Below are 922,746 nucleotides of genomic sequence, written 5' to 3'. Positions count from 1 at the left end.
CACCAAACAAAAGGCCCAGCAGGCATCACCCGCTGGGCCGCGCGTACCGCCGGCTAGCGCATGATTAACGCAGCGCTGCGGCAACCCGATCGACTCGCCTCAGAATTCCACCACCGCGAACTCGGCCTTGCCCACGTCGCACAGCGGGCAGCGCCAGTCGTCGGGAATCGCGGCGAAGCGCGTGCCAGGCGCGATGCCTTCCTCGGGCAGGCCTTCTTCCTCGTTGTAGATCCAGCCGCAAATCAGGCAGACCCAGCTCTTATATTCAGTCACTTCAATTACTTCGCTCACGACGCACTCTTTTCCAGTTCAATGCAAAGATCCGCCCAGTCTGCCCCTTTTTTGGGCACGGCGGCGACCCGCAATAGTACCGGAATTTGTCAATCCGGCAGAAAACTACCGATGCGGCGGCGCCGCAAAGCGCCCGCACGCGCCGGGGACAACCCGGAACCCGCTCGACGAACCGCGTCGCACACTGCGTGTATGCTCTGATCCGCAGCCAGTCTTTTAGACCGGCGCGCCGGGGCGCCCGGCATGAATTGCGACGATCGGCCTCATGCCACTGAGCGCGCCGGCGTCGCCGACATGGCCCGCGCGTGACTCTCGTTTCCCAACAAGGAGAAAAAACGATGCTCAAAAACACATGGTTGGCTGGTGCGGTATTGGCCGGGTTACTCGCCGCCTCGGGCGCGGCGCAGGCCGCCAGCGTGTCGTTCGTCCAGCCGGCGGACGGCGCGACCGTCAGCAATCCCGTGCACGTGGTGTTCGGTGTCGACGGCATGAAGATCGCGCCGGCCGGCACGATGACGGAAGGCACGGGCCACCATCATCTGCTGGTGGACGGCAAGCCGTTGCCCAAGGGCGAGGTCGTCCCCGCGAACGACAAGTCGCTGCACTTCGGCAAGGGCCAGACCGAAACCGATCTGACGCTGCCGCCGGGCGACCACACGCTGACGCTGCAATTCGGCGACGGCGCGCATCGTTCGTACGGTCCGCCAATGAGCAAGACCATCACGGTGCACGTGAAGTAAGCCGCCGCACGAGACGGCCGGGCGCGCGCCATAGCGCGCCGGCCGGCTTCTTCGCCATACGCACCGGCTTTGTCCGCTTCCGGCAAGCCGGCCATTCGGCCTATCTCTTCCGGCACACAGGCAGCCGCCCGCGCGCCCGGTACAATGGGCAGTTCCGACTCATCGCTGTCTTCTCCAATTCTCCATGTCGCTTTACACCATTACCGGAGCCCAACTGGCCTTCGGTCACGTCGCGTTGCTCGATCACGCGGATTTCTCTCTCGAAGCGGGCGAACGCGTCGGGCTGATCGGCCGCAACGGCGCGGGCAAGTCGTCGCTGCTGAAGATCGTCGCCGATCTGACCAAGCCTGACGACGGCCTCGTCACGCGCCAGCAGAACCTGACCACGGTTTACGTGCCGCAGGAGCCGGAGTTCGACACGGACGACACGGTGTTCGACGCGGTCGCCGCCGGCCTCACGCACGCCCGCGCGCTGCTGGACGAATACGACGCGGTCGCCAACCAGCTCGCCGACGAGCCGGAAGGCGCGGAGCACGACGCGCTCATGGCGCGCATGAACACGCTGCAGTCGTCGCTGGACCATTCGGACGCCTGGAACTGGAGCACGCGGGTTTCGACCACGCTGCAGCAGATCGGCCTGAACGGCGAGGCGCGGGTGGGTTCGCTGTCGGGCGGCATGCAAAAGCGCGTCGCGCTGGCGCGCGCGCTGGTTGTGCAGCCCGACGTGCTGCTGCTCGACGAGCCGACCAACCACCTCGATTTCGACGGCATCCGCTGGCTCGAAGATCTGCTGGTCTCGTTGCGCGCAGGCCTGCTCTTCATTACCCACGACCGCGCTTTTCTCGACCGGGTCGCCACGCGCATCGTCGAACTGGATCGCGGGCGTTTGCTGTCCTATCCTGGCAATTTCAGCGCTTACCAGACCCGGAAGGCGCAGCAGCTCGAAGTCGAGCAGGTGGAAGCGGCCAAGTTCGACAAGCTGCTCGCGCAGGAAGAGGTATGGATCCGCAAGGGCGTCGAGGCGCGCCGCACCCGCAGCGTCGGCCGGATCGCGCGGCTCGTGGAAATGCGCAATCAGCGCGCGGAACGCCGCAACGTGCAGGGCAACGTCAAGCTCGACGTCGGGCAAGGTGAAAAGTCCGGCAAGATCGTCGCGGAATTGACCGACGTGACCAAGCGCTACGGTTCGCGCACGGTGGTCGACAACTTCACGGCCACCGTCATGCGCGGCGACAAGATCGGCTTTGTCGGTCCGAACGGCGCGGGCAAGACCACGCTGCTCAAGTTGATCCTCGGGGAACTGGCGCCGGACGAAGGCACGGTGCGCATCGGTACGAATCTGCAGGTCGCGTATTTCGACCAGATGCGCGCGCAGCTCGATCTGGAAAAGAGCCTTGCCGACACCATCAGCCCGGGCAGCGAGTGGGTCGAAGTCAACGGTCAGAAGAAGCATGTCATGAGCTATCTGGGCGACTTTCTATTCGCGCCGGAACGCGCGCGGTCGCCGGTCAAGTCGCTCTCGGGCGGCGAGCGTAACCGTCTGCTGCTCGCGCGCCTGTTCGCGCGGCCGGCCAACGTGCTGGTGCTCGACGAACCGACCAACGACCTCGATATTCCCACGCTCGAACTGCTCGAAGAACTGCTCACGGAATACGACGGCACGGTGCTGCTGGTCAGCCACGATCGCGCGTTTCTGGACAACGTCGCGACCTCGGTGATCGCGTCGGAAGGGGGCGGCAAGTGGCGCGAGTACGTCGGCGGCTTTACCGACTGGCAGATCCAGCGCGACCGCTCGCAGCAGATGGCGCTGGACGCGCAGAAAGAAGCCGGCAAGGAAGCCGGCAAAGACACGGCGCCCGCCAAAGACAGTTCCGCGGGCCGCAATACGCAGCGCGCCGCGAAGCTGTCGTTCAAGGAGCAGCGCGAACTGGAGGCGCTGCCGGAGAAGATCGCCGCGCTCGAAGCGGAGCAGAAAGCGATCGGCGCGCAACTCGAAGACGGGTCCGTGTTCGCCAAAGACGCGCAGGAAGGCACGCGTCTGACCGAACGCTACGCGGCGATCGACGAAGAGCTGCTGATCGCGCTCGAGCGCTGGGACGAGCTGGAAAACCGGCGCAAGTGAGACGTTGGGGGCGAAACGGAGTTGAGCGCCGGGCCGCCGCTCCTTATCCGGACGGCCAGTCTCGCGTGCCGTGAATTGCCGCGCGGATCGAAATCAGTAAAATACCCCGCGAACAGGCTTCCCCGGCGTTCGCACCGGCGTCGACGTTGCCCGCCCCGGCTTCACGCGGGGCCGGCTTCGAGACGCCGTCGAGCGCGCCATTGGGAAGCCATGCGACAAAACAGCTTGCCCGCACCACGGGCACCCCACCTAACCTCATTGTTTCGTTTCGCTTTTTTTGAAAACTCAACGCATTGTCCACGGACCTGTCCACAGCTCCTGTGGACAACGATGAACCGACGCATCCGAGTCAACCATGTCTACGAAAAAGCCAAACGCCGCGTATAGCGAAGCGTCGATCAAGGTGTTGAAGGGTCTGGAGCCGGTCAAGCAACGGCCTGGCATGTACACCCGCACCGAGAATCCGCTGCACATCATCCAGGAAGTCATCGACAACGCGTCGGACGAGGCGCTCGGCGGCCACGGCCGGCAAATCACGGTCACGCTGCACGCCGACCATTCGGTCTCGGTCGAAGACGACGGCCGCGGCATTCCCTTCGGCCTGCATCCGGAAGAAGGCGTGCCGGTCGTCGAAATCGTTTTTACGCGCCTGCACGCGGGCGGCAAATTCGACAAGGCCGCCGGCGGCGCGTACACGTTCTCGGGCGGCCTGCACGGCGTCGGCGTGTCGGTCACCAACGCGCTGTCCACGCGCCTTGACGTCACCGTGTGGCGCGAGGGCAAGATCGCCGAACTGAGTTTCGCCAATGGCGACGTCGCCAAGGAGCTGGAAGTGCGCCCCGCCGCGAAGGGCGACAAGAAATCCGGCACGCGCGTCACCGCGTGGGCCAATCCGAAATACTTCGATTCGCCGAACCTGCCGCTCGGCGAATTGCAACGTCTGCTGCGCTCGAAAGCGGTGCTGTTGCCGGGCGTGGAAGTCACGCTGATCAACGAGAAAACCGGCGAACAGCAAAGCTGGAAGTACGAAGACGGCCTGCGCGGCTACCTGCTCGAAGGCATGAACGGCAGCGATCTGCTGATTCCGCTGTTCGAGGGCGAGCGTTATGTCGAGAACTCGCGCGCGAGCGAAGAGACCTTTGCAGAAGGCGAGGGCGCTTCGTGGGTCGTCGCGTGGAGCGAAGAGGGGCCGCTCATGCGCGAGTCGTACGTGAACCTGATTCCGACGCCCGCGGGCGGCACGCACGAATCCGGCCTGCGCGACGGTCTTTATCAGGCAGTGAAAAGCTTTGTCGAGTTGCACAACCTGCAGCCCAAGGGCGTCAAGCTGCTTGCCGAAGACGTATTCGCGCGCGTGTCGTTCGTGCTGTCGGCGAAGGTGCTCGATCCGCAATTCCAAGGGCAGATCAAGGAACGCCTGAATAGCCGCGACGCGGTCAAGCTGGTGTCGTCGTTCGCGCGCCCGGCGCTGGAGTTGTGGCTGAATCAGCATGTGGAGCACGGCAAGAAACTCGCGGACCTCGTCATCAAGCAGGCGCAGGCGCGCACGCGTGCCGGCCAGAAAGTCGAGAAGCGCAAGAGCTCGGGCGTCGCCGTGCTGCCGGGCAAGCTGACCGATTGCGAATCGACGGAAATCGGCCGCAACGAACTGTTTCTCGTCGAGGGCGACTCGGCGGGCGGCTCGGCGAAGATGGGCCGCGACAAGGAATATCAGGCCATCCTGCCGCTGCGCGGCAAGGTGCTGAACACGTGGGAAACCGAGCGTGACCGGCTGTTCGCCAACAACGAAGTGCACGACATTTCGGTGGCGATCGGCGTCGATCCGCATAGCCCTGACGACAAGGTCGATCTGTCGAATCTGCGCTACGGCAAGATCTGCATTCTGTCGGACGCCGACGTCGACGGTTCGCACATTCAGGTGCTGCTGCTCACGCTGTTCTTCAAGCATTTCCCGCAGCTGATCGAACGTGGCCACGTGTGCGTGGCGCGGCCGCCGCTGTTCCGGGTCGACGCGCCCGCGCGCGGCAAGAAGCCCGCGCAGAAGCTGTATGCGCTCGACGAAGGCGAGCTCGAAGCGATTCTCGACAAGCTGCGCAAGGACGGCGTGCGCGACACGCAGTGGTCCATCAGCCGCTTCAAGGGGCTCGGCGAAATGAGCGCGGAGCAGTTGTGGGATACCACCATGAACCCCGACACGCGGCGCCTGACGCCCGTGGCGCTCGGCGAACTCGACTACGACGCCACGGTCGCGCGCATGACGATGCTGATGGGCAAGGGCGAAGCGGCGTCGCGGCGCAGCTGGCTGGAAGAAAAGGGCAACGAAGTGGAAGCGGATATCTGAGCGCGCGCATAGCGAATCAAGCGCGCATCGGTATAGGAAACGCACGGCAACTTCACGCCAAACACGGATACGGAATCTAGATGGACGACGATAACACTCTCGACCTTTTCACCGAGCCGCCGCCCCCGGAAGGCGACTTTCTCACGCTCGGCAATTACGCGGAACGCGCGTACCTCGACTATGCGGTGAGCGTGGTCAAGGGTCGCGCGCTGCCGGATGTGTGCGACGGCCAGAAGCCGGTTCAGCGCCGCATCCTGTTCGCGATGAACGACATGGGCCTCTCCGATAACGCGAAGCCGGTCAAGTCGGCGCGCGTGGTCGGCGACGTGCTCGGTAAATATCACCCGCACGGCGACCAGTCGGCGTACGACGCGTTGGTGCGTCTCGCGCAAGACTTCTCGATGCGCTATCCGCTGATCGACGGTCAGGGCAATTTCGGTTCGCGCGACGGCGACGGCGCGGCGGCCATGCGGTACACGGAAGCGCGCCTCACGCCGATCGCGAAACTGCTGCTCGATGAAATCAACCAGGGCACGGTCGATTTCATGAAGAACTACGACGGCGAGTTCGACGAGCCGAGGCTCTTGCCCGCGCGCTTGCCGTTCGTGCTGCTGAACGGCGCGTCCGGCATCGCGGTGGGGCTGGCAACGGAAATTCCGTCGCACAATCTGCGCGAAGTGGCGGCGGCAGCGGTTGCGATGATCCGCAATCCGAAGCTCCAGCACGCCGAGTTGATGCAGTACATCCCCGGTCCGGACTTTCCGGGCGGCGGCCAGATCATCTCGAGCGAAGCGGAAATCTCCGCCGCCTACGAATCCGGCCGCGGCAGCCTGAAGGTGCGCGCGCGCTGGAAGATCGAGGAACTCGCGCGCGGCCAGTGGCAACTGGTCATCACCGAACTGCCGCCGAACACGGCCGCGCAGAAGGTGCTCGAGGAAATCGAGGAGCAGACCAATCCGAAGATCAAGCTCGGCAAGAAGGCGCTCACGCCGGAACAGTTGCAGACCAAGCAGACCATGCTGGCGCTGCTCGACGCGGTGCGCGACGAGTCCGGCAAGGACGCGCCGGTGCGTCTCGTGTTCGAGCCGAAGTCGAGCCGCATCGACCAGACCGATTTCGTCAATACGTTGCTCGCGCACACGAGCCTCGAATCGAACGCTTCGTTGAATCTGGTGATGGTCGGCGGCGATGGCCGGCCGCGTCAGAAGGGGTTGAGCGAAATCCTGCACGAGTGGATCGCGTTCCGTTTCGCCACGGTGACGCGCCGCACGCGGCATCGTCTGTCCAAGGTCGACGACCGGATTCATATTCTCGAAGGCCGGATGATCGTCTTCTTGAATATCGACGAAGTCATCCGCATCATTCGCGAATCGGACGAACCGAAGGTCGCGCTGATGGCCGCGTTCGGTTTGTCCGACCGTCAGGCCGAAGACATTCTGGAAATCCGGCTGCGTCAACTGGCGCGGCTCGAGAAGATCAAGATCGAGAAGGAACTCGCCGAACTGCGCGACGAAAAGGCCAAACTCGAAGAACTGCTCGGCAGCGAATCGGCAATGAAGCGCCTGCTCATCAAGGAAATCGAGGGCGATGCCAAGCAGTACGGCGACGAGCGCCGCACGCTGATCCAGCAGGAAAAGCGCGCGACGTTCGAAGCGCGCGTGGTCGACGAACCGGTCACGGTCGTGGTGTCGCAGAAGGGCTGGGTGCGCGCGCTGAAGGGCCACGGGCTCGACGCGGCGGGCTTCACGTTCAAGGCCGGTGACGGCCTCTACGCGGCCTTCCAGTGCCGCACGCCGGACACGCTGGTCGCGTGGGGCAGCAACGGTCGCGTCTATTCGGTGGCGGTGGCAATGCTGCCGGGCGGCCGCGGCGACGGCGTGCCGGTCACGTCGCTGATCGAGCTGGAGTCGGGCAGCCATCTCATGCATTACTACGCCGCGTCCGCGGATCAGGCGTTGCTGCTCGCGTCGAGCAACGGCTTTGGCTTCGTCGCCAGGGTCGGCGACATGGTGAGCCGGGTGAAGGCCGGCAAGTCGTTCATGACGATCGACGCGGGCGCCGCGCCGCTCGCGCCGATGCCGATGCTGCCGGATGCGACGCACATTGCGTGTCTTTCCTCGGGAGGACGCCTGCTGGTGTTCGGCCTCGACGAAATGAAGACGCTCTCCGGCGGCGGCCGCGGCGTCACGTTGATGGCGCTCGACGACAACGAAACGCTCGCGCAGGCGCTCTCCATCAACAACGCGGGTGTGGTGTTGATCGGCACGCGCCGCGGTGGCCGCGTGGACGAGGAAAAGGTGAGCGGCGCCGCGCTCGCGCCGCATATCGGCAAACGGGCGCGCAAGGGGCGCACGCCTGAGAGCAAGATGAAGCTCGATGGCATGCGTCCGGTGCTGGCCGTTTAACAAAGCTTGACGCAGGAACACGGCGAGCGTCTGCTAGCATGCGAGACGCTTGTCGGCGTGGTACGAAACCGGGGAGCAGCCTGGTCGTTGCGGTGGACCTGCTGCGATAACAACTACAACACGACGTAAAAGCCACGAGTGCAGCGGAACTGCATGCGAGCCGCGCGGTCGAATGGGCTCTCAAGAAAACGCCGGGCCGTCCCGCGTTTTCCGCCCCGTGGAAAGTCCCCACGGGGATTGCCGCCGCGGGGGGAGGGCCTGGCTCGAAGCGCCGGGTCTGGGCGCATGCCATTCAATAGCCGCTGCTACTATCACTCGTCATCAACGATGTGGCGCCGTCGGGAGAGGAAAACAACATGAATAAGGCTATCGAACTCGCACTCTTTCTACATCTGCTCGCGGTTGCGGTGTGGGTAGGCGGAATGGTGTTCGCCCATTTCTGTCTGCGTCCGGCGATTGCCGATCTATCGCCTCAATTGCGCCTGCCGCTGTGGGAATCGGTGTTCGGCCGCTTCTTCAATTGGGTCGCCGCGGCCGTGCTGGTGATTCTCCTCACCGGCGGTTTCCTGCTCATGCAGTTCGGCGGCGGTCACGGCACCTGGCCACTGCATGCCATGGCGGGCCTCGGCATCGTAATGATGTTGATCTTCGGGCACATCCGGTTTGCCGTGTTCCCTCGCATCCGCCGCGCAGTGCAGGCGCAAAAATGGCCGGACGGCGCGCGGGCCGTCGGTACGATTCGTCGTCTGGTGCTGATCAATATCGTGCTGGGCGTGGTGACGATCGGCGTCGCGGTGCTCTCGCGCGGCTTCTGAGGCGAGACATCTAAAGTCCGCTAGCCGCGCAGCGACACCGCCGCGCGGCACGCCCATCCGGCGTGGCGCCTTCGCGCGCGGCCGCCGTCTGAATCCTTCGCGTCACGGCCGTCTAAATCTGCGCGCCATAGGCGAGCCACAGCCCGCATACCACGGCCACCGTCCCGTACACCACATACACCGGCACCTTCAGCTTCGCGAAGCACATGCCGGAGAACAGCGCGGTCAGCAGATAAACCGGATTGAACGGTACATGCCCGGCAATGCGCAGCACGGCCACCGCGAGAAACGCGGTCGTGACGGCGCGCAGCATCCGCATGCCATGCTCGAAGCGCGGATTGGCCTTCAACTGATGCAGATGCCGTTGCGCGAGCACGACGAGACAGCCCGACGGCACGAATAGCGCCAGCGTGGCAATCAGCGCACCCATCCAGCCATCCACCAGATAGCCGAAGAACGGCACCACGTTCAGCAGCGGCCCGGGCGACAGCGGCGACAGCGAGAAGGCCAGTGTGAAGTCGTTATCGGAGACGCCGATCGCCGGCGTGACGAACAGCGTCTTGAGCACCGGCAACGCCGAGAAGCCGCCGCCGAACAACGTCATGCCGGCGCCGGCGAGCCGTGGCCACAACAGCGCCAGGTCATAACGATGCGGCAGCGGCAGCGCAAACAACACGAGGAACAGGCTGAGGGCGCTCAGCATCTGCCAGTCGCCGCGCGCGATCGAGACCACCACGGGCGCGTTGCGAACCGGGCTAACCAGCCAGCCGGTGCCGAACGCCGCCCCGAGCATGACGACGTAAGCCGCCGGACTGTGCGCATAGAAGAGCGCGACGCAACCGAGCACCGTCGCGATCCATTCGAGCTTGCCGCGCACCAGCGCGCGCGTCTGCTTGTACCAGGTGATCGCGATCAGCGTGGCCAGCACGACGCTGAAGTGATTGAGCAAGGTTTGCGAGGCGGCGGCGCGCACGAACGGCGTGCGGTAGAAGATCGCGAACAGCGTCATCAGCATGAAAAACGGCAGCACGCTGGCAATGCCCGCGATCCAGGCGCCGGCGCGTCCGCGCAGCGCGTGCCCCAGTTGCACGGCGACGTTGCAGCCCACCGGGCCGGGCACCATCCAGGCAAGCGCGATCAGATCGGAGAAGGCGACGCGCGAGAGGCGTCCTTTGCGTTCGACGTAATGGTTTTCGAGTTGCGCCATGAGGGCGAGGCCGCCCCATGACAACGCCGACAGGCCAAACACGACCCGGAACAGCGTCCATAGCGGTTCCCGTTCACCTCGTCTGGCAGCATCCTGGCTCGCGATCGTCTGCATGGCGCCACGCGCGCCCGGCAGACGGGCGCCGTCCTTTGAGATTATCTTGGTGGTTTGACGCGGTCGGCAGCGCATCGTGCCGTGACCAGTACAGCGAGAATGTAGCCGGTTTGCGGCGTCGCGGGTAGAGCATCCGCGACGACCCGCGTGGCCCGCTGCGTTCAGGTGTCGGTACTGGACACGCTGATGGTGCTGTCGGTCTGGTTCGCGACACGCCGCCCCGTGCCCGTCATCCCGCACACGCCGAAGCGCTCCAGCAGCGCCGGAATCGCGTCCACCGGCACCGGACGCGAGAACAGGAAGCCCTGCGCCTCGATATGGCCGAGCGCGGCGAGCCAGGCAATCTGCTCTTCGGTCTCCGTACCTTCGACCACCACCGTGAGCCCGAGCGAGCGCGCCAGATTGACGATCGCGGTGACCATCACGCAGACGCTGCGGTCGCCCGGAATTGCCTGGATGAACGAACGGTCCACTTTCAGCGTGTCCACCGAGAAACGGTTCAGATAGGACAGCGACGAATAACCGGTGCCGAAGTCGTCGAGCGCGATGCGCACGCCGAGGCGCTTCAACGCGAAGATCTTCTCCGAGACGAGTTCGGGATATTCCATCATCGCCGTTTCGGTGATTTCGAGTTCGAGGCGGCGCGCGGAAATGCCGCTTTCCTCGATGGCCCGCGAGATGGTTTCGTACAGGTCGCCGCGCCAGAATTGCACGGCCGAGATGTTCACGGCGAGCGAGAGCGTGTCGTAACCCTGTTGCTGCCACAACGCCAGTTGACGGCAGGCGGTCTCGATCACGAAGTCGCCGATCGGCACGATGAGGCCGGTCGATTCCGCGACCGGAATGAATTCGTTAGCGGGAATCAAGCCGTGCTGCGGATGATTCCAGCGCACCAGCGCCTCGAACCCGGTGATGCAGCGGCGCGTCAGATCGATCTTCGGCTGATAGGCGAGGAACAGTTGCCCTTCGGCGAGCGCCACGCGCAACTGCTGTTCCCACTTCATCAAATGATCGGCGCGATGCGAGAGTTGCGGCGAGTAGAACTGATAGCAGTTCTTGCCCGCGTCTTTCGCGCTGTACATGGCGAGGTCGGCCTTTTTCAGCAGGTCGATCTCGCTTTCGTTGGCGACCGAGTAGAGCGCGATGCCAATGCTCGCGTGCAGGACGAACGAACTGCCGCGCACCTCGAACGGTTTCGCGAACGCCTCGGCCGCGGCTTCGGCCAGCGTGACGGCGCGCTTCTCGACGTCCTCGCCCTTGATCACGACGACGAACTCGTCGCCGCCGATACGGCTTAACGCGCCGCCGTCGGCCACCGCGGCGGCGAGCCGTGAGGCGGTCATTTGCAGCACGATGTCGCCGGCGTTGTGGCCGAGCGTGTCGTTGACGGTTTTGAAGTTGTCGAGGTCGATGAAGAGAATCGCGAGGTGGCCGAGGTTGGCCGACTGCGCCACGTCGTGCCGCAGGCTTTGCAGTGTCGCGTAGCGATTGCGCAAACCGGTGAGCAGATCGTATTCGACCAGATGAGTCATCTCGCGCTCGCGGCCGAGCAGCTTGCCGATCAGGCCGGTCGCCACGGCGAAGAAACTCAGCATGGCAAGCGAGATGAAGCCTGCCATCAGCAGATAGACATTGCGCGTGTGATTGTAGTCGGCGAATTCTTCCGCTTGCGACAGACCCACCAGCACGCCGAGCGGATAGCCGTCGATATGCCGGTACGACACGATGCGCGTGACGTTGTCGATCGAATCGACATAGGTGCCCGACACATGTTCCGAGGTCGGATACGTGCCGCTCGCGGAGAATGCGCCGCTCGCGGTGTCGGCGGTGCCGGTGCGGCGCGCGAGCACGGCGCCGTTGTCGGAGATCACCGCGATCACGCCTTCACGGCCGATGGCCGCGTTGTTGTAGAAATCGGACGTGAAATAGCTGGGGTCTTCCGAGACCACCACGACGCCCGCGAACGAGCCGTCCGGATGATTCAAACGCCGCGTCATCTGCAAGGTCCAGTGACCGGACACGCGCCCGAGCACCGGCTTGCTGATATACAACTGGTCGTCGTTCTCGTGTTCGTGAACCTTGAAGTGTTCGCGGTCGGATAGATCGATGTGCTTGGGATTGAGTTCGGCCGTGTTGGCGATCAATGTGCCGTGTTCGTCGATCAACGATACCTGCACCAGCGTCTCGCTTTGCACGACGCCTTTTTCCACCGTGCTGGAGAGATCGAAATGATTCGGCGTTTTCTCGAACTCGAACTTGACGAAGCGGGTGATCTGGTCGACCTGGTGAATCGCCTTGACCGTGTGCTGCTCCAGCGCCGCGGAGAGAATCGCGGCAGAGGCCATGGCTTCGCGATAAGTGGCCTCTTTCTCGACCGACAGGCGCGCGAAGATCACCGTCCAAAGCAGAATCAGGACCAGCACGCCGAGCGCGGGAATGGCGAGGAACGCGCGACGGCGCGACGCCGTGGGATCACGGCGAGATCTGGCTTCGCGCTGGTCTGAGAAACGGGACTGGCTCATCGGGCAGCCCGTGCCTGGGTGCCGGCCGGTAACAAACGCGCGAGAATTGACTGCGCTAGATTCATGGGTAGCTGCATGGTGACCAAGGTGCCGGGACTGCTGCGCAGAATAAAGGAGCGTGGCGCCGTGCCTGACCATCCGCGGGTCATCGGGTACGTTTCGATATTACTTAATGCCAATGGATTAAGGAAGCATCCGCGCATCGGGTATACGCGGGAGCGGCAAGCCGCCTCATGCGGCGAATCGGACAGCCGGCGTGGCCGGCCTTGAAGGCGTTGCGTCGCGGTCGGTTTCGAGTGTCTCATTGGCAGTCGGTGCTCCGGCATTCAGGTGTGCCAAGCCTTTCCCTATGCACCGCGCATTCGATGGTGCATACGATCGCATGCGATGCGGCGTTTTGTGGCCAGGCGTGGCGAGGCGGGGCGAACCCTGCCACGGTCACGATTGCGAGCCTGTGTCCATGCTCGAACTATGCAAGGAGCGAGCCGATCAGGGCAGGCGGAAGGTGCCGTCGACGATCGTCAGCGACGCTCCGCCAATCCACGTCTTACCGCGTCCCCGAAGTGGATCCCCGGCGGGGCGCGCATCGTCGTAGTGCACGCAGACCTGGCCCGCACGGCCGAGCACGGTGCCTTGACGCACCGAATAGCGTGGACCCGGGCGCAACTGCTGGGTGCTCAGCAGGCCCGCGAGCGCCGCATTGGCACTGCCGGTCACAGGGTCTTCACCGACGCCGAAGCCACCCCCGGGCATCAGGCAGCGCATCTCGAAGGTGGCCGGGCCATCGGCCTCGTGCGGGCCATAGACGGCGAGCCCGTGGGTATGCACCGAATGCACGAGGTCGGCGAGCGCGGCGGCGTCGGGTTCGAGCGCGAGGCAATCACGCGCCGAATTGACGCGCACCACGAGCCATGGCGCACCGTTGTCGACCGCGCAGGGTGCCGCGCTGAAATCGATCGCTTTGCTACGCAAAGCCGTAGACAGCGCCGCGTGGCGATCTTCGGCAAGCGGCGTGACGCGTGCGGGCGGCGCGGCGAAAGCCCACGCGCCGTGCGGTTCGGACAGCGCCTCCAGTTCGACGAGCCCCACGCCGCACTGTTGCACGAGCTTGCCAGCCTGCTTTGGCTGATAGCCGCTTTCGAGCAGCGCGTGCGCGGTGCCGAGCGTGGGATGACCGGCGAACGGCAATTCGCCATGCGTGGTGAAGATGCGCACACGATAGTCGGCGGCCGGATCGCTGGGCTTCAACAGGAACGTTGTTTCCGACAGATTGGTCCAGCGAGCGATGGCCTGCATCTGCTGTGCATCGAGCGCGTCGGCGTCGAACACGACGGCAAGCGGATTGCCTTTGAACGGCACCGACGTGAAGACGTCGACCTGTTTGAAACGGACAGTGTGGGCGGGCATGAGGCGCGGTTCTGCGAACCAAACGGATGGATAGAGTTGGCGGATTCTATCTGTTGACGACGGAACCATCTACCTCGCCACAAATGCAAAACGCGCCGCGGGTGGCTGACACCTCGCGACGCGTTTGCTTGCGCACGGCGCCGGACGAACCGGCGGCCGTTGCGGGCCGCCCCGGCAAGGCGGCTCGCAAGGCCGGGCGCGTTACTCGACTTCGGCGATCAACTCGATCTCGACGCACGCGCCGAGCGGAATCTGCGCGACGCCGAATGCCGAGCGCGCATGCTTGCCGCGTTCGCCGAACACATCGGCGATCAGTTCGGACGCGCCGTTGGTGACCAGATGCTGTTCGGTGAACTCGAGCGTCGAGTTGACGAGACTCATCAACTTGACGATGCGCGTGACACGGTTCAGATCGCCCACATGCGCGTGCAGCGTGGCGAGCAGATCGATGGCGATGGCGCGCGCGGCGGCTTTGCCTTCCTCGGTGGTGAGGGTGGCGCCGAGCTTGCCGGCCCAGACCTTGCCGTCTTTCTTGGCGATGTGCCCGGACAGGTACACCGTGTTGCCGCTTTGCGCGCTCATCACATAGGCGGCTGCCGGCGCGCCCGCGCTCGGCAATTCGATGCCCAGTTCCTCGAGCTTGTCGTACACATTCGTTTGAGCCATGTTGTGTCCTTGATCAGTAGTGGAGTTCGGTAGACGCGAAACGGGCGAAGACCGCGCAAACAACGCTCAGATCTTCGCGCGGATCAGCGCGCCCAGGCGCGACACGCCTTCGTCGATTTTGGCCGGCGGCACCGTGACGAACGACAGGCGCAGCGTGTTGTGTTGCGCTTCATTCGCGAAGAAGGGGCCGCCGGGCACGAACGCGACGTTCTGCGCGACCGCTTCTTCGAGCAGCTTCATGCTGTCGATCTGCGCGGGCAGATTCACCCACACGAACATGCCGCCTTCCGGGCGGTTCCAGCTTACGCCTTCCGGCATGTAGCGTTCGAGCGCGGCCAGCATCGCCGCGCATTGATCGCGATACAGCTCGCGAATGGTCGGCACGTGCGTGTCGAGGAAGCCATCCTTGATCACTTCGTACACGATGCGCTGCGTGAAGCTTGGCGTGTGCAGATCGGTGGCCTGCTTGGCCTGCACGAGTTTGAAGATCAGCTCTTCGGGCGCGATGATGTAGCCGACCCGCAGACCCGGCGCCAGCACCTTCGAGAACGAACCGAGGTGGACGATATGGTCCGGCGCCATCGACAGCATGGTGGGCAGCGGTTCGCCCGCGTAGTCGAGCGCGCCGTACGGGTCGTCTTCAATGACCGGGAACGGCGCGGTCTTCGCGAACTCGGCGAGCGCGCGGCGGCGTTCGACCGGCAGGCGGCGGCCCGTCGGATTCTGGAAATTGGGCTGGGCGTACAACAGGCGCGCGCCGGCGGTCAGTTCGGGCGTCAGCGCTTCGGGGATGAGGCCTTGCTCGTCGGTCGGCACTTGCACGTAACGCGGCTCGTACATCGAGAACGATTGCAGCGCGCCGAGGTAGGTCGGCGTTTCCACCAGTACCGGGCTGTCCGGGCACACCAGCACTTTGCCGAGCAGGTCCAACGCCTGCTGGGAGCCGGTGGTGATCAGCACCTGGCTCGGGCGAATCTGTGCGCCGTTGACCGAATAGCGCTTCGCGATCCATTCGCGCAGCGGCAGGAAGCCTTCAGTCGCGCTGTATTGCAGCGCCGCGGCCGGCTCGTCGCGCAGAATGCGGTCGGCTGCCGCGCGCATGCGTTCGGCCGGGAAGGTAGTCGGCGAGGGCAGGCCACCCGCGAACGAAATGACTTCAGGCCGCTCCGTGACCTTCAGAATCTCGCGGATCGCCGAGCTCGTGAGCTTGCGTGCGCGTTCGGACAATTGCCACGTGGGGGCTTTCAAGTCGCTTTGGTCCATGGTCTCCTCTGCTGGTACTGGAACCGGTCAAAACTTCGATTATCGCGCGAGTCGGCGACCCGCGCGCGCTGCTTATTTAAGGGTCCGTAGACCGTCGGGTGTTTCAAACTCGGCGACGAGCGCCGGCGCGCCGTCCGTGGGCTGCAACTCGATCAGATGCGCGGCGCCCAGCCACCGCAGTTGCGCCGCCACCGTGTCGGCTTGCGGGTGCGCGCCCTTCAGGGCCTTCAGCGAGATGCCCGTTTCCGGCAGGACCGCGGACGGATGCCGCACCGTGTCCCATTGGATCAGCGAGGGCAGCACGCCGTCGCCGGCGCCTTGCCAGGCGGGGAATGCGCCGTCGTCGGGCACGGTCAGGCCCCAGCTGAAATCGCCGCGCGTCATCGGAATCACCGGAGCAATGCGCTGCGGATACTGCGCTTGCCACGTCGGGAGGTGTTTCGGCCGCTCGACCCGGGCGACCCAGTGCGACAGATACGGCCCGTTTTCGAGCCGCGCGTGCGTGGCCGGGTCGTCGAGGGCGAACAGGCGGGCGCGCGGCGCGTCGCCGCCTGCAGGCCCATTGTTCGGTGACGCGGCCAGCGGATCGATCGCGATCACTTCCAGATACACGCCGCCCCACAGGTTCAGAAGGCGGTTGTGCGTGCGCATCAGCGGATGCGCGCCGCCGCCGGCCGGGGCGACGCCGAGCGTGTCGGCGACGTACTGCGTGCCCTCGTCGAGGGTGCGGGCGGAAATCACGAGGTGATCGAGGCGGAGCGGATGAGCAGTCATGACGGGTCGGGGAAACGGTGTTCTGCGGTAAACCGGAGCGTGCCGGGTGTGGCGGCAGCGCTGCCGGGGCCGTAAGCATAACCGTTTGCCGGATCGGCGGGCCATGCGGATGGCGGGTCGGCAGGGTTTTGCCGGATGACGCGGGAGGATCGGCTGGGGAGCCAGATACCCCGCCGGCAGGCGTCCCATCCTTTGCTTGTCTCAAATGTAGCGGCGCGGACCGGCACAGTAACGATACAATCGATTCGATACTATTCGGTACAGTTGGAGCCCGTTTATGTCCGTCCCGCTTGCCCAGATTCCCGTCCCGCACGACACGGCGTCGCTGACCCTGGTGGAGCAGCTCGTCCAGTGGGCGCGCCGCCGCATCGAGGAGCGCGTGTTTCGCCCCGGCATGCGCATGCCGTCGATCCGCAAGCTCGCGCTCGACAAAGGCGTGTCGCGCTTCACGGTGGTCGAGGCGTACGAACGGCTGGTGGCGCAGGGGTTTCTGGAGTCGCGGCGCGGATCCGGGTTCTATGTGCGCGAGCGCCTCGCCGCCGCGGCCACCGCCCCCTCCGGCAGTCATCCGCGCACCGAGGCGGCGCCCGCCACCATCGACGTGGTCTGGCTGCTGCGCAACATGCTGCACACCGGCGCGCGTCCGGAGCGCAGTCCGGGCCTCGGCTATCTGCCGGCGCGCTGGCTCGACGGCGACCTGATCACCAATGCGCTGCGCACCCTCGGCCGGCAAAGCGGCGCGCAGATGCTCGGCATCGGCACGCCGCAGGGTTTCCTGCCGCTGCGCCAGCAGTTGCAGACCCGGCTCGAGGAACTGGAGATCGGCGCTTCGCCGGATCAGATCGTGATGGTGTCCGGCATCACGCAGGCCATCGACCTGATCTCGCGCATCTACGTGAAACCGGGCGATGCCGTGATCGTCGGCGATCCGGCGTGGTTCCAGATGTTCGGGCGTTTCGCCTCGCAGGGCGCGCGGCTGGTGGGCATGCCGTACACGCCCGACGGCCCGGACCTCGACGCGCTCGAGTCGCTGGTGCAGACCTGGCGGCCGAAAATGCTGGTGATCAATTCGGTGTTGCAGAACCCCACCGGCACGTCGCTTACGGCGGCTCAAGCGTTCCGCATTCTGCGTCTTGCCGAGGCGTACGACTTCATCGTCGTCGAGGACGATATTTACGGCGATCTGTGTCCGCCAAGCTATCCGGGCACGCGGCTCGCAAGCCTCGACCAGCTGAAGCGCGTGATCTACCTCAGCAGTTTTTCGAAGACGCTCGCGCCGAATCTGCGGGTCGGTTTCATTGCCTGCGCGCCCGAGGTGGCGACGGCTGTCAGCGACCAGAAGATGCTGGTCGGCATGACGAGCCCGGAACTGAACGAGCGTGTGCTGTACAAGATTCTGACCGAGGGGCACTACCGGCGCCATGTCGAACGCCTGCGCGTGCGGCTCGACGGCGTGCGCGAGAAATCCGTGCGGATGCTGGAGAAGACCGGCCTGAAGCTGTTCCTGACGCCGATGGCCGGCATGTTCCTGTGGGCCGACACCGGCGTCGACGCCGGCGCGCTGGCGGCCGCCGGTCACGAAGCGGGGTTTCTGCTCACGCCCGGCAGCCTGTTCTCACCGCAGCAGTCGCCGACCACCTGGATGCGCTTCAATATCGCCAACTGCGGCGATCCGGAGCTGGCCACCTTTCTGTGCCGCTATCTCGACAGCGTGGCGCGGCGCGCCTCTTGAAACCGCGCCGGCTTGCCCCCAATTAGGCGGACGATCCGGCGAGCCAGCAGCCAGCAGCCAGCAGCCGGCAGCCGGCAGCCGGCAGCGGGCGGCAAGCAGCCAGTAGCCGGCAGGCAGCGGTCAGCAGCCAACGGCGGCGATCAGCCAGCGGCTTCGGCGTTTGGCCCACCGGCCGGCGGCCCGCCAGCGGATCGGCCGCAACGAACGGCGCCGCGCCCGACTTGAACCCCATTCGCAACAGAGAGGAAGTCCGACCATGGCACAAGAAACCATGAGCTTTCAGGCAGAAGTGAAACAGCTTCTGCACCTGATGATCCATTCGCTGTACAGCAACAAGGAAATTTTCCTGCGCGAACTGATTTCGAACGCGTCCGACGCGGCCGACAAGCTGCGCTTCGAAGCGATCGAAAACAGCGCGTTGTACGAGAACGATCCGAATCTGCGGATTCGCGTGTCGTACGACAAAGCCGCGCGCACCATCACGCTCGACGACAACGGCATCGGCATGAGCCGCGACGAAGCGATCGCCAACCTCGGCACGATCGCCCGCTCGGGCACCAAGGAATTCTTCGGCAAGCTCTCCGGCGACCAGCAGAAAGACGCGGCGCTGATCGGCCAGTTCGGCGTGGGCTTCTATTCGGGCTTCATCGTCGCGGACAGGATCACGGTCGAAACACGCCGCGCCGGTTTGCCGGCTTCGGAAGGCGTGCGCTGGGAAAGCGCGGGTGAGGGCGACTTCGCCGTCGAGCAGATCGAGCGCGCCGCGCGCGGCACGACCATCACGCTGCATCTGCGTGCGGATGAAGACGAACTGCTGTCGTCGCATCGTCTGAAATCGATCATTCAGAAGTACTCCGACCATGTCGCGCTGCCCATCCTGATGCAGAAGGAAGAGTGGGACGCCGAAAAGAGCGCAATGGTCACGAAGGACGAAGACGAGACCGTCAATCAGGCCAGCGCGCTGTGGACCCGTGCGAAGAGCGACATTACCGACGAGCAGTACAAGCAGTTCTATCAGCACCTCTCGCACGACCATCAGGACCCGCTCACATGGACGCATAACCGCGTCGAAGGCCGCAGCGAGTACACGCAATTGCTGTACGTGCCGGCCCACGCGCCGTTCGACATGTTCAACCGCGACTATCGCGGCGGCCTCAAGCTGTACGTGAAGCGCGTGTTCATCATGGACGACGCCGAGCAACTGCTGCCCGCCTATCTGCGCTTCGTGAAGGGCGTGGTCGATTCGGCGGACCTGCCGCTGAACGTGTCGCGCGAAATCCTCCAGGAAAGCCGCGACGTGAAGGCGATCCGCGAAGGCGTGACCAAGCGCGCGCTGTCGATGCTCGAAGAGCTGGCCAATTCGGATAACGAGGCCGACAAGGAAAAGTACGCCGGGTTCTGGAAGGAGTTCGGCCAGGTGCTGAAGGAAGGCATCGGCGAAGACTTCGCCAATCGCGAGCGGATCGCGAAGCTGGTGCGCTTTGCGTCGACCCATACGGACACGCCGGAGCAGACCGTGTCGCTCGCCGACTACGTCGCGCGCATGAAGCCCGAGCAAAGCAAGATCTACTACGTCACCGCCGACACCTGGCAGGCCGCGACCCACAGCCCGCACCTCGAAGTGTTCCGCAAGAAGGGCGTGGAAGTGCTGCTGCTGACCGACCGCGTGGATGAGTGGATCCTGTCGTTCCTGAACGAGTTCGAAGGCAAGCCGCTGCAAAGCGTGGCGCGCGGCGATCTCGATCTGGGCGCGCTGAACGACGAGGAAAAAGAGGCGCAGGAAAAGGTCGGCGAAGAGTTCAAGCCGCTCGTCGAGAAGATGAAGGAAGCGCTCAAGGACAAGGCCAAGGACGTGCGTCTCACGTTCCGCCTGACCGATTCGCCGTCTTGCCTCGTGGCCGACGACGGCGAAATGAGCGGCTACCTGCAACGCATGCTGAAGGCCGCGGGCCAGCAAGCGCCTTCGTTCCATCCGATTCTCGAAGTGAATCCGGAACACGCGCTGGTGAAGGGGCTGCATGCGGACAGCGCGAACTTCGACGACTGGTGCCATTTGCTGTTCGACCAGGCCCTGCTCGCCGAAGGCGGCGCGCTGGAAGATCCGGCGAGCTTTGTGAAACGCACCAACGCGCTGCTGCTGGCGGGCGCGAATCAGGCGTGAGTCGCGCCTGATTCCGCTGCGTCGCGCTGACGCTTGGGGTTGAGAAATGCGCTGCTTCGGCAGCGCATTTTTTTTGTCCGGCGCGGCGAAGTCGAGGCCGCTTCGGCGGTTCGAAGCGGAGCGCTCAACGCGCCGGCGCAGGGCCCTCCACATGGCGCACTTGCGAGAGCACGCAACCGGCCAGTTCCTTTGCCTCGTGACACGAAACATGATCGGCCAGCACTTTCGCCGCGAGACTGCCGATCGCCTTGCTGGTCTGTTTCGACGTGTGATGCTGCGCCAGCGCCGATCCCGCGAGTTCCTTTTCCAGTTGCGCGATACCCGTGCGCCGCAAAACGACAGCGGCCAGATGCGCGATGCGGTCGGACGTTTCCTTCGATTTTGCCGTGTTCAAACGTTGCTCCATGTTGTGATGGTTGATCGGGTCGGCCGGTAGGGTCGGGCCCATCGTCGACTGAAATTAATTATGGTTAACTAACTAAATAGAATCAACGATATTAAATTGAGATTGGTTTGTGAGATGCCGCGATTCGGCTTTATCTTATGATCGCGCGATTCTGATTCGGAGGCTTGAAGGATTATTTGCAATCTTTAAGCACCGTAAGCATTCGATCTTATTTTTGTGATTGCGCGTTCGCGCGTGACAACCGCGCTCCCGATTCCCATGTCCGATTCAGCCCTGGCCGTACCTCTCGATTCCCTTCATGTCCTGTGGTCGATCCTGCGCGAACAAGGCTTCGATGCCGCCGCGCGGCGCGCGATCGAATTGGCCGCGGCGGGTGTGACGCCGCAATTGCACGCCGACCTGTGCGCGAGCGCGGGGCGTTTCGAGGAGGCCTATCACAGCGCGTCGCAGGCGCCGGCGTGCGCGAACGCGGCGCGCCATGCCCGGCTGGCGCTGTTTGCCGATGCGCTCGGCCAAACCGACGCCGCGCAACGCCACAGCGAACTGGCGGTGGCCGCGCAGCCGCTCGAGTCGACGATCGATTGGGCGGTCTGGCTGATCGATGACTGCGGCGCGCAATCGGCGGCGGTGCCGATGCTGCGCGCCTATGAGCGTCGGGCGCCGCAAGACGCGCGCGGACCGTGGTGTTTGTCGATCGCGCTGGCCGCACTGCCTGGGGTGAGCGCGCGGGATGCGCGCCGCGCGGCGCTGCTGCGGGCGTATGCGCTCGACCCCGCGATCGATCCGGCGTTGCCGTTGCAACTTGCTTTAGCGTTGCGCGAGATTCGCGACTGGCCGATGGTCGAGCGCATCTGCCGCGAGAGTCTGGCGCGCCACCCCGCCGATGCGGAAATGGCGTGGCAACTCAGTCACGCGCAATGGCAATGCGACGACGCGGCGGCGGCGGAGGCCACCATGCGCGCGGTGGATGCCGCCGCGCCTGGCAATGCGGACGTGCTGTCGGCAATCGGCATGTATCTCGGCGAGCAGGCGCGCTACGAGGAGAGCGAAGCGGCGCTGCAAGCGGCGCTCGCGATCGATCCGTCCGCCGTGCAGGCCGCGGTCGATCTCGCCGATCTGGGGCTGCGGCGCGGCGCCTGGGCGAGCGCGTGGCCGCGTTTCGAGGCGCGTCTCGCGCGCGAAGACCGCGAGCGGAACAACGTCGTCAGCTTGATGACGCGCGTGTGCCCGCGCTGGCGGGGCGAAGCGCTCGCCGGCAAGACGCTGGTCGTGCACAGCGAGCAGGGCAGCGGCGACGACATCCAGATGGTCCGCTTCATTCCGTTTCTGGCCGCGCGCGTGGGCGACGAAGGCGGCCGGCTGGTGCTCGCCGTGCGGCGCGCGTTGCACCCGCTGTTTGCGCGCTTCCACGCGGACTGCGTGTCGATCGAAGACGGACCGCTCGGCACGCCGCACTACGGTTTGCCGATGATGAGCCTGCCGCTCGTGCTCGGCCTCCAGCCCGAACAGGTCCGTGGCACGCCGTACCTGCGGGCCGACGCAACGAAAGTGGCGGCATGGCGCGAACGGGTCGGCGCATGCGCGCCCGATGCGAAGTGGCAGATCGGCCTGGTCTGGTCGGGCAGCCCGACGCATCGGCGCGACGCCAAACGGTCCATTCCGCTGGCGGCGCTCGCGCCGCTGCAGGCGCTGCCGGATGTCGTCTTCCATCCGCTGACGCCCGGACGTCACGCCGACGTGACCGCGCTCGCCGCGCAAGGTTTTCGCCTGTGCGATCTGACCGGTGACTATGCGCACGGGTTCGACGACGTGGCGGCCCACCTCGCCGCGCTGGACGCGGTGGTGACGATCGACAGCGCGCCGTTGCATCTGGGCGGCGCGTTGGGGCATCGCGTGCTGGCGATGCTCGATCACGTCTCGCACTGGTCGTGGGGCACCGAAGAGTCGCAGCCCTGGTATGACTCCGTCGACCTCTACCGGCAGCCGCGTCCTGCGCAATGGGCGCCGGTGGTCGAGCGGGTGGCCGCGCGTCTCGCGACGATGATGTCGCCCGAACAAAAAGCCTGAACGGCGCGGGCCATTGCAGATCGAGCAACTCACGCAACTGATTGATTGATGTTGATGCACGAAACAGATTTACTACCTGACACCGGCTTCTCCAACCATGTCGGCGCGATCACCGCGCATGCCGACGCCTGCTTCGCCGCAGGGCGCCATCATGAAGCGATTGCCGCCTACGAGCGAGTCCTCGGGGAATACCCGCGAAACGTCCACGCGCTCCACCGACTCGGCCTCGCGTCCTTTCGCATCGATCGACCTGAGCGGTCGCGCGAGTATCTGGATCTGGCATTGCACATTGCGCCTGAGCGCGCGGATATCTGGGAGCATCGCGGCTTGATCGCCGCGCTGGGCGGCGAGCTGATCGCAGCCGAAGCGTTCTACCATCGCGCCATCAGCGTGGGTGGCGGCACCGCGAGCCTGCATCGCAATCTGGGCGACTGCCTGAAGCTTTCGATGCGGCTCGCCGAGGCACGCGGACATTACCTCCGGGCGCTCGAACTCGAGCCGTCATTGCATCATGCGGTGCGCGCGCTCGCGCGAATCAGTACGGAGCTCGACCATCACCAGCACGCAGCGGACTACTGGCTGCGCGCCTGGCGGCTCGACCCGGCGCAACTGCCGGACGCGCTCGAGTTGATCGCGGCTCTGTCGAAAGCGCAGCGCGGCGCGGAAATCGACCGCGCGCTCGCCGAGCTGCGCACTCGCTTCGCCGCCGACGCCTGCGCGCTGCAACAGCTGGCTTATGCGCTGAATGGCATGGAGCGTTTCACGGACGCGATCGGCGTCGCCCTCGACGGTATCGGTGTCGATCCGTACAACGGCTGGCTGCATCACAACGCGTCGTTTGCGTTCAACATGCTGGGCGAGTTTTCGTCCATGCATGCGCACGCCGTCGAAGCCGCGCGGCTGATGCCCGATCATCCGCTGATGCAATTCAATCTCGCCGCCGCGCAGCTGCGCGCGGGCGATTTTGAAAGCGGCTGGAAGCAATATCGTTGGCATGAGGCGTTGCCGGAGAACCGCGATCTGGCTCGGCCCGATTGTCCGGAGTGGCAAGGCGAGCCGGTGGCGGGTTGCCGTTTTCTGCTCGTCGGCGAGCAGGGGCTTGGCGATCAGTTGCAGTTCCTGCGCATGGCCGACTGGTTACAGCGGCGCGGCGCGCAGGTCGATGTCTGGGTCGAGGTTCCGCTGGGCGAAGTCGCGCGTCTCGCGGCGGGTGTGCATGCCGCGTGGACCACCGCGCCGCCCGGACCGTACGACTACTGGTGCCGGATGCTCAGAATGCCGGAACCGATGAAACTGGCTCTGCCGATGTTGCCGCTCGCCACGTCCTATCTGCGTGCGGCGCCGGCCCAGATGCAGCGTTGGCGGAACCGCCTCGACGCAATCGGTCCGGTCGACGCGTGCGGCCCGTTCAGAAAGCGCGTTGGCATTGTCTGGGCCGGCAATCCGGCGTATGGACTCGATCGTTATCGCTCCGTTCCTTTGCAGCAATGGCTGCCGGTTCTGGAGCAGACGGGAGTGAGATGGTTTTCGCTGCAAAAGGGCGAAGCCCACAACGAGGCGGTGGGCTGGCGCGCGGATATCGGCCTGCACAGGCTCGGGCCGGAGATCGGCACGTTCGCCGATACGCTCGCGATCGTGCAGTCGCTCGATCTGGTCATTACGGTGGACACCGCGGTGGCCCATCTGGCGGGCGCGTGCGGCACGCCGGTCTGGGTGCTGGTGCCCACGTTCACCGACTGGCGCTGGATGACCGAGCGTGACGATAGTCCTTGGTATCCGTCGGCGCGTCTGTTCAGGCAGCGTGAGTTGGGACGGTGGGGCACCGTGCTCGACGAAGTCGCGCTCGCATTGCGCGAGTTTGTCGCTGCCTGAAACCTGCGAGCGCTCAGACGCGATCCGGGTAGCGCAGAAGCGGGGCTCCAGCCGGTGTGCTACATGACCCGCGTCGTAATCGCCGGAATCGGCTGAAGGAAAGGGTGTGCGCCGCGGGAAGGGTGCGACGGCCACGCCGTTATAATCCGACACCATGTCTATCCGTTTCGTTGCCGCCGACGCCCATTGGCGCGTCGCTCCATTGCCCGGCCTGAGCGCCGCGCAGAAAGACTGGCTGACCCGTGGTGGTTCACTGACCGCGCATCTGCGTGCGCTCGGCGCGGTCGCTGTACGCGTGACGCGTGAAGGCGTCGCGCTGCCGTGGGCCGACGAGCGCGCCGCGCTCGGCCTCGCGCCGCGTGCGCCGGTCTGGGTGCGCGAGGTCGTGCTAGCCGTCGACGGCGTGCCGTTCGTGGCGGCGCATAGCGTCGCGCCGCTCGCCGCGAGCGCCGGCGTGTGGCAGGCCATGCGGCGCTTGCGCACGCGGCCGCTGGCCGAACTGCTGTATAGCGACAGCAGCGTGGCGCGTTCGTCGCTGGTGAGCCGCAGGCTGAGCGCGCGGCATCCGCTGTATCGCCTCGCGGCGCGCGCTGTCGACGCTCAGCCGCCGCACGCGCTGGTGGCGCGCCGCTCGGTGTTCGAGCGCCATGGCGCGCCGTTGATGGTGACCGAATGCATGCTGCCGGCGCTATGGGCGCATCTGGCGAGCGTGTCCCACGCCGGCCGGTCGGACGCGTGGCTGGCGCATCCGCGCATGCGCGAACACGGCCGTCCGCTCGAGCACACCGCATCGCGCGCGCATCCCGCCACGCGCGCGTCCGACGAGCGGCACCGCTGATGCTGCGCGGCTTTCCTCCCGTCGCCGCCGCGGATACGCATACGCTGATTCTCGGCAGCTTTCCCGGCGAGGCGTCGCTGGCCGCGACGCAGTATTACGCGCATCCGCGCAACCAGTTCTGGCGGCTGCTCGGCACCGTGCTCGACGAACCGCTCGCCGAACTCGTCTATGAGGAGCGTCTGCGGCGCGTGCTGGCTCACGGCATCGGCGTGTGGGACGTGCTCGCCGCCTGCACGCGCGAAGGCAGTCTCGACGCGGCGATCCGCAATGCCAGCCCCAACGATTTCGCTTCGCTGCGCGAGCACGCGCCGAAGCTCGCGAAAGTCTGCTTCAACGGCAAGACGGCGGGCCGCTTCGCGCCGGTGATCGGCGCGGCGGGCTACACCACCCTGGTATTGCCTTCGTCGAGTCCGGCGAATGCTATGCTCTCGTTCGACCAAAAATTGCGTCTTTGGCGCGACATCCTTACATGACGAAATTGATCAAGCGCGCTTCCGCTGAAGCGCGTGCCTTCCGCAACCGTGACGCTGACGCCGCCGGCGGTCGTCCCCAAAAGCAGAAAGAACAGAAGATCCTGCGCGGCAAGAAGCGCGCCTCGCACGCTTCGCACGACGAAGATCTGCACGACGCGCCGCAAATCGAAGCGCCGCGCAAGCCCCGTTTCGCCCCGGTGACGTTCTCGGAAGAGGGCGGCGTGCGTTTTCTGCACTTCGGCACGGAGTGGGTGCAAGGCGCGATGCGTCTGCGCAAGCCGGATCACATCGAACTCGAATACGCGCAGCAGATGATGGCGTGGCTGCTTTTCATCGAAACGCCCAGGCGTATCGTCCAGCTCGGTCTGGGCGCGGCGGCGCTGACCAAGTTCGCGCACCGCTTCCTGAAGCGCGCGAAGGTCGAGGCGGTGGAAGTGAACCCGGCGGTCGTGGTGGCTGCGCGCACGATGTTCGAACTGCCGCACGACGACGCGCGTCTGACCGTGCACGAAACCGATGCATGGGACTTCGTCAACGATCGCGCCAACCACGGCACGATCGGCGCGCTGCAGATCGACGTCTACGACGCGACCGCGCGCGGCCCGGTGCTCGACAGCGTCGGCTTCTACCGTGCGGCACGCGCGTGTCTGACCGACGCGGGCGTGGTGACGGTGAACCTGTTCGGCGATCATCCGAGCTTCGTGCGCAACATGAAGCGGTTGAACGAAGCCTTCGACGGCCGCGTGGTCGCGCTGCCGGAAGTGCACGACGGCAACCGCATCGCGATCGCGTTTTCGGGGCCGCCGCTCGAGGTGCCGTTCACGGCGCTGCAAACGCGCGCGAAGCTGATCGAAGCCGACCTCGGTCTGCCCGCGCGCAAGTGGATCAAGGGCTTGCAGGAATCGACCGGACAGACCGGCGCCTCGTTCTCGATCTGAACGCCGCGCCAAAGCGGTCGGGCTCGCGCAAGCCGGTCCGGCCCGAGGCAGCGCACGGGCTCGTTAGCCTCGCTGCCGCTCACTTCGCCGTTGCGCCCACGCGACGGTTGCCCGCGCCGCCATCCATCGCGCATTGAACAGCCGGTCCGCGTCCCTGCGGCGCGGGCCCGCCTGTCAGACCCAGGCAGCGTGGCCTCTCACGTGCCCTGACCCGCCGCGTCGAACCTGTCCATTCGGGCATCATCGCGCCGGCCCTGAAAGCACGGCCGTGCTGGGGTCGTCCCTGCTTGACCGCGTGTTCGCGGCTCCTATACTCTTTCGAGGCTTTCGGGGCGCCCGTGGGCATTCGCGAGGCGACCCCTCGCTGCGGGATCCACCACCCGTCAAACACGGGCCAACAATTCAATAATAGGGAAGAGGAGACGTCATGGCTCACGACGCCGACGCGAACAAAGCCAGCAAGCACTGGCTCTGGTTGCTGCTGTTGCCCTGGATCGCGATGATCTGGGTGCCGTCATATAACAAGGTCGAACCGGTGCTGTTCGACTTTCCGTTTTTCTACTGGTATCAGCTCCTGTGGGTGCTGATCAGCGCGATCATCACGGCGCTCGTGTACTTCAAGACCAAGACGCGCTCCAATGGCCGTCCGCAAGGGGGCGCACGATAATGAACGCCACAGCAACTTTCGTCTTCGTTCTGTTCTTCGTCGGCGTCACGATTCTCGGCTTTATCGCGGCCCACTGGCGGCGCGGCGATCTCGCGCATCTGGAAGAGTGGGGTCTCGGTGGCCGCCGCTTCGGCACCATCGTCACTTGGTTCCTGCTGGGCGGCGACCTGTACACGGCGTACACCTTCATCGCCGTGCCGGCGCTGGTGTTCGGTGCGGGTGCGACCGGTTTCTTCGCGCTGCCGTACACGATCCTGATCTATCCGTTCGCGTTCGTCGTGTTCCCGAAATTGTGGAGCATCGCCAAACGTCAGGGCTACGTGACATCGGCGGACTTCGTTTCGGCACGCTATGGCAGCCGCATGCTCGCTTTGGCGATCGCCGTGACCGGCATCGTCGCCACCATGCCGTATATCGCGCTGCAGCTCGTGGGTATCGAAGTGGTGATCGGCGCGCTCGGTTTCGACACCAAGGGCTTCGTCGGCGATCTGCCGCTCATCATCGCGTTCGCGATCCTCGCGGCGTACACGTACACGTCCGGTCTGCGCGCGCCGGCCATGATCGCGGTGGTGAAGGACATTCTGATCTACATCACCATCTTCGCCGCGGTCATCGTGATTCCGCCGCAACTGGGCGGCTTCGGCCACATCTTCAGCGTCGTGCCGCCGGCCAAGCTGCTGCTGAAGGCGCCGGACGTCTCGAGCCTGAACGGCTACAGTGCGTACGCGACGCTCGCGGTGGGCTCGGCGCTCGCGCTGTTCCTGTATCCGCACTCGATCACGGCGGTGCTGTCGTCGAAGTCGGGTAACACCATCCGCCGCAACATGGCGATGCTGCCGGCTTACTCGCTGGTGCTCGGCCTGCTCGCGCTGCTCGGCTTCATGGCTTTGGCCGCGGGTGTGAAGGACATGCCGGAATTCGCGCCGTACTTCAAGGCGTTCGGTCCGAACTTCGCGGTGCCGGCGCTGTTCCTGCACTTCTTCCCGTCGTGGTTCGTGGGCGTCGCATTCGCGGCGATCGGCATCGGCGCGCTGGTGCCGGCGGCGATCATGTCGATCGCGGCCGCGAATCTGTACACGCGCAACATCCACAAGGAGTTCGTCAACCGCAACATGACGCATGAGCAGGAGACCAATGTCGCGAAGCTGGTCTCGCTGATCGTCAAGGTCGGCGCGGTGGCGTTCATTCTCGGCCTGCCGCTCACGTACGCGATCCAGTTGCAGCTGCTCGGCGGTATCTGGATCATCCAGACGCTGCCGGCCATCGTGCTGGGTCTGTACACCCGCGTGCTCGACTACCGCGGCCTGCTGATCGGCTGGGCGGTCGGTATCGCAACCGGCACGTGGATGGCGATTTCGCTGAAGCTGTCCAGCTCGATCTTCACGATCCACCTGTTCGGCATGGCGATTCCCGGCTACGCGGCGGTGTGGTCGCTGATCGTGAATCTGGTGGTGGCGGTGGTGGTGAGCCTGGTGGTGCGCGCGGCCGGGATGCAGCGCGCGGAAGACCGCACGCGTCCGGAAGACTATCTGGACGTGGTCGAAAGCTGAGTACGCCCGCTTTGCCTCGTCCCGCGTTACGGGATCGGGAGCGTGAAACCGCAGCGCCCGCAGACGAGAGTTTGCGGGCGTTTTGTTTTGCGGACGTTTGTGTTGATAGGGCACTCCAGGGCAGGATAGCGGAACCGTCCTTTACCGCGTCGAGCGCGCCGCCAATGGCTTCTGCCCATTCCCACACCCTGATTCCGCGCCGCTCGGCGCTCAGCCGGATGGTTCGCGCGGTGACCTCGCCTTACTACCGCTATCGCCACGCCAAGGTGCTGCACAGTCTGCGCGTCGGGGTCGCCATGCTGGTTTCGATTCTGGCGACTACCGGGATCGATATTCCGCATGGCATCTGGTCTTCGGTGACGCTGCTGGTGGTGATCGGCGGCTTGCAGCATCACGGCAACATCCGCAAGAAGGCGACCGAGCGCGCGGCGGGCACGCTGCTCGGGGCGACGATAGGGCTCGCGCTGATTCTCCTGCAAAACCTGACCGGCTCGCTGCCGCTCACCTATGTGCTGATGTCGATCGTCGCGGGCATCTGCGCGTGGTTTGCGATCGGCTCGTCGGGTTATATCGGGCTGTTGACGGCGATCACCATGTGTATCGTCGCGGGTCACGGCGACAACCTGATCGATGTCGGCCTGTGGCGCACGCTGAACGTGTTGATCGGCATTGTGATCGCGTTGGCGTTTTCATTTGCGCTGCCGTTGCATGCCACCTATTCATGGCGCTACGGCATCGCGGCCAATCTGCGCGAATGCGCGCGCATCTACACGCGGCTGCTGGAAGGCGAGACGATCAGCGAGGAAGAGCAGGTCAAGCGCTTTCTTGCCATCAACAAGCGGCTCGTGCAATTGCGTTCGCTGATGCCTTCGGTCGCGAAGGAAATCGATGTGCCGCAAGCGAAGCTCGAAGAGATTCAGCGGCTGCACCGCTCGGTGCTCAGTTCGCTGGAGTTGCTGGCCACCGGCCCACTGATGCACGCCGACGCCGCAGCGCGTGCCGCGTATGCGATGCAATGCGGCGCCGAGGTAAGCGCCGTGCGCGCGATTCTGCTCGCAACGGCGCGTGGCCTGCGCTTTGGCCGGGCGACGCACTTCGGCATTCCCGCCGCGTCGCCGCTCGCGCAGCGGCACGGCGACGCGGCGCTCAGACTGCCGGCCGAATTTCAGGGGCCGTATTGGCTCGGACAACGGCTTGCCGAACAGGTTGACCGGCTGCGCGAGCAGCTGCTGGAAACCGAGCCGAACTGGAACATTGAACGGACTTCGCGGATGTCGGCCAAGGCTTAGGCGGGTGGAACTGGCGAGGCGGCCACGCCGGGTGCGATGAACCGCACTACGCGCGATGAACCGCGCCAGCCACGACCAACCGCGCTCCGCGAGCGCGCCCGACGCCCCGACACGCTCAACCTTCCGGCAACGTCACCATCCACATGAGGCCGAAGCGGTCCACCACCATCCCGAAACCCTTGCTCCAGAAGGTCGGCTGAAACGGCATCACCACCTGGCCGCCATCGGCGAGTGCATGGAAGTACTTTTCAGCGGAGGCCGGGTCGTCGGCTGTCAGCGAGAGGCTGAAGCCGGTCATCGGGCCGGCGGCGGGATCGCAATGGCCGTCGGAGGCCATCCAGTCGGTCGAACCCATGCGCACGTTGGCGTGCATGATTTTTTCTTCGAGGCCGGGGCGCGGCTGGTTTTGCGGATCCGGCGGCGCCTCCTTGTAGCGCATCTTGAAAGTCACCTGCGCGCCGAGCTTCGCGCAGTAGTACTCGAGCGCTTCTTCGCAACGCCCGTTGAAAAAAACATAGGGTTGAACCTGCATGATCGTCTCCCGGAATAGAGGTCAGCGGCGCCGGTATCTCCCGAGAAGGCCAGCGGGAGAGCGCTCGTGAAGACGATTGTAGGCGCCCGCCCGGAGGCAATTGTGACTATATGTCGTAGAGACGGCGAGAGTTTCCTGCTGTGAGATGCAGTCCTTTCGAACGCCGCCGATAAACGCCGCGCGGCCCTGAACCGTGAGATCCAGGGCCGCGGGTGTCGAGCGCCGGCGGTGCGCGGCGCGTGCGAGGCTTAACGCAGCGCTTCGATCAGCTTTTCCAGCTTGACCGCGTCCGCGGCGAACGCGCGGATACCTTCGGCGAGTTTTTCGGTTGCCATCGCTTCGTCGTTGACGAGGAAACGGAACGACGATTCGTCGACCGGCACGCGCTCGATATCCGCCTCTTTGGCGATATCCGGCGACAGCTTGCGCTCCACCTTCTCGGTGCTGTCATGCAGCTTTTGCAGTAGATCCGGGCTGATGGTCAGCAGATCGCAGCCGGCCAGTTCCAGAATCTGACCCGGCGTGCGGAAGCTCGCGCCCATCACCTCGGTCTTGTAGCCGAACTTCTTGTAGTACGCATAGATGCGGCGCACGGATTTGACGCCCGGGTCGTTGGCGCCGCCGTCTTTCGCTTCGTCCCACGCGCTGCCGGCGTTCTTTTTGTACCAGTCGTAAATCCGGCCGACGAACGGCGAGATCAACTGCGCGCCCGCTTCGGCGCAGGCGGCGGCCTGGGCGAGCGAGAACAGCAGCGTCATGTTGCAGTGAATGCCTTCCTTTTGCAGCACTTCAGCCGCGCGAATGCCTTCCCACGTGGAGGCGAGCTTGATCAGCACGCGTTCGCGGCCAATGCCGTGTTCCTTATACAGCGCGATCAGTTCGCGGCCCTTGGCGATCGAGCCTTCCGTGTCGAACGACAGGCGCGCGTCGACTTCGGTCGACACACGGCCCGGAATGATCTTGAGAATCTCGGTGCCGAAGGCGATCAGCAACTGGTCGATGATCGCGCCGACCGGCTTCGACGCATGCGCCTTGACGGTCTTTTCGAGCAACGGCTTATAGTCGTCTTTCTGCACCGCTTTCAGAATCAGCGACGGATTGGTGGTGGCGTCTTGCGGCTTGTACTGGGCAAGCTGCTGGAAGTCGCCGGTGTCGGCCACGACGGTGGTGTACTGCTTGAGTTGATCGAGTGCGGTTGTCATGTTCGGGCCTTCAGGGCGCGCGTGCGCCGTGGTTCAGGAGAAATGAGATTGCCGCCGGCCTGACAGACAAATCAGGTCCGGCAGCCGCGGGTCACGCTGCAGCGCTGCCCGCCATGCTGGCGGGAAACGCTGCCGGATGCTTCTATTCTATGGCGATCGCCTGATGCAGTGTTGACGCTTACCCACGGCAATCCGTTCACACGGATTTCGAGCGGCAATTTTTCGCCGCCGCCGCCACCGCCGACGTTATGCCAGAAATTACCGGGCAGTGCGCCGCCGTATCGCGCCGCGGGCCGTCAGGCGCGCCGAGCGTTCAATACCACTTGCGTCACCACGCCGGCCACCAGCCCCCAGAATGCCGAGCCGATGGACAGCAGCGTCAGCCCGGACGCGGTCACCATGAACGTGACCAGCGCCGCCTCGCGCTGCTTCACGTCCTGCATGGCGTTGGTGAGGCCGCCCATGATCGAGCCGAACAGCGCCAGCGCCGCGACGGAGACCACCAGCGCTTTGGGCAAGGCCGCGAACAGCGCGGCGATGGTCGCGCCGAAAATGCCGGCGACCAGGTAGAAGATGCCGCACCAGAGCGCGGCGGTGTAACGCTTGTCGCGGTTTTCGTGGGCTTCGGGGCCGGTGCAGATCGCCGCGGTGATCGCCGCAAGATTGATGCCGTGCGAGCCGAACGGCGCAAGCAGCAGCGAAGCGATGCCGGTGGTCGAAATCAGCGGCGCGGAGGGCGTGGCGTAGCCGTCCGCGCGCAGCACGGCGATGCCCGGCACGTTCTGCGACGCCATCGCGACCACGAAGAGCGGAATTCCGATGCTGACGCTGGCCGCCACCGAAAACGCCGGCATCGTGAACACCGGATGCGCCAGCGCGACGTGAAAGTGGGTGAAGTCGAGCAGCCCGAGCGCGCCGGCGGCGATCGTGCCGACGATCAGCGTCGTCACGATCGCATAGCGCGGCGCGAGCCGTTTGCTGACGAGATAGGTGAGGAACATTGTCAGCACGAGCGCGGTCTGGAACTGCGCGGCGCGGAAAATCTCGATGCCGATTTCGAACAGGATGCCCGCCAGCAAGGCCGAGGCGATGCCCGCGGGAATTTTCCTCATCAGCGTATCGAACCAGCCGGTCAGGCCGACCAGGGTGAGCAGCAGCGCGCAGACGATAAACGCGCCGATCGCCACCGCATACGGCACATGCGGCAGCGAGGCCACCAGCAGCGCCGCGCCGGGCGTCGACCAGGCGATCACGATCGGCGCGCGATAACGTAGCGAGAGACCGATCGTGCACACGGCCATGCCGATCGACAAGGCCCAGATCCACGAGGAAATCTGCGCATCGGTCAGGTGCGCGGCCTGCCCCGCCTGGAACATCAGCACGAGCGAACTGGTGTAGCCCGTCATCATCGCGACGAAACCGGCGACGATGGCGGACAGCGAGGTGTCGGAGAAGGGATTGAGGCGCCCGGTCCGGGCGACGGCAGGGGACAAATCGGGCGATGACGACGGACTCATGCAGTTGCTTTCTTATCGGTGAGGGTATGGCGTGAAACGTGACCGGATTATTTGCTCAGAGTGCGCATCGCCGTCTCGAGGCCGGCGAGCGTGAGCGGATACATGCGGTGGCCGAGCACTTCGCGGATCGCGCTGACCGACTGCCGGTACGCCCACAGGCCTTCCGGCTCGGGATTGAGCCACGCGTGATGAGGGAAATGATCGGCGAGCCGGCGCAGCCATACCGCGCCGGCTTCGGCGTTGTTGTACTCCACCGAACCGCCCGGCTGCAGCACTTCGTATGGGCTCATCGTGGCGTCGCCGACGAAGATCAGCTTGTAGTCGGGCGTGAACTTGTGCAGCACGTCCCACGTCGGCATGCGCTCGGCGTGACGGCGGCGGTTGTTCTTCCACAGGAAGTCGTACACGCAGTTGTGGAAGTAATAAAACTCGAGATGCTTGAACTCGGCTTTCGCGGCGGAGAACAACTCCTCGGTGCGTTTGATGTGATCGTCCATCGAGCCGCCCACGTCGAGCAGCATCAGCACTTTCACCTTGTTGTGGCGCTCGGGCACCATCTTCAGGTCGAGCCAGCCGGCATTCGCGGCGGTGCTGCGGATCGTGTCGGGCAGATCGAGCTCTTCGGCGGCGCCTTCGCGGGCGAAACGGCGCAGGCGGCGCAGCGCGACTTTGATGTTGCGCGTGCCGATTTCCACCTGATCGTCGTAATCGCGATAGGCGCGGGCTTCCCAGACCTTGACGGCGGTGCGGTTGCCCGCCGCGTCGCCGCCGATGCGCACGCCCTCCGGGTTGTAGCCGCCATTGCCGAACGGCGACGTGCCGCCGGTGCCGATCCACTTGTTGCCGCCCTCGTGGCGCTCCTTCTGTTCGTCGAACAGCTCTTTCAGGCGCTCCATCAGCTTGTCGAGGCCGCCCATCGCTTCGATCTGCGCTTTTTCTTCCGGCGACAGATCGCGTTGGAGTTTTTTCTTCAGCCAGTCGAGCGGGACGTCGAAAGCGAGCTCCGAGGCTTGCGCGACGCCATTGAAGTAGGCGCCGAACGCCTGGTCGAACTTGTCGAAATATTGCTCGTCTTTGACGAGCGTCATGCGCGCGAGATAGTAGAACTCGTCGAGCGACGGTGCGATCACGTTGGCTTTGAGCGCCTCGAGCAGCGTCAGGTATTCCTTCACCGAGACCGGCAGCTTGGCGGCGCGCAGCGAGTAGAAAAAGTCGATCAGCATGCTGGGTCCTCTGCGGGCTCGGGTGGTCGGGGCGGCGCGTGCTTCAATGGCGGCCTCTCGGTAACGACCCGGTGCTCAATCAATGATCGATCGACGCTCAGTCGGCGATCTTTCAACGGTTGTTGCGGTTCATGAAAATGAGCCGCTCGAACAGGCTCACGTCCTGCTCGTTCTTCAGCAGCGCGCCATGCAGCGGCGGAATGATCTGCTTCTGGTCGGACGAGCGCAGCGCTTCGGGCGGAATATCTTCGGCGAGCAGCAGCTTGAGCCAGTCGAGCAACTCCGAGGTGGACGGCTTCTTCTTCAATCCGGCGACGTTGCGCAGCTCGAAAAAGCTCTGCATGGCGGCCGCGAGCAGTTCCTTCTTGATGCCGGGATAGTGCACCTCGACGATCTGCTGCATGGTGACCGGGTCGGGGAACTTGATGTAGTGGAAGAAGCAGCGGCGCAAGAACGCGTCGGGCAGTTCCTTTTCGTTGTTCGAGGTGATGATCACGAGCGGGCGCTGTTTGGCGCGGATCAGCTCGTGCGTCTCGTACACATAGAACTCCATGCGGTCGAGTTCGCGCAGCAGGTCGTTCGGGAATTCGATGTCGGCCTTGTCGATCTCGTCGATCAGCAGCACCGTTTGCTGCTCCGACTCGAACGACTGCCACAGCACGCCCTTGACGATGTAGTTGCGGATGTCCTTGACGCGCTCGTCGCCGAGCTGCGAATCGCGCAGGCGCGACACCGCGTCGTACTCGTACAGGCCCTGCTGCGCCTTGGTGGTGGACTTGATGTGCCACTGCAAAAGCGGCATGCCGAGCGCGGCGGCGACTTCTTCGGCGAGCATGGTTTTGCCCGTGCCGGGTTCGCCTTTGATCAGCAACGGGCGCTTGAGCGTCATCGCGGCATTGACCGCGAGCTTGAGGTCGTCGGTGGCGACGTACTGCGATGAGCCTTCGAAACGCATGGCGAGATGCTCTTTTTCGGGGAAAAAGCCCAGTATAAGTCAGAAGACCTGTTGGCCTGAAACCGGCTCGCGTATGGTGTCACCCGCGGCGTTGCAGGGCGAAGCGGGCGTGCAGGCGGCGTTTGCGAGCGACCCGAAGGCTCGCGCGGCGGACCCGGTGGGCGGGTGCGCCGCCCGGATCGGGCGTGGCCGTGTTCCATGCCGTGTCGGACCGGTATGCCATGGCCGCCGCCATACCTGACGGTGCGGGCGCGGCGGAGCAAAACGGCGCTAGGCGTGCTTTTGCGGCGCCCGGACGGGCCGCTGGCCCCGCGCGGTGGACGTTCGGCGCGGCGTCGCGGTACAATTAGCCCGATTTTTTTGGCCTGCGTGGCTACCCTATAAGAATAACGGCGCGGGCCGTTGCCTTTTTGGTCGCCCGTTTCCCCTCAAGCCAGGTTACATGCTATGAATAAATTCGTTGGCAAACACGTCGTGATCGCAGCGCTGTCGGTGCTCGCGGGCTATGCGGCCAGTGCGCAGGCAGCGGATGTCGTCGGCAACGCTAAGGCGGGCCAAGGCAAGGTCGCGATGTGTATCGGCTGCCACGGCATCCCTGAATACCGCACGGCTTACCCTGAGGTCTACCGCGTGCCGATGCTCGGCGGCCAGAATCAGGCGTACCTCGAAAACGCGCTGCACGGCTACAAGAAGGGCGACCGTCATTTCGAAACGATGCGCGCCATCACCGCGTCGCTGTCGGATCAGGACATCGCCGACATCGCTGCCTACTACGCGGCGCAAAATTCCTCTTCGAAGAGCAATCCCGACAAGTGATCGGCTGCGGTCGTCCATCCAGTCACCCGGCAAATAAATTCGCGGGATAGGAGAATTCATGAATAAGCCCCAACAGGCACTCCACACGGTGTTCAAGGCTGCATGCGCGTCGGCGGCAGTGATCGGTCTGGTTGCAGCGAACCTGGCACACGCAGCAGACGCCGGCAACGGCAAGGTGCTGGCGGACAGCCACAACTGCGCGGCTTGTCACGGTGTGAACCTGAACAAGCCGGTAAGCCCGGAATATCCGAAGCTCGCTGGTCAGCATTCCGATTACGTCTACTGGTCGCTGCGTCAATACCAGATGGGCAACGGCAATCCGCACTTCGGTCGCAACAACGCGATCATGCAGGCGCAAGTGCAAAGCCTGTCGCAAAGCGACATGAAAGACATCGCAGCCTATGTCGAATCGCTGAACGGCGATCTGGTGCAGAAGAAGTAAGCGAGTCGCGTGGTTGCCGCGCGGCTTTCAGATTGAACAACACCCCGCCTCGGCGGGGTGTTGTGCTTCTGGAGCCGTGATTCGCGCGGACGGTGCGCGCAGGTCTTAGTCGCGCGTGGCGCGCCGCTCGATGCGCTGCAGGTACGCGTCCGTGTCCGGCGGCATGCCGGTGCGCTGCGCTTCCCAGATGGTTTCGCCAAGACAGTCCATGATGGCGTGCTGTGCCTCGTGGGTCGAGCCGAGGCGTGCGGCGAGCCGTTCGTGCGCCGCGCGAATGCCGGGCGGCTGATCGATCGACAACTGTTCGGTAATGGCCAGGTGCATCGACAGATGCAGGAACGGGTTGGTCTGCCCGCGCTCGGGCGAGTAGTCCTGCGCCTGGGCGGCGTCGCCGTCGGTCAGATCGGCGTGGTATTCGGGATGCTCGACGATCCAGTCGGCGGCGATGGCCTCCAGCGGCGTCAGAATTTCACCTTGACGCTGTTTGCGCCAGGTGTCGGTGAAGAAGAGACGAACTTCGTCGCGGCTGGGATTGAACATCGTGGGACCGGTGCGTTGAGTGGGGCGTAAGTCGGTAAAGCGTGAGCCTGTCAAGCCAACGAGGCAGGACGTCATTTTACGCCGCGGCGCCGTGCGCTGCTGGCGGCGCGGCGCGCCGGGCGGCGTCGCTCACAGATCCGGCGCCGGTGTTTTCGGCCGGAACTCGCAGAGCGGCTCGATCACGCAATGCCAGCATTCGGGCCGCCGCGCCTTGCAGACATAACGGCCGTGCAGGATCAACCAGTGATGCGCGTCCTGCCTGAATTCGGCGGGGGTGAATTTCTCCAGTGCCGCTTCGACTGCGCGAACGTCTTTGCCGGGCGCGAGACCGGTTCGATTCGCAACCCGAAAGATGTGCGTGTCGACTGCGATGGTCGGATGACCGAACGCCGTGTTGAGAATCACATTGGCCGTTTTCCGTCCGACGCCCGGCAGACTTTCGAGCGCTTCGCGATTCTCGGGCACTTCGCCGCCGTACTGATCGAGCAGAATGCGGCAGGTCGCAATGACGTTCTTCGCCTTGGTGCGATAGAGGCCGATGGTCTTGATGTATCCGGCCACGCCTTCTTCGCCGAGATCGACAACCTTCTGCGGCGTGTTCGCGACCGGGAACATCTTGCGCATGGCTTTGTTGACCGACACGTCGGTGGCCTGCGCGGACAGCAGCACGGCGATCAGCAGTTCGAACGGAGTGGTGTACTCGAGCTCGGTGGTCGGATGCGGGTTGAGACTTTGAAGCGTCTCGTAGATGGCGCGGCGTTTGTTCGCGTTCATGCTCGGCGTGAAGGTGCGGTTAGCGCTTGTCGGACGGCGTGCCGCTGTCGTCCCCGGCGAGTCCGAGACGGCGGCGGCGTGCCTCGGCGGCGTCGATCTGCGCCTGTACGTCGGCGCTCACTTGCTCGGTGTTCAGCGGGCCCTGGCCCTTGGCGGCCAATTCTTCCTTTTTCTTGCGGGCGCGTTCGAGCGCGGCCTGGATGATCGCGCGTTTCTTTGCTTCGGCGTCTTCCGCGGCGGGCGCGGCCGATGGCGTGCCGGCATCGGCCTGCGTTGCTTCGTTAGCCTGAGCAGCGGGGCTGCTGCCTGCGCGCCGCGCTGCAGCACGTGCCTCGGCGGCCTCGCGTTCGCGTGCGAGGCGCGCTTCGCGCCGGTCATGGCGTGCGCGCGCGGCGTCGGCCTGGGCCTGGCTCCACGCGTCCCAACCGGTCGCCTCGCCGGTCACGGGCGGCAAGGCAATGCAATCGACCGGGCAGGGCGGCACGCACAGATCGCAACCGGTACAGAGTTCGGCGATGACCGTGTGCATCTGCTTCGGTGCGCCAACTATTGCATCGACTGGACATGCCTGCATGCACAACGTGCAGCCGATGCAAACTTGTTCGTCGATAACCGCCAACGGACGCGGCCGTTCGACGCCGTTGGCGGAATTGAGCGGAATCACCGGCTTGCCGAGCAACGCGGCAAGCCGGGCGATGCCTTCGGCGCCGCCCGGCGGGCACTGATTGTAGTTGGCCTCACCGCTTGCAACGGCTTCGGCATAGGGGCGGCATGCGGGGTAACCGCACTTGGTGCATTGCGTCTGGGGGAGCAGGTCTTCGATGCGATCTGCGAGTGTTTTGATTTCTGTCACGGTCACGACGTGGGGCTTTGGCTTGCGGCCGCACAGCTTGAACTAAATAGCACATTATCGCCGATTTCCCCAATTGCCATCCGCAATCCATGTGCCATAATCGAAGCGCTTTTTCGAAAGACCGCATAAGGGTGTTCCCCCAACCAGCCCGTTCAGTGCTGTCGGTGCAAGGCCCGAGGAGAGGCCGGCGGCGCGATCCGGATAACGCGGCTCACGAAGACGATGCCACCATGAATCAGCCGAAAATCAAAAGAGATCCTGAAGGCACACGGCGCCGCATTCTGCTTGCGGCGGCCGAAGAGTTTGCAAATGGTGGGCTATTCGGCGCGCGCGTCGATCAGATCGCCCGCCGCGCGGAAACGAATGAACGCATGCTCTATTACTACTTCGGTAGCAAGGAGCAGCTTTTTACCGCCGTACTCGAGCACGCGTTCAGCGCGCTCAATGAAGCGGAGCGCACGCTCGAACTCAACGGCATCGCGCCGGTCGAGGCGATTACGCGTCTTGCGCATTTTGTTTGGGATTATTACCGCGATCATCCCGAGTTGCTGCGTCTCATCAACAATGAGAATCTGCATGAAGCGCGCTACATGCAAAAGTCGACGCGCATCCGCGAAATGATCTCGCCGATCGTCGCCACGCTCGGCGGTATTCTCGAGCGCGGCCAGCGCGCGGGGCTGTTTCGCGCCAACGTCGATCCGCTGCGGTTCTATGTCACGCTGTCCGGCATGGGCTACTACATCGTGTCGAACCGCTTCACGCTCGAAGCCACGCTCGGGCGCGATTTCAGCAGCGCGAGCGAGCGCAGCGAAGTGATTCAGATGAACACCGAGTTGCTGCTCGCGTATCTGTTGCGCAAATAACCCGCGTCGCCAACCGCGGGTCGAGGCTTCGGGATCCTCATAAACGACAACGGCCTCCGAGGAGGCCGTTGTTGCCGTCTGGCTGTGCGCGCGTCGCTCAGGCTTCGACTCGTTCCTTCGCGACCTTCGTCACCTTGTTGTGCTCGAGGATAAAGTCGCGCAACTGCGGGTAGATGATGGTGCGCCAGCGGCGTCCCGAGAAAATACCGTAGTGCCCGCACTTTTCAGCCGTGAAGTGACGCTTGTGCGTCTCCGGAATGCCCGTGCACAGTTCGTGCGCGGCATAGGTCTGGCCGTCGCCGGAGATATCGTCGAGCTCGCCTTCGATCGTGAAGAGCGCGGTCCTGGTAATGTCCTGCGGTCGCACCCGTTCGCCGGAGACGTCCCACGTGCCTTCGGCAAGGCTGAACTCCTGGAACACGACCCGGATCGTGTCGAGGTAATAGTCCGCGTCCATGTCGAGCACCGCGTTGTACTCGTCGTAAAAGCGCCGGTGGGCTTCCGCGTCGTCTTCGTCGCCGCGCAGCAGGCTCTGGTAGAAATCCCAGTGCGATGCCGCGTGACGTTCCGGATTCATTGCCACAAAACCGGTGTGTTGCAAAAAGCCCGGATAAACCTTGCGGCCCACGCCCGGATAATTAGGCGGCACCGTGAAGATCACGTTGTTCTCGAACCATTCGTAAGAATGCTGAGTGGCGAGCGAGTTGACCGAAGTCGGACTCTTGCGGGCGTCGATCGGGCCACCCATCATGGTCATGGTGCGCGGCGTGTCCTCGCCGCGGCTCGCCAGCAGCGAAATGGCGGCGAGCACCGGCACGGTCGGCTGGCACACGGAGATCACATGCAGATTCTTCGCGCCGATGTGGCGGATGAATTCCTGAATGTAGGCGACGTAGTCGTCCAGATGAAACTCGCCGGCTTCGAGCGGCACCATGCGTGCGTCGATCCAGTCGGTCAGGTAGACCTTGTGGTCCTGAAGCAATGTGCGCACGGTGTCACGCAGCAGCGTGGCGTGGTGTCCCGACAACGGTGCGCACACCAGCACGACCGGCTCGTCTTTCAATTGGGTAACAGCGTCGCTGTCGTCCGCGAAACGCTTGAAACGCATCAGGCGGCAAAACGGCTTCTCGATGATCGTCTGCTCGATGATCGGGATGTTGTGGCCGTCTTTCACAATCTGGTGAAGATTGAACTCGGGCTTTTCGTAATCTTTACCGAGCCGGTAGAGCAATTCGTACCCCGCCGAAAGACGCGTGGCGCCCGGCACATAGGCCAGCGGGCTGGCTGGATTCGCGAAAGACTTGGACGCGGCCTGGGCCCAGGCGGTGAGGGGGCTCAACATAGCCCGCTGGAATTCGTGCAGTTGGTAGAGCATGGGTGCTCCGTTTAAGCGGTTCGCATGGGGCTTCGCAAACACGCACAGGGCGTTGCGGCAGGCCAATTTGGTTGTGGGCACATTGTTTTTCGGCCGACAGTCTGATCGATCATATCGAACTAAGCGCAATTGTGCAATGCAGCAATTTGTGTGCGACTAACACGCAAACTGCCATTAAATCATGCTAGTGGCGATGTTGCCGCGCCGCTATCGGGGGTTGCCGCAGCATCAAGTTCCGATGGTCCGTTGCCGTTATGGACGGGTTGCCCTGTCGCCTGCGCCATCGCCTGTTCGTGTTTCATCAGGTTCAGGCCGGTGTGCACGAGGGCCACATGCGAAAAAGCCTGCGGAAAATTGCCGACGAGGCGCTTTGCCCCCGGATCGTACTCTTCCGCGAGCAAGCCGACATCGTTGCAAAGCGCGAGCAGCCGCTCATACATTGCGATCGCTTCGTCCAGCCGGCCTTGCAGCGCCAGGTTGTCCACCATCCAGAATGAGCAAGCGAGAAACGTGCCTTCGCCCGGCGGCAGGCCGTCGTCGTATTCGGTAGTGCGGTAGCGCATCACGAAACCGTCGTGCATCAAATCCTTCTCGATGGCCGCCACGGTGCCCTTGACGCGCGGATCGAGCGGCGGCAGAAACCCTAGCAGCGGCATCAGCAGCACGCTGGCGTCGAGCTCGTTGGTGCCGTAGCACTGCGAGAACGCGTTGAGCGCGGGGTTCCACGCCTTTTCGCAGACTTCCGCGTGGATTTGCGCGCGGGTGGCGCGCCATTCGTCGAGCGGGCCGTCGAGCTGGAACATCTCCGCCGACCTGATGGCGCGGTCGTATGCAACCCACGCCATGACCTTCGAGAAGGTGAAATGCTGACGGCCGCCGCGCGTTTCCCAGATACCTTCGTCGGGTTCCCGCCAGATCGTGTCGAGGTGGGAGAGCAGCGCGCGTTGCACGTTCCACGCGGTGTCGTCCGCCTGCAGGCCGCCGACCCGCGCGAGATGCAGCGCGTTCATCACTTCGCCGTAGACGTCGAGCTGACGCTGATCGACCGCGTTATTGCCGATCCGCACCGGTTTCGCGCCCTGATAGCCGGGCAGCCAGTCGAGCTCGAACTCGGGCAGGCGCCGCTCGCCCGCGATGCCGTACATGATCTGCAACTGGTCCGGCGCACCGGCCATCACGCGGCCGAGCCAGGAGCGCCACGCGCGTGCTTCGTCGAAGTAGCCGCCGCGCATCATCGCGAGCAGCGTGATGGTGGCGTCGCGCAGCCAGCAGTAGCGGTAGTCCCAGTTGCGGGTGCCGCCGAGCTGCTCCGGCAGCGAGGTCGTGGGCGCCGCGACGATGCCGCCGGTCGGCTCGTAGGCGAGCGCCTTGAGCGTAATCAGCGAACGGCGGATCGGTTCGGCCCAGCGTCCTTCCACCGTGCCGCGCGCCGACCATTCGAGCCAGTGGTTCTCGGTGCGCGCGAGCGACGTGTGTGGGTCGCGCGCGGGCGGAATACGCAGATGCGAGGGCGAATAAGCCAGCGAGAACGGCACTCGCTCGCCTTCGCTGACGGTGAACTCGGCCACCGTCTTCATGTCCTCGCCGCGCAACTCGACCGGCGTGCGCAGCACGGCGTTATCCGGGCCGGCGATCGCCTTGATGCCGCTGTCATGCTTGAGGCGGTCGACCCACGGAATCGAAAAGCCGTAATCGAAGCGCAGCACCAGCTCCATCTTCATGCGCACCGTGCCGCGCTGGCCGACGACGATCCGCACCAGTTCCGACCAGCCGTTACCCGGCGGCATGAAATCGACTAGCGTGACGGCGCCCTCCGGCGTCTCGAAATGGGTTTCGAGGATCAGCGTTTCGCCGCGATAGCGGCGGGTGATGGCGGGCGGCGTGTCCGAGACCGGCGAGATCAGCCAGCGGCCGTTGCCGGGCGTGCCGAGCAGGGCGGCGAAGCAGGCGCCGGAATCGAAGCGCGGCCAGCAGAGCCAGTCGACGGAGCCTTCGCGGGAGATGAGCGCGGCCGTGTGGCCGTCGCCGACGAGCGCATAGTCTTCGATGTTTGCGGGCATGGGGGAGCGAGTCAGTATGGCGCGCGGCGGGGAGCGCCACGCGCGTCGTTGTTGTTACCGGACTTGCGCGATGCGTTTTGGTTCACCGCACATTGCCGCGAAACGCGGGTTGGTAATCTGTCAAACCAATGCCTACAATCAGATTTCGTGCCGACGCCCGGAGCATTCCGGATCGTGGACCGGCCCCGCCCATGGCGCATACAGGCGCCGTTTCCGAGGACCAACGCTATGGTGAACCCGTCGAAATCCGATTGCATCACGATTCTCTCGGCCGCCAGCGAACTTGCCGACGATTCGATGTTGCCGCTCGATCACGGCCGCCTGGGCCTGAGCCGCAACGGCATGCTGGCCGCCGCCGCCTTTCTGGTCGAACGGGCCTGCTTCCGGCGTTATCAGCAAGGCGATGGCAATTATGCCGTGGGCGCCCTGTCGCTGCAGGGACGTCTGCGCCTCGACCAGCTTTCGAACGGCTGACCGGCGGCGCTTCTTCGCTCACTACAAGGGGTCGCCGCTGCGCCGCACGCAACTGAGCATGCTTGCGCGAGGGTACACCGCTTCGCCGTGCCGCGCGTTTCATCGCTTCCATCGGATTCACGGCGCCGCGCGTGCACGTGACGGTGCTTCACGGCTTGCTTCAAGTCTTGCGTCAGGTCTTGCGTCCGGTCTTGCGTCCGGTCTTGCGTCCGGTCGCGCAGCGGGACGGCGCCGGCCGGTCCTACGTCCGGTCGAGCGCCTCGTGCTTGCGTCAGCGAGTGCCGCTGGCGCTCAGAAGTGCGAAGCCCCCACGCCAAAAATGCCAATGATGCCGATGATGATCAGATAGAGCGCGACGATGTAGTTCAACAGGCGCGGCATGACAAGAATCAGAATACCGGCGATCAACGAAACCAGCGGGCCCAAACTGAGTGTGACGTTCATGAAGACTCCGTAGAGTGAGACGCGATTGAAAAAACGCCCCGGCAGGCGGGACAATTGCTACTCATGCTGCGGATTGCCGTTCAACCGGATACCGGTATCCGGATTCGCTGCATGATCCGACGCAACGCTTTTATACTTCTTTCGACAAGAACAACGCTCGACCGATGGCGCGGCAGACCAGAGACACCATAACAACCGATTCAGCCAAATAACCCATGAGGTGGAGGTCATATGCTTCGTCGTCACCGGGCCGCGATGCGTGCCGTCGCAGGTTCTCACCCGCCTTCTGATTGCAGTTCATGGCGCGCGGAGCAGGCTGCTCCACCGCGCTGCGCCCGCTCGATAATAAAAGGTTTTGTGCTCATGGTCTCGATTGTTGCTTCGCATGCGTTTGCGCAAGATTCCGGCCCGGTTCCCGCCGACGGCGTCTATGACATCCTGGTCGGCACCTATACGGGCGCCAGGAGCGAAGGCCTGTACGTGTATCGCTTCGACACGAAGACGGGCGAAGCGACGCGCGTCTCGGTCGCGCAGACGGTCAACCCGTCGTACCTCGCGGTGAGCCGCGATCGCCGCTTCGTGTACGCGGTCAACGAATTGCCCGGCGACAACGGCCCGGCCACGCAGCGCGGCGGCATCAGCGCGTTTCGTTTCGACGCCGCGAGCGGCCAGCTGACGTTCCTCAACAAGGTGTCGGCGGACGGCAATGATCCGTGCTATCTGAGTCTGTCGCCGGACGGCAAATATCTGCTGAGCGCCAACTATTCGGTGGCGGCCGACCCCGGCGGCAGCTTCGCCGTGTTCCCGTTGCAGGCCGACGGCCAGGTCGGCGCGTCGGTGCTCACGGTGCATCACGAAGGCGGCGGCCCGGTGAAGGGCCGCCAGGACAATTCGCATGTTCACTCCACCGTGTTCTCGCCGGACGGCCGCTATCTGTTCGCGCAGGATCTCGGCGCGGACAAGCTGTACTCGTACCGCTACACGCCTGATGGCAGCCGCGGCCTGTTCGGCCCGACCGACTCGCGCTACACCCAGGAAAAAGCGGGCACCGGTCCGCGCCATCTGGTGTTCGGCGCGGACGGCAAGCACGCCTATCTGACCAGCGAACTGGCCGCCACGGTCAGCACGTTCAATTACGCCGACGGCAAGCTCACGCAGGTGCAAACGCTGCCCCTGACCGAGCCGGGCTTCAAGGGCGCGGTGGGCGCGGCGGCAATCCATCTTTCGCCGGACGGGCGTTTTCTGTATGCCACCAATCGTGGCGATGCGAACGAAATCGTGATCTTTTCAGTCGATCCGACCAACGGGCACCTGAAGAAGATCGGGCATCAATCGAGCCTTGGCAAATCGCCGCGCGAATTCGCGATCGACCCGACCGGCAACTGGCTGATCGTCGGCAATCAGAACAGCGATAGCGTGTACGTGTTCAAGCGCGACCCGCAGAGCGGTCTGCTCGAAGCGAATCCGAAGCACTTCGAGCTGGGCTCGCCGGTGGACTTCAAGCTGGTCTCGCCGTCGTGAGTGAGGATGAAACGCGTGATCTGACTGCGCGCGCGGGATGAAAAATGGGCCGCTCGTTGTTCAAGCGGCCCATTTTCTTGCGGGTGGATCGACGCGGGCGATCAGCCGCGATAGCGACTCATTCCGCAGGCCCCGGCGCCAGCACTTCGCGGCTGCCGTTGATGCCCATGGCGGACACGAGGCCAGCGGTTTCCATCTGCTCGACAAGACGCGCCGCGCGGTTATAACCGATACGCAACTGCCGCTGCACCGAGGAGATCGACGCGCGCCGCGTGCGCACCACGAAGGCAACGGCTTCGTCGTACAGCGGATCGGCTTCCGCGTCCGGCGATTCGCCGAACAGGTCCTGCGCCGCGCCGCCTTCGGTGGCCGGGCCGTCGAGAATGCCTTCCTCGTATTGCGGCTCGCCGAACTGCTTCAGGTACTCGACGATCCGGTGCACTTCCTCGTCGGCGACGAACGCGCCGTGCACCCGTTGCGGATAGCCCGTGCCGGGCGGCAGGAACAGCATGTCGCCCTGACCGAGCAGCGACTCGGCGCCCATCTGATCGAGAATCGTGCGCGAGTCGATCTTCGACGACACCTGGAACGCCACGCGCGTCGGAATGTTCGCCTTGATGAGGCCGGTGATCACGTCCACCGACGGCCGCTGCGTCGCCAGAATCAGGTGGATGCCGGCAGCGCGCGCCTTTTGCGCGAGCCGGGCGATCAGTTCCTCGATCTTCTTGCCGGCCACCATCATCAAGTCGGCCAGTTCGTCGATCACGACCACGATCAGCGGCAGCGGCGCGAGCGGCTCGGGCGCTTCCGGCGTCAGCGAGAACGGGTTGCCGAGTTTCTTGCCCTTGGCTTCGGTGTCGCGGATTTTCTGGTTGAAGCCGGCCAGATTGCGCACGCCGACCGCCGACATCAGGCGGTAGCGCTTTTCCATTTCGCCGACACACCAGTTCAGTGCGTTGGCGGCCAGCTTCATGTCGGTGACGACCGGCGCGAGCAGATGGGGAATGCCTTCGTAGACCGACAGCTCCAGCATCTTCGGGTCGATCATGATGAGGCGCACTTCTTCGGGCGTCGCCTTGTAGAGCAACGAGCAGATCATCGCGTTGATGGCCACCGACTTGCCCGAACCGGTCGTGCCAGCGACCAGCATGTGCGGCGCCTTCGCCAGATCGGCGACCACCGGATGGCCAGTGATGTCCTTGCCCATCGCGAGCGTCAACTGCGAATGCGAGTTCTGATAGACGCTCGCTTCGAGAATTTCAGAGAGGCGGATCGTCTGGCGCTTGGCGTTCGGCAATTCGAGGCCCATACACGTTTTGCCGGGAATCGTCTCGACCACGCGGATGGAAGTCAGGCCGAGGCCGCGCGACAAGTCCTTCATCAGACCGACGATCTGGCTGCCGCGCACGCCGAGCGCCGGCTCGACTTCGAAGCGCGTGATGACCGGGCCGGCCGACGCGCCGACGACGGTCACCGGCACCTTGAATTCCTGCAGGCGCTGTTCGATCAGCAGGCCGGTTTCGATCAGCTTTTCTTCGGAGACCGGTTCGACGTCGATGTCCGCGGGCGCGAGCAGGTCGAGCGTGGGCAGTTCGACCATCGATGCCGCGGGCGCGCGGAATTCAAAGCCGTTGGTGGGGCTGTGGCCGCGCAGTGGCGCGCGCGGAGCGGCAGATTCGGCGGGTTCCGTGGATGGGGGCGTGGAGGGTGCCGGATTCGGCGCGGCTGATGGCGTTGCCGCGAGCGATGCCGGCGGTGCCGGCGCGAAGGTGGTGTCGCTGACACGGTCTTCCACCGCGACCGGTTCGTCGACAACGGCATCGGATGCCACAGGCTCGGCCTGAACCGCGAAGCCCGGAAAGCGGACCACGTTCGACGCGTGCGGCGCGATGCCCGGCGGCGCTGTTGCGACAGTTGCGTCTACCGCGTGGGGCGTGGTTGACGTGTCCGATGCGACCTTCAGCGGCGGCATTGCGGCGGCGATATCTGCGGTGTGCGTGCTGGTTGGCGAGCCCGGTGCCTGTGGTGCAGCAGACAGGGCAGGGGAGTCCGCCGTTTCCGTCTGGACCGGCGTGGCGGATTCGCCAAGGCTCGCGCCGCTCGACGACGGCATGGGGACACGTGCCAGAACGACTTCGCTCGATGAAGCAACGCTGTGCACGCTCAGACCGCTCGATGACGAAGTCGCGTGTTGCGACAAGGCCGCATCGAGTTCGGTTTCCCAAGGCACGAGGGTTTTATCGATCACGACTGCTGCGACCGGCGCCGGCGCGGCAGCTTGCGGTTCGGTGACCGGTGCGGCGGCTTGCACGCGTTCGGCGATTGGAGGCACAGCCGGCGCTTCGGCGACTTTCGGTGCGATGACTGCTGAATGAGCCACTGGCTGGCTGAGCATCTGCGCGACTTCGACGCTCGGGCTCGGGTGACTGCCGGCGTGAGGTGTCGATTGCGCCGGGTCGTCTTCGAACTGCGATTCATCCGCGTGCGCTTCGCTCGCCTGCAACTGCGCCGCGAAGATCTGGAACGGCGTCGGCGTAGCGACCGGCGGCACATGCTGCGACGCAGGTGCAGGTGCAGGTGCAGGTGCAGGTGCAGGTGCAGGTGCAGGTGCAGGTGCAGGTGCAGGTGCAGCCGCGGGCTCGACCACCTGCGCCGCCGTCGATGGCGGTTGAATGATTGGCGGTTCGATCGGCCATTGCACGATGGGTTCGCGGCTGGCCGCCAGCGGGACGTCGACCGCGGGTTCCATCCGCGGCGTATCAATGGGTGCTTCTGTCGGGCCGTCACTCGATGCACTGTCGACAACGTCGAACGAAGGCACAGACGCGTCCGGCGCCGGAGGCGCTTCAACTGCATCCGTTCGCGGCACATCCACATCCGATTGCCGAACCTCGAACGACTGCACGGCGTCAGGCGCATTCGTGACTTTCACGGTGTCCGCGCTGCTGCGCGCGAGGCTGACTCCGGCAAGATCGGTCCAGCGGGCTGCATTTTCCGCGATGCTGCGAAGCGTCTCCTGGACGCTGGGGGGCGGCGTGACTTTCTGCGACGTGGGCATCGGGCGCGTGAAGCTGGGCGGCGGCCGTCGCATTGCCGGCGTCGGCGCGACTTCGCCCGAATGCGGGGCGGGCGAGAACGCTTGCCGGGGCGCTGGTGGACGATTGACCGAAGCCGCCGAGGCACTCGTACCTTGGGGCGCCGTCGACGGACGACCCGCATGAACGCTTGCCTTCCCCTCGGAGCCCGCAACCGGGGGGGGCGCGGCCGCGCCCGGCACGGCACGCGCCGTTGCCGCGGCGTGCGCCGCCGCTTGAGCTACTCTGGCGGCGGCAGCACCGGCAGCACCGGCAGCACCGGCAGCACCGGCAGCACCGGCAGCACCAGCAGCACCAGCAGCACCGGCAGCACCGGCAGCACCCGGAGCGAAGGCAGCACCAGCCGCCAGTCCCGCCCTGACTCCCGGCGATCCCGCCGCCCGTTGCTCGCCGGCCGAGCGACGACCAACCTGCGATGCACTCTCGCGAGCCGCGGCGGCGGGTGCGCCCGATCCCGCCATCGAACCCGCTGCCGGCGCGGCCGCGCGCGATCCGGCGTCGCGCAACCAGCCAGCCGGCGCGACCGGCTCGGCCGGCATCCAGGCAGCGTTGTCCGCGTCGAGTGGTTGCGTTTGCATCGGCACATGTCGCGGCGGCGAGGTCGCAACGCCAGTGCGCAGCACCGGCTCGGCCTGCGCCGCCTGGCTGCGCGGCGCCGCCGCCGCGGTGCGCCAGCTGGCGCCGGCGCCACGCGCGGCCGCATCCTTGCTGGCAGCCGCCGCAGCGCCGGCCGCCGCGTCGCGTCCACGGACCGGCGGCCGCCAGACCGTCGGACGCGCGTAACGCCCATTGGTTTTGGGCGCCATCGTATTGGTGGCCGGCGAAACGTGCGACGGCAATCCATCGTCGACACTGCGATGCCGGCGCGCTTCCTCGTCGCGTTTGGCGAGGCCGCGCGACAGGCCGAGGCCGAAGGCGCCGTCGGCCCATGCGGCGAAGTCGCGCCAGCGGAAGTCGATCAGCCAGGGCAGGCTGACGAGGAGCAGCGCGAGCGCCGCCACGGGCGTGCCGATATGCCCGAGCAGATGACCGAAGCCCGCGGCCAGCGCATGGCCGAAGCCATTCACACCGGCCACGCCGATCAGCGATGCCTCGAGCGTGCAGCTCGCCAACAGCACGCAGACGAAGCCGAGCCAGAGCCGGATCGTGCCGGGACCGCGCAGACCTGCGCCGCCGGGCAGAGCCGACTTCACGAGACGCCACAAAAGAGGAATGAACCAGACGGCTGACCCGCCGAACCAGCCGAAAACTACCGTGTGCATACTAGACATCGACGAATGACGGACGCGCGCAAACGCAATCCGTCGAGTTTAAACCGGCGAAGCCCGACGCTTCGAAGGCAGACGCAAGTATGCTTGCGTCCCATTGGAAAGCAGACCGGCCGCGGCCTGCCGTCGGTGAAAAACAACGGCTGTCGGGACAGCCTTCACCCGTCATACGGACCGTCCCGATCGCGGCGTGCTGCGTGGGCGGGCTCGCTTGTCAACGCGCCTCGCCATCGACCGGGCGACCCGCATCCCGCTCATTTCGTGCTGCGGTCGAAGGTCAACGTGTCGCCGTTGTCGAGCACCAGCTGCATCTGCTGCGGCGCGCGCATCTGCACGCCGGTGCGCTCGATGTGCGTGAGCGCGTTCAGATACGCGCCTTCGATCTGCCCGCCCGGCGTCATGCACGCCATGCGCGTGCCGCCCAGCGTGCCGAAGTTCAGCTTGCCGTCTTTCAGCGCGTACGAGCCCATGTAGCGGTTGCAGCCGGAAAAGCCGCTGGCATGGCGTTGGCCGGTCGAGGTGGAAAGCGTGAGCGTGATCGGCGCGCTCTCGCTCGCGGATGGAATCGCGCGCACCGTGCCGTCGGCCTGTTTCCAGGCGCTCAGCACCCAGCTGGTGTCGTCGAGCAGTTGCGCGGCGGCGGGGTTGAACGGATCCGGCGCGACGGCCTCCGAGTCCGGATGTTTCGGGATCGCGCAGGCGCTCAACAGCGCGGCGACGCTCAACGCGGCGAGGGCGGTACGCAGATACGGGGTGAAGCGCGCAACACGTCGCGCGGAGGAGCTTTGGAGCATGGCGTCGTTCCTCTTCAAACTGGCGAAGGCGTAAGGGTAACGCACTAAGCTCGCCGCACGCGAGAGCATCGGCGTACCACGTGCTTATTCAGAGCGCCGCGGCGGCGCCTGCGCGCCGTCGTCGCCCTACGGTTGCCCGGCTATTTCCCTGTACGCGCGGATCAGGATGGGGCCGCCGCGAGCAAGGTGCGGCGAGGGGCCCGCATGTTAACATCGTGTTCCACCCAATCCCACCCTCATCCGACTTTTATCTGGAGACCCCATGCAGATCGGCCAACGGATCGGCACGCCCCTTTCTGAATCCGCCACGCGTGTCATGCTGCTCGGTGCCGGCGAGCTCGGCAAGGAAGTGATCATCGCGCTGCAACGGCTGGGCGTCGAAGTGATCGCCGTCGACCGTTACCCGAATGCGCCGGGCCACCAGGTGGCGCACCGCGCGCACGTGATCGACATGACCGACCGCGCCGCCTTGCGCGCGCTGGTCGAACAGGAGCGCCCCCATCTGATCGTCCCCGAGATCGAGGCGATCGCGACCGACGCGCTCGCGGCCATCGAAAGCGACGGTCTCGCCGAAGTGATCCCGACCGCGCGCGCCACGCAGCTCACCATGAACCGCGAGGGCATCCGCCGTCTCGCCGCCGAGGAACTCGGCTTGCCGACCTCGCCGTACGCGTTCGCCGACTCGCTCGACGAACTGCGCGCGGGCATCGCCAAAGTCGGCTATCCGTGCGTGGTGAAGCCGGTCATGTCGTCCTCGGGCAAGGGGCAGTCGGTGCTGCGCGGCGACGCCGACGTCGAACCCGCCTGGCAATACGCGCTGGCGGGCGGCCGGGTGAATCATGGCCGCGTGATCGTCGAAGGCTTTATCGACTTCGAATACGAAATCACCCAGCTGACCGTGCGCGCCATCGACCCGGCGAGCGGCGAAGTCAGCACGTATTTCTGCGACCCGATCGGCCACGTGCAGGTGGCGGGCGACTACGTCGAATCGTGGCAGCCGCAGCCCATGAGCCCGCTCGCGCTCGAACGTTCGCGTGAGGTGGCGCACAAGGTCACGGCCGCGCTCGGCGGGCGCGGCCTGTTCGGCGTGGAACTTTTCGTGCGCGGCGACGACGTATGGTTTTCGGAAGTGAGTCCGCGTCCGCACGACACCGGCCTCGTCACGCTGTGCTCGCAGCGCTTTTCCGAATTCGAATTGCACGCACGCGCGATCCTCGGTTTGCCGGTGGACACGTCGCTGCGGGCGCCGGGCGCCTCGGCGGTGATCTACGGCGGTCTCGACGAGACCGGCATTGCGTTCGAAGGCGTCGCCGCGGCGTTGGCGGTGCCGAACGCGGACCTGCGCCTGTTCGGCAAGCCGGAGAGTTTCGTCAAGCGCCGCATGGGTGTGGCGCTCGCCACGGGCGAAACCACCGACCAGGCACGCTCGCGCGCAAAGCAGGCTGCGGCGGCGGTGCGGCCGGTATCGGCAAAGTGAGCGCCGGCGAGGCGCAGCGCGAATCGCCGATGTGGCGAATCACCACGCGCCGCGCACCGGCATTGTCGCCGCGCGCCCGGCATAATCGCCACGCGCGATCTGAATGACGGGCTCATCGGGCTCGTCGACGTAGGGGAACGTATGGCGCTGGAAGTCGGCAACAAAACATGGCGCGGTTGGGCCGCCCGTCTCGGCGTACTCGGCGCGCTGCTCGCGCCGTGTGCCGGCTTGACGGGATGCGGCCTCGCGGCCGCGCCGTGCCGGATCGCTTCGGCCGGCTTGAAGATCGTGCCTGTGGTCGGCCACGTGGCCGCCGCGCCGACCGATGCGTGCGCCGACGTGATCGATCCCTGACCGATTCACGTCGTCTGTCATGAGCCGCAGCCCCGCGGCGCGACACGCCGGACTGCGTCCGTATTCGACTGGCAGCAACGAACGAGGCATCTCATGAAGAAATGGCTGGTGGCGGTAATCACGGCGGCGGGGCTCGCTGCGCTTTACGGCGGCGCGAGCGCCGCGCCGTCGCAGTTCTCGGAGATTCAGGCGAAGAACCGTCAAACGCACAAATACACCTGTGCGACCGGCAAGATTCTGCAGGTCACTTACTGGAACACGGCGAACGGCCAGAGCTTCGCGCTCGTGCCGGTGAACGGCAAGCAAATGCTGTTCGTCAACACCATGGCGGCTTCCGGCGCCAAATATCAGGCCGGCAGCTACACATGGTGGACCAAGGGGCCGCGCGCCGATCTGTATGACGCCATGGCCGGCGAGAACGCGCCGCCCATTCTGTCGGACTGCGTCACCATCAATCGCTAAGCGCGACGCGGCGGCCCGTCCCACCTGCGCCGCCGCTTGCCTCGTCGAACATGGGCCGTGCGGCATTGGTTGCCGGCGCACATCATTTCCATTCGAGTAGTAAGCTGTGCCGCATGGCATTGGCCGTGCGCCCACGTGATGCCATCAAGTCATGCCATGCTCCGTCCGCATGGCCGTCGTCGTCTTCGATCGTCCGTTTCCGGACCCCGGCAGTGGGGGTCGCGGCCCGCGTCCGTATCATCAAGCGAGACTCTCAATGAAAGCATCGGACCTGTTCGTCAAATCGCTGGAAGCCGAAGGTATCGAGTATGTGTTCGGTATTCCCGGTGAAGAAAATCTCGATCTGCTCGAATCGCTGCGCCGCTCGAAAATCCGTCTGATCCTCACGCGTCATGAACAGGCGGCCGGTTTCATGGCCGCCACTTACGGGCGTCTCACCGGCCGCATCGGCGTGTGTCTGGCGACCCTCGGCCCGGGCGCGACCAACCTCGTGACCGCCGCCGCATACGCGCAACTGGGCGGCATGCCGATGCTGATGGTCACCGGGCAAAAGCCGATCAAGTCGAGCAAGCAGGGGCATTTCCAGATCGTCGACGTGGTGCGCATGATGGAGCCGCTCACCAAATACACGCGGCAGATCGTGTCGGTCAGCAATATTCCGGCGGCGGTGCGCGAGGCGGTGCGTCAGGCGGAAGAAGAGCGGCCCGGCGCCACGCACCTCGAATTGCCCGAAGACGTCGCGCATGAAGAGGGCGATGGCAAGCCGATTCCGAAGAGCTATAGCCGCCGTCCCGTGGCCGAGGAAAAAGCCGTGGCGCGCGCGGTCGAGGCGATTACCCACGCGAAGCATCCGTTATTGATGATCGGCGCGGGCGGCAATCGCAAGACCACCACCAAAATGCTGCGCGAGTTCGTCGACCAGATCGGCATTCCGTTCTTCACCACGCAGATGGGTAAAGGCGTGATCGACGAATCGCATCCCATGTGGCTCGGCAATGCGACGCTCTCCGACGGCGACTTCGTGCACCGCGCGATCGACCACGCGGACTGCATCATCAATGTCGGTCACGACGTGATCGAGAAGCCGCCGTTTTTCATGCGCAGCGGCGACGCGGGCGAGAAGACGGTGATTCACGTCAACTTCCTCGGCGCGGAGGTCGATACGGTGTACTTCCCGCAGATCGAAGTGGTCGGCGATATCGCCAACGCCGTGTGGCAGCTCAAGGAAAGCCTCAAGGCGCGGCAGGAGCACTGGGACTTCACGCGCTTCAAGGAAATCAAGGCGCACTTCGAGGCGCATCTGGTCAAAGGCCAGCACGACGACCGCTTTCCCATGTATCCGGTGCGGATCGTCAACGACGTGTACGAGACCACGCCGGTGGACGGCATCGTGTGCCTGGACAACGGCATGTACAAGATCTGGTTCGCCCGCTACTACCGCGCGCACGAGCCGAATTCGCTGTTGCTCGACAACGCGCTGGCCTCGATGGGCGCGGGCCTGCCGTCCGCGATCGCCACCAAGATCGTGCATCCGGACCGCAAGGTCATGGCCGTGTGCGGCGACGGCGGTTTCATGATGAATTCGCAGGAACTGGAAACGGCGGTGCGTCTGAGGCTGGATCTGGTGATCCTGATCCTGCGTGACGACGCGTTCGGCATGATCCGCTGGAAGCAGGAAAACATGAACTTCCCCGACTACGGCATGACGCTGAGCAATCCGGATTTCGTCGCGTATGCGCAAAGCTATGGGGCGAAGGGTCACCGTATCGAATCGGCGGCGGAGTTCGCGCCGCTGCTGCGCGAATGTTTCGTCACGCCGGGCGTGCATGTGATCGATCTGCCGATCGACTATTCGGATAACGAGCGCGTGCTCAATCGCGAGATCAAGCGGCTTTCGGCGCAGCTGTGAACGGCGGGTGACCGACAGATGAATGACGGATGAGCGGCAGATGAGCGGGCGAGGGGCATGCCCCTTGCTGGCAGTCTGACTTCTACAGGCATCGGATCAAGGAGACGCGTCATGTTGAAAAAGACCTACCCATACTATCTTGCTAACGTTGCGGTGGCCGCCAACACCGATCTCGAAGTCACCGATAAATTCAGCGGCGAAGTCGCCACCCGTGTCGCGATGGCCGACGCCGCGGCGATCGACAAGGCGATCGGGTACGCCGTCGACGCCATGCCCGCGTTGCGCGCGTTCCCGCCGTTCAAGCGCCAGGCGGTGCTCGAACATTGTGTGAAGCGCTTTCGCGAGCGTTACGACGAGCTGGCGCTCGCGCTGTGCATCGAAGCGGGCAAGCCGATCAACGACTCGAAAGGCGAGGTCACGCGCCTGATCGATACATTCAAGGTGGCCGCGGAGGAAGCGGTGCGCATCGACGGGGAGATCGTCAATCTGGAGATCTCGCCGCGCGCCAAGGGTTACCACGGTTATGTGAAGCGGGTGCCGATCGGCCCGTGCTCGTTTATTTCGCCGTTCAATTTTCCATTGAACCTGACCGCGCACAAGGTCGCGCCGGCCATCGCGGCGGGCGTGCCGTTCGTATTGAAGCCGGCGAGCCGCACGCCGGTCGGCGCGCTCATCATGGGCGAGATTCTGGCGGAAACCGATCTGCCCAAAGGCGCATTCTCGATTCTCCCCGCGCATCGCGACGGCGCCGATCTCTTTACCACCGACGAGCGCTTCAAATTGCTGTCCTTCACCGGCTCGCCCGCGGTGGGCTGGGATTTGAAGAAGAAGGCGGGCAAGAAAAAGGTGATTCTGGAATTGGGCGGCAACGCGGCGGCGATCGTCGACGGCGATCAGGGCGAGAAGCTCGACTATGTGGTGGACCGGCTCGCGTTCGGCGCGTTCTATCAGTCGGGGCAAAGCTGCATCGGCGTGCAGCGGATTCTGGTGCACGCGAAGGTCTATGATGCGTTGCGCGAGAAGCTGATCGCCAAAACGAAGTCGCTGGTGATGGGCGATCCGAAAGACGAAAAGACCTTCGTCGGGCCGATGATCTCCGAATCGGAGTCCAAACGCCTTGCCGGCTGGATGGAAAGCGCGGTGCAGGCGGGTGCGAAAATCGTCGCGGGCGGCAAGGTCGAAGGCGCCATGTTCGAGGCCACGCTGCTCGAAGGCGTGAAACGCGACACGGATCTGTATCGCAAGGAGGCCTTCGGGCCGGTGGCCATTCTGGAACGTTTCGACGACTTCGACGCCGCGCTCGCCACTGTCAACGACAGCGACTTCGGCCTGCAGGCGGGCGTGTTCACGGATTCGCTCGCGCACGCGCATCGCGCGTGGGACGAACTCGACGTGGGCGGCGTGGTGATCAACGACGTGCCGTCGTTCCGGGTCGACAACATGCCGTATGGCGGCGTGAAAGATTCCGGGCTCGGCCGTGAAGGCGTGCGCTACGCAATCGAGGACATGACCGAGATGCGCCTCATGGTGATGCGCGAGACGTGGTGAAAGCGTGAAACGGTGTGGCGGCGCGCTGTCACGCCACTGTCGTCTCCGCGAACTACGCTCGCGAGCGAGGCGCGCCGGTGCTTTGCGGCGAGTCGCCGGCCCGTGCGCTGTGCGCCGGCGGCCGGCTTTCGCCGGCGTAAGCAGAAAGCCCGCACATGCGCCATGAGTGTTTTTGCTGAAGTGCTACAATACCGGCCTTTCCGGCGGGTGTTTCCGCCGGCCGGAGCCGGCCGCATTTTTTCCCGCAGTACTATCGGGTCCCGTGCGGAACGCCGTGGCTCCGCCTTCATCACAATGCCCTCTGCGGTTCCGACCGCTGCCGCGCGCACGCGCCAAGCGCATTTTTAGCGAAAGCCACCATGTCCGACACACCCGTCACGCCCAGCACTGCGACTTTTGATCAATTCGGCCTCGCGCCCGACATCCTGAAAGCCGTCAAAGACTCGGGCTACACCATCCCCACGCCGATCCAGGCGCAGGCGATTCCCGTCGTGCTGGCCGGCCGCGACGTCATGGGCGCCGCGCAGACCGGCACCGGCAAGACGGCGAGCTTCTCGCTGCCGATCATCCAGCGGCTGTTGCCGCAGGCGAGCACGAGCGCTTCGCCCGCCCGCCATCCGGTACGCGCGCTGATTCTCACGCCGACGCGCGAACTGGCCGACCAGGTTGCCGCCAACGTGCAGGCGTACGCGAAGCACACCGCGCTGCGCAGCGCCGTGGTGTTCGGCGGCGTGGATATGAATCCGCAATCCGAGCAACTGCGCCGCGGCGTCGAGATTCTGATCGCTACGCCTGGCCGCCTGCTCGATCACGTGCAACAGAAAACCGCCAACCTGGGCCAGGTGCAGATCCTCGTGCTCGACGAAGCCGACCGCATGCTCGACATGGGCTTCCTGCCGGATCTGCAGCGCATCCTGAACCTGCTGCCGAAAGAACGTCAGACGCTGCTGTTCTCGGCCACGTTCTCGGGCGAAATCAAGAAGCTCGCCGCCACGTATCTGCGCGACCCGCAGACCATCGAAGTGGCGCGCAGCAACTCGACCGCGACCAACGTGACGCAAATCGTCTACGAGGTCGCCGAGGGCGACAAGACCGGCGCGGTCGTGCAACTGATTCGCGAACGCGGCCTCAAGCAGGTGATCGTGTTCTGCAACAGCAAGATCGGCGCGAGCCGTCTCGCGCGCAGTCTTGAGCGCGACGGCGTGGTGGCGACCGCGATTCACGGCGACCGCACGCAGAATGAACGCATGCAGGCGCTCGACGCGTTCAAGCGCGGCGAGATCGAAGCGCTGGTGGCGACCGACGTCGCCGCGCGCGGCCTGGATATCGCGGAGCTGCCGGCAGTGATCAACTTCGATCTGCCGTTCAACGCGGAAGACTATGTGCACCGCATCGGCCGTACCGGCCGTGCGGGTGCTTCGGGCGACGCGCTGTCGCTGTGCAGCCCGAATGAGCGCAAGCAGCTTGCCGATATCGAGAAGCTCATCAAGCGTCCGCTGGACGTGCAGCGCCTGACGGTGGAAGCGCCGGTGCGGCATCACCATGAAGAGCGCGCGCCGCGTCGCGAGCGTAGCAGCGAAGGGCGTGAAGACCGTGGCAGCCGTCGGCGCACGGGTGCGTCCTCGTCGGGGTCGTTCGACCGGCCGCATCACCACCGCGCGCAGCCTGTGGATGATTTCTTCCTGAAGCCTTACGAGCCGTCGCCGTCATCGATTCGCAAGGTCGAAGAGGCCGACGCTGCGTCGGCCGCGCCGCAGAAGCCGGCTTCCAAGCAGCCGCTGGCAGCGCTGCTGGGCGGCTTCGGGATGCCGCGCAAGTCGCCCTCGTCGTCCTGATTCTGGTTTGTCGGCGCGGCTTGGTTGGATTGGCCGCGCTGGGCCGGACTTCGCCGCAAGCGGGGCCGTGGCGGAAAGCGCGCCGAATTTGGGACGCTTCGAAAGCTCGGAGCGCACCGCGCCAGTGCGCTAGTCGCCGCGGCGACTCCGTGCGATGCTCGCCACGCCCGGCGAGATCACAGTCAGACGCGAATCGCGTTTATGCCGCCGGCAATCCCATTCTCTTTGCCCATGCCGCCGTGGCGGCAGCGTAAAAGCCGTCTAGCGTCGTATGGGCCGCGGCGCTTTCCATTCCGAGTCCCAGGTGCCGTGCGGCCGCGCTCAGCGCATCCAGTGGCGTGTCGCCGTCCAGCGCCTTGGCTCCGTTCTGCTTGCTGAGTTTTTCGCCCTGTTCGTTCATGACGACGGGCACATGCAAATACTCAGGCGTCGGCACGCCCAGGCGGCGCTGCAGATAGATCTGCCGCGCCGTCGAATCCATCAGATCCGCGCCGCGCACAATGTGCGTGATGTTCGCGTCCGCGTCGTCGACGACCACCGCCAGTTGATAGGCCCATTGATCGTCCGCGCGCTTCAGCACGAAATCGCCCACCTCGGTGGCCAGATTCTGCGACTGCTGGCCCTGCCAGCGGTCTTGGAACGTGACGATCGCGGCGTCGCCGTCGGGCACGCGCAGACGCCATGCGCGCGCCGGTTTGCCATGCAGGCCGGTGCGGCAGGTGCCGGGATAGGCGAGGGTGGTATTGCGCGCATGCGCGTGCAGCAGCGAGTCGGCAATTTCCTTGCGCGTGCAGCCGCACGGATAGATCATGCCGGCGGCCCTCAGTTGCTCCAGCGCCTGCTCGTAACGCCCCAGACGGGTGCTTTGCCAGACGGGCGGTTCGTCCGCATGCAGGCCAAAGCGTTCGAGGGTGGCGAGAATCTGTTCGGCGGCACCCGGCACGGTGCGCGGGCCGTCGATGTCTTCGATGCGAACGAGCCACGCGCCGCGATGCGCGCGCGCGTCCAGCCAGCTTGCGAGCGCGCTGACCAGCGAGCCGAAATGCAGCGGCCCGGTGGGCGACGGCGCGAAGCGTCCGCGGTAGATCATGGCTGGAGACTCGCGTTTCGCGCGGATGCCTGCGCGCGCAAGCCGCCGTTGCGGGGACTGCGGCGGTCTGTCACGCGGCGCGCGCCGCCTTGCTGTCCGGATGACACGCCGGACACGTCTTGCCGGCCACGTACATCGGCGATTGTTGCGCGTCCGGCGTGACCACGGCCCGGCAGCCGAAACACTGGGTGGTCTTGCTGGGCTCCAGTTGCGGATTGAGTGCCGTGCGGTAGTCGAACACGAAGCAGTCGCCGTGATAATGCGCGCCGCCCACTTCTTCGAAGTATTTCAGAATGCCGCCCTCGAGCTGGTAGACGTTCTCGATGCCGACGTCCTTCATGTGAATCGCGGCCTTCTCGCAGCGAATTCCGCCCGTGCAGAACGAGACGACCGTCTTGCCTTCCAGATCCGCGCGATTCTGCTCGATCACCTCGGGAAACTCGCTGAATTTCGTAATGCGGTAGTCGAGCGCGTTGTCGAACGTGCCGACGTCGACTTCGAATGCATTGCGCGTGTCGAGCATCACCACGGGGCGGCCCTGGTCGTCATGACCGCGGTCCAGCCAGTTTTTCAGCGTGGGCGCGTCGACAAACGGCGCGCGGCCGAGCTCCGGCCGGATGGCCGGCTTTTTCATCGTGATGATCTCGCGCTTGAGCTTGACCAGCATGCGCGTGAACGGCTGCTTGTCCGACAGGCTTTCCTTGAACTGCAGATTCGCGAATTTACCCTCGAACAGCGCGTCGTGACGGATGTAGTCGATGAACGCGTCGGTGCTCTCGCGCGTGCCGGCGACGAACAGGTTGATGCCTTCCGGCGCGAGCAGAACGGTGCCCTTCAGGCCCAGCGCATTGCAGCGGTCCGTCACGAACGGGCGCCATGCGGCGGTGTCTTCGATAGTCGCGAAGTGATACGAAGAGAGGTTGACGATACTCATAAGTGTCCAGCGGTAAGAGGTGACCGGCGTTGGGGAAAAAGGGGCGCACTGGGCTCCCGCCTGCCGCCATGCGGCACGGCCACGTCGAATAAGGCGAAACCCGTATTATCCCTCAACCCGGCGCTTTCCCCGACTCGGCCGAATGGCCAGTGGGTTGCGGTAGCGCAAATCGCCGGCGAACTTGCCGCGGCTCCGCGGCGCTCGACCGGCCGTGCGCATGGTCCGCCGCCGGCCGGGCGCCAGTACACGCGGCTTACGCGTGTGCGTCCTAAGCCGGTCGGCTAACGCGCGGTTTTGGCCTGAAAACTCCGGAAGGGTGGAGTTACAATGTCGCCCATGTCAGATCCCCGCTTCGTTCATCTTCGCGTTCACTCCGAATTCTCGATTGCCGATGGCATCGTGCGCCTTGACGACGTCGTCAAGGCGGCTGCCAAAGACGGCCAGGGCGCGCTCGCCCTGACCGATCTCGGCAACGCATTCGGCCTCGTCCGTTTCTACAAGGAAGCCCGTGGCAAAGGGGTCAAACCCATTGCCGGCTGCGACGTCTGGATCACCAATCCGGACGACCGCGACAAGCCTTCCCGTTTGTTGCTGCTGGTCAAAGACCGGCGCGGCTACCTGAACCTGTGCGAGCTGCTCAGCAAGGCGTCGCTCACGAACCAGTATCGTGGGCGCGCGGAAGTCGAGGCCGGCTGGCTCGAATCCGGCCTGGGCGAAGGGCTGCTCGCGTTGTCCGGCGCGCAGCAGGGCGATGTCGGCCTCGCGCTCGCGGCAGGTAACGAAGAAGCCGCGAGGCGCAACGCGCTCCATTGGGCAAAGGTGTTCCCGGGCGGCTTTTATATCGAGTTGCAGCGCTGCGGTCAGCCGGGCGGCGAGCATTATGTGCAGCAGGCGGTCGCACTCGCGGCGTCGCTGAAATTGCCGGTGGTCGCCACGCATCCCATGCAGTTCATGACGCCGGACGACTTCACCGCGCACGAAGCGCGCGTTTGTATTTCCGAAGGCGACATCCTGGCCAATCCGCGCCGCGCGAAGCGCTTCACGTCGGAGCAGTACTTCCGCACGCAGGAAGAGATGGCCGCGCTGTTCGCGGACATTCCGTCGGCGCTCGCCAACTCGGTCGAAATCGCCAAGCGTTGCAACCTCACGCTCGAACTCGGCAAGCCCAAGCTGCCGCTGTTCCCCACTCCCGACGGCATGTCGCTCGACGACTACCTCGTGCAGCTGTCGAAAGAGGGCCTCGAAAAGCGTCTCGAACAGCTGTATCCGGACGAGGCTGAGCGCGCAACGCAGCGCGCGACGTACTACGAGCGCCTCGAATTCGAGTGCGGCACGATCATCAAGATGGGCTTTCCCGGCTACTTCCTGATCGTGGCGGACTTCATCAACTGGGCGAAGAACAACGGCGTGCCGGTCGGGCCGGGCCGGGGCTCGGGCGCCGGTTCGCTGGTCGCGTACGCGCTCGGCGTGACCGACCTCGATCCGCTGCGCTACAACCTGCTGTTCGAACGTTTTCTGAATCCGGAGCGGGTGTCCATGCCCGACTTCGACATCGACTTCTGCCAGCACGGCCGCGATCGCGTGATCCAGTACGTGAAGGAAAAGTACGGCGCGGACGCCGTGTCGCAGATCGCCACGTTCGGCACGATGGCGGCGAAGGCGGCGGTGCGCGACATCGGCCGCGTGCTCGATCTGGGCTACATGTTCACGGACGGCATCGCCAAGCTGATTCCGTTCAAGCCGGGCAAGCACGTCACCATCGCGGACGCGATGAAGGAAGAGCCGCTTTTGCAGGAGCGCTTCGACAACGAAGACGAAGTGCATCAGCTGCTCGAACTCGCGCAGCGCGTGGAAGGGCTCACGCGTAACGTCGGCATGCACGCGGGCGGTGTGCTGATCGCGCCGGGCAAGCTGACCGATTTCTGCCCGCTGTACACGCAGGGCGACGAAAGCGGCGTGGTGAGCCAGTACGACAAGGACGACGTCGAAGCCGTCGGCCTCGTGAAGTTCGACTTTTTGGGTCTGACCACGCTGACGATTCTCGACTGGGCCGAGCGCTATATCCGGCGCCTCGATCCGTCGAAGCAGGACTGGTCGCTCGCGCAGGTGCCGCTCGACGACCCGGCGTCGTTCTCCATTCTGAAGAAAGCGAATACGGTCGCGGTGTTCCAGCTGGAAAGCCGCGGCATGCAGGGCATGCTGAAAGACGCGCAGCCTGACCGCTTCGAGGACATCATCGCGCTGGTCGCGTTGTACCGTCCGGGCCCGATGGACCTGATTCCGAGCTTCTGCGCGCGTAAGCACGGCCGCGAAGTGGTGGAATATCCGGATCCGCGTGTCGAATCTGTTCTGAAAGAGACCTACGGCATCATGGTCTACCAGGAGCAGGTGATGCAGATGGCGCAGATCATCGGCGGCTATTCGCTGGGCGGCGCCGACTTGCTGCGTCGCGCGATGGGTAAGAAGAAGGCCGAGGAAATGGCCGAACATCGCGAGTTGTTCCGCCAGGGCGCCGCGAAGAACGGTCTGACCGCTGAGAAGGCCGACGAAATCTTCGACTTGATGGAGAAGTTCGCGGGCTACGGCTTCAACAAGTCGCACGCGGCCGCGTATGCGCTGCTGGCGTACTACACCGCGTGGCTGAAGGCGCACCATCCGGCGGAATTCATGGCGGCGAATATGTCGCTTGCCATGGACGACACGGACAAGGTCAAGATCCTGTTCGAAGACTGTCTCGCGAACAAGATGGCGGTGCTGCCGCCGGACGTCAATCTGTCCGCGTACCGCTTCGAGCCGGTTGCCGAGCCTGACGGCAAGCGTTCGAAAACCATCCGCTACGGCCTCGGTGCAATCAAGGGCAGCGGCCAGAACGCGATCGAAGAAATCCTGCGCGCGCGTGAAGAAGGTCCGTTCATCGACATCTTCGATTTCTGCAACCGGGTCGACCGCCGCATCGTCAATCGCCGCACGGTCGAAGCGTTGATCCGCGCCGGCGCCTTCGACACCTTGCATGCGAATCGCGCGCAACTGATCGCGTCCGTTTCGCTCGCCATGGAAGCCGCCGAGCAGGCAAGCGCCAACGCGTTGCAGGCAGGCCTGTTCGACATGGGCGACGCGCCGTCGCAAGGTCACGAGCTGGTCGACGAGCCGGAGTGGCCGGAAAAAAAGAAGCTGCAGGAAGAGAAGGCCGCGCTCGGCTTCTATCTGTCGGGCCATCTGTTCGACGCCTACAAGAACGAAGTGCGCCGCTTCGTGCGCCAGAAGATCGGCGAGCTGAAGGAGGGGCGCGACAAGCTGGTCGCCGGTGTGATCGCCTCGCTGCGCACGCAGATGACCCAGCGCGGCAAGATGCTGATCGCGCTGCTCGACGACGGCACCGGCCAATGCGAAGTCACGGTTTTCAACGAGACGTTCGAGGCGCACAAGCAACTGTTCAAAGAAGACGAACTGCTGGTCGTGCAGGGTCAGGCGCGTAACGACGCGTTTACGGGCGGCATCCGTTTTACCGTCGACACGGTCATGGATCTGGGCCGCGCGCGCTGCCGTTATGCGGAGGCCGTGAAGGTGCAGATGAACGGCAATGCGGACGCGCTGGCATTGCGCCGTGTGCTCGAAGCGCATAGCGCGGGCAAGGACGAACCTCAGGCGGCCGCGGCGCCGGCGGCTTCATCGCGTGGCGGAAACGGCGGCGGCAACGGCGGTGGCCGCAATGGCGGCGGCTACGGCGGCGGTGGGCAGCGCCAGGCGGTGCAGATCCCGAACGGGCTGGCCGTGCAGGTGGTCTATCGCAGCCAGAACGCGGAAGGTGAAATGCGTCTGGGCGACGCATGGCGCGTGAAACCGACCGACGAACTGCTCGCGGCATTGCGTGGCGAGTTCGCCGGGAGCTCGATCGAGATCGTTTATTGATGTCGGGTCTGCCCGCGCCGCTGGCGCGGGCAACGCAGATGGTGGCTGCCGGCGGCCAATCTCTACCGGCCCAAGCCCCAACCTCTACCGCCGCACTTTCTCCCCCAATCGCGCCAGCTTCAAAAACCGGTAATACACCGTCTCCGCATTGAACACCGCGATCATGAAACCGGCGCGGCCGTCCAGAAAACCACGGCGCAGCACATAGGTCCGCACGAACGCCCACGCGCCGCGGCCGAGCGCTTTGCCGAAGCTGCCGCGCTGACCGGCCGCGTAACGTTGGTGGGCGCCCGCCGTCGAATACGCGTCGAGCTTGCGCAACACGCCTTCGAAGTCCTCGTAGGAGTAGTGCATCAGCTTGCCGGTGAGACGCTGCGCCGGCGTGTCGAACACCAGCCGCTCGTGCACCAGGTCGTCGGAGAAACGGGCGGCGCCGCGTTTGAAGAGCCGCGGAATCCAGTCCGGATACCAGCCGCTGTGATGAATCCAGTGTCCGCAAAAACTCGACAACCGGTCTACCGCATAGACGTCGGCGGTGGGCGCGGCCAACGCGGCGCGGATCGCCGCGGCCAGTTCCGGGGAGACGATTTCGTCGGCGTCGAGCGAAAGAATCCAGCTGGTGCCGAGCGCTGCGACCGCGCGATTCTTTTGCGGGCCAAAGCCCGGCCAGTCGGTCTGTTCGATCACGCGAGCGCCGTGCGCGCGAGCGATGTCCGCGGTGCCGTCGGTGCTGCCGCCGTCGATCACGACGATCTGATCGGCGAAAGCCACGGCTTGCAGGCATTCAGCCAGCCGCGCCGCCGCGTTTTTGGTGATGATGGCGACGCCGAGGGTGGTTTCTTGCATACCTGAGTAGCGTGGAAGGCAAAATGACGGAACGCTTCGCGCAAGCCGGCGGCGCCGGGCGAGCTGCGCGCAGCGGGCTGCATGAGCGAGTTGCGGAAGGGAAGTATACACAGCCGGTCCCCAACCGCCGACGCCCATCGCCAACCGTTTACAATGGCTCTTTTTTGATATTCCGTACGGCAAGCATTCCGTTCGCCGCGCGGTTGCCGTCCCGCATTCTCAGAGGATTCCTTGAGCGCGAAGCCATCGTTAAGCAAACCCATCGGTTCAGGTGAGGCGTCATCGCCCGCCGTGGTCTTCAGCCGGCTATGGCCTTATATCAAGCCGCTGATCTGGGTTCTCCTCGGCGCAATCGTCGCGATGGCCGTCAGCGCCGCGACCGACGCGGCGATCCCCGCGCTGCTCAAGCCTCTGCTGGACAAGGGTTTCGGCGCGCATGCCAACGATAAAACCAAGTGGTTCGTTCCGGCCGCGGTGATCGGCCTTGCGCTGGTTCGCAGCCTCTCGCAATACGCGTCCGGGTATCTGCTTGCCTACGTGACGAACAAGATCCTGCTCGATCTGCGACTGAAGATGTTCAGCCGCATGATTCACACGAGCGTCGCGTTCTTCCAGCGCGAAACCGCGAGCACGGTGATCAACGCGATCGTCTTCGAGGTGAACCAGATTCTCAACGTGCTGCTGAGTGTGCTGGTCACGCTGGTGCGCGATTCGCTGACGGTGGTGTTCCTGCTCGGCTATCTGTTCTATCTCAACTGGCGTTTGACGCTGATCGTCGCCGTGCTGCTGCCGGCGATCGGCTGGCTGGTCGGCAAGATCAACCGCCGGCTGCGCCGTCTGAACCGCGAGCATCAGTTGCTGACCAACGAACTGTCGTACATCGTCGAAGAGTCGGTGGGCGGCTACAAGGTCGTCAAGGTGCACAACGGCGAGCAGTACGAGATGGAACGCTTCGAGTCGATGAGCAAGCGTCTGCGTGGCTATGCCATGCGCATGACCGTGTCCGGCGGACTCGCGCAGCCGTTGACGCAGTTCCTCGCGTCGATCGCGCTCGCCGTCGTGATTACGATCGCGGTGGTGCAGTCGTCGTCGGATCAGACCACGGTGGGCGGTTTCGTCGCCTTCGTCACGTCGATGCTGCTCATCATCTCGCCGCTCAAGCATCTGATGGACGTGAATCAGCCGCTGCAGCGCGGCATGACGGCGTGCGAGCTGATCTTCGGCCTGATCGACGAGCCGTCCGAACCCGAAGGCGGCGGCAAGCCGCTCGCGCGCGCGCGCGGCGAAGTGGAATTCCGCGACGTCTCGTTCAACTACAGCGCCAACGCCACGCACAACCGCCACACGCTCGACAAGGTGTCGTTCAGGGCGGCGCCGGGTGAAATGGTCGCCCTCGCGGGCCCGTCGGGCAGCGGCAAGACCACGCTGGTGAATCTGCTGCCGCGCTTTTTCGATCCGACCGGCGGCCAGATTCTGGTCGACGGCGTGGCGATCCCCGAATACGACCTGCACGCGCTGCGCAGCCAGATCGCGATGGTGAGCCAGGACGTGGTGCTGTTCAACGACACGGTCGCCAACAATGTCGCCTATGGGCAGACCGCCGACCCCGACAAGGTCAGGGCGGCACTGCGCGCGGCCAACCTGTGGGACACCGTCGAGGCCATGCCGAAGGGCATCGAAACGCTGGTCGGCGACAACGGCATGATGCTCTCGGGCGGCCAGCGGCAGCGTCTCGCGATCGCGCGCGCGATCTACAAGGACGCACCGATCCTGATCCTCGACGAAGCAACGTCGGCGCTGGACTCGGAGTCCGAGCGCCACGTGCAGGCCGCGCTGGAGACCTTGATGAAGGGCCGCACGACGCTGGTCATCGCGCACCGCCTGTCGACCATCGAGCGCGCCAACCGGATCCTCGTGATGGAAGCGGGGCGCATCGTCGAGAGCGGCAGCCATCGTGAACTGCTGGCGCAAGACGGCTTGTACGCGCATCTGCACCGCATCCAGTTCCAGCAGAGCGCGGCGTAGAGCGCACGACACGTCAACGGGCCATTCGGGTCTCCGTTCGCGCGGTCCGCCATCTCCGGAGCGCGCATGACTTCCCCCTAATATTTGACGAGGCGCTGGCGCGCGCTGTCTGAATGAAGAAACTTGGACTCTCCAGCAACGCCTTGCAGCACAGCGGCGGTCTTGAGCGCTACGCAATGGACCTGGTGCGCGGCCTCGCCGCGCGCGGCGTCGAGCCGGCTTTCTTCGCGCGTCGTTTCGATGCGTCGCTGCCGGAATACAGGATGGTCGAGCCGCACCGTATCAATGTCTCGTTTTTGCCGGGCAAGTTGCGCGATCGCTGGTTTTCATGGCGGCTGCGCGGCGCACGTCGTGCGGCGCAGGTCGATGTGCTGATCGGCTGTAATCGCGTCGACTCGTCGGATGTGGCGATCTGCGGCGGCACGCATCTCGGTTTCCTGCGGGCGACGGGGCGCGCGCAGAAGCGTTCGGACCGCTGGCAGATTGCGCTGGAGCGCCGCCAGTACGAGCGGGCGAAGGTGGTGGTCGCGCATTCGCACCTGATGCACGACGAGCTGCGCGAACTGTACGGTGTGGACGAGGCGAAGATCCGCGTGTTGTATCCCCCCGTGGACGGCACCCGTTTCGCGCCGACCGATGCCGCAACGCGCGCCGCCTTGCGTCGCAAGTACGGTTTCGCCGACGACGAGATCGTCCTGCTGTTCCCGTCCAGCAGCCATGAGCGCAAGGGTTTGCCGCTCATCGAGGCCGCGCTCGGCGACACGGCGCTGCCCGTGGTGGTGGCCGTGGCCGGGCGGCCGCCCGCGCGCACGTCCGGGCGGCTGCGTTATATCGGCTATGTGAAAGAGCTCGCGCAGTGTTACCAGGCCGCGGACTTCACGATCCTCGCATCCACGTATGAGCCGTTCGGGCTGGTCGGCATCGAGTCGGTGATGTGCGGCACGCCGGTCATTTTCCCGTCGACCATTGGTTGCTGCGACGCGATCGCCCCGCACGCGAAGTTCGTGTTCAGGCCGGCCGATCTGGCCGATCTGCGGGCGACGCTCGCGCGGGCGGTGCGGGAGCATCGCGCCGGCCCGCGTCGCCCGCCGGCGGAACTGGCCCGCGACGCGGTGCTTTACGACCCGGGCGTGGCCGCACACGTGGAGGCTCTGCTGAGGTTGGCGACGCAACTCGACGCCGCGCGCTAGGGAGCGCCGCGCCCTTGTCGCAGAAGGAGCGGGCGGCTTTCCTGGCACGGTTTCGCGCCCTTGAGCGGCAGGGCCGCATGTTATAATTTTCAGCTATCAACGCTCGAACTCCATTCGAGCCGAACACCCCATTCATTTCACGAGCTTTCCATGCCGGCCACCACAGGCGGCGGGTCAGAGGCGCCGCGTCCCGAGCCGCGCCAGCCCGCCGCGACGGGGCCGTAGCCGTTGCACTGGAGGCCTTCGGGAAGAATACCGCTGGAGATTGTGCATGGCGAACGCGACCTCGCGCCGGGTATCGGCGTACAGCAAGATCGCGGCGGGAACCAACGCGCCGATGAGCCTATGAGTCGGCTTGCCGGGCGTCTTCGTATTTTCGCGCGGGCCATTCCGCGACTGTTGATCAAGCCATTTCGCCGCGAGCCGCGGCAAACGCGTCGTATTCTGGTTGCGCACCATTTGCTGCTTGGCGACACGCTGCTGCTCACGCCGCTGCTCGCCAAGTTGCGCGCGCAATATCCGCAAGCGCAGATCGTTCTCACCTGTCCGAAGGCGATCGTGCCGCTGTATGCCGGTCGACCTTTCGACGTCACGGTCTTGCCGTTCGATCCGCGCGATGCGAAGTCGGTGCGGGACGTTTTGCTTTCCGGACCTTACGACCTCGGCATGGTGCTCGGCGACAATCGTCACACGTGGCTCGCGTTAGGCGCGGGCTGCCGCTGGATCGTCGGCCACGCGGGCGATGAACCGGCCTGGAAGAACTGGCCGCTCAACCGCAGCGCGCCGTATCCCGCCGCGCCTGCCGCCTGGGCCGACCTCGCCGCGGAACTGGTCGAGGGACCGCCGCCGCGGGCGTACCGGCCGGCCGACTGGCCCGCGCCGCGCCATGCGGCACTGCCCGAATCTTCGCAACTGGCGAAACCTTACGTCGTGCTTCATCCGGGCGCGAGCACCAGCGTCAAGCGCTGGCCCGATGCGCGCTGGCGCGAACTCTCGCAACGCGTCGAAGCGCTCGGCTATCTACCGGTGTGGACCGGCGGGCCAGGCGAAGCCGAGCTGATCCGCTCGATCGACCCGGACCCTCATCATCCCAACCTGGCGGCGCGGCTCGGCCTCGGCGAGTTGTGGCATCTGTTCGCCGGCGCTCAAGCCGTGGTTTGTCCCGATACCGGTGTCGCGCATCTGGGGCGTCTGATTGGGGTGCCCACGCTCGCGCTGTTTGGGCCGGGCAATGCTTTGATCCATGGCGCGGGGCGCTATTGGCGCGAGGTGCCGTTCGTGCCCGTGACGATCGCGGAGATGCCCTGCCGCGATCAGCCGTTTATTTTCCGCCGCAAGGTAGCATGGGTGCGGCGCTGTGATCGCAACGAGACGACCTGCGTTGCCTGGCGCGGCGACCATGCCGATTGTATGGGCCGGCTGTCGGTCGAGTCGGTGTACAACGCATTGCAAAATGTTCTGGTGAAAGTGTAATGACTCACACGGCTGCGCGAGTGGAGCGCGTGTTATGGGTTGCCTGTCCTGTCATTCTGTTCGTGGTGATGTTCGGCCACATGACGGCGCTCGTCTTCAATGCGCTCGCACTGATGGCGCTCGGCGTGGCGGCGGCCGCCTGCTCGGCGAACCGGCCGTCGCTGTGGCAGTGGCCGCTGGTGCTGCCCATCGCGGGTTGGGCCGGCTGGAGCCTCGCCTCGGTCGCGTGGTCCATGTATCCGATGGTCAGCCTGCACGCGTGGTGCGACGAGGTGCTCTATCCGCTGGTGTCGTTCTGGGGCTTCTGGCTGTTCGGCATCCAGTTGCGGCGGCCGGCGCCCGTGGTGCTCGTCAACTGGGTCGCCTGCGTGGCGCTCGCGGCGATCAGCGCGCTCTACTGGGGGCATCTGCAGCCGCCCACCGCCAATACCTTCCCGCTGCATTTCTATAACCGTGTCGGTCACACCAGCACGCTCGCGGTGTTTGCCATGCCGCTGTTCGCGGGCTTTCTGCTGCGGCCGCGTTGGCGCGTGATCGGCGCGAGCGGCATCGCGCTGTGCCTGTTCATCGGACTGGCGACCCTCAACCGGTTCTTCTGGCCGGCGGCCGCCGTCACGCTTCTGATCGCGCTGTTCCCGCTCTACCGTCGGCGCCTGTTGCTGGCGGTGCTGGTCGTTGCCCTGGTCGGCGCGGCCGGCGTCGGCACACTCGAGTTCAGCTCGCGTTTGCGCACGGCCGGCACCGCGCCCGCCGCCACGCAGCCGCGCGATGTCGCGATCGACGGCCATCAGGTCTACGTGCCGGGGTCGCTATCGGCGATCGGCGACACGGTATCGGCTGACACGCGTCCGAAGCTGTGGGCGTTCTATGTCAGCGAAGCCGAACGCCACGCGTGGGTCGGGGTGGGCTTCGGCAAGCCGTTGCCAGGTATCGTCTATCGCGGCGAAATGCCGCCCAGTTTGCTGGCGGTCGAACCGCAGGCGCTGACGCACGCGCACAACCTGTTCATCAACACGTGGTTGCAGACGGGCTTCGTCGGCGTCGCGCTGCAGATCCTGTTGCTGCTGTGCCTCGTCGCGCGCTTCTGGCGGCTGCGGCGGGCCGAGCCCTGGCTGTGCGCGGCGGGCGTCGCGCTGGTGGCCGGCATGATCGCGAAAAATACCACCGATGATTTCATGTGGCAGACCACCATGCTCGCGTTCTGGGCTTTTGCGGGTCTGCTGCTGGGTTGCGCGGAGCAAGTCGGTGCTTCCGGCGGAATGTCGTTCGAAACCGTAGGCGGCAAAACCACGGCAGTGCGCAGTGAACGGCGGCGCGAAGCGCCAACGGCAGAGCTGGGCGAATAATCAAGGTGACCAACGCAAACCCGCACGCTACTGAAGCCGACCGCACGCCGTTGCGTATCCTGTTTCACATCAACGATTTCGGTAAAGGCGGCACCGAGACCGCGCTTCTGTCGTGGCTCAAGACGCTCGACCGGCGGCTGTTCGCGCCGAGCCTCTCGGTCGCCTATCCAACCGACGACCTGTCGTTCTGGCGCGCGCAGTCGATTCCCGACGACGTGCCCGTCCATGTGCTCGCCTCGTCGAAATGGATGTACGCGCTTCATCAGGCGGCTCGCCGCCGCAAGCTGGGCACGGGCGCGAAGCTGCTGCACAAGCTGCTGACCTACGGCGCGATCAGGCCGTTGGCCGCGTTGCGCATGCGGCGTCTCGCGAAGCAGCACGATCTGATCTGCGATTTCGATTTCTCGCTGCGCCATGTCGCGGGAAGTTGCAACGTGCCGTGGTTCGGGGTGAGCCATTTCAGCCTGGCGGCGCGGCTCGGCAGCAAGAGCGAGCGCTACGTCGCCCGGCGGGTCAAGCATTATTCGCGTTATGCGGCGCTCGCCGTGCTGACCCCGGCCATGCTGCGCGAGGCGCAGGAACTCTTCTCGTCGACCGGACTGGATATCGTCGAACTGCCGAATGTGATCGACGTGGATGCACTAAGGCGCGCGGCGCGTGCGCCGATCGAGCGTCCGGCGGACTCGTTCATCGTGTCGGTGGCGCGTCTGGACGAAGGCCAGAAGGACCACAAGACGCTGCTGAGAGCCTATGCGCAGGTGCGCGAGCGCGGCCGTTGCAAGGCGGCGCTCGTCCTGATCGGCGAGGGGCGCGACCGGCGCGAACTCGAGCAACTCGCCGACGAACTGGGGATCGGCGCAGCGGTGCATTTTCTGGGTTTCTGCGCGAATCCATCGCCGTATATCCGGCAGGCGGAACTGCTGGTGTTGAGCAGCCGCTACGAGGGCTTCGGCATGGTGCTCGGCGAGGCCATGGCGCTCGGCACGCCGGTGCTGTCGGCGGATTGTCCGACCGGTCCGCGGGACTTGCTGGAAGGCGGCAAGGCCGGCCTGCTGGTGCCGGTCGGCGACGTGGATGCGATGGCGCGGGCGATCGAACGCCTGCTGACGGACACGGAATTGCGCCGCAGTCTGGTGCAAGCGGCGTTGCAGAAGGTCGAAACGTTCACGCCCGCCAGCGCCAACCGGCGCATGCTGGAACTGGCGCTGCGCCTTTCGGCGAATGAGCGCTTGCCGGCCGTGCAGCCGTTGCGCTGAACCCAGCGCCGCGCCTGCGCGCACCGGGGCGCTACAGTTTTCGGCGCAAGACCGCTCGCCAAACGCACGAACCTCGCGCCGAACCGCAAGCCGGATTCACACGCCGCCAGTCACCAGTGGCAGCACGGTCAGATCCGGATGCGTGCCATCCACGATGCTGCGCCCCACGTGCACGCCTTCATACAGCGCTTCGTCCTTGCTGGCGAAGCTCTCTTCGCCGTCGGCGTGAAACGGCACCGCATGGCCGGGGATGGCCGGGTCCGCGCCAGGATGGCAAACGTAGCCGACGTACGTATAGCGGTCCGCCGCGCGCGGCGCGTGCCCTTCGCTGGGTGGATTTTTCGGTAGAGGCGCTACGTGAATTTCGAAACCCTCGTACTCCACCATCTGCCAGGGTGCGGTTTCATCGGCCATGGCCGCCTCCGTCTAGTTCGTGCGCTTGTCAAAAAGTCTAGGTGATTTCAGGCCGGAACGCGTCCAGAACGGCTACGGCAAAACCATTACGGCTTGATGGCGCCCAACTGCTTGAGCAGCGTCAGATTGTCTTCGAGGTGCCAGTTTTCGACGATGCGGCCGTCCTTCACGCGATACAGGTCGAAGGCCTGGAAGTCGACCGTTTGACCGTTGCCTTTCAGGTTCTGGAACTGTCCCGTGAAGTGGCCGTGGAAATGCAGATGAACCGACGCGCGATCGCCGGCCACAACCAGATCGTCGATGTCCGCGCGCAGGTCGGGCACCGCCGCGCGAAATCCCTTCGACGCCTGCAGCGGACCGTCCGGGCCTTGCGGGCGTCCGTCCGGCAGGGTGCGGTCCACGAAGGCCGGCGACAGCGCGAGTTTCGCGTAGACCTCATCGCCGGTGTTCCAGAAGGCCGCGTAGCGGCGCGCGGTTCGCACGATCGCGGCGCTTTGTGCCAGGTTCGATGCAACGGCGAGATGGTGCGGCACGGGCAGGTCGGCGTCGCTTGCGGCGTGGGCGCTCAGTGCGCCCGCGAGGTTCGCGGCGAGCAGCACATGACGGGCGATTCGGGATATCGGTGAGGTGGACATGGTGCGCTCCAGAGAGAGTTGAAGTGGATGAAGCGCATTCTCTGGTCAATAGTCGTGTTTGATAATTGGCCTGTCATTTAAAGGATTGTCTATCCATTTTTGAAAATTCCCGCGGTTGCGTGAAGGTTCGGGTCGAGCAAACGCATCCGTCCCGCCGGTCGCGCGATCTCCGTGGTCGGATAGAATGGTGCGCTTTGCCCGTACACGACTCTGCCCATGTGGTTCAAAAACCTTCAGCTTCACCGTCTTCCCGCTCCGTGGTCCGTCACCCCGGAACAGATGCAGAAGTGGCTCGCGCCGCATGCGTTCGCACCCGGCAACAGCGTCGAGATGCAAAGCCACGGCTGGGCCTCGCCGCGCGACAACGATGCGCTGGTGTATTCGCTCAATGGCCAGATGCTGCTGGTGTTTCGCGCCGAAAAGAAACTGTTGCCGGCTTCGGTCGTCACGCAAGTGACCAGGGCGCGCGCGCTCGAACTCGAGGAACAGCAAGGCTTCAAACCGGGCCGCAAGCAGATGCGCGAACTCAAGGAGCAGGTCACGGACGAACTGCTGCCGCGCGCCTTCAGCATTCGCCGCGACACGCGCGTGTGGATCGATTGCAAGAACGGCTGGCTCGTGATCGACGCGGCCTCGCAGGCGGTTGCCGATGAAGTGCGCGGCCTGCTGGTGAAATCGATCGATCAATTGCCGCTCGGCACGGTGCGCGTCACGCACTCGCCGGTCGCGGCCATGACCGAATGGCTGCTTGCCGGCGAGGGTCCTGCGGCCTTCACGCTCGACCAGGACACCGAGCTGCGTTCGCCCACGGAAGGCAACGCGACCGTGCGCTACGTGGGACATACTTTGGATGCCGAAGATATGCGCCGTCATATCGAAGCCGGCAAGCAATGCATGCGCCTTGCGATGACCTGGAACGACCGCGTGTCGTTCGTGTTGACGCCGTCGCTCACGATCAAGCGCATTGCGCCGCTCGACGTGCTGAAGGAAGCGAGCGATCCCACCGCGCAGAACGACGACGAACGCTTCGATTCCGACTTCACGCTGATGACCGCCGAACTCGACCGCATGCTGTGCGATCTGCTCGACGCGTTGGGCGGCGAGCAGGGCGAAGCGATCCCGCAGGCCGCGGCGGCGTAAGAGACTTCATTGGGTGGTCCGCGGCGTGTCTGAACAGGACGCGCCGCATGCGCATGCACGCCGCCATCGTGCCGAAGCGTTGCGCGCCCGCTCCGTGAATGTGTATAAGATGGCGATCGGCGGCACGCGTCAGTCACGGAGGGCTTGCGATGGTTCGTCTGGTCATGATTCTGCTGGGGGTCGATTACCTGCGCACGCGCTGGCGGTCGTTGCGGCTCGTCGGGTGCGTCAGCCTGCTGCTCGGCATCTTCGTATTCATCGACGCGCTCGACAGCGCGCTCTATTTTCCCATCACACCGTTCGCGTTCCTCCTGCTGCTGGAGGGGCTCGCCACGCTGGCCGTCGCCTGGACCGGCATGGGCGGGCAACGCACGCTGCGCTACGTGAAAGGCATTGCCTTCGCCACCGCGGCCGCGCTGATTCTCATCGGCCACGAGCACGGCAACTTCATTCTGTCGATGATCTTCGGCACGCTCTTTTTCGCCGACGGCCTGCTGCAGATCGTCTCGGCCAAAGTGGTCCGCTATCGCACCTGGCGGCTCGCGATGATCGGCGGCGCGGTCGAAATCGCGCTGGCGATTTTCTTCTATCAGCCCTATCCGACGCACTACGTCGGCACGGTGCCGTACTGTCTCGGACTCGGCCTGATCTTTGGCGGCTGGAACATGATCCTGCTGAGCACACGGGTGCGCCGGCTCGCCTCGAACCCGGCGGTCGCCGCGAACGGTGGGCTTGCCGCGAACGCCTCCCCGGCGGATGCCGGCCTCGCCGCCGCGAGCGAGCTCGCGGCCAGCCGCGTGATCGCCCACGAATGGGACGGCCCGCCCGCCGCCGACGAAGCCGCCCTGACCGTGCACGTGTGGACGCCGGTCGGTTCGGCCAAAAGCGAAGCGCGGCGGCAGCCGATCGTGGATCGTTATATCGCGGCGGTGGATCGCAACGGTGTGATCTCGACCGGACATGCCGCGCTCGAATCGCCCGAGGGCATCTACATCAGCCTGTATCCGGGCGTCGAGATCGACCGCTCGCCCGACGATTTCGCGCGGCTTTTGCGCGCCACGCGTGAGAACGACGTGCCGGGGCTGTTCCAGCCCGATTACGCGACGGAGTCGAAAGCGTGGTGTCCTTCGACCGTGCAGGTGCGCATCCGCAATTACGATCCGGTCCGGCTGCGTCGCTTCTGGGACACGTATCGGCAGGACACGACGTACAACCTCACGCACCGCAACTGTTCGAGCAGTGTCTCGCGCGCACTGGAGGCGGCGATCGAAGGGGCATCGGCGCGCGTGTGGGGCGGTCTCGGCGGATGGCGGCCGTTTCTGCGCGTGATCACGACACCGGAGTTGTGGGTCGCCGCGCAGGTGCGCAAGCGAGCCGCCACCATGGCATGGACGCCCGGCCTCACGCTCGACTACGCGCGCGCCCTCAGCATGCTGGCGGACCCGCGGCCCTCGGGCTGGGTCAAGATGGCGCGCCTCGCGGTGCGCAGAATGGTTCGCTCGAGCCAGCAATGGCGCGAAGAGGCGCGTCACGCGCACGTTGCCGAGGACACCGCGCCTCGCACGGTGCGTGAATGAAGCGACAGTGAAGCGGCGCTGAAGCGCGATTGCGGCGCGCTCGGGGGCGAGCGCTGCACAACGTCAACCTCGCGGTAAAAATGGCAAAGGCATCAATGACTTGCAGTTTTTGCCGGATAGTTATGCACAGATTTGCGAACAGAATCTGTTGATAACTCCGGTTGCGCGACGCAGCCCCAAATGAGTGTTTTCAACCAATATGGCGGGTGTATGCTGACCCCGTCGGTCAGTTTGTCGATCAGACCACTCGACCACACCGGAACGCGGCCGTGGCTCTCTGAAGATCAAAACCGCGCGGCGCGCTCTTCGCCTGCTGCGGCTGTGGTTTTTTACAAGCGTGAACGCGATGGACAGGACGAGCCCAGCGGCATTCATCGGGTGGTCAGATGAATGAGCCGCAGCGATTCACGGTGCGCCACGTCAGTGTCTACCGTTACTCGGAACCCGTGCGCTTCGGCGAGCATCGCATGATGTTCCGTCCGCGTGCGAGCCATGACTTGCGCCTCGTTACCAACCAGTTGGTGATCACACCTACGCCGACGCGGCTGCATTGGCTGCACGACGTATTCGACAACTCGGTGGCGGTCGCGAGTTTCGCGGACAAGGCGCGCGAATTGCGCTTCGACAGCGAAGTGACGCTCGAGCACTTCGAAACGCCCATGCCCGATTACGCGCTCGAACCGTACGCGGTGAACTGGCCGTTCGCGTACACGAACGAGGAAGCGTCCGATCTCGTGAACGCACGCAGCCGCCCGTATCCGGACAGCGACGTGGACGAATGGGCGCGCCGTTTCGTGCCCACCGCGGCGGGCGCGACGAAGAGCGGCACGGCTGGCGCCGGCAGCACGATGACGCTGTTACGTGCCATGACGCTCGAAATCAAGAGCACGTTCCTTTACGTGCGCCGCACGGAAAAAGGCGTGAATCGCCCGGGTGACACCTTGCGCAGCCGCAGCGGCAGTTGCCGCGATTTCGCCGTGCTGATGATGGACGCGGTGCGCTCGCTGGGTCTCGCGGCGCGTTTCGTGAGCGGCTATCTGTTCGTGCCGGAGCACGACGCCACCCAGGGCGGCGGCGCGACGCACGCGTGGCTGCAGATCTATCTGCCGGGCGCCGGCTGGGTCGATTTCGATCCGACCAACAGTATTGTCGGCAACCGCCATCTGATTCGCGTGGCGGTGGCGTGGAACGCCTACCAGGCGCTGCCGTTATGGGGCACGTGGCACGGCGCGCCGCGTTCGTTCCGCGGCTTGCAGGTGGATGTGAGTGTGACGGAAGGCGCATGAGTGTGCAGCAAGGGCGAACAAGAGCACGTTGAGTGTTCCGCAGGCTCGAATCGAAACGTGTTCGCACGTCAACTGAATGTTTCAACTGGAAAAGGGCGCTGCGATGAAATTGCGCGTTGGGTACGAACTGGTCTATGAGTGTGTGCAACCGACGCCGATGCTGCTGATGTTGAACACCCACTATTCGCATGCGAAAGAAGTGCTGAATCCCGATCTGCTGATGGTCGATCCGGCGGTGCCGATCCGCCAGTATCGCGACAGCTTCGGCAACCTGTGCAGCCGGCTCGTGGCACCGCCGGGAAAAGTCTCGTTCTCGACGAGCGCGGTGCTGGAGGTGTCGTCCGAGCCGGAGACACGGCCGCCGTACACCGAGCAGCATCCGGTGGAAATGCTGCCTGACGATACGCTGGTGTTTCTGCTGGGCAGCCGCTATTGCGAAACCGATCTGCTCTCCGAATTCGCATGGCAGACCTTCGGCACGCTGCCGCTCGGCCGCGGGCGTGTGGATGCGATTTGCAACTACGTGCACAACCACATCGTGTTCGGCTACGACTTCGCGCGGCCGACCAAGACCGCGTGGCAAGCCTGGCAAGAGCGCAAGGGCGTGTGCCGGGACTTCGCGCATCTGGCCGTGGCGCTATGCCGGGCCATGAATATCCCGGCGCGTTATTGCACGGGCTATATCAGCGACGTCGGCCTGCCGCCGCCTTACGCCACGATGGATTTCGCCGCGTGGTTCGAGGCGTATATAGGCGGCTGCTGGCAGACCTTCGACCCGCGCAACAATGCGCCGCGCACGGGACGCGTGCTGATGGCGCGCGGGCGCGACGCGGCCGACGTGGCGATCAGCAATGCCTTCGGGCCGACGAAACTGCTGAAGTTCGAAGTGGTGTGCGAGCCGGTCTAGGCGCGTTGCGGATAAAGACCTCTCGGGCGTTCATACGGGGGCGCTCACGTGAGCCGGCGCGGCATCATTCCCCAAGCGCCAGCGCGCGCTTTCGGCGCGCCAGCGCCGCGCCGACCGACACCGCCGCGCCTATGCCGCCCATGGTCAGCGACAGCATCACGATCAGCGGGCCGGTTTGCGCCCGTGTCGAAAACACGCTCACCAGCAAGCCGGCGAGCGGTTGCGTCATGTTGTTCAGCAGGATCACCACGCCCGTCGTCTTGCCGTAGTCCTGTGGCGGAATGATTTGCTGCCGCGCGCCGCGGATGTACACGTTGAACATCTTGTCGAAGCCGACGATCAGCAGGAAGCCGAGCGCATAGCCCCACGGCGCCGCGCTTGCGCCGGCGATCACGCCGCCCGCGCAGATCGAAACGAAAGCGACGAGGCCCAAGGTCCGGGCCGTCCATGCGGCTCGTGCGATCGTCAACAGAATCAGCACGGTGGCCACGGCGCCGGCGGTTTGCAGCCCGGCATAGTAGTGATTCGATTGCGCATGAAAGCCGGTCACCATCGCGGCGGACGTGGCAAGCGTCACGCCGATCACCAGATTTTCGGCGGCGGCGAGCAGCACGATTTTCTTCAGGCCGGGCAGCACCAGCACATGACGCAACGCGATGCGCATGGGCCGCGTCCAGTGGCCGGCAGCGGCGGGCGGCGGCTCGGCGGCGCGGAAACCGCTCGTGCGTTGCCACAGCAGCAGCGCGCCATCGGCGAGCAGAAACAGCGCACCGGTCGCGCCGACTACCCACTCCCAACGCCATAAGCCGAGCAGCAGCGCGGCGAGCATCGGACCGAGCACGAAACCCAATTGATCGGCCAACTGCGAATAGGCGAGCACACGCTGAAACTGCTGCGTGCTGAAGATCTGCGGCAGCATGACTTCGCGCGCGACCAGCCCCTGGCTCGTCAACACGCCGCACACGGCCGAGAGCGCGATCAGCCAGCCGATGCCGCCGAACAGCGCGTAAGCCAGCACGCCGCCGAAACACGCCAGCGCGCGCACGGTCTGGCTGACGCGCATCAATCTGAGCGGCGAGACGCGGTCGCACAAGGCGCCGAAAAAAGGAAACACCAGATAGCGGGGCAAGGTTTCGATAAAGAACGCAAGCCCCGACCACGAAATCTGGTGCGTGGTCTGGAAGACGACGAGCGGCACGAGAAACAGCAGAACCTGATCGGCGAGACGCGCGACAAACAGCGAGCAGAAGAAAGCCTGATGGTTGACGCGCACCGTTCATGTCCCGCCGTTTATGGGTCGAGACCGATCCTATCAAAGATGGCGGTCTTGCGCCCCGGCTACGTTAGTGGCCGTGCAGCCATGGCAAATCTGCACCGGCCGCACGCTCCGTCACACGGCTAACCGCGATACGCCGCTTCGAGCGGCGCGATATCCAGCTTGACCATTTTCATCATGGCCGCCATTACACGGCTCGCCTTGACGGTGTCCGGGTCGCGCAGCATCTCGCCGAGCACGTCCGGCGCGATCTGCCACGAGACGCCGAACCGGTCCTGCAGCCAGCCGCATTGCCACGGCTTACCGCCGTCGCAGAGCTTCGTCCAGTAGTGGTCGATCTCCTGCTGCGACTTGCAGTGCACGAACAGCGAAATTGCCGGCGTGAAGGTGAACTGCGGACCGCCGTTCAGCGCCATGAACTCCTGGCCTTCGATCTCGAACGTGACGGCCAGCACGTCGCCTTTCGGGCCCGGACCGGCGTCCGTGTAATGCATCGTCGTGGCGATGCGGGAATCGGAAAACACGGACGTGTAGAAGCGTGCCGCTTCTTCCGCCTTGCCGTCGAACCACAGACACGGTGCGATCTTTTGCATGAGTTTGCTCCTCCTTCTCGCCGGACGGGCCGCCCGTTACTTCATGGCGGCCATGGCTTGCTGGATTTCTTGCGCGCTCAGATCGCGCTTGTGCGTGGCCAGCGACCAGCTATGGCCGAACGGGTCTTTCAACTGGCCGTAGCGGTCGCCCCAGAACATGTCGGTGACGGGCATCACGACGGTCGCGCCGGCCTCGACGGCCTGCTTGAAGCTGGCGTCGACATCTTCCACATAGTGGTGAATCGTGACCGGCGTGCCCTTCAGCGAATTCGGGCCGAATGACTGGTGTTCCGGCCATTCGTCGGTCAGCATCAGCATCGAATCGCCGATCTTCAGGGTGGCGTGCATGACCTTGCCGCCCGGGCCGGGCAGGCGCACCTGCTCGACGGCGTTGAAGGCCTTCGCGTAGAACGCGATGGCTTGCGCGGCGTTGGCGCAGATCAGATACGGGGTGAGCGAGTGCATCCCGTCGGGGATCGGTTTGACAGCGTTGCTCGACATGACGGCGACTCCTTGAAGTAACGGGTTCGTGAGTTGAAAGACCGACTGGGTGAGTCAGGCCTTCAACGTTGCGACGAGTTCGCCACTGTCGAATCGACACTCCGGAAAAAATATTTTCGACGCCGCGCTTGCGGCAGGCGCGCGGTCCTGATGTCAGCCTGCGGGATTGTCCTCTTCCTGCGGCGCGGCGGACGGCTCCGGGGTAGAGCCAGGCGAGCCCGGCGGCGCGCCGAGAATGCTGATCTGGAACGTCGGCGTGGCGGCGAGCGATTGCAGCGTGGCGTCTTCGGGAATGTGTTCGAAAAGCGGCAAAATCACCGAACCGCCGATCACCGCGCGCCGGCTATTGTCGGCGGGGCGCAAGCCCCACACGTCCTGATAGACGACCGGCACCGCGTTGCCGTTGCGGGTCGTGTTGCCGATATACAGCATGACATGGCCGCCGATGTAGATCAGCGTACGCAACGGCTCGCCGTGCTGCGCCAGATAGTCGAGCCGCTGCGCGGGCGTGGAGGACGACAGGTCGATCATGCGCCCGGCGCTCATTTGCGTGGACGAATGGCGCGGCAGCCAGACGCCGAACGCCGCGAAAATGCTCTGTAGTTCCGACGAACAGTCGTTGTAAAGGCCGCTATTGCCCCAGCCGTACGGCCGTCCGATCAGCGTCTTCATCAGCATCGCGAGATGGCGCGGGGTGGCGGCAAGCGGTATCGGCGCGATTTGCGCGTCGCTCAGGATCGCGGTGCGGATCAGCGCCTCGCCGTCCGCGTTGCGAGCCGGGACGAGCACCTGACGCGTCGGCGGGGTGCCGGCCGTGCCGCGGGTGCCGCTTGCGTTGGCTGATAGGCTCGCGTTGCCCGCCTCGCTGACGGCACGTTTTGCCGGCGCCGGCCGTGCGGCTTCGGCCGCGACGAGCGGCAGCAGCGTGCCGGCCGGTGCGTCGAAACGGAACACGCCGCGGCTGTCGCGCACTGCCGCCGACGCGACGATCACCGCGCCGAGCGATTTGCCTGTTGCGGCGCGCCATGTGTCGACGAAGCGGTCGTCGGCCATGCCGACGCCGTCGCTGCGCACCCAGCCCTGCACATCGGGCGTCTGCACATAGAGCCACGCGCCGTCGACTGTGCCGCCGAGCACGTAGAGCGGCGTGCCCGGCCGTACCGCCGAAATCTGCAGGTTGTCGAACGGATAGCCTTCGCCGGCCAGACGGTGGTCGTAGAACGACGGGTCGGTGGTCGGCAGTTCGCGCACCATCAGGTTGCCGGTGGCGATCGCGCGGCGCTCGGGCCGGTAAACGGGCGTCTGCCTGAATTGCGCGACATTCATGTTTTGCGCGATCGCTTCGATCCACGCCTTGTCGTGCGGCCGGAAGTTTTCGCCATAGCCGATGCCCGCGCCGCTCTTGCCGGTGTTGTCGAATTTGTCGAGACGCCGCTGCTGCAATGCGGCAATGTCCGCGCCTTGCTGGCGATAGACCCGCGTCGCCACAAAGCTGGCATTCCATGGCGAGGGCGCGGTGGCGGCGGTGCCGAAGTAGCGCGCGTAAAGAACCCGGAAATGCGCCTGCTGATCCGCGGGGCTCAGGAACGGCTGGTCGTAGCCCGGGCTGTCCGGTTCCAGCCAGTGATCGACGTTCTGGTCGTAGCCGGCGATCGGAAACAGCGTGACCGTGTCGAGCGGCGCGTGTGCGTCGCGCGTGGGCGACGGATTGCTGCAGGCGGCGACCGCCACGAGGGCGGCGCCCAGCACGGCGGCGCGGCAGGCATTCGGCCATGCGGCGGCGAGGCGGGATAGAGCGGCAGCAGGCATGAGATTGCGCGAAGAAGGTCGAGGGCACGATGATACGGTGTCGGCGCGTTCAGGCGCAGGTGGCGGGCGCCGCGTTAGGCCGGTCAAAGGCGACGCTCACGTGCTTTCATCAGGGTTCGCGTGGTCATGCGCGCCTGTGCGGTACCGCGCTTCACGCGCGGGCCGCCGCAACCGGCGAGCGTTCCGCTACACTCGCTGCCTACCCAAACGCTTCGCCTCGACAATGCTCATTGCGAGGCGGCATGCTCAGGAGATCAACATGCAAACCAGCGCACGCAACCAGTTTGCCGGCGAAGTCACCGGACTCATCCACGGCGCCGTGAACGACGAAGTCACGCTGCGCACCCAGGATGGTCTGGAAATCGTCTCGATCATCACGCACGGCAGCGCGAGTTCGCTCGGCCTCGCGGTGGGCAAGAAGGCGTTCGCGCTGGTCAAGGCATCCTCGGTGATCGTGATGGTCGACGTGACCAAAGACCAGGTGTCGGCGCGCAATTGCATCGCCGGTACGGTGTCGGCGGTCACGAAGGGCGCGGTGAATTCGGAGGTGACGATCGGCGCCGGCGGCGCGCGGATCGCGGCGATCATCACCAATGAGAGCGTCGATCGCCTCGGTCTCGCGAACGGCAAAGCGGCGACGGCGATTTTCAAGGCTTCGAGCGTGATCGTCGGCGTCGAGTGATGGTCGATTTTCAACGGATTCATCCCCGTCGGCTTCGGCGTTGAATGACAGCTGGCGGGTCTGACGGAACCGGCAGGAACGAGCCAGGGCGCGCGGCGCGGCGCCGATGCGCGGCGTGAACGAAACGACAGCTTGCTTTAAACTGCACGACTCGCTGTTTCTCTTTCCGCTTTCATCACGGACGCCGTCATGTTCGAAGTCTCCTCCGCCTCGCATTTGCCCAAAGCCGCGCACTACGAAGAACTGATCGGCCAGGCGCGCTCGCTGCTCGCCGGCGAAACCGACTGGATCGCCAACGCTGCGAATTTTTCCGCGTTCGTGTTCCACTCCCTGAGCGATCTGAACTGGGCCGGCTTCTATTTCCACGACGGTCGGGAACTGGTTGTCGGGCCGTTCCAGGGCAAGCCCGCGTGCGTGCGTATCGCGCTCGGCAAGGGCGTATGCGGCACGGCCGCGCAAACCCGTCAGACGCAGGTGGTGCGCGACGTGCATGAGTTTCCCGGGCATATCGCCTGCGATTCGGCCTCGCAATCGGAAATCGTCGTGCCGCTCGTCGCGCCGGACGGCACGCTGATCGGCGTGTGGGATGTCGACAGCCCGGTCGTCGCGCGCTTCGACGAAGAAGACGCGAAGGGCATGGAAGCGCTGTGCGCAGTGTTTATCGAGGCCGCGTTGCCGCGCGCCGCGTCGGCTTCCTGAGATTACCCGGTAGCGGTGCTGCGGCACCCCGTGCTTGTCAGTACACCGCGTAGGTGCAATTCAGCGGATGGGGCGGCGCACCGCATCCCGCTATCGTCCTCTGCGCGCGCTCGGGGGCTGCACCTGAATGCGACGAACCTCCACCGGGTTCTGCAGACATGCACGTGCTGCACGAGCGCGACTGCGCTGACGTTTCAACCTTCTTGCGCATTCCCCTCGCCACTGCAGTTCCGATTGCCACGGCTGCACGATGCGCGGCCGCCACTGGCGTGCGGTAGCGTTCGCCGCCGATGCGGCAACGATCGGGGATTACACCAAGGGAAACGATTGGCGCGAAGAATGCGAGTGCGCCGAGGTCGGGGCGCGCGCGAAAGCCGTTATCATACGCACGGTCGCCCGGGACGCCGGACCGGAGTGTCGGGGCTTGACTGTTTGCGCGCGCGTCAAAATCACGTTCGATCGCTTCCACTACTCAGGAATATCAAAAGGCTGGCGCGATGCAAGACCACCTCTACGCCGAATCGCGTACGCGCGACGCCGCGCTAGCCTCGGCGCCTTGCGGCATGTTCATCTGCACTGCGGACGGCACGTTCGATTCCGTCAACGCCGCTTTCGAAAAGCTAACAGGATTGACCGCGGAAGAACTGGTCGGCCGGCGCAACTTCGAGTCTTTGTTCGATCCGGCCGAATTCGCGAGGCGTCGCGCGGAACTGCCGCCGCTGGCAACGGTGACCTCGCGCTATGAAGGCGAATGGAGTTTCCTGCGGCGCAACGGCACACCGATTCGCGTGGTGCTGGCGTTGGCGCCGCTCGTCGCGGGGCCGGCCCATCCTGGTCCTGCCACCGGGCCGGCGCGCTACGTGGGCATCGCCATCGACATGACGCGTTACGCGCAATCGGAAGCGCGCCTGTGGTACGTCGCGCATCACGACGGCGTGACCCGATTGCCGAATCAAACGCTTTTCACCGAACGGCTGGAACTGACGATCGCGCGTTGCCAGCGCAGCGGCAGCGGTTTTACCGTGCTGATCGCCGAGCTCGATCATCTGCGCAAACTGCGCGATGCGCTCGGTTTGCACGCGGCCGAGCTCGTGCTGCAGATCGTCGGTGAACGCTTGCGCGGTCTCTTTCCCAACGACGGTACGATCGCCTCGATCGGCGGCACGCAGTTCGCCCTGCTGGTCAACGAAACCGGCGCGGCCGCCGATGCCTTCGCCGCCGAAGCGCTCGGCCGCATCGCCGAAGCGATCGATTACGCCGGCACCACGTTGAACATTACCGCGAGCATCGGCATCGTGGCTTATCCGGCCGACGGCGGCGACGCGCCTACGCTGATGCGCCGCGCGGGCGTGGCGTTGTCGGCGGCTTCGGCCGTGAACGGCAATGCGGTGCGACGCTTTTCCGCCGCGCTGGAAGGCCAGGCCGCGCGCCGCTTCGAACTCGAAACCATGCTGCGCGAAGCGATCGCGCGTCAGCAACTGCATCTGGTGTATCAACCCCAGGTGACGCTCTCCAACGGCCGCATCGCGCAAGTGGAAACGCTGCTGCGCTGGAATCATCCGCAGCGCGGCTTGATCAGCCCGGTCGAATTCGTGCCGGTCGCGGAGGAGGCGGGCTTGATCGAGCAGATCGGCGAATGGGTGATCCGGACCGCGTGCCGCGACGCCGGCAAATTGCTGCGGCTGACCGGCACGTTGCCGCGCTTCGCGGTGAATGTGTCGCCGCAGCAGTTCCAGCGGCAGAACCTGTTCCAGACGATCCGCGAAGCACTGGAAGATGCGGCGCTCGACCCTTCGTATCTTGAAGTGGAAATCACCGAGGGTGTGTTGCTCGGCGACACCGAGCAAGCTTTGCAGACGCTGTTTGCGTTGCGCGATCTGGGCGTGGAAGTGGCCGTGGACGACTTCGGCACGGGTTATTCGAGCCTTGCCTATCTGACGCGTTTTCCGCTGAATCGCCTGAAAATCGACCGCTCGTTTGTGATGCGCATGAGCACCGATCCGCAGTGCGCGGCGCTGGTCGGCGCCATCATCGCAATGGCGCATGCGCTCAAACTGCGCGTCACGGCCGAAGGCGTCGAAACGGCGGAGCAGGCCGCGCAACTCGAAGCGCTCGGTTGCGATGAAGCGCAAGGTTTCTGGTTCTCGCGTCCGATTACCGTGGCGGCGTTGCGTAATCTGCTCAGGCCGTTGGGCACGCACTGAAGCGCGGTCTTGCCGGCGGCTCGATGCCGCGCCGGCAAGCGCTGCCGATCGTTACCGATCGCCGCGGCATCGATCCGTTGCCCATCTTGTGCTTAGCCATCCGTAACAAATCGCATCAGGCACGCCTGTCTTCGTTCAATTCCCGATCCGATGCAGCGCGTCGCCGCGATGAACAGCCCGCTTGCCGCTTTTCTCGCTTTCCACTTCGTAATGCGGGTCGTCTTTCGACGCATTGACGGCTCTGCCGTCCACGGTCGTATGGGCGGAAATGACACGCACGACCTTCCCGTGCGTGACGCCTCGCGGCGTGTTCCAGCTCACGCGATCTTCAGGCTTCAGATGTCGGGACATGAGGTGCTCCTTTGCATGGATCCAGACGCCGTGAACCACCCCCGTAAAACCCCTTTGCCGATGAGGCTTGGCGGGGTTGCTCCGCGGCGCTTCGCAAGCGCGAGCAAGTCGCGTGCCTCGTCGCACAACATGTAAAGGGCGGGAACGTATTCTGCTTCCCTGCGTCAGGACATCCATACCGCAACGGAACGAAGACTCAAGATGAACGATCTCCTCAACCGACTCTTTCACTTCCAGCCGTCGTTGCTCGTCACGCTCACTCACGACGCTCTCCATATCGTGATGGCCGTGCTGATCCTCGTGGTCGGCTGGTGGCTGTCGAATCGCGTCGGCACGATGTTCGCCCGCGCGCTGGCGCGCACGCATGCGGACCCGACGCTCGCGCCGATGCTGGCCGCCATGGGCACGTGGGCGGTGCGCGTGCTGGTTTTCGTTGCTGCGCTGAGCGAAATCGGTATCGCGACCGCGAGCGTGCTCGCGGTGCTCGGCGCGGCCGGCCTTGCGATTGGACTCGCGTTGCAAGGCACGCTGCAAAATATTGCGGCCGGCATGATGTTGCTGATGCTGCGGCCGTTTCGCGTCGGCGACGTGATCGAAGGCAGCGGCGCGGCAGCGGGTATCGTGCGCGAAGTGGGGCTCTTCACCACGCGCATCGAGCGCGGCGACGGCAATGCCGTGTTCGTGCCGAACAGCCAGATCTGGAGCAATCCGGTGATCAATTACAGCAGCGGCGGAACGCAGCGTATCGAGGTGGAAGTGGGCCTCGCGCAACGTAAGGATGTCGACGCCGCGATCGGCGAGTTGAAGAAGCTCGTCGCCGACGAACCGCGTGTGCTGGGCGGTGCCACGCTCGCGCCGGTCGTCACGGTGGCGGACTATCCCGACGATGGCGGCGCGACGCTGCGCATCGCCGCATGGGTGCGCACACCGGACGCGTCGCTCACCAGCGACGACCTGCACGACCACGCGCAGGCCGCGCTCGAACAGGCGGGTTGTCCGGTCGCGGCTTAGCGCGCCACGCGCGTTTGATCGTGCTGCTCAACGGTTGGTCGATGGTGGCCGGGTGGCTGCCCGTTGCCTGGAACGCGCCTGCTCGCGCGAGGCACCCCGTGCAAAAGGTGTCTCGCGCCGCCGGCGCGGTCGCCTCTATAATCGGAATCTGCTCATTCATGTTGAACCGGACCCGTTTGATCGACCCACCTGAATCCGCCAGCCGCTCGTCGAGCGGAAAAGATGGCGCACCCGGCGTGCTGGGCGCGCTGCGCGCCGCGACCGCGGAGCGCCATGAACTGCTGCACGAGATCATGCCGCTGTCGGTGAACAGTGTGGCGCTGCGCGACTACCTCGCGCATCTGGCGATTCTGCGCGACTGGCTGGTGCCGCTCGAAGCCTGGCTCGGCAGCTTCGGCGACGGGCCGCAGTCACCGGCGCATTTACCGGCGCATTCACCTGTACTGCCGGCGCGCTTCGATCGCCTCGCGCTGATCGCTGCCGATCTCTCGCATCCCTCGGTTGATCCTCATGACCGCGCCGGCATGCCGGCGCCGACCGTCGCGCGTGCCTGGCGCGGCGACGCCAGCGCGGCCCGCCGCTGGGGCATCTGCTACGTGATCGAAGGCTCGCAGCTAGGCGGCGCGGTGCTGTACGCGAAACTGAAGGACCGCCTCGCACCGCATCCGCTCGAGTATCTGAGCGCGGGGCGAGATTCGCTCGGCGCGCGTTGGCAGGTTTTCCTTCGTGCGATGGCGGCAGAAGTCGACACAGCCACCCTGATTGACGAAGCGTGCCGCGGCGCGGCCGATGCGTTCGACCGTCTGATCGAGCTCGCACGGTGCCCCGCCACGGCTGCCTGCGTGAATGCCGATTGAAGCGCGACCGGAACTCGCCTATGGATAGCCGCCTCCAGGATCTTTCCTCGCCGTCGCACCAGTTCGACGCAGCGATCGCATTCGAGTCGCTCCCCGACGCCTATCTGATTCTGAATCATCGCTATGAGATCCTGCTCGCCAACGCGCGCTATCTCGACCTGACGGGCCAGTCGTTGTGCGATCTGCAGGGCAAATCGATTCTCGACGTCAATCAGTTCGGACCGGCCGAGCAGCGTGAAGCGCGGCGCGCGTGGCTGATCGGCGTGTTACGCGATCTGTCGCCTGGCGAATCGAAATGGTCGCCGCTGTTTCGTTACGAGATGCCTGAGCGCCGTGACGCCAGGTCCGATGGCGAGGCGTCGAACGAATCACGCGTGCCGCGTTACTGGAAGATCAAGGCGAGCCAGCTGGGCGCGCGTCATGGGCAAGGCGGCACGATCGCGCTGCGCGTGAGCGAAGTGACCGAGCGGGTCTCGGACTATGAACGCGATCAGCGCGAACGCGCGAAGCTGCGCTCGCAGGCGCAACTGCGGCAACTCCTCGCAGACGAGGCCAAAGCGCAATTGCGCGAGCATCAGGAACGCTTTCAGATTGCGATGGCGTTTTCGCAACTGGGCGCGTGGGAGCTCGATCCGGCAACCGGCGCGATTGAATGCACCGATCAATGCAAGTCGAACCTCGGGTTGACTCCGGACGCGCTGCTCACCGAACAGCGTCTGTTCGGCGAGGTCGTGCATCCCGAAGACCGCGGCCGTTTGCGCGATGCGATGCATCACGCGCTGGCGGCTCACGACCATTTCGAAGTCGACTTCCGGATTGGCTGGGCGAGCGGCGCGGTGCGCTGGATTCTGGTGCGCGGTGTCGGCCGGTTCCTGCCGGATGGCACGTTGAGCACCGTCATCGGCTTCACGCTCGACATCACGTCGCGCAAGGAAGCGGAGCTCGAGCAGCGCGAGATCGCCGCGTCCGAGAAACGTGCGCGCGAACACAGCGAGCGTCTTGCCATGGCGATGGATCATTTCGTCACCACCGTCAGCCACGAACTGCGCTCGCCGCTGTCGGCCATCATGTCATGGACCGACCTGTTGCAGCGCGCGGCCGACCCTTCGCATCTCGCGCGCGCCACCGGCGTGATCAGCCGCAATGCGCGGCAGCTCTCGCATATGGTGGACGATCTGCTCGACAGCGGGGCGATCGTGACCGGGAAGCTGTCGGTCAATTTGCAGCCGGTGGACCTCGGCGCGCTGGCCGGGATCGTCGTCGAAGACATGCGCATGCATGCCGAAGCCAAGGGCTTGCGGCTGATCGCGGACGATCTCACCTCGGCCATGGTGCTCGCCGACGAAGGCCGGATGAAACAGGTGGTGTGGAATCTCGTGTCGAACGCGGTGAAGTTCACCGCACAAGGCACGATCGAACTCTCGGTGCGGGCGGATGGCGAGCGCGTCGAACTCGCGGTGCGCGATACCGGACTCGGTCTGGACGGGGAGTCGCTGGAGCGGGTTTTCGAGCGCTTTCAGCAATTTGGCGCCGAGGGGTCGGGGCGCGTCGCGGGCCTCGGTCTCGGGCTGTGGCTCGTCAAAAATCTGGTGGATCTGCACCGCGGCACGATTACCGCGGAGAGCCGCGGCCCGGGGCAGGGCGCGACGTTCCGCGTCAGGTTGCCGGCATACCGCTAGGCGGTCGCGGCGTCATGCGGCGTGCTGCTCACGCCGGCAAGCGAGGGCGCGCCGATGAATGTGCCTCGTGCTCCGGTCAGCGGGGATAGGGCGGCGGTTCGTTCAGCACAGCCCAGAACATGCCGAGGTCGTTGATGGCCGCCATGAAGTCGTCGAACGCAACCGGTTTCACCACATAGGCATTCACGCCAAGATCGTAACTGCGCAACAGGTCGCTCTCTTCACGCGACGACGTCAGCATCACCACCGGAATGCGTTTGAGCTTGTCGTCGGTACGCACGGCCTTCAGCACCTCGTGACCGTCGATCTTCGGCAGCTTCTTGTCGAGCAGAATGACCGCGGGGTTGTCTTCCGAGCGATTCGCCCATTGCCCTTCGCGGCGTAGATATTGCAGCGCTTCTTCGCCGTCGCGCAACGACACGACGGGATTGGCGAGGCGCGTTTTTTCCAGCGCGATCAGCGTGAGTTCCACGTCGTTCGGATTGTCTTCAACCAGCAGGATCGGTCTTAGCACGCTTGGTCCTTCATTTCGGTTCATCTTTCGACTCCTTCGGCACGGGGCGGAAGCGCTTGCCCGGCGACAATGCGGTCAGCCGCGCGACTGCCGCCGCGGCGGACTCTTCGCCCTGGCTCGCGTCGGCAATGAATACATGAGGCAGCGAGAAATACACGGCCGCGCCCTTGTCGATCTCGCCGGCCGCCCAGGCTTTGCCACCATGCCGCTCGACAATGCGTTTGACGCCAGCAAGCCCGATGCCCGTGCCGCCGAATTCTTCAATACGATGCAGACGCTGGAACACGCCGAAAAGTTTATCGACGTAGCGCATGTCGAAACCGACACCGTTGTCCTTGACGAAAAAAACGTCCTGGCCTGCCAGTTCGCCTTCACCCGCATAGCGGCCGATTTCGATTTCCGCCTGCTCGCGGGTTGCCGTGAATTTTACCGCGTTCTCGATCAGATTCCGCAGCACCACGTGCATCAGCACGGCGTCCGCGGTGACGTGACCCAGTTTGCCGACACGCCATGCAATATTGCGCGAGGGCGTCTCTTTCGTTTCGTCGTCGATCAGCGCATCGGTCATGGCTTGCAGATCGACCGATTGCGGACGCAGCGCCGCGCGTCCCATCTGCGAAAAGGCAAGAAGATCGTCGACCAGTTTGCCGCCGAAGCGCGCCGACGAAATGATTCGCTCCACGAAATGACTGCCGCGTTCAGACAGGCGCTCGCTTTCCATTTCGCGCAGCAGATCGGCAAAACCCACGATGTGCCGCAACGGCGCGCGCAAGTCGTGCGACACCGTGTACGAGAAGCCTTCGAGTTCCTTGTTGGCGCGCCCGAGTTCGAGCGCCAGTTGCGCGAGTTCTTCCGCGCGGCGCAGCACGATGCCAAGCAATGCGGTCCGGAATTCCACGGCGATTTCGAGTTCGGCGGGACGCCACGCGAGTGAGCGTCCGCGCACGGTGTCGGTCCAGACCGCGAAGCTCTCGCGCGGCGAGAGCGAGGCGGACAAACCCGCCAGCTTCGCGCGCGGATCGCCCGCCCACTTGATTGTCTGAACGACTTCCTCGCGAAACCACAGCACGTAGTTGCGAAACAGCTTCGATATCGACACGGCGAGCAGGCCCGCGTAGTCCGGATTGGCCGGCAAGACCGGGCAGGCGGTGGCCAGCGCGTCGGTGTCGAAGGTGTCGTCCACCCGTGTGTCGAGCCACTCGACGAGCTTCGCGACTTCCGGCTCGGAAGGCGTGGTGCCGACCAGCAGCACACGCCCATCGAAGACGATCGCCGCGCCGTCGGATGCGGTCAGCCCGAGCAGATCCTTCGGGTCGTTGGCGAGCGCGTCCGTGAAGCTCTCCGTGTTGGCCATCGCGGCGAGCAGGCGCGCGAGCGTGCGGCGCAGTTCCAGCCGGTACTCCGCTTGCGCGTGTTCCTCTTTGGCTTCGATCTGCAGCGACAGAACCTGCGCGATGTGCTCGCACGCGGTGCGCACTTCGAAAGGCGGGACTCGCGCGGTGTCGTGATGGCAGGAAATCAGGCCCCACAGTTTGCCGCGCACCACGATCGACATCGACATGGACGACAGCGTGCCCATGTTCCTCATGTATTGCACGTGCACCGGCGAGACGCTGCGCAGCGACGCATAGGTGAGGTCGGTCGGCCGGCCTGTCGACGGGTGCAGCGGCGGGACCAGCGGCGCGGGCCGATAGTCGGCGTCGGCGATCAGGCGGATGCGGTTGCGCACATAGAGCGCGCGCGCTTGCGCGGGAATGTCCGAGCCGGGAAAGTGCTGGTCCGCGTAAGAGGCGTAACCCGGCTCGACGTGCTCGGCGATCACGTGGCCGCTGCCCGTGCTGTCGAAGTTGTAGACCAGCGTGCGGCCGTACCCGGTGATGCGCTGCACTTCGTCGGCCGCGAGCTGCGCGAGGCCCTCGACGGTTTGCACTTCCTGCAGACGGTTGATGAACGTGCGCACCAGCGGGTACATCGACGAGAACACGTCGAGCGTGCCGCGCGCGGGTTCGAGCTCGACGATCGCGATGCCCTGATGACGATGCGCGATCATCGCGAACGGCGTGGCGCGCGCGCCGGCGGCCGGCGCGCGCGGGTCGCCCATCGAGCCGACATAGAGCGGGATGCCGTCTTCCTGATGCGCGGCCAGCGCCTCGACAATGCGCGCGGCCCATTCGTCACCGACGATGCGCGCGATCGGCTGGCCCGGCGCCTGCTCGGCGGGCGCACCCGTCAACGTTGCGATGTTGGCGCTGACTTGCAGCAGCGTGCCGTCGGCGGCGATGCTGAACAGGAAGCCGTGCGGCTGGATGCCGCCCGGAATGTGGATGGGTTCTCTCGCGCAGTCGGCTTCGACTGTCGAAGACGTGGAAGAGGTAAGGTCTGCCATGCGTGCTCCACGAACGGTACGTCGCATTTTCGCATAGCACGCCTGCGTTCGTGGGTCGCTGCCGATGTGCCGGCTTAGTCGCGGCGCGGATGGGCGAGGAAAAATTTCACCATTTCCGCGGCGGCATCGGGGCCGGACGGATCCGTGTAAGAACCGCGCTGACTGCCGCCGGCCCACGCGTGACCCGCGCCGTGAATCGACCAGTATTCCGCTTCCACGCCGTTCGCCGCGACGTGCCGGTGCTGCGTATAGGCGCGTTGGCCGCTCGCCGCGCCGGATTGCGCGCTGACGGTGGTGGTGTCGGCGTCGAACGGCGCGACGATGTCGGCGGCGTTCGACGGATGGACCGTCGCGTCCGCATCGCCATGAAACACGATGAGTGGACGTTGCGGCGTCTCACGCGCGCGATTGCGTTGCATCTTGGCGCCTTTCATCGCGCCGAGCGCCGAGGGCAAGTCTTTCGCGCTGCCGTGGGCGAGGCCCGAATGCACGCCCGCCGCCGCGTAGAGATCGGGCGAAGTCTTCAGCATGATGTCCGCCATCGCGCCGCCCGCCGACAGGCCAGCCACATACACACGCGCCGGGTCCACGCGATAGCGTCCCATCACCTCGCGCGTGATGCCGGCGATCAACGACGGCTCGCCCTGGTCGCGCAGCTGATCGGTGGGCTTGAACCAGTTCCAGCATTTCGAATGATTGGCCGCTTGCGCCTGATTCGGATACACGACCATGAAACCGTGACGCTCGGCCATTTCGTTCATGCGCGTGCCGGCGGCGAAGTCGTCCGCGTTCTGGGTGCAGCCGTGCAGCATCACGATCAGCGGCAACGGCTCGCCGGTGTAGACAGCCGGCACGTAGAGCTTGTATTGACGTTGTCCGGCCGCGTTGCTGAACGTATGCGTGCTGAAGGTGCCCGGCGTGTCGGCGTCGAAGACCGGCGCGGCGGGGGCGTGCGGAGCGGGGCTCGCTTGCGTTTGCATCTGCGTTTGCATCAGCGTCCACGCTTGCGTCCATTCGTTGGCGTTGGACGGCGTGTACGCAGGTTGTGCGTGGTTCGCGTGAGCCTGGTTGGCGCCCGAGAGCGCGCGCTGAACCGCCGTCGTGGCTTCCTGCGGGCCCTTCGTGCGCAAGAGCTCGAAGGCGTCTTTCATCGATTTCAGGAAATCTTCGTTCATCTTCATGATGGTGTGCGTTGGCCTGTGTGGGGCGTGGATGAGCAAGTCGACCGATGGGTCACTGCTTCAGTCACGGTAATGAGTTGAGTGTCGTGCCTAGCTGATGCGGCCGGCAAGCGCCGCCTTGACCGCGGGCGATGCGTGAAAGGCGCCGAGCACCACCACCGATGCAATCGTGGCCGCCGCGAGTTCGGGCGGCACATCGGCTGCGATGCTGGCGAGGCCGAGCACATGAATGTCGAGTTGTTCGTGCGCGGCCTGCGCCGCTTCGAGATCCTGGCGGGTGAAATGTTGCAGCCCGAGCACCAGGGCACGCCGCGTCACCGTTTCCGAGACGACCTGCGCATGCTCGGCGAGCTGGTTGCGGATCGCCGTGCGGATCAGGTCGGTGCGGTTCGAGTAAAAACCTTCTTCGACCAGCAGGTCGATCTTGCCGAGGTCGATCGGACCGAGGTTGATGGTGATTTTTTCGGTCTCGCCGCCTTTGGGGCGGGAGGTGTCGATGAGGCTGAGTTTGGGCATTTGCACTCCGGGAGGCATCTGTATGCCATCCAGTTAACATCCAGTGGGATGGTTATACGCCTATTTGCCGAAGCAGGGCAAGGGGGAAAAAAGGGGGTTCGGTCGGGCGATGAGGCGGGGCTACGGTGCGCGGCGCGTGCGCGCCGCTCCGGGGTACTGCAGGAGGGGGTGTTTTTTGGGGCCGTCTTCCGGCGATACTTGCGGAAGCTCGGCGTTCCCGAAGGCGCGCATATCGGAGCGGCGCGCACCGCGCGCTGTCGATGTGCTGGAAATCGCACCGGCAGCGCAACGCGGATTTTAGTGGGAGGACAACGAAACGGCGGAGTCGGGGGGTTACATCAAAACTATATCGTATTGCTCGACTAAATCCATGAAAAACCTTATCCGTCGGTTGTTTTACGGATATTAAGAAGGGGAAAAAAGCCTCTAGCTACCAATCTAGCTACCAATTGCGACCCGGGTACAAAAAAACCCGCACGGATCTCTCCGGCGGGCCTCGATAACTGCTCCAGATTAGAACTGGGTCAGTCGTTCTCGTCTTCGTCCTCATCCTCGTCGTCGGCGAGCCGCTCATGGTGGTAGGGCATCAGCACTGCGGCCGCCTCGATTTTTCGCGTCGCCATGCCGACAAGACGTGCAGACCTGGTCGTACCAGATGTTTGCCGCTAGTATTCCGGCATGCCACCCAACCGAGACAATTCCTTCTTTGCGCGGCTCATTTCGCCACTGCTCGGACAGATCCAGCGCATCGCGTATGGAACCCGCGGAGAACAGTCCGTCGATGACCTGAAGACTGAAGCGTGGTTGGCGGCTCAAGATATTCGCGAAGAGCACGGTGTCGAGTATGAACCCGAGGACGAGATCTTCCAGCAGGCAATCCTGTCGAAGCTTCGCAAAGCGTTCGGCAAGTTTGCGAATCGGGAAATGCGGTTCGCGGTCCAACTCGATCACGAACAAACGCACGAGGACGGCGACTTTATTCCAAATTCCATAGCGGCCCGGCTGACCGCGCCGGACGCCTATGAACCAGAACAAGCGATGGAGCTTGTGCAAGAGTGGGGAGCGCGCGAGAGTTACTTGGCGGGCAGGTTCGCCGAAGCAGTCGCATATTTTCGCTCGCTGGATCACTTTGACGGCGATCGCGATACGCTCGCAACCCATTTGGCAATCACGGTCGGAATGCTTGATTCGCGATTACGTCGAGCGGAGATCGTGGCAGAGTGCCAGCCATCGATGTTTGACGGCATCGAAGCCATACCGCGTGATTTCGTGCCGCACCGGGGGCGAAGCCCTCAATTCGCGGCGCATAGACCAAGCCGGTGGGCGACTATCTGCGCGAGATGGAAAATCTATCAGTTGCGCTTATTCTCAAACCTGCCTGCGCTTCTTGGTAAGCATTGAGTCGGGGCGGCGCTGCGGCGCCTCATCTTTCTGAAGTCCTCATCCGACGCTTCGTGCGTATCTGGGTCGGCGGCAATGCCGCGATTGATTGCCTCGTTTTCCTCGGGCGTCGGCAATTCGAGCACGCGGCCCGACCGCGTCTTAATCGTATTGCGCATAGTTGCGTACCTCCCGGTCGTTTCCAGAACATTAACATCTTTAACAGACCGTCCGCGCCGCCAATATGACCTATTGGCTTGACTGGAAAGGCTTTGGCGGCGATTCGCGGTTGTTAAAGGCTTTAACAAAAAGCTCCACGGACGATTTTTTCTCTGCGTGAGGGAACGGTCGGTTTCCCGGCATGCGAAACGCCAGAGATTCGATACCCCCACCCCCAACGTCGTCGCAGAGGCCATCAGCAGGCCGCAGGACGGCCGCGTTCAGCCTCGCGCGCGTGCCGCTGCCTCCTGTGCTGTCTTCGTGTTGTGGCACTCAACGCCCACAAGGTTGAGGTTTTCATCATCGTTGCTGCCGCCCTGCTCGAGCGGCACGTCGTGGTCGACCTGATCGCGCCAAGGCAACCACACGCAGCCGCAGCGCTTGCACTTGATATGCTGCTCGACAGCGATGCGCTGCCGCGTCTTCATCCACTTGTCATCGCGTATGTGTGGCGTCGTCTCCCCTCAGCTTCGAGCGTTGCAATGCCGCTGGTGTTGGCTGTCATGGAAGAACGGTGTAGTTATTCCATCGGCGGTGGTTGCATCGGTCCAGCAAACAGTGCGTGGTCGAAGAACGAATCATCCAGCTCCAATATCTCATCGTCACCCAGAAGGATTACGACTAACTGCCGCGAACCGTTGCCGGGCACGTCGGCGACTTCTCCGACGGTTAGCTTCGGCGTCCGGTCGTCCGTAAATCGCACCCAGTAGTATCCTGGCGCTCCGGGTCGCGTGTCGGTCCATTCCATGGCTGATAACTCCTAAAACCCCGCGCATTTGATGGCTACCGCATCTCGGATTGTATCTCCGGGGCGTCGACGGCAGTTGCCAGCAACCGATGCTAGATCGTACCAACGAGCGTCTGCTCGTCGATGAGACCGCGCTCGCGTCGGCGCCGCCGAACAGATGACTCACAGGAATGCGCATCGTCAGCGCTGGCATGGCCTTGCGAGGTGTCGTTCGCCACTTCTTCGCCACAGCGACCCTGAACCAGTGGACGCCATCGGCTCAGAGTGCCTGTGGCAGTCGAATGGATACGAAACGTGAGTCAGTGCCGGCGCGTCGGGCACTACGGATATACGCTGCGGTCAATGCCGACGGCTGGCGTCCGATGGCGTTCGTCGGGCAGCCATCGACCCACAGAAGTCGTTCAGATTCGACGCACCAATGTCCGCTCAAAGGCCGGCACGGGAGGATCAGCGCCGAAATCTTGTAGTGGTGCCCGAAAAGCTAAAGTCGGTTGATTTGGGCGCGATGCAAATTCTTGCGAACGTCAAGCGATAGAATAGGTTGATTCCATTTCGCCGCGCTGATAGACACGCTCCCGTACCGGTTAGCCGATACCAAAACGGACGCAAGCAGCGAACCTTAGCTAACGACGCCGCCTCCGTACCACTATGCCGATCCACAAGAAATCTACTTTCGTGGCACAACCTTCAGACACGCCAGCGTCTGAAATCGCTCTACGGGTCCTAGTTGAATTCGAAGGTGGCGACTCCTATGTCATTGGGACCGCCACGGTTATCGGATCATTCGTCGCGTTGACCGCAAAACACGTACTCGACGAAATTACGACCAAATTCGGCGTCGAAGACGCAGAGGACGGCGCAAAAGAAATCACGAAATATTCCGTGCGCCTATATCAGATCTCGAGAGTGCCGAATTCAGGCGTGGTTTTTCGGCTATGTGCCCAGGCGGAACATCTCGAATGTGTCGGGGTCCTGCCTTTCTGCGATGAATTTTGCGAAGAAATGGGTTTTGGCGCTATTCACGAGAAATTCGGGCAGGCATTGACGTAGTGCGTTGGCGACGACCAACTCCGATGGAGGGATGCCGGGGCGGATAGTGCGCAGCCAGGATCCAAAGGAACTCCAGACCTGTGAAGGGAACACCGCTGCCAGATAGTGAAGCAGTCCCTGACAGACGATGCCAGCGTGCATAAAGACGTGGTACGCGTGGATCTTGCGCTTGACGGCGTTGCGGTACTCGAGTGACTCGCGATGAAGGTATTGATCGCCGTTTCGGCGGGCGAGCGGCTTCATGTCCTGCATCCAGAAGTGGTACGCGAATGTGCCGATCCGATGCACCGCCTGTTTGAAGCTGTACTCGATCTTGAAGCGCAATCCATACAGGCGGATGATCTCGACGGCATCCAGACTGAGGTCGGTGCACATCAGCAGACACGAACCCCTGCTTGGGTGAGTCACTGCCACGAAGCGAACCAGCTGACCGTACGCCGGCCACAGCAGATCGCAGACCCGATAGTGAATGGTGACATTGTGCTCGCCATAGACCGGACTGGGGGCGGATTGCAAGGCCTGGGGATCAGCCAGTAGCGATTTGAGTTTGATCTTCTCACCGTAGCGCCTGGGACGCCCCCGTTTGCGCGGTCCCTGCTGCACGTACGGGGCACAGGCGACTGCATTGGACTTCACGCGTGTGACCAGGTGGTTGTCCCGATCGCGCAGGCCTTTGACGATCTTGCCAGCAGCGTAGTAGGCATCGGCCACGAAGTAGAACGGCTGCTGCACCGAGACGATGCCAAGCAGCGAGATCATCTTGTCGAGCAAGGTACGCCGATCGCGGTTGGACCACACCAGACCTTCGTGAATACGCACGGCCAGCGGTACGGCGAAGACGCTCTGGGCGGCCCGCACAAGCATACTGACCGCCTGCATCGAGTGCCCCATGATGTATTCGGGCTTGGTGTTGGAGTCGGACTGTTGATGCAGCAGCTTGACGCCGGGCATCTTCCTGCCGCTCTTGGCCACCTTGATGCCATCGCCGACCAAAACCAGTCGGCCATTGACGCGTAGCGGGTCAGGGAACAGGCGCAGCACCGTCTGGGTCCACAGCGCTGAAAGCTGATCGAGCTGCACGGCGTCGCTATGCAGGCTGTCACGCAGCTTGTTGTACAGGGCTGGCCGCAGTTTGAGAGCCCGCACGATGCTGGTCACGCCCAGCAACTCGGTGCGCACAGTCAAGCCAGCGACGACAGTTGCGAACCACATGAAGCTGCGCAGGCGAGAAAACGCTGGGCGTAGCAGCCAGATCGCGTCCCACCAAGCCGTCCAGAGTTTCATTGTTGTTCTCTACATTATTTTGCACTACGAAGTATCGCATAGAATATGCAATATAGGCAGCACAAACGGCTCCTTCAAATCGAAAGACTCATTGAGACGATCAAGGCGATGCTCGCCGCGATAGATGAAAGACGCGCGGGGTCACTCACCCCCCCCCCATTGCAAGGCCCTCCCGAACCAGTTCGGGGCATACTGACAGACGAGCGATACGCGGGACAGGAAGATCCGCACTGAGTCCTTCGTGGGCGATGCGCTGAGCGATGTGAGCCCCTGCAAGTCAACTACGAGAGCATCAACAAGGCATTGATTGAGGAATAGAGCAACGTGAGTTTGATCACTGCCGCCTGACGATGAATCTGGTGCACGAAGGCAACCGGCCACGCCGGATCACATCACCAGGAAATGGATCGGTGTTCAGATGAAAAGCGCCGAGGCCGGAGCGAGTCCGAGAAAAAACAAGCGAGAAGTCGGCACTCTCGAGATCAGATACTTCCCGGTCCAAAGTACGTCGTATATCAAGTCGTAGCCGCATGGAACAGCCCGGATACTGACATCTCTGTCCTGCATCTCGCCTTATTCCGAAGCAGCCCAGGCACTATGTTGAATTGGCGAAGCCCCCCGCTTGTGTTCGGTCCTCCACCTGTTGGTACTCCGCTTGCAGCCTTTGGGTATCACAGTTCGGAGGTCAGCACACGACCAGCCGACGACGGGAACTACCATATGGAGTTGAACGATAAGCCGACGGCGTCAACTGGAGTGGTTGAAGAAATCTTGCCGAGCGGGCAGCCCGCTGGAAACTTCACTTTCCCCTGCTACCGCATTGCGGCCCGCTTCGACGGCGGAATGAGCGGCGGTCCCGTGTTCGACGAAAACGGCGCCTTGTGCGGGATTATTTCCGGCACGCTCTTTCCTGGTGACGAAGATGAAGACCCAATCAGTTACGCATGCATGTTATGGCCCATCCTTAGGCTTCTCATCTCGGTGAATCGAGGACCAAACTATCCGCGAGACGTAAAGTACCCGATGGCGCATCTAGTCAGAGATGGGCAGATTCACATGACTCCATACAGTTTCAATGGAATCGACCCCGCTCTAATACTCGCTTGGTACAGTGGGAGCGCACCGCAGCCATAGCAGTCTCTAAAAGAAAAGCAAAAGATCCGTCACCTGGACTGGCCTTTCCCTCCAAGCGACAGCCCGCGTTATGCCACCAGCTGCACCATGTGTTGATGCGGCGCGTAATTTCGCACGACTCTGGCACAAAAACCATCGATTATTCATCGCGATTGCGGTTTCGCGGGTCCGCGGGTCCGCTCGTCATTCTCTAGCGGACATTCGCCCTTTGGATCCGAACGACGGAACATGGCCGATTCTGTTGAAAAAGTCGGCGGCGATGCGGAATGTTGGGTATCCTGGAAGACATCAAACGACGGGAGCGAATCGTCATGATGGGTCGACTGGATAGCGGACAGGACAAGCTCTTCTACTCGTTCAACCTCGATAACCACGTCCCGCAATCGCACCTGTTGAGAGGCATCGATCGCTTCCTTGATCTGCGAGATCTGCGCCGACACCTCGCGCCGTTCTACAGCCCGATGGGTCGGCCATCGATTGACCCGGAGCTCATGATTCGCATGTTGATCGTGGGTTACTGCTTTGGCATCCGGTCCGAGCGACGTCTATGCGAAGAGGTGCATCTGAACCTCGCATACCGGTGGTTCTGCCGCCTGGGTCTGGAAGACGCCGTACCGGAACACTCGACGTTCTCAAAGAACCGTCACGGTCGCTTTCGCGATAGCGACCTGTTGCGCCACGTATTCGAATCTGTGCTGAGTCGTTGCATGGCCGAGGGCCTCGTCAAGGGCGAGGGATTCGCCATTGACGCAAGCATCATCAAGGCGGACGCGAGTCCTGCTCGCGGAGTGCCGGGAACCGAGCCTATCGACTGGGGACGTGCCGACGGCCAGAGCCGCGCTGTGCGGGAATATCTTGAGGCACTGGAGCAAGCCAATCCGGTGGCCGCAGATACGTCCGAGCCAGCATCGTCTTCGGCACCTCCAAAGAAGATATCCCTGACTGATCCTGCTGCACGATGGACGGCCGCTCCGGGCGGTCCTGCGTTCTTTGCCTACTCGACGAATTACCTGATCGATCTGCAGGCAGGGATCATTGTGGATGTTGAAGCGACGCCGGCGAACCGGTCACAAGAGGTCGAATCAACCAGGACAATGATCGATCGTGTTCAACACCAACGGGACCTGAAGCCTCGCCGACTGGTAGGTGACACCGCATACGGCACAGCAGCACTGCTTGGCTGGATGGTTGAAGAGAAACAAATTGAGCCGCACGTTTCAGTCTGGGATAAAACAGAGCGCAAGGACAATACATTCTCTCGTAGCGAATTCATCTGGGATGAAGAGGCCAACGAGTATCGATGTCCTGCAGGGAACGCGCTGCGCTGCGACTGGCGTCCACTGAAGAATCCACGCACGCACATCACGAAAGCCGACACTATCGTGTATCGATCGAGCGAAAAGAACTGCAACCGATGTTCGATTAAGAATCAATGCTGCCCGAATATGTCGTTTCGCAAAATCACGCGCAGCATCCATGAAGCCGCCCGCGATGAGGCTCGACGCATCGCGGCAACCCCCGAATACAAACAGTCGCGCCGGCAGCGAAAGAAGGTGGAAATGCTCTTCGCTCACCTCAAGCGCATTCTCAAACTTGATCGCTTGCGACTGCGTGGTCCAAGCGGTGCCCATGATGAGTTTCTGATGGCAGCAACTGCGCAAAATCTGCGAAGAATGGCCAAGTGGCTCACGCCTGAAGGTAAGCAGGCAAACCAGGCAGCTACATGACGAGAAACGGGGGGCGTCGCACGTTGCAAGACCGCCGCCTCGCTGAACTCCCCAACTCGAAACTTACTGCCGAAGCCCGGGACCCAAACCAAAACACGACTTTTTCAACAGAATCGGCCGAACTCGGTCCGATGCGGTAAACGCGCGCCCGTTTTTGCTCTTCGTTGTCGACAAGCTTGCGATTCAATTTTATGACCATCGCCACACACCCGCGGCGTCGTGCCTGCCTTGGCTTTAAGTGTTGCAACGCGGTTGATGTTCGCCGCCTGAATGCGCGCTTGAGCGTCGATAGCTTGCGGTTCACTCTGCGCTCCAACCAAACGCTCAGCCGGTATGGCCCGCTGTAGAATCGATGCGCCGGAAGGGCCGGTCCAAAAAGCTAGAGGGAAAAATGAAACGTGACGACACGCTTGCAAAAGCGATACTGAAAGCTCTTGAAGATAGCGATCGAGAATATCTGACAGCCAACAAGCTTCGCGACACGCTATCGGGTGGCGATGAAACCAAGCACGACGCCATTACACACCACGTCCGCATCCTTGATGACAGAGGCTTGGTGGAGGTATTCGACCACGGCAAGGTTCGTTTGACTTGGGATGGACACGACGCACTTGAACCGAAATCCACCTTTTTCGGGTAACCGCAACGAAAGAGCCCGCGCGACGTGAACCGTGCGGGCTCTTGTTGATACGCTTTCTGGTCCTACATTCCGCTCACCGATGCGCCGCTTGCAGCACTGGGAGTTGCCGCCGCCTCCTTGTAACCCTCGGCGATGGTGTCGGCAATCGACTGGATCTGTATGTTCTGGATATACGCGTCGGGGGTGCGACAGTCGGATCCGAAATGCTCAATGCCCGGTGAGCTGGCTATGGCCACCACTTTGGGGCCGCCGAACAGAAAGGCGACGCCATATTCACCGATGAAGCGCAGCGGCGCGCCGTTGGTTGATGCTTCGGTCATTGCGCTACTTAGCCCTCTGGCTGCCGAAAATTCCGTGTCGCAAGTGGGAATAGGATTTACGGCGAATACCGCCTTGCCAGAAACCGCCGCGCGCTGTGCGAACACTGTCAGGTCTTGGACGAACTGCTGAATTGCCAACCGCTGAGCGGGGTCCGTGGCCGGTGTCACCATGTCGTCAAGCTGAAAATTGACGACCATCCATTCGCTTGGATCAGTCTTGAATTGGTCAGGCGTCGGCGGCAATCCGTTATCCACTCCCATGACAATCTGATGCAGCGTCGTACCGTCCATCACCTGCGCGGTGACGTTGGCTGTCACGCCGCGCGCCGCGAGCGCATCCTGAAGCGTTTGCACCGTAGCTTGCGCATCCGATGCGCCGGCGGCCGGCGTGGATGCAGCGCGCGCCACTGCGACCAATTGCGCATGGGCCGCCGCGCCGGACGAGGCCGACACAAGCGGCTTGCCGTACATCGAGATCGTCAGCGCCTTTGCTGCAGGTTGAGAGCCGCCTCCGTCCCCGCCACCCCCGCAGGCCGTCAACGACACAGCCGCAGTGAGCATTGCCACCACCATCTTTTTCATTTGATTCCCCATTTGTTGTTTGATCTGGTTGCCAGGCAAAGTTTACGCGGCTTTAGCTGGCTCCGTAAAAGAGCGTGCCTTTCTGATAGATGTCGTATTGCGCGCTGTTTTTTGCGGCATACGACCAACTTAGGATGCCGGTGTTCTGGTCAATCGAGAATCGCGGGGTAATGACGCCCCCGGATAGATAGCCGTCTCCGCAAGTGTTATCCGGCTGAAAAGACACCCAGCCGCCTTGCTTCAGGATGTCATTGGGCGGCAGGCTCCCATTAGGAACTGACCCGTCCAGATACACCGAGTTGACGATTCGCATCACCCGGTATGTCCCATCGAAGATGAGATTGCCGTTCTCGTCCCACGCCTGAAGTCCTACTGGCATTTCCATACCCCCGAACGCGTGCGGAGCGTTCCGTTGTTGTCGTGGACGAGAGTTGCGGCGCCGTTCCGTGTGAGTGTGCCGTTGCTGCTCGAATCCCTGTCAATTCGGTTGACCCGCGCGGCTTCGTCGGCGAGATCGGCCAGCAAGGTTGCGTCGAGCTCGAGCAGCGGCGCGATGTCCGTGTCCGAAAAAATGAGGCTTCCGGAAAGGTCGACCGCCGTGCGGGCGATGAGAGCCGCGTCAGCATAGCTATCACCCGCCGGCGCGCCGCGCACCAGATCGAGATAGCTGTCGCGCTCCGCACCGGACATTGAGCGCAAGCCAAGCATGTCTCCTAGGCCGGTGATTGCGACGTATTCGGTCTTGCGGTTCCGCGCCGCAAGAATTTGCTCTTTGGTCAGCATTTCATGAAACCCTGTCAGTTATGTTGAGCCGTGCCGTCGTGAGTTCGACGGCACGGATTCCGCATCGTCAGATCAGACGCGCAGTCCCTTGAACACGCGCTTCGCCGTTGTCACTGCTGCGGCTGCCTTCCCGGTGGCCGAAGTCACCGCGCGGGCAGGCGTGGGCGCTTTGTGCTGGCGCGCAGGCTCCCGCACAACACGCGGCGCCGGCCCTGCCTTGGGCGCGGCATCTGTCGGCAAACCGTTCGCGCGCAGCGTGTCATCGAGACCCACTCGCTCCTTGCTCAGCTCGACCTCGCCTTTCTCATTAAGCCGCGGGCAGGGGAGCGCGAACGCCTCCAGCTTCGGCTGAAACTCGTGAGTCAATGCGGTCAGGCGCTCTGCCACCTCTGCCGAAGTCAACGGCAGCAGCGCCATTTCTTTGATGGCTGCCTGTGCTGCCTCGATCTGAGCCATAAGCGCATTCACCTCCGCCGTATTGGTCGAGTATTCGACCGTGGTTTGGCCGGTCCACGACTTGTGCTTGTACTCAGTAATCGAACCCAAGTGGCGAAGCGCCTGCCACTGGTTGCCGAGCAGATCCCCGAAGTCGCGGAGCCGCGCATCGGCCGTCCCCATGAGTTCCGCAAGCAATTTATTTTTCTCGGCATCGCGGATATGGGTCGCTGCATATTCGGCGCCGCCAGCCTGCATTTGAAGCTCCCAAGCGCGCCGCTGCTGTTCCTCCGATTCTTCGCGGTGCCGGATTGCTGCGGCGTGCGCCTTGCCTGCCTCCGCAATTGCTGCTTCGTGGCGTTCTGCGACCGTGTCAAGCTTCCTTCGAAGCTCGGCGCGATGCGCGACCGCCGCCTGTTCGGCACGGTCAAGGATTGACTCGATCTCCGGGCTTTTAAGGATCTCGCGGATCCGCTTTTCGTCGTCCTTGTTCAGGTCGGCTCGATTGAAGAATTTCATCATTTCGTATCTCTCAAAAAGTTGGACTGGGCGTTTATTCCGGCAACGCCCAGCCGGTAACGGCGTTATGCAGTTGGATGCCAAACGTCGAGTCGTACCAGTAGTCCGGACCGCCGTCCGCGCCGGGGGCAAAGCGGGCCGTTCGGTACGGCGCCCATGTGTTCTTCGCGTGCGGATTGTGTATGTCGATGCGAACGAGAACGGTAATGCCGCCTGCCTCGTCGAGTACGCCGGCGAGCGCCGCCTTGGCGGTAGTCGGCTCATTCCAGGTGATCGGTGTTGTTGCTGCCATATTGATGCTCCTGTCGGGTGATAGGTTGGGTTACTCGGCGATACCTGCGACGCCCCGGATGCGCTTTGCGTACACCTCCAGCGCGTCCGGTACGGTCACATTCGGCTCGATGCTGAACAGCATGGATTCGCTGAAATCCTCGAAGCCGGCGGACGTCAGATCGAGGCACAGGTTGGCGATTTCCTTCTGAGCCGCCGCCATCTGAAGGGCCGCCTTGGCGACCTTCTCTGTCGCGCGGCGCACGTCATCCTGTTTCATCCGCCCTGCGGTCACGCGTTGGCGCAAGATCGACATTGCTTCGTGGTTGGGCATCACCCCGCGCTGAAGGATTTCAAGGTCGGCCTTTGTCTTGGCGTTGTCCGCGCGCATCTTTTCGAATTCGTCGCGCTGCGAATTGTCGGCGGCCTCGCCGTTCAGGACTTTCAACGCCAAATCGCGCGGCGTCGCTGCATGCTGAACTATGGCGGGACCCTCGGCGAGGGCGATCCGCTGGACGCCCTCCAGCTGATTCAGCTCGTCGATGCGAGCACGCATTTTGTTGACAGTGTCGAACGCTGCCTTGTACTCGGGCGAGAGTTCATAAATGGTCTGCATGTTTACTTCCTCACTTTCGGTTGTTCAGTTGGTCCATCTGCATCCGGCGGACGATGCGGCGCTTCTCTTCGAGAGTCGTGCCGCCGTTCACCAGCGCGCTTACTGCCTTCGCCGCCGGGCTGGTCTTTCCAATTTTCTCCAGCGCCTTGCGCGGCATTCCCATCGGTCGGCCGATGATCCCGGCCTTGGTTGCGTCGTCCTTCATCGTCATTGCCCCGCCGCCGGAGGCGTATCCGGAACGACCATGGTCAAGAGGGCCGCTTGCACTGCGTCAATGCGGGCGTTCATGTCGGCGATAAGCTGCTTGATCACATGGTCCTGAGATTGGGCCTTGTCGCCGTGATCGCGAGCGCGCATCAAGGCGTCGGGAACCGTCCGAATCCGCTCAAGGGTTTCGTGAATGGCCTGGCGTGTATCTGCTGTGTTCAAGTGAATCTCCTATGTGGCAATGCCACGTTGCGATTAGTACTACTTAGGGCTGTATCCGGTGCATTGGTTTCACTCGCTGCGCCGGACGGGCTACACCTGGCGGTACACCGCCAGTTCTACTGCGTGTTTAGGTGGCGTCGATGCGCGCCAGCAGGGATGCAGCCACGTAAATCAGCGTCACGCGGCCGCCCTCGGTCAGTCCGTTCGCGCCGTCCTGCAGCTCGTCAATCAGCGCCTGGGCCAGCACTGCATCATTGTTCGGTACGCGATACCGGCGAAACCGGTCCGCCACGTTGTCCAACAGCTTCAATTCCTGCTCGATGTTCATCGGTCAAACCTCCAGGTGCGTTTATCGACGGCTTCGCGCGCCGCCGCCTCGGCGGTCGCTTCCGTCAATCGTTGGTTGAAATGGTGCAGATTCGGTAGTAAGTCGGCGAGCGGGCCGCGGATCGCCCGCGCCAGCACGTCGTCGCGGTGTTCGTCGGGCCACTGTTCCATTTCGGCCAGCTTCTCGATCATCGCCACGAGCTCGGTGCGGAATCGCTCGACATCCGAGACGGTCAGATACGGCGCCCACGGCCAAAATTCAGCTGCATGCTGCTCGGCGCTTTGCAGGTAGGCGAGAATTTCCTCCTTGTGCGGGGCGAGCTTCGCGCGAATTGCCTCCATCGCTTCATCCGATCCGCGCAGCTTCACCTTCCCGTCACGCAGATAAACGCGCACGCCAGCGGCCTTGGCTTCCTCAATCAGAGTGGACATGTTCACAGGTCGCCCTCCGGCTCGCCGGCCTCGGATTGAGGAAAATTCTCCGAAGGAGTCACTCTCTCTCCGATGTCCCCTTCGGCAGAAGCCGGAAATTCGACCGCCCGCAAACCCTTGCCAGAGCCGAAGGGGACATGGATTACCGAAGGGGACACGGTATAGAGAGCGGTCCCCTTCGTGTCTTCTTCGTAGCTTGTCCCCTTCGGGAGTGCCCACTCCCATCCTTCTTTCATTCCGATTTTTCGTTTCTCGACGCCGAGTTTCGACGCCGCGCGCTGCATCATTTTCCAGTTGTAACCAGCGCCGTCTGCGTCGGCTTTTAGTTCGCGTGTGCGCTTCGGACCGTCCGAAAGAATGCTTGCGAGAAACTCGCGAGCCTCGTCCTGGCCGGTTCGCTCTTCGTCGTCCAGCTGCTCGACGTCGCCGAGAATGTCGCGAGCCGTACCTTCGATCATGTCGCCCCACACAACCCGGCTTGCCTGAATGCCGCCCGCATCTGCCATTTCGAGCGTATAGCTCACGCCGCCGTCGTCTGGTGCAATGTTGGACTTGGCTCGCGCGAGGATGCGCCGCTCGGCAGCCTCGTCTTTGCCTGCCACCAGCACCATGCGGGCGAGCGCCACGAACGCCTGAGAGCCGATAACCCGCTCGGCCGGCGAGCTACCCTTAGTGCCCTTCGCAAAGTGGCTGATACCCAGCACGGCGCACCGGTGGCCCGCCGCCATGTCGACCAGGGCTTGCAGGTTGCGGCGCACGTCGTTGACCCGGTGAGCGTCGCCGGATACCGCCGATACGATCGGATCGACAATCAACATTGCAGCGCCGCCCATTTCCGAGAGACGCTCTGCCAGCAGGGGAATATCGTTGGATGGGTCGAAAGCCTGAATCTCGCCGTTTGCGTCAGTGCTACCGGTGACGATGTGGATCCGATCCATGTCGGCGCCGGCCGCCATCAACCGGGGGACGATCGTGTCCGCGGGGTTGTCTTCGCCGCTCCAGATAAGCACGTCACCGGTGCGCGCGCACGCAGTCCCGTCAGGCCACTTGCCGCCGCTCGATACGGTTGCAGACAAGGCGAGTGCCAGCGTGGTCTTGCCGGTACCAGGTGAGCCCGCCAGCAGCGTCAACTTGCCTTCGGGTAGCCAGTCCGGCCACAGCCAGCGGATTGCCTCCGGAACGATGTCGCTCGCGCGCGTGAGCAGGGCGGTCGGGCGAGTCGCCGCGGGCTTGGCAACGCCGCCGGGCGCAGTCGCGGCTTCGATGCAGCGACGCAGAGCGTCGAGACCGTCGAGGGCGTGCAGGTCGTTGAAGTCGCTGGAGCGCTCGGGGCGATCCGGGCCGAAGTCGGGCACGGCGAGTAATGCGCCTACCGCGCGCGCCGCCTCCGTGGCCTTCGTCATGCCCGGATTTCCCGCTGTCTCGGTGTCGTCGTCGGCGCAGATCACGATGCGCATGCGCGGATACTTGGCCCGCCACGCCTTCGCCACATTCAACAGGTTGCCGGCGTTCATCGCCGCGGCTACTGGGTAGCCGGTCGCCTCGTGCAGCGAACAGGCGGTCGCGAATCCCTCGGCGATCAGCAGGGGCGTACTGGCGTTCGGCTTGGCGCCGGCTGTCACTGCCGCAAAGCATCCGCTGATACGGCCGCCAGTCTGGAATATCTTGGCGCCGTCTGGCTGGATGTACTGGCCGGAATGGTGCACGCCGTCGACATCCTGGATCTTGATCACGAGCTGCTGGCGCAACTGTTTCGCGCCGTACGGTTTGATCTTCTTCGCGCAGACATATGCGTGGTCGGGGCGAACCTTGCCGCTTTCCTCCCATAGCTTGTGCGCCGTAGCGGCGGCTTCGGCCTGGGTGCGCTCATGCTGCGCCGCGGCTTCTTTCGCTTGCTGCTCACGCGCGGCCCGCCGGCGGGCGCCCTCGGCAGGGTCGAGCGGCTTGAGCGGCTCGCTTTCGGCGTAGCCGTGGGCGATCGCTTCCTTGAACAGGGTGGCAATCGTGATGCCGCCCGCCTTGAACGAACGCCATACCGCGCGCGCGTCGCTCTCGCTGTAGGCCTTGCTCATTTTCGACCAGTCATCCCACAGATCGAAACCCGCGTCGCCGAGTTCGGCTTTGACCGCCATGCCCATCTGCACCCAGGTGTCCCGGCTATCGGCCGGAACGTGGCTCAGCGCAGCGCGGATGCGGTCCTCTTCAACATATGCGCTCATGCTGTGAATTCCTGTGAGGAGTACTCAGCGCTGCAGACGTACGGACATTTACTGCGGTGCGCTTTCATCGCCTCCACAATGTTGCGGGAGTGCTCGTTGTATCCCTCCTTCATTCCCTCGAAAGAGTCGCGATACTCTTCAGCAGTCCGGGCGCCGAGCGCCGCCAACCGATGAGCCAGCTCGTGGCCCTTGGTTGCGGCGACAATTGCCTCGAAAAGGGCGCCGAGGTCAACGAGCGTTTCTTCAGCAACCGCAAATTCGCCGGCCGCACTGTCTATCAGGCGGTGCAATGCTTTCGTACTCAAGATAGAGTCAGTCATTCCGCCGCTCCCGAGAAGAAGTCCGCTTCCTCGCCGGCGAGTTCGCCATAGTTGCCGGTGACTTCGCAGCCGAGTTCCATCAGTGACGAGACGTCGATTGCGCCGGGACGGCCCATAGCGACTGCGTAGTGGATGGTATGAAAAAGTGCGTTTGCGAAGCGCAGGCCGCGGGCGCTCTCGGAAAGCTGGTTCGCCGCGCGGATGGCAAGGTCTTTGCGATCAACCATGGGGCACCTCTACCGGGTGCACCAGGACGGCCAGTGCCAGCAAGGCGTCGGCCAACAGATCAATCGCAGCGTTGGGCGTCGATGCGAGCGAAGCGTCGTGCAACGCGCGATTAACGAATGAGGTGAGGTTTTGCGGGAGAGTTGCGGGCGCGTGGCCCGCATCGATTACGGCTTGTCGATCTCGACGGTCGCGCCGATTGCACGCATCCTTGCAAAAACTCGCTCCATTGCTTCTGGATCGAGTTCTAATTGAGCCACCGCGAAGAAGAGCATATGCATCCCCATGTCGCGCTGCTCGGTCGATGATGTGTACTTGCGCCACTGGCGTCCCGTCGAGACGCCAAACAACTCCGCCATTTCGGTGCTGCTCTTGCCGAGCTCCGACTTCAGTTTGAGAAGTTCCTCCGGAGTCGGCGGAGTGTAATTGATCATGTTTTTTTGAGGCGCAATTGAGCGCACGAAGAAGGGTCTTCATGAAGGGCTTCCTTTCGGAGAATCGGGCCGCGCACAACGCGTAGCCCATACACTCATAGTAGGCCCTTTGGGTACCTTCGGTCAAGTGACCACGTGCGTCAATCCGTGCGTAACGCGGAATGTGCGCTGGCCCACTGAGAGCTGGCGATCGGTGGATGGATGCGCGGTGCATTACGCTGCCCCCTTCGGATCGAAGGATTGAGCCGCCAAGGCGATGCCGCGCAGCAGTTCAGGCGCCAGCGTCGGCTTGAGCATGACGCCCTTGCTCGACGGGTGATACTGGCCGGCGGCATCCACATACCACACCCGGATGTCGATGTACGTATTGCCGCGGTAGGTCTTGAGGTCGACGCGCAGGCGTTCGCTCGCATTTTTCACAGCGTCCAGAAAGCGCACCAGATATTCGGTGTCGCTGCTAGAATTGGCGGTGTCGTTCCGGCCTGCCTGGGCTTTGCCTTGGTGGGCTATTTTTTTGGCCGTCATTTATACGGCCTCCGGCGTCAAAGCGTCGCGGATCTCGCCGACGTTCCAGCGGGTGCTAGAGCCGAACTTGCGCGGTGCCGGGATCTGCTTGGCGCGCACGCGGCGGTAGACGGTGGGAACGGAACAGCCAAAGAGAACGGCGACGGTGCGCACGTCGATGTGCGCGTCGTTGGGCAGAACGCCCCAGTTAGCGAGTGCCTTGGTAAGGATGGCAGACATGTGTCACTCCGTGGAGCGCGGCGCGACACTGCCCGTCTAGTGTTGCGCCGCGCTGATTCAAAATGAGCGGGCAACACGGATTAAATAGATCAAAAGTCGTTGGTGCGAGCCACGATAACGGCTGTTATTTTGTGCCGTCGCACGAGCAACCCCGTTTTCATGCCGTCATGAATAGAGGGGATTTTTGTGACGGCAAAGAAAACACATGGTTTTTATGCCGAAGACCATACTTGGCGATTGAGTGTCGCGATAACCTCTATGCTGATAAGAGAGCGAGCGCGGGGTCCAATCGTTCGCCGGACCATTGGCTCTACGTCTCGCATCTTCGAGCCGCGCAGCGCTTCGTCGGGAAATAACGCATATCCGAGCGCAGTGAGATTGAAAGAACCGCCATGCAACCGTGCCCACAGTGTCAAATCCAGATAGGGCAGTAGGCGCCTTTCATGCCAATCAGAGAAATGCGAGGCGTCGAACGCTTTAGGTATCTGTGGGATTTCCGCCTCTTTACGGATGCGCTTGAGCCATGCCTTGAATTCGCTCACCAGGTCATCATCGGACGCGCCGAGTTGAACCTGAATGCAAAAACGGTCTGCAGGCTCGCTCGCCTCGCGATGTAGTGCCCACGCGGGAATCTTTTCAAGCTGCCAAAATGCTTTGTGGCCGTCCGCCCCATCATCGATTTCCTCGAACGGCATGACGTCGGCACGGTGACACGCGCGGCGCGCAAGAGCGGCGTGAGTCTCATACCACATGCTATTCATTTTGAATAACCCGTCGTAATAGTCTGCGCCAGTAAGATCCCTAATTGGACAATCCATGCCGTAGGCCGGAAACGGGCGCTTCTCACCCTCAACAATGGGTTGCGGATTCTCAAGGAAAGCGAGGGCGTTCCCTTGCAGAATGTCGAGCAAGTCGGGGTTATCCTCGTCCTCAGCCATCTCTTCCGGGGTCAGGTAAGACCAATCGTGAATCGGGCGCCGATGGGCAAGTGCCTGCCACCATTCTGACGCGCCCCACCCGGCGCAAGTATCGTATCGGCTCAGCTTGAAATTATCCGGCAAATCGGACGTTCCGAATTCGATCTTCTCCATTGCTTGCCCTGTAGCAAAGCCCTATATGGGAGCCGCGCCGACCGGATAGGGCATCCGGTATTCGCCCCGTCGGGCTAGGCGCGGCAAACCGTTATGCCGTCTTTTTGAACGGCGTCACATTCCATTTCTCGCCCGCCTGGCATGTTGCGATGAAGCGGGCCCAAAGCTCGAGCGCAGCGCGCCGTTCGTCGTAGTAAGTGTGCTGGTCGTAGATGCCTTCTACGCCGGCGAGCTTGTGGTTCAGACACATTTCGCTGATGTCACGCGCAACGCCGAGTTTGCGCATGTGGCTTTTCATCGTGCTGCGCAAATCGTGCGGCGTGAAACGGCGGATCTTGGGTTTGTGGTTGTCGATCCAGAAGTCAATAGCTTCGCGGATCGCATCTTTAGATACGTGCGCGTCACCGTCAAAACGCTCAAAGCGTGTGCGCAGCCGTGCAGGCAGCACATAGCTGGATTGGCCCGCTAGTACGTCGAGTTGTCGGAGCCAGTCGACCACTGCGGGCGCTAACGGAATGTCCATCTCGGGGCCCGTCTTACTCTTTGGAATGTGCCAGCGCGCCTCATCGAGATAAACGTTTTCGCGCAGCGCCGTAAACAATTCAGAGGCGCGCACGCCGGTCGCGAGGAGCACGCGCACAGACAGCAGGTTCTCGGGGTTCATCTTTGCGTTCATCAGCGTCCCGATTTCCTCATCGGTCAGCATCAGTCGTTTCTTGACTTCGGGGCGTTTGCCGATGATTGAATCCAGCACGATGCCGGCGCAAGGCGTTGTGTCGACCAGCCGCTTGCCTGCCGCATGCTTGAAGATCGCCTTCAGGACGCACCAAAGTGTGAACAGCTCGACCCACCCTGCCTTTACCCGCTCGATCTGCGCGACGATGTCCGCTGACGATACGTCCCGCAAAGCGAGCGCGCCCATGCCGCTCTCAATTCGTTTGAGGTTTCGGCCATAGCTCCGTTGGGTGCTATCTGCCAAGGTGGGGATCACCTTTTCTTCGTAGTCGGCAATCAGTTGCCGCACCGTCCAATCCTTCCGGGCCTTTTCTTTCCGTCTTTCCGCGGCTGGGTTGAGACCCTGCTGAACAGCGACGCGCTTCGATGCGGCAAGTTTGCGTGCCGCGGTCAGTGACACATCGGGATACACGCCGAGAGTCAGTTCGTGGCGACGGCCGCCGTGACTGAACCGGAGAATCCATGTGGCGGTGCCGGCCGCCGATAGTGTGAAGGTCAAGCCGGCACCGTCGGATTTCGCGACGGGCACGCGAGCGCGCACAAAGTGCTTTAGCTCAACGTCTGAAAGAAGGTTGGTCTGCCGTTTTGCCACCCGCATTACTCCTGACTCTAGCTACCAATCTAGCTACCAATTGAAAGCGCGCTCGCATGATTCAGGATGATACGGGAAAATTCACCGAAAACGATGAAGCCTTGATGGGCGGGGCTCTTGGCGATATGGCGTGATTCGGGTTGATATAGGGTAAACCCTACATCAAAACTATATCGTACTGCTCCTGACTCAAGTTCGACTCCACCTGCAACGACACCGGCTTGCCGATAAAGTCGATCAACATAGCCAGATGCTGCGACTCTTCCTCGAGAAACAGATCGATCACCTGCTGCGACGCCACCACGCGAAACTCGCGCGGATTGAACTGCCGCGACTCGCGCAGAATTTCCCGCAGCACGTCATAACACACGGTACGCGGCGTCTTGACCTGCCCCTTGCCCTGGCACACCGGACACGGCTCGCACAACACATGCGCGAGCGATTCGCGCGTACGCTTGCGCGTCATTTCGACCAGGCCGAGCTGCGAAAAACCGTTCACGGTCACGCGCGTGCGATCGCGCGACAACGCCTTCTTCAATTCGCCCAGCACCTGATCGCGATGCTCGACGTTTTCCATATCGATGAAATCGATAATGATCACGCCACCCAGATTGCGCAGCCGCAATTGCCGCGCAATCGTATGCGCGGCTTCGAGGTTGGTCTTGAAGATCGTATCGTCGAAGTTGCGCGCGCCGACGTAGCCGCCGGTGTTCACGTCGATGGTCGTCATCGCTTCGGTCTGGTCGATCACGAGGTAGCCGCCCGACTTCAGGTCCACCCGGCGCGACAACGCACGCTGAATTTCCGCCTCGATGTTGTACAGATCGAAGAGCGGCCGCTCGCCGGTGTAGTGATGCAGTTTCGACGACACCGCCGGCGTGAACTCGGCCGCGAAGTCGGCCAGCATTTGATACGTCTCGCGCGAGTCGACCTGAATGCGCGAGGTCTCGTCGTTGACGAAATCGCGCAGCACGCGTTGCGCAAGATTCAGATCCTGATACAGCAGGCTCGTGGGCGGCATCCGCTGTCCTTGCGACAGAATCGTCGCCCACGTCTTGCGCAGATAGGCGACGTCGCCGGCCAGCTCTTCGCTGGTCGCGTCTTCAGCAATGGTGCGCACAATGTAGCCGCCTTTTTCATCGGCGGGCAGCACGGCGGTCAGACGCGCGCGCACCGCCTCGCGCTCGGCTTCGCTCTCGATCTTCTGCGAGATGCCGATATGCGGTTCCTGCGGCAGATACACGAGCGTGCGGCCGGCAATGCTCACCTGGGTGGACAGGCGCGCGCCCTTGGTGCCGATCGGATCCTTCACGACCTGCACCATCAGCGTCTGGCCTTCGAAGACGATTTTTTCGATTGGCTGATGCGGCGCCTGATGCTGCGGTTCGCCGGCAATGCGCGGATGCCAGATGTCGGCCACGTGAAGGAACGCGGCGCGTTCGAGACCGATGTCGATGAAAGCGGACTGCATGCCCGGCAGCACGCGTACCACCTTGCCCAGATAGACGTTGCCGACGCGGCCGCGCGACAGCGTTCGTTCGACGTGAAGTTCCTGGACGGCGCCTTGCTGGACGAGCGCGACGCGCGTTTCCTGCGGCGTGACATTGATCAGGATTTCTTCATTCATGGTGTTATTTTAGAAGTCGATGCGCGCTGCACGCAGGAGGGCAGCAGATTCAAAAAGCGGCAAACCCATGATACCTGAATAGGACCCGTCGATATGCTCGATAAACTCCGCGGCGCGTCCCTGCACACCATATGCACCCGCCTTGCCGAGCGGTTCGCCGCTTGCCGCGTAGCGCCGGATCGCCTCTGCGTGCAGTGCAGCAAAACGCACCGTCGACACGGATAGCGCGGCGGGCAGCAGCGTGCCCGCGGCGTCGACCACGGCCACGGCCGTCAGCACTTCGTGAGCGCGGCCGGCAAGGCGCGTGAGCATCGCGAACGCGTCGTCGGCGTCGACGGGCTTGCCGAGAATCGCGTCGTCGATCGTGACGGTTGTGTCCGCAACCAGAATCGGCCGCGCTTCATGGCCGCCCGCCACGAGGCGCGCGCGGGCCGCCTGCGCCTTGGCGACGCACACCCGCTGCACATAGTCGTGCGCGCGCTCGCCGGGCAACTCGGCTTCGAGCGCTTCGGCATCTTCATCGGGGCGCGGCAGCAGCAGTTCGAAACGCACGCCGAGCTGTTGCAACAACTCCTGGCGACGGGGACTTTGCGAAGCGAGGTAGACGAACGGATGCAGCGATGCGGCGGACGTGGACATGAACAGGTCTCGATGAAGCGGATTGCAGGGATAGGCGACGGGCTTGCGGGCCGAGCGCCGACGGGTCTTGTCGGGAAAGCCATCGGCGCGAGCATGACGACGCGTACACGCGGATGCCGTTATGCACGCCAACATGCATGTCGCTCAGCGGCCGAAAATGCGACCAGGGAAAGGCGACGAATCGCGCGACTCAATGCGCAACCCAGCGCTCATCCCAGCGCACACTGACGGCACAATTCAAGGCGCCTGAAGGCGCGACCGCAAGCCGCGGCTATCAGGTAACACCAAGGCTCGACCGGCATCGCGCGACCAAGCCGCGCGTTTCCACGCGCCGCCTCGTTCGCTCACACGCGATGATAGGGGTGATTTTGCGTGATGGTCCACGCGCGGTAAAGCTGTTCGGCGAGCAGCACGCGGACCATCGCGTGCGGCAAGGTCAGGCTCGAGACGCGCAGCAACATGTCGGCGCGCGCCTTCAGATCGGGGTCGAGTCCGTCGGCGCCGCCGATCAGAAACGCCACGTCGCGGCCGTCCTGCTGCCAGCCGGGCAGGGCGCCGGCAAGCTGCATGGTGGTCCAGTCCTTGCCGCGCTCGTCGAGCGCGACAATGCGCGCGTTCTTCGGCAACGCGGCTTCGATCTTCAGCCGCTCGGCGGCCATCACGCTGTCCGCCGGCCGTCCCGACGAACGCTGCTCGGGTTTGATCTCGCGCAGCTCGATGCGCAGCTCGGGCGGCATGCGCTTCGCGTATTCGTCGAAGCCGGTGGCGATCCAGTCCGGCATCTTGTGGCCGACGGCGAGGATATGCAGTTTCATTGCGCAAGCATTCGCGAACGATGACGGTGAGTGGCGCGAAGCCCGCTCACTTGCGGCGTGCGGGCGCTTTGCGCGCGGGCCTCTTCACGGCCGGCGCGGCTTGCTCTTCGTCCTCGTCTTCGTCGGGTTCGCTCGAACGCGCGCCGCCGAACGGATCCGGCGTGGACAGCTTGATGCGCACCGGCTTGTCGCCCCAGATTTCTTCGAGGTTGTAGTACTGACGCAGGGCCGGCTGCAGGATGTGCACGATCGCGTCGCCGCAATCCACCAGCACCCATTCGCCGATGTCCTCGCCTTCGGTGCTGATGATCTCGCCGCCGTTTTCCTTCACGCTCTCGCGCACGCTCGAAGCGAGCGCTTTGGTTTGCCGGTTCGAGGTGCCGCTCGCGACGATCACGCGATCGAACAGCGCGGTCAGGTGGCTGGTGTTGAACACCTTGATGTCTTGCGCTTTGACGTCTTCGAGAGCGTCGACGATCACGCGTTGCAGTTTGCGAATATCCATGGATTTACCGGTGGTACAGATGATGTTGAAGAATATAGTCCCACACCGCGGTGGGGACATGGCTCGCCGCCTGGTCTTGCTGTTCGCCGCCCGCGAGGGCAAGCCGCTGGTTCACCTGCTCGCGCAGATGCGCGCGAATGTCGGTGGCCGAAACGTTGAACGCAAGCGTCGTATCGATCAGCAAGTGGCCACAGGGCGTGGCTTGCAGAACGTCGGCGCGGGCACGGCGCGCGTCGATTTCTTGAGCGACCGCCGGCGGAATCGACGTGAGGTCGAAACCGGGCCGGGTGGCCGCGCAGATGTGGGCGAACTCGAACAGGCGCCGCCAGTCGCGCCACGTGTCGAGATGCACCAGTTGATCCGCGCCGATCAGGAGCGCAATGGATGCGTCCTCACCTTCGCGTTCACGCCAGCGTTGCAGCGTGTCGATCGTGTAAGTCGGCCCGTCGTGCTCGATTTCGTCGGTCGCGACCCGCACGGTCGTGCCCGGCAGCACCAGTTCGCTTGCCGCCGCGCGCGTCATGGCAAGGCGGTGCTCGGCCGGCGACACGTCCGATTTCTGCCAGGGTTGACCGGCCGGCAGGAGCACGAGTTCGGTCAGTTGCAGCACGTCGGCGAAACGCCGCGCGAGCGCGAGATGGCCGTCGTGGATCGGATCGAAAGTGCCGCCGAGCAGTCCGATCCGGCGAGGCAGGGCGACAGGATGAGCGTTCGGCTTCAGGTGGAGATCCTTTGTCGTGGCGGCGGGGGCAGGGTGCGGGCGCGGCCCGTCACACCCACTCGCGCGGCACGAGAAAATCGCTATAAAGACGCGCTTCCGGCGTGCCCGGTTCGGGCTGCCAGTTGTAGCGCCAGTTCACCACAGGCGGCATCGACATCAGGATCGATTCCGTGCGCCCGCCGCTTTGCAGCCCGAACAGTGTGCCACGGTCGAAGACCAGATTGAACTCGACGTAGCGCCCGCGCCGGTACGCCTGGAAATCGCGCTCGGCTTGGCCATACGGAATGTTGCGGCGTTTTTCGATGATCGGCACGTACGCCGTGAGGAACGCGTCGCCGACGCTTTTGAGCATCGCGAACGATTGATCGAAGCCCGGCGCCGAGAAATCGTCGAAGAAAATCCCGCCGATGCCGCGCGGCTCGTTGCGGTGCTTGAGGAAGAAATACTCGTCGCACCAGCGCTTGAAACTCGGGTAGAGGTCCGCGCCATAAGGCTGCAGCGCGTCGCGGCAGGTGCGATGGAAATGTTGCGCGTCTTCCTCGTAGCCGTAGTACGGCGTTAGATCCATGCCGCCGCCGAACCAGAACACGGGTGCTTCGCCGGCCTTGGTCGCGATCAGCAGACGCACGTTCATATGCACGGTCGGGCAGTGCGGATTGTGCGGGTGCAGCACGAGCGACACGCCCATCGCTTCGAAACCGCGCCCGGCCAGTTGCGGACGCGCCGCGCTCGCCGAACCCGGCAGGGTGTCGCCGGCAACGTCGGAAAAACCGATGCCGGCCCGCTCGAAGAAATTGCCGCCTTCGAGAATCCGCGTGCAGCCGCCGCCGCGCAGCTTTTCGCCGGGCGCGCGTTGCCAGGCGTCGGTGGCGAACGGCGTGCCGTCGAACGCGCCGAGCGTGTCCGCGATCTGCGTTTGCAGGCCTTGCAGCCAGCTGCGCACGGCCTGTGCGTCGTAGCTCGATTCGGTCATGAATGCAGATGCTGAGGGCGGCACGCTCGTCGTGCCGCGGGTTTGTCGTGAAGGGTGATGGCCGCCTGCGCGTCAGGGCGGAACCTGAAGGCGCGGCCTTACAGTCTTTTGTCTTTCGCGCCGGGCGGAATGCGCCTGGCTCCGTTCAGCCCACATGGGCCCGGGTCGGCCCACATGCTGCGGTGGGCACCGGTATCGCCGGGAAAACCCGCAGTGTAGCGCCGTTGGCGCCGCACGCGGGTAAGTGGGGCAATGGCTTAGTGCTTGCGGTTCAACGCACGATAGCCGATGTCGCGCCGGTATTGCATGCCGTCGAACGAGATCTGGTTGATCGTTTCATAGGCAACCGACTGCGCGCTGCGCACCGAATCCGCGAGACCGACCACGCACAGCACGCGGCCGCCCGAGGTGGTCAGCTTGCCGTCCGTCAACGTGGTGCCGGCGTGGAAAGTGACCGAATCCGCGGTTTCAGCCGGAATGTCGTTGATGCGGTCGCCCTTGCGCGGCGTATCCGGGTAGTTGTGCGCGGCGAGCACGACACCGAGCGCGGTGCGGCGGTCCCACTCCAGTTCGACCGTATCGAGCGTGCCGGCAATCGCCTGCTCGACCACCTTCGAATAGTCGCCCTTCAGGCGCGCCATGATCGGCTGCGTTTCGGGGTCGCCCATGCGACAGTTGAATTCGAGCGTTTTCGGGTTGCCTTGCGCGTCGATCATCAGGCCGGCGTACAGGAAGCCGGTATAGCGGATGCCTTCCTTTTCCATGCCGCGCACCGTCGGCAGGATGATTTCGCGCATCACGCGGGCATGCAGCTGCGGCGTGACGATCGGCGCGGGTGAGTAGGCGCCCATGCCGCCCGTGTTCGGGCCCTGATCGCCGTCGAGCAGACGCTTATGGTCCTGGCTGGAAGCGAGCGGCAGCACGTGCTTGCCATCCACCATCACGATGAAGCTCGCTTCCTCGCCGGCGAGGAACTCTTCGATCACGACACGCGCGCCGGCGTCGCCGAGCTTGTTGTCCGACAGCATCATGTCGACCGCGGCGTGCGCTTCTTCCAGCGTTTGCGCGACCACCACGCCCTTGCCCGCGGCGAGGCCGTCGGCCTTGATGACGATCGGCGCGCCCCTGGCGTCCAGATACGCATGCGCGGCGGCGACGTCGGCGAAGGTTTCGTATTCGGCGGTTGGGATCGCGTGGCGCTTCATGAACGCCTTCGCGAAGTCTTTCGAGCTTTCTAGCTGGGCGGCTTCTTTGGTCGGCCCGAAAATCTTCAGACCGCGCGAGCGGAACAGATTGACGATGCCGGCCGCCAGCGGCGCTTCCGGCCCGACCAGCGTGAAGGCGATCTGCTCCTGTTCGACGAAATCGGCGAGCGCGGCCGGATCCGTCATGTCGATGTTGCGCAGACGCTCGTCCTGGGCGGTGCCACCGTTGCCAGGAGCCACGTAGACGAGCTGGACCCGCGGCGATTGCGCGAGCTTCCATGCGAGCGCATGTTCGCGACCGCCGGAACCGACGACGAGTAACTTCATGTGAATCCTCGAGACTTAAAAACCATAAACGGCTGACGCAGCACGCTCAGCCGTGGAATGACAACAAGGTTTGCATTGAGCCCGCAGCAGCCATTGGCGGCGCGCAGGGCACGGTGCGAAACCGGGGTGGAAGCGCGGTGCGGAGTCACTCGCACGCCAGCTCAGCAACGACGCGAGGGCCGGCCGGCGGCGTGGCGCGGTTCGGCAGGAGCCGTCGCGCTACGCGCCGCCGGGGCACGCTCATTCGTCGGCGATCGCGGCGTTTGTATAGACTTCCTGCACGTCGTCCAGATTCTCCAGTGCGTCGAGCAGCTTCTGCATTTTCACGGCGTCTTCGCCGGTGAACTCGACTTCCGTCTGAGGTTTCATCGTCACCTCGGCCAGCTCGGCCTTGAAGCCCGCGGCTTCCAGCGCGGACTTCACCTTCGGGAAGTCGTTCGGCGGGCACAGCACCTCGATACTGCCGTCTTCGTTCGTGACGACGTCGTCGGCGCCGGCTTCGAGCGCGGCTTCCATCAGCTTGTCTTCCGGCGTGCCGGGCGCGAACAGGAACTGGCCGACGTGATCGAACATGAACGACACCGAGCCGTCCGTGCCCATGTTGCCGCCGTTCTTCGAGAACGCGTGACGCACTTCCGCCACCGTGCGCGTGCGGTTGTCGGTCATGGTGTCCACGATCACCGCCGCGCCGCCGATGCCATAGCCTTCGTAGCGGATTTCTTCGTAGCTTGCGCCGTCCACGCCGCCCACGCCACGCTGGATCGCGCGGTTGACGTTATCTTTGGGCATGTTGGCGTCGTACGCCTTCTCGACGGCGAGCCGCAGACGCGGGTTCGAGTCGATGTCGCCGCCGCCCATGCGCGCCGCGACCTGAATTTCCTTGATGAGCCGCGTCCAGACCTTGCCGCGCTTGGCGTCGGCCGCTGCTTTCTTATGCTTGATGTTGGCCCATTTCGAATGACCCGCCATACCTTTCTCCGTCGCGCGCGCCAGTGGGGCACACGCATTGTGCAATTGTCGTTGCGTTTTCGGGGGCGCTTGCGCTGAATTGCGCTGGTTCGCGCGTATTCGCGTTTAGCGCGCCTCGATGTCAATCCGCCCGGTGCTTAACTGTCCAGGTCTGCCGTTCGTGGCTGGCCACACGTGGCTAGCCGTCTCGCGCCTGGCCACGCCCGGCCGGACCCTGCTAGCGGGGCCGCGGTTCGGCAGCGCGGTTGGGGCGGGGCGACGCGGCGAGACTACACGCGACAAATGCCGCGCCGGCCTGCCAGGCCCCGCGAAAGGCGCCGTGCGCCAGGCGGTGGTGCAAGTTGAGCCGCTCTTTGAGCGGATTCGAATTTTATCACGCCGCAGGGGGGCGGCAGAGGGCGACATCGCTGCAAAGGCCGCGAAAAGTGCGCGGCGGCGGCCTTTGGTGCACGCCGTCACGCGCTTTTCGCAGCGGCTTTCAGTTCTTCGTGCCGAACAGGCGGTCGCCCGCGTCGCCGAGACCGGGAACGATGTACGCGTGCTCGTTCAGATGCGAATCGAGCGAGGCGACATACAGCTTGACGTCCGGGTGGGCGTCCTGGAACACCTGCACGCCTTCCGGGGCGGCGACCAGAGCGAGGAACAGGATGTTCTCGCCGGCCACGTTGCGGCGCTTGAGCACGTCGACCGCGTGCACGGCCGAATAGCCGGTCGCGACCATCGGGTCGCACAGAATGAACACGCGATCTTCGAGGTCCGGCAGGCGCACCAGATACTCGACCGGGCGATGGTCCTCCGCGCGATACACGCCGATGTGGCCGACCCGCGCCGAGGGCACCAGTTCCAGCAGCCCGTCCGACATGCCGATGCCGGCCCGCAGCACCGGCACGATCGCCAGCTTCTTGCCGGCGATCACCGGCGCGTCGATCTCGACGAGCGGCGTGGTCAGGCGGCGCGTGGTCATGGGCAGATTGCGGGTGATTTCGTAGCCCATCAGCAGCGTGATTTCACGCAGCAGTTCGCGGAACGTGCGGGTCGAGGTGTCCCGGTCGCGCATGTGCGACAGCTTGTGCTGGATCAGCGGGTGATCGAGGATGAAGAGATTGGGGAAACGGCTGTCCTGAGTCATGGCGGGGGCGCAAGCGGCGGCTAGAGGGATCGGTTCGGCGCGCCGCGCCGCCGCAAAACGGCTGGCCGGCGGACGCGCCACGGCGCAAGTTTACCGAAAGAGTGCGCTCCGAAGATACCGGAGATTGCGGCGGCCCGGCACAGTCCGGCACCGATTCTTCTAGAATCGGGGAAACTTCGCCATGAAAGGGCCCCAGACCCGGCGCCTTCTCACGATGCACAACTTCAAGAGGTGAACACGGATGGACATGGGAATCGCAGGACGCACCGCGCTCGTCTGCGCGGCCAGCAAGGGACTGGGGCGCGGCTGCGCGGAAGCGCTCGCCGCGGAAGGCGTCAACCTGACGATCGTGGCGCGCACCGCCGAGACGCTCGAAGCGACCGCGGCGGAGATCCGCAAGCAAAGCGGCGTGGAAGTGAAGACCGTGGCATGCGACATCACCACGCCGGAAGGCCGCGCCGCGGCGCTCGTCGCCTGTCCGCAGCCGGACATTCTGGTCAACAACGCGGGCGGTCCGCCGCCGGGCGACTTCCGCAACTTCACGCATGAAGACTGGATCCGCGCCCTCGAGAGCAACATGCTCACGCCGATCGAGCTGATTCGCGCGACCATCGACTCGATGAGCGCGCGCGGCTATGGGCGTATCGTCAACATCACGAGTTCGGCGGTGAAGGCGCCAATCGACGTGCTCGGCTTGTCCAATGGCGCGCGCTCGGGGCTGACCGGCTTCGTCGCGGGCCTCGCGCGCAAGGTTGCGCCCACCGGCGTGACCATCAACAACCTGCTGCCGGGGCTATTCGACACCGACCGCATCGCGGTGACCTTCGCGGCGCAGGCCAAGGCGCAGAACATTTCCGTCGACGACGCCCGCCAGCAGCGCATGAAAACGATCCCCGCCGGCCGTTTCGGCAACCGCGATGAATTCGGCCGCGCCTGCGCGTTCCTGTGCAGCGTGCATGCCGGCTACATCACCGGGCAGAACTGGCTGATCGACGGCGGCGCCTATCCGGGCACGTTCTGAACGGCACGCGCCGCGCTTCCATCATCACAACAACAACGACAATCACAACGGTTTCAGGAGTCTTACGTCATGACCACCCGTATTGCGCTGATCGCGCACGATCATAAGAAGGACGACATCGTCAAACTGGCCGGCGAATACGTCGACACGCTCAAGCGTTGCGACATCGTGGCGACCGGCACGACCGGCGGGCGCATTGCCGACGCGCACGGCCTCGCGGTCGAGCGGATGCTGTCCGGCCCGCACGGCGGCGACCTGCAGATCGGCGCGCAGCTCGCGGAAGGGCGCGTGGACATGGTGATCTTCCTGCGCGACCCGATGACGCCGCAGCCGCACGAGCCGGACATCAACGCACTGGTGCGCGCGTGCGACGTGCACAACATTCCGTGCGCGACCAATATTTCGACCGCGCGAATGGTGCTCGACTCGCTGACCTTGCGTCTCACGCAACAGGTGTGAGATCACCGCAACACACGCGCGGCACGACACACGCAACCCCACCCAACCCCAAGGAGACATGATGGTCAAAGCAATCCGATTCGATAAAACCGGCGGCCCGGAGGTCATGAAGTGGGTCGACGTCGAAGTCGGCGAGCCGGGCGGGGGCGAGATCCGCGTCAGGCAGACGGCGGTCGGACTGAACTATATCGACGTGTACTTCCGCACGGGGCTGTATCCGCTGCCGTTGCCGGGCGGTCTCGGCATGGAGGCGGCCGGCGAAGTGACGGCGCTCGGCTCGGGCGTGAGCGGTCTGAAGGTGGGCGATCGCATCGCCTACGTGGCGCGTCCGCCCGGCGCGTACGCGCAGGAGCGCGTGCTGCAGGCCGCGCAGGTCGTGAAGGTGCCCGACGCCGTGAGCGACGAGCAGGCCGCCTCGGCGATGCTGCAAGGGCTCACCGCGCAATATCTTCTGCGCCGCACCTATCCCGTGAAAGCGGGCGACACGATCCTGATCCAGGCCGCGGCGGGGGGCGCCGGTCTGCTGGTGTGCCAGTGGGCGAAGGCACTCGGCGCGACGGTGATCGGCACGGTCGGTTCGGATGAAAAAGCACAGATCGCCACGGCGCACGGCTGCGACCACGCGATCGTCTACACGCGCGAGAACTTCACCAAACGCGTGCGCGAGATCACCAACGGCGCGGGCGTGCCGGTGGTGTACGACTCGATCGGTAAAGACACGTTCGCGGGCTCGCTCGATTGCCTTGCGCCGCTGGGCATGTTCGTGAGCTTCGGCAACGCGTCGGGGCCGTTGCCGCCGATCGATTCGTCGGAGTTCGCCGGACGCGGTTCGCTGTTCTTCACGCGCCCGACGCTCTTCACCTATATCGCCAAACGTAGCGACTACGAGGCGATGTCCACCGAACTGTTCGACATGCTGGTGTCGGGCAAGGTGAAGACGAGCATCAATCAGCGTTACGCGCTGGCGGATGTCGGAAAAGCGCACGCGGATCTCGAAGGGCGACGCACGACGGGGTCGACGGTTCTGCTGCCGTGAATCGTCAGCCCGATGGCATAAAGCTTCGGTCAGCCAGATAAAAACCGCGCGTCACTCGAAGCCGCGCCTCACGCAGTAGCAGGAGCGGCGCGGCATGCCGCGCAACCATGCCCCGCAGCCACAAGGCCGTTCCATCGCAGGATGGAGCGGCCTTGTCCGTTTACGCGATTTTTATACGCGCCTTCCCATCTTTGACCAGCCCTTTACGCGGTTCGGCATAACGTTGCACCTATCCAAAGTCCGTGTAATGGAGAACAAAAATGGATGTGCTGTATGTCGGGGGGCTGGTGCTTTTCGCCGCGCTGACCTTTGGTTTGATTGCCGGCTGCGAGAAGTTGATGCAGTTCCGCCGTGGGCAGGGAGCTCGCTCATGACCTGGATTCTCTGGTTGTCCGGCGCGGCGACCGCGCTGCTGTTCGTCTACCTCGTCTATGCGCTGTTGCGCGCGGAGGACATTGAATGAACTCGAACAATGTCCTGCAAGCGGGTCTGTTCATCGTCGTGCTGCTGGCAGCCGCGGTGCCGATGGCCCGCTATCTCAGCGCCGTAATGGACGGCAGTTCGCGCGTGGTCCGCTTCGGCGGCCCCGTCGAACGTTTGCTGTATCGCATCGCGGGCGTCGATCCTGCCGCGGAAATGAGCTGGAAGCACTACGCGATCGCCACGATCGCGTTCAACACGCTCGGCGTGGCGTTCCTCTACGTGCTGTTGCGCGTGCAAGGCTGGCTGCCGGGCAACCCGCAGCAGTTCGGCCCGATGACCGTGGACGGCGCGTTCAACACGGCGGTCAGTTTCGTGACCAACACGAACTGGCAGGATTACACGCCTGAACAAACCGTCGGTTATCTAACGCAGATGCTCGGTTTCACCGTGCAGAATTTCTTCTCGGCGGCCACCGGCATCGTGGTGGTGATCGCGTTGATTCGCGGCTTTGCGCGCCACACCGCGCAGACCATCGGCAATTTCTGGGTCGACCTGACCCGTGTGACGCTTTACGTGTTGCTGCCGATGTCGGCGATCATCGCGGCGCTGTTGATGAGCCAGGGCGTGATCCAGAACTTCAAGGCGTACGAAGACGTGCCGACCTTGCAGACCACCACCTATGCCGCGCCGAAGCTCGACGCGCAAGGCAATCCGGTGAAGGATGCCAAGGGCAATCCGGTGACGGTCGATACGCCCGTGAAGACGCAGACGCTCGCCATGGGCCCGGTTGCATCGCAGGAAGCGATCAAGATGCTCGGCACCAACGGCGGCGGTTTCTTTAACGGCAATTCGGCGCATCCGTATGAAAACCCGACGCCGTTCTCGAACTTCCTGCAGATCTTCTCGATCCTGATCATCCCGGCGGCGCTCGCACTCGTGTTCGGCCGCATGATCGCGGACCGCAGGCAGGGCGTGGCCGTGCTCGCCGCCATGACGATCGCCTTCGCGGTCTGCGTGTTCGGCGAAATCGGCGCGGAGCAGAGCGGCAATCCGGCCATCGCCGCATTGCATGTCGATCAATCGGCCAATGCGTTGCAGTCGGGCGGCAATGCGGAAGGCAAGGAAACGCGCTTCGGCATCGCGCAGTCGGGCATCTTCACGGTCGCGACCACCGCGGCTTCGTGCGGCGCGGTCGCCAACACGCACGACTCGCTGACGCCGATCGGCGGCCTCTATCCGATGCTGCTGATGCAGCTCGGCGAAGTGATCTTCGGCGGCGTGGGTTCGGGCATGTACGGGATGCTCGTGTTCGCGCTGCTGGCGGTGTTCGTGGCGGGCCTGATGATCGGCCGCACGCCCGAGTACGTCGGCAAGAAGATCGAGGCGTACGAGATGAAGATGGTGTCGATCGTCGTGCTGCTCACGCCGCTGCTGGTGCTGGTGGGCACCTCGATCGCGGTGTTGAGCGACGCGGGCAAGGCCGGTATCGCCAACCCCGGCGCGCACGGTTTCTCCGAAATCCTCTACGCGTTCAGCTCGGCCGCCAACAACAACGGCAGCGCGTTCGCGGGCCTCACCGTGGGCACGCCGTTCTACAACTGGCTCACGGCGATCGCGATGTGGTTCGGCCGCTTCGGCACGATCGTCCCGGTGCTTGCGATTGCCGGCTCGCTCGCCGCGAAAAAGCGCATCGGCGTGACCGGCGGCACGCTGCCCACGCATGGACCGCTGTTCGTCGTGCTGCTGCTCGGCACGGTGCTGCTGGTCGGCGCGCTGACTTATGTGCCCGCGCTCGCGCTGGGTCCGGGTGTCGAACATCTGATGATGATGGGCGCCCATTGAGACCCGCGATGACAACGAGTGATCACGCGCAAACGGGAAATTCGAGGATTCAATGACTGAACATAATGCAACCAGGTCCATGTTCGACCCGGCGCTGCTGCGCCCGGCGATCGTGGACTCCTTCAAGAAGCTCACGCCGCGCACGCAGTTCCGCAACCCGGTGATGTTCTGCGTGTACGTGGGCAGCATTCTCACGACCATTCTCTGGATCGCCGCGCTCGGCGGCCAGGCCGAGGCGCCCGCGGGCTTCATTCTCGCGGTCACCTTGTGGCTGTGGTTCACGGTGCTGTTCGCCAACTTCGCGGAGGCGCTCGCCGAAGGCCGTTCGAAGGCCCAGGCGGCGTCGCTGCGCAGTGCGAAGAAAGACGTGATGGCCAAGAAGTTGAACGAGCCGCATCCGAAGTCGCCGATCCGCATTCTGACGGCCTCGGATCTTCGCAAGGGCGACGTCGTGCTGGTCGAGACCGGCGACGTGATTCCGGCCGACGGCGAAGTGGTCGAAGGGGTCGCCTCGGTCGACGAATCGGCGATCACGGGTGAATCCGCGCCGGTGATCCGCGAGTCGGGCGGCGACTTTTCGTCGGTGACGGGCGGCACGCGCGTGCTGTCGGACTGGATCGTGGTGCGCGTCACGGCGAATCCGGGCGAGGCGTTCCTCGACCGCATGATCGCGATGGTGGAAGGCGCGAAGCGTCAAAAGACGCCGAATGAAATCGCGCTGACCATCCTGCTGGTCGCGTTGACGATCGTGATGCTGCTGGCCACCGCCACGCTGCTGCCGTTCTCGATGTTCTCGGTCGAAGCGGCGAAGGCTGGCCACGTGGTGACGATCACCGCGCTGGTCGCGCTGCTCGTGTGTCTGATTCCGACCACCATCGGCGGGCTGTTGTCGGCGATCGGCGTGGCCGGCATGAGCCGCATGATGCAGGCGAACGTGATCGCCACCTCGGGTCGCGCCGTGGAAGCGGCCGGCGACGTCGATGTGCTGCTGCTCGACAAGACCGGCACCATCACGCTCGGCAATCGCCAGGCTTCGCAATTCGTGCCGGCGCCGGGCCTGACCGAAGAAGCGCTCGCGGATGCCGCGCAGCTCTCGTCGCTCGCCGACGAAACGCCGGAAGGCCGCAGCATCGTCGTGCTGGCCAAGCAGCGCTTCAACATCCGGCAACGCGATATGGCCTCGCTGCATGCCGTGTTCCTCGCGTTCACCGCGCAAACGCGCATGAGCGGCGTCGATCTGCCTGGCCGGGAGATCCGCAAGGGCGCGGCCGATGCGGTGAAGCATTATGTCGAAGCGAATGGCGGCCGCTTCCCGAACGAAGTCAACCACGCGGTCGCCGACGTCGCGCGCCGTGGCAGCACGCCGCTCGTGGTCGCCGAGAAAGGCGAGCAGGGCGCGCGCGTGCTCGGCGTGATCGAGTTGAAGGACGTGGTGAAGGGCGGCATCAAGGAACGCTTCGCCGAACTGCGCAAGATGGGCATCAAGACCATCATGGTGACGGGCGACAACCGGTTGACCGCGGCGGCGATCGCCGCGGAAGCGGGCGTCGACGATTTCCTCGCCGAAGCCACGCCGGAAGCGAAGCTCTCCACGATTCGCGCGCACCAGGCCGAAGGGCGCCTCGTGGCGATGACGGGCGACGGCACCAACGACGCCCCGGCGCTCGCGCAGGCCGACGTCGCGGTGGCGATGAACACCGGCACGCAGGCGGCGAAGGAAGCGGGCAACATGGTCGACCTCGATTCGAATCCGACCAAGCTGATCGAGATCGTCGAGATCGGCAAGCAGATGCTGATGACGCGCGGTTCGCTCACCACGTTCTCGATTGCCAACGACGTCGCCAAATACTTCGCGATCATTCCGGCCGCGTTCGCCACCACCTATCCGGCACTGAACGCGCTGAACGTGATGCATCTGGCCACGCCGGCCTCGGCGATCATGTCGGCGGTGATTTTCAACGCGCTGATCATCGTGCTGCTGATTCCGCTGGCGCTCAAGGGCGTGCGCTATCGCGCGCTTGGCGCGGCGATCCTGTTGCGCCGCAATCTGCTGATCTACGGTTTGGGCGGGATCATCGTGCCGTTCATCGGCATCAAGCTGATCGATATGGTGCTGGCCGCGTTCGGTTGGGTCTAAGCGCTTGTACTAGAGGAATCATCCATCATGAAAAATCTGTTCCGTCCGCTGATCGTGCTTTTCGCGGTGCTCTCCGCCGTTACGGGGCTGGCTTATCCGGCGGTGATGACCGCTTTCGGTCAGGCGGTCTTCCACGACCAGGCCAACGGCAGCCTGCTCGAACAGGACGGCAAGGTGGTCGGCTCGAAGCTGATCGGCCAGCAGTTCGACGCGCCGCAATACTTCTGGGGCCGCCTGTCGGCCACCAGCCCGATGCCGTACAACGCGCAGGGTTCGAGCGGTTCGAACCTCGGCCCGACCAACCCGGCGCTGCTCGACGAAATCAAAGGCCGCATCGACGCCCTGAAGGCCGCCGGCACGGATATGTCGAAGCCGGTGCCGGTCGATCTGGTGACCTCCTCGGGCAGCGGTCTCGATCCTGAGATCAGCCCCGCAGCCGCGGCTTATCAGATCGAGCGTGTCGCCAAGGCGCGCAAGCTCGCGCCGAACGACGTGCAGGCGCTGGTGGACCGCTATACGAGCGGCCGTCAGTTCGGCATTCTCGGCGAGCCGCGCGTGAACGTGCTGCAGTTGAACCTCGCGCTGGACGAGATGAAGCGCGGCTGATCGATCAGCCACAGCGCTTCGCTTCGCAAAGGCGGTGTCCGCGCGACTCCGCCTTTGCCTTTGACGCGGCGATGTCCTGCGCGGCGGCGGCCATCGGCCGCGGTCGCCATTTGCGGCCGCGCCGCCGCCGTGCCACCATGCATGAATTGACGCTCGCCCAACGATGAAAAACACTGAGCATGAACCGCCCCGATCCCGATGAGTTGCTCGACAAGCTGCAACGCGACGAAGAAAGACGTCAGCGCGGCAGGCTGAAGATTTTTTTCGGCGCGTCGGCGGGCGTCGGTAAAACCTATGCAATGTTGCAGGCCGCGCGCCGCCGTCGCGATGAAGGCGCCGACGTGGTGGTCGGCATCGCCGAAACGCATGGCCGCAGCGAAACCGCGGCGCTGCTCGAAGGGCTCGACGTGTTGCCGCTCGCGCAGATCGAGTATCGCGGCCGCAAGCTCGGCGAGTTCGATCTCGACGCCGCGCTCGCCCGCAAGCCGCAACTGATCCTCGTCGACGAACTCGCGCATTCGAACGTGCAGGGCGCGCGCCATCTGAAGCGCTGGCAGGACGTCTACGAACTGCTCGACGCCGGCATCGACGTCTACACGACGGTCAACGTCCAGCACCTCGAAAGTTTGAACGACGTGGTCGGGCAGATCACCGGCATTCGCGTCTGGGAGACGGTGCCGGACCGTGTGTTCGATCGCGCCGACGAAGTCACGCTGGTCGACCTGCCCGCCGAGGAACTGCTCGATCGCATGCGCGACGGCAAAGTGTATTTGCCGCAGCAGGCCGAGCGCGCGGTGCGCAACTTCTTCCGCAAAGGCAATCTGATCGCGCTGCGCGAGCTGGCGCTGCGCCGCACCGCGGACCGCGTCGACGCGCAAATGCGCGAGTATCGGGCCGACCGTTCGATCCAGCGCATCTGGCAGGCGCGCGAGCGTCTGCTGGTGTGCGTCGGCCCCGGCCCGGAAGCGCCGATGCTGGTGCGCGCGGCGGCACGCCTTGCCGCCAGCCTGAAGGCCGACTGGATCGCCGTCTATGTGGAGACGCCCGCGCTGCAGCGTTTGCCGGATGCGCGCCGCGAGCGCACCTTGAACGCGCTGAAGCTCGCCGCCGAACTCGGCGCCGAAACCGCGACGCTGGCGGGCGCCGACGCGGCCGCCGCGCTGATCGGCTACGCGCAGGCCCGCAACGTGTCGAAGCTGGTGGCCGGCGCGTCGGCGCGCACGGGCATGGCGCGCCGGCTGCGCCGGCCGCTCAGCGAACGTATCGCCGAAAAGGCGGGCGATCTCGATCTCACGCTGATTCGCGCCTCGTCCGACAGCGACGGCGGCGAGCATCGGCATCTGTTGAACACGACCGCGAACGCGTGGCGCGAGGCGCTGAGCGCCGCGCGCGAACGACGCTCACCGCCGCGCGCCTACGCTTTCGCGCTGGCGATCTGCGCGGCCATCACGCTGCTGTCGAGCCAGTTGATCGACCATATCGATCTGACCAACCTCGTCATGCTGTATCTGCTCGGCGTGATCTTCACCGCGGTGAAGCTCGGGCGCGGGCCGGGTGTGGTGCTGTCGTTCATGAGCGTGGCCGCGTTCGATTTCTTCTTCGTGCCGCCGCGCATGTCGCTGTCGGTCTCCGATACGCAGTATCTGCTGACCTTCTTCGGCATGCTGCTGACCTCGCTCGTGATCAGCCATCTCACCTCGAGCCTGCGCCGCGAGGCGAGCGTGGCGCGGCGCCGCGAGCAGCGCACTGGCGCGATGTACGCGATGGCGCGCGAACTGGCCGCGGCGCTGACCACGGAGCAGATCATCGGGATCGGCAGCCGTCATGTGAGCGAGGTGTTCGGCGCGCGCGTCGCGATTCTGTTGCCGGACAGCGCCGATCAGGTCAAACAGAAGATCGAGGATCCCGACGCGGCGATCACGCTCGAAGGCGAGATGCTCGATAGCGACGTCGGCCAGTGGGTCTACGATCAGCAGAAGCCCGCCGGCCACGGCACCGACACGCTGCCGGCGGCCGCCGCGCTCTACCTGCCGCTCAAGGCGCCGATGCGCACCCGCGGCGTGCTGGCGGTGGTGATGCGCAACGAGGGCGAGCTCGACGTGCCCGAGCAGCAGCGCATGCTCGACGCGTTCGCCGCCCAGATCGCGCTGGCGCTGGAACGGGTGCATTACGTGGACATCGCGCGCGATGCGCTCGTCAACATGGAATCGGAGCGCCTGCGCAACTCGTTGTTGTCGGCGATCTCGCACGATCTGCGCACGCCGTTGACGACCATCGTCGGCTTTTCGTCGATGCTCGCGCAGTCGCCCGGCACGCAGCCCAACGCCGAACTGGTCGAGGCGATTCACGAGGAAGCGCTGCGCATGACGGGCATCGTCACGAATCTGCTCGACATGGCGCGCCTGCAGGCAGGCAGTCTGCAACTGAATCAGCAATGGACGTTGCTCGAAGAAACGGTGGGCGCGGCGCTGCGCGCGTGCAAGCGCGTGCTGGCGAAACATCCGGTGCAGGTGAAGCTGCCCGCCGATCTGCCGCTCCTGCATCTCGACGCCGTTCTGATGGAGCGCCTCTTTTCCAACCTGTTCGAAAACGCGGCCAAATACACCGCGCCGACCACGCCTCTGACGATCGGCGCGCAGCGGCTCGACGCGGACGGCAAGTCGTTCGTGCGCGTGAGCGTCGACGATGACGGCCCCGGTTTGCCGGCCGGCATGGAAGCGCGCGTGTTCGAGAAATTCACGCGCGGCGAGAAGGAATCGGCCAAGCCGGGCATCGGTCTCGGGCTTGCGATCTGCCGCGCGATCGTGGAAGCGCACGGCGGTACAATCGGCGCGCTTAATCGCGTGTCGGCGGACGGCCGTGTGGAAGGCGCGCGCTTCTGGTTCACGCTACCCGTGGAAACGCCGCCCGACGCACCGGATGCGCTCGAAGACGAAGGCGCCGATGCTTTGACAACGCATGTCGAAACCGACGACGAATCAACTCCTAACCCGCTTGCCAAGCCGACCCATGAGTGACCCGAGCATTACCGTCGTCCTGATCGAAGACGAAAAGCAGATTCGCCGCTTTGTGCGAACGGCGCTGGAAGGCGAGGGCATCGCCGTGCACGACGCCGAAACCGGCAAGCAGGGGCTGGTCGAAGCCGCGACGCGCAAGCCCGATCTGGTGATCGTCGATCTCGGCCTGCCCGATACCGACGGTCTGGACGTGATTCGCGAGCTGCGCGGCTGGAGCGAACTGCCGGTGATCGTGTTGTCGGCGCGCACCCAGGAAAGCGAAAAAGTCGCCGCGCTCGATGCCGGCGCGGACGACTACCTGACCAAGCCGTTCGGCGTGTCCGAACTGCTGGCGCGGATTCGCGCGCATATGCGGCGGCGCAATCAGGGCGGCGCGAACGAGTCGCCGCAAGTGCGCTTCGGCGGGGTAACCGTCGATCTCGCCCTGCGGCAGGTGAGTCGCGACGGCGTGGCCGTTCATCTGACGCCGATCGAATACCGGTTGCTCGCCACGCTGGTGCGCCATGCCGGCCGCGTGCTCACGCACCGCCAGTTGCTGCGCGACGTGTGGGGGCCGTCGCATGTCGAAAGCCATCACTATCTGCGCATCTATATGGCGCATCTGCGCGGCAAGCTCGAACGCGATCCGGCCCAGCCGGAACATATCGTCACGGAAACCGGGGTGGGATACCGGCTGGTCGGCGCCGTTTGACGCTATGGGGGAAATTTGCCACAGTCGGCGCGCTGTCGTGCCACGAGCACCCGCCGGCGGCGCGCCGGCGACCCTGGTATAATTACAGTCCGTAAGGACGACCTTGCGGTTTTCACGAACGGGGACGGCCCCATCTGATCATGGAGCTGTCTCATGTCCTGGATTCTTCTGTTGATTGCCGGTTTGCTCGAAGTCGCGTGGGCAGCCGGTCTTAAAAGCTCCGACGGTTTCACCCGACTCTGGCCCTCCGTATTCACGGTCATGACCGCGCTCGGCAGCTTCGTGCTGCTCGCTGTCGCCATGCGCCAGTTGCCGCTCGGCACGGCCTACGCGGTGTGGACGGGCATCGGCGCGGTCGGCGCGTTCATCTTCGGGATCGTGATGATGGGCGAGGCGTTGACCGTTGCCCGGGTCGCCAGCGCGGCGCTCATCGTGATCGGATTGATCGGGTTGAAGCTGTCTTCCGGGCATTGAGCCCACCTTCAGAACCCGCGGCCGGGCCTATTCGCGGGGTTCGGCGCCGCTCGCCTCGCGCCCGCGCCAGGCCCGCCATTTATTCGCCGCTCTGCGTTCTGCGAATTAACGTGGCTATAATGAGATCGAATCCAACCTGACATTGTCCGCGGCCCATTGGGCGCGGCCGGCTTGGCGCGGGTCTGACGACTTCGGTGTGGTGCCCCCATTATTGGGCCGTCGAAGCGCCCGGCACGCACAGCGCGCCTGGAGGCGGCCATGCTTGAATCACTTTCGCTCGCTGCGGGCCTCTCATGGGGCAGCGGCCTGCGCCTCTATCTGACGGTCCTGCTGGCCGGCGTGTTCGCCCGTCTCGGCCTCGTCCATCTTCCCGATACGCTGTCCGCCTTGTCCTCGCCGTGGGTCATCGGCGTGGCGGGCGTCTTGACCGTCACCGAATTTCTCGCCGACAAGATCCCCGCGTTCGACTCGCTGTGGGACGCGGTCCATACCTTCATCCGTATTCCCGCGGGCGCCGTGCTGGCCGCCGGCGCGCTCGGCCATGCCGATCCGGCGCTGCTGACCGTGGCCGCGCTCGCGGGCGGCACGCTGGCAGGCACCGCGCACCTCGCCAAGGCGGGCACGCGCGCGCTGATCAACCTGTCGCCGGAACCGGTGTCCAATGTCGTGACCTCGACCGCTGAAGACGGGCTCGTGGTCGGCGGCATGCTGCTTGCGCTGTTCGTGCCGCTGATCTTTCTGGTGTTGATGGTGGGCTTCCTGATGCTGGCCGGCTGGGCGTTGCCGCGGCTTTGGCGCGGGGTCCAGGGCGGTTTTCGCGGCATGGCGACGCACATGGTGTCGCGCTTTGCCAGGAGCAGGCACGATTGAGCGATACGGTACGGGGTTCGACGGCGCGCGTGGCTTTACCTTCGACGCGCCGGTTCGGCGGCAGGGATCTGTTGCGCCAGTCCATTCGCATGACCGCGCGCGACTGGCGCGCGGGCGAGTTGACGATGCTGCTGCTGGCGCTGGTGCTGGCCGTGGCGGCGTTGTCGAGTGTCGGCTTTCTGGCTGACCGTCTGCACCAGGGGCTCGAGCGCGACGCGCGGCGCATGATCGCGGCCGACTTCATCGTGCGGGCCGATCATCCGGTCGATCCGCAGTTCGCCGGGAAAGCCCGGGCGCTCGGTCTGAATACCGCCAGCACGGCGATCTTTCCCAGCATGATCAACTCGACCGGCGCGCAGCCGGTCTCGCGGCTCGCCGCCATCAAGGCGGTGTCGCCCGGTTATCCGCTGCGCGGCGCGTTGCGCATCGCCCCGGCGCCCGGCGCGGCGGACTACGCGGCGCGATCGATCCCGCCGCCGGGGACCGTGTGGGTCGATCAGGCGCTGCTCGACGCGCTGAAGGTGCGTGTCGGCGACCCGGTAAAGGTCGGCAATCGCAGCTTCACGATCGGCGCGGTGATCACGCGCGAACTGGACCGCGGGTTCTCGTTCGTCAATTTCTCGCCGCGCCTGATGCTGCGCGCCGACGACGTGCCATCGACCGGCCTCGTCACCTACGGCAGCCGCGTGACGTACCGCTTGCTGGTCGCGGGGCAAGACGAGTCGGTGGCGCGTTTCGCGCAGTTCGCCCACGAGCGCGTGGACGGCGGCAAGATGCGCGGCGTCGCGCTCGAATCGTTGCAGGACGGCCAGCCGCAAGTGCGCCAGACGCTCGATCGCGCGAGTCACTTCCTCACGCTCGTCTCGCTGCTCACCGCCTTGCTGGCGGCCGTGGCGATCGCGATGGCCGCGCATCGATACATGCGCCGGCATCTGGACGGCTGCGCGGCGATGCGCTGCCTCGGCGTCAGTCAGGCGACACTGCGCGCGCTCTTCACGCTCGAATTCGTGGGGCTTGGGTTGATCGGCGGCGCGCTTGGGGTGGCGCTCGGTTATCTGGGGCATCTCGCGCTGCTCACGTGGCTCGGCAGTCTGATCGATGTCGCGCTGCCGTATCCGACGGCCTGGCCGGCGCTCGAAGGCATCGCGGCGGGTCTCGTGCTGCTGCTGGGCTTCGCGCTGCCGCCGCTGTTGCCGCTTACGCGCGTGCCGCCGGTGCGCGTGCTGCGCCGCGAATGGGGCGAAGCGGGGCGCACGGCATGGGCGGCTTACGCGCTCGGCATCGTGTTGTTCGCCGCGCTGCTGATCGTCGCGGCGGGCGAGTTGAAGCTCGGCGGGATCGTCGCGGGCGGCTTCGCGGGCGGGCTGCTGGTGTTCGCGTGCATCGCGCGGCTGGCGCTGTGGGGCGCGGCGAGCGTGGTGCGCAGCGAGCGCGTGAATGCGGGGATCGGCTGGCGCTATGCGCTGGCATCGCTCGAACGGCGCAGCAGCGCGAGCGCATTGCAGATCACCGCGCTCGGCATCGGTTTGATGTGCCTGCTGCTGATCGCGATGACGCGTAACGACCTCGTGGCCGGCTGGCGCAAATCGACGCCCCCTGATGCGCCGAACGAATTCATCATCGACATCCAGCCCGATCAGCGCGATGCCGTCACGCAGTATCTGAGCACGCACGGCGTGCCGGGCACGGTGCTTTCGCCGATGGTGCGAGGCCGCCTGACGGCGATCAACGGCAAGCCGGTCAACCCGGACGCGTTCAAGGGCGACGACGCGCGGCGCCTCGTGGATCGCGAGTTCAATCTGTCGTACACCACCGAGTTGCCCGAGGACAATCGCCTTTCCGCCGGCACATGGTACGGCGACACGAAAACGCCGCAGATTTCGATCGAGCAGGGGCTGGCCAGGCTGATCAACGTGAAGCCCGGCGATGTCCTGCGTTTCGACGTGACCGGCTTGCAGATCGACGCGCCCGTGACGAGCGTGCGCAAGCTCGACTGGGGTTCGTTCAAGGTCAACTTTTTCGTGCTGATGCCGCCCGCCGCGTTGCAGGATTTCCCGGCGACGTTCATTACCAGCTTCCATCTGCCGCAGGAGAAACAGTCGACCATCGACGGCCTGATCTCCGCTTACCCGAACCTCACGGCGATCGACACCGGTCCGATTCTCGCGCAGGTGCAGCGCGTGTTGCAGCAGGTGATCGGCGCGGTGCAGTTCCTGTTCGCGTTCACCCTCGCGGCGGGCGTGCTGGTGCTGTACGCGGCGCTCGCCGGCACGCGGGATGAACGCATGCGAGAATCCGCGCTGCTGCGCGCGCTGGGCGCGTCGCATCGTCAGGTGCGTTCGGTGCAGATCGCCGAGTTCGTGGCGGTGGGCGCGCTGGCAGGTCTGATGGCGGCGCTCGGCGCGCAGGCTATCGGCTACGTGCTGGCGACGCGCGTGTTCGAGTTTTATCTGAGCTTCGATCCCTGGCTGTTGCCGGCGGGCATTGCCGCCGGCATAGCGTGTGCCGGTGTGGGCGGCTGGCTGAGCTTGCGGCATGTGCTGGCGCGGCCCGCGTTGCAATCGCTGCGGGACGCGTGATTCTTTATTTTCTGGTTGGTGAGTGGGTATGAGCGATCTGAACGACGAAGTGTCCGCGGCGCAGCCGACGGCCTTCGAACTGGTGGGCGGCGAGGCGCGCGTGCGCGAACTGGTCGACCGCTTTTACGACCTGATGGATCTCGAAGCGGATTTCGCCGGGATCCGGGCCTTGCATCCGCAATCGCTCGACGGTTCGCGCGACAAGTTCTTCTGGTTTTTATGCGGATGGTTGGGCGGCCCCGATCATTACATCAGCCGGTTCGGTCATCCGCGCTTGCGTGCGCGGCATCTGCCGTTCGCGATCGCATCCGGCGAGCGGGATCAGTGGCTGCGTTGCATGGCGTGGGCCATGCAAGATATCGGTCTCGCCGAGCCGCTCAGGGAGCGCCTGCTCGGCTCGTTCTTCGAAACGGCCGACTGGATGCGCAATCGCAATGGCTGAAAAGCGTGGCCAGACGCGCGCCACGGCTTCACCGGATCATGCGGCTTTGCCTGAGCGGGCACGCGAAGTTCTCGACTGCTGGTTCGGCGCGCCGGGCACGCCGGAGTTCGGCAAGGCGCACAAACGCTGGTTCTCACGCGACGCGGCTTTCGACACGATGCTGCGCGAACGCTTCGGTGCCCTGATCGACGCGGCCCGCGAGTCCACGCTCGACAGCTGGATGGAAACGCCGCTCGGCGCGTTGGCGCTCATCATCGTGCTGGACCAGTTTTCCCGCAATTGCCATCGCGGCACATCGCGCGCGTTCGCTGCCGATCGGAAAGCATTGCAAACCACGCAGCGGATGATCGCAAGCGGCGCTGACCGCTTGTTGCCTGGCGTGCATCATCGCGCGTTCGCCTATCTGCCCTTTGAGCATGACGAGACGCTCGCCGGCCAGCGCGAGTCGTTGCGTCTGTTCAAACTGTTGGCCACGGAGCCGGGCGGCGCGTCGTATTACCGGTCCGCGGTGCGGCACGCGGAAGTCGTCGAGCGGTTCGGGCGTTTTCCCCATCGCAATGCGCTGCTCGGGCGTCCCTCGACGGCTGAAGAACTCGCGTTCCTGCGCGAACCCGGTTCTTCGTTCTAGCCGCGCGCCTCGCGCGCGACACCGTTTCTAATCACGAGGCGCGGATCTTCCGGCAACCGGCGTACGCACGAACACCCGCAACAGTTCGTCCGTGTCGCCCGGACGCGCGCCGGACCAGAACAGACGCCACGCGCCGGTCGGCTCGCGTGCCGTACCGCGGCGGCTTTGCTGGATCAACCACGTGCACTCGGTCGCGGCGGTATCCGTAGTCGGCTGATGCTCGATGCCGGTGTAGTAGTAGAGCATCGGCGCCTCCGATTCACCGAGCCCGGTGCTCGCCATGCAATCGCCGTCGTTCCATTCGATATTCATCCTGGCGCCGAGGCTCTCGAACACCGAGCGGTAGCTTTTCGCATAGTCGAGCCACGGCAGCAGCAAGGTGCTCACCAGTCCCCATGCGAGGATCGCGCCCGCGCACCAGCTCAGCACGCCGCGCCATCTGCCGGCGTACCTGAAAACCGGCAGCAGCCATAGCCAGCCGAACGTCATCAGCAAGGCGGCCGCCAGCAGTCCGGGTTTGACCGGCAGCACCCAATCGAGCGGCAACCAGCGGCCGAGCCGGTGCAGCGACGCATGCGCATTAGCAGGATTGCTCATGATCGACCAGATGATCCAGACGAGCGCGGCCGCGCTGCCGAACAGCACGCGGCTCGCGATGTCCCAGCTTGCGTGCAGGCGCCGCGGCAAGCGCTCGACCCCTTGCATCGCCAGCATGGCGAGCGGCGCCATGAAGGGCAAAATGTACAGTTCGCGAACCGTCGCCGAACTCTGCAGCACCACGAAACCGGTGCCCGCGAAGATCGCCGGCAACGCCACACGCGGATCGCGCCAGCGCCGCCACGCGCCACCGGCGAGCGCGGCCAGCGCAAGCGGCACGACCGGAAAGCCGACGCTCAGCACGGTGCGCAGCACGAACAGGCGGCTCTCGTTTTCGGATCCGAGTTCGGCGACGGAAAAGCCGAAAAAGCGGCCGACGTTGTTATCCCACAGCCAGACCTTGAAGAGCGTTTCGGAACGCAGATAGAAGCAGACCGGCCAGATCAGCGCCAAGGGCGCGCAGACGAGCGCGGCAACGCCAAGCGCGCCGGCAAAGCCGCGGCGGCGGCAAGCGGGATACAACACCAGCACCGCGCACGTGGTGGCGGCGAATACGAGCGGCACGAACAGGCCCTTGGCCAGCAGGGACACGCCGACCCCCGCGCCGAACATGGCCGCGCCGCTGAGCACGGCGTGACGGCGGCGGGCGTCGACCGGCAGCGCGCAGGCTTCGTCCCGCGTATGCAGGAGCACCAGCTCGAATAATCCGCAGAAGCCTGCCGCCGCGCCGGCCATCAGCGCGACGTCGGTCATCATGTCGTGCACATGTTTGACGACCACGAGCGTGCCGGCGAACAGCGCGAGCGTGCCGATCACGCGCATGTCGAGCCAGCTCGACGCAGCCGTCGCGCGGCGGGCCACGCGCGCCGTGTAGTAGACGGTCAGCCCTGCGAACAGCGCGCTCGCGAGACGCGCCGCGTCGTGCAATGGCAGATAGCGGCCGAACATCCACGCGAGGCTCGCGGCGACCCAATCGTAGATCGGCGGTTTCTCGACGAAGGGTTGGCCCGCGTTGGTCGGCACGACGAGCTCGCCGGTGTCGAGCATGTGCTGGATGATGCCGAAGGTGTAGGTCTCGTCCTGCTTCCAGGGCTCGTGGCCCAAGGTGCCTGGCAGCAGCCAGGCGCACAGCAGGGCCAGCGCGGCGAGCCACATCAATGGACGCACGGCGGTAAGCGCGCGCCAGCGCCGGGCGCCGCGTGAGGGCTGATCCGCGCCGTCGCGGCCGGCGGCGTGGGGACCCGCGGGGCCGGCGGGTGCGTTTGCTTCGGCGGCGTGTTCGCTGAATGTGCCGCTAACCGTGGCGCGTTCCGTGCCGCCTTCGGCAAAGCGTTCCGGGCCGGAAGATGGGTGAAGCGACGTGCTGCCGGCGTGGCCGGCCGTCGTGGCCGCGCCGTTCCCCGTGCGCCTGTGCGTGAATGACTGTTCTTGCATGAGAATCTCTGATCGCTATACGCGGCGCCAAGGGTCGCGTACCGATGTTCTGGCTATGCGTCGCACGCGGCTGCATGCGAGTCGCAGCGATTGTAGTCCCGCTGCATTACGGCGGATTACAGAAAAGCCTGCACGTTTGGCGCTAATCGAATGTATTGCGCCGATGCCTCGTCAGTGCGACGGGAATTCCTAATCGGGGAATAGGACGCGGCCGCGTGTGAACCCGCGCGGCGCAACGTAACCGGTAGCGCGGAGGAATGCGGCGAGGGAAGGGACGCGGAAACGACGGGGAAAGCGACGCCTAGCGGCCGCCGGCTACGTCGAGCAGGGCGCCGGTCACATAAGACGCAGCGTCGCTCAGCAACCAGACGATGGATTCGGCCACTTCGTCGGCCGTGCCTGGGCGGCCCAGCGGCGTGCTCGCGCCGAGTTGCGCGGCGCGTTCGGGCTTGCCGCCGCTCGCGTGGATCTCGGTGTCGATCAGGCCCGGACGCACCGCGTTCACGCGCACGCCTTGCGGGCCGAGTTCCTTGGCGAGGCCGAGCGTCATGGTGTCCACGGCGCCTTTCGAGCCGGCATAGTCGACGTATTCGTTCGGCGAGCCGAGGCGCGACGCCGCCGACGAAACATTGACGATCACGCCGCCCGCGCCGCCGCGAGCGGTCGACATGCGCCGCGCGGCTTCGCGCGCGCAGAGATAGGCGCCCAGCACGTTGACGTCGAACATGCGCTTCAGGCGCGCGAGGTCCATGTCGGCGAGCTGGCTGGACGGCGCGACGATCCCGGCATTGTTGACGAGCGCATCGAGCCGCCCGAACGTCTGCTTTAGCGTGTCGAACATGGCCACCACGTCGGCTTCGCTCGCGACGTCGCCGGCGATCGTCACCGCGTGGCCGCCGGCGCGTTCCACTTCGGCGGCTGTGTCTTGCGCCGCGGCGAGATTGCGCGCGTAATTCACGCCGACGGACCAGCCGCGCGCGCCCAGCAAACGCGCGGTCGCGCGTCCGATGCCGCGGCTGCCACCGGTGATCAGAACGGCTTTCGTCATCGCAACCTCATGGCTCGTGAAAAATCAGACCGCGTCGCGCTTGATCGCCCACTTGTCGCTGGCGGGCGGCTGATAGCGTTGCAGCTTGCCGATCAGTGCGGCGGGATCGGCGTCGATCTGCAGGATGTCGAAATAGGTCTGGCGCATGAAGCCTTCTTCGACGGTGTGCTGCAGCAGATTGATCAACGGGTCGTAGAAGCCGTCGATATTCAGTACTGCCACCGCTTTCTGGTGGTAGCCGAGTTGCGCCCACGTATAGACTTCGAACAGTTCTTCGAGCGTGCCCGCACCGCCTGGCATCGCGACGAACGCGTCGGACAGGTCGGCCATCATCTTCTTGCGATGATGCATGTCGGGCACCACGTGCAGTTCGGTCAGGCCGTCATGGCCGACCTCCTTGCTGACCAGCAGTTCGGGAATCACACCGATCGCGCGGCCGCCTTCGGCCATCACCGTATCGGCGATCACGCCCATCAGTCCGACCTTGCCGCCGCCGTAGACCAGCGCCAGATCGGCTTGCACCAGCGCGCGGCCAAAGGCGCGCGCGGCTTCGGCGTACAACGGTTTGCCGCCGTTGGAGGAGCCGCAATACACACACACCGACTTCATGCTCAAGCGTCCTTCGGTTCGTTGCGGGGCGCGGCGCCTTCCTTGGGCGGCAGGTAGTCGTAAAACTCGCGCTTGGGCAGCTTGCCCGACACGAGGTCGTCGAAAATCTGCCGCGAGCGGCCGCGCAGATAAGGCGCCATCAACGACACGATCTGCACGCTCACCTGATGCAGTTCCGCGCGGATCGCCTCCTGCTCGTTGTATTTGCGCGGGTTCATCACGAACTGGTACGACAGCCAGTACGTGCCGATCACGCCGACGTTGGTGGCGATCACGTGCAACTCTTCCGGCGTGGCGACCATTTCGCCGTCGGCGACGAGCTGCTCGCAGAACTGGCTCGCGAAACGGACCTTGTGGCTGATGATCTGCTTGAAGTGCGTTTCGAGCGTGCGGTTGCGCGCCAGCAGATCATTCAGATCACGATACAGGAAGCGATAGCGCCAGGTGAAATCGACCATGTACTGCAGGTACGACCACATTTCGTCGATGGTCGCGCGATGGTCGTCAGGGAAACGCAGACGTTTTTCGATCTCCTGCTCGAACTGGCTGAAGATGCTGTTGATGATGTCGTCTTTGTTGCGGAAGTGGTAGTACAGGTTGCCTGGACTGATTTCCATTTCCTCGGCGATCGTCGTCGTCGTGACGTTCGGCTCGCCGATTTCGTTGAACAGCTTCAACGATAGTTCGAGAATCCGTTCGCGCGTGCGGCGGGGAGGTTTGGCTTCCATGTCGTCCGGCCCTGGTTACGCCGGGCTGGGACACACGGCGGCGTGCCGCTCTTTGCGTGATCCACCCGGACGCGGTTGGTGTATCGGACGATTATAAACCGAGCGTTCTTATATCAAGCGGATACTCAGGGTTTTCATTCGTCGAGGCGATGTCGCGCGCGGTTCGACTGCGGCCCGCCTGTACTGAAGCGGTGTTGCGCGGCTTCACAGCCAGGCCTTGAGCCATTGCACGACGAGCGGCCCGACGATCAGCAGCCACGTCATCAGGCACATGCCTAGCGCCACCATCACGGCCGCGCTGCCGAGATCTTTCGCGCGCCGCGAGAGTTCGTGGCGTTCGAGCGAAATCCGGTCGATGGCCGCCTCCACGCTCGAATTGAGCAGCTCGACAATCAACACGAGCAGCACGGAGCCGAGCAGCAACACGCGCGACACCGGATCGACCGGCACCAGCACGCCGCACGGAATCAGGATCGCGGCAAGCGTCAGTTCCTGACGAAACGCGCTTTCCTCGCGAATCGCGACGCGAAACCCGGCGAGCGAATTTTTCATCGCGTGCCACGCGCGCGTGACGCCGCGGTTGCCTTTGTACGGATTGAAGGGCAGGGGCGCGAGCGGATCGTCGGGACTGAGCGGCTCGTGCGGTGCGTCGTGCTGTGAGCCTTGTTGTGAGCCTTGTTGTGGGCCTTGCTGTGGGCCCTGCTGTGAGCCCTGTTGTGAGCCGCGCTGTGAGCCGTTCATGCCGTTCAAACCATGCGCGTGTTCTGCATGATTCGGCGCGTCCGGCTCGCTCACGTCGTCGAACGGTTCGATGCTGGCGGTGCTGTCGGTGTCGACAGCACGCAGCGCGCCGTTCGACGCGCGGGCCGCTGTGGAAGGTCTGGTTCGCATGGACGGCTCGGCGCGCCGCATCATGCGGCGGCGCTTTCCTCGCGGTACGCTGCGCGCGGCAGCGGCTTCAGATGCGCGGCGAACTGCTCGGAGGCCGCGGCCCACGAGAAGCGTTCGGCCCACGCGCGCGCATCGTTGCGATCGATCTTCAGCGCTTCGAGGCAGGCTTCACGCAGGTCCTCGCGCATCGCGCCGGCGCCGCCGTCGCCGAGCACGTCGATCGGGCCGGTGACCGGATACGCCGCGACCGGCGTGCCGCAGGCGAGCGCTTCGAGCAGCACGAGTCCGAAGGTGTCGGTGCGGCTCGGGAACACGAACACGTCCGCCGCCGCATAGACCTTCGCCAGTTCGGCCTGCGTCAGTACGCCCAGGTAATTCGCTTGCGGATACCGCGACTTCAGTTCGGCGAGCGCGGGGCCCTCGCCGGCAACCCACTTCGAGCCGGGCAGATCGAGCTTCAGAAACGCCTCGACGTTCTTCTCGACCGCCACGCGTCCCACGTACAGAAAGATCGGCCGGGCGGTGTTGAGCACCTTCGAGTCCATCTGGTGAAAGATGTCCAGGTCGACACCGCGCGTCCACAGCACGACGTTGGTGAAACCGAACTTCTCGAGGTCGCTTTTCACGACCGGCGTGGGCGCCATCACCGACAGCGACGGCTTGTGAAACCAGTGCAGGAACTTGTAAGTCGCGGCGAGCGGAATGCCGAAGCGCGCCTGCACGTACTCCGGAAAGCGCGTGTGATAAGCGGTCGTGAACGGCAGCTTGTGCTGCAGCGCGTAGGCGCGCGCGGCCATGCCGAGCGGACCTTCGGTGGCGATGTGCAAAGCGTCCGGCGCGAATTCGTCGATACGCTGGCGCAGCTTGCGGCGCGGCAGCAGCGACAGACGGATCTCCGGATAGGTCGGGCAAGGAATCGTCCTGAATTCGAGCGGTGTCAGCAGTTCGATGCGGTGGCCCAGCGCGCTCAGTTCGCGCGTGGTGTTTTTCAGCGTGCGCACGACGCCATTGACCTGCGGTTCCCATGCGTCGGTGACGATCATGATCTTCATCGGTTTCGGCCCAATAGAAGTTAAGAGGGATTACGCGGTCGCCCGGGCCTTTTGCACGCCCACTTCCGGGGAGCGCATCACGGTCCAGTAGATCACCTTGAGTTCGCCTTCATACGTTTCGACGAGTGCCGACAGGCTTTCGACCCAGTCGCCGTCGTTGCAATACAGCACGCCGTCGATATCGCGTATCTCGGCTTTATGGATGTGGCCGCAGACCACGCCGTCGCAGCCGCGGCGGCGTGCTTCGTCGGTCATCACGCGTTCGAACGAGGAGATGAAATTCACCGCGTTCTTCACCTGATGCTTCAGGTACTGCGACAGCGACCAGTACGGAAAACCGAGCCGGCTGCGGATCCGGTTGAACCAGCGGTTCAGGATCAGGATCATCGTGTAGAGCGTGTCGCCGAGATAGGCGAGCCACTTGGCGTGCTGGATCACGCCGTCGAACAGATCGCCGTGCACGATCCACAGACGCTTGCCGGCGAGCGTGGTGTGAAACGCCTCGCCGCGCACGTGGATGTCGCCGAACGCGAGGTCGCAGAACTGGCGCGCGGCTTCGTCGTGATTGCCGGGCACGTAGATCACCTGGGTGCCTTTGCGCGCCTTGCGCAGCACCTTCTGCACGACGTCGTTGTGCGCCTGCGGCCAGTACCAGCCTTTCTTCAACTGCCAGCCGTCGATGATGTCGCCCACGAGGTACAGATACTCCGACTCGGTATGGCGCAGGAAGTCCAGCAGATAAGGCGCCTGACAGCCGCTCGAGCCGAGATGGATGTCGGAGAGCCAGATGGTGCGGAAGCGGTGCGGCGCGGCGTGGTCGTCGTCGTGCTGGCCGGCGTTGGCGTCGAGCGGCAGTGGCGCCACGGGCAACGGCAAACCGTGACTCTGATTGGGTTCCGGGCGGAACGCGACGGGGTCGACGCTCGGGCCGGTCTGGCGGAACAGGGAAGTCGCGGACGTTCTGGGGTCCATGGCTCACGCGTCGAGTTGCAGTGGCCGTATTGGGCCGCGTGAGCGTGACTGTGCCGTGACAGTCATGAGAAGTTCTTATTACTGCGAGGCGCGGGCGCAGATGAGGCGGTGGGTGTGAGGGGCGGTAAAGCGAGGGGAGAGCGAAAGAACCGCCCGGCCGATCACCGTGCGACGCTAACCACCCGCGTGCCGGCGAGGCGGTCGTGGAGGAATTTGCGTTGCGGATCGAACCGGCCGGTGGCGGCCCACAGCACGAACCAGATGCCGGCGATCATCAACGTTTGCGGCAGCTTGAGTCCGAGCAATGGATGGAGCGCGAGCGGCGGCAGAAACCACAGCCACGCGAGCACGTAGCGGGCGATTGCGCGGCCGGTCGAGAGCGGCGCGCCGTCGGCGGCGACGACGCGCAGGCGCCAGGTTTTCATCGGCAAGGTCTGGCCGCTGTGGGTCCAGAACCAGACGAAATACACACCGACCACGAGGCCGATCCAGGCCGCCAGCAGGTTGTGATGGGTCAGCCCGTTGCGTTGCTGGGTCAGCGTGCTGAACAGATAGCCGGCGACGAACACCACGCCGAACAGGATCAGCGCTTCGTACAGCAGCGCCGCGAGACGCCGCCGCACGGTGGGCGAATTGCCGGCCGTATCGACGGGCAAGGCCGGGGTGGTGAGCGGCTGCGACACGGTGGGGCGCCCGCTCAGGAGCCGTTGAAGATGGATGGCGCCTCGGCCGGTGAAACCGGCAGCGGCGTCGCGGGCACGAAGCTGCCGGCAGCGGGAATCGGCGGCGCGGCGGCCGGGCTCGGCAACGACGCGGCCGCCGCGATGCTCGCGGCCGCGGCGCCGCTTGCACCGTGCTCACGGGCATTGACCAGGCGGTCGAGCCCCTTGATCTCGCTGCGGCCCGACGGCGGCGCGCTGACCACGCTGGGCCGCCGTTTACGCTCGCTGGCGGCGAGCCGTTCCTTTTGCTCCGGGGACAGCTGCTGATAGGCCTTCCACGCGTTCTGCCGCGTTTCGCGCGGCAACTCCTTCGATACCTGATAGTTTTCGCGTGCAACACGCCGCTGATCCGGCGTCATGCGGGTCCACTCCGTCATGCGCTCATGCAGGCGTTTTTGCGCATCCGGCGACATCTTCGGGTAACGCGACGCGATCTTGATCCATTTTCGCTTGCGTTCGTCGCTAAACGAGTCCCATTGGGCTTCGAACGGCGCGAGCGCGATATGCTCGGCCGAAGTCAGGCGCGTCCACGCCATCGGGCTGTTGCTGCCGGGCAGGCTGGGTAATTCGACGGCGAGCGCGGGTGCGGGCGCCTTCGCGGTGGCGTTGCCGCCCGCGGCGGGCGCGCTGGCGGTCGACGGACCCGGGTAAAAGCGCGGATATGTCGCGGCAAACGACACCAGGGCCGCGATCGTGCATCCGAAAACAACGGCCAGGCCGCGCTTGTAACTCACCCGAGGAATCTCCCGCTCAATGGGCGCGTGAAAGGTACGCGTTGAAACCGTGGTCGAGATAGGCATTGAGCGGCAGGTCGTCGCTTAACATGGCGGCATCGATATCGGCGAGCTCGGCGGTGCGTTGCTGGTCTTCCCAGTAGGCGATTCCCACGAGGCTGACGACCAGTGCGACGAGCGGCCACGCCAGCGCGAAGCGGCGCAGCGGCGAACGGCGGCGCTGCGGCAGTTCGACCTGCGGCACGCCGGCGGGCATGCCCGCGCCGGCCAGGGCCGGCACGAACACGGGCGCGCTCACGGTGTCGGGCTTTTTGCGGGCGAGCGCGGCACGGCGCGCCGCGGCGAGCCGATCGACGGTGGCGGACGGAATGCTGGCAGCGTTTTCGTCGAGCGCGCGGCGCACCTGGCGGGCGAACTCGAGTTCTTTGGTTTCGAGGGAGCTCATAGCGTGATTCCTTTGGCCTTGAGCGCTTGCGCCAGCGTGTGGGTGGCCCGCGAGCAGTGCGTCTTCACACTGCCTTCGGAGCAGCCCATTGCGGCGGCAGTCTCGGCGACATCCATATCTTCCCAATAACGCATGAGAAACGCCTCCCGTTGACGTGCCGGTAATTTTTGGATCTCGTCGTCGATTAACTGCAGAACCTGTTCGCGTTCGAGCTTCTGTTCATTGCTTTCGGCGCCCGCCGAGCCTTGCTGCGCCTCGAAGGTTTCGAGAGGATCGAATTCGTCGTCGTCGGCGTTGCCGAGCGACGAAAAAAGACTCACCCAAGTATTGCGCACTTTGGCACGACGGAAATAGTCGTGCATCGCATTCTGGAGAATACGCTGAAACAGCAGCGGAAGTTCGGCCGCCGGACGGTCGCCATATTTTTCGGCGAGCTTGATCATCGCGTCCTGCACGATATCCAGCGAGGCGTCGTCGTCCCGCACGGCGTAGACCGTCTGCTTGAATGCGCGCCTTTCGACGCCCGCCAGAAAATCGGCGAGTTCCTTGTCTGATGCCATCCGTTTGGGGGTCGGCGCAGCGAGCGTGCGCGTAATCGGTCGAAAAATGTCGTAAAACTCGCGGATGCTAACAAACTTTTGCGCCGCTGGGGCGAAACGTGACTCAGCTTGCATCTCAATAACAAGCTTTCGGTCAATACCGAGAGTTCGGCGCAGCGCGGCCAGGCAATATTTGCTTGACCGCGCGGGCGTCTGCAGATATCGTCGCTGGTTCGCAACATAAGTGACTTGTCTCATTGAGGTGTGGCCCAAGAAGCTCACCTGTCAACTGGACGCGCCGCTTGAACCCGAGCCACAAGCCCGGCAGAGAGCACCCGATCAATTTTTTGCCGAAAATTCGAAAGGTGAATAAATGAATATGCCCAGCGCGGAATTCTCCACGTCGGATACGACCCCTCATCCCGAAGCTGACTCTATCGGCGCCACCGTGCTCATGAAGGCACTGGCCGACGAAGACGTCGAGTTTGTCTGGGGCTATCCCGGCGGCTCGGTACTCTACATTTACGACGAGCTGTACAAGCAGGACAAGTTCCAGCACGTCCTCGTGCGCCACGAACAGGCCGCGGTCCACGCCGCCGACGCCTATGCGCGTTCCACCGGCAAGGTCGGTGTGTGCCTCGTGACCTCCGGCCCCGGCGTCACCAATGCGGTGACCGGCATCGCCACCGCGTACATGGATTCGATCCCGATGGTGGTGATCAGCGGCCAGGTGCCGACCGCCGCGATCGGCCAGGATGCGTTCCAGGAGTGCGACACGGTCGGTATCACGCGTCCTTGCGTGAAGCACAACTTCCTCGTGAAGGACGTGCGCGACCTCGCCGCCACCGTCAAGAAAGCCTTCTACATTGCCCGTACCGGCCGTCCCGGCCCGGTGCTGATCGACATTCCGAAAGACGTGTCGAAGGCGCCGTGCCAGTACGAACCGCTCAAGACCGTTTCGCTGCGCTCGTATAACCCGGTTACCAAGGGCCACTCCGGTCAGATCCGCAAGGCCGTGTCCTTGCTGCTGTCGGCCAAGCGTCCTTATATCTACACCGGCGGCGGCATCATTCTCGCGGACGCATCGCGTGAGTTGAACCAGTTCGCCGACCTGCTCGGCTACCCGGTCACCAACACGTTGATGGGTCTGGGCGGCTACCGCGCGAGCGACAAGAAGTTCCTCGGCATGCTCGGCATGCATGGCACGTACGAAGCCAACATGGCGATGCAGCACTGCGACGTGCTGATCGCGATCGGCGCGCGTTTCGACGACCGTGTGATCGGCGACCCGGCGCACTTCGCGTCGCGGCCGCGCAAGATCATCCATATCGACATCGATCCGTCCTCCATCTCCAAGCGCGTCAAGGTCGACATTCCTATCGTCGGCGACGTGAAGGAAGTGCTGAAGGAGCTGATCGAGCAGTTGCAAACGGCCGAGCATGGCCCCGACACCGCGGCGCTCGCCGACTGGTGGAAGGACATCGAAGCCTGGCGCGCGAAAGACTGCCTGAAGTTCGACCGCAAGAGCGACATCATCAAGCCGCAGTACGTGGTGGAAAAGGCGTGGGAACTGACCGACGGCAATGCCTTCGTGTGTTCCGACGTCGGCCAGCACCAGATGTGGGCGGCGCAGTTCTATCGCTTCAACAAGCCGCGCCGCTGGATCAACTCCGGTGGTCTCGGCACGATGGGCTTCGGCCTGCCGGCGGCGATGGGCGTGAAGATGGCGCACCCGGACGACGACGTGCTCTGCATCACGGGCGAAGGCTCGATCCAGATGTGTATCCAGGAGCTCTCCACCTGCAAGCAGTATGAGACTCCGGTGAAGATCATTTCGCTGAACAACCGCTATCTGGGCATGGTTCGCCAGTGGCAGCAGATCGAATACAGCAAGCGCTATTCGCATTCGTACATGGATGCGCTGCCGGATTTCGTGAAGCTCGCCGAAGCGTACGGCCACGTCGGCATGCGTATCGAACGCACGGCCGATGTCGAGCCGGCGTTGAAGGAAGCGCTGCGCCTGAAAGATCGCACGGTGTTTCTCGATTTCCAGACCGATCCGACCGAAAACGTCTGGCCGATGGTCCAGGCCGGCAAGGGCATCACCGAGATGCTCATGGGTTCGGAAGATCTATAACGACGGCGCGCTTGGGTTCAAACACCTGAGCGCCGCGCCGGCTTCGTCATGCGCGCCTTCATGAAAGGCGACCAGCGGACGAAGCGGCGCGAACCGTTCGCAGACATCGACAAAACATCTGGAAGAAGCGAAACATGAGACACATCATTTCCGTCCTGCTGGAAAACGAACCGGGCGCGTTATCACGCGTGGTTGGTCTCTTCTCGGCACGCGGCTACAACATTGAAACCTTGACGGTGGCTCCGACCGAAGACCGTTCGCTGTCGCGCATGACCATCGTCTCCATTGGCTCGGACGACGTGATCGAACAGATCACGAAGCATCTGAACCGCCTGATCGAGGTGGTGAAAGTGGTCGACCTTACCGAGGGCGCCCACATCGAGCGCGAGCTGATGTTGATCAAGGTGAGGGCGGTCGGCAAGGAACGTGAGGAGATGAAGCGGATGTCGGATATTTTCCGCGGCCGCATCATCGACGTCACTGAAAAGACCTACACGATCGAACTGACGGGCGCGAGCGAGAAGCTCGATGCCTTCATCGAAGGGCTCGACGCCACCGCGATTCTCGAAACGGTCCGCACCGGCAGCTCGGGTATCGGGCGCGGCGAGCGCATTTTGAAGGTGTGACGCGCGAGCGTTCAGCTCGTCTCGATCCAGGCCGGGCAGTGCCTTTAAGAACCCGGCCAGCAACAACTATATGCAGTATCTGAATCTCACTGAATCATCGAATTTAGCCAAGGAACCGACATGAAAGTTTTCTACGACAAGGACGCCGACCTCTCCCTCATCAAGGGCAAGCAAGTCACCATCATCGGCTATGGCTCGCAAGGCCATGCGCACGCGCTGAACCTGAAGGAAAGCGGCGTGAACATCACGGTCGGTCTGCGCAAGGGCGGCGCATCGTGGAGCAAGGCTGAGAACGCCGGCCTGCAAGTCAAGGAAGTGGCGGAAGCCGTCAAGGGCGCAGACGTGGTCATGATGCTGCTGCCGGACGAACAGATCGCCGAAGTCTATGCGAAAGAAGTGCACGCCAACATCAAGCAAGGCGCGGCGCTCGCCTTCGCGCACGGCTTCAACGTTCACTACGGTCAAGTGATTCCGCGTGCCGACCTCGACGTGATCATGATCGCGCCGAAGGCACCGGGCCACACGGTTCGCGGCACCTACTCGCAAGGTGGCGGCGTGCCGCACCTGATCGCTGTCGCGCAGGACAAGTCGGGCGCAGCACGTGACATCGCGCTGTCGTACGCCGCGGCGAACGGCGGCGGCCGTGCCGGCATCATCGAAACGAACTTCCGCGAAGAAACGGAAACGGACCTGTTCGGCGAACAAGCCGTGCTGTGCGGCGGTACGGTCGACCTGATCAAGGCCGGCTTCGAAACGCTGGTGGAAGCGGGCTACGCGCCGGAAATGGCGTATTTCGAATGCCTGCACGAACTGAAGCTGATCGTCGACCTGATCTACGAAGGCGGCATCGCGAACATGAACTACTCGATCTCGAACAACGCCGAATACGGCGAATATGTGACGGGTCCCCGGATCGTGACGGCTGAAACGAAGAAAGCGATGAAGGCTGTGCTGACCGACATCCAGACCGGCGAGTATGCGAAGAGCTTCATCCTCGAAAACAAGGCCGGCGCACCCACGCTGCAATCGCGCCGCCGCCTGACGGCCGAGCACCAGATCGAACAGGTCGGTTCGAAGCTGCGCGCAATGATGCCGTGGATCGCGAAGAACAAGCTGGTCGATCAGTCGAAGAACTAAGCCTGTCCTGACTTAGGTCCGGCGCGGCGGTGTGCCGCAACCGCCGGACAGATCAAAAAGCCGTCCAAGGGTGCTGAACCCTGGGCGGCTTTTGCTATCCTACGGTTTTACAAAAACACAGAAGCCATTCATGAATTACCCTCATCCGATCATCGCGCGAGAAGGCTGGCCGTTTATCGCCATCGCGGCCGCCGTTGCACTACTGATTCACTTCTTCGCGGGGTTCGGCGTTTCATGGCTGTTCTGGCTGCTGCTGATTTTCGTCGTGCAGTTCTTCCGCGACCCGGCACGGCCGATCCCCACTCAGGCAAATGCCGTGCTCTGCCCGGCCGACGGCCGTATCGTCGCAGTCGAAACCGCGCACGATCCGTACGCCAATCGTGAAGCGCTGAAGATCAGCGTGTTCATGAACGTCTTCAACGTCCACTCGCAACGCTCGCCGGTGGATGGCGCGATCTCCAAGGTCGAATATTTCCCGGGCGCGTATCTGAATGCCGCGGTGGACAAGGCTTCGACCGAAAACGAACGCAATGCGGTGGTGATCGAAATGGCCGGCGGCCAGACCGTGACCTCGGTGCAGATCGCCGGTTTGATCGCGCGGCGCATTCTTTGCTACGTACGGGCAGGTGAGCCGCTCACCCGTGGTCAACGTTACGGATTTATCCGCTTCGGTTCGCGTGTCGACGTGTATCTGCCGGTGGGCAGCCGTCCGCGTGTGTCGATTGGCGAAAAGGTTTCCGCGTCGTCCACGATCCTCGCTGAACTATAAAGCGGCACCAAGGAGGTTTTCCGAATGGCCGCATTCAAACCGCGTCGACCCCGTAACAGCGGACCGCTGCCGCGTCCGTTCCGCCGTAACAAGCCGATAGTGACGGAGGCGGCGGTCGACAGCCGGCGCGCGCAGCGCCAGCAGTTCCTGAGAAAGCGCGGCATCTATCTGCTGCCGAACGCCTTCACCACGGCGGCGCTGTTCTGCGGCTTCTTCGCCGTGGTGCAGGCCATGAATGTGCGCTTCGAGGTCGCGGCCATCGCGATTTTCGTGGCCATGGTGCTCGACGGCATGGACGGCCGCGTCGCCCGCATGACGCATACGCAAAGCGCGTTCGGCGAGCAGTTCGACAGCCTCTCCGACATGGTGTCGTTCGGCGTCGCGCCGGCGCTCGTCATGTATGAGTGGATTCTGAAGGACCTCGGCCGCTGGGGCTGGCTTGCGGCGTTCGTCTACTGTTCGGGTGCGGCATTGCGTCTCGCGCGGTTCAACACGAACATCGGCGTGGTGGACAAGCGCTTCTTCCAGGGCATGCCGAGCCCGGCTGCCGCGGCGCTGATCGCCGGCTTCGTGTGGCTCGCCACGGACAACCGCGTGCCGCTCAAACTGGTCTGGCTGCCTTGGGTCGCCTTCGTGCTGACCATCTACGCGGGCGTGACGATGGTGTCGAACGCGCCGTTCTATAGCGGCAAGGCGCTCGACGTACGGCATCGCGTGCCATTCGGCGTGATACTGCTGGTGGTGGTCGCGTTCGTGCTGGTGTCCTCCGACCCGCCGCTGATGCTGTTCGGCCTGTTCGTGCTCTACGGCCTGTCCGGTTACGTGTTCTGGGGCTATCAGGCAGTGCGCGGCAGGGCCAATCCGGCTCGTTCGGTGGCGCGCGACAGATAATTGTTCGCCCGCGCAACCTGCTGGATCACACGACAAAACGGCGGCCTTCGGGCTGCCGTTTTTCCTTTGGCGGGCCCGTCCGGCGGCGCCGGCAGGCAGGTCCGGCGCTAATTGCGTGCCGGCGGGAATGCCGCTATAGTCGTTGGATGAATGCGTTCACGTTCCTCGTCGAGTCGCACTACGGGCCTCCGCAGGCCGGCGCGCCGCTGAGCATGCCCATGCCGGAGCGTCTGTCGCGCTGATCGTTGCGCTTTTTATCGCGCTTTTTTCGCGCTCGTCGTCACGTTGATCGATTTTGCCCTCCGTCTGCCTCGTCTGTGATCGCGTGTCGCCAGCGGTGGCGCAGACAGCCGAATTCCAAGCTCCCATCCCCCACAATTGAACGACTCCGCAGGAGACTCGACATGTCCGACAAACTGATCATATTCGACACCACGTTGCGAGACGGCGAACAATCGCCCGGCGCGTCGATGACGAAAGAAGAAAAAATCCGTATTGCGAAGCAGCTCGAACGGATGAAGGTGGACGTGATCGAAGCAGGCTTCGCGGCGAGCTCGAACGGCGACTTCGATTCGATCCATACGATCGCAGGCCTGATCAAGGACAGCACGATCTGTTCGCTGGCCCGCGCGAACGACAAAGACATTCAGCGCGCTGCCGACGCGCTCAAACCGGCCGATCACTTCCGCATCCACACATTCATCGCAACTTCGCCGTTGCACATGGAAAAGAAGCTGCGCATGACGCCGGACCAGGTGTTCGAGCAGGCAAGGCTGGCAGTGCGCTTCGCCCGCAAATTCACCGACGACGTCGAGTTTTCGCCGGAAGACGGCAGCCGTTCGGATATGGATTTCCTGTGCCGCGTGCTGGAAGCGGTGATAGCCGAAGGCGCGACCACGATCAATATCGCGGATACGGTCGGTTACGGCGTGCCCGAGTTGTACGGCCAGCTCGTGAAGACGCTGCGCGAACGCATTCCCAACTCGCATAAAGCCGTCTTCTCGGTGCATTGCCATAACGACCTCGGCATGGCGGTGGCGAATTCGCTGGCCGGTGTGCAGATCGGCGGCGCGCGCCAGGTCGAGTGCACGATCAACGGCCTCGGCGAGCGCGCGGGCAACACGTCGCTGGAAGAAATCGTGATGGCCGTGAAGACTCGCAAGGATTACTTCGGCCTCGATATCGGTCTCGATACCACGCAGATCGTGCCGGCTTCCAAACTGGTGTCGCAGATTACCGGCTTCGTCGTGCAGCCGAACAAGGCGGTGGTCGGCGCGAACGCTTTTGCGCATGCTTCGGGCATTCACCAGGACGGCGTGCTGAAGGCGCGCGACACCTACGAAATCATGCGTGCCGAAGACGTGGGCTGGAGCGCGAACAAGATCGTGCTCGGCAAGCTGTCGGGCCGTAACGCGTTCAAGCAGCGTCTGCAGGAACTCGGCATCGCGCTGGATAGCGAAGCGGAACTGAACACGGCGTTTGCGCGTTTCAAGGAACTGGCCGACCGCAAGTCGGAAATTTTCGACGAAGACATCATCGCGATCGTCACGGAAGAATCCGCCGAGGCGCAGGAGAAAGAGCACTACAAGTTCCTGTCGCTGTCGCAACATTCGGAAACGGGCGAGCAGCCGCACGCGAAGATCGTGTTCTCGGTGGAAGGCAAGGAAGTGACCGGCGAAGCGCGCGGCAACGGCCCGGTCGACGCTACGCTGAACGCCATCGAAACCGAAGTGGGCAGCGGCTCGGAACTGCTGCTGTACTCGGTGAACGCGATTACCACCGGCACCCAGGCGCAAGGCGAAGTGACCGTGCGTTTGTCGAAGAGCGGGCGCATCGTCAACGGCGTGGGCACCGATCCGGATATCGTCGCGGCTTCCGCGAAGGCGTATATCTCGGCGCTCAACAAGCTCTATTCGAACGTGGACAAGTTGAATCCGCAACGTTCGGAATGAGCGAGGCGAAGGCGGCGCGCTGACGGCGCCACCGCCCGGCCGTCGTAGGAGTCGAGAAAGCCCCGTGCCTGAATGGCGCGGGGCTTTTTGCATGGTGGCGCTACTCGGCCGCCGTGCGCCGCATCGACCAGCCGCGTGCTGCGCGCGCCTGTGCTTGCACCTGATGCCGCACCTCGACGGCAATGCCGCGGCCCGGCGCGTCGGCCACGAACGTGTCGAGCAGTTCGCGCACGTCGTGGTCGACGAAATCGGCGCGTGTCGCATCGACGATCAAGGTGGCGCCGTCGGGGATCTGCTGCAGGTAGTGCTTGAGCGGCACTTTGCCGAGAAACGACACGTCCTTGCGAAACGACAGCAGATAGTGATCGCCGTGTTGCGCGAGCACGATCGGGCTGCGCAGATTCGCATACAGCGCGAGCAGCACGCTGCACAGAATGCCGAGCACGATGCCGATCAGCAGATCGGTCGCGAGCACGCCGACGAGCGTGACGATAAACGGCGCGAACGGCGCGACGCCCTGTTTCGCGATGGCGACGAACAGCGACGGCTTGGCGAGCTTGAGCCCCGTAAAGATCAGGATCGCCGCGAGGCAGGCGAGCGGAATCAGGTTGATGACGCTAGTGAGCGCGAACACGCTGACGAGCAGCAGCACGCCATGAATGATCGCCGAGAGCCGGCTCTGCGCGCCCGCATGCACGTTCGCCGAACTGCGCACGATCACCGACGTGATCGGCAGTCCGCCGATCGCGCCGGCGATCAGGTTGCCCACGCCTTGCGCCTTCAGTTCGCGATCCGGCGGCGCGGCACGCCGTTCGGGATCGATCTGCTCGACTGCTTCGAGGCTCAGCAGCGTTTCGAGACTCGCGACGATCGCCAGCGTGATGGCCACGCGCCAGACATCGGGATTGACGAGTTGCGCGAAGTGCGGCCCGAAGTCGGCCCACTCGAGCGCGAGTTGCAACGCGGCGAACGATTCCAGCGGCGGCAGGGCGACCCGATGCTCGGCGGCCGGCGCGAGCGAGGGCGCCAGCACGCTGAGCAGCAACGTCGTGCCGATCCCCAGCAGGACGACCGCGAGCGGTGCCGGTACGTGGCGCACCAACGCGAAGCGACGCAGTGCGCGCGTTTCCCAGCCGACCATTATCGCCAGCGACAGCAGTGTGATCACGCAGGCCGCCAGCGAAATCGAACCGAACGGCGTGAGAATCGCGCCAGCGCCCTGCGCCATGGGTTGCGCGCCGGCCGTCGGGGCCGCGCCGGACAGGCCGAGCGCGAGCGGGAACTGTTTGACGATCAGCAGCACGCCGATGGCCGCGAGCATGCCCTTGATCACCGGCGAGGGCACGTAGGCGGCGAAGCGGCCGGCTTTGAGCATGCCGAAGCCGAACTGGATCGCGCCGGACAGCAGCACGGCCAGCAGGAACGCGGAAAAGCTGCCGAGTTGCGCGATGCCGTCCACCACGATCACGACGAGGCCCGCCGCCGGACCGCTCACGCTCAAACGCGAGCCGCTCAGCACGGCGACCACCAGCCCGCCGACGATGCCCGAGACGAGCCCGGCAAAAGGCTCGACCCCCGATGCATTGGCGATGCCTAGGCACAACGGCAGCGCCACCAGAAAAACGACCGTGCCCGCAAGCAGGTCGCGCTGAAACGTTGAGAAAAAAGCTCGAAGGTTCATGGTATCCGTGCAGTAAAGAGTGGGGCCCGGCAGGCGGCGAAAGCCGGACCGGAAAGGATTCTTCGCATGCGTTGCGGTGCCAGGCGGTGCTAGGCGGCGCTGTGGGCGGCGGTCGTGCAGGTCATCGCGTCGTCGGCTTCGTAGCCGGACGTGAGGACCTTGATGCGCCCGTCTTCGAGCGCGAAGATCCAGCCGTGCACGAGCGGCGCCGGATCGGCGCCCCGCACGATCGGGTTCGCGCGTAACCCGCGCACCTGTTCGAGCACGTTCAGTTCCGCGAGGCGGTCGATGCGCTGCCGCTCGCTGGCGTGGCCATCCAGTTCTTCGTGGTGCGCCCGGGCGAGGGCGCACAGCGGCGCGATCCGCCGATTCACGTGAGGCAGGCTCGGTTCGGGCGGCAGCAGCGCAGCGCGCACGCCGCCGCATCCATAGTGGCCGCAGACGATCACGTGACCGACTTTCAGCACCTTTACCGCATATTCGAGGACGCTCGCCGAGTTGTCGTCGTCGGCTTGAAAGAGGTTGGCGATGTTGCGGTGGACGAACAGGTCACCCGGCTCGCAATGCGTGATGGTCTCGGCGGGCACACGGCTGTCCGAGCAGCCGATCCACAGTACGTGGGGATTCTGGCCGCGTGCCAGATGGCGGAAAAATGCGGGGTTGCGCACGGCGGTTTCATGCGCCCACGCGACGTTGGCGACGAGCAGGCGTTTGGGACGGTTCATCGAGAGCGGCTCCGTAAGTGGGGCGCATTCATTCGGCACCGAATTCACGGCTCGCGCTCGTGCGGCCTCATGAGAGGCCAGTGCCGAATCAATGCTTACGAAAGCCTTTCTATCAAAAAATAAATCCGCTGTGCGCGAAATAAAATTCGCCACCATGCGCAATAAATAAAAAAAAGCCGCCTGAGGAGGCGGCCTTGGTAGATGCATGGTGCATCACGCATGATTGAGGCAGCGCTCAGAACAGGCTGCGGCGATCCGGATCATGTAACGGATCGGGCGTTTTTTGCGTGAGCCGCACAATGCCCTGATCGTCGAAATAAAAGCTGTACATCATGTACCAGACGTTGTCTTCGAGATAGCGATAGGTCCAGACTTCGCGCTTCATCAACGGAAAGTACGACGTTTCGACCGGGCGGCCGAAGTTCACCAGCACGTCGCTCTTGGTCCATTTGCCGATTTCCGCGCGGTAGAACTCGTTCGGCTGCAGCACCTGGCGCACGTTGACGATCTTGCCGGACGCGTCGATGTCGGCCGCGGTGGTGGTTTCGCCCATTGGCTGCGTCGGCCACATCAGCCGTTTGCCGCCGTTCGGCAGGTCGTAGCTTTCGCGCGGCGGGCCGAGGCGCGCGATGATGGTGGATTCGTCCGCGCCTTGCTGGTATTGCTGCCAGGGTTGCACGCAGCCGGCGAGCGCGAGCGCGCTCAGGCAGACGAGCGCCGCGCGGCGCAGGCGCCCTGCGGCCGGCGCTTCGATCGAGGCCGCCGTGACGTGGTGGCGGTTGAACATGTATTCCTCCGATGGCGTGTAAGTAGCGGTTTTTATCATCGAGACGCATTATTTTGACACGCGCTGCGGCAAAAGATTTGCGCTTCGTGAAGGGCTGGCCGGGAATTACGGTAACGGTTGCGCCGGCTTGCTTATTCCGTGCCGAACCACCTATGATCCGCGCTTTCACCAATCAGGCGGGGCGATGACGATGGCGAAGTGGCAACGGACGGCGGCAGTGGCGCTGGCAGCGATTTCGATGGCCGCGGCGGCGTACGCGGCGGCCGCGACGGCGACTAACCCGGCGGCTGGCCTGGCAGCGAATGCCGCAGCTAGTCCCGCGGCGCATCCCGTAGCGAACCCCGTAGCGAATGGCGCAGTCAATCCCGTAGCTAACGCCGCGGCGAAGCCCACCGGCAAGCCCACCGGCACGCCGATCCAGCTGGCGCTGATCGAAGGCATGTCCGGCCCGTTCGCCAACGCGGGCGCGGCGGTCGAGCGCAATCTGCGCTTTGGCGTCGAGCAGGTGAACGCGCGCGGCGGCGTCAAGCTCGCCGACGGCGCGCATCCGTTCGAACTGGTCGTGCTCGACAGCAGGGGCGGCACCGAAGAGGCGCTCACGCAACTGCGCGCGGCCGCCGACCGCCATATCGGCTACATCATGCAAGGCAACAGCTCGGCGGTCGCCGCCGCGCTGATCGGCGCGATCGACAAGCAGAACAGCCGCGAACCGGGCAACCGCGAGCTGTTCCTCAACTATTCCGCCGACGACCCGGCGCTGACCAACGCCAGCTGCAGCTTCTGGCATTTCCGCTTCGACGCGCACGCGGGCATGCGCATGGACGCGCTGGCCGACGTGATCCAGCGCGACAAGGCGGTGAAGAAGGTCTATCTGCTGAACCAGGACTACAGCTTCGGACACGACGTGAGCAGTCTCGCGCGTTCGGCGCTGGCGACGAAGCGGCCGGACATCGCCGTGGTCGGCGACGAATTCCATCCGATCGGCCGCGTGAAAGACTTCGCGCCGTACGTCGCGAAGATCCGCGCGAGCGGGGCGGACGCCGTGATCACGGGCAACTGGGGCAACGACCTGACGCTGCTCGTCAAGGCCGCGCGCGAACAGGGGCTGGACACGACGTTCTATACGTTCTACGGCAACAGCCTCGGCGCGCCCGCCGCCTTGGGCGACGCCGGCGTCGGTCACGTGATCGCGGTGGCCGACTGGCACCCGAACGCCGGCGGCGCGGCCTCCGATGCGTGGTACGCCGCCTTCCGGGCCCGTTTCCCGGCCGCACAGGACGACTACCCGGTGCTGCGCATGCCGCTGATGATCGAAACCCTGGCCGCCGCGATGACCCGCGCCGGCAGCGCCGACCCGGCCGCCGTGGCGCGAGCCCTGGAAGGGATCAAGTTCGACAACGGCTTTCACGCCTCGCGGATGCGCGCCGACGACCATCAACTTATCCAGCCCCTTTACGTGATGGAAATGGACAAAGCCGGCACGCCGGGTGTGCATTTCGATAACGAAGGCTCCGGCTATGGTTTTCGCACGGTGCTGGCGTTGCCGCCCGAGCGTGCGATCCCGCCGACGGTGTGCAAGATGAAACGGCCATGACGCAGGCGGGACGCGTCATCGCCCGGCACAGCAGGGTTCGCGGCCGCAAACGGCTGTGCTACAATACGCGTCCCGTTGTGAGGCAGGCCTTTGTTCAAGGCATGTGAAGCACACGGGTAACCCACGGCACGGCCTTTCTTCCGTGACCGCCTGTCTAGTTCTTAAGGAAATCGACATGTCCGCAGTTGAAACAAGCAAGAAGTCCGAAGTCGTCGCGCAATTCGCACGCGCAGCTAACGACACCGGCTCCCCCGAAGTTCAGGTCGCGCTGCTCACGACCCGCATCAACGAACTGACCGTTCACTTCAAGGCACACACGAAAGATCACCACAGCCGCCGCGGTCTGCTGCGCATGGTGAGCCGCCGTCGCAAGCTGCTCGACTACCTGAAGGGTAAGGACGCGGATCGTTACCGCGCACTGATCGAGAAGCTGGGTCTGCGTAAGTAATCGGCCAGTCGTTCAGCAAGATGCCTGTGTCAGTTCCGCTGATACAGGCATTTTGTTTTTGCACGGTGCGCTTCATGTGATGCGCGCCGGCTGTTCTCCGCGGCGGCGTGCAGGATTCATGCGGCGGGAGCGGCAAGCAGTAGTAAAGCAGCAGTAGAGCAAGCAGCAAAAGAGAATCATGGCCGGGCTTCAGGGCGGAGCTTTGTGTCATTCCAGCGGTTCGCGCGCGTACTCAACATCAAGCGTGGTTCTCTGGAATGGCATAACACTACTCTTCCCATGCGGCGCCGGTCCTGGCGTTGCCGCGCCGCTTCTGGTTCGCGCGGCATTACGAAGAGGAAAAGCAATGACTATGTTCAATAAGATCGTCAAAGAATTTCAGTGGGGACAACATAAGGTCCGCCTCGAGACCGGCGAAATCGCTCGCCAGGCGAGCGGCGCCGTGATCGTCGACGTCGAAGATACCGTGGTGCTGGCCACCGTGGTCGGCGCCAAGACGGCCAAGCCGGGCCAGGACTTTTTCCCGCTGACCGTCGACTACCTCGAAAAGACCTACGCCGCCGGCAAGATCCCGGGTGGCTTCTTCCGCCGCGAAGGCCGTCCGTCGGAAGGCGAAACGCTGATCTCGCGCCTGATCGACCGTCCGCTGCGCCCGCTGTTCCCGGAAGGCTTCTACAACGAAGTCCAGGTCGTGATCCACGTCCTGTCGCTGAACCCCGAAATCCCCGCCGACATTCCCGCGCTGATCGGCGCGTCGGCGGCGCTCGCCGTGTCCGGTCTGCCGTTCAACGGCCCGGTCGGCGCAGCGCGCGTGGCCTATATCAACAACGAATACGTGTTGAACCCGACGCGTCCGCAAATGAAGGAATCGGCGCTCGACCTGATCGTCGCCGGTACGGAACGCGCGGTGCTGATGGTGGAATCGGAAGCGCAGCAACTGAGCGAAGAAGTGATGCTCGGCGGCGTGGTGTTCGGCCATGAGCAAATGCAGATCGCGATCGACGCGATCCACGATCTGGTCCGCGAAGGCGGCAAGCCGGAATGGGATTGGCAACCGGCGGCGAAGAACGAGCCGCTGATCGCTCGCGTGACGGAACTGGCGCAAGCCGATCTGCTCGCCGCTTATCAACTGCGCGACAAGCAAGCCCGTTCGGCCAAGCTGAAGGAAATCTACGCAGCTACGTCGGCGAAGCTGGAAGAAGACGCGGCTGCAGGCGGCACGGTGGCGGCCGACAAGGCAACCGTCGGCAACGTGCTGTTCGATATCGAAGCGAAGATCGTCCGTACGCAAATCCTGAACGGCGAGCCGCGTATCGACGGCCGCGACACGCGTACCGTGCGTCCGATCGAAATCCGTACCGGCGTGCTGCCGCGTACCCACGGCTCGGCACTGTTCACGCGCGGCGAAACGCAAGCGCTGGTAGTGGCGACGCTCGGCACGAAGGGCGACGAGCAGAACATCGACGCGCTCGAAGGCGAGTACCGCGAACGCTTCATGCTCCACTACAACATGCCTCCGTTCGCGACCGGCGAAACGGGCCGCGTCGGTTCGCCGAAGCGCCGTGAAATCGGTCACGGCCGTCTGGCCAAGCGCGCGCTGGCTGCGTGCCTTCCGAGCGCCGAGGAATTCGGCTATTCGATTCGCGTCGTGTCGGAAATCACGGAATCGAACGGTTCCTCGTCGATGGCTTCGGTGTGCGGCGGCTGCCTCGCGCTGATGGACGCCGGCGTGCCGATGAAGGCGCACGTCGCCGGCATCGCCATGGGCCTGATCCTGGAAGGCAACAAGTTTGCCGTGCTGACCGACATCCTCGGCGACGAAGATCACCTCGGCGACATGGACTTCAAGGTGGCGGGCACCGAGCAAGGCGTGACCGCGCTGCAGATGGACATCAAGATCCAGGGCATCACCAAGGAAATCATGCAGGTCGCCCTCGCGCAAGCGAAGGAAGGCCGTCTGCACATCCTCGGCAAGATGACCTCGGCTGTCTCCGGCGCGAACACGCAATTGTCGGAGTTCGCACCGCGCATGATCACCATCAAGATCAATCCGGAAAAGATCCGCGACGTGATCGGCAAGGGTGGTTCGGTGATCCGCGCGCTGACCGAAGAAACCGGCACGACGATCGATATTTCGGACGACGGCGTCGTCACCATCGCCAGCACGAGCAGCGAAGGCATGGCCGAAGCGAAGAAGCGTATCGAGAACATCACGCTGGAAGTCGAAGTCGGTCAGGTGTACGAAGGCACCGTGCTCAAGCTCTTGGATTTCGGTGCGATCGTGAACATCCTGCCGGGCAAGGACGGTCTGCTGCACATTTCCGAGATCGCCAACGAGCGTATCAAGGACATCAACGACTATCTGAAGGACGGCCAGCAGGTGAAGGTCAAGGTCATCCAGACGGACGAAAAGGGTCGCGTGCGTTTGTCGGCCAAGGCGTTGCTGAACGACGCCGCGAACGGCGCGCCGCAAGGCGAACCGACGCCGCAGCAGTAATGCGGTAGCGGGGCAACGGCCGGCAGCGCGAACGCGCGCCGGCCGTTTTTCATGAAGGGTTCAGGTGAATTGCGCTGCAGGCGGGCGCCTCGAAGGAAATCCTCTCGGGGCACACAAGCGAGTACTCTGTTTGTTCATGCCGGCATGCAACGCAATCCAATCTTGGAGTTGACGCAGATGAAAGCGATCGAAATCACCGAATTCGGTGCACCGGACGTTCTGAAACTGGCTGAGCGGCCGACGCCGCAGCCGGCAGCGGGTGAGGTGCTGATCAAGGTGGCCGCATCCGGCATCAACCGTCCGGACGTGTTTCAGCGCAAAGGCGGCTATGCGCCGCCGCCCGGCGCGTCGGATCTGCCGGGGCTGGAGGTGGCGGGCGAAATCGTCGGCGGGACGATCGACGCGAAGAACAATCCGTTTGGCCTGAAAGTCGGCGATCGGGTGTGCGCATTGCTGGCGGGCGGCGGCTATGCGGAATATGCGGTCGCGCCGCTGCTGCAGTGTCTGCCGGTGCCGGCGGGCCTGTCGGATGTCGAGGCGGCTTCGTTGCCCGAAACGTTCTTCACGGTGTGGAGCAATGTGTTCGACCGTGCGCAGCTCGGCAAGGGCGAAGGCGCGCCGAACGAAACGCTGCTGGTGCAGGGCGGTTCCAGCGGCATCGGCGTGACGGCGATCCAGATTGCGCATGCGCTCGGTTTTCGCGTGTTCGCGACCGCCGGGTCGGACGAGAAGTGCCGCGCCTGTGAGGCGTTGGGCGCCGAGCGGGCGATCAACTACAAGACCGAAGATTTCGTCGAAGTGATCAAGTCGCTGACCAACGATCGCGGCGTCGACGTGGTGCTCGACATGGTGGCGGGCAGTTATGTGTCGCGTGAGCTGACGGCGTTGGCGGATGGCGGACGGATCGTGCTGATCGCCTTGCTGGGCGGTGCGAAAGCGGAATTGAACCTGAACGAAGTGCTGCGCCGCCGTTTGACGGTGACGGGTTCGACGCTGCGTCCGCGGCCGATAGAATTCAAGGCGAAGATCGCCGCGCAACTGAAAGAGCGGGTTTGGCCGCATCTCGAAGGCGGGCGCATCAAGCCCGTGGTGCATCGCGTGTTTCCGGCCGCGCAAGCGGCCGACGCCCATACGCTGATGGAGAGCAGCACGCACGTCGGCAAGATCGTACTGTCTTGGGGTCAGGACGCTTGACACGGTCGGTTTGACCCGATCCACCCCACGCAGTAAAATTGCGCGTTTTGCGCACGCCGCATGAATCCGAAAGGTGGGCTGTAAGCGCAAACGAAGTCCGCCGCCAAGACAAGACGAGACGATGTCGAAACAACGAGCCAAACTGGTAGTCGGTAACTGGAAGATGCACGGGCGCCTCGCCGAGAATGCCACGCTGTTGCAGGCGGTGGCGAAAGGAGCGGGCGCATTGCCGGCCGACGTGCGCGTCGGTGTCTGCGTGCCGAGTCTGTATCTCGCGCAGTCTCAGTCGTTGCTGGAAGGCAGCCGGGTCGTGTGGGGCGTGCAGGACGTGTCAGCGTTCACGCATGGCGCCTACACCGGTGAAGTGGCCGCGCCGATGGTGGTGGAGTTCGGCGCCACGCTCGCGATCGTCGGGCACTCGGAGCGCCGTGCCTATCATCGCGAAAGCGCCGAGCTGGTCGCGGTGAAAACACAGCGTGCGCTGGAGGCGGGTTTGACGCCGATCGTCTGCGTCGGCGAAACGCTTGAAGAGCGCGAAGCCGGTTCGACCGAGCAGGTAGTCGGCGCGCAACTGGACGAAGTGCTGGCGAAATTGTCGGTGCAGGAGGCGGCGCGGATTGTCGTCGCGTATGAGCCGGTCTGGGCGATCGGCACCGGCAAGAGCGCGAGTTCGGAGCAGGCGCAGGCGGTTCATGCGTTTTTGCGTTCGCGTCTGGCGGCAAAGGGCGCGGCGGTGGCGGATGTGCCGCTGTTGTACGGCGGCAGCGTGAAGCCGGATAACGCGGAAGAATTGTTCCGCCAGCCGGATATCGACGGTGGCCTGATCGGCGGCGCGTCGTTGAAAGACCAGGATTTCCTGGCGATCTGCAAGGCGGCTGCCGCAACGAGCGTCGCCGGTTGAGCAGGGCGCCTTGGCGAGGATGACCCCATCCCGTGCAACACGTAGCGTGTGGCGCGGTTAAATAAAGACTCAGGTGAGTGTGATGCTGTATTTGAAAACATTGATTATCGTCGTTCAGCTGTTGTCGGCACTCGGGGTTATCGGCCTCGTCTTGCTGCAACACGGCAAAGGCGCCGATATGGGCGCGGCTTTTGGCAGCGGAGCATCGGGCAGTCTGTTCGGCGCGACCGGTTCGGCAAACTTTCTGTCACGCACTACGGCGGTTCTCGCGGCGGTGTTTTTTGTCACCACGCTGACGCTCACTTACCTCGGCGCGTATCGTGCGAAACCCTCCGCAGGCGTGCTGGGCGCGGCTGTGACTGCGCCGGTCGCGGCTTCTGCTGCTTCGGCACCGGCGGGTGGCTCGGCGGTTTTGCCGGCATCGGCTGCATCCGTTCCCGCAACCGACGTACCGAAATAAATTTTCGTTCAACGTGCTTTTGTGCGTTGAACAAACTGTTTAGACCAGTTATAATTCAAGTCTTGAAGCGATTCGCGGGTTTTATAAGTTGTTTTCCCGGATTGCATGCAGTGCCGACGTGGTGAAATTGGTAGACACGCTATCTTGAGGGGGTAGTGGCGAAAGCTGTGCGAGTTCGAGTCTCGCCGTCGGCACCAAAATGTTATCTAAATGCCAGCCGCTTGCTTCGCTTCGGCTGGCATTTTCACTTCTGGCGTGCGGCTTGCGTTGGGCTTGCGACATGTGCGTTTCGGAAGTGATTTCGCGTCAGGAGTGCTATGCTCCTGACGGCACTCAGAACCCAACCGATTGAGGACTGTCTTGAACCTCGCAGCCTATTTCCCCGTCTTGTTGTTCCTTGTAGTGGGCACCGGTTTAGGCGTAGCACTGGTCAGTATCGGCAAGATCCTTGGTCCCAATAAGCCTGATACCGAGAAAAACGCACCGTACGAGTGCGGCTTCGAAGCATTCGAAGATGCGCGCATGAAGTTCGACGTGCGCTACTACCTCGTCGCCATTCTCTTCATCATTTTCGATCTTGAAACCGCGTTCTTGTTCCCGTGGGGCGTTGCCTTGCGCGACATCGGCTGGCCCGGCTTCATGGCGATGATGATTTTCCTGCTCGAATTCCTGCTGGGCTTTGCCTACATCTGGAAGAAGGGCGGCCTCGACTGGGAATGATGGATTAATCGCCGGTTTGCGCGGGTGGCCAAGGCTTGCCACCCCGTCTGGAGTGGAAAGCAAATGAGTATCGAAGGGGTCTTGAAGGAAGGGTTTGTCACCACCACAGCTGACAAACTGATCAACTGGACGCGCACCGGCTCGTTGTGGCCGATGACGTTCGGTCTTGCGTGCTGTGCGGTCGAGATGATGCATGCGGGTGCTGCCCGTTATGACCTCGACCGTTTTGGCGTGGTGTTTCGTCCGAGTCCGCGTCAGTCGGACGTGATGATCGTCGCCGGCACGCTGTGCAACAAGATGGCGCCGGCGCTGCGCAAGGTCTACGATCAGATGGCCGAGCCGCGCTGGGTGATCTCGATGGGCTCGTGCGCGAACGGCGGTGGCTATTACCACTACTCGTATTCGGTGGTGCGCGGCTGCGACCGGATCGTGCCGGTCGACGTCTATGTGCCGGGCTGCCCGCCTACGGCTGAAGCGCTGGTGTACGGCGTGATCCAGTTGCAGGCCAAGATTCGCCGCACCAACACAATCGCCCGTCAATAAGGCCAACGCCTCCCCCACAATATGGCAAGCAAACTCGAGACCCTGAAAGCGAACCTCGAGGCGGCCTTTGGCGGCCTCCTGCAGAGCACTACCGAGGCAATCGGTGAGTTGACGATCGTCGTGAAGGCTGGCGACTACCTCAATGTGGCAACCCGTCTGCGCGACGACCGCTCGCTCGGTTTCGAGCAATGCGTGGATCTGTGCGGCGTCGACTATCAAACCTACGCCGACGGCGCTTACGAAGGCCCGCGTTTTGCGGCCGTTCTGCATCTGCTGTCGGTGCAGAACAACTGGCGTCTGCGTCTGCGCGTGTTCGCACCGGACGACGAAGTGCCGATCCTGCCGTCTGTTGTCGAAATCTGGAATTCGGTCAACTGGTACGAGCGCGAAGCATTTGACCTGTACGGCATCGTCTTCGAAGGCCACCCGGACCTGCGCCGTATCCTGACCGACTACGGTTTCATTGGTCACCCGTTCCGTAAAGATTTCCCTGTCTCCGGCTACGTCGAAATGCGTTACGACCCGGAAGAGAAGCGCGTCGTCTATCAGCCTGTGACGATCGAGCCTCGGGAAATCACGCCGCGCGTGATCCGCGAAGATCGCTATGGCGGTCTGAAACACTAAGAGAACGCCATGGCAGAGATCAAGAACTACACGCTCAACTTCGGCCCTCAGCACCCGGCAGCGCACGGTGTGCTGCGCCTCGTGCTCGAACTCGACGGCGAAGTCATCCAGCGCGCCGATCCGCACATCGGCCTGCTGCATCGCGCGACTGAAAAGCTCGCCGAAACCAAAACATTCATCCAGTCGGTGCCCTACATGGACCGTCTCGACTACGTGTCGATGATGGTGAACGAGCACGGCTATGTGATGGCGATCGAAAAGCTGCTCGGCATCGACGTGCCGGTGCGCGCGCAATACATTCGCGTCATGTTCGACGAAATCACGCGCGTGCTGAACCACTTGATGTGGATCGGCGCGCATGCGCTCGACGTCGGCGCGATGGCGGTGTTTCTGTACGCGTTCCGCGAGCGTGAAGACCTGATGGACGTGTACGAAGCGGTCTCCGGCGCACGGATGCACGCAGCTTACTATCGGCCGGGCGGCGTCTATCGCGATCTGCCTGACGCCATGCCGCAATACAAGGCATCGAAAATTCGCAATGCGAAGGCATTGTCGAAGATGAACGAGAACCGCCAGGGTTCGCTGCTCGACTTCATCGACGACTTCTTCACGCGTTTCCCGAAGTGCGTCGACGAGTATGAAACGCTGCTCACCGACAACCGCATCTGGAAGCAACGTCTGGTCGGTATCGGCGTGGTCAGCCCGGAACGTGCGCTGAACCTCGGCATGACCGGCGCCATGTTGCGCGGCTCGGGCATCGAGTGGGATCTGCGCAAGAAGCAGCCGTATGAAGTCTATGACAAGCTCGATTTCGACATTCCGGTCGGTGTGAATGGCGATTGCTACGACCGCTATCTGGTTCGCGTCGAAGAAATGCGCCAATCCACGCGCATCGTGAAACAGTGCGTTGAGTGGCTGCGTAAGAATCCAGGCCCGGTGATGATCGACAATCACAAGGTTGCGCCGCCATCGCGCGTGGGCATGAAGTCGAACATGGAAGAGTTGATTCACCACTTCAAGCTCTTCACGGAAGGCTTCCACGTACCGGAAGGCGAGGCGTATGCCGCTGTCGAGCATCCGAAGGGCGAATTCGGCATCTATCTGATCTCCGACGGCGCGAACAAGCCGTATCGCCTGAAGATCCGCGCGCCGGGCTATGCCCACCTGTCCACGCTCGATGAAATGGCGCGCGGTCACATGATCGCCGACGCCGTGACGATCATCGGTACGCAGGACATCGTGTTCGGCGAAGTGGATCGCTAGGACGTATTCATCGGCGCGTGCCTTCAGCTTGCATCGAAGCGCGCGTCAAGCAAAGGAACGCCGGGTCTGTCGCAGCCTGATGTGAGCGACGGGTTTTCGTTCGGTAGGAATTGAAAGAGTCGTGTCTGAAAATGATCTCAGCTGAAGGCCTGAAAGAAATCGATCGTGCGATCGCGAAGTATCCCGCCGATCAGAAACAGTCCGCCGTGATGTCGGCGTTGGCCACTGCTCAGGAAGAGCATGGCTGGCTGTCGCCCGAACTCATGCAGTTCGTCGCGGACTATCTCGGCATGCCGGCAGTCGCCGTGCAGGAGGTGGCTACCTTCTACACGATGTACGAGACCTCGCCGGTCGGCAAGTACAAGATCACGCTCTGCACGAACCTGCCGTGTCAGCTTGGCCCGGACGGCGGCTCGGACAGCGCGGCTGAATATCTGAAGCAGAAGCTCGGCATCGACTTCGGCGAAACCACGCCCGACGGCAAGTTCACCCTGAAAGAAGGTGAGTGCATGGGCTCGTGCGGCGACGCGCCGGTGATGCTGGTGAACAACCATCGCATGTGCAGCTTCATGAGCCGCGCGAAGATCGACCAGCTGCTCGAGGAACTTTCGAAATGACGTGTTTACACGATCGTCACATCAAACCGCTGATTCTCGCCGGCCTGAACGGCGATAACTGGCATCTCGAAGACTATGTAGCGCGCGGCGGTTACGCCCAGTTGCGCCGTATTCTGGAAGAGAAGATTCCGCCCGAGCAGGTGATTGCCGACGTCAAGGCCTCGGGTCTGCGCGGTCGAGGCGGTGCGGGCTTCCCGACCGGCTTGAAGTGGAGCTTCATGCCGCGTCAGTTCCCCGGTCAGAAGTACCTCGTCTGCAATTCGGACGAAGGCGAACCGGGCACGTTCAAAGACCGCGACATTCTGCGCTTCAATCCGCATGCGCTGATCGAAGGCATGGCCATCGGCGCGTACGCGATGGGCATTACGGTCGGCTACAACTATATTCACGGCGAAATCTGGGAAGTCTACAAACGCTTTGAACAAGCGTTGGACGAAGCACGCCGTGCGGGGTTCCTCGGCGAGAACATCATGGGTTCGGGCTTCTCGTTCGAACTGCATGCGCACCACGGTTACGGCGCCTATATCTGCGGCGAAGAAACCGCGCTGCTCGAATCGCTGGAAGGCAAGAAAGGCCAGCCGCGTTTCAAGCCGCCGTTCCCGGCGAGCTTCGGCGTGTATGGCAAGCCGACCACGATCAACAACACCGAGACGTTTGCCGCAGTGCCGTTCCTGCTTGCAATCGGTCCGCAGAATTACCTTGAGATCGGCAAGCCGAACAACGGCGGCACGAAGATTTTTTCGATCGCTGGCGACGTCGAACGTCCGGGCAATTATGAAATCCCGCTCGGCACGCCGTTCTCCACGCTGATGGAACTCGCCGGCGGCATGCGCGGCGGCAAGAAGATCAAGGCCGTGATTCCTGGCGGCTCGTCGGCGCCGGTCATTCCGGGCGACATCATGATGCAGACCGACATGGACTACGACTCGATCGCCAAGCAAGGCTCGATGCTCGGATCCGGCGCGGTCATCGTCATGGACGAAACGCGCTGCATGGTGCGCTCGTTGTTGCGTCTGTCTTATTTCTATTACGAAGAATCGTGTGGTCAATGCACGCCTTGCCGCGAAGGCACGGGCTGGCTGTACCGCGTCGTTCATCGTATCGAGCATGGGCTCGGCCGTCCGGAAGATCTGGATCTGCTGAACTCAGTCGCTGAAAACATCATGGGCCGTACCATTTGCGCGCTCGGCGATGCAGCGGCCATGCCGGTTCGCGGCATGCTCAAGCACTACTGGGACGAATTCGAATACCACGTCGCCCACAAGCATTGCCTCGTCGGCGGCCATGCCGGCGCAGCAGCGGCGTCGGAAACAGTGGCTGCCTGAGCACGCGAATAAGTACGTAGAACGGGCACACACCAGAACACGTCAACCGCGGGATTCATCGCCTGAAACGGGCGATGAACAGGCGAACGATTGAGCGGTAACAGGTTAAGGAAGATTGACCATCATGGTTGAACTTGAAATAGACGGCAAGAAAGTAGAGGTGCCTGAAGGCAGCATGGTGATCCAGGCTGCGCATAAGGTCGACACGTACATTCCTCACTTCTGCTATCACAAGAAGCTGTCGATTGCGGCCAACTGCCGGATGTGTCTGGTCGATGTCGAAAAGATGCCGAAGGCGGTGCCCGCATGCGCCACGCCGGTATCGGCCGGCATGATCGTGCGCACCAAGTCGGACAAGGCGGTGAAGGGTCAGCAAGCCGTGATGGAATTCCTGCTGATCAACCACCCGCTGGATTGCCCGATCTGCGACCAGGGCGGCGAGTGCCAGTTGCAGGATCTGGCCGTGGGTTACGGCAAGTCGGCATCGCGTTATAGCGAAGAAAAGCGCGTGGTGTTCCACAAGAACGTCGGCCCGCTGATCTCCATGGAAGAAATGTCGCGTTGCATTCACTGCACGCGTTGTGTGCGTTTCGGCCAGGAAGTGGCCGGCGTGATGGAGCTCGGCATGTTGGGCCGCGGCGAGCATTCGGAAATCACGTCGTTCGTCGGCAAGACGGTGGACTCGGAACTGTCGGGCAACATGATCGATCTGTGCCCGGTCGGTGCGCTCACCAGCAAGCCGTTCCGTTACAGCGCCCGCACGTGGGAGCTGTCGCGCCGCAAGTCGGTGAGCCCGCACGATTCCGTCGGCGCGAACCTCGTGGTGCAGGTGAAGAACAATCGCGTGATGCGCGTGCTGCCGTTCGAAAACGAATCCATCAACGAATGCTGGATTTCGGACAAGGACCGCTTCTCGTACGAAGGGCTGAACAGCCCCGAGCGTCTGACGCAGCCAATGCTCAAGCAAGGCGGCAAGTGGGTCGAGACCGACTGGCAAACCGCGCTCGAATACGTGGTGAAGGGTTTGAAGGGTATCAAGGGCGACCACGGCGCGAACGCGCTGGCCGCACTCGGCAGCGCCCACAGCACGGTCGAAGAACTGTTCCTGTTGAAGCAACTGGCGCAAGCGGTCGGCACGCCTAACGTCGACTTCCGTCTGCGTCAGTCGGATTTCTCCGCGCCGGTCAATGGCGCGCCGTGGCTCGGCACCGCCATCGCCGATCTGTCGAACGTCGACGCCGCGCTGGTGATCGGCTCGGATCTGCGCCGCGACCATCCGCTGTTCGCCGCGCGTCTGCGTCAAGCTGCCAAGGGCGGCGCGAAGCTCACGCTGGTGCAGTCCACGAATGACGACGCGCTGATTCCGCAAGCGCAGCGCGTGGTTGCCGCCCCGTCCGCATGGCTCGACGCGCTGGCTGGCATTGCCGGCGCAGTGTCGGAAGCCAATGGCGTCGCGCTGCCGGCAGCTTTCGCCGGCACGCAGCCTACGGATGCGAACAAGCAAGTCGCGAAGTCGCTCGCCACGGGCGAACGCCGCCTCGTGTTGCTGGGCAACGGCGCGGTCCGTCATCCGGATTTCGCGCTCATCCACGCCGCGGCGCAATGGATCGCGGACGCGACGGGCGCGACGCTGGGCTTCCTCACGGAAGCGGCCAACACGGTCGGCGCGCATCTGGTAGATGCATTGCCGGGCGAGGGCGGTCTGAACGCTCGCGAAGTGTTCGAGCAGCCGCGCAAGGGTTATGTGCTGCTGAACGTCGAGCCGGAGTTCGACACGGCTAACCCGGCGCAGGCTGTGGCCGCGCTGAAGCAGGCTGAAATGGTGGTCGTGCTGTCGCCGTTCCAGACCGGCGCCGAATACGCCGACGTGCTGCTTCCGATCGCGCCGTTCACGGAAACCGCCGGTACGTTCGTCAACGCCGAAGGTACGGTGCAGACGTTCAACGGCGTCGTGCGTCCGCTCGGCGACACGCGTCCGGCATGGAAGGTACTGCGTGTGCTGGGCAGCCTGCTGGGCGTGCCGGGCTTTGAATTCGACACGTCGGAAGAAGTGCGCACGGCCGCTCTCGGCGACGGCGAACTGAACTCGCGTCTGTCGAACAAGACCGGCGTCACGGTTGCGCGCGGCAAGGCGGTGAAGGCGGCGCAAGGCAAGTTCGAGCGCATTGCGAATGTGCCGATCTATCACGCCGACGCGCTGGTGCGTCGCGCGGAGTCGCTGCATCTGACCGCGGCGGCCCGGGCAGCGAACACGGTCGGTCTGCCGGCTGCGCTGTTCGACACACTGGGTTTGAAGGAAGGCGACGCGGTGCGCGTGCGCCAGGGCGAGCAATCGGTGCAGTTGCCGGCCGTGCGCGACGCGAATCTTGCGGAGACGGTCGTCCGCGTATCGGCGGCTACGCCGGCCGGTGCAGCGCTGGGCAGCCTGTTCGGTGAACTGGTGGTGGAGAAGGCGTAAATGAGCTTGTTCGATACGATCAACTCGGGCGGCACCCAGCTTCTCGGTGTGGCATGGCCCACGGTGTGGGCACTGGTGCGCATCCTGGTGGTGGCCGTCGTGATCCTGCTGTGCGTGGCTTACCTGATTCTGTGGGAGCGTAAGCTGATCGGCTGGATGCATGTGCGTCTCGGCCCGAACCGCGTCGGTCCCGCGGGTCTTTTGCAGCCGATCGCCGACGTGCTGAAGCTGCTGCTGAAAGAAGTGATTCAGCCCGCGCAGGCGAGCCGCTGGATTTACATGATCGCGCCGATCATGGTGGTGGTACCGGCCTTTGCCGTATGGGCGGTGATTCCGTTCCAGGCAGGCGCGGTGCTCGGCGACATCAACGCGGGTCTGCTCTACGCGATGGCGATCTCGTCGATCGGCGTGTACGGCGTGATCCTGGCCGGCTGGGCGTCGAACTCGAAGTACGCGTTCCTCGGCGCCATGCGGGCCGCGGCCCAGATGGTGTCGTACGAAATTTCGATGGGCTTCGCGCTCGTCGTCGTGCTGATGACCGCCGGCACGCTGAACCTGTCGGGCATCGTCGCTTCGCAGGAACATGGCATCTTCGCTTCATACGGCTTGAACTTCCTGTCGTGGAACTGGCTTCCGCTGCTGCCGATGTTCGTCGTGTACTTCATCTCGGGCATCGCCGAAACGAACCGTCACCCGTTCGACGTGGTGGAAGGGGAGTCGGAAATCGTCGCGGGCCACATGATCGATTACTCGGGTATGGCGTTCGCGCTGTTCTTCCTCGCCGAGTACATCAACATGATCGTGATCTCGGCATTGGCTGCAACACTGTTCCTCGGCGGCTGGAGCGCACCGTTCGGCTTCCTGTCGTTTGTCCCGGGCATCGTATGGCTCGTCGCCAAGGTTTTCTTCCTGTTGTCGGTGTTCATCTGGGCGCGTGCCACGTTCCCGCGCTATCGCTATGACCAGATCATGCGTCTGGGCTGGAAGATCTTCATTCCGGTCTGCGTGGTGTGGCTGGTGGTGGTCGGCTTCTGGATCATGTCGCCGTTGAATATCTGGAAATAAAGGGCGGATGAACCCATGACCGCAATCCAAAATTTTTTCAAGACCTTCTTCCTCACGGAGTTGCTCAAAGGCCTCGCGCTGACCGGACGTTATACGTTCCAGCGCAAGGTGACCGTGCAGTTCCCGGAAGAGAAGACCCCGATCTCGCCGCGTTTCCGCGGCCTGCATGCGCTGCGCCGCTATGAAAACGGTGAAGAACGCTGCATTGCCTGCAAGCTGTGCGAAGCGGTGTGTCCGGCGCTCGCGATTACGATCGAGTCGGAAACGCGTGCGGACAATACCCGCCGCACGACGCGCTACGACATCGACCTGACCAAGTGCATCTTCTGCGGTTTCTGCGAAGAAAGCTGCCCGGTCGATTCGATCGTCGAAACGCACATTCTCGAGTACCACGGTGAAAAGCGTGGCGACCTGTACTTCACGAAAGACATGCTGCTGGCCGTTGGCGATCGTTATGAGACGGAGATCGCTGCGAACAAGGCAGCCGACGCACCGTATCGTTGAAGCGCTTCAGTTGAAGCAGTCAATGCAGCAGTAAATGCAGCAATCACGGCCTGTTGTCGGGCCGGGCGCCGCGGCCTGAACGCCGCGGCACGGCGCACCTGTGCGGCTGTTCTGGCGGTATGCCAGTCACATGTGCCAAAGAACAATGCCTGACGATGGCCTAACGATGAACCGGTAATCATGGAATTCACGACCGTACTGTTCTACATCTTCGCGCTGCTCCTGGTGGTTTCAGGGCTGAAGGTGATCACCTCGCGCAACCCGGTGTCGTCCGCACTGTTTCTGGTGCTGGCGTTCTTCAACGCAGCGGCGATCTGGATGCTGCTGCAGGCCGAGTTCCTTGCAATCCTGCTGGTGCTGGTCTACGTCGGCGCGGTGATGGTGCTGTTCCTGTTCGTCGTGATGATGCTGGACATCAATATCGACGTGCTGCGCAAAGACTTCAAACGCTTCGTGCCAATGGCCACGCTGGTGGGCGCGATCATCGTGATCGAAACCGCGCTGATCCTGTGGCACGGCTACGGCGCGACCGCCACGGCGCTGCGCGACACCACGGCCGCCGCTAACGGCATGGGCGACTGGTCGAACACGCGCCTGATCGGCAAGATCATTTACACCGACTACATCTTCGCGTTCGAAGTGGCCGGTCTGGTGCTGCTGGTGGCGATCATCGCGGCGATCGCGCTGACCACGAGCCACAAGAAAGACAGCAAACGTCAGAACGTCAGCGAACAGGTCAAGGTGCGCGCTCAAGACCGCGTGCGCGTCGTGAAGATGAAATCGGAAAAGACCGCGGCTACCGTCGCGGCGGAAGAAGCCGCGGCAGCGGCAGCAGCAGCGGCCGACTCGGCACCAGCCAAGAACAGCTGAGCGGACAGGAGATAGAAATCATGTTGACCCTTGCCCATTACCTTGTCCTCGGCGCGATCCTGTTTGCGATCAGCATCGTCGGCATTTTCCTGAACCGTCGGAACGTCATCATCATCCTGATGGCGATCGAGCTGATGCTGCTCGCGGTGAACACCAATTTCGTCGCGTTCTCGCATTATCTCGGCGACGTGCATGGCCAGATCTTCGTCTTCTTCGTGCTGACGGTTGCGGCAGCGGAAGCGGCAATTGGCCTCGCGATTCTGGTGACCCTGTTCCGTAGTCTCGACACGATCAATGTCGAGGATCTCGATCAGCTCAAAGGTTAATTTCAGGAAAAGCGGTTATGTCCACGATACTCAATGAAAACCTGCTGCTGGCGATCCCGCTGGCACCGCTGGCCGGCTGTCTGGTTGCCGGGCTGTTCGGAAAAGCGGTAGGGCGAGCCGGTGCGCATTCGGTCACGATCCTCGGCGTCGCGATCTCGTTCATCCTGTCGGCCATCGTCTTCTTCCAGGTAATGGACGGCGCGAGCTTCAACGCGACCGTCTACGAATGGATGTCGATCGGCAAGACGAAGTTCGAGGTCGGCTTCCTGGTCGACTCGCTGACGGCCATGATGATGTGCGTGGTGACCTTCGTGTCGCTCATGGTGCACATCTACACGATCGGCTACATGGCCGACGACGACGGCTACCAGCGCTTCTTCTCGTACATCTCGCTGTTCACGTTCTCGATGTTGATGCTCGTGATGAGCAACAACTTCCTGCAACTGTTCTTCGGTTGGGAAGCGGTGGGTCTGGTGTCGTACCTGCTGATCGGCTTCTACTTCACGCGTCCGACGGCGATCTACGCGAACATGAAGGCGTTCATCGTGAACCGCATCGGCGACTTCGGCTTTCTGCTGGGTATCGGCCTGCTGTTCGCGTTCGCCGGTTCGATGAACTACGGCGACGTGTTTGCGAAGCGCACCGAACTCGCGGCATTGACCTTCCCGGGTACGGACTGGGGTCTGCTGACGGTGGCCTGTATCTGCCTCTTCATCGGCGCGATGGGTAAGTCGGCGCAGTTCCCGCTGCACGTCTGGCTGCCGGATTCGATGGAAGGCCCGACGCCGATTTCCGCACTGATTCACGCGGCAACCATGGTGACGGCCGGTATCTTCATGGTCACGCGCATGTCGCCGCTGTTCGAACTGTCGGATACGGCTCTCTCGTTCGTGACGGTCATCGGTGCGATTACCGCGCTGTTCATGGGCTTCCTCGGGATCGTCCAGAACGACATCAAGCGCGTGGTGGCTTACTCCACGCTGTCGCAGCTCGGTTACATGACGGTCGCGCTCGGCGTGTCGGCTTACCCGGTCGCCGTGTTCCACCTGATGACGCACGCGTTCTTCAAGGCGCTGCTGTTCCTCGGCGCGGGTTCGGTGATCATCGGCATGCACCACGATCAGGACATGCGCAACATGGGCGGCCTGCGCAAGTACATGCCGATCACGTGGATCACGTCGCTGGTCGGTTCGCTGGCCCTGATCGGTACGCCGTTCTTCTCGGGCTTTTATTCGAAAGACTCGATCATCGACGCAGTGAAGCTGTCGCATCTGCCGGGTTCGGGTTTCGCGTACTTCGCGGTGGTGGCGAGCGTCTTCGTGACCGCGCTGTATTCGTTCCGTATGTACTTCATGGTGTTCCACGGCAAGGAGCGTTTCCGCGATCCGAAGCATCCGGAATCGCCGATGGGTGCTGAAGCCGCCGCCCATGCGCACGACGCGCACGGCCACGGTCATGGTCACGACGACCACGCTCATGAGCCGCACGAAACGCCGTGGGTGGTGTGGCTGCCGCTGGTGCTGCTGGCGATCCCGTCGGTGGTGATCGGTGCGATCGGCATCGGCCCGATGCTGTTCGGCGACTTCTTCCAGCACGGCGTGGCTTTCGACAAGGTGATCTTCATCGGCGAGAACCATCCGGCGCTGCATGAGATGGCTGAAGAGTTCCAGGGCTGGGCGTCGATGGGTCTGCACTCGGTCACGGGCCTGCCGGTGTGGCTCGCGCTCGCGGGCGTGGTGGTCGCGTGGTTCCTGTACCTGATCCGTCCGGATTTGCCGGCGGTCATCAAGCGCGCGTTCGGCCCGATCTACACGTTGCTCGATAACAAGTACTACATGGACAAGATCAACGACGTGGTGTTCGCGCGGGGCGCCGTGGCAATTGGCCGTGGTCTCTGGAAGGAAGGCGACGTCGTGGTGATCGACGGCATCGTCAACGGCAGCGCACGCTTTATCGGCTGGTTCGCCGGCGTGATCCGCTTCCTCCAATCCGGCTACATCTACCACTACGCGTTCGCCATGATTATCGGCATGTTGGGGCTCCTGACCCTGTTTGTAACGCTCGGCGGCAAATAAGGCGAGGGACACTAATGCACGCTTATCCGATTCTCAGTATCGCAATCTGGTTACCGATCCTCGTCGGCCTGCTGGTTCTCGCCATCGGTTCCGACCGGAACCCGGGGCCCGCGCGCTGGATGGCGCTCATCGGCTCGGTCGTCAGCTTCCTCGTGACGATCCCGCTGATTACCGGTTTTGATTCGAGCACCGCCGATCTGCAGTTCGTCGAAAAAGCCAACTGGATCGAGCGTTTCAACATCACGTACCACCTGGGTGTCGACGGTATCTCGATGTGGTTCGTCGTGTTGACCGCCTTGATCACGGTGATCGTCGTGATCGCCGCGTGGGAAGTGATCACGAAGAACGTGGCGCAGTACCTCGCCGCATTCCTGATCCTGTCGGGCATCATGGTCGGCGTGTTCAGCTCGGCCGACGGCATGCTGTTCTATGTGTTCTTCGAAGCGACGCTGATTCCGATGTACATCATCATCGGCGTGTGGGGTGGGGCGAACCGCGTGTACGCGGCGTTCAAGTTCTTCCTGTACACGCTGATGGGCTCGCTGCTGATGCTGGTCGCGTTGCTGTACCTGTACATCCAGACCGGCACGTTCGACCTCGCCACGTGGCAGCATGCGCAGATCGCCATGACGCCACAGGTGCTGCTATTCATCGCGTTCTTCATGGCCTTCGCCGTGAAGGTGCCGATGTGGCCGGTTCACACGTGGTTGCCTGACGCCCACGTGGAAGCGCCGACCGGCGGCTCGGTCGTGCTGGCCGCGATCATGCTGAAGCTGGGCGCATACGGTTTCCTGCGCTTCTCGTTGCCGATCACGCCGGACGCCAGCCACTTTCTGGCGCCGGTCGTCATCACGCTGTCGCTGATCGCCGTGATCTACATCGGCCTCGTGGCGATGGTGCAGACGGACATGAAGAAGCTGGTTGCGTATTCGTCGATCGCGCACATGGGTTTCGTGACGCTCGGCTTCTTCATCTTCAACCAGCTCGGCGTGGAAGGCGCGATCGTGCAGATGATCTCGCACGGCTTCGTGTCGGGCGCGATGTTCCTGAGCATCGGCGTGCTGTATGACCGTATGCATTCGCGTCAGATCGCCGATTACGGCGGTGTCGTCAACGTGATGCCGAAGTTTGCGGCGTTCGCCATGCTGTTCTCCATGGCCAATTGCGGCTTGCCGGGCACCTCCGGCTTCGTCGGCGAGTTCATGGTGATTCTGGCGGCCGTCCAGTACAACTTCTGGATTGCCGGCGGCGCGGCCGTCACGCTGATTCTCGGCGCGGCCTACACGCTGTGGATGTACAAGCGCGTGTACTTCGGCGCGATCGCCAACGATCACGTGAAGAGCCTGCTCGACATCAGCCGCCGCGAATTTTGCATGCTGGCAGTGCTCGCCGCACTGACGCTGTTCATGGGCCTGTATCCGAAGCCCTTTACCGATGTGATGCACGTATCCGTGGAAAACCTCCTCTCCCACGTTGCGCAATCAAAGCTGCCGTTGCCTCAGTAACGCAGAGCGGAGGAATTAAAGACCATGCAAAACGCCCCTATGACTGCTCTGTTGCCTGACGCGCTGGTGATGCTCGCCGTTGTCGTCGCGTGGCTCAACGACACGTTCGTCGGCCAGGCCGGTCGCCGTACCACGTATTTCATCGCGTTCTTCTCGACGCTCGTCGCCGGCATCTGGTTTGCGATGAACGCGTTCGACCCGCAAGTGCGCTACTACTTCGGCCATATGTACGTGGTGGATTCGTTCGCCAACGTGATGAAAGCGGTGGTGACGCTCGGCTACGCCGTGTCGATCGTCTATTCGCGCCGCTATCTCGAGGATCGCGGACTGTTCCGCGGCGAGTTCTTCCTGCTGGGCATGTTCTCGTTGCTCGGTCAGCTCGTCATGATCTCCGGCAACAACTTCCTGACGTTGTATCTCGGCCTGGAACTGATGTCGCTGTCGTTGTACGGCGCGATCGCGCTGCGCCGTGACGCGGCGCCGTCGAACGAGGCGGCCATGAAGTACTACGTGCTCGGCGCGCTGGCTTCCGGCTTCCTGCTGTACGGCATCTCCATGCTGTACGGTGCGACCGGTTCGCTCGACCTGAACGAAGTGTTCAAGGCGATCGGCACGAGCCACTACGACCCGAGCGTGCTGCTGTTCGGCGTGATCTTCATCGTGGCGGGCGTGGCGTTCAAGATGGGTGCGGTGCCGTTCCACATGTGGGTGCCTGACGTGTATCAGGGCGCACCGACGGCCATGACGCTGATGGTCGGCGGCGGTCCGAAGGTGGCCGCATTTGCCTGGGGCTTGCGCTTCCTGGTGATGGGCCTGCTGCCGCTGGCGGTGGAATGGCAGCAGATGCTCGTGATTCTCGCGGCGCTCTCGCTGATCGTCGGCAACATTACCGGTATCGTGCAGCGCAACGTCAAGCGGATGCTCGCTTACTCGGCGATCTCGAACATGGGCTTCGTGCTGCTGGGTCTGCTGGCCGGCGTGGTCGACAGCAAGACCACGGGCGCCGCCAACGCGTACGGCTCGGCCATGTACTACAGCATCGTCTACCTGATCACGACGATGGGAACGTTCGGCGTCATCATGCTGCTGGCTCGCCGCGATTTCGAAGCGGACACGCTCGAAGACTTCAAGGGCCTGAATCAGCGTAGCCCGGTGTTCGCGTTCGTGATGATGGTCATGATGTTCTCGCTCGCCGGCATTCCGCCCGCGGTCGGCTTCTACGCGAAGCTCGCGGTGCTGCAGGCCACCATGAACGCTGGTTTGACGTGGCTGACGGTGCTCGCCGTGATCACGTCGCTGTTCGGCGCGTTCTACTACCTGCGTATCGTCAAGCTGATGTATTTCGATGAACCGCAGGACAAGTCGCCGATCCTCGCCGACACCAGCACGCGTGCCTTGCTCGCCGTCAATGGCGTGGCCGTACTGGTGCTCGGTATCGTGCCGGATCCGTTGTTGAAGGCCTGCCTGCAGGCTATCCAGCACACGCTGCTGCTCTGATGTCGGCTGCGGGTTGGTTTATCGTGCTGTTGGCGCTGGTCGGCGCCAACCTGCCGTTCCTGAATCAGCGCCTCTTCGCCGCCGTGCCGCTGAAGGCGGCGAAGAAAAGCGGCTGGATCCGGATTGCCGAATTGATCGTGCTGTACTTCGTGGTCGGCGCGCTCGGTTTTCTGCTGGAAGCGCGCGCGGGCAACCGCTTCGAACAGGGATGGCAGTTTTACGCGATCACATTCGCGCTATTCGTGGTGTTCGCATTCCCCGGCTTCACCTTCCAGTATCTCGTCAAACGCCGCTGACGGCGTCTCGCCGTCGGCGCACCCAGTTGTCCTGAGGTCCGCATATGGCTGAACTTCCCGATCACGACGCCTTGCTCACGGAGACCTGTCTCGAGAGCAAAACGATGCATCAAGGGCCGTTTCTGACGCTCAAGTGCGACACCGTTCGCCTGCCGGACGGCAAGCACGCCACGCGCGAATACGTTCAGCATCCGGGCGCCGTGATGGTGATTCCGTTATTCGACGACGGCCGCGTGTTGCTGGAAAGCCAGTATCGCTACCCGATGGGCAAGGTCATGGTCGAGTATCCGGCCGGCAAGCTCGACCCGAATGAAGGGGCGTTGGCCTGCGCGATTCGGGAACTGCGAGAAGAGACGGGCTACACCGCGCGTGAGTACGTTTATCTGACGCGTATACACCCGATCATTTCGTACTCGACCGAATTCATCGACATCTATCTCGCGCGTGGTTTGACCGCCGGTGAGCGCAAGCTCGACGACGGCGAATTTCTCGAACTGTTCACGGCGACTGTGCCCGAGGTGACCGAGTGGGTTCGCACGGGCAAAATCACCGACGTCAAGACGGTGATCGGCACATTCTGGCTGGAGAAGGTTTTGTCGGGCGCGTGGCCGGTAGGGCAGCCGCAATAGCGTTGCCAGATCGGCCGCCTGCGCGCTGAGCGTTCCGCTCGACGCACAGGCGGCACGGCAAGCGCCGTTGCCCAATGCCGCCGCGTGGGCCGCGGCCTACTTGCCCGGCCCGGTGACGATTCCAGGCGCGACGAGTCACCCACGCCCCTTACGCGCTCACGCGTGGGCGCCGCCGCGAGACCCGTCTCGCCGACCACCCTGAGCCGGGGATTGCCGCAGGGTTCAGCGCGGCATCCCGCCGCCCTATCCAAGGCCGATCCACGTCGGTCGTTACAACGGCGCGGAAGGTGTCACGCTACGGCATCCCGCCGCGCGTAAATCCGCGACGATCCGGCTCCATGCGTTGTCCAGGGTGGCTGGCACGGTTGGAGAACTCGACTCCGTCACTGAATCGACTACGTCGCGAATGAATACGCGATGAACAAAATCGGCGCTGCAGGTGATGGGTGCGCCGTGTCCAGTGCGCAGTGCGTAGACGGGCCGGCTGAGGTGGCTCGCGTTGCCGAGGTCGGCGGGCATCGCAAGTGCGGCCGCGAGAGCGAACAGCGCCGCGCCGATCGGCAGGACGGTCCGCCGCGATGCGAGCCACGGTGCGATCCAGGCGAGCGCGGCAACCACGCGCGACAAAGCCTGACGCGCGGCTGCGAATGACAGCAGAGAGCCGCGGGCACCTTTGCCGATACCGCCGGGCGAAGGCGGCACAGTCCTGCAGAACCGATATCCGACACAAGGTATGTAAAGCAGTTGCTGGTCGAGTCCAAGCGGCTGCAGCGAACGCCGCAAGCGCGACACCAGCCGCGTCAGGCGATTGACGTCGACGCCTTGCTCATCGCCCCAGATCCGTGAGATCAACTCGTGACGCTCCAGCGTGACGTCGGGCTGTTCGACGAACGCCTGGAGTAGCGCGCGCTCGAAGCCCGTCAAATGAACGGTTGCCCCAGCATGAGTGACGACACCCTCCTCGGTGTGAATGGCCGGCAGGCCGATCGATTCCGGCGACGCCGGCTGATAGGACGCGCTGGGACGCAATCGCGCACACCAGTGACGAAGACCTGCGCTGCGCGGTGCAAGCTCATCCGCGACGAAAGTGCCAGGCGGCGAAACCGTGTTGTCCGGCGGGGCTTCGCCGGCATGGATCTGTAGTCCTTCCGGGTCGAATCGATAGCCGGCACGAGGCATCGTCACGATATGGTCGCCGAGGCTGAGCGGCCTCAATGACTTGCGTAACCGGTAGACCAGTTGGGTCAGATAGAGCTCGTCCATGTGGATCGCACGCTCGCCCCATACGACGCCCATCAATGCTTCGCGGTCGCATACACGTCCAGCGCTTTCCACCATCAGCCGAAGCACCTCCTTTTCCTGTCCCGACACGCGGACGGCGATATGGCCGACAGAGACACGGTCATGTCGCCAGTCGAAGCGAACGACGCAACTATCTTTACTCACGAATTCCTCCAGCGCATTCAGTATGCGTAACGTAGCATCGGCAAATAGTCGCAGCCAATGGAGGAATCTGGACGGGCGCGCGATGTAACGGACATACCCCGACGCGAGATGGATTATCCGGACTTCCATGTGGCGAACAGCAACGTGGAAGCCGGAACGGCAGACACGACGCGAATGGTCGCGATCTTCTATGGCGGGCATGGACCGGAGGAAAAACAATCACGCCGCGGCAGCAGTTAGCTTTCCTATCTGCCGCGACTCTTTTTTCACCTCACGGTTACCGATCATGAACTCATCAATCACTCGCGGCACGAGCGTCGTCTTTTTACAGCGTGCGTTGGCGCAGGAAAATCCACGCCTGAAAGTGGACGGTCTGTCGGGCGCCGATACGCAGGGTGCGCTGCGACGTTTTCAACAACGGCGTGGGCTGCCGGACACCGGCATCGTGTGCGAGCAGACGCGCGCGCTGCTCACGCAAACGGCGCGTGATGCCGGATTGCTGTCCAGCTCCGACGTGACCGAGGCCAGCGACTCGCTCGGCGTCGCCCCCGCGCGGCTTCTTGCGCTCATCGAGGTCGAGAGCGCGGGCTTTGGCTTCCTGCCGGACGCCCGCGCCAAGATCCTGTTCGAACGCCATGTGATGTATCGGCGGCTAGTGGCCGCAGCGCTGCCCGCGCAATGCTGGCGCAACGAATTTCCTGAGATCGTCAATACGACACCCGGAGGTTATCTGGGCGGCGTACAGGAATACGAACGTTTCGATGCGGCCAGCGCGCTCGATCGGGATTGCGCGATCGAAGCCTGTAGTTGGGGGCTCTTCCAGATCATGGGCCTTCATTGGCTGTATCTGGATTATGCCAGTGCGTCCGATTTTGCCGTGTCGATGACCATCGATGAGCGCAGCCAGCTCGACGCATTCGTCCGTTTCATCGAGCGCGACGCAGAGATGCTTCGCGCATTGCAACAGGGCAGGTGGGGCGACTTCGCGCGACGCTACAACGGTCCGGCTTATCACGCTCATGCATATGACACGCGGCTCGCGTCGGCGGTCGCGCATTTCGACGCGGTGACCTGTGGAGGATCGGCATAGGTGGCATGTCCTCGCCAATCGCCTACGCCGCCGGCTTGCGGAGCGCGCATTTTCGATGGCTTTTCCATGTCGTTCGTCGATGAGGCATCCGAACATGAACAGGTCGATCAGGCAACGCCACAGTGCGTCGCCGTCGACATCCACTTTTCATGAACGAGGTTCTTATGACGCAATCGAATGATCTTACTTCTGTCAATGGCTCGGTGCAGCAGGGCCGCCAGAACAGCAAGCTGGTGTACAACGGCGATCCGGGCGACAAGTCCGGCGCCAAGGGGGCGACGGAAAAGAAGTATCAGATGAACGGCTACAAGCCGGCGACCGAAGTCGAGAAGTTCAGCTACACGTCCGGCCGCGTGGCGAAGCGGGTCTACAACAGCTATAAGCCGAACGATGCGAAGGTGTTCGGCTACTACACGGACTGGTCGCAATACGACGGACGCTACGACGGCGATTTCGCTGACGATTCGTGCGGCCGTGGCATCGACCTGATGCTGCTCGACGCGAAAGCGTACGACAAGCTCGTGCTCGGCTTTGCCGGCATCATCGGCGACAAGGGCGAGAAGCAGGACACCATCAACCGGGCCGCGCAGGATTTCGGCCGCAAGAAAGACGAAGCGACCTTCGTCGATGCCTGGGGCGACGTCGCTTCGTATCGGAATTGCGGTTTTCCGGGCTGGGTGAGCAACGACTATCAGGCACTGTTTCATCAGGACACCGCGCAAGGCGTATTGGGCGGCCTGCGCAAGCTGAAGGCGAAGAATCCCGACCTGGTGCTGTCGTTCAGTATCGGCGGCTGGACGATGAGCGAGGCGTTTCACTGGGTGGTCGCCGATCCGGCGCGACGCAAGACGCTGATCAACAGCATTCTCGACCTCTTCAAGCGCTTCCCGATGTTCGGCGCGATCGATCTCGACTGGGAGTATCCGGCGGCAGAGGGTAACGACGGCAATACTTATTCCGACAGCGACACGCCGAACTTCCAGGCATTGGTGCGCGAACTCAGGCAGGCGTTCGACAGCGCAGGCCGCAACGATGTGATGATCAGCATCGCCGCATCCGCCGCCTTGTCGAAGATGAAGAAAGCCGGCCTGAAGGGCATGCTCGATGCCGGCGTGCACGGCATCAATCTGATGACCTACGACTTCTTCGGCACGCCGTGGGCGCCGAAGCTCGCGCATCACACGAATCTCCATCCGAGCCACCCGAGCGACCCGAACGAGTTCAGCATCGACGCCGCGATCGACTATCTGGTCCAGATCGGTGTTCCGCTGAACCGCGTGGCGATCGGCTACGCGGCGTATAGCCGCAGCGCGCGCAATGCGAAGCTCACGAACCTGTCGCCGCTCGAAGGCACCTACGATCCCGGCACCGGCACGACCACCGGCAGCTTCGAATCCGGCACGACGGAATGGTACGACCTGATCTATAACTACCTGGATCTGGAGAACCAGCGCGGCATCAACGGCTACGACGTCTATACCGACGAAGTCGCCGACGCCGATTACCTGTACAGCAAAGACTCGAAACTCTTCATTTCGGTCGATACGCCGCGCACGGTGAAAGCCAAGGGCGAATACGCGCGCCAACGCGGTCTCGCGGGTCTGTTCACCTGGACCATCGACATGGACGGCGGCGTACTCGTCAATGCCGCGCGCGAAGGGCTCGGCAACGAGATCGCGAAGCAGACGATCGACATGTCGCCGTTCTACTTCAAGGGTATCAATGTGCAAGGCGGCAACCGGCCGCCGGTAGCCGCGATCGACGGTCCGCAGGAAGCGTTCGCAGGCGACGCGATTCACTTCAGCGGCAAGCGCTCGAACGATCCGGACGGCGATGCGCTCACCTACCGCTGGTCGGCGCCGGGCCTGCCGTTCGACGGCGCGACCACGGTCGAGGTCGACGGCGTCGTGCCGACGGCCAGCGCAAAAAGCTACGCGGTGAAATTGACGGTCGACGACGGCCATGGCGGCACGAACACTGCGCAGGTCACGCTGACCGTGAAATCGAAAAGCGGTCAGCCGCCGGTGGCCCGAATGACGATGCAACTCGCGTCGGGAACGGCGTTCCAGCTGTCGGGCACCGCGTCGTTCGATCCGGACGGCGATCCGCTGTCCTACGCGTGGGAGGCGCCGCAGTTGCCGTTCGACGGCTCGCATATGGCGGTCGTGAGCGGGGTGGTGCCGAGCGTCGAAAAGACCACCGACTACCTGATCCAACTGTCGGTGAGCGACGGCACGTCCACGTCGAGCGAGGCGATCTATCTGGAAGCCACGCCGTCGTCCGGCGGCTCCGTGCGTGCGGTGATCACGGGTAAGACGAACGTGGAGAGCGGCGCGCCGCTGTCGCTCTCGGGTGCGGATTCGACCGGCCCGGCACCGCTCGTCTACAAGTGGAGCGCGCCGGGCCTGTCTTTCGACGGCTCCGACCAGGCGAGCGTGACCGTGACCGCACCGACGCTCACGAAGACCACCGCGTATCCGGTGCGACTGACGGTGACCGGGCACGGCGGCGACGGCGCGCAATCGGTTGCATCGGTCACGGTGACGGTCGTCGCGGGCCAGAGCGCCGGCACGTGGAAGCCGCAGGACTATCCGGGCGGCTCGGAGGTGACGCACGACTATCACGGCCAGGGTCTGCGCAAGTACCGCGCGTCGTGGTGGGCGAGCCGCTCCGACGAGCCAGGCAATCCCGACTGCACGAGCAAGCAGCCGTATGACGGCAAGGTCTGGCAGGACCTCGGCACCGCCTGATGGCTGGACGCGGTTGATCATGTCCTGACCGGGAAGTGCGGCGGCGCTCCGCGAGCGTCGCCGCACACGAGCCGGTCGGCTTCTGGACCTCTGGAGTGGGATACCATCATGGCCACTTATCCTGTTGCTTTTTTCGCCACGCCGGTCTTGGTGGGCGGCTTGAGAGGCGGTGTCGCCTTTGTCGCGTCGCACATGCTCAACGACTTCGAACGGGTATTGGGCGTCGCGTGCGGAGCGCTCCTGTATCTGACGCGTTCGCATGAGACCACGACGTGGCGAAAGGCGATCTATTTCGTCGTGTCGCTCGTAGGTGGTAATGTGCTCGCACGGAGGATCGTCTTGAACTGGCCGCAGGTCGAGCCGTGGCTGGCCGGGTTCGTTGCGAGCGCGGCGCTCGTGACGTTCACGATACTCGCGCTCGACTGGAGTGAGCGGCACGTCGAGCCGACTCTGGACCGTCTGTATGCATGGCTCATCAAGCGGCTTCTCAAGGGATGACCGAGGGTGCACGAAAGGCGCAAAAAAAGGGCGGGCCGCGATGGCTCGCCTTCCTTCATTGCGCGCGAGGCGGCGGCTGTTTTTTTGGCTCCCGCAGCGAGACTGCTGCTACACATCAATCGAATAGATCATCTTGGGTTGCAGGAAAAATCCCTATAGCGGCGTTGCAATGGCGCCGATAGCGCAGAGTGCGCGACCGCAGGCCGACATGTCGGTCCGATATCTCGAAAACGGTGCGCTTGCCTTATAACTTCCGGCAGTCTCGCCCCAAGGCCGCTGTGTCTCTAGTATGAACCTCTGGTAACGGCATCGAGCCGTTCATTTGATTTGGATAACGAAACGTGTGAGCGGGGGTCCATTTGGCGTGGATAAATTCAAGTTGTCACTTGACAACTACGTTCTCACTCATTAAATTGGAGGGCATAGATGGTTCGAGGAACCCACTCTAAGAAAGAGGTCGAGGCAGCGTTGGCATACGCCGAAACAAACGGTTGGCGTATTCAGGGCGGCGGCAAAGGCCACGCCTGGGGAAAAATGTACTGTCCCGACAACAACGCGGACTGTCGGTGCGGCGAGTTCTGCATAGCGAGCATCTGGAGCACGCCCAGAAATCCTGGCAACCATGCGAGACATTTGCGGCGGATCGTCGACAACTGCACGGCTCGCCGCTAGTGAGAGCGCGCCGTTGGCGAAAGCCGCGGGCTGAATGAAGGCAGGAGTAAATCATGGAATATGTGTTCACCTTGAAGTACCGCCTCGCGGCGGAAGATTGCGATCTCGACGCGATCGTCGAACGGCTGGGCGAAGCAGGATGCGACGACGCCACCGTCGGCGTCGGGCAACCGGGCCGCATTGCGCTGTTTTTTACCCGCGAAGGCGCGTCTGCATTCGCGGCGCTGGTCAGCGCCCTTCAGGACGTCAAGCAAGCGGTGCCCTCCGCGCGGCTTGTCGAGGCAGGTCCCGATTTCGTCGGCCTCACCGACGTCGCTGAAATCGCGGGCGTGTCGCGGCAAAACATGCGCAAGCTGATGCTGAACCACGCAGTCGACTTTCCGGCGGCGGTCCACGAGGGCAGTGCGTCGGTGTGGCATCTGTCGGACATTCTTGATTGGCTCATTGCGCGCGGCGGCTATGAAATCAAGGCAGCCGTGTTCGACGTCGCAAAATCGGCCAAGCAGATCAACCTCGCCAAAGAAGCCCGCGATCTCGAGCCGCGCCTTAACCGTCAACTCGAATGCCTTGTGGCATAAAAACAGAGCCGCAAACCGCGTGCGAATTCACGAGGCCAATGTGATCGCCAAGCCCAGTGGCCTTTAGGAGCGCCTTCGGCAGGCCTTTGCGCAAAGCGTTAAAATCGCCCACCGCGTCTGATTTGTTGGCAACGTCAGGCGCTGGCGCGTTGTCCGTAAAAATTTACGAACGACCGTTCACAAATTTACGTTTTGCGCTAAACTGGCACGCAAGCCCTGATTCCAGATGAAGGTCCTCGATTTACAGTGTCCGCACGGCCATCGGTTCGAAGGCTGGTTTGCTTCGGCTGATGACTTCGAATCGCAGCAGTCCCGCAAGCTCGTTGAATGTCCGATCTGCGGGGCGAACGAGGTGAACCGTTTGCCGTCGGCGCCGCGCCTGAACCTGTCGGGTGCGACGCAGACGAACGCGCCAGCGGGTGCAGTCGACATGCAGGCGCGCGTGATGCGCGCCTTGCGCGAGGTCCTGGAAAAGACCGAGAACGTGGGCGACCGCTTCGCCGAGGAAGCCCGGCGCATTCACTACAATGAAGCGCCGGCACGCAATATTCGCGGTGTCACGACACCGGAAGACGCGAAAGCCTTGGTCGAAGAAGGCATCGAAGTGATGCCGCTACCGGTCCCGGCTGCCTTGAAAGAGCCGCTGCAATAGCGCAGTGGCCTGCTGGCGGCGGGTGGTGGCGGCCAGGAGACACTACGCATGAATCTGGACTACTCCCCCGCTGACAGCGCGTTCCGCGCCGACATCCGCGCCTGGCTCGAGGCCAACCTACCTCGCGAACTGAGCGACAAGGTACTCAATCACAAGCGGCTCTCCCGCGAAGATTTCGCAGATTGGCATAAGCTGCTCGGCACGCGCGGCTGGTCGGCGATCGCGTGGCCGAAAGAATACGGCGGTCCGGGCTGGGACGCGACTCAACGGCATATCTGGGACGAAGAGTGTGCGCGCCTCGGCGCGCCGTCCGTGCTGCCTTTCGGCGTCTCCATGGTGGCGCCCGTGCTGATGAAGTACGGCAACGAGGCGCAGAAGCGCTACTATTTGCCGCGCATTCTCGACGGCACGCACTGGTGGTGCCAGGGTTATTCCGAGCCGGGCTCGGGTTCCGATCTGGCGTCGCTGCGCACGCGCGCCGAGCGCGTGGGCGACCATTACGTGGTCAACGGTCAGAAAACGTGGACTACGCTGGGCCAGTACGCCGACATGATGTTTTGTCTCGTGCGCACGGACAGCGGCGCCAAAAAGCAGGAGGGCATCTCGTTCCTGCTGATCGACATGAAAACGCCGGGTATCACCGTGCGGCCGATCATTACGCTCGACGAGGACCACGAAGTCAACGAAGTGTTTTTCGAAGACGTGAAGGTGCCGGTCGAAAACCTGGTCGGTGAAGAAAATCGCGGCTGGACTTACGCGAAGTATCTGCTTGGCCACGAGCGCACCGGTATCGCGCGGGTCGGCCAGTCCAAGCGCGAACTCGTTTTCCTGAAACGCCTCGCGCTGAATCAGAAGAAGAATGGCAAGCCGCTGCTGCAAGATCCGGTGTTCGCCGCAAAAGTCGCGAGCCTGGAAATCGAGTTGATGGCGCTCGAAGTCACCGTGCAGCGCGTGGTTGCGAATGAAACAGGTGGGCGCGGGCCGGGACCGGAAGCGTCGATGTTGAAGATCAAGGGCACGGAAGTTCAGCAAGCGTTGACCGAGCTGATGTTCGAGGCGATCGGTCCGCTCGCCGCGCCGTTCGACATAGCGTTTCTCGAAGGCGAACGCGCGCATAGCCTCGCCGGCGACGACGATGCCGCGCCGCTGGCCGCGTACTACTTCAACTTCCGCAAGACGTCGATTTACGGCGGCTCGAACGAAATTCAAAAGAACATCATCGCGCAGATGATTCTCGGACTTTGAGGAGCGGCGCATGGACTTCACATTCAACGACGAACAACAGCAATTCGCCGACGCGCTGCGCCGCTATCTGGACAAGAGCTACGGCTTCGAAGCGCGCCAGGCGATCGTGCGATCGGAAGCCGGCGTGTCGGACGCGCATTGGGCCGCGTTCGCTGAGTTGGGCCTGACGGCGCTGCCGGTGCCGGAAGCGCAAGGCGGTTTCAACGGCGGCCCGATCGACATGCTGGTGGTTATGCAGGAGCTCGGCCGCGCGCTGGTCGTCGAGCCGTATTGGGCGACCGCAGTCGGCATCGAAGCATTGCGCCTCGCGGGCAATGGAGAAGGCGAGGACGCGTTGCTGCTCGAACGTGCAGCTTTGGGTGAGATCAAACTGGCCGTGGCATTTCACGAACCGCACGCCCGCTACGACCTCTTCGCGGTCGAGACAACCGCAAGCGGGCAGGGCGAGCAGCAGACCTTGGCCGGCACGAAGTCGGTCGTGCTGCACGGCGCGCAAGCGGACCACTGGATCGTGCCGGCGCGGCTGAATGGCGAGATCGCGCTCTACGTCGTGGCGCGCAACGCGGCCGGCGTCAAGATGACGGACTACCGCACGATCGACGGACAACGTGCCGCCACACTCGAGTTCAACGGCACGCCTGCGCGCCGGCTTGCCGGCCAACACGCCGGCGCGGCCGCGCTCGAACACATTGCGGACTACGGCACGGTGCTCTTGTGCGCCGAGGCGATCGGCGCGCTCGACGCCTTGAACCTCGCCACCGTCGACTACACGAAGACGCGCCAGCAGTTCGGTCAGCCGATCGCGCGTTTTCAGGCCTTGCAGCATCGCATGGTCGAGATGCTGATTCACGCCGAGCAGGCGCGTTCCGTCACGTATCTGGCCGCCATGCGCTACACCAGCGCGGATGTCGACGAACGTCGCCGCGCGGTTTCCGCCGCGAAGGCACGGGTCGGCCAGGCCGCGCGCTTCGTCGGTCAGCAGGCGGTTCAGTTGCACGGCGGCATGGGCGTGACGAACGAAGTGGCCGCGGCGCATCTTTTTAAACGACTTGCTATCATCGAAACCACATTGGGCGATGTCGATCATCATCTCGCGCGGTTCGCCGCGCTGCCCGGCTTCGTCACGGCCGAAGCCTGATCGGCCGCTAGATTCGAATAAAAGGAGATACGACGATGGGTTTGAGTTACGAGGACTTGATAGTCGGCACGAGCATCGAAATCGGCAAGCACACGTTCACGCATGAAGAGATCGTCGAGTTTGCACAGAAGTTCGATCCGCAGCCGTTCCACGTGGATGAAGCCGCGGCCGCCGAATCGCCGTTCCGGGGCTTGGTCGCGAGTGGCTGGCACACGTGTTCCGTCATGATGGGCATGCTGGTGCGCAACGCATTCGCGGGTTCCACGTCGATGGGCTCGCCCGGTATCGACGAAATCCGCTGGTTGAAGCCGGTGCGGGTTGGCGACACGATCACCATGATGAACGCCGTGCTCGATAAACGCGTTTCGGAGAGCAAGCCGGATCGCGGCATCGTATCGACGCAGTGGGAAGGCATCAATCAGCACGGAGAAACGGTGATCACGGTGCGCTCGAAGGGACTGTTCGGCCTGCGCAATCCGGGTGCCGCGTCATGACGGGCAATGCGGCACCTGCCGCAACGTTCGGCGGCGCCGCCGCCTTGCACGCGTTGGTGGGCGCCGAGCCGCTCGTTAGCGAATGGCTGACCGTGGACCAGGCGAGCGTCGATCGTTTTGCCGAAGCGACCGGCGATCATCAGTGGATTCACGTCGACCCGGAACGGGCGCGGCGCGAGTCGCCGTTCGGCGGTCCCATTGCGCATGGCTTCCTCACGCTGTCGTTGATTCCGGCCCTGCTCAATAAAACGGTGGCGCTCGAACAGCGCATGGGCGTCAATTACGGATTGAATCGCGTGCGGTTCACCTCGCCGGTACCGGTAGGCTCGCGGTTGCGCGCCAGATTCGCGGTCGAGTCCATTGCCGAAGTGGATAACAACGGTGTGCAAGTGATCTGGACGGTGACGCTGGAACGGCAGGGTAACGAGCGGCCGGTGTGTGTCGCGGAGTTCATTACGCGGCACTATTTCTAGTGGTTCGGTGCACGGGTGTCAAAGAAGCGCGTGCGGCAGTCATGCCGGCTCGCGCTTTTTGTTTTTGCGGATCCAGATGTCGCGGCGAAATCGATGTCTCGCGTTTTGCGCCGCGCCTCAAACCTGTTCGACCTCAAACCCGCGTAATCGGCGTCTCCACACGAGCCGCTGCGCCCGCATCCATATAACGCGCAAGTTCGAGTTTGGCGATCGCATTGCGGTGCACCTCGTCGGGACCGTCGGCGAAGCGCAGGGTTCGTGCGCACGCATAGGCATACGCCAGCGGGAAGTCGTCGCAGACACCGCCGCCACCGTGCGCCTGGATTGCCCAGTCGATTACCTGACACGCCATGTTCGGCGCGACGACCTTGATCATGGCGATCTCGCCACGTGCGCCCTTGTTGCCGACGGTGTCCATCATGTAGGCCGTTTTCAGGGTAAGCAGACGCGCCTGCTCGATCATGCAGCGGGCTTCGGCAATACGCTCCTGCGTGACGCCTTGCGCGGCAACCGGCTTGCCGAACGCGACACGCTGCAGCGAACGTTTCGACATCAATTCGAGTGCGCGTTCAGCAAGACCGATCAGGCGCATGCAGTGATGGATGCGTCCCGGTCCGAGTCGGCCCTGCGCGATCTCGAACCCGCGGCCTTCACCGAGCAGCATGTTGGTGGCGGGTACGCGCACGTTATCGAGCGTGATTTCCATGTGCCCGTGCGGCGCGTCGTCGTAGCCGAAGACGGTGAGCGGGCGGTGCACGGTGATGCCGGTGGCGTCGGCGGGAACCAGAATCATCGACTGCTGCTGGTGGCGCGGCGCCTGCGGATCCGTCTTGCCCATGACGATATAGATCTTGCAGCGCGGATCGCCCGCGCCGGACGACCACCATTTGTGGCCGTTGATCACGTAGTAGTCGCCCTCGCGCACGATGCTGGTCTGAATATTGGTCGCATCCGACGACGCCACCTCGGGTTCCGTCATCAGAAACGCCGAACGGATCTGGCCTTGCAGCAGCGGTTCGAGCCACTCGCGCTTGTTGTCCTCGCTGCCGTAGCGTTCGATCGTTTCCATGTTGCCGGTGTCGGGCGCGTTGCAGTTGAACACCTCGGGCGCCCAGGGCACGCGGCCCATGATCTCGCACAGCGGCGCGTATTCGAGATTCGTCAAGCCGGCGCCGCGCACGGATTCAGGCAGGAACAGATTCCACAAGCCCGCGTCGCGCGCCTTCTGCTTGAGTTGTTCGATCAGTTCGGTCGGCAGCCACGCGTTGCCGTTCTGGCGATTGCGTGCAATCTCCGCGTAGAACGCCTGCTCGTTCGGATAGATGTGCTCGTCGAAGAAGGCGAGCAGTTTCTCGCGCAACGCCTGAACCTTCGGGGTGTAATCGAAATTCATGTAAGACCTCGCGGATAACGGGTAACGGACGACGTTTGTTCGGGGCGCGACCAGACGCGCGACGCAGCGCGCAACTCCGGTCAGCGCACTTTCTGCGCGTAGCGCCAGGCGAGTTCGGCCATCGGCTTCGCACGGCGGCCGGCGTCGAGCGCCTGGGCGCTGGCCGCGGTGCCGTCGACGACGCGTTTCATGATCCCTTGCAGGATCGCGGCGATGCGAAACATGTTGTACGCCAGATAGAAATTCCAGTCGCCGTGAATCTCGAAGCCGGTGCGCTGGCAATAGCGCGCCACGTACTCAGTTTCGTCGGGAATGCCCAAGGCGGCCCAATCGAGGCCCGCGATCCCCCGGAATTGCGTCGGATCGACGTGCCACGCCATGCAGTGATAGGCGAAGTCGGCGAGCGGATCGCCGAGCGTCGACAACTCCCAGTCGAGCACGGCGAGCACGCGCGGTTCTCGAGGATGAAAGATCAGATTGTCGAGCCGGTAGTCGCCATGCACGATCGAAGCGCGCTCGCCCGTTTCGGCCGGGATATGCTGCGGCAGCCATTCGATCAGGCGCTGCATGGCGTCGATCGGCTCGGTCGCGGATGCGACGTACTGCTTGCTCCAGCGGCCGATCTGGCGCGCGAAGTAATTGCCCGGCTTGCCATAATCGGCGAGACCCACCGCCGCCACGTCGACGCTGTGCAGCGCCGCGATCACACGGTTCATCTCGTCGTAAATGGCGGCGCGTTCGGCGGGCGTCATACCGGGCAACGACTGGTCCCACAGCACGCGGCCTTCGACGAACTCCATCACATAGAACGCGCGGCCGATCACGCTTTCGTCTTCGCACAAGGCGAGCATTTTCGCGACCGGCACATCGGTGTCGGCGAGCGCATGCATGACGCGATATTCACGTTCGACGGCGTGCGCGGACGGCAGCAGCTTCGCCGCCGGCCCGGGTTTGGCGCGCATCACATACGCGCGTGACGGCGTGAGCAGCTTGAAGGTCGGATTGGACTGCCCGCCGGCGAATTGCTCCAGCGTGAGCGGTCCGGCAAATCCGTCGACGTGCTGGGCCAGCCACGCGGCGAGCGCGTCGCTGTCGAAGCGTTGCCGCTCGCTCAGCGCACGCGTGCCCTCGAAATCCGAATAATCCGGTTGGTGTTCTGGTTCGCCGGTCTGTGTGGCTTGCACCATCTGTCTCCTCCAGTTCGGGTTCAGCTACGCTTGTATTGAATGAATTGCGCGTAGAGCATTTCCATCGTGGTATTGCGCACGCCGCGATGAAGCGGCGAGGGCGGCGAATAGTTAATCGTGCGCAGCACCCAGTCGCGCGGCGCGGCGCCCACGTCGAGCGCATTGATGCACCCGGTGGCTTGCGCCAGATGTCCGAAGAACGTGCGGCCGCCTGCCGTGAGCGCATGCGACAGGATGGCGCGATTCACACCGCCGTGCAGCACGAGCAGCACGGTGTCCCACGACGTGTCGTCGCGCAACGCAGCCAGCGCGGGCAGCACACGATCGAATAACTCGCCAATGGTCTCGCCGTCGAGAAAGCGCGTGCTTTCCGGCACGACGCCGTCGAACACGCCGAGAAAAGCGGCCTCCATATCGTGCAACGGAATATTGCCGAGCTTGCCGCCGCGAATCTCTTCCCACGCGGGCTCGATTTCCAGTGCCATCTGCTGGCCGGTCTCGGCGAGAACGCGCCGCGCCGTTTCGACGGTGCGCGGCAAGCCGCTGACGATCACCCGGTCGAACTGGATCTGCTGGGCGGCGAACTCGCGGCCCGCCGCGCTGGCCTGTTCGCGACCGTTGGCGTTCAGGGGCACGGTCTCGGGGTCGATCGCGCGGCCGGAGCCGTCGAAATAGGTGACGTCGCCGTGACGCATCAGGAAGATGCGGCGGCGTTTGGGCAGTTGATAGTCAGGCATGGTCCTGTCGGTCACTGAGGTTCACTTATACACCGGAGCACGTTTTTCGAGGAACGCGGAAATCCCTTCGAGGCTTTCGCGATGATGCAGCGACGCGACAAAATTGTCGCGCTCCGCAACCAGATGATCGGCGAGCGGCTGCGTGCCGGCCGCGCCGATCAAGCCCTTGATGCGCGCGACCGAATTGGGCGAGATCTTGCCGAGCTCGTCGGCCCAGGCAACCGCGGCGTCGCGCACGGCGCCGGTCCTGGCCAGTTTGTTGACGACGCCGAGTTCATGCAGGCGCGTCGCGCCGATCGGTTTGCCTTCGATCAGCACTTCGGTGGCCAACTGGCGCGGCAGGGCCTGTGCGAGAAACCACGAGCCGCCGCCGTCGGGGGTCAGGCCCACGCGTGCATACGACATGACGAATTTGGCCGTGTCCGAGGCAACGATCAGGTCGCACGCGAGCGCGAGGGAGAAGCCCGCGCCGGCCGCGGCGCCGTCCACTGCGGCGATCACCGGCTTCGACGAAAGGCGCAGCGCCGAGATCCATTCGCCGAGCAGATCGATGCTCTGAGCTTGCACGGACGGGTCTTTCGCGCGGTTTTCCAGCAGGCGGTTCAGATTGCCGCCCGCGCAGAAGAAGTTGTCGGCGCCGGTAATCACCACGGCGCGGATCGACGGATCGCGCTCCACGGAGTCGAGCGCCTCGATGCCGGCGGCGTACATGTCCGGGTGCAGCGCGTTGCGCGCGCCGGGGTTCGACAGCGTGAGAACCAGTGTCGAGTCGCTTTCGGTCGGGCGCGAGGTCAGCAGTTCGGCGCTCATTGTTGTGTCTCCGTGGTGTGCGTGTCGAGGTCGGCCGCGTCGCGTTGGGTCAGCGGGAGGCCAAGTTGGGCTCGCCGCGCGAGCCAGGGCGACGGACGATAGCGTGGATCGCCGAGCACACTGAACATATTGCGCAGTATCGCGAGAATGGTGGTCGAGCCGAGCGCGTCGCCAAGGGCGAGCGGGCCGCGCGGATAGCCGAGGCCGAGCGTCACGGCGAGATCGATATCCTCCGGCGTGGCGATCTGTTTTTGCGCAATGTCGCAGCCGATGTTGACGATGGTTGCCACCACGCGTTGTGCAACGAAGCCGGTCGAGTCGCGGATCACGGTGACCGGAACGCCGTCGGCGGCAAAGAGCGCATGCGCCGTGTCGCGCGCGGCGCGCGTGGTGGCGGGCGTTGTCATCAACGTGCGGCGTTGCGCGCCGACGAGCGGGAAGAGCGCGTCGAGTGCGACGACGCGATTCGCGTCGAGCGCTTCGTCGACGGCGGCCGTGGTCGCGTCGTGACCGAACGGTGTGACGACGATCAGCGAGCCCGCTTCAGGCGTGGCGCCGTCGTCGAGCTTCACGCCGGCTTTTTCGATGAGCTGCACCACGGCGTCGTGCGCCTGCGGGTAACGCTTGCTGACCCACACGCTGGCCGGCAGTCCGCTCGGCGCGGGCGCTTCGGCAGGTACTTGCTGCTTGCCGTCTGCATAGCGATAAAAGCCTTCACCCGTCTTGCGGCCGAGCAGTCCGCCCGCGAGCCGCGTGCCGGTAATGGGCGACGGCGTGAAGCGCGGCTCTTCATAAAACTGGTGGTAGATCGACTCCATTACCGGATGCGAGACGTCCAGCGCCGTCAGATCGAGCAATTCGAATGGTCCGAGGCGAAAGCCCGCCTGCTCGCGCATGATGCGGTCGATCTCGGCGAAGCTGGCCACGCCTTCGCCCGCCACGCGCAAGCCTTCGGTATTCATGCCGCGGCCCGCGTGATTCACGATGAAACCCGGCATATCTTTCGCGCGCACCGGCGTGTGGCCCATGCGGCGCGCGAGGTCCATCAGCGCGTCGCCCGCGGCGGGGTCGCTGCGCAGACCGTCGATCACTTCGACGACTCTCATTAACGGCACGGGGTTGAAGAAATGATAACCGACCACTCGCGACGGATCGCTGCAGCCCGCGGCAATGGCCGTGATGGGCAGCGAAGACGTGTTGGACGCGAGGATGCAGCGGCCGCTCACAACAGTCTCCAGCTCGCGCAACAGCGCCTGCTTGACGTCGAGTTTTTCGACGATGGCCTCGACGACCAGATCGCAACCGGCCAACTCGCCGATGGCCTGCGCGCCATTGACATTCGCGAGTGCGGCAAGCGAGCGGGCCTGGTCGAGCTTGCCTTTAGCGGTCAACTTCGCGAAAGTCTCGGCGAGATAGTCGCGTGCGGCGCCGATCGCAGCAGGATTGGTGTCGTACAGGCGCACGGTGAGGCCGGCCAGTGCGGCAATCTGCGCAATGCCACGGCCCATTGCTCCGGTTCCTACAATGCCGATAGTCTCGATGCTGAAATGGCGAGAGGTCATTGTGATGCTCGACTCCATGGTTATTTTAGAATAGCACGATCGTGCAATTTGCTGGATGATTGATCGAAGACCGCTGCTTTGACATTCACGAGCGGTCGCATACAACCCGAAAGAAGGAGACACCCGATGATCAAGCTGTGCGGTTTCGCGCTTTCGAACTACTACAACAAAGTGAAGTTCGTGCTGCTCGAACACGGCATTCCGTTCGAGGAAGTCTCGGTGCTGCCGAGTCAGGAAGAAGCCATGCTCGAGCACTCGCCGCTCGGCAAGGTGCCTTACCTGCAGACGGAAGACGGCGATCTGTGTGAATCGCAATGCATTGTCGAGTATCTGGCCGCGCGTTTTCCCGACAAGGCGATTTTCTCCTCCGACCCTTGGCAAGCGGCCAAGGAGCGCGAGTTGATCATGTTCGTCGACGTGCATCTGGAACTGACCGCGCGCAACCTCTACAAGCAGGCGTTCTTCGGCGGCACCGTGACCGAGGCGACCAAAGGACGGGTCGAGAAACTGCTCGAGCATCATATTGCCGGCTTCAAACGGATCGCGAAGTTCGGCCCGTATCTGAGCGGCGAGCGCTTCAGCGTTGCGGATACGGCCGGGTATGTGAGCTTGCCGCTGGTGGGCATGGCAACGCAGACCATCTATGGTCGCGATTTTCTGCTCGACGCCGGTGTGGACTGGAAGAGCTACGTGAAAGCGATCAATGCCAGACCGGCCGCGCAGCGTGTCACCGAGGACCGCAAGGCGTATATCGCGGCGTCGCGCCCGGCTTGACGGAGGTTGCCTCGCCCCGGGCGAGCGGGCGCACGCCGGGACCGTTGCGCGCGATAGCAGGGAACGGAGGATCGTTCGCGGCATCGCGCGGGGCATGTCAGAGCCGCGCCAGCCGCTCGAGCGCGGTGGCGAGTGTGCTTTCCTGCTTGGCAAAGCAGAAGCGCACCACGCCCGACTCATGGGCCTCGTGATAAAACGCGGAAACCGGAATGGCCGCCACGCCGATCTCGCCGGTCAGCCACTGCGCGAATTCGGCTTCGGGCAAATCGCTGATCGCCGAATAGTCGACGCACTGAAAGTACGTGCCCGTGCACGGCAATAGCTTGAAGCGGGAATTCGCGAGGCCGGCGCGGAAGAAGTCGCGTTTCTTTTGGTAGAACGCCGGCAGGTCGAGATACGGTGCCGGATCTTTCATGTAGTCGGCGAGGCCGATCTGCATTGGCGTGTTGACCGTGAACACGTTGAACTGGTGCACCTTGCGGAATTCGGCGGTGAGCGCGGCGGGTGCGGCCACGTAGCCGATTTTCCAGCCCGTCACATGGTAGGTCTTGCCGAAGCTGGACACCACGAAACTGCGCTGCGCCAGTTCCGGATAGCGGGCCACGCTTTCGTGCGGCGCGCCGTCATAGACCATGTGTTCATACACTTCGTCTGACAGGATCAGCACGTTGGTGCCGCGCACGATCTCTTCGAGCTTGCGCATGTCTTCGGCGCGCCAGACCGTGCCGGTCGGATTGTGCGGCGTATTGATCAGCAGGAGCCGCGTTTTCGGTGTGATCGCGGCCGCGAGCTTGTCGAACGGGATCGCGTAGTCGGGCGCCTCGAGCGTGACGAAGACGGGCTTGCCGCCGGCCAGTTCGATGGACGGCAGGTAGCTGTCGTAGGTCGGCTCGACGACGATCACTTCGTCGCCCGGGTGGACGGTGCAGAGAATCGCGGTCAGCAACGCCTGGGTCGCGCCGGCTGTCACGGTGATTTCAGTGGTGGCGTCGTAGCGGCGGCCATACAGGCTGGCGATCTTCTCTGAGATCGCCTGACGCAACGGCGCGGCGCCCGCCATGGGCGGGTACTGATTGTGACCGTCGCGCATGGCGTTCGCGACCGCGTCGACAATTCGCGGATCGCAGTTGAAATCGGGAAAGCCCTGACCCAGATTCACCGCGCCTTTTTCGGCGGCGAGCGCGCTCATCACGGTGAAGATCGTCGTGCCGACATTCGGCAGGCGAGACGGAAACGTGGGACTCGTGGGCGTGTCGTGCGGTGCATTCATGGCGCTGTCCGGAGCGTGGGCAAGTGGGTTAGACAAAGGCGTCGTTTGAAACGGACGAAGCCTGATTGTAGGGAATCGCGGTGCCGTGTGCGCGCCGCGAAGCGCGCGTTGGCCGTCTGGCCAGGGCCTTGCGGCAGGAGAATCATGCGGTTGCAGGCTCGCCGGTGATGCTCAGCGGCGCGCCGATGGCGGTGACGAACGGCGCCGGCTGGGCGATCTGAAAGCCGAAGTCACGGGCAATCCGTTTGGCCAGCTTCAACACTGCGCGGTCTTTCGAAACCAGCCAGTCGGCCTGCGCGGCGTGGGCGAGTTCGAGAAACTTCTGGTCGTCGCGGTCTTTGCACCTGGGCAACGGCTGGGCATCTTCCGCTTGCGCAACGGGTTCGACCAGCTGTGCAAGCCGCGCGACGACCGCGAGCGCGGCGGCCTTGTCCACGTTCCGCTGCACGAACTGCGGGTAGTCCAGCACGTGGGTGAGTTCGGCGAGGCAGCGCGCGTCGATCAGCGCGGCCAGCGCGCCGCTTTCGAGCGCGGCCGCGATTGGCCGCGTGTGCGGGTCGTCGAACACGAGAATGTCGATCCAGACATTGGAATCGAGGACGACGCGCAAAGCGCCGTGTGAGGCATGGGAACCGGGCATTCGTTACAATCTGGCTTTCGTCTTTGACCGCCAGGCACGGCGTGCCTGCAAGCCTCTATGATAATCGTTCTGTCGCCGGCGAAATCGCTCGACTACGAAACCCCGCCTCACGTCAAAAAGCACACGATCCCCGATTTTGTCGACGACGCGGCCGAATTGATTGGCGGATTGCGCCGTTTGTCGCCGCAGCAGATCGCCTCCTTGATGGATATTTCGGATCAGCTCGCGCACCTCAATTTCCAGCGCTATGCGGAGTGGTCGCCCAAATTCGGCACACACAACGCCAAGCAGGCGGTGCTGGCGTTCAACGGCGACGTGTACGAGGGCTTCAACGCGAAGACGTTGTCGTCGGCGGATCTGGACTATGCGCAGAACCATGTGCGCGTGTTGTCCGGCCTGTACGGCTTGCTGCGCCCGCTCGATCTGCTGCAACCGTACCGGCTCGAAATGGGTACGCGTTTCGCCAACCCGCGCGGCAAGGATCTATACGCGTTCTGGGGCGAGCGGATCACGCAGGCCCTGAACGCGCAACTGAGGAAGAATGCCGCGGCGTCCCGCGTGCTGGTGAATTGCGCGTCGGGCGAGTACTTCAAGTCGGTCAAGCCAAAGCTGCTCGAAGCGCCGGTCATCACGCCCGTGTTCGAGGACTGGAAGGGCGGCCGCTACAAGATCATCAGCTTCCATGCAAAGCGTGCGCGCGGCCTGATGGCGCGCTATGCCGTGGAAAACCGTCTAGACAAGCCCGAGCAGTTGAAGGACTTCGACGCCGAAGGCTACGCGTTCGACGCCGAAGCGTCGAACGACTCCACTTACGTATTCCGCCGCCGCGTCGCTGAATAAGCGTTTCGCCGCGCCTACAAGCAGGGAAGAACCATCATGACGTTATCCATTACGAGCAGCTTCGACGCGGGCGCAATCGAGGTGCTGGCCTGCGAAGACGCGGGCAATATCCGTTTGCGCGTGCGGCCGGACAGCCATGCCGAGTTCGCGCAGTGGTTCTATTTCCGGTTGTCCGGCGCGGCGGGCGAGCGCTGCGTGATGACCTTCGAGAATGCGGCCGCGTGCGCTTTTGCCGAAGGCTGGCGCGATTATCAGGCGGTGGCGAGCTATGACCGGGTGCACTGGTTCCGCGTGCCCACGTCGTACGACGGCCGTGTGCTGACAATCGACCACACGCCGGATTTCGACCGTATCTACTACGCGTATTTCGAGCCGTACAGCGAGGAGCGGCATTCGGAGTTCCTGGGCGCCGTGCAGCAGATGCCGCAGGCGACGCTCACGGAGTTGGGCACGAGCGTCGAAGGCCGGCCCATGTCGCTGCTCACGCTTGGCACGCCGCAAACCGGCGACACGCCCAAGAAGAAGATCTGGCTGATCGCGCGTCAGCATCCCGGCGAGACGATGGCCGAATGGTTCATCGAAGGTCTCGTGAAGCGGCTCGCGGGCTGGGGCGACTGGGCAGGCGACCCGGTGGCGCGCAAGCTCTATGATCACGCTGTGTTTTACATCGTGCCGAATATGAATCCGGACGGCAGCGTGCACGGCAATCTGCGCACGAATGCGGCCGGTGCGAATCTGAATCGCGAGTGGATGGAGCCGGATGCCGCGCGCAGCCCCGAGGTGCTGGTGGTGCGCGACGCGATTCACGCCACCGGCTGCGACCTGTTCTTCGATATCCACGGCGACGAGGCACTGCCCTATGTGTTCGTGGCCGGCTCCGAAATGCTGCCGGGCTTCACCGAACGGCAACGCGAAGAGCAGCAGGCGTTCATCGAAGCGTTCAAGCACGCGAGCCCGGACTTCCAGGACAAGTATGGCTACGCCGCGAGCAAATATCGCGAGGACGCATTGAAGCTGGCGTCCAAGTACATCGGCAATGAGTTCGGCTGCCTGTCGCTGACGCTGGAGATGCCGTTCAAGGACAACGCCAATCTGCCCGACGAACGGGTGGGCTGGAACGGCGAGCGTAGCGCGTCGCTCGGCGCCGCGATGCTTCAGGCGATCTTGCGGCACGTGGAGACCTTTGCTTAAACCGGGCTCCGCATCAAAGACGAGGCACACACTTCACGGTGTGTGCCTCGTTTTCATCTGGGGCGCGTATTCGACCCGTGGGTGGCGCCGGTGGGCTGGTGCGGCAGGCGCGAACCGCTACTGAGTTTTCTTCTTCGTGGGTGTCTTCTTTGCGGTTGCTTTGCTCGAGTTCGTTCTGGACGACTTGCCCGAACTCGGTTTGGAAGACTTCGTGGTTGCTTTCTTCGTCGTTTTGCCGCTCGCGGAGTGCTTGCCTTTGGCGCTTTTATGCTTGCCCGACGACACTCGCGCTCCCGAGGGTTCCGCGCTGCGCGCACGGGCCGGAGGCACTGGATCGTTCCAGCTGAACGCCAGCATCTGCGCGCCGACATAGCCGCAGCGGAACTTCAGATCGGCGGGATCGCCGTCGCCGCTCTGGCGGATGCCGAGTCCTTCGACTGCGACGATGTTGTCCACCTTGACGCGCTGCTTGCCCTCGTCGAACGAATCGTTCCACGGCGTGACCGACGCATGTGCGCCGTCGAAGGAGCTGGGTGGAAATTCGACATGGTCGAAGGCTGTCGACGTGCTGGCGACAAAGTTGCCATGCGCGGCGCAGTCCGCAACGAGCGGGTCCGCATGCATTTCATTGACAAATTTATTGACGAGATCGTTGTGCTGTTCGAGTTGGTCGGCGAGCGCGGAAGTGGGGCATATGAGCGAGAGACTCGCCGCACATGTTGCCAACCGGCCGACCAACCGCAGCAATCGGCGCGGTACGTTGGTGCGATCCATCTAGTTCGTTAGACGCTAATGAGACATGAGGCACGTAAGATGCGCGGCGAGAGGGTGGAGTTCAATCCTGGCACAAAATATTTTGTCCTGTCGTAGTGCACGGGCGTGACCGGCGCAACGTGGCCGAGGTGTCCATTGCCGCCATTACGCGTTCGATGTTCGCGCGAGTGTCAGGTGCGTGGTCCGCCCAATCGATATCGCCGTACGTCATAAGTGGTGACCCACGCAGGACGGTAGACCGCGATCAATGCCGTCGACATGCCGGTGAACCAGGCTTCCCCGGTGGCAAGTAGCAGCACGCTCAACGCGTAGCCGGCGGGTATCACGGTCATCGAGCCGTCGGCGAGCGCGATATGCACGCCGAGAGCCGCGGCTGCCGTGAGCGATACGGCAATGGCAGGCGAGACAAACCCCTGGCCGAAGATGAACATGAAGAGATTGCGCGGCAGCCACGCGATGCTGATGCGTTGGAGCAGAGTCGAAATGCCGACTGGCAGTGCCCCGTACACGAGGAAAGTTAGCGCGATACCCTGCCAGGGAGCGTCGAAGACGACGGCGGCAAGACCGGTGACCACCGCCATGGCGATCAGCGCCAGCGCCCAGTCGAACAACGTGACGACGAGCGTGGCGCCGAGCAGGTGCATGACGGTGCCGTCGTCGAGCCATGCATTACTGGCCCACAGCGCCGACACTGCGACGATGATTGCAAGCCAGACATGCTGCAGCGTGCCGTCTTGAAGTCGTTTGAAAGGATTTTTCCACAGCGCGAGCGCGACCGCTATCGCAGTGACGATCCAGCCACCGACAGCAACCCAGAACGGAAGCGGTGTGTAGAGGAAACCCATGAGTCTCATATTACTCGTTGGACGAGAAAAGGTGTGAGCGGAATCCATGCCAGCAGGCGCAAACGCTGTTAGAAAGTGCCCGCCCGGGATCTTTGGCGCGCACCGGCGCCGCTCATGCGGGGCCTTGCGCAAGCGGGTCCGCTGCCGCCGCGGCGGGCGGCGCGTCGCCGTACTGCGCGCCCGATTCCGCTGCCATCGGCAACAGGGCAGCTGTGTCGTTAGCGGGCAACGGATACTGGAAGCGCCGTCGCGTGCGGCGGCGCAACGGCACCACGCCGGCTTGCCCCATGATCGGGCGAACCGGGCCTTCGGCGTCATTGCGCAGTACCTGCAGATGGTTCGACAGCCAGCCGTTGTAAAGCGCGACCGCGGCGGCGCGATTGGGCGCGCCGAGCTGCTGGAATATGCTGGTCAGATGGATCTTGACGGTGCCTTCGCTGATGCCGAGTGTGCGCGCGATCATTTTGTTGGTGCTGCCCATGTGGACGCAGCGCATGATTTGCTGTTGGCGGGGCGACAGTCCGTTGGCCAGTCTGGCGCGGCGCGGCGGAGGACTCTTCTCGTCGAACGGCCGGATGGTTGTATCCGGCGGCAGGGGAGGATTGAGCGCCAGCGCGCCGGGCGGCACATAGTGACCGCCCAGCAGCACCATTTCAAACGCGCGCACGATCAGACAGGGATCGGTGTCGCGCGGCACGACGCCAAGCACGCCATCGTCCATGAGTTCTCGCACCGCGATGGGCGAGATCTGGTCCGTTAGCACTGCAATACGCAGATCGGGGTAGTGACTGAGCAGATGGCGCGTATCGGCGATCGACATCCAGTCCTGCCAGTCGATCACGAGCAGGTCGGGCCGCTGACGCTTGAGCGTGCGTTCAACCTGACGCCAATCTTGCGCTTCGTTAAAACGCGCCAGCCGGTCAATTTGCCGCAGCAGCGCTTTGAGCCCATCACGTCGTTCCGCGTCTGAGTTGAGTATCGAGAATCGCATGCATGTCTCCAGATGAATCGGGCGAAGTGGCGCGATGCAGGCGCAGGGCAAGTGAGAGCCGGATGCGTTGCGATGCGTCGCCGTTCCTATGATGACAAATTCCCCTCGACTTGACGGCCTGTCCAAAAGGCATAAGAGGAATGACGTAAGAAAGAACGGGCGAAAAAAAGCCCCGCGCGCAGCGGGGCTTTGTCATGTCTGCGCCGCGCGTGAAACGCGCCTGCGGCCATGTTCAGTGGAAATGCGGTTGCGCGGGCTCCGCGTCCTCCGGCATTTCGGCGTGGACGATTTCGCCGAGCGGGTCGGCATAAAGCGGCACGCCGCAGTCGTCGCAATATTCCGGCTCGAAGCGGCCGGCGTGCCGGCGCACTTCGGTCACGCCGGTTTCCTTGAGCAGCGCGACAATTTCTTCCAGCGGATCGTCCGACGCCGCTGTTTCTTGCGGCTCTTCGTCGATGCCCGGCTCGCCGTTCTCACGGCCATACAGTGGCCACACCACGCCGTAGATCACATCATTGCTGCCCCGGCGCGTGAAGCCGACGCGGTATTCGTCGATGCGGCGTTCGCCGAAGCCCGCGACGACCGCGCGCAACTCCTGAGGCGCCGCGCCGATCGTGTCGAACAGATAGCGCACGGCGGTGCGCACGGTGTGAGGACGCACGCTCTCGTCGGCGTCGCGGCAGGCCGAGTAGTAGGCGTCCGGCAACAGACACTCGAATTCGCAGCCCGGCAACACCAGCGACAGATTGGCGCCCCCTTGCGTGGCCCATTGTTCAAGACATTGCCCGCGCTCGATCCGGCTGCCGTGCTCTTCTTCCTGCCAGCGGAACGTCGGTTCGCCCACCGGCGCCGCGACCACGGCGAGGAGGAAGCGCGGGTCGGCCAGAATCGGCGAGGTTTCCGGCAACTCGCCGAAATTCAGCTTGACGTTGCCGCCGGTCATGGCCGCCTGAGCGAGTTGCTGGGCAATGCGCCAGGTTTCGACGTGATGACGCGGCAGTTGATCGATGCTGTACAGGAAGGGTGCCATGGCGACCCGCGTATTCGCTGCGAGCACGTGGGCTTGCAGGTGGGCGCGCAGAGCGTCGGCCGCGTCGGTCTTGAGCGGACCGGACGGAATCATGTAGCGCGTCCAGGCGAGCACGGGCGCGGCGATCAGCAGCGCCTCATGGGGCACGCCTTCGTGTTCGACGATGAACGACTCACTGTGGGTCTCCGCCATATCGGCGAGCGCGCCGTAGGCATCGGGATGATTTTGCTGCAGATGATCGAGCGCAGCGTCCAGCGTAGTCTGGTTGGCGTTGCGAACGATCTTGGCCAGCAGCGCGTCGAGTTTCGCTTCCCAGAAGCGGTCCTCGGTACGGCTGCCCGACGCGAAAAGCGCGAGCGAGAGACCGACGAGCTTGTCGGCATCGGGTGGGAGACGTTTGGCGATTCGCGAGCGCATAAATCCAGAAATTGGGGTGTACAACCTTATATTCTAGTCTTTTCTATGCCGCCATATTATTTGGTCGGCAATGGCGGATGAATTGGGACGTTTCCACGCGAAAAATCAGCCCTTTGAAAGCGCCTTCGAGACCGTTGCACGGCGACCTGGCCCAATGATATAAGACGTCCCCGGACGCGTGACTCGCTTCTATACTGACCGCTTTCAGCGGCCGCCTGACAAAAGTGTGTCCAATCGTCGCCGGGGGTTTGGCGTAACAGGAGATTCACCATGAAATCGGACCAACTGATCGAACGTCTTGCCGCCGTGTTCGCGCTGATCATCCTGGTGGGCGGGTCGCTGCTGGTGCTGGCGCCTTTCACGACCGCGCTGCTATGGGGCGCCATTCTCAGCTATAGCTCGTGGGGCTTGTACCGTAGGCTCACCGCGGCCGTCGGCGGGCGGCGCAAGTGGGCGGCCACTCTGATCGTATTGATCATTCTGATCGTGGTGCTTGGACCGTTCGTCTATGCGGGCTTTGCCTTCGGCGCGCACGTGCACGACATCGTCGCGCTGGTTCAACGGCTTTTTGAAGCCGGGTTGCCGGATTTGCCGCCGTGGGTTGCGCGGATTCCGCTGGTGGGTTCCAGCATCGAGACGTTCTGGGAACGTCTCACAAGCAGCAATTCCGAATTGATCGCGCAATTGCGTACGCTCGCGGCACCCGCCGGCAAGTGGATCCTGGCGGCGGCGATTGCGGTCACGCACGGTCTCGGGCTGCTGGCGTTGAGCATCGTGCTCGCTTTTTTCTTTTACACGGGGGGAGAGGGCGCCGCTGCCTGGCTGAATGCGGGCATGCGGCGTATTGCCGGCGAGCGTGCCGACTATCTGCTGGCACTTGCTGGCAGTACGGTGAAGGGCGTGGTCTATGGGATTCTCGGCACGGCGCTCGTGCAGGGGATTCTGGCGGGATTCGGATGCTGGATCGCGGGCGTGCCGGCGCCGGCGCTACTCGGGCTGGCGACATTCTTCCTGTCGGTGATACCGGGTGGGCCGGTGGTTGTCTGGTTGCCCGCGGCGATCTGGCTGTACCACGGTGGCGCCACTGGCTGGGCGATCTTTCTGGTGGTGTGGGGCGTGCTGGTCGTCGGCATGTCCGATAACGTCATCAAGCCGATCCTGATCGGCAAGAACAGCGACATGCCTTTGATCCTGGTGATGCTGGGGATTCTTGGCGGCGCATTTGCTTTTGGTTTCCTTGGCGTTTTCATCGGCCCGACTTTGCTGGCGGTCGCATATACCGTGCTGCACGACTGGACCATCGGCGCGCCGGCTGCGCGTGCCTTCGCACCCGATGTGGCACCCGACGTAAAAGTACCTGTCGTCGATGAGCCGGGCGGCATAAAAAAGGCGCCTTGAATAAATGACAGATAACGCTTGCAAGGCGGTGTGCGGCTCGCTAGAATCTCGCTTTTTCGTGCTTCGGTCAACGGGGCGCGGGAGGCGGGAGAGCCAGCAGTGGCAAGGCTTTCAGCGAAGTGGGCGGGTTGAGAAAGTTAGAAAAACCTGTTGACGACGTAGCGAAAGTTCTTCATAATCTCATTTCTCTGCTGCTGATGCAGCGACGCAGAACGAAGCGGTGCCGGGTAGCTGGAAGTGCGGTGCTGGTTCGGTAGTGAATGCGGACTCGATCTTTAAAAATTAACAGCCGATAAGTGTGGGCGCTTGATGCGCGATGCGGGCTGGATTCTCCGGAGTCTGGCGCAAAGCAAAAGTATCAAGTCTCACACAGTAATGAAAGGAAGGTTTGACTGTCGCAAGATGGTTGGATCATTCGTCAGTACGTTGAGTGAGCGACCGGGCTCGAAAGAGCCCGAAAAACAGTAACAGGTTTGAACTGAAGAGTTTGATCCTGGCTCAGATTGAACGCTGGCGGCATGCCTTACACATGCAAGTCGAACGGCAGCACGGGGGCAACCCTGGTGGCGAGTGGCGAACGGGTGAGTAATACATCGGAACGTGTCCTGTAGTGGGGGATAGCCCGGCGAAAGCCGGATTAATACCGCATACGATCTGCGGATGAAAGCGGGGGATCTTCGGACCTCGCGCTGCAGGGGCGGCCGATGGCAGATTAGCTAGTTGGTGGGGTAAAGGCCTACCAAGGCGACGATCTGTAGCTGGTCTGAGAGGACGACCAGCCACACTGGGACTGAGACACGGCCCAGACTCCTACGGGAGGCAGCAGTGGGGAATTTTGGACAATGGGCGAAAGCCTGATCCAGCAATGCCGCGTGTGTGAAGAAGGCCTTCGGGTTGTAAAGCACTTTTGTCCGGAAAGAAAACCTCTTGGTTAATACCTGAGGGGGATGACGGTACCGGAAGAATAAGCACCGGCTAACTACGTGCCAGCAGCCGCGGTAATACGTAGGGTGCAAGCGTTAATCGGAATTACTGGGCGTAAAGCGTGCGCAGGCGGTTCGCTAAGACAGATGTGAAATCCCCGGGCTTAACCTGGGAACTGCATTTGTGACTGGCGGGCTAGAGTATGGCAGAGGGGGGTAGAATTCCACGTGTAGCAGTGAAATGCGTAGAGATGTGGAGGAATACCGATGGCGAAGGCAGCCCCCTGGGCCAATACTGACGCTCATGCACGAAAGCGTGGGGAGCAAACAGGATTAGATACCCTGGTAGTCCACGCCCTAAACGATGTCAACTAGTTGTCGGGTCTTCATTGACTTGGTAACGTAGCTAACGCGTGAAGTTGACCGCCTGGGGAGTACGGTCGCAAGATTAAAACTCAAAGGAATTGACGGGGACCCGCACAAGCGGTGGATGATGTGGATTAATTCGATGCAACGCGAAAAACCTTACCTACCCTTGACATGTATGGAATCCTGCTGAGAGGTGGGAGTGCCCGAAAGGGAGCCATAACACAGGTGCTGCATGGCTGTCGTCAGCTCGTGTCGTGAGATGTTGGGTTAAGTCCCGCAACGAGCGCAACCCTTGTCCCTAGTTGCTACGCAAGAGCACTCTAGGGAGACTGCCGGTGACAAACCGGAGGAAGGTGGGGATGACGTCAAGTCCTCATGGCCCTTATGGGTAGGGCTTCACACGTCATACAATGGTCGGAACAGAGGGTCGCCAACCCGCGAGGGGGAGCCAATCCCAGAAAACCGATCGTAGTCCGGATCGCACTCTGCAACTCGAGTGCGTGAAGCTGGAATCGCTAGTAATCGCGGATCAGCATGCCGCGGTGAATACGTTCCCGGGTCTTGTACACACCGCCCGTCACACCATGGGAGTGGGTTTTACCAGAAGTGGCTAGTCTAACCGCAAGGAGGACGGTCACCACGGTAGGATTCATGACTGGGGTGAAGTCGTAACAAGGTAGCCGTATCGGAAGGTGCGGCTGGATCACCTCCTTTCTCGAGCTAACGCGTCAGGTGTTGAGCGCTCACGCTTATCGGCTGTGAAATTGAAGACAGATACGCAGACAGACTCAGGGGTCTGTAGCTCAGTCGGTTAGAGCACCGTCTTGATAAGGCGGGGGTCGATGGTTCGAATCCATCCAGACCCACCACTGATTCTGCGGTGGCTGACCGGTGAAACCCCTGGGATGAAAGCAGATCTGATCTGTGCATGACTGGGGGATTAGCTCAGCTGGGAGAGCACCTGCTTTGCAAGCAGGGGGTCGTCGGTTCGATCCCGTCATCCTCCACCAATCCTCAATGCCAAGGGTTCAGTTGAACTGAATGTTTGGCATTGGCGATTGAGCCAGTCAGAGTGATACGCGGTTATAGCAACTGCGATATCGGCTGTCGTTCTTTAACAATCAGGAAGAAGTAGTAAAGAGATTCACGAAAGTGTACTTAGAGATGGGTGCGCAAGTAGGTGAATCAGGGTTGTGATTGTATCAATGTATGAAAAGGTGATCGAAAGATTGCCTTGGAATACGGCGCAACACGAATACTCAACCTGTAGCGATTGTGGCGAGCGTGTGATTCCCAGTGGATCACACATGAGACACACCCGTTATAGGGTCAAGCGAACAAGTGCATGTGGTGGATGCCTTGGCGATCACAGGCGATGAAGGACGCGGTAGCCTGCGAAAAGCGGTGGGGAGCTGGCAAACGAGCTTTGATCCACCGATATCCGAATGGGGAAACCCGGCCCGTATGGGTCATCCGTAGCTGAATACATAGGCTACGTGAAGCGAACGCGGTGAACTGAAACATCTAAGTAACCGCAGGAAAAGAAATCAACCGAGATTCCCAGAGTAGTGGCGAGCGAAATGGGACCAGCCTGTACTCTTTATCTTCATTGTTAGTCGAAGGCTCTGGAAAGTGCCGCCATAGCAGGTGATAGCCCTGTAGACGAAAACAGCGAGGAAGAACTAGGTGTACGACAAGTAGGGCGGGACACGTGAAATCCTGTCTGAAGATGGGGGGACCATCCTCCAAGGCTAAATACTCGTGATCGACCGATAGTGAACCAGTACCGTGAGGGAAAGGCGAAAAGAACCCCGGGAGGGGAGTGAAATAGATCCTGAAACCGCATGCATACAAACAGTCGGAGCCTCGCAAGGGGTGACGGCGTACCTTTTGTATAATGGGTCAGCGACTTACATTCAGTGGCAAGCTTAACCGATTAGGGCAGGCGTAGCGAAAGCGAGTCCGAACAGGGCGTTCAGTCGCTGGGTGTAGACCCGAAACCAGGTGATCTATCCATGGCCAGGATGAAGGTGCGGTAACACGTACTGGAGGTCCGAACCCACTAACGTTGAAAAGTTAGGGGATGAGCTGTGGATAGGGGTGAAAGGCTAAACAAACCTGGAAATAGCTGGTTCTCTCCGAAAACTATTTAGGTAGTGCCTCGTGTATCACCTTCGGGGGTAGAGCACTGTCATGGTTGTGGGGTCCATTGCGGATTACTACGCCATAGCAAACTCCGAATACCGAAGAGTGCAATCACGGGAGACAGACATCGGGTGCTAACGTCCGGTGTCAAGAGGGAAACAACCCAGACCGCCAGCTAAGGTCCCCAAATATTGCTAAGTGGGAAACGAAGTGGGAAGGCTAAAACAGTCAGGAGGTTGGCTTAGAAGCAGCCATCCTTTAAAGAAAGCGTAATAGCTCACTGATCGAGTCGTCCTGCGCGGAAGATGTAACGGGGCTAAGCAATATACCGAAGCTGCGGATGCACATTTATGTGCATGGTAGGAGAGCGTTCCGTAAGCCTGCGAAGGTGCATTGAAAAGTGTGCTGGAGGTATCGGAAGTGCGAATGCTGACATGAGTAGCGATAAAGGGGGTGAAAGGCCCCCTCGCCGTAAGCCCAAGGTTTCCTACGCAACGTTCATCGGCGTAGGGTGAGTCGGCCCCTAAGGCGAGGCAGAAATGCGTAGCTGATGGGAAGCAGGTTAATATTCCTGCACCATTGTTAAATGCGATGGGGGGACGGATCGCGGAAGGTTGTCCGGGTGTTGGAAGTCCCGGTCCTTGCATTGGAGAAGGCGCTTAGGCAAATCCGGGCGCGGAATTCAAGGGTGCGAGGCCATTCACTTCGGTGAAGAAGCAACTGGAAGTGGTTCCAAGAAAAGCCTCTAAGCTTCAGTTTAACAAGACCGTACCGCAAACCGACACAGGTGGGCGAGATGAGTATTCTAAGGCGCTTGAGAGAACTCGGGAGAAGGAACTCGGCAAATTGGTACCGTAACTTCGGGATAAGGTACGCCCCTGTAGCTTGACTGGCCTGCGCCAGAAGGGTGAAGGGGTTGCAATAAACTGGTGGCTGCGACTGTTTAATAAAAACACAGCACTCTGCAAACACGAAAGTGGACGTATAGGGTGTGACGCCTGCCCGGTGCCGGAAGATTAAATGATGGGGTGCAAGCTCTTGATTGAAGTCCCGGTAAACGGCGGCCGTAACTATAACGGTCCTAAGGTAGCGAAATTCCTTGTCGGGTAAGTTCCGACCTGCACGAATGGCGTAACGATGGCCACACTGTCTCCTCCCGAGACTCAGCGAAGTTGAAGTGTTTGTGATGATGCAATCTCCCCGCGGCTAGACGGAAAGACCCCATGAACCTTTACTGTAGCTTTGCATTGGACTTTGAACCGGTCTGTGTAGGATAGGTGGGAGGCTTTGAAGCGTGGACGCCAGTCTGCGTGGAGCCGTCCTTGAAATACCACCCTGGTTTGTTTGAGGTTCTAACCTTGGTCCGTTATCCGGACTGGGGACAGTGCATGGTAGGCAGTTTGACTGGGGCGGTCTCCTCCCAAAGTGTAACGGAGGAGTACGAAGGTACGCTAGGTACGGTCGGAAATCGTGCTGATAGTGCAATGGCATAAGCGTGCTTAACTGCGAGACCGACAAGTCGAGCAGGTGCGAAAGCAGGTCATAGTGATCCGGTGGTTCTGTATGGAAGGGCCATCGCTCAACGGATAAAAGGTACTCTGGGGATAACAGGCTGATACCGCCCAAGAGTTCATATCGACGGCGGTGTTTGGCACCTCGATGTCGGCTCATCTCATCCTGGGGCTGTAGCCGGTCCCAAGGGTATGGCTGTTCGCCATTTAAAGAGGTACGTGAGCTGGGTTTAAAACGTCGTGAGACAGTTTGGTCCCTATCTGCCGTGGGCGCTGGATATTTGAAGGGGGCTGCTCCTAGTACGAGAGGACCGGAGTGGACGAACCTCTGGTGTACCGGTTGTCACGCCAGTGGCATCGCCGGGTAGCTATGTTCGGAAGAGATAACCGCTGAAAGCATCTAAGCGGGAAACTCGCCTTAAGATGAGATATCCCCGGGGCTTCGAGCCCCTTGAAGGGTCGTTCAAGACCAGGACGTTGATAGGTCAGGTGTGGAAGCGCAGTAATGCGTTAAGCTAACTGATACTAATTGCCCGTAAGGCTTGATCCTATAACAGGTGTGTCTTGCGATGATCGTTAGTGCTTCAGCACTTACGAGCATCCCACCCCCGAAGGGGGCACGCGTGAACTCCAGATGGGGCACGCAGAACGCACGGTTGAGATCAGTGTTGTGCCAACAGAAACAACACAACCCCACGCTCTACCCTGGTGAGCATCACCAGAAACTACTTCTTCCAGATTGGCTGGGCTGTCCCCGGGACAGCCGAGCAACAAGTCATGCCTGATGACCATAGCGAGTCGGTCCCACCCCTTCCCATCCCGAACAGGACCGTGAAACGACTCCACGCCGATGATAGTGCGGATTCCCGTGTGAAAGTAGGTAATCGTCAGGCTCCCCAGCAGCATCAGAAACCCCACCCCCAAAAAGGTGGGGTTTCTGCGTTTACCGGCCGCCGTCCCCGGACTACCCGGAATACCGGTCACCCCCGCCACTACCGGCGCGGCAACCGCCTTCACTCCTTCCCCAGTCGCAGCGCCTTCGCGTAACCCGTCAGCTCTATTTGTCCTAGGGTTGTCTCGGGGGCATACGCAACTCCATCCTTCCAAACCAGCCCCAGCTGAAGCAAAAATAGCTCTTTCCAGCGAATCTAAAGCCGCCCCCCAAAAAAACAATTCATCCACCCCTCAAGCCATTTCCACGCACATCGCGTTCCTTCTGCGGCCTTAACATCCATCTCAAAATACTGTATAAATATACAGTGAAAATCGTCGACTCATGCTTGCTCGATGCTGGGCAGGGCGGAGCATTCCCTATTCAAGAGCGTGTCTATGGCAGCAGCGATTCAGCTGGCGACGACCGCGCTGTCCGCCCAATTGCGGCGTCAGGTGTGGAAGGGCAACGAACTTGCCGGGGCAGACTTGCGCGTGGTTTCCAGCGGTTATGCCGCGCTGGATCAGTTGTTGCCAGGGCAAGGCTGGTCGGCCGGCGGGTTGACGGAATTATTGATCGAACATGGTGGCGTGGGTGAAGTACGTCTGCTATCCCATGCGCTTTGTCATCTGACGAAGCAAGCCGAGCGGCATGTCATGCTCGTGGCGCCTCCGTATCAACCATGCGCCGCCGCGTTGAAGGCTTGGGGTATTGATGTCGATCGAGTCTTATGGGTGCGTACGGGTGAAGACCAGGCCCTGTGGGCCGCCGCTCAGGCTTTGAAACAAGATGGCATCGGGGCGGTCGTGGTTTGGCTGCCGAATGCGCGCGCCGACAAGGTTCGGCGCCTGCAAGTGGCGGCTCAGGAGTCGGCATCGCTGGCATTTGCGATCCGGCCTGTCGAGGCAGCCAGGCAATCTTCCCCAGCACCATTGCGAATGATCTGCGAGCCGCTCTTGCCGGCCAATGCGCAGACGATCAACCGTCGTCAATGGCTACAAGAGATCGGTTTGTCGATCGACATCTTCAAGCGCCGCGGGCCGCCGCTAGCTGAGCCTCTTCAGCTCGTTTTGCCTTTGCAAAGCGTTTTGTTGCCGGAAAACCGGGTCGGCAGCCATCAAGGACTAAAGATCAAACATGTTGTGGATCGCAGTCACATTACCACTCTTGCCACTGGAAGCGGTGAAGCCTCTCGCGCCGCTCCCGGATGGTTCGCTCGCGAAGCCGAATCGGCGTGAGCCGCGCGACGAGGCAGGCCAACTTCACGATGCCGACATCGGTGAGAGGCGTTGTTACGCGCTAGCGGATCATGCGCATATCGTGATGCCGGATCTCGACGCCTTGCACGCCGGTGTGCAGGCGGGTCATTCGCGTTCGTACGCCTTGGCATTGGCGCCGGAGCTTGAACTGCTCGCCGCCGATCCCGCTCGCGAAACTCAGTCGTTCGAATCGATCGCGCTTGCATTGCTGATGTACACGCCGAAAGTATCTCTTGCCGACGCGCACACCCTGTTGCTGGAAGTCGGCTCCGGTTTGAGGCTGTTCGGCGGCTTGCGCGCTTTGTTGTCGCGGGTGTCTGCCACGGTGGCGGAATTCGGCTATACGGCGCGCATCGCCTGCGCGCCGACCGCCTGGGGAGCGTGGCTGTTGGCACAGGCGCGCTGCGTTCAGCAAGGGCATCGCTGGCATGTGGTGAAGGAGACTTCACTCGAGCGTGTGCTGGATGGCTTATCCGTATCGCTGCTGCCGGTCACGCAGGCGCATCGCGATGCGCTTTCGCATATCGGTTGCGCGACGCTGGCCGATTTGCGGCAGTTGCCACGCTCGGGTATCGTGCGACGTTTCGGCAACGGCATTCTGGATCTGCTGGCGCAGATGTATGGCACGCGTCCGGATCCACGCGAGTCGTTTCGCGCGCCGGCGTCGTTCCACGCGCAACTGGAGTTACCTTCGCGGGTCGATAACGCGGATGCCTTGCTGTTCGCCGCGCGTCGGCTGATCGTGCAGCTGGCCGGCTGGCTGAGCGCGCATCATGCGGCGCTCAGCGGTTACACGTTGCTTCTCGAGCATGAATTGGCATCCCGTCATGCGCCGAAGACATCGAGTCTGAAGGTCGCATGGGCCATACCGTCGCGTGATGCCGAGCATCTGATCTGGTTGCTGCGGGAGAAGTTGAATCAGACCGTGCTGGCGGCACCGGTTATCGAGTTGAAGCTGGTGGCGGATCAGATCAGCGAATATGTCGGACAGTCGGACACCTTGTTTCCCATGCCCGAATCGGACGGCGATTCGATTGCGCGCCTGCTCGAACGCTTGAGCGCGCGGTTGGGGCCGGAGAATGTGCTGCAGATGTCGGTGCAGGACGATCATCGCCCCGAGCGGGCCATGCGCGTCGAAGCTTACCAGGCGCAAGCGTTTTCGAGTAAGAAGCGCTCGCCGGCGAAGTCCCGGCCGAAAACCAAGGCGGACAAAACCTGGCTGACCGATGAGTTGCGGCACGCGGCTGCGAAGGACGGTCATGAAGATGGCGAGGTGGCCACCCAGGCCACCCAACGCCCATCCACAACGAATGACGCCAAAAGCATCCATACATTCGCATCGCAAGCCGGCAACGCACAGGCCTCCCTCGACCTACCCGACAGCGCATTACCTTCTCAGCCTCGCCCGCTCTGGATGCTCGATAAGCCGCTACGCCTGATGATGCGCGAGCAGCGGCCGATCTATCGCCGGCCGCTGAAAATGCTCACGCGTACCGAACGGATCGAGGCAGGGTGGTGGGACGGCGACCGCGTCGAGCGGGACTACTACGTCGCGGCGGATGATCGCGGCCATATGTTCTGGGTATACCGCGAACGTCTGAGTGGCGAGTGGTATCTGCAGGGTTTGTTCGGCTGAGCATCATGCCCCTATCCCAGCCATCGTTCCTTGCGCAGCAGGCACTCGCCACCCATTTGCCGGCGTACGCGGAGTTGCATTGCCTGACTAATTTCTCTTTTCTGCGTGGCGCTTCGCATCCTTATGAACTCGTCGAACAGGCGATGTCGCGCGGCTATAGCGCGCTCGCGATCACCGATGAATGCTCGCTGGCAGGCGTCGTTCGAGCCCATACGGCGTTAAAGGAAATCAAGGAGGAGCGGGGCCGTCAGCAGAAAGAGCGCGAGGATAAGGCAAAAGCGGCGCAATCGAAAGCGCCTTTGGACGACGCGACGAAAACCGGACCTACACAACGTCAAATCGAGGAAACGGAGGAGGCCGAAGCATTAAAACCACTCCCTCATCTAATCATCGGCAGCGAACTCAATCTGACCGACGAAACCGGTGAACCCTTCTGCACCCTGGTTGCGCTGGCAACCAACCGTAACGGTTACGGCAATCTTTCCGAACTGATTACACTGGCCCGATCCCGCGCTGACAAGGGCAGTTATCGCCTCGGTCCGTCCGACTTTACCGATTCCTTGCCCCATCTGGCGCATCTGAAGACGTTGCCCGATTGCGTGCTGATGCTCGTGCCGCAGCGCGCGGCGACGCTCTCGCATACGCTGCGTTGCGCGCATTGGCTCGCATCATTCGCTGCACAACGTGCGTGGATCGCGCTCGAACTCTGGCAAACAGGCAGCGACGATCTTCAGATCGACGCCTTGCGCATGATTTCCAAAGCGAGCGGTTTGCCGCTGGTCGCGGCAGGTGGCGTTCTCATGCATGCCCGATCGCGCAAGCCTTTGCAGGACACGATGACGGCCATCGGCCTCGTCACGCCGCTATCGGCGTGCGGTCACGCGCTCGAGGCGAATGCGGAGCGCCACATGCGTACGCGCGTACGACTCGGCAAACTGTATCCGCGCGATACGTTGGAAGAAACACTGCGTATCGCTGCGCTATGCCGCTTCTCGTTAGACGAACTCAAGTATGAGTATCCCGAAGAACTGGTGCCCGCCGGCGAATCGCCATCGAGTTATCTGCGCAAGCTGGTCATGGCCGGCGCGATGGAGCGCTGGCCCAAAGGCATGGACCTGAAGCGAATCGGTCAGATCGAAAAGGAATTGGGGCTGATCGCCGATCTGAAATACGAAAAGTATTTTCTGACGGTGCACGATATCGTGAACTTCGCACGCTCAAGAAACATTCTCTGTCAGGGGCGAGGTTCGGCGGCGAATTCGATCGTTTGCTATTGCCTGCATGTAACGGAAATCGATCCGGTGCATATGAACATGCTGATCGAACGATTCATCTCGCGCGCGCGCAACGAACCGCCCGATATCGATGTGGACTTCGAGCATCAGCGGCGCGAGGAGGTGATCCAATATATCTACACGAAGTATGGCCGTCATCGGGCGGCGCTCACTGCATCGCTGATTACGTATCACGCGCGCAGTGCGCTAAAGGATGTGGGCAAGGCGTTGGGTCTTGAGGCGTCGCTGATCGAGCGGATCAGCAAGTCGCAACAATGGTGGGACGGCACGGATGCGGTTGCCAGATATCTCGCCGAAGCGGGCTTCGACGCCAACTCGCACATCACCCGGAATCTGATTCGCCTCACCGGCGAATTGCGCAGCGTTCCGCGTCATCTGTCGCAGCACGTCGGCGGGTTTGTGATCGCGAAAGACAAGCTGTCGCGGCTCGTGCCGATCGAAAACGCGACGATGAAAGACCGCAGCGTGATCGAATGGGACAAGGACGATATCGACGCGCTCAAATTGCTGAAAGTCGACGTGCTGGCGCTCGGTATGTTATCGGCGATCCGGCGCGCGTTGGAGTTCGTCGCATTGAGGCGCGGGTTTCCGAAGTTTCGGGTGCAGGATATTCCGCGCGAGGATCGGGCCGTCTACGAAATGTGCGGCCATGCCGATACGATCGGCGTATTCCAGATCGAATCGCGTGCGCAGCAAAGCATGCTGCCGCGCCTGAAACCCAACAAATACTACGATCTCGTGATCGAAGTGGCGATCGTGCGGCCCGGGCCGATTCAGGGCGGCATGGTGCATCCCTATCTGCGCCGCAAGCAGGGCCTCGAACCGGTCGACTACGCGAAGGATGAACTGCGTCCCGTGCTCGAACGCACGCTCGGCGTGCCGATTTTCCAGGAACAGGTCATGCATCTGGCGATGGTTGCGGCGGAATATACCGGTGAGCAGGCCGATCAGTTGCGGCGTGCCATGGCCGCATGGCGGCGCAGCGGAAATCTTGCGAAGTATCAGAAGGATTTGAACGAGCGGATGCTCAAGCGTGGCTATGAACCGGCGTTCATCGAGCGTATCTGCAAACAGATCGAAGGCTTCGGCGAGTATGGTTTTCCGGAGAGCCATGCGGCGAGTTTCGCGTTGCTCGTCTATCTCAGCGCGTGGTTGAAGCGCTACGAACCGGCTGCTTTTCTGGCGGGTTTGCTGAACAGTCAGCCGCTGGGGTTCTATTCGCCGTCGCAACTGGTTCAGGACGCGAAGCGCCACGGCGTCAAGGTATTGCCGCCCGACGTGTCCTTGAGCGATTGGGAATCGACATTCGAGAGGCGCGATCATGAAGGGCAGCGGATCTCATCGGACGCAACCTGTTTGCATCGTCAGCAGACCGTACTATCGGCGCAGCAATTGCGCGATCTTTCGCTGCGGCGCCTGACGGTGAGCAGGACGATCCGGCGTGCTGCACAGCGATTGAGGGCTCGCGTGTTTCAACCGTCGAATACCTATGGCGCGCGCGGACCCGCCGTGCGCATCGGCATGCATCTGATCAAGGGGTTGGCGCAGGGTGCCGCCGAACGCATCATGGCGGCTCGCCACGAGGCGCAGTTTACCGATGTCGACGACCTGGGGCGCCGCGCCGCCTTGACGCGGCGCGATCTCGAAGCACTTGCCGCGGCGAACGCTTTGGTCAGTATCGCGGGACATCGGCGCGAAGCGTGGTGGGCCGTGACGGCGCAGCACACGGTGCCCAAATTGCTGCGCGACGCGCCGATCGCCGAAGCGCCGTTGGCGTTGCCGCAAGCGGCCGAAAGCCGCGAAATCGTCGACGACTATGCGAGCCTCGGCCTCACGCTCAATCGTCATCCGCTCGCACTGTTGCGCGCGCGTCTTGCGCGACAGCGTTTTCGCACGGCCGCCGAACTCGCCGCCTGTCAGCATGGCACGCTAGCGCGGGCGTGCGGCATCGTCACCGTGCGGCAGCGGCCAGGCACGGCAAACGGCACGGTGTTCGTTTCCATCGAAGACGAGACCGGTTCGATCAATGTGATCGTCTGGCCGTCGCTGGTGGAAAAGCAACGCAAGGTTTTGCTGGGCGCGTCGTTGCTGGCGGTGTACGGCGTTTTGCAACGCGACGACGGCGTGGCCACCGGAGGCAACCTTGCCGGCCATGACGTTGACGCGAATCAGGCCGGCCAGGCGAAACAGAAGCACAAGGGCGAGGTGATCCATCTCGTCGCGCATCGCCTCGAGGACCACAGCGAATGGCTCGGCGAGCTGGCTACGGCGAGCCGCGATTTTCATTGAGGCCGGCTTGCCGTGGGCAAGCGCGCCAGTGCGACGTCTGGCCATCGTGCCCGCGTGTCGCGTACATCGCAACGCGGACGACTTGCGCTGGCCAGCGTGGCTATCCGCGGGACGGGACGTTCTACGCCGGTGCGTCTCCGCGCCACGGGAACGCGGTTAACACTTGCCGAATCGCCGTATCGAACGGTGTGCGGCGACCGATCCCGAGCGCCTCCAGCCGGGTCGAAGCCAGGTGGCAGTTATGCGGGCGCGGTGTGGCATCGGCCGGCGTGCGTTGCGGGATCAGGTGCGCGTCGAGTTGCAGTGCTTCGGCGAGACGCACGGCGATCTCGTACTTGTTCATCGGTTCGTCGCCGGACCATTGCACGATGCCGCGAATCGCGTCGCCACGCGCATGCCGTTCGAGCATCTGCCGGATCACGAGCGCAACGTCCGGCGTGAAGGTGGGATAACGGATCGCCCACGCGTCCATGACGGCGGGTCGGCCGGTGGGCGCCGCCGACGCGGCGATCGCCGGCACCAGACTCGTCACGGCCGACTCCGCCCAACTGATGATCGGCCCGTACAGCAGCGGCAGGCGCAGGACGCAGCCCAGATCGGTCGATTCAACCAGCGCGCGCTCGCCTTCGAGCTTGCTGTGCCCGTAGGCATTGAGCGGCGCGGGCACGGAATCGTGCTGATAGGGCGGGTGGGTGCCGTCGAACACGTAATCGGTGGAGATCGACAGCGTCCATGCGCCACACCGGTTCGCGGCCGCGGCAAGGGTGCGCACCGCATCGACATTCAGCGCGCGGGCCAGCGCGGGATCATGCTCGCACACATCCGGACGGCGCTCCGCCGCGGCAATCACGAGCGCGTTGGGCGCTTCGCGCTCGACAAACTGCTCGACCGCCCGCGCGTCGCGAATATCCAGCGCGACCTTGCCAGGCGCCGGCCGACTGAACGCTGTAGCCACGACCTGCCAGCCGGGCTGCTGCGCCAGTTCGTCTGCGAGTGCGCGACCGAGCAGCCCGGAGGCACCGATGAGGGCAACTTTGAACATGCCGTGCACTCGCTTAACGGACTGCGCCGGACGCGCTCGTTGCAGGACGACTTGCCACGTTCGTCACTGTGTAGCCGGCTTCGTCGATGGCGGCCTTCAGCGTCTCAGCCGGTTGCGCCGATTCGACCGTCACGCGCCCGGAAGCCAGATCCACCTGGACTTGTGCGGCTTCATCGTGTTCGCGGATTGCGTTCGTGACCGCCGCCACGCAATGCTGGCAGCTCATGCCTTCAACCTGGAGTTCGATCGTCATTGGGATTGCCTCGAAAAATGGATAGGGCGCTAGTTGAAGCTAGTTGAATTATGCCTGTCGATCCGCAATTGAGTGACGACCTTCCCATCATGGGAAGGTGTACGATTGTTGTCCACCTTGGGGAAACGGCTATGAATATCGGCGAAGCGGCCCGCGCGTCGGGCGTCACGGCGAAAATGATTCGCTACTACGAAAGCGTCGGCTTGCTGGCGGCAAAAGCGCGCACGAGCGCGGGCTATCGCGTGTACGGTCCGCAGGAGGTTCATTCGTTGCGGTTCATCCGCCAGGCGCGCCGGCTCGGTTTTCTCGTCGAGGATATTCGACGGCTGCTGGCGTTGTGGCACGATCGCTCCCGCGCCAGCGTCGAAGTGAAGAAAATCGCGCTGGAACACGTTGCCGAGTTGGACCGCCGCATTGCCGAGCTAACCGACATGCGCGACACATTGGCACACCTGGCTGACCATTGCCACGGGGATGATCGCCCCGATTGTCCGATTATCGAGCGGCTCGCCGATACTGATCTGGTTTCCGGGCAGGGTTGTCATCCGATTTGACGCGTTGTGGCGGCGGGTGCAACCCGACAGGACGATCCCGGAGCAACTCTCGGGCGTTTTGCACCAATATTGTGCGTCTAAATATGGGGTAACATCACACATCGCAAAAATTCTAAGCTGAATTCCGCGAAATCAATCACTTACGCACACCACGTTCGTGCACCATTCCAAAACGGAATGCACGTCATGCGGGCATTTCACTAGCAAGGTTGCACTATCGGTCTATAATCCGGGTTAACCCTTTTACGGGAAATCCCTGATGCCCAATCCACCGGGGATACAATCTGATCCTTGGAGAACATCATGTTTGCATACGTACTTGAAAAGCTGAGCACCTGGTTTGAAACTGCTGAACGCACCCGTCGTGAAGAGTATCTGGCGTCGTCCTCGGACATCGTCCAACTCGAACAGCGCATCCGTTCGCTCGAAACCGGCGGCTACTCGCTGTAAGTTTCAAATGCATCAAGCGTGATCCGACTGCACCATTTGCGCGGTCACGGCGGTAAAAGTGTTGAGCCCCGTCTATGCGGGGCTTTGTCACATCTGGGCCTCGAAATTCGTGGCAAAGCGGCGCCCGCAGACTACTCGTGGCGAATATCGACTAGCTTCGCGGCGACCGTCGCGGTAAGGTAAAGCGTTTTCTGCGCAACCCGGCTTCTTACACTCAACCGGTCCGCTCATGCCATCTTTCCGCTCGCTCCAATCCGTCCTGGTCTTGACCATGGCAGCCTCGCTAACAACGGTTTTTGCCGTGTCGAGCGCTTCCGCCGCATCGACCGGCGCGCGCAAGCCGGTGATCCTCGACTCGCAGAACGGTATCAGCGACGGCCAGAGCGGAACTGTGCTCCAGACGGCGCCGCTTTCACGCCAGCCAATCGTCGAAGCGCAGCCCATTACGGCGCCGGCCGAACTGGCGCCGAATTCATCGATTCCGTTCGTTGTTGCGCCTTATATCCAGTTGCCCGTGGGACCCGCGGGCGGGACCACGCCACCGCGGCCACAGCCTCATCCCGTGCCTCGTGCGCAATAAGCGCCCACGGCGCGACTCTTCCGGCAGTTCTTCTCTCTCTCCTTTGACGCCTCGCTGAGCGGCTATGCCGTAGCCGCCGTTTAACGCTCGCGGGTCCCGCCAGCGTTTTGCGCGCCTGACGAGCCGCGATGGCGCGCGCCATTGGGGTTTGGGCGCATGGCGCGGGCGAAACCATCCGACGACAATCATCGCGCGGTCTCTCGCCGGCGATTCAGGCCACGCATCAGCGCGGCCGCCACCGCACCGAACGAAAAACAGAACAAGGAGACATCGAATGCCCACTCACTGGATGCGACAGGCCGCCAGCGCCTGTGTAACGCTGCTTGCGCTCGCCGCGCTGCCCGGCGCCGCGCTCGCCAAAGACACACCGGAAAAGCCCGCGCTGACGATGGCAGTCGGCGGTCTGCCGGGTCTTTACTATCTGCCGGTACTCGTCGCGCAGCAACTGGGCTACTTCAAGGATGAAGGGCTCGACGTCACCCTCGAGGACTTCGCGGGCGGGTCGAAAGCGCTGGAAGCGGTAGTGGGCGGTAGCGCCGACGTAGGCGCGGGCGCGTACGAGCACACGCTGTTCATGCAGGAGAAAGGGCAGCACTACCGGGCGTTCGCGGTGATGGGGCGCGCGCCGCAAATCGTTGTCGCGGTGCTGAAATCGAAGGCGGATCAGATCAAGACGATGGCGGACTTCAAAGGCGCGAAAGTCGGCGTGAGCGCGCCGGGTTCGTCGACGGATCTCGTGCTCACGGTAGCTTTGCGCAAGGCCGGCGTACAGCGCAACGAGATTTCGGCGATCGGCGTGGGCAGCGGCGCCTCGGTGCTCGCGGCGGTGAGCGGCGGGCAGATCGACGCGCTCTCCAACGTCGATCCGATGATGACCAAACTGGCCCGCAGCGGCGCGATCAAAGTGCTGGTCGATACGCGCACGGTGAAGGGCACGCAAGAGGTGTTCGGCGGGACGATGCCGGCGGCGACGCTGTATGCATCGGACAGTTTCATCCAGAAATATCCGAAGACCACCCAGGCGCTCGCCAATGCAATCGTGCGCGCGGATCATTGGCTGCAGAGCGCGAGCGATGCGGATCTGCTGAAGATGGTGCCGCCCGCCTATCTGCTCAACGACCCGGCGCTTTACGTGGAGGCTTTTCACAACGTGCGCGACGCCTATTCGCCGGATGGTCTGATGCCCGCCGACGGCCCGGCGACCTCGTTACGCGCGTTGTCCTCGTTCGACAACCGGCTCGACCCGAAAAAGATCGACCTGAACGCGACCTATACCAACGACTTCGCCCACAAGGCCGCGGCGCAGCTCAAATAGGCGGGACTGACCGGGTGCCCGCTCGCGCGCGCTCTTGCAAGTGGCCGCCGGCAAGCTTCCCCCGGCCCGGTAGCCACCTGCGGTGGCAGCCGGGCCGGCCAACTCAGTCGCCGCGATACTCGACCTTGAACTGTGCGGCTTTGTCTTCGCCGAGCGCCTTGACGAGCCAGGGCATCTGGTCTTTCAGCGTTTTTGCCAGCGTGTAGGGCGGGTTCAGGATGAACATGCCGCTGCCGAAGAGTCCGAAACCGTCGGCAGGCGGGTTGCTGATCGTCAGGCTCACGTGCAGCCAGTTACGCTCCTGCAGCTTCTTCAACTGATCGGGGAAGCGCTGCGACTCGGGGCGCCTCACCTGCGGATACCAGATGGCGTATGTGCCGGTCGGAAAGCGCTTCAGACTTTCTTCGACGCAGCGCAACGTGCGCGTGTAGTCGCGTTTGTCCTCATACGACGGATCGAGCAGCACCAGCGCGCGGCGCGGCGCCGGCGGCAGCAAGGCCAGAATGCCTTCGAAACCGTCGCCTGCATACAGCATGGCGCGGCGGCCGGCGTCGCGGAAATTGTGGCGCAATACGTCGATTTCGGTGGTGTGCAGTTCGAACAGACGCATGCGGTCCTGTTCACGCATCTGCCGCCAGGCGATATACGGCGAGCCCGGATAGAAGCGCAACTGGCCGTCCGGATTGAGCGCGCTCACTTCGTCGACGTAGTCGGCGAACATGGGCGGCAGATCGTTGCGCTCCCACAATCTGGCGATGCCGGTCTGGAACTCGCCGGTTTTGGTCGCGTAGCCTTCCTTCAGCGAATAGACGCCGGCGCCAGCATGCGTGTCGATATACCAGTAGGATTTGTCCTTCTGGCCGAGATAGCGCAGGAGCTGCAACACGACGGCGTGTTTCAGAACGTCGGCGTGATTGCCTGCATGAAAGGCGTGGCGGTAGCTGAGCATGATGAGGAAACGCTGAAAGAGGGCATGCCGCTCCAGGGCGGAATCGGCGCTGCGGATGCAATGCGGCTGGCTGCACGACGTATGCGGGCCGCACAACGCGGGGCAGCACAACGTGGCCTACACAACGCCGGCTGCACGACGGACATACGGTGCCGGAGTGCGGCGCGGTCGCGTATTGTACGCGACGCCGCGCCACGCACCGGCGCTTTGCCGCGAGCGCCTCGAGTAACTCGCGTAACATGGCCCTGGCCGCAATCCACCGGGGCCATGTTACGCGTTCAGTTGCCGGCCCGCTCAGTCGTGCGCGTCGCCGACAATTTCCTCGATTCGCTCCTTGAATTCCGGCGTGATCCGCTCGGCCACCTCGGCGGACTTCATGTTTTCGGCGATCTGTTCGACCCGCGACGCACCCGTAATCACCGTGCTGACATTGGGGTTCTTCAGAATCCAGCCAATGGCGAGCTGACCGACCGTGCAGCCCAACTCGTCCGCCACTTCGCCGAGCCTGCCGACCACGTCGTTCTTGCCTGCGTCGGTGACCTGCTTGCGCAGCCAGTCGTAGCCTTGCAGTTGCGCGCGGCTGTCGGCCGGTACGCCGTCGCGGTATTTGCCGGTCAGCAGACCGGACGCAAGCGGGCTCCAGGTGGTCAGGCCGAGGCCGATATCCTCGTAAAGCCGTTTGTATTCCTGCTCGACGCGGTTGCGGTGGAACAGGTTGTACTGCGGCTGCTCCATGACCGGCTTGTGCAGATGATGCCGTTGCGCGATGTCATAAGCGGCGCGGATTTCATCGGCGCTCCATTCGGACGTGCCCCAGTACAGCGCCTTGCCGCGAGTGATCATGTCGCTCATGGCCCAGACGGTTTCTTCCACCGGCGTGTTCGGGTCCGGGCGATGACAGAACACCAGATCGACATAGTCGAGTTGCAGTCGTTTGAGTGACGCGTCGATCGCGTTCAGCAGATATTTGCGGTTCAGAGTGTGGTACTGGTTGGGCGCTTCCGCGAGTCCCCAGAAGAATTTCGTCGACACCACATAGCTCACGCGCGGCCACGCCAGTTCCTTGAGCGCCTGGCCCATGATTTCTTCGGATTTGCCACCCGCATACACCTCGGCGTTGTCGAAGAAGTTGACTCCCGCGTCACGTGCGGCCGCAAGCGATTCGCGCGCCGCGCGGTTGTCCACCTGATTGCCGTAGGTGACCCACGAGCCGATGGACAGTTCGCTGACTTGCAGGCCGGAACGGCCCAGACGTCGATAATTCATGCATTCCTCCTTGTTGGTGATGCCACCGGAATCCCTCGGAAAACGTCCAGTTTAAAGAGATAAGTTGCAATACGCTTTTTACCGATGGAGTTCACACGGTTCATGCACAATAGCAGCGTTGGCCGCAGTGCAGCATTCGGCCGAACGGCCTAGGCCGTCCGGCTGACTTCACGCCGCCCGCGGCCCGTGGTCTCATTGCTCACTAACTGCATGGAGGTTCTGGATGTCTTCACTGAACACAAATCTGAATGGCAAAGTCGCGGTGGTGACCGGTGCGGCAAGCGGCATCGGCAAGCAGATTGCGCTGACGCTTTCCGCAGCGGGCGCGGCTGTCGCGATCGCCGACCTGAACCAGGACGGGGCGAATGCTGTCGCTGAAGAAATCAAGAAGGGCGGCGGCAAGGCAATCGGCGTGGCGATGGACGTCACGAATGAAGACGCCGTCAACCAGGGCATCGACAAGGTCGCGGCGGAACTCGGTTCGGTCGATATTCTCATTTCCAACGCCGGCATTCAGATCGTCAATCCGATCGAAAACTACTCGTTTTCGGACTGGAAGAAAATGCAGGCGATCCACGTGGACGGCGCCTTCCTGACCACCAAGGCAGCGCTCAAGCACATGTACAAAGACGACCGCGGCGGCATCGTGATCTACATGGGCTCGGTCCATTCGCACGAAGCGTCGCCGCTCAAATCGGCTTATGTGACGGCCAAGCACGCACTGCTGGGCCTCTCGCGTGTGCTTGCGAAGGAAGGCGCGAAGCACAACGTGCGCTCGCATGTGGTGTGTCCGGGTTTCGTCCGTACGCCGCTCGTCGACAAGCAGATTCCGGAGCAGGCCAAGGAGCTCGGCATCAGCGAGGAAGAGGTGGTCAAGCGCGTCATGCTGGGCGGCACGGTCGACGGCATCTTCACTACGGTGGAGGACGTCGCACAGACGGTGCTGTTCCTGTCGACCTTCCCGACGGCGGCGCTCACCGGACAGTCCTTTATTGTGAGTCACGGCTGGTATATGCAATAAGGAGGCACCATGGCGCAACGCAATCTCAAGCGGGCGCGCGTCGCTGCGCCCGGCGACGGGGAAGGCGAGGGCGCCGGTCCGGCGCCGGCCGCGCACCCGGGCCGGCACGTCCATCTGCCTGACTACGAAACCGTTGCCTTGATGCTCCAGGGTGGCGGCGCGTTGGGCGCCTATCAGGCCGGTGTCTTCCAGGGGCTTCACGAAGCCGGCATCGAGCCGAACTGGCTGGCCGGCATTTCGATCGGCGCGCTGAACACGGCCATCATTGCCGGCAATCCGCCGGAGAAGCGCGTCGAACGGCTGTTGCAATTCTGGGAGACGATCTGCCAGCCGGCTTTCGGGCCGCCGTTGCCAGCGTTTATCGAGCACGCGCTTTTCAACTCGAGCGAAGCCGTGCGCAAGGCGTTTACGGCAACGCAGGCAATGGGCGCCATCGTCGAAGGGCAAAAGGGCTTTTTCGTGCCTCGCTTCCCGCCGCCGTTGCCCACGGTGTCCGGGCCGCCACAACAGGCCAGTTACTACGACACCACGCCGCTGAAGGCCACGCTCGAAGCGCTTTGCGATTTCGACCGGATCAACTCGCGCGAAATGCGCGTCTCGGTGGGGGCGGTCAATTGCGGCTCGGGGAATTTTGCGTACTTCGACAACACGCATACGACCTTGAGGCCCGAGCACTTCATGGCCTCTGGTGCGCTGCCGCCAGGCTTTGCGGCGGTCGAGATCGACGGCCAGTTTTACTGGGATGGCGGATTGATGTCGAACACGCCGCTCTATGAGGTGATCCAGACCACGCCGCGCCGTGACACGCTCGCGTTCCAGGTCGACCTCTGGAGCGCGATCGGGCCGGTGCCGGATAACATTACCGACGTCCAGGGGCGCATGAAGGACATCCAGTATTCGAGTCGCACGCGTCTCGTGACCGACATGCTGCAACGGTCGCAGCGTTTCCGGCACGTCTTGCGCGAGGTGCTGGAACGCGTACCGTCAGACCAGCGTGACGATCCGTGGTGCAAACTCGCGGAAGATCTGTCGTGTTCGAAGCGCTACAACGTGATTCATCTCATCTACCGTGAGAAGGAATACGAAGGGCATTTCAAGGACTTCCAGTTTGGCCTGTCGACCATGCGTGAACACTGGCAAAGCGGCCTGGAGGACATTCGCCGTTCGCTCGCGCAGCCGGATTGGCTCGACATGCCGAACAACGACGCAGGCTTTGTCACGCACGATATCCATCGGGATTCGCGCTGAAGGGCCGCGGGCCTGGAAGGCGTTGACGGAAGAAGATATCCGTCAACGCAGCGGGAATTTTCGATGCGCCGGAAACGGCCTGGTTCGAGCGGCAACTAGCGGGTAGTCTGGTCACAAAGAAACGGCGCCCGAAAGAGCGCCGTTTTCACAAGCAGATTCCCGCAGAGCGCGTGCAATGCCCGCCCGCGCTCCTCGATGCTTTACTTCAACACGTGGGCGATCGCGTTGGCCACCGCGTCGAGGTTGCGCGTATTCAGCGCAGCCACGCAGATGCGACCCGTGCTCACGGCGTAGATGCCGAACTCTTCGCGCAGGCGGTCCACCTGCGGCGCCGTCAGACCCGAGTACGAGAACATGCCGCGTTGCGCGTTGACGAAGCTGAAGTCACGATCCACGCCGCTAGCCTTCAGGCGTTCGACCAAACCGTTGCGCATGGCGCGAATCCGATCGCGCATTTCCGCCAGTTCCGTTTCCCACGTGGCGCGCAGTTCCGGCGACGCGAGCACGGCCGCCACCACCGAGCCGCCGTGCGTCGGCGGATTCGAATAGTTTGTGCGGATCACGCGCTTGAGTTGCGACAGCACGCGCGCGGCTTCTTCCTTGCTCGCCGTGATGATCGACAGGGCGCCGACGCGCTCGCCATACAGCGAGAACGACTTCGAGAACGACGACGACACGAACACGTTCAGCTCCGACGCGGCGAACAGGCGCACGGCCGCAGCGTCCGCTTCGATGTTGTCGCCGAAACCCTGGTAGGCGATGTCGAGGAAGGGCACCAGATTGCGTGCCTTGACGACTTCGACGACCTGCTTCCATTGTTCGACGTTGAGGTCCACGCCCGTCGGGTTGTGGCAGCACGCATGCAGCACGACGATCGTGCCGGCGGCGTAGCTGTTCAGCGCGCTCAACATGGCGTCGAAATTCACGCCGTGGGTGTGCGCGTCGTAGTACGGATACGACACGACTTCGAAGCCTGCGCTTTCGAACAGCGCGCGGTGGTTTTCCCAGCTCGGATCGCTGATCGCGACCTTGGCGTTGGGGTTCAGGCGTTTCAGGAAGTCCGCGCCGATCTTCAACGCGCCCGTGCCGCCCAGCGCCTGCGCCGTCACGACGCGGCCTGCTGCGATCAGTGGCGAATCGTTGCCAAGCAGCAGTTTCTGCACGGCGGCGTCGTAAGCGGCGATGCCTTCGATCGGCAGATACCCGCGCGGCAGCGCGGCGTCGACGCGGGCCTTTTCTGCGTCGCGCACGGCGCGCAGCAGCGGAATCTTGCCTTCTTCGTTGAAATACACGCCGACGCCAAGGTTGACCTTGGTGGTGCGCGTATCGGCGTTGAAGGCTTCGTTCAGGCCCAGAATCGGGTCGCGGGGAGCAAGTTCGACTGCGGAGAACAGAGACATGATGGGTGGGCAGCAGTAGTGAAAAGTGAACGGCTTCGATCGCGGCCGGCCGGGCCAGCAGAAACGTCCGGCGCAGGGCACAAACGGACTACGGATGGCGGCGAGCGAGTGCAGCTTCGCATTGTAACGAATTCGCGACCATTTTTTGGCCGGCAAAGCCAAACGGGGCGATTTTTTGCTTGAAAAACAGGCACTCCGGCGCCACGTGGCGAGAGCGGCCAGTTTTAGGAAGCCGCAGGGAGAAGGCGGTCAGCAGGCGCGCAGCCGAGGGAGCAATGGGTCGTCCCCATTGTCCGGCGGCCCTGCGCCAATGCCCTCGGATTGCTCCAAAGGGCCGCACCGTCACACGCGAACCTACCCGCGAACCTACCCGCGCGAACCTCAAAAAGCCTGCGCAGACCCGCTCGATCTTCGATTCCCGCAACCCGTTAGAATAGTTCTTTGCCCCAAGGCCCGGTGCCGCCCCACATGTCCGAACAACATCTGACTGAAGCTGAAGATACGCTCGACGAATCCAAATTCGTCCGTTTCGAAGGCTCGCCGTTCCAGCTTTACCAGCCGTATCCGCCCGCCGGAGATCAGCCCACGGCGATCGACACGCTCGTCGAAGGCGTCGAGGACGGCCTCGCGTTCCAGACGTTGCTGGGCGTGACCGGCTCGGGCAAGACCTTCACGATGGCCAACACGATCGCGCGGCTCGGCCGCCCGGCTATCGTGTTCGCGCCCAACAAGACACTCGCCGCGCAGCTTTATTCGGAGTTTCGCGAGTTTTTCCCGCGCAATGCGGTCGAGTACTTCGTCTCGTACTATGACTATTACCAGCCGGAAGCGTATGTGCCGCAGCGCGACCTGTTCATCGAAAAGGACTCGTCGATCAACGAGCACATCGAGCAGATGCGGCTGTCGGCCACCAAGAGCCTGATGGAGCGGCGCGACGTGGTGATCGTGGCGACGGTGTCGGCGATTTACGGTATCGGCAATCCGTCCGAATACCACCAGATGATTCTCACGCTGCGCACGGGCGACAAGCTGGGCCAGCGCGACATCATCGCGCGCCTGATTGCGATGCAGTACAACCGCAACGAAGCCGACTTCCAGCGCGGCTCGTTTCGCGTGCGCGGCGACACGATCGATATCTTCCCTGCCGAGCATGCGGAGATGGCGGTGCGCGTCGAACTGTTCGACGACGAAGTCGAAACGCTGCAACTGTTCGATCCGCTCACCGGACGGGTGCGCCAGAAGATTCCGCGTTTCACGGTGTATCCGTCGTCGCACTATGTGACGCCGCGCGATACCGTGGTGCGCGCGGTCGAAACGATCAAGAGCGAACTGCGCGAACGGCTCGAATTCTTCTATAGCGGCGGAAAGCTGGTTGAAGCGCAGCGGCTCGAACAGCGCACGCGCTTCGATCTGGAAATGCTGCAGGAACTCGGCTTCTGCAAGGGCATCGAGAACTACTCGCGGCACTTTTCGGGCGCGGCGCCGGGTGAACCGCCGCCTACGCTGGTCGATTACCTGCCGTCGGACGCCATCATGATGCTCGACGAATCGCACGTGCTGATCGGGCAGTTGAACGGCATGTACAACGGCGACCGGGCACGTAAAGAGAATCTGGTCGACTACGGTTTCCGCCTGCCGTCGGCGCTCGATAACCGGCCGCTCAAATTCAACGAGTTCGAACGCAAGATGCGTCAGGTGGTGTTCGTCTCGGCCACGCCGGCCGACTACGAGCAGAAAACGGCCGGGCAGGTGGCGGAGCAACTGGTGCGTCCCACGGGGCTTGTCGATCCGGAAATCGAGGTGCGGCCGGCGCGCAGCCAGGTCGACGACGTGCTGGGCGAGATCAATGAGCGCGTCAAGGTGGGTGACCGTGTGCTGGTGACCGTGCTGACCAAGCGCATGGCCGAGCAGTTGACCGAGTTCCTGGCCGATCACGGCGTCAAGGTGCGCTATCTGCACAGCGACATCGATACGGTGGAGCGCGTCGAAATCATCCGCGATCTGCGGCTGGGCACCTTCGACGTGCTGGTCGGGATCAACCTCTTGCGCGAAGGGCTGGATATCCCGGAAGTGTCGCTGGTCGCGATTCTCGACGCGGACAAGGAAGGCTTTTTGCGCGCCGAGCGCTCGCTGATCCAGACCATCGGCCGGGCGGCGCGTAACGTGAACGGCAAGGCGATTCTCTACGCGGACAGGGTCACCGACTCGATGCGCCGCGCCATCGACGAAACCGAGCGGCGGCGCAACAAACAGATCGCCTTCAACCTGGAGAACGGCATTACGCCGCGCGGGGTGGTCAAGCGCATTCGCGACATTATCGACGGCGTGTACAACGTCGACGACGCGCGCGCCGAATTGAAGGAACAGCAGACCCGCGCGAAATTCGAGGACATGTCCGAGAAGCAGCTCGCCAAGGAACTCAAGCGTCTCGAAAAGCAGATGATGGAGCACGCCAAGAACCTGGAGTTCGAAAAGGCCGCGCAGACGCGCGACCAGCTTGCCTTGCTGCGCCAGCGTGTGTTCGGCGCGAATGTCGGCGATCACGTATCCGGCGTCGATTAAATCGTCTTTTCAGTGAAGGGTGCGGCGGCGCGTCGCACCCTGTCGACCGCTGCCCGCACTCGTCCGTTAGCGCGTCACTTCATTGGCACGCACTTCCTTAAAAGCACCTTAAGACCCTGCTGCCATTGGGCTTTGCGTGCGTTCTGAATTGTTCTCCCTCGCGATCGATGATAAACTCAACCAATATTGAGAATGGTTCGCATTAACGTTCGTATGGCGACTCGCCTCGGATCGACCGCGGTGCTCAGGCCTGCGGCCGCTGCATCGAGGCCTGCGTAACGCACTGTTCCAATGGGTTCGATTCCAGTCTGATAAAAACAAGGAGTTTCAATGCGGATTTCTTCATTCGTGCGTGGTGGCGCAGCAGCGGTGGCCGCGGTCGCGGCGTTCTCGGCAACGGCGGCGGAATACCCGATCGGCAAGCAGCAGATTCAGGGCGGCATGGAAATCGGCGCGGTCTATCTGCAGCCGATCACAATGGAACCCGAAGGCATGATGCGTAAAGCCTCGGATTCGGACATCCACCTCGAAGCCGATATTCATGCGGTCAAGAACAACCCGACCGGTTTCGCCGAAGGCGACTGGATGCCGTATCTGCAGGTGCGCTACGAGCTGACGAAAGCCGGTTCGAACCAGACGCAAAAGGGCGACATGATGGCGATGGTCGCCAACGACGGCCCGCACTACGGCGATAACGTCAAACTGCAAGGCCCGGGCAAGTATCACCTGAAGATGATCGTCGAAGCGCCGATGCAAACGGGCCATATGGCTTTCGGCCGCCACGTCGACAAGGAAACCGGAGTGGGTCCGTGGTTCAAGCCGATCACGCTCGAATACGACTTCACTTACGCAGGCATCGGCAAGAAGGGCGGCTACTAAGCGCCGCGCATCGCCCTGTGTGACCACGCTTGAACGCGTGGCCACACGCGGTTGAATGGCTGAATGATCCAATGCAGCAGGCGGCGCGTCGTCGATGAACCCCACCGCGCCACGTTTTCCGGAAAGGCTAATGAGAATTAACCGAAAGATCGCAACCCTCGCCACCACGCTTTTGCTGGCGGGCGCCGCCCACGCAGCCGACTTGCCGACCTTCAAGCTGGAAATGAACGACGGCAAGCTGACTCCGGCGCGCATCGAGGTGCCGGCGGGGCAGCGTATCAAGATCGAAGTGCGCAACACCGGCAAGGGTGCGGCCGAATTCGAAAGCGTTCAGCTGCGCAAAGAGAAGGTGTTGGCGCCGGGCGCGGATTCGTTCGTCGTGATCGCGCCGCTGGAGCCGGGCGAATACAAGTTTTTCGACGATTTTCACCAGCAGGCGCAGGGTGTGATCGTCGCGAAGTAGGGCTTGGGCGCGAGCGCAGGCCGTCGACGGTTCGTGCGTTCGCCAGGGCAGTAGAAGGGTAGAAGGAGAGCTTGGATGGGTCAGATTCTGTTCGTCGTATGGCGGGAAAGTGTCGAGGCGCTGCTGGTCGTCGGCATTCTGTACGCGTGGCTGAAGAATGGCGACGACGATGCGCGCCGCGGTTTGCCGTACCTGTGGGGCGGCGTGGCGGCAGGATTGATCGCGGCGGTGGCGCTCGGCGCGGCGCTGGTCGGTTTCACCGAAGTGCTCTCCGGCGACGCGCAGGATTACTTCCAGATCGCGATGGTGCTGATCGCCTGCGTGCTGATCGTGCAAATGGTGCTGTGGATGAAGCAGCATGGCCGCTCGCTCAAGCGTGACATGGAGCAGTCGCTGCAAAAGAGCCAGCGCGATTCGAACTGGTGGGGCGTCGCGTTGCTGGTGGCGCTGGCGATCGCGCGCGAAGGCAGCGAAACGGTGATCTTCCTGTATGGCCTCGGCTTCGGCCAATCCGGTCACGTGGACGGCAGCCAGATGCTCGCGGTGGTGATCGGCCTTGCTCTCGCTCTCCTCACGTTTTACGTGCTGCAATTGGGCGGCAAGTTCTTCTCGTGGCGACTCTTTTTCCGCGTCACTGAAATCATGCTGTTGTTCCTCGGCGCTGGCCTGTTCCAGACCGGTGTGGACAAGCTGATCGACAAGGAAATCCTGCCGACGCTCGTCGACCAGATGTGGAATTCGTCGACGATTCTCGATGACTCGAGCACCTTCGGTTCGCTGGTCGCGACGCTCACCGGTTACCGCGCGCATCCGGCGCTGATGAATCTGGTTGCGTACGCCGTCTACTGGGCGGTGGTCTATCTGCTCGTGCGCCGGGCGAATCGCAAGCCGGTGCAGCAAGCCGCCGGGCGCACGGCATGAGCACCGTGATGACCCGCCCGGGCCGCCTCGCGGCGGCCGGGCAGTGGATGCAGCGTCACGGCGCCGCGATTCGCGGCATTCAGTGGGTCGTGGTGGCCGTGTATGCGCTTCTGATTCTGGTGCCGGCGGTGATGCCGCTGCCGGACGACACGGCGCACTTGTGGAACAACCTCACGCTGGCGGCGCAGTTCGTCTTCTGGGGTATCTGGTGGCCGTTCGTGCTGCTTTCGATGGTCATGCTCGGCCGTGTCTGGTGCGGCGTGCTGTGTCCTGAAGGCGCACTCGCCGAATTCGCCAGCAAATACGGCCGAGGCTGGGCGATTCCGCACTGGATGCGCTGGGGCGGCTGGCCGTTCGTCGCGTTCGGCATCACGACCATCTACGGTCAGATGGTGAGCGTCTATCAGTATCCGAAGGCCGTGCTGCTGGTGCTGGGCGGCTCGACCTTCGCGGCGATGATCATCGGCCTGCTCTACGGCCGCGAGAAGCGCGTCTGGTGCAAGTATCTGTGCCCCGTCAACGGGGTCTTTTCGCTTCTGGCGCGGCTCGCGCCGTTTCACTACAAGGTCGACGAGGACGCATGGCGCCGGTCGTACAAGAACGGCGAGCATGGGCACCGCGTGATTCCGATCAATTGCGCGCCGCTCGTGCCGTTGCGCAATATGAAGGGCGCGTCGGCGTGCCATATGTGCGGCCGTTGCAGCGGGCATCGCGACGCGATTGCGTTGACGTGGCGCGCGCCGTCGTCGGAAGTGGTTCAGTTGGGCGACAAGCAGGCAAATCCGTGGGACACCGCGTTGATCCTGTACGGCCTGCTCGGCATTGCGATCGGCGCGTTCCACTGGACCGCGTCGCGCTGGTTCGTCGATCTGAAGATGTTCTTCGCGACCTGGCTGGTCGATCACGACATCACGTGGCCGCTCAGCACCAATGCGCCGTGGTTCCTCTTCACGCATTACCCCGAGCAGAACGATGTGTTTTCGTGGCTCGACGGCACGATGGTGATCGGCTACATCCTCGCCACGGCGCTCGTGTACGGCACCGCGCTGCTGGCGCTGCTGATGGGCGCGACGCGCATGCTGGGGCGCTTCAATGCCGTGCGCCTGCATCATTTGACGCAGGGGCTGATTCCGATCGCCGGCGCGGGCGTGTTCCTCGGCCTGTCCGCTACCACGCTCTCGCTGTTGCGCGCGGAACATGTGTCGTTGTGGTGGGCATCGGACCTGCGTATCGGGATTCTTGCCATCGCCAATCTCTGGAGCGCGTGGCTCGCCTGGCTCGTCACGCGCCGCTATAGCGAGCGCTTGGTTCAACGCGGCCTCGCGATGGTGTGGTTCGTCGCGGCGCTGGCCGTGGTCGACAGCGCATGGTGGCTGATGTTCTGGGGTTGGGCTTCGAAGTAACGCATTGTCCGGCGACGCGATTCGATGCAGTCGCCGGTACCGGGCCAAACAAAAAGCCGTGGGATGGTGTCATCTCCACGGCTTTTTCATTTTCTGCACGATCGGCGCACGCCGTTGCGCGTCGCCGCATCGAGTGAGGACTAAAAAAGCGGCCTGGCTGGCTGCGACGGCTGGCTTGGTGTCTGCACGAAGGGGTCTAGTTCTCACGTGCAAGCCGTCGTGGCTGGCTAATGCCCAACACCTCTCTGGGAGGTGGTCCCCACAATACCCGGTACTTACCTCTGTTCGTCCTTACTTCGTCAGGATCAGCTTGCCTAGCCGCGTGGCACGCAGCTGGTAGGTTTCGCCGTTGTGCACGATGCTGACGTGACTGTGCCCTTGCAGCAGCGCGTCGCTGCGTACGATCCGCTCCGACGTCTCGCCTGAACCTCCGGCGCGATCCGCAACGCCTGACTTCTGGCCGGTTGCCGCCGTCGTCGAAGCTTTCGGGCGGCTGGTCAGCGCGGCCGCGGGGCGGCGCAGGCTGAGTGTCGAAGGGCGCGTGGGATCGGTCATTGGTTTTAGCTGTTGGTCGATTCGATGGATCAATTCTAAATGATAACTATTCCTATTTACAAGTTGGGGAAATTGATTGAATCTGAATTTCGATAGTCAAACGATGGGGAGGTGGCGCGATAAAGGACGACGGCAAAAGGCCGCCGCGTCGGTAAGCGGCCTTGCGTGCGATGGCAAGCGCGCGGGCAGGGCGCCCGCGAAATTCAATGCAGAGAACCGGGTTCCTGCTTCGCCTGCACATACTGGCGAATGAGCCGAACAGTATCGATATCATTTTCGCGATACGCCGACTTCACGATCTCCTGCGTCTGATGCGCGTCGGGATCGGACGATTCGGGCAACGTGGTGGCGTACTCGAAGCGCAGAAACAGCTGCAGTTCGTCCGGTTGCTCGATGGTCATGGTCAGCGAGCCGCCGACATAGTCCGCGGTCGGCAGAATGTCGTAGCGCACGCTCTGGCTTTCAGCCAGCGTGACACGATCGCGTACGGTCGCCTGGCCGTAGTGCAGTTCCCGCTCGAGCACGTTGCCGTCGCGCGAAAGGATTGTGCAGCTGTCGAGCCCCATCACGAACAGTTGCGGCTGTTCGGCGCGCAGCACGAGGCCCTCCCACAACTGCTCGCGGGTCATCGCTTCGACAAACGGATTCAACGGGTCGTTGATCTGGATAAGGTGTTCGAAATTCAAAACGACGGCTTCCTATGAAAGCGTTCAAGCGACGGCGAGTCCCGAACGGATCGTGATCGAATGCGTGAGGATCTTGTGAACCGGGCACTGATTGGCAATTTGCAGGAGCCGTTCCCGCTGCTCGTCGGACAGGTCGCCTTCCAGCATGATCTGGCGATCGATGGTCGTGCCCGCGTCGCCGGTTTCGAGCGAGAGCGTCACGCGCACGTGGGCGAGCGGCCATTCCTTGCGCTGAGCGTACATCTTCAGCGTGATCGACGTGCACGCGCCGAGGCTCGACAGCAACAACGAAACGGGCGTCGGCCCGCGATCACCGCCGCCGAGCGACTCGGGCTCGTCGGCAAGCCATGTGTGCTTGCCGTCGTCGAAAAGGACCTGGAAATTCGTCGAACCGATATGGGCGGTGACGGTGGGCTCTGCCATGCGCGCTCCTGAACAGGGACGGAAATCGCCGCGCGCCGCTGCCCGTCATGACTGAACGGCGCGGCGCGCGGCCTGAATCGCTATTGTGACCGAATTTGCCGGCCTTCGCGCCTTGGGCTGCCGCGCGGGCGGCGCGCTTGGGCCGCTCGCGACTCAATGCGTGATCGCGCCCATGCGCCCCGCCTGGTAATCGACGACGGCCTGGCGGATCTCGTCTTCCGTATTCATCACGAACGGGCCGTAGCGCACCACCGGCTCCTTGAGCGGCACGCCGCCGAGCAACAGCACCTCGAGCGGGTCCGCGCCGGCCGTGAGCGTGACGGCGTCGCCGTCGTTCTGGAACACGATCATCTTCTGCGCGCCGATTTCCTGGCGTGCTTCGCCTTCACCGTAGAAACCGCTGCCGGACAGGCTGTATGCAAACACGCGATAGTCGGCGGGCACCGGCTGCCGGATCGTTGCGCCCGGTTGCAGCGAGAAATGCTGATACAGAATCGGCGTGCGGGTTTCGATCGCCGCCTTGACGCCGAGCGCTTCGCCGGCGATCACCTTGACGCGCACCTTGCCGTCTGCGGACGCCGCCACCGGAATGCTCGACGACGGCATTTCCTGGTAGCGTGGCGCGATCATCTTGTCGCGGCGCGGCAGATTCACCCATAGCTGCAAGCCGTGCACGCGCCCGCCGGTGCGGACGAACGACGGGTCCGGCATTTCGCTGTGCACGACGCCCGCGCCCGCGGTCATCCACTGCACGTCGCCGGCGTGCAGGGTGCCGGAATGCCCGGCCGAATCCTTGTGGCCGAACTGGCCCTCGAGCACGTAAGTGACGGTTTCGAAGCCGCGATGCGGATGGTCGGGCGCGCCCTTGGCCTCGCCCGGCGCATAGTCGATCGGGCCCATTTCGTCGAGCAGCAGGAACGGATCGAAGTCCATCAGCATGCGGGTCGGAAACGGGCGGTGGACGATAAAGCCGCCACCCTCGGTCGTGCGAACGGCGGGAAACGTGCGTTCGATCGTGCGGGTCGTGCTCATCAAAGTCACCTCAAAAAATGGGGAATAGCGTTATTTTTGAAACATGGAGCTATTATAGGGACCGTTTTCCGGGGTGCCAGCCGCCCCCACGCAATGGATTGTTCTATTACTGGAACGATGAGATGAAGATCGATTCACACAATCTGAACGACCTGATGTATTTTTCGCAGGTCGTCGAACATGGCGGTTTTTCCGCCGCCGAGCGCGTGCTGGGCATTTCCAAGTCGCGCCTGTCGCGCCGCTTGACCGAGTTGGAAGCGTCGCTCGGCGTGCGTCTGCTGCAGCGATCCACGCGCAAGCTGGCGCTGACCGAAGCCGGGCAACTGTTCTACCAGCATTGTCAGGCGATGCTCAGCGAAGCGCAGGCCGCCGTCAACGTCGTTCAGCAACTGCGTTCGTCGCCGCGCGGCACGGTGCGCGTCAGCGTGCCGGTCACGATTTCGCAAACCATCCTGTCGCAGATCCTGCCTGAGTTCATGCATCGCTATCCGGAAGTGCGGGTCGTGATGCGGGTGACGAACCGCGTGATCGATCTGTTCGAGGATTCGGTCGACGTCGCGCTGCGGGTGCGCTCCGATCCGCCGGAGAACGCCAATATCGTGGTGCGGCCGCTGTGGCGTACGCAGCAGATGCTGGTCGGCGCGCCGAGCCTGCTGCAACAGAATGCGCCGCCGTTGCTGCCGGCCGATCTGAGCCGTTTCGAAACGCTCGACGTGCCGACCGGCGACGGACGCCACGTCTACAACCTGATCGCGCCGGACGGCACGCGGCATGCGCACGAACATGAGCCGCGCCTCGTAACCGCGGATCTGATGACGATTCGTGAAGCGGTGCTCGGCGGCGTCGGTATCGCCGCGTTGCCGGAGATGATGTATGGCGCCGCGTTGCGAGCCGGGCAATTGTCGCCGGTGATGCCCGGCTGGACTTTTCCGACGCCGCAGTTGTACGCCGTATTCGTGTCGCGGCAGGGGATGGTGCCGGCCGTGCGCGCCTTTGTCGATTATCTGGTCGAGATGCTCGATCCCGACGACGGTAAACACATCATGGGCGAGTGCCCCGCGCGCGAGGAAATGGCCGCCGCGCAGCCGGCGTTCGCAATCGCGCCATAGCAGTTCTGGCGCGCCACCACATCGCTTTTACCATTTAAGCGCGGCCTGTCATGAGTACTTTCAATGGCGGTTTGCTTGAATGCGCGCGCTTGCGGGCCTATAGTGAAATCCCTTCGCTAAGGAGTCTCTTATGCGAAAACTCATGGCCGCTATCATAGCGGGCCTGATAGGGCTGACCGCGCTGTCCGTGTCGATCACGGCTGTCGCATGCGGTGACTCAGGTAGCTATCAGTCTTCGACCGATGGCAAATGATCCCGCCGCCCGAAGGCGCCGAGTGCGCACAAAAAAAGGCCTTCATCTGACGATGAAGGCCTTTTACTTTTCGGCCCTTTTTTAAAGGGCTTTTATCGCATCATCTCGCTTTCGGCTGCGTCACGAAGCCGATCCTGGTCAGGCCGCCGGCCTGTGCCGCCGACATCACTTCCGCCACTTTCTCGTACGCGACCTTGCGGTCCGCATCGAGATGCAACTCGGGTTGTGGGTTCGCTTGCGCGGCTTCCGCAATCTTCGCGCGCAGTGTGGCGTCGTCCACTTTTTTGTCGTCCCACATGACGTTGCCGTCCGCGTCGACCGCAACGGTCACCTGCGCGGGCTTGGTGTCTTCTTTCTGGCTGCTTGCATGCGGCAGATCGATCTTGACCGCGTGACGAATCACCGGGATCGTCACCATGAAGACGATCAGGAGAACCAACATCACGTCGACGAGCGGCGTCATGTTGATTTCGTTCATCAGGCCGTCGTCATCGTCGTCGGCGAAGGGGCTCATTGCCATTGAAGTACCTCGTCGATCAGTTCGTGCGGGCCGCGAGCCGCAGGCCGTCGCCGCGCCTGGACGACGACAGTCGCGCGCCGGTCACGAAGAACGCATGCAAGCCGTGCGCAAAGCGGCTCAGTTTGGCGACCACCGCCTTGTTGGCGCGCGTGAGCGCGTTGTAGCCGAGCACCGCCGGAATCGCGACGAACAGGCCGAACGCGGTCATGATCAACGCTTCACCGACCGGACCGGCGACCTGGTCGATCGACGACTGGCCGCTCGCGCCGATCGCCAGCAGCGCGTGATAGATGCCCCACACCGTACCGAACAGACCGACGAACGGCGCCGTGCTGCCGATCGACGCGAGAATCGCGAGACCGCTCTGCATGCGGGCGACGCTTTCGTCCATCGTGTCCTTCAGGCAGCGCGTGATCCAATCCGACACGTCCATGCGGTCGTGCAGATGCGGCTGCGTCTGATGATGGTGATCGGCCGCTTCCTGACCCGACAGCGCAAGCGCGAGGAACGGATTGTCCTGCGGCGTCGACGAGCCGGCGCCGAGTTTCTGCACGCCGTCGGCGAGATCGTCCGAATGCCAGAACGCCTGTTCGGCGTTCTTCGTGAGACGCTTCAGGCGCATCACATTCCAGCCTTTGACGACGATCACGCTCCACGACATCACCGACATGATCAACAGCGCGAGCGCGATGCCGCGCGTCACGAAATCCCCTTGCGCCCAGACGTGCGCCAGTCCGTAGTTTTGCATTGCAATTCCTTCTTTTTTGAAATCTGCCTCAATCGCTCAGATTGAACTCGTAAGGCCGGGTGTAAGCGGCTCGAATCGGCTGGCCGTTCTCGAGAAATGGCTTGCAGGTAGTCGCGTGCACGGCGGCGAGCGCAGCGTCGTCAAGACGGCTGAAGCCGCTGCTCTGTTGTAGCTGGATGTCTTCCAGCTTGCCCGTCAGGCCGACCACGAACCGCACGGTGGCGGTGCCGGTTTCACCACGCCGCCTGGATAGCGGTGGGTAATCAGGCTTCACCAGTTCGCAATCAAGGTGCGAGACGTTCTTGGGCGCGCTGACCTCCATCGTCTGATGGCTAACGGCCGGCGCGGCAGGAGCGGGCGGGGCGGCAGGTGCGGCCGGCGCGGGCGGCGCGGGAGCGGGTGCGGCGACGGGTGTCGGCGAGGGCGCGGCGGCCACCGGTAAAGGCGTTGGCGTCGGCTTGGGCGTTGGAGCCGGCTTCGGCTGAACTTTCGGCTCGGTGTGAACCGGCGGCGTCGGCGTGGGCGGCGGCGGTGCAATCGACTGTATCGCGACGGGCGTGGCAACCGGCGCCGGCGGCAGCAACTGCGCGGTCATCACGCGCGATTCGAGGACCGGTTGAACAGGGTCGTGCCGCAAGGTCATCACCACGGCCAGCAACGCGACGTGAATCGCTGCAACCAGTGCGGTTGCCGTCAGGACGCGGGAGTTCGGTCGGGTGGACGAAGCCGGCATGGCGCCGGCCGAAACGGTATGCGAGGCCGGCATATCAGCGTGGCGGCGCGCTGTGCACGCAGCGCGTCAGACAAGACGTCGTCATGTTCGAAAAATCAGCAGCGAAATGAACAAAGTAGTCACGAAACCAATCAGCAATTCCATCTCGAACTCCTGTGACGGGTGAGCGGGTAGCTGGCTGGTACGAATACTGGCTTGCTGACGGCAGTGGGATAACGCTTGAACAGCGAGAACGGCAGTGGGCGGAAAGCGCCCGAGGCGCGGCGTCAGCCGCGCCTTGAAACTCGATCTCAGGCGGCCTTGCGTTCGTAGAACGTCAGCGGAACAGCCTGGGGATTATGCTCGAAACCACAGCGGCTCGCGCACACTCCGCTCTGCATCATGACGTCGCGCACGGACTCCGCGCACTTGCCGCAGCAGGAGGCGACGCCGAGTTCGAATTGAAGCTCGTCGAACGAATCGACGCCTTCCGCGATCGAGGCACGGATCTTTCGGTCAGAAACGGACTTGCAGACACAGACAATCATGGCAGGCGTCATGGCTAACGTTAATGCGAATTATTATCATTATGTTTGAGCCGTTTGGCAAGCGTCCTGCCTGATTTTTTGTAACAAAACCAGACTCTTAGAAGGGTTTCGCCTATAAGGCCCGGTGCGGCGCGGGCGGCCGGCGGCGCGTGAAAGCGCCTAAAAAGTGCGCAGGACGCGGCAGCAGCGGGGAAAAACGCGCGTATGCCGCGTGATTTATGCGGCGTGGGAGTTCGGTGCTGCCGTGCGGCGCGACGGAATCGACACCTGCTCGACCATTGCGTCGATATGTAGCAGGGTGGTGGCCAATTGCTGCTGATGGGTGCCGTCGCCGGTCGAATAAAAGCGGGGCAGAACAGCGCCCGCGCTTGCCGGCGCCGCACGCAGGCCGTGCTGGTCCAGCACCCGTTCCAGCTGGCGCGCAATCGCAACGCTCGTGTCGATCAGCGTCAGCCGGTCGCCGACGATGTCGCGGATCGCCGCATCGAGAAACGGGTAGTGCGTGCAGCCGAGCACCAGCGTGTCGGCGCCCGCGTCGAGCATCGGCTGCAGATAGCCGCGCAGCAGCGCGCGCAATTCGGCGGAGCCGACGTCGCAGCGTTCCACGGCCTGCACCAGCCCGTGGCCCGGCTGGCAAATGAAGCGGCAATCCGCGGCGTAGCGTTCGAGCAGCGCCTGGAAGCGCGCGCTGCGTAGCGTCACTTGCGTGGCGAGCACGCCCGCGACGCGGGTTTTGGACCGCAAGGCGGCGGGTTTGATGCCGGGTTCGACGCCGACGAGCGGAATGGGCAGTTTTTCGCGAACCATCGCGATCGACTGCGCGGTTGCCGTGTTGCAGGCGACCACCAGCGCCTTCGCGCCTTGCTTGACCAGCCATTCGCCGATCGCGAGCGTGCGGTCGGCGATGAAATCGTCGTCGCGCTCGCCGTAGGGGGCGTAGAGCGAGTCGGCGGCATAGAGGATTGCTTCGTCAGGCAGTTGTGCCCGGACCGCCCGCAAGACCGACAAACCGCCGAGACCTGAATCGAAAATGCCGACGGGTGCGCGCGAGCCGGCGCCGGACGTGAACATCTCTGTTTGCGTGGACGGTGATTCTGCGGGCATAGGCGAAGAGAAGGCGTGCGGCACGGCGCTCAAGGGGAACCTGCGAAGGTGTGCAAGTATATCGCTCGCGCAGGCCGTCCCCAGGGGGCGCGCTTCGGGGTGGCCTCCAGGAGGGCCTCCGTCAGACGACCCCAACAGGAATTGTTCCGGCGCGCCCGCCAGGAGGGCTTCCCCGTGACGGTCCTCAAGAGACTTCCGGCCGGGCGCCTTCCAGGCGGGTTTCCTTCGGGGCGCAATCCGTTGCGAACGCTCGGACCCATGAGCGGGCGCGCAGGCGCAGGCGGTTGCGCCGCGGTTCGATCAGGATTCGACCGAACCCATGGCGGATTGCTGATAGTTCTGGATACCGACCTTGTCGATCAGGTCGATCTGGGTTTCGAGCCAGTCGATGTGTTCTTCGGTGTCGTCGAGAATCTTCGTGAAGATTTCACGCGAGATGAAATCACGCACCGATTCGCAATACACGATGGCTTCCTTGCAGGTGCTTTGCGAAATCTGTTCGAGCTTCAGATCGCATTCGAGGATCTCTTTCGTTTCCTCACCGATCAGCAGCTTGTGCAGGTCTTGCAGGTTCGGCAGACCGTCGAGCATGAAAATGCGTTCGATCAGCCAGTCGGCGTGCTTCATTTCGCCGATCGATTCGTCGTATTCGTGCTTGCCGAGTTTCTCGAGGCCCCAGTGCTTGTACATCCGTGCGTGCAGGAAGTACTGGTTGATCGCAGTCAGTTCGTTCTTCAGTTGCGAGTTCAGGTACTCGATAACTTTCTTGTCGCCTTGCATGGCATTTCCTTTTTGGGACTTTGAATTTTCAACAACAATAAACGCCATACCTGAAAAAGCCAAGGAAACAGACGCATCTTTTGACATTGTTTCAGGTGTCGCGCGTCGCCAGTCGCGCTGCGCGCGGCAACAAAAAAGCCGGGACCGCGGTCCCGGCTCTTCGACTTGCGTGACAGGCGTTAGCGGCGAATCAAACGGTCGCGACCGGAATCTTGCCGATCCTGGCCTGCCATTCCTTCGGGCCGGTCTGATGGACGGACGTGCCGTTCGAATCGACAGCCACGGTGACGGGCATATCCTGCACGTCGAACTCGTAGATCGCTTCCATGCCGAGGTCTTCGAACGCGAGAACCTTCGCGCTGCGAATCGCCTTCGACACGAGGTACGCGGCGCCGCCCACGGCCATCAGGTACGCGGCCTTGTGCTTCTTGATCGCCTCGATCGCGACCGGGCCGCGCTCGGCTTTGCCGATCATCGAAATGAGGCCGGTTTGCGCCAGCATCATCTCGGTGAACTTGTCCATGCGCGTTGCCGTGGTCGGGCCTGCGGGGCCGACGGCTTCATCGCGCACCGGATCGACCGGGCCGACGTAGTAAATCACGCGGTTCGTGAAGTCGACCGGCAGCTTCTCGCCCTTTGCCAGCATGTCGGCAATGCGTTTGTGGGCCGCGTCGCGGCCCGTCAACATCTTGCCCGACAGCAGCAGCGTCTGGCCCGGCGTCCACGCGGCGACTTCTTCCTGCGTCAAGGTGTTCAGGTCGACGCGCTTGCTCTTCTGCGTGTCAGGCTGCCAATGCACTTTCGGCCATGCGTCGAGCGAGGGCGCCTCGAGCTTGGCGGCGCCGGAGCCGTCCAGCGTGAAGTGCGCGTGACGCGTGGCCGCGCAGTTCGGGATGATCGCGACCGGCTTGGACGCGGCGTGCGTCGGCGCGGCCATGATCTTCACGTCGAGCACGGTGGCCAGACCGCCGAGACCCTGCGCGCCGATGCCGAGCGCGTTGACTTTCTCGTGCAGCTCCACGCGCAGCTCTTCGATCCAGTCCTTCGGGCCGCGCGCGATCACGTCCTGAATGTCGATCGGATCCATCAGCGATTCCTTCGCCATCACCATCGCTTTCTCGGCGGTGCCGCCAATGCCGATGCCGAGCATACCCGGCGGGCACCAGCCCGCGCCCATGGTCGGCACGGTCTTCAGGATCCAGTCGACGATCGAATCCGACGGGTTCAGCATCGCGAACTTCGACTTGTTTTCCGAGCCGCCGCCCTTGGCCGCGACCTGCACGTCGACCGTATTGCCCGGCACGATCTCGTAGTGGATCACGGCCGGCGTGTTGTCCTTCGTGTTCTTGCGGCCGCCTTCGGGCGGGCTCACGATCGACGCGCGCAGCACGTTGTCCGGGTTCAGATAACCGCGGCGCACACCTTCGTTGATCATGTCGGTGACGCCCATCGTCGCGCCGTCCCAACGCACGTCCATGCCGACCTTCACGAACACCGTGACGATGCCGGTGTCCTGGCAGATCGGGCGCTTGCCTTCGGCGCACATGCGGCTGTTGGTGAGAATCTGCGCGATGGCGTCTTTCGCGGCCGGGCTCTGTTCGAGTTCGTACGCGCGGCCCAAGGCCTGGATGTAGTCGAGCGGATGGTAATAGCTGATGTACTGAAGCGAATCAGCAATGCTCTGAATCAGATCTTCCTGTTTGATGACGGTCATGGCTAGCTCAGTGGAGACGGGGCGCTTGTTGTCGGACACGCCGGGCAGGCGAGTCAGTCGTGCGCCTTCAGGGGAGTGGAACCTTTAGCGGCACCCACGGCGTGCAGCACGGTGGGCTCTTCGAAATGCTTGGGATGCGTATGCGTGGTGAGGCGGTCGACCAGCGCCATCACGACTGCCGAGACGAGGAACGCCACGTGGATGATGACCTGCCACATGATCGTATGCGTCGAATTCTGATCGGGGCTGATGAAGGTCTTCAGCAGATGGATCGACGAGATGCTGATCAGCGCCATCGACAATTTGACTTTGAGCACGCCGGCGTTCACATGGTCTAGCCACTCCGGTTCGTCCGGATGACCCTCCACGCCGAGGCGCGACACGAATGTTTCATAGCCGCCGATGATCACCATGATCAGCAGGTTCGAAATCATGACCACGTCGATCAGGCCGAGCACGACCAGCATGATGTTGGTTTCGTCGAGCGTCAGTGACGCCGTGACGAGGTGCCAGACTTCCTTAAGGAACAGGACGACGTAGACGGCCTGGGCGACGATCAGGCCCAGATAGAGCGGCACTTGCAGCCAGCGGCTCATGAAGATGATGGCCGGCAGCGGACGCATTGGGCGGCGCGGTTGGGCTGAGTCGGGTCGCGAAGCGGACATAGGCAAGTGTCAGATGAAACGCAGGTGACGGAACGTGGACCAGATGCGCCGGGCCGCCATGAACATATACGCACGGCGATCGGGCATACAAACCCGGCACGCAAACCAGCGCAGACGGCGCGGTGCACGGCCAGGAAGAGGCCGAAAAAGGCCGCAAAAGCTCACGCCAGGCGCGCTATTGTACAGCGTCGGCTAAATTTGCTGCATTGCGGCGGGCTGGTTGGGGAGACGGCCCGCGGCACGGTGTTGAAGGCGCCAGCGGGAACAAAGGGTCAAGATTGAGCCTGGCGTCGGGGAGGCGAGCGTGGGGTGCGTACAAAATGACAAGTGGCAACCGGCCGCCGAACGCCCGTCCAACGCGATGCGCTGGTCGGGCGTTGCGGCGACCGGCTGTGTTCAGCGCTGCGTCAGGCGCCGCCAACTGCCAGCGAACCCAGCTTGGCCACCATCGGCAAGACCGAGTTCAAAAGTTGCCCGAAGACGCCCGCTACCTGCTTGACGATGTCCATCAACGAACCGCCATCCCGTGATGCATCGGCGCCGGCTGTTCGTGGCGTCGTGTCCGGGTCTTGTGCGCTAGTGTCGCCGACTGTCCGCGCCACTGCGTCGGGGTTTTCGGCCCTGTCGGCGCGTGCCGACTCTTTGACAGCGTGCCATGCCGCCTTTGCGTCGGCACGCTGCATACCGCCGTCGATATCGCGGGTCTTCTCCACGGAAAGTGCTCGGAACGTGCTGTAACCCGCCTGACTGGGGCCGTCGTGCTGCGTCGCCGCCTGCAGGTTGCTCAGGTGGAACGACGTGTTGGTGATGCTATTGATTGCAGTCATCATTAAATCCTGTAATCGAGTGAGAGAAAAGACAATTAATCCGGATAGTTGTCTTCTGCCTGAATTGGCAAGCCAGCTTCCGGGGACCTGTCATGTGAAGCACACGCTGAATCGAATTGTTTTTATCGACCTCCTATCGTTTAAGCAAGTGAACCAGCCGGTACGTCCGGGTCAATCATATTGAGATTGATCGGATGTTTGTTATCCAGCAATTGGGTGACGCAGATTATTCTGACAAAGCCGGTGAAATTACAGATGGCTTCTTGAGTAAGATCAATTTCGAGCGCCCATCTGGAAATCAGCTTTCCCACAGTCACGGATTCCTGTCGCGCGATTTCTTCGATAATTCGCCAATAAACCTCTTCGAGCCGTAGGCAGGTCGCGAGTCCGTTGATTCTGACCGAGCGCTGTCGCGGCTTGGCGAGCTGAGGGGTGAAGTTGCAATACCGCGTCATCGGCATGTGCGTAGACGAGCAGGAATACTGGAGCGGAGGTCCTCCGTTACGGCTGCGAATGTCCTGATGCATTTCAAGACGCTCATGCATCTGCGACGTGAGTCGCGCGGGTTGTGTCTCATGTTCGGGTCAATTCAAGTGACGGCTAGTCAATCTTCTCCCCGCAATAAACCGGATTGGTCATAAAGATGTATGACGTTGCGCTTGATACATCTTCCTATTTTTGAGATATGCGATTTGGCTAAGCGAATTGAAAAGGCCCGCATCATCCGTATCGCAATTGCTGAGCTCTATTAAATGCTCGCGGGCGGTTCGGCGATATTTAAGGTCCGCAAACGACGTCGTGCATATATATGACCAGCGGCGATGCCGGAGCTATTAAATTTCACTGGCGTAATCAATAAAACGTAGCCAGGAATTTTCAATGCCAATCAGAAGCCGCAATGATTCGTCCATTAAGATGGGCGGTGGTGGATCGCAGTTCTTGCCGTCGTGCGTGAGCGCCGCTGCCATGTTTCAGGTGGCCGGTCAGCTTGCGGCGGCCTGGGCGGTGCTGCAGATCCCCGCGGCTTATGCCGTCACGCCCGTTTGGCATGGCGCGCCGATCCACTATGCGGCGAACGGCGCACCGTTGCCCGACATGCTGCGCGACGTGCTCGCGGTGGAAGGGCTGACCGCGGACATCGGCCGGGACGTCAAGGGTGTGGTCAATGGCCGTTTCGACGATACGCCCGGCAACGTGTTCATGCAGCTGGTCGAGGCTTACGGGCTGGTCTGGTACTTCGACGGCAAGTCGATGCACGTCGCGACCGCGGCGGGCGTGCGCAGCCAGGTGATTCCGTTTGCGCCGATGACTCGCGAAGCGGTTGCCGCATTGCTGCGCAACCTCGATCTCGACGACGCGCGCCTGCCGATCAGGTATTCGGCAACGACCGCGAAGGTCGCGGGCCCGTCGGCCTTTGTCGACGCGGTGGCCGAGGCGATCGACAAGGCGCAGCGGCAGAGCACCGTGGAGCCGTCGTTCGATCAGACCGAGATCCGCATTTTCCCGCTGCGCTATGCGCAGGCGCAGGACGTGCATTACTCGGTGGGGTCGCAGGACCAGGTCGTGCCCGGGGTCGCCTCGCTGTTGCGCCGGGTGATGGCGGACACCTGGCAGGCTACCGCGCCACGCGCCGCTCGCTCGCGCGCCGATGTCCGCAACGATGCCCGCAACGCGCGCGGCGCTCCGCCGCCGCTGCCGAGCCTGCGCGGCCTAGGTCTTGCCGGCGGCGGGCCGGCCGATCGCGACAGCGACATACCGCCGCCGCTGCCCGACACGGCGGCTGCGGAGACGGCTCGAACCGACCAGCCCGGCGCGACGCCCGCGCGGCGCAACATCATCGCGGACCCGCGTACTAACTCTGTGGTGATCAACGACCTCGCGTCGATGATGCCGAACTACGAGCGCGCCATCGCGATGCTCGATCAACCGCAGGAACTGGTCGAGATCGACGCGGTGGTGATCGACGTGTCGTCGAGCGCGGCGCGCTCGCTTGGCGTGGCGTGGGGTGGCTCGAACGGGCGCGTCAGCGGCTCGTCCGGCACCATCAACTCGCCGTTGACCTTCGGCGCGCCGGCCCTCGCGACCGCGGCCGGTATGGCGAGCGGACTGAATCTCGCCACCCTGGTCGGCAACTCGGCTCAGTACCTGTTCGCGCAGATCCACGCGCTGGAAGAAGCCGGCGAGGCGCATGTGCTGTCGAGTCCGCAGGTCCTCACGCTGAACAATATGGAAGCGGTGCTGACTTCGCACAGCTCGGTCTACGTGCGGGTCGCGGGCAACCAGGACGTCGATCTGTACAACATCGATACCGGTCTCACGCTGAAAGTGACGCCGAGCATCGAATCGGCCGCCGACCCGCGCCGCAATATCCGGCTCAACGTCCAGATCGACGACGGCGCGTTCAACACGTCGATGACGGTCGACGGCATTCCGAAGGTCGACAACCATTCGATCGTCACTCAGGCGATCGTGCGCGACGGCGAGAGCCTGCTGGTCGGCGGGTATCAGTACGAGCGGAGCGAAAGCACCACCTCGAAAGTGCCGGTGCTCGGCGACGTGCCTTACCTCGGCGCGCTGTTTCGCGACACCCGGACGACCCGGGAGCGCCTCGAACGGCTGATCCTGATTACGCCGCGCCTCAAGCGCATGGTCGGCAATGGCGAGCCCGCCAGCGGGGCGGTCGTGGCGGGGCAGGCTGGGGTAGCCGCGGGCGCGGGGGCGGGCTTTGCGCCCAGCGCCGTTCTGGCGAGCGGCGCGGGTGGCGCGACGGGTGCTTCCGGGCAGACGGCCCCGATGATGCCGCCGACGCCCCGGGTGGCCACTAACGTGCCGTTGGGCATCAACATCTCGCCCGCCATCGACGTCACGGCCAACGCCAACGCCAACGCCAACGCCAACGCCAACGCCAACGCCAACGCCGCTGTCACCGCCGCGCTGCGGACGCTGCCCGCGAGCGCGGGCTCGACCATTCCGCTGCCGTCCACGCCGTCGTTGCCGCCACCGCCTCTGCCCGCGTGGCAGTCGACCAGCAAGTTGCCGTGGGAGGACCGCCATGACCGCTGATGCGCTGATCCGCGTGACAGACGGCGTGCACACCGGCGCAAGCGTCGCGTTGTCCGCCGCAAAGCCGCTGCAGATCGGCAGCGGCGGGCAAGCCGATCTGATGGTGATCGATGAAGGCGTTCAACCGTTGCACGCCACCGTGCAGTTGCGCGGCGCGGCGCTCGAGTTGCTGGCGCGCGAGCCGGGCATCACCGTATTCGGCCGGCGTCTGCCGCCGGGGCGGCGCGTGCTGTTGCGGCGCGGCGCGTGGTTTACGGCCGGCGCGGTCACTTTCCAGTTTGGCGGCCGCGATATGCCGACCTCGGCGACGACGGCCCAGGCCGAGCGCGCCTATCTGTTGCGCCATGCGCCGCTCGTCTATTGCGCGAAACGCTGGTCCGGTGCGTCGCCGGTCGCGAAGGCGACGCTCCTTGCGACGCCGGTTGCCTTCCTGCTGCTTGCATGGATGGCATCGAACCCGATGCCCGGCGCGCCGCACGCACCGCGTGTCGACGACACGTTGCGGCTGGTGAGAACGCATCCCGATGCGAAGTCGGGCGCGCTGGTCTACGAAGGCTACGTGCAAACGCCGGCCGATCTCGCGGCGCTGACCGCGCGGGCGTGGTCCCGGCAACGGACGCCGGTGATGCACGTGATCGTGCTGTCGCAGTTGCAGGATCAGGTCGGCGATTTTCTCGCGCGCTACTACCGGGGCGCCGACGTGCGGCCCGCCGAGCCGGGCGCCTTCGCCGTGGTTCTGCCCGGCGCGCAGGGGTTCCTGTCGCCGGAATCATGGGACTACGCGCGCGTCGCGAAACTCGCGCGCGGCGAGATCGAGGGACTGCGTGAGCTCAGCTTTCCCGGCCACGTGCAGCAGGGCGCGAAAGTGCGCGTGCCGCTCGAGGCGCTGGGGATGAATCTGCTGTCCGGCAGTCACGCGGTCTGGCTCACCGACGCCCAGGGCGTGCGCTATTTCACCGGCGCGCGGCTGCCGGTTGGACGTATCACGCGAATCTCGGCGTGCGCGGCGGAAGTGACGCGCGACGATGGTTCGATCTACGAATTTTTCATGGGTGCGGCTCATGAGTCAAAAGACTGTCACTAGAAGCACGCTTGGCTCGTTCGGCGAACTTCCGATCGAGATGCGCGTTGCCGAAGCTGGTGGCCGCGAAGAGATCGCAGCCCGACTGACGCGCGAGATCGATGATCTGACCCATGCGCTGTCGACCGCGTCGGCAGAGGTGCGAAAAGAACTTGTTTTGCTTGTCGAGTGTTTGCGCGCGGCTCGGCAAGTCGTAGAGCGAGGTGCGAACTTCGCAAACCCCGCGCGGCAACCTTAAGGAAGAGAAATGATGAATGGTGTCAATCCGTTGGTATCCCCGAATCCGCTCGGCAACAACCACGGCGGCGGTGGTGGCGGTTCAATGCTCCGCCCCAATGGCGGCGTATCGATTGATAGTGTCGCCGAGCTGTGCGAGAAGCTGCTCAAAAAAGCAAACGCCAATTTGGCCGACGCGATGAACGAGGCCCAAAACCAGGCCGACGGGGCGCAAGCCAACGGGCAGGCCGCGGGGGGCGGCCAGGGCGGCGCCGGTGACAACCTCAGCCTGATGAAGGTTCAGCAGGCGCAAGGCAACGTTACGGCTATCAATCAAGAGGGCGTATCTCTCATTCAGGCCGCCACTGATTCGCTCAAGACCACGGCGCAAGCAATCAAATAACGCCTCTTCCTAACGGGACGAAGACGCCCTCGCGGCGTCTTCGGGAGCCATTGCAGATGCAGGACGACACCTTGCGACTACTGATTTCGATCGGCCACTACGCCCGCGTCTATCGACGTTTCGACGAGGCGCGCTATCTGTTCGAGCGGCTGCGCTCGCTCTATCCGCTGCGCGCATTTCCCTATCTCGGGCTCGGCATGGTGGAACTCGACCTCGCGAACTATCGCGCTGCCTCGCGGCTGTTCGGCAGGGCGGTGGACCTCGTGCCCGACAGCTCGCTGGCGCGCGCCTGGCTGGGTGTGTGCCAGTTATTCGAAGGTCACTATGCGCTCGGTGCCCGAACGTTGATAACGGTACCGAACGACGACGAGCCGAGCGCGAGTTCGATGGCGGAGGCCTTCCTCAACCTGCCCGAATGCGAGCCCTACACCCGTGCCGCGCGCGCCGCCCAGACTATGCACCGCGCGGCTTCTTTCTCAACGATTGAACGACTGACTATTCGAAGCGGGCATTGATATGTTGCCACTCCTTGATACTGCCATTGCGGCGCAAGCCGACGCATGGTCCCCTATGTCTCCCGCCGCTCCCCGGGTCATTGATGACTCGGGCGCCGGTAGTACGGTGCTCGAGCGTTTGCTCAACGGCGTGCAAGATGGATACGACGCGTCGACCCGGCGCGTGACGACGGATCTGGATCGACTCGATGCCGACAGCGTCTCGACCGTCGACATGCTGAGGCTCCAGGCTCACGTGGGCGCTGTCACGGTGCAGGTGGAAATGATGAAGAGCGTTGCCGATGAATTGGGCCGCGCGATCCAGACGCTGACGCAGCGAAGCTGATGCGCCGCGCCCTGATCCTGCTGCCGCTGCTGCTTCTCCTCGCCGGCTGCAGAACCTCCCTTTTTGAAGGCCTGGATGAGGACCAGGCCAACCGCATCGTCGCCGCGTTGAGCCATCACGGTATCAACGGCTTCAAGGAGCGCAACCCCGACCGTACCTGGAACATCACGGTCGACGACGCCGATGCGGTAGTCGCCACCGAACTGGCGAGCGCCTACGCGCTGCCGCGCGGAGGCCATGCGAATCTCGGCGACCTGTTCAGCCGCCAGGGGCTCATTTCGAGCCCCGAGGAGGACCGCGTCCGCTACGTGTACGGGCTCTCTCAGGAGCTCTCCGAGACGCTCGAAAGAATGGACGGCGTGCTGCTTGCCCGCGTGCATATCGTGCTGCCGGAAAAGGACCCGATGGATTCCGCTCAGGACACCTTGCCGTCGGCCTCCGTGATGATGCGTTATCGCAGCGACTACAACCTCGAACCGATGCGCGAGCGGATTCGTGCGCTGGTCGCGGGCGGCGTCGAAGGGCTGACGCCCGCGCGTGTATCGCTGACGCTCGTCGCGGTCACGCCCGTGCTGACCTTTCCCGGCGACTGCGCGTCCGGTGACGATGTCGCGAGCGCCGCCGGCGCCGTCGCGGCCACGTCCTGCGCAGAGGCGGGCGGCTACACGCCGTCGCGCGCCACGGCGATGCTGGGCGTGCTGGCCTTGCTGGTGTTGCTGATGACCGGCTCCATCTGGCTGTGGCGCTCGGGCCGGCGTACGTGGTTCAAGCCGAAGAAGCGCGATGCCGCGCCAGCCGGAAGCACTCATCCGAAGTCCGGCAGTCCCGCCGGAGGCGACGCATGAAGCACGCGTATACCTGCGCACCCGCCAACTGGGCGCATCACAGCTGGCTCGAAGGTGGCCGGCCCGTGCGCAACGAGCGGGCCGCGCGCGCCGCCCACGCGTTTTTGTTCGGCCGTTATCCGCAACTGGTGCGGGTCGCGCTCGCCGACGTGCCGCCAGCGCTGCCGATCTGGTCGCGGCCCGCGTGCGCACGCTTATGCCGGATCGTCGCCGCGCTCGCCTTCGCGCCTTCGCTGCGCCGCGTGGTGGCGGCGCAGGCGCGCGCCGCGTTTGCGGCCGGCGTCGCGCCGCGGCTGCTCGCCGAGATTCAGCGGCATCCGCGCGCCGCGGCGCGCGCCCTGAATGTGGAGCCCACGCCCTCGTTGTTCAGCCGGCGCGACATGACCGCGGCGGGGCTGGCGCTGTCGCTCGAAGCCGCTGCCGACTCGCGCTATGCGTTCTGGTGGAGCCTGCGCTTGCCGCGCGAAATCTACGAGGCCGCCTGCCGCTATCGCGTGCTCGATCTGTCCGCCGCCGACGCGCGCGAGCTGGTCGCCGAGGCGCGGCGTCTGATGGAGGCGCATCGATGCTGATCTGTCGAATAGGTGGCTGGCGGATCGAATCCGACGGGCACCTGAGCATGCATGAACTGGCATCGCTCGAAGGTTTGCGCGCCGTCGACGCGGACCGTGCGGCCGAAGTCGCGCACGAGCGTCGCCGGCTCGGCCTGCAGGTGCGCGAACTCAAGCGCCGCGCGTGGCGCCGCGGTCGCGCGGCCGGAACGGCGGCGGCGCTGCGCGAACAGGTGGCGCGGACGGCCGCGACGGCGTTTGCCGCGCATCGTCTCGAGGACAGGCTCACGCAAATCGTGCTCAGCGTGGTGAGCGACATTGTCGGCCAGTTGCCGCCGTCGACGGTGTTGTCCAATCAGCTGCGGCGCTCGCTCAGGGTGGCGCAATCGCAACGGCTGGTGTCGGTGCGCGTGACGCCGGCCGACTTCGATGACGCCGTGCGCCTCGTCGCGACGCTCGAGCAGGAGTTCGGCGCGCCGCTATGCAGCGTGCTCGCCGACGTGGGGCTGGCCGCGCATGCGTGCGTTATTGAAACCGAGTCCGGTGTGATCGACGGCGGTTTGAAGGTCCAGTTGCCGGCGCTGGAACGTGGCATCCGCGACAGCGTGGCAGAGGTGCTGCGCGAATACGGCTTCGCCGATGGCTCGGGGCGTACGGCGCTCGACACGATCGAGCACGGTGTGCGGCAGACACTGGCCGCATTGGCGGCGCCGTTGCCAACGCCTTTGCGATCGTTGGCAACGCTGGCAACGGCGACAGCGGCGACAGCGGCGACAGCGGCGACAACGGCGACAACGCCGACAACGCCGACAACGGCGACAACGGCGACAACGCCGACAACGGCGACAACGCCGACAACGCCGACAACGCCACCATCGCCAACGCGTCCCAACGCAGTCCGCGTGGTCCAGCGTTCCTTCGCGCGGGAGGTCGCATGAGTCTCTGGCCCGACATGGAGACCGTGACGCTGGCGGACGTCGAGCGCACCAACCTGGCGATCCGCCACTTTGGCAGTCCGCACGCGGTCTCGGTCGGCACCCGGCGCTTCACGCTGCAGTTCGAGGCGTGCCGTGCGCGCTATCCGCTGCGGGTGTCCGGAGTTGCCGGGCAGGTGCCGTTCAGCGCCGGCTGCGATGCCGGCGCGCTGCTGCCGGAGTTGGCACCGGCAGTCGCCGACGCGCGCGGCGACGCGGCGCTCCTGCATGTCGCCGAGGCGTTGAACGACTGGCTGTGTGCGCTCGAAGGACTGTTCGGCTTCACGATCGAGCTGACCGGCGTCGCGTTCGACGGCACGCCGGAGCAGGGCGCATACGGGCTCGCCGTAACCCATGCGGTGAGCGGTCGCACTGCTCATTTTTCGTTTCTCAGCCCGGCGGTTGATGCATGGCTGCGGCTGCGCGCGCCACCGCTGCAGTCCAGGCAGGCGTTGTTGAGCCGCCTGTATGTGCGCCTGCCGATTTGCCTGCCGGGCCCGTCGTTATCGCTGCCGCGCCTGCGCAGGGTCGCGCCGGGCGATGCGCTGCTGTTCGATCGCCATTCGAGTTACCTGCGCGTGCCGTTGCGAATGGGCATGTGCCGGATCCTGTTGAAATTCACTGAGGAGTACGCCTTGATAGACCATGTCATGACTGATGAAACCCCGCCCGTCGAAATGACCAGCGAACTGCTGCCCATCGACTCGATCACCTTCGCCTTCGAGGCGGTGCTCGGCACGTTGTCGCTGTCGGTCGCCGAACTGGCGCATTTGCGCGAAGGCTCGATCGTCGCGTTCCGGCTGCCCGCGCGGGAGCGCAAGGTCACGCTTCTGTGTCAGGGCATTCCGTTTGCCCGCGGCGAGCTGATCGATATCGAAGGCGCGCTCGGCGTGCGCGTCACGCGGCTCACCCAGGAGGATCTGCCGGCATGACCGCCCAGTTCGATCCGCTGCAGAATATCAGCCTGTTTTTCATGCTCGGGCTGCTGCCGCTCGCGGTTGCCATGACCACTTCGTTTACGAAGTTCAGCATCGTGCTGACGCTGCTGCGCTCCGCGCTCGGCGTTCAGCAGGCGCCGAGCAATCTCGTGATCTCGGGTATGGCCCTCGCGGCGACGCTCGTCGTCATGGCGCCGACCCTTTCGAAGATCGAGGCCGCGCTCGATTCCGGCGACGGCGCCATGCTGCGCCCCACCGAAATCGTGCAGGCCGTGCGCGGCCCGCTCGGCGACTTCATGCTCAAGCACTCGCGGCTCGAAGAGCGGCAGTTTCTCGTCAGCGCGGCGAAGCGGATCGACCCCGAGCACGATGCGCACGACACCGACTTGCAACTGCTGATACCGGCGTTCCTGATCAGCGAGATATCGAGCGGATTCGAAGCGGGCTTTCTGCTCTACATCGCATTTCTGGTGGTGGACCTGGTAGTCGCCAACGTGCTGAGCGCAATGGGCATGATGATGCTCTCGCCGAGCACCGTGTCGATTCCGTTGAAGCTGTTCATCTTCGTGTCGGCGTCGGGCATGTCGAAGCTCATGCACGGCCTTATCGTCAGCTATGCCAAATGAGCGGTCTGCTGTCTCTCGCCACGTTGTCCAGCGACGCGCTGATGCTGGTGTTCTGGCTGTCGTTGCCCGCGCTTGCGGTAGCCACCCTGATTGGGCTGGTGATCGGGCTGTTGCAATCGATCACGCAGGTCCAGGATCAGAGCCTGCCCTACGGCGCGAAGATCATCTGCGTAGGCTTCGTACTGATGGTCACCGCGCCGTGGGCGAACCGCGAACTCGCACGTTTTCTCGCCCACGTGTTCACCTATATTGCGGCGGGGCGCCTGCATTGAGCATGGAATATTTCCGCTATCTCGAAGGCTTCGCGTTCTGCACGATCCGGCCGACCGTGGCGCTGGGCCTGATTCCGTTCGGCCAGAACGGCTCGCTGGGGATCGTGTTGCGGCTGCCGCTGCTGGTCACGATCGCCATGCTGCCGCAGCAGGTCGGCTGGCCGCCTCACCTGTGGACCGCCATGTTTTTCGAAGTCGCGACCGGCGCCGTGCTCGGGATGCTGCTCGGCACGATCTTTCACGCGGCGGCAGCCGCCGGCGCCGTGCTCGACCAGCAGGGCGGCTATGCGAGCGCCGCGATTTACGACCCGCACTTCCAGCAGGAAGCGGCGCTGTTCGAAGCCCTGTTTCTGCAGTTCGCCGCGTTGACGCTGTTCACGGGGCCGGGTTTGCCGCTGCTGTTCGGCTTCTTTACCGATGCGTGGGTACTGTGGCCCCCCGGCCGCTGGCGCGGCGATCTGGTCGACGTATTCCGGCAGCTTGCACTGCGCAATCTTGCGGATTCCCTGACCGAGGGCTTGCGTCTCGCGAGCCCGTTGCTCGGCCTCGTGCTGCTGGTGGACATCGCATTCGGCCTGATGTCACGGCATGCAAAGCGGCTCAATCCGTTTGCGACCGCGCGCACCGTGAAAGCCGCGGTTCTGACGTTCGCCGCCGTGCTGAGCGTGCCTGCGCTGTTCGCGCAGTTGCGCCTCGCATTCGATCACGTGATCCATCTGCGATGAGCGACAAGAGCGAAGCGCCCACCCCCAAGCGGATCCGCCGCGCGCGCGCGGACGGCGAGATCGCGAAGAGCACGCATCTGACGGTGGCGTTCGGCGGCCTCTTCTGGTGGCTGTATCTGTTCATCGAGGCGCCGCATCTGTACGCACTCGGCAGCCGGCTGATCGTGCACGTCACGACGCTCGACGCATCGCGCGAGTTTGGCGACCGGCTCGCGTCGACCTGTGCCGCGCTTTACGCGTTCATCGCGCCGGTGTTGACGGCGCTCGGTGTCGGCGCGCTGGCGGCTCTGGTGCCGGAACTGATGCAAACGCGCGGCTTGCTCGCGTGGAAGCGCGTCACGCCCGACGTCAAGCGCCTGAATCCTGTCAATGGGCTCAAGCAGATGTTCAGTCTGCGCCTGCTGTGGGACAGCATGCTCACGATCATCCAGTTCACCGTCCTGCTGTATCTGTTCGTGCAGGCACTCGCAGCCTGGCTGAGGCAACTGGCGCCGGCATGGGAATTTTCCGTGCCGGTGCATCTCGGCTATACGGCAATCGCGCATTCGCATCTGCTCGCCTGGATGGCCGCTTCGCAGATCGTGCCTGGCGTTGCCGACTATCTCGTCCAGCGCTTTCTGTGGCTGCGCGGCCTGCGCATGGACAAAAACGAAATCAAACGCGAATTCCGCGACGACGAAGGCGACCCCTACGTAAAAAGCCGTCGACGCGCGCTTCATCGGGAGCTTGGCCAATAACATGTCGAACCGTTCCATTCTCAGCCGCTACGATCTGTCGGCCTTTTTTGCACGTCATGCGGACCTCGCCGTCGGCATCGGCATGCTGACGGTACTTGCACTGCTGATCGTGCCGGTGCCGCCGTTCGTGCTCGATCTGTTCATCTGCGTGAGCTTCGCCGCGGGCCTGACGATGCTGACCACCACGCTGTATGTGTCCAAAGCCGCGGATCTCGCGAGCTTTCCGTCGCTGCTGCTGATCACTACGTTGCTGCGCCTCGCGCTGGCAATCGCCTCGACCAAAATGATCCTGCTTCATGCGCACGCCGGTCAGATCATCGGCGCATTCGGCGAAATGGTGGTGGGCGGCAACGTGGCGGTCGGCCTGGTGGTCTTCGTGGTGCTCGCGGCAATCCAGTTCATTGTCGTGGCGAAAGGCGCGGACCGCGTCGCGGAAGTGGCGGCGCGCTTCACGCTCGACGGCATTCCAGGGCGGCAGATGAGTATCGATGCCGACATGCGCAACGGTGTGATCACGGCCGCCCAGGCGAGCCGTCTGCGCGCGGCGCTCGAACGCGAAACCTATTTCTACGGCTCGCTCGACGGCGCGATGAAATTCGTCAAGGGCGATGCGGTGGCCGGCCTCGTCGTCGCGCTGGTGAATATCGTGGGCGGACTGGCGGTCGGGATCGCGCAACGCGGCATGTCGTTCGGCGACGCGCTGCACACGTACACGATCCTGACTGTCGGCGACGGCCTCGTGTCGCAGATTCCGTCACTGATCGTCTCGGTGGCCGCGGGCATTCTGGTCACCCGCGTGAGCGCCGCCGACGGCAAGGACGCCCATCTCGGCAGCGACATCTACCGGCAACTGGCGGCGCATCCGAAAGCGATCGTCATGGCCGGCGTGGCGTGTCTGTCGCTTGGTGCGATTCCCGGTTTCCCGCATGTCCAGTTCCTCGTGGCCGGCGGCCTGCTGCTCGCGCTCGCGCTGACGCTGATGCGCAACGCCGCGCTCGCGACCAACTCGCAGCGCGCGCTAATGCCTGGGATGACGCGCGACGGCGGCAATTACGTACCGCGTATTCTCGACGACGTCGAGTTGGGCACGAGTGCGGCGTTGCGCTTACGGCTCGGTCTCGAGGCGTTCGACGCACTGCGGCCCGAGGCGTTGAACCGCCAGCTCGGTCAATTGCGCCGCAAGCTGATGGTGGAGCTGGGCGTGCCGTTTCCGGGTCTCGCGCTGTTGCGCGATTCGCGGCTCGCGCCCGAGCGCTACGTGGTCGATATCGAAGACGTGCCGTTCGCGAGCGGCACGCTGGTTGGCGCACACACGCTGGTGAGCGGCGACGAGAGCCGCATCGTTTTCGACGGCGTGGCGGGCTACCGGCCGCGTGCCGCGAAATCGGTCTGGGTACCGAGCGCGACGGCGGCCTCGCTCGACGATCCGGAGATCCACAAGGCGAGCGTCGACGAGGCGCTATGCGATCACCTCGCGGAAGTGTGCGAGCGCTCGGCGGCTGATTTTATCGGCACGCAGGAGACGCGCTTTCTGCTCGATCAGCTCTCGATCGAATTTCGCGAGCTGGTCGGTCAGGCGGCGCAGGCCGTGAGCACGGTTCAACTCGCCAGCGTGCTGCGGCAATTGCTGGAGCAGCGCGTGCCGATCCGCAATCTGCGCGCGATTCTCGAAGCCGTCGTCCGCGTGCCGGCGGCCGAGCGCACGACCGACCGGATGGTGCGGCAGGCGCGCATCCAGTTGGGGCCGCAGATCGCGCGCGGGCATGCCGATCTGGAGTCGTGGACGATCTTCGCGGCGGTGCTGGAGCCGTCATGGGAAGCCGAGCTCGAAGCGCAGATCAGAAGCGGTGTCGACGGTGAACCGCAATGCGTGCTTTCGGTGGAGGAACTGGAGCGGGCGCAACGGGTTTTCGCCGCGGACATGAACGGAGTTGCGCTGATCGTGACGAATGCGGTTTTGCGTCCGCACCTGGCGCGGCTGTTGCACGACTTCGGGCGGCGCGTCGACGTTCTGGCCATCGAAGAGATTCCGCTCGACGTCTACCGCGTCCAGGCTGTCGCGACGCTGGGCGAGGCATGAAGGAGAACACGATGTCCTCGATGGGAAAAACCGTGCCGGTGTTTCTCTCAGCACCGACGTTGCGCGGCCGGGTAATCGAAGCGCGCGGCGTGATCGCCCGGGTGGTGGGCGTGTCGTTGCGGATCGGCGAGAAGGTGCGCCTCGTGCGGCCGGATACGCTCGAGGCGCAATACGGAGAAGTGGTCGGATTTGCGCACGATGGCGCGCTGGTCATGCCGCTTGCCGGCCTGAACGGCCTCTCGGACATCACCGAAGTGCAAGGCTGCGGCTCGGCCTGGGGGACGTTCGACGCGGCGGAGCTGCTCGGCCGCGTGGTCGACGGTCTCGGCAATCCGCTCGACGGCGGTCCTGCGCCACGGCCGCTCGCGAGCGCGGCGGCACAAGCCGAGGCGGGGGCGACGCTCAATCCGCTCGAGCGCCCGGTCATCGCGACGCCGTTTGCCACCGGCGTGCGCGCGATCGATGGCCTGCTAACTTGCGGCGTGGGCCAGCGCACCGGCATTTTCGCGCCCGCCGGCGGCGGTAAGAGCACGATCATGGGCATGATCGCGAACGGCGCGTCGACCGATGCGATCGTGGTCGCCTTGATCGGCGAACGCGGCCGCGAGGTGGCCGAATTCATTCACGATCACCTGGAACGACGGCGTGCCTCGACGATCGTGATCGCCGCGACATCCGACCGTCCCGCAGCGGAGCGGATCAAGGCGGCGGAGCTCGCCTCGCAGGTTGCGGTAGGACTGCGCGCGAGCGGACGCAACGTCCTGTTGCTGTTCGACTCGCTCACCCGCTATGCGCGCGCGTTGCGCGAGCTCGGGCTGGCGGTCGGCGAGCCGCCGCTGCGAGGCGGCTTCCCACCCAGCGTGTTTGCGCAGTTGCCGCGCCTGATCGAAGCGGCCGGCGTGACAGCGCGGGGCAGCATCACCGCGTTCTACACCGTGCTCGCCGACGAAGCCGATCTCTCCGATCCGGTTGCCGAGGAGGCGCGCTCGCTGCTCGACGGGCATATCCAGCTTTCGTCGAAACTGGGCGCGGCGGGACACTATCCCGCCATCGACATCCTGCGCAGCCGAAGCCGGTTGATGACGCGCGTCTCTGCGGCCGTGCATCAGGCGGATGCGAACCGCGTGCGCGACTGGCTCTCGCGCTACGAGGAGGTCGAACTGTTGCTGCAGATCGGTGAATACCAGCGCGGCAACGACGCGGACACGGACCAGGCCATCGACCGGCGCGCGGCGATCGTGAGCTTCTTGCGCCAGCGGTACGACACGCGCTGCGGCTGGGACGACACGCGCAGGCAGTTGCATGCGTTGTGTGACGGCGCTCATCCGGCATGACGCAGAGCGTCGCGAGCTTGGCGGAATTCTGGCGCGTGCTCGCGCGAGTGCGGCGCTTGCGGGTGCAGCGCCGGCTGCGCGAGGTGGTGGATGCGCGTCGCGACGAGCGTCTGGCGGCAGATGGGGTGGCTGGGAGGATCGCCGCGCTGGAACGCCACGCCGAAGAGCGGCGGCGAGTGCTTGCATCTTGCCGACGCGACCCGCGCGCTAGCCGGCAGTGGCATGCGACGTTGCGCGCGCACGACGCGCTCGCGCCGATGCTGCGTGCTCATCTGGTCGAAGCGCAGAAGGTGCATGCCGAGGCGCGCGAAACGGCGGTGCGAGCGCTGGCGTCCTGGCGGCGCGAGACGATCCGGCAGGAAGATGCCAGCGCACGTGCTCGCGAATGTCTGGTGCGAATGCGTGAGACGGGATAGCAGCCAGGCCATAGCCTGGACGATTCTGCGGATGATTGGACGCAATGAAGCCGGACGGCCCTGGACGTCCGGCTTTTTTACATCGCATGAACCTCGCCGGCTTGAGGGTCCGCTGCCGAGCGGCCGCCGGATATCGGGCTCCGCTTACCGGGCGATGACTATCGCCCGGGCGGCCCAGTTTTATCGAAGATGGTTCGACTTCTTGTACTGGTCGAAGTCGCTCTGCGTCGGTGCCTTGCCCGTTTGCGGGTTGATAAAGCCATTGCTGTCGTTCGTGGCCACGAGCCTCATGCCGTGCGGCGGACGGGCATTGGAGGTCTGATTCACCGTGAGCGGGGCTTTGTCCTCCTGGCTGATACCTTGGATCTGATACGTCTTGCCGTTGAATTGGAGGGTTGCCTGTGTTGCGTAGGGGGCGGCCGCTCCCTTCGTGGCCGGCCCCGTGTCGACCGTGAGGTGGCCGCCCGGAATCTGGAAGTCGATCGAGCCGTCGAAAGTGATTTTATCGCCGTAATGCGGATCGCCCTTAATTACATTCGTTACGCCGGTTTGCTTGTTCATTAGGGTAACAGACGAATCGGCCTTCCTGATGCGGATGTAGAAATCGCCGGCACTGATGGTGCCCTGGTTGTCAGTGAAGCCGCTGATGGTGACCGGCGAGTTGCGGCTTACTGAACCTGCGTGGCATTTGTCGTCCGATGCGAGCCTGCGGCCGTTCGGGTTTGAGCTGAAGTTGCCGTGGGCCGGCGCATTGTCCCACTTGACCATCTTCGTTTGCGCGACATATTGGCTGCTCGAGCCATGCGGCGAGTTGTGCGTGGCCATCTGGAACGACGTCTTCTCGTAGTAGCCGCGCGACATATTGGAGGCTTGCTCCCACGGTTTGTGAGTGCCGCGCTCGAAGGCGGGCGAGTGCGGCTTCCACGCTGCACCGGACGAATAACTGTTCATGTTGATCTGGCGCTGGAAGGCGGTGTAATTGTTCTGGATCGCTGGGAGCATGTCGATTTTCCTGAAGTAAAAAAAGTCGGCTGGACTAAGCAGGCGGAACCACGTAGCCGACGGCAAAAGATTGGTTCCGTGAGTGACATGGTAGAGAGATTGAAATGTCGTTCGGCATACTTATTTATAGTTTGATTAATGATTTGTGATTTGTTCCGGGGTTTCTCCTGCTCGGGGTGACGTTCACGACGCCTGAATCGATACAGGCGATCGTGGAGTGGGGCGGTGCTCGCGCATTTCAACACGGATTACCTGGCGTAGACGTCCACGGCGACGACAGGACACGCCACGTAATCACGACTGCACGAGCCGGTGGCGTGCCACACGTTGATTTGGCGTTGCACTTGCATCCGGATCGAACGGGCTTGATTCGATGAGGTGCAGCGATACCACATCGCCGCGACGGGCCGTGTCTTAATGATTGCTCGTCTCGCTCCTACAGAGGCCAAACATGACTGCTTCCATTTCGGGCATGGCTGCACGCGATAGCGCAAACGCAGGTAATGATCTGCGTCAACCTGACGAGACCGCCGCGCAAAGCGCAGAGCCACGGTCCCCGATCATCCCGTCGCGCGACCCGGTTTCCCCTTCCGTATCCACGCCGTTCTCCAACAGTCTGAACTTCAAGACCGGCCTTCTGCTGTCTACCTGGAACACGTGGCAGGACCGGCCGCCGTTGCCCGGAAGCAGCTCCTTTTCATCGCGCCTGATCGCGGCAAACCGTATGGGGCATGCCGCGAATGGCATGGCCTCGAATCTCGGCAGGTTCTTCAGTTCGTTGGGCAAGACACTGGATCCATACGATAGCCAGAAGCCAACGCTGGCCGCGTTGCAGGCAGGCAAGGCGCTGGGCAATGCGATCGGCTACGCGGTCGATTTCTCGAAGGTCGAGGATAAGCGGGCAACTGCGCGCAATTATCTGTCTGGTCCGTTGAGACAGGGAGCGTTCTCGCTTCTCCCTGAACGCGATCCGCACGAGGAGATCATGCTGGTCCGCTTCCGCGCATCTTCGACATCGACGCAATCTCAAACGGCCGCACCCCGAACAGGGGATCGGGTTACGCAAACGATGGGTCCACTGCATCAGTCGCACGGCACGCAGACCCATTCACCGGCAACGAGTCGTGATAGACGGACTCAAACGGATGGTTCCCGCATCAGCAGGACGACGCAAACGCCAGTTTTCACGCAGGGCCGCTTCAGCCAGACAGATTCGAATCAGGCGGAAGAACGGCAGGCCCGCGCGGACGGCGAAGATAAGAAGGAGGCCGGGAATCGGCCGGCGAGCAATGACGCCGGTACTCAAACGGATAAGCAACGTGTCCATGAAGCCACTCAGACCCGGCGAGACGCGCGTGACGCCGAGGTTCAGACTGATTCGCCGGGAACAACGGATAACGGCAGCCAGGCGACGCCGCAGCTCGCCGATGCCGGCACTCAGAATCGTGTCCATGTGAAGCATCAGAATGTGTACGCGGGCCCGGCGGGTCAAGTGGACGAGTCTGTTCAGGCAATCGCGCGCACGGACCACAGCGAAACGCAAACGAGTCACTATCGGCATGACCGCTCCGTGCAGACTGCCGACCGGCGCAGGATCGGTACAGCGGTTCAGGCTGCGCCGTTCACGTCCACGGCAGCCACTCAGACAGCGACCGTGAAGCGCGACGCCGACGTACAAGCCGTGCCGCCGAACCCGGACCGTTCAGTGTCGCGCAACCCGGGCGCGGCGCCCGGCACTGGGCAACCAACGCAGCCGGATGCCCGGCAACGAATACATGGGCACGATGCCGGTTCTCAAGCCGGGTGGCCGCAAACCGATCGCGAATCTCAAGCGAATGTCGAAACCCGACAACGCGCCACGCAAAAGTCGCCGCCAATAACGGATCATCACGGCAGTCAAACGGCGGTGATCCAGCGCGATCAGGACAGTCAGGCGGCACCGCCAAGCCGATCGCGAAGTGTCCAGGCCGAGGTCGTGACCACAAGCTTCAACCCTCCTGAAACCACACAAAAAGTGCTGCCGGACAGCGTAAAAGCCAACGGCCACTGGCTGCCGATCGACCTGCTCGCACTGGCGTCGAGTTCGGCGAACGTGAAGAACGACTCGAACACGGCGAACCGGATGTCGCTGGTCGCTGATTCATTCAGTACCACCGGCGACGCCGTCGCCGTGGCCAACATCGATGGCAGCAAGCTGCTGACCCTGTCGTCGAAAGCACTGTCCCTGCTCGGCACGGCGGTCGGGTTGGCACCGTCTGTCGGACAATTGTCTTCCGACATCAAGGAACTGATCCGCAACCCCGGAAATGAGCAGGCAAAATGGAACGTCGGCAACGACTCCGTGCAACTCATAGGCGGGCTCGTCGCGACGGCCGCATCTTTTGCTTTTCCGCCGGCGGCGCTCGCGCCGTTGCTATTGCCGAATTTCGCCGAGATCTATCACGCGGAGGCGCTTAGGAAGTCGGTCGACGATCTGCGCGCGCAGGGGCTCGATGCGGAGGCCGGCGCACTGCATACCGAGTATCAGAAGGCCGTATTGAATGCGACACCGGTGGTGAACTGGTTTTCTTCGTTTTATACGCCCGCCATGCGACCCGCCATCGAGCGCTTCGAGTTATCGCAAGGCAACAAGCCCGGCGCGGCACCGATGGGCGACATCGGTTCTGGAACGCGAGGCGATCCGGCCGTGCTCGACTACTACGGGCAAGCGATGCAACAACGCGGCAAGCGTCTCGCCACGTCCGCGACCCCTTACCTGAAGGCGATCGCTCAGGAAGCGGGCGCGGATTCCGTCACGATGGTGTCACATGCGCCACAGGTGTTCGGTTGGCCATCCACGGGGCAACCCATGCGGCTATTCGACCGATCGATTGCGATGACCTATTCGAGAGAATCCGGCGTGGTGAGCTATCAGTTCTTCGGCAAAGAGAGGGACGGAATCTTCCGCCTTGCCATGCTGAACGAAGGTGTCACGACCGGTCACGGAAAGAAAAACCTCGTCGTCGTGGATAACATGCTGGACCCCGATAAACAGCGGGTCAAGTTCGATCTTCAAGCGTATCGCGGTGATCAAACAGGCACCATCTATCTGGCCGATCGCAACCGATACGCGATTTGAGGCATGAGGAGTCAGGCTTGAAAGTTACTTTCCAATCCTAAGTTAAATGCAAATTCTCGGGCCGACGTGTTCGAGTATGCGTCCGCATGGCGGTGCGCGGTTATGGGATTGCGGCCATGGCACTCCGCATACGCCGAGGTGGCCTCGTCCCCTCGTCCTCGTGGAGTCCACCGGATTGCAAAGGGGCCGCGCCGTCTCACGCCTTCGGTCTGCAGTACGCCGCTCGTCATTCACCGCACGAACCCGGAATCTCCCCAGGAATAACCCTGGGTATCTATCGGCAATGGCGACGTCGGGGCCGGTGTCTTTTGCCATGCAGCCATGACATAGCTGGATGGCATCGGTTAACATTGCAGATCAGAAGCGGCAGGACATGTCTTTGCCGACCATACCGCCGCGCGTAAGTAGCAGGTAAGTTGCGGCATTTATCTTTGTTCCATGTCGGTGAGCGATCGCGCATGGTGCAGTGCGGCAGAGCGATCAGGTCACCGAGGGTTGGAGACACCCGCCGCGGCTTTCGGGCGCCATACGATACGACGCGTGCCACGCGTCTGCACAGGTTTTACGTTTCATCTTCACCAAGGGGTTGTCGATGTCTGCGATTGAATCGGTTCTTCAGGAACGCCGCGTTTTCCCGCCCTCCGCAGAAGTAGCGGCAGGTGCGACCATCTCCGGCATGGACGCGTACCGGGCGCTCGCCGCCGAAGCGGAACGCGATTACGAGGGTTTCTGGGGGCGCCTCGCTCGCGAGACGCTAAGCTGGAACACGCCCTTCACCAAGGTGCTCGACGAATCGAACGCGCCGTTCTACACGTGGTTCGAGGACGGTCAACTGAACGCGTCGTATAACAGCATCGACCGTCACGTCGAGGCCGGCAACGGCGAGCGTGTCGCGATCATTTTCGAAGCCGACGACGGCACCGTCACCAACGTCACCTACCAGGATCTGCTGCAGCGCGTCTCGCGCTTTGCGAACGCGTTGAAGAAGCGCGGCGTCAAGAAGGGCGACCGTGTAGTGATCTACATGCCGATGTCGATCGAAGGCATCGTCGCGATGCAGGCTTGCGCGCGAATCGGCGCCACGCACTCCGTGGTGTTCGGCGGCTTCTCGTCGAAGTCGCTCAATGAACGGCTGGTGGACGTGGGCGCGGTCGCGCTGGTTACGTCGGACGAACAGATGCGCGGCGGCAAGGCGCTGCCGCTGAAGAACATCGCCGACGAAGCCCTCGCGATGGGCGGCTGCGAAGCGGTCAAGAGCGTGATCGTGTATCAGCGCACGGGCGGCAAGATCGCCTGGAACGCGGACCGCGATCTGTGGATGCACGAGCTCGCGCAAGCCGAATCGGATCAGTGCGCGCCCGAGTGGGTCGGCGCCGAGCATCCGCTGTTCATCCTGTACACCTCGGGTTCGACCGGCAAGCCCAAGGGCGTGCAGCACAGCACCGGCGGTTATCTGCTGTGGGCCGCGCAGACCATGAAGTGGACCTTCGACTGGAAGCCCGCCGACGTGTTCTGGTGCACCGCCGACATCGGCTGGATCACCGGCCACAGTTACATCACCTATGGTCCGCTGACGCTCGGCGGCACCCAGGTCGTGTTCGAAGGCGTGCCCACGTATCCGAACGCCGGGCGCTTCTGGGACATGATCGCGAGGCACAAGGTGTCGCTGTTCTATACAGCGCCGACCGCGATCCGCTCGCTGATCAAGGCCGCCGACGCGGACGGGAAAGTGCATCCGAAGAGCTACGACCTGTCCACGCTGCGCATCATCGGCACGGTCGGTGAGCCGATCAACCCGGAAGCCTGGGTCTGGTATTACGAGAACGTGGGCGGCAGCCGCTGCCCGATCGTCGATACCTGGTGGCAGACCGAAACCGGCGGCCACATGATCACGCCGCTGCCGGGCGCCACGCCGCTCGTGCCGGGTTCGTGCACGTTGCCGCTGCCCGGCATCATGGCGGCGGTGGTCGATGAAACCGGCCAGGACGTGCCGAACGGGCAGGGCGGCATTCTGGTGGTGAAGCGTCCATGGCCGTCCATGCTGCGCAACGTGTGGGGCGATCCGGACCGCTACAGGAAGAGCTACTTCCCCGAAGAACTCGGCGGCAAGCTGTATCTAGCGGGCGACGGCGCGGTGCGCGACAAGGAAACCGGCTACTTCACGATCATGGGCCGTATTGACGACGTGCTCAACGTGTCGGGCCACCGGCTCGGCACGATGGAGATCGAGTCGGCGCTGGTGTCGAACCCGCTCGTCGCCGAAGCGGCCGTGGTGGGGCGCCCCGATGCGACAACCGGTGAAGCCGTGTGCGCGTTCGTGGTGCTCAAGCGCGCGCGTCCGGAAGGCGAGGAAGCGGTCAAGCTCGCCAACGAACTGCGCAACTGGGTCGGCAAGGAGATCGGTCCGATCGCCAAGCCGAAGGACATCCGTTTCGGCGAAAATCTGCCGAAAACGCGTTCGGGCAAAATCATGCGCCGCCTGCTGCGCTCGCTGGCGAAGGGCGAGGAAATCACCCAGGACGTGTCCACGCTGGAGAACCCGGCGATTCTCGATCAGCTTGGCGAATCGCTCTGAGCCCGGGTTTGCCCATGTAGTTTGCCCATGTCGACGGGCGTAAACGACAAGGGCGTGTCGGAGATGCGCGCTTGATCCAAAGCAGTCTTCGGTCACTGAGTCAGCTCTTTGAAGCCACCGCGCGGACAATCCCGATTGCCTGCCCGGTGGCTTTTTGATACATAGGCGCATGGCCGCGCCGCACCATTCCTCTCACGCTACGCTCAATCCTCCGCCCGAACCGCCTCTGGTCTCGGCGGCGATGGCGCGCGCGCACCAGACGTACTGGCGCTTCAACCTCGCATTGATTGCGGCGTTGATGACCGTGGGCTTCATCGTGTCGTTCGTCTTGCCGCTGATGGCGCCGGCTCTGGCGCAGGTGCGGATCGGCGGTTTCCGGTTGCCGTTCTACTTCGGCGCGCAGGGTGCGATCCTGCTCTACCTGGCGCTCATCGTCGTGTATATCGTGCTGATGCAGCGTGCCGACCGGCGGCTGCAACGCGCCTTCGTGGCGGACGCCGGCGCCGACGCACCCACCACGCGCGGAAACTGAGCCGATGAAACTCGCGAACCGGCTGATCCGCTCCTACGCGCTTTATACGCTCGGCTTCCTGCTGTTCATCTATGTCATGTGGCGTATCGAGCGCACCACGGGTCCGGGCGTGTGGATCGGCTACGTGTTCCTGTTCGTGCCGATCGCGGTGTATGCGGTGATCGGCCTGCTGTCGCGCACGTCCGATCTGGTCGAATACTATGTGGCGGGGCGGCGCGTGCCGTCCGCCTTCAACGGCATGGCGACCGCCGCCGACTGGCTTTCGGCGGCCTCGTTCATCGGTCTTGCCGGCTCGATCTATGCGACCGGATATGACGGTCTCGCATATCTGATGGGCTGGACGGGCGGCTATTGCCTCGTCGCCTTCCTGCTCGCACCGTATGTGCGCAAGCTCGCGCGTTACACGATTCCGGATTTTCTCGGCACGCGTTTTTCGAGCAATGCGGTGCGCGGCCTCGCGGCTCTGGCGGCGGTCTTGTGCTCGTTCGTTTATCTGGTCGCGCAGATCCAGGGCGTCGGCCTGATCGCGACGCGCTTTATCGGCGTGGATTTCGCGGTCGGCATTTTCTGCGGACTCGCGGGCATTCTGGTGTGTTCGTTTCTCGGCGGCATGCGCGCCGTCACGTGGACGCAGGTCGCGCAGTACATCATTCTGATCGCGGCGATTCTGATTCCCGTGTCGATGATCGCGCACAAGGACGGCCTCGGCTGGGTTCCGCAATTCAGCTATGGCCGCTTGATGGAGCGTGTCGAAGGCCTCGAGAAGCAGGTGCGCGAGGCACCGCTCGAGCAGACCGTGCGCGACGATTATCGCCGCCGTGCCGCGCTGATGCAGATGCGGCTCGACACGTTGCCGCAATCGTTCGTCGACGAGAAGCAGCGTCTCACGCAGGAAGTCGCCGATCTGCGCCGCCATAACGGCCCGCTGCGCGAGATCAAGGAGCGCGAAAGGGCGCTCGAGCTGTTTCCGCGCGATGCCGCCGCCGCGCAGATCGTCTGGACCCAGCGACGCGATGAAATGCTGACACGGGCAGCCGCCCCGGTGCCGATGCATGAGCCGTTCCCCGCCGCGACCGAACAGGACCGGCGCATTCATGAGCGCAATTTTCTTTCGCTGCTGCTGTGCCTGTCGCTCGGCACGGCGAGCCTGCCGCATATTCTGACGCGTTTCAACACCACGACCTCGGTCGCGTCCGCGCGACGCTCCGTCGGCTGGACGCTGTTTTTCGTCGCGCTGTTCTATCTGACGGTGCCGGTGCTGGCGGTGCTGATCAAGTACGAGATATTGACCAACCTGGTGGGCCATCACTTCGCCGACTTGCCGCAGTGGCTCATGCAATGGCGCAAGGTGGAGCCGAGCCTGATCAGGCTCGCCGATACGAATGGCGACGGCATCGTGCGCTGGAGCGAGATCCAGATGCAGCCCGACATGGTCGTGCTCGCCGCGCCGGAGATCGCGGGGCTGCCGTATGTGATGTCGGGGTTGATCGCGGCGGGCGCGCTGGCCGCGGCGCTCTCCACCGCGGACGGCTTGCTGCTCACCATCGCCAATGCGTTGTCGCACGATGTGTACTACCACATGGTGGATCCCAACGCGTCGAGCCAGCGGCGCGTGACGATCTCGAAGATCCTGTTGCTGGGGGTGGCGCTCTTTGCGTCGTATGTGGCGTCGCTCAATACGGGGAACATTCTGTTTCTGGTGGGCGCCGCGTTTTCGCTCGCGGCGTCGAGCCTCTTTCCCGTGCTGGTGCTGGGCGTGTTCTGGAAGCGCACCACGCGGCTCGGGGCGGTGGCGGGCATGGTGGCGGGACTGGTGGTGTGCATCTATTACATTGTGTCCACGTACCCGTTCTTCACGCAGATGACGGGCTTCGCCGGCGCGCGCTGGTTCGGAATCGAGCCGATCAGCTCAGGCGTGTTCGGCGTGCCGGCGGGGTTTCTGGTGGCGATCGGCGTGAGTCTGATCGATCGCAAACCCGACGCTTATACGCGGGCGCTGGTGGACTATATCCGGCATCCGTAGGCTGGTTTGCGCGAGGGGTGTGGCGCAGGGCGCGAAGTTTGCTATAATTCGGCTCCCCGCCGGAGAGATGGATGAGCGGTTTAAGTCGCACGCCTGGAAAGCGTGTATAGGTTAATAGCCTATCGGGGGTTCGAATCCCCCTCTCTCCGCCAGGAACCCGAATTAAAAACCCCGTAAGTTCAAATGCTTACGGGGTTTTTGCATTTGCGGTTCATCAGGTGGTCCATCAGGCGTTCGAACATGATGCAACAACGTTGCCGTTTCAGGAAACGCTGCCGCCTGTCGCGCGTGAAGTTTCGTTTCTTCGCGCCCGGCGTCCTTAAGAATCGCAAGGCGGTGCCGATAGTCCGTGCAGAGGTTTTGCGAAAGCAAAATTTGGACGCTCGTTGCGCATCGACGACGCATTGCCCCTGCAAAGCATCCTAAAATGCGCGACTAGGCCGGATTTTCCACGGAAAAGCGGCATGAATCTGCCGCCAAATCCGCGGGCATGGATAAGAATTAAATGATGCGACATTCCGCTACGGAGGCGCTGTGATTCGAAACTGGCTTGGCGGTGTGCTATTGGCCGTATGTTGTGTGAGCAACGTCCCGGCGGCCGCCCCGGATTGCTCCCGGCCCTTCACGCTCGGATTGCACGACCACGGCCTGCTCTATTCGCTCGATACCGACAGCGGTATCGACAAGGACTTCGCCGACGAGCTGATCCGGCGTAGCGGCTGCCAGATCAAGGTCAGCCTGATGTCGCGGGCGCGTATCTGGAAGCTGATCGAGTCGGGCGCGCTCGATTTCAGTCTTTCCGGAATCGCGAATGACGAACGCAACCAATATGCTTCGTTCGCATGGTACTTCAGCAACAAATATTATCTGCTCGTCCGCAAAGACGCGGGTATCCATGACGTCGCGGAGTTCGAGCGCGACGGGCACGCTCAACTCGGTGTGATCCGCAGTTTTCGCTATAGCGACTCGGCCAATCGATTGGTCGACAAATTGACTTCGGAAAACCGGGTAAGCCAGGCGGGCGGACTCGAGCCGCTCTACCAGGCGCTCATTCTCCGGCACATCCAGGGCATGATTATCGAGCCATTCGACTATCCCGCGCTGGAAGAGAAAAAGATCCGCGACGTCACGACGATCATCGAATTCAATGATCCGTCCGTGCCGCATGGACTGATCATGTCGAAGAAAGCGCTCCCGGAGGCCGAACGGAAGAAGTGGCGGGCACTGGTGGACGAGATGCGTGCCGACGGGACGGTGCTGCGCATCTTCGAGAAGTATTTCAGGCCGGAACTGGCCAATGCCATGGTGAACTTCAAGGCATCGCCGTGACCCGGCTGCGCTCCGTCCTGCTGCCGCTGCTCGTGTTAACCGCGTCGCTCTGCGTGACGTGGACGGTGTGGAACCACGAGCGGCAAGCGACCAGCAAAGAGCTGCGCACTCAATTCGACTACACCTTGGGCGACGCGGCCGGTCGCATCGAACAGCGCATGGCCACCTACGAGCTCATGTTGCGAGGGGTGCAGAGCCTCTTTGCCGCGAACGGCATGATCGATCGCGACAGGTTCCGGCGCTATGTCGGCGCGCTCAATCTGGACGCGAATTTTTCCGGGGTCCACGCCGTCGGCGTCGTCGAATGGGTGCCCGCGGCGCGCAAGGCGAGCCATGTGGCGAAAATGCGCGAGGCAGGTATTCCCGGCTATACGATCGAGCCCGCGGGGCGGCGCGAGGATTATGCGCCGATCGTTCAGCGCGAGCCCTATGTCGGCCTCTCACGCAGTTCGCCCGGCTTCGACGCCTGGAACGATCCGGTGCGGCGCTCCGCCATGGAGCGGGCGCGCGACTCCGGCATGGCGGCCGTTTCGGGAAGAGTGCGGCTTTCGGTCGACATCGATTCGGACCCCCGGCCGGGGTTCATCATGTACCTGCCGATCTACGCCGCCGGCGAAACGCAGGAGAACGTCGCGCAGCGCCGGGCGCACATTAGAGGTTGGGTCTACGCGTCGTTCCGGATGCACGATGTGATGGCAAGCCTCTACGGCGAACAGCCGGCCGGCGTCTCGCTGGCCGTGTACGACGGCGTCGCGCCATCGGACTCGGCGCTTCTGTATGGCAGCCGGGCGGCGAGCAGCCGGCACGCGCCCGCGCTGATCTCGGCGAACGAGTACCTGGTGGTGGACGGGCGCGACTGGACGCTCTCGATGAACGCCTCCGACGAATTCCGATCGCGGCTGGGCAGTAACGCCGAGGCGTTGATTGCCGGCGCCGGCATGGGTTTGAGTCTGCTGCTGGCGCTTCTGACCTGGCTCATGGTGACGGGGCGGGAGCGCGCCATCCGGCTGGCTTCGGCGATGACGCGCGAGCTGCGCGAAAGCGAGGAGAAATTTCGCGCGATCGCCGATTGCACGGTGAACCTGGAGATCTGGTGGGGGCCGGACGGAAAGCCGCGCTGGATCAATCCGTCCGTCGATCATTACACGGGCTACACGGTCGACGAATGCATGGCCATGCCCAACTTCGCGCGCACGCTGATCCATCCGGACGACATAGCGCGCGTTGCACCGGAATTCCGGAAGGGGCTTCAGGGCTCTCGCGGCGACGATCTGGAGTTTCGTTGCGTGCGCAAGGATGGGTCGCTGCTCTGGTTATCGGTCTCATGGGTTCCGATCAGCAATGCGAGAGGAGACTTTGTCGGCTTTCGTACGAGCGGGCGTGACATCACCGAGCGGAAGAAGTCCGAGGAGAAGATCCGCGAACTGGCGTTCTACGACACGCTGACCCGCCTGCCCAATCGGGCACTGCTTCTGGACCGCCTGCGCGAGTCGATGGTGGCTAGCCGCGAGAACAATGTGTGCGGTGCGCTCATGTTCATCGACCTCGATCACTTCAAGACGTTGAACGATACGCTTGGGCATGACAAAGGCGATCTGCTTCTCCGGCATGTGGCGTACCGGCTGTCCAGCAGTGTCAACAAGGGAGACACCGTCGCTCGCGTGGGAGGTGACGAGTTCGTTGTCGTACTCGGCAATTTAAGCCTGGACCAGGCGGCCGCGACAGTGGAAACCGAAGCGATAGGCGAGAAAATCCTCACGGTGCTCGGGCGCACGTACCAGCTCAATGGCGTTCAGTTCCGCAGTACCGCGAGCATCGGCGTCACGGTCTTCCACGGAGAGCAGACTTCCACCGACGAACTGTTCAAACAGGCCGATCTGGCCATGTATAAATCCAAGGAGCGTGGCCGCAATGCCATGTGCTTCTTCGACCCCGCGATGCAAACGACCGTGCTGAAACGGGCCGAGCTCGAGGTGGGGCTGCGCAACGCCATCGAGGAGAACCGGTTCGTTCTTCACTACCAGGCGCAGGTCGTGGACGGTGACTTCATAGCAGGTGCCGAGGCGCTGGTGCGCTGGGAGCATCCGGTATGCGGCCTGATCCCTCCGGGCGAATTCATCTCGCTTGCGGAAGAGACCGGCCTGATCCTCGAGATTGGGCGAGCGGTATTGGAGTCGGCCTGTGCGCAGCTCGCGCGATGGGCCACGCAGCCCTCGATGGCGCATCTGTCGATCGCGGTGAACGTGAGCGCCCGGCAGTTTCGTGAACCGGACTTCGTGGCGAGCGTGCTGGCAGTGATCCACCGAAAAGGGGCGAGGGCGGACAGGCTGAAGCTGGAACTGACCGAGAGTGTTCTCGTTGAAAACGTCGAGGACATCATCGAAAAAATGAGCGCGCTTCGAGCCCGAGGCGTGACGTTCTCGCTCGATGACTTCGGCATTGGATATTCCTCATTGTCCTACCTGAAACGCTTGCCATTGGACCAGTTGAAGATCGATCGCTCCTTCGTGCGCGACATTCTGGAAGACCCCAACGACGCCGACATTGCCAGAACCATCGTTGCGCTTGCGCGAAGCTTCAATCTCGGCGTGATCGCCGAAGGGGTCGAGACGGAAGCGCAAAGAGACTTTCTTGCCGTGGCGGGATGCCACGCCTATCAGGGCTTCCTTTTCTGCAAGCCGCTTCCGGTCCAGGGTTTCGAGCAGTTCGTGCAGAGCTTCGCGTCCGCGAACCAGCCAAAAGCCCGGCCGCGCGGTCGCGATGAGAGAAACGTGGATTCAGGGTCGATGACCTGAGCGCAGTGGTGCGCCGCACCGCCTCCCGATGTTTCCGAATATTACAATCCCCGCGCATTCTGTAATCTGTAAAATGCGAGGATGGAAACACACAGCATCCGAGAAGCAAGCTCTTTGCGCTACGTAGCCGGCCTCGATGGACTTCGGGCCATTTCCATGATGCTGGTCGTCCTGTTTCACTACACGAGCTATTTTTCCGGCCGTCTGGCCGAACTAGGCGGCGCATGGACCGCCGTAGTGCGTATTGCTTCGACCGGCTGGATGGGCGTCGACGTGTTTTTCGTGATCTCAGGCTTTCTGATCACCACGACGCTATTGAACCGGCCAGTCGATTCAATAGCGTCATACACGACGTTCATTCGGCGCCGGGCAGTCAGGTTGCTGCCGGCCTATTTCGCAAGCCTGTTGATATTCACGCTCGTAGCGCTACTGACCGAGCCGCATAGCAAGGTATTGAAAAACGAGCATCTGCTATGGACATTCACGGCCAGCCTGCAATCGCTGCTGGGCGACCGGGTCGCACTTGCCGATCAACATTTCTCCATGGCGCATTTCTGGACCCTGGCGGTGGAATGGCATTTCTATCTTGTCTTCCCGATTCTCGTCGCCCGTTGCCGCTCGTACTTTCGCCCGGCCGTGGGGCTGTTGCTGATGGCGATATCCTTCAGGGTGATATGCCATTTCTCCGGCATATCCGACAATGGCATCTACACATTCACGCTTTGCCGGATCGACTCGATCGCGGCGGGTTGCCTGTTAGCCCTCGTGCCCGCCCGTATTCGTTCAGGAGCATCATCAGCGGCGGGCGTGCTCGGCGCGGCGATGTTCATATGGATCTGGATTGCCCTCGCACTTTCAGACGTGCCGTTCAAGACCCTGGCATGGCTTCAGACGTTTGGCTATACGCTTCTGGCTGTGTCGCTCGCGTTGATGATTTACCAGGTCACCCATTCGTCCCAGCGCTCAGCGATCGTGCGTGCGCTGGAATTCAAGCCGCTCGCTTCCATGGGACGCGCAAGCTATAGCCTGTATATCTGGCACTTGCCCTTTTATCCTGCCATTGTGCTGGCCGCGCAACGCAACTTCACGGATGTGCGGCTTGCCTATCTGGTCGCCGTGGTGACCGGCATCGTGATGACGGCGGCGCTCGGCGGCCTCTCGTATCGGCTCGTCGAGTCGCGCTTCACCCGCGCGCGTCCGGTGGTGCTCGTCTGAAGTTGGCGTAAGGTGGCGCCGCAACGCTGCCGCGTCACTGCGGGTAACCGGTCGTGTCATCACGGCAAGAGATGCCGCGCGGACCCGTAAAGCAAAGCCGGGCATCTTGCTCTAAACTAGCTGCCGCTCCCGCCAGCCCAGTCAAGACCAAGAAGCCCATGCCCCCAGAGCCCGCCGACCCGTCCGGTTCCTCATCCGTTAGTCTGCCGAAACAGCCTGCATTTCAACGTTTCTGGTGCACCCGCATTCTCTCGTCGCTGTCGTTCCAGATGCTCGCCGTGGCAATGGGCTGGCACATCTACGCGCTCACGCATAGCGCCTTCGCACTGGGCCTCGTCGGGCTCGCGCAATTTCTGCCGATGTTCGTGCTGACGCTCGTCGTCGGCCATGTCGCCGACCGTTACGACCGCCGGCGAATCGCGGCGATCTGCCAGAGCCTCGAAAGCGTCGCTGCGTTGCTGTTCGCTGCCGGCACTTTCGGCGGCTGGATCAGCGCGCCGGTCATCTATGTGCTGGCCGCATGCGTCGGCGCGGCGCGCGCCTTCGAGTCGCCCGCGGTGGCGTCGCTGTTGCCGGGCGTCGTGCCGCGCGGGCAGTTGCCCAAAGCGACGGCATGGGCCACGTCCGCGAATCAGACTGCCCAGATCGCGGGTCCGGCGCTGGGTGGTCTGCTCTACGGCATCGGCCCCGGCGCGGCCTATCTCGCCTGCGCACTGTCATTCGCGGCCGCAGCCACGGCCGTGTGGGGCATCCCGCTACGGGCCAGGCCGGCAAACCGCGCGCCCGTCACGCTCCACTCGGTATTCTCGGGCATTGCCTTCATTCGCAAGGAGCCGGTCATTCTCGGCGCACTGTCGCTCGATCTGTTCGCGGTGCTGTTCGGCGGCGCGACCGCGCTGCTGCCGGTCTTCGCGCGCGATATCCTGCATACGGGGCCGCTCGGCCTCGGGCTGTTGCGCTCGGGCACGGCCATCGGCGCGCTGGCGGGCACCATCTGGCTGGCGCATTTCCCGCTGCGCAACCGGCCCGGCGCGGCGATGTTCGGCGGCGTGATCGCGTTCGGCGCGGCCACGGTGGTGTTCGGGCTGTCGCATCAATTCCTCGTGTCGCTCGCCGCGCTCATGGTGCTGGGCGCATCGGACACCATCAGCGTGGTGGTGCGCCTGTCGCTCGTGCAACTGCGTACGCCGGACGACATGCTGGGGCGCGTCAGCGCGGTCAATTCGCTTTTCATTGGGACCTCGAATCAATTGGGCGAATTCGAATCCGGTGTTACGGCGGGATGGTGGGGGGCGCAACCCGCTGTACTGGTGGGTGGTGTAGCGACCATCGCGGTTGCCCTGCTATGGATGCGCTTCTTCCCGGAACTCGCGCGCACGCGCTCGCTGGAGCGCGAAGAGGAACTGGCGCCGAGCCATTGACCGCCTCGCCCGGCGGCAAGTTTGCCAAGCCCGCGGCAGCTCGCGCAACGCCAGCTTGCGCATGATTTGACCGAGGCTCTCCCGCTATGATGGTGGGATCCTCACTCGGCATCTCTCATCATGCGTATTGCCCCATTGCCTCCGCTCCAATGCCTCGTCGCGTTCGAATCGGCCGTACGCCATGCCAGTTTCACCAAAGCGGCCGCGGAACTGCATCTGACGCAGAGTGCGATCAGCCGGCAGATCGCACAGCTGGAAGACTTCCTTGGCCGCTCGCTTTTTGTGCGTGAGCACCGCGCGTTACGTCTGACCATCGCCGGCGAAGGTTACGCGAAGCACGTGCAGTGGCTGCTGGCCAATTGCTCCGAAGCCACGCTGGATGTCATGAAACGCTATGGCGACCTGGAGTTGACGATTGCGTGCTCATCCGGCGTGGCGGTGCTGTGGCTCACGCCGCGGCTCGGCGCGTTTCGCGCGGCACATCCGAACGTCAAGATCAGAATGATCGTGCGCGACGGGCTCGCGTCGTTGTCGCCCGCGGAATTCGATGTCGGCCTGTACTACATCCGCCAGCGCGCCGAGCCGCATTTCGCCGCCCGCCGCCTTTTCGACGAAGACGTGTACCCGGTATGCTCGCCCGGATATCTCGCCGGCCGCGTGCTGGAACCTGCCGATCTGGTGCACGAAACCTTGCTGATGCAGGAAGACGGTCAGCGGCAATGGATGTCGTGGTCCGAGTGGTTTCGTCTCAACGATGTGCAGATGCCGGCGTCGCCGCAGGCGGTGGTCGTCAATCATTATCCGCAACTCGTGCAGATGGCGATTTTCGGCGAGGGCGTCGTACTCGGCTGGCGGCACATGATCGACGCGTGCCTGAGCGAAGGGCTGCTGGTGCGTGCCACACAGGCGTCGGCGAGTCACGGCGGCGGCTATTACGTCGTGTCGCCGAACGACCGCTCGCAGAACCAGGCGGCGCGCCTCTTCACGCGCTGGGTGTTCGAGCAGGCCGAGGCACAGATGGGCAGGGCGGCGGGCTGACACGCGCTCGCATGCGCTACACGCATGCATGCATGCGAATCTTTCGTTTCGAAAACAAATCAGGTCTCTCTAGCATCGGGGTTATGCACGCAAAAGCGCCATCGACCATGGCGTGGCGCGATGCCGACACTACCGCCCGACAGGCAGCCAGATGAGGAAAGGGACCATGCAAGGCACGCTTTCATCCAACCTTCCACGCTCCGTGGATACGCTCGCGCGGCAGCGGCGCCGCGCCATTATCGCCACGGTGCTCGGCAATGGGCTCGAGTGGTTCGACTTCACCGTATACAGTTTTTTCGCGGTCATCATCGCGAAGCTGTTTTTCCCGACCGGCAATGAACTGACCTCGCTGCTGCTCGCCGTGGCCACCTTCGGCGTGGGTTTTTTCATGCGTCCGGTGGGCGGTATCGTGCTCGGCGTATACGCGGATAAAGTCGGACGAAAGGCGGCGCTCTCGCTGACCATTCTATTGATGGCCGGCGGCACCGCGCTCATCGGCCTCGCGCCGACCTATGAGCAGATCGGCGTGTGGGCGCCGGTGCTGATCGTGGTCGCGCGTTTGCTGCAAGGCTTTTCGGCCGGCGGCGAGATGGGCAGCGCGACCGCGTTCCTCACGGAATACGCACCGGTGGAGAAGCGCGCGTTCTATTCGAGCTGGATCCAGTCGAGCATCGGCTTTGCGGTGCTGCTGGGGGCCGCCGTCGGCACGTTCGTCACCGCGAATCTGAGTGCCGATTCATTGCATTCGTGGGGCTGGCGGATGCCGTTTCTGATCGGCATCCTGATCGGGCCGGTCGGTTATTTCATTCGCAGCCGCATGGACGAAACACCCGCGTTCAGCGCGGTGGCCGAACAAGCCAAAAACGATTCGCCGCTTGCCGAAGTGTTCCGCCGCTTTCCGCGCGAGACGTTCGCCAGTTTTTCGATGGTGATTCTGTGGACCGTGTGCACCTACGTGCTGCTGTTCTACATGCCGACCTATTCGGTGCGTACGCTGCACCTGCCGCAGTCCACCGGCTTTCTTGCCGGCATGCTCGGCGGCCTGATGATCATGTGCTTTTCGCCTGTGGTCGGCAAACTGGCTGACCGTTTCGGCCGCCGCGGGTTCCTTTCGGGCGCCGCCGTCGCGATCCTGCTGCTCGCCTGGCCGATGTTCGCGTATATCAACCGGGCGCCCGGCCTCGCCTCGCTGATGGTGTTTCAGGGCGTGTTCGGCTTGCTGATCGCCGCCTATACCGGCCCGATCCTCGCTGCGTTCTCCGAACTGTTTCCGACCAAGGTGCTGTCGACGGGGCTTTCCGTTGCCTATAACTTCGCCGTGACGATTTTCGGTGGCTTCGCGCCGTTCTTCATCACGTGGCTGATTGCTTCGACCGGCAGCAATATGGCGCCCGCGATCTACGTGATGATCGCCGCGTCCATCAGCCTGGTGGGCACGTTCTTCGTGCGCGATCCGCGCCGGAGCCGCGCCTGAATCGCATGTCCGGCTGAGGTTCGCCGGACACGTTTCCTCATCAAGTCAGGAAGAGATCAATGAGCATTACGGTAATCAGCGGCGGCAACTTACTCGATCTGGAGCAGGGTGTGTTGCTCGAGCATCGGCACGTCGTGATCGAAAACGGCCATATCGTCGAAGTCACCGATCGTCCCGTCGATCTGCCCAACGCGCGCGTGATCGATGCCCGCGGCAAAACGGTGATGCCCGGTCTGATCGATTGTCACGTGCACGTATTGGCCTCGCGCGCCAACCTCGGCACGAATGCAACGCAGCCGAATATTCTCACCGCGATTCGCGCGTTGCCGATTCTCAAGGCCATGCTCGGCCGCGGCTTTACGACCGTGCGCGATGCGGGCGGCGCGGACTGGGGTTTGACGCAGGCGTTGGAAAGCGGCCTGATTCCGGGGCCGCGCATCTTTCCGTCGGGCAAGGCCCTCTCGCAGACGGGCGGGCACGGCGACTTCCGTCCGCGTGGCGACATGCTCGAACCGTGCTCGTGCTGTTTTCGGGCCGGCGCGATTGCGCGTGTGGTGGACGGCGTGGATGCCGTGCGGCTCGCCGTGCGCGAAGAGATCCAGAAGGGCGCCACGCAGATCAAGATCATGGCGTCGGGCGGCGTGGCTTCGCCGACCGATCCGATCGGCAACACACAGTACTCCGAGGACGAAATTCGCGCGATCGTCGCCGAGGCCGAGGCGGCCAATACGTATGTGATGGCGCACGCCTACACGGGCCGCGCGATCTCGCGTGCGATTCGCTGCGGCGTGCGCACCATCGAGCACGGCAACCTCGTCGACGCAGCCGCGGCGAAGCTGATGCGCGAACATGGCGCGTTCGTGGTGCCGACGCTCGTCACGTACGATGCACTGGCCAAACACGGCGCCGCTTATGGCTTGCCGGCCGATTCGATCGCCAAGGTCGAAACCGTGCGGCAGGCCGGGCGCGATTCGCTGCAGATCTATGCGAATGCCGGCGTGCCGATGGGTTTCGGCTCGGACCTGCTCGGCGAAATGCACACGTTCCAGAGCGACGAATTACGCATTCGCGCCGACGTGCTCGGCAATCTGGAAGCCTTGCGTTCGGCCACCACGATCGCCGCGGCGATCGTCGATCCGGGCGGCAAGCTCGGCGCCATCAAGGCGGGCGCGATTGCCGACATCCTCGTGGTGGACGGCGATCCGCTCAAGGACATCGGTGTGCTGACCGGACAGGGCGAGCGTCTGGAGTACGTGTTTCAGCGCGGCGAAGTGGTGAGCGAGCGCGGTAGCGTAGCGTCGCGCTGATCGACGCGAGTGTGTTTCGGCGCGGGCCGTTGCTCAGGCCCGCGCGGTGCTCACGCGCAGTGCGGGCCACCGCACTGTCGCCAGAATCGATGCCGCGACGATCAATGCGCCACCAACCCACGCGGTCAAGGAAATTCGTTCACCCAACCATACGCAGGCGAACAAAGCCCCGAACGCTGGTTCGCTGCCCATCAGCAGCGAGACGCGTGTGGGGCTGCTGCGCTTGATCGCGAAGTTCTGCGCGAAGAACGCGAACAGCGTGCACGCGATCACCAGATAGCCGACATATCCCCAGAACGCCGCGTGTCCGGCAATCGAGGGCAGCGGCTGCCACGGGTGCGGCGCGAACATCCAGGCGGCCGCCACGCTGCCGCATGCCACTACGCCCGACTGAACCGCTGTCACCGACAACGGCGGCAGGGCCGAATCGCGCATCACGCGTTTGGTCACGCACACCGTCAATGCGCGCAGCAGGGCCGCGAGCAGAATCAGCGCGTCGCCCGGGTTGAAGCTCAGCGCGCCGTCGCTGGCGAGCAGCCACGCGCCCAGCAGGGAAAGCGCCACCGCCAGCCATTCGACACGGCTCGGCCGGCGCCTGAGCAGCAACCATTCAATGAGCGGCGTCAGCACCACGCACAGGCTGATCAGAAAGGCGGCGTTGGCGGCGCTTGTCATCAGGAGGCCGAAGGTTTCACACAGGAAGATGCCCAACAGCAGTGCGCCGGCAATCAGCACGCCGCGCAGCGTCCGGGCGTCGGCGGCGCGCAGGTGGCGCAACGCCGGCGAGAGGATCACGAAAGTAATGCCGAAGCGTAACGCGAGCAGCCCAAGCACCGGATAAAACACCAGCGCGCTCTTGACCACGCCGTAACTGGTGCCCCATACCATGGCGACGGCGAGCAGCATCAAATCGGAGAGCATGAGCAGGCGTTCGTGTTTCGACATGGCGGACCTCGGTGAAAGAGCCCGTATTGTCGAACTTTGCGCTGGGCGTGATAATCGGGTCACGGCGCACAGCGTTTATGTCGCGAATGCATTAATAGATCGGTCGCCCTCACGGATTCCACGATGACCCCAACGGAGCTTTTCGCCTTGCTGCCGGATATGGCGGTGTTCGCGCGCGTGGTCGACGCCGGCAATTTCTCGGTGGCCGCGCGGCAGCTCGGCAGCACGCCGTCCACCGTCAGCCGGCAGATCAAGCGGCTCGAAGACGCGCTTGCAACCCGTTTGCTCGAACGCTCCACGCGCACGGTGCGAGTCACGGAATCCGGCGCACAGGTCGCGCGATTCTGCCGCGACATGGTGAGCGCCGCGTCGGCTGCGGTCGACGCGGCCGGGCAACTGGCCGGCAAACCGCAGGGCAAGGTCAGCGTGAGCGCGCCGACCCAGTTTGCGAAGTCCGTGATTCACCCGCTCGTTCCCGGCTTTCTGCGCGCTTACGACGAGGTGGACCTGCAGCTCCTTTTCACCGACCACGACATCGATCCGCTCGCCGACGATGTCGATCTGGCGATCCGTCTGACCGAGCATCCGCCGCAGGGTCTCGCTGGGCGCCGATTAGGCTCGGTGCGCTGGCTGCTGGTGGCGTCGGCCGCGTATTTGCGCGAGCGCGGTACGCCGGCGCAGCCACGCGATCTGCTGAAACAGGCGTGCATTCACCTCGGCGAGACGGCCGACGACAACCGCTGGCGCTTGCGCCGCGGCACGGAGACCCAGAACGTCCATGTGAAGGGGCGCTACACGGCCAATCATGCCGGCGCGCGGCTTGAAGCCGCGCTTCAGGGTTTCGGCATTGCTTGCGTACCGGAGTTTGCCGCCTCCGAATCCTTGCGAGGCGGCGAACTCGTTCAGGTTTTGCCGGACTGGAATCTCGAAGCGCGCGCGTACGTGGGGTCGGTGTGGCTGCTGTATCCACCGAATCGCTTCCTGCCGCCGAAGGTGAGGGCATTGATCGACTACCTCGTCGAGCACCTTCACGACGCGCCCGATAAGGCATGAGCGAACCACTGCACGCGTGCCGCATGACAAGGAGTCGTCACGCGGGGTTGGTTCGCGGGGGAGACGAACGTAGAATTGCCCGCGTACTTCAGGATTCCATGCAGTCCGGGCGACCAGACCGATTACGAGGAGAATCAGCATGAGCTTGCGCGCCACCGGGCCGATTGCGGCGACTGTCTACCGCGGCGATTCGATTGAGAACACGCACCTCGCGCACGTCGCGGTGGTCGACGCGAACGGGCGCTTGCTGGCGTCATTCGGCGATCCGTCGCGCGTGACGCTGGCGCGTTCGGCGGCGAAGCCCGCACAAGCGTTGGCGGTGCTGGAAACCGGCGCACTGGAGCGCTTCGGTTTTGACGAAGCCGATCTCGCGCTGATGTGCGCCTCGCACAGCAGCGAGGCGCGCCACATCGAACGCACGCGGCAGATGCTGGCCAAGGCGCAGGCGAGCGCAGCCGACCTGCGCTGCGGCGGCCATCCACCGTTATCGGATGCCGTCTACGTCGATTGGCTCAAGCGCGACTTCAAGCCGGGCGCCGTGTGCAGCAACTGTTCCGGCAAACATGCGGGCATGCTGGCCGGCGCGCAATCGATCGGCGCGGCGATAGCGGGTTACGAGCGGCCCGACCATCCTTTGCAGGTGCGGGTGAAACACACGGTCGCTAACGTCTGCGATTTACCCGACGCTGCGGTGCAATGGGCCACCGATGGCTGCAATCTGCCGACGCCGGCCTTTCCGCTCGACCGGTTGGCGCGTCTCTTCGCGAAGCTGGCCGCTGCGCAGGACGAGGTCTCGAAGGGGGCGGCCGGCACATCGCGCACGGCAGCGCTCGCGCGAATCTACCGCGCGATGACGACCTATCCGGAACTGGTCGGGGGCGAGGGCCGCTTCTGCACGCAGTTGATGCAAGCGTTCAACGGCGCGCTGGTCGGCAAGGTTGGCGCGGACGGCAGCTACGCGATAGGCGTACGCGCGTCGGAGCAAACGGGGAGGGCGGGCGCGAGCGGTGCACTGGGCATTGCCGTAAAGATCGAGGACGGCAACGTCGGCGTACTGTACGCGGTGGTTGCGGAACTGCTGACGCAGCTCGACATCGGAACACGAGAACAACGCGCAAAACTCGCGGCGTTCCACCGACCGAAGATGTTGAACACGATGGGCCTTGAAACGAGCCGAATGACTTTTTCAGTCGAGCTCAACCGAATCACGGAGCAGGACTCAAAATGAACGACCGCCACGGCGCGCGCAGCGCCGCCGGAAGAATGGCTGCCTTGTCACTGAGCTTGAATGTGCGAGAGTCCTGATTCCAGATGCACCACTACCGTGACTGTGCGGGGGACCCGCTTAATAGTTAGCGGTGCAAAGCGGCTTTCTTTGCTTACTTTCTTTGCCGCGGCAAAGAAAGTAAGTGCCGCCCCGCACAGGGCAACGCTAATAGACCACAGCGGCTTGAACAAAAGCCCAACTCCCAAAAAACCCAGGAAAAAAAGGCCAGAAAAAAAGCGCTCAAACAACACCTTCAGCCGCAGGCAAAACCCCAAGCGCATTCCGAATAGCATCAGCCAACTCAGCAGCGGCAAACTTGGCCACATACCCATTCGCCCCGGCATTCTTCACATGCGCCTCATTCGCCGCCCCAGTCAGAGAAGAATGAATAATGACCGGAATATCCCGAGTCCGTTCATCCGCCTTGATCTGCCGGGTGAGCATGAACCCATCCATCTCGGGCATCTCGAGATCCGTCAAGACCAGCGCGATACTATCCTTCACGCGCGTCCCATTGGACTGAGCCTCCCGCGCGACCTGCTGCAAGGTATGCCAGGCTTCTTCTCCAGTCTTGGTCATGACGAAGTCAGCGCCAATCGCGCTCAAAGCCTGCTCAATGAGCTTTCGCGCAAACCCCGAATCGTCCGCGGCAAGAATCTTCGCCCCACGCCGGATCCCCAGCGCCTCTCCCACCGACGCAGGATCGACGCTCGGATGCTGTGACGGAAACACATCGCGCAACACCTGCTCCACATCGATCACCTGAGCGAGCCGCGAGTCGCCGGTATTGCCGTCGATCCGCGCAATACTCGTGACGAGATTGCCACCTGCCGCGCCCTCGGCGGACAACACCTGGTTCCACTCCAGCCGCACGATATCGTCGACTTCCTCGACCGCGAAGGCCTGCGTGGAGCGCGCGAATTCCGTCACCAGCAAGATGTTCAGGCCGCGCGTCGGCTCGCAGCCCATCAGCCGAGGCAAATCGATCACGGGGATGATCTGGCCGCGAATGTCCACCGCGCCCATCACGAAGGGGGACGAGCCGGCGATCGGCGTGACCGCCGGCATTGTCGAGATTTCGCGCACCTTGAAGACGTTGATGCCATAAAGCTCGTGTGCGTCGCTGCCGGGCACCGAGCCCAACCGGTACAGCAGCAGCTCGAATTTGTTGGAACTCGTCAGGTTGCTGCGTTCGTCGCTCGCGCGGTTTTCTACTGCCATTGAAGCTCTCCAGGGTTGCGGTGCGTGTCATGCGCCATACAACCGTTACGTCCGATCCTGGCGCCTGCCCTACTCCTCTGTTATCGGCGCGGCGGGCGGAAAGTTCAGCGAGTCCGCGCGGTTTTCCTCGCATCCTGTGGTTAACACGCAGCCGGGAGGGGAGCCATCGGACCGGCATGAAGCACCTCGAGCCAAGGACGGCCGCACTACACGCCCGCCACGACATTCATATGAAGGTTACCTGCGGTTACAGAAGCGACAGCGTCGTATCACATAGTGCGTAACCCGGCTCCTAGAATGCACAGCGATAAGAGCGTGGCGCCGTCAGCGGCTCGAAAGCTGACTGCAAGGTATCGGTGTAACCGGCATGACACCCGGGGCGCACACGCATTGTTGTCGTTTCGCTTCCACCCAAGGAGAACGTATGATCCGCTTGCCTCTCGCCACCATTGCCAGTGCCTGCGTGGCCGGCCTGCTCGTCGTCGCCACCGCGGCCAACGCTCAAACCGCACCCGCAGCGCCCGCGGCAGACGCCGGCCGTCTGCATGCCGCCGACCAGACGTTCATCGCGGACGGCACCAAGGCCGTCGCGACGCAACGCGACGCCGCCCGCATCGCCACCTCGCGCTCGACCGACCGCGACGTCAAGGCATTCGCCGAACGTGTCTCCACCGACAACGCGAAAATCTCCGACGCGCTGCGCGCGGCCAGCCCGCGCGGCGTCGACGTGCCGAAGAACGATCCCGACACGGCCGTGCTCGCGAGCATCAACAACCTGCGCGGCGCCGACTTCGACAAGGTGTATATCGAACAGGTCGCGCTCGCCGGCGAACAGAAAGCCCTGTCGGCATTCCAGGCGGAAATCGCTTCGGGCCGCGACGAACAGCTGAAGGACGCGGCGAAGAAGGCGCTGCCGACCATCCAGGAGCACTACGCGATGGCCCAGGATCTCGCCAAGCGCAAGCATCTGCCGAGCGCCGCACAGTAAGCAATCAGCAGTAGACAATAAGCAGGAAACGCTTTGGCGCGCGTCACGCTCGCGCGTGACGCGCGCCAGTTCGAATGGGCGGTTTTCGGCGATAATCGGCTTCGCTCTTTCGGGTCCGCGCGCATGATGCTGGATGACGCCCGCGCTCCGACAGCTTCCCCGATTCTCAAGCGCATTCGATCAACACCCTCCGCATGAGCAAGCCTGCCAATCTGCCGCAACAGTTGGACCATATGCTTCGGCAAGCCGTAGGGCTTCAGCAGAACGGCGCATTTGCCGAGGCCGAAGAACTCTATCGCGAGATCCTCGAACTCAAACCCCGTCATGCCGACGCGCTGCAATTGCTGGGTGCGCTGACGCTGCAAGCGGGGCGCCTGCAAGAGGGTGTCGATCTGCTTAGAAAGGCGCTTGCCGTCAACGCGAAACAAGCGCCGGTTCATTCGAATCTCGCCTATGCGTTGAATGCCTTGCGGCGTTTCGACGAAGCCCTCGCGAGCGCCGATCGCGCACTGGCTTTACAGCCCAAATTTGCCGACGCACTGAACAATCGCGGCAACGCGCAAGCCGGCCTGAACCGGCCGCTCGACGCGCTCGGCAGTTTCGATCGCGCGATTGCGTTGATGCCGGATTTTGCGCAGGCCTGGAACAACCGCGCCTGTGTGCTGCGCGATCTGGGTCGTCCCGCCGATGCGCTCGCAAGCTGTGATCACGCGCTCGCGTTGCAGCCCAATTATCCGGATGCGTGGAGTAATCGCGGCAATGCGTTCAGCGACCTGAACCAGCCGGAAGAAGCTGAACGCAGCTACCGTCGCGCGCTTGAATTGGCACCGGCATTCGCCGATGCCTGGAACAATCTCGGCCTCGCGCAAATCGATCTCGGCCAGCACGCACAGGCGCTATCGAGCTACGAGCGCGCACTGGCCGCGAATCCCGCGGCGGCGGAGACGCATTGGAACGAGTCGCTGTGCCTGTTGCAGCTGGGACGGTTCGAAGCCGGTTGGCAGAAATATGAATGGCGCTGGGAGCGCAGCCGCATCAAGGCGAGCCGGCGCGCTTTTGCGCAGCCCCTTTGGCTGGGGGACTTTTCGATCGACGGCAAGACGATTCTGCTGCACGCGGAGCAGGGCCTCGGCGATACGCTGCAGTTTTGCCGTTATGCCACGCGGGTTTCGAAGCTCGGCGCGAAGGTCGTGCTCGAAGTGCAGCCCGAACTGATGCGCATCCTGTCCACGCTCGACGGCGTGGACCAGTTGATCGAAGCTGGCCAACCGTTGCCGCCATTCGATTGCCACTGTCCGCTGCTCAGTCTGCCGCTGGCATTCAAAACGGATCTCGACACCATGCCGTCGGCAACACCGTATCTGTTCGCGGATGCCGAAGCGGCTCGCCAATGGCGCGAGCGGATTCACGCGCGAGCAGATGGCCGATTGAAAGTCGGACTCGTGTGGGCGGGCGGAAACCGGCCGCATGTCGCGGAGCTTCGCAAGAACGACGCGCGCCGTTCGATTGCGTTCGAGCGACTCGCGCCGATTCTCGATGTGCCGAACGTGCAGTTCTTCAGCTTGCAGAAAGGACCTGCGGCGCAGCAGCTCGATAGCGCTGCGTGGGGCGGGCGCATGATCGACCTCACCGAAGAACTGGCCGATTTCGCCGACACCGCGGCACTGGTGGCGAATCTCGATCTGGTGATTTCCGTGGACACGTCCACCGCCCATCTGGCCGGCGCGCTCGCGAGGCCGGTCTGGATTCTGAACCGCTTCGACACCTGCTGGCGCTGGATGCTGGAGCGCACCGATACGCCGTGGTATCCGGGGGCGAGGCTGTTCAGGCAGCCCGCATTAGGCGATTGGGACAGCGTGATCGAGGCCGTGCGCGATGCGCTGGCCGCGTTGAGCGCATCGGCCGCGGGCGCCGCTCACTCGCGATGAAGATACCGTTGGTGCTCCCGGCGTGTTTGCGCAGACGCGCGTAGACTGAACGTCCGTTTTATCGACGGTCAAGCCACGGAGATTCATCAATGGAATACAGACATCTGGGTGCGTCCGGTTTCAAGGTGCCGGTGTTGAGTTTCGGCACAGGCACATTCGGCGGCAAGGGCGAATTTTTTCAGGCGTGGGGCGCGACCGACGTCGCCGAGGCGCGCAGGCTGATCGACATCTGCTTCGATGCGGGTGTCACTATGTTCGACACCGCGGACATCTATTCGAGCGGCGCGTCCGAGTCGGTGCTCGGTGAAGCGCTCAAGGGCAAGCGCGACAAGGCGATCATCTCGACCAAGGCGACCTTCCGTTTCGACGATGGGCCGAACAACGTCGGCTCGTCGCGCTTCCATCTGATTCAGGCGGTGGACGCGGCGCTCAAGCGCTTGCAGACGGATTACATCGACCTGTTCCAGTTGCACGGCTTCGACGCGAGAACCCCGGTCGCCGAAGTGCTTTCGACGCTGGACGATCTGGTGCGGGCCGGCAAGATCCGCTATACCGGCGTGTCGAATTTCTCCGGCTGGCACCTGATGAAGTCGCAGGACGTGGCGGACCGCTACGGCTATCCGCGCTACGTCGCGAATCAGACCTACTACTCGCTGGTGGGCCGCGATTACGAGTGGGAGTTGATGCCGCTCGGCATCGATCAAGGCGTGGGCGCGGTGGTGTGGAGTCCGCTGGGCTGGGGGCGTCTCACCGGCAAGATCAAGCGCAGCCAGCCGTTGCCCGATTCGAGCCGTTTGCATAAAACCGCCGACATGGGGCCGCCGGTGCCGGACGACTATCTGTTCCGCGTCCTCGATGCGATCGACGAGATCGCCGGCGAAACCGGCAAGACGGTGCCGCAGATCGCACTGAACTGGCTGCTGCAGCGGCCCACCGTCTCCACGGTGCTGATCGGCGCGCGCAACGAGGAGCAATTGCGGCAGAACCTCGGCGCGGTGGGCTGGAATCTGACGCCCGAGCAGATGGCGAAGCTCGATGCGGCGAGCGCCGTGCGTCCCGCCTATCCGTACTGGCATCAGGAAGGTTTCGCGGAACGCAATCCGAAGGCGGTGTAAGTCAAGGATTCGTGCAGCGGCCCGTTGCATGACACGCGCTCCGGTTCGACCTCATTGCGCGAGTTCGGCCCGGGCGGCGAACAGTTCGCTGTCATGGCGGCGGCCGAGTTCGCCGATGCCCGTGCCTGCGCCCGTCACGAGGATCAGGTTCTTCTGCCCTTTTTCTTCTCCGATTTTATGAAAGCGAGGCGGGGCTCAAAGACCGCTCGGCAAGTGGCGCATCAGGCGCATCATGCGTGTCAGGCGAGGCCGCCGTTCGCACGCAGAATCTGGCCGTTCACCCAGCCCGCATCCGGACCGGCGAGGAACGCCACCACCGATGCGATATCGTCAGGCTGGCCGAGGCGTTGCAGCGGCGGCATCTTCGCGAATGTCTGGATCTGTTCTTCGGTCTTGCCGTCGAGGAACAGCGATGTCGCGATCGGACCCGGCGCCACGGCGTTGACGGTGATGTCGCGACCGCGCAGTTCCTTGGCGAACACATGCGTAAAGGCTTCGACGGCCGCCTTGGTGGCGTTGTAGATCGCATAGCCCGGCATGTTCAGCGCCAGCGTGGTGCTCGAAAAGTTGACGATGCGTCCGCCGTCGTTCATGCGTCGGGCGGCTTCGCGCGAGGTATTGAAGGTGCCGCGCACGTTGATGTCGAAGGTCTGGTCGTACAGCGCGTCGCTGGTGTCGGCGAGCGGCGTGGTCTTGAGCACGCCGGCGTTGTTGACCAGCACATCCACCTTGCCGAGCTGCTGCTCGGTGATCTCGAACAGGCGGCGCACGTCGTCGGCATTCGACACGTCGGCCTTTACCGCGAGGGCTTGCGCGCCCGCCGCCGTGAGCCTGGCGACCAGCGCGTCGGCTTCGGCCGAACTGGACGCGTAATTGATCGCGACGGCGAAGCCGTCCCTGGCCAGACGCTGCGCGACCGCCGCGCCGATGCCGCGGGATGCGCCGGTAACGATAGCAACTCGGGTGCGTGCAGGCATATTCATGATGCGTTCCTTGGTATCCGATGAGTAGGTGAGGTGAATCATGGACGCTTTTCGGGCGCAGATAATCGGGTTAGACTGACCATCATCATTCCATTTGCTTTAACAATTGGCGCGCAGACCGCCCACCAGGTGCTGAACATGGATCGTTTCGAGGAAATGCGCGTTTTCGTGCGGATCGCCGAGCGGCAAAGCTTTACGCGCGCCTCGGACGATCTGCAGATTCCGCGCGCCACCGTGACCAACCTGATGAAGCGCATGGAGCAGCGGCTCGGCGCGCGGCTGCTCGAACGCACCACGCGCACGGTGCGCCTCACGCACGACGGCGAGGCCCACTACCGCCGCTGCGTGCGCTTGATCGCGGATATGGAAGAGGCGGAGGGCTCCTTTTCGAATCTGGCGCCCAAGGGACTGCTGCGGGTGAATTTGCAGGGCACGCTGGCGCGGCACTTCGTGGTGCCGGCGCTGCCGGCGTTTCTTGCGCGCTATCCGGAGATCGAACTGACCATCGGCGAAGACGACCGGTTCGTCGATCTGGTGCGGGAGGGCGTGGATTGCGTGCTGCGGGCAGGCAATCTGCAGGATTCGTCGATGGTGGGGCGCCGCGTCGCGCAACTTCCGCAAGTCACCGTGGCGAGTCCGGCGTATCTCGCCGCCTATGGCGAGCCGGCCGATCCGGCGGTGCTGTCCGCGCATCGGGCGGTCAATTACGTGTCGAGTGCGACTGGCAAGCCTGTGCCGCTCGAATTCGACGTGGCGGGCCGCACGGTGGCGATGCTCCTGCCGTCCGCGGTGTCGGTGACCGGCACCGAACTCTATACCGGCTCGGCGCTTGCCGGGCTCGGCATCGTGCAGGTGCCGCAATATCGCGTCGCGGCGGAACTGGCGGCGGGGCAGTTGAAGATCATTCTCGCGGACTTTCCGCCGCCACCGATGCCGGTGTCCGTGCTGTATCCGCAGAACCGCCAGTTGTCGTCGCGGGTGCGGGTGTTTGCGCAGTGGCTGAGCGACATCTTCAGCCCGCGTCGCGCGGCGGGCTGAATGCCGGCGGCGTCCTGGTCGCGCAGTGGCGCGCCGTCCAGCCGCGCGCATTTTTATGCAGGCAGCGCGGCCTCTCGTGGGATCATACGCGCCGTGCGGGGCGATTCTGCTTTTGCACGGTACGCGACAAGAGGAGCAGGGCGATGATCGATGGACTGGTGGGCGGGCGGTTGTATGGCGAGGCGCAGATCCGCACGGGGCAGAACGGCAGGCGGTTCGTGACCTGCAAGGTGCGCGCGGCCACCAACGACGGCGACACGATTTTCGTCAACGTGATCGCTTTCGACGACGAGGTCCAAACCGCGCTGCTCGCGTTGAGCGACGCGGACAGTGTCGCGCTCAGCGGCACCTTGACCCCCAAGGTTTGGACCGACAAGAACGGGCTCGTCAAACCGGCCGTGGATATGGTCGCCCACAAGCTGCTGACGGCCTACGAAGCCCGCCGCGAAGCGGACGAATGAGGCTTGGCCGGGGACTCGCTGCCCGCGTCTATCAGATAGTCGACAAAGCGCTCCGCGACGGGCTCCGCGTCGCCGCTCCTGCGCAGCAGGAGCACTTGCGACATCAGCGTCTCGCCCGTTAGCGGCAAAAAGCACACGCGCGGATCCTGCACCTGGCGCAACGTGTACGGCACCAGCGCAACGCCCATGCCGAAGCCGACCATTGTCACGACGGTTTGCCACAAGCGCGCCTCATGGCGAATCAATGGACTGAATCCTGCTCCCACGCACTGCGCGATGATCAGATCGTGATAGTGCGGCGACACGGTGCGCGGAAACAGAATGAACGGTTCCTGCGCCAACGCGCGCAGATCGACCTTGCGTTTGCGCGCGAGCGGATGGGCGGCGGGCAGACAGCACAGGAACGGCTCGGCAAAGATCGGCGTGGAGATGACGTCGGTCGGGAAATTGCCCCAGTGCGCGCAACCCATGTCGATCTGCATTCGCTGGATCGCGTGAACCTGTTCGCTGGTGTTCATCTCCTTCAAGACGATTTCGACGCTGGGGTAATCGGCCTCGAAGCGTTTCACCGCCTGCGGCATGCCGCGGTACAGCATCGAGTTCACGAAGCCGATCCGCAGGCGCCCGGCGAGGCCATGCGCCGAGCGAACCGTCATGCGCTGTGCTTCGCTCGCCTGCAGAAGCAGGCGGCGCGCTTCGCCGAGCAGCACCTGTCCGGCGTTGGTCAGCGACACGGTCTTGTTGGTGCGCGCGAGCAACTGCACGCCGAGTTGCTCTTCGAACTTGCGAATGTCGAAGCTGAGGGCGGGCTGCGAAATGAATAGCCGTTTGGCCGCGCGGCCGAAATGCAGTTCTTCGGCGACCGCCACGAAATAGCGCAACTGCTTCAGGTCCATGGCTGTCTCCCGGTTTTTTATCGATAAGCTGCGTCTATCGTACCGGATATAAGTTGTATTAGACGATTATCGTCGTCGCTCATATGCTCCTTCCACGAGCACAGGTGTGCATGGAACCCGAGTAGCGCGCTAAAGCGCGAACTCGGGTCGACAGCTTTGCATGGGACCCGAGTAACGCGCTAAAGCGCGAACTCGGGTCGACAAAGGAGACGAGCATGAGCGAAGAGATCGCGCAGCCGGCACACGGCGCATCCAACATTCCCGACAGCCGGGGCATCAACTTCTTTACCAGCGACCCCGACTTCGAGCGTCTGCTCAAGCTGCATCTCGGCGATGCGCTGTATCGCGAGCTCGAAAGCCAGTTCGTTTCGCTGGGGCAGCGCGCCTCCGACGAACTCGACGCCTGGGCGTTGTCCGCCGACAAGAACCCGCCGCAATTGCGCCATCGCACGCGGCGCGGCGAAGCGCTGCAAAGCATCGACAAGCATCCCGATTACGTCGCGCTGGAACGCGTGGCTTACGCGGAGTTGGGACTGGCCGCGATGAGTCACGAGAGCAGCGACGGCACACAATCGCCGCCGCCGCTCGTGAAATACGCGCTGACTTTCCTGTTCGTGCAGGCGGAATTCGGCCTCTGCTGTCCGGTGAGCATGACCGATTCGCTCACGCGCACGCTGCGCAAATTCGGCGCGCCGGAACTGGTCGCGCGTTTTCTGCCGATGCTCGCCTCGCGCGATTTCGACACGCTGTTTCAGGGCGCCATGTTCATGACCGAACAGGCGGCGGGCTCGGACGTCGCGCGCATTGCGACGCGCGCGACGCTCGGGGTCGAGGCGAATGGCGAGCCGACGTGGCGCCTTTATGGCGATAAATGGTTCTGCTCGAACGCCGACGCCGATCTCGCGATGGTGCTCGCGCGGCCGGACACGGCGCCGCCCGGCATCAACGGACTGGGACTGTTTCTCTTGCCAAAGACGCTGCCGGACGGATCGCGCAACAGCTACCGGATCGTGCGCCTGAAGGACAAGCTCGGCAGCCGCTCGATGGCGAGCGGCGAGATCGTGCTGGACGGCGCGGTGGCCTATCTGATCGGCGAAGTGGGGCGCGGTTTTCATCAGATGGCCGACATGATCAATATGTCGCGTCTATCGAACGGCGTGCGCGCAGCGGGCTTGATGCGGCGTGCGCTGACGGAGGCGCTGCACATTGCCCGCCATCGCGAAGCATTCGGCCGCAAGCTGATCGATATGCCGTTGATGCAGCGGCAGTTGCTCAAGATGATGCTGCCCGCCGAACAGGCGCGCTCGATGTTCATGCGCATCGCGCTGCTGTTGCAGCAGGCCGATGCCGGCGACAGGCAGGCGGCGAAGTGCGTGCGCATTCTCACGCCGCTCATCAAATTCCGTGCTTGCCGCGACGCGCGCCGCGTGACCGGCGACGCGATGGAAGTGCGTGGCGGCACCGGCTATATCGAAGAGTGGAGCGACGCGCGGCTCGTGCGCGACGCGCATCTCGGTTCGATCTGGGAAGGCACCAGCAACATCGTCGCGCTCGACATCGCGCGGGCCGCGAAACGCGACGGCGCGCTCGAACCATTGCGCACCTATCTGCAGGATCTGCTCGGCGCGGCGGGATTGCCGCCGGCGAGCCTCGCATTGCTGCGCTCGACGCTCGCGCGCGCGTGCGATGCGCTCTGCGGCGTGGCGGATTCCGGCCGCGACGAATGGGTCCGCCAGGCAGGCACGGCGTTGTATCACGCGAGCAGCGCCGTATTGATGGCCTGCGAAGGCGCGCGTCTCGCGCCGGATTACCGGCGTCTCGCGCTGGCTCATCTGGTGGTGCGGCACAAACTGTTGCCGGTCGATCCGCTGGCGTTGCATTCGGCATCGGATGAAAGCGCTGTGATCGATGCGTTGGTCAATGGCCGCGGCGTCACGCTTGCAGAAGCGCTGCAACTGCTGCCGGCAGGGAGCGCGCAATGACCGCACACCTGAACGATGGCACGCAAGGCGCGCTGCAAGGCCTCAAAGTCGTCGATCTGAGCCGCGTGCTCGGCGGCCCTTACTGCACGCAGGCGCTCGCCGATCACGGCGCGCAAGTGATCAAGCTCGAACCGCCAGACGGCGACGAAACACGCGGCTGGGGCCCGCCGTTCCATGGCGACACCGCGTGGTACTTCGCGGGCGTGAATCGCAACAAGCAGGGCATTGCGGTCGATCTGTCACGCGACGAAGGCCGCGCGATTCTATGGAAGCTGCTCGAAGGCGCCGACGTGCTGGTCGAAAACTTCAAGCCCGGCACGCTCGCGCGCTGGGGCATGGACTACGAGCGCGATTTGCGCGAGCGCTTCCCGAGGCTGATTCACTGCGCCGTGTCCGGGTTCGGTCCCGACGGCCCGCTTGGCGGCCTGCCGGGCTACGACGCCGCGATTCAGGCGATGACCGGCCTGATGAGCGTGAACGGCGAGCGCGACGGGCCTGCCACGCGCGTCGGCCTGCCGGTGGTCGACATGGTCACTGGGCTGAACGCGCTCGCCGGCATTCTGCTCGCACTCGCCGAGCGCGCGCGCAGCGGCCGTGGCCAGTCGATCGATATCGCGTTGTACGACTGCGGCGTATCGCTGCTGCATCCGCATCTGCCGAATTATTTCGGCTCGGGCCGCACGCCGCAGCGCAGCGGCAATGCGCATCCGAACATCACGCCGTACGACAGCTATCGCACCGCGACCGCGCCGATCTTTCTCGCGGTCGGCAACGACCGGCAGTTCGCGAGGCTGTGCGCGCATCTCGGCGCGCCCGAACTCGCCGACGATCCGCGCTACGTCGATAACCGCAGCCGCTGCGCGCATCGCGAGCCGCTGAAGGCCGCGCTCGAAGGCCTGCTCGCCGCGCACGACGGCGAAGCGCTCGCCCACGCGCTGATCAACGCGGGCGTGCCGTGCGGACCCGTGCATACCGTCGATGTCGTGGCGCGGCATCCGCATACCTTGCATCGCGGCATGGTGGTCGAGCTGGGCGAGTATCGCGGCACCGCGTCGCCGATCAAGTTGTCGCGTACGCCGGCCACCTATCGCAGCGCGCCACCGTCGCTCGGCGCCCATACGCGCGACTTGCTCGATGCATTGGGTATCGACGCCGCCACCCAGCGGCGTCTGTTCGAAGCGGGCGTGCTCAAAGCCGGCGGGCTCGAAGCGGGAGAGCCGGAAGCAGAAGCATAAGCGTAGGCAAGCAGAAGCAGAAGCGCAGCAGCTAACGGTGACGGCACGAAGAAGTCGCGCCATCCAGAAGAAAAACCTTGGAGACAGAGACATGAATCGCGAGCCCGATGTCCACGCCGCAGGCCGGCAACCCACGCGCGCCGCAGCCGCGGCCTTCGTCGGCACCACGATCGAGTGGTACGACTTTTATATTTACGCCACGGCGTCCGCACTGATCTTCGGCAAGCTGTTCTTTCCCGGCGGCGATCCGTTCTTCGCCACGCTGGCTTCGTTCGGCACCTTCGCGGTCGGCTTCTTCGCGCGACCGTTCGGCGGGCTGGTGTTCGGCCACCTCGGCGACCGCATCGGCCGCAAGAAAGCACTGGTCGCGACGCTGGCGATCATGGGCGTCGGCACCGTCGGCATCGGCTTTCTGCCGACCTATGCGAGCGCCGGCGTGTGGGCGCCCGTGCTGCTCGTGCTGCTGCGCGTGGCGCAGGGAATTGCGATCGGCGGCGAGTGGGGCGGCGCGGTGTTGATGGCGAGCGAACACGCGCCGCAAGGACGGCGGACTTTTTTCGCTTCGTTCGCGCAGCTCGGCAGTCCGGCGGGCCTGATCCTGTCGCTGCTCGCGTTTCGTGCGGTGGCATCGATGGACAAGGACGCGTTCCTCGGTTGGGGATGGCGCCTGCCGTTTCTCGCGAGCGCGGCGCTGCTGGTGGTCGGCCTGCTGATCCGCGCGGGTGTCGACGAATCGCCGGAATTCAAGGCGCTCAAGGCGCAACGGCGAGTGGCCGCGCTGCCCGTCGCCGAAGTCGTGCGCGACGCGTGGCGCACGCTGTTGCTGTGCCTCGGCGCGAATGTGATCGGCGTGGCCGGCGCGTGGTTCGTCAACACCTTCATGCTCAATTACACGACGCAAACGCTCGGCCTCGACCGCTCGTTGATTCTGGACTGCCTGTTCGTCGTGGCGTTCATTCAGTTGTTCACGCAACTAGGTTCCGGATGGTTCGCGCAACGCATCGGCACGGGACGGTTCCTGAAGGGCGCGGCGGCGTTGGCGATGCTGTCGCCGTATCCCATGTTCGCGCTGGTCTCGACCGGGCGGCCGGTGGCGATCGTGATCGGCATCGCGCTGGCGGTGATGTGCATGTCGAGTTCGTACGCGGTGATGGCCGGCTTCATGTCGACCGCGTTCGCCGTGCGCGTCAGGTATTCGGCGATTTCGCTGTCGTACCAGGTGTGCGCCGCGCTGGCCGGCGGTCTGACGCCGCTGATCGGAACGTTGCTCGCGCATCGTTATCCGGGTGCCTGGTGGCCGCTGGCCGTGTTCTATAGTGTTCTGGCCGGCGTGTCGCTGCTGTGCATCAGCACGCTGGAGCGCCGCAAGCGCGGCGCGCCGCACGGCGTCGTCGAAGCGGCCTAGCCGGTTGCCCTTGCCACCGACCCCGCAAACGCGGGGAAATGTTCGATTCGTGGTTAACCCCATGTCATAGTCCCCCGAGATAATGTCATCCTCAGTGGCGCCAAAGCCGCCTACCATCGAAGCGGATGGCAAGAAAAACAGGGGAAGTCATCATGAATCGCTATCGTTCGCTGGGCGTCGTGACCGGTGCGGCACAGCTCGCCAGCGCCGACGTCCTGTGCAGAATGAGCGCAGCCGGGCAGCAACACGGCGCGGCGCGTCCATTCGATCTCGTTCTTGAGCAGCGACCATGGCAAGGGCCGGCCTCGCAGAGCGAGGTCAGCGCCCGGTTCAAGATTCATGTGTTCGACGCCATACGCGCGTTCGAAAAGCGCGGTGTCGAAGCGATCGTGTTGCCGTGCTTTCTCAGCCATACCTTTATCGACGAACTCTCGGGCAACGTGGCCGTGCCCGTCGCCAACCTCATGGCGGCGCTGGCGGCGCATGTGCGGCAAGCGTTTCCGTCGGTGCGCCGGATCGGCGTGCTGACTTCGGACGCGATCCGCGATAACCGGCTTTTCGAACGTTATTTCGACGCCGCGCGATTCGACGTGCTGCATCCTCGCAACGAAGCGGGCTTCGACTGCGTGACGAGCGCCGTGTATGGCGACGAAGGCATCACGAATGGCCGCTTTTATGGGCGCCCGGTCGAGTTGTTGCGCGCGGCGTGCGCGGATCTCATCGCGCAGGGCGCGGAGATCATCCTGCCGGGTCTCTTCGAAATCGCGCTGGTGGCGCGCGCGCTCGGCCGGCTCGAGGTGCCGCTCATCGACGTCAATCTGGTCTACGCGCGCTACGTCGCGTCGGCTCAATACGCGCAGCAGGAGCGGCGCTTCAAGGTGGGCGTGCTGGGCGGCGTGGGGCCGGCGGCAACGGTCGATTTCATGGCCAAGCTGGTGCGCAATACGCCCGCCGCGTGCGATCAGGACCACATCAGGATCATGGTCGAGCAGAATCCGCAGATCCCCGACCGTACGGCCGCGCTGACCGGCAACGGTGAAGATCCGACGCTCGCGCTGTATGCCGCGTGCAAGACGCTCGAAGAAGGCGGCGCGGACCTGATCGCGATTCCGTGCAATACGGCGCATGCGTTCGTCGAGCGGATCCAGCCCTCGCTCGGCATTCCGATCGTGAATATGCTGACCTGTGCCGCCGATTATCTGCAGGCGAACTTTCCGGGTCTGCGTGAAGTCGGGGTGCTGGCCACCACGGGCACGCTCGCGAGCCGCGTTTATGAACGCTCGCTCGAGGCGCGTGGTTTCGTGCAGATCGCGCCGGGCGAGCAGGCTCAGGCGCGGTTGATGCGCGCCGTCTACGGGCCGAAGGGCGCGAAAGCCGGCTTCATCTCGGGCGAGTGCTGTGACGACCTCGCCGTGGCGCTCGACGATCTGGCCGCGCAAGGCGTGCAAGTGATCGTACTGGGCTGTACCGAGTTGCCGCTGCTGTTGCGCGACGCCGTGCAGGCCTGCGGGGGCGGGCGAGTGGTGAGGCTCGTCGATCCGACCGAGGTGCTGGCGAGGCGCTGCGTGGCGTATGCGCTGGGGGAAAGCGCGGTGTTGGAGGGGAGGCGGGAAGTGCAACGGATCAGCGTGGGGAGTGTTTGCGGCTAGGCGCGGGGCGCGCCAGGTTCCGGCTTCACGAGCAGATTTCAGCATGCTCGCGCGCGCCATAGGCTGGCGCGGCGGCGCTTCGGAGGCGCAATCCATGTCCGGGCGCCGATGCGTTCGCACCACAACGCCCAGCGCACGACCGCGAACAGCACCGCGGCGTCGAGGGCGGCAAGCATGGGCAATGGATCGATCCACTTGTCCATGTTTGTCGACCGGGAGTAGAAGGTGTGCCGCTACCATACGCCTCGCTCAGGTTGCATGCGTTGAGCGTGCCTGGGGCAAGCAGGACGGCATACATCGCGATCATGGACAAAATGCGTATAGGGCCATTTCTTTTCACTTTGAATAGCGGACTTTTAGCGGGATGAAGCAGTCTGGGTCGGCTTTTACTTCGTCCTGGCGTCGCGCACAAAGTTCTCCATTGCACCATGCAGGTTGATACAGCCGGCGCTCCCCGGGTGCGTGCCGCCGTGAATGAAGAAGCCGCCGCGCTTGAGCGTCATCGTGGTGGGGGATACATGGATAGTAATCCTGTGAATCCCCATGCTGCGATCGGTGCGGCCAGTGTCTCGGGTGGTCTGTTGCCCGGTCACGGCATCGCGCCTGATCGGGTAGGCTGGTGCTGGTGGAACAGCAGGTCCCGGCCGCAGATGGCTCTCGGCAAGACACGTGAAATTGCGACTTGCAAGCCAAACCTGTATAAATATACAGTATAGTATCCCGTTGCAAGCTGGACCTCGGCGTGCGTTTCCGCCGGCCCAGCTGCACTGAACTTGCGCGGTCGCGAGGCGTCCGTGAGAGGTGGCTCACTCATTCAGGCGGTCGAAAAATTGGCATCTAACGGCATTATCAAGATTCGCGGCGCGCGCCAGCACAACCTCAAGAACGTCGACCTCGACGTACGAACCGGCGAAATGACGGTCGTGACCGGCCCGTCCGGTTCCGGCAAGTCGAGCCTCGTGTTCGACACGCTTTACGCGGAAGGGCAGCGGCGCTACGTCGAAACATTCAGCGCTTACGCGCGGCAGTTTCTGGACCGCATGGACCGGCCGCAAGTCGACCGTGTCGACGGCGTGCCGCCCGCCATCGCGATCGACCAGACCAATCCGGTGCGCAGTTCGCGCTCCACCGTCGGCACCATGACGGAGCTCAACGATCACCTGAAGCTGCTGTACGCGCGCGCGGCCGAATTGTTCGACCGCAAGACGGCCCGGCAGGTGCGGCACGACACGCCGGAAACGATCTACGCGGAGTTGCTCGAGCGCACCGCGCAGAACGAGCCGCGGCTCGTCGTCACGTTCCCGGTCGAACTGCCGGAGTCCGCGTCGGAGCAGGAGGTGGAGCAGTGGCTGTCGGCGAGCGGCTATACGCGCGTCCAGGCGCAACGCGAAGTCGATTCGCCCACCGGCAAGCGCAAGCTGCTCGACGTGGTGGCCGACCGTTTCCGGCTGAGCGCGGTGGACAAGCAACGCGCGGTCGAGGCGATCGAGGCCTCGCTCAAACGTGGCGGCGGGCGCGTCAATATCTATGTGCTGCCGGCGTCGTCCGAAGGGCCGGCTGTACAGGAAGCGGAACCGGAAATCTGGCGTTTCTCCACCGGTTTGCATAGCCCCGAAAGCGATCTGCGCTACGCGGACCCGCAGCCCGCGCTGTTTTCGTTCAACTCGGCATACGGCGCGTGCGAAGTCTGCCGCGGTTTTGGCCGCGTGATCGGCGTCGACCTCGGGCTGGTGATTCCCGATGCGCGCAAGACGCTGCGCGACGGCGCGATCAAGCCCATGCAAACGCCGGCCTGGAAGGAATGCCAGGACGATCTGATGCGCTACGCGGCGAAAGCCGACATCCGCCGCGGCACGCCGTGGGGCGAACTGACGGACGCGGAGCGCGACTGGGTCATCAACGGCTCGCCGGACTGGAACGGCAAGTGGCAAAGCCATTGGTACGGCGTCAAACGCTTCTTCGAGTATCTCGAATCGAAAGCGTACAAGATGCATATTCGTGTGCTGCTGTCCAAATACCGCAGCTATACGCCGTGCGAAACCTGCGGCGGCGCGCGGCTAAAAACGGAATCGCTGTTATGGCGCCTCGGCAGCAAGGCGAACGCGGACGACGTGCTGCCGCCCGCGCAACGGTTCCTGCCGCGCGGCGTCGAGTGGACGCGCTCGCAACTCGAAGCATTGCCGGGGCTGACCGTCCACGACCTGATGCTGATGCCGATCGAGCGCATCCGGCGTTTCTTCGACGAAATCAGCCTGCCGAGCGCGCTGCTCGACGACGCACTCAAGCTGCTGCTCGCCGAGGTGCGTACGCGCCTCAAATATCTGTGCGACGTGGGGCTCGGTTATCTGACGCTCGACCGGCAAAGCCGCACGTTGTCGGGCGGCGAGGTGCAGCGGATCAACCTGACCACGGCGCTCGGCACGTCGCTCACCAAGACGCTTTTCGTGCTCGACGAGCCGAGTATCGGGCTGCATCCGCGCGACCTGAACCGCATCGTCGAAGCCATGCATCGGCTGCGCGACGCGGGCAATACGCTGGTGGTGGTCGAACACGATCCCTCCGTGATGCTCGCGGCGGACCGTCTGATCGACATGGGCCCGGGGCCGGGCGAGCGCGGCGGCTCGATCATTTACGACGGCGTGCCCGAGGCGATCCGCTCCTCCGGCACGCTCACCGGCGAGTACCTCGGCGGGCGCCGGCATGTGGCGGATGCGGCGCACTGGCAACAGCGCCCGGTGGACGCCGCCACGCCGCGCATCGTGCTCGAAGGCGCGACGGAACACAATCTGCGCGATGTCACGGTGGAGATTCCGCTGGAGCGGCTCGTCTGCGTGACGGGGGTGTCGGGTTCCGGCAAATCCACGCTGCTGCAAGACGTGTTGTATCCGGCCATGGCGCGGCACTTCGGTCTCGCCACCGAATCGCCGGGCGCGTTCAGAAGCCTGAGCGGCGCCGATCAGGTCACCGACGTGGTGTTCGTCGATCAATCGCCGATCGGCAAGACCGCGCGTTCGAATCCGGCCAGTTATGTCGGCGCGTTCGACGAAATCCGCAAACTGTTCGCGAGGGCGCCGCTCGCGCAGCAACGCGGTTACGGGCCGGGCATGTTCAGTTTCAATTCGGGTGACGGTCGCTGCCCGACTTGCGGCGGCTCGGGTTTCGAACATATCGAAATGCAGTTCCTGAGCGACGTGTACCTGCGTTGCCCCGATTGCGACGGGCGCCGTTATCGCGCGGAACTGCTCGAAGTGAAGATCGAGCGCGGCGAACCGGCACGCGCGCTGAGCATTGCCGACGTGCTGGAATTGACGGTGAGCGAAGCGACCAGCTTCTTTGCCAAAGACGCCGAGGTATTGCGCGTGCTGCAGCCGATCGTCGACGTGGGCCTCGAATACGTGAAGCTCGGCCAGCCGGTGCCCACGCTGTCGGGAGGCGAAGCGCAACGGCTCAAGCTCGCCGGGTTCCTCGCGGAATCGGCCCAGGCGCGCACGGCGCGCAACGCGAAGCAGCCGGTCGCGAAGCGTCTGTTCATGTTCGACGAACCGACCACGGGCCTGCATTTCGACGACATCGCCAAGCTCATGCAGGCGTTCGGCAAACTGCTCGCGAGCGGCCATTCGCTGATCGTGATCGAACACAATCTCGACGTGATCCGTGCGGCCGACTGGCTGATCGACCTCGGCCCAGAAGGGGGCGACGGCGGCGGCCGGGTGCTGTGCGCCGGCACGCCGGAAGACGTCAAGACGTGCCCGGAGTCGCATACCGGCGAAGCGCTGCTGCAATATGACCGTGCCATGGGCGCGGCGGCCGAACCGGCGTCGCAAGGCATTCCACTGCAAAAGGCGCTGAGCGCCGCGCGTGCGCGCCGCGCGATCGAAGGCGAGGACGTGGTGCGCATCGTCAATGCGCGCGAGCACAACCTGAAAGCGCTGGACGTGGACATTCCGCACGGCAAATTCAACGTGATTACCGGGGTGTCCGGCTCGGGCAAGTCCACGCTCGCCTTCGACATTCTGTTCCACGAAGGGCAGCGCCGTTATCTCGAATCGCTCAATGCCTACGCGCGTTCCATCGTACAGCCGGCGGGGCGGCCCGAGGTCGACGCGGTGTACGGCATTCCGCCGACCGTCGCGATCGAGCAGCGGCTTTCGCGCGGCGGCCGCAAGAGTACCGTGGCGACCACGTCCGAGGTGTGGCACTTCCTGCGTCTCCTGTATGTGAAGCTCGGTCTGCAGCATTGCATTCATGACGGCACGCCGGTTACGTCGCAAAGCGTCGAATCGATCGCAGCGCAGTTGCTGCGCGATCACAAGGGGCAGCACGTCGGGTTTCTTGCGCCGCTGGTGGTGAATCGCAAGGGCGTGTACACCGATCTTGCGAAGTGGGCGAAAGCGCGCGGCAATACCCATCTGCGTGTGGATGGCGAGTTCGTCCCGGTGGACCCGTGGCCGAAGCTCGACCGTTTCCGCGAGCATACGATCGAACTGCCGGTGGCCGATCTCGTCGTGTCGCCGGACCATGAAGCCGAGTTGCGTCAGGCGCTCGACCAGACGCTGGAAGTGGGCAAGGGTGTGATGCATCTGCTGGCGCCGCTCGACGGTTTGCACGACGCGATCAGCGGCGGCCGTCCCACGGCGAATCTCGGCGCCGTGAAGGTGTTGTCCACCAAGCGGGCGTGTCCGGTGTGCGGCACGAGCTATCCCGAACTCGACCCGCGCATGTTCTCGTATAACAGCAAGCATGGCTGGTGCACGACCTGTGTCGGTACAGGTCTCGCGCTTACGCGTGAGCAGCGTGCCGCCTACGACGATACGATCGTTGTCGACGACAATCGCGGCCGCGAACAGAGCCTGCCTTCGGAAGAGCAGGAGCCCGAAGGTCTGGTCGATGAGCCGTGTCCGGATTGCGCGGGTACGCGTCTGAATCCCACCGCGCGCGCGGTCACGTTCGACGCGCAGGCCATTGTCGATGTCGCGCAATGGACCGTGTCCGACACGCGCGCGTGGATCGACACGCTGGAGATGACCGGCCGCGACGCGGAAATCGCGCGTGACGTGATCAGCGAAATCGGCAGCCGCCTGCAGTTCCTCGAAGAAGTGGGACTCGGCTATCTGAGTCTCGATCGCGCGGCGCCGAGCCTCTCGGGCGGCGAGGCGCAGCGCATCCGGCTTGCGGCGCAACTTGGCAGCAACTTGCAAGGCGTGTGCTACGTACTCGACGAACCGACCATCGGGCTGCATCCGCGCGACAATCAGATTCTGTTGAACGCATTGCGCAAGCTGGGTGAGAAAGGCAATACGCTGGTGGTGGTCGAGCATGACGAGGACACGATCCGGCGCGCCGATCACATCATCGACATCGGGCCGGGTGCGGGCAAGCGCGGTGGCACGCTGGTCGCGCAGGGCAGTGTGGCGGACCTGTCGGCGCAACCCGATTCGCTGACCGGACAGTTTCTCGCCCACCCCATCGTGCATCCCTTGCAGCCGCGCCGCGAAGTCGTCGCGCCTGGCAATCGCACGGCCGCGGTGCCGGAAAACTGGCTGACCGTGCACGGCGGCAAACTGCACAACCTGCGCAACGTCACGGTTGGCATTCCGCTCTCGCGGCTGGTGGCGGTCACCGGCGTCAGCGGTTCCGGCAAATCGACGCTTGCTCGCGATGTGCTGATGACCAATCTGCTGGATGCGGTTGGACGCTCCGTGCTGTCGTCGCCGGCCACGCGTCGCGCGCGCGCGGCGGCCGAGGAGAAGCCGGCGGCGAACCGGCGCTCCAGCGTGCTGGCGCGCACGGCGCCGCGCGCGCCTTTGAACGTGACGCATGCGTGGCAAGGCTGCGATTCGATCACCGGCTGGGAGACCATCGACCGCGTGCTTGAAGTCGATCAAACGCCGATCGGCAAGACACCGCGTTCATGTCCCGCCACTTACATCGGCGTGTGGGACGCGATCCGCAAGCTGTTCGCCGGCACGCTCGAAGCGCGCGCGCGCGGCTATACGGCCTCGCGTTTCTCGTTCAACACCGGCGAAGGCCGTTGCCCGGCTTGCGAGGGGCAGGGCGTGCGCACCATCGGCATGAGCTTTCTGCCCGACGTGAAGGTGCCTTGCGACGTGTGCCATGGGCAGCGCTTCAATCCCGAGACGCTCGCGGTAACGTGGCGCGGCAAGAATATCGGCGACGTGCTGACGATGGAGATCGACGAAGCCGTCGAGTTCTTCGCGCCTATTTCGAACATCGCTCATCCTTTGCAGTTGATGAAAGACGTCGGGCTCGGCTATCTCACACTGGGCCAGCCTTCGCCCACGTTGTCCGGCGGCGAGGCGCAGCGTATCAAGCTCGTCACCGAATTGAGCAAAGTGCGCGACGACATTACGCGGCGCGGTCAGAAGCCGCCCCACACGCTGTATGTGCTGGACGAACCAACCGTAGGCCTGCATATGGCGGACGTCGCCAGGCTGATTCGCGTGCTGCATCGTCTCGCGGACGGCGGCCATAGTGTCGTCGTCATCGAACACGATCTGGATGTGATTGCCGAGGCGGACTGGATCATCGATCTTGGCCCGGAAGGTGGGGTAGGCGGCGGGTCGATTGTCGCTGCCACAGATCCTGAAGGACTGTCTCGCGTGGCCGCGAGTCACACGGGCGCCGCGTTGCGGCCCGTTCTGGCTCGATCGCGGAACAGCGAAACCGTCGAAGCGGGCGAAGGCACGAACGGTTGATGGAGTAGAGAGCGGCGCAATCAACTTTGCGCCGCTCTTTCTTATTTATCGAACCCCAGCAGTTCCCGCGCTCATCGAGAATCCCCGCCTCTACAGATGAGAGTCGGCTTCCTCAGAAATTGTCGGACGCACCATGTCGATTTGCTTGCGGCAGGCGGCACCCTGACTGTCGGCTTTATGTAATTTAATTGAATTGATTTGTAATTAAGCTTAAGGCGTTATTGAGATGCCTATTTAGAGTGTCGTAAATAGCGCTAAAAATTTTTTAAACGCAGTTTTCCTTCTGCTATCGTCTCGCCTTCCGCGGCGGTCTCACCCGGGCGCCTGACCATCCCAGGCAAACAAACTTTCCAGGAACCGATCGAGCGACACGGCCATCGCGTGGAAACGCATGCCCGTTGGGCATTTCCGTCCGGCTGATCAGTCGTTGTCTGGACAGTTTCGAGTGCATTTATGCACACCGCATGTGCGGGCGAATCCCAATTATCGTGCAGAAAGAGCCAAATGCTTATCTGCTCGACATACGCTTATTCTTTTAAAGCGGCGGCATTTTTCAGCGAATTAGAGTCAATGCTCTAAACTAAGTATGCCGCCATCAAAAAAAGTTTGACCGTACATTTTTTGTCCTGCTATCTTTGCCTCCCATGAAACGCATGTGACGTTTGCGCAAAAAGTTCCAGGCGCTACGACACACATCGAACAGGTTGTCTTCAACCTTTAAGCAAGGCGGAAGTTGGCGGGTCAAATTTAATCTATTAGTAGTTCTACTTAGATGGGCTGTTGGGATCGCATGATATGCGGCCGAACCCTCCTTTGAGTCACGTCCGAAGCGTCGGATCGGGGCGGGGTAGTGCTGCATCCATTTTGTACTGCGAATCAAAAACAGTGGAGCACCGGTTGATTGAAGTGAATGTTGTTTGCGGTAGGTAAGCGCACTGCAGTTACAGAAATGAACGGTTCACGCCGGAGGAGTAAAGGTGGGTACGAAAGTCGAAGGACAATTTCCGGCAGCGACGGCCCGTATGGAAAGGCCAGGGCGCCCGCGAGAGTTTGGGCGCAAGCAGCAAAACCCGGTGCGCCGCTTCGGCGGCATTGCAGCGGTTCTACTCCTGCATATCGTGCTGATCTATGCACTGATCAATGGCCTTGCGACCAAGGTCGTGCAGGTCATTCAGCATCCTATTGAAACGAAGATCATCGAGCCGGTTAAACCGCCGCCTCCGCCGCCGTTGCCCACGGTGCAATTGCCACCGCCGAAATTCGCGCCGCCGCCGCCGCCGTTCGTGCCGCCGCCGGAAGTGCAGGTGCAAACGCCGCCGCAGCCGACCATTGCGCATCAGGCCGCACCGGTCGTCTCGGCGCCTGCCGTGGCGCCACCGGCACCACCGGCGCCGCCCGCGCCGAGCAAGCCCGTGAGCACCGAAGTCGGGGTGGTGTGCCCGAACTCGGATCAGATCCGCTCGTCGATCCGTTACCCGAAGGAAGCTCAGGAAAACAACGTAACGGGTGATGTTCTTATCGAATTCGTTGTCGACCCGCAGGGCCATATTACGAATGAACGTGTTGCCAAATCCGCAGACGACTCTTCACTGGATCGTGCTGCATTCAACGCGGTCAAGCAGTTCACGTGCGTTTCCCAAGGCCAGGCTGTCCGTGTGCAAGTTCCGTTCTCGTTTAACCTGAACTGAAATCACAGGCTGTTCGGTACCGGTAGCGATTTATCAGTCTTAGTTTGGAAGTTGTACTAATGAACTTGGAGCAGGCATGAAGAAGCGTACTCTCGCCGCACTGGCGGCAAGCATGTTGATCGCCGTAACCACGGTGGATACCTTTGTTGCACCGCACATGGCCCATGCGCAGGCTAGCGACGCCACGGCGTCGGCTGCCGCGCCGGCCACCGCCGCGCCGCAAACGGCAAGCGCGGCCGCCGACGAAGCGGTGCCGCCGCCCGCGCCGGCCACGTCCGAAACGGTCAACAATCCGTACGGCCTCGGCGCACTCTGGAAGAACGGCGACTTCGTCGCACGCTTCGTGCTGATTCTGCTGGTGCTGATGTCGATGGGCAGCTGGTACATCATGATCACCAAGTTCGTCGAGCAGTTCCGTGCGAACCGCCGCGCGAAGAGCGCGGACGAGCAGCTGTGGACTGCGCCGTCGCTGGTGGAAGGCGCGAAGCTGCTCGACGAAACGTCGCCGTTCCGCTTCATCGCCGAAACGGCTATCGAGGCAGGCGAGCATCATGACGAAGCGCTGCTCGAAGCCGTGGACCGCAACACGTGGATCGATACCTCGGTCGAGCGCGCGATCACCAACGTGTCGAATCGTCTGCAAGACGGATTGGCTTTTCTCGGTACGGTGGGTTCGACAGCGCCGTTCGTCGGCCTGTTCGGTACGGTGTGGGGGATTTATCACGCACTGACGGCCATTGGCATTGCCGGCCAGGCGTCGATCGACAAGGTCGCGGGTCCTGTGGGTGAGGCGCTGATCATGACCGCTATCGGTCTCGCGGTGGCCGTCCCCGCCGTGCTCGGCTACAACTTCCTGGTTCGCCGCAACAAGTCGGTGATGGAGCGTGTGCGAGCATTCGGCGCGCAACTGCATACCGTTCTGCTGGCCGGCAGCCGCCGCCCGGCGCGCGCCGCAGCTCGCGAAGCATCGCTGGTCCAATAAGCGGAGTCTGTCATGGCAATGAGCGTTGGGCAGGACGACAACGACGAGGTCATCTCCAGCATCAACACCACGCCGCTCGTCGACGTGATGCTGGTTCTGTTGATCATCTTTCTGATCACGATTCCGGTCGTGACGCATACGGTGCCGGTGCAATTGCCGAAGGAGACGATCCAGCCGCTGCAGACCACGCCCAAGAGCATCGTGATCGCGGTCAATCGCGACGGCGACTTCTTCTGGAACGAGAAGCAGGTCGACGCGCCTACGCTGCTGGCACGCCTGAAGACCGTGTCGGTCATGACGCCGCAACCGGAAGTGCATGTTCGCGGCGACCAGAGCGCCCGTTATGAATTCATCGGCCGGGTCATTACCGAGTGCGAGCGCGCCGGTATCGCCAAGGTTTCCTTTATCACCGAACCGCCCGCGCGCGGCGGATAACTTTGCATGGGATCGGACTAAGCGCCAAAGCGCCAAGTCCGGTCGACAGCTTTGCATGGGATCGGACCAAGCGCCAAAGCGCCAAGTCCGGTCGACAGCTTTGCATGGGATCGGACTAAGCGCCAAAGCGCCACGTCCGATCGACAGGAGCCGATTATGGGAATGAACGTATCGTCGGGCGGCGGTAGCGAACCGGATGTGATGGTCGACATCAACACCACGCCGCTTATCGACGTGATGCTGGTGTTGCTGATCATGCTGATCATCACGATCCCGATTCAGACGCATGCCATCAAGATGAACCTGCCGGTCGGCAATCCACCGCCGCCGATCACACAACCTGAAGTGGTGCAGATCGATATCGATTTCGACGGCACGACGACCTGGAACGGTCAGCCGGTGCCGAACCGTGCCGCGCTCGAATCCAGGCTCGCTCAGGTGGCGGCGGAACCGGTTCAGGCCGAAATTCATCTGCGTCCGAACAAACTGGTGCCGTACAAGGATGTCGCCGAGGTGATGGCGTCCGCACAGCGACTGGGCGCGACGAAGATCGGTCTGATCGGCAATGAGCAGTACATGCAATAGGAAAGGGCAATGCAAACGATTCATCATCGGTTCAAGCGTGCCGTCATCGCGGCTGCTCTCGTGCTGCCGCTCGCCGCTCATGCCGCCGACACCTTGCGGCCGGACGTGGCGAAGCCGCTGAATGCCGCGCAGGACCTGTATCGCGCGCACAAGTACAAGGACGCGCTGACGAAGATCGATCAGGCGGCCGCCGTGCCCGGCAAGACGGCGTATGAAAGCACCATGATCGAGCAGATGCGTGGTGCGGCTGCCGCGGCGGCCGGCGAGTCCGGTGTTGCTGCTCAGGCCTACGAAACGTTGTTGAGTTCCGGGAAATTGAGCGGCGCGGACGAGCAGCGCACGTCCGCGGCTCTCGCCGGCATCTACTTCCAGCAGAAGAACTATGCGCAGGCGGCGAAGGTGGCGCAGCGCTATCTGAAGACGGGTGGTAGCGATCCCGACATGCGTACGCTGCTGGTTCAGTCTTACTACCTGTCGAACGATTGTGCCAGCGTGGTGAACCTGCTCAAGCCTGGCATCGATGCGCAGGTGCGCGCCGGTCACGCGCCTGACGAATCGCAACTGCAATTGCTTGGCACATGTGCGCAACGCGTGAAGGACGACGCGACGTATCGCAGCACGCTCGAAAAGCTGGTCGCCTACCATCCGAAGCAGTCGTACTGGGACGACCTGTTTTCGGCGATTCGCAGCAAGCCTGGCTATTCCTCGAAGCTCGATATCGATACCTATAGGCTGCGGCGTGCGACCGGCTCACTCTCAACGGCCGACGATTACATGGAAATGACCCAGCTCGCGATCGTGGCGGGCACCACGGCTGAAGGCAAACAGGTGATCGATCAGGGCTTTGCGTCGGGTGTTCTAGGACGCGACGCACAAGCGGATCGCGAAAAGCGCCTTCAGGCACTGGCGGCGAAACGGGCACAGGCGCCCGCCGATCCGGCGAATCCTGTTGCACCGGTCGACCTGGGCTTCAATCAGGTCTTCGCCGGGCAGGCGAAGCAGGGCCTTGCGGCAATGGACGCGGCAATCGCGAAGGGTGGGATCGACCATCCGGACCAGGCGCAACTGCATCTCGGCGAAGCGTACTACGTGGCCGGCGACAAGGCCCGCGCGGTGCAAACCTTCCGCGCGGTAAAGGGCACCGATGGCTCCGCGGATCTCGCCCGTTTGTGGGTGCTCGTGGCGTCGAAATAGGAGCACGCTGTTCCCGTTATGTTCTATCGGACGAGGCGCTGCAAGGCGTCCTCGCGGCAAGTGCCGCCCTGGTCATTGGGAATGCGGACCGTGCCCGAAGCCGCCTGCGATGCCTGAGCGTGGTTGCACTCGCAACTATCGCCTCTGCATCCGGAGCAGGCGCGAGTCTTCTGGAAAACGAATTGATTGAGTTATCCGTGGCGGCATCCCGGTAGATGCATCGAGGACGTGCAAGGAGAGTGTTGCGTTAGATGAAACTTAATTTGCTTATATCAAACTATTTTTGACTACGGGATTCTGTCTTGCTATGGTTTTGCCACTCAATAACAAGGCACACGTTGCAGTCTCTATAGGAAGCAAGATCCGCGCGCTTCGCCAACGGCTCAAGCGCACGCTGGACGAAGTGGCAAAGACTGCGGGCATTTCCAAGCCCTTTCTGTCGCAGGTGGAACGGGGTCACGCAACACCTTCGATTACGTCGCTAGTTGGTATTGCTCGAGCTTTAGGTGTCACGGTGCAGTACTTCGTCGATACGCCGACCGAAGACAAATCGGTGCGTAGAGGGAGTGATCTGAAGTACTTCGGCTTTGACGGTAGCGCGAATCTGTTTGGGCGGCTCACGAATCTGTCGGTGGGCAGCAAGCTGGAAGTCATTCTCGTCAGGATGCCGGTGGGACAGAATCCGTCGGAAGTCACGACGCACGCAGGGGAAGAGTTTTTGTACGTGATGAGCGGCCAGATCTCGCTCACGCTGGAAGGCACGACGTTCGTATTGCAGGCAGGTGACACCGCGCATTACGAGTCTACCGTGCCGCACTCCTGGTCCAATACCGCACGTGAAGAAGCGGTGGTCGTGTGGGTAGGGACGCCAAGATTGTTCTAATGCCGTAGTCGATGTTTTTTGAAAAAAGCAGACAAACTGCATTTGTAAGCATTACTTAAGTATGAGCCCGCGATTTGGGAAAAGCAGGTCGAAGAATAGCGGAATCCACTCGCGTGGCGGTTGAGATGACAACAATTGCAAAAAGCGCTGCGCGTTTCGATAGCAATAAATTAGTAGTCCGACACTGAGTTATTTGAAGTTGCTTTAACGGAACGCGGCGCAAGATCGCCGTATATCGAGTGGAGAGATTCACAAGATCTCTCATCACATACTGCTGTGGCCTTACTGACGAGCGAGAAGGGGAAAAATGAAACAAAGGGCATTGGCGCTGGCCATTAGAAGAATAGTCTGGGCTGAACTGGCATTGTCAGCCGCAATCGCCGTGCCGGCGTTTGCGCAAAGCCAGCCGGCCACTACCGGCACGGCGGCGGGCGCAACGACGGAAAGCACGCCGGCAGCGGGCGCTGCTGCCACACCGTCCGCGGAAAGCAGCACCGCGACGCCTGCTGGCAAAGGGGTTCAGCAACTCAAGAAGTTTGAAGTGACCGGTTCGCTGATCCGCACGTCGGACAAGGTCGGCAACACGGAAGTTCAGACCATCACACCGAAGGAAATCCAGCAAAGCGGCTATACGACCGTGGCCGATTTCCTGCGCGGCACGTCCGCGAACTCGGGGAGCAGCTGGGGCCAGACGACGATGAACAGCTCCGCGCAGGGCGGCGGGGGCATTGCATTGCGCGGTCTGAGCGAAAAATACACGCTGGTGCTGGTGGACGGCCAACGGGTGGCGAATTATGGCAAGGCGGTGAACTTCACCGACACGTTCTTCGACGTGAATTCGATCCCGCTCAACATGATCGACCACATCGACATCGTGAAGACCGGTGCGGTCTCGGTGTATGGGTCGGATGCAATCGCGGGCGTGGTCAACATCATTACGAAGAAAGACTTCCAGGGCCTGCAGATCGACGGCCAGCTCGGCAAGGCCCAGCATCCGGGCGACGCGCAGGGCAACTTCAGCGTACTCGGCGGCATCGGCGATCTGAATGGCGACCGCTTCAACGTGACGGCCGCCGCGAGCTACTACCGCGACACCGGCTCGTCGCTCGCCGATCGCGACATGACCGCGAATCAGGACTTCAGCCAGTTCCCGGGCGGTCTCGCGGGCCCGCTCGGTCCGAACCAGCAGTCGTACTGGACCTCGGCCGACGGCACCAACTCGGCGCTCAATCCGTGCCCTCCGGGCAGCGTGTCGGCGAACGGTGCCACCACGTGTAAGTCGAATCCAGCCAGCGCCACCTCGCTCATGCCGGCGATCACGCGCCTGAACGCGAAAGTGCGCGGCACCTTCAAGATCAACGACGATGTGCAGGCCTACGCCGACCTGTGGGTGAGCCGCAATGAAACCGTGCAGAACGAAGGTCCGGCGGTTCTGAGCAGCCAGACCAATGCGTTCAACCCGGCAACCGGTTCGGCGTTGCCGCTGTCGCGCACTGTCTCGGGCACCAACCCGTACAACCCGTTCGGCGTGCCGACGCAGATCAACTACACGTTCCCGAACACCGTGTCGGCGGATACCGTCTCGACGTTCTGGCGTGCGATGACCGGTGTGAAGGGCTCGTTCACCACCGCCAAATTCGGCGATTGGGATTGGTCGGCTGATTACGGCCATTCGCAGAGCACGGTCGACACGACTTACGGCAACGCGTTGAACGTGGCTGGGGTCGAGAACATTCTGCAGAACGGCGTGTTCAACTTCTCGAACCCTTCGGCTACGCCGAACGGCTTGAATGGCGTGTTCCAGAACGACTATGAGCAGGCGATCTCGAAGCTCGACAGCGTCACGGCGAAAACCTCGACGGGCAACCTGTTCAATCTGCCCGGTGGTCCCGTCGGTGTCGGTTTCGGTACGGAATTCCGTCACGAAAGCAACCTGATCAACTCGCGTACATATAGCGCGCTGGGGATTACCGCGCCGGCCAACGTGCAGACGGTCGACGGCGAGCGCAACGTGGCCGCCGTGTACTACCAGGTCGATATTCCGATCATCCACAACCTGACGTTCACGCAAGCGGGCCGTTACGACCACTACAGCGACTTCGGCGGCGCATTCTCGCCGAGCTTCGCGTTGCGCTTCCAGCCGGTCAAGATGCTCACGACGTATGCGTCGTACAGCCGCGGCTTCCGCGCGCCGACGCTGGTCGAAAACTCGCAGGCAACCTATCTGGCCCACCAGAACCTGGTGGACCCGAACGATCCGAGCGGCACGCCGACCAAGCACTTCACGACGGAACAGGTCAACGGCAACCCGGCGCTGCAGCCTGAGCACACGAAGAACTACAACATCGGCTTCGAGCTCTCGCCGGATTCGTCGACGGATATCGGTGCGGCGTTCTACAAGATTCACATCGACGGTGTGATCGGCACGAACGATCCGAACGCGGTGATGGACGCGAACAACCCGTCGAACGTGATCCGCAATCCGGACGGCACGGTGGCCTACATCAAGGAACAGTTCGTCAACCTCGGTTCGCTCGACACCGACGGCTTCGACATGAACTTCCGCAAGTCGGTCGGCACGAAGTACGGCACGTTCACGCTGGCAGGCGACTGGGCGTACGTGTGGCACTTCAAGCTGAATAGCCCGGGTGCGCCGACGCAGGACTTCGCCGGCAACAACCTCGCGCTGCTGCAGCCGTTCGGTGCGTCGAATCCGCGCTGGAAGGGTAACACCAGCCTCTCCTGGGATTACCGCAAGCTGACCACGACGCTGACCTGGCAGTACACCGGTCCGTACACTAACGCGGTGGCAGCCGAGTTCGGCGACGGCGGCACGTTGTCGGTGGCGTCGTACAGCCAGTTCAACCTGATGGCCACCTATCGCGGCTTCAAGAACTGGACGATCTACGGCGGCATCAACAACATTTTCGACCGCAAGCCGCCGTTCGACGTCGAGTGGCAGGCCACGCCGGATATCACGGGCTACGATCAGTCGCTCTACACGAACATCGGCCGCTTCTTCCAGGTCGGTGCAACGTACCGCTTCTGAAGTCTTTGAGGTTGGTGATTCACCCGCAGGCAGTCAGGTGGGTCGGCCGCTCCGGTACTGAAGACCGGAGCGGCGCAAGTTTATTGAAGGCTGCCTGCGGGATTCTCCGTGCACAATGCTCGTTCAAGGCCACGACGGGCGATCGCGGGCGGTAAGCAGCCGCGCAGCGCCAGCGGGGAAAGCTACGGGAGCGACGGCGTCAGGCCGTCACTCGCGCCGGATCGATTTACCGCGCGCCGGCTTGCGGCCGGCGCGCGTCCTTATGCATTCCGAAGATGAGACTTGTGAAGTTTCGCTGGCCGCGCACGGTGCGCACGGTGGCGTCCGCGCCCGTGCCTCGGCTTCGCGCCACCGCGCGAATCGCGCTGTGCGCCGGTGCATGCCTGGCATTGAGCGCGGTTTGCGCGCAGGCCCGCCCCTCGATTGCGCAATACGACGAACCCAAATATCCCGCCGGCTTCACGCACTTCGACTATGCGGACCCCGCGGCGCCCAACGACGGCAAGCTCAGCTTCCAGAACTTCGACGAACTGCAGAGCTACGATTCGCTGAATCCGTTTCTCGTGCGCGGCGCGCCCGCGCCGGACATTCTGCATCTGATGTTCGATACGCTGATGCAGCGTAGCTGGGACGAACTCGCCTCCGAGTATCCGCTGATCGCCGACGATGTCGAAGTCGCGCCGGACCTCGGCTCGGCCACGTTTCATATCAATCCCGCCGCACGTTTTTCGAACGGCGACCCGATTACCGCAGCCGATGTCAAATACTCGTTCGACACCCTGACCAGTTCCAAAGCGTCGCCCTTGTTCAATGCGCAGTTCTCGGTGATCAAGCGCGCCGTGGTTGTCGACCCGGCAACCGTGCGCTTCGAATTCAGGCACGCCGAGCGCGACGCAGCGCTGATCGCCGGCGATTTGCCGATCTTCTCGCCGAAGTGGGGCGTGCGCGCGGACGGCACACGGTTACCGTTCGACCAGATCGCGAACGAGCCGCCGGTCGCGAGCGGTCCGTATCTGATCGAGTCGCGCAAGAACGACAAGCAGATCACCTATCGCCGCAACCCGGACTACTGGGCCGCGAATCTGCCGTCGCGGCGCGGCATGTATCGCTTTGCGAGCATTACCTTCAAGCTGTACCGCGACCACTACACGCAGCTCGAAGCCTTCAAGGCGGGCGACGCGGACGTTATCGTCGAATACAGCGCGACCCAGTGGGCACGCAAATACGTCGGCAAGAACTTCGACAATGGGCTGCTGAAGAAAGGCGAATTTGCCGATGGCCCCGCGCAGATGCAGGGCATGCTGATGAACGTGCGCAAGCCGATGTTCCAGGACCCGCGGGTGCGCCACGCGCTGACGATGGCATTCGACTACGACTGGATGAACCGGATGATGTTCTACGGTCAATACCGGCGCACCAGCAGTTATTTCGAGGCAAGTCCGTTCGGCGCGACCGGTATGCCCGGGCCGAAGGAACTGGCACTGCTCGAACCGCTGCGCGGCAGCGTGCCGCCGGAAGTATTCGGACCGATGCTCAAGCAACCCGACACGATCGCACCGAACTCGCTGCGCGGTAATTTGCGTGTCGCGCGCGATCTGCTGGCGCAGGCCGGCTGGCACTATCGCGACGGCGCTTTGCGCGACGCCAACGGCACGCCCATGACAATCGAAATCATGGACGACCAGCCCGGCATGGACCGCCTGATCCTGCCGTATATGCAGGCGCTCGGCATGCTCGGTATTCAGGCGCATATGCGCGAGATCGACAGCGCGTTGTACCAGAAGCGGCTGGATAATTTCGAATACGACATGACCACCTTCATCTATCCGCCGGTCACGATTCCGGGCGCCGAACTGACGCGCCGTTTCGGCAGCGCGGCCGCGTCGGAGGTCGGTTCCGAGAACTATCCGGGCATTCGTTCGAAAGCGGTGGACTCGCTGATTCACTCCGCGCTCTCCGCAACCAATCTCGACGACCTGGAAGCGGCGACCCGCGCGCTGGATCGCGTGCTGATCTATTCGTTTTACCTCGTGCCGGAGTACTACTCACCGGGCGCGCGCATCGGCTACAAGACCACGATCGGTTTTCCGAAGACCGTTCCCGCGTCGTATCAATACGAAGACTGGGTGATCGACTACTGGTACGCGAAAACACCGGGTGCGCCAGCCGCTCAACATGGCCAGGCGGCGCAATCCGCCGGTTCAACCACGGCTGCGGCCCACTGAGGAACAGCATGCTTGCCTACATTCTCAGACGATTGCTTTTGATGGTGCCGACCCTGCTCGGCGTGGTCACGCTGACCTTTGTCGTCACGCAGTTCGTGCCGGGTGGGCCGGTCGAACAGGTGATGACGCAACTCCGCCACGGCACTGGCCGTGGCGGAGAGGCGGGGGCTGGCGGCGGGGGCTATCACGGCAGCCAGGGCGTGGATCCGCAGCAGATCGAGCAGATCAAGAAGCAGTTCGGCTTCGACAAACCGCCGCTCGAGCGCTATCTGTTGATGCTCAAGCGCTATGCGACCTTCGACCTCGGTCAGTCCTACTACCAGCACGACAGCGTGTGGGACGTCATCAAATCGAAGTTGCCCGTATCGATCACGCTGGGCCTATGGACGGTGCTCCTCACGTATCTGATATCGGTGCCGTTGGGGATCGCGAAAGCGGTGCGCAACGGCTCGCGCTTCGATACCGTGACGAGCGTGCTGGTGCTCGCCGGCTATGCGATTCCTGGTTTCGTGCTCGGCGTGCTGCTGCTGATGTTATTCGGCGGCGGCACGTTCTGGCAGGTGTTCCCGATGCGCGGCCTCACCTCGGATAACTTCAACGAACTCAGCGCCTTCGGCAAGGTGCTCGACTATCTCTGGCATATCGTGCTGCCGGTCACCGCCTCGGTGGTGGGCAACTTCGCGATCGTCACGATTCTGACCAAGAACACGTTTCTGGAGGAAATCGGCCGTCAGTACGTATTGACGGCGCGCGCCAAAGGCGCACCGGAGCGCGACGTGCTGTGGAAACACGTGCTGCGCAACGCCGCGATTCCGTTGCTCACTGGCTTGCCGGCGGCGTTCGTCGGCGCGTTTCTGAACGGCAATCTGCTGATCGAAACGCTGTTCTCGCTCGACGGCATGGGTCAACTGTCGTACGACTCGGTGGTTCGCCGTGATTATCCGGTCGTGCTCGGCTCGCTCTTTCTGTTCACGCTGATTGCCCTCGTAACCAAACTCATTGCTGACGTCTGCTATGTCCTCGTCGACCCCCGCATCCAATTCAACCGCCTGGACCGCTGACGCGGCTGGCGCGGCGCACGCGGCGTCGCCGTCTCCATGGCGGCGCACGTGGCTGCGCTTCAGGCAGCAGCGTCTGGGCTACTGGAGCCTCGTGATCTTCGTGTCGCTGTTCGCCATCAGTCTGCTCGGCGAAGTGTTGTCCAACGACCGTCCGTTGATCGTTCGTTACGACGGGCATTACTACTTTCCGATCGTGAAGGACTACCCGGAAACGCTGTTCGGCGGCGACTTTCCGGCGCGTGCCAACTATCTCGACCCGTATATCCGTTCGCGGCTCGAATCGAACGGCAACTTTGCGATCTATCCGCCGAATCATTTCCACTACGACACGATCGACTATTTCGCCGCGCATCCTTATCCGGCGCCGCCCACCGCGAACAACTGGCTCGGCACGGATCAGTTCGGCCGCGACGTGCTGGCGCGACTGCTGTACGGTTTCCGTCTGTCGGTGTTGATGGCGTTGGCGCTCACGGTGTCCGGCGTCGTCGTCGGTGTGCTGACTGGCGCGATACAGGGCTTTTATGGCGGGCGTACCGATCTGATCGGCCAGCGCCTGATCGAAATCTGGAGTTCGATGCCCGACCTGTACCTGCTGATCATCTTCGCGTCGATCTTCGAGCCCACGTTGTGGCTGCTATTCATTCTGCTGTCGATGTTCGGCTGGCTCGTCCTGTCGGACTACGTGCGCGCCGAATTCCTGCGCAATCGTTCGCTCGACTACGTGAAGGCGGCGCGCACCATGGGCCTGAGCAACTGGCAGATCATGTGGCGCCATGTATTGCCGAACAGCCTGACCCCGGTGATTACCTTTCTGCCGTTCCGCATGAGCGCAGCCATTCTCTCGCTCACCAGTCTCGACTTTCTCGGCCTCGGCGTGCCGCCGCCGACACCGAGCCTCGGTGAATTGCTGCAGGAGGGCAAGAATAATCTCGACGCGTGGTGGATTTCCATGTCGGCGTTTGCCGCGCTGGTGATCACGCTGTTGTTGCTCACCTTCATGGGCGACGCGTTGCGTAATGCGCTCGATACGCGCTCGCGTGGTTCGGCGTTCGGCGGAGGCCCGCGATGACGACCATGCAGGCGACTATCGGCCGGCCATTGCTGGAAATCGACCGCTTCTCCGTGCGTTTCGGCGACAAGATCGCGGTGCACGAACTCAGCCTGTCCATTGCACGCGGCGAGCGCGTGGCACTCGTCGGCGAATCGGGGTCGGGCAAGAGCGTGACCGCGTTATCCATCTTGCGGCTCGTCGAGCATGCCGAATTGAGCGGCCGCATGCTGCTCGACGGCGAAGACCTGCTGCAGAAAACCGAGCAGCAGATGCGCGGCTTGCGCGGCGCGGATGTCGCGATGGTGTTTCAGGAACCGATGACCGCGCTCAATCCGCTCTTCACGATCGGCAAGCAGATTGCCGAGAGCTTGCGTCTGCACGAAGGTCTGCGGCCCAATGCGGCGCGCGAGCGTGGCATCGAGTTGCTACGGCGTACCGGCATTCCCGAACCGGAACGGCGGATCGACAGCTTTCCGCACCAGTTGTCCGGCGGCCAGCGGCAGCGCGCGATGATCGCGATGGCGCTCGCGTGCCGTCCGCGTCTGCTGCTCGCCGACGAGCCCACCACGGCGCTCGACGTCACGGTTCGCCAGCAGATCGTCGATCTGTTGATTTCATTGCAGGAGCAGGAAGCGGCTGAACGCGGCATGGCCGTGCTGCTGATCACGCACGATCTGAATCTGGTCAAGCGTTTTGCGCAGCGCGTCGCGGTGATGGAAAAGGGCGTGCTGGTCGAGACGAATACGACGGAGGTGCTGTTCGCGAGTCCGCAACATCCGTACACGCGGCGCCTGCTGGACAGCGAGCCGCAACGCGCGGTGGCGCCGGTCGAGCAGGGCGCGCGCCGGTTGCTGGAAGTGCAGGGGCTGGCCGTCGACTATCGCACCTCGGCCAAAGGCTGGCGCTCGCTGTTCGGGCGCTCCACGTTCCGCGCGGTGCACGACGTCGATCTGAGCGTGCGGCGCGGCGAAACGCTCGGCATCGTCGGCGAATCGGGGTCGGGTAAATCGACGCTGGCGGCAACCGTGCTCGGGCTGCAGCAGCCGGCCGCCGGTCATATCCATATCGACGGCTTGCCGCTTTCCACGCTCAGAACGGCCAATTCGCGCCGTGCGCTATATTCGCGCATGCAGGTCGTGTTTCAGGATCCGTTCGGATCGCTGTCGCCACGCATGACGGTGGAGCAGATCATCGGCGAAGGCCTCGCTTTGCATCGACCGGGAGTGGACGCGAAGGCGCGGCGCGCGCGCGTCGGCAGCCTGCTCGAAGAGGTCGGCATGCCCGCCGATGCGATGCTGCGCTATCCGCATGAATTCTCCGGCGGCCAGCGGCAACGCATTGCGATTGCGCGCGCGTTGGCGGTCGAGCCGGAATTGCTGGTGCTCGACGAACCGACCAGCGCGCTCGATGTCTCGATCCAGAAGCAGGTACTGAATCTGCTGACAAATCTGCAGAAAAAGTACAAGCTAAGCTATTTGTTCATTACGCACGATCTGGCCGTGATGCGAGCCATGGCGCATCGCGTGATCGTGATGAAGTCGGGACGCATAGTCGAAGCCGGCGACACGCTCGACGTGTTGCACGCGCCGTCGCATCCTTATACCCAGTCGCTGCTGGCGTCTTCGCTCAACGTGCCCGAGCCTGGCGCCGCCCCGACTCACCCGGGAAAAGTCAATGATTGACGAACGTTGGGCGCAGGCCGCCCGCACGCTGAAGAGCCGCGCGGCATTCTGGTCGTTGCGCATTGTCGATGAACAGATCGACGATCACGAGATTCGCAACGATATCGCGCAACCGCTGCGCACGGTGCGGGATCGCGGCGCGATGCTGATCGCCTGGGTAGGCGCCGGCGCGGGCTATGCCGCGACCGCGAATCTGTCCGCGGCGGGGCTGCAGGCGGCGCTCGATATGGCAACCGTACGCGCCGAAGCGAGCGCGGCTTTGTCGTTGATCGACCATCGCGAAGTGGCGCGGCCCACGGCGAGCGGCGACTACGTGTCGCCGAATGCGCAACACGCGCTGCCGGGCCGCGCCGAATGGCTCGACCGTCTGGGCGCCGAGTGCGCCGCCGCGAATCTCGACGCACGAATCGTGGAGCGTGTGGCCGCGGTGCAGATCACGCATACGGATCAGCTCTACATGACGGGCGACGGCGTGCGGATCGATCAACAGTTCCGCTTCGTGATGCCGCAATTGAGCGTCGCCGCGCACGCGAACGGCGATACCCAGGTGCGCACGCTCGGCGGCAACTATGGCACGCTCGGGCAGGGCGGCATGGAGGTGCTGTCGCGCTTCGGCTTCGAAGGGTCGGGCGCGCGCGTCGCGAATGAGGCGCTGCAGTTGCTGGCCGCGCCGAATTGCCCCGCAGGCCGGCGCGACCTGTTGCTGATGCCCGACCAGATGATGCTGCAGATTCACGAATCGATCGGCCATCCGCTGGAACTGGACCGCATCCTCGGCGACGAGCGCAATTTCGCGGGCTGGAGCTTCGTCAAACAGGATATGTTCGGTTCGTACCGCTACGGTTCCGAGTTGCTCAACGTCACCTTCGACCCGGAGTTGCGCGAGGAAGCGGCATCCTATGCATTCGACGACGACGGCACCGAAGCGCACAAGCAGTACCTGATTCGCAACGGCGTGCTGGAGCGTCCGCTTGGCGGCGCGCTGTCGCAACAACGCGCACGCATGCCGGGCGTGGCGAATTCACGCGCATCCAACTGGAACCGGCCGCCCATCGACCGCATGGCGAACCTGAATATCGAGCCCGGCGAGAGTTCGCTGGAAGAGATGATCGGCAACATCGAACATGGCATTCTGATGCGCACCAATACGTCATGGTCGATCGACGATCATCGCAACAAATTCCAGTTCGGCTGCGAGTTCGGCCAACTGATCGAAAACGGCAAGCTTACCCAGGTCGTCAAGCAGCCGAATTATCGCGGCATTTCTGCGAATTTCTGGCGCAGCCTGAGCGCAGTGGGCAATGCGGCCACGCGTGAAGTGTATGGCACGTCCATGTGCGGCAAGGGCGAACCGGCGCAGATCATTCGCGTCGGCCATGCTTCGCCGGCGTGCGTGTTCAGCAATATCGACGTGTTTGGAGGCGCATGATGAGCCAGTTCATGTCTTCGCGCGCTGCTACGTCGGTGGATTGGCAACGGCATTTCACCGCGCTCGCCGATGCGATCGAGCGCTTGCAGCAAGGCGGCGAGACCACGCTCAGTTCGTTTGCCGGCGAGCAGTCCGACTTCGTTCGCTTCAATTCGGGCAAGGTGCGGCAGACCGGCAGCGTATCGCAAGGCAAGCTGACCCTGCGTCTGATCGACGGCGCACGTCAGGCGTATTCCACGCTGACCGTGTGTGGCGACCTGCAACAGGATCTGGACGAAGTGAGCGCCGCGCTCGCCACCTTGCGGGAGGGCTTGCGCGATGCGGCGGACGATCCGCATCTGCTGTTCGACACGTCGAAATGGGAACGCACCACGCAGCGTTCCGGCAAGCTGCCGGACCCAGACGGCCTTGTGCGCAGCGTCGCGGCATGTGCGCAAGGGCTCGATTTCGTGGGCTTTTACGCAGGCGGCACGATCGTGCGCGGGTTCGCGTCCACCAGCGGCAGCCGCGGCTGGTATGAAGTGGACAACTTCAATTTCAGCTGGTCGCTGTACGACCCGAGCGGCCGCGCGATCAAAACGACCTACGCCGGCGACGACTGGAGCGACGCCGTGTTCGCGCACAAAGTCGAGCAGGCCGCGACCCGGCTTGCCGTGCTGGCGCGCGCGCCGCGCGCATTGGCGCCGGGACGTTACCGTTCTTATCTGGCGCCCGCCGCGTTATCCGAACTGCTCGGCGTCGCCGCATGGAGCGGCTTTTCCGCGCGTGCCCAGGCGAGCTCGCGCAGCGAGTTGTACAAATTGCATGTGGGAGAAGTCGTAGTCGACCCGCGCGTAACGATCAGCGAAGATCTGAATCTCGGCATCACACCCGGCTTTAACGACGACGGCTATTTGCGTGATAGCGTCCCGTTGATTCAGGCCGGCCGCAGTGCCGAACGTCTGACCAATGCGCGCAGCGCACGCGAATACGGCTTGACGCCCAATGGTGCGCTCGCCAGCGAGTCGCCGGCCGCACTCTCGATGCAAGCGGGCGATCTGCCTGAAGAAGACGTGCTGGCGAAACTCGGTACCGGGCTCTATATTGGCAACCTCTGGTACGTGAACTTCTCCGACCGCATGAATTGCCGCCTCACCGGCATGACGCGCTTCGCGACCTTCTGGGTCGAGAACGGCGAGATCGTCGCGCCGCTGGATGCCATGCGTTTCGACGACAGTTTGTACCGTTTGCTCGGCAGCGAACTCGAACAACTCGGCGCGCACGCCGAACTGCTGTTGAGCGACTCGACCTGGGGCGAGCGCGCCACGGGCGGCATGCAATTGCCAGGCATCCTGGTGAAGTCATTCGAATTGACGTTATGAGCCGCCTATGGATCGACAGGAAAAAACACAAGCAAAATCCGGGAGCTTGCCCGAGGGACTGACGCTGCGCGCGTTACGCGTGGCCGACACGGAACAGTTTCACGCCATGCTGCAGTTGCCGGGCGTGATGAACGGCAATCCGCATATGCCGTATCGGCCAGTGGCCAGCACGCGTGATTACCTCGAAAAGCTCGAGCCCGCCGAGATCGTGATCACCGCGACGGTCGGCGACACGCTGGTCGGTGAGGCGGAACTCACGCGTTTCAAGGGGCGCCGCGCACATGCGGGCTCGCTCGGCATCGGCGTGCACGACGCGTGGCAACGGCGCGGCATTGGTCGGGCGCTGATGGCCGAACTGATCGACCTCGCCGATAACTGGCTCGGTCTGCGCCGCCTCGAACTGCACGTCTTCAGCGATAACGAACCGGCGCTCGCGTTGTATCGCAAGTTCGGCTTCGAGATCGAAGCGCATCAGCGCGGTGCGGTATTGCGTCGCGGCGTGCTCATCGACTGCTATTTCATGGCACGGTTGCGTGACGCGGCGCCGTGGATGTCGCCGCCCCTCCCAGCTCGAACCGCAGCGGAATAAGACCATGGAACAACAAACGTTGGCAGGCGGCGTAGCGAGCGATGATCGCATTACGCTGCGAGCCCTCGAATCGTCCGACATGGACGCGTTCGCGGAGATCATGAGCCTGCCCGGTGTGCGACGCGGCACCTTGTCGATCGGCTATCGCAGCCCCGAACAACTCACGGCCTGGTACGAGCAGCGCCTCAAGAACGGCGTGAACGTGTGCGCGATGGTCGGCGGGCGCATGGTCGGCCATGCCGCGCTGGAGGTTCAGCGGCCGAGCCGCGCGCACTGCGCGCATATGGGTCTGGTCGTGCACGACGCCTATCATGGGCGCGGTGTCGGTTCGGCGCTGCTGCGAGGCTTGATCGACTGCGCGGACGGCGCGCTCGGTTTGCGCCGCATCGACCTCACGGTATTTGCCGACAACGCGCCGGCAATCGCCCTGTACCGCAAATTCGGCTTTGTCGAAGAAGGCCGCTCGCGCGGTTTCGCCATGCGCGACGGCGTACTGGCGGACGCGCTGCATATGGCTCGGCTGGTCGACGCGCCGAGCCTCCAGACCCTTTGACCGGATCGTCGCGTGCCATTCTTCTTCATCGACCGTCCGGTGTTTGCATGGATCGTGGCGCTCGCCATCGTCGTGGCGGGCGCGCTGGCCATTCCGCAATTGCCGGTGGCGCAGTACCCGCGTCTCGCGCCACCGCGTATCGTGATCTCCGCCATCTATCCGGGCGCTTCGACTGAAGTCGTGGATGCCAACGTCGGCAGCATCATCGAGGAGAGTCTCGATGGCGCCGACAATATGCTGTACTACGAAACCACCAGTGACAACCTGGGCGAGCTCGAAATCGACGCGACCTTCGCGCCCGGCACCAATCCCGATCTCGCGCTGGTCGACATTCAGAACCGGCTCAAACAGGTCGAGCCGCGCTTGCCGCAGCAGGTCGTGCAGCAGGGCATCACCGTGTTCAAGGCGGCCAATACGTTCCTGATGCTGGTGGCGCTCACCTCGACCGACGGCACGCGCGACTCCGTGCAATTGAGCGATTACCTGAGCCGCTACGTGCTCCGCGAGTTAAAGCGCGCCCCTGGGGTGGGCTCGGCGCAACTGTGGGATGCCGACGAAGCGTTGCGCATCTGGCTCGATCCGATGAAGCTGCGCGAATACGGTCTCGGCGCCGCCGAAGTGAACGCCGCCATTGCCGCGCAGAACGCGACCGTCACGGCCGGCACGCTCGGCGACGCGCCATTCGTGCCGGGCCAGCAGCTGACGGCCTCCGTGAACGTGAAGGGGCAGTTGATCTCGCCGGCCGAATTCGGCCAGATCGTGCTGAAGGCGCGGCCGGACGGCTCGGCCGTGCGCCTGCGCGACGTCGCGCGGGTCGAAGTCGGGCGCGACAATTACTCGTTCTATTCGCGTCTGAACGGCAAGGCCGCGGCGACGGTCGGGATTCAGCTCGGTCCGCGCGGCAATGCGCTCGAAACGTCGAACGCGATTCGCGCGCGGCTTGCCGAGTTGTCGAAAGGATTGCCGTCGGGCGTCTCCATCGAAATCCCGTTCGATAACGCGCATTTCGTGCAGATCGCGATTCACGAGGTGCTCGTCACGCTCGCGGAAGCGGTGGTGCTGGTGTTCTTCGTGATGTGGCTGTTCCTGCGCGATCTGCGCTACACGCTGGTGCCGACCGTGGTGATTCCGGTCACGCTGATGGGCGCGTTTCTCGCCATGTACGCGTGCGGTCTGTCGATCAACGTGTTCACGCTGTTCGGCCTCGTGCTCGCGATCGGCATTCTCGTCGACGACGCGATCGTGGTGGTGGAGAGCGTGCATCGGGTGATGGAGGAAGAGGGCTTGCCGCCACGCGAAGCCACACGCAAGGCCATGTCGCAGATCGGCGGCGCGATTGTCGGCGTGACCGCGGTGTTGACGGCGGTGTTCGTGCCCATGGCGTTCTTTCCCGGCGGCGTCGGCGGCATTTACCGGCAATTCGCGGTGGCGATGATCGCGTCGATGCTGGTGTCGTCGTTCATGGCCTTGTCGTTGACGCCCGCGCTGTGCGCGAATCTGCTGAAGGCCCACAAGCATTCGGTGCGTCAGCGCGAAGCGCGCCGCGGCCTGGCGGGATTCGCGGCGCGCGCGGCGAGCCGTTTCACCGCCGGTTTCGATCGCGCCGCGCAAGGCTATCGCGGGCTGACAGCATGCATGCTGCGCCGCATCGGGCCGATGCTGGCCGTCTACGCGGTGCTGGTCGGCGTGTGCGGCTTGCTGTACTGGCAGATGCCCGGCGGTTTTCTGCCGAGCGAGGACGAAGGCCAGTTGCAGGTGATGGTGCAATTGCCCGCGGGTGCGACGCAGGCACGCACGCTCGCGGTGGTGGAGCGGATGGAAGAGATTCTGCATGCCGAACCCGCCATTGCCAATGTGACGAGCGTGATCGGCTGGAGCTTTTCCGGTAGCGGTCAGAACGTGGCGATGGGGTTCGTCGAACTCAAGGATTGGGGCAAGCGCGATGTCGACGCACTCGCCTTGCGCGAGCGGCTCAACGCCAGCTTCGACAAGATTCTGGACGGAAACGTCGAGGCGCAGTTACCGCCTTCGGTGCCGGGCATCGGGCATTCGGACGGTTTTGTGTTTCGGCTGGAGGACCGCGGCGGGGTCGGGCTCGATGCGCTGAAGGCCGCGCGCGAGCAACTGTTTGCGCGAGCCAGGGCGAGTCCGGTGCTGGCCTCGGTGCATTCGCAAGATCTGCCTGACGCGCCGCGCGTCGAGCTCATCATCGACCGCGCGAAAGCGTATGCGCTCGGCGTGTCGTTCGATCGCATCGCCGACGTGCTGGGCAGCACGTTCGGCTCGACCTATATCGACGATTTCCCGGCGGGCGGCCGCATGCGCCGCGTGATGATCGCCGCCGACGCCGCCACGCGCATGACCGACGACGACCTGCTGGCGCTGGCGGTGCCCAACTCGACGGGCGGCATGGTGCCGCTCTCGGCCATCGCGGCGCGCCAGTGGACGATCGGTCCGGTGATGCTGACACGCTACAACGGCTATCCGTCGCTCGATGTGAGCGGTCACGCAGCGCCCGGCTACAGTTCCGGCGCGGCGATGGCGGAGATGGAGCGGCTCGCCGCCGGGTTGCCGGTCGGCGTCCAGTATGACTGGGTCGATGCGGCGCGCGAGGAAACGGTGGCCGCGAAACTCACGCCGCTGCTGGTCGGCCTGTCGTTGTTAGCGGTGTTCATGGCGCTCGCCGCGCTCTACGAAAGCTGGACGATTCCGTTGGCCGTGCTGATGGTCGTGCCGCTCGGCGTGATCGGCGCGGTCGCCGCGGTGCTGTTGCGCGGCCTGCCCAACGACGTGTACTTCAAGGTCGGCATGATCACGGTGATCGGCCTCGCGGCGAAGAACGCGATTCTGATCGTACAGTTCGCCCGCGATCTGTATCGGCGCGGCCTGCCGTTGACGCGAGCGGTGACCGAAGCCGCGGGCGCGCGCTTCAGGCCGATCGTGATGACTTCGGCGGCGTTTCTGCTCGGGGTCGTGCCGCTGGTGGTGTCGAGCGGGGCAGGCGCCGAAAGCCGCCGCTCGATCGGCACGGGCGTGTTCGGCGGGGTGCTGGCGGCCACGCTGTTCGGGCTGGTGTTCGCGCCGGTGGCGTTCCATGCGGTCGCGTCGCTCACGCATGGGCGGCGCCGGCTTGCGCAACTGCATCGCAAGCGCGAGGAGCGGCGGGCGCGCCGTGCCACGGTCGAGCGCGCGCCGCTCGACGAATCGCCGACTGCCTGATGGCGCTCCACCCGCGCCATGCGCGCGGCTCGCGCCGCTTAACCGGCCGGCTGATTCGCGGCTTGAACGGGAGCGGCGCCGGCCGGCGCCTGTGCATTGCTTGCCGACACGTGCGGTGTGGCAGGCATGCAGTCCGCGCGATACTCGGCCCGCAGCTTGTGTTCCGCCTGTTCCAGGTCGCCCGGATAGTCGTCGTCATCGTTGCTGGGTTGGTAGCCGACCGCTTCGAGCTCACCAAGCTCGCGCATCAATTGCTTGTGGGTCACTTCGCCTTTCAACGGCTTGAACGGATAGTCGTTACATTGCTGCGGCGTCAGATGCGGCGCGGCCATGGCCGATACGCTGCCAAGCAGAAGAAGTGCGCTGAGCAGGGTTTTCTTTGCGAGCTTCATGTTCAGTTTATCCACGAGAAGGTTTGAGTCGTTCCGCGAGAAGGGCGGCGGAGTCATATCAGCCTAGTGGAAGCCGCCTGCCGGAGCGGCGTCGGGAAAATGAAATTTGTTTTACTGTTGCGTGCTTTCCTGAACTTGCACGAACTTTGCCGGCCTCGCGGCGAACTTAAATTTTTCTTCATGAAGCGGATATGCTTGCGCTAATCCCCCTCGCGTAGCCTGCCCGCAGGCATTCGGGCGAAACGGCGACATCCGTCTAACCGTACTCCCATGCTCTGAACACGCAAGCCGAATATGGCATCATGTCTTTCTACTGATAACCGGTCGCGCCCGCCGCTTGCATCGTTAGAGCTCGCCGCGGCGCATGCAATGATCATGTCGCGAGTACTGACAATCGAAGATGATGAAATTACCGCGAATGAAATAGTCGGTGAACTGAAGAGTCGTGGCTTCACCGTGGACTGGGTGGCCAACGGTCGTGACGGCATGGCCCGCGCGATCAGCGAAGACTATGACGTGATCACGCTCGACCGCATGCTGCCCGGCGTGGATGGTCTGACGATTCTGACCACCATGCGCGGCATCGGCATTCAGACGCCGGTGCTGATGTTGAGCGCGCTCGGCGACGTGGACGAGCGGGTGCGCGGCCTGCGCGCCGGCGGCGACGATTATCTGACCAAACCGTTCGACCCCGAGGAGATGACTGCGCGCCTCGAAGTGCTGCTGCGCCGCAGTCAGACTTCCACCGCGCAACTCGAAACCCATTTGAGAGTCGGCCCGCTCGAACTCGACCTGATTTCACGCAAGGTTCAGCGCGATGGCGAAGAAATCGTTCTGTTGCCCACCGAGTACCGCGTACTCGAATTCATGATGCGCCATGCGGGCCAAACCATTACGCGCACCATGCTGTTCGAGGCGGTGTGGGGCTATCACTTCGATCCGGGCACCAATCTGATCGATGTGCACATGGGGCGCCTGCGCAAGAAAATCGACCCGCCGGGCGTGACGCCGATGATCCAGACCGTGCGGGGCTCGGGTTATATCCTCGCATGAGCACATTCTAATGGACACGACCTTCCCGGCCGAGTCCGCGCTCGGGCGGCGCTGGCATTCCACCACCTTTCGCCTGTTGTCGGTCTACGCGGTCATCTTTTCGTTTTCCGTGATGCTGTTGCTCGGTTTTATCGGTTGGGCCGTGACCGGCGACATGGAGCGCGAGACCGATGTGGTGATGGACTGGCAGTTGATCTACTTCGATTCGCTGCCCGATTCCGACCTTGCGGATGCGATTCACCGGCGCATCGAACACGAGCGCATGCATACCAACTACTACGGCCTGTTTGCGGCTGACGGCCGTCTGCTCGCCGGCGACGTGCTCGCGTACCCGGCCGCGCTGCCGATTAACCGCACCGGCAAGACGCTCGATCTGACGCTTGCATTGGGGCGCAACGATGATGCGCCGGTAGTGCGCGCCATGGCGGAGCGGCGCAAGGATGGCTCGACGCTCGTGATCGCGCGCGACCTCACGCACATTCTGCGAATCCGCGAGACCATTATCAACGCGCTGGTGGGCGGCGGCGTATTCTGTCTGCTCGCCGGCGTGGCAGGCGGCCTTGCAATGAGCGTGCGGCAGATGCGCCGGCTGAAAGCGATCCGGCGCGTCACGCTGCGCATCGCGCAGGGCGATCTTGCGCAACGTCTGCCGATTGGCGGACGCGACGAAGTGGATATGCTCGCGCATCTGGTGAATCATATGCTGGCCGAAGTCGAGCGTCTGATGAACGAGGTGAAGGGCGCGTGCGACGGCATCGCGCATGATCTGCGCACGCCGCTCGCGCATGTGCGCACGCTGCTGGCGCACGCGGCGGAGTGCACCGAAACGCTCGACGACGCCGCGCTAGCGAAACTGGTGGAGCGCGCGCGCGCCGAGACGGATGCGCTGCTCGACCGGTTTCGCGCCATGCTGCGCATCTCCGAGATCGGCACATTGCAGCGGCGCGGCGGGTTTGGCGAGATGCAACTCGAGACGCTGATCGAAGAGGTCGGCGAACTCTACGAACCGCTTGCCGAGAGCCGCTCGATCCAGCTTTCCGTGCATGTCCAGCCGGTGGGACCGATCCACGGCGACCGCGCGTTACTCTTTGAAGCATTGAGCAATCTGGTGGATAACGCGATCAAGTTCACGTCCGAGGGCGGTGTGGTGCGTATGGAACTGCGCCAGACGGCTGCCGGGCCGCAGGTGGATATCGTCGATAACGGTCCGGGCATTGCCGCCGGTGAGCGCGATGCTGTTCTGCAGCGCTTTTATCGCGGGGAGAGCACGCGGCATCTGGCTGGCTCCGGACTGGGGCTGAGCATCGTCTCCGCAGTGATACGCGTGCACGACTTCACCATGAAGATCGGCAATGCGCAACCGGGCACGCGGATATCCATTGAATGCTGGTCGAGGACGCTCGCATGAGTCCTGTTGATTTCTTCGTTTCTGAAGGGGAGTGAATGCGGGTCCTCTTCGTCGGTCCTGCGCATCCGGAAGCGGCGTGGCTTTTCAAGGCGCTTCAGGAGAGCGCACATAGTTTGCAGCGCGCCGATGAGCTGCGGGACGGGGTCTTTCTCGCGACTCAGGAACCGTTCGATGTGATCGTGTTGATGGTGCTGGAATGCCGTTTCTATTCTGCCCTGCTGGAGTTCATTGCGGAAATTGCCGCGGCGGGAAGTGGCGCGGCGATTCTCGTCCTGCTGGGGGCGGCGACCGCGCAGGATCGAACCAGAGTCTTGCGCGCCGGCGCGGACGCGTGTCTCTGTCAGCCTTATTCGTTCATTGAACTGCATGAACGGATGCAGGCTTTGCAGCGCATGGGGGTGGGACGGGGCGCCATGGGCGGTTCTTCTTCTTTCGCTTCGGTTCCGAATGCCGTTGCCGGGCCGTCTCTTGATGCGGCTACACGGGAGCTTGTTTTCGAGGGGCGGCGAGTGGCCGTTACCCGCAGGGAGTTTCTTCTGCTCGAATGTTTGATCAGGCAGGTCAATGCGCCTGTGGCAAGGGACCAGCTTATTCGCTATGCCTGGCCCGAAAAGGAGGATGTCGATCCTGCCAGTGTCAATCTGGTCGTTTCCCGGCTGAGGAGAAAGCTTTCGGTTGATTTGTCCGAGGTCAGGATTGAGACGGTTAGCCGCTTTGGCTATCAGGTTTCAGTCTGTTCTCCCCGCGTTCAGTCGCGCTAGCGTGCCTCGGCAATCGGTCGCCTCGCCCATTCGGCTTTTGTAAAGGCCGTTCTTTTGGGGGCGACGTTCTCTTTTTTCTCCATCCTCCGTCACTCCGATCCGCCGATGCGACGCCGGTCAATGATCTGTTCATGAAAATCCAACGCATTAATTGAAAGTCTGTCTTGCAAGTGCGGTGCATTCTGGTCTGGATATATTTGCCGGGTGGTCGTATTCACTGCAATACGATCTACTTTGTCAGGTACCCTAAATTAAATGAAAGGTGATCCATGAATCGGAAGATGAAGATGGTGCGTCTGGTCGGGGCGCTGTTTTGCGTCGGCGTCGCATCCTCCGCGCACGCGCAGAGCAGCGTCACGCTTTACGGCATTCTTGATACCGGCATTGACTTTGCCAGCAACGTCAACGGCAGCCATCTCTATCAAATGGCCAGCGGTGTGAGCGCCGGTAGCCGCTGGGGGGTCAGAGGCAGGGAAGATCTCGGCGGCGGTCTGGCCGCCGTCTTCGATCTGGAAAGCGGTTTCAATTCGGCCAACGGCAGCCTCGGCAGCGGACTCGCCTTCTCGCGTAACGCCTATGTGGGCCTCGCCAGTCAGACGGCCGGGACCGTCACCCTCGGGCGGCAGTGGGATCCGCTCGTGGATCTGATCGAACCGTTCTCGCTCAACGATAGCTATGGCGGCTGGTATTTCTCCCATCCCAACGATATGGATAACCTCGATAACGGCTTCGCGATCAGCAATGCCGTGAAGTACAGGAGTCCCACCATTGGCGGCTTCACCGGCGAAGCGCTTTATTCGTTCGGCGGCCAGGCGGGCCAATTCTCGAATAATGCGGCCTATAGCGCGGCGGCCTCGTATACGAACGGGCCGTTCTCCATGGGCGCGGGTTATTTGCGCGTCAACGATCCCGAGGAGTCGATCCAGAGCTATCAGAATGGCTCGGGATTCACCAACGCGGTGTATGGCAATTACCTGGCCAACGCTCGCAGTCAGGGCATCTTTGCCGCAGGTGCGTCGTATGAGATCGGCAAGTTCAAGGTGATGGGTAACTTCACCAACGTCAATTTCCAGCAGGGCGACGCGGGTCAGGATGTCAAATTCCAGAACTACGAAATCGCCGGCACGTTCGCCGCGACCAGTCAGCTCAATCTCGCGGCGGGCTACACCTACACGGACGGCAGGAATCACGCGACCAATCAGGAGCCGAAGTATCAGCAACTGAATTTGAGCGCGGAATACGAATTGTCCAAACGCACCGCCGTGTATGCACTGGCCGCGTTGCAGAGGGCAAGCGGCGGCGCGGTGGCGCAAATCGCCGGCTTCGATCCTTCGTCGAACGGCAAGCAGGTCGTCGGCCGGGTCGGCGTGCGGCACTCGTTCTAAAGCCGAATCTCTCAGCAAAAGAGCGCGCTACCCGTCGGGTAGCGCGCTCTTTCTTCATCAACCGAAATAAATGTTGCAATAGCTGGGGGGACCGACACAGCTGTCGGCAGTGCTCGAAGGTGACACCGCGCAGCCGGATAACAGCAGTCCGGCCGCGACAGCCGCGGCGGCGAAACGGGCCGATCGTTTGATCGCGGTTCGAAGAGTCATCGATGTGGGTGGCGAGAGAGGTGATCGGGTATTTCAGGCGGCCTAATGCGCGTAGATCGTCGAATTCAGATAGGCGAGCTGGCCGTCCTTCTCTGCGTGCACCAGTTCCTGATAGACCTGGGCACGTGTCTTCCCGACAGTGGGCTGGCCATAAGGCGGAACCCACGAGCCGGCGGCATTGACCGCTGCGGCGCTGTTCGCGGCTACTTGCATGGAGGGTGCGGCGGACTGTTGGGTCGGCGCCGTGGTCGATTGGGCGAAGGCGGAAGCCGTTGCGGTAGCACCCAGCAAAGCGATGGCGAGCGTCAGGGATTTCATGTTCGTATTCCTCACAAATCAGGTTGAATGAGGCCGATGCGCGAACCTTGGTCCGTTCGTGAACCGGTTGATGAGAAGGATAGTCAACGGGGTTTAGCGGATCGGCGGTGTACGCATGAAAAGATATTTATCCGTTGTAGCGTCCGCAAGCTGATGCATAGGGTGCCTGCTGCACCCATGTCATGAAGATAAAAAACGTTTCATGAAGCGACCGGTTTTGATCACGGCTGTGTCATCGCGGCTATCTACATTGCGGCTACCCGCACGGTGTGCGGGATCGGTCCGACGATGCGCGGACCGGCGCCTTCTCTTACCCGGAATCAAACATGAAAAAAGCATTGGCAACCACTCTCGTCGCGCTGGCCGGCACCTTTTGCGCGGCAGCGCACGCACAGAGCAGCGTGACGCTTTACGGCACGCTCGATACGGGGCTCGACTACGTCAGCAATCAGAAGAGCGGTACCGGCGGCAAAAGCAACTGGTTGATGGAAAGCGGCAATGTGAGCACCGATCGCTGGGGTCTGCGCGGCAACGAAGATCTGGGCGGCGGATTGAGCGCGGTCTTCGATCTCGAGAATGGCTTCAATATCGACAGCGGCAAGTTCTCCAACGGCGGTGACCTGTTCGGCCGGCAGGCATGGGTCGGTATTGCGAGCAAGCAGTGGGGCACCGTGATGATGGGCAGGCAATACGACTTTCTGGTGGATTTCGTCGCGCCGCTCTCGGCGACCGGTTCGGGCTTTGGCGGCAACATTGCCGATCACCCATTCGACAACGACAACCTCAACAACGATCTGCGCATGAACAACGCGCTAAAATTCCATAGTGCGACCTACGACGGACTTTCGGTCGGCGGCGCCTACGCGTTCAGTAATGCGGCGGGCGGTTTCAGCAACAACAACGCCTATAGCTTCGGTGCCCAATGGGCGGGCGGCCCGCTCAATCTGGCCGTCGCGTATCTGCAGGTCAACCAGCCGGGCGGTGTCAATCAGCCGGCCAACACGGGCGGCGCGGTGAGCAGCAGCGATGGCGACGCGACTTTTACCGGCGCGCGTCAACGCATTCTCGGGGCAGCGGGGCGGTATACCTTCGGCGCCGCGGCGGTCGGCCTCGTCTTCACGCGCACGATGCTCGACGATCCGCGCCAGATCATGCAAGGCGGTGCCTACTCCACGCTCGACGGCGATCTGCTGACTTTCAACAATTACGAAGTGAACGCGCGCTATGCCCTAACGCCGGCGTTCACACTCGGCGGTTCTTATACGTTTACCGACGGCCATTTCAGTGACGCCGGCAAGAGCGTCTCGCCGAAATGGAATCAGTTCATGCTGCAGGCCGCTTACGCGTTGTCGCATCGCACCGATCTGTATCTGGAAGGCGTATATCAGCGCGTCTCGGGCGCGCAGGGCATCGCTGTGCTCGGCAATGCGTCGATTTATTCACTGGCGGCTTCGTCGAATGATCGCCAGGCGGTGGTGGCGGTCGGGATGCGTCACCGGTTTTGAACCTGACGACGCGACGGTCCGCTAAACAGGAGCGCAAAAGTCGCCGGTAGTGAGCCGGCGACTTTTTTATGGGCGGGTTGCGTGCGTCAACCCGTTTCGCTGCCAACGTGCGCCTTGAGCGCCTGTATTCGCGCCTGGTTCGCCTGAACGCCCGGCGGGCTTTGGGCGCCCTCGCTGGACCAGCCGCCACCCAACGCTTCGATCAGCCGCACGGAAGCCAGCAAACGCCGCGTATTGAGGTTCAGCGCCGCGATCTGGGTGTCGAGTTCGGTGGTCTGCGCGGTCACCACGTCCAGATAGCTGACCACACCGTCCCGGTAGCGTGACATCGACAGCGTCAGCGTGCGTTGCGCCGCGATGAGCGCTTCGTTCTGTCGTGCGGCTTCGTCGCCGAGATGATGGAGTTGCGCAAGGTTGTCTTCGACCTGCTGGAAGGCGAGAAGCACCGTGGCCTTGTATTCCGCGCCGTTCTCCGCGAGCTTCGCGCGTGCCTCGTCGGTCATCGCGGCGCGGCGGCCGCCGTCGAACAGCGTAAATACGAGGCTTGGCCCGACCGACCAGATTTCGTTGGGCGCCATGAGCCACGGCGAGAGCGTGTCACTCTGATAGCCGCCGTCGAGGCCGAGCGAGATGTCCGGGAAGAACGCCGCCTTGGCGACGCCGATCTGCGCGTTCGCCTGGGCGACGCGTCGTTCGGCCGCGGCGATGTCGGGCCTGCGTTGCAGGAGCGCCGCCGGCACGCCGGTGGGAATGGAGGGCAGGTAGGCCGAGTCGGTCGCCGCGGCGAGCGTGAAATCGGATGCGGGCGCGCCGGTCAGGCTCGCGATGGCGTGCTCATAAAGCGCGCGCCGCGCGGCGATGTCGTCGGCCGAAGCGCGCGCGATGTCGAGTTGGGTCTGCGCGCGCGACACGTCGAGATCCGACGCGATGCCGCCGGCATGACGGCTCAGCGTCAGCGTGAGGGCGCGCTGGTAGGTGTCGATCGTGTCGTCGAGCAGTTGCTGCTGGGCGTCGAGTCCGCGCAGATTGAAATAGGCACTCGCAAGGTTCGCTTGCAAGCTCAGGCGCACCGATTCCAGATCGGCCTCGCTGGCTTGCATCGCGGCGCGACCGGCGGCAACTTCATTGCGAATTTTGCCCCACAGGTCGAGGTCGTAAGCGATGCCGACATCGACGGTATTGACGCCGTACGCCGACGGTTGTCCCGCGCCACGCAGCGGCCGGTTATCCGACTGCCGCTGGCGTTCCACGGACGCTTCGGCGCCGATCGTCGGGAACAAGCCCGAACGGGTTTGCGAGAGAAAGGCCATGGCTTCGTCGTGGCGCGCCATGGCCGCCGCGACGTCCGGATTGGCCGCCGCCACCTGTGTTTCGAGGTGGTCGAGCACGGGGTCGCGATACACGCTCCACCATGCATCGCGCGGCACGCGGTCGGCGGGGCGCGCGAGCTGCCAGGGGCCGCTTTCCTTGAACGTGGTGGGAACGCGGGCGGGCGGCGCGTGATAGACCGGCGCGAACGAGCAGCCGCTCAGCATCGCCGCGGCCGCCAGCGCGATGCATAGACGGCGTTTATCCATGGGTGCTCTCCGTCGCGCGCCGGCTCGCCACGGCGGTGTCGCCCGTGCCGCTTGTAGTGGTTTGCAGGCGCACTTCGTCGCCGGATGCGAGGGAATCGGGCGGATTGTCGATCACGCGATCCGTGGCGCTCAGACCCGATGCGATCTCTACGTGCGTGCCGAGATCGGTCGCGATCGAAACGGGCTTGAGTTCCGCGCGGTTGTCCTTGCCGAGCACGGCGACCTGCAAACCGTTCTGCCGGAAGATCAGCGAGCTGGCCGGAATCGACAAAGCATGCGCGTTGGTCGGCAGGGCGAAATGCACTTCGGTGTACTCGCCGGGGATCAGCAAACCGTCGTGATTGTCCACCGCGAGCTGGACTAGCAAGGTGCCTGAAGCGGGGGTGATGGCGTCGTCGGTGTCGACGAGTTTCGCGTTGAACTTCACGCCGGGACGCTCGGGTACGGTGAGCGTCGCGCTCATGCCGGGCTGGATCGCGGCGGCCTCATCCTGCGGCACGCTCACGTACACGCGCAAGCGGCGCGCGTCGGACACCGAAAACAGTTCGGGCCCATTGCCGCCCCCTGCGTTGATGAGGGCGCCGATGTCGGTGGTGCGGGCGGTGACGGTGCCGTCGAACGGCGCGGTGATGCGCTTGAACGATTCGAGCGCTTCGAGGCGCCGCACGTTGGCCTCGTTGGCGGCGACGGTGGCCTGCTTGGCGACGAGATCACTGGTCTTCTCGTCGGCGTCCTGCTGCGAGACGGAGTCCTGCTTCAACATCTGCGTCCAGCGATGCGCGGTGGACGCGGCGAGTTTTTCGTTGGCCACCGAGTTCTGCAGATCGGCCCGCGCCTGCTGTAACTGCTGATCGAGATCGGGCGTGTCGATGTCGGCGAGCAACTGACCGGCTTTCACATGCGTGCCGATGTCCGCGTACCACGCATGCAGATAGCCCGACACGCGCGCATAGATTGGCGCATTGACGAAGGCGGACAGGCGGCCTGGCAGCACCAGCGCCTGCGCGTCCAGGTCGCGCTTCGGGGTGTACGCCACCACGGTGGGCACGGCTTGCCGGGCCGACCACGTGGTCAGTTCCTGCTTCGCATGCGCGCGACCGGCCATGCCGCTTGCCACGACGCCCGCTGCCGCGAGCAGCGCGACGATTCCGACGAGCTTTAAATGACGCAGCCGTTTCGGCGAATTGATCTCGATCTCAGTGGACATGTTGCACTCCGGGTTCGGAAGAAGAGGGGACGTGAGATGGGGGCGCCGCGGCGTCGCGCCGGTGCACGATGCTGAAGACGACGGGTACGAACAGCAGCGTCGCGAACGTCGCGCAAATCAGCCCGCCGATCACCGCGCGGCCGAGCGGCGCGTTCTGCTCGCCGCCGTCGCCGAGACCGAGCGCCATCGGCGCCATGCCGATGATCATCGCGAGCGCGGTCATCATGACGGGGCGAAAGCGGGTGAAGCCCGCTTCCATGGCGGCGACGAGCGCATTGCCGTTGATCGCCAGCCGCTCGCGCGCAAAGCTCACGACCAGAATGCTGTTGGCGGTCGCCACGCCCATGCAGAGAATCGCGCCGGTCAACGCGGGCACCGAGAGCGGCGTGTGGGTGGTGAACAGCATCCACACGATGCCGGCCAATGCCGCCGGCAAGGCGCTGACGATCACGAACGCATCGCTCCATGAATGGAAGTTCACGACTATCAACAGATAGATCAATGCGATCGCGCCGACCAGACCGAGCGACAAGCCGAGGAACGCGCTATTCATCGTCTGCACCTGGCCGCGCAGCGTGACGATGGAACCCTTGGGCACGTCTTTCGCGCTCGCGTGCAGAATGGTCTGGATCTTCGCCGACACGGCGCCGAGATCCTGGCCTTGCGTTGTCGCGAACACGTCGTAGAGCGGTTCGATGTCGTAGTGCGAGACCACCGCATTGCCCACGCCGCGTGTAATTGTCGCAATACCGCCAAGAATCTGGGCCTGCCCGCCCTTGCCTGTCACGGGCAGGTTGTTCAGATTCGACAGCGACGTCATGCGGTACTGCGGCGTCTGCGCGACGATCGGATACGACACGCCGTTCTTCGGATTGAGCCAGTACGTCGGCGATACCTGACTCGTGCCGGACAGGCTCGCCACCACGGAGTTGGTGACATCCTGTTCGGTAATGCCGAGCTGATCGGCGCGCGAACGGTCCACGGAGACGGTGAATTGCGGATATGTCGACGCCTGTTGCATGCGCGTATCGGCAATGCCGGGAATCATCCGCATGCGGCGCATGACTTCGTTCGCGTACCGACGATTGGCGGCCTGGTTCGGGCCGGCCACCTGCAGATCGATCGGCGCGGGTGCGCCGAAATTCAGAATCTGACTGACGATATCGGCCGGCAGAAAGGCGAACGTCGTGCCCGGAAACTGACGTGGCAGCGTTTCACGCAACGTGCGCACGAAGTCCGCGGTGGGCCGATGGTTTTCGCTCAGCGAGATCAGAATGTCGCCGTCTTGCGGCCCGATCGTGCCGCTGTTGTTATACGTCAGGTTGATGCCGCTGTTCGGCAAGCCGATGTTGTCGATGATGCTGCGCAACTGGCCCGGCGGAATGACGCGGCGCACCGCGTTTTCGATCAGGTCGAACTGCGCGGCGGTATCTTCGATCCGGGTGCCCACCGGCGCCCGCACGTGAATGGCGATTTCACCGGAGTCGATATCCGGGAAGAAATTGCGGCCGAGCCACGGTGCGAGCAGGAACGACATCGCGACCACGATCAGAAAGCCTGTCACGAAGCGCTTGCGATTCGTGAGCGCGAGACCCAGCACGATCCGGTAGATGCCGCGAACGCGTTCGAAGCGGTGTTCAAAGCCGCGCTGGAAGCGCACCAGCGGATTGCGCGAAGGCGCCGCGTGAGCATGGCCGCCATGCGGCGCCATCGTCGCGGCCAATTCGCCGGAAGCGTGGCCGTCCGACGCGTAAGCACGGAGCAGGTATTGCGCCATCATCGGTACGAAGGTGCGCGAAAGGATGAACGACGCAATCATCGCGAAGATCACGGCCTCTGCCATCGGCACGAACAGGAAGCGGGCAATGCCGTCGAGCAGCAGCATCGGCACGAACACGATACAGATGCACAGTAGCGACACGAATGCGGGCGCGACGATCTGCGCGGCGCCGTCGAGAATCGCGCTTTTCACGTCCTTGCCCTGTTCCAGATGCCAATTGATGTTTTCGATCGTGACGGTGGCGTCGTCGACCAGAATGCCGACTGCGAGTGCAAGTCCGCCCAGCGTCATGACGTTGAGCGTCTCGCCCATTGCCGCGAGTCCGGCAATCGCCGCCAGCACGGCGAGCGGAATCGACGCCGCGATGATCAGCGTGGAGCGCCAACTGCCGAGAAACAGCAGGATCATCAGCGAGGTCAGCGCGGCGGCGATCACGCCCTCGCGCGCCACGCCGCTCACGGCGCCTTTCACGAAGGTCGACTGATCACCCATCGTGACGAGTTTGAGCCCGGCTGGCAACGTCGCCTCGATACGCGGCAGTTGTGCCTTGACGCCGGAGATGATGTCCAGCGTGGAAGCGGAGCCGTTCTTCAGGATGCTCATCAGCACCGCGCGGTGTCCGTCTACACGCACTACGTTGCCTTGCGGCGGATAGCCGTCGCGTACGTGCGCCACGTCGCGGATATAGATCGTGGCGCCGTCTACCGTTTTGATCGGCAGCGCGTTCAGTTCGTCGAGCGCGAGGGGGCTGTTGTTCAGCTTGATGTTGTATTCGAAGCGGCCGATCTTCTCCGTGCCCGCCGGAATGATCTGGTTCTGCTGCGCGAGCGCGGTGGCGACGTCGTTCGCCGAAAGTTTCTTTGCCTGCAAGGCCTGCGGATCCAGATCGATCTGCACTTCACGTGTCTTGCCGCCGTAGGGCGTCGGAATCGCCACGCCCGGTACGCTCAGCAATTGCGGACGAATGAAATTGGTCGCGTAGTCGGCAAGTTTCTGTTCGTCGAGCGTATTGCTGGTTAGCGCCAGTTGCAGTACCGGCACGGTGGATGCGTTGTAGTTCAGGATCTGTGGCGGCGTGGTCCCGGGCGGCATTTGCTTGAGCACCGTCTGCGAAACGGATGTCACCTGCGCGGTGGCTGTGCGGATATCCACCGTGGGCTGGAAGAAGATCTTGACGATGCCGTAGCCGCGAAACGATTGCGACTCGATATGGGCGATGTCGTTGACGGTGGTGCCGAGCGTGCGCTCGTAATAGGTGACGATGCGCCCGGACATGTCGTCCGGTTGCAGGCCGGCGTAGTTCCATACCACGCTGATGACGGGAATGCGGATGTCGGGGAAGATATCCGTCGGCGTGCGCAATGCGGCAAGCGGGCCGATCAGCAGGATCAGCATCGCGAGCACGATGAACGTGTAGGGCCGGGTCAACGCTAACCGGACTATTTTTAACATCGAAGGCAGCTCCGTTCAGAGGCGCGATTGATCTGCGCGGGCGTGTGGCAATGGGGACTCGCGCCAATGGCGCGGCCCGGTAACGGCATTCTGGGGAGCGGGTCCTAACAGGCGCGGACTAAACAAATGAAACTAGTTTTAGGAAGCCACCCGCGAAGGGCGAGTGTGCCGATACGAGCGGAAACAGGCAGCGGCGCCGCTTGCAGCGCCACTGCCTGTGCGTCGAAACGGGAGGGTACGGGTCAGCCGAACAGATAGCCGGAGCCGCGAATCGTGCGAATCAACGGGCGCTCGCCCGGCATTTCGACTTTCTTGCGCAAACGCCCCACGTGTACGTCGATCAGGTTGGTGCCGGGGTCGAAGCGGCAGCCCCAGACGGCCTCGAAAATCATCGTGCGGGTGAGCACCTGGCCTGTATGGCGCATCATGAATTCGAGCACGCGGAATTCGGTGGGTTGCAGATCGAGCTCGCGCTGACGATGGGTGACTTTGCGACGCACCAGGTCCAGCTCCAGTGCGCCGTTGCGCAGCATGGTGTCGGCTTTCGCGTGACGCGGGCGGCGCCGCAACAGGACCTCGACGCGCGCGAACATTTCCTCGGGCGAGAACGGCTTGGTCAGATAGTCGTCGCCGCCGGCTCGCAGGCCCTGAATGCGCTGGTCGACATCGGACATCGCGCTCATCACCAGCACGGGCGTTTCCAGCCCCACGCCGCGCATGGTGGCGACGATCGTCAACCCGTCGAGGTCGGGCAGCATGCGATCGAGCGTGACGACGTCGTAGTCGCCCGCCATCGCTTTGGCCATGCCTTCGCGGCCCGTGCGCGCGACATCGACGGAAAAGCCGCTCACGCTGAGCGTGCGAACGATGTCGTGGGCAATCAACTCGTCGTCTTCAATCGTCAGGATTCTCGGCATGATGCTCGGGCCCGTTTCAGGCGACCGCGCGCAAGGCGACCGGGCGGTCGGGCGCGCGATACTGGCTGACCGTGAAGTCGATGAAGGTGCGCACGCGCATCGACAGGTATTTGCGGCCGGAGTAGAGAATCGACACCTGGCGTGAGCCACCGTTGATGTCGAACTGTTCGAGTACGGGTGTCAACGCACCGCGTGCGAGATCTTCCGCGACGATCGGCATGGGTAGCAAGGCGATGCCCATGTGGTTGAGCGCCGCCACGCGAACCATCGCGCTGCTGGTGGCGGTGAGCGCGCTGCCGGTGCAGACGCGATAGACGCCGTCGGCGTCCGCGAACTCCCAGCTTCGCGAGGAACCGTCCGACACGGTCAGCAGACCATGCCGGTTCAACGCGGCCGGATCGCGGGGCGTGCCGTTGCGTGCAAGATAGGTGGGGGATGCGACGGCGAGTTCGTCGACGCTGGTGAGCGTTCGGCACACCAAGGTGGAATTGGCGAGGCGCTGGTCGTCGGAAAAGCACACGTCGAAGCCGCCTTCCACGAGATCGATGTGCGTGTCGAATGTCGTCACGTCGAAGTCCACGCGTGGATGCAGGATGCGGTAGGCGGCGAGCAGCGCGCCCAATCCCGCTGTGGCGAAGGTCATTGGCGTGGCGATCCGTAACGTGCCCTGCGGGTCGCGCGTGGTTTCGAGCAGACTGGATTCCATCTCGTCGAGTTTTTCGATGATCGCGCGGCAGCCCTCCAGATACTCGCGGCCGACGTCCGTCAATGAAAGGCTGCGCGTGGTGCGGTTCAGCAAGCGCATATTCAGATGCGCCTCCAGTGTGCCGACGCTGCGCGTGACCGCGGCTGCGGACATGCCTAACTGTCTCGCCGCGAGATTGAAGCTGGCGAGATCGACTACCCGGGTGAAGACACGCATCGCTTGTAGCTGGTTCATTTGGGAACAGAGAGGATGGGCGATGGGTGCATCATCGGCGATGGTGGATAAATCCGCGCTGCTAGGTGCATTAAGTCTTTTTTAACTTTGTGCAATGTTCATGAACCGCACGCGCTGATCGCTTCCGGTTCTGTGAAGAGCAATCAGCAAAACTAAACAATGAAAAAAGCGCGGACCGGGCCGCGCTTGCGAGAGAGGGTTGAATGACAGTGACCGCGGCTATGCTGCGACTGAGGTGGAGCCGGGCTGCATGAGGGAGCTGTGAAGCCGCCTTTAAAGCGGTCTTTAAAGCGGGCTATAAGGGGCGTTGCGCGCATGATCTGAAACGCGGTGCTGCGTGAAGCACCACCCGCCACGCGTGCAGCTCCTTCAGTTGAGCATGCCGCGAACTTCCAGCGAGGCTTCCAATTGCTGCGTAAGCGCGTGATGCAGTTTGGCGAGGTTTTCGGTGGGTAGCGCGAAGCCGGCCCAGCCGAGGCCGGAATGCCGCAGGAACAGCACGGCGCCATCCTGCCGCGGATGTTTTTCCGTGTGCCAGCAGGGGTCGATTTCGATGACATACTGATGAGTTCGCAGCGGCTCCGTGGGCACTTCCGGGCGCATGGTGGCTCGCAACACGCTGAGGTGTTCGATTACGGCGTCGAGATCGGCCACATCGAGCAGCACGACGTGGCCCTCGATGGCGATGCGAACCGCGTTCTGACCGTATTCGTTGACTCTTTCAATGCTCATGGGGCGCGACATGTGCTGGCTCCTTGCGGCTATCACGGTGCAGGAATTATGTCGCGCCCGTGCCGGGCGAATCCTGAAAGAGCGCGATCCATGGATGAAACTTTGTTTAAGGAACGCGCGCCGCGCATGTCCTCAATCCGCAGGCATCCTCAGGCGCTCACGCCCGTCGCGCGGCGCGGCCGGGGATTAAGTCATACTTATAGCAGACCGGATGTTTCAATATGGAAACACTTTCATGCATTCGAAAAATGCGTTTTTAAATCCTTAATGGAGCTCGATTCGATAAATGCGGTCGGATTTCATGCGGGTAGCCCGATAAATTCCCGGTTTGCGAATAAAGCGGATATGGAATGGTCATTATCTGCGAGGTTTGCATTTCAGGTTTGAAACACTTTTTGACGTTGCTCAGGCATAGCTTGGTAACTCAAAAAACCTGCTTGACAGGGGCGTGAGCAATCCGCACTCTGACCCGAGGAACAAGGCTGGACGCAGCTTGTAGCGCCGGACGGGAGAAATTTCCCAGCATGCTCGAGCGTCGCGCCGACGCAACCGGCGCGCGTCATATGAAACGCGCGATAACCGTTTTCTTCATACATTCCCGTTTTCAATAGTATTTGTTTTTCAAATTTACTATGGCGAGGGGTTCGGCTAACATCACGCTTAATCCGTTAAGTGGTGTTGTCCAAAATCTCCCTCTTCATAATCATTCCGTTCATATCGGCCGCTAACGGGATCGGGGTCCACAATGTACGACAGTCTGGGGAAATATCATGCCGCACATGCACCTTGATACTGCGAGGATCACCTGGCTGCATACGCCGACTTTGAGCGCGCGCAGTGCGACGCGGAGAATCGGCGTGCTGCTCTTCGACGGTTTCTGGCTGTTGGGGCCAGGCACCGTGGTGGAGATGTTCCAGACCGCCAATGAACTCTCGGGTTCGCAAGCTGGCGAAGAACCGCCTTACGAAGTGCAATTTCTTTCCATGGACGGCGGCAGCGTCGCCAGTTCATCCTCCGCGCGCATCTGGACTGATCGTATCGACGCGCGTTTCGGCAGCGGCTTCGACGTGCTGTTTATCGCGGGCGGCTACGGTGCGCATGTGGCCGCGCGCGACGAGCGGGTGCTCGGCTGGCTGCGTTCGGTGCAAGCGCGCACTCGCGCGATTGAAACGATCGGCGAAGGGCGGCTCGTTCTTGAAGCGGCCTGCCCGTCGGATCACGACGGACCGCAGGTGAATCGCTATCTGAACGGCGTGACGGGCGAGTCCGCGCTGAGCGCATCCAACGAGCGGCATGACTGCGCGCGCAGCGCGCTGATGTTCATCAAGCGCGACCTTGGCGCCGAACTGGCCCGCAGCGTCGCCGACCGTGTGATGCCCGGCATGGCCGCCACCTGGGTACCGCTGCCGGCGGAAGGCGGCACGCTCAGCGTGGCCGAGAAAATCCGCGCCGCGGCGCGCTGGATGGAGGCGAATTGCGACCGTCCGGTTTCGGTGGCGGACGCCGCACAAGTCGCGGCAATGAGCGAGCGCAATTTTCTGCGGCGCTTCAAGCATGAAATGCAGGTCACGCCGTCGGACTACCTCTTACAGATACGCTTGCGCATAGCCTGTAACTTCCTGACTGAGACCGAATTGCCGGTGGACAAGATCGCGCGCCGCAGCGGTACGGGCAACGGCGATCGTCTAGCGAAAATTTTCCGCAAACGCATGGCGCTGTCTCCAACGGAATATCGCGCGCGCAGCCGGACCGCGACGCAGGCGTAGTATTCATGGACGCGGCTGTGCCAGCAGCCGCGCGGCCCACGGGAATTGGACGCGGCCGTCATGACGGCCGCGTTTTCGCCGGTCAAGCTTCTTACGAGTACAGCAGCAATGGGCAACAAGGTGATCGCGACGGCCTTGCCGGAGGTAAAGCTCATCGAGCCCGAAGTGTTCTGCGACGAATTCGGCTTCTGCTTCGAGAGTTTTAGCGAAGATGAGTTTATCGGCGATGTCTCGCAAGCTTTCCACTTTGTACAGGACCGGCATTCGAGCGCGGTGCATGGCGTGTTGCGCGGGTTGCACTATCAAGTGCAGCGTCCGCAAGGGCGGCTCATGCGGGTCGTCGTGGGCGAGGTGTTCGCCGTTGGTGTGGACGTGCGGCTCAATTCGCCGAATTTCGGCAAGTGGTGCGGGGCGCATCTGAGCGCGGCCAATCATCGGCAGATCTGGGTGCCGCCAGGCTTTGCGCACGGTTTCGTGGTGCTGTCCAACGTCGCCGAGTGTTTGTGGAAGACCACGGAATACTGGTTTCCCGAACTGGAGCGCTGCATTCTGTGGCGCGATCCCGACATCGGCATTGAATGGCCGATCGATTTCGAGCCGATCCTCGGCGCGAAGGATGCCGCGGGGCGGCGTCTCTACGAGGCGGAGAACATCGCCTGAGCGCGGCGGCGCGGCGTTGCCTTGCGCTGTCTGTCGGCCACGGCGCGGATCAGCGCGCCGCGATTACGGCACCCACGCTGGCGGTCACCACGAGCAGCGTGCCCGCGATCTGTAGAAACCCCATCGGCTGATGCAGCACGATGAAACCCGCCAACGCGCCGATGGCCGGCTCGACACTCATCAGTATCCCGAACGAACCCGCCGGCATGTGGCGCAATGCCACCATTTCCAGCGCGTACGGCAGCAGCGGCACCAGCAACGCGAGGCCCGCCGTGGCCGCGACCTGAGCAGCCGCAACGTGCAGCCCGCTTTGCGCCAGTCCGAACGGTGTGGCCACGAGCGCGGCCGCGATCAGCGACACCGACAGTCCTTCGAGCCCCGCGAACAGGGTGCCGGTCTTTTTCATCAACACGATGTAGCTGCCCCAGCCGAGCGCCGCGCCGCACGCGAGCAACACGCCGAGCGGTTCGCCGAGCCAGCCGGCGCGATCGCGCGACAGCAGCATGACGCCGGCAATCGCCAGCGCGGGCCAGAGCAACGCCCGGGCGCGGCGCACCGCGAATGTCGCCACGGCGAGCGGCCCGAGAAAGTCGATCGCGACGGCAAGCCCTAACGGAATGCGCTGAAGCGCCGTGAAAAAGCACAGTGTCATGCCGGCCATCGCCGCGCCGAGCGCGCCGGCGGCCAGCCAGTGCGAGCGCGAGTAGCTGCGAAAGCGCGGGCGCACCAGCAGGGCGAGCACCAAAGCCGCCCAGCACAGGCGCAGCCATGTGGTGCTGAGCGAACCGTAGGCCGCCATCGTCGGTGCGGAGAGCGCGGCGCCGAATTGCACGCTCGACATCGACAGCACGCACAGCAATGCCGCCCCGGCCGCGACACGGGCCGGCTTCAGGTCGTTCTGCGGGGGCGTCAGCGCGGATTGAATGGTGGTGTCCTGCATGGTCGTCGGGTTGCCGCTCGATCGGGATCTGTTGACGCTATCTTATCGGTGTGGTCGGTATTAAGATAAGTTGATATTTGTTATGCCGACTTCAAGAACCTTTATGACCCGAGATATCGACAGCAGCCTGCTGCGCACCTTCGTCACCGTGGCGGAGACGGGCGCGGTGGGCGTGGCGGCGGCGCGGCTCGCGCGCACCCAGGCGGCGGTGAGCATGCAATTGCGCCGCCTCGAAGAAGACCTCGGGCAGCGTTTGCTCGACCGCTCGCCGCGCGGCGTGCAACTTACCGAGGCCGGGCATCTGCTGCTGCCGTATGCGCACACCATTCTTGGCGCGGGTGCCGATGCGCGCCGTGCGCTGAGCGCCGGTCAGGTGTCCGGCACCGTGCGGCTCGGCATGCTGGAGGACATCGCGGTCGGTCGTTTGCCCCGGGCGTTGCGGCGTTTTTCGATCGCTTATCCGCAAGTGGCGCTGGAAATCGTGGTCGACAGCAGTGCGGCATTGTCGAACCGGCTCGCGGACGGCAGCCTCGACGTGGTGGTCGGCGATCCCGCGCTGGTCGATGCAGCGCCGCTGCTGACGTGGACGCAGCCGCTCTTCTGGGTCGGCGCGCGTGGATTTGGCCGCGATGCGCAGGCACCGTTGCCGGTGGTCGCATTCGGCGACGCGTGTCTATGGCAGCAACAGGTGCTGACCGCGCTGCGGCGTGCGGGGATCGCGTGGCGCATCGTGTGCACGAGCACGAGCCTGCCGGCCGTGCAATCCGCCGTGGAAGCCGGGCTCGGAGTGTCGGTGCTGCTCGACGGCAACATCCGTTCGGAATCGATGCGCGTGCTCGGCCAGGCCGATGGTTTGCCCGACGCGCCCACCGCGGACTTCGGCCTGTTCATGCGAGAGGTGTCGGGCGCGCCGGCGGCGGCCGTGCAAACGTTGCAAACGTTCCTCTGCGAGGAATTGCATCTGGGCCTGCGCGAAGGCGAGCCGCAACTCGCGCCGGCTTTGGGGTGATAGTTGGGATGACAGTTGGGGGTGATGCGGCGCTCGCTGCTCCCATGTGAGTTTTTACGACATTTTTTCTTGAGACGCCCCCACGCGAAATCTACACTTCGGGCATCCTGATTCCGCGAGGTGCTCAACGTGAAACGACGTGCAACGACGCAACAATCCGTTCGTATCGACTACGTCTGTCACGGCGTGGGCCGTGTCGAATTGCGACGCTTCGATCCTGCGCGCGATTCGTTCGTCGCGTTGACGGCGATGTTGCATCGCGCCTTCACGCCGCTCGGCGCGATGGGCCTCAACTGCACCTGCGTCGACCAGACCGTCGAAATCACACGCCTGCGCGCAACGCGTGGCGACTGCTATGTGGCGGTGTGCGACGGACGCATCGTCGGGACGATGACGCTTTATGCGCCGGATCGTGAGTCGGCTTGCGAGCTATACCGTCGCGACGATATCGCCAGTTTGCGGCAGTTCGCGGTCGAGCCGGCGTGGCAGGCGCGCGGCATCGGTACGTTGCTGATCGCATTCGCCGACCATTGGGCCGCGACGCGCGGTTATGCCGAGCTGGCGCTCGATACGCCGCAACCGGCTGCGCATCTGATCGCGTTCTATCGCGGCCAGGGGTTTCGTATCGTCGATTTCGTGCGCTTCGGCGGCAAGCATTACGACAGCGCGATTTTGAGCAAGCCGCCGGTGGCGACGCGCACGCTCGCCAACTGGTCGCACCGATTGAGCGCGCGGGCGCCGATTGCGCGCGCGGCGTGAATACGACGAAGCGCCAGGCGTGGATCGATGGTCGCGAGGGGCCGGCTTGCAATGCCTGAGCACGAGCGGCTCGACGGCTTGCCGGGTTCGTCCGGCTTCAATCGCCGGCAGCAAGCGCGGCGCGCGCGATGCCTTCCAGCAATTCATCGCGCAGCGCGTCCAGCGCGGAATCGCGCAGGTTTCTCGGCCGTGGCGCAGTGACGCGAATCTCACGCGCGATGCGGCTCGGACGCTCGTCACCGGGCGGCGACAGCAGCAGAACACGGTCGGATAGGTAAAGCGCTTCGTCGAGATCGTGCGTGACGAGCAACGCGGCTGTCCGGTGTGCGCGCGTCAACGAAAGCAGGACTTGTTGCAGCCGTGAGCGCGTGATGGCGTCGACGGCGCTGAACGGCTCGTCGAGCAGCAGCAGGTCGGGCTCCGCGAACAGGCCGCGCGCCAGCGCGACGCGTTGCGCCATGCCGCCCGAGAGCCGCTTGGGCAGCGCATCGCGGATGCCTGGCAGACCGACTTCGGCGAGCAGCGCGTCGACGCGCGGATCGTGTCCCTGACGCGCTCCGGCGGCGAACGCGATATTGTCGGCGACGCTCAGCCACGGCAGCAGGCGAGGCTCCTGGAAAATCACGCCGATCCTTCCGGACGGTCCGTGCTGCGGTTTTTTCTCCAGCAGCACCGAGCCGGCGGTGTCCCGATCGAGGCCCGCAATCGCGCGCAGCAGCGTGCTTTTTCCGCATCCGCTGGGACCGACCAGGCTCACGATCTCACCGCGCGCGAGTTCGAACGATACCTGTTCGAATACCGTGCGTTGGCCGAAGCGCCGGGTGAGCCCGCGCACTTCGAGCATGGGGGCGGCAGCGTGGGTCATTGTGCGTCTCCCGGCCCATGCCGGGCGTCGCGCCAGGACAGCGTGCGCGCCTCGATCGCCTTGAATGCGCCGTCGCTCAGTTTGCCGAGCAGCGCCAGCAGCAGGATCGCGCCGAACACGAGATCGGGCCGGCCAGTCTCGCGCCCGTCGCTCAGCAGATAGCCGAGTCCGCGCGTCGCGGCGATCAGCTCCGCGGCGACCATGAACATCCACGCGAGGCTCAGCCCGGTGCGCAAGCCCGTGAAGATCTGCGGCATCGCTGCGGGCAGGAGAATGCGCGTGAACAACGCGCGCCGCGTCAGCCGGTTGACTTCGCCGAACTCGATCAGCTTGCGGTCGACACCCTGTATGCCGGCCACGACGCCGAACTGCACCGGAAAGAATGCGCCGATTGCGATCAGCGCGATCTTGGGGGCTTCGTCGATACCCATCCAGAGCAACAGGATCGGCACCCAGGCGAGCGACGGAATCGCGCGCAGTGCCTGAAACGCGGGGTCGAGCAACGCATCGACGCGGCGGCTCAGTCCCATGGCCGCGCCGATCAGCAGCGCGAGCACGGAGCCGAGCGCGAAACCCGCGAACACCCGCGCGACACTGGCGCCGACATGCCGTGCGAGGCGTGTGCCGCCGAGCTCCCATAGCGTTTGCACGATGGAACTCGGCGCGGGCATGAGATGCGCCGGCAGCACGGACGTCCGGACGAGGGCTTCGATCGCCGCGAGAAATACGACCGGCAGCGCGAGCCCGGCGTAACGCCACGGACGCAAAGGGTCGCGCGTGCGCTTTTCCGGCGCTGGCTCGCTAGCGCACGGCCGTGGCGAAGCACGGCTCGCAAGCGCGAGCGTCTCTTCAGTGGCGGCCATGGTTGCGGATGTCGTTGCGCGCACTGACGGCTGGCGAAAATCGTATTGGGCGCATCATTTCGCGTTGGTATTCGCGGACGCGATGACCGGTTGGGCGATTTTCGGATCGATCAACGCGTCGATCACCTGATTGAGATCGGTGCCGCTTTTTACCAGTTGTTCGTCCACGAGAATCGGCGCTGCGGCTTTGAGCGCGGCGATCTGCTGCGCGCCGGGCTGCGGGTGGCTGAGATCGTTGCGGCTGAGTTGCAGCTTCGCGACGGCGAGTGAAACCTTCGACTCCTCGGCGACGATCTTCGCCGTATCGTCGGGATGCGCGGCGATCCACACGCGCGCCTTCTCATAGACCTTCAGCACGCGGGCGAGCGCGTCCGGATGCTCGCGGATGAAGTCTTCACGCGCGTTCAGGAAGCCCCACGTATTGAAGTCGACGTTGCGGTACAGGAGGCGCGCGCCGTCGTCCACCTGTGCGGCGGCCATGTGCGGATCGAGACCGGCCCATGCATCGACCTGTCCGTTCGCAAGCGCGGTGCGGCCATCCGGATGCTGGAGATTCACGAGTTCGACGTCGTCGCGCGAGAGTCCCGCCGTATGCAACGCACGCAAGGTAAAGAGGAACGGGTCGGTGCCCTTGGTCGCGGCGATCTTCTTACCTTTGAGATCGGCGAGACGCTTGACGGGCGAGTCCTTGCGCACGACGAGCGCGGTCCACTCGGGGCGCGAAAAGATATAGACGGCGCGGATCGGATTGCCGTTCGCCTTGCCGAGTACGGCGGCCAGACCCGCTGTCGAGCCGATGTCGAGCGCGCCGCTGTTCAGATACTCGAGCGCGCGGTTGCTGCCGAGGCTGAGCACCCACTTGACCGGGGTGTGGTCGGCGGCGAATTCCTGCTCCAGCCAGCCGTTACGCTTGATGACGAGGCTTTCCGGCGAGTAATACGCGTAGTCGAGCTTCAGTTCGGTAAGCGGCGCGGCTTGTGCACCGCCGGCGAAGCACAGCGCCAGCGCAGCCGCAGTTGCCGTGATGAATTCGCGCAGCACGCGCGCGTGGCGCGCGGCCGATTTGTGTGCCGCAGCGAAGAAAGCAAAACCCCGAAGCCGTGCCATTGATTGTCCTGAGGATCGGTTGTGATCTGGACGTTCAATGTAACGAAAGCACTCACGGAAGCGAACCAATTAAAGTTCAGAATCAAAGCAGTTCTGGCGCTATTGCAGAGCAGCTCGGGTGGGTCGGGCGAGGAGGGAAAAACCCGGCACGGGCAGCAATATTTGCAATACCGTGTGGCAAGTATTGCAACGTCGTGCTGCTCCTCGCGCCGGGGTAGGGGTGTTTCCGCCTGAACGGTTCAGGCGCTCATCAGCGTCGCATCACGCCCATCAGCAAGGTGACGAGGAAGATCACCACGAAGATGAAGAACAGAACCTTGGCGATTTCCGTCGCGCCTGCGGCGATGCCGCCAAAGCCGAATACCGCGGCGATGATTGCGATGATGAAGAAGATTGCAGCGTATCGAAGCATGGGGCCTCCCACCGGTGGATTGCTGGACTGATGTTGAAAAACGGCGACTCGTCGTGGGCGCTACGTGCTTTGACGGGTTATCTGCCGGCGAGCGGAATAGAGCAATAGATGTGCCCAGAGCCGACGGATCAAGGAGGTGGCGCCACAGCCGCGCCACCGCGACGCCGGGTTCGCCACTCACGGCTTGCGGCCCGTCCTCTTCTTTTGCGCGTAAATCCTGGCGCCAGTTTCGACGGGGATGAACGGAGCCTGAAAATGATCGATCAGAAAGTCGATGAATGCCCGTGCGCGCGCGGTCTGGTTGCGCTGGCTGGGATAGTAGACAAACAGATCGGCCGAGGGCAGTACCGTATCCGGCAACACCAGTTTTAACCTGCCGCTCTGAACGTACTTCGCCAGATCCCATTCGGAACGGATCAATATGCCGTGCCCATCGAGCGCCCACCGCAGCACGATGTCGCCATCATTGCTCGACAGCGCTCCTTTCACTTTCAGCGCTTCGGTATGGTCGCCCTGCATGTACCGCCAGACGCCATAAGCGTCGTCGTTCTGTCGATGAATGATGCAACGGTGCCGAACCAGATCCTCCACGCGCTCCGGGGTCCCAAAGCGCTCCAGGTATTTGGGCGAGGCGCAAAGAAAGCGACGATTGCTCATGATGCGCCGGGCGCTGAGCCGGCTGTCAGGCAGCTCGCCAAAGCGGATCGCCATGTCGAATCCCTCTTCGACCAGGTCGATGGGCCGGTCGGTGACCTCAAACTGGATTTCGACATTCGGAAAGCGCTTGGCGAAGTCAGACACCAGCGGCGCGATAGTCGTGCGCCCAAAGCCGAGCGTCGCATTGACCCGTAACAGACCATGAGGGTCCGATGTGGTCCCGGATATCTCGTCTTCCATCTGCCGGATCTGCCCGACGATCTGCGCGGCATAGTGCAGGTAGGTTTCGCCTTCCGGCGTCAGGCTGACACTTCGCGTTGTCCTGTTGACCAGCCGTGCGCCCAGTCTCTGCTCGATCAGCCCGAGCCGTTTGGTGGCCGCCGGCGGGGTGAGATCGAGCGCGCGCGCCGCTCCCGACAGGCTTTTCAGTCTGGCAAGGAGGATGAAGAACTCGAAGTCGGACGCCGAATCGATGGCCACTTTGGTTATTCACCTAAAGTAAAAAATGAAATGAATTTAAGCGAATTCTAGCGCAGGGTTTCGCGGATAAGCTAGCTTCCATTGCAGCCTGACGCATGCAATACGTGCCCAAAACTCAGGAGACACAAGTCATGAGAATCGTTGAAATCCGCGAAAAGACCGTTCCGATCAGCTCCCCGATCCGCAATGCCTACATCGACTTCAGCAAGATGACGCTGAGTCTCGTCGCCGTGGTGACGGATGTTATCCGGGACGGCAAGCCGGTTGTGGGTTACGGCTTCAATTCAAACGGCCGCTACGGCCAGGGCAAGCTGATGCGCGAGCGCTTCATTCCGCGCATTCTCGAAGCCGACCCCGCCACGCTCGTCAACGATGCCGGCGACAACCTCGATCCGCACCGCATCTGGGCCACCATGTTCACGAACGAAAAGCCGGGCGGACACGGCGAACGCTCGGTGGCGATCGGCACCATCGACATGGCGATCTGGGATGCGGTGGCGAAGATCGAAGGCAAGCCGCTGTTCCAGTTGCTGGCGGACCGTTATGGCAACGGTCAGCCGGACCGCAAGATTTTCGTGTATGCGGCGGGCGGTTACTACTACCCCGGCCAGGATCACGGCAAGCTGAAAGACGAAATGCGCAGCTATATCGACCGCGGTTACACGGTCGTGAAGAAGAAGATCGGCGGCGCTTCGCTCGATGAAGATCTGCGCCGCATCGACTCGATTCTGAGCGTGCTCGGTGACGGACAAAAACTGGCTGTCGACGCCAACGGCCGCTTCGATCTCGACACCGCGATCCAGTACGCAAGAGCGCTCTCGCAATACGACCTGTTCTGGTACGAGGAGCCGGGCGATCCGCTCGACTTCGAATTGCAGGCAACGCTGCGCAACTACTACGACAAGCCGATGGCGACCGGCGAAGACCTGTTCTCGATGCAGGACGCCCGCAACCTCATTCGCTACGGCGGCATGCGTCCCGATCGCGACTGGCTGCAGTTCGATTGCGCATTGAGTTACGGCCTCGTCGAGTATCTGCGCACGCTCGACATGCTGCATCAGCACGGCTGGTCGCCGAGCCGTTGTGTTCCGCACGGCGGGCATCAGATGTCGCTGAATATCGCGGCCGGCCTCGGTCTGGGCGGCAACGAATCCTATCCGGACCTGTTCCAGCCCTACGGCGGCTTCCCGGATGGCGTGAAAGTGGAGAACGGCTATATCACCATGCCCGATCTGCCGGGTATCGGCTTCGAAGGCAAGGCCGATCTCTTTGCCGAGATGCAAAAGCTGTCGGCATAGGTGCTCAAGGAGCAATCACGCCGACCCAAGCGTCGGCGTGGCGTTCACAAAAACAGCCAAAGAGAACGCGGGCGAAATGGGTTCGTGCGCAGCGCAATGGTGGATGACGCCGCCGGTGCTCGCCCTGAATTTCATTAAAAGATGCCACGCATAGGAGACAGTCATGCGGGTTTCAAAGATTGGAAAATCTCTTTCCAGACTCTACGTACAGGTTCTGATTGGCATTGTTGCCGGTGTCCTCGTCGGCCATTTCTACCCTGACATCGGTTCTCAACTCAAGCCGCTCGGCGATCTGTTCATCAAACTGATCCGGATGCTGCTTGCGCCGATCATCTTCGCCTCGGTGGTCGTCGGCATTGCGCGCATGAACGACCTTCATGAGGCCGGCCGCGTCGGTGTCAAGGCGGTGGTCTACTTCGAAGTGGCCTCGACCATCGCGCTCGTGGTCGGCCTCGTGATCGTGAACGTCATCAAGCCGGGCAGCGGTATGAACATCGACCCCACCCATATCGACAGTTCGGCGATTTCCGCCTACACCCATGCGGCGCAGCAGCACGGCATGCTCGAGTTCTTCATGAGCATCGTTCCGAACAGCATTGTCGGAGCGTTCGCGAATGGAGACATCCTGCCAATCATCTTCTTTTCGCTGCTGCTCGCGGTCGCGCTTGCCAAACTGGGTCCCCGTACCGCGCCGTTCGTCGACATGCTCGACATGTTCCTGCAGGGCATGTTCGGCGTCGTGCGAATCGTCATGTATGTCGCGCCGATCGGTGCTTTCGGCGGCATGGCATTCACCATCGCGAAGTACGGCATCGGCACGCTGGCATCGTTCGGACAGTTGATGCTGTGCCTTTACCTGACCTCGATTTTCTTCGTGGTCGTCGTGCTTGGGCTGGTGATGCGGATGAGCGGATTGTCGCTGTGGAAGTATCTGCGCTACATCAAGGACGAAATCTTCATTACGCTAGGTACGGCTTCGACCGAAGCGGTGCTGCCTCAGATGATGATCAAGATGGAGAAGCTGGGTTGTTCGCGCCCGGTGGTCGGGATGGTGCTGCCTACGGGCTACACGTTCAATGCCGACGGCACCGCGATCTACCTGACCATGGCCTCAATGTTCGTTGCGCAGGCGATGAATATTCACCTCACGATCTGGGACCAGTTCCTGCTGCTCGGCGTGCTGTTGCTGACATCCAAAGGGTCAGCGGGCGTGGCCGGAGCAGGGTTCGTCGCGCTGGCGGCGACGCTCGCCTCGATGCACCAGATCCCTGTGTCCGGACTGGTGCTGCTATTGGGTGTCGACCGCTTCCTCAACGAGGCCCGAGCGGTCACGAATCTGATCGGCAACGGGGTGGCGACCATTGTGGTAGCCCGCTGGGAAGGGGCGCTCGACATGAACAAGGCCCGCGCGATGCTCGACAGGACCGACACGGGCCTCGATGCGCTGGACTCCGCCGCGCAGACACCAACGGATCAAACGCCTCCGGATGACGCCGTTATCCGGCCCCACACGCATTGATTCGATTAGCTAACTTTATTTCGAGTACCGCAGTCATGATCACGCAATCCGATAGAACGAGCTCCCGCGAAGCCGCCCTCGATTACCACGAGTTCCCCACCCCCGGGAAGATCGCGATCGCCCCGACCAAGCAGATGATCAACCAGCGCGATCTCGCGCTGGCGTACTCGCCGGGCGTGGCGTTCGCGTGCGAGGAAATCGTCGAGAACCCGCTGAACGCCGCGCGTTTCACCGCGCGCAGCAACCTCGTGGGCGTGGTCACCAACGGCACCGCGGTGCTCGGTCTGGGCAACATCGGGCCGCTCGCCTCGAAGCCGGTCATGGAAGGCAAGGCCGTGCTGTTCAAGAAGTTCGCCGGCATCGACGTGTTCGATATCGAGCTGAACGAGTCCGACCCGCACAAGCTGGTCGACGTGATCGCGGCGCTGGAACCGACCTTCGGCGGCATCAACCTCGAGGACATCAAGGCGCCGGACTGCTTCATCGTCGAACGCGAATGCCGCAAGCGCATGAAGATTCCGGTCTTCCACGACGACCAGCACGGCACCGCGATCGTCGTCGCGGCGGCCATCACTAACGGTCTGAAGGTGGTCGGCAAGGACATCAAGGAAGTCAGGCTGGTCTCCTCGGGCGCGGGCGCGGCGGCGCTGGCGTGTCTGGACCTGCTGGTCGATATCGGCCTGCCGCTCGAAAACATCACCGTCACCGATCTGGCCGGCGTGGTCTACAAGGGCCGCGTCGAACTGATGGACCCGGACAAGGAGCGTTTCGCGCGTGAAACCGACGCCCGCACGCTCGCCGAAGCGATCGGCGGCGCGGACGTGTTCCTCGGCCTGTCGGCCGGCGGCGTGCTCAAGCAGGACATGGTCAGGCAGATGGCGGACAAGCCGCTGATCCTGGCGCTGGCCAACCCGACGCCGGAAATCCTGCCGGAGCTGGCGCTGGAAGTGCGCCCGGACGCCGTGCTGTGCACGGGCCGCACCGACTACCCGAACCAGGTGAACAACGTGCTGGTGTTCCCGTTCCTGTTCCGCGGCGCGCTGGATGCGGGCGCGACCACGGTGACGCGGGAAATGGAAATCGCCGCGGTCAACGCGATCGCCGAGCTGGCGCGCCAGGAGCAGAGCGATATCGTCGCGACGGCGTACGGCATTCAGGACCTGTCGTTCGGCCCTGAGTATCTGATTCCGAAGCCGTTCGATCCGCGTTTGATCGTCAAGGTCGCGCCGGCCGTGGCGAAGGCCGCGATGGATTCGGGCGTCGCCGAGCGTCCGATCGAGGACATGGACGCCTACGAACAGCATCTGCAGCAGTTCGTGTATCACAGCGGCACGACCATGAAGCCGATTTTCCAGCTGGCGCGCAGCGTCGAGCCGGAGAAGAAGCGCATCGTGTTCGCGGAAGGCGAGGAAGAGCGCGTGTTGCGCGCGATGCAGATCATCGTCGACGAAAAGCTGGCCAAGCCGATCCTGATCGGCCGCCCGGCGGTGATCGAGCAGCGCATTGCGCGCTACGGTCTGCGGCTGGTCGCGGGTCAGGACTACACGGTGGTGAACACCGACCACGACGAGCGTTATCGCGACTTCTGGCAGGAATATCACAAGATGATGTCGCGCAAGGGCATCAGCGCGCAGATGGCGAAGCTCGAAATGCGCCGCCGCACCACGCTGATCGGCGCGATGCTGGTGGAAAAGGGCGAGGCCGACGGCATGATCTGCGGCACGGTGTCGACCACGCATCGGCATCTGCACTTCATCGATCAGGTGATCGGCAAGAAGGAAGGCGCGAAGGTCTACGCGGCGATGAACGCACTGGTGCTGCCGAATCGGCAGATCTTCCTCGTGGATACGCACGTGAACGTGGATCCGACGCCGGAGCAACTGGCGGAAATCACCCTCATGGCGGCGGAAGAAGTGCGCCGTTTCGGTATCGAGCCGAAGATCGCGCTGCTGTCGCATTCGAATTTCGGCACCAGCAACGCGCCGACCGCGCAGAAGATGCGCGACACGCTGGCGATCCTGCGCGAACGCGCGCCGGACCTGCAGGTGGACGGCGAGATGCACGGCGACATCGCGCTCGACGCGAATCTGCGTCGCGAAGTGATGCCCGACTCGACGCTCGAAGGTGACGCGAACCTGCTGGTGCTGCCGAACATCGACGCGGCCAACATCTCGTACAACCTGCTGAAGACCGCCGCGGGCAACAACATCGCGATCGGTCCGATGCTGCTGGGTGCGGCGAAACCCGTGCATGTGCTGACGGCTTCGGCGACGGTGCGCCGCATCGTCAACATGACGGCGCTGCTGGTGGCGGATGTTCGTGCGGAGCACGGCGCGAACGCAGGCGAGTAACGCACACCGCCATTGCCAGTCACGTGCTTTATCGGAACCCTTGAGGATCGATGCCAGACGCGGACATGGCGCGTGCATCCCCGCAAAGATCCGGTAGCACGCGTCGCCATTACCTACACTTGGATTGCGCGCGGAACGCTATCGCGCATCAACAGCGCAATAGCGTGAGCAGTCCGACTTGCGCGTCTGAATCCCGTCTCGTGTTAATCGTAAGGGGAATCGTCATGGCGACGTATGTGGTACTTGCACAATTCACCGATCAGGGAATCCGTAACGTCAAGAACAGCCCGCAGCGTGCGGGTCAAGCGGCGGAACTAGCCCGGACCTTTGGCTGTGAAATGAAAGAGATCTACTGGACGTTGGGCGAATATGACGTTGTTACGGTGATCGAAGCACCCGATGAGCAAAGCTTCGTGTCATTCGGCTACGCGCTGGGCTCTGCCGGTAACGTCCGCACGCGAACGCTGCGCGCTTTCACAAAGGACGAATGCAGCTCGATTATCGGCAAACTTCCATAAAAAACGGCATGACGCGCGAGCCAAAGAAAACGCCGACGAATACGCCGGCGGGGCAAAGCGCTCGATACTCAATACACTATGTCGTCAACCGGCAGACAGTGAAGCAAGACACACCGCGCCGGCCGGCAGTTGGCCGGCGCATCCATCACGGGTTTGCCGGCCTGCGTAAGCATCGTGGCGACATGAATCATGCCGCCGCGAGTCGGATCATCAAGGCGCGGCGGCGTCCGCCACCTCGTCGTTCCAGTACGGCGGCAGTGCCTTATACGGATTGCCACCGGACAGCGACGTGACATACACGCCGCCCGCGCCATGCGTCTTCGCGTATTGCACGACGCCCGGCAATTGCGCGGCGGTCGCGCCATACACCATGTGCACGAAGCGGCTCTTCGGATAGGCGGTCTGCCAGCTCATCGGCTGGTATTTCGCGTAGCTTTTTGCGGTGCTTTCGAACACGACGAACTGATCGGCGGTCGGCAGGCTCGCGTACAACTCAGGAATGTTGGTGCCCGGATTGGCCGTCACCGAGTAGGTGGCGTTCAGGCCTTTGATGTAGTTGTAGATCGACTGGTAGAACTGGATGTGCGAGATCTGACTGTCGGAAGTCATCTCGTCGATGAAGAAGCCGTCTACCTTATACAAGGCTACGTACGTATTGATGTCGGTCACGACCGCGGACAGCGAACGCTTGCCGTACGAGGTGGACACATAGCCCAATACTTTGCCGCCCGCGGCGCGAAGCCTGGCGATGGCGGCGGCATAGTTCGGGTCTTCCTTCACGCCGGGGCCGCTATTCGGATTCAGGATGGCGGTGGTCGGCACCTTACGCGCCGTGGTCGTGAGACTGTTCCAGTTCGCGACGCTGCTGGTGGCGTTGAAGTAGGAGGGGACGACGACGCTGGTGGCTGTGGTGGTGCCCGCGAAAGCGGTGCCGCCAAGGCACCCCACTAACAGGCCGGCGATCAGTCCGGCCCGTTTCAGACATCTGCCGGTGCGGGCGAGGAGGCGGGATTCTTCCGCCGATTCCGAAGCAGCAAATGCGACCGCACCCATTCCCCGATTTTCTTGCATGTAGCCTCCTGACGCGGTCTTTTGAAACCACTGTCGATTGGCCCGCCGTGGATACGGCGGGCAACTGGCGAACTCCCGTAAAGGAGTCCCTATAGTTTTGCGTCGCCGGATCACTCCGGGTTTGCCCAACTGCGCTAACGGCATCCTTGGAATTTTCTTTAGGGCGCGGATTTATCTTTTTTGCATTGGTGGGAGCCAGTGCATCTCGCGAGTGCTGTGGAATTGATTTCCGGCGTTTTGCTTTCCGGTATTTATTGCCACGCGCGCGTTGATCAAACTATTTTAAGGAATCAGCGCCTTTCTGAAAAAGCACGATGGTTCGTTTTTTTCGCGATTATTGATCAGAAGATTGATCCGCAGCGGCGGATGGGTCGAAGTCCGATTGCGGCGATTTTCCAACACATTCGCGAACTCCTTGACGAATCGGTTTTTGAAGGCTGCCTCCGGTAATATCATTCGCCCTCGGCCGCGCAATCGTTTGCCTTTGAATTCAAGTGGATGCGCTTTTCACTATTTAACTGTTCTGAGTCAGCCAATGGCGTGACCGATCTTGAGACGGCGCCATCGGATGTGCTATCTTCCTCGGCTTTAGCAGGAAACAACAAAGAGTCGGTTTCGCATCCGTCGCAACGTCGAATTGCGTGGTGCAAATAATGCGGATTTGACCGGCTTAAAATCAGCTTGCGGAAATTTTCTCCATACGGGGATTACGCCGCTCGCCTTCAGACAGAACGGGGAAAAGATTTTGGCGATGAAGAAGCGGACCCGGGCGCGCGCCGGCGGGGACTCTTGCGGGATTGTCGAAAGTGCGGGCGAACGATTTCTTACACGCACCTTGATTGCGGTCATGCTCGGCACGGCGGGCCTCGCACCGCTCGCAACGCAGGCCGAAACTGCGCCGTTGCAGTCCGCTGCCACTGTCGCCAGTTCTGTTTTCTCTCAGCCGGATCTCGCTTTCTTTTACGCCGCCAATCCGCCTGTAGGCGAATTGCAGGCATTCGACGCCGTCGTGGTCGACCCGGCTACCGGCTTCGATCCGGCCGCGCATCCGCTGGCTCATACCACCTGGATCGCGCGCACGCATGGAGCCGAGTCCGCCGGTTCGGCCGACGCCTTCCTCTCCAGTGAGATCGAACCGCTGTGGCAGCGCGGCTATCGCGGCTTCCTGCTCGAGACGCCCGCGGCCGTCGCCGCCGCCGGGCGCATTCATGACGCGCACCCGGACGCGCGCCTCGTGGCGGGCGGCGCCGACGTCATGCGCAACGCGCTGCCTTATGCGAAGTCGCTGTATGCGGTGGTCGGCGACTCGCTGGTTCGCGGCATGGATGACAGCGGCCAGTTGCTCGAAGTGGCTGAATCGTTGCGCGCCCAACGCATTGCAGCGGCGCGCGCGTTCACGCAGCAAAGCGGAGTGCCTGTCGTGTCCGTGGAGTTTTGCGCTCGCACCGACCGGCAGTGCGCCCGTGATACGGCCGCGCGCGTCGTATCGGCCGGCATGCTGCCTTACGTCACGAGCAAGGGGCGCGACGTGGTGGGCATCGGCAAGATCGAAGTGCTGCCGCGCAAGATTCTCGTCGTGCAGGACCGCGACACCAAAGATCCGCTCGACCTGAGCGCCGGCGTGCGCGATCTGGCCACGCCGCTGAACTATATGGGCTACGACGTCGAGTACGCCGATTTCTCGTCGCGCTTGCCGGATGCGATCACGCCGGACCGCTACGCGGGCGTGGTCGCGTGGATCCAGCGCGGCGCGGTGCCCGACCCTGAAGCGTGGCAACGCTGGGTCGCCGCCCGCATCGCCGATCACATTCCCGTCGCCTTCCTCGGGCAGTTCGGCTTCGACGCGGCCGGTTCGGCCGGCGCGGCGCTCGATCTGCAAGCGGTGGGCGGCACGCTGGCCGCGCCGGTCACGGTGGTCAAGAGCGATCCCATGGTCGGCTTCGAAATCAGCCCGAAGCCCGAGCCGCGCGATCTGCAAGGCGTGCGCGTGGGTTCGCGCAGCCAGCCGTTGCTGCGCGTGTCGGCCAACGGCGTGTTGCTCGACCAGGTCGCGCTCACGCCGTGGGGCGGCTACGCGCTCAGTCCATACACCGTGACCTCGCTCGACAGCATCGAGCAGGAGCGCTGGGCCATTCAGCCGATGGCGTTCATGAAAGCGGCGCTGCATTTGCCGGACATGCCGTCGCCGAGCGTGACGACTGAAAACGGCCGGCGTCTGTTCATGTCGCACGTGGATGGCGACGGTTTCGCCTCGCGCGCCGAATTCCCCGGCCCCGACTATTCCGGCGAAGCGCTCTATCAGCAGATTTTCACGCGCTACCCGGTGCCGATGACACTGTCGGTGATCGAGGGCGAGGTCGGTCCGAAGGGCCTGCATCCGGATATCTCGCCGCGTCTGGAAGAGATCGCGCGCAAAATGTTCGCGCTGCCGCATGTCGAGATCGGCACGCACACGTATTCGCATCCGTTCCAATGGGAGCAGGTGGACAGCGCGACCGGCGCGCAGGTGGACCGCGGAGGCGGCGACGCGGCGTTCTCGCTGAACATTCCGGGTTATCGCTTCAATATCGACCGTGAGATCACCGGTTCGATCGACTACATCAACACGCGTCTTGCGCCGGCCGGCAAGAAGACGGTAATCCTGCAATGGTCGGGCGACTGCCGGCCGCCGGGTTTCGTCGTGCGCAAGGTGTATGAGGCGGGCGTCTACAACTTCAACGGCGGCGACACCGTCATCACGAAGTCGGCCAATAGCTGGACCAATATCGCGCCGATCGGCGTGGACAAGGGACCGGACGCATATCAGGTGTACGCGCCGAATCAGGACGAAAACGTCTACACGAACGACTGGCAAGGCCCGTTCTATGGCTTCACGCGCGTGCTGGAGACCTTTGCGATGACCGACCGGCCGCTGCGCTTCAAGCCGATCGACATCTACTACCATATGTACAGCGGCACCAAGGTGGCCTCGTTGCGCGCGCTCGACCAGATCTTCTCCACGGTGCTCAAGCAGCCGGTGATGCCGGTCTACGTGAGCGAATACATCCGCAAGGTGCTCGACTGGCATACCTTCGCGGTGGCGAAAGAGGTGGGCCCGCAGGCGAGCGACTGGATCGTGCGCGGCAACGGCGAAGTGCGCGAATTGCATTGGCCGCAGACGGCCAAACCGTCGCTCGACAGCGCCTCGGGCGTGACCGGCTTTGCCAACGGCCCAGACGGCACCTATATCCATATCGACGGCGGCAGCGCCCGCTTTGCGATCGGCGGCGCGGCCAAAGAGGCAGCGCCGTATATCGGCGAAGCCAACGGTTTCGTGCGCGACTTCCGGCGCACGCCGCAGGGCATGCATTTCGAATTCGCCGGCCACTATCAGCCATTCGTCAAGCTGGCCAACGCGCAGCAGTGCAAGGTCAGCGTCAACAATCAGTCTGTCGCCACGCGTCGTGACGGCGACTTCCTGCGTTTCGATACGCCGGCAGAGGTCGGACAGAAACTGAACTACAAGTCAGTCGAGGTCGCCTGTGGCCGATAATCGTCCTCGCATCGCGCCCACGTGGCTCGTTCTGCTGCTCGCGGGCGTGGTGTTGATCACGCTGTATCTCGTGCATCCGCGCGGCGGCCTGCGTAGCCGGATGACCTCGACCGACGCGCCGAGCGATCTCAGCATTGCGTATCTGGAAGCATGGCTGCGCGTGCAGCCCGACAACACGGAAATTCTCTCGGTGCTCGGCACGCAGTATGTGCGTCTCGGACGCAACGAGGACGCGCGCCGTATCGCCGCCCGCATGGAGGCGATTCCCAACGAACAGATGCACCGCGCGGCGCAGTTGCTGCGCCTGAGCGTCGACACGCGCGAGACGTTCGCGCTGCCCGCCAGCGACCCGGGCCGCGAAGCCGCGCTCGCGCGCTTGCGTACGCAGTTGGCGAGTGCCGCGGCTCTGTCGTGGTCGAATGCCGATTTGCAGATGCTGGCCGAGGCGGCGGCTTCGGTGAATGCGCAACAACTCGCCGGGCAACTGTACGCGCGCCTTGCCGCGCAGGACCCGGCGCAACAAGCGCGCTGGAATCGCGAAGTGGTGCGCTTCGCCATGTATGGCGGCGACTATCGCGGCGCGGCGAACGCCTGGTTCCGTTTGCAGGCTAGCGCGGCGACGTTCGATGCGCAGCGTCAGTGCTTCATCGCGGGCATTCGGGCCTTGCAATCGGGCAATCTGCTCGACGAAGCGCTCGCTGCCGCCAACGAACACGGCGCCGCGTTTGCGCACGATCAAGAGACGCTCGTGGTGTTGCTGAACCTGGCGCGGGCCGCGCATCGTCCGGATCTGGTCGACCGCTATGCGAAGGCGCTGGCCGGCTACGCGCAGGGCCGGCCTGACGAAGATGGCGCGCTGCGGCTCGTCGACTTTATCCGCGATCGCGCACGTGAAGACGGCTCGCAAGGGCAGTACGCCTATATGGACGGCCCGCGAGCCGGGGCGGCGCTCGCGATGCGTCCCCGCACGCACGGTTTGCGCGATGTGCATCTCGTGCGCGTGGCGGCGCCTGCCGCGGCGGCGTCGAGTTCAGCGGCGAACAAGGCATCGGCCGCCGCGCCGGCGGCGGCGTCGAGCCCGGCAACAAATGCGGCCACCAATGCGGCCACGAACGCGGCACCGAACGCCGCCGCATCGAACGATGTGCCCAGCCTGCTTTATCAGTCGTTCCTCGAATCGAACGATCTGCCCGACGCCCAGCGCGTGGCAGCCGAGCAGGTCAGCAAGAATCCTGGCTCGCCGGTCTGGACGAGGCGCCTCGCGCAGGTCGCCGAATGGAACCATGCGTCGCCGCTCGCCTTGCAGATGTGGCTCACTTACGCGCAAGCCACGCACGATCCGGAAGGCTGGAAGAACGTGATGCGTCTCGCGCCGATGCTCAACGACGACAACGCCTATCTGGCTGCGTTGATCCAGGCATCGAATGCGGCGCCCGGCGATCTCAAACTGGTCGACTCGGTGGTGGCGGCCTACGAGCGTCTGGGCCGCCCGGACGACGCGCTGGCTTTCCTGCGCAGCCGTCAACGCAATTCGCCGGCTGAAGCGATCGACGCGCGCCTGGGCCAGCTCGCCGAGCGCTCCGGTCACGACGACGAAGCGCTGACCTACTACCGCAAGCTCGATCAGCTGTACCCGTCGAACACGCAATACGCGCTGCGCACGGCGAGCCTCTTGTACCGTCACGGCGACTACAAGGGCGCGCTCGACACGCTGCTCGCCGCACGCCGCGGCGCCAAAGACGACGACATGCTGTTCTGGCGCAATGCCGCGCAACTCGCGCGCCTGCTGCAGCGTGACGACATCGCGAACGACGCCTACAAGCATTTGCTGGCAAGCGGCAAGGCGGCGCCCGAAGACCTGGGCGCGATGACGTATTTCTACGACGCGTATCCGGTCGACGCGGCCCGCACGTCCGAGTTGCAGTTCCGCCGCGACCAGTCGCCGCGCGCGCTGCAGAGCGCGATTCACTACTACACCGATGCGGAGCAGTACGATCGCGTCGAGGCGCTGCTGAAAAGCCTGACGCCCGAGCAACTGGCGGCTGCCGAAGGCGACCCCGCGTTTCTGCGCGTGCGCGCCGAATACTATCGCCAGACGGACCGTCCGCTCGACGCGCTGCACGACCTGCAGCACGCGGTGGCGCTGCCTGGCGCGACGCTCGATTTGCGCGCCGCGCTGCTCTGGACGCTGGTGGACTACGGCAGCGAAGCACAACTGCGCGAGGCGGTGGCCGAATGGCGTGACGCACCCGCGCAGGCGCCGGCGTTGTGGGGGCCGCTGGCCGCCGCGCTGATGCGTCTGAACCGGCCGGAGGCGGCGCTCAAGTATCTGCGTCTGCAGTCGGCGGCCATGTCGCGCGATCCGCTCTGGCAACTGACCTACGCCGAAGCGCAGGAAATGGCGGGGCGCGGCGATCTCGCGTGGTCGATCCGCCGCAACGTCTGGCGCCAGATGCAGCAGGAAGAGGCCGAGGTGCGCGCCAACAGCGCGCAAGGTCAGATCGTGCTGCGCACGCGCGCCTCGCAGGGCAGCGAAGTGCGTGAGCAGATGCTCGGCCGCCGCGTGACGCTCGCGTCGATCTTCGAAAACGCGGACGTGTCGAAGGCATTCCTGATCGATCTGCTCGCGAGCGACGCGGGCCGCAACGACAACGCCGAAGCACGCCGCACGCTGCTCGGCGACGCGGCCGGCCTGCCGCCCGCACAACCCGTGAAAGCGCAGGCCGTCGCGGCGTCGCCGGAGCAGGCGCAGTTGAGTTCGTCGGTGGCGCGTGACGTGGCGCTCGCGTGGGCGATGTCGCATGAAGCGAATCCGTTGGCCAAGCGCTGGCTGGCCCGTCAGTACGCCAATGTTCTCGTTCAACCTTCGGAGCAGCTGATCGCGATCGCGCTCGCGGAGAACGACAAGCCGGCCATGGAGCGGCTGCTCGACCAGCAAGGCGCGCGCTTGCCGATCTACAACCGTATCGACGCGTCGATCGCGGTGGATCGTCCGGGCGCGGCTGAAAACCTCGCGTTTCAGGGCCTGGAAGGCGCGCCCTACGACTCGGAGTTGCATAGCCGCCTGCAGCAGACCGCGCTGACGTGGCCGCAATCGCTCGACGCGAGCGTGACCAGCTACGTCGAGCACCCGCTCGATTTCATCGAACAGACGTTGGCGGGCAGCATCAAGATCGCCGATCTGTATATGGTCGGCGTGAACGGTATCCAGCGCTTCCAGCATTCGACGGATCAGGGGCAGCTCACCAACGTGCCGTCGGTGGATCGTTCGGTGGAGTTTTACGCGCGGCGTCAAACCTACGACACCGCCTTCATGGTCACCGCCGGCCGCCGCGAAGCGCTCGACAGCTTCTACAGCGTGTCGGTGGCCGCGGAGTGGGGCAGGAATTCGCCGTTGTCGATCGCCTTGAAAGCGGGCCGCAACCAGACCGCGCGCGAATCGCAGACGCTGCAGGTGGGCGGCATGAAGGACAACGTGGTCGGCACGATCACCTACCGCGCGACACAGAGTCTGTATGCCACGGGCACCGTCGAAGCCGATCGCTTCTACAGCCAGGCGCGCAACTATCTTGGCAGCGGTGTCCTGTCCACCGGTGAAATCGGCTATCGCATCCGCACCAACTATCCGGACTACACGCTGCGGCTGATCGGCGCGCATGGCGACTACAGCGCGAGCGGCGAGGCCGACGGCCTGATCTCGCGGCTGATTCCCGTGAGCGCGGGTCCGGTCACCGCGTCGACGTTCATCCCGCAGACCTACTCGCAATACGGGCTGTTCTTCGGTTTCGGCAACGATCTGATCGACCAGTACACGCGGGCGTGGCGGCCGTTCCTCGACGTCGGCGTGCTGCACGACTCGTTGCAGGGCTGGGGTCCGTCAGTCAGTCTCGGCCTCGCGGGCACGGTGTTCGGCGGCGATCATGCGGCGCTCTTTTTCTCGCATCAGCGCGTCTCGCGCCTCGGCACGCCGGTGACCCAGATCGGCGCTCGCTATAGCTGGTTTTATTGAACCGGATTTCGCATAGTTATCCCAAGGAGAATTCTTCATGTACGGCATTAAACGATTGGCTCGTACGAGCGCCTGGTGTGTCGCGGCAACCGCGCTGGCCCTGCTGGTGAGCGCATGCGGCACGGTGCGCCAGACCTCGGGCCCCGCGCTCGCGCGCGGCGACAAGGTGGCGGTGGTGGCGATCGCCAACTACACTGAAACGCCGGATGCCGGTCACAGCGCCGAATCGATCGCGGCCAACACGCTGCGCGCGGGCGGTATCGCCGACGTGCGCATCGCACCGGCCGATGCGAACCGCAATTCGCTGTTCGACACGACGCAACGCGCCGACAGCGACAAGTCGCTGGAATGGGCGCGTTCGCAGAACGCCCGCTATGTGCTGTCGGGCGCGGTCGAAGAATGGCGTTACAAGACGGGCGTGGACGGCGAGCCGGTAGTCGGCGTCACGTTCGAACTGATCGACGTGTCGAACGGCGCCGTGGTGTGGAGCGCGACGGGCACGCGTACGGGCTGGAGCCGCTCGGGTCTGTCGAGCGTGGCGACCTCGCTGATCGCCAAGGTTCTGTCGCCGTTGCAAGCGCGTCAGTAAGCATATCCCCAAGGTTGCCGGCGTGCACCCGAAACGCGGGCCGCAAGCCGCAACCCGACATGTGAAAAGGAAATGGCCGTGAATACCGCAGCCGTGGAAAACAACCCGGGCGCATCCAAGCCGCGCCATGCGCATCCGTTCGGCAATCTCGGACGTGTGCGCCGCTTTCTGGCGCCCGCGGTGGCGCGGCCGTTCGCGATCGTGGAGACCGCCGTGCTCGTGCTGGTCGTACTGGCCGTGGCCCGCTGGCTTCATCCGGAAGACCCGTTGCTGCTGCGCGCCGGCTTTCCGTGGCTGTGGCTGGTGTCGCTGCTGGTCGCCTTGCGCTACGGCAGCCTGCTCGGCCTGTTGACCGGGGCTTTCATGCTGGGCGCGTGGGCGCTCTTTTACCCGCATGGCGGCCCGTTCCCCGCGCTGTATTTCGCGGGCGGCCTGATCCAGACGATTCTCGCCGGGCACTTCGGCGACACGTGGGGTAGCCGCGCCGAGCGCGCGTCTTCGCTGAACGATTACCTGAACGACCGTCTCGTCGCGTTGACCAATAGCCACTACCTTATGCGGCTGTCCCACGAGCGGCTCGAAAAGGACCTGCTGTCGCGGCCGACCACGCTGCGCGACTCGATTACCGAATTGCGCCGGCTGTCGGTCTCCACCGAGACGGCGCTCGCCGTGCCGGCGGTCGCGCGGGAAGGCCACCCGCTGGGCGGAGCGAGCGGGTTGCTCGAATTCGTCGCGCAAGCCTGCCAGATCGAAGTCGCGGCGCTGTATCCGGTGCGTGACAATAAGCTCGGTACCGAGGCGATCGCGCGGATCGGCGACGCGTTCGAACTCGAAATGCACGACGAACTCGTCACGCATGCGCTCAACACGCTGAGCGTCGCGCATCTGAAGAACGAAGACACGGTGGTGCCGGTCAGCCAGTACCTGGTGTGCGCGCCGCTGGTGTCGGCGGACGGAGAACTGCGCGCGCTGCTCGTCGTCAAGCGGATGCCGTTCCTGTCGCTCAACTTCGACAACCTGCAACTGCTGCTGGTGCTGCTGGGCTATTACGCCGACGGCGTCGAGCATTCCGCCTTCGTGCAGCGCATTCTCGACCGCGTGCCGAATTGCCCGTACGAATTCGCGCTCGACCTGAGCCGCCTCGCGCGTCTGCAGCAGAAGGCGGGTGTGGCGTCGTCGGTCGTCGCGCTGGCGTTTCCGCGCGATGAAGAGGGCGACTCGCTGTTCGAGCATGTGATGCGCCGCCGCCGTTCGCTCGACGTGATGTGGCCGGTGCAGACGTCCAAACAGTCGGTGCTGGTGAATCTGATGCCCGCCACGGATACGACCGGTATCGACGGCTATCTGGCGCGGATCGAAGCCAGCCTGACGGCACAGTTCAACACCGACCTGGAACGCGCGCGCGTCGGCGTCCATACGCTCCACCTCGAGGGCGACGACCCGGGCGCGGCGCTGACGCGTCTTCTCAAACGAAGCGGCCTCGATGTCTAAGACCCTTTCTCTCATCGTCAGCGTGCTGGCGGCCGTGGCGGCCGTGATCGTGCAATACCTGGCGATCGCGAGCCTGCTGCAACCGGCCGGCGCGTTCGATCCGCTGCTGCGCTTTCTGGCGCTGCAGGCGGTGGCCGGATTCGCCGAGGCGGTCGCGTTCCGCGCGTGGTTGCCGTTGAACTACCGCGAGCCGCGGGCGCTCTCGTTGCTGTTCCTGTGGCTTGCCTGCACCTTCGTGCCGTTGTTCGGCGGCCTCGTGGTGCTGACCAGCTGCATCTGGGCAGCGCTTTTCCCGGCCAGCCACGACAGCGACCAACTCGCCGATGTGCCGCGCCCGCAATTCGTCACGTACCTGGTGTCGCGCGTGTCGCACGGCGGCGGCGCGCGGCTGCAGGCGCGTCTCGCGAATACCCAGGTGTCGCCCACCGACCGGCTGTCGGCCCTCGTGGCGATCCAGAGCATGCCTACCCGCACCACCGGCACGTTGCTGCGCGAGTTGCTGGCCGACCCGCTCGAAGACATTCGCCTGATCGCTTACGGCACACTGGATCACGCCGAAAACGAAATCATGCAGAAGATCTTCCGCACCAGCAAAGCGCTGGAAGCGACCGGCAACGACACCGAACGGCACGCGCTGAACCGCATGCTGGCCGAGCTGTATTTCGAACTCGTGTACCAGAACCTGGTGCAGGGCGCGGTGTACCGCCATACGCTGCAACAGGCCGACCGCTACGCGCAGACGGCGCTCGAAACCGATCCGACCGATGCGGCGCTGTGGCTGATCCGCGGCCGTCTCGCGCTGGCCAACGCGTTGCCCAATGCCGCGCACGAATACATCGCGCATGCGCTCGAACTCGGCTTCCCGCGGGAACGGCTGGTGCCGTGGCTGGCGGAAGCCGACTTCCTGCGCGGCGACTACGCTCGTGTTTCGCAGCTTCTCGCATCGCTGGGCAATGCCGCTGCGTTGCCCACACTCAAACCGGTTGTGAAGTACTGGTCATGATGAAAGAACTCCCGATCCGCCGTGCCGCCGATGCCGATGTCTGCCTGCTGCTCGAAGGCACGTTCCCGTTCGTGCGTGGCGGCGTGTCGAGCTGGGTCAACGAAATGATCCGCTCGTATCCCGAGACCCGTTTCGCGATTGTCTTTATCGGCAGCCGGGAACAGGACTACGCCGGGGTGGCGTATGCGCTGCCGGACAACGTCGTGCACCTCGAAACGCATTATCTGTACGAGCAGGCCGTGGCGGACTTTCAGCCGCGCGCGGTGAACGGCGACGCCGCGGCGTTCGCGCGCTCGCAGGCCTTGCACGATGCCCTGCGCGATCCGCGCAAGTGCCAGGACGCCGGCGAACTGATGGCGAGCATGATCCCGATGCTCGGCGCGCACGGCGCGCTGAACGAGGAACAGTTCCTGTCGAGCCGCGCGGCCTGGGACACCATCGTCGATCAGTATCAGAAGTACTGTACCGATCCGTCGTTTACCGACTACTTCTGGACCGTGCGGATCATGCACAAGCCGCTGTGGCAACTCGCGCGCGTCGCCGAGCAGTTGCTGCCCGCGCGTGTCTATCACACGGTATCGACCGGATACGGCGGCTTTCTCGGCGCGCTGATGCATTACCGCACGGGCCGTCCGCTGCTGATCTCCGAACACGGCATCTATACGAAGGAACGCAAGATCGACTTGCTGCAGAGCCAGTGGATTCGCGATAACCGGGGTGTGTTCGAACGCGATATTTCTCGCGTCAGCTATTTCCGTGAATTGTGGGTGCGTTTTTTCGAAGCGATCGGCAAGCTCGCTTACGACGCCGCCGACGACATCGTCGCGTTGTACGAGGCGAACCGCCAGCGCCAGGTCACCGACGGCGCGCGTGCCGAGCGCACGCAATGCATTCCGAACGGTATCGACGTCGACGCGCTGGGGCCGCTCGTGGCCGAGCGCAAGCCGCGCTCGCACCGCGTGGTGGCGCTGATCGGGCGTGTCGTGCCGATCAAGGACATCAAGACCTTCATTCGCGCGATCTTCATCGCGTCGCGAACCATGCCGGATCTCGAAGGCTGGATCATCGGACCGGAAGAAGAGGATCCCGCGTATGCGCTCGAATGCCGGGCGCTCGTGGAGAGTCTCGGGCTTAGCCGCAACGTGAAATTCCTCGGCTTCCAGCGTATCGACGACATGCTGCCGCAAGTCGACGTAATCGCGCTGACCTCGATCAGCGAGGCACTGCCGCTGGTGGTGCTGGAGGGCTTCGCGGCCGGCGTGCCGGCCATCACGACCGACGTGGGCTCGTGCCGCCAACTGATCGAAGGCATGGATGCGGAAGATCGCGCGCTGGGTTCGGCCGGCATGGTGGTTCAGCTCGCGGACCCGGCGGCGTTCGCCCAGGCAGTGCTGTCGCTGCTCGCCGACGAGACGCGTTGGCATGCCGCGCAGCAGGCCGGACTCGCGCGCGTGCGCCGTTACTACACCAAAAAGCAGATGATCGACCGCTACCGCACGCTTTACGAGCGCCTCGCCGCGAAGCCGGACCGCGAACGCGACGGCACGGCCGGTGCGGCGCGCTGCCCGATGAATCACGGCTCTCAATCCGGAGCGCAGCCGCGCGTGCAGCCGGCGCAGTCCGTTCAATCGCAGGAGACACGCTGATGGCGGGTATCGGCTTCGAATTGCGCAAGATCATGCGCCGCGACACGCTCGCCGGCGTGGCGCGCGCCTATGCCTACGCGGGCCTGATCAGTTCCGGACCGCTGATCCTGTCGATCTTCGGCATCCTGATCATCGGCTTGATCAGTCTCACCTCGGTGATCCCCACTTTCGCGATCGTGCAGTTTCAGGTGTCGGTCACGTATCTGATCGCGCTCAGCCTGATTCTGACCGGGCCGCTGCAGCTGTCGTTCACGCGTTTCATTTCCGATCGCCTGTTCGAAAAGCGCGACGACCTCGTGCTGTCGAACTACAACGGCGTGGTGCTGGTGTCGTCGATTCTCGCCAGCGTGGTCGCGGTGATCGCGATGCTGGTGGGCTTTCGCGAGGAGCCGCTGATCTACCGCTTGCTGATGATCACGGGCTTTGTCGTGGTCAGCAACATCTGGATCGCGGTGATCTTTTTGTCGAGCGTCAAGCAGTATCGGCAAATCCTGCTGGTGTTCGCCGTGGGCTATGCCTGCGTGGTGTGCCTCGCGCTCGCGTTGAACGGCTTCGGGCTGGTCGGTCTGCTGGGCGGCTTCGTGGCGGGGCACATCGTTCTGCTCGCCGGGTTGTCGGGCCTGATCTACCGTAACTACCGCAGTGAGCGCTTTGTTTCGTTCGAAGTGTTCGAGCGGCGCTTCGCCTATCCGAGCCTCGCGCTGGTCGGCCTGCTGTTCAACATCGGTGTGTGGCTCGACAAGTTCATGTTCTGGTATTCGCCGGGCACGGGCACAGCGGTGATCGGGCCGCTGCGCGCCTCGGTGATCTACGACATTCCGATTTTTATCGCCTACGTGTGCGTGATGCCCGGCATGGCGACGTTCCTCGTGCGGATCGAGGCGGATTTCGTCGAGTACTACGACGCCTTCTACGACGCGGTGCGCAGCGGCGCGACTCTGCGCCATATCAACGAAATGCGCGACATGATGGTGGGCAGCGTACGGGCCGGTCTGTACGAGATCATCAAGGTGCAGGCGGTCGTGCTGTTGCTGATCATCGCCTTCGGCGAACGCGTGCTGGGCTCGCTCGGCATCTCGCCGCTGTATATGCCGCTGCTGGTCGTCGACGTGGTGTCGGCGAGTCTGCAGGTGTTGCTGCTCGGGCTGCTCAACGTGTTCTTCTATCTCGACGGGCGCCGCGTCGTGCTGCGTCTGACCGGCGCATTCGTCGTGCTGAACGGGCTTTTTACCGGCATCACGCTCAAGCTCGGGCCGGATTTCTACGGCTATGGATTTGCGCTCGCGCTGCTCGTCGTGGTGGTGGCGGCGGTGAAAGTGCTCGACCGCAAATTCATGTCTTTGGAATACGAAACGTATATGTTGCGGGGTTGAACAAAGGGCGCTGCTGTTTCGACTCGGCTTCGCGCATGGCCTGCCGTTGCATAACGGTGAAGGCTGATGCACGTCTCGCGGGTCGAAGCGGCACGCCCGCACCTTCGGCCTGACACCGTTCGACTCCGGATTCCACCATGCAACAGTATGACTTTGGCCCGCTTCAGCGGGCCGCCCGCGCGCGCCCAGCCTCCACTATTCACGCTGCCTCGCGCATAGCGCGGCGATGGCTCGACGCGGCGATCGTATTCGCCGCTGCCGGTTTGATGGCCGCGTGCGGTGGCGGCGGTTCCGGCAGTAGCGGCGGCGCCGGCACGGGTGGCTCGACCGCTGCCTCGGCCTCGCCGGCCGGCGTCAGCGGGACTAACGTTTCTAATGCGCCCGGTTCGACGAATCCCGCCACGAACACGAACACCGCCACGAACACGAACACCAGCACGAACACCAGCACGAGCACGAACACCAGCACGAACACCAGCACCAGCACGAACACAAACACCAGCACGCAACCGGCGAGCCCCGCGCCGGCGATTTCGGCGGCCCGCGCGTTGCCGCCCTCGCCGGTTTGGGCCGCTTTTTACGGGCAGGGCAGCGCGATCGACCTCGCCCAGGCCGCGTCCACGTTCAGGCTGATCGTGATCGACGCTGATCCTGGCACCGGCACGCCGGCCTTTTCCGCCGCACAGATCGCGGCATTGAAGGCGAACGGCGCGAAAGTGCTCAGCTATCTGAATTTCGGCGCCTGCGAGAAATCGCGGACTTACTGGAACACCGTGCCCTCGGGCTTCGTGTCGTGCGGCGCGAACAGCGCGGCGCAAATCAGCAAATATCAGGGCTACCCGGAATACTGGATGAATCCCGCCAACGCCGGCTATCAGAATCTGATCGTCAACTATGTTGCTCCGCGTCTCGCGGCAACCGGCGTCGACGGATTCATGCTGGATAACTTCGAGATCGTCGGACACGGCGTCAATTCGTCCACCGCCCCGTGCGATGCAAGCTGTGCGCAAGGCGGTCTCGATCTCGTCAAGCAACTGCGCGAGCGCTTTCCGGATCTTGCGCTGGTGCCGAATGCCGCGCCGGTGCAGGCTATCGGCGGGACGACGGGGGGCGTATCGTTTCCGTGGCTGATCGACGGCGTGATCGCGGAACAGGTGTTCCTGCCGTCGACGAGCACGTCGGTCGTGCAACAGTTGAAGTCCTGGCAAACCACTGAACAGAATCTCGGGCGCAGCGGGTTTTTCACCGGGTCGCTCGACTATGCGTCGACATGCACCGCGAGTTCGGCCGCGCAAACCGCGTGGACGGCCGCGCAGCAGGCGGGGTTCAGTCCGTCGATTGCGACTGTCGCGCTCGACAGTATCTGCTGGTGGTCGTTCCTGCCAGTGGGTAGTTAGCACCGACGATCTGAAGCGGGCGGCGTTGCCCGCACAACATCAAAGAGGAACTGGCTTTGCCTGAGCATGATTACGACCGACGTTCTCCATTACGCGCGCTGCTGCGGCGTGTGAGCCGGCTCACGCGCCTCGCCGCGCTCGGCGCGCTGGCTTCCGTGGCGCATGCGCAGGGCGCGGCGGATGAGGCGCACGCGCCGGCGGGTCCGTCGGTGGCGCTGTACTACGGTGCGAATCCGCCTGTGGAAGAGCTGGCCCCGTTCGATGTCGTGGTGGTCGAGCCCGACGCGCGCTTCGATCCGCGTGCTCATGCGAACGCGCATCCCGCGTGGTTCGCCTATGTGAGCGTGGGTGAAGTGAACCCGCATCGCGCGTATTACAGCGCGATGCCGAAAGCGTGGCTGCCCGGTGTCAATGAAACGTGGGCTTCGCATGTGGTCGATCAGACGGCCGCTGAATGGCCGGCGTTTTTCGTCGACAAGGTGATCGCGCCGCTATGGAAGAAAGGCTATCGGGGCTTCTTCCTCGACACGCTCGACTCGTACCACCTGATCGCCAAAACCGACGCCGCGCGAGCCGCGCAGGAAGCGGGGCTGGTGCGGGTCATCCGCGCGATCAAGGCGCGCTATCCGCGTGCGAAGCTGATTTTCAACCGCGGGTTCGAGGTGTTGCCTCAGGTCCATGGTCTCGCCTACATGGTGGCGTTCGAATCGCTGTATCGCGGGTGGGACGCCGGCAAACAGCGCTATACCGAAGTGCCGCAGGCCGATCGCGACTGGCTGCTCGCGCAGGCGGCGATCATTCGCGATCAGTACAGGCTGCCGGTGCTGGCTATCGACTATTGCGCGCCCGCCGACGAATCCTGCGCCACTGACACCGCCGCGCGCATTGCGCAAACCGGCATCGTGCCTTACGTGACGGACGGCGGCCTCGCGACCGTCGGCGTGAGTACGGCCGAGCGGCATTGAGTGGGCGTGCCGCTCACGTTGAATCGATATAAAGGAAAATTTCGCATGGCTTTGAAAGGCACGATTCTGGTAACCGGGGGCGCCGGTTTTATCGGCTCGCATACCTGTGTCGAATTGCTGAACGGCGGCTACGACGTGGTCGTGGTGGACAACCTCGTCAACAGCAATCGCGAGTCGCTCAAACGCGTCGAGCAGATCACCGGCAAACGCGTGGCGTTCCATGAAACGGATTCGCGCGACGAAGCCGCGTTGCAACGCATTTTCGATGCGCATCCGGTGACCGGCGCGATCCACTTCGCGGCGTTGAAAGCGGTGGGCGAATCGGTCTCGAAGCCGATCGAGTATTACGACAACAATCTCGGCAGTCTGCTCGCGCTGCTCGCGGTCATGCGCGCGCGCGATGTGAAGCAGTTCGTGTTCAGTTCGTCGGCCACCGTGTACGGCGTGCCGAAGACCTCGCCGATCGACGAATCGTTTCCGCTCTCGGCCACCAACCCGTACGGCCAGACGAAGCTGATCGCCGAACAGGTGCTGCGCGATCTGGAAGTGTCGGACCCGTCATGGCGTATTGCCACGCTGCGCTATTTCAATCCGGTCGGCGCGCACGAGAGCGGCCTGATCGGCGAAGATCCGGGCGGCGTGCCGAACAACCTCATGCCGTATGTCGCGCAGGTGGCAGTCGGCAAGCTGGAGAAGCTGCGGGTGTTCGGCGGCGATTACGACACGCCGGATGGCACCGGCGTGCGTGATTACATCCACGTGGTGGATCTGGCGCGCGGACACCTGGCCGCGCTCGATGCGCTCGTCGAGCGCGATGCGGGCTTCGTCGTGAATCTCGGCACGGGGCAGGGCTATAGCGTGCTGGACGTGGTGCGCTCGTTCGAAAAGGCATCGGCGAGGCCGGTGCCTTATGAAATCGTGGCGCGCCGTCCGGGCGACGTCGCGTCCTGTTTCGCCGATCCGGCCGCTGCCGAAAAACTGCTCGGCTGGCGCGCGCAGTACGGCATCGAACGCATGTGCGCGGACCATTGGCGCTGGCAATCGACCAATCCTGCCGGGTTCGCCTGAGGCTCGGCTCGATCCGGGGCGGCTCGCCCCATCCGATACAACATCACGTGGGAAAGCAATTTTATGTGTGGCATTGTCGGCGCGGTAGCGCAACGTAACATCGTCCCGGTTCTGATCGAAGGACTGCGTCGTCTCGAGTATCGTGGCTACGACTCGTGCGGCGTCGCCGTGCTCGCCGCCGCCGGCCCGCGCCGCGCGCGCAGCACGGCACGGGTCGCGGACCTCGACGCGCAGGCGCGCGAAACGCATCTCGAAGGCGGCACGGGCGTCGCGCACACCCGTTGGGCGACGCACGGCGCGCCTGTCACGGACAACGCGCATCCGATCTTCTCCAAGGATGAGTTGGCGCTGGTGCATAACGGCATCATCGAAAACTACGAGCCGCTGCGTGAGATGCTGCGCTCGAAAGGCTATGTGTTCGTTTCGCAAACCGACACGGAAGTGGTTGCGCACCTCGTGCATTGCCTGTATCGCGGCGATCTGTTCGAGGCGGTTCGGGAAGCCGTGAAGCAGTTGGACGGCGCGTACGCGATCGCGGTCGAGCACAAGGCTCATCCGCATCTCGTCGTGGGGGCGCGGCAAGGTTCGCCGCTCGTCGTCGGCCTCGGCGAAGGCGAGAATTTTCTCGCCTCCGACGCGCTGGCGTTGGCGGGCGAGACCGAGCGCTTCATCTTCCTGGAAGAGGGCGACGTGTGCGAGTTGACGCTCGAGCGCGTGCGCGTGGTGGGCCGCGAGGGTGCCGACGTGCAGCGCGAAGTGCGCACCGTGGCCGCATACGGCGGTGGCGTGGAACTCGGACCGTACCGGCATTTCATGCAGAAGGAAATTTTCGAGCAACCGCGCGCGATCGCTGACACGGTGCCGCAAGGCGAGTCGCTCGATGCCTCGCTGTTCGGCGAGCAGGCGGCAGCCGTGTTCGCGGACATCGACAGCCTGTTGATTCTCGCTTGCGGCACGAGTTACTACTCGGGACTGACGGCCAAGTACTGGCTCGAATCGATCGCGAAGATTCCGACCCAGGTCGAAATCGCCAGCGAATACCGCTACCGGGATTCAGTGCCCAATCCGAAGGCGTTGGTGGTCGTGATTTCCCAATCCGGCGAAACCGCCGACACGCTCGCTGCCTTGAAGCACGCGCAGTCACTCGGACACAAGCACACGCTGTCGGTTTGCAATGTGGCGACGAGCGCGATGGTGCGCTTGACGTCGCTGTCGTTTCACACGCACGCGGGCCGCGAGATCGGCGTGGCGTCGACCAAGGCGTTCACCACGCAACTGGTCGGTTTGTTCGTTCTTGCCGCGACGCTGGGGAAAATCCGCGGCACGGTGAGCCCGGAACAGGAAGCCGACTACGTGCGCCAGTTGCGCCATCTGCCGGCCGCATTGAACGCCGTGCTGGCCCTGGAGCCGCAGATCATCGCGTGGTCGGAGAAGTTTTCCGGCAAGGAAAGCGCGCTGTTCCTCGGCCGCGGTTCGCACTATCCAATTGCGCTGGAAGGGGCGCTCAAGCTCAAGGAGATTTCCTACATTCATGCGGAGGCTTACCCGGCCGGCGAACTGAAGCATGGCCCGTTGGCGCTTGTCACGGACGCCATGCCGGTCGTGACGATCGCGCCGAACGACACGCTGCTGGAAAAGCTGAAGTCGAATCTTCAGGAAGTGAAGGCGCGCGGGGGCGAGCTGTATGTGTTTGCCGATGCCGACACGCGGATCGGCAGCGAACCGGGCATTCATGTGATCAGGATGCCGGAGCATTACGGGCCGCTGTCACCGCTGCTTCATGTGGTGCCGTTGCAGTTGCTTGCCTACCATACGGCGTGCGCACGTGGGACCGATGTCGACAAGCCGAGAAACCTCGCGAAGTCCGTTACGGTGGAATGATGAGTTGACGGCCGGGCGCGGGGGGGTGCTTTCGCAGCGCTGGAGCGCGGACCTCGAGCCCGGTTGGTTACGTCTGCCGCTCACGGTTTCGAAATCGCAGACGGGCGCGTGAATCGCTGCATGCACACCTGGTGCCTTTCCATGCGGTGATCGAGGGGACGTGTGCTTCGCCGGGGAGTCACGTCGCGACCCACGCGCACAATGCGGTACCCGGTCTTCTATCTCCTGGAACTCACCGCCTTCGACGCGGTAAACAATCACTTCAAATTTCCTCGTCATCCACCCCTGCGTTCAAGCGTCGTGTGTGGCTGGGGAAATCAACTACACAATCCGGACCGTAGGCAGTGGGCCGGGGTTTTCTCTTCCGACGCTCGTCATCGCCGCACGCCATCGGCGCTCGCGGCGCCGATTAGCCGCCGCTCTGTTCATCAAATCAATGACGGGTTTTTCCGGGAAAAAAAGCTTGCATTTTTTCTGGAAAAAACTACCTTCAGTAAAACAAAACAATTCTTTCGCTCGGCACCGGAGGAGACCCATGCCGGCTACTCGTACGATGATTGCGCGTCGGGCTGGCGTCAGCGTGGCCACGGTCGATCGTGTCCTGCGCGACGATCAGGCCGTGCGTCCGGAAACCGCAGAACGCGTGCATCTTGCACTCGCGAATCTGCGTGACGAGCGGGCGAGCCGCGGCCGGCCGGCAAAGGTCGGCTCGTTCCGGGTCGCGTTCGTGCTGCCGCAAGTGAACTCCCGCTTCCTCGATCACGTCGAGCGCGATATTGCGCTATCGGCCAGCTTCTTTCGTGAGCATCGCATCACCCCGTCGTTTTACCGCTGCGATTTTTCCAGCCAACGCGAGACCGCGGCGTTCGCCGCCGAAGTGATCGACTACGACGCGCTGGTGCTCGCGCCTCTGGACTATCCATGGGTCGAGCGGTTCATCGAAGAGATGAGCGACGCTCACGTGCCGGTCGTTACCGTGTTCTCCGATCTACCCGCGAGCCGGCGCGCCGCCTACGTGGGGGTCGACAACAGGATTGCCGGACGCACCGCAGGATTATTGATGGGGCGCTTTCTTTGCGCGAAGCTGGGCACGGTTGCCGTGCTATCGGGATCGTCGCGTCTGCATGATCAGGTGGAGCGGCGCACCGGCTTTTCGCAGGTGCTGGAGGAGGACTTCCGCAACCTGCGCTGGATTGCCGAACCCGACTTCGCCGAAGACGACGATGGCGCCGGCCTGGCCGTGCAGGGCCTGAGTGCGCGCCATGCGGACCTGGTCGGCGTGTATGTGACGGGCGGCGGCATCTCCGGCGTTGCAGCGGCATTGCAGGAGTCCGGCGACAAGGTACACCTCGTCCTGATTGGCCACGAATGCACGGCGGAGACCCGCGCCCAACTGTCGGAGCGTGCGATCGACGTGATACTCGATCAGGACGTGCGCGGCATTGTGCATTGGGCCGGGCTTGCCGCGATCAATTTTGTCAACGACGTCCGGGGAGCGCTTGCCATCCCCACGCCGGAAACCCGGATTTATCTTCGTGAGAATGCGCATGCCTGACGCTCGCGACACGCGGACCGAGTTCTGATCTGCCAGAGCCGAAATGCGGTGCCCGGCGCATGGGCGCTGAATGTCATCAGGTTGGAGACCCGAGAAAGACAAGGAGAAGAGACATGTTACGTCTAACGTCAGCGAGGCTAGTGGCGGCAACCCTCATATCGCTGGGGCTCGGCACGGCAACGGGCGCGCACGCACAGGACAAGCAGTTGACACTCTGCTGGGCGGCATGGGATCCCGCCAACGCACTGGTCGAACTGTCGAAGGATTTCACGGCCAAGACCGGCATCAAGATGAAGTTCGAGTTCGTACCGTGGACCAGTTATGCCGACCGCTTTATCAATGAACTCAATTCGCACGGCAAGCTGTGTGATCTGATCATTGGCGACAGTCAGTGGATCGGCGGCGCGGCGGTCAACGGACATTACGTGAAGCTCAACGACTTCTTCACCAAGAACAAGATATCCATGGACGACTTCGTGCCGGCCACGGTGGTGGGATATTCGGAGTGGCCAAAGAATACGCCGAACTATTGGGCGTTGCCAGCAATGGCCGACGCGGTCGGATGGACCTACCGTAAGGACTGGTTTGCACGCCCGGAGCTGCGCGCGGAGTTCAAGCAGAAATACAACCGTGAGCTTGCGCCGCCCACTACGCTCGATGAACTCAAGCAGACTGCGGAATTCTTCCAGGGCCGAAAGATCGACGGCAAGACGGTCTATGGCGTGTATATCTTCACGGAGCGTGGATCCGAGGGGATCACGATGGGCGTGACCAACGCCATGTACAACTTCGGCTTCGAGTATCAGGATCCCAAGAAGCCCTATCACCTCGATGGCTTCGTGAACTCGCCAGGCGCGGTGAAGGGGCTCGAATACTACAAGGCCCTCTATAAGTGCTGCACGGCGCCGGGCATGACCAACGCCTACATGCAGGAAGGGCTCGACGCGTTCAAGTCGGGTCAGGTGGCGATGCAGATGAACTGGTTCGCGTTCTTTCCGGGGCTTTATAAAGACCCGAATGTCGGTGGCGACAAGATCGGCTTCTTCGTCAATCCGCGTGAGGTGAAGCAATACACGCAGTTGGGCGGGCAGGGCATCTCGGTCGTCTCGTACTCGGACCATAAGGAAGACGCGCTGGAATATATCAAGTGGTTCGCGCAACCCGACGTGCAGAAGAAGTGGTGGCAACTGGGTGGCTATTCGGCGGCCAAATCGGTGGTCGACGCCCCGGACTTTCCGAAGAGCGCGCCGTTTGCCCCCGCATTCCTGAAGTCGATGGCAATCGTCAAAGATTTCTGGGCAGAGCCGGCTTATGCCGAGTTGTTGCTCGACATGCAAAAGCGCGTGCACGATTACGTCGTGGCCGATAAGGGCACGGCCAAAGATGCGTTGGATCTGCTGGTGAAAGATTGGACCAAGGTCTTTAAGCAAGAAGGGAAGTATTAGCTTTTGGCCGGACTTGACTTGACTGGACCGGGGGCGGCTGAACAGCCTGTCTCCGGTCCGCCTGAAGGAGCGAGGCATGTTGGCAGATAAGCCTTTTTCACCCACCAGTCTCGATGGGGGTGCGTCGACGCGCATCGCGAAGCGGCTAAGCGGACTGTCGGATCGGGCCATCGCATGGCTGTTCATTCTTCCGACCATCCTGCTTCTGCTCGCGATCAACATCTTCCCGTTGATCTGGGCGCTTCGACTGTCGTTCACCAACTTCAAGTCGAACATGCCGAGCGTGCCGGCGCGCTTTGTCGGCATCGACAACTATGTCGACATTCTGACCGACGAGGATATCTGGTACGCAATGCAGGTGACCGCGCGTTTCGTGTTCTGGTCGGTCGGGTTGGAGGTGCTGCTGGGTTTCGGTCTTGCCTTGCTGATCAACCGGCAGTTTCGCGGACATAGCTTTTGGACCACGCTGATCCTGCTGCCGATGATGCTCTCGCCCGCGGTGGTGGGCAACTTCTGGACGTTCCTGCTGCAACCGCAAACAGGGCTTTTCAACGACATCGTCAGCTTCTTCACCGGCATCGCGCCGGGGTCGTTCCAGATGATCGGCGACGTAGCGCTCGCGCCGTGGACCATCGTGATGGTCGATACGTGGATGTGGACGCCGTACGTCATGCTCATCTGCCTCGCGGGCTTGCGTTCCATTCCCGACTATATCTACGAAGCGGCCGAAGTGGATCGCGCGACACCGTGGCGTCAGTTCTGGTCGATCACGTTGCCAATGACCATGCCGTTCCTGATGCTGGCGGTGCTGTTTCGCGGCATCGAGAACTTCAAGATGTTCGATATGGTGAATCTGCTGACATCGGGCGGCCCGGGCTCGGTTACCGAAACGGTATCGATCACGCTCAAGCGCGCCGCGTTCGAAAAGTGGCAGACAGGTTATTCGTCCGCGCTCGCCATCATCCTGTTCGTGACGGTATTCGGCGCGGCGAATATTTACGTGAAGGCACTCAACCGGATCAAACAGCGATGAGACCGACTACCACACAACATTCCGTGGTGGCGTCGTCCGCGCGGGCCAAGCGCTTCGCGGCCGCGCTCGTTATCACGTATGCGCTGATCGCCACGCTGCCGATGGTCTGGATCTTCCTGACGAGCTTCAAGACGCAGGAGGATGCGATAGCGTATCCGCCCGTCGTGCTGTTTCAGCCTTCCATGGAAGGCTATGTCAACCTGCTCACGATCCGCTCGCGGCAGACGCCGGAGTTCATTGCGAGCCTGCCGCCTGCGCGGACCTGGTATGAGCGTGAGGTACGCAAGCGCAACATGGTGATCGCCGGACCTTCGAAGGCCGTGCCGCGTTTCGTGAATTCGCTTGTGATTGGATTCGGTTCGACGTTTCTGGCGGTATTTCTCGGCACGCTGGCGGCTTACGCGTTTTCGCGTTTCAAGGTGCCGCTGTCCGACGATCTGCTGTTCTTCATTCTGTCCACACGGATGATGCCGCCCATTGCAGTTGCGATTCCGATCTACCTGATGTATCGCGCGCTCGGCTTGAGCGACAGCTATGTCGGCATGATCGTGCTGTACACGGCGGTGAATGTCTCGCTGGCGGTGTGGCTGCTCAAGGGTTTCATGGATGAAATCCCGCGCGAGTATGAAGAGGCGGCGCTGGTGGACGGCTATACGCGTTTGCAGGCCTTCGTAAAGGTGGTCTTGCCGCAAGCGATGACGGGCATTGCCGCTACAGCGATCTTCTGCCTGATCTTCGCATGGAACGAATACGCATTCGCTTCGCTGCTGACAAGCGGCGATGCGCAGACCATGCCGCCATTCATTCCATTCATCATCGGGGAAGGCGGTCAGGACTGGCCGGCCGTTGCAGCTGCAACCACCTTGTTCGTGCTGCCGATTCTCTTTTTCACCGTTCTGCTGCGCAAACATCTGTTGCGGGGCATCACCTTCGGAGCCGTGCGCAAATGAAACGCGAAGTCTTTCCGCCGCACCGCTGGCTGCTTCGTCGCAGGTACAGCGAGGGGGCGTCGACGGTATTGATCGGCCTAGGTGTGGCGATGCTCGTGCAGCCGTTTTCGTTGGCGCTGTTCACGTGGTCGTTTCCGGTGCTTCTGGTGGGCGCGCTTGCGTTCGTCGTCACCAGCCATTTTCCTGACTGAATCATGTCCACGATCGTTCTCGCTCATCTTCACAAGCGCTTCGACGATTTTGTCGCTGTGCGCGACACCAGCCTGACCATCGGCGCGGGACGCTTCGTCGTGCTGCTCGGGCCGTCGGGCTGCGGCAAGACCACGACGTTGCGGATGATCGCGGGACTTGAGCTGCCCACTTCCGGGCAGATCCTGATCGATGGTGAGGACGTGACCGCATTGCGCGCGCGGCAACGCGACATTGCATTCGTGTTCCAGATGTTTGCGCTGTATCCGCATATGACGGTGCGCAATAACATCGCGTTTCCGCTGAAGAACGAACACGTGTCGCGCGGCGAGATTGCCGCCCGGGTCGATGCGGCCGCGCATATGCTGCGCATCGAGAACATTCTCGATCGTAAGACCGGCGGCCTGTCCGGTGGCGACCGGCAGCGCGTGGCGCTCGGCCGCGCGATCGTGCGGCAGCCGAAAGCATTCCTGATGGACGAGCCGCTCGGCACGCTGGATGCGGACTTTCGTGAACTGATGTGCCTCGAATTGCGCAAACTGCACAACGCGCTGGCCGCCACCACGGTGTACGTCACGCACGATCAGAGCGAGGCGATGGCCATGGCGGACGATATCGTCGTGATGAACCAGGGTGAAGTGTTGCAGGCGGGTTCGCCCCATGAGATTTATCACTTTCCCGCAACAGTGTTCGTCGGCAACTTCATCGGCAGTCCACCCATGAATTTCCTGCCCGTCGACGAGGCGGTGACGGCGGGGCAGGAGCAGGTGAGTCTGCATGGCGCGGCGGTGTCCGTGCGGCGTTGCGAGGCCTCTGCCGCGCGCGTGTTGCTGGGCATCCGGCCAGAGCACGTCGTGATCGACGAGCACGGCCCGCTGCGCGGCCAGGTGATCGCCGACGAATACCTCGGCTCGCACCAGGTATTGGCGGTTGAAACCGCGCTCGGCGTCGTGCGCGTGCGGGCAGGCAAAGACGATGGTGTTGCCGCCGGCACGAACGTCGGTCTTTCTTTTCGGAAGGAACGCACGTTGCTTTATGACGCCGCTACGGAACGGCTCCTGCCGGGCGCGGCTTCCATGCTATCTGCCAACGGAGACGCTCATGGCTGAAGTTCAGCTACGCAATGTATCGAAGCGCTTCGGCGACATCGTTGCAGTGGACGACCTGTCGATCGACGTGAAAGACGGCGAATTCGTGGTGCTGCTCGGACCGAGCGGCGCGGGAAAAACCACGACGCTGCGCCTCGTCGCGGGACTGGAGCGTCCCGATGCCGGCGACGTGCTGATCGACGGCGCGCTTGCCACCGGCGTGCATCCTTCCGATCGCGATGTTGCGTTCATCTTTCAGCAATATTCGTTGTATCCGCATCTGACCGTGTTCGGCAATCTTGCGTTTCCGCTGCGTTCGCCGCGTCGCCGCAGCAGCGAGGAACAGGTGCGCGCGCGGGTGCACGCGGTCGCGCGGATGCTGCATATGGAAGCGAAGCTCGACAACATGGCAACCCATTTGTCGGGTGGCGAAATGCAGCGCGTCGCGATCGGGCGCGCGCTCGTGCGCGAGCCGAAAGTATTTCTGATGGACGAACCGCTGTCATCGCTCGATGCAAAGCTGCGTGAGGAATTGCGTATCGAGCTGAAGCGGCTGCATCGTACGATTGGCGCGACCATTCTCTATGTCACGCACGATCAGGTGGAAGCGACCACGCTGGCCGACCGCATCGGCATTCTTGAACACGGCCGTCTGGTGCAGCTCGGCACGCCGCGCGAGGTCTACGGTAATCCGGTTTCATTGAGCGCGGCGCAGCGGCTCGGTTCGCCGCCGATCAACCTGCTGCCACCCACGCTGTTCGATCCGGCAGCGGTGCCGACCGGCACCGCGACCGTGGCGATTCGTCCTGAAGACGTGGTGCTGCAAGAAGGCGACGCGCGCGATGCCCCCGGCAGCCGTCATGCGCGCGACGCGCTCGAACTGAAGGTGCTCGAATACTCGCCGCTGCGTCATCTGCTGATCATGGAGCGTGCCGGAACCGCGGTTGTGGCGACCACGATGGCCGAGCGCAATTTCAGCCCCGGGCAGTCGGTGGGCGTGTCGCTGCCCGCTCGCAGCCTCTTATATTTTCGTGCCGACGGCAGGAGGATCCCGACATGAACGGCAAAACGGTCATGGAGTGTATCGACGCCGCATACGCAGCGCTCAAAGAGCACACGGACGAGATCGCCGTGCTCGACCAGCAGATCGGCGACGGCGATCACATCTTCAATCTGCTGCGCGGTATGGAGGCCTTGCTCGCGGTGCGCCCGGACATCGAAGCGCAGACCTTGGGGGCCGCGTTGGAACTCGCGGCGAACAAGGTGTTGTCGACGGTCGGCGGATCATCCGGGCCGCTGTTCTTTTCGTTGCTGAACGGGATGGCGAAAGCATCGGCGAACCATCCGCTGGACGTTGCGGGCACCGCGCTGATGTTTGCGGCCGGCGTCCAAGCGGTCGGGCAGCGGGGCAAAACGGGCATAGGCAGCAAGACGATGATGGACGTGCTGATTCCCGTTGCCGCGCGCTTCAAGGAGCTTGCGGCGAGCGAATCCCCCGCGTTGCGAAAGACCGTACTGGAGGAATTGCCGCAGGTGGCCGAGCAGAACATGCTCGCCACCCGCGATATGCTCGCGACCAAAGGGCGGGCTTCGTTTCTGGGCGAGCGCTCGCGCGGTCATATCGACCCTGGCGCGCGTTCCAGTCAGATCATGATCGCCGCCGTGTGCGCGCATCTGGCGCGCGAGCCGGCGTGAAAGGAGACCAGGCCATGAAAAAATTCATCAACCATGTCGACGATTTCCTCGCCGAAAGTCTGGCCGGGTTTGCATCCGCGCATAGCGACCTGGTCGTGCTCAACAGCGACCCGGTGTATGTGCGTCGCAAGACGCTCAAACCGGGCAAAGTGGCATTGATATCGGGCGGCGGTTCGGGGCATGAGCCGTTGCACTCCGGTTTTGTGGGCCATGGCATGCTCGACGCAGCCTGTCCCGGTCAGGTCTTCACCTCACCGACGCCCGATCAGATGATGGCCGCCGCCGACGCTGTCGATACCGGTGCGGGAGTGCTATTCATCGTGAAGAACTATTCCGGTGACCTGATGAACTTCGAAATGGCATCGGAGATGTCGGAGATCCCAAACGCGATGGTGCTCATCAACGATGACGTGGCGGTGGAAAACTCCAGCTACACCACCGGGCGGCGGGGTGTCGCCGGCGCGGTGATCGTCGAGAAGCTGGTAGGCAGCATGGCCGAAAGCGGCGCCGACCTCGAACAGTGCAAGGCGTTCGGCGACCGCATCAACAAGCGCACCGCTTCGATGGGTGTGGCGTTCAGCAGTTGCACCGTGCCGGCCGCGGGAACGTTGACGTTCAAGATTGGCGACGATGAGATTGAAGTGGGCGTGGGCATTCACGGTGAGCCGGGCCGGCGCCGCGCCAAGTTCTCGGGCGCCGATGCGATTGCGGGGGAGCTGCTCAAAGCGATCGTCGATGACCTCAAGCCCCAGGCGGGCGCTGAACTACTGGTGCTCATCAACGGCCTTGGTGGAACACCGCTCGGCGAGCTGTACCTGCTTTTCAACTCGACGCGCGCGTGGCTTCAGCAACGCGGTCTGAAGGTGGGCCGGGCGCAGGTGGGCGCGCTGACGACATCGCTCGAGATGGCGGGTGCGTCGATTACATTATCTGTGCTGGACGACGAGATGGTCGGTCACTGGGACAGCCAGGTCCATACGCCGGCGCTGCGTTGGGGGATGTAGCGCGCGCCGGCTGCGAGAAAAGAAACAATCGGGACAACAGATGCTCAGGCGCAAGTTTGCGAAGCTCTTTCAAACGGATTCCACCTGCGCGAAGAGGCAGTGTTTCAGCCCGGTGCGGGATTCTTCTCGCGGGGACCCGGCGGCTCGTTCTCTGCTGCATTGTTGTTCAGCCGCGCAATCGCTGTCGCATAGCGCCTGATCCCGGGGAGCGCGGTGAGCCCGTGAGCGAGAATGCTGAGCAGCACCGTCGCTGTAACGGCAAGCTTGATGGTCGATTCGCCCGCCAGCTTTGTTTCCCCCTCGAGATAGACAAGTGCCAGCACGATGGACGCCAGCCCCCTCGGGCCGAACCAGCCCATGAAAAGTACGGTGGGCCGACTTAGCCCGGTGCCTCGCAGTGCTATCGCGACGGGAAGCATGCGAATTAACGTCAAGCTCAGCACGCCGTAGGCGAAGATCGCGAAGCTGAATTGTGTCCACTGTCGCGTGACAAGCAAGCCGAAGAGGAAGAACACAAAAAAGTTGAAGAGTTGTCCCCATTCCTCGGTGAACTCGACGCTGTGTTTGCCCACTTCGCTGAAGCCCGCCTGGGCAGAGAGCCCAGCAACGAATGCGGCAATGAACATGCTCGCGCCGGTGGCTTCCGATGCGAGCACGCAAGCGAGGGGCAACACGACCACGCCGAGTTGCGCAAGTGGTTCGGCCATCCACTCCTTGCGCCGTGCAAAGCCTATCAACCAGCCGCCTCCAAGCCCGATGCCCAGTCCTATCAGTGTGCCGTAACCGATCTGTTGGACGAGAACGCCGACGAGTACCGAGCCGCCGGCTTTCCCCTCCGTGGCGGCGGCCAATGCAATGAAGAACATCATGAACGGCACGGCGAGCCCGTCGTTCAGACCGGCTTCCACGTTCAATGCCTGTCGAACCCTTTGCGGTACCTGCGGACTGTTCACGATGACCTGTCCGAGCCCGGCGTCGGTCGGAGCCAGAATCGCTGCAAGAATGCCTGCTTCCCACAAGGAGAGTTTCCCGAGAACGCCCATCGCGCAGAGCGCGCCAAGCACGATAGTCAGCAGCATGCCGGCGGTCAGCAGGCGAACCGGCAGATTGACGCGCCCTTTGAGCATGCGAGGAGCGACCCGTGAAGCGTCGGCAAAGAGCGTCATCACGAGCCCCAGTTCGGCAACCAGCAACAAGCCCTTGCGGTCAAGCGCCAGTTCGGTCAGCACCTCGGGCGAGGCCGTCATCAGCACACCCGCCGCGGTGAACAGAATGGGCGCGGTGAGAATCGTTCGCTCCAGCCTCCGGGATATCAGGCTGTAGAGGAACACCAGTGAAATGAACGCGGCGAAAAGGACCATTTCGTGAAGTCTCCGTGTACGCCGTGTGAGCCCATGCTGCTTCTGGATTTCTCGGGCGGATTGATTGCCGCCACCGCGCTCGACCCGGTCGCAGCATGGCATACGCAGCGGCTACCGGCCGATTCCGCGCACACGCTTTCTGAGTCTGCGCGTGACGACGTCTTCGATCATTGGACTCCACACGGGCAGGTCACCATTGACCTGAGTCAACTCGCGCGTTTGTACCGGCGGGTTGGGGCCGCAATCGCGGCGCCCGCGGGCATTCCGTGAGGGACGCCCGCGAATGGCTTGCGGGGGGCTCCGATCGTGCAATTGTCTGGACGTTAGATGAACTGACTGGAAACATCGCCAAGCTACGCAGGGGACCCGTAACGCGCTTGGCTCCCGTGTGAACTTCCAGGCGGACGTTCAGCCGCGGTGTAGTATTCGACCATGTACGCGTTCTCACCCGGCCTCGACGGGATGTCGATTTGAAGCACCCACGGCGTGGACCGCAGTCTGGTTGAAGGGCCTGAAAACCGCCTTGACGAAACGCATGGTGGCATCGATCAAGACAACGGATTGATGGGAATAGATCATGTCAATCGAGTGGAAGCGCCGCGCCAGGCTTTTTATCCAGCGTTTCTGGCAGCCGACCAGCGCGTGCATGACCTGCATGCCGGGGAGCTGGGGCAATGTCATGAGCCTTGCCCACTGGACGATTGCATTCCATACCGGTCTGCTCACCGGACTTCTGGCCGTCCTTCTGACTTTCACCCCTGTGGGGAAACTCTACGCGCATCGATACGGCAATGCGCTTGTCGTCGGCGTCCTGACGGCGATAGGCGACGCTTATTCACACGCGAGTCACTACCGCATTCCGTACGTCGAGCACATCCTGACCGGGGCTATTTCAGGTCTCCTGGCGCTGGCTGCCTCGTATCTCTTCGAAAACCGCGCGCGTCGCCTTCGGGCGGCATGGGCTTGGGTATTCGGATAGCGTGTCTTTCGACTTCCTGAATCCTCCCTGTCGAAACGAGCACGTGCGATAAGCTGCCGGCGGCTCGGCTCGGCTCGGCTCGGCTCGGCTCGGCTCGGCTCGGCTCGGCTCAGACAGACTGGCGGCTGTCGGCCAACGACGTACCGAGCGGCGCGACGTTCAGCCTGTCGTACCTCAACCTGTACAGTCTGAAGCAGGAAACGGCGTCGTACTCGCAGACGATGGCCTTCATTCCGTTCGTCGTGCATGACAGCGACAATGACCAGTTCGCGTTCGATGCACCGAAGGAAGATACGAGGTACACCACGACGTTCAAGATCGGCACGACGGTTCAGATCGCCAACTTCCGCACGACCGTGTCGCGCTGTCATTCGGGCCACTACTATCCGGCTTCGCAGATCAACGCCGTGCTGACCGGCAAGGCGATCGACCTCGACTGCGAAGACACCAAAGACGGCATCATCCAGAACAAGACGCGCCGCACGTATCTGACCGAATACGGCATCGGGCTGAGCCGTTCGCTTGCGACGTCGACCGCGAAATTCGACTGGACGAATAGCGACTTCGAAAAGGACGGTGAGAAAGCGCCGGCCCGTTTCGGCAAACCGGCGAGCGACAAACCCATCTGAGTGTGGAGGGCACGCGCGTTACTTGCGCGCCCCGCAATCGACCCGCTCGAACGTCTTGCATCCCTGCTGCCGGCAGATGCGTCGGCTCGATATCACGATGGTCAGCGGCACATCCGCTTTGACATCGAAGCTCGCGGCGTTGCCCATGCCTTGCGAATGGCAAAACGCGTCCGCTGCAGGGGCGCCGCAATTGGCGGCCCAATCGCGGCACCAGTCGACGCGAATGCCTTCTCGATCGGGAAAGACCAGCGTGGGCGAGAAATAGGTGACGCTCCCATCCGGATTGCTTCGTGTGGTCATGTCGGAATGGACGAAGGGCGCCGGGCCGCAATTCATCTTGACCTCGGTGACGAAGCGCTGATCGTGGCTGACCCAGGCATGCACGCCGGTCGCGACCTGGCCGGCCGGGCAGTTTTCCTGCGGCAACGGTTGCCGCCCGGGCGGGCCGCCCGCGCCTGCGTAGCGCAAGACACCCGGCTCCTGCGCGTGAGGCGGCAGCAGCGAGCGGCACTGCGAGACCACGGCCGACGCGTAGGCGGCGTCGTTGACGAGGACCTTTTCCACTTTCCACGACATGAGGGCAGTCCCATCGGGACAGGTCTGCTGGTTTCTCGCCCCGCCCGTGCCGCCCGCCACCCGCGGGACGGATCGCGCCATCACCGACTGGACATTGCGCTCTTCCCAGTGCGCGCAGATGGGCGCGATGGAATCGATCCATGCCCCCGTCTTGCCGACCAGGCCGACCACGAATTCGCCGCTGCGGCACTCCATGGTGATCGGCGCCGTGAGTTCGGCATGGGGCGAAAGCGGCCACGTCGATATCAGAACGCCAATCCAGATCGCGAGGTATTTCCACATGAGCGCGCTCCCGTTACGATGCGGCGCCGGCCCGCTTTGACGCGTCCGCAAAAGTGCCGCTGCACGACGTTGCGCCGCCTTCCATGACTTGCGGATGTCTCACAGAAAGACGGGCCCGCCACCGTCCAATTACAACCCGGAACGGGCTTTCTCGTTGGCCTGATCGAGCCGCTGCCTGATGTCATTGGCGTCAATCACCGGCTGCCCGGCGTTGGCCCGGCTCGCCGTACGCGTTCGCTCGCACGGGGCCATCGCGGTGGGCGTGGTCCTCCGCGATGGGTGAAAGCTCTTCCGATTGCGCAAAAACCTGTATGAATGTACAGTATCTGGCGGCGTGTCGTAGCGGCGAGCAGGTACTATTTCGCGATAATCTTCCCGCCAGTCGTGAGACACGCGAAAGCGCATACGGAGAGAATATGTTTCGATTTTTCGGCTTGGGTGCAATGCTGTTCGCGGTGGCTTCGACGGGCGTGGCGGGTGAGCACTATGTCGAGATCTGGAACCCGCCGGAAGCGCGAACGGGCATGCCGCCCCGCGCGAGCGCCGTCCGCAGGCCGGCGGCCGGCAAACGCGTTGGTGCGCGTGCCGTGACAGTGCACGCGCGGCGCGCGCCGGCGCCGGTGGCAAAGCTCGCAACGAAAACTGACATGCAGGAAAACGCGCCTGTGCACGCACCGGATATGTCCGGAATTCCGCGGCAGATCACCCCCGAGGGCAATGTGTTGCGCGTGAGTGCCCGCGGCGTCAAGGCTGAGGTGATGCGCTGATGGAATCCGAGACTTATCACGGCTACACCGTCTGGGGCCACGCCATCCTGCAGCAGGAGGGCATATTGCAGCCGGAGCGGTACGGGGCGAGCGGAACTATTACGCTAGCCGGCAAACTGATCGAGGCGTCGGGCATTCTCGCCCACTTCGATACCGAAGAAGAAGCGCAACGCGCAGGTCTGGAGTGGGCGCGTGCCTGGATCGACAGCCACGGGTGATCAGCGCAAAAGAGGGGCGCACGGGCCTCGCTCATTGCGGCTGGTCACTGCCAGTGACGGGGAATAACCCGGGAGAATGACCCGGGAGAATGACCCGGCGCTGGCATTCGGCGTGACAGCGCGTCGGCGTATCGCCCGCCGTCATCGGCTGTCAACCCGTCGTCCTTACTTCGCCGCACGAGCCGCCGTGATAATGGCCGCCGCGACTTCGGTCGGCTGCGAGAGCATGGCGACGTGGCTCGCGTTGAGCTTGACCACCGTGGCGCCGATCTCTTGCGCCATGGCTGTCTGCAGGGGCGCGGGGATCATGCGGTCCTTCTCCGTCAGCACGTACCACGACGGCTTGGTGTGCCATGCCGCTGTGGCCACCTTGTCGTCCATGCAACCGGCGAACCAGGGGCCTTGCGTCGCGGCTACGATACGGGCTTGAGCGGGCGGCAGGTCCTGCGCGAAGTCCTTGACGATCGCGTCGGTCGACAGTGTCAGGTAGCCGGCGGAGTCCTTCTGCAACTCCGCTGCCCACGAAGGCGCGGGCTTGCCTTTGAGTATGTCGTCGATCGACTGACCGTTATCCGGCGCGAATGCCGCGACATAGACGAGAGCCTTGACCTTGTCGTCGTTGCCCGCCTGGGAAATCACCGCGCCGGCCCACGAGTGACCGACCAGAATGACGGGCCCGGTCTGTTGCTCAATGACACGATGCGTCGCCGCCGCGTCGTCGTCGAGCGACCTGAGGGAGTTTTGCACCGCCACCACGTGCAGGCCTTTCGCCTCCAGCAGCGGAATCACCTTGTTCCAGCTCGAGCCGTCGGCAAATGCGCCGTGCACGAGCACGACGCTCTTGCCTTTGAGATCGTCGTTCGGGGCGGCCGCGCTGGCCGGTGTGAGGGCGGCCAGCGGCAGCAAGCCTCCCAGCATGAGCGCGGCAGCCAAACATTTTTTGAGCAGGGTATTCATAATGTCCATCCTCTTGATCAGTTTCGTTGGGGAGAATTACTTGCGGATTGGAGGATGCGCCGTTCGGGCGACTTCCTGTATCGGTCGAACGACCGATCCGACCCGGCCGGGCGCAACGGACAGGACTGACCACAAGGTCGAAAGCCATGCATGACATTTCTGTAATCCGCGTGCTGGACGCGGTCAAGGCGCTGGCGTTCATCGGCGACCTCAGCATGGGGCAGCCAACCGACCATTCGCCGCGCACCGGCTGGCTCGCGGCGCGGCTCGCGGCGCAGGCGGGTCTGGACGAGGTGCAATGCGACGTGGTCAAGGAGGTGTCCCTGCTGAGGTGGTCGGGCTGTACGGCAAACGCGACCGGTTTTTCCGACTGGCTCGGTGACGACATCGGCGGCCGTGCGGCCATGCTTGCCATGCGGCCGGACTGGGCCGGCGGCGACGCAGCAGCGGCGCAAGTCGGCGCGGCAATCTTGCCGCTCGCGCAAATCCACTGTGAAGTTTCCGGCGAGGTGGCTCGCATGCTGGGGCTGGCTAGCGCGACGCAGGAGGCGCTTCGGCGTATTTTCGAAAGTTGGGATGGCGGAGGTTTCCCCGACCAGCGGCCGGGGCGAGACGTTCCGCAGGCGGTGTTCATGGTTGCCGTGGCCGGGGATCTCGAGATCCTGAGTCGGGTGTATGGTCTCGAGCGAGCGCAGACGCTGATCGCGCAGAAGGCGGGCCGCCAGTACCCGGCGGAGTTGGCGCGGCTCGCCTGCGCGCGTGCGGCCGCCTGGCTCGACGAACTCGACGCTTCGGTCGCGCAGCGCCGCGACGAGCCCATGTGCACGGATGCGATGCAACTTGCCTGTGCGCCGGAGATCGTCGCCGATGTCATCGACCTGAAGCTGCCGTGGATGACCGGCTATTCACGTCGCGTGGCCGAAACGGCCGCCGCCTGCTGCGTGCGTTCAGGCATGAGTGAGGAGGCGCGGCGCAGCACGTACATGGCGGGCCTGATCCATGGCATGGGACGCATGGCGGTTCCCAACGCGATCTGGAACACCGCGGGCGAGCTTTCGCGAGCCGCATGGGAAAAGGTCCGGCTCGTTCCGTATTGGACGGCGCGTGCCGGCAAGCAGATCGAAGGTCTGGCCCGGGAGGCGGAGATCGCGTCTTTCGCGTATGAGCGTCTTGACGGTTCAGGCTATTTCCGCAGCAGTGGCGGTGATGCGATCGGGCGCGAAGCGCGGGTCCTCGCGGTCGCCGCCGCGTGGGTGGCGCTGCGTTCGGCTCGCCCGTGGCGGCCGGCTTTGTCGCCGGACGAGGCCGCCGCTCTGCTCATCGGGCAGGCGCAGGCGGGGCGCTTCGACGCAGAAGTGGTCAAGGCCACGGTTTCCGCGGAGCTCGACGATTTCCCGGCGGCTGCCGAACCTGAACGTGCGCGCAGCCCGAAAGCCGGGTTGCTCTCGCCGCGAGAAACCGAAGTGCTGAAACACATCAGTCTGGGGGCGAGCAACAAGGAGGTCGCCCGCATTCTCGACCTGAGCCCGAGTACCGTGCGCACGCATGTGGAAAGCGTCTTTCGCAAGCTCGAATGCTCCACCCGAGCCGCGGCTACCCTAAAGGCTTCCGCGCTCGGCTGCATCTAGGCGAACGGCGCGTGAACCGCAACGCGTGGACAGCACACTTCGCTGTCAGCCGACCAGAATGACGGACCCGCAACGGCCCGAAGCCGGTCCGGCTTTCAGCGCAATTGCGTCACCGCGAGCAGCAACACCATGCTGCCGATCGCGCCATCCAGCACGCGCCAGGCCGTCGCCCGTTTGAAGAGCGGCGCGAGGGCGCGCGCGCCGTAACCCAGACCGAGAAACCAGATCCCGCTGACCGCCATTGCGCCCAGCGCGAACGCCACCCGCGCGCCGTCGGGTTCGCGGGCGCCGGCCGTGCCGATCAGCAGGAACGTGTCGAGATACACGTGCGGATTGAGCCAGGTGAAGGCGAGCGTCATCAGAATGATCGGTACGGCGCGCTGCACCGGCGCCGCGCCGGCGGCCTCGCTTTCCAGCACCGCGTGCCCCGGCCGCACCGCGCGGCGCAGCGCATTGATTCCGAACCAGGCCAGATAGGCGAGCCCGACATACAGCATGGCGTGGACGAACACCGGATAGCGCTCGACCAGCACCGAGGCGCCGCCGACACCCGCGCCGATCAGAATGAAGTCCGACAGCGCGCACAGTGCGACGATCTTGCCGACGTGCGAGCGCATGATGCCCTGCCGCAGCACGAAGGCGTTTTGCGCGCCGATGGTCACGATCAGCGATGCGCACAGGGCGGCGCCGTGGGAAAAAGACAGCCAGTTCATAATCGATCCAGTAGACGGGAGAAGCGAACGGGGCTAGTCTGCGGGTTTGCTTCCCATAAGAGAAGCTAATTCACTTAATGCCGATTAAGGAACGCTAATGCTCGACTATGCGCTGCTCGACGCGCTGGCCGCCGTGGTGCGCCATGGCTCGTTCGATCGTGCCGCCAGCGAACTGAACGTGACGCCGTCCGCGGTGTCGCAGCGGGTCAAGCTGCTCGAGGAGCGTGTGGGGAGCGTGCTGGTGAAGCGCGGCCAGCCCTGCGTCGCGACCACCTCGGGCGCGCTCTTGTGCCGCCACACCGAACGCGTGCAACTGCTGGAGGCGGAACTGACCGGCCGCCTGCCGGTGCTGCCCGGCGCGCTGGTCGAACCGTGGCCGGCGCTGCGCGTGGCCGTCAACGACGACAGCGTCGGCACCTGGTTCATCGACGCGGTCGCGCAATTCTGCGTAGAACGGGAAATGTTGCTCGACCTCGTGATCGACGATCAGGACCATACCGCGCAGCGCATTCGCGACGGCAGCGTGCAGGGCGCGGTCACCACGCAAGCCGAGCCGGTGCAGGGCTGCCGCTCCACGCGCCTCGGGCGGATGCGTTATCTGGCGGTCTGTTCACCGGATTTCCTCGCGCGTCACTTTGCCGGCGGCGTGACGCGCGAGAGCTTGCGGCGCACACCGTGCGTCGACTTCAATCCCAAGGACCAGTTGCAAAAGCGTTTCATGCGCCGCATCACGCGCGCCGAACTCGATCCGCCGTTGCACTGGATTCCGCACGTCGCCGGTTTTTTGCGCGCCTGCGTGACGGGCCTCGGCTGGGGCATGTGCCCGGAACGCATGATCGCCCCGCATCTGGCGAACGGCGAACTGGTGGAGATGGCGCCCGGTAAGCCGATCGATGTCGACCTGTACTGGCAGAGCTGGCGTTTGTCGATCGGTTGGCTCGACGACTTCGGCGCGGTGCTGCGCAAGCGGGCCGCGGAGTTTCTGGACTGACCGGCCGCGATGCGTGACCCGCCTGGCGGCGCGTGCTTTCCTGCACGCCGGTCTGCGCTTCGTTCAACCACCCATCGGCTGAAGCGGATGTTTCGGAAAATGCAGGCTGAATGTGGTGCGCTCGTGCGCCACGCTTTCCACGCTGTATTCGCCTTGATGTTCGTCCATGATCGCCTTGACGATGGCCAGTCCGAGACCCGTGCCGCCTGCCGAGTTGTGACGCGATGGATCGACCCGGTAGAAGCGGTCGAAGATGCGCTCCAGATGCGGACTGGCGATGCCGGCGCCGCAGTCCGATACCGATAGCTGGGCGTGGCGCCGGCGCTCGGCGCACTGCACATTGACGATACTGCCGCGCGGCGCGTGGCTCAATGCGTTTGAAATCAGATTGCTCAGCGCCCGTTGCACGAGCGGCACATCGCCGTGAAAGTGCGCATGACCCGATACCACGATCTCGACGCCGGCATCCGCGGCCATGGTTTCATAGTAGCCGGCAATCCGCATCGCCTCGCTGCGGGCGTCGACGAACTGCAGCGTCAGCCGGTGGTGACCGCTGTCCGCACGCGCGAGAAACAGCATGCTGTCGATCAGGCGCGCGAGCCGCTGGAATTCGTCCACGCTCGATTCGATCACGTTGCGATATTCATCCGCGGAACGCGGTTGCGAAAGCGCCACCTGCGCTTCGGCGAGCAGATTGGTGAGCGGGGTCCGCATATCGTGCGCGAGGTCGGATGAAAATTGCGCGAGACGCGTGAACGACTCATGCAGTCGTGCCAGCATGCGGTTGAAGGCGCGGCTCAGCTCTTTCAGTTCGCCCGGCATGTCGTGCTCGGGCAACGGCTGCGCGAGGTGGCTGCTGGAAATCCGTTCGGCGCGCGCGGTCAGACAGGCGAGCGGCCGCAAGCCGAAACGGGCGATCGACCACGCGAGCAGCGCATTTACCAGTGTGCCGATCGCGATCACGGCCAGCACGTTGAGCGCGTAGGTGCGCAGGAACGCGCGTTCGGCTCGCGCATCGTATTGCACGACCACGCGCACCTGGGTGCCGGATACGTCGCCGAGCGGCGCCGTCGCCACCAGAAAGCGCAGCGGTTGTGTTTCCATCGACACATGCACGGGTGCGATCCCGGCGCGCACGGCGAGCGTTTGCGCATTTGGCCAATAGCCACTCGTGCGGATGAGCGGGGCGCTGCGCGCGTGGAACAAGGCGATATCGAGGTTCTTGTGGCCGTGCAACTGGTTGTGCCATGTCGCCCGATCGGCAGTGACGGCCGCGAGGTCGGGCAGGGTGCGAAGGCGCGTTTGCAACGTGAGGAGGGTGGTGGCCATCTCGTGCGCCGACGCGGTTTCAAGACGCGTTTTCAGACCGTGGTACAGCACCACGCCGTTCAATACCAACACGGCCGAGGTCGACAGGGCGAACAGGATCGACAGCCTCGCGCGCAGTGTGCGCGGCAGGAGGCGCATGCGCAGCCTGGTCCGGCGCGCGTTCGCGCGCGGACTCAGTGCCGCGAACAGACGGCGCATCATGGCTGCAACAGGTAGCGCTCTTCCAGCACGTAGCCCATGCCGCGTACGGTGTGGATCAGCCGCGGTTCGTAGTTGTCGTCGACTTTCGCGCGCAGGCGCCGGATCGCGGCGTCGACCACGTTGGTGTCGCTGTCGAAGTTCATGTCCCACACCTGGGAGGCGATCGTCGAGCGAGGCAGGATTTCCCCCTGACGACGCATCAGCAGCCACAGCAACGCGAATTCCTTGGCCGTGAGCAGGATCGTATCGCCCTGACGTGTGGCCTTGCGGCGCGTCAGGTCGAGCACCAGGTTCGACACTTGCAGCGAGGCGGCGTCGCGGGCCTGTCCGCGTCGCAGGATGGATCGGACCCGGGCCAGCAGTTCGGCAAAGTCGAACGGCTTGCCGAGGTAGTCGTCGCCGCCCATTTCGAGTCCCCGCACCTTGTCGTCCACTTCGTCGCGCGCGGTGAGCAGCAGCACCGAAGTCGAATGGGTGCGGCGCAGGTTTTTCAGCACGGTCCAGCCGTCCTGGCCGGGCAGCATGACGTCGAGGATGATCAGATCGTAGTCTTCCGTCAGCGCGCGATGCTGGCCGGTCAGCCCGTCCGCCACCCAGTCGACGATAAACCCCGCTTCGGTCAATCCCTTTCGAAGGTACGTGCCGGTTTTGATTTCGTCCTCGACGATCAGGATACGCATGGCGTTCTCTCCGGTGACGCTTTTCAGCGGCCCATGCGCGCGGCGGGACTGCATGACAGGTAGGCATGGGGTGCGCCGAGGCGGAGATCGTCCACGGGCAAGGGGCTCGACGGGCGTGTCGGCGTGCGTGTCATGGCGGAGAATACTTCAAGGGAGAGCAGCCCGTGGCTGAACAACGGGCCGTCGGGGCCACCCGGCTTTGCCGAGAGGGAGGCCGATGCGGACGCGGATGGCGCGGCGCGGGACGGGTCGCCGCCGTCGAAGAGCCCGTCAGGCTGATTCCACCAGAACGCCATAGAGCTGACCGCAATCACGACCAGGGCGGCTGCCAGCGAGACCGGCCGTTCGATCTGAAGCCTTTCCCATTGCGCCGGGAAGCCTGCGCCGAAATGAGCGATGCGCGTTGTCAGGCTTCGCATTTTTTGAAAATGCCGCATACGGTACGGGTCGAAAGTGAAACGGCTTCATCGTACAAGTCGTTGATCGATATCAACGTGAGAGCAAGATGACAATTCCGTCATATATCGCGGATGCATGTTTTGTTTCGATACTCGATGCGCTTGGCGGCTGCCCCGTGGCGTGTCGAGGTTGATCGCGCGCTTGTTGCGCATTTGCCGCGCATTTACCGCGCGTTGATCGAGCCGTGTGGAGCGGGCGTGAAGACTCGATCGAACGGAGGCTCGATCGGGGGAGGGGAAATGGCTTGCGAGGCTGGCGCCGTGCTAAGCGAAGGTGAAGATGTCAGTGGCCGGCGACGACTCACGGGGCTCGTGAGTCGCCGCGTTTAGCTCAGTGCAGACGGATTACCGGATGCACGCGTCTGCGCAGCCAGTGGCTCGCCGTATCGAGCGCCATGCGCGCGAAACCGGTCAAGGTCATGACGTGCCGGCGATAAATGAGCTTGTACACCGCGGTGGCGAACCAGCCGTCGACGAATACCGGCCGCGTCAGCAAGCTGCTGCTGAGGCTGCCGATGGCGCCTTCACGCCCGAAGCCGACCAGCGTGCCGGCGTCGCGATACACGAACTCGGGCAACGCTTTGCCCGCTACCCGGCACTTCAACGCACGCGCGAGAAACAATGCCTGCTGATGCGCGACCTGGGCACGCGGCGCGAGGAAAGCGCCTGCGGTATCGGCGGGACAGGCCGCGCAATCGCCGAGACCGAATACGTTGGCGTCGTTTGTGCACTGCAGGGTGCGATCCACGCTTACCTGCGCGTTGCGGTTCACGGCGATGCCATCGAGCGTGCGCAACACCGGCGGCCCCGCGATACCCGCTGTCCAGATCGCGATGTCGCTCGCGAGCGGCGCACCGCCTTCAGTCAGCACGGCGTCGGCGCGTACTTCGGTGACGCGGGTCGTGCTCAATACTTCCACGCCCAGGCTGTCGAGCATCCGCTGCGCGCGCGCCGAAATCGTTTCGGACAAGGCGGGCAGCACGCGCCCGCCGCTTTCGATCAAACGGATGCGAAAGTCGCGCACCGGATCGAGCGAGAAGGGGCTGTAGCGATTCAGCAAACGCACCGTGTCGCGCAGCGCCGCGGCGAGTTCGACACCGGTCGCACCCGCACCGATGATGTTGATCGACACCGGCGTGTCCGCTTGCGCGGTGCGTGCCCGGCGCGCGTGGCTGGCGCGCAGGCAGGCGTCGAGCAGCTTGCGGCGGAAGGCTTCCGCATGCGCGACCGATTCGAGCGGCAGCGCGTGGCCGGCGGCGCCTGGTATGCCGAAATACTGCGTGACGCTGCCCATGGCCAGCACCAAGGTATCGAAGGCGATCTGACGCGCCGGCAGGATTTCGCGGCCGTCGGCATCGCGCAGCGCGCTCAGGGTGATGTGGCGCTGCGCGCGATCGAGCGCGGTGAGCTCGCCCTGTTCGAATTCGAAGCCATGGCGTTGCGCCTGTACCGCATATTGCAGTTGATGCGTGGCGGGGTCGAGCTGACCCGAAGCGGCTTCGTGCAGCAAAGGCTTCCAGAAGTGCGTGGGCCAGCGGTCGACCAGTACGACCTGCGCGAGACCGGCGCGCCCGAGCGTTTCGCACAGACGTGTGGCGAGCCCGAGTCCGCCCACGCCGCCGCCGACGATGACGATCCGATGCCCCGCCGTGCTGTCCGTCCGCTGCGCACGTGGCGCGGATCGCTCGCGTTGCGTTGCCGTGCATGCCTGTTGATCGGTTTCGACCATGATCGCTATCCTCCTGACGTTATTCGTGCCGGGGCGGGTGATGGCGCGGTGTGGAGCGCGATATCGAAGCTTCCCCGGTTGATCTGTCAGGCCAGTATAAAATCGGCCGAAACCGCAGCACAATTTAATGTTTATGAGGAATATATAGGTTTTCACTTATGTTAAAAGCCGCCACGTTTCGTCAGTTGAAGGCCTTGCATACGGTTGCGAAGCTCGGCAGCGTATCGCGTGCGGCCGAGGAGTTGCGGCTCACGCAGCCGGCCGTTTCGCTCCAGGTGCGTTTGCTGGAGGAGGCCGCGGGCGCGCCGCTATTGCAGCGCGTGGGACGCGGCGTGCAGTTGACCGCGGCCGGCGAGATCCTCGCGCGCTATGCGCTGGAAATCCTCGACCTGTGGAACGGCGCGGCTGACGACCTGGCCGCGTTGCACGGCGAGCAGGGTGGCACGCTGCGCATCGGCGCGATCACCACGGCCGAGTATCTGATCCCGCCTTTTCTCGTGCGTTTCACCGAGTCGCGCCCGCAGGTGAAGGTGCAGTTCAAGGTCGGCAATCGCGCCGACATCATCCGTATGCTGGCTACCCATGAGATCGATCTCGCGGTGATGGGCAGCGCGCCGCGCGAACTGCGCACGGCGGCGACCGCGTTCGCGAGGCATCCCATGGCGTTCGTCGCCTCGCCCGCGCACGCGTTGATGAAGAAAAAGCGTTTGTCGCTCGACGACCTGCAAAGCGCGAATCTGTTCGTGCGGGAGCGAGGTTCGGGCACGCGTTCGACCGTCGAAAATCTGTTTCGCCTCGCGGGTCTGAAGCTTCACATCGGCTCCGAGCTGTCGAGCAATGAGGCCATCAAGCAGTTGGTCGAGGCTGGACTGGGCATTGCGTTTCTTTCGCTGCACGCGTGTTCGCTGGAGTTTCAGGCGGGCCTGCTTGCGTTGCTGCCGCTGCCCGCCAATCCGATCGAGCGCGACTGGTATGTGATGCACGTGTCGGATAAACGGCTGCCGCACGTGGCCGGTCTGTTCCGCGATTTTCTGATCGAGCACGGCATGTCGGGCGCGGTGCCGGTGCCGCTGCCCACCGTCGCCGCGGCAAAAAAGCGCCGCCAGACGCGTCAGGCGGGCGGCGCGTAAGGTGGATGAAAGACGTTTCGATTCTCGCTATTCGCTTCGACGTTTGCGCCGGGCGTGCCTCGCAACAGGTCGCCGGCAGGCCTGCCGGCGCGCCCGTAGCGCTATATGGGATGGGGCTTGCGGGTTACATCGCCGGGTATCGAAGTAAAGGTTGGGCGGGCGATATTTTTGCCGGCGACGATTGTCTTTACAGTGGCGGCCAGACATCTGAGAAAAGTGGTCGCCGCATCCCCGTGGCGAGCCATTGTGATTGACCTGGCCGTTACAGGAGTCGGAGACAATGAGCAGCAACAGCATCACTCAAGTCGAAACATTCGGTTTCGAACGCATTCCGGATCGCTCGCGATATGCGCGGCCGATCGATCTGTTCCGCTTGCTGTTCGGCGGCTGCAATACCTTTTCGACGTCGGTGCTCGGCAGTTTTCCGGTGCTGCTCGGCTTGTCGTTCAAGGCGGGCGTCTATTCGATCGTGATCGGCGTGATGATCGGCTCGTGCATTCTCGCGCCGATGAGCCTGTTCGGTCCACGTAACGGCACCAGCGACCCGGTTTCCTCGGGCGCGCATTTCGGCATTCATGGGCGGATCGTCGGCTCGTTTCTCGCGTTGCTGACCTCCGTCGCGTTCTTCTCGCTGGCGGTGTGGAGTTCGGGCGACGCGCTGGTGGGCGGCGCGAACCATCTGCTCGGCCTGCCGGTCAACTGGATGACGCTGAGTTTCGCATTCGTGCAATACGAGCAATGGTTTCCAAATCAGGCAGGCAAACAGAATGAGCGAGTCAGTAAAGCGCGCGTTTGAAGGGGTAAAGCTATTTCCGTTCTGGCTGGACAATCCGTGCGCGCCGGCTGTCGAACGGGAGCTGATCGGTCCGACTTGTGCGGATCTGGTCGTGGTGGGCGGCGGCTTTACCGGTTTGTGGGCCGCGATTCAGGCGAAAGAAGCCGACCCGTCGCTCGACGTCGTGCTGATCGAGGCGGGCAAGGTGGCTTACGGCGCCTCGGGCCGGCCGGGCGGCATCATCTCGACTTCCGTGATGCACGGCTTGCCGAACGCGACGCGGGTCTTTCCGCAAGACCTCGACGTGCTCGAAAGGCTGGGGCAGGAGAATCTCGACGGCTTCAAGGCGTCGTTGGCGCGCTACGGCATCGAAGCAGAAGTCGAGTGGAACGGCGAGATGACCGTCGCGGTCGATCCGGGCCACCTCGATCATCTGAAGGGCGACTACGAGCTGCATGTGGCACACGGGCATGACGTGGTCTTGCTCGACAGTCGAGGCGCGCGCGAGCAACTCGATTCGCCGCTCTTTGCCGGCGCGATGTGGTCGCGCAACCGCAGCGGCACGATTCATCCGGCAAAGCTCGCATGGGGGTTGAAAGCCGCCGCGCTGAAACTCGGCGTGCGTCTGCATGAGCATTCGCCGCTCACGCGTCTGGAAGACCGCGGCGCGGCAATGGTCGTGCACACGCAGGCGGGCCGCATCGAGACGCCGCGCGTGCTGCTCGGCACCGGCACCGCGGACGTGGGCGTGACCGACATCAAGCGCCGTGTGATGCAGGTGCGCGATCACATCATCGCAACGGCGCCGTTGAGCGACGAACAGATGGCGCGCATCGGCTGGAAGAATCGCCAGGGCATTTATGACACGCGCACGCAGCTCAACTATTTCCGGCTCACCAAAGACAATCGCATCATCTTCGGCGGCCGGGTGAGCTACCACTTCGGCGGCGATCCGAATCCCGCAGCCGATCGCGATGAAAGCACCTATTACAAGCTCGCCGAAGCGTTCTACCGCACCTTCCCGCAACTGGACGACGTGCGCTTCACCCATGCATGGGGCGGCCCGATCGACTACTGCTCGCGCGGAGCGGTGTTCGCGCGCCGTTATCACGGCGGCAAGAGCGTGTTCGTCGCCGGTTATACGGGCTTTGGCGTGGCGGGCAGCCGCTTCGGCGCGAGGATGGGTCTCGACATGTTGTGGCATCGCGATACGGTGATCACGTCGCTCGATATCTCGCGCAAGGGGCCGTCCTATATTCCGCCGGAACCCGTGCGCTGGATCGCCGCGAAGATCACCTTCAACGCGTTCGACGGCGCCGACGATCGCGGCGGCTGGCGGCGTCTGTGGATCAATTCGATCAAGGCGCTGGGTTTTCCGATGTAGCCCGAGGCGTCCGCGCAGCGGTGGCGGACGCTTTCTTTTTGTGTTGCCGCCGCAATAAAAAAACCGCACCTTAACGGGTGCGGTCCCTGGTGAAGCAGCGGTGCAATGCAGTGTGAATCAACCGCAATAGACGATGCTGTATTTCTTGGTCGCCACCGGCATGTGCCACGTGCCGGAGAAGCCTTTGTGCAGGATGAAGGCGTCGCCTGCGGCATAGCGTTCGCTGCGGCCGTCGTCGCTGGTAACGACGACTTCGCCTTCGATCAGCACGCAGACTTCGTGAATCGGCAGGTCGGCCAGCTTCAGCGTACCGGCATCGCATTGCCATACGCCGGCTGACAGCATGTTGGTGGCGTCGGAGTAAGCGTTGAGGGCGTGCGGTGCCGTGGCGCCTTCGAGGATGACGTCGGCCGGATCGTGCAGGGCCGGATTCAGACCGGTGGCGCCGGGGCCTCTAGCGTCGATGCGGGTGAAAGTGATGGTGCTCATGAGTCTCTCCTGGTTGATTGGATCGATGTCGCTATCGTCGAATCGATGCGAACAATGGATTCGAAGCCGGAGTCTGAGCCAAAGCTGCGTAGCGGTGAATTTCGATTTGAAGACATTCAGATTGAGCGGCGTCGATGTAAAGCAGGCGATGCCGCCGCGGGTGCGATCGGCGCTCTATCTGACCTGAAACATTCACGTAAAGGACAAGCCTCATGGAACACGCCAAGCAGTTCTATATCGATGGTCAATGGGTCGAGCCGCTCGCTCCGGTTAATCAGGCCGGCGCGGCCACGCTCGACGTCATCGATCCGTCCACCGCCAGCGCGTTCGCGCAGATCTCGCTCGGCAGCGCGGCGGATGTCGATCGCGCCGTGGCCGCCGCGAAGCGCGCGTTCCCCGCCTATAGCGAAACGACGATCGCGCAGCGCATCGATTTGCTGCAGGCGATCCTCGACGTCTATCGCAAGCGCTATGACGACATGGTGCATGCGATCAGCCGCGAGATGGGCGCGCCGCTGCAGTACGCGAACGACGCGCAAGCCTGGACCGGCGTCGCGCATCTGGAAACGATGATCCGCACGCTCGACACTTTCGAGTTCGAATACGTGAAGAGCGGCATTCTGATCCGCAAGGAAGCGGTGGGCGTATGCGGGCTGATCACGCCGTGGAACTGGCCGGCCTTGCAGATCACCACCAAGGTGGCGCCCGCGCTGGCGGCCGGCTGCACGATGGTGCTCAAGCCTTCGGAACTGGCGCCGCTGTCGGGCATCATCTTCGCGGAAATTCTCGACGAAGCCGGCGTGCCGGCCGGCGTGTTCAACCTCGTGAACGGCGAAGGCCGCACCGTGGGCGAAGCGATGTCCTCTCATCCGGATATCGACATGATGTCGTTCACCGGTTCGACGCGCGCCGGCGTGCTGGTCGCGAAGGCCGCGGCGGACACGGTCAAGCGCGTGCATCAGGAGCTGGGCGGCAAATCGGCCAACCTGATTCTCGAAGACGCCGACCTGAAAGAGGCCGTCATGCGCGGCACGCGTGCCTGTTTCGACAACAGCGGTCAATCGTGCGATGCGCCCACGCGCATGTTCGTGCCGCGCGCGCGCGAGGCCGAAGCGCTGGTGTATGCAAAGGAGGCCGCAGAAGCGTTGCGCGTCGGTCCCGCGAATGCGATGGAGACGGATCTCGGCCCCGTGATCAGCGAAGCGCAGTTCGACAAGATCCAGCGGCTGATCGGCGTGGGCATGGAAGAGGGCGCCACGCTGGTGGCCGGCGGCCCGGGCCGCCCGGAAGAGTTGAAAGAGGGCTACTTCGTGCGGCCGACGGTATTCGGCAAGGTCACGCCGGACATGACGATCGCGCGCGAGGAAATCTTCGGTCCGGTCCTGTCGATCCTCGCCTACGACTCCGAAGACGAAGCGATTGCGATGGCCAACGACAGCCTCTACGGTCTGGCCGGCTACGTGCAATCGGGCTCGATCGAGCACGCGCGCGCGGTGGCCAAGCGGTTGCGCACCGGCACGATCTATCTGAACTACGCGGACTACAATCCCGAGGCGCCGTTTGGCGGCTTCAAGCAATCGGGCAATGGCCGCGAGTACGGCGAGTTCGGCCTGGAGGACTTTCTGGAGATCAAGGGCGTGGTCGGTTACGGCGCGTGAGTGTGCGCAGCGGCATCACGTCACGCATGCCGCGACTAAAGCAGCAGTTCGATCGAATGAAATAGCCGGCGCTGCTCGGGGTCTTGCGAGCGCGCCCCTTCGCCGATCACTTCACGCAGGCATTCGAGAAAACACGCGGCCGCCGGACTCGTCGGCGCGCCGCGGCGCGATGTGATGCTGACGATGGTTTCATCGACCGTTTCACGCAATGGCAGCGCCCACAGCTGCTCCTTCGCGAGCGTCACTTCCACGAGCGGCCACGGAAAAATGCTGAGCATGTCCGTGTGCGCGAGCAGACCCAGCACGACCGCCAGCGAGTGCGCGAGATGAATGGTGTGCGGCACCTGCATGCCGCGCTTGCGAAACACATTGTCCGAGATCGACTCGCGGCTTGCCGGATCCCAGTTCAATACCCATTCCGCGTCTTCCAGTTCGAGCAGCGTGCGGCAGCCGGCTTTCGGATGATCACGCCGCGCGACCACGGCTGAATGCGTGGAAAAGAGCGGCACGTTGTGAAACTCCGATTGCGGCGACGCGGGAGGCGGCCGACCGATCGAAAAATCGAGGCTGCCGTCGCGCAGGCGCGGCTGCACGACCGCCAGCAATCCTTCGAAAAACTCCAGCTGCACTTCCGGCATGCGCTGACGGAACCGCTGCACGGTGGGCGGCAGAAACGTCAACGCAACCCACGGCGTCACGCCGATCGACAGTTTGCCCGCGGCGGCGCCGCGTAGCGCTTCGATCTCGGCTTGCGCCCGCTGCAATTGCCCGAGCACGAGGCGCGCATGCACGACCAGCGCGCGGCCGAATTCGGTAAACGCGACGCCGCTCGCGCTGCGCACCACCAGCGGCGCCTGCAGATCGGCTTCCAGTTCGCGCATGGCCTTGGTCACGGCGGCGGGCGACAGGTCAAGCGAGCGGGCGGCGGCCCGGATACTTCCAGTATCGGCGATCGCCGCTAATGTGCTGAGCTGATGCAGTTTCATCTGACGAGGAGGGGATAAGGTGGCAACCAGCGGTTGCCGGCGCAACGATTCTACGCCTGCCGCTGGAAAATCGGCGTCGTTATGCTGGGTTCACGCTTTCATTGACGGAGACACGACGTGAACACCATGGCCATTCCGGCGGGCATCGCCGAACTCGAAGACGAAATGATCGCGCTGCGCCGCCGTATTCACGCGCAGCCCGAACTGGCTTACGAAGAGTTCGCCACCGGCGACCTGGTCGCCGAACGCTTGCAGGAGTGGGGCTACACCGTGCATCGCGGGCTGGGTCAAACGGGTGTCGTCGGGCAACTGAAAGTCGGCACCGGTACGCGCAAGCTGGGGCTGCGCGCCGACATGGACGCGCTGCCGATTCACGAGACCACCGGCCTGCCCTACGCGAGCAAGGTGCCCGGCAAGATGCACGCATGCGGTCACGACGGCCACACGGCCATGCTGCTCGCCGCGGCCAAACATCTGGCGCGGGAAAAGTGCTTCGACGGTACGTTGAATCTGATTTTCCAGCCCGCGGAAGAGGGCCTGGCCGGCGCTAAAAAAATGCTCGAGGACGGCCTGTTCGACCAGTTTCCCTGCGACGCCGTGTTTGCGATGCACAACATGCCAGGCTTCCCGACGGGCAAGTTCGGTTTCCTGCCGGGCTCTTTCATGGCCTCGTCGGATACGGTGATCATCAAGGTGACCGGCCGCGGCGGTCATGGCGCGGTGCCGCATAAGGCCGTCGATCCGGTGGTGGTGTGCGCGCAGATCGTGCTCGCATTGCAGTCTATCGTCTCGCGCAATATTGCGCCGCTCGACATGGCGATCATCACCGTCGGCGCGATTCACGCGGGCGATGCACCGAACGTGATTCCGGAGACGGCCGAGATGCGCCTGTCGGTGCGCGCATTGAAGCCCGAGGTGCGCGATTACTTGCAGGAACGCATCACGGCGGTGGCGTGCGGCCAGGCGGCCGTGTTCGGCGCGCAGGCGCAGGTGGATTATCAGCGTCGCTATCCGGTCCTCGTCAACGATGCGGCCATGACCGGTCTTGCGCGGCAAGTCGCGCTCGACTGGCTTGGCGAAGGCGGCCTGATCGCGGACATGCAGCCGCTCACCGGCAGTGAAGATTTCGCCTTCCTGCTGGAGCGTTGCGCCGGCAGCTATCTCATCATCGGCAATGGCGACGGCGAGGGCGGTTGCATGGTCCACAACCCCGGCTACGACTTCAACGACGATTGCCTCGCCACCGGCGCGGCCTATTGGGTGAGACTCGCGCAGACGTTTCTGGTCTGACGCCCAAGCGATTGCATGAGCGGGCAAAGCCGCGCATCCGCAGCAAGAACACCATGGAGAGACAGATGGACTATTCCGCCACATCGCAGCCCGCCGGCACCGACACGCTGGCCATGCAGAGTGCGGCCGCGCAGCCCGCGAAGCGCGCGAGCCACGCCAAGGCAATTGCAGCGATCACGCTCGGCAACGGCCTCGAGTTTTTCGACTTCACGATCTACAGCTTCTTCGCGACGATTATCGGCAAGCTGTATTTCCCGGTGGAAGGGCAGCTTGCGCAACTGATGCTGGCGGTCGGGACGTTCGGCGTCGGCTTCATCATGCGTCCGGTGGGCGGCATCGTGCTCGGTGCGTATGCCGATCGCGCGGGCCGCAAGGCCGCGATGAGTCTCACGCTGTGGCTGATGACGCTCGGCTCCGCGATCATCGCGTTCGCGCCGACTTACGCGGCGATCGGCATGGCCGCGCCGCTGCTGGTGATTCTGGCGCGGCTGATTCAGGGCTTTGCGCTGGGTGGCGAGGTCGGGGCGTCGACCTCGCTGTTGCTGGAGTATGGCAGCAATCAGACGCGCGGCTTTTACGGCAGCTGGCAGTTCGTGAGCCAGGGCTTGAACACGGTGTGCGGATCGTTGCTCGGTGTCGCGTTGGCCGCGGCGCTTTCAACCGCCGCGCTGGAGAGCTGGGGTTGGCGGGTGCCGTTCGTGATCGGCATGGCGATGGGGCCGATCGGCATCTATATCCGGCGGCATCTGGATGAAACGCTGCCGGGTGTCGAAGAGAGCTCGGCGCCGCACGCGGGCGAGGGTGTCGCGGCGACTTTGCAGCCTGTCTCGCGACCCGCCTCGCAGCCGGTGCGCAAGCTGTTTCGCGAGCATTCCCGCGTGATCGCGACGGGCGTTCTGACGACGATCGGCGGCACGGCGGCGAACTATATCGTGCTGTTCTATCTGTCCACGTACGCGATCCGGATTTTGCATTTGCCGATGTCGTCGGCGCTCTGGGCTGCGTGGACGGCTGCTGTGGTGACGGTGATCTGTTCGCCATTTGCAGGGGCGTTGTCGGATCGCGTCGGGCGCAAGCATGTGTTGTGGGTTTCGCGTGTGCTGCTGATTGTGGCCGTGTATCCGGCGTTCATGATTATCAATGCTTCGCCGACGGTGCCGGTTCTGTTGTCGGTGGTCGCGGGGCTGGCCGTGCTGGTTGCGTTTACCGCGGTGCCTAATATCGTCATGTTGCCGGAGATGTTTCCTCGCGAGATTCGCGCGACTGGGATGTCGATTGTTTATTGTCTTGGGGTGTCCATTTTCGGTGGATTTGCGCAGTTTTTTGCTACGTGGTTGATTCAGGTTTCGGGGAGTAATCTCGCGCCGGCGTGGTATCTGATCGGGTGTGGGGTGGTTTCTTTGTTGCCGTTGCCGTTTATGCGGGAGACTGCTGGGCGGGATATTGGGTAGTGAGGTGTTGCCTGTGGGGTGCTGCCTGTGCGGCACGGGCAACACCCCACATCCATCACCGAACCGCCGACTCTCCCGCATCCGCCACCGGCGCCTCATCTTCAGCCGCCGCATCCCGAGTCTCCGGCATGGCGGCCCACACCAGCAGAACAGCCAACGCTCCAGCCGCGGCCAAACCAAAAAAGCTCACCGCATTCCCAAAATGGTCCGCCACAAACCCGGCTGCGGTCGTGCTCAACGTAGCCCCGATTCCGGCCGCCAATCCAAACAGGCCAATACACAGGTTATAGCGCCCCTTACCGCCCGCCACATCGGCGGCAATCAGCGGCAGCATCACCCCGAACACGGCAGCGCTCAAACCATCGAGCATCTGCACCGGCACGAGCAGATAAGGGCTGCTGATTCCGGCAAACAACAACGCCCGGATCGGCAGCGCTGAAAACCCGAGCAGCAGAATCGGCCGGCGTCCCCAACGCTCGGCCGAGCGTCCGACCCACGGCGACATGATCGCCACGATCGCCTGCGGCACGATGATGCAGGCCGCAATCACGAGCTGCACGTTGTCGCCCATGCCGGCCGTCACTTCTCCCGCGGCGAGATTGAGCATCGCAGCATTCGACAGATGGAACAGCACGATGCACGCCGCGAACAGCAGCATCCGCTTGTCACGCAACAACTCGCGCAAACTCTCGCGCCGCTCGATCTGCTGCGGCGTCGGCGCGGCCTTCGGCAACTCGACGGTGTCGGTGCGCTGGATCATCGTCAGCGCGAAGAGGGCCGGCACGGCGAGCGCGGCGGTCAGCCAGAACACCGCGCGCGGCGAATAGTACTCGCCGAACACGCCCATCAGGCCGGCGGCAACCGCGCTGCCGATCGACGCCCAGCGCGCATTGCGCCCGAGCCGGTCGCCGAGATTCGCCCGTCCCACCAGCGCGAACGAAATCGCGGCGAGCGCCGGGGTCAGCATGCAGCTCGCGAAGCCGTGAAACACCTCGGCGGCGATCACCGGCAGCACCGTCGGACTGACGGCCAGCAGTACCGCGCTCAAGATGATTGCGATGATCGCCCAGGCCGCCGCGCCTTTCTTGTTGCGCAACGCGTCGACGGCGGCGCCGCCCGGCACCTGGCTCACCATCGCGCTGATCGTACCCACCGAGAGCGCCATGCCGATCTCGCCCTGCGTCCACTTATGCGAGGCGAGATAGGACGCGATGAACGGTCCAAAACCTGTTTGCACGTTGGCGACGAAGAAATTCAGCCAATCGAGCGCGCGCAAGCTGCGCGCCGTTACCAGAGTGCGGCCGGTCATCGGGCCGCCCGCGCGTTGGAAACCGCCGTGGTCGTAGCCGCGGCGGCAGGCGCCGCAACGGCGGCGGGCGCGGAAGCAGGAGCGGGCGCTGGCGCTGGCGCTGGCGCGGGAGGCGGCGCCGGCGACACCGCGCGGATCGGCTTGTCGTTCGCATAAGGCGGCGACGCATTGATCTGCGCATCGCTCAACTCGAGCAGCGGATGCAACGCCTTGTCTTTGGTGATGAACCGCAGCGCCGACCAGCTGGCGGCAATCGTGCGCCGCTCGGTGCTGACCATGCCGTTGACGTCGAGCACGACCGCCTGCGGTTGCGCGTTGGCGTCGATCAGCACGTCGATCACGCGGCCGACCTTGGCGCCGTTCGAGCGCTCGACGGTGGCGTCGATCAGCGGCAATTGCAACGCGGGCGCGGCGGATCTGGCCGCGTTCGCCGGAATCGCGGCAACGGTGAGCGTGATAGGCGCGGTTTTCGCAGACGGCGTGAAGCGGAACGAGCTCCACGGGAAGTTCACCTTGCGGTCGCCCACACCGAGGAACCCCTGCAGATTCACGACCATTTCACGCGGCTTGCCGCCGGCGTCCGCGATCAGATCGACCGCGCGTCCGACCACTTTGCCATCGGGCTTCTGCACTTCGCTATCGAGCAGCGCGCGCGCCTCGCTGCGCTCGATCGTACGCAGCACGATCAGCGGCGGGGGCGGCGGAGGCGGCGGCGCGGGCGCGACGACGGGCGGCGGAGGCTCGACCTTGTGCGGCTTGACGACCGGTTTCTTCGGCTTTCTCGGCTGCTCGGGTTCGGCTGCTTCGGTCTCGACCGGTTCGGGCGCGGACGCGGCCACCGGCGCGCTGGCGGGCTCGACGGGCATCACCGTGGCATCGACGATCGGCGCCTGCTGCGGGCCCCACAACAGGCTGCTGCAACCAGACAGCGCGAACAGAGCGAACACAGCAAGAAGCAAGTGACGCCAGGCAGGACGCGAGAAACCGCCGCTCATCAAGAAGGACTCCAAGGGCCGGTGCGGACGGCCGCAGTGGGCCGCCGCAGTTAAGACAGGTACGGGCCAGAGTGTAACCCGCGACGTTGGGCGGCTCCGGTTTCGCAGGCAGTCTGACAGGTTGCCCCAAGCATGGTTCATGCCGCGCTCTGCCGCTTCGGTACCCGGCCGCGGTCGATTGAGGCCGATCGACACGCGTCGAATCTCTCAAAACCCTTTCATATCTTCGTGGCAAACCGTAGGTGTAAACGCGCGGGCCGTCGAGCTGGTCTGGCGTCCCTTAAACGATATAAGCGTCGCGACATGTCGGGCATGCCATTCATGCGATGGGAGACATATTTGTGTTGCCCTACATTTCGAGACAGCAAAAAAAGACCGCAACCACACTAAACCAAACGCAACGAGACGAACCTGATGGCGGCCGTATCGACGGCCGTTTCAGCACGCTGATAAAGGAGGCACTCATCATGATGGAACCCCACGCCCAACCGATTTCCGAAGTCGGCGCCGAATCATTCGACGGAAAGGGTTTTCTCGACCGCTACTTCGAAATCTCTTCACGCGGCAGCTCGCAGCGTCAGGAGATCGTCGCGGGTATCACGACCTTCCTCGCGATGGTCTATTCCGTGTTCGTCGTGCCGGGCATGTTCGGCAAGGCGGGCTTCGACACGAGTGCGGTGTTCGTCGCCGTGTGTCTGACCACGGCCTTCGGCTCGCTGCTGATGGGCGTGTGGGCGCGTTTGCCGATCGCGATCGGCTGCGCGATTTCGCTGACGGCATTCACCGCGTTCGGCCTCGTGCTCGGCAAGGGCCTGCAGCCGAACGTCGCGCTCGGCGCGGTGTTCCTGATGGGCGTGGTGTTCACCGCGATCTCGGTGACGGGCGTGCGTTCGTGGATTCTGCGCAATCTGCCGACCGGCATCGCGCACGGCACGGGAATCGGCATTGGCCTCTTTCTGCTGCTGATCGCCGCGAACGACGTCGGTCTCGTCGTGAAGAATCCCGGCGCCGGTTTGCCGGTGTCGCTCGGCAATATCACGGCGTTGCCGGCCCTGATGTCGGTGGCGGGACTCGCGGCTATCTTCGGTCTGGTGCGCCGCCGCGTGCCGGGCTCGATCCTGATCGTGATCGTGGCGATTTCGGCGATCGCGCTCGTCATCGATCCGGCCGTGTCGTTCCACGGCGTGTTCGCCGTGCCGTCGCTGAGCGCGCCGGGTCACGCGTCGCTGATCGGCGCGATGGACATTAAGGGCGCGCTGTCGATGGCCGTCCTGCCGAGCGTGCTGGCCCTCGTGATGACCGCGGTGTTCGACGCCACGGGCACGATCCGCGCCGTCGCGGGACAAGCCGGGCAACTCGATGAAAACGGCCGCATCATCAACGGTGGCCGCGCCTTGACGGCCGACTCGCTGAGCTCGATTTTCTCGGGGCTGCTGGGCGGCGCGCCGGCGGCGGCATATATCGAATCGACGGTGGGCGTGGCGGCAGGCGCGAAGACCGGCATGGCGGCAGCGGTGGTCGGTCTGCTGTTCCTCGTGGTGATGTTCTTCTCGCCGCTCGCGGGCCTCGTGCCTTCGTATGCGACGGCTCCCGCGCTGATGTACGTCGGTCTGCTGATGCTCTCGAACGTCAGCAAGCTGCATATGGACGACATGGTGGACTCGATGTCCGGTCTGATGTGCGCGGTGTTCATCGTGCTGACCGCCAACATCGTGACGGGCATCATGCTCGGCTTCGCGACGCTGGTGATCGGCCGCGTGGTGAGCGGCGAATATCGCAAGCTGAACGTGGGCACGGTTGTCATCGCGATCGTGCTGGTGGGTTTCTATCTCGGCGGCTGGGCGATCTGATCGCAGCGGGAATGGGCTCGGACGTTGCCGACGCCCGGGTTTGAATCTATCGGATCTTTGCTGGAAAGCGAGGGCCGGGTGGCGCGACATTGGCCGCTTTGCTCGAGCCTGTAGTCGGTTGTTCTCCACCTTGACGCGGCGCGTTGCAGGTTTCATCTGCGGCGCGCCGCGTATCTTTTTGCCGCGCCCCTCGCGCGGGGTGCGGCGCGCTTTGCGAAAGTGCCGGCCCGTCCTTGACATCCCACGCTTCGTTTCTATACTTAACCTTATGGTTAAGTTTAATGAAGCATTGCTGAATCGCACGTTTGCCGCGCTGTCCGACCCGACACGGCGGGCGTTGCTCGCGCGTCTGTCGGCGAACGATCTATCGGTCAGCGAACTCGCCGAGCCGTTTGCGATGTCCTTGCCCGCAGTGATGAAGCACCTCGACGTGCTGTCAGAGGCGGGTCTCATCACGCGCAGCAAAACCGGCCGCACGGTGGCTTGCCGCCTGTGCGCCGGGCCGATGGAGGAAGCCATGGAGTGGCTCGGCCGCTATCAGCGCTTCTGGTCCGAATCACTCGATCGTCTGGCCGCTTTCGTCGAAGAGGAGCAAGCCCCATGTCCGCCCAGCCCAGCCTCACCCTCCAGCGGCGTCTCAACGCCGCGCCCGCCAAAGTCTTCCGCGCCTGGACGGAACCGGCGCAATTCATGACGTGGATGCATCCGGGCGGCGCCGACGTGGTGCGTGTGGAACTGGATGTGCGCGTCGACGGGCGTTACGCGATCGTATATCGCAAGCCGGACGGCAACGAAGTCGAGGTCAACGGCCAGTATCTGGAGGTGGTGCCCGACCGCAAGCTCGTCTTCACGTGGGTATGGCGCTATAGCCCGGAGCATGAATCGCAGGTCACGCTGCTGCTGGAACCGGACGGCGATGGCACGTGGCTCACGCTCACACACGAACGTCTTGCCGACGACGCCCAGCGCGAAGATCATCGCCGCGGCTGGACCGATGGGATCGATTCGCTGGAACGCTACGTGGCCTGAATGGTGTGCATGTCCCCGCGGGGGCTTCCCGCGGGGCGCGCTGATTGGCCTGCGCGATGCAGGCAAAGGAGACGCAGATGGAACCGCAACACCGTACTGGTTCTCAAGAGGAATGGCTGGCTGCCAGCCGGGCATTGTTAGCTGAAGAAAAGGCGCATATGCGCGCCGGCGACGAACTTGCGCGCAAACGTCGCGCGCTGCCGTGGGTCAAGGTCGACAAGACCTACACGTTCGATACGCCGCAGGGCCGCAAGACGCTGGCCGATCTGTTCGACGGGCGCAGCCAGTTGATCGTCTATCACTTCATGCTCGGCCCGGATTGGGAAGAGGGCTGCGTCGGCTGCTCGTTTCTGTCGGATCACATGACCGGGATCGTCACGCATCTCGAACATCACGACGTCTCGTACGTGACGGTGTCGCGCGCGCCGCTTGCGAAGATCGAGGCTTTCAGGAAACGCATGGGCTGGACCTTTCCGTGGGTGTCGTCGAACGGCAGTGATTTCAATTTCGACTATCACGTGTCGTTCACGCCCGAAGAGCTGGCAAGCAGGAAGGCGTTCTACAACTTCACTGAGGATGACGTCGGCATCGACGAACAACACGGCCACAGCGTGTTCTACAAGGACGAACAAGGCGACGTGTATCACACGTATTCCTGCTATGGACGCGGTGACGAACGCTTCATCAATACCTACGCGCATCTCGACGTTACGCCGAAGGGCCGCAATGAAGACAGCAATCTGACCGACTGGGTCAGGCATCACGACCGCTATGAAGAAACCACGCAAGGCGGTTGCGCCGCGTGCGGCTCCTGATAGAAACGGGTTGACGCGATCCGGCGAGAAAAAAGCGGGACGTCATGCGCCCTGGCGTCCCGCTTCATAGAACAGTGCGAACAGCTCCGACTGTGAACTGACGTTCAGCTTCGTGTAGATGTGCTTCTTGTGCGCGCGCACGGTCTCGAAGGAGATCGTCAGTTTCTCCGCGATCGCGCGCGTCGAAAATCCGCTCAAGGTGAGCATGGCCACTTCCACTTCGCGCGCGGTGAGCGACGCGCGGCCGCCCGCGGACGCGACCTGTTCGAAGCGCGCGGCATAGGCGGGGGCGTCGGTGGCGGCGGGTGATTCCGTCACCGTTAAGGGGGGCGCTTCGTTCAAGGCCGGCCGCGCTGCGTCGAATGTCTCGTAGGGCAAGCGTTGCCGCAAAAGCGCGATCACCCACGGCGCGGACAGCGCGAGCACCGCCAGATCGCGCTCCGCATAGCGATGCGTCGCGCCCAGCGAAAAGGCGAGCGTATGCCGCGCGTCGATCATGTAGTTGAAATGCACCTCGTCGCCGACAATGTTCTTCTGGAAGTATCGCTGGTAGTAATCGGTCATCGAGAAGTTGTCGGGCGCGACATCGGCCAGCGTGACGAAGCCCGACGCGGGCTTCTCGGTGGCGGCGATATAGAACGGATCGAGTTGATAGAGCGCGGCCAGATAATCCTGGAACATCGTGTCCACGGTGCCGTCGGGCATCGGCGATTCGGCGCACACGAGCGGCGCCTCGCCCGTCGTGAAGCGCAACGCGACCCAGTTGTCGAAGGCGACATACCGTTCGAGTGCGCGCGTGAGGCGAGTCCAGAATTGCGCGCTATCGAGCGCTTCGATAACCGCGCCGATCTCGCGATGAAAGGCCAGATCGCGCCATTCGAGTTCCATGCGTGCTCCGATGAGGGTAACCCAGCAGGGTAATTACGGACAAAAATATGTCTGGTAATAATAGGCCCAACGTGATCGCAGGGTGGCCGGGAACGGCAGTTGCCGGGCGCGAAGTGGTCCGGTATGAATAGCAACCAAAGTGCAGGGGACTGCAGTAAGTGCTTTGCATGGGCTTTGGCATGGGACCAGAATAACCGCTAAAGCGCTAACTCTGGTCGACCGCCTTTGCATGGGACCAGAGTAACCGCTAAAGCGCTAACTCTGGTCGACAGGAGACAGAATGCTTCAACTTGAACTGGCGCAGATTCCGATCGTGGACGGCGCCGCGGGCGTCAGCGGCGCGAATGTGCAACGCGTGCTGCAAATCATCGGTCAGCGTGCGGCACAAACCGATCTGATCGTGTTTCCCGAAACCACGCTGTCAGGCTTCCCGACGCGGCATAACGTTGCCGACGTGGCGGAAACGCTCGACGGTCCTTCGCTAACCGCGGTACGCAACGCGGCGCGTGAGGCGCGCGTGGCGGTTGCGGTTGGTCTCGCCGAGCGCGACGGCAGCCGCTTTTTCAACACCACCGTGTTGATCGACGAACGCGGCGAAATCGCGCTGCGCTATCGCAAGACTCACCTGTGGGCGTCGGACGTTGGCGTGTTCGAGCCGGGCGAGCGTTACGAAGTATGCAGCTTCAAAGGCATGACCGTCGGTCTGCTGATCTGCTACGACATTGAATTTCCCGAAACGGCGCGCGCGGTCGCCTCGCTGGGCGCCGATCTGCTGATCGTGACCAACGGCAACATGGACCCGTTCGGGCCGGTGCATCGCCGGGCCATCGTGGCGCGCGCCATGGAAAACCAGATGTTCGCGGCGCTCGTCAATCGCATCGGTTCCGGCGACGACAACCTCACGTTTCCCGGCGAATCGGCGCTGATCGATCCATTCGGCGACGTAGTGTGCGACGCGGGCCAGCAGGAAACCGTGCTGCGCGCGACACTGGAGCGCGCGCGCCTCGAAGGCGCGCGCGAACACTACCGTTACCTGCACGACGCCCGCATAGCGCTCGATCTGGCCACCGAAGACGGCGCGCACGGCCAACGTGCGCGCGTGATTCGCACACGCTGAAGCGAACCTTCAGGCAGAGAGACGGCCGGGCTGATACGCCGCCTTGACGGCGCGTATCAGCGCGGCACATCAGGCAAAGACCGGCGGCGCGAATCGCGCTGTCAGCCAATCCGATCGACCCGGCTCGACCGGGGCGCGCCATGCCGCGCCCGGGACGATGCTCGCCCATTCGCAAGAGGAGACACCGTATGACTTCACCATCCGCCGCCGAACCCGCGGCCTCACGCAGCGCGCATCTGAAGCGCACGCTCGGCCTGCCGTCGGTCCTGCTGTTCGGCCTTGCCTATATGGCGCCGCTGATCGTCTACGGGACCTATGGGGTGCTGGCGAGCGCCAGCCAGGATACCGCGTCGCTGTCTTATCTGATCGCGCTGATTGCAATCGTGTTCACCGCGCTCAGCTACGGCAAGCTGGCGCGGCTATTCCCGGTGGCCGGTTCGGCCTACACGTACACGCGCAAGACCTTCAATCCGCATCTCGGTTTCATGATCGGCTGGGCCACCTTGCTCGATTATTTCTTCCTGCCAATGGTGATCTGGCTGATCGGCGCGGCCTATCTGAGCGCGGCTTTTCCGCACGTGCCGGGCTGGATCTGGATCGTCGCATTCATCGTGCTGACGAGTGCGCTGAACATTCTCGGCATTGAACTCGCGAACCGGTTCAACATCGTGCTGATGGTGGTGCAACTGGCGATCGTCGCGTTGTTCGTCGTGCTGTGCTGCCACTATGTGACGGCGGCCGCCGGACCCGGCGGTCTCGTGTCGGCCGAGCCGTTCTTCAAGCCGCACGTGCCGTTCTCGGCGACGATGGCGGGCGCCGCGATCGCCGCGTATTCGTATCTCGGCTTCGACGCGGTCTCGACACTGACCGAAGAAACCATCGCCCCTGAAAAGACCATGCCGCGCGCCATCGTGCTGATCGCGCTGATTGGCGGCGCGATCTTCGTGATCGCGGCGTACACGGTGCAGTTGGCGCATCCGGGCGCGGTATTCAAGGACCCGGATTCGGCGGCGTTCGAAGTCGCGCGCAAAGTGGGCGGCGATATTTTCGTCACGGTGTTTCTGGCGGGCCTGATCCTCGCGCAGTTCGCCTCGGGCATTTCGGCGCAAGCGAGCGTGGGACGTCTGCTGTATGCGATGGGCCGTGACGAAGTGCTGCCCAAACGCATCTTCGGTTTCGTGCATCCGAAGTTCAAGACGCCGGCGCTGAACATCGCGATTGCGGGCGCCGTCGGTCTCGTCGCCTTGAAGCTCGACGTGGCGACTTCGACCTCGTTCATCAACTTCGGCGCGTTCCTTGCGTTCACGGCCGTCAATCTGTGCGTGATCCGTCAGTTCTTCAATGCGAAGGGGAGTGCGAAGGCGATAGGCGTGATCGGCGGGCTGCTGCTGCCGTTGGCCGGCGCGCTCGCGGACGTGTGGCTGCTGGTGAGTCTGGAGAGGACCGCGTTGGTGCTCGGCGCGGTGTGGTTCGTGCTGGGCTTGTGCTATCTCGGCTGGATCACACGCTGTTTTCGCCAGGCGCCGCCGGAAGTCGCGGTGTGATGCAACGGTGCGCGCTCGTTGTGAGCGCAGCCGTGGGGGAGATGAACCTGCCAGGCGCGTCGTCGCACTCGAGGCGACGACGCTTCAAAGCGACATGTCGAAGGCGGGCTTGAGGAAAACTTCGATCGCCATCACGACGAGCCCCATCACGGCCGCCGACAGCGTCAACGTGCCGTATTCGTCGTAGCGTGCATCATAAAGGCACGCTACGACGAAAAGAATCGCCAGCAGATTGGTCAGCCAATCGAAATTCAGCGCCATATTCATCGATCAAATCCGGGCTCATGCGCGACGCGGACTGTCGAATCGCGCGATCAGGTGAGCGCGATTCTATCGAGCGGAGCTTACGGATTCGCAACGGCGGCGCTTACAGTGCTTACGCTTCGGAGGCGGCTTCCTGCGGCGTCAGCATGTCGTGCTCGACCCAGTCGATCACGGAGGTGCGCTTCGGTTGCCAGCCGAGCAGCTTGCGGGCGCGCTCACCGCGCACGCGGCTGTTCGAGCCGAGCCCATACGAAGCCATTTCGTAGCCCCATTCCTTCTGCGCTTCTTCGAGCGGCCAGTCTTGCGGTTCGCCGAGCTTCATCGCGCGCGCAATCGCGGCGCTCATTTCGCGGAACGACGCCTCGCCGCTTTCGACGAAGTAGAACGTGCCGGCCGGCGTTTTCTCGAGAGCAAGGCGATACAGTTCGGCGACGTCGTCGATATGCACGTTCGACCAGATGTTGCCGCCGCTGCCCACATGGCGCACCACGCCGCTCTTCTGCGCCTGACGCACGAGGCGCGGCAATTGCACGCTGGCACTGCCGGGCACCGCGCCGTGGCCGTAGATCAGCGTGTTGCACAGAACGGCCGAACGGATGTTCTGCTGCGCGGCGTCGAGCACGAGTTGATCGATGGCCACGCGCGCGGCCTTGTCGACGGTCGGCTTGGGCAGCGCGTCTTCGTGATAGATGCGCGCCTGACCCGCTTCGCCGCCCGACGCATCGCCGACGATGCTCGAACCGCTCGTATGCAGAAACGTTTTGCCGGACCCGGCGAGCCCTTCGATCAGCGCTTTCACCGCGCCTTCATGGTCGCTGCTCGCGGCGTTGATGACGGCGTCGGCGGCTTTTGCCTCGGCGATCAGCAGCGCGCGGTCGTCGAGCGTGCCGATCACGGGTTCGATACCGAGCCGTTGCAGCTCGGCGCTATGTTCGGGGTTGCGGATCAAACCGCGCACGGCGTGGCCGGCGCGCGCGAGATGCGCTGCGATGGAGCCGCCGATAAAACCGCTTGCACCTGTGACGAAAATCTTCAAGTCGTTCTCCTTGGTGAGAAACACGATGACATGCACGCAGTATCCGCCGTCTTGATTCTCGCAAAAAGCGTGTTAGTCTCAAATCAAACTTGATTTGAAATCAACAATGAAAACTTCGACCGATGAGTTGCTGGTGTTCGTCACGGTGATCGACAGCGGCTCGATCACCGCGGCTGCGGAGAAATTGAGCCAAACGGTCTCCGGCGTGAGCCGCGCGCTCACGCGCCTCGAAAAGAAACTCGATACCGCGCTGGTGCGCCGCACGACGCGCCGTCTGCAACTCACCGAAGAGGGCGAGACCTTCCTGCAGCGCGCCCGGGCCATTCTGCACGCGATGGAAGAGGCCGAGGAGTCCGTTACGCGCGGCCGCGAGCGGCCCTCGGGTCGCTTGCGCGTCGATGCGGCGTCGCCCTTCATGCTGCATTGCGTGGCCCCGCATATGACGGCGTTTTCCGCGCTGTATCCGGAGATCAGGCTGGAGTTGACCAGCAACGAACGGATCGTGGATCTGCTGGAGCAGAAGGTGGATATCGCGATCCGCATCGGCGAGTTGCAGGATTCGACCTTGCATGCGCGTGCGTTGGGCACCAGCAAGCTGCGGGTGCTCGCGAGCCCGGCGTATCTGGCCGAATATGGCGAGCCCAGATCGGTGGAAGCGTTGCGCGAGCATCGGCTGATCGGCTTCACGGCGCCGGAGCATCTGAATCGCTGGCCGTTGCGGGAAGGGCGCAAGGGCGGCGTCGAAACGCTGAAGATCGAGCCGGCGATCACCGCGTCAAGTGGCGAGACGTTGCGGCAACTGGCGTTGTCGGGATGGGGCATCGCGTGTCTGGCCGACTTCATGTGCGCGGCGGACGTGCGCGAGAAGCGTCTCGTGCCGATTCTCGGCAATGTGCTGGTGGATGAGCGGCAACGGGTAAGCGCGGTGTACTACCAGAGCGCGTCGCTGGCGGGGCGCGTGCAGTGCTTTCTGGACTTTATCGCGGCGCGCGTGAAGCTTTAGCCGCAGCCTTCCTCCTGATTCGCCGAAACGAAGCCCGCGGCTTGCCGGAGTCCGCGGGCTTTTTTGCGTGGTCAGCAGCCTCGCCTATAACGCTCTTATGGACCCGCAGCCATCGCCGCATCCGGGCGAAATCTTTTTGTCCGTTTGGCGCCTGCCATTTTGGACGTGTATATACAAGTTGGGCGTGCGACAACGGCGATGCGATGCCCGGTGCGCTGGCGTGGGGAGTCCTCGCATGGGCAAGATCCAAGCCGGGTATGCATCTAGCCCTAATGGAAACCCCTAGGCAGAAATCTCCAAAAACAAGTTGTATATACAAGCCGACGCCGCTAGACTTCTCTGAAATTGTATAGACAGGACGACAACCATGATGAATCTGAAGCCCGGCCACCTGACTCTCCCGCAACTGCGCCAGATCGCACGCGAACACGTCGCGCTGCAACTCGATCCCGCCAGCCATGCCGCGATAGACGCCTGCGCGCAAGCCGTCGCCGATATCGCCGCGAAGGGCGAGCCGGCCTACGGCATCAACACGGGCTTTGGGCGCCTCGCCAGCACGCATATTCCGCACGACCAGCTCGAACTGCTGCAGCGCAATCTGGTGCTCTCGCACGCCGTGGGCGTGGGTGAGCCGATGTCGCGTCCGGTCGTGCGCCTGCTGATCGCGCTGAAGCTCTCGAGCCTCGGCCGCGGCCATTCGGGCATTCGCCGCGAAGTGATGGAAGCGCTGATCACCCTGTACAACGCCGACGTGCTGCCGGTGATTCCGGTCAAGGGTTCGGTCGGCGCATCGGGCGACCTCGCGCCGCTCGCGCATATGTCGGCGACGCTGCTCGGTGTCGGCGAAGTGTTCGCGAAGGGCGAGCGCATCCCGGCCACCGAGGGTCTCGCGCTCGTCGGCCTCAAGCCGCTCACGCTCCAAGCCAAGGAAGGCCTGGCGCTGCTGAACGGCACGCAGGCTTCCACCGCGCTCGCGCTCTACAACATGTTCGCCATCGAAGACCTGTACCGCACGGCGCTGGTGGCGGGCGCGTTGTCGGTGGATGCGGCAATGGGTTCGGTCAAGCCGTTCGATGCGCGCATTCACGAGTTGCGCGGCCACCAAGGTCAGATCGACGCGGCAGCGGCGTACCGCTCGCTGTTGCAAGGCTCGGCGATCAACGTCTCGCACGCCGATTGCGACAAGGTGCAGGACCCGTACAGCCTGCGCTGTCAGCCGCAGGTGATGGGCGCGTGTCTGGACCAGATGCGCCACGCCGCCGACGTGCTGCTGCTCGAAGCGAACGCCGTCTCCGACAACCCGCTGATTTTCCCCGACACCGGCGAAGTGCTGTCGGGCGGCAATTTCCATGCGGAGCCGGTCGCTTTCGCGGCCGATAACCTCGCGCTCGCCGCAGCCGAAATCGGCGCGCTGGCCGAACGCCGCATCGCGCTGCTGATCGACGCGACGCTGTCGGGCTTGCCGCCGTTCCTCGTGCGCGACGGCGGGGTGAACTCGGGCTTCATGATCGCTCACGTCACGGCGGCCGCGCTCGCTTCGGAAAACAAGACCCTCGCGCACCCGGCATCGGTCGACTCGCTGCCCACGTCCGCGAACCAGGAAGACCACGTGTCGATGGCGACGTTCGCCGCGCGCAAGCTCGGCGATATTGCTGAAAACACCGCGAACATTCTGTCGATCGAGTTGCTCGCCGCCGCGCAAGGCGTCGATCTGCGCGCGCCGCACAAGACCAGCCCGAGCCTGCAGAAAGTGATGGACGCCGTGCGCAAGGACGTCGCGCATTACGAGCTCGATCACTACTTCGCACCGGATATCGCGGCGGTCACGCGGCTCGTGCAGAACGGCACGATCGCGAAGCTGAGCCCGTTCTCCTTCGTGTCCGAACAGTAAGTTTCACGCACGTCCGTCAAGCCAATGAACGCACCGGCCTATCAGGGCATCAAGGACTTCATCCTCGCGCGCATCCATGCGGGCGAGTGGGCTGAAGGCGACCAGGTGCCCTCCGAAAACGAGCTCGCGCGCGAATTCAACGTCGCGCGCATGACGGTCAACCGCGCGTTGCGCGAGTTGACTTCGGAGCAGGTGCTCACGCGTGTGCAAGGGTCGGGGACTTTCGTGGCCCGTCCCAAGTACGAATCGACGCTGGTGGCGATCCGCAGTATCTCCGACGAAATCGTCGCGCGCGGTCATCGTTATCAGGCGAACGTGCTGCATATCGGCGCGAGCATCGCTGACGAAGCGCTCGCCGAGGAAATGCAGGTGAGCGCGGGCAGCCCGGTGTTTCATTCGCGTGTGCTGCATTTCGAAAACGACGAGCCGGTGCAGCTCGAAGAGCGCTGGGTCAATCCGGCGGTCGCGCCTGAATATGCGCTGCAGGACTTCACCAACACCACGCCGAACCAGTATCTCGTGCGCGTGGCGCCGTTGCAGCGGGTCGAGTACCGCATCGAGGCGCTCGCCGCCGACGGCGATACACGCGAGTTGCTGACCATGGACGAACTGGAGCCGTGCCTCGTGCTGCATCGGCGCACGTGGTCGCAAAGCCAGGTCGCTTCGATCGCCAATCTGTGGCATCCCGGCAGCCGTTATCGCTTCACCGGACACTTCTAATACAGCCGTCTTTTCCGATTCCGAATCTTTTTCGACCATCTTCAGGCATTCCGAGGGCCATCATGAACAACCCGAAACACATCGACCCGCGTCTCGATCCCACTCGCACCATCCGCGCGCCGCGCGGCGCGGAGAAGACCTGCAAGACCTGGATTGCGGAAGCCGCGTACCGGATGATCCAGAACAACCTGGATCCGGAAGTCGCCGAGCATCCGCATGCGCTCGTCGTGTACGGCGGCATTGGCCGCGCCGCGCGCAACTGGGATTGCTTCGACCAGATTCTCAAGTCGCTGAAGGACCTGAACGAAGACGAAACGCTGCTGATTCAATCGGGCAAGCCGGTCGGCGTATTCCGCACGCATGCCGACGCGCCGCGCGTGCTGCTGGCGAATTCGAATCTGGTGCCGCATTGGGCGACGTGGGAACATTTCCACGAACTCGATCGCAAGGGCCTGATGATGTACGGTCAGATGACGGCGGGCAGCTGGATTTACATCGGCAGCCAGGGCATCGTGCAGGGCACCTACGAAACGTTCTTCTCGGTGGCGAATCAGCACTTCAACGGCGAGCCGAAGGGTCGCTGGATCCTGACCGGCGGTCTGGGCGGCATGGGCGGCGCGCAACCGCTCGCGGCCACCATGGCCGGTTTTTCGATGATCGCGGTGGAATGCGACGAGACGCGCATCGATTTCCGTCTGAAGACGCGCTACGTCGATAAAAAAGCGAAGACGCTCGACGAAGCGCTCGCCATGCTCGACGAAGCGAAGCAGGCCGGCAAGCCGGTGTCGATCGGCCTGCTGGGCAATGCCGCCGACGTGTTCGCCGAATGCGTGACGCGCGGCATCACGCCGGATTGCGTGACCGATCAGACCAGCGCGCACGATCCGATTCACGGCTACCTGCCGCAAGGCTGGAGCGTCGAAGACTGGCGTGAGCGTATGAAGACCGCGCCGGATTCGATCATCCTGCCGGCCAAGCAGTCGATGGCGAAGCAGGTTCAAGCCATGCTGACGCTGCAGGAACGCGGCGCCGCCACGCTCGACTACGGCAACAACATCCGCCAGATGGCGCTGGAAATGGGCGTGGAAAACGCTTTCGATTTCCCGGGCTTCGTGCCGGCGTATATCCGCCCGCTCTTCTGCGAAGGCAAGGGCCCGTTCCGCTGGGTTGCGCTGTCGGGCGATCCCGAGGATATCTACAAGACCGATGCGAAGGTCAAGGAACTGATCCCCGACGATCCGCATCTGCACAACTGGCTCGACATGGCGCGCGAACGCATCGCGTTCCAGGGCTTGCCGGCGCGGATCTGCTGGGTCGGCGTGAAGGATCGCTATCGTCTGGGCCAGGCGTTCAACGAAATGGTCAGGAACGGCGAACTGAAGGCGCCGATCGTGATCGGCCGCGATCACCTCGACACCGGTTCGGTGGCGAGCCCGAATCGCGAAACCGAATCGATGAAGGACGGCTCGGACGCGGTCAGCGACTGGCCGCTGCTCAACGCACTGCTGAACACGGCGGGGGGCGCCTCGTGGGTGTCGCTGCATCATGGCGGCGGGGTCGGCATGGGCTTTAGCCAGCACTCGGGCGTCGTGATCGTCGCGGACGGCACGGATGCGGCGAAAGCGCGCCTCGGCCGCGTGCTGTTCAACGATCCGGCCACCGGCGTGATGCGTCACGCGGATGCGGGTTATGAGCTCGCGCAGCAAACGGCGCGCGAGGCAGGGCTCAATCTGCCGATGCTGGGCCGCTGATCGTGGCGCTTCACGGTACGCCTGTCGGCGGCGGCGCAACCGTCACGCTGATTCGCGGCGCCGAACTCGTGGCGGCGCCGTGGAAGAACGGCGGCGGCGTCACGCGCGAAGTGGCGGCTGTTCCGCAAGGCGCGGGGCTCGATACGTTCGTGTGGCGCGTGAGCGTCGCCGATGTCGCGCAAGCCGGGCCGTTCTCTCGCTTTGCCGGCATTGATCGCACACTCGTGTTGTTGTCGGGCGCGGGCATGCTGCTCGATGAAGCGGACGGCGCGCAGGGCGTGAAGACGCACGCGTTGACGCAGGCGCTCGACGTGGCCCGCTTCACCGGCGAGGCGCATATCGACGCGCGCCTCGTCGACGGCGCGACGCGCGACTTCAACCTGATGGTGCGTCGCGACGCGGCTCGGGGTGAAGTGGATGTGTGGCGCGGCGCAGGGCAACGCACGCTGTCCGAGGACGTGGTCCTGCTGTACTGCGCGCAGGGCGCCGTGCGGATCACACCGGGCGAAGCGCGAGCGCTGCCGCTCGAAGCCGGCGACACGCTGCGCATCGATACGCCAAGCGCGCTGTCGTGCAGGGTGGAAGGCGAGGGCGCGTTGCTCGCGGTCAGCATCCGCTACGCACAACCATGACGACGATTCGCGTGCGCGCCCAGCGCCGTCACGGCGCACGCACGCGGACCACCACAGACACGCAACAAGCTGCAAAGAGCACGCGATGAAGCAAACCGTCTGGCATCACCTGAAACTCTGCCCACAGGGCGATCCACAACACACGCTGCCCGATGCCGCGATCGCCGTCGAAAACGGCACGATCGTGTGGCTTGGCGCGGCCTCCGGATTACCCGCCGACTACGCCGCATGGCCACGCGAAGATCTGTATGGCGCGTGGGTGACGCCGGGTCTCGTCGATTGTCATACGCACCTCGTGTACGGCGGACAGCGCGCGGACGAATTCGCGCAGCGCCTCGCGGGCGTCAGCTACGAAGAAATCGCGCGCCAGGGTGGCGGCATCGTCTCCACGGTGCGCGCCACGCGTGCCGCGGACGAAGCCTCGCTGCTGCGGCAGTCGGCCGCGCGGCTCGAACCCTTGCTTGCCGAAGGCGTGACCGCCGTCGAGATCAAATCCGGCTATGGCCTCGATCTCGCCAGCGAGCGCAAGATGCTGCGTGTCGCGCGCCAGTTGGGCGAGCGCTATCCGGTGACGGTCTACACGACGTTTCTCGGCGCGCATGCGTTGCCGCCGGAGTTCGCCGGCCGCGCCGACGCGTATATCGACGAAGTGTGCAACAGCATGCTGCCCGCGCTTGCGGACGAAGGTCTCGTCGACGCGGTCGACGTGTTCTGCGAACGCATCGGGTTTTCGCTGGAACAAAGCGAGCGTGTCTTCAAGGCGGCGGAGCGTTACAAGCTGCCCGTGAAAATGCATGCCGAGCAGTTGTCGAACGGCGGCGGCACGGCACTCGCGGCGCGCCATCGTGCGCTGTCCGCCGACCACCTCGAATTTCTCGACGAAGCCGGCGTCGCCGCGATGAAAGAGGCCGGCACGGTGGCCGTGCTGCTGCCGGGCGCGTATTACTTCATCCGCGAGACGCAGTTGCCGCCGCTGGAATTGCTGCGGCGCTATCAGGTGCCGATCGCGATTTCGACCGACAGCAACCCCGGCACGTCGCCCGCCACGTCGCTCCTGCTGATGATGAACATGGCCACCACGCTGTTCCGCATGACGGTGCCCGAAGTGCTGCAAGGCGTGACGTCGCACGCGGCGCGCGCGCTCGGCAAGGCGGGTCGGCACGGCTCGCTGGAAGCCGGACGCGCGGCCGATTTCGCGGTGTGGTCGGTCGACTCGCTGGCCGAGCTGGCTTACTGGATTGGACGCCCGTTGTGCGCGCGAGTCGTGCGCGCGGGCGAGACCGTTTATACGCGGCGTGAATTGAGCTAGGACCTGAGAGATGACCCAACCGCAGACCCAACCCCAGACCCAATCAACAAAGCAGGCGAATCAGGCGCTATTCGCCGAGCACGCGTACCTGCCGGATGGCTGGCGGCGCAACGTGCTGCTGGAGTGGGACGCAAACGGCACGCTGACGGCCGTCACGCCCGACACGTCCACCGTGCCCGCCGGCGTACGGAAAGCCGCGGGTCCGGTATTGCCAGGCATGCCGAATCTTCATTCGCACGCGTTTCAGCGCGCGATGGCCGGCCTCACCGAATATCGCGCCGCCTCCGGCGCGGGCGCCACGGACAACTTCTGGAGCTGGCGCGATCTGATGTACCGCTTCGCCGCGCGCATCACGCCGGAAGGTCTGGCGAGCGTCGCGCAGTGGCTGTACGTCGAAATGCTGAAGGCGGGCTACACGTCGGTCTGCGAGTTCCATTACGTGCATCACACGCCCGAGGGCGGCCGCTATGCGAATCAGGCGGAACTCGCGCAGCGTGTCGTGGATGCGGCATCGGCGAGCGGTATCGGCATGACGATGCTGCCGGTGCTGTATCAGTACAGCGGCTTCGGCTCGCGTGCGCCGCGCGACGATCAGCGGCGTTTCATCAACACGCCGGAGAGTCTGCTCGATCTGCTCGGCACGCTGCGCGCCGCGCGCCCTGAAAGCGCCGCGCTGCGTTATGGCGTGGCGCCGCATTCGCTGCGCGCGGTCTCCGCGGATTCGTTGCGCGCGCTGCTCGGTGGCATCGACGGCACTGCGCCCGTCCATATCCACATTGCCGAACAGACCGCCGAAGTCGACGCGTGCCTCGAAGCCGAAGGCGCGCGTCCGGTGCAATGGCTGCTCGATCGTTTCGATGTCGACAGCCGCTGGTGCCTCGTGCACGCCACGCACGTCGATACGAACGAAACGCTGGCGCTTGCGAGGAGCGGCGCGGTTGCCGGGCTCTGCCTGACGACCGAGGCCAATCTCGGCGACGGCATATTCCCCGCGCAGGAATATCTCGATGCGCAAGGGCGCATCGGCGTGGGCTCGGATAGCCATATCGGCGTCGATTGGCGCGCGGAATTGCGGTTGCTCGAATACGGCCAGCGTCTCACGCGCAGGCAGCGCAACGTGCTGGCGTCGGCGCGGGCGACGCATGTTGCCGACCGCCTGTACGGCGCCGCGCTCGAAGGTGGCGCAGGCGCGACGGGTCGCGCGGTCGGCGCGTTGCAGGCGGGCCGCCGCGCCGACTGGCTGGTGCTCGACGCGGATCATTCGAGCATCGCCGAGCATGCGCCGCACGCGTGGCTCTCGGGCGTTGTATTCTGCGAGCATGGCGAGACGCCGATTCGCGATGTCTATGCGGGCGGCGACAAGGTCGTCGACAATCGCCGGCATCGCGACGAAGAGGGCGCGTACGCGCGCTACCGCGTGGCGCTCGCGGACCTCCTCGAATAGTGTCCACGCCAGCGCGCCTTGCATGATCTGCTGAACTGATTCTTCGACCTCATCGATTCCGGACTGACATGACTGCTTCGAACCCAACGCCGGTTTTCTCGCTGCATCAGGGACGCCTGCCGCTCCTCATTTCGATTCCCCATCTGGGCACGCAAATCCCCGCCGACATCGCCGCGACGATGACACCCGTCGCGCAGCGCACCGACGATTGCGACTGGCACCTCGACCGCCTCTATGCATTCGCAAAACGCATGGGTGTGTCGATTCTTTCGCCGACCTACGCGCGTTATGTGATCGACCTGAACCGTCCGCCCGATGGCGCGAACCTCTACCCGGGCCAGGACACGACCGGCCTGTTGCCGGTCGATACGTTCGACAAGGAACCGCTGTATCCCGACGGCCGTCTGCCTGGCGAAGCCGAGGTCGCGCGTCGTCGCGACGCATACTGGAAGCCGTATCACGAGGCGCTGCAAGGCGAACTCGCGGCGCTCAAAGCGAAGCACGGCAAGGTGTTGCTGTGGGAGGCGCATTCGATCCGTTCGCATGTGCCGCGTTTCTTCGAAGGACGTCTGCCCGATTTCAACTTCGGCACCGCCAACGGCGCGAGCGCCGTGGCGGGATTGGCCGAGGAAATGGCCGCCATCGTCGGGCGACATGCCGGCGGCTATTCGGCTGTGGCCAACGGGCGCTTCAAGGGCGGATATATCACGCGCGAGTACGGGCAGCCGTCGCAAGGCGTGCATGCGTTGCAACTCGAACTGTCGCAGATCACGTATATGGAAGAGCACATGCCGTATGCGTACGACGAAGCGCTGGCTGCGAAGGTCGAGCCCTTGCTGGAGGCGCTCGTCGTCAAGGCATTGGAGATCGTCGCGGCGGCATGACGCCCGCGTGGTCGCCACTAGTCTGCCCTTCTTTTTCCATGCGGTTCACGGTGCTGCGCAAATCGCGCAGGACCGTGTCCGCGTCGGCTGACACCGCAAAGGTGTAACAGCATGTGTCCGTGATTGCATGCCGCCGTCTTCGCGCAGAACGTAGAGCACGCGCATGGCGCCGGGCCCGACCTGCCGGCGAAAAAAAGCCCCGCCTGAAGCGGGGCTCGACGATGTGCCGCGCCCGTCAGGGCAAGGCACCACCCTTAGTGGCAGCGCTTTTCCCAATGATGATGGACGTGCACCTTGTGGCACTCGCGGTGATGATGCTCATACGCTTGTGCGGGAGCGATGGCGCTCAGAGCGGCGACGGCTGCGGCGATGGTGAGAACAATCTTTTTCATTACAGAATCCTTAAATCGGTGTTGGGGTATTAGCGTTGAAGCACGGGGCGTGCCGCAACCGCCGGCAAGCATGCCACATTGCGTGTCGAGAGCGGCGGAACGCTGGACAAATGCACGTGTCAATTCACAACGATGACCACCGCGCGCCGCCGCCGGCAGTGGCTGCCGCGTGACGGCGCGCATCACGCAGTGGCGTGTAATTACGACAGATCGACGCTCACGCCATGGAATGCGGGGATTGCGCGTCATGCGGTGTAGCGGCTACCCTTTCAAAACGATGACGCGCCCATGCGTGTGATCTCTACATCGGGCAAAAAGATGGAAGACCCAGCGATGGAAGATTCCGACGAATTGCTGCTCCCGGTCTGGCGAGCGAACCTGGTGCTGTTGACCCGCGAGGTCGGTGCGGCGACGCGTCTTGCGCGCATGATGACCTTCTCCGCGAGCTACCTGAAACTGATGTTGTCCGGTCAGCGCGAATTCAGCGAGGAATTCGTGCGCGGGATCGAAGCGGTCACCGGCTTGCCCGGTGGCTGGATGAACGTGCCGCACACCGAGCAGGACATACCGCCCAACGCGCGTGAGGCGATCGATAACGAGCAGCCGCTCGCGCGGTTTCGCGGCACCGCGCATCCGGTGCGCAAGAAGACGGTGTTGCGGCCGCCCGAGCCGATTTTCGGCCAGCCGGGACCCGCCAAACGGGTCGAAGAAGAAATCCTCGACGCCGAAACGCATCGGCGGCAGGCGCACTTTCGCAAAGTGCGCGACGTGGCTATGCAGGAAGTGCGGCGTTTCGAGCGGCATCTGAGCCATGCGCCGGTGGAACTGGCTTCGATGCGCGCCAAGGTGGAAGAGGTGATCGCCGCCGGCGATCTCGACGACCCGATCTCCGCCGACCTCGCGGGTCGGCTGGAGCAGATCGAAAAACATCGGCACCTGCTGCTCAGACACGTTGAGCGCTTGCAGGCTTTACTCGGGCAACTCGGCGAAACGGAGTGAGGCCGCGCGCGAGGCGGTGCCGACGCGAGATCGCCTGCATGGCGGTTTTTCTCAGGCTGCTCTTCGGTCTGGCGCTGGGCGCGTGCCCGGCCGCCATCGCCTTGGCCGACGACAGCGCGTCCACCATAGCCGGCGACGATCGCGCGCCCTCCACGATCGAGCGCGACGTCCATCTCTTCACGATCCAGAAAGACGGCTCCATCGAGGAACACGACGACACGGTCATGCGCGCCGACACGACGAGCGGTGTCGACGATATCGCGCAACGCTACGTGTGGTTCAACAAGGACATCGAGCAGGTGCGGTTGCTGGCCGCTGAAACGATCGATCCGGGTGGCGTCGCGCATCCCGTCGGTCCGGAGGCGATCCGCGACGTGCAGGAGCCGCGCTCGGCAGGCGCGCCGAGTTTCGAGGACGGCGTGTTGCGCACGGTGATCTTCCCGGGCGTGGAGCCGGGCTCGCGCGTGCATCTGGCGTTTCGCAAGACCCGCACGAAGCCGTTGCAGGCGGGCACCTTCGCGTATCTCGTCGAACCGACACGCGAACCCGTCGAAATGCAGCGCCTGATTTTCGATCTGCCCGCCGATGTGCCGCTATATGCCGATGCGCGCGGCTACGTCGCCGTGCCGCCGGTGACGGCGAACGGCCGTACCCGCTACGAGTTCGACTATCAGCACGGGCCGTATGCGCCGCTCGAAGCGGGGGCGGTCGGCTACGCGAACTGGGGTGACCGCCTGATGGTATCCACCGTGCCGGACTTCGCGAGCTTTGCCGCGCGATATCGCGGGCCCGCGATCGACGCGACGACGGGCGATCCGGCCATCGTCCGGCTCGCACAAACGCTGAGCGCCGGCACGGCTGACCCGCGCGAGAAAGCGCGGCTGCTGTACGACTGGATGCGCTTGAATATCCGCTATGTGGCCTTGTTTCTTGGCGAAACGGCGGCGATCCCGCACAAGGCGATCGACGTTTTGCGCAACCGTTATGGCGACTGCAAGGACCATGTCGCGCTGTATGGCGCGTTGCTGGCCGCGGTCGGCATCGGCAGCGAGGCGGTGCTGCTCAATCTCGGTCCGTACTACAGTTTGCCGGACGTGCCGGGCTACGGCTCGAGCGCGATCAATCACGCGATTATCTGGATTCCTGAGCTGTCGCTGTACGCGGATACGACGGCGGGCGGCACCGCTTTCGGTTATCTGCCGCCGAGCGTGATGGACAGGCCGGTGCTGCTGGTGGGCGAGGGCGTGCTGGCGCGAACGCCGGCCACGCAATTGCGCGAACGCAGCGCGCGCGTGCAGATCGACATCGATGAAAGCGGAGCGGCGCATTACGCTTACCGTGCGGAAGACGCGGGTTTTACCGCGGAGATCGAGCGCAACACGTTTCGTCGCGCGACGCGGCAGCGCACACAGCAGATCGCCGCGAACCGTCTCCTGCAGACGGGTCTGCACGGCACCGTGCAACTGCGCACGGCGGATCTCACGGCCACGAATGGACCGTTCGCCACGTCGATGCAGGGAAAGGTCGAACACTTCGTCTGGACCGACGGCACCACCGCAATACCGGCCTTGACGAGTTTCTCGGGCGGCATGGGTTCGCAGGTGCAGGCGTGGCTCGCGGAGCCTGCGAGGACTCAGCCGTGGGCTTGCATCGGCGGCGAGTTCGACGAGACGCTGGAAATGACGTTGCCGCGCTTCGTGCGGGTGACGGATCTGCCAATCGACACAGCGGTGCAAGACCGGTTTCTCACGTTTTCATCCAGCTATGTCTTCGATCCCGCCGCGCGGCTTCTGCAGGTCAGGCGGCACCTGCGCGCCGCCTTTTCCCATCAGATGTGCTCAGTCGAGGAGTTTGCCGGGATGCACGACGACCTCGTGCGAATCGAGCGCGATCTCGATACCGGACTGATCGTCAAGGTTGCCGGTTCGACGAGCCGGTAGCCACGCCGCCGGCACGGGCACATGTAACGAAGCCCGTGCCGGTACCCGCGTCAGCTCCCGCTCTTGGTCACGATGGGCACCCACGCCCCGTTCTTCACCTGATAGAGCGTCGACGCGCCGCTCTTCAATGCCCCGGTGTTGTCGAAGGAAATCTTGCCGGTCACACCTTCGAAATCGATGGCCTTGAGCACGGGCCGGTAGTCGTTCGGCGAGCTGGATTTGGCCTGCTGCATGGCCTTGATCGCGGCCCATGCGCCGTCATAGCCGAACGGCGCGTAGGACAGGATATCCACGCCGAAGCGCTTCTTGAACTTCGCGGAGAAATCCTTGCCGCCGGGTAATTGCGCGAGCGGGCGTCCGTATTCCCAGGCCATCACGCCTTCAGCCGAATCGCCGGCGAGCTTGATGAAATCCTGATCCATCACGCCGCCGCCGCCCACCAGCTGCGCGTTCATGCCCAGCTGCTTCATGCGCTTCGCAAAGCCGGCGGCCTGCGTGTCCAGTCCGCCGAAGAAAATCAGATCGGCATTGGTCGATTTGATCTTGGTGATCTGCGTGCTGAAATCGACCGCTTTATTGTCGGTGTACTCACGCGCGATGATGCTGCCGCCGTGCGCCTTCACCGCTTTCTCGAATTCGTCGGCCTCGCCCTGGCCGAACGCGGTCCGGTCGTCGATGATCGCGATGCGTTTGGCCTTGGTGACCTGCACGGCGTACACGCCGGCATTGCCGGCGTTTTGCCCGTCGGTGGAAATCACCATGAAGGTGTTCGCGAAGCCGCGGCCCGTGATCACCGGATTCGTGGCGGCCGGGTCGATCACCGGAATGCCGGCCTGCTCGTAGATCTGCGAGGCCGGAATCGTCGTGCCCGAGTTGAAGTGGCCCACGACGGCCGACACGCCCGAGTCGACCAGTTTCTGTGCGGCCTGCACGCCGATGCGCGGGTCGGCCTGGTCGTCTTCGGAGACGATCTGGAATTGCGCGACCTTGTCGCCGATCTTGATCTTCTGCGCGTTGGCTTCCTCGATCGCGAGGCGAACGCCGTTCTCCAGATCCTTGCCGTAGCCGGCATTGGCGCCCGTCAGCGGCGCGGCAAAACCGATCTTCACCGGCAGGTCGTCGGCGAACGTGGCCGGCGGCGCGACGGCGAAGATCGCGCCAACGAACAGAGCAAGCGGTTTCAGCGTGTTGCGAAGACTCATGGTCTCTCCTTCCATCGACAGTTTCAGGTTGTGAAAGCGGCAAGGCAGTAACGCTGGATCGACGCGCGAGCGTGAACATCGCACGGCGCGCATCGAGAGACTACGGATGATCCGGCGCCATAAACAATAGTGGAATACGCCCGAAGGAAGTCCCCTATGGAGCGCCCCTGAGAAACACGTTCCAGGGACGCGCCGTCGCGGTCATCCGCGCATCAATCTGGCCCGAATATAGAAAGCCAATTTGCCGTCGTCTTGGCAGTTCAAGGCGTTTTGAATGAGCATTTCGGCACAGCCGGCGCGGCGCATTCGCTGATAGCGCGTGGATGCCGGTGCGTGGGACATGGTGCGGATTGCGGCACATGCTTAAGAGACCGGCGCGAATGCGCCGACCGGGTGCCCGCGGCGCAGCGGCGGGAACGAATCCGCCGGCATGCGCCGAGGCAAAGGTGACTGGCGAACCAAAGGCGGCCGGGCGGCCGCTCAGTGCTCGCCTTGCTGGCGCAACAACTCTTCGCGCAGGCGCAGCAGCGGCGCCTTGGTGTCGTCGTCGGCCCAGGTGTCGAGATCGTCAATGGCGCGCTGGCAGCCGTCGAGCACGAGATCGAGATCCACCGGCACGCCGTTGTTCAGCGCGAATTCGATGGTCTCGGCAAACTGCTGGCACTCGTCCTCGCCATAGGAGATGTCGAGGTTGTCGGCGATGACTTCTGCGATATTGCTGCGCGCCTTGTCGTCGGCCGTCACCATGTCGACGATGCCGCGCGCCACGGCGGGCGAATAGTAGAGCGCAATGTCGAGCCACTGCGCGGGATCGAAGTCGGCCTGGTCGAACTGGTTCTCGAAGAACTCGATCGCTTCCTGTTCGTGTGCCTCGTCGGCGTCGACGCTGATGCACAACTGCTCAAAAAATTCTTCCCGCTCGCTGCGGATATAACCGTCCATCGATGCCTCGTCTGCTGAATGCCGGATGCCTGAAAATGCGGTGCGGGCGGGGCGGGTGCCTCGTCCACGCGGCACGCATTATAGGACGGGTGGCTGACAGGTGAGAGACGCGGCGCGAATCCGCCGCCACGCGGCGTGCATTTGGATTGCTCGTGCCGCGCCGGTAAGTGCCGTGCGGGCGCGGGTGATGGGTCCGACGCGCGTAGCGTATTCAAGCGCGGCGCAGAGGGCGACGCGACAGATCCGCGCCGCGTTTTGCGCGTTATGCGGGGATGATGTCGAACACGCCACTCATGCTGAACATGCCACTCAAGCCACCCAAGCCACCCAAGCCACCCAAGCCACCCAAGCCACCCAAGCCACCCAAGCCACCCAAGCCACCCAAGCCACCCAAGCCACCCAAGCCACTCACGCCACTCACGCCGTCTCTGCCACCCACGCGTCGAACCATTCGCGCGGCTGCGCGATTTCACTTTGCGCGGCCACCAGTTCGAGTTCATAGCGCCCGGCCTGCCAGGTCGCCTTGACGACCGCATTCACGGCGGCAAGCGTGTGCTCGAACGCGGCGCGGATCGAATCGCCGAGCAGCGTACGCGCGACGAACACCGCGCTCGTCAGATCGCCCACGCCCACCGGTTGCCGCGCGAACGGATAGAGCGGACGCTGCCCCATCCATGCTTCGCGTTCGGTGACGACCAGCATGTTGAAGCGGTCGGCGAGGCTGTTGCGATCGAGCAGATGTTTGACCAGCACCAGTTTGGGGCCGCGCGCGATGATCTCGCGGCATGCCGTGACGGCTTCTTCCAGCGTCTCGATCTCGCGGCCCACCAGACGTTGCAGTTCGGTGTGATTCGGCGCCATCGCGTCGGCTACCTCGGGCATGGTGCGCACGAGAAACTCCTGAATGCCCGGCTCGACCTTGCAGCCGCTCACGGCGCCCATCACCGGGTCGCAGAAGTACCATGCGCGAGGGTTGGCGGCCTTCACGGCCTTGACGATCTCCAGCACCGACTGGGCCTGTTCGGGTGTGCCCAGATAGCCGGACAGCACGGCATCGCAACGCGGCAGCATGCCGATCGCACCGATGCCGTCGACCAGATCGACCATTTCCGACGCCTCGATTGCGCCGCCGGTCCAATGCCCGTATTGCGTGTGGTTGGAAAACTGCACGGTGTTCAACGGCCAGACGTTGACGCCGAGCCGACGCATCGGAAACACGGCCGCGCTGTTACCGGCGTGCCCGAAGACGACATGTGACTGGATGCTCAGAACGCTTTTCGTCATGGTGTGGCCCACGCAACCGGAGATGCGCGATCAAAGAAAACCGGAAGGATGCGCCGCAGTGGCACCCCGGCGGGGGCGGGACGCCTCGTACGGCAGGACTGTTCAGATGGTGCAGGAAATCGGCACGCTCTGCATGGTCAGGAAACAATACATGAGTTTGCCGCGCGCGAGTTGATCCGTCCCCGTGTTGTTGCGTCGAACCATCAGACGCGCGGCTGGGGCGGGACGGCCAGGCACGTGAAAATGGCTGCGCAGATCGGCTCCACGCAATTGAACGGGGGCGACGCAGTTCGAGTCGTGCGGCCTCAGCCGAGCTTAGCTGGCTTTAGGCAACTTCAAGCCCACCTTGAAAGCCCGCCTCGAAGCCCGCCCTCAAAAGCCAACCTCAAGTCAACTCGCGATACAGAGCCAGATAGCGCTCCGCCGAGGCCCCCCAGCCGAAGTCCTGGCGCATCGCGCGCCGCTGCGTCGCTTTCCAGTCGGTGCGGCGTCCATGGAGGGCGAACGCGCGGCGGATCGCGGCGCCGATTCCCTTTAGGTCGAATCGTTCGAACACGAAGCCGGTGGCGAGGTCGTCTGCGAGATTTTCGAGGGAGGCGTCCACCACCGTGTCCGCCAGGCCGCCGACGCAATGCACGAGCGGCAGCGACCCATAAGCCAGCGCATACAGCTGGGTCAGCCCGCAAGGCTCGAATCGAGACGGCACCGCGATCACGTCGCTGCCCGCGACGATGGTATGCGCGAGCTTTTCGTCGAACCCGAGTTCCACCGCCACGGACTCCGCATGGGACTGCGCGACGCGTTTCAAGCCGTTCTCCAGCGCCGGGTCGCCGGTGCCGAATACGACCAGTTGTCCGCCATGCCGGACGATCTCGGGCACCGCCTCGAGCAACAGGTCGAGGCCCTTCTGTTCGGTCAGGCGGCTCACCACGCCGAACAGCAGCGCGTCGCTTTTCTGCGCGAGGCCGAAGCGCTTTTGCAGCGCTTCCTTGCAGGCCAGTTTGCCGGCGAGGCGGGTGGCGCTGTAGTGGTTCTCGAGCAGCGCGTCGCTGGCGGGATTCCAGACCGTGTAGTCGACGCCGTTCAGAATGCCGCTCAGGTCGTGCGAGCGATGGCGCAGCAGCGCGTCGAGTCCGCCGCCTTGAGCGAGTGTCTGGATTTCGCGCGCGTAGGTCGGGCTGACGGTGGTGATGCGGTCGCTGTAGTAGAGGCCCGCCTTGAGAAACGACAATTGCCCGTAGAACTCGACGCCGTGCATGTTGAAGTAGTCGGCCGGCAGCCCTAGTTGTGCGAACTGATGCGCGGGAAACACGCCTTGGTAGGCGAGGTTGTGCACCGTGAAGACGCTGCGCGCGAAGGACCGGCCATGCTGGCGCTCGGCCGCCTTCAGATAGGCCGGCGCGAGCCCCGCGTGCCAGTCGTGCGCGTGGACGATCTGCGGCGACCACGCCGGGTCCAGCTGCTGGGCAAGCTGCGCGGCGACCCAGCCGAGCAGCGCGAAACGCTGGGCGTTGTCGCCGTACGGCACGTGCTCGTCGTTCAGGTAGGGATTGCCGGGCCGGTCGTACAGCGTGCCCGCGCGGATCACGTAGACGATCAGGCCGTTGGCGGCCAGCGTGCCGCGTTCGAGCGTGACGCCCGGTGCGTCGAACCGGCGCCCCAGTTGCGCGATCGGCGCGAGCTTCGTCAAACCGGCGAGCACCGCCGGGAAGCCGGGCAGCAGCACCCGCACATCCGCGCCGCGCTCGATCAGCGCGGGCGGCAACGCGCCCGCGACGTCGGCGAGACCGCCCGTTTTGAGGAGGGGATACAGCTCGCTTGCGACGTGCAGGGCGCGAATCGTCATAGGCTCCGTCTCTGTCCTGTGTTATTGCGGGTTGAGTCCGACGCCGCGGCCGGCCTTACTACACCTTTTGCCGCAATGCGTCCGGCGTGACCAGCACGACGCCGTCATCGGTACGGTAGAAGCGCTCGGCGTCGCTTGCCGGATCTTCGCCGATTACCGTGCCGTCCGGTATCGCGCAGCCGCGGTCTATCACCACTTTCTGCAGCCGGCAGCTCGCGCCGACGGTGACCTGCGGCAACAAGACTGCCTCATTGATGTTACAGAACGAACTCACTTTCACATTCGACGAGAGCACCGAGCGCGAAATCTGCGAGCCCGAGATCACGCAGCCCCCGCACACGATCAGATTGTTGCCTGTGCCTTGCAGCCCCTTCAGGTCGCGCACGAACTTGGCGGGCGGCAACTGCTCCTGGTACGTCCAGATCGGCCAGCTGCGATCGTAGAGATCGAGCGTCGGGATGGTGGAGGCGAGGTCGAGATTGGCGGCCCAATAGGCGTCGATCGTGCCGACGTCGCGCCAGTACGGTTCCACGTTCGGGTCCGACGACACGCACGACATGCTGAACGGATGCGCGATCGCCGTGCCTTGCGTGACCACGCGCGGCAGGATGTCCTTGCCGAAGTCGTGATCGGTGTCCACGGTCGAGATGTTCTCTTCGAGCAGCGAATACAGGTAATCCGCGCTGAACACGTAGATGCCCATGCTGGCGAGCGCCGTATCCGGGCGGCCCGGAATGCAGGGCGGATCGGCGGGCTTTTCCAGGAAGTCGGTCACGCGGCGGTTTTCATCGACGTGCATCACGCCGAAGGCCACCGCCTCCATGCGCGGCACCTCGATACAGCCGACGGTGCAATCCGCGCCGCTTTCGGCGTGGTCGGCGATCATGCGCGTGTAGTCCATCTTGTAGATGTGGTCGCCCGCCAGCACCACCACGTATTTCGGCCGGATCGAACGGATGATGTCGAGGTTCTGGAACACCGCGTCCGCGGTGCCGCGATACCAGTGCGCGCCTTCCACGCGTTGTTGCGCGGGCCACAGGTCGATGAACTCGCCGAATTCGCCGCGCAGGAAGCTCCAGCCACGCTGCAGATGGCGCAGCAGCGAGTGCGCCTTGTACTGGGTGACGACCGCGATGCGGCGGATGCCGGAGTTCAGGCAATTGGAGAGCGCGAAGTCGATGATGCGGTATTTGCCGCCGAAGTGCACGGCCGGCTTGACGCGTTTGTTGGTAAGCGGCCCGAGCCGCGTGCCCCGTCCGCCCGCGAGGACGATGGCGAGGGTGGTGCGTTGCAGATCGTTCAGCCGTGCCGGAGTGTCCATGTCTGTCTCCTTTGCCGACCGGAGTTGGCGCATTGGCGGTCGAGCGGAGTTGGCGCGTTAGCTGTCGGCCGGAGAGAGGCGCGCTCTAGAGCGTTACTCCGGTCCCATGCGAAAAGCACTACTCCGGCTCATGCCAGGCTCACTTCGGTCTCATGCAAGATAGTTGCTGGTTAGTATTCCCCGGATGGTCGCTTGCTCTCCCCTGATGATTCGTGCTGCCAGGCGGCTCCGTCTTCGCGGGCCCGTCTGCTAGTTCTAGCACCGATTTGCCGCAGGGGAATAGTCTGAATTACGCCGATGCGGCGTGCGTATCCACCTTGCGCACGATCAACCCTTGCATCGCGGCGATCCGTGCGCCACGACACATAGCGGGCGATGTGACGCGCCGCAATATGCGTGCCACGACCGTCCGTGGCGTGATGGGGCCGCGTCGGCGGCGGCAGGCTCGGGTGGCGCGTCGTAGAATCGTCGGCTCCTCGCCGAAGGTGCCGGCGCCGGCCTGGCCGCGCGCGTGCCTCGTCGGCTGCCCGTCGCTTTTCCTTCGTAAAGAACCTCGATGAGTCTTCGCCGCCTTTCCTTGCTCGCCACGTTGAGCGTTTGCACGCCAGCCTTTGTCTGCATGCCCGCGGTTTTCGCTGCTTCAGCCGTCACGCCGGCCGCCGCCGCGCCGACCATGGTCGGCGAGGGCGGTCCGGCCGCCACCAACGCGGTGAACACCGCGAACGCAGCGAACGCCACGAACGCCGTCGGCGATGCCGGCCCGGCTTACGGTCCCGAGTTGGAGGGATTCAACTATCCGGCGCCGGTTAGCCAATACGACTTCACCTCGCAAGGGGTGGCGCTGCACATGGCCTACATGGATATCAAACCGGCGCACGCGAACGGCCGCACGGCAGTGTTGCTGCACGGCAAGAACTTCTGTGCGGCGACGTGGGAACCGACCATTCGCCAGTTGAACGACGCCGGTTATCGCGTGATCGCGCCGGACCAGATCGGCTTTTGCAAATCGAGCAAGCCTGAGCACTACCAGTACAGCTTTCAACAGCTCGCCCGCAATACGCACGCGTTGCTGCAATCGCTCGGCGTGACCGACGCGACCGTGATCGGCCACTCCACCGGCGGCATGCTGGCGATCCGCTACGCGCTGATGTATCCGCGCGAAACGCGGCAACTGGTGCTGGTCGACCCGATCGGTCTGGAGGACTGGAAGGCGAAGGGCGTGCCGTCGCTCTCCGTGGACCAGTGGTATGAGCGGGAGCTGAAGACGAGCGCCGACGGCATTCGCCGCTACGAGCAGTTCACCTATTACGCGGGGCAGTGGCGCGCGGACTACGAACCGTCGGTGCAGATGCTGGCGGGCATGTACCGCGGGCCTGGAAAACAGATTCTGGCGTGGAATTCCGCGCTGCTGTACGACATGATTTACACGCAGCCGGTGGTGTACGAACTGGGGCAGTTGAGCATGCCGACGCTATTGCTGATCGGCCAGAAAGACACCACCGCGATCGCTAAGGATGCGGCGCCTCCTGACGTGCGAGCGAAGATCGGCCATTACCCGGAACTGGGTAAGGCGGCTGCGAAGGCGATTCCGCACGCGACGCTAGTCGAGTTTGCCGACCTGGGTCACGCGCCGCAGATGCAGGACCCGCAGGCGTTTCACAAAGCGTTGCTGGACTGGCTGACAGCGGCGCCGACGAACCGCTAAGGGGGCGTGAGCCGGTTTTCTGTCCAGCCACAGTACGCCCGCATCACTTACCGTGAGGCGAAACCAGCCACTATAGCGAGTTGATACCGGCGACGGCCCATTCGCCGTCAGGACGGAGACTGAAGCGGGGCACGACATGAAAATCAGAATCGCGTTGCTGGCGTGCATCTTCACGCTGTTCGGCTGCGGTGGTGGAAATGGCCCGTCGGCGCTTTATACGGTCTCGGGAACGGTCGATCACCTTTCGTCACCCGGGCCGACGCTGACCAATGGCACGACGGCCATCGCCATTGCCTCGGGCGCCATCCGTTTTGTGTTCCCGGATCAACTGGTCGACGGCACTGTCTATCAGATTTCAGTGGCAAGTCAGCCGGCCGACGAGAACTGTGTGATCAGCCAGGGCGGCGGCACAGTGGTGGGCGCCAACGTCGGCAACGTCGATGTAGCCTGCAACACGGTCATCTCGAGTCCCACCGCAGTCGGCATCTATCCGGTCGCAACAGGGCCTGATGGTTATTCCCGTGCTTACGTGCCCGTGACGATGGTGGGCAACAACCCGGTGTCGATCAACGCGGCGTTCGACACCGCTTCGGCCGGCGTCGTACTGAATGCGTTCGATGTCGTTCCCTCGTCAATGGTGAGCATCAAAGGCTTCAATCTCCCGGCCGGTCACAACACGATCGCGTACAACGGCATCACGGTCACGAACAACGTGATGACGACGTATCTGAATGGGCAGGGCGCAGGCATCGACTTTGGATCGGGACCACTCTCCGGCGCTTACAGCACCAATGGCCCCCTGATCGCGGCAACCGGCAATCTGGCTTATGCGCAGCTGACCTTCGGTTCCGGCGCAGCCGTGACGACGGCGGTCGTTCCGATCCTGCTGGTGTACCAGGTGTCGACCCGCGCCAATGGCCCGGCGCTCCCGTCGACCGTCGCATCCAACGTGTTCGGTGTTGGCGGGATATTCACCCCCATCGGTCCCCTGACCGGCGCCTACGTCTATCCGACGACCACGTGCGCCACGCCGCCCGGTTCGTCGGGCGCATGCGACCTTGTCAGCCCGTTGCGATCGCTGTCGTTCACGTCGAACATCGATCCCGGCTTCCTGCTCGCGCCGCTGTCACTGCAAAACTGTCAGATCGGCACACCGGGCAGTTGCACCGCCGCGCCGTCCCTGACGCTTGGGGTGAACAATGCCACCACACAGGTGCTGGGGTTCGCCAATGGCCGGTCCATAAGCGCGGGCTGCTCCTCGCTGACCCTGACTTACGTGCCGCCTGCGTCGTACGGATGCGGTCCGCCCTACTATGATCGGGAACTCGAGTCCTACGACAACCTTACCTCCGTCACCGCCGTGCTGCTGGACACGGGAAATTCGGGCATGACGCTCGGGCCGGGCAACCCTGGGGTGTTTCCAGCGACGATCGCGGCCGACACGCAGGTCACCATTCAGTTCGGGCAGACAGGGCGCGGCGCTCTTCCTATGCCCACTTACATTTATCAATTCACCACCGGGACCGGCGTCTACACGACGACGGTCCTGCCTAACAGTACGGTCACCGACCTTGGCATCGGCTTCTTCACGACGCATCGCTTTTACATCGACTATTCGAGGGGGGATAGCCGGATGGGTGTGAGGCCGGCCATGTCTTTACTGACCGGCCGCCAACTCCTCACGCACTTGCGCACCGATCTCGAACGACCGCAGTCGCGCCGCGTGATCGTAAATCTGCGCGGTGAGCATCAACTCGTTGGCGCCGGTTTGATCGATGATCGACTTCAGCGCTTCGCGCACCGCATCACGATCGCCTATTGCCGTGCAGGCGAGCGAGTGCGCCACGTTGTTCAATTCCATCTCCGACGCATCGAGCCGCTCGACCGGCGGTTGCAACTGACCCGGCGTGCCGCGCCGCAGATTGATGAACTGCTGCTGCAGCGAGGTGAAAAGGCGCCGCGCTTCCTCGTTGCTATCCGCGGCGAACAGATTGACGCCGACCATCGCATACGGTTTGTCGAGCGAGGCAGACGGACGGAATTGCGCGCGATACGCCTGCAGCGCGTGCAGCATGTAATCCGGCGCGAAATGCGACGCGAACGCGAACGGCAGGCCGAGCGCCGCGGCGAGTTGAGCGCTGAAGAGCGACGAGCCGAGCAGCCATAGCGGCACGTTCAAACCCGCGCCCGGCACCGCGCGAATGCGCTGGCCCGGCACGGGGTCGGCGAAATAACGCTGCAATTCGACGACGTCGTCGGGAAACGAGTCCGCGCTATTTTGCAGATCGCGGCGCAGCGCGCGAGCGGTGCTCTGATCGGTGCCGGGCGCGCGGCCGAGGCCCAGATCGATCCGGCCGGGGTAAAGCGAGGCGAGCGTGCCGAACTGCTCCGCGATCACGAGCGGCGCGTGATTCGGCAGCATGATGCCGCCCGAGCCGACGCGAATCGTTTTCGTGCCGCCCGCCACGTAGCCGATCACGACCGAGGTCGCCGCGCTGGCAATGCCCGTCATGTTGTGATGCTCCGCCAGCCAGAAGCGCTGGTAGTGCCACTTTTCCGCATGCTGGGCGAGGTCGAGCGTATTCCTGAACGCGTCCGCCGGCGTGGCGCCCGCGGTGACCGGCGAGAGGTCGAGGACCGAGAAGGGGATCATTGTCTGTTCACTTGTTGTTTCCGGCGCTGTCGCGCGATGGGGCATTCTCGCAAAGGTTTCGCTTTTCTGCTGACGGCGCCGCGATGTCCACGTTCGTGAAAGGGGGTTTGCTCGCGCGCGGTGCGGCGAACGCAACACGCTGCGCCAGAGAGCGGACCGTTACATGCAAATCCGATATAGATATGGCCGATCAATATTTAACAGGCGCATGCCGCGCTGCTACTTTAATCCCCTCGCAGCGAGCCATGCATCCGGCCAGCCACGTCACCGCCCCGCCGGGCAGCAACCATTCAGGGAGACACGCACGTGTCCATCGAATTCATCGGCATGATCCAGACCCGCAAGGTGTCCGAAACGAACGCGGCGCAAGGACCCGTCATCGACATCGGGTACGTCGAGCAGTTTGCCCGCGCGCATGAAGCCGCGGGCTTCGACCGTATCCTCGTGCCGCATCATTCCACGAGCCCGGATGCGCTGTTGACCGTCGCGCATGCGGCAAGCGTGACGAGCAAGGTGCACTTCATGCTCGCGCATCGGCCGGGCTTTGTCGCGCCCACGCTCGCCGCGCGGCAACTGGCGACGCTCGACCACTACTCAGGCGGCCGCCTCGCGGTTCACATCATCTCGGGCGGCGACGACGCCGAGCAGCGTCGCGACGGCGACTTCCTGTCTCACGACGAGCGCTACGCCCGCACCGACGAGTACCTGCACATCCTGCGGCGCCTCTGGACCGAGGCGAAGCCCTTCGATCACCACGGCCAGTACTACCGCTTCGAACAGGGGTTTTCCGAAGTGAAGCCCGTGCAGCAGCCGCATATCCCGGTGTATTTCGGCGGCGCGTCGGCGCCCGCGCTCGAAATCGCCGGCCGCCACGCGAACGTCTACGCATTGTGGGGCGAGTCGAAGGCGCAGGTGCGCGAGCAGGTGGGGCGAGTGCGCGCGCAAGCCGCGAAACACGCCCGCACCGTACGCTTCTCGGTGTCGTTCCGGCCGATTCTCGCGGCGACGGAGGCGGCGGCCTGGGAGCGCGCCGAACACATTCTCGAGGAAACCAGGCGGCTGCGCGCGGCGCAGGGGATCGGCCGGGGCGGTCCGACGCAAAGCGAAGGCGCGCGGCGGCTGCTTGCGGCATCGGGCGACTCGGATCGCGTGGACGAGCGCTTGTGGACCGGCGTCGCGAAGGAAATCGGCGGACGCTCGAACTCGACCGCGCTCGTCGGTACACCGGAGCAGGTCGCCGAGGCGCTCGCCGACTATTACGCGCTGGGGGTCTCGACGTTCCTCGTGCGCGGCTTCGATCCGCTGGAGGACGCCATCGACTACGGCCGTGAACTGATCCCGGCCACCCGCGAACGGATTGCGCGCGTCGAACGCGTGGCGGCGTGAACGGAGGCCCGATGAGCGATCTCTCTCTCACCGCTGTCACCACGTTCGCCAAAGAGCCGCCGGCCATCCAGCGTCATGCGCCGCTGCGCAAATTCTGGTTCGACGAGGTTGCGCCGCGCGAGAGCCTCGCGGCGGAGCGCCGTTACCGGCAGGAGCGGCTTGCCGTCGCGTTCCGGCTGTTCGCGCGCTACGGTTTCGATCAGGGGCTCGCGGGCCACATCACCGCGCGCGATCCGGAATGGCCCGATCACTTCTGGGTGAATCCGTTCGGCAAGCATTTCAGCCGCATTCGCGTGTCCGATCTGCTGCTCGTGAACGCCGAGGGTGAGATCGTGGTCGGCGCAGGGCCGGTGAATCAGGCGGCCTTCGCGATCCACGCGGCGATTCACGAAGCGCGGCCCGACGTGGTCTCGGCGGCGCACACGCATTCGCTGTATGGCAAGGCGTGGTCGTCGCTGGGCCGCACGCTCGATCCGCTGACACAGGACTCGTGCGCGTTCTACCAGGATCACGCGTTATTCGACGATTTTCGCGGCGTCGTGCTCGATACCGATGAAGGCGCGCGCATTGCCGCCGCGCTCGGCGAGCGCAAGGCGGTGATTCTGAAGAATCACGGCATTCTCACGGCGGGGCCGAGCGTCGAAGCCGCGGCGTGGTGGTATATCGCGCTCGACAACGCGTGCCACGCGCAACTGCTCGCCGAAGCCGCGGGTACGCCGCAAGCGATCGCGCACGACGTCGCCACGCTCACGCGTGAGCAGGTCGGTCGCGCGGGGGGCGCATTGTTCGCGTTCCAGAGCCTGCTGGAAGGGCTGGTCGAAGCCGAGCCCGACGTGTTCGATTGAACCCGTTGTAATGCACGCTTGCAGTGTGTCTACGGCATTGGCGAAGGGCTCAAACAGAATCAGACTAGTCGATGTCGACCTTTTGCGACACGACCCACACGACGGGATCGGACATCGAGCACTCGAGCGAACTGACTTCGCTCGATGTAATCACCTCGATCGCGCGTCCGGTGCGTTCGTGAAAGGTGATGTCGTAGACATCGCGCCAAAGATCCTTGCCGATCTTTTCCGAGGCGATCCGCACGGCCCTGGTCTTCGCGTCGTCGATTTTGACCGGATCCGTGATCCCGACGTTTTTCAGAATCAGCGGGGTGATGTGCTTCGGCCAGCTCGCGCATTGCGGAGGTGCGCCGGCGAGACACAGGGCAGGGGCCGCCAGCACGGCCAGCATGGCGGCGGCCCTCACAGCGACACCGCGATCGTGTGATCGCCGCTTTCCCAGATGCGCCTGCGCGTGACGATATTGACGATCACGCAGCCGTGCGACGCCTCGCCCGGATGAGCGGCACTGTCGCCGTGAATCATGAAGCCTGTGCGATTGTAGGTAACGGTGCCCGGAACGGGGGTGAGCCGCATTGTGTAAGGACCGGCATGAGGATGAGTAAACGGTGCGCCGATCGACCAGGTTCCGCGCGGAATGGGGCCGCTCATGGCCTCGTTTTGTCGGGAGGGGTTATTCCTGCCTTGTCCGCACCCGCTGTATCCGACTCCGGCAAGTGTTCCGTCGCGCTCGATTCGACCGGTACTTTGGCGATAGATCCATGGCATTTGTTCACCTCATTGTCATGTCGGGGATCGCGATATTACTGACTCCGGCGTCTCAAAATAGAACTGTTATGCGGCTTGGGAATAAATATGTGCTGCTCATCGGGCTGGACGATGACTGGCTCTGCGCCGTCTCGGGCTGACTCACCGCGCTCCCGTGGCGCGGAAATTGCGACGACCTGGGGTGTCGCCGTATCCGGCGCCCTACAGGAAGCGGCCCGGCAAAGCGGTTCGACGCCGGCGCGGTGCATGCGGTGTCGCCGCGCATTGGCGGTATTCAACGCGCGAGTCACGCTTTTGGTGACCGTACGTCGATGGGCATTCACGTGTACGGTGCACATATCGGCGCGGTGAAACGGTCCGTCATCCGCGCGGCACCGCGCAAAAACTGTTTATCTCCGGCTGCGCGAACGACGTGTTGCCGAATATCTGGAATGTTGCGAAGGAGTTCCCGTTCTCATGAGTTTCGTTCAGGCATTTCGTACCCGATCATTCGAAGACGTGCGCTACGCACTGCTCGAGCACGAGGAAATCGCGCTCGTGGACGTGCGCGAGGAAGATCCGCACGCCCGCAGTCATCCGCTGTTCGCGGCCAATCTGCCGCTGTCGCGGCTCGAACTCGACGCGCCGGTGCGCTTGCCGCGCCAGGCGGTGCCGATTGTGGTGTTCGACGCCGGCGAGGGGCTCGCCGAACGCGCCGCGCGACGTTTGAGCGAGCTGGGCTATAGCGACGTCGCCCTGCTCGAAGGCGGTTTGCAAGGCTGGCGCGAAGCCGGCGGCGAGTTGTTCCAGGACGTCAACGTGCCGAGCAAGGCGTTCGGCGAACTGGTGGAATGCGAGCGCCATACGCCGTCGCTCACCGCGCCGCAAGTGCAGGCGCTGCTCGATCATGAAGCCGACGTGGTGGTGCTCGACGCGCGCCGCTTCGACGAATACCACACCATGAATATTCCCGGCAGCGTCAGCGTGCCGGGCGCCGAGCTGGTTCTGCGCGCACGCCAGCTCGCGCCGGACCCGGCTACGCGGATCATCGTCAATTGCGCGGGGCGCACGCGCAGCATTATCGGCGCGCAGTCGCTGATCAACGCGGGCGTGCCGAATCCGGTCGCGGCGTTGCGCAATGGCACGATCGGCTGGACGCTGGCGGGGCAGGCGCTCGCGCACGGCAGTTCGCGCCGCTTCGGCGCGGTGGTGGACGACCAGCTGCGTCTGTCCGCGGCCGATTCCGCGCGCACGGTGGCGGACCGCGCCAGAGTGGGCCGTACCTCACGCGACGAAGCGCGCCGCTGGGCCGGCGAAAACGTGCGCACGGTCTATCGCTTCGACGTGCGCACGCCGGAGGAGTACGAAGCGGGTCACGTGCCCGGTTTTCGTAGCGCGCCGGGTGGCCAGCTCGTGCAGGAGACCGACATGTTCGCGCCGGTGCGCGGCGCGCGCGTGATCCTCGCCGACAACGACGGCGTGCGCGCCAACATGACCGCGTCGTGGCTCGCGCAGATGAATGTCGACGTGTACGTCGTGGACGGTCTGACGGCCGCCGACTTCGGCGAAAAAGGCGCGGCGCCCGCCGCCCGCCATGCGCCCGCGCCGCCCGATGCCGACGAAATCTCCGCGGCCGGACTCGTCACACTGCTGCAGTCGCCGGGCACGGCCGTGCTCGACTTCACCACCAGCGCGAATTACGTGAAGCGGCATATTCCCGGCGCGTGGTTCGTGATTCGTGGCGAACTCGAGAAGGCCTTGCATAAGGTGCCGGACGCGCAACGTTACGTCGTGACCTGCGGCAGCAGTCTGCTCGCACGCTTCGCCGCACCCGATGTCGCGGCGCTCACCGGCAAGCCGGTGCAGGTGCTAAGCGGCGGCACGGCGGCGTGGATCGATGCCGGCTTGCCGTTGGAGAGCGGCGAGACGCGCATGGCTTCGTCGCGGATCGATCGTTACCGCCGCCCTTACGAGGGCACGGATAACGCGCGCGAAGCGATGAATGCGTATCTGGAATGGGAGTACGGTCTCGTCGCGCAGCTAGGGCGCGACGGTACGCATGGGTTTCGCGTGATCTGACCGGCTTGCTCGAAACGAAACGGCTGTAGGGTCGAAGCCGAAGCAGCCGAAGGCGGCGCGCGGTTCACGCCGCGCGCTGGGCGCGCGTTTCCTTGAACTGCCGCTCGACGGCCGCGCCGAAGCGTTCGACGGGTCGTTGCAATTTGCCGAGCACGCGTGGCTGGACGAGCCAGATATCGATGAACGGCTTGAAGTCGCTGATCGGGACGATATCGAGTGCATTCGCGCGAGCGCTCGCCCGCAGGAGCGGTAGCGGCACGAGGCCGAGACCGTTGCCATCGGCGACGAGCTGCAACTGCAATTCGGTGCCGGGCGTTTCCAGATTCAGCTTGAGGGCGAGCCCGAGGCCGGTGAGCGCGCGCTGCAAACCGTCGCGAAACCCGCAGCCGTCCGGATTCAATACCCAGCCGATCGACTGGCATTCGGTCAGCGTATGCGCGCGCTTTTTCAGCAGGCCTTTGCGCGCGACGACCGCCAGTTTGACGCGGCCGAGCGAGCGCGCCGCCTGCTGCAGCGACTGACAGCGAATAACGGTGACGTAGGCGTCGATCTCGTCGATCTTCATGATGAGCTGTGACAGGATCGGGCATGCAAAAGAATGCGCTCGATCATACCCGTAGCGCCGCATCCTCACCGCCTGCAGTGGAAGAAAATCCGCATATTTGCTTAGCAGAATAATGCGTTTGTCTTATACAGATGCCTACCTTATCGTCGTTGCAAATCCATCCGATATCACGACGTGCGCGCTGCCATGACGATTTCCCGTGTTCCTTTCGCAATCCGATCTATTGTGCGGCGCACGTTCTCCATGCCGGCGGGTATTGCCGCGCTGGCCGTGTCGGCGTCGCTGTGGGCCGCGTCATCCGTTGCGGCGGATGTGCCCGTGCTCAAGGTCGGCGATCAGTCCTTGCAAACGCGCGGCATTCTCGAAGCGTCGGGGCAGTTGAAAGATCTGCCGTACAAGATCGAATGGTTCAACTTTCCCGCCGCGCAACCGCTCGGCGAAGCATTGAATGCGGGCGCGGTGGACGTCGGCGGTCTAGGCGATGCGCCGCTCGTGTTCGCGCTCGCCGCCGGCGCCCGGGTGAGAGCGGTCGCGGCGACACGCTCGACACCGCTGGATCTGGCGATCGTGGTCGGCGCGCAGTCGCCGCTGAACGACGCGGCGAGTCTGAGGGGCAAGCGCATTGCCACGACGCGCGGCTCGATCGGCCACTATCTCGCGCTCGCCGCATTGAAAAAGGCCAACGTGCCGCTCGCCGACGTGACCTTCGTGTTCCTCGCCCCCGCCGATGCGAAAGCGGCGCTCGCCTCGGGCAGCGTCGACGCGTGGTCGGTGTGGGACCCGTACACCGCGCTCGGCGAAGCGCGAGATCACGACCGTATCATTGCCAACGGCGTCGGCCTCTCGGAGGGTCTCAGCTATCAGGTGGCGACCGAACGCGCGATCGCCGACAAGCGCACCCAACTCGCCGACTTTTTGCGGCGCGTGGCGTTCGGGCAGCGGTGGGCGCTCTCGCATCCCGATGAAGTCGCGGCGATGCAGTCGCGTGTCACGGGCTTGCCGACCGACGTGCTGAAGACCGTCTATCAGCGCGGCCAGGTGCATCCGGTGGCGATCGACGACAGCGTCGTGGCGGCGCAGCAGCGCACGGCGGACACTTACGAAGCGGCCAACGTGATCCGCGCGCATCTGGACGTGCGCCCGAGCTTCGATCGCAGCTTCCCTTTGCCTTGACGAAGCCATGCCCACCCTCAGCAAATCATCTGCCAATTCGGTGTAAACGCGCTCTCGTCTAAATCTGCCAATGCGTTTAGATTAGCTGCACCTGGAAGGCTTATCGAGGGACCAGGGCGACCAGTCAAGCAGCGGTTTGCCATTGCGGCGATGGCGCGAGGTGAGCAGCCAAGGTTGCTCACCGCTTCGTCCGGAACCAGACCGCTGCGCGTCGTCCGCGGTGCTTCGTTGTCAGGCGGCCCAATGGCCGCGTTCATTTTGCGGTTGACCGTATCGACCGACCCGGCGACGCTTTGCACAGCGTCGCCTTTTTGCTTGTGGCGGCCGCTTTTCATGCGCGTCGTCGGCGTGGCCGTCCGCCATGGCCGGTTCGCGCCGACTTCGTCCACGCTGCTTGCACGGCGGGCGGCCACGCCCACTGAGTCCTCCACCTCCGCTTCGGCCTTCGCCACCTCGGCTACCCTGTACGCCGGCGCACATCGCCGTGCCGCGCCCGCTCGCGGTTTTGCCTCTACGCGGTTATCCTGTAGTAGACACTACACAACAGGATGCGGGCCTTCTCGGTCTGCATCCGTACAGGAAATCCGCTGTGAGCCTGAAACTGCTTACTGTCGCCATGCTGGCCGCGAGTGTTGCGTTGACCGGCTGCGACGACCAACAGAGCGACCGCGCCGTGCAAAAACTCAAGGAATTCTTCAATGCCGTCAAGCCGGATGCTTTATTGCTCAAGGACCTGACGCCGGGCATCACGACCGAAGCGCAGATCCGCGACCAGATGGGCAAGCCGGAAACCGAGCGCAAGTTCACCGACGGTTCGAAACGCTTCGAATATCCGCGCGGTCCGCAAGGCTTGAATACGTACATGGTCGACATCGACCGTGACGGGAAACTGCAGGCCATCACCCAGGTGCTGACGGCGGCCAACTTCGCGAAGATCCGCATCGGCATGAGCGAGGACGAAGTGCGCCGCCTGCTCGGCAAGCCCGGCCAGGTCGCGGTGTTTCCCCTCAAACCGGAGACCGTGTGGAGCTGGAAGTGGCGCGAGGGCGGTGTGACCGAAGAAGGGATTTTCAACGTGCATTTCGACCAGTACCAGAAGGTGTACACGACATCGCGTTCCGACGTGATCCGTGGGCGATAGAAGATAGAAGTCAGAGCGGGGAAGAAGATGATACGTCGACGTCGATACAGCCGGATCGGGCTGGTGTTGGGGGGCGGCGCCGCGCGCGGCTGGGCGCATATCGGCGCGATTCGCGCGCTGCAGGATGCGGGCATCAGACCCGACGTGGTCTGCGGCACGTCGATCGGCGCACTGGTGGGCGCGGTGTACGCGAACGGCGACCTGGACTGGCTCGAAGAGTGGGTCTCGCGGCTCACGTGGCAGACGGTGGTGCGCCTGCTCGATCTGCGCCTCTCGGGCGGACTGCTCGGCGGGCGCAAGGTGATCCAGTTGTTCGCCGACAAGTTCAACGGCCGGTCGATCGCGCAATTGAACATGCCGTTCGCGGCGGTCGCCACCGAACTCGATTCGGGCCGTGAAAGCTGGCTGCAGGACGGCAGCGTGGTCGAGGCGGTGCGCGCCTCGATTGCGATTCCCGGCATTTTCACGCCGGTGTGGCACAACGGCGTCTGGCTGGTGGACGGCGGCTTGAGCAACCCGGTGCCGGTTTCAGTGGCGCGCGGCATGCGCGCGGACTGCGTGATCGCCGTCGATCTGAACAACGACATTCTGAATGGCCGCGATTTCGGCGGCGCGGTGGTCGATACGCCGGCCATCGACCCGGCGGAGCCGCAGGCGGTCGCGCTGCGCCGCAACGGCAAACCGTGGCCACGCTGGCTCGCGCCCGCCGACGCGCGCGTCACCGACGACGTGCGCGTGCCGCCCGCGCCGAGCGCGCGCGTGCCGTCCATGCTGAGTTCGATCGCGCAAAGTATCGACATCATGCAGGTGCGGATCACGCGCAGCCGCCTCGCGGGCGAACCGGCGGACATTCTGATCCAGCCGCGGCTGGGAGGCATGGGCATTTTCGACTTTCACCGCGCGGCGCCCGCCATCGAGGAAGGGCGCGCGGCGGTGGAACACATGCTGCCGGCGATTCGCGCGCGGCTGGGCATTGATTAGCGTGGCCGCAAGCGCCCGCCGTCTATCGAAAAAGCGACCCGAAACTTGCTAAATCGCGGCGGCGCTCGCCGCGCACGCCCTGCCTTACAAATTCCAACGCCCCGCCAAACCAAGCCCTGCCGGCCGCGCACCGCATAAAAGCGAGTCTTGTTGCATTGCAGCAAAACTGCCGCGCGCCTTTGAGAATTTAATTTTCGCTTGCGAGACTCCGCGCCATGCCGGACGAGTGGGGCGGGCACGAGCCGACACCGTCCGAGACATCCTCAAACCACCTGGATGGAGACACGCGTGTTCCTATACGGCTTTGGCCCGGTGTTGCTGGCCGGCACGATCCAGACGATCGAGCTGTCCGTCCTGTCGCTGGCGGCGGCGGTGCTGCTCGGCCTCGCGGGCGCGGCGGCGAAACTCTCGTTCAACCGCCCGCTGCGGGCAATCGCGACCGGCTATACGACGCTGATCCGCTCGGTGCCCGACCTCGTGCTGATGCTGCTGCTGTTCTACAGCATCCAGATCGCGGTCAACAACCTCACCGACGCGCTCAATCTCCCGCAGTTCGATATCGATCCGTTCGTGGCCGGCGTGCTCACGCTCGGCTTCATCTACGGCGCGTACTTCACCGAGACCTTTCGCGGCGCCTTTCTGGCCGTGCCGCGCGGCCAGCTCGAAGCGGGCAGCGCGTACGGCATGAGCGGCGTGCGGGTGTTCACGCGCATCCTGTTCCCGCAGATGATGCGTTTCGCGCTGCCCGGCATCGGCAACAACTGGCAGGTGCTGGTGAAGGCCACCGCGCTGGTGTCGATCATCGGTCTCGCCGACGTGGTCAAAGCCGCGCAGGACGCCGGCAAAAGCACCTTCAACATGTTTTTCTTCATCCTGATCGCCGCGCTCATCTATCTGGCGATCACCACCGCGTCGAATCTCGTGCTGATCTGGCTGGAAAAGCGCTATTCGATCGGCGTGCGGCACGCGGAGCTCTAAGACCATGATCGACATTCTCAATCAATTCTGGCGTGCGTTTCTCTACTGGGACGGCCAGCGCGTGTCGGGCCTCGCGGTCACGCTGTGGCTGCTGGTGGCGTCGGTCGGAATCGGCTTTTGCGCGGCGATTCCGCTGGCGGTGGCGCGCGTCTCGAAGAAGCGCTGGCTCTCCACGCCGGTGCGTCTTTACACTTATGTGTTTCGCGGCACACCGCTGTACGTGCAACTGCTGCTGATCTATACCGGCATGTACAGCCTCGAATTCGTGCGCTCGCATCAGCTACTGGACGCGTTTTTCCGCAGCGGTTTTCACTGCGCGATTCTCGCCTTCGCACTGAACACTTGCGCGTACACCACGGAAATTTTCGCCGGCGCGATCCGTTCCACCTCGCACGGCGAGGTGGAAGCGGCGCGCGCCTACGGCATGAGCTGGTTCACGATGTACCGCCGCATTGTGATACCGTCCGCGCTGCGCCGCGCCTTGCCGTTGTACAGTAACGAAGTGATCCTGATGCTGCACGCCACCACGGTCGCCTTCACGGCCACGGTGCCGGACATCCTGAAGGTGGCGCGCGACGCGAACTCGGCCACTTACCGGTCGTTCGACTCGTTCGGCCTCGCGGCGCTGATTTATCTGGTGGTGTCGTTCGTGCTGGTGGCGTTGTTCCGCCGCGCCGAGCGTCATTGGCTGGGATATCTCGCGGTGCGTACGCATTGAAACGCGCCGTGTTGGCAGCGAGCGGCGCGGCAACGCGGCGCCGTCATGAAGATTGATCCGTATTTTCAAAGGGAGAGCATCTTGCTCCACACGACTCAAACCGAAGCTTGCAAGCTCGCCGTACAGGACATTCACAAGCGCTACGGCGACAACGAAGTGCTCAAGGGCGTGTCGCTCAACGCGAACAAGGGCGACGTGATCAGCATCATCGGTGCGAGCGGGTCGGGCAAGAGCACCTTCCTGCGCTGCATCAATTTTCTCGAGCGCCCCAACGCCGGGCAGATCGTCGTGGACGGCGAAGCGGTGAAGACGAAAACCGACCGTGCCGGCAATCTCGAAGTCGCCGATCACAAGCAGCTGCAGCGCATTCGCACGAAGCTCGCCATGGTGTTCCAGCACTTCAACCTGTGGGCGCACATGAATGTGATCGAGAACATCGTCGAAGCGCCGATTCACGTGCTCGGCCTGCCGCGTCGCGAGGCGGAAGAGCGTGCGCGCGAGTATCTCGAGAAGGTCGGTCTCGCGCCGCGCCTCGAAAAGCAATATCCGTCGCATCTGTCGGGTGGTCAGCAGCAACGGGTGGCGATTGCCCGCGCGCTCGCCATGAACCCGGACGTGATGCTGTTCGACGAGCCGACGTCCGCGCTCGACCCCGAACTGGTCGGCGAAGTGCTGAAGGTCATGCAGAAGCTCGCCGAAGAAGGCCGCACGATGATCGTGGTCACCCACGAAATGGGTTTCGCGCGCAACGTGTCGAACCATGTGATGTTCCTGCATCAAGGCCGCACCGAAGAAGAAGGCCTGCCCGCGGAAGTCCTGACCTCGCCGCGCAGCGAGCGCCTTAAGCAGTTCCTCTCCGGCAGCCTGAAGTAATGCACGGCTCGCGCCGCAGCGTTTGATCCCGTCAGCGATGGCCCGCACCTCCAGCCCGGCTCGCACCACCCAGGTCGCCATCGTCGCCTTGCCGCCCGTATCGATGTCGGGCGTCGGGCCGATTGTCGACGCGCTCAATCTCGCCAACGAAATCGACGGCCGTGCGCTGTACCGCGTGCAGGTGTGCTCATGGGACGGCCGCGCCGTGCCGCTTTCGGGCGGCGCGCAATGGCCGGCCGACGCCGCCTTCGGCGACGCGATTTCGTGCGACTGGCTGATCATCGTGAGCGAGCGGTTCCAGCAGTTCGCCGACTATCGGCTCTTTCTCGCGAGCCTCTCGCGCGTCGGCCAGCGCACGCCGCTCGTCACCGGCATTCACCACGGCGTGTGGTGGCTCGCCATGGCGGGGCAGTTGTCCGGCTATCGTGTGAGCGTCAACTGGGAAACCTATCAGCAGTTCTCGGAGCAGTTCGAGCGCTCCATCGTCACGCAACAGATCTTCGAAATCGACCGCGATCGCGCCACCTGCGCGGGCGGCCAGGCGAGCGTCGACTTCATGCTGGCGATGATCGGCCGCGAACACGGTCCCGAACTCGCGGATCGCGTTGCCGACACGCTCGGCGTGGGCGCGTTGCGCGCCGGCGAGGAGCGTCAGCGGATTCCGTTCGTGACCGCGCCGGGCGAGCGCCATCCGCGTCTGAACGACGCGTTGCTGCTGATGGAAGCGAATATCGAGGATCCGCTCACCACCGACGAGATCGCGGCGCTGGTCGGCGTGTCGCGGCGGCAGTTGGAGCGCCTCTTTCGCCAGTACCTCGGCTCGATGCCGTCCAAATACTATCTAGGGCTGCGGCTTTCGAAAGCGCGCACGCAATTGCAGCGCACCAGCAAATCGGTGGTGCAGATCAGTCTGGCTTGCGGGTTTTCGTCGGCGGCGCACTTTTCGAATGCGTACCGTGAACGCTTTGGTGTCACACCGCGCGAGGATCGTCGCAACTGGATCGACAAGCAGACCGGCGCGAGCGGCGCCGCGGCCAGCGAGCCGCGGCCGGGCGCGCTGATCGAACGGCCGGATCTGGCGGATTGAAGCGGATTGAACGGAATTGAAGCACGGCGCAAAGCACCGGCCAAAGCGCGCCGGCCATTCGCCGAACGCCGGCCGCTCGCGTGGAACCTCATAGAAAGCGTCGCGTATGCGCAAGACGTATCGCGCGCGGTTACCTACACTAGCTGTATCACCTCTCACCTGTAACGAGGATTTGCCATGAACGACCTGACAGTGACACGCCAGACCTTCGACGAAGTCATGGTGCCGGTGTTTTCTCCCGCCGCCTTCGTGCCGGATCGCGGTCTTGGCTCACGCGTCTGGGATACGCAAGGCCAGGACTATATCGACTTCGCCGGCGGCATCGCCGTCACCGCGCTCGGTCATGGGCACCCCGAACTGCTGAAGGTGCTGCACGAGCAGGGCGGCAAGCTGTGGCACATCGGCAATGGCTATACCAACGAACCGGTGCTGCGTCTGGCCAAACGCCTCGAAGACCTGACGTTCGCCGACCGCGCTTTCTTCGCCAACTCGGGCGCGGAAGCGAATGAAGCGGCGTTGAAGCTGGCTCGCCGCGTCGCGTTCGAGCGCCACGGCGCCGACAAGATCGAAATCATCTCGTTTACGCAGTCGTTCCACGGCCGCACGTTCTTCACGGTGAGCGTCGGCGGGCAGCCGAAGTATTCGGAAGGTTTCGGCCCGGTGCCGGCCGGCATCACGCACTTGCCGTACAACGACATTGAAGCCGCGAAGCAGGCCATCGGCGCGCAGACCTGCGCGGTGATCGTCGAGCCGATTCAGGGCGAAGGCGGCGTGATCCCGGCGGATCCGGCGTTCCTCAAGGCGCTGCGCGAAGCCTGCGATCAGCACGGCGCACTGCTGATTTTTGACGAGGTACAAACGGGTGTGGGCCGCAGCGGCTATTTCTACGCGTACCAGGAAACCGGCGTGACGCCGGACATCCTGACCACCGCCAAGGCACTCGGCAATGGTTTTCCGATCGGCGCTATGTTGACCACGAACGAACTGGCCGCGCATTTCAAGGTCGGCGTGCATGGTACGACGTACGGCGGCAATCCGCTGGGCGCGGCGATCGCCGAAAAGGTGGTCGAGCTGGTCAGCGACCCGAAGCTGCTCGAAGGCGTGCGCTCGCGCAGCGCGGCGTTGAAAGGCCACCTTGCGAAGCTGAACGAACGTTTCGGCCTGTTCAAGGAAGTGCGCGGCAGGGGGCTGCTGATCGGCGCGGAACTGACCGACGCGTTCAAGGGCCGCGCGAAAGATTTCGTCACCGCCGCCGGCCAGCATGGCGTGATCATGCTGATGGCCGGTCCTGACGTGCTGCGTTTCGTGCCGTCGCTGATCATGCCGCTCGACGATATGAACGAAGGCTTCGCGCGTCTGACCCAGGCGATCGAAGGCATTGTCGGCGCAAACGCCGAAGCGGCGTCGCACTGAGCCGCAGCATTGATCACGCGTCACATTCAACAGGAACGATGATGCTCTTCGTACGCCCAGGCCGCCTCGCCGATCTCGACGCGCTCGAGCACATGGCGCGCACCGCGCAACCGGTGCTGCATTCCCTGCCGCACGACCGGCGCGCGCTCGAAGCGCGTGTCGCGTTGTCGGAAGACTCGTTTCGCGCGGAAGTCGATTTTCCGGGCGAGGAGTTCTATCTGTTCGTGCTCGAAGATGCGCAAAGCGGCAAGCTGATGGGTACGGCGAGCATCGTCGCCGCGGCAGGTTATTCGGACCCGTTCTACGCGTTTCGCAACGACGCGCTGATTCACGCGTCGCGCGAGTTGCACGTGAACCGCAAGATTCACGCGCTGACCATGTCGCATGAGCTCACCGGCAAGAGCCGCCTTGCGGGCTATTACATCGATCCGTCGTTGCGTGGCGACGCCGCCGCGCATCTGATGTCGCGCGCACGCATGATGTATATCGCCGCCAATCGCAAGCGCTTCACGTCAGAAGTGTTTTCGCTGCTGCTCGGCGTCACCGACGAGAACGGCGTGTCGCCATTCTGGGAAGCGGTGGGGCGCAAGTTCTTCGGGCGCGACTTCGCCGACATCGAAATCGAATCGGGCGGCCGCAGCCGCACCTTTATCGCCGAAGTGATGCCCACGTATCCCGTCTACGTGCCGTTGCTGCCCGAGGCGGCGCAGCGCGTGCTCGGCGAGCCGGATTCGAAGGCCTTGCTCGCGTACGACATTCATCTCGAGGAAGGCTTCGAGACGGATCGCTACGTCGACATTTTCGACGCGGGTCCGGTGTTGACCGCGCAAGTGGATCGCAGCGCCTGTGTCACGCGCAACGAAACGCGCGTGGTGCAGGAGAGCACCGCGGCCGCTAGCGGCTCGACGTATCTGATCGCGCATAACGGCGCCGACGGCGAGTTCCGCTGCGTGCTCGGTGAACTGGCGGCGGGCAAGGAGGCCGGCGCGCCGTTGCCGCATGCGGCGCGCGCCGCGCTCGGCGTGCAGGAGGGCGACACGGTGCGCTGCGTGCCGCTGCACCAGACGCACCAGGATGAACAATCGGGAGAGGCACGATGATCGTCGTTCGCGTTGTGCAACGAGGCGATGTGGACGCGCTCATGCGGCTCGCGCAGGAAACCGGCCCGGGCCTCACCACCTTCAAGCCGGACCGCGAGGCACTCGCGGCCCGCGTGGAGCGCGCGCGCCGCACGATGGAAGACAAGGCCGAGCCGCATGAAGCCGGCTACTTCTTCGTGATGGAAGACACGGACACCGGCGACATCGCCGGGGTGTGCGGGATCGAAACCGCGGTCGGCCTGAAACAGCCGTTCTACAACTATCGCGTGAGCACGGTGGTGCATGCGAGCCAGGACCTCGGGATCTGGACGCGCATGCGCGCGCTGAACATTTCGCACGACCTGACGGGTTACGCGGAAGTGTGCTCGCTGTTTTTGAGTCCGCGTTACCGCACGAGCGGTGTGGGCGGCTTGCTGTCGCGTTCGCGCTTCATGTTTCTCGCGCAGTTTCGCGAGCGCTTTCCGCAGCGTCTGTGCGCGGAATTGCGCGGCCATTTCGATGCGGAAGGCACCTCGCCGTTCTGGCGCGCGGTCGGCTCGCATTTCTACCAGATCGACTTCAACGCGGCGGACTACCTGAGTTCGCACGGCCGCAAGGCATTTCTCGCCGAGTTGATGCCGCGCTATCCGGTGTATGTCGAGTTGTTGCCGGAAGAGGCGCAGCAATGCGTCGGCCTCACGCATAGCGACACGATTCCGGCGCGCCGCATGCTCGAAGCGGAAGGGCTGCGCTACGAGAATCACGTCGATATCTTCGACGCGGGTCCGGTGCTCGAATGTCATATCGCCGACTTGCGCACGGTGCGCGAGAGCGTGCTGGTGCCGGTCGAGATCGGCACGGCAAGCACCTCGGGCGCGCCGCAGGACGGGCAGAAATCGATGGTGTCGAATACGTCGTTGGGCGATTTTCGTGTCGGCGTGGTGGCGGGCGTGCCGCAGGACGGCGTGTTCCGGCTGAGCGCGGCCGAGGCCTCGGCACTCGACGTCAAGGCGGGCGACCTCGTGCGCGTCCTGCCGCAGAAACACAAACAGGGATGATCATGAGCGAGCTTTTCATCGACGGCGAATGGGCCGCCGGCACAGGACCCGCATTCGCGTCGCGCAACCCGGGCACGGGCGCGACGGTGTGGGAAGGCAACAGCGCGTCGGCCGACGACGTCGACCGTGCGGTGCGCAGCGCGCGACGTGCGTTCGCCGCATGGTCGGCATTGAGCCTCGACGAGCGTTGCGCCGTGGCGCGCCGCTTCGCCGCGCTCGTCACCGAACGCAAGGAAGCACTGGCGGAAGCGATCGGCCGCGAGACCGGCAAGCCGTTGTGGGAAGCGCGCACGGAAGCCGCTTCGATGGCGGCGAAGGTCGAGATCTCGATTCAGGCCTATCACGAACGCACCGGAGAGAAGCGCTCGGCAATGGCGGACGGCACAGCCGTGTTGCGGCATCGTCCGCATGGCGTGGTCGCCGTGTTCGGGCCGTATAACTTTCCGGGCCATTTGCCGAACGGCCATATCGTGCCGGCGCTGATCGCGGGCAATGCGGTCGTGTTCAAGCCGTCGGAACTCGCGCCCGGCGTGGCCGCGCTCACGGTGCGGATCTGGCGCGACGCCGGTTTGCCGGCAGGGGTGTTGAATCTCGTTCAAGGCGAGAAAGACACCGGTATTGCGTTGGCGAATCACCGGCAGATCGATGGCCTTTTCTTTACGGGTAGTTCGGATACCGGAACATTGCTGCACAAGCAGTTCGGCGGCCGCCCGGAGATCGTGCTGGCGCTGGAGATGGGCGGCAACAATCCGCTCGTGATCGGACCAGTGGCCGATGTCGACGCCGCCGTGCATCACACGATCCAGTCGGCGTTTCTGTCGGCGGGGCAGCGCTGCACCTGCGCGCGCCGCATTTTCGTGCCGAACGACGCATCGGGCGATCGCTTCATGGAGCGTTTCACCGAGGTCACCTCGCGCATCGCCGTCGGCGAATATAACGCCGATCCGCAGCCCTTCATGGGCGCGGTGATTTCGGCGCGGGCGGCGTCGCGGCTCGTCGCTGCGCAGGAACGCCTGCTGGCCGACGGCGCCAAAGCGCTCCTGAAAATGGAGCAGCGCGATCCGAAGCTCGGCTTCGTCACGCCCGCCATTCTCGACGTGAGCGCCGTCAACCATCTGCCGGACGAGGAACACTTCGGGCCGTTGGCGCAGATCATCCGCTACGGCAGTTTCGACGAAGCGCTGGAACAAGCCAACGACACAGAGTTCGGCCTGTCCGCGGGCCTCCTCGCCGACGACGAAGCGCTCTGGACGCATTTCCAGCGCACGATCCGCGCGGGCATCGTCAACTGGAACCGGCCGACCAACGGCGCCTCGTCGGGCGCGCCGTTCGGCGGGCCGGGCCGCTCGGGCAACCACCGGCCGAGCGCGTACTACGCCGCCGACTACTGCGCGTTTCCGATGGCTTCCGTCGAAAGCGCGCAACTGCAAATGCCCGCGAGCGTCTCGCCGGGCCTTCAATTCTAAGGATCGACGATGCAAGCCACTGAAGCCAATTTCGACGGTCTGGTCGGCCCGACGCACAACTACGCGGGCCTCTCGTTCGGCAACGTCGCGTCGCAGAACAACGAGAAGTCGGTTGCGAATCCGAAGGCTGCAGCGAGGCAAGGCCTGCGCAAGATGAAGCAACTGGCCGATCTCGGCTTTCATCAAGGCGTCTTGCCGCCGCAGGAACGTCCGTCGATGCGCCTGTTGCGCGAGCTCGGTTTTTCGGGCGACGACGCAACCGTGATCGCGCGCGTGGCGAAAGACGCCCCCGAGCTGCTGGCCGCGGCGAGTTCGGCTTCGGCCATGTGGACCGCGAATGCGGCAACGGTGAGTCCGTCCGCCGATACGCACGACGGCCGCGTGCATTTCACGCCGGCCAATCTGTGCAGCAAGCTGCACCGTGCGATCGAACATGAATCGACGCGCCGCACGTTGCGCGCGATGTTCAGCGACGCCGACCGTTTCGCGGTGCATGAGGCGCTGCCCGGCACGCCGGCGCTCGGCGACGAAGGCGCGGCGAATCACACGCGCTTTTGCGCGGAATACGGCGCACGTGGCGTCGAATTCTTTGTTTATGGCCGCAGCGAGTATCGTCGCGGACCGGAGCCGAAGCGGTTTCCGGCGCGTCAAACGTTCGAGGCGAGCCGTGCCGTGGCGCATCGTCATGGTCTGGCCGACGCGGCGACGGTGTACGCGCAGCAGAACCCCGACGTGATCGACGCCGGCGTGTTCCACAACGACGTGATCGCGGTCGGCAATCGCAACACGCTGTTCTGTCATCAACTGGCGTTCGTCGAACAGAACGCGGTCTACGACGAATTGCGCACGAAGCTCTCCGGCCTGAAGGCCGAGTTCAACGTGATCGAAGTGCCCGACGCGCAGGTGAGCGTCGCCGATGCGGTTACTTCGTACCTGTTCAACAGCCAGTTGCTGACGCGGCCGGACGGCAAACAGGTGCTGGTGGTGCCGCAGGAATGCCGCGAAAACCCGCGGGTGGCCGCCTACCTCGATGAACTGACCTCGCGCACGGGCCCGATCGACGACGTGCTGGTGTTCGATCTGCGCGAAAGCATGAAGAACGGCGGCGGTCCGGCGTGCCTGCGTCTGCGGGTGGTGCTCGACGATGCGGAGCGCGCTTCGGTGACGCAAGGCGTGTGGATCAACGACACGTTGTTCGGCCGGCTGGATGCGTGGATCGAAAAGCATTATCGCGACCGCCTCGCGCCGGCCGATCTGACCGATCCGCACCTGCTCGCCGAGTCGCGTACCGCGCTCGACGAACTGACGCAGATTCTCGGGCTGGGTTCGCTGTATGACTTCCAGCGCTGAGCGCGAGATGCCGGTTTCGCTGCTGGACGATTTTCTCGCCTACACGCTGGCGGGTACGCGCCCGGCCGCGCCTGCAGCACAGGGCACGTGCGCCGCAGGCGTGCGCTGGTCGTGGCTGGATGACGGCGTGCTGCTGATGGAGCCGGCGGCGCAGGAAGCGGGCATGCGCAGTGTGCTTGTCTCCGCCGGCGTGCATGGCGACGAGACCGCGCCGATCGAACTGCTGGCGTTTCTCGTGCGCGACATCGCCCAGGGCACGGCGGCGCTGGCCTGCCGCCTGCTGGTGATTCTCGGCAACGTCGACGCGATGCGTGAAGCCTGCCGTTACCGCGACGACGATCTGAACCGGCTCTTCAGCGGCCGTCATCTGCAGGTGCCGCACAGCTTCGAGGCGCCGCGAGCGGCAGCGCTGGAGCAGGCCGCCACGCAATTCTTCGCGGCCGCGCCGGACGATCCCGCCGCGCGCTGGCATATCGACATGCACACGGCCATCCGCGCATCCGCCTTCGAGCAATTCGCGTTGCTGCCGCACACCGGCAAGCCGTTTTCACGCGCGATGTTCGCGTGGCTCGGCAAGGCGCATATCAGTGCGGTGCTGTTGCACACCACCAAGGGCAACACGTATTCGCATTTCACCGCGCAGGCCTGTGGCGCGCAAGCGTGCACGCTGGAACTCGGCAAGGTGCGTCCGTTCGGTCAGAACGATCTGACGCGTTTCGCGCGTGCGGATCACGCCGTGCGGCACCTCGTGGCCGGCCTGCGGGGCGAGCCGCGCGCCGAGATGCCGAGGGCGTTCACGGTGATCGACCAGATCACCAAGCAAAGCGATGCGTTCGAATTGCTGGTTGCAGCCGACGTCGCGAATTTCACGCCATTCGTGAAGGACACCGTGCTCGCGCGCGACGGCGACTACCGCTATGTCGTGCGGCACGACGAGGAGCGGCTCGTGTTTCCGAACGCGACGGTCAAGCCCGGCTTGCGCGCCGGCTTGATGGTCATCGAGACGACGCAGGACACGCTCTCGAAGCTCGTGTAGTTCTCACCCGAGCCCGCGCCGATGCGCGCGGGTTTGCCTGAACGCGACACCAACTTGCATCTTCGCCCCTGAGGCTCGCAGCGCTCGCTCGACGACGCGCCGCGCGGCGCGCCCGCTGAGGCGGAAAACGAAGCCTGTACAATCGCGGCCTCGCGGCTGTTGCGCTGCATCACGCCGGCCGCACGAGTTTGAATCGCATTTTTGGCGCGGCAATCATGCTTGCCTGGATTCGGCTCCGTCTTATTCAATACCGTAGAGGAACACCCGCAATGAAGATGAATTGGCGAAACATGGCTGCGCTCGCGTTGTTCGCGGCGGCCACGGCCGGCACCGCATCGGCTGCCGATATCAAGGAAGTGCATTTCGGCGTCGAGGCGTCGTATGCGCCGTTCGAATCGAAGTCGCCGTCGGGCGAGCTGCAAGGTTTCGACATCGACGTCGGCAATGCCGTGTGCGCGAAGCTGAAGGCCAAATGCGTGTGGGTCGAGAACTCGTTCGACGGTCTGATCCCGGCGTTGCAGGCGCGCAAGTTCAACGCCATCAACTCGGACATGACGATCACGGAACAACGCCGCCAGGCGATCGATTTCACTGATCCGATCTACACGATCCCGAATCAGATGATCGCGAAGAAGGGCAGCGGCTTGCTGCCGACGCCGGCTTCGCTCAAGGGTAAGCACGTCGGCGTGCTGCAGGGCACGATTCAGGAAACCTACGCGAAGGCCCGCTGGGCGCCCGCCGGCGTCGATGTGGTGCCGTATCAGACGCAGGACCAGATTTACGCCGACCTCGCCTCGGGGCGTCTGGACGCCGCGTTCCAGGATGCGGAAGCCGCGTCGAAAGGCTTCCTGAAGAAGCCGCAGGGCGCCGGCTTCGACTTTGCCGGTCCGGCCGTCACGGACGAGAAGCTGCTCGGCGGCGGCGTGGGCTTCGGCATCCGCAAGGGCGACAAGGCGCTGAAAGACGCGTTGAACCAGGCGCTCAAGGAACTGAAGGCGGACGGCACGATCGACCGCTTCGCGGCCAGGTACTTCGATGTGAAGGTGGTATTGAAGTAAGGCGCGGCGCGTGTCACACGTTTTTCGCTTTATCTGATGCAAACGGCCGCAATCGCGGCCGTTTGCATGTGAGGCGCGAGTTGAGCGCGAGTTGAGCGCGAGTTGAGCGCGAGTTGAGCGCGAACTGAGCGCGAACCGCTGCCGCGCTATGACAGCTGATCGATCAACGCGTGTTCGCTTGCGGTTGATCGAGATAATCGAACACCACTTCGCCGAGACCGAGCGTGAGATCCGCGATCAGATGGCGCGCCTCCACGACCTCCAGCACCGGCAACGCCGCGACCGGCGCGAGCGCGTGCGGCGCCAGTTCGAGCGCGGCCGGCCCGGTCCATGCGCCTTTCAGATCGATGTCCTGCAGGTAGTAACGCACCAGTTCGCAGATGCGCGGCGTGCCGTCCACATGCGGAATCACCTTGAGCAGGAAGTTCGGCGTTTCGAGGCGTTTCTTCTGCTGCGCGAGATCGAGCTGACGGTGTTTGTAGCCCATCGTGCCGGTGGCGATGCGCACGGGGCCGTAGTCGAGCGTGCCGACGAGCGTGTCCGTATGGACGGCGAGCACCGGGTTCGCGAGCTTCTTCGGAAAACCCCACAATTCGCGGCCGCCGGCGATCGGCGGGTGGTCGTCCAGATACATGGCCAGCGTGTAGCCGCCCGCCACGCCCTGGTACGAGACCGGAATCACCTGGCCGCTTTCCGTGTAGTCGCCAAAGCCGGTCGAATCCGGCATGCGAATGAATTCGTAATGCACCAGCGGCTCGCCGATCTCGAGCGGCTCGGGCACCACGGCGCGCAGCTTATCCGGATCGGTGCGGTAGGTGATGATCAGAAACTCGCGGTTGATAAACCGGTATGGGCCCATGGGAAACGCCGGGCTGGTGATCGGCATCGCGAAGGCATTCGACAGCACGCTTTTGACGTCCATGTTTTTCCTCGGTGGTTGAACTCGGTTGGAGCGCTTCTGCACTGCACAGGAGTATCGGCGATTTCGGGCCGGAGATCTTTCGGACGCGTCTCCAATTATTTCGAGATATTGCGTCACGGACGTGTCTGGCCACGGCGGCGTGAGATAAAATCGCCGCATGCATCGCGGACGCTACGAGCTTCACGTCTCGGGCCGCGCGCCGACGGTGCGGCAAAAACCAGAATATTGCAGGAGGCGCCGGGGCGGCGCTTAGCGGGGGAGCCAATGACCACCATCGCAATCGAAACTCCGGGCCAGACGGGCGTCACGGACGATGCGCAATTGAATGCCAGTTTCGCGCGTCAGCCGATTCTGAATCGGGACGGCATGCTGTGCGGCTACGAGATCAAGGTGCGCGCACCGGAATGGACCGGGCAGAGCGGGCCAGCCGCGCGCTCCGCCGCGCCCGCGGACAGCGGCGCACCCGCGGATGCCGAAGCGGGCCGCGCGCCCGATCCGGCGCAACTCGTGGCGCGCGCCATCATCGACGGCCTGATTCAGGGCCCGGTGCGCGGCGCGCTGACCGGACATCCGGCCTATGTCGACGTGAGCCGCGAGATGCTGCTCGACGATGCGATCCTGCGGCTGCCCGCCGAGCGCTTCATGCTCGAACTGGCGCCCACGATCGAGGTCGACGAGACGCTGGTGGCGCGCATCGTTCAGCTGCATGGGCGCCGCTACCGCTTCGTGCTCGACGAGGTGACCCAGCCCAACGACGCCTTCGCCAGATTGCTGCCCTACGCGGAAGTCGTCAAGATCGATTTCACGCGCGCGCCGCGCGCCTTGCTGCCGAAGCTGGCGAGCGTGCTGAAGTCGGCGGGCAAGCTGCTGATCGGCTCGGGCATCGACGCGCAAGCCGATTTCGAAACGGCGCATGAACTCGGCTTCGATCGCTTCCAGGGTTACTTCTTTGCGCGCGCGCATGCCTCGAGCACGCGACGGGTGAGCGCGCCACGCCACGCGCTGCTCAATCTGCTGCAATTGCTGGCGGGCGAGCCGACCGTCGCGCAGCTCGAAGCCGAACTCAAGCTCAATCCGGTGCTGGTGATGCATCTGATGAAGCTCGCCAATTCGAGCGGCCTCGCGGTCGGGCACAAGGTGACGACGCTGCGGGAGGCGATCAACGCAACCGGCACCGACCGCATCGCGCGCTGGACGCAGTTGCTGCTCTACGCCGACGGCCGCAAGGTCGCCCTCGAAGACGATCCGCTATTGCAGCTCGCCGCGACCCGCGCGCGCTTCATGGAACTGGCGATCGAACGTCTGCCCGAAGCCGGCCGCGACGAAGCCGATGCGGCATTCCTGACCGGCGTGTTCTCATTCGTCGATGCCGTGTTCGGCGGCTCGCTCGAAAGCACCTTGAACGTGCTGACATTGTCGCGCCCGCTTCAGGCCGCGATCCTGCACCGCGAAGGTGTGTTGGGCCTGCTGCTCAGCACGGTTGCCGCATTGGAGCGCGGCGATTGGGATGAGATCGGCACGCTGTGCGCGCGCTTGCAGCCGCTGACGGTGGAGCAGGTTGCGCAAATGGCTCTGGCGGCAGGCGCGTGGGCCGGCGTGGCGGACCGCAGCGCGCAAGGGCTGGAAAGAATCGAGGATTGAGGCGAGTGGTGCGCACAGGGAACCGGCATGCATGCCGGTTCCGGCGAGACCGACCCAACTTCAACGTGGCGTCGGGCAAATACAGGATTGGTGGGAGTGAAGCAGTGTGATCAACGATCACGCCAGGTCTTCACATCATCTCCATTTCCCGCATCTGCCCCAGGCCGAAAAAACGGCCTAACTCCTTGGCCAGTTCATTCAACACGCTCATTTCTTTCTGTGAGATGCGGCGTGGCTCCTGACTATGCGACCAGTCGCCGTATAAGAGCGCCACTGTCGATTCGCTTTCGTCGACGACCGGCAGCAGCACAAAGGCGCGGGCGTCGTCGAATGAGCGCCGGAACCATTCCGGTAGCCGCGCGACCATCTTCGGATCGCGCGCATTCTCGATGAAGATGCCCACCGAGTTGGCGATCGCCAGATGAAATACGTCGGGCTCGAAGGCGGTGTTGAAGGTCAGCCTTGGCAAGGCCGCGTCGATCTTCGGTCCGAGTCCGAGGCGCGCCTTGAAAGTGCCGTTGCTGTGCTTGACGAACACCACGGTGCGCGCAAAGCCGAGACCGGCCAGCAGGGTTTCCGCGGCCATTGCCAGTGCCGGCGCAAGCGGGCTGCCCTCGGGCAGGCCACGCAGATCCTTGACCCCCACCGCGATGCGCGCCTCGGGATTGAGCGCCTCGCGCGCGATCGCATCCGCATTGGCGCGCAACTCGACGATTTCGCGCATCACGCCGTCACCGCCTTCCTCGCGGGCGAGCGCGACGCTCATATCGAGCAGCACTTCGGGATCGGTGTTCAGCACGCCGCTATATTCGCGCGCCAGATCGGCGATGCGTTGCTCGCGCTCGCAGTCCGGCATGTTCTGCTGGGTGAGCACGTCGGCGACCGCCGTCGAGTAATTGGTAATGGCGCGCAGCCACTGCACCTGGCGCGGCTGCGTGACGTCCTGCGGGTCGAACTCGCCCATGCCGGAGCGGATCATGTCGGGCAGGCGCCAGCGCACGGCGGCTTCGGCGCCGATCTCGTCGAACGTCACGCCGAGCACCAGTACGCAGGCGTCGGCCTCGAGCGTGCCGTCGTCGATGTGACGGCGAATCTGGTCCCATTCCGCGTCGAGGTAAAACACCACCAGCAGCTTGCCGATCTGGCGCATCAGCGTGCAGACCACGGCTTCCTCGCCGGCACGCAGATCGCCGCGCTCGGTCAGCTTGCGCGCGACGCAGCCCGAGAGCAGCGTGCGGTTCAGTTCGAGTTTCGCGTCGATGCGGCGCGGCGCGCTGTGATGAAAGTGATCGACGATCTTCAGGCCGACCACGAGATGGCCGACCGCGTCCATGCCGAGCACCATCAGCGCGCGCGACACCGTCGTGATGTTGCCGCCGAACGCAATGTACATGGCCGAGTTGGCGAGCCGCAGCACCTTCTGCGTCAGGGCGAAATCGGACAACACCACCTGCACGAGGCCGGTGAAGTCGAGATCGTCGTTGTTCATCGCCGCCATGGTGGTGCGCAGCGACTGCGACAGCATGGGGAAATCGCCGCGCTCGCTCATTCGCGTCCAGAGCCGGTCGAGCACCGCCGCCTTTACCATGTGAGTCCCGCAAAAGCCATACGTGTTCCAATGAGTGCCACGCCGGCCCAAGGCCGGCTTGTTCCGCTGCATGATCTGCTACATGAGCGCTTTGCCTGCATCGCTATGCGGTATGCAGCTGAAGCGAGCGCGTTTCGAACCGCTGCGCGAGTTCGTCGGAGGGCAGCGCTTTGCAGACGAGCCACCCCTGAATGTGGTCGCATCCCATCTCGGTGAGCAGGGTGCGTTGGGCTTCCGTTTCGACACCCTCGGCCACCAGTTCGAGATCGAGCGTCTGAGCGAGGCCCACTACGGCGCTAACGATTGCCTGATCGTTCCGTGAGGTTAGCAGATTCTCGACAAAACTCCTGTCGATCTTCAGCTTGGCGAGCGGGAAGCGTTGCAGGTAGGCCAGGCTCGAATAGCCGGTGCCGAAGTCGTCCACCGCAAAGCGGATGCCCATCGCCGTCAGGTCTTCGAGCAGACCCTTGGCATGCGCCGGGTCGTGCATCAGCAGGCTTTCGGTGATCTCGAACACGAGGCGGCGCGGATCGATGCCGGTCAACGCGATCGCCTCGCGCACGGAGTCCTTGAAGCGCGGGTCGCGGAACTGCTGCGGCGACACGTTCACGGCCACGTATTGCAGGGCAATGCCTTGCGCGTCCCACTGGATCAACTGCATGCAGGCCACCTTCAACACCCAGTTGCCGAGGAAGTTGATCAGGCCGATCGACTCCGCGAGCGGGATGAACATGGACGGCGGCACCAGCCCGTGCACCGGATGCGACCAGCGGATCAAGGCTTCCACGCCGACCACGCCGTGCGTGCGGCTGCTCGTGATCGGCTGGAAGTGCAGCGAAAATTCGCCGTTGCGCACGCCGTCGTAAAGGTCGGCCTCCAGCTTCAGGCGTTCGGCGTCGGCGGGGTTGTCGTCGGGAACGTAGAAGGCGAGCGTGTTGCCGCCGGCGGCCTTGGCCTGCAGCAGGGCATGGTCGGCCCAGCGCAGCAGGTGGGTGTCGTGCGCGGCGGTGTCGTTGGCGTGGCGCACGTCCGGGTAGAGCGCGATGCCGATGCTCGCCGACAGATGCACCTGCTGGCCGTTGAACACATAGGGCTGCTGGATCGCGGTCAAAAGGCGCCGCGCCAGCGCTTCGGCGGCGGCCGCCGCGTCGGTGCGGCTCGCGGCCGGCTTGATGAGAATCGCGAACTCGTCGCTCGCCACGCGCGCCACGGTCTCGTTCGGGCTCGTCATATTCAGGATGCGGCGCGAGGTGTCGCGCAGCATTTCGTCGCCGGCGTCGTAGCCGAGCGCGCGGTTCACGCGCTGATAGTCGTCGAGGTCGAGCAGCAGCAGCGCGGCCGGCGTGCCGTGCGCGTCGGCCTGCTGCTGGGCGTCGAGCAGCGCCGGGATCAGCGCCGGCTGGTTGGCCAGATTGGTCAGGCGGTCCAGATGCAGCGCCTGGGTCAGACGTTCTTCGGTGGCGCGCCAGGCCGATACGTCGAAGCCGGCGATCGCATAGCCGTCGGTGCCGTCGTGGGTGCTGCGCACCACGCGCAGCTCGACGGTGATCGGGTAAGTGAGCGACTTGATGAGGCCGAGCGTGGCCTTCTCGACATTGCCGGACACCGCCGCGCGCGTGAGCAGGGCGTCGAGGCGCGGCACGTCGGCCGGCGCGACCAGATCGTGGAGCGTGATGGTCTCGAGATACTCGCGGTGATAGCCGATGAAGCGCAGGCTGGCGTCGGACACGTAGAGGAAGTGCAGTTCGTCGTCGACGTGCGCCAGCAGGTCGACCGCGCCGACCACCTGTTCCAGTTGCTCGCTGCGGCTTGCGGCCGACTGCGGTTTGCCGTCCGCGCGCCGGCCAAACGCACGAAGCCGGTCGATGACCGTGCGCAAGGAGCCCCGGCGGGGCGCGGTGATCCTGTTCGCTTCCATGTTTATCGCTGGCAACCTGTATTCGTCTGCAGGCGGGACGGCCGTCTCCGCCTTGTCGGGCGGTCGAGAGGGTATCAGGCCGCCCCATCAGAACGAGATAACGGCCCGTGCCGGAAAATCTTTAGCGCGTGCCGCGAAAAACATCCGGTAAGGGGACGGCTTGCGCGGCAAAGCGCCGCTCAGGGGCCGATTCGGTTAAAGTGCGACCGTCCGACGTCCGTTAATATGGGAAACCCGTTGTGCGGTGCCGGCCATGACGCCGTTGCTGCGTAGCTTCCCGAACACTTGCACCGATGCTCCATGTATGACCGCCATTACGCCGGGATCGCTGCCCGGCACAGCGAGGTGCTCGATTCAACGGCCGAAGGCGCCGAACCGTCGCCTCCCGCGCAGTTCGTCTATCTGGGCCGCCAGCCGATCCTCGATCGCGACGGCGCGCTCAATGCTTACGAGCTGCTGTTTCGAGCCGGCGCGCATAACTACGCCGAGGTCACCGACGACGCCCAGGCCACGGCGCAGGTGGTGGCGCGCGCCATCGGCGGGATCGGCGTGCCGACGGTGCTGGGCCGGCATCGCGGCTTCGTCAATATCGACCGGGCGCTGCTCTTTAACGACATCGTCCATCTGATGCCGCCTGAGCGCTTCGTGCTCGAAATTCTCGAGACGGTGGAATTCGATGCGCAACTGGGCCGCCGTCTGGGCGAGCTGCGCCGCGCCGGTTTTCAGGTGGCGCTCGACGACGTCAGCGAGCTCTCAGACCAACTGATCGCGGCGCTCCCCTACGCCGATATCGTCAAGATCGACTTCTTGCAGACTGATCGCGCCGTGCTGCCGAAGCTCGCGTCCCTGTTGCGCGGGCAGGGCAAGAAGCTGATCGCCGAGAAAGTCGAGACGCGTGAAGACTTCGCGCTTGCGCGCGACCTCGGTTTCGATCTGTTTCAGGGCTATTTTTTCGCGCGCCCGCAGGTGCTGGCCGCGCCGCGCAACCGCTCGCCGAGGCCGGGCCTGCTGCGCCTGCTCGCGCTGCTGTCGCGCGATGCCGGCATGACCGAGCTCGAAGCCGAACTCAAGCTGAACCCGAGCGTGGTGGTGCAACTGCTGCGCCTCGTCAATTCGAGTGCGTTTGGGCTGGGGCGCAATATTGCGTCGTTGCGGGAGGCGATCATCGCCACCGGCACGCGGCAGATTGCCCGTTGGGCGCAATTGCTGCTTTACGCCGACAGCGGCGATCTGCCGTTGCGCGCCGATCCGCTGGTGCAACTGGCGGGCACGCGCTCGCGCTTCATGGAGCTGGCCGCCGCCTGGCTGCATCCGTCCGATGACGAATTTGCCGATGCCGCGTTCATGACCGGCATTTTTTCTCTGATTCACGTGGTGCTCGGCAGCTCGCCGGGCTCGGCGCTGGAGAAGCTCGGCCTCGCGCCGCAGATCCGCGAGGCGATCGTGTCGCGGCAAGGCGAGCTGGGGACCTTGCTGTGCCTTGCCGAGGTGGCCGGCGAGGGCGGCGACGCGGCGTCGATCGCGCTTGATCCTGGTGCGCCGGCGGGCTTCGTGGCCTTCACGCCCGATGTGCTGGCCGAGTTGAATCTGTCGGCCGCGGCCTGGTTCGGCGCACATATCGGAGAGATGGCCGTCTGACGGGCGGCCGCTCTCGCGCACGTTGCCGTGGTGACGTATCGAGGGCAACGACCTGCGCATCCTTCCGGCGGGTTCTGACGTACCTCGTGAGTACGTGGTCCAATAGCGAAGTCGGCCGGCGTTCTCGTGGACGCCCGGCCTCAGGTTCATTGGACGAACCGCGTGCATCAACGCCTGGAGGAACACACAGATGAAGAAGAAATTCATATCGGCGGCGCTGGCCGCCGCCGTGTCGGTGGGATTCGCCCTGCATTCGCTGACGGCGTCGGCGACCCTGAAGCCCGGCGACGCGGCGCCGGCGTTCACCGCGCAGGCGTCGTTGGGCGGCAAGACCTACACGTACTCGCTCGCCGACGAGTTGAAGAAGGGGCCGGTCGTGCTGTACTTCTATCCGGCGGCCTTCACCACGGGCTGCACGATCGAAGCGCACGAGTTCGCCGAAGCCGTCGACGAGTACAAGAAATATGGCGCGACGGTGATCGGCGTGTCGCATGACAACATCGACACCTTGACGAAGTTCTCGGTGAGCGAATGCCGCAGCAAATTCCCGGTCGCGGCCGACGCCGACTCGAAAGTGATCGGCGCCTATGACGCCGGCCTGCCGATGCATGCGTCGATGGCCAATCGCGTGTCGTATGTGATCGCACCGGATGGCAAGATCATCTATGAGTACACGAGCCTGTCGCCGGAGAAGCACGTCGAAAACACGCTGAAGGCGGTGAAAGACTGGGCCGCGACGCACAAGCCGTGAAGTCGAAAGAGGATGCTCCTTGTGCCGTGATGGTTCGTTGCGGCGAGAGGCGCGCGCCGCGCGTGCCGGACTGAGTTGTTTTGCTTCTTGAGCTTGCGATGCCGATTCTCGTTGCGTTGTTTGCGCTGGCCGCGCTCGTGTATGGCGCGGTCCGCGCGTTTCATGCCCTGCAGGCCGCGTTCGGACCGGCCGTCGCGGTCGGCGTCGCCATGCTGGCCGCTTTGCTGTTGCTGGCCGCCCTCGCTCATGGGTGGCGCCGCCGCAAGGAAGTGTCGCCGAATATCCGCGATGGCGATTGGACTCACGAACTCAAGGGCAGTTGGGGATCGGTCCGCCTCGCTGCCGGCAAGCGGCTGTGTGAGATTCGGGTCGGCGCGCAGCACGGTGCCTATATCTTCGCCGATCTGCTTGGGGCAGAGGCGCAAGGCCGCGAGGCGCAAGCGCAGGTCGTCCTGATGGTCAAGGATGCGGCGCGTGAGGTGTGGGTGTTGCCCATGTCGAGCGAGCGGCAGGCGAGGCAATGGCAGCGGATCTTGCTGCTTGCCAGAGATCAGAAGCTGTGAAGGGCAGGCGGCTCATCCGTCCGGCAACGCCGGCGCGGGGAGGGGGATCGAACAGGGCGCTGCCGGGCCTTTGACCGTATAGACGGCCAGGTTTCGGACTTGTCCCATAGCCGCATGCGTCGCCCGTTGGCATAACGATAGTTATCGCGAACGTGGACGGATAAATGCCAGACAAGCTCGTTCAAAACCTCCTTCATGCGGCATTGATGGAATGCTGCTCACCCGCACTGGTCGATCGAATCGCAACGCACGCGCAGTGTGCCGCGGCGGCTGTCGCGGCCGCACACGATCTGAATGCCTTCGCCGCCAAGGACCCCGCATCTCGCGGTTCGGCCGAAGAGATAGCGTTCGGCTACTCGTCCTTCAAGGCGGTGCTTCACTACCGGCTGGCTCACGCCATTCTCGATATGGCCTTGCTCGAGGGCGACCCGGACAAAGCAATCGAGAGCGTCGCCGCCCTCGTATCGGCGCGCGGCAAGCTGCTCTCGGGCGCCGAGATTCATCCGCGCTGTCACATCGGCCGGCGCTTCGTTCTGGACCACGGGTGGGGTACGGTGATCGGCGAAACGTCGCGCATCGGTGACGACTGCTACGTTCTCGGTGGCGTCGTGCTCGGCGCCAAGGGCATATCCGGAAATCCGTCCGGCAAACGACATCCCACCTTGGGAAATCGCGCCCAGGTCGGTGCCTTCACGCGGATTTTCGGCGACATAGTCATTGGCGACGACGTGTTCATCTCGCCGCATTGCGTGATCACAGAGAACGTTCCCGCTGGCTCGATCGTCACGCTCAAATCCGCCCTTCAACTGACACGGAGGCGAGATTCCGAACGTCCTGCCGAAACCCTGATAGATCTTTCCTGACTGCCATGTTTTCATTGAACCGCAAGACCAACAAGCGCTATTACGAGGATTTCAATCTTGACCGCTGTGCCGCGACGGTCGTCAAGCTCGGTGCGGGCTTTGTCGAACTCGATGCTACCGTTGCGTATCCGGAGGGAGGAGGGCAGGACGCGGACCACGGTGTCATCGCCCTGAAGGGTGGCGTCGAAGTTCGCTTCATTCATGCCAGGAAAATGTACGGCGATCATCTGGCAATCGCAGACTGTCCCGAGATCCAGGTGGGCGGGGTGATCGAACATATCGTTCATCCGGATGACATTGGACATCTCGCGAACGTACGAGTCGGCGACGCGGTCGAGGTGCGAATCGACCGTTTGCGCCGGGCGCAACTTTCCCTGAGTCACACGGCGTGCCATCTGCTCCTGATCGGCGCGCAACAGATAAGACCGGACGCGGCGGCCCGGATACTCGGATGTCATATTCGAACCGACGCCGCGCGGCTCGATTTCGCCGTGGAGGAGCGGATCTCCACGGCAGAAATTCGTGAGATAGAAGCCATCGCCAATGCATTTGTCCTGCGAGCCAGTGATGTGCGCGTGTATCCGTATTCTGTCCACCCGGATGCCCGCTATTGGGAGTGCGAGGGCAATGTGATCCCTTGTGGTGGCACTCACCTCGACAATGCGCGGCCGATCGGGCCGATGGAGATACGCCGCAAGAGCATGGGCGCGGGTAAAGAGCGTCTATCGTGCTCGTTTAGCGAAGCCGTATTTGCGCCAGACGCCTTTCATTCGTGATTGCTTCTGGGGGCATGCACTCAACCCTCTCCGGCCGGACCGGTGAGGGTTGAGCGAAGTGCGAAGGAAAGCGAAGGAAATAGGATGTCGCTGCCGCTATGCGAAAGAAGATAAGTAAGACTCGACGCCGTCGTAAATCATGGTTAGCACGACGGCTCTTTCGGGCAGCATGTTCTTCAGTTTAGAGACTGCCACAAGGTTGGCCGCCGAGGAAATGCCGAGGCTGATCGAGTCGCTCCGCATGGTTTGCCGGACCCTCTCCTCGCACTCGAGGCTGGAAACCTTGATCATGCCATCCAGTACCGACAGGTTCAGAATGGCCGGAACGACGCCGATCGACAACCCCTGGATGTCATGCGGCGCATGCCGGTCGGCCAGCAGATCGCATTGCTCCGGCTCGACACCGAGCACGCGCATATTGGGCCAATGGTGCTTGAGCGTCTCGCCAATCCCGGTGATATGTCCTCCCGTGCCGATCCCGGCAACGAAGCAGTCGACTTGACGTTCGCCGAAGTCGCGGATGATTTCCTGAGCCGTGAACTGTCGATGTGTTTGCGGATTGGCGTGGTTACGCTGCTGATTGAGCATCACATAAGTGGGATGTTCGAGTTGCAACTCCATGGCCCGTTGGCCGTGTGAATTATTTCCCAGGCGGCTGTCCGAGAGCACCACCTTGGCGCCATACAGTCGCAGCAGTTTTTGCTTTTCTGAACTGTAGTTATCGGGTATCACCAGCACCACCCGGTAGCCGAGAATATTGCCGGCGATCGCGAGTCCAATACCGGTATTGCCGCCGCTAGGCTCTATGATGGTCTGCCGACTGCCCCGTACGAGCACGCCCTTGCGTTCAGCGTCGAGAATCATGCCCAAGGCGATCCGGGCCTTGTGGCTACCGCCTGGATTGAAGGATTCAAGCTTCGCAAAGACATCTAGCCCGAGTTCGCCGGATAGGGCGCCGAGGCGAACGATAGGCGTGTTGCCTATGACATCGAGTATCGACTGGTAAATCATCGTATCGGCACCGGATTGCGGACTAATAGATGGGCATGTCGGGCTCGACGTCCCTTACCCAGCGCTTCATGCCGCCTTCGAGCACCTTGACGTCGGGGAAGCCTGCCTCCCTCAGGATGGTTGCGGCGCGCTCGGCCCGCTGTCCGCCATAGCAGATCAAATAATGTGTCTGACGCGAATCCAGTAAGGCGATGCGCTCGTTCAGTTCGTGGAGAGGAATGTGCAACACTCCGGGCAGCCTGCAGACTTCCAGTTCATTCGCGTCGCGCACGTCGAGCAAGATTGGGGGGCTGTCGGCGCGCGCCATGATTGCCTTGAGCGCTTGCGGTTCGATAAAGAAATTTGAGGCCAACCGTTGTCGGCCAGCGTTCGCGCTTGAGCATAGCGATTCGGCGGGTTCGCCGAGCGTGTCATGACAGTTCGGGGAGCATGAGCGGCAGTCCGGTCGGCGCGCGAACCGAACCTCGTTAAATCGCATGGACAGCGCGTCGAAGCGTAACAGCCGGCCGGCCAGCGATTCGCCAAGATCGAGAATCAACTTGATCGCCTCAGTTGCCTGAATGAGACCGACAACGCCGGGCAGCACGCCAATGACGCCGCCTGCGCTACAGTTCGGCGCCAATTCCGGCGGCGGGCTGTTGGGAAAAAGGCAACGATAGCAGGGTCCTCCGCGATGATTGAAAACGCTCATTTGCCCTTCAAAGCGGTATATCGCGCCGTAGACGAGCGGCTTGCCTAACTGCGCGCACGCGTCATTCACGAGGTAGCGCGATGCGAAGTTGTCCGTGCCGTCGACTATCACGTCGTACTGCCCAATCAGATGCCGCGCATTATCTGCGTCGAGCGCGACAGCATAGGTGTCGATCTGAATGTCTGCGTTCAGGTCATGCAACCGCTGTTTCGCCGACTCCACCTTGAGCATGCCGAGCGTGCTGTTCCCATGCACGACCTGACGCTGCAGATTGCTGCGCTCCACCACGTCGAAGTCGATCAGCCCGAGGGTGCCTACACCGGCAGCCGCCAGATAAAGACACACTGGCGAGCCCAGACCCCCGGTGCCGATAATCAGGACCTTTGCCTTCTTGAGGCGCAATTGGCCCGCGCGCCCCACACCCGGCAACGTGATGTGACGCACGTAGCGGCGAATCTCGTCATTGGAAAGGTGGTCGGTGTCGAGGCCGCCCGATGTGGCCAGCATGATCTCAGTTTCGCCGCCGCTCGGCAGGACGTGTTCGAGGTCTGCGAGTTCGCCCGAGCAGGTCAGGAGGAAGTGTTCCTTGAAAGCGCCGTTCTCGTAAAACAGGTGGGCACGCAGCAGCGAGTGACGCGCGCAAACGTGCTCGATCACTTCTCGCAGTGTGCCGCCGTCGACTTCCATGCGAGAGGCAGGTAGCCGTGCGGCTCTTGCGAGAACTTCCGGGAAGATCACTGTTTTCATTGTCAGTTCCTGATTTGTGCCGTCGAGTCTTTTTCGTTGGTGTGAATCTCTTGAACGCAGGCAAAACAGCGGCCATTCCATTGGAAGAGCTTTGCCGCTTTAGCATGACCCTTGCGGATATCTACGACCAGATAAGCGACCGGGTACGCGGGCTCGCCCATGAACAACGCCTTGCTCGCGTCTTCATGACTGAAGTAGGCGCCGACGTCCGGATGCGAGTGGTAAATGACCGCGACGGGGTTGCTGCTTCGAAAGCTTCGGTTCATTGCGAGCGTGTCGGCGACGGAGAACGTGTAGCCATTCGCGCCTGTGCGCGTGTGGATATCAGGTTGCCGGTGATGCAACTCGCTCTGGATATTGATGCCGTGATGAACGGTCCCGTCGGCGAAAATAAAGCCGCAACACTCCTCGGGATAGGTGCTGCAGGCGTGGTGGTAGATGCGCTGAAGATTTTCGTGATTGAGCATGTCCATACCTGCCTCACGGTGCCGTCTGGTTGGTTTTCGCCATGAGTTTTTCCACGGGCGACTTTGTGATGGCGAATCCCAGCAGCAACACGGCTGAATAGAAACAGAGGTCCTTCGAAATCGGCAGCCCCTCGTACCATGAACCGATCACCACGGCGAACACGGGGAAAATGATGAACACGAACGAGAGAATGACCGGGCTGAGCCGCTTGAGCAAAAAGAAATAGACGATGAAGCCGCCGACCGACGCCGCCAATCCCAGGTAGGCCAGCGCGCCCCACGACCGAAGCGTGATGTCGGCGAGTCTGGGATGTTCGAGGAACGCTCCTGCAATGAACAGCATGAAGCCGGCGATGCCGATCGGCAGGGTGTTAAAGGTGATCACGCTGATGTTCGCGCCCTGGCGTTTGGTGATGACGTAACACAAGGCATGCATGACCGCGGCAGCGAGAATCGTCAGAACCCCGAGGAACTCGGCATGATCCATGTGCATGCCTTGAGTCTTGATGATCATGAACAGGCTGCCGAAACCGACGGCGATGCCGATGAGTTGTGAGAAATAGATTTTTTCTCGCAAAAATAATGCGGAAAATATCAAGATAAAGACGGGCATGCTGCTGAATATCAGGGCTGTCAATCCCGAGGCGACATGTATCTCGCCGTAGTTGAGCAAATAATACGGAATGCAAAAGTAGCTCAGCGTGATGAAAATAAAAAAGCCGACCTTCTCACGCGGGAACAAAAGCGACTCTTTGCGCACCAACGCAAAGACGAGGAAGAGCGGGAAGGCGATCAGAAAGCGCAAGCCGGCCGAAGTGAGCGGCGGCGTGCTTTCGACGGCTATCTTGATGCCCAGCCAGGTGGTGCCCCAACTTAGACAGACAATCAGAAAGAGGATGGACGTCACACACCCGCTGCGCCAGTCTCTGCGGGTCTTGTGCGGAATATCGATAGTGGCCGTGATCGGCATGATGTCAATGGATTCCTTGTCTTGATTTCAATCTCGATGAATCAATAAAATCGGCACGGATGAGCTCGATAATCGTATTAGGATGCCTAATGACAGTCAAACCAATTATTGACATGGTTTCAATTCTGAAGCCGGCAATGGAGAGTGGGCGCACCGCAAAATACAAACGCCTGGCAGAGGCGCTCGCGGCGCGAATTCACGACGGTTCGATCGCGGGCGGAGCCAAGCTACCGCCGCACCGTCTGCTGGCTGACAGGCTGGCTGTGACGCCCGGCACGGTGAGCCGCGCGTACGCCGAACTGGAGCGCATTGGACTAATTGTCGCGAGAGTGGGAGACGGGACCTTCGTGCGCAAACTCGGTTTGGAGCGTGCACGCGACCGCGGCTTCAAGAATTTCGTCGACGAGCCGCAGCGGTGCATCGATATGAGCCGCAGCATGCCTGTTTCCGGGCAGGAGACTGTCATGCTCGCGCGCAGCCTCGAGGCGCTGGCCGCGGATGCCGAGACCCTGCGCGAACTCATGCTCTATACGCCGGAGCTCGGTTCGGCGCGACATCGTCGGGCCGGCGCGCGATGGTTGAGCCACGGTGATTTCGCCGCCGAGCCCGAACAGATCGTGTGTGTCAACGGCGCCCAGCACGGGTTGCTCTGCACGCTGCTTGCGTTGCTTCGCGCCGGAGATATCGTGGCCACTGAACGCCTGACTTATCCGGGGCTGATTAGCGCGGCGCGCCTGGTTGGCATCAAGCTGCTCGGCATCGAAATGGACGGCGAGGGGCTCGTGCCTCTTGCACTGCTGGAGGCATGCCGTACCCATCGTATATCGGCGCTGTACTGCACGCCGAGCATCCAGAATCCGACCAGCGCCGTGCTGTCGGTCGAACGCCGCAAGGTCGTCGCCGAGGTCTGCCGCGCGCACAATGTCCTGATTATCGAGGACGACGTGCATGGCGTGTTGATGGCGAACCGGCCGCCGCCGATCAGTCTGTTCGCGCCCGAGCGCGGCATCGTGATCGGCAGTTTGAGCAAGGTCGTCGCGGCAGGCTTGCGGGTCGGCTATGTCCATGCGCCTGGGCCGTTGATCAGCCGCTTCGGCGCCGCGGTGAGTTCCACCTGCTGGATGGCGACGCCGCTACCAATCGAACTCGCGAGCCGCTGGATAGAGGAAGGGGTGGCGCAGGCGCTGATACGTCAGCAGGCGGCCGAGTTCGAACGTCGAAAACACCTGGTGCAGAGCCATCTTGCAGGACTGAATTACGTGTCGCATCCGCAGAGTCCGCACTTCTGGATAGAGGTTCCAGCGCCGGGACGCGCGGCGAATGTTCAGACCGTCTTGAGACAGCAGAACTGTCTTGTCAGTGCCGCCGACCTGTTTGCGGCGGGACAGAGCGCCGTGCCGCAGTTCGTGCGCGCGAGCGTGAGTCATGCTGTGGGAGGCGATGAAGTCCTGCAATCGGGTTTCGCGGCGCTGTCGGCCACATTGCGACAACACGCGCGCGCGAAACCCCAATGACATCAGGAAGGCGCAACGCCCGTTCTGCGAGCCTTGCGCGACTCCCACCTCACGCGGATCCGGTCCATATAGAGATACACCACCGGCGTCGTATAAAGCGTGAGCATCTGACTGACAATCAGGCCGCCCACAATCGCGATCCCGAGCGGCGCGCGCAGCTCCGCGCCTTCGCCGCGCCCGAACGCGAGCGGCAGTGCGCCGAGAAGTGCGGCAAACGTCGTCATCATGATCGGCCGGAAGCGCAACAGACACGCCTGGAAGATCGCGTCGCGCGAAGACAGCCCTTGCCGTGATGCTTCAATGGCGAAGTCCACCATCATGATCGCGTTCTTCTTCACGATACCGATCAGCAGAATCACGCCGATCAGCGCGATGATGCTGAACTCGGTCTTGAACAGCAGCAGCGCCAGCAACGCTCCCACGCCCGCAGAGGGCAGCGTGGACAGAATCGTCAGCGGGTGGATATAGCTCTCGTAGAGCATCCCCAGCACGATATACACGGCGGCCAGCGCGGCCAGAATCAGGATCGGCTGATCGGACATGGACTGCTGGAACGCCTGCGCCGTGCCCTGGAAGCTGCCGTGGATGGTGCCCGGCATGCCGATCTGCGCCATCGTGTCGTAGATCGCCTGGGTCGCCGTCGAAAGCGAGACGCCCGGCGGCAGGTTGAACGAAATCGTCGAGGCCACGAACTGGCTCTGGTGGTTCACGGAGAGCGGCGTATTGCCCGGCCCGAAGCTCGCGATCGCCGACAGCGGCACCATGGTTTCCTTCGCGGTCGAGACCGCCGCGCCCGACGAAGCGCTCGACTTGCCGCTCGCCGCGATCGAATTGATCGCCAGGTTGCGCGCGGAGTCGGCGGCGATGCTCGCCGCGCTCGAGGCGGTCGTGCCCGCCGTGCCGCCCGTCGTTGCGCTCGTCGAGGCGGTGCTCGCCGCCGCGGTCACCGTGCCCGCCGGCGCATTGGTGGTCTGCGCGCCGCTCGCGCTGCCGCCGGAGGTGCTGATGTAGATCTGCTTGAGCATGTCCGGGCTCTGCCAGTACTTCGGCGCGACTTCCATCACGACGTGATACTGGTTCAGCGGGTTGTAGATGGTCGACACCTGGCGCTGGCCAAACGCGTCGTACAAGGTGTTGTCGATCTGCGCCGGCTTGATGCCGAGGCGCGCGGCGGTCGCCCGGTCGATCGTCACCATGGCTTCGAGGCCGCCTTGCTGCTGGTCGGAATTCACGTCCGCGAGTTCGGGGCGCGCCTGCAACGCCTCGGTGAGTTTCGGCCCCCACCGGTACAGGTCGGGCGTCGAATCGGCGAGTAGCGTGAACTGGTACTGCGCGTTCGATTGCCGTCCGCCGACGCGAATGTCCTGCACGGCCTGCAGGAACGTCCGCGCGCCGGCCACGTCGCCGAGCGGTGCGCGCAGTTGCTGGATCACCTGATCGGCGGAGAGCTTGCGCTCGGACTTCGGTTTCAGTGTCACGAACATGAAGCCGGAGTTGGTCTGCCGCCCGCCGGTGAAGCCGGCCACGCTGTCCACCGCCGGATTCTTGCCGACAATCTCCATCATCTGCGCGAACTTGCCTTTCATGGCCTGGAACGAGGTGCTCTGGTCGGCCTGAATGCCGCCGATCAGCCGCCCCGTGTCCTGCTGCGGAAAGAAGCCCTTCGGCACGATGATGTACAGCCACACGTTCAGGCCGATCGTCAGCAAAAGCACCGTCACAAGCAGGCGCGGATGCAGCAGCGCCCAGCCGAGCGTGCGCTCGTAGCCGCGCTGCAGCGACGCGAAGCCGCGTTCGAGCCAGCGGCCGAAGCGGCCTTCTTCCCTCTGCTCGTGCGGCTCGCGCAGCAGGCGCGAGCACATCATCGGCGTAAGCGTGAGGGAGACGATCAGCGACACGCCGATCGCGAGCGAGAGCGTCAGCGCGAATTCGCGGAACAGCCGCCCGACAATGCCGCCCATCAGCAGAATCGGCAGGAACACGGCGACCAGCGAGATGCTGATCGACAGCACGGTGAAGCCGACCTCGCGCGCGCCGAGAAAGGCCGCCTTCATGCGCGGCACGCCGTTCTCGATATGCCGGGAGATGTTCTCCAGCACCACGATCGCGTCGTCCACCACGAAGCCGGTCGCGATGGTCAACGCCATCAGCGAGAGGTTGTCGATCGAGAAACCGAGCAGATACATCGCGCCGAACGTGCCGATGATCGAGATCGGCACGGCCACGCTCGGAATCAGCGTGGCGCGCCAGTTGCGCAGGAACAGGAACACCACCATCACCACCAGCGCCACCGCGATCATCAGCGTGTGCTCGGTGTCCTTCAGCGACGCGCGGATCGTGGTGGAGCGGTCGGCGGCCGGCGCGATCTCGACGTCCGCGGGCAGCGACGCGTGCAGTTGCGGCAGCATCGCCGTCACCCGGTCGATGGTGTCGATGATGTTCGCACCGGGCTGGCGGTACAGGATCACCAGCACCGAACGCTTGCCGTTGAAGAGGCCGAGGTTGCGCAGATCTTCGACCGAATCGACCACCTCGGCCACGTCGGAGAGCTTCACCGCCGAGCCGTTGCGATAGGCGATGATCAGGTCCCTGTATTGCGACGCCTTGCTGGCCTGGTCGTTGGTGTAGATCTGCACGCGGTTCGGGCCGAATTCGATCGAACCCTTCGGACTGTTCGCGTTGGCGGCGGCGAGCGCCGCGCGCACGTCTTCGAGGCCGATGCCGTAGTGCGAGAGCGCGTTCGGCTCCAGTTCGACGCGTACGGCCGGATTGGCCGAACCGCTCACGTCCACTTCGCCGACGCCGTCCACCTGCGACAGCGACTGTTGCAGCACGGTCGCCGCGGAGTCGTACAACTGGCCGGCGGTGAGCGTTTTCGAGGTGAGCGCCAGAATCAGGATCGGCGCGTCGGCCGGATTCACCTTGTGGTACGTCGGGTTGCTGCGCAGGCTCGCCGGCAGATCGGCGCGCGCCGCGTTGATGGCGGCCTGCACGTCGCGCGCGGCTCCGTCGATGTCGCGGTTCAGGCCGAACTGCATGGTGATGCGCGTGGAGCCGACTGAGCTCATCGAGGTCATTTCGGTAACGTCGGCGATCGAGCCGAGATGCCGTTCAAGCGGGCTGGCGACGCTGGTCGCCACGGTATCCGGGCTCGCGCCCGGCAGCGTGGCCTGCACCGAAATGGTCGGGAAATCGACCTGCGGCAGCGGCGCCACCGGCAGCTTCGTGAACGCGAAAATACCGGCCAGCGCGATGCCGACCGCGAGCAGCGTGGTGGCGACCGGGCGCGAGATAAACGGACGCGACAGGTTCATTGCTCAGTTCCCCGCGTCGGTGGCGGGCGGCGTCGGCTCCGTGGACGACCCGCCGCGATTGAAGCGCTCACGCGCGCGGCGGCCGAGCGAGTCGAACGCGAGGTAGATCACCGGCGTGGTGAAGAGCGTCAGCAACTGGCTGACGATCAACCCGCCCGCAATCGCGATACCGAGCGGGCGGCGCAACTCCGAACCGGCGCCGGTGCCTAGCATGAGCGGCAGCGCGCCGAGCAGGGCGGCGAGCGTGGTCATCAGAATCGGCCGGAAGCGCAGCAGACACGCCTGATAGATCGCTTCGCGCGGCGGCTTGCCCTCCTCGCGCTCGGCGTAGAGCGCGAAGTCGATCATCATGATCGCGTTCTTCTTCACGATACCGATCAGCAGCACGATGCCGATGATGCCGATGATGTCCAGATCGTGCCCGGTGATGAGCAGCGCCAGCAGCGCGCCGACACCGGCCGAGGGCAGCGTGGAGAGAATCGTGATCGGATGGATGAAGCTCTCGTACAGCACGCCCAGCACGATATACATCGTGACGATTGCCGCGAGGATCAGGAACAGCTCGTTCGACAGCGACGCCTGGAACGCCAGCGCCGCGCCCTGGTAGCGCGTCTGGAACGACGCGGGCAAGCCGATGTCCTTCTGCGCCTGATCGATCGCTTTCACCGCCGCGCCGAGCGAAGAGCCCGGCGCGAGGTTGAACGACACGGTGGTGGCCGGGAACTGGCTTAGGTGCGTGACCAGCAGCGGCGCGGGTTTCTCGATGAAGCGCGCGATCGAGGAGAGCGGCACCTGGCCGCCGGTGGACGTGGAAGAGGGCAGATAGATCGACTTCAGCGATTCGGTGTAGTGCTGCATCTGCGGCTGCGCTTCCAGAATCACGCGGTACTGGTTCGACTGCGTGAAGATGGTCGAGATGATGCGCTGGCCGAACGCGTCGTACAGCGCGCTGTCCACGGTGGCCGGCGTGATGCCGTAACGCGATGCGGTGGCGCGGTCGATCTCGATGTAGACCGACTGGCCGTTGTCCTGCAGATCGGTGGCGACGTCCGCCAGTTCGGGCGACTGCCGCAGGCGCTCGACGAGCTTCGGCACCCACGTCGTGAATTCGCCGATATTCGGATCGGTCAGCATGAACTGATACTGCGTCGGGCTCACCGTCGAATCGATCGTCAGGTCCTGAACCGGCTGCATGTATAGCGACGCGCCGGGAATATGCGCGACGTCGCGTTGCAACTGGCGGATCACTTCGCTTGCGGTGCTGCTGCGGTCGTCGCGCGGCTTCAGGTTGATCAGCATGCGGCCGCTGTTCAGCGTGATATTGCTGCCGTCCACGCCGATGAACGAAGTCAGGCTTTCCACGTCCGGATTCTTCAGGATCTGCGCGGCGAGTTCCTGTTGACGCTCGGCCATCGACGCATACGACACCGATTGCGGCGCCTGCGTGATCGCCTGGATCACGCCGGTGTCCTGTACCGGGAAGAAGCCTTTCGGAATGTGCACGTACAGCAGTCCGGTCAGCACCAGCGTGAGGAGTGCGACGACCAGCGTGGAGCGCTGCCGGTTCAGCACCCACGTGAGCGCGACCGCGTAGCGCGCGATCACCCAGTCGATCGCGCGGTGCGCCTTGGCCTCGAAACGGTGGCTCTCGTGCGGCGGCGTGTGGCGCAGCAGCTTCGCGCACATCATCGGCACGAGCGTGAGCGACACGATCGCTGAGATCACGATCGTCACGGCGAGCGTAATGGCGAACTCGTGGAACAGGCGGCCGACCACGTCGCCCATGAAGAGCAGCGGAATCAGCACGGCGATCAGCGAGACCGTCAGCGAAATGATCGTGAAGCCGATCTGTTTCGAACCCTTGAGCGCGGCTTCGAGCGGCGACTCGCCTTCTTCCACGTAACGCGCGATGTTCTCGATCATCACGATCGCGTCGTCCACCACGAAGCCGGTCGCGATGGTCAGCGCCATCAGCGACAGGTTGTCCAGCGAGAAGCCGCATAGGTACATCACGGCAAGCGTGCCGATCAGCGACAGCGGCACCGAGAGACTCGGAATGATGGTCGCGTAGATGTTGGCGAGGAACAGGTACATCACCAGCACCACCAGCACCACCGACATGGCCAGTTCGAACTGCACGTCGCGCACGGATGCGCGGATCGTGGTGGTGCGGTCGGTGACGATCCGCACGTCGAGCGCGGCGGGCAGCGACTGCTGCAACCGTGGCAGCAGTTTCTTGATGCCGTCCACCACCTGGATCACGTTGGCGCCCGGCTGGCGCTGCACGTTCAGAATGATCGCGGGTGTGCCGTCCACCCAGGCGCCGAGCTTGGTATTCTCCGCGCCCTGCACGATGGTGGCGACGTCGGTCAGCATCACCGCGCGGCCGTTCTTGTACGCGACCACCGCGCTCTTGTAGGCCTCGGCGTCGGTCAACTGATCGTTCGCGTTGATCGTGTAGTTGCGCGTGGGACCGTCGAAGTTGCCCTTCGGCGTGTTGACGTTCAGGTTCGAGATGGTGGTGCGCAAATCGTCGAGATTCAGCCCATACGCGGCGAGCGCGCGCGGGTTCGCCTGAATGCGCACGGCCGGGCGCTGGCCGCCCGACAGGCTCACCAGACCCACGCCCGCCACCTGGGAAATTTTCTGCGCGAGACGCGTGTCGGCCAGATCCTGCACCTGGGTGAGCGGCAGCGTCTTCGAGGTGATCGCGAGCGTGATGATCGGCGCGTCGGCCGGATTGACCTTGGCGTAGATCGGCGGCGCCGGCAGGTCCGAGGGCAGCAGGTTGCCGGCCGCGTTGATGGCGGCCTGCACTTCCTGCTCGGCGATGTCGAGCGGCAGATCGAGGCTGAATTGCAGCGTGATGATCGACGAGCCGGCCGAGCTTTGCGACGACATCTGATTGAGCGACGGCATCTGCCCGAACTGGCGCTCGAGCGGCGCGGTGACCGACGAGGTCATCACGTCCGGGCTCGCGCCCGGATAGAAGGTCTGCACCTGGATGGTCGGATAATCGACTTCGGGCAGCGCGGAGAGCGGCAGAAAGCGCAGTGCGACGAGACCGACCAGCATGATCGCCGCCATCAGCAGCGCGGTGCCGACGGGACGCAGAATAAAGGCGCGGGATGGATTCATGCGACAGGTGCCGTGCCTTTATTGCGAGGCTTGCGCCGCGTGTTTGCCATGATGCCCGTGCGTGCCGGAGGCGCCCGACGCCGCGCCCGCGCCATGCGCACCGGAGGCGCCTGATGCACCTGAGGCACCACGGGGCTTGCCGGCCGGGATCGTGATTTTCGCGCCTTCCTTGAGGCGGTCCGAACCGTCGATCACGACGCGCTCGCCGACCGCCAGGCCGGTTTTGATGCTGGTGCGCTCGCCATCCACGGGGCCGATCTTGACCGGCCGCACGGTCACGGTGTTGTCCGGCTTCACGACGTAGACGAACGACCCCATCGAGCCGTTGAGCACGGCCGGCGTCGGCACGATCACGGCGTCCTTGATCGTATCGACCAGCAGGCGCGCATTCACGAACTGATTCGGAAACAGCAGGTTCTTGCTGTTCTGGAAGATCGCGCGCAGCTTGACCGTGCCGGTGGTGGTGTCGATCTGGTTGTCCAGCGTTTCGAGCGTGCCGCCTTCGAGCGACGTGGTGTTGCTGCGGTCATACGCGGTGACGGACAGCTTCGCGCCCGCCTGGGTCTGCTGGATGATCTGCTGCAGGTTGTCTTCGGAGGTGGTGAAGATCACGCTGATCGGCTGCAACTGCGTGATCACGACGATGCCGTTGGTCAGGCTCGGCGTCACGTAGTTGCCCGGATCGACCTGGCGCAGACCCACGCGGCCCGACACGGGCGCGGTGATGCGCGCATAGACGAGGTCGAGCTTGAAGGTGTCGATGTTGGCCTTGTCGGACTTCACCGTGCCTTCGTATTGCCGCACCAGCGAAGCCTGCGTATCGACCTGCTGGCTGGCGATCGAGTCTTGCGAGAGCAGCGTCTGATAACGCTTCAGGTCGAGGCGGGCGGTTTGCAGCAGCGCCTCGTCGCGCGCCAGCGTGCCTTGCGCGTTATCGAGCGAGATCTGATAGGGGCGCGGGTCGATCTGGGCCAGCACGTCGCCCTTTTTGACCATCTGGCCTTCCTTGAAATACACGTCCTGCAGCGTGCCGCTCAACTGCGGCAGCACCGTGACGTTGGCGAGCGGCGTGACCGTGCCGAGCGCGGTCAGCACCACCGGCATTTCACCCTGCGTGGCGGTCGCCACATGAACCGGTTGCGCCAGATTGGCCATGCCGCCGGGCCCGCCGCGACCGGGCCCCCCGCCGCTCGCGGCGCTTGCGCCGCCGCCGGGACCGCCCCACGGATGCCAGCGCCACAGCCCGAACCCGAGGACGGCGAGCGCGGCGACGATCAAGGCGAGATTGCGTCCGCGGTGCCGCTTCACCCTGCCTCGCGCGCCGTTCGGCGCGCCGGCCGGGCCGCCGCTGGAAGACGGTTGGGATGCCGGAGGGATGGGGCGTGGGGTTTCCGAATGCTTTTGTTGTTCGTCCATCGGTTCGGTCAGGTGACTGGCTTGGATGTGGGCCGCTCGCGCGTTCGTGCCGTTTCGACATTTCGGCGCAGCGGCGCGAGCGGCACGGCAGGCGGTTTCGACAACGCGTGCGCCGCGCTCGTTCAGCGCGATGCTACCGAAGACGCGGGACAAGGATGGTAACGCAAGGCGGCATCCTGGCAGGCGGGCGCAACGTCATCGAAAAGGAAGACGGCAAGCCGGACGTGCCTCCCGCGACGGGAAGGCATGATCCTACGTCGCGGGCTCTGCAACAGTCCACCCGCGTATTTTTCTTTTGATTACGAAGGTTACAGGATGGGTTGCCATGGCCATGGCCGCCGACCGGCGAGCCGTGGGTTGCCTCAGGTGTCGAGACGGCGCCCGGGCGTGCCGCCGATTTCCAGCATGATGTTGGCCACGCACTCGAGCAGGGCGGGCGCGGCGCGCGTGATCAGCCAGTCGCGCGGGCATTGATCCGCGGAGCCGCCGCAATTGACCGCGTAGCGCTCGCCCGACGGGCCGGTGAAGCCCAGCGCGATCGCGTTCAGGCCGTCGTACCATTCGCCCGTGGCGATCGCGAAGCCGCGCTCGATGGTTTCCTGCAATGAACTCTCGAGCCGGCTGCCGACATGGCCCCAGTCGTCGCCTTCGGCGGCCTGCAGGCCGATCAGCAATTTTTCCCGTTCCGGCGCTTCCAGCGCGGCCAGATAGGCGCGGCCGATGGCCGTGCGGCACAGATTCATGCGCGAGCCGATTTCGAGGCGCGACACCAGCACCGCCGAGCGCGGCCGGATCGCGTCGATCACCACCATATCGAGGCGGTCGCGCACGGCCAGATGCACGGACAATGCGGTGCGTTCCGCGAGTTCGATCAGGAACGGCCGCGCGCGGGCGCGAATGTCGAAATTGCGCAGAAAACCGTTGCTCAACTCCAGCACCGACGAGGTCAGTACAAAACGTTCGCTGTCGGGCAGACGGAACAGGAAACCCGCGCCCACCAGCGTGGCGGTGATCCGCGAAACGGTCGGCTTGGGAATGCCGGTCAGTTCGGTCAGCTCACGGTTGCTAAGCGGCGCGTCGGCGGCGGCGACGGAGCGCAGCACGGTCAGACCGCGCGCGAGGGCGGTCACTTCCTCGCCGGAGCCGTCTCTATCTTTGGCGGGCTCAGTTGCGGTTCGGGAGGGCGTGGGTCGGATCATGGCAATTTTTTGGAACTTTATTTCAGTTTTTTGTATTCAGCCGCACTGGAAAGCCTCTCTCACGGTGCCGCGGCTGGCCCCAAAGTGGGGCATGGAGGTGATTTTCCATAAGAAGATTCATTGTATCGGAACATTTTGCCGCAACGAATGAGGCCTCTTTAGATTTTGCTTGACTTAGTCAGCATAACCATAAAAAATGGAATCCTATTTCGAAAGACGGTTTCAGGTTCTGCATTTTGAAGTTTCGAACCGGCCGTGGTCCGCAGCATGTCTGGTCGAGTGTCTTCTCTCAGTCCACCGTAACAGTCCATGCCGCGCGCCTTCAAGGCGCCGCATCGCAGGCAAAACTTTCGAATACCGTCTCTCAGGTTCTAGCACGGCCCTCGGAATGGCTAGAACTTTTTAAGGCGTCACGGCAACGTGACGCCTTTTTTTTCGCCCGCTCGTTAAACCGTCTCGCGCGTGTCAGATCTCATTGCGCTATCCACCGCACCAGGCGCGTATCGCTATTCATACGACGCAAACCGCAATCCTCAGACTAACAACGTGAAAATTCCATTCGAACGCGGCATGTTCCGTGCTATTTTTTTCTGAATTGCGCACAAAACACGAGACATGAAATCGATTCTGGACCTTCCCGGCAACGCCGCCGGTTTGCAGGCGCTGTTCGCTGCGCTGGAGGGTCCGCATATCCTCGTGGGCCTGTACGATCCGGCGGACCGCCTCGACTTTGCGAATAGTACCTTCAGGGCGGCCTTTCAGCTCGACGAAGCCGGACGCGAGATGACCTTTGCCGACGTCATTCTGCACGGCGTGCTTAGACACTGCGGCGCGCGCATCGACCGCGGCGACGCGCTGGAATTCATTGCCGAGACCCAGGCGCGGCGGCGCGGCGAGCCCGGCCAGCGCCATTTCGCCACCGATCTCGTCGACGGACGCTGGTTCTGGATGACCGAGACGCTGCTCGACTCCGGCTGGCTCGTCGTGATCGGCACGGAAATTTCGACCTTGCGCCACGGCGAACAGGCGCTGATCGCCTCACGCGACCGCGCCATTCAGGAGGCGCGCACCGACGCGCTGACGGGTCTCGCCAACCGGCGGCACTCCTTGTCCTATCTGGAACTGGCGATTTCGGCGTTCGCGCACGCCGCCGTGCCGCTCACCGTCGCGCTGGTCGACCTCGATCATTTCAAGAGCATCAACGACATCTACGGGCACGCGGCCGGCGACGCCGTGCTGCGCGACTTTGCCGAACTGAGCCGCAAGGCGATGCGGCAATCGGATCTGATCGGGCGAATCGGCGGAGAGGAGTTCCTGTTGGTGTTTCCGGGCACCTCGGTCGACGAGGCCGCGGCGGCGGTCGAACGGATCCGCTGCAGTCTGACGGGGCGGCGCGTGGCGATCGGCGCGGAGGTTCTGATCGGCTACTCGTTTTCGTCGGGCGTGTGCGGCGTGGAGTTGACCGACGACATCAATATGGCGCTCGAGCGCGCGGACCGCGCGCTCTACACGGCAAAGCGCGCCGGCAGGAATCGTGTCGTGTTGCGACGCCAGGGACATGCCTGACGGGCTAAGCGTGGTCGGCATCAGCCGCCCGCCGCGCTTTCAGCGTGACAGCAGCGATACGGTTGCGATGCCCAGAATGGTCATGACGAGCGACGCGCCCACGTGAATCACGATCTCGCCCGCGGCCCAGCCGAGCCGGCCGTCCTGTAGCCGCTGCACCACTTCCGCTGAAAACGTCGAGAAAGTCGACAGACCGCCCATCAAGCCGGTAATGACGAAGAGCCGCCATTCCGGCGCGATCTGCGGCGCCCGCGCAAACCCCGCGACGGCGACACCGATGACGTAGCCGGCAATGACGTTGGCGGCGAAAGTGCCGAGCGGCAAGCCGCTGAACAGGCCGTTCAGGCGGATGCCCAGAAACCAGCGAAACAACGAACCGAGCGCGCCGCCGATGCCGACAGCGAGAATGGACAAATACATGGGAGGCCTGGCAGAACTGGAGTGTCGACAAACCGGGCTGAGTGTGGCGCACGACCCCGCGTCCGCAATCATCCGGGCGAAGCAGGCATCATCAGCCCCGAGGGCGGTTAACGGAGAATGCCATCTCCAGCGCTGGAGTCTAACACCGCGAATGCATGTGGGGACAGTTCGGCGCGGGGCGCGCAGAGGACGCCGGCCGGCGCTGGGCGCGCGTAGCCGGCGTGTCGGTCGACGCAGCGCAACGATCGGATCGGGATTCTTGCATGCGCTCCTGCGCGGCCTCACGCGCCCACTCATGTGTTCCGCGGCGGCCGCCGAAGCATGCTCACTCGGACGTCGCCGAAATCTTGTGGATCGACAGGTCGGCGCCGTTGTACTCGTCTTCCTGGTCGAGCCGGAGGCCCACGGTCAACCGGATCGCGCCGTACACGAGGGTGCCGCCGAGCGTCGCCACCACGATCCCGCCCAGCGTGCCAACCAGTTGCGCGCCGAACGACACGCCACCCATGCCGCCGAGCGCGCGCAAGCCGAAAATGCCGGCCGCGAGGCCACCCCACGCGCCGCACAGGCCGTGCAAGGGCCACACGCCCAGCACGTCGTCGATGCGCCAGCGGTTCTGCACGCAGGTGAACATGTAAACGAACAGCACACCGGCGATACCGCCCGTCACCAGCGCGCCGAGCGGATGCATGATGTCGGAGCCGGCGCAGACCGCCACCAGTCCGGCCAGCGGGCCGTTATAGGTGAAGCCGGGGTCGTTGCGACCGGCGAGCCAGGCGGTCAGCGTGCCGCCCACCATCGCCATCAGCGAATTGACGGCGACGAGGCCGCTGATCTTGTCGACGGTCTGCGCGCTCATCACGTTAAAGCCGAACCAGCCGACCGCCAGCACCCAGGCGCCCAACGCGAGGAACGGAATGTTCGACGGCGGATGCGCGGCGATACCGCCGTCACGGTGATAGCGGCCGTGGCGCGCGCCCAGCAACAGCACCGCGGGCAGGGCGACCCAGCCGCCGAACGCATGCACGACGACCGAGCCGGCGAAGTCGTGGAACTGCGCGCCGAACACCTGGGCGAGCCAGTTCTGGATGCCGAAGCGGCCGTTCCAGGCGATCCCTTCGAAGAACGGGTAGATGAAGCCGACCAGCACGAAGGTCGCGAAGAGTTGCGGATTGAATTTCGAGCGCTCGGCGATGCCGCCCGAGACGATCGCCGGAATGGCGGCGGCGAAGGTCAGCAGGAAGAAGAAGCGCACCAGCGCAAAGCCGTTGTGCGCCGCCAGCGACTCGGCGCTGCCGAAGAACTGCACGCCGTACGCGATGGCGTAGCCGATGAAGAAGTACGCGATCGTCGAGACCGAGAAATCCACCAGAATTTTGACCAGTGCGTTGACCTGATTCTTTTTGCGCACGGTGCCGAGTTCGAGAAAGGCGAACCCTGCGTGCATGGCGAGCACCATTGCGGCGCCGAGCAAAAGAAAAAGGGTGTCGGTGCCGGTTTTCAGACTTTCCATCGATGAATCCTGCTTAGGCCAAAAAAGCGGGCAGTGAATGCAAGAAGCGGGCCAAATTTGTGCCGAAGCGCGTCGAACCGGTGCAATTCGGCACCGGGATGGGATCGCCTGTGCGCCTGTTCGGCGCTGCCGAGACTTGTCTGCACCCTCTGATGGCGCATGAGGGCACAATTAATGTGCATAACGCGAGAATTGCCAACCCACGGACCCAAAATCGGGCGAAATATTCGATTTGCGTTACGTTTAATTCAAAACGCTGACGGCTGAGCGTCACTCGGTGCGCCGCTTGTCGGCGAGGGCCTCGCCTTTGCGGGCCCTCTTTGTCTTCCAGCACAATCGCCGACATAATGTGCCGACCCCGAGCGTGATCCGCCGGCCACCGACCTCCAATGCGCACGCATGAGACTGACCACTAAAGGCCTGTTGCTGATCGCGATTCCGGCCGTCTTCGAACTGGCGCTGCTCTCCGGGCTGGTCATGGCACAGTCGGACGCGACGCTCGCGGAGCGCTGGGCGATTCATAGCGAAGACGTGCTGCGTCAGACCACCGCGATTCTCGAGCCGGTGCTGGGCGAGTCCGTGGCGCTGCGCGGCGCGGTGCTCGCCAACGACACCCGTTTCGCGACGCCGGTGACGGTGTGGATGGACGTGGACCGGCGCATCGATCAACTGGCCGAACTGGTCGCCGACAATCCCGCCCAGGTCGAACGCGTGGCTCAGGTGCGTCAGTCTGTGCAAGCCTACCGGCAATGGTCGGATCGCATTCAGGACATGCTGCATTCCGGCCGGCGGCGCGACGTGCTGACGCGATTGCGCGAGCTCGCCTCGACCGATGTGCTCGACCGGTTTCGCCAGCAACTCGCCGCGTTCCAGGCTGAAGAGCGGCGGCTCGACACGCTGCGTTCGAGTGCCGCCGACGCTGCGCGCGAGCGGCAGCAGACCCTCGTGGTCGCGGCCGTGTTCGGCTCCCTGCTGTTCGTCGCGCTGGCCGTCTGGTTGTTCACGCGCGGCGTGCGCGGCCGGCTCGCGCTGCTCGCGGACAACGCCGGGCGTCTCGCGGGCAACGAACCGCTGGCGCCGATCGGCTCGGGGCACGACGAAATCGCGCGCCTCGATCTGACCTTGCGCGAGACCAGCCGCCGCCTGCTCGAAGCCGAGCGCATCCAGGCCCGCTTCCGGGCCGACCTGGCGCGGCGCACCGGCGAACTCGCGCGGATCAACGAGACCCTGCGCCAGCAGACCCAGGAAAACGAGATGTTCATTTACAGCGTGTCGCACGATCTGCGCGCGCCGCTCGTGAACCTGCAAGGCTTTTCGAAGGAACTGATCCGCGCGTGCGACGAGCTGCGCGTCGCGGTGCGCGAGTCGTCGCTCGCGGCCGAGACGCGGCAGCGCATCGAACGGGTGATCGACGAGGATATCGGCGAAGCGCTCCACTATCTGCAGACGGCGGTGCTGCGTGCCTCGCACATCATCGACGCGCTGTTGCGGCTGTCGCGCGTCGGCCGGGTGGAGTACCGGCAACAGAAAGTCGAGGTGCGCGATATCGTGCCGCGCGTGATCGATGCGATGCAAGGCTCGATCCGGGCGCGGCGCGCGCGCGTCGACGTGCACGAATTGCCCGCGGTGTGGGGCGACCCCACCGCGCTGGAGCAGGTGTTCGCGAACCTGATCGGCAACGCGGTGAATTACCTCGATCCGTCACGCGAGGGCAGGATCGAGATCGGTACGACGCCGGCGCCGCCGGGTGTGCATTCGCTGCGGATTTTCTATGTGAGGGACAACGGGCTCGGTATTCCCGCGGTTGCGTTGCCGCGGCTATTCAATGCGTTTCAGCGATTGCACGGCAATGTCGCGGCGGGCGAGGGCATCGGCCTCGCGCTCGTGCGCCGCGTGGTGGAGCGGCATGGCGGACGCGTGTGGGCGGAATCGAAAGAAGGCGCGGGCACGACGTTCTATCTGTCGCTGCCGGAGGCCGAGAGGCGCATCGCGCAACTGGCTGCCGGAACGCCGGGGCCGGCGGCAACGGGCGGTGATCACGCCGTTCGCGATGGCCGCCCGGGCCTGGAAGATCGCGATCGAACGAGCGGCAGCGCAAGGGGCGATGGCAGCGCAGGCGGCGGCGCGGCCCCGCATGTCGCAGCAGGTGCCGGGCGTGGCGTCAGCACGCCGTAATCATTGCGCGGTGAAGAGGCGGCGCGGTTTGAGCAGCTGGGTGCCGCGAATCGACCAGTAACAGCCGCAAGCCATGAGAACGGCGACGCCAGTCAGGACCTGAAGGGGCGTGGGACGCAAGCCGGGCAGGCCGTCCAGCGCAAAAAGGCCGCGCGCGGTGATCAGCAGCGCGGCCCATACCGAACACGCGGCTTGAACCAGCATGCGCATGCCTGCGAGACGCCGCATGCGATTCTCCCGCGACCAGTTGGCCGGCGTTCGTCCGCAGAAAAAGGCAATGGCCATCAACGCGACGGCGAGAATCACGATCCAGTCGATCAGTTCCATCGAAATACACTCCCAAGTCAGCCGGCGACTATAGGAAAGCCTTCCGTTGCGAACCATCGGACTAGTCTCAAATGCGAGGCGTTTCGGCGAGCGCGGCTTGCCGAAGAGGCAATGCGCTCGCCGGTGGTTCAGGCCGAGGGATCAGAGTTCGATACGGGTGCCGAGCAGCACCAGGAATTGACGCAGCCATTCCGGATGCGCGGGCCATGCCGGCGCGGTGACGAAATTGGCGTCCGTGATCGCGGCGTCGACGGGAATGTCCGCGTATTCGCCGCCGGCCATTTTCACTTCGGGCGCGCACGCCGGGTAGGCGGAAATGCGCTTGCCGCGGATCACGTCGGCGGCGGCCAGCAGTTGCGCGGCGTGACAGATCGCGGCGATCGGCTTGCCGGCTTCAGCGAATTGCCGCACGACTTCGATCACCTTGTGATTGAGCCGCAGATACTCTGGCGCGCGGCCGCCCGCAATCGCCAGCGCATCGTATTGGCGCGGATCGGCGTCGTCGAAGGTGGCGTTGAGCGTGAATTGATGACCGGGTTTTTCCGTGTAGGTCTGGTCGCCTTCGAAATCGTGAATCGCGGTCTTGATCCGGTCGCCGGCCTTCTTGTTCGGACAGACGGCATCGACCACGTGGCCGACGGCCTGCAGCGCCTGGAATGGCACCATCGTTTCGTAATCCTCGGCGAAGTCGCCGGTCAAAAACAGAATCTTCTTTGCCGCCATCGTATGCCTCCAATTGTTCAACGGAACACAGCGAATGCTCTCTGACGCTCACATAAGCTCAAGCAGTCTACTCCACTACGTTTGACAGAACCGCGACCGATCTCGCCATGCAGTCGATCGTGCGGTGTGCGGCCGGCGCCGCGAACCGAGCGCGCACGTCACCCGGTGCCCGGCGCGGCGTCGGAGCAGCGCGCTTCCACACGCTCGCTGGGAGCGCGTGCAGCGCAACGGCGTATGATGGGCGCGTTTTCGTAAGCGGAAGCCGCTCGACGCGGCTCACACTCAAACATGATTTCATCTATGCGTTCCTCATTGCTGCGCCGTGCCGCGTTCGTGGCCCTCGTGTTCGGCGGACTCGCCGCCTGTCATAAGGACGACGCGTCCGCAGGGCAGGTAGCGGGCAAGCTCAACGACGCGGCCCAGGTCGCCGCTCAGAAGCTCGATCAGGCGGCGAGCTACGTCGGCCAGCAGGTCGACGCGACCAAATCCGCCGCGCAGCAGAATCTAGATTCGGCAGCCTCGGCGCCGACGATCAACATCGACCCCAACGCGCTCGCTTCGACCGCGCAAGCCAATCTGCAGAGCGCCGCGAGCGCCACCCATGCGCAACTCGGCAAGGCCGCGTCGCTCACGGGGCAGAGCCTCGAGTCGGCAGGGCGCAAGCTGCAGGAGTGGTCGGCGCAGAGCTCGGCGTCGTCGACGAATGCGGCGGCTTCGTCGTCATCGGGCGAGTCGGGCGACGCGCAAAAGCAGATGGACAAATGACATGCCGGCTGCACAGCAGGGGCATTTGACAGCCCGATTAAATGTAATTACTATGGTTACACATTGTCGTCGCCGGGCAGGTTTGCTGTGAACACGAGTAGCCGGTTTGCATTCGCGGTGCATGTGCTCGCGCTGTTGTCGTTGCAGGAGGGCGTGCCGCTTTCGTCGGAAATGATCGCCGGCAGCGTGAACACGAATCCCGCGCTGATCCGGCGGCTTCTCGCCATGCTGGCGCAAGCGGGCCTCACCACTTCACAGCTTGGCGCGGGCGGCGGCGCGCTGCTTGCGCGGGCGCCCGAACAGATCACCTTGCTCGAGGTGTATCGTGCGGTGGATGACGCGCAGTTATTCGCGTTGCATCGCGAGGAGCCGAATCCGGCGTGCATGGTCGGGCGCAACATTCAAGGCGTGCTGCGCGGCATCATCGACGAAGCGCAGCAGGCCATGGAGGCCGCGCTCGGCGCGCGTACGCTGGCCGATGCGACGGCCGACGTGGTGCGGGCAGAAAAGCTGCGCGAACGCAAGAAGCGTTCGCACGGGTGAGGTAGCAAAACAAGCAGGACGAAAAGGGCGCGTATCGGGTAACCGAAGCACGCGTCTTTCGACGAACGGGGGCTCATGCCCCTCTTTTTTCCGGTTTATATGTAATCAGTACGGTTACATATCTGCCAATGACAGGAGTATTGAAATGAGCAAACAGTTGAAGATCGCGTTGTTCGGCGCCACCGGCATGATCGGTTCGCGGGTCGCCGCGGAAGCCGCCCGCCGCGGGCATCAGGTGACGGCGCTGGCGCGCAACCCGGCGCGCGTGCCGGCCGACGTGGCGAATCTGAAAGCGGCCCAGGCCGATCTGCTCGACGCCGCGAGTGTGAGCGCCGCGGTACGCGGTCACGACGTGGCGGCGAGCGCCTACGCGCCGCCGCAAGATGATCTCGCGGCGCTTGGCAAGGCGACGCGCGCGCTCGTCGAAGGCGTGCGCGCGGCGGGCCTGAAGCGTCTCGTGGTGGTGGGCGGCGCGGGTTCGCTCGAAGTGGCGCCGGGCAAGCAACTGGTCGATACAGAAGGCTTTCCGCACGCGTACAAGGCCATCGCGCTCGCGCACCGCGAGGCATTCGACTACTACCGCGGCGTCACCGACCTCGACTGGACTTTCTTTGCGCCGGCCGCGCTGATCGCACCCGGCGAGCGCACCGGCAAGTTCCGCACCGGCGCGAACTCACTGCTGGCCGATGCCGAAGGCAACAGCCGCATTTCCGCGGAAGATTACGCCATCGCCTTCGTCGATGAACTGGAGCAGGGCCGATTCGTCCGGCAGATCGCGACGGTTGCGTATTGACCCGCAAGCGACCCGCGAGCGCGCCTCAAACGAGGCTGCACAGGGCGCGCGCGGTCTTCGCTACACGAATTCCGCGCCCGCGTCCTAACATTCGGTTACGCATGTCAGGTTGCTCCCGGTGAAACTGCGGCTACACTGGCGTCTCCCGTTTTCCTACGGATTGCCATGCAGTCATGCCCGTTGCGGCGTGAGGCCGAGGCTGCGCCGTTCAACGGCGGGCAGCCGGCGACCCACGCCGCCTTTCGCTTTTCTTCTGTTCATTGCGTGCGCGCTGCCCGCCGCGGCGTGCGCCCGCCGCTCGCGGCGTGGCTTGGCGCATGGCTGGCCGCCGCCTGCGTCGCGCTGATCCCGGGTGTCGGTTTGATGCCCGCGACCGCTGCCGCGGCCGGCGCCGCCACCGGTACGCCGGTAATCCCGGCCTTGCAGAGCCTGATCAACAGCGCGACGGTGAGCGCGTCCCCCGCTTCGGGCGCCTCGGCGGCGGAGGCCGCGTCCGCGCCCTCGCCGGCAAGCCAGGCGGAACTGACGCGCTCGCTCGACAGCGTGATCTCCACGCTCGACAACGACCGGCAGCGCACCGCGCTCGTCGCCCAGCTCAAAAAGCTGCGCGACGTGTCGCAAAACGTCGCACCGGCCGCGCCCGCGCAACCGAGCCCTGGTTTGCTCGGCGCGATCGCGTCGGGCATCGCCTCGTTCGAATCCGACGTGCATCAGGGTCGCACGCCGGTCCGCTATTGGGGCGGACGCTTCAACGCCGCGGGCAACGAGCTCTACACGATCATTTCAGGACAGGGGCACGAGAGCTTCGGCCGCATTCTGTTCTCGATGATTGCGATGCTGGCGGGCTGGGGGGCGTGCGCCGCCGCGCTCATCTATGTGCAGCACCGGCTGTATCGGCGCTTTGACATCGTCATGGGGCTCAATCCGAATCCCACCACGCGCGAACTGCTGATCTTCGCGCTGCGCCGCGTCGGGCCGTGGATCATCGCCTTTCTCGCCGCGCTGCTGTTCGTGCGCGCCATGCCTGACGCGCTCGGCCGTACGCTCGGCATGGTGGTCGCCTATGCGATCGTCGCGGGCGCGGTGTTCTCCGCGATCTGTCTGATCATGTTTTCGCTGTTCGGCTCGGGGCATCGGCGGATCGCGGTGCGCCTGCTGATCGACCATGCGCGGCGCGTGCTGTTCGTGGTCGGTGTGTGCGGCGCGCTTGGCGACGCCGCCGTCAATTACGACGTCGCGCATCAACTCGGGCCGAACCTCGCCGCGCTGATTTCGACCGCGGCCAACATGACGGCCGCTGTCCTCACCGGTTATTTCGCGCTCGCGTTTCGCCGGCCGGTCGCGCATCTGATCCGCAACCGGCCTTACGAGCAGCGCACCCATCACAAAGCCGCGACCGACGCCTTCGACGTGCTCGCCGCACTCTGGCACGTGCCCGTGCTGGTGCTCGCCACCGCATCGGTGGTCGCCACGCTCGGCGGCTCGGGTTCGAACGAAAACGTGCTGCAGATCTCGGTGGTCACGGCGCTGCTGCTGGTGCTGGCTTTTTTCGTGTCGGCCATCGTGTTGCGCCTGACGCGTCCGCGCAGCGCGCGCACGCGCCGCCGCTCGCCGTACCTGACGCGTTTGCTGCGCTTTTTCGGCACGCTGCTGACGCTGTTCGTCTGGCTGTTCTTCTTTGAACTCGCGGCGCGTTTGTGGGGCGTTTCACTCGCCGCGATGGTCGAAGAGAATGTGGCGGCGCGGGGTATCGCGCATGCGGTGACGGCGATCATCGCCACCGTGTTCATTGCCTGGCTGCTGTGGATTCTGGTCGATACCGCGATCACCGAAGCGCTCAATCCGGGCGGTCCGCGCAACAAGTCGCGCGCACCCAGCATGCGCGCGCGCACCATGCTGCCGCTGCTGCGCAACGTGCTGCTCGTCACGATCATGACGATCGCGGGCATCGTGACGGCGGCCAATCTCGGCATCAATGTCACGCCGCTGCTGGCGGGCGCGGGCGTGATCGGCCTCGCGATCGGCTTCGGCGCGCAGTCGCTCGTGACCGACCTGATCACGGGGCTGTTCATCATCATCGAGGATACGATTTCGGTGGGCGACTGGATCGACGTGGACGGCGGGCATGCGGGCACGGTCGAGCATCTGTCGATCCGCACGGTGCGGCTGCGCGACGGGCAAGGCGCGATTCACGCGATTCCGTTCTCGCAGATCAAGATCGTCAAGAACCTGTCGCGCGACTTTGCGTATGCGGTGTTCGAAGTGCGCATGTCGTTCTCCACCGACGTCGATCAGATTACCCAACTGATCCGCGAAGTCGGCGCCGATCTGATGGCCGACTTCCGCTACCGGCGCGAGATGCTCGGTCCGATCGAAGTCTGGGGGCTGGACCGTTTCGATCCGAACTGGATGGTCGTGAAAGGGCAGATCAAGACGCGGCCGCTGCAGCAGTGGAGCGTGGCGCGCGCGTTCAATCTGCGTCTGAAGCGCAAGATGGACGAAGCGGGTATCGAGATTCCGGTGCCGCAGATGCGGGTGTTTACGTCGTCGAAGGACAGCGAAGGGCAGCCCTTGCAGGACGACGACGTAGCGGGGATGACGCCGCATGCGCACGCCGGGGGGCACGCGGCGGCGATGTCTACTCGGGCCGTGCATGCGCCTCTTGCGGTGGCGCGCGACGTATCGCACGAACCGCGGCCGGCGCCGCCGCCGACCGGACAGACAGCGCCGATTCCACCGCAGATTCCGACCGCGGGCGAGGCGGGCGGCAAGAGTTGAGAGAGTGCTCGATTGGCGAGCGGACGCGGGGCAGACCGAGCGGGGCCCGCGTCGTCTGCCAGTGCGAAAGGATCGCCGGCGAGTGTCGCGGAGCCGAACTCGTCGCGTGTCAACACGTGTCGTTACGCCTAGGGTGCGAGGCACCCGTGATACATCGTTTCAGGTGAGCGCAGATGTCTGCGCGGTGCGCAAGATATCGTTGACGTGCGTCGCGATCTGCGCACCCGCGACCCCGTAAATATGCAGGGAGACGGCAGGCGCGTCGCTGCGATTGCCCAGTTGATGAATCCCGCCACGGCCGCCTCGCACGAACGACACGGCGCCTTGCCGGCGCGGCTGCGTGCGTGTGGCGCTCGCGCAGTGCTGCGCGCCGTTCCATTCGAATACCGTTTCGCTCAGCGTGCCGTCCACTACCGCGTAGCCGCACCACGTGTGATGCGCATGCACGGGGCTCGCCTGTTGCGGCAGCCACACCAGCGCGGCGATCGCATAACGGCCGTGCGGATCCGCAGCCAACAGATGACGCCGGTACTTCTCGACTGACCCTTCGCGCTGCGCTGCCGTGAGCAAGTCGGGGTCCGCTGCCGCCTGTGCAAGCGCGACGCGCATGCTGCGCGCGAACAAGGTCGAATCCGCTGGTTCGGGCAAATGCGCGCGGGCTTCGAACATCGCATCGAGGGCAGCGCACAGGCGCGCGAGCGGCGCGTGGCGCCCGGCGACCGGGAAGGGCATGTCCGCCGGTTCGCCGCGCGAGTCCGCCTGAGTCGTCGCGTTGGTGCGCACGCGCTGGATGGTGGGACGGTGCAGGGACGCTGATTGAAAGTCTTGGCTCATGTTGGTTGCGCAGCGGCGCGGGCTGCTTATCTGTGATTGTCGGATAGCGATATTTATACCGGTTTGCCCGGAGAAAGAGTTTCCATATAATTCCCCTTGGAATCTGAAAAGTAGAATAATTTCCTATAGGGGTGTCATGATGGGAATGGATATCATCGACCGGAAGCTGCTGGAGTTGCTGCAGGAAGACGCGACCATGCCGATCGCCGAACTGGCGCAGCGCGTGAACCTGTCGCAAACGCCTTGCTGGAAGCGGCTGCAGCGTTTGAAGGAGGCGGGCGTGATCCGCGCGCAGGTCGCGCTTTGCGACGCGCGCAAGCTCGGCGTGGGCACCACGGTGTTCGTCGCGGTACGCACCAATCAGCATACGGAGGAATGGGCGCAGACCTTCACGCGTGCGGTGCGGGATATTCCGGAGGTCGTGGAGGTGTACCGGATGAGCGGCGAAACCGATTACCTGCTGCGCGTGGTGGTGTCGGATATCGACGACTATGACCGCGTCTACAAGCTGCTGATCGCGGCTGTGCCGCTCTACGACGTGAGTTCGAGCTTCGCGATGGAGCAGATCAAGTATTCGACGGCGCTGCCCGTGCGCTATACGGTGTAGGCCCTGCCTCGCCGGCATCCGCGCCACGGTCGGCGACGCGGGTGAGCGGACAGCGGCTCCGGCACGAACTGAGCGTTTTCAGCTGGGACAAAACAGGTTCGAGAGAAACAGGATTAGTGCACCCGGCCGCGCGGCACGCGGTGGTGCATATGTCCTCGCAAACGTAAGCTGAATGGACAGCGAATCCTGCCTGAAACTCACGTCAGCATCGGCGTCAAGTCGGGATCGCCTTTCGCCATGGCCCGCTGATACCCGGCGCGTGCGCCGATGCGCTGAAGATACGCCAGTATGTTCGGATACGGCTTGAGATCGACAGGATGAAACAGGCGCATCGTGGTCAGCGAAAAGACGCTCATGATGTCTGCCGCGGTGAACGCGCTTCCAGCGAGATAGTCGTTCTGTGCAAGCCGCGCTTCGATCAGCGCGAGCACCTTGTCCAGTCGTCCCTGCACCGACACTTGAATCGGATGGTCGGGCGCGAGGCCGCATCGCCCTATGAACATCGATCGGCCCATGACCGGCTGAAGATTGCCGTTAGCGAAATGAAACCAGTAGAGATAGGAAGCGAAATCGGGATGGTCGGGCCCATGCTGCAAACGTCCGTGACCATACCGGGCTAGGATAAATTCGACAATCGCAGCCGATTCGGCAAGCAGGATTGCGTCGGCTTCGATGAGCGGTGCGGCGCCCAGCGGATGCAGCGCCTTCAGCTCGGGCGGCGACAACCGCGTGACCGGGTCGCGCGTATATTTTTCGAGCTTGTAGGGAATCTCGAGTTCCTCACACAGCCAGACGATCCGTTCCGATTGTGAGTGGCCAAGATGATGGATTGTCAGCACGAAGTTTTCCTCGCAAGAAGTACGGCAAATGACCCGGTTCACCCGGATAACGAAGGCGAGCGCGTTAAGTCGAACAAGACGAAACTGGACGCCCCCTCGTAACGCACGTTTTGTACCGTTGCCCCGCCGGATGCGGGCATGGGGTCGACCCGCGCCATCTCCAGCGTGGGGCGAAAAGCCGCAGGCGCAGCGCTTGCTCCGCGCCTGTTCTGCCTCGGGCAGCGACCTGTGCAGCGTGCGGACCCGGCGGTTCAGGCGTCCGGCCACTTCACGCGTGCATGCCCTGACACCTGAACCGCGTGCCCGTTGCAAGCCGAGTGCAAGCTCGGCGAGCGTAGAATGCCGCCTTCCCAGACACCTTCCGCGACTACCTCGCGAATCGAGCCCGCCTCATGAACAAACCGCCGCGCAAGAAGAACCCGACCTTTGGCATTGCCGTCTTTATCGTGGTCGCGGTGCTGCTGGTGATCGCCACGCTCTTCTATAACGCCATCAAGGAAAAGCGCGATTTCGACAGCCAGAACGCACCGGCGCCGTCGATTGCATCGGACGCGGCGGCCGCGGCCACCGCCGCGAAGCCGGCAAGCGGCACCTCTCAGTAAGACTGCGCGCACCCCGGTTCGAGCGTTGCGCCTGATCTTGCGGCGATGCTCACCGCAACGCAAAACGCCGGCCTATCCAGAAACTGCACGTACACCAGTCGCGCCACGCGCAACGTCGGCTCGCACCGTCTCACTCGTCCGGCAGGCGGATCACGCTCGCATCTTTGCGAATCAGCGCCGCCGCCGACAGCATCTGCTTGCATTGATGAGCAAGCAATTTCATGTCATGCACGGCATCTGCCGAATAGTTCGGCGACTTTTCCGTTTCGACCACCATCACATCGAGCTCACGGCCTAACTGTTTGATCTGCTCGCTCAGATCGGCTGGCGGCGGGGTGCCGGTTTCGGCTTCGGTGAGATTGTCGCGCACCACGCTCAACGCGCGTTGCAGGGGCTGTAACGAAACGCCGTCGGCCTGCTGTTGCCCGGAGGTGCGCAGCAGCGGCGCGGCCGCCGTGATCTGCGAGGCGAGCACGTGGCTGCGCACCAGCAGGCCATTGAGTTCCGGCACGAACTTTTGCGCGGACTTCGGTTCGAGCATCATGCGCTGAAACGCCTGGCCCAGATTGGCGAACGCCACGTGAACGTTTTTGCGGGCAAGCCGGTAGCGATAATCGCGATCGAGCGCGGTCGCCGCGGCTGCGGCGGCAGCGGAGGCGCTTGAGGCCGGCCTCGCGGTCGGATTGCTGACCGTGGTGGTGCCGGCGCCGGCCTCGGCAATCGGGGTTGCTGCGGCGACGGCACCTGCGGTGGCTAGAGCGTGTGCGCCGTTGCTCGCAGCCACGCTTGCGCCACGGTTCGGAGCAGTGCGTGCGCCACCGCCTGCGGCATCGCTCACGACACCGTCGGCAGTAGTCGCGAGCACCGGTTTGCCGAACTCGATCGCCGGATCGGCCATCGCCGCCGCCGGCGCGCGCGCGCCGGCCTCGGTCACGGTGGCGACCACCGCGGCGGCCGGCTTGCCGCTCCACCACCAGCTGGCTTCGAGATACTGACGCGTCGCGCTGATCATGTTGTTGACGAGCTTGCCCATCAGACGATATTCCCAGTACGGGAACAGGTGGCTCGCCGCAATCGCGATCGCGCAGCCCACCACGGTGTCGATCGCGCGTTCGCCGATGATGCGCATGCTGCCCGGCGCGAGCAGATGAAACATCAGCAGCACATACGACGAGGTGAACACCACGCTCGCCGTGTAATTGAACAGCAGCAGACTGTAGCTCATGACCATCGACGCGAACATCACCACCAGCAGAATGTGCGGTTCCTTCACGAACATGATCAGCGCGATGCTCGCCGCGCAGCCGATCAGCGTGCCGACGATCCGCTGCCCGTTACGCTGCTTGGTGAGCGAATAGCCGGGCTTCAGGATGATGACGGTGGTCATCACGATCCAGTAAGCGTTGGTGAGCGGCAGCAGACGGCCGAGCCAGAAACCCACGGCGACCGCGATCGTCACGCGCAACGCATGACGGAAGCTCGGCGAGGCCATCGTGAGGTTCGAGAAGATCTGCCCGAACGGCACGCGGCGGCTCGACACGAAGCGCGACAGTGCCTGGTCGAGGCGCAATTCGGTCTCGGTCGTGCTGGGTTCGCTCGAAAGACTCTTGCGCATCTTGTCGATCAGGCGCGTGGCGCTCCAGACGCGCCGGAAAGTCGACGAGATCGCCGAATAGGCCTCGTGGTTTTTCGCCGGCAGGTTCTGCTTGCGCATCAACTCGATTTCGAATTCGATGGCGCGCAATTCCGCCTTGACGTTCACGCGCGTGCGCGGCGCCTGGTTTTGCAGCACCGCGAGCCCGATCTCCTCGAGATCGGCGGCCGCCTTGCGAATCAGGTCGCGGTAGAACACCAGCAGATCGGAACCGCCGAAGGTGTTGCGAACCAGCGGGTAATCTGTGTGCGCCCCGACGAACAGTTCGTGCAGATCGACGGTGTTGATGAACAGATTGAACAGCATGGCGCGGCGCGGCTCGAGCTTGCCGCTCTTGAGCTTGGGCAGATTGCGCAGCACGATGTCGCGCGCGGCGTCCTGCCGGTCCACCGCGGCGATCTGCTTGTCGACCAGGTTGCGATAACAGTCGTCGAGGTCGTTATCGAGGTCGTAGAACTCGGCGCGCGCGAGCAGATAATCGGCGCACGCGAACACGCTTTCGGCCAGCGCCTGCTGTTCGATGCGGTGCATCATCCAGCGGCTCACGAAGGTCGACCAGTAGGTGTACCAGAGGCCGCCCACCAGAATCCACGACGCGTTGACGAGCGCCTGCATGGGCGTGAAACGCTCTTCCAGCGTCATGATCATCATGAACAGCGTGGCAAAGCTGATCTGCGGCCAGCGGTTGCCATACACGACGATCAAGGACAGCAGGAACGTGAGCGGCACGACGGTGCACCACAGCGCCACCGCATTGACCGTGGCGAGGCCGGTGGCGAGCGCGGACAGAAAGCCGATCACCGTGCATGCCAGCATTTCGTTGTGCTTGTACTTGAGCGGGCCCGGCATGTCGACCACACATGCGCCGAGCGCGCCGGTCGCGATCGTGAAGCCGAGCTCGCGATCGTGAAACACGATCAGGCACAGTACCGCCGGTAATGACACGCCGACTGCGATGCGCAGGCCGCCATAAAAGTACTGGCTGTAAAGGAATTTTTTTATTTCGACCGAATAGCGCATCGACTGCCTGGATTCCGTTTACTGAGAAGCCGCGGTTGAAGGGGCAGACCCAAACTGCCGTCGAGTCTAACTGATTTTATGGCTGATCTGACCTCGTCCGTTTGGCCGGGTTCTGCGCCGCGGATGCGTTTGTTATGCTGTCGCTTCAATGTCTGTCGAGGCTCCGGCGTTCCGTCCGTGCCCCGCGCAAACCCCAGGATCCATGCTCCAGCTCTTCTACTCGAATCGCTATGAAACGCTTGTCGGCGCGCTGCTCGACGACCTGGCGCAAGCGCCGTCCGACCCCTGGACCGCGCAGCCGGTGATCGTCCCGAGCGCGGCGGTGCGGCGCCGTCTCGAGCTCGATATCGCCGCGCGCCAGGGCATCTGCGCAAATGTCAACTTTGGTTATCTCGCGCAATGGCTGTGGGCGCAGATCGGCGGCGTGATCGAGGTGCCCAGGCATTCGCCGTTCGCGCCGGACCGGCTCGTGTGGCGCTGCTACCGGCTGCTGGGTCAGGTGAGCGAGGGCGACGAAGCGCTACCCTGGCATGCGTCGCCGCGCCTGCGCACGTATCTCGACGCGGCGGACGCCTCCATGCGTTATGAACTCGCTCGGCGCGTGGCGACCGTGCTCGACCACTATCTGACGTATCGCCCCGAATGGCTGCTGCAATGGCAGAAGGGCGGTTCGATTTTCGCGAGTGGGGCGGCTGACGACAGCGGGCCGCGTCTGGTCGGCGCGAGCGAAGCGGCGCGCGAGGACGAGCGCTGGCAAGCGGCATTGTGGCGCGCGGTGCTCACGGAGCTGTCGGGCAACGCGCAAACGCCCGCGACCGCGTTGCCGCCCGCTTACCGTTTTCTGGAAGAAATCGGCACGCTCGATCTCGAGGCGATCTCGAACGCACAGTGGCCCGAAGCGGTCAGCGTGTTCGCACTGCCCACCATGCCGCCGTTGCACGTGGCGTTGCTGCGCGCGCTCTCGCGCTGGGTGGACGTGCGTCTGTACGTGATGAACCCGTGCCGCGAGTTCTGGTTCGACGTCGTCAGCGAAGGACGTGTCGAGGCGCTCGACGCCGCCGGCCAGCTCGACTACCAGGAAGTCGGTCATCCGCTGCTCGCCGAGTGGGGCCGTCAGACCCAGGCGCAGTTGCATATGCTGCACGAGCTCACTGAAAGCGCGGCCTCCGGCGAGACCGGCGATTTCACCGAGAATCCGCAACCGAGCTGGCTCGCCGCCGTGCAGAACGGCATTCTCGATCTGCGCAAGGAGACCGACGCCGACGAGCTGCCGATCGAACATGGCATCGAGGTCCACGTTTGCCACAGTCTGTCGCGGCAGCTCGAAGTGCTGCACGATCGCCTGCTCGGCTGGTTCGACGAATTCGACGATCTGCAGCCGTCCGACGTGCTGGTCGCCGTGTCCGATCTCGCCGCGGCCGGTCCATTGATCGACGCTGTGTTCGGCACCACGCCGCCCGGCGACACGCGCCGCATTCCGTATCGGATCACCGGCTTGCCGCCGTCGCAAGCCAATCCGGTTGCGCGTTTGCTGCTCGATTGGCTGGCCTTGCCCGAGCGCAGCGTGGGCGCGCCGGACCTGATCGAATGGTTGCGCGTCGACGCGATTGCCGTGCGTTACGGGATCGACGCGAGCTCGCTCGAAGCCGCGCAGGAATGGCTGGCCGCAGCGGGTGCGCGTCGTGGGCTCGCACCGGTCGAGCCTTCGGGCGAACACGTGCCGATTGCCCGTCATACATTCGCGGATGCGCTCACGCGTCTGTACCTCGGCTACGCCATGCCGGACGGCGGCGAACCGGTCGACGCCTGGTTGCCGGTCGAAGGCGCCGGCGGCGCGGATGCGGAACTGCTCGGCCGCCTGTCGCGCTTCGTCGACGACATCGACAGTTTCGCGGCGGATTGCGCGATCGAACGCACGCCTGCCGAATGGACGCAACTGCTGCTAGACACGTTGGCGCAGTGTTTCGACGGCGGCGTCGAATTCGCCGATTCGCTCGCCGCGGTGCGCGACGCGATCGACAAGATGGGCGACGCAATGCAAGCCGGCGCGCAAGACGTGGCAATGCCCGCCGCGGTGGTGCGCGGCGCGCTCACCGAAGCGCTCGACGACCCCGCGCGCGGCGGTGTGCCGTGGGGCAGCGTGACGTTTTCTTCGTTGACCAGCTTGCGCGGCTTGCCCTATCGCGTCGTCTGCCTGCTCGGCATGGACGACGGCGTCCTGCCGAGTCTCGCGCGCGCCGACGAGTTCGATCTGATGGCCGCATTCGGCAAAGCCGGCGACCGCCAGCGGCGCGACGACGAACGCAATCTGTTTCTCGATCTGCTGCTCGCCGCGCGCGCTCGTCTTTTCATCGCTTATACGGGCCGCAGCATTCGCGACAATGCGCCGTTGCCGCCGGCCGCGCTGGTCGATGAATTGCTCGACCACCTCGCGCGGGTGTCGGCGGGCGAGGGCGCGAGTCCAGCCGAGGTCGAGAGCGCGCGGCATGCGTTCATCGTCGATCATCCGTTGCAGGCATTTGCAGCGGACTATTTCTCTTCGCAGTCCGGGCTGTTCAGCTACGACGCGGATCGCGCGGAACTGGCCACGTTGCTCGCGGCGCCTACCCATCCCGCCGCCGCGCCTTTCTTCGATCAACCCTTGCCGCCGGAAGACCCGGCGCCGATCGCCTTCGACGAATTCGTGCGTTTCTGGCGCCACCCAGCGCGGGCGTTGTTGCGTGACCGTCTGGGCATCGTGTTGTCGGACGCGCAGGGCGAGTTGCTCGACACCGAGCCGTTCGAACTGGATTACTCAGGGCGCGACGCATTGGCGGACCGCCTGTTGCCCGTGCTGCTCGACGCCGGGACGGAAGACGAGGTCATCTTCGAACGCGTACGCCGCGTGGCGGCGGCCAGCCCGGAATTGCCGGGCGGCGCGACCGGCGCGGTGTGGCGCACACGTGAGCTCGGCGCGTTGCGCCAGCTCGCCGACAGCGTGCGCCGCGAAGTGGCTTCGGGTGTCGAGCGCCTGCCGTTCGTGCTCGACATCGCGCCGCGCTGGCCGGAGAGCGCGGACATTGCCGGCGCGCTCTTCGGCCCGCATGACACGCTGCTGCGGCAAGCCGGCGAAACGCCGCTGCAACTGCACGGCAGTCTGAATCTGCTCACCGACACAGGACAAGTGATTTTCCGTTACGCCAAACCCACCGCACGCGACTATCTGTCGGCGTGGCTCGCGCACCTGGTGTACTGCGCCGCGCGGCCGCAGGGTCCGCGCCGCACCGTATGGCATGGCAGCGGCGAGAGCTTCGAACTCACGCCGGTCGCCGCGCCGCTCGACGAGCTGGCGCCGCTTGCCGCGTTGTTCAAGGCCGGGCGCAGGCTGCCGCTGCGCTTTTTTCCGAAGAGCGCGTGGACCAAGGTCAGCGAAAGCGATTCCGCGGCGCTTGGTGTCTGGATCAACGACCGCGTGCGCGGCGAGTCCGACGACCCCGCGTTGCGTATCGCCTTGCGCGGCACGCCGCTCACGCTCGACGAGCCGTTCGGCAGCCTTGCCGCGATCGTATTCAAGCCGCTCATCCAACATCTGCGGAGCGTCTCATGAGCGGGGGCAAACGGAGTTACGCGCTGGTTGCCGAAGAACTCGACGTCTTCGCCTGTTCGCTCGACGGCGTGAATCAGATCGAGGCTTCGGCCGGCACCGGCAAGACCTGGAATATCTGCGCGCTGTACGTGCGGCTGCTGCTCGAAAAGAACCTGAACGCGGACCAGATTCTCGTCGTCACCTTCACGAAGGCGGCGACCGCGGAACTGCATGAGCGCATTCGCGGCCGTCTCGCCGAACTGGACCGCGCGATCGAAATGGATGACGACGGCGGCGATCCGTTCATCCGCCGTCTCTTCGAAACCACGCTGGCGCCGGAGCGGGGCATCGAGCGCGAGGCCGCCTTGAAGGTGGTGCGGCGCGCGCTGCGCACCTTCGACCAGGCGGCGATCCACACCATCCACGCATTCTGTCAGCGTGCGTTGCAGGAGGCGCCATTCGCCGCCGCCATGCCGTTCGCCTTCGAAATGGAAGCGGACGACGCGGCCTTGCGCTTCGAAATGGCGGCGGACTTCTGGCGCGAGCAGGTGGAGCCCGAAGCGTATGCGCACCCTGCGTTCGCCGCGTGGCTGGTGGCCAGACGCGCCGGCCCGGCATCACTGGACGAGCAACTCGCGCGGCGTCTGAAAAAACCTTTGGCGCAGTTGCGCTGGGGCAAGCTCGACGCAAGCGGCCAGGGCGTCGATCAGCAGGCCGGTTTCGAAGCCGCCTGCGACCTCTGGCATGCGGAGCGCGACAGGATCGTCGGTTTGCTGGCCGAGGCGCAAGACCGTCTGAGCAGGACCTCGCATAAGCCCGATCATGTGAGCGCGGCCATCGCCGCATGGACCGAGTATTTCGCGCAGGGCGACTGCCATGCGCCGCCGCCGAAAGCCGCATTGAAGCTGACGGCTTCAGCCTTGAAAAAAGCCACCAAGGTCAAGTTCGAGCCGCCTGAGCATCCGTTCTTCGAGCACGCCGAAGCGCTGGCGGCGGCCGTGGTCGCGGCCGAAGCCGCGCAACGCGCGCGCTGGCTCTCGCTCGTGCAGGCCTGGCTCGACTACGCACCCGCCGAACTGGTGGCGCGCAAGCGCACCCGCCGGGTCGTGTCGTTCGACGATCTGCTGTCCAACCTGTATCGCGCGCTCGCCGCGCACCCCTGGCTTGCCGATGCTTTGCGCACGCGTTATCCCGCAGCGCTGATCGACGAATTTCAGGACACCGATCCGCTGCAGTTCGCGATCTTCAGCCGCATCTTCGCGCCGGCCGGTCCGCTCTTTCTGGTCGGCGATCCGAAGCAGGCAATCTACAGTTTTCGCGCGGCGGATCTGCATACCTACCTGACCGCGCGCGAGGCGGCATCCGCGTGTTACACGCTGGCCGTCAATCAGCGCTCGACCGCGCCGATCGTCGAGGCATGCAACCGGCTCTTCGAAGCCAACCGCCAGGCGTTCGTGCTGGATGGTCTCGACTATCAGCCGGTGCGTGCGGGCGAACGGCGCAGGCCGCCGTTCTCCGATCCGCACGCGAGCGCCGGCGACTTCCGTATCTGGACCTTGCCGCAGGGCGACGCCGCATTGACCAAGCGCGAGGCTCAGCGCGAAGCGAGCGAAGCGTGCGCCACCGAGATCGTGCGTCTGTTGCGCGGCGCGCGCGAAGGTGTGGTCACGATCGGCGACGCGCCGCTGGCGCCGGGCAACATCGCGGTGCTGGTGCAAACACACAAGCAGGGCAGTCTGATCAAACGGGTGCTGGCCGCGTGGGGTGTCGGCAGCGTGGAGCTGGCGCAGACGTCGGCGTTCGCGACGCTCGACGCCGAGCAGATCGAGCGCGTGCTGGCCGCGGTCGATACGCCGGGCGATCTGCGCCGTTTGCGCGCCGCGCTGGCAACCGACTGGCTGGGTCTCGACGCCGCGGCGCTGTGGCGCCTCGAGCAGGTCGCCGAGGCGCCGTCATCCGCCGACGATCCCGCGCACGCCGCTGACGCGATGGGTTGGGTCGAGCGTTTTTCCCGTTATCGCACGCTGTGGCATGAGCGCGGCTTCGCGGTGATGTGGCGCACGCTGATGCGTGAGTTGCGCGTCGCGCAACGGCTGGTTGCGGGACCGGACGGCGAGCGTCGTCTGACGAACGTGAATCATCTGGCCGAACTCGTGCAGGCGCGCGCCGCGACGCAACCGGGCATCGCGCCGACCTTGCGCTGGCTCGCCGCGCAACGCACCCAGGGCGGTGGCGAAGACGCGCAGTTGCGGCTCGAGTCCGATCGCAACCTGGTGCAGATCGTCACGGTCCATAAATCGAAAGGGCTCGAATACGCGGTGGTGTTCTGCCCGTTCCTGAACGACGGCGCGTTGCGTGAGCCGCCATCATCCGGCTTGCCGGATGCGCGCGAGTATCACGACGACACAGGCGCCGCGGTGCTGCACTACGGTTGCGACGACGAGGAGGCCGAGCATGCGTCGCGTTACGCGGTGCGCGAGCAGGCGGCCGAGAGGGCGCGGCTCGTCTACGTGGCGTTGACGCGCGCGGTGTACCGCTGCTATCTGGTCGCCGGCACGTATCTGTCGTCGCGCTCCACGAAGGAGTCGCGGCGCAGCGTGTTGAACTGGCTGGTGGGCGGTGGTGGCCACGGTTTCGAGGACTGGCTCGCCGAGCCGCCCGACGAAGCCGCGTTGGCGGCGAGCTGGCAAGCGCTGGCGGGCGGCCCGATCACGCTGCAGGCGCTGCCGAAGCCCGAGCGCCGCGTGCCGCTGGAAAGCCTCCAGGACCGCAGCGCGCATATGCAGGCGCGGGCCAATCGCAGGCCGCTGCGCGATCAGTGGCGCATGGCGAGTTTCAGCGGCCTGATCGCCGCCGGCAGTCAAGCCGAGGAAGCGCGCACAGCGGTGGAAGAGGTGCGACCGGATCACGACGAGCTTGCCGATGCGCTCGTCGTCACGCCCGCGCCCGTGCCGCAGGCTCAAGCCTATGCGGAAGACGACATCCTCGCGTTTCCGCGAGGCGCGGCGGCGGGCGACTGTCTGCATCGCATGTTCGAACTCGCAGACTTCGCCGGGCCGCATACATGGGCCGATGCCATTCGCGGTGCGTTGCGCGAGCGCCCCGCGCCGGCTGTGCCCGAACTCGCCGCACGCCTGCCCGCGATGATGCACAACCTGCTCAGGGACGTGGTCACCACCGAGCTGCAGCCCGGCATGGCGCTCGCGAATCTGAATCCGCGCCGGCGCCTGAACGAGCTCGAGTTTCTGTTCGCGGCGCCGTCGCTGGATTTTCCCGCGTTGCGCGAGCTGCTGATCGAACACGGCTATCCCGACGTCGCACTGGAACCCGGCGTGTTGCGCGGGTTCGTCAAAGGATTTATCGACATGATCGTCGAGTACGACGGGCGTTTCTGGATTGTCGACTGGAAGTCGAACCATCTGGGCGACACGGCCGCCGACTATGCCGCCGCGCCGCTCGAAGCGGCCATGGCGAGCCACGCCTATCACCTGCAGGCGCTGCTCTATACGGTCGCGCTGCATCGGTATCTGAAAACACGGGTGCGTGATTATTCGTACGACACGCATATCGGCGGCTATCTGTATCTGTTCGTGCGCGGCGTTCGTCCGCATTGGCGTGACGCCGATGGACCGGCGGGCGTGCATAGGCGGCGGCCCGCGTTCGAACTGGTCGCGCTGCTCGATGCGGCCATGATCGGAGGTGTCGCATGAGCACGTTGGAACAGAGCGCATCGACGCCGCCCGAGTTCGACGACATCGGCGTGAGTTTGCCCGCGCCGGCCGATTTCAGCATCGCGCTCGCGGAAGGTTTCGCGCGTCGCATCGGCACGCTGGCGCGGCGCGGCGGCGCCTCGGTGGAAGCGGTCAAGTGGGCCGCGCGGGGTGCGTTCGCCGCGAGCCGCGCGACGGCGGAAGGCCATGTGTGTGTGCCCCTCGCGGTGCTGGCGCGGCGCTTCGAGGCGTCGAGCGCCGAAGCGCGTGCCGCGCTCTTCGCAAGCGGCATGGCGAGCGATGGTTCGCAAAGCGCGGCAGCGTTGCGGCCATTGGTGGTCGACGGGCAAGGGCGGCTCTATCTGGCTCGCTATTACGACTATGAGCGGCGGCTCGCGCGCGCGCTGGTCGCGCATGCCGGGGCGGGCGGCAGTGCCGCGGGTGGTGCCGCGGGTGGTGCCACGGTCAGGGCCGCAGTTGGAGCCGAAGGAGGCGCCGACGCCCAAACGCTGCAGGAGCGCCTGCTGCGCTACTTCGGGACACCAAAGGACAACGAAGTCGATTGGCAACGTGTCGCGGCGGTCATGGCGCTGTCGGGGCGGCTCACCATCGTCAGCGGCGGACCTGGCACCGGCAAGACCACCACCGTGGTCGGCGTGCTTGCCTGCCTGCTCGATGCGCGCGTGGATTTGCGCATTGCCCTGGCGGCCCCCACCGGCAAAGCGGCGCAGCGTATGCAGGAGGCGTTGCTTGCGCGGGCGGGCGATTTGCCGCCCGAACTTGCCGCGCGTTTGCCGCAGACGTCGTACACGTTGCACCGTTTGCTCGGTTCCGGGCCGGGCGGACGTTTCCGGCATCATCGCGACAATCCGTTGCCATACGACGTCGTGGTGATCGACGAGGCGTCGATGATCGACGTCGCCATGGCGGCGCATCTGCTCGACGCGATTGCCCCGCAAACGCGCCTCGTGATGCTCGGTGACAAGGACCAGCTCGCCGCCGTCGAGGCGGGTGCGGTGTTCGCCGAGCTCAGCGCGCGTCCGGCGTTCACGCAGGAGGGCGTGCAGCGCATTGCGCAGGCGCTGGGCCTCGACGAAACACGGCTCGTGCAGGCATTGCCGGGCGCATCGCGGCGCTTCGATGAGGAGGCCGCCTGTTTTCTCGCGCAGCCCGAGGCGCCGGACACATCCGACGCGCGGCCCGACGATCTGTTTGCCTATGCGGATTCACCGGACGCTTTCGATGAACCGCCCGCCGGCGACCTGTTCGAAAGCGCCGCGTCACCGCCCAGGTCGGCATCGCATGCGCAAAGCCCGCTCGCCGATTGCGTCGTCTGGCTCGAGCGCAACTACCGGTTCGGTCTCGAATCGCCGATTGGCCGCTTGTCGCTCGCGATCCGGAACGGCTCGGCGAGCGCGGCGCTCGACGTCCTGCGCATCGATCCCGTGCAAGCTTGCGCAGCGGCGCTTCACGAAGACACGCATGCGACGCTTGCCGAGCGTACGGTCGCGCGCCTGGCCGCAGGTTTCGCGCCATACGCCGACGCGCTTGTCGCGGCGCTCGCGGCCGACGTGCCGGATCCGTTGCCGCTCTTCGATGCGTTGAACCGTTTCCGCATTCTGTGCGCAACCCGCTCCGGGCCGCGCGGCGTCGATCAGGTGAATACGGCGATGGCGGCGCAGGTGCGGCGCGCGGCAGGCGTGACGCTGGCAGTGGGCGCGCAGTGGTTCGCCGGGCGCCCTGTGATGGTGACACGCAACGACTACGCACTCGGTTTGTTCAATGGCGATATCGGCATTGCGCTGCCGGGCGCAAGCGGCGCGCTACGCGTATATTTCCGCACCGGCGACGGCGGTTTGCGAGCGGTATCGCCGGCCGCGCTTCCGCCGCACGACACCGCATTCGCGCTCACGGTTCACAAGTCGCAAGGCTCGGAGTTCGAGCATGCGGTGTTGATGCTGCCGTCGGTATTTAGCCGGGTGTTGTCGCGTGAACTGGTCTACACGGCGATTACCCGCGCGCGCGAACGGGTGGAAGTGGTCGGTGCTCGCGCCGTGCTGGCGCAGGCCATTGCGACGCCGACGCAGCGCGATTCGGGATTGGCCGCGCGGATAGCGGAGGCGTGGCGCGACGCTGAATAGGACGATGCGGGGGAACGGCGCGACGCGAGTTGTGTTGCCCAATCGAACGGCAGCAAGGCAGCAAGGCGGCAAGGCGGCAAGGCGGCAAGGCGGCAAGGCGGCAAGGCGGCAAGGCGGCAAGGCGGCAGTGCTGCTGGGCAACTGGGCAGCACGGCAGCACGGCAGCACGGCAGCACGGCAGCACGGCAGCACCGCGCGCTGTGCGGCGAACCCGCTCAACCGGCAGCGCCACCCGACTGCACACGCGCCTCGACGCGCCCGCGCAGGGTGTTTCGATACCACAGCGTCCACAGCGTCAGCCCGCCATAGATGCCATAGCCGATAAAAGGGGAAACGACCAGAAAACGCTCGATCGGCCAGGTGAGCGCCATCCACGCACGCAGCGCGGTTTCGCCGCTCAGGCCGATGCCCCACACCAGCGTCATCAGGCGCATCGCCGCGACCAGCGCGGGGCGCTCCTGCCACAGCGCTTCGAAGCGCGCGGCGCCGCCTTCCATTTCGCGCGCAACGGTGGCGCGCGCAAGATAGAAGATCAGCGGACGGCGCATCGGCAGGGAGATCAGAAACACCACGCCGATCGCGCCGGACACCAGCGACTCGCGCAACAGCAGCATGCGAGGACTGCCGCCGAGCGCCATCGCCGCGACCGAGAGCACGATGCCGGTCACGACCATCACGCTCAGCGCGTCGACGCGCCGAAAACGCACGAGTTCGACCAGACTCCAGACGATCGGCGGCACGGCGGACGCGATCAATGCGCCGGTTTCGCCCAGATGCGGCAGCGCGAGCCGGTAGGCGAGCCACGGCAACAGAAAGTTGACGGCCAGTTCGAGCACAAAACCCGGACGGAGCTTCATGTTGATTTACGCTGTAAGCGAAAAGTGCAGTATCGATGAGCGGCCGTGCCGATGCAAATGGTTTTTCGCATTGACCATCGCCCCCGATAGTCCGTAATCGGCGTTCGGGCGCACTGTGTACACTCATGTCTCCCAGCCCAATTTCGCGTCATGACATCCCGCTATCCGATCCCACCGAACGAAATCGAACTGACCGCAGTGCGCGCGCAAGGAGCGGGCGGCCAGAACGTCAATAAGGTTTCGAGCGCGATTCACCTGCGCTTCGACGTGCGCGCTTCATCGTTGCCGGAAGTGTTGAAGATGCGCCTGCTCGCGCTGTCCGATCACCGGCTCACGCGCGACGGCGTCGTGATCATCAAGGCGCAGGAGCATCGGACTCAGGAGATGAACCGCGCGGCTGCGCTGGCGCGGCTCGATGAACTGATCGAAAGCGTCAGCGTGACGCGCAAACCGCGCTTCGCGACCCGGCCGACGCGCGCGTCGAACCTGCGGCGCCTCGACAGCAAGGCCAAACGCAGCGAGGTCAAATCCGGCCGCGGCCGGGTGGACGATTAGCGCTTGCCGCCGCGTCCCGCCGGGCGCCCGTCCGGGGTCGCGGTCGGCACGAAGTCGACGCAAAGCACGTGAGTGCCCTGACGCTCGAACGCGAGGGCGGCGGTGTAGCAGTCCTGAGCGTCGGCGAGCGAATAATGCGGACCCATCATCGCGACGCGCCCCGGCGCGGCGAGCGCGTGCTTGAAGTAGGCCCGCCGCGACCAGTTGCTGCGCGTATCGGTATAGAGCGGCGCGAGCCGTAGCGGAGGCGGCGGCACCGAGGTGGCCGTGACCGAAGGCAGCGTTTGCTCGCCGTGTCCGTCGGTGATGAATACGCGCCGGGCCTCAGGCAGATGCCACACCTTTTGCGCTGCCTGACGCAGATCGCCGGTCGCTTTGTAGGTCTCGGCGGCGGCCAGCACCGCTTCCGCGAAACCCTCGAAACCGAGCCGCTGGTGGCCGGCATGCGCGCGCTCGTAGTCGGCGAACTTGCTCCACATCGATTCGATCAAGGCCGGCACTTTGGCGCAGGCTGCCTGTACGGAACTCTTCGGCTGACCGAGCCAGAAACCCTGGACGAAATCGACGTCGGCTTCCATCAGGATCATCAATTCTTCGTCGGTTTCGACGCCTTCAGCCAGCACCAGCGTGCCGGACTGATGAAGCATCGCGATCAGGTGGCTGATCATCGAGTCGTCGCCTTCGCGCTTGCCGGCGCGCGCGACCAGCGAACGGTCGAGTTTGACGATGTCGGGGCGAAAGCGCCATACGCGGTCGAAGTTCGAGAAGCCGGTGCCGAAGTCGTCGATCGCGATCAGGAAGTCGCGCGGCTGCGAGGCCGCGAGCATGCTGGCGACGGCGGATTCGTCGTCGGCGGGCTGCTCGAGCACTTCGATCACGATGCGCTCCTGCGGCAGACCGAAGTGCGCCGACAGTTCGTCGATGAACGCGCGCTGCGGCCAGCCGGTTTCGAATACCTGTGGACGCGTATTCAGGAAGAGCCAGCCGGTGCTGATGCCTTGCTCCATGAAATTCGCCACATGCAGGCAGCGCGCGATACGGTCGAGCTCGCGGGCGTCGGCGGCCGAGCGCGTGCCCGAGAAGAGCACTTCTGGCGAGACCGGCAAACCGACCGGATCGAAGGCGCGCAACAGTCCCTCGTAACCGACGATGCACTGGTGCGTGACCGACAACACCGGCTGGAACACGCTGTGCAAAGTGAGCGCGCGCCACGTCGCGCTCCAGCCGGACTCGCACCGGACCAGATGCGGGAGCAGGCCGCTCAGAGTCAATGCGCTGACGGATGGCATAAAGGCGGGCAGGAGAGCGGACATGGCGACATCGCGGCAAGCGGGTGACGGGACGCGCCAGACGATTCGGCGCGCAACGGAGGCACGGCCCTCACGTGTGCAGGGCGGGTTGTATAAAACCCGGGAACGCGGAGAGCAATGCCAGCCATGCTGGACTCCGGCGGATTAGTCAAGACCAGTCTAGCAGTTTGCAATTCGCATGAATGTGCGGGTAATCACAGACGCGGGGGCGTACCCGCGCGCCTGGCGGGGCACCCCGCCAAGCCTTTCCCCGCGGACCATCCGGCGCGATGTCGCGGGCCCGTCGCGCGAGTTTTGCGCCCATCTTGCAGTGCGCAAAACCGATTGCTTCTATCGCAATCGATCGCCTGTATGAAACCGAGCGTAACAGGGCGTTGAGCGGACACCCGCCAAACTCCAGGCAAGGGCGGCTCAGAGAGGCGGACGCGCGAACCGGCTCTCGGCGCGGCGCGGATGACGCACGGACGGCGAAGCCATTGGCCTGAACGTGCGTCCTGCAGGTTTGGCGGGCGCCCGGTATGCTGCTGCTCTTTCAGTGAAATGGAGGTCAGGTATGTCGGAAATCGCGGTCGTCGCAATCTCGGTGGCGAAGCCGGGCTATGAAGAGCCACTGCGCGAGGCGCTCGAAGGTCTGGTCGGGCCGACGCGCAAGGAGCAGGGAGCGCTTCAATACGATTTGCACCGCGACGTCGAGGAGCCGCGCCGGTTCGTGTTTGTCGAGCGTTGGGAAAGCCAGCAGGCGCTGGCGGCGCATGCGCGATCCGCGCACATCGCGGCTTATCGGGAAGCGGTGGCGGATTGGGTGGAGCACGCTGAAATTCGCGTCGTGTCGAAGATCGCCTGACCGGACTGACACGCCGCGCAACGGCGAGCGGGTTGCCGGGCCGCTTTGGCCGGCCACCCGCTCGCCGTTCTGGATCATGACGCGATGATCAATGCGTGGCTTGGGGCACGTCGAGAATCAGGATGATGGTCCAGTCCGCATCGCCATCGTGGTGATACTGGCGTTCCGCGACGATGAACGGCTGCTGTTTGCCATCCGGTCCAAGAAACAGCACGTCGCCTTCCATCGGCAGGCATTCGACGGGCGGCAGCGCCAGAAACGCCTCCTGACCGCCGCGCGGCATCAGTTTTTCGATCTTGCGAGATGCTGCTTCAGTCCATTCGATATCAAGCTGGATGTTGCTCATGCTGTCCTCCGCACCAAGGTGCGCACGGGTTAGGGGTTCCGGCTGGGCGCCGGTCGGTGCGCGACTTTAGCACACCGACGGCCGCGCGCTGCGGGGCTCGAGCGGCGCGTTCGGAGCGGGTCGGCGCGTGGGGCTGAGCCGGGACTCGCAAGTCTTTCGCCCGCCCCTTCGCCGGTCCTTTTCGCCAGCCATTTTCGCCTGCCCATTAGACAACAAAAAAAGCCGAAGCCGACGATGCCGGCTTCGGCTTTTGACCTTCGCGGCGCGGCCGCAGGTGAATGGAGGAGCGTGCTTACGAGCCGGCGTCCGCTTTGGGCGCCTTCTTGTGATGCGGGGCACCCTTGTGGTGTTTCATCGGCGCGGCCGGCGCGCTGTCCATTGCTTGCTGACGGTTTTGCAAATCTTGCGCGCGCTGCTCGACGTCGGCGGCCTTGGCCGGATCGGTGCTCATCATGACGCCGTGGTCCTGCGCATAAACCGCGCCCGTTACGGCACTGAGGGAAACCAGGATCGCCAGGGACACTTTCTTCATTGCTACCTCCGCAGAGTGGTTGTGGACCTGAGTGCTTGCCTGTCCAGACGGAAAGACAATGCATTCTAGTCAGCAATATCCGCTCCAACGGACGGATTTGTAAGTGCGATGACAATTCGTTACATCTTGTTACGCACAAGCGCCGTTGCAACGCCGGCTGGTTTCGCCAACGAGTCACATCTGTGGTTTACCGCTCGACACAACCTTCGCATGTCTAAATAAAGCGCATCTTGATGTTGTCTGGATTCTAGAACCACCCGATGGCGCGATAGACATGAAATTGTGCGATTCCAATCAGTTCATGCAATGCGATTTCCGCTGTCACCAGGTTGTCATAGCGCGGCAGTACACCTAGACGTGCTCGCCGCGCATTCGAAATCATCGGTTGCGGCGCGAGGCCGAAGCGATGGAAGTCGAGCAGCGCTCGCGGCATCTGGTAGGCGGAGGTGACGAGGATCAGCGAGTCGTAACGTGAGCCGTCCAGAATGGCGGAGACGTTGCGCGCGTTTTCATAGGTCGTGCGGCTGCTGTTTTCCAGCACGATGTCCGCGCGCGGGACCTGCTGGCGCAACAGATAAGGCAAGTAGGTGTCGGCTTCGGTCGCGCGGTGCCGCTGCGGATTGCCGCCGCTCACGATCACATGGCAGGTGGCCGCCGTGCGTTTGCAGGCGGCGTAATTCTCCGCGCTCGCCGTGATGCGTGTGAGCACGTCGTGCGGCGGCACGAGTACGTGGTCGTCGTTGTAGATCGTGCCGCCGCCGAGCATGATGATCGCGGTGCGCGGCGCGAACCGGGCGGGCGCATCGGTCCGCCAGCGCGGTTGCGCCAGAAGTAGCAAAGGGGCGGTGAGCCAGCCGGCGGCGAGCAGCCAGAACAAGGCGAGCGTACCGATGGCAAGCGGGCGCCTGGCGCGCTTCCATAGCACGATTGCTGCAAAAAAAAGCGCTAATAAAATGAATAGAATCAATTTAAATGGGGTAACGTATGTCTTTCGGGACAAATCTACGGGCCTGCTATCGCGCCGCAGCGGTTGCATCGTCGGCTCGCGGACAGAACGCTAACATGCCGTTCAGACGGGGGTTCCGAAACGAGACCAGGCAGCACCTGGCGGAATTCGGCTGCAAGATTGCGGCCAGCTTCCAGCCAAGGGCGGGTGCTACGCGCGTCGCTGGTGGCGCGGTGACGTGTTGGGCATGGATGTGTCATAGCTGCACTTTAAGAAAGAAGTGAGATGACCACGTATTCCAACGAAGCGGTACTTGAAGCGCTGCGGCGGGCGCAATATCGCCAGGTCCCATGGGCCAGAAGGCCAGGCGTCTTCCAATATCTTCGCGCATTAGGCTTGATGGACACCGTGCGGCAGCGCACTGTCGCACCGGCTCCCGGTTTTCATGCACCGGTCGATATCGCTGTGCTCACTGAACGGGGCAGAGCGGAGTTCGCGCGGCTCGCACACGACGAGCGCTTGCTCAGTTGGACCGCGCAGCGAATGAACGACTACGTCGTCGCCACAGCCGACACGCGGCCCACCGCCGCGCTCGAAGTCCGGCCCTAGGTCCGGCTGGCTGGCAGGCTCGCGTGATCTCCCCGGCCGCTCGACGCGGCTGGTGGTGATTTCATTGCCGCATCCCTCTGCTTCCTCATTACACCTGACGTGACGCGGGCTCCGCCCGCGCCCGCCCCGCCTTCGTGGATGAGCGCGGGCGTTCTGCTCGCACGCGCCGCATGCCTTGGCCGCAGGAGAGGCGCAAAAAAAAGCCCGTATCGCGAGGATACGGGCGTACCGGAATTACTACTGCCACGCTGTGCTAATGGCGTTCAATCAGACTCCCAGAACGCGGGGTGGTTCCCCCGATCAGCCAATCTGCGCGATCTCCGCTGTCGAGCGGCGCGGCGAACCGCTGCGCGCACCGAACCCGCCTAATGCCGGCGCGCCGGATCCTGGCGAGGCGCGTCCGGCCGGGCCCGCACGTTACTGGCGATATCGCCGCGCAGGTCGCCGCGCGGCGCCGGCGGCGTGAAGTCGCGGGCACGCGCATCGCTTTGCTGCCAGGCTTCGATGGTGGCCGGACGATCCGGCCGCCAGTTCCAAGCCTGTTGGCGCTGCTGTGCGAGCGCCGGTGCGGCCATTGATGAAACGACAATGCCGCACAGAAGCAGTGACATTGTTTTCATGCTGAGCTCCCGTCAAGCCGATGGACTCAAGGCCTGTTTGCATAGACATAAGGTATGCCCAGTCGCGAAAGCGCGCTGTAAGTAATAGTAAATGGATGTTTCACCCGCAACTATCGCGCTGCTTCAGACGACTGAAGCAGCGCACAGGCAGGCTGGGTGTAACAGGAGGGGACGACTGCGTTGGGCGCGCCGGACAGCGGTGCCCATGACAGATTCGGCGAGCGTCGACACGCGGCGCGCGGCGACCTGGATCGGATCGAAGCCGGGCGCCCGTAAGCGCCCGGAGGTCAAACAGTTCGCGTCAGGCCATCTTGACCGGAGCGCGCCACGATTCCGGATTGGTCCAGAATGCGCCGCGCAGGCGGTCACGGCTCGGCGGTGCCGGCGGTTTGGCTGCGGTTGCGCCGATCCGGCCGCGCAGCGAAATTTCACGACCGCTCGTGCCGAGTCGCTTAACTATTTCGGCGAGCGTACCATCGGCTTGCCACTCGTCGAAGCGACGGCGGCACGTCGGCGGCGACGGATAGCGGCCCGGCAGTTTGGACCAGCCTTCACCCGTCGACAGCACCCACAGCACGGCGTTGACAACCGCGCGCGCTTCCACGCGTGGCCGACCGCGCCGTTCGCTCCGTGCTGGCTCCGCACAGAACAACGCCTCGACCAGCGCCCACTCGTTGTCTCTCAAATCGTCGAACAGCATCATGTTTCACCTCAGCGAAGCTAACTCCGGTGCGCTGCCCCGCGCCGCGCACTCTCCATGCACTCGATAGGCGAGTGCCAAGGAGGGTCGGGCTTGCCACGGTCTGCTATGCAGTCAGAATCATGGCGCCGACCCTTGTGTGCATGTAAATGCAGGAAGTGTGCCACGTTGAGTCCAACCGCCTGAAAGCCCCATGACAGCGGGCCAGCGCGGGCGCTAGCTAGGGGCGTATAAGAATCCAAAAAACCCATCTCGCAAATCGGGACAATCACCAATCTTGTGCAATCAAGCCCGGCCAGCGTGCGTTTGCGCCTTATTGCTGCATTGCAGCGCGATTGCTAAAAGCGAATAGGCCGTTGACTTTCGCCTTACAATGCGCATCAAATGGGGCAATTGATGAGGTTGGTAAATGAATGTCACGCTACGCCAGCTCAGGGTTTTCATCGAGGTGGCCCGTCTGCAGAGTTTCAGCCGGGCCGGCGATGAGATCGGCCTGACGCAGTCGGCGGTTAGCCGCTGCGTGCGCGAACTGGAGGGCGAGATCGGCCTGAAGCTGATCGACCGCACCACCCGGGAGGTGCAACTGACGGATGTCGGCGGCAACCTCGTGTCGAGCGTGTCGCGTCTGTTATCGGATCTGGACGACGCGCTGCGCGAGATCCGCGAAATCGGCGAGCAGCGCCGCGGGCGCGTGGTGGTGGCCGCCAGCCCGACAGTGGCGTGCCGGCTCATGCCGCGCGTGGTGGCCGCGTGCGGGGAGCAGTTTCCCTACATCGTGCTGGGTTTGCGCGACGACGTGCAGAGCGACGTGGTGCGCAAGGTGAAGTCGGGCGAGGTCGACTTCGGCGTGATCATCGGCCCGTTCACCGCCGACGATCTGCTCAGCGAGCCACTGATGACGGATTCATTCTGCCTCGTTATGCGTAACGATCACCCGTTGACGTCACGGGAAAGGGTGGCGTGGACGGATCTGGAAGGCCAGCAGCTCGTGATGCTCGATTACGCGTCGGGTAGCCGGCCGATCATCGATGCAGTGATGCAGGAATACGGCGTAAGCGCCGCGGTGGTGCAGGAGCTGGGGCATTCCGCGACCGTTTTTGGGCTGGTCGAGGCAGGCATCGGCGTGAGCGTGCTGCCGTGGCTGGCATTGCCGCTGCCGGCGGGCGCCTCGCTGGTGGCCCGGCCGCTCGTGCCGCGCGCGGAGCGCACGGTCGAACTGGTGCGGCGGCGCGACCGCTCGCTCTCGCCGGCAGCGGAGGCGGTGTGGGGATTGATTCACCAACTGCCGGGGCGAGCGGAGGATTTGAGTTAATGACGAAGAGGCTGCATGCTCGTTGGACGGCAGACGGCAGACGGCAGACGGCAGACGGCAGACGGCAGACGGCAGACGGCAGACGGCAGACGGCAGACGGCAGACGGCAGACGGCAGACGGCAGACGGCAGACGGCAGACGGCAGACGGCAGACGGCAGACGGCAGACGACGGCAGGACCGAAGAGCGACCGAGCGACGAGCACGGGTTTTTTTGCCGTCCAGCCAAGTCGCCCGACCCCAGCCCGTTCTCGACCAATCACCCGGCCAGGTTCAGTCACGCTTGCTGGTTCGTTGACTTCGCCGCACCGAAAAGTAGCGCCAAGCTAAACTAGCGCCTCCGCTGAACTTCAGTTCATGCCCCCACCCGTCTGGATGCCTCGATGAGCGAATCGGATCTGTCTGTGCCATCTACCCCCAACGCGCGCGACGCCGTGCGCGCCCTGCGTCCTTCGCAGATCCGTGAAGTCGCCAACGCCGGTTTCGGCGTCGACGACGTCCTGCCGTTCTGGTTCGGCGAGTCCGACCGCGTCACGCCGGCCTTTATCCGCGACGCCGCTAGCGCTTCGCTGGCCGCGGGCGCGACGTTCTACACGCACAACCTGGGCATCGCACCGCTGCGCGCCGCGTTGGCGGGCTATGTCAGCAAGCTTCACGGCGCGACGTCGCCCGAGCACATCGCGGTCACGAGCGCCGGCGTCAATGCGCTGATGCTCGCGGCACAACTCGTGGTGGGCGCGGGCGACCGCGTCGTCGCGGTCACGCCGCTCTGGCCGAACCTCGTCGAGATTCCGAAGATTCTCGGCGCGCACGTGGAAACCGTCGCACTGGACTACGGAGAGCACGGCTGGCAGCTGGACCTCCAGCACTTGCTGGCGGCGCTGACGTCCGACACGAAAATGCTGCTGATCAATTCGCCCAACAACCCGACCGGCTGGGTGATGAGTCGCGACGAGCAGCGCGCCGTGCTGGCGCATTGCCGGCGCCACGGTATCTGGATCGTGGCGGACGAGGTCTACGAGCGCCTCTATTACGCCGAAGCCGATCAGGGCACGGCGGGCGCGACCTCGATCACCGCACCGTCATTCCTCGATCTGGCCGCGCGCGACGAACGCGTGATCTGCGTGAATTCCTTTTCGAAGGCGTGGTTGATGACAGGCTGGCGGCTCGGCTGGATCGTCGCGCCCACCTCGCTGATGGACGATCTCGGCAAGCTCGTCGAGTACAACACCTCGTGCGCGCCGGCGTTCGTTCAGCACGCGGGCATCGCGGCCATCGAGCAGGGTGAAGCCTTTACACAGGAATTGGTGCTGGAGTTGAAGGCGTCGCGCGACCATCTGGTGCGCGCGCTCTGCGCCGTGCCCGGAGTCGACGTCAAGGCGCCGCCCGGCGCGATGTATCTGTTTTTCTCGATGCCGGGCGCCTCGCACAGTCTGGAGTTATGCAAGGCGATGGTCCGTGAGGTGGGACTCGGCGTAGCGCCGGGCAGCGCTTTCGGTCCGCAAGGCGAGGGCTTCGTGCGCTGGTGCTATGCCTGCGACACGGCGCGGCTGGACGCGGGCGTCGAGCGTCTGAAGCGGTTCCTCGCGCACCACGCGCCGGCCCGCTGAGGGCAGGGCCGAAAAGTTGGCGGCGCGCAGCGATCGAGCCAATCCGGCGAAGAACGAGCGAAGAAAGCCGGTTTCTGACCAATTGAGCCTGCTTTTTCGCTAAAGCACGCCCGCCTAGGCGAGCCCCGAAAATGCGCCGGGGATTTCATCTTTACGCACTGATTGTTTTTGCGTAATATGGCGCTCAGTCACGCGGTTCCTTTCAGGAATATCGCTGCTCCGTCCGGCTGGGTTTGGTTCGATTGTCTGTTTCGCCTCCCCCCGGTGCGTGCTCCCATCAATATGACCGATCAGAATCGGGCGAGCGCGTCTTCAGTTCCACATCGTCTGTTTGATCCGGTTCTTTGACCACAGGGTCTGACCTAGCTGCATGAATACCCAAGAGGCGAAGATCGTCCTCGAGACTGCCTTGATCTGCGCGCAGGAGCCGTTAAAGCTCGGCGAGTTGCGCAAGCTCTTTGCCGACGGCGTGTCGGCAGACACCGTTCGGACTTTGCTCGAAGACCTCAAGCAGGATTGGTCTGGGCGCGGTGTGGAGTTGGTCGGGCTGGCGTCGGGCTGGCGGTTTCAAAGCAAGCCCGCAATGCGTTCGTATCTGGATCGCTTGCATCCTGAGAAACCGCCGAAATATTCGCGCGCGGTGCTCGAAACGCTCGCGATCATTGCCTATCGGCAACCGGTCACGCGGGGCGATATCGAAGAAATTCGCGGCGTCACCGTGAATACGCAGGTCGTCAAGCAGCTCGAAGACCGCAACTGGATCGAGGTGATCGGTCATCGTGATGTGCCGGGCCGTCCCGCGCTGTACGCGACTACGCGGCAGTTTCTCGACGACCTCGGGCTGAAAGCGCTCGACGAATTGCCGCCGCTCGCGGATCCGTCGGCGCAGTTGAACGCGGATCTGCTCGGCCAGCATGCAATCGAGTTCGCCGATGCCGGCGAGACGCTGGCCTCGGGCGAAGAGAGTGCGCCCGAAGAGCCGGATGATTCCGGCGCAGTCGATGCAAGCGCTGCTGCGGATGCGATTGTCGACATGGCCGCCACTGGCGACCTGCAGGCTATTCCTCCGGTGGTGCGCGAGGCGCCTGCGCCCGACTCCGCAGAGGCGGGCGCGGGTGGTCATGGCGGGGGCAGCCCGTTCGAGCGCGTCGGCGAAACACCGGGAACGGAAATCGCTGACGGACTTGCCGAAACGTCTCAGAAACAGTACGCGGAGCCGGTGGAATCAGCACCGACGGCCGAAGTGACCGACAGTGCAGTGGCAATCGCACCGGCATCCGGGTCGCATGCGGACGCCGCTGGCGCGCCGTCTGCGCACGAGCATGCTGAAACGGCATACGTGGAAAACGTTGCACCGCAGACCGGCGCCGCCGGGTCCGCACAGAATCACGATCCGGTCTCCCAGACCGATCCGGCAATACCCGCGCACGACTCGGGCGTACTCCGCAATACGGAGCACGCCGCCGAGCCGAACCCGACCAAGGCGGCGCACGGCGATCCTGAGGATCGCCGCGATGCGGCGCAGGACGCAGGCATTCTGACCGACGACGAAGCCGAGTCGCGCAGCGCCTGACGTAACCGAACTTTTTTGCCACGCCCGCAACGGGCGTGCGCGACCTGACATTTTGAGGTTGTTTTGACACATACCCACGACACCGATTCGTCCGAATCCGAGCGCGCCGTGCCGTCGGCTCGCGCTGACGAAACGCGCACCACGCAAGCGTCGGCAGGCGAGGGCGAGCGCCCGGCGCAGACCACGGAAGCAGACGGTGAAGACCGTCCGCGCCGCGGCCTGCGTCGCGGCCCGCGCAGCCTGATCGCGCGTCGCCGCGCCGGCGGGAAGACGAAGGGCGCCGAAGCCGGCCCCGCGCAGGACGCGCCGGTTGTCGGCGAGGCGCCGCCGGACGGCGAGGTCGTCGCGCAAGTGCGTATGCCGCGCAAGGATGCCGGCGCCAAGGGTCAAGGGCCGCGTCGCAATGCGGGCGGCGCGCGCCGCGAGGGCGCACCGCGTGAAGGCGCGCCTCGTGAAGGCCAGCGCGAGCGTCAGCCGCGCGAAGGCGGCCCGCGTCAGAACCGCCGTGGCGCGGAAGCGCCGGCGGTCGCGGCCGAAGCCGGTCAGGACGACCTGTTCTCGTACGTGACGTCGCCCGCGTTCGACGCGGACAACAGCGCCACCGGCGGCGTGCGGGCTCCGATGCTCCGTCGTGGCAAGCCGGCCGCGCCCAAGCGCGTGCTCGCCGCGGACGACGACGCGCCGAAGCTGCACAAGGTGCTGGCCGAAGCCGGCATGGGTTCGCGCCGCGACATGGAAGAGCTGATCGTCGCCGGCCGCGTGTCGGTGAATGGCGAGCCGGCTCACATCGGCCAGCGGATCATGCCGACCGACCAGGTTCGCATCAATGGCAAGCCGGTCAAGCGCAAGCTCGCCAACAAGCCGCCGCGCGTGCTGCTCTATCACAAGCCGACCGGCGAAATCGTCAGCCATGCCGATCCGGAAGGCCGTCCCTCGGTGTTCGACAAACTGCCGCCGATGAAAACTGCCAAGTGGCTTGCGGTCGGCCGTCTCGACTTCAACACGGAAGGTCTGCTGATGCTGACCACGTCGGGCGATCTGGCGAACCGGTTCATGCACCCGCGTTATAGCGTCGAGCGTGAATATGCTGTGCGGGTGGTCGGCGAACTGGCGGAAGGCATGCGTCAGAAGCTGCTGCACGGCGTCGAGCTGGACGACGGTCCGGCGAATTTCCTGCGTATTCGCGATGGCGGCGGCGAAGGCACCAATCACTGGTATCACGTCGCGCTCGCCGAAGGGCGCAACCGCGAAGTGCGTCGTATGTTCGAAGCGGCCGGCCTGATGGTCAGCCGTCTGATCCGTACCCGTCACGGCCCGATTTCGCTGCCGAAGGGCCTCAAGCGCGGCCGTTGGGAGGAGCTCGAAGACAACCAGGTGCGCGCGCTGATGGCGGCGGTGGGTCTGAAGGCACCGACGGAAGACAAGGGCAGCCGCCGGGAAGCCCCGGAGCGTAAGCAGCCGGATCCGATGCAAACGTCGATGGGCTTCATCAACCGTGAACCCGTGTTGATGTCGCATAGCCGTTTCGAGCAGCAGCAACCGCGCGGCCAGGGCCGCCGCAGTGCGGCGGGCGGCGGATTCGGCGGCGGTGCGAGCGGCGGCGGCTTCGGCGGTGGCGGTTACGGCAATCGTGGCGCCGGCCGCGGCGCGGGTGGTCTCGGCGGCCCGATGGGCGGCGGTGCTGGCGGCCCGCGCGGCGGGCGAGAAGTCGACGGCAATCGCGCACCGTCGGGTAACGGCAATCGTGCGGCCGGCGGCGGCAAGCGGGCTGGCGGCGGTGGGATGGGCGCCGGGACCGGCGGCGGTAACCGCGGGCCGGCGGGCAATCGCGGCGGCAACGCCAACCGCGCGGGCGGCGGCAATGCCAGTCCGGGCGGCGCCAATCGGGGCGGCGGCGCACCGCGCGGCCGTTCACGCGGCCGGTAACCGGTAAGCGAGTTATGCATGGCGGCGGGCTGCTGATCGTTCCTTGACGATCTTCGCCAGCCACCGTCATCGTCGGTCGACGAGCGCATCGGGATCTTTGGGTTTCGTGTCCTGCGAATTCGTCCGGCGCATAAAACCACGGTGTGGCCCATAGTGGGGGCAGATTTCACTTGCCTGCCCCGTTCCGTGCGGATCCGCAGCGGCGCGGGGTGCTTGCAAAAGGCCCGAAGTGCCGCCACATTGCTGAAAGATTCCCATCAAATCAAGCGGAAATGCGCATTGGGCGGCGCTTTGCGGTTTGCGTTTGTCCTGAAAAATGGCTACAATCGCGAAGTCGCTGGGCGTGCGGCTTTTTATGTGCGGCTCAGGTGCGACCACCGGCAATAAGATGATGGGCGTTTAGCCCATTTTTTTTTGCCGCTCAGTTCTCAGTGGTTCGGCATCTCGGGTAGCACGAACGTGCGCCGGCTTGGCGCGCGGCCCGCATTGGTTGTTTGCAGAACAGGCGGCAGGCTCGCTGCGCGAACATCTAAGAGGGCATTGTGCAACTGACGGAACTGATTGAAACCACGGTCGTGGGACTCGGCTACGAGCTCGTCGACTTCGAGCGCACCGGGCGCGGCATGATGTGTATCTATATCGACCAGCCGGCCGGCATCGCGATCGAAGACTGCGAGAAAGTCACGCGTCAGCTCCAGCACGTTCTGACGGTCGAAAATATCGATTACGAGCGGCTTGAAGTATCGTCGCCGGGTCTCGACCGCCCGCTGAAGAAACTGGCGGATTTCGAACGCTTCGCAGGCAGCGAAGTGGTAATCACATTGAAAAAGCCATTGGACGGACGGAAATCGTACCGGGGCATTCTGCATGCTCCGCAAGGCGAGACGATCGGTCTGGAATTTGAAGGGAAGGAAGGCGCCGCGATGCTCGATTTCACGCTCGCGGACATGGACAAAGCACGCCTCGTTCCGAAAGTTGACTTTAGGAGCCGCAAACAATGAGTCGCGAAGTGTTGATGCTGGTGGATGCGCTGGCACGCGAGAAGAATGTCGACAAAGACGTGGTATTTGCCGCGCTCGAAGCGGCTCTCGCTTCGGCCTCCAAGAAACTCTTCGAAGAAGATGCGGATATCCGCGTCCATATCGACCGTGAAAGCGGCGAGCACGAAACGTTTCGCCGCTGGAAAGTGGTGCCGGACGAAGCCGGTTTGCAGGAGCCGGATCAGGAAATCCTGCTGTTCGAAGCACGTGAGCAGAAGCCTGAGATTCAGCTCGACGAGTTCATCGAAGAACCGGTGCCGTCGATCGAATTCGGCCGTATCGGCGCGCAGGCCGCCAAGCAGGTGATCCTGCAGAAGGTGCGCGACGCTGAACGCGAGCAGATTCTGAACGACTTCCTCGAGCGCGGCGAGCACATCATGACCGGCTCGGTGAAGCGCCTCGACAAGGGCAACTTCATCGTCGAAACCGGCCGTGTCGAAGCGCTGCTGCGCCGCGATCAGCTGATTCCGAAGGAAAACCTGCGCGTGGGCGACCGCGTGCGCGCCTACATCGCGAAGGTCGATCGCACCGCGCGCGGTCCGCAGATCGAACTGTCGCGCACGGCGCCCGAATTCCTGATGAAGCTGTTCGAGATGGAAGTGCCGGAAATCGAGCAGGGCCTGCTGGAAATCAAGGCAGCCGCGCGGGATCCGGGCGTGCGCGCCAAGATCGGCGTGGTCGCGTACGACAAGCGCATCGATCCGATCGGCACGTGCGTCGGTATTCGCGGTTCGCGGGTGCAGGCTGTGCGTAACGAGCTCGGTGGCGAAAACGTCGACATCGTGCTATGGTCGGAGGATCCCGCTCAGTTTGTGATCGGCGCGCTCGCGCCGGCAGCCGTCCAATCGATCGTCGTCGATGAAGAAAAGCACTCGATGGACGTCGTCGTGGACGAAAACGAACTGGCGGTCGCGATCGGCCGCAGCGGCCAGAACGTGCGTCTTGCCAGCGAACTCACCGGCTGGCAGATCAACATCATGACGCCGGACGAATCTGCGCAAAAGCAGAATCAGGAGCGCGGCGTACTGCGTGACCTGTTCATGGCGCGTCTCGATGTCGACGAAGAAGTGGCCGACATCCTGATCGACGAAGGCTTTACGAGCCTCGAAGAGATCGCTTATGTGCCGCTCAACGAAATGCTCGAAATCGAAGCATTCGACGAAGACACTGTTCACGAACTGCGTAATCGCTCGCGCGACGCGCTGTTGACGCAGGCAATCGCGAATGAAGAAAAGGTCGAAAATGTAGCACTCGACCTGAAGAGCCTGGACGGCATGGACGCCGACCTGCTCGCCAAGCTGGCCGAACATCAGATCCAGACGCGCGACGAACTCGCCGAGCTGGCTGTGGATGAACTGGTCGAGATGACCGGAATGGAAGAGGATGCCGCTAAGGCGTTGATCATGAAAGCACGTGAACACTGGTTCCAGTGAGAAATGACCATGGCGCACTAAATTGAAGCGGCCGTCAGGCCGCATGACCCGATGCTAACCGCAAGGAATCGGTCCTTGCATTAAGAGGAATGAATGGCGAGTAACAACGTAGCCCAATTTGCCGCGGAACTGAAAATGCCTGCAGGCGTGCTGCTTGAGCAGCTGCAGGCGGCGGGCGTCACAAAAGCGAGCGAAGACGATAGCTTGTCCGAAACGGACAAGGCGCGTCTGCTCGACCACTTGCGCAAGTCTCACGGCTCGACTGATGCTGACAAGCGCAAGATCACGCTGACGAAACGGCATACGTCGGAAATCAAGCAATCCGATGCGACGGGTAAAGCTCGTACCATTCAGGTCGAGGTGCGTAAGAAGCGCACTTTCGTCCGCCGTGATGAAACCGCCGCTGAAGGCGGCGAAGCATCGAATCATGTGGCCGAGGCCGACGTCGACGATCTCGAACTCCAGCGTCGTGAAGAGGAAGCTCGTCACGAAGCCGAACTGCTCGAAAAGCAGGCTCAGGAGTTGAAGGCGCGCCAGGAACAACTCGAACGCGAAGAAGCAGAGCGTCAGGCGCGTGAGCAGGCTGCAGAAGCCGAGCGCCGCCGTGCGGAAGAAGAAGCGGCGAAGAAGCGCGCAGCGGCCGCGGCCGAGGCGGCCGCTCGCGAGCAAGCCCAAGCCCAGGCTGCCAAGCCGGCACAGGCTGCACAACCGGCGGCCGCGAAGGCGGAACCGGTGGCTGCCAAGCCTGCGGAGCCGGTGCTCGCCAAGCAAAGCGAGCAGGACGACGAACGCGCGGCCGCCGAGCGCGCCGCGCAACGCGAAGCCGCGAAAAAGGCGGAAGACGCAGCGCGTCAGGCTGCCGAGAAAGCGCGTGCCGAGCAGGAAGAAATCGCCAAGCGCCGTGCCGCGGCAGAAGCCGAAGCACGCGCGATCCGCGAAATGATGAATACGCCGCGTAAGGCGCAGGTCAAGGCGCCGGAGCCGGCACCGAAGCCCGCTGAACCGGCCAAGGCCGCGGAAGCCAAGGGCACGCTGCATAAGCCGGCACGTCCGGCGGGTGAGGCACCGGCGCGTCCGGCAGCGAAGAAGCCGGCTGCTGCGGCTCCGGCTGCCACGACCACGCCTTCGGCCGGCGACAAGAAGAAGCCGGGCGGCGGCAAGGGCGGCTGGCAGGACGACGCAGCGAAGCGCCGCGGTATCAAGACGCGCGGCGATTCGAGCGGCGGTGTCGATCGTGGCTGGCGCGGTGGTCCGAAGGGTCGCGGCAAGCATCAGGATCAAAACACCACGTTCCAGGCACCGACTGAGCCGATCGTGCGTGAAGTGCACGTGCCGGAAACCATCACGGTCGCCGATCTGGCGCACAAGATGGCGGTGAAGGCTTCGGAAGTCATCAAGTCAATGATGAAGCTCGGCCAGATGGTCACGATCAACCAGATGCTGGACCAGGAAACGGCGATGATCATCGTCGAGGAACTGGGCCACCACGCGGTTGCGGCCAAGCTGGACGATCCGGAAGCCATGCTGGTCGAAGGCGAAGTGTCCGATGCGGAATCGCTGCCGCGTCCGCCGGTCGTCACGGTCATGGGTCACGTCGACCACGGCAAGACCTCGTTGCTCGACTACATTCGCCGCGCCAAGGTTGCAGCGGGTGAAGCGGGCGGCATTACGCAGCACATCGGCGCTTACCACGTCGAAACGCCGCGCGGCGTCATCACGTTCCTCGACACGCCGGGTCACGAAGCCTTTACGGCCATGCGTGCCCGCGGTGCGAAGGCAACCGACATCGTGATTCTGGTGGTCGCAGCCGACGACGGCGTCATGCCGCAGACGAAGGAAGCGATCGCCCACGCGAAGGCAGGCGGCGTGCCGCTCGTCGTCGCGATCAACAAGATCGACAAGCCGGATGCAAATCCGGAGCGCGTCAAGCAGGAACTCGTCGCTGAAGGCGTCGTGCCGGAAGAATACGGTGGCGATTCGCCGTTCGTGTCGGTGTCGGCAAAAACCGGCGCGGGCATCGACGATCTGCTCGAAAACGTGCTGCTGCAAGCCGAAGTGCTGGAACTGAAGGCACCGGTCGAAGCGCCGGCCAAGGGTCTCGTCATTGAAGCGAAGCTCGACAAGGGTAAGGGTCCGGTTGCGACGATTCTGGTCCAGTCGGGTACGCTGAACCGCGGCGACGTGGTGCTGGCGGGTAGCGCTTACGGTCGCGTGCGCGCCATGCTCGACGAAACCGGCAAGCCGACCAAGTCGGCGGGTCCGTCGATCCCGGTCGAAATTCAGGGTCTGTCCGAAGTCCCGCAAGCAGGCGAGGAAGTCATCGTCATGCCGGACGACCGCAAGGCACGTGAAGTCGCGTTGTTCCGTCAAGGCAAGTTCCGCGACGTCAAGCTGGCCAAGCAACAGGCCGCGAAGCTCGAGAACATGCTGGAGCAGATGGGCGAAGGCGAAGTGCAGTACATGCCGCTCATCGTCAAGGCCGACGTGCAGGGTTCGCAGGAAGCGTTGGTGCAATCGCTGCTCAAGCTTTCCACCGACGAAGTGCGCGTGCAGATCGTGCACGGCGCCGTGGGCGGCATCAGCGAGTCCGACGTCAACCTGGCAACGGCTTCGAAGGCGGTCATCATCGGCTTCAACACCCGTGCGGATGCGCAGGCTCGCAAGCTGGCGGAAGCCAACGGCGTCGATATTCGCTACTACAACATCATCTACGACGCAGTGGATGACGTGAAGGCCGCGATGTCGGGCATGCTGGCACCGGAGAAGCGCGAAGTCGTGACGGGAACGGTCGAAGTGCGTCAGGTCTTCAAGGTGCCGAAGATCGGTGCGGTGGCCGGCTGTATGGTCACGGACGGTTTCGTCAAGCGCTCGTCGTCGGTGCGCGTGCTGCGCAACAACGTCGTCATCTTCACGGGCGAGCTCGATTCGCTCAAGCGCTTCAAGGACGACGTGAAGGAAGTCCGTCAGGGCTTCGAGTGCGGTATGTCGATCAAGAACTTCAACGACATCGTCGAAGGCGATCAGTTCGAAGTCTTCGAGGTCACCGAAGTCGCGCGTTCGCTGTAATTCGCGCGGCACGGCTCTAGGGGCGGAGCGGGCTTTAACGCCCGCTCCGCCCGTTGTTTTTGGTGCCACGCGTTCGTTGCGATTTGTCGCGAGTGTGTCGCGGTACCTCGCGTACAGCGCCCGTCGCGGAGCTGCTGGTCATGCCGGCCGCCTGCATGCTGCCCGCATAACACGCCCGCACCGCGCTAGCGCGAACCCCTTTTTGCATCCGTTAAAGCGGATCACCTAACACCATGCCTAAAAAACGTTCTTCTCCCAATCGCAACGTGCAGATCGCCGATCAGATCCAGCGCGATCTGTCCGAGCTGATGCGCGAGGTCAAGGATCCGCGCATCGGTATCGTCACGATTCAAAGTGTCGAACTGACGCCGGACTATGCGCACGCCAAGGTCTATTTCACGACGCTCACGGGCGATCCGCAGCACACGCTCGAAGCGCTCACGCATGCGGCCGGCCATCTGCACAATCAGTTATTCAAGCGTTTGCACATCCACACCGTGCCGACGCTGCATTTCCATTACGACAAGACGATCGAGCGGGCCGTCGAAATGTCGCGTCTGATCGACGAGGCGAACGCCAATCGCGCGAAAGAAGACTGAGCACGCGGGTTAGCCGCGGCGCTCGCCGCCATGCCTGAGTTGCGCCGCGCTCAGTGCTGTTTTCCGTATTTATCGAAGACTCCGTCCTTCCGACATGACCGCATCTCAACGCCCCCGCGTGCCGCGTCGCGCGCTCGACGGCGTGCTGCTGCTCGACAAGCCGCTCGGCCTGTCGAGCAACGACGCGCTGATTCGCGCGAAGCGTCTCTATCTGGCAAAAAAAGCGGGCCACACCGGTACGCTCGATCCACTCGCGACCGGCCTGCTGCCGCTTTGTTTCGGCGAAGCCACCAAGTTTTCGCAAGACCTGCTCGAAGCCGACAAGACCTATGAGGCCACGATGCGCCTCGGTATTCGCACGACCACCGGCGACGCCGAAGGCGAAGCGCTCGACACGCGAGAGGTGACGTGCGACGAAGCGGCGATCCGGGCGGTTCTGCCCGCGTTCCTCGGCGAGATCACCCAGGTTCCGCCAATGTATTCGGCGCTCAAGCGCGACGGCAAGCCGTTGTACGAATACGCGCGCGCCGGCCAGACGGTGGAGCGGGAAGGGCGCCAGGTGACGATCCTGAAGCTCGACATGCTCGCCTGTGCGTTGCCGGACGTGACGTTTCGCGTGACGTGCAGCAAGGGCACGTATGTGCGCACGCTGGCCGAGGATATCGGCGAGGCCTTGGGTTGCGGCGCACATCTGGTGGCGTTGCGGCGCACGGGGGTCGGCGCGCTGACCCTCGAACATTCGGTGACGCTCGACGCATTGTCTGACGCGACAGAAGGCGAGCGCGACGCGTGGCTGCAACCGGTGGACGCATTGCTGTCCACGTTCCCGCTCGTGCAGTTGGATGAAGACGCGACGCGCCGCTTCCTGCACGGCCAGCGGTTGAAACTGTCCGAGTTGGACATTAAGGGCGAAGCAGTGAATGCGCCGCGCGTTCGGGTGTATGCCGCGCAAGGGCGTCTGCTCGGCGTCGCGAAGCAAGGCGAGGGCGTACTCGCGCCGGAACGGTTGATCGTCACGGCGGCGAACTGAAAGCCGCGTAGACGCTAGCGGGGCGCTCGATGCGCAAGGCCGCTCAAAGGCGCAGAAAAAAGGCGGGACCGCTGTCGAGCGGTTCCGCCTTTTTTCATGTCGACTGCCAGGGGAACGGGCGCTGAAAACTCAGTGCGCCGCCGCGGCCGCCGCCCCCGCATCGCCGCCGGCGCGCTCAGGCCGCGTGATCCAGATCAGCGCGATCAGCGCGACAAAGATGCCGGCGGACACGAAGAACAGGTCGTTCACTCCCAGTTGCGCGGCCTGCTGCGTCGCCATCGAGTTGAACAGACCGTAGGCCTGCGGTTGGCTGAAGCCCGCCGCGCCCATCTGCCGGATCGACTGGTCGAATACCGGGTTGTACGCGTTGGCCTGCTCGGCCAGTTGCGCGTGATGCATGATCGTGCGGTGATCCCACGCGGTCTGGAAGATCGACGTGCCGATGCCGCCGCACATGATCCGCACGAAATTCGACAAGCCCGACGCCGCCGGAATCCGGTTACCCGGCAGCCCTGACAGAGTAATCGACACCAGCGGGATGAAGAACCCCGCCATGCCGATCCCTTGAATCAGGGTAGGCATCAGCAGCGAGTAGGTATCGACGCCGGTGGTATAGCGCGAGCGCATCCAGAAACACAGCGCGAACACGAGGAACGACAGGGTCGCGATATAGCGCGGATCGGTGCGCGGCAACACCTTGCCGGTGATCGGCGACAGCAGCACCGCGAACAGGCCGACCGGCGCCATGACGAGGCCGGCTTCCGTCGCGGTGTAGCCGATATCGGTTTGCAGCCACAACGGCAGCAGCACGAGATTGCCGAAATAGAGCCCGTAACCGATCGATAGCGCGACGGTGCCGCCCGTGAAATTGCGCCGGCTGAAGAGCGACAGGTCGACCACTGGGTGCTCGGCCGTCAATTCCCACACGATGAAGAACGCGAGCGCGATCACCGCGACCAGCGCAAGTACGACGATGGTGGTCGACGAAAACCAGTCGAGATCCTTGCCCTTGTCGAGCATGACCTGCAGCGAGCCGACCCAGACGATCAGCAGACCGAGCCCGACGCCGTCGATCGGCGCTTTCCTGATCACCGAATCGCGATTGCGGAAGATCATCCACGTCGCCACGGCGGCGATCGCGCCGACCGGAATGTTGACGTAGAAAATCCACGGCCACGAGATATTGTCGGAGATCCAGCCGCCGAGGATCGGGCCCGCCACAGGCGCGATCAGCGTGGTCATCGCCCACATGGATAACGCCATGGGCGCCTTGGCGCGTGGATAGCTCGCGAGCAGCAGCGTTTGCGACAGCGGGATCATCGGGCCGGCCACCGCGCCTTGCAATACGCGCGAAGCGAGCAGGAACGGCAGGGTCGGGGCGAGCCCGCACATCCACGACGAGATCACGAACAGAATGATCGACGCCATGAACAGCCGCACCTGGCCGATGCGGTCGGTGAGCCAGCCGGTGAGCGGCACCGAGATCGCATTGGCGACCGCAAACGAGGTGATCACCCACGTGCCCTGGTCGGACGACACGCCGAGGTCGCCGGAAATCGACGGAATCGACACGTTCGCGATCGACGTATCCAGCACGTTCATGAAAACGGCGAGCGACACCGCGATGGTGCCGATCACCAGTTGCGCGCCCTCGAGTGGCGGATGAGGGACTTGCGCCTGAGCCTGAGCCATTAAGGAAGCCTTGTCTGATTCGTCGCGCGGCTTACATCAGCTTCGCGGCGGCAGGCTTCGCGCCGCCGGCTTGCGCCGACTTCTGCGAGCCGCCGTTCGGGCCTGCGTTTTCGGAAATGATGCGAGCGATTTCCGCGTCGGCCTCGTCGCCGTACTTCTCGAACACGTTGGTCTGATAGACCGTGTTCGGCGCCTGACCGAGCTGACCGCCGTTGTCGTCCTTGATGCTCACATCGGCTTGCATCGACAGGCCGATACGCAGCGGATGCTGTTCCAGTTCCTTCGGATCGAGCGCGATCCGCACCGGCAGACGCTGCACCACCTTGATCCAGTTGCCGGTCGCGTTCTGCGCTGGCAGCAGCGAGAACGCCGAACCCGTGCCCGCCGAGAAGCCGACCACCTTGCCGTGATACACCACCGACGAGCCGTACACGTCGGCCGTCAGTTCGACCGGCTGGCCGATGCGCATGTGCTTGAGCTGCACTTCCTTGAAGTTCGCGTCGACCCACACGCCGCCGAGCGGCACGATGGCCATCAGCGGGGTGCCCGGCGAGACGCGCTGGCCGACCTGCACCGAACGTTTCGCCACGTAGCCCGTGACCGGCGCCGGCAGGTTGTTACGCGCGTTGCTCAGGTACGCGTCGCGGACCTTCGCGGCGGCGGCCTGCACGTTCGGGTGATTCGCGATCGTGGTGTTGGCGGTCAGCGCGCGGTTCGACGCCAGTTGTTGCTGGGCGGCGTCGACGGCGGCCTGCGCGCTCTTCACGGCGTCGCGCGCGTGCGAGATTTCTTCCTGCGACACGGCGCCGGTTTGCGCGACCGTCATACGGCGCTTCAGGTCGTCCTGGGCGCGCGACAGATCGGCCTGACGCACGGCCACTTGCGCCTGGTATTGATTGTCGTCGGCGAACAGGCCGCGCACCTGGCGCACCGTCTGCGCGAGATTCGCTTCAGCCTGTTCCAGCGCGACGCGGGCGTCGGCCGGATCGAGCACGACGAGCGGGTCGCCCGCCTTCACGGTCTGGGTGTCGTCCGCGTTTACGGCCACGACCGTGCCGGTGACTTGCGGCGTGATCTGGACGACGTTGCCGTTCACGTATGCGTCGTCGGTGTCTTCGTGAAAGCGCGCGACGAGGAAGTAGTAAAGGCCGTAAGCGATCGCGGCGATCAGGATCACGATGACGAGCAGCGTCATCATGCGCTTGCGTTTGCCGTTGTTCGCCGGTTGTGCCGGCTGATTCGGCTGTTGGTTAGCCGCGGGCTGCTGGGGGGTGCTCATTGATGTGCTCCGGGTTCTCTCAAACGTCGTCGTTTATTCGGATGTTCGTGCGTGTGTTCAGCCTGACCGTGGTTCGCGCGCTCAGTTGGCCGCGGCGGTCGCGGCGGTGGCCGATGCCGGGGCATCGGTCGGCACCACGAGGCCGGTCTGGGTCGCGTCGAAACCGCCGCCGAGCGCCTTGATGAGGCCGATCTGCATATCGCGCCGGCGCATCTTCAGGCTGGTCACCGTCTGTTCGGCGGCGAGGCGGTTCTGGTCAGCGGTCAGCACCTGCAGTTGCGGTGACAAACCCGCCTTGTAGCGGATCACAGCCAGCTGGTACGCCTTGGTCGACGCGTCGAGCGCGCGCTGCGCGTCGCCTTGCTGCTGGTCGATCGATTTGATCGACGACACTTGCGTCGCGACGTCCGAGAGGGCGTTGATCAGCGTCTGGTTGTAGTTCGCCACGTCCAGGTCGAAGTCCGCGAAGCGGCCCTTCAGTTGTGAGCGCAGTGCGCCGGCGTCGAAGATCGGCAGGTGAATCGCCGGGCCGAATTGCATCTGGCGGCTGCCGGCCTTGAGAAAGCGGCCCCAGCCGAACGCGTCGAAACCGAAGCCGGCCGCGAGGTTCACGTCCGGGAAAAACTCCGCTTTCGCTTCCTTCACGTCATGCATCGCGGCTTCGACCTGCCAGCGCGCGGCGACGATATCCGCGCGGCGCGCGACAAGGTCGGCTGGCAGATTGTTCGGCAGCACCACGGTGTCGCCCCTGGTCAGAACCGGCTCGGCGATCTGCAGGCCGCGATCCGGGCCCTTGCCGAGCAGTGCGCCCAACTGGTAGCGCACCACCGTGATCTGGCCTTCGAGGTCGGTCAAATTGGCCTGGGTGGTCGCGATGTTGCCGTTCGCGGTTTGCCGCTCGACATTGGTGTCGAGGCCGGCGGCCACGCGCCCGTTGGTGATGCGGCCGATCTCCTGGCGGTTGGCGATTTCACGGGCGGCGATGTCGCGCAACGCGTACAGCTGCGCGAGCTGGTTGTACGTGCTCGCCACCGACGCGGCGAGCGTGACGCGCGCCTGCTGCATGTCGGCCTCAGCGGCCTTTTCCTGCGACACGGCCTGGCCGAGGCGCTGGCGATTCTTGCCCCACAGGTCCAGATCCCACGACGCGCTCGCCAGCACGTTGTTCTCGCTATACCAGGTGCCGCCGTACGGAGGCGGGTAGAGCGCGTTTTCGGAGAAGAGTTCGCGGGTCCACGAATAGCTGGCGTTGGCCTTCGGATAAAGCGCCGCGCGCGAGCTCTCGATATACGACGAGGCTTTGGCAAGACGCGCCTGCGCCTGCGCGATCGACGGGCTGCCTTCCAGCGCTTCCGCGATCAGCTTGGGCAGTTGCGGGTCGCCGAACTGGTTGGCCCAATCGAGCGATGGCCACTGGCCGCCCTGAGCGGGCAGGCTCTGCGCGGACTCGTATTGGGCCGGCGACGAGATCTGCTTGTCGGTTTTCATGCCGAAGTAGTTCGCGCACCCTGTGAGGGCGAGCGCCGTCACCGCGGCGGCGACGGCGGCCCGGCTCGAAAGCGCGGGCGCGGGCAGGGAAAGGGATTTCATCGCTCGACTCTTTGAGTGAAATGTAATGATGGACACTGCAAGCAATTTCTTACGATTTACTGTCAAAATTGCTTGCTGCATCACGGGTTAGTCCCGTATGTTCGCCGGAATTGACGAGCACGCGACGCAGCATGCTCTTCAGAAAACCAACTTCTTCCGGGGTAAAGCCGCCGAGCAGGTGGTCCATCACGCTATTGAAAATAGCGGGCATTCTGGCGGCGATCGCGAGACCTTCGGGCGTCAGCGCGAGGCGCACGACGCGCCGGTCTTCGTTGCTGCGCACCCGTGTCAGCAGGCCGCGTTTTTCCAGACGGTCGATCAGACGCGTGATGGCGCTTGCGTCGACGCCGTATTCGCGCGCCAGTTCGGCTGCCAGCAGGCACTTGCCGCTCGCCACCATGAACAGGATGCTGCCCTGCTGGCTGGTAATGCCCAACTCGGCCATGCTGCGCTGATTCACCAGGTTCGACATGGTCGATTTCACGCGCGATAGCAGGTAGCCGACACTTTCGCCTAGCTGGTACTCGCTGATGACGTCCGGCGTGGGTGTAGAGGACGGCTCGGTCATGATTCTCGTGCGAATGCAATGGTTGACTAGGCAGGATTATAGTGGGCGGTTCGTTGACGCGGCAAGTGTTATTGCAGCTTAGGCAAAGGACTTTTCTTGCTCAAGCCAGAATCGGCGCGATTTTGCGTAGGGTTCGCCGCGTGCTTACGTTGCCTTTCATGGCGTCGCGCGAAGTGGAAGGGGGCTGCCTATCAGGGAATGCCAGATAGGTTCATTTGCGCGTGCTATAATGTTGGGTTCCCAAAAGTGCGCTTTGGGCTTTGTTGGCTTCGTACACAATGCTGCTTTGCTGGCGCACTCAACTGTCTCCAGGTTCCTATGACTCGCGCCCTACGCAACATCGCCATCATTGCCCACGTCGACCACGGCAAGACTACGCTCGTCGACCAGCTTCTCCGCCAGACCGCCACGTTCCGCGACAACCAGCAGATCGCCGAGCGCGTGATGGACTCGAACGACATCGAAAAAGAACGTGGCATCACGATTCTTTCCAAGAACTGCGCGGTCGAATACGAAGGCACGCACATCAACATCGTCGACACGCCGGGCCACGCGGACTTCGGCGGCGAAGTGGAGCGCGTGCTGTCGATGGTCGACTCGGTGCTGCTGCTGGTCGACGCCGTCGAAGGCCCGATGCCGCAAACGCGCTTCGTGACCAAGAAGGCGCTGGCGCTCGGTCTGAAGCCGATCGTCGTGATCAACAAGGTGGACCGCCCGGGTGCGCGTATCGACTGGGTGATCAACCAGACGTTCGACCTGTTCGACAAGCTGGGCGCAACGGACGAACAACTCGACTTCCCGATCGTGTATGCATCGGGTCTGAACGGCTACGCAGGCTTGACCCCGGACGTGCGCGAAGGCGACATGCGCCCGCTGTTCGAGGCCGTGCTGCAACACGTGCCGGTCCGTCCGGCCGATCCGGACGCGCCGCTGCAACTGCAGATCACGTCGCTGGACTATTCGTCGTACGTCGGCCGTATCGGCGTGGGCCGTATCACGCGCGGCCGCATCAAGCCCGGCATGGCGGTCGCCGTCCGTTCGGGTCCCGACGGCGCGATTCTGAACCGCAAGATCAACCAGGTGCTGTCGTTCAAGGGCCTCGAGCGCGTGCAGGTCGACTCGGCTGAAGCCGGCGACATCGTGCTGATCAACGGCATCGAAGAAATCGGCATTGGCGTGACCATCTGCGCGCCGGAGCAGCCGGAAGCGCTGCCCATGATCACCGTCGACGAACCGACGCTGACTATGAACTTCCTCGTCAACTCGTCGCCGCTGGCCGGCCGCGAAGGCAAGTTCGTCACGAGCCGTCAGATTCGTGACCGCCTGATGAAGGAACTGAACCACAACGTCGCGCTGCGCGTGAAGGAAACCGGCGACGAAACCACGTTCGAAGTGGCGGGCCGCGGTGAGCTGCACCTGACCATTCTGGTGGAAAACATGCGTCGCGAAGGCTATGAGCTGGCCGTGTCGCGTCCGCGCGTGGTGATGACGGAAGTCGACGGCGTGAAGCACGAGCCGTACGAAAACCTGACCGTCGACATGGAAGACGGCCACCAGGGCGGCGTGATGGAAGAGCTGGGTCGCCGCAAGGGCGAAATGCTCGACATGGCGTCGGACGGCCGTGGCCGTACGCGTCTCGAGTATCGTATTTCGGCGCGTGGCCTGATCGGCTTCCAGTCGGAATTCCTCACGCTTACGCGCGGCACTGGCCTGATGAGCCACACGTTCGACTCGTATCAGCCGGTCAAGGAAGGCGCGGTCGGCGAGCGTCGCAACGGCGTGCTGATTTCGCAGGACGACGGCGCCGCAGTCGCGTACGCGCTGTGGAAGCTGCAGGATCGCGGCCGTATGTTCGTGTCGCCGGGCGAGCCGCTGTACGAAGGCATGATCATCGGCATTCACAGCCGTGACAACGACCTGGTCGTGAACCCGATCAAGGGCAAGCAACTGACCAACGTGCGTTCGTCGGGTACGGACGAGGCGGTGCGCCTCGTGCCGCCGATCCAGATGTCGCTGGAATACGCGGTCGAATTCATCGACGACGACGAACTGGTCGAAGTCACGCCGCAATCCATCCGTCTGCGCAAGCGCTACCTGAAGGAACACGAGCGCCGCAGCGCAAGCCGTAAGGGCGCGGTGGACTGAGTTGGATCGCGGGCGCGTTTGAGGCTGTGCTGTTTCTGACCTCTGCGCTGTGAGTATGGAAAAGGAGCCGTTCCGGACTTGCCCGGAACGGCTCCTTTCGTTTACCCACCGGCCGTGACAGATTGCGTTTCCCGGCCGGTGGTCCAGACTTGTCCGGGTCGGGGCTTAAAGTCCGGAGTGGTCGAGTCCAAAATGTTGCAGCAATTCACGGGGTTCGGGCATAGGGCTGCCGGGCGGCGGGGTTTGGGTGGCCGGCATTGCTGACCTCCAGTCGCGCGCAGTCGGCGGGGTATAAAAATGAACGCTGTCCGGGGCGGCGGCGTTCCCGTCCTCCGCGAATGCTGAATGCATGTATCCGGACAAGGCGGCTTGCATATCCGCCAGATTGTTATAGGTGAAGACGCCATTGTTAGGATCGAAGAGGGCGTATTGGCTTCCGCCCGGAAGATGCTGTGCGAGCAACGCGTGCCCATTCGTCTCGGGGCCGCCCATCGTGGCAGCGGGCCGGATGCCGAGGCGTATGTATGCGAGGCCGCCTTGAGGCATGTCGCCCAAGCTGTCGATCAATCCATTGATGCGTTCTGCGCGTGAAGAGTCGCCGGAAGGGTTTAAATTGACGCTCGACGACTGGCGATAGTTCGTTAGCGGGGGCCGGCTGTTCCTTTCCTGGAATCTGTCGATGCGGTCGTAAATGCCACCGGGGTTCACCGCTGACAGGGTGTCCATATCGCTGTTCATATGCCGGACTGCGGACGGCAGGGTGTCGGCGGTTTCCGCGTTATCGGTCGCACGATCGATGCGACGCATCGCCTCGAAAACAATGCCTTGGCAACTACCCTTGCCATCGACACCGCCTTTCGTCCTGTCGTGGTTGAATTGATCGAATTTCACGTGCGTCGCGGCATGCTCCTCAAGTGCGTCGCCACCCCGGCAGTCCCGGAACCGGGACCCTCCACACGCACCCAGCACCTGGCCGCGTTTTTCCCGATTGTGATCGACGTTCGAGCCTGTTTTTGCAGGCTCGGCTGGTCCATTGCCGGTTGCGCCGCGGGTCTCGTTAACCGAGCGTTCATATCGCGCGGTGCGTGTGTCCCCGTAGGAAATCTGGCCGGGAAAAATCCTGGGTTGGTCTGCCGGCGTTCTTGCCGGCGCCAAAGACGGGCTGGTTTCGATCGTCTGTTTTTGCATGACGGAGCTCGTGCTCTGGACGGTAAATGCCATATTGCTATTCCCTTGAAGTGTTAAAACACCGCGAAAGTAACCGCATACCGATACGCGACGCCTCCGTCGTGCAGCCGCATTTCCTCTCGTCAGGCTGCCGGTGCCGGACCGTATCGCGCAGACGCAGTGTGTGAAAAATTCCGCCAGTTCGGGTCATGAGCCGTCACTACGCCTGAGTGGTGGCGATTGGATGCGAGAGCGCCCGTCGATACGACACACTGCCGCCTTGCCGAATGGGCGTGGATCAGGCGAGACTTCCACGTTTTCTGCCGGCCGCTTTGGCAGGCGGCCCAGGCGACTTGCAAGCCATCGTTGCGCGTGGCGTCATGCACTCTTGCGGATTCTCGAAACGGCCCGCAAAACCCGTCGGGACGGGCTCTGGCGCCGGTCGGTCCGCTATGTGCACTATCCGTTCTGTGATATGCTCCCCGGGTGCAAAGTTTTAGGTCCTTCCAAGCAAGACTTGATTCGCGCAATCCGCTAAACGGTCAGGCCGTGTCGCGGAAGGTTCTGTAACCCGCTATTTCTCGAGAAACTCGAAGAAAGGTGAGCGTAAAAATGATGAAGCAATTCCAGTCGAACTCTTATCTGTTCGGCGGCAATGCTCCGTACGTAGAAGAAATGTACGAAGCGTATCTCGATAATCCGGCGTCAGTGCCCGAGAACTGGCGCAGCTATTTCGACGCGTTGCAGAACGTCCCTGCATCGGATGGCAGCAATGCCAACGACGTGGCCCATGGCCCGATCGTCGAATCGTTTGCGCAACGCGCCAAGGCCAACGCCTTCATCCCGCGCACCGCAACCGGCGGCGAAGACCTCGCCACCGCGCGAAAGCAAGTCTATGTGCAGTCCCTCATCGGCGCATATCGCTTCCTCGGCTCGCAATGGGCCAACCTCGATCCTCTGAAGCGCCGCGAACGTCCCGCTATTCCCGAACTCGAACCCGCGTTCTACGACTTCACCGAAGCCGACATGGACGAGGAGTTCAGCGCAACGAATCTGTATTTCGGTTTCGAGCGTGCTTCGCTGCGTGAGATCGTCAAGGCGCTGCGCGACACGTACTGCGGCACGATCGGTGCCGAGTACATGTATATCAGCGATCCGGAACAGAAGCGCTGGTGGAAAGAAAAGCTCGAATCGATCCGTTCGACGCCGAACTTCTCGAACGACAAGAAAAAGCACATCCTGAACCGCCTGACGGCCGCTGAAGGCCTCGAGCGCTTCCTGCACACCAAGTACGTCGGCCAGAAACGCTTCTCGCTCGAAGGCGGCGAAAGCTTCATCGCGTCGATGGACGAAGTCGTGCGTCACGGCGGCGCCAACGGCGTTCAGGAAATCGTGATCGGCATGGCTCACCGTGGCCGTCTGAACGTGCTGGTCAATACGCTTGGCAAGATGCCGGCCGACCTGTTCGCCGAATTCGAAGGCAAGCACGTCGACGACCTGCCGGCCGGCGACGTGAAGTACCACAAGGGCTTCTCGTCGGACGTCTCGACCGAAGGCGGCCCGGTTCACCTGTCGCTCGCGTTCAACCCGTCGCACCTGGAAATCGTCAACCCGGTGGTCGAAGGTTCGGCCAAGGCCCGTATGGACCGCCGCGGCGACGACAGCGGCCTGCAAGTGCTGCCGGTGCAGATCCACGGCGACGCGGCCTTCGCGGGCCAGGGCGTCGTGATGGAAACGCTGAACCTCGCGCAAACGCGCGGTTACGGCACGCACGGCACGCTGCACATCGTCATCAACAACCAGATCGGCTTCACGACGTCGGACCCGCGCGACTCGCGCTCCACGTTGTACTGCTCGGACGTGGTCAAGATGATCGAAGCGCCGGTGCTGCACGTGAACGGTGACGATCCTGAAGCGGTGGTTCTGGCGACGCAGCTGGCGATCGACTTCCGCATGCAGTTCCACAAGGACGTCGTCGTCGACATCGTCTGCTTCCGCAAGCTGGGTCACAACGAGCAGGACACGCCGGCTGTCACGCAGCCGCTGATGTACAAGACCATCGCGAAGCATCCGGGCACGCGCGCGCTGTACGCTGAAAAGCTGGTGCAGCAAGGCGTGATCACGGCTGCCGACGCCGACGAATACGTCAAGGCCTACCGCAAGGCGATGGACGAAGGTCATCACACGGTCGACCCGGTGCTCTCGAACTACAAGAGCAAGTACGCGGTGGACTGGGTGCCGTTCCTGAACCGCAAGTGGACCGACGCCGCGGATACCGCGGTGCCGCTCGCGGAACTGAAGCGCCTTGCTGAGCGCATCACCACGATTCCGGAAAACTTCAAGGTTCACCCGCTGGTCGAGCGCGTCATCAACGACCGTCGCGCGATGGGCCGTGGTGAAGCGAAGCTCGACTGGGGCATGGGCGAACACCTGGCATTCGCGTCGCTGGTCGCATCGGGCTACGCAGTTCGCCTGACCGGTCAGGACTCGGGCCGCGGCACGTTCACGCACCGTCACGCGGTGCTGCACGATCAGAACCGCGAACGCTGGAACGACGGCACGTACGTGCCGCTGCAGAACATCGCCGAGGGTCAGGCGAAGTTCACGGTGATCGACTCGGTGCTGTCGGAAGAAGCGGTGCTGGGCTTCGAATACGGCTACTCGACCGCTGAACCGAATACGTTCGTCGCGTGGGAAGCGCAGTTCGGCGACTTCGTGAACGGCGCGCAAGTCGTGATCGACCAGTTCATTTCGTCGGGCGAAGTGAAGTGGGGCCGTGTTTCGGGTCTCACCATGCTGCTGCCGCACGGCTACGAAGGCCAGGGTCCGGAACACTCGTCCGCACGTATCGAGCGTTTCCTGCAACTGTGCGCGGATCACAACATGCAGGTCGTTCAACCGACTACGCCGGCGCAGATCTTCCACCTGTTGCGCCGCCAGATGATCCGCCTGTTCCGCAAGCCGCTGATCGTCGCCACGCCGAAGTCGCTGCTGCGCCACAAGGAAGCCGTGTCCGATCTGTCGGAACTGGCGAAGGGCGCGTTCCAGCCGATCCTCGGTGAAATCGACGAAGCCATCGACGCGAAGAAGGTCAAGCGCGTGGTCGTGTGCTCGGGCCGCGTGTACTACGACCTGCTCGCGCATCGCCGTGAATCGAAGTCGAACGACGTCGCGATCATTCGTATCGAACAGCTCTATCCGTTCGCGCACAAGCAGTTCGAAGCGGAAATGAAGAAGTACGACAACGCGACCGAAGTGGTCTGGGTGCAGGACGAGCCGCAGAATCAAGGCCCGTGGTTCTACATCGAGCACCACCTGAAGGAAGGCATGAAGGAAGGTCAGAAGCTGGCATACAGCGGACGTCCGGCTTCGGCCTCGCCGGCAGTCGGCTACTACGCGAAGCACTACGAGCAGCAGAAGGCGCTGGTCGAAGGCGCTTTCGGCCGCCTCAAGAGCGCGTCGATCGCTAAATAATCACAAGAGCCGAACCGGGAAAGCGCAGGGCGCTTTCCCGTGCCGCATCTGAAAGATCAGCGCGGCAGTCAAGGTTCGCAGGCGGTCGACGGGTCCATGGATCGCGCGCCGTCACCCGATACGTATTCAGGATATTCATAATGGCTATTGTTGAAGTCAAGGTTCCCCAGCTTTCCGAGTCGGTTTCGGAAGCCACGATGCTGCAGTGGAAGAAGAAGCCCGGCGAGGCTGTTGCTCAAGACGAAATTCTCATCGAAATCGAGACCGACAAGGTCGTACTCGAAGTGCCGGCACCCTCGGCCGGCGTGCTCGCGCAAGTCATCGCGAACGACGGCGACACCGTCACGGCGGATCAGGTGATCGCCAAGATCGACACCGAAGGCACCGCAAGCGCCGCTGCTGTCGAAGCTGAAGTGAAGCCCGCTCCGCAAGCCGCGCCGGCGCCCGCCGCTGCACCGGCTCCGGTGGCTCAAGCCGCATCCGCAACGGGTGCGAACACCGCTGCTTCGCCGGCCGCCGGCAAGCTGATGGCCGAGAAGGGTCTGGGCGCGGGCGACGTCGCCGGCACGGGCCGCGACGGCCGCATCACCAAGGGCGACGTGCTGGGCGCGGGCGCTCCTGCTGCCAAGGCCGCACCGGCACCGGCTCCGGCCGCCGCACCGAAGGCTGCCAAGCCGTCGCTGCCGGACGTCAAGGCGCCGGCTTCGGCTGACCAATGGCTGAAGGACCGCCCGGAACAACGCGTGCCGATGTCGCGTCTGCGCGCGCGTATCGCCGAGCGTCTGCTCGAGTCGCAGCAAACCAACGCCATCCTGACCACGTTCAACGAAGTGAACATGGCGCCGGTGATGGACCTGCGCAACAAGTACAAAGACAAGTTCGAAAAGGAACACGGCGTGAAGCTCGGCTTCATGTCGTTCTTCGTGAAGGCGGCGGTTCACGCGCTGAAGAAGTTCCCGCTGGTGAACGCGTCGATCGACGGTAACGACATCGTCTATCACGGCTACTTCGACATCGGTATCGCTGTCGGTTCGCCGCGCGGTCTGGTGGTGCCGATCCTGCGCAATGCGGATCAGCTGAGCCTCGCCGAAATCGAAAAGAAGATTGCCGAATTCGGCCAGAAGGCGAAAGACGGCAAGCTGTCGATCGAAGAAATGACCGGCGGCACGTTCTCGATCTCGAACGGTGGCGTGTTCGGCTCGATGCTGTCGACCCCGATCATCAACCCGCCGCAATCCGCCATTCTGGGCGTGCACGCCACGAAGGAACGCGCTGTGGTCGAAAACGGCCAGATCGTGATCCGCCCGATGAACTACCTGGCGCTCTCGTACGACCACCGGATCATCGACGGTCGTGAAGCGGTGCTGTCGCTGGTCGCCATGAAGGATGCGCTGGAAGATCCGGCGCGCCTGCTGCTGGACCTGTAATCACCGGCCCGGCCGGTGCCGGCTTGTCGTTGGGCAAGTCGGCACCATATAAGCATCAGGCAAGCAGCACGTCTTTCGCATTCCGCAGTACAGGAACGCCGCGTGCCACGAAGCGTGGCCGCGCGCCGTTCCGCCCTCAAAAGGATTGTCATGTCCAAAGAATTTGACGTCGTCGTGATCGGCGCGGGCCCTGGCGGTTACATCGCCGCCATCCGCGCAGCGCAGCTCGGCAAGACCGTCGCATGTATCGAAAAATGGAAGAACCCGGCCGGTACGCTGAAGCTCGGCGGCACGTGCCTGAACGTGGGTTGCATTCCGTCGAAGGCGCTGCTCGCGTCGTCGGAAGAGTTTGAAAACGCGTCGCATCACCTCGCCGACCACGGCATCTCCGTGGAAAACGTGAAGGTCGATATCTCGAAGATGATGGCCCGTAAAGAAGGCATCGTCGAGAAGATGACGAAGGGCATCGAATTTCTGTTCCGCAAGAACAAGATCACGTGGCTCAAGGGCCACGGCAAGTTCACCGGCAAGACGGACGCCGGCGTGCAGATCGAAGTGAGCGGCGAAGGCGAAACCGAAGTGGTCACGGCGAAGAACGTGATCATCGCCACGGGTTCGAAGGCACGCCACCTGCCGAACATTCCGGTCGACAACAGGATCGTTGCCGACAACGAAGGCGCGCTGAGCTTCGACACGGCTCCGAAGAAGCTGGCTGTGATCGGCGCAGGCGTGATCGGTCTGGAACTGGGTTCGGTGTGGCGCCGTCTGGGCGCGGAAGTGACCGTGCTCGAAGCGCTGCCGGAATTCCTCGGCGCGGCTGACCAGGCGCTCGCGAAAGAAGCGGCCAAGCAGTTCAAGAAGCAGGGTCTGGACATCCATGTCGGCGTGAAGGTCGGCGAAGTGAAGACGACCGACAACGGCGTGACGATCGCTTACACGGACAAGGACGGCAACGCGCAGAAGCTCGAAGCCGACCGCCTGATCGTGTCGATCGGCCGCGTGCCGAACACCGACAACCTCGGTCTCGAAGCGATCGGCCTGAAGGCCAACGAGCGCGGTTTCATCGACGTGGACGACCATTGCGCGACGGCTGTGGCGAACGTGTACGCGATCGGTGACGTGGTGCGTGGCCCGATGCTCGCGCACAAGGCTGAAGACGAAGGCGTGCTGGTCGCCGAAATCATCGACGGTCAGAAACCGCATATCGACTACAACTGCGTTCCGTGGGTGATCTACACCGAACCGGAAATCGCATGGGTCGGCAAGACGGAACAGCAACTGAAGGCTGAAGGCCGCGAGATCAAGACAGGCCAGTTCCCGTTCATGGCGAACGGCCGCGCGCTTGGCATCAACAAGGCGGATGGTTTCGTCAAGATGATCGCCGACGCGAAGACCGACGAACTGCTCGGCGTGCACATCATCTCGGCCAACGCATCGGACCTGATCGCGGAAGCCGTGGTGGCGATGGAATTCAAGGCGGCGTCGGAAGACATCGGCCGCATTTGCCATCCGCACCCGTCGCTGTCGGAAGTCATGCGCGAGGCGGCACTGGCCGTCGACAAGCGCGCGCTGAACATGTAATCACGCGCACGCCTGACTGACAGTACTCCGGCATTACCACGAAGGCGGGCGGGTTCACTCCCTCCCGCCTTTCTATTTGCAGCAACACGATGAACGTCACCGAATACTACGAAAAAGAACTGCAGACGCGGGGTTACCAATCGGACCCGGCGCAACGCGCGGCGGTCGACCGTCTGCAGCGGTGCTATGAAGAGTGGACCGAATACAAGTCGCGCCGCTCGAATGCGTTCAAGAAACTGATCATCCACCCGGATCTGCCGCGCGGCGTGTATATGTGGGGCGGTGTAGGGCGCGGCAAGAGCTTCCTGATGGACAGCTTCTATATGATCGTGCCGGTGCAGCGCAAAACGCGTCTGCATTTCCACGAGTTTATGCGCGAAGTGCATCGCGAACTGGAGGAACTCAAGGGCACGGCCGATCCGCTCGACGAACTCGCACGCCGCATCGCCAAACGCTACCGCCTGATCTGTTTCGACGAATTCCACGTGTCGGATATCGCCGACGCGATGATCCTGTACCGACTGCTCGACAAGCTGTTTGAAAACGGCGTGCAGTTCGTGATGACGTCCAACTACGATCCGGACACGCTGTATCCGGACGGCCTGCATCGCGACCGGATGTTGCCGGCGATCGAACTCATCAAGCAAAAGCTCGACGTGATCAACGTCGACGCGGGCATCGACTACCGGCAACGTACGCTGGCTCAAGTGGAGGTGTATCACTCGCCGCTCGGCGCCGCCGCCGACAAGGCGTTGCGCGACGCATTCGGCCGCCTTGCCGCGGTTCCGGACGAAAGCCCGATCCTGCATATCGAAAAGCGCGAGTTGAAGGCGCTGCGCCGCGCCGACGGCGTGGTGTGGTTCGACTTCGCCACGTTGTGCGGCGGTCCGCGCTCGCAGAACGACTATCTGGAACTGGCAAGCCGCTTTCACGCCGTGGTGCTCTCGGGCGTGCCGCAGATGTCGGCGCGCATGGCTTCGGAAGCGCGCCGCTTCACCTGGTTGATCGACGTGTTCTACGACCATAAAGTGAAGCTGCTGATGTCCGCCGCGGTGGTGCCCGAGCAGTTGTATGTGGACGGTCCGATGGCCAACGAATTCACGCGCACGGTCTCGCGCATCGTCGAAATGCAGTCGAAGGAGTATCTCGACGCGCCACGGCGGATCGTCGATACGTCGCTGACCTGAGGCATCGGGTGACACGGCCGGCAGTGCTTTCGCGATAGATCGAATAGCGTTGGCCGACGGGGTGTCTTCAGCCGACGTATTTTCAAGATTCGGACTGGTCTTATTTTCCGGCCGCGGACGACTGGATATCTTTTATCGAGGTTTTGATAAAGGAGAAACCATGAATCCCCACCGTGATATCAACGACGAAGAATGGCAACGTATCGCACCACTGTTGCCGGAGTTGCGTCCGCGCTCGGAACTGCGTGGCCGGCCGCTCGCCAATACGCGCTCGGTGCTCAATGGCGTGCTGTGGGTCATGTACAGCGGCGCCACCTGGTCCGCCATGCCGCGTCGATACCCTTCCTATCAGACCTGCCATCGCCGCTTCAAGGCGTGGTATGAATCCGGTGTCCTCAAACGCGTGATGGAGCAACTGTTCGGTGCGGCGAGCGAAGAGCTGTGCGCGCTGATGGAAGGTCGTATGCGTTCGCACGTGAATGCGGAACAGAAGAGCGCTGCATCGGAAAAGGCGCCGGTTGTCGCGCCCGCGGTGTTCAGCCCGGCATCGCCTCAGCCGCTGCCGTCGTCACCGTTCGCGTTCCATTCGCCCTTCAAACACGCTGCATGACCGGCTCAGCCGGGCGACTTCGAGCAAAAGAAACGGCCGGACGATTGTGGCGGCGGGCCCGCTCTCGCGGGACTCTCGGCCCGAGCGCCTCCGGCATTTTTTGTTGCGTTTTCGGCGTTTGTTGCGTTTCTCGCCGAAGCGCCGGGGGGTCTGCCAGAAGCCCCGGCGCTTCGGCGCAGAGGAGGGCGCCTCACAGCGGCCTCAGTCCGCCGAACGTGAACTACCCGCGCATCATTGCTGACGCACCCATGTCTGCGAGCGGCCCAGCAACGACACGCCGATATAGCCGCGCACCACCAGTTTGTTTCCCCCCTCTTCCAGGTGCATCTTGCACTTGTAGACCTTGCCGTTTTCCGGGTCGAGAATCTGCCCGTGGTCCCAGGCGTCGCCGTCCTTCTTCATCTCGCTGATGATCGTCATGCCGAGAATCGGTTGATCCTTGCGCGCGTCGGTACAGGCCGTGCAGCGGCGATCCGGCTGGTCGTTCGCGCCGAGTCCCTTGATCACCTTGCCGTTGAGCGAACCGTTGCCGTCCTGCGCGATCTGCACGAGCGCTTTCGGCTGGCCGGTGTGATCGTCGATGGTTTGCCAGGTGCCGACCGGGCTGTCGGCCTGCGCCATGGCCGTCACGGCGCTGGCGAGCAGTACGCCGGCCATCGCGGCTTGTTTGACCGAGCGAAGCGCGATTGCGCGAACACGTTGGGTGAATGGGATCATTGTCTTCCTCCTTGATTAAAGACGGCGCGATCATGGTCGCGCGGCGTTATTGGCGTCTCGGGCGGTCTTCGGACATCGGCCGCCATGATGCCTGGTGATGCCTGTCTGGGCTCTCAGGTTCCCGGTTCGGTGCGCGACCGGCGGAACGCGGCTTGCGCGCCGCCGGTCGCAACATCGTCTGCGCAGAATACGTGAAAGTGCGCGCGTCGTTTGATAGTGGACCCTCTAATCAGGCCGCGGCACTCTGTTGAATCAGTTCAGTTGATACGAGAACGTCGCGTTGATGCGCGGACTGCGTGACGCGCTTTCCACCGGCGCATCGCCAATCGCTTTGGCCACCGACAGATCCAGGCTGTAGTACTTCGCGTCCGAGATCCGGAAGCCGAACGCGATCGACGAGAGCCTCGAAGGCGAGGGCGTGCCTGCATGCAGATAGACACGCGCCATGTCGAACGACACGTAGGGCGTGAGCGTGCGCAGATACGTGAGGCCCGGCGTGAACGCACGATTGACTTCGAACATCGCACCCCAGCCCGAGTCGCCCGATGCTTCGCCCGGTTGATAGCCTTGCGCAAAGCGCTGCGCACCGAACGAGATCTGTTCCGAAGTCGGCAGCGACACGCCGCTGTATTGACCGGTCAGCGAGACCGCAGTGCCGATCTTCAGGGGCCACTCATTGGTTTGCGAAAAGCTGGCGCCGGTGCGCACGAAGTTGATCGAAGCGGGATTGGTGACCGGCGAGCCCGGCACATTGGAGTCGCCGGATTTCGATGCGCCCAGAATGTCGAATGCCTTGGCCACGTTGACACTCGCGCGGCGTACCTGGCCGGTCTGCACGCCGGTATAGTCGGCCTGCAATTGCAAGACCCGTATTTGCGAACGGAAACCGAGCTGCGCACCCGTATCGTGGTTGTTGTAGCGATCCTCATCGTGCGATGCGTAGACCGAGGCCGTGCCGATCACGCTTTGCGTGTTGCTCAAGAGGATCGGATACGCGAGCGAGCCGCCTATCTTGTCATTGATGACCGTGCGTTCGATGGAAGACGGAAGTCCGGGATTGTCGGTCGGATTGCCGCGATAGTGCGAGGCGTCGATCTTCGCGAGCAGCCCGTTGCTGCCGATCGGCACCGCGCCGTGGGCGGCGAGATAGGTGACGTTGTCACGCCCCTTCGGCAACAAGGCCGACACGCTCAACTGTTCGCCGAAGGAGGTCAGTCCGTTTTCGGTGGCGGTCAACAATCCTTGCACACCGGGATGATTGAAATCGATCCCGGTGCTCACGTCGAACGGCTTGCGCTCCACGTTCAGTTCGAGCGTAGTGGCGCCGTCGGTGTTCTGCGGCGGCGGCACGTTAGCCGCGACCTTCACGCCCGGCAGCAGGCCGAGCACGTTGACATAACGCTCGAAGGTGGCGCGCCGCAATGGGCGGTCGGCGGTGATGTGGTCGGCGATCGCGCGGATCTTGTCCTCCACGGCGCCGGCCTTGCCCGTTACCTTGACCGCGGACACGTAGCCTTCCACCACCGTTACGCGCACCACGCCGCCTTCGAATGTCTGCGCCGGAATGAACGCGAACGACAGCGCGAAGCCGCGCTCCTGATAGAGCTTTGTGACGCCGTTGGCGACCTGGATCAGATCGCCGATCGTCGTGTCCTTGCCGACGAGCGGCGTGAAGCGTTGTGCGACTTCGTCGAATGGAATGGACTTCACGCCTTCGACCTGAATGCGCGAGGGCGTGATGTGGCGGGCGAGCAATGCCTCGAGTTGGGGAGCTTGCGGTGCGACCTGCACGGTCACGTTCGGGCCCTTGTCGGGCGCCTTGATCTGCGGGAGCGAATCCATGGGATTGCCGCCGACGGCCGAACTGCCTGGGCGGGACTGCGCGTGTGCCTGCATCTGCAGGGTGCTCGCCGCAATCGCAGCGAGTACGACGGTCCTGGTGCTGCGATACCCGAGTTTCATCGGATTTTCCTCGTATGCCGTTCTTGTGTCGCGCGCGCGTCGCCTGGCCGGGCGGATTGCGAACGCTTATAGGTGGCTCGATGCATACTGCCGTGCTTGCATGTATTACGTCACATGCTCCGTGGCGCTTGAGCCTTGGCAGAAGAAACCGGAGCACGTGATGAGTCGGATGGCTTATGCGCATTGCCTGACTCGCAGTCTCATGCGCCATCCGACGAGCTTGCCTCGAGCAAGTCTCAGGCGATGGCCGATGCGTTCGATGCGTTAAAACAGTTAGGTTTGCTACTTATGGCTTGCCGGCAGCACACCGCCGAGCAGGGTCGTCAAGCCGCTCGTCGGCGAGCTCGAGCCGCTCGTCGAGCCTGCCGCCGAGCCGAGCGTGCCGGTCAACTGCCCGACCAGCGCGGTCACCGGCGCGAGCGCCTGAGCGCCGCCGCCCGACGTGCCGTTCGTGACGCCGGCAAGCGCGCCGGTGAGCGTCGAGAGCGGATTCGATGCGCTACCCGAGCCGCCCAGCGTCGAAGTCAGCGAGCTCAGCGGCGTGCTGTTAAGACCCGACGTCAACGAACCCAGCGGCGTGCCGCTCAGCGCCGAGGTCAACCCGGCGAGCGGCGTGCCGCCGAGCAGCGTCGAGAGCGAGCCGACCGGATTGCCGCCGAGCCCGAGACTCGCCAGCGAACTTTGCAGTGGGCCGAACGGGTTGCTGCTGGCGGGCGGTCCATCGGCGACGTTCACATTCGCGCTGCCCACGAGACTCGTAATCAATCCGGGAATCGGCAGCGCGCCATTCGGGCCGTTCGGATTGACGAGACCGCCGGCGTTCGTCACCGTGTTGCCGAGCGAGCCGACCACCGTGCCGAGATCGGCGCCGAGCGGATTCTTCGTGGCGCCGCCCACTTGCGAGCCGGCGGAGCTCAACGCGCCGCCCACTTGCGCGAGCACGCCGCCAAGCGGTGCGCCGAGACCGGTCTGCGTGCCGGCCGTCTGCGTGACGAGTCCGGCCGTCGTCACGATCGGCGTGATGGCGGTGCTGATCGGCTGGGTGATCTGTTGCACGGGCACGGAGCCGAGCGAATTGCCGAGCGTCGCGCCACCGGCGTTCAGGGCGCCCGCCGCGGTGGCGAGCGTGCTGGCGAGCGGTGTCGTAAGCGGCGAGAGCGGCGCGAGATTGCCGCTGCCCAGGCCGCCGACCGCGGTGCTCAGCCCTTGCACGACGCCGCTCGTCGAACCGACCACCGAGCCGAGGCCGGCGACCGTGGTGCCGACCGGATTGGCCGTCGTGCCGGTCTGGCCGACGCCGCTGCTCACGGCATTGGCGAGCGCGCTCAGCGTGCCGCTTGTGCTCGACACGGCGTTGCCGAGACCTTGCGTGACCTGCGGACTCAGGCCCGGAATGGTCTGCGAGGCGATCGTCGAGCCGAGGTCGCTGGTGGTCTGTGCGGCCGCGGTGGCGAGGCCGGTGGTGCCCGTTTTGGTGGTGCCGCTGCCCGTGGTGGTGGAACCCGAGCCGCTGCCGCTACCGGTGCTCGAAGTGGTCGGCGGCGCGCTGACGGTGCTGCCGCCGCAGGCGGCGAGCATGCCGGCGACCGCCACGGCGATCAACGGCGTGCGCAACGACGACACGGTCGCGCACGTCGTGTGCAGAGAAAAGAAACGTTGAGTGGACATGTGCTCCTCCAAGTTTTCTGGATGTCGTGTGCGTGGGTTCCGGTGCGCCGTTGCAATGGGTGTCTGAGCGGCGCGGCCCAGTCCAGCCAGGTCTCGGGTAGCGCCTGAGCGCGGCTGGCGGGCCGCGCTCAGGCTGGGTCTCGCGCTTCGTTCTTTTTGCTGTCCCCGAGCGTGCCGCTTACTTCTTGCCCAACCCGCCGAGCAGGCCGCCGACGAGCGAGGTCACCGGCGCGAGCGGGTTGCCCGTCGTGCTCTTGCCCGTGCTGGTGGACAGCGACAGACCGGCGCCTGAGCTGGTGGAGGCGGTGGCCGTGGTGGTGGTCGGCGTGGCGGTTGCCGCGGTCGTGACGCTGCCGAGCGCGCCGGTGACGCCCGCCAGCAAGCCGGTGACCGGAGCGAGCGGGCCGCTGCTGCCGCCGGCCGCGCCGGAGAGGCCGCTCGTCACGCTCGAGACGAGACCGGTCACCGGTGCCAGCGGGCTGCCGCCGCTCGCGGCGCCGCCAACCGCGCCGGTCACGCTGCTGAGCGCGCCGGTGAGCGGCGCGAGCGGGCCACTGGTGGTGCCGCCGGTCAGCCCGCCGAGGGCGCCGGTGAGCGGCGCGAGCGGGCTGCTGGTGGTGCCGCCGGTCAGGCCGCCGAGGGCGCTGGTGAGCGGCGCGAGGGGATTGCCGCCGCTGCCGCCCGTGAGCAGGCCGCCCACCGAAGCGACCGTCGTGCCGGTATCCGTCACCGTATGGCCGAGTGCTGCCGTGACCGGGTTGCCGCCGGTCGCGCTCAGCAGCGCGCCAGCCTTGCCGAGACCGCCGCCGACCGTCGAGAGCAGGCCGTTCAGCGGCGCGCCGAGACCGGTGGTGTTGCCGACCGTCTGGGTGGTCGCGGCGACCATCGACGTAATCGGCGTGATTGCCGTGCTCAGCGTTTGCGTGACCTGTTGGACCGGACCCGTCGACAGCGCGGTGGTGAGCGTGCCGCCACCGTTGGTGACCGCGCCGCCGAGCGTGTTGACGACGCCGCCAAGCGGCGAGGTGATCGCCGACAGCGGAGCGAGCGGGCCGCTGCCGAGGCTCGTTACGAGGTTGCCCGCATCCGTCACAGCGCCGCCGACATGACCGACGACGCCGCCCAGGCTCGCGACCGTCGTGCCGACCGCGTTGCCGCCGGTGCCGAGTTGCCCGAGCCCTTGCGACACGCCGCCGCCGAGCGTGGACACGGCCGCGCCGACTTGCTGCACGATGCCGCCGGCGGCCTGGGTGGTTTGCGAACTGACGCCGGGCACGGTCTGCGAGCCGATCACAGTGCCGATGCTGCCGACTGTCGAGCCGACGTCGCTGACCACGCCGCCCGTGTTGCCAGCCACCGTGCCGAGCGCGTTGGCGACCGCGGTGGGGTTCGTTCCCGTGCCCGTTCCGCTGCCCGTGCCCGTTCCGGTTCCCGTGCCGGACGTGCCCGAGCCGTTGCTGCCGGTGGTGGTGCCCGAGCCCGAGCCCGAGCCCGAGCTAGACCCCGACCCCGACCCCGACCCCGCCCCCCCCGAACCCATCGAACCGCTGCCGCCGGAGGTGGAAAGTGTGCCGCCGGCGGAGCCGCTACCGCTGCTGCCGGTCCCGGAACTCAGGCTGCCGGAGCCGCCGCAAGCACCGAGAGAAAGCATTGCGGCTACGCCGGCCGCAATCAGGGTTGTCCGTATCGTCGTGTTGGTCGTTTGAATGTTCATGTCGCCCTCGCATCGCATGTGTTATTGGATATTGCTGCGTGCCTGTCTCTGCACGAGCCGTGCCATTTCAACTGAGCAATGCGAAGGATTATTTCCCGGTGTCGCGTTGCGCCTTATCCGATAAGGCTTGACGAGAAGTCGATGGAGTGCGCACTGAATCGGAACGCACTCGCAAAACGCGATGTGAGGGGGGCGTTTTGCGAGTGGCGTAACGTAACGAGCCGCTCGTGCCGTTACGATGTCCGGCGTAACGCAGGGGCCAAAAATGCGTCCGCGCGCTTGAAACGTTCTGTTCAAACAGGTAATTAGTGGAGCGAATCTAACTCATGGTTATACCTATGTGCTGCAACGCACGGACAGCCGTTAATCTGCGAGGGCGGTTAAAACGCACACGTTACGAGCGTCGGGGCAGCGAACAATTGCTTAAATATCATTGTTCGGCTATAAAACCCGGAAGCATCGGAGATTGAGAGGGAGGTGGGTTATCGAACAGACAGCTCATAGCCATCCGTTTTATTGACAACGGCTGCAACGTGAAGCTACTGTGGTGCAACAAACAGAACCGGAAATGAGAGACCAACGGTTCGCGCACTCGGGTACTCCACTGACCGATGCAGCACATATACGAATGAAATAAATGACGTTCGAGGGTTCAAATGAAAAAATTCACACAACGCTTCCTGAGCGATAACAAAGGCGTGACAGCCATCGAATACGGGTTGATCGCGGGTCTTGTCGTACTCGTCATCGCGGGGGCGGTGTCGTCGGTCGGTTCAAATATTTCGGCTGTCATGACGAAAGTCGCGAGCCTGATCACCACGTCCTGATCATGAAAGGCAAGCCGTAAACGTCGTGCGAAGCGGTCGTCGCCGCGGCGACCGCGCGTTTCGCCGACGTATTAACGCATCGCTGAATGGTTAATGTGAATTGCATTGCAATTCACATGGCGTAGCTTCGCCTGTCGAGTGCGAAATGAATGTTTTCGTTGGCATTTTGTTATTTATCGCCTGGGCTGCGGTAGTCGCGATTAGTGATTGCCGTTGGCGGCGTATATCCAATTCAATTGTCGTGGTGGGTTTAGCGGCGGCATTCGGCTGCGCACTATTTCAATGCGGGCCTTTCGGGATTTCCCTCGCTCACGCGGGTATCGGCGCATTGATCGGTCTCGTCGCGCTGTTGCCGTTTTTTGCGCTCGGCGTGATGGGTGCCGCGGACGTCAAGATCTTCGCCGTCCTGGGTGCGTGGTGCGGCATGCATGCGTTGCTCGGCCTGTGGATGGCGGCGAGTCTCGCTGCCGGGGGGCACGCGCTCTGGCTGCTGATCACGACCCGCACACGGCTCGCGGGCCTCGCCCGTCGATCCGGCGCGACCTTCGAACTGGCGGGCAAGGCATCCACGCCGTACGCCGCGTGTCTCACGGTGGCCGCGAGCGGCTGGCTCGTGCTGCATGGCATGGCCGGAGGGCTGCGATGAAACCCGCCACGCCGCAGCGAGCAGGCTCGCCACGCCGAGTTCTCCCTTTGCGCCGGGCGCGCGCGCAGCGCGGCGCCACGGCTGTCGAATTCGCATTGGTGTTCCCGCTCTTTTTCGCGATCCTGTACGCGATCATCACCTTCAGTCTGATCCTCGTGGCACAGCAGAACCTGACGTTGGCCGCGGAAGAGGGCGCGCGCGCCGCGTTGAACTGGCAGAGCAATACGTCGCTGCAAACCGCGTTGACCAACCGCGGCAACGCGGCCTGCGCGGCGGCGAAGCTGGTGGCCGCGAAACTGGTGCAGTCCATGCAATGCACGCCGTCTTCCTCGACGTGCGGACCCGGCGGCGCGATGCAATGCGTAAACGTGCTGCTCACTTATAACTATCAGGCCAATCCGATCGTGCCGGTCTTGCCGCTGCTGGGAATCGTGGTGCCGAAGTCGCTGTCGAGCAGCGCCACCGTACAACTCAATCCGGAGAACATCCAGTGACGCGCGCGCCGGCTCCAGGCCTCGTCGTCCGTGAACGCGTGATTGCACGCGCGCACGGCTTTGCATCGTTTAACCGAACTGGCCGATCGTCATGCCGAACCTGACCAGGATACTTGCCGGTGTATTGATCGCCGTGGCGCTCGTGCTCGGGCTGTTCGCGTGGACGCTTTCGCGCCGCCCGGCGCCGGTGGCCGTCACGCCCGCCACGCATGCGAGTTTCCCGGTGGTGGTGGCGACCCGCACGTTGACGGCGGGCAAAGCCATTACGCTCGACGATCTGCGCGTGCAATCGCTGCCGATCAATCCGAACGGCGCCTTCACCGAGCCGGTGCAACTGGCCGGGCGTGTGCCGAACGCCGAGATCGGCGCGGAGTCGCCAGTGCTGGAAAGCCAGTTGTCGTCGGGACTTGCCGAGCGCATCGAGCCGGGCGAGCGCGCGCTCGCCGTGCGAGTGGACGAGGGCAACGCGGTCGGCAACCGGTTGCGGCCCGGCAATTTCGTCGACGTGTTTTTCACGCTCAAGCGCGACGGCGGCAGCATGGGTAACGGCGGCGAGATCGACCGGACCCAGGCGCGTTTGCTGATGTCGAAAGTGCGCGTGCTGGCGTTCGGCAACGCCACCGCGAGCGGCGACAGCGCGGGCGACCCGAACGGCATGATTCGCACGGCGGTGCTCGCCGTGCCGGTCGCCGATGTCGATCGTCTGACGCTCGCGGAAAGCGCGGGCCGTCTGATCTTCGCATTGCGTAATCCGAAGGATGCCGAAGTAATCGATCAAAGCGTTTTGCCGGCCTATCCGGGCGTGCTCAAGACGGCGGTTCACGCGGGCGCCGCCGAGCCGCTCCAGGATTCGACCCGCGCCGCGGCCGGCGTGGCGCTCGACACCTTGTCGGGCAGCGCCAATGGGGGCAACGCGGGCGCCGCCTCGAGGCTGCCGCCGCTGCCGCGCATGCCGCCGACGCGCGTGGCGGGCAATACCAACAGTACAAAGAGCGGTATCGAAGTGATACGGGGTGGGCGAGCCGAGACGGTCGCCTGGTAAAGCAGTTTCAGGGAGCGGGCGGCCGGTCGCGTCCATAACTACATGACAGAACGGATTTTTGTTTTCCGCAAGGCGGCGTGGCTCGGGATGGCCTTGCTGGCCGTATCGACCGTGACGGATGCGGCGGGGCCGGCGCAGCGCGGGCAAGCGACGCAAGCCGCACAAGCGGCTCAGCCGGGCCAGCCAACGCTCGCCGCGCCTGCGCAGACCATCGCGCTGACGGTCGGCGCGCAGCAGCAGATCGCCGTCGGCCATACGCTGCAGCGTGTGGCGATCGGCGATCCGTCGGTGGCCGACGTGCTGATCATCAAGGGCGACAAGCGCGGCGGCGTGCTGCTGGTCGGCAAGGCGGCAGGCACGACGAACCTGATGCTGTGGGCGCGCGACCGTGACGCGCCGCTGCAGTACACCGTCGACGTGACCACGCCGGCCGCGGCGTCGTTGCTGGGACCGGATACGCCGGCTGTGAAGGTGCTCGGCGGCACGGCCGTGGTGTCGGGCACGTCCGCGACGATGGAGGCCCACCAGCGCGCCGTGGTCGCGGCCGAGGGGTCGCTCGGCAAGGATGGGGCGGTATTCGACACCTCGATGGTGGCGAGCCGCGCGGTCGTGCAGGTGGACGTGCGGGTGGTCGAGTTCAGCCGCTCGGTGTTGAAGGAAGTGGGCTTTAACTTCTTCAAGCAGAACAACGGCTTCACCTTCGGCTCGTTCGCGCCGTCGGCTTTGACTTCGGTATCGGCCACGGCGGGGCAGGCGCCGAGTCTGACCGGCGTGACGCCGATCTCCTCGGCGTTCAACCTGATTTTCAACTCCGCCACGCATGGGCTGTTCGCGAACCTGAGCCTGCTCGAGAGCAACAACCTCGCGCGCGTGCTGGCCGAGCCGACCCTGGTCGCCCTGTCCGGCCAGAGCGCGAGTTTTCTCGCCGGTGGCGAGGTGCCGATTCCGGTGCCGCAGGCGCTCGGTTCGACCTCGATCGAATTCAAGCCGTATGGCGTCGGGCTCACGCTCACGCCCACCGTGCTGAGCCCACAGCGCATTGCGTTGAAAGTGGCGCCGGAGGCGAGCCAGCTGGACTTCGCCAACGCCGTGACGATCAGCGGCGTGTCGGTGCCCGCGTTCATCACGCGGCGTGCGGACACCACCGTCGAACTCGGCGATGGCGAGAGCTTCGTGATCGGCGGCCTGATCGACCGCGAGACGGCTTCGAATGTTGCGAAAGTGCCGTTGCTCGGCGACCTGCCCGTGATCGGCACGTTCTTCAAACAGTTGAACTATCAGCAGAACGAGAAAGAGCTGGTGATCATCGTGACGCCGCATCTGGTCTCGCCGCTCGCCAAGGGCGCGACCTTGCCGTCGACGCCGGGCGAGCAGTCCGAACAGCGCAATGGGCCGGTGTGGCGCTCGCTGATCGGCGGCGTGGCGGCGCGCGATTCGTCGCCGGGATTTTCGAAGTGAAGCCGGCAGGCGCTCTTGCAGTGCGCCGGATGAATACAGGGGTGAGCCGGCGTGCGCGCGAACCGCGTGGGCCCGCCGGCAAGCAGTACGACGCGGGGGCTTTGTCGCCTATGCCGCATAAGGAAGTCCAACATGAACGCGAGAACGCATTCATTGACTGAACGGGCGGTCACCGACTATTTCGTGTTCGCGTCGCTCACCGACGAACACGTGCATTGGCTCGCCGATACGCTGGTGGGCGCCGGTGTGGTCGAAACGGCCACGCTCGATCCGTCGATGCTGACACAGCGCATCGCGACGCTCAATCCGTCGCTGGTGTTCGTCGATTTTTCCTGCGGCCGCGCCGCGGCGGCGAGCGCTGCCGCGAGCGCGGTGCGCGCCGCCTATCCCAGCATGCAGATCGTCGCGCTGGGCTCGCTCGCGGAACCCGAAAGCGCGCTGGCCGCGTTGCGTGCCGGCGTGCGCGACTTCATCGATCTGACGGCGCCCCGCGAAGACGCTCTGCGAATCACGCGCCAGGTGCTCGACAACCTCGTCGAGCCGGTTAGCCGCCATGGCCATGTCACCGCGCTGCTGGGCGCGCGCGTCGGCATGGGCGTGAGCACGCTGGCCGCGAATCTTTCGGTGATGCTGCAACGGCGCGACGTCGCGCAGGGCCGGCAAGCGGCGTTGCTCGATCTCGGCCTGCCGGCTGCGGACGCCTCGCTGCTCCTGAATACGCGCAGTGAATTCAATTTCGTCGAAGCCGTGCGCAACCTGCGCCGCTTCGATCAGACTTTCGTGCATACCGCGCTGTCGCACCACGCGAGCGGCCTTGCGCTCACCACGCTGCCGCCGAACCTGGCCGACATGCGCGAGGTGTCGTACTCGTCGTCGATCGGCTTGCTGAGCCGCCTGCGTGCGTTTTTCGACCAGCAGATCGTCGATCTCGGCGGCTTCACCAATGTCGAGTTCATCGCTCATGTCGTGCAGGCCGCCGACGAAACCTGGCTGCTGTGCGATCAGGGCGTGGCTTCGATCGTGTCGGCCGTCGGCGTGCTCGACGCATTGCGCGAAGAGGGCGTGGATACCGCGAACGTGCAGTTGATCGTCAACAAGTTCGACGCCGATCTGGGCCTGGCGGCCGCGCAGATCGCGCAGCGACTGGACATTGCGTTGCTCGCCACCTTGCCGGAGCGGCGTGTCGCGCTCGGCCAGGCGGTCAATCAGGGGCATCTGCTGGCCGATGTCGCCGCGCGCGATCCGTATGTGCGCGCGCTCGAACCGTTGATCGAGCGGCTCGGCGGCGCGCAGCGCAGCGCTCGTCAGGCACGCGGCAAATCGGCTCTCGGCGCGCTCAAGCGCCTCATTCCAACCACTCACAAGCGGTCATAGACGATGGCAAAAGACATCGAATTTGCCGACGACGCGCCTTCGTTCGCGCATAGCCAGCAGTTCCAGGACATCAAGAACGCTGCGCACGAACATCTGCTCACGCGTATCGAGGAACTCGGCGCCGAGTTCGGCCGCTGGTCGCGTAACGCGATCAACCAGTTCGTCGATCTGGAGATGGACAGCTTCGTCAGGCTGCGCCGCATTCCGATCAACGAGAGCGAGGTGCGCCTGATCGCGGAGGCGCTGACCAAGGAGCTCGCGGGCTTCGGTCCGATCGAAGATCTGCTCGCCGACCCGGCCGTCGAAGACATTCTGATCAACGGCTATAACGACGTGTACGTGTCGCGCCACGGCATTCTGACGCGCATTCAGGTGCGCTTTGCCGACAACGCGCATCTGCTGCGGATCGTGCGGCGCATTCTCGCGCCGATCGGCCGGCGTCTGGACGAATCGAATCCGATGGTCGATGCGCGTTTGCCGAACGGCGGGCGCGTGAACGTGGTGATCGAGCCGCTCTCGATCGACGGGCCGATCGTCTCGATCCGCAAGTTCCGCAAGGATCCGATGCGACCCGACGATCTGCTCGGCAACGGCACCTACAGTCCGGAAATCGGCGCACTGCTCGAAGCTGCGGTGGCGGCGCGCTGCAACGTGCTGGTGTCGGGCGGCACGAGCTCCGGCAAGACGTCGCTGCTCAATGCGCTGGCGTTTCACATTCCCGAGCCGGAGCGGGTCGTGACCATCGAGGACACCGCCGAACTGTCGCTGAACCACCCGCACGTGGTGCGGCTGGAAAGCCGGCCGGGCGGCTTCGACGGCGCGGGCGTCGTGACGATTCGCGACCTGCTGCGCAACACGTTGCGGATGCGGCCGGACCGCATCATCGTCGGCGAAGTGCGCGGCGGCGAAGTGCTCGAAATGCTGCAGGCGATGAACACCGGCCACGACGGCTCGATGGGCACCGTGCACGCCAGTTCGCCGCGCGAATGTCTGTACCGGCTGGAAATGCTGGCGGGCTTCGCGGGCTTTCAGGGCACCGAGTCCAGCCTGCGCCGCCAGATCGCCAATGCAATCGACTTCATCGTGCAGATCGGCCGGCTTTCCAACGGGCGCCGGCGCATTCTGTCGATCACGGAAGTGACGGGGCTGTCGGACAACATCATCGCCACCCAGGAGCTGTATCGCTACGAGCCGATCCTGAGCGCGGAAGGCGACGAGCTCGACAACTGGGTTTCGCTCGGCATCCATCCGCACTCGCCGAAGCTGGCGCGCTTCCGTCAGGCGCTGGGCGGCGGCGAGGCCGCCAATGGGTTCGGCAACGCGGGCTTCGGCGGCGGCTTCGGCGGTGGCGGTGGTGGCGGGTTTGGCGGAGGCTTCAATGTCTAGCGCGGTCCTGGTCTTCGCGGCGCTTGCGCTGCTCTGCGCGGCGTTCGCCTTGCTGCTCTGGCAGCGCGGTGCGCAACGCAAAGGCCAGGTGAGCGCGCAGCGCTATATCGACAGCCGCATGGCGTCCCCTAACGGCGGCTCGTTTGGCGCGTCTCCGATGCCGGCCGGTCTCGCCGCGGGCGGCATGAGCAACGGCCCGGCAAGCGGTACAAGCGGAGCACGCGGCGCCGCCGCGCGCGCGGGGGCCACCCAGGCGGTGATCGCGCCGCAGGCGCCGCCCGCCGATGCGAGCTGGCTCGAGCATTGGCGTTATCTGCGGGCGCGCGTGCGCTTCATGGTGCGGCACGCCATGGCGCGTGCGGCCATTGCCCATGCGAAAGCGCCGGCCGCGCTCGCGGGCACCCTGGTGTCGCTGCTGTGCGGCTGGGCCGCGCTGGTGGGCGGCGCGCTCGCGGCCGGCGTCGCGTTGTGCGCTTGCGTGATGTTCTTCTATTTTCTGGTGACGCTGCGAGTGAACAAACGGCGTCAGCAGATCGTGCGGCAATTGCCGCTGTTTCTCGACGGCATCGTGCGTCTGATCACGCTCGGCAACAGTGTGCCCGCGGCCTTCCAGGCCGCGATGCAAACCACCGAGGCGCCGTTGCGCGAATGCCTCGACTACGTATCGCGGATGCTGCGCACCGGCGTCGAAATCGATCGGGCGCTATCGCAGGTCGCGCTGATCTATGGCGTGCGCGAACTCGAACTGGTCGGCGCCGTGCTGCGTCTGTCGGTCAAGTACGGTGGACGCGCCGACGTGATGCTCGAGCGTATGGCCTCGTTCATGCGCGATCTCGAACACGCCGAGCGCGAACTGGTGGCGATGTCGGCGGAAACGCGGCTGTCGTCGTGGGTGCTGGCGATGTTGCCGGTAGGCATCGGCGGCTTTCTGATCCTCTCCAATCCCAGGTACTTCGCGTCGATGTGGTTCGACCCCACCGGCCGGCAACTGGTCTATCTGGCGTTTGCGCTGCAGCTGGGCGGGGCGTATCTGCTGTACCGCCTCGCGAACCTGAGGAATTGACGATGCAGATTCACCGACTCGTCGCGCTCGCACTCGCTCTGGCCGCGCTCGGTTTGCTGCTGATCGCCGGCTTGCTGCTCGCGCGCATGGCGGCCGCGCGGCGCAGCGAACGCACGCTGCGGCACGCGCTCGACGAACGTGCGCTGCAAAGCGCGGCGCTCGCCGCGGCGGCACGCCATGGTGAAGGCGCGCCGGGCGGCGCGAAGGCTGCCGCGCGCAGCATGCAGCCCGCGGGTTTCAAAGGCCTGCTCGAGCGCTTCGCGCATACCGGGATTCGCTGGCTCGATACGCCGGTTGGCCGTCAGGTCGTCGCCGAGGAAGATCGCCGGCTGCTCGAACAATGCGGCTTCGTGGATACGCGCACGCGCGGCCTCTTTCTGGTGGCGCGGCTCGTAGGTGCGACGGTGCTGCCCGCGCTGGCCGCTGCGCTGGCGAGCGGTCGACTGGAGGGATCGCGGCATGTCGCGCTGGTGATCATCGCGGCGATGGCGGGCTTCATGCTGCCCAAGCTCGTGTTGCGGCGGCGTGCCGGCAGGCGCCGCAATGCGGTGGTCGACGAATTGCCGTTGCTGGTCGATTTGCTGCGCCTCCTGCAAGGCGTGGGCTTGTCGCTCGATCAGGGCTTGCAGGTGGTAGTCAACGATTTTCGCGGCATGTTGCCGGTGCTCGCCGGCGAGCTCGAAATCGCGCAGCGCCAGTTCGCCGCCGGCCGCACGCGCGAACAGTCGCTGAACCGGCTCGCGACGAGTTACGACAACGAGGATCTGCGCGCGGTGATGCGTCTGCTGGTGCAGGTCGACCGGCATGGCGGCGCCGTGCAGGAACCGCTCAAGCAGTTCGGCGACCGTCTGCGGGAGACGCGCCGCGCGATGCTGCGCGAACGCATCGGCCGGCTCGCCGTGAAGATGACGGGCGTGATGATCGTCACGCTGCTGCCCGCGCTGATGATCGTCACGGCCGGCCCTGGCGTGCTGGCTGTCCAGCATTCGTTAGGCACGGTGAAGCACTAAGGATTTGCCATGACTCACAGTCTCTCGTTCGATTCCGCCAAACATGGCGCCCGCTGCGCCGCGGCGCTGGCCTTGCTGGCTCTGCTCGGCGCGTGTGCGTCGAAGGATCTCGCGGGTTACGGCGTCGGTCCGCAGGCCGAGCGCGCCGTGCTGGCCCAGCAGGCCAACCGGGATCCCGCGCCGGACACGCCCGGCATGTACCTTGGCCTGATCGACAAGATGCAATCGCAGGGGCTGTACTTCGCTTCGCTCGCGCATATCGATGCGTACGACAAGCAATACGGCGCGAGCCCCGATTCGATCCTGCTGCGCGCCGACGCGCTGCGCATGACCGACCAGCCGGGCGCCGCCGCGACCGCGTACGGAGAACTGCTGAAGACGCCGCTCGCCACGCGCGGCTATCGCGGGCTCGGGCTGATCGCCGGCGCGGCCGGCGACTTCGCGCGCGCCGCGCAGGAATTGCAGCAGGCGGTTCAACTCGCGCCGACCGATGCGGCGACGCTGTCGGACCTCGGCTATGCGCGTCTGCGCAACGGTGACGTGGACGGCGCGCGCGTGCCGCTCATGAAGGCGGCCGAACTCGATCAGACCAATCCGAAGATCGTCAGCAACCTCGCGCTCTATCTGCTCGCCAGTGGCGACCAGGCGCAGGCGCTGGCGGTGATGAACCAGCAGAAACTCGCGCCGGACGTGCGCGCCGCGATCCGCAGCGATGCGGCGAAGGTGGCTGCGGCAGGACGCGCGCAAGCACGCGGCGCGCCCGCGCAACCGCCGTTGGGCGCGGGGGGCGCGCGCACGGTCGCGAGCGCGCAGGGCATCGAACCCGCGCCGCGCCTGTTGCAGCGTTTCTCGCAATGAGCGGGCGCGCGGCGACTTCGTGCTGAGGCATCAGGCAATCATGGAGCAACAATGAAAAACAGAATAATGAAGCGGGGTTGGCGGGCGTCGAGGCCGTGCCGGTGGCTGGCCACGGCTGCGACGGCCGGCGCGCTGCTGGGCGCGGGCGTCTGCGCGATGGCGCAGACGGGCGCAACGGCGCAGCCGGAGCAGGCCGCGCAGCCGGCGATGCGGGCCGATGAAGTGGGTCACGCGGCCCGCACATGGCTCGACCTGCAGAGCAGCAATACGCAAGCCGCGCCGGCGCTGCCGACGCTCGGCGCGGAAGCCGGGCTGGCGTACCGTCGTTACATGGAATCGTTCAAGAGCAAGATCCCCGATCTGTACGGTTCCACGTTGAATACCGGCAACGGCGGCAGCGGCGCGATGGGCGTGAACAGCGGGCTCGGCGGCAGCAGTGGGAGCAGCGGCAGCAGCGGCGGATCGTACTGACATGCGCACAGTGCCTTTCGCCATGCCCCTGACGGCGCGCCATTCACGTGCGCGGCGCGCGAGCGCGCGCCGTCAGCATGGCGCGGTCGCGGTGGTCGCGGCGATCTGGTTGAGTCTGGCGATCGCGGCGCTCGGCGCGATCGATGTCGGCAACGTGTATTTCGCGCGCAGGCAGTTGCAGCGCACGGCCGATCTGGCGGCGATGGCGGCGGTCCAGATGGTCGCCTCCTCGGGCGGCTGCGCGACGGCCGCCACGGCGGCGCAGCAGAATGCGGCCGCCAACGGCTTCAAGACCGGCAGCACCACGACCATCGGCACCACGTGCGGCCGCTGGGATACGAGTTCGAACACCTACTTCGGCACCAGCGGCAACCCGCTCAATGCGGTGCAGGTGAAGACGACCCAACGCGTGCCGTACTTCTTCCTCGGACCGAGCCGCAACGTCTCGGCGACGGCCACCGCGTTCGCTTCCAATATCGATGCGTTCTCGCTCGGCACCGGCATCGCGACCATCAATACGCAACAGTCGGCGCTGTTGAATGCGATCCTCGGCGGCTTGCTGAACACCAGCGTGTCGCTGAGCGTGGGCGATACGCAGAGTCTCGCGACGGCGCACGTCAAACTGGAGGATCTGAAGGTGGCGCTCGGCGCCGCGACGATGAAAGGACTGCTCGGCACCACGGTGAGTTTTCAGCAACTGATGGTCGCGATGGTCAGCGCGCTGCAGGCGGGCGGCGACACCGTCAACGCGGCGATTCTGCAGAAGGTGGCCGTGGCGATTCCCGGCGGGCAGAACATCGCGATCGGCGACGGCGGTCCGTCCGCGCCCGGACTGCTCGCGCTCGGCCTCGCCAATCCGAATGCCGCGGCGAGCGCGACGATCAACGCGTTCGATGCGTTGCTGGTGGCCGCGCAGATCGCGCAGCGCGGTCCGGACAGCGGCCAGGGCAGCGCGCCGGTGATCAATGTGGCGGCCGGGCTGGCCGGCGTGGCGGGCATTTCGCTGCAGATCATCCACCCGCCCGTGCTGGCGGTGGGCGAGGGCGGCACCTCGGCCGACGGGACCTACCGGACTCAAGCGCGCACGGCGGTGATCAACGCGAGTGTGAATCTGTTGCCGGTGATGTTCACGCCGATCAGCCTGAATCTCGGCATCGGCTCGATCAGCATCGCCGCTCTCAATACCCCGATCATGCTTTCGTTGACGAGTGCGCAGGGCACTGCCTCACTCAGCTCGGTCGGCTGCGAATCGACCAAGGCGGCGACCAAGGCCACGATTCAGGTCGCTCCGAGTATTGCTACGGTCTGCCTCGGGGCAAACGCGGCTTGCGGCGGCTTGATCAACATCGCTGACGTTACGGCGTGGACCATTCTGACCGGCACGATCGACCTCACGCAGATCGCGCTTGGTGGGACGGGCCAATTGCCATTGGCGCCGCCTTCGCCGCAGCCCATTACGTTCAACGGTTCATCCGGCAGTTTCGACTCGTCGATCACCGTCAATTCCAATGCCGTCGGAAGCGACGCGTCGACGCTAACCGCGCAGCTACTCAAGGCGTTGCCTAACCTGCTGCAAGTGACCGCTGCGGGGCTTGATCTGACAACGGTCACCAAGCCCTTGCTCGCGGCCCTCGCGCCCGTATTGTCGACGGCGCTCCAACCCGTTTTCAACCTGCTCGACGCAGTCCTCGTCCCGACGCTGTCCCTGTTGGGCGTTCAGGTCGGCACTGCGACGGTCCACAACATGTTGCTGACGTGCGGCGTCGCGCAACTGGTCAACTAGCCTATCCAAGATGAGAACCACCACCAAAATCGAGGAACTCGATATCTACGTCTGGGAGGGCAAGGCCGACATCGTCGACCGGGTCGCGCGCTGCATGGCGAGCTTCGATGTCGAAGTGATCCGTGCGGACGATATCGCGATCTCGCCCGAGCGGACCGCGCTGCGGCCGTCGCTCGCGATCATCAGCGTGTCGGTGATCGACAGCGGCGCGCTGATCCTGCGCGACTGGCAGGCGGCGCACGGCATCCCCGTGGTGTGGGTCGGCGCCGCGCCGCGCGAGCACGATCCGGCCACGTACCCGTCCGAGTACTCGCATATTCTGCCGCTCGACTTCACCTGCGCCGAATTGCGCGGCATGGTCATGAAGCTCGTGCTGCAAATGCGCGCGCACAGTGCCAAGACGCACGAGTCCGACGCGATGATCGCGAACTCGGAGTGCATGCAGGCGCTGCTGCACGAAGTCGACACCTTCGCCGATTGCGACACGAGCGTGCTGGTGCACGGCGAAACCGGCGTCGGCAAGGAGCGCATCGCGCAACTGCTGCACGAAAAACATAGCCGCTACGGGCAAGGCCCGTTCGTCGCGGTGAATTGCGGCGCGATTCCGGATGGCCTCTTCGAGTCGCTCTTTTTCGGTCACTCGAAAGGCTCGTTTACCGGCGCTGTGGTCGCGCACAAAGGCTATTTCGAACAGGCCGACGGCGGCACGCTGTTCCTCGACGAAATCGGCGATCTGCCGCTCTATCAGCAGGTCAAGCTGCTGCGCGTGCTCGAAGACAGCGCCGTCACGCGCATCGGTTCGGCCACGCCCGTGAAGCTCGACTTCCGGCTGGTGGCGGCGACCAACAAACTGCTGCCGCAACTGGTGAAGGACGGCACGTTTCGCGCCGACCTGTACTACCGGCTCGCCGTGATCGAGTTGAAGATTCCGTCACTCGAAGAGCGGGGTGCCGTCGACAAGATCGCCATCTTCAAGGCGTTCATCGCGCAGATCGTCGGCACCGAGCGTCTCGCTGCTTTGCCGGATCTGCCGTACTGGCTCGCCGATGCCGTCGCCGACACGTATTTCCCCGGCAACGTGCGCGAGTTGCGCAACCTGGCCGAGCGCATCGGCGTGACCGTGCGCCAGATCGGCGCGTGGGATGCGGCGCGCCTGCAACGGCTTCTCGCGCTGGCGCGCACCAGCCAGCCGGTGCCGGCCGAGAGCGTCGCCGAGGTGCTGGTGGACCGCAGCAAATGGGACATGGCCGAGCGCAACCGCGTGCTGGCCGCGCTCGACGCAAACGGTTGGCGCCGCCAGGATACGGCGCTCTATCTGGGCATCAGCCGCAAGGTCCTGTGGGAGAAGATGCGCAAGTATCAAATTTTCGACGAAGAGCCCGAAACACGCGAAAGTGAGTAATAATGAGACGGTTGTACTAAAACAAAAACTGTTCAAGCAGGAATTACATGGACCGAAAGTCGAAACTACGACAGATTGCCCTCGCCGCAGTCATCGCGATGGGGGCAGCGCAAGGCGTCAATGCGCAGGCTCTGCCGGACAGCAGCGCGGGTGCCGGCGCCGGGGGTGGCGTTGTTTCCCAGCCAGGTACGATGGCGGCGTTGCCGGCAACTTCGCAGGCAGGGCAGGCCCAAACGTCGGCGCTCACGCCCGACGAAGCAAAGCAATCCGCCGCGGGCAATGTGGCGGAATTGCAGCAGATGATCCACGGGGCGGATCTGAGCGAACTGCGCACCACTTATAACGGGAGTTACGGCGCGAGCTTGCTGTTTCACGGCAAGGAGATGACGTACTACGTGGCGCTGTTCCAGCAGAAAAATTTCTGGCGAGTCATCAAGACGCAGGACGCGGCGCGTGCCGACATGATCTACAAGGATTTCGTGCGTCAGACGGTGCAACTGTCCGACGTCGAGATTCGCCGCACGCAACTCGAGGCGCAAAAGGCGTTCACGGAGCGGATGATCGCGTTGTCGCAAGATCGGGCCAACCGTCTGCAGGCCGACCTGGATGTTGCCCGTCAGCAGCAGACCATTGTGGCGACCCAGCAGCAGCAGACTCGCGCCGAAGCCACGGCGCTCGCTCAGCAGAAAGCGTCCGCGCAGGATCAGTTGCGTGCCGCGCAGCGTCAGGTGCGTGCACTGCAGCGTCAACTGGAAAGCGGCTTGCCCGCGCACTGAGGGCGATGGTCTGAAGACGATCGGGTGGACAGGGCGGCGCGGAATCGAAAGTGCCGTCCGACACCTGCCCGCTGTGCGTGATCTCTATGCGTGATCCTCACGCAGCGCGGCGCGGGCCATGCGTGCGCACGTGCCCCCTGCGATACCTTGTGTGACAAGCGCGTTGCGCAAGCGTACCCGTTGGATTCACCGAATGCGCGTTGACAGGCGCGACCCTCGCGGCATCGCTTCGCGGTGTCCAGTGACGCCAGCGCGGCATGACTAGCGCCGCTTCTTTCCCTCCGAAACTCCTTCCTTGTCTTCCGCGTGATGCGGATCCCCCATATCCACGGCGATCGGATCGCTGGCGGGAAAGCTTTCCTCGAGCGCTTCATCGAGCCGGCTGTCGGCGGACTCCGCGGGTGTCCGCGTTTCGGCGGTGTGAGTGGCGTGCTGCTTCTTGCTGGTCATGACGTGCTCCGTGAGAAGAGAGTCGGCAATCCAGCATAGCGCAAAGCGGGCGCAGGCGAACATCGGCCGAAAGGCTTAAGACTGCGCGCCGCAAACGTCTGCTCCAGAGCCAAGGGCTAACAATTCGAACAAGCCGAACAAGCCGAACAAGCCGAACAAGCCGAACAAGCCGAACAAGCCGAACAAGCCGAACGAGGCTCGCGCCGCAGCGGCGTCATCAACATGTCATCAGCCAGAACTTAAAACCAATGCATATCGACTCGTTTTCCTTGTGTCGACGGAATGCGGCGCGGGACAACAACAATCGATCGCCGTCCGCGTGGGGCCGGCAGAACGCAGCGCACGCCGCGAACCGGCAGTGTCGTGCTCGGGAGGGGCGCGGCCAGAACCTGTGAACAACAAGGCAGCGAACAACATGAACCGAAAAAAGACCGCGTGCGCGCAGCGCCTCAACGCGTCACACGTTGTGGAAGCAGAACTGGATCATCTGGATTGGGCGACGAAGCAACCGGCGCAGCGTATGCTGGACGCCAGGTATTGGCGTCGCCGCGTGCTGGCGGTCAAATGTGGATTCGACTTGACGGAACTGCAGGTGATGCGCCTGGAAAAGATCTTGCAGCGGCTCGGCCATCCGGCAGAGTAGCCGAGCGCTACTGCGGCGACTTACTCGGCGCCGCCGCTGCCACCGTGATTGCCACCACCGTGGTTGCCGCCGTCGCCGCCCGTGCCGAACAGACGCCGGCGGCGTGTCACGACCACCGGGCCGTCCGACGTGCTGCTGCTACGATCTGACGCAGGCCGGTCCGAAGACGGCGCGCCATACGACTCGCGTGGTTCACGCGGTTCGCGCGGCTCACGATGATCGCGCGGTTCACGCGACCCGTGCGGGCCGCGCGTGGTGTGCTCGCCGTGCGACGGGCGCCCCGCGCGCGGAGCCGGACGCGTGCCGGTGTCGAGCTGGATCGTGGAGATCGCGCGCTTGTAGATGCCTTGCAGGCCGACAGGCGTGCGCAGCATCACCAGATACTGATCGAACGACTCGATGCACCCGGTCAGGCGGATGCCATTGACAAGGTAGATCTCAACGCGCTTTCGTTCTTTGCGCGCGGCGTTCATGAAGTCGTTTTGCGGATGCGATTCTGCGGAAGCCATGGACAATTCAGGTTAGAAAGACGGTTGTTCGCCGCGATTCTACCCTGTGTGGGGGCAGAACGCGTCGGCGGGCGAACTGCGTCCACTATAACGGCTTGTGGGCACATAAGCATCTGATAACTATTGACTGTAACGTTGAGTTACGAATCTGCGGACGAATGCCGCATTCTTCCGCCACGCGCGGGCCGTCGCGGCGCGGATGGCGGAAAAAGATAGCGCATGGCGTGCCGCTGGCGGAATAAACCGCCGGCCGCCGGCGTTATATCAGGCATGGCGGCGCTGCATCGTGCGCGCGGCCGATCGGCTTCCCGGTTCGCGCAGGCGTCCGGGCGCTCACGAGGAGTCTGACCATGAAGATATCCCGCATCCTTTCCGCTGTTTTCGTTCTGCTGGCGCTCGCGGGCGGTACGCTCGCGACGAGCGCGTGCACGTCCGCGACCGATAGCAGCGCCTCCGGCACCAGTGGCGGCACGGGCAGCGGCGGCGGCTACTGAGCGTCTCACGCCGGGTGAGTTTCGAAACTGAAGTGATTTCGTGGCTCCCGCAGTTGCGCCGCTATGCGCGCGCACTGACGGGCGACCGCGCCTGGGCCGACGACCTCGTGCAGGATACGGCGGAGCGCGCGCTCGCGCGCTGGGCGGCTTTCCGGCCGGACAGCAATTTGCGCGCGTGGCTGCTGACGATCCTGCGGCATCTCTACATCGACCAGTTGCGCGGCCGCCGCGAGATCGCCGTCGACGACGAGAGCGCGCCGTGGCGCAATCTCGAAGCGCCTCAGGGCGAAGTCGACGGTCTGGTGCTGCGCGATCTGCAGCGCGCGCTGTATTGCCTGCCGGTCGAACAGCGCGAAGTGCTGTTGCTGGTCTGCGTGGAGGATCTGTCTTATCAGGAAGCGTCGCGCGCGCTCGGCGTGCCGATCGGCACGGTCATGTCGCGGCTGTCGCGCGCGCGCGAACACATGCGCGCGTTGCTGACGGAGGGACCGGCGCAGGGGCCGGCGCGTAAAACTCCGCCGTTGAAAGTAGTGAGAAACCCGTGATGAATAGCGACGACTACGATTCCAGCTTGCCCGAAGGGCTCGACCTGCGAGCGCTGTCGGCGTTTGTCGACGGTGAACTGCCGGGGACGGAGCGCGCCGCGATCGAGGCGCAACTGCATCAGCATCCGCAGGCCGCCGCGCGCGTGGCCGCATGGCGCGCGCAGAAATCCGCTTTGCGTGCGCTATGCGGGGCACCGCAGCACAGCGAGCGGGACGAGCGCAATCAACGCCGCGGGGACGAAGCCGCCGACGAACCCGCCTTCATCGTGTTGCGCCGGAAGACGCCGTGGTGGCAGCGCGCGGGTGTCGCGGCCTGCTGGCTGGCGGCCGGTGCCGGGCTCGCGCTTGCGCTCGGGCCGCTCGCGCCGCGCCTGACGGGCGGCGCGTGGGGCGGTCTGGGCGGCCAGCCGCCGAGTTTCGCCCAGCGCGCGGACATCGCTTACGCGGTGTACACGCCGGAGCGGCGTCATCCGGTGGAAGTCGCCGCCAGCGAAGAAGAGCATCTGATCAACTGGCTCTCGAAGCGGCTGAACCGGCCGCTTTCGGTGCCTTCATTGCAGGAATACGGCTACTCGCTGGTGGGCGGTCGGTTGTTGCCCGGCGAAGCGGGACCGGCGGCGCAATTCATGTACGAGAACGGCAGCGGCGCACGCCTCACCCTCTATGTCACCGGCACGTCGCGCGACGAAACCGCGTTCCGCCTGTTTCGCGAAGGCAATCGGCGCACCTTCTACTGGATCAACGACGGCATGGGCTACGCGCTGTCCGGGCCGATCGCGGAAGGCAAGCTGCGCACGATCGCGATCGACGTGTGCAGCGCGCTCGGCGGCAAACCGGAGTCGTGGCAGTAGCGGCGTTCGGCGGCTCGACGGGCCGCCGCATCGCTTCGCAACATGCGGTAACCGAAACCGCCGGCGCGGCCGCGGAGCGCGGAATAGCGCCGCGCGGCGCATCGTTTACTGGTTGCTGGATCGTGTCGTCGTCGCGCCCGCGCGCTGGCCGCACGGTTCCGGGCAAGGCAAACCGACGGTGTCTTCACGGCGCCGACACGTCTCTTGCGGGTCGCAACGCCGGTGCGTCGAGGCAGCAACATCATGTTCATATTTCATCAGTTCGGCAGCCGGCTGTTGCGCGGCTTTGCCTCCCTGTGTTGTTGCGCCGCGTGCGCCGCGCCGCTCGAGGCGCACGCGGACGCGCTCGCAATGGATGTGTCGACGTGCCGCTTCGTGGTGGGGCAGGCGGAAATCGACGGTGTCATGCAGGAGATATCCGGCCGTGCGTGCCTGCAACCGGACGGCACGTGGCAGATCGTCGAGGACGATGCCGCCGCACAGGCTCTGGCGGATGGCTCGCTCTACTACTACGATCCATGGTATTGGGGGCCGCCGGTGGTGTTCGGAGTCGGCGTGGCGTTCGTGTTCGTCGACCGCTTTCACCACTTTCATCACATGGATCACGTGCGCTATCTGCATGGCTTGCACGGACCGTACGGCGCGGGCCATGGCGCCTCGCGCGGTGGGCCGCCCACGCACACATGGGGCGGCATGTCGCGCGGCGGCGGTGGAATGCGCCGCTAACTCGCTGCCGCTCGCACGCGTGGCGGCCAAGGAGATGCTTTGATTCGCAGCTTGCCGCCGAAGGTATCCGCCGCGCAGTTCGATCGCGCGCTCGCCAGTTGGCGCTCGATTGTCGGCGAGCCGCAGGTGGTGACCGCGGCGGACGGACTCGCCGCGTATCTCGATCCGTTCGCGCCCGGCGAGCGCGAAGCGTTTTCGGCCAGCGCCGCGCTGTTGCCCGGTTCCGTCGACGAGATTCGCGCGGTATTGCGGATTGCCAACCAATTTCACATTCCGCTGTGGACCGTCTCGACCGGCCGCAACTTCGCCTATGGCGGCGCGGCGCCGCGCCTTGCCGGTTCGGTCGTGCTCGATCTGCACAGAATGAACCGCATCATCGAAGTGAACGAGACGATGGGCTACGCGCTGGTCGAGCCGGGCGTCAGTTATTTCGATCTGTACGCGTATCTGCGCGAGAAGGGCTACAGGCTGTGGGTCGATCCGCCCGCGGCCGGGTGGGGCAGCGTGGTCGGCAATACGCTCGAGCGCGGCTTCGGCTATACGGCGTACGGCGATCACGCGGCGGCGCAGTGCGGCATGGAAGTGGTGCTGGCCAACGGCGACGTGTTGCGCACCGGAATGGGCGGAATCGAAATCGGTACCGCGTGGCAGTTGTACCAGCCGGGCTACGGACCCTCGTTCGATGCGATGTTCATGCAGTCGAACTACGGCATCGTCACCAAGCTGGGCGTCTGGCTGATGCCGGCGCCGCCCGCGTATCTGCTCGGCGAAATCCAGTTCCGGCATGAAGCGGATCTCGAAACCATCGTGGAGATTTTGCGTCCGTTGCGGCTCGATGAAACGATCTGCAATCACGCCGTGATCGAAGGCGGTTTGCGCCGCGCGGCCGGTTTGTCGGCGCGCGCGCAGTGGTATGACGGTCCGGGCGCGATGCCGGAGAGCGCGGTGGCCGCGATGCTCGACAAGCTGAATGTGGGCCGCTGGAATCTGCATTTCGCGCTATACGGTACGCCTGAATTGATCGACGCGCGTTATGCGATCGTGCAGCGCGCGTTCGCCCGGGTGCCGCAGGCGCGGCTGTCCGCCCGGCGTTATGCGGGCGATGCGCAGCCCGTGGCGGGCGGCGACCGCAATCTCGCCGGCATTCCCGCGATGAGCGCGTTTCGCATGCTCGACTGGCGCGGCGGCGCGGGCGCGCATGTGGATTTCGCGCCGGTGTGTCCGGCGACCGGGCGCGACGCGTTGCGTCAATACACGATGGTCAAGGCGCGTGCCGCGGAATACGGCTTCGATTACTACGGTGGCTTCACGGCGGGCGCGCGACATCTGCATCACATTTTCGCGGCGATCTTCGACCGCGATGACGCGAACCAGGTCGAGCAGGCCGGCGCGTTGTTGCGTTCGCTGATGAGCGACGCACGCGCGGCGGGCTACGGCGAATATCGCGCGCATCTTGCGTATATGGATTTTGCCGCGGCCCAATACAACTTCAACGATGGCGCATTGCTGCGGCTCTCGGAGACGATCAAGGACGCGCTCGACCCGAACGGCATTCTCGCGCCGGGCAAGCAGGGCATCTGGCCGGCGGCGTGGCGCGACCGGCGAGGCTATACGTGAGCGCGCACCGCAAGCGGCGACATGACGACAGGAGCGATCCATGGACCGGCGCACTTTCATGATAACCGGCGCATGCCTGCCGGGCGTCGCGGCGAGCGCATGGCCGTGGCTCGCGCACGCCGCGGCGTGCGGCAACACGGTGGCGGTGGCCGATTCCACGCTGGCCGGTGGCGCCGCGCTCGCCGGGTATGCCGCGCACCGGCAGTGGCCCGTGTTCGAAACCGGCGACGATATCGGCGCGCTCTGGTACTCGACCCTCGCGCCGCTTCTTGGCGTATCGTCCGCGCGTGCATCGGCCACGCTGATCGGTCTGACGCGCGCGTCGGATTACTTCGTCCTCAGCGAACTCGCGGCTCGCGCGGGACACCTGATCGAACATCGGTACGAGCAGGGCGCGGGCGCTGGCGCGCAGCCGGCCCATGTCGCGTTCGCGTTCGCGCCGCGCGTGGCGCGCTAGAACCTGTACGCCTTGTTTTTCGGATCGAACGTCGCGTCGTCGAATGTTTTCGGCGAGATGGTTTCGAACACGATTCTCTCGAAGATCTGGCCGTCGTTGGCGTAAGACTCGACCGTGCGGAAATACGGATGCCGCAGATCCAGGCCGAGCGTTTCTTTCCTCGCGTAGAACTGCGGCTGGCCGGCGGGTGTTTCGAACGTGAAGGTCACCACGCGCACGCCGTCGATCGTTTTCACCGCCACCGTGGTCGAGCGCGGCAAGCCGGACTCGGCGTATTTTTTGCCCTCGGTGAGGTATTGGTTCGCAATGTATTCGGTGCCGAGATCGCGCACGTCATGATTCGATTGGGCGCGGGCGAGGGCGCCGTTCAGCGATGTCCATAACGGCATGACATTCAGGATGCCGCCCAGGTGTCCGTACATCTCGTCGGTCCGCCTGGACTCGTCGTAAATGACTTCCTGGCCGGCGTGCGCGCCGTCGGGCAGCCACTTCGCGTAGATTCGCAGCGGCTCGTGCGCGACGCGCACCAGCATGTGGTCGGGCTTGTCGGGCCACTGGCCGCGAATGCGTTCCGAGCGCGACATGGTGAACTCGTACGACGGATAGCCGTTCGGCCCTTCCTTGATATAACGCGGCAACGCGAGCGGATCGAGCGACTGGAATAGCGCGACCAGTTGCGCGTCGTCGAGTTTTTCCATGGCGCCGCTCTGTTGTGCGGCGCGCAGCCATTTGACCTGCTGATCCAGCGTGAGCTTGCCGACCTGCGCGGACGGCGTGGTCGGCGCCTTGACGGCGCTGACGGTATCGAGCGCGGGCGGCGTGTCGTCGTTTTGCGCGAACGCGGCGGGTGTGGCGAGCGCGGCCGCGCCCGTCATGAGCGCGGCGAGCAGCATTGCGCGTGACGGCGCGCCCCGCAACGACGCATGAAGCGACGCATGAAGCGACGCATGAAGCGACGCATGAAGCGACGCATGAAGCGACGCCCGTAAGCCGATGGCCCGCGCCGCAAGGCGCCGTAGAGGCATGAAGGCCGGTGTGCGGCATGAGCGTGCGGACATGCGGTGCTTCATGAATCTCTCCGAAAGGTGACGCGAGGCGCAATCTCAGTCAGGCAGGCTTTTGCTTCGCGAGTTCCTCGTCGCGCAGTGCGCGGCGCAGTATTTTGCCCACGTTGGTTTGCGGCAGCTCGTCGCGGAACTCGACGAGCTTCGGCACCTTGTAGCCCGTCAGGTTCTTGCGGCAATGGGCGATCACCTGTTCCGCGGTCAGCGAGGGATTGCGCCTGACGATGAACACCTTCACCCGTTCGCCTTGCGCGGCATCGGGTACGCCGATGGCCGCGACTTCCCGCACGTCCGGGTGCGCCGCGATCACGTCTTCGATTTCGTTCGGATAGACGTTGAAGCCCGACACCAGAACCATGTCCTTCTTCCGGTCGATCAGACGGATATAGCCGCGCGAATCCATCACGCCGATGTCGCCGGTGGCGAGCCAGCCGTCTTCGTCGATCACCTTGGCGGTTTCTTCCGGGCGGTTCCAATAGCCCTTCATCACCTGCGGGCCCTTCACGCACAATTCGCCCGCCTCGCCGATGTTCGCCCAACTGCCGTCGTCTTTCCTGAAACGCACGTGAGTGGACGGCGCGGGCAAACCGATCGAGCCTTCGAAGTCACGCATATTGTTCAGATCGACGGGATTCATCGAGACGATCGGCGAGCATTCGGTCAGCCCGTAACCCTCGATGATCGGCTTGCCGGTCACCGCCTTGAAGCGCTCGGCCACCGACTTCTGCGTGGCCATGCCGCCCGCCATCGCGAGCTTGAGATTCGAGAAGTCGCGCTTGCAGAACTCCTCGTTTTCAAGGAACGCGTTGTAGAGCGTATTCACGGCGGTCATGCCGGTGAATTTCTCGTGACGGATGATCATCATCACGCGCTTCATGTCGCGCGGATTGGCGATCAGGATGTTGCGCCCGCCGAGCCCCATGAAGATCAGCGCGTTCACGGTCAACGAATAGATGTGATAGAGCGGCAGCGGCGTGAGCACCGTTTCGACGTCGCCCGTCAGTTGACCTTCGGACCACGCTTTCGCCTGCAGCAGATTGGCGATGATGTTCTTGTGCGTGAGCATCGCGCCCTTGGCGACGCCGGTCGTGCCGCCCGTGTACTGCAGGAACGCGATGTCCGCGTGCGTGGGGCGCACGGGTGTCAGCGGCCGCGAGTAGCCGATCGAGAGCGCCTCGAGCAGGGGCACGGCGTTGGGCAGGTTGTACGCCGGCACCATTTTTTTCACGTGCCGCAGCATGAAATTGAGCAGGCGTCCTTTCAGATTCAGACCATCGGCAAGCAGATCGCCGAGGCCCGTCACGATGACGTTCTGCACTTTGGTGCCGGGCAGCGCGTCTTCGACCGTTTTCGCGAAGTTCTCGAACACGATGATGGTTTGCGCGCCGCTGTCTTTCAACTGGTGCGCGAGTTCGCGCACGGTATAGAGCGGATTCACGTTGACCACCACGGCGCCGGCCTTCAGCACACCGAACAGCGACACCGGATACTGGAAGGTGTTCGGCAACATGATCGCCACGCGTTCGCCGGGTTTCACGCCGAGGCTTTGCAGATACGCGGCGAACGCGCTGGCCTTGCGGCCGAGTTCGCCGTAGGTCAGGTCCGCGCCCACGCTCACGTAGGCCACGCGCTCGCGGAACTGGGCGATGCATTCGTCGAAGAACTGCACGACCGATTCGTACCGCGCGACGTCGATGTCGTGCGGCACGTCGGCCGGATAGGAGGCGTACCAGATGCCGTCGGTGTTGGGCGCGTGCTGTGCTGCGTTCGGCGCCGCGGCATCGGCGGCGAGCGGGAACGGGGTTTGAGTGGGCTGCGTCATAGTCGTCTCCTTTGTCGACCGGAGTTCGCGTGTCGACCAGAGTGGCTGCTTTGGCACTTACTCTGGTCGTCACGCGTTACTGCGGTCTCATGCAAGATAATCGCTGAAGCTGTGGCTTCATCTATTTGTATGCCGATCGTGCGGCCAGTCATCAAAACAACTCGCATGCGCGAACCAGAACCACACGGCGGTGCAGACGCCGAACCGGAACCCAAGCACGCCGCTCAGCGCTCCAGAATCGCCACCACGCCCTGGCCGCCGGCCGCGCAGATCGAAATCAACCCGCGCGCGGTGCCCGCCGGCTTGTCGAGCTGCGCGAGCATCTTTGCGAGGCCGGCGACGATGCGTCCGCCCGTCGCGGCAAACGGATGACCCGTTGCAAGCGAACTGCCGTTCACGTTCAGCCTGGCGCGCTCGATCGCGCCGAGCGCGGCCGGCAAACCGAGTTGCGTGCGGCAATACTCGTCATCCTGCCACGCCGCGAGCGTGCACAACACCTGTGCGGCAAACGCTTCGTGGATTTCGTACAGATCGAAGTCCTGCAACGTGAGGCCGGCGCGCGCCAGCATGCGCGGCACGGCATACGCGGGCGCCATCAGCAGGCCTTCTTTCTTGTCGAAGAAGTCGACGGCCGCGGTCTCGGACCAGCTCAGATACGCGAGCACGGGCAGTCCATGGCGCGCGGCCCAGTCCTCGCTTGCGAGCAGCACGGCGGAGGCGCCGTCGGTGAGCGGCGTCGAATTGCCGGCGGTCAGCGTGCCGGCGTCGCGATCGAACACAGGCTTCAGGCCCGCGAGTTTTTCGAGCGTGAGGTCCTCGCGCAGATTGTTGTCGCGCGCGAGGCCCCGGTACGGCGTCATCAGATCGTTGACGAAGCCGCGTGCATAGGCCTGCGAAAGCTTGCGGTGGCTGTCGTAGGCCAGCACGTCCTGCGCCTCGCGCGAAATGTTCCAGCGCTTGGCCATCAGTTCGCAATGCTCGCCCATCGACAGGCCCGTGCGCGGCTCGCCGTTGCGCGGCAGGAGCGGCTTGAAAAACATGCCGGGCCGCAGCTTGGTCAGCGCGCCGACGCGTTGCCCGGCGCTTTTGCCGCGATTCGCTTCGAGCAGGATCTGGCGCATGCGCTCGTTGACGCCGATCGGCGCATCGGACGTCGTATCGACGCCGCCCGCAATGCCCACTTCGATCTGCCCCAGCGCAATCTTGTTGGCGACGAGGATCGCGGCTTCGAGTCCGGTGCCGCAGGCCTGCTGCACGTCGTAGGCGGGCGTTTCCCTCGCGAGCGTGGTGGACAGCACCGATTCGCGCGTCAGATTGAAGTCGCGCGAATGCTTGATGACGGCGCCCGCCGCGACTTCGCCCAGACGTTCGCCGTGCAGGTTGTAGCGGTCGATCAGGCCTTGCAGCGTGAAGGTCAGCATGTCCTGGTTCGACGCGGTCGCATAGGCGGTGTTCGAGCGGGCAAACGGAATCCGGTTGCCCCCGACAATGGCGACGCGGCGTACGGCTGGCAGCGGGTTGGACATGCTCGGCTCCTTCGGGGCGTTCCCTGGTTATTGGATGGGGCGAATGCGATTAGTGCGATTGCTGCGCTGACCTCTTGCGATGGCCCTGATGCTTCTGACGCTCCCGACGCTCCCGACGCTGTTGACGGTCCTGATAGAACAACGATTGCAGCCGGTCCCGATTCCATGATTCCACGAGCGACGCGCGCAGCTCATTGCAGCCTCCACTGCATACGGCCGCGCAAATGCGGTTTTTGTCCGGCCATGTCGCGCACTTCGATGTCGCGTTCGATCAGCGAAGGCGACGCGCTCCACAGCGAAACCTCGCCGGGCAGCAGCATCGGCAATTTGAATTCGGCGCTGAGCGTGGCCTCCGCGAGCGGCTTGGGCGGTTGCAGTGCGGAGGCGGCGCGCGCCAGCGTCCACATGCCATGCGCGATCGCGCGTGGAAAGCCGAAGGCCTTCGCGGACAATGCGCTCAGATGGATCGGGTTGTAGTCGCCGGACACGCTCGCATAGTCGCGGCCCAGTTGCGACGCGAGTTGCCAGCGGGCGATCCGTTGCAACGGTTCGGGCCCGAGTTCGAGCGGATCGAGCGCGCTGCCGCTCGCCGGCACGCCGCGTTTCAGATAGACGCTGTCGCCGTCCCACACGGCTTCGCCGCGCCGGTACATGCGCGTATGCAGCACGAACGCCTGGCCTTTGTCGTGGCGCAGCAGCGCGCCGAATTCCACCTCGACGCGCAGCATGTCCTTGTAGGCGAGCGGCCGGCGCAGGCGCACATGGTTGGCCAGATGCACGAGCCCGAGCGCCGGCCACGGAAACGCCGGGTCGGTCAGCATCAGCAGATGCAAGGGGAAGGCCAGCAGATGCGGATAGGTGAGCGGCACGCCGTGCTCGGGGATGAACCCGCACACGCGCGCGTAGCGCCAGATCGGGCCCGGGTCGAGGGGGACGGCGGGGCGCACGAGGCGCAGCGGCGGCAGATGCGTCTCGCGCCCGCGTTTGACGATGCCCGACAACGCGCGCGCGTAGAGCTTCGCGGGTGCGGGCAAAGTGTCGATCACGACGGTTTTGGGCCGCACCGCGTCCGGCCGCGCCGTGTTCGATGCATGACTGCCGCCGAACGGATCCCCCGGCTCACCCATGGTCATGCTCCAATCAGGCTTTGACCGCACACGCGCACGACCTGGCCGCTCACGCCCGCCGACCCCGGATGCGCGAGCCACGCGATGGTCTGCGCGACATCGACCGGCTGGCCGCCCTGGCTCATCGAATTCATGCGGCGGCCGGCTTCGCGGATCGCGAGCGGAATTTTCGCGGTCATCTGCGTTTCGATAAAGCCGGGCGCGACCGCATTGATCGTGATGCCGCGCGCGCGCAAATGCGGCGCCATGCTCTGCACCCGGCCGATCACGCCGGCCTTCGAGGTGGCGTAATTGGTCTGGCCGAGATTGCCGGCAATGCCGCTGATCGACGACACGCCGATAATGCGGCCGCCGTCGCGCAGAATGCCCGCGGCGAGCAGGGCGTCGTCGATCCGCTCCTGCGCGCACAGGTTGATGTCGATCACGCTTTGCCACGCGGCGTCGGTCATCTTCGCGATGGTCTTGTCCCTGGTGATGCCGGCGTTGTGCACCACGATATCCACGCCCTGTTCGTCGAGCGCGGCGGCGATTTGCGCGGGTGCTTCGGGTGCGGCGATGTCGAATGCGAGCGCGGTGCCGTTCAATTGACGCATGGTGGCGTCGAGCGCCTCCCGCGCCGCGGGGATGTCGATGCCGATCACGTGCGCGCCTTCGGCCGCTAGCACGCTCGCAATCGAGGCGCCGATGCCGCGCGCGGCGCCGGTCACGACCGCGCGCCGGCCCGCGAGCGGCTCTTGCCAGTCGATCCCCGGCATGGGCTCATGGCCCGCGCCGGCGGCGGCGATGCGCACCACCTGACCCGACACATAGGCCGAACGCGGCGACAGGAAGAATCGCAGCGTCGCTTCGGCGCGGCTTTCGGCGCCTTGCTCCACGTAGACCAGATTGGCGGTGATGCCGCGCCGGGCTTCCTTGCCGAGCGAACGCACGAGGCCTTCGAGCGCGCGCTGCGCGGTCCACTGACGCGGCGTCGCACAGCTTTCCGGCGGCCGTCCCAGCACGATGATGCGCCCGCATTTGCCGAGCGAGCGCAGCGTGTCGTGAAAGAAGTCGTGCAGCGGTTCGAGCTGGGTACTGTCTTCGATACCGCTCGCGTCGAACAGCAGGGCCGCGAGCCTGCCTTGAGAGCTGGAGTCGGCCGGTTCGAAACGCCCCGTCATGAGTCCGTGGCGATTGGCGAGCGGCACCCACAGCCCGGCGCTCTCATGCGCGACGCTCGTTATCACGCCGATGCTGGCCACGAGATTCGCGAGCGCGTCGAGCAACTGCGGTTCACGGCCGGCGCCGATCGCCACCAGACCGCCGAACTCGGGCTGGTCGGCGCGATAACGGCGCAGCACCTCGGGCTTGGGCAGCCCGAGCGAGCGCGCAAGGCGGCCGCCGAATGGCGAATTGACGAAGTTCAGATAAGAGTCGTTCATATTATTGATTGCTCCGCTGGCCACGCCTCGAAGGACGCCCCCAGTCCCGAATGCAGTCCCTCGCGGGATAGGGGCGCCGAACGTGTGTCAGTGTGCACCGAGTTCGGCGCACGCGGCGCGCCTTGCCCGGATGTTTTTTTGCGGCCGGCGCCGGGTTCAGGCCGCGAGCTCCAGCGCCTTTTCCAGCGTCTCCTTGCGCTTCTGCAGGTTGGCGAGCATGTCGAAGTCGGCCGGGAAGTCGTCCACCTTCACGACTTGCGCGCCATAACGCGCGTAATCGTCGAGCACGCGGCGTTCTTCGGCGTCGATCAGGCCTTTTTGCTGCACCGCGTCGGTCCATGCGGCCAGTTGCGGCAGGCTCTGCGGCATCGGTTCGATGAGGCCTTGCCTGAGCGCTTCGCGCAGCTTCTGGTCGATCTGCGTGAAGCGCGGGTGCAGTTCGAACACCAGCTCGCCATAGCCGAGCGCGTCGACATCCGGATGCGGCACGTACGAATCGGACACCAGACGGTTGCGCGCGGCGCCTGGGGTTTGCATCAGTTCGGCGATTTCACTGCCGAGGCGGTCGGACGGCTCACGGTGCGGCAGGCCGAACGGAAATGCGAGCGCGCGCACGAGTCCGGCGGCGAGGCGGTTCGGGTAGTTGGCGAGCACGCCGTCGAGCGCGTGTTGCGCCTTGTACAACGAATCCTCCACGCCCCAGCGGACCAGCGGCAGGTCTTCTTCCTGACGGCCTTCGTCTTCGAAGCGCTTGAGCGTGGCCGAGATCAGGTAGAGCTGCGACAGCACGTCGCCGAGCCGCGCGGAGATGCGCTCGCGGCGTTTCAGGTCGCCGCCGAGCACGAACATCGAAACATCGGCGAGCAGCGCGAACGCGGTGGACAGGCGCGTGGCCGCGCGATAGTACGCATGCAGCGGCGCGTAGGCCGTGCGCGGTCTGGCGATGAAGGCGCCGCCCGTTACGCCATAGACAAAACTGCGGACCACGTTGGAAAGCGTGAAGCTGACGTGGCCGAAGAACGCCTCGTCGAAATCGCGCAGCGCCCTCGCTCGATCCGTTTCGCGCGTGGCGGCCATTTCCTTCAGCACATACGGATGACAGCGGATCGCACCCTGGCCGAAGATGATGAGGCAGCGCGTGAGAATGTTTGCGCCTTCCACGGTGATCGCGATCGGTACCTGCTGATAGGCGCGTGCGAGAAAATTCGACGGTCCCATGCAGATGCCCTTGCCGGCGGCGACATCCATGCCGTCGTTGATGACCATGCGGGCGCGTTCGGTGATGTGATATTTGGCGATCGCCGAAATCACCGAAGGCTTTTCGCCGAGGTCCACCGCCTGCGCGGACAGGCGGCGTGCGGCGTCCATCACGTACAGGTTGCCGCCCATGCGGCCGAGCGCTTCCTGCACGCCCTCGAACTTGCCGACGGGGGTGCGGAACTGCCGGCGAATCGCGGCGTAGGCACCGGTGCCGCGCACGGCGATTTTCGCCATCCCCACATTCGACGAGGGCAGCGAAATCGCCCGGCCCGCCGCCAGGCATTCCATCAGCATGCGCCAGCCGTTGCCGACCTGGGCGCGTCCGCCGATCACCCAGTCGAGCGGAATGAACACGTCCTTGCCCGAGTTCGGGCCGTTCTGGAACACCGCGTTGAGCGGCCAGTGACGGCGGCCGATGTTCACGCCAGGATGGTCGGTCGGAATCAGCGCGCAGGTGATGCCGGGTTCGTCGTTCGTGCCGAGCAGATGATCAGGATCGAGCGCGCGGAAGGCGAGGCCGAGCACGGTCGCAATCGGTCCGAGCGTGATGTAGCGCTTGTCCCACGTGACGCGAAAACCGAGCGTCTCGCGACCTTCGAACGTGCCCTTGCACACGATGCCGAGGTCCGGAATCGCCGCCGCGTCCGAACCCGCGTAAGGGCTCGTCAATGCGAAGCAGGGGATTTCCTCGCCGCGCGCGAGGCGCGGCAGATAGTGGTTCTTCTGCTCGTCGGTGCCGTAGTGCATCAGCAACTCGGCGGGGCCGAGCGAGTTCGGCACCATCACCGACACGGCGGCAGCCGAGCAGCGGGTGGCGAGCTTCATGATGACCTGCGAATGCGCGTAGGCGGAGAACTGTTTGCCGCCGTACTGCTTCGGAATGATCATGCCGAGAAAGCCGCGCTCCTTGATGTACTGCCAGGTTTGCGGCGACAGGTCCTGCCAGACCATGGTGGTTTCCCAATCGTTCGCGAGATCGCAGAGCTGCTCGCATTCGACATCGAGGAATGACTGCTCTTCCGCGCTCAGTGTGGCGGGACCGTAGCCGAGCAGCTTGTCCCAGTGCGGGCGTCCCGAGAACAGTTCGGCGTCCCACCAGACCGTGCCGGCTTCGATCGCATCGCGCTCGGTCGGCGACATCTCCGGCAGGATCTTGCGGAAGATGTCGAGCACCGGTTTCGCAAGCCACGCGCGGCGCAGCGGCTTGAACGCGAGCACGAGGGCAGGCAGGACGAACACGATGGCGAGCAGCGTCGTGGCCACCGGTCCCGCCGCGCCGCTCACATGCGCGGCCGCCACCCAGACGATCATGAAGGCAAGCCACCAGGCGGCGCGCGCCTGTACATAGACGAGCGCGCAAGCGGTGATGACGAGCACTAGGATGAACCACGGCATGACGTTTCCTCCTGTTTCGATGGTGCGTGCGAACGCATCCACGGGGCGCGGACGGTGCGCGTTCTATTGATTTTCTGCCCGGCGGCGGTGGCTTGCCGCGCGTTCGGGTTGTACCTGCGTTTGCTCGACTATCGCGCCGGCTTCGTTTGCGTGTCGTGTCTGTAGTTCGACAGCGCGGCGTCGCTTAGGTGCGGGCCTTAGACGTGCTGCTCAGGTATGTGGCGTTCATATCGTTCGGCTGCCTTCTCGTTGAGTGCGTACCGGGTACTTGTTGCCTGTCTGATACCGGCCGGCTGGGTAGGGATTGCCGGTCGACTACGGCTTCGATACTGCGGCATGCTAAACGTTGCGCGGCGTGCCCGCATGGCCCGGCGGCGATCGATTCGCCGGCTCGCGCGAGCGCCGCGTGCGGACGGCGCGTGACGGCGCCGCCCGCCATGCTGCATCGCTAGGCCGTGCCGTGCAATGCGTGCTGAAACGCTCCCGCTTCCACATTGCCGCCACCTCGTTCGCCTTCCGATACAGCGGGCGACGACGATGCCGACGCCGGTTCGCCGGGCGCGCGCGCCGGACTCGCCGCGCTCTGCGCACCGCCGTCGACGGCGCATTCCGGGCCGCTCTCGGTGGCGTCGCCCAGTACCGCGGCGAATGCGGCCAGTTGCGAGCCGTCGGGCAGCGGCGCCTTGAGCGCGGCCACCATCAGCGAGGCGAGGCGTGCGATGAGTTGCAGATCGTTCATCGATTTGCCCTGCGAGAACTCGGAGATCAGGCTGTCGGTGTCGGTGCCGGCCAGCACGCCCGAGAGCGCGCCGATCGCGAAGTGAAGGCGCCAGCCGAGTTCCTCGCGCGGCAGATGCGGCAACGCGCGCTGGAACGCATCGAAAAACCGCACGGCCACCGAGGCATAGTGCCCGTTGAGAAAGTCGCGGATGAACGACGACGGATCGGTATAAGCGCGGCCCAGCAAACGTAGAAACGCCTTGCCGCCCACCCGTGGTTCACGTGACAGGCGCAGCGCGGGGATGAACATCGCGCCGAGCACATGCTCGCAGGTCAACCGGTCGCCGAGCATGGCGTCGAAGCGGTCGAGCAGCTTGAGCCGCTCCTCATTGAGGTGATCGAGTCGGCGCGACAGCATCGAGTGAATCAGCGATTCCTTGCTGCCGAAGTGGTAGTTCACTGCCGCGAGATTGACCTCGGCGCGCGAAGTAATCTGGCGCAGCGACATGGCCTCATAGCCGCATTCGATGAAAAGCGTTTCGGCGGCGTCGAGGATGCGGGACTTCGTATCGCCGGCTTGCCGGCCTGTTGTGCGAACTGCCATGTTGCGTCTCCCAGTTGCCGGGCGCCCGGCCCGCAAACAAGCGATTCAAATAAAGATTTGAAACGGCCGTTTTTTTCAGGATAAGAAGGAATGGTGCGAGCAAGCAAGGGGTCGTAGTCGACTAACTCCTCTAGAAGACCTGACGAAGGTCGCGCTTTCCGTGCGCACGGTGCGTCAAACCGCGCGGAAATAAAAAAGGCCGTTCCGATGGAAATCGGAACGGCCTCGTATTGCTTGCTACCTGTGTCTGGCCCTGCGCTTATTGGTTGACGCGTGCTCCGCGTCACGGCGGTTCGAGCCGCCTTTGCCGCCTATTGTGCCCGATAACGCGCCGCCAAAATAGCTGTTTAGTTCGAACGCTTAAAGCTGCGCCGCCACCTGTTTCGCCGACTGCGTCATGTCGATGCCGCGGCGCTCGCGGCTGAACGGAATCAGCGCCGCGATCACCACCACCACGACGCCGATCACGACCGCCATGACGAGCGCGTAGTTGTTGCCGTGCGCTTCGGCGGCGCTCGCCTGCAACGGGCCGTTGACCGACGCGATCAGATTGCCGAGTTGATACACGAGGCCGGGGAACGTCGCGCGAATTTCATCGGGCGAGATTTCGTTCAGGTGCACCGGAATCACACCCCACGCACCCTGCACGGAGATCTGCATCAGAAAGGCGCCGAGCGCGAGGAGCACCGGCGTGCTCGAGAAGGCCCACAGCGGCAGCACCGGCAACGCGATCAATGCGGCGATGAAGATCGCGCGCTTGCGGCCGATCTTCTCGGACAACGCGCCGAAGAACAGGCCGCCGCAAATCGCGCCGACGTTCAGCACGATCGTGATCCACGACACCGTGTGCGCATCGAACTGATGCTGCACACGCAGGAAAGTCGGATACAGATCCTGCGAGCCGTGCGAGAAGAAGTTGAATGCCGTCATCAGAACGATCGCGTAGAGCGACAGCTTGACGTTCTGCCGGAGCGTGGCGACGAGACCCGGACGCGCTTTCTTTTCGAGCGTCTTGAAGGCGGGCGATTCCGGCACATGCGCCCGCACGTACAACACGAGCAACGCCGGCAGCACGCCGACGAAGAACATGCCGCGCCAGCCGATGTACTGATAGAACACGCCGAACACGACCGAGGCGAGCAGATAGCCGCTCGGATAGCCAGCTTGCAGCAGGCCCGAGACGATGCCGCGCGACTTCGGCGGCACGGTTTCCATGGTCAGTGCGCCGCCGACGCCCCATTCACCGCCCATCGCGATGCCGAACAGCGCACGCAGCACGAGCAGGGTGGCCAGATTCGGCGAGAAGCCGGAGAGCAATTCCAGTAACGAGAAGCACGCGATGTTGACCATCAACGTGGGACGCCGGCCGTATTTGTCGGCGAGCCAGCCGAAAATCAATGCGCCGAGCGGACGCATCATCAAGGTCAGCATAATGCCGAAGGCGACTTCGGGAATTTTTGTATTGAACTCCGCTGCGATATCTTTCAATACGAACACCATTAAAAAGAAATCGAATGCGTCGAGTGTCCAGCCTAGATAGGCGGCGATCGTGACGTTTCTCTGTTCCCGTGTCCAGCTCATTGATTGCTCTCCTGAGTCTCCAGAACCCGCGCTTAACGACGGGCGGCTCTACGGCCCCATGCGCCCCGTGGCATAGGGTTCGAGCGAGTGTACGCCGACTGTTAAACGCTTGCATGAATGAAGCCGCGTTTATCCGTATTAATCCCTGGAGCAGATTTCATGCGGAATTCCGATGCCTTGCCGGTGTCGGGAAAATGTAATTATTGTATTAATGCTGTGTGCAATACGATTCGTTATTTGTAATCCATTTTCGGGTGCTATTTCCCGGTAATCCGGTCAGTTCGACCTTGGGTAATTTCGCTTGCCGGTAGAGGTGACACTCGTGGGATTCCGGTTGGCGCCGGCTCCGGGCGGCGGGTATAACAGCGGCTCGCGGCATTCGCGCCGCGCATATGAGGGAGACTGACCAATGACGATTCCGCATTTATGCCTGCTCATCGTGGCGCTGTTGCCGTTTCCGTGGACCATGCTTGCGAAGGTCAGCAAGCGCTACGACAATCGCGCGCCGCGCGCGTATCTTGCCGGTCTCGAAGGCTGGCGCGCGCGTGCTCATGCGGCGCATCAGAACGCGTGGGAAGCGCTGGCGATGTTTACCGCCGCGATCGTCGTCGCCGGACAGGCGGGCGGATCGAGCACGTGGATCAACTGGCTGGCGATCACTTTCGTCGTGACACGGGTGTTGCACGGGGTGCTGTATGTGGCGAACCTGGCGTCACTGCGGTCGCTGGTGTGGTTCGTCGGCGTTGCTTGTGTGGTGTCGATGTTCTTTGTGTCGGTTCGCTAGGCAGGCGTGACGGCGCCGCGCCGTTCGGTCGGCGCGAGCCGTCGGCGCCGGCGAGCTTTCTCGGCTGGATCCTGCCGATTCCGGAAGACGGTACCTGTGTTTGGACTCCCGCGAGGCTTGCGACGTAGACCGACAATTCGCAATATATGCGTTCAGTGAATCAGTCGAGGTGAAAAATCAATTGGATTCATGTTGCGCCGCGGAATAAGATGGTTGCATCCTACTTATCTCGCTGTAGTCAACGCGCCATGTCATTTACATCGATCACTTCTGAGCCTGTGCGCCGCGAGCGCAGCCCATTTGCCGTCGTTGCTGCCGTCACGCTCCTTACGGGCATCGGCGCGGGCCTTGGCGGCATGTTGCTCGCGCTGCTGTTGCACGGCATCCAGCATCTTGCATACGGCTACAGCGTGATGCACGTGATCAGCGCCGAGAGTTTTCTGCAAGGCGTGAGCGGCGCCGCGCCCGAACGCCGCCTGTTCGTACTGATGGTTTGCGGGCTGGTGGCCGGGCTCGGCTGGTGGGCGTTGTATCGGTTCGGCCGGCCGCTCGTGAGCATTCGCGAGGCCGTCAAGTCCGACGATCCGCAGATGCCTTTAGCCAGCACGACCGTCCATGCGGTGCTCCAGATCGTCACCGTTGCGCTCGGCTCGCCGCTCGGCCGTGAAGTCGCGCCGCGCGAGATCGGCTCGGCGCTCGCCGGCTGGCTGTCGCGCCGTGCGGGGCTGTCGGTCGCGCAAAGCCGGATCATGGTGGCGTGCGGCGCCGGCGCCGGTCTGGCCGCTGTCTATAACGTGCCGCTCGGCGGCGCGGTGTTCGTGCTCGAAGTCCTGCTGGGCACCTTCGGCTGGCCTGCGTTGGTGCCGGCAATCGTGACTTCGTCGTTGGCCGCGCTGGTCGCTCAGGTGGGACTCGGCAACGAACATCAGTACCTTGTGCCTTCGCTCACGCTGAGTGCATCGCTCGTGGTCTGGTCCGTGGTCTGCGGTCCGATTTTCGGTGTGGCGGCGTGGAGCTTCGCGGAACTGATGAAGCGCTCGCGAGCGGCGGCGCCGAAGAACTGGCGGCTACCGGTGTTGTCGCTGCTGAACTTCGCGGTGATCGGCGTGCTGGCCATGCACTTCCCGCAGTTGCTCGGCAATGGCAAGGGACCCGCGGGACTGGCATTCGATGGTGGACTCACCATTGGTCTTGCCGCGATGCTGCTGGTGCTCAAGGTGGTGATTACCGCAAGCAGTCTGCGGGCAGGCGCCGAGGGCGGTCTGCTCACGCCGGGGCTCGCGAACGGCGCGTTGCTGGCGATCGTGCTTGGCGGAGTATGGAGCGTGGTGTGGCCGGGGGCGTCGCTGGGTGCATTCGCGGTGGTCGGCGCAACGGCGTTCCTCGCCGCCTCGATGCAGATGCCGATGACGGCCGTGGTGCTGATGTTTGAATTCACCCGCGTGAGCCAGGATTTTCTGGTGCCTGTTCTGTTCGCGGTGGGCGGCGCGCTACTGGGTTTCCGCGCTTGCGTGAAGTGGGTACCGGCAATGCACTCGAGCGCTGGTTTGAGCTGGAGTGGCGCGAGCAAAGCGCGATGAGGCTTGTCCGGCTTCTGGCGGCGCAATGGCGGATGTCATGTCATGCATGCATGCATGCCGCCGAAAGCGATATCCGGTAGCAGCCAGGAAAGGGCGTCGCTTCGAACACGCGACCCGAAGCAAGCCAGAAACAAAAAACCCCGCGAAGCACAAAGGCTTAACGGGGTGTTTCGTTTCACTTGGAGAGGGGTGGTGCCCAGGAGAGGACTCGAACCTCCACGGTGTTGCCACCGCTAGGACCTGAACCTAGTGCGTCTACCAATTCCGCCACCTGGGCACGTCTTCAAGCTAGACCGCTATTTTAGCGTGATGATGCAGCGTGTCAATCCCTACATGCAAACTAACTTCGCTTCATTCAACCGCCCGGATAGGCCGCGCAGCGAAGTGATACTTCATTGCTCAACCACCGTCCTGCCAACTGCTTTACGTCTCTGATAACCACGCCATCCGCTCCGGCAAATCCAGAAGCAGATCGCCTGGTCTCACACAAAAAGTAAAGCCGCTCGGAAGCGGCTTTACTTTTGAATCTGGTGCCCAAGAGAGGACTCGAACCTCCACAGTGTTGCCACCGCTAGGACCTGAACCTAGTGCGTCTACCAATTTCGCCACCTGGGCAGGTGATGAACAGCAAAGAACGCCATTATAGCGACAGATTGGGGGCTGTCAAGCGTTTCTCAAAACTTGCTTAAACATCGCGGCGACGTGCCTGCATGCGCTTCACGGCAACTGCCCAACGACCATTGTTGGGGCCGCTTGGCGCGCAATACGGGTGTTAGAATGCCTCGCAGTAGTTCGTTGGCACGGTGCACACGCCCGTCGGACTCAGCCTTGAACGAGCCGGACCCGAGCAGTCTTTTCTGTGCATTTGCAGGTGCAATTCAAGCGCGACTGAGAAGCGCAACCGAGGCGCACCGTAATCGCTTCCCAAGCCGAGCCACATCGCCGACCGACGTCCATGCAACGAGAAAAAATCATCGACAAGCCCTTGAGCAAATTTCCGTATCCGATTCCAAGCCGCGAAGAAATCCTCGGCGTCCTGCGCACGAGTGAAGCGCCGCTTGCCGCGAACGACATCGCCGAAGCCTTGTCGATCAAGCGCCAGGAGCGCGAAGGATTTTTCAAGCGCTTAGGCGCGATGGAGCGCGACGGCCAGATCCGGCTCGATCAGCGCAATCTCTATCAGCTGACCCATCCGTCGAACTTCGTTGCGGGCCGCGTGCAAGGTCATCGCGACGGCTACGGTTTTCTAATTCGCGACGACGGCCAGGACGATCTGTTCCTGCCCACCGGCGAAATGCAGAAGGTCATGCACAACGACCGCGTGCTCGCGCGCATCGTCGGCTATGACCGGCGCGGCCGGCCGGAAGGGCATATCGTCGAGGTCACGGATCGCGCCAACAAGCGCGTGATCGGCCGCCTGCTCAACGAGAACGGCGCGTTGATCGTCGCGCCCGAAGACAAGCGCATCGGCCACGACATTCTGATCACGCAGAACACCAAGAAGGCCAAGGTCGGCCAGGTGGTGGTGGTCGAGCTGACCGATTTCCCGAGCCGTCACTCGCAGCCGCTCGGCCGCGTGGTGGAAGTGCTCGGCGATATCGACGACCCCGGCATGGAAATCGAAATCGCGGTGCGCAAATACGGCGTGCCGCACGAGTTCAGCCCGGCCGCGCTCGACGAAGCCTCGCGGCTGCCCGACGAAGTGCGCCCGGTCGACGCGCGTCATCGCATCGATCTGCGCGACGTGCCGCTCGTCACGATCGACGGTGAAGACGCCCGCGACTTCGACGACGCCGTGTACTGCGAGCCGGTTCAGGTCGGCCGTGGCGAGGGCTTCCGCCTGATCGTCGCGATCGCGGACGTCTCGCACTACGTGCATCCGAAGAGCGGGCTCGACGCCGACGCGATCGAACGCAGCACCTCGGTGTATTTCCCGCGCCGCGTGATTCCCATGCTGCCGGAGAAACTGTCGAACGGTCTGTGCTCGCTGAATCCGAACGTCGACCGTTGCGTGCTGGTGTGCGACATGATCGTCACCGCGCGCGGCGAAGTGAAGGCGTATCAGTTCTATCCCGGCGTGATGCATTCGGCCGCGCGGCTCACCTATACGGAAGTCGCCGCGGTGTTGAAGAACACCAAGGGTCCGGAGGCCGCGCGCCGCGCCGCCTTGCTGCCGCAACTGCAGAATCTGTACGGCGTGTACAAGTCGCTGTTCGCGGCGCGCCAGAAACGCGGCGCGATCGACTTCGATACGACCGAGACGTACATCGTCTGCAACGCGCAGGGCAAGATCGAACAGATCATTCCGCGCACGCGGAACGACGCGCACAAGCTGATCGAGGAATGCATGCTGGCCGCGAACGTCTGCGCGGCCGACTTCCTCAAGCGCAACAAACATCCGGGACTGTTCCGCGTGCATGCCGGACCGACCGCGGAAAAGCTGGAGAATCTGCGCACCTTCCTGCGCGGCATGGGCCTCACGCTCAACGGTGGCGACACGCCGCACGCGAGCGATTACGCCGCGCTGATGGCGCAAATCCGCGAGCGGCCCGACGCGCAGATGCTGCAGACCATGCTGCTGCGCTCCATGCAGCAGGCCGTCTACAGCCCGGAGAATATCGGCCACTTCGGTCTCGCGTATGAGGCGTATGCGCACTTCACGAGCCCGATTCGCCGTTATCCCGATCTGCTCACGCACCGCGCGATCTACGCGATCCTGCAGGGCCGCAAGTATCAGCCGGAGCCGCCGCAAGGCGTCGAGCTGAATACGGCGCTCTCGCCGCGCGCGCGCGCCATGCAGCAGGCCGACGACGAAAAACGCGGCCGCGTTCGCGGCAACAACGTGGCGATCTGGGAAGAGCTCGGTCTGCATTGCTCGGCCAACGAACGCCGCGCCGACGAAGCCTCGCGCGACGTCGAAGCCTGGTTGAAGTGCTACTTCATGCGCGACAAGCTCGGCGAAGAGTATGGCGGCATGGTGAACGGCGTCACGTCGTTCGGTATTTTCGTGCAGCTCGACTCGCTGTTCATCGAAGGCCTCGTGCACGTCACGGAACTCGGCTCGGACTACTTCCAGTACGACGAGATCAAGAACGAGTTGCGCGGCGAGCGCACCGGGATCCGTTATCGTCTGTCGGATCGCGTGCGCGTGCAGGTGAGCCGCGTCGATCTCGACGCACGCAAGATCGACTTCCGGCTCGTGCGCGACACGCCGATCAAGCCACCGTTGGTGCGTGGGCCGGCGGCCGACAAATCGTCCGGTGAAAACGGCGGTGCCCGCGTGCGTTCGCTGCCGCCGGCGGAAGGCGGCGCGGCAGCGCCGGGCGGGCGCCGCAAGAAGGCCGCGCCCGCGCAAACCGCGGCGGTGAAGGAAGCACGCGCGGCGCGCGGCGCGGCGAAGAAGCACGGCGCGGCGACCAAGCCGGCGTCGAAGCCGCAGGCGCGCAAGAAGCGCTGAAGCCGCCTGACTGTTTGAACCGCGCGCATCGGGCACGTCGCAACGTGCCGGTTGCGCGCGGTCTGCATTTCATCACCGGCACGATTCGAACGCGGCAAGCAGGCGCGGCAGATACGCGGCAAATACGCGGCAGATACGCGCAGCAAGCAGGTTCGCACAGGTTCATCTTCATCACAGCAGCGCGCGTTGCACGCGCGCTCAATCAAAGGTTGTATCAGTCATGGCACGTCTCAAGGTTTTATACGGTTTCCACGCAGTGACGGCACGTATCCGGCACGACGCGTCGACGGTCGAAGATGTCTATTACGACGCGACGCGCAAAGACCGTCGCATGACCGAATTCCTGCACGCGGCGAAAGAAGCCGGCGTGCGCCTGATCGCCGCCGACGAAACGCGGCTGTGGGGTCTCGCGCACACGGAGCGCCATCAGGGCGTGGTCGCGCGCGCGGGCGACATGCCACTCGCGCAGAACCTGGCCGAGCTGCTCGACGGCATCAACGGTTCGCCGCTGATTCTCGTGCTCGACGGCGTGACCGATCCGCACAACCTCGGCGCCTGTCTGCGGGTTGCGGATGCCGCGGGCGCGCACGCGGTGATCGCACCGCGTGATCGCGCGGTGGGCTTGAACGCGACGGCCGCGAAGGTGGCGAGCGGCGCGGCCGACACCGTGCCGTACATCACCGTGACGAATCTGGCGCGCGCGCTGCGTGAGTTGAAGGATGCCGGGGTGTGGGTCGTCGGTACGGCCGGCGAGGCCACCAAGAGCCTCTACGACACGGAACTGGACGGTCCGGTGGCGCTCGTGATGGGCGCCGAAGGCGAGGGCATGCGCCGCCTCACCCGCGACACTTGCGATGTGGTCATGCAGATTCCGATGGCGGGCACGGTCGAAAGCCTGAATGTGTCGGTGGCGAGCGGGGTTTGCCTGTTCGAAGCGGTGCGCCAGCGCTCGGTGAAGAAGTAGACCGGAGCGGCGCTCGCGCGCCACTCCGGTAAACTAGCGTTTTTTACTGCTCGCCTGCCTTTCCCATGACTCAAGACGAACTCAAGCAACTGGTCGGCCAGGCCGCCGCCGATTACGTGAACGCCAACGTGCCCGAAGGCTCGGTGATCGGCGTCGGCACCGGCTCCACCGCGAACTGTTTCATCGACGCGCTGGCGGCCGACAAGACGCGCTACCGCGGCGCGGTGTCGAGTTCGCTCGCCACCACCGCGCGGCTGCAGTCGCACGGCTTCAAGGTGCTCGACCTCAACGAAATCGATTCGCTGCCGGTGTACGTGGACGGCGCCGACGAGATCGACCACAGCGGCGCGATGATCAAGGGCGGCGGCGGCGCGCTGACGCGCGAGAAGATCGTCGCGTCGGTGTCGGACGTGTTCGTGTGCATCGCGGACGCCAGCAAGCTCGTCGAGACGCTCGGCAATTTCCCGCTGCCGATCGAAGTGGTGCCGATGGCGCGCACCGCGATCGGCCGCCGCGTCACGGCGCTCGGCGGTGTGCCGGTGGTGCGCGTCACGAAAGAAGGCGTGCCGTTCATTACCGACAACGGCAATGAAATCCTCGACGTCAAGGGTTTGCGCATCAGCGACCCGCGCACGCTGGAAACGCATATCAACGCCTGGCCGGGTGTGGTGACGGTGGGCCTGTTCGCCACCCGCGGCGCGGATCTGTGCATGCTCGGCACGGATACCGGCGTCGAGACGATCGAGTACGGCAAGGGTTGAGCAATGCTGCAGGAGCGGCGCGCGAGCCTCGGTCAACCGGCTCGTGTGGCCTCGGGCGCCTCGCTCGCATCGTCATGCGTTAGCGCGCGGCCCGCCGGATCTCCTGGGTCATCCGCTGCAAATACTGCTCCACCGAAAATTCTGTGCGGGCGTCGGCCAGCGCCTGCTCCGCAAGGCGCTGCGCCAAAGCCGGATCGGCACGCAACGTGCCGATCGCATCAGCCAGCGCCGTGACGTCCCCCGGTTTCACCAGCCAGCCGTTGCGCCCGTGCCGCACGATCTCGGTCACGCCACCGGCCGCCGAGGCGATCACCGGACGCGCCGCGGCCATTCCTTCGACCACCACCCGCCCGAACGGCTCCGGCTCCGTCGACGTGTGCAGGATGACGTCCATCGCTTTCATCCATGCCGGCACGTCGTCCTGAAAGCCCGCAAAGTGCACGCGATTCGTCACGCCGAGCGCCGCCGCCTGCTCGCGCAGGCGCTGCGCGTACGCGTCTTCGCCGAATAGCGGGGCGCCCACCAGCACCAGCTGCGCATCAGGCAAGCGCGCGAGTGCATCGAGCGCGATATGCTGGCCCTTCCACGGCGCGAGGCGGCCGAACAGACCCGCGAGCCATGCCTGTTCCGGCAAGCCGAGGCGTCGCCGCAACGCGGCCATGTCGCCGCCGTTCACACGGCTGAACGCGGCGGCGTCGATGCCGTTGTAGACGACCGGCGCCGAGCCCGCCGCCATACCCGTCAGCGCCGCGAGCGAGCGCGCCGACGCCTGCGAATTCACCACCACGTGATCGACCGCGAAGCGCACCAGCCATTTGACGACACTCAATTGCACGCGCCCGAAATGCTCGCGCGTGAGAATGTCGTGCTGATACCAGATCACCGGCTTGCGATGCAGCGGCTTGCCGAGCGCGCCGAGCACCAGCGCTTTCTGTGTGTTGAGAAACAGCACGTCGAACTGACGTGCCCGCGCTGCGATCGCACGCACCTGACGCAGGATGCCGGGCACGACGCGCAGACAGTTCAACACGGACGCTTGCCGCTCGACGTTGGACACGCGCGCGTCGTTGATCACCTGCACGCGCACGCCGAGCGTTTCGAGGCGCGCGCGAAAGGGACCATCGGCAAGCAACACGACTTCGCTGCGTGCGGCGCAATGTCCGGCGAGTTGCAGCAGGGCGAATTCAGCGCCGCCGAGCTGGCCGCTCTGATCGACGAACAGCACCCGCGGTATCGCAGGCGATGCACCGGCTGCCGTCGACGACGGCGCTGCGGGTGCGGCAGCAGGATCGCTCAGCGCGGGCTGAACGAGCGGCAACGAATGGGCGAGCGGGGCGAGGGGAGCGAGGGGAGCGAGAGGTGGGGCGTCGATCGTCGGGCGCATAGAAAGGCGATGTAATGGAACACACAGGTTCGCAATAGGCGAACGGGGATGTCTGATTATTCGCGTACAGTCGCGCGCCGAATGTGGGCACGCGCACGCACAGCTAACGATGCGCCACATACACTCGTTGCTAGGCCCAAAAGGCGTTAATTAAAAAGGCTCGTCGGCGGAATCTGTGGGTGGTTTGATGCGATTCATGAGGGACAGAGGAAGCGATAGAGTTTCTTGCAGGTAGCGTCAAAGGCGTTCTGCTCGTGCTCGGAGAGGTGCCTCGAAAGCGGGCCACCGAACTCGTGGATCTCATTGAGAAGCAGTGTGCGGGCATCCATGGCGGCTAAGTCCGGATCGACGTGACGGACTTCGATGAGATGGCCACCAAGCATCCAAAGGTGATCGCGGTGGCGGTGCAACGTTTTGCGGGCATAGCCGTGGGTCAGCAGGTGTTGCAGGAAAGGTGTGAAGACCTTCACGAGCGCCTGTCCGAATGGGATGTCCTCGTCCTCGAAGCGCCATGAGGCAGGCCAGTTCTGCAAGTCCGGGACGTAGCGCTCCAGTGCGTGCGGATCTGAGGTAACAATAGCGTCTTTACTGATTCCCGCGCGCTTGCTAACCATGTTGCTGACCCGCCTGCTCAATGCCTGCCATCATTTTCCCGGCTTCGTCTATGAAAGTGCCCGACTGTGCGAGCAGTCCAAAACCATCGAGATCGACGTGCGGCCACGCAAGGGTTCGAAGCCGATCTGTTCGTGTTGCAACCGGCCTGGCAGCGGCTATGACACGCTCGCATCGCGTAGTTTCGAATTTATTCCGATCTGGGGCTTCGCGGTGATTTTGCTGTACGCCATGCGCCGCGTCGACTGCCGTGAGTGCGGCGTGAAGGTCGAGACGGTGCCGTGGGCCATCGGCAAGCACACGCTGACCAAGGCCTACATGCTGTTTCTCGCGCAGTGGGCACGCAAGCTCTCCTGGAAAGAGACAGCGCAAAGCTTTCGCACCAGTTGGGAGAAGGTTGCCCAGGCGGTGGAGTGGGTGGTCGACTGGGGGCTGGCCCATCGCGAACTCGGCACCATCCGCGCTTTGGGCGTCGATGAAATCCAGTATGGCCGAGGGCACAATTATCTCACGCTGGTCTATCAGATCGAGGCCAGCTGCGTGCGCCTGCTTTGGGTTGGCCAGGAGCGCACGAAGGAAAGCTTCGCAAAGTTCTTCGTCATGATCGGCAAACGGTTGTGCGAGCAGGTCGAGTTCGTCTGCTCGGACATGTGGCGGCCCTACATCGAGATGATCGCACTACATTGCCCCAACGCGCTGAACATCCTCGACCGCTTCCACATCGTTGCCAAAATGAACAAGGCGATCGACGAGGTTCGCGCCGAGGAAGCTCGCCGCATGACCCGCGACGGCTATGAGCCAGTCCTCAAGAAGTCCCGCTGGTGTTTGCTCAAGCGGCCAGAGAACCTTACTGACAATCAGCGACTGCGCCTGCGCGATCTGCTGCACTACAACCTGCGCAGTGTCCGCGCCTATCTTCTCAAGGAGGAGTTCCAGCAGATCTGGGATTACATCTCGCCTGTCTGGGCAGGCAAGTTCCTCGATCAGTGGTGCACCCGGGTCATGCGCTCACGCATCGAACCAATGAAGAAGTTCGCACGCACCGTGCGCGCCCATCGAGAACTGATTCTCAACTACTTTCATGCGCGCAAGCAGTTCTCCAGCGGAATCGTCGAGGGTTTGAACAACAAGGCCAAAGTCACCATGAGAAAAGCGTACGGCTTCCGGACGTTTCGAACGACGGAAATCGCGCTATATCATGCACTTGGCAATTTGCCCGAGCCGCCGACAACCCACACTTTTTACTGACGAACCATTAAAAAACGGGGGGATCATGAAAGTGGCGATCGTGCACGACTGGCTAGTCGCGCCGGGCGGGGCGGAGAAGGTGCTTGAGCAGATCATCGAGTGCTTTCCCGACGCGGATATCTTCAGTCTTGTCGATTTCCTCGAAGACCGTAGGCCACTGGGCGGCAAGCCTGTGACGACTTCATTCATTCAACGCCTGCCGTTCGCCCGACACCACTATCGAGCCTATTTGCCGTTGATGCCGCTTGCCGTCGAACAATTCGATCTGTCCGGTTACGACTTGATCATTACGAGCTCCTATGCGGTCGCCAAGGGTGTGCTGGTCGGCCCGGATCAGACGCATGTGAGCTACGTGCATTCACCGATGCGCTACGCGTGGGATCTGCAACATCAGTACCTACGCGAAGCGAATCTGACGCATGGACCGAAGTCGTGGGCGGCGCGCGCGTTGCTTCATTATCTGCGCGGTTGGGATTCGCACTCGGCGAACAGCGTGGACCGTCTGATCGCGAACTCTCATTTCGTTGCGCGCCGCGTGATGAAAACCTATCGGCGCGATGCGGCCGTGATTTCGCCGCCCGTCGACGTGCAGGAATTCGAACTGTGCACGCGCAAGGAGGACTTTTATCTGACGGCTTCGCGGATGGTGCCGTACAAGCGCATCGATCTGATTGTCGAGACCTTCAACGCCACCCCGCACCGCAAGCTGATCGTGATCGGCGACGGGCCGGAGATGACGGCGATTCGCGCCAAGGCCCGTTCGAACGTGACGATCCTCGGCTATCAGCCGTTCGAGGTCCTGAAGGATCATCTGCAACGCGCGCGAGCTTTCGTGTTCGCCGCCGAAGAAGACTTCGGCATCGTCCCGCTCGAAGCGCAGGCATGTGGCACGCCCGTCATTGCATTCGGCAAGGGCGGCGCGCTGGAAACAGTGGTGCCGATCGGCGAGGCGCATCCGACCGGCGTGTATTTCGCGCGCCAGACCGTGGTGTCGATGCTCGACGCGATCGATCGCTTCGAGCGTCAGCGCGACCAGATCACGCCGGCGGCGTGCCGTGCGAACGCGGAACGCTTTTCGGCGGCGGTTTTCCGGCGCGCGTTCATGGCCGAAGTCACGCGCACGATCGCGGCGGCGGGGTGGCGTCAACGGATCGGGACGGTGGAGCGGGTCGAGCCCGAGCGGGTCGCCCAGGACCTCCGGTGGCCCGCCGAACCGGCGCCAAAAAGCAGTTGGGGCCGCTGACGGGGCGAACGCGACCGCGGCAGCCGGCCTTTGATGTTGACGGGACGACCCGGAACAGCGGCAGTCGTCTCTTTATTCGCATATTACGAGGTTCGCAGCATGCGAATAAAGTGCTGTTTGTGGTACCGCAGTGAGCTGTAAACAGCGGTTCGGACTATGCCGTCGGGCCGGCTATCGGTGTCGATCCGTTCCGTTTAGCCTTGCAGCCGGAGCGCGCATGTTCAGCGCGCGACTACGTGCGAGGTGATCCGATGCGGGTCATTTCAAAGAAAGCGTGGCTGGACTTCATAAAGAGACATCCGGGGGCGCGCAGTGCGCTATTGACGTGGTATTCACTGGCGCAGGCGTGCCTCGCGTATGGCTATAACGACCTGAAGCAGACGTTCGCCGGCGTGGACCATGTGCCGCCTCAATACACCGTTTTTCGATGTAGGCGGCAACCGGTTCCGGATCGTTGCGGCGATTCACTACAACAGGCAGTCGTTATTCGTTCGTCATCTATTGACGCATGCGGAGTACGACCTTTGGACGAGGAAGAATCTAAACTCATGAATGCCGATCGCCTTCCGGGAGCCTTTCCCGACATCGCTCAGACCTGGGCCGCGCTGCAAGCCCAACTGCCGATCACACCCATTCGCAACGAGCAGGACTACCAGACCATGGTGCGGCTCGCCAACTCGCTTGCCGAGCATCTGAACGGCAACGAGGAAGATCCGCTGTCCGATCTGTTCGCGATCGTGACGGATCTGATCGAAAGCTGGGAAGCCCACAACGTGACGATTCCAAAAGCGGAGCCGCGCGAGGTGTTGCGTCATTTGCTGGAAACGCATGGGCTCAAGCAGAAGGACCTGATAGGTATCGCCTCGCCCACCGTGGTGAGCGATATTCTTGCGGGCCGTCGCGCCATCAGCAAGAAGGTGGCCAAGGCGCTGGCCGTGCGTTTTCATACCGACGTCAGCGCGTTTCTGTAAAGCGCCACCCAGCGCCGGCCCGGTGCAGCGCGCCGTGCCGGCCGGCAAGTTTTTCTCGTCCCTCGCTTCGCGCTTTACACCTCGTACACTTCGCTCTCCAGTTCGTTCAATCCACACCTCACCGGCAGCGGTTTTTAGCGGCCGGTGGCGGCGCTTGCCGCGTCGGTGTCGTTCCTGTTTCTATCGCGCGAACCCGCCGAATCAGCCTCGTCTGGAGGCAGGACGTGCACTCAAGCTCGCACCCTCGAGCCACGCGAACAGTACGCATACGCGAGTCACGTATGCGAACCTCGCGTGTCAGCCCGTGCTGAAGACTTGCCCCAATGCCATACAAAAAGGGCTGCGCCTGTTACGGCGCAGCCCGTTCTTCTGTGCGGCGCTCAGCGCGCTTTAACCTGGCGCACGAATGTCCGGCGGGTCGCCCGCGGAGTAGGTGTACGCATAGGCATAGTCGTACGTGCCGTTGCGATTCTGACTCTTGAGCGGCACGGCATTCATCACGCCGCCCACCACCCGCGCCCGCGCGCGCCGCAACTTCTTCAGCGCGTCGGCCACGTGGCCTTCGGTGTGGGCGCCGGAGCGCATCACCAGCACCGTGGATCCGGCAATGTTGGCGACCACCGCGGCGTCGGCGACCGCCAGCAACGGCGGCGTATCGACGATGACCAGATCGAACTCCTGCTCGAAGCGCGCGAGGATTTCGCTAAAGCGCGGCGAGGTCAGAATCTCCGACGGATTCGGCGGATAAGCGCCCGACCCGATGAAGTGCAGGCCATCCACGCCGGTGGCGCGCGCCACGGCTTCCAGATCGGCCTGGCCGGTCAGCAGTTCGGTCAGGCCGCCGTTCGGCGAGCGGCCCAGATAATGCGCGAGCCGGCCGCGCCGCAGATCGGCGTCGATTAGCAGCACGCGCTTGCCCGATTCCGCCACCAGCGCCGCGAGATTCGCGCACAGGAAACTCTTGCCGTCGGACGGCGCCGGGCTCGTGATCGCGACGATCCGGTTGGGCGCGTCGAGCAGCCCGAATTGCAGCGTGGCGCGCAGGCCCCGCAAGCCTTCAACCGTCGTGTCATAGGGATGCGTCTTGACCAGCAGCGACCGAATCGGTGTCTTGCCCGAGCCGATGATGGTCTGCGTGCCCACCGGCACTTCGACCTGACTGCCGGTCCCCGAACGCGGCCGCAACAGCCGCATGGCGCCCGCGGGTTCGCTGACCTCGGTCGGCGTCGAGCGCGGCCCGGGCAGGGCGGTGCGGCGCATCGCGCTCAATTGCCGGTCGTTGCGCGCCTGTTCCGGACTGAAGGCGATGGAGCCGAAAATCGGCAGATGAAAGCGCCGTTCGACGAACTCCGGATCGGACACGCCGGTGAAGAAGGTGCGGCGGCAGAACGCGAACAGAATGCCGGCGATCACGCCGAGCACCGTGCCCGCCGAAATGATCAGCGCCGACTTCGGCCGCACCGGCTGGGAGGGCAGCAAGGCTTCATCGATGATATGCACGTTGCCGATCGTGCCGGCGCGCGAAATCGACAGCTCCTGCGTCTTGTTCAGCAGCGTCACATAGATTTCCCCGGCGACTTTCGCATCGCGCTGCAAGGCGATGGCGTTGCGTTCGGAACTCGGCAATGAGGCGAAGTGATCCTCGAAGTGCTTTTTCTCGCGCGTCATTGCGGCGATTTGCGCGTCGACCTGCTGCACTTCCTGGGAGGCTTCGGTGAAGCGCTGCAACAGCTGGGCGCGCTGGATGCGCAGCGTGCCCAGCTGCTTGTCGTAATCGAGGCCGCCGGCGAGGTACACGCCGGCTTCCTGCGTCGGCTGGAACGAGAACGAGCCGACTTTCGACTGATACTCCGACAAGGCGGTTTCCGTCCTCTTCACTTCTTCGCGCAGGCGCGGCAGTTCGCCGTTCAGGAAGCTCAGCATGCGGCTCGCTTCTTCCTGCGCGCGTTCGGTGCGTTGCTTCAGATACGACTTTGCCACCGCGTTGGCGATGTCGGTGATCGCGTGCGGGTCGGTGCCGGTGTACGACAGTTGCACGACGCCGGTGTCGCGGCCTTTCTCCGTGACCTGCAAACCGGCGGCGAGGCCGTTCACGGCATCGAGCTGGTTGTAGCGCGTCACGTAGAACTCGGTGCCGGGACGCGCCACCAGCGTCTTTACGAACAGCGTGACGCCGTCGCCCGTGGCTTCCCGACCGGCCACACCGGTCAGGATGTGCTGGCCGAATGCATCGGTCAGCTCGTAGCGGCCGTAGTCGCGCACGCGCAAGGTCAAACGCGCGCCTTCGAGCGACTTCGGCACACTGATCGACTGGACCTCGAATTGCTCGCCGCCCCATGCATACGAATCCAGGCCGAAGGCCGCGCCGAGCGGATGGCCCGGGCGCGCGAACAGCGCCGAGATCTTGCCGAGCACCGGCACGGACTTCTCGGCGGTGGTGAAGTTCAGCTTGAACTGTTCGACCACGGGTTCGACCACCGCGCGGCTCTTGACGATCTCGATCTCGGCGTCGGTGCGCATCGGCCCGACCGTCGGCATGAGCGACGCCGAATTCTGCGTTTGCGCGTTGCCGGTGTTGCTGTTTTGCGCGTCGACCTGAAGCAGCGCGTCGGCGGAATAGATCGGTGTGGCGATCTTCGTATAGAGCACCGCGGCGAGAATCACGCTCGTGGCAATCCCGATCACCCACCAGATCTGATCCATAACCATGCGCAAAAGATCGCGCATCACCGCATCTTCGTCGCTGCTGGACGCCGGTCCCGGTTCCAGCATGTCGTATGTACTCATAGTGATACCCCGTTGCGAGCGATTGTTCTGAACAACTGTCGTGTATCGAAAAGCGGTGCGGCCGCGAGCCCGGCGGCCGTCGTTGTGATAGTCATGCTGTCTCCCCCGCGAGAAACCGCTGCGTCGATCAGGTATGCCGATCGATGTCGTCGATCAGTTTTGTCGATCGATCAGCGCATCGCTTCCTGCCATGCCCCGCGCATTGCGCGTATACCGACTCGCCATTTGCGCAGCGCGAGCGCCACGCCGCCGCGCTCGAATGCCAGCGACAAGGCGCGCAGGAATCCCGGGTCCGCGCGATCGCCGATCAGCGTCGAGTAAACGACGAACGCCCATCGGCCAGCCGGCGTCAGGTATTCGCACATGATGAGCCGGAGATTGAATGACGCGTTATAGAAAGCCGCGTCGTTGAAGGTGAATCGCTGGTCTTCGTCGCTGCGCTGGGCGGGGAAGTGTTCCACCATTAGCGCCGGGTCGTAGATCAGCTTCCAGCCGCGCCGCTGCACGTCCAGACTGAAGGCCATCTCGCAGTGAACCTGCGCGCCGGTGCCGCGCAAGCGGGCGTCGAAGCGCAGCGCGCCGATCGCCTCGCGGCGAAACGACATGTTCACGCCCTTGAGGACCTGCACTTCGCGCGCCTTGCCGTGGCCGATATGGTGATTGCCGATGGTCCGCCCATACCAGCGCACGATGCCTACCCGAGGCTGCTGCCCCTGCAGGATGCCGTTGCGTTCGTGCACGATGTCGCGTCCGCCCAGGCCGCCGAGCGCCGCATCGCGTTCGAAAGCGCGCGCGATCCGCGCGACCCAGTCGGAGTGCGGCGCGGCGTCGTCGTCGGTGAAGCAGAGCACGTCGCCGCTCGCGCTGTCGATGCCGAGGTTGTACGCGGCGACCACGCCCGGTTTGCGCACCAGCACGACCGAGCGGCGCGGATCGGGCCGGTTGGCCTCGCGGGTGCGCAACCAGTCGAGGGTGGCGTGATCGTCGTGGCGTGCTATCACGATCACCTCGTCGGCGCGTCGCTCCTGTGCGTCGAGTGCCGCGAGGCAGCGCGCCAGGTCGGCGGTGCGCCAGTAGGTCGGTACGATCACGGAGACTTTCACGAACGGTTCCCGAATTGGCATGATCAGAATGCGTTGCGGCCGACAAAGCCCTTGAAGATCGTGATGAACACGATCTTCATGTCGAACCAGAACGACCAGTTATAGATGTAGAAGAGATCGAACTTGACGCGCGCTTCCATCTTTTCCACCTTGCTGGTGGCGCCGCGATAGCCGTTGACCTGGGCCCAGCCGGTGATGCCCGGCTTGATCCGGTAGCGGTACATGTAGCCGTACACCTGATCCTTGTAGAGATCGTCGTGTTCGACCGCATGCGGACGCGGGCCGACCACGGACATTTGCCCGAGCAGCACGTTGAGAAACTGCGGCAGCTCGTCGAGGCTCGTGCGGCGCATGAAGCCGCCGAGCTTCGTGACGCGGGCGTCGTTGCGCGAGGCCTGGGTGAGCTGGCCCTGCGCTTCGTGATGCACGGTCATCGAGCGGAACTTGTAGATGGCGAACGGCTGGCCGTCCACGCCTTTGCGAATCTGGCGGAAGAACACCGGTCCCGGCGAGCTGAGCTTGATGCCGATCGCAAGCACCACGAACACCGGCGCGAGCGCGAAGAGCGCGGCTGCCGCGAACAGGCGGTCGAAGACCAGCTTGGGCCACATTTGCGGCGGCGAGAAGGGCGTCGCGCTCAGGTTGAGCGTCGGTAAACCGACGACATCGACCAGCGCGTGATTGAAAAGCGAGAGGCTTCGCACATCGGGAATGAAGCGCAGATTCACGAAGTCATGCCGGAACATGCGCGTGAACCGGTAAATCGTGTGTTCTTCGGAAAGCGGCAACGCGAGCCACACTTCGTTGACATGTTCCTCGCGCACCTTGGCGGCGAACGCGTTCAGATCGGTCAGTACCGGCAGACGGTGCGGATGCGCACCGTAGTTCTCGGCCGCTTCGATACTGGTATCGAACAGGCAGACCGGTTTGAAGCCGGCTTGTGGCGCATGTTCGAGATGGGCAAGCAGCGTGCGTGCGAAGCCGGGTGCGCCGACGATCGCGACGGTGCGGTAGTTCATCCCGCGGCTGCGCACGAATCGCAACGCCACATGCACGAGGCACTTGGTTGCGATGATCAGCGCGCCGGAAATCAGCGTGGAGTAGCCGAACCACAAACGCGATACGGCATCCATGCGATGCAGCGTGAACGCCAGCACGAGCGCGGTGGCAACCACCACCATCCATGCGGCGGCGACTCTCGCCAGCATGGACGACAAGGGCTTGCCGCGCCAGGTTTCATAGACGCCGAAGCCGGGAAACAGCAGCAGGAGCAGCACGCAGTTGAAGGCGATTAAAAGACGCTCGGTGTCCGACAGCGCAATCGGTGTCGAGAACCGCATCCAGTGAGCGAGCAGGCCTCCCGCAATCACGAAGAACGCGTCGAGGAATCGCGCAGTATTCCTGAACATATTTGACTCTATACCGTAGTCGGACGAACTCGCGTTTATTCGACGGCTTCGGCCTGGCGCAGACGCGGCAACAGCCGGTCGAATTCGCGCTTGACGAGCCCATAGCATTCGCAGGCGCGTGCTTCGAGTCCTTTGCGGTCGAGCACCTTGATGTGGCCGCGGCTATGATGGATCAGCCCTTCGTCGTGCAACTTGCCGGCCGCTTCGGTAATACCTTCGCGGCGCACGCCGAGCATGTCGGCGATCAGTTGCTGGGTCACGGTGAGATCATTCGATGCCACACGGTCCACCTCGATCAGCAGCCAGCGGCACAGTTGCTTGTTCAGCGCGTGGTGGCGGTTGCAGGCAGCCGTTTGCGCGACTTGCGTGAGCAGGGCGTGCATGTATAGCAGCATCAGGCGGCGCAGAAAATCGGAGCGGGCGAACTGCTGCTTGAGCGCCTGTGCGCTCATCCGGTACGCGAAGCCGGCGCATTGGACCTGCACGCGGTTCGGCATGGTCTCGCCACCCGTGAGCACCGGCACACCCGTCATGCCTTCGCGGCCGACCGCGGCGATTTCGACCGAGCTGCCGTCTTCCATCGTCGAGAGCATCGAGATGATCGCGGTGGTGGGGAAGTAGACGTGGTGAATGCGTTGACCGGAGTCGCACAGCAATTGCTCGGTGCGCAGGTGAACCAGTTCGAGATGGGGAGCCAGTGCCTGCCATTCGTGGGACGGCAAAGCGCCGAGCAAATGGTTACCGTGCAAATCGGATTGAAGTGTCAACATGATCGGTCCTCGCGTGAAAGTCGCGCTCTGCGTGACTTTCTGTTTTTGATCCGATGCCTGCATCCCTGGTGGACGACTTGCTGCCTGGCGAGCAGCGAAGGATGAACAGTACCGGCCCCGTATTGGCCTGATGCGCCGCCGCCGTTGTTGTGGATCTCATCTGCGGTGACGCGTTGTTGCGCTCTTCTATTAGCGAGGAGCGTGCCAGCGATAGGGGAAACGAGGACTGGTGCGGGGTAACGTACGAAGTCTTAGCGGCGTGCGAAGCCAAACGCGCCTTTTTGTTTCAAATCTGTACAACGGTCCCGCGCCCCACGGCCGGGCGGCGGGACCTGTCCATCTGGACTAACGCCTTGCTGGGATTGGCCTGGCGGGTGTTGGCAGGGGCCTGGTGGCAGGTGTCTCAGGGATGAATCAGCCCTTCAGCAGGCGTTTTAACGCGGCGTCCGGGATGTGCCGGATTTGATTCAGATGTGTTCGACGCGCTGCGTGCGGTGGCGAACCGATGGGGTTTTTGGCACGCCAAAAGTCTGAGAAAAACCAACAGTGATTCCGCAGACCAGACAGATGGGCTCGCGCAGCGCGAGGTTTTACGCGCTTCGCGAAGGGGTGGCTAGATCAGGAAGACGTTCAGCCGTAGAACGTGGCGGATATCGCATTGACCGCGCGAACTTCGCCGGCGGGCGCCGGGTATGTTGCATCAGCTTTAAACACGGCATTCGATGCGTGTGCAACGAATCGGTCTGGGGGAGCGGAAGGCAGGAGCGCAATCAGCGGCACGACGCAGCGGCGGTTCGGCGGCAGATGAAACCAGTCCTGCGCGGCACGGTAGTGTGGGTCAACTATATGAACGAAGCGCGCGAAACGCCGGGTTTCGATCACGAGCTGCCAGCCGTCGCCGTTGCGCTCGGCGGCAACCGTCAAGCCGAGTTCGTGGCGATCGCCAATGCGCCGCTCCGGCAGATGAAACGCTTCCGAAATGATCTGGCCGCTCGTTCGGTCGCGCAACGTGGCGATCGTCACGTCGTGCGCGCGCGGGCCGAAACGGTACGCGTGCGTGAAATCGAAGAACTGGCCGAGACAGGCGGCCGCGCTCAAACGCTGCACGCCATGCGGCGCCAGTTCGACTTCGCAGCTGGCGGAGGCGACCTTGACGCCGCCCTCGCGCAGACAGACCAGTTCGAGTTGCGCGCCTAGTGGCTGCGCGCGCTCATTGTGCAGATGAATGTCGAGGCCGTTGAGGCCCTCGTCGGTGATGAGCACCTGAATGGGTTGGAGCGTTCTGGCGAGGCCGTGCAGGGCGCTCTTGGGCCGTCCTGTGGCATCGATCAAGCCCCAGCCCGCGCCGGGCCGCAAATCCTGAAGTTGCCAGACCAGCGCGCCGCCGCATGTCGAGCCGGTACGGCGCCATTCGGCGAAGACGTCCGCCATCAATTCGGCGACCACCGCGCGCGAGAGGTCCAGATAGCGCTCGGGGTCTTCGTAACGCAGGCGCGCGGGCTCGACGCCATACAACGTTTGCAGATAATGGTCGCGCACGTCGTCGAAATCCCAGCCGGCGCCGGGGTCGCGCGGCACGGCGGCCTTCCAGCGCGGATCGTGCAGATGAATCGTGCCGAGCGCGTCGCGCAAGGTGGCGTCGTCCGGCACGTTGGCGAAGGCGAGGCATTCGGCGGCGAAGCGCACTTGCGAGCGGCGCACATCGTCGAGCGGACGCTGATAGGCGCCGACGCCGTAGTAGTGAGTGACGCCTTCGTTAGTCGAAAACGGCCACACGCCTCCCGATGGCGAGTTGCTTACATACGGCACATCGGAGCGTTCGCGCGCGACGATGGCGGGCAACTGTTCGGTGAAGAGTGGTTGCGCGCGCATCGAAGGCGGCAGGCCGAACATGGCGGCCTGCTGGTCGACTTCGCTGCCGCCGCACAGTATCGCGAGCGACGCGAAGCGCCGTGTGCGCACGAGAAACTGGGTGGCTTCGCGCTCGATCGACGCGCTGAATGCGGCATCGTTCGGGTAGTCGAAATTCGCCAACGCGAAGTCTTGCCACACCAGCATGCCGTATTCGTCGGCGAGCGCGTAAAACGTGTCGGATTCGTACACCATCGTGCCGCCCACGCGCAACATGTTCATGCCCGCCTCGCGGGCCAGCGTGAAAGCGTGCCGCAATTGCGCTTCGCTGCCGCCGAGGGTGACGAGGTCCGCACTGGTCCAGCATGCGCCGCGGCAAAACACCGGCAGGCCATTTACGCGCAACGCGAAGCCCATGCCGTCCGCGCCGCGGTCCGCTTCCATACTGCGGAAGCCGACCCTCCCCAGCACATGAGATGTCGCGCGCCCGTCATCAAGTTGCAACGTCAATGAATATAGAGTGGGCTCGCCGTGCGTGTGCGGCCACCAGCGTTGCACACGCGGAACGCGTACGCTGCCGGTCAGTGTATATGCATCGCGCCATTGCAAAGACGAAACACGGTCGCCGCATTCAAGCGCCGCGCGGCAGCGCGCTTCATCGTGCGGATGAACAAAACGTAGCGTCAACGAAACAAGGCCGTCGTCGCCGTCGATGCGGCTCGACACGTCCACCGTGTCGAATGCGTGGGACGCGTCGCCCAGCATCTCGACCGGACGCCATGGGCCGACCGCCTGCACCGAAGGACACCAGCCAGGCATATGGCCGAGCAGCGTGGTGCGCACGTTGCGCAAGGTGGGCGGCGACACGAGCCGTGGCCGCCAGCGCGCGCGCGAACGTTTTGCCGCCAATGCCGGGGTGAGAGAGCGGAAGCACAGCGCGAGGGTTGCGCTGCCGTTCAGTTCGATGTCGAGATCGTGCGTGACGAACATCGAATCGGAGTCGAGATGCCTGACGCCGTCGAGCCAGACTTCGGCGACGGTGGCGAGGCCGTGCAAACGCAAGCGGCGTTTGCCGGTGCCTGCGAGGGCGAGCCGGTACCAGTGATCGTCGAAGGCGAGCGGCGGCGGATTGGCGAGGTCCAGCAGACCCGCGGCACGCCGCGCGCCCGCCACGGTGCCGGGCACCTGCGCGGCGAGCCAGCCGTGCACCGGCAAATCGGCGGGCGACGCGCACGCGCCCGCCGCCGTGCTGACACACTGCCAGCCGGTATCCAGGCGCTGCGGCCAAAGTGTCTGCGACGCCCGAGCCAACGCAGCATCGGTCTCGGCTTGCGCAGCATCGCGGGCTTCGCCGGCAGCGGTCACGAATGCGCCGCTCGCATCGCCTTCATCAGGCACCAGGTCGATCGTCAATGCATCCACGGCGAGTTCCCGAGAAGTCCGCGAAGCCGCGCGCGGCGTGTCACAGCACCAGCGCGGCGAGCGGTGGCAGCGTCTTTTCGTAAGCGCTTTCGAGCACGTCGAAGCAGTCTTCGCACAGATCGCGGCGTCCGCGCGCGATCGCTCGCACGAGCCGGAACTGCATGACCATCGACTCGGAGGCGATGCGCTGCGCCGCTGCCGGAATCGAAGCCGGAATCTCGAAGCCTTGCGCGCAAAGCCACTGCAGATACTTCGAGAGGAACTCGAAATTCGCGCCGAGCTGGCGCATCAGGTTGAACGAGTACGGGTGGAAGAATTTTTCGCCACGTTCGAGCAGCGTCTCGAGATGCGCGGGAAATGCGGCACGCCATGGCGAAATCGGATTGGTGAGCGGCCGGCGCCCCAGGTGCGCGCACAACAATTCCGCCGACGCTTCCGCCAGCGCCGTGCCTTCGAGCGCGGGCCGCGCCTGCTTGGCGAACTCCACGTACGGAAACAGCAGGTCGGGCTGCTGCGCGAATTGCGGCAGCTTGCGGAACACGCCGTCGTAGTCCTCGCCGTCGAGGACGTGATAGCCGGTGTTGTGGAAATAGCCGAGACGGCGCGCCGCGGGGTCGATGAAGTCGATGCCCACCGTGGTTTTCGGATGTTCGCGCCGGTACGACGTGGCGCGCGTGTTCGGCAGGTAATAGCCGTCCACTTCCACGAGCACGGTATGGCCGCGCGAAGTCTGCGCGAGCACGCGAGCTTCGAGCGAATCGTAGATGGCCAGTTCCTGCACCTGGGTGCCGTAGAGCCGTTCGAGGTCTTCGAGCGGAAATTTGAAGAACGTGAACTGATCGCCTTCGAAATCCTGCGTGACGGTGAAGCCGAACGCCGCACGCGGATCGAGCCCGAAGCCATGCAACAGTTCGATCCACAGGTCCACGTAGCAATTCGTTTCTTGCCACACGCGCTCGCCTTGATGCAACGCGTGTGGCGCATGCTCGCGCAAACGCGTGGCGGGCGCGGCCGGCGTGGCCGCGGCAACGCCGCCCGCGGCGGACAGATCGACGCGCCGGGTCAGCGGGAAGGCGGTGTGCACGCCGGTCGGCACGGGTGTCAGCAACGGATTCATACGCGCTCTCCGGCGCCTTGCGCCGCCACGCCGGACGCCGCTTGCATGGACGCGATGCCGTGCGCCACGCGCGCTTCGGTATCGCCCCACAGCAGCGCGCGCACGTCGTCCGGCCAGGCGTTCACATCGAGCCCGTGATGACGGAACAGCGCGAGCGTGATGCGTTCCATGCCGAAGCCGACGCAGCCCGTATGCGCAACCGTACCGTCGTCGCACGCGATCTTCCAGATCGCGCCGAAGTGTTCCATGTGATAGTTGAACGACAGGCAAGCGGTCTTGCCGCGCGGGTCGGCCACCGGAATCAGCAGTTCGAACTTGAGCGCCTGGGCGCGCTGGCTGTCGGCGACGATCTTGCCGCCGCGGCCGAAGAACGGGTCGTTGGCGAGATCCACTTCGAGCGGCAGTTGCAGCAGTTTCACGAGCAGCGAGCCGCGTTCGATCCACATCTGGCGGAACGCCATCACCTGTTCGCCGCTGCCGAGGCGCACGTACTCGCGCTGACGGAACATCTGCATGCGGCCGGGATCGAGCGACGGTTCGTGGCGGAAGCAATACGACAGCACGTCGATCGTGCGGCCCGCCGCGGGCAACGGACCGCGCCGCGCCATCACCGGGTAGATCGGGTAGCAGGCGGCCGGCGTGAGCACCACGCGGGTCGGTTTCTGCTGCGCCATCCACGAGTCGCTGCGGTCGTCGTCGCTTTCGGTCATGGCGTCGTCGAGCGCGCGCAGCAGGCGCCGGTGGCCCATGTCGTCGCCGCAGAACGAGTGGATCGTGCCGGCCAGATTCGGAAAGCTCTTCAGATACTCGCTGTCTTCGAAGTCGGTGCGGCGCATGGCGGGCGGAAAGCGCAGCACTTCCGGCTGCTGGTCCGCGCCCAGATGCGTGATCGCCACGTTCAGACGGTCCACCACGTCCTCGAAAATCTGACTGCGGCCGTACAGGCCGTTTTCGCCGGTATCGATCAACAGGCCCGCGGCCAGCAGTTCATCGCGAAAGCGAGGCGCCTGCGCTGCCTGGGCGGCGGCCGCAAGGGCGGCGGTATCGGTCATCGTGTTCATCTCAGGCTCTCCCCGGGGCGGCAGGACGTTGCGCGAGCAACAGACTCGCGGTGTTCTGCGCGATGCGGTCGTTGTTGATCATCAGCGGCGCGGAGTACAGGTCGCGCAAATGGCGTCCCACGCTGTACGGTGTGCCGTTCTTGTAACCCGCCATGCCGCAGATCATCAGCACTTCCTGCACGACCTGCAGCGCGGTGGTGGAGACGCTCGTCTTCAGCGTGTTCATGTCGGAGGCGAAACCGAGCATGGCTGCGAGCGGCGCATCGGCTTGCGAGCCGCCGTGGCGAGCGTGATGAGCGGCGCGCGCCGCCGTGAGCGCGACCGCGAGGCGGGCCTGCATCATCTGCAGCAGACCGACCGCTTCGGCGAGGCGCAAGCCGGCCGGCGGAATCGCACCGGGCTTGGAACGCGCCTGCGCGCGGAAGAAGGCTTTGGCGCGATTCACGGCGTCGCCTGCCACGCCCGTCCAGACCGAGGCCCAGAGCGTGTGCGAGACCGGCAGCATGGTCTGATCGGCGATCTCGGCGAAGGGCGTCGGCAGAATCTGTTCGGCCAGACCCGTGGCGACGAGCCGGAAGCCCTCGCTGCAGGTGCCGCGCATACCCATCGAATCCCAGCCGCCGCGCTTTTCCAGTTGCGTGTCGGCGCGCAGCGCGACGATCAGCACCTGGTCCGCGGCCGCCGACTCGGCGGTGCGCCGCGCGGTCACGAGAATGCCGTCGGCGTGCGCGCCGTACGAGATGGTCGGTGCGAGCTTGTCGATGCGAAAGTGCGCGGCGTCGAGCTCGACAGCGCAGGCGCTGGTGCGCATGTTGCCGCCGATGGTCTCCTCCGAGGTGGCCGAAGCCAGCAGCCATTGCTGCTCGACCAGCTGCGCGAGCAATTGCCTGTGCCACGCCGAGTCGCTGCCATGCGCCTCGATGCAGGCCACCTGGATCTGGTGCATGGCGTACACCATCGCCGTGGAAGCGCAGCCTTGCGCGAGGGTCTCGCAGATCGCGCCGACCTCCGCGAGCGACAGGCCCGCACCGCCGAACGCGGCCGGCACCAGCGCCGAGAGCAGGCGTTCGCGCTTGAGCGCGTCGAACGCTTCGTGCGGAAAGCGCGCTTCGCGATCCACCGAGTCGGCGAACTGCGCGGCCACTGCGGCGCAGCGTTGCGCCGCCGCGCGCCAGCCGGGTTCGGTTTCGACGGCGCTCAGCACGACCGGCGCGCCGGCCTCGTCGTGCGCCGGCGCCAGCGCAGGGGCGTGCGGCGCCGCCGCGTTCAGCAGCGGGGCGTTCATGCGGCCGCCTTCGCCTGTTGCAGTTCGGTCACCGCGGCGGCCATCGAATCGATGCTGGAGAAAAGCCGCCGCGTCAGCAGCCGGTCCGGAATTTCAATGCCGAATTCATCTTCGATTGCCAGCATCAGATGCACGGTCGCGAGCGAGGACAAGCCCGCGGCGTACAGATCGGCGTCGTCAGCCAGGGTGTCCGGCGGGACGTCGAGGCGAGCCGATTCGGAAAGGATGCGTCGCAATGCGGTTTTCATGGTGTGGTCCCCCAGTTGTTCAACGGTCTCTGATGTCGCGGACATCGATCGAACGCACGTGATCGTTTTTTGTGTCCATTGCAGCGGCGCATGCCGGTGTGGTCCGTTTGCCGGGCGTGCCGCATTCACAGTGATGGCGTGCGGTTTCAGGCGGCGTCGTGTCAAGCCGTGCCCCGATGTCTCGTATTTAAGAATTGTCAACGCCCAGCGTCGGTGCGATGGCGCACGGAAACACGAGGTTTGCGGACGTACCGTGTAGCCATCAGAACGGACCGGCGCAGGCAGCCAGGCCGTCGGAGCCGGCGCGCGGCGCCGGTCTCGTTGAACTTATTGACCGCTGGGGAACGTGATGAACTGGAAAACGCTGGAATTCGATCAGCTTTCGGCACGCGAGTTGTATCTGATCCTGCGGGCGCGTAGCGCGGTGTTCGTGGTCGAACAATCGCATGTCTGTCTCGACGCCGACGGCCGCGACGAAAATGCGCTGCATGTGTTCGCGGTGGAGGACATGGGACGCTCCATGCCGATTCTCGCCTACGCACGCGTGCAGCCCGGCGACGCGGAAGACCCCGAGATCGTCATCGACAAGGTGCTGACGAGTCCGCTGCGACGCGGCGACGGCACCGCCGACCTGCTGATCGAGCGCGTGCTGCAGGCGATCGCCGAACGTTGGCCGGGACAGGCCGCGCGTGTCTGCGCGCCGCTCGGTTTGCGCGGCTTCTATGAGCAATTCGGCTTTCGCAAGACCGAAGGACCCTATCTCGAACACGGCGTGCCGTTCATCGGTCTCACGCGCCAGGCGCGCGCCAGTCAGCCGCTGTTCGGCGTGCGGCGTCGCGAACGGGGCGCCGCCGTGCTCGTCAACACCTTCGAGTTGCTGTGATGGGGCGAATGCTCGTCACGCCTTCCAGCGCCCAGGTTGCCCTCGCGAGACCGACGCCGGACCAGGCACGCGGGTGGTCCGGCGCGGCGGTTGAGTCCGCCGCGCCGGTTGCCCGCGTGCGGTCGAGGGGCCTGCGTCATCCACTGCGCCTGCCGTTGCTGCTATTCGCGGTGACGTTGGGGCTGATCGCGCTGCATCAGGGCAGGGTGGTCGAATACTTCTTTCCGCTCGGCGCATTCGGCGTTGCGTTGTGGTTCTACTGGCGCTCGCCCGCGCACTACCTGGGCTTTGTCTGCTGGCTCTTTTTCCTGACGCCGGAAGTGCGCCGTCTCGCGGACTTCGTCAACGGGGCGTTCAATGATCAAAGCCCGATCATGATCGCGCCATTGCTTGCCGTCGCGCTCACCGGCCTGACCTTGCTCAAGCATGTCTCGCTGCTGGGGCAGCGCCGCGCGGCGCCGCTCGTTCTGATCGTGATCGCGCTGTTGTATGCGTACGTGGTCGGCATGGCGCAGGTCGGTCCCGCTGCCGCGACCTACACGCTGATCAACTGGCTGTATCCCGTGATGGTGGCGTTCTATCTCACCGTCACGTGGCGCCACTATCCCGGCTATCACCGGGTATTGCTGAAGACGTTCGTGTATGGCGGACTCCTGATGAGCGTGTACGGTCTCGTCGAATTCGTTTCGCCGATGCCGTGGGACGCATTCTGGCTGGTCGCCTCGAAGATGCAGTCCGAAGGGCAGCCGGTGCCCTTCGGGATGCGCGTGAGCAGCACGATGAATTCATGCGGCCCGTTCGCCGTCACGCTGATGACGATCCTGCTGATGTCGCTCGCGGCGCGCGGCAAGGCGCGCATCCTGCTGGGCTGCGTGGGCATTCCCGCGTTGCTGCTCACCAGCGCGCGCAGCACGTGGGGCGGTTTTGCGATCGCACTGGTGTACTCGTTCCTCATGCTCGACGGCAAAAGCCGCATGCGTCTGCTGGCCGGCGTGCTCGGGCTGGCCGTGATGGCCGCGCCGCTGATGATGATCGATCAGGTCGCCGAACCGGTGCTCCAGCGCTTCGGCACGATGCAGAACCTCGGCGAGGACAACAGCTATCAGGCGCGCGCCGAGTTCTACAAGAGCTTTTTCTCCTCGGCGTTCACCGACATCGCAGGACAGGGGCTCGGCACGATCGGCCTGGGCACCAAGCTGTCCGACGACAAATCATCCACGGCGCGGGTCGATTTCGACAGCGGCCTGATGGAGGTGCCCTTCGTGATGGGCTGGCCGGGCACGCTGCTCTATGCCACCGGCGTACTCATGCTGCTGTGGCGCGCGTACCGGGCGAGCCGGCTGCATCCGACCGATCTGCTGGCGATCTCCGGCGTGGGCGTCGCGGTAGCGATTTTCTCGATGATGGTTTTCATCAACACGCTGACCTCCGTGTCGGGGATGTTTTTCTTTCTCGGCGTGACGCTGCCGGTGATTTCGCTGCGCTATGCGCGTGAACGTCAGGGCGCGGCCGCCGGGGTTTCAGCACGGCATCACAAGATATCCAGATGAAGGACACAAGGATGCGGATTCTGATCGTCACCCACGTCGTGCGCAAGAACGACGGGCAGGGGCGGGTCAATTATGAAGTCGCGCTGGCGGCGCTCGCCGCCGGTCATTCGGTGACGCTGCTTGCCGCCGAGGCAGCGCCCGAGCTGGTGCAACACCCGCACGTGCGTTTCGTGCAGGTCGCCACCAGCCGGTTGCCGACCAAGCTGCTGCAATACCAGATGTTCGCGTGGCGTTGCGGCGCGTGGATTCGCGCGCATCGCGACGAATTCGACGTGGTGCACGTGAACGGTTTCATCGCGTGGGCGCGCGCGGACGTCAACGCCGCGCATTTTGTCCACGACGGCTGGTATCGCTGCGGCTTTTATCCTTTCAGGCTGCTGCACAACCTGTATCACGCGTATCAGGTCATTTACACGTTGCTGAACATCGTCTGCGAGAAGTGGGCGTTCCGGCATGCCGAGGTGATCGTGCCGGTCTCCCAGAAAGTGGCCGGCGAAGTTCGCGCGCTGGGCATCGGCTCGGCACGCGTGCAGGTGATCCACAACGGTGTCGACGTCGGCGAGTTCACGCCCGGCGCGCCGGAACGGGCGTGTTTCAACTTGCCGCAAGCGCCGTTCATGCTGCTGTTCGCCGGCGACCTGCGCATGTCGCGCAAGAATCTCGATACGGTCCTGCATGCGCTCGTGCGGACGTGCCCGGAGGTGCATCTGGCGGTTGCCGGGATTCTGCACAACAGTCCGTATCCCGCGCTGGTGGAGTCGCTCGGACTGACGCAGCGGGTTCACTTCACCGACATGGTGATGGACATGCCCGCGCTGATGCGCTCGGTCGACGCGTTCGTGTTTCCTTCGCGCTATGAGCCGATGGGACTCGTGCTGCTCGAGGCATTGTCCGCGGGACTGCCGGTCATCACCGTGCGCACCGCGGGCGGCGCGGAGGTGATCGCGCGCGGCAGCGGTATCGTGCTCGACGATCCGAACGACGCCGCCGCGCTCGCCGTGGCGATCGAACATCTCGCGAGGGAGCCGGACTACGCGCGGCGTCTTGGCCTCGCCGCGCGCGCGGTGGCCGGCACCTTGAGCTGGCAGGCGATGGCGGCGCGCTATCTGTCGGTCTATGAGCAGGTGCATGCGCGGCGCACGGCGCGTGAGCTGCCGGCGGCGTGCGCGAGCGCATCGGCGGAACTATGAGCGATACGTCGATCGACTCGTTGCAGATCGGGATGCACTGGTTCAACGAGAGGCCGGGCGGCCTCGACCGCATGTTCAAGGCGCTGATCGATACGCTGCCAGATCAGGGAGTCAATGTGCGCGGCATGGTGGCCGGCACGCCGGGCGTATTCGATGCGTCGGGCGGCCGCGTGCTGGCCTTTGCCGGCGCGCAGTCGCAGCTCGGCACGCGGCTGTGGGGTTCGCGCGTGCAGTCGCGCGCGCTGCGGGCCGCGAAGATGCCCGATGTGGTGGCCACGCATTTCGCGCTCTATGCGGCGCCGACCGTGGGCGTGTTCCGGCGCGTGCCGAAGGTCGTGCATTTTCACGGACCGTGGGCGGCCGAATCGTTTCCGGGCGGCGGGGGCGGCTGGTCGCGCGCGATGCGCGTGGCGCTCGAGCGTTTCGTCTATCGCAGCGGGACGCGGCATATCGTGCTCTCACAGGCATTCGGCCGGCTCCTTCACGAGAACTACGGCGTGCGCGAGGACAGCATTCGTATCGTGCCGGGCTGTGTGGATGTGGCGCACTTCAATACGCGCACGACCCGACCCCAGGCGCGCGCGCGTCTGCATCTGCCGCAGGACAGGCCGCTGCTGTTTTGCATGCGGCGTCTCGTCTCGCGCATGGGACTCGAGGACCTGATCGACGCCATGGCGATCGTCAAGCCGATGATCCCGGACGTGCTGCTGGTCATCGCCGGAAAGGGTCCGCTGGAAGCCCAGTTGCACGCGCGCATCGTCTCGCGCGGGTTGGAGCGCAATGTCCGGCTGGCGGGTTTCGTATCCGACGAGAACGTGCCGCTGTGGTATCGGGCCGCCGATCTTTCGGTGGTGCCGACGGTGTCGCTCGAAGGCTTCGGGCTCACCACGATCGAGTCGCTCGCGGCGGGCACGCCCGTGCTGGTGACGCCGGTCGGCGGCCTGCCGGAAGCAGTGGCGCCGCTGTCGTCCGAACTGGTGCTGCCTTCGAGCGGTTTCAGGTCGATCGGCGAAGGGATTGCCGATGTCCTGCTCGGGCGGCGCGTGATGCCGGACGCCGAGGCATGCCGCGCGTATGCGAGCGCGCATTTCGACCGGCCGGTGGTCGCCGCGCAGATTGCGCGTGTCTACCGCGAAGCGATCAGCGCATTCTGATGCGCCCGTGATCATGCGAAGCACGGCACGCAAAACCTTCGAGCGCCTCGGGTGCGCTATTGCCCTGGCGTTGCCGGTGCTGGCGGTGATCGCGGCGAGCGGTTCCGGATGGACGATTCATGGGCCGGCGCTTACCGCCGAGGCCGTTGCGGCCGCGAGAGCCGCCACGACCGCACCCGCACCCGCACCCGCACCCGCACCCGCACCCGCACCCGCACCCGCACCCGCACCCGCACCCGCGGCCAGCCGGCCCGCCGCCGAAGCGCAGGCGGCATCCGCACATCCTTCGCTATCCTACCGAACCTCGTGGATCGGCAATACGTGGGGCTACGCCGATCATCGCTGGATGCAGATCGACGTGCAGGCGCTCGCCGTTACGCCCGATGGCGACGTGTTCACGAACGCGCCTTGGGACGAAGGCGGCGGCGAACTGGGCCAGTACCGCAACGGCGAACTGGTGCGCCACGGCGGCGAGTCCCATGGCTGGGGGATGATGGGTGGCGACGCGATCGCCGTGAACAGCGAATACGTGTATGTCGCGCAAACCATGGTGAGCCTCGGCAACGAAGAGGCGAAGCACCGCGCGACCCCGCGCGAGGGCGAAGTGTGGACGGGCGTGGCGCGGCGCAGCCGTGCCGACATTCGCGACGGCGTGCCGTTCGCCGCTCAGGTGAGGTTCCCCGCCGGCAGCCGGCTCGCGTATCTGTTGATCTCCACGTATTCCGACAAGACCGACTTCGCGGTCCGCGGCCTCGCTGCGGACGACTCGCGGCTCTTCGTCTCCAACCTGCTCGATAACCGCGTTGAGGTGTACGACGCGCAAACCATGCAAACGGTCGGCGCGTTTCCGGTGCACGAGCCTGGGCGCCTCGCGCTCGCGCCCGACGGCTCGCTGTGGGTGATCGAGAACAGCCGCACAGACAGCGCGCGGCGCGTGGTTCACCGTGCGCGCGATGGTGCACGGCTGGGCGAACTGAGGTTGCCCGACGGCGTGGTACCCGTGGACCTCACGTTCGATACGCGCGCTCGCTTGTTGATTGCCGACAACGGCGTGCGCCAGCAGATCCTGATCTTCACGGCGGACTCCGGCGCGACGGCGGGCGGTACGAATCAGCAGGGAGCGGGCATGCGATGGTCGGCGAGCTTCGGTCAGGAAGGCGGCATCTACGCCGGGCGGGCCGGCGCGCCGGGGCCGCGGCGCTTTAACGGGCTGACGGGCGTGGGCGTGGACCGCGGCGGCAACGTCTATGTGTCGATGAACGGCGCGGGTCCGCGCCCATTCGGCACGGGGCCGAGCACCTACGACGGCGCGCTGCTCGAAAGCTATACGCCCGATGGCACGCAGCGCTTCAGCCTGCAGGGACTGTTGTTCGTGGACGGCGCGCAGTTCGTGGATGGCGAGCCGCCCTCGGTGTACAGCGGCAGCAAGCGCTTCACGCTCGATCTGGCGCGTCCGCTCGGGCAGGAGTGGTCGTATGCCGGCTACACCGCGGACCGCTTCCGCTATCCATACGATCCGTATTTCCATCTGTATCTCGGCGGCCAGCGCGGCATGCCGATGGTGCGCGACGTGCGCGGTCACCGTCTGCTCTATACGACCGACATGTACTCGTCGTATCTGAGGATCTATCGTTTCGCCGACGATCGCGAGACCGCGATTCCCGCAGGGCTCTTCTCGCAAGCGCATATCGACGGCGCATGGCCGCCCAACCAGCCGCGTCAAGGTGAATGGATCTGGCGCGACACGACGGGCAAGGGCGATTTTTCTCCCGCGGCATTCGACCAGAACCCCCGCACCGCCGACGCGCCGCAAATGCGCGGCTGGTGGGTGGATAGCCGCGGCGATATCTGGCAGGGCACCGAATCGCAGGGCATTCGGTGCTTTCCGCTGCAGGGCTTCGACCGCGTCGGCAATCCGGTCTACCGCTACGCGGCGATGCGGCAGTATGCGCCGCCCGCGCCGTTCTACCGGATCGCGCGGCTCAATTACTTCCCGGATCAGGACAGCATGTTCGTCTCCGGCTCGACGCCCGCGCATCCCTTCGTTCAGGAGAACTGGAATGGCGCGGGTTCGCAGTTGGCCCGCTACGACCACTGGAAGAGCGGCAAACCCGTGCTGCGCTATGTGATCGGCTTGCCCGACCGCGGCGCGCCGGACTGGTCGTCGATCAGCGGCTTCGCCGTGGCGGGCGACTACGTGTTCGCGGTCGAAACGCGCGGCGCCGTGGTGCGTGTCTACGACCGCGCGAGCGGACGCGAGGTGGGGCGCCTCTCGCCGGGCAAGGAAGTCGGCTCGACGAGCGGCTGGGTCGACGTGCCGATGCCGATGACCGCCCATCGCCTCGCCTCGGGCGAATACCTCGTGCTGGTGGAAGAAGACGCGTACGGCAAAGCGCTGATGTACCGCTTCACGCCGCAAACGGCGCCGCCTGCCGCGGCCGCCTCTCACTCAACGACTGTTGCGCAAACCCCATGAAAATCATTCACCTCGCCAACCACGCGCAATGCATCGGCAATGGCATCGTCAATGTGATGGTCGATCTCGCGTGCCTGCAGGCGCGCGCCGGCCACGACGTGACGGTGGCCTCGGCGGGCGGCGGCTTTGAAACGCTGTTGGCGCGCCACGGCGTGCGTCACGTGCTGCTGCCGCAATCGCCCCGGCCGTCGCGCGTGGCGAGCATGGTGGCGGGCTTCAGGCGGCTGGTCGCGCAGGTCGACCCCGACATCGTGCACGCGCATATGATGACGGGCGCGCTGATCGCTCGCGTGAGTACCCTGCGGCGGCGCTACGCGTTGATCACGACAGTGCACAACGAGTTTCAACGCAGCGCCACGCTGATGGGCGTCGGCGACCACGTGGTGGCGGTCAGCGATGCAGTGGCCGCGGCGATGGCGCGGCGCGGCATTGCGCCGGCGCGGCTGAGCGTGGTGCGTAACGGTACGATCGGCACGCCGCGCCTTGCCGACACGCCGGTGCCCGCGCAACCGCAACTGGCGCATCCGTGCGTCGTCACGGTGTCGGGCATGTATGAGCGCAAGGGGATCGGCGATCTGCTGCGCGCCTTCGCGCTGCTGCGCCAGCGCGTGCCGCACGCAACGTTGTATCTCGTGGGCGACGGGCCCGATCGCGCGGCGATGGAAACGCTGGCGCAGCAACTGGGTATCGCCGCGCAGGTGCGTTTCGAAGGTTTTGTCGCCGACCCGCGTGCCTATCTCGCGCAAGCCGACGTGTTCGTGCTCGCCTCGCACTACGAAGCGGCCGGGCTCGTGCTGTGCGAAGCGCGTGAAATGGGCCGCGCGATCGTGGCGACCCGGGTGGGCGGCATTCCTGAGATGCTCGACGGCGGCGAAGCCGGCGTGCTCGTGCCGGTGCAGGACCCCGCCGCGCTGGCGCAGGCGCTCGGGCATCTCATGACCGAGCCTGACGCGCACACGGCGCTGACAGCGCGCGCGCCGCTCGAGCTCGAAAAATTCGGCGTGCACCAGGTGAGCGACGGCTATCTGTCGATCTACGAACGCACCTTGGCAAGCTGCCAGCCGCGCCGTTTCGCGAGCATCGCCACGCGTGGCATGGCGGCGGCAAGCCGGGTGGTGCAGGACACCGTCACGCATTCGACCACGATCTGACAGAGCGGGCCACGCACGAGCGGCCCGCTTCAACCTTCCAGGCTAGCTGCTGGTGGACGGCGTGAAGCGCGCCCAGAGCTTGTAGACGACGCCGCGAAGCTCGCTCGACCCATGCAGCGATAGCCCCAGATTCGCGAGGGCCAGCACGAGGGCCGCGGCGATGAGCGTCGGCAGCGCGCTGATCGAATCGGCGAGTGCGAGCGCAACCAGCAGGAACGCGAGATGCGCCAGCATATTGCGCACGATGGTCCACACGTGCAGCCGCGCGAACACCAGCAGCACCGCATAGTCGAAGAGCGCTTTCAGCGTGACGACGACACCCGCGCCCATGATCCCGAACCAGTGGATCCCGCACCATAGCGCGCCGGCGAATACCGGCAGTTCGAGCCAGCTCACCGTAGCCACGGCGGCGGGGCTGGTCTGCGCCTGGATCAGGATCCCCAGAATCCCGCACTGGCCGCTCAGCCACACGCCGAGCACGAGCACGCTGGCAACCGGCGCGGCGGCCGCGACCGTCGGCCCGAGCCAGAGCAGCAGAAAAGGCTTGAGTGCGAACAGCGCGACGATCACGCAGGGCGTGAAGGCGCCGTTGAGAAAGGCGAGGGCGCTATGCGCCAGGGCGTCCGCATCCGCACGGGACACGGCCGAGAGCCGCGGGAACAGCGTGCGCACCATCGCGATGGGCAACAGATTCAGACGCGTGATCAGATTCTGCGGCGTCGCGTAATAGGTCACATAACGCGCGCCGAGCAGCGCGCCCACCAGCACCCGGTCGAGCGTGGACGCAATCATGTTGGCGCCTGAGAACATCAGCATCCAGCGGCCATAACGGAAGAGTTCGGTCATCACGTGCCATTGCGGCATCCGCACGCAGCGAATCCCGAGCGCGCGAAACGCGGCCGCGCCGAGCATCAGGCCGGCGACGAGGCGCGCCACCACCGCCGCCGGAATCACGACCGCGAGCGAGGGCGAAAAGCAGAAGATCGCCGCTAACGGCAGCAACTGGAACAGCGCCGTGCCCAGCGTCTGGTTGATGTTGAAGCTCGCGAAACGCTCCACGCCGTTGATGGCGCCGGCAAACACCCACGAGACGTTGGCGATCGGCACCGCCACGGCGATCCACGGCAGGCTCGCCATCACTTCGCGCTGGAAGGCCGGTTCGATCTTCACGCCGTGCGTGATATAGACCACCGTGCCGGCGTAAATGAGAAGGCCGCCCACGATGCCGGTGCCGAGATTCATGAACCATGCGCTCCAGAAGATGCGCTCGATCGAATCGTCATTGGCGGTGCGCGCTTTGGAGATCTGATTTTCCGTGGCGAGACTGGTGCCGAGATCCAGCACGCTGAAGTAGCCGATCAGGGTCCACACGAGATTGATCACGCCGTATCGCTCGACGCCCATCAGATGAATATAGGCGGGCACGGTGACGAGAGAGATGAACGTTGGAGCGATCGCTCCGGCGAAGTTGATGACGATGTTCCTGACGATACTTCTTTCCATGGTGCGCTTTCCGGCGTCTGAATTCGTGCAATGGTGTGGTGGGTAGAGGCCGCTGTCGGTGCGCAGTCGCACCCTGCGGCACGTTTTACGCGATGGCGTCGGCCCGTCGCCGGTTGTCGATATTGCTCCCGCCCCCGGCGCGTCTATGTGGGTGGCCGTACAGATGCTCGCCATCCGGCAGGGTTAAATGCGAATCAACAGAAAATAACGCCGCGCGGTGCTGTTTTGCCGCGTGATCATCGAACGGGGTTTCACCATGAAGCGTGTCGGACTCGTGCGCCGCTCGCCGGCCAGATTGCAACGTGACCGGAGCAAGAGCTGTCTGTGGGGCGTCCATGGCTGATCGCATCCGTGAACAGCGCGGCAGCGGCGCGAGTGAACGGGATGCGCGGCTGATCTCGATCTGCATTCCCACCTGCAACCGGCCTGCGTTGCTCGAGCAGGCTATCGACAGTTGTCACGCGCAGACGTATGGCGAGTTCGAAATCGTTATCGGTGACGACTCGACGGACGACAGCGCGCGGCATGTGGTGGAACGCTGCCGCTTGCGCAGCGACCGGCTCATTCGTTACGAACGCAACGTGCCCCGGCTCGGTCAGGCGGCCAACGTCAACCGCCTGTTCGCGCGCGCACGGGGCGCCCGGCTCGTGCTGCTGCACGACGACGATCTGCTCGAACCGGATGCGTTGCGCCGTCTCGACGCATGCTGGCAAATCTGTCCTGAGTTGACCGCCGCGTTCGGCAAGCAGCGCGTTATCGCCGACGACGGCACGCCGCGCCCCGACGCCAGTGAACGCCTGAACCGCGATTACCGGCGCGTAGCAGAGCGCGCCGGCCGTCTGCCGGTGCCCGCGCTGGCGGGCATCGACCAGATGTTCCCGAACAACGGCTATCTGGTGACTACCCTGGCGGCGCGCCGCATCGGGTATCGGCCGGCCGCCGAAGTCGGCGAAGCGTGCGACTTCGATTTCGGCTTGCGGCTGAGCGTCGACGCCGCCGCGATCTGCTTCGTGGACGAGTTCGTGTCCGTATCGCGCGAAACGGCGCTGTCGATTTCCACGCATGCGCTGCCCGCCATGCACGCGTTCGCGCAACTGCGCGAGAGCCATGTGCCGGCAGCGGCGCGGGCCGCGCGCGAAGAGGCATTGCGCCGCGTGGCGCCGCGCGCGGCCTCCGCCTATGCGCGCGCGGGCGAGACCGCCGCGGCGTGGCGCGTGCTGCTGTCGAGGCATTACCCGATGCGCGACAGACTGCGCGCGCGTTTCGTCTATCACGTGCTGCTCGCCGTGCGCTCGATGTTCGCACTGCGCGCGCCGCACGGCCACTGACTACGCGGTCCGCTCCCGATCAACCGCAAGACGCGCCTTCGCCGATGAATCGGACTCCGAGACAATGTGGCGGGACGTACATATCGATCATGCGGCGTTTGTTGTAATGCGTCGAAAGGGAGGAGCCCGGTGAGGAGCATAGCGTGAGGCCAGTAGTCTTCGATGGCCAGTTCGGCTGGTTGCATCCGGCGAGCGGGCCGGACGGTGTGGTGCTGTGTTCGCCGTTCGGCTACGACGCGCTGTGCACCTATCGCGGCATGCGCAGGCTGGCCGAGCGGCTCGCGGCGCGCGGCATGCCGGTGCTGCGCTTCGACTATCCGGGTACGGGCGATTCAGCCGGCGAGGCGAGCGAACCCGGCCGCTGGCGCGCCTGGATCGACAGCATCAAGCAAGCCGTGGCGTGGCTGCGCGAAGCCGCCGGTGTCGAACGCGTGACGTTGTGCGGCCTGCGGCTCGGCGGTACGCTCGCCGCGCTGGCGGCTCAGGAACTCGGCGGCGTGGACGGCCTCGTGCTGCTCGCACCCGTGCTGTCGGGCAAAAACTATCAACGCGAGTTGCGTGCGCATTATCGCCAGTGGCTGTCGATTCCGGCCGCGATGGATTGCATACCCGAACCCGATACCGATGCCTTCGTCGAGGCCTACGGCTTTCGTCTCTATCAGGATACCCTGGCAAGTTTGCGCGCCGTCGATCTGAAGCGTGACGCGCCGCGCCCGGCCGGCCGTGTCCTCGTGCTCGATTCGCTGGATCCCGCGCGGGTCGACGCGCTGGTTGCGCATTACCGCGAGCAGGGCGTCGAAGTCGAACGGCATTCGTTCGACGAGTACAGCAGGTTCATGCTGGAATCGCTCGATAGCGAGATTCCGCAGTCGGCGTTTCAGTCGATAGAAAACTGGCTGGCAAACGGCGCGGCCCACGCTATCGCATCCGCGCGTCTGCGCACGATCGTCGCTACCGACCGCCTTGCGCAACTCGCGGACAATCACGAAGCGGCCTATGTGGTCGCGCCTGGTGTAGTCGAATCACCGATCCGGCTCGACGGCGGCAGGCTGTTCGGCATCTATTGCCGGCCTGAAGCACGTGGCCTCGCCGGCGCGCCCGCCGCACTGCTGCTGAATACCGGGGCGGTGTCGCGAATCGGCAATGCGCGGCTTGGCGTGCGCTTTGCAAGACGTCTCGCGCAACAGGGCATCGCGTCGCTGCGCGTCGATCTCGGCGGCCTGGGCGATAGCATGCCGTCGCTCGACGCACTCAGCCTCGATGCGCTATACGCGCCGTCAGGCGTCGACGACGCCGCCTGCGCGGCGCGCTGGCTGACGGCGCAAGGCCATCGCGGCGCGGTGTTGCTCGGCATTTGCGCGGGCGCCTACGTCGGTCTGCATGCCGCGGCACGCGAGGCCGCCGTGCTCGGCGCGGTGCTGGTGAATTTGCAGAAGTTCACCTGGCGGAATATCTGCGACGAGCACGGCAAGCCGACCGTGGCCGTCGCCGCTTTCGGTTCGACGCGCAGCTATCTGCGCTCGATGTGCGAGCCGCGCAAATGGCTGCGCGTGCTGAAGGGGCAGTCGGGCGGGTGGCCGGTCGCGCGCGAACTCGCGGGACGCTTCGCGGCGCGGTTCGGCGCGACCCTTGCCGACCGGATCGAACGTGTTTGCGGCGTCGAACTCGGTGCGCGGGAAGAGCGGAGCCTGCTCGCCGCGGTGGATGCCCACGGTGTCGAGACGCGACTCCTCTACGGCGTGCTCGACGAGGGCGTCGAAGAACTCGAGCGCCACTTTGGCGTGCGTGGCGCGCGGCTCTCGCGCTTCAGGCATAGCCGCGCGGCGTTCTGCGAGCACACCGATCACGCGATCCTGTCGTCGAGCGCGCAGGAAAACGTCATGTCGTATTTCGAAGCGTTTTATCGCAACACCTTCAGCGAGAGCCGCGTGCCCGGCACCGTCGCCGTCCGCGAGCCGCTCGCAAGGCGTGCCGACGGGCGCCGCGCGCGGGCCGCGCAATGGCTTGTAAAGCGTGCCCGTGCGTTTCGTTTATTCGGCGAAGCATGATGAACGCGCAAGGATTGTCCGCTACGCGATCAAGAGCGCGGCGCCCCGCCACTTCGGCATTGTGATCGTCTGCACGACGCTGCCCGAGCAGCGCCGGCAACTCGCCCAGATCGGCTTGCATAGGGATGCGGTGTTCGGCGATTGCACGGGCGATCGCATTCCCGACGACGCTCGGAAGAGCGACGCGTGGTGGGTTCACTTCATCGCGCACAAGCCGCGCGCCGCTTACCGCTTCGGCTGACGAACACGGCAGCAAAGACACGGCGCCGCCCACGGCGCCCAGTCGGGGACCCGGCGCAACGCGCCGGGCCAACTCGACCACCTACGGGGGGAGACATGAATCGCATCGTAGAACCAGGCAATCCGCTCGCGGCAACTGCGGGCGTCACCGAAACGGCCACGCGGCTGTCCGTGCAGCCGGTGATTCTCGCAGGTGGGTCGGGCACGCGGTTGTGGCCCTTGTCGCGCGAGCGCAATCCGAAACAGCTGATCGGCCTGATGGGCGACGAGTCGCTGCTCGAAATCACGCTGCGCCGGCTCGACGTGTCGTTCGCCGCGGCGGAGCACGATACGCCGGCGTGCGGCACGCGATTCATCGCGGCGCCGCTGGTGGTCTGCTGCGAGGACCTGCGCCTGCCAACACTCGAGCGTCTCGAGCGGCTCGAACGATCCGGCCGGCCGGTGCGCATGGTGCTCGAACCGGTGCCGCGCAATACCGCGCCCGCGCTGACGGTGGCCGCGCTGGTGGCGCGCGCGGCCGCCGTGGAGGGCGACGATCCGATCATCGTCGCGTTGCCGGCGGATCACCTGATCGCCGATCACGTTGCGTTCGGCATGGCGCTTGCCGAGGCGCTCGAACACGCGGCCCGTGGCGCGATCGTCACGCTCGGCGTGCCGCCGAAGCGCGCGGAGACCGGCTACGGCTATATCCGCATGGGTACGGCGCTCGGCACGCGGGGGGCGCGCGTCATCGAGCGGTTCGTCGAGAATCCGGACCCGGAACTCGCGGAGCGTTACGTCGCTTCCGGCAACTACTGGTGGAATAGCGGCATGTTCGTGGTGCGCGCGTCGGTGTGGCTCGCGGCGGTCGAGCTATGCCAGCCGGCCATTGCCGCGGCCTGCGTGGACGCGTTCGAGCAGGCCACGGTGGACGGCGATGGCGCCGTGCATCTCGCGCGCGACGCGTTTGCGTTGTGTCCATCCGACTCGATCGACTACGCGGTGATGGAGCGTGTCGCTACCGACGCGCGACTCGTCGGCGTCGCCGTGCCGCTCGTCGCCGGCTGGTCCGACGTGGGCGCATGGGACTCGGTGTGGGAAGCCTCGGCGAAGGATCCCGACGGCAATGTCGCGCGTGGCCGCGTCATCTTTGCCGGTTCGACCGGCAGCTTCGCGCATTCGGAGGGGCGGCTCGTCGCCTGTGTCGGCGTGAGCGGCATGGTGGTGGTCGAAACCGCCGATGCGGTGCTGGTCGTCGCGAAAGATCGCGTGCAGGAGGTCAAGGCGGTGGTCAGCCGCCTCAAGCTCGCGCACGGAGCCGAAGCGGAGGAGCATCGCAAGGTCGGCCGGCCGTGGGGGTCTTACGCCACGCTCGAGCGCGGCGCGCGCTTTCAGGTCAAGCGCATCGTCGTCAAACCGGGCGGCCGTCTGTCGCTGCAGATGCATCACCACCGCGCCGAACATTGGATCGTGGTGCGCGGCACGGCGCGCGTGACGCGCGGCGACGAGTGCTTCTTGCTCACGGAGAATCAGTCGACTTTCATTCCCCTCGGCGTCACGCACCGGCTCGACAATCCCGGCAAAACGCCGCTGGAAATGATCGAGGTGCAATCCGGCGCCTATCTCGGCGAAGACGACATCGTGCGTTTGGACGACCAGTACGGTCGCGATCAGGAGAGCGGCCATGCAGGCAAGGGTATGTCACGCTGAAGCGCCGCAGCCCTCGCAGGCGGCTTTCGACGAACCGCGCTTTCGTCGCGCATTGGGGCGCTTTGCGACTGGCGTGGTGGTGATCTCGACCGGCAGCGGCGAAAGCTTGCACGCGATGACCGCCAATGCCTTCATGTCGGGCTCGCTCGAGCCGCCGCTGATCGTCGTCTCGGTCGGACACCGGGCGCGCATGCACGAGCGTCTGATGGACAGCGCGCTGTTCGGCGTGAGCGTGTTGTCGGACGCTCAGGAGCCGCATAGCCGCCACTTCGCCGGCGAAGCGCAAAGCTGGCTCGCGCCGCGCTTCGCGGCGGTGGAGGGATTGCCGGACGTGGTGCTCCTCGAGCACGCGGCGGCGCGTTTCGCGGCGCGCGTCGTGAACCGGCACCCGTGCGGCGACCATACGCTGTTCGTCGGCGAGGTGCTGGTGTTCTCGCTCGATGAGCACGCGCCGCTGATCTTTTTCGGCGGACGCTACGGATCGGTGGCCGGGCAAGGCGCGCTCCAGGATTTATCGCCGCTTGCCGCGAGTTCGCGTTGATGCGAATGTCCGCCGGCATTTTTCGCCAGTCCAAATCCGCCGCGCGCGTTGCAGATCAGACAATTCGTCTCGTAACGTGCGTCTTCGCACTATGCAAATTTCGCGATGCAGGCACGCTTGAGACGCAAGCTTATAGTCCGTCAAGATATGCGGCGTTACACGGAAGAAACAATTCTTCAGAGGGATAACCCTGTCAGGAAGTGTCCCAACTGGCGCAAGCGTTTTGAAGCTAGCAACGTATCGTAGAACAACCAGGTCACACCCATAGAACGATGCACAAGGGCTGCTCGATCAACAGGCTACGCGGGGGCAAACACCGCTTCGGGGAGAGAGTGTCATGGAACACGCAAACAAAGATCGATCGCTTGTGAGCAAGGTCATGGATGGACTTGTCACGGGCATCGTCGAAGAGAAGTACGGCGCCATCCTGCCACCGCAGGATGTGCTGTCCAAGGAGTTCGACGTCAGCCGCACCGTCATGCGCGAGGCGCTGTCGATGCTGCTCGCGCGCGACATGCTGGACGTGCGGCCGAAAATCGGCACGCGTATCCGGCCGATGAGCGATTGGCGCATGATCGACGAGGACGTCGTGAACTGGCGCTTTCGCGCGAAACCCGATCCGCTGTTTCTGCGCGACGTGATCGAGTTTCGCATCCTGATCGAACCGCGCGCCTCGGCGCAGGCGGCCGCGCGCGCCAGCGCGGCGGATATCGCCGGGATTCGCGAGGCGTTCGAAGCCTTCCGCGCGATCCACCCGGGCGAGCCGGGCTATCAGGAAGCGGACGAACTGTTCCATACCCGCATCGTGGTCGCGAGCGGCAACCAGTTCTTCAAGCAGATGGCGGCCATCATTCGCGGTGCGCTATCGACCGTGAACCCGATCGTCGCCGACCGGGACGGACTGTGGGAAACGGCGGTGAATTCCCATCAACGCGTGGTCGAGGCGATCGAACGGCACGATCCGAAGGAAGCCGAAATCGCTTCGCTCGCGTTGATCGACTTCACCGCGGAAGAAGTCGGCGGCCACTTTTCAGCGGAACCGCCGGCACACGGCGGAGCGTGAGCGCCGCGGCGGCACGCCGGATCCTGTTTTTTCCTTGTGAGACCGTGCACCACGAAAGGCGCGAGTTCAGGCCCACGCGAGAGCGTGCGGCATGCGCGACAATAGCGCCTGTTCTGAACTGCAAGGACTCGAAGGAACGATGACAATCGCAACGCAGGAAACCTCGCCGGACGGCATGATCCGCTGGGGAATCGTCGGGACGGGCCGGATTGCCCGTCGCTTCGCTCAAGGTCTCGCTCATGTGCCACAGGCGCAACTGACCGCGCTGTGGTCACGCCGCGCGGAACCCGCGATGGCTTTCGCCGCGACGTTCGGCGGCGAGGTTTGCGCGAGCTTCGACGCGCTGCTCGCAAGCGGCATCGACGCACTCTATATCGCCACCATCCAGGACAGTCACGCCGGCTACGCGATCGCCGCGTTGCAAGCCGGTCTGCACGTACTGTGCGAAAAACCCGCCACCATCAATCGGCCGCAGCTCGAGCGCGTGCTCGACGCCGCCCGCGCCGCGCAGCGCCTCTTCATGGAAGCGATGAAGCCGCCGTTTTATCCGCTCTACAGAAAGTTGCGCGCGCATCTAGACGTCGAGCCGATCGGCGCAGTGGGATTGGTGCGGGCCGGTTGTTCGGTGCCGGGCGTGCCGGACGATCACCCGTCGCTGTCGTTCGAGCATGCGGGCGGCGCGCTGCTCGACATCGGTGTCTACGAGATGTTTCTCGCCGTCGACTGGCTGGGCGCGCCGCGTGAGGTGCAGACGCTCGGGCGGCTCGGCACCACGGGCGTCGACACGTTCGCGAGCCTGAACAGCCAGCACGAGGGCGGCATCGCCCAGTTGTTCTGCGGGCTCGATCTGCACGGCAAGGGCGATGCGCTGCTGATGGCGAAGGGCGGCCACGTCACGATTCACGAGCCGTGGTGGAACCCGTCGCGCGCGACGATCCGTTATGCCGATGGACGCGTGATCGAACTCGATGAACCGTTCGAAGGCGGTGGCCTGAACTACGAGACCGCGCACTTCTGCGAACTGATCCGGGCTGGGCGGCTGGAAAGCCCGGTGATGCCGCACAGCAAGTCGCTGCAGATGATCGCGATGGCCGACGCGGCGCGCGCGGCGCTTGGGCTGAAGTTCGCCGGCGAGTGACGGCCAAGCCGAGCCCGCGCTCACGCGGCGAGGTGGCGTCGCCCGGCGCTTATCCGACCGCGCGCGCCGGCTGGGATCAGTGCCGCGACGGCAGCGCGAGACGCCGTTCGTACCAGCGTTGCACGCTTTCGAGCAGCTGGCACAGCACCCAATAAACCGCGGCCGCCGCCAGATACAGCGGCAGCGGCTGATAGGTCGAGGCGATGATTTCCTGCGCGCTGCGCAGCAGTTCGGTCACGGTGATCACCGACACCAGCGAGGTGTCCTTGATGAGGCTGATCAAACTGTTCGACAGACTCGGCACGGCAATGCGCAAGGCCTGCGGCGCGATCACATAGCGCAGCGTCTGGCGGCGCGAGAGGCCGAGGCTATAGGCGGCGAGCCACTGCCCCTGGTGAATCCCCAGAATCGCGCCGCGCATGCTCTCCGACAGATAAGCCGCGACATTGGCCGACAAGGCAATCACGCCGGCCGGCGTGGGGTCCAGCGAAATGCCGAAACTCGGCAAGCCGTAATAGATCACGAAGATCTGCACCAGCAGCGGCGTGCCGCGCATCACGCTCACGTAAATGCGGGCGATCCAGTTCAGCGCGCGGCTGTGGCTCACGCCCATCAAGGCGAGCACGGCGCCGGCAATCAGGCCGAAGATCATCGACAGAACCGCGAACTTGATCGTCAGGACGGCGCCCTGCGCGAGCACGGGCAGCGATTCAACGAGCAGGGAAGTGGTGGACATGGGCGGTGGTCGGGTTGGCGCGCAAAAGCGCACATCATAAACTGTGCTGTAGAAGCGCGAAGGGCGGCATCGCCAACGATGCCGCCCTTCGTTTCAGTCAGCGCGTGTTACTTGACCGGCTTGGTGACGTCGATACCGAACCACTTGTCCGAGATCTTCGAGAACGTGCCGTCCGCTTCGAGCTGCGTCATTGCTTCGTCGATCGCCTTGGCGAATTTCGGATTGCCCTTCCTGAACGGAATGCCGGACGGGTTGCCCGCGCCGACGTTCGCGCCGGTGCGCAGCGGCAGTTGCGAGTTCTTCATCAGGTACGCGAGCATCAGGCGGTCGTTGAGCGCCGCGTCCAGACGCCCGGCGGCCAGATCACGCAGATACTCGGGGGCGCCCGGATAGGTCTTCACGTCGATGCCCGGCACCGACCTGGCCATGTCCATGTAGTTCGTGCCGAGACCGACGCCGAGCTTCTTGCCCTTCAGGTCGTCGAGCGACTTGAACTGGCGCGTGTCGTCCTTACGCTGGATCAGTTGCGCGGCCGAATACGTGTAGGCCGGCGAGAAGTCGAGCGCCTGCTTGCGCGCGTCGGTAATGCCCACCTGGTTGACGATCACGTCGAACTTGCCCGCCTGCAGACCGGCGATGATGCCGCTCCATTCGGTCGTGACGAATTCCGGCTTCACGCCGAGCTTGGCGGCCACGGCCCTGGCGATGTCGACGTCGTAGCCGACCAGTTCGCCCGACGGCGCTTTCGAATTGAACGGCGGGAAGGTGCCTTCCAGACCGATGCGCAGCGTGCCGCGCTGCTTGACCTGATCGAGCAGGTCGTCGGCGTGCGCGGTGACAGCGGTAAACGACGCGCCGATCAGACCGGCGACCAGAAATTTTTTCAACAAGCCAAATTTCATCGAGTTCCTTTTTGTTCGTCTGGCGTTTTAACAGACGAAAGCATAACAAAACAGACTATCGAAACCAAAATACCGTTTGTTTATGTCTATATTACCGGCGCCCAGCCGCAGCACGTTTAGCGCAGCGCCTGTACGCATTCGGCCACCAGCGCCGGTCCGCGGTAGATGAAGCCGGTATAAAGCTGCACCAGCGACGCGCCCGCCGCCATCTTCGCGCGCGCATCGTCGCCGGAAAAAATCCCGCCGACGCCGATGATCGGCACCGCTTCGCCGACCTCCGCGCGCAGCTTGCGGATCACTTCGTTCGACGCGTCGAACACCGGTTTGCCCGACAGGCCGCCGGCTTCGTCGCCGTATTGCATGCCGGCGACGGCGGTGCGCGAGAGCGTGGTGTTGGTAGCGATCACGCCTTCGAAGCGGTGACGCAGCAGCGTGTCGGCGATCGACTTGATCTGTTCGTCGTCGAGGTCCGGCGCGATTTTCAGCGCGAGCGGCACCAGCTTGCCGTGCATGTCGGCCAGTCGCTGCTGCTTGTCCTTGAGCGCCGCGAGCAACGCGTCGAGTTCGCCCGCGCCTTGCAACTGGCGCAGATTTTTCGTGTTCGGCGACGAGATGTTGACGGTCACGTAGCTGGCGAACGGGTACACGCGTTCGAGGCAGTACAGGTAGTCTTCGGCGGCGCGTTCGATCGGCGTGTCGGCATTCTTGCCGATGTTCAGGCCGAGAATGCCGCGATAGCGCGCGGCCTGCACGTTCTTCACGAACTGGTCGACGCCCGCGTTGTTAAAGCCCATCCGGTTGATCACGGCGTTCGCCTGCGGTAGACGGAACATGCGCGGGCGCGGATTGCCCGGCTGGGCGCGCGGCGTCACCGTGCCCACTTCGATAAAGCCGAAGCCGAGCGCGGCGAGGCCGTCGATGCAGGCGCCGTCCTTGTCGAGGCCCGCGGCGAGCCCCACGGGGTTGCGGAACGTCAGCCCCATCACGGTGCGCGGCGCATCCGGCACGTGCGGCGCCAGCGCGCCGGCAAGGCCGGTGCGCCCGGCCGCGCCGAGAATGCGCAAGGTCAGGTGGTGAGCATCTTCCGCGTCCATGCGAAAGAGTTGGGCGCGTACGAGCGGGTAAAGGGAACTGAACACGGGACGATGCCGGGCGGCCGGAAAATGGGAACCCGCCATTTTACCGACTTTGAGGCATGACTTTGACGCATTAATGAAACGGACTTGCGGGATCGTGCCGCCATCCGCCATCCGCCAGCGCGCCCTACGGCTTGAACGGAGGACGCCTGCCGTGAATGGCCAGCTCGACCGGCGGCAGATCCGCGCCCGTGGGATCGAGCACGCGCCAGGCGCCGTCGATCAAACCCTCGAGCGGGCGGAAATTCGCCTTGTACGCCATCTTCGGACTCTCGCGAATCCAGTAGCCGAGGTACACGTAAGGCAGTTTGAGGCTGCGCGCCTGCTCGATCTGCCAATAGATGTTGTAGGTGCCGAAGCTCGTGTTCGGCAACGCCGGCTCGAAAAACGTGTACACCGACGAGAGCCCGTCGCCGAGGATGTCGATCATGCTGATCATGCGCAGAATGCCAGGCGCATCCGGCCGGTCCGGCTGCGGCTCGCGGAATTCGACCAGGCGCGAATTGATCCGGCTCTGCAGCAGAAACTGTTCGTACTGGTCGCGGCTGTCGCGGTCCATGCCGCCGCCCGCGTGCCGCGCCGACTGATAACGCATGTAGAGCGCGTAGTGTTCTTCGTCGTAATGGAGCGGCGCCACGGTGGCGATCAGTTCGCCATGTTTCTTCCAGACGCGGCGCTGGGTGCGGTTCGGCTCGAACTGGTCGACCGGCACGCGCACCGGCACGCAGGCGCGGCAGCCGTCGCAATACGGCCGGTAGGTGAATACGCCAGAGCGCCGGAAGCCGGCCTTGACGAGGTCGGTGTAGACGTCGGAGTTGATCAGGTGGCTGGGAGTGGCGACTTGCGAGCGCGCGATGCGCCCATCCAGATAACTGCAGGGATAAGGCGCCGTTGCATAAAATTGCAGCGCCGAAAGCGGGGAAAGAGGCAGCTCGTTGGGATGAGTCACGTTGGCAGCTCTCGAAGCGTCTCTGGTAATGCAAACCCGGCGCCAGGCGGTGGACGACCCGCGGCTCGTGACCCGCGGCTCGGTAGGCGGCGGATCCGGATTCGGCCTGATTCTTCCTACGCCGCTGGCGCGACGATCTCGAGCAACACGGTCTTGTCGAAGCGCCAGGGAATCGGCGGCGCCTCGACCGACGCGCGAACATGCGCGATGAACGCCTTGCGCGCTATCTCGCGACCGCCCAGCGACGCCAGATGCGACGTGTTCTGCTGGCAGTCTATCATTTCTATTTCGTGACGGCGCAAGTGTCCGACAAGCGCGGCCAGCGCCATTTTCGACGCGTCGGTGACCTCCGCGAACATGGATTCGCCGAAGAACATCTTGCCGAACGACACGCCATACAGACCGCCCACGCGCTTGCCTTCGAACCAGGTTTCGATGCTGTGCGCGTCACCGGCCCGATGCAGCGACGAATACGCTTCGACCACGTCCGCGGTGATCCAAGTGCCGCGCTGTCCACGTCGCGGCGCCTGTGCGCAGGCCCGCATCACCGCGGCGAAATCATGATCGACGCGGATCTCCCATGCGTCTTCGCGCAATACGCGCCTGAGCGTTTTGCGCAGCGACGGCGACACCTTGAATTCGGCGGGGCGCAGGATCATGCGCGGGTCGGGACTCCACCACAGCACCGGCTGGCCGTCCGAATACCACGGGAAGATGCCCCGCCGATAGGCGTCGATCAGCCGCGAGGGCAGCAGATCGCCGCTTGCGGCGAGCAGACCGGGCGCGCCGCTCGTCGCGCCGAGCGCGCGCTCGACGGGCGGAAAGGGATCATCGGGGCCGAGCCAGGGAACCATGCGTGCCGTTCAACCTTCGCGCAGTGAGCGGAAGATGTCGCCCGTGTGCAGGCCGAAGCTGCCCGCGGCGCGGTCGGCGAAAAAGAAACGCAAGGTCTGGCCGACCGTGGGAAAGGCGATTTCGTCCCAAGGCACTTCGTGTTCTTCGAAGAGCTTCACTTCGAGACTTTCTTCGCCGGCGGCAATGTCCAGGTCGAGCAGCCGCGCCATGTAGAACAGATGCACCTGATGCACGTGCGGCACGTTCAGCAGCGAAAAAAGGCTCTGCACCTCGACGCGCGCGCCGGCTTCTTCCAGCGTTTCGCGCGATGCCGCCTCGGCGGTTGTCTCACCCATCTCCATGAAGCCCGCGGGCAGCGTCCAGTAGCCGTAGCGCGGTTCGATCGCGCGGCGGCACAGCAGCACCTTGTCGTCCCAGACGGGGACGGTGCCGACCACGTTGCGTGGGTTCTGATAGTGCACCGTGCCGCAACTGGCGCAGACGAAGCGCTCGCGGTTGTCGCCCGGCGGAATGCTCAGACTGACGCCGTGGCCGCAGACAGAACAGAATTTCATAGGAAGGGGACAAGAAGGAGTGGTAGGAGTTTATCACTGGGACGCGGATTTACTCAGGTCGGAGCATAGCGGCGTGCCGGCTCCGCCGACGAGTGAGTTCCATAACCAGACGCGCGCCGAAGCCCGCGGGGTATTTAATTTGGGATGCAGAATATCTTGCGTGCAAGCCGTGATCGTGGGCACGGACGGCATTGCGGTCGGCGCCGGTGGTTGTCGCGAACCGCTTATGAAATCGTGCCCAAAAACGGGGAAGAGCGACGCAACGCGCGGAGTGCGCAACGTGTGATGAAAGATTAGGAAAGAAAAACAAAAAAGGCCTGCCGATTCGGCAAGCCTTCAATGTTGTTTTCGACGTCTCGAACCGTTTTGCGCGCCGCCTTGAAGAGGCGTAATGCAGGCGAGATGCACTTGGTTGCGGGGGTAGGATTTGAACCTACGACCTTCGGGTTATGAGCCCGACGAGCTGCCAGACTGCTCCACCCCGCGTCCGTCGAAGAAAAGATTATAGAAGAAGTTGGATGCCGATGCAATAGCTATTTAAGAAGCGGCTTCAATCCACGCGTCGCGCAGCGGCGGCGGTCTCTTCGAGGTCGCCGCACGTATGGCCCGCGTCGCATGCCGGAAGGCCTGCGCAAGGTGCTGCGCTAGAATTCAGGTTCTGCTCGCGGCGGCGCCCTGCAGGTACGGCGGCGCACGCTTTAACTCTGACCTTGCTCCGGACCCCATGGATATCGCTCACGATCTGCAGGTGATTGCCGCCCAGGAACACGCGCTGGTGTTCCCCCAATTCGATGCCGACCGCGCGTGGCAAGTCGGCGCCTACCTGCACGAGGTCGCCAAGGCGCGCGGCATTCCCGCCGCGATCGACGTGCGCACGTTCGGTCAGCCACTGTTCTTCAGTCTGCTCGGCGGCGCGACGCCTGACAACGTCGACTGGGCGCGCCGCAAGGGCAACACGGTCGCGCATTTCCGCCGCAGCTCCTACGCGATCGGTCTGAAGATGCAGCAGGCCGGCGGCACGCTCGCCGACAAGCACGGCTTGCCCGCCACGGAATACGCGTCGCACGGCGGCGCGTTCCCGCTGACGGTGGCGGGCGCCGGCGTGATCGGATCGATCACCGTTTCGGGGCTGCCGCAGCGCGCCGATCACGAACTGGTAGTGGAAGCGCTGTGCGCGCACCTCGGTCACGACTACAGCAAGCTCGCGCTTGCAAAGGTCTGACGCGATGCGCCTGCCTGCATACGCATTGCTGGGCATCGCCATCGTGGCCGAAGTGATCGCGACCTCCGCGATGCGCGCGTCGGAGGGCTTCTCGCGGCTCGTGCCGTCAGTGGTGGTCGTGCTCGGCTATGGCGTGGCGTTCTATTGCCTGTCGCTGACGCTCAAGAGCGTTCCGGTCGGCGTCGTCTATGCGGTGTGGTCGGGCGCCGGCATCGTGCTGATCACGCTGGTCGCGGTGGTGTTGTACCGGCAGGTGCCGGACGTGCCGGCCATTATCGGCCTAGGGCTGATAATGGCCGGCGTGACGGTGCTGAACATGTTTTCGAAGATGCAGGCGCACTGAGCCATCGCACCGGCACAGGTGCCGCGGGCGCTTCGCGGGCGCTTATTTGCAGCGCACGATCATCGAACGGTTCTTGACGTTGGCCGAGACGACGTTCGTGACGCTGCCGCCCGCCGTGCCGCCTTCGTCATTGTCTTTCGACACGATGTCGTAACCCGTCGCGCCGCATGCCTTGCCGGCCTGCACGTAGCACGAGGCCCAGCTGGAAGCGGCGTCGGCGCCGCTGCAATTCACCGCAAAGCCGGTTTGCCCATTCGGCAGATTGATCAGCGACGTGGTGTTCGACGATGCGCAGCCGGCGAGACCCGCGCCCAACAGCATGGCGGCGGGCAGGGCGGCCGCGAGCGACGTCCGGCGCGCGAGAGCCAACGCAGCACGGGTTCGAAGGCGGTTGAAGCGGCCGGCGCGGCGCAGTTGCGTCATGAAATGCATCGTGATGTTTCCTTTCAGATTGATAGTCGGGCTGGCCATGTGGGCGGGAGGCGCCCGTTCATCGAGGGCAGGCTCAGGGCGTTTCGATCGTAATGCCGGCCGCGCTGACCAGCCGCCGGCTTTCGCCGCCTGTTTCCGTGGCCGCGTCTTCCCAGATGCTGATGGCTTTCGGAATGTCGATGCCGTGGCTTTCGGCGTAGGCGAACCATGTGTTTGCCGCATCCGGCTCGGGCAGTTCGTGATTCTGCAGAAAATATTTTCCCATATTGCGCTCGCTGAACTGGAAAAGGCGTCGACGCGGCAGCACGGATCGTGCCGGCCATCCTGTTCGACCGGCGCGAGCGGCACAAGTGCGATCGGTGCGTCGCGGGCGGGCTTTCACAGAACTAATCGTTTCACAAGGCGCCTTACATACTGGTTGGCCGCGGCGGCGCCGCTCGCGCGGCAAGGGCCACGCCAGCCAGGCTCGACACGGAGGCCAACCACGCGGCCAGCGTAACGGATACAGGCCGCGCGGCATCCGCCCATGAATTGCAACGAGGAGAACGAATATGGCTGAACGGGTCAGCGGCCCTTATCGCGGTTATTACATCAGCGCCGCCGCGCGCCTCGTGCCGGCGGCCGACACGGCGGGCACGGGCGCCCGCGGCGCGAGCGGGACTTATGTCGGCTCGGTGAGTCTCGCTGAACACGGTCCGGACGATCCTCATCGCATGGAAACCCTGCTCGAACTCGGCGACGGGCAGCGCTTCGGCAGCGAAGAGGACGCGCTTGTCTTCGTCGAGCAGGCGGCGCGCGATTATGTCGACCGCCTGCTGGGAGGCAGTTGATGGCGGTGCGTGAAGGAAAGAAAAAGGACGCCGGGCTCTCCGGCCAAACCGCTGAAGAAAGCGCCGCAGCAGGCTGGACCGCGGTCCAGCCGCGCGAGTACCATATCGACGGTGTCCGGGGCCGGCCGGTTCTCGCCGGCGCCGGTTTCATGCTGGAACTTTCTGATGAGGCGACCATGGAAATTCGGTTTCCCGCGGACGCGCCTGCTTACCGCGACTCCAATCTGACCGTTGTCTTTCCCGCGCTGGTGGACGGCGAGCCGGTGCCGTGCGCGATCTCGGTCGAAGCGCTCGAAGATCACTTCGGTGCGTACTCCGAAGACCTGGAAGGCTGGATGCGCGCGTTCGACGCTGGACGTCCGCGCATCGAAGCGGTGGCGCGCGAGCACTTGCAGATCAGCAACGGCACGCCCGTACTGCTGAAAAGCGGCCACTTTCCGCCGGGCAACGTGGCCGGCTGAATGCGCCGACGTGCATTCGATTGCAATCGAATGCCGCTGATTGTTGCCTCGTGCCGCGGGTTGTTGCCGATGCGGCCGATGCAGCCAAACGGCCAAACGGCGGCGCGGGCCGAGGCGAACCATCGCGTGCTAGCTTGAAAGCCCCCTCGCTGGCTAGTAACTGTCTGCGCAAGCGCCACTCCCAACGTCCTCGACGACACTCGCCGTCCTCATTCATTCACGCCGCGTTCGCAGCAGTGGGGTTTGCCCTCGCGCTCGCGGCTGCCGCCGCGCGAGCGGCTTCGAAAGCGTGGCGGATACCTTCTGCGTAAGACGTCCTCTCGATCGGGCCGATCAGTGCCGTCAACGCCGAGTCGTCCAGCACGACCGGCTCGGTCATCAGGTAGTTCATCTCCACCAGTTCCCGCATCAACGGATTGAACAGGCCGAGCACACGCAGCAGCGTCTTGCCGGCCACCATCAGCTTCGGCTCCCGGCCCGCGAGCGCATAGGCCTCGCGCGCGACTTCGCGCTGCGTGATGGTGCCGGCGCCGGCAAGGTGCCACCAGCGCCCATACGCTTGCGGCGTGCGCGTCAGCTTTTCGACCACGGGCCCGGCATCCGGCAGATAGATGAATTCGTGCGGTACATCCACGGGGCCGATTAGCTGCGCGCGCTTGCCGTGCGCCGCGCCTTCGAATACGCCGTTCAGCAGACTGCGCTCGATACCCGGCCCGTAGAAATCGGGCAGCCGCAGCACGAGGGTGGAGAGGCCGTCCCGTCCGTGCGCGGCCAGTACCAGATTTTCCTGCGCGAGCCGCATCCGGCCTTTGAACGTGTGCGGTTCACGCGGATGACTTTCGCTGACCGGATTGCCCCGCGCGCGGCCGTACGGATACACCGTGCCGATCAGAATGAAACGTTCGACGCCTGCCGCCGTCACGCCGGCGAGGGTTCGCTCCATGAGCGGCGGATGCGCGGCGAACTGGTCGTAGGGCACGCCGACCAGGTAGACCACAGTCTGCAGACCCTGCGCCGCCGCCCGGATCGAGGCAGGGTCGTCCGGATTCCACGTGACGATCTCCGCATGCGGATCCCGGCCGAACGCGGCTTCGAGCGCTTCGCGCGAGCGTCCGACCACGCGGTAATCGCGGCCCGCGGCGGCGAGGGCCGCCGCAATGACCTGACCGGCCGCGCCCGCGGCTCCGAATAAACCCACCTTGCCTGTGGCTTGCATAACGACTCCTCGAAGCGGCGCCGCATCGCGACCGCATGAATAAATTGATGTGTGAAAATTTAGTGAACACCGTTCAGTGAACAGTGTTCAGTTTAATTTGACTTTTCAGTTTGTCAACCCGAGAATGTTCGTCATGGGAATCGCTGAACGAAAGAACCGCCAGAAACAGGCACTGCGCGAACGCATCCTCGATGCGTCCCGCCGCATCGTGATGCGCGAAGGCTTTGCCGCGTTGTCCATGCGCAAGATAGCCGACGCGATCGAATATTCACCCGCCACGCTCTACCTTCACTTTGCAAGCCGTGACGAGATCGCGCAGGCGCTGTGCGCGGAGGGCTATGCGCAGTTGCTGGAGACGTTCGTGCCGCTTGCGGGCATTGCCGATCCCGCCGAGCGACTCAAGGCGCTCGGGCGGGCGTATGTGGCGTTCGGGGTTGCGCATCCGGAAACCTACCGGCTGATCTTCATGGAAGATCCGAGCTATACCGGCGCGGCACTGGGCGGCGCGGCAAAGGGGGCGCTCAAGGGTGAGGCGGCGCTCGCCGCGGAGGCCGGGATCACGGAGGCAGAGGCGGCGAGCCGTGACGCGGCCGCAGCCGAAGACGACCCCGGCGCGGCCGCGTTGCACATCATGATTTCCGCGCTCGAACAACTCAAAGCGTCGGGCGGCCTGCCGGCGTCGACGGATGTGGCGGTGTGGGCCGAGGCCTTCTGGGCGACCCTGCACGGTATCGTTGCATTGAACCTCACGTGTCCCGTGTTCCCGACCACATCGCTCGATACCGTCGTGGCCGTCGCGCTGGATGCCTGGCTGGGTGCGCCGCAGGCAACGCGCGACTCCACGCAACACGCCACGCAACACGCCACGCAACACGCCACGCAACACGCCACGCAACACGCCGCGCAACACGCCGCGCAGGCGCGGAGCGCCGCGGCGAGCGTCGGCACGCGCAAGAAGAAATCTCCCGGCGCGAGCGCCGAGGCGGCGGCGCAGCCGGACGGCGAACCTGCCGCCCAGCCGTCGCGCAGGCAACCGGCGCGAGCAGCAACGGCCAGTCTCGCCGCGCCCGCTCCCAAGCGCAAAGCGGCGGGCACGTGATACCGTTCAATTCCACCTCATCTCGCGCCGCCACGCTTAGCTCTCCATGTCCATTTCCGCCTCGCCCGCCGTCAGCGACGAAGTCGCGACTTACGTAGCCAATCGCATCGGTTTCATCGAGCTGGAACGGCCGAAAGCGCTCAACGCGCTGTCGACCGGCATGATTCGCGCGATGCACGCGGCGCTCGACCAGTGGCGCGAAAATCCCGATGTGCTCGCCGTCGTGGTGCGCAGCCAGCACCCGCGCGCGTTCTGCGCGGGCGGCGACGTCCGCTTTCTGTATGAGACGGCGCAACGCGGCGAACACGACGCGCGCGACACGTTTTTCATCGAGGAATACCGGCTCGATCACGCGATCTTCACCTACCCGAAGCCGTATATCGCGTTGATGAACGGCGTCGTGATGGGCGGCGGCATGGGCATTTCGCAGGGCGCGCATCGCACCGGCGGCCTGCGCGTCGTCACCAACTCGACCCGCATGGCCATGCCCGAAACCCGCATCGGGCTCTTTCCCGATGTCGGCGCGAGCTGGTTTCTGGCCCGCACGCCTGGCGCGATCGGGCGCTATCTGGCGGTGACCGGCGAGACGCTCGACGCGGCCGACGCGCTCTACGCGGGTTTGGCCGACACCTACATCGAGGACGCGGCACTGCCCGCGCTGGTCGATACCCTGCGCAGCGAACTGTTCGAACGAGGCGCGGACGTGGTCGCGTGCATCGAACGCGAGGCGCTTGCGCACCAGGTCGTGCCGCGGCCCGAGGCGTCGTCGCTGGCGAGGGCGCGTGCGTTGATCGACCGCCACTTCGCGTTGCCGGATATCGCGCGCATTCTGGCCTCGCTCGAAAGCGAGCGCGACGGCGGCGGCGAGGCCGCCGATTGGGCCGAACAGACGATCGCGATCTTGCGCGAACGTTCGCCGCTGTCGATGGCGGTGTCGCTGGAAGTGGTGACGCGCGCGGAGGGTTCGATGGCGGAGGTGTTGCGCGGCGATCTCGATCTCACGCGCTCGAGCTTTCTGCACGGCGACACGATCGAAGGCATTCGCGCGCGCATCATCGACAAGGACAACGCGCCGCGCTGGCGCTTTGCGCGCATTGAAGACGTGAGCGCCGTGGAGGTGGAGAAGATGTTCGAGAGTCCGTGGCCGGCTAACGAACACCCGTTGCGGGATTTGCGCGGTTAGACCCCAGGCGTGAGGCGGCGGGAAGCCGTGCCGGCCTCGCGGGTGGCATGGCGGCCAGGCGGTGCGTCGAACGACATGCGGCCGGCTTTGGCGGGCCGCGCATTCCTCACACCTGTCCGGCGTTATTCTTCATCCTCGCTTGCCATGAATGCGCGCATGAATACCAGCGCGCCCCAGCCCCACATGGCATTCGCCGCGAAACCCACGGCGAGGCGCGGCAGCATGTTGCCGCTCGGCCAGATGCCGCGCAACGGGTCGACCACGAACACGCTCGCCGCCGTCAACGCGATACCGCCGAACACGAAGGCCGGCACCCACGGCGCATGCCGATGCGGCGCGACGCGCAGCAGCCACGCCATCAGCACGGCCCAGAACGCGCTCCAGATCGCATTGGCGATGAATTCAGGCAGCCCGAGCGGTAGGAACGGCGCGGTCGAAAAACCGGTCGGTTCGATCATCCCGGCTGCGTGCAGGAGCGCCAGCGTCGATTCGTGGAAAAACAGGGAAGCCAGAAAACCGGCGACGAACGGCAGGATGAGTTTTTGCATGCATTGCACCGCCAGGGTACAGGCGGCGGGGTTTCGCGTGGCCTGCACCGGATTATTGGAAACGTGCGCCATTATATAGAGCGCCCCCCGAGCTGTCGCTTCGCGGCAGGCGTCGCAAGACCGTGATCGCCGATCCGCAATGGGGCCTTTCCGGGGCGGGGGACTTGCTGCAGGGCGGAGAAACCAGCGGCGGCGCGAGATTTGCTCGACAGTGGCTCAACGGCGCCCCGCGCTTTCCCCAGCCACGACGCGCGATATCCGTATGCTTTAGCGTCGGGCTAATCACGAAAGTGGAAAACCTAAGCTAAAAAAAATCGTTCAAAAGCCGTGGCCCGATCCATAGACTGTTTCACCATACAGACGGCGTTTGACGCCGTCGCCGTTTAATCGAGCGCATGACGCGCACGTTTGGTCGAGGGAAGCCGTTGCGATGTCCTGCCTGATGCCAATCTTTACCTGCCACATGGCGCGCGCGCGCCGGCGGGTCCGCTGCTGCCGCTAGCCAGCGCCGATACCGCGTCTTTTCCGCCTCCTTGCGATGCACCGTCCGGCTGTGTGCCGGAGGGATGCGCGCGGCCGCGTGTGCGTCGGCGCTCGACGCATCGTTTCCATTCAATCCCGTTTCGAACATGCAGGAGCAGCAAATGAATGTGTTCTGGTTCATTCCGACTCACGGCGACAGCCGCTATCTCGGTACGTCCCAAGGCGCACGCGCAGCCGATTACGACTACTTCCAGCAGATCGCCGTGGCCGCCGATACGCTTGGCTATGAGGGCGTGCTGCTGCCGACGGGCCGCTCGTGCGAGGACGCATGGGTCGTCGCGTCGAGCCTGATCGCCGCGACCAAACGGCTGAAGTTTCTGGTGGCGATTCGCCCGGGCATTTCGTCGCCGGGTCTGGCGGCCAGGATGGCGGCGACCTTCGACCGTCTGTCGAACGGGCGTCTGCTGATCAATGTCGTGACCGGTGGCGATGCGGCGGAACTGGAAGGCGACGGCGTGTTCGTCGACCACGACACGCGCTACGAAATCACCGACGAATTCCTGCACATCTGGCGCAAGCTGTTGAGCGCCGCGCATACCAACGACGCGATCGACTTCGAGGGCAAGCATCTGAGCTCGAAGGGCGGCAAGGCGTTGTATCCGCCCGTGCAGCACCCGCATCCGCCGCTGTGGTTCGGCGGCTCGTCGCCTGCCGCGCACGAGATGGCGGGCGAGCATATCGACACCTATCTGACGTGGGGCGAGCCGCCCGCCGCGGTCGCGAAGAAGATCGCCGACATTCGCGCGCGCGCCGCGGCGCATGGCCGCCAGATCAAGTTCGGCATTCGTCTGCACGTGATCGTGCGCGAGACGGAAGAAGAAGCGTGGGCCGCCGCCGACAAGCTGATCAGCAAGCTCGACGACGAAACCGTCGCCCGCGCTCAGGCCTCGTTCTCGAAGATGGATTCTGAAGGGCAGCGCCGCATGGCGGCGCTGCACGGCGGCAAGCGCGGTGGCCGCGCGGAGCTCGAGGTCTATCCGAACCTGTGGGCGGGCGTGGGCCTCGTGCGCGGCGGCGCGGGCACGGCGCTAGTCGGCAATCCGGAGCAGGTGGCGGCGCGCATGAAGGAGTACGCGGACCTCGGCATCGACACCTTCATTCTGTCGGGCTATCCGCATCTGGAAGAGTCGTATCGCTTCGCCGAACTCGTGTTTCCGCTGCTGCCGAACCGGTTGAACAAGGTCTCGAACGGGCCGCTGTCGGGTCCGTTCGGCGAGATCGTCGGCAACAACTATCTGCCGAAGGCGGCAAGTTCGAGTTGAGCGCGCAAGCTGCGAACGGCAGGCGCGATCACCGATAAGCAATGAGGAATGCAAGCATGGCTCAATCCACTGTCAGTACGGATCGGGACGAAGGCGCCGGAGCCGGCGCGGGTTTCAACACGTTGCGCCGGATCGGCGCGCATCTTGCGCCGTGGCTCGCGCCGCTCGCGATTGTGCTGGCGTGGGAATTCGCCGCGAGGAGCGGCGTGCTGTCCACGCGCGTGCTGCCCGAACCGCTCGCGGTCGTGAAGGCCGCCTGGTCGCTGATCCAGTCCGGTGAAATGTGGGCGGACGTGAAGGTCAGCACGTGGCGCGCAGTGTCGGGCTTTGCGATCGGCGGCGGCATCGGCCTCGTGCTCGGCCTTGCCACGGGGCTGTTCAAACCGGCCGAGGTCGCGCTCGATTCGACCGTGCAGATGATCCGCAACATCCCGGCGCTGGCGATGATTCCGCTCGTGATTCTGTGGTTCGGCATCGAGGAGGAAGCGAAGGTGTTTCTCGTCGCGCTGGGCGTGTTCTTCCCGATCTATGTGAACACCTTCCACGGCATCCGTTCGGTCGACGCCAATCTGATCGAAATGGCGCGCAGTTACGGCGTGAAGGGTTTCGCGCTATACCGCCATGTGATTCTGCCGGGCGCGTTGCCGTCGATTCTGGTCGGCGTGCGTTTCGCGTTCGGGCTGATGTGGGTCACGCTGATCGTCGCCGAAACCATTTCCGCGCAATCGGGCATCGGCTACATGACGATGAACGCGCGTGAATTCCTGCAAACCGATGTGGTGGTGGTCGGCATTCTGCTCTATGCGGCGCTCGGCAAACTCGCCGACGTGCTGGCCAAGAGCCTCGAGCGCGTCTCGCTGCGCTGGCACCCGGCCTATCAGCGAGGAGCCAAACCATGAACGCAACGACCTTGTCGGCCTCGTTCGGCGGGATTGCCGGCAGCGACCTCGAAGCCGAACTCGCGCAAGCGCGCACCGTCGATCATGACGCGCATGAAGCCGCGGACTTCGAGCATGCCGATGCGGCGCATCATCGGGCTCGCGTCGCCGCGCGCGGCGACGTGCAACGGCCGGCCGGCGCGCTCGCGCGCGACGACGGGCGCCGCGCGGCGGATTATTCGGTGGAGCTGCACGGCGTCGGCAAGCGGTATGGCGAACGCGTGGTGCTGGCCGATTTCGATCTGTCGATCGAGCGCGGCAGTTTCGTGGCTATCGTCGGCCGCAGCGGCTGCGGGAAATCCACCTTGCTGCGGCTCGTCGCCGGCCTGGAAAAGACCACCTCGGGCGTGCTCGACAAGCGCAGCGAAGACGGCAGCCCGCTCGACACCCGCATCATGTTTCAGGACGCGCGTCTGCTGCCCTGGAAGAGCGTGCTGCAAAACGTGATGCTCGGCCTTGGCCGCAGCGCGCGTGAGGACGCGCGCGCGGTGCTCGCCGAAGTCGGCTTGCTGGAGCGCGCCAACGACTGGCCCGCGCAGCTTTCCGGCGGTCAGCGTCAGCGCGTGGCGCTGGCGCGGGCGCTCGTGCATCGGCCGCAGCTGCTGCTGCTCGACGAACCGCTCGGCGCGCTCGACGCGTTGACGCGCATCGAAATGCACGAGTTGATCGAGCGGCTGTGGCGCGAACATCGATTTACCGCGCTGCTGGTCACGCACGACGTGCATGAAGCCGTGGCGCTCGGCGACCGGATTCTGCTGATCGAAGAAGGGCGCATCGCGCTCGATCAGCCGGTGCCGCTGGCGCGTCCGCGGGCGCGCGCGTCGGCCGGTTTCGCCGCGCTCGAAGAGCATGTGTTGCAACGGGTATTGAAGACGGCGCCGAATGACGACGCGCTGTCCGATCGTGCGTACGACGCACGTGAAGAAGGCCGCGCGAGGCGGCCGACAGACGTCCGCTGGGCCGTCTGACATTCCTTGACTGACTGTTCTCAATCGCTTCTCTGGAGCCACTCGATATGAGCATTTCCGCAATCAACGTACGCAACCAGTTCAAAGGCAAGGTCAAGGAAATCATCCGCGGACCGGTGGTGTCCGAAGTCGACGTGGATACGCCGTTCGGTATCGTCACCTCGGTGATCACCACGCGCTCCGTCGACGAACTCGACCTGAAGGTCGGCTCGGAAGTGGTGGCGCTGGTGAAGTCGACGGAGGTGTCGATCGCGCGCCTGTGAAGCCCGCGCTACTTCGCATTCGCGCCGCTGGCGGGCGGTGCGTGCATCATCCTGTCGTTGGTCGGCGTGCTGGGACGCTTGATCGGCATGTTGTCAGGATTGCTTGAGCCGCTTGGAACGCTTGGGCCCGAGGCGGACTCAGGCGGCCTCGCCATCGACTGGGTGTCGTCTTGCGGCGCGGGTTTTTGCGTGGTTTGTCCGGATGGTTGCGCGTGTCCCGGCTTCGCCGTCTGCGCGAATGTCGCCGTTGCGTTAGCGCCGGCTATCGCCAGCGCGACGCCCGCTGTCAGTACTGCCCATCTGCTTCGCTCCATGGTCGTCCTCCCTCGCGATGCCGCCGGCCGGTTTGGCTGGTCGCCGGTTTAGCCGCCGTCACGCTGGTTGAATCACCTGCGGCACGCAACCCGCGTGCCTCGATGCGGCGCCTGCATTCGTCCCCGAAACTTGCTAGGATGAATTGAGCATGTCGACGGAGACAGCCATGTCGAAGTCCTTGAGTCCCGAAGCGGTTGAAGCCCTGCGGCGTTTGAACGACGTCGGTGTCGGACAGCAGGCGCCGAAGCTGGCGCAGTCCGTTACCGCCGAATTGCTGGCGGGCGGTCTGGTCGCCGAGGCGAGCGGCGGCGAAGTCGAGATCACCTGCAACGGCCGGCAATATCTTTCCGGCGATTGCGATTGATCGTCAGGGCAGGCTCGGCCTGACGCCCAGGCCGAAGGGTTGCGCGGGCCCACTGGGGGCTCGCCGGGTCAGGCTGGCCGTCACATTCGCGGCGATACCCAAGGAGAAGCACATGGAGCCGAAGGGCATCGACATGGGGGACTACCAGGAGCGCTATCAGGACTGCGACATCGAGGTCGCCGTCGAGCAGGTGCTGACGGGCGTCAAAGCGCATTTCCGGGTGTTGCGGGACGACGTGGTGGTGATCGACTGGCGCCTCGTGCATATCGACAGCTTATGGCCCACCGAGCATGCCGCAGCCGAGGCGGCATTCCGCGCGGCGCGTCAAGCGATCGACGCGGGCCTCGCCGTTTAGTCGCGCGAAGGGTTTCGTCGTATTTGGTGGTATCGGCGGTTTGGTCGCTTCGGCCAGAGCCGAGGGACATCACAAGCGCGTTCGATCAGGCAAGGACACGCCGTCATGATTCCTTGGAGCCCACTTTGGATTTTGCGACTGAACCCGCCGAGGGTCCCATAGCGGTGTCGCCGAGCGGCGCGCCGGACGCAATGGGACGGTTCTAGCGCGAGTAAACGCAACTGGGCGCCGGCATCGATACTGCATGCGCGGCGCCCGGTTTACCGGCCGCCCTCGTGAGGCAGCCGGTTCAACGGCAACGGCTTAGTGGCCGAAGAAAACCGATTGCGGGCCCGAAACCGGCTCTTTGGCACCCGATTGCGACGACACGTTGTTCACGCCGCCGTAGGCATTCGATTGAGCGTTCGCGCGTTCAGCCGCGACGGTTTGTGCGTTCTGACCTTGTTGCGAAGCCGGTGCGCCGACCGACGGACGGTAGAACGGTGCCGGGCCGTAGCCGCTAGCAAAAGCAGGAGCGGCGACCGAGGCGGAAACAGCAACGAGCAAAGCGGCGATAAGCTTGGTCTTCATGGTGTGACTCCGAGAATGTTTCGATTTCATTTCAGGAAGGCGTCGCAGGGGCCGGTGAGGTGTGTCTGCAACGTCGATGGAATGCAGTGTATACCCCTACTATCGAGAATTTGTACCGATAAATTGAAATTACTGTTCTTGATTCTGAAATAATCGACGGGAGGTAGGCGGGACAAGCGTCAGCGACGGTCCGACCCCATGGGGCAACGGTTTTACGAGGTGAAAGACCGGGACGCAGCGAGGTTAAGGGCGGTGGAGAACGTGGATGCGGTCCGGATTTCGACCTGGATCCGTTACTTGGGGAGCACTTGATGGACTTGTGGATTCAACCGTGTGCTGCCTGCGCCGACCTTTATGGCCAGCCGGCCGGCCATAGGCCGCACGACGGACTGACGCTGAATCATCGCGGGGCCGGGAAAGACGGGCGAGTGGAGGAGCACTACACGTGTGTGCGCTGCAAGGCGGTGTTCGCCCGCATTCTGGCTGGTGAGCCTCACAAGCAGATCTGGGTGCTGCTGAACGCGAGTCAGCACTGACAGCTGACCGTTTCTGGCGCAGGCGCCGTCTGTTGCGACGGCAGGGTTTTAAAGCGGTAACCGTGTCGAGGATGGCGCCGCGCAGCAGGCGCAATCAGAAACCGTGGCGTCGTCGCTGTAAAGTTTTCGGTGCGGCTGCCGAAAACGAAAGCATGAAATACTTCTTCGACTACAAACTCGCCGAGCGATATGGCTACGGAATGGCTGTGTATATCGCCGCCGAAATGTCCGATTGGCAGCGCGCCATCGATTTGACGAACGCACGACGTCTGCGCGCCGGACGGCGCCTGATCGAGGACGCGCGAATCGAGGATGTGCTGTCGGCCTTGCGCAACACAGGGCGGCTTTCGACCGAAACGGACGAGGGCGGCGCGAATGTGCCGGACGCGGCTCGTTGACACGCGATTGAGCGGGCTTGAAAGCGGAAAGGCCAAAATCGATCGCAACCTGCCGTTATCGCGCGATCTCAAATGCGCGCGCCAGCGTGCGACCTGCAACATGTGCTTCGACTTCGCGCTCACGAAGCTGCCCGGCTTCATCAACGCGCTCGCCGTGCTGCTTGCCACGATCACCTATTTCAGTGTGAGGCGAAGGTCGCTTCGGCTAACCAGAAAGCTGCGCAAGCGCAGACCACTGCCGGGCAGACCGAAACCCCGTCCAAACTTATAACCGCATCCCGTAACCGAGTTCCAAATAATTTCTATAAAGAAATCGAGCCGGTTCCGAAACTTACACCTGGATCGGTTACCATCCGTCGTCTCTGAAAGCTAGTCCATCCCTCTACCACCGGCTCAATCGGCATGACGCGGCAAAAATTGTCATATTTCCGACATCTATCTTTCGGTATCCTTTGCATTTGGTCGGTGCAATCTTCTGCGGGAAACGAAAATAATCTCGACGCGGTTCGGTCGACGGAAGTCATCAATCAAACGCAGAACGTAGCATTTTGTCATGCGTCGACGATCGCCTACTCGAACGGCCATCTAGTCGCTGCATGGCTGGCCGGCAGCAAAGAAGCGGCGAATGACATTGGTGTGTGGGAGGCGCGCTTCTCCGGGAACCGATGGAGTGCGCCAGTTCGCATTGCAGATGGTCTCCCGCCTGACGGCAAAGCGCTGACAGTCATTAACCCGATTCTTTTTTCTCCGAAGCACGGTCCCTTGATGTTGTTCTATCGCCGAGGGAAATTGCCCGCCGATTGGCATCCCTTCCGCATGACTTCGCTCGACGGCGGCGCGACGTGGTCAACGCCGGATGCTCTTGGGCCGAGTGTTTCGGGGCCCGCGAAAGACAAGCCCGTCGAACTATCAAATGGAATCGTGATAGCAGGAAGCAGCACCGAGTATGACGGATGGAAAATTCACTTCGAGCGTTCCATGGACGGAGGCAATACGTGGGACGCCGTGTACCCGCCGGCCGGGCCACGTCCAGTTCAGGCGATCCAGCCTGCGATCCTTGACCATGGCCACGGGAAGTTGCAGGCGCTCGTCCGCACGAAAAACGGTTTTGTATTCAGCACCAGGTCGAGAGACTACGGAAAGACGTGGAGCGTTCTCGCGCCGTTGGATATTCCTAACTCGAATTCCGGTCTGGACGCAGTGACCTTGACCGACGGGCGCGATCTGATCGTGACGAATCCGCTACCTTACGTCGAAGGTCGTTGGGACCGACACAGGCTGTCTGTCCTTATCTCTGCCGATCATCAGACCTATCGTAACGTGCAGGACCTTGAGAGCGAGCCGAATCAGGAGTTTTCGTACCCCGCGATTATTCAATCCCCAGACGGCCTGGTTCACATCACCTACACATGGAAAAAGATTCACATCAAGCATGTCGTGCTCGATCCGAAACGGATCTATGCGTCCCGTTAAATGTAGAGCCCTGCGACTGGCCATCAATAGCTGATTCCAGTCGCCGCGCATGGCTCGCCAACGGATTTCGCAACTCGAAGCAGCGTCGAAGCAATGAACGACCGCAGGGCCACAGCAACTCGAGGCGCTGTTTGGACACGCAGTCCATGTCGTTTGGCGTATGCCGGAAAGGGGGCAATTCCCAAATGGGAATCGGGCGGGGGAGCAAAAACAAAAACGGCACTGTGTTTTGCACAGTGCCGCTCAGTAAAGCATTGAACCGCTTTGAATTCTTTGGGGTGGCTGATGGGGCTCGAACCCACGACAACAGGAATCACAATCCTGGACTCTACCAACTGAGCTACAGCCACCACTGACATCTGCTTGACTTGCCGTAAAACCTGGCTCGTCGATGAAGAAACGAGATTATACGAACAAGAATCTCGTTTGCCTAGTCCTTTATTCAAAAATTTCGACGGGCTCGCGCAGATGCTGCCTTGCCTCGTCGAAGATGGTCAGATCGCGCGCGGCGAGGCGTTTGCTATCGGACAGTACACGGCGCCATCCACGCGCCCCCGTTTCACCGCGATAAAGCCCGAGCGCGTGGCGCGTGATCGCGCCGAGGTAAGTGCCGCGCGCCATCTCAGCGGCGCAATACTCGATCAGTTTCGCTTCGACCTGCTCGCGTGTCAGCGGCGTCTCTGTCGACCCGTAGAAGCGCGCATCGACATCGGCCAGCACATACGGGTTGTGATAAGCCTCGCGTCCGAGCATCACGCCGTCGACGCGCTGAAGATGTGTTTCCACTTCATCGAGCGTCTTGATGCCGCCGTTGATGATGATCTCCAGATGCGGAAAGTCGCGCTTCAACTGATACGCGTAGTCGTATTTGAGCGGCGGAATCTCGCGATTTTCCTTCGGGCTCAACCCCTTCAGAATCGCGTTGCGCGCATGCACGATGAACACCTCGCAGCCTGCGTCCGCAATCGTGCCGACGAAATCGCGCACGAACGCATATTCCTCGACGGCATCGACGCCGATGCGGTGCTTCACGGTCACCGGCACGGACACCGCGTCGCGCATGGCCTTCACGCAGTCGGCGACGAGTCGCGGCTCGTTCATCAGGCACGCGCCGAATGCGCCGCGTTGCACACGCTCGGACGGGCAGCCGCAGTTCAGATTGATTTCGTCGTAGCCCCATTGCTCGCCCAGTTTTGCCGAGCGGGCGAGGTCGTCAGGTTCGCTGCCGCCGAGCTGCAGGGCGACCGGCGCTTCCGCGGGCGTGAACGCGAGGTGGCGCGGCACGTCGCCGTGCAGCAGCGCGCCGGTCGTCACCATCTCCGTGTAAAGCCACGTATGGCGAGAGATCACGCGATGCAGGGAACGGCAATGACGGTCGGTCCAGTCCATCATGGGTGCAACCGATACGCGGCGCGGACTGGCAATTCGAGCTGAAGACATGGGGCGGCCAAACGGCTTGATTCAAAACACCGATTTTACCGCAACCCGTGAAATCGCCGTCCGGGCGGGGCATGCCGGAGCGCTTCGAGCCGGAGGCCATGCGACTGGCCAACCCGCAACTCACTCGCGGGTCAGGTCAATGCCCATGTCCTCCGCCGTGACCGCCGCTGCTGCCCCACGAACTCCCGCTGCCGCCGTGGTAGCCGCCATAACCACCGCCATGCCAGCCGCCATGTTCGCCGTTTCCGCCATGCCACCCATGACCGCCGTGCCAGTATCCGCCATGGTCGCCATGGTAGTAACAGCAGGAGCCACCCCAGCCGCCGTAAATGCCGACGCTGCCGTAAACCGGCGCATACGGCGGCCCGTAAGCGTAGCCATAGCCAGGGTAATAAGGTTGCGCGTAGCCGTAGTCGTATGCCGGTGCGATCGCGCACCCGGTCAGGCTGGCCGTCACCGCCAACAGCGCCATCGATGCAATGAGCCTGCTCACGATTTTCTCCTTCGGATGAGAGTGAGAAACGGCGCGTGCTCAGGAGTTCAGCAGCATTTGTGTCCGCGCATTACCGCTTGCGCACGCGAGGGCGCGTCCGTGAGACATACATGGCAAACGAAGCCCGCGGCTCAAGGCGCGGCGTCACGCTGCCAGACCTTGCCGGTTCATGCGTTGTAACAGTTAGTTAAATTTTCGCAACGCAACTGTAGGGCGCGCCTGTTAAGTTCCCTTCAGACCATTACCCTCGAACTTCGGCTGCGCCGATTGGCTGGCCGGATGAAGAGCGCCCCCGCTCAATGTCAGGGTCGCCCGAAGCGAAGCCTGTAAAAAATCCAGCCGTCAATGAAGCACGATCCCCAGCCGGCCACCGCATCGGAATGGCGCGCCGAAGGCGAAGCCTTGGCGGCGCGCGGCGAACTCGACGCGGCGCTCCAGCGTTTCGACAACGCGCGCTCGCTAGCCCCCCACGATGCGCTCGTGCATCAGCGTATCGCGGCCACGCTCGCCGCCCTGAACCGTTTCCCCGAAGCCGTCGAGCGCTATCGGGAGGCCATCGCGCTCGATCCGCGCGAGACGGATTCGTATCACGGCCTCGGCTGGACACTCGAGCAGATGCATCGGCTCGAGCAAGCGGTAGATGCTTATCGCGAAGCGGTCCACCTGAATCCGCAAGCCGACGGCTCGCACAACAACATGGGCAACTGCCTGCAGGCGCTCGGCCGTTTCGACGAAGCTCACGCGGCGTATCGCCGTGCGATCGAGGCCGCGCCGCAGGTGCCGCTGTACTACCGCAACTTCGTGCAGACCAAGCGCCTCACCACCGAAGATCCGGTATTCGTCGCGCTGGAACGTCTTGCCGGCAACGCTGCTTCGTTGGCGCAGGCCGATCAGGCCGAAATTCACTTCGCCTACGGCCAGGCGCTTTCCGATGTAGGCCGCCACGACGCGTCGTTCGATCACTTCCTGAAGGGCAACGCATTGCACCGCACGGCGGTGCGTTATAACGAAGCGGAGTCACTCGGCCTGTTCGCGCATCTGCCTGAATTGACGACTTCGGAGGTGCTGCAGGCAAAGCGTGGTCTGGGCGACCCGTCAGATGCGCCGATCTTTATCGTCGGCATGCCGCGTTCGGGGTCGACGTTGATCGAACAGATTCTCGCGAGCCATCCGCGCGTATTCGGCGCGGGCGAGCGCACGGAATTCGGCGAGGCGTTGGTGAACGCCATCCGTCGCGAGCCGGACGATCCTTTGAAGATCGATATTGAAGCCCTGCGAGAGGTCGAGGTCGCGCCGTTGCGCGCGCTCGGCGCGGACTATCTGCGCCGCATGCGCCGCGCGTTGCCGGAAATCCAGCGCCAAGCGCGCGAAGAGGCACCGGGCTCGACCGCGCGCTTCACGCACTTCACCGACAAATATCCGTTCAACTTCATCAACCTCGGCCTGATTCATCTGGCGCTGCCGAACGCCCGCTTCATTCACAGCAGCCGTGCGCCTTTGCAAACCTGCCTGTCGATCTTTTCGCGAATCTTTCACGACGTGCCGTTCAGCTATGATCTCGGCGAACTGGGCCGCTACTATCGCGCCTATCACGCCCTGATGGCTCACTGGCAACGCGTGCTCCCCGACGGGGTGATGATCGAGGTCAACTATGAAGAACTGGTCGACGATTTCGAAGGCAATGTGCGGCGCCTGCTCGCGCATTGCGGGCTCGACTGGGACGAGCGCTGTCTGTCGTTTCATCAGACCATGCGCCAGGTGAGCACCGCCAGTTCCGCGCAGGTGCGCCGTCCGCTGTACAGGACATCGCTGCGACGCTGGCAGCCGCGGCAGGCGTTGCTTCAACCGCTGTTCGACGGCTTGGGCCCGCAGCTGGCTCCGGCGGCCGGCCTTCGGGCCGACGAGGTCGTGGCCGCCGGTATGGAGCGTCGCTCATGAGCGCGTCCCGCGGTGCGGTGGTATGGATGACGGGGCTCTCCGGCGCCGGCAAGTCGACATTGGCCAACGCCTTGCACCGGCGGCTGAAAGAAGCGGGGCATGCGGCGATCGTGCTCGACGGCGACGTGTTGCGGCGTGGACTGAACGCCGACCTGGGCTATACACCCGAGGACCGCACCGAAAACCTGCGGCGCGTCGCGCACGTCGCGGCGCTCTTCATGCAGCAGGGCTTCATCGTGATTGCCGCCGTCATCTCGCCGGAGCATCGGCATCGGCGCTCGGCGCGTGAAATCGTCGGCGAGGGTTTCGTCGAAGTCTTCGTGAATGCGCCGCTAAAGGTTTGCGAAGCCCGCGATGCCAAGGGGCTCTATGCCCGCGCGCGACGCGGCGAGATTGCGCATTTCACCGGCATTTCCGACCCGTTCGAAACGCCGCTCGCGCCCGACGTGGTGATCGACACTGAGCGGATGCCGGTCGACGAATGCGTGGACCGCCTGCTCGCGCATCTGGCCGCGACGGGGCGCCTGAATGGGTAGCGCCGTCGCGGCACTGCCTCCGCGTTAGCGCAACAAGGCCCAGGAATGATGCAAGGCCGGGTACACGCCGATGATGAACGCCGCGTAGATCGCGGCCATCGTCACGCCGGCGGCGGTGCCCCAGATGTTGCGCGATGCGGCGCCCTGGCGGAAATGAACGGGCAACCCGACCACGAGGTAGCCGATCAGAAAAAACGCGATGACCGCGCGCACGGGCGAGAGGTCGTGGCCGATAAATTCGAGCAGCGCGGGCAAGCTGAATTCAGACATGGACGGGCGGGCAAGAAGAGATACCGATGATGACGCGAGGCGTGGCGGCGCGCGCGAAGGCCTACGTGGATTTAAGTCCATTCGGCCGGCAAAGTACAAGCAAAGACGGCATAAAAATTCGTACAGGTTTGCATTGCTTGCACGTTGCCTGCGAGGCAACTTTCAACCGGGCTTCACGACGCTTCGACCGGCTTTCACCGCGCGGCGATCAGCGCTTGCGCAAAGGCTCGAGCAGCGACTTCAACCCGTTGTGATCGATCTCGTGCATCAACGCCAGCAGCCGGCCGATTTCGCCCGGCGGAAAGCCCTGACTCGCAAACCAGTTTAGATAATGACCGGGCAGGTCCGCAATCAGGCGGCCCTTATATTTCCCGTAAGGCATGACGCGCGTGAGCAGCAGTTCGAGGTGTTCGGGATTCATGACACGGGGGCGGCGCGGAGCAACGTTGCGCGTGAAAGAGACGGGCGGCGCCCGCTGGAACCGCATTTTAGCGTGCCCTGCAGGTATCGCCCGGGCGTGGTAACGTCAGCGCTTTTCGTTCAACCAATCAACAGGACAAGTTCGATGGAATATCGCAGACTTGGCGATTCCGATGTGCAGGTCAGCCTGATCGGTCTGGGCACCATGACCTGGGGCGAGCAGAACACGGAGCAGGAAGCGCACGCGCAGATCGATTACGCACTCGATCACGGCGTCAATCTGATCGACACCGCCGAAATGTACCCGGTGCCGCCGCGTGCCGAGACGCAAGGTTCGACGGAGCGCTTTATCGGCAGGTGGCTCGCGCGGCATCGCAGTGCCCGCGAGAAAATCGTGCTCGCCACCAAGATCGCCGGCCCCGCGCGGCAACCGCATAACCCGCGCCATATTCGTGGCGAAGGCAACCAGTTCGACCGCAAGAATCTGACCGAAGCGCTCGACGGCAGCCTGAAGCGTCTGCAAACCGACTACGTCGACCTGTATCAACTGCACTGGCCGGATCGCAGCACGATGACGTTCGGCCGCCCCGCGTATCCGTGGGTCGACGACGCTTATACGGTGCCGATCGAAGAGACCCTGTCGGTGCTCGCTGAGTTCGTCAAGGCCGGCAAGGTGCGCCACGTCGGCGTGTCGAATGAAACGCCGTGGGGCGTCGCGCAGTTTCTGCGCGCGGCCGAAAGGCTCGGCTTGCCGCGCATCGTCAGCATTCAGAATCCATACAGCCTGCTCAATCGCACTTACGAAGCCGGTTTATCCGAGTACGCACATCGCGACAACATCGGGTTGCTGGCCTATTCGCCGCTGGCCTTCGGCTGGTTGTCGGGCAAGTATGAAGGCGGCGCGCGTCCGGCCGGCGCCCGCATCTCGCTGTTCGAGCGCTTTCAGCGCTACAGCAAGCCGCAAGCGGTGCAAGCCACCACGCGTTACGTGGAACTCGCGAAGCGTCACGGTATGTCGCCCGCGCAATTCGCGCTGGCTTTCGTTAACAGCCGGCCGTTCGTGACGAGCAATCTGATCGGCGCGACCTCGCTCGATCAGTTGAAGGAAAACATTGCGAGCGTCGACGTGAAACTCCCGGCGCAGGTGCTCGCGCAAATCGATGCGCTGCATGAATTGCAGCCGAATCCCGCGCCTTGATGCATGAGCGGTGGTGCGTCGGGACGAGTCCTGCCTGAAAGAAGGCGGCGCGCCCCTCGAAGCGCCGCACGCTCGGGCTGCCCCGGCTTCATGGCCGGGGCGCTTGCCAACTGATCCGCTGCTGAAATTCGGCGCACCTGGCGCACGCTCAACGGATCTTCAACTGACCGCGCACCGCATGGAGCGCAAGCAGACTCACCACCGCGCAGAACATCAGATAGAAGCCGGGCGCGAGCTTATTGCCGCTTGCGTCGATCAGCCAGGTGATCACAAAGGGCGCAAAGCCGCCGAACACCGTCACGCCGATGTTGTAGCTCACCGCGAGGCCGGTCGCGCGCGTCTGCGTCGGGAAGATCTCCGACATCAACGCGGGCAGCGCGCCGAAATACGTTGCCTTCAATACGCCGATCCAGATCAGCGCGAGCAGCATCGTCGCAAACGAGGGATGCGCGTTCATATACATGAAGGCCGGATAGACGGTCACCAGCATCAGCATGGCGGCCACCGCCATGATGCGGATGCGTCCGAGGCTGTCCGACAGGTGGCCCGCGAAAGGCGTCAGCACCGTGAGCACGACGCCGGTGGCGAGCGTCGCCGCGAAGCCGGTCGAGGCGGGCAGGTGCAATTGCTTGATCGCGTAGGTGGGCATGTACAGGATCATGTAGTTGGCCGCTGTGGAAATGACCAGCGAGCCTACCGCCAGCAGCATGCGGACCTTCTGCGTGCCGAACAGGTCGCGCAGGGGCGTGCGGGCTTTCGGCTGCGCATGGAACTCGGCGCCTTCGTCCACGTAACGGCGAATATAGAAACCGACCGGACCGATCGCGAGGCCGAACAGAAACGGTACGCGCCATCCCCACGATTCGAGTTGCGCGCTCGTGAGCTGGCTCGTCAACAGCGCGCCGAAACCGGAGGCGAGCAGCGTCGCCATGCCTTGACTCGCGAACTGCCAGCTGCCCATGAAGCCGCGGCGCTCGGGAGCGTGTTCGACCAGAAATGCCGTCGACGCACCGAACTCGCCGCCCGCGGAAAAACCTTGAACGAGGCGCGAAAGCATGATGCCCGCGGGCGCCCACAGGCCGATCGCCGCGTACGGCGGCATCACGGCGATCGTCAGGGTGCCGATCATCATCAGCCCGATCGACAGCAGCAGCGACGCCTTACGCCCGGCGCGATCCGCGAGCGAGCCGAGCACGACGCCGCCGAGCGGCCGGATCAGGTACGAGATCCCGAAGGTGCCGAGCGTGAGCATCAGCGAGATCGCTTCGGTGCGCGCCGGAAAGAACAGCTTCGCGATGGTCACCGCGAAGAAGCCGTAGACGACGAGATCGAACCATTCGAGCGCGTTGCCGATCGACGCCGCGAGAATGATGCGATGGACCTTCGCGGCGGAAGGCCGCGCGGCGCTGGCTTGCAAAGTGGACGTGCTCATCGTGGACGTGCCTCGTGACGTAGACGGATAACGGCGTGCGGGGCCCCGATCGGGCGGGTGTCGCCCGGGTGCCGCTCAGGTGTCGCTCAGGTGTCGCTCAGGTGCGGCTCAGGTTGCAGTGCGGGTTGTCGCGCGCGGCGAGTTCTCGCCGAGATCCCAGAAGAGTCCCGCCATGATCTGCAGACCTTCGCGCACGACCGGTCCGAGCAGATGCTCGTTCGGCGCGTGCTGCGAGCAGGCCGGGTACGAGTGGGGCACCCACAGGGTCGGCAGGCCGAGCGTGTCGGCGAAGACTTCGTTGGGCAGCGTGCCGCCCAGATTCGGCAGCACGGCCGTCTTCTTGCCGGTGGTCTGTTCGAGCGAGGCAATCGCCCACGTGACCCACGGATCGTCCGGGTTCAGACGCGTGGCCGGCGCGCCGCGTTCGACATCGATGCGCACCTCGGCAAAGCCATGCGCATCCAGATGCGTGCGCAGATACCGTTCGAGGTTGTCCCAATCGGTGCCGACCACGAAGCGCAACTGGCAATGCGCGAACGCCGACGAGGGAATCGCATTGACCGGGTTCTCCGGGTTGCCCGCCTTGAAAGCGAGTATTTCGAAGCTGTTCCAGCCGAACACGCGCTCAGGCGCGCTCAGGCCGGGCTCGCCCCAGTTGTCGTCGACCGCCGGATCGCCGGGGCCGCCGCCCACGGTGATATCGGCGAGCGCGCGGCGCACCGCCTCGGGAATCGGCGGTGGGCGCAAACCCTCGACGGCGATCACGCCGCGCGCGTCGACGAGGCTCGACAACGCATTCGCGAGGACCGTGGCCGGGTTGCGCAGCAAACCGCCCCAATTGCCCGAATGGTGCGCACCGTCGCGCGGCTTCAACGACAGCTTGAAGTTCACCGAGCCGCGCGAGCCGAGGAATACGGTCGGGCGGCGCGCGGCGAGACGCGGGCCGTCGGAGGCGATCAGCACATCCGCGGCCAGTTCTTCACGGTGCGCGCGGCATACCTCGTCGAGTCCGGGGGAGCCGGTTTCCTCGCCCATCTCGATCAGCAGCTTCGCGTTGAAGCCGAGCTTGCCGCCGCGCGCGGCAAGCACGCTCGCCAGCGCGGCGAGGTTGATGGTGTGCTGGCCTTTGTTGTCGGCGGTGCCGCGGCCGAACCAGCGCTCGCCCTCGACGGTCACGGCCCACGGCGTCAGCGGCGCGCGCCACTGGCTGTCGTAGCCGCGCACCACGTCGCCATGGCCGTAGATCAGCACGGTCGGCAGATGGTCGCCCTCATGGCGGCCGGCGATCAGGAACGGCCCGAAGCCGTCCACCGGGTTGGCGACGATGCGCGTGCTGAAACCGAGGCCCGCCACTTCGGGCGTGATTTCGTCGGTCAGATACGACAGCAGCGCGGCGGCGCGGTCGTTGTCCTGGCTTTCCGTGCGAAAACCGACGCGACGGTTCAAGGTCTCGAGAAAGGCGCCGGATTCGAAATGATGGGTGGCGTGCTCGATGGCCTGGTGGCGGCTCATGGGTGTCTCCAATGCGGGCGAATGTGGGGGCGGACGGCGCATGGTCCGCGGTGCGCCTGCGAGCGGCCGCGGCCTGCAGCTTCGAACCGATTCTAGGAGGCCGATTTTTTTGTCACAATGATCGTCTTTCGAAGCTTGCGTTGCCGAAAAGGCAAAGCTCGCCGCCTGGGTAGAGACGCGCGCGGCCATCGGCTCGCCCGCGCTTACCGTTGAATGAGGACCCACTCATGGCACTTTCGCTGCATGGCATCGCGCTGCGCTATTTCGTCGAAGTCGCGCGTACCGGCTCGATCAGCGACGCGTCCGCACGGCTGCATGTCGCCGTCTCGGCAATCAGTCGGCAGGTGGCGCGGCTCGAAAGCGAATTGGGCGTCGCGCTATTCGAGCGGCGCCCGCGCGGCATGGCGCTCTCCGAAGCCGGCGAGCGCCTGCTTGCGTACGCGCAGCGCAGTCTGCTCGAGGCCGAGCATGTGATGAAGGAGATCGGCGGCATTGAGACCTTGCACGGCAGCATGATCAAGCTGGCCAGTTCCGAAGGATTCGCCGCCGACTTCCTGCCCGCCGCGATGGCGGCTTTTCGGGTTCAGTATCCGGGTATCGACTTCACGCTCTCGGTGATGTCGCCGGACGAGGCGACCCGCCGGGTACGCGACGGCGACGCCGATCTCGCGTTGACGTTCAGTCTCGCGCCGGAAAAAGGCGTCAAGGTCGAGCACACCGAACGCGCGCCGGTGCTGGCGCTGTTGCGCGCGGATCATCCATTGGCCGCGCGCGCGAAGGTATCGCTCGCCGATGTGCAGCGCTATCCGCTGGTGCTGCCCGAGCCCGGCACGACGATTCGTCAATTGATCGACATTACCTGTGCGCTCGAAGGCATCCTGCTCGAACCCGAACTCACCTGCAACAACAGCGGCGCTATGTATCGTTACGCGCAGAAGTCCGGCGCGATCATGTTCACGGGCCTGCTGTCCGTGCGCGACCGTTATGCCGGCGACGGTTTCGTCGTGATGCCGCTCACCCATCCGCAAATGCGCCAGCGCAGCATCCAGGTGCAGACCATGGCGGGGCGCGAACTGCCGCCGTCGGTGCGGGCCTTCAGGGACCATCTGATCGCGGAAATGGCGGGACCGAAGCCTGCGGATGGCGCTGCTGAAAAGACCGTCCGGAAGCGAAGCAGACGCATGCGTTAAAGGCGCGAGGGCCCCGATCATTCGAACGGCATCGGGTCGGCAACGCAGCGTTCGCGGTTGATCGCGGCCGAGCGTGGATGGTCGCGGGCGCTGGGGCAAAGCATGTCGCCTGCGTGCGATAGCGATCCATTGCGCGCCGATCGAGAGGTAAATGTCCCTGCCGGAACATGAATCACGACCTAAACTGTGGTGAACGGGGCGGGCTGAAAGCGCCGGCCAATGTTGCAGTGCACGCCAGGATGGGCGTCTCTTCGGCGACAGCAGTGGTAGGATTCAGCCCGAAAAATGGAGAGCGGCGCGCGCTCGATGCAGCGCGCCGTCCACAACAGAGCGATAGGAACTCAGGACATCGAATGGCGCAACAAAAAACAAACCCAAAACTTGAGCAGGCGCTGACGCGCGGGGATCTTGCCATCCGTCAGGCGAATTCGGCGCGAGCGACAGCATTGCTGCGTGCGTTGGGCAAGATGATCGTGGAGGCGTCGGCGACGATCGGCGTGGAAGCCTTCACGCTGATTCCCGACGGCGACAGGATCTATGATCCGGCCGATGGCCTATGGCCGCAGGAATTGCAGATCTCGCTCGACGGTCCGGTGGAAGAAGCCGATCCGGACGAGGTTCGCACGGTTCGACTGATCGCCGACGATCCGGCCACGATGTTCCGTGTCGAATGGCAGCGCGCCGACGGCAAGATCGGCCGTCAGGACGGCGGGCCGTTCGCGACGGTAGCGTTTATTTCTGACGTGGATATTCCGTGGACGGACGACGAGGACTGAACGGGCCCGAGTCGCGACAGGCGCTGATATCGACATGTATTGAGGAGGCGTCAGCGCCTGGGGTTGTATCGCAAGCACAAGCCTAGTTCATCATCCTGCGTCGAAACAGGATAGCCGACACCACAAATCCTCCCACCGCGTAGACCGCCAGCACGGCCACATGCATCAGTGCATGCTCGACGGGCCGCCCCAGCATGGCCGGCCGCATCAGCTCCACGGCGTGCGCGAGCGGCAATACCGCGGTGGCGCCGCGCGCGACGGCGGGCAGCTGCGAGACCGGAAAGAATACGCCGGACAGCAGCAGCATCGGCGTCAACACCAGGGTCTGGTAAAACATGAAAAAGTCGTACGAAGGCGCGAGCGCCGTGACGACCATGGCGATGCTCGCGAACGCGAGCCCGGTCAGCACGATGACCGGCAGCGCCAGCAGCATCGACGGAAAATTCGCGTAGCCCAACGCGCCGGCCACCAGCATGATTGCAGCGCCTGACAGGATCGACTTGCTGGCGGCCCAGATCACTTCACCGAGCACGATGTCGCCGAGCGTGAGCGGCGTATGCATGATCGCTTCCCATGTGCGCTGCACGTGCATGCGCGAAAAGCCCGAATACATCGACTCGAAACTCGCCGACATCATCACGCTCGAGGCCACCGTGCCCGCCGCCAGAAAGGCGATATACGACACGCCGTCGACATGGCCGACCATCAGCCCCAGCCCGAAGCCGAGGCCGAACAGATAGATCATGGGATCGGCGAGATTGCCGAACATCGAGGCAATCGCGAGTTTTCTCCACACCAGATAGTTGCGGCGCCACACGGCGATCCAGTTGGTCGCGTTCGCGGGAAAGGCGGCGAGAGTTTCCTGTTTCGACGGGGTGTCACCCGGCGGTTCGTAAGTACGTGCGTCCATGATGTGTCTCGTGCGGTGTCCCACGAAGGGACGTCCTTTGTCGTTATAGCGCCAGCGCGTTGCGTGCGATGCCGGTATCCATGCGCCACTAGTCCTGCATCTCGCGGCCGGTGAGCCGCAGGAACACATCTTCCAGATTCGCCGGCCGGTGCAGATAGCGCAGGTCCGCGCGCTGCTTGAGCCGCGCATGCACCGGTTGCGCGTCGCTGACGTAGCAGAACAGCGTCTCGCCGCTGATCTCGGTGCGCTCGACGAGCGGCGCCAGTTCATCGCGCAACGCAACCGGATCGGGTCCGAAAATCTCGATCACGTCGCAACCGATCTCGGAGGCGATCAGCTCGCTCGGCGCGCCTTCGGCAATCTTGCGCCCTTCCTCGATCACGCATAGCCGGTGGCAGAGCCGTTCGGCTTCTTCCATGAAGTGCGTGGTCAGCAAAATGGTCTTGCCGCGCGCGAGCAACGAGCGCAGCCGCTCCCAGATCAAATGCCGCGCCTGAGGATCGAGGCCGGTGGTCGGCTCGTCCATGATCAGCACGTCGGGGTCGTTGACGAGCGCGCGCGCCAGCGTCAGGCGCCGCTTCATGCCGCCGGACAGCTCGCTCACGCGCGCGTCCGCCTTGCTTTCGAGTCGGGCGAATTCGAGCAGCGGCGGCACCATCGCACGGCATTGCGCGGCGTTCAAGCCGAAGTAGCGGCCGAACACCAGCAGGTTTTCACGCACCGTGAAGTCGGGGTCGAGATTGTCGAACTGAGGCACGACGCCGACACGCGCTCGCGCCACGCGCGCGCGGCCAGGGATCGGTTCGCCGCATAGGCGGATCGTGCCCGCGTCCGGTGTGGCGATGCCGAGCAGCATGCGCAGCGTGGTGGTCTTGCCGGCGCCGTTCGGACCGAGCAGGCCGAAGCATTCGCCGGCGTTCACATGAAACGACAGTCCGTCGACGACCGTTTTCTCGCCGTAGCTTTTTCTGACCTCGTGAAATTCGATGGCGGCTTCAGGCATGGATCGAACGAGTCTCCGGAAACAGACGTGGTTGAATGGCCGGGAAGGCCGCCTATTCTAGGGCATCGGCGGGGCAGCGTTGGTGCGCGCCCCGCCTGCCCGCGCGGGTTTCTTGCACTGCGGCATCGACCCGTGGACAAGCCTGGCGGCGCGCGCACCGGTTTAGGGCCTGGCGCGCGCTCAATGAGCGGACAGTTAGCGTTTTCCATCCCTTGCAACCTGAATTGCGGCGCACCATGATTCATTCAGATCGCGCGTCCCGCGCGAAGGGAGAAAAATCATGGCGAGCTACCAGAAAATCCTGCTGTGCTACGACGGCTCGCGCGAAGGCCGCAAAGCATTGCGTTGCGGCGCCGACCTGGCGTTGGATCTGAAAGCGGAAACGCATTTGTTGTCGGTCGTCGACATGCGTTCGAGCATTGCGCAAAGTGCGGGCCTGCTGACCGATGTCGCTTGCGGCAGTTTCGAAAAGACCGCCCGCGACATCCTCCAGGAAGGCGTGGACTGGCTCACCGAGCGCGGCGTGAGCGCACAAGGGCATTTCGCGTTCGGCCATCCGATCGACGAGATTGCCAACCTCGCCAACGAATTGCATGTCGACCTGGTCGTGGTCGGCCACCGTTGCCGCACCGGTCTGTCACGATGGTGGATGGGCGCGGGCAATACGCCGCTGCTCGACCGTGTGTCATGCAGCATTCTGGTGGCGTGTTCTTCCGCGCAGGAGCAGCAGCAAGCGGCGGCTTGACAGGCGGTGGTGATCGCGTGCGTGTTCGACGGGCCGGCTGCCCGGGCCCGACGACATCAGGCAATCACTCGTTCAGGTTGACCGCGGCCAGCTTCCAGGTGAAAACACCCTCGCGCTGGAAGATGGCCGAATAACGCGCGTCGCCGGCGCCATGCTGGTAGGTGACGACGAATTCGTTGAGGCCGCGATAGCCCGCTGTGGTTTGCGGCGGTTGCGCCGGCGTAGCGTTGTCGTTGCCCGCGTTGGCGGTGGCAGGCGCCGCTGGCGCGGCCGGTGCCGGTGAGGGCGCGCCGGCGTCCGGCGGCGGGTTCGCGGCAGGCGGCGCGGGCGGCCGCTCGCCCGGATCGCCGCGCGGCGGCATGCCGTTCAGCAGGGCCGCCACGCCGTCCGGTGTGGCGTAGGCATCCACGAGTGGACCAATCAACGCGACGCCGATCATTGCGCCAATAGCGGCGAGGGGGTTGCCGTTGCTGTGCGCGTCGAGCCGGCGTGTCAACAAGCCGGTGACCTGCTGCTTCAGACTCTCACGCAACGCGGGAAAGTCGACGTATTGATTGACCGTTTGCACGTCGCGCGCGTCGGCCGCGCGTTTGAGATTGTTCAGCGCGATATAGGGTGACGCGTACGCGAACCCGAGCGCAGCGATCACCAGGATCACGATTAGCGTGACGACTAGCGGCCGGGTGGCGCCGCCCTTGATGTGTTTCGGAACTGCCATCGAACGGGACTCTCCTTCAGGTGTGATCTAACGTGGACTGCGGCCACGCGAAAACGATCCCGTGCGATGCCGTATCGCCGCCCGCCAGACCATCCATCAAGACTCGAATACCGCGCCGTGGACGTTCGTTTCGTCGGCGATGCAGCGATCGATCATGCGGCACACCGCGTCTACCGTTCCGACCATGATGAGACGCGACGGCCCGTGATAGACACGCACCGGTGCGCGACGCGCCGGCTCGGCCGTATTCAAGCCCGAGTTCAGCGACACGCGGGCAAACGCCGGCAACGACGATGGCAGGCTCGACACACCGGCGGGCGAGTCGAACAGCGACGGCGTGCTGGCCGTGGACGCCTCGATCAATGAGCAGGGCACCAGCTTGCGAAGATGGCGCAGACGACCGAACTGGCGAAAAGGCAACAGGCGGGCAAGACGTTCCATGAGACTCTCCAGACGATGCAACGTTGATGCGGCGTTGGCGCGGCTTTTTATGCTGTCGAACGGGCAAGAAGGGGGCTTGGACCAAGGCGCCTGAACCCAGCCGCCCGGCAGCAAGCCGCTTAAAACTCGCCGGGGCGGATCAGCCCCACGGCGATCCCTTCCAGCGCGAACTCCGCACTGCCGGTTTCAACGAAGATGTTTTCGTAATCGGGGTTCTCGGCGATCAGTTCGAGTCCGTTCGGCCGGCGCTTCAGGCGCTTGACCGTGACGTCGTCGCCCAGCCGGGCAATGATGATCTGGCCGTCTTTGGCTTCGCTCTTCTTTTGCACCGCGAGCAGGTCGCCGTCGAAGATGCCCGCGTCGCGCATGGACAGCCCGCGCACCTTCAGCAGGTAATCGGGCTTGCTCGAGAACAGCGCCGGGTCGCACGCGTAGTGCTGCGAGATATGTTCCTGCGCGAGGATCGGACTACCCGCGGCAACCCGCCCGATCAGCGGCAGCGACAGTTGCATGATGCTGGCGTGCGGCAACGTGAACTGGTGCGGCGAATCTTCCGGGCCGGCCAGCAGGCGGATGCCGCGCGACGCGCCGGCCGCGAGCTCGATCACGCCCTTGCGGGCGAGCGCGCGCAGATGTTCTTCTGCCGAGTTGGCCGAGCTGAAGCCCAGTTCGGCGGCGATCTCCGCGCGGGTGGGCGGAAAGCCGGTGCGTTCGATAGCCCTGCGGATCAGATCGAAAACCTGCTGCTGTCGTGCGGTGAGTTTGGTCATGGCGCCACTGTATGTATGAACAGGTGACTGTATTTTTATACAGTATTCGGCGCAATTCAAGCTTTACTTTAAGTTCGTGCTGAAGGGTGGCGCTAGAGCGTCGTCAAGCGACGTTCCAACACCCGTTTTCGTGCCGCAACGCCTTATCCAGCTGTCATTACCACTTTTGCGTATTAAAGAATGAAGAAACATTATTTTTAATGATGAAAGCCCTTCGATAGACTGGCCTCCGAGTTGGGGCTCATGTGCACGTGACCGCGACGCCGAGGAACACCATATGCGGTTTCAGCGAACTACAACGCGGAGAAAGTTGACATGAATCACCAAGGTACGGGGCTGGCGGGCAAGACGAAGCGACTCATCGCGGCACTCGCTCTGGGCGCGGCGGGCGCGCTCGGCGTGATGGCGCAGGCGCACGCAGCGGACACGACACTGCTGAACGTGTCCTACGACCCGACTCGCGAGCTTTATCAGGACGTCAACCAGGCGTTCGGCAAGGAATGGAAGGCGAAGACCGGCGAGACGATCACCTTCAAGCAGTCGCACGGCGGCTCCGGCGCGCAGGCGCGCTCGGTGCTCGACGGTCTGCAGGCCGACGTCGTGACCCTCGCGCTCGCTTACGACATCGACGCCCTGGCCAACAAGGGCTTGCTGGACAAGGGCTGGCAGAAGCGTCTGCCGGATAACGCGTCGCCGTACACGTCGACGATCGTGTTTCTGGTGCGCAAGGGCAACCCGAAGCACATCAAGGATTGGGACGACCTGATCAAGCCGGGTGTGTCGATCGTCACACCGAACCCGAAGACGTCGGGCGGCGCGCGCTGGAACTACCTCGCGGCCTGGGCATATGCGGAGCATCAGCCGGGCGGCAACGATCAGAAGGCGAGGGAATTTGTCGGCAAGCTCTACAAGAATGCCGGCGTGCTGGATTCGGGCGCGCGCGGCGCGACCACCAGCTTCGTGCAACGCGGTATCGGCGACGTGCTGATCGCATGGGAAAACGAAGCCTTTCTGTCGCTGAAGGAGTTCGGCCCGGAGAAGTTCGAGATCGTCGTGCCGTCGGTCAGCATTCTGGCGGAGCCGCCGGTTGCGGTGGTGGACAAGGTGGTGGACAAGCACGGCACGCGCAAGCTCGCCGAAGCCTATCTGAACTTCCTCTATAGCGAGCAGGGCCAGGAGATCGCGGCGAAGAACTTCTACCGTCCGCGTTCGAACAAGGTGCCGGCCGAGCTGACCGCCAAGTTTCCGAAGCTGAAGCTGTACACGGTGGACGATTCGTTCGGCGGCTGGACCAACGCGCAGAAGACGCACTTTGCCGACGGCGGTGTATTCGATTCGATCTATCAGCCGCAGTAACACAGCCACTGCCCGCCAGGGCATCGGCAAACGGATGCGGTAACGCGTCACTCCCGAGCGCGCCCCAGGGGCGCGCTTTTGGCCAGCCAGGGCCGGCGGCCGGCAACACGAGCATCAACCTGAACGAGTAACGAGCATGACGACGTTGACCTTCCGAAAGCCGAGCGCCTTACCCGGTTTTGGCCTGACACTCGGCATCACGGTGGCTTATCTGAGCCTCGTGGTGCTGATTCCGCTTGCGGCGACCTTTCTGAAAACCGCGACGCTCGACTGGAGCCAGTTCGTGCGCGCGGTGAGCTCGCCGCGCGTGCTCGCGTCGTATCGCCTGACGTTCTTTTCCGCGCTCGGCGGCGCGCTGATCAACGCGGTGTTCGGCTTTCTGGTGGCGTGGGTGCTGGTGCGCTACTCGTTTCCGTTCAAGCGCATCGTCGATGCGGTGGTCGATCTGCCGTTCGCGTTGCCGACTTCGGTCGCCGGCATTTCGCTCGCGGCCGTGTACGCGGGCAATGGCTGGATCGGGCAGTTTCTCGAACCGCTCGGCCTGAAAATCGCTTTTACGCCGGCGGGCGTGCTGGTCGCGCTGACGTTCATCGGCCTACCGTTCGTCGTGCGCACGGTGCAGCCGGTGCTCGAAGAGTTCGAACGCGAACAGGAAGAAGCGGCGGCGTGCCTGGGCGCCTCGCGCTGGCTGACGTTTCGCCGCGTGGTGCTGCCGGCGGTGTTTCCGGCGCTGCTGACGGGCTTTGCGCTGGCATTCGCGCGCGCGCTCGGCGAATACGGCTCGGTGATCTTCATAGCCGGCAATGTGCCGATGAAGTCGGAAATCACGTCGCTCCTCATCATCACGAAGCTCGAGCAATATGACTACGCGGGCGCCACGGCGCTGGCGGTGGTGATGCTGGTCGTGTCGTTCCTGATGCTGCTCCTGATCAACACCTTGCAGTGGTATCTGCAGCGCCGCACGAGCCGCGGCGGCGCGGGCCCGGTGCCCGCCGCCAGCGTCGCGGCAATCGGCGGAGGTGTGCAATGAGCCGCCGAACCGTGAATGACGTGGCCGCCGCCAATAGCGCGAATGGCGCGAGCGGCGTGAATCACGCCGTGGCGGTGGCGCCGCGCGCGCCGCTGAATGTCGCGCGCCGTCCCGACCCGGTCACCGAGCCGCCGCTCGTGCGCTGGATTCTGACCGGCGTCGCGCTGCTGTTTCTCGCGCTGTTCCTGGTGGTGCCGCTCGTCGCCGTCTTTTATCAGGCGCTGAACAAGGGGCTCGGTTTCTATCTGGAATCGCTCGCCGACCCGGACGCGCTCTCGGCGATCAAGCTGACCGTGATCACCGCCGCGATCGCCGTGCCGCTGAACCTCGTGTTCGGCCTCGCGGCTTCGTGGTGTATCGCCAAGTTCGAATTCCGCGGCAAGGCGCTGCTGACCACGTTGATCGATCTGCCGTTCTCGGTGTCGCCGGTGATCTCGGGCTTGATCTATGTGTTGATGTTCGGCGCGCAGGGCTGGTTCGGCCCGTGGCTGCAAGACCACAACATCCAGATCATTTTCGCGGTGCCGGGCATCGTGATGGCGACCATTTTCGTGACGTTCCCGTTCGTCGCGCGTGAGCTGATTCCGCTCATGCAGGCACAAGGCAACGACGAAGAAGAAGCCGCCCACGTGCTCGGCGCGTCGGGCTGGCAGACCTTTCGCCGCGTCACGCTGCCCAACGTTAAATGGGGCCTGCTGTATGGCGTGATTCTGTGCAACGCGCGGGCAATGGGCGAGTTCGGCGCGGTGTCGGTGGTCTCGGGCCATATTCGCGGCCAGACCGACACGATGCCGCTGCACGTCGAAATTCTCTACAACGAATACAACTTCTCGGCGGCGTTCGCCGTGGCGTCGGTGCTGGCGCTGCTCGCGCTCGTGACGCTCGGCCTGAAGCTGCTCGCCGAGCGCCATATGTCGGCGGAACTGTCGGCCGCGCGGGACGTGCCCGCGTATGCCGGTCCTGTCACGGCGCCGGCCAGTGCAACACACGCATCACACACAACGCATGCATCGCAGCAACACCCGCTCAAGCAAGGAGAGCTGTAATGGGTATCACCGTTCGTAACCTGCAGAAGCGCTTCGGCGATTTCGTCGCGCTCGATAACGTCACGCTCGACTTTCCGCCGGGTGAACTGGTTGCGCTGCTCGGGCCGTCCGGTTGTGGCAAGACCACCTTGCTGCGCGTGATCGCCGGGCTCGAATACGCGGACGGGGGCCAGGTCGAGCTGCAAGGCCAGGACGTGGCGACGGTCGGCGCGCGCGAGCGGGAAGTGGGTTTCGTGTTCCAGCATTACGCGCTGTTCCGTCATATGACGGTGTTCGAGAACGTGGCGTTCGGCTTGCGCGTGAAGCCGCGCAAGGAGCGGCCTTCCGAAGCGGTGATCCGCGAGAAGGTGCATGAGCTGCTCAAGCTCGTGCAGCTCGACTGGCTCGCGCAACGCTATCCGTCGGAATTGTCCGGCGGGCAGCGGCAACGTATCGCGCTGGCCCGCGCGTTGGCGGTCGAGCCGAAAGTGCTGCTGCTCGACGAACCGTTCGGCGCGCTGGATGCAAAGGTGCGCAAGGAACTGCGCAGCTGGCTGCGACGCCTGCACGACGATCTGCATATCTCGACGATCTTCGTCACGCACGACCAGGAAGAAGCGCTGGAAGTGGCCGACCGTATCGTCGTGCTCAATCGCGGGCATGTGGAGCAGGTGGGCAGTCCGCAGGATGTCTACGATCATCCGCAAACCTCGTTCGTCTACGAGTTTCTGGGCGCGGCGAACCGTCTGCATGGCAAGGTCGACGCGAGCGGTTTCGTGGTGGACGGCGCGGCGCTGCCGGTGTCGATCAAGGCCGATTTCAGCGGCCCGGCCTTCGCCTATGTGCGACCGCACGATCTGCAGTTGTACCCGCAGGCGTCGGGCCATCGCGAAGGCATCGTGGTCGACGTGCGGCGCGTGGTGACGCTGGGCGGCTCGGTGCGGGTCGAACTCGCGGGCCGCGAGGGCAACCTGCTCGAAGCCGAGCTCGATCGGGAAGCGTGGCGCGATCTGCAGCTCTCGATCGGCGACGGTGTGACGGCAGTGCCGCGTGCATTGCGCGTGTTCCCGGCGCAATGAGCGCGAGCGCGGTCAGGCGCGCTGTAGTACGACTCGGTGTTTCAATCAAACTCAAATAACTCAACTCTGGACCAACCGGAGACATACAGATGAATTTTCAGCAATTGCGCTTCGTGCGCGAAGCCGTGCGTCAGAACATGAATCTGACCGAAGTGGCGAACGTGCTGTACACGTCGCAATCAGGTGTGTCGAAACAGATCAAGGATCTGGAGGACGAACTCGGCGTCGATATTTTCATTCGACGCGGCAAGCGTCTGACGGGCCTCACCGAGCCGGGCAAGGCGGTGCATCAGCTGATCGAGCGGATGCTGCTCGACGCCGAGAATCTGCGCCGCGTCGCGCGCCAGTACGCGGATCAGGATAGCGGCCACCTCGTCGTGGCGACTACGCACACGCAGGCGCGTTACGCGCTGCCGAAGGTGATCCGCCAATTCACCGAGGTGTTCCCGAAGGTGCATCTGGCGCTGCGCCAGGGCAGCCCGCAACAGATCGCGCAGATGATCATCAATGGCGAAGCCGACATCGGCATCTCCACCGAAGCACTCGACCGCTTCCCGGATATCGTCACGTTCCCGTGCTATTCGTGGCATCACGTGGTGGTCGTGCCGAAGGATCATCCGCTGGTGGGCCGGCCGAATCTGACGCTCGACGAGATCGCCGAATTTCCGATCGTCACGTACGACCAGGATTTCACGGGCCGCTCGCATATCGACCAGGCGTTCGCCAAAGCGGGCGCCTTGCCCGACGTCGTGCTGACCGCGATCGACGCCGATGTGATCAAGACGTATGTCGAACTCGGCATGGGCATTGGCGTGGTCGCGGCGATGGCCTACGATCCGAAGCGCGACACGGAACTGGTCGCGCTCGACACGCAGCATCTGTTCGAAGCCAGCACCACACGGGTCGGTTTGCGCAAGGGCGCGTTCCTGCGCGCATACGCATACCGGCTGATCGAGATGTTCGCGCCGCAGTTGAACGAAGCGGAGATCGCCGCCCAGTTGCGCGAAGCCGTTTGATGGATGCGCCGGGCCGTTGACGGGCCATTAGTTTCTTCACGCATGGCGGCGCGCGGCGCATCGCTTACAATCGCCGCCATGAACACTTTGACTTCCTCCTCCGCCATACCCCCGGACGAAGGCGCCACGCCGCCGCTGCCGCGCATTGCCGTGCTGGCGACCGGCGGCACGATCGCCGGGGCGGCTGCGGACGCCACCAATACGTCCGGCTATCAGGCCGGTGTGGTCGGCGTCGAGCAATTGCTGGCCGCGGTGCCGGCTTTGTCCACGGTGGCGCGCATCGCGCCCGAGCAGATTGCCAGCGTCGACAGCAAGGACATGGCGATGCCGCTGTGGACCGCGCTCGCGCAACGCATCAACACGCTGCTCGCCGACGACGACATCCACGGCGTGGTGGTCACGCACGGCACCGACACGCTCGAAGAAACCGCCTACCTGCTGCATCTGACCGTCAAGTCGGACAAGCCGGTCGTGCTGACGGCGGCCATGCGCCCGGCCTCGGCGCTGTCCGCCGACGGTCCGCTGAATCTGCTGAACGCGGTGACGGTCGCGGCGCACGCGGGCTCTCGCGGGCAGGGCGTGCTGGTGGCCTTCAACAACAGGATTCATAGCGCGCGCGACGTGGTGAAGACGAGCACCTACGCGGTCGATGCATTCCATTCGCCTGAAATCGGCGCACTCGGCTGGGTGCAGGACGGCCGCGTCGAATTCCAGCGCAGCGTGGTGCGTGCGCATACGCTCGCCACTGAATTCGTGATCGGCGCGAAGTGGCCGCACGTGGAGATCGTGGTGAGTTACGCAGGCGTCTCGCGCATTGCCGTCGACGCGCTGGTGACGGCCGGCGTGCGCGGTATCGTCGTGGCCGGCACCGGCAACGGCTCGATTCACACCTCGGTCCAGCAAGCGCTGGCCGATGCCGCCTCGCAAGGCGTGGCGGTGGTGCGGGCGTCGCGCGTGGGCTCCGGGCATGTGATGCGCAACGGCGCGGCCGCCGACGATGCGCTCGGTTTCGTCAGCGCGGGTTCGCTGAACCCGTACAAGGCGCGCGTGCTGCTGATGCTGGCGTTGGCCGCGGGCGCCACGGGTCCGGTGGCGCTGCAAAAGACTTTCGACACGTACTGATGGATTGAGCGCGAACGGCCCGCTGTGAAGTCAGAGGCGTGTCCCGCAGATGATGTTTAAATGAACAACGCGGCGCCCAGGTTGTCGACCCGGGCGCCGCGTTGTCGTTTCCGCTCGAGGCTGATCGCTGCCGCCCGCAACGGGCGGTGTGCGCCGGCGCTTAGTTCGCCAGATCCGGCGGCAACTTGCCGCCGTTCGCCGCCAGCGCTTGCATGACCTGTTTGTGCAGCCAGATGTTCATGCTCGCCGAATCGTTCGTGTCGCCGGTGAAGTTCAGCTCCTTGGCGAGCTGCTTGCGATGATCGAGGCTGCTGTCGACGCCGAGCGCTTTCAGCGTGTCGACGATCGAGGTGCGCCAGTTCAGCGTTTGCCCGCTCTCGCTCACGAACTGGTCCATGACGGCAGCGACGTCGACGTCGGCGAGCGGCGCGGGCGCAGCCGCCGGTGCGGCAGCTTGCGCGGCGGCCGGATCCGGCGTCGGCTCGACAGCCGGTGCAGGCTGGTCCGGTTTCGCTTTGCCAAAGAGCTTATGTACGATGTCACCAAAGATGCTCATTCTGAATCCTTTGCAGATAGGTTACTGGCGCAAGCACATGCCGCTCACGGGTTGAACACTGGCTGGGAATCGGGCGAATGAAGCAGAGGACAGGCGTTGCCACGATCGGCAAGCTGCGCTTGAACGCCGACACGCCCGCAACCAGACTTAACGAGTGTAGGAGAAAAGGGCGGACCGATGTGTCAAAAAAGGTCGAGCCGAGGGCGCGGAGTTGCAAGCAAATGCAAGCGGGCTTGCGAGCACGGCAGCGAGCGGCGCTGCAAGGCGCGGTGCGGGCAGGCGGCTTGCATGATGCACCCGCTGCGAGAGTTTGGCCGAAAAAGCATAAGCATTGGTAAAGCATGAAATCCGACAGCCGGACACCCGACGACGACGTCTGACCGACCAAGGCTTCCCCGGCGCCGCCGGGTGCCGCTGCGGACCCCACTTGCCGCTCTCAGCCCAGAGCGGCACGATTTGCCCGTTTAGCCGTGCCTGTCGCACGACGAACCGGGCGCCCCACCTGCAACCGCCATGACGTTGATCACGCAACGATCACGGCAGTCCGTGTTACTGCTTAAGTTGCCTGATGCTGCCTTAAGCTGCCTTGGCTTCGCTGTCCGGCGCTTGCGCGACTTCGTAGTTCGCCATGATTTCGAGCGCGCGCACCATTGCCGAGTGATCCCAGGCCTTGCCGCCATTCGCCGCGCACACGCTGAACAGTTGCTGCGCGCTCGCCGTATGCGGCAGCGCGATGCCGAGCTTGCGCGCGCCGTCGAGTGCGAGGTTCAGATCCTTCTGATGCAGCTCGATGCGAAAGCCCGGATTGAAGGTGCGCTTCGTCATGCGCTCGCCGTGCACTTCGAGAATCCGCGACGACGCGAAGCCGCCCATCAGCGCCTTGCGCACGCGTTCCGGATCGGCGCCCGAGCGCGAGGCGAACAGCAGCGCTTCGGCCACGGCTTCGATGTTCAGCGCGACGATGATCTGGTTCGCGACCTTGCAGGTCTGACCCGCGCCGTTCTCGCCGATCAGCGAGATGTTCTTGCCCATCAGTTCGAACAGCGGCTTGGCGGTGGCGAAGGTTTTTTCCGGACCGCCCACCATGATCGTCAGCGTCGCTTCGCGCGCCCCGACTTCGCCGCCGGAGACCGGCGCGTCCAGATAGTCGACGCCCAGCGCGTTGATTTTCTTCGCGAACGCCTGCGTGTCGAGCGGCGAGATCGAGCTCATGTCGATCACGAGCTTGCCCTTCGTGAGGCCGGCGGCGACGCCGTCGTCGGCGAACAGCACGTTGGCCACGTCAGGCGTGTCCGGCACCATGATGATGACGATGTCGGCGGCCTGCGCGACAGCGGTCGAATTCGCGACGACGCTCGTCGTCTTGCCCAGATCTTCCGGCACCGGGTACGCGCCATTCACGAACAGCGAGTGGCCGCCCTTGATGAGGTTGCGCGCCATGTGCGCGCCCATGATGCCGAGGCCGATGAAACCGATCTTTGCCATGAGTCTGAATCTCCAGTGTTGTATGCAGTCCCCACGGGGACTTGTTTCGGGGCGTGAAGCGCCTGATCCGGCCGATCAATGAAGCAAGGCGGCGCTCAGGCGGCGGCGTGGGCTGCGCCGCGGGTCTGCCCGGCCACGCTCTGAATCCAGCCGAGGCCGGCGGTAGTGGTCGCGCGCGGTTTGTATTCGCAACCGACGTAGCCGTCGTAGCCGAGCGAGTCGAGTAGATCGAACAGGAACGGGTAGTTGATTTCGCCTGTGCCCGGTTCGTTGCGGCCCGGATTGTCGGCGAGCTGGATGTGCGCGATCTGCGGCAGGTTCTTTCTGATAGTCGCCGCGAGTTCGCCTTCCATCCGTTGCATGTGATAGATGTCGTATTGCAGGAACAGATTATCCGAACCGACTGCGCGAATCACGTCGAGCCCTTCGCCCGAGCGATTCAGTGCGAAGCCCGGAATGTCGTAGGAATTGCACGGTTCGACCAGCAGCTTGATGCCGGCCTTTTTCAACTCGCCCGCGGCGAAGCGCAGGTTCTCGACAATGGTCGAGCGTGCCTTGTCCGCATCGACGCCGGCCGTCGGAATGCCGACGAGGCAGTTCAGTTGCGGCACCTTCAGCGCCTTCGCGTACTCGATCGCGCGGCCCACGCCTTCCTGGAACTCGCTCACGCGATCCGGCAGACATGCGATGCCGCGCTCGCCGGCTTCCCAGTTGCCCGCGGGCAGGTTGTGCAGCACCAGCTTCAGGCGGTTCTGCTGCAGACGTTCGCTCAATTCGGCGATCTGGTAGGGATACGGAAACAGGAATTCGACGGCGTGGAAGCCCGCGTCGGCAGCGGCCGCGAAGCGGTCGAGGAACGGGACTTCGTTGAACAGCATGGTGAGGTTCGCTGCGAATTTCGGCATGGTGCGTCAGTCTCTTCTGGTCGGTCAGTGGAATGGCTTCGTGAGGCGGTTCGGTGCCGCTGAACCGCGCTCACTTCAGGTTCATCGTTTCGATGCGTCAGGCAACTCAGTCGAGCATGCTGATCGCGGTCGGTGCGTCTTCGCGCGTCGTGGCCAGCTCTTCGAACTCGTTGATCGCGTCGATCTCGGTGCCCATCGAAATGTTGGTCACGCGTTCGAGAATCACTTCGACGATCACCGGCACGTTGAACTCGGAGAGCATCGCCTGCGCTTTCTGCAGCGCGGGCTTCAGCTCTTCCGGCTTGAACACGCGGATTGCCTTGCAGCCCAGACCTTGCGCGACGGCGACGTGGTCCACGCCATAGCCGTTCGTTTCCGGCGAGTTGATGTTCTCGAAACCGAGTTGCACGCAGAAGTCCATGTCGAACGCGCGCTGTGCCTGGCGGATCAGGCCGAGGTACGAGTTGTTCACCACCACATGCACGTACGGCAGCTTGAATTGCGCGCCGGCTGCCAGTTCTTCGATCATGAACTGGAAGTCGTAGTCGCCTGAGAGCGCCACGATCGGACGTTGCGGATCGGCCGCGCGCACGCCGAGCGCCGCCGGAATCGTCCAGCCGAGCGGGCCGGCCTGGCCGCAGTTGATCCAGTTGCGCGCCTTGTACACATGCAGGAATTGCGCGCCGGCGATCTGCGAGAGACCGATCGTGCTCACGTAGCACGTATCGCGGCCGAACACCTGGTTCATCTCTTCGTAGACGCGCTGCGGCTTCATCGGCACGTTGTCGAAGTGCGTCTTGCGATGCATCGTGCGCTTGCGTTCCTGGCAGTCGGCGACCCATGCGCTGCGATCCTTCAGCTTGCCCGCGGCTTTCCATTCCTTCGACACTTCCACGAACAGTTCGAGCGCGGCCTTCGCATCCGAGACGATGCCCAGATCCGGCCCGAACACGCGGCCGATCTGCGTCGGTTCGATGTCCACATGCACGAACTTGCGGCCCTTCGTATAGACCTCGACGCTGCCCGTGTGACGGTTCGCCCAGCGATTGCCGATGCCGAGCACGAAGTCGGAGGCGAGCATCGTCGCGTTGCCGTAGCGGTGCGAGGTTTGCAGGCCGACCATGCCGGCCATCAGCGGATGGTCGTCGGGAATCGCGCCCCACGACATCAGCGTCGGGATCACCGGCACGCCGATGGTTTCGGCGAACGTGACGAGCAGGTCTTCAGCGGCTGCGTTCAGCACGCCGCCACCCGAGACGATCAGCGGCTTGTCCGAGTTGTTGAGCAAGGTGAGCGCCGCTTCGATCTGCTTGCGCGTCGCTTTGGGCTTGTAGACCGGCAGCGGTTCGTACGTGTCGATGTCGAATTCGATTTCGGCGAGCTGCACGTCGATCGGCAGATCGACCAGCACCGGACCCGGACGGCCCGAGCGCATCAGGTGGAAGGCCTGCTGGAACACGCGCGGCACCAGCGCCGGCTCACGCACGGTGACGGCCCACTTGGTGACCGGCTTGGCGATCGACTCGATGTCGACGGCCTGGAAGTCTTCCTTGTACAAACGCGCGCGCGGCGCCTGGCCCGTGATAGCGAGAATAGGAATGGAGTCGGCCTGAGCCGAGTACAAACCGGTGATCATATCGGTGCCGGCGGGGCCCGACGTGCCGATACACACGCCGATGTTGCCCGGTTGAGCGCGCGTATAGCCTTCGGCCATGTGCGAGGCCCCTTCGACGTGGCGGGCCAGCACGTGGCTGATGTTGCCTGCCTTGCGCATGGCCGAGTAGAACGGGTTGATCGCTGCGCCCGGAACGCCGAATGCGGTGTCGATGCCTTCTTTTTCGAGCACCAGCACGGCTGCGTCGACGGCTCTCATCTTGGCCATGAATGTCTCCTGAATGGCGGGGAATTGGCGAAATAAAGGTGTTGAGTGCACTTTAGGCCTGACCTAAAGGTTTGATAAGATCAGTCTGGGTCGCTTATTTCGAAACAAAAAGTATGGAATGACCCACGCGGCGCCCGGCGCCCCGACAAGCAGGAGGCAAACATGGACCGCTTCAAACAGATCGAAACCTTCGTGCGCGTCGCGGATGCCGGCAGCCTCGCGGCGGCCGCGCTGGAAGAGGGCGTGTCCCCGGTGATTCTCGGCCGCCGCATCGACGCGCTGGAAAAGCGTCTCGGCGTGAAACTGATGTACCGTTCGACGCGCCGGCTGGTGGTAAGCGAAGACGGCGCCGCCTTTCTGGAGCGCTGCCGCGGGCTTCTCACCGAATGGGACCAGGCGGAAAACGAACTGAGCGCCGGGCGGCGCGCGATCAACGGCCATCTGATCGTGTCGGCGCCGGCCGCGTTCGGCCGCAAGCACGTCGCGCCGCTTGCCCCGGCGTTCCTCGCCGACAAGCCGGAATTGCAGGTGTCGTTCAATCTGACCGACCGGGTCGTGGATCTGGTGCGCGAGGGGTACGATCTGTCGATCCGCATCGGCGGCGCGGTCGATCCGAATTTCGTCGCGGTCAAGCTGGCGTCGAACCGGCGCGTGGTGTGCGGCACGCCGGAATACTTCCGCCGGCACGGCAGGCCGAAAACGCTCGAAGACCTGCCGCAGCACAACTGTCTGGCGTTCAACCTGCAAGGCGGGCAGAACCGCGGCTGGTACTTCCGCCGCAACGGCAAGCTGGCGACGGTGCGGGTGGGCGGCACGCTCGACTGCAACGACGGCGAGCTGTTGCACCGCTGGGTGTCGGAAGGGCTCGGGCTCGGCTGGCGCTCCACATGGGAAATCCAGCAGCAACTGGCGCGCGGTGAACTGGAAACAGTGCTCGACGAGTTCGCGCTGCCCGACTACGACATTCTCGCGGTCTACCCGCAGCAGCGGTATGTGCCGGCCAAGGTGCGGTACTTCATCGACTACCTGAAAGAGGTGTACGCCAGCGCGGACTACTGGAACCGTCCGGCTTACTAGCCGGCGGCCCGATCGCGCTTTTTGCGGACTCGCGGCGGCGGCGGGAATAAACTCGGCAGATGCCCGGTCATGTGCTGTAGAGACTGTTACGACGAGCGAATTCGCATAGCCCGCAATGCCCTGGAGGGCCGAGGTGGTCCAGACCGATTCAGATCCTGCCCGCGCGCACGGCGAGACCGACGCAGCGAGGAGCCGGCGCTTTCAGCAGATGGCGCTGCCGCACCTCGACGCCGCGTACAACCTTGCGCGCTGGCTGTGCGGCAACGCCAACGATGCCGACGACGTCGTGCAGGAAGCCTTCATGCGCGCGTTTCGCTTCTTCGACACCTTTCGCGGCGACTCGGCGCGGCCGTGGCTGCTGGCGATCGTGCGCCGCACCTGGTACACGGAATGGCGGCGGCGGGCGTCGTCGCACGAAACAGTGGAGTTCGACGACACCATGGACGACACGTCCTTCGATGGTTGGAGCGTGGGCGGCGCCGATCCGCAGGCGCTTCTGATCCGCGACGAGGATACGAAGCTCGTGCACGAAGCGCTCGCGCAACTGCCGGTCGAGTATCGGGAAGTGCTGATGCTGCGGGAACTGGAGGAGATGGGCTATCGGGAGATCGCGCTGGTGGCGGACGTGCCGATCGGCACGGTGATGTCCCGGCTCGCGCGGGGGCGCCGCAAGCTCGCCGCGCTGCTGACGCAGAAGCAGGGAGGCGCGGCGCCGCCGCACCGCTCGTCGCCGTGCGCGGCGGCGCCCGGCGCAAGCAAATCGGCCACGGCGAGCGTGACCCCGTTACGGGCGTCCGCCAACGGCCGGTCACTCAACACGCCAGGCGGCAGCGCCGCCGGCAACGCTCAGGAGACGCCAGATGGACTGTAACGAAGCGCGGCCGCTCCTCGACGCGAACGCCGATCACGAATTGCCCGCGCCGGATGCCCGGCGCGTTCAGCAGCATATCGAGAGCTGCGCCGCCTGCCGGCTCGAAAGCGCGAACTTGCGGGCCATCAGCGGCGCGCTGCGCGCGGCGCCTTATCATCGTGCGCCGCAGTCGCTGCGCGAGCGTATCGTCGCCGGATTGCCGTCTGTCGATGAGCCGGCCGCCGCGGCCGAAGCGCCGTTGGCGAGCGTCGCGACGCCGCCGCGCGAACGTGCGCGGCGCGGCTGGCTCGACCGTTTGCTGGATGGCTGGCGCGCCCCGCAAGGCGGCGCCGGCTGGCCGGCGGGCGCGGGCGGGTCGGGCGTTGTGTTTGCGCGCGGCTGGCGGGTGGCGCTGGTCGTCGCGTTGTGCGCGGTGGCGGCGGGCGTGGCGTTGAACCTGCGGCGGCCGGCCGACTTCGGGCCGTTCACCGACGAACTGGTGGAAAGCCATGTGCGCGCGCAGGTGTCGGGGCGCGACATCGACGTGATTTCGACGGATCGCCATACCGTCAAGCCGTGGTTCAACGGCCGGCTCGACTATTCGCCGCCGGTCGAGGATCTGGCGGCGAGCGGCTTCGCGCTGGAAGGCGGGCGTCTGGACTACCTCGCGCATCAGCGGGTGGCCGTGCTGGTGTACCGCTACCAGAAGCATGTGATCGACGTGTACGTGTTTCCGCAGGCCGGCGCGGGCCGGAACACGGACGGCGCGGCGCCGGCCACGCTCGGTCGAGAAGGCTACTCGATCGCGCACTGGGACGCGGAAGGCATGACCTGGTGGGCGATCTCGGACGCGGCGCCGGATGCGCTCAAGGGGCTGGAAGTGGCGTTGAAGGCGCGCCTGCAAAGCGGCAGCGAGCGTACGGAAACCGGCTCGTAGACTGCAAACGGCCGCCGGGCAACCCCGGGCGGCCGCCGGGCTGCGCGGTGCGGGCCGGCCGGGATTTGCCGGCGCGGGTCGGGGCTTGCGCGCACGAGTGGCGGTATTGCGGCCCGGCCCGCGACCGCCTAAACCCTTGAAAACACACCCGATTCGCGCGCCGCAACAACGGGATATCTTGCAACCCGGCCCCATTCGGGTTACACTCTTTGGCTTCTCACTTGCCACACCGGTTCCGACGCCCGGGTGGCTTCTATCCAAAAGTCAGCACAAGGAGTGTGTATGCGTCATTATGAAATCGTCTTTATCGTGCATCCCGATCAGAGCGAGCAAGTGCCCGCCATGATCGAGCGTTACAAGAGCACGATCACCTCGCACGGTGGCCAGATCCACCGTATCGAAGACTGGGGCCGTCGCCAACTGGCCTACATGATCGAGAAACTCGCGAAGGCTCACTACGTCTGCATGAACATCGAATGCGACCAAACCACGCTCGACGAGCTGGAACACGCATTCAAGTTCAACGACGCCGTTCTGCGTCACCTGATCGTCAAGATGAAGAAGGCCGAAACCGGCCCGTCGCCGATGATGAAGGAAGTGCAGCGCGAAGAAGCCAAGAAGTCGGCTGCTACGCAACCGTCCGAAGCGCAGGCTTAAGACACACTATTTAAGCTACCAGATTCAGCGTCGTTCAAGCCAAAGGCATCATGAACCGGCTGCAACTCACGGCCAGCGTCGTCGAACGCGAACCGGTGCGGTACACCCCCGCCGGCGTTCCGATTGCAGGCTGCACGTTGCACCACCGCACGGAAGTCGTCGAAGCCGGCATTGCCCGGCAAGTCGAACTGACCATGCAGGCGGTAGCCGCAGGCGAGGCGAGCGGTAAGCTTGAAAGCTGTCAGATGGGCGTGGAAACGCTCTTCACAGGCTTTCTGGCGAAAAAGCACCGCAACGCAAGAACTCTGGTATTTCACATCACAGCATTGCAGGACATTGGAAAGGACTGAACATGCCCCGCCCGACTGGTAAGAAATTCGACAAGCGTCGTCAGCAACAGAATCCGCTCTTCAAGCGCAAGAAGTTCTGCCGTTTCACGGCCGCTGGCGTCGATCACATCGACTACAAAGACCTCGAAACGCTGAAGGACTTCATCGGCGAAAACGGCAAGATCACGCCGGCGCGTCTCACGGGTACGAAGTCGCACTATCAACGCCAGCTGGACACGGCAATCAAGCGCGCACGTTTCCTCGCGCTGGTGCCGTACACCGACCAGCACAAGGCCTAACCCGACGACGCGATAAGGAGTCTCCGAATGCAAATTATTCTTCTGGAAAAAGTCGTCAATCTGGGCAACCTGGGCGATATCGTGAAGGTCAAGGACGGTTACGCACGTAACTTCCTGATCCCGAACAAGCAAGCTCGCCGTGCAACGAAAGAAGCCCTGGCTGAATTCGAAGTGCGCCGCGCAGAACTCGAAAAGATCGCCGCTGAAAAGCTGGCTGCTGCTACCGCCCAAGGCGAAAAGCTGGGTGGCTCGACGGTTCAGATCAATCAGAAGGCTGGCGTCGACGGCCGCCTGTTCGGCTCGGTGACGAACGCGGACATCGCTGAAGCCCTGGTCAAGCAAGGTTTCGCAGTGGAAAAGGCGCAAGTGCGTCTGCCGGAAGGCCCGCTGAAGCTGGTTGGCGAACACGCGGTTCAGATCTCGCTGCACACCGACGTTCTCGTCGATGTGACGGTGGCTGTGATCGGCGAACACGTCTAAGCATCAGGTAGTATTTGCCAGGATGTTGCTGGCGAAAGGCAGGGGCCGGGTAACCGGCCCCTGCTTTTTTTGTGCCCGTTTTTTTTAGTTTTCCTGCTCGCCGCAGCCGCCCGATTACCTGATAATTCCTCTCCATGAACGCACCGTCCAAAGATCCCCAACTCGAGTCGCTGAAAGTCCCGCCGCATTCGATCGAGGCCGAGCAATCGGTGCTGGGCGGCCTGCTGCTCGACAATGCCGCGTGGGACCGCATCGCGGATTTTCTGTCGCAGAGCGATTTTTACCGCTATGACCACCGCATCATCTTCGAGCATATCGGCAAGCTGATCGCGGCCACGCGTCCGGCCGACGTGATTACCGTGTACGAGGCGCTCGGCACCTCGGGCAAGGCCGAAGAGGTCGGCGGTCTGGCCTATCTGAATGCGTTGGCGCAGAACACGCCGAGCGCGGCCAACATCCGGCGCTATGCGGAAATCGTGCGCGACCGGGCGGTGCTGCGCCGGCTGGTCTCCGTCGCCGACGAAATCTCGGCCGACGCTTTCAACCCGCAGGGCAAAGAAGTCCGCCAGTTGCTGGACGAGGCCGAATCGAAGGTGTTTTCGATTGCCGAAGACGGTGCGCGCGGCACACAGGGCTTCCTCGAAATCGGGCCGTTGCTCACGGAGGTCGTCGAGCGGATCGACACGCTGTACCACACCGCCAATCCGAGCGACGTGACCGGCACGCCGACCGGCTTCGTCGATCTGGACCGCATGACGTCCGGCATGCACGGCGGCGAGCTGATCATCGTCGCGGGCCGTCCGTCGATGGGTAAAACGGCGTTTTCCATGAATATCGGCGAATACGTGGCGGTCGAGTACGGCTTGCCGGTCGCGGTGTTCTCGATGGAAATGCCGGGTTCGCAACTTACCATGCGTATGCTCGGCTCGGTCGGGCGGCTGGATCAGCACCGCATGCGAACCGGGCGCCTGACCGACGAGGATTGGCCGAAGCTCACGCACGCCGTGCAGAAAATGAGCGAGGCGCAGATTTTCATCGACGAAACCGGCGGCCTGAACCCGATGGAATTGCGCTCGCGCGCACGCCGGCTGTCGCGCCAATGCGGCAAGCTGGGCTTGATCATCATCGACTACCTGCAGCTGATGAGCGGATCGTCGTCAGGCGAAAACCGCGCGACCGAAATCTCGGAAATCTCGCGTTCGCTGAAAAGCCTCGCCAAGGAACTCGACGTACCCGTGATCGCTTTGTCGCAGCTCAACCGCGGTCTCGAGCAGCGTCCCAACAAGCGGCCGATCATGTCGGACCTGCGAGAATCCGGCGCTATCGAGCAGGATGCCGACGTGATCCTGTTCATTTACCGCGACGAAGTCTACAACCCGGACAGTCCGGACAAAGGCACGGCCGAGATTATCATCGGCAAGCAGCGGAATGGTCCGATCGGACCTGTTCGGCTCACGTTCCACGGCCAATTCACGAAGTTCGACAATTTTGCCGGCGCGCAGAATTTCTACGGGGAATAAGCGGAAAAAGTGAAGCGATAACTGAGGCGCCGTTGTAACGGCGCTTCCAGAAGTGCGGCGTGGGTCTCGCAACGGTACAATGTGGCGGTTTTATGTCAGCCATTATGTGACCAATTTTCGGGATCCCAATGTTCGGTCGATTCATGCCCACCGAGGGCAAGTTCTTTGAAATTTTCAATGCGCACGCAACGTGCATCGTCTCGGCAAGCCGTGAACTCGAGCTGCTGATCGACAACCTGCAGGACGCCGAGACCCATAAGCAAAACGTGCAGAAAGCCGAGAAGGCTGCTGACAAGCTCACGCACGAAACCATCGACCTGCTGCACAAGACGTTCATCACGCCGCTCGACCGTGACGAGATCCACAAGCTGATCACCACGATGGACGACATCCTCGACCTGATGGAGGACGTCGCCACCGCTATTTCGCTGTACGACGTGCAGGCCGTGACTTCCGAGGCGAGCCAGCTGGCCCACATCTGCACGGCGACCTCCGAGCGCGTGCAATTCGCCGTCAGCCTGCTGTCCGACATGAAGCAGGCAAGCCAGATTCTGAAAGCCTGCGAGGAAATCGACCGTCTCGAATCGGAAGCCGACCGCGTGCTGCGCGCGGCCATGTCCAAACTGTTCCGCGAAGAAGACAACGTTAAGACGCTGATCAAGCTGAAAGCGATCTACGAGTTGCTCGAAACGATCACGGACAAGTGTGAAGATGTAGCGAACATCATCGAAGGCATCGTGCTGGAAAACGCATAATGCAATCGATACAACTCGCAATCTGGGTCGTCGCCGGCCTGGTCGCCGTCGCGCTGATTTTCGACTTCATGAACGGCTTTCACGACGCGGCGAATTCGATCGCCACGGTCGTCTCGACCGGCGTGCTGAAGCCGCAGCAGGCCGTCGCTTTCGCGGCGGCGTTCAATGTCATCGCGTATTTCGTGTTCCATCTGAAAGTGGCGGCGACTGTCGGCAAGGGCACGATCGATCCGAACATCGTCGACCATTACGTGATTTTCGGCGCGCTGGTCGGCGCGATCGGCTGGAACATCATCACCTGGCACTACGGCATTCCGTCGAGCTCGTCGCATGCGCTGATCGGCGGCCTCGTGGGCGCGGCGCTCGCCAAGTCGGGCTGGGGTTCGCTCAATGTCGACGGCCTGATGAAGACGGTAGCCTTCATCTTCATTTCGCCGCTGCTCGGCTTCGTGCTCGGCTCGTTCTTCATGCTGGCGGTGTCGTGGATCTATTTCCGCACGCCGCCGAGCAAGGTCGACCGGCGTTTCCGGCGGCTGCAACTGGTGTCCGCCGGGTTGTATAGCCTCGGCCACGGCGGCAACGACGCGCAGAAAACCATCGGCATCATCTGGATGCTGCTGATCGCGACAGGTTATGCGTCGTCGATAGCGGATGCGCCGCCGTTGTGGGTGATCGGCGGCTGTTATCTCTCCATGGGCGTCGGCACGCTGTTCGGCGGCTGGCGCATCGTCCGCACGATGGGTCAGAAGATCACCAAGCTCAAGCCGGTCGGCGGTTTTTGCGCGGAGTCGGGCGGCGCGATCACGCTGTTTACCGCCTCGTGGCTCGGCATTCCGGTATCCACCACGCATACGATTACTGGCGCGATCGTCGGCGTCGGCGCAACGCAAAAGCTGAGCGCGGTGCGTTGGGGCGTGGCCGGCAACATCGTTTGGGCGTGGATTCTGACGATCCCGGCTTCCGCGGCGCTCGCCGGGGCTGCCTGGTGGCTCGGCCACCGCTTTCTGTAAGCGCGCGGCGGCGCCCCCGTGCGGCAGCGCTGTCTGCCGCACGAACGCACTGTCAGATGCGCAGCGCGGCGGCTAGATCAGCGGCGCGCTGCCTCCATCCATCGGGACGATCGCGCCCGTCACATAGCTCGCGCGGCGGCTCGCCAGAAACAGCGCGACATCGGCGATTTCCTCCGGGTTGGCAAAGCGTCCGAGCGGCACTTTGGCCTGCCCGCGCGCGAGCGCTTCCGCGCTGCCGATGCCTTGCTGCGTTGCCTCCAGCTTCACCGCTTCCTCGACACGCTCGGTCAGCGTCGCCCCCGGATTGATCGCATTGATGCGGATGCCGTAGCGTGCGTAATAGTGGGCGAGGCCGACGGTGGCAAGCATCAGCGCGGCATTCGCGGCGCCGCCGGCAATATGGATATCGCTCGCGACCTTGCCGCCCATGCCGATGATATTGACGATCGTGCCGGGTACGCCGCCGCTGCCGGATTTCGCGCGCTCCGCCATGCGGCGCAGCACTTCCTGCTGGGGATAGATATAGGGGAAGTATTTCGCTTCCATGGTGGCGCGGAACGCGTCGGCATCGAGCGATTCCGGATCGTAGCGGCGCGCGGCGCCGGCGCTGTTGATCAGCACGTCGATCGGGCCGACCGCGGTGCTCACTTCTTCGACGATATCGGCGGCGCTGTGCGGTTCGTGCAGATCGGCGCGGGTCCGGTGCACGTGCAGGCCTTCCTGTTTCAACTGCTCGAAGGCGCGCGCGAGGTTGGCGGGGTCGCGCGATACGATCGCGACTTTCGCGCCCTCGAGCGCGAACGCGCGGGCGCAGGCAAGGCCGATTCCCTTGCTGCCGCCCGTGATCAACACCACCTTGTCTTTGAGTCCAAGATCCATCGTCGTCACCCGCTGTCGGAAGAATATCGATGACGATAGCAGATCGGCGGAATGGGTGTGATGCGCGGGTCGGTGGCGCGTCGGGTGATGCGGATGGCGCCGGCCGGCTATGGGGCGTCAGAAGTTGCCGTTGGCGAAGCGGGCGATCGGGTCGTCGTTGGTTTGTGTGGGAGCGGGCACGCCGCGCGAGGCGGTGGACGCCCGCATGATCTGCACGCCGCCGTTCTCATCGGCTTGCTGCGCCTCGCGCGCCTGGCGCGCGGCGATGGAAGCGGGCGGCGGCGGCTCGAACGCGTCGGCTGCGGCGTCGATGGGATCGGGCACGCGGGCGCTCGTTTGGGGAGCCGTGCGTAAAGCCGTCGGCTGTGGCTGGGTCAGCGAGCCGACACCCGCGTTATACGATGCACTGGCTTGTTGAGCGGCCGGAACCGGTGTCGGCGACACTGCGCCTGCCGCGCGCGCCTGCATCTGCGCTGCGCTCATTCCGGGCGGCGGTGGTTCGAACGGATCAGCTTGTGCCGTTGCCGCTGTCGCAGCCGTGGCGCTGACCGATTGCGCTTGCGCGTTCAACGGCATGCGCGGCGCGGCGGCAACGCGGGCCGTTTGCTGCGGCGGCGATTGAGATTGCAGCGCGCCCGCGGCATAGACCGGCGGCTGCGCCGCCGCCTTCGTCGGCGTCGGCGCAACGGTCGCCGGCGCACCCGCATAGACCGCCGCTGCCGTCTGCGTCACCGGCGCGACCTGCTCAGGCTGCGGCGCCGCTGCCTGATAGCTCGGCGTATCGAATGGTGCGGGTGTCGCAGCCGGCGAGGCAACGCGGCGTATGCCATCGAAACGCTTGGCCCAATACGGGTTGGTCAGATAGTCGAGACGCACCGTGCCGCCGGTCGACGGCGCATTGACAAAGCGCAGTTTGCCCACGTAAATGCCGACGTGCGAATGCGGGCGTCCTGTCGTGTTGAAGAAAATCAGATCACCCGGCGCGATCTCGTCCGGTTCGATCGACTCGCCGCGCCCGCTCATGTCCGCCGTCGTGCGCGGCAGATTCACCGATGCCGCGCGCGAGACCACATAGCGAACCAATCCGCTGCAATCAAAGCCGCTATCCGGTGTATTGCCGCCCCAGCGGTACGGAATGCCGACGAGACTCATTGCCTGAATCGAGATTTCCTCCCGGCCGATGCTGTGATCGACAAAATTGGGGAAGCCGGGCGGCGGCGCATGATAAGCGCCATTGGTCACGACGACCGAACTGCCCGAGCCGCGCGACGACGTTTTTTGCGGCGCGCCGGCACAGGCGGCGAGCAGCAGCACGGTCAGCAGCGAAAAGGCGAGTCGGCGCATGAAGACGAAGAGAGCGGTAAGCGCTCGTTTAACGGCGGACGATGTCGGGATGGTAGCCGTTGAAACCTCGCTCCGGCAAGAATTCTTAACAAATTACATGAAGTTCGTGCGCTAAGTGTTGCCCATCGGGAACGCAGAGCGAACAAAAAAGCCGCGTCCGGAATGCTCCGGACGCGGCTTCGGGTAGAAGCTAACCCGCTGAAACTTAGAGAATTTCCGACGCGTAGTCGGCAAGGCGAGAACGCTCGCCGCGCGCCAGCGTCACATGCCCGCTGTGCGCCCAGCCCTTGAAGCGATCGACCACGTACGTGAGCCCCGAACTGCCTTCCGTCAGGTAGGGCGTATCGATCTGCGCAATGTTGCCCAGACAGATGATCTTGGTGCCCGGACCCGCGCGCGTAACCAGCGTTTTCATCTGCTTCGGCGTGAGGTTTTGCGCTTCGTCGATGATCAGATACTTGTCCACGAACGTACGCCCACGCATGAAGTTCATGCTCTTGACCTTCAGGCGCGAGCGGATCAGCTCCTGAGTCGCGGCGCGGCCCCACTCGCCGGCTGCGTCGTCGGTCTTCTGCAGGACTTCGAGGTTGTCGTCGAACGCACCCATCCACGGCTGCATTTTTTCCTCTTCCGTGCCCGGCAGGAAGCCGATGTCTTCACCGACCGGCACCGTTGCGCGCGTCACGATGATCTCGTTGTAGCGCTTGTCGTCCAGCACTTGCGCGAGCCCGGCGGCGAGCGCGACCAGCGTCTTGCCGGTACCGGCCTGACCGAGCAGCGTGACGAAGTCGATTTCCGGATTCATCAGCAGGTTCAGCGCGAAGTTCTGCTCGCGATTGCGCGCCGTGATGCCCCACACGTTGTTCTTGTGGTGGCCGTAATCGCGCAAGGTTTGCAGCAGCGCCGTCTTGCCGTTCAGTTCTCGCACCAGCGCGTGAAACGCCGGCTCGCCGTTTTGCGGCTCCAGATAGACGAACTCGTTGACCAGCATCGAGGCGCACAGCGGACCAGTGACGCGGTAGTAGGTCGTACCGGTCTTGGTGTCCTGCCAGCTCTCCATGCCCTTCGCGTGCTTGGTCCAGAAATCCTGCGGCAGCGCGCGGATGCCGGAATACAGCAGATCGCTGTCTTCGAGCACCTGGTCGTTGAAGTAGTCTTCGGCCGGCAGGCCGAGCGCATGCGCCTTGATGCGCATGTTGATGTCTTTCGACACCAGCACGACCTGGCGATCCATCCGGTCGCGCTGCAACGCGCGCACCACGCCGAGGATCTGGTTATCGGCCTTGCCTTCCGGCAGACCTTCCACCGGCTCGATGGCGGTCAGTTTGGTCTGGAAGTACAGGCGCCCGGAAGCCTCGCGGCTGCCCAGTCGCGCGAGCGAAATGCCGTCGGACATGTTGCCGGCGTTCGCCACCAGCGCGTCCAGCGTGCGGCTCACCTGGCGGGCGTTGCGCGCGACTTCCGACATGCCCTTCTTGTGGTTGTCGAGTTCTTCCAACGTCATCATCGGCAGATAGACGTCGTGTTCCTCGAAACGGAACAGGCAGCTCGGATCGTGCATCAGCACATTCGTGTCGAGCACGAAGAGCTTCTGGACTTCGACCGGCTCGGCCGCCGCGCCGCGTTTGCGGCCGGTGCCGCGCGTGCCCGGCACGGCGGCTGCGGGTGTGCTCGCCTCAGCCTGCTTCGCGCTCGGCGCGCGCGCGACGACGGGCTGCGCGGGCGCAGCCGGCTCGGCTTGCGGACGGGCAGCGGGAACCGGTTGCAACAATGCGGCCGTTTGCTTCGATTTGCGGCTGCGGGCGGGAGCGGCTTGGTCCGCGGCTGCGGACGCAGCCGGCGCCGCCGGCGATGTCGGCACAGGCCGCAAAGTGGTCGCGGCGTTGGCGGCGTGCGCCATCGGCGTGGCGACATTCGCGCGGCCGTAGTCGGCCGACTCTGCGGGTTCCCCAACTGCCGCCTGTTTCTTCGCGGCGGAGCGCGCCGGACTGGCGGCTTTGGCCTTGTATTCGTCAGGCGGCAGGAGATTGCCGAGCTTGCTGGGGGGGGTAGGCAAAGGCATGGTTTCCCTCGAATTAATCGGGTCGCATATCGTGCGCCGCCTGTCGCATTCTGCCGGTGCCAATGAGTGCGCACGCAGTTTGCGCCCGGAGGCGCGCATTCGGTCTAGAGATGCCGGTTCGCCTGGTCTTCGATCGGCTCCTTAACGGAAGCGCGAGGCCGAGAGAACGTACGGCTCTCGCGCAATTAAAAAAGCCGCCGCCCCGGCGTACGGAGCAAGCGGCTCGCCTACAGTGCTCGCGTTGCACCTCGCGACTCCGACGGAACCCGGAAAAAGCGGGAAACGACCGTCAAGTCTGGCGCAGCGACGAAAAATTTGGGGTGTACAGGCACTCATTGCAACCCAATATAACGCGCCTCAAAGCGCTTGTACAGCCTCCAGAATATCGTCGACGTGGCCGGGCACTTTCACGCCGCGCCACTCCTGGCGCAGCACGCCTTCAGCGTCGATGAGGAACGTGGAGCGTTCGATTCCCCGTACTTCTTTGCCATACATTTTCTTCATTTTGATGACATTGAAGAGCGCGCACAGCGTTTCCTCGGGATCCGAAATCAACGGGAAGGGCAGTTCGAGCTTTGCCTTGAAGTTGTCATGCGAGCGCAGGCTGTCGCGCGACACACCGAGAATCTCCGCGCCGGCCTTCCTGAACTTTGGATAGAGGTCGCGGAACTGCAGGCCTTCGGTCGTGCAGCCAGGTGTGTTGTCCTTCGGATAAAAATACAGCACCACCTTCTTGCCCCGCAGCTTGGACAGCGTGATCTCGCCACCGGTAGCGGGGGCGGTGAAGTCGGGGATGGGTTGGTCGACTGCGATGGACACGAGGTTCTCCGGTTGTTATGGCCGGCGCCGGATGATTGCGGCAGCGGCCTGGCATCGAGACTTTTGGGAGGGGCGGCCGGCGCGCGGCATGGTCTCGCGCGGTGGCCGGAACGTCAGGGCCGGCTGCTGGTTGACCAGTCAGGGCTGGACAATCAGTTCGCCGGAGCGCCCTGGAATTTCGCCCCACGTAACAGGGTACGATGGCAGCGTGCTGCGGTCTAGCGTGGCGTGATAATCGCCCATGGTCGCGAAGGTGTGGCCTTGCGCGCGCCAGCCTTGCAGAAGCTGTTCGAAAATCGGCGCGAGCTTCTGTCCTTCGAGCTCCGCGTGCAGCGTGAACACCTGGTCGTGCGGATTGTTTTCCGTGTGCTTCAACATCCATGCGGCGACGTTGTGCGATTCGACACCGTCCACGCCGAGCACCTCGTCGAGCGTGGGCAAGGTGGTGGGCATCTGCACGTGCCTGAGCGTTCGCCCGCCGACCACCGGCAGATACGGCGAGTGGCCGCGTCCGTCGGACGCGTAGCGCATGCCCCACGCGTCGATCTGCTCGAATGCATGATCGTTCATCTGCCAGCCTGCCGCGCCGTGCGTGGTGGGCGGCCCGCCGAACACCTCGACGAACCGGTCGTGGCTTTGCTGCATCTGCGCCGTGGTCCATGCGCGGTCTTTCGAGCGCACGTTGTCCTGCCAGTAGACGTGATCCCACGTATGAATGCCGCATTCGAAGCCGGCTTCATGGATCGCGCGCATTTCCGCCGACGCCTTGGCGCCGATGTCCGGGCCGGGCAGCAGCACGCCGTACATCAACTGCTTGATCCCGTAGTGTTCGACCACCGAAGTGCGCGACACTTTCTGCAGAAAGCCCGGCCGCAGCACGCGGCGCATCGCCCAACCGGTGTGGTCGGGCCCGAGGCTGAACAGGAAAGTGGCGCGCGCCTTGAAACGGTCGAAGATGCGCGCGAGATTCGGCACGCCTTCGCGGGTACCGCGCAGCGTGTCGACGTCGATCTTCAGAACGATACGGGCCAAGGATCGGCCCTTATTGCTGTTCGACGAGCGCGCGCGCTTCGCCGACGTGGCCGCGATACGCTTCGAAAATCTTGCGCAGCGCTTCGTCGAAGGTCGACTTCGGCGCCCAGCCGAGTTCCTGCATGGTGTTGTCGATCTTCGGCACGCGGTTCTGCACGTCCTGGTAGCCGGCGCCGTAGTAAGCGCCCGACGACGTTTCGACCAGCTGAACCTGCTTGGCCGTTTCCGCGTATTCCGGGAATTCGGCGGCGAGTGTCAGCATCTTGTGCGCGAGTTCACGCACCGAGAAATTGTTGGTCGGGTTGCCGATGTTGTAGATCTTGCCCGTCGCCACGCCGTTCTTGTTTTCGATGATCTTCATCAGCGCGCCGATGCCGTCGTCGATATCCGTGAACGCGCGCTTCTGCGCGCCGCCGTCCACGAGGCTGATGTTCTCGCCGCGCACGATATGGCCGAGGAACTGCGTGACCACGCGCGAGCTGCCTTCCTTCGGCGTGTAGATCGAATCGAGGCCCGGGCCGATCCAGTTGAACGGACGGAACAGCGTGAAATTCAGGCCTTCCATGCCGTAACCCCAGATCACGCGGTCCATCAACTGCTTGGAGCACGCGTAGATCCAGCGCGGCTTGTTGATCGGGCCGTACGACAGTTGCGATTCTTCCGGATCGAACTGCTCGTCCGTGCACATGCCGTAGACCTCGGAGGTCGACGGAAACACGAGGTGCTTGCCGTACTTGACCGCCGAACGCACGATCGGCAGGTTCGCTTCGAAGTCGAGTTCGAACACGCGCAGCGGCTGCTTGACGTACGTGGCGGGCGTGGCGATCGCGACCAGCGGGAGGATCACATCGCACTTCTTGACGTGATATTCGACCCACTCCTTGTTGATCGTGATGTCGCCTTCGAAGAAGTGCATCCGTTCATGATTGACCAGGTCGCCCAGACGCTCGGTCTGCATGTCCATGCCGAAGACTTCCCAATCGGTCGTTTCGAGAATGCGTTTGGACAGGTGATGGCCGATGAAGCCATTCACACCCAGAATCAGGACTTTTTTCATGAGTAACGGGGAGTTTGGATGAGCTGGGCAAATTCGGCCGGAGTGACGACAGTCTCGCTGCCGTCGTGCTGGCGCCGCAATTCGTGGATGGCGATCGCGCGGCCGTCGCCGCATGTCGCGAAAATGCCATTATCGCTTACGTGCAGGCCCGGCGGCAAATCCGAGCGAAGCGCGCCGGGCGCGGCGAGGCGCGCGCGCGTCACGACGAAACGTTGCTCGCCGATGTCCGTGAAGGCGCCGGGATAGGGTGGCGCGACCGCGCGAATCAGGTTGTAGACCTGCTGCGCCGATTGCGTCCAGTCGATGCGTCCGTCTTCCGGCTTGCGCCCGCCATAATAGCTGCCGTGCGCGAGATCGTTCGGCAGATGCGGCGCTTCACCCGCCAGCAGGGACGGCAGCACGCGCCACAGCGTTTGTTCGGCGGCCACCGTGACCTTGTCGAACACCTGGCTCGCGGTGTCGTCGGGCAGGATCGGCACCGGCGTTTGCGCGATGATCGCGCCCGCGTCCGGCTTGGCGGCCATTTCGTGCAGCGTCGCGCCGGTTTCGGTTTCGCCGTGAATCACCGCCCAGTTGGTCGGCACGCGGCCGCGGTACTTGGGCAGCAGCGAGCCGTGCATGTTGTAAGCGCCCCGTGCGGCGAGCGCCAACACGTCGACCGGCAACATGTGGCGGTAGTAGAACGAGAAGATGAAGTCCGGGCGCGCGGCGCTCACCGCGGCGCGCAGTTCGGGACTCTTCGGATCGTGCGGCGTGATCACCGGAATGCCGTGCTCGGCCGCGACCGAAGCGACGCTGCCGAACCAGATGTTTTCGGTCGGGCTGTCTTCGTGCGTGACGACGAGCGCCACCTCCACGCCGCGCGCGAGCAGCACCTGCAGGCAGCGCACGCCGACGTTGTGATACGCGAATACGACGGCGCGCGGCTTCATGGATTGGGGCCTTGATCGAGGAGCGGCGCGGCCTGCACGGCCTGCACGACCGCCTGGCGCGGCGCTTCGGCCACGGTCGTGCCGTCGCGCTGTTCGAGAATGGTCTGCACGAGATAGCGCGGACGTGCGCGCACCTGCTGATAGATCCGGCCGATATATTCGCCGAGCAGGCCGAGCGCGAAGATGATGACGCCGAGCAGGAAGAACGTGATGGCGAACAGCGTGAACACACCTTGCACTTCCGCGCCGATGATGAAGCGGCGAATCAGCAGCAGCACGAACAGCGCCGCGGAGCCGAGCGACAGGATCACGCCGATGAACGACAGCCATTGCAGCGGCACGACCGAGAAGCCGGTCACGAGGTCGAAGTTCAGGCGGATCAGCGAATACAGCGAGTACTTCGATTCGCCGGCAAAACGCTCTTCGTGCGCGACCTCGACTTCCACCGGATTCTGCGCGAAGGTGTACGCGAGCGCCGGAATGAAGGTGTTGATTTCGCCGCAGCGGTTGATCGTGTCGATGATGTGCCGGCTGTACGCGCGCAGCATGCAGCCCTGGTCGGTCATCTTGATGCGGGTGATGCGCTCGCGCAGCCGGTTCATCGCGCGCGAGGCCTTGCGGCGCCACAGGCTGTCCTGGCGTTGCAGGCGGATCGTGCCGACGTAGTCGTAGCCTTCGCGCATCTTGTTGACCAGCTTGCCGATCTCTTCCGGCGGATTCTGCAGGTCGGCGTCGAGCGTGATGACGATCTCGCCGCGCGACTGTTCGAAGCCCGCCAGAATCGCCATATGCTGGCCGTAGTTGCCGTTCAGCAGAATCACGCGGGTCGTGTCGGGACGCGCGCGGAACTGCTCGGCGAGCAGGGCGGCGGATTTGTCGCGGCTGCCGTCGTTGATGAAGATCACTTCATAACCGGTGCCGAGCGCGTCGAGCGCGGGATAGAGGCGCGCGAACAGCGCAGCCAGACCGGCTTCCTCGTTGTACACCGGGATGATGATCGACACTTCCGGTACGACGGCGCGATGTTCCGAATAAATCATTTCCGCTTATTTTCCGTATTGTTCGCAAATTTCATTGACCGCGCGGCACACGCGCTCCACGTCGCCCTCGTTCATCAGCGTGAAGAGCGGCAGCGTGACATTGGTCGCGCCGAAGCGCTCCGCATGCGGGAACATGCCTTGCCTGAAGCCGCGCGCCCGGTACAGCGAGAACAGGTGAATCGCCGGGTAGTGCACGCCCGAGCCGATGCCGCGTTCTTTCAACTGACCCATGAAGCCCGCGCGGTCGATCGAGAGTTTCTCCAGCGGCAGGGTGATCTGGAACATGTGCCAGTTGCTGTTTTCAAAGTCAGCAAACGGCAGGCCGACTCCCAGTTGCGTCGCCGCGCCGCCCTCGAACCCCGCGAAATACGCGCGCACGAGTTTTTTGCGCTGCGCCAGAAAACGTTCCAGATGCGGCAGCTGGCCGAGGCCGACGCGCGCGGCGACGTCCGTCAGGTTGTACTTGCCGCCGAGCACGTCGCAGTCCATGCCGTCGAAGCCGGTGCGCGTGATGCCTTGCAGGCGGTATTTCTGCGCAAGGACGGCTTCTTCCTCGTTGTTCAGCACCAGCGCGCCGCCTTCGATCGAGGTCAGATTCTTGTTTGCATGAAAGCTGAACGAGACCATGTCGCCCAGCTTGCCGATGCGCTCGCCTTTCCACGTCGAGCCGAATGCCTGCGCGGCGTCTTCGATCACGCGCAGCTTGTGGGCGCGGGCGATCGCGTACAGACGGTCCATGTCGACCGGCAGGCCCGACAGATACACCGGAATCAGCGCCTTGGTGCGCGGCGTGATGGCCTTTTCGAGCAGATCGAGATCAATGTTGCGGGTGAGCGGGTCGATGTCGGCGAACACGGGGGTCGCGCCGACTTCATAGATCACGTTGCTGGTCGAGACCCACGAAGCCGGCGTCGTGATGACCTCGTCGCCCGCACCCACGCCGGCGATGCGCAGGCCGATTTCCAGCGTCGCCGTACCGGAATTGAACGTGCGCACCGGACGGCCGCCGCAGAATTCCGACAGCGCCGCTTCGAACTTCTGGTTCTGCGGGCCGGTGGTGATCCAGCCGGAGCGCAGCACGTCGGCGACGCCCTGAATCGTTTCCTCATCGATCTCGGGTTTGACAAAGGGCAAAAACGGGACTGTTGACTGGCTCATGAATGCTTTGCTCGATTGAAAGGGGGCGCAACCCGAAGGGCGCGACTAAACCACACACTACGCGCAACCCGGGCCGAGGTAAAAAAGGGCGCAACCGCGCAGCATACCGTGGTCAAGCTTACGTATTCCTTAGTCGGCCGGCACGCCTGCTTGCGGTATCTTTTGCTGCCTTCCTGTGTTCGAGGCGGCGCCGGCAAAAACTGTAATAGATCCTGTCCGGCACACCGCTGCCGGCCCGTGACCGCTAGGTGCGAGCCAACACCAGCACGCCGATCAGGATGATGCCGATGCCGATCAGCTTCTGCACCGACAGCACTTCGTCAAACAGATACCACGCCGCGAACGCGTTGACGACGTAGCCGAGCGAGAGCATCGGATAGGCAATCGACACCTCCACCCGCGACAGCCCGATGATCCACACGGCCACGCTGATCACATAGCAGGCCAGCCCGCCGATGATTGGCGGCTGGGTTGCCAGGCGAAAGGCAATGGGCAGGATGTTCGCACGGCTGAATTCGAAGTGTCCAACGGCATTCGTACCGGCTTTGAGCAGCAACTGCGCACCGGCGTTCAACGTGACGCCGGTAAGAATGCAAAAGAGGGAAATCGGGTTCATCGAACGGGCAGATCCTGATATGGGGTCATGGTTGCGCTTTTTCCACTGGCGCGGACGCCGCTGCTGCGGCAGCCGACGCGGCGAGCGGCTTTTCCACCACCACGCGGCGCGAGTCGCGGCCGATCACCTGCATTGGCAGGCCTTCCTTGAGGAGTCGGTCATAGGTGGGCGGCGGGATCAGCGCGAGCGCATAGCGGTCGGCCTTCCAGCGTTCGATCCAGGCGTCGACCGACGGAATCCATTTCTGCGGTTCGACGGATACGCCGAACGCCAGTTCGTCCGCGTGCTCGACCATGATCATGGTGTGGTCGACATAGAACGGCAGCGTGTGGTCGAGCACGCCCACCGAGTAGAACGGCGTGTCGGCCGGCAGCTTCGCGATCTCCGCCTTGATGGCCGGCGCGAGCGGCGCGCCGGAGCTCAGGCGGCCGAACACGTCGTGGCCCGTGCCGGCGATGGTGCCGAGCAGCAGCCACGCCGCGCCGAAGGTGGCGACGGCGCCGAGGCCGCCGGCCCGGCTGCGGCGATTCAGCCACAGCGCGGCCAGCGTCAGCACGAAGGCGACGGCGAGCGCCGCCAGCACCCATGTGCGGTACTCGGCATACAGTTCGGCCGGATTGCGGGCGCTGCCGAAGCGCGACAGGAACAGCGAGGCGAACGCGGCCACCACGAGAAAGAGCGCGTAGCCGGCCAGATGGCGGCGCAACTGGTCGCGCGTGACGAGCGGAAGATACATGCCGATCAGGAGCGCGATCGGCGGCGCGATGGGCAGCGTGTAGGAGAGCAGCTTCGAATGCGACGCGCTGAAAAACAGGAAGATGAAGACGGTCCACGTCAGCATCAGCGTGACGGGCGCAAAGCCGTTCGGCTGGCGCGGCAGGCGCAACGCGTGGCGCACGCTCTGCACGGTCACCGAGAGCCATGGCAGGAAGCCCACCAGCAGCACCGGCACGAAGTAGTAGAACGGCCCCGGACGGTTCTGCTCAGGCGTCAGATAGCGCTTGAACTGCTGCACGATGAAGAAGAAATTCAGGAATTCCGGGTTGCGCTGCTGCACCAGTACGAACCATGGCGTGACGATCGCGAAGAACACGATCAGGCCGCCGATCAGATGCAGGCGCTTCCATACGGCCCAGTCGCGCGCGATCAGCGTGTAGAGCACGAGCACGGCGCCCGGCAGGATCACGCCGACGAGCCCCTTGGACAGCACCGCCAGCGCCATCGAGCCCCAGCACACCCACATCCAGCCGCGCACGCGGCTGCCCGGCAGGTTGGGGCGCTGTGCGAGCAGCAGCGCGCACAACGTCAGTTCCATCCAGAACGACAGGCCCATGTCGAGCGTGTTGAAGTGGCCCATCAGGTTCCAGTACGGCGAGGTCGCCAGCACGATCGCCGCGAATACGCCGGTCGCCGTGTTGAACACGCGCTGGCCGGTGAAGCCGATCAGCAGCACGCCGGCGAAGCCCGTCAGTGCGGTGTAGAGCCGCGCCTGCCATTCGCCGATGCCGAACCACGCGAACGTGAGCGCGTTCGCCCACGTTTGCAGCGGCGGCTTTTCGAAATACTTATAGCCGTTGTAGCGCGGCGTGATCCAGTCGCCGGTGACGAACATCTCGCGCGCCATCTCGGCGTAGCGGCCTTCGTCGCTCGGCAGCAGGTGGCGCCAGCCGAGCGGCACGAACCAGATCACGGCGAGGGCCAGCACCAGCAGCAGAACGGTGGTGCGGTTGAGCGGTAGCCTTGTGGGCGTATCGTTCATGGATTTCAACCTTTGTGGCGACGCCGCGTGGGCGGCGAAGCGGTGTTGTTCGGAAATGGCAAGCGGCCATGCGAGGCGGCGATCCGCAAGGCGGCTTGCGCGTTGCGGGACTGCCGTCTTCGCGGCGCGCGTGCGTCGGACTCGCCGCGCGGCGTCCCGGTCGCCTGCGCCCGCGGCCGGCCCCGACGGCGGCGGCTTCACCTGCCGCTAACAGGGCGCCGACAGGGCGCCGCCGCAGGCGCGCGGTCGCGCCGGTACTGCCGGTACTGCCTTCAATGGCGCGCAGTGTACGTTATCGGCCGCGACGCGGCCAGGGCGAGCAGTCGGTCCGGCGGCGCGAGCGCCCCGGATACGGCGCGCAACAGGCCGCGGCCGATCGCTCCAGCGCGGCTTCGCGGGCACGCGCTACGCTTCGATCAGCAGCGCGGCCGCGACCTTGCGGCCCTCGGCCATCAAAATGTTGTACGTGCGGCAGGCGGCCTTGAAGTCCATGGTTTCGACGCCGATGCGCTTCGCCGTGAGCGCGGCGGTCAGGCGCGGATGCGGAAAGCGCAGCCGTTCGCCGCTGCCGAACACGACCACTTCGGGCGCGGAGTCGACCAGCATCGCAAAGTGCTCGGCGCTCAGTTGCTCGAAGGAAGAGACGGGCCAAGGGATGACCGGCGCGTCCGGCAGCACGAGAAGGCTGCCCGAATGGCGCACCAGATTGATTTCGACATAGTCGGCGCCGTAACCGGTGACGGTGTTCAGGGCGCCGCTCGAATCCTGATGTAATTTCAAATTGGTTTTCCGAAGTCGTCGTGAGACATCATGCGTGTTGGCGGCCCGGCCGGGCGGGGCCGGGCGGGGCGATTCGACGCGAGTGGAACACGCGAATGGGGCAGAAGCGGCCGAAAAGGCTTGCCGATGCGGTTGGTGCATTGCGGAAGTCGGCCAAAATCCGCTAAATTATAACTTTTTAGCCGCCTCGCGGCGCCCCTCGCTCATATGCCGCCACAAGCCGCGCTGAGCCGAAGGGTGCGGCCCACCGGCTACCCGCCTTGGTTTTGCCCGCTTTCGGCCGATTTCCGCCGCTTTTCGTCGGTTCTGTCTGCGTTCGTCAGCGCGAGAAAGCCTCGCGAAGCGGCCTCGCGCAGCGGCTCGACGAATGGGCTCCGTGATTCGACCCGATCCGCGTCCGCCGGTCGCCGCTTGCCGTCACCGGCCGTGCCGCGCCCGAATTCCCCATAGGGCGAACCTGCCCGCCCGCTATATTGTTTGCGCGCGCCGGTTTGCCCAAGTCATCAACCAGGATGAAGTGCCCGCCGTGAAACCGATACTCAAATCCAACAAGTTGTTGAATGTCTGCTATGACATTCGCGGGCCCGTCCTCGAACATGCGAAGCGGCTCGAGGAAGAGGGCCACCGCATCATCAAGCTGAACATCGGCAATCTCGCGCCGTTCGGCTTCGACGCGCCGGACGAAATCATCCAGGACATGATCCTGAACCTGCCGGGTTCGTCGGGTTATTCCGACTCCAAGGGAGTGTTCGCCGCGCGCAAGGCGATCATGCATTACACGCAGCAAAAGGGCGTGCACGGGGTCGAGCTGGACGACATCTATATCGGCAACGGCGCGTCCGAGCTAATCGTGATGGCGCTTCAGGGCCTCCTGAACGATGGCGACGAAGTGCTGCTGCCCGCGCCGGACTATCCGCTGTGGACCGCCGGCGTGAGCCTGTCGGGCGGCACGCCGGTGCACTACATCTGCGACGAATCGAATAGCTGGATGCCCGACCTCGACGACATTCGCGCGAAAATCACGCCGAATACGCGCGCGCTCGTGGTCATCAACCCGAACAACCCGACCGGCGCGCTGTATTCGGACGAACTGCTGCTCGGCCTGATCGAGATCGCCCGCCAGCACGGCCTCGTGATCTTCGCCGACGAGGTCTACGACAAGATCGTCTACGACGGCAAGAAGCACACGTCGATGGCGGCGCTCTCCGAAGACGTGCTCACGGTCACGTTCAACAGCCTGTCGAAGAGCTACCGGTCGTGCGGTTATCGCGCCGGCTGGATGTTCATTTCAGGCCTGACCGCCGGCGAGAACCGCCGCCACGCGAAAGACTACTTCGAAGGGCTCGGCATTCTGGCTTCCATGCGCCTGTGCCCGAACGTGCCGGGCCAATACGCGATCCAGACCGCGCTCGGCGGCTACCAGAGCATCAACGACCTGATCGTGCCGACCGGGCGCCTGTACAAACAGCGCGAACTCGCGTATGACATGTTGACGGCGATCCCCGGCGTGAGTTGCGTGAAGCCCGAAGCGGCGCTGTACATGTTCCCGCGGCTGGACCCGAAGATCTATCCGATCAAGGACGACCAGCAGTTCATCCTCGACCTGTTGCTGGAAGAGCGCGTGCTGCTTGTGCAGGGCACCGGCTTCAACTGGAAAACGCCGGATCATTTCCGCGTCGTGTTCCTGCCGAACGTGGACGACCTCGCGGATTCGATCAACCGGATCGCGCGCTTCCTCGACGGTTACCGCAAGCGTCACACGGCCTAGCGCACAATAGCGCGCATGGCGGGGCACGGCTCGCGGGACATGCGGGTCCGCGTCGCGCCGTCCGGAACGCGCCAGACCTGTTTACTTTTAATCATCTACTCGAAAACACACGCTGCATGGAACCGATCAAAGTTGGACTGCTGGGCTTCGGCACGGTAGGCAGCGGCACCTTCACGGTACTGCGCCGCAATCAGGAAGAAATCAAACGCCGCGCGGGCCGCGGCATCGAGATTGCGCGCATTGCCGTGCGCAATCCCGCCAAAGCGAGCGCGGCGCTCGGCGTCGAGGCCGGCACCGTGGCGCTGACCGACGACTTCAATGCGGTGGTCGACGACCCGTCGATCGATATCGTGGCCGAGATGATCGGCGGCACGGGCGTGGCGCGCGACCTCGTTCTGCGCGCGATCAAGAACCGCAAGCACGTGGTGACCGCCAACAAGGCGCTACTCGCGGTGCACGGCACGGAGATTTTCGAAGCGGCACGCGCCAACGGCGTGATGGTGTCGTTCGAGGCGGCGGTGGCGGGCGGCATTCCGATCATCAAGGCGCTGCGGGAAGGTCTGACGGCCAACCGCATCCAGTACATCGCCGGCATTATCAACGGCACCACGAACTACATTCTTTCGGAAATGCGCGACCGCGGGCTCGATTTCGCGACCGCGCTCAAAGCCGCGCAGGAACTCGGTTATGCCGAGGCCGACCCGACCTTCGACATCGAAGGCGTGGACGCCGCGCACAAGGCGACCATCATGAGCGCGATCGCGTTCGGCGTGCCGGTGCAGTTCGACAAGGCTTACGTCGAAGGCATCAGCAAGCTCGCGGCGATCGACATCAAATACGCCGAGGAACTCGGCTACCGCATCAAGCTGCTCGGCATCACGCGCCGCACGGATAAAGGCATCGAGTTGCGCGTGCATCCCACGCTGATTCCCGAAAAACGCCTGCTGGCGAACGTGGAAGGCGCGATGAACGCGGTCGTCGTGCACGGCGACGCGGTCGGCACCACGCTGTACTACGGCAAGGGCGCGGGCGCCGAGCCCACGGCTTCCGCGGTGGTGGCCGATCTGGTCGACGTGACGCGTCTGCACACGGCCGACCCGGAGCACCGCGTGCCGCATCTGGCGTTCCAGCCGGACAGCCTGTCGAGCACCCCGATCCTGCCGATCGACGAAGTCACGAGCGGCTACTACCTGCGCTTGCGGGTGGCGGACGTGACCGGCGTGCTGGCCGACATCACCCGCATTCTGGCCGACACCGGCATTTCGATCGACGCGCTGCTGCAGAAGGAATCGGAGCAGGTCGACGCGAACGGCAAGGGCGAAACCGACATCATCCTGATTACGCACGAAACGGTCGAAAAGCACGTCAACGCCGCGATCAAGACGATCGAAGCGCTGAAGACCGTTGTCTCGCAAGTCACGAAGCTGCGCATGGAAGCGCTGAACTAGGCCGAACTATGAACTACCTGTCCACCCGCGGCGCCGGCGCCGGCGAGCACCACACCTTTGCTGACATCCTGCTCGGCGGTCTCGCCAAAGACGGCGGCCTGTATCTGCCCGTCGAGTATCCGCGCGTCACCGCTGACGAACTGACGCGCTGGCGCACCCTGCCGTACGCGGACCTCGCCTTCGAGATCCTGTCCAAATTCGTCGACGACATTCCCGCCGAAGATCTGCGAGCCATCACGCGCAAGACCTACACCGCGGCCACCTACTGCAACGTGCGCGACGACGAAAGCGCCGCGCAGATCACGCCGCTGAAGACGCTGGGCGTGGAGAACGGCGCGCCGCTGTCGCTGCTGGAACTGTCGAACGGGCCGACGCTCGCGTTCAAGGACATGGCGATGCAGCTGATCGGCAACCTGTTCGAATACGCGCTGGACAGACACGGTCAGACGCTCAACATTCTCGGCGCGACCTCCGGCGACACCGGCAGCGCCGCGGAATACGCGATGCGCGGCAAGAAGGGCATCAGCGTGTTCATGCTGTCGCCGCACAGGAAGATGAGCGCGTTCCAGACCGCGCAGATGTACAGCCTGCAGGATCCGAACATCTTCAACATCGCGGTGGAAGGTGTGTTCGACGACGCGCAGGACATCGTCAAAGCGGTCTCGAACGATCACGCGTTCAAGGCGAAGTACAAGATCGGCACGGTCAACTCGATCAACTGGGCGCGCGTCGTCGCGCAGGTCGTGTACTACTTCAAGGGCTACTTCGCGGCCACCAGGTCGAACGACGAGCGCGTGTCGTTCACGGTGCCGTCGGGCAACTTCGGCAATGTGTGCGCGGGCCATATCGCGCGCATGATGGGGTTGCCGATCGAGAAGCTGGTGGTGGCGACGAACGAGAACGACGTGCTCGACGAGTTTTTCCGCACGGGTATTTACCGCGTGCGCAAGGCGGCCGAGACGTATCACACCAGCAGCCCGAGCATGGACATTTCGAAGGCTTCCAACTTCGAGCGTTTCGTATTCGATCTGCTCGGCCGCGACCCGGCGCGCGTGCTGCAACTGTTCCGCGACGTCGAGGAGAAGGGCGGTTTCGACCTCGCCGCGAGCGGCGACTTCGCGCGCGTGCAGCAATTCGGTTTCGTATCGGGCCGCAGCAGCCACGAATCCCGCGTGGAGACGATCCGCGACGTGTTCGAGCGCTACGACACGATGATCGACACCCATACGGCCGACGGCCTGAAGGTCGCGCGCGAACATTTGCAACCGGGTATTCCGATGATCGTGCTGGAGACGGCGCAACCGATCAAGTTCGGCGAAACGATCCGCGAGGCGCTCCTGCGCGAACCGGAGCGGCCGGCGGCGTTCGCGGGCCTCGAATCGCTGCCGCAGCGCTTCGAGGTGTTGCCGGCGGACGTGCAGCGCGTGAAGGACTTTATCGTGGCGAACGTCGGCGCGTAAGTCTCATTCGCCGTTGCCGTAACGCGCGAGGGACTCCACGGCTCACGCAGCCTGTCCGCCGCGCGCCTCGCGCGCCATGTAAGAGGCGCTTGCCGCGAGACTCGCGGCAAGCGCCCACACTCCAGAAATCCCCTCATCACGCCACGCAGCCCAGGCTTCCTGCTTCGACCGCTACAATATTCTTTTAACCTGCGGCTTCGAGACCAGAGATGTCCACACCCACGCCCCGCGCGCCGATGCTAGCCACCGCCGAAGCCCTGGCGACTCTGCTCAGCGCAGCGAGCCCGATTGCCGGCACAGAATCGATCCCCACGCTGGAAGCGCTGAACCGTGTTCTCGCGGCCGACGTCACTTCACCGCTCGACGTCCCGCCGATGAACACCAGTGCAATGGACGGCTACGCGGTCCGCACGGCCGATCTGACGGCTCAGGGCGCTATCCGCTTGCCGGTCTCGCAACGCATTCCGGCCGGTCATGCGCCGGAGCCGCTGACGCCCGGCACGGCGGCGCGCATCTTCACCGGCGCTACTGTGCCGTCCGGCGCCGACGCGATCGTGATGCAGGAGCAAGCCGAGGTGGCCGGCGCGGAGGTCACGCTTCTGCACAGCCCGCAACCGGGCGAATGGATCACGGCGCAAGGCGCGGATATCCGCAGCGGCTCGGTGATCCTTCCGGCGGGCACGCGGCTCACGCCACAAGCTTTGGGGCTCGCCGCCTCGGTGGGCTACGCGCGGCTCGAAGTGCGGCGGCGCGTCAAGGTCGCCGTCTTCTTCACCGGCGACGAGCTGACCATGCCGGGCGAGCCGCTCAAGCCTGGCGCGATCTACAACTCGAACCGTTTCACGCTGCGTGGCTTGCTGGAAAAACTCGGCTGTGAAGTCACCGACTACGGCATCGTCGCCGACAAGCTCGACGCGACCCGCGCGACGTTGCGCGAAGCCGCCGAGGCACATGACCTGATCCTGACCTGCGGCGGCGTGTCGGTGGGCGAGGAGGATCATGTGAAGCCGGCTGTGGAAGCGGAGGGGCGTCTGGCGATGTGGCAGATCGCGATGAAGCCGGGCAAGCCGCTCGCCTTCGGCGCGGTGCGCCGTGGAGCGCAACGCGACGGGGCTGCGGCGGCACCGGATTCGGCATCGGCTGAAACCTTCTTTATCGGCCTGCCGGGCAATCCGGTGTCCAGTTTCGCGACCTTCCTGCTGTTCGTGCGGCCGTTCATTCTGAGTCTGGCCGGCGTGCAGGCGGTCGCGCCGCGCACATTATCGCTGCGCGCGGATTTCACGCAGAGCAAGGCCGACCGCCGCAACGAATTCCTGCGTGCGCGTATCAACCCGGCCGGCGGGCTCGACCTGTTTGCGAACCAGAGCTCGGCTGTGCTGACTTCGACCGTGTGGGGCGACGGCCTGATCGACAATCCGCCGAATCACGCGATCAGCGCGGGCGAGACCGTGCGCTTCATTCCTTTTTCCGAATTGCTGAACTGAGGCCGGTAAGCGCCGGCGGCATCCCGATGAAGATCCAACTCCGATATTTTGCTAGCGTGCGAGAAGCGCTCGATCTGGCCGACGAAACCGTCGATCTGCCCGACGGCATTGCGACTGTCGGCGACGTGCGCGCGTGGCTGCGCGTGCGCGGCGGCGTCTGGGCCGAGACCCTCGCCGAGGGCCGCGCGCTGCGCATGGCTTGCAACCACGTGATGACGGGCGCCGGCACTCGCGTCACCGAGGGCTGCGAAGTCGCGTTCTTTCCGCCCGTCACCGGTGGCTAAGCCGCCACGCCGCTAACCGCCCAGGAGCCCCAGATGCCCGTTCGCGTCCAGACGGAAGATTTCGACCTCACCGCCGAGGTCGCCGGGTTGCGCGCGCGCAATCCGAAGATCGGCGCGGTTGCCTGCTTTGTCGGCACCGTGCGCGATCTGAACGACGGCAGCACGGTCGAGACGATGGAGCTCGAACATTATCCCGGCATGACGGAGAAGTCGCTGGAGGCGATCATCGTCGACGCGCGCGAACGCTGGCCGGGCATCGAGGTGTTGATCGTGCACCGGGTCGGCAAGCTGTACCCGCTCGACCAGATCGTGCTGGTCGCGACGACGGCCGCGCATCGCGGCGACGCTTTCGCGTCGTGCGAATTCGTGATGGACTATCTGAAGACCCAGGCGCCGTTCTGGAAGAAAGAGAAGACCGAGGCCGGCGAACGCTGGGTCGATGCCCGTGTCACCGACGACGCGGCGCTCGCCCGCTGGGGTATCGAATCGGGCAATCGGGCGGCGGAGTAGGAGCGGGTCCGGGTTCGGGCGCGGGATTCTCGAACCAGTGAACCCCTTGACGCCGTTCTCGGAAGTTCCGGAGGTGCGCCCTCGTCGCGATGCCTGCCGGGCGGCTGGACGGGCGTAACACGGCCGGCAGCCCGTGCGCAGAGTTCATTCGTCCCGCGAGCGGCCGACGATCCGCGTCGGAAACGGCTCACCAGCCGGGCGCGCCGCGTGCCCGGCGTCGTCACCATCGCGCGGAGGCCGTTTGGGCGCGACCCGTTCCAGCAGCGCCTGTTGTTCCTCCGGAATCGTGTAGTCCCAACCGAAACGGCTCAACTGCAGACTCTGCGCGATACGCAGCGCCGGTTCCATGAAGCGGACCGCCGCGGCCGGCTGATAGCGCGACTGGACCGTGTCGAGAAACAGATACAGCCAGCGGCTGAAGTGCTGCGGCTCGATGCCCTCGAGCGGCTGATGCGCCTGCTGCACGTTGCCGCGGTATTGCTTCGCGCCGAGCACGAGGCTGCCCCAGAAGGTGCACATCTTGGGCAGGTGATCGTCCCAACGCCCCGCCAGCGTAGCGTCGAAGACCGGGCCGAGTAGCGCATCGGCACGTACGCGCTCGTAAAAGGCATAGACCAGTTCGCGGATGTTCGCTTCGGTAGGGTGGGCGGCGCGTTCGACGGCCGGCGCGGCGGGGAAGGACGGGTTCATGCAGATTCCAGAAGACGCGGCGCTTCGTTGGGTCGCGGCACGCTGCCGCACTATGTCAGAAATGGCCTCAAACCGGAGCCCAAACGAACGGAAGTAGGCCGCGAATACCCCGCTTTTCGTAAGAATGCCCCAGGCAGGAAACGTTACCATTACTGCCGGAACATACACTCCGCCTATCTGCGCAGAACAACAAAATATGCGTAGCGCCTGCATCTTAGGGCGAAGGGACGGCCCACGGCAACCCTTGCGTCGACGCGGTTATCCCCCGGATCGCGGCTTGCGCTCATGTGATACCTGCAGCTATGAGACTGACCGACTATACGGATTACTCACTACGCGTTTTGCTATACCTGGCCGTTCGCGACGAAGGCTTGTCGACGATCCAGGACATTTCAGACGCGTACGGCATCTCCAAGAACCACTTGATGAAGGTCGTGCAGCAGCTCGGCGAACTGGGGTGGGTCGAAACAGTGCGCGGGCGCAATGGCGGCCTGCGGCTGGCGGCGAAAAGCAGTGCGCTGACGGTCGGCGAGGTCGTGCGCGCGACGGAAAGCGACTTTGCGCTGGTCGGTTGCTTTCCGGACCAGCAGGGTGAGCGCCGGGGTTGCGTCATTTCACCGCAATGCCGACTGCGAGGCGCGCTCGAAGCGGCGCGCCACGCCTTCCTCTGCGAGCTCGACCGGCATACCATTGGCGAGGTGGCGCAGCCGCACGGCCCGCTGTCCGCGCTGCTCGGCTTGAGCGGCGTGATTCCGATCGTACCGGCGGCGCCGGCCGGCGGCAGTCCCGCGCCGCTTACCTGAAAGTGGTGAGGCAGTTCTCTTGCGTCAAACGTCAAATAATCGTCGCCTGATGCAAGAAAGCGCTTGAAACCTGGATAAAACGCCTCATTTGGTGGTAATCGAAATTGGAGGTCTCTTGATGAGAATCGACAAACTCACCACTAAATTCCAGGAAGCCCTGGCGGATGCGCAAAGTCTGGCCGTCGGCCATGACAATCAATACATCGAACCGGTTCACGTCCTGTCGGCGCTCGTCGCCCAACAGGATGGCTCGGCTCGCTCGCTGCTCTCGCGTGCCGGCGTGCACGTCCAGGCGCTGCAAACGGCGCTGGGCGACGCGATGACGCGTCTGCCGCAGGTGCAGGGCACCGACGGCAACGTGCAGATCGGCCGCGAGCTGACCGGCTTGCTGAACCAGGCCGATAAGGAAGCGCAAAAACTCAACGACACGTTCATCGCGAGCGAGATGTTCCTGCTCGCGGTCGCGGACGACAAAGGCGAAGCCGGACGTCTCGCGCGTCAGCACGGCTTGTCGCGCAAGTCGCTCGAAAGCGCGATTGCCGCGGTGCGCGGCGGCTCGCAAGTGCACAGCCAGGACGCCGAAAGCCAGCGTGAAGCGCTGAAGAAGTACACGGTGGACCTGACCGAGCGCGCGCGGGCCGGCAAGCTCGATCCGGTGATCGGCCGCGACGACGAAATCCGTCGTTCGATCCAGATCCTGCAACGCCGCACCAAGAACAACCCGGTGCTGATCGGCGAACCGGGCGTGGGTAAGACCGCGATCGTCGAAGGTCTGGCGCAGCGCATCGTCAACGGCGAAGTGCCGGAAACCCTCAAGGGCAAGCGCGTGTTGTCGCTGGATATGGCGGCGTTGCTGGCCGGCGCCAAGTATCGCGGCGAGTTCGAAGAGCGGCTGAAGGCCGTACTGAACGACATCGCGAAAGACGAAGGCCAGACCATCGTCTTTATCGACGAAATTCACACCATGGTCGGCGCGGGCAAGGCCGAAGGCGCGATGGACGCGGGCAACATGCTCAAGCCCGCGCTCTCGCGCGGCGAGTTGCACTGCGTCGGCGCGACCACGCTCGACGAATATCGCAAGTACATCGAAAAGGATGCCGCGCTCGAACGCCGCTTCCAGAAGGTGCTGGTCGACGAGCCGACGGTGGAAGCCACCATCGCGATCCTGCGCGGCTTGCAGGAAAAGTACGAACTGCACCACGGCGTGGATATCACCGATCCGGCGATCGTCGCGGCGGCAGAGCTGTCGCATCGCTACATCACGGATCGGTTTCTGCCGGACAAGGCCATCGACCTGATCGACGAAGCGGCTTCGAAGATCAAGATGGAAATCGACTCGAAGCCGGAAGAGATGGACCGGCTCGACCGTCGCTTGATCCAGTTGAAGATCGAGCGCGAAGCCGTCAAGAAGGAAAAAGACGAAGCGTCGCAAAAGCGCCTGCAACTGATCGAAGAGGAAATCGAGCGGCTGGATCGCGAATATTCGGACCTCGAAGAAATCTGGACTGCGGAAAAAGCCGCGGTGCAGGGCAGCGCGCAACTGAAGGAAGAGATCGAAAAGACCCGCGCGGAAATCACGCGCCTGCAACGTGAAGGCAAGCTGGAGAAGGTCGCCGAGTTGCAGTACGGCAAGCTGCCCGGTCTCGAAGCGCAGTTGAAGGAAGTCACTCAGGCCGAGGCGAAAGAGCAGAATAATCCGACGCGGCCGCGTTTGCTGCGCACGCAGGTCGGTGCGGAAGAAATCGCCGAAGTCGTGTCGCGTTCCACCGGCATTCCCGTGTCGCGCATGATGCAGGGTGAGCGTGAAAAGCTGCTGCAGATCGAAGAGAAACTGCACGCGCGCGTGGTCGGCCAGGACGAGGCGATCAGCGCGGTGGCCGATGCGATCCGCCGCTCGCGCGCGGGTCTGTCGGATCCGAACCGGCCGTATGGCTCGTTCCTGTTCCTCGGCCCGACCGGCGTGGGCAAGACCGAGTTGTGCAAGGCGCTTGCGTCGTTCCTGTTCGATTCGGAAGACCATCTGATCCGTATCGACATGAGCGAATTCATGGAGAAGCACAGCGTCGCGCGTTTGATCGGTGCGCCGCCGGGATACGTCGGCTACGAAGAAGGCGGGTATCTGACCGAAGCCGTGCGCCGCAAGCCGTATAGCGTGATCCTGCTCGACGAAATCGAGAAGGCGCATCCGGACGTGTTCAACGTGCTGCTGCAAGTGCTCGACGACGGCCGGATGACCGATGGACAAGGCCGCACCGTGGACTTCAAGAACACGGTGATCGTGATGACGTCGAACCTCGGTTCGCAGGTGATCCAGTCGATGGTCGGCGAACCGCAGGAAGCGGTGAAGGACGCGGTCTGGGAAGAAGTGAAACTGCACTTCCGCCCCGAGTTCCTGAACCGGATCGACGACGTGGTGGTGTTCCACGCACTCGACCGTTCGAACATCCAGTCGATCGCGCGGATCCAGTTGCAGCGTCTGCACGAGCGGCTCGCCAAGCTCGACATGCAACTGGTTGTGTCGGACGCGGCGCTCGAGCACGTCGGCAAGGTCGGTTACGATCCGCTGTTCGGCGCGCGGCCGCTGAAGCGCGCCATCCAGCAGGAGATCGAGAACCCGGTCGCCAAGCTGATTCTGGCTGGCAAGTTCGGTCCGAAAGACGTGATTCCGGTCGAACTGGAAGGCGGCAACCTGGTGTTCGAACGCGTCGTGCATTAAGCGCAACGCGCTCTGCCAAAGACGGAACGGCGGTAGTCCAGCCGTTCCCGGCGAAGTAAAAAACGGCAACGAAGGTGACTTCGTTGCCGTTTTTTTTGGGCCGCCGACTGACCGTGCGGGCGCCGCGGCCAGGCGAGGCCGCTTACGTGCGCTCGTGCGCTTAAGCGTTGCCCTTGCCGAACAGCGCCGACAAGCCGCCGAGTGCGCCGAGCACGGTGGTGGCGTTCAGCTTGCCCTCGGCCGGCACTTCGCCTTCCGGTGTGGCTGCGTTGACCACGTGCGGCAGGATCTGCGAGAGCAGGCCGGTGACCTGATCCGGCTGCACGCCGGCTTTTGCCGCGAGATTGGTGACGCTCTCCGAGCCGAGCACGCTGTGCAGCGCATCCGCCGAGATCGGCTGGTTCTCGCCGTTGCTGACCCACGAGGTCACGACGTCGCCGAGGCCTTTTTCCTTGAAACGGTCGATCAGGCCGTTCAGGCCGCCCGGCTGGTTATTGACGAATTCGAGCGCGGCTGCGACCAGGGCTTGTTGGCCACCGCCTTCGGGGGATTTTCCAACCAGGGAACCGAGTGTATCGAGTAGGCTCATGACGGTCTCTCTTGAGTGCCGACACGTGCTTGACGGGTCGGCGGGTGAAAACGCCGCGCGCATGCGCGGCGCCGTGGAAGGAAGGAGGGATGCGGCGTAACGGGGTTCCCGCGCGCATGGCCCGGACGTTACGCTGCCGGCGCTCAATCCTGTTTCGTACTCCGTTTCATTCGCACACGGTCCGTATTCGTTTTGCTCACGCACCGCCCGAGGCCGCCGCAGCCGATGCGGCCTTGCTCTTCTTCGCTTTCTTCTTCGAGGCCTTGGTGCCCGACGCGTCGGCCGGCGCCGCCGCGGTCGTGGTGGCCGGCGCGGAAGCCGCTGCTGCCTCGGATGCCGCCGCGTTGCTCTTCTTTTTCGACTTCGACGCTTTCGCGCCCGAAGCGTCCGCTGGCGCGGCCGGCGTCGTGGCTGGCGCCGCCGGGGTGGCCACGGTAGTGGCTGCCGGCGCTGCCTTGGTGCTGGCGGTGCTGCCCGGCTTGGCGGCGGGCTTGGCGCCGGTCGGTGGCGTGGACGAGCCGTTGATCGTCAGGCCGGCCGCTTCGAGGTTGGTCACCGATTTGGCGCCGATGCCTTTCACGCGCGCGGCGAGATCATCGGCGTCCTTGAATGGGCCATTCTTGGTGCGCTCGTCGATGATCGCTTTTGCATGCACCGGGCCGATACCTTTGACCGATTCGAGCGCCGCCTGATCGGCGGAGTTCACTTCAACGGCCGATGCAAATCCGGCCGACAGCGACAAAGCCAAAGCAACGCAAAGCATTAAAAGCTTCTTCAGCATGGCAAGCACTCCATTGAGGGCAAAAAAATTAGCCGCAAAGGGACGACCCGGACGACCCGGCCGGCGCCTCCTGTCGGCACGGGCTGCGCTTAAGCATAGAACAAATTGCGCGCCCTTATTTGCGAACGCGGACGATTTATACCGATCGATTGATGACAAGTAAATCAATGTGGACGAGATTTAAACCTTTTGCCTGGTTATTAGGCGTCGATGAGTGTATCGATCAAACCCATGCGCCATAAAAAACGACCGCGCAGACAAATGACAGCATGACGCGCTTGACTTAGAGTGCACTCGAAGTCCTAACCTGAGTTCCGTCATGTCGAATATCTCTAAAGCGCTCACCATCGGGCATGTAGCCGAAACGACCGGCGTATCGACGCATACGCTGCGCTACTACGAACAGGCCGGATTGATTCGCGCAGTCGGCCGCACGCAGGCCGGGCATCGCCTGTATTCGCCTGCCGATCTCGACTGGTTGCAGTTCCTGATGCGGCTCAAGGCGACCGGCATGCCGATCGCCGGCATGCAGGCGTTCGCGGCATTGCGCGCACAAGGTCAGCCGACCGTGGACGCGCGCCGCGAGATGCTGGTGGCGCATCGGGATGCGGTTTTGGCGCGAATCGCCGAGTTGCAGGTCAATCTCGGCGCGATCGTCGACAAGATCGCGCACTACGAGGCGGCCGGGCGCGCAGGCGCCGCGGATCATTCGACACGACAGACCGACGAAACCCAGGCGCATTCACATTCGCAAAAGGACTCACCATGGACCACGCACACACCGACCGCTACACCCGAGGCTGGGACAAACTGAAGGAAATCGACGGCTCGGCCGGCGAGCAGGTGATTGCCGCCCTCGCGCCGATCGCGCCGGAATTTGGCCGACTGCTGATCGAATTCGGCTTCGGCGATATTTACAGCCGCCCGCAACTCGATCTGCGCGCGCGAGAGATCGCGACGATTGCGTCGCTCGCCACGCTCGGCTGCGCGCAGCCGCAGCTGAAGGTGCATATCGAGGCGGCGTTGAACGTCGGCTGCTCGCGCGAGGAGATCGTCGAGGTGTTCATGCAAATGGCGCTCTATGCGGGCTTCCCGGCGGCATTGAATGCGCTGTTTGCCGCCCATGAGATTTTCGAGCGGCATGATCGGGCGTCTGGCGACGCGCAATCTGTGAAGTCGGAGCAGAGGCTGGAGGCCCACGCCGGTTGAGATCGCACGCCGCGCGGCGCGGTGCCGACAGTGGGGCAGGCGGCGCGCTTTGCGTGGCCGCTTTTTTGTGAATTATGACGCAACTAACGGTCGATGATTGATTGCCTGCCCAACAGCGCTTTCGCGGTCGACCGCAATCCCACCGTTTCGCAGCGACACTGGCCCGGCAATCCTGCGGCCTCCCACCGCTTTCTCAAGCCGTCGAATCGACCCGAAGCGCCGGATCGGCATGCAAATACCGCTTGCTCACCACCCGCCAGTACATCAACAGGCCGATGCCGGCAATCGCCAGACTCGCGGTATTCGCCACCCAGAAGCCGCGCGCGCCAGTCAGCCATTCCGGGGTCACGCCGCTCACGTTGAAGCCGAGCATATAGCCGCCGCCGAGCCCCACGCCCCACAGCGCCACTGCGTAGATCACGGTCGGCACGACCGCCACCTTGTACGCGCGCAGCACGAACGCGGTGGTGATCTGCAAGGCGTCGAACAGGTGATAGCACGCGACGATCAATACCAGCGGCAAGGCCGCCGCCACCACCTGCGCATTCGGCGTGTAGCCTTCGATGATGAAAGGCCGCAGCGCCAGCACGATCGCGGCGTAACAGCAGGCGATCGCCACGGCCATCATGATGCCGTGACGCGAGAGCGTGCGCGCCGCTTCCGGGCGATGCGCGCCGAGCGCCTGCGCGACCAGCGTCGACGAAGCAATGCCGATCGACAGCGGCGTCATATACAGCACCGCGCCGATATTGCCGGCGATCTGGTGACCGGCGAGCGTCGTCGTGCCGAAGCGCGCGATGAAGAGCGCCATGAACGTGTACGAGGTGACTTCGATCAGGTAGGACAGGCCCATTGGAATGCCCAGCCGCAGTTGCGCCGCCTGGCGCCGCCAGACCGGCCAGCAGAAGCGCGCGAAGATCGCGAACGGCTGGAATACGTCGACCCTCGTCAGCAACACCATGCCGAGCATGGCGAGCCCCCAGTTGATCGTGGTGCTGGCGAGCGCACAACCGGGGCCGCCCAGCGCCGGCACACCGAGCCCGCCGAAGATGAACCACGTATTGAGCGGCACCTTGAGCAGCAGCGCGCCGATTTGCAGGATCATCACGAGCCGCGGTTTGCCGACGGCGTTGGTGACCGAACTGTAGACGCGAAAAGCGAGGCCGGCCGGCAAGCCGAAAGCCAGAATCCGCAGGTAGGCGACCGTGCGGTCGTGCAGCGCTTCGGGCACGCGCGCCAGATGCAGCACGGGACCGGGGAAGAACAGGATCAGGAAGCCGATCACGGTCAGCGCCAGCGCGAGCCACAGGGCCTGACGAACTTCCTCGCCGATTTCGCTGTAGCGGCGCGCGCCGTAGAGTTGCGCGGTGATCGGCTGCAGCGCGGTCAGAATGCCGGTCAGGCCGATGTAGACGGAAATGTAGATCGACGAGCCAAGACCGAGCGCGGCCAGATCGACCGCGGAGTAGCGGCCGACCATCGCCGTGTCGATCACGCCGAACGCGATGATCGCCAGTTGGCCGATCAACACGGGCCATGCGAGGCCGGCGATTTTCCGTACGTCGGCGAGCATGTTCAGCCGGGCTTCTTGTGCCAGTTGCGGCGTTTGATGACCGGCGGTTTCGGACGGTCGATACGCACGTACAGACGGAAGCGTTCGTCGCGGTCGGCCACGCGGCGGCCTTCCCACACCAGCTTCCAGACGAAGTCGGACATCGCGCTCGGTTCGCCGTAATCCTGTGTGTCCTGGCGCAGGATCACGTCGCAATCCTGGTCGAAGGCGAAATGCATGTCGCCGAAATAGGCGAAGGTCGCGATCTGCGCATTGCCGAGGCGCACCGGCGAGATGCAGGTGTAGTCGTCCGGCAGGTGGGCGGAGATCTGTTCGGCCACGTCCTTATAGGTCCGGCTGTAGTTGACGACGGGCAGCCACAGCGTCATGAGGAGCACCCACATCAAGGTGGTGCCGGCGCTCGAGAGCACCACGCTGCGCCACAAGACTTTCGGATGACGGGCGAGGCGCCATTGCACCAGCACGAACCAGCAGACCGTCACGGCGACCGCGCAGACGAACGACAGGATCTTGAACTGCGGCGCGAAGCCCGGCGCGAGACGCGCGAGGTTGCGCGCGAGCGGATGCGGGAAGCCGGTCAGCCCCGCAATGTAGACCAGCCACACGAAGCTGCCGAGAATCGTGAAGCTCAGGAGCGCGAACCAGTCGATCGCGTTGATCGCGCCGCGTTTGAGCGTGGGCAGCGCAAATGCGGCCAGCACCGCGAGCGGCGGCAGCAACAGCATGTAAAGCCGGTTGGATTGGTGGCTTTGCAGGACCACCAGCACGAACAGCGGCCCGATCACCGAAAGCGGAATCGCCACGTGCGGCGCGCGCCGCAGCCCCGACCAGCTGAACCACGCCCAGAGTGCCAGCGGCCAGGCCGGCCAGGTGAAGAGCGGCAGGTTTTTCAGCGCGTAGCCGGCGACCGAACCCGGCGGCCCGGCGAACGAGCTCAAGCTGACGTGCACCCATTGATTGAGGTACCAGACGGCGTCGTCGGGGAAGGTCGCGAGCGCGGCGACCGGCCATGCCGCCGACACCACGAGCGCCACCGGCAAACCCGCGAGCAGCAGCCAGCGCGAGCGCGTCTCGCGCACGATCAGGGTCATCGCCAGCGTGCCGAGCAGCAGCGCGCCGACCAGCACCGGACTGCTGGCGAGAGTGACGAAAGCGATGGCGAGACCCCAGATCAGCGCGCCCTGAATCGGCTTGTCGATCATGCGCACGAGCCCGTACACGAGCATCGCGATGCCGCAGAACTGCGCGAGCTGCGGCGTGGTTTCGTGGCCGCGCTCGGCGAGCCCGAAGCAGGCGAGCAGGATCAGCAGCGCGCCGTCGGCGAGGGTGCGGCCATAGTCGCGCGGTTCCGGCTCGCCGCCGAATGCGTATTTGAATGGCTGAACTTCGGCGCGCCGGCCAAGCAGATAAGCGGCATACCAGACGAACGCGCAGCCCGCGCAAAACAGCAGCCCGGTAAAGACGCGCGACGCGTTGCTCGCGTCGACCCACGGGGCGAGCGCGCGGATCGCACTGGCCCCGAACCAGTAGCCGAGCGGGCCGTCTTCAGTGAGGTATTTGCCGACCAGATTAGGCAGAAGCCAGTCGTGCGCGCTGCCGTTCGCCATGGTCCACATGACGCCGAACCCCGCTGCGTCCTCGTTCTTCCACGGATCGCGGCCGAACAGCCCGAACGATGCGTAGACGATACAGATGGTCAGCAGCAGCCAGCGCGGCAACGCACTGGTCGCTGAGGCAGTGAGGCGAACGGCAGGTCTCATGCGGTGTGTGGATATCGGATAAGCGGTGCAGCCGGGACCGGACGGCATGTCCGGCTGGAATAGCCAGATTGGAGCATCCGGCATTGTAGTCGTGCCGTGCGATGCGCGTCACGGCCGGTAACGGCTCGCAACGTGGTTCGGAGAGCGGTAACACGATTCGACGGTGTGCCGCGCTCGCTTGCGGCGGCCATTGTCGATAGATCGGCAAGGCGACAAAAAAGGGCAGCTCGCGCTGCCCTTTTTGCTCCTGCTTCGCTGCCAGCCGAACTGGCCGAACTGGCGACGAGGCGGCTATTACTTCGCTGCGACCTTGCCGGTAGCGCGCGAGCCGAACTTGTTGCGGAACTTCTCGACGCGGCCTGCCGTGTCCATGATCTTTTGCTGGCCGGTGTAGAACGGATGCGATTCCGACGACACTTCGATCTTGGCGAGCGGGTAGGTCTTGCCTTCGAATTCGGCGGTTTCACGCGTCTGGATGGTCGAGCGCGTCACAAACTTGAAGTCGTTCGACACGTCGATGAACAGAACTTCGCGGTAATCCGGGTGAATGCCTTCTTTCATGGTCTTTCCTTTAATCTGGCGGTAGCCAACCCGCGTGCGACCGTATTTGAACGGACCGCATCTAGGCGCGAGCCACTTGCCTATGGTCGAAAAACGGCGATTATGCCAGAAAATCAGTCGCTTGACGACTTTTGTGCCAGCCTTTTGCGAGCTACGGGCACCGTTCTCGCCGTTTGGCGGCTGGATCCCGGTGCGCGCGCGGACGGGGCGGCGCAGCTTGTCTGGCGGGCGTGGCGCGTCAGCGGATGTCAGCCCTTCGTGAAGGTCACGCCGACTCGCGCCGGATCCTGGCGGTAATAGCGCGCCAGCAGCCGGTACAACTCCGGATATTCGGCTTCGAACGCCTGCGGCCTGACGAACAGCGCCTCGCTGCAAACGGCAAAAAATTCCGATGGATGGTCCGCCGCGTACGGATCGATCAGCGAATCGCGCTCGAAGCGCGCCCAGCGGCGCTCCGGCACTGCGTCGACCTGCGCGCAGAAGCGGTCGTAGGCATGGTCGAACACATCGGCCCACGCCTGCGCGTCGAGCGGCGCGTGCCAGCGGCGCATCAGCGGCGGGTGGCCGTCCGCTTCGCCGTTCAGCATGTCGATCTTGTGCGCGAACTCGTGAATCACCACGTTGTAGGCGTCCGTGCCGTCCGTCATCTGCGCGTCTTCCCACGACAACACCACCGGGCCGCCTTCCCACGCTTCGCCGCTCGCGTCCTGTTCGACCTCGTGCACCACGCCGTCTTCGTCCTCGACGGTCTTGCGGATCACGAATTCGCCCGGATAGACGATCACGCCGACCCAGCCGCGATACAGGTCGAGGCTCAGATTCAGCACCGGCAGGCACGCCTGGGCGGCGATCGCCACGGTCATCGCGTCGGTCAACTCGAGTTCGTGCGCGGTCGAAAATTCTTTTTGCGCGAGGAACAGGCTCGTCAGTTCGCGCAGACGCGCGAGGTCCGGCGCATCGAGGTGCGCGAGGAACGGCAGGCCGTCGAGCGTGGCTTGCCAGAGCGGGTCGTCGATCGCGTAGTCGCGCAGCGCGCGCTCGCGGCGGCGTGTGCCGAGCCATTGAGTGAGTTTCGAGAGCATGGCCTGATGCAACCTCTAGTCGATCTGTGTTTGCCACGCGGCGAAGATGCCGCCGCATACCGCCACGCCGATCAGGAAATAGAAACCGTCCAGCGAGGCCAGAAAGCTGGCCTGTTGGGCGACCGTGCGGCTGAGTTCCACGAGCGCCAGCGCGTGCGCCTCGGACGGCGGGCGTCCGGCGGCGGCAAAGCCCCGCGTCAACGCCGCGAGCGAGTGCTGGAACCACGGATTGTACGGATTCACGAACTCCGCGAGCCGGCTTTGATGCAGCGCCTGCCGATGCTGCTCGACGATGATCATGGAGGCCGTCGCGAACGAAATCGTCACCTGCCGCACGATGTTTTTCAGCCGGTAGCCGTGCGTGAACTCTTCGATGGCGAAGATTCTGAAGGTCAGATTCGCCACCGGCAGCACGATGAACAGCAGCAGCAGACCGCGCAGCAACAGCGGCACCATCAACGCCGCCTCGCCGACCCCCGGCGACATGCTCGTCATCCACGCTGCCGCGAACGCGGCCACCGCGAAGCCGGGCACGATGATCCACTTCTTGCGCGGCAGCAGTTTCGCATAGCGCAGATAGATGAACAGCGCGCTCGCGGAAATCAGCGACGTCACGCCGACCAGCTGTCCGGTGTTTTCTACCGGGTAGCCAAGACCGCTTTCGAGAAAGCGCGAGATCAGATAGCTGAATACGGTCGAGATGTAGTAGTAGAACATGTAGAGCACGAGTCCGGCCCGGAACACCTTCTCGCGCAGCGCATGGAGGCGCACGAGCGGTGCCGGATGATGCCACTGATGATAGGCGAACCAGCCGAGCGCGGCGATGCCGGCGACCGTCAGCAGGATCAGTCCGGGCGATGCGCTGAACAACTGGAAGCGCACCTGCTGCATCACGATTTGCAGCGCGCCCTGGGCGAACGCAAAGATGAGGTACGGCCAGAAATGCGCGGCGCCGCGTTCGTCGGGCAGACGGTTGCCGGAGTCGGGCAGCGCGAGCGCGGCCAGCACGGCGAACAGTGCGCCCACGGGCGCGGTGCACGCGAACAGCGCGCGCCAGCCGAAATACGCGACCAGCTGGCCGCCGATCAGCGGCGCGAGCGCACTGCTCAGGACGATCAGCACGAGAAACGCGCGGGTGGCAGCGGGCCGCTGCTGCGGCTTGAAACTCATCTGGATCAGGATGCGGCAGGTGCCCATCATCGGGCCGACGAAGTAGCCTTGAAAGCCGCGCGCGAACGCCAGTTCGATCGACGATTCGCACAGCGCCGCGGCCACCGCGCCGGCGCAATAGAACACCATGCAGGCGGTCACGTAGCGCCGGTAGCCGAAGCGTTCGACCCACCATTGCTGCTGCAGGATGCCCAGCACCGCCGCGACCGCGTAGGCGCTCGACGCCCAGACCAGTTCGTCGGGCGACGCGTTGACGCCGCCCGCGATATAGCTGGCAAAGAACGAGAAGATCGAGTTGTCGAAATAGTCGAGCCCGGTGACGACGGCCAGCACCCAGGGGAAGAAATCGCCGCGCAGTTTTTCCGCGCTGAACAGCGACGCCCGAGCCGACGCCGTGCTCATGAGGATTCGCCCGGCGCGGCGTCGTCCGGGGTTTTGCCGCGCCTCGCGAGCGGTGTGCCGCCTGCCTTGGCGCGTGCGCTGCGGCGCTGCTCGAGCAAAGCGTCAGCATTTTCTCCGGCGAGGCGCCGCTGCAGGTAGTCGAGGTCGGGGCTCAGTTCGGCGCGCAGCTTCTGCGCTTCCTTCAGTTCGCGGCGCATGCTTTCGATGCGCGCGTCGAGCGCATCCACCTGTTGCGCGATGGCGTCGTGAATCTGCCGCAGCGATTCGACCGAGTAGCGTTGGCGGCCGTCGACCGGTTCGAGCGGCTGCTTGAGCATCTCCGTAATGCTGTGCAGCGAGAAGCCGAGCGAGCGCAAACGCAGAATGCGGCCGAAGCGCTTCAGGTCTTCCTCGTCGTAGAGCCGGTAGCGGCCTTCGCTGCGCGTGGGCGCGACGAGGCCACGTTCTTCGTAGTATTTCAGCGTGCGCGGTGTGACGCCGAGGCGTTCGGCGGCGTCGCGCACCGTCAGCAGAGCGGGCGAGTCCTTCGACATGATGTGTGACAGATATGACGGACTGCGGGTATTGTACTTCAACGTGTACGTTCACGTACATGTTGGAGTCCCTCGCTGCGTTGATGGTGGAAAGCTGGGCGGGTGAATCTGCCACGGGAGAGGGGCAAAAACACAAGGACGAAAAAAAGCCGCTCGTTGGTAACGAGCGGCTTTTTTCTTATGCGGTGCAGATGCTGCCGCTAACGCGGCTCTAGCAGCCCAAAGTCTTAGCTGCCACCACCACGGCGCATCATGTCGAAGAACTCGGAGTTGCTCTTCGTCTGGCGGATCTTGTCGAGCAGGAATTCCATCGACTCGACTTCGTCCATGTCGTGAATGAACTTGCGCAGCACCCAGATCTTTTGCAGCACTTCGGGCTTGATCAGCAGTTCTTCGCGGCGCGTGCCGGACTTATTCAGGTTGATCGACGGATAGACGCGCTTTTCAGCGAGGCGGCGCTCGAGGTGCACTTCCATGTTGCCGGTGCCCTTGAATTCTTCGTAGATCACGTCGTCCATGCGGCTGCCGGTTTCGATCAGCGCCGTGCCGATGATGGTCAGCGAGCCGCCTTCCTCGATATTGCGCGCGGCGCCGAAGAAGCGCTTCGGACGTTGCAGCGCGTTGGCGTCGACACCACCCGTCAGCACCTTGCCCGAGGCCGGCACGACGGTGTTGTATGCGCGCGCGAGACGCGTGATCGAGTCGAGCAGAATCACCACGTCGTTCTTCATTTCGACGAGGCGCTTGGCTTTTTCGATCACCATTTCGGCGACCTGCACGTGACGCGCAGCCGGTTCGTCGAAGGTGGAGGCGATCACTTCGCCCGCCACCGAGCGCTGCATTTCGGTCACTTCTTCCGGGCGTTCGTCGATCAGCAGCACGAACAGCACGACATCCGGATGGTTCTGCTTGATCGCGTGGGCGATGTGCTGAAGCATCACGGTCTTGCCCGACTTCGGCGAGGCGACCAGCAGGCCGCGCTGGCCTTTGCCGATCGGCGCGATCATGTCGATGATGCGGCCCGTGACGTTTTCCTCGCCACGCATTTCACGTTCGAGCAGCAGCACCTTGTTCGGGTGCAGCGGCGTCAGGTTTTCGAACATGATCTTGTGCTTCGAGGCTTCCGGCGGCTGGCCGTTGACCTTGTCCACCTTCACCAGCGCGAAATAGCGTTCGCCGTCTTTCGGCGTGCGCACCTCGCCTTCGATCGTGTCGCCCGTATGCAGGTTGAAGCGGCGGATTTGCGACGGGCTGATGTAAATGTCATCCGTGCTGGCGAGGTACGAGGTTTCCGGCGAACGCAGGAAGCCGAAGCCGTCCGGCAGCACTTCGAGCGTGCCGTCGCCGAAGATCGTGTCGCCCGTTTTGGCTCGTTTTTTTAGAATGGCGAACATCAATTCCTGCTTGCGCAGGCGGTTCGCACTTTCGATCTCGAGGCCATTGGCCATCTCGATCAATTCGGACACGTGCAGAGTCTTAAGCTCGGATAAATGCATACGGAGAACCCGCAGGAGAAGGTGCGACGAAATGAAATCTGGGAGGAGAGTGAGCGGAACCGCTCAAGGACTTACACGTCTTTTCGACGTTTTGCGGATTCTAGCATAGCACACGCCAATTTCCGCCAGTGCGACGGTATGGCATCTTTCTTGTTGAGCGTGTTGCCGGCTGACAACACGCTCAACACGACGTGCCCGCGGGCCTGGTGGACCCCGGACGCGCCGATGCAGCCGCTTTTACAGGTTGCCGTCGAGGAACGCGGTGAGTTGCGACTTCGACAACGCGCCGACTTTCTGCGCGGCGACAGCGCCGTTCTTGAACAGGATCAGCGTGGGGATGCCGCGCACGCCGAACTTGACCGGCGTCGATTGATGTTCGTCGACGTTGATCTTGGCGATTTGCAGGCGATCGGCGTAATCCTTCGCGACTTCGTCGAGGATCGGCGCGATCATCTTGCACGGACCGCACCATTCAGCCCAGAAATCGAGCAGCACGGGTTTATCGGATTTCACGACGTCCTGTTCGAACGATGCGTCGCTAATATGCTTGATTTGTTCGCTCATTGTATGAATACCTCTATCGGTTCGAGGCCCGCCTGAATTGCTCGCCACGATACGTCAAAACCTAAGGAAACTTTCGTTCGCTTTGCCGCAATCGAAGCCTTCCGACATGTGCCGGAAAAGGTGAAAACCTGTTACGGAATATGTGGAAGGCTCGCTCTCGCGGGTCATCCGTACGGCAGTTTAGCTTAATTCGCTATGCGTTGCCGGGGGCGATAGTACTCATCAGGGGCAGTGGGGCCAACGGCTGCCGATGAAGTGCCACCGTGTTTCATCAACCACGACGCCATCTATCTGGTGGCTCGGCAGCCAAACTCAAGTGGCTTTGCCGGCGGCCGCCGCGAGATTGCCTGGGCGTTGGCCCGGGTTGCCTATATTGTGCGAAGGTCGCGATTCAGCGCGCCGTTGGCGCTTTGGTCGTATTAACAGTCGCACGACGGGTCAAGCGGTGATAGAATGTTTCGTGACGGGCCTCCTCGCATGGAGGTGCGGTCAACCTGGTCAGGTCGGGAACGAAGCAGCCACAGCCGTTTTCCACCAGTGCCGAGGGTCAGGCTCGTCACCTTCCTTTTTCTGTTTTTCGCTGTTTTCGCGTTTGTTCCGCGCGGGTTCTTGCGCAACGCATCCCATCTCCTGTTTTACCCTGAGTACAGCCGCATGCGGTCACGCCCATTGGTGTTCCTTCGCGCGCCTCGTCTATTTTTTTCTATCGACCCGTTAGTCAGTTTCAATGAAGTGGCGGCGCGCGTTCGCGAGCCGTCGCGAATCGGTTTTGAGCGGCATTGTTACTGATACAATTTCCGGATGACCTATCAAGTTCTCGCACGCAAATGGCGGCCGAAGGATTTCGCTTCGCTCGTCGGACAGGAGCACGTGGTGCGCGCGCTCACGCACGCGCTCGACGGCGGCCGTCTGCACCATGCCTATCTGTTTACCGGCACACGCGGCGTCGGCAAGACCACGCTGTCGCGCATCTTCGCCAAGGCGCTGAATTGCGAAACCGGCGTGACTTCCACGCCGTGCGGCGTGTGCCGCGCGTGCCGCGAGATCGACGAAGGGCGCTTTGTCGATTATGTGGAAATGGATGCGGCGAGTAATCGCGGTGTCGACGAAATGGCGGCGCTGCTGGAGCGCGCCGTGTATGCGCCGGTGGATGCGCGCTTCAAGGTCTACATGATCGACGAAGTGCACATGCTGACCAACCACGCCTTCAATGCGATGCTGAAGACGCTGGAAGAGCCGCCCGCGCACGTCAAATTCATTCTCGCCACGACGGATCCGCAAAAGATTCCGGTCACGGTGCTGTCGCGCTGTCTGCAATTCAATCTGAAGCAGATGCCCGCCGGTCATATCGTTTCGCATCTCGAGCACATTCTCGGCGAAGAACAGGTGCCGTACGACGCCCAGGCGCTACGCCTGCTCGCGCGCGCGGCCGACGGCTCGATGCGCGACGCGCTCTCGCTGACCGATCAGGCGATTGCCTATTCGGCCAATCAGGTCAATGAAGAAGCGGTGCGTGGCATGCTCGGCGCGCTCGACCAGAGCTACCTGATCCGCCTGCTCGATGCCCTCGCTGACGGTGACGGCGCCGCGGTGCTGTCGGTGGCCGACGAGATGGCGTTGCGCAGCCTGTCGTTTTCCACGGCGCTGCAGGATCTGGCGAGTCTGCTGCATCGGATCGCGTGGGCGCAGTTCGCGCCTTCGTCGGTGCTGGACGAGTGGCCCGAGGCGGGTGATCTGCGCCGCTTTGCTGAAGCGCTGAGCGCCGAGCAGGTGCAACTGTTTTATCAGATCGCCACGATCGGTCGAAGCGAACTGGGTCTCGCGCCGGATGAATACGCCGGCTTCACCATGACGCTGCTGCGCATGCTGGCGTTCGAACCGGCGCCTACGGGCGGTGGCGGTGGCGCCGTCGGTGCCCGAGCGCCGGGCCCGGCCGGGGCGGGTGGGACGAGACGCACCGGCGCGCCGGCCGTCGCCGCGCAACAGGGCGCGGCGGGTTCGCCGGCAATCGCGGCTTCGAGCGCTGCCGTGCCGGGGCTTTCGCGCGAGGCGCATGGGAGCGCTGCCGAGCCGGCTCGTGAGACACGGGCTCGCGACGCTGCGCCGTCCGACAAGAGCGCCGCGGTTGGTGCATCGGTCGAATCCGCTCCGCGTGGTGCGGCGCAAGCCAACGGCACGGTTGAAGGGCAGTCTGCGGTTGATGGCGTAGAGGGCATTCAGGTTGCGTCGGTGAACCCTGTTCGAGGCGCGGCGATAGAGCAATCGGCGGTCGTGGAACCGGCAGTCAGCGCCGGGTCGGCACCGGTTGTCGACGAATCGAAGTCGGCACCGACGTCGGCGGCGGCTGCTCCCGCAGCCGCGTTGGCGCCGTGGGACGACGCACCTGCCGCCCCGCACCCGAACGAGGTCTCCCTAGCCGCTGCACTGAACAGTCCGGCGTCGAACGAAGGCTCCGAAACCGCCAATTTCAGCGGCGCATCTAATGAAACCACCACAGCCGCTGGCCTCAACGATCCCGCTTCGGACGAAGGCAGTGCAACCGCGGCTTCTAATGATGAAGCGCCCGCGTCTTCGCTGAGCGCACCGGCAGCCGCCGCGCTTGCGCGCACGGAGCAAGCCGCTGCTGCGGCGGCGTCGCAAGAGCCACCGCCGGCAATCGATCCCGCGCCTCGTCGCGCGGGCGGCGCGAGCGCCGCTCTCGACGTCCTGCGCAGCGCCGGTCTGAAAGTGTCCTCGGACCGTGGCCGTGCCACCGCGGCAGCTGCCGCGAAGCCGGCCGCGCCGGCCGCGCCGAAACCGGCCGCCCCGCGCGTCGTCGTTGCCGTGCCGACACCGGGCGCACCGCGCCGTGCGCCGCAGCAGGACACCGCGCCAGCTACGCCAGCGGCGCGCGCGTCAGCGTCTTCGTCGCCGGCACCGCGCAACGGCGCGGAGCAGAACGGCTCGTCGGCGCCGCCGTGGGACGACATGCCGCCGCCCGACGAATACATGCCGCTCACGGCCGCCGACGAAGGCTATTACGGCCTGCCGGACGACGGCTACATGCCCGTGTTCGACAGTGGCCCGGACGATGTCCGCGTGAGTGCGGCGTCCACGCCGGCGCCGGTGGTCGATCAACGTCCGCTGCCGCCCGCCGTGCCGCTCGATCCGCTGGGCTTCAAGGGCGACTGGCCGGCGCTCGCCGTCGACCTGCCGCTCAAGGGCATTTCGTATCAGCTCGCGTTCAACAGCGAACTGATGGCGCTCGAAGGCAACACGCTCAAGCTGAACGTGCCGGTGCCGCAGTACGCGGAAGCCTCGCAGGTCGCTAAACTGAAAGCCGCGCTCGCTGAGCGGCTCGGTCAGACGGTCGACGTGCTGGTCGAAGTCGGTCCGGCGCGCCGCACGGCCGCCGCGCACGATGCCGCCCTGCGCGCGCAGCGCCAGCAGGAGGCGGAGCGCGAGATCGGCGCCGATCCGTTCGTGCAGTCGTTGATCCGCGAGTTCGGCGCGAGCATCGTGCCCGGCTCGATCCGCCCGATCACGCCGGACGCCGGTTCGAACGGCGCGCCGTCGGTCCACTGATTCGCCGCGCGAGAAGCCCTAACGCGCCCGATTTCCGAATTTCACGCTATCAAGAAGGAGCATGTCCATGATGAAAGGCCAACTCGCCGGGCTGATGAAGCAAGCCCAGCAGATGCAGGAAAACATGAAGAAGATGCAGGAGCAACTCGCGCTGATCGAAGTCGAGGGGCAGTCGGGCGCCGGTCTCGTGAAGGTGACGATGACCTGCAAGAACGACGTGCGCCGCGTGTCGATCGACCCGAGCCTGCTCGCCGACGACAAGGACATGCTGGAAGACCTCGTCGCCGCTGCGTTCAACGACGCCGTGCGCAAGGCTGAAGCCACCGCCCAGGAAAAGATGGGCGGCATGACCTCGGGCCTGCCGTTGCCGCCGGGCTTCAAGCTGCCGTTCTAAAGCCCGCTGCCGCAACGCGTGGTTCGCGCCGCGGCTTCTGCTGGCACGGCTGCTGTCGCCGCCGCTGCCGTTGGCACGGTCAACGCCACGGTCAGCGGCACCACGGAGCGCGCGGCCCGTGCCGGCTGTCAGCGTTGCGTTCGCTGCGCGCGTTCCGGTTTACCCCGCCTGGCCATGGCTCACTGGCGCTGCGCATCGCGCGCATCTGCCCGGGCCGTCGCCGGAACGACGGAAACCGATCGAATCAACCGTATCGCCACCCGTAGAGCCGGGCACTACCCACTTCGACGCCGAACCCCATGAAACAACCTTCCGCCTTGTCGGCGCTCGTCGAAGCGCTGCGCGCGCTGCCCGGTGTGGGACCGAAGTCCGCGCAACGCATGGCGTACCACCTGATGCAGCACGACCGCGACGGCGCCGAAAAACTCGGCCGCTCGCTGCTCTTCGCCACTGAGCATCTGCAGCACTGCGAGAAGTGCAACACCTTCACCGAAGCGCAGATCTGCGAGGTCTGCCTCGACGAGGAGCGCGATCCCACGTTGCTGTGCGTCGTCGAAACACCGGCCGACCAGATCATGCTCGAGCAGACCATGACCTATCGCGGCCTATATTTCGTCTTGATGGGGCGCCTGAGTCCGCTCGACGGTATCGGCCCGAAGGAAATTCATTTCGACCGGCTGGTCAGGCGAGCGTCGGACGGCGTCGTCAAGGAAGTCGTGCTCGCCACCAATTTCACCAACGAAGGCGAGGCGACCGCGCATTACCTCGGGCAGACGCTCAAGGCGCGCGGCCTCGCCGTCACGCGCCTCGCGCGCGGCGTGCCGGTGGGCGGCGAACTCGAGTATGTCGACGCCGGCACGATCGCCCGCGCCATGCTCGACCGCCGCTCGATGTAGCGCACCGCGCCCGCCGCCGCGCGGCGCGCGTCAGGACCAGAACAAAGGAGACACATGAGCGCCACCCCCGAATCAGGCGCGAGCGCCGCGCCTGAAGATAAAACCGGCCCGCTCGCCGGCGTCAAGGTACTGGAACTCGGCACGCTGATCGCCGGTCCGTTCGCCGCGCGCTTTCTCGGCGAGTTTGGCGCCGACGTCATCAAGATCGAGGATCCCAAAGGCGGCGACCCGCTGCGCAAATGGCGCAAGCTCTATCCGGAAGTCGGCGGCACATCGCTCTGGTGGGCCGTGCAGGCACGCAACAAGAAATCCGTCACGATCAATCTGAAGACCGAAGAGGGCAAGGAGATCGTGCGGCGCCTCGCGAAAGAAGCGGATATCGTCGTCGAAAATTTCCGGCCGGGTTTGCTGGAAAAGCTCGGCCTCGGCTATGACGTGCTGTCCGCGGAAAACCCCGGACTCGTCATGGTGCGCCTGTCCGGCTACGGTCAGACCGGGCCGTATCGCGACCGGCCGGGCTTCGGCGCGATCGCCGAATCGATGGGCGGCTTGCGGCATATCACCGGCTATCCGGATCTGCCGCCGCCGCGCATCGGCATTTCGATCGGCGATTCCATTGCCGCGCTGCACGGCGTGATCGGCGCGCTGATGGCGCTGCATCACAAGCAGGTGAACGGCGGCAAGGGGCAGGTAGTCGACGTCGCGCTGTACGAGGCCGTCTTCAACATGATGGAAAGCGTGGTGCCCGAATACGGCGTGTACGGCATGGTGCGCGAGCGCACCGGCGCGTCGCTGCCGGGCATCGTGCCGTCCAATACGTATCCGTGCCGCGACGGCAGCATCGTGATCGGCGGCAATAGCGATCCGATCTTCAAGCGCCTGATGGTGGCGATCGAGCGCGAGGATCTCGCTAACGACCCGGCGCTCGCGCACAACGACGGCCGCGTGCCGCGCACCCAGGAAATCGACGGCGCGATCGCCGCGTGGCTCGCCACGCGCACCATCGACGAAGCGCTGGCCGTGCTGAATGCGGCCGACGTGCCGGTGGGCCGCATCTACAGCGTGGCGGACATGTTCACCGATCCGCAGTTCATGGCGCGCCAGATGATCCAGCGTTTCAAGTGGCAGGACGGCCGGGAGATCACGCTGCCGTCGGTCACGCCGAAGCTCTCGGCCACGCCGGGCGAGACGCGCTGGCTGGGCCCGGAACTGGGTGAACATACCGATGAAGTCCTTCAATCACTAGGTTATGATGCAGACCACATTGCAAGGTTGCACGCGCAACAAATAGTGTGAGCGTGCACGCCGCGGCAAAACAGAAAAGCCGCTAAAAAGGCGGACAACAAAAGTTTGGAGACTCGAGACCATGCAACGCAGAAGCTTTCTCGCCGGCACCGCCGCACTCGCGGGCGCCACGCTCGCCGCCACGCCGCTCGCGTTCGCGCAGGGCAAACCTGAAACCACCAGGGTGGCGATCGCGGTCGGCGGCAAGAACCTGTTCTACTACTTGCCGCTCACCATCGCGGAGCGCCGCAACTACTTCAAGGACGAAGGGCTCGAGGTCGAGATTTCCGACTTCGCCGGCGGCTCGCAGGCGCTGAAGGCGGCGGTTGGCGGCAGCGCGGACGTGGTGTCGGGCGCATTCGAGCACACCTTGCTGCTGCAGGCGCAAAAGCAGATGTTCCGCGAATTCGTGCTGCAGGGACGCGCGCCGCAGATCGTGCTCGCGGTCTCGAAGAAGACCATGCCGAACTACAAGTCGATTGCCGATCTGAAGGGCAAGAAAATCGGCGTCACCGCGCCGGGTTCGTCGACCTCGATCATGGCGAGCTTCGTGCTGGCGAAAGCCGGCCTGAGCGCGAAAGACGTCGCGTTCATCGGCGTGGGCGCGGGCGCCGGCGCCATCGCCGCGTTGCAGTCCGGGCAGATCGACGCCATCGCCAATCTCGACCCGGTGATGACCAAGCTCGAACGCACCGGCGAGATTCGCGTCGTGTCGGACACGCGTACGCTTGCCGATACGCGCAGCGTCTTCGGCGGCGACATGCCGGCGGGCTGCCTGTACGCGTCACAAAGCTTCATCACGAAGAATCCCAATACCACGCAGGCGCTGACCAACGCGATGGTGCGCGCGCTCAAGTGGCTGCAGACGGCGACCGGCAGCGAATTGATCAACACGGTGCCGGAAGGCTATCTGCTCGGCGACCGGGCGGTGTACCTGGACGCGTGGCAGCACGTGAAAGAAGCCATGTCGCCCGACGGCCTGATGCCGGCGGACGGCCCTGCGACCTCGCTGAAGACGTTGCAGGCATTCGACCCGAACGTGCAGGGCAAGCCGATCGATCTGTCGAAGACGTGGACCAACGACTTCGTCAAGAAAGCGCTGAGCACCGTCAAGGCCTGAGCCGGGCCTGGGCGCGCTGGCCGCGAGGCGATGCGCGCCGTGTCGGCCACGACGCCCGCATGCCATGACGCGATCACCAACCGAATCCGATCTTCGAAGCGAGCTGAACGATGACAGTTGCCGCACTGGCGCTCGAAAACATCACCTGCACGTTCGCTGCACGCGATAACCGCGCGCAACGTTACACGGCGGTGAAAGACACCACCTTGCGCATCGCGCCGGGCGAGTTCGTCTCGGTGGTCGGCCCGACTGGCTGCGGTAAATCCACGCTGCTCAATGTCGGCGCGGGTCTGCTGGGGCCGTCGTCGGGAACCGTCAGCGTATTCGGCGAGCCGCTCCTCGGCATCAACCGGCGCGCCGGCTACATGTTCCAGGCCGACGCGCTGATGCCGTGGCGTTCGGCCATCGACAACGTCCTGGCGGGCCTCGCTTTCCATGGGGTGCCGCCCGCCGAAGCACGCGTCAAAGCCGACGAGTGGCTCAAGCGCGTCGGCCTCGGCGGCTTCGGCGACCGTTATCCGCATCAGTTATCGGGCGGCATGCGCAAGCGCGTCGCGATGGCGCAGACGCTGATTCTCGATCCGGACATCATCCTGATGGACGAGCCGTTTTCCGCGCTCGATATCCAGACACGCCAGTTGATGGAAAACGAGTTGCTCGACCTGTGGGCCGCCAAACGCAAAGCCGTGTTGTTCATCACGCACGATCTCGACGAAGCGATCGCGATGTCCGACCGCGTGGTGGTGCTGTCCGCCGGGCCCGGCACCCATCCGATCGGCGAATTCACGATCGATCTGCCGCGGCCGCGCGATGTTGCCGAAATCCGCTCGCATCCGCGCTTTGTCGAATTGCATGCGCAGATCTGGAGCGTCCTGCGCGATGAGGTGCTCAAAGGCTATCAACAGCAACTCACTGCTGTTTGAGTCGCTGGCGTTCAAGCGCGTCACTTCATTGCGTTACGTATCGGCGTCGTGAGTTGGCGTCCATCAATCGTCCAAGGCAAATCGAGTCATGTGGAAGACGTTGCGCCCGAACCGGGCGAATCTGGTGATCTGGCAATGGCTGCTGCTCGTGCTGTGCTTCGTGCTCTGGTACGTGCTGACCAGTCCGACGCTGCTGCCGGCGTTCTATTTCGACGACCCGAACAAGGCGGCGTTTTTCTTCGGCGAGCCGCAGAAAGTGCTGCAGCGAATCTGGGAATGGTTCACGGGCGGCGAGATCTATCTGCACCTGTGGATCACGCTGGTCGAAACCGTGCTCGCATTTACGCTCGGCACCGCGCTCGGGCTCGGCGTGGGCCTGTGGCTCGCGCTGTCGCCGCTCGCGAGCGCGCTGTTCGATCCGTACATCAAAGCCGCCAATTCGATGCCGCGCGTGATTCTCGCGCCGATCTTCGGTGTGTGGTTCGGGCTGGGTATCTGGTCGAAGGTGGCGCTCGGCGTCACGCTGGTGTTCTTTATCGTGTTCTTCAACGTCTATCAGGGCGTGAAGGAAGTCAGTCCGGTCGTGCTCGCCAACGCGCGCATGCTCGGCGCGAACCGCAAGCAGTTGCTGCGCTTCGTCTACTTGCCGAGCGCGATGAGCTGGGTGTTTTCCAGCCTGCATACGTCGGTGGGGCTGGCGTTCGTCGGTTCGGTGGTGGGGGAGTATCTTGGCTCGGCGCGTGGCGTCGGCTATCTGATTCTGCAGGCCGAAGGCACCTTCGATATCAATACCGTGTTTGCGGGGATCCTGGTGCTGACCGCGTTCGCGCTGGTTCTGGATGCCATCGTCGGCATGGGCGAGCGGCGCTTGATGAAGTGGCAGCCCAAGACGGGCGACACGGAAAAGCTGTAGATCCGCGAGCGCGAGGTTGTTTGGCGCAAGGTGTTCACGGGAACGGCGCGCGGGCTAAAAAAACCGCGCGCCGTTTTTTCTGGCCGCCAGAGCTTTGCCGGCCGGCGGAGCGAATCGGCCTGCCTGACTTTGCTCAGGCGCACGAGACGCCTCGACTAAGGCGTGACCACCACCTTCCCGATCACGCGGCGCTCAGCCATGTCGCGCAGCGCACGCCCCGTGTCTTCGAGCGAGTAGCGCGCCGACACATACGGCTTGAGCTTGCCTTCGGCGATCCACCGCGTCATCTGCTCGAACGCCGCGTGATTGCGTTGCGGTTCGCGCTTCGCAAAGTCGCCCCAGAATACGCCGACCAGACTTGCGCCTTTGAGCAGCGTCAGGTTGAGCGGCAGCTTGGGAATCTCGCCGTTTGCAAACCCCACCACCAGATAACGGCCACGCCAGCCGATGCTGCGAAACGCCGGCTCCGCATACACGCCGCCGACGGGATCGTAGATCACGTCCGGGCCTTTTCCGTCGGTAAGCGCCTTGATCCGCTCGCGCAGGTCCTCGGCGCTGTAGTTGATGGTGGCGTCCGCGCCGTGCTTGATGCAGGTCGCGAGTTTCGCGTCGCTCGATGCCGCCGCGATCACGCGCGCGCCGAGCGCCTTGCCGATCTCGACCGCCGCGAGTCCGACGCCGCCGGCCGCGCCTAGCACCAGCATCGTCTCGCCGGCCTGCAAGGCGCCGCGATCGACCACCGCGTGATGCGAGGTGCCGTACGCCAAGGTAAAGGCCGCGGCCAGTTCGAACTCGACGCCGTCCGCCAACGGCACGCAGGCCGAGGCCGGCGCCAGCGCCTGCTCCGCGAAGCCGCCGTGGCCAGTGAAGGCGACCACCCTCGCGCCGGGCTGGAACTGCGTGACGTCGGCGCCGACCGCGCGCACCACGCCCGCGACTTCCGAGCCGGGCGTGAAGGGCAGGGGCGGTTTGAACTGGTATTTGTTCTCGATGATCAGCACGTCGGGAAAGTTGACGGCCGCGGCTTTGACGTCGATCACGACGTGACCTGGCGGCGGCACGAGGTCCGGCAGGTTTTCGACGACCAGGCTCTCGGGCGGCCCATATTGATTGCAGCGAATCGCGCGCATCGTGTCTCCATGTCGATCAGGGGTTCGCAAGTATTCTGAGTGTAAAACAATCAGCACGACCGTGCGTTTTTATCGCCGTGCCGGTGGTCGGCGGGTGATCGTCGGGTGATCGTTGCGCGGCTGGCCGGTGCCTCGCGCGAGGTGGCCGCGATCTGCGCGGGTGCGCGTCGCATCCGGCGCGCGCATGGCCTGCCGTGTCGTTCGCTCGTCTTCTTTCCTCGGTTACAATCGCCGGATGCGAATCCTACTCAGCAATGACGACGGTTATCTGGCGCCCGGCCTTGCTGCGCTTTACGAAGCGCTCAAGCCGATCGCGGACGTCACCGTGATGGCACCCGAACAGAATTGCAGCGGCGCGTCGAATTCCTTGACACTCTCGCGGCCGCTCTCGGTGCTGCGCTCGGCCAATGGTTTCTATTACGTGAACGGCACGCCCACCGACTCGGTGCACATCGCGCTGACGGGCATGCTCGACCATACGCCGGACCTCGTGGTCTCGGGCATCAACAACGGTCAGAACATGGGCGAAGACACGCTCTATTCGGGGACCGTCGCTGCCGCCACCGAGGGCATCATGTTCGGTGTGCCGGCCATCGCGTTCTCGCTGGTCGACAAGGACTGGGTGCATCTCGAAGACGCCGTGCGTGTCGCCGTCGAAATCGTCGCACATTATCTCGAGCAGCCGTTGCCCGGGCACCCGCTTCTGAACGTCAACATTCCGAATCTGCCCTACGATCAACTCGGCGACTGGCAGATCACGCGTCTCGGCAAGCGGCATCCGTCGCAGCCGGTGATCCGCCAAACCAATCCGCGCGGCGAACCGATCTACTGGATCGGCCCCGCGGGCAGCGCGCGCGACGCGAGCGAAGGCACCGACTTCCACGCGGTCGCCAACGGCCACGTGTCGATCACGCCGTTGCAACTCGACCTGACCCACACGCAAATGCTGCCCGCAGCGCGCGACTGGGTGCGCGCCGGTAGCGGCGCTTCATGACTAACGAGCGCGCCAAGCGCTTTCCGCTCGGCCTCGAAGACCTGGTGCGCGAACCGCGCCGGCCCGAAGGGCGCCCGGGCGAAATACGGGCGGCGGCACTGGCCGCGAGCGCGGCGCTGAACGCGCGTCAGCAGCCGGCGAAGAACGCAGCGCCCGGATCCACGGGTAAGTCCCAATCCAGGCAGGCGAAGACGCAAACGGCGGTGCAGGTGAAGCCGCAAGCCCGGCCATCGGCGGCGACTCCCCCCAAGCCGCTGGCCGCGCCTTCGGCCAAAGCGCCGGTGAACGCGCCGACAAAAACGCCGATGAAAGCGCCGATGAAAGCCCCGGCCAAGGTCGCCGTGTCGAATGCGATCGCGCGGCCCGCCCCGCAGCCGGCGGCGCCGGCCAAGCCCGCGGCCCGCACGAGCGAGCGCGGCGCCACGCCGAACGTGGCGTTAAACGGCGCATTGGCGCTGACTTCGGAACGGGTTCGCGAACGGATGGTCGAACGCCTGCGTGCGAACGGCGTGACCGATCAGCGCGTGTTGAACGCGATGTCGGTGGTGCCGCGCCACATGTTCGTCGACCCGGGCCTCGCGGCTCAGGCCTACGAAGATGCGGCATTGCCGATCGGCCATCACCAGACGATCTCCAAGCCCTCGGTCGTTGCCCGGATGATCGAACTGGCCGCCGCCGGCCGCGCGCTGAACAACGTGCTGGAAATCGGCACCGGCTGCGGCTATCAGGCGGCCGTGCTGAGCCAGGTCGCGCGCGAGGTTTACTCGATCGAACGCATCAAGCCGCTGTCGGAGCGCGCGAAGACAAACCTGCGTCCGCTGCGCATTCCGAACATCCGCCTGCATTACGGCGACGGCCGCCTCGGCCTGCCGTCGGCGGCGCCGTTCGACGCGATCGTGATTGCCGCGGCCGGGCTCGACGTGCCACAAGCCTTGCTTGAACAACTCGCGATCGGCGGCCGTCTGGTCGCGCCGGTCGGCTCGCAGGACGGCCAGAACCAGGTGCTGACGCTGGTCGAGCGCCTCGGACCCGCGCAGTGGCGCGAGTCGCGGCTTGATCGCGTTTTCTTTGTACCCTTAAAATCCGGAGTGATTTGACACCGATGAGTATGTTGCGCGCGATGCAAAGAACCAGACTGAATGCCCCTATGACCGTAACCCAGCGCAGCGTGTGCGTGCTCGCCTTGTCCCTGTTGATGACGGCCTGTGCATCCCGGCTCGACCAGGCGCCGGTCGTCGACCGCTCCGGCGGCGGCACGCTCAGCACGCAAGCTGCCCAGCCGGCCGTGCCGCTCGGGCCGCCGCCGCCCGGCTACTATCGTGTCAAGCCGGGCGACACGCTGTACCGGATCGCGCTGGAGAACGGCCAGAACTACCGCGACATCTCAGCGTGGAACAATCTGACCAACCCGAATCAGATCGAAGTCGACCAGTTGCTGCGTGTCGTGCCGCCAGGCGCGAACACCGCGGCGCTCACGCCGGGCGTCTCGACCGCGCCGATCGGCGGCGGCGCTGCGGTGCAAAGCGCGCCGCTCGGCAGCACGTCGCCGGCCGCGGGTGTCGCGGCGCCGCCGCTGTACGGTTCGGCCGCGAACAACGCGGCGTCGGCACCGTCCGCCAACCCGGGCGCGGCAAGCGACTCGACCGCCGGCGCGGCCGGCAACGTGGCCTTCACATGGCCGGTGCGCGGGCCGCTGCTCGGCACCTTCAACGACTCGACCAACAAGGGCGTGAATATCGGCGGCGCCGCGGGTGACGCGGTGAAGGCGTCGGCGGACGGCCGCGTGGTTTATGCCGGAAATGGGCTGCGTGGTTACGGCAATCTCATTATCATCAAGCATGATGCAACTTATCTCACCGCGTATGCACACAACCGCGCTTTGATGGTAAAAGAGGGGGACGCGGTGACGAAGGGGCAGAAGATCGCTGAGATGGGTAACAGCGATTCCGACCGCGTGATGTTGCATTTCGAAGTTCGCCGGCAGGGTAAACCTGTCGACCCACTGAAGTATTTGCCGCCGCAATAAGCGATACGACCATGCCGAAATCGAAGCGCCCGCCGCCGCAAGCCGACTCTGAGACGATCAGCCACGCTATGTCCGCTTCGGTGGATGAAAGCGGCGCTTCGGAAGTCGAAGAGGAGATCGCGGAAGAGCGCGATCTCGACGAACGCCAGGGCGGCGCGGACGAGGGCGGCGACGCCCGCGAAGGCGCGAGCGAAGTCGCGCCGGACGCGGACGATTTCCGCGCGCTGTTGCAAGCCGAGCTGACGGCGGACACGATTCAGCACTATCTGAACCGTATCAGCGTCAAGCCGCTTCTGACCGTCGAGGAAGAGCAGAAATATTCGCGTCTTGCCAAGGCGGGCGAGTTCGAAGCGCGGCAGGTCATGATCGAGCGCAATCTGCGGCTCGTCGTCAGCATCGCGAAGGGCTACCTGAACCGCGGCGTGCCGCTGCTCGATCTGATCGAAGAAGGCAATCTCGGCCTGATGCACGCGATCGAGAAATTCGATCCCACGCGTGGCTTCAGGTTTTCCACCTACGCCACCTGGTGGATCCGCCAGAGTATCGAGCGCGCCATCATGAACCAGGCGCGCACCGTCCGTTTGCCGGTGCACGTGATCCGTGAGCTCAATCAGGTGCTACGCGCCAAGCGCCACCTGGAAAAGAATTCGATGAACTCCGGCGAAGCGGCCGAACGCCGCGACGCCAGCATCGACGACATTGCCTATCTGACCGGCAAGACCACCGACGAAGTCACCGACATCCTCGCGCTCAACGAGCACACCGCCTCGCTGGACGCGCCGCTCGATCTCGATCCGGCCAGCAGCCTGCTCGATCTGCTGTCGGACGACCAGAGCCAGTCACCGGATGCCGAAGTGCAGCACCGCGAGCTGGAAACGCTCACGCGCGCGTGGCTTGCGCGGCTGTCGGACAAGCACCGCCATGTGATCGAGCGCCGCTTCGGCCTGAATCACATCGAACCCGCCACGCTCGAAGAACTGGCCGACGAAATGGGCCTCACGCGCGAGCGTGTGCGCCAGATCCAACAGGAAGCGCTCGTGCGGTTAAAGCGCTTCTTCGCCTCCAACGGTGTTCGCAAGGACGCCGTTCTCTAACCTGATGACACCGATTCTTGTTTTCGACATCGAGACGATTCCCGATGTCGCCGGCATTCGCCGCCTCGAAGATCTGCCTGCCGGCCTGAGCGACGCCGAAGTCGCCGAGCATGCGTTCGCCGCGCGCCGCGAAAAGACCGGCAGCGATTTCCTGCCGCATCATCTGCAACGGATCGCGGCGATTTCCTGCGTGTTCCGCGACAACAACGGCTTTCGCGTGCGCTCGCTCGGCACGCTGGAAGACGGCGAGGCGGCGCTGGTGCAGTCGTTTTATCGCGTGATCGAGAAGTACACCCCGCAACTCGTGTCGTGGAACGGCGGCGGATTCGACCTGCCGGTGCTGAACTACCGGGCGCTCGTCAATGGCATTCCCGCCTACAAGTTCTGGGATCTTGGCGAGGACGACCGCGAGTTCAAGTGGAACAACTACATCAGCCGCTATCACGCGCGTCACACCGATCTGATGGACGTGCTCGCCATGTACCAGGCGCGCGCCAACGCGCCGCTCGACGCGCTCGCCAGGATGTGCGGCTTCCCCGGCAAGATGGGCATGGACGGCAGCCAGGTGTGGCATGCGTATCAGCAAGGGCGCATCGAGGAAATCCGCAATTACTGCGAAACCGACGTCGTCAATACTTACTTGCTCTATTGCCGCTTCCAGCTGATTCGCGGCGCGTTTTCGCCCGCGGAGTATGCTGACGAGATCAACCTGGTCAAGAACGCGCTGGCGCTGGAAACGGCGCCCCAATGGGCCGAGTATCTTGCGGCATTCGATCAGTAAGCCGCGCGCGGTCGGATCTTGAGATGGTCCTGCGGGGCGGCGAGGGTGGCGAGGCCGCCCGCGGCGCTTCGTTCAAGAAGGTGCGGGGCGCTTGTCGCCGGCGTCGGTCGGCGTCGGCACGGCCGGCGGCCGTTCGCGCCGTGCCGAATGATGGCCGGGCGCAGCGCTTCGTCTACAATCTCGCCTTTCCCCCAAGTTTGTCAGGAAGTTGCAGGTGTCCCGAACTGCCCCCCATCGTCGCGCGCCGAAGCGCTACAAGACGCCGCCGCCCGCGCCGGCTCACGTCGTCACCGGCAATGAGCCGGTCATCGAAATCGTTTCGCTCGATATGGAAGCGCGCGGCGTCGGCCGCACCGAGAGCGAAGACGGCACGCCCGGCAAGGTGATTTTCGTCGAAGGCGCGCTGCCCGGCGAGCGCGTGAGCTATTCCACGCATCGCAGCAAGCCGAAATTCGAGCAGGCCGAAGTGGTCCAGGTGTTTCGCGAGAGCGTGATCCGCACCAAGCCGAAATGCACCTACTTCAATATCTGCGGCGGCTGTTCGATGCAGCATCTGGACATCCGCGCTCAGGTGGCGGTCAAGCAGCGCGTGCTCGAAGACAACCTCCAGCATCTCGCGAAGCTGCGCCCTGAAACCGTGTTCCGGCCGATTCACGGTCCGTCCTGGGGTTATCGCTACCGTGCGCGTCTGGCCGTGCGTTTCCTGCCGGAAAAAGGCGGTATGCGGATCGGCTTCCATGAGAAGAAAAGCAGCTACATCGCCGATATGAAGACCTGCGAAGTGCTGCCGCCGCATGTGTCAGCCATGCTGATGCCGCTGCGCTTCATGGTCCGCAAGCTGTCCATCTACGACCGCATGCCGCAGATCGAACTGGCGGTCGGCTCGTCGGTCACGGCGCTGGTGCTGCGCAATCTAGAGCCCATCACGGCCGCGGACGAGCAGGTGCTGCGCGATTTCGCCGACGAGCACAAGGTGCAGTTCTGGCTGCAGCCCGGCGGCCCGGACACGGTCACGCCGTTCTATCCTCTCGACGTGCAGCTCGACTACACGCTGCCGGAGTACGGCATTCGCATGCCGTTCAAGCCGACCGACTTTACCCAGGTGAATCACGCCATCAACCGCGTGCTGGTGAGCCGTGCGCTGCGTTTGCTGGCGCCGGCGCGCACGGATCGCGTGCTCGATCTCTTTTGCGGGATCGGCAACTTCACTTTGCCGCTCGCGCGGATCTCGCGGGAAGTGGTGGGCATCGAAGGCAGCGAGGTGCTGACTTCACGCGCGCTCGCCAATGCCGAACTGAATGGCGTGGCGGGGCATACGTCGTTTGCGTGCCGCAACCTGTTCGAAGTCACCGCCGACGATCTGCGCGCGCTCGGCCACTTCGACAAGTTCCTCATCGACCCGCCGCGCGAAGGCGCGCTGGCCGTCGCCAAGGGGCTCGCGGAGATCGCGCAGAGCGGCGACGGACCGCTGCCCAGGCGCATCGTCTACGTGTCATGCGCGCCGGCGACGCTCGCGCGCGATGCCGGTCTGCTTGTGCATGAGGCCGGTTACCGGCTGGTGGGCGCGGGCGTGGTGAACATGTTCCCGCACACGTCGCATGTGGAGTCGATCGCGTTGTTCGAGCGGGACTGACGAGCGCGCCTGGTTGCGTCGGCGCTGCGCGGCAGCGCGACGGCCTAAGGCAGCGTAAGGCAGAGGCAAAAGGCAGCGCACAAACAAAAACGCCACGACCGAAGTCGTGGCGTTTTTTTACTCCTGCTGCTTTTCAGTACGCGGCGCGGCTTAGAACTGCCACCACGACTTTTCCGTACCCGGCCTTGCATGGCCCGTGATGTACGGGCTGTCCGGGAAGGTGCCGGCCAGCACGCGCTTCGTGTCGTCGGCCAGTTGCGGCTGATTCAGCTTCTGATACGACAGCATCATGATGTGCAGCGCGTCTTCGATAGCCGGTGCGTTCTTGTATTGCGTGAGCGCCAGTTGCGCGCGGTTGATCGCGGCGACATAAGCGCCGCGGCGGTAGTAGTAATCCGCCGCGTGGACTTCATGCGACGCCAGCGCGTTCACGATATAGCGCATGCGTTGTGCTGCGTCCGGCGCATACTTGCTGTTCGGATACTTGTCCACGACGATCTTGAAGGCGTCGTACGATTCGCGCAGCGACTTCGGATCGCGCTCGCTCATGTCCTGGCCGGAGAAGCGGCCGAACAGACCGAGGTCGTCGTTGAAGTGGATCATGCCCTTCAGGTAGTACGCGTAAGCGATGTCCGGATGATCCGGGTGCAGCTGGATGAAGCGGTCGATCGCCTGGTCGGCCGCGGCGTTTTCGTTGTCTTTCCAGTTGCAGTAGGCAACGTTGATCTGTGCCTGCTGGGCGAAGTGGCCGAACGGATCGCGCCCCTCGAGCATTTCGAAGTACTTCGCGCACTTGCCGAAATCACCACCGGTCAAGGCGTCGTTCGCCTCCGTATATAATTTGTTGTTGTTCCACGTTGCCGTCTCGTCGGTCTTTTCCGGCAGGCCGTGGCAAGCCGCGACAACCGCGACGGCTGCGGCGCACGCAATGTATCCGGCCACTTTCCGGGCCGCCTTCTTGATGGCCGCCAAATTGATCGCCGCTTTAGTGATGGTGTTCAAGGCTCGCATTTTCCAGTCTAGCTTTACGTCCAGGTGACCCAGACTCAATGACCCGCTCAAATACTCCAGGCGCCGCAACCGGCGCCGGGAATAGCAACAAAGATTATAGCGTAAGCGCTGACCCCTCCGACGCGTTGGGCGTCGATTCGCTCGATGACGATCTCGGCGGCGATTCGCTCCGCGCCGCAGCCTTGTCCGGCCTCGTGCCGACGGTCGCGAACCGCGTGGCGGACGAGACGCCGCGCAGCGTCGCCGTGCCCGACGAACTGGCCGGCGAGCGCCTCGACAAGGTGCTCGCGCGGGTGTTTCCCGAGTTCTCGCGCAACCGTCTGCAGAGCTGGATCGAGGCGGAGCGCGTGCGGATCGACGGCAAGCCCGCGAAAATCCGCCAGCCGGTGCCGCTTGGCGCGACCATCGAACTCGTGCCCGATCTGTTGCCCGAGCAGCTCGCGTTCACGCCGGAGCCGGTGCCGCTCGAGATCGTTTATGAAGACGACACGCTGGTGGTGATCAACAAGCCGGCCGGCATGGTCGTGCATCCGGCGGCTGGCAACTGGAGTGGCACGCTGCTCAACGGTCTGCTGTACCGCTATGGCGACGCCGCGGCGGGCCTGCCGCGCGCGGGCATCGTGCACCGGCTCGACAAGGAAACCTCCGGCCTGATGGTGGTGGCGCGCACGCTCGAGGCGCAGACCGACCTCGTGCGCCAGTTGCAGGCGCGCACGGTGAAGCGCCGTTATCTTGCCCTGGTGTGGGGCAACATGCCCGAGGAGGGCACCATCGACGCACCGATCGGCCGCGATCCGCGCGAACGCACGCGCATGGCGGTGGTGACGAGTGCGTCGGGCAAGCCCGCGCGCACGCATTTCCGGCGGGTCGATTCGGCGATCTGGGAGCGGCAGCCGGTGACCGCGATTCATTGCGATCTCGAAACCGGCCGCACGCATCAGATTCGCGTGCATTGCGCACATATCGGCCATCCGCTGCTCGGCGATCCCGTGTATGGGCGCGCGCGCGGCAAGCGCTCGGTCACGCCGCTGCCCGGCGGCTTCGCGCGCCAGGCGCTGCATGCATGGCGTCTCGGCCTGATTCATCCGCAAACCGGCCGCACGATGCAATGGCGTGCCGACGTGCCGGAAGACATGCAGGCGCTGTCGGCGGCGCTCGGCCTCGGCCGCGACGATGCGGGCGAGTTCGACGAGACGTACTATGAGGAAGACGACTACGACGCCATGCTCGACGCGCACGCCGACGACAGCGCGCTCGACCACGACGACGCCGATCAACATGACGAGGACGATCACGCATGAGTGTGCCCGAGCTGAGTTTTGCCGATGTCGTGCAACCCGCATGGAACGTGTCGCCGCGCGTGCGCGCGCTCGTCACCACGCGTAACGGCGGCGTGAGCGACGCACCGTTCGGCCGCTGGCACGATGGCGAGGACTTGCCCGGCGGCCTGAATCTGGGCATGAAATCCGGCGACGATCCGGCCGCGGTCGCCACCAACCGTGAGCGTCTGTTGAAGCTGGCCGGCGTGAGCGAGGCCGCATGGCTCGAACAGATTCACGGCGCCGGCATCGTGCGTGCGGAAGAGGTGCTCGCGCAGGCGCGCGCGGGCGGCGTCCCGACGCGCGCCGATGCGAGCGTTACCGATCGTCCCGGCACCGTGTGCGTCGTGATGGTGGCCGATTGCATGCCGGTGCTGCTGTGCGACGAAGCGGGCCGCGCGGTCGGCGCGGCGCATGCGGGATGGCGCGGGCTGGCCGCGGGCATCGTCGAACAGACGGCGCAGCGTGTCGCCGAGCTCGCGCAGGTGAAGGCGAGCGCGTTGCATGCGTATCTCGGTCCGTCGATCGGTCCCGGCGCCTTCGAAGTCGGCCCGGATGTGCGTGACGCCTTCATGAACGGCGTCGGCAGCGCGCAACGCGATGCCACGGCAAACGCATTTGTCGAGCATCCGCACAACCCGGGCAAATATCTCGCGGATCTCCCGGCGCTCGCGCGTTTGCGTCTGCAGCGCCTCGGCGTGACACGGATCACCGGCGGCGATCTTTGCACGGTCACGCAGCGCGATCGTTTCTACTCCTATCGCCGCGATCGCGAGACCGGCCGCATGGCCGCGCTCATCTGGCTGGACGATCGGGCGCAGTCGATCGCGGACTGACCCGCGTGGCGCCGCGCGCCACGCGGCGGTAATCATCCTGCGAATCGAGCAGGGCATGCACAAGCACGCACGCCCCGCGTGACGACGTTCGGCGTTGCCGACGTCATCACGCGGGCAGGCTACGTCTGAGCATTGCCGCGCTTTCCGGTCGGCCCGCCTATGAGGGTTTATCGGGAGATGCGGCGGGCGTTTTGCTGCGCTGCCGGAATTCGCGGTGACGGCGTAGATCTGCCGCATAAACTGTCTGCCGACGAACGGATAAGTGCGCATAAACCTAAGCAATATGGGAGCTTTTTTCGTTCGCGGCCGCGTTGAATGATGCACGTCTCAAAAGCGCTATCTGCTACACAGGGAAAACGATAATTAAAAAACTATCGCACTGCGGCAAAATCGGGAACAAGCATTGACATGCCTTGCGATGGGGAGCAAGAATGTTCCTCACGGCTCCTCGTACAAGGACAGGGCGTGACGAGGTCGCGAGCAGTTGCTCACGTGCGCACGAACCTGCCTCTCAACCCGTCCGCAAGGACTTACCGGTCAAAAGCAGGCATGGCAGCATCACATACCTCAGCTTCCCCCAAGACGGACTCCTCGACGGAGCACACGCAGCAGGCCGGTACGAGCGGTGCAGCACCGGCCCCAGGGATGCAGCAACTGTTCGACGCCTGGATGGGCGCCTGGCGTTCGCTCGGCACGCCTCCCGGCAGCAACGGCATGCCGTTCCCCATGCCTCAAATGCCGCTTCCCATGCCTTTCCCGATGCCGCAATCAGGGCTGCCGCAAATGCCGTCGTTTCCCGGCATGCCGGACTTCAGCAAACTCGCGGCCGGAGCGATGCCGGCCATGCCGTCTTTCGCCGGCCTGAACATACCGAGCGCGGCCATTCCCTCCGAGCGACTGCAGAAGCTGCAGGCTGACTATTCGCGCGAGGCGATGGAGTTGATCCAGCAGGCCACCACGTCCGCAACCAAAGCGCCCGAACTCAAGGATCGCCGTTTCAGTTCCGACGCATGGAGTTCGGCGCCGGCTTATGCATTCACGGCCGCCTGGTATCTGCTGAACGCGCGCTATCTGCAGGAAATGGTCGACGCGCTCGACGCGGAACCCAAGGTGCGCGAGCGCATCCGTTTCGCTGTCCAGCAGTGGACCGCTGCGGCTTCGCCGAGCAACTTCTTCGCATTGAATCCGGAAGCGCAAAAGACCTTGCTGGACAGCAAGGGCGAGAGCTTGCGCCAGGGCGTGATGAACCTGCTCGGCGACTTGCAGCGCGGCAAAATTTCGCAGACCGACGAATCGGGCTTCGTGGTAGGTGAGAACCTCGCGAACACCGAGGGCTCAGTGGTGTTCGAAAACGACCTGATGCAGGTGATCCAGTACAAGCCGCGCACGGCGACCGTGCGCGAGCGGCCGCTGCTGATCGTGCCGCCTTGCATCAACAAGTTCTACATTCTCGATCTGCAACCGGAGAATTCGCTGGTCGCTCACGGACTCGATTCGGGGCACCAGGTGTTCCTGATTTCGTGGCGCAACGCGGATCAATCCATTGCGCATAAAACGTGGGACGACTACATCGGCGAAGGCGTGCTCACCGCGATTGAGACGGTGAGTAAGATCAGCGGCCGGGAGCAGATCAATACGCTCGGCTTCTGCGTGGGCGGCACGATGCTCGCCACGGCGCTGGCGGTGGCCGCGGCGCGCGGCGAACATCCGGCCGCGTCCATGACGCTGCTCACCGCCATGCTCGATTTTTCGGACACGGGCGTGCTCGACGTGTTCGTCGACGAGGCACATGTGCAGATGCGCGAGCAGACCATTGGCGGCAAGGGTGGTGCGGCGCCCGGTCTGATGCGCGGTATCGAGTTCGCCAACACCTTCTCGTTCCTGCGACCGAACGATCTGGTGTGGAACTACGTCGTCGACAATTACCTCAAAGGGCGCACGCCGGTGCCGTTCGACCTGCTCTACTGGAACAGTGATTCGACGAACCTGCCGGGCCCGATGTATGTCTGGTATCTGCGCAACACGTACCTTGAAAACCGTCTGCGCGAGCCGGGTGCGTTGACCACCTGCGGCGAGCCGATCGATCTGTCGAAGATCGACGTGCCCACCTTCATCTACGGTTCTCGCGAAGACCATATCGTGCCGTGGCAAACCGCGTACGCGTCGGTGCCGCTGCTCAGCGGGCCGTTGAAGTTCGTGCTCGGCGCGTCGGGCCATATCGCGGGCGTGATCAATCCGCCCGCGAAGAAGAAACGCAATTTCTGGATGCTGGAAGGCGACGTCAAAACGCTGCCGGAGAATGCCGAGGAATGGCTCGATCAGGCGACCGAAGTGCCTGGCAGCTGGTGGCCCGAATGGACCACGTGGCTCGATCAGTACGGCGGCAAGAAGGTGAAGCCGCGGGCCTCTGCAGGCTCGGCGGAATTCCCGGTGATCGAGCCGGCGCCCGGACGTTATGTACGGCAACGGGAGTAGGTTTGAGCTTGCTTCACGGCGCGGTCCTTTGCGCTGTGAACGAGCGTCCGGCTGAGCTGGCGCGCTGAGTTGACGCGCTGAGTTGAAGCGCTGAGTTGAAGCGTAAACCTGGCGCATAAGCAGAAGCAACGAGATTTTTAACTTGACGGGCTGCGGCGCATCTGGCCGACTTGCCCGGAGGATATGGAAATGACTGATGTTGTGATCGTATCGGCCGCCCGTACGGCAGTTGGCAAATTCGGTGGGTCGCTGGCGAAGATCGCCGCGCCCGAACTAGGCGCGACGGTGATTCGCGCGGTACTCGAGCGTGCCGGGCTGAAGCCCGAGCAGGTCAGCGAAGTGATCCTGGGTCAGGTGCTGACCGCAGGGTCGGGCCAGAATCCGGCGCGTCAGTCGCTGATCAAGGCGGGCTTGCCGAACGCCGTTCCCGCCATGACGATCAACGTGGTGTGCGGCTCGGGCCTGAAGGCCGTGATGCTGGCGGCCAACGCGATCATCGCCGGCGACGCGGATATCGTGGTGGCCGGCGGCCAGGAAAACATGAGCGCCGCGCCGCACGTGCTGCCGGGCTCGCGCGACGGTTTCCGCATGGGCGACGCCAAGCTGATCGATTCGATGATCGTCGACGGTCTGTGGGACGTCTACAACCAGTACCACATGGGCGTGACGGCGGAAAACGTCGCCAAGGAATACGGCATCACGCGCGAGCAGCAGGACGCATTCGCGGCGCTGTCGCAGAACAAGGCGGAAGCCGCGCAGAAAGCGGGCCGTTTCGACGACGAAATCGTGCCGGTCGAGATTCCGCAACGCAAGGGCGAACCGCTGCGTTTCGCCACCGACGAGTTCGTGCGCCATGGCGTGACGGCTGAATCGCTCGCGGGCCTGAAGCCGGCTTTCTCCAAGGAAGGTTCGGTGACCGCAGCCAATGCGTCGGGTCTGAACGACGGCGCGGCGGCGGTGCTGGTGATGTCGGCGAAGAAGGCGGAGGCGCTCGGCCTCAAGCCGCTCGCGCGCATCAAGGCTTACGCCACCTCGGGTCTGGACCCGAAGGTGATGGGCATGGGCCCCGTGCCGGCCTCGCGCCGCTGTCTCGAACGCGCGGGCTGGACGCCGGCCGATCTGGACCTGATGGAAATCAACGAAGCGTTTGCCGCGCAGGCGTGCGCAGTGAATCAGCAGATGGGCTGGGACACGTCGAAGATCAACGTGAACGGCGGCGCGATTGCGATCGGTCATCCGATCGGCGCGTCCGGCTGCCGGATTCTCGTCACGCTGCTGCACGAAATGCAGAAGCGCGATGCGAAGAAGGGTTTGGCGTCGCTGTGTATCGGCGGCGGCATGGGTGTGGCGCTGGCGCTTGAGCGCGCTTGAGTCTCGTTGCGTGACCGGCGCCCACGACGTCGGTCACGCGGCAAACGGAGCGTTGCCGCGCGCTTCACGCGCGCGGTCAGCGGTGGCCTCGTCGGCCGGTCGCCCGGCGGCTGCGGAGATGAAGCACAGACGAGGGAAGAGGCGGCCGGTCGGCGCCTCGAAAACGATAACGGAGTGTAGTTTATGACACAGCGAATTGCGTACGTAACGGGCGGGATGGGCGGCATCGGCACGAGCATTTGCCAGCGGCTGCACAAAGAGGGCTTTAAGGTCGTCGCAGGCTGCGGCCCGAACTCGCCGCGCCGTGTGAAGTGGCTCGAAGAGCAGAAGGCGCTGGGCTTCGATTTCATCGCGTCCGAAGGCAACGTCGGCGATTGGGAATCGACCAAGAGCGCGTTCGACAAGGTCAAGGCCGAAGTCGGCGAGATCGACGTGCTGGTGAACAATGCCGGCATCACGCGCGACGTCGTGTTCCGCAAGATGACGCACGAAGACTGGACGGCGGTGATCGACACCAACCTGACCAGCCTCTTCAACGTCACCAAGCAGGTGATCGACGGCATGGTCGAGCGTGGCTTTGGCCGTATCATCAACATTTCGTCGGTGAACGGGCAGAAGGGCCAGTTCGGCCAGACCAACTACTCGACGGCGAAGGCCGGCATTCACGGCTTCACGATGTCGCTGGCGCAGGAAGTGGCCACCAAGGGCGTGACGGTCAACACCGTGTCCCCTGGCTACATCGGCACCGACATGGTCAAGTCGATTCGCCCCGACGTGCTGGAAAAGATCATCGCGACGATTCCGGTGCGCCGTCTCGGTCAGCCGCAGGAAATCGGCTCGATCGTGGCGTGGCTGGCGTCGGAAGAATCGGGTTTCTCCACGGGTGCTGATTTTTCGCTGAACGGCGGTTTGCATATGGGCTGAGTCACAGGTGCGCCGCTCACGAGGCGGCGCGCTTCGGCTCAGATGGTTCGGCGGCGTCTCGATTGCGCAATTGACCAGATTGCACAGCCGGTATGACGCCGTCTCCGCGCTCAACTTGCGCTCAAAGGCGTTACATGACCACTACTACAAAGAAAACAGCCGAACGACTGATCAAGAAATATCCGAATCGTCGGCTCTACGATACCGAGACAAGCACGTACATCACGCTGACCGACGTCAAGCAGCTCGTGCTGGATCAGGAGGATTTCAAGGTCATCGATGCGAAGAGCAACGAGGATCTGACGCGCGCCATCCTGTTGCAGATCATTCTCGAAGAGGAGAGTGGCGGCTTGCCGATGTTCTCGTCGTCGATGCTGTCGCAGATCATCCGTTTCTACGGTCATGCGATGCAGGGCATGATGGGCACGTATCTGGAAAAGAACATCCAGGCCTTCATCGACATTCAGGCGAAGCTCGCCGATCAGTCGAAGAATCTGTACGAAGGCAAGGCCATGAATCCCGAGGTCTGGTCACAGTTCATGAACATGCAGGCGCCGATGATGCAGGGCATGATGACCAGCTACATCGAGCAGTCGAAAAACATGTTCGTGCAGATGCAGGAGCAGATGCAGAACCAGGCGAAGTCGATGTTCGCCACCTTCCCGTTTACGCCGGGTGGCGCGGTCAGCGTGGCCAATACCGGCAATGCGCCGGCCAATCCGCAAGGCAACCCGCAGGGGAATCCGGAGCCGGAGAAGAAGTAAGGGCGCGAGAAGGGCTCACGGGACCCGGGATTTCCAGCGTTGGGGCGCCGCTGGGGCCGCCCCAGCCATGCTCAGCCACGCTCGGTGGCAAGTCGGTAGCGAACCCTTTGCTCCGGTCTGAGTGCCACAGGCTGCGGCCGGTCGGGGCCGGCGCGGTACAATCGACTACTGCGTGTGTGGGGCATTTTCTTCGGAGAGGGCGCTCTGGCCGCCAACTTCACCCCATTCCGACAGTCGATCTCATGTTTCATGGAAGCCCCGCCTATTCTCTGGACAGCCGCCACGTCCCGGCGCCCGTTTCCGCATGAGCCGGCTCTTTCTCGCCCCCATGGAGGGGCTCGCTGACTACGTGTTGCGCGATGTGCTGACCGGCATGGGCGGCTTCGACGGATGCGTGTCCGAATTCATCCGGGTGACGGGCTCTCTGCTCCCCAGCCGGGTCTACGAGCGGGAAGCCCCCGAAGTGCTCGACGGCGGCCGCACGCCCGTCGGCACGCCGATGGTGATCCAGTTGCTCGGCAGCGATCCCGAATGGATGGCCCTGAATGCCGCGCATGCGGCCACCTTGTCTCCGCACGGGATCGACCTGAACTTCGGTTGCCCCGCCAAGGTGGTCAATCAGCACGGCGGCGGCGCCATGCTGCTGGCCGACCCTGAACAACTGAACCGGATCGTATCGTCCGTTCGCGCCGCGGTGCCTGCCGGCATCGCGGTCACCGCGAAAATGCGCCTCGGCGTCTCGGACACGTCGCGGGCGATCGATTGCGCGGTCGCGCTCGCGGAGGGCGGCGCCGCCTCGCTCGTCGTGCACGCCAGAACGCGCGATCATGGCTACCGGCCGCCGGCGCACTGGGAGTGGATCGCGCGCATCGATTCTGCCGTGGACGTGCCGGTCATTGCGAACGGAGAGGTCTGGACGGCGGCCGACTGGGAGCGCTGCCGCGCGGTCAGCGGTTGCGCGGACGTGATGCTCGGACGGGGCGCGGTCTCGGACCCGTTCCTGGCACTGAGGATCCGCGGCCTGATGGACCGGTCCCCATCCCACCGGGAATGGCAGCACGTGCTTCGTCACATGGCCGCTTATCTGAGGAAATTGCAGGCCCGTGTCGCCTCCCGTCATGAGCATGGGCGCGTCAAGAAGTGGCTCAGCTACCTGCAGCGGACCTGGCCGCAGGCGGCGGAACTGCATGCGGCGATCCGCCGCCTGCAGGATTCGCACGAGATTCTGGCGGCGATCGAACGCGCGTCAGGAGGCGATGAATTAATGGCGACGCATCGATCCGGGCCGGCCGGGCGACTCGATCCGGTGTACGCCGCAGCCGGTTGAAGATGGAAATTCAAAGACTTACGAGCGGTAGCCGTGGCGAACCGCTACAATTCAGGGTTTAACGTCTTCAAGCGGTTCCCCATGTCTGCCACCCCCCCGATTGCCCCGAATGCCACGCCGAAGGTCGGCTTTGTCTCGCTTGGCTGCCCGAAAGCCCTGGTCGATTCCGAGCAGATCATCACGCAATTGCGCGCCGAAGGTTACGAGATTTCCGGCACGTACGACGGCGCTGACCTCGTGGTCGTCAACACCTGCGGCTTTATCGACGAAGCGGTGCAGGAGAGCCTCGACGCGATCGGCGAGGCGCTCAACGAAAACGGCAAGGTGATCGTGACCGGCTGCCTCGGCGCGAAAAAGAGTGCGAGCGGCTCGGGGCTGATCGAAGAGGTGCACCCCAAGGTATTGGCCGTGACCGGCCCGCACGCGCTCGGCGAAGTCATGCAGCACGTGCACACTCATCTGCCCAAGCCGCACGATCCGTTCGTCGACCTGGTGCCGGCCGCGGGCGTCAAGCTCACGCCGCGCCACTACGCGTATCTGAAGATTTCCGAAGGGTGTAATCACCGCTGCACGTTCTGCATCATCCCGTCCATGCGCGGCGACCTCGTGTCGCGTCCGGTCGCCGACGTGATGCTCGAAGCGGAAAATCTGTTCAAGTCGGGCGTGAAGGAACTGCTGGTGATTTCGCAGGACACGAGCGCGTATGGCGTCGACGTCAAATACCGCACCGGCTTCTGGAACGGCAAGCCGATCAAGACGCGCATGACCGATCTGGTCGGCGCGCTCGGCGAACTCGCCGCGCAGTATGGCGCATGGGTGCGTCTGCATTACGTGTATCCGTATCCGAGCGTGGACGAAGTGATCCCGATGATGGCCGAAGGCCCGTACAAGGGCCACGTGCTGCCTTACCTCGACGTGCCGTTCCAGCATGCGCATCCTGAAGTGTTAAAGCGCATGAAACGCCCGGCCAACGCCGAGAAAGTGATGGAGCGGGTGAAGAAGTGGCGCGAGATGTGCCCCGATCTGACCATCCGCAGCACGTTTATCGCCGGCTTCCCCGGTGAGACCGAAGAGCAGTTCCAGACGCTGCTCGATTTCATCCGCGAGGCGGAACTGGATCGGGTCGGCTGCTTTGCCTATTCGCCGGTCGAAGGCGCGACGGCAAACGAACTCGACGGCGCATTGCCCGACGAAGTGCGCGAAGAGCGCCGCGCGCGTTTCATGGAAGTCGCGGAAGAAGTGTCGGCCAAACGTATCGCAAAGAAGGTGGGCAAGACGCTGAAGGTGCTGGTTGACGAGATCAGTGCCGATGGTGGCATCGGCCGCACCGCGGCGGACGCGCCGGAGATCGACGGCGTCGTGTATATCGCGCCGGCCGCCAAGGCATCCAAACGCTACAAGGTCGGCGATTTCGTGTCGGTGAAGATCACCGGCGCCGATGGGCACGACCTGTGGGGCGAGGTTTAAGCCATGGCGGCGAGCGTGCCTGCAACGCCGGCAGTCCAGCGCCCCGACATCCTCGCGCTCGGCGAGGCGATGATCGAGTTCAACCAGTCGGCGAGGAATGAGCCGAACTATCTGCAAGGCTTCGGCGGCGACACGTCGAATTTCTGTATCGCAGCCGCCCGGCAAGGCGCGCGGACGGGGTTCGTGTCCGCGGTCGGCGCGGATCATTTCGGGCGTTTGCTGATCGATTTGTGGGAACGTGAGCAGGTGCAGACGTCGCTGGTGCGCGTCGATCCGCATGCACCCACCGGCGTCTATTTCGTGTCCCACGGTCCGGACGGCCACGCGTTCGATTATCTGCGCGCCGGCTCCGCCGCGAGCCGCTATGCGCCGCACGATCTGCCGCTCGAGGCGATCGCCGCCGCCAAGGTGGTTCATCTGTCCGGCATCAGTCTCGCGATCAGCCTGAGCGCCTGCGATGCGGCGCTCGAAGCGATCGCGCATGCGCGCGCCAATGGCGTGCGCGTGAGCTTCGACACCAATCTTCGTTTGAAGCTGTGGCCGCTCGCGCGGGCGCGCGCGGTGATGCTGGAAGCCATCCGCCAGACCGACATTTGCCTGCCGAGCTGGGACGACGTCACCGAACTCACGGGGCTGACCGGTCGTGACGAGATCGTCGATTTCCTGCTGTCGCACGGTCCGCGCGTGGTCGCGCTCAAGCTCGGCAAGGAAGGCTCGTATATCGCCACGCCGAATGAGCGGCGCGTCGTGCCGGGCCATGTCGTCAACGCGGTCGATGCGACCGGAGCGGGCGACTGCTTCGGCGGCGCGTTCATCGCGCGGATCGTCGCGGGTGACGATCCCTTTGCGGCGGCGCGTTATGCGAACGTCGCCGCCGCGCTGTCCACGCAAGGCTACGGCGCGGTGGCGCCGATTCCTTCGCGCGCGGCAGTCGCACAACTTCTGGCGGGCTGAACCCACGCGCCATGACGCGGGCCGCCGAGGCAAAATCATCTTGAGAGACTAGAGAAGGAGCGAGCGATGCAACGAGACGTGGTGGTGGTGAGCGGTGTGCGTACGGCAATTGGCGCTTTCGGCGGCAGTCTGAAGGATTTTTCGCCGACCGATCTCGGCGCACGCGTGGTGCGTGAAGCGCTGACGCGCGCCGGCGTGTCGGGCGACGAAGTCGGCCACGTGGTGTTCGGCAACGTCGTGCATACCGAACCGAAAGACATGTATCTGGCGCGCGTAGCCGCGATCAACGGCGGCGTCGCGCAACACGCGCCGGCCTTGACCGTGAACCGGCTGTGCGGCTCGGGCCTGCAGGCCATCGTCTCGGCCGCGCAAAGCGTGCTGCTCGGCGACGCCGACATCGCGATCGGCGGCGGCGCGGAGAATATGAGCCGCGCGCCTTACTCCATGCCCGCCGCGCGTTTCGGTCAGCGCATGGGCGACGCGCGCCTCGTCGACATGATGGTCGGCGCGCTGAACGATCCGTTCCAGTCGATCCATATGGGCGTGACCGCCGAGAACGTCGCGCGCAAGTACGACATCTCGCGTGAAGCGCAGGACGCGCTCGCCCTCGAATCGCATCGCCGCGCGGCCAAAGCGATCACGAGTGGGTACTTCAAGGAACAGATCCTGCCGATCACGATTCCGTCGAAAAAAGGCGACGTGGTATTCGACACGGACGAGCATGCGCGCATGAACGCGTCGGCGGACGACTTCTCCAAGCTCAAGCCCGTGTTCGTGAAGGAAAACGGCACGGTGACGGCCGGCAACGCGTCGGGTATCAACGACGCCGCCGCGGCCGTCGTGCTGATGGAGCGCAGCGTTGCCGAACAGCGCGGCATCAAGCCGCTGGCGCGGCTGGTGTCGTACGCGCATGCGGGTGTCGATCCCGCGTATATGGGCATCGGCCCGGTGCCGGCTACCCGCCGCGCGCTCGAGCGCGCCGGGCTGACGGTCGCCGACCTCGACGTGATCGAGGCGAACGAAGCGTTCGCCGCGCAGGCCTGCGCGGTCAGCAAGGAGTTGGGCTTCGATCCCGCCAAGGTCAATCCGAATGGTTCGGGCATTTCGCTCGGCCACCCGATCGGCGCGACCGGTGCGCTCATCACCGTCAAGGCGCTGTATGAACTGCAGCGGATCGGTGGCCGCTATGCGCTGGTGACGATGTGCATCGGCGGCGGCCAGGGTATTGCGGCGATCTTCGAGCGGATCTGAAGCGCTGTACGTAGCAGGCAGTATCGAGCCATGAGGAAGGAACGGATGCGGGAACTGAAAGCGATGAGGGGTGCGGTGCGTCGGCGCGGTTGGGCGGTCGCCACCGTTGCCGCAGTGCTGTGTGCGGGCGCGGCGGTGGTGGTGCCCGCGCAGGCATGGGCGGAAAGCGACGCGGTGAAGGAGTTGGCGGCCCCTCCGCCGATCCAGTTGCCGCTCAAGCCCAGTCCCGAATTCGCGAAGTTCCCGCGCTACGCCGGCATGCTGGGCTCGCGTCAGATCGTGCTCAAGCTCGGCCCGAAATCCGACGATCCGGCCGGCGTGCACGGCGAGTATCAATACACGGACAACGGCGCAGTGATCCTGATCGCAGGCGACCGCGACGGCGACACGCTCGAAGTCGAAGAATCGAATGACGGCACCCACATCACCGGCAACTGGGTCGGCAAGTTCGCGGCGGACGGTTCGGTGGCGGGCGATCGCATGAACGTCGACGACTCCGATCCGCAACCATTCGATCTGAAGCCACTGGCGGCAGGGCAAGCGGTGCCGCCGCCCGGTGCGCCGGCGAGCGCGGCCAACAAGGCTGCGGCCCAGTCGTCCGCGGGCGCCGCCACGGCTCCGGCTCCGGTTTCGGCTGCGGCAGCCGCCGCTGGCGGGCACGCCGTGGGCGGAGTCAGCAACCTGCAAACCGGCGAGTGAACCATTAGCCGCGCAGGTTCGCGCGGCGCGCACGGCCCTTGCGCGGGCGCCGGCGCATGAGCGAAATCCGCCCGGTTCGGCTACGCTTGCGTGTGCCGCGCGCGCCCTGAAATCTCGTGCACGCCGTTTTCGTGCGCTTTTCACCGAAACTCACCATGACCCAATCCAAACACAAACGCGATCTGCAAACCCGTATCGTGCGTGCCGAAGACCAGCTCACGCCGGGCTTCGAATCGTTCTCTATGCCGGTCATGCGGGCTTCGACGGTCGTGTTCCCCGATCTCGCGACCATGCGCGCGCTCGACTGGAAGAACGACGCTCAATGGCGCTATGGCCTGCATGCCACGCCGACTTCGCTCGCACTGGCTCAGCGCCTCGCCACCATCGAGGGCGGCAATCACGCGTTGTTGCAGCCGTCGGGGTTGTCGTCGATTTCGAATGTGTATTTCGGCCTCGTCAAGGCGGGCGACGACGTGCTGATTCCCGACAACGTCTATTCGCCGAACCGCGATCACGGCGACTGGCTGGCGCGCGATTTCGGCATCACCGTGCGCTATTACGATCCGATGATCGGCGCGGGCATCGCCGATCTGATCCGGCCGAATACGCGTCTCATCTGGCTCGAAGCGCCCGGCTCCGTGACGATGGAAGTGGCCGACGTGCCCGCCATCACCGCCGTGGCGCGCGCACGCAACGTCGTCACGGCGATCGACAATACGTGGTCCGCGGGGCTCGGCTTCCGGCCATTCGAGCACGGCGTCGATATCTCGGTGCAGGCGTTGACCAAGTATCAGTCGGGCGGTGGCGACGTGCTGATGGGCGCGACCATTACCGTCGATCGCGAACTGCATCTGAAGCTGAAGGCGGCGCGTATGCGCATGGGCATCGGGGTCTCATCGGACGACTGCTCGCTGATTCTGCGCAGCCTGCCGACCATGCAGTTGCGTTTCGAGCAGCATGACCGCGCCGCGCTCGGCTTGGCCAGGTGGCTGAAGACGCGGCCGGAAATCGCCGCTGTGTTGCACCCGGCGCTGTCGGACTGTCCGGGGCACGAGTTTTTCAAGCGCGACTTTACGGGTGCCGGTGGGCTCTTTTCCGTCGTGTTCGACGGCCGCTACAGCCCGGCGCAGATCGACACGTTCTGCGAGTCGCTCGAACTGTTCTCGATCGGCTGGAGCTGGGGCGGCGCGCACAGTCTCGTCATGCCGTACGACGTCGCGTCGATGCGCACGGCGGGACAATGGCCGCATCGCGGCACGCTGGTGCGGTTCTACATCGGCCTCGAAACCGAGGCGGATTTGCGCGCGGATATGGAGCAGTCGCTGGCGGCGCTAGGTTAGAAATCCGGCCGACGTTTTTCGTAGAATGAGCGAGCCCACTGGGATGTGTTTCTGGTGGGCTTTTTTGTTGTCAAGATAGCCAGTAAGCCTAACCATTCGGCCGAATGGTCGGCCTGAGATGTCGGCTCCACGATGGTGTGCATTCCGGCTAACGGTTTGCTCACCATGATGAGCCATTGCCGGCAGGGGCGTCACAGCGAGTGCGAGCATCGCAAGCCTGGATGCGATTAGCATGATGGTGGCTTTCACAACAGACAAGCTGAAAAAATAGCGCCGCTGCCAGCGCCGGCCAGCGCATCAACCCGGCATTAAAACGCCGGCATCAAAACTCGGCATTAAAACAGACGCAGCAAGCCGTCAAGTCCGACATGATTGAACGCCACGCTTGCCGCCTCGCGCACCACAGGCTTTGCGCGGAACGCAACGGAGAGACCGGCCTCGGCCATCATCTTCAGGTCGTTCGAGCCATCGCCCATGGCAATCGAGCGGCCCGGTTCAATGCCCAATTGCGTACATGTTTCGCGTAGCGTGCGCGCTTTCACATCGGCGTTGACGATCTCGCCGATCACCTTGCCGGTCAGTTTGCCGTCCGCGATTTCAAGCGTGTTCGCGCGCGTGAAATCGAGACCGAGACGCGCCCTCAGCTTTTCGGTGAAGAACGTGAATCCGCCCGACACCAGCAGTGTTTTCAGTCCGGCCGCCTTCGCGCCGGCCAGCATCTGCTCGGCGCCCGGCGAGAGTTGCAGCCGCTCTTCGTACACCCGTTCGAGCGCGCTCGCGTCGAGACCTTTTAGCAACGCCACGCGGCGCGTCAGGCTTTCGTTGAAGTCCTTGATTTCGCCACGCATCGCGGCCTCGGTGATCGCCGACACTTCCGCTTTCAGTCCGCAGAAGTCGGCGATCTCGTCGATACATTCAATCGTGATCAGCGTCGAATCCATATCCATCGCGACCAGCGCGAAGTCGCGCAGCTCGCGGCCGGCTTCGACAAACGCATAGTCGAGCTGATGGGTGCCGCAATAGACCTCGAGGTCGGCGCGCTGGGCGACGCTTGCGTCGGCAATGCGAATCGCGTTGGCGTCGATGACGCTGGCGTGCGAACCGCGCGCGAGCGCGACGAGCGTTTTGTGATGATCGGCGGAAAGGGGCGCGGGGCTTTGAATGACGAGGTTCATGGACGACGACGCAGTGACGCAGGAAAGGACGCACGCGCGGCGCGCGCGGAAAATCCCGCTATTGTAACGGTTCGCCGCTCGGCATCGCCGCTCGAGATCCGCCGCGGACGCCGCGGACGCCGCCGGGGCGGCAGCATCTTCGCACTGCGCCGTGCAAACCTGCGGCGCGCGGTTCATACTGGCGCAGCGAACGACGCCCCACAGCCACTGCGCGCACCGGCCGACGCATCCACGCCAGATGGCGTGCAAAGCGCGGCAACTGACGCAGCGGCACCCTTGAAGGGGCGCACCACTACGGAGACAACGCATGACCCCGGCGACCGCCAGCGACGCATCCATTCTTGCGCGCGACTTCGATCTGCGCCACCTGAATCCCGCCTTCTATGCCGATCCCTATCCGGTCTATCACGCCTTGCGCGCGCACGAGCCGGTCAAGCGCATGCCGGACGGTTCGCTGTTTCTGACGCGGTTTCGCGACGTGCAGGCGGTCTACCGTGATCCGAAGACCTTCAGCTCGGACAAGACCGTCGAGTTCAAGCCGAAATACGGCGACTCGCCGCTCTACGCGCATCACACGACGAGTCTCGTCTTCAACGATCCACCTCGCCATACGCGCGTGCGCAAGCTGATCGCCGGTGCGCTGACGGCGCGCGCCATCGCGGCGATGGAGCCGGGGCTGGTGCGCCTCGTCGACGGCTTGCTCGATGCCGCCGCCGAACGCGGCCGGATCGATCTGATCGGCGAGTTTGCCTCGGCGATTCCGGTCGAGATCATCGGCAATCTGCTGGACGTGCCGCACGCGGAGCGCGAACCGTTGCGTGACTGGTCGCTCGCGATACTCGGCGCGCTCGAGCCTTCGCTCACCGAGGCGCAGCTCGAACGGGGCAATCGGGCGGTGAGCGAATTCGTCGACTATCTGCGCGATCTGGTCGCGCGCCGCCGCCGCGAGCCGGGCGATCCGCAGCACGACGTCCTCACGCGTTTGATCCAGGGCGAAGAAGGCGGCGAGCAATTGTCCGAAGCGGAGTTGCTGCAAAACTGCATTTTCATTCTGAACGCCGGCCATGAGACGACGACCAATCTGATCGGCAACGGACTCGTCACACTGACGCAATGGCCGGAACAGCGCGCGGCGCTGCTGCACGAGCCGTCGCTGATCGAAACGGCGGTGGAGGAATGTCTGCGGTTCGAGAGCTCGAACCAGCTGGGCAACCGCATGGCGACCGTTGATACCGAGATCGGCGGCGTCGCGCTCGTGCGCGGCACGCCGGTGACGCTGTGCATCGGCGCGGCCAATCGCGATCCGGAGCAGTTCGCTGATCCGGACCGCTTCGACATCCGCCGTGATCCGAACCGGCATCTGGCGTTCGGCTTCGGCATTCACCAGTGCGCCGGGTTGTCGCTCGCGCGGCTCGAGGCGCGCATCGCGATTGGCCGCTTCGTCCAGCGCTTTCCGGCGTACCGGCTGGATGGCGAACCGACCCGCGGCGGGCGCGTGCGGTTTCGGGGCTTCGCCGAGGTGCCGGTCGAGCTTGCACCCGCACAGGCCCGAACGGCGTAGCTTTTGCCGCGCTGACGCAAGACTTACAAACTTGTGCGAAGGCGCCCGGACGGTGGCGCCTGCCGGCTCTGGCCGAGGACCCGTGGCATGCTTGCTGCTTCGCTTCAGGTCCCAGGCCCACGGGAGCGCACGATGGCACACATGATCTGGAAGGGCGCAATCAGCTTCGGGCTCGTTCACGTCCCGGTGCAGTTGTATCCGGCCACGCAGTCGGAGAAGGTCGGCTTCAATCTGCTGGACAAGCGCACGATCGATCCGGTCGGCTACAAGCAGATCAACAAGCGCACCGGCAAGGACGTGACGCGCGATAACATCGTGCGCGGCTTCGAGTATGAAAAGGACAAGTACGTCGTGCTCTCGGACGACGAGATCCGCGCGGCGAACCCCGAGTCGACGCAAACGGTCGATATCCTCGCGTTCGTCGACGCGCTCGACATTTCGTTTCTGTTTCTCGACACGCCGTATTTCCTGACGCCCGACCGCAAGGGCGAGAAGGTCTACGCGCTGCTGCGCGAAGCCATGAAGGCCACGGGCAAAATCGGCGTGGCGAGCGTCGTGCTGCACAACAAACAGCATCTCGCGGCGTTGATTCCGCTCGGTCCGGTGCTCGCGTTGAACACGCTGCGCTGGGCTGCGGAAGTGCGCGACTTCGACGAATTCAAGCTGCCGCCCGAGGGCATGAAAACCGCGGGCGTGTCGGCGCGCGAACTCGACATGGCGAAGAAGCTGATCGACGACATGAGCGACAAGTGGGATCCGGCGCAGTATCACGACACCTTCCGCGATGACATCATGGCGTTGGTCGATCGCAAGATTCGCGCGGGCAAGACCGAGGAAATCACCGAAGTCGAAGCGCCCCACGAGTCGCGTCAATCCGCCGATATTCTCGATCTATCCGATCTGCTCAAACGCAGCTTGGGACGCGGCAAGGGCAAGCCGGCCTCGGGCGGGCGCAAGCGCGCAGCCGATGATGGCGCGGATGACGACGCCGAAGGCGAAGCCGAGGCTGCGCCTGCGGCCCGCAAGAAGCCGCGCGCAACGCGCGCCGCGAGTACCACCGCGGGCAGTCGCAGCGGCGCGGGCGGCCGTGCGGGTGCCAAGCCGGCATCGACGCCGGCGGCGCGCAAACGTCGCGCGGCCGCATGATGGTGCGCCGTGCGCATGAGCCACTTGCGACGACGCCATCGCCATGAACGACCGACTCGACACCTACAACCGCAAACGCCGCTTCGACGAAACGCCGGAGCCCTCGGGCGCGCGCGCGAGCCGCAAACAGGGCAGCCGGAAGACGACCGCACGGGCATCCGCCGAGGCGCTCTCCTACGTGATTCAGGAGCATGACGCGCGCCGTTTGCACTACGACTTCCGGCTCGAACTGAACGGCACGCTGCTGTCATGGGCGGTGCCGAAGGGGCCGAGCCTGGACCCGTCGGTGAAACGGCTTGCGGTGCATGTCGAGGACCATCCGGTCGAATACGGTTCCTTCGAAGGGGAGATTCCACCGGGCAATTACGGCGCGGGCAGCGTGATCGTGTGGGACCGCGGCACGTGGGAACCGGTTGGCGGGGCGGCGGAGGCGGCGCGCGCCTACGCGGCCGGCAAACTCAAGTTCCTGTTGCACGGCGACAAGCTGCACGGCGGCTGGACGCTAGTGCGCAGCCATATGCGCGGCAGCGGCGACAAGGAGCAATGGCTGCTCATCAAGGAGCGCGACGACGAGGCGCGCGCCGAGAGCGAGTACGACATATTGAAGAAGCGCCCGGGCAGTGTGCTCGACGGCAGCGCCCCGGCGGGCAAAGGCGCGAGAACGTCGAGGACCGTCACAGCCAGCCGCACGACCGGAAAGGCGGTGCGCAAAGCTGTCGCGCCTGCGCAAGCCAGCACGGACCCGGACGCGGCGTCCCAGTCGAAACGAGCCGGCAAGCCCGGCGCGAAGCGCGCTTCACCGAACCGTGCCGACCCCGCGCGAGCCGATATCGTCGTGACTCGCAGCGCGCAGTCGCTGCGCGAACTCGCCGCTTCGCCCGCCATCGAGGGTGCGGTGCCGGCCCGCTTGCCCGCGACGTTCAAACCGCAACTGGCGACGCTCGTCGACACCGCGCCTCCCGGCGCCGATTGGTCGTATGAAATCAAGTTCGACGGTTATCGCGTGCTGGTCCGAATCGACAGGACGACGCGGGGAAACCCGGTCAAGGTGTTCACCCGCGCCGGCAATGACTGGACCGCGAAGTTCAGCAAAAAGGTCAAGGCGTTCGAACAACTCGAGATCGACAGCGCGTGGCTCGATGGCGAAGCCGTCGTGCTGGACCCGAACGGCGTTCCGAATTTTCAGGCGCTGCAAAACGCTTTCGATTCGAACCGTCCGCAGGACATTGTGATCTACCTGTTCGACATACCTTTTCTGAACGGCTACGACTTGCGCGGCGTGCCGCTCGAACAGCGCCGCGCGATTCTGCGCGCGCTGCTGGAAGAGGTCGACGACAGCGTGTTGCGCTTCTCGAACCACTTCGACTTCAGCGCCGACCACCTGCTCAGGAGCGCATGCGACATGGCGCTGGAAGGCATCATCGGCAAGCGTCGCGATAGCGGCTACATGTCGGGACGCTCGTCCGCATGGATCAAGCTGAAGTGCCGCCGACGCCAGGAGTTCGTGATCGGCGGCTATTCGGAACCGTCCGGCAGCCGCGCGGCATTCGGTGCGCTGCTGCTCGGTGTCTACGACGGCAACGGCCAATTGCAGTACGCGGGGCGGGTGGGCACCGGTTTCGACGCGGCGCTGTTGCGCTCGGTGAAGCAGGAGCTCGACGCGCACGAGAGCCGGCACATGCCGTTCGCGGCCGCGCCGCGCGAGCGCAGCCGCACGCCGGTGCATTGGGTCGAACCGGTGCTCGTCGCCGAATGCAATTTCGCGGAATGGACGAGCGACGGCATCGTGCGTCAGGCGTCGTTCGTGAGTCTGCGCAACGACAAGCCGGCGCGTCAGATCGTCAAGGAAACACCTCGCCAGGGAGCCGACGTGCAACAGCAAACCGATTCTTTGTCCGACGACCCGCCGAAGAAGCGCGGGGCGCGGAAAACTTCCGGGAGCGCTGCGGCTGGGGCTGGGGCGGAAGAAGCGGGGGCAGCGAGCACGGCGGGAACGGCGGCCAGTAAGGCAGCGGGCGCAAAAAGCGCGAGCGGCAAGGCCACCGCCGGCGCTGAAGCTACTAGTGCCAAGGCTACTAGCGCCAATGCCACCGGTGCCAAAGCTACCAGCGCCAAAGCGACCAGTGCCAAAGCGACTAGCGCAAAAGCCACTAGCGCAAAAGCCACTAGCGCAAAAAAAGCCATCAGCGCCGAAGCTACCGGCACAAAAAAAACGGCCGCCAGCAAATCCATGGCCAGCAAATCCATGGCCACCAAATCCACGGCCACCCAAGCCTCTGCCACCACGCAAAACGCAGCGACAAAATCAAACGCCACACAGATTCCCGCTGAAGTCGCGGGCGTGCGCATCTCCCACCCCGAGCGCGTCATGGACTCAAGCAGCGGCACGCGCAAGATCGCTCTCGTGCAGTACTACGAAGCGGTCGCCGACTGGATGCTGCCGCATCTGCAGGATCGCCCGGTGTCGCTGGTGCGCGCACCGGAGGACATCGGCGGTGAATTGTTCTTCCAGAAGCACAGCCAGAAGCTGTCGATTCCGAACGTGACCCAGCATCCCGACCTCGATCCGGGTCATCCGCCGCTGATCACCGTCGACACGCTCAAGGCGCTGGTCGGCGCCGCGCAGATGGGCACCGTCGAATTTCACACGTGGAACGCGGTTGTGTCGAACATCGAAAAGCCGGACCGCATGGTGTTCGACCTCGACCCCGACGCGTCGCTTGGCTGGGAGCGCATGATCGAGGCCGCGCAAATGACCCGTTCGCTGCTCGAAGAACTCGGCCTCACGTCGTTCTGCAAGACGAGCGGCGGCAAGGGCCTGCACGTGGTCGTGCCGCTCGCGAAACAGGCCGGCTGGGACGAAGTGAAGGATTTTTCGCAAGCCGTCGCGCAGCACATGGCGGCGACGCTGCCCAAGTACTTCAGCGCGAAGATGGGCGCGCAGAATCGCAAGCAGAAAATTTTCGTCGACTACCTGCGCAACAACCGCGGTTCGAGTACGGTCGCCGCGTTCTCGGCGCGTGCGCGGCCGGGCCTGGGCGTATCGGTGCCGCTGACGTGGGACGAAGTCGCCGCCACCACGGGCGGCGATCAATGGACCATCGAGAATCTGCACGAACGCCTCGCCGACCTCAAGAGCGACCCGTGGGCGGACTATGCAAAGACGCGCCAGCGCATTACCGCCGCCATGAAGAAACGCCTGGACGGCGCACGGTAAGTGCGATTCAGCCAACCTGATTCAAAGCGAAATGATTCAAAGGGACAAGGAGCACATCATGAAGACCTCACCGCAATCCTCGGACGGCGACAAGCAGGCCGACCCGCATGCCGAAAAGCATCCTCGATCGATGCAGGAAGCCGCCGCGCCGCTGCCGCATGAAACCGACCAGAACCCGGAATCGCAGCACGAGGACAGCCCGCGCCATGTCGGCAAGCAGGCGCACAGCGACCTCGAACGCGGGCTGAAAGATACCGATCGGCGCGGCGGCGGCGAGTATCAGGAAAAGACGCAGAACGACGCGCAGACGGACGTCAACTCCGATGGCAAGACAGCCGGCGGCGGGCGCGGCAAGCATTGACGGCGCGAGGGCGCGAGACCCAAAGAGGCACGAGACCGCGAGAGGCACGCGGGCACGCGGGCACGAGGGCACGACGGCACGACGGCACGACGGCACGACGGCACGACGGCACAACGGCACAACGGCACAACGGCACAACGGCACAACGGCACAACGGCACAACGGCACAACGGCACAACGGCACAACGGCACAACGGCTCGGCGGCGCAGTGGGACAGAGGCAATGCTGCGCAGCGGGACTGCGCCATGAGCGCACGACAGCACGACAGCACGACAGCACGACAGCACGACAGCACGACAGCACGACAGCACGACAGCACGACAGCACAATGGACGGGCGCATGCACATGCACGGCTGCCCACCAAAATAACCCGCGCCTGTCCCGAGCCGGCCTCCATGCCGCTCAACCCGGCTCTCTGTCCCAGTATGGCGGATCGCCGAAATGAGTGGCCAGGAATTCGATAAAGGCGAGCGTCTTCGGCGGCACGAACGAACGGCTCGGATATACCGCCCAGATAGCCACGCGCTCGGCGAGCGGATAGCTGTCCAGCACGCTGACCAGTTGGCCGCTGCGCAGCAACGGCGCGACGTCCCACGTCGATTTGAGCGCGATACCGAAACCGGAAAGCAGGGCGTCGCGAATCACTTCGCCGTTGTCCGTGACGAGACGTCCGCTCACGCGCACTTCGAGCGCGCCGGCGGGCGTCTCGAAGGCCCAGTCGCGCTGGTCCGACAGAATCACGCATTCGTGCGCCGCGAGGTCCGAGGGATGATGCGGCGTGCCGCGCGCGGCAAGGTATGCGGGCGCCGCGCACAGCACCCGTCGATTCACCGCAAGGCGCCGCGCCACCAGCGACGAATCTTTGAGAACGCCGACGCGAATCGCCACGTCGATACCCGCATCGACGAGATCGATCACCTGATCCGTCAATCGCAGATCGACGCTCACGCCGGGATAACGGCGTAGAAATTCGCTGATCACCGGCGAGACGTGCTGCCGCCCGAACGACGACGGCATGGAAACCCGCAAGCGGCCCTGCGGCTCCGCCTGCGCGCGGCCAACCGAGGCGCGTGCGGCGGCGGCCGCGTCGAGCAGGGCTTCGGCGCGCGTCATGAAGACCTCGCCGTCCTGCGTGAGGCTGATGCGGCGGGTGGTCCGGTGCAGCAAACGCGCGCCGAGCAGCTTTTCCAGCTGCGCGATGCGCGAACTGGCCACTGCCGCCGACAAGCCGAATTCGCGTCCGGCCGCCGACACATTGGCCAGCAGGGCCGCGCGCACGAACAGGGCGACGTCGAGCAGATCGAGCCGCTCCCGCTCTCCGGACTGGCCGCGTGAAGGTCGAGCAGGAAGATTCATTGTTCTGAATTTCAAAAAGATGTTTCAGTCATTATCGCGGTTTTGAAAGAATGAGAAGCGCCTTACGATGATGCCAATGGGATCGAAGACCCTGACGGGCGGCGCGACAGCCGCCGCGCCAGGATGGCGATCCTCCAATCTCGTCTGAATGCACAGGAGCATGTATGAAAGCCGTCGGTCTCTATCGTTATTTGCCGATCGACCAAGCCGAAGCCTTGGTCGACGTGGACATCCCGAAACCCGAAGCCACCGGTCGAGATCTGCTGGTCAAGGTCGAGGCCATTTCCGTCAATCCGGTCGACACCAAAGTGCGCGCGCCGAAGGACAAGGTCGAACAGGCGCCGCGCATACTCGGCTGGGACGCGGCGGGCACGGTGGTCGCGGTCGGGCCGGACGTGACGCTGTTCAAGGTCGGCGATCCGGTGTTTTACGCGGGCAGCATCACGCGGCCCGGCGCCAATAGCGAGTTCCACCTGGTCGACGAGCGGATCGTCGGGCGCAAACCGGCGTCGCTCGACTTCACGCACGCGGCCGCGCTGCCGCTCACCGCGATCACCGCCTGGGAAGCCTTGTTCGACCGCCTCGGCGTGTCGCCGCAAGGCGCGGACGAAGGGCGCACCGTGCTGATCATCGGCGGAGCGGGCGGCGTCGGTTCGATCGGTATTCAACTGGCGAAGCAACTCGCGAAGCTGAAGGTGATCGCGACCGCATCGCGGCCCGCATCGGCCAAATGGGCCACGGAACTGGGCGCGGATCATATCGTCGATCACTTCGGCGACATGCCCGCGCAACTGAAAAAGCTCGGGATCGACGAGGTCGATTACGTGCTGATGTTCAACGACACCGACAAAAACTTCCCCGCGGCAGCCGAGGTCATCAAGCCGCGAGGCGGCATCTGCACGATCGTGGAAAACAGCCAGCCGGTGCCGGTCGAACTGTTGAAGGCGAAGAGCGCCGCGTTCCACTGGGAATTCATGTTCACGCGTTCGATGTTCGGCACGCCCGACATGATCGAGCAACACAAGCTGCTGACCGAAGTCGCGCGTCTCGTCGACGCGGGCACGTTGCGCACCACCGTCGGTCAGGATCTCGGCACCATCAACGCGACGAATCTGCGTCGCGCGCATCAACTGCTCGAAGAAGGGCGGGCGATCGGCAAGCTGGTGCTGACGGGTTTTGCAGGTTAAGCCCGCCGCGCTGCGCCTGACCGAACACAGTTGATCATCACAGCCGGCGTCGCAGCCATGCGCGCCGGCTGTTTTCATTTGATGCGCATCAAACGGTGCGCTCGCGCGCTGGTGCGTCGATCGGTAGCAACGCGCCACGGCGTGGGTTCGCGTGCGTTCGGGTGGCTACACGCGCAGAAAGCGCGTCGCCGCAAGCGGGTTAACACCCGAGTCGCGGGCAGCGCGCACAGCTTCGCTTGGCGTTAGACTGGTGGGGCATCATGCTAAAACAGTTGCGTGTCTCGCAACCCGGCTGGCCAGGCATCGATCGTCGTCATCCAGTCACGCGGTGCGTGGGCAGTCGTGCTGAAGCGGGCGCGCAGCGGCACAACAACGAGGTGACAGTATGAGCTTCAGACTCTCCGCCGTTTCCGTTGTCGCTTCCCTCGCTTGCGCGCTTGCGCCCGGCATGCTTGTGCCGGCGGCCCACGCGGCCACGCCGATCACGGTGACCTCCCAGGCCGCGCTCGACGGTCCGATCCGCTACACGGTTCGCGTCACGTCGAAGCAGTTCGGCAATTCGCAGGAAACCCGCACGATCCGCTCCGGCGAGTCGGATGACTTCACGTGGAAAACCGTGCCGCCGGGCGGCGCGGTTCCCGCGACTGACGCGTGTCCGAACTACGCGTCGCTGCCGCTCGATACCAACGGCGCGATGATTCGGCAGACGCAGATCCGCTTTGCGCCGGTCGTCGCGGCCGACGGCACGGCAACCGTGCAACTGAGCTTCCAGGCGCAGACGCCGCACGGCGTGAAGACCGTGACGGTCGGCGGCAAAACGATCAAGTGTCCGAACGACGTGGCAGTCAGTCAGATTCTGCGTTTTACGATGCCGGTCAACGGCAGCACGAAGACCCTCACGCTCAACGACGGCACGGAAGTCGCCGTCAGCGCGAAGCGTTGAGTCGGGCGCGCGAGACGGGACGAGGCGCGTGACCCCGCGCGGGACCAGACGCGGGACCAGACGCGGGACCGGCCGCGGCTCAACGCCGCGCCGCGCTCCGCTCCACGAGCCGCGCCGCCAGAAACCGGTGCTCCGCCGAAAAGAGCCGCCGGTACGTGAGCAGCACCGCGCCCACCGTCCCCAGCGCCGACGACGCGGCGATCAGGAACATGATCACGATCTGATAGCGCACCGCCTGCAGCGGCGACTGGCCGGCCAGCACCTGGCCCGTCATCATGCCCGGCAGGCTCACCACGCCGACCACGGCCATCTGATTGAGCGTCGGCATCATGCCCGCGCGCACCGCTTGCCGCGCCGGCGCCTGCGCGGCTTCCCAGCGGGTTGCGCCGAGCGCGAGCGCCATGTCGACGCGGTCGCGCCGCGCGGTCAATTCCTCGCTCATCCGCTCGATGCCGAGCGACACGCCCGTCAGCGTATTGCCGAGGATCATGCCGAGAATCGGAATCGCATATTGCGGCTCGTACCACGGGTGAATGCGGATCACGACGAACAGGCCGACCGCGGCCACCAGCCACGAACTGATCCAGATCGACAGCACACTGTCCGCGCGTTGTCCGCGATACGAGCGGCTGCCGCGTTGCGCGCCCGCGAAGCCGGCGATCAGCGTCATGATGATCATGAGCGGCAGCACCACGTACCAGCGGTCGTAACGGAACACCCAGCCGAGCACATAGCCGATTGCCAGCAACTGCACGACGGTGCGCACGGCGGCCCACGCCAGCTTGCGTTCGAGATCGAGCTTGAGCGCGATCGAAACGACGCCGTTCACGACGATCAGCAGCGCTGCGATGGCGACATCCCACAGACTCAGGTTTTGCAATGTCATTGGCCGAACTCCGGATGGTCCTGGCCCGCGCAGAGCGCCTCATGCCGCGCCGTTTCGCCGAGGACGCCCGCGCGCATGATGAGGTGGCGCTCGCTCATCCGGGTGGCTTGCGCCGGATCGTGGGACACCCATATCGACGCATGGCGGCCCGGATCGGCGTCGAACCAGGCATGCACAAGGCCTTCGATCGCCCGAGAGGACTCCGGGTCGAGCGACGCGGTGGGTTCGTCGAGCAACAGGACCTCGGGCGCCAGTTGCAGCACGCGAATCAGCGCGGTGATCTGCGCCTCGCCGCCGGACAACTCGCTGGCGCTTTTGTCGAGGAAGTCGTCGCCTCGGCCGGCCTGAGCGGCGAGCCTCGCCGCGCGGGCGCGCTCGAAGCGCACGTCGCGGTACGCGCGCAAGCCGAACGGATAGCGCAGATTGTCTTCCACGCTGCCGTCGAGCAGGGCGGGCCGCTGCCGGATATACGCGACGTTGCGCCGGTAGCGCGGAATGGCGGCGCGTTCCACCGCTGCGCCATGCCACATGACGCGCCCCGCATCGAGCGGATCGAGCAGGGCGAGGGCGCGCAGGAACACGCTCTTACCCGAGCCGGACGGCCCGGTGATCGCGACGCGGTCGCCGGCGTGCAAGGCGAAGGTGGTCGGCTGCAGCAGCATCTGGCCGCGCACGGCATCGCGCCGCGCGATGCCGTCGGCGAGGACGAAGGGAACGTCGGTCATGAGTGGGATCGTATTGGGCAAGGCATGATGTCGAAGCGCTGGAGACATGGCAATGGGTCTGCGCGGCCGCTATGGCGCAAATATCGGGGCGGCCGTGCAGCATGATAAAACGGCAACGCATTCTTGCTTGCCGGCCAACAAGCGGGCACGCAACGTGCTGAGTGGTCAACATAGAACAAATCGCGGAGCCACTCAATGGCAGTGTCGAGCACCATCGGAAGGCGGATTGGAAAAATCATCGCATGGCTGTTGGCGATCATCGCCATTCTGATTGTGGCGTTGACCATTTTCATCCTGACCTTCGACTGGAACCGCGCAAGACCCTATATCAACGACAAGGTCACGCAGGCGATCGGCAGGCCATTCGCCATCAACGGCGATCTGAAAGTGGGCTGGCGGCATTCGGTGGGCGAGACCGGCTGGCGTGGCTGGGTGCCCTGGCCGCGATTTTCGGCGGCCAATATCACCGTGGGCAATCCGGACTGGACCAAACAGCCGCAATTCGCCACGCTCGACGAGATCGACTTCCAGGTCAAGGTCCTGCCGTTGCTCGCGCACGATATCGTCATTCCGGCAATCAACCTCGTGAATCCTTCGGTGGATCTCGAACGTCTGCTCGATGGCCGCAACAACTGGACTTTCAAACTGGCGTCTTCTTCCGGGCCTTCCGAATGGAAGCTCGATCTGCACGATATCGCTTTTGCGAAGGGCAACATCGCGTTGTCCGATCAGCAGAAGAAAGTCGACTTGCAGATGGTCGTCGATACGCTCGGCCAGCCGATTCCGATCGGTGAAGCCATGAAGCAGCAGGAGAGCGCGTCGCGCAGCGCGTCGGCGGAGGCGATCGGCAAGGCTGGCGCGAACAAGCTGACCGCGCAGGCGAATGCACAGGCGGCGTCGGAGGCCGCGGCGGCATCCGCGGCAGCCGCCTCGGGCGCATCCACTACGGATATCGCGGCCTCGGGTACGACGGCGGCCACGGGCGCCTCGGGTGCGCTGGTGACGGGCGGTTCGAAAGGCGCTAGCGCGGCGCTCGCCGCGGGCGCGAGCGGCGCGGACGTGTCATCGGCTTCGGACGCGAGCGGTGCAAGCGGTGCGCAGGCTCAAGCCGCGGCGAAACGGGAGATTCCGCCGTACGCCATCGGCTGGACCGTGAAAGGGACTTACAACAAGACACCGGTGTCGGGCAGCGGTAAGGTCGGCGGCGTGCTGGCGTTGCAGGACGCAAACCGTCCGTTCCCCGTGCAGGCCGATGTCAAGGCGGGCGATCTGCATGTCGGGCTCGTCGGCACGATCACCGACCCGGCGCATCTCGCGGCGGTCGATCTGCGCCTCTGGCTGCAAGGCAACAGCATGGCGCGCCTCTACTCGCTGACGGGCGTGACCTTGCCCGACACGCCGCCTTATGCGACCGAAGGCCGCTTCGTGGGTCAGTTCAAGTCCAGCGGCAGCGTGTTCAAGTATGAAAATTTTACAGGCCGGGTCGGCGGCAGCGATCTCAACGGCTCGTTGACCTATACGGCGCGTGAACCGCGTCCGCTCCTGCAGGGCGAACTGATCTCGCATCTGCTGCAATTTTCGGATCTGGCGCCGGTGATCGGTGCCGATTCGAATGCAAGCAAGGCCAGGCGCGGCGACGCGACAGCGCAGCCGTCCAACAAGGCGCTGCCCGTCGAGGAATTCCGCACCGACCGCTGGAAGGCCATCGACGCCGACGTGAAGTTCACAGGCCGGCGCATCGTCAAGGACGTGAACCTGCCGATCACGGACCTGTACACGCACATCGTGATGACCGACGGCGTGCTTTCGCTCGAGCCGTTGAAGTTCGGCGTGGCCGGCGGCACGCTGGCCTCGGACATTCATCTCGACGGCAGCGGCACGCCGCTCAAGGGCCGTTTCGCGACTTCGGCGCGGCATCTGAAACTCAAGCAGCTGTTCCCGAACTTCAAGACGATGCAGAACGCACTCGGTGAAATCAACGGCGACGCCGCACTGACCGCGACGGGCAATTCGCCGGCGGCGCTGGCGGCCACCTCGAACGGCGAGGTGAAGGCGCTGGTGACCGACGGCACGATAAGCCGCCTGCTGATGGAAGCGGCGGGATTGAACGTGGCGAACGTCGTCTACGAAAAACTGTTCGGCAATCGTGATGTGAAGATCAACTGCGCGGCGGCCGACTTTGTCGCGACCAACGGTGTGCTCGATTCGCGAATCTTCGCGCTCGATACCGACGACGCGGTGATCGATATCGACGGCAAGGTGAATCTGCGCGACGAGTCGATGGACCTGGGCGTGCATCCGCACACCAAGGGCTTCCGGGTGTTCTCGTTGCGCTCGCCGCTCTATGTGAAGGGCACCTTCAAGGATCCGCACGTGGGCGTGAACGCGGCCGCGCTGGCGTTGCGCGGCGGCGCGGCAGTCGGCCTCGGCTTGATCAATCCGTTCGCGGCGCTGATCCCGCTGCTCGCGCCGAGCAACAACAAGCCTCTGCCTTGCAACCAGTTGCTCGCGCAAGTGCGGCAGGCGCCGACAGCACCGCCGCCGGGCGTGAAGCAACAACCCAAAGCGGCTATTTCGCTGGATGGCGCACCGGTCAACAAGTCTTCGGGCGGCGCATCGTCGCCTGCGGCGGGTTCGGACAAGAAGCCGGCGACTATGTCGCCGGCTAGCGCGGCGGCATACAAGGGGAGCTGATGTCTTTCGTTCTGCCTGCGGACTGGTTCAGCTGGAGCTTCGGCGGCGGCCTTTCCCTGATTTTCCTGTGGCTGATCAGCGTGCCGCCTGCGCGCGGCCGCATCGATGAGATCGCGATGAAATGAGGGCGGTTGGCGCGACGCGCGCGTACACGACTGAGATCGTTCAGAGACCACGAAGGGACGCAACGACAGAACACAACGCCACCCGACCGATGCCGCGATCAGGCGCTGGCGTTGCGAACGTGAGTGCTACCACCGAAGACTAACTGGGGAGGCTACCGCAGGGACCGCGGAGCCGCATCTCCGGCCGCGTCCTGGCGACGAACTCCGCGACGGGCGCTGCCAATGCGAGTGGCGCCGAATTCCGCGAGGATCTTGCCGCGAGCCCGGCTGGCGAACACGAGGAAACCGAAGCCATCCGCCTCGTACCAGTAGCCGCCGTTCTCGAGCCCGTCGAGCGGTTGCTCCAGTGCGTTGGTAATGGATTCGATGCAGCGGCGCCGCAACTCGGCGGGTGCCGGATAGGGCGGTTGCGCTCCACGCACACTGCACAGGAGGACGTCGAGCCCCGGCAGCACATGCGCATAAAGGACCGGCTCGTCTTGCGCACGAGCGCGCGCAATCTTGGTGTCGAGCTGACCGAACGGCTTGAAATGCCGTAGTACCGCGAGGAACGACTCGTCGCCGTCCACCTTCGCGCGTCTACGCTTTTTCGGGAAGGACATAAAAATTCGCCTGAAAAAGAATTGCAAGAAACGCAGCGTCCTCATGCGACCACTCCCGGCTTCGCGCGCCGCACGTCGATCTTTTATAGCATACGACAAGGCCGGATTCACGGTGATTCGACGACTGCGCCGCCCCACCGCCTCCCGCACGAATCATGCCGAACCGCCTCGCCGCGCGCTTTCGCTTCCCAGCACATCTGTCTCCATCATAGACGCACGAGGCGCGGAAAAAACATCTCATACCAATAAAAAAGTCATTTTTATGTGGGCGAGCGCATCTTGCCGCTACGTTGAAATATCTCCGATTCACGTCGATAATGGCCCGTCCGGCCGCACTGCGCCGTGCTCGCCGATCCCGTCACCACACAGGCCGCCCGCGCGGCGTGGCGGGTTTCTGGAGCGCCGTGGCCTGAGCGACCCTTTGCGACCCCCCTTCGGGCGAACATGAAACTATTCACCAAGGGTCTGCTGCTGATTGCAGTGCCGAGCGCGGTCGAGCTGGCGCTTCTCGGCGTCGTCTTCGATACCCAGGAGCAGACGGCGCAGGCCGCGCAGTGGGTCACCAACAGCAAGCAGATCCTGTATCAGTCGTCGGCCATTGTCGATCCGTTGCTGCGGCAGGCTGCGCGGGTTCGCACCGCCATGGTTATCGGCGACGCGTCGCTGATCGACCGCCATACCGTATGGGTCGATCTCGGCGACCGGCTGTCGAAGCTCGAGGTGCTGGTTGCCGATGCGCCGCAGCAGGTCGAGCGCGTGCACAAGATGCAGCGCACGATCGAAGCCTATCGTGCGCAGACTGTCGAGATCTCGCAGGCGCTGCACGCGGGGCGCACGCCGAATGCGTTTGCCGCGCTGGACACCGGCGCGCTGCCGCAGCAGATCGCGCTGTTTCGCGCGGAGCTCGCGGCGTTCGGCGACGAAGCGTCACGGCTCGACGCCGATCGCTCGGCGGCGCTCGCGCGGCGCCGAGCCCGTCAGCAATACGCGCTGATCGGCGCGGTGCTGGGCTCGATGCTGATCTGGGCGGCTACCGCGGTGGTGTTCGCGCGCAGCATCGGCCGCCGGCTCGAAGTGCTGACCGACAACGCCGAGCGCCTGGGCAACGGGCGCACGCTCGCGGCGCCGCTGTCGGGCAGCGACGAAATTGCCGCGCTCGACGCGGTGCTGCATCAAACCGGCGTGCGTCTGCGCGAGGCCGAAGTCGAGCAAGCCATGCTGAAAACGCGGCTCGAAGCGCGTGCGCACGAGCTGGCAATCGTCAACGAGGAACTGCGTCAGGAGACGCAAGACAATGAAATGTTCATCTACAGCGTGTCGCACGATCTGCGCTCGCCGTTGGTGAATCTGCAAGGTTTCTCGAAGGAGCTGCAAGTCTCTTGCGACGAACTGGACAGCGTTGTCGAGGCGGCCGGATTGCCGGAGGCCGAGCATAAACGCATGGCGCATATTCTCGATGGCGACGTGCGCGAGTCCTTGCACTATCTGCGCGCCGCGGTGACGCAGGCCGCCGCGATCATCGACGCGCTGCTGCGGATCTCGCGCGCCGGCCGGCTCGAATATCAGTGGCAGCGCGTGAGCGTGGGGCGCGTGGTCGGCCGGGTGGTGGACGCGCTGCAAGGATTGATCGGGCAGCGCTCGGCCGTCGTGACGGTGCGCGACTTGCCGCCCGCATGGGGCGACCCGAGCGCAATCGAGCAGATATTCAGCAACCTGATCGGCAATGCGCTGAATTATCTCGATCCGGCGCGCAACGGACGCATCGAAGTCGGCGCGCTGGAGCCCGAACCGGTCGAGGAGACGGAGCCGCGCGCTGTGCGCATGCGCACTTATTATGTGCGCGACAACGGCCTCGGCATCCCGGCGGCCTATATGTCGAAAGTGTTCAGGGCGTTTCAGCGCCTGCACGGCGACGTCGCCCATGGCGACGGCATCGGCCTCGCGGTGGTGCGGCGCATGGTGGAGCGGCATGGCGGCCGCGTATGGGTCGAGTCGGCGGAAGGCGCGGGTTCGACCTTCTTCGTCGTGTTGCCGGAACAGCCCGCGCGCCTTTGAAGGCGAGCGCCCGGACGGCGGCTGAGGGGATCATCGCGCGCGGCAGGCACCAACGCATGGTTCAGCATGGAGAGCATATGAATCACGGGGAAACGGTCAGCATCGTGCTGATCGAAGATGACGACGGCCACGCCACGCTGGTGGAGCGCAATCTGCGCCGTGCCGGTATTTCGAACGGATTCGTGCGCTTTCACGACGGCCAGCAGGCGCTCGATTATTTTTTCGGCCCGGCGCCGGCGGATGCCGCCGCGAGTTCCGCTGCCGGCGCCGAGGTCAAAGCTTGCCCGGCGCGTGAAGATCTGATGAATTTCGTCGTGCTGCTCGATCTGAAAATGCCACGGGTGGACGGCTTCGAAGTCTTGCGACGATTGAAAGCGTCGCCGCAGACCGCCGCCGTGCCGGTGATCGTGTTGACCACGACCGACGATCCGCGTGAAATCGAGCGCTGCTATGAACTCGGCTGCAACGTCTACATTACCAAGCCGGTCGAATACGATGCGTTCATTGAAGCCGTGCGCCGCCTCGGGTTTTTCCTGCAGGTGGTCAAGCTGCCCTCGGGGCATCGCCTCGCGGCGCCGTGATGGAAGGCCTGCATGAAGGTGGCCGAAAGCCGCTCGTGACAAGATAGACCCGTTGACGACCCTAGCCAGAGAAGACTCCGCATGACCGAAGACGTGTCCACGCAGCATGCCGCATACGTGCTGGTCGTCGACGACGACGAAGGCATCCTGCGGCTCGCGCGCAAGTCGCTCGAGCGCGCCGGCTGCCGGGTCGCCATCTGCGCCGGCGTCGACGCGGCCCGTGAGCGGCTTGCGGGCGGCGCTCCCGATTTGCTGGTGCTCGACTATCAACTGAGCGGGCCGGAGACCGGCCTCGACTTCTTTCGCCGGTTGCGTACCGAAGGCGTACGGATTCCCGCCATCCTCGTGACCGGCTTTACGGACGAATCGCGTGTGATTGAAGCGCTGCGCGCGGGTGTGTCCGACGTGGTGCCGAAATCCGGCGATTACCTCGATTACCTTCCCGAAGCCGTCGAACGTGTGCTCTCGCAAGTGCGTCTGCAGCGCGCGTCGGACGAAGCCTTGCTGCTGCGCGATCGCGAACAGCACTATCGGAACTTGTCGGAGGCATTGCCGCACCTCGTCATGACCTGCAACGCCGCGGGTGACTGCGATTTTCTGTCGAAGCAGTGGTACGACTACACCGGCCTCGCCGATGGCAGCTCGTATGGCCTCGCCTGGCTCGACGCCGTGCATCCCGACGACCGCGAAGTAATTCGCCGCAGCTGGCTCAAGGCGGTATCGGCCAATGCCGGCGACTATCGGCACGAGCTGCGGATTCGCCGCCATGACGGCGAATACCGCTGGTTCGACGTCCGGGTGGTGGCGATGCGCGACGCCGAAGGCAATGTCAGCAAATGGTTCGGCAGTTGCACGGACATTCATTCGCAGCGCGAGGCGATCGAGGAGCGCGAACGCCTGCTTGCGTCGGAGCAGGCCGCGCGCCAGATTGCCGAAGAAGCCAATCGCGCGAAAGACCGTTTTCTGGCCATGCTGTCGCACGAATTGCGCACGCCGCTCACGCCGGTGCTCGCCGGCGCCAGCGTGCTGGAGATGATTCCGGATCTGCCCGAGCAGGCGCGCGCGAGCGTGCGCATGATTCGCCGCAACGTGGAACTCGAAGCGCGGCTGATCGACGACCTGCTCGACCTGACGCGCGTGGCGAACGGCAAGCTGCGCCTGACGCTGGAAACCGTCGACGTGCACGACGTGATGGACAGCGTGCTCGAACTGTTTCGCAGCGAGATTCAGGTCAAGCAGCAGGACGTGCATGTTCATAAGGGCGCGCGGCATCATTACGTGCTGGGCGATCGGGCCCGGCTCCAGCAGATGCTGTGGAACCTGATTCGCAATGCCGCCAAGTTCACACCGGACGGCGGCCATATTTTTGTGCGCACCCGCGACGAACGCATGCATGTGCAGATATCGGTCGAAGACACGGGGATCGGCATCGAGCCGGAGCAGATCGGCAAACTCTTCAATGCATTCGAGCAGGGCAACCAGAACATGACGCGGCAATTCGGAGGGCTTGGCCTCGGGCTCGCGATCACGAAGGCCTTGACTGACGTGCACGGCGGCACGGTGACCGCGCAAAGCCCCGGTGCGCACTGTGGTGCGACCTTCACGATCACCTTGCCGACCGCCATGCCGCCGGAGGCGAAGTCGCCAGTCGTGGAGCCGGACGAAGTGCATCCTGCCGGTCTGCTGAACATCCTGCTGATCGAAGATCACGTGGACACGGCCGAGGTCATGGCGCAGCTGATTCGCAGCCTCGGTCACGAGGTCACGACCGTGGGACGGGTGGACGACGCATTGGCCGCAACGCAATTGCAGCGCTTCGATCTGGTTGTCAGCGACGTAGGTTTGCCCGACGGCACCGGCCTCGACTTCATCAAGGCGTTCCGCGAGCACTCCGACGCGCCCGCCGTCGCGTTGACCGGCTTCGGCACCGACGAAGACGTGCGTCGTTGCCTCAGTGCCGGTTTCACTTCGCATCTGACCAAGCCTGTCAACTTCGGCCAACTCGAGACGATGATCGAAGGTGCGGTGAGCCGGAAGGAGCAGAAGGAGGCTTGAGCACTTGTGCCGCCGGTGTAGGGTACGACATGAAAAAGGCCTGTTGCGAATGAATCGCAACAGGCCTTTTTACTGGGTGAACGGCTCAGGTGCGCGGATGCCTAGCGCGGCGAGTTCTTCAGCGAATCGCGGATTTCACGCAGCAGCAGAACGTCTTCCGGCGTGGGCGGCGGTTCTGCCGGCGCGGCTTCAGCCGGCTTGCGCAGATTGTTGATGAACTTGACCATCAGGAAAATGATGAACGCGAGAATCACAAAGTTGATCAGCACGGTGATAAACGAGCCATAACCGAATACGGCGACGCCCGCCGTTTGCAAGTCTTTATACGACTCGGGGCTGCCTTTGAAGCTCGGTGGAATCGCGCCGAGGCGAACGAATTTATTCGAGAAATCGAGGCCGCCGGTGGCAAGTCCGACGACCGGCATGATCAGGTCTTTAACAATTGAATTGACGATGGTGGAGAAAGCGCCGCCGATAATCACACCGACCGCGAGATCCATCACGTTGCCCTTGAGGGCAAATTCCTTAAATTCCTTGACCATGCTCATAGAGGTTCCTCCCAGAAGTCGATAATCGAATGATACCAACCTGTGAAGGATAGGCTAGTTTTTTGGCCCGGAACCGAGGATTGTTTCGCTAGCGAGGAAACAGTGACTCGCTATGCCGCGCACGTTCTATATGCGCGGCAAATGTGACCGGGTCGGTATTGGTGCCGCATAACAGAACGCCCACGCGTTTGCCCTGCAGCTGTTCGCGCAGCGGGCCGAGCAAGCCGGCGGTGGCCGCGGCGCACGCCGGTTCGACGGCGAGCTTCAGTTGTCCGAACAAGGTCAGCATGGCCGCGCGCAACTGGTCGTCGGACACTGTGACGAGCTGATCGATATGACGGCGGCACAACTCGTAGCTGTATTCCTCGGTATGCGGCGACATGAGCGAATCGGCTATGCCGTGCATCTGGCCCATCTTGACGGTGTGATTGGCGGCGAAACTTTTGCCCATCACGTCCGCGCCTTCGGGTTCCACGCCATATAGATGCACGTTCGGATTGGCAAGACGCATGGCGGTCGCGACACCCGCGGCGAGGCCGCCGCCGCCGACCGGCACGATCACCGCTTCGAGATCGGGCGTTTGCGTGGCCCACTCGTAGCCGAGCGTGGCCGAACCCAGAACCGTGCGATAGCCGTTGAACGGATGCACGAAATAGCGGCCTTCTTCGGCCTCGATGCGGCGGACCAGTTCGAATGCCTCGGCAATGTCTTCCGCGAACACGATGTCGGCGCGATACTGCCGGCACAGCGCCACGCGCGCCGGATTGGCGGCGCGAAACAGCACGACCTTGGCGCTGATGCCAAGACGCATGGCCGCATACGCAACCGCCACCGCATGATTGCCGCCCGACACGCAGGTGACGCCCGCGTTGCGTTGGGATTCGTCGAGTGCGAGCAGATTGGTGAACGCGCCGCGCGCCTTGAAGCTGCCGCCCGCCTGCAACAGCTCGAACTTGAAATTTACCAGCGTGCCTTCCAGCGACGGAAAGTCCTGTCGGTCGAATACCGGTGTTCGCGTCACCCACGGCGTCAACGCAAAATGCTGCGCGGCGATGTCGTCGAGCGTGGGGATCGGCTCGCCGTCGATCGTATGGTCAGTGTGTTGCGGCGTGGCAGTTGACATGGCGTGAGCGTGCGAGGGTCGGTATGGGTAAGACTCTTTTCGGGCGGCGCGGTTTCAGTGCGCGTGCGCGCCGACCGACATGCTGTGAATGAATTTCTGCAGGAAGCGCTCGCACGCCACCAGCTGATCCAGCGCGACGAATTCGTTGGCCTTGTGCGCCTGTTCGATGTTGCCCGGACCGCACACGATGCTCGGAATGCCCGCCAGCGAGAAGAGACCGGCTTCCGTGCCGTACGCGACCTTGCGCTTGTCCTGGTCGGCGGTCAACGCGCGCACCAGTTGCGTGATCGCGGCTTGTTCAGACGAATCGAGTCCGGGCGCCGCGGCGATCTTCGTAATCTCGATGGCGGCGGATGGATGCTCGCGCAACATTTTCGGCAGCAGCGTTTCGCGTGCGTATTGGTCGATGCGCGCGAAAATCGGCTCGGGGTCGAGCGTGGGCAGATTGCGGAATTCGAACTGGAACCTGCATTCGGCCGGCACCGTGTTGATCGCATTGCCGCCCACGATCGTGCTGGTTTGCGCGGTGGTGAAGGGCACGTCGTACAGTTCGTCGAAGGGACCTTGCTCGCGGAACTGGTCGGCCATGTCGCGGATGTAGCAGATCAGCCGCGCGGCGTATTCGATCGCGTTCAAACCCTTCGGCGTGAGCGACGAGTGGGCTGCCTGACCGCGCACGCAGCACTGGTACGCGTTGATGCCTTTGTGCGCCACGATCGGCCGCATGCTGGTCGGCTCGCCGACAATGCAGCCGTCCGGCTTCACGCCGCGCTTCATCAGGTCGGCAATCAGCAGCGGCGCGCCCGCGCAGCCCACTTCTTCGTCGAACGACAGCGCGAAGTGAATCGGCTTGGCGAGTTGAGTGCGCTGCATCTCCGGCACGAGCGCAAGCGCCGCGCCGATGAAGCCTTTCATGTCGCAGGTGCCGCGGCCGTACAGCTTGTCGCCGCGGATTTCCGGCTTGAACGGATCGCTGTCCCATTGCTGGCCGTCCACGGGCACGACGTCCGTATGGCCCGACAGCACCACGCCGCCGTTTGTTTCGCCATCATGCGCGGGAATCGTCGCGAACAGGTTGGCCCACTTGCCACTGGCGTCGTGCGTGAGCGTGGCCTCGATGCCGGCGGCGCGCAACTCGTCGCGCACGGTTTCGATCAAGCCGAGATTCGGATTGCGGCTGACCGTGTCCATCGACACGAGACGGGTGACCCAAGGCAGGGAAGCGGGCAGAGCAGCGGGCAGAGCAGCGGGCAGAGCAGCGGGCGGAGAAGCGGGCGAGGCGGGATTGGAAGGAGAGTCGGGCGACTGGGAGGACTGCGCTGAATCAGCGACATGCGACATGACAAGACTCCAGCATTTGAGTCTTCTGATCATACCCAAAAAAAGGCCGTCCGTACGCTGCGATGCGCGTTTGCGCACCGCAGCATGGACGAAAAAACGCTAGACGTCCCCCGTTTTTTTTACGCGGCGCGACAGCCGCGTGGCGCTCGGCCTCATCGCGCGGCGACGCTGGCGGCCGTGCCGCGGCTCGGTGCGCCGAGCGCCCGCAAGGTTTCCTTGACTGTGGCGACACGCACCGCCAGATCGGGACTGCGCGTTTCGATGCGCAGCTTGTCCTGGCCCGCAAGCTTGATGTGCTTGTGTTTCTGCACCATCTCGATGATGCGCATGGCGTCGATCGGCGGATTGGGGATGAATTGCAAGCCGATCACGGCTTCGCCGGCATCGATCTTCAGAATCCCCAGCGGCTTCGCCGCGAGCCGCAGACGATGCGTTTCCACGAGTGCATGCGCCTGAGGCGGCAGCTTGCCGAAGCGGTCGATCAGCTCTTCCTGAATGCCGTCGATCGAATCGTTGTGTTCGCAATTAGCCAGCCGCTTGTAAAGCGACAAACGCTCCTGCACATCGCCGCAATAGTCCGCGGGCAGAATCGCCGGCGCGTGCAGGTTGATTTCGGTGGTCGCCGCGAGCGGCGCGGTGAGGTCCGGCTCCTTGCCTTCCTTGAGCGCCTTCACGGCGTCGTTCAGCATGTCCGTATAGAGCTGGAAGCCGATCTCGTGAATCTCGCCAGATTGCTTGTCGCCGAGCACTTCGCCCGTGCCGCGAATCTCGAGGTCGTGCATGGCCAGATAGAAGCCGGAGCCGAGTTCCTCCATCTGCTGGATCGCCTCGAGGCGGCGTTGTGCCTGCTTGGTCAGTCCTTGCGGATCGTGGACCAGCAGATACGAATACGCCTGGTGGTGCGAGCGGCCCACACGGCCGCGCAACTGATGCAATTGCGCAAGACCGAACTTGTCGGCGCGGTGAATCAGGATCGTGTTGGCGCTCGGCACGTCGATGCCGGTTTCGATAATGGTCGTGCACAGCAGCACGTTGGCGCGCTGGGCCACGAAGTCGCGCATCACGCGTTCGAGTTCGCGTTCATGCATCTGTCCATGCGCGACCGCGATGCGCGCTTCGGGCACCAGCGCTTCGAGCATCTGCCGGCGATTCTCGATCGTCTCGACTTCGTTGTGCAGGAAGTAGACCTGGCCGCCGCGCTTCAACTCGCGCAGCATGGCCTCGCGAATCACGCTGTCTTCCTCGCGGCGCACAAAGGTCTTGATCGCGAGGCGCTTTTGCGGCGCGGTGGCGATCACGGAGAAATCGCGCAGGCCTTCGAGCGCCATGCCGAGCGTACGCGGAATCGGCGTGGCCGTGAGCGTGAGCACGTCGACTTCGGCGCGCAAGGCCTTCAGCGCTTCTTTCTGCCGCACGCCGAAACGGTGTTCCTCGTCGATGATCACGAGTCCGAGCCGCTTGAACTGCACATCGGACGAGAGCAGCTTGTGCGTGCCGATCACGATATCGACACTGCCTTCGTTGATCTGCTGGATCGCCGTGTTGACTTCCTTGGTCGATTTGAAGCGCGACAGTTCGGCGATCCGCACCGGCCAGTCGGAGAAGCGGTCGCTGAAGGTCTGCGTGTGCTGTTCGGCGAGCAGTGTGGTGGGCGAGAGGAGCGCCACCTGCTTGCCGCCCATGACCGCGATGAACGCCGCGCGCAACGCGACTTCGGTCTTGCCGAAGCCGACGTCGCCGCACACGAGCCGATCCATCGGTTTGCCGCTCGTCATGTCGCCGATCACGGCCGCGATCGCGGCGGCCTGGTCCGGCGTTTCCTCGAAGCCGAAGCTCTCCGCGAACTTCACATAGTCTTTCGGTTCGAGCGCGAATGCATGGCCCGAACGCGCGGCGCGGCGGGCGTAGAGATTCAGCAACTCGGCCGCGGTATCGCGAATCTGCTGCGCGGCCTTGCGTTTGGCTTTTTCCCACTGGCCGGAGCCGAGCGAGTGCAACGGCGCGCTTTCCGGATCGGCGCCGCTGTAGCGCGAAATCACGTGCAACTGCGCGACCGGCACGTAGAGCTTGCTGTCGCCGGCGTATTCGAGGTGCAGGAACTCGGTCTCGCCTTCGCCGAGATCCATGGTGACGAGGCCCATATAGCGGCCGATGCCGTGCTGCGAATGCACGACCGGATCGCCCACCTTGAGCTCGGACAGATCGCGCACCATCGAATCGACGTTGCTCGCCTGCTCCTGCCGGCGGCGCCCCGCGCGCCGCGCGAGCGGACCATAAAGCTCGGTCTCGGTGATGATCGCGATGCCGTCGACGGGCACGGCAAAACCGTTGGCGAGCGGCGCGACGCCCAACGAAAAACGCGAGTCGCCGAGCAGCCACGCCTGGAAACTGTCGCTCGATGCCGGTCGCAGATGATTGTCGGCGAGCAGCTGCAACAGCGTTTCGCGCCGGCCCGCAGATTCGGTGGCGAACAGCACGCGGTTCGGCGTGGTGTCGAGATACGCACGCAAGGCTGCGACGGGATCTTCCGCATGGCGGTCGATCGCGAGGTTCGGCAACGGAGTGGACCAGCCGCCGCCCGCATTGGCCGGCAGCGCGAGTCGAGCGAACGGCTTGGCGAGCGTGAAGAAGTCTTCGTCCGACAGGAACAGGCGCTGCGGCTCGAGAATCGGCCGGTCGCGGTCGTGGGAGAGGAAGTTGTAGCGTTGCTTCGTGTCGTTGGTAAAGCGCCGGATCGCCGCGTCGAGATCGCCGACGAACGCCAGTTGCGCGCCTTCGGGCAGGTAATGGAACAGCGTGGCCGTGTCGTCGAAGAAAAGCGGCAGATAATATTCGATGCCCGCGGACGGCACGCCGTTGCCGATGTCCTTATAAATCGACGCGCGGCTCGGGTCGCCCTCGAAGGTCTCGCGCCAGCGGCTGCGAAAAGCGGTGCGCGCGGCTTCGTCGAAGGGGAATTCGCGGCCGGGCAAGAGGCGCACGTCTTTCACCGGATACAGGCTGCGCTGCGTGTCCGGGTCGAACGCGCGGATCGAGTCGACCTGGTCGTCGAACAGGTCGATCCGGTAGGGCAAGGGCGAGCCCATCGGATAGAGATCGAGCAGCGAGCCGCGCACGCAGTATTCGCCCGGACGCACCACCTGGCTCACGTGTTCGTAGCCGGCCAGCGTGAGTTGCGCCTTGAGTTTGGCTTCGTCGAGGCGCTCGCCTTGCGAGAACGAGAACGTGTAGGCCGCCAGAAACGAGGCGGGCGGCATGCGGTACAGCGCCGTGGTGGCGGGCACCAACAGGATGTCGCAACGGCCTTCGCCCAGATCGTGCAGCGTGGCGAGACGCTCCGAGACCAGATCCTGGTGCGGCGAAAAGGTATCGTAAGGCAGCGTTTCCCAGTCGGGCAGCAGGCGCACGCGCGCCTCGGGCGCAAAAAAGCCGATTTCCTGCGCAAGACGCTGTGCATCGACGGCGCTTTCGCACACGACCGCGAGCAGCGGCACCTTCTCGCGATAGGCGAGATGGTAGCGGGCGATCAGCAGCGCGTCGGACGAGCCGTGCGTGCCGTCGAAGGCGAAACGCTGGCCGGCTTTGACGAGCGCGACGGGCGGGGAGTACTGCGATGATGCGGCGATGTCTGGCATAGATGAGAAAAAGCGGCCTCGGGCTCACACGTGACCGGCAAGTTTACGCGTGTCGGGGCGTGGATGCGAAGGACCTATTATAAAATCCGTCCTTTACTTTGACTTCGCGGCATCCGCACTCGTGACTTCCCGTCTATTTGCCCTGATTCCGTGCGCTGGCACCGGCAGCCGTTCCGGCGCCGCGATGCCCAAACAATATCGCACTGTCGCCGGCCGCGACATGTTGCATTACTCGCTGGCGGCGTTCGACGCCTGCAGCGAGTTTGCGCAAACCCTCGTGGTGATCGCCCCCGACGACACGCATTTCGACGCGCGCCGCTTCGGTGGCCTGCGTTTCGCCGTGCGCCGCAGCGGCGGGGCCTCGCGCCAGGCCTCGGTGCTCAACGGTCTGCATGCGCTCGCCGAGTTCGGCGCCCATGACGACGACTGGGTGCTGGTGCACGACGCGGCGCGCCCCGGCATCACGCCCGTGCTGATCCGCACGCTGGTCGGCGCGCTGAAGGACGACGCGGTGGGCGGCATCATGGCCTTGCCGGTGGCGGACACGCTCAAGCGGATCGACGCGGACTCGTCCGACGACCGGATCGCCCGCACCGAGGCGCGTGACGGCTTGTGGCAGGCGCAGACGCCGCAGATGTTCCGCATCGGCATGTTGCGCGAGGCGATTCTGCGCGCGCAGGCCGACGGTCACGACCTGACCGACGAAGCAAGCGCGATCGAGTGGTCCGGTCATGCGCCGAAACTCGTGCAGGGCAGCTTGCGCAACTTCAAGGTGACTTATCCCGAAGACTTCGATCTGGCCGAGGCCATTCTCAGCCGGCCCGCGGCTTCGTGACGGGCGATTTCAAATTTAACGAGCGGACTTGAGGATTTGACGCATATGGATTTCAGAATTGGGCAAGGGTACGACGTGCATGCGCTGGTGCCGGGACGTCCGTTGATTATCGGCGGCGTGACGATTCCTTATGAGCGTGGCTTGCTCGGCCATTCGGATGCGGACGTGCTCTTGCACGCCATTACCGATGCCCTGTTCGGCGCCGCGGCGATGGGCGATATCGGCCGGCATTTTTCCGACACCGATGCGAAGTTCGCTGGCGCGGATAGCCGGGTTCTGCTGCGCGAATGTTTCGCGCGGGTGACGGCGGCAGGATTTTCGATCGCCAACGTGGACAGCAGCGTGGTGGCGCAGGCGCCGAAGTTGGCGCCGCATATCGAGGGCATGCGGGCCAATATCGCCGCCGATCTTGGTTTGCCGATCGAGCGGGTCAACGTCAAGGCCAAGACCAACGAGAAGCTCGGCTATCTCGGCCGGGGCGAGGGCATTGAAGCTCAGGCCGCGGTTCTGCTGATCAAGCACTGAGAGCGGTTTTGCAACGCGCGCAGCGGCGCTGCGCGCGTTGCGACGCTTACTTGCCTTCCGCGGCAATGCACTGCGCGGTCGCGTTGATCACCGCCGCAATGCGGCCAACGTCGCGCAATTGCGTGGAACTCATGCCTTCCGCAACGAGCGTGTCGAAGTGCGATTTCACGCAGAAATGGCATTTGCCGATGATCGACGCCGCCAGCGCATACATCTCGAAGCGCCGCTTATCCACGCCGCCATGCGACGCATAAGCGTTCATGCGCAGTTGCGCCGGCTGGGTCTTCAAGTCCGCGCTCTCCGTCATTTCGACGTACGGATACCAGACGTTATTCATACCCATCAGCGCAGCGGCCGTCAGCGCGCCTTGAGTTTCTTCCGGTGACAACACGCCGGCATTGCGAATCGCGTCCACGATCACCGTGCTCTTCGCGGCGAATGCCGCCGCTAGCGCCACGCCGACCGCGTCATTGCCTTCGAGCGACGAGCGCGCGATCGTCCCATCCAGATTCAGCCGGATGTCTTTGGCATAGTCAGGCACGTGTGCCTTAATCGAAGCCGGGAATTCCATTGACATCTCCTATCAGCTTGTCGATAAAAAAGCCCGCTGCCTGTTCAAGCTTAGCGGGCTTTTGACGGGCAGCACGGCTTAGAGCGTTGCGCCGCCGACTGCGCGGTTGCAGGGACACAGTTCGTCTGTTTGCAGGCCGTCCAGAATACGCAGTACTTCTTCCGGGTTGCGGCCGACGTTCAGGTTGTTCACCGAGACGTGCTGGATCGTGTTGTCGGGATCGATGATGAAGGTGGCGCGCAGCGCGACGCCTGCTTCCTTGTCACGCACGCCGAGCTGGTCGATCAACTCGCCTTTCACGTCGCCGAACGAGTAGTGGTTCAGCTTGTCCAGATCCTTGTGCTCGCGGCGCCAGGCCAGCTTCACGAATTCGTTGTCGACGCTGCCGCCCAGCAGCACCGCGTCGCGTTCTTCGAAATCTTTGACCAGCTTGCCGAACTCGACGATTTCCGTCGGGCACACGAACGTGAAATCCTTCGGGTAGAAATAGAGAATCTTCCACTTGCCCGGGAACGACTGCTCCGTGATCTCTTCGAATGCCGAGACGCCGTTTTCCTCGTGATGGTTGAAGCCGGGCTTCGCGGCAGTAACGGTGAACGCTTCGAGTTTATCGCCAACGGTTTTCATGCGAGTGCTCCTTCGTGTGTTGGAAAAACAGCATGTTGAGGCTACCAGCTCGTCCAGACGAGCGCGTTACGTGTGATTCACTATACATCTATTGAACTATTAATCCAATAGTTTTTAACTATTTTCTCGGAGAGTTACTGTTCGCCGCGGCAGCTGCCAACCGGGCGGATGAACCTGCGCGGCTCAGATGCCCTTGGCGAGCGGAAACTCAATGGTGACTTCGAGCCCCGGCCCCGGCGTGCGGTTGCGCAAGCGCAGCGCGCCGCGATAACGGCCCACGAGGCGCTGGACGATAGCCATGCCAAGGCCCGTGCCGTTCGCCTGGGTGCGAGCCGAATTCACACGATAGAACGGCCGTGTGACAAGCGCCAGTTGGTCCTCGGGAATGCCGGGCCCTTCGTCCACCACCGACAGTTCGACCCGCGAGTGCGACACCCGCGTTTCGAGAATCACGTGCGGAATGCCGTCGCCGTCGCTCAAACCATACTTGCGCGCGTTTTCCAGCAAATTGCCGACCACGCGCCGCATGTCGGTTTCGTCGGCCTCGATCACCGCCGACGGTGCGAGTCGCGTGATCAAACGCATGCTGTCTTCGCTCTGCATGCGCGCCGCCAGTTCTCCTGCGATCACGGAAAGGTCGACGGGTTCCGGCACACGTTGCACCGGCCGCGCGTAATCGAGGAAGCGGCCGATGATCATGTCCATCTGCTCGATGTCGTCGACCATTGCGTCTTTGGTGGCCTGGTCCGACGGGCTCATTTCCGTTTCGAGCCGCAGCCGCGCGAGCGGGGTGCGCAGATCGTGCGAAATCCCCGCGAGCATCAGCGCGCGGTCGGCCTCGAGTTGTTCGAGGTCCTGCACCATCTGGTTGAAACTGCGGTTGGTTTCCGCGGCCACACCCATGCCGCGCTCGGGCAGCGGCTCGGGCGACTGCCCCGAGCCGACTTTGCGAGCGGCCATGGCGAGCCGCGCGAACGGCCGGTTCACGAGACTCGTGATGAAGGCCGCGCCGAACAGCGAGAGCGCGAGCGCGAACACCCCCCAGCCGGCCCATTGCAAACCGGTGGCGTTGTCGAGTTGATCACGGTCGAGCGCGACCCAGTAGTCGTCGTCGTCGATCTTGAAGCTGATCCAGACGCCGGGGATGTCGTTGACGCTTTGCGCGATCACCGTGTCGTCACCGAGGCGGCCGCGAATGTCGTGTTCGATCAGCCGGTTCAGCGACTCGTCGGGCTGCAGTTTGTACTTGTCGGTGGTTTCGCGCGGGTACACGCGCACCCCTTCATTGCTCTCCAGATCCTGCAGCAGTGCGCGCCGCAGGTCGGGATCGGAATAGAGGAGTGCGGTGCGCGTGAGCTTGACGATGGCGACGAGCTGCAACGCCACGCGCTGCGCGCGCGGCTCGCGTTCGATCACCCGGAAGCTCTGGAACCACGCGGCGAGACTCACTGCGATCAACAGCGCGATCAGCAGAAAGGTCCGCCAGAAAAGGCCACCGAATGCGAGCGTCAGGAGGCGCCGGTCGATCCGCATGGGCCCTTCTTATCTGAAATCAAAAACTGGAGGCGAGAACAAACTCAGGCTGCGCCGTCGGGGATGAACACGTAACCCAGACCCCAGACCGTCTGGATGAAACGCGGGCTGCCCGGGTCGGGTTCGATCAGCTTGCGCAGACGCGAAATCTGCACGTCGAGACTGCGGTCGAACACTTCGTACTCACGGCCGCGCGCAAGCTCCATGAGTTTTTCACGCGACAGCGGCTGGCGCGGATGACGCGCGAACACCTTGAGCACCGAGAACTCGCCCGTGGTCAGCGGAATTTCCTGGCCGGCCTTGGTGAGCGTACGGGTGGCGAGATTCAAGGCGAACTCGCCGAACTCGAACACTTCGGTGGTTTCGGACGGCGCGCCCGGCAACTCCGAAGGCGACTGGCGGCGCAACACCGCGTGGATGCGGGCAACCAGCTCGCGCGGATTGAACGGCTTGGGCAGATAGTCGTCGGCGCCCATTTCGAGGCCGACAATACGATCGACGTCTTCACCCTTGGCCGTAAGCATGATGATCGGCGTGCGGTCGTTGCTGCCGCGCAGGCGGCGGCAGATCGACAGACCGTCTTCGCCGGGCAGCATCAGATCGAGCACCAGCAGATCGAAGCGCTCGCGCACCCAGAGCTTGTTCATGGAAGGGGCGTTCTCAGCGACATAGACATTGAAGCCCTGTTCACCGAGGTAGCGGCGCAGTAGATCGCGCAGGCGCGGATCGTCGTCGACGACGAGAATTTTCGAAGGGTTTTTGGTTTCCATGGTCGGCATCTTAGCGCGATTAGAAAGTGGTGCGCGTTTGCATCGTTTTCGGGGTTACAGTCAGTTACAAAATTTACCCGCAGTGTGGCACGACGTAAAGCGGGGGCAGGTAGACTCCTTTACTGAATGCGGCTGTTCGGTGGATACTTCACTCGAATAAAACTCTCGTACCCGGCCCGTTACCGGGGTTTGTATACGCATTTGAGGTAGCCGGTTGCCGCGCCACGAAGGGAACAACATGAAGGGAGGGGTTTGGCCGAATGTGCGCCTCAGCGTTATTGCACTGGCGGTTGCCGGTACGCTTGCAGGCTCACTGGGACCAACGCTCGCCCATGCCCAGCCTTCCGCCGACAGAGCTGCGAGCGAGCATGCGCCCAGGTCGGGCAAAGCAAATCGCCGCGAACCCGCCGCCGAACGTCCCGCGTCAGATACGATCTTGCGCACCGCAGTTCCCCCCGATCTCGATCAACGCCGTCGTGACGGTCATATGACGCCCGACGAACGGCGTCTGTTACGGCAGCACATCGAAGATGCTGTCCGAGAACTCTATAAGCGGTAGCTATTTTCGTGCCTGCCTGTCGGCACGCGCCTCGCGGTTCATTCGCGCATCCTGCCCGCGTGAAAGAATGCGTTGCACTTCCCAAGTCAACTTCCCACTCCGTCTGCCGTTGAATCGTCAAGCGAAGCGCTCGGTGCAGGCATTGCGCGCACCAACGCCTTTTCCCTGACGTTCCGTCAATCCGGATGATCGATGATGAGATTGCTCACGCGCGGTCATTGCCGCCGCAGGTTTGCCGCATCGGCCATTGCCTTGGCGGTTTCGGCAAGCGTTCTGCCGGCCGGCGCCGCCCAGTCAGGCGCACTGCATGTCCGGCACAGCGGTCATCATGTGCCAATGGACAGCGAGAGCGCCGGTGCCGGCAGTGAACAAAACATGCTTGATGCCGATGATGCGCGCTTCTTCCTGACACGCGTCGGCTTCGCGCCGGATAGCGCCGAGCTCGCTCAATACGTCGGACTCACTCGGGAGCAGGCCGTCGACAAAGTGCTCGCGAGCGCAGGCACCGAGGCGGTCACGCCGCTGCCCGACTGGGTCCTCGAACCGATCCCGACACGCGAGACGCGCAACGCGTGGACCGATGATCAGCGTCGCGACGCGCAGCGATTGCGCGCGCTGCGTTACGAATTATTGCGCGCGTGGTGGGTGCGCGAAATGCTGGTCACGCCGTCGCCGCTCACCGAGCGCATGACGCTGTTCTGGCATAACCATTTCACGTCGGGGCAGGACAAGGTGCCGTATCCGCAGCAGATGGCGCTGCAGAACATGGTGTTGCGCCGGAATGCGCTCGGTCATTTCGGCGAGTTGCTGCACGACGTCGCGAAAGATCCGGCGATGCTGCAATACCTCGACGGCGCGAGCAATCGCAAGGGCAAGCCGAACGAAAATTTCGCGCGCGAGGTGATGGAACTGTTTACGCTCGGCGAGGGGCGTTACTCGCAGCGCGACGTATCGGAGGCCGCGCGTGCCTACACCGGGTGGAGTCTGGACCCGGACACGCAGGCCTTCGTATGGCGCGCCAACCAGCACGACGACGGCGAGAAGACCGTGCTTGGCGAGACCGGGCGATTCGACGGCGATCAGGTGCTCGACATTCTGCTCGCGCGGGCGGACACCGCCACCTTCGTGACCACGAAACTATGGCGCGAGTTCATCTCGGATACGCCGGAGCCGTCGAGCCTCGCACCGATCGCGGCGCGATTCCGCGCGAGCCACTACGATATCAAGGTCGCGTTGCGCGGCATGTTCCTGAGCGACGCGTTCTGGGACGACGACAAGCGCGGCGTCCTCGTGAAGTCGCCCGTGGAGTTCGTGGTCGGCACGCTGCGTGCGTTCGACATCGGCTACGGAAGTACCGCGCCGTTCGCGTTGCAAATCCGCGCGTTCGGCGAGAACCTGTTCTATCCGCCGAACGTCAAAGGATGGCCGGGCGGCACGACATGGATCAACAGCTCCACGCTGCTCGCGCGCAAGCAATTCGTCGAGCAGCTGTTCCGTGCGACCGAGGCAGCCGGCCCGCCGCCCACGACGCTGCCGGCGCGCGCGAGGAGCGCGGCAAGCAATGCGTTGCCCGGCATGCCGACAGGCGCGCCGCTGCAACGCGCGATGGCGCATGCCGCCCAGAGCCAGCGCGGCTACGGCGGTCGAAGCGGGCAAGGCGAGCAAGGCGGCCAGGGCGGCGTGCGCTTCGACATCGGCACATGGCTCGCGCGTTACAACACCGCGCCGACGGCGAGGCCGGGATTGTCGGCCGAGTTGCAGTTGCAGCATGCGGTCTTGCCGCTGCCGCCGGTGGACGCGATCGAAACCGATTCGACCGCGGGCGCCTATCTGGAAGCGTTGTTGATGGACCCCGCTTATCAATTGAAGTGAGGAAGTGACCCACCCAAATAAGCACGAGCCAGACGCTTGAAATGAACCTGGCTGTCAACGGCCACACGACTCGCGCCGTGCCAATCGAACGAGGTGCAGAATGAAACGACGCAGCTTTCTCTCGATGTGCGCGGCCTCGAGCGCCACGCTCTGGCTGCCCCGTGCATTCGGCGGCGCGCAGGCGGCGGCGCCGGGCGCATCCACGGCACGCGGCTACGACAACCTGCTGATCCTCGTCGAATTGAAAGGCGGCAACGACGGTTTGAATACCGTGATTCCGTTTGCGGACCCCGCGTACTATCAGTTGCGCGGGAACATCGGCATCAAACGCGAGCAGGCGATTCAACTCGACGAGCGCACCGCGTTGCATCCGTCTTTGCAGCCGCTCATGCCGCTGTGGCGCGCCCAGCAACTGGCGATCGTGCAGGGCGTGAGCTATGCGCAACCGAACCTGTCACACTTCCGTTCAATCGAGATCTGGGATACGGCGTCGCGCTCCGACCAGTATTTGCGCGAAGGATGGCTCACGCGCGCGTTTGCGCAGGCGCCGGTGCCCGCCGGTTTCGCCGCCGACGGCGTGGTGATCGGCAGCGCGGAAATGGGCCCGCTCGCGAACGGCGCGCGCGCGATCGCGCTGGTCAACCCGGCGCAATTCGTGGCGGCTTCCCGGCTTGCCACGCCGGTATCGCTGCACGAGCGCAATCCCGAACTGGCGCATATTCTCGACGTCGAAAACGACATTGTGAGAGCGGCCGGCCGGCTGCGTCCCGCGCAAGGCCAGCCTCAGTTGAAAACCGTGTTTCCGGGCGGCGCATTCGGCAGCTCGATCAAAACGGCAATGCAGGTGCTCGCGGCCGGTGACACCCCGAAAAACGGCCACGGCGTCGCGGTAATCCGCCTGACGCTGAACGGTTTCGACACGCATCAGAATCAGCCGGCCCAGCAAGCGGTGCTGCTCAAGCAGCTCGCGGAAGGTTTGGCGTCGATGAAGTCGGCGCTCGTCGAACTCGGCCGTTGGGACGATACTTTGGTGATGACCTATGCCGAGTTCGGCCGGCGCCCGCGTGAGAACCAGAGCAACGGCACCGATCACGGCACCGTGGCGCCGCATTTCGTCATGGGCGCACGCGTGCGGGGCGGTCTTTACGGCGTGCCGCCGGCGCTGGCGCGGCTCGACGGGAACGGCAACTTGCCGGTCGGCGTCGATTTCCGGCAGCTTTACGCCACGGTGCTCGGGCCGTGGTGGGGGCTCGACGCGCCGGCCATTCTGCAGCAGCGGTTCGAACCGCTGCCGTTGCTACGCGTTTGACTGCGCCGGCGGCAACGCGTTTGCGAAGCCTTTGGCGACCTACTCCTTTGGCGACGTGTTTATCGGCGGCTTTCACGCGCCTTCTTCAACAACGCCTTTGACAAAGCGCTGAGCGGATCTGGCGCCAGACGGCCGCGCCACCCGGTCACTTTGCGCGCCACGCGATCCAAAGCTTGCGAATCGGCGTCAACGCGATGCGTTGATGCAGAACGTGATAGCCGTCGCGTTCGATTTCATCCAGCAGCGCCGACGCCAGCGCGGCCTGCGCGACCAGCGTGCGCTGCGTGCGGCGCTCGCTCGCGGGCACGGCGCCGAGCGCGTTCTGCAATGCGTCGCGGGCGCGCTTGGTCTCGAAGCGCATCAGTTCGGTGAACGCCTCGGTGTATTTCCGATTGATCAGATCCGCGGCGGTGACATTGAAGCGCTGCATTTCGTCGATCGGAATATAGATGCGGCCGTGACGCGCATCGTGGCCGGTTTCGACCACGAATTGCGCAAGCATCAGCGCTTCGCCGAGCGGCGCGGACCACGTCGACGCCTGTGCCGAATCTTTCGCCGTGGCGCGCGCGACCAGCGACGCGAAAGTGCCGCCCACCCCTTGCACGTAGCGCCGCAGATTCGGGTAGTCGAGGTAACGGGCCTGGTCGAGGTCCATTTCGAAACCGGCGAGCAAGGTCTGCAACGCCGGATACTCGGCCTTCACATCGGGCAGGTATGCCGCCAGCGCCTTGGACACCGGATGCGACGGCGAGTCCGAAGCCAGCGCGGCGATTTCGTTTTGCCACCACGCGAGTTTCGTACGGCCGATGGCCGGATCGCTGAGTTCCTTGACCGTTTCCTCGAATTCGCGCCGCAGCGCGAACAGCGCGGTCAACAGCGGCTGACTGGCTGCGGGCGCCCGCCGAAGCGCATAGTAGGTGCTCGATCCGGGCGGCGCCGCTTTCTGCTGGCAATATTCTTCGAAATTCACTGGATTGGGAATGTGGCGGAAGGGCAAGCGAACAGGGAGCACGTCATGCGTGCATCGGGCCGAAAATTGTAGCATCGGCGCCGCCTCGACAGATGCCGGGCAAATGCAGACAAGCGCGAATCAATCGGTTAGAATCTCGCGCTTACGCTTTCGGGCGCGTGTTTCCGGCGCGACTGACAGCATGCAGGACAACGGGCAGGCGCCTCGCGCCATGTCCGGCCGCGAAGGTCGCGAAATCGGCAGACGCACCGGGTTCAGGTTCTGTTGCTCCGTACAGCGGGAGCAGGTCCGAAACGCCCGGGAATCCTTGTACAATAAGGGTCTTTGCCGCGTCTCGCAGAGGTCGGCGGGTCGCGGAGGTCTGTATCGCACGCCATATCGCAGCGGTCCTGCCTGCTAGGTATAAATATTCGCGTGAGTGGCGAAATTGGTAGACGCACCAGGTTTAGGTCCTGACGGGAGCAATCTCGTGCCGGTTCGAGTCCGGCCTCACGCACCATAAAGAAGCACCATAAAGAAGGCCATGTACCGTCAAAGGTACGTGGCCTTTTTTGCTTTTGCCCGCCCCGCCCACTTCGCTGAAGCGGAGCACAGCGCACAGCGCACAGCGCACAGCGCACAGCGCACAGCGCACAGCGCACAGCGCTGAAGGTTTGCCAATCCGCCTCTCTGATTCAACACCCGCCACAACGCAGCGTTGTGCGGCGTTTGCGACGGTCATTGAGCGTCGGAAGCCGGTTTGGCTTTCTTTTCATTCTGGGTGTCCGCGTCATGGTGGGTGTCTTTTTTGGCATCGCGAGCCTTCTGGTGGGCTTTGCGCTGGGTGTCCTGCATCTGTCTGGTTCCCGCGGCACCAGTCTGAGCCAATGCCGCAGGCGCCGGCAGGAACGCCAGGGCGACGTAGGCAACGAATGCGAGAGCGGGTCCACGGCGTCCGTTCATGTTGGTCTCCAGAAGTGAAATGAGTGTCGATAGTTCTGCAGGCAAGACCGGGTGACGCGTGCGTTCATAACAACGGGTCGCCGTCGACTACACGAACTACGTCATAACCTCGCCGCGCCCCCAATTCGAATGGTCTCGCGCGCGATTTGCGGCACGGGCATCGTCGCCCGCCAGCCAGGTCCATGGCGTGAGATGACGGTATCGCCCGCTTGCTGTCGCTAGAATCGATTGCGCTGGCTCGGATCGAATTGCGGATCGGGTGATCTCTGCGTTTGTCGCAGAACGCCCTGATCGTCGAAGTAGAAGTGGTAGATCAGATGGTCGATGTTGTTCTCCAAATACCGGTAGGACCACACTTCTCTGCTCGTCCGCTTGAAGTAGGAGGTTTCGAAAGGGCGGCCGAAGTTGACCAGCACGTCGTCCCGGGTCCACTTTCCTACCTCCGCACGATGGAACTCATTGTCCTGAAGGACTTGCCGGACACTGAGTACTTTGCCGGAAGCGTCGATGTCCGCTGCCGTTGTCGTCGTTCCCATGGGTTGGGTCGGCCACATCAGCCGCTTGCCGCCGTTCGGCAGATCGTACGTTTCCTTGGGGGGACCCAGGCGTGCAACGAGTACGGACTGGTCCGCGCCAGCCTCCACCTGCTGATGCGGTGCGGTGCAACCCGCGAGCATCAACGCCGCGGTACCCACGATCAGGAATGCAAGTCGGTTAAGCATGGAAGTGCTCCACGACAGGTGAGCGCGCCTCGCAGTCCCGCTCGGATGGAGCGTTGCGCCCCGGCTCGACGAGCGGAGGCAGGTGTGCGCTGCTGTCAGATGTATTCGTTACATTCGAAACGACGAAGTGGCGATGGCCTCCTCGACCAGTGAATCGTCAGCGCAAGGAGAGGTTGTTCGCGCAAGCTTCATTGCCCAACGAATATTGAATACGGTACAAGGCGATCCTAGGCGCCCAGGAACATCTCAAGAATAGTTATCCTGATTAGATGGCTTTATCGACTGCGCCGCTACACTCCGCCGTTTCCGGGCTCGGTGCTTCGAACTCGCGCAGCCTTCCACGTGAATCAGCGTTGCCGTCATTGGTTCTGACCGGTGATAACCGGCCGTTGCGGTCTACCTTGAAGGTGAAGCCGCGCCAGCGGACCCGGCTCGACAGGAAACTCGCCACGAAGATCGAAAATGACACGATATCCCAGAGCGGCAACAGCCACAGGTCACGATGTGGTTGCCGCAACGCCCGGTCCGACAGAACCTTCAACGTCTGCCGCGCGAGCAGCGCCAGCGCCGCAAGCAGCCACGCCCATACGGCGCCGCCGGAGAACAGCACCGCCAACAGGGCGAACGCGAACGGATGAGTCAGCGCCGAGCCTAGATGACCGAGCGGATCGATTGTCCGGATGGTCCGGCTCCAGCGCAATTCATGCGTAATCAGCTTGGCAGCGCTGGTTTCGACGCATGCGTGCGACACCGTGAACGGCGCAATCGCGACCTTCTCGCCGATCATGCGCACCGCTTCGCCGATCGCATGGTCCTCGGCCAGGTGATGCACGAACCCGGCAAAGCCGCCGATCTTCTCGAGCGTTTCGCGCCGCATTGCAATCGTCTGCCCAAAGCACGGACGCGCCATACCGAGCGCAAGCCCCGTCACGACGCTCGGGAGGAACTGGTAATTGGTCGCCATCGCCGACAGGCGCGGCCAGAAACCCGGATCGGGCAGTCCGCGATAGGCGCACGTGACAAGTCCCACGCCTGGCTTCTGCAACTCGCCGATCACATGGCGCAGATAGCCGCTGCCCACGCTGACGTCGCTGTCCGCGAACACCAGCACATCGTGCCGTGCCTCGGGCAGCATGTTGAGAATGTTGCTCATCTTGCGGTTGGGGCCATAGAGGCGCGCATCGACCACTACCGTGATATGCGCGTTGGGGTGCAGCAGGCGCAATTGTTCGACTGCCTGCAACGCCGGATCCTCGCCGTCGTGCACGCCGAACAGGAATTGCACCGGGCCTGGATAGTCCTGCTGGCAAGCGCTCGACAGGTTGGTTAGCAAGGTCCGCTCGTCGCCGTGCAACGGTTTGACGATCGTGACGGGCGGAAAGCTGGTGGGCTCCGATGTCGTGCGGGCGAAGAAACGCCCGATCAATGCGCCGGCCAGTAGCGTGTAGACAATCCCCAGCACGACGCACGCGCCGGATAGAAGCGCAAGCCCGATGAGAAACATAGGTACCCCGTGTAGAGACCCTGCGAAGGCGATCAGCCCCATTTGTTGCTCTTGCCGGCTAACCCGAGCACCATCACCTGACGCTCGCGGCGACGTACGCGTTGTCGCGAAGAATATCCGAGGGCCCGCGGGTTCCAACTCGCGCTGCAGTTCGAGTCCCGTCGTGGCGAGCATGCGGATATCAGGTACGAGACACGCGAGAGGCCTCTGAAGATCAACGTGATTGACGAGAATGCAACGAGGCCTGATCTTCCTTGTCAACAACGAAGAAGAGCCTGGCGGTCGAATTCAGTTCCGCGTGAGCGTCCCCTTTCCGTTTGCCTGACACTTCCAATCGAACACCGGACACCTGAATCAGCTACTTAAGTCGTCCACATTCGCAAGCCAGAAACTCACGCATGATGTACAACCAGTATGGCCCGACTGCGCGTTGCCTTCCCTATGGCGCAACGGGAAAACGGGCGGCACTTCCTGCCCATTAGTGTTCGGAAGTATAGGGGGTTTGTCGCTTTTTGCCGATATCTGTTGCGGGTCGATTTGCGCACTGGCTAACAAGAACGTGGCATGACGCTCACGCGCTCACGTCGTTGATTCTGTCTTGCCTTTATAGATCGAAAAAGAGCGGTTTGTGCTGCGAACAGAGGGTGGCGACGAATAGAGAGTGGACTGTGCGGAAATGACTGCGGCGCGGCACTGCGTTGGGAAATATGACAGGAGAGAGGCACTGCGCTACCTATGTTGTTTCCCATGCACAAGTGGTTACCCTAAACCGTCGCGCGCCAACGAGCCAGCTTCTGGAATCGTTGCCGCTATGCGGCGCCTGCCCAATTACGCGTCCCACTCGAGCGTCACGCCGGCACTGCGGACGACCTGCAGAAAAGCAGTCGTATCGCCGACGGCGGAAGTGGCCCGTTCCGCAAGCGCCCATATGCGCGAAGACCTGTCCGCATGCGCCATCATGGTTTCGAGAGCGGCCGAATCGGCGAATCCGAGAGCCGCCGCTGCCCCGAAAGTGGCATCCAGTACACGTCGGGCCGCAGCTCGGGCAGAGGCCGGCGCATCGGGCGCGCGGTACACAAGAAAGCCTGCCATTAGCAGGAATTCCGCCGGACTGATGTGCCGGCCTGCGCCGACAGGCACACCGCGCACGTTGTGTCGACCTTGCGTCATACATCGCCTCCCGCTTGATGAAACAGTGCTTACAACTTGCCGACGGGCAACACAATCTCAAGGGATCCTCAACTAGACTATGCGAGAAAAACCCTTTCTGTCGAGCCGATGATTCGTAGTATTCTTGAACGTCCCTTCGTTCCCCAGTGACAGCCGCAGGCTCCGCTGCGCCATGTCCCTGCCGTTCGGTTCGCACGGGACGACGATGGCCCCGCCTTTTCTGGCTGTCCTCGAATTTCCCTGAAGGGGGGGTGGCGTTAATACCATCGATCGCAGCGACCGGCTCAACGTTGAGTACATGCATCCAGTTCCCGAGCATCGCCGACGCCCGGCGCGCTTGTGCGGGTGATCGATCTCGCGCAGGCAGACAACTTTCTTCGAGAGCATCTATGAAAACACTGTTTTTGCAGGCACCTTCATTCGATGGCTTCGACGGCGGAGCGGGCTCGCGTTTCCAGACGAAACGCGAGATTCGATCGTTCTGGTATCCGACGTGGCTCGCCCAGCCCGCCGCGCTGATCGAGGATAGCCGCGTTCTGGACGCGCAGGCAGATGGCCTGTCTCTGGAGGCGTCGCTGGACATTGCAGAGCAGTGCGACCTCGTCATCATTCATACGAGCACACCTTCGTTCCCGAGCGATGCTCAATTCGCAGAGCACTTAAAGAAGCGCAAGTCCACGATATTGGTCGGCATGGTTGGAGCAAAAGTCGCCGTCGACCCGCACGGTTCGCTTACGGCGTGCAAGGCGATCGACTTCGTGTGTCGCGAAGAATTCGACTTCACGTGCCGCGACGTCGCGCAGGGGCTCCCGTTCGAGTCGATTCTCGGACTGAGCTACCGTCTGCCCGACGGCGCAATCATGCACAACGAAGCCCGGCCTATTCTCGAGAATATGGACGAGTTGCCATTCGTCGCACCCATCTACAAGCGCGACCTCAAGACAGAGAATTACTTTAGCGGCTACCTCAAGCATCCTTATATCTCCATCTACACGGGGCGAGGTTGCAAATCCAGGTGCACCTTCTGCCTATGGCCGCAGACGGTGGGAGGCCATCGCTATCGCACACGGTCCGTCGAGAACGTGCTGGAAGAAGTGAAATGGATCAGGGACAACATGCCCGAAATCAAGGAGATCATGTTTGACGACGATACGTTCACCGATCTGAAACCGAGAGCCGAGGAAATCGCCCGCGGTCTTGGCAAGCTGGGTGTGACGTGGTCGTGCAACGCGAAAGCGAACGTGCCGTATTCCACCCTCAAGGTGATGAGGGAAAACGGTTTGCGGCTCCTCCTCGTCGGCTACGAATCAGGCGACGACCAGATCCTCGTGAACGTCAAAAAGGGGCTGCGAACCGATATGGCGCGCCGCTTCACGGAAGATTGCCACAAGCTCGGCATCAAGATTCACGGCACCTTCATTCTGGGGCTTCCGGGTGAAACGCGCGAGACGATCGAGAAGACGATCCAATACGCGAAAGAGATCAATCCGCACACCATCCAGGTGTCGCTCGCCGCGCCCTATCCGGGTACGAGCCTTCATAAGCAGGCCATCGAAAATGGGTGGCTGCAAGAGAATAAGGTCATCAACCTGGTGAGTTCCACGGGCGTGCAGGTTTCGGCGATCGGCTATCCACACTTGTCGCGCGAAGAGATCTATCACGGCGTGGAGGAGTTCTATAAACGCTTCTACTTCAGGCCGACGAAGATCTGGGAGATCGTCAGCGAAATGCTGGTGAGCTGGGAGATGATGAAACGTCGCCTGCAGGAAGGCGTGGAGTTCTTCAGATTCCTGAGAGCGCGCGAGGCATAAAGTCGCTTGCTTCACACTGGCCCGGTGCTCCGTCCGTGATCATTCGCGTCGCGATCAGAGGCCGGGCATCGCGCGGAGAAGGTGGCGCAATGGAGCTATCGATCGAACCAGCGATACTGTAGTGTCAGCGTGATAGACGTAAAGTCGCCGCCTGCACGAGTCACCAGACCATGCGAAAGCGCGAGTTTGGTAGACCATCCGCGCGCGATCGGCGCGGACACCGTGACGCCGTATCGCACGTTGGCCTGTCGGTCTTGCGCCTCTATGCCGTTGGTCGAGGTCCGACCTCCGCTGACGTATCCGAGGTCGCCGGCGAGCCACAGCCCGGGCCGAAAGGTGTAGCCGCCGTGTATCTGGAAAGTCATCAGCGGGGCCTGAGTGCGCTGCTTACCGTTAAAGAACGCGTTGTTGGCCGTGAAGAACCACACCCCCGCGGAGCCGTCGACGAACCAGTTGCCGAGCGGCTGCGATACCCCGAACTCCGGCTTGAATGCCCATCGGTTGGTTCCGATGTTGACTAGCCGCGAGCCATCGTATTGACCCGTAGGCACGATGATCGTCAAGCTGGTCCCGGCCGCGGTTGCCGGTTCATGCGTGGCAAACGCATCGGGAGGCAATGGCGGATTGCCGAACAGATTGAATGCAAAGCGCAGCCGCATGTCGCCCAGACCGGCACGGTGCACTTCTGTCGGTGAATCGACGACATCTCCGCTGACGTTCCCGCGCGCGAACGGTAGCCCCAGCCCCAACGATGCCGTGTGCCCGAGAAAGCCGAATGTCGTCACATAGGCAAGCGACCACAGATTGAACTGCGCGCGCACGCCCGTGATGGGTAACGACGAATCCGTCAGCACATCGCCAGAGAGATACGACCATGTGCCGACCAGAAAATGCGTGCCGACCGGAGACGGAGAGTAGGTGCGGGGTTCCAGTTCTTGAGCACACGCTACGGCGACCGGAAACAGAAGTCCGACTGCGCTATCGCGGATCAGGGCCCAACGGCATGGACGATGCCTCATAGTCGGCGTGGGCACGCGGCCCTGGGCAACCCGGCTGGCCGCAACGTTCAAGAGGTAGAAAAGGGCACGATGTACCGAGCGTACCGGTTGCCTGATGACAGAGGTATAAGACTTTGGTCCGATTTCATGGGCTGGACGCGGGCCATACCATGAAATGATTTCGAGTCGGCTGGTGCGCCGCGCATGGCGCAAGCGCCGCGAGCCGGATGTGACGGTACGCGAGGCGTGTGCGGGAGCGTGAAAAACGTGACCGTAGTTTCCCGCCGATGACCATGTCTTGTTCCTTTCCGAGGGTGGCGTGATGGACGCAGGAGCACAGTTGTCTCGCAGTCAGGATATCGCCACGAAAATTACTCGCGTGCTGCACAAGCGCACCCAGGGCGCGCAGGAACGGCTGACTCAACGTGTGCGCGACGCGCTCGACGGTGAGCGCGCCAATCACCAGACCGGGCGCGCAGTGGCCGCGTCATTCGATCCATTGCAGGCATGGCAGTACGCGATCGACGTCGCGCAACGGTCGCTGCTCTTCTGGAACGTGCTGGTCGAGCGCGGCACCGAGTTCGTGGAGCGAAGCGCACAAGGGCCGACCCCCGTGCTGCATTTCGACTATGACGTGATCCTCGATGGGCGACGGTTTGAACGCCCCGTGAACTACGCATTGCTTCAGCTTCGCCCGCCGCAAGGCGCTGTCGTGGATGTGAACAAGCGCCCTTATCTGATCATCGATCCCCGCGCGGGGCACGGGCCAGGCATCGGCGGATTCAAGGACGACTCGCAAGCCGGGGTTGCGCTCCGCGCGGGACACCCGGTGTACTTCGTGGTGTTTTTTCCCGATCCCGAACCTGGTCAGACTCTGCTCGACGTATGCACGGCAGAGCAGCAGTTCGTGAGGAAAGTGCGTTCGCGGCATCCGTCGGGCCCAAAGCCGGCTCTCGTCGGCAACTGCCAGGGCGGCTGGGCCGCGATGATGCTGGCCAGCTCCGACCCGGACGACACCGGACCCGTCGTCATCAACGGAGCGCCGATGTCGTACTGGAGTGGCGCCTGGAGCGAAGGGGCGAGCGACAATCCGATGCGATACGCGGGCGGGATCCTCGGCGGTTCGTGGCTCGCGTCGTACGCGGCGGATCTCGGCGACGGCAAATTCGACGGCGCTCATCTGGTACAGAACTTCGAAAACCTGAACCCCGCCAACACGCTATGGGACAAGTATTACCACCTGTTCTCGAACATCGATACGGAGCCGCCCCGTTATCTGGAATTCGAGCGCTGGTGGGGCAGCTACTATCTGATGAACCGCGAGGAGATCGAGTGGATCACGCGCAACCTCTTCGTCGGCAACAAGCTGTGGTCTGGCGGGGTGAGCGACGGCGGCGGAAAGCCCTTCGATTTACGGGAGATCCGCTCGCCGATCATTCTGTTCGCGTCGATGGGAGACAACATCACGCCACCTCAACAGGCGTTCAATTGGGTCGCCGATATCTATAAGAGTACGGAGGAAATCAAGTCGCGCGGCCAGGTGATCGTGGGTCTGATGCATCAGGACATCGGCCACCTTGGCATCTTTGTTTCCGGCAAAGTCGCGAGAAAGGAACATACCCAGATCTTTTCCGTTCTGGAGACCATCGAAACGTTCCCGCCGGGTCTTTATGGCATGTCGATCAAGGAAGTCAGGAGCGACTCGGGGGAGAGCGGATACGAAGTCGAATTCAGCGAACATCGGCTCGAAGAGATCGGTGCGCATTTCAACCGTTTCGAGCGCGAGGACGAGAAACCGTTCGAAGCGGTTGCCGCTTTGTCGGATTTCAATCAGCGGGCCTACGAACTCTTGGGCCGGCCCATCGTGCAGTCATTCAGCAATGAGGCGACGGCCCGCATGCTGCGCGATTTTCATCCGTTGCGATGGCAGCGTTGGGCGCTGTCCGATATGAACCCCTGGCTGGGCTGGCTGTATCCCGCCGCCATTGCAGTCAAGGCGAGCCGCCAACCGGCTGATCCAGACAACCCCTGGCGTAAAGCCGAAAAAGCCGGCTCCGATATCGTCAGCGCCTCGCTCGACTACTACCGTGCGATGCGCGATGCCGCGACCGAGGCGGCGTTTTTCGGCATTTACGCGAATCTCTACTCGATCTATCTTGCCGACCGCAATCCGGATGACGGCCACAAGGAGCCGGTCACGACCGATCCTCGCGAGCTGCCGTTCGTGCGGAGCGCGCTTCAGGCGATCGGGGAAGGCGGCTACACCGAGGCGCTGGCCCGTGCGGCTTTCCTGCTCGCCCGCAAGGGCGAGCCCTTGCCGCTCGCTCGCCTCGAGATGCGCAAGGAACTGGCGGAAAGCTATGCGGACTATCTTCCCGACATTGCTCCCGACCAATGGCGGCGCATTCGGGGCGAACAGGAGATTATCGCCAGCTACGAGCCCGATCAGGCGATCGCGACGCTGCCCACTCTGCTCGCGCATGGCGAGGACCGAAACCGCTTCCTCGAATTGATCGCCAAACTTGTCGCGGACGAGCGCGTATTGAACTCAGCGCCCACCGACAGCCAACGGTCGGCCCTTGAACGCATCCGCTCGGTATTGTCGCCGCGGCCGGAGCGCAAGCGTCCGGTCGCGGTGCTCGACCGGGCTCGCCGATGAGCCCGCACGCCACATCAGAACCGACGATAGGAAAGCCGATGGAAGCGAGGCATGCGAAGTATCAGCGTCTGATCGAGTACTGCAAGAGTTTGCCGGCGCTGCCGACAGCTGTCGTGCACCCGTGCGAACGCAGTTCACTCGAAGGAGCCGTGGAGGCCGCAAAGATGGGTTTGATCGCGCCGTTGCTGGTCGGCCCGCGCTCACGTATCGAGTCGCTTGCGGCCGAGCATGGTATCGACATCTCCGGCTACCCTATCATCGATGCGCCGTTCAGCCACGCGGCGGCTGCCGCTGCCGTTCAACTCGTGCGTGAGGGCAAGGCCGAGGCGCTGATGAAAGGCAGTCTGCACACGGACGAGTTGATGGCGGAAGTCGTCAAGCGCGATACCGGACTGCGAACGGCGCGGCGCATCAGTCATTGCTTCGTCATGGACGTTCCGCAGTATGACCAGGCGTTGATCATTACCGACGCCGCGGTCAATATCACGCCGACGCTCGAAGAGAAGGTCGATATCCTGCAGAACGCGATCGATCTGGGACACGCGTTGCAGTTTCCGGAAGTGCGCGCGGCGATTCTGTCCGCGACCGAAACCGTCAATCCGAAAGTGCCGTCCACCATCGAAGCGGCCGCACTGTGCAAAATGGTGGACCGCCAGCAAATTACCGGCGCACTGGTCGACGGCCCGCTCGCCCTCGACAATGCAATCAACCTCGAAGCCGCACGGATCAAGCAGATCGACTCGCCCGTCGCCGGCCGTGCCAACGTGCTGATGGTGCCGGACCTGGAAGCGGGCAACATGCTCGCCAAAAGCCTGTCCTTTCTTGCCGGCGCGGACGCGGCGGGGATCGTTCTCGGCGCGCGCGTGCCGATCATTCTGACGAGTCGCGCGGACTCGGTGACGACGCGTCTTGCTTCGTGCGCGGTCGCGGCGCTTGTAGCCAAGGCACGGCGCGAGGCCGGCAAGATCGTCGGGTGACGCCATGGCCGACGTGATTCTCGTATTGAATGCAGGCTCTTCAAGCCTGAAGTTCTCGGCTTTCGACGCAAGAACGGCCCACCTCGACCTCGTTCTGCGCGGCCAGATCGAGGCGCTGTACACGTCCCCGCGATTTAGCGCGACGGACCGGCATGGCGATGCCGGCAGCAAGGAGTGGGGCGCCGGCTACGAACTCGGCCATCTGGGTGCGATCGAGTACCTGTCGGCGTTTCTGCGCGGCCATGGCGACGGGCATCGCCTGACGGCGGTCGGCCATCGGGTCGTGCACGGCGGCCCGCGGTTTTCCGAAGCCGTCGTGACGACGCCGGCCGTCGTCGACGAACTGGACACGCTCACGCCGCTTGCCCCTCTGCATCAGCCGCACAACTTGAAGCCGATCCGGATCATCGCGCAGTTGCGTCCCGACATTGCGCAGGTTGCGTGCTTCGACACGGCATTTCATCACACGCAGACCGGGACTTCACGGGCCTACGCACTGCCTGCGTCCATTACGGAGCGCGGTGTGCGGCGCTATGGATTTCACGGCCTGTCGTACGAGTACATCGCCAGCGTGCTGCCGGCGTTTTCCCCTGCGGCCGCGGCCGGCCGGACCATCGTCGCGCATCTCGGCAACGGCGCCAGCCTGTGCGCGGTGGTTGGCGGAAAAAGCGTGGCCAGTACGATGGGATTCACGGCGGTAGATGGGCTGCCGATGGGAACCCGCTGTGGATGCCTCGACCCGGGCGTGATTCTCTACCTGCTCGATGAACTGAAAATGGATGCGCGGGCGATCGAGGATCTGATCTACAGGCAGTCGGGCCTGCTCGGAATGTCGGGCGTGTCGAGCGACATGCGGGCGTTATTGAACAGCGCCGAGCCGCGTGCCCGTTTTGCGCTGGATGTCTACGTCTACCGGATTGCGCGCGAAATCGGCAGCCTTGCTGCGGCAATGAAGGGCATCGATGCTCTGGTGTTCACCGCCGGAATCGGCGAGCACGCGGCCGCGATTCGCGAGCGTGTAGTGATGGACGCGGCGTGGCTGGGAGCCGAGCTCGATGGCGCGGCGAATCAGCGGGGCGGTCCACTGATCAGCCTTGCGTCGAGCAAGGTGTCGGTTTGGGTCGTCGCCACCAACGAGGAACTCATGATTGCCCGCCACACGCGGGCGGCTGTCGAAGCGTTGAATTCGTGAGCGTCGGCCCACGTCGCGAAGCATGACGCTTGTCGCGACCCAACGCCCTATCCAGGAGTTTTATCATGCCGATCGAGCAACCGCGTTTGATTCTGAAAGATGCGAAAGCGCTAGTCACGGGCATTGCCAACGAACACTCGATTGCCTACGGATGCGCGAAGGCTTTTCATGAACTTGGGGCAAGCCTCGCGATCACCTACGCGAACGACAAGGCGAAGCCTTACGTGGAGCCGCTCGCAAAATCGCTCGATGCGCAGGTTTTCATGCCGCTGGACGTGACGCGGGAGGGCGAGCTCGAAGCCGTCTTCGGGCGAGTCGACGAACTGTGGGGGCAACTCGACATCGTCGTGCACGCCATCGCCTGGGCGCCGACGGCGGATCTGCACGGCGGCCTGTTGAATTCTTCGTGCGAGGGCTTTCTGAGCGCGATGGATATTTCGTGCCACTCGTTCGTGCGCATGGCGCGCCTTGCCGCGCCGCTGATGAAAGAGGGCGGTACGTTGTTGACGATGAGCTATTACGGTGCGAACAAGGTGGTGCCGAACTACAGCGTGATGGGTCCCGTCAAAGCCGCTCTTGAAGCCTGCACGCGATATCTGGCGCACGAACTCGGGCCGAAGGGCATCCGCGTGCACGCCATTTCGCCCGGCCCGCTCAAAACGCGCGCGGCGTCCGGGCTGAAGGATTTCGAACTGATGTTGAACGAAGCCGTGCAGCGTGCGCCTCTGGGCGAGGTGGTCGACATCATGGACGTGGGGTACACCTGCGCATTTCTGGCCACGCCGTACGCGCGGCGGCTATCCGGCGAGACGTTGTATATCGACGGGGGCCTGAACATCATGGCGTGATGCAGGTGGTCGCGCGGCATTTCACCCATCCGCGACGGGATGCTGCGCGCTGTCAACCGGCTGAGGCGGCGGAGCTTGCGTGTCCGGGTTTTCCGCCGCTAGAGACCGGGGAGCCTCGATCCACGCGAGAAGAAGATGATAGGTGACCGCGAGGATGACCGGACCGATGAACAGGCCCACCGGTCCCAAGGCGAGCAGACCGCCTATTACGCCCGTCAGAATAAGCACCATGGGCAGTGCTATCGCGCGACGGATCAGGATGGGACGCAGAATATTGTCGAGCACCGACACGCCGATGGTCCAGACAAACAGCAGAATGGCCGGCAATCGAGCGTCATGGATGAACAGATAGGCGACGCAGCCGAGCATCGGAAGAAGCGGTCCGAGTTGCACGAGACACATCAAAAGCAACAGTGCGCTCAGCACGCCTGCGAACGGAATGCCCGCGATCCAGATGCCGGCCGCGCCGAGCGAAGCCTGCACGACTGCCGTCACCACCACGCCCAGTGCGATGGCGCGGATCGACTGGCCGGTGAGATGAACGATATGGGCGCCGTTCTCCGGCGAGACCCGCAAGGCCAGCCCCGTCACGAGCCGCACGGCCGCTTCGCCTTTGGCATAGAGCAGTCCGCAAACGATGATCAGCAAGATCAGTTGCACGGCGAACGCGCCAACGAGCCCCACCTGAACCATCATCCACCTGGCGGCGACCGCCGCATAAGGCTGCAATTTCGCGAGCATGCCGCCGGGGCCCGCGTCGGATAGCGATTGCCACTCCCGCGTGAGACTTCCTGTGAGCGGCAGGCTGGCGAACCAGTGGGGCGGTGATGGGAGCGCATAGTCCGGCAGCGCTTTGACGAAGGCCATGATGTCCGCCGCATGGTCGGCAAGCGTGGACACGGCGCCGTATGCCGGCACGCAGATAACGACAATCTCGAGCAGCAGCATCACGGTCACGGCCAGCCAGCGGCGCCCTCCCAGGTGCCGCTGGATCCTCAGCATGAGCGGCCAGGTCGTCACGACGATCGTCGTACCCCACATCAGAGCGGGCACGAACGGATGCACGATATACAGGCTACCGCCGACGAGCAGAAGCAGTGCGCAGACAGCCAGCACGATTCGGGCAAGGTCGACCGCGGGCCGGACCATCTGACGCCCGGATTCCGGCGGCCGGGTCGATTGAGCCGGGGTGTCCATCGCGCGTCTTCCCTCGCGGCCTAGCTGAAATATTCAATGCCGCGCGCGGCCGTACTGATCCGGGTCCCCGCCCGGCGTTCGGTGATGGCGACGATGTCCGGCAACGCTCCGATCACCGCATCCTTGCCGGTGTTTCTGGCAAATTCGATTGCCGCCATAACCTTCGGACCCATCGATCCCGCCGCGAAGCCCAGCTCTTCCAGCGCATCGGGATGCGCGACCGAAATCGCTTTTCTGGTTGGCTTGTCCCAGTCCACGTAGGCCGCGTTGACGTCGGTCGCAATGATCAGCATGTCGGCGTCGAGTTCCTGGGCGAGCAACGCTGAACACAGATCCTTGTCGATGACGGCCTCGACGCCGGACAGCTTGTGCTGCTCGTCATATACGGTGGGAATGCCGCCGCCGCCCGCGCAGATGACGATCGTGCCGTGCTGGAGCAACCACTTGATCGGCCGTATTTCGAATATGTGCTTTGGACGCGGGCTTGCGACCACACGGCGGAACCGGTCGCCGTCGGGGGCGATCGTCCAGTTTCGCTCTGCGGCGAGACGCGTGGCTTCTTCCCTCGTATAGACGGGGCCGATGGGCTTGGTGGGATGTTCGAACGCGGGATCGGCCGCGTCGACTTCGACCTGTGTCAGAAGCGTGGCGAAAGGCACTTCGTAGGGCAGCAGGTTGCCTAGCTCCTGTTCGATCATATAGCCGATCATCCCCTCGGTTTGCGCGCCCAGCACGTCCAGAGGATAGGTTTCCACGTCTTTATAGGCCGCGCCTTGCAGCGCGAGCAGACCGACTTGAGGCCCATTGCCATGCGCGATGACAATTTCGTTGTCCGGCACGATCTGCGCAATCTGTTCCGCTGCGATTCGCACGTTGGCGCGCTGGTTTTCCGCGGTCATTGGCTCGCCACGGCGCAGCAGCGCATTCCCCCCTAATGCCACGACTATCCGCATGATGCGCTCCCGAGTGACGGTCCCGCGTGGGCACGACCGTGAATGAAAACCCGTCCCGCCGGATCAGAGGTCCGCAAGTGTCGAGACGAGAATGGCTTTAATCGTATGCATCCGGTTCTCTGCCTGTTCGAATGCAATGTTCAACGGCGATTCGAAGACTTCTTCCGTGACTTCGATGCCGTTCGCGAGATTCGGATACTGGGCGGCGATCTGCTTGCCGACCTTGGTTTCGCTATTATGAAACGCAGGCAGGCAGTGCATGAACCGGACCTGAGGATTATCGGCTGCTTTCATCAGTTCCATATTGACCTGATAGGGCAGAAGCATGTGAATGCGCTCTTTCCACGCTTCGACCGGCTCGCCCATCGATACCCACACGTCGGTGTGAACGAAATCGACGCCCTTTACCGCAGCCTTCGGATCTTCGGTCAGCGTTAAACGTGCTCCCGTTTCTTCGGCAAACCGCCGGCACATGGCAATGTGCTCGTCAAGCGGCCAGAGCGCTTTCGGCGCGCCGATCCTCACGTCCATGCCGAGCTTCGCGCCGATCAGCAGCAACGAGTTTCCCATATTATTGCGAGCGTCGCCCAGATACGCGTAACTGATGGCGGGGAGCGGTTTGTCGGTGTTCTCCCTCATGGTCAGCACATCCGCCAGCATTTGCGTGGGGTGGTATTCGTCGGTCAGGCCGTTGAACACGGGTACGCCGGCATATCGTTCGAGTTCGTCGACGATCTCCTGTTTGAAGCCCCGATATTCGATCGCATCGTACATGCGCCCGAGCACCCGGGCTGTATCTTTCATGCTTTCCTTATGGCCGATTTGCGACGAACTCGGATCGATATAAGTGACGTTGGCGCCCTGATCGTACGCGGCGACCTCGAACGCGCAACGCGTGCGGGTCGAACTCTTTTCGAATATCAGCGCGATGTTTACGCCTTTCAGGTGCTGTTGCTCCGTTCCCGTATATTTCGCGCGCTTGAGGTCCCTGGAAAGATCGATCAGATACCGCAGTTCCCGGCTGGTGTGATGCACGAGGCTAAGCAGACTTCTGTTTCGCAGATTAAAGGCCATGATGCTTCTCCGTCTGAGATGAGTGCGGCAGGAGGTAGTCGGGTTGCCTGATGGGCCTCAGGGTGCGTTTCAATAATCGACTGCGTCCCTGCTGATCGGACATGTCATGCAATGACCGCCGCCCCGGCCGCGCCCCAACTCACTGGCCGCAATCGTAATGACCTCCACGCCGGCTTTGCGTAGCAGCGTATTCGTATAGGTGTTCCGGTCGTAGCCCACTACGACGCCGGGCTCGATGCAGACCACGTTATTACCGTCGTCCCACTGTTCTCTTTCCGCGGCAAAACTGTTGCCGCCGGTCTCGACCACGCGCAAACGAGGCAGACCGAGTGCCTCGGCGACTACGTCGACAAACGGCTTCTCTTCGCGGCGAATCGTGAGCCCGGAGGTGCTCGATTCGTCCGGGCGCACCGAAAAGGCAACGATCTGGTGGACGACCTCGGGGAAGATCGTGACGAGGTCGCGATCGCAAAAGCTGAACACCGTATCGAGATGCATCGCAGCGCGTGACTTTGGCAGGCCCGCAACGACGATCCGGTCGATCGCGCCTTTACTGAACAGCGCCTGGGCAAGTTCGCCGATGGCCTGTCTCGTCGTGCGTTCGCCCATGCCGACCAGAACCACGCGGTTGCCGATCGGCATCACGTCGCCACCCTCCAGCGTGGCTGACCCATGATCCTTGTCCGGATCGCCGTACCAGATCTGGAAGTCTCCTCAGGCGAAGTCAGGATGAAACTTGTAGATGGCGGAAGTCAGCAGCGTCTCCTGGCGACGAGCGGGCCAATGCATGGGATTCAGCGACACACCGCCGTAGATCCAGCATGTCGTATCGCGCGTGAAGAGCGTATTGGGCAGAGGCGGCAGAACGAAGCTCGAATAGCCCAGATACTGCCTGTACATCTTCAGGATGCCGCTGTGCTCGGTGTCGGGCACGTCCTCGGCCACCACGCCGCCTATCAGGAACTCAGCGATGGCGCGCGGCTCGAGTCCCTCGATCCACTGGCGCACTTCCGGTGCAAGGCTGACACCCACCGTGTCCGTACGGATCTTGCGATCGAGTATCCAGCCCAGTGCTTCGGGGTTGCGCACGGTCTCCGTCAGCATGTTGTGCATCTCGACGACGTCGACGCCGCGCTCACGCATCTTCGTGACAAAGTCGAAGTGATCGCGTTTTGCCTGACTGACCCACATGACGTCGTCAAAGAGCAGTTCGTCGCAGTTGCTGGGCGTCAGTCGTTGATGAGCAAGCCCGGGCGAGCACACCATCACTTTGTGTAATTTGCCCACTTCAGAGTGAACGCCGAATGCGGTCTTTTCCATGGTCATCATGTGTCTCCTCATGTTAGAGAGCGAGGAATGTCGCACCGCCGACCATCGACCCGACGACAGGCACGGTCGACGCGCCAGGCGACAACATGCCGTGTGCGGCACGAGGCGTGTCGGCGGCGGGAGCACCGTGCGAATGAATGGCCGAGGTGGGATGAGATATGAACGCGTTTCTTCATCGGCCAGCGGCTCGATTGCCCTTCGTACAATGTGGGCTCGAAAGGCAACGCACACAATAAGACTTTGGTCCGACGCTGGCTGCCGAGGTCATCCGCCATGCCATGTATTCAGGTCGTGCCGCTTCGCGCCTGGTCAGTGGGGGAGGGAGAAGGGCGCCGAGCGCGGCCGAATCGCGGCCTGCAGGGGGCACGGCGCCCGGCGATCACTTGACCGCCGCGGGCTCCACAGAAATGGCGACGGCCTCGTTGTACACCACCTGCACCTGATCGCCTTTCTTGATCAACTTGAGCTGGTCGGGGTCCTGCACGATCAGGTCCAGTGAATTGCCTTGCGGTCCTCGCAGGGTCACGAGGCCGGTCTGATGATTGACCGCGGTGACATTGGCCATGACCGTCACCTCGCGACTGGCCGTTCCCCCAGGCTTCGCGCCAAGCGGTGCGCGCGAGATGTTCTGACTTTCACTCGCGGAGAGTGGCGCACTGCCTTTTTTCAGCGTGACGGTGAGCGCCTGAGTGTATTCAGCCGTGACGTGGTCGCCGAGCTTGAGCTGGCTGAAATTATGTGCTTCCTCACCCACTACGAGTTGCACGACTTTGCCTTTCGCATCTTTTAGCCAGACCGTGCGCGTGTCCGCTTCTATGCCGACCACCGTCGACGTTGTCTTGACCGATCCCGTGACGGACACCTGGCCCGGCGCGCTTTTGATGGCCACGCTGGGGTCTGTCTCGGCGAATCCCGCTTGTGCAAGGGCCGCGAGCGTCGCGACGATGATCAGTTTCTTGTTGGTCATGATGCTCTCTCCTTGGACCCCCGGGCACGTCTCGCCACGGAGTCGGTAATGGGATGCCGTCATCGGGAAGCGTTGAGCCTCGCCTTCGGGCAGTGGCTCACTTGATGGTGTACCCACGGCCTTCCATACACGCGCCCCAGGCGCGATTGAAGGTATCCATCGCGCCTTGAGTCTGTGACTGGGCGGCCGCCCCGGCCGCGCGCCGGTTCTGGCGCGCACGCGATCCACCGACCACCGTGCCCGCCGTCGCGCCGATCGCCGCGCCTTTGCCTGCATCGCCGGCGATTGCGCCGACCACTGCGCCGCCGGCCGCGCCACGCGCCGCACCCTGGACGCGCTCGCCACCGCCTACCGCGGGGCCTGAAGGTGGAGGCGGGGTGTTGGCGACCGCAACCGGGTCGATACCTGTATTGCTTTTCGCCCACGAGTAACACGCGGCGTCGTCTTGCTGCTGCACCTGCTGGCTTTGTCCCTTCGACGGATAGGCGATGGGTTTGGCCTCTACGCCTCCTTCGAATGACAACCCGCCGGCCAACGCAGCGCAAATACAGCACTTCGTTAAGTTATTCACGGCAACTCCTTGCTCGAGTCTTCGCCGATACAAACGGGTGGTCACGCGGCCACCGCCACGGCGGAGGTTGGACGGTGGCGACCCTGTCTCGTGCTGGCCGGCGTGTCAGATGACGCGTGCAGTCCTGCTCCAGCGCGGAAGTGACCGGATCGCGTTCATCATTGCGTTTCACGAGGCTCGTGCGCAATCAGACTATGGTCGTATTGGAGAGCGCGGCTCTGCGGCGCCGGCGACCGATGCGCGCGGATCGCCGCGTGGCAGAGGCGCAGAGGTCTGATGATCCGGACGTGGCGGATACCGGACCATCTAAGACCTTGGTCCGATGCGCATCGTCCCGCGCACGCTCTACGCTTGAAGATCGAGGCTGGCCGCTCGGGGCGCCGTGTTGTGGAGAAGGCAAGAAGGAGAAATCCTGCTCGCCCATCGGCACTACGGACAACGTTCGCGCCTGCCGGTAACGCTTCGCGTCCTGAGGGGGCACGGTTATGCGCAATCGGTCCTTGCCGCGCCACGGTGCCGGACTCCATCTTCCCGTGCTCGAATGGGTTCGCGGCTATCAGAAGTCATGGATCAAACCGGACGTCATTGCCGGTGTCACGGCATCGGCGGTTGTATTGCCGAAGGCCATGGCTTATGCGACGGTTGCAGGCCTTCCTGTTCAGGTCGGGCTCTATACGGCTTTCGTGCCCATGGTGATCTACGCTCTGTTCGGCACATCGCGGCCACTGAGCGTGAGTACGAGCGCAACGCTGGCAATCCTGACCGCCGCCGCGCTCGGCCAGGTTGCGCCCGGCGGCGGGTTGGCACAACTGGCTGTTGCAACGGCTACGCTTACGCTGCTTGTCGGCATCGTGCTCATTCTCGCCGGGCTGCTCAGGCTCGGGTTCGTCGCGAACTTCATTTCCGAGCCGGTGCTTACGGGGTTCAAGGGCGGCATCGCCATTGTCATCGTGCTCGATCAATTGCCCAAGCTGATCGGCCTTCACGTCGTAAAGGGTTCGTTTTTTCACAACGTGTATTCGCTCTTTGCAGGGCTGCCGCACGCATCGCTGGCGACGGTGGCCGTCGGCGTCGTGACGATTGCGATTCTCGTCGCACTCGAGCATCTGTATCCGAAGTCACCTGCGCCGCTCATCGCGGTAGCGTGCGGGATTGCCGGCGTTGGCCTGCTCGGACTGCAGAAGTACGGGGTCGATGTCGTCGGTCATATTCCGACGGGCCTGCCTTCTCTTGTAATGCCGGACCTTTCGCTGATCGAGCAGCTATGGCCGGCTGCCGCGGGCATCGCATTGATGAGCTTTACTGAAACCATTGCTTCAGGACGAGCGTTCGTGCACAGCGGAGAGGCGGCGCCGTTGCCGAACCGGGAATTGCTGGCCACAGGCCTGGGCAATGCCGCGGGGGCGCTGTTGGGTTCGATGCCTGCGGGCGGCGGCACGACCCAGACGGCGGTTAATCGTCTCGTGGGTGCGCATACGCAACTGGCGGAACTGGTCACGGCAGCCGTTACCTTGGGGACGATGCTGCTGCTCGCACCACTGATCGGCCTGATGCCGCATGCGACGCTCGCCGCCGTGGTGATCGTTTACTCGATCGGCCTGCTCAAACCAGCGGATTTTCGCGCCATCCTGGCGGTCAGGCGGACCGAGTTCGTCTGGGCGCTCGTGGCGCTCGCGGGGGTCGTGTTGCTGGGCACGTTGAAAGGTATTCTGGTTGCCATTCTGGTATCACTCGCGGCGCTCGCCTATCAGGTCTCCGATCCGCCCGTCTATGAGTTGCGCCGCAAACGTGGCACCAACGTATTTCGCCCGGTATCAGACGAGCATCCGGACGATGAACAGTTCCCCGGAATACTGCTTCTGCGGCCCGAGGGGCGCATCTTCTTCGTCAACGCTTCGAACATTGGTCACAAGATCGTGCCGCTTGTGGAGCGCGCGCATCCCCAGGTAATCGCACTTGATATGCGGGCGGTATTCGATCTGGAATACACGGCACTGAAGATGCTGACCGAAGCGGAGAAGCAATACCGCGAAAACGGAATAGCCGTCTGGCTCGTCGGCCTGAACCCTGAAGTATTCGCCATGGTGCAAAACGCGCCGCTCGGCAAGACGCTGGGACATGGGCGCATGTTTCTCAACCTCGAGCAGGCGCTTGCCGCCTGGTGCTCGCAAGAGCGAAAGCACGCGGCGCCGGACGCGAGACAGGGCAGTGTGCATTGAAGCACCCAGGATCATTGAAGACGGATGGTGGCGTAACGGTTGTGTCAGAGGGACGGACCGATGACACGGGCATAACGAGGCAAGAGCAGATCAGGCAGGGGATATCATGGATAAGGCTGTTTCACGAAAGGCGGCAGGCGCTGCGTCTGCCAAGGGCACTCCCCACCGCACGCCGGACGAGAGGGCGGCTGAAGGCCGACTCCTGCGTGATTCGGTGCCGCGCTCGTCACAGGGCGGATGGAAGCAGCCCGATAGTCGCCGCGATATCCTCGAGCTTCTCGACGAATCCAATGAGGGCCGCCTGCCGAGCCTGGTGCCGATCCGGTTCGGGCGTATGGCCGCCTCTCCATTCGCGTTCTATCGCGGCGCGGCGGCGTTGATGGCGGCCGATCTGGCGACCACGGCAACGAGCGGGCTGCGGGTCCAGGCGTGCGGCGACGCACACCTGATGAACTTTGGCGGATTCGCGACGCCGGAGCGCAACGTCATTTTCGACATCAACGATCTGGACGAAACCTTGCCCGCTCCCTTCGAGTGGGATCTGAAGCGGCTCGCCGCCAGTGTCGTGATCGCCGCGCAGCATCTGGAGTTGCCTTATGGTGACACAACACGTATCACCATGGATCTCGTGCGCGAGTACCGCGAACGCATGCACGACTATGCATCCATGCGCGCGCTCGACGTGTGGTACGACCGCATCGACCTGCAAAAGTACCAGGATCGGACAGGAGACCCCGCGATCGTCGAGGCCGCGCGCAAGCGCATCGCGCAGCGAATCGAAATGGAACGCCGCAGGACCGTGCCGGACCATCTATATCCGAAGCTCGTCACGGAGGCGGACGGGCAGCCCCGTATCAAGGAAGAGCCGCCGCTCATCTTTCATCCCACCGAGGATATCGCTCCAGGTCTTCAGTCGGGCTACGCGGACGCCATTGCCTCGTATCGCGAGAGTCTCCCGGAACATGTGCGCTGCCTGTTCGACCGGTTCCACTTCGTTGATCTGGCGCTCAAGGTGGTCGGCGTGGGCAGCGTCGGCACGATGTGCGGAGTGGGTCTGTTCATGGCGTCGGACAACGATCCGCTGTTCCTGCAGGTCAAGGAAGCAAAAAAGTCGGTCCTCGAACCTTATGCGGGGAAAAGCCTGCATCCCAACCATGGGCAACGGGTCGTTGCCGGTTATCGCATCATGCAGTCCGCCAGCGATGTGTTTCTCGGTTGGAGCCGCGGTCAGAATGGGCGCGACTTTTACATCCGCCAGCTTCGCGACATGAAAATGTCGGTCGTGATCGAGTCGCTCGACGTGGGCATGCTCCGGCAATATGCGCGCATGTGCTCGCATGCGCTGGCACGTGCTCATGCGCGCTCGGGCGACGCCGCAATGATCGCCGGGTATATGGGTTCGGGCCAGACTTTCGACGACGCGATCACCGAGTTCGCCGCGGAATACAGTTCGCAGAACCGGCGAGACTACCGGCAATTCGTTCATGCGATCCGTGACGGACGGATCGAAGCGATCATTGAAAGCTGAACTGTTCGATAGGGGCCGCCGCGAGGTCAAGCTTGATTGGAGGTGCGGAGAGAAACATGTTCAGGCTGTCAGGTTGCTTGACTCTGCTCCTGTCGTTGACCGCGAGCGCAGCTATCCATCAGGACCTTCACGATGACTCGCACGAGAGGTCGACAACCGCGGGAGCGGCTTCGGCGCCGGAAGAGGCGGATTTCGACAGCGCGCTGCGCCGTTACGGAATCGGGCGTGGCTCTGAAAAAGCGCGCATTCTGTCGACGTGGCTCGATGCGGTGCTGCGCGATCCGGCCATCAGGAAGCGTATGCCGGGCGGCGCGCGCGAACTCGAGCATGACTTTCTGGACGCCGACAAACGGACCGCGCTGATCTCGGGCGGTCTGGCACGTCTTACTCCTGCGGACCGGCTACGCTACCTGCAACTGTTCACCCGTCTTCTCGACGAACTCGTTCCAGTGAATTGCTTTGGGCTAGTCGATATCTCCGCCGTGATGAACCGCATCACCATCGCTCAGATGTCGGACGCCGATGCTGAACTGTATCTCGATCTTCTTTATAAGGTACTGGTAAGCGGCGGGACGGACGCGACAGTGCGTTTGCCGACGGCACAGCAATTCGCGGCGGCGGTCGAGGAACTGTCTCGCGCAATTGTCATCGAGCTCCATGCGGATCCGGTCGACCTCGAACGGTACCAGTTCTACAGCACGCATCGTTCGGTTGCAACGCCCGCTGACGTATGCTGGACGACGAGGGTTACGCTGCACGCTATCGCGAAGATGCCCGAGGCGGAGCGCGACTTTGTGCTGCTGCCTGCCATCACGCCGCCGGGTGATGCAACGCTGGCCAATCCCGCTGACGATGCGCGCGAGGCGCCGCTTCCTTCTTCTGCCGGACATCCCGCCACGACACTGCCTTGACGGTGCCGGCTTTATGGGTGACATGATTCGCAGATCAGCGGGGCTTGCCGGGGTTGATCTGGATCATTACCGCCGGTCGTCGCGCGCCGATGATGAAGACGGTCGAGGCAGGCAGCTGAATCCGGCTCGCCTCCGGCTCATATTGTCGGCGCGAGGAGTGATGAATCGAAACATCGGCGAGCAGGTCGTGACGCGGCGCAGGGAGTAAATCGATATTTCAGGAGGCGCGGCAATGAGCATACTCAGCAGACTATGGCATCGCGATGACGAACGCCCCACGCAAGATCAGCAGCAGCGGATCGACGCAACGATCGAGCGTATCGTCACGATGATCCCCCGGTTGCGCATGGCAAGGCGTTACCGTGAACGCCTTGCGTCCGCCGTCGCCGCCTATCTGCGTGACGAGGCGAAAATCCTTGCCTCGTTGCCCGCAGCGCACGAGGCGAGTGTTGGCGCATGGTCCTCCGATCCCTATCTGCGCGCATTCTTTGCAACGCCCGAAGACTTGACGGCGGCGTTCAGCCGCTCAGAGGCGTTGCGTGAATATTTCGACCGGCACCCTGATCTGGAGGAAGCCTATGCGGTACTCGGGATGGCGATGACCGAACGCCACGTGCTCGGCGTCGCGATGGAGGGCGAAACTATTCGTCGCGACGTTGCGCAAACCACGATCTGTTTCGGGGACCATCAGGTCCGAATATGCGCCGGCAGCGAGGCCGCCCTTCATCGGGAAATTGGCGGGCGGCTCGTCGAGCAACTGGCGCTGGAGGGTTTGGCAAAGCTGGCGGCGGACCGTCGCGAACTGCAGTCGCGTGGACGCGAACTACTGCAGGAGCGCTTCGCTTTGTTTCAGACACAAGGCGTAGGTATGCGCTCCGTGGCTGGCGGCGGCGACGAGGCCAGTGCTGACGAGTTGGCGCGTCTGCACGCCGCGATAGAAGCGAATGCCGCCGAACTCGCCGCGCTCAGCGCACCCACCGAGGTGATCGAACTCGAATTTGAACGCGTTTGCGAAGTGCTGTCAGAGTCTTCCGCACATATTTACCTGACGAAGAAACGGTTGCGCATCGATTTGATGAACGTGGTGCAACCCCACGGCGCGCGAGGTAGCCACGATATCGAATTCAATTTTGCTCGAGTCCCCGGCAGCAAGCCGGAGCAGCGTGCTTTTTCGGTGGTGCGGTATTTTCGGCGCGAGTTGCTGCCGGCCGGATTGCATATCGATCCCGCCATCAGGGCGCTTTAGTGGGCGCAATCGGTCCTGCATCGGTAATGCTGAGTCGCCTAGCTTTGCAGCTGGTACGTCGCTATTGGTAGGCACGCTCTCATGCGTGCCGATAGAGACGCGCAAGGGGGGACTTCGTTGAAAGTGCCATTAGCCAATTGCATGACTTTATCGTCCTGTGCGATTGGCTGCAGATATGGAATATCAGCTACGAGTTCAGTCAGCCGAAAACGTGAGACTGTTCTTTTTATCATGCGTCAATGCTGCATTGCACTCACCGACGCTGTAGATCGGATTAATCGCATCACGTTGACGACGCAGATCTCGTGGCGGACCAAAGTCCTATATCTAACGGTTTCCCAGTAAGGTAGCCTGAAATCGGATGTGCCACGGCGTAGGTGCGTCCGGTGCCGATCGTCGTGGGCGCTGGACCGCAAGCGGATCTCATTGAATGCTTCCGGCAGTAAGACCCACGTCGAATGAACTCGGGTGAAGTCGCCAAGTCGGGCCCGAGGTTAAAACTTCACTAGCGGTTCTGATGCGACTTCGTCCGGAATGTTCTAGTGAGATATGAAAGGGCTCGTGGCGAGCGTCGCGACCACGCACGCGCTTTCTCGATTCGCGGCTTGCCATAGCAATGAAGCTCGGACTGCGAGGAGGCATAACACGAGGAAACAGCGTGGGCAGAGACGCAATGTGGCGCGCGTGTTCAGTTCCTCCAGGTTTCCTGGCAGATTGCCCGCGTCCGGCGCAGTCGAAGATAACGGACAACTAATAACGCATGTTGCTGCTGGCCTTGCCCCTTGAGGCCGTCGTCTATTGGAGAGTCGAGGTGAGTAGTGACCGTCGATCGAGTCGGGAACTTTGCGCAATCGCTCTCGTTTTCCTTACTCAGATAATTGCAGCCGGTTTCGCATGCGGCGACGAAATCACTCTGCAAACGAACCTGTACAACACACATTACCACTACGATCCCGGCCACATACCTTATTCACCTTTGGTCGTCGCAGAGTGGCGTCGAGGCGACGGGTGGTTGATCGGAGGCGGGGCATTTATCAATTCGTTCGGGCAGTTTTCACAGACGGTGTACGGTGGATATCTCTGGAACGTCGCCGACACGGGTTTTTACGCGAAGCTGGTGGGTGGTATCGTTCACGGTTACACCGGCGAATACAAAGACAAGATGCCAATCAACGTTGGCGGCTTCGCTCCCGGCGTCATCCCTGCCATCGGTTATAGATTGGGGCCCGTGCGGATTGAAACGCAATTTCTGTGGACCAGTGGTCTTATGATCACCGGAGGCATCGCGTTCTGAAGGCTATTCTGGGTATCCTCGCGCCGTTCGCGCCTGAATCTCGTCGGGACATGCGTGTTCGTCGTCGCAGTGTGGCAAGTTCCTCGTGAGCCGGTCCATGCGGGTGGACCCCGCCAATGGTCAAGCAGGCGAAAACGTCCCGCGATAGACCATGAATTGCGCTAAAACGAAGCCGGCAAATGCTTGATCATCCGCCGAGCGCCATGACGATCACAATGAGCACGACGCCGAGTATCGCCATCAATGCGCCAGTGAAGGCAGGCTTTCCGACGCCAGCGTATCGTCCGAGTGTCGCGCCTAGGGCAAAGAGCATTGCGACGGCAATACCCCGAGATGAAGCCAAAGCGACTTGAGTATTCTGCGTGACAAGAAATGGGAGCGCGACCGGAAAGGTCGCGATAACGACAAGCAGGAAGATCGCTGTGGCCGCCGCGAAATCCTCCGCGTGAAGAAGTGGCAGCCTGGTGACATTCAAAGTCAGCAAGCGGCGCCGCATGCCTGCAATTTCCTCTGGTCCGCTGATCGCGGCGACATAATCGGGCAGGGAGTCACTGACAAGCTTGAACCCTGCTTCAGAGTCCGCTGAGGCGATCTGTGACGCGATCACTCGATTGCGAGTTCGCGCGGTGACTAACCTTAGCAGGTACATGACCGCATCGACCAGGCCCCATGCGAGATTGCAGCCTAGCGCAGCCCTTGTTGCGGCACGCGCTTGCTCGTTTGCAGTCGAGGCGAGCGAGACCGTACCGACGATAGTGACGGCCATGATAATGCCGAACAATATTTCAGACGTGCGATCTATCGGATCCAGGAGCCGCCTGAACTTCATATTTTTCATGGATTTTCTACCGTTGCGATTGGGGTGGTGCGCGCTGGGTCTGGCGACGGAAGTGAAGCGCGAACGATAAGTTCGCTGCTGTCGGCAACGTGCGTCAGAGGGTCATCTGGAAGATCGGACTCCGCTTCTGTGCGGGTATCTGACGTCCCGCAAGTTGACATCGAATGGCGGACGTGCGCTCCGCTCGGGTTGCTCCATTGAAAGCTAGTCCATAGACGGGCCCAGTTGTTGAGGCTCGTCAATTCTCTTGACGAAGCCGAGGGCTCGTCAATTCTCTTGACGAAGCCGAGGACGAATCGAGGCCAAGTTTTTCGCAGACCGCAGACTTCCGCCGGCGGGAATGGGGCATGGACGTCCGACCTGGCCATGCAGACGTGGATGGGCCGAAAGTCCTATTGCCGCACCGTGATATGCGTACGATAGTGAAGTGATGTCGCGGATTTCGCGCGTTTCGAGGGGGGAGCAATGTCAAGAACACTTGAAAAACAGGAGAGCACCGATGCCGCCAAGGTGGTGCAGATCGACAACAAGACTTACCTGAAGGAACTCGCTCGGTTGCACGTTGAACTAGTGAAGCTTCAAGAGTGGGTTGTCCAAACGGGAGCCAAGATTTGCGTGATCTTTGAAGGTAGAGACGGGGCGGGCAAAGGGGGGGCGATCAAAGCCATCACCGAACGGGTCAGCCCGCGGATCTTCCGTGTCGTCGCCTTGCCGGCACCCACTGATCGAGAAAAAACCCAGATGTACGTCCAGCGATATCTTCCGCATTTGCCCGCGGCGGGTGAAATCGTACTTTTTGACCGGAGTTGGTATAACCGCGCGGGAGTGGAGCGCGTGATGAAGTTTTGCACGGAGGAGCAGGCGCAAACATTCCTGAGGGCAGTTCCCCTCGTCGAAAAGGCAATTGTGAGCTCGGGAATCGTCCTCCTTAAGTATTGGCTGGAAGTAAGTGAAGAAGAGCAGACACGCAGGCTGGAAGCGCGCATACATGATGAGCGAAAAATATGGAAGCTTTCACCAATGGATCTTGAGTCATACCGCCGGTGGTACGACTACTCGCGGGCACGCGATGAGATGTTTTCATCGACGGATACCGAAGGCTCGCCCTGGTTTGTCGTGCTTTCCGATAACAAGAAGCGGGCCCGGTTGAATATCATTAGCCATCTTTTAAGCTCGATTCCATATCAAGAATTGCCGCGGAAACGGATTTCGCTGCCGGCACGTCAGAAGCCAAAGGGATATGTCGATCCTGCGTACCCGTTCCGATATGTACCGGAGGTATTCTGATAATGTGGCATTCTTAGTGATCTCGCTATTAGGCGCCATGTGGCGGCAGGAAGCTAGGTTTTCGGCAAAAGGACGGAGATGGCTGCGTGCCTGCTTCGGAATAATTTGAAGGTGGATTTCCTCGAAAAATTGTCATGTTCGTTTCTCTTAATTAAATGACGGCGACAGTGATGGTTATCGAGTTAGGTAAAAAAATAAAACAGTAATTTCGTCCGGAATTGATGATTCAAATCAGAAAATGAGGAAGAAAATGCGCTAGAGTAAGTTCAGAGGTCGGCAGTCAAAGTTGTAATGGATTGGTCCCCGTGGTTCGATACATATGTCAAGCGAGCAGACCAGTCGCATCGACCCGAAAAAAAATCTGAACATGGCGCGGAGACATCGATAATGACTCGACTTGGGCAGGTGAAGGAGTTCGCCATTCGCCTTGCTGTAAACCTGACTGCTTTGTATTTGCCTCGCAGGCAACTTGCAGCTAGTCGTTCTGGCGTTGAAGTTGGCTCTTCGATGGAGGTTCCATTTCCGGGAGATCGGGCCCCTTCCCGGTTGCCAAAAAGCGACCTAATCCCCGCTTTGGCGCGCGTTGCATCCCATTCAGAACATAACCCGTCCGCGGCCGGTTTTCCGGACAGCAAAGTCAAACTGTCACACCGGCTCATCCCGCCACTTTCGTGGCCTCGAGTGCCCGCCCAGCCAGCGAGTCCGATGCTTGGTGAAAGCATGTCTTTGCGAGAGGCGCTTGAAATGGTGCCCGTGCCTATCGTGACGGTCGACGTGAAAAATCGGATCACTTTCGCAAACGGCTGCGCCGCTGAAATGTTCGGACGCAGCCGGGACGAGATGATAGGTGAACCGGTTAGGACCCTGTTTCCGCCGGCTGTTGAAGACGATAGACACGATGCAATTGACTGTCTGTCCATATTCAACGAACGCTCGGAAAGGGTGCAGGTGCGACAGTTGCTCGCAAGGCGACGCAGAGGCGGGGACTTCCCAGCAGAATTCAGGAGTGTCCGGCGCAAATCCGGTAATCGGGAATTTCAGATAGTCGCTATATCTGACCGTAGCGACTGCAGCGAGCTCGAATTGAACCGGAACGAACTTGCTCATCTAGCACGGGTTTCGTCGTTAGGTGAACTTGCGGGTTCCCTCGCTCACGAGTTGAATCAACCGCTGACTGCGATTCTGAGTAATGCCGAGGCCGCGCAAAGGCTGGTTAACCTTGGGGCGAGCAAGAACGGCGAACTGCGCGAGGCGTTACAGGATATTGTTTCTGACGACTGTCGAGCGAGTGAGGTCATTCAGAGAATCAGGACGCTGGTGAGAAACGGCAATATCGAAATGCAGCCGTTGGAGTTGGGAACGGTGGTCGCAGATGTGGCCGCGCTCGTGCGCAGCGACGCAATGGTGCGTGGCGTGCATGTGACCTTTTATGTCGAAGATGCGTTGCCAATGGTGCGAGGTGACCGTGTTCAGTTGCAGCAAGTCCTACTTAACCTGCTACTGAACGGCTTCGACGCCGTGAAGGGACTCGCGGCACAGGAGCGTCTCGTCGAGATGGCGGTGCACCGGGCGCCTGACTCAGGCGTGCACATTACGGTGAAAGACTGCGGTAGCGGACTACCAGGGGATCATATCGACAAGGTTTTCCAGCCGTTTTTCACCACAAAGCCCCAAGGATTGGGCTTGGGATTGTCAATTAGCCGCACCATCGTCAACGCTCATGGTGGCTGCATGTGGGCTGATAAGAACGTTGGCCCGGGTGCGTGCTTTCACATAACGTTGCCACCACCTCAAACATTCGGCGGAATTTCTGGAGCAAGCGACCATGAGTCAGCCTAACAGCCGGGTATTCCTTGTGGACGACGACGAGCAGGTACGCTGCGCAATCTCGCGGCTGCTTCGCGCCGCCGGTTATTGCGTGCATTCCTTCGACAGTGCTGAAGTATTTTTCGATCGGGCGGACCTGTCGAGCTATCCCGCGTGCCTCCTGCTTGATTTGCAGATGCCCGGAATGACGGGGCTCGACGTACAGCACAGACTGAATGGACAGGTTCCCATCGTCTTTCTCACCGGCCGTGGCGACGTGACGTCGAGTGTCGATGCCATGAAGGCGGGCGCACTGGATTTTCTGATTAAACCGGTTCGTGAATCGGTCCTGCTTGCCGCCGTCGATCGAGCTCTGCAATTTGCCTGCAAGGAGTTTGAGACACAGCGGGAACACGCGGAGTTAGTGGGGCGTGTCAATCAACTCACGCGCCGTGAGCGGGAAGTCATGGCGCTGGTGCTGACCGGGCGGTTGAACAAACAGGTTGCGAGCGATCTAGGGGCCGCTGAGAAGACAATCAAGATTCACCGCGGACGTGTAATGGAGAAGATGAGGGCGAGATCGATCGTCGAACTCATTCGCCTCGCAGATAAGGCCGGTGTGCACGCGGCCGATGACCAATCGCCTTCCAGGTGACCGACTCCGCGAGCGCGCAGCTCGCTTGATCATTTCTTGTGCAGCGTTATCTAGTGGACCAAAGTCCTATACCACGATCGCTCATGTGTCTTTAGGATGAACCTGCTGGGAACCACTCACAGGAGCGCCCGCGCGATTGCGTCCACATAATGGTCAAGTCCAGTCGAATAGTCGCCGTGGTGGATGACGACGAGTCGGTTTGTCGTTCCATCAAACGTTTGTTGCTCTCCGCCGGAATCGGAGCGGAAACGTTTGTCAGCGGAGAAGATTTTCTCGACGCGTTGTCGGCGATTCCCTCGTTCTTTCCAGACTGCGTGATTCTGGACATCCAGATGCCCGGTATCAATGGGCTGGAGGTCCAGCGGCAACTTGCTCCGCGCGCTCTGCCCGTCATCATCATCACCGCTCATGACGATATCACCGTGCGGGAGAGAGCCATCGCATCCGGCGCGACCGCCTATCTGCGCAAACCGTTCAACGGGTCGGACTTGATTAAAGCCGTTGAACTGGCCTTGGGCAGTGGTCCCGGGCAATAGTGCCGATTCCTGAGCCGTCGCTGGATATGAGACTAAGGTCCGATTGTCTCGCGCAGGGTCGTCAAGCAAACTGAATTGCGTCGAAGCATACGTTGCGATTCCCACTGGCTTCCTTTGCGCAAGCCTGGGGCAGGACGTCGCGTGGCCGACAGGGATGCTATTGAAGGGGACACGCAATGAAACTCGAGTCGACAGTCGCCGCGATCTCGTTCGCGCTTTGCACGCTCAACGTCTACGCCGACGACTTCAATGGCAGCAAGAAGCTGGTTTGCGCGACCGTCGAAGCGCATGCATGCGATCCTGGCCTCGCGTGTAAGCGTTCGTTGCCTGCGGAGCTCGGCGCGCCCCGATTCCTGACTCTGGACTTCAAAAAGAAAGAGGTGACCGGTCCGGCCCATACCACACCCATGCTCATAGTCGACAAACAATCCGACCAGATAGTCATGGAGGGAACCGAGATGGGATACGCATGGACCCTGATCCTCGATTCGACCGACGGGTCAATGACATTGATGCTCGCGAATAGTGGCGATGCAATCGTGTTGTTTGGCAACTGCACACCCTCCTGATCAGGGATAGTGCCATGAAAACAGCTTCGCTTCCTTTTGCCCCGTATAGCAAGCTGTGCTGCTCTCGCGGCGCACTGGTCCGGCTTCTCAAACGCGGGCAAGCGCGGCGCCTGGCGCATCTCATCTGCGATACCGGCTTCAGCGCGGCAGAGCCATGGATCGATAGTCGCGGTGCTCCGTCTCACCGGACGTACCGGACCGGGTTATGGCACGCGGGACTACCGTTGCTTTTCCTCGCGGCGCTCACGCTGCTTCCTGGTTGCAAGAAGCAGGCGGCGGCCCCGGCGGCGCGCCCACCTGAAGTGACGGTGGTGTCGGTGGCACAGCAGGATACGCCTGTCGACTTCGAGTTCACGGCCCAGACCCAAAGCTCGCGCGAAGTGGAGATCCGGGCCCGGGTCGACGGCTTTCTCGACAAACGCGCGTACGTAGAGGGGCAGGTGGTCAAAACGGGCCAGACTATGTTCCTGATGGACAAGAAGCCTTTCGAGGCCGCACTGCAGACAGCGAAAGGACAACTGGCTCAACAGCAGGCGCGATACCAGGTCGCGAAAGCGAATCTCGGCCGGGTGGGTCCGCTTGCCGAGCAGAACGCGTTAAGCAAGAAGGATCTGGACGACGCGATAGGCAACGAAAAACAAAGTGCCGCGGCCGTGATAGCGGCACAGGGAGAAGTAGAGACGGCCCAGCTCAATCTGAGCTACACGACGATCAAATCCCCGCTGACGGGTCTGTCCAGCTTCGCGCGACAGCAGGACGGAAGCTACGTCACGGCGACGACCAGCGGTCTTCTGACCTATGTATATCAACTTGACCCGATGTGGGTCAACTTCAGCATTTCCGAAAACGAAATGTTGAGATATAGGGACGAGATTGCCGCAGGGCGGTTGAAGTTTCCCGCCAACAGCGATTTCGTGGTGACGCTGATTCTGGCGGACGGAGGCCTATTCTCCGAGAAAGGCCATATCGATTTTGCGAACCCGGCCTTTAACACGGAAACCGGAACCTTTCTCGTTAGAGCGGTATTCAGCAATCCGAAGGGGACTTTACGCCCGGGCCAGTTCGTCAAAGCTCGCGTATCCGGGGCAACGCGCCCCAATGCGATCCTCGTGCCTCAGCGGTCCGTATTGCAGGGGGCAAAGAGCCATTTCGTGTGGGTCGTCGATAAAGACTCCAAAGCTCACCAGCGTGTGGTTGAAGTAGGGGATTGGCACGGTGACGACTGGTTCGTCTCCGGCGGGCTGAAGCCGGGTGAACGCATTGTGGTGGACGGCGCTTTGCGCGTCGTGGCCGACATGCCGCTCAATATCGTCAAAGCGGCGCCGGCAGCAGCGGGTGCGGCGGCTTCGGCTTCTGGTCCGGCAGCAAGCCCCGCGGTAGAGCCCGTGGCCGAAGGGCGCAATGCGGGGCCGGACGGAACCGCCAGCAACGCCACCCAGTGAATGGATGAACGACATGAATGTCTCGCACTTCTGCATCGATCGTCCGATTTTCGCGTCGGTTATCTCGATAGTGATTACGCTCGGCGGCGCGTTGGCGATGCTTGCGCTTCCGGTCGCGCAATATCCTGACATCACGCCGCCGCAAATCACGATTTCAGCAACCTATCCGGGAGCCAATGCCGAAGTGGTGGCGAATAACGTCGCCGCGCCCATCGAGCAGCAGGTCAATGGCGCGGACAATATGATCTATATGAACTCGTCCAGCTCCTCCACGGGGAACCTGACGATCAATGCTTATTTTCAGATCGGCACGAACCCCGAGCTTGCTCAGGTCGATGTTCAAAACCGCGTGAACCTCGCCCTGCCGCAATTGCCGCAGTCGGTCCAGGCGCAGGGTATTCAGGTGCAGAAGAAGTCATCCGCGTTCATGATGGTGATCGCGATCTATTCGCCGAGCGAACGTTATGATTCGGTATACATCGCGAATTTTGCCAACATCTATGTGCTCGATGCAATCAAGCGCATTCCTGGCGCGAATCAGTCGAGTATCTTCGGCAATCCGGACTATGCGATGCGTATCTGGCTCAAGCCGGATCGGATGGCGCAACTGGGGGTCACCGCGGCTGACGTTCAGCGGGTCGTGGCGAACCAGAATCAGCAATTCGCCGTGGGCAGCATCGGGCAATCGCCTACCGGGCGCCCGGTTGAACAGTCCTTTGCCGTCACCACGACAGGCCGCCTCGCCGAGCCGGCCCAGTTCGAAAACATCATCGTGCGCGCGGCGAGCGGCGGAGCAGCGATTGTCCGGCTAAAGGACATCGGGCGCGCGGACCTTGGGCAAAAAGACTATTCGATTCGCAGCCGGTTCCAGGGAAAGCCTGCGACGGTCATTGCGGTGTACCAGCAGCCGGGCGCGAATGCGCTCGAGGTGTCCAAGCAGGTGCGGGCGACGCTTCTGGAGCTGAAGAAATCGTTTCCGGAAGGGCTGAGCTACGAAATTGCGATGGACACGACGGAGTTCACCCGGGCGTCCATCTCGGACGTCGTGCACACCTTCTTTGAAGCACTCGTGCTGGTGGTGATCGTCGTCTTTATTTTCCTGCAAAGTCTGCGCGCAACGTTGATCCCGATCGTGGCGGTCCCGGTCTCCATCGTGGGCACGTGCATGTTCATGCTGCCGCTGGGTTTCTCGATCAATATGCTCACGCTGTTCGGGATGGTTCTGGCCATCGGGATTGTCGTGGACGATGCGATCGTCGTCATCGAGAATGTCGAGCGCAATATGACGGTGCACAAGTTAAACCCGAAGGATGCTGCGAAGAAGGCGATGGACGAAGTGTCGGGGCCGGTCATCGCCATTGTGCTGGTGCTGTGCGCGGTCTTCGTGCCGGTGGCGTTCCTCGGTGGCATCACCGGGCAGATGTACAAGCAGTTCGCCATCACGATCGCCATATCGGTCGTCATCTCCGGCATCGTGGCGCTCACGCTGTCGCCCGCGCTCGCCGCTTTGCTGCTGAAGAGCTCGCATGGCGAGAAAAAGGGCTTTTTCCGCTGGTTCGAAAACGGCTTTGCGCGAATGACGGCAGGATATGCGAGTGCGGTCAGATTGTTGATCAAGCGCTTTGTGATCGGACTCTTACTCTTTGCCGGCATGATCGCGCTGGCCGTCGTGATGATGAGGTCTATCCCCGGGGCTTTCCTGCCGCCCGAAGATCAGGGGTATCTGCTCGGCGCGGTCATCATGCCTGACTCGGCGAGTCTCGACCGTACCGGTGAAGTGTCGCAGCAGGTGACCGATTATTTCAGGAAACAGGGGGCGGTGGGCAGCATTACCGTGGTGGATGGTTACAGTCTGCTGGATAACCAGAACAAGAATAATGCGAGTGCGTTCTTTGTCGGTTTCAAGAGCTTTGAGGAGCGCTATTCCTCGGAAAACAGAAAGACGCAGAACGCACAAGCCGTTCTGGTGGACGCCTACCGCGGATTTTCGACGGTGAAAGAGGGCGTGGTGATTCCGGTCAACCCGCCGTCAATCCCGGGGCTGGGCACCACGGGCGGTACGGAAGTGTGGATCCAGAGTAAAGGCGATGCAACCGTCGCCCAACTGGCGGAAGTGGCGGACCAGTTCGTCCAGAAAGCGAAGCAGCGACAGGAGCTCACAGGGGTGACCTCCACATTCAACGCGTCGTCGAGGCAGTTGCTGGTGAAGGTGGATCGCGACAAGTCGGAAACCCTCGGCGTCCCGGTCGAGGACGTTTACAGCGCGATGCAAACGATGTTCGGATCACTGTACGTGTCGCAGTTCAACCGGTCGAGCCGCCTCTGGCAAGTTATCTTGCAGGCGGAGCCTTCGTATCGCCTCAAGCCCGAAGATCTGGACCAGATCTTTGCGCGCAGCCGTAGCGGCACGATGGTGCCGATCAAGTCGGTCGCGAGTTATCAGTACGTGACCGGCCCGGATCTCGTCACCCGGTTCAACAACTTTCCCGCCATCAAGGTCACGGCGAATGCCGCCCCCGGTTACAGCTCAGGCCAGGTCATCGCCGCGCTGGAAGACCTCGCCACGCAAATGCCGCCAGGCTATGACGTCGCATGGAGCGGCGAGGCGTATGAGGAGCGTCAATCGGGGGGCACATCCGGGCTCGTGTTCGTATTCGGCCTCGTGATGGTGTTTTTGATCCTCGCGGCGCAGTACGAAAAATGGACCTTGCCGATCGGCGTGCTGATGGCGGTGCCGTTCGCCCTCTTCGGCGCGTTGCTCGCTATTCTGTTGCGCGGGTTGACCAACGACGTGTACTTCCAGATCGGTCTCACGATGCTGGTTGCGTTGGCCGCCAAGAACGCCATCCTGATCTTCGAGTTCGCCGTGTTGAATCGTGGCACCGGCGCATCGGTGCTCGACGCCACGATGACAGCGGCGGAAGAACGGCTGCGTCCGATCGTCATGACCTCGCTGGCGTTTATTCTCGGCTGCGTGCCGCTTGCGATTGCGCGAGGCGCCTCGGCGAATAGCCGGCACTCGATCGGCACCGGGGTGATCGGAGGGATGCTCGGCGCGACGGTGCTCGCCGTGTTCTTCATTCCCATGTTCTATTACCTGCTCGAGTCGATGTCCTCACGCTCACGCGGAGGCAAGCAGACGCCGGACCAGGGGGGCGGCAAGGCGGCTCCCGTCACGCCTCCGGATGCGACGCCGGGTCCAGGCTCGACGCACCCGGCGCCCTCGGCACCGCGCGAGGGCGACTGACATGGAACGCCTGGCTCTTACGCGCCTGCTGGCCTCGCTCATGCTTCTTCCTTTGAGTGGCTGCCTGCTCGGGCCCGACTACGTGCGGCCGAAAGTCGATGTGCCCGCTACGTTCCGCTTTGCTCAGGACGAGTCGGTGAACGTCGCCAACACGATCTGGTGGGAGCAATTTCTGGATCCCGTGCTGAACCAGCTCATTGCCACGGCACTGGCGGAAAACCGTGATGTGATGGTGGCGGCCGCGCGCGTCGAGGAGTTCCGTGGCCAGTTCGTGACGACCCGGTCCTTCCTGTTCCCGCAGGTGGGCGCCGCCGCCGACGCCTCACGTCAGCGTGCGTCACAAAGCGCGGGTGTACCGCTCCCGGCGAATGTGAGCCCCGTCTATAACCAGTTCGACGTGACGTTGTCGGTCGCTTGGGAAATCGATCTGTTCGGCAAGTATCGGCGGCAAACCGAGGCGGCGCGGGCGAACCTGCTGGCAAGCGAAGAGGGCCGTCGCGCGACCATCCTCGCACTGGTGGCTTCCGTGGCCTCTTCGTACATCAACTTGCGCAGCCTCGATCGGCAACTGGAGATTGCGAAAGACACGGCAGTGAGCCGGGCGGAATCGGTACGCGTATTCACGGCGCGATTCCAGGCGGGTGAGGTCTCGCAAATGGAGCTCGCGCAGAGTCAGTCGGAGTATGAGTCGGCGCAAGCGACCATCCCGCAGATCGAAGCGCAGATAGGCCAGCAGGAGAACGCGCTATCGGTGTTGATAGGCAGAAATCCTGGCCAGATTCTGCGAGGCCGGGAATTGTCGGCATTGGGGACGCCGCAGATTCCCGCGGGTCTGCCTTCGGAGCTGCTGGAACGCCGTCCTGATCTTTTACAGGCGGAGCAGGTGCTCGTCTCGCAGAACGCGTTGATAGGCGCCGCACGCGCGCTCTATTTCCCTTCGATATCGTTGACGGGGCTATTCGGCTCTCTCAGCACGCAGTTTTCGAATCTCTTCACCGGGCCCGCTCGAGTGTGGTCTTTCGCGGGGTCGTTGACCCAGCCGATCTTTACGGCGGGCAACATCTCAGGACAGGTGCATCAGGCCGAGGCCCGGCAACAGGAAGCGCTCTTTACATACGAAAAAACGATTCAGGTGGCCTTCCAGGAGGTTGAGGACGCCCTCATCGCAGTGCGTAAAACGCACGAGCAACTCGCGGCGCAGGGAAATCAGGTGGAGGCGCTGCATACTTACGCGCGGCTGGCACGCCTGCGTTACGAGGGCGGTTATACGAGCTACATCGAAGTGCTCGATGCCGAGCGCAGTCTCTTTAACGCTCAGCTCAGTTACACGCAAACACAGGGGACCGTTTTCACCTCGTTTGTCAATCTGTACAAAGCCTTGGGGGGCGGTTGGGTTCTGGAAGCCGAAAAGATGTCGATTCCCGCACCGGCTCCGTCATCCTCGCCGGTGCCGGCTTCCCCCCCGAGCGCTGAACCGGTCGCGCAGCAGGTCCTGTCAACCGAGCGCCCAACTGCACAGGAGGCGCGATGATCGACGACGATATCATCGCGTGCCACGACTGCGATCTGCTGCAGCGTGGAACGCAGGTGAAAGCCGGCAGCACGTTGCGCTGCCATCGCTGCCACGCGGAGCTGCGTCGCGGCCGCTCCAATGGTCCCGAATACGCTTTGGCGTTTACGATGGCGTCCGTGGTGTTGCTCGTTATCTCCAACGTGTTTCCGATTGTCGGTCTGTCGGTGAACGGCACTCTGGTTCAAACGACGCTCGCCGGATCCGTGCGCGTGTTGTACTCGGATGGCATGTGGCCGCTGGCGGCGCTGGTGGGCATCACGACGATTTTCATGCCGGTGTTGCAGACGCTGACGATGTTGTGGCTTCTACTGCCTCTGCATTTCAGGCGGGTGCCGTGGGGGCCGGTAAGCGCATTCCGGCTATTTCAATGGGCACGCCCGTGGGGAATGACCGAGGTGCTGATCCTCGGGCTGCTGGTTGCGCTCGTCAAGCTGGCGCATATCGCGAAGGTGGTGCCAGGCACGGCGTTGTGGTCGTTCATCGTGCTCATGATCATACTGGCCGCCGCCGCAGCGTCGTTCGATCCGCAAGAGGTATGGTCGCGCATGACGGCAGCGCGAAACCCGGGTGGGCACGTACGCCTGCCGCGAGGTACGCCGGCGACTGGTGCGATTACAGCGGCAGCCTGCGGGCTGACGCTTTGTCACGATTGCGGCCTGCTGGTGGGTGCCCCGACGGGTTCCGCCGCGCGGCTTTGCCCGCGTTGCAAAGCGTCGCTGCACATGCGCAAGCCGGCTAGTCTGACGCGCACGTGGGCGTATCTCCTCGCCGCCACCGTGCTCTACATCCCGGCGAACGTTCTACCGGTGATGGACACGAGCTCGCTGTTCGGCGCGCAGAAAGACACGATCCTGAGCGGCGTGGTGTATCTGTGGGTATCGGGGTCCTGGCTGCTTGCCGTTCTGGTCTTCATCGCAAGCATCGCCGTGCCGATGCTGAAGGTTCTTGGCCTCGCGTATCTGGCAATCTCGACCCAGTTTCATTCGCGATGGCTGCCTGAACAGCGTACCCAGATCTATCGCGCTATCGAGCTTATCGGACGCTGGTCGATGCTCGACATCTACGTCATCACCATGCTCGTCGCGTTGGTTCAATTCAAGGCGCTCGCCACGATCAAAGCAGGTCCGGCGTCTATTGCGTTCGGCGCGGTGGTGGTGCTGACGCTGTTCGCGGCGATGTCTTTCGATCCGCGTTTGATCTGGGACGCTGTGGAGCGGGATCATGAGCACGCCTGGTGAAAAACCCGATACGCGTGAGCTTGTCGAGGCGGACGTGGTCCCGCGCTCGCGCTGGCGCATGCAGCTGGTGTGGCTGGTCCCGATCGTGGCACTGCTGGTCGGCGGATGGCTTGCCACGAAGGCGGTGCTGGAACGCGGGGAAAAGATAACCATCAGCTTCAAGACGGGGGAAGGGCTGGAGGCGGGTAAGACGAAACTCAAGTTCAAGGACGTCGATATCGGGGTCGTCGAAGCTGTCACGCTGTCGACGGATCGCAAACACGTCGTGGCGAAGGCCGAGGTGGTGCGCGACGTGGCCAATCTTCTGGTCGACAACACGCGCTTCTGGGTGGTACGTCCGCGCATTTCCGGAGGCACCGTGTCCGGACTCGGCACGCTTCTGTCCGGGTCTTACATCGACGTGGATGTCGGCAATGCGGTGAAGCCCCGTACCGATTTTGTCGGGCTGGAGGTGCCCCCCGTATTTGCCAGTGACATCCCCGGGCGGGAGTTCACGTTAAAGAGCGCAGGGCTCGGCTCGCTGGATGTCGGCTCGCCGGTGTTTTTCCGCAGGCTTCAGGTCGGACAGATTGCCTCGTATCAGTTGGACCCGGACGGTAAAGGCGTCACGCTCAAGGTATTTGTGAACGCCCCTTATGACCGGTTCGTGAAGGGCGACACGCGTTTCTGGCACGCCAGTGGAGTGGATATGGCATTCGATACCAACGGGTTGCGGGTCGAGACCCAGTCGATCGTTTCAATCATCATCGGCGGCGTGGCATTTGAATCTCCCGCCGATTCGATCGAGCAGGTTGCGGCGGCGGCCAATGCGCAATTCGAACTGTATGCGACTCGCGCGGATGCGATGAAGCAGCACGATCGCATTGTCGACAAGTATGTGGTGAACTTCATCGATTCCGTACGCGGCCTGACGGTTGGCGCGCCGGTGGATTTTCGCGGCGTAGTGATTGGCGAGGTGACCCAGATCTATACGCGATTCGATCCCGAACACCGGCGCTTCAGCATTCCCGTCGAGATCCAGATCTATCCCGAACGCTTTACTTCCCGCTATCAGACGGGTCGAGCAGGCGGGCGGATCAGCGATGATCCAAAAGGAATCGCGAATTACCTCGTCGAAAATGGTTTTCGCTTTCAGTTAAGGAGCGGCAATCCGCTGACCGGGCAACTCTATCTGGCAATGGACTACTTTCCCGACGCCCCAAAGGCAAAGATCGACTGGAGCAGGTCGCCACCCGAGTTGCCCGCAGTGCCGCGCACGCTGCAATCGCTGCAGGATTCGGTTACCCGGTTGCTGACCAAGCTCAACAATATTCCGTTCGAGGCGATCGGAAACGATGCCCGCACGACCCTGCGAACCACGAACTCGATGCTCTCGAAACTCGACGCGGATGTCATTCCGCGCGCCCACGATACTTTGGCTTCTGCGCAAACGGCGCTCGATTCGGCGAACTCCGCGCTGCAACCCGAATCCTCCTTGCAGCAGACCACAGAAGAGACTTTGCGAGAGCTGGCCCGAACGTCCGCGGCACTGCGTACGCTTGCGGATTATCTGTCACAGCATCCTGAGGCATTGGTACGCGGAAAGTCCGGGGGGCAGCCATGACTCGATACCGACATCGCGCCGGCAATGCAAGGCACGGGGCTCGGCCTGAAAGCGCCATGCCAATGCGCGGATGCCGTCTTGCCGTTGCCCTCCGTTGTATCGCGGCGTGTCTCGTGGCCGGCCTGGTGGCGGGGGGGCTCGGAGGATGCAAGTCGCCACCTGCCAGTTTCTACACGTTGAGCCCCGAGGCGGCTCCCGCCGGGTTGGAGACGTCTCACGCCATTCCGTTGGTCATATGGCCGGTTACCGTGCCGGACCTGGTGGACCGCCCGCAAATCGTGACCCGTGCGGCCGGCAACGAAGTGGCGATCAACGAATTCGCTCGCTGGGCTCAGCCTCTGAAGGGCAACATCGCGCGGGTCATCGCAGCGGATCTTGGTACGTTGCTGAATTCGCGGCAAGTGACGGTTTTCGAGGGTACGGCCGATCCACTGACGACATGGCACGTGAGGCTGGATGTGATGCGCTTCGACGCGCAACCAGGCGAGGACGTCATGGTGGATGTGCAATGGGTCATCCGTCCGCCGGGAAAGCAGGCTATGCGTACGGGGCGAACCATTGCTCGCGAGCCGGTTGCCGGTGCGGGCTTCGAGCAGCTGACCAAGGCCTGGGACCGCGCGCTTGTCGTGGTCAGCCTTGATATTGCGGCGGCTGTCGGTACGATGATCCAGCAATAGAGCACACCTGGCCGCAGAAGATATAGAGCGACCGAAGTCCTTTCTTCTCAGGCGGCTTCACTGATTCTTCGGCGCTGACGTAATCTATGTGATGCGTAGCGCTCGCCGCGCGCCGCCCAGTTTGGAATTCGTCTACCTTTATAGGTGCTTCGATGCCAGTTCAATCCTTCTTTACCGCGCGCAGTGTCACACGGATTTTGACGAGTGCCGTCCTGCTTGCTGGCGCAGGCGTCACCTTCGCCAGCAATCTGAATTTCCTGAAAGACACACCGATTAGCTACATGAAGGACGCGGACAAGAAGGCGCTGAACGACGCCGCGCAGATCGCGCTGGACCGCAATAAAGATGGCGAGTCGAGCAACTGGAGTAACAGCGGCACTGGCAACGCAGTGCCGATCCACGGGACGGTCACTCCACGCGATACATTGAAGGACGGTGACAAGACCTGTAGATCGGCCACGCTGACCGCCATCGCGAAAGGACAGACGCAGACCTGGACGCCTACCGTCTGCAAACAAGGCAATGGGCCGTGGAAGATACGGAAGCAGTGAGCGTAAAACCACGCCGCAGGCATGACGATGCCGACAACGCGCTGTTTCACCTGACCTGCTATCGGCTGGGTTGTCGATAGATGGAACGAGGCCAGGTCTCGGGAAAGTCCTTCAGGCCGTAGAGCGTGGATTGGCGTCCGGTGACGACTGCCGGTAAGGCAGTCTCCGGGACGCAGGGTTGGGCGATACCTCGGCTTCAGAGGTTCAGCTTGGTCACCTTGGTTCCAGCCAGCGACGCATCCGCCATCAGACCGGCATTGGTTAAAACAATGGCGACGACCTGCGAGGATGCTGATGTCGTGTCGATGGTGCCGTTCGCGCCCACCTTGAGCACGGAGACTGCCACGTCGCCGCCCACCGACCAGCCGGCGGAGCTCGAGAATTTGGCAAGAGCGTCCTGCGTCATAAAGAGGAAGATGACCGCGGTCGACTCGGCGCCGGCCTGGAAGCCGAATGAAGCAGCCGTGGTGCTGTAATAGCCGACCGTTGAGCCATGTACGCGCAAAGCGCCTTCACCATACTCGGCACCCGCGATGAAGGCCACTTTCTTGACTGCCGGGAAAGTCAGGATGCCTTGAGCTTTGGACGCCAGTTCATGTGAGCCGCCCACCGTGGCGTAAAGGCGCGACAGTGTTCCGTCGACGCTCGCGTCGATCGCCTGACGCTTCGAGGCATCCGTTTCGGGACTCTTGCCGCTGCCTGATGTCATGGTGCAGCCCGCGAACGCGAGGCCTGCGGCGGCAGCGATTGCTGCGGTATTCAATACGAAGTTCCTTCGTTTCATTATCGTCCTCCGTTTCGGTTCCGAGGCGAGTCCCCGGTGTCTGGGCCTTCAATCAGATCGTCAATTTCATTGGAATCGATACCGCCCCTTACCTCACTATGAGCATGCTGATTCACCGAAACGTTTTCCGGAATCTTCACTATTACGCGTTGTGACGACTTCCAGTTCTCTCCTGGATCCATGATGTCACAGCGAAAAAGCGCGGCAATCAGACCTTGGTCTTATTACTGAACAGGCGCCCGCGTCGTGCCGCGGCCTGCCGGATCTAGGACCAAGGTCCGATGCCCCTTGTCGTGATTGGGCGTTACGCTCAGACAATGCCAGGCAAGCTTCGAAGCCGCTGCGGACCGAATGCGCCGTATCGGGCCAGACGGACTCGCGTGAAATAGCCTTGAGCAGAGGAGACAGCCCGATGACCGAGGATCCTCGTCCAGCCAGCCAGCTGACGCAAGCCGCGCCTTCCGGATGGCGCGCCGTGTTCCCGCCTGTCACGTGGCTCTCGTCCTATCAGCCGAAATGGCTTTCGCACGATGCGATTGCGGGGGTCACGCTTGCGGCCTATGCGATTCCGGTGTCGCTCGCCTATGCCACACTCGCCGGACTGCCGCCGGAGTACGGTATCTATTGTTATCTGGTGGGCGGGCTGGCCTATGCCTTGTTTGGGTCATCCCGTCAGCTTGCGATCGGGCCGACGTCGGCGATCTCGATGCTGGTCGGTGTGAGCGTCTCGGAGATGGCCGGCGGCGATCCGGGAAGATTCGCTGCCATTGCGGCCCTGACTGCGCTTCTGGTCGCCGGCATGTGCTTTGTTGCATGGATCCTGCGCCTGAGTTCACTGGTCAACTTCATTAGCGAGACGATCCTGCTCGGGTTCAAGGCCGGTGCCGCGTTGACGATTGCTTTGACTCAACTGCCAAAGTTGTTCGGGGTGAAAGGCGGCGGCGAGCAATTTTTCGAGCGCGTCGTCACGCTGGCGGGTCAAATTCCCAGCACCAATCTCGCTGTGCTCGCCTTCGGTGTGACAGCGCTCGTCGTGCTGCTACTGGGGGAGAAATTCCTGCCAGGCCGGCCAGTCGCCTTATTCGTGGTGGTGATCTCGATCATTGTGTTATCCGTCACACCGCTAATTGGATTTGGCTTCAAAACCGTCGGCGCACTGCCGCAAGGTCTGCCGGAGTTTCGCTGGCCGGGCCTGCGCGTACGCGATGTGGACGGTGCGATCTCGCTGGCGTTCGCGTGCATGCTGCTGTCGTACGTCGAGAGTGTTTCCGCCGCTCGTGCGCTCGCCCAGGCGAACGGTTACGAGATCGATCCACAACAGGAACTGCTCGGACTGGGTGCAGCCAATCTGGCTGCGGGACTGTTTCAGGCCTATCCGGTGGCGGGCGGTTTATCCCAGTCCTCGGTCAACGACAAAGCCGGCGCCAGGACGCCGCTCGCACTGGTGTTCGCTTCTGTCACGATCGGGCTGTGTCTGTTGTTCCTGACCGGATTGCTGACCAATCTGCCGAGTGTGGTGCTGGCCGCCATCGTATTGGTTGCCGTCAAAGGGCTGATCGATATCGACGAGATGCGTCACGTTTGGCGGGTAAGCCGGTTTGAATTCTGCGTGTCGATGGTGGCGTTTGCCGCTGTGCTTCTGCTAGGTATCCTGAAAGGTGTGATTGTTGCCGTGCTGGTTTCAATGCTATTGCTGATAAGACGCGCCGCACATCCGCACGTCGCCTTTCTCGGCCGGATTCCCGGTACGCGAATCTACTCCGACGCTGAACGTCACCCGGACAATGAAACCCCGCCAGGGGTGCTGGTGTTCCGCGTCGAAGCGTCGCTGTTCTATTTCAATGTCGAGCATGTGCGCGCCGCAGTGTGGGAAAAAATCCGTACCGGCGATGGGTCGTTGAAACTGGTTATCGGCGATTTGTCGACATCTCCCGCTGTCGATCTGGCGGGCGCGCGCATGTTGGCCAAGCTGCATGAAACGCTGAAGGCGGCCGGCATCACGTTGCGGCTCGTTTCGGCCCATGCGGAGGTGCGGGATATTCTGCGCGCAGCGGGTGTCGAGAACCTGGTGGGCTACCTCCAACGTGGCGTCTCGGTTGCCGATACGATCGACGAATGGAAGGCGGGGCGCAACGTCGGCGGCGCAAACATCGTGGCATAGGAGAGCGAACAGGAGAGCGTCATGGCTGATCTATTAATTGGCAATATCGACGAGCATGTCACCGAAGATGAAATCAAGGCGTTTCTCGTGAAGTACGGTTTTCCACCTTTCGACAGTCTTGTCCACGTTCCTGGAGAAGGTTCGCGGCCGGCCGTGGTGGTGAGCTTCGAAGGCACGGGACCAGAGGTGCTGCGTCGCCTGCAACCGAGGGTGCACGACATGTTCTGGAACAATCGGAAAATCAACGTGCAGGTCATGAAAGACCGCTCTGAGTAAGGGCACATCCGCCGAACGCAATGCGCTGGCGGCACGCCACCGCCCGCGCCGCTGCCTATCCAGGCGCCTTTTTTATGGGTAACCGGTCTGCCGTAATGGACCACCTGTCGCCACAAGCAAATGAAGTGAGTGTGCGAGGCCGCCGCGCGGGCCGCGCATTGATTCTGCTCGTGATTGCGTTCGGGATGATCTTCGTGGGCGTGCATCTCGCCGCGGACCTCGAACCGGTGCGCAGGAGTTCGGCATTCCCGTACGCGCTGCTGTGCATCGCGCTGTTTATCGCGCTCGGGTTCGAGTTCGTCAACGGCTTTCATGACACGGCTAACGCGGTCGCGACGGTTATCTATACGCATTCACTGACACCGAATGTTGCGGTCGTCTGGTCAGGTGTATGGAATTTTGCCGGTGTCCTTTTTTCGAGCGGCGCAGTCGCTTTCGGGATCCTGCAGTTACTCCCGGTTGAACTCATTCTCAGGGTGGGGGAACGCGCGGGCTTCGCGATGGTGTTCGCATTGCTGATTGCCGCCATCGTGTGGAATCTCTCGACCTGGTACTTTGGATTGCCATCGTCGAGTTCCCACACGCTCATTGGTTCGATCATCGGCGTCGGGCTGATGAACCAGTTGATGCGTGGACCCTCCGGTACCAGCGGTGTCGATTGGACGCAGGCGCTCGGGGTGGCCAGGTCGTTGTTCCTCTCGCCGCTGATCGGATTCTTCGCCGCGGGAGTGCTGCTGCTGGCGTTAAAGACCGTCGTGCGCATCCCCGCGCTCTATGAGGCGCCGACCGGCAACCGGCCACCGCCGCTCTGGATTCGCGTCCTTCTGATCCTGACTTCCACGGGTGTGTCGTTCGCGCATGGTTCGAACGACGGACAGAAGGGGATGGGTCTCATCATGCTGATCCTGATTGGCACCGTGCCCACCGCTTATGCGCTGAACAAGACAGTCACTGCGCAGGAAGCGCTTTCTTTCGTCGCCGTGGCGCGGCAGGCGGCAGTGGTATTCGGCAAATACACGCACGCCGCGCCCGCTTCCGCCGAGGCTCACGAGGAAGTCGAAGCGTACGTGCGCCGTCATCAACTGACGACGGGGACGCTCGCCGCGATGCAGCAACTCAGCGATGCCGTGGCGGGACAAGTGGCGAAAACGGGATCGATCGCCGCGATGCCGCAGAGCATGGTCGATAACGTTCGGAACGACATGTATGTCGTCTCCGAAGCGATTCGCGTCATGGAGAAAACCGGCAACCCGGAATTTGCCGCGGCCGACCGGCTCGTCATAGACAACTACAGACACTATCTGGACCACGCGACGAAGTTCATCCCGAGCTGGGTGAAGGTCGCGGTGGCGATCGCGCTCGGCCTCGGTACGATCGTCGGCTGGAGACGGATCGTCGTCACAGTGGGGGAGAAGATCGGCCGGCAGCGTCTGACGTATGGACAGGGTGCATCGGCTGAAATGGTGGCGATGCTGACGATCGGCGCCGCCGACGTTTACGGACTTCCGGTATCGACGACGCATGTGCTGTCGTCGGGCGTCGCCGGCACGATGGTGACCAGCGGCTCGGGTCTTCAATGGAACACCGTGAGAAGCCTGTTGCTGGCGTGGGTCTTGACGCTGCCAGCTTCGATCGGACTGGCTGCGGTATTGTATTGGGCACTGCGCGTGACGTTCTAGACAGACTGTTCCGGGCAATGGGGCGACGCGATACATCGCGCTGCATGGATCGAAGCCGTGTTGCCGCGAATGTCTGAGCGGGCTGTTCGCGAAGACTGATCGCCACAGAGGTTGATGTGTTTCGCACCACACCTCAGCGGGTGTGCTGTTCACCAGGCGTCCACGATCGAATGAGCAAGCCGGATTTCTCGCCTCCCGAGCCGAAACCGGGCCGCATCGGGCCGCGGCCGAAGGCCGCCGATCAGACCGGCCTGCTGCGGTGGCTGCCCGGCATCCGTACGTTGCGGACGTACCGGATGGCCTGGCTGCCTCACGACATCGCGGCCGGGCTGGTGCTGACCACGATGCTGGTGCCGGCGGGCATCGCCTACGCGGTGGCATCGGGCCTGCCCGGCATTCATGGCCTCTACGCTTCGATCATTGCGCTGCTCGCCTACGCGTTGTTCGGACCCAGCCGGATTCTGGTGCTCGGGCCGGATTCTTCGCTGGCCGCGGTCATTCTGGCCGTCGTCCTGCCACTATCGGCGGGCGACCCGCTTCGCGCAGTCGCGCTGGCGGGCATGATGGCGATCGTGTCGGGGACGGTGTGCATCCTGGCCGGCCTGGCGCGCATGGGTTTCGTCACGGAACTTCTTTCGAAGCCGATCCGCTACGGGTACATGAATGGCATCGCGCTGACGGTATTGATCAGCCAACTACCCAAAGTGTTCGGTTGCCCGGTCGCCGGCGAAGGACCGCTGCGAAACATGCGTGCCCTCGTCATCGCGGTGATGAAAGGCGAGGCTAACTGGACCACCTTCATGCTCGGCGCCGGGACACTGGCCGTCATCCTGTTGCTCAAGGGCCGCAAGTGGCTCCCGGGTGTCCTGATCGCCGTGGTCGGCGCCACGGTCGTAACGAGCGTGTTCGACCTTGCCGCACGCGCTGAAGTGGCGGTGCTCGGCTCGCTCCCGCAAGGCTTGCCGGCATTCTCCATTCCATGGATCTCCACGGCGGACATGGTGCCCGTCCTGATCGGCGGCTGCGCCGTCGCCCTGGTGTCTTTTGCCGACACCAGCGTGCTGTCGCGTGTCTACGCGGCGCGGACCGGTGTCTATGTCGATCCGAACCAGGAAATGGTGGGGCTCGGCGTGGCGAACCTGGCTGCGGGCCTGTTTCAGGGCTTTCCGATCAGCAGCAGTTCGTCACGCACGCCCGTGGCCGAGGCCGCAGGCGCGAAGACCCAGTTGACCGCTGTGGTCGGCGCGTTCGCGGTGGCGTTGCTGCTGATGGTCGCGCCTGACATGCTGCGTGATCTGCCCACTAGCGCACTGGCTGCGGTCGTGATCGCATCGGCGATTGGCTTGATCGAAACCGCTGACCTGCGCCGCATCTATCGCATCCAGCGTTGGGAGTTCTGGCTATCGATCGTTTGCACGGTCGGCGTGTTTCTGCTGGGCGCGATTCAGGGCATCGGTCTCGCTATCGTGATTGCCATCATCGAATTCCTGTGGGATGCATGGCGCCCGTATTCGGCGATTCTGGGGCGCGTCGATGGCCTGAAGGGCTACCACGACATTACGCGTTATCGCGACGCACACCGTATCCCCGGGCTCGTCCTGTTTCGTTGGGATGCACCGTTATTCTTCGCAAACGCCGAGCTGTTCTGCGACCGGGTTCTGGACGCGGTGGCCACATCGCCAACGCCGGTGCGCTGGCTGGTGGTCGCGGCGGAACCGGTCACCAGCGTCGACGTCACTTCCGCCGATATGCTGGCCGATCTGGACGAGACATTGCACGCGGCGGGTATCGAGTTGTGCGTGGCCGAATTGAAGGACCCCGTCAAAGACAAGTTAAAGCGGTTCGGCCTCTTTGCGCGGCTCGGAGAGACCGCGTTCTTTCCGACAACCGGCTCCGCTGTCAGCAGCTACCTTGCGACCCATCCGGTCGGTTGGGTGGACTGGGAGGACAGGGAAGACCGGGAGCGTCAGGGAAGGGAGGGTTAGAAGGGGGCAACCGCTTCGGCCGGGGCGCCTTCACGCGAAGATCGTCCTTATGGCGGTCAGGATTTTCTGCGCCGTTGCGCCGAACGCAAAGTGCTCGCATAGGGTGAGCTGTGTCCTTGCCGGGATGCGTTTTTTCCACGCGTGGCAGTGGTTGAATGCCTTTCGCCGGCAGCGCGCTTCTGCGCATTCGCGTCCAACGCCCCGCCGAGCCCCTGCGCGTCGGAGACACGGGCCAGCTCGATGTCGGCCTTGAAGTGGTGGTGGCGCATGATGGTGGCGTCGAGCAGCGCAAGTTCACGGCGCAACGCCGGGTGGCGGGACGCAGGCAGCGTGTTCGTCAGGTTGACGATCATGGCGCGCAGGCGCCGCTCGATCTGCAGGCTGCCCGCGCCGTAGTGCCGTATTTCCCTGAAGGTGACATGGACGAAGTCTTCCCAATCCGGCGTGCGAAAGACCACGCGCGGCCTGCCGCTCTCGTCGTCGAGCGTGCTATTGGCGAGGGAACGCTGTCCGACCAGACGAAGCAGCCGGTGCAACTGATCGACGGCGAGCACCGCCGTGGTCGGATCGTTGATGGCCGGCGAAAGGGCCTTCAGCGCGATATCCACTTCGATGCGAAACGAGAACATCGGATCCTGCTCCATCGTCCGTTCGGAGCCCAGCGCCACCAGGTTTTGCAGCCGGCGGTCGCTGATCGTATCGCTGCTGCCGGTCAGGTAAAAGAGCGGCTCGTCCGTTGCGAGAAAATCGCCGACCTGCGCGGCGAACTCGATGAAGCAGCCGGCTCGCTGCGCCTCGCGATAAAGTCCGCGCAGATTCACGGCCAGCACAACCCCGGAACCGCCGGTGTGATACACGACCCGCTCGGCTACCGCCGGCGTGCCCGGTTGCGCTGCGGGGTCGGTTCCGGCGGTGCGTGAACGGGGCCCCCTTGCCAGTTCAGTGGCGAACAGCCGGCGAGCGGGTTCTTCCGAGGCAGGGTGAGGGTAGATGCTTTCAATGACCGCAAACCCCTGTTCCGCGACACGCCCCACGAGACTGACCGGCCGCAGCAGTCGTGCGGAATAGTCGATCAGCACGATGAACGCGACGAGTGAGCCGAGCCCGATGACCGTGGCAATGAGCACTTGCAGTTGCGGGACAGACCGGGGTTGCCCAAGCTCCGCCATGGTCCGGTGCGTCCAGAGCAAGGAAAACACGAAGAGCCCGACGATCCACCGGATCACGTTATCGCGTAGTAGCGTCGTCGCGATGATGCGCGGCGTATATTGGCCCCCCGCAACCTGGATCGCAACGAGCAGGGAGCCGAAAGTAAACACCAGGCAGGAGAGGTTTAGCGTAAAGATGCGATCGAGTATTCCGTGCGCTTCCTCGGTGCTCACGGCAAGCAGTCCTTGCTGCAGATCGGGGCCGCCGAGCGCAGCCATCCACTGACCCATTTTGTCGATCGCCCTGTTAAGAGCGATCGCGGCCATCAGGGCGAGAATGGGGACGATCCAGAGCGACGACCTGACGTGGCTGATCAGACTGTATCGACGGTTCCAGGCCATGTCGGACTTCCTCGCCAGGCAGGCGGGCGGCTACTACTCCCAACGAAGGGATGTCCTCGCATTGCGTCGACCCGGCTCACCGTCCCATCCGGCGATCGTAGCTGCGCGAGATGCGTTGTAAGAGGGTTGGATCGCGTGCATCGCTGGAGTCGAAACGCACCTGGACGCTACCGTCGGACTGCCGTTGCACGCTGGTCGTCACGGTGCCGCCGTCGACTCTCCCGACAAGAATGCCGCTGGCCGGATCCACGACGGTGAGGACGAGTCCTTCGTCGCGCATCGCATCCGCAGCCGCGGCAAATGAGCGATCGTAGCTCGCTGGTGTCGTCACCACCGTTCCGGCGACCGGTACTGCGTAGTACGTGCAGGCCGGCAGAGCGATCAGGGCGCAGCACCCGGCGGCTAGCAGAACGCGTATCAAGGTTCCTCCTTCGTCCATCCCGGGGCGGGATCGAACGACGTCGTCGCGGCGGCTTTGGCTGCGCTGTCGGGTCCGAGGTCGCGCCCGTAGACCTGCCCGTCGTGACTGACCATGAAGCTCTTGATGCCGGTATCTCCGTAACGGACCGGCCAGGCAATCACGGCAAAGCCGCCAAAAAGCTTGCCGTTCACGACGTAGTCATACGCACCGCCCGGCGCGTGCGGGCCTTGCGAGGTCAGCAGCTTGTAGTGATAGCCGTAGTAGCCCGCCTGCCTCGGGTTGCGCGTGCCCGCCGTGAGGAAGGCCTCGCCGAGCGGGCTCGGCTGTTCATCGGGGCTGGCGGGCCAGTACAGGCCGTCGTGCTTGCCAGGTGCGCTCGATAGTTTCCTCGCATAGGCGAGCACGCCACTACCGTCATGGTCCGTGCTGGCATATTCGCGCTGCGCATCGTAGATCGCCAGCATTGTCTGGATCACGGCAAGCTCGTTGCGGCCAATGCGCCGCAAGCGCATTTCCTCGGCACCGGCGCGCGTGTCGAAATGCCATCCCTGCGGCGATTTCACGAGAGGAATGGGCAGGGTCCAGCCGTCATCGCCTACCGTGATGTCCGCACGGTCGCTGCCCGATGCCTGAATCGCATGCGCGGTGTTCCAGGCGGTCACGAAGCGGCTTCGCAACTCGGCGCCCACAGGCGGGATAAGCTCCCGAAAGTCGTTGCCAAGCAACGCCTTCAACGTCGCCTGGTCGTTTTTGGCCACAGCTTCTCCAAACGCAGTCATCGCCTCTTCCGGGGATTTGAAGTCCTTCTGCGCGTATGCCGCATTGGTCGCCCCGAGGCAAAGCGTCAGCGCGACGATGACCGCACTGCCGATTGCGCCAAGCCGCGCCGCGAGGAATCGTAGTGGTGACTTCATGCTCCTGTCTCCTTAGCGCCTGCCACGTCCGCCACCGCCAGCCCGCGCTCCGCCGCCCGCTCGACTGAAATTCGAAGACTGCGCACTCGTGCGGCCCCGGTTGAAGTCCTGCTGCGAGGCGTGGCCACCGCCCACACCCTGGAACGCACTGTCCCGACCACCGCCTCCGGCTCCGGCACCGGCTCCAGCCCGGTTGGAGACGTCCGCACGATTGGGCGATCCGCCAACATTCGCCCCACCAGCGCGGTTGCTTGCACCGGGATTATTCGCTCCGCCGCCACGGTTGCCCACGCCGGCATTGTCAGCACCGCCACCGCGGTTACCCAATCCGGTATTGTCAGCACCACCACCGCGGTTAGCCGCGCCGGCATTATTCGCCGCACCACCGCCGCGGTTAGCCGCGCCGGCATTATTCGCCGCGCCACCACCGCGGTTACCCGCGCTGGCGTTATTCGCCCCGCCGCCGCGGTTGCCCGCACGGTCTCCTGCGGCAGCCCTGTCGGATCTGGCGGTGCGGTCGGCCGTGCTTCCGGTGCGGCCGCGGTAGTCGCCGCGCGCGTCGGCGCCGGAGACGTTCTTTGCGTACTTTTCACGAGATGCGTTATCGCGATAGGCGACGCCCTGGCGATGGCCCGCGTCGTGCTGCCACTTACCGCCCTCGACCTTGCTGCGATCGAAGTTGCGATCGATATTGGCGGCCTTGTTGACATTGATATTGACGTCTCCGCCACCCCAGTTGCAGTTGCCGAATATCGCGCCGGCGGCGGCCAGACCCACGCCCCATGCAAAGCCGGTGGCAAGCGCGGCGCCGGGATAATATGCGGGCGCCGGCGGCCAGTAATACGGGGGATAGGCCGGCGCAGCCCAGGTGCCGTACACGACTGTCGGGTTGTAGGCCGGCACGTAGATCACCTCAGGGTTCGCCGGTTCGATACGGACGATGGTCTGCGTCGCCTGCGCGGGTTGGCCGCCAGCCGGTGCCGGGGCGGGTTCCGTCGACACCTTCTGCTGCTCGTTGGACTTGAGGTTGCCCGATTTCTGCGCACGCGCGCGCAGTCGTTGCACCGCATCGAGAACGTCCTTCTCCTGCGCAAGAAACGCGTCGCCGAGCTTTTGCGTCCAGTCGAGCTTGTCGTTCATGGGTTCGAGTATTTGCGGAAACGCGACGAGCGATTTCACGCTAACGTCCCACGGTTGGTCCTGGACGGCATTCACAGCCGCATCACCCTTGAGCTTCGGATTCGCCTTGGCCCAGCGCGCGGCATGCACGATCTCGAGCGGATAGGTCGAGGCCATCAATACCTGCGACAAGACCGAGTCCGGATAGAGCGCGATCGGCGCAACCAGCGCCTCGATCTCCTCCGGCTTGAATGTCGGCTGCTGCGCTTGAGCCTGCCCCGGGGCACCGTTCGACGGTTCCTGGGCAGGCGCACTGTTTGAACCAAGTGTCAGCACGACGAGGAACCCCATGCACACCCCATAAGAGAGTCGTGCGCTCCACTGGGTCATGGCTGCTCCTTTCAGAGATGTTTGGCGGCACTGAGTCCGCTTGTCGGGCGCGAGTCGCAACAGATCTGCGCACTGCGTCGTGGATGCCCCCGTCATTGCTTTGAAAGAGCGCCAACCACGTAAGCCGATTGCTCGCCCTTCGGCATGCGATGCCCGCACTGACAGTACATCATCACACGCGGCGCAATACTATCGGCCCAAGGTCCTATATGGGTGCAACTCATGGCGACGTGAGCGGTGCAATATCCGCCGCATGTGCTTTGGAAATTAGACAAAGGACATGGCGCTTATGCAGCATGAACCCACAACCATTTTCACCGCACGAAAGATGGCTTGCCCTCGTCATGCCGCAGCCGATATATCGCTCATCTGGCAATGGCCGCTCAGCGTTTGGCTTCCTTCAGACAACACACCTCGTAGCGAACTTCTGTTGCGTCGCGAACGATCTCCAGACCGTGGATCTCGGTTTCGAAACCGGGAAATGCGGCGTACTGGTCGCGGCAATTCGCGAGGTAGTCGACTATGGCGGGTTTGTCGAAAGTTTCGCCGGGCATGATCACGGGAATACCCGGAGGATAGGGCACCAGCATGACCGCGGGAATGCGCCCCGCCAGGTTGTCTATCGACACCAGTTCGACCGCGTTACGCACCAGCTGGTCGTAAGCATCGCAAGGCAGCATGACGGGTGTCGGCAGGTCGGTGTAGATGTCTTCCATTAGCCTGAGTGTGCCATGCGCCTCGTAGAATGCGTGCATGCTGGCGGCGAGGTCCTGTAGACCCATGCCGGCGTAGGCGTCGGGATATTGCTGGACCAGTTCGGGGTAGACCTGGGCGAGCGGTGCATTCAGGTCGTAGAGCTCCTTGAAGCGGAATAGTTCAGCCAGCAGCGTCCCCCATTTCCCCTTGGTGATGCCGATGGAAAACAGCACAAGGAACGAATAGAGACCGGTCTTTTCCACGACAATGCCATGCCGCCACAGATGACGGCTGACAAGGGCCGCCGGAATGCCGCGAGACTGCAAACGGCCTTCGATGTCGAGCCCCGGCGACAGGATCGTCACCTTGATCGGGTCAAGCATCGCATGGTCTTTCGTCACTTGTTTGAACCCATGCCACGTCGCGTCGGCCCTCAGCATGAAGTCTTTGGGATTGACGTCGATCGGAGCGAGCGGCGCGATCTTCGCATTCTTGCTATCGACTATTTTGTCGGGTTGCCAGGCGTTGAAGAACCAGTCGCCCACTTCATTCATTTCATGGTTCGTTCTCGCGATCTTCCGGCGAAATGCCATGGCCTCGGCAATCGCGTCTTCAATCAGGGCACGCCCCGCGCCTCCCGCCATCATGCGGCTCGCAACGTCGCAGGAAGCGATGATGCTGTACTGGGGAGACGTCGACGTGTGCATCATGAAGGCTTCATTGAAGCGCGCGTGCGAATAATCGCCCTCGGCATTGTTCTTCACGTGGATCATCGAGGATTGGGACAGCGCGGCCAGCAACTTGTGAGTGGATTGGGTGGTGAAGGTGACCGGTTCTCCCGGTTGCGGATGGGCGCTGGCCGCCATGCCATAGCGGTTTTCGTAGAACGGGCTGAATCTCGCGTACGCGAACCATGCTTCGTCGAAATGCAGGACCTCGACCTGATGCGCGAGAGCCGTGCGAATGGCCGGCGCGTTATAGCAGATGCCGTCGTAAGTCGAATTGGTCACGACGGCGAGCCGCGGCTTCATGGTCTTGTTCTGGATGAGCGGCGAAGCGTCGATCTTTTTTTGAATCGCCTTCGGCGTGAATTCGGCCTCGGGAATGGGGCCGATGATTCCGTAGCGATTGCGCGTGGGACGAAAATAGAGGGGTACGGTTCCCGTCATGATCATCGCATGCAGTATCGACTTATGACAGTTCCGGTCAACGAGGACAAGATCTCCGCGCGACACGGACCCGTGCCACACCATCTTGTTCGAAGTCGAGGTTCCGTTCGTCACGAAGTAGGTGCGATCGGCGCCGAAAGTGATCGCGGCTTCTCTTTCGGCTTCGCCCACCACACTGGTATGTTCGAGCAATGATCCCAACTCGGGTACCGACACCGACAGGTCGGAACGGAATGTCGCTTCGCCAATGAAGTCGAAAAACGCTCTGCCAACCGGTGACTTGAGAAACGCCACGCCACCGGAGTGGCCTGGCGTATGCCACGAGTACTTATATTTGTCCGTATGTTCCATCAGTTCCCTGAAGAACGGCGGCAGTAGTTTGTCGAGGTAGGCCTCCAGCGATTCCTTGAGTCTGCCCGCAATGAAGGAGGCCGTGTCCTCGTGTTTGTAAATAAAGCCAGTGAGCTGGGCGACCAACTCCACGGGCAGCTTGTCCAGCACGTCCACCGACGAATCGAGGAAAATCCCCACGCGCGGGTAGCGGGTACGAAAGCGCTTGATTGCCTGCACGAGATTCTCGACCGGGATTTCCGCGACCGTGGCCTGATTGAGCACGATGACGCCAATTTCCGGATGAGACAGGATTTGCGCGCCGCCATCCTCGAAATCGCTGGCCGTCATGACCGTGATGCCGTGGCTCGCCAGCGCGGTGATGATTTCTCGAATCGCCCGTCCGCCCGAGTTGTCCGCGTGCAGGTCCTGGTCGATGATGAGAATGGGGAATTTCTCGCGCAGGAGAGTGGGGGGATTGGGCATGACAGTCTCCTGGTGCAGGTCAGTTCTTCGGCAACGCTGAGACGAGGACGTGACTGCGGTAGGTGAGTCGGGCGAGGTGACGTTTTCCGCCGCGATAGTTAATCATTCCGTGCCGGCGACGTGTATCGGACCAACGTCCTACATCGGGCGGCGCATCGCGACGTCTCGTGCATCGATGCCCCTGCGGCATTCATGTAAGACCAAGGTCCGATTACGGGTTCGCGCTGTCTGTGCTTCCATAAGGTCGTGCTCAGACAACCGTCGATGAGTTTGACTCGACTTTCCTGAAGCCGCACACGGGCATGCGAGGTCGCCGCTTTGCTCCTGCTTTGGCGAGCGGCATCACCAGCATGCGCCACATAATCATGGAGACTGGTGATGATTCCTCGCTCCGTTAAGGCGCCTGTCATTCCTGTTCCATTCAATCGGCTGCTAAAGGTTGTCGCGATCGTCGATCAGGCCAGCGAACCGACCCGGGCCTTGCTCGATCTGATCGTGGCGGAAGGTTTTCAGGTCGAAGTCAGGCACAACTTCATTCGCGACATCAACGAGGATGCGGGGGTAGGGGCGTACATCGCGCTGGTGGACGGCGAGAACCTCGAGCACGCACGCAAGATGGCGATATTGATTCGTGCGCAGGGGTTTCAGACGCCGCTCTGGGCGCTCGCGGATTCCCACCGTATATCGGATCTTGCGGTGACGGGCGCACTCGGCGAAGTGACGGGCTATATCTATCTCGGGCAACAATCGCCGGGCTTCTACGCCAAGCAGGTGGTGGCGAGTCTGGTCAAGTACGGGATGAGCCTGCTCCCGCCTTTTTTCGGCGGACTGGTGGCCTACGATGCCGAAGCCAATATCGCCTTCGATTGCCCGGGACATCAAGGCGGGCAGTTCTATCGAAAATCGCCGGCGGGGCAGTTGTTCTTCAAGCATTTCGGTGAGAGCATTTTTCGCAACGACTTGTGCAACGCCGACGTCGACCTGGGCGATCTGTTGATTCATGAAGGTGCGGCGGCTGAAGCAGAAAGTCACGCCGCGGCGATATTTGGCGCCGACCAGACCTATTTTGTTCTCAACGGGACGAGCACGTCGAACAAGGTCGTGACAGGTGCCGTGCTCAAACGCGGCGACCTGGTGCTGTTCGATCGCAATAACCACAAATCCCTGCATCAGGGCGCGCTCGTTCAGGCGGGGGCCATCCCGGTCTTCTTGCCGACCACCCGCAATCCATTCGGAATGATCGGCGCGGTGGACTGGGATGCCTGGGATGAAACCTCGCTGCGCGAGCAGATCCGCGCGAATCCCCTCGTGAAGGATCCGGAGCGCTGCAAGATGGAGCGCCCATTCCGCCTTGCCTGTATTCAACTCGCCACGTATGACGGCACGATCTACAACGTGCGCAAAGTCATGGAGAAGATCGGCCACCTTTGCGAGTATGTGCTGTGGGACGAGGCGTGGATCGGCTATAACGCGTTTCACCCGCTCTTCGAAGATCACAGTCCGATGCGGCTGAAAGGTCTGACGCCGGACACGGCAGGGCTTTTCTCCACGCAATCGGTCCATAAACAAGGCGCGGGTTTTTCGCAAGCCTCCCAGATCCATAAACGTGACGAGCACATTCGCGGTCAGAAGCGCTATATCGAACATAAGCGTTTTAACGAGTCGTTCCTGATTCACGCCTCCACTTCGCCGTTCTATCCGCTGTTTGCGTCGATCGACGTCAACGCGAAGATCCATGAAGGCAAGGCGGGTGAAGTGCTCTGGGACGGGTGCATCGAACTTGGTATCGAGACTCGCAAGAAGTTCCGCGAGTTCTCGCGCCACTACGCGAAGACGGGCGGTACGTTACTGGAACAATGGTTCTTCGACCCCTTCGTGCCCGATGTCGTGACGGTAAGGGACTCGCGGTTTACGGTTGATCTCACGGACGTCGCGTGGGAGGATGTCCCCACCGATGTGATCAAACGGGAACAGCAGTGCTGGACGTTCCGCCCCGACGCAAGCTGGCACGGTTACGAAGGGTATGCCGATGGCTACGCGATGGTTGATCCCAACAAGCTGACGCTGCTCACGCCCGGCATCAACCGGAAGACCGGCGAGTATCTGGATTTCGGTGTGCCCGCAACGGTGGTGGCCAATTACTTGAGGGAAGAGGGCGTCGTTCCGGAGAAGTGCGACCTCAACAGCATCCTCTTTCTCATGACGCCGGCCGAGGACGAAAGCAAGCTCAACACGCTGCTCGCGAGACTGGTCAGATTCAAAAGCCTGTGGGACCGCGACGCGTCGCTGGCGGAGGTCCTGCCGACCCTGCATGCCGTGCACCATGCGCGCTACGCCGGTTATACGCTGCGTCAGGTCTGCGACGAAATGCACACCTTCTATCGCGAAGCGAACGTGAAGAATCTGCAGCGGCTGTGCTTTCGCGCGTCGAGCTTCCCGGAGCTCGCGATGCCCGCGCAGGAGGCTTACGACGCCCTCGTCGCAAACGAAGTGGACTATGTGCCGCTCGATAGCGTCAGCAACCGCATATCCGCCACGCTGGCGCTGATCTACCCGCCCGGAATCGGCGTGGTGGTGCCCGGCGAACGCTGGGATGAACGCGCGGCGCCGATGCTCGATTACTTCCTTGCATTTCAGGAATCGTTCAACCGGTTCCCGGGCTTCAACTACGAGGTGCAAGGCGTGTTCCAGGAAAAGGAAGACGGTCGAATCCGGTTTTACACCTATGTAGTCCGCGAGTAGGCGGCACGCAACCTTTTCAGGAGTAGGTGCCATGGCTGAAGCGAAGAAGAAAATGAACGTCATGCAGTTGACGTTCATCGTGACCGTGAACATGATGGGCTCGGGCATCATCATGCTGCCGGCCAATATGGCCAAAGTCGGCGCGATTTCGTTGCTGTCGTGGGTGGTGACAGCGGTGGGATCGATGGCGATCGCCTATGGCTTCGCGCAGGCCGGTATCCTCAATCAGCGCGCGGGGGGCATGGCGGCCTACGCCGAGGACGCCTACGGCAAGTCGGGCTACTTCCAGGTGTTCTTCCTTTACTTCGTGTCGGTCGCCATCGCGAATGTGGCGGTCGCGAGTTCGGCGCTGGGATATCTCGCGGCCTTCTTTCCCGGACTGACGGCCTCGCCGATCGCCACCTGCATCGGCGTGATCGCCCTGTTGTGGCTCACTACCGTCGCGAACTTCGGCGGTCCGAAACTGACCGGGCAGATCGGCTCGATAACGGTGTGGGGCGTCATCCTTCCGGTGGGATTCATCTCCATCGGAGGCTGGTTCTGGTTCCACGGCGGCACATTCGCGGCGGCGTGGAATCCGAAGGGATTGGGTCTCGTGGAGGGCATGGGTTCGAGCATCTCGCTCACGTTATGGGCGTTTCTCGGCATGGAGTCGGCGGTGCAGAACTCGTCAGCCGTCGAGAATCCGAAGCGCGACGTGCCTCTCGCGAGCCTGTTCGGAACGCTGGGCGCGGCGGTGATCTACATCCTCTCGACGGCTGTCATCCAGGGTATCGTGCCCAACGCCGATCTGGCGAAGTCGACCGGGCCGTTCGGCCTGGCGTATGCGCGCATGTTCACTCCGCTGGTGGGTAACATCGTGATGGCGCTCGCGGCAATGGCGTGCGTGGGTTCCCTGTTGGGCTGGCAATTCACGCTCGCGCAGACGGCAAAAGACGCGGCGGATAGCCGCATGTTCCCGGCCGTGTTCGGCAGGGCGAACCGCATGGGCGCACCGCTTGTCGGCATGATCATCATGGGCGCGGTGCAGTCGCTGATGGCCCTGTCCACGATTTCGCCGAACCTCAGCGAACAATTCGAGGCCCTCGTCAATCTCGCGGTGGTGACCAATGTGGTGCCGTATATCGTTTCGCTGTCGGCGCTATTCGTGATGATGCGCAACGCCGGAACGGAGCCTGCCGTCTACCGGCGCAATGCGATTGTCACGGTAGTGGCGATGCTTTACTCCGTGTATGCGCTCTATGCGGCGGGCAAGGACGCCGTGCTCGGCGGTATGCTGGTGATGGCGATCGGCTACGTGATCTTTGGTTTTATCGCGCCACGCTTCTCCAACTCGCGCGGCGCCGTACGTGCGGCAGCGGCGGCGGGCACGGCCGCCCTCGTGATCGCGATCGGGATGGCGGCCGCCTTCACGCCGCATCGGGCGCATGCGGCGGGCGTTGCCGCCGTGACGAATGCGCCGGCGGGCAGCCTCGCGCGGATCAAACAGTCGGGCAAGATCGTGCTTGGGTATGTCAGTGACGCGCAGCCGTTCGCCTATCGCGACGACGCGGGTCATGCCGCCGGCTACACGGTGGCGCTGTGCCAGAAGATTGCCGACCATGTCAAAGACGCGCTCGGACTTTCCGCACTGACGGTGCAGTGGGTGCCGGTTCCGGTGAACGACCGCTTTCGCGCCGTGCAGGAGGGGCGCATCGATCTGCTGTGCGGCGAAGCCGACACGCTGACCGGAAGGAAGGAGATTTCGTTCTCGATTCCTGTCTATCCCGGCGGCGTCGGGGCGATTCTTCGCACCGACGCGCCGACTGGGCTGAGGGAAATACTCAACGGCTCGCAGCTCCCGAATCGCCCATTCTGGCGGGCGTCGCCTGCACAAGTTCTCTCGCAGCAGACCATTGCCGTGGTGGCGGGCTCGCCCACCGAGCGGTGGGTGGCGGGAAAGCTCGATTCATTCGATATCACGGCAACGGTCACGCCGGTCGCCGGTGTTGAAGCGGGCGTGCAGCAGGTGCTCGCGCGCAAGGCAAACGTCTTCTTCGCGGAGCGAGCGCTTCTGTTGGCGCAGGCAAAGAGCAGTCCCTCGGCGACGGAGTTGAGCGTGCTCACCCGCCGCTTCACCTATCTCCCCGTCGCCATCGGGATGCCGCGGGGAGACGACGACCTGCGCCTGCTGGTCGACCGGACCCTCAGCCAGACATTCGCGTCCGCGGATTTTCGGGCCATGTACGCGACGTGGTTTGGCCAACCTGATGAGGACGCACTGCGCTTCTTCCGGTTGAGCGCGTTGCCGGAGTGACCGACGGTGTCGATCGCGCATCGCTTTGTTCGATCTTCACGATTGGCTCGATCGGCCCGATCGCCGTGACGATTGAAGCCGGCGGCACGGACCGTAGACAATCCGTGGAACCGCCCGATACCCGGCATCCGGATTGCGCTTTGCCGCGCTTGTTGCAGGGATATTGCTATACGCATGTCATGCGAGTGCGGACGACGGCATGGTGGGCGCACAGGATGCCGGCATCGACAAGAACAATATTTTGCTCACTCGCAACGGAGTGTTGCCGGTCCCCATCTTCGTTACCGAGCCGGCGGTCGGTTATGGACTCGGGCTGGCGTTATTGCATTTCAGCTTGCCAGAGGAGGCGGGTGACGATTCGGCATCTTCCGCTGTACGCACGCCCCGCCCGAACATCACCGGAATCGCCGGATGTGTGACGGGCACGCATAGCTGGGGCGGGGCGTTGCTGCATACGCATTCGTGGAATCAGGACAGCATCCGGTACATCGGGATCCTGGGTAAAGCCAGTTTTCACCTGAACTACTACGGCATTCTGGGCAATCCGCAGTCGTATCAGCTGGAGGGCGCCTTCCTGTATCAACAGGTTCTCTTCCGCTTAGGCGAGACCCGCTGGTACGTAGGCCCGCGATACACCTTCTTCCGGTCGCGCACATCGCTTAACAATGGCCTGCCTTCAACGTTGCAAAACTTCGATGTCGATCAGAATGTCGCCAAGGGCGGCATTCTCGCCAACTACGATTCCCGAGACGACAATTTCTATCCGCGCGACGGAACCTATGCCGAGTTCGTCGCCGAATTCGCGCGTAGCGTGCTCGGCAGCACGTCAGACTTCGAGGTGCAGTCAGCAAAGGCGTTTCATTGGTTTCCGCTGAGTCCGGGCTGGGTGCTTGGATTACGGGCGGATGCGGGATTTTCTCAAGGCAATATTCCTTTCTTTGCCCAGCCGTACGTCGCGTTGCGCGGCGTGCCGGCAGCGAAATACCAGGATCGCAATCAGCTCACGACCGAGCTGGAAATTCGTTGGAACGTCACGCCGGCCTGGTCGGTGCTCACGTTCGGAGGAGTGGGCCGTTCGTACGGAAGGCTTCACTCCTTCTCCGATGCTCCGACAGCGTATGGCGTCGGCGCGGGGTTCCGCTACCTGTTGGTTCGAAAGATCGGGCTGACCATTGGCATCGACATCGCGCGCGGGCCTGCGCAGAATGCCTTTTACGTCCAGATCGGCAGCCCGTGGCGATGACGTCGCGCCTGCGGGAAAACTGCCAAAGGCATCCGCCGCCGCCCCCGTGAGGTACGCATGCACGCCATGCGTCGCGCTCGCCGATCGGGCTGCCTTCGCCCGGCGGCTTGCGCCGCCCGCGAGCGTGAGCGCGTGCGTATGGGTCGTACAGGCGAGGCGCCCGTTCGACTGACCGGGACTGGCGGGAGTTTTTTCTGTTTCGGCGTCGCCGCCGACGGCTGCCCGGCCGCGCTCAGGCGCTCAGACGTCAGGCGTCTGCTGGGGCGCTTGCGTGCCTGGCAAGTCCGCTTGTGCGGCACCTTCGAGAAAACGGCGGGTCGATTCGAAAGCCTGCAGCATCTGATCGGGCCATGGCGTTTGCAACATGACCGCCTGATGGTTTTCGAACGCCGCCGACAACAGCTTCGCCAGCTCAGGCGAGCGTAGATGACGCAGCAGCACGCTGACGGCAATCGCCGTGGCCTGGCTTGCGCCGGCCGTCTGGAGTTCCGAAGCGGTGAGGGCCGCGACCTGTTTGTTGATGTCCACTGCAACTTCCCTGGATGAAATGTGAGAGATTGAGGCTCGATCGCCCGGTGCCGAATTTTGACATGGTTGGCGGCAGATCGTGTGCGCCGGCCGGTACGACGCCGTAGCGATCGCCTTGCGTTGCAGGCACCGGCTCGCTGGCGCGAGCGAGGGCTTTGCATGGTATTCTGCGCGCCGCTTTTTGCCGTATTGTTGACGCATGACTCGCGGATCGATCCGTGCGTGACTAAACAAATCTCGCTGCAGAACAACACAATAAAAAAAAGAGGGATGCGATGAGCGTGATATTGGCCCTGCTTGGCGCGCTGGTGGGCACGTTGGCGGCCCTGTCGAATGACTTCTCGATCAGGTTGGGGGCGCTCCTCGGCGCCGCGGCCGGTATTGCGCTTGCGCGTCTGCTGCGGAAGAAGTCTCCAGGCGCGGCGACGGAAAGTGCTGGCAAATTGGACGCAGCGGATAGCCGGGAGTCGTCGGCGGGACTTGCGGCTCGCGTCGAGCGGCTCGAACGGGAGATCGTCGAGTTGCGGGGTGAAATTCATCGGTTGCGCGCAGGGGGCGGCGAGGTTGCTGACAATGCTGGGGCGCGGACTGCGGATACAGCGGCGGCCACGTCGCCGGCACCTGACGCGGGATCGCGTCAGGATGTCGCCGCGTCTGAGAGCGGGGAGCCGACGCGTCCCCAAACGGGGGTGCCGGCGATCCAGCTCGCCGGCGGGCGCGCTTCTTCGACAAGCGTCGAAACTTCGACCTCAGCCGCGCAGCGCATGGCGAGCGCTGCGGTGGCAATGGGCGCAGGCGGCACCATGGGCGCCACGAGCGCACCCGACGCAATGGGTGCGGCGAGCACAACGGCTGCAACGGACACAACGGCTGCAACGGACACAACGGGTGCAACGGACACAACGGGTGCAACGAGCACACGAGGCCCAACAGGCATACCGAGTGCAACAGGCACACCGGGTGCAACGAGCACACCGGGCCCAACAGGCACACCGGGTGCAACGGACGCACCTCCAGCCAGCCCGATCACCCACGCCGTTTTCGTCCAGCCGCCCGTGCCTGCTGCGCCGTCGCCTCCACGCGGGCCGAGCCTCGCCGAGCGCCTTTTCAAAGCGGGCCGCGACTGGCTGCTGGGCGGCAACACGGTCGTGCGGGCCGGCATCATCGTGCTGTTTTTCGGCATTGCCTTCCTGCTCAAATACGCCGCGGACAACAGCCTGCTGCCGATCGAATTCCGCCTCGCCGGCGTGGCCCTGGCCGCGACCGCCTTGCTCGTGCTCGGCTGGCGCATCGGCGAGCGACGCGGCGCGTACGGACTGATCGTGCAAGGTGGCGGCGTCGGGGCGCTGTATCTGACGGTGTTCGCCGCGACCCGGCTCTACCATCTGCTGCCGGCGGGCGCGGCCTTGCCGCTGATGATCGCGATCTGCGCGCTCAGCGCATTTCTGGCGGTTCGGCAGAACGCGTCGTCGCTGGCCTTCATGGGCAGCGCGGGCGGGTTTCTCGCGCCGATGCTGCTGTCCACCGGCGGTGGCAGCCATGTCATGCTGTTCAGCTACTACGCGTTGCTCAATGCGGGCATCTTCGCGATTGCCTGGTTCAAGGCATGGCGTCCGTTGAATCTGCTCGGTTTCGTGTTCACGTTTTCAATCGGCGCCGCGTGGGGTGTGACCGCCTACCGTCCTGAGTTGTTTGCCAGTACCGAGCCGTTCCTGATTCTGTTCTTCCTGATGTACGTCGGCATCGCGTTGCTCTACGCGGTACGGCGCGAAATCGCGCTCAAGCACTATGTCGACGGCACCCTGGTGTTCGGCACGCCGCTGGTGGCGATCGGCCTGCAGGCCGCGCTGGTGAAAGACACCCCGTTGGGTCTCGCGTGGAGCGCGGTGGCGCTGGCGGCGCTCTATCTGGCGATCGCGGGCTGGCTGTCGCGGCACCGCGAACGTCTCGGCATGATGTTCGAGGCCATGCTCGCGCTGACGGTGATCTTCGCCACGCTTGCCGTGCCGCTCGCGTTCACCGGGCCGACGACGAGCGCAACCTGGGCCATCGAAGGCGCCGCGCTCATCTGGCTCGCCGTGCGTCAGCGGCGCTTGACGGCGTTCGGCTTCGGCTTGCTGCTGCAGCTGGCCGCGGCGGGCGCCTACGCGGTCGGCATGCTCACGCCGAGCCACGACCCAAATGTCTGGCCGGTACTGAACGGCGCCTGCATCGCCGCCGTCCTGATTGCGGCGGCGGGCATTTTCACGGGATGGCGTTTGCACGGCCGCAGCGAAGCGGGTGAGTGGCACCGGTGGATGCCACGGATCGGCCTCGTCGCCAGTGTGTGGGGGCTGTGGTGGTGGACCTTCGGCGGCCTTCACGAAATTCACGCGTACGCAAACGCCCATCTTGCACACGGCCACGCCCGCTTCGATACCGCCGCCGTCGCACTGTTCGCCGCGCTGAGCGCGTGGCTCGCGCACGGCGTGCGCCGCACGCTGCGCTGGCCGCTTGCCGGGTTGCCGGCGCTCGCGCTCGTGCCGGTCCTCGCGCTGCTGGGCGCTAGTCTCTTTACCTTGCACATGGCGCCGGTGAACGTTTACGGCTGGCTGGTTTGCGCGCTCGCCGCGCTCTGCGCGTATGCGTTGTTGTGGCGTCAGCAGCGCGACGGCAGCGACAGTGTGCTCGGAGCGCTGCATACGTTGATGTTCTGGACGGTCGGCGCGCTTGCCGCGCTCGAAGGCTATTGGCGTTTGCGCGCCTACGTGCCCGAAGGCGCGTGGAGCTGGAGTGCGTGGGCGTACGGCTTCGGCGTGCTCCTGCTGTGGGTGGCGGGCGCCGGGCACCGCCTGCGCTGGCCGGTCGCGCGCTTCATGCGGGCCTATCAGGTGTGGGCGCCGGCGCCGCTCGCCGTCCTCTTGTGGGCGTGGAGTATCGCAAGCGTGATGAGCGACGGCAGCGCCGCGCCGCTCATCTGGCTGCCGCTCCTCAACCCGCTCGATGTCGCGCAGATCCTCGTGTTCGTCGCCTGCGCGGTATGGCTGCGCAGACTGCGCGCGCTGGGCGTGCGGTGGCATCCGCCCGGCTTCGATTATCTGCTGCTCGCCACGCTGTTCCTCTGGTTCAACGCGCTGCTGCTGCGCACGCTGCATCATCATTTCGACGCGGCGTACGATGTCGACGCGGTGCTCGCGTCGTTCAAGCTGCAGCAGGTGTTTCTGGTCGGCTGGAGCGCGTTTGCCTTCGCCGGCTTATGGCTTGCGCACCGCGACGGCCTCGTGCGGCTGTGCGCGATTGCGTCGACGCCGCTCGTGCTGGTGATGTGGGTGTGGACGTTCTATGCGAACCTCACTCAGGACGGCGGCGCGTGGGCGCGCCTGCCGCTGCTCAATCCGCTTGACCTGGTGCAGGCGGTGGTGTTCGCGCTGGCGACGTTCTGGCTCGTGCGCATTCACCGGCTCGGCGTGCCGATCAGCGAGTATCGCGTCCCGCTGCAGGTGGTGGCCGGCGCGACCGGTTTCTTCTGGTTGAACGCTATGCTGTTGCGCACGCTGCATCACTGGACCGGTATCCCGTATGAGTTCGAGACGATGTCACACGCCATGCTCGTGCAGGCGTCAATATCGGTATTCTGGACAGTGTGCGCGCTCGCCGTGATGATCTGGGCGACGCACCGGGCGAGCCGGATGTTCTGGTTCATCGGCGCCGCGCTGCTGGCGGCCACCGTGGTCAAGCTGTTCCTGTTCGACCTGTCCCACGTGACAGGGATCGAGCGGATCGTATCGTTTATCGGCATCGGTGTGATGTTGCTGCTGATCGGCTACTTCTCGCCGTTGCCGCCCAAGGCTTTGGTCCTGGAAACTGAGCAATGAAGCGTGTTTTTATATTGACTGGCTGGTGTTGTGCGATCGTCGTGGCGGGGGCGTGCGCACCCGCGTTCGCGGCTGATGATTTCGCACAACGTTTCGCGCTCCAACTGGAAGACGGCGCCGCGTATTACAGCGTGACGCTGCCGGCAGCCGTCTATGCGGCGAGCCAGCGCGGCGACCTGGGCGACGTGCGCGTCTTCAACGGCGCGGGCGAACCCGTGCCGTACTCGCTCGATGCGCCACGCGAGCCCTCTCGCACGCCGCCCACGCTGCGGCCGGCGCGCTGGTTTCCGTTGCCGCCTGCCGCCGCCAGAAGTTCCGGCGCGCCGCTCGGGGTGACGATCGCCGGCGACGGCTCGTTGCGCGCGACCTCGGCGCCGCCGTCGCGCGCGCAACACGACACCGACCTGATCGATGTCGGGCGCATGCCGCGCACGAGTCGCGTGAGCGCATTGCTGGTGCATCTGCGCGACGACAATTACCAGGGGCGCGTGAGCGTCGAAGCCAGTGACGATTTGCGTCACTGGCAACCCGCGGGCGACGCGCAACTTCTCAAGGTCAGCTACAACGGCAGCACGTTGAGTCAGGACCGGATCGAACTGGCGGGCACGCCGGCGCGTTATCTGCGCTTGCACTGGCTCGACGGCGCGCCGTATGTCGACTCGATGGACATGGAGATGCAGGCGGTTGCCGTCGAGCCGGCGCAACGCGCGGACCGGGCGTGGCGCGAAGGCATCGTCGCCCACGCGGGACCGAAGCCCGGCGAGTACTTCTTCAGCACCGGGGGGCCGTATCCGGTCGACCGGTTGCGGCTGAACCTGCCGCAACCGAATACCGTCGCGCCTGCCGTCGTCTATTCGCGCGCGGGGCTGGAGACGCCGTGGCGCGAAGTGGCGGGCGCGATGCTGTTCCGCCTGCACAACGGCGCGGTGGAGCAGAGCAACCCGTCGCTCGAATTGACGCCCGACACGGATCGGCAATGGCGGGTGGTGGTCGACACGCGCAACGGCGGACTGGGCAGCGGAACACTGACCATTGCCGCGGGCTGGCGGCAGGCCACGCTGACTTTCGTCGCGCGCGGCGCGGCGCCGTTCACGCTGGCGGTGGGGAACGCGGCGACGGCGTCGTCGGCGGTGAGCCGGAGCGATCTGTTGATGGGCGCCTCAGCGGTGCCCGCGACGGCGCACCTGGGTGACGCGCTGTCCGCCGCGCAGGCAGCAAGCGCGCAGGCCGCGAGCCACGACCCGGATGCGATGCGCCGGTATGGGCTGTGGGCGGCGCTGCTGCTGGCTGTCGGGTCGCTCGGCGCGATCGCGTGGCGGCTTGCGCGTCGTGCTCAGGCTCCAGCGGGTTCAGCGGGTTCGGCGGGTTCAGCAGGTTCAGCGGGTTCGGCAGGTTCGGCAGGTTCAGCGGTTTCGGCAGGTTCGGCAGGTTCGGCAGGTATTGCGCCGGGCGGCGCGCCCGGCGGCTCTGCGGGGACCGAGGCAGCGAGCGCCGCGGCTAAGCCGCCCGGCGGCGGTGGCGTGCCCGGGCAAGGCGGCAACGGCTGAAGCCGGCGCCCGCATACGGCGCGCAGGTCACTCCTCGCGCGCCGTCATCGTGCCGATAATCTTGTCGAGCGCGTGGCCGAAGGCGAGTTGCTCCTGCTCGTCGAGACAGGCGAACATGTCGCCGTTCCACTTGCGCGCGATCGGCATCACCTTGCGATACAGCGCGCGTCCCTCCGGCGTGAGCGAGACCAGCACGACACGGCCGTCTTCGGCGCTCGGCTCGCGCTTCACGAGCCCTTGTTTGATCAACGCTTCGGCGGCGCGGCTCGCCTGGCTTTTGTCGAGATTGGCATGCCTTGCCAATTCCATGATCGAGAACGGCCCGAACGATCCCACCGACGCGATCACCCGCGCCTCGGGCAAGGTCACGCCGAGCTTGTCCTGATAGCGTTCGCTGATGCCGCGCTCGGCGAGTTTGTTGAGAACATGCAGACGGTACGTGAGGAATTGTTCGAGCCCGGCTTTGGGTGCCTTCATGGTCTTCCCGTAATGAGTGAGCGGTCGCGGCGCTGTGATTGTTGCCGCAACCGTCCCGCCGGTCAACGCGTGCCGTACTTCAGGCGCGTCAACTGTTCGGCTTCATCCGCCAGCAGGCGCGCCGCGTCGCGAATCGCGACCTCGAGCGTGATCGGGCCGGGGGCGGGCGAGAAGCATCCGCTGAAATATTCGGCCAGGCGCGGCAAGGCGGTGGAGTCGACCGCGCCCGAGAGCAGCGTGGCCGGCACGCCCGCTGCCTGCGCGTGACGGCAGGCGACGAAGGGCGCTTTGCCATGCAGCGTTTGCACGTCCGAACGGCCTTCACCCGTGATCAGCCAGTTCGCGCCTTCGAGCGCGGCGTCCAGGCCAATTTGCCGCGCGACGGTTTCGGCGCCCGGTTCGAACTGCGCGCCGAGCATATGCAGCGCGAAGCCGAGGCCGCCGGCCGCGCCCGCGCCGGGTTGGTCGCGCGCCGCGCGGCCGAGCGCCGCTTCGAGCAGATCGGCAAAGCGGACAAGCGCGGCGTCGATCGAGGCAAGCTGCTCGGGTTTCACGCCCTTTTGCGGGCCGAACACCGCGGTTGCGCCGTGTTCGCCGGTAAGCGGGTTGTCGACGTCCGACATGCCGATGAACTGCGTGTCCGCAAGGCGTGCGTCGAGTTGCGACACGTCCACTCGCGCGAGGCGCGCGAGCTGCTCCGGCGTGGCGTCGAGTTCGTTGTTCCGCGCGTCGAAGAGCTTGAGGCCGAGGCCGGCCAGCAGGCCCGCGCCGCCGTCGTTCGTGCTGCTGCCGCCAAGCGCGACGAAGAAGCGCCGCACGCCGGCGTCCATCAGCGCGCGGATCGCTTCGCCCATGCCGCGCGTGCTGCGCGCCTCGACGGGCACGCCCATTCCCACCGGATCCGTAATGCCGACGACCTCCGCCGTCTCGATGATCGCGCTGCCGTCGGCCAGCAGGCCCGTAAGCGCCTCGCGCACCGGGCCGGCCGCGCCGCGCACGCTCAGCTTGCGGCGCTCGCCGCCGCTCGTGAGCATGGCGTCGAGCGTGCCTTCGCCGCCGTCGGCCATCGGGCAGATGCGCACGCTCGCGTCGGGGCGGGCGCGCTGGATGCCCGAAGCGATCGCTTGCGCGACCTGTTCCGCGCTAAGCGAGCCTTTGAAGGAATCGGGAGCAATGACGACGACGGGCGAGGACGGCGAATTCGGCATGGTGTCTCTGAATGGTTGGAGTCGTTGCGAGGGTGGGTGAAATGACGGGATGCGGGCGCAGCCCCGAGCGCGTCCGTTAGCTTATCAGCATGGGCGCGCCGACTGAATATGTCGAATGGCATAGCCGGCATCGTCGACGGCCACGCCGCCAGCGCGGGGCACATCCGTGCGCCGATGCGCAACCTCGACGTGAGGCGGCGCGACGCGTCCGGATTGCGCCGGCAAACGGCGCAGCCTGCGCGGCGACGCGGCGCCGGGGGCGCACCGGAACAGGGTGCAAACCGGCCTGAAACAGGTCGGAAGCGGCTGGAATCCGAGCGAAATCCCGATAAAAACGCGCGCATTCATCGAATCCCGGCTAGGCGCGCCAATAGTTTGCTAAAATATTCGGCTCTTTGGACCCAACCGTGCTGCCGGCGGCCTGCAAGCCCGCGGCGCAGGCGCGCAATCGATGCTCAAGACGTGATCGCCACACTGCGCGACACCGCGCAACATCGACAAGCGGCACGGAGAAGATAACTGATTCGCTCGAATAATTTTAGGACGATTGAAGCCATGGCTAACGTTGTTGAGAACCTCGGCAAGCTCGAACGCCGCGTTACGATTTCCCTGCCGAAGGACGCCGTGCAGAAGGAAGTGGATTCGCGTATCCGTCAACTCGCGAAGAACGTGCGCATGCCGGGTTTCCGCCCGGGCAAGGTGCCGCTCAAGATGGTGACGCAACAGTATTCGGGCCAGGTGGAAGCCGAAGTGCTGAGCGACAAGGTCGGCAAGGAATTCTTCGACATCAGCCGCGCCGAAAACCTGCGCGTCGCCGGTCAGCCGAGCTTTGCGCCGAAGAGCGACGCCGTTGAAGGCGACTACGCGTTCGACGCCACGTTCGAGGTGTATCCGGACGTGAAGCTGGGCGACGTCGCCACGGCGGAAATCGAGCGCACCACGACCACCATCAGCGAAGCTGAAATCGACCGCACGCTGGACATCCTGCGCAAGCAGCGCGTGCACTTCCACGCTCGCGGCGAAGCCGGCGAGCACGGCGACGGCGGCGGCGACACGGCAGCGAAAGAAGGCGATCGCGTGACGGTCGACTTCGTCGGCAAGATCGAGGGTGAAGTGTTCCAGGGCGGCAGCGCGGACGACTTCGCGTTCGTGCTGGGCGAAGGCCGCATGCTGCCGGAATTCGAAAAGGCAGCCACGGGCCTGAAGGTCGGCGAGTCGAAGGAATTCGATCTGGCATTCCCCGAGGACTATCACGGCAAGGAAGTTGCCGGCAAGACCGCGCAATTCACGATCACGATGAAGAAGATCGAGTGGCCGCACCTGCCGGAAATCGACGCTGAGTTCGCGAAGTCGCTCGGTATCGAAGACGGCGACCTGACCAAGATGCGCGCCGAGATCAAAGACAATCTCGAACGCGAAGCGAAGCGCCGCACGCAAGCCATCGTCAAGAACCAGGTGATGGACGCGCTCCTGAAGATTTCGGAACTCGACGTGCCGAACGCGCTGATCGAACAGGATCAGGAACGCCTCGTCGCGATGGCGCGTCAGGATCTGGAACAACGCGGCGTGCCCAACGCCAAAGATGCGCCGATTCCGGCTGCGATGTTCAAGGAACAGGCCGAGCGTCGCGTCAAGCTGGGTCTCGTGCTGGCCGAGCTGGTCAAGGCCAATGAACTGCAAGCCAAGCCGGAGCAGATTCGCGCCGAAGTGGACGAATTCGCGAAAAGCTACGAAGACCCGAAGGAAGTCGTCCGCTGGTATTATTCCAACCAGCAACGCCTTGCCGAAATGGAAGCGTACGTCGTTGAAGCCAACGTCGTCGATTTCGTGCTCAGCAAGGCCAAGGTGACGGACAAGGAAGTGAGCTTCGAAGAACTGGCAAGCGCAACGGCGCAAGCGTAAGCGTCGCTGCAACGGCGTGCCGGCTGTCGGAGCGACGGCCCGCACGCCGTTTTTTCGTGTTGCGAAAGTGTGTTGCGTTGGGCATGGTGTCACGCATCCCGCCGCACTGATCGCGCACTTGAATACGGGGTCGTCGACCACACCTGTCTAGCATGTAATATTCAGAATATTTCAGACAAGGATCCATTGCATGACCTTTCGCGCTCAAATGCTGGACACGTTGACCTCCCAGTCGTCGCGGGATCTCGAAGCGCAGGCGCTCGGACTTGTGCCGATCGTCGTGGAGACGAGCGGCCGGGGCGAGCGCTCGTACGACATTTATTCCCGTCTGCTGAAGGAGCGCATTGTGTTCCTGGTCGGCGAAGTGAACGACCAGACGGCCAATCTCGTCGTCGCGCAGATGCTGTTCCTCGAAAGCGAGAACCCGGACAAGGACATCAGTTTCTACATCAACAGCCCGGGCGGTTCGGTGTCGGCCGGCATGGCGATTTACGATACGATGCAGTTCATCAAGCCGGACGTCTCCACGCTGTGCATGGGTCTCGCGGCAAGTATGGGCGCGTTCCTGCTCGCAGCGGGCGCGAAAGGCAAGCGTTTTGCTCTGCCGAATTCGCGGGTGATGATTCACCAGCCGCTTGGCGGCGCGCGTGGTCAGGCGTCGGACATCGAAATTCAGGCGCGCGAAATCCTGTATTTGAAGGAACGGCTGAACCATCTGCTTGCGCATCACACCGGCCAACCGGTCGAGCGTATCGCGCGCGACACCGATCGCGACAACTTCATGTCCGGCGACGACGCGCAAGCTTACGGTCTGGTTGACCAGGTGGCGCACAAGCGTCCTTGATCTGGTGCGGTTTTGCCCCTGGTTGGGGCAAAACCGTCAGCGGATCGATTGTGAAACAATCAAGACTCGTCCGAGCGCCTGCGGCAAACGCCGTCACCCTGGCTCAGTCCCTGCCGCGCCCAAACTGCGAGGCGGGGGCAAACGGCGTATCATGTAATCGAGTGTCCGGAGGCTCACACATCTATGGCGGACAAGAAAGGTTCTAACAGCGAAAAGCTGTTGTATTGCTCGTTTTGCGGCAAGAGCCAGCATGAAGTGAAGAAGCTGATTGCCGGCCCGTCGGTGTTCATCTGTGATGAATGTATCGACCTGTGCAACGAAATCATCCGCGATGAGGCTGCAGGTGCGGGCATCGAGGCGGGCTTGTCCAAGTCCGATCTGCCGAGTCCGCAGGAAATCCGTGAAATCCTCGACCAGTATGTAATCGGTCAGGAACGCGCGAAGAAGATTCTCGCCGTGGCGGTGTACAACCACTACAAGCGCCTGAAGCATCTCGACAAGAAGGACGAGATCGAGCTGTCCAAGAGCAACATCCTGCTGATCGGCCCGACCGGTTCCGGCAAGACGCTGCTCGCGCAGACGCTTGCGCGCCTTCTGAACGTTCCGTTCGTGATTGCCGACGCAACCACGCTGACCGAAGCTGGCTACGTCGGTGAAGACGTCGAGAACATCATTCAGAAGCTGCTGCAAAACTGCAATTACGAAGTGGACAAGGCCCAGCGCGGCATTGTTTATATCGACGAAATCGACAAGATCAGCCGCAAGTCCGACAACCCGTCGATCACCCGCGATGTCTCGGGTGAGGGCGTGCAGCAGGCATTGCTCAAGCTGGTTGAGGGCACGATGGCGTCGGTGCCGCCGCAGGGCGGGCGTAAGCACCCGAATCAGGATTTCATCCAGGTCGACACCACCAACATTCTGTTCATTTGCGGTGGCGCGTTCGACGGCCTCGAAAAGGTCATTGTCGATCGTACCGAGAAAACCGGCATCGGCTTCGGCGCAAGCGTGAAGAGCAAGCAGGACCGCGACGCGGGCGAAGTGCTGCGCGAAGTGGAACCGGAAGATCTGATCAAGTTCGGCCTGATTCCCGAGTTGATCGGCCGGCTGCCGGTGGTGGCCACGCTCGGCAAGCTCGACGAAACGGCGTTGATGAAAATCCTCGTCGAACCGAAGAATGCGCTGGTGAAGCAGTACCACAAGCTGTTCAATATGGAACGCGTCGAGCTCGAAATTCGCCCGGCTGCGCTACAGGCTGTGGCGCGTAAGGCGATCCGCCGCAAGACGGGTGCTCGTGGGCTGCGCTCCATCCTGGAACAGGCGTTGCTTGATGTGATGTACGACCTGCCGCAAATGAAAGGCGTTAGCAAGGTCATCATCGACGACAACGTTATTGACGGCGACGGCAAACCGCTACTGATCTACGAAGACGCGCCCAAGGTCGCGGGTTCGAACTGATCGGCTTTCGGGTTCTTGCAAAAAAAGCCGTTCATGGCAACGTGAACGGCTTTTTTCGTTTATCGTGTGGTCAGGATGGTTGTTTTCACTATGGAGTCACTGAACCTTCGGAGTCACTGAACTTTTCCCACACGCGGAGGCTTGCAATCTTTTCTGCTGGCCTCACCTATCGAACGAACTGATTCCACTCATGGGGAAATGAAATGTCAGGAACCCAACTCCTTCCGCCGGAACGCATTACGCTCCCGCTGCTCCCGCTGCGCGACGTAGTCGTCTTCCCGCACATGGTGATTCCGCTCTTCGTAGGCCGCCCGAAGTCGATCAAGGCTCTCGAAGCAGCGATGGAAGGCGGCAAGCACATCATGCTCGTCGCCCAGAAAACGGCTGCGAAAGATGAGCCGACCGAAAAGGACATGTACGAAGTAGGGTGCGTTGCGAACATCCTGCAAATGCTCAAGCTGCCCGATGGCACCGTCAAGGTGCTGGTCGAAGGCTTGCAGCGGGCGAAAACGCTTTCCATCGAAGAACAGGAAACGCAGTTTTCGTGCGAAGTCATGCCGCTCGAACCCGACCACGCCGACAGCGCTGAAACCGAAGCGCTGCGCCGCGCGATCGTGTCGCAGTTCGACCAGTATGTGAAGCTGAACAAGAAGATCCCGCCGGAGATCCTGACGTCGCTGTCGGGTATCGACGAGGCTGGGCGTCTGGCCGACACGATCGCGGCGCATCTGCCGCTCAAGCTCGATCAGAAGCAGCACATCCTCGAAATGTTCCCGGTCATCGAGCGGCTCGAGCATCTGCTCGCGCAACTCGAAGCCGAGATCGACATCCTGCAGGTCGAAAAGCGCATCCGCGGGCGTGTGAAACGCCAGATGGAAAAGAGCCAGCGCGAGTACTACCTGAACGAACAGGTCAAGGCGATCCAGAAGGAACTCGGCGAAGGTGAAGAAGGTGCGGATCTCGAAGAACTCGAGAAGCGCATCACGGCTGCCCGCATGCCGAAGGAAGCCAAGAAGAAGGCCGACGCCGAGCTGAAAAAGCTCAAGCTGATGTCGCCTATGTCGGCTGAAGCGACCGTCGTGCGCAACTACATCGACACGCTGATCGGCTTGCCGTGGCGCAAGAAGAGCAAGGTCAACAACGACCTCTCGAATGCGGAACGCGTGCTCGACGAAGACCACTTCGGTCTCGAGAAAGTGAAGGAACGCATTCTCGAGTATCTCGCGGTCCAGCAACGTGTCGACAAGGTCAAAGCGCCGATCCTGTGCCTCGTTGGGCCTCCGGGTGTCGGTAAGACGTCGCTGGGTCAGTCGATCGCTCGCGCCACGAACCGCAAGTTCGTGCGCATGGCGCTCGGCGGCGTGCGCGATGAAGCCGAGATTCGTGGTCACCGTCGTACGTACATTGGTTCGATGCCCGGCAAGATTCTGCAAAGCCTGACCAAGGTCGGCGTGCGCAATCCGCTCTTCCTGCTCGACGAAGTCGACAAGATGGGCCAGGATTTCCGCGGCGATCCGTCGTCGGCCTTGCTGGAAGTGCTTGATCCGGAACAGAACCATACGTTCGCCGACCACTATGTCGAAGTCGACTTCGATCTGTCGGACGTGATGTTCGTGGCGACGTCGAACTCGCTGAACATTCCGCCGCCGCTGCTCGACCGGATGGAAGTGATCCGCCTGTCGGGTTACACGGAAGACGAGAAGGTCAGCATCGCGCAACGTTATCTTTTGCCCAAGCAAAAGAAGAACAACGGCCTCAAGGATGGCGAGGTCGATGTGACGGAAACCGCGATCCGCGACATCATTCGTTACTACACGCGTGAAGCCGGCGTGCGTTCGCTCGAGCGGGAAATTTCGAAGATCTGCCGCAAGGTCGTGAAGATGCTTCTGCTGAAGAAGGCGGAAGGGGCGGTGAAGGTGGACGGCAGCAACCTCGACACGTTCCTTGGCGTGCGCAAGTACGACTTCGGTCTGGCTGCGAAGGAGAATCAGGTTGGCCAGGTCACGGGTCTCGCGTGGACGGAAGTGGGCGGCGATCTGCTGACCATCGAAGCCGCGGTGATGCCGGGCAAGGGCAACGTGATCCGCACGGGTTCGCTCGGCGACGTGATGAAGGAATCCGTCGAAGCCGCACGCTCGGTGGTTCGTTCGCGCTCGCGTCGTCTCGGTGTCAAGGACGAAGCGTTCGAGAAGCAGGACATTCACATCCACGTGCCGGAAGGCGCGACGCCAAAAGACGGTCCGTCCGCCGGCATCGCAATGACGACCGCGCTGGTGTCGGTATTGACCGGAATTCCGGTACGTGCCGATGTCGCGATGACGGGCGAAATCACGTTGCGTGGCGAAGTTCTGCCGATCGGCGGCCTGAAGGAAAAACTGCTGGCGGCGCATCGCGGCGGGATCAAGCTGGTGCTGATTCCGGAAGAAAACGTCAAAGACTTGACGGAGATTCCGGATAACGTGAAGAACGCGATCGAAATCGTGCCGGTCCGTTGGATCGACAAGGTGCTCGAACTGGCGCTCGAACGCGTACCCGCGGCGCTGCCGGAGGAAGAGCCTAAGCCTGCTGCGCCGGTTGCAGCAGAGCCGGGCAAAGACGCCGCAGCAACCGAGGTCGTGAAGCACTGACACCAAGGCGCTCAGTAGCGAAGCTGTTTGCTGGAAGAAAACCCGCGGTCGTGACCGCGGGTTTTTTTTGCCCGCGCAATGCCGTACGCCGGCTCGCGAGATGCGTTTTCCCACCTATTGAGCAAACCCGGATGCGCGTGCCGATTGGTTGTATGCGCATCGATCGGCGGCAACATACGGTGATGGAAATCCCCCTCCAAAACCGCTCGCATCAGGCTCAACCCCGCTTGACACAAGGGTTTCGGCCAATTCTAATGATTGGCCCGGCGTTGGCGGCCGGCCGCGTGATGTCAGGCGCTATAGAGCGCCGTCACGATTGCCATAACATTCTCGGGGGTTGGAATGAACAAGACGGAATTGATCGATCACATTGCACAGCAAGCCGACATTTCGAAGGCAGCGGCAGGCCGTGCACTCGATGCTGTGATCGGTGGTGTCAAAGGCACGTTGAAGAAGGGCGGTTCGGTGACGTTGGTCGGTTTCGGCACGTTCGCGGTCGGCAAGCGTACCGCGCGCACCGGGCGCAATCCGCGCACCGGCGCCGCCATCAAAATCAAGGCGGCGAAGGTTCCTAAATTTAGGCCTGGCAAAGCTCTGAAGGATGCGCTAAACTAATGGGCTCGCTGCTTGAGGAATGAAGGTTGATCGAATCAGTCGATCGGATCGATCAATTAATCAGGCAGCGGCGGCACTGAGTCGTGAAACGGGTGCTTAGCTCAGTTGGTAGAGCGGCGCCCTTACAAGGCGTAGGTCGGGAGTTCGAGCCTCTCAGCACCCACCAGTTTCAGACTCGGCTGAATGTTTCAGTGCAGTATAAGGAGTGGTAGTTCAGTCGGTTAGAATACCGGCCTGTCACGCCGGGGGTCGCGGGTTCGAGTCCCGTCCACTCCGCCAGTATCCTCGAAAGGCGAACTCCGGTTCGCCTTTTTTATTGCCCGCTGTTGTAAGATCGGGCGTTCTGTTTTTGGCACTCCTCACGCATGCTCGATTTTTTCCGCAATCACAAACGCCTGATGATGTTCATGCTCATCCTCGTCATTGTGCCGGGGTTGGGTTTTGTGGGTATTCAGGGCTTTCGCGGCTTCTTTGACGAAAGCGCAAACGTCGCGAGCGTCAACGGGCACAAGATCACGCGCGCTGAATACGACAACGCGATGCGTCAGCAACTCGACCGTGCCCGTCAGATGCTCGGCGCGCAGTTCGACATGAAGTCGTTCGACACGCCAGAGCGCCGCGCCCAGATGCTCGACGGTCTGATCGAGCAACGCGTGCTGGCCGATGAAACGCAGCGCCTGCATCTCACCGCATCCGACGAAGCCGTGCGCCGTGTGCTGCTCAACGATCCGGTGATCTCGTCGCTGAAGAACCCCGACGGCACGATCGACGTCGACCGCTACAAGCAGTTGCTCGCCATGCAGGGCATGACGCCCGACCAGTACGACGAACGCGTGCGCTACAGCATCGCCACGCAGCAGTTGCCGGCCAGCATTCAAGGCAGTGCGTTCACGTCGAAGACGCTGGCGCAGCATCTGACCGAACTCGCGGAACAGCAGCGCGAAGTGCAGGGCATCGCGTTCCATCCGCGCGACTACGCGGCGAAGGTGCAGCCCACCGACGCGCAACTGCAAGCGTATTACGACGCGCATCGCAACGATTTCGCCACGCCGGCGACCGCCACGATCCAGTATCTCGTCATGTCGCCCGCAACACTCGCCGCTTCCGCGCAGCCGAGCGACGCCGACCTGAAAAAGTACTACGACGACAACATCGCGCACTACCGTACCGACGCTCAGGTGCGCGCGAGCCACATCCTGATCGCGGCGTCGAAAGACGCGAGCGCGGCCGACAAGGCCAAGGCGAAGCAGAAGGCCGAAGAGTTGCTCGCGCAGATCAAGGCGCATCCGGATCAATTCGCGCAGATCGCCGAGCAGAATTCGCAGGATCCGGGGTCGGCGTCGAAAGGCGGCGATCTCGGCTACTTCGGACGCGGCATGATCGCGGGCGGCCAGGCGTTCGACGACGCGGTGTTCGCGCTGAAGAAAGACGAAGTCAGCGGCATCGTGCAAACCGATTTCGGCTATCACATCGTCAAGGTGACGGACGTGAAGCCGGCCGTCACGAAGCCGTTCGACGAAGTGAAAGATCAGATCTCGAAAGACCTTAAGACGCAGTTGGCAAGCAAGGCTTTCAGCGACGATTCGGAAGGCTTCACGTCGATCGTCTACGAAAAGGCGAAGAGTCTCCAGCCGGCCGCCGACAAGTACAAGCTGCAGTTGCAGACCGCCACGGTCACGCCGCAGCCCGATCCGAAGCTCCCGCCTGACAGCCCGCTGAACAACGCGAAGTTCCTTGCCGCAGTGTTCGCGAACGACGCGGTGACGGCACGTAACAACACGCAAGCCATCGACGTCGGCGGCAATACGTTGATCGCGGCGCGCGTGACCGACTACAAGGCCGCCGCCGTACCGTCGCTCGACGCTGTCAAGGACGCCGTGCGCCAGAAGGTGATCGCGGCGCAGTCGAACGACGCGGCTCACAAAGACGGCGTGGCGAAACTCGCCGAGTTCGAGAAGTCGAAGGCGACCACGGGCTTCTCGTCGCCGTTGAAGGTGTCGCGTAACGACGCGCAGGGCGTGCCGCCGGCCGCATTGAGTGCAATCTACAAGGCGGACGCGCAAAAATTGCCGGCCTATGTCGGTGTGGACCTCGGTGACGACGGCTATGCGATCTATCGCGTGAACGCGGTGGTGGCAGGCGCGACGGTCGATCCGCAGCGTCTGGCTGCGGCTCAGCAACAGATCGCGCAGGTGGATGCGCAGTCGGAAGCAGAGGCCTATGTCGACGCGCTGCGCGCGCGTTCGAAGGTGAAGTTCTACGGCTCTCTCGACAGCAGCAATGCGCAGGCGAGCGGCGAGTAAGCGCGCCGTGCAGATGCAAAAAAGCCCCGCCACGGCGGGGCTTTTTCATCTGGCGAGTAGAAGCTCGTCAAACGGTGAGCTGCAGTGCGTTACAGGCAGCCGCTGATTGCACTCGTGGCGTCGCTGCCTGCGGCGCCATTGCCGCGAAAGCCGACCCACGTGCCCTTGCCGGTGTAGGAAGGACGCACGACAGCGGCTGCGCCGTTGGGCGGCTGCTGACCGGGAACGTAGACATCCATGGCTTGATCGTTAGCCAACGTGTCTTGGGATACCACTTGTTGCTGCGAGCTGTCTGCCCATTTCTGCGCGATGCAGGTGGCAACAGCCTTCGGCGGCTGCTGGCTTTGACCTACGGACTGAACGCCAGCAGGCGGTTGAGCGGCGCAGGCAGAAATTGCCACGGTCAAAGCGATTAACGGCAAATATTTCACGTTAACTCCTCAAAAGTCGCTCAAAAATCGAGCCGGGCTACACGGGATTACGAAAGTGTCAGAGAGAACTTACCGATCCGCGTTCCCGAAGTTCTGGAAACAAGTTGTTAGCAGGCTTTTCAGCGCGGCGAACTTGTGCGAAGGAGTGGCTTGACTGCGGGCCACACGTTGTTCAGTAGCACTGGCTGTGCCTGCTGCGTGGGATGAATCTGGTCCGCCTGGAACATGTCCGGCTTGTCGGCGATGCCGGCGAGCAGGAACGGCACGAGCGGCACACGCAGTTGCCTCGCCAACTCGCCGTACAGGCCATGGAACTTTTGCGTGTAGTCGGGGCCGTAATTAGGCGGCACATACATGCCCACGAGGACGACCTTCGCGTGACCTTGCTGAGCCTGTTCGATAATCGTGCGCAGGTTGTCTTCGGTGGTGGAGAGCGGCACGCCGCGCAATGCGTCGTTGGCGCCGAGTTCGACGATTACGATGCTCGGCTTCAGGCGTTGCATGAGCGCCGGCAGGCGGGCCCGGCCACCGCTCGTGGTGTCGCCGCTGATGCTCGCATTGGCAACGCTATAATCGATTCGCTCGTCGGTGAGACGCTGGCGCATCAACGCCACCCAGCCCGTGTCGCGGGGCAGGCCGTATTCGGCGGAGATGCTGTCGCCTAGCACGACGATCACCGGCCTGGCCGGTTCGGGCGCGTTGGCGGCACGGGCCGCGAAGCTCGCTGAAAACAGACTGGCGGCCACAACGGCGCAGCCGCATGCCGTTGTCAGCACCGTGGCGCGAGACGTCGTGGCACGCACTTTCAACCTACGCTTCACCATGCTAAACAAAACTGATCCAGTCATTGAAGTGCGGGGTTTGTGCAAGAAGGTTAAGGATGCAACGGGCGAACTGACGATTCTCGACGACATCGATCTTGCTATCGCTGCCGGCAGCAGTGTGGCGATCGTCGGTGCATCCGGATCGGGCAAGTCTACGCTGCTGGGCTTGCTCGCAGGATTGGACAGCGCGAGTTCGGGCTCGGTTCGGCTGCTCGGCCGCGAACTCGGAGAACTGAACGAAGACGAGCGCGCCGCATTGCGTAGCGGCTCAGTCGGTTTCGTGTTCCAGTCGTTTCAACTCATGCCGCATCTGACGGCGCTCGAAAACGTCACCTTGCCGCTGGAACTGCAAGGCGGCATCAGCACCCGCGAAGCTGCAACGCGCGCGCGCGGCTTGCTGGAGCAGGTGGGACTCGGCAAGCGTACCGGTCATTATCCGAAGCTGCTTTCGGGGGGCGAGCAGCAACGTGTGGCGCTCGCGCGTGCGTTCGTCACGCATCCGGCCATCCTCTTCGCCGACGAGCCGACCGGCAGTCTCGACGCCGCCACCGGTCACGCGGTGATCGATCTGATGTTCGAGATGAACCGCGCGAACGGCGCCACACTGATTCTCGTCACGCATGACATCGAACTGGCGCGCCGCTGCGATACGACGGTGACGATCGAGGCGGGGCGTCTCGTGTAGCGGGCCGCGGCGTCATTCAGGCGTGGTACCCAGGCAAAAGCGGGCTGCAAGAGCCCGCTTTTTTTATTGCGGCTCACCTCGCCGGCAGGTGAGCGCGCCAATCACGTTCAGCGCAGATCGAGCAAAGTCAGCATGGAGCCGGCGCAGATTCAACGCGGATTCAGCGGCGCGAACCAGCGCGCCGCTCACGGTCACTTCTTCAACGCCGCGCGTGCCCGCGCGATCAATGCGGATGTCGACGAGTCGTGCTTCTTTTCATCGACGCTCGGCGCCGTCAGATCCGCCTCGACGACCTTGCCGAGGATCTTGCCCAACTCGACGCCCCACTGATCGAACGGATTGATGTCCCACACCGACGCTTGCACCAGCACCTTGTGTTCGTACAGCGCGATCAATGCGCCGAGCGAGCGCGCGGTGAGCGCGTCGACCAGCAGCGTGCTGGTCGGCCGGTTCCCGGGAAACACCAGGTGCGGCGCGAGTTCCGGCTTGTCCGCGCCGGCCACTTTCTTCGCTTCCTCGAGCGTGCGGCCGAGCATCAGCGCTTCACTCTGCGCAAAGCAGTTGGCGAGCAGCTTCGGATGATGGCTGACGAGCGGGTGCTCGGGCGTCAACACGGCGATGAAGTCGATCGGCACGATCGTGGGACCCTGATGCAGCATCTGGAAGAACGCATGCTGACCGTTCGTGCCCGGTTCGCCCCACGTTACCGCGGCGGTCGGGTAGTCCACCATCGCGCCGTCGAGCCGCGCGGACTTGCCGTTGCTCTCCATTTCGAGTTGTTGCAGGTACGAGGGCAGGAAATGCAGCGCTTCGGAATACGGAGCGACCAGATAGCTTTGCGAGCCGAAGAAGTTGCGATACCAGATGCCGATCATGCCGAGCAGCACCGGCAGATTCTTTTCGAGCGGCGCGTCGCGGAAATGCTGGTCCATTTCGTTGGCGCCGGCGAGCAGTTCGCCGAACTGCTGCGCTCCGATCGCGATCATGATCGACAGACCCACCGCCGACCACAGCGAATAGCGCCCGCCGACCCAGTCCCACATCTCGAAGACGTTCTCTTTCGCGATGCCGAATTTGACCACTTCCGACGGATTGGCCGACACGCCGACGAAGTGTTTCGCCAGCGCGTTCTCCGGGCAGCCCTTCTCGATGAACCAGTCGCGCAGCGAGCGCGCGTTGGTCATGGTCTCGAGCGTGGTGAAAGTCTTGGAGACGATGATCGCGAGCGTTTCTTCGGGATCGATTTGCTGCATCACGTTGTACAGATCGGCGCCGTCCACGTTCGATACGAAGTGCGTGGTGATCTCGGGCGTGGCCAGATGATGCAGCGCATGCACGACCATCTTCGGCCCGAGATCCGAGCCGCCGATGCCGATGTTCACCACGTAGCGGATCCGCTTGCCGGTATAGCCTTTCCACTCGCCGTTGCGCACCTGGTCGGCGAACGCCGCCATTCTGGCGCGCTCGGCCTGCACCTGAGCGTAGAACGGGGCCTTCGGATCGGTGGCGCGCAGTGCCGTGTGCAACGCGGCGCGGCCTTCCGTCGGGTTGACGACTTCGCCCGCGAACATGGCGTCGCGGCGTTTTTCGACGCCTGCTTCGCGCGCGAGTTGCACGAGCAGTTTCAGCGTCTCGTCGGTGATGCGGTTCTTCGAGAAATCGGCCGCGAGACCGCCGCCCGCGAACGCGAAGCGCTCAGCGCGGGTAGGGGCGGGATCGTTCTCGGGGGCGAACCAGTCGCGCAGGTGCGCATCGCGAATCTTGTCGTAATGCGTTTGCAGCGAGGACCAGGAGGGGAGCGAGTTCTGGGTCATAGCGTCCGTCTAACCAAGGGGCACGAAGAAAGGCGCGCGCATGAAGCGCGGCCGAGGATGATGCAACGATGCTGTTAGAGCGATGCCGCGCGGCCGGGGTTCGCCGCGGGTGGCGGCGATACGACGGGCGAAACCGCCGGCGAAACTTCGCCGCCGCCCCGTGCTGGCTCCGACGCGCAGCGCAGTGAGTCAGTATAACGGCGTTGCAAGACCGGCGGCAGCGCTTTGGATCGTCCACCCATAGGTTGGGACGAGCGGGACGGACGCTTTCAGGACTCCGTCGCCGGATAGAACAAACGGTTCAGCAACGTGCGCACCATCGGCGCCAGTTCGCCCGCGGTCAGGCCGGCGGGACCGTGGCCTTGAGCGCTCAGCGTATCGGCGGCGAGGCCGTGCAGATAGACGCCCGCGAGCGCCGCTTCGTAGCGCGGCAGATGTTGCGCGAGCAACGCGCCGATGATGCCGCCGAGCACGTCGCCGGTGCCGCCTGTCGCGAGCGCGGCGCTGCCGGTCGGATTGATCGCGAGGCGGCCGTCCGGGGCCGCGACGATGCTGCCGGTGCCTTTGAGGACCACCACGCTGGCAAAGCGCGCGGCGAGCGCGCGTGCCGCGGTGAGGCGATCGCGTTGCACGCCGGGCGCGTCGGTGCCGAGCAGGCGTGCGGCTTCGAGCGGGTGCGGCGTGAGGACGCACGGATCGCCTTGCACGCCGCGCGCGGTGACTTCGGCGGCGAGCGCGGGGTCTTTCGCGATCAGGTTCAGCGCGTCCGCGTCGAACAGCTTGGGCACGTCGAGGCGCAGCACGTCGTGCATGACGCGTTTGGCGCGTTCGCGATGACCCATGCCGCAGCCGACCGCGAGCGCGTCCATCTGGTCGAGCGGCAGATCGTCGGTCGCATGCAGCATGAGCTCGGGATGCGGCGGATCGTAGGGCGGGGCGCCTTCGCCCAGGAGCGCGACATGCACCTTGCCCGCGCCGGTGTAGAGCGCCGCGCGCGCAGCGAGAATCGGCGCGCCGCACATGCCGGTCTCGCCGCCCACCACCGCGAGGCTGCCGAAGCTGCCCTTGTTGGTCGCGAAATCGCGCGGCGGCAAAAAGGCGGCGAAGAGTTCGGGCGCGTTCAGCTGCACGGCCGTGCGGGCACTGGTGTCCACGCCGATCGGCGCGACGGTGACGGCGCCCGCGAGGTCGCGGCCTTGCGCGGTAAAGAGCCCCGGCTTGGCGCCGATGAAGGTGATCGTGTGGGTGGCGTGAACGGCGGCGCCGTCGCCATTGCCCACGACCGTGCCGGTGTCGCTGTCGAGCCCGCTCGGCACGTCGAGCGCCAGCACGCCGCCTTTGCGGGGCCGTGCCTTCGCGCGTTGCGAGAGCTGCCGGGCCACGTCCGCGAAGACGCCTTCGAGCGCACGCGTCAGGCCGATGCCGAACATGCCGTCCACGAGCCAGGTATAGCCGTCCAACGACGCGGGCGCCGCGGCGCTGATCGCGACGCCCGCCGCGCGGGCCGTGTCGAGGGCCCAGCGCGCATCGTCCGGTTTCACTTCGACCGGCATGCACAGTTCGACGGCAATGCCGGCTTCGTGCAGTTGGGTCGCGAGAATCAGCGCGTCGCCGCCGTTATTGCCCGGCCCGGCGATGAGCCACACCTTCTGTCTGGCTTTGCCGATCGAAGTGTCGCGGGTGATCCGTTCCAGCAGGAAGCTCGCGGCGGATTTGCCGGCGCGCGACATCAGCGTGTGCTTCGGCAACGCGGTCGCCGCCTGGGATTCGGCGATCCGCAGATCGGTCAGCGTCAGTAACGGCAAGGCGCGATTGTGCGGGCTGATCAGCGTCGGCGGCGTGGGGTTCGCTTCTGTCATGGCGGGGCTCGGCGGTTCACCTGGAGCCAGGTGAGAAAGCTTGGGAACCGCTATGGTAGTGCCGATAGGCGCCCGGCGGGCGCCTCTTGCGGCCCGCGCGGCGGCGGGCCTGGCTCGTTCAATGGAAGCGATCCGGCCGCAACGCGGCCAGCGAGTCCGCCGGGACGTCCGGCGTGCCGCCCGAAATCAGGTCGGCAACCAGTTTGCCCGACCCGCAGGCGAGGCCCCAGCCCGCCGGGCCATGACCGAGATTGACGAATAGGCGGGGATGCAGCGCATTGCCGATCACCGGCAAGCCGTCCGGCGACAGCAGTTTGGCGCCTTCCCACGGCAACGCCGCCGAGATCCGCGCGGCGCCCGGAATCCAGTCGTGCGTGGCCTGGCCGAGCAGCGCGAGGGCTTCTTTCGTGACCGCTTCGCCCAACGGCTTGTCGATCTGGCCGGCGCTTTGCAACACGGCGCCGCCCGCGATCCGCAGGCGGTGGTTCATCCGGCTGATCGTGATCCGCTTCACCGCATCCACGATGGCGACGTGGGGCGCGCATTCCTCATGCGCGATGGGTGCGACCAGCGTGTGCAGGCGCAGCGGATGCAGCGGCAGCCGCAAGCCGAGGCGCTCGAGCAGCGGCAGGCTGCCGTGGCCGGCGGCCACGACCACCGCGTCGGCGTGGATCACGTCCACTTCTCGCGAGCGGGATGCGGCGCCCGGCCGCGGCGCCAGCTCCACCGCGGCGCGCTGGCCTTCCAGGCGGATCGAGGAGACTTCGCAGCCCAGCATGAACTGGACGTCGCCCTGAGTATCCAGCGTCTGCTTGATCAGTTTCGTGAACAGCGGGCAGTTGGCCGTGCGCTCCTGGTCGAACAGCACGCCGCCGGCGAATTCCGGCTCGGTGCGCACGGAATGCTCGAACGCCGCGCATTGTTCGGGTGTCAGCTCGTGGTGCGGCACCTCGAAGAGCCGCAGCAGGCCGAGGGCCGGGCGCTTGTGCTGCCACTCCTGTTCGGAACGGACCAGATAGAGCACGCCGCTGGTCTGTTCGAATTCGAGGCCGAAGCGCGCCTCCATGTCCGCCATGGTGTCGCGCGACAGCTCGATCAAGGGTCGCAGCAGTCCGTATTGATGGCCGAAAACGTTGGGATCCTGCAGTTCGGCGAGCTGTTTGACGAACTGGCGGGCCGGCCCGTTGAAACCGGTTTTGTTGACGACGCCGTTTTTGGCGTTTTGACGGCTCGCCATGAAAGTCGGGCCGAACCAGACGTCCAGCGGGGTCGGCAGGACGGTGCCGCCGTGTCCATAGGTCGCGCCCTGCGCGACGGTGGCGTGGCGCTCGACGACGCATACCCGGTGGCCGGCCGCGCGCAGTTGATAAGCGGTGGCGACGCCCGCGATCCCGCCGCCAATGACGATGACATCCATGTTCTGATTCGATTTGCCGACGGGACGCCGAAGCGGCGCATTCCCATTGAGCGTGACATGCGGCGCGCTGCCCGGCCTGCTCGGGCCGTCCGCGCGCCGATCTGGTGAAAGGGCGAATGATAGCAGTCAACCGCTGGCGCGGCCATGCGCGCGGCAACGCCGCGGGCGCTGCCGCCGCAAGCACCGTGGGCGCAGCCGGGTTGGCTCCGATGCCGCCCGCAATCGGGGCGAAGCCGCACCGCAAGCCCGCTGGAAGCCCGTTCCCGGGGTATAATCCCGGACTTCCTTTGCGCCTCACGTCGCCTTCACGCGCGACTCATCGGCGCGACTCATCCGCATCACTCATCGGCATCATTAGCGACGCAACGTCAAGTCCATGGCCCACTTCTCGTGTTTCCCCGGTGCTTCGGCCCTTTCCGATTTCCGTCAAACCCGCCTGCTCGAAACGCTTACGCGCATCGATCCGAACATTACCGGCGTGCGCGGACAATATCTGCACTTCGTCAACGCCCAGACGCCGCTCTCCGCGGAAGACAACGCGAAGATCGAAGCGCTGATGCACTACGGCGATCCGCTCGAAGAAACCAGAGAGCGCGGCACGGCCGAGACCTTCCTCGTGGTGCCGCGGTTCGGCACGGTGTCGCCGTGGGCCAGCAAGGCAACGGATATCGCGCATCTGTGCGGCCTCACGCAGGTGCGCCGCATCGAGCGCGGCGTCGAGTACACGGTCACGCTGAAAAGCGGCCTGCTGGGCGGCAAGAAGGCGCTCTCCGACGAAGCCCGCGCGGCCGTCGCGGCGGCCCTGCACGACCGCATGACCGAAAGCGTGTCGCCCTCGCGCGAGCACGCGCTGCATCTGTTCGACGAACTGCCGGCCAAGCCGCTGCAAACCGTCGACGTGCTCGGCCATGGCCGCGGCGCGCTGGTGGCGGCGAACACGGAGCTGGGCCTCGCGCTCGCCGACGACGAAATCGACTACCTGGTCGACGCGTTCACGAAGCTCGGCCGCAACCCGACCGACGTCGAACTGATGATGTTCGCGCAGGCCAACAGCGAACACTGCCGCCACAAGATTTTCAATGCCGAGTGGACCATCGACGGCGAGAAGCAGGACATCTCGCTGTTCAACATGATCCGCAACACCGAGAAGCTCAATCCGCAAGGCACGATCGTCGCCTATTCGGATAACTCGGCGATCATGGCGGGCGGCGTGGCCGAGCGCTGGTTCCCGCGCACGCCGGCCGAGCCCGGCGCGATGCCGGAACAGTACCGCCGCAGCACCGAACTCACCCACACCTTGATGAAGGTGGAGACGCACAACCACCCGACCGCGATCTCGCCGTTCCCGGGCGCCGCGACCGGCGCGGGCGGCGAAATCCGCGACGAAGGCGCGACCGGCCGCGGCGCGCGTCCCAAGGCGGGTCTGGCGGGCTTCACGGTGTCGAATCTGGAACTGCCGGACGGCGTCGAGACGTGGGAAAACGCGCGCGACGCCGCACAGCCGCTCGCGCACCGCAATCCGGACGACAAGCACGAGGCGTACGGCCGGCCCGACCGCATCGCTTCGCCGCTGCAGATCATGATCGACGGCCCGCTCGGCGGCGCCGCGTTCAACAACGAATTCGGCCGGCCCAATCTGGGCGGCTATTTCCGCGCTTACGAGCAGAACGTCGCGGGGCTGGTGCGCGGCTATCACAAGCCGATCATGATCGCCGGCGGGATCGGCAATATCTCGGACCAGCACACGCACAAGCACGATCTGCCGGAAGGCTCGCTGCTGATCCAGATCGGCGGTCCGGGCATGCGCATCGGCATGGGCGGCGGCGCGGCGAGCTCGATGGCCACGGGCACCAATACCGCTGAGCTCGATTTCGACTCCGTGCAGCGCGGCAACCCGGAAATCGAGCGCCGTGCGCAGGAAGTCATCAATGCGTGCTGGCAGCTCGGCGAGAAGAACCCGATTCTGAGCATTCACGACGTCGGCGCGGGCGGCCTTTCGAACGCCTTCCCGGAAGTGGTCGACGGCGCCGGCAAGGGCGCGTGCTTCGACCTGCGCAAGATCCAGCTGGAAGAGAGCGGTTTGTCGCCGCGCGAAATCTGGTCGAACGAGGCGCAAGAGCGCTACGTGCTGGCCATCGCGCCGGCCGACCTGCCGGCCTTCGAAGCCATGTGCCAGCGCGAGCGCTGCCCGTTTGCCGTGATCGGCACGGCCACCGCCGAGCGCCAGCTCAAGCTGATCGACTCCGAACAGCATGACGCCGCCGCGCACCAGCCGGTCGACATGCCGATGGAAGTGCTGCTCGGCAAGGCGCCGCGCATGCATCGCGACGTCAAGCGCGTCGAGCAGAAGCTCGAACCGGTGGATGTCACCGGCCTCGCGTTGCCGGAGGTGGCGGCGAGCGTGCTGCGTCACCCCACGGTGGCGAGCAAGTCGTTCCTGATCACGATCGGCGACCGCTCGGTGGGCGGCACGACCGCGCGTGACCAGATGGTCGGCCCGTGGCAAGTGCCGGTGGCCGACGTCGCGATCACCACCATGGACTACGCGGGCTTTCGCGGCGAAGCCATGACCATGGCCGAGCGCACGCCGCTCGCCGTGATCGACGCGCCGGCGTCGGGCCGCATGGCGGTCGGCGAGGCGGTGACCAATATCGCGGCGGCGCCGATCGCGTCGCTCGACAAGCTCAAGCTGTCGGCAAACTGGATGGCCGCGTGCGGCGCAGCGGGCGAAGACGCCGCGCTGTACGACACGGTCAAGGCGATCGGTATGGAACTGTGTCCGGCGCTCGGCATCAGCATTCCGGTCGGCAAGGATTCGCTGTCCATGCGCACCAAGTGGGAAGACCGCGGCGTGGCGAAGGAAGTGGTCGCGCCGGTCTCGCTGATCATCTCGGCGTTCGCGCCGGTCGAAGACGTGCGCCGTCACCTCACGCCGCAACTGCGCCGCGCGAGCGAGGTGGGCGAGTCGGTGCTGATCGCGATCGACCTCGGCCGCGGCAAGCATCGTCTGGGCGGCAGTATTCTCGCGCAGGTCACGCAGCAGGTCGGCGACACGGTGCCGGACGTGGACGATCCGGAAGATCTGAAGCGTTTCTTCGCCGCGATCCAGGCGCTGAACCAGGACGGCAAGCTGCTCGCCTATCACGACCGTTCGGACGGCGGCCTGTGGGCGACCGTGTGCGAAATGGCGTTCGCGGGCCACGTCGGCGTGTCGCTGAACGTCGACATGCTGGTGCTCGATCCGACCCATGAATCCGATTACGGCGACGCCAAAGACTGGGCGAAACAGACCAGCGGGCGCCGTGAAGACCGCACGATCCGCGCGCTCTTCAACGAAGAACTCGGTGCGGTGGTTCAGGTGCGCGCGTCCGAGCGCGACGCCGTGTTGGTCGCGTTGCGCGAGCATGGGCTGTCGGCGTGCTCGCATGTGATCGGCAAGCTCAACGAGCGCGACACCATCGAAATCTATCGCGACGCGAAGAAGATTTACGAAGCGCCGCGCACCGAACTGCATCGCACGTGGAGTGAAGTGAGCTGGCGCATTTCGCGTCTGCGTGACAACCCGGCTTGCGCCGACGCCGAATACGAAACGCTCTCCGACGCGGCCGATCCGGGCATTACGCCGGTGTTGAGCTTCGATCCCACGGAAGACGTCGCCGCGCCGTTCATTGGCAAGAGCGCGCGTCCGCGTGTGGCGATCCTGCGCGAGCAGGGCGTCAACTCCCACCTCGAAACGGCGTACGCATTCGACCGCGCCGGCTTCGACGCGCACGACGTGCACATGAGCGACCTGCTGGCGGGCCGTGCCAATCTGGCGGATTTCGCCGGCGCGGTGGCGTGCGGCGGGTTCTCCTACGGCGACACGCTGGGCGCCGGTGAAGGCTGGGCGAAGGCGATCCGCTTCAACGCGCAACTGGCCGACATGTTCGCCGCGTTTTTCGGCCGCCCGGACACGTTCGCGCTCGGCATCTGCAACGGCTGCCAGATGATGAGCAGCCTCGCCTCGATGATTCCGGGTGCCGAAGCCTGGCCGAAGTTCACGCGCAACAAGTCGGAGAAGTTCGAAGCGCGCTTCTCGCTGGTCGAAGTGCAGGCTTCGCCGTCGATCTTCTTCAACGGCATGGAAGGCTCGCGCATTCCGGTGGCGGTCGCCCACGGCGAAGGCTACGCGGACTTCTCGCAGCAAGGCGATGCGTCGAAGGTCGCGGTGGCCATGCGTTATGTCGATCATCGTGGTCAGGCGACCGAGCAGTATCCGTTCAACCCGAACGGTTCGCCGAACGGCATCACGTCGGTGACGACGCCGGACGGCCGCTTCACCGTGCTGATGCCGCACACCGAGCGCGTGCATCGCGCGGTGCAGATGAGCTGGCATCCGGAAGGCTGGGGCGAGGGCGGCACGGACGCAAGCCCGTGGATGCGCGTGTTCCAGAACGCGCGCCGCTGGCTGGGTTGATGAGGTGACGCGCCACGGCCACGCGGCCGTGGGACGTGGGCAAGGCGGGCGGCGCAAGCGGCGGCCGCCTTGCAGCGGGCACTGGATTACCGGCGCTTGCCGCGTGGCCGCGCAGATCGGCAAGGTGCTGCATCTGCTCGGCGAACTGGGCATCACGCCGGGCGCGCAGGTTTCGGTGGACATTCCGCCTGGCTCGGACACCAAAGCGCTTCAGCCAACGCGTCGGCGTCGTGAGCGACGCGGGCGGTATCTGGTCATTCACTTACGACACGAACTGGCTGGATCGTGAGGACGCATTCGCGCTTTCGCCCGCGTTTGCGCTGGAGGGCCGGTCTTTCGTAGACGGATCGAGCCAGCGGTCGGTGCAATGGTTCTTCGACAACCTCTTGCCCGAAGAGGAAATGCGCGCGGCGTCGTGACCGCCTGGTCAAGCCGCCATGAAAAAGGCGCTGTTCAGTCATTGACCGAACAGCGCCTTGCGCAGAATCGATTACCGCCGCTCAGGAGAAGCGCCAACCCGAAGCGCAACCTCGATTCCCGGCGGCCAACCCTGCTTACTGAATCTTCGCGTTCTTACGCAGACCTTCTTCGAACGCTTGCAGCTTTTCCTGCTGGATCTGTTGCACGATCTGCGGGCGCACCTGTTCGAGCGGCGGCGGCGTGATGTTGCGCACGTCGTCGACACGAATGATGTGCCAGCCGAATTGCGTATGCACCGGCGTATCGGTCATCTGGCCTTTTTGCAGATGCGTGGCCGCGTCCGCGAATTCAGGCACGTAAGCCTTCGGGTCCGACCAGTCCAGATCGCCGCCGTTCTTGCCCGATCCCGGGTCCTTCGAGAATTGCTTGGCCAGGTCTTCGAAGCTTGCGCCGCCCTTGATCTTCGCGATCAGGTCTTTGGCCTGCTGCTCGTTGTCGAGCAGAATGTGGTGCAGGTGATATTCCTTGCCGCCCGCGTCTTTGATCAGCGCGTTGTAGCGCGCGGTGACTTCGGCGTCGGTCGGCGTGTTGTTCTTCACGAAGTCTTCAATCAGCGCGCGCAGCACGACGGTTTGCTGGGCGACGGCGATTTGCGCCTTGATGTCCGGACGGTTCGGCAAGCCACGGCGCAGCGCTTCCTGCATCAGGATCTCGCGGTTCACCAGTTCTTCGCGCACGGCCGTTTGCAGTTGCGGCGTATTTTGCTGGCCTTGATGCACCAGTTGATCGATCAGCGCGTCGGCACGCGCTTTCGGAATCGGGGTGCCGTTCACGACGGCGATGTTCTGTGCGAATGCAGGTGCGGCTGCAAATGCAGCCAGCAATACCCAGAGGCGGGTTTTCTTCAAGGTCATCGAAAATTTTCCTAGCGGGGCAACAAATCGAATTCTTCGGGCGTGTACGCCGTGATTGCAAGGGCGTGAATGCCGCGCTGCATGGCATCGGCCAGCGCATCATACACCATGCGATGCCGCGCCACGCGGGCCTTGCCGGCAAATGCGGCGGCCACGATCGTGACACTGAAATGACCACCGGCGGAGGCGCCGGCGTGGCCCGCGTGCTGCGCGCTGTCGTCGGTGATCTGGATCGAAACGACCGGTGCCAGCGCGGCGGCGAGGCGCGCCTCGATCAGCGCGGCGCGCTCGGCGGTCGTGGCGTGCATGAATACGTCGTTCGTCATGTCATTCTTCCTTCATATACTTCGACAGCCACAGGCTCTGCCCGACGATGAACACCACGAGGCAGCCGGTCGCGCCGAACAGCTTGAAATTGACCCACTGGTCGGTCGTGTAGTTGTAAGCGACGAACAGATTGACGAGCCCGAGCAGCACGAAAAACACCGCCCACACGACATTCAGCTTGCCCCAGATCGCGTGCGGCAGCGTGATCTGCTTGCCCATCATCGCTTCGATCAGATTCTTGTTGAAGGCCAGTTGCGAGACGATCAGCGCGACCGAGAACGCCCAGTACAGCACGGTCGGCTTCCACTTGATGAACGTATCGTTGTGCAGCACGAGCGTGGCGCCGCCGAACACGGTGACGACGCCGAGGCTCACCCACAGCATCGGATCGACCTTGCGGTGGCGGAACGCCACCCATGCGATCTGCACCAGCGTGGCGACGATTGCCACTGCCGTCGCCGTGAAAATGCCCCAGATCTTGAAGGCGACGAAAAACAGGATGATCGGGAACAGATCGAACAGGAATTTCATTATCTGGTCGGGAAATCGCAGAGAGAGAGTCGGAGAATAGGGGCGCGGTGCGCAACGGGTCGACCGGGTCGACCGGCTCGCAGGCTGGATGAAGGGTGTCGCGGCCGGCGCGCGCGCCGTTGGGCAGGCGCCGGCCGGCAACGCGCCGGACTTCGCGCAGCGTTACTTGGGCTCGAATTGTAACGCAGCCGAATTGATGCAGTAGCGCAGGCCCGTCGGCGCCGGTCCGTCTTCGAATACGTGGCCCAGATGCGCGCCGCAGTTCTTGCATTGCACCTCGATGCGCAGCATGCCGTGCGAGCGGTCGGTTTTCTCGGCGATCACTTCGCCGTCGATCGGTTTGAAGTAGCTCGGCCAGCCGCAACCGGCGTCGAACTTGGTGTCCGATTCGAACAGCGGTGTGCCGCAACAGACGCAGTCGTAGATGCCGCGGTCCCAATGGTCGTGATAGCGGCCCGTGAACGGACGCTCCGTGGCCGCGTGGCGCGTCACCTGATATTCGATGTCGGAGAGCTGCTTGCGCCACTCGGCGTCGTCTTTCTGCACGGCGGGGGCGTCGGAGTGGAGGTCGTCGGGCTTGTTCATGGTCGGATTCCTGTCTCGGGTTTGCTTGGGTCTTTCGTGGAGGCGGCCGGATGGTCAGGCGGGTGCGGCTCATGACTCCTGCTACACGATCAGGCGCAAAGAGCCGGCTTTCAGCGTGTCACGACGAGCAACTCACTTCCAGCGAACTCGCCCAGTCCGGCGGTAATCCGGCATATGCCTCGTGCTCGGGCTGTTCGTCGAACGGACGGCGCAGCACGGCCGCCAGTCGCTCCACTTCGGAAAAATCCTTCTCTTTCGCGCGGCGGATCGCCGTTTCCGCCAGATGATTGCGAAGTACGAATTTGGGGTTCACCTGGTTCATTGCAATGGCGCGCGCGGCGTCCTCGCGTGATTCCTCGGACAGCCGCGCGCGATAGTCGTTCACCCACGCATCGAACGCGGCCCGGTCGAGGAACAGGTCGCGCACCGCGGCGTCGCCGCTCGCGTCGTGCCTGGACACCCGCGCGAGATGGCGGAAGGTCAGCGTGAAATCCGCGCGATTGGCGTGCATCACTTCGAACAGGCGGTTGGCGAGCGCGTCGTCGCCGGGGCGTTCGGTTTCGAGGCCGAGCTTCGCGCGCATGCGCCGCTCCAGCGCCGGAGCGAAACGCTCCTTGAAGCCGCCGAGCACGCGCTGCGCGTCTTCGATCGCCTTGTCGCCGCGCACGCCTTCCTCGTGCTTTTCGCCGAGCAGCGGCAACAGCCCTTGTGCGAGGCAGAAGAGGTTCCAGTAAGCGATCTGCGGCTGCATCCTGTACGCGTAGCGGCCTTGCGAATCGGAATGGTTGCAGATGTAGCCGGCGTCGAAGCCGTCCATGAAACCGAACGGACCGTAGTCGATCGTCAGACCGAGGATCGACATGTTGTCCGTGTTCATCACGCCGTGGCAGAAGCCCACCGCTTGCCACTCGACCATCAGGTCCGCGGTCGACATGACGGCTTCGTTCAGCAGCGCGAGGTAAGGATCGTCGGCTTCGCGGCAATGCGGATAGAAACGTTCGATCACGTGATCGGCGAGCGCGCGCAGCGCCTCGGTGCGATCGTTCGAATAGAAGTGCTCGAAATGGCCGAAGCGCACGAAGCTCGGCGCCACACGGGTGACCACGGCGGCCGTTTCGACCGTCTCGCGCCGCACAGGCTGATCGGAGCCGATCACGCACAGCGCCCGCGTGGTCGGAATGCCGAGGTGATGCATCGCCTCCGAACAGAGATACTCGCGGATCGACGAGCGCAACACCGCGCGGCCATCGCCCATGCGCGAATAGGGCGTGCGCCCCGCGCCTTTGAGCTGCAACTCGAAGCGCCGGCCGTCGTGTTCGACTTCGCCGAGACCGAGCGCGCGGCCGTCGCCGAGCTGGCCGGCCCATACGCCGAACTGGTGGCCCGAATAGACGGACGCGTAAGGCAGCGCCTCGGCCGGCCATGCGCGCGTGGCGTTGCCGGAGAACAGCTCGGCAAAGCCCGGATCGGTCCCGACCCCGGGCTCCAATCCGAGCAGCGCGGCGGTCTGCGCGGAAAAGCCGACCACGTACGGCGCGCTGAGCGGCGCCGCGGGCAAACGCGTCATAAAGACGTTGCCGAGCCGTGCGAACGCGCTCTCGGGCAACGTGGTGAGCGCGTCGGAAAGGGCCGTTAAAGGCCCGGATAACCCTGCAATGCTTGGGGAAAACGACATGTTGAGCGCCTCTGGATTAACCGATATTGTAAGTCCGCGCCCGCGGAACTGCTGGCCGGCCCTGTGTTCTGCCCATATCGGGGCCGCGGGGGCCGCTTGCCGGATTTCCGCCTGTTTCGCTGACGGCGCGTCGAGGCCGAGGCGCGCCCCCCGAGCTGCAAACCGATCGAACAATCAAGCCGAGGAGACCCCTTCTTATGACGACGCCGCTGCTTGGCCAGATGATGGACGTGCCGCTCACCGTGCCTTCGTTGCTCGCGCACGCGTCGCGGCATTTTGGCAGCACTGAAATCGTATCGCGGCGGATCGAAGGCGACCTGCATCGCTATACCTACCGTGATTGCGAAAAGCGCGCGAAACAGCTCGCACAGGCTTTGATCGCGCTCGGCGTCGAACCCGGCGAACGGGTCGCCACGCTCGCATGGAACGGCTACCGGCATCTGGAAGCGTATTACGGCACGACCGGCTTCGGCGCCGTCTGTCACACCATCAATCCGCGTCTCTTTCCCGATCAGATCGCGTACATCATCAATCACGCGGACGATGCCTACGTGCTGTTCGACACCACGTTCGCGCCGCTCGTCGAGGTGCTTGCGCCGCAGTGTCCGAAGGTGCGCGGCTGGATCGCCCTTGCCGACGAAGCGCATCTGCCTGTCATGCAGACGCCGGCGCTCAGCTACGAGACGCTCGTCAACGCGCAGGACGGCAATTACGAGTGGCCGCCCATCGACGAACGGCAAGCCTCGTATCTGTGCTACACGTCCGGCACCACCGGCAATCCGAAGGGCGCGCTGTATTCGCATCGCTCGACGGTGTTGCATGCGTTCGGCGCCTCGCTGCCCGACGCCATGAGTCTTTCCGCACGCGACTGCGTGCTGCCCGTCGTGCCGATGTTTCATGTGAACGCGTGGGGCATTCCGCACGCCGCGCCGCTGACCGGCGCGAAGCTCGTGCTTCCCGGCAAGGACCTCGACGGCAAGTCGCTGTACGAATTGATGGAAAGCGAACGCGTCACGTATTCGGCCGGCGTGCCGACCGTGTGGCTAGGTTTGCTCAACTATCTGCGCGAAGCGAAGGTGCGGTTTTCGTCGCTCGATCGCACGGTGATAGGCGGCTCGGCGTGTCCGCCGGCCATGCTGCGCACGTTCGAGGACGACTACGGCGTGCAGGTGATTCACGCGTGGGGCATGACCGAAATGTCGCCGCTCGGCACCCTCTCCAAACTAACGTGGGAACAAAGCCAGCGCCCGCTCGAAGAGCAGCGCAAGTTGCTGGAGAAGCAGGGGCACGTGCTTTACGGCGTCGATATGAAGATCGTCGGCGAGGACGGCCGCGAACTGCCGTGGGACGGCGTGGCGTTCGGCGACCTGCACGTGCGCGGGCCGTGGGTGATCGACCGGTATTTCCGCAAGGACGACTCGCCGCTCGTGGACGGCTGGTTTCCCACCGGCGACGTCGCCACCATCGACCGCGACAGCTTTCTGCACATCACGGACCGCTCGAAAGACGTGATCAAGTCGGGTGGCGAATGGATCAGTTCGATCGACATCGAGAACGTGGCGATCGCGCATCCGGCCGTGGCCGAAGCGGCGTGCATTGCGTGCGCGCATCCGAAATGGACCGAGCGGCCATTGCTGGTGGTGGTCAAGCGCCCCGGCTTTTCGGTGACGCGCGAGGAACTGATCGCGTTCTACGACGGCAAGGTCGCCAAATGGTGGATCCCCGACGACGTCGCCTTCGTCGACGAACTGCCGCACACCGCGACCGGCAAGCTGCAGAAGCTCAAACTGCGCGACCTCTTTCGCGACCATGTGCTGCCGTCCGCGCTGGAGGACGAGAAGGATTGTCCGCTCACGCCGCTTGCCAGGGGAAACCCCGCCTGAGGTTAAATTGAACGAGCGTGCTTTTTTGTGTATTCTGCTTGCTGACCCCGGAAACCCGGACAATGAGCCGGACAATGAGCCGGACAAGGTTCCGGCTCGATCAACCGGAGGGGCCGCGCGTGAGGCGCCGCCCTCACTCGTGGCCGGCACGGTTGGCATGGATCGCAAGGAGGCAGGCAGATGGCAGTGGACTACACAACTCATGACGGCGTGGCCGTCGTCACGCTGAACAATCCTCCCGTCAACGGCCTCGGCCTGTCGACGCGGGCGGGCATCATCGAAGGGATCGAGCGCGCGCAGAACGATCCGGCCATCAAGGCGATCGTGCTGACGGGCGCGGGCAAAGCCTTTTCGGGCGGCGCCGACATCACCGAATTCAATACGCCGAAAGCGACTCAGGAGCCGACGCTCGCCACGGTTATCAAGACGGTGGAAGGCAGCGCGAAGCCGGTGGTCGCGGCGATTCACAGCGTCGCCATGGGCGGCGGTCTGGAGCTGGCGCTCGGCGCGCATTACCGCGTCGCCGCACCCGGCGCGCAGATCGCGCTGCCGGAAGTGAAGCTCGGCATTCTGCCGGGCGCGGGCGGCACGCAGCGTCTGCCGCGCGCCATCGGTCTTGAAGCCGCGCTCAACATGATCGTGTCCGGCGCGCCCGTGATGTCGGAGAAGCTCGCCGATTCGGGTTTGTTCGACGAACTCGCGCAAGGCGACCTCGCCGAGGTGGCGCTGGCATTTGCCCGCAAGGTAGGCGCGCAGAAAGGCCCGCCTCCGAAGGTGCGCGACCGCAAGATCGAGCATCCGAACGCCGCCGGTTTCATTCAGTTCGCGCGCAATAGCGTGGCGGCCGTCGCGAAGCATTTCCCCGCGCCGCAAAAATGTATCGACGCGGTGGAGGCGGGCGTGCAGAACGGCTTCGACAAGGGCCTCGCCTTCGAACGCGACTGCTTTGTCGCGCTCGTGCAGACGCCGGAAAGTCGCGCGCTGCGTCACGCGTTCTTCGGTGAGCGCGCGGCGAGCAAGATTCCCGATGTGCCGTCCGACACGCCGGTGCGCGAGATCAACCAGGCGGCCGTGATCGGCGCGGGCACGATGGGCGGCGGGATCGCGATGAACTTCATCAACGCCGGCATTCCGGTTACGCTGCTGGAGACGAAGCAGGACGCGCTCGACCGCGGCCTCGCGACGATCCGCAAGAATTACGAAGCGAGCGTCAAGAAGGGCAAGCTCAAGCCCGAAGCGCTCGAACAGCGCATGGCCCTGATCACCCCCACGCTTTCCTACGACGACCTCAAACGCGCCGACCTGATCGTCGAAGCGGTGTTCGAAGAACTCGGCGTCAAGGAGCAGGTGTTCAAGCGTCTTGACGAAGTGGCCAAGCCTGGCGCGATCCTCGCCTCGAACACCTCGACGCTCGATGTCGACAGGATCGCCGCTTTCACGAAGCGTCCGCAGGACGTGGTGGGCATGCACTTCTTCAGCCCGGCCAACGTGATGAAGCTGCTCGAAGTCGTGCGCGGCAAGGAGACGGCGAAAGACGTGCTGGCCACGGTCATGAAGCTCGCCAAAAAGATCCGCAAGACTGCCGTGGTCTCGGGCGTATGCGACGGCTTTATCGGCAACCGGATGATCGAGCAGTACATTCGCCAGGCGCTTTTCATGCTCGAAGAGGGCGCGTTGCCCGCGCAGGTGGATCGCGCGATCGAGAAGTTCGGCTTCGCGATGGGTCCGTTCCGCATGAGCGATCTGGCCGGCAACGACATTGGCTGGGCGATCCGCAAGCGCCGCTATGAGGAACACCCCGACATGCATTACTCGAAGATCGCAGACCGTCTCTGCGAGACCGGGCGCTTTGGCCAGAAGACGGGGGGCGGCTGGTACGACTACAAGGCGGGTGACCGCACCGCGTATCCGTCGAAACGGGTCGATGACATGATCATCGCGTTCTCCAGGGAAACCCATGCGGAGCGCCGCAAGATCAGCGACGAGGAAATCGTCGAGCGTCTCGTGTTCGCGCTCGTGAACGAAGGCGCGAAGATTCTCGAAGAGGGCATCGCGTCGAAGGCGTCGGATATCGACATGGTCTATCTGACCGGCTACGGCTTTCCGCTTTATCGCGGCGGCCCGATGCTGTACGCGGATACGGTCGGGCTCTACAACGTCGAGCGCGCGATTCGCCGCTACGCCGCGCAGCCGAACGGCGACGCCTGGCAACTGGCGCCGGGCATCGCGACGCTGGCGGCCCAGGGGCGCGGGTTCAACGGCTGAACCGCGGCACGAGTGAAATGACTGACGTGGCGCCGTCCGGCGATTTAACGGCGCGCCACCATCGACATCTGCAAATACCAACCCACTCGGATGGGACCAGAGCGCGCTGCGCAGGACTGAAGTAACGAGCTTTGCATGGCACCGCAGCCGCGCTTCGAAGCGCGAACGCCGGTTGGCCGCCAAAGCGCGCACTCCAGCCGACAGCGCCGGCGCGAACTCTGGCCGACACAGGAGATAGGCATGACTGACGCCGTAATCGTATCGACCGCCCGCACAGGCCTCGCCAAATCATGGCGCGGCGGTTTCAACATGACGCACGGCGCGACGCTCGGCGGCCATGTGACGCAGGCCGCCGTCGAGCGCGCGAAGCTCGACCCGGCGCGCGTCGAGGACGTGATCATGGGCTGCGCCAATCCGGAAGGCGCGACGGGCATGAACATCGCGCGGCAGATCGCGCTGCGCGCCGGTTTGCCGGTGAGCGTGCCGGGCATGACGGTGAACCGCTTCTGTTCATCGGGATTGCAGACTATCGCGCTGGCCGCGCAACGCGTGATCGCCGGTGAAGGCGACGTGTATGTGGCGGGCGGCGTGGAGTCGATCTCGTGCGTGCAGAACGAGATGAACCGCCACATGATGACCGAAGGCTGGCTCAGCCAGAACAAGCCGGAAATCTACTGGTCGATGCTGCAGACCGCGGAGAACGTCGCGAAACGCTATGCGATCTCGAAGGAACGCCAGGACGAATACGGCGTGCGCTCGCAGCAGCGCGCTGCGGCGGCGCTCGAAGCCGGCAGGTTCAAGGACGAGATCGTGCCGCTGACGGTGCTCGCGGGCGTGGCCGACAAAGCGACCGGGCGTCTCTTCACGAAAGAAGTGACCGTCAGCGGCGACGAAGGGATTCGCGCCGACACGACGCTCGAAGGCGTGTCGAAGATTCGTACGGCCATGCCGGGCGGCGTGATCACCGCGGGCAATGCGAGCCAGTTCTCGGATGGCGCGTCCGCGTGCGTGGTGATGAACGCGAAGGTCGCGGAGCGCGAAGGCCTGCAGCCGCTCGGTATTTTCCGCGGCTTTGCGGTGGCCGGGTGCGAGCCGGACGAGATGGGTATCGGCCCGGTGTTCGCGGTGCCGAAGCTGCTCAAGCAGGCGGGTCTGAAGGTCGAAGACATCGACCTGTGGGAATTGAACGAAGCGTTCGCGGTGCAGGTGCTGTATTGCGCCGACAAGCTCGGGATTGCGCAAGATCGTCTGAACGTGAACGGCGGCGCGATCGCGGTCGGGCATCCGTACGGCGTCTCGGGCGCGCGGCTGACCGGGCATGCGCTGATCGAAGGCAAGCGGCGCGGCGCGAAGCTCGTTGTCGTGACGATGTGTATCGGCGGCGGGCAGGGCGCGGCGGGGTTGTTCGAAGTGGCGTGAGCCACGTCGACCGCCAAACGAACGGCGGGTGCCGCGGGTTCGGCGCGATGGCGACGAACCCGCGGCACCCATTTTTTTATGCGCGCACGGTAACGGCCTTGATGAACCGTATCAGGGCAACGCCATCCCGGACATCGGCAGGCTCAACGTGCCCTGATCGATGAATCGGGTCGTGCCGGTGAGCCCGCCCGCGAGCTTGCCGCGCAGAATGTACGGAATCTGCCCCGACTGGGCGGCGCCCGCGAAAGCGAAAGCCTGGCGCACCGCGGAGAGCGCCGGCACGGTCAACGGCACATTGACGACCGTTTCGCCAAAGCGTGGAACGGTACCGACCTGGTCGCTCACGCCGCTCGCGAACGGCTTGCCATTGAGTTCGAGATTGAGCGACACGCCGTTGAAGCTGACCGCGGAATCGTTGGGATTCTGCACGCGCAGCTTGACGTTAAAACGCATCTCCAGGCCCTGGCCTTCGATCGGCTCGATTCCGGCCACGTTCACACGCAGCGGGTCGGCGCCGAACAGGCCGGCGCACCCATTGAGCGTCAGCGTGACGATGGCGAGGACCGCGGCGAAACGAATGGCACGGCCGGAGCGCAGCGCGCGGAAGAAAGACATGATCTGCACCTCGAAACAAGCGGCCTGGATCATGCATTGTACCGGGCGATGTTGCTTGTGAAGCCGCGTTTCAGGTCGCGCGCCGCAGGCGGGTTTTGGCGAGTCCGGCCAGAAGACGCGCGGTGTGACCGATCCAGCCGCGGCCGTCTTGATGCGCGCGCCGAGGCTGCACGACGAACGCAGCGCTGGCCGCCTGCAGGCCGCTGATCGACACGACGCCGCGTTGCGGCGTGACGAAGCACTCGCCCTCGCGCAACGTGATCGCCGTGACCGGCACGGCGTCGCCCAGCCATGCAAGCGAGTGATCGCGAAACTGGAGTTGCAGATCGCCTTGCACGGCGACGATCGAGGCGCGGGCGCGCAAGTCGTGCACGGACACCTGCGCGGCCATGAGACGGGTAGCGGCGCCGTGCGCCTGACTCAGGCGGGATTGACGAGCTGACATGGCCGTTTCCTCTAAAGCGTTTTCCATGCCACTCAGCTTATTGAGTCCGCTCCCATCGCAACAGCCGCAGCCATCGGCAATCTGAACCGGTACAGCAACGCGTTTCGGTGCGCTGTATCGGTGGCAATCGTGCGGATGTGTATCTGTTGCGGCGCGCGAACCGTGCGCACCATCGGCGCATGACACCATCTCTCCCGACCCGGCAGGCTGCGCCGGCGGACCGGCTGCCTGATAGCCAGCCTTTGTACCGGCAGTTGGCCGACCACTATCGCCGCGCGCTCGGCAGCGGGGTGCCCGACGCCCACAAGGCACGGCTGGTCGAACTGTGCGCGCGGGCCGGCATTGCGCTGATCGAGGACGATCCGTATCGCGAGCTGGCCGACGCGGCGCAGCCGCCCAGGTCGCTGAAGGCCTGGGACACCGACGGCACCGTGATTCACTGCACGTCGTTCAACAAGACGCTGGCGCCCGGCATGCGGGTCGGCTGGATCAACGGCGGGCGCTGACATCCGCGCATCGGCATGCTGAAGTTCGCCCAGTCGCGGCATAACGAACAACTGTCGCAAGTCGTGCTCGCCGAGTTTCTGGAGACGAACGCATATGAGCGGCATTTGCGGCGTCTACGTGAGCGGCTGCGGCTTCAGCGCGAACGGATGGCGGCGGCAATCGCGACTTCGTTTCCCGCTGGCACACGCTTCACACCGCCGGCCGGCGGGATCTTTTTCTGGATCGAATTGCCGCGTGAGATGTCGTCGGCGGCGCTCTTCGAGGCGGCGTTGAGCGACGGCATTCGCGTGATGCCGGGAACGGTGTTTTCAAACGCGGGGCGCTTCGACCATTTCATCCGGCTCAGTTCGCCGAGCACGGATCTCGATCTGGTCGACGAAGCCGTGCGCAGGCTGGGGCGGCTGGCGGCGCGGCTGGCGGCGCAGGCGGGATCAGCGGGGTGAGCGGGGTGAGCGGCCGCGCTGCCGGCGCGGCGTGAACGGGTGAGTACTTGAAGAAGCATATTGCGTAACGGGCGGCATCTCCGCGCCATTAGCAATCCGGTCATCTGCTGATTGATCCCGGCGTGCTTCTGGCAGATCGTCTGCCGAAGGGCCCTTCCGAGCTGCACCGCACCACGATTCGAACATCATCACGGAGACCGATATGCCATTCATTTGTGAAAACGTCGAGTGTCGAGCTGTGCTGGCCCGCAAGCAGGTCAAACCGAATCGGGATAACAACTCGTTTTTCTTCTATTGCCCCGACTGCAACACGCGCAACGAGCTGATCGATGTAGGCATGGCCGGCGGTCCGCTGGAACTGATCCAACCCGTACGGCAAGGTCTCCCGCACAAGGTGGTGGCAACGGCCCGGCCGCTCGAGGACGGCAGATACGCGGCGCAGTTGAGCATTCAGAAAGCGCTTGGCATCAAGGGGCCTTTCGCGGCGGAAGAACGTTGGGACGAGCTTGGCATTTTCCCCGACGCACAAGGCGCGGTCAGTCATGCGAAAACCACTGCCGCGGGCTGGTTAGGGGCTGACTTCAGTCACTAGAAACAGGCAACGGTTCGACGCGACGCGACGCGCTCGCGCGCCCGCCTTGCTGCCTTGTCCGAACGTCCTCCTCCAGACGTCACCACTTTGATCGCCGAATTCTTCCGTGCCCGATTGGCGCAGCTCGCGCGCCCAATCGGCTCGCAAGCTCGGTCAGCTGCCGCGATACCTTTCATTTCGATCCCACAGGCCTCACCCGCAGCGAAGCGCAATGCTCGCGAGCGCGCCATTGCCGGTTTCGCCAGGGCCTGAACCTGCCGGGCCGACCTCCCGATAAAGCGCCATCGAAGGTGTAAGTTTGATAGGCTTAGCGTCTGCCTGGGCCGAGGCGTCCTCGCGTCCCGCATCAATCGCATGAACTCACCGATCACCCATTCTGAAAACAGCCATGACCGATTCGCCTTCCTCCAGAGCGAGCACCGCGACCTTGCCCGAGAGTCCGTTCGTCGACCGGCTCGGCGCGCGGCTATTGTCGGCCGCGGACGGCGCGAGTGAAGTCGCGCTGCCGTTGCAGCCGGATCATATGAACACGTGGGACGTCGCGCACGGCGGCGTCACGATGACGCTCGCCGATATCGCGCTCGCCATGGCCGCGCGCAGTCTCGCGGGCGACGGCGTCGGCGTGGTCACGGTCGAAATGAAGGTCAACTTCATGCAGCCGGGCCGCGGCGAATTGCGCGCCACCGGCCGCGTGCTGCACCGCTCCACCACCATGGCGTATTGCGAAGGCGAGATCCGCGACAGCGAAGGCCACTTCGTCGCCAAGGCGCTCGGCACGTTCAAGTACATGCGGCGCCTTGCCGTGGGCCGCGAAGTGAGGCAACAGCGCTTGCGCAGCGACCCGTCGGCCAAACCCGGTCCGAGCGACGGCTGAGCGCCGCCGCGCGGCCCCCGCGCGCGCGCCCAACGCGCGCGCCGGCGGCCGCTTTCGTGCACACCGTTCGAATCATCCGCCGATCCAGTCGGCAACCTATGGAGACGACCGCCATGACCCAGATCAACCGTCAGCTCGTGCTGGCTTCGCGCCCGCAAGGCGCCGTGACGCCCGATAATTTCCGCCTCGTCGAAACGCCGCTCGCGCCGCTCGCCGAGGGCGAGTTGCGCGTGCGCAATCACTACCTGTCACTGGACCCGTACATGCGCGGCCGCATGAACGACAGCAAGTCGTATGCTGCGCCGCAGCCGCTGAACGAAGTGATGATCGGCGGCACGGTGGGCGAAGTGGTGGAGTCGAAGAATCCGAAGTTCGCGGTCGGCGACAAGGTCGTCGCGATGTTCGGCTGGCAGGAATACGGCACCTCGGACGGAACGGGCCTGCAGAAAGTCGACGATACGCATGTGCCGCTCTCGGCCTATCTCGGCCCGGTCGGCATGCCGGGCGTCACGGCATGGTACGGATTGAACCGCATCATCGCGCCGAAAGCGGGCGAGACGGTGGTGGTCAGCGCGGCGAGCGGCGCGGTGGGCAGCGTGGTCGGCCAACTGGCGAAGCTGGCCGGCGCGCGCGCGGTCGGCATTGCCGGCGGCGCGGACAAGTGCCGCTATGTCACCGAAACGCTCGGCTTCGACGCCTGCGTCGACTACAAGGCCGGCAATCTCTATCAGGACCTCAAGGCCGCGACGCCGAACGGTGTGGACGGCTACTTTGAAAACGTCGGCGGCGAAGTGCTCGACGCGACGCTCGCGCGCATGAACGCGTTCGGCCGGATCGCGCTGTGCGGGTTTATCGCGGGCTACGACGGCCAGCCGTTGCCGCTCAAGCATCCGTCGCTGATGCTCACGCAGCGTCTGCTCGTGCAAGGCTTCATTGTCAGCGAGCATATGGACGTGTGGCCCGAAGCGCTCAAACAGCTCGGCACGCTGGTCGCGCAGAAGAAGCTGCACTATCGCGAGACCATCGCGCAAGGACTCGATGCGGCGCCCGAGGCGTTCATGGGCCTGCTCAAGGGCAAGAACTTCGGCAAGCAGCTCGTCAAGCTGATCTGAGCGCGGCCGCGGCTGAGCGAATGGCACAAGACAACCGATCGACCCAAAGGAGTCACATGACGTTCGATTTCGCAGGCAAGGTAGCGGTGATCACCGGTGCGGCCAGCGGTTTCGGCCGTGCGTTCGCGCAGAAGGGCGCGTCGCTCGGCATGAAGCTCGTGCTGGCCGATGTGAATCCCGGCGCGCTCGCGCACACCGTCGACGCATTGCGCGCTGGCGGCGCCGAAGCGATCGGCGTGCCGACCGACGTCGCCAGCGCGGCGCAGGTCGAAGCGCTCGCGCAAGCGGCGCTCGACGCCTACGGCAAGGTGCATCTGCTATTCAACAACGCGGGCGTGGGCGCGGGCGGCTTCCTGTGGGAAAGCTCGGCGAACGACTGGTCGTGGGTGTTCGGCGTGAACGTGATGGGCGTCGCGCACGGCGTGCGGGTATTCACACCGATCATGCTGGCGCAGAACGAGCCGGCGCATATCGTCAATACGGCGTCCGTCGCGGGCTTGCTGTCGCCGCCCGCGATGGGCATCTACAACGCGTCGAAGCACGCGGTGGTGTCGCTCACCGAAACGCTGTATCACGATCTTCAACTGGCCCAGGCCGCCCAGGCGGGAGCGGCGGGCGGGCAGGTCGGCTGTTCGCTGCTGTGCCCGGCCTTCGTGCCGACCGGCATCGCCGATGCGGAGCGCGCGCGGCCCGCGGACCTGCGCAACGCCGGCGGACCGACGCGCTCGCAGATCGCCGCGGGCAAGCAGCTGCAGCGCGCGGTGCAGTCGGGCAAGCTGAGTGCCGACGATGTCGCGGACATCACTTTCGAGGCGATCGCGGCGCGGCGTTTCTACATCGTCACCCATCCGGGCATCATGGCGACGGTGAAGCTGCGTCACGAGGACATCGAGCAGTTGCGCAATCCCACTGATCCGATGTCGCTGAGGCCGGAAGTAAAGAACGCCGGCTAGTCGGGGTGTTCGGCGTACCGCCGGCGCTGGGTTTTTCGTACCGCGCCGGTCTTTTAAACCTTCGGCGCTCACGCGCCATCAGACGCACCATGCCGCTGAATCCGAAGATCGAGCAGGTGCTCGATATGATCGAACGGGCCCGGCGCCCGAAGCTTCATGAAATGACCGCGCAAGACGCGCGGGCCTCGTACGAAAAAAGCGCGCCGATTCTGGAGATCGCGAGCGCGCCGATGTTCGCGCTCGAAGATCTGCGGATCCCGACCCGCGACGGCGCGACGATCCGCGCGCGCCTTTACCACCCGCTCGAACCGAGCTGGGCCGAGCCCGCGCCGGCGTTCGTGTACTTCCACGGCGGTGGCTTCACCGTGGGCAGCGTCGATACGCACGATGCGCTGTGCCGGATGTTCGCGCGCGACGGCCAGTGCACGGTGTTGTCGGTGGATTACCGGCTCGCACCCGAATACAGGTTTCCCACTGCCGTCGAAGACGCTTTCGACGCCTTGAGCTGGCTGCACGCGCACGCCGCGCAATACGGCGTGGACGCCGGGCGGCTCGCGGTGGGCGGCGATAGCGCGGGCGGCACGCTGGCCACGGTCTGCGCGGTGCTCGCGCGCGACGCCGGCATCGAACTCGCGCTGCAGTTGCTGATCTACCCGGGCACGACCGGCCATCAGCAAACCGATTCGCACTCGCGCTTCGCCAATGGCTTTCTACTGTCGGGCGACACGATTCAGTGGTTCTTCGACCACTACGTGCGCGACAAGCGTGACCGCGACGACTGGCGTTTCGCGCCGCTCGACGGCGCGCATGGCGCGCCCGAATTCAGCGGCGTTGCGCCCGCATGGATCGCCACCGCCGAATACGATCCCTTGAGCGACGAGGGCGACGCCTACGCGGAGAAACTGCACGCGCTGGGCAACCGGGTCACGCTCAAACGCTATCCCGGCATGATTCACGAATTCTTCAAGATGGGCGGCTTCGTGCCGGAGGTCGGGCAGGCTCATGCGGATGCCGCCGCGGCGTTGCGCGCGGCGTTCGGGTTCGACTGAGCACGGCGTTTTGGCGCGTTTTGGTGTTTCGGCGTTTGGCGTTTGGCGTTCCGGTATTCGGCGCGTACGGAGCGCGGTTCGCCTCGCGCCGGCGGTCAACCGCCCACGCGCCGCCGCACCACCGTCACGCCATCTCGCGTTCGATATTGAAGGCGAAGCTGCGCTCGAAGTCGCCAGGCCGCGCGATCCGATGCGAGCCGTTGTCGTCGCTGCGCTCGGCAACGGCCACGCTGAGCACTGCGCGGTGTGCGCTCACGCGCAACGCGGTCGTCCCGCGCGTGCCGTACTCCGGCGTTTCGATGAAGGCCGCCGACAGCGCCCGTTCGCGCTCGAGCGGAATGCCGGTGGACGGTAGTTCGTCGTCGCGCGCGAGACGCGGATCGCGCATCAGATCGATCAGGCGTTCGAGCGGCGGCATCGCGTTGCGCGCGAGCAGCGCGCCCAGTTCGGCGCGCTTTTTCACGAGCTTCGGCCACGCGGTATCGAGCACCGCGTTCGAGATGCCGTGTGTGCCGGGTTCGAGCAGCGACGGTGCACGCTCGGAGCGGTTGCAGTACCAGGCGAGTTCACGGCGCGTCCAGTCGCCCACCAGCAGATTGAAACCGTTGTAGATGTCACCGGTTCGCGCGACATGCTGCAGGTAGGCGAGCGGCGTGCCGTGCGGGCTGCCGTTCGAATCGCGCGCGGCACCGCTCAGCCAGTCGCTGACGAGTGTGCCGCGGGTCGGCGCGTCGGCGCGCATCTCGTGCGGTGCGCGGTAGTTGGTGAGCGCGGCGAAGCGGCCGTCGCGCGACAAGCCGAGCCACGTGCCTCCGCCCAGCAGATCGCGCCCGGCCAGCACCGCTGGCGCGTCTTGCCACCAGGCGATTGGTTCGGCCGTGCGGCGAAAGAATTCATCGCGATTCGCGGCGAGCGTGAAGAGCGGGCCGTCGACCGCGTCGGGTCGCCAGTCGAAGACGATCAGGCACATCGGGGGGCGTCTCCTGGTGGAGGCGTTGCGGTTGGAAGGGCTAGCAAAAAGCGGCGCCAAAGAGCGCCGCTTGGTGCCCTGCGAGACATTCAGACCTCGCTCGGCAGCCCGTAAGGCAGCGCGAGGAACCGCAGCGCCGGGCCGTCAGCCGCACCCAGATGCACTGTGCCGTTTTCCAGCGCCGCGAGCTTGATCTCGACCAGCACATCGACGCCGCCGTCCGGCGCCGATGCCGCGTTCACCACCATGCCGCACGGCTGGCCCGGATCGTCGGAATGGAACAGTTCCGCGCCGGCGCGCACCGTGTCGAGTTCGCCGGCCACGTTGGCGAGCGAAGTGCGCCGCTTGATCGTGCCGCGATACTGGCTGCGCGCCACCACTTCCTGGCCGGGGTAGCAGCCTTTGCGGAAATTCACCGCGCCGAGCACGTCGAAGTTGACCATTTGCGGGACGAACTGCTCGACCACCGGCTGCGTGATGCGCGGTTCGCCCGCGCGAATGTCGAGCCAGTCCCACACGGCCGGCGAGACGCGTGTGAGCTTTTCGTCCAGCAAGGGCAGGTGCGACTCGATCTGCGCTTTCGGGCCGACCCACAGATAACGCAGGCGCCCGAGCGCGTCCGGCACGCGAATCAGCGAGCCTGCCGGGCCGTCCACCTTCACGTGCACGCCGTCGGGCAGCGCGTCGAACACGCCCGAGAGGGCCTTGCGCACGTCGCCGGCAAGTCCGATCACCGCCAGTTCGCCGCTTGCGTCCGTGAGTTTGGCCTTGGCGCGCAGCACGAACATGGAGAGCCGCTTCTGCACCGCGGCCTGCACGTCTTTCGAGACCAGCAGGTGGATGGTCTCGCCGCCGCGCCACGTCAGGAACGACGCCAGCAAACGCCCCTTGGCCGAGCAGTAGCCGGCCAGACGCGCGTTGGCGGCGTCGAGGTGCTGGGTGTCGTTGGTCAACTGGCCGTGCAGGAAACTTGCAGCGTCGTCGCCGGTGGCGTCGATCACGCCGAACTGCGTGAGCGGCATATACGCGCCATGCTGAACGGCGGCGTCGAATTCATCGGCGCCGGGGCGCGGCAGCGCCGGAAGACCGGCCGGCGCGGCGGCAACCGCCGTAGGAGCTGTGACTGGAGGAGTGCCTGAAGCGGTAGCGAGCGGTATGTTCATGGATTCCGGGAACAGTCAATTCTGACTTTGGCTAAGGCAAACAAGTATTATATGCAGTCCAACCCTGCCACGTTTCGCATGTCCCTGTTCAAGAAATGTTTCATTGCCGGCTCACTCGTCGTTGTGCTGGCCGCAGCCGCACTTGCTGGCGGATACCACTGGGCCACCAGCCCGCTCGATCTGACCCCTGCGCAACTCGATGTGACGGTCAAGCCGCATAGCAGCTTGCGCAGCGTCACGCTGCAGCTCAATCGGGGCGGCGTGCCGGTCGAGCCGGAGCTGTTTGTCGTGATGACGCGGCTGCTGGGACTGCAAAGCGAGTTGAAATCGGGTAACTACGAGTTCAAGACGGGCGTGACGCCGTACGAGGTGTTGCAGAAAATCGCTCGCGGCGACGTCAATGAATATGTGGCGACGATCATCGAAGGCTGGACCTTCAAGCGCATGCGCGCCGAGCTGGATGCCAATCCGGCGCTCAAGCACGATACGGCCGGCATGAGCGACACTGACCTGATGAACGCGATCAATGCGCCCGAGGCCTCGATCGGCAACGGCGAGGGACTGTTTTTCCCGGACACGTACCTGTTCGACAAGAACACCAGCGATCTCGACGTGTACCGCCGCGCCTACCGGCTGATGCGCCTGCGCCTTGACGAGGCGTGGACCGCGCGCGCGTCGAACCTGCCGTACAAGACGCCGTACGACGCGCTGACCATGGCGTCGATCATCGAAAAGGAAACCGGCAAGCCATCGGACCGGCCGATGGTGGCGGCCGTGTTCGCCAACCGGCTGCGCGTGGGCATGCCGCTGCAAACCGATCCGACCGTGATCTACGGCATGGGCGACAGCTACGGCGGCCGGATCAGAAAGAAAGACCTGCAAACCGACACTCCCTACAATACCTACACCCGGATGGGGCTGCCGCCAACGCCCATCTCGCTGCCCGGTGTGGCGTCGCTGCAGGCGGCGCTGAACCCTGCGCCCAGCACCGCGCTGTATTTCGTCTCGCGCGGCGACGGCAGCAGTATCTTTTCCGACACCCTCGGCGATCACAACAAGGCCGTGGACAAATACATTCGAGGGCAATGATGGCGCGGGGCAAATTCATTACGTTTGAGGGCATTGACGGGGCGGGCAAGACCACCCACCTCGGCTGGTTTCGGGAGCGCCTCGAGCAGAAAGTCGCAGGCACCGGGCGCTCGGTCGTCATGACGCGCGAACCGGGCGGCACGCCGCTTGGCGAGCAGATCCGCGAAATCGTGCTGCACCAGAAAATGGATCTCGAAACCGAGGCGCTGCTGATGTTCGCGCTGCGCCGCCAGCATCTGGCCGAAGTGATCGAACCGGCGCTCGCGCGCGGCGACTGGGTGCTGTCGGACCGTTTCACCGACGCGACCTTCGCCTATCAGGGCGGCGGCCGCGGACTGCCGCGCGACAAGCTGGAAACGCTGGAGCGCTGGGTGCAGGGCGGTTTCCAGCCGGACCTGACGGTGCTGTTCGACCTCGCGCCCGAGATCGCCAACGAGCGGCGCAGCGCGGCGCGCGATCCGGATCGCTTCGAGAGCGAATCGGCGGCGTTTTTCGCCCGCACCCGCGCCGAATATCTGCGCCGTGCCGAAGAAGCACCGTACCGTTTCGCTATCATCGACTCCGCGCAGAGCATCGCGCAAATCCAGAGACGACTTGAAGAATTGATCGCAGTTCTTTGATTTTAAAAGAATATAATTCTAGTTTATAACGGCTCGCAGAGTTCATTCCGTACTTTAGATAATCTGCGTAAGCGTTTGATTTAAAAGAGAAACGATGATTTATCCGTGGCAAGCCGACGACTGGAACCGCCTGCAGCAACTGCGCGGCCACTGGCCGCACGCCCTGTTGCTGCATGGACAGGCGGGCATCGGCAAGTTGCGCTTCGCGCGGCATCTCGCGCAAGGCCTGCTGTGCGAGGCTCAGCAAGCCAACGGCGAGCCGTGCGGGGCGTGCGTGGCCTGCAACTGGTTTGCGCAAGGCAATCATCCGGACTACCGGATCGTCGTGCCCGAGGCGCTGGCCGCCGAAGCGGGCCTGAACAACGGGGCGGACGAAAAAGCCGACAAGGCCGATGCCGACGAAGGCAAGAAGACCCGCACGCCGAGCAAGGAAATCAAGATCGAGCAGATTCGCGGCTTGCTCGACTTCGTCGGCGTGGGTTCGCACCGCGGCGGCGCCCGCGTGGTCGTGCTGTATCCGGCGGAAGGGCTGAATATCGCCGCGGCCAACGCGCTGCTGAAGACGCTCGAAGAGCCGCCTGCGGGCGTCGTGTTCCTGATGGTGTCGGCGCGTATCGATCGCCTCTTGCCCACCATCATCAGCCGCTGCCGCCAGTGGCCGATGACCATGCCCGCGCCGGACGTGGCGACGAAGTGGCTCGCCGCGCAAGGTGTGGCCGAAGCGCCTGCGCTGCTCGCGGAAGCCGGCGGCGCGCCGCTCACGGCACTGGCGCTCGCCAGCGACGAAAACCGCGCGCTGCGCGACTGGACGCTCAAACAACTGGCCGCCGGCCCGGCCTGTGACGCCTTCGCCTGCGGCGAGGCGCTGCAGAAGCTGCCCGTGCCGCTGGTGCTGGGCTGGCTGCAACGCTGGATGTACGATTTGCTGGCGCAGCGCACGGCGGGCACGCCACGTTACTTTCCGCAAGCGTCGGCGGCGCTGACACGCTGTGCGTCGCAAGCCGACGCCGGCGCGTTCGCGCGCTTCATGCGCGCCGTGACGCGCCAGCGCGCCGTCGAGAGCCATCCGCTGAATGCGCGGCTGGTATTCGAGGAACTGTTTCTCGGCTACCGCGAGTTGTTCGCGTAAGCCGCCGCTGTCGGCGCGGCACGCCGTCGGCAACCGGCGCGCCGTGCCGCGCCACGCGGTCCACGCAGGCTGACCTTGGGTCCTGCGCCTGTCGTCCCGCGCTTTTCGTCTGTATCGGCCTCTCACCTCACGTTCAACGCACCATGAGCCTTTCCTACCGCGATGCCACGCTCGACGATCTGCCCGCGATCGTCGCCATCTACAACTCGACGGTGCCGTCGCGCCAGGTCACCGCCGATCTCGAACCGGTCAGCGTCGAAAGCCGGCTGGCCTGGTTTCACGCGCATGGCCCGCACAAGCGACCGTTGTGGGTGGTGGAAGACCCGCAGCAGCCCGGCCGCGTGATCGCGTGGCTGAGCTTTTCGGACTTCTACGGCCGGCCGGCCTATCTGCGCACCGCCGAGGTCAGCATCTATCTCGACGAAAGCGCGCGCGGCCGGGGTCTCGGCAAGCAGTTGCTGGCGGCTTCGCTGGCGGCGGCGCCGGGGCTCGGTATCGACACCGTGCTCGGTTTTATCTTCGGTCACAATGAAGCGAGCTTGCGCCTGTTCCGCGGCTTCGGTTTCGACACGTGGGGCTCGTTGCCGCGCGTGGCCGTGCTGGACGGTGTGGAGCGCGATCTGGTGATTCTCGGCAAGCGCCTCGAGCTCGCCGCCACAGCCCCGGCCGCCGCCTGATTCCCTCGATCCAGCCCTAAGCAGGACATCCCCATGTTTGTCGACTCGCATTGCCATATCAACTTCGAAGGACTCGCCGAGCGCCTGCCGCAGGTGCTCGACAACATGCGCAGCCATTCGGTCACCCATGCGCTGTGCGTGTCCGTCGATCTGGAGACGCTGCCTTCCGTGCTGGATATCGCCAGCCGGTACGAGAACGTGTACGCGTCGGTCGGCGTGCACCCGGACCACGAGCACATGCGCGAGCCGGGCGTCGCCGAACTGGTCGAACTGGCCGCGCATCCGAAGGTGGTCGCGATCGGCGAGACCGGGCTCGATTACTACCGGCTGGAAGGCCGCACCATCGCCGACATGGAATGGCAGCGCGAGCGCTTTCGCACCCATATCCGCGCGGCGCACGCGACGAACAAGCCGCTGATCATCCATACGCGTTCGTCGTCGGAAGACACGCTGCGCATCATGGCCGAGGAGCGCGCGAGCGAGCCGGGCGGCGTGATGCATTGCTTCACCGAACCGTGGTCCGTTGCCGAACAGGCGCTCGCGCAGAATTTTTACATCTCGTTGTCGGGCATCGTCACGTTCAAGAGCGCGACCGACGTGCAGGACGTCGCGCGCCGTGTGCCGCTCGAACGTCTGCTGATCGAAACCGACTCGCCGTACCTCGCGCCCGTGCCGTATCGCGGCAAGCCTAATGAACCTGCGTACGTAAGTTATGTCGGACGGTTCATCGCGCAGCAACGCGAGATGCCGGAAGCGGCGTTGGCCGCCGCGACCACGCAGAACTTCTTCCGCCTTTTCAAGATCCCCGCGCCCACCGGCGCGTGAGACGTAAAGTCGATCAATATCAAAAGGATAGGGACGTTTCCTAAAGTTAAATATGAGAGAAATTTCGATGTCGTTCACAGCACTTCAAGGCACTTGCGCAGCGGGCGTGGCAGCGCGTGGCGCGCTGGTTTCGGCGCGGCGCCGCGCTTCGCGTCTTGCTTTCGCGGCGGCGCTGGCATGTGCCGCGCTGACGTCGCTGGCAGTGTCGCCGGCCGAGGCCGCGCCGATCGATTCGCTGATCAAATCGGTCAAGTTCGACGACGTCGACGGCGTCAACAAGCTGCTCGCCAAGGGCATGGACCCGAACAGCGTGGATAACCAGGGCATTCCGCTGCTCGTGCTCGCCGCGCGCGAGAAATCGGACAAGGTCGGCGCCGCGTTGCTGGCCAATCCGAAGACCAACATCGAGATTCAGGACAAGGCCGGCGAGAACGCAATGATGATGGCCGCGCTGAACGGCGATCTCGCCTTCGTCAACCAGTTGATCGCGAAAGACGCCGAAGTCAACAAGAAGGGCTGGGCGCCGTTGCACTACGCGGCGGCGAACGGCAACGACGACATCGTCAAGGTGCTGCTCGACCATTCGGCCTACGTCGACGCCGGCTCGCCGAACGGCACCACGCCGCTGATGATGGCCGCGCGCGGCGGCCACGTGTCGACCGTGAAGCTGTTGCTCGACAACGGCGCGGACCTGACGGTGAAGAACCAGATCGGCATGACGGCGCTCGATTTCGCCAAGACCTACAAGGAGCCGGACGTGGTCGAAGGGCTGACCGCGCGCCTGCAGCAGATGCAACAGAAATAAGGTGCGTGGCGGCGCGGGTGGCTGGCTGATGCGCGGGCCGGTCTGCCGGCCGTCCAGGCGCCAGCCGCAGGCTCGCGTGGGGTGTTGGCCGGCCAGGACACGGGTCGAGGAGGCCCGCGCAGTGTGCCGGCCGCTGAGGCCACCGGCCAAAGGCCCGCCCGGTCTGCCGCCCGTCTGAAGGCTCGCGCGGCCTGCGAGGCTGCCTCGCGCCTCCCGGCTGAGCACCGGCGCGGTATCGCTTAAACGCGAAAGTGCCTGTGCGCCAGGGCCGCCGTCTCGCCATGCTAAAAAAAGTGCCTGAAGATAGCGGTGTCGCGCGCGCTGGCGCTTCGCAAAACAGTGCAGAATGACGACTTTAGCGTGCCTTATTGGCACGCCCTTTGGATGCGGCGAAAGACCGCCTGATAAACGACCCTGGAAAGGAACACCATGCTGCGGGCTTTGATTTTCGCCAGCGCGCTTGCCGCACCGCTATCGGCAGCCGCATTTACGGGAGGCGACCTCAACAAGCTGTGCACCAAGACGGATGTGGCATCGCGTAGTGCCTGCGCCGCTTATATCGAAGGCGCCGCCGACGGCATCTTCAACACCATCGACGCGATCGGCGGCACGACCGGCCCGCGCGTCGGCCAGTACTTCTGCTTGCCGCAGGACGCGCGCTCGGCGCAGCTCACCGATGCGGTGCGCAAGTACATTGCCGAGAATCCGATCGTCGCGGGCTACAACGCCAGCACGGCGATCTCGCTCGGGCTCGGCAAGGCGTTTCCCTGCAAGAGCGGAAGCTGAAACGGATCAAGGCTGACGCCTTGCGCGCCGGCATCCGGCGCGTTGGGCGTGTCGGCCTAAGAGCGTGCCCCGGCTCGTCAGTCGGGACGTCTTTGGGGGATTGCTCAACGCCCCTGAAACCTGGCCTTAACCCCGGCTGTCCACGTGCACAGGCGGCTGGCCCGCGCACCGTTCGCGGACGGCGCGGAAGAACCATCTAAGATGTCAGTAGGCAGGCCGCGACGGCGCGCAGTCGTGCGGCCTCGCGTCCGCTTCAAGGGCGCTTCGCGGCTGGCGCGCCCGGTGGCGGGAGCATCTTGCCGTACCGCAGCCGCGTCCGGGGGCAATCGGCCTCGCGCCGGCTCAGCTCAGCACTCAAGTTAGGAGGAACATCCCCTTCATGCCTACCCTCGACGACCTCAGCCGCATGGCCGAAGCGCCGCTGCACACATGGCTCGGCGCGTTGATCGTCTCGGTCGTCGCGCTGCTGCTGGCCGTGGGCATCCATCGGATCGGCGCGCGGATCGTGACGCGGCTCGCGCGGCCTTATCCGCTCACCAGCGTGGTGCTGCGCTATATCGACAGGCCGGCGCTTTTCGTGCTCGCGATTCTCGCGCTGGAGGCGGTGTGGTGGGAAGCCCCCGACGCGCTGACCTTCATCACGCCGTTGCGCGATGCCGCCGCGATCGCGCTGATCGGCGCGATCACGTGGCTCTCGGTGCGCTCGGCGGCGGCGATCGGCGAGGCGATCATTCAGGCTCATCCGCTCGATACCGCCGACAATCTGCAGGCGCGCCGCATCCATACGCAAGCGCGCGTGCTGGCGCGCTCGGTGATGTTCGTGATCGTGATCGTCGGCGTGGGCGGCGCGCTGATGACGTTTCCCAATGTGCGGCAGATCGGCGCGAGCCTGCTGGCGTCGGCGGGTGTGGCGGGTCTGGTCGCCGGTATCGCGGCACGGCCGGTGCTCGGCAATCTGATCGCCGGCCTGCAGATCGCGTTGTCGCAGCCGATCCGTCTCGACGACGTCGTCGTGATTCAGGGCGAGTGGGGGCGTATCGAGGAAATCACCGGCACGTATGTGTCGGTGCGCCTGTGGGATCAGCGGCGCTTGATCGTGCCGTTGCAATGGTTTATCGAGAACCCGTTTTCGAACTGGACCCGCAGCAGTTCGCAGATCATCGGCACGGTGTTTCTGTACGTCGACTACCGCATGCCGCTCGCGCCGTTGCGCGAGGAACTCGCGCGCATCGTGGAGGACGCGCCCGAGTGGGATCGCCGCGTCCAGGTGCTGCAGGTGACGGACGGCACCGAGCGCTCGATGCAATTACGCGCCCTCGTCAGTTCGCTCGATTCCGGCCTGAACTGGGATCTGCGCTGCCGGGTACGCGAGGGACTGCTCGATTTCATTCAGACGCACTACCCGCAGTACTTGCCGCGGGCGCGCGCGGAGGTGTCGGCGGAGCTCGAAGCGGGCAAGGGCGAACCGCTCGACTGGGTGCCGCGCAGCACGCAGACGCCGGCGGGCAGCACCGCCGCGCACACCGAGGCCGATCCGGTGGCCAGCCGTGCCGGGCGCCCTGCGGCGGGCGACGTGCCGCAGCACGTTAAGGAAAAGGTCTGACGGTGGATTGGCGGGCGGTTTAAGAACGGATTGAGCGCGATTCAAGCGCGGTTCAAGCGTGGGTTGAAAGCGGGTTTGACCGCGCGTTAGACCACGATACGGACGGCCAAAGCGCCAGACTCGGGCGCACGGGCGCCGATGAATGCAACTGATCGGGCACCAAAGTGGTCGAACCGTCCACTCACTCACGAAGCCGGCGCGGCTTCGCGTGCGTCATCGC

Annotated in this window: 799 protein-coding genes, 11 tRNA genes, 3 rRNA genes, 1 other RNA gene, 4 pseudogenes and 2 riboswitches; of the genes and pseudogenes, 496 read left to right on the top strand and 322 right to left on the bottom strand. The window is 63.8% G+C overall.

Annotated elements, in window-relative coordinates; genetic code table 11:
• Positions 1-99 precede the first annotated feature (99 nt).
• Positions 100-291, bottom strand: coding sequence for a rubredoxin (locus CJU94_RS19325; RefSeq protein ID WP_074285028.1), 192 nt, complete (start codon positions 289-291; stop codon positions 100-102).
• Positions 292-629: 338 nt separating this feature from the next.
• Here CJU94_RS19325 and CJU94_RS19320 point away from each other — a divergent pair, with 338 nt between their 5' ends.
• Entirely contained in the window at positions 630-1,031 is a 402-nt protein-coding gene (locus tag CJU94_RS19320; RefSeq protein ID WP_095420067.1) for a DUF4399 domain-containing protein, read from the top strand.
• A gap of 184 nt (positions 1,032-1,215) precedes the next feature.
• On the top strand, positions 1,216-3,153 hold the full coding sequence (locus tag CJU94_RS19315; protein ID WP_095420066.1) for an ATP-binding cassette domain-containing protein: 1,938 nt from the start codon (positions 1,216-1,218) through the stop codon (positions 3,151-3,153).
• A 43-nt stretch (positions 3,154-3,196) separates the two neighbouring features.
• Here CJU94_RS19315 and CJU94_RS19310 read toward each other — a convergent pair whose 3' ends face one another.
• Positions 3,197-3,454 carry a hypothetical protein gene (locus CJU94_RS19310; protein WP_157763773.1) on the bottom strand — a complete coding sequence of 86 codons (258 nt, stop codon included), beginning with the start codon at positions 3,452-3,454 and terminating at the stop codon, positions 3,197-3,199.
• 54 nt (positions 3,455-3,508) lie between these two features.
• Between CJU94_RS19310 and CJU94_RS19305 the strand changes: the two genes are divergently transcribed.
• The 3 genes from CJU94_RS19305 to CJU94_RS19295 all read left to right on the top strand — a co-directional run bounded on the left by CJU94_RS19305 (position 3,509) and on the right by CJU94_RS19295 (position 8,714).
• Positions 3,509-5,494, top strand: a complete 1,986-nt coding sequence (locus tag CJU94_RS19305; protein ID WP_095420064.1) for a DNA topoisomerase IV subunit B — start codon at positions 3,509-3,511, stop codon at positions 5,492-5,494.
• Between the two features lie 80 nt (positions 5,495-5,574).
• Positions 5,575-7,899, top strand: coding sequence for a DNA topoisomerase IV subunit A (gene parC, locus CJU94_RS19300; protein ID WP_095420063.1), 2,325 nt, complete (start codon positions 5,575-5,577; stop codon positions 7,897-7,899).
• Between the two features lie 356 nt (positions 7,900-8,255).
• The gene (locus tag CJU94_RS19295) at positions 8,256-8,714 is read left to right on the top strand and encodes a CopD family protein (protein ID WP_095420062.1); all 459 of its coding nucleotides are present in this window, start codon (positions 8,256-8,258) and stop codon (positions 8,712-8,714) included.
• Between the two features lie 112 nt (positions 8,715-8,826).
• Here CJU94_RS19295 and CJU94_RS19290 read toward each other — a convergent pair whose 3' ends face one another.
• The 6 genes from CJU94_RS19290 to CJU94_RS19265 all read right to left on the bottom strand — a co-directional run bounded on the left by CJU94_RS19290 (position 8,827) and on the right by CJU94_RS19265 (position 16,667).
• Entirely contained in the window at positions 8,827-10,035 is a 1,209-nt protein-coding gene (locus tag CJU94_RS19290) for a chromate transporter (RefSeq protein WP_095420438.1), read from the bottom strand.
• A 161-nt stretch (positions 10,036-10,196) separates the two neighbouring features.
• Complete coding sequence (locus CJU94_RS19285) at positions 10,197-12,557, bottom strand: bifunctional diguanylate cyclase/phosphodiesterase (RefSeq protein ID WP_095420061.1); 2,361 nt, start codon at positions 12,555-12,557, stop codon at positions 10,197-10,199.
• A gap of 489 nt (positions 12,558-13,046) precedes the next feature.
• The gene (locus tag CJU94_RS19280; protein ID WP_095420060.1) at positions 13,047-13,964 is read right to left on the bottom strand and encodes a PhzF family phenazine biosynthesis protein; all 918 of its coding nucleotides are present in this window, start codon (positions 13,962-13,964) and stop codon (positions 13,047-13,049) included.
• Positions 13,965-14,165: 201 nt separating this feature from the next.
• Positions 14,166-14,630 (bottom strand): RidA family protein, encoded by a 465-nt coding sequence (locus CJU94_RS19275; RefSeq protein ID WP_095420059.1) that lies wholly within the window; start codon positions 14,628-14,630, stop codon positions 14,166-14,168.
• A gap of 66 nt (positions 14,631-14,696) precedes the next feature.
• Positions 14,697-15,893 carry an aminotransferase-like domain-containing protein gene (locus CJU94_RS19270; protein ID WP_095420058.1) on the bottom strand — a complete coding sequence of 399 codons (1,197 nt, stop codon included), beginning with the start codon at positions 15,891-15,893 and terminating at the stop codon, positions 14,697-14,699.
• Between the two features lie 72 nt (positions 15,894-15,965).
• Positions 15,966-16,667 (bottom strand): VOC family protein, encoded by a 702-nt coding sequence (locus CJU94_RS19265; protein WP_095420057.1) that lies wholly within the window; start codon positions 16,665-16,667, stop codon positions 15,966-15,968.
• Positions 16,668-16,944: 277 nt separating this feature from the next.
• On the opposite strand from CJU94_RS19265, the gene CJU94_RS19260 reads away from it, so the two are divergent.
• Positions 16,945-18,399 carry an aminotransferase-like domain-containing protein gene (locus CJU94_RS19260; RefSeq protein WP_095420056.1) on the top strand — a complete coding sequence of 485 codons (1,455 nt, stop codon included), beginning with the start codon at positions 16,945-16,947 and terminating at the stop codon, positions 18,397-18,399.
• A 256-nt stretch (positions 18,400-18,655) separates the two neighbouring features.
• Complete coding sequence (gene htpG / locus CJU94_RS19250; RefSeq protein WP_095420054.1) at positions 18,656-20,560, top strand: molecular chaperone HtpG; 1,905 nt, start codon at positions 18,656-18,658, stop codon at positions 20,558-20,560.
• A 124-nt stretch (positions 20,561-20,684) separates the two neighbouring features.
• Here htpG and CJU94_RS19245 read toward each other — a convergent pair whose 3' ends face one another.
• Positions 20,685-20,966, bottom strand: coding sequence for a hypothetical protein (locus CJU94_RS19245; protein WP_095420053.1), 282 nt, complete (start codon positions 20,964-20,966; stop codon positions 20,685-20,687).
• A gap of 258 nt (positions 20,967-21,224) precedes the next feature.
• On the opposite strand from CJU94_RS19245, the gene CJU94_RS19240 reads away from it, so the two are divergent.
• From CJU94_RS19240 to CJU94_RS19205, 8 genes are all read left to right on the top strand, one after another.
• Entirely contained in the window at positions 21,225-23,033 is a 1,809-nt protein-coding gene (locus tag CJU94_RS19240) for a glycosyltransferase family protein (RefSeq protein ID WP_095420437.1), read from the top strand.
• A 48-nt stretch (positions 23,034-23,081) separates the two neighbouring features.
• Positions 23,082-24,905 (top strand): tetratricopeptide repeat protein, encoded by a 1,824-nt coding sequence (locus CJU94_RS19235; protein WP_095420052.1) that lies wholly within the window; start codon positions 23,082-23,084, stop codon positions 24,903-24,905.
• Between the two features lie 154 nt (positions 24,906-25,059).
• The gene (locus CJU94_RS19230; protein ID WP_095420051.1) at positions 25,060-25,743 is read left to right on the top strand and encodes a chorismate--pyruvate lyase family protein; all 684 of its coding nucleotides are present in this window, start codon (positions 25,060-25,062) and stop codon (positions 25,741-25,743) included.
• Positions 25,743-26,216: a DNA-deoxyinosine glycosylase gene (locus CJU94_RS19225; protein WP_095420050.1), complete on the top strand. Its 474-nt coding sequence runs from the start codon at positions 25,743-25,745 to the stop codon at positions 26,214-26,216. Before CJU94_RS19230 ends, CJU94_RS19225 begins: the two co-directional genes overlap by 1 nt.
• Positions 26,213-27,154 (top strand): class I SAM-dependent methyltransferase, encoded by a 942-nt coding sequence (locus tag CJU94_RS19220; protein WP_095420049.1) that lies wholly within the window; start codon positions 26,213-26,215, stop codon positions 27,152-27,154. Before CJU94_RS19225 ends, CJU94_RS19220 begins: the two co-directional genes overlap by 4 nt.
• Positions 27,155-27,581: 427 nt before the next feature.
• Positions 27,582-27,821, top strand: a complete 240-nt coding sequence (locus CJU94_RS19215; protein ID WP_095420048.1) for a DUF3311 domain-containing protein — start codon at positions 27,582-27,584, stop codon at positions 27,819-27,821.
• A complete protein-coding gene (mctP, locus tag CJU94_RS19210) occupies positions 27,821-29,371 on the top strand; it encodes a monocarboxylate uptake permease MctP (protein ID WP_095420047.1) in 1,551 nt (516 codons plus the stop codon). The genes CJU94_RS19215 and mctP overlap by 1 nt, the downstream gene beginning before the upstream one ends.
• Before the next feature lie 164 nt (positions 29,372-29,535).
• Entirely contained in the window at positions 29,536-30,660 is a 1,125-nt protein-coding gene (locus CJU94_RS19205) for an FUSC family protein (protein ID WP_095420046.1), read from the top strand.
• 115 nt (positions 30,661-30,775) lie between these two features.
• Here CJU94_RS19205 and CJU94_RS19200 read toward each other — a convergent pair whose 3' ends face one another.
• The 5 genes from CJU94_RS19200 to CJU94_RS19180 all read right to left on the bottom strand — a co-directional run bounded on the left by CJU94_RS19200 (position 30,776) and on the right by CJU94_RS19180 (position 36,089).
• Positions 30,776-31,192 (bottom strand): VOC family protein, encoded by a 417-nt coding sequence (locus CJU94_RS19200; RefSeq protein WP_095420045.1) that lies wholly within the window; start codon positions 31,190-31,192, stop codon positions 30,776-30,778.
• A gap of 248 nt (positions 31,193-31,440) precedes the next feature.
• Positions 31,441-32,394 (bottom strand): transaldolase, encoded by a 954-nt coding sequence (gene tal, locus CJU94_RS19195; RefSeq protein WP_095420044.1) that lies wholly within the window; start codon positions 32,392-32,394, stop codon positions 31,441-31,443.
• Between the two features lie 296 nt (positions 32,395-32,690).
• On the bottom strand, positions 32,691-33,911 hold the full coding sequence (locus CJU94_RS19190; protein WP_095420043.1) for a benzoate/H(+) symporter BenE family transporter: 1,221 nt from the start codon (positions 33,909-33,911) through the stop codon (positions 32,691-32,693).
• 47 nt (positions 33,912-33,958) lie between these two features.
• Positions 33,959-35,134 carry a vWA domain-containing protein gene (locus tag CJU94_RS19185; RefSeq protein ID WP_095420042.1) on the bottom strand — a complete coding sequence of 392 codons (1,176 nt, stop codon included), beginning with the start codon at positions 35,132-35,134 and terminating at the stop codon, positions 33,959-33,961.
• A 112-nt stretch (positions 35,135-35,246) separates the two neighbouring features.
• Positions 35,247-36,089 (bottom strand): AAA family ATPase, encoded by an 843-nt coding sequence (locus tag CJU94_RS19180; RefSeq protein WP_095420041.1) that lies wholly within the window; start codon positions 36,087-36,089, stop codon positions 35,247-35,249.
• A gap of 447 nt (positions 36,090-36,536) precedes the next feature.
• On the opposite strand from CJU94_RS19180, the gene CJU94_RS19175 reads away from it, so the two are divergent.
• Positions 36,537-36,905: a c-type cytochrome gene (locus CJU94_RS19175; RefSeq protein ID WP_007175710.1), complete on the top strand. Its 369-nt coding sequence runs from the start codon at positions 36,537-36,539 to the stop codon at positions 36,903-36,905.
• Positions 36,906-36,963: 58 nt separating this feature from the next.
• Positions 36,964-37,347, top strand: a complete 384-nt coding sequence (locus CJU94_RS19170; RefSeq protein WP_095420040.1) for a c-type cytochrome — start codon at positions 36,964-36,966, stop codon at positions 37,345-37,347.
• 105 nt (positions 37,348-37,452) lie between these two features.
• On the opposite strand, the gene CJU94_RS19165 is transcribed toward CJU94_RS19170, so the two are convergent.
• The 3 genes from CJU94_RS19165 to rsxB form a co-directional block, all read right to left on the bottom strand.
• Positions 37,453-37,887: a DUF1841 family protein gene (locus CJU94_RS19165; RefSeq protein WP_095420039.1), complete on the bottom strand. Its 435-nt coding sequence runs from the start codon at positions 37,885-37,887 to the stop codon at positions 37,453-37,455.
• A 129-nt stretch (positions 37,888-38,016) separates the two neighbouring features.
• Complete coding sequence (gene nth, locus CJU94_RS19160; RefSeq protein WP_095420038.1) at positions 38,017-38,661, bottom strand: endonuclease III; 645 nt, start codon at positions 38,659-38,661, stop codon at positions 38,017-38,019.
• A 19-nt stretch (positions 38,662-38,680) separates the two neighbouring features.
• A complete protein-coding gene (rsxB, locus tag CJU94_RS19155) occupies positions 38,681-39,514 on the bottom strand; it encodes an electron transport complex subunit RsxB (RefSeq protein ID WP_167397545.1) in 834 nt (277 codons plus the stop codon).
• A 230-nt stretch (positions 39,515-39,744) separates the two neighbouring features.
• Here rsxB and CJU94_RS19150 point away from each other — a divergent pair, with 230 nt between their 5' ends.
• On the top strand, positions 39,745-40,377 hold the full coding sequence (locus tag CJU94_RS19150; RefSeq protein WP_095420036.1) for a TetR/AcrR family transcriptional regulator: 633 nt from the start codon (positions 39,745-39,747) through the stop codon (positions 40,375-40,377).
• A gap of 97 nt (positions 40,378-40,474) precedes the next feature.
• Here the strand turns inward: CJU94_RS19150 and CJU94_RS19145 are convergent, their stop codons facing one another.
• Both CJU94_RS19145 and CJU94_RS19140 read right to left on the bottom strand, forming a co-directional pair.
• On the bottom strand, positions 40,475-41,752 hold the full coding sequence (locus CJU94_RS19145) for a polyhydroxyalkanoate depolymerase (protein WP_095420035.1): 1,278 nt from the start codon (positions 41,750-41,752) through the stop codon (positions 40,475-40,477).
• Positions 41,753-41,931: 179 nt separating this feature from the next.
• The gene (locus CJU94_RS19140) at positions 41,932-43,812 is read right to left on the bottom strand and encodes a glycoside hydrolase family 15 protein (RefSeq protein ID WP_095420034.1); all 1,881 of its coding nucleotides are present in this window, start codon (positions 43,810-43,812) and stop codon (positions 41,932-41,934) included.
• Between the two features lie 228 nt (positions 43,813-44,040).
• On the opposite strand from CJU94_RS19140, the gene CJU94_RS19135 reads away from it, so the two are divergent.
• Positions 44,041-44,286, top strand: coding sequence for a hypothetical protein (locus tag CJU94_RS19135; protein WP_095420033.1), 246 nt, complete (start codon positions 44,041-44,043; stop codon positions 44,284-44,286).
• Between the two features lie 291 nt (positions 44,287-44,577).
• Here the strand turns inward: CJU94_RS19135 and CJU94_RS19130 are convergent, their stop codons facing one another.
• On the bottom strand, positions 44,578-44,730 hold the full coding sequence (locus CJU94_RS19130; RefSeq protein WP_073429502.1) for a DUF3096 domain-containing protein: 153 nt from the start codon (positions 44,728-44,730) through the stop codon (positions 44,578-44,580).
• Between the two features lie 231 nt (positions 44,731-44,961).
• Between CJU94_RS19130 and CJU94_RS19125 the strand changes: the two genes are divergently transcribed.
• Positions 44,962-46,251 (top strand): lactonase family protein, encoded by a 1,290-nt coding sequence (locus tag CJU94_RS19125; protein ID WP_095420032.1) that lies wholly within the window; start codon positions 44,962-44,964, stop codon positions 46,249-46,251.
• Positions 46,252-46,369: 118 nt separating this feature from the next.
• On the opposite strand, the gene CJU94_RS42270 is transcribed toward CJU94_RS19125, so the two are convergent.
• Together CJU94_RS42270 and CJU94_RS19115 are read right to left on the bottom strand one after the other, a co-directional pair.
• Entirely contained in the window at positions 46,370-50,608 is a 4,239-nt protein-coding gene (locus CJU94_RS42270; protein WP_095420031.1) for a DNA translocase FtsK, read from the bottom strand.
• A gap of 260 nt (positions 50,609-50,868) precedes the next feature.
• Entirely contained in the window at positions 50,869-51,408 is a 540-nt protein-coding gene (locus CJU94_RS19115; RefSeq protein WP_095420030.1) for an META domain-containing protein, read from the bottom strand.
• A 262-nt stretch (positions 51,409-51,670) separates the two neighbouring features.
• Between CJU94_RS19115 and purT the strand changes: the two genes are divergently transcribed.
• The 6 genes from purT to CJU94_RS19080 all read left to right on the top strand — a co-directional run bounded on the left by purT (position 51,671) and on the right by CJU94_RS19080 (position 58,993).
• Entirely contained in the window at positions 51,671-52,885 is a 1,215-nt protein-coding gene (purT, locus tag CJU94_RS19110; protein ID WP_095420029.1) for a formate-dependent phosphoribosylglycinamide formyltransferase, read from the top strand.
• A 141-nt stretch (positions 52,886-53,026) separates the two neighbouring features.
• Entirely contained in the window at positions 53,027-53,239 is a 213-nt protein-coding gene (locus CJU94_RS19105) for a DUF6726 family protein (RefSeq protein WP_095420028.1), read from the top strand.
• 93 nt (positions 53,240-53,332) lie between these two features.
• Positions 53,333-53,701, top strand: coding sequence for an MliC family protein (locus CJU94_RS19100; RefSeq protein WP_095420027.1), 369 nt, complete (start codon positions 53,333-53,335; stop codon positions 53,699-53,701).
• 256 nt (positions 53,702-53,957) lie between these two features.
• Positions 53,958-55,610 carry an acetolactate synthase large subunit gene (locus tag CJU94_RS19095; RefSeq protein WP_095420026.1) on the top strand — a complete coding sequence of 551 codons (1,653 nt, stop codon included), beginning with the start codon at positions 53,958-53,960 and terminating at the stop codon, positions 55,608-55,610.
• Between the two features lie 111 nt (positions 55,611-55,721).
• Complete coding sequence (locus CJU94_RS19090; protein WP_095420025.1) at positions 55,722-57,158, top strand: aldehyde dehydrogenase family protein; 1,437 nt, start codon at positions 55,722-55,724, stop codon at positions 57,156-57,158.
• Between the two features lie 359 nt (positions 57,159-57,517).
• Complete coding sequence (locus tag CJU94_RS19080) at positions 57,518-58,993, top strand: DEAD/DEAH box helicase (protein ID WP_095420024.1); 1,476 nt, start codon at positions 57,518-57,520, stop codon at positions 58,991-58,993.
• Between the two features lie 199 nt (positions 58,994-59,192).
• On the opposite strand, the gene gluQRS is transcribed toward CJU94_RS19080, so the two are convergent.
• Positions 59,193-60,083 (bottom strand): tRNA glutamyl-Q(34) synthetase GluQRS, encoded by an 891-nt coding sequence (gluQRS, locus tag CJU94_RS19075; RefSeq protein ID WP_095420023.1) that lies wholly within the window; start codon positions 60,081-60,083, stop codon positions 59,193-59,195.
• Between the two features lie 70 nt (positions 60,084-60,153).
• The gene (locus tag CJU94_RS19070; RefSeq protein WP_095420022.1) at positions 60,154-61,017 is read right to left on the bottom strand and encodes a sulfurtransferase; all 864 of its coding nucleotides are present in this window, start codon (positions 61,015-61,017) and stop codon (positions 60,154-60,156) included.
• A gap of 327 nt (positions 61,018-61,344) precedes the next feature.
• On the opposite strand from CJU94_RS19070, the gene dnaE reads away from it, so the two are divergent.
• Positions 61,345-64,926, top strand: coding sequence for a DNA polymerase III subunit alpha (gene dnaE / locus CJU94_RS19065; RefSeq protein ID WP_095420021.1), 3,582 nt, complete (start codon positions 61,345-61,347; stop codon positions 64,924-64,926).
• Between the two features lie 84 nt (positions 64,927-65,010).
• Here dnaE and CJU94_RS19060 read toward each other — a convergent pair whose 3' ends face one another.
• A complete protein-coding gene (locus CJU94_RS19060; RefSeq protein WP_095420020.1) occupies positions 65,011-65,772 on the bottom strand; it encodes a glycosyltransferase family 2 protein in 762 nt (253 codons plus the stop codon).
• Between the two features lie 231 nt (positions 65,773-66,003).
• Between CJU94_RS19060 and msbA the strand changes: the two genes are divergently transcribed.
• The 5 genes from msbA (at position 66,004) to CJU94_RS19035 (ending at position 73,062) form a co-directional block, all read left to right on the top strand.
• A complete protein-coding gene (gene msbA, locus CJU94_RS19055) occupies positions 66,004-67,797 on the top strand; it encodes a lipid A export permease/ATP-binding protein MsbA (protein ID WP_095420019.1) in 1,794 nt (597 codons plus the stop codon).
• Between the two features lie 113 nt (positions 67,798-67,910).
• A complete protein-coding gene (locus CJU94_RS19050; protein ID WP_095420018.1) occupies positions 67,911-68,987 on the top strand; it encodes a glycosyltransferase family 4 protein in 1,077 nt (358 codons plus the stop codon).
• Positions 68,988-69,332: 345 nt separating this feature from the next.
• Positions 69,333-70,460, top strand: coding sequence for a glycosyltransferase family 9 protein (locus CJU94_RS19045; RefSeq protein ID WP_095420436.1), 1,128 nt, complete (start codon positions 69,333-69,335; stop codon positions 70,458-70,460).
• A complete protein-coding gene (locus CJU94_RS19040; RefSeq protein ID WP_095420017.1) occupies positions 70,460-71,806 on the top strand; it encodes an O-antigen ligase family protein in 1,347 nt (448 codons plus the stop codon). Before CJU94_RS19045 ends, CJU94_RS19040 begins: the two co-directional genes overlap by 1 nt.
• On the top strand, positions 71,803-73,062 hold the full coding sequence (locus tag CJU94_RS19035; RefSeq protein WP_425272196.1) for a glycosyltransferase: 1,260 nt from the start codon (positions 71,803-71,805) through the stop codon (positions 73,060-73,062). The genes CJU94_RS19040 and CJU94_RS19035 overlap by 4 nt, the downstream gene beginning before the upstream one ends.
• Before the next feature lie 96 nt (positions 73,063-73,158).
• Here the strand turns inward: CJU94_RS19035 and CJU94_RS19030 are convergent, their stop codons facing one another.
• Positions 73,159-73,476: a hypothetical protein gene (locus CJU94_RS19030; protein ID WP_095420015.1), complete on the bottom strand. Its 318-nt coding sequence runs from the start codon at positions 73,474-73,476 to the stop codon at positions 73,159-73,161.
• An 86-nt stretch (positions 73,477-73,562) separates the two neighbouring features.
• Positions 73,563-74,111 (bottom strand): ester cyclase, encoded by a 549-nt coding sequence (locus CJU94_RS19025; protein ID WP_095420014.1) that lies wholly within the window; start codon positions 74,109-74,111, stop codon positions 73,563-73,565.
• Between the two features lie 216 nt (positions 74,112-74,327).
• Between CJU94_RS19025 and CJU94_RS19020 the strand changes: the two genes are divergently transcribed.
• From CJU94_RS19020 to CJU94_RS19005, 5 genes are all read left to right on the top strand, one after another.
• Complete coding sequence (locus CJU94_RS19020; protein WP_095420013.1) at positions 74,328-75,251, top strand: recombination-associated protein RdgC; 924 nt, start codon at positions 74,328-74,330, stop codon at positions 75,249-75,251.
• 149 nt (positions 75,252-75,400) lie between these two features.
• On the top strand, positions 75,401-76,828 hold the full coding sequence (locus tag CJU94_RS19015) for an HdeD family acid-resistance protein (protein WP_095420012.1): 1,428 nt from the start codon (positions 75,401-75,403) through the stop codon (positions 76,826-76,828).
• Positions 76,829-77,008: 180 nt separating this feature from the next.
• Positions 77,009-77,218, top strand: a complete 210-nt coding sequence (locus tag CJU94_RS40935; RefSeq protein ID WP_157763772.1) for a hypothetical protein — start codon at positions 77,009-77,011, stop codon at positions 77,216-77,218.
• Complete coding sequence (locus CJU94_RS19010; RefSeq protein ID WP_095420011.1) at positions 77,215-78,114, top strand: transglutaminase family protein; 900 nt, start codon at positions 77,215-77,217, stop codon at positions 78,112-78,114. The genes CJU94_RS40935 and CJU94_RS19010 overlap by 4 nt, the downstream gene beginning before the upstream one ends.
• Before the next feature lie 103 nt (positions 78,115-78,217).
• Positions 78,218-79,021: a transglutaminase-like domain-containing protein gene (locus CJU94_RS19005; protein ID WP_095420435.1), complete on the top strand. Its 804-nt coding sequence runs from the start codon at positions 78,218-78,220 to the stop codon at positions 79,019-79,021.
• Positions 79,022-79,085: 64 nt separating this feature from the next.
• Here the strand turns inward: CJU94_RS19005 and CJU94_RS19000 are convergent, their stop codons facing one another.
• The 4 genes from CJU94_RS19000 to CJU94_RS18985 all read right to left on the bottom strand — a co-directional run bounded on the left by CJU94_RS19000 (position 79,086) and on the right by CJU94_RS18985 (position 83,200).
• A complete protein-coding gene (locus tag CJU94_RS19000; RefSeq protein WP_095420010.1) occupies positions 79,086-80,294 on the bottom strand; it encodes an MFS transporter in 1,209 nt (402 codons plus the stop codon).
• Positions 80,295-80,419: 125 nt separating this feature from the next.
• Complete coding sequence (locus tag CJU94_RS18995) at positions 80,420-80,890, bottom strand: VOC family protein (protein ID WP_095420009.1); 471 nt, start codon at positions 80,888-80,890, stop codon at positions 80,420-80,422.
• A gap of 36 nt (positions 80,891-80,926) precedes the next feature.
• Positions 80,927-81,391, bottom strand: a complete 465-nt coding sequence (locus tag CJU94_RS18990) for a VOC family protein (protein ID WP_095420008.1) — start codon at positions 81,389-81,391, stop codon at positions 80,927-80,929.
• 153 nt (positions 81,392-81,544) lie between these two features.
• Positions 81,545-83,200, bottom strand: a complete 1,656-nt coding sequence (locus CJU94_RS18985) for an SH3 domain-containing C40 family peptidase (RefSeq protein ID WP_095420007.1) — start codon at positions 83,198-83,200, stop codon at positions 81,545-81,547.
• 259 nt (positions 83,201-83,459) lie between these two features.
• Here CJU94_RS18985 and CJU94_RS18980 point away from each other — a divergent pair, with 259 nt between their 5' ends.
• From CJU94_RS18980 to CJU94_RS18970, 3 genes are all read left to right on the top strand, one after another.
• Positions 83,460-83,882: a TOBE domain-containing protein gene (locus CJU94_RS18980; protein WP_095420006.1), complete on the top strand. Its 423-nt coding sequence runs from the start codon at positions 83,460-83,462 to the stop codon at positions 83,880-83,882.
• 189 nt (positions 83,883-84,071) lie between these two features.
• The gene (locus CJU94_RS18975; protein WP_095420005.1) at positions 84,072-84,581 is read left to right on the top strand and encodes a GAF domain-containing protein; all 510 of its coding nucleotides are present in this window, start codon (positions 84,072-84,074) and stop codon (positions 84,579-84,581) included.
• 497 nt (positions 84,582-85,078) lie between these two features.
• A complete protein-coding gene (locus tag CJU94_RS18970) occupies positions 85,079-86,785 on the top strand; it encodes a putative bifunctional diguanylate cyclase/phosphodiesterase (RefSeq protein ID WP_095420004.1) in 1,707 nt (568 codons plus the stop codon).
• Between the two features lie 135 nt (positions 86,786-86,920).
• Here the strand turns inward: CJU94_RS18970 and CJU94_RS18965 are convergent, their stop codons facing one another.
• A complete protein-coding gene (locus CJU94_RS18965; RefSeq protein ID WP_095420003.1) occupies positions 86,921-87,136 on the bottom strand; it encodes a hypervirulence associated TUDOR domain-containing protein in 216 nt (71 codons plus the stop codon).
• Between the two features lie 201 nt (positions 87,137-87,337).
• Between CJU94_RS18965 and CJU94_RS18960 the strand changes: the two genes are divergently transcribed.
• The 3 genes from CJU94_RS18960 to CJU94_RS18950 all read left to right on the top strand — a co-directional run bounded on the left by CJU94_RS18960 (position 87,338) and on the right by CJU94_RS18950 (position 90,683).
• Positions 87,338-88,147 carry a mechanosensitive ion channel family protein gene (locus CJU94_RS18960; protein ID WP_095420002.1) on the top strand — a complete coding sequence of 270 codons (810 nt, stop codon included), beginning with the start codon at positions 87,338-87,340 and terminating at the stop codon, positions 88,145-88,147.
• Positions 88,148-88,305: 158 nt separating this feature from the next.
• Positions 88,306-89,004: a biliverdin-producing heme oxygenase gene (locus CJU94_RS18955; RefSeq protein ID WP_157763771.1), complete on the top strand. Its 699-nt coding sequence runs from the start codon at positions 88,306-88,308 to the stop codon at positions 89,002-89,004.
• A gap of 20 nt (positions 89,005-89,024) precedes the next feature.
• Positions 89,025-90,683 carry a sensor histidine kinase gene (locus CJU94_RS18950; protein WP_095420001.1) on the top strand — a complete coding sequence of 553 codons (1,659 nt, stop codon included), beginning with the start codon at positions 89,025-89,027 and terminating at the stop codon, positions 90,681-90,683.
• Between the two features lie 76 nt (positions 90,684-90,759).
• Here CJU94_RS18950 and CJU94_RS18945 read toward each other — a convergent pair whose 3' ends face one another.
• From CJU94_RS18945 to CJU94_RS18930, 4 genes are all read right to left on the bottom strand, one after another.
• Positions 90,760-91,197 carry a response regulator gene (locus tag CJU94_RS18945; protein WP_095420433.1) on the bottom strand — a complete coding sequence of 146 codons (438 nt, stop codon included), beginning with the start codon at positions 91,195-91,197 and terminating at the stop codon, positions 90,760-90,762.
• Positions 91,198-91,207: 10 nt separating this feature from the next.
• Positions 91,208-93,583 carry an ATP-binding protein gene (locus CJU94_RS18940; protein ID WP_095420000.1) on the bottom strand — a complete coding sequence of 792 codons (2,376 nt, stop codon included), beginning with the start codon at positions 93,581-93,583 and terminating at the stop codon, positions 91,208-91,210.
• A 74-nt stretch (positions 93,584-93,657) separates the two neighbouring features.
• Complete coding sequence (locus CJU94_RS18935; RefSeq protein WP_095419999.1) at positions 93,658-94,764, bottom strand: extracellular catalytic domain type 1 short-chain-length polyhydroxyalkanoate depolymerase; 1,107 nt, start codon at positions 94,762-94,764, stop codon at positions 93,658-93,660.
• 90 nt (positions 94,765-94,854) lie between these two features.
• Positions 94,855-95,280, bottom strand: coding sequence for a CopG family transcriptional regulator (locus tag CJU94_RS18930; protein WP_095419998.1), 426 nt, complete (start codon positions 95,278-95,280; stop codon positions 94,855-94,857).
• Between the two features lie 678 nt (positions 95,281-95,958).
• Here CJU94_RS18930 and CJU94_RS40930 point away from each other — a divergent pair.
• Positions 95,959-96,681, top strand: a complete 723-nt coding sequence (locus tag CJU94_RS40930; RefSeq protein WP_157763770.1) for a hypothetical protein — start codon at positions 95,959-95,961, stop codon at positions 96,679-96,681.
• A 419-nt stretch (positions 96,682-97,100) separates the two neighbouring features.
• Here CJU94_RS40930 and CJU94_RS18915 read toward each other — a convergent pair whose 3' ends face one another.
• The 3 genes from CJU94_RS18915 to CJU94_RS18905 all read right to left on the bottom strand — a co-directional run bounded on the left by CJU94_RS18915 (position 97,101) and on the right by CJU94_RS18905 (position 99,961).
• The gene (locus tag CJU94_RS18915; RefSeq protein WP_095419996.1) at positions 97,101-97,307 is read right to left on the bottom strand and encodes an HNH endonuclease signature motif containing protein; all 207 of its coding nucleotides are present in this window, start codon (positions 97,305-97,307) and stop codon (positions 97,101-97,103) included.
• Positions 97,308-97,399: 92 nt separating this feature from the next.
• Positions 97,400-97,627, bottom strand: coding sequence for a hypothetical protein (locus CJU94_RS18910; RefSeq protein WP_095419995.1), 228 nt, complete (start codon positions 97,625-97,627; stop codon positions 97,400-97,402).
• 933 nt (positions 97,628-98,560) lie between these two features.
• Complete coding sequence (locus tag CJU94_RS18905) at positions 98,561-99,961, bottom strand: transposase (RefSeq protein ID WP_095417514.1); 1,401 nt, start codon at positions 99,959-99,961, stop codon at positions 98,561-98,563.
• A 402-nt stretch (positions 99,962-100,363) separates the two neighbouring features.
• On the opposite strand from CJU94_RS18905, the gene CJU94_RS42510 reads away from it, so the two are divergent.
• From CJU94_RS42510 to CJU94_RS18890, 3 genes are all read left to right on the top strand, one after another.
• Positions 100,364-101,095, top strand: coding sequence for a S1 family peptidase (locus tag CJU94_RS42510; RefSeq protein WP_095419994.1), 732 nt, complete (start codon positions 100,364-100,366; stop codon positions 101,093-101,095).
• A gap of 311 nt (positions 101,096-101,406) precedes the next feature.
• On the top strand, positions 101,407-102,822 hold the full coding sequence (locus tag CJU94_RS18895; RefSeq protein ID WP_095418279.1) for a transposase: 1,416 nt from the start codon (positions 101,407-101,409) through the stop codon (positions 102,820-102,822).
• 391 nt (positions 102,823-103,213) lie between these two features.
• A complete protein-coding gene (locus CJU94_RS18890) occupies positions 103,214-103,462 on the top strand; it encodes a hypothetical protein (RefSeq protein WP_157763769.1) in 249 nt (82 codons plus the stop codon).
• A gap of 62 nt (positions 103,463-103,524) precedes the next feature.
• Here the strand turns inward: CJU94_RS18890 and CJU94_RS18885 are convergent, their stop codons facing one another.
• The 27 genes from CJU94_RS18885 to upp form a co-directional block, all read right to left on the bottom strand.
• Positions 103,525-104,364, bottom strand: a complete 840-nt coding sequence (locus CJU94_RS18885; RefSeq protein ID WP_157763768.1) for a hypothetical protein — start codon at positions 104,362-104,364, stop codon at positions 103,525-103,527.
• Between the two features lie 52 nt (positions 104,365-104,416).
• Positions 104,417-104,749: a hypothetical protein gene (locus tag CJU94_RS18880; protein WP_157763767.1), complete on the bottom strand. Its 333-nt coding sequence runs from the start codon at positions 104,747-104,749 to the stop codon at positions 104,417-104,419.
• Positions 104,734-105,147, bottom strand: a complete 414-nt coding sequence (locus CJU94_RS18875) for a hypothetical protein (RefSeq protein WP_095419990.1) — start codon at positions 105,145-105,147, stop codon at positions 104,734-104,736. Before CJU94_RS18875 ends, CJU94_RS18880 begins: the two co-directional genes overlap by 16 nt.
• Before the next feature lie 72 nt (positions 105,148-105,219).
• Entirely contained in the window at positions 105,220-106,104 is an 885-nt protein-coding gene (locus CJU94_RS18870) for a hypothetical protein (protein ID WP_095419989.1), read from the bottom strand.
• A gap of 31 nt (positions 106,105-106,135) precedes the next feature.
• Positions 106,136-106,393 (bottom strand): hypothetical protein, encoded by a 258-nt coding sequence (locus CJU94_RS18865; RefSeq protein WP_095419988.1) that lies wholly within the window; start codon positions 106,391-106,393, stop codon positions 106,136-106,138.
• Positions 106,394-106,423: 30 nt separating this feature from the next.
• Positions 106,424-106,987, bottom strand: coding sequence for a hypothetical protein (locus tag CJU94_RS18860; RefSeq protein ID WP_095419987.1), 564 nt, complete (start codon positions 106,985-106,987; stop codon positions 106,424-106,426).
• A 10-nt stretch (positions 106,988-106,997) separates the two neighbouring features.
• Positions 106,998-107,198 carry a hypothetical protein gene (locus tag CJU94_RS18855; protein ID WP_095419986.1) on the bottom strand — a complete coding sequence of 67 codons (201 nt, stop codon included), beginning with the start codon at positions 107,196-107,198 and terminating at the stop codon, positions 106,998-107,000.
• Positions 107,195-107,416, bottom strand: coding sequence for a hypothetical protein (locus CJU94_RS18850; RefSeq protein WP_095419985.1), 222 nt, complete (start codon positions 107,414-107,416; stop codon positions 107,195-107,197). Before CJU94_RS18850 ends, CJU94_RS18855 begins: the two co-directional genes overlap by 4 nt.
• Positions 107,417-107,543: 127 nt before the next feature.
• Entirely contained in the window at positions 107,544-107,744 is a 201-nt protein-coding gene (locus tag CJU94_RS18845; RefSeq protein WP_095419984.1) for a hypothetical protein, read from the bottom strand.
• Positions 107,741-108,175 (bottom strand): TubC N-terminal docking domain-related protein, encoded by a 435-nt coding sequence (locus CJU94_RS18840; protein WP_095419983.1) that lies wholly within the window; start codon positions 108,173-108,175, stop codon positions 107,741-107,743. Before CJU94_RS18840 ends, CJU94_RS18845 begins: the two co-directional genes overlap by 4 nt.
• Positions 108,176-108,177: 2 nt before the next feature.
• Positions 108,178-110,307 carry an AAA family ATPase gene (locus CJU94_RS18835; protein WP_244220878.1) on the bottom strand — a complete coding sequence of 710 codons (2,130 nt, stop codon included), beginning with the start codon at positions 110,305-110,307 and terminating at the stop codon, positions 108,178-108,180.
• Between the two features lie 83 nt (positions 110,308-110,390).
• Positions 110,391-110,714: a hypothetical protein gene (locus CJU94_RS18830; protein ID WP_095419981.1), complete on the bottom strand. Its 324-nt coding sequence runs from the start codon at positions 110,712-110,714 to the stop codon at positions 110,391-110,393.
• Positions 110,711-110,941 (bottom strand): hypothetical protein, encoded by a 231-nt coding sequence (locus tag CJU94_RS18825; RefSeq protein ID WP_095419980.1) that lies wholly within the window; start codon positions 110,939-110,941, stop codon positions 110,711-110,713. Before CJU94_RS18825 ends, CJU94_RS18830 begins: the two co-directional genes overlap by 4 nt.
• 165 nt (positions 110,942-111,106) lie before the next feature.
• Entirely contained in the window at positions 111,107-111,373 is a 267-nt protein-coding gene (locus CJU94_RS18820) for an XRE family transcriptional regulator (RefSeq protein ID WP_341868352.1), read from the bottom strand.
• Between the two features lie 213 nt (positions 111,374-111,586).
• Positions 111,587-111,898 (bottom strand): transcriptional coactivator p15/PC4 family protein, encoded by a 312-nt coding sequence (locus tag CJU94_RS18815; protein WP_095419979.1) that lies wholly within the window; start codon positions 111,896-111,898, stop codon positions 111,587-111,589.
• A complete protein-coding gene (locus tag CJU94_RS18810; protein WP_095419978.1) occupies positions 111,899-112,117 on the bottom strand; it encodes a helix-turn-helix transcriptional regulator in 219 nt (72 codons plus the stop codon).
• Positions 112,118-112,329: 212 nt separating this feature from the next.
• Positions 112,330-113,208 carry a DUF6387 family protein gene (locus CJU94_RS18805; protein WP_095419977.1) on the bottom strand — a complete coding sequence of 293 codons (879 nt, stop codon included), beginning with the start codon at positions 113,206-113,208 and terminating at the stop codon, positions 112,330-112,332.
• Between the two features lie 91 nt (positions 113,209-113,299).
• Positions 113,300-114,541, bottom strand: a complete 1,242-nt coding sequence (locus tag CJU94_RS18800) for a tyrosine-type recombinase/integrase (protein WP_095419976.1) — start codon at positions 114,539-114,541, stop codon at positions 113,300-113,302.
• A 151-nt stretch (positions 114,542-114,692) separates the two neighbouring features.
• Entirely contained in the window at positions 114,693-116,162 is a 1,470-nt protein-coding gene (gene rng, locus CJU94_RS18795) for a ribonuclease G (RefSeq protein WP_011487448.1), read from the bottom strand.
• Positions 116,163-116,171: 9 nt separating this feature from the next.
• A complete protein-coding gene (locus CJU94_RS18790) occupies positions 116,172-116,801 on the bottom strand; it encodes a Maf family protein (protein WP_095419975.1) in 630 nt (209 codons plus the stop codon).
• A gap of 344 nt (positions 116,802-117,145) precedes the next feature.
• Positions 117,146-117,616 (bottom strand): 23S rRNA (pseudouridine(1915)-N(3))-methyltransferase RlmH, encoded by a 471-nt coding sequence (gene rlmH / locus CJU94_RS18785; protein WP_095419974.1) that lies wholly within the window; start codon positions 117,614-117,616, stop codon positions 117,146-117,148.
• Between the two features lie 46 nt (positions 117,617-117,662).
• A complete protein-coding gene (rsfS, locus tag CJU94_RS18780) occupies positions 117,663-118,121 on the bottom strand; it encodes a ribosome silencing factor (protein ID WP_095419973.1) in 459 nt (152 codons plus the stop codon).
• A 4-nt stretch (positions 118,122-118,125) separates the two neighbouring features.
• Positions 118,126-118,842: a nicotinate-nucleotide adenylyltransferase gene (locus CJU94_RS18775; protein WP_244220974.1), complete on the bottom strand. Its 717-nt coding sequence runs from the start codon at positions 118,840-118,842 to the stop codon at positions 118,126-118,128.
• Positions 118,843-118,891: 49 nt separating this feature from the next.
• On the bottom strand, positions 118,892-119,815 hold the full coding sequence (gene hemF, locus CJU94_RS18770) for an oxygen-dependent coproporphyrinogen oxidase (RefSeq protein WP_095419971.1): 924 nt from the start codon (positions 119,813-119,815) through the stop codon (positions 118,892-118,894).
• A gap of 257 nt (positions 119,816-120,072) precedes the next feature.
• Entirely contained in the window at positions 120,073-121,347 is a 1,275-nt protein-coding gene (gene purD, locus CJU94_RS18765) for a phosphoribosylamine--glycine ligase (RefSeq protein ID WP_095419970.1), read from the bottom strand.
• 240 nt (positions 121,348-121,587) lie between these two features.
• Positions 121,588-122,316 carry a YebC/PmpR family DNA-binding transcriptional regulator gene (locus CJU94_RS18760; protein WP_091795956.1) on the bottom strand — a complete coding sequence of 243 codons (729 nt, stop codon included), beginning with the start codon at positions 122,314-122,316 and terminating at the stop codon, positions 121,588-121,590.
• Between the two features lie 478 nt (positions 122,317-122,794).
• On the bottom strand, positions 122,795-123,445 hold the full coding sequence (upp, locus tag CJU94_RS18755; protein ID WP_011487457.1) for a uracil phosphoribosyltransferase: 651 nt from the start codon (positions 123,443-123,445) through the stop codon (positions 122,795-122,797).
• A 241-nt stretch (positions 123,446-123,686) separates the two neighbouring features.
• Here upp and CJU94_RS18750 point away from each other — a divergent pair, with 241 nt between their 5' ends.
• The 15 genes from CJU94_RS18750 to CJU94_RS18680 all read left to right on the top strand — a co-directional run bounded on the left by CJU94_RS18750 (position 123,687) and on the right by CJU94_RS18680 (position 139,670).
• Positions 123,687-124,466 (top strand): SDR family oxidoreductase, encoded by a 780-nt coding sequence (locus CJU94_RS18750; protein WP_095419969.1) that lies wholly within the window; start codon positions 123,687-123,689, stop codon positions 124,464-124,466.
• Between the two features lie 69 nt (positions 124,467-124,535).
• Positions 124,536-124,925, top strand: coding sequence for a methylglyoxal synthase (locus tag CJU94_RS18745; RefSeq protein WP_007175655.1), 390 nt, complete (start codon positions 124,536-124,538; stop codon positions 124,923-124,925).
• Positions 124,926-124,986: 61 nt separating this feature from the next.
• Complete coding sequence (locus CJU94_RS18740) at positions 124,987-125,961, top strand: quinone oxidoreductase family protein (RefSeq protein ID WP_095419968.1); 975 nt, start codon at positions 124,987-124,989, stop codon at positions 125,959-125,961.
• A gap of 260 nt (positions 125,962-126,221) precedes the next feature.
• On the top strand, positions 126,222-126,335 hold the full coding sequence (locus CJU94_RS18735; RefSeq protein ID WP_064272128.1) for a hypothetical protein: 114 nt from the start codon (positions 126,222-126,224) through the stop codon (positions 126,333-126,335).
• A complete protein-coding gene (gene kdpF / locus CJU94_RS18730) occupies positions 126,332-126,424 on the top strand; it encodes a K(+)-transporting ATPase subunit F (RefSeq protein ID WP_007175651.1) in 93 nt (30 codons plus the stop codon). The genes CJU94_RS18735 and kdpF overlap by 4 nt, the downstream gene beginning before the upstream one ends.
• Positions 126,421-128,226: a potassium-transporting ATPase subunit KdpA gene (gene kdpA, locus CJU94_RS18725; RefSeq protein WP_095419967.1), complete on the top strand. Its 1,806-nt coding sequence runs from the start codon at positions 126,421-126,423 to the stop codon at positions 128,224-128,226. Before kdpF ends, kdpA begins: the two co-directional genes overlap by 4 nt.
• A 52-nt stretch (positions 128,227-128,278) precedes the next feature.
• Complete coding sequence (kdpB, locus tag CJU94_RS18720; RefSeq protein WP_095419966.1) at positions 128,279-130,363, top strand: potassium-transporting ATPase subunit KdpB; 2,085 nt, start codon at positions 128,279-128,281, stop codon at positions 130,361-130,363.
• 27 nt (positions 130,364-130,390) lie between these two features.
• Positions 130,391-130,969 (top strand): potassium-transporting ATPase subunit KdpC, encoded by a 579-nt coding sequence (gene kdpC / locus CJU94_RS18715; protein ID WP_095419965.1) that lies wholly within the window; start codon positions 130,391-130,393, stop codon positions 130,967-130,969.
• A gap of 179 nt (positions 130,970-131,148) precedes the next feature.
• The gene (locus tag CJU94_RS18710; protein WP_095419964.1) at positions 131,149-133,986 is read left to right on the top strand and encodes a DUF4118 domain-containing protein; all 2,838 of its coding nucleotides are present in this window, start codon (positions 131,149-131,151) and stop codon (positions 133,984-133,986) included.
• Positions 133,979-134,677, top strand: a complete 699-nt coding sequence (kdpE, locus tag CJU94_RS18705; RefSeq protein ID WP_095419963.1) for a two-component system response regulator KdpE — start codon at positions 133,979-133,981, stop codon at positions 134,675-134,677. Before CJU94_RS18710 ends, kdpE begins: the two co-directional genes overlap by 8 nt.
• 153 nt (positions 134,678-134,830) lie before the next feature.
• Positions 134,831-135,151: a quaternary ammonium compound efflux SMR transporter SugE gene (sugE, locus tag CJU94_RS18700; RefSeq protein WP_095419962.1), complete on the top strand. Its 321-nt coding sequence runs from the start codon at positions 134,831-134,833 to the stop codon at positions 135,149-135,151.
• 258 nt (positions 135,152-135,409) lie between these two features.
• Positions 135,410-136,021, top strand: a complete 612-nt coding sequence (locus tag CJU94_RS18695) for a DUF4126 domain-containing protein (protein ID WP_095419961.1) — start codon at positions 135,410-135,412, stop codon at positions 136,019-136,021.
• On the top strand, positions 136,018-138,600 hold the full coding sequence (locus tag CJU94_RS18690; protein WP_095419960.1) for an ABC transporter permease: 2,583 nt from the start codon (positions 136,018-136,020) through the stop codon (positions 138,598-138,600). Before CJU94_RS18695 ends, CJU94_RS18690 begins: the two co-directional genes overlap by 4 nt.
• A gap of 28 nt (positions 138,601-138,628) precedes the next feature.
• On the top strand, positions 138,629-139,042 hold the full coding sequence (locus CJU94_RS18685) for a group II truncated hemoglobin (RefSeq protein WP_095419959.1): 414 nt from the start codon (positions 138,629-138,631) through the stop codon (positions 139,040-139,042).
• Positions 139,035-139,670 carry a DUF924 family protein gene (locus CJU94_RS18680; RefSeq protein WP_095419958.1) on the top strand — a complete coding sequence of 212 codons (636 nt, stop codon included), beginning with the start codon at positions 139,035-139,037 and terminating at the stop codon, positions 139,668-139,670. The genes CJU94_RS18685 and CJU94_RS18680 overlap by 8 nt, the downstream gene beginning before the upstream one ends.
• Before the next feature lie 27 nt (positions 139,671-139,697).
• Here the strand turns inward: CJU94_RS18680 and CJU94_RS18675 are convergent, their stop codons facing one another.
• The 11 genes from CJU94_RS18675 to CJU94_RS18625 form a co-directional block, all read right to left on the bottom strand.
• The gene (locus CJU94_RS18675; protein WP_095419957.1) at positions 139,698-141,701 is read right to left on the bottom strand and encodes an ArnT family glycosyltransferase; all 2,004 of its coding nucleotides are present in this window, start codon (positions 141,699-141,701) and stop codon (positions 139,698-139,700) included.
• A gap of 301 nt (positions 141,702-142,002) precedes the next feature.
• Entirely contained in the window at positions 142,003-142,749 is a 747-nt protein-coding gene (locus CJU94_RS18670) for an SDR family oxidoreductase (protein ID WP_095419956.1), read from the bottom strand.
• Between the two features lie 24 nt (positions 142,750-142,773).
• A complete protein-coding gene (locus CJU94_RS18665) occupies positions 142,774-143,358 on the bottom strand; it encodes an LOG family protein (RefSeq protein ID WP_095419955.1) in 585 nt (194 codons plus the stop codon).
• 2 nt (positions 143,359-143,360) lie between these two features.
• Positions 143,361-144,086: a TetR/AcrR family transcriptional regulator gene (locus CJU94_RS18660; RefSeq protein WP_091795911.1), complete on the bottom strand. Its 726-nt coding sequence runs from the start codon at positions 144,084-144,086 to the stop codon at positions 143,361-143,363.
• Between the two features lie 204 nt (positions 144,087-144,290).
• The gene (locus CJU94_RS18655; RefSeq protein ID WP_095420431.1) at positions 144,291-144,977 is read right to left on the bottom strand and encodes a diacylglycerol kinase; all 687 of its coding nucleotides are present in this window, start codon (positions 144,975-144,977) and stop codon (positions 144,291-144,293) included.
• 20 nt (positions 144,978-144,997) lie between these two features.
• Positions 144,998-146,029 carry a glycosyltransferase family 4 protein gene (locus CJU94_RS18650; RefSeq protein WP_095419954.1) on the bottom strand — a complete coding sequence of 344 codons (1,032 nt, stop codon included), beginning with the start codon at positions 146,027-146,029 and terminating at the stop codon, positions 144,998-145,000.
• Positions 146,030-146,059: 30 nt separating this feature from the next.
• Entirely contained in the window at positions 146,060-147,001 is a 942-nt protein-coding gene (locus tag CJU94_RS18645; protein ID WP_095419953.1) for a UDP-2,3-diacylglucosamine diphosphatase, read from the bottom strand.
• A 161-nt stretch (positions 147,002-147,162) separates the two neighbouring features.
• Positions 147,163-147,684: an RDD family protein gene (locus tag CJU94_RS18640; RefSeq protein WP_095419952.1), complete on the bottom strand. Its 522-nt coding sequence runs from the start codon at positions 147,682-147,684 to the stop codon at positions 147,163-147,165.
• Between the two features lie 14 nt (positions 147,685-147,698).
• Complete coding sequence (locus tag CJU94_RS18635) at positions 147,699-148,457, bottom strand: DUF3106 domain-containing protein (protein ID WP_095419951.1); 759 nt, start codon at positions 148,455-148,457, stop codon at positions 147,699-147,701.
• A gap of 16 nt (positions 148,458-148,473) precedes the next feature.
• Positions 148,474-148,902 carry a DUF3619 family protein gene (locus tag CJU94_RS18630; protein ID WP_095419950.1) on the bottom strand — a complete coding sequence of 143 codons (429 nt, stop codon included), beginning with the start codon at positions 148,900-148,902 and terminating at the stop codon, positions 148,474-148,476.
• Positions 148,899-149,462, bottom strand: a complete 564-nt coding sequence (locus CJU94_RS18625; RefSeq protein ID WP_011487480.1) for an RNA polymerase sigma factor — start codon at positions 149,460-149,462, stop codon at positions 148,899-148,901. The genes CJU94_RS18630 and CJU94_RS18625 overlap by 4 nt, the downstream gene beginning before the upstream one ends.
• 352 nt (positions 149,463-149,814) lie before the next feature.
• On the opposite strand from CJU94_RS18625, the gene CJU94_RS18620 reads away from it, so the two are divergent.
• The 6 genes from CJU94_RS18620 to CJU94_RS18595 all read left to right on the top strand — a co-directional run bounded on the left by CJU94_RS18620 (position 149,815) and on the right by CJU94_RS18595 (position 156,953).
• Positions 149,815-151,578 carry an acetolactate synthase 3 catalytic subunit gene (locus CJU94_RS18620; RefSeq protein ID WP_095419949.1) on the top strand — a complete coding sequence of 588 codons (1,764 nt, stop codon included), beginning with the start codon at positions 149,815-149,817 and terminating at the stop codon, positions 151,576-151,578.
• 134 nt (positions 151,579-151,712) lie between these two features.
• The gene (gene ilvN / locus CJU94_RS18615) at positions 151,713-152,204 is read left to right on the top strand and encodes an acetolactate synthase small subunit (protein ID WP_091795896.1); all 492 of its coding nucleotides are present in this window, start codon (positions 151,713-151,715) and stop codon (positions 152,202-152,204) included.
• A gap of 120 nt (positions 152,205-152,324) precedes the next feature.
• Complete coding sequence (gene ilvC / locus CJU94_RS18610) at positions 152,325-153,341, top strand: ketol-acid reductoisomerase (RefSeq protein WP_007175628.1); 1,017 nt, start codon at positions 152,325-152,327, stop codon at positions 153,339-153,341.
• A 130-nt stretch (positions 153,342-153,471) separates the two neighbouring features.
• Entirely contained in the window at positions 153,472-154,110 is a 639-nt protein-coding gene (locus CJU94_RS18605) for a phosphatidylserine decarboxylase (RefSeq protein WP_095419948.1), read from the top strand.
• Positions 154,111-154,134: 24 nt separating this feature from the next.
• On the top strand, positions 154,135-155,001 hold the full coding sequence (gene pssA / locus CJU94_RS18600) for a CDP-diacylglycerol--serine O-phosphatidyltransferase (protein WP_095419947.1): 867 nt from the start codon (positions 154,135-154,137) through the stop codon (positions 154,999-155,001).
• Positions 155,002-155,405: 404 nt separating this feature from the next.
• Positions 155,406-156,953 (top strand): 2-isopropylmalate synthase, encoded by a 1,548-nt coding sequence (locus CJU94_RS18595; protein WP_095419946.1) that lies wholly within the window; start codon positions 155,406-155,408, stop codon positions 156,951-156,953.
• Between the two features lie 100 nt (positions 156,954-157,053).
• Here CJU94_RS18595 and CJU94_RS18590 read toward each other — a convergent pair whose 3' ends face one another.
• From CJU94_RS18590 to CJU94_RS18580, 3 genes are all read right to left on the bottom strand, one after another.
• Entirely contained in the window at positions 157,054-158,634 is a 1,581-nt protein-coding gene (locus CJU94_RS18590; protein ID WP_095419945.1) for a SulP family inorganic anion transporter, read from the bottom strand.
• An 89-nt stretch (positions 158,635-158,723) separates the two neighbouring features.
• Complete coding sequence (locus CJU94_RS18585) at positions 158,724-159,359, bottom strand: carbonic anhydrase (protein ID WP_095419944.1); 636 nt, start codon at positions 159,357-159,359, stop codon at positions 158,724-158,726.
• Between the two features lie 235 nt (positions 159,360-159,594).
• A complete protein-coding gene (locus CJU94_RS18580; RefSeq protein ID WP_095419943.1) occupies positions 159,595-160,146 on the bottom strand; it encodes a hypothetical protein in 552 nt (183 codons plus the stop codon).
• A 184-nt stretch (positions 160,147-160,330) separates the two neighbouring features.
• On the opposite strand from CJU94_RS18580, the gene CJU94_RS18575 reads away from it, so the two are divergent.
• The 23 genes from CJU94_RS18575 to CJU94_RS18465 all read left to right on the top strand — a co-directional run bounded on the left by CJU94_RS18575 (position 160,331) and on the right by CJU94_RS18465 (position 183,557).
• Complete coding sequence (locus tag CJU94_RS18575; RefSeq protein ID WP_095419942.1) at positions 160,331-161,740, top strand: branched-chain amino acid ABC transporter substrate-binding protein; 1,410 nt, start codon at positions 160,331-160,333, stop codon at positions 161,738-161,740.
• 175 nt (positions 161,741-161,915) lie between these two features.
• Positions 161,916-162,188, top strand: coding sequence for a 30S ribosomal protein S15 (gene rpsO / locus CJU94_RS18570; protein ID WP_011487489.1), 273 nt, complete (start codon positions 161,916-161,918; stop codon positions 162,186-162,188).
• Positions 162,189-162,534: 346 nt separating this feature from the next.
• Entirely contained in the window at positions 162,535-164,685 is a 2,151-nt protein-coding gene (pnp, locus tag CJU94_RS18565; protein WP_095419941.1) for a polyribonucleotide nucleotidyltransferase, read from the top strand.
• Between the two features lie 177 nt (positions 164,686-164,862).
• Complete coding sequence (locus CJU94_RS18560) at positions 164,863-165,879, top strand: NAD(P)H-quinone oxidoreductase (RefSeq protein WP_095420430.1); 1,017 nt, start codon at positions 164,863-164,865, stop codon at positions 165,877-165,879.
• 121 nt (positions 165,880-166,000) lie between these two features.
• Positions 166,001-166,780: a triose-phosphate isomerase gene (tpiA, locus tag CJU94_RS18555; protein ID WP_095419940.1), complete on the top strand. Its 780-nt coding sequence runs from the start codon at positions 166,001-166,003 to the stop codon at positions 166,778-166,780.
• 82 nt (positions 166,781-166,862) lie between these two features.
• The gene (gene secG / locus CJU94_RS18550) at positions 166,863-167,240 is read left to right on the top strand and encodes a preprotein translocase subunit SecG (protein WP_095419939.1); all 378 of its coding nucleotides are present in this window, start codon (positions 166,863-166,865) and stop codon (positions 167,238-167,240) included.
• Positions 167,241-167,352: 112 nt separating this feature from the next.
• Positions 167,353-167,437 (top strand) — tRNA-Leu (locus CJU94_RS18545).
• 163 nt (positions 167,438-167,600) lie between these two features.
• Positions 167,601-167,960: an NADH-quinone oxidoreductase subunit A gene (locus CJU94_RS18540; RefSeq protein WP_013339872.1), complete on the top strand. Its 360-nt coding sequence runs from the start codon at positions 167,601-167,603 to the stop codon at positions 167,958-167,960.
• Between the two features lie 63 nt (positions 167,961-168,023).
• The gene (locus CJU94_RS18535) at positions 168,024-168,503 is read left to right on the top strand and encodes a NuoB/complex I 20 kDa subunit family protein (protein ID WP_006052903.1); all 480 of its coding nucleotides are present in this window, start codon (positions 168,024-168,026) and stop codon (positions 168,501-168,503) included.
• A gap of 21 nt (positions 168,504-168,524) precedes the next feature.
• Complete coding sequence (locus tag CJU94_RS18530; protein ID WP_095419938.1) at positions 168,525-169,127, top strand: NADH-quinone oxidoreductase subunit C; 603 nt, start codon at positions 168,525-168,527, stop codon at positions 169,125-169,127.
• A 9-nt stretch (positions 169,128-169,136) separates the two neighbouring features.
• Entirely contained in the window at positions 169,137-170,390 is a 1,254-nt protein-coding gene (locus CJU94_RS18525; protein WP_011487495.1) for an NADH-quinone oxidoreductase subunit D, read from the top strand.
• A gap of 131 nt (positions 170,391-170,521) precedes the next feature.
• Positions 170,522-171,007 (top strand): NADH-quinone oxidoreductase subunit NuoE, encoded by a 486-nt coding sequence (nuoE, locus tag CJU94_RS18520; RefSeq protein ID WP_007175612.1) that lies wholly within the window; start codon positions 170,522-170,524, stop codon positions 171,005-171,007.
• Entirely contained in the window at positions 171,004-172,332 is a 1,329-nt protein-coding gene (gene nuoF, locus CJU94_RS18515) for an NADH-quinone oxidoreductase subunit NuoF (protein ID WP_095419937.1), read from the top strand. Before nuoE ends, nuoF begins: the two co-directional genes overlap by 4 nt.
• Before the next feature lie 124 nt (positions 172,333-172,456).
• Positions 172,457-174,790, top strand: a complete 2,334-nt coding sequence (nuoG, locus tag CJU94_RS18510; protein ID WP_095419936.1) for an NADH-quinone oxidoreductase subunit NuoG — start codon at positions 172,457-172,459, stop codon at positions 174,788-174,790.
• On the top strand, positions 174,791-175,855 hold the full coding sequence (gene nuoH / locus CJU94_RS18505; protein ID WP_095419935.1) for an NADH-quinone oxidoreductase subunit NuoH: 1,065 nt from the start codon (positions 174,791-174,793) through the stop codon (positions 175,853-175,855).
• A 15-nt stretch (positions 175,856-175,870) separates the two neighbouring features.
• Positions 175,871-176,359: an NADH-quinone oxidoreductase subunit NuoI gene (nuoI, locus tag CJU94_RS18500; RefSeq protein WP_007175608.1), complete on the top strand. Its 489-nt coding sequence runs from the start codon at positions 175,871-175,873 to the stop codon at positions 176,357-176,359.
• Positions 176,360-176,539: 180 nt separating this feature from the next.
• Complete coding sequence (locus tag CJU94_RS18495; RefSeq protein ID WP_095419934.1) at positions 176,540-177,229, top strand: NADH-quinone oxidoreductase subunit J; 690 nt, start codon at positions 176,540-176,542, stop codon at positions 177,227-177,229.
• 20 nt (positions 177,230-177,249) lie between these two features.
• Positions 177,250-177,555, top strand: coding sequence for an NADH-quinone oxidoreductase subunit NuoK (gene nuoK / locus CJU94_RS18490; RefSeq protein ID WP_006052894.1), 306 nt, complete (start codon positions 177,250-177,252; stop codon positions 177,553-177,555).
• Between the two features lie 17 nt (positions 177,556-177,572).
• Entirely contained in the window at positions 177,573-179,630 is a 2,058-nt protein-coding gene (gene nuoL / locus CJU94_RS18485) for an NADH-quinone oxidoreductase subunit L (protein WP_095419933.1), read from the top strand.
• A 14-nt stretch (positions 179,631-179,644) separates the two neighbouring features.
• A complete protein-coding gene (locus CJU94_RS18480) occupies positions 179,645-181,135 on the top strand; it encodes an NADH-quinone oxidoreductase subunit M (RefSeq protein ID WP_095419932.1) in 1,491 nt (496 codons plus the stop codon).
• A 24-nt stretch (positions 181,136-181,159) separates the two neighbouring features.
• Positions 181,160-182,632, top strand: a complete 1,473-nt coding sequence (gene nuoN / locus CJU94_RS18475) for an NADH-quinone oxidoreductase subunit NuoN (protein ID WP_095419931.1) — start codon at positions 181,160-181,162, stop codon at positions 182,630-182,632.
• The gene (locus CJU94_RS18470; protein WP_091795792.1) at positions 182,632-182,928 is read left to right on the top strand and encodes a DUF2818 family protein; all 297 of its coding nucleotides are present in this window, start codon (positions 182,632-182,634) and stop codon (positions 182,926-182,928) included. The genes nuoN and CJU94_RS18470 overlap by 1 nt, the downstream gene beginning before the upstream one ends.
• A gap of 44 nt (positions 182,929-182,972) precedes the next feature.
• Positions 182,973-183,557 (top strand): NUDIX domain-containing protein, encoded by a 585-nt coding sequence (locus CJU94_RS18465; RefSeq protein ID WP_095419930.1) that lies wholly within the window; start codon positions 182,973-182,975, stop codon positions 183,555-183,557.
• Between the two features lie 270 nt (positions 183,558-183,827).
• Here the strand turns inward: CJU94_RS18465 and CJU94_RS18460 are convergent, their stop codons facing one another.
• Positions 183,828-185,003: a winged helix-turn-helix domain-containing protein gene (locus tag CJU94_RS18460; RefSeq protein ID WP_244220877.1), complete on the bottom strand. Its 1,176-nt coding sequence runs from the start codon at positions 185,001-185,003 to the stop codon at positions 183,828-183,830.
• A 108-nt stretch (positions 185,004-185,111) separates the two neighbouring features.
• On the opposite strand from CJU94_RS18460, the gene CJU94_RS42265 reads away from it, so the two are divergent.
• The 11 genes from CJU94_RS42265 (at position 185,112) to CJU94_RS18410 (ending at position 194,593) form a co-directional block, all read left to right on the top strand.
• Positions 185,112-185,243, top strand: coding sequence for a hypothetical protein (locus CJU94_RS42265; protein WP_279636612.1), 132 nt, complete (start codon positions 185,112-185,114; stop codon positions 185,241-185,243).
• Positions 185,244-185,289: 46 nt separating this feature from the next.
• On the top strand, positions 185,290-186,093 hold the full coding sequence (locus tag CJU94_RS18455) for an N-acetylmuramidase domain-containing protein (protein WP_095419928.1): 804 nt from the start codon (positions 185,290-185,292) through the stop codon (positions 186,091-186,093).
• Positions 186,094-186,257: 164 nt separating this feature from the next.
• Entirely contained in the window at positions 186,258-188,843 is a 2,586-nt protein-coding gene (locus tag CJU94_RS18450) for a glycoside hydrolase family 18 protein (RefSeq protein WP_095419927.1), read from the top strand.
• Positions 188,844-188,951: 108 nt separating this feature from the next.
• Positions 188,952-189,341, top strand: a complete 390-nt coding sequence (locus tag CJU94_RS18445; protein ID WP_095419926.1) for a putative holin — start codon at positions 188,952-188,954, stop codon at positions 189,339-189,341.
• Between the two features lie 426 nt (positions 189,342-189,767).
• Complete coding sequence (locus CJU94_RS41810) at positions 189,768-190,013, top strand: hypothetical protein (protein ID WP_095419925.1); 246 nt, start codon at positions 189,768-189,770, stop codon at positions 190,011-190,013.
• A 53-nt stretch (positions 190,014-190,066) separates the two neighbouring features.
• Positions 190,067-190,591, top strand: a complete 525-nt coding sequence (locus tag CJU94_RS18435) for a helix-turn-helix transcriptional regulator (RefSeq protein ID WP_095419924.1) — start codon at positions 190,067-190,069, stop codon at positions 190,589-190,591.
• A gap of 226 nt (positions 190,592-190,817) precedes the next feature.
• Complete coding sequence (locus tag CJU94_RS18430) at positions 190,818-191,243, top strand: DUF1178 family protein (protein WP_095419923.1); 426 nt, start codon at positions 190,818-190,820, stop codon at positions 191,241-191,243.
• A 48-nt stretch (positions 191,244-191,291) separates the two neighbouring features.
• Complete coding sequence (locus tag CJU94_RS18425) at positions 191,292-192,488, top strand: acyl-CoA dehydrogenase family protein (RefSeq protein WP_095419922.1); 1,197 nt, start codon at positions 191,292-191,294, stop codon at positions 192,486-192,488.
• A gap of 10 nt (positions 192,489-192,498) precedes the next feature.
• On the top strand, positions 192,499-193,626 hold the full coding sequence (locus CJU94_RS18420; protein ID WP_095419921.1) for an acyl-CoA dehydrogenase family protein: 1,128 nt from the start codon (positions 192,499-192,501) through the stop codon (positions 193,624-193,626).
• 35 nt (positions 193,627-193,661) lie between these two features.
• Entirely contained in the window at positions 193,662-194,120 is a 459-nt protein-coding gene (locus CJU94_RS18415) for a MaoC family dehydratase (protein WP_095419920.1), read from the top strand.
• Entirely contained in the window at positions 194,117-194,593 is a 477-nt protein-coding gene (locus CJU94_RS18410; protein WP_095419919.1) for a MaoC family dehydratase, read from the top strand. Before CJU94_RS18415 ends, CJU94_RS18410 begins: the two co-directional genes overlap by 4 nt.
• 133 nt (positions 194,594-194,726) lie before the next feature.
• Here the strand turns inward: CJU94_RS18410 and CJU94_RS18405 are convergent, their stop codons facing one another.
• The 5 genes from CJU94_RS18405 to CJU94_RS18385 all read right to left on the bottom strand — a co-directional run bounded on the left by CJU94_RS18405 (position 194,727) and on the right by CJU94_RS18385 (position 200,282).
• A complete protein-coding gene (locus CJU94_RS18405; RefSeq protein ID WP_095419918.1) occupies positions 194,727-195,986 on the bottom strand; it encodes an acyl-CoA dehydrogenase family protein in 1,260 nt (419 codons plus the stop codon).
• A gap of 80 nt (positions 195,987-196,066) precedes the next feature.
• Complete coding sequence (locus tag CJU94_RS18400; RefSeq protein ID WP_095419917.1) at positions 196,067-197,173, bottom strand: phosphotransferase; 1,107 nt, start codon at positions 197,171-197,173, stop codon at positions 196,067-196,069.
• Positions 197,174-197,193: 20 nt separating this feature from the next.
• Positions 197,194-197,910: a histidine phosphatase family protein gene (locus tag CJU94_RS18395; RefSeq protein WP_095419916.1), complete on the bottom strand. Its 717-nt coding sequence runs from the start codon at positions 197,908-197,910 to the stop codon at positions 197,194-197,196.
• Positions 197,911-197,931: 21 nt separating this feature from the next.
• Complete coding sequence (locus tag CJU94_RS18390; RefSeq protein ID WP_095419915.1) at positions 197,932-198,720, bottom strand: oxepin-CoA hydrolase, alternative type; 789 nt, start codon at positions 198,718-198,720, stop codon at positions 197,932-197,934.
• A complete protein-coding gene (locus CJU94_RS18385) occupies positions 198,717-200,282 on the bottom strand; it encodes a 3-hydroxyacyl-CoA dehydrogenase (RefSeq protein WP_095419914.1) in 1,566 nt (521 codons plus the stop codon). Before CJU94_RS18385 ends, CJU94_RS18390 begins: the two co-directional genes overlap by 4 nt.
• A gap of 126 nt (positions 200,283-200,408) precedes the next feature.
• On the opposite strand from CJU94_RS18385, the gene CJU94_RS18380 reads away from it, so the two are divergent.
• The gene (locus CJU94_RS18380) at positions 200,409-201,056 is read left to right on the top strand and encodes a glutathione S-transferase family protein (protein WP_095419913.1); all 648 of its coding nucleotides are present in this window, start codon (positions 200,409-200,411) and stop codon (positions 201,054-201,056) included.
• Positions 201,057-201,153: 97 nt separating this feature from the next.
• Here the strand turns inward: CJU94_RS18380 and CJU94_RS18375 are convergent, their stop codons facing one another.
• Complete coding sequence (locus CJU94_RS18375) at positions 201,154-202,326, bottom strand: pyridoxal phosphate-dependent aminotransferase (RefSeq protein ID WP_095419912.1); 1,173 nt, start codon at positions 202,324-202,326, stop codon at positions 201,154-201,156.
• A 142-nt stretch (positions 202,327-202,468) separates the two neighbouring features.
• On the bottom strand, positions 202,469-202,966 hold the full coding sequence (locus CJU94_RS18370; RefSeq protein ID WP_095419911.1) for a putative toxin-antitoxin system toxin component, PIN family: 498 nt from the start codon (positions 202,964-202,966) through the stop codon (positions 202,469-202,471).
• 57 nt (positions 202,967-203,023) lie between these two features.
• Here CJU94_RS18370 and yaaA point away from each other — a divergent pair, with 57 nt between their 5' ends.
• On the top strand, positions 203,024-203,806 hold the full coding sequence (gene yaaA, locus CJU94_RS18365; RefSeq protein WP_095419910.1) for a peroxide stress protein YaaA: 783 nt from the start codon (positions 203,024-203,026) through the stop codon (positions 203,804-203,806).
• A gap of 36 nt (positions 203,807-203,842) precedes the next feature.
• Positions 203,843-204,997: a M14 family metallopeptidase gene (locus CJU94_RS18360; protein WP_095419909.1), complete on the top strand. Its 1,155-nt coding sequence runs from the start codon at positions 203,843-203,845 to the stop codon at positions 204,995-204,997.
• Positions 204,998-205,114: 117 nt separating this feature from the next.
• Here CJU94_RS18360 and CJU94_RS18355 read toward each other — a convergent pair whose 3' ends face one another.
• From CJU94_RS18355 to CJU94_RS18340, 4 genes are all read right to left on the bottom strand, one after another.
• On the bottom strand, positions 205,115-205,771 hold the full coding sequence (locus tag CJU94_RS18355) for a BspC domain-containing protein (RefSeq protein WP_095419908.1): 657 nt from the start codon (positions 205,769-205,771) through the stop codon (positions 205,115-205,117).
• 170 nt (positions 205,772-205,941) lie between these two features.
• Positions 205,942-206,616 (bottom strand): energy-coupling factor ABC transporter permease, encoded by a 675-nt coding sequence (locus CJU94_RS18350; RefSeq protein WP_095419907.1) that lies wholly within the window; start codon positions 206,614-206,616, stop codon positions 205,942-205,944.
• 112 nt (positions 206,617-206,728) lie between these two features.
• The gene (locus tag CJU94_RS18345) at positions 206,729-207,607 is read right to left on the bottom strand and encodes a response regulator transcription factor (RefSeq protein ID WP_095419906.1); all 879 of its coding nucleotides are present in this window, start codon (positions 207,605-207,607) and stop codon (positions 206,729-206,731) included.
• Between the two features lie 232 nt (positions 207,608-207,839).
• The gene (locus CJU94_RS18340; RefSeq protein WP_095419905.1) at positions 207,840-209,054 is read right to left on the bottom strand and encodes a DUF2863 family protein; all 1,215 of its coding nucleotides are present in this window, start codon (positions 209,052-209,054) and stop codon (positions 207,840-207,842) included.
• A 270-nt stretch (positions 209,055-209,324) separates the two neighbouring features.
• Between CJU94_RS18340 and CJU94_RS18335 the strand changes: the two genes are divergently transcribed.
• The 9 genes from CJU94_RS18335 (at position 209,325) to CJU94_RS18295 (ending at position 222,810) form a co-directional block, all read left to right on the top strand.
• Positions 209,325-210,452 carry an AI-2E family transporter gene (locus CJU94_RS18335; protein WP_095419904.1) on the top strand — a complete coding sequence of 376 codons (1,128 nt, stop codon included), beginning with the start codon at positions 209,325-209,327 and terminating at the stop codon, positions 210,450-210,452.
• 475 nt (positions 210,453-210,927) lie between these two features.
• Positions 210,928-212,458 (top strand): 16S ribosomal RNA (locus CJU94_RS18330).
• Positions 212,459-212,536: 78 nt separating this feature from the next.
• Positions 212,537-212,613: transfer RNA gene (locus CJU94_RS18325), tRNA-Ile, on the top strand.
• Positions 212,614-212,678: 65 nt separating this feature from the next.
• Positions 212,679-212,754: transfer RNA gene (locus tag CJU94_RS18320), tRNA-Ala, on the top strand.
• Between the two features lie 317 nt (positions 212,755-213,071).
• Positions 213,072-215,950 (top strand): 23S ribosomal RNA (locus CJU94_RS18315).
• Between the two features lie 230 nt (positions 215,951-216,180).
• A 5S ribosomal RNA gene (gene rrf, locus CJU94_RS18310) occupies positions 216,181-216,293 on the top strand.
• The 16S, 23S and 5S rRNA genes sit together here with 2 tRNA genes alongside, the layout of an rRNA operon.
• Before the next feature lie 436 nt (positions 216,294-216,729).
• Positions 216,730-217,569: a translesion DNA synthesis-associated protein ImuA gene (imuA, locus tag CJU94_RS18305; protein WP_095420429.1), complete on the top strand. Its 840-nt coding sequence runs from the start codon at positions 216,730-216,732 to the stop codon at positions 217,567-217,569.
• Positions 217,469-219,226, top strand: coding sequence for a Y-family DNA polymerase (locus CJU94_RS18300; protein ID WP_095419903.1), 1,758 nt, complete (start codon positions 217,469-217,471; stop codon positions 219,224-219,226). The genes imuA and CJU94_RS18300 overlap by 101 nt, the downstream gene beginning before the upstream one ends.
• 5 nt (positions 219,227-219,231) lie before the next feature.
• Entirely contained in the window at positions 219,232-222,810 is a 3,579-nt protein-coding gene (locus tag CJU94_RS18295) for an error-prone DNA polymerase (RefSeq protein ID WP_095419902.1), read from the top strand.
• 121 nt (positions 222,811-222,931) lie between these two features.
• Here the strand turns inward: CJU94_RS18295 and CJU94_RS18290 are convergent, their stop codons facing one another.
• Together CJU94_RS18290 and CJU94_RS18285 are read right to left on the bottom strand one after the other, a co-directional pair.
• Positions 222,932-223,852 carry a dTDP-4-dehydrorhamnose reductase family protein gene (locus CJU94_RS18290; RefSeq protein ID WP_095420428.1) on the bottom strand — a complete coding sequence of 307 codons (921 nt, stop codon included), beginning with the start codon at positions 223,850-223,852 and terminating at the stop codon, positions 222,932-222,934.
• A 13-nt stretch (positions 223,853-223,865) separates the two neighbouring features.
• Entirely contained in the window at positions 223,866-224,105 is a 240-nt protein-coding gene (locus CJU94_RS18285; protein WP_095419901.1) for a heavy-metal-associated domain-containing protein, read from the bottom strand.
• A gap of 131 nt (positions 224,106-224,236) precedes the next feature.
• Here CJU94_RS18285 and cueR point away from each other — a divergent pair, with 131 nt between their 5' ends.
• The 4 genes from cueR to CJU94_RS18265 all read left to right on the top strand — a co-directional run bounded on the left by cueR (position 224,237) and on the right by CJU94_RS18265 (position 227,004).
• The gene (cueR, locus tag CJU94_RS18280) at positions 224,237-224,659 is read left to right on the top strand and encodes a Cu(I)-responsive transcriptional regulator (RefSeq protein ID WP_095419900.1); all 423 of its coding nucleotides are present in this window, start codon (positions 224,237-224,239) and stop codon (positions 224,657-224,659) included.
• Positions 224,660-224,962: 303 nt separating this feature from the next.
• A complete protein-coding gene (locus CJU94_RS18275) occupies positions 224,963-225,109 on the top strand; it encodes a DUF3563 family protein (RefSeq protein WP_091795685.1) in 147 nt (48 codons plus the stop codon).
• 229 nt (positions 225,110-225,338) lie between these two features.
• Entirely contained in the window at positions 225,339-225,689 is a 351-nt protein-coding gene (locus tag CJU94_RS18270) for a hypothetical protein (RefSeq protein WP_095419899.1), read from the top strand.
• Positions 225,690-225,963: 274 nt separating this feature from the next.
• Entirely contained in the window at positions 225,964-227,004 is a 1,041-nt protein-coding gene (locus CJU94_RS18265; protein WP_095419898.1) for an ABC transporter substrate-binding protein, read from the top strand.
• Between the two features lie 103 nt (positions 227,005-227,107).
• Here the strand turns inward: CJU94_RS18265 and CJU94_RS18260 are convergent, their stop codons facing one another.
• Complete coding sequence (locus CJU94_RS18260; protein WP_095419897.1) at positions 227,108-227,953, bottom strand: 23S rRNA (adenine(2030)-N(6))-methyltransferase RlmJ; 846 nt, start codon at positions 227,951-227,953, stop codon at positions 227,108-227,110.
• A 294-nt stretch (positions 227,954-228,247) separates the two neighbouring features.
• Complete coding sequence (locus tag CJU94_RS18255; RefSeq protein WP_095419896.1) at positions 228,248-229,219, bottom strand: potassium channel beta subunit family protein; 972 nt, start codon at positions 229,217-229,219, stop codon at positions 228,248-228,250.
• Between the two features lie 223 nt (positions 229,220-229,442).
• On the opposite strand from CJU94_RS18255, the gene CJU94_RS18250 reads away from it, so the two are divergent.
• Positions 229,443-230,240 carry a 3-hydroxybutyrate dehydrogenase gene (locus CJU94_RS18250; protein ID WP_091795673.1) on the top strand — a complete coding sequence of 266 codons (798 nt, stop codon included), beginning with the start codon at positions 229,443-229,445 and terminating at the stop codon, positions 230,238-230,240.
• 9 nt (positions 230,241-230,249) lie between these two features.
• Positions 230,250-231,488 carry a DUF3734 domain-containing protein gene (locus tag CJU94_RS18245; RefSeq protein ID WP_095419895.1) on the top strand — a complete coding sequence of 413 codons (1,239 nt, stop codon included), beginning with the start codon at positions 230,250-230,252 and terminating at the stop codon, positions 231,486-231,488.
• Between the two features lie 200 nt (positions 231,489-231,688).
• Here CJU94_RS18245 and CJU94_RS18240 read toward each other — a convergent pair whose 3' ends face one another.
• On the bottom strand, positions 231,689-232,888 hold the full coding sequence (locus CJU94_RS18240) for an amino acid aminotransferase (RefSeq protein WP_095419894.1): 1,200 nt from the start codon (positions 232,886-232,888) through the stop codon (positions 231,689-231,691).
• 468 nt (positions 232,889-233,356) lie between these two features.
• Here CJU94_RS18240 and uvrB point away from each other — a divergent pair, with 468 nt between their 5' ends.
• The 5 genes from uvrB (at position 233,357) to CJU94_RS18215 (ending at position 239,116) form a co-directional block, all read left to right on the top strand.
• Positions 233,357-235,450 (top strand): excinuclease ABC subunit UvrB, encoded by a 2,094-nt coding sequence (gene uvrB / locus CJU94_RS18235; RefSeq protein WP_095419893.1) that lies wholly within the window; start codon positions 233,357-233,359, stop codon positions 235,448-235,450.
• A 330-nt stretch (positions 235,451-235,780) separates the two neighbouring features.
• On the top strand, positions 235,781-236,329 hold the full coding sequence (locus CJU94_RS18230) for an iron transporter (RefSeq protein ID WP_095419892.1): 549 nt from the start codon (positions 235,781-235,783) through the stop codon (positions 236,327-236,329).
• A gap of 130 nt (positions 236,330-236,459) precedes the next feature.
• Positions 236,460-236,792 (top strand): cupredoxin domain-containing protein, encoded by a 333-nt coding sequence (locus tag CJU94_RS18225; protein WP_095419891.1) that lies wholly within the window; start codon positions 236,460-236,462, stop codon positions 236,790-236,792.
• Between the two features lie 75 nt (positions 236,793-236,867).
• A complete protein-coding gene (locus CJU94_RS18220) occupies positions 236,868-237,713 on the top strand; it encodes an FTR1 family iron permease (protein WP_095419890.1) in 846 nt (281 codons plus the stop codon).
• Complete coding sequence (locus CJU94_RS18215; RefSeq protein ID WP_095419889.1) at positions 237,710-239,116, top strand: 4Fe-4S binding protein; 1,407 nt, start codon at positions 237,710-237,712, stop codon at positions 239,114-239,116. Before CJU94_RS18220 ends, CJU94_RS18215 begins: the two co-directional genes overlap by 4 nt.
• A 291-nt stretch (positions 239,117-239,407) precedes the next feature.
• Here CJU94_RS18215 and CJU94_RS18210 read toward each other — a convergent pair whose 3' ends face one another.
• The 4 genes from CJU94_RS18210 to CJU94_RS18195 form a co-directional block, all read right to left on the bottom strand.
• The gene (locus tag CJU94_RS18210) at positions 239,408-239,671 is read right to left on the bottom strand and encodes a hemin uptake protein HemP (protein ID WP_095419888.1); all 264 of its coding nucleotides are present in this window, start codon (positions 239,669-239,671) and stop codon (positions 239,408-239,410) included.
• A 203-nt stretch (positions 239,672-239,874) separates the two neighbouring features.
• Positions 239,875-240,357 carry an SRPBCC family protein gene (locus CJU94_RS18205; RefSeq protein ID WP_095419887.1) on the bottom strand — a complete coding sequence of 161 codons (483 nt, stop codon included), beginning with the start codon at positions 240,355-240,357 and terminating at the stop codon, positions 239,875-239,877.
• Between the two features lie 24 nt (positions 240,358-240,381).
• On the bottom strand, positions 240,382-240,780 hold the full coding sequence (locus tag CJU94_RS18200) for an OsmC family protein (RefSeq protein WP_095419886.1): 399 nt from the start codon (positions 240,778-240,780) through the stop codon (positions 240,382-240,384).
• Between the two features lie 153 nt (positions 240,781-240,933).
• A complete protein-coding gene (locus CJU94_RS18195) occupies positions 240,934-241,812 on the bottom strand; it encodes a pirin family protein (RefSeq protein WP_095419885.1) in 879 nt (292 codons plus the stop codon).
• A 122-nt stretch (positions 241,813-241,934) separates the two neighbouring features.
• Here CJU94_RS18195 and CJU94_RS18190 point away from each other — a divergent pair, with 122 nt between their 5' ends.
• A complete protein-coding gene (locus CJU94_RS18190; RefSeq protein WP_095419884.1) occupies positions 241,935-242,921 on the top strand; it encodes a LysR family transcriptional regulator in 987 nt (328 codons plus the stop codon).
• Positions 242,922-243,274: 353 nt separating this feature from the next.
• Here CJU94_RS18190 and CJU94_RS18185 read toward each other — a convergent pair whose 3' ends face one another.
• The 10 genes from CJU94_RS18185 to CJU94_RS18140 all read right to left on the bottom strand — a co-directional run bounded on the left by CJU94_RS18185 (position 243,275) and on the right by CJU94_RS18140 (position 251,319).
• On the bottom strand, positions 243,275-243,694 hold the full coding sequence (locus CJU94_RS18185; protein ID WP_095419883.1) for an ExbD/TolR family protein: 420 nt from the start codon (positions 243,692-243,694) through the stop codon (positions 243,275-243,277).
• 16 nt (positions 243,695-243,710) lie between these two features.
• The gene (locus tag CJU94_RS18180; RefSeq protein WP_095419882.1) at positions 243,711-244,442 is read right to left on the bottom strand and encodes a MotA/TolQ/ExbB proton channel family protein; all 732 of its coding nucleotides are present in this window, start codon (positions 244,440-244,442) and stop codon (positions 243,711-243,713) included.
• A 28-nt stretch (positions 244,443-244,470) separates the two neighbouring features.
• Complete coding sequence (locus CJU94_RS18175; protein WP_095419881.1) at positions 244,471-245,208, bottom strand: energy transducer TonB; 738 nt, start codon at positions 245,206-245,208, stop codon at positions 244,471-244,473.
• Positions 245,209-245,465: 257 nt separating this feature from the next.
• Complete coding sequence (locus CJU94_RS18170) at positions 245,466-245,702, bottom strand: (2Fe-2S)-binding protein (RefSeq protein WP_091800666.1); 237 nt, start codon at positions 245,700-245,702, stop codon at positions 245,466-245,468.
• Between the two features lie 216 nt (positions 245,703-245,918).
• Positions 245,919-246,806 carry a glutamate racemase gene (gene murI / locus CJU94_RS18165; protein ID WP_425272156.1) on the bottom strand — a complete coding sequence of 296 codons (888 nt, stop codon included), beginning with the start codon at positions 246,804-246,806 and terminating at the stop codon, positions 245,919-245,921.
• Positions 246,807-247,106: 300 nt separating this feature from the next.
• The gene (bfr, locus tag CJU94_RS18160) at positions 247,107-247,586 is read right to left on the bottom strand and encodes a bacterioferritin (RefSeq protein WP_091795621.1); all 480 of its coding nucleotides are present in this window, start codon (positions 247,584-247,586) and stop codon (positions 247,107-247,109) included.
• Between the two features lie 190 nt (positions 247,587-247,776).
• A complete protein-coding gene (locus CJU94_RS18155; protein ID WP_095419879.1) occupies positions 247,777-249,300 on the bottom strand; it encodes a fumarate hydratase in 1,524 nt (507 codons plus the stop codon).
• A gap of 53 nt (positions 249,301-249,353) precedes the next feature.
• Positions 249,354-249,923: a TIGR00645 family protein gene (locus CJU94_RS18150; RefSeq protein WP_038456606.1), complete on the bottom strand. Its 570-nt coding sequence runs from the start codon at positions 249,921-249,923 to the stop codon at positions 249,354-249,356.
• Between the two features lie 449 nt (positions 249,924-250,372).
• Positions 250,373-250,792 carry a hypothetical protein gene (locus CJU94_RS18145; protein WP_095419877.1) on the bottom strand — a complete coding sequence of 140 codons (420 nt, stop codon included), beginning with the start codon at positions 250,790-250,792 and terminating at the stop codon, positions 250,373-250,375.
• 140 nt (positions 250,793-250,932) lie between these two features.
• Positions 250,933-251,319 (bottom strand): ribbon-helix-helix domain-containing protein, encoded by a 387-nt coding sequence (locus CJU94_RS18140; RefSeq protein WP_244220876.1) that lies wholly within the window; start codon positions 251,317-251,319, stop codon positions 250,933-250,935.
• A 352-nt stretch (positions 251,320-251,671) separates the two neighbouring features.
• On the opposite strand from CJU94_RS18140, the gene sctC reads away from it, so the two are divergent.
• From sctC to CJU94_RS18055, 17 genes are read left to right on the top strand one after another with little or no spacing between them, the layout of a single operon-like run.
• Positions 251,672-253,855, top strand: a complete 2,184-nt coding sequence (gene sctC / locus CJU94_RS18135; RefSeq protein WP_095419875.1) for a type III secretion system outer membrane ring subunit SctC — start codon at positions 251,672-251,674, stop codon at positions 253,853-253,855.
• A complete protein-coding gene (locus CJU94_RS18130) occupies positions 253,845-254,939 on the top strand; it encodes an FHA domain-containing protein (RefSeq protein WP_095419874.1) in 1,095 nt (364 codons plus the stop codon). The genes sctC and CJU94_RS18130 overlap by 11 nt, the downstream gene beginning before the upstream one ends.
• Complete coding sequence (locus tag CJU94_RS18125) at positions 254,917-255,174, top strand: hypothetical protein (protein WP_095419873.1); 258 nt, start codon at positions 254,917-254,919, stop codon at positions 255,172-255,174. Before CJU94_RS18130 ends, CJU94_RS18125 begins: the two co-directional genes overlap by 23 nt.
• 9 nt (positions 255,175-255,183) lie before the next feature.
• Entirely contained in the window at positions 255,184-255,555 is a 372-nt protein-coding gene (locus CJU94_RS18120; protein ID WP_095419872.1) for a hypothetical protein, read from the top strand.
• Between the two features lie 56 nt (positions 255,556-255,611).
• Positions 255,612-256,070 (top strand): tetratricopeptide repeat protein, encoded by a 459-nt coding sequence (locus CJU94_RS18115; protein WP_095419871.1) that lies wholly within the window; start codon positions 255,612-255,614, stop codon positions 256,068-256,070.
• A 1-nt stretch (position 256,071) separates the two neighbouring features.
• On the top strand, positions 256,072-256,395 hold the full coding sequence (locus CJU94_RS18110) for an acyl carrier protein (protein WP_095419870.1): 324 nt from the start codon (positions 256,072-256,074) through the stop codon (positions 256,393-256,395).
• The gene (sctJ, locus tag CJU94_RS18105; RefSeq protein ID WP_095419869.1) at positions 256,395-257,240 is read left to right on the top strand and encodes a type III secretion system inner membrane ring lipoprotein SctJ; all 846 of its coding nucleotides are present in this window, start codon (positions 256,395-256,397) and stop codon (positions 257,238-257,240) included. Before CJU94_RS18110 ends, sctJ begins: the two co-directional genes overlap by 1 nt.
• On the top strand, positions 257,237-257,812 hold the full coding sequence (locus CJU94_RS18100) for a hypothetical protein (RefSeq protein WP_095419868.1): 576 nt from the start codon (positions 257,237-257,239) through the stop codon (positions 257,810-257,812). The genes sctJ and CJU94_RS18100 overlap by 4 nt, the downstream gene beginning before the upstream one ends.
• Positions 257,806-258,729 carry a FliH/SctL family protein gene (locus tag CJU94_RS18095; protein ID WP_095419867.1) on the top strand — a complete coding sequence of 308 codons (924 nt, stop codon included), beginning with the start codon at positions 257,806-257,808 and terminating at the stop codon, positions 258,727-258,729. Before CJU94_RS18100 ends, CJU94_RS18095 begins: the two co-directional genes overlap by 7 nt.
• A 14-nt stretch (positions 258,730-258,743) precedes the next feature.
• On the top strand, positions 258,744-259,697 hold the full coding sequence (locus CJU94_RS18090) for a FliM/FliN family flagellar motor switch protein (RefSeq protein WP_244220973.1): 954 nt from the start codon (positions 258,744-258,746) through the stop codon (positions 259,695-259,697).
• On the top strand, positions 259,694-260,329 hold the full coding sequence (locus tag CJU94_RS18085; protein WP_095419865.1) for an EscR/YscR/HrcR family type III secretion system export apparatus protein: 636 nt from the start codon (positions 259,694-259,696) through the stop codon (positions 260,327-260,329). The genes CJU94_RS18090 and CJU94_RS18085 overlap by 4 nt, the downstream gene beginning before the upstream one ends.
• Positions 260,326-260,601, top strand: a complete 276-nt coding sequence (sctS, locus tag CJU94_RS18080; protein ID WP_095419864.1) for a type III secretion system export apparatus subunit SctS — start codon at positions 260,326-260,328, stop codon at positions 260,599-260,601. The genes CJU94_RS18085 and sctS overlap by 4 nt, the downstream gene beginning before the upstream one ends.
• Before the next feature lie 2 nt (positions 260,602-260,603).
• Positions 260,604-261,326: an EscT/YscT/HrcT family type III secretion system export apparatus protein gene (locus CJU94_RS18075; RefSeq protein WP_167397544.1), complete on the top strand. Its 723-nt coding sequence runs from the start codon at positions 260,604-260,606 to the stop codon at positions 261,324-261,326.
• Positions 261,323-262,063, top strand: a complete 741-nt coding sequence (locus tag CJU94_RS18070) for an EscU/YscU/HrcU family type III secretion system export apparatus switch protein (RefSeq protein WP_095419862.1) — start codon at positions 261,323-261,325, stop codon at positions 262,061-262,063. The genes CJU94_RS18075 and CJU94_RS18070 overlap by 4 nt, the downstream gene beginning before the upstream one ends.
• Position 262,064: 1 nt before the next feature.
• Positions 262,065-264,143, top strand: coding sequence for a flagellar biosynthesis protein FlhA (locus CJU94_RS18065; protein ID WP_095419861.1), 2,079 nt, complete (start codon positions 262,065-262,067; stop codon positions 264,141-264,143).
• An 11-nt stretch (positions 264,144-264,154) separates the two neighbouring features.
• A complete protein-coding gene (locus CJU94_RS18060; protein WP_244220875.1) occupies positions 264,155-265,477 on the top strand; it encodes a FliI/YscN family ATPase in 1,323 nt (440 codons plus the stop codon).
• Entirely contained in the window at positions 265,474-265,893 is a 420-nt protein-coding gene (locus CJU94_RS18055; RefSeq protein ID WP_095419859.1) for a hypothetical protein, read from the top strand. Before CJU94_RS18060 ends, CJU94_RS18055 begins: the two co-directional genes overlap by 4 nt.
• 180 nt (positions 265,894-266,073) lie before the next feature.
• On the opposite strand, the gene CJU94_RS18050 is transcribed toward CJU94_RS18055, so the two are convergent.
• The gene (locus CJU94_RS18050; RefSeq protein ID WP_095419858.1) at positions 266,074-266,895 is read right to left on the bottom strand and encodes a DUF1521 domain-containing protein; all 822 of its coding nucleotides are present in this window, start codon (positions 266,893-266,895) and stop codon (positions 266,074-266,076) included.
• 472 nt (positions 266,896-267,367) lie between these two features.
• Here CJU94_RS18050 and CJU94_RS18045 point away from each other — a divergent pair, with 472 nt between their 5' ends.
• The 12 genes from CJU94_RS18045 to CJU94_RS17990 all read left to right on the top strand — a co-directional run bounded on the left by CJU94_RS18045 (position 267,368) and on the right by CJU94_RS17990 (position 285,722).
• Complete coding sequence (locus CJU94_RS18045; protein ID WP_244220874.1) at positions 267,368-270,013, top strand: hypothetical protein; 2,646 nt, start codon at positions 267,368-267,370, stop codon at positions 270,011-270,013.
• Positions 270,014-270,605: 592 nt separating this feature from the next.
• On the top strand, positions 270,606-272,588 hold the full coding sequence (acs, locus tag CJU94_RS18040; protein ID WP_095419856.1) for an acetate--CoA ligase: 1,983 nt from the start codon (positions 270,606-270,608) through the stop codon (positions 272,586-272,588).
• A 169-nt stretch (positions 272,589-272,757) separates the two neighbouring features.
• Positions 272,758-273,120 carry a DUF4212 domain-containing protein gene (locus tag CJU94_RS18035; RefSeq protein ID WP_095419855.1) on the top strand — a complete coding sequence of 121 codons (363 nt, stop codon included), beginning with the start codon at positions 272,758-272,760 and terminating at the stop codon, positions 273,118-273,120.
• Between the two features lie 4 nt (positions 273,121-273,124).
• Positions 273,125-275,143, top strand: a complete 2,019-nt coding sequence (locus tag CJU94_RS18030) for a sodium:solute symporter family protein (RefSeq protein WP_095419854.1) — start codon at positions 273,125-273,127, stop codon at positions 275,141-275,143.
• A gap of 61 nt (positions 275,144-275,204) precedes the next feature.
• Positions 275,205-275,295 (top strand) — tRNA-Ser (locus tag CJU94_RS18025).
• A gap of 382 nt (positions 275,296-275,677) precedes the next feature.
• Positions 275,678-276,472, top strand: a complete 795-nt coding sequence (locus CJU94_RS18020; protein WP_095419853.1) for a substrate-binding periplasmic protein — start codon at positions 275,678-275,680, stop codon at positions 276,470-276,472.
• The gene (locus tag CJU94_RS18015; protein WP_095419852.1) at positions 276,469-279,267 is read left to right on the top strand and encodes a bifunctional diguanylate cyclase/phosphodiesterase; all 2,799 of its coding nucleotides are present in this window, start codon (positions 276,469-276,471) and stop codon (positions 279,265-279,267) included. The genes CJU94_RS18020 and CJU94_RS18015 overlap by 4 nt, the downstream gene beginning before the upstream one ends.
• A 156-nt stretch (positions 279,268-279,423) precedes the next feature.
• The gene (locus CJU94_RS18010) at positions 279,424-280,482 is read left to right on the top strand and encodes an acyltransferase family protein (RefSeq protein ID WP_244220872.1); all 1,059 of its coding nucleotides are present in this window, start codon (positions 279,424-279,426) and stop codon (positions 280,480-280,482) included.
• Positions 280,483-280,640: 158 nt separating this feature from the next.
• Positions 280,641-281,903 carry an MFS transporter gene (locus tag CJU94_RS18005; protein WP_095419850.1) on the top strand — a complete coding sequence of 421 codons (1,263 nt, stop codon included), beginning with the start codon at positions 280,641-280,643 and terminating at the stop codon, positions 281,901-281,903.
• 120 nt (positions 281,904-282,023) lie between these two features.
• Positions 282,024-282,941, top strand: coding sequence for a LysR substrate-binding domain-containing protein (locus CJU94_RS18000; protein ID WP_095419849.1), 918 nt, complete (start codon positions 282,024-282,026; stop codon positions 282,939-282,941).
• A gap of 166 nt (positions 282,942-283,107) precedes the next feature.
• Positions 283,108-284,415: an MFS transporter gene (locus CJU94_RS17995; RefSeq protein ID WP_095419848.1), complete on the top strand. Its 1,308-nt coding sequence runs from the start codon at positions 283,108-283,110 to the stop codon at positions 284,413-284,415.
• 59 nt (positions 284,416-284,474) lie between these two features.
• The gene (locus tag CJU94_RS17990; RefSeq protein ID WP_095419847.1) at positions 284,475-285,722 is read left to right on the top strand and encodes a metal-dependent hydrolase family protein; all 1,248 of its coding nucleotides are present in this window, start codon (positions 284,475-284,477) and stop codon (positions 285,720-285,722) included.
• Positions 285,723-285,755: 33 nt separating this feature from the next.
• On the opposite strand, the gene CJU94_RS17985 is transcribed toward CJU94_RS17990, so the two are convergent.
• Complete coding sequence (locus CJU94_RS17985) at positions 285,756-286,667, bottom strand: DMT family transporter (protein ID WP_095419846.1); 912 nt, start codon at positions 286,665-286,667, stop codon at positions 285,756-285,758.
• 123 nt (positions 286,668-286,790) lie between these two features.
• On the opposite strand from CJU94_RS17985, the gene CJU94_RS17980 reads away from it, so the two are divergent.
• A complete protein-coding gene (locus CJU94_RS17980; protein WP_095419845.1) occupies positions 286,791-287,720 on the top strand; it encodes a LysR family transcriptional regulator in 930 nt (309 codons plus the stop codon).
• Positions 287,721-287,859: 139 nt separating this feature from the next.
• On the top strand, positions 287,860-288,948 hold the full coding sequence (locus tag CJU94_RS17975; RefSeq protein WP_095419844.1) for an asparaginase: 1,089 nt from the start codon (positions 287,860-287,862) through the stop codon (positions 288,946-288,948).
• Positions 288,949-289,227: 279 nt separating this feature from the next.
• Here CJU94_RS17975 and CJU94_RS17970 read toward each other — a convergent pair whose 3' ends face one another.
• Positions 289,228-290,208 carry a chemotaxis protein gene (locus tag CJU94_RS17970; RefSeq protein WP_095419843.1) on the bottom strand — a complete coding sequence of 327 codons (981 nt, stop codon included), beginning with the start codon at positions 290,206-290,208 and terminating at the stop codon, positions 289,228-289,230.
• A 424-nt stretch (positions 290,209-290,632) separates the two neighbouring features.
• On the opposite strand from CJU94_RS17970, the gene CJU94_RS17965 reads away from it, so the two are divergent.
• From CJU94_RS17965 to CJU94_RS17955, 3 genes are all read left to right on the top strand, one after another.
• Positions 290,633-291,196 carry a DUF4142 domain-containing protein gene (locus tag CJU94_RS17965; RefSeq protein ID WP_095419842.1) on the top strand — a complete coding sequence of 188 codons (564 nt, stop codon included), beginning with the start codon at positions 290,633-290,635 and terminating at the stop codon, positions 291,194-291,196.
• 194 nt (positions 291,197-291,390) lie between these two features.
• On the top strand, positions 291,391-293,124 hold the full coding sequence (locus tag CJU94_RS17960; protein WP_095419841.1) for a tetratricopeptide repeat protein: 1,734 nt from the start codon (positions 291,391-291,393) through the stop codon (positions 293,122-293,124).
• An 89-nt stretch (positions 293,125-293,213) separates the two neighbouring features.
• Positions 293,214-294,239 carry an aldo/keto reductase gene (locus CJU94_RS17955; protein ID WP_095419840.1) on the top strand — a complete coding sequence of 342 codons (1,026 nt, stop codon included), beginning with the start codon at positions 293,214-293,216 and terminating at the stop codon, positions 294,237-294,239.
• Between the two features lie 239 nt (positions 294,240-294,478).
• Here the strand turns inward: CJU94_RS17955 and CJU94_RS17950 are convergent, their stop codons facing one another.
• Positions 294,479-295,222, bottom strand: a complete 744-nt coding sequence (locus CJU94_RS17950) for an SDR family oxidoreductase (protein WP_095420427.1) — start codon at positions 295,220-295,222, stop codon at positions 294,479-294,481.
• Between the two features lie 138 nt (positions 295,223-295,360).
• Between CJU94_RS17950 and CJU94_RS17945 the strand changes: the two genes are divergently transcribed.
• Positions 295,361-296,260, top strand: a complete 900-nt coding sequence (locus CJU94_RS17945) for a LysR family transcriptional regulator (protein WP_095419839.1) — start codon at positions 295,361-295,363, stop codon at positions 296,258-296,260.
• Between the two features lie 143 nt (positions 296,261-296,403).
• Complete coding sequence (locus CJU94_RS17940; protein ID WP_095419838.1) at positions 296,404-296,721, top strand: single-stranded DNA-binding protein; 318 nt, start codon at positions 296,404-296,406, stop codon at positions 296,719-296,721.
• On the opposite strand, the gene CJU94_RS17935 is transcribed toward CJU94_RS17940, so the two are convergent.
• Positions 296,691-297,617 (bottom strand): LysR family transcriptional regulator, encoded by a 927-nt coding sequence (locus CJU94_RS17935; RefSeq protein ID WP_095419837.1) that lies wholly within the window; start codon positions 297,615-297,617, stop codon positions 296,691-296,693. The two genes, CJU94_RS17940 and CJU94_RS17935, sit on opposite strands and share 31 nt — an antisense overlap.
• A 215-nt stretch (positions 297,618-297,832) precedes the next feature.
• Here CJU94_RS17935 and CJU94_RS17930 point away from each other — a divergent pair, with 215 nt between their 5' ends.
• From CJU94_RS17930 to cuyB, 4 genes are all read left to right on the top strand, one after another.
• A complete protein-coding gene (locus CJU94_RS17930; protein WP_095419836.1) occupies positions 297,833-299,599 on the top strand; it encodes an acyl-CoA dehydrogenase family protein in 1,767 nt (588 codons plus the stop codon).
• Positions 299,596-300,834 carry a CaiB/BaiF CoA transferase family protein gene (locus CJU94_RS17925; protein ID WP_095419835.1) on the top strand — a complete coding sequence of 413 codons (1,239 nt, stop codon included), beginning with the start codon at positions 299,596-299,598 and terminating at the stop codon, positions 300,832-300,834. Before CJU94_RS17930 ends, CJU94_RS17925 begins: the two co-directional genes overlap by 4 nt.
• A 91-nt stretch (positions 300,835-300,925) precedes the next feature.
• Positions 300,926-302,239 carry an MFS transporter gene (locus CJU94_RS17920; RefSeq protein WP_095419834.1) on the top strand — a complete coding sequence of 438 codons (1,314 nt, stop codon included), beginning with the start codon at positions 300,926-300,928 and terminating at the stop codon, positions 302,237-302,239.
• A gap of 152 nt (positions 302,240-302,391) precedes the next feature.
• The gene (gene cuyB / locus CJU94_RS17915) at positions 302,392-303,888 is read left to right on the top strand and encodes a cysteate racemase (protein WP_095419833.1); all 1,497 of its coding nucleotides are present in this window, start codon (positions 302,392-302,394) and stop codon (positions 303,886-303,888) included.
• Between the two features lie 38 nt (positions 303,889-303,926).
• Here cuyB and CJU94_RS41440 read toward each other — a convergent pair whose 3' ends face one another.
• Positions 303,927-304,091 (bottom strand): hypothetical protein, encoded by a 165-nt coding sequence (locus tag CJU94_RS41440; RefSeq protein ID WP_167397503.1) that lies wholly within the window; start codon positions 304,089-304,091, stop codon positions 303,927-303,929.
• A gap of 183 nt (positions 304,092-304,274) precedes the next feature.
• The gene (locus tag CJU94_RS40925; RefSeq protein ID WP_157763765.1) at positions 304,275-304,481 is read right to left on the bottom strand and encodes a L,D-transpeptidase family protein; all 207 of its coding nucleotides are present in this window, start codon (positions 304,479-304,481) and stop codon (positions 304,275-304,277) included.
• Between the two features lie 237 nt (positions 304,482-304,718).
• Between CJU94_RS40925 and uvrA the strand changes: the two genes are divergently transcribed.
• The 17 genes from uvrA (at position 304,719) to CJU94_RS17830 (ending at position 332,590) form a co-directional block, all read left to right on the top strand.
• The gene (uvrA, locus tag CJU94_RS17910) at positions 304,719-310,604 is read left to right on the top strand and encodes an excinuclease ABC subunit UvrA (protein WP_095420426.1); all 5,886 of its coding nucleotides are present in this window, start codon (positions 304,719-304,721) and stop codon (positions 310,602-310,604) included.
• A 977-nt stretch (positions 310,605-311,581) separates the two neighbouring features.
• The gene (locus CJU94_RS17905; RefSeq protein WP_095419832.1) at positions 311,582-312,292 is read left to right on the top strand and encodes an energy transducer TonB; all 711 of its coding nucleotides are present in this window, start codon (positions 311,582-311,584) and stop codon (positions 312,290-312,292) included.
• Between the two features lie 76 nt (positions 312,293-312,368).
• Positions 312,369-313,274: a MotA/TolQ/ExbB proton channel family protein gene (locus CJU94_RS17900; protein WP_095419831.1), complete on the top strand. Its 906-nt coding sequence runs from the start codon at positions 312,369-312,371 to the stop codon at positions 313,272-313,274.
• A 12-nt stretch (positions 313,275-313,286) separates the two neighbouring features.
• Positions 313,287-313,709 (top strand): ExbD/TolR family protein, encoded by a 423-nt coding sequence (locus CJU94_RS17895; RefSeq protein WP_012432473.1) that lies wholly within the window; start codon positions 313,287-313,289, stop codon positions 313,707-313,709.
• A 156-nt stretch (positions 313,710-313,865) separates the two neighbouring features.
• Positions 313,866-314,294, top strand: a complete 429-nt coding sequence (locus tag CJU94_RS17890; protein ID WP_011487696.1) for an ExbD/TolR family protein — start codon at positions 313,866-313,868, stop codon at positions 314,292-314,294.
• A 9-nt stretch (positions 314,295-314,303) separates the two neighbouring features.
• The gene (locus CJU94_RS17885; RefSeq protein ID WP_095419830.1) at positions 314,304-315,488 is read left to right on the top strand and encodes a tetratricopeptide repeat protein; all 1,185 of its coding nucleotides are present in this window, start codon (positions 314,304-314,306) and stop codon (positions 315,486-315,488) included.
• Positions 315,489-315,795: 307 nt separating this feature from the next.
• On the top strand, positions 315,796-316,371 hold the full coding sequence (locus tag CJU94_RS17880) for a helix-turn-helix domain-containing protein (protein WP_007182470.1): 576 nt from the start codon (positions 315,796-315,798) through the stop codon (positions 316,369-316,371).
• Between the two features lie 307 nt (positions 316,372-316,678).
• Positions 316,679-319,420, top strand: a complete 2,742-nt coding sequence (locus CJU94_RS17875; RefSeq protein WP_095419829.1) for a TonB-dependent receptor plug domain-containing protein — start codon at positions 316,679-316,681, stop codon at positions 319,418-319,420.
• A 275-nt stretch (positions 319,421-319,695) separates the two neighbouring features.
• Entirely contained in the window at positions 319,696-321,645 is a 1,950-nt protein-coding gene (locus CJU94_RS17870; RefSeq protein WP_244220871.1) for an extracellular solute-binding protein, read from the top strand.
• 8 nt (positions 321,646-321,653) lie between these two features.
• Positions 321,654-322,706, top strand: coding sequence for a microcin C ABC transporter permease YejB (locus CJU94_RS17865; protein WP_095419828.1), 1,053 nt, complete (start codon positions 321,654-321,656; stop codon positions 322,704-322,706).
• On the top strand, positions 322,660-323,775 hold the full coding sequence (locus tag CJU94_RS17860; protein WP_095419827.1) for an ABC transporter permease: 1,116 nt from the start codon (positions 322,660-322,662) through the stop codon (positions 323,773-323,775). The genes CJU94_RS17865 and CJU94_RS17860 overlap by 47 nt, the downstream gene beginning before the upstream one ends.
• Positions 323,772-325,439, top strand: coding sequence for an ABC transporter ATP-binding protein (locus CJU94_RS17855; RefSeq protein ID WP_095419826.1), 1,668 nt, complete (start codon positions 323,772-323,774; stop codon positions 325,437-325,439). Before CJU94_RS17860 ends, CJU94_RS17855 begins: the two co-directional genes overlap by 4 nt.
• Entirely contained in the window at positions 325,432-326,868 is a 1,437-nt protein-coding gene (locus CJU94_RS17850) for a TldD/PmbA family protein (protein WP_095419825.1), read from the top strand. Before CJU94_RS17855 ends, CJU94_RS17850 begins: the two co-directional genes overlap by 8 nt.
• On the top strand, positions 326,868-328,229 hold the full coding sequence (locus CJU94_RS17845; RefSeq protein WP_095419824.1) for a TldD/PmbA family protein: 1,362 nt from the start codon (positions 326,868-326,870) through the stop codon (positions 328,227-328,229). Before CJU94_RS17850 ends, CJU94_RS17845 begins: the two co-directional genes overlap by 1 nt.
• 7 nt (positions 328,230-328,236) lie before the next feature.
• A complete protein-coding gene (locus tag CJU94_RS17840) occupies positions 328,237-328,818 on the top strand; it encodes a GNAT family N-acetyltransferase (RefSeq protein ID WP_095419823.1) in 582 nt (193 codons plus the stop codon).
• A gap of 4 nt (positions 328,819-328,822) precedes the next feature.
• Positions 328,823-329,371: a GNAT family N-acetyltransferase gene (locus CJU94_RS17835; protein ID WP_095419822.1), complete on the top strand. Its 549-nt coding sequence runs from the start codon at positions 328,823-328,825 to the stop codon at positions 329,369-329,371.
• A gap of 12 nt (positions 329,372-329,383) precedes the next feature.
• Positions 329,384-332,590: a multidrug efflux RND transporter permease subunit gene (locus CJU94_RS17830; protein ID WP_095419821.1), complete on the top strand. Its 3,207-nt coding sequence runs from the start codon at positions 329,384-329,386 to the stop codon at positions 332,588-332,590.
• Between the two features lie 38 nt (positions 332,591-332,628).
• Here the strand turns inward: CJU94_RS17830 and CJU94_RS17825 are convergent, their stop codons facing one another.
• Positions 332,629-332,982, bottom strand: coding sequence for a DUF4148 domain-containing protein (locus CJU94_RS17825; RefSeq protein WP_095420424.1), 354 nt, complete (start codon positions 332,980-332,982; stop codon positions 332,629-332,631).
• 375 nt (positions 332,983-333,357) lie between these two features.
• On the opposite strand from CJU94_RS17825, the gene CJU94_RS17820 reads away from it, so the two are divergent.
• The 4 genes from CJU94_RS17820 (at position 333,358) to CJU94_RS17805 (ending at position 337,589) form a co-directional block, all read left to right on the top strand.
• On the top strand, positions 333,358-334,035 hold the full coding sequence (locus tag CJU94_RS17820; protein WP_095420423.1) for a response regulator transcription factor: 678 nt from the start codon (positions 333,358-333,360) through the stop codon (positions 334,033-334,035).
• Between the two features lie 10 nt (positions 334,036-334,045).
• Entirely contained in the window at positions 334,046-335,443 is a 1,398-nt protein-coding gene (locus CJU94_RS17815) for a sensor histidine kinase (RefSeq protein ID WP_095419820.1), read from the top strand.
• Between the two features lie 35 nt (positions 335,444-335,478).
• Positions 335,479-336,204: a winged helix-turn-helix transcriptional regulator gene (locus CJU94_RS17810; protein WP_095419819.1), complete on the top strand. Its 726-nt coding sequence runs from the start codon at positions 335,479-335,481 to the stop codon at positions 336,202-336,204.
• Positions 336,205-336,491: 287 nt separating this feature from the next.
• The gene (locus CJU94_RS17805; RefSeq protein ID WP_167397562.1) at positions 336,492-337,589 is read left to right on the top strand and encodes a porin; all 1,098 of its coding nucleotides are present in this window, start codon (positions 336,492-336,494) and stop codon (positions 337,587-337,589) included.
• Between the two features lie 252 nt (positions 337,590-337,841).
• On the opposite strand, the gene CJU94_RS17800 is transcribed toward CJU94_RS17805, so the two are convergent.
• Positions 337,842-338,117 (bottom strand): DUF4148 domain-containing protein, encoded by a 276-nt coding sequence (locus tag CJU94_RS17800; RefSeq protein ID WP_095419817.1) that lies wholly within the window; start codon positions 338,115-338,117, stop codon positions 337,842-337,844.
• Between the two features lie 326 nt (positions 338,118-338,443).
• Here CJU94_RS17800 and CJU94_RS17795 point away from each other — a divergent pair, with 326 nt between their 5' ends.
• Positions 338,444-339,622: a porin gene (locus CJU94_RS17795; RefSeq protein WP_095419816.1), complete on the top strand. Its 1,179-nt coding sequence runs from the start codon at positions 338,444-338,446 to the stop codon at positions 339,620-339,622.
• An 86-nt stretch (positions 339,623-339,708) separates the two neighbouring features.
• Here CJU94_RS17795 and CJU94_RS17790 read toward each other — a convergent pair whose 3' ends face one another.
• From CJU94_RS17790 to CJU94_RS17765, 6 genes are all read right to left on the bottom strand, one after another.
• Positions 339,709-341,199, bottom strand: a complete 1,491-nt coding sequence (locus tag CJU94_RS17790) for an efflux transporter outer membrane subunit (RefSeq protein WP_095419815.1) — start codon at positions 341,197-341,199, stop codon at positions 339,709-339,711.
• Positions 341,192-342,406 carry an efflux RND transporter periplasmic adaptor subunit gene (locus CJU94_RS17785; RefSeq protein WP_095419814.1) on the bottom strand — a complete coding sequence of 405 codons (1,215 nt, stop codon included), beginning with the start codon at positions 342,404-342,406 and terminating at the stop codon, positions 341,192-341,194. Before CJU94_RS17785 ends, CJU94_RS17790 begins: the two co-directional genes overlap by 8 nt.
• Positions 342,396-345,638, bottom strand: coding sequence for an efflux RND transporter permease subunit (locus CJU94_RS17780; RefSeq protein ID WP_095419813.1), 3,243 nt, complete (start codon positions 345,636-345,638; stop codon positions 342,396-342,398). The genes CJU94_RS17785 and CJU94_RS17780 overlap by 11 nt, the downstream gene beginning before the upstream one ends.
• Positions 345,639-345,880: 242 nt before the next feature.
• Positions 345,881-346,555: a response regulator transcription factor gene (locus CJU94_RS17775; RefSeq protein WP_095419812.1), complete on the bottom strand. Its 675-nt coding sequence runs from the start codon at positions 346,553-346,555 to the stop codon at positions 345,881-345,883.
• Between the two features lie 16 nt (positions 346,556-346,571).
• Positions 346,572-347,495, bottom strand: coding sequence for a LysR family transcriptional regulator (locus CJU94_RS17770; protein WP_095419811.1), 924 nt, complete (start codon positions 347,493-347,495; stop codon positions 346,572-346,574).
• Positions 347,496-347,864: 369 nt separating this feature from the next.
• The gene (locus CJU94_RS17765; protein ID WP_095419810.1) at positions 347,865-348,239 is read right to left on the bottom strand and encodes a hypothetical protein; all 375 of its coding nucleotides are present in this window, start codon (positions 348,237-348,239) and stop codon (positions 347,865-347,867) included.
• Between the two features lie 78 nt (positions 348,240-348,317).
• On the opposite strand from CJU94_RS17765, the gene CJU94_RS40920 reads away from it, so the two are divergent.
• The 3 genes from CJU94_RS40920 to rfbC all read left to right on the top strand — a co-directional run bounded on the left by CJU94_RS40920 (position 348,318) and on the right by rfbC (position 350,653).
• A complete protein-coding gene (locus CJU94_RS40920; RefSeq protein WP_157763764.1) occupies positions 348,318-348,614 on the top strand; it encodes a hypothetical protein in 297 nt (98 codons plus the stop codon).
• A 383-nt stretch (positions 348,615-348,997) separates the two neighbouring features.
• On the top strand, positions 348,998-349,993 hold the full coding sequence (locus CJU94_RS17760) for a GlxA family transcriptional regulator (protein ID WP_095419809.1): 996 nt from the start codon (positions 348,998-349,000) through the stop codon (positions 349,991-349,993).
• Between the two features lie 108 nt (positions 349,994-350,101).
• Entirely contained in the window at positions 350,102-350,653 is a 552-nt protein-coding gene (rfbC, locus tag CJU94_RS17755) for a dTDP-4-dehydrorhamnose 3,5-epimerase (protein WP_095419808.1), read from the top strand.
• Positions 350,654-350,702: 49 nt separating this feature from the next.
• On the opposite strand, the gene CJU94_RS17750 is transcribed toward rfbC, so the two are convergent.
• A complete protein-coding gene (locus tag CJU94_RS17750; RefSeq protein WP_095419807.1) occupies positions 350,703-351,593 on the bottom strand; it encodes an EamA family transporter in 891 nt (296 codons plus the stop codon).
• 103 nt (positions 351,594-351,696) lie between these two features.
• Between CJU94_RS17750 and CJU94_RS17745 the strand changes: the two genes are divergently transcribed.
• Positions 351,697-352,602 (top strand): LysR substrate-binding domain-containing protein, encoded by a 906-nt coding sequence (locus CJU94_RS17745; RefSeq protein WP_095419806.1) that lies wholly within the window; start codon positions 351,697-351,699, stop codon positions 352,600-352,602.
• A 129-nt stretch (positions 352,603-352,731) separates the two neighbouring features.
• Positions 352,732-353,361 (top strand): GNAT family N-acetyltransferase, encoded by a 630-nt coding sequence (locus tag CJU94_RS17740; protein WP_095420422.1) that lies wholly within the window; start codon positions 352,732-352,734, stop codon positions 353,359-353,361.
• A 97-nt stretch (positions 353,362-353,458) separates the two neighbouring features.
• Here CJU94_RS17740 and CJU94_RS17735 read toward each other — a convergent pair whose 3' ends face one another.
• The 5 genes from CJU94_RS17735 to CJU94_RS17715 form a co-directional block, all read right to left on the bottom strand.
• Positions 353,459-354,226: an ABC transporter ATP-binding protein gene (locus CJU94_RS17735; RefSeq protein WP_095419805.1), complete on the bottom strand. Its 768-nt coding sequence runs from the start codon at positions 354,224-354,226 to the stop codon at positions 353,459-353,461.
• Positions 354,223-355,089 (bottom strand): ABC transporter permease, encoded by an 867-nt coding sequence (locus CJU94_RS17730; protein WP_095419804.1) that lies wholly within the window; start codon positions 355,087-355,089, stop codon positions 354,223-354,225. Before CJU94_RS17730 ends, CJU94_RS17735 begins: the two co-directional genes overlap by 4 nt.
• A 54-nt stretch (positions 355,090-355,143) precedes the next feature.
• A complete protein-coding gene (locus tag CJU94_RS17725) occupies positions 355,144-356,196 on the bottom strand; it encodes an aliphatic sulfonate ABC transporter substrate-binding protein (protein WP_095419803.1) in 1,053 nt (350 codons plus the stop codon).
• Between the two features lie 250 nt (positions 356,197-356,446).
• Positions 356,447-356,608 carry a DUF1328 domain-containing protein gene (locus tag CJU94_RS17720; RefSeq protein ID WP_007182451.1) on the bottom strand — a complete coding sequence of 54 codons (162 nt, stop codon included), beginning with the start codon at positions 356,606-356,608 and terminating at the stop codon, positions 356,447-356,449.
• 177 nt (positions 356,609-356,785) lie between these two features.
• Positions 356,786-357,745: a LysR family transcriptional regulator gene (locus CJU94_RS17715; protein WP_095419802.1), complete on the bottom strand. Its 960-nt coding sequence runs from the start codon at positions 357,743-357,745 to the stop codon at positions 356,786-356,788.
• Positions 357,746-357,876: 131 nt separating this feature from the next.
• Between CJU94_RS17715 and CJU94_RS17710 the strand changes: the two genes are divergently transcribed.
• From CJU94_RS17710 to CJU94_RS17695, 4 genes are all read left to right on the top strand, one after another.
• Positions 357,877-359,043, top strand: a complete 1,167-nt coding sequence (locus CJU94_RS17710; protein WP_095419801.1) for a mandelate racemase/muconate lactonizing enzyme family protein — start codon at positions 357,877-357,879, stop codon at positions 359,041-359,043.
• Positions 359,044-359,206: 163 nt separating this feature from the next.
• Positions 359,207-360,562: a C4-dicarboxylate transporter DctA gene (dctA, locus tag CJU94_RS17705; protein WP_095419800.1), complete on the top strand. Its 1,356-nt coding sequence runs from the start codon at positions 359,207-359,209 to the stop codon at positions 360,560-360,562.
• Between the two features lie 35 nt (positions 360,563-360,597).
• On the top strand, positions 360,598-362,913 hold the full coding sequence (locus CJU94_RS17700) for an NADP-dependent malic enzyme (RefSeq protein ID WP_095419799.1): 2,316 nt from the start codon (positions 360,598-360,600) through the stop codon (positions 362,911-362,913).
• A 224-nt stretch (positions 362,914-363,137) separates the two neighbouring features.
• Positions 363,138-363,431, top strand: coding sequence for a GYD domain-containing protein (locus CJU94_RS17695; protein ID WP_095419798.1), 294 nt, complete (start codon positions 363,138-363,140; stop codon positions 363,429-363,431).
• Positions 363,432-363,641: 210 nt separating this feature from the next.
• Here CJU94_RS17695 and CJU94_RS17690 read toward each other — a convergent pair whose 3' ends face one another.
• Complete coding sequence (locus tag CJU94_RS17690; protein ID WP_095419797.1) at positions 363,642-364,502, bottom strand: spherulation-specific family 4 protein; 861 nt, start codon at positions 364,500-364,502, stop codon at positions 363,642-363,644.
• A 56-nt stretch (positions 364,503-364,558) separates the two neighbouring features.
• Positions 364,559-364,638, bottom strand: a riboswitch (cyclic di-GMP riboswitch).
• 80 nt (positions 364,639-364,718) lie between these two features.
• Between CJU94_RS17690 and CJU94_RS40915 the strand changes: the two genes are divergently transcribed.
• From CJU94_RS40915 to pelG, 8 genes are all read left to right on the top strand, one after another.
• A complete protein-coding gene (locus CJU94_RS40915; RefSeq protein ID WP_157763763.1) occupies positions 364,719-364,952 on the top strand; it encodes a hypothetical protein in 234 nt (77 codons plus the stop codon).
• 301 nt (positions 364,953-365,253) lie between these two features.
• Complete coding sequence (locus tag CJU94_RS17685) at positions 365,254-368,034, top strand: bifunctional glycoside hydrolase/polysaccharide deacetylase family protein (protein WP_244220870.1); 2,781 nt, start codon at positions 365,254-365,256, stop codon at positions 368,032-368,034.
• Positions 368,024-372,043: a tetratricopeptide repeat protein gene (locus CJU94_RS17680; RefSeq protein ID WP_095419795.1), complete on the top strand. Its 4,020-nt coding sequence runs from the start codon at positions 368,024-368,026 to the stop codon at positions 372,041-372,043. The genes CJU94_RS17685 and CJU94_RS17680 overlap by 11 nt, the downstream gene beginning before the upstream one ends.
• Positions 372,044-372,080: 37 nt before the next feature.
• Positions 372,081-372,632, top strand: coding sequence for a penicillin-binding protein activator LpoB (locus tag CJU94_RS17675; protein ID WP_095419794.1), 552 nt, complete (start codon positions 372,081-372,083; stop codon positions 372,630-372,632).
• A 78-nt stretch (positions 372,633-372,710) separates the two neighbouring features.
• Entirely contained in the window at positions 372,711-374,123 is a 1,413-nt protein-coding gene (locus tag CJU94_RS17670; RefSeq protein ID WP_095420421.1) for a PelD GGDEF domain-containing protein, read from the top strand.
• A complete protein-coding gene (locus CJU94_RS17665) occupies positions 374,116-375,126 on the top strand; it encodes a hypothetical protein (protein WP_095419793.1) in 1,011 nt (336 codons plus the stop codon). Before CJU94_RS17670 ends, CJU94_RS17665 begins: the two co-directional genes overlap by 8 nt.
• Positions 375,123-376,772, top strand: coding sequence for a GT4 family glycosyltransferase PelF (gene pelF / locus CJU94_RS17660; RefSeq protein ID WP_095419792.1), 1,650 nt, complete (start codon positions 375,123-375,125; stop codon positions 376,770-376,772). The genes CJU94_RS17665 and pelF overlap by 4 nt, the downstream gene beginning before the upstream one ends.
• Positions 376,772-378,145 carry an exopolysaccharide Pel transporter PelG gene (pelG, locus tag CJU94_RS17655; RefSeq protein WP_095419791.1) on the top strand — a complete coding sequence of 458 codons (1,374 nt, stop codon included), beginning with the start codon at positions 376,772-376,774 and terminating at the stop codon, positions 378,143-378,145. The genes pelF and pelG overlap by 1 nt, the downstream gene beginning before the upstream one ends.
• A 199-nt stretch (positions 378,146-378,344) precedes the next feature.
• Here pelG and CJU94_RS41805 read toward each other — a convergent pair whose 3' ends face one another.
• Positions 378,345-378,650, bottom strand: a complete 306-nt coding sequence (locus tag CJU94_RS41805) for a hypothetical protein (protein WP_244220868.1) — start codon at positions 378,648-378,650, stop codon at positions 378,345-378,347.
• 43 nt (positions 378,651-378,693) lie between these two features.
• Between CJU94_RS41805 and CJU94_RS17650 the strand changes: the two genes are divergently transcribed.
• The 13 genes from CJU94_RS17650 to dhaK all read left to right on the top strand — a co-directional run bounded on the left by CJU94_RS17650 (position 378,694) and on the right by dhaK (position 392,415).
• Positions 378,694-379,542: a glycoside hydrolase family 191 protein gene (locus tag CJU94_RS17650; protein WP_244220867.1), complete on the top strand. Its 849-nt coding sequence runs from the start codon at positions 378,694-378,696 to the stop codon at positions 379,540-379,542.
• A gap of 56 nt (positions 379,543-379,598) precedes the next feature.
• On the top strand, positions 379,599-380,507 hold the full coding sequence (locus CJU94_RS17645) for an endo alpha-1,4 polygalactosaminidase (protein ID WP_244220866.1): 909 nt from the start codon (positions 379,599-379,601) through the stop codon (positions 380,505-380,507).
• A gap of 45 nt (positions 380,508-380,552) precedes the next feature.
• Complete coding sequence (gene galE, locus CJU94_RS17640) at positions 380,553-381,575, top strand: UDP-glucose 4-epimerase GalE (protein ID WP_095419788.1); 1,023 nt, start codon at positions 380,553-380,555, stop codon at positions 381,573-381,575.
• Positions 381,576-381,638: 63 nt separating this feature from the next.
• Complete coding sequence (glmS, locus tag CJU94_RS17635) at positions 381,639-383,456, top strand: glutamine--fructose-6-phosphate transaminase (isomerizing) (protein WP_095419787.1); 1,818 nt, start codon at positions 381,639-381,641, stop codon at positions 383,454-383,456.
• A 535-nt stretch (positions 383,457-383,991) separates the two neighbouring features.
• Positions 383,992-385,011 carry a LacI family DNA-binding transcriptional regulator gene (locus CJU94_RS17630; RefSeq protein ID WP_095419786.1) on the top strand — a complete coding sequence of 340 codons (1,020 nt, stop codon included), beginning with the start codon at positions 383,992-383,994 and terminating at the stop codon, positions 385,009-385,011.
• A gap of 113 nt (positions 385,012-385,124) precedes the next feature.
• A complete protein-coding gene (locus CJU94_RS17625; protein ID WP_095419785.1) occupies positions 385,125-386,456 on the top strand; it encodes an ABC transporter substrate-binding protein in 1,332 nt (443 codons plus the stop codon).
• Positions 386,457-386,532: 76 nt separating this feature from the next.
• Positions 386,533-387,489, top strand: a complete 957-nt coding sequence (locus CJU94_RS17620; protein WP_095419784.1) for a carbohydrate ABC transporter permease — start codon at positions 386,533-386,535, stop codon at positions 387,487-387,489.
• Positions 387,486-388,439, top strand: coding sequence for a carbohydrate ABC transporter permease (locus CJU94_RS17615; protein ID WP_095419783.1), 954 nt, complete (start codon positions 387,486-387,488; stop codon positions 388,437-388,439). Before CJU94_RS17620 ends, CJU94_RS17615 begins: the two co-directional genes overlap by 4 nt.
• Positions 388,436-388,630: a hypothetical protein gene (locus CJU94_RS17610; protein WP_095419782.1), complete on the top strand. Its 195-nt coding sequence runs from the start codon at positions 388,436-388,438 to the stop codon at positions 388,628-388,630. The genes CJU94_RS17615 and CJU94_RS17610 overlap by 4 nt, the downstream gene beginning before the upstream one ends.
• Positions 388,631-388,633: 3 nt before the next feature.
• Positions 388,634-389,737 carry an ABC transporter ATP-binding protein gene (locus CJU94_RS17605; protein WP_095419781.1) on the top strand — a complete coding sequence of 368 codons (1,104 nt, stop codon included), beginning with the start codon at positions 388,634-388,636 and terminating at the stop codon, positions 389,735-389,737.
• Positions 389,730-390,776: an ABC transporter ATP-binding protein gene (locus CJU94_RS17600; protein WP_095419780.1), complete on the top strand. Its 1,047-nt coding sequence runs from the start codon at positions 389,730-389,732 to the stop codon at positions 390,774-390,776. The genes CJU94_RS17605 and CJU94_RS17600 overlap by 8 nt, the downstream gene beginning before the upstream one ends.
• Positions 390,773-391,411 carry a dihydroxyacetone kinase subunit DhaL gene (gene dhaL / locus CJU94_RS17595; RefSeq protein WP_095419779.1) on the top strand — a complete coding sequence of 213 codons (639 nt, stop codon included), beginning with the start codon at positions 390,773-390,775 and terminating at the stop codon, positions 391,409-391,411. The genes CJU94_RS17600 and dhaL overlap by 4 nt, the downstream gene beginning before the upstream one ends.
• Positions 391,412-391,425: 14 nt before the next feature.
• Positions 391,426-392,415: a dihydroxyacetone kinase subunit DhaK gene (gene dhaK / locus CJU94_RS17590; RefSeq protein WP_095419778.1), complete on the top strand. Its 990-nt coding sequence runs from the start codon at positions 391,426-391,428 to the stop codon at positions 392,413-392,415.
• 104 nt (positions 392,416-392,519) lie between these two features.
• On the opposite strand, the gene CJU94_RS17585 is transcribed toward dhaK, so the two are convergent.
• Positions 392,520-393,776, bottom strand: a complete 1,257-nt coding sequence (locus tag CJU94_RS17585; RefSeq protein WP_095419777.1) for a cation:proton antiporter — start codon at positions 393,774-393,776, stop codon at positions 392,520-392,522.
• A gap of 33 nt (positions 393,777-393,809) precedes the next feature.
• Between CJU94_RS17585 and CJU94_RS17580 the strand changes: the two genes are divergently transcribed.
• Positions 393,810-394,046 carry a hypothetical protein gene (locus CJU94_RS17580; RefSeq protein ID WP_095419776.1) on the top strand — a complete coding sequence of 79 codons (237 nt, stop codon included), beginning with the start codon at positions 393,810-393,812 and terminating at the stop codon, positions 394,044-394,046.
• Between the two features lie 174 nt (positions 394,047-394,220).
• Here CJU94_RS17580 and CJU94_RS41435 read toward each other — a convergent pair whose 3' ends face one another.
• Entirely contained in the window at positions 394,221-394,457 is a 237-nt protein-coding gene (locus CJU94_RS41435; protein WP_167397502.1) for a hypothetical protein, read from the bottom strand.
• Here CJU94_RS41435 and CJU94_RS17575 point away from each other — a divergent pair.
• Entirely contained in the window at positions 394,354-394,755 is a 402-nt protein-coding gene (locus CJU94_RS17575) for a hypothetical protein (protein ID WP_095419775.1), read from the top strand. The two genes, CJU94_RS41435 and CJU94_RS17575, sit on opposite strands and share 104 nt — an antisense overlap.
• Positions 394,756-394,976: 221 nt before the next feature.
• Positions 394,977-395,384, top strand: a complete 408-nt coding sequence (locus CJU94_RS17570; RefSeq protein ID WP_095419774.1) for a hypothetical protein — start codon at positions 394,977-394,979, stop codon at positions 395,382-395,384.
• A gap of 18 nt (positions 395,385-395,402) precedes the next feature.
• Here the strand turns inward: CJU94_RS17570 and CJU94_RS17565 are convergent, their stop codons facing one another.
• Positions 395,403-396,242, bottom strand: coding sequence for a hypothetical protein (locus CJU94_RS17565; protein ID WP_095419773.1), 840 nt, complete (start codon positions 396,240-396,242; stop codon positions 395,403-395,405).
• 275 nt (positions 396,243-396,517) lie between these two features.
• Between CJU94_RS17565 and CJU94_RS17560 the strand changes: the two genes are divergently transcribed.
• Positions 396,518-397,009 (top strand): hypothetical protein, encoded by a 492-nt coding sequence (locus tag CJU94_RS17560; protein ID WP_244220864.1) that lies wholly within the window; start codon positions 396,518-396,520, stop codon positions 397,007-397,009.
• A complete protein-coding gene (locus CJU94_RS17555; protein ID WP_095419771.1) occupies positions 397,009-397,227 on the top strand; it encodes a hypothetical protein in 219 nt (72 codons plus the stop codon). Before CJU94_RS17560 ends, CJU94_RS17555 begins: the two co-directional genes overlap by 1 nt.
• A 165-nt stretch (positions 397,228-397,392) precedes the next feature.
• Here CJU94_RS17555 and CJU94_RS17550 read toward each other — a convergent pair whose 3' ends face one another.
• Positions 397,393-398,184, bottom strand: a complete 792-nt coding sequence (locus CJU94_RS17550; protein ID WP_095420420.1) for an alpha/beta fold hydrolase — start codon at positions 398,182-398,184, stop codon at positions 397,393-397,395.
• A 146-nt stretch (positions 398,185-398,330) separates the two neighbouring features.
• Here CJU94_RS17550 and CJU94_RS17545 point away from each other — a divergent pair, with 146 nt between their 5' ends.
• On the top strand, positions 398,331-399,812 hold the full coding sequence (locus CJU94_RS17545) for an HD domain-containing phosphohydrolase (RefSeq protein ID WP_095419770.1): 1,482 nt from the start codon (positions 398,331-398,333) through the stop codon (positions 399,810-399,812).
• Between the two features lie 95 nt (positions 399,813-399,907).
• On the opposite strand, the gene CJU94_RS17540 is transcribed toward CJU94_RS17545, so the two are convergent.
• Positions 399,908-400,525 carry a LysE/ArgO family amino acid transporter gene (locus tag CJU94_RS17540; RefSeq protein ID WP_095419769.1) on the bottom strand — a complete coding sequence of 206 codons (618 nt, stop codon included), beginning with the start codon at positions 400,523-400,525 and terminating at the stop codon, positions 399,908-399,910.
• Positions 400,526-400,622: 97 nt separating this feature from the next.
• On the opposite strand from CJU94_RS17540, the gene CJU94_RS17535 reads away from it, so the two are divergent.
• Positions 400,623-401,516, top strand: coding sequence for a LysR family transcriptional regulator ArgP (locus tag CJU94_RS17535; protein WP_095419768.1), 894 nt, complete (start codon positions 400,623-400,625; stop codon positions 401,514-401,516).
• Between the two features lie 63 nt (positions 401,517-401,579).
• Here CJU94_RS17535 and CJU94_RS17530 read toward each other — a convergent pair whose 3' ends face one another.
• The 4 genes from CJU94_RS17530 to CJU94_RS17515 all read right to left on the bottom strand — a co-directional run bounded on the left by CJU94_RS17530 (position 401,580) and on the right by CJU94_RS17515 (position 405,913).
• A complete protein-coding gene (locus tag CJU94_RS17530; RefSeq protein ID WP_425272154.1) occupies positions 401,580-402,983 on the bottom strand; it encodes a heavy metal sensor histidine kinase in 1,404 nt (467 codons plus the stop codon).
• 59 nt (positions 402,984-403,042) lie between these two features.
• Positions 403,043-403,726: a heavy metal response regulator transcription factor IrlR gene (gene irlR, locus CJU94_RS17525; protein ID WP_095420418.1), complete on the bottom strand. Its 684-nt coding sequence runs from the start codon at positions 403,724-403,726 to the stop codon at positions 403,043-403,045.
• Positions 403,727-403,749: 23 nt separating this feature from the next.
• Entirely contained in the window at positions 403,750-404,163 is a 414-nt protein-coding gene (locus CJU94_RS17520) for a hypothetical protein (RefSeq protein ID WP_244220863.1), read from the bottom strand.
• Positions 404,164-404,515: 352 nt separating this feature from the next.
• Positions 404,516-405,913: an NAD(P)/FAD-dependent oxidoreductase gene (locus tag CJU94_RS17515; protein WP_244220862.1), complete on the bottom strand. Its 1,398-nt coding sequence runs from the start codon at positions 405,911-405,913 to the stop codon at positions 404,516-404,518.
• Positions 405,914-406,071: 158 nt separating this feature from the next.
• Between CJU94_RS17515 and CJU94_RS17510 the strand changes: the two genes are divergently transcribed.
• From CJU94_RS17510 to CJU94_RS17500, 4 genes and pseudogenes are all read left to right on the top strand, one after another.
• Positions 406,072-407,043 (top strand): LysR family transcriptional regulator, encoded by a 972-nt coding sequence (locus tag CJU94_RS17510; protein ID WP_095419767.1) that lies wholly within the window; start codon positions 406,072-406,074, stop codon positions 407,041-407,043.
• A 5-nt stretch (positions 407,044-407,048) separates the two neighbouring features.
• Complete coding sequence (locus tag CJU94_RS40910; protein ID WP_157763762.1) at positions 407,049-407,297, top strand: hypothetical protein; 249 nt, start codon at positions 407,049-407,051, stop codon at positions 407,295-407,297.
• Positions 407,298-407,323: 26 nt separating this feature from the next.
• Positions 407,324-407,776: pseudogene (locus CJU94_RS17505) on the top strand (cytosine permease); the annotation flags it as partial.
• 34 nt (positions 407,777-407,810) lie between these two features.
• Complete coding sequence (locus tag CJU94_RS17500; protein WP_095419766.1) at positions 407,811-409,202, top strand: NAD(P)/FAD-dependent oxidoreductase; 1,392 nt, start codon at positions 407,811-407,813, stop codon at positions 409,200-409,202.
• 117 nt (positions 409,203-409,319) lie between these two features.
• On the opposite strand, the gene CJU94_RS17495 is transcribed toward CJU94_RS17500, so the two are convergent.
• Positions 409,320-409,691: a cupin domain-containing protein gene (locus tag CJU94_RS17495; RefSeq protein WP_095419765.1), complete on the bottom strand. Its 372-nt coding sequence runs from the start codon at positions 409,689-409,691 to the stop codon at positions 409,320-409,322.
• A 212-nt stretch (positions 409,692-409,903) separates the two neighbouring features.
• Here CJU94_RS17495 and CJU94_RS17490 point away from each other — a divergent pair, with 212 nt between their 5' ends.
• On the top strand, positions 409,904-411,349 hold the full coding sequence (locus CJU94_RS17490; RefSeq protein ID WP_095419764.1) for an aldehyde dehydrogenase family protein: 1,446 nt from the start codon (positions 409,904-409,906) through the stop codon (positions 411,347-411,349).
• Positions 411,350-411,384: 35 nt separating this feature from the next.
• Here the strand turns inward: CJU94_RS17490 and CJU94_RS17485 are convergent, their stop codons facing one another.
• Entirely contained in the window at positions 411,385-412,335 is a 951-nt protein-coding gene (locus CJU94_RS17485) for a LysR substrate-binding domain-containing protein (RefSeq protein ID WP_095419763.1), read from the bottom strand.
• A 117-nt stretch (positions 412,336-412,452) separates the two neighbouring features.
• Here CJU94_RS17485 and CJU94_RS17480 point away from each other — a divergent pair, with 117 nt between their 5' ends.
• Both CJU94_RS17480 and CJU94_RS17475 read left to right on the top strand, forming a co-directional pair.
• Complete coding sequence (locus CJU94_RS17480) at positions 412,453-413,625, top strand: M20 aminoacylase family protein (protein ID WP_095419762.1); 1,173 nt, start codon at positions 412,453-412,455, stop codon at positions 413,623-413,625.
• Positions 413,626-413,690: 65 nt separating this feature from the next.
• Complete coding sequence (locus CJU94_RS17475; protein WP_095419761.1) at positions 413,691-415,076, top strand: MFS transporter; 1,386 nt, start codon at positions 413,691-413,693, stop codon at positions 415,074-415,076.
• Positions 415,077-415,131: 55 nt separating this feature from the next.
• Here CJU94_RS17475 and CJU94_RS17470 read toward each other — a convergent pair whose 3' ends face one another.
• Positions 415,132-416,385: an MFS transporter gene (locus CJU94_RS17470; protein WP_095419760.1), complete on the bottom strand. Its 1,254-nt coding sequence runs from the start codon at positions 416,383-416,385 to the stop codon at positions 415,132-415,134.
• The gene (locus CJU94_RS17465) at positions 416,382-417,380 is read right to left on the bottom strand and encodes a PRC-barrel domain-containing protein (protein ID WP_095419759.1); all 999 of its coding nucleotides are present in this window, start codon (positions 417,378-417,380) and stop codon (positions 416,382-416,384) included. The genes CJU94_RS17470 and CJU94_RS17465 overlap by 4 nt, the downstream gene beginning before the upstream one ends.
• Before the next feature lie 467 nt (positions 417,381-417,847).
• Between CJU94_RS17465 and CJU94_RS17460 the strand changes: the two genes are divergently transcribed.
• The 4 genes from CJU94_RS17460 to CJU94_RS17445 all read left to right on the top strand — a co-directional run bounded on the left by CJU94_RS17460 (position 417,848) and on the right by CJU94_RS17445 (position 421,074).
• The gene (locus tag CJU94_RS17460) at positions 417,848-419,230 is read left to right on the top strand and encodes an NCS2 family permease (RefSeq protein ID WP_095419758.1); all 1,383 of its coding nucleotides are present in this window, start codon (positions 417,848-417,850) and stop codon (positions 419,228-419,230) included.
• 118 nt (positions 419,231-419,348) lie between these two features.
• A complete protein-coding gene (locus CJU94_RS17455; RefSeq protein WP_341868351.1) occupies positions 419,349-419,924 on the top strand; it encodes an ArsR/SmtB family transcription factor in 576 nt (191 codons plus the stop codon).
• Positions 419,921-420,259 carry an SRPBCC family protein gene (locus CJU94_RS17450; protein WP_244220861.1) on the top strand — a complete coding sequence of 113 codons (339 nt, stop codon included), beginning with the start codon at positions 419,921-419,923 and terminating at the stop codon, positions 420,257-420,259. The genes CJU94_RS17455 and CJU94_RS17450 overlap by 4 nt, the downstream gene beginning before the upstream one ends.
• A 77-nt stretch (positions 420,260-420,336) precedes the next feature.
• Positions 420,337-421,074 carry a DUF899 domain-containing protein gene (locus CJU94_RS17445; RefSeq protein WP_095419755.1) on the top strand — a complete coding sequence of 246 codons (738 nt, stop codon included), beginning with the start codon at positions 420,337-420,339 and terminating at the stop codon, positions 421,072-421,074.
• Between the two features lie 42 nt (positions 421,075-421,116).
• Here CJU94_RS17445 and CJU94_RS17440 read toward each other — a convergent pair whose 3' ends face one another.
• Positions 421,117-421,962, bottom strand: a complete 846-nt coding sequence (locus CJU94_RS17440; protein WP_095419754.1) for a helix-turn-helix transcriptional regulator — start codon at positions 421,960-421,962, stop codon at positions 421,117-421,119.
• Positions 421,963-422,242: 280 nt separating this feature from the next.
• Here CJU94_RS17440 and CJU94_RS17435 point away from each other — a divergent pair, with 280 nt between their 5' ends.
• Positions 422,243-423,079, top strand: a complete 837-nt coding sequence (locus CJU94_RS17435) for a carbon-nitrogen hydrolase family protein (RefSeq protein WP_095419753.1) — start codon at positions 422,243-422,245, stop codon at positions 423,077-423,079.
• A gap of 188 nt (positions 423,080-423,267) precedes the next feature.
• Positions 423,268-424,623 carry an APC family permease gene (locus CJU94_RS17430; protein WP_095419752.1) on the top strand — a complete coding sequence of 452 codons (1,356 nt, stop codon included), beginning with the start codon at positions 423,268-423,270 and terminating at the stop codon, positions 424,621-424,623.
• Between the two features lie 84 nt (positions 424,624-424,707).
• Here CJU94_RS17430 and CJU94_RS17425 read toward each other — a convergent pair whose 3' ends face one another.
• Together CJU94_RS17425 and CJU94_RS17420 are read right to left on the bottom strand one after the other, a co-directional pair.
• Entirely contained in the window at positions 424,708-424,890 is a 183-nt protein-coding gene (locus CJU94_RS17425; protein WP_095419751.1) for a hypothetical protein, read from the bottom strand.
• A gap of 109 nt (positions 424,891-424,999) precedes the next feature.
• Entirely contained in the window at positions 425,000-425,923 is a 924-nt protein-coding gene (locus CJU94_RS17420) for an NAD-dependent epimerase/dehydratase family protein (RefSeq protein WP_095420415.1), read from the bottom strand.
• 106 nt (positions 425,924-426,029) lie between these two features.
• Between CJU94_RS17420 and CJU94_RS17415 the strand changes: the two genes are divergently transcribed.
• The 8 genes from CJU94_RS17415 (at position 426,030) to hutG (ending at position 435,557) form a co-directional block, all read left to right on the top strand.
• Positions 426,030-426,926, top strand: a complete 897-nt coding sequence (locus CJU94_RS17415; protein ID WP_095419750.1) for a LysR family transcriptional regulator — start codon at positions 426,030-426,032, stop codon at positions 426,924-426,926.
• Between the two features lie 367 nt (positions 426,927-427,293).
• Entirely contained in the window at positions 427,294-428,817 is a 1,524-nt protein-coding gene (gene hutH / locus CJU94_RS17410; RefSeq protein ID WP_095419749.1) for a histidine ammonia-lyase, read from the top strand.
• A gap of 24 nt (positions 428,818-428,841) precedes the next feature.
• Positions 428,842-429,537 (top strand): histidine utilization repressor, encoded by a 696-nt coding sequence (hutC, locus tag CJU94_RS17405; protein ID WP_091795112.1) that lies wholly within the window; start codon positions 428,842-428,844, stop codon positions 429,535-429,537.
• A gap of 62 nt (positions 429,538-429,599) precedes the next feature.
• A complete protein-coding gene (gene hutU, locus CJU94_RS17400) occupies positions 429,600-431,288 on the top strand; it encodes a urocanate hydratase (protein ID WP_095419748.1) in 1,689 nt (562 codons plus the stop codon).
• 2 nt (positions 431,289-431,290) lie between these two features.
• On the top strand, positions 431,291-431,920 hold the full coding sequence (locus CJU94_RS17395; RefSeq protein WP_095419747.1) for a HutD/Ves family protein: 630 nt from the start codon (positions 431,291-431,293) through the stop codon (positions 431,918-431,920).
• Between the two features lie 85 nt (positions 431,921-432,005).
• Positions 432,006-433,229 carry an imidazolonepropionase gene (gene hutI / locus CJU94_RS17390; RefSeq protein WP_095419746.1) on the top strand — a complete coding sequence of 408 codons (1,224 nt, stop codon included), beginning with the start codon at positions 432,006-432,008 and terminating at the stop codon, positions 433,227-433,229.
• 10 nt (positions 433,230-433,239) lie between these two features.
• Positions 433,240-434,673: a formimidoylglutamate deiminase gene (locus CJU94_RS17385; protein ID WP_095419745.1), complete on the top strand. Its 1,434-nt coding sequence runs from the start codon at positions 433,240-433,242 to the stop codon at positions 434,671-434,673.
• 68 nt (positions 434,674-434,741) lie between these two features.
• On the top strand, positions 434,742-435,557 hold the full coding sequence (hutG, locus tag CJU94_RS17380; protein WP_095419744.1) for an N-formylglutamate deformylase: 816 nt from the start codon (positions 434,742-434,744) through the stop codon (positions 435,555-435,557).
• A gap of 254 nt (positions 435,558-435,811) precedes the next feature.
• Here the strand turns inward: hutG and CJU94_RS41430 are convergent, their stop codons facing one another.
• Positions 435,812-435,949, bottom strand: coding sequence for a hypothetical protein (locus tag CJU94_RS41430; protein ID WP_167397543.1), 138 nt, complete (start codon positions 435,947-435,949; stop codon positions 435,812-435,814).
• A 333-nt stretch (positions 435,950-436,282) separates the two neighbouring features.
• Between CJU94_RS41430 and CJU94_RS17375 the strand changes: the two genes are divergently transcribed.
• Positions 436,283-436,948, top strand: a complete 666-nt coding sequence (locus tag CJU94_RS17375) for a hypothetical protein (RefSeq protein ID WP_095419743.1) — start codon at positions 436,283-436,285, stop codon at positions 436,946-436,948.
• A 38-nt stretch (positions 436,949-436,986) separates the two neighbouring features.
• Entirely contained in the window at positions 436,987-438,888 is a 1,902-nt protein-coding gene (locus CJU94_RS17370) for a DUF3857 domain-containing transglutaminase family protein (RefSeq protein ID WP_095419742.1), read from the top strand.
• A 50-nt stretch (positions 438,889-438,938) separates the two neighbouring features.
• Here CJU94_RS17370 and CJU94_RS17365 read toward each other — a convergent pair whose 3' ends face one another.
• The 5 genes from CJU94_RS17365 to glgC form a co-directional block, all read right to left on the bottom strand.
• Positions 438,939-440,090: a branched-chain amino acid ABC transporter substrate-binding protein gene (locus CJU94_RS17365; protein WP_095419741.1), complete on the bottom strand. Its 1,152-nt coding sequence runs from the start codon at positions 440,088-440,090 to the stop codon at positions 438,939-438,941.
• Between the two features lie 480 nt (positions 440,091-440,570).
• Complete coding sequence (locus CJU94_RS17360; protein ID WP_095419740.1) at positions 440,571-441,032, bottom strand: hypothetical protein; 462 nt, start codon at positions 441,030-441,032, stop codon at positions 440,571-440,573.
• Between the two features lie 417 nt (positions 441,033-441,449).
• Entirely contained in the window at positions 441,450-442,316 is an 867-nt protein-coding gene (gene pdxY, locus CJU94_RS17350) for a pyridoxal kinase PdxY (RefSeq protein ID WP_095419739.1), read from the bottom strand.
• Positions 442,317-442,701: 385 nt separating this feature from the next.
• The gene (glgA, locus tag CJU94_RS17345; protein WP_095419738.1) at positions 442,702-444,162 is read right to left on the bottom strand and encodes a glycogen synthase GlgA; all 1,461 of its coding nucleotides are present in this window, start codon (positions 444,160-444,162) and stop codon (positions 442,702-442,704) included.
• 58 nt (positions 444,163-444,220) lie between these two features.
• Positions 444,221-445,483: a glucose-1-phosphate adenylyltransferase gene (gene glgC / locus CJU94_RS17340; RefSeq protein WP_095419737.1), complete on the bottom strand. Its 1,263-nt coding sequence runs from the start codon at positions 445,481-445,483 to the stop codon at positions 444,221-444,223.
• Between the two features lie 556 nt (positions 445,484-446,039).
• Here glgC and CJU94_RS17335 point away from each other — a divergent pair.
• Complete coding sequence (locus CJU94_RS17335) at positions 446,040-447,188, top strand: alpha/beta fold hydrolase (protein WP_095419736.1); 1,149 nt, start codon at positions 446,040-446,042, stop codon at positions 447,186-447,188.
• A gap of 1,657 nt (positions 447,189-448,845) precedes the next feature.
• Here CJU94_RS17335 and CJU94_RS17330 read toward each other — a convergent pair.
• Positions 448,846-449,841 carry an LLM class flavin-dependent oxidoreductase gene (locus CJU94_RS17330; RefSeq protein WP_095419735.1) on the bottom strand — a complete coding sequence of 332 codons (996 nt, stop codon included), beginning with the start codon at positions 449,839-449,841 and terminating at the stop codon, positions 448,846-448,848.
• 306 nt (positions 449,842-450,147) lie between these two features.
• On the opposite strand from CJU94_RS17330, the gene CJU94_RS17325 reads away from it, so the two are divergent.
• Together CJU94_RS17325 and CJU94_RS17320 are read left to right on the top strand one after the other, a co-directional pair.
• Positions 450,148-451,227 carry an LLM class flavin-dependent oxidoreductase gene (locus CJU94_RS17325; protein ID WP_095419734.1) on the top strand — a complete coding sequence of 360 codons (1,080 nt, stop codon included), beginning with the start codon at positions 450,148-450,150 and terminating at the stop codon, positions 451,225-451,227.
• 11 nt (positions 451,228-451,238) lie between these two features.
• Positions 451,239-452,072, top strand: a complete 834-nt coding sequence (locus tag CJU94_RS17320) for a class II aldolase/adducin family protein (protein WP_095419733.1) — start codon at positions 451,239-451,241, stop codon at positions 452,070-452,072.
• 64 nt (positions 452,073-452,136) lie between these two features.
• On the opposite strand, the gene CJU94_RS17315 is transcribed toward CJU94_RS17320, so the two are convergent.
• Positions 452,137-452,463, bottom strand: coding sequence for a hypothetical protein (locus tag CJU94_RS17315; protein WP_208645327.1), 327 nt, complete (start codon positions 452,461-452,463; stop codon positions 452,137-452,139).
• A gap of 11 nt (positions 452,464-452,474) precedes the next feature.
• Positions 452,475-452,840: a tlde1 domain-containing protein gene (locus CJU94_RS17310; RefSeq protein ID WP_095419732.1), complete on the bottom strand. Its 366-nt coding sequence runs from the start codon at positions 452,838-452,840 to the stop codon at positions 452,475-452,477.
• Between the two features lie 456 nt (positions 452,841-453,296).
• Here CJU94_RS17310 and CJU94_RS17305 point away from each other — a divergent pair, with 456 nt between their 5' ends.
• The gene (locus CJU94_RS17305) at positions 453,297-454,898 is read left to right on the top strand and encodes a rhodanese-related sulfurtransferase (protein ID WP_095419731.1); all 1,602 of its coding nucleotides are present in this window, start codon (positions 453,297-453,299) and stop codon (positions 454,896-454,898) included.
• Between the two features lie 64 nt (positions 454,899-454,962).
• On the opposite strand, the gene CJU94_RS17300 is transcribed toward CJU94_RS17305, so the two are convergent.
• Positions 454,963-455,463: a LysR substrate-binding domain-containing protein gene (locus CJU94_RS17300; RefSeq protein ID WP_244220860.1), complete on the bottom strand. Its 501-nt coding sequence runs from the start codon at positions 455,461-455,463 to the stop codon at positions 454,963-454,965.
• 243 nt (positions 455,464-455,706) lie between these two features.
• Here CJU94_RS17300 and CJU94_RS17295 point away from each other — a divergent pair, with 243 nt between their 5' ends.
• A complete protein-coding gene (locus CJU94_RS17295) occupies positions 455,707-456,636 on the top strand; it encodes an ABC transporter substrate-binding protein (RefSeq protein WP_095419730.1) in 930 nt (309 codons plus the stop codon).
• 17 nt (positions 456,637-456,653) lie between these two features.
• Here CJU94_RS17295 and CJU94_RS40905 read toward each other — a convergent pair whose 3' ends face one another.
• A complete protein-coding gene (locus tag CJU94_RS40905; RefSeq protein ID WP_157763761.1) occupies positions 456,654-457,088 on the bottom strand; it encodes a hypothetical protein in 435 nt (144 codons plus the stop codon).
• Positions 457,089-457,225: 137 nt separating this feature from the next.
• On the opposite strand from CJU94_RS40905, the gene CJU94_RS17290 reads away from it, so the two are divergent.
• From CJU94_RS17290 to CJU94_RS17230, 13 genes are all read left to right on the top strand, one after another.
• On the top strand, positions 457,226-457,777 hold the full coding sequence (locus tag CJU94_RS17290; protein WP_095419729.1) for a hypothetical protein: 552 nt from the start codon (positions 457,226-457,228) through the stop codon (positions 457,775-457,777).
• 27 nt (positions 457,778-457,804) lie between these two features.
• The gene (locus CJU94_RS17285) at positions 457,805-458,758 is read left to right on the top strand and encodes a patatin-like phospholipase family protein (RefSeq protein WP_095419728.1); all 954 of its coding nucleotides are present in this window, start codon (positions 457,805-457,807) and stop codon (positions 458,756-458,758) included.
• 288 nt (positions 458,759-459,046) lie between these two features.
• Positions 459,047-459,736, top strand: a complete 690-nt coding sequence (locus CJU94_RS17280) for an ABC transporter permease (protein WP_095420413.1) — start codon at positions 459,047-459,049, stop codon at positions 459,734-459,736.
• Positions 459,737-459,740: 4 nt separating this feature from the next.
• Positions 459,741-460,454, top strand: coding sequence for an ABC transporter permease (locus tag CJU94_RS17275; protein ID WP_095419727.1), 714 nt, complete (start codon positions 459,741-459,743; stop codon positions 460,452-460,454).
• Between the two features lie 45 nt (positions 460,455-460,499).
• Positions 460,500-461,327 carry an ABC transporter ATP-binding protein gene (locus tag CJU94_RS17270; protein ID WP_095419726.1) on the top strand — a complete coding sequence of 276 codons (828 nt, stop codon included), beginning with the start codon at positions 460,500-460,502 and terminating at the stop codon, positions 461,325-461,327.
• A gap of 37 nt (positions 461,328-461,364) precedes the next feature.
• Positions 461,365-462,414, top strand: a complete 1,050-nt coding sequence (locus CJU94_RS17265) for a GlxA family transcriptional regulator (RefSeq protein ID WP_095419725.1) — start codon at positions 461,365-461,367, stop codon at positions 462,412-462,414.
• A gap of 177 nt (positions 462,415-462,591) precedes the next feature.
• Positions 462,592-463,827 carry an aspartate aminotransferase family protein gene (locus tag CJU94_RS17260; protein WP_095419724.1) on the top strand — a complete coding sequence of 412 codons (1,236 nt, stop codon included), beginning with the start codon at positions 462,592-462,594 and terminating at the stop codon, positions 463,825-463,827.
• A gap of 41 nt (positions 463,828-463,868) precedes the next feature.
• Positions 463,869-464,927 carry an arginine/ornithine succinyltransferase subunit alpha gene (gene aruF, locus CJU94_RS17255; protein WP_095419723.1) on the top strand — a complete coding sequence of 353 codons (1,059 nt, stop codon included), beginning with the start codon at positions 463,869-463,871 and terminating at the stop codon, positions 464,925-464,927.
• Entirely contained in the window at positions 464,924-465,964 is a 1,041-nt protein-coding gene (gene astA, locus CJU94_RS17250) for an arginine N-succinyltransferase (protein WP_095419722.1), read from the top strand. The genes aruF and astA overlap by 4 nt, the downstream gene beginning before the upstream one ends.
• Positions 465,965-465,966: 2 nt before the next feature.
• Entirely contained in the window at positions 465,967-467,430 is a 1,464-nt protein-coding gene (gene astD / locus CJU94_RS17245; protein WP_095419721.1) for a succinylglutamate-semialdehyde dehydrogenase, read from the top strand.
• Positions 467,431-467,439: 9 nt separating this feature from the next.
• The gene (astB, locus tag CJU94_RS17240) at positions 467,440-468,780 is read left to right on the top strand and encodes an N-succinylarginine dihydrolase (protein WP_095419720.1); all 1,341 of its coding nucleotides are present in this window, start codon (positions 467,440-467,442) and stop codon (positions 468,778-468,780) included.
• Positions 468,764-469,816 (top strand): succinylglutamate desuccinylase, encoded by a 1,053-nt coding sequence (gene astE / locus CJU94_RS17235; protein ID WP_244220859.1) that lies wholly within the window; start codon positions 468,764-468,766, stop codon positions 469,814-469,816. Before astB ends, astE begins: the two co-directional genes overlap by 17 nt.
• Positions 469,817-470,085: 269 nt before the next feature.
• Positions 470,086-470,874 carry an ABC transporter substrate-binding protein gene (locus CJU94_RS17230; protein ID WP_095419718.1) on the top strand — a complete coding sequence of 263 codons (789 nt, stop codon included), beginning with the start codon at positions 470,086-470,088 and terminating at the stop codon, positions 470,872-470,874.
• A gap of 163 nt (positions 470,875-471,037) precedes the next feature.
• Here the strand turns inward: CJU94_RS17230 and CJU94_RS17225 are convergent, their stop codons facing one another.
• Positions 471,038-471,796, bottom strand: coding sequence for an acetoacetate decarboxylase (locus CJU94_RS17225; protein WP_095419717.1), 759 nt, complete (start codon positions 471,794-471,796; stop codon positions 471,038-471,040).
• Positions 471,797-472,060: 264 nt separating this feature from the next.
• On the opposite strand from CJU94_RS17225, the gene CJU94_RS17220 reads away from it, so the two are divergent.
• Positions 472,061-473,437 carry an EAL and HDOD domain-containing protein gene (locus CJU94_RS17220; protein ID WP_095419716.1) on the top strand — a complete coding sequence of 459 codons (1,377 nt, stop codon included), beginning with the start codon at positions 472,061-472,063 and terminating at the stop codon, positions 473,435-473,437.
• A 130-nt stretch (positions 473,438-473,567) separates the two neighbouring features.
• On the opposite strand, the gene CJU94_RS17215 is transcribed toward CJU94_RS17220, so the two are convergent.
• Both CJU94_RS17215 and CJU94_RS17210 read right to left on the bottom strand, forming a co-directional pair.
• Positions 473,568-475,025, bottom strand: coding sequence for an HDOD domain-containing protein (locus CJU94_RS17215; protein WP_095419715.1), 1,458 nt, complete (start codon positions 475,023-475,025; stop codon positions 473,568-473,570).
• A gap of 103 nt (positions 475,026-475,128) precedes the next feature.
• Positions 475,129-476,943: a putative bifunctional diguanylate cyclase/phosphodiesterase gene (locus CJU94_RS17210; protein WP_095419714.1), complete on the bottom strand. Its 1,815-nt coding sequence runs from the start codon at positions 476,941-476,943 to the stop codon at positions 475,129-475,131.
• Between the two features lie 300 nt (positions 476,944-477,243).
• Here CJU94_RS17210 and CJU94_RS17205 point away from each other — a divergent pair, with 300 nt between their 5' ends.
• The 5 genes from CJU94_RS17205 to CJU94_RS17185 all read left to right on the top strand — a co-directional run bounded on the left by CJU94_RS17205 (position 477,244) and on the right by CJU94_RS17185 (position 481,534).
• Positions 477,244-478,581, top strand: a complete 1,338-nt coding sequence (locus tag CJU94_RS17205; protein ID WP_095419713.1) for an EAL and HDOD domain-containing protein — start codon at positions 477,244-477,246, stop codon at positions 478,579-478,581.
• 190 nt (positions 478,582-478,771) lie between these two features.
• A complete protein-coding gene (locus tag CJU94_RS17200; protein WP_095419712.1) occupies positions 478,772-479,332 on the top strand; it encodes a peroxiredoxin in 561 nt (186 codons plus the stop codon).
• Positions 479,333-479,430: 98 nt separating this feature from the next.
• A complete protein-coding gene (locus tag CJU94_RS17195) occupies positions 479,431-479,895 on the top strand; it encodes a hypothetical protein (protein ID WP_095419711.1) in 465 nt (154 codons plus the stop codon).
• 164 nt (positions 479,896-480,059) lie between these two features.
• A complete protein-coding gene (locus tag CJU94_RS17190; protein WP_095419710.1) occupies positions 480,060-480,758 on the top strand; it encodes a serine O-acetyltransferase in 699 nt (232 codons plus the stop codon).
• Between the two features lie 5 nt (positions 480,759-480,763).
• Complete coding sequence (locus CJU94_RS17185) at positions 480,764-481,534, top strand: alanyl-tRNA editing protein (protein ID WP_095419709.1); 771 nt, start codon at positions 480,764-480,766, stop codon at positions 481,532-481,534.
• Positions 481,535-481,630: 96 nt separating this feature from the next.
• On the opposite strand, the gene CJU94_RS17180 is transcribed toward CJU94_RS17185, so the two are convergent.
• Genes CJU94_RS17180 through CJU94_RS17170 form a run of 4 tightly spaced genes read right to left on the bottom strand, consistent with a single transcriptional unit; the run spans position 481,631 to position 485,420 of the window.
• Positions 481,631-482,545 carry a PLP-dependent cysteine synthase family protein gene (locus tag CJU94_RS17180; RefSeq protein WP_095419708.1) on the bottom strand — a complete coding sequence of 305 codons (915 nt, stop codon included), beginning with the start codon at positions 482,543-482,545 and terminating at the stop codon, positions 481,631-481,633.
• A 22-nt stretch (positions 482,546-482,567) separates the two neighbouring features.
• Positions 482,568-484,064, bottom strand: coding sequence for a molybdopterin-synthase adenylyltransferase MoeB (gene moeB, locus CJU94_RS17175; RefSeq protein WP_244220858.1), 1,497 nt, complete (start codon positions 484,062-484,064; stop codon positions 482,568-482,570).
• Positions 483,986-484,456, bottom strand: coding sequence for a M67 family metallopeptidase (locus CJU94_RS41575; protein ID WP_208645326.1), 471 nt, complete (start codon positions 484,454-484,456; stop codon positions 483,986-483,988). The genes moeB and CJU94_RS41575 overlap by 79 nt, the downstream gene beginning before the upstream one ends.
• A gap of 7 nt (positions 484,457-484,463) precedes the next feature.
• A complete protein-coding gene (locus CJU94_RS17170) occupies positions 484,464-485,420 on the bottom strand; it encodes a DMT family transporter (RefSeq protein ID WP_095419707.1) in 957 nt (318 codons plus the stop codon).
• A 113-nt stretch (positions 485,421-485,533) separates the two neighbouring features.
• Between CJU94_RS17170 and CJU94_RS17165 the strand changes: the two genes are divergently transcribed.
• Positions 485,534-486,934: an aminotransferase-like domain-containing protein gene (locus CJU94_RS17165; protein WP_279636608.1), complete on the top strand. Its 1,401-nt coding sequence runs from the start codon at positions 485,534-485,536 to the stop codon at positions 486,932-486,934.
• A gap of 2 nt (positions 486,935-486,936) precedes the next feature.
• On the opposite strand, the gene CJU94_RS17160 is transcribed toward CJU94_RS17165, so the two are convergent.
• From CJU94_RS17160 to CJU94_RS17145, 4 genes are all read right to left on the bottom strand, one after another.
• The gene (locus CJU94_RS17160; RefSeq protein ID WP_095419705.1) at positions 486,937-490,248 is read right to left on the bottom strand and encodes an efflux RND transporter permease subunit; all 3,312 of its coding nucleotides are present in this window, start codon (positions 490,246-490,248) and stop codon (positions 486,937-486,939) included.
• Positions 490,249-490,251: 3 nt separating this feature from the next.
• On the bottom strand, positions 490,252-493,386 hold the full coding sequence (locus tag CJU94_RS17155; protein WP_095419704.1) for an MdtB/MuxB family multidrug efflux RND transporter permease subunit: 3,135 nt from the start codon (positions 493,384-493,386) through the stop codon (positions 490,252-490,254).
• A gap of 18 nt (positions 493,387-493,404) precedes the next feature.
• Positions 493,405-494,802, bottom strand: a complete 1,398-nt coding sequence (locus tag CJU94_RS17150) for an MdtA/MuxA family multidrug efflux RND transporter periplasmic adaptor subunit (RefSeq protein WP_095420412.1) — start codon at positions 494,800-494,802, stop codon at positions 493,405-493,407.
• Positions 494,803-495,164: 362 nt separating this feature from the next.
• The gene (locus CJU94_RS17145; RefSeq protein ID WP_095419703.1) at positions 495,165-496,001 is read right to left on the bottom strand and encodes an IclR family transcriptional regulator; all 837 of its coding nucleotides are present in this window, start codon (positions 495,999-496,001) and stop codon (positions 495,165-495,167) included.
• Positions 496,002-496,616: 615 nt separating this feature from the next.
• Between CJU94_RS17145 and CJU94_RS17140 the strand changes: the two genes are divergently transcribed.
• Complete coding sequence (locus CJU94_RS17140; RefSeq protein WP_095419702.1) at positions 496,617-497,567, top strand: GGDEF domain-containing protein; 951 nt, start codon at positions 496,617-496,619, stop codon at positions 497,565-497,567.
• Between the two features lie 39 nt (positions 497,568-497,606).
• Here CJU94_RS17140 and crcB read toward each other — a convergent pair whose 3' ends face one another.
• A complete protein-coding gene (gene crcB, locus CJU94_RS17135; RefSeq protein WP_095419701.1) occupies positions 497,607-497,987 on the bottom strand; it encodes a fluoride efflux transporter CrcB in 381 nt (126 codons plus the stop codon).
• 75 nt (positions 497,988-498,062) lie between these two features.
• Positions 498,063-498,124: riboswitch (Fluoride riboswitch) on the bottom strand.
• Between the two features lie 188 nt (positions 498,125-498,312).
• Positions 498,313-499,500, bottom strand: a complete 1,188-nt coding sequence (locus tag CJU94_RS17130; protein ID WP_095419700.1) for an ammonium transporter — start codon at positions 499,498-499,500, stop codon at positions 498,313-498,315.
• A 399-nt stretch (positions 499,501-499,899) separates the two neighbouring features.
• Between CJU94_RS17130 and CJU94_RS17125 the strand changes: the two genes are divergently transcribed.
• A complete protein-coding gene (locus CJU94_RS17125) occupies positions 499,900-501,675 on the top strand; it encodes a sensor histidine kinase (protein ID WP_095419699.1) in 1,776 nt (591 codons plus the stop codon).
• Here the strand turns inward: CJU94_RS17125 and CJU94_RS17120 are convergent, their stop codons facing one another.
• Both CJU94_RS17120 and CJU94_RS17115 read right to left on the bottom strand, forming a co-directional pair.
• Entirely contained in the window at positions 501,676-502,002 is a 327-nt protein-coding gene (locus CJU94_RS17120) for a hypothetical protein (protein WP_095419698.1), read from the bottom strand.
• Positions 502,003-502,143: 141 nt separating this feature from the next.
• Positions 502,144-502,725: a DJ-1/PfpI family protein gene (locus CJU94_RS17115; RefSeq protein ID WP_091794967.1), complete on the bottom strand. Its 582-nt coding sequence runs from the start codon at positions 502,723-502,725 to the stop codon at positions 502,144-502,146.
• Positions 502,726-503,013: 288 nt separating this feature from the next.
• Between CJU94_RS17115 and CJU94_RS17110 the strand changes: the two genes are divergently transcribed.
• The 4 genes from CJU94_RS17110 to CJU94_RS17095 all read left to right on the top strand — a co-directional run bounded on the left by CJU94_RS17110 (position 503,014) and on the right by CJU94_RS17095 (position 507,604).
• Positions 503,014-503,490 (top strand): BCAL1086 family glycoprotein, encoded by a 477-nt coding sequence (locus tag CJU94_RS17110; RefSeq protein ID WP_095419697.1) that lies wholly within the window; start codon positions 503,014-503,016, stop codon positions 503,488-503,490.
• Positions 503,491-503,577: 87 nt separating this feature from the next.
• On the top strand, positions 503,578-504,033 hold the full coding sequence (locus CJU94_RS17105) for an Rrf2 family transcriptional regulator (protein ID WP_095419696.1): 456 nt from the start codon (positions 503,578-503,580) through the stop codon (positions 504,031-504,033).
• 145 nt (positions 504,034-504,178) lie between these two features.
• Positions 504,179-504,826 carry an NAD(P)-dependent oxidoreductase gene (locus CJU94_RS17100; protein ID WP_095419695.1) on the top strand — a complete coding sequence of 216 codons (648 nt, stop codon included), beginning with the start codon at positions 504,179-504,181 and terminating at the stop codon, positions 504,824-504,826.
• A gap of 165 nt (positions 504,827-504,991) precedes the next feature.
• Positions 504,992-507,604, top strand: coding sequence for a mechanosensitive ion channel family protein (locus CJU94_RS17095; RefSeq protein WP_095419694.1), 2,613 nt, complete (start codon positions 504,992-504,994; stop codon positions 507,602-507,604).
• 159 nt (positions 507,605-507,763) lie between these two features.
• Here CJU94_RS17095 and CJU94_RS17090 read toward each other — a convergent pair whose 3' ends face one another.
• Positions 507,764-508,336 carry a cysteine dioxygenase family protein gene (locus tag CJU94_RS17090; RefSeq protein WP_095420411.1) on the bottom strand — a complete coding sequence of 191 codons (573 nt, stop codon included), beginning with the start codon at positions 508,334-508,336 and terminating at the stop codon, positions 507,764-507,766.
• Positions 508,337-508,577: 241 nt separating this feature from the next.
• On the opposite strand from CJU94_RS17090, the gene CJU94_RS17085 reads away from it, so the two are divergent.
• A complete protein-coding gene (locus CJU94_RS17085) occupies positions 508,578-509,045 on the top strand; it encodes an Lrp/AsnC family transcriptional regulator (RefSeq protein WP_095420410.1) in 468 nt (155 codons plus the stop codon).
• A gap of 197 nt (positions 509,046-509,242) precedes the next feature.
• Here the strand turns inward: CJU94_RS17085 and CJU94_RS17080 are convergent, their stop codons facing one another.
• The gene (locus CJU94_RS17080) at positions 509,243-510,151 is read right to left on the bottom strand and encodes a glutathione S-transferase family protein (RefSeq protein ID WP_244220857.1); all 909 of its coding nucleotides are present in this window, start codon (positions 510,149-510,151) and stop codon (positions 509,243-509,245) included.
• 125 nt (positions 510,152-510,276) lie between these two features.
• Between CJU94_RS17080 and CJU94_RS17075 the strand changes: the two genes are divergently transcribed.
• Positions 510,277-510,486: a hypothetical protein gene (locus tag CJU94_RS17075; protein WP_095419692.1), complete on the top strand. Its 210-nt coding sequence runs from the start codon at positions 510,277-510,279 to the stop codon at positions 510,484-510,486.
• Between the two features lie 130 nt (positions 510,487-510,616).
• Here the strand turns inward: CJU94_RS17075 and CJU94_RS17070 are convergent, their stop codons facing one another.
• The gene (locus tag CJU94_RS17070) at positions 510,617-513,160 is read right to left on the bottom strand and encodes an FUSC family protein (protein ID WP_095419691.1); all 2,544 of its coding nucleotides are present in this window, start codon (positions 513,158-513,160) and stop codon (positions 510,617-510,619) included.
• 202 nt (positions 513,161-513,362) lie between these two features.
• Between CJU94_RS17070 and recC the strand changes: the two genes are divergently transcribed.
• From recC to CJU94_RS17055, 3 genes are read left to right on the top strand one after another with little or no spacing between them, the layout of a single operon-like run.
• Positions 513,363-516,746 (top strand): exodeoxyribonuclease V subunit gamma, encoded by a 3,384-nt coding sequence (gene recC, locus CJU94_RS17065; protein ID WP_095419690.1) that lies wholly within the window; start codon positions 513,363-513,365, stop codon positions 516,744-516,746.
• The gene (gene recB, locus CJU94_RS17060) at positions 516,743-520,435 is read left to right on the top strand and encodes an exodeoxyribonuclease V subunit beta (RefSeq protein WP_095419689.1); all 3,693 of its coding nucleotides are present in this window, start codon (positions 516,743-516,745) and stop codon (positions 520,433-520,435) included. The genes recC and recB overlap by 4 nt, the downstream gene beginning before the upstream one ends.
• Positions 520,432-522,576 (top strand): AAA family ATPase, encoded by a 2,145-nt coding sequence (locus CJU94_RS17055; RefSeq protein WP_095419688.1) that lies wholly within the window; start codon positions 520,432-520,434, stop codon positions 522,574-522,576. Before recB ends, CJU94_RS17055 begins: the two co-directional genes overlap by 4 nt.
• 215 nt (positions 522,577-522,791) lie before the next feature.
• Here CJU94_RS17055 and CJU94_RS17050 read toward each other — a convergent pair whose 3' ends face one another.
• The gene (locus CJU94_RS17050; RefSeq protein WP_095419687.1) at positions 522,792-523,433 is read right to left on the bottom strand and encodes a VC0807 family protein; all 642 of its coding nucleotides are present in this window, start codon (positions 523,431-523,433) and stop codon (positions 522,792-522,794) included.
• Positions 523,434-523,583: 150 nt separating this feature from the next.
• Between CJU94_RS17050 and arfB the strand changes: the two genes are divergently transcribed.
• A complete protein-coding gene (gene arfB, locus CJU94_RS17045; RefSeq protein ID WP_095419686.1) occupies positions 523,584-523,988 on the top strand; it encodes an alternative ribosome rescue aminoacyl-tRNA hydrolase ArfB in 405 nt (134 codons plus the stop codon).
• On the opposite strand, the gene CJU94_RS17040 is transcribed toward arfB, so the two are convergent.
• Positions 523,985-525,301, bottom strand: coding sequence for an EAL domain-containing protein (locus CJU94_RS17040; RefSeq protein WP_244220856.1), 1,317 nt, complete (start codon positions 525,299-525,301; stop codon positions 523,985-523,987). The genes arfB and CJU94_RS17040 overlap by 4 nt on opposite strands.
• A gap of 550 nt (positions 525,302-525,851) precedes the next feature.
• Between CJU94_RS17040 and CJU94_RS17035 the strand changes: the two genes are divergently transcribed.
• Positions 525,852-526,142 (top strand): putative quinol monooxygenase, encoded by a 291-nt coding sequence (locus CJU94_RS17035; protein ID WP_095419685.1) that lies wholly within the window; start codon positions 525,852-525,854, stop codon positions 526,140-526,142.
• Between the two features lie 88 nt (positions 526,143-526,230).
• Here the strand turns inward: CJU94_RS17035 and CJU94_RS17030 are convergent, their stop codons facing one another.
• The 3 genes from CJU94_RS17030 to CJU94_RS17020 form a co-directional block, all read right to left on the bottom strand.
• Positions 526,231-526,488 carry a hypothetical protein gene (locus CJU94_RS17030; RefSeq protein WP_007182306.1) on the bottom strand — a complete coding sequence of 86 codons (258 nt, stop codon included), beginning with the start codon at positions 526,486-526,488 and terminating at the stop codon, positions 526,231-526,233.
• Positions 526,489-526,780: 292 nt separating this feature from the next.
• Positions 526,781-527,020, bottom strand: a complete 240-nt coding sequence (locus tag CJU94_RS17025) for a hypothetical protein (protein WP_095419684.1) — start codon at positions 527,018-527,020, stop codon at positions 526,781-526,783.
• 247 nt (positions 527,021-527,267) lie between these two features.
• A complete protein-coding gene (locus CJU94_RS17020) occupies positions 527,268-527,987 on the bottom strand; it encodes a YdcF family protein (RefSeq protein ID WP_425272195.1) in 720 nt (239 codons plus the stop codon).
• Positions 527,988-528,251: 264 nt separating this feature from the next.
• On the opposite strand from CJU94_RS17020, the gene CJU94_RS17015 reads away from it, so the two are divergent.
• Positions 528,252-528,575: a hypothetical protein gene (locus CJU94_RS17015; protein ID WP_091794922.1), complete on the top strand. Its 324-nt coding sequence runs from the start codon at positions 528,252-528,254 to the stop codon at positions 528,573-528,575.
• A 365-nt stretch (positions 528,576-528,940) separates the two neighbouring features.
• Here CJU94_RS17015 and CJU94_RS17010 read toward each other — a convergent pair whose 3' ends face one another.
• Entirely contained in the window at positions 528,941-529,195 is a 255-nt protein-coding gene (locus tag CJU94_RS17010) for a hypothetical protein (protein ID WP_095419683.1), read from the bottom strand.
• A 304-nt stretch (positions 529,196-529,499) separates the two neighbouring features.
• Positions 529,500-529,895: pseudogene (locus tag CJU94_RS17005) on the bottom strand (transposase); the annotation flags it as partial.
• A 409-nt stretch (positions 529,896-530,304) separates the two neighbouring features.
• On the opposite strand from CJU94_RS17005, the gene CJU94_RS17000 reads away from it, so the two are divergent.
• From CJU94_RS17000 to truB, 9 genes are all read left to right on the top strand, one after another.
• Positions 530,305-531,207, top strand: a complete 903-nt coding sequence (locus tag CJU94_RS17000; RefSeq protein WP_095419682.1) for a LysR family transcriptional regulator — start codon at positions 530,305-530,307, stop codon at positions 531,205-531,207.
• 381 nt (positions 531,208-531,588) lie between these two features.
• Positions 531,589-532,815 carry a pyridoxal phosphate-dependent aminotransferase gene (locus CJU94_RS16990; RefSeq protein ID WP_095419680.1) on the top strand — a complete coding sequence of 409 codons (1,227 nt, stop codon included), beginning with the start codon at positions 531,589-531,591 and terminating at the stop codon, positions 532,813-532,815.
• 370 nt (positions 532,816-533,185) lie between these two features.
• Positions 533,186-534,388, top strand: coding sequence for an SMC-Scp complex subunit ScpB (gene scpB, locus CJU94_RS16985; RefSeq protein ID WP_095419679.1), 1,203 nt, complete (start codon positions 533,186-533,188; stop codon positions 534,386-534,388).
• A 63-nt stretch (positions 534,389-534,451) separates the two neighbouring features.
• Positions 534,452-536,314, top strand: coding sequence for a 23S rRNA pseudouridine(2605) synthase RluB (rluB, locus tag CJU94_RS16980; RefSeq protein WP_095419678.1), 1,863 nt, complete (start codon positions 534,452-534,454; stop codon positions 536,312-536,314).
• Between the two features lie 542 nt (positions 536,315-536,856).
• Positions 536,857-537,315: a ribosome maturation factor RimP gene (gene rimP, locus CJU94_RS16975; RefSeq protein ID WP_064269683.1), complete on the top strand. Its 459-nt coding sequence runs from the start codon at positions 536,857-536,859 to the stop codon at positions 537,313-537,315.
• Positions 537,312-538,787 carry a transcription termination factor NusA gene (gene nusA, locus CJU94_RS16970; protein WP_095419677.1) on the top strand — a complete coding sequence of 492 codons (1,476 nt, stop codon included), beginning with the start codon at positions 537,312-537,314 and terminating at the stop codon, positions 538,785-538,787. Before rimP ends, nusA begins: the two co-directional genes overlap by 4 nt.
• 93 nt (positions 538,788-538,880) lie before the next feature.
• Positions 538,881-541,853, top strand: a complete 2,973-nt coding sequence (gene infB / locus CJU94_RS16965; RefSeq protein ID WP_095419676.1) for a translation initiation factor IF-2 — start codon at positions 538,881-538,883, stop codon at positions 541,851-541,853.
• 233 nt (positions 541,854-542,086) lie between these two features.
• Positions 542,087-542,452 (top strand): 30S ribosome-binding factor RbfA, encoded by a 366-nt coding sequence (rbfA, locus tag CJU94_RS16960; protein ID WP_095419675.1) that lies wholly within the window; start codon positions 542,087-542,089, stop codon positions 542,450-542,452.
• Between the two features lie 94 nt (positions 542,453-542,546).
• Positions 542,547-543,482, top strand: coding sequence for a tRNA pseudouridine(55) synthase TruB (gene truB / locus CJU94_RS16955; RefSeq protein WP_095419674.1), 936 nt, complete (start codon positions 542,547-542,549; stop codon positions 543,480-543,482).
• Positions 543,483-543,611: 129 nt separating this feature from the next.
• On the opposite strand, the gene CJU94_RS16950 is transcribed toward truB, so the two are convergent.
• The 4 genes from CJU94_RS16950 to CJU94_RS16935 form a co-directional block, all read right to left on the bottom strand.
• Positions 543,612-545,174: a DHA2 family efflux MFS transporter permease subunit gene (locus tag CJU94_RS16950; RefSeq protein WP_095419673.1), complete on the bottom strand. Its 1,563-nt coding sequence runs from the start codon at positions 545,172-545,174 to the stop codon at positions 543,612-543,614.
• Positions 545,175-545,205: 31 nt separating this feature from the next.
• On the bottom strand, positions 545,206-546,453 hold the full coding sequence (locus CJU94_RS16945; RefSeq protein ID WP_095419672.1) for an EmrA/EmrK family multidrug efflux transporter periplasmic adaptor subunit: 1,248 nt from the start codon (positions 546,451-546,453) through the stop codon (positions 545,206-545,208).
• Between the two features lie 81 nt (positions 546,454-546,534).
• On the bottom strand, positions 546,535-548,043 hold the full coding sequence (locus tag CJU94_RS16940; RefSeq protein ID WP_095419671.1) for an efflux transporter outer membrane subunit: 1,509 nt from the start codon (positions 548,041-548,043) through the stop codon (positions 546,535-546,537).
• A 49-nt stretch (positions 548,044-548,092) separates the two neighbouring features.
• The gene (locus tag CJU94_RS16935) at positions 548,093-548,611 is read right to left on the bottom strand and encodes a MarR family winged helix-turn-helix transcriptional regulator (protein WP_095419670.1); all 519 of its coding nucleotides are present in this window, start codon (positions 548,609-548,611) and stop codon (positions 548,093-548,095) included.
• 318 nt (positions 548,612-548,929) lie between these two features.
• Here CJU94_RS16935 and typA point away from each other — a divergent pair, with 318 nt between their 5' ends.
• Positions 548,930-550,756, top strand: a complete 1,827-nt coding sequence (gene typA / locus CJU94_RS16930; protein ID WP_095419669.1) for a translational GTPase TypA — start codon at positions 548,930-548,932, stop codon at positions 550,754-550,756.
• Positions 550,757-550,921: 165 nt separating this feature from the next.
• Here typA and CJU94_RS16925 read toward each other — a convergent pair whose 3' ends face one another.
• On the bottom strand, positions 550,922-551,944 hold the full coding sequence (locus CJU94_RS16925; RefSeq protein ID WP_157763760.1) for a hypothetical protein: 1,023 nt from the start codon (positions 551,942-551,944) through the stop codon (positions 550,922-550,924).
• Between the two features lie 591 nt (positions 551,945-552,535).
• On the opposite strand from CJU94_RS16925, the gene CJU94_RS16920 reads away from it, so the two are divergent.
• From CJU94_RS16920 to CJU94_RS16900, 5 genes are all read left to right on the top strand, one after another.
• Positions 552,536-555,397: a 2-oxoglutarate dehydrogenase E1 component gene (locus CJU94_RS16920; protein WP_095419667.1), complete on the top strand. Its 2,862-nt coding sequence runs from the start codon at positions 552,536-552,538 to the stop codon at positions 555,395-555,397.
• 140 nt (positions 555,398-555,537) lie between these two features.
• The gene (gene odhB, locus CJU94_RS16915; protein ID WP_095419666.1) at positions 555,538-556,824 is read left to right on the top strand and encodes a 2-oxoglutarate dehydrogenase complex dihydrolipoyllysine-residue succinyltransferase; all 1,287 of its coding nucleotides are present in this window, start codon (positions 555,538-555,540) and stop codon (positions 556,822-556,824) included.
• Positions 556,825-556,974: 150 nt separating this feature from the next.
• Complete coding sequence (gene lpdA / locus CJU94_RS16910) at positions 556,975-558,405, top strand: dihydrolipoyl dehydrogenase (protein ID WP_095419665.1); 1,431 nt, start codon at positions 556,975-556,977, stop codon at positions 558,403-558,405.
• Positions 558,406-558,494: 89 nt separating this feature from the next.
• Positions 558,495-559,592, top strand: a complete 1,098-nt coding sequence (zapE, locus tag CJU94_RS16905) for a cell division protein ZapE (protein WP_095419664.1) — start codon at positions 558,495-558,497, stop codon at positions 559,590-559,592.
• A gap of 61 nt (positions 559,593-559,653) precedes the next feature.
• Positions 559,654-560,202 (top strand): transposase, encoded by a 549-nt coding sequence (locus tag CJU94_RS16900; protein ID WP_208645324.1) that lies wholly within the window; start codon positions 559,654-559,656, stop codon positions 560,200-560,202.
• Between the two features lie 231 nt (positions 560,203-560,433).
• Here the strand turns inward: CJU94_RS16900 and CJU94_RS16895 are convergent, their stop codons facing one another.
• From CJU94_RS16895 to CJU94_RS16880, 4 genes are all read right to left on the bottom strand, one after another.
• Complete coding sequence (locus tag CJU94_RS16895) at positions 560,434-560,919, bottom strand: DUF2147 domain-containing protein (protein WP_095419662.1); 486 nt, start codon at positions 560,917-560,919, stop codon at positions 560,434-560,436.
• 252 nt (positions 560,920-561,171) lie between these two features.
• Complete coding sequence (locus tag CJU94_RS16890; RefSeq protein WP_095419661.1) at positions 561,172-562,881, bottom strand: ShlB/FhaC/HecB family hemolysin secretion/activation protein; 1,710 nt, start codon at positions 562,879-562,881, stop codon at positions 561,172-561,174.
• Between the two features lie 282 nt (positions 562,882-563,163).
• Complete coding sequence (locus CJU94_RS16885; RefSeq protein WP_095419660.1) at positions 563,164-564,549, bottom strand: collagen-like triple helix repeat-containing protein; 1,386 nt, start codon at positions 564,547-564,549, stop codon at positions 563,164-563,166.
• A gap of 178 nt (positions 564,550-564,727) precedes the next feature.
• Entirely contained in the window at positions 564,728-566,263 is a 1,536-nt protein-coding gene (locus CJU94_RS16880) for a collagen-like triple helix repeat-containing protein (RefSeq protein WP_095420407.1), read from the bottom strand.
• Between the two features lie 656 nt (positions 566,264-566,919).
• Here CJU94_RS16880 and CJU94_RS16875 point away from each other — a divergent pair.
• From CJU94_RS16875 to CJU94_RS16810, 14 genes are all read left to right on the top strand, one after another.
• The gene (locus tag CJU94_RS16875; RefSeq protein ID WP_095419659.1) at positions 566,920-567,090 is read left to right on the top strand and encodes a Flp family type IVb pilin; all 171 of its coding nucleotides are present in this window, start codon (positions 566,920-566,922) and stop codon (positions 567,088-567,090) included.
• A gap of 145 nt (positions 567,091-567,235) precedes the next feature.
• Complete coding sequence (locus CJU94_RS16870; protein ID WP_095419658.1) at positions 567,236-567,736, top strand: A24 family peptidase; 501 nt, start codon at positions 567,236-567,238, stop codon at positions 567,734-567,736.
• Positions 567,733-568,230, top strand: coding sequence for a TadE/TadG family type IV pilus assembly protein (locus tag CJU94_RS16865; protein ID WP_095419657.1), 498 nt, complete (start codon positions 567,733-567,735; stop codon positions 568,228-568,230). Before CJU94_RS16870 ends, CJU94_RS16865 begins: the two co-directional genes overlap by 4 nt.
• A gap of 91 nt (positions 568,231-568,321) precedes the next feature.
• Entirely contained in the window at positions 568,322-569,272 is a 951-nt protein-coding gene (gene cpaB / locus CJU94_RS16860) for a Flp pilus assembly protein CpaB (protein ID WP_095419656.1), read from the top strand.
• 42 nt (positions 569,273-569,314) lie between these two features.
• Complete coding sequence (locus CJU94_RS16855; RefSeq protein WP_095419655.1) at positions 569,315-570,730, top strand: type II and III secretion system protein family protein; 1,416 nt, start codon at positions 569,315-569,317, stop codon at positions 570,728-570,730.
• Between the two features lie 132 nt (positions 570,731-570,862).
• Complete coding sequence (locus CJU94_RS16850; RefSeq protein ID WP_095419654.1) at positions 570,863-572,104, top strand: P-loop NTPase family protein; 1,242 nt, start codon at positions 570,863-570,865, stop codon at positions 572,102-572,104.
• Positions 572,105-572,107: 3 nt separating this feature from the next.
• Positions 572,108-573,490, top strand: a complete 1,383-nt coding sequence (locus CJU94_RS16845; protein ID WP_095419653.1) for a TadA family conjugal transfer-associated ATPase — start codon at positions 572,108-572,110, stop codon at positions 573,488-573,490.
• Positions 573,483-574,553, top strand: coding sequence for a type II secretion system F family protein (locus tag CJU94_RS16840; protein WP_095420406.1), 1,071 nt, complete (start codon positions 573,483-573,485; stop codon positions 574,551-574,553). The genes CJU94_RS16845 and CJU94_RS16840 overlap by 8 nt, the downstream gene beginning before the upstream one ends.
• A gap of 2 nt (positions 574,554-574,555) precedes the next feature.
• Entirely contained in the window at positions 574,556-575,563 is a 1,008-nt protein-coding gene (locus CJU94_RS16835) for a type II secretion system F family protein (RefSeq protein WP_095419652.1), read from the top strand.
• A 9-nt stretch (positions 575,564-575,572) separates the two neighbouring features.
• A complete protein-coding gene (locus CJU94_RS16830; RefSeq protein WP_208645323.1) occupies positions 575,573-576,421 on the top strand; it encodes a tetratricopeptide repeat protein in 849 nt (282 codons plus the stop codon).
• 51 nt (positions 576,422-576,472) lie between these two features.
• Complete coding sequence (locus tag CJU94_RS16825) at positions 576,473-576,892, top strand: DUF3613 domain-containing protein (RefSeq protein ID WP_095419651.1); 420 nt, start codon at positions 576,473-576,475, stop codon at positions 576,890-576,892.
• 1 nt (position 576,893) lies between these two features.
• Positions 576,894-578,675: a TadG family pilus assembly protein gene (locus CJU94_RS16820; protein WP_095419650.1), complete on the top strand. Its 1,782-nt coding sequence runs from the start codon at positions 576,894-576,896 to the stop codon at positions 578,673-578,675.
• A gap of 10 nt (positions 578,676-578,685) precedes the next feature.
• Complete coding sequence (locus tag CJU94_RS16815; RefSeq protein WP_007182264.1) at positions 578,686-580,077, top strand: sigma 54-interacting transcriptional regulator; 1,392 nt, start codon at positions 578,686-578,688, stop codon at positions 580,075-580,077.
• A gap of 47 nt (positions 580,078-580,124) precedes the next feature.
• Positions 580,125-580,853, top strand: coding sequence for a DUF2968 domain-containing protein (locus CJU94_RS16810; protein ID WP_095419649.1), 729 nt, complete (start codon positions 580,125-580,127; stop codon positions 580,851-580,853).
• Between the two features lie 261 nt (positions 580,854-581,114).
• On the opposite strand, the gene CJU94_RS16805 is transcribed toward CJU94_RS16810, so the two are convergent.
• On the bottom strand, positions 581,115-581,303 hold the full coding sequence (locus CJU94_RS16805) for a hypothetical protein (protein WP_095419648.1): 189 nt from the start codon (positions 581,301-581,303) through the stop codon (positions 581,115-581,117).
• Between the two features lie 415 nt (positions 581,304-581,718).
• Between CJU94_RS16805 and CJU94_RS16800 the strand changes: the two genes are divergently transcribed.
• The gene (locus tag CJU94_RS16800; protein WP_095419647.1) at positions 581,719-581,946 is read left to right on the top strand and encodes a hypothetical protein; all 228 of its coding nucleotides are present in this window, start codon (positions 581,719-581,721) and stop codon (positions 581,944-581,946) included.
• Between the two features lie 20 nt (positions 581,947-581,966).
• On the opposite strand, the gene hfq is transcribed toward CJU94_RS16800, so the two are convergent.
• Positions 581,967-582,455, bottom strand: coding sequence for an RNA chaperone Hfq (hfq, locus tag CJU94_RS16795; protein ID WP_095419646.1), 489 nt, complete (start codon positions 582,453-582,455; stop codon positions 581,967-581,969).
• Between the two features lie 350 nt (positions 582,456-582,805).
• On the opposite strand from hfq, the gene CJU94_RS41425 reads away from it, so the two are divergent.
• The 6 genes from CJU94_RS41425 to CJU94_RS16770 all read left to right on the top strand — a co-directional run bounded on the left by CJU94_RS41425 (position 582,806) and on the right by CJU94_RS16770 (position 587,145).
• Positions 582,806-582,949, top strand: coding sequence for a hypothetical protein (locus tag CJU94_RS41425; protein WP_167397541.1), 144 nt, complete (start codon positions 582,806-582,808; stop codon positions 582,947-582,949).
• A 14-nt stretch (positions 582,950-582,963) separates the two neighbouring features.
• Positions 582,964-583,494: a sigma-70 family RNA polymerase sigma factor gene (locus CJU94_RS16790; protein ID WP_095419645.1), complete on the top strand. Its 531-nt coding sequence runs from the start codon at positions 582,964-582,966 to the stop codon at positions 583,492-583,494.
• Positions 583,494-584,345: an anti-sigma factor family protein gene (locus CJU94_RS16785; protein ID WP_095419644.1), complete on the top strand. Its 852-nt coding sequence runs from the start codon at positions 583,494-583,496 to the stop codon at positions 584,343-584,345. The genes CJU94_RS16790 and CJU94_RS16785 overlap by 1 nt, the downstream gene beginning before the upstream one ends.
• A 243-nt stretch (positions 584,346-584,588) precedes the next feature.
• Positions 584,589-585,071, top strand: coding sequence for a hypothetical protein (locus CJU94_RS16780; protein ID WP_095419643.1), 483 nt, complete (start codon positions 584,589-584,591; stop codon positions 585,069-585,071).
• A 39-nt stretch (positions 585,072-585,110) separates the two neighbouring features.
• Entirely contained in the window at positions 585,111-586,688 is a 1,578-nt protein-coding gene (locus CJU94_RS16775; protein WP_095419642.1) for an FAD-binding oxidoreductase, read from the top strand.
• Positions 586,689-586,728: 40 nt separating this feature from the next.
• Positions 586,729-587,145: a hypothetical protein gene (locus tag CJU94_RS16770; RefSeq protein ID WP_095419641.1), complete on the top strand. Its 417-nt coding sequence runs from the start codon at positions 586,729-586,731 to the stop codon at positions 587,143-587,145.
• On the opposite strand, the gene CJU94_RS16765 is transcribed toward CJU94_RS16770, so the two are convergent.
• From CJU94_RS16765 to CJU94_RS16730, 8 genes are all read right to left on the bottom strand, one after another.
• The gene (locus tag CJU94_RS16765; RefSeq protein WP_095420404.1) at positions 587,142-588,038 is read right to left on the bottom strand and encodes a DUF1571 domain-containing protein; all 897 of its coding nucleotides are present in this window, start codon (positions 588,036-588,038) and stop codon (positions 587,142-587,144) included. The two genes, CJU94_RS16770 and CJU94_RS16765, sit on opposite strands and share 4 nt — an antisense overlap.
• A gap of 214 nt (positions 588,039-588,252) precedes the next feature.
• On the bottom strand, positions 588,253-590,031 hold the full coding sequence (locus tag CJU94_RS16760) for an AMP-binding protein (protein ID WP_095419640.1): 1,779 nt from the start codon (positions 590,029-590,031) through the stop codon (positions 588,253-588,255).
• Between the two features lie 224 nt (positions 590,032-590,255).
• Complete coding sequence (locus CJU94_RS16755; RefSeq protein ID WP_095419639.1) at positions 590,256-591,557, bottom strand: acetyl-CoA C-acetyltransferase; 1,302 nt, start codon at positions 591,555-591,557, stop codon at positions 590,256-590,258.
• Positions 591,558-591,748: 191 nt separating this feature from the next.
• On the bottom strand, positions 591,749-592,684 hold the full coding sequence (locus CJU94_RS16750) for a MaoC/PaaZ C-terminal domain-containing protein (protein ID WP_095419638.1): 936 nt from the start codon (positions 592,682-592,684) through the stop codon (positions 591,749-591,751).
• 2 nt (positions 592,685-592,686) lie between these two features.
• The gene (locus CJU94_RS16745) at positions 592,687-594,105 is read right to left on the bottom strand and encodes a 3-oxoacyl-ACP reductase (RefSeq protein WP_095419637.1); all 1,419 of its coding nucleotides are present in this window, start codon (positions 594,103-594,105) and stop codon (positions 592,687-592,689) included.
• A 156-nt stretch (positions 594,106-594,261) separates the two neighbouring features.
• Positions 594,262-596,760 (bottom strand): acyl-CoA dehydrogenase, encoded by a 2,499-nt coding sequence (locus tag CJU94_RS16740; RefSeq protein WP_095419636.1) that lies wholly within the window; start codon positions 596,758-596,760, stop codon positions 594,262-594,264.
• A gap of 448 nt (positions 596,761-597,208) precedes the next feature.
• Positions 597,209-598,084: a TetR/AcrR family transcriptional regulator gene (locus CJU94_RS16735; RefSeq protein ID WP_095419635.1), complete on the bottom strand. Its 876-nt coding sequence runs from the start codon at positions 598,082-598,084 to the stop codon at positions 597,209-597,211.
• A 360-nt stretch (positions 598,085-598,444) separates the two neighbouring features.
• Complete coding sequence (locus CJU94_RS16730; RefSeq protein ID WP_095419634.1) at positions 598,445-599,665, bottom strand: MFS transporter; 1,221 nt, start codon at positions 599,663-599,665, stop codon at positions 598,445-598,447.
• Between the two features lie 409 nt (positions 599,666-600,074).
• Between CJU94_RS16730 and CJU94_RS16725 the strand changes: the two genes are divergently transcribed.
• Together CJU94_RS16725 and CJU94_RS16720 are read left to right on the top strand one after the other, a co-directional pair.
• Complete coding sequence (locus CJU94_RS16725; protein WP_095419633.1) at positions 600,075-600,449, top strand: MAPEG family protein; 375 nt, start codon at positions 600,075-600,077, stop codon at positions 600,447-600,449.
• 248 nt (positions 600,450-600,697) lie between these two features.
• Positions 600,698-602,029, top strand: coding sequence for a chloride channel protein (locus CJU94_RS16720; RefSeq protein WP_095419632.1), 1,332 nt, complete (start codon positions 600,698-600,700; stop codon positions 602,027-602,029).
• A 190-nt stretch (positions 602,030-602,219) separates the two neighbouring features.
• Here the strand turns inward: CJU94_RS16720 and CJU94_RS16715 are convergent.
• Both CJU94_RS16715 and CJU94_RS16710 read right to left on the bottom strand, forming a co-directional pair.
• Positions 602,220-602,306: transfer RNA gene (locus tag CJU94_RS16715), tRNA-Leu, on the bottom strand.
• A 251-nt stretch (positions 602,307-602,557) separates the two neighbouring features.
• A tRNA-Leu gene (locus tag CJU94_RS16710) sits at positions 602,558-602,644 on the bottom strand.
• Positions 602,645-602,984: 340 nt separating this feature from the next.
• Between CJU94_RS16710 and rnr the strand changes: the two genes are divergently transcribed.
• From rnr to rpiA, 3 genes are all read left to right on the top strand, one after another.
• Entirely contained in the window at positions 602,985-605,486 is a 2,502-nt protein-coding gene (gene rnr / locus CJU94_RS16705) for a ribonuclease R (RefSeq protein ID WP_095419631.1), read from the top strand.
• Between the two features lie 220 nt (positions 605,487-605,706).
• Positions 605,707-606,450, top strand: coding sequence for a 23S rRNA (guanosine(2251)-2'-O)-methyltransferase RlmB (gene rlmB / locus CJU94_RS16700; protein WP_011488090.1), 744 nt, complete (start codon positions 605,707-605,709; stop codon positions 606,448-606,450).
• 65 nt (positions 606,451-606,515) lie between these two features.
• Positions 606,516-607,211 (top strand): ribose-5-phosphate isomerase RpiA, encoded by a 696-nt coding sequence (rpiA, locus tag CJU94_RS16695; protein ID WP_095419630.1) that lies wholly within the window; start codon positions 606,516-606,518, stop codon positions 607,209-607,211.
• Between the two features lie 79 nt (positions 607,212-607,290).
• On the opposite strand, the gene CJU94_RS16690 is transcribed toward rpiA, so the two are convergent.
• Both CJU94_RS16690 and CJU94_RS16685 read right to left on the bottom strand, forming a co-directional pair.
• Positions 607,291-608,595 (bottom strand): glycosyltransferase family 4 protein, encoded by a 1,305-nt coding sequence (locus CJU94_RS16690; RefSeq protein ID WP_095419629.1) that lies wholly within the window; start codon positions 608,593-608,595, stop codon positions 607,291-607,293.
• A 194-nt stretch (positions 608,596-608,789) separates the two neighbouring features.
• Positions 608,790-609,209: a hypothetical protein gene (locus tag CJU94_RS16685; RefSeq protein ID WP_095417045.1), complete on the bottom strand. Its 420-nt coding sequence runs from the start codon at positions 609,207-609,209 to the stop codon at positions 608,790-608,792.
• On the opposite strand from CJU94_RS16685, the gene CJU94_RS16680 reads away from it, so the two are divergent.
• The 3 genes from CJU94_RS16680 (at position 609,208) to CJU94_RS16665 (ending at position 612,669) form a co-directional block, all read left to right on the top strand.
• Positions 609,208-610,455: an ISL3 family transposase gene (locus tag CJU94_RS16680; RefSeq protein WP_095417046.1), complete on the top strand. Its 1,248-nt coding sequence runs from the start codon at positions 609,208-609,210 to the stop codon at positions 610,453-610,455. The genes CJU94_RS16685 and CJU94_RS16680 overlap by 2 nt on opposite strands.
• 25 nt (positions 610,456-610,480) lie before the next feature.
• Positions 610,481-611,698 (top strand): glycosyltransferase family 4 protein, encoded by a 1,218-nt coding sequence (locus CJU94_RS16675; protein WP_095419628.1) that lies wholly within the window; start codon positions 610,481-610,483, stop codon positions 611,696-611,698.
• A gap of 548 nt (positions 611,699-612,246) precedes the next feature.
• Positions 612,247-612,669 (top strand): helix-turn-helix domain-containing protein, encoded by a 423-nt coding sequence (locus tag CJU94_RS16665; RefSeq protein WP_095419627.1) that lies wholly within the window; start codon positions 612,247-612,249, stop codon positions 612,667-612,669.
• Positions 612,670-613,059: 390 nt separating this feature from the next.
• Here CJU94_RS16665 and CJU94_RS16660 read toward each other — a convergent pair whose 3' ends face one another.
• The 9 genes from CJU94_RS16660 to CJU94_RS16620 form a co-directional block, all read right to left on the bottom strand.
• Entirely contained in the window at positions 613,060-615,456 is a 2,397-nt protein-coding gene (locus tag CJU94_RS16660) for a polysaccharide biosynthesis tyrosine autokinase (RefSeq protein WP_095419626.1), read from the bottom strand.
• Positions 615,457-615,626: 170 nt separating this feature from the next.
• Positions 615,627-616,580, bottom strand: a complete 954-nt coding sequence (locus tag CJU94_RS16655; RefSeq protein ID WP_095419625.1) for a glycosyltransferase family 2 protein — start codon at positions 616,578-616,580, stop codon at positions 615,627-615,629.
• Between the two features lie 2 nt (positions 616,581-616,582).
• Positions 616,583-617,968, bottom strand: coding sequence for an undecaprenyl-phosphate glucose phosphotransferase (locus CJU94_RS16650; protein WP_095419624.1), 1,386 nt, complete (start codon positions 617,966-617,968; stop codon positions 616,583-616,585).
• A gap of 35 nt (positions 617,969-618,003) precedes the next feature.
• Entirely contained in the window at positions 618,004-618,738 is a 735-nt protein-coding gene (locus CJU94_RS16645) for a Crp/Fnr family transcriptional regulator (protein ID WP_007182187.1), read from the bottom strand.
• A gap of 630 nt (positions 618,739-619,368) precedes the next feature.
• Entirely contained in the window at positions 619,369-622,011 is a 2,643-nt protein-coding gene (locus tag CJU94_RS16640; protein ID WP_095419623.1) for a glycosyl hydrolase 2 galactose-binding domain-containing protein, read from the bottom strand.
• A 40-nt stretch (positions 622,012-622,051) separates the two neighbouring features.
• Positions 622,052-623,128: a DUF1839 family protein gene (locus CJU94_RS16635; protein ID WP_095419622.1), complete on the bottom strand. Its 1,077-nt coding sequence runs from the start codon at positions 623,126-623,128 to the stop codon at positions 622,052-622,054.
• The gene (locus tag CJU94_RS16630) at positions 623,125-624,189 is read right to left on the bottom strand and encodes an amino acid--[acyl-carrier-protein] ligase (RefSeq protein WP_095419621.1); all 1,065 of its coding nucleotides are present in this window, start codon (positions 624,187-624,189) and stop codon (positions 623,125-623,127) included. The genes CJU94_RS16635 and CJU94_RS16630 overlap by 4 nt, the downstream gene beginning before the upstream one ends.
• A 1-nt stretch (position 624,190) precedes the next feature.
• Entirely contained in the window at positions 624,191-625,474 is a 1,284-nt protein-coding gene (locus CJU94_RS16625) for an acyl-CoA dehydrogenase family protein (RefSeq protein WP_095419620.1), read from the bottom strand.
• Positions 625,471-625,722, bottom strand: a complete 252-nt coding sequence (locus CJU94_RS16620) for an acyl carrier protein (RefSeq protein ID WP_007182182.1) — start codon at positions 625,720-625,722, stop codon at positions 625,471-625,473. Before CJU94_RS16620 ends, CJU94_RS16625 begins: the two co-directional genes overlap by 4 nt.
• Before the next feature lie 349 nt (positions 625,723-626,071).
• On the opposite strand from CJU94_RS16620, the gene CJU94_RS16615 reads away from it, so the two are divergent.
• From CJU94_RS16615 to CJU94_RS16590, 6 genes are read left to right on the top strand one after another with little or no spacing between them, the layout of a single operon-like run.
• The gene (locus tag CJU94_RS16615; RefSeq protein ID WP_095419619.1) at positions 626,072-626,605 is read left to right on the top strand and encodes a GNAT family N-acetyltransferase; all 534 of its coding nucleotides are present in this window, start codon (positions 626,072-626,074) and stop codon (positions 626,603-626,605) included.
• Positions 626,605-628,155, top strand: a complete 1,551-nt coding sequence (locus tag CJU94_RS16610) for an O-antigen ligase family protein (RefSeq protein ID WP_095419618.1) — start codon at positions 626,605-626,607, stop codon at positions 628,153-628,155. Before CJU94_RS16615 ends, CJU94_RS16610 begins: the two co-directional genes overlap by 1 nt.
• 11 nt (positions 628,156-628,166) lie before the next feature.
• Positions 628,167-629,345 (top strand): glycosyltransferase family 4 protein, encoded by a 1,179-nt coding sequence (locus tag CJU94_RS16605; protein ID WP_095419617.1) that lies wholly within the window; start codon positions 628,167-628,169, stop codon positions 629,343-629,345.
• Positions 629,342-630,499 carry a glycosyltransferase family 4 protein gene (locus tag CJU94_RS16600; RefSeq protein ID WP_095419616.1) on the top strand — a complete coding sequence of 386 codons (1,158 nt, stop codon included), beginning with the start codon at positions 629,342-629,344 and terminating at the stop codon, positions 630,497-630,499. Before CJU94_RS16605 ends, CJU94_RS16600 begins: the two co-directional genes overlap by 4 nt.
• 13 nt (positions 630,500-630,512) lie before the next feature.
• Entirely contained in the window at positions 630,513-632,975 is a 2,463-nt protein-coding gene (locus CJU94_RS16595; protein ID WP_095419615.1) for an NHL repeat-containing protein, read from the top strand.
• Positions 632,972-634,126, top strand: coding sequence for a glycosyltransferase family 4 protein (locus CJU94_RS16590; RefSeq protein ID WP_095419614.1), 1,155 nt, complete (start codon positions 632,972-632,974; stop codon positions 634,124-634,126). Before CJU94_RS16595 ends, CJU94_RS16590 begins: the two co-directional genes overlap by 4 nt.
• A gap of 42 nt (positions 634,127-634,168) precedes the next feature.
• Here the strand turns inward: CJU94_RS16590 and CJU94_RS16585 are convergent, their stop codons facing one another.
• Together CJU94_RS16585 and CJU94_RS40900 are read right to left on the bottom strand one after the other, a co-directional pair.
• On the bottom strand, positions 634,169-635,629 hold the full coding sequence (locus CJU94_RS16585; protein WP_095419613.1) for an oligosaccharide flippase family protein: 1,461 nt from the start codon (positions 635,627-635,629) through the stop codon (positions 634,169-634,171).
• Between the two features lie 85 nt (positions 635,630-635,714).
• The gene (locus tag CJU94_RS40900) at positions 635,715-635,966 is read right to left on the bottom strand and encodes a hypothetical protein (protein WP_157763758.1); all 252 of its coding nucleotides are present in this window, start codon (positions 635,964-635,966) and stop codon (positions 635,715-635,717) included.
• Here CJU94_RS40900 and CJU94_RS16580 point away from each other — a divergent pair.
• The 7 genes from CJU94_RS16580 (at position 635,965) to CJU94_RS16550 (ending at position 643,676) form a co-directional block, all read left to right on the top strand.
• Complete coding sequence (locus tag CJU94_RS16580; RefSeq protein ID WP_095419612.1) at positions 635,965-636,957, top strand: glycosyltransferase family 2 protein; 993 nt, start codon at positions 635,965-635,967, stop codon at positions 636,955-636,957. The genes CJU94_RS40900 and CJU94_RS16580 overlap by 2 nt on opposite strands.
• 143 nt (positions 636,958-637,100) lie before the next feature.
• Positions 637,101-639,005, top strand: a complete 1,905-nt coding sequence (locus CJU94_RS16575; protein ID WP_095419611.1) for an alpha/beta fold hydrolase — start codon at positions 637,101-637,103, stop codon at positions 639,003-639,005.
• Positions 638,977-639,246 carry a hypothetical protein gene (locus tag CJU94_RS16570; protein WP_244220852.1) on the top strand — a complete coding sequence of 90 codons (270 nt, stop codon included), beginning with the start codon at positions 638,977-638,979 and terminating at the stop codon, positions 639,244-639,246. Before CJU94_RS16575 ends, CJU94_RS16570 begins: the two co-directional genes overlap by 29 nt.
• Before the next feature lie 95 nt (positions 639,247-639,341).
• Positions 639,342-640,934 (top strand): mannose-1-phosphate guanylyltransferase/mannose-6-phosphate isomerase, encoded by a 1,593-nt coding sequence (locus CJU94_RS16565; protein WP_095419610.1) that lies wholly within the window; start codon positions 639,342-639,344, stop codon positions 640,932-640,934.
• Positions 640,909-641,475 carry a flavin reductase family protein gene (locus tag CJU94_RS16560; protein ID WP_095419609.1) on the top strand — a complete coding sequence of 189 codons (567 nt, stop codon included), beginning with the start codon at positions 640,909-640,911 and terminating at the stop codon, positions 641,473-641,475. The genes CJU94_RS16565 and CJU94_RS16560 overlap by 26 nt, the downstream gene beginning before the upstream one ends.
• Positions 641,476-641,812: 337 nt before the next feature.
• Complete coding sequence (locus tag CJU94_RS16555) at positions 641,813-642,538, top strand: FadR/GntR family transcriptional regulator (protein WP_095419608.1); 726 nt, start codon at positions 641,813-641,815, stop codon at positions 642,536-642,538.
• Positions 642,539-642,677: 139 nt separating this feature from the next.
• Positions 642,678-643,676 (top strand): Gfo/Idh/MocA family protein, encoded by a 999-nt coding sequence (locus CJU94_RS16550; RefSeq protein ID WP_095420403.1) that lies wholly within the window; start codon positions 642,678-642,680, stop codon positions 643,674-643,676.
• A gap of 76 nt (positions 643,677-643,752) precedes the next feature.
• Here CJU94_RS16550 and CJU94_RS16545 read toward each other — a convergent pair whose 3' ends face one another.
• The 7 genes from CJU94_RS16545 to CJU94_RS16515 all read right to left on the bottom strand — a co-directional run bounded on the left by CJU94_RS16545 (position 643,753) and on the right by CJU94_RS16515 (position 649,294).
• A complete protein-coding gene (locus CJU94_RS16545) occupies positions 643,753-644,412 on the bottom strand; it encodes an amino acid ABC transporter permease (RefSeq protein WP_095419607.1) in 660 nt (219 codons plus the stop codon).
• A gap of 107 nt (positions 644,413-644,519) precedes the next feature.
• A complete protein-coding gene (locus tag CJU94_RS16540; RefSeq protein WP_095419606.1) occupies positions 644,520-645,314 on the bottom strand; it encodes a cystine ABC transporter substrate-binding protein in 795 nt (264 codons plus the stop codon).
• Between the two features lie 116 nt (positions 645,315-645,430).
• Positions 645,431-646,408: a quinone-dependent dihydroorotate dehydrogenase gene (locus CJU94_RS16535; RefSeq protein ID WP_244220972.1), complete on the bottom strand. Its 978-nt coding sequence runs from the start codon at positions 646,406-646,408 to the stop codon at positions 645,431-645,433.
• A gap of 169 nt (positions 646,409-646,577) precedes the next feature.
• The gene (locus tag CJU94_RS16530; protein ID WP_095419605.1) at positions 646,578-647,399 is read right to left on the bottom strand and encodes an arginyltransferase; all 822 of its coding nucleotides are present in this window, start codon (positions 647,397-647,399) and stop codon (positions 646,578-646,580) included.
• A 116-nt stretch (positions 647,400-647,515) separates the two neighbouring features.
• Entirely contained in the window at positions 647,516-648,253 is a 738-nt protein-coding gene (gene aat / locus CJU94_RS16525) for a leucyl/phenylalanyl-tRNA--protein transferase (protein WP_095419604.1), read from the bottom strand.
• 9 nt (positions 648,254-648,262) lie between these two features.
• Positions 648,263-648,808: an NUDIX hydrolase gene (locus tag CJU94_RS16520; protein ID WP_095419603.1), complete on the bottom strand. Its 546-nt coding sequence runs from the start codon at positions 648,806-648,808 to the stop codon at positions 648,263-648,265.
• 409 nt (positions 648,809-649,217) lie between these two features.
• Positions 649,218-649,294, bottom strand: a tRNA-Met gene (locus CJU94_RS16515).
• A gap of 238 nt (positions 649,295-649,532) precedes the next feature.
• On the opposite strand from CJU94_RS16515, the gene CJU94_RS16510 reads away from it, so the two are divergent.
• Together CJU94_RS16510 and CJU94_RS16505 are read left to right on the top strand one after the other, a co-directional pair.
• A complete protein-coding gene (locus CJU94_RS16510; RefSeq protein ID WP_095419602.1) occupies positions 649,533-650,030 on the top strand; it encodes a heme-degrading domain-containing protein in 498 nt (165 codons plus the stop codon).
• A gap of 10 nt (positions 650,031-650,040) precedes the next feature.
• Positions 650,041-650,373 carry a DMT family transporter gene (locus CJU94_RS16505; protein WP_425272194.1) on the top strand — a complete coding sequence of 111 codons (333 nt, stop codon included), beginning with the start codon at positions 650,041-650,043 and terminating at the stop codon, positions 650,371-650,373.
• Positions 650,374-650,415: 42 nt separating this feature from the next.
• Here the strand turns inward: CJU94_RS16505 and CJU94_RS16500 are convergent, their stop codons facing one another.
• Positions 650,416-650,805, bottom strand: a complete 390-nt coding sequence (locus CJU94_RS16500; protein WP_095420401.1) for a hypothetical protein — start codon at positions 650,803-650,805, stop codon at positions 650,416-650,418.
• Between the two features lie 73 nt (positions 650,806-650,878).
• Positions 650,879-651,070, bottom strand: coding sequence for a hypothetical protein (locus tag CJU94_RS16495; RefSeq protein ID WP_095419600.1), 192 nt, complete (start codon positions 651,068-651,070; stop codon positions 650,879-650,881).
• Positions 651,071-651,356: 286 nt separating this feature from the next.
• On the opposite strand from CJU94_RS16495, the gene CJU94_RS16490 reads away from it, so the two are divergent.
• Together CJU94_RS16490 and CJU94_RS41795 are read left to right on the top strand one after the other, a co-directional pair.
• Positions 651,357-651,635, top strand: a complete 279-nt coding sequence (locus CJU94_RS16490) for a hypothetical protein (RefSeq protein WP_095419599.1) — start codon at positions 651,357-651,359, stop codon at positions 651,633-651,635.
• Positions 651,635-652,096: a DUF1488 family protein gene (locus tag CJU94_RS41795; protein ID WP_244220851.1), complete on the top strand. Its 462-nt coding sequence runs from the start codon at positions 651,635-651,637 to the stop codon at positions 652,094-652,096. Before CJU94_RS16490 ends, CJU94_RS41795 begins: the two co-directional genes overlap by 1 nt.
• Before the next feature lie 217 nt (positions 652,097-652,313).
• Here the strand turns inward: CJU94_RS41795 and CJU94_RS16480 are convergent, their stop codons facing one another.
• On the bottom strand, positions 652,314-653,312 hold the full coding sequence (locus CJU94_RS16480; protein ID WP_095419598.1) for an NAD-dependent epimerase/dehydratase family protein: 999 nt from the start codon (positions 653,310-653,312) through the stop codon (positions 652,314-652,316).
• A gap of 133 nt (positions 653,313-653,445) precedes the next feature.
• Between CJU94_RS16480 and CJU94_RS16475 the strand changes: the two genes are divergently transcribed.
• The gene (locus CJU94_RS16475) at positions 653,446-654,411 is read left to right on the top strand and encodes a TetR/AcrR family transcriptional regulator (protein ID WP_095420400.1); all 966 of its coding nucleotides are present in this window, start codon (positions 653,446-653,448) and stop codon (positions 654,409-654,411) included.
• A gap of 46 nt (positions 654,412-654,457) precedes the next feature.
• Positions 654,458-655,594: an enoyl-CoA hydratase/isomerase family protein gene (locus CJU94_RS16470; RefSeq protein ID WP_095419597.1), complete on the top strand. Its 1,137-nt coding sequence runs from the start codon at positions 654,458-654,460 to the stop codon at positions 655,592-655,594.
• A gap of 122 nt (positions 655,595-655,716) precedes the next feature.
• On the opposite strand, the gene CJU94_RS16465 is transcribed toward CJU94_RS16470, so the two are convergent.
• Complete coding sequence (locus tag CJU94_RS16465; protein ID WP_095419596.1) at positions 655,717-656,142, bottom strand: hypothetical protein; 426 nt, start codon at positions 656,140-656,142, stop codon at positions 655,717-655,719.
• Between the two features lie 644 nt (positions 656,143-656,786).
• Here CJU94_RS16465 and ssuD point away from each other — a divergent pair.
• From ssuD to CJU94_RS16445, 4 genes are read left to right on the top strand one after another with little or no spacing between them, the layout of a single operon-like run.
• Positions 656,787-657,947, top strand: a complete 1,161-nt coding sequence (gene ssuD / locus CJU94_RS16460; RefSeq protein ID WP_095420399.1) for an FMNH2-dependent alkanesulfonate monooxygenase — start codon at positions 656,787-656,789, stop codon at positions 657,945-657,947.
• Between the two features lie 56 nt (positions 657,948-658,003).
• Positions 658,004-658,846, top strand: a complete 843-nt coding sequence (gene ssuC, locus CJU94_RS16455; RefSeq protein WP_095419595.1) for an aliphatic sulfonate ABC transporter permease SsuC — start codon at positions 658,004-658,006, stop codon at positions 658,844-658,846.
• Entirely contained in the window at positions 658,843-659,853 is a 1,011-nt protein-coding gene (locus CJU94_RS16450) for an ATP-binding cassette domain-containing protein (protein ID WP_095419594.1), read from the top strand. The genes ssuC and CJU94_RS16450 overlap by 4 nt, the downstream gene beginning before the upstream one ends.
• Before the next feature lie 47 nt (positions 659,854-659,900).
• Entirely contained in the window at positions 659,901-660,116 is a 216-nt protein-coding gene (locus CJU94_RS16445) for a TOBE domain-containing protein (protein ID WP_011488137.1), read from the top strand.
• Positions 660,117-660,124: 8 nt separating this feature from the next.
• Here CJU94_RS16445 and CJU94_RS16440 read toward each other — a convergent pair whose 3' ends face one another.
• Complete coding sequence (locus CJU94_RS16440; protein ID WP_095419593.1) at positions 660,125-660,430, bottom strand: hypothetical protein; 306 nt, start codon at positions 660,428-660,430, stop codon at positions 660,125-660,127.
• A gap of 167 nt (positions 660,431-660,597) precedes the next feature.
• Between CJU94_RS16440 and CJU94_RS16435 the strand changes: the two genes are divergently transcribed.
• Positions 660,598-660,795 (top strand): hypothetical protein, encoded by a 198-nt coding sequence (locus tag CJU94_RS16435; RefSeq protein ID WP_095419592.1) that lies wholly within the window; start codon positions 660,598-660,600, stop codon positions 660,793-660,795.
• A gap of 112 nt (positions 660,796-660,907) precedes the next feature.
• Positions 660,908-661,150 carry a hypothetical protein gene (locus CJU94_RS16430; RefSeq protein WP_095419591.1) on the top strand — a complete coding sequence of 81 codons (243 nt, stop codon included), beginning with the start codon at positions 660,908-660,910 and terminating at the stop codon, positions 661,148-661,150.
• 303 nt (positions 661,151-661,453) lie between these two features.
• On the opposite strand, the gene CJU94_RS16425 is transcribed toward CJU94_RS16430, so the two are convergent.
• Positions 661,454-661,720, bottom strand: a complete 267-nt coding sequence (locus tag CJU94_RS16425) for a hypothetical protein (RefSeq protein WP_095419590.1) — start codon at positions 661,718-661,720, stop codon at positions 661,454-661,456.
• 311 nt (positions 661,721-662,031) lie between these two features.
• Here CJU94_RS16425 and CJU94_RS16420 point away from each other — a divergent pair, with 311 nt between their 5' ends.
• The 4 genes from CJU94_RS16420 (at position 662,032) to CJU94_RS16405 (ending at position 664,127) form a co-directional block, all read left to right on the top strand.
• Positions 662,032-662,256 (top strand): hypothetical protein, encoded by a 225-nt coding sequence (locus tag CJU94_RS16420; protein WP_095419589.1) that lies wholly within the window; start codon positions 662,032-662,034, stop codon positions 662,254-662,256.
• Between the two features lie 71 nt (positions 662,257-662,327).
• Entirely contained in the window at positions 662,328-662,654 is a 327-nt protein-coding gene (locus CJU94_RS16415) for a hypothetical protein (protein ID WP_244220850.1), read from the top strand.
• Between the two features lie 7 nt (positions 662,655-662,661).
• Entirely contained in the window at positions 662,662-662,925 is a 264-nt protein-coding gene (locus tag CJU94_RS16410) for a hypothetical protein (protein ID WP_157763757.1), read from the top strand.
• A 131-nt stretch (positions 662,926-663,056) separates the two neighbouring features.
• Positions 663,057-664,127 carry a sialidase family protein gene (locus CJU94_RS16405; RefSeq protein WP_095419587.1) on the top strand — a complete coding sequence of 357 codons (1,071 nt, stop codon included), beginning with the start codon at positions 663,057-663,059 and terminating at the stop codon, positions 664,125-664,127.
• Between the two features lie 274 nt (positions 664,128-664,401).
• Here the strand turns inward: CJU94_RS16405 and CJU94_RS16400 are convergent.
• The 3 genes from CJU94_RS16400 to CJU94_RS16390 form a co-directional block, all read right to left on the bottom strand.
• A tRNA-His gene (locus tag CJU94_RS16400) sits at positions 664,402-664,477 on the bottom strand.
• Between the two features lie 88 nt (positions 664,478-664,565).
• Positions 664,566-665,567, bottom strand: coding sequence for a tRNA dihydrouridine(20/20a) synthase DusA (gene dusA / locus CJU94_RS16395; protein WP_095419586.1), 1,002 nt, complete (start codon positions 665,565-665,567; stop codon positions 664,566-664,568).
• Between the two features lie 136 nt (positions 665,568-665,703).
• On the bottom strand, positions 665,704-666,060 hold the full coding sequence (locus tag CJU94_RS16390) for a hypothetical protein (protein ID WP_095419585.1): 357 nt from the start codon (positions 666,058-666,060) through the stop codon (positions 665,704-665,706).
• Positions 666,061-666,405: 345 nt separating this feature from the next.
• Between CJU94_RS16390 and CJU94_RS16385 the strand changes: the two genes are divergently transcribed.
• Positions 666,406-667,998 (top strand): tetratricopeptide repeat-containing sulfotransferase family protein, encoded by a 1,593-nt coding sequence (locus tag CJU94_RS16385; RefSeq protein ID WP_095419584.1) that lies wholly within the window; start codon positions 666,406-666,408, stop codon positions 667,996-667,998.
• A complete protein-coding gene (gene cysC / locus CJU94_RS16380; RefSeq protein ID WP_095419583.1) occupies positions 667,995-668,534 on the top strand; it encodes an adenylyl-sulfate kinase in 540 nt (179 codons plus the stop codon). The genes CJU94_RS16385 and cysC overlap by 4 nt, the downstream gene beginning before the upstream one ends.
• A gap of 24 nt (positions 668,535-668,558) precedes the next feature.
• Here cysC and CJU94_RS16375 read toward each other — a convergent pair whose 3' ends face one another.
• Both CJU94_RS16375 and CJU94_RS16370 read right to left on the bottom strand, forming a co-directional pair.
• Positions 668,559-668,804, bottom strand: coding sequence for a hypothetical protein (locus CJU94_RS16375; RefSeq protein ID WP_095419582.1), 246 nt, complete (start codon positions 668,802-668,804; stop codon positions 668,559-668,561).
• A gap of 208 nt (positions 668,805-669,012) precedes the next feature.
• A complete protein-coding gene (locus CJU94_RS16370; protein WP_095419581.1) occupies positions 669,013-669,225 on the bottom strand; it encodes a DUF3820 family protein in 213 nt (70 codons plus the stop codon).
• Between the two features lie 144 nt (positions 669,226-669,369).
• Between CJU94_RS16370 and CJU94_RS16365 the strand changes: the two genes are divergently transcribed.
• Positions 669,370-670,422, top strand: coding sequence for an NADP(H)-dependent aldo-keto reductase (locus CJU94_RS16365; protein WP_095419580.1), 1,053 nt, complete (start codon positions 669,370-669,372; stop codon positions 670,420-670,422).
• A gap of 148 nt (positions 670,423-670,570) precedes the next feature.
• Here the strand turns inward: CJU94_RS16365 and CJU94_RS16360 are convergent, their stop codons facing one another.
• Positions 670,571-671,854, bottom strand: coding sequence for an MFS transporter (locus tag CJU94_RS16360; protein WP_095419579.1), 1,284 nt, complete (start codon positions 671,852-671,854; stop codon positions 670,571-670,573).
• Between the two features lie 108 nt (positions 671,855-671,962).
• The gene (locus CJU94_RS16355; RefSeq protein WP_095419578.1) at positions 671,963-673,366 is read right to left on the bottom strand and encodes a M20 family metallopeptidase; all 1,404 of its coding nucleotides are present in this window, start codon (positions 673,364-673,366) and stop codon (positions 671,963-671,965) included.
• A gap of 227 nt (positions 673,367-673,593) precedes the next feature.
• Here CJU94_RS16355 and CJU94_RS16350 point away from each other — a divergent pair, with 227 nt between their 5' ends.
• Complete coding sequence (locus CJU94_RS16350; RefSeq protein WP_095419577.1) at positions 673,594-674,556, top strand: LysR family transcriptional regulator; 963 nt, start codon at positions 673,594-673,596, stop codon at positions 674,554-674,556.
• Positions 674,557-674,909: 353 nt separating this feature from the next.
• Positions 674,910-675,332, top strand: coding sequence for a hypothetical protein (locus CJU94_RS16345; protein ID WP_095419576.1), 423 nt, complete (start codon positions 674,910-674,912; stop codon positions 675,330-675,332).
• 82 nt (positions 675,333-675,414) lie between these two features.
• On the opposite strand, the gene CJU94_RS16340 is transcribed toward CJU94_RS16345, so the two are convergent.
• Together CJU94_RS16340 and nodI are read right to left on the bottom strand one after the other, a co-directional pair.
• Positions 675,415-676,242, bottom strand: coding sequence for an ABC transporter permease (locus CJU94_RS16340; protein ID WP_095419575.1), 828 nt, complete (start codon positions 676,240-676,242; stop codon positions 675,415-675,417).
• Between the two features lie 88 nt (positions 676,243-676,330).
• On the bottom strand, positions 676,331-677,245 hold the full coding sequence (gene nodI / locus CJU94_RS16335; protein WP_095419574.1) for a nodulation factor ABC transporter ATP-binding protein NodI: 915 nt from the start codon (positions 677,243-677,245) through the stop codon (positions 676,331-676,333).
• Positions 677,246-677,525: 280 nt separating this feature from the next.
• On the opposite strand from nodI, the gene CJU94_RS16330 reads away from it, so the two are divergent.
• Positions 677,526-677,990, top strand: a complete 465-nt coding sequence (locus tag CJU94_RS16330; RefSeq protein WP_091794608.1) for a universal stress protein — start codon at positions 677,526-677,528, stop codon at positions 677,988-677,990.
• 64 nt (positions 677,991-678,054) lie between these two features.
• Here CJU94_RS16330 and CJU94_RS16325 read toward each other — a convergent pair whose 3' ends face one another.
• The 3 genes from CJU94_RS16325 to lexA all read right to left on the bottom strand — a co-directional run bounded on the left by CJU94_RS16325 (position 678,055) and on the right by lexA (position 679,919).
• On the bottom strand, positions 678,055-678,708 hold the full coding sequence (locus tag CJU94_RS16325) for a DUF2939 domain-containing protein (RefSeq protein WP_095419573.1): 654 nt from the start codon (positions 678,706-678,708) through the stop codon (positions 678,055-678,057).
• 96 nt (positions 678,709-678,804) lie between these two features.
• Positions 678,805-679,149 (bottom strand): hypothetical protein, encoded by a 345-nt coding sequence (locus CJU94_RS16320; protein WP_095419572.1) that lies wholly within the window; start codon positions 679,147-679,149, stop codon positions 678,805-678,807.
• A 119-nt stretch (positions 679,150-679,268) separates the two neighbouring features.
• Positions 679,269-679,919: a transcriptional repressor LexA gene (gene lexA / locus CJU94_RS16315; protein WP_095419571.1), complete on the bottom strand. Its 651-nt coding sequence runs from the start codon at positions 679,917-679,919 to the stop codon at positions 679,269-679,271.
• 315 nt (positions 679,920-680,234) lie between these two features.
• Here lexA and CJU94_RS16310 point away from each other — a divergent pair, with 315 nt between their 5' ends.
• From CJU94_RS16310 to CJU94_RS16285, 6 genes are all read left to right on the top strand, one after another.
• The gene (locus CJU94_RS16310) at positions 680,235-681,275 is read left to right on the top strand and encodes a sulfate ABC transporter substrate-binding protein (RefSeq protein WP_095419570.1); all 1,041 of its coding nucleotides are present in this window, start codon (positions 680,235-680,237) and stop codon (positions 681,273-681,275) included.
• A gap of 136 nt (positions 681,276-681,411) precedes the next feature.
• Entirely contained in the window at positions 681,412-682,305 is an 894-nt protein-coding gene (cysT, locus tag CJU94_RS16305) for a sulfate ABC transporter permease subunit CysT (protein ID WP_095419569.1), read from the top strand.
• The gene (gene cysW / locus CJU94_RS16300) at positions 682,302-683,351 is read left to right on the top strand and encodes a sulfate ABC transporter permease subunit CysW (protein ID WP_208645322.1); all 1,050 of its coding nucleotides are present in this window, start codon (positions 682,302-682,304) and stop codon (positions 683,349-683,351) included. The genes cysT and cysW overlap by 4 nt, the downstream gene beginning before the upstream one ends.
• The gene (locus tag CJU94_RS16295; RefSeq protein WP_095419568.1) at positions 683,351-684,409 is read left to right on the top strand and encodes a sulfate/molybdate ABC transporter ATP-binding protein; all 1,059 of its coding nucleotides are present in this window, start codon (positions 683,351-683,353) and stop codon (positions 684,407-684,409) included. Before cysW ends, CJU94_RS16295 begins: the two co-directional genes overlap by 1 nt.
• A gap of 89 nt (positions 684,410-684,498) precedes the next feature.
• Positions 684,499-685,425, top strand: a complete 927-nt coding sequence (locus CJU94_RS16290; RefSeq protein WP_091794591.1) for a CysB family HTH-type transcriptional regulator — start codon at positions 684,499-684,501, stop codon at positions 685,423-685,425.
• A 78-nt stretch (positions 685,426-685,503) separates the two neighbouring features.
• Positions 685,504-686,547: an asparaginase gene (locus tag CJU94_RS16285; protein ID WP_095420396.1), complete on the top strand. Its 1,044-nt coding sequence runs from the start codon at positions 685,504-685,506 to the stop codon at positions 686,545-686,547.
• A 160-nt stretch (positions 686,548-686,707) separates the two neighbouring features.
• On the opposite strand, the gene CJU94_RS16280 is transcribed toward CJU94_RS16285, so the two are convergent.
• The 4 genes from CJU94_RS16280 to gcl all read right to left on the bottom strand — a co-directional run bounded on the left by CJU94_RS16280 (position 686,708) and on the right by gcl (position 691,375).
• Positions 686,708-687,103, bottom strand: a complete 396-nt coding sequence (locus CJU94_RS16280; RefSeq protein WP_095419567.1) for a DUF3597 domain-containing protein — start codon at positions 687,101-687,103, stop codon at positions 686,708-686,710.
• Positions 687,104-687,679: 576 nt separating this feature from the next.
• The gene (locus CJU94_RS16270; protein WP_095419565.1) at positions 687,680-688,588 is read right to left on the bottom strand and encodes a 2-hydroxy-3-oxopropionate reductase; all 909 of its coding nucleotides are present in this window, start codon (positions 688,586-688,588) and stop codon (positions 687,680-687,682) included.
• Between the two features lie 95 nt (positions 688,589-688,683).
• Entirely contained in the window at positions 688,684-689,493 is an 810-nt protein-coding gene (gene hyi / locus CJU94_RS16265; RefSeq protein ID WP_095419564.1) for a hydroxypyruvate isomerase, read from the bottom strand.
• A 106-nt stretch (positions 689,494-689,599) separates the two neighbouring features.
• A complete protein-coding gene (gcl, locus tag CJU94_RS16260) occupies positions 689,600-691,375 on the bottom strand; it encodes a glyoxylate carboligase (protein ID WP_095419563.1) in 1,776 nt (591 codons plus the stop codon).
• A gap of 162 nt (positions 691,376-691,537) precedes the next feature.
• Between gcl and CJU94_RS16255 the strand changes: the two genes are divergently transcribed.
• The 10 genes from CJU94_RS16255 to CJU94_RS16210 all read left to right on the top strand — a co-directional run bounded on the left by CJU94_RS16255 (position 691,538) and on the right by CJU94_RS16210 (position 699,289).
• On the top strand, positions 691,538-692,452 hold the full coding sequence (locus CJU94_RS16255; RefSeq protein WP_095419562.1) for a LysR family transcriptional regulator: 915 nt from the start codon (positions 691,538-691,540) through the stop codon (positions 692,450-692,452).
• Between the two features lie 133 nt (positions 692,453-692,585).
• Positions 692,586-693,323, top strand: a complete 738-nt coding sequence (locus tag CJU94_RS16250) for an RNA polymerase sigma factor (RefSeq protein ID WP_095419561.1) — start codon at positions 692,586-692,588, stop codon at positions 693,321-693,323.
• Complete coding sequence (locus tag CJU94_RS16245) at positions 693,313-694,239, top strand: anti-sigma factor family protein (protein ID WP_095419560.1); 927 nt, start codon at positions 693,313-693,315, stop codon at positions 694,237-694,239. The genes CJU94_RS16250 and CJU94_RS16245 overlap by 11 nt, the downstream gene beginning before the upstream one ends.
• Positions 694,240-694,521: 282 nt before the next feature.
• Positions 694,522-694,896: a 30S ribosomal protein S6 gene (gene rpsF / locus CJU94_RS16240; protein WP_006048823.1), complete on the top strand. Its 375-nt coding sequence runs from the start codon at positions 694,522-694,524 to the stop codon at positions 694,894-694,896.
• Between the two features lie 50 nt (positions 694,897-694,946).
• The gene (gene priB, locus CJU94_RS16235) at positions 694,947-695,246 is read left to right on the top strand and encodes a primosomal replication protein N (RefSeq protein ID WP_007182110.1); all 300 of its coding nucleotides are present in this window, start codon (positions 694,947-694,949) and stop codon (positions 695,244-695,246) included.
• 2 nt (positions 695,247-695,248) lie between these two features.
• Entirely contained in the window at positions 695,249-695,524 is a 276-nt protein-coding gene (rpsR, locus tag CJU94_RS16230) for a 30S ribosomal protein S18 (protein ID WP_007182109.1), read from the top strand.
• 27 nt (positions 695,525-695,551) lie between these two features.
• Positions 695,552-696,004, top strand: coding sequence for a 50S ribosomal protein L9 (gene rplI / locus CJU94_RS16225; protein ID WP_095419559.1), 453 nt, complete (start codon positions 695,552-695,554; stop codon positions 696,002-696,004).
• 134 nt (positions 696,005-696,138) lie between these two features.
• Positions 696,139-697,524 carry a replicative DNA helicase gene (locus CJU94_RS16220; protein ID WP_006048827.1) on the top strand — a complete coding sequence of 462 codons (1,386 nt, stop codon included), beginning with the start codon at positions 696,139-696,141 and terminating at the stop codon, positions 697,522-697,524.
• 128 nt (positions 697,525-697,652) lie between these two features.
• On the top strand, positions 697,653-698,279 hold the full coding sequence (locus CJU94_RS16215; protein ID WP_091794570.1) for a DUF47 domain-containing protein: 627 nt from the start codon (positions 697,653-697,655) through the stop codon (positions 698,277-698,279).
• The gene (locus tag CJU94_RS16210; protein WP_095419558.1) at positions 698,279-699,289 is read left to right on the top strand and encodes an inorganic phosphate transporter; all 1,011 of its coding nucleotides are present in this window, start codon (positions 698,279-698,281) and stop codon (positions 699,287-699,289) included. Before CJU94_RS16215 ends, CJU94_RS16210 begins: the two co-directional genes overlap by 1 nt.
• A 72-nt stretch (positions 699,290-699,361) precedes the next feature.
• Here CJU94_RS16210 and CJU94_RS16205 read toward each other — a convergent pair whose 3' ends face one another.
• The 12 genes from CJU94_RS16205 to CJU94_RS16145 all read right to left on the bottom strand — a co-directional run bounded on the left by CJU94_RS16205 (position 699,362) and on the right by CJU94_RS16145 (position 712,767).
• On the bottom strand, positions 699,362-700,168 hold the full coding sequence (locus CJU94_RS16205; protein WP_095419557.1) for an SDR family NAD(P)-dependent oxidoreductase: 807 nt from the start codon (positions 700,166-700,168) through the stop codon (positions 699,362-699,364).
• A gap of 117 nt (positions 700,169-700,285) precedes the next feature.
• The gene (locus CJU94_RS16200) at positions 700,286-701,512 is read right to left on the bottom strand and encodes an NlpC/P60 family protein (protein WP_095419556.1); all 1,227 of its coding nucleotides are present in this window, start codon (positions 701,510-701,512) and stop codon (positions 700,286-700,288) included.
• A 205-nt stretch (positions 701,513-701,717) separates the two neighbouring features.
• A complete protein-coding gene (locus tag CJU94_RS16195) occupies positions 701,718-703,574 on the bottom strand; it encodes a PhoH family protein (protein WP_095419555.1) in 1,857 nt (618 codons plus the stop codon).
• Positions 703,575-703,931: 357 nt separating this feature from the next.
• On the bottom strand, positions 703,932-704,393 hold the full coding sequence (locus CJU94_RS16185; RefSeq protein WP_095419554.1) for a peroxiredoxin: 462 nt from the start codon (positions 704,391-704,393) through the stop codon (positions 703,932-703,934).
• Positions 704,394-704,531: 138 nt separating this feature from the next.
• On the bottom strand, positions 704,532-705,425 hold the full coding sequence (locus CJU94_RS16180) for a polysaccharide deacetylase family protein (RefSeq protein ID WP_095419553.1): 894 nt from the start codon (positions 705,423-705,425) through the stop codon (positions 704,532-704,534).
• 10 nt (positions 705,426-705,435) lie between these two features.
• Positions 705,436-706,482, bottom strand: a complete 1,047-nt coding sequence (locus CJU94_RS16175; RefSeq protein ID WP_095419552.1) for a bifunctional UDP-4-keto-pentose/UDP-xylose synthase — start codon at positions 706,480-706,482, stop codon at positions 705,436-705,438.
• Positions 706,479-707,414, bottom strand: a complete 936-nt coding sequence (locus CJU94_RS16170; protein WP_095419551.1) for a formyltransferase — start codon at positions 707,412-707,414, stop codon at positions 706,479-706,481. Before CJU94_RS16170 ends, CJU94_RS16175 begins: the two co-directional genes overlap by 4 nt.
• Positions 707,411-708,454, bottom strand: a complete 1,044-nt coding sequence (locus CJU94_RS16165) for a glycosyltransferase (RefSeq protein ID WP_095419550.1) — start codon at positions 708,452-708,454, stop codon at positions 707,411-707,413. Before CJU94_RS16165 ends, CJU94_RS16170 begins: the two co-directional genes overlap by 4 nt.
• A 6-nt stretch (positions 708,455-708,460) precedes the next feature.
• Entirely contained in the window at positions 708,461-709,612 is a 1,152-nt protein-coding gene (locus CJU94_RS16160) for a DegT/DnrJ/EryC1/StrS family aminotransferase (RefSeq protein ID WP_095419549.1), read from the bottom strand.
• Positions 709,613-709,856: 244 nt separating this feature from the next.
• Positions 709,857-710,228, bottom strand: a complete 372-nt coding sequence (locus tag CJU94_RS16155; RefSeq protein WP_095419548.1) for an SMR family transporter — start codon at positions 710,226-710,228, stop codon at positions 709,857-709,859.
• 25 nt (positions 710,229-710,253) lie between these two features.
• Positions 710,254-711,987, bottom strand: coding sequence for an ArnT family glycosyltransferase (locus CJU94_RS16150; RefSeq protein ID WP_095420395.1), 1,734 nt, complete (start codon positions 711,985-711,987; stop codon positions 710,254-710,256).
• Between the two features lie 405 nt (positions 711,988-712,392).
• Positions 712,393-712,767, bottom strand: a complete 375-nt coding sequence (locus CJU94_RS16145; protein ID WP_095419547.1) for an Mth938-like domain-containing protein — start codon at positions 712,765-712,767, stop codon at positions 712,393-712,395.
• Positions 712,768-713,284: 517 nt separating this feature from the next.
• On the opposite strand from CJU94_RS16145, the gene CJU94_RS16140 reads away from it, so the two are divergent.
• The 6 genes from CJU94_RS16140 to CJU94_RS16115 all read left to right on the top strand — a co-directional run bounded on the left by CJU94_RS16140 (position 713,285) and on the right by CJU94_RS16115 (position 719,721).
• Complete coding sequence (locus tag CJU94_RS16140; RefSeq protein ID WP_095419546.1) at positions 713,285-714,535, top strand: pyridoxal phosphate-dependent aminotransferase; 1,251 nt, start codon at positions 713,285-713,287, stop codon at positions 714,533-714,535.
• Between the two features lie 116 nt (positions 714,536-714,651).
• The gene (locus CJU94_RS16135) at positions 714,652-715,983 is read left to right on the top strand and encodes a homoserine dehydrogenase (RefSeq protein ID WP_095419545.1); all 1,332 of its coding nucleotides are present in this window, start codon (positions 714,652-714,654) and stop codon (positions 715,981-715,983) included.
• Positions 715,984-715,991: 8 nt separating this feature from the next.
• Positions 715,992-717,443: a threonine synthase gene (gene thrC / locus CJU94_RS16130; protein ID WP_095419544.1), complete on the top strand. Its 1,452-nt coding sequence runs from the start codon at positions 715,992-715,994 to the stop codon at positions 717,441-717,443.
• 236 nt (positions 717,444-717,679) lie between these two features.
• Positions 717,680-718,927, top strand: coding sequence for a molybdopterin molybdotransferase MoeA (locus CJU94_RS16125; RefSeq protein WP_095419543.1), 1,248 nt, complete (start codon positions 717,680-717,682; stop codon positions 718,925-718,927).
• Between the two features lie 26 nt (positions 718,928-718,953).
• The gene (gene moaD, locus CJU94_RS16120) at positions 718,954-719,211 is read left to right on the top strand and encodes a molybdopterin converting factor subunit 1 (RefSeq protein ID WP_095419542.1); all 258 of its coding nucleotides are present in this window, start codon (positions 718,954-718,956) and stop codon (positions 719,209-719,211) included.
• A 33-nt stretch (positions 719,212-719,244) separates the two neighbouring features.
• The gene (locus tag CJU94_RS16115; protein WP_095419541.1) at positions 719,245-719,721 is read left to right on the top strand and encodes a molybdenum cofactor biosynthesis protein MoaE; all 477 of its coding nucleotides are present in this window, start codon (positions 719,245-719,247) and stop codon (positions 719,719-719,721) included.
• Between the two features lie 144 nt (positions 719,722-719,865).
• On the opposite strand, the gene CJU94_RS16110 is transcribed toward CJU94_RS16115, so the two are convergent.
• The gene (locus tag CJU94_RS16110) at positions 719,866-720,411 is read right to left on the bottom strand and encodes a group III truncated hemoglobin (protein ID WP_095419540.1); all 546 of its coding nucleotides are present in this window, start codon (positions 720,409-720,411) and stop codon (positions 719,866-719,868) included.
• A gap of 302 nt (positions 720,412-720,713) precedes the next feature.
• Between CJU94_RS16110 and CJU94_RS16105 the strand changes: the two genes are divergently transcribed.
• Together CJU94_RS16105 and clpB are read left to right on the top strand one after the other, a co-directional pair.
• Positions 720,714-721,214, top strand: coding sequence for an Rrf2 family transcriptional regulator (locus CJU94_RS16105; protein ID WP_095419539.1), 501 nt, complete (start codon positions 720,714-720,716; stop codon positions 721,212-721,214).
• A gap of 118 nt (positions 721,215-721,332) precedes the next feature.
• Positions 721,333-723,930, top strand: a complete 2,598-nt coding sequence (gene clpB, locus CJU94_RS16100) for an ATP-dependent chaperone ClpB (protein WP_095419538.1) — start codon at positions 721,333-721,335, stop codon at positions 723,928-723,930.
• Between the two features lie 160 nt (positions 723,931-724,090).
• Here the strand turns inward: clpB and CJU94_RS16095 are convergent, their stop codons facing one another.
• Together CJU94_RS16095 and CJU94_RS16090 are read right to left on the bottom strand one after the other, a co-directional pair.
• The gene (locus tag CJU94_RS16095; protein ID WP_095419537.1) at positions 724,091-724,519 is read right to left on the bottom strand and encodes a YidB family protein; all 429 of its coding nucleotides are present in this window, start codon (positions 724,517-724,519) and stop codon (positions 724,091-724,093) included.
• Between the two features lie 196 nt (positions 724,520-724,715).
• Entirely contained in the window at positions 724,716-725,300 is a 585-nt protein-coding gene (locus CJU94_RS16090; RefSeq protein WP_095419536.1) for a ComEA family DNA-binding protein, read from the bottom strand.
• A 319-nt stretch (positions 725,301-725,619) separates the two neighbouring features.
• Here CJU94_RS16090 and CJU94_RS16085 point away from each other — a divergent pair, with 319 nt between their 5' ends.
• Both CJU94_RS16085 and CJU94_RS16080 read left to right on the top strand, forming a co-directional pair.
• Positions 725,620-726,114, top strand: coding sequence for a MerR family transcriptional regulator (locus CJU94_RS16085; RefSeq protein WP_095419535.1), 495 nt, complete (start codon positions 725,620-725,622; stop codon positions 726,112-726,114).
• A complete protein-coding gene (locus CJU94_RS16080; RefSeq protein ID WP_095419534.1) occupies positions 726,066-726,509 on the top strand; it encodes a carboxymuconolactone decarboxylase family protein in 444 nt (147 codons plus the stop codon). Before CJU94_RS16085 ends, CJU94_RS16080 begins: the two co-directional genes overlap by 49 nt.
• Positions 726,510-726,702: 193 nt before the next feature.
• Here the strand turns inward: CJU94_RS16080 and CJU94_RS16075 are convergent, their stop codons facing one another.
• The 6 genes from CJU94_RS16075 to CJU94_RS16050 all read right to left on the bottom strand — a co-directional run bounded on the left by CJU94_RS16075 (position 726,703) and on the right by CJU94_RS16050 (position 733,590).
• Positions 726,703-728,082, bottom strand: coding sequence for an MATE family efflux transporter (locus CJU94_RS16075; protein WP_095419533.1), 1,380 nt, complete (start codon positions 728,080-728,082; stop codon positions 726,703-726,705).
• A gap of 2 nt (positions 728,083-728,084) precedes the next feature.
• Positions 728,085-729,842 carry an ArnT family glycosyltransferase gene (locus tag CJU94_RS16070; protein WP_095419532.1) on the bottom strand — a complete coding sequence of 586 codons (1,758 nt, stop codon included), beginning with the start codon at positions 729,840-729,842 and terminating at the stop codon, positions 728,085-728,087.
• 294 nt (positions 729,843-730,136) lie between these two features.
• Positions 730,137-730,403, bottom strand: a complete 267-nt coding sequence (locus tag CJU94_RS16065; RefSeq protein ID WP_007182076.1) for a type B 50S ribosomal protein L31 — start codon at positions 730,401-730,403, stop codon at positions 730,137-730,139.
• Between the two features lie 248 nt (positions 730,404-730,651).
• Positions 730,652-731,485, bottom strand: a complete 834-nt coding sequence (locus CJU94_RS16060; RefSeq protein WP_095420394.1) for a M90 family metallopeptidase — start codon at positions 731,483-731,485, stop codon at positions 730,652-730,654.
• A gap of 15 nt (positions 731,486-731,500) precedes the next feature.
• Entirely contained in the window at positions 731,501-733,057 is a 1,557-nt protein-coding gene (locus tag CJU94_RS16055) for an MFS transporter (protein ID WP_095419531.1), read from the bottom strand.
• Complete coding sequence (locus tag CJU94_RS16050; protein WP_095419530.1) at positions 733,054-733,590, bottom strand: MerR family transcriptional regulator; 537 nt, start codon at positions 733,588-733,590, stop codon at positions 733,054-733,056. Before CJU94_RS16050 ends, CJU94_RS16055 begins: the two co-directional genes overlap by 4 nt.
• 59 nt (positions 733,591-733,649) lie before the next feature.
• On the opposite strand from CJU94_RS16050, the gene CJU94_RS40895 reads away from it, so the two are divergent.
• Complete coding sequence (locus tag CJU94_RS40895) at positions 733,650-733,805, top strand: hypothetical protein (RefSeq protein WP_157763756.1); 156 nt, start codon at positions 733,650-733,652, stop codon at positions 733,803-733,805.
• A gap of 12 nt (positions 733,806-733,817) precedes the next feature.
• Here CJU94_RS40895 and rho read toward each other — a convergent pair whose 3' ends face one another.
• Both rho and trxA read right to left on the bottom strand, forming a co-directional pair.
• Positions 733,818-735,086 carry a transcription termination factor Rho gene (rho, locus tag CJU94_RS16045; RefSeq protein WP_006048863.1) on the bottom strand — a complete coding sequence of 423 codons (1,269 nt, stop codon included), beginning with the start codon at positions 735,084-735,086 and terminating at the stop codon, positions 733,818-733,820.
• A gap of 237 nt (positions 735,087-735,323) precedes the next feature.
• Positions 735,324-735,650: a thioredoxin TrxA gene (gene trxA / locus CJU94_RS16040; protein WP_006048864.1), complete on the bottom strand. Its 327-nt coding sequence runs from the start codon at positions 735,648-735,650 to the stop codon at positions 735,324-735,326.
• Between the two features lie 462 nt (positions 735,651-736,112).
• Between trxA and ffs the strand changes: the two genes are divergently transcribed.
• The 8 genes from ffs to CJU94_RS16000 all read left to right on the top strand — a co-directional run bounded on the left by ffs (position 736,113) and on the right by CJU94_RS16000 (position 744,744).
• An RNA gene (ffs, locus tag CJU94_RS16035) (signal recognition particle sRNA small type) lies at positions 736,113-736,211 on the top strand.
• A gap of 240 nt (positions 736,212-736,451) precedes the next feature.
• Positions 736,452-739,214 (top strand): DNA polymerase III subunit gamma/tau, encoded by a 2,763-nt coding sequence (locus CJU94_RS16030; RefSeq protein ID WP_095419529.1) that lies wholly within the window; start codon positions 736,452-736,454, stop codon positions 739,212-739,214.
• A 67-nt stretch (positions 739,215-739,281) separates the two neighbouring features.
• Positions 739,282-739,608, top strand: a complete 327-nt coding sequence (locus CJU94_RS16025) for a YbaB/EbfC family nucleoid-associated protein (RefSeq protein WP_007182071.1) — start codon at positions 739,282-739,284, stop codon at positions 739,606-739,608.
• A 299-nt stretch (positions 739,609-739,907) separates the two neighbouring features.
• On the top strand, positions 739,908-740,504 hold the full coding sequence (gene recR / locus CJU94_RS16020; RefSeq protein WP_011488245.1) for a recombination mediator RecR: 597 nt from the start codon (positions 739,908-739,910) through the stop codon (positions 740,502-740,504).
• 54 nt (positions 740,505-740,558) lie between these two features.
• Entirely contained in the window at positions 740,559-741,800 is a 1,242-nt protein-coding gene (locus CJU94_RS16015) for a CaiB/BaiF CoA transferase family protein (protein WP_095419528.1), read from the top strand.
• A 70-nt stretch (positions 741,801-741,870) separates the two neighbouring features.
• A complete protein-coding gene (locus CJU94_RS16010) occupies positions 741,871-742,908 on the top strand; it encodes an ABC transporter substrate-binding protein (RefSeq protein WP_095419527.1) in 1,038 nt (345 codons plus the stop codon).
• 110 nt (positions 742,909-743,018) lie between these two features.
• Positions 743,019-743,831, top strand: coding sequence for an ABC transporter ATP-binding protein (locus tag CJU94_RS16005; RefSeq protein WP_095419526.1), 813 nt, complete (start codon positions 743,019-743,021; stop codon positions 743,829-743,831).
• Positions 743,832-743,919: 88 nt separating this feature from the next.
• Complete coding sequence (locus CJU94_RS16000) at positions 743,920-744,744, top strand: ABC transporter permease (protein ID WP_091794499.1); 825 nt, start codon at positions 743,920-743,922, stop codon at positions 744,742-744,744.
• Positions 744,745-744,899: 155 nt separating this feature from the next.
• On the opposite strand, the gene CJU94_RS15995 is transcribed toward CJU94_RS16000, so the two are convergent.
• Entirely contained in the window at positions 744,900-745,874 is a 975-nt protein-coding gene (locus CJU94_RS15995) for an NADPH:quinone oxidoreductase family protein (RefSeq protein WP_095419525.1), read from the bottom strand.
• 235 nt (positions 745,875-746,109) lie between these two features.
• Between CJU94_RS15995 and surE the strand changes: the two genes are divergently transcribed.
• The 6 genes from surE (at position 746,110) to rlmD (ending at position 752,402) form a co-directional block, all read left to right on the top strand.
• Positions 746,110-746,868 carry a 5'/3'-nucleotidase SurE gene (gene surE / locus CJU94_RS15990; RefSeq protein ID WP_095420393.1) on the top strand — a complete coding sequence of 253 codons (759 nt, stop codon included), beginning with the start codon at positions 746,110-746,112 and terminating at the stop codon, positions 746,866-746,868.
• Complete coding sequence (locus CJU94_RS15985) at positions 746,865-747,965, top strand: protein-L-isoaspartate(D-aspartate) O-methyltransferase (RefSeq protein WP_095419524.1); 1,101 nt, start codon at positions 746,865-746,867, stop codon at positions 747,963-747,965. The genes surE and CJU94_RS15985 overlap by 4 nt, the downstream gene beginning before the upstream one ends.
• Positions 747,966-747,970: 5 nt before the next feature.
• Positions 747,971-748,894 (top strand): peptidoglycan DD-metalloendopeptidase family protein, encoded by a 924-nt coding sequence (locus tag CJU94_RS15980; protein ID WP_095419523.1) that lies wholly within the window; start codon positions 747,971-747,973, stop codon positions 748,892-748,894.
• Positions 748,895-748,905: 11 nt separating this feature from the next.
• Positions 748,906-749,988: an RNA polymerase sigma factor RpoS gene (gene rpoS, locus CJU94_RS15975; protein WP_095419522.1), complete on the top strand. Its 1,083-nt coding sequence runs from the start codon at positions 748,906-748,908 to the stop codon at positions 749,986-749,988.
• A 4-nt stretch (positions 749,989-749,992) separates the two neighbouring features.
• The gene (locus tag CJU94_RS15970) at positions 749,993-750,769 is read left to right on the top strand and encodes a 3'-5' exonuclease (protein ID WP_095419521.1); all 777 of its coding nucleotides are present in this window, start codon (positions 749,993-749,995) and stop codon (positions 750,767-750,769) included.
• A 214-nt stretch (positions 750,770-750,983) separates the two neighbouring features.
• On the top strand, positions 750,984-752,402 hold the full coding sequence (gene rlmD, locus CJU94_RS15965; RefSeq protein ID WP_095419520.1) for a 23S rRNA (uracil(1939)-C(5))-methyltransferase RlmD: 1,419 nt from the start codon (positions 750,984-750,986) through the stop codon (positions 752,400-752,402).
• 150 nt (positions 752,403-752,552) lie between these two features.
• Here the strand turns inward: rlmD and CJU94_RS15960 are convergent, their stop codons facing one another.
• Complete coding sequence (locus CJU94_RS15960; RefSeq protein WP_095419519.1) at positions 752,553-753,413, bottom strand: outer membrane protein assembly factor BamD; 861 nt, start codon at positions 753,411-753,413, stop codon at positions 752,553-752,555.
• A gap of 38 nt (positions 753,414-753,451) precedes the next feature.
• Between CJU94_RS15960 and CJU94_RS15955 the strand changes: the two genes are divergently transcribed.
• The 12 genes from CJU94_RS15955 (at position 753,452) to CJU94_RS15900 (ending at position 768,140) form a co-directional block, all read left to right on the top strand.
• Positions 753,452-754,714: an RluA family pseudouridine synthase gene (locus CJU94_RS15955; RefSeq protein ID WP_095419518.1), complete on the top strand. Its 1,263-nt coding sequence runs from the start codon at positions 753,452-753,454 to the stop codon at positions 754,712-754,714.
• Complete coding sequence (gene pgeF, locus CJU94_RS15950; RefSeq protein WP_095419517.1) at positions 754,711-755,568, top strand: peptidoglycan editing factor PgeF; 858 nt, start codon at positions 754,711-754,713, stop codon at positions 755,566-755,568. Before CJU94_RS15955 ends, pgeF begins: the two co-directional genes overlap by 4 nt.
• A gap of 645 nt (positions 755,569-756,213) precedes the next feature.
• Positions 756,214-758,043, top strand: coding sequence for a class I poly(R)-hydroxyalkanoic acid synthase (phaC, locus tag CJU94_RS15945; protein ID WP_167397539.1), 1,830 nt, complete (start codon positions 756,214-756,216; stop codon positions 758,041-758,043).
• A gap of 189 nt (positions 758,044-758,232) precedes the next feature.
• Positions 758,233-759,414 carry an acetyl-CoA C-acetyltransferase gene (locus tag CJU94_RS15940; RefSeq protein WP_095420392.1) on the top strand — a complete coding sequence of 394 codons (1,182 nt, stop codon included), beginning with the start codon at positions 758,233-758,235 and terminating at the stop codon, positions 759,412-759,414.
• Positions 759,415-759,597: 183 nt separating this feature from the next.
• Complete coding sequence (locus tag CJU94_RS15935; protein ID WP_095419515.1) at positions 759,598-760,338, top strand: 3-ketoacyl-ACP reductase; 741 nt, start codon at positions 759,598-759,600, stop codon at positions 760,336-760,338.
• 134 nt (positions 760,339-760,472) lie between these two features.
• A complete protein-coding gene (gene phaR, locus CJU94_RS15930; RefSeq protein ID WP_095419514.1) occupies positions 760,473-761,102 on the top strand; it encodes a polyhydroxyalkanoate synthesis repressor PhaR in 630 nt (209 codons plus the stop codon).
• A gap of 304 nt (positions 761,103-761,406) precedes the next feature.
• Entirely contained in the window at positions 761,407-762,429 is a 1,023-nt protein-coding gene (locus CJU94_RS15925; RefSeq protein WP_095419513.1) for a tRNA dihydrouridine synthase, read from the top strand.
• A gap of 81 nt (positions 762,430-762,510) precedes the next feature.
• On the top strand, positions 762,511-763,896 hold the full coding sequence (gene rimO, locus CJU94_RS15920) for a 30S ribosomal protein S12 methylthiotransferase RimO (protein WP_095419512.1): 1,386 nt from the start codon (positions 762,511-762,513) through the stop codon (positions 763,894-763,896).
• A gap of 3 nt (positions 763,897-763,899) precedes the next feature.
• Entirely contained in the window at positions 763,900-764,850 is a 951-nt protein-coding gene (locus tag CJU94_RS15915; RefSeq protein ID WP_095419511.1) for a sugar kinase, read from the top strand.
• A gap of 66 nt (positions 764,851-764,916) precedes the next feature.
• Positions 764,917-766,101, top strand: a complete 1,185-nt coding sequence (gene bktB / locus CJU94_RS15910) for a beta-ketothiolase BktB (RefSeq protein WP_095419510.1) — start codon at positions 764,917-764,919, stop codon at positions 766,099-766,101.
• Between the two features lie 45 nt (positions 766,102-766,146).
• A complete protein-coding gene (locus CJU94_RS15905) occupies positions 766,147-766,800 on the top strand; it encodes a hypothetical protein (RefSeq protein WP_095419509.1) in 654 nt (217 codons plus the stop codon).
• 155 nt (positions 766,801-766,955) lie between these two features.
• Complete coding sequence (locus CJU94_RS15900; protein WP_095419508.1) at positions 766,956-768,140, top strand: cystathionine beta-lyase; 1,185 nt, start codon at positions 766,956-766,958, stop codon at positions 768,138-768,140.
• Positions 768,141-768,475: 335 nt separating this feature from the next.
• Here CJU94_RS15900 and serB read toward each other — a convergent pair whose 3' ends face one another.
• Positions 768,476-769,315 carry a phosphoserine phosphatase SerB gene (gene serB / locus CJU94_RS15895; RefSeq protein ID WP_095420391.1) on the bottom strand — a complete coding sequence of 280 codons (840 nt, stop codon included), beginning with the start codon at positions 769,313-769,315 and terminating at the stop codon, positions 768,476-768,478.
• 307 nt (positions 769,316-769,622) lie between these two features.
• On the opposite strand from serB, the gene CJU94_RS15890 reads away from it, so the two are divergent.
• The 4 genes from CJU94_RS15890 (at position 769,623) to CJU94_RS15875 (ending at position 775,600) form a co-directional block, all read left to right on the top strand.
• Positions 769,623-770,876 (top strand): cytochrome P450, encoded by a 1,254-nt coding sequence (locus CJU94_RS15890; protein ID WP_095419507.1) that lies wholly within the window; start codon positions 769,623-769,625, stop codon positions 770,874-770,876.
• Between the two features lie 132 nt (positions 770,877-771,008).
• Entirely contained in the window at positions 771,009-772,022 is a 1,014-nt protein-coding gene (gene ku / locus CJU94_RS15885) for a non-homologous end joining protein Ku (protein ID WP_095419506.1), read from the top strand.
• A gap of 43 nt (positions 772,023-772,065) precedes the next feature.
• Positions 772,066-775,239 carry a DNA ligase D gene (ligD, locus tag CJU94_RS15880; protein WP_095419505.1) on the top strand — a complete coding sequence of 1,058 codons (3,174 nt, stop codon included), beginning with the start codon at positions 772,066-772,068 and terminating at the stop codon, positions 775,237-775,239.
• A 58-nt stretch (positions 775,240-775,297) separates the two neighbouring features.
• Entirely contained in the window at positions 775,298-775,600 is a 303-nt protein-coding gene (locus CJU94_RS15875) for a hypothetical protein (RefSeq protein ID WP_095419504.1), read from the top strand.
• Between the two features lie 404 nt (positions 775,601-776,004).
• On the opposite strand, the gene CJU94_RS15865 is transcribed toward CJU94_RS15875, so the two are convergent.
• Positions 776,005-776,958, bottom strand: a complete 954-nt coding sequence (locus tag CJU94_RS15865) for a LysR family transcriptional regulator (RefSeq protein WP_095419503.1) — start codon at positions 776,956-776,958, stop codon at positions 776,005-776,007.
• 164 nt (positions 776,959-777,122) lie between these two features.
• Between CJU94_RS15865 and CJU94_RS15860 the strand changes: the two genes are divergently transcribed.
• Complete coding sequence (locus CJU94_RS15860; protein WP_095419502.1) at positions 777,123-778,145, top strand: zinc-binding alcohol dehydrogenase family protein; 1,023 nt, start codon at positions 777,123-777,125, stop codon at positions 778,143-778,145.
• A gap of 385 nt (positions 778,146-778,530) precedes the next feature.
• A complete protein-coding gene (locus CJU94_RS15855) occupies positions 778,531-779,088 on the top strand; it encodes a DUF6013 family protein (RefSeq protein ID WP_095419501.1) in 558 nt (185 codons plus the stop codon).
• A 79-nt stretch (positions 779,089-779,167) separates the two neighbouring features.
• On the opposite strand, the gene CJU94_RS15850 is transcribed toward CJU94_RS15855, so the two are convergent.
• Both CJU94_RS15850 and CJU94_RS15845 read right to left on the bottom strand, forming a co-directional pair.
• Positions 779,168-779,974 carry an ABC transporter permease gene (locus CJU94_RS15850; RefSeq protein WP_095419500.1) on the bottom strand — a complete coding sequence of 269 codons (807 nt, stop codon included), beginning with the start codon at positions 779,972-779,974 and terminating at the stop codon, positions 779,168-779,170.
• Positions 779,971-780,699 (bottom strand): ABC transporter ATP-binding protein, encoded by a 729-nt coding sequence (locus CJU94_RS15845; protein ID WP_095419499.1) that lies wholly within the window; start codon positions 780,697-780,699, stop codon positions 779,971-779,973. Before CJU94_RS15845 ends, CJU94_RS15850 begins: the two co-directional genes overlap by 4 nt.
• Before the next feature lie 195 nt (positions 780,700-780,894).
• Between CJU94_RS15845 and CJU94_RS15840 the strand changes: the two genes are divergently transcribed.
• Entirely contained in the window at positions 780,895-783,393 is a 2,499-nt protein-coding gene (locus tag CJU94_RS15840; RefSeq protein WP_095419498.1) for an AsmA family protein, read from the top strand.
• The gene (locus CJU94_RS42260) at positions 783,393-783,518 is read left to right on the top strand and encodes a hypothetical protein (protein WP_279636604.1); all 126 of its coding nucleotides are present in this window, start codon (positions 783,393-783,395) and stop codon (positions 783,516-783,518) included. Before CJU94_RS15840 ends, CJU94_RS42260 begins: the two co-directional genes overlap by 1 nt.
• Positions 783,519-783,670: 152 nt before the next feature.
• Here the strand turns inward: CJU94_RS42260 and CJU94_RS15835 are convergent, their stop codons facing one another.
• The gene (locus CJU94_RS15835; protein WP_095419497.1) at positions 783,671-784,165 is read right to left on the bottom strand and encodes a hypothetical protein; all 495 of its coding nucleotides are present in this window, start codon (positions 784,163-784,165) and stop codon (positions 783,671-783,673) included.
• 399 nt (positions 784,166-784,564) lie between these two features.
• Here CJU94_RS15835 and CJU94_RS15830 point away from each other — a divergent pair, with 399 nt between their 5' ends.
• From CJU94_RS15830 to CJU94_RS15820, 3 genes are all read left to right on the top strand, one after another.
• Positions 784,565-786,175, top strand: coding sequence for a sensor histidine kinase (locus CJU94_RS15830; RefSeq protein ID WP_095419496.1), 1,611 nt, complete (start codon positions 784,565-784,567; stop codon positions 786,173-786,175).
• Between the two features lie 77 nt (positions 786,176-786,252).
• Positions 786,253-786,756, top strand: coding sequence for a response regulator (locus CJU94_RS15825; RefSeq protein WP_095419495.1), 504 nt, complete (start codon positions 786,253-786,255; stop codon positions 786,754-786,756).
• 81 nt (positions 786,757-786,837) lie between these two features.
• Positions 786,838-788,811, top strand: a complete 1,974-nt coding sequence (locus tag CJU94_RS15820; RefSeq protein WP_095419494.1) for a hybrid sensor histidine kinase/response regulator — start codon at positions 786,838-786,840, stop codon at positions 788,809-788,811.
• A gap of 101 nt (positions 788,812-788,912) precedes the next feature.
• Here CJU94_RS15820 and mscL read toward each other — a convergent pair whose 3' ends face one another.
• The 4 genes from mscL to mfd all read right to left on the bottom strand — a co-directional run bounded on the left by mscL (position 788,913) and on the right by mfd (position 795,458).
• On the bottom strand, positions 788,913-789,359 hold the full coding sequence (gene mscL / locus CJU94_RS15815) for a large conductance mechanosensitive channel protein MscL (RefSeq protein WP_095419493.1): 447 nt from the start codon (positions 789,357-789,359) through the stop codon (positions 788,913-788,915).
• 88 nt (positions 789,360-789,447) lie between these two features.
• Positions 789,448-790,482 carry a threonine/serine dehydratase family protein gene (locus CJU94_RS15810; protein ID WP_095419492.1) on the bottom strand — a complete coding sequence of 345 codons (1,035 nt, stop codon included), beginning with the start codon at positions 790,480-790,482 and terminating at the stop codon, positions 789,448-789,450.
• 54 nt (positions 790,483-790,536) lie between these two features.
• The gene (gene argE / locus CJU94_RS15805) at positions 790,537-791,823 is read right to left on the bottom strand and encodes an acetylornithine deacetylase (RefSeq protein WP_095419491.1); all 1,287 of its coding nucleotides are present in this window, start codon (positions 791,821-791,823) and stop codon (positions 790,537-790,539) included.
• A 152-nt stretch (positions 791,824-791,975) separates the two neighbouring features.
• Positions 791,976-795,458: a transcription-repair coupling factor gene (gene mfd, locus CJU94_RS15800; protein ID WP_095419490.1), complete on the bottom strand. Its 3,483-nt coding sequence runs from the start codon at positions 795,456-795,458 to the stop codon at positions 791,976-791,978.
• Between the two features lie 121 nt (positions 795,459-795,579).
• Between mfd and ispD the strand changes: the two genes are divergently transcribed.
• Together ispD and ispF are read left to right on the top strand one after the other, a co-directional pair.
• Complete coding sequence (ispD, locus tag CJU94_RS15795; RefSeq protein ID WP_095419489.1) at positions 795,580-796,293, top strand: 2-C-methyl-D-erythritol 4-phosphate cytidylyltransferase; 714 nt, start codon at positions 795,580-795,582, stop codon at positions 796,291-796,293.
• 45 nt (positions 796,294-796,338) lie between these two features.
• A complete protein-coding gene (ispF, locus tag CJU94_RS15790) occupies positions 796,339-796,818 on the top strand; it encodes a 2-C-methyl-D-erythritol 2,4-cyclodiphosphate synthase (protein ID WP_095419488.1) in 480 nt (159 codons plus the stop codon).
• Between the two features lie 46 nt (positions 796,819-796,864).
• Here ispF and CJU94_RS15785 read toward each other — a convergent pair whose 3' ends face one another.
• The 4 genes from CJU94_RS15785 to ompR all read right to left on the bottom strand — a co-directional run bounded on the left by CJU94_RS15785 (position 796,865) and on the right by ompR (position 800,328).
• Positions 796,865-797,389 carry a carboxymuconolactone decarboxylase family protein gene (locus CJU94_RS15785; RefSeq protein ID WP_095419487.1) on the bottom strand — a complete coding sequence of 175 codons (525 nt, stop codon included), beginning with the start codon at positions 797,387-797,389 and terminating at the stop codon, positions 796,865-796,867.
• Positions 797,390-797,467: 78 nt separating this feature from the next.
• Positions 797,468-798,016: a peroxiredoxin gene (locus CJU94_RS15780; protein ID WP_095419486.1), complete on the bottom strand. Its 549-nt coding sequence runs from the start codon at positions 798,014-798,016 to the stop codon at positions 797,468-797,470.
• Between the two features lie 183 nt (positions 798,017-798,199).
• Positions 798,200-799,549, bottom strand: a complete 1,350-nt coding sequence (locus CJU94_RS15775; RefSeq protein ID WP_095419485.1) for an ATP-binding protein — start codon at positions 799,547-799,549, stop codon at positions 798,200-798,202.
• A gap of 44 nt (positions 799,550-799,593) precedes the next feature.
• Positions 799,594-800,328: an osmolarity response regulator transcription factor OmpR gene (gene ompR, locus CJU94_RS15770; protein WP_006048917.1), complete on the bottom strand. Its 735-nt coding sequence runs from the start codon at positions 800,326-800,328 to the stop codon at positions 799,594-799,596.
• A 229-nt stretch (positions 800,329-800,557) separates the two neighbouring features.
• On the opposite strand from ompR, the gene CJU94_RS41790 reads away from it, so the two are divergent.
• The 3 genes from CJU94_RS41790 (at position 800,558) to CJU94_RS15755 (ending at position 804,059) form a co-directional block, all read left to right on the top strand.
• Complete coding sequence (locus CJU94_RS41790; protein WP_095419484.1) at positions 800,558-800,878, top strand: hypothetical protein; 321 nt, start codon at positions 800,558-800,560, stop codon at positions 800,876-800,878.
• A gap of 336 nt (positions 800,879-801,214) precedes the next feature.
• Positions 801,215-802,750 (top strand): DUF1800 domain-containing protein, encoded by a 1,536-nt coding sequence (locus tag CJU94_RS15760; RefSeq protein ID WP_244220971.1) that lies wholly within the window; start codon positions 801,215-801,217, stop codon positions 802,748-802,750.
• Positions 802,751-802,850: 100 nt separating this feature from the next.
• A complete protein-coding gene (locus CJU94_RS15755) occupies positions 802,851-804,059 on the top strand; it encodes a DUF1501 domain-containing protein (RefSeq protein WP_095419482.1) in 1,209 nt (402 codons plus the stop codon).
• Between the two features lie 145 nt (positions 804,060-804,204).
• Here the strand turns inward: CJU94_RS15755 and CJU94_RS15750 are convergent, their stop codons facing one another.
• Positions 804,205-805,029, bottom strand: a complete 825-nt coding sequence (locus CJU94_RS15750; protein ID WP_095419481.1) for a squalene/phytoene synthase family protein — start codon at positions 805,027-805,029, stop codon at positions 804,205-804,207.
• A 412-nt stretch (positions 805,030-805,441) separates the two neighbouring features.
• Between CJU94_RS15750 and CJU94_RS15745 the strand changes: the two genes are divergently transcribed.
• Positions 805,442-805,528, top strand: a tRNA-Leu gene (locus CJU94_RS15745).
• 218 nt (positions 805,529-805,746) lie between these two features.
• Here the strand turns inward: CJU94_RS15745 and CJU94_RS15740 are convergent.
• From CJU94_RS15740 to hpnI, 3 genes are all read right to left on the bottom strand, one after another.
• Entirely contained in the window at positions 805,747-805,971 is a 225-nt protein-coding gene (locus tag CJU94_RS15740) for a hypothetical protein (protein ID WP_095419480.1), read from the bottom strand.
• 218 nt (positions 805,972-806,189) lie between these two features.
• Positions 806,190-806,693 carry a hypothetical protein gene (locus CJU94_RS15735; protein WP_095419479.1) on the bottom strand — a complete coding sequence of 168 codons (504 nt, stop codon included), beginning with the start codon at positions 806,691-806,693 and terminating at the stop codon, positions 806,190-806,192.
• Positions 806,694-806,958: 265 nt separating this feature from the next.
• A complete protein-coding gene (gene hpnI, locus CJU94_RS15730; RefSeq protein ID WP_095419478.1) occupies positions 806,959-808,197 on the bottom strand; it encodes a bacteriohopanetetrol glucosamine biosynthesis glycosyltransferase HpnI in 1,239 nt (412 codons plus the stop codon).
• A 1,559-nt stretch (positions 808,198-809,756) separates the two neighbouring features.
• Here hpnI and hpnJ point away from each other — a divergent pair.
• Complete coding sequence (gene hpnJ, locus CJU94_RS15720) at positions 809,757-811,178, top strand: hopanoid biosynthesis associated radical SAM protein HpnJ (protein WP_095419476.1); 1,422 nt, start codon at positions 809,757-809,759, stop codon at positions 811,176-811,178.
• Between the two features lie 95 nt (positions 811,179-811,273).
• On the opposite strand, the gene CJU94_RS15715 is transcribed toward hpnJ, so the two are convergent.
• On the bottom strand, positions 811,274-812,389 hold the full coding sequence (locus CJU94_RS15715) for a transporter (protein ID WP_341868347.1): 1,116 nt from the start codon (positions 812,387-812,389) through the stop codon (positions 811,274-811,276).
• A 109-nt stretch (positions 812,390-812,498) separates the two neighbouring features.
• Between CJU94_RS15715 and CJU94_RS15710 the strand changes: the two genes are divergently transcribed.
• The 4 genes from CJU94_RS15710 to fabI all read left to right on the top strand — a co-directional run bounded on the left by CJU94_RS15710 (position 812,499) and on the right by fabI (position 817,852).
• Positions 812,499-814,835: a DUF3141 domain-containing protein gene (locus CJU94_RS15710; protein ID WP_095419474.1), complete on the top strand. Its 2,337-nt coding sequence runs from the start codon at positions 812,499-812,501 to the stop codon at positions 814,833-814,835.
• A 38-nt stretch (positions 814,836-814,873) separates the two neighbouring features.
• Entirely contained in the window at positions 814,874-815,812 is a 939-nt protein-coding gene (locus CJU94_RS15705; RefSeq protein WP_095419473.1) for a phosphate acetyltransferase, read from the top strand.
• Between the two features lie 4 nt (positions 815,813-815,816).
• Positions 815,817-817,004, top strand: coding sequence for an acetate/propionate family kinase (locus CJU94_RS15700; RefSeq protein ID WP_095419472.1), 1,188 nt, complete (start codon positions 815,817-815,819; stop codon positions 817,002-817,004).
• Between the two features lie 65 nt (positions 817,005-817,069).
• On the top strand, positions 817,070-817,852 hold the full coding sequence (gene fabI / locus CJU94_RS15695; RefSeq protein WP_095419471.1) for an enoyl-ACP reductase FabI: 783 nt from the start codon (positions 817,070-817,072) through the stop codon (positions 817,850-817,852).
• Positions 817,853-817,873: 21 nt separating this feature from the next.
• On the opposite strand, the gene ydiK is transcribed toward fabI, so the two are convergent.
• The 6 genes and pseudogenes from ydiK to CJU94_RS15665 form a co-directional block, all read right to left on the bottom strand.
• Positions 817,874-819,049, bottom strand: coding sequence for an AI-2E family transporter YdiK (gene ydiK, locus CJU94_RS15690; protein WP_244220849.1), 1,176 nt, complete (start codon positions 819,047-819,049; stop codon positions 817,874-817,876).
• Positions 819,050-819,069: 20 nt separating this feature from the next.
• Positions 819,070-820,002 carry a carbamate kinase gene (arcC, locus tag CJU94_RS15685; RefSeq protein ID WP_095419469.1) on the bottom strand — a complete coding sequence of 311 codons (933 nt, stop codon included), beginning with the start codon at positions 820,000-820,002 and terminating at the stop codon, positions 819,070-819,072.
• A 63-nt stretch (positions 820,003-820,065) separates the two neighbouring features.
• Entirely contained in the window at positions 820,066-821,076 is a 1,011-nt protein-coding gene (locus CJU94_RS15680) for an ornithine carbamoyltransferase (protein WP_095419468.1), read from the bottom strand.
• 69 nt (positions 821,077-821,145) lie between these two features.
• A pseudogene (gene arcA, locus CJU94_RS15675) lies at positions 821,146-822,402 on the bottom strand (arginine deiminase).
• A 382-nt stretch (positions 822,403-822,784) separates the two neighbouring features.
• A complete protein-coding gene (locus CJU94_RS15670; RefSeq protein ID WP_095419467.1) occupies positions 822,785-823,372 on the bottom strand; it encodes a hypothetical protein in 588 nt (195 codons plus the stop codon).
• A gap of 97 nt (positions 823,373-823,469) precedes the next feature.
• Positions 823,470-823,919, bottom strand: coding sequence for a glycine zipper family protein (locus CJU94_RS15665; protein WP_244220970.1), 450 nt, complete (start codon positions 823,917-823,919; stop codon positions 823,470-823,472).
• Positions 823,920-824,428: 509 nt separating this feature from the next.
• On the opposite strand from CJU94_RS15665, the gene CJU94_RS15660 reads away from it, so the two are divergent.
• The 5 genes from CJU94_RS15660 to CJU94_RS15640 all read left to right on the top strand — a co-directional run bounded on the left by CJU94_RS15660 (position 824,429) and on the right by CJU94_RS15640 (position 831,141).
• Positions 824,429-826,162 carry a SulP family inorganic anion transporter gene (locus tag CJU94_RS15660; protein WP_095419465.1) on the top strand — a complete coding sequence of 578 codons (1,734 nt, stop codon included), beginning with the start codon at positions 824,429-824,431 and terminating at the stop codon, positions 826,160-826,162.
• Positions 826,163-826,268: 106 nt separating this feature from the next.
• On the top strand, positions 826,269-827,690 hold the full coding sequence (locus tag CJU94_RS15655; protein WP_095419464.1) for a DUF2252 domain-containing protein: 1,422 nt from the start codon (positions 826,269-826,271) through the stop codon (positions 827,688-827,690).
• Between the two features lie 269 nt (positions 827,691-827,959).
• A complete protein-coding gene (locus tag CJU94_RS15650) occupies positions 827,960-828,601 on the top strand; it encodes a hypothetical protein (protein WP_244220848.1) in 642 nt (213 codons plus the stop codon).
• 328 nt (positions 828,602-828,929) lie between these two features.
• Entirely contained in the window at positions 828,930-829,847 is a 918-nt protein-coding gene (locus CJU94_RS15645; RefSeq protein ID WP_095420390.1) for a hypothetical protein, read from the top strand.
• Between the two features lie 760 nt (positions 829,848-830,607).
• Entirely contained in the window at positions 830,608-831,141 is a 534-nt protein-coding gene (locus tag CJU94_RS15640) for a sn-glycerol-3-phosphate transporter (RefSeq protein WP_095419462.1), read from the top strand.
• Positions 831,142-831,328: 187 nt separating this feature from the next.
• Here CJU94_RS15640 and CJU94_RS15635 read toward each other — a convergent pair whose 3' ends face one another.
• On the bottom strand, positions 831,329-831,979 hold the full coding sequence (locus CJU94_RS15635; protein ID WP_157763755.1) for a hypothetical protein: 651 nt from the start codon (positions 831,977-831,979) through the stop codon (positions 831,329-831,331).
• A gap of 465 nt (positions 831,980-832,444) precedes the next feature.
• Here CJU94_RS15635 and ppk2 point away from each other — a divergent pair, with 465 nt between their 5' ends.
• The 12 genes from ppk2 (at position 832,445) to CJU94_RS15575 (ending at position 847,163) form a co-directional block, all read left to right on the top strand.
• Positions 832,445-833,266, top strand: a complete 822-nt coding sequence (gene ppk2 / locus CJU94_RS15630) for a polyphosphate kinase 2 (RefSeq protein WP_095419460.1) — start codon at positions 832,445-832,447, stop codon at positions 833,264-833,266.
• Positions 833,267-833,971: 705 nt separating this feature from the next.
• On the top strand, positions 833,972-835,105 hold the full coding sequence (locus CJU94_RS15625) for a PAS domain-containing sensor histidine kinase (protein WP_244220847.1): 1,134 nt from the start codon (positions 833,972-833,974) through the stop codon (positions 835,103-835,105).
• Complete coding sequence (locus tag CJU94_RS15620) at positions 835,092-835,727, top strand: response regulator transcription factor (protein ID WP_095419458.1); 636 nt, start codon at positions 835,092-835,094, stop codon at positions 835,725-835,727. Before CJU94_RS15625 ends, CJU94_RS15620 begins: the two co-directional genes overlap by 14 nt.
• Positions 835,728-835,876: 149 nt before the next feature.
• Complete coding sequence (locus CJU94_RS15615; RefSeq protein WP_095419457.1) at positions 835,877-836,263, top strand: response regulator transcription factor; 387 nt, start codon at positions 835,877-835,879, stop codon at positions 836,261-836,263.
• 176 nt (positions 836,264-836,439) lie between these two features.
• Positions 836,440-836,832, top strand: coding sequence for a hypothetical protein (locus CJU94_RS15610; RefSeq protein WP_095419456.1), 393 nt, complete (start codon positions 836,440-836,442; stop codon positions 836,830-836,832).
• Positions 836,833-836,846: 14 nt separating this feature from the next.
• Entirely contained in the window at positions 836,847-838,274 is a 1,428-nt protein-coding gene (locus CJU94_RS15605; protein WP_244220846.1) for an efflux RND transporter periplasmic adaptor subunit, read from the top strand.
• Positions 838,275-838,287: 13 nt separating this feature from the next.
• Positions 838,288-841,521: an efflux RND transporter permease subunit gene (locus tag CJU94_RS15600; RefSeq protein ID WP_095420388.1), complete on the top strand. Its 3,234-nt coding sequence runs from the start codon at positions 838,288-838,290 to the stop codon at positions 841,519-841,521.
• 1 nt (position 841,522) lies between these two features.
• Positions 841,523-843,052 carry an efflux transporter outer membrane subunit gene (locus tag CJU94_RS15595; protein ID WP_095419455.1) on the top strand — a complete coding sequence of 510 codons (1,530 nt, stop codon included), beginning with the start codon at positions 841,523-841,525 and terminating at the stop codon, positions 843,050-843,052.
• A complete protein-coding gene (locus tag CJU94_RS15590) occupies positions 843,049-844,332 on the top strand; it encodes a paraquat-inducible protein A (protein ID WP_095419454.1) in 1,284 nt (427 codons plus the stop codon). The genes CJU94_RS15595 and CJU94_RS15590 overlap by 4 nt, the downstream gene beginning before the upstream one ends.
• Positions 844,316-845,935 (top strand): PqiB family protein, encoded by a 1,620-nt coding sequence (locus CJU94_RS15585; protein WP_095419453.1) that lies wholly within the window; start codon positions 844,316-844,318, stop codon positions 845,933-845,935. The genes CJU94_RS15590 and CJU94_RS15585 overlap by 17 nt, the downstream gene beginning before the upstream one ends.
• A complete protein-coding gene (locus CJU94_RS15580; RefSeq protein ID WP_341868346.1) occupies positions 845,932-846,612 on the top strand; it encodes a PqiC family protein in 681 nt (226 codons plus the stop codon). The genes CJU94_RS15585 and CJU94_RS15580 overlap by 4 nt, the downstream gene beginning before the upstream one ends.
• 152 nt (positions 846,613-846,764) lie before the next feature.
• Positions 846,765-847,163: an RT0821/Lpp0805 family surface protein gene (locus CJU94_RS15575; protein ID WP_095419451.1), complete on the top strand. Its 399-nt coding sequence runs from the start codon at positions 846,765-846,767 to the stop codon at positions 847,161-847,163.
• Between the two features lie 196 nt (positions 847,164-847,359).
• Here CJU94_RS15575 and CJU94_RS15570 read toward each other — a convergent pair whose 3' ends face one another.
• Positions 847,360-847,947, bottom strand: a complete 588-nt coding sequence (locus CJU94_RS15570; protein WP_095419450.1) for a BPSL1445 family SYLF domain-containing lipoprotein — start codon at positions 847,945-847,947, stop codon at positions 847,360-847,362.
• 412 nt (positions 847,948-848,359) lie between these two features.
• Between CJU94_RS15570 and CJU94_RS15565 the strand changes: the two genes are divergently transcribed.
• The 4 genes from CJU94_RS15565 (at position 848,360) to CJU94_RS15550 (ending at position 854,048) form a co-directional block, all read left to right on the top strand.
• Positions 848,360-850,108, top strand: coding sequence for a SulP family inorganic anion transporter (locus CJU94_RS15565; protein WP_095419449.1), 1,749 nt, complete (start codon positions 848,360-848,362; stop codon positions 850,106-850,108).
• A gap of 21 nt (positions 850,109-850,129) precedes the next feature.
• Positions 850,130-850,384, top strand: a complete 255-nt coding sequence (locus CJU94_RS15560; RefSeq protein ID WP_095419448.1) for an RNA-binding protein — start codon at positions 850,130-850,132, stop codon at positions 850,382-850,384.
• A gap of 95 nt (positions 850,385-850,479) precedes the next feature.
• Complete coding sequence (locus tag CJU94_RS15555; RefSeq protein ID WP_095419447.1) at positions 850,480-852,063, top strand: inorganic phosphate transporter; 1,584 nt, start codon at positions 850,480-850,482, stop codon at positions 852,061-852,063.
• Between the two features lie 170 nt (positions 852,064-852,233).
• Positions 852,234-854,048 carry a SulP family inorganic anion transporter gene (locus CJU94_RS15550; protein ID WP_095419446.1) on the top strand — a complete coding sequence of 605 codons (1,815 nt, stop codon included), beginning with the start codon at positions 852,234-852,236 and terminating at the stop codon, positions 854,046-854,048.
• 56 nt (positions 854,049-854,104) lie between these two features.
• Here CJU94_RS15550 and CJU94_RS15545 read toward each other — a convergent pair whose 3' ends face one another.
• The 5 genes from CJU94_RS15545 to CJU94_RS15525 all read right to left on the bottom strand — a co-directional run bounded on the left by CJU94_RS15545 (position 854,105) and on the right by CJU94_RS15525 (position 861,123).
• On the bottom strand, positions 854,105-855,523 hold the full coding sequence (locus tag CJU94_RS15545) for a DUF2254 domain-containing protein (protein WP_244220845.1): 1,419 nt from the start codon (positions 855,521-855,523) through the stop codon (positions 854,105-854,107).
• Between the two features lie 151 nt (positions 855,524-855,674).
• Positions 855,675-856,019, bottom strand: a complete 345-nt coding sequence (locus tag CJU94_RS15540; protein WP_425272151.1) for a hypothetical protein — start codon at positions 856,017-856,019, stop codon at positions 855,675-855,677.
• Complete coding sequence (locus CJU94_RS15535; RefSeq protein ID WP_095419443.1) at positions 856,016-856,933, bottom strand: DUF2950 domain-containing protein; 918 nt, start codon at positions 856,931-856,933, stop codon at positions 856,016-856,018. The genes CJU94_RS15540 and CJU94_RS15535 overlap by 4 nt, the downstream gene beginning before the upstream one ends.
• A gap of 12 nt (positions 856,934-856,945) precedes the next feature.
• A complete protein-coding gene (locus CJU94_RS15530; protein WP_095419442.1) occupies positions 856,946-858,442 on the bottom strand; it encodes a DUF3300 domain-containing protein in 1,497 nt (498 codons plus the stop codon).
• A gap of 383 nt (positions 858,443-858,825) precedes the next feature.
• The gene (locus CJU94_RS15525) at positions 858,826-861,123 is read right to left on the bottom strand and encodes an Orn/Lys/Arg family decarboxylase (protein WP_095419441.1); all 2,298 of its coding nucleotides are present in this window, start codon (positions 861,121-861,123) and stop codon (positions 858,826-858,828) included.
• A 378-nt stretch (positions 861,124-861,501) separates the two neighbouring features.
• Between CJU94_RS15525 and speC the strand changes: the two genes are divergently transcribed.
• The 3 genes from speC (at position 861,502) to CJU94_RS15510 (ending at position 867,404) form a co-directional block, all read left to right on the top strand.
• Entirely contained in the window at positions 861,502-863,865 is a 2,364-nt protein-coding gene (gene speC, locus CJU94_RS15520) for an ornithine decarboxylase (RefSeq protein ID WP_095419440.1), read from the top strand.
• A gap of 31 nt (positions 863,866-863,896) precedes the next feature.
• Positions 863,897-866,161: a putrescine-ornithine antiporter gene (potE, locus tag CJU94_RS15515; protein WP_095419439.1), complete on the top strand. Its 2,265-nt coding sequence runs from the start codon at positions 863,897-863,899 to the stop codon at positions 866,159-866,161.
• A 199-nt stretch (positions 866,162-866,360) separates the two neighbouring features.
• The gene (locus CJU94_RS15510) at positions 866,361-867,404 is read left to right on the top strand and encodes a BamA/TamA family outer membrane protein (RefSeq protein ID WP_095419438.1); all 1,044 of its coding nucleotides are present in this window, start codon (positions 866,361-866,363) and stop codon (positions 867,402-867,404) included.
• 240 nt (positions 867,405-867,644) lie between these two features.
• On the opposite strand, the gene CJU94_RS15505 is transcribed toward CJU94_RS15510, so the two are convergent.
• Positions 867,645-867,932 carry a hypothetical protein gene (locus CJU94_RS15505; protein ID WP_095419437.1) on the bottom strand — a complete coding sequence of 96 codons (288 nt, stop codon included), beginning with the start codon at positions 867,930-867,932 and terminating at the stop codon, positions 867,645-867,647.
• A gap of 275 nt (positions 867,933-868,207) precedes the next feature.
• On the opposite strand from CJU94_RS15505, the gene CJU94_RS15500 reads away from it, so the two are divergent.
• Positions 868,208-871,786 (top strand): DUF2339 domain-containing protein, encoded by a 3,579-nt coding sequence (locus CJU94_RS15500; RefSeq protein ID WP_095419436.1) that lies wholly within the window; start codon positions 868,208-868,210, stop codon positions 871,784-871,786.
• A complete protein-coding gene (locus tag CJU94_RS15495; RefSeq protein WP_095419435.1) occupies positions 871,783-873,333 on the top strand; it encodes a DUF3999 domain-containing protein in 1,551 nt (516 codons plus the stop codon). The genes CJU94_RS15500 and CJU94_RS15495 overlap by 4 nt, the downstream gene beginning before the upstream one ends.
• A gap of 27 nt (positions 873,334-873,360) precedes the next feature.
• On the opposite strand, the gene CJU94_RS15490 is transcribed toward CJU94_RS15495, so the two are convergent.
• Positions 873,361-873,810 (bottom strand): MarR family winged helix-turn-helix transcriptional regulator, encoded by a 450-nt coding sequence (locus tag CJU94_RS15490; RefSeq protein WP_095419434.1) that lies wholly within the window; start codon positions 873,808-873,810, stop codon positions 873,361-873,363.
• A 62-nt stretch (positions 873,811-873,872) separates the two neighbouring features.
• Complete coding sequence (locus tag CJU94_RS15485) at positions 873,873-875,018, bottom strand: glycerate kinase (RefSeq protein WP_095419433.1); 1,146 nt, start codon at positions 875,016-875,018, stop codon at positions 873,873-873,875.
• Positions 875,019-875,573: 555 nt separating this feature from the next.
• Here CJU94_RS15485 and tig point away from each other — a divergent pair.
• The 8 genes from tig to CJU94_RS15440 all read left to right on the top strand — a co-directional run bounded on the left by tig (position 875,574) and on the right by CJU94_RS15440 (position 884,764).
• Complete coding sequence (gene tig, locus CJU94_RS15475) at positions 875,574-876,920, top strand: trigger factor (RefSeq protein ID WP_095419431.1); 1,347 nt, start codon at positions 875,574-875,576, stop codon at positions 876,918-876,920.
• 190 nt (positions 876,921-877,110) lie between these two features.
• Positions 877,111-877,764 carry an ATP-dependent Clp endopeptidase proteolytic subunit ClpP gene (gene clpP, locus CJU94_RS15470; protein WP_007182010.1) on the top strand — a complete coding sequence of 218 codons (654 nt, stop codon included), beginning with the start codon at positions 877,111-877,113 and terminating at the stop codon, positions 877,762-877,764.
• A gap of 183 nt (positions 877,765-877,947) precedes the next feature.
• The gene (gene clpX, locus CJU94_RS15465) at positions 877,948-879,219 is read left to right on the top strand and encodes an ATP-dependent Clp protease ATP-binding subunit ClpX (RefSeq protein ID WP_020065906.1); all 1,272 of its coding nucleotides are present in this window, start codon (positions 877,948-877,950) and stop codon (positions 879,217-879,219) included.
• Positions 879,220-879,422: 203 nt separating this feature from the next.
• Positions 879,423-881,846 (top strand): endopeptidase La, encoded by a 2,424-nt coding sequence (gene lon / locus CJU94_RS15460; protein ID WP_095419430.1) that lies wholly within the window; start codon positions 879,423-879,425, stop codon positions 881,844-881,846.
• A gap of 342 nt (positions 881,847-882,188) precedes the next feature.
• Complete coding sequence (locus CJU94_RS15455) at positions 882,189-882,461, top strand: HU family DNA-binding protein (protein ID WP_007585907.1); 273 nt, start codon at positions 882,189-882,191, stop codon at positions 882,459-882,461.
• Positions 882,462-882,551: 90 nt separating this feature from the next.
• Positions 882,552-882,627 (top strand) — tRNA-Val (locus CJU94_RS15450).
• 36 nt (positions 882,628-882,663) lie between these two features.
• Positions 882,664-882,740 (top strand) — tRNA-Asp (locus tag CJU94_RS15445).
• An 86-nt stretch (positions 882,741-882,826) separates the two neighbouring features.
• Positions 882,827-884,764, top strand: a complete 1,938-nt coding sequence (locus CJU94_RS15440) for a SurA N-terminal domain-containing protein (protein ID WP_095419429.1) — start codon at positions 882,827-882,829, stop codon at positions 884,762-884,764.
• 89 nt (positions 884,765-884,853) lie between these two features.
• On the opposite strand, the gene CJU94_RS15435 is transcribed toward CJU94_RS15440, so the two are convergent.
• Both CJU94_RS15435 and CJU94_RS15430 read right to left on the bottom strand, forming a co-directional pair.
• Positions 884,854-885,195: a hypothetical protein gene (locus CJU94_RS15435; RefSeq protein ID WP_007182005.1), complete on the bottom strand. Its 342-nt coding sequence runs from the start codon at positions 885,193-885,195 to the stop codon at positions 884,854-884,856.
• Positions 885,196-885,314: 119 nt separating this feature from the next.
• The gene (locus CJU94_RS15430) at positions 885,315-886,019 is read right to left on the bottom strand and encodes an arylesterase (RefSeq protein WP_095419428.1); all 705 of its coding nucleotides are present in this window, start codon (positions 886,017-886,019) and stop codon (positions 885,315-885,317) included.
• Here CJU94_RS15430 and CJU94_RS15425 point away from each other — a divergent pair.
• Entirely contained in the window at positions 886,018-886,704 is a 687-nt protein-coding gene (locus tag CJU94_RS15425; protein WP_007182003.1) for an ABC transporter ATP-binding protein, read from the top strand. The two genes, CJU94_RS15430 and CJU94_RS15425, sit on opposite strands and share 2 nt — an antisense overlap.
• Before the next feature lie 191 nt (positions 886,705-886,895).
• Here CJU94_RS15425 and pgi read toward each other — a convergent pair whose 3' ends face one another.
• The 3 genes from pgi to CJU94_RS15410 all read right to left on the bottom strand — a co-directional run bounded on the left by pgi (position 886,896) and on the right by CJU94_RS15410 (position 891,794).
• Positions 886,896-888,518: a glucose-6-phosphate isomerase gene (gene pgi, locus CJU94_RS15420; protein ID WP_095419427.1), complete on the bottom strand. Its 1,623-nt coding sequence runs from the start codon at positions 888,516-888,518 to the stop codon at positions 886,896-886,898.
• A gap of 269 nt (positions 888,519-888,787) precedes the next feature.
• Entirely contained in the window at positions 888,788-890,377 is a 1,590-nt protein-coding gene (locus tag CJU94_RS15415; protein ID WP_095419426.1) for an NAD(P)H-hydrate dehydratase, read from the bottom strand.
• A 118-nt stretch (positions 890,378-890,495) separates the two neighbouring features.
• The gene (locus CJU94_RS15410) at positions 890,496-891,794 is read right to left on the bottom strand and encodes an FAD-dependent oxidoreductase (protein ID WP_095419425.1); all 1,299 of its coding nucleotides are present in this window, start codon (positions 891,792-891,794) and stop codon (positions 890,496-890,498) included.
• 376 nt (positions 891,795-892,170) lie between these two features.
• Here CJU94_RS15410 and purL point away from each other — a divergent pair, with 376 nt between their 5' ends.
• The 3 genes from purL to CJU94_RS15395 all read left to right on the top strand — a co-directional run bounded on the left by purL (position 892,171) and on the right by CJU94_RS15395 (position 896,669).
• Complete coding sequence (gene purL, locus CJU94_RS15405; RefSeq protein WP_095419424.1) at positions 892,171-896,250, top strand: phosphoribosylformylglycinamidine synthase; 4,080 nt, start codon at positions 892,171-892,173, stop codon at positions 896,248-896,250.
• A gap of 103 nt (positions 896,251-896,353) precedes the next feature.
• The gene (locus CJU94_RS41785; protein WP_244220981.1) at positions 896,354-896,539 is read left to right on the top strand and encodes a hypothetical protein; all 186 of its coding nucleotides are present in this window, start codon (positions 896,354-896,356) and stop codon (positions 896,537-896,539) included.
• Entirely contained in the window at positions 896,481-896,669 is a 189-nt protein-coding gene (locus CJU94_RS15395) for a HipA N-terminal domain-containing protein (RefSeq protein WP_244220844.1), read from the top strand. Before CJU94_RS41785 ends, CJU94_RS15395 begins: the two co-directional genes overlap by 59 nt.
• A gap of 135 nt (positions 896,670-896,804) precedes the next feature.
• On the opposite strand, the gene CJU94_RS15390 is transcribed toward CJU94_RS15395, so the two are convergent.
• The 5 genes from CJU94_RS15390 to CJU94_RS15370 form a co-directional block, all read right to left on the bottom strand.
• Complete coding sequence (locus CJU94_RS15390; RefSeq protein ID WP_095419423.1) at positions 896,805-897,584, bottom strand: peptidylprolyl isomerase; 780 nt, start codon at positions 897,582-897,584, stop codon at positions 896,805-896,807.
• Between the two features lie 11 nt (positions 897,585-897,595).
• A complete protein-coding gene (locus CJU94_RS15385; RefSeq protein ID WP_095419422.1) occupies positions 897,596-897,910 on the bottom strand; it encodes a BolA family protein in 315 nt (104 codons plus the stop codon).
• Between the two features lies 1 nt (position 897,911).
• Positions 897,912-898,442 carry a septation protein A gene (locus CJU94_RS15380; protein WP_095419421.1) on the bottom strand — a complete coding sequence of 177 codons (531 nt, stop codon included), beginning with the start codon at positions 898,440-898,442 and terminating at the stop codon, positions 897,912-897,914.
• 162 nt (positions 898,443-898,604) lie between these two features.
• Positions 898,605-899,027 (bottom strand): peptide-methionine (R)-S-oxide reductase MsrB, encoded by a 423-nt coding sequence (gene msrB / locus CJU94_RS15375; RefSeq protein ID WP_095419420.1) that lies wholly within the window; start codon positions 899,025-899,027, stop codon positions 898,605-898,607.
• A 118-nt stretch (positions 899,028-899,145) separates the two neighbouring features.
• Positions 899,146-900,702: a protein adenylyltransferase SelO gene (locus CJU94_RS15370; RefSeq protein ID WP_095419419.1), complete on the bottom strand. Its 1,557-nt coding sequence runs from the start codon at positions 900,700-900,702 to the stop codon at positions 899,146-899,148.
• A gap of 197 nt (positions 900,703-900,899) precedes the next feature.
• On the opposite strand from CJU94_RS15370, the gene CJU94_RS15365 reads away from it, so the two are divergent.
• The 3 genes from CJU94_RS15365 to CJU94_RS15355 all read left to right on the top strand — a co-directional run bounded on the left by CJU94_RS15365 (position 900,900) and on the right by CJU94_RS15355 (position 906,269).
• Positions 900,900-902,585 carry a 3-(methylthio)propionyl-CoA ligase gene (locus tag CJU94_RS15365; protein ID WP_095419418.1) on the top strand — a complete coding sequence of 562 codons (1,686 nt, stop codon included), beginning with the start codon at positions 900,900-900,902 and terminating at the stop codon, positions 902,583-902,585.
• A gap of 180 nt (positions 902,586-902,765) precedes the next feature.
• The gene (locus CJU94_RS15360; RefSeq protein ID WP_095419417.1) at positions 902,766-904,850 is read left to right on the top strand and encodes a 3-hydroxyacyl-CoA dehydrogenase NAD-binding domain-containing protein; all 2,085 of its coding nucleotides are present in this window, start codon (positions 902,766-902,768) and stop codon (positions 904,848-904,850) included.
• A 240-nt stretch (positions 904,851-905,090) separates the two neighbouring features.
• Positions 905,091-906,269 (top strand): acetyl-CoA C-acyltransferase, encoded by a 1,179-nt coding sequence (locus tag CJU94_RS15355; protein WP_095420386.1) that lies wholly within the window; start codon positions 905,091-905,093, stop codon positions 906,267-906,269.
• Between the two features lie 111 nt (positions 906,270-906,380).
• Here CJU94_RS15355 and CJU94_RS15350 read toward each other — a convergent pair whose 3' ends face one another.
• Together CJU94_RS15350 and CJU94_RS15345 are read right to left on the bottom strand one after the other, a co-directional pair.
• Positions 906,381-906,884: an LEA/WHy family protein gene (locus CJU94_RS15350; protein WP_095420385.1), complete on the bottom strand. Its 504-nt coding sequence runs from the start codon at positions 906,882-906,884 to the stop codon at positions 906,381-906,383.
• A gap of 70 nt (positions 906,885-906,954) precedes the next feature.
• Positions 906,955-907,329: a hypothetical protein gene (locus CJU94_RS15345; RefSeq protein WP_095419416.1), complete on the bottom strand. Its 375-nt coding sequence runs from the start codon at positions 907,327-907,329 to the stop codon at positions 906,955-906,957.
• A 278-nt stretch (positions 907,330-907,607) separates the two neighbouring features.
• Between CJU94_RS15345 and CJU94_RS15340 the strand changes: the two are divergent.
• The 6 genes and pseudogenes from CJU94_RS15340 to CJU94_RS15315 all read left to right on the top strand — a co-directional run.
• Positions 907,608-908,279, top strand: a pseudogene (locus CJU94_RS15340) (aminotransferase class I/II-fold pyridoxal phosphate-dependent enzyme); the annotation flags it as partial.
• Between the two features lie 202 nt (positions 908,280-908,481).
• Positions 908,482-908,871, top strand: coding sequence for a hypothetical protein (locus tag CJU94_RS15335; RefSeq protein WP_095419415.1), 390 nt, complete (start codon positions 908,482-908,484; stop codon positions 908,869-908,871).
• A 388-nt stretch (positions 908,872-909,259) separates the two neighbouring features.
• The gene (locus tag CJU94_RS15330) at positions 909,260-909,745 is read left to right on the top strand and encodes a PaaI family thioesterase (protein ID WP_095419414.1); all 486 of its coding nucleotides are present in this window, start codon (positions 909,260-909,262) and stop codon (positions 909,743-909,745) included.
• 113 nt (positions 909,746-909,858) lie between these two features.
• Positions 909,859-910,857 carry an NADP-dependent oxidoreductase gene (locus CJU94_RS15325; RefSeq protein ID WP_095419413.1) on the top strand — a complete coding sequence of 333 codons (999 nt, stop codon included), beginning with the start codon at positions 909,859-909,861 and terminating at the stop codon, positions 910,855-910,857.
• Positions 910,858-910,913: 56 nt separating this feature from the next.
• Positions 910,914-911,810 carry an SDR family oxidoreductase gene (locus CJU94_RS15320; protein WP_095419412.1) on the top strand — a complete coding sequence of 299 codons (897 nt, stop codon included), beginning with the start codon at positions 910,914-910,916 and terminating at the stop codon, positions 911,808-911,810.
• Positions 911,811-911,899: 89 nt separating this feature from the next.
• Positions 911,900-912,859 (top strand): alpha/beta hydrolase, encoded by a 960-nt coding sequence (locus CJU94_RS15315; protein WP_095419411.1) that lies wholly within the window; start codon positions 911,900-911,902, stop codon positions 912,857-912,859.
• Between the two features lie 124 nt (positions 912,860-912,983).
• Here the strand turns inward: CJU94_RS15315 and CJU94_RS15310 are convergent, their stop codons facing one another.
• Together CJU94_RS15310 and ygfZ are read right to left on the bottom strand one after the other, a co-directional pair.
• Positions 912,984-913,829 carry an NRDE family protein gene (locus CJU94_RS15310; protein WP_095419410.1) on the bottom strand — a complete coding sequence of 282 codons (846 nt, stop codon included), beginning with the start codon at positions 913,827-913,829 and terminating at the stop codon, positions 912,984-912,986.
• Between the two features lie 89 nt (positions 913,830-913,918).
• Positions 913,919-914,992 (bottom strand): CAF17-like 4Fe-4S cluster assembly/insertion protein YgfZ, encoded by a 1,074-nt coding sequence (gene ygfZ / locus CJU94_RS15305; RefSeq protein WP_095419409.1) that lies wholly within the window; start codon positions 914,990-914,992, stop codon positions 913,919-913,921.
• 78 nt (positions 914,993-915,070) lie between these two features.
• Here ygfZ and mltG point away from each other — a divergent pair, with 78 nt between their 5' ends.
• The 8 genes from mltG to CJU94_RS15265 all read left to right on the top strand — a co-directional run bounded on the left by mltG (position 915,071) and on the right by CJU94_RS15265 (position 922,526).
• Positions 915,071-916,081 carry an endolytic transglycosylase MltG gene (gene mltG / locus CJU94_RS15300; protein WP_095420384.1) on the top strand — a complete coding sequence of 337 codons (1,011 nt, stop codon included), beginning with the start codon at positions 915,071-915,073 and terminating at the stop codon, positions 916,079-916,081.
• The gene (gene tmk / locus CJU94_RS15295) at positions 916,081-916,701 is read left to right on the top strand and encodes a dTMP kinase (RefSeq protein ID WP_095419408.1); all 621 of its coding nucleotides are present in this window, start codon (positions 916,081-916,083) and stop codon (positions 916,699-916,701) included. Before mltG ends, tmk begins: the two co-directional genes overlap by 1 nt.
• Before the next feature lie 94 nt (positions 916,702-916,795).
• Positions 916,796-917,830: a DNA polymerase III subunit delta' gene (locus CJU94_RS15290; RefSeq protein ID WP_095419407.1), complete on the top strand. Its 1,035-nt coding sequence runs from the start codon at positions 916,796-916,798 to the stop codon at positions 917,828-917,830.
• Positions 917,831-917,973: 143 nt separating this feature from the next.
• A complete protein-coding gene (locus tag CJU94_RS15285; RefSeq protein ID WP_095419406.1) occupies positions 917,974-918,507 on the top strand; it encodes a GNAT family N-acetyltransferase in 534 nt (177 codons plus the stop codon).
• A gap of 33 nt (positions 918,508-918,540) precedes the next feature.
• Entirely contained in the window at positions 918,541-919,332 is a 792-nt protein-coding gene (locus CJU94_RS15280; RefSeq protein WP_095419405.1) for a TatD family hydrolase, read from the top strand.
• A 52-nt stretch (positions 919,333-919,384) separates the two neighbouring features.
• Entirely contained in the window at positions 919,385-920,137 is a 753-nt protein-coding gene (locus tag CJU94_RS15275; RefSeq protein ID WP_095419404.1) for an ankyrin repeat domain-containing protein, read from the top strand.
• A gap of 429 nt (positions 920,138-920,566) precedes the next feature.
• The gene (locus CJU94_RS15270) at positions 920,567-920,923 is read left to right on the top strand and encodes a Rap1a/Tai family immunity protein (RefSeq protein ID WP_095419403.1); all 357 of its coding nucleotides are present in this window, start codon (positions 920,567-920,569) and stop codon (positions 920,921-920,923) included.
• A gap of 379 nt (positions 920,924-921,302) precedes the next feature.
• On the top strand, positions 921,303-922,526 hold the full coding sequence (locus CJU94_RS15265; RefSeq protein ID WP_095419402.1) for a mechanosensitive ion channel family protein: 1,224 nt from the start codon (positions 921,303-921,305) through the stop codon (positions 922,524-922,526).
• Positions 922,527-922,746 lie beyond the last annotated feature (220 nt).

Source organism: Paraburkholderia aromaticivorans, assembly GCF_002278075.1.
GTDB lineage: Bacteria > Pseudomonadota > Gammaproteobacteria > Burkholderiales > Burkholderiaceae > Paraburkholderia > Paraburkholderia aromaticivorans.
Note: the sequence above shows the minus strand (reverse complement) of the source record. Positions and strands in the feature narration are given on the sequence as shown.

Coding starts and splice junctions, on each gene's coding strand:
- CJU94_RS19320 (WP_095420067.1), top strand. CDS start 630: ATGCTCAAAAACACATGGTTGGCTGGTGCGGTATTGGCCGGGTTACTC.
- CJU94_RS19315 (WP_095420066.1), top strand. CDS start 1,216: ATGTCGCTTTACACCATTACCGGAGCCCAACTGGCCTTCGGTCACGTC.
- CJU94_RS19305 (WP_095420064.1), top strand. CDS start 3,509: ATGTCTACGAAAAAGCCAAACGCCGCGTATAGCGAAGCGTCGATCAAG.
- parC (WP_095420063.1), top strand. CDS start 5,575: ATGGACGACGATAACACTCTCGACCTTTTCACCGAGCCGCCGCCCCCG.
- CJU94_RS19295 (WP_095420062.1), top strand. CDS start 8,256: ATGAATAAGGCTATCGAACTCGCACTCTTTCTACATCTGCTCGCGGTT.
- CJU94_RS19290 (WP_095420438.1), bottom strand. CDS start 10,035: ATGCAGACGATCGCGAGCCAGGATGCTGCCAGACGAGGTGAACGGGAA.
- CJU94_RS19285 (WP_095420061.1), bottom strand. CDS start 12,557: ATGAGCCAGTCCCGTTTCTCAGACCAGCGCGAAGCCAGATCTCGCCGT.
- CJU94_RS19280 (WP_095420060.1), bottom strand. CDS start 13,964: ATGCCCGCCCACACTGTCCGTTTCAAACAGGTCGACGTCTTCACGTCG.
- CJU94_RS19275 (WP_095420059.1), bottom strand. CDS start 14,630: ATGGCTCAAACGAATGTGTACGACAAGCTCGAGGAACTGGGCATCGAA.
- CJU94_RS19270 (WP_095420058.1), bottom strand. CDS start 15,893: ATGGACCAAAGCGACTTGAAAGCCCCCACGTGGCAATTGTCCGAACGC.
- CJU94_RS19265 (WP_095420057.1), bottom strand. CDS start 16,667: ATGACTGCTCATCCGCTCCGCCTCGATCACCTCGTGATTTCCGCCCGC.
- CJU94_RS19260 (WP_095420056.1), top strand. CDS start 16,945: ATGTCCGTCCCGCTTGCCCAGATTCCCGTCCCGCACGACACGGCGTCG.
- htpG (WP_095420054.1), top strand. CDS start 18,656: ATGGCACAAGAAACCATGAGCTTTCAGGCAGAAGTGAAACAGCTTCTG.
- CJU94_RS19245 (WP_095420053.1), bottom strand. CDS start 20,966: ATGGAGCAACGTTTGAACACGGCAAAATCGAAGGAAACGTCCGACCGC.
- CJU94_RS19240 (WP_095420437.1), top strand. CDS start 21,225: ATGTCCGATTCAGCCCTGGCCGTACCTCTCGATTCCCTTCATGTCCTG.
- CJU94_RS19235 (WP_095420052.1), top strand. CDS start 23,082: ATGTTGATGCACGAAACAGATTTACTACCTGACACCGGCTTCTCCAAC.
- CJU94_RS19230 (WP_095420051.1), top strand. CDS start 25,060: ATGTCTATCCGTTTCGTTGCCGCCGACGCCCATTGGCGCGTCGCTCCA.
- CJU94_RS19225 (WP_095420050.1), top strand. CDS start 25,743: ATGCTGCGCGGCTTTCCTCCCGTCGCCGCCGCGGATACGCATACGCTG.
- CJU94_RS19220 (WP_095420049.1), top strand. CDS start 26,213: ATGACGAAATTGATCAAGCGCGCTTCCGCTGAAGCGCGTGCCTTCCGC.
- CJU94_RS19215 (WP_095420048.1), top strand. CDS start 27,582: ATGGCTCACGACGCCGACGCGAACAAAGCCAGCAAGCACTGGCTCTGG.
- mctP (WP_095420047.1), top strand. CDS start 27,821: ATGAACGCCACAGCAACTTTCGTCTTCGTTCTGTTCTTCGTCGGCGTC.
- CJU94_RS19205 (WP_095420046.1), top strand. CDS start 29,536: ATGGCTTCTGCCCATTCCCACACCCTGATTCCGCGCCGCTCGGCGCTC.
- CJU94_RS19200 (WP_095420045.1), bottom strand. CDS start 31,192: ATGCAGGTTCAACCCTATGTTTTTTTCAACGGGCGTTGCGAAGAAGCG.
- tal (WP_095420044.1), bottom strand. CDS start 32,394: ATGACAACCGCACTCGATCAACTCAAGCAGTACACCACCGTCGTGGCC.
- CJU94_RS19190 (WP_095420043.1), bottom strand. CDS start 33,911: ATGAGTCCGTCGTCATCGCCCGATTTGTCCCCTGCCGTCGCCCGGACC.
- CJU94_RS19185 (WP_095420042.1), bottom strand. CDS start 35,134: ATGCTGATCGACTTTTTCTACTCGCTGCGCGCCGCCAAGCTGCCGGTC.
- CJU94_RS19180 (WP_095420041.1), bottom strand. CDS start 36,089: ATGCGTTTCGAAGGCTCATCGCAGTACGTCGCCACCGACGACCTCAAG.
- CJU94_RS19175 (WP_007175710.1), top strand. CDS start 36,537: ATGAATAAATTCGTTGGCAAACACGTCGTGATCGCAGCGCTGTCGGTG.
- CJU94_RS19170 (WP_095420040.1), top strand. CDS start 36,964: ATGAATAAGCCCCAACAGGCACTCCACACGGTGTTCAAGGCTGCATGC.
- CJU94_RS19165 (WP_095420039.1), bottom strand. CDS start 37,887: ATGTTCAATCCCAGCCGCGACGAAGTTCGTCTCTTCTTCACCGACACC.
- nth (WP_095420038.1), bottom strand. CDS start 38,661: ATGAACGCGAACAAACGCCGCGCCATCTACGAGACGCTTCAAAGTCTC.
- CJU94_RS19150 (WP_095420036.1), top strand. CDS start 39,745: ATGAATCAGCCGAAAATCAAAAGAGATCCTGAAGGCACACGGCGCCGC.
- CJU94_RS19145 (WP_095420035.1), bottom strand. CDS start 41,752: ATGCTCTACCAACTGCACGAATTCCAGCGGGCTATGTTGAGCCCCCTC.
- CJU94_RS19140 (WP_095420034.1), bottom strand. CDS start 43,812: ATGCCCGCAAACATCGAAGACTATGCGCTCGTCGGCGACGGCCACACG.
- CJU94_RS19135 (WP_095420033.1), top strand. CDS start 44,041: ATGGTGAACCCGTCGAAATCCGATTGCATCACGATTCTCTCGGCCGCC.
- CJU94_RS19130 (WP_073429502.1), bottom strand. CDS start 44,730: ATGAACGTCACACTCAGTTTGGGCCCGCTGGTTTCGTTGATCGCCGGT.
- CJU94_RS19125 (WP_095420032.1), top strand. CDS start 44,962: ATGCTTCGTCGTCACCGGGCCGCGATGCGTGCCGTCGCAGGTTCTCAC.
- CJU94_RS42270 (WP_095420031.1), bottom strand. CDS start 50,608: ATGCACACGGTAGTTTTCGGCTGGTTCGGCGGGTCAGCCGTCTGGTTC.
- CJU94_RS19115 (WP_095420030.1), bottom strand. CDS start 51,408: ATGCTCCAAAGCTCCTCCGCGCGACGTGTTGCGCGCTTCACCCCGTAT.
- purT (WP_095420029.1), top strand. CDS start 51,671: ATGCAGATCGGCCAACGGATCGGCACGCCCCTTTCTGAATCCGCCACG.
- CJU94_RS19105 (WP_095420028.1), top strand. CDS start 53,027: ATGGCGCTGGAAGTCGGCAACAAAACATGGCGCGGTTGGGCCGCCCGT.
- CJU94_RS19100 (WP_095420027.1), top strand. CDS start 53,333: ATGAAGAAATGGCTGGTGGCGGTAATCACGGCGGCGGGGCTCGCTGCG.
- CJU94_RS19095 (WP_095420026.1), top strand. CDS start 53,958: ATGAAAGCATCGGACCTGTTCGTCAAATCGCTGGAAGCCGAAGGTATC.
- CJU94_RS19090 (WP_095420025.1), top strand. CDS start 55,722: ATGTTGAAAAAGACCTACCCATACTATCTTGCTAACGTTGCGGTGGCC.
- CJU94_RS19080 (WP_095420024.1), top strand. CDS start 57,518: ATGTCCGACACACCCGTCACGCCCAGCACTGCGACTTTTGATCAATTC.
- gluQRS (WP_095420023.1), bottom strand. CDS start 60,083: ATGATCTACCGCGGACGCTTCGCGCCGTCGCCCACCGGGCCGCTGCAT.
- CJU94_RS19070 (WP_095420022.1), bottom strand. CDS start 61,017: ATGAGTATCGTCAACCTCTCTTCGTATCACTTCGCGACTATCGAAGAC.
- dnaE (WP_095420021.1), top strand. CDS start 61,345: ATGTCGCCCATGTCAGATCCCCGCTTCGTTCATCTTCGCGTTCACTCC.
- CJU94_RS19060 (WP_095420020.1), bottom strand. CDS start 65,772: ATGCAAGAAACCACCCTCGGCGTCGCCATCATCACCAAAAACGCGGCG.
- CJU94_RS19050 (WP_095420018.1), top strand. CDS start 67,911: ATGAAGAAACTTGGACTCTCCAGCAACGCCTTGCAGCACAGCGGCGGT.
- CJU94_RS19045 (WP_095420436.1), top strand. CDS start 69,333: ATGAGTCGGCTTGCCGGGCGTCTTCGTATTTTCGCGCGGGCCATTCCG.
- CJU94_RS19040 (WP_095420017.1), top strand. CDS start 70,460: ATGACTCACACGGCTGCGCGAGTGGAGCGCGTGTTATGGGTTGCCTGT.
- CJU94_RS19030 (WP_095420015.1), bottom strand. CDS start 73,476: ATGGCCGATGAAACCGCACCCTGGCAGATGGTGGAGTACGAGGGTTTC.
- CJU94_RS19025 (WP_095420014.1), bottom strand. CDS start 74,111: ATGTCCACCTCACCGATATCCCGAATCGCCCGTCATGTGCTGCTCGCC.
- CJU94_RS19020 (WP_095420013.1), top strand. CDS start 74,328: ATGTGGTTCAAAAACCTTCAGCTTCACCGTCTTCCCGCTCCGTGGTCC.
- CJU94_RS19015 (WP_095420012.1), top strand. CDS start 75,401: ATGGTTCGTCTGGTCATGATTCTGCTGGGGGTCGATTACCTGCGCACG.
- CJU94_RS40935 (WP_157763772.1), top strand. CDS start 77,009: ATGAGTGTTTTCAACCAATATGGCGGGTGTATGCTGACCCCGTCGGTC.
- CJU94_RS19010 (WP_095420011.1), top strand. CDS start 77,215: ATGAATGAGCCGCAGCGATTCACGGTGCGCCACGTCAGTGTCTACCGT.
- CJU94_RS19005 (WP_095420435.1), top strand. CDS start 78,218: ATGAAATTGCGCGTTGGGTACGAACTGGTCTATGAGTGTGTGCAACCG.
- CJU94_RS18995 (WP_095420009.1), bottom strand. CDS start 80,890: ATGCAAAAGATCGCACCGTGTCTGTGGTTCGACGGCAAGGCGGAAGAA.
- CJU94_RS18990 (WP_095420008.1), bottom strand. CDS start 81,391: ATGTCGAGCAACGCTGTCAAACCGATCCCCGACGGGATGCACTCGCTC.
- CJU94_RS18985 (WP_095420007.1), bottom strand. CDS start 83,200: ATGCCTGCTGCCGCTCTATCCCGCCTCGCCGCCGCATGGCCGAATGCC.
- CJU94_RS18980 (WP_095420006.1), top strand. CDS start 83,460: ATGCAAACCAGCGCACGCAACCAGTTTGCCGGCGAAGTCACCGGACTC.
- CJU94_RS18975 (WP_095420005.1), top strand. CDS start 84,072: ATGTTCGAAGTCTCCTCCGCCTCGCATTTGCCCAAAGCCGCGCACTAC.
- CJU94_RS18970 (WP_095420004.1), top strand. CDS start 85,079: ATGCAAGACCACCTCTACGCCGAATCGCGTACGCGCGACGCCGCGCTA.
- CJU94_RS18965 (WP_095420003.1), bottom strand. CDS start 87,136: ATGTCCCGACATCTGAAGCCTGAAGATCGCGTGAGCTGGAACACGCCG.
- CJU94_RS18960 (WP_095420002.1), top strand. CDS start 87,338: ATGAACGATCTCCTCAACCGACTCTTTCACTTCCAGCCGTCGTTGCTC.
- CJU94_RS18955 (WP_157763771.1), top strand. CDS start 88,306: ATGTTGAACCGGACCCGTTTGATCGACCCACCTGAATCCGCCAGCCGC.
- CJU94_RS18950 (WP_095420001.1), top strand. CDS start 89,025: ATGGATAGCCGCCTCCAGGATCTTTCCTCGCCGTCGCACCAGTTCGAC.
- CJU94_RS18940 (WP_095420000.1), bottom strand. CDS start 93,583: ATGGCAGACCTTACCTCTTCCACGTCTTCGACAGTCGAAGCCGACTGC.
- CJU94_RS18935 (WP_095419999.1), bottom strand. CDS start 94,764: ATGAAGATGAACGAAGATTTCCTGAAATCGATGAAAGACGCCTTCGAG.
- CJU94_RS18930 (WP_095419998.1), bottom strand. CDS start 95,280: ATGCCCAAACTCAGCCTCATCGACACCTCCCGCCCCAAAGGCGGCGAG.
- CJU94_RS40930 (WP_157763770.1), top strand. CDS start 95,959: ATGCCACCCAACCGAGACAATTCCTTCTTTGCGCGGCTCATTTCGCCA.
- CJU94_RS18915 (WP_095419996.1), bottom strand. CDS start 97,307: ATGAAGACGCGGCAGCGCATCGCTGTCGAGCAGCATATCAAGTGCAAG.
- CJU94_RS18910 (WP_095419995.1), bottom strand. CDS start 97,627: ATGGAATGGACCGACACGCGACCCGGAGCGCCAGGATACTACTGGGTG.
- CJU94_RS18905 (WP_095417514.1), bottom strand. CDS start 99,961: ATGAAACTCTGGACGGCTTGGTGGGACGCGATCTGGCTGCTACGCCCA.
- CJU94_RS42510 (WP_095419994.1), top strand. CDS start 100,364: ATGGATCGGTGTTCAGATGAAAAGCGCCGAGGCCGGAGCGAGTCCGAG.
- CJU94_RS18895 (WP_095418279.1), top strand. CDS start 101,407: ATGATGGGTCGACTGGATAGCGGACAGGACAAGCTCTTCTACTCGTTC.
- CJU94_RS18890 (WP_157763769.1), top strand. CDS start 103,214: ATGAAACGTGACGACACGCTTGCAAAAGCGATACTGAAAGCTCTTGAA.
- CJU94_RS18885 (WP_157763768.1), bottom strand. CDS start 104,364: ATGAAAAAGATGGTGGTGGCAATGCTCACTGCGGCTGTGTCGTTGACG.
- CJU94_RS18880 (WP_157763767.1), bottom strand. CDS start 104,749: ATGGAAATGCCAGTAGGACTTCAGGCGTGGGACGAGAACGGCAATCTC.
- CJU94_RS18875 (WP_095419990.1), bottom strand. CDS start 105,147: ATGCTGACCAAAGAGCAAATTCTTGCGGCGCGGAACCGCAAGACCGAA.
- CJU94_RS18870 (WP_095419989.1), bottom strand. CDS start 106,104: ATGATGAAATTCTTCAATCGAGCCGACCTGAACAAGGACGACGAAAAG.
- CJU94_RS18865 (WP_095419988.1), bottom strand. CDS start 106,393: ATGGCAGCAACAACACCGATCACCTGGAATGAGCCGACTACCGCCAAG.
- CJU94_RS18860 (WP_095419987.1), bottom strand. CDS start 106,987: ATGCAGACCATTTATGAACTCTCGCCCGAGTACAAGGCAGCGTTCGAC.
- CJU94_RS18855 (WP_095419986.1), bottom strand. CDS start 107,198: ATGACGATGAAGGACGACGCAACCAAGGCCGGGATCATCGGCCGACCG.
- CJU94_RS18845 (WP_095419984.1), bottom strand. CDS start 107,744: ATGAACATCGAGCAGGAATTGAAGCTGTTGGACAACGTGGCGGACCGG.
- CJU94_RS18840 (WP_095419983.1), bottom strand. CDS start 108,175: ATGTCCACTCTGATTGAGGAAGCCAAGGCCGCTGGCGTGCGCGTTTAT.
- CJU94_RS18835 (WP_244220878.1), bottom strand. CDS start 110,307: ATGGCGGTCAAAGCCGAACTCGGCGACGCGGGTTTCGATCTGTGGGAT.
- CJU94_RS18830 (WP_095419981.1), bottom strand. CDS start 110,714: ATGACTGACTCTATCTTGAGTACGAAAGCATTGCACCGCCTGATAGAC.
- CJU94_RS18825 (WP_095419980.1), bottom strand. CDS start 110,941: ATGGTTGATCGCAAAGACCTTGCCATCCGCGCGGCGAACCAGCTTTCC.
- CJU94_RS18820 (WP_341868352.1), bottom strand. CDS start 111,373: ATGATCAATTACACTCCGCCGACTCCGGAGGAACTTCTCAAACTGAAG.
- CJU94_RS18815 (WP_095419979.1), bottom strand. CDS start 111,898: ATGACGGCCAAAAAAATAGCCCACCAAGGCAAAGCCCAGGCAGGCCGG.
- CJU94_RS18810 (WP_095419978.1), bottom strand. CDS start 112,117: ATGTCTGCCATCCTTACCAAGGCACTCGCTAACTGGGGCGTTCTGCCC.
- CJU94_RS18805 (WP_095419977.1), bottom strand. CDS start 113,208: ATGGAGAAGATCGAATTCGGAACGTCCGATTTGCCGGATAATTTCAAG.
- CJU94_RS18800 (WP_095419976.1), bottom strand. CDS start 114,541: ATGCGGGTGGCAAAACGGCAGACCAACCTTCTTTCAGACGTTGAGCTA.
- rng (WP_011487448.1), bottom strand. CDS start 116,162: ATGAATGAAGAAATCCTGATCAATGTCACGCCGCAGGAAACGCGCGTC.
- CJU94_RS18790 (WP_095419975.1), bottom strand. CDS start 116,801: ATGTCCACGTCCGCCGCATCGCTGCATCCGTTCGTCTACCTCGCTTCG.
- rlmH (WP_095419974.1), bottom strand. CDS start 117,616: ATGAAACTGCATATCCTCGCCGTCGGCCACAAGATGCCGGACTGGATC.
- rsfS (WP_095419973.1), bottom strand. CDS start 118,121: ATGGATATTCGCAAACTGCAACGCGTGATCGTCGACGCTCTCGAAGAC.
- hemF (WP_095419971.1), bottom strand. CDS start 119,815: ATGACCGAATCGAGCTACGACGCACAGGCCGTGCGCAGCTGGCTGCAA.
- purD (WP_095419970.1), bottom strand. CDS start 121,347: ATGAAGTTACTCGTCGTCGGTTCCGGCGGTCGCGAACATGCGCTCGCA.
- CJU94_RS18760 (WP_091795956.1), bottom strand. CDS start 122,316: ATGGCGGGTCATTCGAAATGGGCCAACATCAAGCATAAGAAAGCAGCG.
- upp (WP_011487457.1), bottom strand. CDS start 123,445: ATGACTCAGGACAGCCGTTTCCCCAATCTCTTCATCCTCGATCACCCG.
- CJU94_RS18750 (WP_095419969.1), top strand. CDS start 123,687: ATGGACATGGGAATCGCAGGACGCACCGCGCTCGTCTGCGCGGCCAGC.
- CJU94_RS18745 (WP_007175655.1), top strand. CDS start 124,536: ATGACCACCCGTATTGCGCTGATCGCGCACGATCATAAGAAGGACGAC.
- CJU94_RS18740 (WP_095419968.1), top strand. CDS start 124,987: ATGGTCAAAGCAATCCGATTCGATAAAACCGGCGGCCCGGAGGTCATG.
- CJU94_RS18735 (WP_064272128.1), top strand. CDS start 126,222: ATGGATGTGCTGTATGTCGGGGGGCTGGTGCTTTTCGCCGCGCTGACC.
- kdpF (WP_007175651.1), top strand. CDS start 126,332: ATGACCTGGATTCTCTGGTTGTCCGGCGCGGCGACCGCGCTGCTGTTC.
- kdpA (WP_095419967.1), top strand. CDS start 126,421: ATGAACTCGAACAATGTCCTGCAAGCGGGTCTGTTCATCGTCGTGCTG.
- kdpB (WP_095419966.1), top strand. CDS start 128,279: ATGACTGAACATAATGCAACCAGGTCCATGTTCGACCCGGCGCTGCTG.
- kdpC (WP_095419965.1), top strand. CDS start 130,391: ATGAAAAATCTGTTCCGTCCGCTGATCGTGCTTTTCGCGGTGCTCTCC.
- CJU94_RS18710 (WP_095419964.1), top strand. CDS start 131,149: ATGAACCGCCCCGATCCCGATGAGTTGCTCGACAAGCTGCAACGCGAC.
- kdpE (WP_095419963.1), top strand. CDS start 133,979: ATGAGTGACCCGAGCATTACCGTCGTCCTGATCGAAGACGAAAAGCAG.
- sugE (WP_095419962.1), top strand. CDS start 134,831: ATGTCCTGGATTCTTCTGTTGATTGCCGGTTTGCTCGAAGTCGCGTGG.
- CJU94_RS18695 (WP_095419961.1), top strand. CDS start 135,410: ATGCTTGAATCACTTTCGCTCGCTGCGGGCCTCTCATGGGGCAGCGGC.
- CJU94_RS18685 (WP_095419959.1), top strand. CDS start 138,629: ATGAGCGATCTGAACGACGAAGTGTCCGCGGCGCAGCCGACGGCCTTC.
- CJU94_RS18680 (WP_095419958.1), top strand. CDS start 139,035: ATGGCTGAAAAGCGTGGCCAGACGCGCGCCACGGCTTCACCGGATCAT.
- CJU94_RS18675 (WP_095419957.1), bottom strand. CDS start 141,701: ATGCAAGAACAGTCATTCACGCACAGGCGCACGGGGAACGGCGCGGCC.
- CJU94_RS18670 (WP_095419956.1), bottom strand. CDS start 142,749: ATGACGAAAGCCGTTCTGATCACCGGTGGCAGCCGCGGCATCGGACGC.
- CJU94_RS18665 (WP_095419955.1), bottom strand. CDS start 143,358: ATGAAGTCGGTGTGTGTGTATTGCGGCTCCTCCAACGGCGGCAAACCG.
- CJU94_RS18660 (WP_091795911.1), bottom strand. CDS start 144,086: ATGGAAGCCAAACCTCCCCGCCGCACGCGCGAACGGATTCTCGAACTA.
- CJU94_RS18655 (WP_095420431.1), bottom strand. CDS start 144,977: ATGCGAACCAGACCTTCCACAGCGGCCCGCGCGTCGAACGGCGCGCTG.
- CJU94_RS18650 (WP_095419954.1), bottom strand. CDS start 146,029: ATGAAGATCATGATCGTCACCGACGCATGGGAACCGCAGGTCAATGGC.
- CJU94_RS18645 (WP_095419953.1), bottom strand. CDS start 147,001: ATGGACCCCAGAACGTCCGCGACTTCCCTGTTCCGCCAGACCGGCCCG.
- CJU94_RS18630 (WP_095419950.1), bottom strand. CDS start 148,902: ATGAGCTCCCTCGAAACCAAAGAACTCGAGTTCGCCCGCCAGGTGCGC.
- CJU94_RS18625 (WP_011487480.1), bottom strand. CDS start 149,462: ATGGCATCAGACAAGGAACTCGCCGATTTTCTGGCGGGCGTCGAAAGG.
- CJU94_RS18620 (WP_095419949.1), top strand. CDS start 149,815: ATGAATATGCCCAGCGCGGAATTCTCCACGTCGGATACGACCCCTCAT.
- ilvN (WP_091795896.1), top strand. CDS start 151,713: ATGAGACACATCATTTCCGTCCTGCTGGAAAACGAACCGGGCGCGTTA.
- ilvC (WP_007175628.1), top strand. CDS start 152,325: ATGAAAGTTTTCTACGACAAGGACGCCGACCTCTCCCTCATCAAGGGC.
- CJU94_RS18605 (WP_095419948.1), top strand. CDS start 153,472: ATGAATTACCCTCATCCGATCATCGCGCGAGAAGGCTGGCCGTTTATC.
- pssA (WP_095419947.1), top strand. CDS start 154,135: ATGGCCGCATTCAAACCGCGTCGACCCCGTAACAGCGGACCGCTGCCG.
- CJU94_RS18595 (WP_095419946.1), top strand. CDS start 155,406: ATGTCCGACAAACTGATCATATTCGACACCACGTTGCGAGACGGCGAA.
- CJU94_RS18590 (WP_095419945.1), bottom strand. CDS start 158,634: ATGAACCTTCGAGCTTTTTTCTCAACGTTTCAGCGCGACCTGCTTGCG.
- CJU94_RS18585 (WP_095419944.1), bottom strand. CDS start 159,359: ATGAACCGTCCCAAACGCCTGCTCGTCGCCAACGTCGCGTGGGCGCAT.
- CJU94_RS18580 (WP_095419943.1), bottom strand. CDS start 160,146: ATGTTCAACCGCCACCACGTCACGGCGGCCTCGATCGAAGCGCCGGCC.
- CJU94_RS18575 (WP_095419942.1), top strand. CDS start 160,331: ATGACGATGGCGAAGTGGCAACGGACGGCGGCAGTGGCGCTGGCAGCG.
- rpsO (WP_011487489.1), top strand. CDS start 161,916: ATGTCCGCAGTTGAAACAAGCAAGAAGTCCGAAGTCGTCGCGCAATTC.
- pnp (WP_095419941.1), top strand. CDS start 162,535: ATGACTATGTTCAATAAGATCGTCAAAGAATTTCAGTGGGGACAACAT.
- CJU94_RS18560 (WP_095420430.1), top strand. CDS start 164,863: ATGAAAGCGATCGAAATCACCGAATTCGGTGCACCGGACGTTCTGAAA.
- tpiA (WP_095419940.1), top strand. CDS start 166,001: ATGTCGAAACAACGAGCCAAACTGGTAGTCGGTAACTGGAAGATGCAC.
- secG (WP_095419939.1), top strand. CDS start 166,863: ATGCTGTATTTGAAAACATTGATTATCGTCGTTCAGCTGTTGTCGGCA.
- CJU94_RS18535 (WP_006052903.1), top strand. CDS start 168,024: ATGAGTATCGAAGGGGTCTTGAAGGAAGGGTTTGTCACCACCACAGCT.
- CJU94_RS18530 (WP_095419938.1), top strand. CDS start 168,525: ATGGCAAGCAAACTCGAGACCCTGAAAGCGAACCTCGAGGCGGCCTTT.
- CJU94_RS18525 (WP_011487495.1), top strand. CDS start 169,137: ATGGCAGAGATCAAGAACTACACGCTCAACTTCGGCCCTCAGCACCCG.
- nuoE (WP_007175612.1), top strand. CDS start 170,522: ATGATCTCAGCTGAAGGCCTGAAAGAAATCGATCGTGCGATCGCGAAG.
- nuoF (WP_095419937.1), top strand. CDS start 171,004: ATGACGTGTTTACACGATCGTCACATCAAACCGCTGATTCTCGCCGGC.
- nuoG (WP_095419936.1), top strand. CDS start 172,457: ATGGTTGAACTTGAAATAGACGGCAAGAAAGTAGAGGTGCCTGAAGGC.
- nuoH (WP_095419935.1), top strand. CDS start 174,791: ATGAGCTTGTTCGATACGATCAACTCGGGCGGCACCCAGCTTCTCGGT.
- nuoI (WP_007175608.1), top strand. CDS start 175,871: ATGACCGCAATCCAAAATTTTTTCAAGACCTTCTTCCTCACGGAGTTG.
- CJU94_RS18495 (WP_095419934.1), top strand. CDS start 176,540: ATGGAATTCACGACCGTACTGTTCTACATCTTCGCGCTGCTCCTGGTG.
- nuoK (WP_006052894.1), top strand. CDS start 177,250: ATGTTGACCCTTGCCCATTACCTTGTCCTCGGCGCGATCCTGTTTGCG.
- nuoL (WP_095419933.1), top strand. CDS start 177,573: ATGTCCACGATACTCAATGAAAACCTGCTGCTGGCGATCCCGCTGGCA.
- CJU94_RS18480 (WP_095419932.1), top strand. CDS start 179,645: ATGCACGCTTATCCGATTCTCAGTATCGCAATCTGGTTACCGATCCTC.
- nuoN (WP_095419931.1), top strand. CDS start 181,160: ATGCAAAACGCCCCTATGACTGCTCTGTTGCCTGACGCGCTGGTGATG.
- CJU94_RS18470 (WP_091795792.1), top strand. CDS start 182,632: ATGTCGGCTGCGGGTTGGTTTATCGTGCTGTTGGCGCTGGTCGGCGCC.
- CJU94_RS18465 (WP_095419930.1), top strand. CDS start 182,973: ATGGCTGAACTTCCCGATCACGACGCCTTGCTCACGGAGACCTGTCTC.
- CJU94_RS42265 (WP_279636612.1), top strand. CDS start 185,112: ATGGATTATCCGGACTTCCATGTGGCGAACAGCAACGTGGAAGCCGGA.
- CJU94_RS18455 (WP_095419928.1), top strand. CDS start 185,290: ATGAACTCATCAATCACTCGCGGCACGAGCGTCGTCTTTTTACAGCGT.
- CJU94_RS18450 (WP_095419927.1), top strand. CDS start 186,258: ATGACGCAATCGAATGATCTTACTTCTGTCAATGGCTCGGTGCAGCAG.
- CJU94_RS18445 (WP_095419926.1), top strand. CDS start 188,952: ATGGCCACTTATCCTGTTGCTTTTTTCGCCACGCCGGTCTTGGTGGGC.
- CJU94_RS41810 (WP_095419925.1), top strand. CDS start 189,768: ATGGTTCGAGGAACCCACTCTAAGAAAGAGGTCGAGGCAGCGTTGGCA.
- CJU94_RS18435 (WP_095419924.1), top strand. CDS start 190,067: ATGGAATATGTGTTCACCTTGAAGTACCGCCTCGCGGCGGAAGATTGC.
- CJU94_RS18430 (WP_095419923.1), top strand. CDS start 190,818: ATGAAGGTCCTCGATTTACAGTGTCCGCACGGCCATCGGTTCGAAGGC.
- CJU94_RS18425 (WP_095419922.1), top strand. CDS start 191,292: ATGAATCTGGACTACTCCCCCGCTGACAGCGCGTTCCGCGCCGACATC.
- CJU94_RS18420 (WP_095419921.1), top strand. CDS start 192,499: ATGGACTTCACATTCAACGACGAACAACAGCAATTCGCCGACGCGCTG.
- CJU94_RS18415 (WP_095419920.1), top strand. CDS start 193,662: ATGGGTTTGAGTTACGAGGACTTGATAGTCGGCACGAGCATCGAAATC.
- CJU94_RS18410 (WP_095419919.1), top strand. CDS start 194,117: ATGACGGGCAATGCGGCACCTGCCGCAACGTTCGGCGGCGCCGCCGCC.
- CJU94_RS18405 (WP_095419918.1), bottom strand. CDS start 195,986: ATGAATTTCGATTACACCCCGAAGGTTCAGGCGTTGCGCGAGAAACTG.
- CJU94_RS18400 (WP_095419917.1), bottom strand. CDS start 197,173: ATGGTGCAAGCCACACAGACCGGCGAACCAGAACACCAACCGGATTAT.
- CJU94_RS18395 (WP_095419916.1), bottom strand. CDS start 197,910: ATGCCTGACTATCAACTGCCCAAACGCCGCCGCATCTTCCTGATGCGT.
- CJU94_RS18390 (WP_095419915.1), bottom strand. CDS start 198,720: ATGAGCGCCGAACTGCTGACCTCGCGCCCGACCGAAAGCGACTCGACA.
- CJU94_RS18385 (WP_095419914.1), bottom strand. CDS start 200,282: ATGACCTCTCGCCATTTCAGCATCGAGACTATCGGCATTGTAGGAACC.
- CJU94_RS18380 (WP_095419913.1), top strand. CDS start 200,409: ATGATCAAGCTGTGCGGTTTCGCGCTTTCGAACTACTACAACAAAGTG.
- CJU94_RS18375 (WP_095419912.1), bottom strand. CDS start 202,326: ATGAATGCACCGCACGACACGCCCACGAGTCCCACGTTTCCGTCTCGC.
- CJU94_RS18370 (WP_095419911.1), bottom strand. CDS start 202,966: ATGCCCGGTTCCCATGCCTCACACGGCGCTTTGCGCGTCGTCCTCGAT.
- yaaA (WP_095419910.1), top strand. CDS start 203,024: ATGATAATCGTTCTGTCGCCGGCGAAATCGCTCGACTACGAAACCCCG.
- CJU94_RS18360 (WP_095419909.1), top strand. CDS start 203,843: ATGACGTTATCCATTACGAGCAGCTTCGACGCGGGCGCAATCGAGGTG.
- CJU94_RS18355 (WP_095419908.1), bottom strand. CDS start 205,771: ATGGATCGCACCAACGTACCGCGCCGATTGCTGCGGTTGGTCGGCCGG.
- CJU94_RS18350 (WP_095419907.1), bottom strand. CDS start 206,616: ATGGGTTTCCTCTACACACCGCTTCCGTTCTGGGTTGCTGTCGGTGGC.
- CJU94_RS18345 (WP_095419906.1), bottom strand. CDS start 207,607: ATGCGATTCTCGATACTCAACTCAGACGCGGAACGACGTGATGGGCTC.
- CJU94_RS18340 (WP_095419905.1), bottom strand. CDS start 209,054: ATGCGCTCGCGAATCGCCAAACGTCTCCCACCCGATGCCGACAAGCTC.
- CJU94_RS18335 (WP_095419904.1), top strand. CDS start 209,325: ATGAAATCGGACCAACTGATCGAACGTCTTGCCGCCGTGTTCGCGCTG.
- imuA (WP_095420429.1), top strand. CDS start 216,730: ATGGCAGCAGCGATTCAGCTGGCGACGACCGCGCTGTCCGCCCAATTG.
- CJU94_RS18300 (WP_095419903.1), top strand. CDS start 217,469: ATGTTGTGGATCGCAGTCACATTACCACTCTTGCCACTGGAAGCGGTG.
- CJU94_RS18295 (WP_095419902.1), top strand. CDS start 219,232: ATGCCCCTATCCCAGCCATCGTTCCTTGCGCAGCAGGCACTCGCCACC.
- CJU94_RS18290 (WP_095420428.1), bottom strand. CDS start 223,852: ATGTTCAAAGTTGCCCTCATCGGTGCCTCCGGGCTGCTCGGTCGCGCA.
- CJU94_RS18285 (WP_095419901.1), bottom strand. CDS start 224,105: ATGACGATCGAACTCCAGGTTGAAGGCATGAGCTGCCAGCATTGCGTG.
- cueR (WP_095419900.1), top strand. CDS start 224,237: ATGAATATCGGCGAAGCGGCCCGCGCGTCGGGCGTCACGGCGAAAATG.
- CJU94_RS18275 (WP_091795685.1), top strand. CDS start 224,963: ATGTTTGCATACGTACTTGAAAAGCTGAGCACCTGGTTTGAAACTGCT.
- CJU94_RS18270 (WP_095419899.1), top strand. CDS start 225,339: ATGCCATCTTTCCGCTCGCTCCAATCCGTCCTGGTCTTGACCATGGCA.
- CJU94_RS18265 (WP_095419898.1), top strand. CDS start 225,964: ATGCCCACTCACTGGATGCGACAGGCCGCCAGCGCCTGTGTAACGCTG.
- CJU94_RS18260 (WP_095419897.1), bottom strand. CDS start 227,953: ATGCTCAGCTACCGCCACGCCTTTCATGCAGGCAATCACGCCGACGTT.
- CJU94_RS18255 (WP_095419896.1), bottom strand. CDS start 229,219: ATGAATTATCGACGTCTGGGCCGTTCCGGCCTGCAAGTCAGCGAACTG.
- CJU94_RS18250 (WP_091795673.1), top strand. CDS start 229,443: ATGTCTTCACTGAACACAAATCTGAATGGCAAAGTCGCGGTGGTGACC.
- CJU94_RS18245 (WP_095419895.1), top strand. CDS start 230,250: ATGGCGCAACGCAATCTCAAGCGGGCGCGCGTCGCTGCGCCCGGCGAC.
- CJU94_RS18240 (WP_095419894.1), bottom strand. CDS start 232,888: ATGTCTCTGTTCTCCGCAGTCGAACTTGCTCCCCGCGACCCGATTCTG.
- uvrB (WP_095419893.1), top strand. CDS start 233,357: ATGTCCGAACAACATCTGACTGAAGCTGAAGATACGCTCGACGAATCC.
- CJU94_RS18230 (WP_095419892.1), top strand. CDS start 235,781: ATGCGGATTTCTTCATTCGTGCGTGGTGGCGCAGCAGCGGTGGCCGCG.
- CJU94_RS18225 (WP_095419891.1), top strand. CDS start 236,460: ATGAGAATTAACCGAAAGATCGCAACCCTCGCCACCACGCTTTTGCTG.
- CJU94_RS18220 (WP_095419890.1), top strand. CDS start 236,868: ATGGGTCAGATTCTGTTCGTCGTATGGCGGGAAAGTGTCGAGGCGCTG.
- CJU94_RS18215 (WP_095419889.1), top strand. CDS start 237,710: ATGAGCACCGTGATGACCCGCCCGGGCCGCCTCGCGGCGGCCGGGCAG.
- CJU94_RS18210 (WP_095419888.1), bottom strand. CDS start 239,671: ATGACCGATCCCACGCGCCCTTCGACACTCAGCCTGCGCCGCCCCGCG.
- CJU94_RS18200 (WP_095419886.1), bottom strand. CDS start 240,780: ATGGCAGAGCCCACCGTCACCGCCCATATCGGTTCGACGAATTTCCAG.
- CJU94_RS18195 (WP_095419885.1), bottom strand. CDS start 241,812: ATGAGCACGACCCGCACGATCGAACGCACGTTTCCCGCCGTTCGCACG.
- CJU94_RS18190 (WP_095419884.1), top strand. CDS start 241,935: ATGAAGATCGATTCACACAATCTGAACGACCTGATGTATTTTTCGCAG.
- CJU94_RS18185 (WP_095419883.1), bottom strand. CDS start 243,694: ATGGCAATGAGCCCCTTCGCCGACGACGATGACGACGGCCTGATGAAC.
- CJU94_RS18180 (WP_095419882.1), bottom strand. CDS start 244,442: ATGCAAAACTACGGACTGGCGCACGTCTGGGCGCAAGGGGATTTCGTG.
- CJU94_RS18175 (WP_095419881.1), bottom strand. CDS start 245,208: ATGCCGGCCTCGCATACCGTTTCGGCCGGCGCCATGCCGGCTTCGTCC.
- CJU94_RS18170 (WP_091800666.1), bottom strand. CDS start 245,702: ATGATTGTCTGTGTCTGCAAGTCCGTTTCTGACCGAAAGATCCGTGCC.
- murI (WP_425272156.1), bottom strand. CDS start 246,806: ATGCCCGCAGAATCACCGTCCACGCAAACAGAGATGTTCACGTCCGGC.
- bfr (WP_091795621.1), bottom strand. CDS start 247,586: ATGCAAGGCGACAAGAAAGTTATCGAGTACCTGAACTCGCAACTGAAG.
- CJU94_RS18155 (WP_095419879.1), bottom strand. CDS start 249,300: ATGACCGTCATCAAACAGGAAGATCTGATTCAGAGCATTGCTGATTCG.
- CJU94_RS18150 (WP_038456606.1), bottom strand. CDS start 249,923: ATGCGTCCGCTGCCGGCCATCATCTTCATGAGCCGCTGGCTGCAAGTG.
- CJU94_RS18145 (WP_095419877.1), bottom strand. CDS start 250,792: ATGACTGCAATCAATAGCATCACCAACACGTCGTTCCACCTGAGCAAC.
- CJU94_RS18140 (WP_244220876.1), bottom strand. CDS start 251,319: ATGCATCAGGACATTCGCAGCCGTAACGGAGGACCTCCGCTCCAGTAT.
- sctC (WP_095419875.1), top strand. CDS start 251,672: ATGCCAATCAGAAGCCGCAATGATTCGTCCATTAAGATGGGCGGTGGT.
- CJU94_RS18130 (WP_095419874.1), top strand. CDS start 253,845: ATGACCGCTGATGCGCTGATCCGCGTGACAGACGGCGTGCACACCGGC.
- CJU94_RS18125 (WP_095419873.1), top strand. CDS start 254,917: ATGAGTCAAAAGACTGTCACTAGAAGCACGCTTGGCTCGTTCGGCGAA.
- CJU94_RS18120 (WP_095419872.1), top strand. CDS start 255,184: ATGATGAATGGTGTCAATCCGTTGGTATCCCCGAATCCGCTCGGCAAC.
- CJU94_RS18115 (WP_095419871.1), top strand. CDS start 255,612: ATGCAGGACGACACCTTGCGACTACTGATTTCGATCGGCCACTACGCC.
- CJU94_RS18110 (WP_095419870.1), top strand. CDS start 256,072: ATGTTGCCACTCCTTGATACTGCCATTGCGGCGCAAGCCGACGCATGG.
- sctJ (WP_095419869.1), top strand. CDS start 256,395: ATGCGCCGCGCCCTGATCCTGCTGCCGCTGCTGCTTCTCCTCGCCGGC.
- CJU94_RS18100 (WP_095419868.1), top strand. CDS start 257,237: ATGAAGCACGCGTATACCTGCGCACCCGCCAACTGGGCGCATCACAGC.
- CJU94_RS18095 (WP_095419867.1), top strand. CDS start 257,806: ATGCTGATCTGTCGAATAGGTGGCTGGCGGATCGAATCCGACGGGCAC.
- CJU94_RS18090 (WP_244220973.1), top strand. CDS start 258,744: ATGGAGACCGTGACGCTGGCGGACGTCGAGCGCACCAACCTGGCGATC.
- CJU94_RS18085 (WP_095419865.1), top strand. CDS start 259,694: ATGACCGCCCAGTTCGATCCGCTGCAGAATATCAGCCTGTTTTTCATG.
- sctS (WP_095419864.1), top strand. CDS start 260,326: ATGAGCGGTCTGCTGTCTCTCGCCACGTTGTCCAGCGACGCGCTGATG.
- CJU94_RS18075 (WP_167397544.1), top strand. CDS start 260,604: ATGGAATATTTCCGCTATCTCGAAGGCTTCGCGTTCTGCACGATCCGG.
- CJU94_RS18070 (WP_095419862.1), top strand. CDS start 261,323: ATGAGCGACAAGAGCGAAGCGCCCACCCCCAAGCGGATCCGCCGCGCG.
- CJU94_RS18065 (WP_095419861.1), top strand. CDS start 262,065: ATGTCGAACCGTTCCATTCTCAGCCGCTACGATCTGTCGGCCTTTTTT.
- CJU94_RS18060 (WP_244220875.1), top strand. CDS start 264,155: ATGTCCTCGATGGGAAAAACCGTGCCGGTGTTTCTCTCAGCACCGACG.
- CJU94_RS18055 (WP_095419859.1), top strand. CDS start 265,474: ATGACGCAGAGCGTCGCGAGCTTGGCGGAATTCTGGCGCGTGCTCGCG.
- CJU94_RS18050 (WP_095419858.1), bottom strand. CDS start 266,895: ATGCTCCCAGCGATCCAGAACAATTACACCGCCTTCCAGCGCCAGATC.
- CJU94_RS18045 (WP_244220874.1), top strand. CDS start 267,368: ATGGCTGCACGCGATAGCGCAAACGCAGGTAATGATCTGCGTCAACCT.
- acs (WP_095419856.1), top strand. CDS start 270,606: ATGTCTGCGATTGAATCGGTTCTTCAGGAACGCCGCGTTTTCCCGCCC.
- CJU94_RS18035 (WP_095419855.1), top strand. CDS start 272,758: ATGGCCGCGCCGCACCATTCCTCTCACGCTACGCTCAATCCTCCGCCC.
- CJU94_RS18030 (WP_095419854.1), top strand. CDS start 273,125: ATGAAACTCGCGAACCGGCTGATCCGCTCCTACGCGCTTTATACGCTC.
- CJU94_RS18010 (WP_244220872.1), top strand. CDS start 279,424: ATGATGCTGGTCGTCCTGTTTCACTACACGAGCTATTTTTCCGGCCGT.
- CJU94_RS18005 (WP_095419850.1), top strand. CDS start 280,641: ATGCCCCCAGAGCCCGCCGACCCGTCCGGTTCCTCATCCGTTAGTCTG.
- CJU94_RS18000 (WP_095419849.1), top strand. CDS start 282,024: ATGCGTATTGCCCCATTGCCTCCGCTCCAATGCCTCGTCGCGTTCGAA.
- CJU94_RS17995 (WP_095419848.1), top strand. CDS start 283,108: ATGCAAGGCACGCTTTCATCCAACCTTCCACGCTCCGTGGATACGCTC.
- CJU94_RS17990 (WP_095419847.1), top strand. CDS start 284,475: ATGAGCATTACGGTAATCAGCGGCGGCAACTTACTCGATCTGGAGCAG.
- CJU94_RS17985 (WP_095419846.1), bottom strand. CDS start 286,667: ATGTCGAAACACGAACGCCTGCTCATGCTCTCCGATTTGATGCTGCTC.
- CJU94_RS17980 (WP_095419845.1), top strand. CDS start 286,791: ATGACCCCAACGGAGCTTTTCGCCTTGCTGCCGGATATGGCGGTGTTC.
- CJU94_RS17975 (WP_095419844.1), top strand. CDS start 287,860: ATGAGCTTGCGCGCCACCGGGCCGATTGCGGCGACTGTCTACCGCGGC.
- CJU94_RS17970 (WP_095419843.1), bottom strand. CDS start 290,208: ATGGCAGTAGAAAACCGCGCGAGCGACGAACGCAGCAACCTGACGAGT.
- CJU94_RS17965 (WP_095419842.1), top strand. CDS start 290,633: ATGATCCGCTTGCCTCTCGCCACCATTGCCAGTGCCTGCGTGGCCGGC.
- CJU94_RS17960 (WP_095419841.1), top strand. CDS start 291,391: ATGAGCAAGCCTGCCAATCTGCCGCAACAGTTGGACCATATGCTTCGG.
- CJU94_RS17955 (WP_095419840.1), top strand. CDS start 293,214: ATGGAATACAGACATCTGGGTGCGTCCGGTTTCAAGGTGCCGGTGTTG.
- CJU94_RS17950 (WP_095420427.1), bottom strand. CDS start 295,222: ATGAATATGCCTGCACGCACCCGAGTTGCTATCGTTACCGGCGCATCC.
- CJU94_RS17945 (WP_095419839.1), top strand. CDS start 295,361: ATGGATCGTTTCGAGGAAATGCGCGTTTTCGTGCGGATCGCCGAGCGG.
- CJU94_RS17940 (WP_095419838.1), top strand. CDS start 296,404: ATGATCGATGGACTGGTGGGCGGGCGGTTGTATGGCGAGGCGCAGATC.
- CJU94_RS17935 (WP_095419837.1), bottom strand. CDS start 297,617: ATGGACCTGAAGCAGTTGCGCTATTTCGTGGCGGTCGCCGAAGAACTG.
- CJU94_RS17930 (WP_095419836.1), top strand. CDS start 297,833: ATGAGCGAAGAGATCGCGCAGCCGGCACACGGCGCATCCAACATTCCC.
- CJU94_RS17925 (WP_095419835.1), top strand. CDS start 299,596: ATGACCGCACACCTGAACGATGGCACGCAAGGCGCGCTGCAAGGCCTC.
- CJU94_RS17920 (WP_095419834.1), top strand. CDS start 300,926: ATGAATCGCGAGCCCGATGTCCACGCCGCAGGCCGGCAACCCACGCGC.
- cuyB (WP_095419833.1), top strand. CDS start 302,392: ATGAATCGCTATCGTTCGCTGGGCGTCGTGACCGGTGCGGCACAGCTC.
- CJU94_RS41440 (WP_167397503.1), bottom strand. CDS start 304,091: ATGGACAAGTGGATCGATCCATTGCCCATGCTTGCCGCCCTCGACGCC.
- CJU94_RS17900 (WP_095419831.1), top strand. CDS start 312,369: ATGAAGAAGCGTACTCTCGCCGCACTGGCGGCAAGCATGTTGATCGCC.
- CJU94_RS17895 (WP_012432473.1), top strand. CDS start 313,287: ATGGCAATGAGCGTTGGGCAGGACGACAACGACGAGGTCATCTCCAGC.
- CJU94_RS17890 (WP_011487696.1), top strand. CDS start 313,866: ATGGGAATGAACGTATCGTCGGGCGGCGGTAGCGAACCGGATGTGATG.
- CJU94_RS17885 (WP_095419830.1), top strand. CDS start 314,304: ATGCAAACGATTCATCATCGGTTCAAGCGTGCCGTCATCGCGGCTGCT.
- CJU94_RS17880 (WP_007182470.1), top strand. CDS start 315,796: ATGGTTTTGCCACTCAATAACAAGGCACACGTTGCAGTCTCTATAGGA.
- CJU94_RS17875 (WP_095419829.1), top strand. CDS start 316,679: ATGAAACAAAGGGCATTGGCGCTGGCCATTAGAAGAATAGTCTGGGCT.
- CJU94_RS17870 (WP_244220871.1), top strand. CDS start 319,696: ATGAGACTTGTGAAGTTTCGCTGGCCGCGCACGGTGCGCACGGTGGCG.
- CJU94_RS17865 (WP_095419828.1), top strand. CDS start 321,654: ATGCTTGCCTACATTCTCAGACGATTGCTTTTGATGGTGCCGACCCTG.
- CJU94_RS17860 (WP_095419827.1), top strand. CDS start 322,660: ATGTCCTCGTCGACCCCCGCATCCAATTCAACCGCCTGGACCGCTGAC.
- CJU94_RS17855 (WP_095419826.1), top strand. CDS start 323,772: ATGACGACCATGCAGGCGACTATCGGCCGGCCATTGCTGGAAATCGAC.
- CJU94_RS17850 (WP_095419825.1), top strand. CDS start 325,432: ATGATTGACGAACGTTGGGCGCAGGCCGCCCGCACGCTGAAGAGCCGC.
- CJU94_RS17845 (WP_095419824.1), top strand. CDS start 326,868: ATGAGCCAGTTCATGTCTTCGCGCGCTGCTACGTCGGTGGATTGGCAA.
- CJU94_RS17840 (WP_095419823.1), top strand. CDS start 328,237: ATGGATCGACAGGAAAAAACACAAGCAAAATCCGGGAGCTTGCCCGAG.
- CJU94_RS17835 (WP_095419822.1), top strand. CDS start 328,823: ATGGAACAACAAACGTTGGCAGGCGGCGTAGCGAGCGATGATCGCATT.
- CJU94_RS17825 (WP_095420424.1), bottom strand. CDS start 332,982: ATGAAGCTCGCAAAGAAAACCCTGCTCAGCGCACTTCTTCTGCTTGGC.
- CJU94_RS17820 (WP_095420423.1), top strand. CDS start 333,358: ATGTCGCGAGTACTGACAATCGAAGATGATGAAATTACCGCGAATGAA.
- CJU94_RS17815 (WP_095419820.1), top strand. CDS start 334,046: ATGGACACGACCTTCCCGGCCGAGTCCGCGCTCGGGCGGCGCTGGCAT.
- CJU94_RS17810 (WP_095419819.1), top strand. CDS start 335,479: ATGCGGGTCCTCTTCGTCGGTCCTGCGCATCCGGAAGCGGCGTGGCTT.
- CJU94_RS17805 (WP_167397562.1), top strand. CDS start 336,492: ATGGTGCGTCTGGTCGGGGCGCTGTTTTGCGTCGGCGTCGCATCCTCC.
- CJU94_RS17800 (WP_095419817.1), bottom strand. CDS start 338,117: ATGAAATCCCTGACGCTCGCCATCGCTTTGCTGGGTGCTACCGCAACG.
- CJU94_RS17795 (WP_095419816.1), top strand. CDS start 338,444: ATGAAAAAAGCATTGGCAACCACTCTCGTCGCGCTGGCCGGCACCTTT.
- CJU94_RS17790 (WP_095419815.1), bottom strand. CDS start 341,199: ATGGATAAACGCCGTCTATGCATCGCGCTGGCGGCCGCGGCGATGCTG.
- CJU94_RS17785 (WP_095419814.1), bottom strand. CDS start 342,406: ATGTCCACTGAGATCGAGATCAATTCGCCGAAACGGCTGCGTCATTTA.
- CJU94_RS17780 (WP_095419813.1), bottom strand. CDS start 345,638: ATGTTAAAAATAGTCCGGTTAGCGTTGACCCGGCCCTACACGTTCATC.
- CJU94_RS17775 (WP_095419812.1), bottom strand. CDS start 346,555: ATGCCGAGAATCCTGACGATTGAAGACGACGAGTTGATTGCCCACGAC.
- CJU94_RS17770 (WP_095419811.1), bottom strand. CDS start 347,495: ATGAACCAGCTACAAGCGATGCGTGTCTTCACCCGGGTAGTCGATCTC.
- CJU94_RS17765 (WP_095419810.1), bottom strand. CDS start 348,239: ATGTCGCGCCCCATGAGCATTGAAAGAGTCAACGAATACGGTCAGAAC.
- CJU94_RS40920 (WP_157763764.1), top strand. CDS start 348,318: ATGGATGAAACTTTGTTTAAGGAACGCGCGCCGCGCATGTCCTCAATC.
- CJU94_RS17760 (WP_095419809.1), top strand. CDS start 348,998: ATGCCGCACATGCACCTTGATACTGCGAGGATCACCTGGCTGCATACG.
- rfbC (WP_095419808.1), top strand. CDS start 350,102: ATGGGCAACAAGGTGATCGCGACGGCCTTGCCGGAGGTAAAGCTCATC.
- CJU94_RS17750 (WP_095419807.1), bottom strand. CDS start 351,593: ATGCAGGACACCACCATTCAATCCGCGCTGACGCCCCCGCAGAACGAC.
- CJU94_RS17745 (WP_095419806.1), top strand. CDS start 351,697: ATGACCCGAGATATCGACAGCAGCCTGCTGCGCACCTTCGTCACCGTG.
- CJU94_RS17735 (WP_095419805.1), bottom strand. CDS start 354,226: ATGACCCACGCTGCCGCCCCCATGCTCGAAGTGCGCGGGCTCACCCGG.
- CJU94_RS17730 (WP_095419804.1), bottom strand. CDS start 355,089: ATGGCCGCCACTGAAGAGACGCTCGCGCTTGCGAGCCGTGCTTCGCCA.
- CJU94_RS17725 (WP_095419803.1), bottom strand. CDS start 356,196: ATGGCACGGCTTCGGGGTTTTGCTTTCTTCGCTGCGGCACACAAATCG.
- CJU94_RS17720 (WP_007182451.1), bottom strand. CDS start 356,608: ATGCTTCGATACGCTGCAATCTTCTTCATCATCGCAATCATCGCCGCG.
- CJU94_RS17710 (WP_095419801.1), top strand. CDS start 357,877: ATGAGAATCGTTGAAATCCGCGAAAAGACCGTTCCGATCAGCTCCCCG.
- dctA (WP_095419800.1), top strand. CDS start 359,207: ATGCGGGTTTCAAAGATTGGAAAATCTCTTTCCAGACTCTACGTACAG.
- CJU94_RS17700 (WP_095419799.1), top strand. CDS start 360,598: ATGATCACGCAATCCGATAGAACGAGCTCCCGCGAAGCCGCCCTCGAT.
- CJU94_RS17695 (WP_095419798.1), top strand. CDS start 363,138: ATGGCGACGTATGTGGTACTTGCACAATTCACCGATCAGGGAATCCGT.
- CJU94_RS17690 (WP_095419797.1), bottom strand. CDS start 364,502: ATGCAAGAAAATCGGGGAATGGGTGCGGTCGCATTTGCTGCTTCGGAA.
- CJU94_RS17685 (WP_244220870.1), top strand. CDS start 365,254: ATGAAGAAGCGGACCCGGGCGCGCGCCGGCGGGGACTCTTGCGGGATT.
- CJU94_RS17675 (WP_095419794.1), top strand. CDS start 372,081: ATGTACGGCATTAAACGATTGGCTCGTACGAGCGCCTGGTGTGTCGCG.
- CJU94_RS17665 (WP_095419793.1), top strand. CDS start 374,116: ATGTCTAAGACCCTTTCTCTCATCGTCAGCGTGCTGGCGGCCGTGGCG.
- pelF (WP_095419792.1), top strand. CDS start 375,123: ATGATGAAAGAACTCCCGATCCGCCGTGCCGCCGATGCCGATGTCTGC.
- pelG (WP_095419791.1), top strand. CDS start 376,772: ATGGCGGGTATCGGCTTCGAATTGCGCAAGATCATGCGCCGCGACACG.
- galE (WP_095419788.1), top strand. CDS start 380,553: ATGGCTTTGAAAGGCACGATTCTGGTAACCGGGGGCGCCGGTTTTATC.
- glmS (WP_095419787.1), top strand. CDS start 381,639: ATGTGTGGCATTGTCGGCGCGGTAGCGCAACGTAACATCGTCCCGGTT.
- CJU94_RS17630 (WP_095419786.1), top strand. CDS start 383,992: ATGCCGGCTACTCGTACGATGATTGCGCGTCGGGCTGGCGTCAGCGTG.
- CJU94_RS17625 (WP_095419785.1), top strand. CDS start 385,125: ATGTTACGTCTAACGTCAGCGAGGCTAGTGGCGGCAACCCTCATATCG.
- CJU94_RS17620 (WP_095419784.1), top strand. CDS start 386,533: ATGTTGGCAGATAAGCCTTTTTCACCCACCAGTCTCGATGGGGGTGCG.
- CJU94_RS17615 (WP_095419783.1), top strand. CDS start 387,486: ATGAGACCGACTACCACACAACATTCCGTGGTGGCGTCGTCCGCGCGG.
- CJU94_RS17610 (WP_095419782.1), top strand. CDS start 388,436: ATGAAACGCGAAGTCTTTCCGCCGCACCGCTGGCTGCTTCGTCGCAGG.
- CJU94_RS17605 (WP_095419781.1), top strand. CDS start 388,634: ATGTCCACGATCGTTCTCGCTCATCTTCACAAGCGCTTCGACGATTTT.
- CJU94_RS17600 (WP_095419780.1), top strand. CDS start 389,730: ATGGCTGAAGTTCAGCTACGCAATGTATCGAAGCGCTTCGGCGACATC.
- dhaL (WP_095419779.1), top strand. CDS start 390,773: ATGAACGGCAAAACGGTCATGGAGTGTATCGACGCCGCATACGCAGCG.
- dhaK (WP_095419778.1), top strand. CDS start 391,426: ATGAAAAAATTCATCAACCATGTCGACGATTTCCTCGCCGAAAGTCTG.
- CJU94_RS17585 (WP_095419777.1), bottom strand. CDS start 393,776: ATGGTCCTTTTCGCCGCGTTCATTTCACTGGTGTTCCTCTACAGCCTG.
- CJU94_RS17580 (WP_095419776.1), top strand. CDS start 393,810: ATGCTGCTTCTGGATTTCTCGGGCGGATTGATTGCCGCCACCGCGCTC.
- CJU94_RS17575 (WP_095419775.1), top strand. CDS start 394,354: ATGTCAATCGAGTGGAAGCGCCGCGCCAGGCTTTTTATCCAGCGTTTC.
- CJU94_RS41435 (WP_167397502.1), bottom strand. CDS start 394,457: ATGACATTGCCCCAGCTCCCCGGCATGCAGGTCATGCACGCGCTGGTC.
- CJU94_RS17570 (WP_095419774.1), top strand. CDS start 394,977: ATGGCCTTCATTCCGTTCGTCGTGCATGACAGCGACAATGACCAGTTC.
- CJU94_RS17565 (WP_095419773.1), bottom strand. CDS start 396,242: ATGTGGAAATACCTCGCGATCTGGATTGGCGTTCTGATATCGACGTGG.
- CJU94_RS17560 (WP_244220864.1), top strand. CDS start 396,518: ATGGGTGAAAGCTCTTCCGATTGCGCAAAAACCTGTATGAATGTACAG.
- CJU94_RS17555 (WP_095419771.1), top strand. CDS start 397,009: ATGGAATCCGAGACTTATCACGGCTACACCGTCTGGGGCCACGCCATC.
- CJU94_RS17550 (WP_095420420.1), bottom strand. CDS start 398,184: ATGAATACCCTGCTCAAAAAATGTTTGGCTGCCGCGCTCATGCTGGGA.
- CJU94_RS17545 (WP_095419770.1), top strand. CDS start 398,331: ATGCATGACATTTCTGTAATCCGCGTGCTGGACGCGGTCAAGGCGCTG.
- CJU94_RS17540 (WP_095419769.1), bottom strand. CDS start 400,525: ATGAACTGGCTGTCTTTTTCCCACGGCGCCGCCCTGTGCGCATCGCTG.
- CJU94_RS17535 (WP_095419768.1), top strand. CDS start 400,623: ATGCTCGACTATGCGCTGCTCGACGCGCTGGCCGCCGTGGTGCGCCAT.
- CJU94_RS17530 (WP_425272154.1), bottom strand. CDS start 402,983: ATGCGCCTCCTGCCGCGCACACTGCGCGCGAGGCTGTCGATCCTGTTC.
- irlR (WP_095420418.1), bottom strand. CDS start 403,726: ATGCGTATCCTGATCGTCGAGGACGAAATCAAAACCGGCACGTACCTT.
- CJU94_RS17520 (WP_244220863.1), bottom strand. CDS start 404,163: ATGCGGCATTTTCAAAAAATGCGAAGCCTGACAACGCGCATCGCTCAT.
- CJU94_RS17515 (WP_244220862.1), bottom strand. CDS start 405,913: ATGGTCGAAACCGATCAACAGGCATGCACGGCAACGCAACGCGAGCGA.
- CJU94_RS17510 (WP_095419767.1), top strand. CDS start 406,072: ATGTTAAAAGCCGCCACGTTTCGTCAGTTGAAGGCCTTGCATACGGTT.
- CJU94_RS40910 (WP_157763762.1), top strand. CDS start 407,049: ATGAAAGACGTTTCGATTCTCGCTATTCGCTTCGACGTTTGCGCCGGG.
- CJU94_RS17500 (WP_095419766.1), top strand. CDS start 407,811: ATGAGCGAGTCAGTAAAGCGCGCGTTTGAAGGGGTAAAGCTATTTCCG.
- CJU94_RS17495 (WP_095419765.1), bottom strand. CDS start 409,691: ATGAGCACCATCACTTTCACCCGCATCGACGCTAGAGGCCCCGGCGCC.
- CJU94_RS17490 (WP_095419764.1), top strand. CDS start 409,904: ATGGAACACGCCAAGCAGTTCTATATCGATGGTCAATGGGTCGAGCCG.
- CJU94_RS17485 (WP_095419763.1), bottom strand. CDS start 412,335: ATGAAACTGCATCAGCTCAGCACATTAGCGGCGATCGCCGATACTGGA.
- CJU94_RS17475 (WP_095419761.1), top strand. CDS start 413,691: ATGGACTATTCCGCCACATCGCAGCCCGCCGGCACCGACACGCTGGCC.
- CJU94_RS17470 (WP_095419760.1), bottom strand. CDS start 416,385: ATGACCGGCCGCACTCTGGTAACGGCGCGCAGCTTGCGCGCGCTCGAT.
- CJU94_RS17465 (WP_095419759.1), bottom strand. CDS start 417,380: ATGAGCGGCGGTTTCTCGCGTCCTGCCTGGCGTCACTTGCTTCTTGCT.
- CJU94_RS17460 (WP_095419758.1), top strand. CDS start 417,848: ATGATGGAACCCCACGCCCAACCGATTTCCGAAGTCGGCGCCGAATCA.
- CJU94_RS17450 (WP_244220861.1), top strand. CDS start 419,921: ATGACGTGGATGCATCCGGGCGGCGCCGACGTGGTGCGTGTGGAACTG.
- CJU94_RS17445 (WP_095419755.1), top strand. CDS start 420,337: ATGGAACCGCAACACCGTACTGGTTCTCAAGAGGAATGGCTGGCTGCC.
- CJU94_RS17440 (WP_095419754.1), bottom strand. CDS start 421,962: ATGGAACTCGAATGGCGCGATCTGGCCTTTCATCGCGAGATCGGCGCG.
- CJU94_RS17435 (WP_095419753.1), top strand. CDS start 422,243: ATGCTTCAACTTGAACTGGCGCAGATTCCGATCGTGGACGGCGCCGCG.
- CJU94_RS17430 (WP_095419752.1), top strand. CDS start 423,268: ATGACTTCACCATCCGCCGCCGAACCCGCGGCCTCACGCAGCGCGCAT.
- CJU94_RS17425 (WP_095419751.1), bottom strand. CDS start 424,890: ATGAATATGGCGCTGAATTTCGATTGGCTGACCAATCTGCTGGCGATT.
- CJU94_RS17415 (WP_095419750.1), top strand. CDS start 426,030: ATGAAAACTTCGACCGATGAGTTGCTGGTGTTCGTCACGGTGATCGAC.
- hutH (WP_095419749.1), top strand. CDS start 427,294: ATGATGAATCTGAAGCCCGGCCACCTGACTCTCCCGCAACTGCGCCAG.
- hutC (WP_091795112.1), top strand. CDS start 428,842: ATGAACGCACCGGCCTATCAGGGCATCAAGGACTTCATCCTCGCGCGC.
- hutU (WP_095419748.1), top strand. CDS start 429,600: ATGAACAACCCGAAACACATCGACCCGCGTCTCGATCCCACTCGCACC.
- hutI (WP_095419746.1), top strand. CDS start 432,006: ATGAAGCAAACCGTCTGGCATCACCTGAAACTCTGCCCACAGGGCGAT.
- CJU94_RS17385 (WP_095419745.1), top strand. CDS start 433,240: ATGACCCAACCGCAGACCCAACCCCAGACCCAATCAACAAAGCAGGCG.
- hutG (WP_095419744.1), top strand. CDS start 434,742: ATGACTGCTTCGAACCCAACGCCGGTTTTCTCGCTGCATCAGGGACGC.
- CJU94_RS41430 (WP_167397543.1), bottom strand. CDS start 435,949: ATGAAAAAGATTGTTCTCACCATCGCCGCAGCCGTCGCCGCTCTGAGC.
- CJU94_RS17375 (WP_095419743.1), top strand. CDS start 436,283: ATGGAAGATTCCGACGAATTGCTGCTCCCGGTCTGGCGAGCGAACCTG.
- CJU94_RS17370 (WP_095419742.1), top strand. CDS start 436,987: ATGGCGGTTTTTCTCAGGCTGCTCTTCGGTCTGGCGCTGGGCGCGTGC.
- CJU94_RS17365 (WP_095419741.1), bottom strand. CDS start 440,090: ATGAGTCTTCGCAACACGCTGAAACCGCTTGCTCTGTTCGTTGGCGCG.
- CJU94_RS17360 (WP_095419740.1), bottom strand. CDS start 441,032: ATGGACGGTTATATCCGCAGCGAGCGGGAAGAATTTTTTGAGCAGTTG.
- pdxY (WP_095419739.1), bottom strand. CDS start 442,316: ATGACGAAAAGCGTTCTGAGCATCCAGTCACATGTCGTCTTCGGGCAC.
- glgA (WP_095419738.1), bottom strand. CDS start 444,162: ATGACGATTCGCGCCCTGCACGTCGCAAGCGAGCTGTATCCCCTCCTC.
- glgC (WP_095419737.1), bottom strand. CDS start 445,483: ATGGACACTCCGGCACGGCTGAACGATCTGCAACGCACCACCCTCGCC.
- CJU94_RS17335 (WP_095419736.1), top strand. CDS start 446,040: ATGAGTCTTCGCCGCCTTTCCTTGCTCGCCACGTTGAGCGTTTGCACG.
- CJU94_RS17330 (WP_095419735.1), bottom strand. CDS start 449,841: ATGATCCCCTTCTCGGTCCTCGACCTCTCGCCGGTCACCGCGGGCGCC.
- CJU94_RS17320 (WP_095419733.1), top strand. CDS start 451,239: ATGAGCGATCTCTCTCTCACCGCTGTCACCACGTTCGCCAAAGAGCCG.
- CJU94_RS17315 (WP_208645327.1), bottom strand. CDS start 452,463: ATGCTGGCCGTGCTGGCGGCCCCTGCCCTGTGTCTCGCCGGCGCACCT.
- CJU94_RS17310 (WP_095419732.1), bottom strand. CDS start 452,840: ATGCCATGGATCTATCGCCAAAGTACCGGTCGAATCGAGCGCGACGGA.
- CJU94_RS17305 (WP_095419731.1), top strand. CDS start 453,297: ATGAGTTTCGTTCAGGCATTTCGTACCCGATCATTCGAAGACGTGCGC.
- CJU94_RS17300 (WP_244220860.1), bottom strand. CDS start 455,463: ATGAAGATCGACGAGATCGACGCCTACGTCACCGTTATTCGCTGTCAG.
- CJU94_RS17295 (WP_095419730.1), top strand. CDS start 455,707: ATGCCGGCGGGTATTGCCGCGCTGGCCGTGTCGGCGTCGCTGTGGGCC.
- CJU94_RS17285 (WP_095419728.1), top strand. CDS start 457,805: ATGATACGTCGACGTCGATACAGCCGGATCGGGCTGGTGTTGGGGGGC.
- CJU94_RS17275 (WP_095419727.1), top strand. CDS start 459,741: ATGATCGACATTCTCAATCAATTCTGGCGTGCGTTTCTCTACTGGGAC.
- CJU94_RS17270 (WP_095419726.1), top strand. CDS start 460,500: ATGAAGATTGATCCGTATTTTCAAAGGGAGAGCATCTTGCTCCACACG.
- CJU94_RS17265 (WP_095419725.1), top strand. CDS start 461,365: ATGGCCCGCACCTCCAGCCCGGCTCGCACCACCCAGGTCGCCATCGTC.
- CJU94_RS17260 (WP_095419724.1), top strand. CDS start 462,592: ATGAACGACCTGACAGTGACACGCCAGACCTTCGACGAAGTCATGGTG.
- aruF (WP_095419723.1), top strand. CDS start 463,869: ATGCTCTTCGTACGCCCAGGCCGCCTCGCCGATCTCGACGCGCTCGAG.
- astA (WP_095419722.1), top strand. CDS start 464,924: ATGATCGTCGTTCGCGTTGTGCAACGAGGCGATGTGGACGCGCTCATG.
- astD (WP_095419721.1), top strand. CDS start 465,967: ATGAGCGAGCTTTTCATCGACGGCGAATGGGCCGCCGGCACAGGACCC.
- astB (WP_095419720.1), top strand. CDS start 467,440: ATGCAAGCCACTGAAGCCAATTTCGACGGTCTGGTCGGCCCGACGCAC.
- astE (WP_244220859.1), top strand. CDS start 468,764: ATGACTTCCAGCGCTGAGCGCGAGATGCCGGTTTCGCTGCTGGACGAT.
- CJU94_RS17230 (WP_095419718.1), top strand. CDS start 470,086: ATGAAGATGAATTGGCGAAACATGGCTGCGCTCGCGTTGTTCGCGGCG.
- CJU94_RS17225 (WP_095419717.1), bottom strand. CDS start 471,796: ATGGACGTCAAAAGCGTGCTGTCGAATGCCTTCGCGATGCCGATCACC.
- CJU94_RS17220 (WP_095419716.1), top strand. CDS start 472,061: ATGACCACCATCGCAATCGAAACTCCGGGCCAGACGGGCGTCACGGAC.
- CJU94_RS17215 (WP_095419715.1), bottom strand. CDS start 475,025: ATGGTAAAGGCGGCGGTGCTCGACCGGCTCTGGACGCGAATGAGCGAG.
- CJU94_RS17210 (WP_095419714.1), bottom strand. CDS start 476,943: ATGGAAGCGAACAGGATCACCGCGCCCCGCCGGGGCTCCTTGCGCACG.
- CJU94_RS17205 (WP_095419713.1), top strand. CDS start 477,244: ATGTATGACCGCCATTACGCCGGGATCGCTGCCCGGCACAGCGAGGTG.
- CJU94_RS17200 (WP_095419712.1), top strand. CDS start 478,772: ATGAAGAAGAAATTCATATCGGCGGCGCTGGCCGCCGCCGTGTCGGTG.
- CJU94_RS17195 (WP_095419711.1), top strand. CDS start 479,431: ATGCCGATTCTCGTTGCGTTGTTTGCGCTGGCCGCGCTCGTGTATGGC.
- CJU94_RS17190 (WP_095419710.1), top strand. CDS start 480,060: ATGCCAGACAAGCTCGTTCAAAACCTCCTTCATGCGGCATTGATGGAA.
- CJU94_RS17185 (WP_095419709.1), top strand. CDS start 480,764: ATGTTTTCATTGAACCGCAAGACCAACAAGCGCTATTACGAGGATTTC.
- CJU94_RS17180 (WP_095419708.1), bottom strand. CDS start 482,545: ATGATTTACCAGTCGATACTCGATGTCATAGGCAACACGCCTATCGTT.
- moeB (WP_244220858.1), bottom strand. CDS start 484,064: ATGGAATGGCCGCTGTTTTGCCTGCGTTCAAGAGATTCACACCAACGA.
- CJU94_RS41575 (WP_208645326.1), bottom strand. CDS start 484,456: ATGGACATGCTCAATCACGAAAATCTTCAGCGCATCTACCACCACGCC.
- CJU94_RS17170 (WP_095419707.1), bottom strand. CDS start 485,420: ATGCCGATCACGGCCACTATCGATATTCCGCACAAGACCCGCAGAGAC.
- CJU94_RS17165 (WP_279636608.1), top strand. CDS start 485,534: ATGGTTTCAATTCTGAAGCCGGCAATGGAGAGTGGGCGCACCGCAAAA.
- CJU94_RS17160 (WP_095419705.1), bottom strand. CDS start 490,248: ATGAACCTGTCGCGTCCGTTTATCTCGCGCCCGGTCGCCACCACGCTG.
- CJU94_RS17155 (WP_095419704.1), bottom strand. CDS start 493,386: ATGAATCCATCCCGCGCCTTTATTCTGCGTCCCGTCGGCACCGCGCTG.
- CJU94_RS17150 (WP_095420412.1), bottom strand. CDS start 494,802: ATGGACGAACAACAAAAGCATTCGGAAACCCCACGCCCCATCCCTCCG.
- CJU94_RS17145 (WP_095419703.1), bottom strand. CDS start 496,001: ATGATCCGACCCACGCCCTCCCGAACCGCAACTGAGCCCGCCAAAGAT.
- CJU94_RS17140 (WP_095419702.1), top strand. CDS start 496,617: ATGAAATCGATTCTGGACCTTCCCGGCAACGCCGCCGGTTTGCAGGCG.
- crcB (WP_095419701.1), bottom strand. CDS start 497,987: ATGTATTTGTCCATTCTCGCTGTCGGCATCGGCGGCGCGCTCGGTTCG.
- CJU94_RS17130 (WP_095419700.1), bottom strand. CDS start 499,500: ATGGAAAGTCTGAAAACCGGCACCGACACCCTTTTTCTTTTGCTCGGC.
- CJU94_RS17125 (WP_095419699.1), top strand. CDS start 499,900: ATGAGACTGACCACTAAAGGCCTGTTGCTGATCGCGATTCCGGCCGTC.
- CJU94_RS17120 (WP_095419698.1), bottom strand. CDS start 502,002: ATGGAACTGATCGACTGGATCGTGATTCTCGCCGTCGCGTTGATGGCC.
- CJU94_RS17115 (WP_091794967.1), bottom strand. CDS start 502,725: ATGGCGGCAAAGAAGATTCTGTTTTTGACCGGCGACTTCGCCGAGGAT.
- CJU94_RS17110 (WP_095419697.1), top strand. CDS start 503,014: ATGATTTCATCTATGCGTTCCTCATTGCTGCGCCGTGCCGCGTTCGTG.
- CJU94_RS17100 (WP_095419695.1), top strand. CDS start 504,179: ATGAGCAAACAGTTGAAGATCGCGTTGTTCGGCGCCACCGGCATGATC.
- CJU94_RS17095 (WP_095419694.1), top strand. CDS start 504,992: ATGCAGTCATGCCCGTTGCGGCGTGAGGCCGAGGCTGCGCCGTTCAAC.
- CJU94_RS17090 (WP_095420411.1), bottom strand. CDS start 508,336: ATGCCCTTCCCGGTCGCCGGGCGCCACGCGCCGCTCGCGCGCCTGTGC.
- CJU94_RS17085 (WP_095420410.1), top strand. CDS start 508,578: ATGGGAATGGATATCATCGACCGGAAGCTGCTGGAGTTGCTGCAGGAA.
- CJU94_RS17075 (WP_095419692.1), top strand. CDS start 510,277: ATGAACAAACCGCCGCGCAAGAAGAACCCGACCTTTGGCATTGCCGTC.
- CJU94_RS17070 (WP_095419691.1), bottom strand. CDS start 513,160: ATGCGCTATTCGGTCGAAATAAAAAAATTCCTTTACAGCCAGTACTTT.
- recC (WP_095419690.1), top strand. CDS start 513,363: ATGCTCCAGCTCTTCTACTCGAATCGCTATGAAACGCTTGTCGGCGCG.
- recB (WP_095419689.1), top strand. CDS start 516,743: ATGAGCGGGGGCAAACGGAGTTACGCGCTGGTTGCCGAAGAACTCGAC.
- CJU94_RS17055 (WP_095419688.1), top strand. CDS start 520,432: ATGAGCACGTTGGAACAGAGCGCATCGACGCCGCCCGAGTTCGACGAC.
- CJU94_RS17050 (WP_095419687.1), bottom strand. CDS start 523,433: ATGAAGCTCCGTCCGGGTTTTGTGCTCGAACTGGCCGTCAACTTTCTG.
- arfB (WP_095419686.1), top strand. CDS start 523,584: ATGACATCCCGCTATCCGATCCCACCGAACGAAATCGAACTGACCGCA.
- CJU94_RS17040 (WP_244220856.1), bottom strand. CDS start 525,301: ATGTCCGCTCTCCTGCCCGCCTTTATGCCATCCGTCAGCGCATTGACT.
- CJU94_RS17035 (WP_095419685.1), top strand. CDS start 525,852: ATGTCGGAAATCGCGGTCGTCGCAATCTCGGTGGCGAAGCCGGGCTAT.
- CJU94_RS17030 (WP_007182306.1), bottom strand. CDS start 526,488: ATGAGCAACATCCAGCTTGATATCGAATGGACTGAAGCAGCATCTCGC.
- CJU94_RS17025 (WP_095419684.1), bottom strand. CDS start 527,020: ATGAAGAAAGTGTCCCTGGCGATCCTGGTTTCCCTCAGTGCCGTAACG.
- CJU94_RS17015 (WP_091794922.1), top strand. CDS start 528,252: ATGACCACGTATTCCAACGAAGCGGTACTTGAAGCGCTGCGGCGGGCG.
- CJU94_RS17010 (WP_095419683.1), bottom strand. CDS start 529,195: ATGAAAACAATGTCACTGCTTCTGTGCGGCATTGTCGTTTCATCAATG.
- CJU94_RS17000 (WP_095419682.1), top strand. CDS start 530,305: ATGAATGTCACGCTACGCCAGCTCAGGGTTTTCATCGAGGTGGCCCGT.
- CJU94_RS16990 (WP_095419680.1), top strand. CDS start 531,589: ATGAGCGAATCGGATCTGTCTGTGCCATCTACCCCCAACGCGCGCGAC.
- scpB (WP_095419679.1), top strand. CDS start 533,186: ATGAATACCCAAGAGGCGAAGATCGTCCTCGAGACTGCCTTGATCTGC.
- nusA (WP_095419677.1), top strand. CDS start 537,312: ATGAGTCGCGAAGTGTTGATGCTGGTGGATGCGCTGGCACGCGAGAAG.
- infB (WP_095419676.1), top strand. CDS start 538,881: ATGGCGAGTAACAACGTAGCCCAATTTGCCGCGGAACTGAAAATGCCT.
- rbfA (WP_095419675.1), top strand. CDS start 542,087: ATGCCTAAAAAACGTTCTTCTCCCAATCGCAACGTGCAGATCGCCGAT.
- truB (WP_095419674.1), top strand. CDS start 542,547: ATGACCGCATCTCAACGCCCCCGCGTGCCGCGTCGCGCGCTCGACGGC.
- CJU94_RS16950 (WP_095419673.1), bottom strand. CDS start 545,174: ATGGCTCAGGCTCAGGCGCAAGTCCCTCATCCGCCACTCGAGGGCGCG.
- CJU94_RS16945 (WP_095419672.1), bottom strand. CDS start 546,453: ATGAGCACCCCCCAGCAGCCCGCGGCTAACCAACAGCCGAATCAGCCG.
- CJU94_RS16940 (WP_095419671.1), bottom strand. CDS start 548,043: ATGAAATCCCTTTCCCTGCCCGCGCCCGCGCTTTCGAGCCGGGCCGCC.
- CJU94_RS16935 (WP_095419670.1), bottom strand. CDS start 548,611: ATGACCGAGCCGTCCTCTACACCCACGCCGGACGTCATCAGCGAGTAC.
- typA (WP_095419669.1), top strand. CDS start 548,930: ATGACTCGCGCCCTACGCAACATCGCCATCATTGCCCACGTCGACCAC.
- CJU94_RS16925 (WP_157763760.1), bottom strand. CDS start 551,944: ATGCAAAAACAGACGATCGAAACCAGCCCGTCTTTGGCGCCGGCAAGA.
- CJU94_RS16920 (WP_095419667.1), top strand. CDS start 552,536: ATGATGAAGCAATTCCAGTCGAACTCTTATCTGTTCGGCGGCAATGCT.
- odhB (WP_095419666.1), top strand. CDS start 555,538: ATGGCTATTGTTGAAGTCAAGGTTCCCCAGCTTTCCGAGTCGGTTTCG.
- lpdA (WP_095419665.1), top strand. CDS start 556,975: ATGTCCAAAGAATTTGACGTCGTCGTGATCGGCGCGGGCCCTGGCGGT.
- zapE (WP_095419664.1), top strand. CDS start 558,495: ATGAACGTCACCGAATACTACGAAAAAGAACTGCAGACGCGGGGTTAC.
- CJU94_RS16895 (WP_095419662.1), bottom strand. CDS start 560,919: ATGATCCCATTCACCCAACGTGTTCGCGCAATCGCGCTTCGCTCGGTC.
- CJU94_RS16890 (WP_095419661.1), bottom strand. CDS start 562,881: ATGAAACTCGGGTATCGCAGCACCAGGACCGTCGTACTCGCTGCGATT.
- CJU94_RS16885 (WP_095419660.1), bottom strand. CDS start 564,549: ATGTCCACTCAACGTTTCTTTTCTCTGCACACGACGTGCGCGACCGTG.
- CJU94_RS16880 (WP_095420407.1), bottom strand. CDS start 566,263: ATGAACATTCAAACGACCAACACGACGATACGGACAACCCTGATTGCG.
- CJU94_RS16875 (WP_095419659.1), top strand. CDS start 566,920: ATGAAAAAATTCACACAACGCTTCCTGAGCGATAACAAAGGCGTGACA.
- CJU94_RS16870 (WP_095419658.1), top strand. CDS start 567,236: ATGAATGTTTTCGTTGGCATTTTGTTATTTATCGCCTGGGCTGCGGTA.
- CJU94_RS16865 (WP_095419657.1), top strand. CDS start 567,733: ATGAAACCCGCCACGCCGCAGCGAGCAGGCTCGCCACGCCGAGTTCTC.
- cpaB (WP_095419656.1), top strand. CDS start 568,322: ATGCCGAACCTGACCAGGATACTTGCCGGTGTATTGATCGCCGTGGCG.
- CJU94_RS16855 (WP_095419655.1), top strand. CDS start 569,315: ATGACAGAACGGATTTTTGTTTTCCGCAAGGCGGCGTGGCTCGGGATG.
- CJU94_RS16850 (WP_095419654.1), top strand. CDS start 570,863: ATGAACGCGAGAACGCATTCATTGACTGAACGGGCGGTCACCGACTAT.
- CJU94_RS16845 (WP_095419653.1), top strand. CDS start 572,108: ATGGCAAAAGACATCGAATTTGCCGACGACGCGCCTTCGTTCGCGCAT.
- CJU94_RS16840 (WP_095420406.1), top strand. CDS start 573,483: ATGTCTAGCGCGGTCCTGGTCTTCGCGGCGCTTGCGCTGCTCTGCGCG.
- CJU94_RS16835 (WP_095419652.1), top strand. CDS start 574,556: ATGCAGATTCACCGACTCGTCGCGCTCGCACTCGCTCTGGCCGCGCTC.
- CJU94_RS16830 (WP_208645323.1), top strand. CDS start 575,573: ATGACTCACAGTCTCTCGTTCGATTCCGCCAAACATGGCGCCCGCTGC.
- CJU94_RS16825 (WP_095419651.1), top strand. CDS start 576,473: ATGAAAAACAGAATAATGAAGCGGGGTTGGCGGGCGTCGAGGCCGTGC.
- CJU94_RS16820 (WP_095419650.1), top strand. CDS start 576,894: ATGCGCACAGTGCCTTTCGCCATGCCCCTGACGGCGCGCCATTCACGT.
- CJU94_RS16815 (WP_007182264.1), top strand. CDS start 578,686: ATGAGAACCACCACCAAAATCGAGGAACTCGATATCTACGTCTGGGAG.
- CJU94_RS16810 (WP_095419649.1), top strand. CDS start 580,125: ATGGACCGAAAGTCGAAACTACGACAGATTGCCCTCGCCGCAGTCATC.
- CJU94_RS16805 (WP_095419648.1), bottom strand. CDS start 581,303: ATGACCAGCAAGAAGCAGCACGCCACTCACACCGCCGAAACGCGGACA.
- CJU94_RS16800 (WP_095419647.1), top strand. CDS start 581,719: ATGAACCGAAAAAAGACCGCGTGCGCGCAGCGCCTCAACGCGTCACAC.
- hfq (WP_095419646.1), bottom strand. CDS start 582,455: ATGGCTTCCGCAGAATCGCATCCGCAAAACGACTTCATGAACGCCGCG.
- CJU94_RS41425 (WP_167397541.1), top strand. CDS start 582,806: ATGAAGATATCCCGCATCCTTTCCGCTGTTTTCGTTCTGCTGGCGCTC.
- CJU94_RS16785 (WP_095419644.1), top strand. CDS start 583,494: ATGAATAGCGACGACTACGATTCCAGCTTGCCCGAAGGGCTCGACCTG.
- CJU94_RS16780 (WP_095419643.1), top strand. CDS start 584,589: ATGTTCATATTTCATCAGTTCGGCAGCCGGCTGTTGCGCGGCTTTGCC.
- CJU94_RS16770 (WP_095419641.1), top strand. CDS start 586,729: ATGGACCGGCGCACTTTCATGATAACCGGCGCATGCCTGCCGGGCGTC.
- CJU94_RS16765 (WP_095420404.1), bottom strand. CDS start 588,038: ATGCTGCTCGCCGCGCTCATGACGGGCGCGGCCGCGCTCGCCACACCC.
- CJU94_RS16760 (WP_095419640.1), bottom strand. CDS start 590,031: ATGACGCAGCCCACTCAAACCCCGTTCCCGCTCGCCGCCGATGCCGCG.
- CJU94_RS16755 (WP_095419639.1), bottom strand. CDS start 591,557: ATGTCCAACCCGCTGCCAGCCGTACGCCGCGTCGCCATTGTCGGGGGC.
- CJU94_RS16750 (WP_095419638.1), bottom strand. CDS start 592,684: ATGGGTGAGCCGGGGGATCCGTTCGGCGGCAGTCATGCATCGAACACG.
- CJU94_RS16745 (WP_095419637.1), bottom strand. CDS start 594,105: ATGAACGACTCTTATCTGAACTTCGTCAATTCGCCATTCGGCGGCCGC.
- CJU94_RS16740 (WP_095419636.1), bottom strand. CDS start 596,760: ATGCCGTGGTTCATCCTAGTGCTCGTCATCACCGCTTGCGCGCTCGTC.
- CJU94_RS16735 (WP_095419635.1), bottom strand. CDS start 598,084: ATGGCAGTTCGCACAACAGGCCGGCAAGCCGGCGATACGAAGTCCCGC.
- CJU94_RS16730 (WP_095419634.1), bottom strand. CDS start 599,665: ATGAGCTGGACACGGGAACAGAGAAACGTCACGATCGCCGCCTATCTA.
- CJU94_RS16725 (WP_095419633.1), top strand. CDS start 600,075: ATGACGATTCCGCATTTATGCCTGCTCATCGTGGCGCTGTTGCCGTTT.
- CJU94_RS16720 (WP_095419632.1), top strand. CDS start 600,698: ATGTCATTTACATCGATCACTTCTGAGCCTGTGCGCCGCGAGCGCAGC.
- rnr (WP_095419631.1), top strand. CDS start 602,985: ATGCAACGAGAAAAAATCATCGACAAGCCCTTGAGCAAATTTCCGTAT.
- rlmB (WP_011488090.1), top strand. CDS start 605,707: ATGGCACGTCTCAAGGTTTTATACGGTTTCCACGCAGTGACGGCACGT.
- rpiA (WP_095419630.1), top strand. CDS start 606,516: ATGACTCAAGACGAACTCAAGCAACTGGTCGGCCAGGCCGCCGCCGAT.
- CJU94_RS16690 (WP_095419629.1), bottom strand. CDS start 608,595: ATGCGCCCGACGATCGACGCCCCACCTCTCGCTCCCCTCGCTCCCCTC.
- CJU94_RS16680 (WP_095417046.1), top strand. CDS start 609,208: ATGTTGCTGACCCGCCTGCTCAATGCCTGCCATCATTTTCCCGGCTTC.
- CJU94_RS16685 (WP_095417045.1), bottom strand. CDS start 609,209: ATGGTTAGCAAGCGCGCGGGAATCAGTAAAGACGCTATTGTTACCTCA.
- CJU94_RS16675 (WP_095419628.1), top strand. CDS start 610,481: ATGAAAGTGGCGATCGTGCACGACTGGCTAGTCGCGCCGGGCGGGGCG.
- CJU94_RS16665 (WP_095419627.1), top strand. CDS start 612,247: ATGAATGCCGATCGCCTTCCGGGAGCCTTTCCCGACATCGCTCAGACC.
- CJU94_RS16660 (WP_095419626.1), bottom strand. CDS start 615,456: ATGAGTACATACGACATGCTGGAACCGGGACCGGCGTCCAGCAGCGAC.
- CJU94_RS16655 (WP_095419625.1), bottom strand. CDS start 616,580: ATGCCAATTCGGGAACCGTTCGTGAAAGTCTCCGTGATCGTACCGACC.
- CJU94_RS16650 (WP_095419624.1), bottom strand. CDS start 617,968: ATGTTCAGGAATACTGCGCGATTCCTCGACGCGTTCTTCGTGATTGCG.
- CJU94_RS16645 (WP_007182187.1), bottom strand. CDS start 618,738: ATGTTGACACTTCAATCCGATTTGCACGGTAACCATTTGCTCGGCGCT.
- CJU94_RS16635 (WP_095419622.1), bottom strand. CDS start 623,128: ATGAATCCGTTGCTGACACCCGTGCCGACCGGCGTGCACACCGCCTTC.
- CJU94_RS16630 (WP_095419621.1), bottom strand. CDS start 624,189: ATGAACACGATGACCGATACCGCCGCCCTTGCGGCCGCCGCCCAGGCA.
- CJU94_RS16625 (WP_095419620.1), bottom strand. CDS start 625,474: ATGAACGCCCCGCTGCTGAACGCGGCGGCGCCGCACGCCCCTGCGCTG.
- CJU94_RS16620 (WP_007182182.1), bottom strand. CDS start 625,722: ATGAAAACCGCATTGCGACGCATCCTTTCCGAATCGGCTCGCCTCGAC.
- CJU94_RS16615 (WP_095419619.1), top strand. CDS start 626,072: ATGAACTGGAAAACGCTGGAATTCGATCAGCTTTCGGCACGCGAGTTG.
- CJU94_RS16610 (WP_095419618.1), top strand. CDS start 626,605: ATGGGGCGAATGCTCGTCACGCCTTCCAGCGCCCAGGTTGCCCTCGCG.
- CJU94_RS16605 (WP_095419617.1), top strand. CDS start 628,167: ATGCGGATTCTGATCGTCACCCACGTCGTGCGCAAGAACGACGGGCAG.
- CJU94_RS16600 (WP_095419616.1), top strand. CDS start 629,342: ATGAGCGATACGTCGATCGACTCGTTGCAGATCGGGATGCACTGGTTC.
- CJU94_RS16595 (WP_095419615.1), top strand. CDS start 630,513: ATGCGAAGCACGGCACGCAAAACCTTCGAGCGCCTCGGGTGCGCTATT.
- CJU94_RS16590 (WP_095419614.1), top strand. CDS start 632,972: ATGAAAATCATTCACCTCGCCAACCACGCGCAATGCATCGGCAATGGC.
- CJU94_RS16585 (WP_095419613.1), bottom strand. CDS start 635,629: ATGGAAAGAAGTATCGTCAGGAACATCGTCATCAACTTCGCCGGAGCG.
- CJU94_RS16580 (WP_095419612.1), top strand. CDS start 635,965: ATGGCTGATCGCATCCGTGAACAGCGCGGCAGCGGCGCGAGTGAACGG.
- CJU94_RS40900 (WP_157763758.1), bottom strand. CDS start 635,966: ATGGACGCCCCACAGACAGCTCTTGCTCCGGTCACGTTGCAATCTGGC.
- CJU94_RS16565 (WP_095419610.1), top strand. CDS start 639,342: ATGAATCGCATCGTAGAACCAGGCAATCCGCTCGCGGCAACTGCGGGC.
- CJU94_RS16560 (WP_095419609.1), top strand. CDS start 640,909: ATGCAGGCAAGGGTATGTCACGCTGAAGCGCCGCAGCCCTCGCAGGCG.
- CJU94_RS16555 (WP_095419608.1), top strand. CDS start 641,813: ATGGAACACGCAAACAAAGATCGATCGCTTGTGAGCAAGGTCATGGAT.
- CJU94_RS16550 (WP_095420403.1), top strand. CDS start 642,678: ATGACAATCGCAACGCAGGAAACCTCGCCGGACGGCATGATCCGCTGG.
- CJU94_RS16545 (WP_095419607.1), bottom strand. CDS start 644,412: ATGTCCACCACTTCCCTGCTCGTTGAATCGCTGCCCGTGCTCGCGCAG.
- CJU94_RS16540 (WP_095419606.1), bottom strand. CDS start 645,314: ATGAAATTTGGCTTGTTGAAAAAATTTCTGGTCGCCGGTCTGATCGGC.
- CJU94_RS16535 (WP_244220972.1), bottom strand. CDS start 646,408: ATGGACGCGGAAGATGCTCACCACCTGACCTTGCGCATTCTCGGCGCG.
- aat (WP_095419604.1), bottom strand. CDS start 648,253: ATGGTTCCCTGGCTCGGCCCCGATGATCCCTTTCCGCCCGTCGAGCGC.
- CJU94_RS16520 (WP_095419603.1), bottom strand. CDS start 648,808: ATGAAATTCTGTTCTGTCTGCGGCCACGGCGTCAGTCTGAGCATTCCG.
- CJU94_RS16510 (WP_095419602.1), top strand. CDS start 649,533: ATGGATATCGCTCACGATCTGCAGGTGATTGCCGCCCAGGAACACGCG.
- CJU94_RS16500 (WP_095420401.1), bottom strand. CDS start 650,805: ATGCATTTCATGACGCAACTGCGCCGCGCCGGCCGCTTCAACCGCCTT.
- CJU94_RS16495 (WP_095419600.1), bottom strand. CDS start 651,070: ATGGGAAAATATTTTCTGCAGAATCACGAACTGCCCGAGCCGGATGCG.
- CJU94_RS16490 (WP_095419599.1), top strand. CDS start 651,357: ATGGCTGAACGGGTCAGCGGCCCTTATCGCGGTTATTACATCAGCGCC.
- CJU94_RS41795 (WP_244220851.1), top strand. CDS start 651,635: ATGGCGGTGCGTGAAGGAAAGAAAAAGGACGCCGGGCTCTCCGGCCAA.
- CJU94_RS16480 (WP_095419598.1), bottom strand. CDS start 653,312: ATGCAAGCCACAGGCAAGGTGGGTTTATTCGGAGCCGCGGGCGCGGCC.
- CJU94_RS16475 (WP_095420400.1), top strand. CDS start 653,446: ATGGGAATCGCTGAACGAAAGAACCGCCAGAAACAGGCACTGCGCGAA.
- CJU94_RS16470 (WP_095419597.1), top strand. CDS start 654,458: ATGTCCATTTCCGCCTCGCCCGCCGTCAGCGACGAAGTCGCGACTTAC.
- CJU94_RS16465 (WP_095419596.1), bottom strand. CDS start 656,142: ATGCAAAAACTCATCCTGCCGTTCGTCGCCGGTTTTCTGGCTTCCCTG.
- ssuD (WP_095420399.1), top strand. CDS start 656,787: ATGAATGTGTTCTGGTTCATTCCGACTCACGGCGACAGCCGCTATCTC.
- ssuC (WP_095419595.1), top strand. CDS start 658,004: ATGGCTCAATCCACTGTCAGTACGGATCGGGACGAAGGCGCCGGAGCC.
- CJU94_RS16450 (WP_095419594.1), top strand. CDS start 658,843: ATGAACGCAACGACCTTGTCGGCCTCGTTCGGCGGGATTGCCGGCAGC.
- CJU94_RS16445 (WP_011488137.1), top strand. CDS start 659,901: ATGAGCATTTCCGCAATCAACGTACGCAACCAGTTCAAAGGCAAGGTC.
- CJU94_RS16440 (WP_095419593.1), bottom strand. CDS start 660,430: ATGGAGCGAAGCAGATGGGCAGTACTGACAGCGGGCGTCGCGCTGGCG.
- CJU94_RS16435 (WP_095419592.1), top strand. CDS start 660,598: ATGTCGAAGTCCTTGAGTCCCGAAGCGGTTGAAGCCCTGCGGCGTTTG.
- CJU94_RS16430 (WP_095419591.1), top strand. CDS start 660,908: ATGGAGCCGAAGGGCATCGACATGGGGGACTACCAGGAGCGCTATCAG.
- CJU94_RS16425 (WP_095419590.1), bottom strand. CDS start 661,720: ATGAAGACCAAGCTTATCGCCGCTTTGCTCGTTGCTGTTTCCGCCTCG.
- CJU94_RS16420 (WP_095419589.1), top strand. CDS start 662,032: ATGGACTTGTGGATTCAACCGTGTGCTGCCTGCGCCGACCTTTATGGC.
- CJU94_RS16415 (WP_244220850.1), top strand. CDS start 662,328: ATGGCGCCGCGCAGCAGGCGCAATCAGAAACCGTGGCGTCGTCGCTGT.
- CJU94_RS16405 (WP_095419587.1), top strand. CDS start 663,057: ATGACGCGGCAAAAATTGTCATATTTCCGACATCTATCTTTCGGTATC.
- dusA (WP_095419586.1), bottom strand. CDS start 665,567: ATGTCTTCAGCTCGAATTGCCAGTCCGCGCCGCGTATCGGTTGCACCC.
- CJU94_RS16385 (WP_095419584.1), top strand. CDS start 666,406: ATGAAGCACGATCCCCAGCCGGCCACCGCATCGGAATGGCGCGCCGAA.
- cysC (WP_095419583.1), top strand. CDS start 667,995: ATGAGCGCGTCCCGCGGTGCGGTGGTATGGATGACGGGGCTCTCCGGC.
- CJU94_RS16375 (WP_095419582.1), bottom strand. CDS start 668,804: ATGTCTGAATTCAGCTTGCCCGCGCTGCTCGAATTTATCGGCCACGAC.
- CJU94_RS16370 (WP_095419581.1), bottom strand. CDS start 669,225: ATGAATCCCGAACACCTCGAACTGCTGCTCACGCGCGTCATGCCTTAC.
- CJU94_RS16365 (WP_095419580.1), top strand. CDS start 669,370: ATGGAATATCGCAGACTTGGCGATTCCGATGTGCAGGTCAGCCTGATC.
- CJU94_RS16360 (WP_095419579.1), bottom strand. CDS start 671,854: ATGAGCACGTCCACTTTGCAAGCCAGCGCCGCGCGGCCTTCCGCCGCG.
- CJU94_RS16355 (WP_095419578.1), bottom strand. CDS start 673,366: ATGAGCCGCCACCAGGCCATCGAGCACGCCACCCATCATTTCGAATCC.
- CJU94_RS16350 (WP_095419577.1), top strand. CDS start 673,594: ATGGCACTTTCGCTGCATGGCATCGCGCTGCGCTATTTCGTCGAAGTC.
- CJU94_RS16345 (WP_095419576.1), top strand. CDS start 674,910: ATGGCGCAACAAAAAACAAACCCAAAACTTGAGCAGGCGCTGACGCGC.
- CJU94_RS16340 (WP_095419575.1), bottom strand. CDS start 676,242: ATGGACGCACGTACTTACGAACCGCCGGGTGACACCCCGTCGAAACAG.
- nodI (WP_095419574.1), bottom strand. CDS start 677,245: ATGCCTGAAGCCGCCATCGAATTTCACGAGGTCAGAAAAAGCTACGGC.
- CJU94_RS16330 (WP_091794608.1), top strand. CDS start 677,526: ATGGCGAGCTACCAGAAAATCCTGCTGTGCTACGACGGCTCGCGCGAA.
- CJU94_RS16325 (WP_095419573.1), bottom strand. CDS start 678,708: ATGGCAGTTCCGAAACACATCAAGGGCGGCGCCACCCGGCCGCTAGTC.
- CJU94_RS16320 (WP_095419572.1), bottom strand. CDS start 679,149: ATGGAACGTCTTGCCCGCCTGTTGCCTTTTCGCCAGTTCGGTCGTCTG.
- lexA (WP_095419571.1), bottom strand. CDS start 679,919: ATGACCAAACTCACCGCACGACAGCAGCAGGTTTTCGATCTGATCCGC.
- CJU94_RS16310 (WP_095419570.1), top strand. CDS start 680,235: ATGAATCACCAAGGTACGGGGCTGGCGGGCAAGACGAAGCGACTCATC.
- cysT (WP_095419569.1), top strand. CDS start 681,412: ATGACGACGTTGACCTTCCGAAAGCCGAGCGCCTTACCCGGTTTTGGC.
- cysW (WP_208645322.1), top strand. CDS start 682,302: ATGAGCCGCCGAACCGTGAATGACGTGGCCGCCGCCAATAGCGCGAAT.
- CJU94_RS16295 (WP_095419568.1), top strand. CDS start 683,351: ATGGGTATCACCGTTCGTAACCTGCAGAAGCGCTTCGGCGATTTCGTC.
- CJU94_RS16290 (WP_091794591.1), top strand. CDS start 684,499: ATGAATTTTCAGCAATTGCGCTTCGTGCGCGAAGCCGTGCGTCAGAAC.
- CJU94_RS16285 (WP_095420396.1), top strand. CDS start 685,504: ATGAACACTTTGACTTCCTCCTCCGCCATACCCCCGGACGAAGGCGCC.
- CJU94_RS16280 (WP_095419567.1), bottom strand. CDS start 687,103: ATGAGCATCTTTGGTGACATCGTACATAAGCTCTTTGGCAAAGCGAAA.
- CJU94_RS16270 (WP_095419565.1), bottom strand. CDS start 688,588: ATGGCAAAGATCGGTTTCATCGGCCTCGGCATCATGGGCGCGCACATG.
- hyi (WP_095419564.1), bottom strand. CDS start 689,493: ATGCCGAAATTCGCAGCGAACCTCACCATGCTGTTCAACGAAGTCCCG.
- gcl (WP_095419563.1), bottom strand. CDS start 691,375: ATGGCCAAGATGAGAGCCGTCGACGCAGCCGTGCTGGTGCTCGAAAAA.
- CJU94_RS16255 (WP_095419562.1), top strand. CDS start 691,538: ATGGACCGCTTCAAACAGATCGAAACCTTCGTGCGCGTCGCGGATGCC.
- CJU94_RS16245 (WP_095419560.1), top strand. CDS start 693,313: ATGGACTGTAACGAAGCGCGGCCGCTCCTCGACGCGAACGCCGATCAC.
- rpsF (WP_006048823.1), top strand. CDS start 694,522: ATGCGTCATTATGAAATCGTCTTTATCGTGCATCCCGATCAGAGCGAG.
- priB (WP_007182110.1), top strand. CDS start 694,947: ATGAACCGGCTGCAACTCACGGCCAGCGTCGTCGAACGCGAACCGGTG.
- rpsR (WP_007182109.1), top strand. CDS start 695,249: ATGCCCCGCCCGACTGGTAAGAAATTCGACAAGCGTCGTCAGCAACAG.
- rplI (WP_095419559.1), top strand. CDS start 695,552: ATGCAAATTATTCTTCTGGAAAAAGTCGTCAATCTGGGCAACCTGGGC.
- CJU94_RS16220 (WP_006048827.1), top strand. CDS start 696,139: ATGAACGCACCGTCCAAAGATCCCCAACTCGAGTCGCTGAAAGTCCCG.
- CJU94_RS16215 (WP_091794570.1), top strand. CDS start 697,653: ATGTTCGGTCGATTCATGCCCACCGAGGGCAAGTTCTTTGAAATTTTC.
- CJU94_RS16210 (WP_095419558.1), top strand. CDS start 698,279: ATGCAATCGATACAACTCGCAATCTGGGTCGTCGCCGGCCTGGTCGCC.
- CJU94_RS16205 (WP_095419557.1), bottom strand. CDS start 700,168: ATGGATCTTGGACTCAAAGACAAGGTGGTGTTGATCACGGGCGGCAGC.
- CJU94_RS16200 (WP_095419556.1), bottom strand. CDS start 701,512: ATGCGCCGACTCGCCTTTTCGCTGCTGACCGTGCTGCTGCTCGCCGCC.
- CJU94_RS16195 (WP_095419555.1), bottom strand. CDS start 703,574: ATGCCTTTGCCTACCCCCCCCAGCAAGCTCGGCAATCTCCTGCCGCCT.
- CJU94_RS16175 (WP_095419552.1), bottom strand. CDS start 706,482: ATGAAAAAAGTCCTGATTCTGGGTGTGAATGGCTTCATCGGCCATCAC.
- CJU94_RS16170 (WP_095419551.1), bottom strand. CDS start 707,414: ATGAAGCCGCGCGCCGTCGTATTCGCGTATCACAACGTCGGCGTGCGC.
- CJU94_RS16165 (WP_095419550.1), bottom strand. CDS start 708,454: ATGATTTATTCGGAACATCGCGCCGTCGTACCGGAAGTGTCGATCATC.
- CJU94_RS16160 (WP_095419549.1), bottom strand. CDS start 709,612: ATGAGCCAGTCAACAGTCCCGTTTTTGCCCTTTGTCAAACCCGAGATC.
- CJU94_RS16155 (WP_095419548.1), bottom strand. CDS start 710,228: ATGAACCCGATTTCCCTCTTTTGCATTCTTACCGGCGTCACGTTGAAC.
- CJU94_RS16150 (WP_095420395.1), bottom strand. CDS start 711,987: ATGAACGATACGCCCACAAGGCTACCGCTCAACCGCACCACCGTTCTG.
- CJU94_RS16135 (WP_095419545.1), top strand. CDS start 714,652: ATGGAACCGATCAAAGTTGGACTGCTGGGCTTCGGCACGGTAGGCAGC.
- thrC (WP_095419544.1), top strand. CDS start 715,992: ATGAACTACCTGTCCACCCGCGGCGCCGGCGCCGGCGAGCACCACACC.
- CJU94_RS16125 (WP_095419543.1), top strand. CDS start 717,680: ATGCTAGCCACCGCCGAAGCCCTGGCGACTCTGCTCAGCGCAGCGAGC.
- moaD (WP_095419542.1), top strand. CDS start 718,954: ATGAAGATCCAACTCCGATATTTTGCTAGCGTGCGAGAAGCGCTCGAT.
- CJU94_RS16115 (WP_095419541.1), top strand. CDS start 719,245: ATGCCCGTTCGCGTCCAGACGGAAGATTTCGACCTCACCGCCGAGGTC.
- CJU94_RS16110 (WP_095419540.1), bottom strand. CDS start 720,411: ATGAACCCGTCCTTCCCCGCCGCGCCGGCCGTCGAACGCGCCGCCCAC.
- CJU94_RS16105 (WP_095419539.1), top strand. CDS start 720,714: ATGAGACTGACCGACTATACGGATTACTCACTACGCGTTTTGCTATAC.
- clpB (WP_095419538.1), top strand. CDS start 721,333: ATGAGAATCGACAAACTCACCACTAAATTCCAGGAAGCCCTGGCGGAT.
- CJU94_RS16095 (WP_095419537.1), bottom strand. CDS start 724,519: ATGAGCCTACTCGATACACTCGGTTCCCTGGTTGGAAAATCCCCCGAA.
- CJU94_RS16090 (WP_095419536.1), bottom strand. CDS start 725,300: ATGCTGAAGAAGCTTTTAATGCTTTGCGTTGCTTTGGCTTTGTCGCTG.
- CJU94_RS16085 (WP_095419535.1), top strand. CDS start 725,620: ATGTCGAATATCTCTAAAGCGCTCACCATCGGGCATGTAGCCGAAACG.
- CJU94_RS16080 (WP_095419534.1), top strand. CDS start 726,066: ATGGACCACGCACACACCGACCGCTACACCCGAGGCTGGGACAAACTG.
- CJU94_RS16075 (WP_095419533.1), bottom strand. CDS start 728,082: ATGCTCGCCGACGTACGGAAAATCGCCGGCCTCGCATGGCCCGTGTTG.
- CJU94_RS16070 (WP_095419532.1), bottom strand. CDS start 729,842: ATGAGACCTGCCGTTCGCCTCACTGCCTCAGCGACCAGTGCGTTGCCG.
- CJU94_RS16065 (WP_007182076.1), bottom strand. CDS start 730,403: ATGAAAGAAGGCATTCACCCGGATTACCGCGAAGTTCTGTTCATCGAC.
- CJU94_RS16060 (WP_095420394.1), bottom strand. CDS start 731,485: ATGCTCTCGAAACTCACTCAATGGCTCGGCACACGCCGCCGCGAGCGC.
- CJU94_RS16055 (WP_095419531.1), bottom strand. CDS start 733,057: ATGAGCACGGCGTCGGCTCGGGCGTCGCTGTTCAGCGCGGAAAAACTG.
- CJU94_RS16050 (WP_095419530.1), bottom strand. CDS start 733,590: ATGTCGAAGGACTCGCCCGCTCTGCTGACGGTGCGCGACGCCGCCGAA.
- CJU94_RS40895 (WP_157763756.1), top strand. CDS start 733,650: ATGTTGGAGTCCCTCGCTGCGTTGATGGTGGAAAGCTGGGCGGGTGAA.
- rho (WP_006048863.1), bottom strand. CDS start 735,086: ATGCATTTATCCGAGCTTAAGACTCTGCACGTGTCCGAATTGATCGAG.
- trxA (WP_006048864.1), bottom strand. CDS start 735,650: ATGAGCGAACAAATCAAGCATATTAGCGACGCATCGTTCGAACAGGAC.
- CJU94_RS16030 (WP_095419529.1), top strand. CDS start 736,452: ATGACCTATCAAGTTCTCGCACGCAAATGGCGGCCGAAGGATTTCGCT.
- CJU94_RS16025 (WP_007182071.1), top strand. CDS start 739,282: ATGATGAAAGGCCAACTCGCCGGGCTGATGAAGCAAGCCCAGCAGATG.
- recR (WP_011488245.1), top strand. CDS start 739,908: ATGAAACAACCTTCCGCCTTGTCGGCGCTCGTCGAAGCGCTGCGCGCG.
- CJU94_RS16015 (WP_095419528.1), top strand. CDS start 740,559: ATGAGCGCCACCCCCGAATCAGGCGCGAGCGCCGCGCCTGAAGATAAA.
- CJU94_RS16010 (WP_095419527.1), top strand. CDS start 741,871: ATGCAACGCAGAAGCTTTCTCGCCGGCACCGCCGCACTCGCGGGCGCC.
- CJU94_RS16005 (WP_095419526.1), top strand. CDS start 743,019: ATGACAGTTGCCGCACTGGCGCTCGAAAACATCACCTGCACGTTCGCT.
- CJU94_RS16000 (WP_091794499.1), top strand. CDS start 743,920: ATGTGGAAGACGTTGCGCCCGAACCGGGCGAATCTGGTGATCTGGCAA.
- CJU94_RS15995 (WP_095419525.1), bottom strand. CDS start 745,874: ATGCGCGCGATTCGCTGCAATCAATATGGGCCGCCCGAGAGCCTGGTC.
- surE (WP_095420393.1), top strand. CDS start 746,110: ATGCGAATCCTACTCAGCAATGACGACGGTTATCTGGCGCCCGGCCTT.
- CJU94_RS15985 (WP_095419524.1), top strand. CDS start 746,865: ATGACTAACGAGCGCGCCAAGCGCTTTCCGCTCGGCCTCGAAGACCTG.
- CJU94_RS15980 (WP_095419523.1), top strand. CDS start 747,971: ATGAGTATGTTGCGCGCGATGCAAAGAACCAGACTGAATGCCCCTATG.
- rpoS (WP_095419522.1), top strand. CDS start 748,906: ATGCCGAAATCGAAGCGCCCGCCGCCGCAAGCCGACTCTGAGACGATC.
- CJU94_RS15970 (WP_095419521.1), top strand. CDS start 749,993: ATGACACCGATTCTTGTTTTCGACATCGAGACGATTCCCGATGTCGCC.
- CJU94_RS15960 (WP_095419519.1), bottom strand. CDS start 753,413: ATGCGAGCCTTGAACACCATCACTAAAGCGGCGATCAATTTGGCGGCC.
- CJU94_RS15955 (WP_095419518.1), top strand. CDS start 753,452: ATGACCCGCTCAAATACTCCAGGCGCCGCAACCGGCGCCGGGAATAGC.
- pgeF (WP_095419517.1), top strand. CDS start 754,711: ATGAGTGTGCCCGAGCTGAGTTTTGCCGATGTCGTGCAACCCGCATGG.
- phaC (WP_167397539.1), top strand. CDS start 756,214: ATGCAGCAACTGTTCGACGCCTGGATGGGCGCCTGGCGTTCGCTCGGC.
- CJU94_RS15940 (WP_095420392.1), top strand. CDS start 758,233: ATGACTGATGTTGTGATCGTATCGGCCGCCCGTACGGCAGTTGGCAAA.
- CJU94_RS15935 (WP_095419515.1), top strand. CDS start 759,598: ATGACACAGCGAATTGCGTACGTAACGGGCGGGATGGGCGGCATCGGC.
- phaR (WP_095419514.1), top strand. CDS start 760,473: ATGACCACTACTACAAAGAAAACAGCCGAACGACTGATCAAGAAATAT.
- CJU94_RS15925 (WP_095419513.1), top strand. CDS start 761,407: ATGAGCCGGCTCTTTCTCGCCCCCATGGAGGGGCTCGCTGACTACGTG.
- rimO (WP_095419512.1), top strand. CDS start 762,511: ATGTCTGCCACCCCCCCGATTGCCCCGAATGCCACGCCGAAGGTCGGC.
- CJU94_RS15915 (WP_095419511.1), top strand. CDS start 763,900: ATGGCGGCGAGCGTGCCTGCAACGCCGGCAGTCCAGCGCCCCGACATC.
- bktB (WP_095419510.1), top strand. CDS start 764,917: ATGCAACGAGACGTGGTGGTGGTGAGCGGTGTGCGTACGGCAATTGGC.
- CJU94_RS15905 (WP_095419509.1), top strand. CDS start 766,147: ATGCGGGAACTGAAAGCGATGAGGGGTGCGGTGCGTCGGCGCGGTTGG.
- CJU94_RS15900 (WP_095419508.1), top strand. CDS start 766,956: ATGACCCAATCCAAACACAAACGCGATCTGCAAACCCGTATCGTGCGT.
- serB (WP_095420391.1), bottom strand. CDS start 769,315: ATGAACCTCGTCATTCAAAGCCCCGCGCCCCTTTCCGCCGATCATCAC.
- CJU94_RS15890 (WP_095419507.1), top strand. CDS start 769,623: ATGACCCCGGCGACCGCCAGCGACGCATCCATTCTTGCGCGCGACTTC.
- ku (WP_095419506.1), top strand. CDS start 771,009: ATGGCACACATGATCTGGAAGGGCGCAATCAGCTTCGGGCTCGTTCAC.
- ligD (WP_095419505.1), top strand. CDS start 772,066: ATGAACGACCGACTCGACACCTACAACCGCAAACGCCGCTTCGACGAA.
- CJU94_RS15875 (WP_095419504.1), top strand. CDS start 775,298: ATGAAGACCTCACCGCAATCCTCGGACGGCGACAAGCAGGCCGACCCG.
- CJU94_RS15865 (WP_095419503.1), bottom strand. CDS start 776,958: ATGAATCTTCCTGCTCGACCTTCACGCGGCCAGTCCGGAGAGCGGGAG.
- CJU94_RS15860 (WP_095419502.1), top strand. CDS start 777,123: ATGAAAGCCGTCGGTCTCTATCGTTATTTGCCGATCGACCAAGCCGAA.
- CJU94_RS15855 (WP_095419501.1), top strand. CDS start 778,531: ATGAGCTTCAGACTCTCCGCCGTTTCCGTTGTCGCTTCCCTCGCTTGC.
- CJU94_RS15850 (WP_095419500.1), bottom strand. CDS start 779,974: ATGACATTGCAAAACCTGAGTCTGTGGGATGTCGCCATCGCAGCGCTG.
- CJU94_RS15845 (WP_095419499.1), bottom strand. CDS start 780,699: ATGACCGACGTTCCCTTCGTCCTCGCCGACGGCATCGCGCGGCGCGAT.
- CJU94_RS15840 (WP_095419498.1), top strand. CDS start 780,895: ATGGCAGTGTCGAGCACCATCGGAAGGCGGATTGGAAAAATCATCGCA.
- CJU94_RS42260 (WP_279636604.1), top strand. CDS start 783,393: ATGTCTTTCGTTCTGCCTGCGGACTGGTTCAGCTGGAGCTTCGGCGGC.
- CJU94_RS15835 (WP_095419497.1), bottom strand. CDS start 784,165: ATGAGGACGCTGCGTTTCTTGCAATTCTTTTTCAGGCGAATTTTTATG.
- CJU94_RS15830 (WP_095419496.1), top strand. CDS start 784,565: ATGAAACTATTCACCAAGGGTCTGCTGCTGATTGCAGTGCCGAGCGCG.
- CJU94_RS15825 (WP_095419495.1), top strand. CDS start 786,253: ATGAATCACGGGGAAACGGTCAGCATCGTGCTGATCGAAGATGACGAC.
- CJU94_RS15820 (WP_095419494.1), top strand. CDS start 786,838: ATGACCGAAGACGTGTCCACGCAGCATGCCGCATACGTGCTGGTCGTC.
- mscL (WP_095419493.1), bottom strand. CDS start 789,359: ATGAGCATGGTCAAGGAATTTAAGGAATTTGCCCTCAAGGGCAACGTG.
- CJU94_RS15810 (WP_095419492.1), bottom strand. CDS start 790,482: ATGTCAACTGCCACGCCGCAACACACTGACCATACGATCGACGGCGAG.
- argE (WP_095419491.1), bottom strand. CDS start 791,823: ATGTCGCATGTCGCTGATTCAGCGCAGTCCTCCCAGTCGCCCGACTCT.
- mfd (WP_095419490.1), bottom strand. CDS start 795,458: ATGCCAGACATCGCCGCATCATCGCAGTACTCCCCGCCCGTCGCGCTC.
- ispF (WP_095419488.1), top strand. CDS start 796,339: ATGGATTTCAGAATTGGGCAAGGGTACGACGTGCATGCGCTGGTGCCG.
- CJU94_RS15785 (WP_095419487.1), bottom strand. CDS start 797,389: ATGGAATTCCCGGCTTCGATTAAGGCACACGTGCCTGACTATGCCAAA.
- CJU94_RS15780 (WP_095419486.1), bottom strand. CDS start 798,016: ATGAAAACCGTTGGCGATAAACTCGAAGCGTTCACCGTTACTGCCGCG.
- CJU94_RS15775 (WP_095419485.1), bottom strand. CDS start 799,549: ATGCGGATCGACCGGCGCCTCCTGACGCTCGCATTCGGTGGCCTTTTC.
- ompR (WP_006048917.1), bottom strand. CDS start 800,328: ATGCCGACCATGGAAACCAAAAACCCTTCGAAAATTCTCGTCGTCGAC.
- CJU94_RS41790 (WP_095419484.1), top strand. CDS start 800,558: ATGAAGGGAGGGGTTTGGCCGAATGTGCGCCTCAGCGTTATTGCACTG.
- CJU94_RS15760 (WP_244220971.1), top strand. CDS start 801,215: ATGGACAGCGAGAGCGCCGGTGCCGGCAGTGAACAAAACATGCTTGAT.
- CJU94_RS15755 (WP_095419482.1), top strand. CDS start 802,851: ATGAAACGACGCAGCTTTCTCTCGATGTGCGCGGCCTCGAGCGCCACG.
- CJU94_RS15740 (WP_095419480.1), bottom strand. CDS start 805,971: ATGAACGGACGCCGTGGACCCGCTCTCGCATTCGTTGCCTACGTCGCC.
- CJU94_RS15735 (WP_095419479.1), bottom strand. CDS start 806,693: ATGCTTAACCGACTTGCATTCCTGATCGTGGGTACCGCGGCGTTGATG.
- hpnI (WP_095419478.1), bottom strand. CDS start 808,197: ATGTTTCTCATCGGGCTTGCGCTTCTATCCGGCGCGTGCGTCGTGCTG.
- hpnJ (WP_095419476.1), top strand. CDS start 809,757: ATGAAAACACTGTTTTTGCAGGCACCTTCATTCGATGGCTTCGACGGC.
- CJU94_RS15710 (WP_095419474.1), top strand. CDS start 812,499: ATGGACGCAGGAGCACAGTTGTCTCGCAGTCAGGATATCGCCACGAAA.
- CJU94_RS15705 (WP_095419473.1), top strand. CDS start 814,874: ATGGAAGCGAGGCATGCGAAGTATCAGCGTCTGATCGAGTACTGCAAG.
- CJU94_RS15700 (WP_095419472.1), top strand. CDS start 815,817: ATGGCCGACGTGATTCTCGTATTGAATGCAGGCTCTTCAAGCCTGAAG.
- fabI (WP_095419471.1), top strand. CDS start 817,070: ATGCCGATCGAGCAACCGCGTTTGATTCTGAAAGATGCGAAAGCGCTA.
- ydiK (WP_244220849.1), bottom strand. CDS start 819,049: ATGGACACCCCGGCTCAATCGACCCGGCCGCCGGAATCCGGGCGTCAG.
- arcC (WP_095419469.1), bottom strand. CDS start 820,002: ATGCGGATAGTCGTGGCATTAGGGGGGAATGCGCTGCTGCGCCGTGGC.
- CJU94_RS15680 (WP_095419468.1), bottom strand. CDS start 821,076: ATGGCCTTTAATCTGCGAAACAGAAGTCTGCTTAGCCTCGTGCATCAC.
- CJU94_RS15670 (WP_095419467.1), bottom strand. CDS start 823,372: ATGACCAACAAGAAACTGATCATCGTCGCGACGCTCGCGGCCCTTGCA.
- CJU94_RS15660 (WP_095419465.1), top strand. CDS start 824,429: ATGCGCAATCGGTCCTTGCCGCGCCACGGTGCCGGACTCCATCTTCCC.
- CJU94_RS15655 (WP_095419464.1), top strand. CDS start 826,269: ATGGATAAGGCTGTTTCACGAAAGGCGGCAGGCGCTGCGTCTGCCAAG.
- CJU94_RS15645 (WP_095420390.1), top strand. CDS start 828,930: ATGATCCCCCGGTTGCGCATGGCAAGGCGTTACCGTGAACGCCTTGCG.
- CJU94_RS15640 (WP_095419462.1), top strand. CDS start 830,608: ATGTTGCTGCTGGCCTTGCCCCTTGAGGCCGTCGTCTATTGGAGAGTC.
- CJU94_RS15635 (WP_157763755.1), bottom strand. CDS start 831,979: ATGAAAAATATGAAGTTCAGGCGGCTCCTGGATCCGATAGATCGCACG.
- ppk2 (WP_095419460.1), top strand. CDS start 832,445: ATGTCAAGAACACTTGAAAAACAGGAGAGCACCGATGCCGCCAAGGTG.
- CJU94_RS15625 (WP_244220847.1), top strand. CDS start 833,972: ATGCTTGGTGAAAGCATGTCTTTGCGAGAGGCGCTTGAAATGGTGCCC.
- CJU94_RS15620 (WP_095419458.1), top strand. CDS start 835,092: ATGAGTCAGCCTAACAGCCGGGTATTCCTTGTGGACGACGACGAGCAG.
- CJU94_RS15615 (WP_095419457.1), top strand. CDS start 835,877: ATGGTCAAGTCCAGTCGAATAGTCGCCGTGGTGGATGACGACGAGTCG.
- CJU94_RS15610 (WP_095419456.1), top strand. CDS start 836,440: ATGAAACTCGAGTCGACAGTCGCCGCGATCTCGTTCGCGCTTTGCACG.
- CJU94_RS15605 (WP_244220846.1), top strand. CDS start 836,847: ATGAAAACAGCTTCGCTTCCTTTTGCCCCGTATAGCAAGCTGTGCTGC.
- CJU94_RS15600 (WP_095420388.1), top strand. CDS start 838,288: ATGAATGTCTCGCACTTCTGCATCGATCGTCCGATTTTCGCGTCGGTT.
- CJU94_RS15595 (WP_095419455.1), top strand. CDS start 841,523: ATGGAACGCCTGGCTCTTACGCGCCTGCTGGCCTCGCTCATGCTTCTT.
- CJU94_RS15590 (WP_095419454.1), top strand. CDS start 843,049: ATGATCGACGACGATATCATCGCGTGCCACGACTGCGATCTGCTGCAG.
- CJU94_RS15585 (WP_095419453.1), top strand. CDS start 844,316: ATGAGCACGCCTGGTGAAAAACCCGATACGCGTGAGCTTGTCGAGGCG.
- CJU94_RS15580 (WP_341868346.1), top strand. CDS start 845,932: ATGACTCGATACCGACATCGCGCCGGCAATGCAAGGCACGGGGCTCGG.
- CJU94_RS15575 (WP_095419451.1), top strand. CDS start 846,765: ATGCCAGTTCAATCCTTCTTTACCGCGCGCAGTGTCACACGGATTTTG.
- CJU94_RS15570 (WP_095419450.1), bottom strand. CDS start 847,947: ATGAAACGAAGGAACTTCGTATTGAATACCGCAGCAATCGCTGCCGCC.
- CJU94_RS15565 (WP_095419449.1), top strand. CDS start 848,360: ATGACCGAGGATCCTCGTCCAGCCAGCCAGCTGACGCAAGCCGCGCCT.
- CJU94_RS15560 (WP_095419448.1), top strand. CDS start 850,130: ATGGCTGATCTATTAATTGGCAATATCGACGAGCATGTCACCGAAGAT.
- CJU94_RS15555 (WP_095419447.1), top strand. CDS start 850,480: ATGGACCACCTGTCGCCACAAGCAAATGAAGTGAGTGTGCGAGGCCGC.
- CJU94_RS15550 (WP_095419446.1), top strand. CDS start 852,234: ATGAGCAAGCCGGATTTCTCGCCTCCCGAGCCGAAACCGGGCCGCATC.
- CJU94_RS15545 (WP_244220845.1), bottom strand. CDS start 855,523: ATGGCCGCGATCGCTCTTAACAGGGCGATCGACAAAATGGGTCAGTGG.
- CJU94_RS15535 (WP_095419443.1), bottom strand. CDS start 856,933: ATGAAGTCACCACTACGATTCCTCGCGGCGCGGCTTGGCGCAATCGGC.
- CJU94_RS15530 (WP_095419442.1), bottom strand. CDS start 858,442: ATGACCCAGTGGAGCGCACGACTCTCTTATGGGGTGTGCATGGGGTTC.
- CJU94_RS15525 (WP_095419441.1), bottom strand. CDS start 861,123: ATGCCCAATCCCCCCACTCTCCTGCGCGAGAAATTCCCCATTCTCATC.
- speC (WP_095419440.1), top strand. CDS start 861,502: ATGATTCCTCGCTCCGTTAAGGCGCCTGTCATTCCTGTTCCATTCAAT.
- potE (WP_095419439.1), top strand. CDS start 863,897: ATGGCTGAAGCGAAGAAGAAAATGAACGTCATGCAGTTGACGTTCATC.
- CJU94_RS15510 (WP_095419438.1), top strand. CDS start 866,361: ATGGTGGGCGCACAGGATGCCGGCATCGACAAGAACAATATTTTGCTC.
- CJU94_RS15500 (WP_095419436.1), top strand. CDS start 868,208: ATGAGCGTGATATTGGCCCTGCTTGGCGCGCTGGTGGGCACGTTGGCG.
- CJU94_RS15495 (WP_095419435.1), top strand. CDS start 871,783: ATGAAGCGTGTTTTTATATTGACTGGCTGGTGTTGTGCGATCGTCGTG.
- CJU94_RS15490 (WP_095419434.1), bottom strand. CDS start 873,810: ATGAAGGCACCCAAAGCCGGGCTCGAACAATTCCTCACGTACCGTCTG.
- CJU94_RS15485 (WP_095419433.1), bottom strand. CDS start 875,018: ATGCCGAATTCGCCGTCCTCGCCCGTCGTCGTCATTGCTCCCGATTCC.
- tig (WP_095419431.1), top strand. CDS start 875,574: ATGGCTAACGTTGTTGAGAACCTCGGCAAGCTCGAACGCCGCGTTACG.
- clpP (WP_007182010.1), top strand. CDS start 877,111: ATGACCTTTCGCGCTCAAATGCTGGACACGTTGACCTCCCAGTCGTCG.
- clpX (WP_020065906.1), top strand. CDS start 877,948: ATGGCGGACAAGAAAGGTTCTAACAGCGAAAAGCTGTTGTATTGCTCG.
- lon (WP_095419430.1), top strand. CDS start 879,423: ATGTCAGGAACCCAACTCCTTCCGCCGGAACGCATTACGCTCCCGCTG.
- CJU94_RS15455 (WP_007585907.1), top strand. CDS start 882,189: ATGAACAAGACGGAATTGATCGATCACATTGCACAGCAAGCCGACATT.
- CJU94_RS15440 (WP_095419429.1), top strand. CDS start 882,827: ATGCTCGATTTTTTCCGCAATCACAAACGCCTGATGATGTTCATGCTC.
- CJU94_RS15425 (WP_007182003.1), top strand. CDS start 886,018: ATGCTAAACAAAACTGATCCAGTCATTGAAGTGCGGGGTTTGTGCAAG.
- CJU94_RS15430 (WP_095419428.1), bottom strand. CDS start 886,019: ATGGTGAAGCGTAGGTTGAAAGTGCGTGCCACGACGTCTCGCGCCACG.
- pgi (WP_095419427.1), bottom strand. CDS start 888,518: ATGACCCAGAACTCGCTCCCCTCCTGGTCCTCGCTGCAAACGCATTAC.
- CJU94_RS15415 (WP_095419426.1), bottom strand. CDS start 890,377: ATGACAGAAGCGAACCCCACGCCGCCGACGCTGATCAGCCCGCACAAT.
- CJU94_RS15410 (WP_095419425.1), bottom strand. CDS start 891,794: ATGGATGTCATCGTCATTGGCGGCGGGATCGCGGGCGTCGCCACCGCT.
- purL (WP_095419424.1), top strand. CDS start 892,171: ATGGCCCACTTCTCGTGTTTCCCCGGTGCTTCGGCCCTTTCCGATTTC.
- CJU94_RS15390 (WP_095419423.1), bottom strand. CDS start 897,584: ATGACCTTGAAGAAAACCCGCCTCTGGGTATTGCTGGCTGCATTTGCA.
- CJU94_RS15385 (WP_095419422.1), bottom strand. CDS start 897,910: ATGACGAACGACGTATTCATGCACGCCACGACCGCCGAGCGCGCCGCG.
- CJU94_RS15380 (WP_095419421.1), bottom strand. CDS start 898,442: ATGAAATTCCTGTTCGATCTGTTCCCGATCATCCTGTTTTTCGTCGCC.
- msrB (WP_095419420.1), bottom strand. CDS start 899,027: ATGAACAAGCCCGACGACCTCCACTCCGACGCCCCCGCCGTGCAGAAA.
- CJU94_RS15370 (WP_095419419.1), bottom strand. CDS start 900,702: ATGTCGTTTTCCCCAAGCATTGCAGGGTTATCCGGGCCTTTAACGGCC.
- CJU94_RS15365 (WP_095419418.1), top strand. CDS start 900,900: ATGACGACGCCGCTGCTTGGCCAGATGATGGACGTGCCGCTCACCGTG.
- CJU94_RS15360 (WP_095419417.1), top strand. CDS start 902,766: ATGGCAGTGGACTACACAACTCATGACGGCGTGGCCGTCGTCACGCTG.
- CJU94_RS15355 (WP_095420386.1), top strand. CDS start 905,091: ATGACTGACGCCGTAATCGTATCGACCGCCCGCACAGGCCTCGCCAAA.
- CJU94_RS15350 (WP_095420385.1), bottom strand. CDS start 906,884: ATGTCTTTCTTCCGCGCGCTGCGCTCCGGCCGTGCCATTCGTTTCGCC.
- CJU94_RS15345 (WP_095419416.1), bottom strand. CDS start 907,329: ATGTCAGCTCGTCAATCCCGCCTGAGTCAGGCGCACGGCGCCGCTACC.
- CJU94_RS15335 (WP_095419415.1), top strand. CDS start 908,482: ATGCCATTCATTTGTGAAAACGTCGAGTGTCGAGCTGTGCTGGCCCGC.
- CJU94_RS15330 (WP_095419414.1), top strand. CDS start 909,260: ATGACCGATTCGCCTTCCTCCAGAGCGAGCACCGCGACCTTGCCCGAG.
- CJU94_RS15325 (WP_095419413.1), top strand. CDS start 909,859: ATGACCCAGATCAACCGTCAGCTCGTGCTGGCTTCGCGCCCGCAAGGC.
- CJU94_RS15320 (WP_095419412.1), top strand. CDS start 910,914: ATGACGTTCGATTTCGCAGGCAAGGTAGCGGTGATCACCGGTGCGGCC.
- CJU94_RS15315 (WP_095419411.1), top strand. CDS start 911,900: ATGCCGCTGAATCCGAAGATCGAGCAGGTGCTCGATATGATCGAACGG.
- CJU94_RS15310 (WP_095419410.1), bottom strand. CDS start 913,829: ATGTGCCTGATCGTCTTCGACTGGCGACCCGACGCGGTCGACGGCCCG.
- ygfZ (WP_095419409.1), bottom strand. CDS start 914,992: ATGAACATACCGCTCGCTACCGCTTCAGGCACTCCTCCAGTCACAGCT.
- mltG (WP_095420384.1), top strand. CDS start 915,071: ATGTCCCTGTTCAAGAAATGTTTCATTGCCGGCTCACTCGTCGTTGTG.
- tmk (WP_095419408.1), top strand. CDS start 916,081: ATGGCGCGGGGCAAATTCATTACGTTTGAGGGCATTGACGGGGCGGGC.
- CJU94_RS15290 (WP_095419407.1), top strand. CDS start 916,796: ATGATTTATCCGTGGCAAGCCGACGACTGGAACCGCCTGCAGCAACTG.
- CJU94_RS15285 (WP_095419406.1), top strand. CDS start 917,974: ATGAGCCTTTCCTACCGCGATGCCACGCTCGACGATCTGCCCGCGATC.
- CJU94_RS15280 (WP_095419405.1), top strand. CDS start 918,541: ATGTTTGTCGACTCGCATTGCCATATCAACTTCGAAGGACTCGCCGAG.
- CJU94_RS15275 (WP_095419404.1), top strand. CDS start 919,385: ATGAGAGAAATTTCGATGTCGTTCACAGCACTTCAAGGCACTTGCGCA.
- CJU94_RS15270 (WP_095419403.1), top strand. CDS start 920,567: ATGCTGCGGGCTTTGATTTTCGCCAGCGCGCTTGCCGCACCGCTATCG.
- CJU94_RS15265 (WP_095419402.1), top strand. CDS start 921,303: ATGCCTACCCTCGACGACCTCAGCCGCATGGCCGAAGCGCCGCTGCAC.